At 60.3% G+C, this 910,400-nt stretch carries 833 protein-coding genes, 6 tRNA genes, 3 rRNA genes and 6 pseudogenes (1 of these 848 only partly in view); 422 read left to right on the forward strand and 426 right to left on the reverse strand.

From position 1 onward, the window contains the following. Nucleotides 1-222 precede the first annotated feature (222 nt). The 6 genes from ACSPX5_RS10855 to ACSPX5_RS10880 all read right to left on the reverse strand — a co-directional run bounded on the left by ACSPX5_RS10855 (nt 223) and on the right by ACSPX5_RS10880 (nt 6,403). Entirely contained in the window at nt 223-468 is a 246-nt protein-coding gene (locus ACSPX5_RS10855; protein WP_003225615.1) for a 4Fe-4S dicluster domain-containing protein, read from the reverse strand. A gap of 25 nt (nt 469-493) precedes the next feature. Then, entirely contained in the window at nt 494-2,224 is a 1,731-nt protein-coding gene (locus tag ACSPX5_RS10860) for a fumarate reductase/succinate dehydrogenase flavoprotein subunit (RefSeq protein ID WP_439821674.1), read from the reverse strand. Between the two features lie 2 nt (nt 2,225-2,226). Continuing rightward, on the reverse strand, nt 2,227-2,973 hold the full coding sequence (locus ACSPX5_RS10865) for a GntR family transcriptional regulator (RefSeq protein WP_169430637.1): 747 nt from the start codon (nt 2,971-2,973) through the stop codon (nt 2,227-2,229). 216 nt (nt 2,974-3,189) lie between these two features. Then, nucleotides 3,190-4,158, reverse strand: coding sequence for a Gfo/Idh/MocA family protein (locus ACSPX5_RS10870; RefSeq protein WP_439821675.1), 969 nt, complete (start codon nt 4,156-4,158; stop codon nt 3,190-3,192). A 33-nt stretch (nt 4,159-4,191) separates the two neighbouring features. Next, a complete protein-coding gene (locus ACSPX5_RS10875) occupies nt 4,192-5,079 on the reverse strand; it encodes a Dyp-type peroxidase (protein ID WP_439821676.1) in 888 nt (295 codons plus the stop codon). Nucleotides 5,080-5,371: 292 nt separating this feature from the next. Further along, entirely contained in the window at nt 5,372-6,403 is a 1,032-nt protein-coding gene (locus tag ACSPX5_RS10880) for an AraC family transcriptional regulator (RefSeq protein ID WP_169430640.1), read from the reverse strand. Nucleotides 6,404-6,614: 211 nt separating this feature from the next. Here ACSPX5_RS10880 and ACSPX5_RS10885 point away from each other — a divergent pair, with 211 nt between their 5' ends. Beyond that, complete coding sequence (locus ACSPX5_RS10885) at nt 6,615-7,562, forward strand: SphA family protein (protein WP_207865905.1); 948 nt, start codon at nt 6,615-6,617, stop codon at nt 7,560-7,562. A 64-nt stretch (nt 7,563-7,626) separates the two neighbouring features. On the opposite strand, the gene ACSPX5_RS10890 is transcribed toward ACSPX5_RS10885, so the two are convergent. The 9 genes from ACSPX5_RS10890 to gspG all read right to left on the reverse strand — a co-directional run bounded on the left by ACSPX5_RS10890 (nt 7,627) and on the right by gspG (nt 30,012). Beyond that, complete coding sequence (locus ACSPX5_RS10890) at nt 7,627-20,124, reverse strand: filamentous haemagglutinin family protein (RefSeq protein ID WP_439821677.1); 12,498 nt, start codon at nt 20,122-20,124, stop codon at nt 7,627-7,629. Nucleotides 20,125-20,313: 189 nt separating this feature from the next. Then, on the reverse strand, nt 20,314-21,423 hold the full coding sequence (locus tag ACSPX5_RS10895) for a substrate-binding domain-containing protein (RefSeq protein ID WP_169430643.1): 1,110 nt from the start codon (nt 21,421-21,423) through the stop codon (nt 20,314-20,316). Nucleotides 21,424-21,937: 514 nt separating this feature from the next. Further along, nucleotides 21,938-23,149, reverse strand: coding sequence for a type II secretion system inner membrane protein GspF (gspF, locus tag ACSPX5_RS10900; RefSeq protein WP_207865909.1), 1,212 nt, complete (start codon nt 23,147-23,149; stop codon nt 21,938-21,940). Continuing rightward, nucleotides 23,149-24,555, reverse strand: a complete 1,407-nt coding sequence (gspE, locus tag ACSPX5_RS10905; protein WP_207865911.1) for a type II secretion system ATPase GspE — start codon at nt 24,553-24,555, stop codon at nt 23,149-23,151. The genes gspF and gspE overlap by 1 nt, the downstream gene beginning before the upstream one ends. Then, entirely contained in the window at nt 24,552-26,903 is a 2,352-nt protein-coding gene (gspD, locus tag ACSPX5_RS10910; RefSeq protein ID WP_439821678.1) for a type II secretion system secretin GspD, read from the reverse strand. The genes gspE and gspD overlap by 4 nt, the downstream gene beginning before the upstream one ends. Further along, nucleotides 26,900-27,445, reverse strand: coding sequence for a type II secretion system protein GspM (gene gspM, locus ACSPX5_RS10915; RefSeq protein ID WP_439821679.1), 546 nt, complete (start codon nt 27,443-27,445; stop codon nt 26,900-26,902). The genes gspD and gspM overlap by 4 nt, the downstream gene beginning before the upstream one ends. Next, nucleotides 27,438-28,595 carry a type II secretion system protein GspL gene (gspL, locus tag ACSPX5_RS10920; protein WP_439821680.1) on the reverse strand — a complete coding sequence of 386 codons (1,158 nt, stop codon included), beginning with the start codon at nt 28,593-28,595 and terminating at the stop codon, nt 27,438-27,440. The genes gspM and gspL overlap by 8 nt, the downstream gene beginning before the upstream one ends. Beyond that, nucleotides 28,592-29,545 carry a type II secretion system minor pseudopilin GspK gene (gene gspK, locus ACSPX5_RS10925; protein ID WP_439821681.1) on the reverse strand — a complete coding sequence of 318 codons (954 nt, stop codon included), beginning with the start codon at nt 29,543-29,545 and terminating at the stop codon, nt 28,592-28,594. The genes gspL and gspK overlap by 4 nt, the downstream gene beginning before the upstream one ends. Nucleotides 29,546-29,553: 8 nt before the next feature. Continuing rightward, nucleotides 29,554-30,012, reverse strand: coding sequence for a type II secretion system major pseudopilin GspG (gspG, locus tag ACSPX5_RS10930; protein ID WP_439821682.1), 459 nt, complete (start codon nt 30,010-30,012; stop codon nt 29,554-29,556). Nucleotides 30,013-30,158: 146 nt separating this feature from the next. On the opposite strand from gspG, the gene gspI reads away from it, so the two are divergent. Beyond that, nucleotides 30,159-30,539, forward strand: coding sequence for a type II secretion system minor pseudopilin GspI (gene gspI / locus ACSPX5_RS10935; protein WP_439821683.1), 381 nt, complete (start codon nt 30,159-30,161; stop codon nt 30,537-30,539). Nucleotides 30,540-30,645: 106 nt separating this feature from the next. Here the strand turns inward: gspI and ACSPX5_RS10940 are convergent, their stop codons facing one another. After that, on the reverse strand, nt 30,646-30,945 hold the full coding sequence (locus tag ACSPX5_RS10940; RefSeq protein WP_439821684.1) for a hypothetical protein: 300 nt from the start codon (nt 30,943-30,945) through the stop codon (nt 30,646-30,648). A gap of 235 nt (nt 30,946-31,180) precedes the next feature. After that, nucleotides 31,181-33,562 (reverse strand): hypothetical protein, encoded by a 2,382-nt coding sequence (locus tag ACSPX5_RS10945; protein ID WP_439821685.1) that lies wholly within the window; start codon nt 33,560-33,562, stop codon nt 31,181-31,183. Between the two features lie 585 nt (nt 33,563-34,147). Here ACSPX5_RS10945 and ACSPX5_RS10950 point away from each other — a divergent pair. From ACSPX5_RS10950 to ACSPX5_RS10980, 7 genes are all read left to right on the forward strand, one after another. Then, nucleotides 34,148-35,167 (forward strand): LacI family DNA-binding transcriptional regulator, encoded by a 1,020-nt coding sequence (locus ACSPX5_RS10950; protein ID WP_439821686.1) that lies wholly within the window; start codon nt 34,148-34,150, stop codon nt 35,165-35,167. After that, nucleotides 35,151-36,155, forward strand: coding sequence for an ABC transporter substrate-binding protein (locus ACSPX5_RS10955; RefSeq protein ID WP_169430652.1), 1,005 nt, complete (start codon nt 35,151-35,153; stop codon nt 36,153-36,155). Before ACSPX5_RS10950 ends, ACSPX5_RS10955 begins: the two co-directional genes overlap by 17 nt. A 51-nt stretch (nt 36,156-36,206) precedes the next feature. Then, nucleotides 36,207-37,025: an ABC transporter permease gene (locus ACSPX5_RS10960; protein ID WP_423815217.1), complete on the forward strand. Its 819-nt coding sequence runs from the start codon at nt 36,207-36,209 to the stop codon at nt 37,023-37,025. Next, entirely contained in the window at nt 37,022-37,816 is a 795-nt protein-coding gene (locus ACSPX5_RS10965) for an ABC transporter permease (RefSeq protein ID WP_439821687.1), read from the forward strand. Before ACSPX5_RS10960 ends, ACSPX5_RS10965 begins: the two co-directional genes overlap by 4 nt. Next, nucleotides 37,813-38,844, forward strand: coding sequence for an ABC transporter ATP-binding protein (locus tag ACSPX5_RS10970; RefSeq protein WP_207865929.1), 1,032 nt, complete (start codon nt 37,813-37,815; stop codon nt 38,842-38,844). Before ACSPX5_RS10965 ends, ACSPX5_RS10970 begins: the two co-directional genes overlap by 4 nt. A gap of 24 nt (nt 38,845-38,868) precedes the next feature. Beyond that, nucleotides 38,869-39,702, forward strand: a complete 834-nt coding sequence (locus tag ACSPX5_RS10975; protein ID WP_439821688.1) for a phosphodiesterase — start codon at nt 38,869-38,871, stop codon at nt 39,700-39,702. A gap of 192 nt (nt 39,703-39,894) precedes the next feature. After that, on the forward strand, nt 39,895-41,214 hold the full coding sequence (locus ACSPX5_RS10980; protein ID WP_439821689.1) for an OprD family porin: 1,320 nt from the start codon (nt 39,895-39,897) through the stop codon (nt 41,212-41,214). 562 nt (nt 41,215-41,776) lie between these two features. Here ACSPX5_RS10980 and ACSPX5_RS10985 read toward each other — a convergent pair. From ACSPX5_RS10985 to ACSPX5_RS11000, 4 genes are all read right to left on the reverse strand, one after another. Continuing rightward, a complete protein-coding gene (locus ACSPX5_RS10985; RefSeq protein WP_439821690.1) occupies nt 41,777-42,163 on the reverse strand; it encodes a DUF6124 family protein in 387 nt (128 codons plus the stop codon). Nucleotides 42,164-42,592: 429 nt separating this feature from the next. Further along, complete coding sequence (locus ACSPX5_RS10990; protein ID WP_439821691.1) at nt 42,593-43,306, reverse strand: hypothetical protein; 714 nt, start codon at nt 43,304-43,306, stop codon at nt 42,593-42,595. Between the two features lie 117 nt (nt 43,307-43,423). After that, nucleotides 43,424-45,259 carry a hypothetical protein gene (locus tag ACSPX5_RS10995; RefSeq protein WP_439821692.1) on the reverse strand — a complete coding sequence of 612 codons (1,836 nt, stop codon included), beginning with the start codon at nt 45,257-45,259 and terminating at the stop codon, nt 43,424-43,426. Between the two features lie 265 nt (nt 45,260-45,524). Next, complete coding sequence (locus ACSPX5_RS11000) at nt 45,525-45,956, reverse strand: type II secretion system protein N (protein WP_439821693.1); 432 nt, start codon at nt 45,954-45,956, stop codon at nt 45,525-45,527. Between the two features lie 133 nt (nt 45,957-46,089). Between ACSPX5_RS11000 and gspH the strand changes: the two genes are divergently transcribed. Continuing rightward, a complete protein-coding gene (gspH, locus tag ACSPX5_RS11005) occupies nt 46,090-46,542 on the forward strand; it encodes a type II secretion system minor pseudopilin GspH (RefSeq protein WP_439821694.1) in 453 nt (150 codons plus the stop codon). Next, complete coding sequence (locus ACSPX5_RS11010; RefSeq protein ID WP_439821695.1) at nt 46,539-47,147, forward strand: prepilin-type N-terminal cleavage/methylation domain-containing protein; 609 nt, start codon at nt 46,539-46,541, stop codon at nt 47,145-47,147. The genes gspH and ACSPX5_RS11010 overlap by 4 nt, the downstream gene beginning before the upstream one ends. Nucleotides 47,148-47,289: 142 nt before the next feature. On the opposite strand, the gene ACSPX5_RS11015 is transcribed toward ACSPX5_RS11010, so the two are convergent. The 3 genes from ACSPX5_RS11015 to ACSPX5_RS11025 are packed head-to-tail and all read right to left on the reverse strand — an operon-like array spanning nt 47,290 to nt 49,496. Then, nucleotides 47,290-48,228, reverse strand: coding sequence for a FecR family protein (locus ACSPX5_RS11015; RefSeq protein WP_439822028.1), 939 nt, complete (start codon nt 48,226-48,228; stop codon nt 47,290-47,292). 45 nt (nt 48,229-48,273) lie between these two features. Then, a complete protein-coding gene (locus ACSPX5_RS11020) occupies nt 48,274-48,825 on the reverse strand; it encodes an RNA polymerase sigma factor (RefSeq protein ID WP_439821696.1) in 552 nt (183 codons plus the stop codon). Then, on the reverse strand, nt 48,822-49,496 hold the full coding sequence (locus tag ACSPX5_RS11025) for an STN domain-containing protein (protein ID WP_439821697.1): 675 nt from the start codon (nt 49,494-49,496) through the stop codon (nt 48,822-48,824). The genes ACSPX5_RS11020 and ACSPX5_RS11025 overlap by 4 nt, the downstream gene beginning before the upstream one ends. 195 nt (nt 49,497-49,691) lie before the next feature. Here ACSPX5_RS11025 and ACSPX5_RS11030 point away from each other — a divergent pair, with 195 nt between their 5' ends. After that, a complete protein-coding gene (locus ACSPX5_RS11030) occupies nt 49,692-50,006 on the forward strand; it encodes a hypothetical protein (RefSeq protein WP_439821698.1) in 315 nt (104 codons plus the stop codon). Nucleotides 50,007-50,015: 9 nt separating this feature from the next. Here the strand turns inward: ACSPX5_RS11030 and ACSPX5_RS11035 are convergent, their stop codons facing one another. Then, nucleotides 50,016-50,456 (reverse strand): carboxymuconolactone decarboxylase family protein, encoded by a 441-nt coding sequence (locus ACSPX5_RS11035; protein WP_169430670.1) that lies wholly within the window; start codon nt 50,454-50,456, stop codon nt 50,016-50,018. Nucleotides 50,457-50,766: 310 nt separating this feature from the next. Here ACSPX5_RS11035 and ACSPX5_RS11040 point away from each other — a divergent pair, with 310 nt between their 5' ends. The 4 genes from ACSPX5_RS11040 to ACSPX5_RS11055 all read left to right on the forward strand — a co-directional run bounded on the left by ACSPX5_RS11040 (nt 50,767) and on the right by ACSPX5_RS11055 (nt 54,159). After that, a complete protein-coding gene (locus tag ACSPX5_RS11040) occupies nt 50,767-52,203 on the forward strand; it encodes a PLP-dependent aminotransferase family protein (RefSeq protein ID WP_439821699.1) in 1,437 nt (478 codons plus the stop codon). Between the two features lie 120 nt (nt 52,204-52,323). Then, a complete protein-coding gene (locus ACSPX5_RS11045; RefSeq protein WP_169430672.1) occupies nt 52,324-52,617 on the forward strand; it encodes a putative quinol monooxygenase in 294 nt (97 codons plus the stop codon). A gap of 185 nt (nt 52,618-52,802) precedes the next feature. Beyond that, entirely contained in the window at nt 52,803-53,204 is a 402-nt protein-coding gene (locus ACSPX5_RS11050) for a cupin domain-containing protein (RefSeq protein WP_439821700.1), read from the forward strand. Nucleotides 53,205-53,445: 241 nt separating this feature from the next. Next, complete coding sequence (locus ACSPX5_RS11055) at nt 53,446-54,159, forward strand: ATPase (protein ID WP_439821701.1); 714 nt, start codon at nt 53,446-53,448, stop codon at nt 54,157-54,159. Nucleotides 54,160-54,427: 268 nt separating this feature from the next. Here ACSPX5_RS11055 and ACSPX5_RS11060 read toward each other — a convergent pair whose 3' ends face one another. Beyond that, nucleotides 54,428-59,320: an NAD-glutamate dehydrogenase gene (locus tag ACSPX5_RS11060; protein WP_323160335.1), complete on the reverse strand. Its 4,893-nt coding sequence runs from the start codon at nt 59,318-59,320 to the stop codon at nt 54,428-54,430. Between the two features lie 516 nt (nt 59,321-59,836). Here ACSPX5_RS11060 and ACSPX5_RS11065 point away from each other — a divergent pair. The 10 genes from ACSPX5_RS11065 to ACSPX5_RS11110 all read left to right on the forward strand — a co-directional run bounded on the left by ACSPX5_RS11065 (nt 59,837) and on the right by ACSPX5_RS11110 (nt 72,875). Then, entirely contained in the window at nt 59,837-60,190 is a 354-nt protein-coding gene (locus ACSPX5_RS11065) for a hypothetical protein (RefSeq protein WP_085711311.1), read from the forward strand. A gap of 280 nt (nt 60,191-60,470) precedes the next feature. After that, the gene (locus ACSPX5_RS11070; protein WP_007913915.1) at nt 60,471-61,430 is read left to right on the forward strand and encodes an AAA family ATPase; all 960 of its coding nucleotides are present in this window, start codon (nt 60,471-60,473) and stop codon (nt 61,428-61,430) included. Between the two features lie 5 nt (nt 61,431-61,435). Continuing rightward, a complete protein-coding gene (locus tag ACSPX5_RS11075) occupies nt 61,436-62,380 on the forward strand; it encodes a DUF58 domain-containing protein (protein WP_134826462.1) in 945 nt (314 codons plus the stop codon). Further along, nucleotides 62,377-62,874: a DUF4381 domain-containing protein gene (locus ACSPX5_RS11080; protein ID WP_169430677.1), complete on the forward strand. Its 498-nt coding sequence runs from the start codon at nt 62,377-62,379 to the stop codon at nt 62,872-62,874. The genes ACSPX5_RS11075 and ACSPX5_RS11080 overlap by 4 nt, the downstream gene beginning before the upstream one ends. Then, entirely contained in the window at nt 62,867-63,946 is a 1,080-nt protein-coding gene (locus tag ACSPX5_RS11085; protein ID WP_169430678.1) for a vWA domain-containing protein, read from the forward strand. The genes ACSPX5_RS11080 and ACSPX5_RS11085 overlap by 8 nt, the downstream gene beginning before the upstream one ends. Then, complete coding sequence (locus ACSPX5_RS11090; RefSeq protein WP_439821702.1) at nt 63,943-65,679, forward strand: tetratricopeptide repeat protein; 1,737 nt, start codon at nt 63,943-63,945, stop codon at nt 65,677-65,679. The genes ACSPX5_RS11085 and ACSPX5_RS11090 overlap by 4 nt, the downstream gene beginning before the upstream one ends. After that, complete coding sequence (locus ACSPX5_RS11095) at nt 65,676-67,316, forward strand: BatD family protein (protein ID WP_439821703.1); 1,641 nt, start codon at nt 65,676-65,678, stop codon at nt 67,314-67,316. Before ACSPX5_RS11090 ends, ACSPX5_RS11095 begins: the two co-directional genes overlap by 4 nt. 95 nt (nt 67,317-67,411) lie before the next feature. After that, nucleotides 67,412-68,656: an exonuclease SbcCD subunit D C-terminal domain-containing protein gene (locus ACSPX5_RS11100; protein WP_439821704.1), complete on the forward strand. Its 1,245-nt coding sequence runs from the start codon at nt 67,412-67,414 to the stop codon at nt 68,654-68,656. Then, nucleotides 68,653-72,294: an AAA family ATPase gene (locus ACSPX5_RS11105; protein ID WP_439821705.1), complete on the forward strand. Its 3,642-nt coding sequence runs from the start codon at nt 68,653-68,655 to the stop codon at nt 72,292-72,294. Before ACSPX5_RS11100 ends, ACSPX5_RS11105 begins: the two co-directional genes overlap by 4 nt. After that, nucleotides 72,291-72,875, forward strand: coding sequence for a glutathione S-transferase (locus ACSPX5_RS11110; RefSeq protein WP_439821706.1), 585 nt, complete (start codon nt 72,291-72,293; stop codon nt 72,873-72,875). Before ACSPX5_RS11105 ends, ACSPX5_RS11110 begins: the two co-directional genes overlap by 4 nt. 5 nt (nt 72,876-72,880) lie before the next feature. On the opposite strand, the gene ACSPX5_RS11115 is transcribed toward ACSPX5_RS11110, so the two are convergent. The 3 genes from ACSPX5_RS11115 to ACSPX5_RS11125 all read right to left on the reverse strand — a co-directional run bounded on the left by ACSPX5_RS11115 (nt 72,881) and on the right by ACSPX5_RS11125 (nt 73,781). Beyond that, a complete protein-coding gene (locus ACSPX5_RS11115) occupies nt 72,881-73,138 on the reverse strand; it encodes a hypothetical protein (protein WP_169430684.1) in 258 nt (85 codons plus the stop codon). Next, nucleotides 73,135-73,347 (reverse strand): hypothetical protein, encoded by a 213-nt coding sequence (locus ACSPX5_RS11120; protein ID WP_169430685.1) that lies wholly within the window; start codon nt 73,345-73,347, stop codon nt 73,135-73,137. The genes ACSPX5_RS11115 and ACSPX5_RS11120 overlap by 4 nt, the downstream gene beginning before the upstream one ends. A 254-nt stretch (nt 73,348-73,601) precedes the next feature. After that, complete coding sequence (locus ACSPX5_RS11125) at nt 73,602-73,781, reverse strand: hypothetical protein (protein ID WP_011334602.1); 180 nt, start codon at nt 73,779-73,781, stop codon at nt 73,602-73,604. 394 nt (nt 73,782-74,175) lie between these two features. Between ACSPX5_RS11125 and ACSPX5_RS11130 the strand changes: the two are divergent. Both ACSPX5_RS11130 and ACSPX5_RS11135 read left to right on the forward strand, forming a co-directional pair. Further along, nucleotides 74,176-74,547 (forward strand): annotated as a pseudogene (locus ACSPX5_RS11130) (autoinducer binding domain-containing protein); the annotation flags it as partial. Then, complete coding sequence (locus ACSPX5_RS11135; protein WP_323160347.1) at nt 74,530-74,796, forward strand: helix-turn-helix transcriptional regulator; 267 nt, start codon at nt 74,530-74,532, stop codon at nt 74,794-74,796. The pseudogene ACSPX5_RS11130 and the gene ACSPX5_RS11135, both read left to right, overlap by 18 nt. A 52-nt stretch (nt 74,797-74,848) precedes the next feature. On the opposite strand, the gene ACSPX5_RS11140 is transcribed toward ACSPX5_RS11135, so the two are convergent. From ACSPX5_RS11140 to ACSPX5_RS11175, 8 genes are read right to left on the reverse strand one after another with little or no spacing between them, the layout of a single operon-like run. Then, nucleotides 74,849-75,400, reverse strand: a complete 552-nt coding sequence (locus ACSPX5_RS11140) for a GNAT family N-acetyltransferase (RefSeq protein ID WP_439821707.1) — start codon at nt 75,398-75,400, stop codon at nt 74,849-74,851. Continuing rightward, a complete protein-coding gene (dapF, locus tag ACSPX5_RS11145; protein ID WP_323160326.1) occupies nt 75,393-76,250 on the reverse strand; it encodes a diaminopimelate epimerase in 858 nt (285 codons plus the stop codon). The genes ACSPX5_RS11140 and dapF overlap by 8 nt, the downstream gene beginning before the upstream one ends. Before the next feature lie 2 nt (nt 76,251-76,252). Then, nucleotides 76,253-77,212, reverse strand: a complete 960-nt coding sequence (argC, locus tag ACSPX5_RS11150) for an N-acetyl-gamma-glutamyl-phosphate reductase (RefSeq protein WP_323160325.1) — start codon at nt 77,210-77,212, stop codon at nt 76,253-76,255. Nucleotides 77,213-77,232: 20 nt separating this feature from the next. Continuing rightward, nucleotides 77,233-78,312, reverse strand: a complete 1,080-nt coding sequence (locus ACSPX5_RS11155; RefSeq protein ID WP_323160324.1) for a pyridoxal phosphate-dependent aminotransferase — start codon at nt 78,310-78,312, stop codon at nt 77,233-77,235. A gap of 25 nt (nt 78,313-78,337) precedes the next feature. Further along, nucleotides 78,338-79,204, reverse strand: coding sequence for a ThiF family adenylyltransferase (locus ACSPX5_RS11160; RefSeq protein ID WP_323160323.1), 867 nt, complete (start codon nt 79,202-79,204; stop codon nt 78,338-78,340). Next, nucleotides 79,158-79,847, reverse strand: coding sequence for a 2OG-Fe dioxygenase family protein (locus tag ACSPX5_RS11165; RefSeq protein WP_323160322.1), 690 nt, complete (start codon nt 79,845-79,847; stop codon nt 79,158-79,160). Before ACSPX5_RS11165 ends, ACSPX5_RS11160 begins: the two co-directional genes overlap by 47 nt. A gap of 11 nt (nt 79,848-79,858) precedes the next feature. Beyond that, nucleotides 79,859-80,899, reverse strand: coding sequence for an iron-containing redox enzyme family protein (locus ACSPX5_RS11170; RefSeq protein WP_439821708.1), 1,041 nt, complete (start codon nt 80,897-80,899; stop codon nt 79,859-79,861). Between the two features lie 31 nt (nt 80,900-80,930). Further along, nucleotides 80,931-81,200: an indolepyruvate ferredoxin oxidoreductase subunit alpha gene (locus ACSPX5_RS11175; RefSeq protein ID WP_323160320.1), complete on the reverse strand. Its 270-nt coding sequence runs from the start codon at nt 81,198-81,200 to the stop codon at nt 80,931-80,933. 263 nt (nt 81,201-81,463) lie between these two features. Between ACSPX5_RS11175 and ACSPX5_RS11180 the strand changes: the two genes are divergently transcribed. Continuing rightward, the gene (locus ACSPX5_RS11180) at nt 81,464-82,132 is read left to right on the forward strand and encodes a glutathione S-transferase family protein (RefSeq protein WP_439821709.1); all 669 of its coding nucleotides are present in this window, start codon (nt 81,464-81,466) and stop codon (nt 82,130-82,132) included. A gap of 97 nt (nt 82,133-82,229) precedes the next feature. Here the strand turns inward: ACSPX5_RS11180 and ACSPX5_RS11185 are convergent, their stop codons facing one another. From ACSPX5_RS11185 to ACSPX5_RS11205, 5 genes are all read right to left on the reverse strand, one after another. Then, entirely contained in the window at nt 82,230-83,405 is a 1,176-nt protein-coding gene (locus tag ACSPX5_RS11185) for a lactonase family protein (RefSeq protein WP_439821710.1), read from the reverse strand. After that, nucleotides 83,402-83,710 carry a DUF5629 family protein gene (locus ACSPX5_RS11190; RefSeq protein ID WP_207866593.1) on the reverse strand — a complete coding sequence of 103 codons (309 nt, stop codon included), beginning with the start codon at nt 83,708-83,710 and terminating at the stop codon, nt 83,402-83,404. The genes ACSPX5_RS11185 and ACSPX5_RS11190 overlap by 4 nt, the downstream gene beginning before the upstream one ends. A gap of 170 nt (nt 83,711-83,880) precedes the next feature. Beyond that, on the reverse strand, nt 83,881-85,461 hold the full coding sequence (locus ACSPX5_RS11195; protein WP_439821711.1) for an aldehyde dehydrogenase (NADP(+)): 1,581 nt from the start codon (nt 85,459-85,461) through the stop codon (nt 83,881-83,883). A 9-nt stretch (nt 85,462-85,470) separates the two neighbouring features. Then, entirely contained in the window at nt 85,471-86,463 is a 993-nt protein-coding gene (gene araD1 / locus ACSPX5_RS11200) for an AraD1 family protein (protein WP_439821712.1), read from the reverse strand. Between the two features lie 35 nt (nt 86,464-86,498). After that, entirely contained in the window at nt 86,499-87,821 is a 1,323-nt protein-coding gene (locus ACSPX5_RS11205; protein WP_169430690.1) for an MFS transporter, read from the reverse strand. A gap of 193 nt (nt 87,822-88,014) precedes the next feature. On the opposite strand from ACSPX5_RS11205, the gene ACSPX5_RS11210 reads away from it, so the two are divergent. Both ACSPX5_RS11210 and ACSPX5_RS11215 read left to right on the forward strand, forming a co-directional pair. Next, nucleotides 88,015-89,751 carry an IlvD/Edd family dehydratase gene (locus tag ACSPX5_RS11210; protein WP_169430691.1) on the forward strand — a complete coding sequence of 579 codons (1,737 nt, stop codon included), beginning with the start codon at nt 88,015-88,017 and terminating at the stop codon, nt 89,749-89,751. A 185-nt stretch (nt 89,752-89,936) separates the two neighbouring features. Continuing rightward, nucleotides 89,937-90,656 carry a FadR/GntR family transcriptional regulator gene (locus ACSPX5_RS11215; protein ID WP_169430692.1) on the forward strand — a complete coding sequence of 240 codons (720 nt, stop codon included), beginning with the start codon at nt 89,937-89,939 and terminating at the stop codon, nt 90,654-90,656. 282 nt (nt 90,657-90,938) lie between these two features. Here the strand turns inward: ACSPX5_RS11215 and ACSPX5_RS11220 are convergent, their stop codons facing one another. After that, nucleotides 90,939-93,323, reverse strand: coding sequence for an efflux RND transporter permease subunit (locus tag ACSPX5_RS11220; protein ID WP_207866586.1), 2,385 nt, complete (start codon nt 93,321-93,323; stop codon nt 90,939-90,941). A 28-nt stretch (nt 93,324-93,351) separates the two neighbouring features. Further along, a complete protein-coding gene (locus ACSPX5_RS11225; RefSeq protein WP_439821713.1) occupies nt 93,352-94,380 on the reverse strand; it encodes a WD40/YVTN/BNR-like repeat-containing protein in 1,029 nt (342 codons plus the stop codon). 325 nt (nt 94,381-94,705) lie between these two features. On the opposite strand from ACSPX5_RS11225, the gene ACSPX5_RS11230 reads away from it, so the two are divergent. From ACSPX5_RS11230 to ACSPX5_RS11260, 7 genes are all read left to right on the forward strand, one after another. Next, on the forward strand, nt 94,706-95,296 hold the full coding sequence (locus ACSPX5_RS11230) for an amino acid synthesis family protein (protein ID WP_007957412.1): 591 nt from the start codon (nt 94,706-94,708) through the stop codon (nt 95,294-95,296). 33 nt (nt 95,297-95,329) lie between these two features. Next, the gene (locus ACSPX5_RS11235) at nt 95,330-96,163 is read left to right on the forward strand and encodes an alpha/beta fold hydrolase (protein ID WP_169430695.1); all 834 of its coding nucleotides are present in this window, start codon (nt 95,330-95,332) and stop codon (nt 96,161-96,163) included. After that, the gene (locus ACSPX5_RS11240) at nt 96,160-97,641 is read left to right on the forward strand and encodes an aldehyde dehydrogenase (protein WP_439821714.1); all 1,482 of its coding nucleotides are present in this window, start codon (nt 96,160-96,162) and stop codon (nt 97,639-97,641) included. Before ACSPX5_RS11235 ends, ACSPX5_RS11240 begins: the two co-directional genes overlap by 4 nt. Before the next feature lie 12 nt (nt 97,642-97,653). After that, nucleotides 97,654-98,139: a flavin reductase family protein gene (locus ACSPX5_RS11245; protein WP_169430696.1), complete on the forward strand. Its 486-nt coding sequence runs from the start codon at nt 97,654-97,656 to the stop codon at nt 98,137-98,139. A 136-nt stretch (nt 98,140-98,275) separates the two neighbouring features. Next, nucleotides 98,276-98,665 carry a carboxymuconolactone decarboxylase family protein gene (locus tag ACSPX5_RS11250; RefSeq protein WP_439821715.1) on the forward strand — a complete coding sequence of 130 codons (390 nt, stop codon included), beginning with the start codon at nt 98,276-98,278 and terminating at the stop codon, nt 98,663-98,665. A gap of 58 nt (nt 98,666-98,723) precedes the next feature. Next, nucleotides 98,724-99,476, forward strand: a complete 753-nt coding sequence (locus ACSPX5_RS11255; RefSeq protein ID WP_169430697.1) for a GntR family transcriptional regulator — start codon at nt 98,724-98,726, stop codon at nt 99,474-99,476. A gap of 1 nt (nt 99,477) precedes the next feature. Continuing rightward, the gene (locus ACSPX5_RS11260) at nt 99,478-100,041 is read left to right on the forward strand and encodes an NUDIX hydrolase (RefSeq protein ID WP_439821716.1); all 564 of its coding nucleotides are present in this window, start codon (nt 99,478-99,480) and stop codon (nt 100,039-100,041) included. 57 nt (nt 100,042-100,098) lie between these two features. Here the strand turns inward: ACSPX5_RS11260 and ACSPX5_RS11265 are convergent, their stop codons facing one another. The 3 genes from ACSPX5_RS11265 to ACSPX5_RS11275 form a co-directional block, all read right to left on the reverse strand. Further along, complete coding sequence (locus tag ACSPX5_RS11265) at nt 100,099-100,458, reverse strand: hypothetical protein (protein WP_236676608.1); 360 nt, start codon at nt 100,456-100,458, stop codon at nt 100,099-100,101. 91 nt (nt 100,459-100,549) lie between these two features. Beyond that, on the reverse strand, nt 100,550-101,248 hold the full coding sequence (locus tag ACSPX5_RS11270) for a hypothetical protein (RefSeq protein WP_052912742.1): 699 nt from the start codon (nt 101,246-101,248) through the stop codon (nt 100,550-100,552). After that, on the reverse strand, nt 101,248-101,754 hold the full coding sequence (locus tag ACSPX5_RS11275) for a PAAR domain-containing protein (protein ID WP_074688595.1): 507 nt from the start codon (nt 101,752-101,754) through the stop codon (nt 101,248-101,250). Before ACSPX5_RS11275 ends, ACSPX5_RS11270 begins: the two co-directional genes overlap by 1 nt. Nucleotides 101,755-102,277: 523 nt before the next feature. On the opposite strand from ACSPX5_RS11275, the gene ACSPX5_RS11280 reads away from it, so the two are divergent. Further along, nucleotides 102,278-102,544, forward strand: coding sequence for a short-chain dehydrogenase (locus ACSPX5_RS11280; RefSeq protein WP_127798408.1), 267 nt, complete (start codon nt 102,278-102,280; stop codon nt 102,542-102,544). Between the two features lie 117 nt (nt 102,545-102,661). On the opposite strand, the gene ACSPX5_RS11285 is transcribed toward ACSPX5_RS11280, so the two are convergent. Beyond that, entirely contained in the window at nt 102,662-102,955 is a 294-nt protein-coding gene (locus ACSPX5_RS11285; protein WP_439821717.1) for a DUF1330 domain-containing protein, read from the reverse strand. A gap of 64 nt (nt 102,956-103,019) precedes the next feature. Here ACSPX5_RS11285 and ribBA point away from each other — a divergent pair, with 64 nt between their 5' ends. The 5 genes from ribBA (at nt 103,020) to ACSPX5_RS11310 (ending at nt 108,253) form a co-directional block, all read left to right on the forward strand. After that, nucleotides 103,020-104,129, forward strand: coding sequence for a bifunctional 3,4-dihydroxy-2-butanone-4-phosphate synthase/GTP cyclohydrolase II (gene ribBA, locus ACSPX5_RS11290; protein ID WP_439821718.1), 1,110 nt, complete (start codon nt 103,020-103,022; stop codon nt 104,127-104,129). A 166-nt stretch (nt 104,130-104,295) separates the two neighbouring features. Then, nucleotides 104,296-105,321 (forward strand): ABC transporter substrate-binding protein, encoded by a 1,026-nt coding sequence (locus ACSPX5_RS11295; protein WP_439821719.1) that lies wholly within the window; start codon nt 104,296-104,298, stop codon nt 105,319-105,321. Beyond that, on the forward strand, nt 105,318-106,265 hold the full coding sequence (locus ACSPX5_RS11300) for an ABC transporter permease (protein WP_176504839.1): 948 nt from the start codon (nt 105,318-105,320) through the stop codon (nt 106,263-106,265). Before ACSPX5_RS11295 ends, ACSPX5_RS11300 begins: the two co-directional genes overlap by 4 nt. 6 nt (nt 106,266-106,271) lie before the next feature. After that, on the forward strand, nt 106,272-107,081 hold the full coding sequence (locus tag ACSPX5_RS11305) for an ABC transporter permease (RefSeq protein ID WP_169430701.1): 810 nt from the start codon (nt 106,272-106,274) through the stop codon (nt 107,079-107,081). Nucleotides 107,082-107,098: 17 nt separating this feature from the next. Next, nucleotides 107,099-108,253: an ABC transporter ATP-binding protein gene (locus tag ACSPX5_RS11310; RefSeq protein WP_439821720.1), complete on the forward strand. Its 1,155-nt coding sequence runs from the start codon at nt 107,099-107,101 to the stop codon at nt 108,251-108,253. A gap of 210 nt (nt 108,254-108,463) precedes the next feature. On the opposite strand, the gene map is transcribed toward ACSPX5_RS11310, so the two are convergent. Both map and ACSPX5_RS11320 read right to left on the reverse strand, forming a co-directional pair. Further along, nucleotides 108,464-109,255 carry a type I methionyl aminopeptidase gene (map, locus tag ACSPX5_RS11315; RefSeq protein WP_439821721.1) on the reverse strand — a complete coding sequence of 264 codons (792 nt, stop codon included), beginning with the start codon at nt 109,253-109,255 and terminating at the stop codon, nt 108,464-108,466. Next, on the reverse strand, nt 109,252-109,512 hold the full coding sequence (locus ACSPX5_RS11320) for a ParD-like family protein (RefSeq protein WP_169430704.1): 261 nt from the start codon (nt 109,510-109,512) through the stop codon (nt 109,252-109,254). The genes map and ACSPX5_RS11320 overlap by 4 nt, the downstream gene beginning before the upstream one ends. Before the next feature lie 297 nt (nt 109,513-109,809). Here ACSPX5_RS11320 and ACSPX5_RS11325 point away from each other — a divergent pair, with 297 nt between their 5' ends. From ACSPX5_RS11325 to yecR, 5 genes are all read left to right on the forward strand, one after another. Continuing rightward, nucleotides 109,810-110,745, forward strand: a complete 936-nt coding sequence (locus ACSPX5_RS11325) for a Ppx/GppA family phosphatase (RefSeq protein ID WP_207866571.1) — start codon at nt 109,810-109,812, stop codon at nt 110,743-110,745. Between the two features lie 258 nt (nt 110,746-111,003). Beyond that, entirely contained in the window at nt 111,004-112,380 is a 1,377-nt protein-coding gene (locus ACSPX5_RS11330) for a pyridoxal-phosphate dependent enzyme (protein ID WP_169430706.1), read from the forward strand. Continuing rightward, a complete protein-coding gene (locus ACSPX5_RS11335) occupies nt 112,377-113,555 on the forward strand; it encodes a cystathionine gamma-synthase (RefSeq protein WP_169430707.1) in 1,179 nt (392 codons plus the stop codon). Before ACSPX5_RS11330 ends, ACSPX5_RS11335 begins: the two co-directional genes overlap by 4 nt. A 1,457-nt stretch (nt 113,556-115,012) precedes the next feature. After that, nucleotides 115,013-115,327 carry a hypothetical protein gene (locus ACSPX5_RS11340; RefSeq protein ID WP_039766904.1) on the forward strand — a complete coding sequence of 105 codons (315 nt, stop codon included), beginning with the start codon at nt 115,013-115,015 and terminating at the stop codon, nt 115,325-115,327. Nucleotides 115,328-115,387: 60 nt separating this feature from the next. After that, nucleotides 115,388-115,696: a YecR family lipoprotein gene (gene yecR / locus ACSPX5_RS11345; protein WP_007950440.1), complete on the forward strand. Its 309-nt coding sequence runs from the start codon at nt 115,388-115,390 to the stop codon at nt 115,694-115,696. Here yecR and ACSPX5_RS11350 read toward each other — a convergent pair. Continuing rightward, a complete protein-coding gene (locus tag ACSPX5_RS11350; RefSeq protein ID WP_207866570.1) occupies nt 115,668-117,305 on the reverse strand; it encodes an ATP-binding response regulator in 1,638 nt (545 codons plus the stop codon). The two genes, yecR and ACSPX5_RS11350, sit on opposite strands and share 29 nt — an antisense overlap. A 114-nt stretch (nt 117,306-117,419) precedes the next feature. On the opposite strand from ACSPX5_RS11350, the gene ACSPX5_RS11355 reads away from it, so the two are divergent. Continuing rightward, nucleotides 117,420-118,025, forward strand: a complete 606-nt coding sequence (locus ACSPX5_RS11355; RefSeq protein WP_439821722.1) for a response regulator transcription factor — start codon at nt 117,420-117,422, stop codon at nt 118,023-118,025. A gap of 15 nt (nt 118,026-118,040) precedes the next feature. Here ACSPX5_RS11355 and ACSPX5_RS11360 read toward each other — a convergent pair whose 3' ends face one another. Next, the gene (locus ACSPX5_RS11360; RefSeq protein WP_323160302.1) at nt 118,041-119,039 is read right to left on the reverse strand and encodes a bile acid:sodium symporter family protein; all 999 of its coding nucleotides are present in this window, start codon (nt 119,037-119,039) and stop codon (nt 118,041-118,043) included. Nucleotides 119,040-119,123: 84 nt separating this feature from the next. On the opposite strand from ACSPX5_RS11360, the gene ACSPX5_RS11365 reads away from it, so the two are divergent. Next, the gene (locus ACSPX5_RS11365; RefSeq protein ID WP_169430712.1) at nt 119,124-119,912 is read left to right on the forward strand and encodes an AraC family transcriptional regulator; all 789 of its coding nucleotides are present in this window, start codon (nt 119,124-119,126) and stop codon (nt 119,910-119,912) included. 138 nt (nt 119,913-120,050) lie between these two features. Next, entirely contained in the window at nt 120,051-121,763 is a 1,713-nt protein-coding gene (locus ACSPX5_RS11370; RefSeq protein ID WP_207866568.1) for an amidase, read from the forward strand. 34 nt (nt 121,764-121,797) lie between these two features. Here the strand turns inward: ACSPX5_RS11370 and ACSPX5_RS11375 are convergent, their stop codons facing one another. Further along, on the reverse strand, nt 121,798-122,781 hold the full coding sequence (locus ACSPX5_RS11375; RefSeq protein ID WP_439821723.1) for a Dyp-type peroxidase: 984 nt from the start codon (nt 122,779-122,781) through the stop codon (nt 121,798-121,800). Between the two features lie 159 nt (nt 122,782-122,940). Here ACSPX5_RS11375 and ACSPX5_RS11380 point away from each other — a divergent pair, with 159 nt between their 5' ends. Next, on the forward strand, nt 122,941-123,918 hold the full coding sequence (locus ACSPX5_RS11380) for a TerC family protein (RefSeq protein ID WP_439821724.1): 978 nt from the start codon (nt 122,941-122,943) through the stop codon (nt 123,916-123,918). A gap of 42 nt (nt 123,919-123,960) precedes the next feature. On the opposite strand, the gene ACSPX5_RS11385 is transcribed toward ACSPX5_RS11380, so the two are convergent. Further along, nucleotides 123,961-125,061 (reverse strand): polyamine ABC transporter substrate-binding protein, encoded by a 1,101-nt coding sequence (locus ACSPX5_RS11385; RefSeq protein WP_439821725.1) that lies wholly within the window; start codon nt 125,059-125,061, stop codon nt 123,961-123,963. A 251-nt stretch (nt 125,062-125,312) separates the two neighbouring features. Further along, on the reverse strand, nt 125,313-126,719 hold the full coding sequence (locus ACSPX5_RS11390) for a purine-cytosine permease family protein (protein ID WP_169430716.1): 1,407 nt from the start codon (nt 126,717-126,719) through the stop codon (nt 125,313-125,315). A gap of 325 nt (nt 126,720-127,044) precedes the next feature. Here ACSPX5_RS11390 and ACSPX5_RS11395 point away from each other — a divergent pair, with 325 nt between their 5' ends. Both ACSPX5_RS11395 and ACSPX5_RS11400 read left to right on the forward strand, forming a co-directional pair. Further along, on the forward strand, nt 127,045-127,530 hold the full coding sequence (locus ACSPX5_RS11395) for a flavin reductase family protein (RefSeq protein ID WP_169430717.1): 486 nt from the start codon (nt 127,045-127,047) through the stop codon (nt 127,528-127,530). A gap of 68 nt (nt 127,531-127,598) precedes the next feature. Further along, nucleotides 127,599-128,642, forward strand: a complete 1,044-nt coding sequence (locus tag ACSPX5_RS11400) for an LLM class flavin-dependent oxidoreductase (protein ID WP_439821726.1) — start codon at nt 127,599-127,601, stop codon at nt 128,640-128,642. Between the two features lie 78 nt (nt 128,643-128,720). Here the strand turns inward: ACSPX5_RS11400 and ACSPX5_RS11405 are convergent, their stop codons facing one another. Together ACSPX5_RS11405 and ACSPX5_RS11410 are read right to left on the reverse strand one after the other, a co-directional pair. Continuing rightward, complete coding sequence (locus ACSPX5_RS11405) at nt 128,721-129,269, reverse strand: hypothetical protein (RefSeq protein ID WP_169430719.1); 549 nt, start codon at nt 129,267-129,269, stop codon at nt 128,721-128,723. 148 nt (nt 129,270-129,417) lie between these two features. Then, complete coding sequence (locus ACSPX5_RS11410) at nt 129,418-129,867, reverse strand: winged helix-turn-helix transcriptional regulator (protein ID WP_439821727.1); 450 nt, start codon at nt 129,865-129,867, stop codon at nt 129,418-129,420. A gap of 180 nt (nt 129,868-130,047) precedes the next feature. On the opposite strand from ACSPX5_RS11410, the gene ACSPX5_RS11415 reads away from it, so the two are divergent. The 7 genes from ACSPX5_RS11415 to ACSPX5_RS11445 all read left to right on the forward strand — a co-directional run bounded on the left by ACSPX5_RS11415 (nt 130,048) and on the right by ACSPX5_RS11445 (nt 137,388). Continuing rightward, nucleotides 130,048-130,866: an alpha/beta fold hydrolase gene (locus ACSPX5_RS11415; RefSeq protein WP_169430721.1), complete on the forward strand. Its 819-nt coding sequence runs from the start codon at nt 130,048-130,050 to the stop codon at nt 130,864-130,866. 261 nt (nt 130,867-131,127) lie between these two features. After that, nucleotides 131,128-132,435 carry a flavin-containing monooxygenase gene (locus ACSPX5_RS11420; protein WP_439821728.1) on the forward strand — a complete coding sequence of 436 codons (1,308 nt, stop codon included), beginning with the start codon at nt 131,128-131,130 and terminating at the stop codon, nt 132,433-132,435. Between the two features lie 58 nt (nt 132,436-132,493). Further along, entirely contained in the window at nt 132,494-132,910 is a 417-nt protein-coding gene (locus ACSPX5_RS11425) for a RidA family protein (RefSeq protein WP_007950460.1), read from the forward strand. Nucleotides 132,911-133,029: 119 nt separating this feature from the next. Then, nucleotides 133,030-133,707, forward strand: a complete 678-nt coding sequence (locus ACSPX5_RS11430; protein WP_169430723.1) for a DUF1028 domain-containing protein — start codon at nt 133,030-133,032, stop codon at nt 133,705-133,707. Then, the gene (gene argE / locus ACSPX5_RS11435; RefSeq protein WP_439821729.1) at nt 133,704-134,852 is read left to right on the forward strand and encodes an acetylornithine deacetylase; all 1,149 of its coding nucleotides are present in this window, start codon (nt 133,704-133,706) and stop codon (nt 134,850-134,852) included. The genes ACSPX5_RS11430 and argE overlap by 4 nt, the downstream gene beginning before the upstream one ends. Before the next feature lie 397 nt (nt 134,853-135,249). Beyond that, nucleotides 135,250-136,665 (forward strand): purine-cytosine permease family protein, encoded by a 1,416-nt coding sequence (locus ACSPX5_RS11440; RefSeq protein ID WP_439821730.1) that lies wholly within the window; start codon nt 135,250-135,252, stop codon nt 136,663-136,665. A 99-nt stretch (nt 136,666-136,764) separates the two neighbouring features. Continuing rightward, entirely contained in the window at nt 136,765-137,388 is a 624-nt protein-coding gene (locus ACSPX5_RS11445; RefSeq protein WP_439821731.1) for a glutathione S-transferase family protein, read from the forward strand. A gap of 93 nt (nt 137,389-137,481) precedes the next feature. On the opposite strand, the gene ACSPX5_RS11450 is transcribed toward ACSPX5_RS11445, so the two are convergent. Together ACSPX5_RS11450 and ptrR are read right to left on the reverse strand one after the other, a co-directional pair. Then, on the reverse strand, nt 137,482-138,144 hold the full coding sequence (locus ACSPX5_RS11450) for a M24 family metallopeptidase (RefSeq protein WP_439821732.1): 663 nt from the start codon (nt 138,142-138,144) through the stop codon (nt 137,482-137,484). 88 nt (nt 138,145-138,232) lie between these two features. Beyond that, the gene (ptrR, locus tag ACSPX5_RS11455; protein ID WP_039767672.1) at nt 138,233-139,114 is read right to left on the reverse strand and encodes a putrescine utilization regulator PtrR; all 882 of its coding nucleotides are present in this window, start codon (nt 139,112-139,114) and stop codon (nt 138,233-138,235) included. Nucleotides 139,115-139,217: 103 nt separating this feature from the next. On the opposite strand from ptrR, the gene ACSPX5_RS11460 reads away from it, so the two are divergent. Continuing rightward, complete coding sequence (locus ACSPX5_RS11460) at nt 139,218-140,609, forward strand: aldehyde dehydrogenase family protein (RefSeq protein ID WP_439821733.1); 1,392 nt, start codon at nt 139,218-139,220, stop codon at nt 140,607-140,609. 48 nt (nt 140,610-140,657) lie between these two features. Here ACSPX5_RS11460 and ACSPX5_RS11465 read toward each other — a convergent pair whose 3' ends face one another. Further along, entirely contained in the window at nt 140,658-142,190 is a 1,533-nt protein-coding gene (locus tag ACSPX5_RS11465) for an MFS transporter (protein WP_439821734.1), read from the reverse strand. A 106-nt stretch (nt 142,191-142,296) separates the two neighbouring features. On the opposite strand from ACSPX5_RS11465, the gene ACSPX5_RS11470 reads away from it, so the two are divergent. After that, nucleotides 142,297-143,202: a LysR family transcriptional regulator gene (locus ACSPX5_RS11470; RefSeq protein WP_439821735.1), complete on the forward strand. Its 906-nt coding sequence runs from the start codon at nt 142,297-142,299 to the stop codon at nt 143,200-143,202. On the opposite strand, the gene ACSPX5_RS11475 is transcribed toward ACSPX5_RS11470, so the two are convergent. Together ACSPX5_RS11475 and ydiJ are read right to left on the reverse strand one after the other, a co-directional pair. Further along, entirely contained in the window at nt 143,203-144,372 is a 1,170-nt protein-coding gene (locus ACSPX5_RS11475; RefSeq protein ID WP_439821736.1) for a DUF1624 domain-containing protein, read from the reverse strand. It lies immediately after the preceding gene. A 115-nt stretch (nt 144,373-144,487) separates the two neighbouring features. Next, nucleotides 144,488-147,517, reverse strand: coding sequence for a D-2-hydroxyglutarate dehydrogenase YdiJ (gene ydiJ / locus ACSPX5_RS11480; RefSeq protein WP_439821737.1), 3,030 nt, complete (start codon nt 147,515-147,517; stop codon nt 144,488-144,490). 159 nt (nt 147,518-147,676) lie between these two features. On the opposite strand from ydiJ, the gene ACSPX5_RS11485 reads away from it, so the two are divergent. After that, on the forward strand, nt 147,677-148,561 hold the full coding sequence (locus tag ACSPX5_RS11485; protein ID WP_169430733.1) for a LysR substrate-binding domain-containing protein: 885 nt from the start codon (nt 147,677-147,679) through the stop codon (nt 148,559-148,561). 153 nt (nt 148,562-148,714) lie between these two features. Here ACSPX5_RS11485 and ACSPX5_RS11490 read toward each other — a convergent pair whose 3' ends face one another. Next, nucleotides 148,715-149,050: a hypothetical protein gene (locus ACSPX5_RS11490; RefSeq protein ID WP_169430734.1), complete on the reverse strand. Its 336-nt coding sequence runs from the start codon at nt 149,048-149,050 to the stop codon at nt 148,715-148,717. A 227-nt stretch (nt 149,051-149,277) separates the two neighbouring features. Here ACSPX5_RS11490 and ACSPX5_RS11495 point away from each other — a divergent pair, with 227 nt between their 5' ends. Continuing rightward, nucleotides 149,278-149,517 (forward strand): hypothetical protein, encoded by a 240-nt coding sequence (locus ACSPX5_RS11495; RefSeq protein ID WP_065259780.1) that lies wholly within the window; start codon nt 149,278-149,280, stop codon nt 149,515-149,517. A gap of 57 nt (nt 149,518-149,574) precedes the next feature. Here the strand turns inward: ACSPX5_RS11495 and ACSPX5_RS11500 are convergent, their stop codons facing one another. Continuing rightward, entirely contained in the window at nt 149,575-149,763 is a 189-nt protein-coding gene (locus ACSPX5_RS11500; RefSeq protein ID WP_096820121.1) for a DUF2188 domain-containing protein, read from the reverse strand. A gap of 219 nt (nt 149,764-149,982) precedes the next feature. Here ACSPX5_RS11500 and ACSPX5_RS11505 point away from each other — a divergent pair, with 219 nt between their 5' ends. Then, complete coding sequence (locus ACSPX5_RS11505; protein WP_169430735.1) at nt 149,983-150,345, forward strand: NUDIX hydrolase; 363 nt, start codon at nt 149,983-149,985, stop codon at nt 150,343-150,345. A gap of 1 nt (nt 150,346) precedes the next feature. On the opposite strand, the gene ACSPX5_RS11510 is transcribed toward ACSPX5_RS11505, so the two are convergent. The 3 genes from ACSPX5_RS11510 to ACSPX5_RS11520 all read right to left on the reverse strand — a co-directional run bounded on the left by ACSPX5_RS11510 (nt 150,347) and on the right by ACSPX5_RS11520 (nt 152,692). After that, on the reverse strand, nt 150,347-150,589 hold the full coding sequence (locus tag ACSPX5_RS11510; RefSeq protein ID WP_169430736.1) for a DUF1652 domain-containing protein: 243 nt from the start codon (nt 150,587-150,589) through the stop codon (nt 150,347-150,349). 122 nt (nt 150,590-150,711) lie between these two features. Further along, nucleotides 150,712-151,611, reverse strand: coding sequence for a polysaccharide deacetylase family protein (locus tag ACSPX5_RS11515; protein ID WP_439821738.1), 900 nt, complete (start codon nt 151,609-151,611; stop codon nt 150,712-150,714). A 133-nt stretch (nt 151,612-151,744) separates the two neighbouring features. Continuing rightward, nucleotides 151,745-152,692: an ABC transporter substrate-binding protein gene (locus ACSPX5_RS11520; RefSeq protein ID WP_439821739.1), complete on the reverse strand. Its 948-nt coding sequence runs from the start codon at nt 152,690-152,692 to the stop codon at nt 151,745-151,747. A 293-nt stretch (nt 152,693-152,985) separates the two neighbouring features. Between ACSPX5_RS11520 and ACSPX5_RS11525 the strand changes: the two genes are divergently transcribed. From ACSPX5_RS11525 to ACSPX5_RS11540, 4 genes are all read left to right on the forward strand, one after another. Next, nucleotides 152,986-153,972 carry an aliphatic sulfonate ABC transporter substrate-binding protein gene (locus ACSPX5_RS11525; RefSeq protein ID WP_439821740.1) on the forward strand — a complete coding sequence of 329 codons (987 nt, stop codon included), beginning with the start codon at nt 152,986-152,988 and terminating at the stop codon, nt 153,970-153,972. A gap of 61 nt (nt 153,973-154,033) precedes the next feature. Continuing rightward, a complete protein-coding gene (locus ACSPX5_RS11530; protein WP_439821741.1) occupies nt 154,034-154,873 on the forward strand; it encodes an ABC transporter permease in 840 nt (279 codons plus the stop codon). Between the two features lie 51 nt (nt 154,874-154,924). After that, the gene (locus ACSPX5_RS11535; protein ID WP_169430741.1) at nt 154,925-155,605 is read left to right on the forward strand and encodes an SOS response-associated peptidase; all 681 of its coding nucleotides are present in this window, start codon (nt 154,925-154,927) and stop codon (nt 155,603-155,605) included. Between the two features lie 268 nt (nt 155,606-155,873). Further along, on the forward strand, nt 155,874-156,146 hold the full coding sequence (locus tag ACSPX5_RS11540) for a hypothetical protein (RefSeq protein ID WP_439821742.1): 273 nt from the start codon (nt 155,874-155,876) through the stop codon (nt 156,144-156,146). Nucleotides 156,147-156,192: 46 nt separating this feature from the next. On the opposite strand, the gene ACSPX5_RS11545 is transcribed toward ACSPX5_RS11540, so the two are convergent. The 3 genes from ACSPX5_RS11545 to ACSPX5_RS11555 are packed head-to-tail and all read right to left on the reverse strand — an operon-like array spanning nt 156,193 to nt 157,399. Beyond that, nucleotides 156,193-156,339: a hypothetical protein gene (locus tag ACSPX5_RS11545; RefSeq protein ID WP_169430743.1), complete on the reverse strand. Its 147-nt coding sequence runs from the start codon at nt 156,337-156,339 to the stop codon at nt 156,193-156,195. 50 nt (nt 156,340-156,389) lie between these two features. Further along, entirely contained in the window at nt 156,390-156,701 is a 312-nt protein-coding gene (locus ACSPX5_RS11550; RefSeq protein ID WP_164872179.1) for an AzlD domain-containing protein, read from the reverse strand. Beyond that, complete coding sequence (locus tag ACSPX5_RS11555) at nt 156,701-157,399, reverse strand: AzlC family ABC transporter permease (protein ID WP_169430744.1); 699 nt, start codon at nt 157,397-157,399, stop codon at nt 156,701-156,703. Before ACSPX5_RS11555 ends, ACSPX5_RS11550 begins: the two co-directional genes overlap by 1 nt. Before the next feature lie 154 nt (nt 157,400-157,553). On the opposite strand from ACSPX5_RS11555, the gene ACSPX5_RS11560 reads away from it, so the two are divergent. Next, nucleotides 157,554-157,940: a DUF2784 domain-containing protein gene (locus ACSPX5_RS11560; protein ID WP_169430745.1), complete on the forward strand. Its 387-nt coding sequence runs from the start codon at nt 157,554-157,556 to the stop codon at nt 157,938-157,940. Here the strand turns inward: ACSPX5_RS11560 and ACSPX5_RS11565 are convergent. Further along, entirely contained in the window at nt 157,937-158,458 is a 522-nt protein-coding gene (locus ACSPX5_RS11565; protein ID WP_169430746.1) for a DUF3087 domain-containing protein, read from the reverse strand. The genes ACSPX5_RS11560 and ACSPX5_RS11565 overlap by 4 nt on opposite strands. A 211-nt stretch (nt 158,459-158,669) precedes the next feature. Here ACSPX5_RS11565 and ppnN point away from each other — a divergent pair, with 211 nt between their 5' ends. From ppnN to ACSPX5_RS11580, 3 genes are all read left to right on the forward strand, one after another. Next, complete coding sequence (gene ppnN, locus ACSPX5_RS11570; RefSeq protein ID WP_169430747.1) at nt 158,670-160,043, forward strand: nucleotide 5'-monophosphate nucleosidase PpnN; 1,374 nt, start codon at nt 158,670-158,672, stop codon at nt 160,041-160,043. Between the two features lie 391 nt (nt 160,044-160,434). After that, a complete protein-coding gene (locus tag ACSPX5_RS11575; RefSeq protein WP_439821743.1) occupies nt 160,435-160,812 on the forward strand; it encodes a hypothetical protein in 378 nt (125 codons plus the stop codon). A gap of 282 nt (nt 160,813-161,094) precedes the next feature. Further along, nucleotides 161,095-161,304, forward strand: coding sequence for a hypothetical protein (locus ACSPX5_RS11580; RefSeq protein WP_134826386.1), 210 nt, complete (start codon nt 161,095-161,097; stop codon nt 161,302-161,304). Here ACSPX5_RS11580 and ACSPX5_RS11585 read toward each other — a convergent pair. The 3 genes and pseudogenes from ACSPX5_RS11585 to ACSPX5_RS11595 all read right to left on the reverse strand — a co-directional run bounded on the left by ACSPX5_RS11585 (nt 161,298) and on the right by ACSPX5_RS11595 (nt 163,673). Next, a complete protein-coding gene (locus tag ACSPX5_RS11585; protein ID WP_439821744.1) occupies nt 161,298-162,716 on the reverse strand; it encodes an FAD/NAD(P)-binding protein in 1,419 nt (472 codons plus the stop codon). The two genes, ACSPX5_RS11580 and ACSPX5_RS11585, sit on opposite strands and share 7 nt — an antisense overlap. Before the next feature lie 59 nt (nt 162,717-162,775). Next, nucleotides 162,776-162,943 (reverse strand): annotated as a pseudogene (locus tag ACSPX5_RS11590) (5,10-methylene tetrahydromethanopterin reductase); the annotation flags it as partial. Between the two features lie 166 nt (nt 162,944-163,109). After that, nucleotides 163,110-163,673: a helix-turn-helix domain-containing protein gene (locus ACSPX5_RS11595; RefSeq protein WP_169430750.1), complete on the reverse strand. Its 564-nt coding sequence runs from the start codon at nt 163,671-163,673 to the stop codon at nt 163,110-163,112. 85 nt (nt 163,674-163,758) lie between these two features. On the opposite strand from ACSPX5_RS11595, the gene ACSPX5_RS11600 reads away from it, so the two are divergent. The 7 genes from ACSPX5_RS11600 to ACSPX5_RS11630 all read left to right on the forward strand — a co-directional run bounded on the left by ACSPX5_RS11600 (nt 163,759) and on the right by ACSPX5_RS11630 (nt 170,843). Then, nucleotides 163,759-164,697 carry a DMT family transporter gene (locus ACSPX5_RS11600; RefSeq protein ID WP_439821745.1) on the forward strand — a complete coding sequence of 313 codons (939 nt, stop codon included), beginning with the start codon at nt 163,759-163,761 and terminating at the stop codon, nt 164,695-164,697. 106 nt (nt 164,698-164,803) lie between these two features. Further along, on the forward strand, nt 164,804-167,704 hold the full coding sequence (locus tag ACSPX5_RS11605; protein WP_439821746.1) for a monovalent cation/H+ antiporter subunit A: 2,901 nt from the start codon (nt 164,804-164,806) through the stop codon (nt 167,702-167,704). Continuing rightward, entirely contained in the window at nt 167,704-168,048 is a 345-nt protein-coding gene (locus ACSPX5_RS11610) for a Na+/H+ antiporter subunit C (RefSeq protein ID WP_003192163.1), read from the forward strand. Before ACSPX5_RS11605 ends, ACSPX5_RS11610 begins: the two co-directional genes overlap by 1 nt. Continuing rightward, on the forward strand, nt 168,045-169,724 hold the full coding sequence (locus ACSPX5_RS11615) for a monovalent cation/H+ antiporter subunit D (protein WP_169430753.1): 1,680 nt from the start codon (nt 168,045-168,047) through the stop codon (nt 169,722-169,724). The genes ACSPX5_RS11610 and ACSPX5_RS11615 overlap by 4 nt, the downstream gene beginning before the upstream one ends. Beyond that, a complete protein-coding gene (locus ACSPX5_RS11620) occupies nt 169,721-170,209 on the forward strand; it encodes a Na+/H+ antiporter subunit E (protein ID WP_207866509.1) in 489 nt (162 codons plus the stop codon). The genes ACSPX5_RS11615 and ACSPX5_RS11620 overlap by 4 nt, the downstream gene beginning before the upstream one ends. After that, nucleotides 170,206-170,484 carry a K+/H+ antiporter subunit F gene (locus ACSPX5_RS11625; RefSeq protein WP_003225959.1) on the forward strand — a complete coding sequence of 93 codons (279 nt, stop codon included), beginning with the start codon at nt 170,206-170,208 and terminating at the stop codon, nt 170,482-170,484. Before ACSPX5_RS11620 ends, ACSPX5_RS11625 begins: the two co-directional genes overlap by 4 nt. Continuing rightward, on the forward strand, nt 170,481-170,843 hold the full coding sequence (locus ACSPX5_RS11630; RefSeq protein ID WP_169430755.1) for a Na+/H+ antiporter subunit G: 363 nt from the start codon (nt 170,481-170,483) through the stop codon (nt 170,841-170,843). The genes ACSPX5_RS11625 and ACSPX5_RS11630 overlap by 4 nt, the downstream gene beginning before the upstream one ends. Here ACSPX5_RS11630 and ACSPX5_RS11635 read toward each other — a convergent pair. Further along, a complete protein-coding gene (locus ACSPX5_RS11635) occupies nt 170,840-171,280 on the reverse strand; it encodes a DUF3995 domain-containing protein (protein WP_439821747.1) in 441 nt (146 codons plus the stop codon). The genes ACSPX5_RS11630 and ACSPX5_RS11635 overlap by 4 nt on opposite strands. Before the next feature lie 94 nt (nt 171,281-171,374). Here ACSPX5_RS11635 and ACSPX5_RS11640 point away from each other — a divergent pair, with 94 nt between their 5' ends. Both ACSPX5_RS11640 and ACSPX5_RS11645 read left to right on the forward strand, forming a co-directional pair. Beyond that, on the forward strand, nt 171,375-171,761 hold the full coding sequence (locus tag ACSPX5_RS11640; protein ID WP_169430756.1) for a DUF2946 domain-containing protein: 387 nt from the start codon (nt 171,375-171,377) through the stop codon (nt 171,759-171,761). Nucleotides 171,762-171,855: 94 nt separating this feature from the next. Continuing rightward, nucleotides 171,856-173,988 (forward strand): TonB-dependent receptor, encoded by a 2,133-nt coding sequence (locus tag ACSPX5_RS11645; protein WP_439821748.1) that lies wholly within the window; start codon nt 171,856-171,858, stop codon nt 173,986-173,988. 38 nt (nt 173,989-174,026) lie between these two features. Here ACSPX5_RS11645 and ACSPX5_RS11650 read toward each other — a convergent pair whose 3' ends face one another. The 3 genes from ACSPX5_RS11650 to ACSPX5_RS11660 all read right to left on the reverse strand — a co-directional run bounded on the left by ACSPX5_RS11650 (nt 174,027) and on the right by ACSPX5_RS11660 (nt 175,841). Continuing rightward, a complete protein-coding gene (locus ACSPX5_RS11650; protein WP_323160275.1) occupies nt 174,027-175,040 on the reverse strand; it encodes an ABC transporter substrate-binding protein in 1,014 nt (337 codons plus the stop codon). A 127-nt stretch (nt 175,041-175,167) separates the two neighbouring features. Next, nucleotides 175,168-175,371 carry a hypothetical protein gene (locus ACSPX5_RS11655; RefSeq protein WP_169430759.1) on the reverse strand — a complete coding sequence of 68 codons (204 nt, stop codon included), beginning with the start codon at nt 175,369-175,371 and terminating at the stop codon, nt 175,168-175,170. Further along, on the reverse strand, nt 175,371-175,841 hold the full coding sequence (locus tag ACSPX5_RS11660) for a hypothetical protein (RefSeq protein ID WP_085711422.1): 471 nt from the start codon (nt 175,839-175,841) through the stop codon (nt 175,371-175,373). Before ACSPX5_RS11660 ends, ACSPX5_RS11655 begins: the two co-directional genes overlap by 1 nt. A gap of 406 nt (nt 175,842-176,247) precedes the next feature. On the opposite strand from ACSPX5_RS11660, the gene ACSPX5_RS11665 reads away from it, so the two are divergent. Then, a complete protein-coding gene (locus ACSPX5_RS11665) occupies nt 176,248-176,511 on the forward strand; it encodes a hypothetical protein (RefSeq protein ID WP_249314302.1) in 264 nt (87 codons plus the stop codon). 40 nt (nt 176,512-176,551) lie between these two features. Further along, on the forward strand, nt 176,552-176,788 hold the full coding sequence (locus tag ACSPX5_RS11670) for a DUF2789 family protein (protein ID WP_169430760.1): 237 nt from the start codon (nt 176,552-176,554) through the stop codon (nt 176,786-176,788). A 6-nt stretch (nt 176,789-176,794) separates the two neighbouring features. Here ACSPX5_RS11670 and ACSPX5_RS11675 read toward each other — a convergent pair whose 3' ends face one another. The 3 genes from ACSPX5_RS11675 to ACSPX5_RS11685 form a co-directional block, all read right to left on the reverse strand. After that, nucleotides 176,795-176,998, reverse strand: a complete 204-nt coding sequence (locus ACSPX5_RS11675; RefSeq protein ID WP_169430761.1) for a hypothetical protein — start codon at nt 176,996-176,998, stop codon at nt 176,795-176,797. A gap of 115 nt (nt 176,999-177,113) precedes the next feature. After that, nucleotides 177,114-178,718: a methyl-accepting chemotaxis protein gene (locus ACSPX5_RS11680; protein ID WP_439821749.1), complete on the reverse strand. Its 1,605-nt coding sequence runs from the start codon at nt 178,716-178,718 to the stop codon at nt 177,114-177,116. A 229-nt stretch (nt 178,719-178,947) separates the two neighbouring features. Then, nucleotides 178,948-179,352: a TraR/DksA family transcriptional regulator gene (locus tag ACSPX5_RS11685; protein ID WP_039767046.1), complete on the reverse strand. Its 405-nt coding sequence runs from the start codon at nt 179,350-179,352 to the stop codon at nt 178,948-178,950. 408 nt (nt 179,353-179,760) lie between these two features. On the opposite strand from ACSPX5_RS11685, the gene ACSPX5_RS11690 reads away from it, so the two are divergent. After that, entirely contained in the window at nt 179,761-180,366 is a 606-nt protein-coding gene (locus ACSPX5_RS11690; protein WP_439821750.1) for a glutathione S-transferase, read from the forward strand. A gap of 2 nt (nt 180,367-180,368) precedes the next feature. Next, entirely contained in the window at nt 180,369-181,475 is a 1,107-nt protein-coding gene (locus ACSPX5_RS11695; RefSeq protein WP_323160270.1) for a DNA alkylation repair protein, read from the forward strand. Nucleotides 181,476-181,908: 433 nt separating this feature from the next. On the opposite strand, the gene ACSPX5_RS11700 is transcribed toward ACSPX5_RS11695, so the two are convergent. From ACSPX5_RS11700 to ACSPX5_RS11710, 3 genes are all read right to left on the reverse strand, one after another. Then, nucleotides 181,909-182,562 carry a DUF2931 family protein gene (locus ACSPX5_RS11700; protein ID WP_439821751.1) on the reverse strand — a complete coding sequence of 218 codons (654 nt, stop codon included), beginning with the start codon at nt 182,560-182,562 and terminating at the stop codon, nt 181,909-181,911. Further along, on the reverse strand, nt 182,562-184,103 hold the full coding sequence (locus ACSPX5_RS11705) for a phospholipase effector Tle1 domain-containing protein (RefSeq protein ID WP_439821752.1): 1,542 nt from the start codon (nt 184,101-184,103) through the stop codon (nt 182,562-182,564). Before ACSPX5_RS11705 ends, ACSPX5_RS11700 begins: the two co-directional genes overlap by 1 nt. A 240-nt stretch (nt 184,104-184,343) precedes the next feature. Next, complete coding sequence (locus ACSPX5_RS11710) at nt 184,344-184,613, reverse strand: hypothetical protein (protein ID WP_169430770.1); 270 nt, start codon at nt 184,611-184,613, stop codon at nt 184,344-184,346. Between the two features lie 439 nt (nt 184,614-185,052). On the opposite strand from ACSPX5_RS11710, the gene ACSPX5_RS11715 reads away from it, so the two are divergent. Next, nucleotides 185,053-185,259: a hypothetical protein gene (locus ACSPX5_RS11715; protein ID WP_243433368.1), complete on the forward strand. Its 207-nt coding sequence runs from the start codon at nt 185,053-185,055 to the stop codon at nt 185,257-185,259. Nucleotides 185,260-185,326: 67 nt separating this feature from the next. Here the strand turns inward: ACSPX5_RS11715 and ACSPX5_RS11720 are convergent, their stop codons facing one another. After that, on the reverse strand, nt 185,327-185,689 hold the full coding sequence (locus ACSPX5_RS11720; RefSeq protein ID WP_323160267.1) for a DUF6124 family protein: 363 nt from the start codon (nt 185,687-185,689) through the stop codon (nt 185,327-185,329). A 515-nt stretch (nt 185,690-186,204) separates the two neighbouring features. Between ACSPX5_RS11720 and ACSPX5_RS11725 the strand changes: the two genes are divergently transcribed. Continuing rightward, nucleotides 186,205-186,783: a DUF4337 domain-containing protein gene (locus ACSPX5_RS11725; protein ID WP_169430773.1), complete on the forward strand. Its 579-nt coding sequence runs from the start codon at nt 186,205-186,207 to the stop codon at nt 186,781-186,783. A gap of 209 nt (nt 186,784-186,992) precedes the next feature. On the opposite strand, the gene ACSPX5_RS11730 is transcribed toward ACSPX5_RS11725, so the two are convergent. Next, nucleotides 186,993-187,547, reverse strand: coding sequence for a cytochrome b (locus ACSPX5_RS11730; RefSeq protein ID WP_207866492.1), 555 nt, complete (start codon nt 187,545-187,547; stop codon nt 186,993-186,995). A 208-nt stretch (nt 187,548-187,755) separates the two neighbouring features. Here ACSPX5_RS11730 and ACSPX5_RS11735 point away from each other — a divergent pair, with 208 nt between their 5' ends. Genes ACSPX5_RS11735 through ACSPX5_RS11765 form a run of 7 tightly spaced genes read left to right on the forward strand, consistent with a single transcriptional unit; the run spans nt 187,756 to nt 193,656 of the window. Next, a complete protein-coding gene (locus ACSPX5_RS11735; RefSeq protein ID WP_169430775.1) occupies nt 187,756-188,433 on the forward strand; it encodes a thermostable hemolysin in 678 nt (225 codons plus the stop codon). Next, nucleotides 188,423-189,904: an AMP-binding protein gene (locus tag ACSPX5_RS11740; protein WP_207866490.1), complete on the forward strand. Its 1,482-nt coding sequence runs from the start codon at nt 188,423-188,425 to the stop codon at nt 189,902-189,904. Before ACSPX5_RS11735 ends, ACSPX5_RS11740 begins: the two co-directional genes overlap by 11 nt. Continuing rightward, complete coding sequence (locus ACSPX5_RS11745; RefSeq protein WP_207866488.1) at nt 189,901-190,575, forward strand: TenA family transcriptional regulator; 675 nt, start codon at nt 189,901-189,903, stop codon at nt 190,573-190,575. The genes ACSPX5_RS11740 and ACSPX5_RS11745 overlap by 4 nt, the downstream gene beginning before the upstream one ends. After that, complete coding sequence (locus tag ACSPX5_RS11750) at nt 190,562-191,371, forward strand: SDR family oxidoreductase (RefSeq protein WP_207866486.1); 810 nt, start codon at nt 190,562-190,564, stop codon at nt 191,369-191,371. The genes ACSPX5_RS11745 and ACSPX5_RS11750 overlap by 14 nt, the downstream gene beginning before the upstream one ends. After that, on the forward strand, nt 191,337-191,618 hold the full coding sequence (locus ACSPX5_RS11755; RefSeq protein WP_439822060.1) for a hypothetical protein: 282 nt from the start codon (nt 191,337-191,339) through the stop codon (nt 191,616-191,618). The genes ACSPX5_RS11750 and ACSPX5_RS11755 overlap by 35 nt, the downstream gene beginning before the upstream one ends. 11 nt (nt 191,619-191,629) lie before the next feature. Further along, nucleotides 191,630-192,292 (forward strand): response regulator, encoded by a 663-nt coding sequence (locus ACSPX5_RS11760; protein ID WP_439821753.1) that lies wholly within the window; start codon nt 191,630-191,632, stop codon nt 192,290-192,292. Next, on the forward strand, nt 192,289-193,656 hold the full coding sequence (locus ACSPX5_RS11765; RefSeq protein ID WP_439821754.1) for an ATP-binding protein: 1,368 nt from the start codon (nt 192,289-192,291) through the stop codon (nt 193,654-193,656). Before ACSPX5_RS11760 ends, ACSPX5_RS11765 begins: the two co-directional genes overlap by 4 nt. A gap of 31 nt (nt 193,657-193,687) precedes the next feature. Here the strand turns inward: ACSPX5_RS11765 and ACSPX5_RS11770 are convergent, their stop codons facing one another. Both ACSPX5_RS11770 and ACSPX5_RS11775 read right to left on the reverse strand, forming a co-directional pair. Further along, the gene (locus tag ACSPX5_RS11770) at nt 193,688-194,950 is read right to left on the reverse strand and encodes an MFS transporter (protein ID WP_439821755.1); all 1,263 of its coding nucleotides are present in this window, start codon (nt 194,948-194,950) and stop codon (nt 193,688-193,690) included. Between the two features lie 98 nt (nt 194,951-195,048). Then, on the reverse strand, nt 195,049-195,936 hold the full coding sequence (locus ACSPX5_RS11775) for a LysR family transcriptional regulator (protein ID WP_169430782.1): 888 nt from the start codon (nt 195,934-195,936) through the stop codon (nt 195,049-195,051). Between the two features lie 133 nt (nt 195,937-196,069). On the opposite strand from ACSPX5_RS11775, the gene ACSPX5_RS11780 reads away from it, so the two are divergent. Both ACSPX5_RS11780 and ACSPX5_RS11785 read left to right on the forward strand, forming a co-directional pair. Further along, nucleotides 196,070-197,716 carry a GMC family oxidoreductase gene (locus ACSPX5_RS11780; protein WP_439821756.1) on the forward strand — a complete coding sequence of 549 codons (1,647 nt, stop codon included), beginning with the start codon at nt 196,070-196,072 and terminating at the stop codon, nt 197,714-197,716. 70 nt (nt 197,717-197,786) lie between these two features. After that, on the forward strand, nt 197,787-199,409 hold the full coding sequence (locus ACSPX5_RS11785; protein ID WP_439821757.1) for an MFS transporter: 1,623 nt from the start codon (nt 197,787-197,789) through the stop codon (nt 199,407-199,409). A 49-nt stretch (nt 199,410-199,458) separates the two neighbouring features. On the opposite strand, the gene ACSPX5_RS11790 is transcribed toward ACSPX5_RS11785, so the two are convergent. Together ACSPX5_RS11790 and ACSPX5_RS11795 are read right to left on the reverse strand one after the other, a co-directional pair. Then, complete coding sequence (locus ACSPX5_RS11790) at nt 199,459-199,827, reverse strand: DUF427 domain-containing protein (protein WP_085602857.1); 369 nt, start codon at nt 199,825-199,827, stop codon at nt 199,459-199,461. A 138-nt stretch (nt 199,828-199,965) separates the two neighbouring features. Further along, nucleotides 199,966-201,372: a serralysin family metalloprotease gene (locus tag ACSPX5_RS11795; protein WP_323160261.1), complete on the reverse strand. Its 1,407-nt coding sequence runs from the start codon at nt 201,370-201,372 to the stop codon at nt 199,966-199,968. A gap of 279 nt (nt 201,373-201,651) precedes the next feature. Between ACSPX5_RS11795 and ACSPX5_RS11800 the strand changes: the two genes are divergently transcribed. Continuing rightward, complete coding sequence (locus ACSPX5_RS11800; RefSeq protein WP_439821758.1) at nt 201,652-203,595, forward strand: DNA topoisomerase III; 1,944 nt, start codon at nt 201,652-201,654, stop codon at nt 203,593-203,595. A 47-nt stretch (nt 203,596-203,642) separates the two neighbouring features. Continuing rightward, on the forward strand, nt 203,643-204,146 hold the full coding sequence (locus tag ACSPX5_RS11805; protein ID WP_207866466.1) for a GNAT family N-acetyltransferase: 504 nt from the start codon (nt 203,643-203,645) through the stop codon (nt 204,144-204,146). A 12-nt stretch (nt 204,147-204,158) separates the two neighbouring features. On the opposite strand, the gene ACSPX5_RS11810 is transcribed toward ACSPX5_RS11805, so the two are convergent. After that, the gene (locus tag ACSPX5_RS11810) at nt 204,159-204,530 is read right to left on the reverse strand and encodes a hypothetical protein (protein ID WP_169428213.1); all 372 of its coding nucleotides are present in this window, start codon (nt 204,528-204,530) and stop codon (nt 204,159-204,161) included. 127 nt (nt 204,531-204,657) lie between these two features. Here ACSPX5_RS11810 and ACSPX5_RS11815 point away from each other — a divergent pair, with 127 nt between their 5' ends. Beyond that, complete coding sequence (locus tag ACSPX5_RS11815) at nt 204,658-204,987, forward strand: hypothetical protein (protein ID WP_047293552.1); 330 nt, start codon at nt 204,658-204,660, stop codon at nt 204,985-204,987. Between the two features lie 74 nt (nt 204,988-205,061). On the opposite strand, the gene cynR is transcribed toward ACSPX5_RS11815, so the two are convergent. Beyond that, nucleotides 205,062-205,940 carry a transcriptional regulator CynR gene (cynR, locus tag ACSPX5_RS11820; protein ID WP_439821759.1) on the reverse strand — a complete coding sequence of 293 codons (879 nt, stop codon included), beginning with the start codon at nt 205,938-205,940 and terminating at the stop codon, nt 205,062-205,064. Between the two features lie 120 nt (nt 205,941-206,060). On the opposite strand from cynR, the gene cynS reads away from it, so the two are divergent. From cynS to ACSPX5_RS11840, 4 genes are all read left to right on the forward strand, one after another. Beyond that, nucleotides 206,061-206,525, forward strand: coding sequence for a cyanase (cynS, locus tag ACSPX5_RS11825; protein WP_011334741.1), 465 nt, complete (start codon nt 206,061-206,063; stop codon nt 206,523-206,525). An 83-nt stretch (nt 206,526-206,608) separates the two neighbouring features. Next, nucleotides 206,609-206,845, forward strand: a complete 237-nt coding sequence (locus tag ACSPX5_RS11830; RefSeq protein WP_323160258.1) for a DUF2790 domain-containing protein — start codon at nt 206,609-206,611, stop codon at nt 206,843-206,845. A gap of 12 nt (nt 206,846-206,857) precedes the next feature. Continuing rightward, nucleotides 206,858-207,517: a carbonic anhydrase gene (locus ACSPX5_RS11835; protein ID WP_169430795.1), complete on the forward strand. Its 660-nt coding sequence runs from the start codon at nt 206,858-206,860 to the stop codon at nt 207,515-207,517. 172 nt (nt 207,518-207,689) lie between these two features. Further along, nucleotides 207,690-208,463 (forward strand): alpha/beta fold hydrolase, encoded by a 774-nt coding sequence (locus ACSPX5_RS11840; protein WP_207866457.1) that lies wholly within the window; start codon nt 207,690-207,692, stop codon nt 208,461-208,463. A 47-nt stretch (nt 208,464-208,510) separates the two neighbouring features. Here ACSPX5_RS11840 and ACSPX5_RS11845 read toward each other — a convergent pair whose 3' ends face one another. Together ACSPX5_RS11845 and glsB are read right to left on the reverse strand one after the other, a co-directional pair. Next, on the reverse strand, nt 208,511-210,013 hold the full coding sequence (locus tag ACSPX5_RS11845; protein WP_439821760.1) for an aldehyde dehydrogenase family protein: 1,503 nt from the start codon (nt 210,011-210,013) through the stop codon (nt 208,511-208,513). 69 nt (nt 210,014-210,082) lie between these two features. Next, nucleotides 210,083-210,991 carry a glutaminase B gene (glsB, locus tag ACSPX5_RS11850; RefSeq protein ID WP_085711458.1) on the reverse strand — a complete coding sequence of 303 codons (909 nt, stop codon included), beginning with the start codon at nt 210,989-210,991 and terminating at the stop codon, nt 210,083-210,085. 240 nt (nt 210,992-211,231) lie between these two features. Between glsB and ACSPX5_RS11855 the strand changes: the two genes are divergently transcribed. Both ACSPX5_RS11855 and ACSPX5_RS11860 read left to right on the forward strand, forming a co-directional pair. After that, on the forward strand, nt 211,232-211,429 hold the full coding sequence (locus tag ACSPX5_RS11855; RefSeq protein WP_207866453.1) for an HvfA family oxazolone/thioamide-modified RiPP metallophore: 198 nt from the start codon (nt 211,232-211,234) through the stop codon (nt 211,427-211,429). Between the two features lie 57 nt (nt 211,430-211,486). Next, nucleotides 211,487-212,002 (forward strand): HvfX family Cu-binding RiPP maturation protein, encoded by a 516-nt coding sequence (locus ACSPX5_RS11860; RefSeq protein ID WP_439821761.1) that lies wholly within the window; start codon nt 211,487-211,489, stop codon nt 212,000-212,002. 3 nt (nt 212,003-212,005) lie between these two features. On the opposite strand, the gene ACSPX5_RS11865 is transcribed toward ACSPX5_RS11860, so the two are convergent. Further along, nucleotides 212,006-213,601 carry a L,D-transpeptidase family protein gene (locus ACSPX5_RS11865; protein WP_169430800.1) on the reverse strand — a complete coding sequence of 532 codons (1,596 nt, stop codon included), beginning with the start codon at nt 213,599-213,601 and terminating at the stop codon, nt 212,006-212,008. A 152-nt stretch (nt 213,602-213,753) separates the two neighbouring features. On the opposite strand from ACSPX5_RS11865, the gene ACSPX5_RS11870 reads away from it, so the two are divergent. The 4 genes from ACSPX5_RS11870 to ACSPX5_RS11885 all read left to right on the forward strand — a co-directional run bounded on the left by ACSPX5_RS11870 (nt 213,754) and on the right by ACSPX5_RS11885 (nt 216,985). Continuing rightward, nucleotides 213,754-214,467 (forward strand): murein L,D-transpeptidase catalytic domain family protein, encoded by a 714-nt coding sequence (locus ACSPX5_RS11870; protein ID WP_323160254.1) that lies wholly within the window; start codon nt 213,754-213,756, stop codon nt 214,465-214,467. A gap of 167 nt (nt 214,468-214,634) precedes the next feature. Next, complete coding sequence (locus ACSPX5_RS11875; RefSeq protein ID WP_323160253.1) at nt 214,635-214,892, forward strand: DUF2790 domain-containing protein; 258 nt, start codon at nt 214,635-214,637, stop codon at nt 214,890-214,892. 9 nt (nt 214,893-214,901) lie between these two features. Continuing rightward, nucleotides 214,902-215,573: a heavy metal response regulator transcription factor gene (locus tag ACSPX5_RS11880; RefSeq protein WP_169430803.1), complete on the forward strand. Its 672-nt coding sequence runs from the start codon at nt 214,902-214,904 to the stop codon at nt 215,571-215,573. Continuing rightward, nucleotides 215,570-216,985, forward strand: coding sequence for a heavy metal sensor histidine kinase (locus tag ACSPX5_RS11885; protein ID WP_207866445.1), 1,416 nt, complete (start codon nt 215,570-215,572; stop codon nt 216,983-216,985). Before ACSPX5_RS11880 ends, ACSPX5_RS11885 begins: the two co-directional genes overlap by 4 nt. On the opposite strand, the gene ACSPX5_RS11890 is transcribed toward ACSPX5_RS11885, so the two are convergent. Further along, nucleotides 216,930-218,330, reverse strand: coding sequence for an MFS transporter (locus ACSPX5_RS11890; protein ID WP_439821762.1), 1,401 nt, complete (start codon nt 218,328-218,330; stop codon nt 216,930-216,932). The genes ACSPX5_RS11885 and ACSPX5_RS11890 overlap by 56 nt on opposite strands. Nucleotides 218,331-218,441: 111 nt before the next feature. Between ACSPX5_RS11890 and ACSPX5_RS11895 the strand changes: the two genes are divergently transcribed. After that, the gene (locus ACSPX5_RS11895; RefSeq protein WP_207866441.1) at nt 218,442-219,329 is read left to right on the forward strand and encodes a LysR family transcriptional regulator; all 888 of its coding nucleotides are present in this window, start codon (nt 218,442-218,444) and stop codon (nt 219,327-219,329) included. Here the strand turns inward: ACSPX5_RS11895 and ACSPX5_RS11900 are convergent. Next, nucleotides 219,326-219,946 carry a cell wall hydrolase gene (locus ACSPX5_RS11900; RefSeq protein WP_169430807.1) on the reverse strand — a complete coding sequence of 207 codons (621 nt, stop codon included), beginning with the start codon at nt 219,944-219,946 and terminating at the stop codon, nt 219,326-219,328. The two genes, ACSPX5_RS11895 and ACSPX5_RS11900, sit on opposite strands and share 4 nt — an antisense overlap. A gap of 201 nt (nt 219,947-220,147) precedes the next feature. On the opposite strand from ACSPX5_RS11900, the gene ACSPX5_RS11905 reads away from it, so the two are divergent. Continuing rightward, nucleotides 220,148-220,999, forward strand: a complete 852-nt coding sequence (locus ACSPX5_RS11905) for a CAP domain-containing protein (protein ID WP_169430808.1) — start codon at nt 220,148-220,150, stop codon at nt 220,997-220,999. Between the two features lie 82 nt (nt 221,000-221,081). On the opposite strand, the gene ACSPX5_RS11910 is transcribed toward ACSPX5_RS11905, so the two are convergent. The 4 genes from ACSPX5_RS11910 to ACSPX5_RS11925 form a co-directional block, all read right to left on the reverse strand. Continuing rightward, nucleotides 221,082-221,234: a DUF2474 domain-containing protein gene (locus ACSPX5_RS11910; protein ID WP_074688757.1), complete on the reverse strand. Its 153-nt coding sequence runs from the start codon at nt 221,232-221,234 to the stop codon at nt 221,082-221,084. Next, on the reverse strand, nt 221,221-222,237 hold the full coding sequence (gene cydB, locus ACSPX5_RS11915) for a cytochrome d ubiquinol oxidase subunit II (RefSeq protein ID WP_207866437.1): 1,017 nt from the start codon (nt 222,235-222,237) through the stop codon (nt 221,221-221,223). The genes ACSPX5_RS11910 and cydB overlap by 14 nt, the downstream gene beginning before the upstream one ends. A gap of 16 nt (nt 222,238-222,253) precedes the next feature. Further along, nucleotides 222,254-223,669, reverse strand: coding sequence for a cytochrome ubiquinol oxidase subunit I (locus ACSPX5_RS11920; RefSeq protein ID WP_323160249.1), 1,416 nt, complete (start codon nt 223,667-223,669; stop codon nt 222,254-222,256). A 109-nt stretch (nt 223,670-223,778) separates the two neighbouring features. Then, a complete protein-coding gene (locus ACSPX5_RS11925) occupies nt 223,779-226,103 on the reverse strand; it encodes an FdhF/YdeP family oxidoreductase (protein ID WP_439821763.1) in 2,325 nt (774 codons plus the stop codon). A 356-nt stretch (nt 226,104-226,459) separates the two neighbouring features. Here ACSPX5_RS11925 and moaA point away from each other — a divergent pair, with 356 nt between their 5' ends. Both moaA and ACSPX5_RS11935 read left to right on the forward strand, forming a co-directional pair. Then, nucleotides 226,460-227,458 carry a GTP 3',8-cyclase MoaA gene (gene moaA, locus ACSPX5_RS11930; RefSeq protein WP_439821764.1) on the forward strand — a complete coding sequence of 333 codons (999 nt, stop codon included), beginning with the start codon at nt 226,460-226,462 and terminating at the stop codon, nt 227,456-227,458. A 29-nt stretch (nt 227,459-227,487) separates the two neighbouring features. Further along, the gene (locus tag ACSPX5_RS11935; RefSeq protein ID WP_096820198.1) at nt 227,488-228,387 is read left to right on the forward strand and encodes a bestrophin family protein; all 900 of its coding nucleotides are present in this window, start codon (nt 227,488-227,490) and stop codon (nt 228,385-228,387) included. Between the two features lie 33 nt (nt 228,388-228,420). Here ACSPX5_RS11935 and ACSPX5_RS11940 read toward each other — a convergent pair whose 3' ends face one another. From ACSPX5_RS11940 to ACSPX5_RS11950, 3 genes are all read right to left on the reverse strand, one after another. Continuing rightward, entirely contained in the window at nt 228,421-229,707 is a 1,287-nt protein-coding gene (locus tag ACSPX5_RS11940) for an ATP-binding protein (RefSeq protein ID WP_169430814.1), read from the reverse strand. Next, entirely contained in the window at nt 229,708-230,415 is a 708-nt protein-coding gene (locus ACSPX5_RS11945) for a response regulator (protein WP_439821765.1), read from the reverse strand. 139 nt (nt 230,416-230,554) lie between these two features. Next, a complete protein-coding gene (locus tag ACSPX5_RS11950; RefSeq protein WP_011334764.1) occupies nt 230,555-231,163 on the reverse strand; it encodes a tRNA-(ms[2]io[6]A)-hydroxylase in 609 nt (202 codons plus the stop codon). 159 nt (nt 231,164-231,322) lie between these two features. Here ACSPX5_RS11950 and ACSPX5_RS11955 point away from each other — a divergent pair, with 159 nt between their 5' ends. Then, a complete protein-coding gene (locus ACSPX5_RS11955; RefSeq protein ID WP_439821766.1) occupies nt 231,323-232,186 on the forward strand; it encodes a universal stress protein in 864 nt (287 codons plus the stop codon). A gap of 124 nt (nt 232,187-232,310) precedes the next feature. Here ACSPX5_RS11955 and ACSPX5_RS11960 read toward each other — a convergent pair whose 3' ends face one another. Beyond that, nucleotides 232,311-232,781 carry a DUF1289 domain-containing protein gene (locus ACSPX5_RS11960; RefSeq protein ID WP_065260613.1) on the reverse strand — a complete coding sequence of 157 codons (471 nt, stop codon included), beginning with the start codon at nt 232,779-232,781 and terminating at the stop codon, nt 232,311-232,313. A gap of 468 nt (nt 232,782-233,249) precedes the next feature. On the opposite strand from ACSPX5_RS11960, the gene acnB reads away from it, so the two are divergent. After that, a complete protein-coding gene (gene acnB / locus ACSPX5_RS11965) occupies nt 233,250-235,859 on the forward strand; it encodes a bifunctional aconitate hydratase 2/2-methylisocitrate dehydratase (protein ID WP_039767143.1) in 2,610 nt (869 codons plus the stop codon). Between the two features lie 67 nt (nt 235,860-235,926). On the opposite strand, the gene ACSPX5_RS11970 is transcribed toward acnB, so the two are convergent. The 5 genes from ACSPX5_RS11970 to ACSPX5_RS11990 all read right to left on the reverse strand — a co-directional run bounded on the left by ACSPX5_RS11970 (nt 235,927) and on the right by ACSPX5_RS11990 (nt 240,039). Continuing rightward, nucleotides 235,927-237,585, reverse strand: coding sequence for a SulP family inorganic anion transporter (locus ACSPX5_RS11970; protein WP_439821767.1), 1,659 nt, complete (start codon nt 237,583-237,585; stop codon nt 235,927-235,929). After that, nucleotides 237,575-237,958, reverse strand: a complete 384-nt coding sequence (locus tag ACSPX5_RS11975) for a ParB-like protein (RefSeq protein ID WP_439821768.1) — start codon at nt 237,956-237,958, stop codon at nt 237,575-237,577. Before ACSPX5_RS11975 ends, ACSPX5_RS11970 begins: the two co-directional genes overlap by 11 nt. Nucleotides 237,959-238,096: 138 nt before the next feature. After that, entirely contained in the window at nt 238,097-239,377 is a 1,281-nt protein-coding gene (locus ACSPX5_RS11980; protein ID WP_169430818.1) for an HAAAP family serine/threonine permease, read from the reverse strand. A 254-nt stretch (nt 239,378-239,631) separates the two neighbouring features. After that, nucleotides 239,632-239,802: a hypothetical protein gene (locus ACSPX5_RS11985; protein WP_323160244.1), complete on the reverse strand. Its 171-nt coding sequence runs from the start codon at nt 239,800-239,802 to the stop codon at nt 239,632-239,634. 42 nt (nt 239,803-239,844) lie between these two features. Beyond that, nucleotides 239,845-240,039 (reverse strand): hypothetical protein, encoded by a 195-nt coding sequence (locus ACSPX5_RS11990; protein WP_323160243.1) that lies wholly within the window; start codon nt 240,037-240,039, stop codon nt 239,845-239,847. A gap of 270 nt (nt 240,040-240,309) precedes the next feature. Here ACSPX5_RS11990 and ACSPX5_RS11995 point away from each other — a divergent pair, with 270 nt between their 5' ends. Both ACSPX5_RS11995 and ACSPX5_RS12000 read left to right on the forward strand, forming a co-directional pair. Next, entirely contained in the window at nt 240,310-240,693 is a 384-nt protein-coding gene (locus tag ACSPX5_RS11995) for a tautomerase family protein (RefSeq protein ID WP_439821769.1), read from the forward strand. 172 nt (nt 240,694-240,865) lie between these two features. Next, nucleotides 240,866-241,834, forward strand: coding sequence for a 2-hydroxyacid dehydrogenase (locus ACSPX5_RS12000; protein WP_169430820.1), 969 nt, complete (start codon nt 240,866-240,868; stop codon nt 241,832-241,834). Here the strand turns inward: ACSPX5_RS12000 and tssA are convergent. From tssA to ACSPX5_RS12025, 5 genes are read right to left on the reverse strand one after another with little or no spacing between them, the layout of a single operon-like run. Further along, nucleotides 241,831-242,913, reverse strand: a complete 1,083-nt coding sequence (gene tssA, locus ACSPX5_RS12005; protein ID WP_439821770.1) for a type VI secretion system protein TssA — start codon at nt 242,911-242,913, stop codon at nt 241,831-241,833. The two genes, ACSPX5_RS12000 and tssA, sit on opposite strands and share 4 nt — an antisense overlap. Beyond that, a complete protein-coding gene (locus tag ACSPX5_RS12010; protein ID WP_439821771.1) occupies nt 242,910-246,731 on the reverse strand; it encodes a type VI secretion system protein in 3,822 nt (1,273 codons plus the stop codon). The genes tssA and ACSPX5_RS12010 overlap by 4 nt, the downstream gene beginning before the upstream one ends. Next, nucleotides 246,728-247,492, reverse strand: coding sequence for a DotU family type IV/VI secretion system protein (locus ACSPX5_RS12015; protein ID WP_323160240.1), 765 nt, complete (start codon nt 247,490-247,492; stop codon nt 246,728-246,730). Before ACSPX5_RS12015 ends, ACSPX5_RS12010 begins: the two co-directional genes overlap by 4 nt. Nucleotides 247,493-247,510: 18 nt before the next feature. Beyond that, nucleotides 247,511-248,842, reverse strand: a complete 1,332-nt coding sequence (gene tssK, locus ACSPX5_RS12020; protein WP_439821772.1) for a type VI secretion system baseplate subunit TssK — start codon at nt 248,840-248,842, stop codon at nt 247,511-247,513. Between the two features lie 46 nt (nt 248,843-248,888). Beyond that, nucleotides 248,889-249,335: a type VI secretion protein gene (locus ACSPX5_RS12025; RefSeq protein ID WP_085732262.1), complete on the reverse strand. Its 447-nt coding sequence runs from the start codon at nt 249,333-249,335 to the stop codon at nt 248,889-248,891. Between the two features lie 228 nt (nt 249,336-249,563). Between ACSPX5_RS12025 and tssB the strand changes: the two genes are divergently transcribed. The 11 genes from tssB to ACSPX5_RS12080 all read left to right on the forward strand — a co-directional run bounded on the left by tssB (nt 249,564) and on the right by ACSPX5_RS12080 (nt 261,899). Then, on the forward strand, nt 249,564-250,106 hold the full coding sequence (tssB, locus tag ACSPX5_RS12030; RefSeq protein WP_169430825.1) for a type VI secretion system contractile sheath small subunit: 543 nt from the start codon (nt 249,564-249,566) through the stop codon (nt 250,104-250,106). 29 nt (nt 250,107-250,135) lie between these two features. Beyond that, nucleotides 250,136-251,620 (forward strand): type VI secretion system contractile sheath large subunit, encoded by a 1,485-nt coding sequence (tssC, locus tag ACSPX5_RS12035; protein ID WP_169430826.1) that lies wholly within the window; start codon nt 250,136-250,138, stop codon nt 251,618-251,620. A 77-nt stretch (nt 251,621-251,697) separates the two neighbouring features. After that, a complete protein-coding gene (locus ACSPX5_RS12040; protein WP_169430827.1) occupies nt 251,698-252,195 on the forward strand; it encodes an Hcp family type VI secretion system effector in 498 nt (165 codons plus the stop codon). A 15-nt stretch (nt 252,196-252,210) separates the two neighbouring features. Beyond that, a complete protein-coding gene (gene tssE / locus ACSPX5_RS12045) occupies nt 252,211-252,654 on the forward strand; it encodes a type VI secretion system baseplate subunit TssE (RefSeq protein ID WP_207866402.1) in 444 nt (147 codons plus the stop codon). Further along, complete coding sequence (gene tssF / locus ACSPX5_RS12050) at nt 252,638-254,431, forward strand: type VI secretion system baseplate subunit TssF (protein WP_439821773.1); 1,794 nt, start codon at nt 252,638-252,640, stop codon at nt 254,429-254,431. Before tssE ends, tssF begins: the two co-directional genes overlap by 17 nt. Beyond that, entirely contained in the window at nt 254,395-255,420 is a 1,026-nt protein-coding gene (gene tssG / locus ACSPX5_RS12055) for a type VI secretion system baseplate subunit TssG (RefSeq protein ID WP_439821774.1), read from the forward strand. The genes tssF and tssG overlap by 37 nt, the downstream gene beginning before the upstream one ends. A 1-nt stretch (nt 255,421) precedes the next feature. Then, complete coding sequence (tssH, locus tag ACSPX5_RS12060; RefSeq protein WP_323160236.1) at nt 255,422-257,962, forward strand: type VI secretion system ATPase TssH; 2,541 nt, start codon at nt 255,422-255,424, stop codon at nt 257,960-257,962. A 37-nt stretch (nt 257,963-257,999) separates the two neighbouring features. Next, nucleotides 258,000-258,638: a YopT-type cysteine protease domain-containing protein gene (locus ACSPX5_RS12065; protein ID WP_439821775.1), complete on the forward strand. Its 639-nt coding sequence runs from the start codon at nt 258,000-258,002 to the stop codon at nt 258,636-258,638. Between the two features lie 82 nt (nt 258,639-258,720). Continuing rightward, nucleotides 258,721-259,302 (forward strand): hypothetical protein, encoded by a 582-nt coding sequence (locus tag ACSPX5_RS12070; protein WP_169430833.1) that lies wholly within the window; start codon nt 258,721-258,723, stop codon nt 259,300-259,302. A gap of 32 nt (nt 259,303-259,334) precedes the next feature. Then, complete coding sequence (tssI, locus tag ACSPX5_RS12075; protein WP_439821776.1) at nt 259,335-261,344, forward strand: type VI secretion system tip protein TssI/VgrG; 2,010 nt, start codon at nt 259,335-259,337, stop codon at nt 261,342-261,344. A 12-nt stretch (nt 261,345-261,356) separates the two neighbouring features. Then, a complete protein-coding gene (locus tag ACSPX5_RS12080) occupies nt 261,357-261,899 on the forward strand; it encodes a toxin-antitoxin system YwqK family antitoxin (RefSeq protein ID WP_439821777.1) in 543 nt (180 codons plus the stop codon). A 209-nt stretch (nt 261,900-262,108) separates the two neighbouring features. Here ACSPX5_RS12080 and ACSPX5_RS12085 read toward each other — a convergent pair whose 3' ends face one another. Further along, complete coding sequence (locus ACSPX5_RS12085; RefSeq protein ID WP_169430836.1) at nt 262,109-262,504, reverse strand: DUF4280 domain-containing protein; 396 nt, start codon at nt 262,502-262,504, stop codon at nt 262,109-262,111. Nucleotides 262,505-262,694: 190 nt separating this feature from the next. Here ACSPX5_RS12085 and ACSPX5_RS12090 point away from each other — a divergent pair, with 190 nt between their 5' ends. Together ACSPX5_RS12090 and ACSPX5_RS12095 are read left to right on the forward strand one after the other, a co-directional pair. Beyond that, complete coding sequence (locus ACSPX5_RS12090; RefSeq protein WP_102622091.1) at nt 262,695-263,762, forward strand: phosphotransferase family protein; 1,068 nt, start codon at nt 262,695-262,697, stop codon at nt 263,760-263,762. Nucleotides 263,763-263,800: 38 nt separating this feature from the next. Further along, complete coding sequence (locus ACSPX5_RS12095; protein WP_085687598.1) at nt 263,801-264,568, forward strand: SDR family oxidoreductase; 768 nt, start codon at nt 263,801-263,803, stop codon at nt 264,566-264,568. Nucleotides 264,569-264,613: 45 nt separating this feature from the next. Here ACSPX5_RS12095 and ACSPX5_RS12100 read toward each other — a convergent pair whose 3' ends face one another. From ACSPX5_RS12100 to ACSPX5_RS12110, 3 genes are all read right to left on the reverse strand, one after another. Further along, the gene (locus ACSPX5_RS12100; RefSeq protein WP_439821778.1) at nt 264,614-265,267 is read right to left on the reverse strand and encodes a trimeric intracellular cation channel family protein; all 654 of its coding nucleotides are present in this window, start codon (nt 265,265-265,267) and stop codon (nt 264,614-264,616) included. A 923-nt stretch (nt 265,268-266,190) separates the two neighbouring features. Continuing rightward, on the reverse strand, nt 266,191-266,433 hold the full coding sequence (locus ACSPX5_RS12105; protein WP_169430837.1) for a DUF1652 domain-containing protein: 243 nt from the start codon (nt 266,431-266,433) through the stop codon (nt 266,191-266,193). 190 nt (nt 266,434-266,623) lie between these two features. After that, nucleotides 266,624-268,114: a helix-turn-helix transcriptional regulator gene (locus ACSPX5_RS12110; protein ID WP_207863870.1), complete on the reverse strand. Its 1,491-nt coding sequence runs from the start codon at nt 268,112-268,114 to the stop codon at nt 266,624-266,626. A gap of 201 nt (nt 268,115-268,315) precedes the next feature. On the opposite strand from ACSPX5_RS12110, the gene ACSPX5_RS12115 reads away from it, so the two are divergent. Further along, nucleotides 268,316-268,513, forward strand: a complete 198-nt coding sequence (locus tag ACSPX5_RS12115) for a hypothetical protein (RefSeq protein ID WP_169430839.1) — start codon at nt 268,316-268,318, stop codon at nt 268,511-268,513. Nucleotides 268,514-268,673: 160 nt separating this feature from the next. On the opposite strand, the gene ACSPX5_RS12120 is transcribed toward ACSPX5_RS12115, so the two are convergent. The 6 genes from ACSPX5_RS12120 to ACSPX5_RS12145 all read right to left on the reverse strand — a co-directional run bounded on the left by ACSPX5_RS12120 (nt 268,674) and on the right by ACSPX5_RS12145 (nt 275,791). Continuing rightward, on the reverse strand, nt 268,674-269,576 hold the full coding sequence (locus tag ACSPX5_RS12120; protein ID WP_439821779.1) for a DHH family phosphoesterase: 903 nt from the start codon (nt 269,574-269,576) through the stop codon (nt 268,674-268,676). Next, nucleotides 269,576-270,769 (reverse strand): cysteine desulfurase family protein, encoded by a 1,194-nt coding sequence (locus ACSPX5_RS12125; protein ID WP_439821780.1) that lies wholly within the window; start codon nt 270,767-270,769, stop codon nt 269,576-269,578. The genes ACSPX5_RS12120 and ACSPX5_RS12125 overlap by 1 nt, the downstream gene beginning before the upstream one ends. Before the next feature lie 73 nt (nt 270,770-270,842). Continuing rightward, nucleotides 270,843-271,613: a sulfite exporter TauE/SafE family protein gene (locus ACSPX5_RS12130; RefSeq protein ID WP_197867620.1), complete on the reverse strand. Its 771-nt coding sequence runs from the start codon at nt 271,611-271,613 to the stop codon at nt 270,843-270,845. A gap of 1 nt (nt 271,614) precedes the next feature. Further along, on the reverse strand, nt 271,615-272,664 hold the full coding sequence (selD, locus tag ACSPX5_RS12135; protein ID WP_439821781.1) for a selenide, water dikinase SelD: 1,050 nt from the start codon (nt 272,662-272,664) through the stop codon (nt 271,615-271,617). 200 nt (nt 272,665-272,864) lie between these two features. After that, a complete protein-coding gene (locus ACSPX5_RS12140) occupies nt 272,865-274,148 on the reverse strand; it encodes a Zn-dependent hydrolase (RefSeq protein WP_007952875.1) in 1,284 nt (427 codons plus the stop codon). 158 nt (nt 274,149-274,306) lie between these two features. Beyond that, nucleotides 274,307-275,791: an NCS1 family nucleobase:cation symporter-1 gene (locus ACSPX5_RS12145; RefSeq protein WP_439821782.1), complete on the reverse strand. Its 1,485-nt coding sequence runs from the start codon at nt 275,789-275,791 to the stop codon at nt 274,307-274,309. A gap of 622 nt (nt 275,792-276,413) precedes the next feature. Here ACSPX5_RS12145 and hydA point away from each other — a divergent pair. The 3 genes from hydA (at nt 276,414) to preA (ending at nt 280,664) form a co-directional block, all read left to right on the forward strand. Beyond that, a complete protein-coding gene (gene hydA / locus ACSPX5_RS12150; protein WP_439821783.1) occupies nt 276,414-277,853 on the forward strand; it encodes a dihydropyrimidinase in 1,440 nt (479 codons plus the stop codon). 168 nt (nt 277,854-278,021) lie between these two features. Beyond that, a complete protein-coding gene (locus ACSPX5_RS12155) occupies nt 278,022-279,389 on the forward strand; it encodes an NAD(P)-dependent oxidoreductase (RefSeq protein ID WP_439821784.1) in 1,368 nt (455 codons plus the stop codon). Beyond that, nucleotides 279,390-280,664 (forward strand): NAD-dependent dihydropyrimidine dehydrogenase subunit PreA, encoded by a 1,275-nt coding sequence (gene preA, locus ACSPX5_RS12160; RefSeq protein WP_169430843.1) that lies wholly within the window; start codon nt 279,390-279,392, stop codon nt 280,662-280,664. It begins immediately after the preceding gene. 115 nt (nt 280,665-280,779) lie between these two features. On the opposite strand, the gene ACSPX5_RS12165 is transcribed toward preA, so the two are convergent. Further along, entirely contained in the window at nt 280,780-281,400 is a 621-nt protein-coding gene (locus ACSPX5_RS12165) for a TetR/AcrR family transcriptional regulator (protein WP_038365564.1), read from the reverse strand. Nucleotides 281,401-281,547: 147 nt separating this feature from the next. On the opposite strand from ACSPX5_RS12165, the gene ACSPX5_RS12170 reads away from it, so the two are divergent. From ACSPX5_RS12170 to copD (ACSPX5_RS12180), 3 genes are read left to right on the forward strand one after another with little or no spacing between them, the layout of a single operon-like run. Beyond that, a complete protein-coding gene (locus tag ACSPX5_RS12170) occupies nt 281,548-281,982 on the forward strand; it encodes a GNAT family N-acetyltransferase (RefSeq protein WP_207863877.1) in 435 nt (144 codons plus the stop codon). A gap of 47 nt (nt 281,983-282,029) precedes the next feature. After that, nucleotides 282,030-282,392 carry a copper homeostasis periplasmic binding protein CopC gene (copC, locus tag ACSPX5_RS12175; RefSeq protein WP_207863878.1) on the forward strand — a complete coding sequence of 121 codons (363 nt, stop codon included), beginning with the start codon at nt 282,030-282,032 and terminating at the stop codon, nt 282,390-282,392. Nucleotides 282,393-282,395: 3 nt separating this feature from the next. Further along, complete coding sequence (copD, locus tag ACSPX5_RS12180) at nt 282,396-283,253, forward strand: copper homeostasis membrane protein CopD (RefSeq protein ID WP_439821785.1); 858 nt, start codon at nt 282,396-282,398, stop codon at nt 283,251-283,253. 2 nt (nt 283,254-283,255) lie between these two features. Here the strand turns inward: copD (ACSPX5_RS12180) and ACSPX5_RS12185 are convergent, their stop codons facing one another. Both ACSPX5_RS12185 and ACSPX5_RS12190 read right to left on the reverse strand, forming a co-directional pair. Continuing rightward, nucleotides 283,256-284,398 carry an HlyD family secretion protein gene (locus ACSPX5_RS12185; protein ID WP_169430847.1) on the reverse strand — a complete coding sequence of 381 codons (1,143 nt, stop codon included), beginning with the start codon at nt 284,396-284,398 and terminating at the stop codon, nt 283,256-283,258. Beyond that, nucleotides 284,395-286,050: an MFS transporter gene (locus tag ACSPX5_RS12190; RefSeq protein WP_439821786.1), complete on the reverse strand. Its 1,656-nt coding sequence runs from the start codon at nt 286,048-286,050 to the stop codon at nt 284,395-284,397. The genes ACSPX5_RS12185 and ACSPX5_RS12190 overlap by 4 nt, the downstream gene beginning before the upstream one ends. 196 nt (nt 286,051-286,246) lie before the next feature. Here ACSPX5_RS12190 and ACSPX5_RS12195 point away from each other — a divergent pair, with 196 nt between their 5' ends. After that, nucleotides 286,247-287,197 (forward strand): polysaccharide deacetylase family protein, encoded by a 951-nt coding sequence (locus ACSPX5_RS12195; RefSeq protein WP_439821787.1) that lies wholly within the window; start codon nt 286,247-286,249, stop codon nt 287,195-287,197. A gap of 42 nt (nt 287,198-287,239) precedes the next feature. Here the strand turns inward: ACSPX5_RS12195 and ACSPX5_RS12200 are convergent, their stop codons facing one another. Genes ACSPX5_RS12200 through ACSPX5_RS12210 form a run of 3 tightly spaced genes read right to left on the reverse strand, consistent with a single transcriptional unit; the run spans nt 287,240 to nt 289,671 of the window. Next, nucleotides 287,240-288,040, reverse strand: a complete 801-nt coding sequence (locus tag ACSPX5_RS12200) for a sulfite exporter TauE/SafE family protein (protein ID WP_169430850.1) — start codon at nt 288,038-288,040, stop codon at nt 287,240-287,242. Nucleotides 288,041-288,049: 9 nt separating this feature from the next. Further along, nucleotides 288,050-289,294, reverse strand: a complete 1,245-nt coding sequence (locus tag ACSPX5_RS12205; protein WP_439821788.1) for an FAD-dependent oxidoreductase — start codon at nt 289,292-289,294, stop codon at nt 288,050-288,052. Nucleotides 289,295-289,332: 38 nt separating this feature from the next. Continuing rightward, nucleotides 289,333-289,671, reverse strand: a complete 339-nt coding sequence (locus ACSPX5_RS12210; RefSeq protein WP_007952897.1) for an ArsR/SmtB family transcription factor — start codon at nt 289,669-289,671, stop codon at nt 289,333-289,335. 99 nt (nt 289,672-289,770) lie between these two features. Here ACSPX5_RS12210 and ACSPX5_RS12215 point away from each other — a divergent pair, with 99 nt between their 5' ends. Both ACSPX5_RS12215 and ACSPX5_RS12220 read left to right on the forward strand, forming a co-directional pair. Beyond that, nucleotides 289,771-290,634, forward strand: a complete 864-nt coding sequence (locus ACSPX5_RS12215; protein ID WP_323160221.1) for an MBL fold metallo-hydrolase — start codon at nt 289,771-289,773, stop codon at nt 290,632-290,634. A 126-nt stretch (nt 290,635-290,760) separates the two neighbouring features. Next, nucleotides 290,761-291,621 carry a tyrosinase family protein gene (locus tag ACSPX5_RS12220; RefSeq protein ID WP_323160220.1) on the forward strand — a complete coding sequence of 287 codons (861 nt, stop codon included), beginning with the start codon at nt 290,761-290,763 and terminating at the stop codon, nt 291,619-291,621. Between the two features lie 12 nt (nt 291,622-291,633). On the opposite strand, the gene bkdR is transcribed toward ACSPX5_RS12220, so the two are convergent. Beyond that, a complete protein-coding gene (gene bkdR / locus ACSPX5_RS12225; RefSeq protein WP_007915088.1) occupies nt 291,634-292,122 on the reverse strand; it encodes a Bkd operon transcriptional regulator BkdR in 489 nt (162 codons plus the stop codon). Nucleotides 292,123-292,307: 185 nt separating this feature from the next. Here bkdR and ACSPX5_RS12230 point away from each other — a divergent pair, with 185 nt between their 5' ends. The 5 genes from ACSPX5_RS12230 to ACSPX5_RS12250 all read left to right on the forward strand — a co-directional run bounded on the left by ACSPX5_RS12230 (nt 292,308) and on the right by ACSPX5_RS12250 (nt 298,438). Beyond that, a complete protein-coding gene (locus ACSPX5_RS12230) occupies nt 292,308-293,543 on the forward strand; it encodes a 3-methyl-2-oxobutanoate dehydrogenase (2-methylpropanoyl-transferring) subunit alpha (protein WP_169430854.1) in 1,236 nt (411 codons plus the stop codon). Between the two features lies 1 nt (nt 293,544). Beyond that, nucleotides 293,545-294,603: an alpha-ketoacid dehydrogenase subunit beta gene (locus tag ACSPX5_RS12235; protein WP_085698142.1), complete on the forward strand. Its 1,059-nt coding sequence runs from the start codon at nt 293,545-293,547 to the stop codon at nt 294,601-294,603. Then, a complete protein-coding gene (locus ACSPX5_RS12240; protein ID WP_439821789.1) occupies nt 294,604-295,875 on the forward strand; it encodes a dihydrolipoamide acetyltransferase family protein in 1,272 nt (423 codons plus the stop codon). Between the two features lie 4 nt (nt 295,876-295,879). Then, a complete protein-coding gene (gene lpdA, locus ACSPX5_RS12245; RefSeq protein ID WP_439821790.1) occupies nt 295,880-297,253 on the forward strand; it encodes a dihydrolipoyl dehydrogenase in 1,374 nt (457 codons plus the stop codon). Nucleotides 297,254-297,418: 165 nt separating this feature from the next. Next, on the forward strand, nt 297,419-298,438 hold the full coding sequence (locus ACSPX5_RS12250) for a branched-chain amino acid aminotransferase (RefSeq protein WP_085698139.1): 1,020 nt from the start codon (nt 297,419-297,421) through the stop codon (nt 298,436-298,438). Nucleotides 298,439-298,490: 52 nt separating this feature from the next. On the opposite strand, the gene ACSPX5_RS12255 is transcribed toward ACSPX5_RS12250, so the two are convergent. The 3 genes from ACSPX5_RS12255 to ACSPX5_RS12265 form a co-directional block, all read right to left on the reverse strand. Continuing rightward, a complete protein-coding gene (locus ACSPX5_RS12255; protein WP_323160217.1) occupies nt 298,491-299,330 on the reverse strand; it encodes a TIGR03915 family putative DNA repair protein in 840 nt (279 codons plus the stop codon). Then, a complete protein-coding gene (locus ACSPX5_RS12260) occupies nt 299,327-300,547 on the reverse strand; it encodes a putative DNA modification/repair radical SAM protein (protein ID WP_439821791.1) in 1,221 nt (406 codons plus the stop codon). The genes ACSPX5_RS12255 and ACSPX5_RS12260 overlap by 4 nt, the downstream gene beginning before the upstream one ends. An 88-nt stretch (nt 300,548-300,635) precedes the next feature. Beyond that, on the reverse strand, nt 300,636-301,391 hold the full coding sequence (locus ACSPX5_RS12265) for an ArsR/SmtB family transcription factor (RefSeq protein WP_439821792.1): 756 nt from the start codon (nt 301,389-301,391) through the stop codon (nt 300,636-300,638). A 79-nt stretch (nt 301,392-301,470) separates the two neighbouring features. On the opposite strand from ACSPX5_RS12265, the gene ACSPX5_RS12270 reads away from it, so the two are divergent. Continuing rightward, on the forward strand, nt 301,471-302,571 hold the full coding sequence (locus ACSPX5_RS12270; protein WP_439821793.1) for a cytochrome P450: 1,101 nt from the start codon (nt 301,471-301,473) through the stop codon (nt 302,569-302,571). Here ACSPX5_RS12270 and dmeF read toward each other — a convergent pair. The 3 genes from dmeF to ACSPX5_RS12285 form a co-directional block, all read right to left on the reverse strand. Beyond that, nucleotides 302,568-303,488: a CDF family Co(II)/Ni(II) efflux transporter DmeF gene (dmeF, locus tag ACSPX5_RS12275; protein ID WP_439821794.1), complete on the reverse strand. Its 921-nt coding sequence runs from the start codon at nt 303,486-303,488 to the stop codon at nt 302,568-302,570. The genes ACSPX5_RS12270 and dmeF overlap by 4 nt on opposite strands. A gap of 11 nt (nt 303,489-303,499) precedes the next feature. Continuing rightward, a complete protein-coding gene (locus ACSPX5_RS12280; protein ID WP_065258432.1) occupies nt 303,500-303,775 on the reverse strand; it encodes a metal/formaldehyde-sensitive transcriptional repressor in 276 nt (91 codons plus the stop codon). 174 nt (nt 303,776-303,949) lie between these two features. Further along, entirely contained in the window at nt 303,950-304,261 is a 312-nt protein-coding gene (locus ACSPX5_RS12285) for a helix-turn-helix domain-containing protein (protein ID WP_169430862.1), read from the reverse strand. A 523-nt stretch (nt 304,262-304,784) separates the two neighbouring features. Here ACSPX5_RS12285 and ACSPX5_RS12290 point away from each other — a divergent pair. Beyond that, nucleotides 304,785-305,156 (forward strand): DUF6124 family protein, encoded by a 372-nt coding sequence (locus ACSPX5_RS12290; protein ID WP_207863892.1) that lies wholly within the window; start codon nt 304,785-304,787, stop codon nt 305,154-305,156. 10 nt (nt 305,157-305,166) lie between these two features. Next, a complete protein-coding gene (locus tag ACSPX5_RS12295; RefSeq protein ID WP_169430864.1) occupies nt 305,167-305,448 on the forward strand; it encodes a hypothetical protein in 282 nt (93 codons plus the stop codon). Nucleotides 305,449-305,533: 85 nt separating this feature from the next. Here the strand turns inward: ACSPX5_RS12295 and ACSPX5_RS12300 are convergent, their stop codons facing one another. Then, nucleotides 305,534-305,872 (reverse strand): FKBP-type peptidyl-prolyl cis-trans isomerase, encoded by a 339-nt coding sequence (locus tag ACSPX5_RS12300; protein ID WP_007952931.1) that lies wholly within the window; start codon nt 305,870-305,872, stop codon nt 305,534-305,536. Between the two features lie 141 nt (nt 305,873-306,013). On the opposite strand from ACSPX5_RS12300, the gene ACSPX5_RS12305 reads away from it, so the two are divergent. Then, nucleotides 306,014-307,090: a diguanylate cyclase domain-containing protein gene (locus tag ACSPX5_RS12305; protein ID WP_439821795.1), complete on the forward strand. Its 1,077-nt coding sequence runs from the start codon at nt 306,014-306,016 to the stop codon at nt 307,088-307,090. Between the two features lie 3 nt (nt 307,091-307,093). Here the strand turns inward: ACSPX5_RS12305 and ACSPX5_RS12310 are convergent, their stop codons facing one another. Then, a complete protein-coding gene (locus ACSPX5_RS12310) occupies nt 307,094-307,558 on the reverse strand; it encodes a hypothetical protein (protein WP_439821796.1) in 465 nt (154 codons plus the stop codon). Nucleotides 307,559-307,658: 100 nt separating this feature from the next. After that, nucleotides 307,659-307,967 (reverse strand): RcnB family protein, encoded by a 309-nt coding sequence (locus ACSPX5_RS12315; RefSeq protein ID WP_169430870.1) that lies wholly within the window; start codon nt 307,965-307,967, stop codon nt 307,659-307,661. A 248-nt stretch (nt 307,968-308,215) separates the two neighbouring features. Here ACSPX5_RS12315 and ACSPX5_RS12320 point away from each other — a divergent pair, with 248 nt between their 5' ends. Together ACSPX5_RS12320 and ACSPX5_RS12325 are read left to right on the forward strand one after the other, a co-directional pair. Further along, nucleotides 308,216-309,508, forward strand: a complete 1,293-nt coding sequence (locus ACSPX5_RS12320; RefSeq protein ID WP_169430871.1) for an MFS transporter — start codon at nt 308,216-308,218, stop codon at nt 309,506-309,508. Between the two features lie 10 nt (nt 309,509-309,518). Continuing rightward, nucleotides 309,519-310,289, forward strand: coding sequence for a substrate-binding domain-containing protein (locus ACSPX5_RS12325; RefSeq protein ID WP_439821797.1), 771 nt, complete (start codon nt 309,519-309,521; stop codon nt 310,287-310,289). Here ACSPX5_RS12325 and ACSPX5_RS12330 read toward each other — a convergent pair. Then, a complete protein-coding gene (locus tag ACSPX5_RS12330) occupies nt 310,279-311,193 on the reverse strand; it encodes a LysR family transcriptional regulator (protein ID WP_169430873.1) in 915 nt (304 codons plus the stop codon). The two genes, ACSPX5_RS12325 and ACSPX5_RS12330, sit on opposite strands and share 11 nt — an antisense overlap. Before the next feature lie 164 nt (nt 311,194-311,357). Between ACSPX5_RS12330 and ACSPX5_RS12335 the strand changes: the two genes are divergently transcribed. Then, nucleotides 311,358-313,166 (forward strand): monovalent cation:proton antiporter-2 (CPA2) family protein, encoded by a 1,809-nt coding sequence (locus ACSPX5_RS12335; protein ID WP_169430874.1) that lies wholly within the window; start codon nt 311,358-311,360, stop codon nt 313,164-313,166. A 111-nt stretch (nt 313,167-313,277) separates the two neighbouring features. On the opposite strand, the gene hcnC is transcribed toward ACSPX5_RS12335, so the two are convergent. The 4 genes from hcnC to ACSPX5_RS12355 form a co-directional block, all read right to left on the reverse strand. Continuing rightward, on the reverse strand, nt 313,278-314,537 hold the full coding sequence (gene hcnC / locus ACSPX5_RS12340) for a cyanide-forming glycine dehydrogenase subunit HcnC (protein ID WP_169430875.1): 1,260 nt from the start codon (nt 314,535-314,537) through the stop codon (nt 313,278-313,280). Further along, on the reverse strand, nt 314,530-315,939 hold the full coding sequence (gene hcnB, locus ACSPX5_RS12345; RefSeq protein ID WP_439821798.1) for a cyanide-forming glycine dehydrogenase subunit HcnB: 1,410 nt from the start codon (nt 315,937-315,939) through the stop codon (nt 314,530-314,532). The genes hcnC and hcnB overlap by 8 nt, the downstream gene beginning before the upstream one ends. Next, nucleotides 315,936-316,250 carry a cyanide-forming glycine dehydrogenase subunit HcnA gene (gene hcnA / locus ACSPX5_RS12350; protein WP_085711617.1) on the reverse strand — a complete coding sequence of 105 codons (315 nt, stop codon included), beginning with the start codon at nt 316,248-316,250 and terminating at the stop codon, nt 315,936-315,938. The genes hcnB and hcnA overlap by 4 nt, the downstream gene beginning before the upstream one ends. A gap of 243 nt (nt 316,251-316,493) precedes the next feature. Beyond that, nucleotides 316,494-317,033, reverse strand: a complete 540-nt coding sequence (locus ACSPX5_RS12355) for a hypothetical protein (RefSeq protein ID WP_085732264.1) — start codon at nt 317,031-317,033, stop codon at nt 316,494-316,496. Between ACSPX5_RS12355 and ACSPX5_RS12360 the strand changes: the two genes are divergently transcribed. Continuing rightward, nucleotides 317,026-317,235: a hypothetical protein gene (locus tag ACSPX5_RS12360; RefSeq protein ID WP_169430878.1), complete on the forward strand. Its 210-nt coding sequence runs from the start codon at nt 317,026-317,028 to the stop codon at nt 317,233-317,235. The two genes, ACSPX5_RS12355 and ACSPX5_RS12360, sit on opposite strands and share 8 nt — an antisense overlap. Nucleotides 317,236-317,256: 21 nt before the next feature. On the opposite strand, the gene ACSPX5_RS12365 is transcribed toward ACSPX5_RS12360, so the two are convergent. Both ACSPX5_RS12365 and ACSPX5_RS12370 read right to left on the reverse strand, forming a co-directional pair. Then, nucleotides 317,257-318,195, reverse strand: a complete 939-nt coding sequence (locus tag ACSPX5_RS12365; RefSeq protein WP_207863900.1) for a hypothetical protein — start codon at nt 318,193-318,195, stop codon at nt 317,257-317,259. Between the two features lie 192 nt (nt 318,196-318,387). Next, nucleotides 318,388-318,681 (reverse strand): hypothetical protein, encoded by a 294-nt coding sequence (locus ACSPX5_RS12370; protein ID WP_439822029.1) that lies wholly within the window; start codon nt 318,679-318,681, stop codon nt 318,388-318,390. Nucleotides 318,682-318,885: 204 nt separating this feature from the next. On the opposite strand from ACSPX5_RS12370, the gene ACSPX5_RS12375 reads away from it, so the two are divergent. Together ACSPX5_RS12375 and ACSPX5_RS12380 are read left to right on the forward strand one after the other, a co-directional pair. Then, nucleotides 318,886-319,569: a response regulator transcription factor gene (locus ACSPX5_RS12375; RefSeq protein WP_169430880.1), complete on the forward strand. Its 684-nt coding sequence runs from the start codon at nt 318,886-318,888 to the stop codon at nt 319,567-319,569. After that, nucleotides 319,547-320,941: a sensor histidine kinase gene (locus tag ACSPX5_RS12380; RefSeq protein ID WP_169430881.1), complete on the forward strand. Its 1,395-nt coding sequence runs from the start codon at nt 319,547-319,549 to the stop codon at nt 320,939-320,941. Before ACSPX5_RS12375 ends, ACSPX5_RS12380 begins: the two co-directional genes overlap by 23 nt. A gap of 46 nt (nt 320,942-320,987) precedes the next feature. Here the strand turns inward: ACSPX5_RS12380 and ACSPX5_RS12385 are convergent, their stop codons facing one another. The 3 genes from ACSPX5_RS12385 to ACSPX5_RS12395 are packed head-to-tail and all read right to left on the reverse strand — an operon-like array spanning nt 320,988 to nt 323,245. Beyond that, nucleotides 320,988-321,398 carry an SRPBCC family protein gene (locus tag ACSPX5_RS12385; protein ID WP_439821799.1) on the reverse strand — a complete coding sequence of 137 codons (411 nt, stop codon included), beginning with the start codon at nt 321,396-321,398 and terminating at the stop codon, nt 320,988-320,990. Nucleotides 321,399-321,428: 30 nt separating this feature from the next. After that, nucleotides 321,429-322,226: an SDR family NAD(P)-dependent oxidoreductase gene (locus ACSPX5_RS12390; protein ID WP_323160206.1), complete on the reverse strand. Its 798-nt coding sequence runs from the start codon at nt 322,224-322,226 to the stop codon at nt 321,429-321,431. Then, nucleotides 322,223-323,245 carry an aldo/keto reductase gene (locus tag ACSPX5_RS12395; RefSeq protein ID WP_169430884.1) on the reverse strand — a complete coding sequence of 341 codons (1,023 nt, stop codon included), beginning with the start codon at nt 323,243-323,245 and terminating at the stop codon, nt 322,223-322,225. Before ACSPX5_RS12395 ends, ACSPX5_RS12390 begins: the two co-directional genes overlap by 4 nt. Before the next feature lie 114 nt (nt 323,246-323,359). Between ACSPX5_RS12395 and ACSPX5_RS12400 the strand changes: the two genes are divergently transcribed. After that, complete coding sequence (locus ACSPX5_RS12400) at nt 323,360-324,259, forward strand: LysR substrate-binding domain-containing protein (RefSeq protein WP_169430885.1); 900 nt, start codon at nt 323,360-323,362, stop codon at nt 324,257-324,259. Between the two features lie 176 nt (nt 324,260-324,435). Further along, on the forward strand, nt 324,436-324,807 hold the full coding sequence (locus ACSPX5_RS12405; RefSeq protein ID WP_169430886.1) for an endonuclease domain-containing protein: 372 nt from the start codon (nt 324,436-324,438) through the stop codon (nt 324,805-324,807). Between the two features lie 85 nt (nt 324,808-324,892). Here the strand turns inward: ACSPX5_RS12405 and ACSPX5_RS12410 are convergent, their stop codons facing one another. Both ACSPX5_RS12410 and ACSPX5_RS12415 read right to left on the reverse strand, forming a co-directional pair. Continuing rightward, a complete protein-coding gene (locus ACSPX5_RS12410) occupies nt 324,893-326,035 on the reverse strand; it encodes an IS481 family transposase (RefSeq protein WP_439821800.1) in 1,143 nt (380 codons plus the stop codon). 278 nt (nt 326,036-326,313) lie between these two features. Further along, complete coding sequence (locus tag ACSPX5_RS12415) at nt 326,314-327,231, reverse strand: pyridoxal-phosphate dependent enzyme (RefSeq protein ID WP_439821801.1); 918 nt, start codon at nt 327,229-327,231, stop codon at nt 326,314-326,316. Nucleotides 327,232-327,393: 162 nt separating this feature from the next. Here ACSPX5_RS12415 and ACSPX5_RS12420 point away from each other — a divergent pair, with 162 nt between their 5' ends. Continuing rightward, the gene (locus ACSPX5_RS12420; protein ID WP_207863906.1) at nt 327,394-328,053 is read left to right on the forward strand and encodes a methyltransferase family protein; all 660 of its coding nucleotides are present in this window, start codon (nt 327,394-327,396) and stop codon (nt 328,051-328,053) included. On the opposite strand, the gene ACSPX5_RS12425 is transcribed toward ACSPX5_RS12420, so the two are convergent. Beyond that, nucleotides 328,047-328,715, reverse strand: a complete 669-nt coding sequence (locus ACSPX5_RS12425) for an HAD-IA family hydrolase (protein WP_439821802.1) — start codon at nt 328,713-328,715, stop codon at nt 328,047-328,049. The genes ACSPX5_RS12420 and ACSPX5_RS12425 overlap by 7 nt on opposite strands. A gap of 63 nt (nt 328,716-328,778) precedes the next feature. Next, the gene (locus tag ACSPX5_RS12430) at nt 328,779-329,192 is read right to left on the reverse strand and encodes a response regulator (RefSeq protein ID WP_169430890.1); all 414 of its coding nucleotides are present in this window, start codon (nt 329,190-329,192) and stop codon (nt 328,779-328,781) included. Between the two features lie 187 nt (nt 329,193-329,379). On the opposite strand from ACSPX5_RS12430, the gene ACSPX5_RS12435 reads away from it, so the two are divergent. Further along, nucleotides 329,380-330,321: a class I SAM-dependent methyltransferase gene (locus ACSPX5_RS12435; RefSeq protein ID WP_439821803.1), complete on the forward strand. Its 942-nt coding sequence runs from the start codon at nt 329,380-329,382 to the stop codon at nt 330,319-330,321. Between the two features lie 5 nt (nt 330,322-330,326). Here ACSPX5_RS12435 and ACSPX5_RS12440 read toward each other — a convergent pair whose 3' ends face one another. Further along, complete coding sequence (locus tag ACSPX5_RS12440) at nt 330,327-331,100, reverse strand: helix-turn-helix transcriptional regulator (RefSeq protein ID WP_169430892.1); 774 nt, start codon at nt 331,098-331,100, stop codon at nt 330,327-330,329. 112 nt (nt 331,101-331,212) lie between these two features. On the opposite strand from ACSPX5_RS12440, the gene ACSPX5_RS12445 reads away from it, so the two are divergent. Both ACSPX5_RS12445 and ACSPX5_RS12450 read left to right on the forward strand, forming a co-directional pair. Next, nucleotides 331,213-332,316, forward strand: a complete 1,104-nt coding sequence (locus ACSPX5_RS12445; protein ID WP_439821804.1) for a polyamine ABC transporter substrate-binding protein — start codon at nt 331,213-331,215, stop codon at nt 332,314-332,316. A gap of 27 nt (nt 332,317-332,343) precedes the next feature. Further along, nucleotides 332,344-333,462, forward strand: a complete 1,119-nt coding sequence (locus tag ACSPX5_RS12450; RefSeq protein ID WP_439821805.1) for a DmpA family aminopeptidase — start codon at nt 332,344-332,346, stop codon at nt 333,460-333,462. An 18-nt stretch (nt 333,463-333,480) separates the two neighbouring features. Here ACSPX5_RS12450 and ACSPX5_RS12455 read toward each other — a convergent pair whose 3' ends face one another. Then, nucleotides 333,481-334,065, reverse strand: coding sequence for an NAD(P)H-dependent oxidoreductase (locus ACSPX5_RS12455; RefSeq protein ID WP_439821806.1), 585 nt, complete (start codon nt 334,063-334,065; stop codon nt 333,481-333,483). A 115-nt stretch (nt 334,066-334,180) separates the two neighbouring features. Here ACSPX5_RS12455 and ACSPX5_RS12460 point away from each other — a divergent pair, with 115 nt between their 5' ends. Further along, nucleotides 334,181-334,813, forward strand: a complete 633-nt coding sequence (locus ACSPX5_RS12460) for a TetR/AcrR family transcriptional regulator (RefSeq protein WP_439821807.1) — start codon at nt 334,181-334,183, stop codon at nt 334,811-334,813. A 192-nt stretch (nt 334,814-335,005) separates the two neighbouring features. On the opposite strand, the gene ACSPX5_RS12465 is transcribed toward ACSPX5_RS12460, so the two are convergent. After that, nucleotides 335,006-335,632 carry a TetR/AcrR family transcriptional regulator gene (locus ACSPX5_RS12465; RefSeq protein ID WP_169430897.1) on the reverse strand — a complete coding sequence of 209 codons (627 nt, stop codon included), beginning with the start codon at nt 335,630-335,632 and terminating at the stop codon, nt 335,006-335,008. Nucleotides 335,633-335,796: 164 nt separating this feature from the next. On the opposite strand from ACSPX5_RS12465, the gene ACSPX5_RS12470 reads away from it, so the two are divergent. Continuing rightward, a complete protein-coding gene (locus tag ACSPX5_RS12470) occupies nt 335,797-336,237 on the forward strand; it encodes a hotdog fold domain-containing protein (protein WP_169430898.1) in 441 nt (146 codons plus the stop codon). 65 nt (nt 336,238-336,302) lie between these two features. Here ACSPX5_RS12470 and ACSPX5_RS12475 read toward each other — a convergent pair whose 3' ends face one another. Beyond that, a complete protein-coding gene (locus ACSPX5_RS12475; RefSeq protein WP_169430899.1) occupies nt 336,303-336,989 on the reverse strand; it encodes a GNAT family N-acetyltransferase in 687 nt (228 codons plus the stop codon). A gap of 183 nt (nt 336,990-337,172) precedes the next feature. On the opposite strand from ACSPX5_RS12475, the gene ACSPX5_RS12480 reads away from it, so the two are divergent. Together ACSPX5_RS12480 and ACSPX5_RS12485 are read left to right on the forward strand one after the other, a co-directional pair. Continuing rightward, the gene (locus tag ACSPX5_RS12480) at nt 337,173-337,499 is read left to right on the forward strand and encodes a YXWGXW repeat-containing protein (protein ID WP_439821808.1); all 327 of its coding nucleotides are present in this window, start codon (nt 337,173-337,175) and stop codon (nt 337,497-337,499) included. 42 nt (nt 337,500-337,541) lie between these two features. Then, on the forward strand, nt 337,542-337,754 hold the full coding sequence (locus ACSPX5_RS12485; RefSeq protein WP_169430901.1) for a YXWGXW repeat-containing protein: 213 nt from the start codon (nt 337,542-337,544) through the stop codon (nt 337,752-337,754). 6 nt (nt 337,755-337,760) lie between these two features. Here ACSPX5_RS12485 and ACSPX5_RS12490 read toward each other — a convergent pair whose 3' ends face one another. The 3 genes from ACSPX5_RS12490 to ACSPX5_RS12500 form a co-directional block, all read right to left on the reverse strand. Then, the gene (locus ACSPX5_RS12490; RefSeq protein ID WP_323160197.1) at nt 337,761-338,318 is read right to left on the reverse strand and encodes a YceI family protein; all 558 of its coding nucleotides are present in this window, start codon (nt 338,316-338,318) and stop codon (nt 337,761-337,763) included. Nucleotides 338,319-338,401: 83 nt separating this feature from the next. Further along, entirely contained in the window at nt 338,402-339,757 is a 1,356-nt protein-coding gene (locus ACSPX5_RS12495; RefSeq protein ID WP_169432668.1) for an MATE family efflux transporter, read from the reverse strand. Nucleotides 339,758-339,920: 163 nt separating this feature from the next. Beyond that, nucleotides 339,921-340,694, reverse strand: coding sequence for a hypothetical protein (locus tag ACSPX5_RS12500; protein WP_323160196.1), 774 nt, complete (start codon nt 340,692-340,694; stop codon nt 339,921-339,923). Nucleotides 340,695-340,853: 159 nt separating this feature from the next. Here ACSPX5_RS12500 and ACSPX5_RS12505 point away from each other — a divergent pair, with 159 nt between their 5' ends. Both ACSPX5_RS12505 and ACSPX5_RS12510 read left to right on the forward strand, forming a co-directional pair. Then, nucleotides 340,854-341,423 (forward strand): chorismate mutase, encoded by a 570-nt coding sequence (locus ACSPX5_RS12505; protein ID WP_439821809.1) that lies wholly within the window; start codon nt 340,854-340,856, stop codon nt 341,421-341,423. A 124-nt stretch (nt 341,424-341,547) separates the two neighbouring features. Further along, nucleotides 341,548-341,910 (forward strand): hypothetical protein, encoded by a 363-nt coding sequence (locus tag ACSPX5_RS12510; protein WP_439821810.1) that lies wholly within the window; start codon nt 341,548-341,550, stop codon nt 341,908-341,910. 72 nt (nt 341,911-341,982) lie between these two features. On the opposite strand, the gene ACSPX5_RS12515 is transcribed toward ACSPX5_RS12510, so the two are convergent. From ACSPX5_RS12515 to ACSPX5_RS12525, 3 genes are all read right to left on the reverse strand, one after another. Continuing rightward, nucleotides 341,983-342,318 (reverse strand): hypothetical protein, encoded by a 336-nt coding sequence (locus tag ACSPX5_RS12515; RefSeq protein WP_169430906.1) that lies wholly within the window; start codon nt 342,316-342,318, stop codon nt 341,983-341,985. 252 nt (nt 342,319-342,570) lie between these two features. Further along, nucleotides 342,571-342,960 carry a c-type cytochrome gene (locus ACSPX5_RS12520; protein WP_169430907.1) on the reverse strand — a complete coding sequence of 130 codons (390 nt, stop codon included), beginning with the start codon at nt 342,958-342,960 and terminating at the stop codon, nt 342,571-342,573. Between the two features lie 55 nt (nt 342,961-343,015). After that, nucleotides 343,016-344,347 carry a PLP-dependent aminotransferase family protein gene (locus ACSPX5_RS12525; RefSeq protein ID WP_439821811.1) on the reverse strand — a complete coding sequence of 444 codons (1,332 nt, stop codon included), beginning with the start codon at nt 344,345-344,347 and terminating at the stop codon, nt 343,016-343,018. A 91-nt stretch (nt 344,348-344,438) separates the two neighbouring features. Here ACSPX5_RS12525 and ACSPX5_RS12530 point away from each other — a divergent pair, with 91 nt between their 5' ends. Beyond that, nucleotides 344,439-345,332, forward strand: coding sequence for a DMT family transporter (locus tag ACSPX5_RS12530; RefSeq protein WP_439821812.1), 894 nt, complete (start codon nt 344,439-344,441; stop codon nt 345,330-345,332). Between the two features lie 3 nt (nt 345,333-345,335). Here ACSPX5_RS12530 and ACSPX5_RS12535 read toward each other — a convergent pair whose 3' ends face one another. Continuing rightward, nucleotides 345,336-346,157: a cupin domain-containing protein gene (locus ACSPX5_RS12535; RefSeq protein WP_439821813.1), complete on the reverse strand. Its 822-nt coding sequence runs from the start codon at nt 346,155-346,157 to the stop codon at nt 345,336-345,338. 135 nt (nt 346,158-346,292) lie between these two features. Between ACSPX5_RS12535 and ACSPX5_RS12540 the strand changes: the two genes are divergently transcribed. Then, nucleotides 346,293-346,811: a carboxymuconolactone decarboxylase family protein gene (locus tag ACSPX5_RS12540; protein ID WP_439821814.1), complete on the forward strand. Its 519-nt coding sequence runs from the start codon at nt 346,293-346,295 to the stop codon at nt 346,809-346,811. Nucleotides 346,812-346,830: 19 nt separating this feature from the next. On the opposite strand, the gene ACSPX5_RS12545 is transcribed toward ACSPX5_RS12540, so the two are convergent. Beyond that, nucleotides 346,831-348,276 carry a SulP family inorganic anion transporter gene (locus tag ACSPX5_RS12545; protein ID WP_439821815.1) on the reverse strand — a complete coding sequence of 482 codons (1,446 nt, stop codon included), beginning with the start codon at nt 348,274-348,276 and terminating at the stop codon, nt 346,831-346,833. Between the two features lie 158 nt (nt 348,277-348,434). On the opposite strand from ACSPX5_RS12545, the gene ACSPX5_RS12550 reads away from it, so the two are divergent. Beyond that, complete coding sequence (locus tag ACSPX5_RS12550; protein WP_439821816.1) at nt 348,435-348,734, forward strand: DUF7693 family protein; 300 nt, start codon at nt 348,435-348,437, stop codon at nt 348,732-348,734. Nucleotides 348,735-348,739: 5 nt separating this feature from the next. Here the strand turns inward: ACSPX5_RS12550 and ACSPX5_RS12555 are convergent, their stop codons facing one another. Then, nucleotides 348,740-349,198 (reverse strand): GNAT family N-acetyltransferase, encoded by a 459-nt coding sequence (locus tag ACSPX5_RS12555; protein ID WP_169430914.1) that lies wholly within the window; start codon nt 349,196-349,198, stop codon nt 348,740-348,742. Nucleotides 349,199-349,322: 124 nt separating this feature from the next. Between ACSPX5_RS12555 and ACSPX5_RS12560 the strand changes: the two genes are divergently transcribed. Continuing rightward, entirely contained in the window at nt 349,323-349,964 is a 642-nt protein-coding gene (locus tag ACSPX5_RS12560) for a TetR/AcrR family transcriptional regulator (protein WP_439821817.1), read from the forward strand. Nucleotides 349,965-349,968: 4 nt separating this feature from the next. On the opposite strand, the gene ACSPX5_RS12565 is transcribed toward ACSPX5_RS12560, so the two are convergent. The 3 genes from ACSPX5_RS12565 to ggt all read right to left on the reverse strand — a co-directional run bounded on the left by ACSPX5_RS12565 (nt 349,969) and on the right by ggt (nt 353,408). Further along, the gene (locus ACSPX5_RS12565) at nt 349,969-350,982 is read right to left on the reverse strand and encodes a lysozyme inhibitor LprI family protein (protein WP_439821818.1); all 1,014 of its coding nucleotides are present in this window, start codon (nt 350,980-350,982) and stop codon (nt 349,969-349,971) included. A gap of 98 nt (nt 350,983-351,080) precedes the next feature. Further along, nucleotides 351,081-351,614, reverse strand: a complete 534-nt coding sequence (locus ACSPX5_RS12570) for a cysteine hydrolase family protein (RefSeq protein ID WP_169430917.1) — start codon at nt 351,612-351,614, stop codon at nt 351,081-351,083. 66 nt (nt 351,615-351,680) lie between these two features. Then, nucleotides 351,681-353,408, reverse strand: a complete 1,728-nt coding sequence (gene ggt, locus ACSPX5_RS12575) for a gamma-glutamyltransferase (RefSeq protein ID WP_169430918.1) — start codon at nt 353,406-353,408, stop codon at nt 351,681-351,683. Between the two features lie 135 nt (nt 353,409-353,543). Here ggt and ACSPX5_RS12580 point away from each other — a divergent pair, with 135 nt between their 5' ends. Then, nucleotides 353,544-354,059 carry a methylated-DNA--[protein]-cysteine S-methyltransferase gene (locus tag ACSPX5_RS12580; protein WP_439821819.1) on the forward strand — a complete coding sequence of 172 codons (516 nt, stop codon included), beginning with the start codon at nt 353,544-353,546 and terminating at the stop codon, nt 354,057-354,059. On the opposite strand, the gene ACSPX5_RS12585 is transcribed toward ACSPX5_RS12580, so the two are convergent. The 4 genes and pseudogenes from ACSPX5_RS12585 to ACSPX5_RS12600 form a co-directional block, all read right to left on the reverse strand. Beyond that, the gene (locus ACSPX5_RS12585; RefSeq protein ID WP_169430920.1) at nt 354,056-354,646 is read right to left on the reverse strand and encodes an NUDIX domain-containing protein; all 591 of its coding nucleotides are present in this window, start codon (nt 354,644-354,646) and stop codon (nt 354,056-354,058) included. The two genes, ACSPX5_RS12580 and ACSPX5_RS12585, sit on opposite strands and share 4 nt — an antisense overlap. Nucleotides 354,647-354,767: 121 nt before the next feature. Next, a pseudogene (locus ACSPX5_RS12590) lies at nt 354,768-355,796 on the reverse strand (chitinase); the annotation flags it as partial. Nucleotides 355,797-355,835: 39 nt separating this feature from the next. Continuing rightward, nucleotides 355,836-356,471: a lytic polysaccharide monooxygenase auxiliary activity family 9 protein gene (locus ACSPX5_RS12595; protein WP_439821820.1), complete on the reverse strand. Its 636-nt coding sequence runs from the start codon at nt 356,469-356,471 to the stop codon at nt 355,836-355,838. Nucleotides 356,472-356,694: 223 nt separating this feature from the next. After that, entirely contained in the window at nt 356,695-357,132 is a 438-nt protein-coding gene (locus ACSPX5_RS12600) for a hemerythrin domain-containing protein (protein ID WP_439821821.1), read from the reverse strand. 149 nt (nt 357,133-357,281) lie between these two features. On the opposite strand from ACSPX5_RS12600, the gene ACSPX5_RS12605 reads away from it, so the two are divergent. Further along, nucleotides 357,282-357,707 carry a GNAT family N-acetyltransferase gene (locus tag ACSPX5_RS12605; protein ID WP_207863927.1) on the forward strand — a complete coding sequence of 142 codons (426 nt, stop codon included), beginning with the start codon at nt 357,282-357,284 and terminating at the stop codon, nt 357,705-357,707. A 19-nt stretch (nt 357,708-357,726) separates the two neighbouring features. Here the strand turns inward: ACSPX5_RS12605 and ACSPX5_RS12610 are convergent, their stop codons facing one another. Further along, complete coding sequence (locus ACSPX5_RS12610) at nt 357,727-358,077, reverse strand: hypothetical protein (protein ID WP_439821822.1); 351 nt, start codon at nt 358,075-358,077, stop codon at nt 357,727-357,729. A 135-nt stretch (nt 358,078-358,212) separates the two neighbouring features. Between ACSPX5_RS12610 and ACSPX5_RS12615 the strand changes: the two genes are divergently transcribed. The 8 genes from ACSPX5_RS12615 (at nt 358,213) to ACSPX5_RS12650 (ending at nt 362,816) form a co-directional block, all read left to right on the forward strand. Continuing rightward, on the forward strand, nt 358,213-358,542 hold the full coding sequence (locus ACSPX5_RS12615) for a DUF6388 family protein (RefSeq protein ID WP_439821823.1): 330 nt from the start codon (nt 358,213-358,215) through the stop codon (nt 358,540-358,542). A 25-nt stretch (nt 358,543-358,567) separates the two neighbouring features. Next, nucleotides 358,568-359,272 carry a YoaK family protein gene (locus ACSPX5_RS12620; RefSeq protein ID WP_207863928.1) on the forward strand — a complete coding sequence of 235 codons (705 nt, stop codon included), beginning with the start codon at nt 358,568-358,570 and terminating at the stop codon, nt 359,270-359,272. 77 nt (nt 359,273-359,349) lie between these two features. Beyond that, on the forward strand, nt 359,350-359,742 hold the full coding sequence (tusD, locus tag ACSPX5_RS12625; RefSeq protein WP_439822030.1) for a sulfurtransferase complex subunit TusD: 393 nt from the start codon (nt 359,350-359,352) through the stop codon (nt 359,740-359,742). 1 nt (nt 359,743) lies between these two features. After that, a complete protein-coding gene (gene tusC, locus ACSPX5_RS12630; protein WP_039767393.1) occupies nt 359,744-360,100 on the forward strand; it encodes a sulfurtransferase complex subunit TusC in 357 nt (118 codons plus the stop codon). After that, nucleotides 360,100-360,393, forward strand: a complete 294-nt coding sequence (gene tusB, locus ACSPX5_RS12635; protein ID WP_439821824.1) for a sulfurtransferase complex subunit TusB — start codon at nt 360,100-360,102, stop codon at nt 360,391-360,393. The genes tusC and tusB overlap by 1 nt, the downstream gene beginning before the upstream one ends. Beyond that, nucleotides 360,390-360,725 (forward strand): TusE/DsrC/DsvC family sulfur relay protein, encoded by a 336-nt coding sequence (locus ACSPX5_RS12640; protein WP_169430929.1) that lies wholly within the window; start codon nt 360,390-360,392, stop codon nt 360,723-360,725. Before tusB ends, ACSPX5_RS12640 begins: the two co-directional genes overlap by 4 nt. Then, a complete protein-coding gene (locus ACSPX5_RS12645; protein ID WP_439821825.1) occupies nt 360,722-361,723 on the forward strand; it encodes a glycosyl transferase family protein in 1,002 nt (333 codons plus the stop codon). Before ACSPX5_RS12640 ends, ACSPX5_RS12645 begins: the two co-directional genes overlap by 4 nt. Nucleotides 361,724-361,814: 91 nt before the next feature. Next, nucleotides 361,815-362,816 (forward strand): glutathione S-transferase family protein, encoded by a 1,002-nt coding sequence (locus ACSPX5_RS12650; protein WP_439821826.1) that lies wholly within the window; start codon nt 361,815-361,817, stop codon nt 362,814-362,816. Nucleotides 362,817-362,861: 45 nt separating this feature from the next. Here the strand turns inward: ACSPX5_RS12650 and cysG are convergent, their stop codons facing one another. From cysG to ACSPX5_RS12680, 6 genes are all read right to left on the reverse strand, one after another. Next, nucleotides 362,862-364,256, reverse strand: coding sequence for a siroheme synthase CysG (cysG, locus tag ACSPX5_RS12655; protein WP_439821827.1), 1,395 nt, complete (start codon nt 364,254-364,256; stop codon nt 362,862-362,864). After that, nucleotides 364,257-365,537 (reverse strand): serine--tRNA ligase, encoded by a 1,281-nt coding sequence (gene serS, locus ACSPX5_RS12660; protein WP_169430933.1) that lies wholly within the window; start codon nt 365,535-365,537, stop codon nt 364,257-364,259. Nucleotides 365,538-365,552: 15 nt separating this feature from the next. After that, nucleotides 365,553-365,927: a fluoride efflux transporter CrcB gene (gene crcB, locus ACSPX5_RS12665; RefSeq protein WP_007958188.1), complete on the reverse strand. Its 375-nt coding sequence runs from the start codon at nt 365,925-365,927 to the stop codon at nt 365,553-365,555. Next, on the reverse strand, nt 365,927-367,249 hold the full coding sequence (locus ACSPX5_RS12670; RefSeq protein ID WP_114884005.1) for a replication-associated recombination protein A: 1,323 nt from the start codon (nt 367,247-367,249) through the stop codon (nt 365,927-365,929). Before ACSPX5_RS12670 ends, crcB begins: the two co-directional genes overlap by 1 nt. A gap of 24 nt (nt 367,250-367,273) precedes the next feature. After that, on the reverse strand, nt 367,274-367,894 hold the full coding sequence (gene lolA / locus ACSPX5_RS12675; RefSeq protein ID WP_007958184.1) for an outer membrane lipoprotein chaperone LolA: 621 nt from the start codon (nt 367,892-367,894) through the stop codon (nt 367,274-367,276). A 65-nt stretch (nt 367,895-367,959) separates the two neighbouring features. Then, complete coding sequence (locus ACSPX5_RS12680; protein ID WP_207863934.1) at nt 367,960-370,368, reverse strand: DNA translocase FtsK; 2,409 nt, start codon at nt 370,366-370,368, stop codon at nt 367,960-367,962. 475 nt (nt 370,369-370,843) lie between these two features. On the opposite strand from ACSPX5_RS12680, the gene aat reads away from it, so the two are divergent. The 3 genes from aat to infA all read left to right on the forward strand — a co-directional run bounded on the left by aat (nt 370,844) and on the right by infA (nt 372,621). Continuing rightward, nucleotides 370,844-371,524, forward strand: coding sequence for a leucyl/phenylalanyl-tRNA--protein transferase (gene aat, locus ACSPX5_RS12685; RefSeq protein ID WP_207863935.1), 681 nt, complete (start codon nt 370,844-370,846; stop codon nt 371,522-371,524). Nucleotides 371,525-371,582: 58 nt separating this feature from the next. Beyond that, entirely contained in the window at nt 371,583-372,290 is a 708-nt protein-coding gene (locus ACSPX5_RS12690) for an arginyltransferase (RefSeq protein WP_085732140.1), read from the forward strand. Nucleotides 372,291-372,402: 112 nt separating this feature from the next. Next, entirely contained in the window at nt 372,403-372,621 is a 219-nt protein-coding gene (gene infA, locus ACSPX5_RS12695; RefSeq protein WP_002553999.1) for a translation initiation factor IF-1, read from the forward strand. 199 nt (nt 372,622-372,820) lie between these two features. On the opposite strand, the gene ACSPX5_RS12700 is transcribed toward infA, so the two are convergent. From ACSPX5_RS12700 to clpS, 4 genes are all read right to left on the reverse strand, one after another. Further along, nucleotides 372,821-373,684 carry an IS3 family transposase gene (locus tag ACSPX5_RS12700; protein ID WP_439821828.1) on the reverse strand — a complete coding sequence of 288 codons (864 nt, stop codon included), beginning with the start codon at nt 373,682-373,684 and terminating at the stop codon, nt 372,821-372,823. Continuing rightward, nucleotides 373,681-373,974, reverse strand: coding sequence for a transposase (locus ACSPX5_RS12705; RefSeq protein WP_169428789.1), 294 nt, complete (start codon nt 373,972-373,974; stop codon nt 373,681-373,683). The genes ACSPX5_RS12700 and ACSPX5_RS12705 overlap by 4 nt, the downstream gene beginning before the upstream one ends. Before the next feature lie 378 nt (nt 373,975-374,352). Continuing rightward, on the reverse strand, nt 374,353-376,623 hold the full coding sequence (gene clpA / locus ACSPX5_RS12710) for an ATP-dependent Clp protease ATP-binding subunit ClpA (RefSeq protein ID WP_169430937.1): 2,271 nt from the start codon (nt 376,621-376,623) through the stop codon (nt 374,353-374,355). A gap of 30 nt (nt 376,624-376,653) precedes the next feature. Then, on the reverse strand, nt 376,654-377,037 hold the full coding sequence (clpS, locus tag ACSPX5_RS12715) for an ATP-dependent Clp protease adapter ClpS (RefSeq protein WP_011334948.1): 384 nt from the start codon (nt 377,035-377,037) through the stop codon (nt 376,654-376,656). 224 nt (nt 377,038-377,261) lie between these two features. On the opposite strand from clpS, the gene ACSPX5_RS12720 reads away from it, so the two are divergent. Then, nucleotides 377,262-377,543 carry a cold shock domain-containing protein gene (locus tag ACSPX5_RS12720; RefSeq protein WP_169430938.1) on the forward strand — a complete coding sequence of 94 codons (282 nt, stop codon included), beginning with the start codon at nt 377,262-377,264 and terminating at the stop codon, nt 377,541-377,543. A gap of 61 nt (nt 377,544-377,604) precedes the next feature. Here ACSPX5_RS12720 and icd read toward each other — a convergent pair whose 3' ends face one another. Next, the gene (gene icd / locus ACSPX5_RS12725; RefSeq protein ID WP_169430939.1) at nt 377,605-378,861 is read right to left on the reverse strand and encodes an NADP-dependent isocitrate dehydrogenase; all 1,257 of its coding nucleotides are present in this window, start codon (nt 378,859-378,861) and stop codon (nt 377,605-377,607) included. A 481-nt stretch (nt 378,862-379,342) separates the two neighbouring features. Here icd and ACSPX5_RS12730 point away from each other — a divergent pair, with 481 nt between their 5' ends. From ACSPX5_RS12730 to ACSPX5_RS12840, 23 genes are all read left to right on the forward strand, one after another. Further along, nucleotides 379,343-381,568 (forward strand): NADP-dependent isocitrate dehydrogenase, encoded by a 2,226-nt coding sequence (locus ACSPX5_RS12730; protein WP_439821829.1) that lies wholly within the window; start codon nt 379,343-379,345, stop codon nt 381,566-381,568. A 78-nt stretch (nt 381,569-381,646) separates the two neighbouring features. Further along, nucleotides 381,647-382,093 carry an NUDIX hydrolase gene (locus ACSPX5_RS12735; RefSeq protein ID WP_439821830.1) on the forward strand — a complete coding sequence of 149 codons (447 nt, stop codon included), beginning with the start codon at nt 381,647-381,649 and terminating at the stop codon, nt 382,091-382,093. 59 nt (nt 382,094-382,152) lie between these two features. Continuing rightward, entirely contained in the window at nt 382,153-383,277 is a 1,125-nt protein-coding gene (gene mnmA, locus ACSPX5_RS12740; protein ID WP_439821831.1) for a tRNA 2-thiouridine(34) synthase MnmA, read from the forward strand. Beyond that, entirely contained in the window at nt 383,274-383,897 is a 624-nt protein-coding gene (hflD, locus tag ACSPX5_RS12745; RefSeq protein ID WP_064380694.1) for a high frequency lysogenization protein HflD, read from the forward strand. The genes mnmA and hflD overlap by 4 nt, the downstream gene beginning before the upstream one ends. Before the next feature lie 127 nt (nt 383,898-384,024). After that, the gene (gene purB / locus ACSPX5_RS12750) at nt 384,025-385,395 is read left to right on the forward strand and encodes an adenylosuccinate lyase (RefSeq protein ID WP_085745983.1); all 1,371 of its coding nucleotides are present in this window, start codon (nt 384,025-384,027) and stop codon (nt 385,393-385,395) included. 86 nt (nt 385,396-385,481) lie between these two features. Beyond that, nucleotides 385,482-386,657: a ribosomal protein uL16 3-hydroxylase gene (locus ACSPX5_RS12755; RefSeq protein ID WP_439821832.1), complete on the forward strand. Its 1,176-nt coding sequence runs from the start codon at nt 385,482-385,484 to the stop codon at nt 386,655-386,657. Next, nucleotides 386,650-387,075 (forward strand): GNAT family N-acetyltransferase, encoded by a 426-nt coding sequence (locus tag ACSPX5_RS12760; protein WP_169430944.1) that lies wholly within the window; start codon nt 386,650-386,652, stop codon nt 387,073-387,075. Before ACSPX5_RS12755 ends, ACSPX5_RS12760 begins: the two co-directional genes overlap by 8 nt. Before the next feature lie 243 nt (nt 387,076-387,318). After that, nucleotides 387,319-388,056: a secretin N-terminal domain-containing protein gene (locus ACSPX5_RS12765; protein WP_439821833.1), complete on the forward strand. Its 738-nt coding sequence runs from the start codon at nt 387,319-387,321 to the stop codon at nt 388,054-388,056. A 476-nt stretch (nt 388,057-388,532) separates the two neighbouring features. Continuing rightward, nucleotides 388,533-389,858, forward strand: a complete 1,326-nt coding sequence (gene aceA, locus ACSPX5_RS12770) for an isocitrate lyase (RefSeq protein ID WP_039767419.1) — start codon at nt 388,533-388,535, stop codon at nt 389,856-389,858. 546 nt (nt 389,859-390,404) lie between these two features. Further along, nucleotides 390,405-390,818, forward strand: coding sequence for an NADH-quinone oxidoreductase subunit A (locus ACSPX5_RS12775; RefSeq protein ID WP_003223812.1), 414 nt, complete (start codon nt 390,405-390,407; stop codon nt 390,816-390,818). A gap of 10 nt (nt 390,819-390,828) precedes the next feature. Next, nucleotides 390,829-391,503: a NuoB/complex I 20 kDa subunit family protein gene (locus ACSPX5_RS12780; RefSeq protein WP_007951456.1), complete on the forward strand. Its 675-nt coding sequence runs from the start codon at nt 390,829-390,831 to the stop codon at nt 391,501-391,503. A 70-nt stretch (nt 391,504-391,573) separates the two neighbouring features. Next, nucleotides 391,574-393,358 carry an NADH-quinone oxidoreductase subunit C/D gene (gene nuoC, locus ACSPX5_RS12785; protein WP_115078470.1) on the forward strand — a complete coding sequence of 595 codons (1,785 nt, stop codon included), beginning with the start codon at nt 391,574-391,576 and terminating at the stop codon, nt 393,356-393,358. A 2-nt stretch (nt 393,359-393,360) separates the two neighbouring features. Continuing rightward, nucleotides 393,361-393,858: an NADH-quinone oxidoreductase subunit NuoE gene (nuoE, locus tag ACSPX5_RS12790; RefSeq protein WP_003223804.1), complete on the forward strand. Its 498-nt coding sequence runs from the start codon at nt 393,361-393,363 to the stop codon at nt 393,856-393,858. After that, nucleotides 393,855-395,210, forward strand: a complete 1,356-nt coding sequence (gene nuoF, locus ACSPX5_RS12795) for an NADH-quinone oxidoreductase subunit NuoF (RefSeq protein ID WP_064597744.1) — start codon at nt 393,855-393,857, stop codon at nt 395,208-395,210. Before nuoE ends, nuoF begins: the two co-directional genes overlap by 4 nt. A gap of 137 nt (nt 395,211-395,347) precedes the next feature. Continuing rightward, nucleotides 395,348-398,062 (forward strand): NADH-quinone oxidoreductase subunit NuoG, encoded by a 2,715-nt coding sequence (nuoG, locus tag ACSPX5_RS12800; protein ID WP_439821834.1) that lies wholly within the window; start codon nt 395,348-395,350, stop codon nt 398,060-398,062. Beyond that, complete coding sequence (nuoH, locus tag ACSPX5_RS12805; RefSeq protein WP_007951460.1) at nt 398,059-399,066, forward strand: NADH-quinone oxidoreductase subunit NuoH; 1,008 nt, start codon at nt 398,059-398,061, stop codon at nt 399,064-399,066. The genes nuoG and nuoH overlap by 4 nt, the downstream gene beginning before the upstream one ends. Before the next feature lie 11 nt (nt 399,067-399,077). Next, nucleotides 399,078-399,626, forward strand: a complete 549-nt coding sequence (gene nuoI / locus ACSPX5_RS12810; protein ID WP_085690002.1) for an NADH-quinone oxidoreductase subunit NuoI — start codon at nt 399,078-399,080, stop codon at nt 399,624-399,626. A 9-nt stretch (nt 399,627-399,635) separates the two neighbouring features. Further along, nucleotides 399,636-400,136 (forward strand): NADH-quinone oxidoreductase subunit J, encoded by a 501-nt coding sequence (gene nuoJ / locus ACSPX5_RS12815; protein WP_085690004.1) that lies wholly within the window; start codon nt 399,636-399,638, stop codon nt 400,134-400,136. Nucleotides 400,137-400,139: 3 nt separating this feature from the next. After that, on the forward strand, nt 400,140-400,448 hold the full coding sequence (gene nuoK / locus ACSPX5_RS12820; RefSeq protein ID WP_003180046.1) for an NADH-quinone oxidoreductase subunit NuoK: 309 nt from the start codon (nt 400,140-400,142) through the stop codon (nt 400,446-400,448). Then, nucleotides 400,445-402,298: an NADH-quinone oxidoreductase subunit L gene (nuoL, locus tag ACSPX5_RS12825; protein WP_439821835.1), complete on the forward strand. Its 1,854-nt coding sequence runs from the start codon at nt 400,445-400,447 to the stop codon at nt 402,296-402,298. Before nuoK ends, nuoL begins: the two co-directional genes overlap by 4 nt. Nucleotides 402,299-402,337: 39 nt before the next feature. After that, nucleotides 402,338-403,870: an NADH-quinone oxidoreductase subunit M gene (nuoM, locus tag ACSPX5_RS12830; RefSeq protein WP_007951464.1), complete on the forward strand. Its 1,533-nt coding sequence runs from the start codon at nt 402,338-402,340 to the stop codon at nt 403,868-403,870. Nucleotides 403,871-403,877: 7 nt separating this feature from the next. Beyond that, nucleotides 403,878-405,341, forward strand: coding sequence for an NADH-quinone oxidoreductase subunit NuoN (gene nuoN / locus ACSPX5_RS12835; protein ID WP_169430947.1), 1,464 nt, complete (start codon nt 403,878-403,880; stop codon nt 405,339-405,341). 248 nt (nt 405,342-405,589) lie between these two features. After that, nucleotides 405,590-406,915: an OprD family porin gene (locus ACSPX5_RS12840; protein ID WP_439821836.1), complete on the forward strand. Its 1,326-nt coding sequence runs from the start codon at nt 405,590-405,592 to the stop codon at nt 406,913-406,915. 150 nt (nt 406,916-407,065) lie between these two features. On the opposite strand, the gene ACSPX5_RS12845 is transcribed toward ACSPX5_RS12840, so the two are convergent. The 5 genes from ACSPX5_RS12845 to ACSPX5_RS12865 form a co-directional block, all read right to left on the reverse strand. Beyond that, entirely contained in the window at nt 407,066-407,398 is a 333-nt protein-coding gene (locus ACSPX5_RS12845) for a DUF2790 domain-containing protein (protein WP_439821837.1), read from the reverse strand. A 78-nt stretch (nt 407,399-407,476) separates the two neighbouring features. Next, nucleotides 407,477-407,677, reverse strand: a complete 201-nt coding sequence (locus ACSPX5_RS12850; protein WP_041475587.1) for a co-regulatory protein PtrA N-terminal domain-containing protein — start codon at nt 407,675-407,677, stop codon at nt 407,477-407,479. A gap of 134 nt (nt 407,678-407,811) precedes the next feature. After that, nucleotides 407,812-410,964 (reverse strand): efflux RND transporter permease subunit, encoded by a 3,153-nt coding sequence (locus ACSPX5_RS12855; protein WP_439821838.1) that lies wholly within the window; start codon nt 410,962-410,964, stop codon nt 407,812-407,814. A 15-nt stretch (nt 410,965-410,979) separates the two neighbouring features. Then, a complete protein-coding gene (locus ACSPX5_RS12860) occupies nt 410,980-412,173 on the reverse strand; it encodes an efflux RND transporter periplasmic adaptor subunit (protein WP_439821839.1) in 1,194 nt (397 codons plus the stop codon). Between the two features lie 49 nt (nt 412,174-412,222). Further along, nucleotides 412,223-413,470, reverse strand: coding sequence for a TolC family protein (locus ACSPX5_RS12865; protein WP_439821840.1), 1,248 nt, complete (start codon nt 413,468-413,470; stop codon nt 412,223-412,225). Nucleotides 413,471-413,879: 409 nt separating this feature from the next. Here ACSPX5_RS12865 and ACSPX5_RS12870 point away from each other — a divergent pair, with 409 nt between their 5' ends. The 6 genes from ACSPX5_RS12870 (at nt 413,880) to ACSPX5_RS12895 (ending at nt 419,564) form a co-directional block, all read left to right on the forward strand. Further along, entirely contained in the window at nt 413,880-414,554 is a 675-nt protein-coding gene (locus tag ACSPX5_RS12870) for a heavy metal response regulator transcription factor (RefSeq protein WP_169430954.1), read from the forward strand. Continuing rightward, nucleotides 414,551-415,957, forward strand: coding sequence for a heavy metal sensor histidine kinase (locus ACSPX5_RS12875; protein ID WP_439821841.1), 1,407 nt, complete (start codon nt 414,551-414,553; stop codon nt 415,955-415,957). Before ACSPX5_RS12870 ends, ACSPX5_RS12875 begins: the two co-directional genes overlap by 4 nt. A gap of 382 nt (nt 415,958-416,339) precedes the next feature. Continuing rightward, nucleotides 416,340-416,468 (forward strand): hypothetical protein, encoded by a 129-nt coding sequence (locus ACSPX5_RS12880; RefSeq protein WP_439821842.1) that lies wholly within the window; start codon nt 416,340-416,342, stop codon nt 416,466-416,468. 50 nt (nt 416,469-416,518) lie between these two features. Next, the gene (locus ACSPX5_RS12885; protein WP_439821843.1) at nt 416,519-417,742 is read left to right on the forward strand and encodes a YcaO-like family protein; all 1,224 of its coding nucleotides are present in this window, start codon (nt 416,519-416,521) and stop codon (nt 417,740-417,742) included. Then, nucleotides 417,739-418,689 (forward strand): class I SAM-dependent methyltransferase, encoded by a 951-nt coding sequence (locus tag ACSPX5_RS12890; RefSeq protein WP_439821844.1) that lies wholly within the window; start codon nt 417,739-417,741, stop codon nt 418,687-418,689. The genes ACSPX5_RS12885 and ACSPX5_RS12890 overlap by 4 nt, the downstream gene beginning before the upstream one ends. Then, the gene (locus ACSPX5_RS12895; RefSeq protein ID WP_439821845.1) at nt 418,686-419,564 is read left to right on the forward strand and encodes an alpha/beta fold hydrolase; all 879 of its coding nucleotides are present in this window, start codon (nt 418,686-418,688) and stop codon (nt 419,562-419,564) included. The genes ACSPX5_RS12890 and ACSPX5_RS12895 overlap by 4 nt, the downstream gene beginning before the upstream one ends. A gap of 43 nt (nt 419,565-419,607) precedes the next feature. Here the strand turns inward: ACSPX5_RS12895 and ACSPX5_RS12900 are convergent, their stop codons facing one another. The 6 genes from ACSPX5_RS12900 to ACSPX5_RS12925 are packed head-to-tail and all read right to left on the reverse strand — an operon-like array spanning nt 419,608 to nt 425,560. Continuing rightward, nucleotides 419,608-421,350 (reverse strand): ABC transporter substrate-binding protein, encoded by a 1,743-nt coding sequence (locus tag ACSPX5_RS12900; RefSeq protein WP_169430959.1) that lies wholly within the window; start codon nt 421,348-421,350, stop codon nt 419,608-419,610. 47 nt (nt 421,351-421,397) lie between these two features. Beyond that, a complete protein-coding gene (locus ACSPX5_RS12905; RefSeq protein WP_039767461.1) occupies nt 421,398-421,670 on the reverse strand; it encodes a DUF2160 domain-containing protein in 273 nt (90 codons plus the stop codon). 10 nt (nt 421,671-421,680) lie between these two features. Beyond that, a complete protein-coding gene (locus tag ACSPX5_RS12910; RefSeq protein ID WP_169430960.1) occupies nt 421,681-422,481 on the reverse strand; it encodes a carbohydrate ABC transporter permease in 801 nt (266 codons plus the stop codon). 9 nt (nt 422,482-422,490) lie between these two features. Further along, the gene (locus ACSPX5_RS12915; protein ID WP_007981247.1) at nt 422,491-423,357 is read right to left on the reverse strand and encodes a carbohydrate ABC transporter permease; all 867 of its coding nucleotides are present in this window, start codon (nt 423,355-423,357) and stop codon (nt 422,491-422,493) included. Continuing rightward, nucleotides 423,354-424,466, reverse strand: a complete 1,113-nt coding sequence (locus ACSPX5_RS12920) for an ABC transporter ATP-binding protein (RefSeq protein WP_169430961.1) — start codon at nt 424,464-424,466, stop codon at nt 423,354-423,356. The genes ACSPX5_RS12915 and ACSPX5_RS12920 overlap by 4 nt, the downstream gene beginning before the upstream one ends. Further along, on the reverse strand, nt 424,466-425,560 hold the full coding sequence (locus ACSPX5_RS12925) for an ABC transporter ATP-binding protein (RefSeq protein WP_439821846.1): 1,095 nt from the start codon (nt 425,558-425,560) through the stop codon (nt 424,466-424,468). The genes ACSPX5_RS12920 and ACSPX5_RS12925 overlap by 1 nt, the downstream gene beginning before the upstream one ends. Before the next feature lie 248 nt (nt 425,561-425,808). Between ACSPX5_RS12925 and ACSPX5_RS12930 the strand changes: the two genes are divergently transcribed. Together ACSPX5_RS12930 and ACSPX5_RS12935 are read left to right on the forward strand one after the other, a co-directional pair. Then, nucleotides 425,809-427,656, forward strand: coding sequence for a sigma-54-dependent Fis family transcriptional regulator (locus ACSPX5_RS12930; protein ID WP_439821847.1), 1,848 nt, complete (start codon nt 425,809-425,811; stop codon nt 427,654-427,656). Nucleotides 427,657-427,900: 244 nt separating this feature from the next. Beyond that, nucleotides 427,901-428,773 (forward strand): undecaprenyl-diphosphate phosphatase, encoded by an 873-nt coding sequence (locus tag ACSPX5_RS12935; protein ID WP_323160163.1) that lies wholly within the window; start codon nt 427,901-427,903, stop codon nt 428,771-428,773. Between the two features lie 92 nt (nt 428,774-428,865). Here the strand turns inward: ACSPX5_RS12935 and cysS are convergent, their stop codons facing one another. Further along, entirely contained in the window at nt 428,866-430,248 is a 1,383-nt protein-coding gene (gene cysS, locus ACSPX5_RS12940; RefSeq protein WP_439821848.1) for a cysteine--tRNA ligase, read from the reverse strand. A gap of 20 nt (nt 430,249-430,268) precedes the next feature. Next, on the reverse strand, nt 430,269-431,969 hold the full coding sequence (locus ACSPX5_RS12945; protein ID WP_439821849.1) for a glutamine--tRNA ligase/YqeY domain fusion protein: 1,701 nt from the start codon (nt 431,967-431,969) through the stop codon (nt 430,269-430,271). A 252-nt stretch (nt 431,970-432,221) separates the two neighbouring features. Between ACSPX5_RS12945 and ACSPX5_RS12950 the strand changes: the two genes are divergently transcribed. Both ACSPX5_RS12950 and lpxH read left to right on the forward strand, forming a co-directional pair. After that, nucleotides 432,222-432,728: a peptidylprolyl isomerase gene (locus ACSPX5_RS12950; RefSeq protein ID WP_169430967.1), complete on the forward strand. Its 507-nt coding sequence runs from the start codon at nt 432,222-432,224 to the stop codon at nt 432,726-432,728. Further along, nucleotides 432,725-433,471 (forward strand): UDP-2,3-diacylglucosamine diphosphatase, encoded by a 747-nt coding sequence (lpxH, locus tag ACSPX5_RS12955; RefSeq protein WP_439821850.1) that lies wholly within the window; start codon nt 432,725-432,727, stop codon nt 433,469-433,471. Before ACSPX5_RS12950 ends, lpxH begins: the two co-directional genes overlap by 4 nt. Before the next feature lie 237 nt (nt 433,472-433,708). Here lpxH and ACSPX5_RS12960 read toward each other — a convergent pair whose 3' ends face one another. From ACSPX5_RS12960 to ACSPX5_RS12975, 4 genes are all read right to left on the reverse strand, one after another. After that, complete coding sequence (locus tag ACSPX5_RS12960) at nt 433,709-435,238, reverse strand: DHA2 family efflux MFS transporter permease subunit (protein ID WP_169430969.1); 1,530 nt, start codon at nt 435,236-435,238, stop codon at nt 433,709-433,711. Nucleotides 435,239-435,410: 172 nt separating this feature from the next. Then, a complete protein-coding gene (locus ACSPX5_RS12965) occupies nt 435,411-436,613 on the reverse strand; it encodes an HlyD family secretion protein (protein ID WP_439821851.1) in 1,203 nt (400 codons plus the stop codon). A 15-nt stretch (nt 436,614-436,628) separates the two neighbouring features. After that, nucleotides 436,629-438,098 (reverse strand): efflux transporter outer membrane subunit, encoded by a 1,470-nt coding sequence (locus ACSPX5_RS12970; protein WP_439821852.1) that lies wholly within the window; start codon nt 438,096-438,098, stop codon nt 436,629-436,631. Then, nucleotides 438,088-438,570: a MarR family winged helix-turn-helix transcriptional regulator gene (locus ACSPX5_RS12975; RefSeq protein ID WP_169430972.1), complete on the reverse strand. Its 483-nt coding sequence runs from the start codon at nt 438,568-438,570 to the stop codon at nt 438,088-438,090. Before ACSPX5_RS12975 ends, ACSPX5_RS12970 begins: the two co-directional genes overlap by 11 nt. 249 nt (nt 438,571-438,819) lie before the next feature. Here ACSPX5_RS12975 and ACSPX5_RS12980 point away from each other — a divergent pair, with 249 nt between their 5' ends. The 8 genes from ACSPX5_RS12980 to ACSPX5_RS13015 all read left to right on the forward strand — a co-directional run bounded on the left by ACSPX5_RS12980 (nt 438,820) and on the right by ACSPX5_RS13015 (nt 451,916). Further along, nucleotides 438,820-439,824 carry a fimbrial protein gene (locus tag ACSPX5_RS12980; RefSeq protein WP_439821853.1) on the forward strand — a complete coding sequence of 335 codons (1,005 nt, stop codon included), beginning with the start codon at nt 438,820-438,822 and terminating at the stop codon, nt 439,822-439,824. 94 nt (nt 439,825-439,918) lie between these two features. Beyond that, nucleotides 439,919-442,732, forward strand: coding sequence for an ATP-binding protein (locus ACSPX5_RS12985; RefSeq protein WP_439821854.1), 2,814 nt, complete (start codon nt 439,919-439,921; stop codon nt 442,730-442,732). Further along, nucleotides 442,719-443,906, forward strand: a complete 1,188-nt coding sequence (locus ACSPX5_RS12990) for an EAL domain-containing response regulator (RefSeq protein ID WP_439821855.1) — start codon at nt 442,719-442,721, stop codon at nt 443,904-443,906. The genes ACSPX5_RS12985 and ACSPX5_RS12990 overlap by 14 nt, the downstream gene beginning before the upstream one ends. A gap of 86 nt (nt 443,907-443,992) precedes the next feature. After that, a complete protein-coding gene (locus ACSPX5_RS12995) occupies nt 443,993-447,154 on the forward strand; it encodes an ATP-binding protein (protein WP_439821856.1) in 3,162 nt (1,053 codons plus the stop codon). Nucleotides 447,155-447,176: 22 nt separating this feature from the next. After that, the gene (locus tag ACSPX5_RS13000) at nt 447,177-447,824 is read left to right on the forward strand and encodes a response regulator (RefSeq protein ID WP_439821857.1); all 648 of its coding nucleotides are present in this window, start codon (nt 447,177-447,179) and stop codon (nt 447,822-447,824) included. Between the two features lie 101 nt (nt 447,825-447,925). After that, nucleotides 447,926-448,513: a fimbrial protein gene (locus tag ACSPX5_RS13005; protein WP_439821858.1), complete on the forward strand. Its 588-nt coding sequence runs from the start codon at nt 447,926-447,928 to the stop codon at nt 448,511-448,513. A gap of 72 nt (nt 448,514-448,585) precedes the next feature. Continuing rightward, a complete protein-coding gene (locus ACSPX5_RS13010; RefSeq protein ID WP_439821859.1) occupies nt 448,586-449,335 on the forward strand; it encodes a fimbrial biogenesis chaperone in 750 nt (249 codons plus the stop codon). A gap of 85 nt (nt 449,336-449,420) precedes the next feature. After that, nucleotides 449,421-451,916, forward strand: a complete 2,496-nt coding sequence (locus tag ACSPX5_RS13015) for a fimbria/pilus outer membrane usher protein (RefSeq protein WP_439821860.1) — start codon at nt 449,421-449,423, stop codon at nt 451,914-451,916. A gap of 98 nt (nt 451,917-452,014) precedes the next feature. Here the strand turns inward: ACSPX5_RS13015 and ACSPX5_RS13020 are convergent, their stop codons facing one another. The 3 genes from ACSPX5_RS13020 to ACSPX5_RS13030 all read right to left on the reverse strand — a co-directional run bounded on the left by ACSPX5_RS13020 (nt 452,015) and on the right by ACSPX5_RS13030 (nt 458,130). Continuing rightward, entirely contained in the window at nt 452,015-455,689 is a 3,675-nt protein-coding gene (locus ACSPX5_RS13020; RefSeq protein WP_439821861.1) for a translocation/assembly module TamB domain-containing protein, read from the reverse strand. Next, entirely contained in the window at nt 455,686-457,413 is a 1,728-nt protein-coding gene (locus ACSPX5_RS13025; RefSeq protein WP_169430974.1) for an autotransporter assembly complex protein TamA, read from the reverse strand. Before ACSPX5_RS13025 ends, ACSPX5_RS13020 begins: the two co-directional genes overlap by 4 nt. Before the next feature lie 66 nt (nt 457,414-457,479). Next, nucleotides 457,480-458,130, reverse strand: a complete 651-nt coding sequence (locus ACSPX5_RS13030) for a GNAT family N-acetyltransferase (RefSeq protein ID WP_085712429.1) — start codon at nt 458,128-458,130, stop codon at nt 457,480-457,482. A gap of 174 nt (nt 458,131-458,304) precedes the next feature. Between ACSPX5_RS13030 and xthA the strand changes: the two genes are divergently transcribed. Next, the gene (gene xthA, locus ACSPX5_RS13035; RefSeq protein ID WP_169430976.1) at nt 458,305-459,117 is read left to right on the forward strand and encodes an exodeoxyribonuclease III; all 813 of its coding nucleotides are present in this window, start codon (nt 458,305-458,307) and stop codon (nt 459,115-459,117) included. Nucleotides 459,118-459,232: 115 nt separating this feature from the next. Next, on the forward strand, nt 459,233-460,567 hold the full coding sequence (locus ACSPX5_RS13040) for a substrate-binding domain-containing protein (RefSeq protein WP_439821862.1): 1,335 nt from the start codon (nt 459,233-459,235) through the stop codon (nt 460,565-460,567). A gap of 152 nt (nt 460,568-460,719) precedes the next feature. Here ACSPX5_RS13040 and ACSPX5_RS13045 read toward each other — a convergent pair whose 3' ends face one another. Next, entirely contained in the window at nt 460,720-461,949 is a 1,230-nt protein-coding gene (locus ACSPX5_RS13045; RefSeq protein ID WP_003223710.1) for an acyl-CoA dehydrogenase, read from the reverse strand. Nucleotides 461,950-462,138: 189 nt separating this feature from the next. Between ACSPX5_RS13045 and ACSPX5_RS13050 the strand changes: the two genes are divergently transcribed. From ACSPX5_RS13050 to ACSPX5_RS13075, 6 genes are all read left to right on the forward strand, one after another. Next, on the forward strand, nt 462,139-463,083 hold the full coding sequence (locus ACSPX5_RS13050; RefSeq protein WP_011334997.1) for a LysR family transcriptional regulator: 945 nt from the start codon (nt 462,139-462,141) through the stop codon (nt 463,081-463,083). A gap of 55 nt (nt 463,084-463,138) precedes the next feature. Beyond that, nucleotides 463,139-463,540: a MerR family transcriptional regulator gene (locus tag ACSPX5_RS13055; protein ID WP_039767497.1), complete on the forward strand. Its 402-nt coding sequence runs from the start codon at nt 463,139-463,141 to the stop codon at nt 463,538-463,540. Between the two features lie 143 nt (nt 463,541-463,683). Further along, on the forward strand, nt 463,684-464,583 hold the full coding sequence (locus tag ACSPX5_RS13060) for a hydroxymethylglutaryl-CoA lyase (protein ID WP_323160153.1): 900 nt from the start codon (nt 463,684-463,686) through the stop codon (nt 464,581-464,583). 702 nt (nt 464,584-465,285) lie between these two features. Then, on the forward strand, nt 465,286-465,909 hold the full coding sequence (locus ACSPX5_RS13065; protein ID WP_439821863.1) for a phage head morphogenesis protein: 624 nt from the start codon (nt 465,286-465,288) through the stop codon (nt 465,907-465,909). A gap of 87 nt (nt 465,910-465,996) precedes the next feature. Beyond that, nucleotides 465,997-466,485: a phage virion morphogenesis protein gene (locus ACSPX5_RS13070; RefSeq protein ID WP_439821864.1), complete on the forward strand. Its 489-nt coding sequence runs from the start codon at nt 465,997-465,999 to the stop codon at nt 466,483-466,485. A 259-nt stretch (nt 466,486-466,744) separates the two neighbouring features. Further along, nucleotides 466,745-468,451 carry a reverse transcriptase domain-containing protein gene (locus ACSPX5_RS13075; RefSeq protein ID WP_439821865.1) on the forward strand — a complete coding sequence of 569 codons (1,707 nt, stop codon included), beginning with the start codon at nt 466,745-466,747 and terminating at the stop codon, nt 468,449-468,451. Between the two features lie 106 nt (nt 468,452-468,557). Here ACSPX5_RS13075 and ACSPX5_RS13080 read toward each other — a convergent pair whose 3' ends face one another. Continuing rightward, nucleotides 468,558-469,595 carry a putative phage abortive infection protein gene (locus ACSPX5_RS13080; protein WP_439821866.1) on the reverse strand — a complete coding sequence of 346 codons (1,038 nt, stop codon included), beginning with the start codon at nt 469,593-469,595 and terminating at the stop codon, nt 468,558-468,560. A gap of 77 nt (nt 469,596-469,672) precedes the next feature. Next, a complete protein-coding gene (locus ACSPX5_RS13085) occupies nt 469,673-470,434 on the reverse strand; it encodes a hypothetical protein (protein WP_439821867.1) in 762 nt (253 codons plus the stop codon). Between the two features lie 207 nt (nt 470,435-470,641). Here ACSPX5_RS13085 and ACSPX5_RS13090 point away from each other — a divergent pair, with 207 nt between their 5' ends. Beyond that, a complete protein-coding gene (locus tag ACSPX5_RS13090) occupies nt 470,642-471,841 on the forward strand; it encodes an S-type pyocin domain-containing protein (protein WP_439821868.1) in 1,200 nt (399 codons plus the stop codon). A gap of 10 nt (nt 471,842-471,851) precedes the next feature. Next, nucleotides 471,852-472,205: a DUF6572 domain-containing protein gene (locus ACSPX5_RS13095; RefSeq protein WP_439821869.1), complete on the forward strand. Its 354-nt coding sequence runs from the start codon at nt 471,852-471,854 to the stop codon at nt 472,203-472,205. A 186-nt stretch (nt 472,206-472,391) separates the two neighbouring features. On the opposite strand, the gene ACSPX5_RS13100 is transcribed toward ACSPX5_RS13095, so the two are convergent. Then, on the reverse strand, nt 472,392-473,822 hold the full coding sequence (locus tag ACSPX5_RS13100) for a hypothetical protein (protein ID WP_439821870.1): 1,431 nt from the start codon (nt 473,820-473,822) through the stop codon (nt 472,392-472,394). A 663-nt stretch (nt 473,823-474,485) separates the two neighbouring features. Here ACSPX5_RS13100 and ACSPX5_RS13105 point away from each other — a divergent pair. Next, complete coding sequence (locus ACSPX5_RS13105) at nt 474,486-474,851, forward strand: DUF6124 family protein (RefSeq protein WP_439821871.1); 366 nt, start codon at nt 474,486-474,488, stop codon at nt 474,849-474,851. A gap of 87 nt (nt 474,852-474,938) precedes the next feature. Next, entirely contained in the window at nt 474,939-475,298 is a 360-nt protein-coding gene (locus tag ACSPX5_RS13110; RefSeq protein ID WP_439821872.1) for a DUF6124 family protein, read from the forward strand. A gap of 72 nt (nt 475,299-475,370) precedes the next feature. Here ACSPX5_RS13110 and ACSPX5_RS13115 read toward each other — a convergent pair whose 3' ends face one another. Beyond that, nucleotides 475,371-477,068 (reverse strand): AMP-binding protein, encoded by a 1,698-nt coding sequence (locus ACSPX5_RS13115; RefSeq protein ID WP_011335000.1) that lies wholly within the window; start codon nt 477,066-477,068, stop codon nt 475,371-475,373. Nucleotides 477,069-477,269: 201 nt separating this feature from the next. Here ACSPX5_RS13115 and ACSPX5_RS13120 point away from each other — a divergent pair, with 201 nt between their 5' ends. From ACSPX5_RS13120 to ACSPX5_RS13135, 4 genes are read left to right on the forward strand one after another with little or no spacing between them, the layout of a single operon-like run. Further along, a complete protein-coding gene (locus tag ACSPX5_RS13120) occupies nt 477,270-478,433 on the forward strand; it encodes an isovaleryl-CoA dehydrogenase (RefSeq protein WP_064597789.1) in 1,164 nt (387 codons plus the stop codon). 12 nt (nt 478,434-478,445) lie between these two features. Further along, complete coding sequence (locus tag ACSPX5_RS13125; RefSeq protein ID WP_323160150.1) at nt 478,446-480,053, forward strand: carboxyl transferase domain-containing protein; 1,608 nt, start codon at nt 478,446-478,448, stop codon at nt 480,051-480,053. A gap of 13 nt (nt 480,054-480,066) precedes the next feature. Continuing rightward, entirely contained in the window at nt 480,067-480,882 is an 816-nt protein-coding gene (locus ACSPX5_RS13130) for a gamma-carboxygeranoyl-CoA hydratase (RefSeq protein WP_207863967.1), read from the forward strand. Further along, a complete protein-coding gene (locus ACSPX5_RS13135; RefSeq protein WP_439821873.1) occupies nt 480,882-482,831 on the forward strand; it encodes an acetyl/propionyl/methylcrotonyl-CoA carboxylase subunit alpha in 1,950 nt (649 codons plus the stop codon). The genes ACSPX5_RS13130 and ACSPX5_RS13135 overlap by 1 nt, the downstream gene beginning before the upstream one ends. Nucleotides 482,832-482,870: 39 nt before the next feature. Here ACSPX5_RS13135 and ACSPX5_RS13140 read toward each other — a convergent pair whose 3' ends face one another. Then, nucleotides 482,871-483,527 (reverse strand): LexA family protein, encoded by a 657-nt coding sequence (locus ACSPX5_RS13140; RefSeq protein ID WP_439821874.1) that lies wholly within the window; start codon nt 483,525-483,527, stop codon nt 482,871-482,873. Nucleotides 483,528-483,656: 129 nt separating this feature from the next. On the opposite strand from ACSPX5_RS13140, the gene ACSPX5_RS13145 reads away from it, so the two are divergent. Continuing rightward, complete coding sequence (locus tag ACSPX5_RS13145) at nt 483,657-483,995, forward strand: DUF6124 family protein (RefSeq protein ID WP_169430982.1); 339 nt, start codon at nt 483,657-483,659, stop codon at nt 483,993-483,995. Nucleotides 483,996-484,146: 151 nt separating this feature from the next. Here ACSPX5_RS13145 and ACSPX5_RS13150 read toward each other — a convergent pair whose 3' ends face one another. Further along, nucleotides 484,147-484,365: a hypothetical protein gene (locus ACSPX5_RS13150; RefSeq protein WP_169430983.1), complete on the reverse strand. Its 219-nt coding sequence runs from the start codon at nt 484,363-484,365 to the stop codon at nt 484,147-484,149. A 97-nt stretch (nt 484,366-484,462) separates the two neighbouring features. On the opposite strand from ACSPX5_RS13150, the gene ACSPX5_RS13155 reads away from it, so the two are divergent. Together ACSPX5_RS13155 and ACSPX5_RS13160 are read left to right on the forward strand one after the other, a co-directional pair. Next, nucleotides 484,463-485,614 (forward strand): M14 family metallopeptidase, encoded by a 1,152-nt coding sequence (locus ACSPX5_RS13155; protein WP_439821875.1) that lies wholly within the window; start codon nt 484,463-484,465, stop codon nt 485,612-485,614. 151 nt (nt 485,615-485,765) lie between these two features. Further along, nucleotides 485,766-486,971 carry an MFS transporter gene (locus tag ACSPX5_RS13160; RefSeq protein ID WP_439821876.1) on the forward strand — a complete coding sequence of 402 codons (1,206 nt, stop codon included), beginning with the start codon at nt 485,766-485,768 and terminating at the stop codon, nt 486,969-486,971. Nucleotides 486,972-486,980: 9 nt separating this feature from the next. Here the strand turns inward: ACSPX5_RS13160 and ACSPX5_RS13165 are convergent, their stop codons facing one another. From ACSPX5_RS13165 to ACSPX5_RS13185, 5 genes are all read right to left on the reverse strand, one after another. Continuing rightward, nucleotides 486,981-487,526: a cytochrome b gene (locus ACSPX5_RS13165; RefSeq protein WP_169430986.1), complete on the reverse strand. Its 546-nt coding sequence runs from the start codon at nt 487,524-487,526 to the stop codon at nt 486,981-486,983. Next, nucleotides 487,523-488,617 carry a catalase family peroxidase gene (locus ACSPX5_RS13170; RefSeq protein ID WP_207863972.1) on the reverse strand — a complete coding sequence of 365 codons (1,095 nt, stop codon included), beginning with the start codon at nt 488,615-488,617 and terminating at the stop codon, nt 487,523-487,525. Before ACSPX5_RS13170 ends, ACSPX5_RS13165 begins: the two co-directional genes overlap by 4 nt. Before the next feature lie 121 nt (nt 488,618-488,738). Beyond that, on the reverse strand, nt 488,739-489,503 hold the full coding sequence (locus tag ACSPX5_RS13175; RefSeq protein WP_169430988.1) for an enoyl-CoA hydratase-related protein: 765 nt from the start codon (nt 489,501-489,503) through the stop codon (nt 488,739-488,741). Nucleotides 489,504-489,549: 46 nt separating this feature from the next. Then, complete coding sequence (locus ACSPX5_RS13180) at nt 489,550-490,884, reverse strand: hypothetical protein (protein WP_439821877.1); 1,335 nt, start codon at nt 490,882-490,884, stop codon at nt 489,550-489,552. Then, nucleotides 490,881-492,458 (reverse strand): amino acid adenylation domain-containing protein, encoded by a 1,578-nt coding sequence (locus tag ACSPX5_RS13185; RefSeq protein WP_439821878.1) that lies wholly within the window; start codon nt 492,456-492,458, stop codon nt 490,881-490,883. Before ACSPX5_RS13185 ends, ACSPX5_RS13180 begins: the two co-directional genes overlap by 4 nt. A 258-nt stretch (nt 492,459-492,716) precedes the next feature. Between ACSPX5_RS13185 and ACSPX5_RS13190 the strand changes: the two genes are divergently transcribed. Together ACSPX5_RS13190 and ACSPX5_RS13195 are read left to right on the forward strand one after the other, a co-directional pair. Further along, nucleotides 492,717-493,223, forward strand: a complete 507-nt coding sequence (locus ACSPX5_RS13190; RefSeq protein WP_169430991.1) for an RNA polymerase sigma factor — start codon at nt 492,717-492,719, stop codon at nt 493,221-493,223. Then, complete coding sequence (locus ACSPX5_RS13195) at nt 493,220-493,972, forward strand: anti-sigma factor family protein (RefSeq protein WP_207863975.1); 753 nt, start codon at nt 493,220-493,222, stop codon at nt 493,970-493,972. The genes ACSPX5_RS13190 and ACSPX5_RS13195 overlap by 4 nt, the downstream gene beginning before the upstream one ends. Before the next feature lie 5 nt (nt 493,973-493,977). Here ACSPX5_RS13195 and ACSPX5_RS13200 read toward each other — a convergent pair whose 3' ends face one another. The 7 genes from ACSPX5_RS13200 to ACSPX5_RS13230 form a co-directional block, all read right to left on the reverse strand. Further along, nucleotides 493,978-494,949 (reverse strand): Csu type fimbrial protein, encoded by a 972-nt coding sequence (locus ACSPX5_RS13200; protein ID WP_439821879.1) that lies wholly within the window; start codon nt 494,947-494,949, stop codon nt 493,978-493,980. Further along, the gene (locus ACSPX5_RS13205; RefSeq protein WP_439821880.1) at nt 494,946-497,303 is read right to left on the reverse strand and encodes a fimbria/pilus outer membrane usher protein; all 2,358 of its coding nucleotides are present in this window, start codon (nt 497,301-497,303) and stop codon (nt 494,946-494,948) included. The genes ACSPX5_RS13200 and ACSPX5_RS13205 overlap by 4 nt, the downstream gene beginning before the upstream one ends. 108 nt (nt 497,304-497,411) lie before the next feature. Further along, a complete protein-coding gene (locus ACSPX5_RS13210) occupies nt 497,412-498,194 on the reverse strand; it encodes a fimbrial biogenesis chaperone (protein ID WP_439821881.1) in 783 nt (260 codons plus the stop codon). Between the two features lie 23 nt (nt 498,195-498,217). Beyond that, entirely contained in the window at nt 498,218-498,718 is a 501-nt protein-coding gene (locus ACSPX5_RS13215; RefSeq protein WP_207863978.1) for a Csu type fimbrial protein, read from the reverse strand. 4 nt (nt 498,719-498,722) lie between these two features. Then, nucleotides 498,723-499,259: a Csu type fimbrial protein gene (locus ACSPX5_RS13220; protein ID WP_439821882.1), complete on the reverse strand. Its 537-nt coding sequence runs from the start codon at nt 499,257-499,259 to the stop codon at nt 498,723-498,725. Between the two features lie 19 nt (nt 499,260-499,278). After that, nucleotides 499,279-499,812, reverse strand: coding sequence for a Csu type fimbrial protein (locus tag ACSPX5_RS13225; protein ID WP_169430998.1), 534 nt, complete (start codon nt 499,810-499,812; stop codon nt 499,279-499,281). 82 nt (nt 499,813-499,894) lie between these two features. Then, nucleotides 499,895-500,416: a Csu type fimbrial protein gene (locus ACSPX5_RS13230; RefSeq protein ID WP_439821883.1), complete on the reverse strand. Its 522-nt coding sequence runs from the start codon at nt 500,414-500,416 to the stop codon at nt 499,895-499,897. 286 nt (nt 500,417-500,702) lie between these two features. On the opposite strand from ACSPX5_RS13230, the gene zapE reads away from it, so the two are divergent. Beyond that, nucleotides 500,703-501,833, forward strand: a complete 1,131-nt coding sequence (gene zapE, locus ACSPX5_RS13235) for a cell division protein ZapE (protein ID WP_169431000.1) — start codon at nt 500,703-500,705, stop codon at nt 501,831-501,833. A gap of 63 nt (nt 501,834-501,896) precedes the next feature. Further along, complete coding sequence (locus ACSPX5_RS13240) at nt 501,897-503,210, forward strand: leucine-rich repeat-containing protein kinase family protein (RefSeq protein ID WP_439821884.1); 1,314 nt, start codon at nt 501,897-501,899, stop codon at nt 503,208-503,210. Nucleotides 503,211-503,275: 65 nt separating this feature from the next. Here the strand turns inward: ACSPX5_RS13240 and ACSPX5_RS13245 are convergent, their stop codons facing one another. Beyond that, nucleotides 503,276-503,980, reverse strand: coding sequence for a YebC/PmpR family DNA-binding transcriptional regulator (locus tag ACSPX5_RS13245; RefSeq protein ID WP_085712455.1), 705 nt, complete (start codon nt 503,978-503,980; stop codon nt 503,276-503,278). Nucleotides 503,981-504,199: 219 nt separating this feature from the next. Here ACSPX5_RS13245 and ACSPX5_RS13250 point away from each other — a divergent pair, with 219 nt between their 5' ends. Beyond that, nucleotides 504,200-505,606 carry a type VI secretion system Vgr family protein gene (locus tag ACSPX5_RS13250; RefSeq protein ID WP_439821885.1) on the forward strand — a complete coding sequence of 469 codons (1,407 nt, stop codon included), beginning with the start codon at nt 504,200-504,202 and terminating at the stop codon, nt 505,604-505,606. A 3-nt stretch (nt 505,607-505,609) separates the two neighbouring features. Here ACSPX5_RS13250 and ACSPX5_RS13255 read toward each other — a convergent pair whose 3' ends face one another. Together ACSPX5_RS13255 and ACSPX5_RS13260 are read right to left on the reverse strand one after the other, a co-directional pair. Next, nucleotides 505,610-507,007: an FAD-dependent oxidoreductase gene (locus ACSPX5_RS13255; RefSeq protein ID WP_439821886.1), complete on the reverse strand. Its 1,398-nt coding sequence runs from the start codon at nt 507,005-507,007 to the stop codon at nt 505,610-505,612. Nucleotides 507,008-507,074: 67 nt separating this feature from the next. After that, the gene (locus ACSPX5_RS13260; protein ID WP_439821887.1) at nt 507,075-508,400 is read right to left on the reverse strand and encodes an MFS transporter; all 1,326 of its coding nucleotides are present in this window, start codon (nt 508,398-508,400) and stop codon (nt 507,075-507,077) included. A 270-nt stretch (nt 508,401-508,670) separates the two neighbouring features. Here ACSPX5_RS13260 and ACSPX5_RS13265 point away from each other — a divergent pair, with 270 nt between their 5' ends. After that, on the forward strand, nt 508,671-509,570 hold the full coding sequence (locus ACSPX5_RS13265) for a LysR family transcriptional regulator (protein WP_439821888.1): 900 nt from the start codon (nt 508,671-508,673) through the stop codon (nt 509,568-509,570). Here ACSPX5_RS13265 and ACSPX5_RS13270 read toward each other — a convergent pair. Then, nucleotides 509,540-510,400 (reverse strand): LysR substrate-binding domain-containing protein, encoded by an 861-nt coding sequence (locus ACSPX5_RS13270; RefSeq protein WP_439821889.1) that lies wholly within the window; start codon nt 510,398-510,400, stop codon nt 509,540-509,542. The two genes, ACSPX5_RS13265 and ACSPX5_RS13270, sit on opposite strands and share 31 nt — an antisense overlap. Before the next feature lie 113 nt (nt 510,401-510,513). Between ACSPX5_RS13270 and ACSPX5_RS13275 the strand changes: the two genes are divergently transcribed. Together ACSPX5_RS13275 and phnX are read left to right on the forward strand one after the other, a co-directional pair. Then, entirely contained in the window at nt 510,514-511,623 is a 1,110-nt protein-coding gene (locus ACSPX5_RS13275) for a 2-aminoethylphosphonate--pyruvate transaminase (RefSeq protein ID WP_439821890.1), read from the forward strand. A gap of 152 nt (nt 511,624-511,775) precedes the next feature. After that, nucleotides 511,776-512,603, forward strand: a complete 828-nt coding sequence (gene phnX, locus ACSPX5_RS13280; RefSeq protein WP_439821891.1) for a phosphonoacetaldehyde hydrolase — start codon at nt 511,776-511,778, stop codon at nt 512,601-512,603. A 112-nt stretch (nt 512,604-512,715) separates the two neighbouring features. Here the strand turns inward: phnX and ACSPX5_RS13285 are convergent, their stop codons facing one another. Next, entirely contained in the window at nt 512,716-513,042 is a 327-nt protein-coding gene (locus ACSPX5_RS13285) for a hypothetical protein (protein ID WP_439821892.1), read from the reverse strand. On the opposite strand from ACSPX5_RS13285, the gene ACSPX5_RS13290 reads away from it, so the two are divergent. Further along, nucleotides 513,035-513,424: a hypothetical protein gene (locus ACSPX5_RS13290; protein WP_439821893.1), complete on the forward strand. Its 390-nt coding sequence runs from the start codon at nt 513,035-513,037 to the stop codon at nt 513,422-513,424. The two genes, ACSPX5_RS13285 and ACSPX5_RS13290, sit on opposite strands and share 8 nt — an antisense overlap. A gap of 270 nt (nt 513,425-513,694) precedes the next feature. Beyond that, nucleotides 513,695-514,249, forward strand: coding sequence for a cytochrome b (locus ACSPX5_RS13295; protein ID WP_169431010.1), 555 nt, complete (start codon nt 513,695-513,697; stop codon nt 514,247-514,249). Here the strand turns inward: ACSPX5_RS13295 and ACSPX5_RS13300 are convergent. Together ACSPX5_RS13300 and ACSPX5_RS13305 are read right to left on the reverse strand one after the other, a co-directional pair. Further along, a complete protein-coding gene (locus tag ACSPX5_RS13300) occupies nt 514,246-515,154 on the reverse strand; it encodes a 1-aminocyclopropane-1-carboxylate deaminase/D-cysteine desulfhydrase (RefSeq protein ID WP_439821894.1) in 909 nt (302 codons plus the stop codon). The two genes, ACSPX5_RS13295 and ACSPX5_RS13300, sit on opposite strands and share 4 nt — an antisense overlap. A 41-nt stretch (nt 515,155-515,195) precedes the next feature. Next, complete coding sequence (locus tag ACSPX5_RS13305; protein ID WP_207863991.1) at nt 515,196-517,232, reverse strand: NADPH-dependent 2,4-dienoyl-CoA reductase; 2,037 nt, start codon at nt 517,230-517,232, stop codon at nt 515,196-515,198. Between the two features lie 205 nt (nt 517,233-517,437). On the opposite strand from ACSPX5_RS13305, the gene ACSPX5_RS13310 reads away from it, so the two are divergent. After that, a complete protein-coding gene (locus tag ACSPX5_RS13310) occupies nt 517,438-518,568 on the forward strand; it encodes a carbon-nitrogen hydrolase family protein (RefSeq protein WP_439821895.1) in 1,131 nt (376 codons plus the stop codon). A gap of 3 nt (nt 518,569-518,571) precedes the next feature. Continuing rightward, nucleotides 518,572-519,612 carry an AraC family transcriptional regulator gene (locus ACSPX5_RS13315; protein ID WP_439821896.1) on the forward strand — a complete coding sequence of 347 codons (1,041 nt, stop codon included), beginning with the start codon at nt 518,572-518,574 and terminating at the stop codon, nt 519,610-519,612. A gap of 288 nt (nt 519,613-519,900) precedes the next feature. Here the strand turns inward: ACSPX5_RS13315 and ACSPX5_RS13320 are convergent, their stop codons facing one another. The 11 genes from ACSPX5_RS13320 to ACSPX5_RS13370 all read right to left on the reverse strand — a co-directional run bounded on the left by ACSPX5_RS13320 (nt 519,901) and on the right by ACSPX5_RS13370 (nt 530,411). Then, entirely contained in the window at nt 519,901-520,782 is an 882-nt protein-coding gene (locus ACSPX5_RS13320) for a DUF2242 domain-containing protein (RefSeq protein ID WP_169431015.1), read from the reverse strand. Between the two features lie 227 nt (nt 520,783-521,009). Next, the gene (locus tag ACSPX5_RS13325) at nt 521,010-522,881 is read right to left on the reverse strand and encodes a SurA N-terminal domain-containing protein (protein ID WP_323160124.1); all 1,872 of its coding nucleotides are present in this window, start codon (nt 522,879-522,881) and stop codon (nt 521,010-521,012) included. Nucleotides 522,882-523,113: 232 nt separating this feature from the next. After that, nucleotides 523,114-523,386 (reverse strand): HU family DNA-binding protein, encoded by a 273-nt coding sequence (locus ACSPX5_RS13330; RefSeq protein ID WP_002552737.1) that lies wholly within the window; start codon nt 523,384-523,386, stop codon nt 523,114-523,116. Between the two features lie 148 nt (nt 523,387-523,534). Further along, a complete protein-coding gene (gene lon / locus ACSPX5_RS13335; protein ID WP_169431017.1) occupies nt 523,535-525,931 on the reverse strand; it encodes an endopeptidase La in 2,397 nt (798 codons plus the stop codon). 163 nt (nt 525,932-526,094) lie between these two features. Next, the gene (gene clpX, locus ACSPX5_RS13340; RefSeq protein WP_016775335.1) at nt 526,095-527,378 is read right to left on the reverse strand and encodes an ATP-dependent Clp protease ATP-binding subunit ClpX; all 1,284 of its coding nucleotides are present in this window, start codon (nt 527,376-527,378) and stop codon (nt 526,095-526,097) included. Nucleotides 527,379-527,490: 112 nt separating this feature from the next. Next, the gene (gene clpP / locus ACSPX5_RS13345; protein WP_053161532.1) at nt 527,491-528,126 is read right to left on the reverse strand and encodes an ATP-dependent Clp endopeptidase proteolytic subunit ClpP; all 636 of its coding nucleotides are present in this window, start codon (nt 528,124-528,126) and stop codon (nt 527,491-527,493) included. A gap of 92 nt (nt 528,127-528,218) precedes the next feature. Continuing rightward, the gene (tig, locus tag ACSPX5_RS13350; protein ID WP_323160123.1) at nt 528,219-529,529 is read right to left on the reverse strand and encodes a trigger factor; all 1,311 of its coding nucleotides are present in this window, start codon (nt 529,527-529,529) and stop codon (nt 528,219-528,221) included. Nucleotides 529,530-529,931: 402 nt separating this feature from the next. Next, nucleotides 529,932-530,007 (reverse strand) — tRNA-His (locus ACSPX5_RS13355). 76 nt (nt 530,008-530,083) lie between these two features. Next, nucleotides 530,084-530,168: transfer RNA gene (locus tag ACSPX5_RS13360), tRNA-Leu, on the reverse strand. Nucleotides 530,169-530,226: 58 nt separating this feature from the next. Beyond that, nucleotides 530,227-530,302, reverse strand: a tRNA-His gene (locus ACSPX5_RS13365). A 32-nt stretch (nt 530,303-530,334) separates the two neighbouring features. Then, a tRNA-Arg gene (locus ACSPX5_RS13370) sits at nt 530,335-530,411 on the reverse strand. A gap of 274 nt (nt 530,412-530,685) precedes the next feature. Between ACSPX5_RS13370 and folD the strand changes: the two genes are divergently transcribed. Together folD and pbpG are read left to right on the forward strand one after the other, a co-directional pair. Next, the gene (folD, locus tag ACSPX5_RS13375; RefSeq protein ID WP_085712473.1) at nt 530,686-531,540 is read left to right on the forward strand and encodes a bifunctional methylenetetrahydrofolate dehydrogenase/methenyltetrahydrofolate cyclohydrolase FolD; all 855 of its coding nucleotides are present in this window, start codon (nt 530,686-530,688) and stop codon (nt 531,538-531,540) included. Nucleotides 531,541-531,768: 228 nt separating this feature from the next. Beyond that, nucleotides 531,769-532,707 carry a D-alanyl-D-alanine endopeptidase gene (pbpG, locus tag ACSPX5_RS13380; protein ID WP_119428003.1) on the forward strand — a complete coding sequence of 313 codons (939 nt, stop codon included), beginning with the start codon at nt 531,769-531,771 and terminating at the stop codon, nt 532,705-532,707. A gap of 54 nt (nt 532,708-532,761) precedes the next feature. Here the strand turns inward: pbpG and ACSPX5_RS13385 are convergent, their stop codons facing one another. Continuing rightward, on the reverse strand, nt 532,762-532,968 hold the full coding sequence (locus ACSPX5_RS13385; RefSeq protein WP_169431019.1) for a hypothetical protein: 207 nt from the start codon (nt 532,966-532,968) through the stop codon (nt 532,762-532,764). A gap of 96 nt (nt 532,969-533,064) precedes the next feature. Then, the gene (locus ACSPX5_RS13390; RefSeq protein WP_169431020.1) at nt 533,065-533,736 is read right to left on the reverse strand and encodes a peptidase C39 family protein; all 672 of its coding nucleotides are present in this window, start codon (nt 533,734-533,736) and stop codon (nt 533,065-533,067) included. Nucleotides 533,737-533,967: 231 nt separating this feature from the next. Between ACSPX5_RS13390 and ACSPX5_RS13395 the strand changes: the two genes are divergently transcribed. Further along, a complete protein-coding gene (locus ACSPX5_RS13395) occupies nt 533,968-534,135 on the forward strand; it encodes a hypothetical protein (RefSeq protein ID WP_169431021.1) in 168 nt (55 codons plus the stop codon). Nucleotides 534,136-534,208: 73 nt separating this feature from the next. Here the strand turns inward: ACSPX5_RS13395 and ACSPX5_RS13400 are convergent, their stop codons facing one another. Next, nucleotides 534,209-534,958, reverse strand: coding sequence for a TerC family protein (locus ACSPX5_RS13400; RefSeq protein ID WP_085712478.1), 750 nt, complete (start codon nt 534,956-534,958; stop codon nt 534,209-534,211). Nucleotides 534,959-534,986: 28 nt separating this feature from the next. After that, complete coding sequence (locus ACSPX5_RS13405) at nt 534,987-535,229, reverse strand: hypothetical protein (protein WP_169431023.1); 243 nt, start codon at nt 535,227-535,229, stop codon at nt 534,987-534,989. Between the two features lie 144 nt (nt 535,230-535,373). Between ACSPX5_RS13405 and nhaR the strand changes: the two genes are divergently transcribed. Continuing rightward, the gene (gene nhaR / locus ACSPX5_RS13410) at nt 535,374-536,273 is read left to right on the forward strand and encodes a transcriptional activator NhaR (protein ID WP_007951569.1); all 900 of its coding nucleotides are present in this window, start codon (nt 535,374-535,376) and stop codon (nt 536,271-536,273) included. Here nhaR and ACSPX5_RS13415 read toward each other — a convergent pair. Further along, nucleotides 536,270-537,430: an MFS transporter gene (locus ACSPX5_RS13415; RefSeq protein ID WP_007951570.1), complete on the reverse strand. Its 1,161-nt coding sequence runs from the start codon at nt 537,428-537,430 to the stop codon at nt 536,270-536,272. The genes nhaR and ACSPX5_RS13415 overlap by 4 nt on opposite strands. Before the next feature lie 338 nt (nt 537,431-537,768). Here ACSPX5_RS13415 and sstT point away from each other — a divergent pair, with 338 nt between their 5' ends. Next, complete coding sequence (gene sstT / locus ACSPX5_RS13420; RefSeq protein ID WP_439821897.1) at nt 537,769-539,001, forward strand: serine/threonine transporter SstT; 1,233 nt, start codon at nt 537,769-537,771, stop codon at nt 538,999-539,001. A gap of 64 nt (nt 539,002-539,065) precedes the next feature. On the opposite strand, the gene ACSPX5_RS13425 is transcribed toward sstT, so the two are convergent. After that, nucleotides 539,066-539,575, reverse strand: coding sequence for a DUF1993 domain-containing protein (locus ACSPX5_RS13425; RefSeq protein ID WP_169431025.1), 510 nt, complete (start codon nt 539,573-539,575; stop codon nt 539,066-539,068). Between the two features lie 125 nt (nt 539,576-539,700). Here ACSPX5_RS13425 and ACSPX5_RS13430 point away from each other — a divergent pair, with 125 nt between their 5' ends. Then, nucleotides 539,701-540,351, forward strand: a complete 651-nt coding sequence (locus ACSPX5_RS13430) for a YceH family protein (RefSeq protein WP_169431026.1) — start codon at nt 539,701-539,703, stop codon at nt 540,349-540,351. Between the two features lie 17 nt (nt 540,352-540,368). Here the strand turns inward: ACSPX5_RS13430 and ACSPX5_RS13435 are convergent, their stop codons facing one another. Beyond that, nucleotides 540,369-540,887 carry a cupin domain-containing protein gene (locus ACSPX5_RS13435; protein ID WP_169431027.1) on the reverse strand — a complete coding sequence of 173 codons (519 nt, stop codon included), beginning with the start codon at nt 540,885-540,887 and terminating at the stop codon, nt 540,369-540,371. 192 nt (nt 540,888-541,079) lie between these two features. Then, complete coding sequence (locus ACSPX5_RS13440; protein WP_169431028.1) at nt 541,080-541,898, reverse strand: shikimate 5-dehydrogenase; 819 nt, start codon at nt 541,896-541,898, stop codon at nt 541,080-541,082. Nucleotides 541,899-542,152: 254 nt separating this feature from the next. Here ACSPX5_RS13440 and ACSPX5_RS13445 point away from each other — a divergent pair, with 254 nt between their 5' ends. From ACSPX5_RS13445 to ACSPX5_RS13455, 3 genes are all read left to right on the forward strand, one after another. Beyond that, entirely contained in the window at nt 542,153-542,497 is a 345-nt protein-coding gene (locus ACSPX5_RS13445) for a hypothetical protein (RefSeq protein ID WP_025108898.1), read from the forward strand. 245 nt (nt 542,498-542,742) lie between these two features. Further along, on the forward strand, nt 542,743-542,937 hold the full coding sequence (locus ACSPX5_RS13450; protein ID WP_065259358.1) for a hypothetical protein: 195 nt from the start codon (nt 542,743-542,745) through the stop codon (nt 542,935-542,937). A gap of 102 nt (nt 542,938-543,039) precedes the next feature. After that, entirely contained in the window at nt 543,040-543,222 is a 183-nt protein-coding gene (locus ACSPX5_RS13455; protein WP_169431029.1) for a hypothetical protein, read from the forward strand. Here the strand turns inward: ACSPX5_RS13455 and ACSPX5_RS13460 are convergent. Beyond that, on the reverse strand, nt 543,219-544,280 hold the full coding sequence (locus tag ACSPX5_RS13460) for an AI-2E family transporter (protein WP_323160117.1): 1,062 nt from the start codon (nt 544,278-544,280) through the stop codon (nt 543,219-543,221). The genes ACSPX5_RS13455 and ACSPX5_RS13460 overlap by 4 nt on opposite strands. Nucleotides 544,281-544,436: 156 nt before the next feature. Between ACSPX5_RS13460 and trhP the strand changes: the two genes are divergently transcribed. After that, complete coding sequence (trhP, locus tag ACSPX5_RS13465; RefSeq protein WP_439821898.1) at nt 544,437-545,765, forward strand: prephenate-dependent tRNA uridine(34) hydroxylase TrhP; 1,329 nt, start codon at nt 544,437-544,439, stop codon at nt 545,763-545,765. 6 nt (nt 545,766-545,771) lie between these two features. On the opposite strand, the gene ACSPX5_RS13470 is transcribed toward trhP, so the two are convergent. After that, complete coding sequence (locus ACSPX5_RS13470) at nt 545,772-546,635, reverse strand: LysR family transcriptional regulator (RefSeq protein WP_439821899.1); 864 nt, start codon at nt 546,633-546,635, stop codon at nt 545,772-545,774. A 101-nt stretch (nt 546,636-546,736) separates the two neighbouring features. Here ACSPX5_RS13470 and ACSPX5_RS13475 point away from each other — a divergent pair, with 101 nt between their 5' ends. Beyond that, entirely contained in the window at nt 546,737-547,630 is an 894-nt protein-coding gene (locus ACSPX5_RS13475; RefSeq protein ID WP_323160116.1) for a DMT family transporter, read from the forward strand. 11 nt (nt 547,631-547,641) lie between these two features. Here ACSPX5_RS13475 and ACSPX5_RS13480 read toward each other — a convergent pair whose 3' ends face one another. Further along, nucleotides 547,642-548,358 (reverse strand): FadR/GntR family transcriptional regulator, encoded by a 717-nt coding sequence (locus ACSPX5_RS13480; protein WP_169431034.1) that lies wholly within the window; start codon nt 548,356-548,358, stop codon nt 547,642-547,644. A 365-nt stretch (nt 548,359-548,723) separates the two neighbouring features. On the opposite strand from ACSPX5_RS13480, the gene ACSPX5_RS13485 reads away from it, so the two are divergent. Together ACSPX5_RS13485 and gudD are read left to right on the forward strand one after the other, a co-directional pair. Then, nucleotides 548,724-550,070, forward strand: a complete 1,347-nt coding sequence (locus ACSPX5_RS13485; RefSeq protein ID WP_439821900.1) for an MFS transporter — start codon at nt 548,724-548,726, stop codon at nt 550,068-550,070. A 24-nt stretch (nt 550,071-550,094) separates the two neighbouring features. After that, complete coding sequence (gene gudD / locus ACSPX5_RS13490; RefSeq protein ID WP_439821901.1) at nt 550,095-551,438, forward strand: glucarate dehydratase; 1,344 nt, start codon at nt 550,095-550,097, stop codon at nt 551,436-551,438. Here gudD and ACSPX5_RS13495 read toward each other — a convergent pair. After that, nucleotides 551,435-552,310, reverse strand: a complete 876-nt coding sequence (locus ACSPX5_RS13495; protein ID WP_439821902.1) for a LysR family transcriptional regulator — start codon at nt 552,308-552,310, stop codon at nt 551,435-551,437. The two genes, gudD and ACSPX5_RS13495, sit on opposite strands and share 4 nt — an antisense overlap. Nucleotides 552,311-552,470: 160 nt before the next feature. On the opposite strand from ACSPX5_RS13495, the gene ampC reads away from it, so the two are divergent. Then, complete coding sequence (ampC, locus tag ACSPX5_RS13500) at nt 552,471-553,637, forward strand: class C beta-lactamase (RefSeq protein WP_439821903.1); 1,167 nt, start codon at nt 552,471-552,473, stop codon at nt 553,635-553,637. Between the two features lie 66 nt (nt 553,638-553,703). Here the strand turns inward: ampC and ACSPX5_RS13505 are convergent, their stop codons facing one another. After that, a complete protein-coding gene (locus ACSPX5_RS13505; protein ID WP_169431038.1) occupies nt 553,704-554,270 on the reverse strand; it encodes a DUF4174 domain-containing protein in 567 nt (188 codons plus the stop codon). Nucleotides 554,271-554,480: 210 nt separating this feature from the next. Between ACSPX5_RS13505 and ACSPX5_RS13510 the strand changes: the two genes are divergently transcribed. Beyond that, a complete protein-coding gene (locus ACSPX5_RS13510; RefSeq protein WP_169431039.1) occupies nt 554,481-554,945 on the forward strand; it encodes a GNAT family N-acetyltransferase in 465 nt (154 codons plus the stop codon). A 4-nt stretch (nt 554,946-554,949) separates the two neighbouring features. On the opposite strand, the gene ACSPX5_RS13515 is transcribed toward ACSPX5_RS13510, so the two are convergent. From ACSPX5_RS13515 to ACSPX5_RS13525, 3 genes are all read right to left on the reverse strand, one after another. Then, nucleotides 554,950-555,276 (reverse strand): hypothetical protein, encoded by a 327-nt coding sequence (locus ACSPX5_RS13515; RefSeq protein ID WP_169431040.1) that lies wholly within the window; start codon nt 555,274-555,276, stop codon nt 554,950-554,952. A gap of 13 nt (nt 555,277-555,289) precedes the next feature. Then, complete coding sequence (locus ACSPX5_RS13520; protein WP_169431041.1) at nt 555,290-556,075, reverse strand: sulfite exporter TauE/SafE family protein; 786 nt, start codon at nt 556,073-556,075, stop codon at nt 555,290-555,292. A 95-nt stretch (nt 556,076-556,170) separates the two neighbouring features. Then, the gene (locus ACSPX5_RS13525; RefSeq protein ID WP_323160110.1) at nt 556,171-556,920 is read right to left on the reverse strand and encodes a hypothetical protein; all 750 of its coding nucleotides are present in this window, start codon (nt 556,918-556,920) and stop codon (nt 556,171-556,173) included. A 246-nt stretch (nt 556,921-557,166) separates the two neighbouring features. Between ACSPX5_RS13525 and ACSPX5_RS13530 the strand changes: the two genes are divergently transcribed. Beyond that, entirely contained in the window at nt 557,167-558,315 is a 1,149-nt protein-coding gene (locus ACSPX5_RS13530) for an aldose epimerase family protein (RefSeq protein WP_207864012.1), read from the forward strand. A gap of 134 nt (nt 558,316-558,449) precedes the next feature. Here the strand turns inward: ACSPX5_RS13530 and ACSPX5_RS13535 are convergent, their stop codons facing one another. The 9 genes from ACSPX5_RS13535 to ACSPX5_RS13575 form a co-directional block, all read right to left on the reverse strand. Then, nucleotides 558,450-558,713 (reverse strand): PAAR domain-containing protein, encoded by a 264-nt coding sequence (locus tag ACSPX5_RS13535; protein ID WP_439821904.1) that lies wholly within the window; start codon nt 558,711-558,713, stop codon nt 558,450-558,452. A gap of 67 nt (nt 558,714-558,780) precedes the next feature. After that, nucleotides 558,781-559,107, reverse strand: coding sequence for a hypothetical protein (locus ACSPX5_RS13540; RefSeq protein WP_169431044.1), 327 nt, complete (start codon nt 559,105-559,107; stop codon nt 558,781-558,783). A 10-nt stretch (nt 559,108-559,117) separates the two neighbouring features. Beyond that, nucleotides 559,118-559,372: an Imm32 family immunity protein gene (locus tag ACSPX5_RS13545; RefSeq protein ID WP_169428214.1), complete on the reverse strand. Its 255-nt coding sequence runs from the start codon at nt 559,370-559,372 to the stop codon at nt 559,118-559,120. A gap of 113 nt (nt 559,373-559,485) precedes the next feature. Further along, nucleotides 559,486-560,025, reverse strand: a complete 540-nt coding sequence (locus ACSPX5_RS13550) for a hypothetical protein (protein WP_169431045.1) — start codon at nt 560,023-560,025, stop codon at nt 559,486-559,488. Between the two features lie 215 nt (nt 560,026-560,240). Further along, the gene (locus ACSPX5_RS13555; RefSeq protein ID WP_323160107.1) at nt 560,241-560,642 is read right to left on the reverse strand and encodes a hypothetical protein; all 402 of its coding nucleotides are present in this window, start codon (nt 560,640-560,642) and stop codon (nt 560,241-560,243) included. A gap of 225 nt (nt 560,643-560,867) precedes the next feature. Continuing rightward, nucleotides 560,868-561,494, reverse strand: a complete 627-nt coding sequence (locus ACSPX5_RS13560) for a hypothetical protein (RefSeq protein ID WP_169431047.1) — start codon at nt 561,492-561,494, stop codon at nt 560,868-560,870. A gap of 1 nt (nt 561,495) precedes the next feature. Next, a complete protein-coding gene (locus tag ACSPX5_RS13565) occupies nt 561,496-566,148 on the reverse strand; it encodes an RHS repeat-associated core domain-containing protein (RefSeq protein WP_439821905.1) in 4,653 nt (1,550 codons plus the stop codon). Further along, nucleotides 566,145-569,051, reverse strand: a complete 2,907-nt coding sequence (locus tag ACSPX5_RS13570; RefSeq protein ID WP_439821906.1) for a type VI secretion system Vgr family protein — start codon at nt 569,049-569,051, stop codon at nt 566,145-566,147. Before ACSPX5_RS13570 ends, ACSPX5_RS13565 begins: the two co-directional genes overlap by 4 nt. 127 nt (nt 569,052-569,178) lie before the next feature. Then, nucleotides 569,179-569,694: an Hcp family type VI secretion system effector gene (locus ACSPX5_RS13575; RefSeq protein ID WP_169430015.1), complete on the reverse strand. Its 516-nt coding sequence runs from the start codon at nt 569,692-569,694 to the stop codon at nt 569,179-569,181. Between the two features lie 394 nt (nt 569,695-570,088). On the opposite strand from ACSPX5_RS13575, the gene ACSPX5_RS13580 reads away from it, so the two are divergent. Together ACSPX5_RS13580 and ACSPX5_RS13585 are read left to right on the forward strand one after the other, a co-directional pair. Then, entirely contained in the window at nt 570,089-570,910 is an 822-nt protein-coding gene (locus ACSPX5_RS13580; protein WP_169431051.1) for an aldo/keto reductase, read from the forward strand. A 29-nt stretch (nt 570,911-570,939) separates the two neighbouring features. Continuing rightward, entirely contained in the window at nt 570,940-571,410 is a 471-nt protein-coding gene (locus ACSPX5_RS13585) for a DUF1810 domain-containing protein (protein ID WP_439821907.1), read from the forward strand. Here the strand turns inward: ACSPX5_RS13585 and ACSPX5_RS13590 are convergent. Beyond that, on the reverse strand, nt 571,375-573,735 hold the full coding sequence (locus ACSPX5_RS13590; protein ID WP_169431053.1) for a DNA polymerase II: 2,361 nt from the start codon (nt 573,733-573,735) through the stop codon (nt 571,375-571,377). The two genes, ACSPX5_RS13585 and ACSPX5_RS13590, sit on opposite strands and share 36 nt — an antisense overlap. A 189-nt stretch (nt 573,736-573,924) precedes the next feature. Between ACSPX5_RS13590 and ACSPX5_RS13595 the strand changes: the two genes are divergently transcribed. Continuing rightward, entirely contained in the window at nt 573,925-574,365 is a 441-nt protein-coding gene (locus ACSPX5_RS13595; protein ID WP_085712511.1) for a CBS domain-containing protein, read from the forward strand. Here ACSPX5_RS13595 and ACSPX5_RS13600 read toward each other — a convergent pair whose 3' ends face one another. Beyond that, nucleotides 574,366-574,989: a glutathione S-transferase N-terminal domain-containing protein gene (locus tag ACSPX5_RS13600; protein WP_439821908.1), complete on the reverse strand. Its 624-nt coding sequence runs from the start codon at nt 574,987-574,989 to the stop codon at nt 574,366-574,368. Between the two features lie 1,091 nt (nt 574,990-576,080). On the opposite strand from ACSPX5_RS13600, the gene ACSPX5_RS13605 reads away from it, so the two are divergent. The 12 genes from ACSPX5_RS13605 (at nt 576,081) to ACSPX5_RS13660 (ending at nt 589,089) form a co-directional block, all read left to right on the forward strand. Beyond that, a complete protein-coding gene (locus ACSPX5_RS13605; protein WP_207864026.1) occupies nt 576,081-576,899 on the forward strand; it encodes a TonB family protein in 819 nt (272 codons plus the stop codon). Between the two features lie 49 nt (nt 576,900-576,948). Continuing rightward, complete coding sequence (locus ACSPX5_RS13610; protein WP_085608298.1) at nt 576,949-577,653, forward strand: MotA/TolQ/ExbB proton channel family protein; 705 nt, start codon at nt 576,949-576,951, stop codon at nt 577,651-577,653. Further along, a complete protein-coding gene (locus ACSPX5_RS13615; protein WP_011335072.1) occupies nt 577,653-578,054 on the forward strand; it encodes an ExbD/TolR family protein in 402 nt (133 codons plus the stop codon). Before ACSPX5_RS13610 ends, ACSPX5_RS13615 begins: the two co-directional genes overlap by 1 nt. A 207-nt stretch (nt 578,055-578,261) precedes the next feature. After that, nucleotides 578,262-580,967: a TonB-dependent receptor gene (locus ACSPX5_RS13620; RefSeq protein WP_169431056.1), complete on the forward strand. Its 2,706-nt coding sequence runs from the start codon at nt 578,262-578,264 to the stop codon at nt 580,965-580,967. Nucleotides 580,968-581,077: 110 nt separating this feature from the next. Beyond that, nucleotides 581,078-582,949: an extracellular solute-binding protein gene (locus ACSPX5_RS13625; protein WP_439821909.1), complete on the forward strand. Its 1,872-nt coding sequence runs from the start codon at nt 581,078-581,080 to the stop codon at nt 582,947-582,949. 1 nt (nt 582,950) lies between these two features. Then, complete coding sequence (locus ACSPX5_RS13630; protein ID WP_439821910.1) at nt 582,951-584,015, forward strand: microcin C ABC transporter permease YejB; 1,065 nt, start codon at nt 582,951-582,953, stop codon at nt 584,013-584,015. After that, nucleotides 584,015-585,037 carry an ABC transporter permease gene (locus ACSPX5_RS13635; RefSeq protein WP_169431059.1) on the forward strand — a complete coding sequence of 341 codons (1,023 nt, stop codon included), beginning with the start codon at nt 584,015-584,017 and terminating at the stop codon, nt 585,035-585,037. The genes ACSPX5_RS13630 and ACSPX5_RS13635 overlap by 1 nt, the downstream gene beginning before the upstream one ends. A 14-nt stretch (nt 585,038-585,051) precedes the next feature. Then, nucleotides 585,052-586,665 carry an ABC transporter ATP-binding protein gene (locus tag ACSPX5_RS13640; protein WP_439821911.1) on the forward strand — a complete coding sequence of 538 codons (1,614 nt, stop codon included), beginning with the start codon at nt 585,052-585,054 and terminating at the stop codon, nt 586,663-586,665. Nucleotides 586,666-586,784: 119 nt separating this feature from the next. Then, nucleotides 586,785-587,306, forward strand: a complete 522-nt coding sequence (locus ACSPX5_RS13645) for a DUF3455 domain-containing protein (protein WP_169431061.1) — start codon at nt 586,785-586,787, stop codon at nt 587,304-587,306. Nucleotides 587,307-587,348: 42 nt separating this feature from the next. Beyond that, nucleotides 587,349-587,882 carry a sigma-70 family RNA polymerase sigma factor gene (locus ACSPX5_RS13650; RefSeq protein ID WP_169431062.1) on the forward strand — a complete coding sequence of 178 codons (534 nt, stop codon included), beginning with the start codon at nt 587,349-587,351 and terminating at the stop codon, nt 587,880-587,882. Further along, nucleotides 587,879-588,574 (forward strand): anti-sigma factor, encoded by a 696-nt coding sequence (locus ACSPX5_RS13655; protein ID WP_439821912.1) that lies wholly within the window; start codon nt 587,879-587,881, stop codon nt 588,572-588,574. The genes ACSPX5_RS13650 and ACSPX5_RS13655 overlap by 4 nt, the downstream gene beginning before the upstream one ends. Before the next feature lie 113 nt (nt 588,575-588,687). Further along, nucleotides 588,688-589,089: a hypothetical protein gene (locus ACSPX5_RS13660; protein ID WP_323162195.1), complete on the forward strand. Its 402-nt coding sequence runs from the start codon at nt 588,688-588,690 to the stop codon at nt 589,087-589,089. A 78-nt stretch (nt 589,090-589,167) separates the two neighbouring features. Here the strand turns inward: ACSPX5_RS13660 and ACSPX5_RS13665 are convergent, their stop codons facing one another. Next, nucleotides 589,168-590,256 carry a DUF1615 domain-containing protein gene (locus tag ACSPX5_RS13665; RefSeq protein WP_169431065.1) on the reverse strand — a complete coding sequence of 363 codons (1,089 nt, stop codon included), beginning with the start codon at nt 590,254-590,256 and terminating at the stop codon, nt 589,168-589,170. Nucleotides 590,257-590,439: 183 nt separating this feature from the next. Between ACSPX5_RS13665 and ACSPX5_RS13670 the strand changes: the two genes are divergently transcribed. The 4 genes from ACSPX5_RS13670 (at nt 590,440) to ACSPX5_RS13685 (ending at nt 594,183) form a co-directional block, all read left to right on the forward strand. Continuing rightward, the gene (locus tag ACSPX5_RS13670; RefSeq protein ID WP_439821913.1) at nt 590,440-591,975 is read left to right on the forward strand and encodes an FAD-dependent oxidoreductase; all 1,536 of its coding nucleotides are present in this window, start codon (nt 590,440-590,442) and stop codon (nt 591,973-591,975) included. Nucleotides 591,976-592,107: 132 nt separating this feature from the next. Further along, nucleotides 592,108-592,719: a DUF5343 domain-containing protein gene (locus ACSPX5_RS13675; protein ID WP_439821914.1), complete on the forward strand. Its 612-nt coding sequence runs from the start codon at nt 592,108-592,110 to the stop codon at nt 592,717-592,719. Beyond that, nucleotides 592,716-593,297: a Swt1 family HEPN domain-containing protein gene (locus ACSPX5_RS13680; RefSeq protein WP_439821915.1), complete on the forward strand. Its 582-nt coding sequence runs from the start codon at nt 592,716-592,718 to the stop codon at nt 593,295-593,297. The genes ACSPX5_RS13675 and ACSPX5_RS13680 overlap by 4 nt, the downstream gene beginning before the upstream one ends. Continuing rightward, on the forward strand, nt 593,287-594,183 hold the full coding sequence (locus ACSPX5_RS13685; RefSeq protein WP_439821916.1) for a putative phage abortive infection protein: 897 nt from the start codon (nt 593,287-593,289) through the stop codon (nt 594,181-594,183). Before ACSPX5_RS13680 ends, ACSPX5_RS13685 begins: the two co-directional genes overlap by 11 nt. Before the next feature lie 75 nt (nt 594,184-594,258). Here ACSPX5_RS13685 and hemB read toward each other — a convergent pair whose 3' ends face one another. Further along, entirely contained in the window at nt 594,259-595,233 is a 975-nt protein-coding gene (hemB, locus tag ACSPX5_RS13690) for a porphobilinogen synthase (protein ID WP_207864036.1), read from the reverse strand. Nucleotides 595,234-595,376: 143 nt separating this feature from the next. Then, the gene (locus tag ACSPX5_RS13695) at nt 595,377-596,075 is read right to left on the reverse strand and encodes a glutathione S-transferase family protein (protein ID WP_207864037.1); all 699 of its coding nucleotides are present in this window, start codon (nt 596,073-596,075) and stop codon (nt 595,377-595,379) included. Between the two features lie 294 nt (nt 596,076-596,369). On the opposite strand from ACSPX5_RS13695, the gene ACSPX5_RS13700 reads away from it, so the two are divergent. After that, the gene (locus tag ACSPX5_RS13700; protein ID WP_169431072.1) at nt 596,370-597,044 is read left to right on the forward strand and encodes a histidine phosphatase family protein; all 675 of its coding nucleotides are present in this window, start codon (nt 596,370-596,372) and stop codon (nt 597,042-597,044) included. 138 nt (nt 597,045-597,182) lie between these two features. On the opposite strand, the gene mnmH is transcribed toward ACSPX5_RS13700, so the two are convergent. The 4 genes from mnmH to ACSPX5_RS13720 all read right to left on the reverse strand — a co-directional run bounded on the left by mnmH (nt 597,183) and on the right by ACSPX5_RS13720 (nt 615,572). Beyond that, entirely contained in the window at nt 597,183-598,286 is a 1,104-nt protein-coding gene (gene mnmH / locus ACSPX5_RS13705) for a tRNA 2-selenouridine(34) synthase MnmH (RefSeq protein WP_439821917.1), read from the reverse strand. Then, nucleotides 598,286-599,320: a selenide, water dikinase SelD gene (gene selD / locus ACSPX5_RS13710; RefSeq protein WP_439821918.1), complete on the reverse strand. Its 1,035-nt coding sequence runs from the start codon at nt 599,318-599,320 to the stop codon at nt 598,286-598,288. The genes mnmH and selD (ACSPX5_RS13710) overlap by 1 nt, the downstream gene beginning before the upstream one ends. A gap of 98 nt (nt 599,321-599,418) precedes the next feature. Next, complete coding sequence (locus tag ACSPX5_RS13715) at nt 599,419-609,939, reverse strand: autotransporter-associated beta strand repeat-containing protein (protein WP_439821919.1); 10,521 nt, start codon at nt 609,937-609,939, stop codon at nt 599,419-599,421. Between the two features lie 320 nt (nt 609,940-610,259). Next, entirely contained in the window at nt 610,260-615,572 is a 5,313-nt protein-coding gene (locus ACSPX5_RS13720) for an autotransporter domain-containing protein (RefSeq protein ID WP_439822031.1), read from the reverse strand. Nucleotides 615,573-615,864: 292 nt separating this feature from the next. On the opposite strand from ACSPX5_RS13720, the gene ACSPX5_RS13725 reads away from it, so the two are divergent. Further along, on the forward strand, nt 615,865-616,824 hold the full coding sequence (locus ACSPX5_RS13725; RefSeq protein ID WP_169431077.1) for a nucleoside-specific channel-forming protein Tsx: 960 nt from the start codon (nt 615,865-615,867) through the stop codon (nt 616,822-616,824). Between the two features lie 14 nt (nt 616,825-616,838). After that, nucleotides 616,839-617,861, forward strand: a complete 1,023-nt coding sequence (locus ACSPX5_RS13730) for a purine-nucleoside phosphorylase (protein WP_323161990.1) — start codon at nt 616,839-616,841, stop codon at nt 617,859-617,861. Between the two features lie 67 nt (nt 617,862-617,928). Here the strand turns inward: ACSPX5_RS13730 and ACSPX5_RS13735 are convergent, their stop codons facing one another. The 3 genes from ACSPX5_RS13735 to ACSPX5_RS13745 all read right to left on the reverse strand — a co-directional run bounded on the left by ACSPX5_RS13735 (nt 617,929) and on the right by ACSPX5_RS13745 (nt 619,957). Then, entirely contained in the window at nt 617,929-618,885 is a 957-nt protein-coding gene (locus ACSPX5_RS13735) for a quinone oxidoreductase family protein (RefSeq protein WP_439821920.1), read from the reverse strand. A 29-nt stretch (nt 618,886-618,914) separates the two neighbouring features. Next, nucleotides 618,915-619,088, reverse strand: coding sequence for a DUF1427 family protein (locus tag ACSPX5_RS13740; RefSeq protein ID WP_085712525.1), 174 nt, complete (start codon nt 619,086-619,088; stop codon nt 618,915-618,917). 89 nt (nt 619,089-619,177) lie between these two features. Beyond that, nucleotides 619,178-619,957: an AraC family transcriptional regulator gene (locus ACSPX5_RS13745; RefSeq protein WP_439821921.1), complete on the reverse strand. Its 780-nt coding sequence runs from the start codon at nt 619,955-619,957 to the stop codon at nt 619,178-619,180. A gap of 146 nt (nt 619,958-620,103) precedes the next feature. Here ACSPX5_RS13745 and ACSPX5_RS13750 point away from each other — a divergent pair, with 146 nt between their 5' ends. Together ACSPX5_RS13750 and ACSPX5_RS13755 are read left to right on the forward strand one after the other, a co-directional pair. After that, nucleotides 620,104-620,331, forward strand: coding sequence for a DUF6555 family protein (locus ACSPX5_RS13750; RefSeq protein WP_064597962.1), 228 nt, complete (start codon nt 620,104-620,106; stop codon nt 620,329-620,331). Nucleotides 620,332-620,369: 38 nt separating this feature from the next. Continuing rightward, nucleotides 620,370-620,642, forward strand: coding sequence for a hypothetical protein (locus ACSPX5_RS13755; protein WP_085745874.1), 273 nt, complete (start codon nt 620,370-620,372; stop codon nt 620,640-620,642). A 23-nt stretch (nt 620,643-620,665) separates the two neighbouring features. On the opposite strand, the gene ACSPX5_RS13760 is transcribed toward ACSPX5_RS13755, so the two are convergent. From ACSPX5_RS13760 to ACSPX5_RS13770, 3 genes are all read right to left on the reverse strand, one after another. Next, entirely contained in the window at nt 620,666-620,833 is a 168-nt protein-coding gene (locus ACSPX5_RS13760) for a metallothionein (protein WP_085686659.1), read from the reverse strand. Nucleotides 620,834-621,339: 506 nt separating this feature from the next. Further along, on the reverse strand, nt 621,340-621,795 hold the full coding sequence (locus tag ACSPX5_RS13765) for a DMT family transporter (protein WP_169431082.1): 456 nt from the start codon (nt 621,793-621,795) through the stop codon (nt 621,340-621,342). A 4-nt stretch (nt 621,796-621,799) separates the two neighbouring features. After that, nucleotides 621,800-622,285, reverse strand: coding sequence for a DMT family transporter (locus ACSPX5_RS13770; protein WP_439821922.1), 486 nt, complete (start codon nt 622,283-622,285; stop codon nt 621,800-621,802). 112 nt (nt 622,286-622,397) lie between these two features. Between ACSPX5_RS13770 and ACSPX5_RS13775 the strand changes: the two genes are divergently transcribed. Beyond that, the gene (locus tag ACSPX5_RS13775) at nt 622,398-623,333 is read left to right on the forward strand and encodes a LysR family transcriptional regulator (protein WP_169431084.1); all 936 of its coding nucleotides are present in this window, start codon (nt 622,398-622,400) and stop codon (nt 623,331-623,333) included. A gap of 210 nt (nt 623,334-623,543) precedes the next feature. On the opposite strand, the gene ACSPX5_RS13780 is transcribed toward ACSPX5_RS13775, so the two are convergent. From ACSPX5_RS13780 to ACSPX5_RS13790, 3 genes and pseudogenes are all read right to left on the reverse strand, one after another. Next, on the reverse strand, nt 623,544-624,365 hold the full coding sequence (locus ACSPX5_RS13780; RefSeq protein WP_423815209.1) for a methyl-accepting chemotaxis protein: 822 nt from the start codon (nt 624,363-624,365) through the stop codon (nt 623,544-623,546). Nucleotides 624,366-624,449: 84 nt separating this feature from the next. After that, nucleotides 624,450-625,226: pseudogene (locus ACSPX5_RS13785) on the reverse strand (cache domain-containing protein); the annotation flags it as partial. A gap of 194 nt (nt 625,227-625,420) precedes the next feature. Further along, nucleotides 625,421-626,737: a Na+/H+ antiporter family protein gene (locus ACSPX5_RS13790; protein WP_439821923.1), complete on the reverse strand. Its 1,317-nt coding sequence runs from the start codon at nt 626,735-626,737 to the stop codon at nt 625,421-625,423. 1,457 nt (nt 626,738-628,194) lie between these two features. Here ACSPX5_RS13790 and ACSPX5_RS13795 point away from each other — a divergent pair. Both ACSPX5_RS13795 and ACSPX5_RS13800 read left to right on the forward strand, forming a co-directional pair. Beyond that, nucleotides 628,195-628,341, forward strand: a pseudogene (locus ACSPX5_RS13795) (HAMP domain-containing protein); the annotation flags it as partial. A gap of 102 nt (nt 628,342-628,443) precedes the next feature. Further along, the gene (locus ACSPX5_RS13800; protein ID WP_423815210.1) at nt 628,444-629,199 is read left to right on the forward strand and encodes a methyl-accepting chemotaxis protein; all 756 of its coding nucleotides are present in this window, start codon (nt 628,444-628,446) and stop codon (nt 629,197-629,199) included. A 204-nt stretch (nt 629,200-629,403) separates the two neighbouring features. On the opposite strand, the gene ACSPX5_RS13805 is transcribed toward ACSPX5_RS13800, so the two are convergent. From ACSPX5_RS13805 to ACSPX5_RS13820, 4 genes are read right to left on the reverse strand one after another with little or no spacing between them, the layout of a single operon-like run. Continuing rightward, a complete protein-coding gene (locus ACSPX5_RS13805; RefSeq protein ID WP_439821924.1) occupies nt 629,404-630,717 on the reverse strand; it encodes a sensor histidine kinase in 1,314 nt (437 codons plus the stop codon). After that, nucleotides 630,714-631,382 carry a response regulator transcription factor gene (locus ACSPX5_RS13810; RefSeq protein WP_169431089.1) on the reverse strand — a complete coding sequence of 223 codons (669 nt, stop codon included), beginning with the start codon at nt 631,380-631,382 and terminating at the stop codon, nt 630,714-630,716. The genes ACSPX5_RS13805 and ACSPX5_RS13810 overlap by 4 nt, the downstream gene beginning before the upstream one ends. Before the next feature lie 3 nt (nt 631,383-631,385). Further along, a complete protein-coding gene (locus tag ACSPX5_RS13815) occupies nt 631,386-631,697 on the reverse strand; it encodes a PepSY domain-containing protein (RefSeq protein WP_169431090.1) in 312 nt (103 codons plus the stop codon). After that, nucleotides 631,697-632,005: a PepSY domain-containing protein gene (locus ACSPX5_RS13820; protein ID WP_169431091.1), complete on the reverse strand. Its 309-nt coding sequence runs from the start codon at nt 632,003-632,005 to the stop codon at nt 631,697-631,699. The genes ACSPX5_RS13815 and ACSPX5_RS13820 overlap by 1 nt, the downstream gene beginning before the upstream one ends. Before the next feature lie 145 nt (nt 632,006-632,150). On the opposite strand from ACSPX5_RS13820, the gene ACSPX5_RS13825 reads away from it, so the two are divergent. The 6 genes from ACSPX5_RS13825 (at nt 632,151) to ACSPX5_RS13850 (ending at nt 638,036) form a co-directional block, all read left to right on the forward strand. Beyond that, nucleotides 632,151-633,230, forward strand: coding sequence for a patatin-like phospholipase family protein (locus ACSPX5_RS13825; protein ID WP_169431092.1), 1,080 nt, complete (start codon nt 632,151-632,153; stop codon nt 633,228-633,230). 86 nt (nt 633,231-633,316) lie between these two features. Further along, entirely contained in the window at nt 633,317-633,673 is a 357-nt protein-coding gene (gene queD, locus ACSPX5_RS13830; RefSeq protein WP_439821925.1) for a 6-carboxytetrahydropterin synthase QueD, read from the forward strand. An 83-nt stretch (nt 633,674-633,756) separates the two neighbouring features. Next, nucleotides 633,757-634,569, forward strand: a complete 813-nt coding sequence (locus ACSPX5_RS13835) for an alpha/beta fold hydrolase (protein WP_439821926.1) — start codon at nt 633,757-633,759, stop codon at nt 634,567-634,569. 176 nt (nt 634,570-634,745) lie between these two features. Beyond that, on the forward strand, nt 634,746-636,017 hold the full coding sequence (codB, locus tag ACSPX5_RS13840) for a cytosine permease (RefSeq protein WP_011335109.1): 1,272 nt from the start codon (nt 634,746-634,748) through the stop codon (nt 636,015-636,017). A gap of 13 nt (nt 636,018-636,030) precedes the next feature. Continuing rightward, complete coding sequence (gene codA / locus ACSPX5_RS13845; RefSeq protein WP_439821927.1) at nt 636,031-637,266, forward strand: cytosine deaminase; 1,236 nt, start codon at nt 636,031-636,033, stop codon at nt 637,264-637,266. A 113-nt stretch (nt 637,267-637,379) separates the two neighbouring features. Continuing rightward, entirely contained in the window at nt 637,380-638,036 is a 657-nt protein-coding gene (locus ACSPX5_RS13850) for a carboxymuconolactone decarboxylase family protein (protein WP_439821928.1), read from the forward strand. Between the two features lie 148 nt (nt 638,037-638,184). Here ACSPX5_RS13850 and ACSPX5_RS13855 read toward each other — a convergent pair whose 3' ends face one another. Next, complete coding sequence (locus tag ACSPX5_RS13855) at nt 638,185-639,177, reverse strand: diaminopimelate epimerase (RefSeq protein WP_439821929.1); 993 nt, start codon at nt 639,175-639,177, stop codon at nt 638,185-638,187. Nucleotides 639,178-639,313: 136 nt separating this feature from the next. On the opposite strand from ACSPX5_RS13855, the gene ACSPX5_RS13860 reads away from it, so the two are divergent. Next, nucleotides 639,314-640,465: an MFS transporter gene (locus tag ACSPX5_RS13860; protein ID WP_169431097.1), complete on the forward strand. Its 1,152-nt coding sequence runs from the start codon at nt 639,314-639,316 to the stop codon at nt 640,463-640,465. Between the two features lie 101 nt (nt 640,466-640,566). After that, entirely contained in the window at nt 640,567-642,090 is a 1,524-nt protein-coding gene (locus ACSPX5_RS13865; RefSeq protein WP_439821930.1) for a trypsin-like serine peptidase, read from the forward strand. Nucleotides 642,091-642,159: 69 nt separating this feature from the next. Here the strand turns inward: ACSPX5_RS13865 and ACSPX5_RS13870 are convergent, their stop codons facing one another. The 4 genes from ACSPX5_RS13870 to ACSPX5_RS13885 all read right to left on the reverse strand — a co-directional run bounded on the left by ACSPX5_RS13870 (nt 642,160) and on the right by ACSPX5_RS13885 (nt 647,029). Next, nucleotides 642,160-644,583 (reverse strand): TonB-dependent siderophore receptor, encoded by a 2,424-nt coding sequence (locus tag ACSPX5_RS13870; protein WP_439821931.1) that lies wholly within the window; start codon nt 644,581-644,583, stop codon nt 642,160-642,162. Between the two features lie 98 nt (nt 644,584-644,681). After that, nucleotides 644,682-645,665: a FecR family protein gene (locus ACSPX5_RS13875; RefSeq protein WP_439821932.1), complete on the reverse strand. Its 984-nt coding sequence runs from the start codon at nt 645,663-645,665 to the stop codon at nt 644,682-644,684. 40 nt (nt 645,666-645,705) lie between these two features. Further along, nucleotides 645,706-646,206, reverse strand: coding sequence for a sigma-70 family RNA polymerase sigma factor (locus ACSPX5_RS13880; RefSeq protein ID WP_439821933.1), 501 nt, complete (start codon nt 646,204-646,206; stop codon nt 645,706-645,708). A gap of 109 nt (nt 646,207-646,315) precedes the next feature. Next, nucleotides 646,316-647,029, reverse strand: coding sequence for a class I SAM-dependent methyltransferase (locus ACSPX5_RS13885; protein WP_439821934.1), 714 nt, complete (start codon nt 647,027-647,029; stop codon nt 646,316-646,318). 98 nt (nt 647,030-647,127) lie between these two features. Between ACSPX5_RS13885 and ACSPX5_RS13890 the strand changes: the two genes are divergently transcribed. Beyond that, nucleotides 647,128-647,433, forward strand: coding sequence for a hypothetical protein (locus ACSPX5_RS13890; RefSeq protein WP_249314315.1), 306 nt, complete (start codon nt 647,128-647,130; stop codon nt 647,431-647,433). Here ACSPX5_RS13890 and ACSPX5_RS13895 read toward each other — a convergent pair. The 4 genes from ACSPX5_RS13895 to ACSPX5_RS13910 all read right to left on the reverse strand — a co-directional run bounded on the left by ACSPX5_RS13895 (nt 647,395) and on the right by ACSPX5_RS13910 (nt 654,654). Then, nucleotides 647,395-647,775 carry a hypothetical protein gene (locus tag ACSPX5_RS13895; protein ID WP_439821935.1) on the reverse strand — a complete coding sequence of 127 codons (381 nt, stop codon included), beginning with the start codon at nt 647,773-647,775 and terminating at the stop codon, nt 647,395-647,397. The two genes, ACSPX5_RS13890 and ACSPX5_RS13895, sit on opposite strands and share 39 nt — an antisense overlap. A 265-nt stretch (nt 647,776-648,040) precedes the next feature. Then, a complete protein-coding gene (locus tag ACSPX5_RS13900) occupies nt 648,041-648,235 on the reverse strand; it encodes a hypothetical protein (RefSeq protein ID WP_243433181.1) in 195 nt (64 codons plus the stop codon). Nucleotides 648,236-648,362: 127 nt separating this feature from the next. After that, entirely contained in the window at nt 648,363-652,832 is a 4,470-nt protein-coding gene (locus ACSPX5_RS13905) for a hemagglutinin repeat-containing protein (protein WP_439821936.1), read from the reverse strand. Nucleotides 652,833-652,926: 94 nt separating this feature from the next. Beyond that, on the reverse strand, nt 652,927-654,654 hold the full coding sequence (locus tag ACSPX5_RS13910; RefSeq protein ID WP_439821937.1) for a ShlB/FhaC/HecB family hemolysin secretion/activation protein: 1,728 nt from the start codon (nt 654,652-654,654) through the stop codon (nt 652,927-652,929). A 236-nt stretch (nt 654,655-654,890) separates the two neighbouring features. Here ACSPX5_RS13910 and ACSPX5_RS13915 point away from each other — a divergent pair, with 236 nt between their 5' ends. Both ACSPX5_RS13915 and ACSPX5_RS13920 read left to right on the forward strand, forming a co-directional pair. Next, a complete protein-coding gene (locus tag ACSPX5_RS13915; protein WP_439821938.1) occupies nt 654,891-656,012 on the forward strand; it encodes an HlyD family secretion protein in 1,122 nt (373 codons plus the stop codon). Further along, nucleotides 656,009-657,601 carry a DHA2 family efflux MFS transporter permease subunit gene (locus ACSPX5_RS13920; protein ID WP_169431107.1) on the forward strand — a complete coding sequence of 531 codons (1,593 nt, stop codon included), beginning with the start codon at nt 656,009-656,011 and terminating at the stop codon, nt 657,599-657,601. The genes ACSPX5_RS13915 and ACSPX5_RS13920 overlap by 4 nt, the downstream gene beginning before the upstream one ends. 4 nt (nt 657,602-657,605) lie before the next feature. Here the strand turns inward: ACSPX5_RS13920 and ACSPX5_RS13925 are convergent, their stop codons facing one another. After that, nucleotides 657,606-658,046: a carboxymuconolactone decarboxylase family protein gene (locus ACSPX5_RS13925; RefSeq protein WP_169431108.1), complete on the reverse strand. Its 441-nt coding sequence runs from the start codon at nt 658,044-658,046 to the stop codon at nt 657,606-657,608. A gap of 229 nt (nt 658,047-658,275) precedes the next feature. Here ACSPX5_RS13925 and ACSPX5_RS13930 point away from each other — a divergent pair, with 229 nt between their 5' ends. The 3 genes from ACSPX5_RS13930 (at nt 658,276) to ACSPX5_RS13940 (ending at nt 662,264) form a co-directional block, all read left to right on the forward strand. Beyond that, nucleotides 658,276-658,782 (forward strand): sigma-70 family RNA polymerase sigma factor, encoded by a 507-nt coding sequence (locus tag ACSPX5_RS13930; RefSeq protein WP_169431109.1) that lies wholly within the window; start codon nt 658,276-658,278, stop codon nt 658,780-658,782. Continuing rightward, nucleotides 658,782-659,741 carry a FecR domain-containing protein gene (locus ACSPX5_RS13935; RefSeq protein ID WP_439821939.1) on the forward strand — a complete coding sequence of 320 codons (960 nt, stop codon included), beginning with the start codon at nt 658,782-658,784 and terminating at the stop codon, nt 659,739-659,741. Before ACSPX5_RS13930 ends, ACSPX5_RS13935 begins: the two co-directional genes overlap by 1 nt. A 99-nt stretch (nt 659,742-659,840) precedes the next feature. Then, nucleotides 659,841-662,264, forward strand: a complete 2,424-nt coding sequence (locus tag ACSPX5_RS13940) for a TonB-dependent siderophore receptor (RefSeq protein ID WP_439821940.1) — start codon at nt 659,841-659,843, stop codon at nt 662,262-662,264. A gap of 98 nt (nt 662,265-662,362) precedes the next feature. On the opposite strand, the gene ACSPX5_RS13945 is transcribed toward ACSPX5_RS13940, so the two are convergent. Then, complete coding sequence (locus ACSPX5_RS13945; protein ID WP_439821941.1) at nt 662,363-663,934, reverse strand: sensor domain-containing diguanylate cyclase; 1,572 nt, start codon at nt 663,932-663,934, stop codon at nt 662,363-662,365. A gap of 187 nt (nt 663,935-664,121) precedes the next feature. Here ACSPX5_RS13945 and ACSPX5_RS13950 point away from each other — a divergent pair. Continuing rightward, nucleotides 664,122-664,343 (forward strand): annotated as a pseudogene (locus ACSPX5_RS13950) (LysR substrate-binding domain-containing protein); the annotation flags it as partial. A gap of 55 nt (nt 664,344-664,398) precedes the next feature. Here ACSPX5_RS13950 and ACSPX5_RS13955 read toward each other — a convergent pair. From ACSPX5_RS13955 to ACSPX5_RS13970, 4 genes are all read right to left on the reverse strand, one after another. After that, complete coding sequence (locus ACSPX5_RS13955) at nt 664,399-664,920, reverse strand: hypothetical protein (RefSeq protein WP_439821942.1); 522 nt, start codon at nt 664,918-664,920, stop codon at nt 664,399-664,401. Continuing rightward, complete coding sequence (locus ACSPX5_RS13960; protein ID WP_439821943.1) at nt 664,920-665,648, reverse strand: alpha/beta hydrolase; 729 nt, start codon at nt 665,646-665,648, stop codon at nt 664,920-664,922. The genes ACSPX5_RS13955 and ACSPX5_RS13960 overlap by 1 nt, the downstream gene beginning before the upstream one ends. Nucleotides 665,649-665,651: 3 nt before the next feature. Beyond that, complete coding sequence (locus ACSPX5_RS13965) at nt 665,652-666,149, reverse strand: PAAR domain-containing protein (RefSeq protein ID WP_439822032.1); 498 nt, start codon at nt 666,147-666,149, stop codon at nt 665,652-665,654. A gap of 137 nt (nt 666,150-666,286) precedes the next feature. Then, a complete protein-coding gene (locus ACSPX5_RS13970) occupies nt 666,287-666,952 on the reverse strand; it encodes a ribonuclease T2 (RefSeq protein ID WP_439821944.1) in 666 nt (221 codons plus the stop codon). 165 nt (nt 666,953-667,117) lie between these two features. Between ACSPX5_RS13970 and ACSPX5_RS13975 the strand changes: the two genes are divergently transcribed. From ACSPX5_RS13975 to ACSPX5_RS14000, 6 genes are all read left to right on the forward strand, one after another. Beyond that, the gene (locus ACSPX5_RS13975; protein WP_169431117.1) at nt 667,118-667,600 is read left to right on the forward strand and encodes a hypothetical protein; all 483 of its coding nucleotides are present in this window, start codon (nt 667,118-667,120) and stop codon (nt 667,598-667,600) included. Between the two features lie 95 nt (nt 667,601-667,695). After that, a complete protein-coding gene (locus tag ACSPX5_RS13980) occupies nt 667,696-669,399 on the forward strand; it encodes a copper resistance system multicopper oxidase (RefSeq protein WP_439821945.1) in 1,704 nt (567 codons plus the stop codon). An 11-nt stretch (nt 669,400-669,410) separates the two neighbouring features. Continuing rightward, nucleotides 669,411-670,268 (forward strand): copper resistance protein B, encoded by an 858-nt coding sequence (locus tag ACSPX5_RS13985; RefSeq protein ID WP_439821946.1) that lies wholly within the window; start codon nt 669,411-669,413, stop codon nt 670,266-670,268. Between the two features lie 31 nt (nt 670,269-670,299). Further along, nucleotides 670,300-670,674, forward strand: coding sequence for a copper homeostasis periplasmic binding protein CopC (copC, locus tag ACSPX5_RS13990; RefSeq protein WP_169431120.1), 375 nt, complete (start codon nt 670,300-670,302; stop codon nt 670,672-670,674). A gap of 3 nt (nt 670,675-670,677) precedes the next feature. Beyond that, on the forward strand, nt 670,678-671,541 hold the full coding sequence (gene copD, locus ACSPX5_RS13995; RefSeq protein WP_439821947.1) for a copper homeostasis membrane protein CopD: 864 nt from the start codon (nt 670,678-670,680) through the stop codon (nt 671,539-671,541). 59 nt (nt 671,542-671,600) lie between these two features. Beyond that, a complete protein-coding gene (locus ACSPX5_RS14000) occupies nt 671,601-672,386 on the forward strand; it encodes a transporter substrate-binding domain-containing protein (protein ID WP_207866956.1) in 786 nt (261 codons plus the stop codon). A gap of 48 nt (nt 672,387-672,434) precedes the next feature. Here the strand turns inward: ACSPX5_RS14000 and ACSPX5_RS14005 are convergent, their stop codons facing one another. The 3 genes from ACSPX5_RS14005 to ACSPX5_RS14015 form a co-directional block, all read right to left on the reverse strand. Next, a complete protein-coding gene (locus ACSPX5_RS14005) occupies nt 672,435-672,650 on the reverse strand; it encodes a hypothetical protein (RefSeq protein ID WP_096822039.1) in 216 nt (71 codons plus the stop codon). Between the two features lie 111 nt (nt 672,651-672,761). Continuing rightward, complete coding sequence (locus tag ACSPX5_RS14010) at nt 672,762-673,460, reverse strand: hypothetical protein (RefSeq protein ID WP_439821948.1); 699 nt, start codon at nt 673,458-673,460, stop codon at nt 672,762-672,764. A gap of 108 nt (nt 673,461-673,568) precedes the next feature. Then, the gene (locus ACSPX5_RS14015) at nt 673,569-673,931 is read right to left on the reverse strand and encodes a DUF6124 family protein (RefSeq protein WP_169431124.1); all 363 of its coding nucleotides are present in this window, start codon (nt 673,929-673,931) and stop codon (nt 673,569-673,571) included. Between the two features lie 581 nt (nt 673,932-674,512). Here ACSPX5_RS14015 and ACSPX5_RS14020 point away from each other — a divergent pair. After that, nucleotides 674,513-675,235 carry a hypothetical protein gene (locus tag ACSPX5_RS14020; RefSeq protein WP_439821949.1) on the forward strand — a complete coding sequence of 241 codons (723 nt, stop codon included), beginning with the start codon at nt 674,513-674,515 and terminating at the stop codon, nt 675,233-675,235. Between the two features lie 371 nt (nt 675,236-675,606). Then, complete coding sequence (locus tag ACSPX5_RS14025) at nt 675,607-675,969, forward strand: hypothetical protein (RefSeq protein ID WP_439821950.1); 363 nt, start codon at nt 675,607-675,609, stop codon at nt 675,967-675,969. A 110-nt stretch (nt 675,970-676,079) separates the two neighbouring features. Here ACSPX5_RS14025 and ACSPX5_RS14030 read toward each other — a convergent pair whose 3' ends face one another. From ACSPX5_RS14030 to ACSPX5_RS14045, 4 genes are all read right to left on the reverse strand, one after another. Beyond that, nucleotides 676,080-676,955, reverse strand: coding sequence for a hypothetical protein (locus ACSPX5_RS14030; protein ID WP_439821951.1), 876 nt, complete (start codon nt 676,953-676,955; stop codon nt 676,080-676,082). Nucleotides 676,956-677,268: 313 nt separating this feature from the next. Further along, nucleotides 677,269-678,030 carry a hypothetical protein gene (locus tag ACSPX5_RS14035; protein WP_439821952.1) on the reverse strand — a complete coding sequence of 254 codons (762 nt, stop codon included), beginning with the start codon at nt 678,028-678,030 and terminating at the stop codon, nt 677,269-677,271. A 260-nt stretch (nt 678,031-678,290) separates the two neighbouring features. After that, entirely contained in the window at nt 678,291-679,679 is a 1,389-nt protein-coding gene (locus tag ACSPX5_RS14040; protein ID WP_439821953.1) for a KAP family P-loop NTPase fold protein, read from the reverse strand. Between the two features lie 149 nt (nt 679,680-679,828). Continuing rightward, the gene (locus ACSPX5_RS14045; protein ID WP_439821954.1) at nt 679,829-680,488 is read right to left on the reverse strand and encodes a hypothetical protein; all 660 of its coding nucleotides are present in this window, start codon (nt 680,486-680,488) and stop codon (nt 679,829-679,831) included. Nucleotides 680,489-680,659: 171 nt separating this feature from the next. On the opposite strand from ACSPX5_RS14045, the gene dusA reads away from it, so the two are divergent. Both dusA and ACSPX5_RS14055 read left to right on the forward strand, forming a co-directional pair. Further along, the gene (dusA, locus tag ACSPX5_RS14050) at nt 680,660-681,655 is read left to right on the forward strand and encodes a tRNA dihydrouridine(20/20a) synthase DusA (RefSeq protein WP_439821955.1); all 996 of its coding nucleotides are present in this window, start codon (nt 680,660-680,662) and stop codon (nt 681,653-681,655) included. 75 nt (nt 681,656-681,730) lie between these two features. Next, on the forward strand, nt 681,731-682,111 hold the full coding sequence (locus ACSPX5_RS14055) for a DUF2388 domain-containing protein (RefSeq protein ID WP_439821956.1): 381 nt from the start codon (nt 681,731-681,733) through the stop codon (nt 682,109-682,111). Here the strand turns inward: ACSPX5_RS14055 and ACSPX5_RS14060 are convergent, their stop codons facing one another. Beyond that, nucleotides 682,112-682,942: an undecaprenyl-diphosphate phosphatase gene (locus ACSPX5_RS14060; protein ID WP_207866932.1), complete on the reverse strand. Its 831-nt coding sequence runs from the start codon at nt 682,940-682,942 to the stop codon at nt 682,112-682,114. 507 nt (nt 682,943-683,449) lie between these two features. Here ACSPX5_RS14060 and ACSPX5_RS14065 point away from each other — a divergent pair. From ACSPX5_RS14065 to ACSPX5_RS14075, 3 genes are all read left to right on the forward strand, one after another. Continuing rightward, nucleotides 683,450-684,190 carry a winged helix-turn-helix domain-containing protein gene (locus ACSPX5_RS14065; RefSeq protein ID WP_439821957.1) on the forward strand — a complete coding sequence of 247 codons (741 nt, stop codon included), beginning with the start codon at nt 683,450-683,452 and terminating at the stop codon, nt 684,188-684,190. Nucleotides 684,191-684,480: 290 nt separating this feature from the next. Further along, entirely contained in the window at nt 684,481-685,125 is a 645-nt protein-coding gene (locus tag ACSPX5_RS14070) for a winged helix-turn-helix domain-containing protein (protein WP_323161840.1), read from the forward strand. Between the two features lie 382 nt (nt 685,126-685,507). After that, nucleotides 685,508-686,902: an undecaprenyl-phosphate glucose phosphotransferase gene (locus ACSPX5_RS14075; RefSeq protein WP_439821958.1), complete on the forward strand. Its 1,395-nt coding sequence runs from the start codon at nt 685,508-685,510 to the stop codon at nt 686,900-686,902. Between the two features lie 178 nt (nt 686,903-687,080). Here the strand turns inward: ACSPX5_RS14075 and ACSPX5_RS14080 are convergent, their stop codons facing one another. The 6 genes from ACSPX5_RS14080 to galE form a co-directional block, all read right to left on the reverse strand. Then, a complete protein-coding gene (locus ACSPX5_RS14080; protein ID WP_439821959.1) occupies nt 687,081-689,159 on the reverse strand; it encodes a YjbH domain-containing protein in 2,079 nt (692 codons plus the stop codon). Further along, nucleotides 689,156-689,920: a capsule biosynthesis GfcC family protein gene (locus ACSPX5_RS14085; RefSeq protein WP_439821960.1), complete on the reverse strand. Its 765-nt coding sequence runs from the start codon at nt 689,918-689,920 to the stop codon at nt 689,156-689,158. Before ACSPX5_RS14085 ends, ACSPX5_RS14080 begins: the two co-directional genes overlap by 4 nt. Continuing rightward, nucleotides 689,917-690,582: a YjbF family lipoprotein gene (locus tag ACSPX5_RS14090; protein ID WP_169431185.1), complete on the reverse strand. Its 666-nt coding sequence runs from the start codon at nt 690,580-690,582 to the stop codon at nt 689,917-689,919. Before ACSPX5_RS14090 ends, ACSPX5_RS14085 begins: the two co-directional genes overlap by 4 nt. A 12-nt stretch (nt 690,583-690,594) precedes the next feature. Continuing rightward, nucleotides 690,595-691,656 (reverse strand): polysaccharide biosynthesis/export family protein, encoded by a 1,062-nt coding sequence (locus ACSPX5_RS14095; RefSeq protein ID WP_207866927.1) that lies wholly within the window; start codon nt 691,654-691,656, stop codon nt 690,595-690,597. A gap of 143 nt (nt 691,657-691,799) precedes the next feature. Continuing rightward, nucleotides 691,800-692,036 carry a hypothetical protein gene (locus ACSPX5_RS14100; protein WP_003226528.1) on the reverse strand — a complete coding sequence of 79 codons (237 nt, stop codon included), beginning with the start codon at nt 692,034-692,036 and terminating at the stop codon, nt 691,800-691,802. Between the two features lie 228 nt (nt 692,037-692,264). Then, entirely contained in the window at nt 692,265-693,281 is a 1,017-nt protein-coding gene (galE, locus tag ACSPX5_RS14105) for a UDP-glucose 4-epimerase GalE (protein ID WP_169431187.1), read from the reverse strand. A 379-nt stretch (nt 693,282-693,660) separates the two neighbouring features. Between galE and galU the strand changes: the two genes are divergently transcribed. Next, nucleotides 693,661-694,494, forward strand: a complete 834-nt coding sequence (gene galU, locus ACSPX5_RS14110; RefSeq protein WP_169431188.1) for a UTP--glucose-1-phosphate uridylyltransferase GalU — start codon at nt 693,661-693,663, stop codon at nt 694,492-694,494. A gap of 31 nt (nt 694,495-694,525) precedes the next feature. Further along, entirely contained in the window at nt 694,526-694,936 is a 411-nt protein-coding gene (locus ACSPX5_RS14115; RefSeq protein ID WP_207866924.1) for a mannose-1-phosphate guanylyltransferase, read from the forward strand. 3 nt (nt 694,937-694,939) lie between these two features. Here the strand turns inward: ACSPX5_RS14115 and ACSPX5_RS14120 are convergent, their stop codons facing one another. From ACSPX5_RS14120 to ACSPX5_RS14155, 8 genes are read right to left on the reverse strand one after another with little or no spacing between them, the layout of a single operon-like run. After that, nucleotides 694,940-696,088, reverse strand: coding sequence for an SGNH/GDSL hydrolase family protein (locus ACSPX5_RS14120; protein ID WP_439821961.1), 1,149 nt, complete (start codon nt 696,086-696,088; stop codon nt 694,940-694,942). Continuing rightward, the gene (locus tag ACSPX5_RS14125; protein WP_439821962.1) at nt 696,088-697,140 is read right to left on the reverse strand and encodes an acyltransferase family protein; all 1,053 of its coding nucleotides are present in this window, start codon (nt 697,138-697,140) and stop codon (nt 696,088-696,090) included. Before ACSPX5_RS14125 ends, ACSPX5_RS14120 begins: the two co-directional genes overlap by 1 nt. 12 nt (nt 697,141-697,152) lie before the next feature. Beyond that, complete coding sequence (locus ACSPX5_RS14130; protein ID WP_439821963.1) at nt 697,153-698,256, reverse strand: hypothetical protein; 1,104 nt, start codon at nt 698,254-698,256, stop codon at nt 697,153-697,155. Next, a complete protein-coding gene (locus ACSPX5_RS14135; protein WP_439821964.1) occupies nt 698,247-699,479 on the reverse strand; it encodes a phosphoribosylaminoimidazole carboxylase in 1,233 nt (410 codons plus the stop codon). The genes ACSPX5_RS14130 and ACSPX5_RS14135 overlap by 10 nt, the downstream gene beginning before the upstream one ends. Next, entirely contained in the window at nt 699,476-700,588 is a 1,113-nt protein-coding gene (locus ACSPX5_RS14140) for a polysaccharide pyruvyl transferase family protein (RefSeq protein ID WP_169431194.1), read from the reverse strand. Before ACSPX5_RS14140 ends, ACSPX5_RS14135 begins: the two co-directional genes overlap by 4 nt. Before the next feature lie 14 nt (nt 700,589-700,602). Next, on the reverse strand, nt 700,603-701,679 hold the full coding sequence (locus tag ACSPX5_RS14145; protein ID WP_169431195.1) for a glycosyltransferase: 1,077 nt from the start codon (nt 701,677-701,679) through the stop codon (nt 700,603-700,605). 41 nt (nt 701,680-701,720) lie between these two features. Then, complete coding sequence (locus ACSPX5_RS14150; RefSeq protein ID WP_439821965.1) at nt 701,721-703,943, reverse strand: polysaccharide biosynthesis tyrosine autokinase; 2,223 nt, start codon at nt 703,941-703,943, stop codon at nt 701,721-701,723. Between the two features lie 38 nt (nt 703,944-703,981). Next, the gene (locus ACSPX5_RS14155) at nt 703,982-704,422 is read right to left on the reverse strand and encodes a low molecular weight protein-tyrosine-phosphatase (RefSeq protein ID WP_169431197.1); all 441 of its coding nucleotides are present in this window, start codon (nt 704,420-704,422) and stop codon (nt 703,982-703,984) included. Between the two features lie 291 nt (nt 704,423-704,713). On the opposite strand from ACSPX5_RS14155, the gene ACSPX5_RS14160 reads away from it, so the two are divergent. Beyond that, nucleotides 704,714-705,658 carry a glycosyl hydrolase family 5 gene (locus ACSPX5_RS14160; protein WP_439821966.1) on the forward strand — a complete coding sequence of 315 codons (945 nt, stop codon included), beginning with the start codon at nt 704,714-704,716 and terminating at the stop codon, nt 705,656-705,658. Nucleotides 705,659-705,849: 191 nt separating this feature from the next. Next, nucleotides 705,850-706,776 (forward strand): transaldolase, encoded by a 927-nt coding sequence (gene tal, locus ACSPX5_RS14165; RefSeq protein ID WP_439821967.1) that lies wholly within the window; start codon nt 705,850-705,852, stop codon nt 706,774-706,776. A 72-nt stretch (nt 706,777-706,848) separates the two neighbouring features. Here the strand turns inward: tal and rssC are convergent, their stop codons facing one another. The 3 genes from rssC to ACSPX5_RS14180 all read right to left on the reverse strand — a co-directional run bounded on the left by rssC (nt 706,849) and on the right by ACSPX5_RS14180 (nt 709,525). Continuing rightward, a complete protein-coding gene (gene rssC / locus ACSPX5_RS14170) occupies nt 706,849-707,331 on the reverse strand; it encodes an anti-sigma factor antagonist RssC (protein WP_042560140.1) in 483 nt (160 codons plus the stop codon). Next, nucleotides 707,331-708,512 (reverse strand): two-component system response regulator RssB, encoded by a 1,182-nt coding sequence (gene rssB / locus ACSPX5_RS14175; RefSeq protein WP_169431200.1) that lies wholly within the window; start codon nt 708,510-708,512, stop codon nt 707,331-707,333. Before rssB ends, rssC begins: the two co-directional genes overlap by 1 nt. A 323-nt stretch (nt 708,513-708,835) precedes the next feature. Continuing rightward, complete coding sequence (locus tag ACSPX5_RS14180; protein WP_169431201.1) at nt 708,836-709,525, reverse strand: MlaA family lipoprotein; 690 nt, start codon at nt 709,523-709,525, stop codon at nt 708,836-708,838. A 186-nt stretch (nt 709,526-709,711) separates the two neighbouring features. Here ACSPX5_RS14180 and ACSPX5_RS14185 point away from each other — a divergent pair, with 186 nt between their 5' ends. Continuing rightward, nucleotides 709,712-710,332: an HAD family phosphatase gene (locus tag ACSPX5_RS14185; protein WP_439821968.1), complete on the forward strand. Its 621-nt coding sequence runs from the start codon at nt 709,712-709,714 to the stop codon at nt 710,330-710,332. Nucleotides 710,333-710,440: 108 nt separating this feature from the next. Further along, nucleotides 710,441-710,704, forward strand: coding sequence for a DUF4404 family protein (locus ACSPX5_RS14190; RefSeq protein ID WP_085700493.1), 264 nt, complete (start codon nt 710,441-710,443; stop codon nt 710,702-710,704). A 63-nt stretch (nt 710,705-710,767) separates the two neighbouring features. On the opposite strand, the gene queF is transcribed toward ACSPX5_RS14190, so the two are convergent. Together queF and copI are read right to left on the reverse strand one after the other, a co-directional pair. Continuing rightward, nucleotides 710,768-711,598 (reverse strand): NADPH-dependent 7-cyano-7-deazaguanine reductase QueF, encoded by an 831-nt coding sequence (queF, locus tag ACSPX5_RS14195; protein WP_114884371.1) that lies wholly within the window; start codon nt 711,596-711,598, stop codon nt 710,768-710,770. Nucleotides 711,599-711,659: 61 nt separating this feature from the next. Beyond that, complete coding sequence (gene copI, locus ACSPX5_RS14200; protein WP_169431204.1) at nt 711,660-712,193, reverse strand: copper-resistant cuproprotein CopI; 534 nt, start codon at nt 712,191-712,193, stop codon at nt 711,660-711,662. 155 nt (nt 712,194-712,348) lie between these two features. Here copI and ACSPX5_RS14205 point away from each other — a divergent pair, with 155 nt between their 5' ends. Continuing rightward, entirely contained in the window at nt 712,349-713,029 is a 681-nt protein-coding gene (locus tag ACSPX5_RS14205) for a heavy metal response regulator transcription factor (RefSeq protein WP_169431205.1), read from the forward strand. Then, nucleotides 713,029-714,369 carry a heavy metal sensor histidine kinase gene (locus ACSPX5_RS14210; RefSeq protein WP_439821969.1) on the forward strand — a complete coding sequence of 447 codons (1,341 nt, stop codon included), beginning with the start codon at nt 713,029-713,031 and terminating at the stop codon, nt 714,367-714,369. Before ACSPX5_RS14205 ends, ACSPX5_RS14210 begins: the two co-directional genes overlap by 1 nt. Before the next feature lie 30 nt (nt 714,370-714,399). Here ACSPX5_RS14210 and ACSPX5_RS14215 read toward each other — a convergent pair whose 3' ends face one another. From ACSPX5_RS14215 to ACSPX5_RS14225, 3 genes are all read right to left on the reverse strand, one after another. Next, a complete protein-coding gene (locus ACSPX5_RS14215; protein ID WP_169431207.1) occupies nt 714,400-715,644 on the reverse strand; it encodes a lipoprotein-releasing ABC transporter permease subunit in 1,245 nt (414 codons plus the stop codon). 63 nt (nt 715,645-715,707) lie between these two features. Next, nucleotides 715,708-716,391: a lipoprotein-releasing ABC transporter ATP-binding protein LolD gene (gene lolD / locus ACSPX5_RS14220; RefSeq protein ID WP_439821970.1), complete on the reverse strand. Its 684-nt coding sequence runs from the start codon at nt 716,389-716,391 to the stop codon at nt 715,708-715,710. A 7-nt stretch (nt 716,392-716,398) separates the two neighbouring features. Beyond that, nucleotides 716,399-717,649, reverse strand: coding sequence for a lipoprotein-releasing ABC transporter permease subunit (locus tag ACSPX5_RS14225; RefSeq protein WP_439821971.1), 1,251 nt, complete (start codon nt 717,647-717,649; stop codon nt 716,399-716,401). Nucleotides 717,650-717,743: 94 nt separating this feature from the next. Between ACSPX5_RS14225 and ACSPX5_RS14230 the strand changes: the two genes are divergently transcribed. After that, on the forward strand, nt 717,744-718,325 hold the full coding sequence (locus ACSPX5_RS14230) for a PilZ domain-containing protein (RefSeq protein ID WP_169431210.1): 582 nt from the start codon (nt 717,744-717,746) through the stop codon (nt 718,323-718,325). Nucleotides 718,326-718,338: 13 nt separating this feature from the next. Further along, on the forward strand, nt 718,339-719,061 hold the full coding sequence (locus ACSPX5_RS14235; protein ID WP_169431211.1) for a glycerophosphodiester phosphodiesterase: 723 nt from the start codon (nt 718,339-718,341) through the stop codon (nt 719,059-719,061). A 42-nt stretch (nt 719,062-719,103) separates the two neighbouring features. On the opposite strand, the gene sthA is transcribed toward ACSPX5_RS14235, so the two are convergent. Beyond that, a complete protein-coding gene (sthA, locus tag ACSPX5_RS14240; protein ID WP_065260713.1) occupies nt 719,104-720,498 on the reverse strand; it encodes a Si-specific NAD(P)(+) transhydrogenase in 1,395 nt (464 codons plus the stop codon). A gap of 197 nt (nt 720,499-720,695) precedes the next feature. After that, nucleotides 720,696-721,745 carry an FAD:protein FMN transferase gene (locus ACSPX5_RS14245; protein ID WP_439821972.1) on the reverse strand — a complete coding sequence of 350 codons (1,050 nt, stop codon included), beginning with the start codon at nt 721,743-721,745 and terminating at the stop codon, nt 720,696-720,698. A gap of 75 nt (nt 721,746-721,820) precedes the next feature. On the opposite strand from ACSPX5_RS14245, the gene ACSPX5_RS14250 reads away from it, so the two are divergent. Continuing rightward, nucleotides 721,821-723,113 (forward strand): MFS transporter, encoded by a 1,293-nt coding sequence (locus ACSPX5_RS14250; protein ID WP_207866911.1) that lies wholly within the window; start codon nt 721,821-721,823, stop codon nt 723,111-723,113. A gap of 65 nt (nt 723,114-723,178) precedes the next feature. Here the strand turns inward: ACSPX5_RS14250 and ACSPX5_RS14255 are convergent, their stop codons facing one another. Continuing rightward, the gene (locus tag ACSPX5_RS14255) at nt 723,179-724,642 is read right to left on the reverse strand and encodes a glyceraldehyde-3-phosphate dehydrogenase (protein ID WP_169431213.1); all 1,464 of its coding nucleotides are present in this window, start codon (nt 724,640-724,642) and stop codon (nt 723,179-723,181) included. Between the two features lie 354 nt (nt 724,643-724,996). Here ACSPX5_RS14255 and mfd point away from each other — a divergent pair, with 354 nt between their 5' ends. Genes mfd through ACSPX5_RS14270 form a run of 3 tightly spaced genes read left to right on the forward strand, consistent with a single transcriptional unit; the run spans nt 724,997 to nt 731,740 of the window. Next, nucleotides 724,997-728,446 (forward strand): transcription-repair coupling factor, encoded by a 3,450-nt coding sequence (gene mfd, locus ACSPX5_RS14260; protein ID WP_207866910.1) that lies wholly within the window; start codon nt 724,997-724,999, stop codon nt 728,444-728,446. A gap of 10 nt (nt 728,447-728,456) precedes the next feature. Beyond that, the gene (locus ACSPX5_RS14265; RefSeq protein ID WP_169431215.1) at nt 728,457-729,038 is read left to right on the forward strand and encodes a CsiV family protein; all 582 of its coding nucleotides are present in this window, start codon (nt 728,457-728,459) and stop codon (nt 729,036-729,038) included. A gap of 11 nt (nt 729,039-729,049) precedes the next feature. Then, complete coding sequence (locus tag ACSPX5_RS14270; protein WP_439821973.1) at nt 729,050-731,740, forward strand: SNF2-related protein; 2,691 nt, start codon at nt 729,050-729,052, stop codon at nt 731,738-731,740. A 42-nt stretch (nt 731,741-731,782) separates the two neighbouring features. Here the strand turns inward: ACSPX5_RS14270 and ACSPX5_RS14275 are convergent, their stop codons facing one another. From ACSPX5_RS14275 to ACSPX5_RS14285, 3 genes are all read right to left on the reverse strand, one after another. After that, nucleotides 731,783-732,520 carry an S-methyl-5'-thioinosine phosphorylase gene (locus ACSPX5_RS14275; RefSeq protein ID WP_439821974.1) on the reverse strand — a complete coding sequence of 246 codons (738 nt, stop codon included), beginning with the start codon at nt 732,518-732,520 and terminating at the stop codon, nt 731,783-731,785. Between the two features lie 12 nt (nt 732,521-732,532). Next, on the reverse strand, nt 732,533-733,531 hold the full coding sequence (nagZ, locus tag ACSPX5_RS14280) for a beta-N-acetylhexosaminidase (protein ID WP_169432674.1): 999 nt from the start codon (nt 733,529-733,531) through the stop codon (nt 732,533-732,535). A 170-nt stretch (nt 733,532-733,701) separates the two neighbouring features. Continuing rightward, nucleotides 733,702-734,409 carry a TetR/AcrR family transcriptional regulator gene (locus tag ACSPX5_RS14285; protein WP_007953037.1) on the reverse strand — a complete coding sequence of 236 codons (708 nt, stop codon included), beginning with the start codon at nt 734,407-734,409 and terminating at the stop codon, nt 733,702-733,704. A gap of 230 nt (nt 734,410-734,639) precedes the next feature. On the opposite strand from ACSPX5_RS14285, the gene lexA reads away from it, so the two are divergent. Both lexA and sulA read left to right on the forward strand, forming a co-directional pair. Next, the gene (gene lexA, locus ACSPX5_RS14290; RefSeq protein WP_007953044.1) at nt 734,640-735,248 is read left to right on the forward strand and encodes a transcriptional repressor LexA; all 609 of its coding nucleotides are present in this window, start codon (nt 734,640-734,642) and stop codon (nt 735,246-735,248) included. A gap of 10 nt (nt 735,249-735,258) precedes the next feature. Continuing rightward, nucleotides 735,259-735,732 (forward strand): SOS-induced cell division inhibitor SulA, encoded by a 474-nt coding sequence (gene sulA, locus ACSPX5_RS14295; protein ID WP_169431218.1) that lies wholly within the window; start codon nt 735,259-735,261, stop codon nt 735,730-735,732. 78 nt (nt 735,733-735,810) lie between these two features. On the opposite strand, the gene ACSPX5_RS14300 is transcribed toward sulA, so the two are convergent. The 7 genes from ACSPX5_RS14300 to ACSPX5_RS14330 all read right to left on the reverse strand — a co-directional run bounded on the left by ACSPX5_RS14300 (nt 735,811) and on the right by ACSPX5_RS14330 (nt 744,258). Further along, nucleotides 735,811-736,044, reverse strand: coding sequence for a hypothetical protein (locus ACSPX5_RS14300; protein WP_003226592.1), 234 nt, complete (start codon nt 736,042-736,044; stop codon nt 735,811-735,813). A 106-nt stretch (nt 736,045-736,150) separates the two neighbouring features. After that, nucleotides 736,151-736,675 carry a DUF6586 family protein gene (locus ACSPX5_RS14305; RefSeq protein WP_169431219.1) on the reverse strand — a complete coding sequence of 175 codons (525 nt, stop codon included), beginning with the start codon at nt 736,673-736,675 and terminating at the stop codon, nt 736,151-736,153. A gap of 171 nt (nt 736,676-736,846) precedes the next feature. Then, nucleotides 736,847-739,477: a type I DNA topoisomerase gene (topA, locus tag ACSPX5_RS14310; protein WP_439821975.1), complete on the reverse strand. Its 2,631-nt coding sequence runs from the start codon at nt 739,475-739,477 to the stop codon at nt 736,847-736,849. A gap of 114 nt (nt 739,478-739,591) precedes the next feature. After that, nucleotides 739,592-739,828 (reverse strand): DUF1653 domain-containing protein, encoded by a 237-nt coding sequence (locus ACSPX5_RS14315; RefSeq protein ID WP_439821976.1) that lies wholly within the window; start codon nt 739,826-739,828, stop codon nt 739,592-739,594. A 99-nt stretch (nt 739,829-739,927) separates the two neighbouring features. Next, nucleotides 739,928-741,103, reverse strand: coding sequence for an acetyl-CoA C-acyltransferase FadA (fadA, locus tag ACSPX5_RS14320; protein WP_085613118.1), 1,176 nt, complete (start codon nt 741,101-741,103; stop codon nt 739,928-739,930). A gap of 29 nt (nt 741,104-741,132) precedes the next feature. After that, complete coding sequence (gene fadB, locus ACSPX5_RS14325) at nt 741,133-743,280, reverse strand: fatty acid oxidation complex subunit alpha FadB (protein WP_074689251.1); 2,148 nt, start codon at nt 743,278-743,280, stop codon at nt 741,133-741,135. A gap of 540 nt (nt 743,281-743,820) precedes the next feature. Continuing rightward, nucleotides 743,821-744,258, reverse strand: a complete 438-nt coding sequence (locus ACSPX5_RS14330; RefSeq protein ID WP_169431221.1) for a hypothetical protein — start codon at nt 744,256-744,258, stop codon at nt 743,821-743,823. A 118-nt stretch (nt 744,259-744,376) separates the two neighbouring features. On the opposite strand from ACSPX5_RS14330, the gene ACSPX5_RS14335 reads away from it, so the two are divergent. Then, nucleotides 744,377-744,814 carry a universal stress protein gene (locus ACSPX5_RS14335; protein ID WP_011335197.1) on the forward strand — a complete coding sequence of 146 codons (438 nt, stop codon included), beginning with the start codon at nt 744,377-744,379 and terminating at the stop codon, nt 744,812-744,814. 75 nt (nt 744,815-744,889) lie between these two features. On the opposite strand, the gene ACSPX5_RS14340 is transcribed toward ACSPX5_RS14335, so the two are convergent. Further along, complete coding sequence (locus tag ACSPX5_RS14340) at nt 744,890-746,812, reverse strand: ATP-binding cassette domain-containing protein (protein ID WP_169431222.1); 1,923 nt, start codon at nt 746,810-746,812, stop codon at nt 744,890-744,892. Nucleotides 746,813-747,025: 213 nt separating this feature from the next. Between ACSPX5_RS14340 and ACSPX5_RS14345 the strand changes: the two genes are divergently transcribed. After that, nucleotides 747,026-748,954, forward strand: a complete 1,929-nt coding sequence (locus ACSPX5_RS14345) for a transglycosylase SLT domain-containing protein (RefSeq protein WP_169431223.1) — start codon at nt 747,026-747,028, stop codon at nt 748,952-748,954. 105 nt (nt 748,955-749,059) lie between these two features. Here the strand turns inward: ACSPX5_RS14345 and ACSPX5_RS14350 are convergent, their stop codons facing one another. Continuing rightward, complete coding sequence (locus ACSPX5_RS14350) at nt 749,060-750,853, reverse strand: ABC transporter transmembrane domain-containing protein (protein WP_439821977.1); 1,794 nt, start codon at nt 750,851-750,853, stop codon at nt 749,060-749,062. Nucleotides 750,854-751,112: 259 nt separating this feature from the next. Here ACSPX5_RS14350 and ACSPX5_RS14355 point away from each other — a divergent pair, with 259 nt between their 5' ends. Beyond that, the gene (locus ACSPX5_RS14355; RefSeq protein ID WP_065260694.1) at nt 751,113-751,292 is read left to right on the forward strand and encodes a PA1571 family protein; all 180 of its coding nucleotides are present in this window, start codon (nt 751,113-751,115) and stop codon (nt 751,290-751,292) included. A 57-nt stretch (nt 751,293-751,349) separates the two neighbouring features. Here the strand turns inward: ACSPX5_RS14355 and pdxB are convergent, their stop codons facing one another. Next, nucleotides 751,350-752,492 (reverse strand): 4-phosphoerythronate dehydrogenase PdxB, encoded by a 1,143-nt coding sequence (gene pdxB, locus ACSPX5_RS14360; RefSeq protein ID WP_439821978.1) that lies wholly within the window; start codon nt 752,490-752,492, stop codon nt 751,350-751,352. 160 nt (nt 752,493-752,652) lie between these two features. Here pdxB and ACSPX5_RS14365 point away from each other — a divergent pair, with 160 nt between their 5' ends. Next, the gene (locus ACSPX5_RS14365; RefSeq protein ID WP_169431226.1) at nt 752,653-754,062 is read left to right on the forward strand and encodes an MATE family efflux transporter; all 1,410 of its coding nucleotides are present in this window, start codon (nt 752,653-752,655) and stop codon (nt 754,060-754,062) included. Between the two features lie 50 nt (nt 754,063-754,112). Here the strand turns inward: ACSPX5_RS14365 and tusA are convergent, their stop codons facing one another. Next, nucleotides 754,113-754,364, reverse strand: a complete 252-nt coding sequence (gene tusA, locus ACSPX5_RS14370) for a sulfurtransferase TusA (RefSeq protein ID WP_011335204.1) — start codon at nt 754,362-754,364, stop codon at nt 754,113-754,115. A 65-nt stretch (nt 754,365-754,429) separates the two neighbouring features. Beyond that, the gene (rlmM, locus tag ACSPX5_RS14375; protein ID WP_439821979.1) at nt 754,430-755,503 is read right to left on the reverse strand and encodes a 23S rRNA (cytidine(2498)-2'-O)-methyltransferase RlmM; all 1,074 of its coding nucleotides are present in this window, start codon (nt 755,501-755,503) and stop codon (nt 754,430-754,432) included. A 220-nt stretch (nt 755,504-755,723) separates the two neighbouring features. Here rlmM and acnA point away from each other — a divergent pair, with 220 nt between their 5' ends. Then, on the forward strand, nt 755,724-758,465 hold the full coding sequence (gene acnA, locus ACSPX5_RS14380; RefSeq protein ID WP_439821980.1) for an aconitate hydratase AcnA: 2,742 nt from the start codon (nt 755,724-755,726) through the stop codon (nt 758,463-758,465). Between the two features lie 423 nt (nt 758,466-758,888). On the opposite strand, the gene ACSPX5_RS14385 is transcribed toward acnA, so the two are convergent. Continuing rightward, nucleotides 758,889-759,056, reverse strand: coding sequence for a hypothetical protein (locus ACSPX5_RS14385; RefSeq protein ID WP_439821981.1), 168 nt, complete (start codon nt 759,054-759,056; stop codon nt 758,889-758,891). Then, nucleotides 759,049-759,537 (reverse strand): SRPBCC family protein, encoded by a 489-nt coding sequence (locus ACSPX5_RS14390; RefSeq protein WP_085713126.1) that lies wholly within the window; start codon nt 759,535-759,537, stop codon nt 759,049-759,051. Before ACSPX5_RS14390 ends, ACSPX5_RS14385 begins: the two co-directional genes overlap by 8 nt. A gap of 196 nt (nt 759,538-759,733) precedes the next feature. Here ACSPX5_RS14390 and ACSPX5_RS14395 point away from each other — a divergent pair, with 196 nt between their 5' ends. Both ACSPX5_RS14395 and ACSPX5_RS14400 read left to right on the forward strand, forming a co-directional pair. Continuing rightward, the gene (locus ACSPX5_RS14395; RefSeq protein WP_439821982.1) at nt 759,734-760,654 is read left to right on the forward strand and encodes an ADP-ribosylglycohydrolase family protein; all 921 of its coding nucleotides are present in this window, start codon (nt 759,734-759,736) and stop codon (nt 760,652-760,654) included. Between the two features lie 55 nt (nt 760,655-760,709). Then, nucleotides 760,710-761,114 carry a lysozyme inhibitor LprI family protein gene (locus ACSPX5_RS14400; protein WP_439821983.1) on the forward strand — a complete coding sequence of 135 codons (405 nt, stop codon included), beginning with the start codon at nt 760,710-760,712 and terminating at the stop codon, nt 761,112-761,114. 113 nt (nt 761,115-761,227) lie between these two features. On the opposite strand, the gene peaD is transcribed toward ACSPX5_RS14400, so the two are convergent. From peaD to peaA, 4 genes are all read right to left on the reverse strand, one after another. Next, nucleotides 761,228-762,346 (reverse strand): quinohemoprotein amine dehydrogenase subunit beta, encoded by a 1,119-nt coding sequence (gene peaD / locus ACSPX5_RS14405; RefSeq protein WP_439821984.1) that lies wholly within the window; start codon nt 762,344-762,346, stop codon nt 761,228-761,230. A gap of 23 nt (nt 762,347-762,369) precedes the next feature. Beyond that, nucleotides 762,370-762,693, reverse strand: a complete 324-nt coding sequence (gene qhpC / locus ACSPX5_RS14410) for a quinohemoprotein amine dehydrogenase subunit gamma (protein WP_007953094.1) — start codon at nt 762,691-762,693, stop codon at nt 762,370-762,372. A 1-nt stretch (nt 762,694) separates the two neighbouring features. Continuing rightward, entirely contained in the window at nt 762,695-764,125 is a 1,431-nt protein-coding gene (gene peaB, locus ACSPX5_RS14415) for a quinohemoprotein amine dehydrogenase maturation protein (RefSeq protein WP_085608195.1), read from the reverse strand. Between the two features lie 94 nt (nt 764,126-764,219). After that, a complete protein-coding gene (gene peaA, locus ACSPX5_RS14420; RefSeq protein ID WP_439821985.1) occupies nt 764,220-765,800 on the reverse strand; it encodes a quinohemoprotein amine dehydrogenase subunit alpha in 1,581 nt (526 codons plus the stop codon). 363 nt (nt 765,801-766,163) lie between these two features. Here peaA and ACSPX5_RS14425 point away from each other — a divergent pair, with 363 nt between their 5' ends. Further along, entirely contained in the window at nt 766,164-766,520 is a 357-nt protein-coding gene (locus ACSPX5_RS14425; RefSeq protein WP_169431233.1) for a hypothetical protein, read from the forward strand. Nucleotides 766,521-766,570: 50 nt separating this feature from the next. Here ACSPX5_RS14425 and ACSPX5_RS14430 read toward each other — a convergent pair whose 3' ends face one another. After that, nucleotides 766,571-766,813 (reverse strand): DUF1652 domain-containing protein, encoded by a 243-nt coding sequence (locus ACSPX5_RS14430; RefSeq protein ID WP_169431234.1) that lies wholly within the window; start codon nt 766,811-766,813, stop codon nt 766,571-766,573. A 270-nt stretch (nt 766,814-767,083) separates the two neighbouring features. Here ACSPX5_RS14430 and ACSPX5_RS14435 point away from each other — a divergent pair, with 270 nt between their 5' ends. After that, a complete protein-coding gene (locus ACSPX5_RS14435) occupies nt 767,084-768,574 on the forward strand; it encodes an aldehyde dehydrogenase family protein (RefSeq protein ID WP_439821986.1) in 1,491 nt (496 codons plus the stop codon). Between the two features lie 182 nt (nt 768,575-768,756). Here ACSPX5_RS14435 and qhpG read toward each other — a convergent pair whose 3' ends face one another. The 7 genes from qhpG to ACSPX5_RS14470 form a co-directional block, all read right to left on the reverse strand. Continuing rightward, nucleotides 768,757-770,058, reverse strand: coding sequence for a flavin-dependent monooxygenase QhpG (gene qhpG, locus ACSPX5_RS14440; RefSeq protein ID WP_439821987.1), 1,302 nt, complete (start codon nt 770,056-770,058; stop codon nt 768,757-768,759). Further along, nucleotides 770,055-770,732 carry a subtilisin-like serine protease QhpE gene (gene qhpE, locus ACSPX5_RS14445; protein ID WP_439821988.1) on the reverse strand — a complete coding sequence of 226 codons (678 nt, stop codon included), beginning with the start codon at nt 770,730-770,732 and terminating at the stop codon, nt 770,055-770,057. The genes qhpG and qhpE overlap by 4 nt, the downstream gene beginning before the upstream one ends. After that, nucleotides 770,722-772,440: an ABC transporter ATP-binding protein gene (locus tag ACSPX5_RS14450; protein ID WP_439821989.1), complete on the reverse strand. Its 1,719-nt coding sequence runs from the start codon at nt 772,438-772,440 to the stop codon at nt 770,722-770,724. Before ACSPX5_RS14450 ends, qhpE begins: the two co-directional genes overlap by 11 nt. Then, nucleotides 772,440-774,344, reverse strand: a complete 1,905-nt coding sequence (locus ACSPX5_RS14455; protein WP_439821990.1) for a sigma-54-dependent Fis family transcriptional regulator — start codon at nt 774,342-774,344, stop codon at nt 772,440-772,442. Before ACSPX5_RS14455 ends, ACSPX5_RS14450 begins: the two co-directional genes overlap by 1 nt. Nucleotides 774,345-774,461: 117 nt before the next feature. After that, nucleotides 774,462-775,487, reverse strand: a complete 1,026-nt coding sequence (locus ACSPX5_RS14460) for a histone deacetylase family protein (RefSeq protein ID WP_439821991.1) — start codon at nt 775,485-775,487, stop codon at nt 774,462-774,464. Between the two features lie 3 nt (nt 775,488-775,490). Next, a complete protein-coding gene (locus tag ACSPX5_RS14465; protein WP_439821992.1) occupies nt 775,491-776,729 on the reverse strand; it encodes a Zn-dependent hydrolase in 1,239 nt (412 codons plus the stop codon). 22 nt (nt 776,730-776,751) lie between these two features. Further along, entirely contained in the window at nt 776,752-778,062 is a 1,311-nt protein-coding gene (locus ACSPX5_RS14470; RefSeq protein WP_439821993.1) for an MFS transporter, read from the reverse strand. 162 nt (nt 778,063-778,224) lie between these two features. On the opposite strand from ACSPX5_RS14470, the gene ACSPX5_RS14475 reads away from it, so the two are divergent. Beyond that, nucleotides 778,225-779,160 carry a LysR family transcriptional regulator gene (locus tag ACSPX5_RS14475; protein WP_439821994.1) on the forward strand — a complete coding sequence of 312 codons (936 nt, stop codon included), beginning with the start codon at nt 778,225-778,227 and terminating at the stop codon, nt 779,158-779,160. Here ACSPX5_RS14475 and ACSPX5_RS14480 read toward each other — a convergent pair. Genes ACSPX5_RS14480 through ACSPX5_RS14490 form a run of 3 tightly spaced genes read right to left on the reverse strand, consistent with a single transcriptional unit; the run spans nt 779,154 to nt 782,133 of the window. Beyond that, complete coding sequence (locus tag ACSPX5_RS14480) at nt 779,154-780,083, reverse strand: 2-hydroxyacid dehydrogenase (RefSeq protein WP_169431243.1); 930 nt, start codon at nt 780,081-780,083, stop codon at nt 779,154-779,156. The genes ACSPX5_RS14475 and ACSPX5_RS14480 overlap by 7 nt on opposite strands. Next, nucleotides 780,080-780,835 (reverse strand): class II aldolase/adducin family protein, encoded by a 756-nt coding sequence (locus ACSPX5_RS14485; protein WP_439821995.1) that lies wholly within the window; start codon nt 780,833-780,835, stop codon nt 780,080-780,082. The genes ACSPX5_RS14480 and ACSPX5_RS14485 overlap by 4 nt, the downstream gene beginning before the upstream one ends. Then, a complete protein-coding gene (locus ACSPX5_RS14490) occupies nt 780,832-782,133 on the reverse strand; it encodes an MFS transporter (protein ID WP_207866890.1) in 1,302 nt (433 codons plus the stop codon). Before ACSPX5_RS14490 ends, ACSPX5_RS14485 begins: the two co-directional genes overlap by 4 nt. Before the next feature lie 144 nt (nt 782,134-782,277). Between ACSPX5_RS14490 and ACSPX5_RS14495 the strand changes: the two genes are divergently transcribed. Continuing rightward, nucleotides 782,278-783,237, forward strand: a complete 960-nt coding sequence (locus ACSPX5_RS14495) for a LysR family transcriptional regulator (protein WP_207866889.1) — start codon at nt 782,278-782,280, stop codon at nt 783,235-783,237. Between the two features lie 12 nt (nt 783,238-783,249). On the opposite strand, the gene mrdA is transcribed toward ACSPX5_RS14495, so the two are convergent. The 6 genes from mrdA to ACSPX5_RS14525 form a co-directional block, all read right to left on the reverse strand. Continuing rightward, on the reverse strand, nt 783,250-785,142 hold the full coding sequence (gene mrdA, locus ACSPX5_RS14500; RefSeq protein WP_169431247.1) for a penicillin-binding protein 2: 1,893 nt from the start codon (nt 785,140-785,142) through the stop codon (nt 783,250-783,252). Between the two features lie 215 nt (nt 785,143-785,357). Continuing rightward, nucleotides 785,358-785,473 (reverse strand): 5S ribosomal RNA (gene rrf / locus ACSPX5_RS14505). A gap of 165 nt (nt 785,474-785,638) precedes the next feature. Next, nucleotides 785,639-788,527 (reverse strand): 23S ribosomal RNA (locus tag ACSPX5_RS14510). A gap of 247 nt (nt 788,528-788,774) precedes the next feature. Next, nucleotides 788,775-788,850: transfer RNA gene (locus ACSPX5_RS14515), tRNA-Ala, on the reverse strand. Nucleotides 788,851-788,880: 30 nt separating this feature from the next. After that, a tRNA-Ile gene (locus ACSPX5_RS14520) sits at nt 788,881-788,957 on the reverse strand. 81 nt (nt 788,958-789,038) lie between these two features. After that, nucleotides 789,039-790,574, reverse strand: a 16S ribosomal RNA gene (locus tag ACSPX5_RS14525). The 16S, 23S and 5S rRNA genes sit together here with 2 tRNA genes alongside, the layout of an rRNA operon. A gap of 674 nt (nt 790,575-791,248) precedes the next feature. On the opposite strand from ACSPX5_RS14525, the gene rhtA reads away from it, so the two are divergent. Both rhtA and ACSPX5_RS14535 read left to right on the forward strand, forming a co-directional pair. Beyond that, nucleotides 791,249-792,136: a threonine/homoserine exporter RhtA gene (gene rhtA / locus ACSPX5_RS14530; RefSeq protein ID WP_169431248.1), complete on the forward strand. Its 888-nt coding sequence runs from the start codon at nt 791,249-791,251 to the stop codon at nt 792,134-792,136. Nucleotides 792,137-792,305: 169 nt separating this feature from the next. Then, a complete protein-coding gene (locus tag ACSPX5_RS14535; protein WP_041069802.1) occupies nt 792,306-792,587 on the forward strand; it encodes a hypothetical protein in 282 nt (93 codons plus the stop codon). 12 nt (nt 792,588-792,599) lie between these two features. Here the strand turns inward: ACSPX5_RS14535 and ACSPX5_RS14540 are convergent, their stop codons facing one another. Continuing rightward, nucleotides 792,600-793,169: a TetR/AcrR family transcriptional regulator gene (locus tag ACSPX5_RS14540; protein WP_169431249.1), complete on the reverse strand. Its 570-nt coding sequence runs from the start codon at nt 793,167-793,169 to the stop codon at nt 792,600-792,602. Between the two features lie 93 nt (nt 793,170-793,262). Here ACSPX5_RS14540 and ACSPX5_RS14545 point away from each other — a divergent pair, with 93 nt between their 5' ends. Next, a complete protein-coding gene (locus ACSPX5_RS14545) occupies nt 793,263-793,991 on the forward strand; it encodes an SDR family oxidoreductase (RefSeq protein WP_169431250.1) in 729 nt (242 codons plus the stop codon). A 36-nt stretch (nt 793,992-794,027) separates the two neighbouring features. After that, nucleotides 794,028-794,618 (forward strand): 2-hydroxychromene-2-carboxylate isomerase, encoded by a 591-nt coding sequence (locus ACSPX5_RS14550; protein ID WP_323161232.1) that lies wholly within the window; start codon nt 794,028-794,030, stop codon nt 794,616-794,618. On the opposite strand, the gene ACSPX5_RS14555 is transcribed toward ACSPX5_RS14550, so the two are convergent. Beyond that, nucleotides 794,615-795,613, reverse strand: a complete 999-nt coding sequence (locus ACSPX5_RS14555) for a zinc-dependent alcohol dehydrogenase family protein (protein WP_323161233.1) — start codon at nt 795,611-795,613, stop codon at nt 794,615-794,617. The two genes, ACSPX5_RS14550 and ACSPX5_RS14555, sit on opposite strands and share 4 nt — an antisense overlap. A 112-nt stretch (nt 795,614-795,725) precedes the next feature. Between ACSPX5_RS14555 and ACSPX5_RS14560 the strand changes: the two genes are divergently transcribed. Then, complete coding sequence (locus ACSPX5_RS14560) at nt 795,726-796,634, forward strand: LysR family transcriptional regulator (RefSeq protein ID WP_207868058.1); 909 nt, start codon at nt 795,726-795,728, stop codon at nt 796,632-796,634. On the opposite strand, the gene ACSPX5_RS14565 is transcribed toward ACSPX5_RS14560, so the two are convergent. The 4 genes from ACSPX5_RS14565 to ACSPX5_RS14580 all read right to left on the reverse strand — a co-directional run bounded on the left by ACSPX5_RS14565 (nt 796,627) and on the right by ACSPX5_RS14580 (nt 800,851). Then, the gene (locus ACSPX5_RS14565; protein WP_439819803.1) at nt 796,627-798,435 is read right to left on the reverse strand and encodes an aminopeptidase P family protein; all 1,809 of its coding nucleotides are present in this window, start codon (nt 798,433-798,435) and stop codon (nt 796,627-796,629) included. The two genes, ACSPX5_RS14560 and ACSPX5_RS14565, sit on opposite strands and share 8 nt — an antisense overlap. Nucleotides 798,436-798,492: 57 nt before the next feature. Continuing rightward, entirely contained in the window at nt 798,493-799,659 is a 1,167-nt protein-coding gene (locus tag ACSPX5_RS14570; RefSeq protein WP_439819804.1) for an aminotransferase class V-fold PLP-dependent enzyme, read from the reverse strand. Nucleotides 799,660-799,865: 206 nt separating this feature from the next. Continuing rightward, on the reverse strand, nt 799,866-800,480 hold the full coding sequence (locus ACSPX5_RS14575; RefSeq protein WP_323161236.1) for a LysE family translocator: 615 nt from the start codon (nt 800,478-800,480) through the stop codon (nt 799,866-799,868). A gap of 101 nt (nt 800,481-800,581) precedes the next feature. Further along, nucleotides 800,582-800,851 (reverse strand): hypothetical protein, encoded by a 270-nt coding sequence (locus ACSPX5_RS14580; RefSeq protein WP_169431257.1) that lies wholly within the window; start codon nt 800,849-800,851, stop codon nt 800,582-800,584. Between the two features lie 390 nt (nt 800,852-801,241). Between ACSPX5_RS14580 and msuE the strand changes: the two genes are divergently transcribed. The 4 genes from msuE to ACSPX5_RS14600 are packed head-to-tail and all read left to right on the forward strand — an operon-like array spanning nt 801,242 to nt 805,286. Beyond that, nucleotides 801,242-801,805: an FMN reductase gene (msuE, locus tag ACSPX5_RS14585; protein ID WP_439819805.1), complete on the forward strand. Its 564-nt coding sequence runs from the start codon at nt 801,242-801,244 to the stop codon at nt 801,803-801,805. A gap of 10 nt (nt 801,806-801,815) precedes the next feature. Further along, a complete protein-coding gene (ssuD, locus tag ACSPX5_RS14590) occupies nt 801,816-802,961 on the forward strand; it encodes an FMNH2-dependent alkanesulfonate monooxygenase (protein WP_007955828.1) in 1,146 nt (381 codons plus the stop codon). Between the two features lie 10 nt (nt 802,962-802,971). Then, nucleotides 802,972-804,159, forward strand: a complete 1,188-nt coding sequence (locus tag ACSPX5_RS14595; RefSeq protein WP_439819806.1) for an acyl-CoA dehydrogenase family protein — start codon at nt 802,972-802,974, stop codon at nt 804,157-804,159. 23 nt (nt 804,160-804,182) lie between these two features. Then, entirely contained in the window at nt 804,183-805,286 is a 1,104-nt protein-coding gene (locus ACSPX5_RS14600) for a sigma-54 interaction domain-containing protein (RefSeq protein WP_085710689.1), read from the forward strand. Here ACSPX5_RS14600 and ACSPX5_RS14605 read toward each other — a convergent pair. Then, nucleotides 805,283-805,648, reverse strand: coding sequence for an antibiotic biosynthesis monooxygenase (locus tag ACSPX5_RS14605; RefSeq protein ID WP_169431261.1), 366 nt, complete (start codon nt 805,646-805,648; stop codon nt 805,283-805,285). The two genes, ACSPX5_RS14600 and ACSPX5_RS14605, sit on opposite strands and share 4 nt — an antisense overlap. Nucleotides 805,649-805,738: 90 nt before the next feature. On the opposite strand from ACSPX5_RS14605, the gene soxR reads away from it, so the two are divergent. From soxR to ACSPX5_RS14660, 11 genes are all read left to right on the forward strand, one after another. Next, nucleotides 805,739-806,197, forward strand: coding sequence for a redox-sensitive transcriptional activator SoxR (gene soxR / locus ACSPX5_RS14610; protein ID WP_439819807.1), 459 nt, complete (start codon nt 805,739-805,741; stop codon nt 806,195-806,197). A gap of 150 nt (nt 806,198-806,347) precedes the next feature. Continuing rightward, nucleotides 806,348-806,806, forward strand: a complete 459-nt coding sequence (locus ACSPX5_RS14615) for a VOC family protein (RefSeq protein ID WP_169431263.1) — start codon at nt 806,348-806,350, stop codon at nt 806,804-806,806. Nucleotides 806,807-806,948: 142 nt separating this feature from the next. After that, entirely contained in the window at nt 806,949-807,824 is an 876-nt protein-coding gene (locus tag ACSPX5_RS14620) for an alpha/beta fold hydrolase (protein ID WP_439819808.1), read from the forward strand. A gap of 222 nt (nt 807,825-808,046) precedes the next feature. Next, nucleotides 808,047-809,246 carry a PepSY-associated TM helix domain-containing protein gene (locus ACSPX5_RS14625; RefSeq protein WP_169431265.1) on the forward strand — a complete coding sequence of 400 codons (1,200 nt, stop codon included), beginning with the start codon at nt 808,047-808,049 and terminating at the stop codon, nt 809,244-809,246. Nucleotides 809,247-809,284: 38 nt separating this feature from the next. Beyond that, complete coding sequence (locus ACSPX5_RS14630) at nt 809,285-809,785, forward strand: thiamine pyrophosphate-binding protein (RefSeq protein ID WP_243433524.1); 501 nt, start codon at nt 809,285-809,287, stop codon at nt 809,783-809,785. After that, nucleotides 809,782-810,114, forward strand: coding sequence for a hypothetical protein (locus tag ACSPX5_RS14635; RefSeq protein ID WP_207868080.1), 333 nt, complete (start codon nt 809,782-809,784; stop codon nt 810,112-810,114). The genes ACSPX5_RS14630 and ACSPX5_RS14635 overlap by 4 nt, the downstream gene beginning before the upstream one ends. Next, nucleotides 810,111-810,686, forward strand: a complete 576-nt coding sequence (locus ACSPX5_RS14640; RefSeq protein WP_439819809.1) for a DUF6162 family protein — start codon at nt 810,111-810,113, stop codon at nt 810,684-810,686. The genes ACSPX5_RS14635 and ACSPX5_RS14640 overlap by 4 nt, the downstream gene beginning before the upstream one ends. A gap of 35 nt (nt 810,687-810,721) precedes the next feature. Next, nucleotides 810,722-811,651: a metal ABC transporter substrate-binding protein gene (locus tag ACSPX5_RS14645; RefSeq protein WP_439819810.1), complete on the forward strand. Its 930-nt coding sequence runs from the start codon at nt 810,722-810,724 to the stop codon at nt 811,649-811,651. After that, a complete protein-coding gene (locus tag ACSPX5_RS14650) occupies nt 811,648-812,391 on the forward strand; it encodes a metal ABC transporter ATP-binding protein (RefSeq protein WP_439819811.1) in 744 nt (247 codons plus the stop codon). Before ACSPX5_RS14645 ends, ACSPX5_RS14650 begins: the two co-directional genes overlap by 4 nt. Next, on the forward strand, nt 812,391-813,290 hold the full coding sequence (locus ACSPX5_RS14655; RefSeq protein WP_007906536.1) for a metal ABC transporter permease: 900 nt from the start codon (nt 812,391-812,393) through the stop codon (nt 813,288-813,290). The genes ACSPX5_RS14650 and ACSPX5_RS14655 overlap by 1 nt, the downstream gene beginning before the upstream one ends. Continuing rightward, nucleotides 813,291-814,190 (forward strand): metal ABC transporter substrate-binding protein, encoded by a 900-nt coding sequence (locus ACSPX5_RS14660; protein WP_439819812.1) that lies wholly within the window; start codon nt 813,291-813,293, stop codon nt 814,188-814,190. Nucleotides 814,191-814,273: 83 nt separating this feature from the next. Here the strand turns inward: ACSPX5_RS14660 and ACSPX5_RS14665 are convergent, their stop codons facing one another. From ACSPX5_RS14665 to ACSPX5_RS14685, 5 genes are all read right to left on the reverse strand, one after another. Then, complete coding sequence (locus ACSPX5_RS14665) at nt 814,274-814,498, reverse strand: MbtH family protein (protein ID WP_169431272.1); 225 nt, start codon at nt 814,496-814,498, stop codon at nt 814,274-814,276. An 83-nt stretch (nt 814,499-814,581) separates the two neighbouring features. Continuing rightward, nucleotides 814,582-815,994 carry an aspartate aminotransferase family protein gene (locus ACSPX5_RS14670; RefSeq protein ID WP_207868085.1) on the reverse strand — a complete coding sequence of 471 codons (1,413 nt, stop codon included), beginning with the start codon at nt 815,992-815,994 and terminating at the stop codon, nt 814,582-814,584. Between the two features lie 143 nt (nt 815,995-816,137). Further along, complete coding sequence (locus ACSPX5_RS14675; RefSeq protein WP_169431274.1) at nt 816,138-816,623, reverse strand: GNAT family N-acetyltransferase; 486 nt, start codon at nt 816,621-816,623, stop codon at nt 816,138-816,140. A 99-nt stretch (nt 816,624-816,722) separates the two neighbouring features. After that, nucleotides 816,723-818,045 (reverse strand): ATP-binding protein, encoded by a 1,323-nt coding sequence (locus ACSPX5_RS14680; RefSeq protein WP_207868088.1) that lies wholly within the window; start codon nt 818,043-818,045, stop codon nt 816,723-816,725. Further along, the gene (locus ACSPX5_RS14685) at nt 818,045-818,725 is read right to left on the reverse strand and encodes a response regulator (protein ID WP_114884486.1); all 681 of its coding nucleotides are present in this window, start codon (nt 818,723-818,725) and stop codon (nt 818,045-818,047) included. The genes ACSPX5_RS14680 and ACSPX5_RS14685 overlap by 1 nt, the downstream gene beginning before the upstream one ends. Nucleotides 818,726-818,878: 153 nt before the next feature. Between ACSPX5_RS14685 and dsbD the strand changes: the two genes are divergently transcribed. From dsbD to dsbG, 3 genes are read left to right on the forward strand one after another with little or no spacing between them, the layout of a single operon-like run. Beyond that, complete coding sequence (gene dsbD, locus ACSPX5_RS14690; RefSeq protein WP_439819813.1) at nt 818,879-820,612, forward strand: protein-disulfide reductase DsbD; 1,734 nt, start codon at nt 818,879-818,881, stop codon at nt 820,610-820,612. Next, complete coding sequence (locus tag ACSPX5_RS14695) at nt 820,612-821,484, forward strand: TlpA disulfide reductase family protein (protein WP_169431277.1); 873 nt, start codon at nt 820,612-820,614, stop codon at nt 821,482-821,484. Before dsbD ends, ACSPX5_RS14695 begins: the two co-directional genes overlap by 1 nt. Beyond that, nucleotides 821,460-822,230 (forward strand): thiol:disulfide interchange protein DsbG, encoded by a 771-nt coding sequence (gene dsbG / locus ACSPX5_RS14700; protein ID WP_439819814.1) that lies wholly within the window; start codon nt 821,460-821,462, stop codon nt 822,228-822,230. Before ACSPX5_RS14695 ends, dsbG begins: the two co-directional genes overlap by 25 nt. A 48-nt stretch (nt 822,231-822,278) precedes the next feature. Here the strand turns inward: dsbG and ACSPX5_RS14705 are convergent, their stop codons facing one another. From ACSPX5_RS14705 to ACSPX5_RS14715, 3 genes are all read right to left on the reverse strand, one after another. Further along, complete coding sequence (locus ACSPX5_RS14705) at nt 822,279-823,802, reverse strand: hypothetical protein (protein WP_439819815.1); 1,524 nt, start codon at nt 823,800-823,802, stop codon at nt 822,279-822,281. A gap of 121 nt (nt 823,803-823,923) precedes the next feature. Then, entirely contained in the window at nt 823,924-824,748 is an 825-nt protein-coding gene (locus tag ACSPX5_RS14710) for an alpha/beta fold hydrolase (protein WP_169431280.1), read from the reverse strand. A 148-nt stretch (nt 824,749-824,896) separates the two neighbouring features. Further along, a complete protein-coding gene (locus ACSPX5_RS14715) occupies nt 824,897-837,898 on the reverse strand; it encodes a non-ribosomal peptide synthetase (protein ID WP_439819816.1) in 13,002 nt (4,333 codons plus the stop codon). A gap of 379 nt (nt 837,899-838,277) precedes the next feature. Between ACSPX5_RS14715 and ACSPX5_RS14720 the strand changes: the two genes are divergently transcribed. Further along, nucleotides 838,278-838,832, forward strand: a complete 555-nt coding sequence (locus ACSPX5_RS14720; protein WP_169431282.1) for an RNA polymerase factor sigma-70 — start codon at nt 838,278-838,280, stop codon at nt 838,830-838,832. A gap of 71 nt (nt 838,833-838,903) precedes the next feature. On the opposite strand, the gene ACSPX5_RS14725 is transcribed toward ACSPX5_RS14720, so the two are convergent. From ACSPX5_RS14725 to ACSPX5_RS14735, 3 genes are all read right to left on the reverse strand, one after another. Next, on the reverse strand, nt 838,904-839,917 hold the full coding sequence (locus ACSPX5_RS14725; RefSeq protein ID WP_323161252.1) for a GNAT family N-acetyltransferase: 1,014 nt from the start codon (nt 839,915-839,917) through the stop codon (nt 838,904-838,906). A gap of 87 nt (nt 839,918-840,004) precedes the next feature. Then, the gene (locus ACSPX5_RS14730; RefSeq protein ID WP_439819817.1) at nt 840,005-840,802 is read right to left on the reverse strand and encodes a substrate-binding periplasmic protein; all 798 of its coding nucleotides are present in this window, start codon (nt 840,800-840,802) and stop codon (nt 840,005-840,007) included. 91 nt (nt 840,803-840,893) lie between these two features. Next, entirely contained in the window at nt 840,894-841,517 is a 624-nt protein-coding gene (locus tag ACSPX5_RS14735) for a TetR/AcrR family transcriptional regulator (RefSeq protein WP_207868106.1), read from the reverse strand. 186 nt (nt 841,518-841,703) lie between these two features. Between ACSPX5_RS14735 and ACSPX5_RS14740 the strand changes: the two genes are divergently transcribed. The 8 genes from ACSPX5_RS14740 (at nt 841,704) to ACSPX5_RS14775 (ending at nt 850,985) form a co-directional block, all read left to right on the forward strand. Next, nucleotides 841,704-843,494, forward strand: coding sequence for an acyclic terpene utilization AtuA family protein (locus ACSPX5_RS14740; RefSeq protein WP_439819818.1), 1,791 nt, complete (start codon nt 841,704-841,706; stop codon nt 843,492-843,494). Nucleotides 843,495-843,506: 12 nt separating this feature from the next. Continuing rightward, complete coding sequence (locus tag ACSPX5_RS14745) at nt 843,507-844,376, forward strand: SDR family oxidoreductase (protein ID WP_439819819.1); 870 nt, start codon at nt 843,507-843,509, stop codon at nt 844,374-844,376. A gap of 3 nt (nt 844,377-844,379) precedes the next feature. Next, nucleotides 844,380-845,996, forward strand: coding sequence for a geranyl-CoA carboxylase subunit beta (gene atuC / locus ACSPX5_RS14750; protein ID WP_439819820.1), 1,617 nt, complete (start codon nt 844,380-844,382; stop codon nt 845,994-845,996). 29 nt (nt 845,997-846,025) lie between these two features. Beyond that, on the forward strand, nt 846,026-847,183 hold the full coding sequence (gene atuD, locus ACSPX5_RS14755; RefSeq protein WP_169431288.1) for a citronellyl-CoA dehydrogenase: 1,158 nt from the start codon (nt 846,026-846,028) through the stop codon (nt 847,181-847,183). Beyond that, nucleotides 847,180-847,977 carry an enoyl-CoA hydratase/isomerase family protein gene (locus tag ACSPX5_RS14760; protein ID WP_207865456.1) on the forward strand — a complete coding sequence of 266 codons (798 nt, stop codon included), beginning with the start codon at nt 847,180-847,182 and terminating at the stop codon, nt 847,975-847,977. The genes atuD and ACSPX5_RS14760 overlap by 4 nt, the downstream gene beginning before the upstream one ends. Nucleotides 847,978-848,045: 68 nt before the next feature. Continuing rightward, entirely contained in the window at nt 848,046-850,007 is a 1,962-nt protein-coding gene (locus tag ACSPX5_RS14765; RefSeq protein ID WP_439819821.1) for an acetyl/propionyl/methylcrotonyl-CoA carboxylase subunit alpha, read from the forward strand. Nucleotides 850,008-850,076: 69 nt separating this feature from the next. Continuing rightward, complete coding sequence (locus ACSPX5_RS14770) at nt 850,077-850,619, forward strand: exonuclease domain-containing protein (protein WP_439819822.1); 543 nt, start codon at nt 850,077-850,079, stop codon at nt 850,617-850,619. An 81-nt stretch (nt 850,620-850,700) separates the two neighbouring features. Continuing rightward, nucleotides 850,701-850,985 (forward strand): pyrimidine/purine nucleoside phosphorylase, encoded by a 285-nt coding sequence (locus tag ACSPX5_RS14775; RefSeq protein WP_007940055.1) that lies wholly within the window; start codon nt 850,701-850,703, stop codon nt 850,983-850,985. A gap of 71 nt (nt 850,986-851,056) precedes the next feature. On the opposite strand, the gene ACSPX5_RS14780 is transcribed toward ACSPX5_RS14775, so the two are convergent. Both ACSPX5_RS14780 and ACSPX5_RS14785 read right to left on the reverse strand, forming a co-directional pair. Next, nucleotides 851,057-851,863 (reverse strand): MOSC domain-containing protein, encoded by an 807-nt coding sequence (locus ACSPX5_RS14780; RefSeq protein WP_169431292.1) that lies wholly within the window; start codon nt 851,861-851,863, stop codon nt 851,057-851,059. A 90-nt stretch (nt 851,864-851,953) separates the two neighbouring features. Continuing rightward, complete coding sequence (locus tag ACSPX5_RS14785; RefSeq protein WP_439819823.1) at nt 851,954-852,889, reverse strand: chemotaxis protein CheV; 936 nt, start codon at nt 852,887-852,889, stop codon at nt 851,954-851,956. Nucleotides 852,890-853,346: 457 nt separating this feature from the next. Between ACSPX5_RS14785 and ACSPX5_RS14790 the strand changes: the two genes are divergently transcribed. From ACSPX5_RS14790 to ACSPX5_RS14800, 3 genes are all read left to right on the forward strand, one after another. Next, entirely contained in the window at nt 853,347-853,817 is a 471-nt protein-coding gene (locus ACSPX5_RS14790) for a hypothetical protein (RefSeq protein ID WP_169431293.1), read from the forward strand. A 492-nt stretch (nt 853,818-854,309) separates the two neighbouring features. Then, nucleotides 854,310-855,203, forward strand: a complete 894-nt coding sequence (locus ACSPX5_RS14795; RefSeq protein ID WP_207865564.1) for a sensor histidine kinase — start codon at nt 854,310-854,312, stop codon at nt 855,201-855,203. After that, a complete protein-coding gene (locus tag ACSPX5_RS14800) occupies nt 855,200-855,859 on the forward strand; it encodes a response regulator (RefSeq protein WP_096821098.1) in 660 nt (219 codons plus the stop codon). Before ACSPX5_RS14795 ends, ACSPX5_RS14800 begins: the two co-directional genes overlap by 4 nt. On the opposite strand, the gene yegS is transcribed toward ACSPX5_RS14800, so the two are convergent. Continuing rightward, the gene (gene yegS / locus ACSPX5_RS14805; RefSeq protein WP_439819824.1) at nt 855,843-856,760 is read right to left on the reverse strand and encodes a lipid kinase YegS; all 918 of its coding nucleotides are present in this window, start codon (nt 856,758-856,760) and stop codon (nt 855,843-855,845) included. The two genes, ACSPX5_RS14800 and yegS, sit on opposite strands and share 17 nt — an antisense overlap. A 316-nt stretch (nt 856,761-857,076) precedes the next feature. Between yegS and ACSPX5_RS14810 the strand changes: the two genes are divergently transcribed. Continuing rightward, nucleotides 857,077-857,385 (forward strand): hypothetical protein, encoded by a 309-nt coding sequence (locus ACSPX5_RS14810; protein WP_169431295.1) that lies wholly within the window; start codon nt 857,077-857,079, stop codon nt 857,383-857,385. A gap of 42 nt (nt 857,386-857,427) precedes the next feature. Here ACSPX5_RS14810 and ACSPX5_RS14815 read toward each other — a convergent pair whose 3' ends face one another. Both ACSPX5_RS14815 and moaB read right to left on the reverse strand, forming a co-directional pair. Continuing rightward, nucleotides 857,428-858,654 carry a molybdopterin molybdotransferase MoeA gene (locus ACSPX5_RS14815; protein WP_439819825.1) on the reverse strand — a complete coding sequence of 409 codons (1,227 nt, stop codon included), beginning with the start codon at nt 858,652-858,654 and terminating at the stop codon, nt 857,428-857,430. Then, the gene (moaB, locus tag ACSPX5_RS14820; RefSeq protein ID WP_207865460.1) at nt 858,638-859,177 is read right to left on the reverse strand and encodes a molybdenum cofactor biosynthesis protein B; all 540 of its coding nucleotides are present in this window, start codon (nt 859,175-859,177) and stop codon (nt 858,638-858,640) included. Before moaB ends, ACSPX5_RS14815 begins: the two co-directional genes overlap by 17 nt. Before the next feature lie 81 nt (nt 859,178-859,258). Between moaB and mobA the strand changes: the two genes are divergently transcribed. Together mobA and ACSPX5_RS14830 are read left to right on the forward strand one after the other, a co-directional pair. Next, nucleotides 859,259-859,861 (forward strand): molybdenum cofactor guanylyltransferase MobA, encoded by a 603-nt coding sequence (mobA, locus tag ACSPX5_RS14825; protein ID WP_207865461.1) that lies wholly within the window; start codon nt 859,259-859,261, stop codon nt 859,859-859,861. Between the two features lie 78 nt (nt 859,862-859,939). Then, entirely contained in the window at nt 859,940-860,161 is a 222-nt protein-coding gene (locus tag ACSPX5_RS14830; RefSeq protein ID WP_085710733.1) for a YgdI/YgdR family lipoprotein, read from the forward strand. Nucleotides 860,162-860,231: 70 nt separating this feature from the next. On the opposite strand, the gene ACSPX5_RS14835 is transcribed toward ACSPX5_RS14830, so the two are convergent. From ACSPX5_RS14835 to ACSPX5_RS14845, 3 genes are all read right to left on the reverse strand, one after another. Next, complete coding sequence (locus ACSPX5_RS14835; RefSeq protein WP_207865462.1) at nt 860,232-861,125, reverse strand: pseudouridine synthase; 894 nt, start codon at nt 861,123-861,125, stop codon at nt 860,232-860,234. A 67-nt stretch (nt 861,126-861,192) separates the two neighbouring features. Beyond that, nucleotides 861,193-861,510 carry a transcriptional regulator gene (locus ACSPX5_RS14840; protein ID WP_085730606.1) on the reverse strand — a complete coding sequence of 106 codons (318 nt, stop codon included), beginning with the start codon at nt 861,508-861,510 and terminating at the stop codon, nt 861,193-861,195. A gap of 155 nt (nt 861,511-861,665) precedes the next feature. Continuing rightward, the gene (locus tag ACSPX5_RS14845) at nt 861,666-861,902 is read right to left on the reverse strand and encodes a glutaredoxin family protein (RefSeq protein WP_169431300.1); all 237 of its coding nucleotides are present in this window, start codon (nt 861,900-861,902) and stop codon (nt 861,666-861,668) included. A 202-nt stretch (nt 861,903-862,104) separates the two neighbouring features. On the opposite strand from ACSPX5_RS14845, the gene ACSPX5_RS14850 reads away from it, so the two are divergent. Further along, the gene (locus tag ACSPX5_RS14850) at nt 862,105-863,817 is read left to right on the forward strand and encodes a cation:proton antiporter (protein WP_439819826.1); all 1,713 of its coding nucleotides are present in this window, start codon (nt 862,105-862,107) and stop codon (nt 863,815-863,817) included. Here the strand turns inward: ACSPX5_RS14850 and ACSPX5_RS14855 are convergent. Beyond that, on the reverse strand, nt 863,814-865,022 hold the full coding sequence (locus ACSPX5_RS14855; RefSeq protein WP_169431302.1) for an ammonium transporter: 1,209 nt from the start codon (nt 865,020-865,022) through the stop codon (nt 863,814-863,816). The two genes, ACSPX5_RS14850 and ACSPX5_RS14855, sit on opposite strands and share 4 nt — an antisense overlap. 316 nt (nt 865,023-865,338) lie before the next feature. Here ACSPX5_RS14855 and ACSPX5_RS14860 point away from each other — a divergent pair, with 316 nt between their 5' ends. The 8 genes from ACSPX5_RS14860 (at nt 865,339) to ACSPX5_RS14895 (ending at nt 876,708) form a co-directional block, all read left to right on the forward strand. Beyond that, nucleotides 865,339-865,653 (forward strand): DUF883 family protein, encoded by a 315-nt coding sequence (locus tag ACSPX5_RS14860; RefSeq protein WP_134827653.1) that lies wholly within the window; start codon nt 865,339-865,341, stop codon nt 865,651-865,653. Between the two features lie 2 nt (nt 865,654-865,655). Next, nucleotides 865,656-866,042 (forward strand): phage holin family protein, encoded by a 387-nt coding sequence (locus ACSPX5_RS14865; RefSeq protein ID WP_065257074.1) that lies wholly within the window; start codon nt 865,656-865,658, stop codon nt 866,040-866,042. After that, nucleotides 866,039-866,377 carry a hypothetical protein gene (locus ACSPX5_RS14870; RefSeq protein WP_169431304.1) on the forward strand — a complete coding sequence of 113 codons (339 nt, stop codon included), beginning with the start codon at nt 866,039-866,041 and terminating at the stop codon, nt 866,375-866,377. Before ACSPX5_RS14865 ends, ACSPX5_RS14870 begins: the two co-directional genes overlap by 4 nt. Nucleotides 866,378-866,501: 124 nt before the next feature. Beyond that, nucleotides 866,502-867,665, forward strand: a complete 1,164-nt coding sequence (locus ACSPX5_RS14875; RefSeq protein WP_439819827.1) for an EAL domain-containing protein — start codon at nt 866,502-866,504, stop codon at nt 867,663-867,665. 68 nt (nt 867,666-867,733) lie between these two features. Next, entirely contained in the window at nt 867,734-869,062 is a 1,329-nt protein-coding gene (locus tag ACSPX5_RS14880; RefSeq protein ID WP_169431306.1) for a deoxyguanosinetriphosphate triphosphohydrolase, read from the forward strand. A 360-nt stretch (nt 869,063-869,422) separates the two neighbouring features. Beyond that, nucleotides 869,423-870,049 (forward strand): response regulator transcription factor, encoded by a 627-nt coding sequence (locus ACSPX5_RS14885; RefSeq protein ID WP_169431307.1) that lies wholly within the window; start codon nt 869,423-869,425, stop codon nt 870,047-870,049. Nucleotides 870,050-870,057: 8 nt separating this feature from the next. Beyond that, nucleotides 870,058-873,714 (forward strand): transporter substrate-binding domain-containing protein, encoded by a 3,657-nt coding sequence (locus ACSPX5_RS14890; protein ID WP_207865474.1) that lies wholly within the window; start codon nt 870,058-870,060, stop codon nt 873,712-873,714. Nucleotides 873,715-873,762: 48 nt separating this feature from the next. Next, a complete protein-coding gene (locus tag ACSPX5_RS14895) occupies nt 873,763-876,708 on the forward strand; it encodes an HD domain-containing phosphohydrolase (protein ID WP_439819828.1) in 2,946 nt (981 codons plus the stop codon). Here the strand turns inward: ACSPX5_RS14895 and ACSPX5_RS14900 are convergent, their stop codons facing one another. Both ACSPX5_RS14900 and ACSPX5_RS14905 read right to left on the reverse strand, forming a co-directional pair. Beyond that, the gene (locus tag ACSPX5_RS14900; RefSeq protein WP_169431310.1) at nt 876,709-877,191 is read right to left on the reverse strand and encodes a GAF domain-containing protein; all 483 of its coding nucleotides are present in this window, start codon (nt 877,189-877,191) and stop codon (nt 876,709-876,711) included. Further along, complete coding sequence (locus tag ACSPX5_RS14905; RefSeq protein WP_085710747.1) at nt 877,188-878,078, reverse strand: ATP-binding protein; 891 nt, start codon at nt 878,076-878,078, stop codon at nt 877,188-877,190. The genes ACSPX5_RS14900 and ACSPX5_RS14905 overlap by 4 nt, the downstream gene beginning before the upstream one ends. A 166-nt stretch (nt 878,079-878,244) precedes the next feature. Here ACSPX5_RS14905 and ACSPX5_RS14910 point away from each other — a divergent pair, with 166 nt between their 5' ends. Next, the gene (locus tag ACSPX5_RS14910; RefSeq protein WP_169431311.1) at nt 878,245-880,566 is read left to right on the forward strand and encodes a hybrid sensor histidine kinase/response regulator; all 2,322 of its coding nucleotides are present in this window, start codon (nt 878,245-878,247) and stop codon (nt 880,564-880,566) included. Here ACSPX5_RS14910 and ACSPX5_RS14915 read toward each other — a convergent pair. The 3 genes from ACSPX5_RS14915 to msrB all read right to left on the reverse strand — a co-directional run bounded on the left by ACSPX5_RS14915 (nt 880,550) and on the right by msrB (nt 881,990). Continuing rightward, nucleotides 880,550-881,011, reverse strand: coding sequence for a MarR family winged helix-turn-helix transcriptional regulator (locus ACSPX5_RS14915; RefSeq protein WP_169431312.1), 462 nt, complete (start codon nt 881,009-881,011; stop codon nt 880,550-880,552). The two genes, ACSPX5_RS14910 and ACSPX5_RS14915, sit on opposite strands and share 17 nt — an antisense overlap. Beyond that, nucleotides 881,008-881,493 carry a glutathione peroxidase gene (locus ACSPX5_RS14920; protein ID WP_085730592.1) on the reverse strand — a complete coding sequence of 162 codons (486 nt, stop codon included), beginning with the start codon at nt 881,491-881,493 and terminating at the stop codon, nt 881,008-881,010. The genes ACSPX5_RS14915 and ACSPX5_RS14920 overlap by 4 nt, the downstream gene beginning before the upstream one ends. 101 nt (nt 881,494-881,594) lie before the next feature. Next, nucleotides 881,595-881,990: a peptide-methionine (R)-S-oxide reductase MsrB gene (msrB, locus tag ACSPX5_RS14925; RefSeq protein ID WP_085730678.1), complete on the reverse strand. Its 396-nt coding sequence runs from the start codon at nt 881,988-881,990 to the stop codon at nt 881,595-881,597. Between the two features lie 225 nt (nt 881,991-882,215). Between msrB and ACSPX5_RS14930 the strand changes: the two genes are divergently transcribed. Together ACSPX5_RS14930 and htpX are read left to right on the forward strand one after the other, a co-directional pair. After that, on the forward strand, nt 882,216-883,427 hold the full coding sequence (locus ACSPX5_RS14930; RefSeq protein ID WP_169431313.1) for a pyridoxal phosphate-dependent aminotransferase: 1,212 nt from the start codon (nt 882,216-882,218) through the stop codon (nt 883,425-883,427). 304 nt (nt 883,428-883,731) lie between these two features. Next, nucleotides 883,732-884,619: a protease HtpX gene (gene htpX / locus ACSPX5_RS14935; RefSeq protein WP_169431314.1), complete on the forward strand. Its 888-nt coding sequence runs from the start codon at nt 883,732-883,734 to the stop codon at nt 884,617-884,619. Nucleotides 884,620-884,673: 54 nt separating this feature from the next. On the opposite strand, the gene ACSPX5_RS14940 is transcribed toward htpX, so the two are convergent. Further along, nucleotides 884,674-885,330, reverse strand: coding sequence for a thiopurine S-methyltransferase (locus ACSPX5_RS14940; protein ID WP_439819829.1), 657 nt, complete (start codon nt 885,328-885,330; stop codon nt 884,674-884,676). 103 nt (nt 885,331-885,433) lie between these two features. Here ACSPX5_RS14940 and ACSPX5_RS14945 point away from each other — a divergent pair, with 103 nt between their 5' ends. Beyond that, nucleotides 885,434-886,201, forward strand: a complete 768-nt coding sequence (locus tag ACSPX5_RS14945) for a DODA-type extradiol aromatic ring-opening family dioxygenase (protein ID WP_439819830.1) — start codon at nt 885,434-885,436, stop codon at nt 886,199-886,201. Between the two features lie 89 nt (nt 886,202-886,290). Here the strand turns inward: ACSPX5_RS14945 and ACSPX5_RS14950 are convergent, their stop codons facing one another. Beyond that, on the reverse strand, nt 886,291-887,964 hold the full coding sequence (locus tag ACSPX5_RS14950) for a DEAD/DEAH box helicase (protein ID WP_007955707.1): 1,674 nt from the start codon (nt 887,962-887,964) through the stop codon (nt 886,291-886,293). Between the two features lie 420 nt (nt 887,965-888,384). On the opposite strand from ACSPX5_RS14950, the gene ACSPX5_RS14955 reads away from it, so the two are divergent. Then, a complete protein-coding gene (locus tag ACSPX5_RS14955) occupies nt 888,385-889,176 on the forward strand; it encodes a crotonase/enoyl-CoA hydratase family protein (protein ID WP_169431317.1) in 792 nt (263 codons plus the stop codon). A 3-nt stretch (nt 889,177-889,179) separates the two neighbouring features. Here ACSPX5_RS14955 and ACSPX5_RS14960 read toward each other — a convergent pair whose 3' ends face one another. Next, nucleotides 889,180-889,935 carry a spermidine synthase gene (locus ACSPX5_RS14960; RefSeq protein ID WP_439819831.1) on the reverse strand — a complete coding sequence of 252 codons (756 nt, stop codon included), beginning with the start codon at nt 889,933-889,935 and terminating at the stop codon, nt 889,180-889,182. A gap of 150 nt (nt 889,936-890,085) precedes the next feature. Between ACSPX5_RS14960 and ACSPX5_RS14965 the strand changes: the two genes are divergently transcribed. Then, the gene (locus ACSPX5_RS14965) at nt 890,086-891,432 is read left to right on the forward strand and encodes a class II 3-deoxy-7-phosphoheptulonate synthase (RefSeq protein ID WP_439819832.1); all 1,347 of its coding nucleotides are present in this window, start codon (nt 890,086-890,088) and stop codon (nt 891,430-891,432) included. Nucleotides 891,433-891,451: 19 nt separating this feature from the next. Here ACSPX5_RS14965 and ACSPX5_RS14970 read toward each other — a convergent pair whose 3' ends face one another. Next, nucleotides 891,452-892,672 carry a winged helix-turn-helix domain-containing protein gene (locus ACSPX5_RS14970; RefSeq protein WP_439819833.1) on the reverse strand — a complete coding sequence of 407 codons (1,221 nt, stop codon included), beginning with the start codon at nt 892,670-892,672 and terminating at the stop codon, nt 891,452-891,454. Nucleotides 892,673-892,736: 64 nt separating this feature from the next. Then, entirely contained in the window at nt 892,737-892,952 is a 216-nt protein-coding gene (locus ACSPX5_RS14975) for a DUF1127 domain-containing protein (RefSeq protein ID WP_114884556.1), read from the reverse strand. Between the two features lie 97 nt (nt 892,953-893,049). Between ACSPX5_RS14975 and ACSPX5_RS14980 the strand changes: the two genes are divergently transcribed. Beyond that, nucleotides 893,050-893,904 carry a LysR substrate-binding domain-containing protein gene (locus ACSPX5_RS14980; RefSeq protein ID WP_007908606.1) on the forward strand — a complete coding sequence of 285 codons (855 nt, stop codon included), beginning with the start codon at nt 893,050-893,052 and terminating at the stop codon, nt 893,902-893,904. Here ACSPX5_RS14980 and ACSPX5_RS14985 read toward each other — a convergent pair. Further along, nucleotides 893,894-894,643, reverse strand: a complete 750-nt coding sequence (locus ACSPX5_RS14985; protein ID WP_169431321.1) for a sulfite exporter TauE/SafE family protein — start codon at nt 894,641-894,643, stop codon at nt 893,894-893,896. The two genes, ACSPX5_RS14980 and ACSPX5_RS14985, sit on opposite strands and share 11 nt — an antisense overlap. Nucleotides 894,644-894,755: 112 nt before the next feature. Here ACSPX5_RS14985 and ACSPX5_RS14990 point away from each other — a divergent pair, with 112 nt between their 5' ends. The 4 genes from ACSPX5_RS14990 to ACSPX5_RS15005 all read left to right on the forward strand — a co-directional run bounded on the left by ACSPX5_RS14990 (nt 894,756) and on the right by ACSPX5_RS15005 (nt 897,998). Next, a complete protein-coding gene (locus ACSPX5_RS14990; protein ID WP_439819834.1) occupies nt 894,756-895,712 on the forward strand; it encodes a LysR family transcriptional regulator in 957 nt (318 codons plus the stop codon). A gap of 83 nt (nt 895,713-895,795) precedes the next feature. Then, on the forward strand, nt 895,796-896,260 hold the full coding sequence (locus ACSPX5_RS14995) for a MarR family winged helix-turn-helix transcriptional regulator (protein ID WP_439819835.1): 465 nt from the start codon (nt 895,796-895,798) through the stop codon (nt 896,258-896,260). Between the two features lie 271 nt (nt 896,261-896,531). Continuing rightward, complete coding sequence (locus ACSPX5_RS15000; RefSeq protein ID WP_034155242.1) at nt 896,532-896,951, forward strand: organic hydroperoxide resistance protein; 420 nt, start codon at nt 896,532-896,534, stop codon at nt 896,949-896,951. A 33-nt stretch (nt 896,952-896,984) separates the two neighbouring features. Beyond that, nucleotides 896,985-897,998: an alpha/beta hydrolase gene (locus tag ACSPX5_RS15005; protein ID WP_439819836.1), complete on the forward strand. Its 1,014-nt coding sequence runs from the start codon at nt 896,985-896,987 to the stop codon at nt 897,996-897,998. A 65-nt stretch (nt 897,999-898,063) separates the two neighbouring features. Here the strand turns inward: ACSPX5_RS15005 and ACSPX5_RS15010 are convergent, their stop codons facing one another. Together ACSPX5_RS15010 and earP are read right to left on the reverse strand one after the other, a co-directional pair. Further along, nucleotides 898,064-898,633 (reverse strand): elongation factor P, encoded by a 570-nt coding sequence (locus ACSPX5_RS15010; RefSeq protein WP_003226785.1) that lies wholly within the window; start codon nt 898,631-898,633, stop codon nt 898,064-898,066. Nucleotides 898,634-898,681: 48 nt separating this feature from the next. Further along, nucleotides 898,682-899,824, reverse strand: a complete 1,143-nt coding sequence (gene earP, locus ACSPX5_RS15015) for an elongation factor P maturation arginine rhamnosyltransferase EarP (RefSeq protein ID WP_439819837.1) — start codon at nt 899,822-899,824, stop codon at nt 898,682-898,684. Between the two features lie 124 nt (nt 899,825-899,948). Between earP and ACSPX5_RS15020 the strand changes: the two genes are divergently transcribed. Then, entirely contained in the window at nt 899,949-900,356 is a 408-nt protein-coding gene (locus tag ACSPX5_RS15020) for a hypothetical protein (protein ID WP_169431325.1), read from the forward strand. Between the two features lie 2 nt (nt 900,357-900,358). Beyond that, complete coding sequence (locus ACSPX5_RS15025; RefSeq protein WP_439819838.1) at nt 900,359-900,841, forward strand: GreA/GreB family elongation factor; 483 nt, start codon at nt 900,359-900,361, stop codon at nt 900,839-900,841. A gap of 8 nt (nt 900,842-900,849) precedes the next feature. Here the strand turns inward: ACSPX5_RS15025 and cysB are convergent, their stop codons facing one another. From cysB to ACSPX5_RS15050, 5 genes are all read right to left on the reverse strand, one after another. Further along, complete coding sequence (gene cysB, locus ACSPX5_RS15030; RefSeq protein WP_007955684.1) at nt 900,850-901,824, reverse strand: HTH-type transcriptional regulator CysB; 975 nt, start codon at nt 901,822-901,824, stop codon at nt 900,850-900,852. A 113-nt stretch (nt 901,825-901,937) separates the two neighbouring features. Next, on the reverse strand, nt 901,938-902,441 hold the full coding sequence (locus tag ACSPX5_RS15035) for a universal stress protein (RefSeq protein WP_169431327.1): 504 nt from the start codon (nt 902,439-902,441) through the stop codon (nt 901,938-901,940). A gap of 98 nt (nt 902,442-902,539) precedes the next feature. Then, nucleotides 902,540-903,445: a 5'-nucleotidase gene (locus tag ACSPX5_RS15040; protein ID WP_323161277.1), complete on the reverse strand. Its 906-nt coding sequence runs from the start codon at nt 903,443-903,445 to the stop codon at nt 902,540-902,542. Nucleotides 903,446-903,469: 24 nt separating this feature from the next. Then, nucleotides 903,470-904,426: a putative 2-dehydropantoate 2-reductase gene (locus ACSPX5_RS15045; RefSeq protein WP_439819839.1), complete on the reverse strand. Its 957-nt coding sequence runs from the start codon at nt 904,424-904,426 to the stop codon at nt 903,470-903,472. Next, nucleotides 904,426-904,812: a thioredoxin family protein gene (locus tag ACSPX5_RS15050; RefSeq protein ID WP_439819840.1), complete on the reverse strand. Its 387-nt coding sequence runs from the start codon at nt 904,810-904,812 to the stop codon at nt 904,426-904,428. Before ACSPX5_RS15050 ends, ACSPX5_RS15045 begins: the two co-directional genes overlap by 1 nt. Between ACSPX5_RS15050 and ACSPX5_RS15055 the strand changes: the two genes are divergently transcribed. Further along, a complete protein-coding gene (locus ACSPX5_RS15055; protein ID WP_439819841.1) occupies nt 904,811-905,254 on the forward strand; it encodes a PilZ domain-containing protein in 444 nt (147 codons plus the stop codon). The genes ACSPX5_RS15050 and ACSPX5_RS15055 overlap by 2 nt on opposite strands. A 129-nt stretch (nt 905,255-905,383) precedes the next feature. Further along, entirely contained in the window at nt 905,384-906,460 is a 1,077-nt protein-coding gene (locus tag ACSPX5_RS15060; protein WP_439819842.1) for a 3-deoxy-7-phosphoheptulonate synthase, read from the forward strand. A 68-nt stretch (nt 906,461-906,528) separates the two neighbouring features. Here the strand turns inward: ACSPX5_RS15060 and ACSPX5_RS15065 are convergent, their stop codons facing one another. After that, nucleotides 906,529-906,810: a GNAT family N-acetyltransferase gene (locus tag ACSPX5_RS15065; protein WP_007955658.1), complete on the reverse strand. Its 282-nt coding sequence runs from the start codon at nt 906,808-906,810 to the stop codon at nt 906,529-906,531. A gap of 637 nt (nt 906,811-907,447) precedes the next feature. On the opposite strand from ACSPX5_RS15065, the gene oprI reads away from it, so the two are divergent. Continuing rightward, nucleotides 907,448-907,699 carry an outer membrane lipoprotei OprI gene (gene oprI / locus ACSPX5_RS15070; RefSeq protein ID WP_003199355.1) on the forward strand — a complete coding sequence of 84 codons (252 nt, stop codon included), beginning with the start codon at nt 907,448-907,450 and terminating at the stop codon, nt 907,697-907,699. Nucleotides 907,700-907,822: 123 nt separating this feature from the next. Here oprI and ACSPX5_RS15075 read toward each other — a convergent pair whose 3' ends face one another. The 3 genes from ACSPX5_RS15075 to ACSPX5_RS15085 all read right to left on the reverse strand — a co-directional run bounded on the left by ACSPX5_RS15075 (nt 907,823) and on the right by ACSPX5_RS15085 (nt 909,886). Then, nucleotides 907,823-908,794, reverse strand: a complete 972-nt coding sequence (locus ACSPX5_RS15075) for a L,D-transpeptidase family protein (protein ID WP_169431332.1) — start codon at nt 908,792-908,794, stop codon at nt 907,823-907,825. A gap of 135 nt (nt 908,795-908,929) precedes the next feature. After that, on the reverse strand, nt 908,930-909,223 hold the full coding sequence (locus ACSPX5_RS15080; protein ID WP_007908575.1) for a hypothetical protein: 294 nt from the start codon (nt 909,221-909,223) through the stop codon (nt 908,930-908,932). A 57-nt stretch (nt 909,224-909,280) separates the two neighbouring features. Further along, entirely contained in the window at nt 909,281-909,886 is a 606-nt protein-coding gene (locus ACSPX5_RS15085; RefSeq protein ID WP_169431333.1) for an arylesterase, read from the reverse strand. A gap of 10 nt (nt 909,887-909,896) precedes the next feature. Between ACSPX5_RS15085 and ACSPX5_RS15090 the strand changes: the two genes are divergently transcribed. Next, nucleotides 909,897-910,400: the 5' portion of an ABC transporter ATP-binding protein gene (locus ACSPX5_RS15090; RefSeq protein WP_169431334.1), read on the forward strand. Its footprint extends 180 nt past the window's final position; the window shows 504 of its 684 coding nt (coding positions 1-504); the start codon lies at nt 909,897-909,899; its stop codon lies beyond the right edge, outside the window.

Here is a 910,400-nt window from a genome sequence, read left to right on the forward strand (position 1 = left end):
CTCGAATCATTTATAGGATGTTCGTCTCCGCCGCGATCAGGGCGCGGTGGGAAACGAGGGGTGTTTGGTGAATCCAGCGTCCGGGGTTTACGGATGGCTATCGGCTCGCTACAAACCCCCTGTGGGAGCGGGCTTGCTCGCGAAAGCGGTGTTTCAGTCAATAGTGATGCCAGCAATGCCGGCCTCTTCGGGAGCAAGCCCCCTCCCACAGTGGATTTGGGGTCATCGCAGGAGATAAGGGATGTCGACTTTGACGGCACCGGTCGGGCAGTCCTTTTCGCACGGCATGCAGTACCAGCATTCATCGAAGGCCATGTAGGCCTTTTGGGTGGCCGGGTTGATCGCCAGCAGGTCCATCGGGCAGACGTCGACGCACACGGTGCAGCCCTTTTCGGCGATGCATTTGTCCTCGTCCACGGTGACGGGGGCATTGGAGCGGAAGAAGATTTCCTGGGCTTGATAGGCCATGGTTCGGACTCTCTCTAGTGATGCATCAAGCGGCGTAAGCGCCGACCCGAAGGCGGTCGTAGGCCTGCATTTCCTCGGCATCGAGGGGGATGATGTAAGGCTCGACGGCTTTCTTGAAACTGGTCATGCGCCCGTCCTCGCCCTTCTTCAGGTGGCAGTGGCAGAACCATTCGCGGTCGTCCCGTTGCGGGTGATCGACGCGATAGTGGTACAGGCCCCAGCGGCTTTCGGCGCGGAACAGCGAGGCGCGGGCAGCCATTTCGGCGCAGTCGCGGATCACGCTGGTTTCCATGGCGCGCATCAGTTCGTGCGCGTTGTTGGCCTTCATCTCGTTGAGATCGCGCTCGATGTCGCTGAAGCGTTGCAGGCCGATTTCCATCTTCTTCGTCACTTTCGGCGGCTGCAGGTAATCGTTGACGAAGCGCCGCAGCTTGTACTCGACCTGCGCCGGCGGCAGCCCGTGTTCGCGATCCAGCGGTGCGTAGACCCGGGCCTTTTCCTTTTCGATCTGCTCGGTATCCAGCGCGGAGAACTCGCGCCCGGCGACAAACTCCGCCGCGTTGTTGCCCGCAAACCAGCCGTAGGTGAACGCACCAAGCATGTAGTTGTGCGGTACGGCGGCCATGTCACCGGCCGAGTACAAACCTTTCACCGAGGTCTCGGCCCGCTCGTTGACCCACACGCCGGACGCCGAATGACCGCTGCAAAAACCGATTTCGGAGATGTGCATCTCGACCATCTGCGTGCGGTAGTCGGTGCCGCGATTGGCGTGAAACTGGCCGCGACTCGGGCGTTCGTTGCTGTGGAGGATTTCCTCGATGTTCTGGATAGTTTCCTCGGCCAGGTGATCGAGCTTGAGGAACACCGGGCCGTTGCCGCTTTCCAGTTCCTGATGGAATTCCCACATCATCTGCCCGCTCCAGTAGTCGCACTCGATGAAGCGTTCGCCCTTGTTGTTGGCGGTGTAGCCACCCAACGGACCGGTGACGTAGGCGCAGGCCGGGCCGTTGTAGTCCTTGATCAGCGGGTTGATCTGGAAGCACTCGAGGTTCGCCAGTTCAGCCCCGGCGTGATACGCCATTGCGTAACCGTCGCCGGCGTTGGTCGGGTTTTCGTAGGTGCCCATCAGGTAACCCGAGGACGGCAGACCGAGTCGCCCGGCCGCGCCGCAAGCAAGAATCACAGCCTTGGCCTTGATCACATGGAAGTCGGCGGTGCGGCAGTCAAACCCCATCACGCCGTTGACCGCGCCCTCCTCGTCAGTCAGCAAACGGGTGCAGACCAGTCGGTTGGTGATGCTCACCCGCGCACGCTTCAACTGGCGATACAGGACTTTCTTGATGTCGTGCCCTTCCGGCATCGGCAGCACGTAGGCGCCCATGTGGTGGACTTTTTTCACCGCGTAATCGCCGGTTTCGTCCTTCTCGAACTTCACGCCCCAGCGGTCGAGCTGCTCGATGGTTTCGAAACTGTGCGTCGCGTAGGCGTACACCGCTGCCTGATTGACGATGCCGTCGTTGGCGATGGTGATTTCCTTGGTGTACTGCTCGGGTGTGGAGTGGCCGGGAATGATCGCGTTGTTCAGGCCGTCCATGCCCATGCTGATCGCGCCGCTGCGCTTGACGTTGGCCTTGTCGACCAGCAGCACGCGCAGGTCCTTGTTCTTTTCCTTGGCCTTGATCGCCGCCATCGGGCCAGCCGTGCCGCCGCCGATCACGACGATGTCGTATTCCTGCTCTAAGGTGTTGCGGGTCATGGTCAGGCCCCTTTTTGCCGGTCGATCCGCAGGCGGTACTGGAACGCATCGCCACGGTAGTAAAGGTGTTCGAAGTCCAGCGGCCGGCCGTGGGCGTCGTGGGTCAGACGTTCGATACGCATGATCGGCGAGCCGGCCTCGACGTTCAGCGCCTGGGTCAGGTCGCTGTCGGCCAGCACCGCGTCGATGGCCAGATCCGCGTGGCCGAGGGCGATGCCGCAGTCGTTTTCGAGGATCAGGAAGATGTCGCGGGTCACCAGATCGGCCTTCTCCAGCCGCTCGCCGACGGCTTTGGGCAGGTAGGTGATTTCCAGCGAGATCGGCTCGCGGTTGATCAGCCGTACACGTTTGATCTGCGCGACGATTTCGCCTTCGGCGACCTGCAAACGCTCGGCAACCAGTTTGTCGGCGGCGATGAATTTGAAGCTGCGCAGGCGGTTGATCACCTCGTAGCCACGACCGGTCATGGACTCGGCGAGGCCTTGCAGGGTGCTGACGTTTTGAAAGGTCTTGGGTTTGGCGACGAAGGTGCCTTTGCCGTGGATCTTGAAGATCAGCCCTTCTTTCTGCAGATCGCCCAGGGCCTGGCGCACGGTGATGCGGCTGACCTTGAACAGCGTGCCGAGCTCGCTTTCGGACGGCATCTGACTGTCTTGCGGGTATTCGCCGTCGAGAATGCGGGCGCGCAGCACGTCGCGCAGTTGGGTGTGCAGCGGGACGCTGCCCAGGGAGAGAACGTTATCGGTCATCACGGGATCACTTGTCATAACGAGTTATGACGTGATCTTAGAGACGTTATGACAAGCTTGAGAAATACCGAATGAGCATAAGGTTAGATGCGCACAAAATACTGTGGGAGCGAGCCTGCTCGCGATAGCGTCGGGTCAGTCAACACTTTCATCGGCTGACAGTCCGCTATCGCGAGCAGGCTCGCTCCCACAAGGAAAGGTGTGAAGCCTGAAAGTTCAGTGGCGCTTGAGGATTTGATCCATGACCCAATCGGTCTTCAGGGCCTCTGCGGCAACGGCCGGATGCTGCGACTCACCGCGAATCTGCGCGTTCATGCCCAGTACGTGGTGCCACTGGATGTGTTCGTGATGAGGGATTTCCAGGCTGATCTTCTCATCGGCGTGCAGCTCGACCGGATGCTCGTCGAACACAGAGAAACGAATCCGCCCTTGGCTGCCAATGATCTCGACCCGATCCTCGCGCCGGTCCGCGACAAAGCTCCAGCAACCCATGCCCAACGCGCCGGATGCGAATCGCCAACTCGCACTGACCGCGTCTTCCGCCGCGTACAACCCGGCCTGACGCGCCGTGAAACCGGCGACTTCAACGATGTCGCCAAGCAGATACTGAAACAGGTCGAATCCGTGACTGGCCAGATCCGCGAAATAGCCGCCACCGGCCACCGTCGGATCGGTGCGCCAGTTGTCGCTGCCGTCCAGATCCTTGGGCGATGGCGCCTTGGTCAGCGTCCAGCTCAGGTGCCGCACCTCACCGATGCGCCCTTGTTGCAACCATTGCCGAACCTGCTGGAAACGCGGCAGCGAACGGCGGTAATAGGAAACGAACAGATGCAAACCGGCGTCGGTAAACACCTGCTGCATTTCGCGGCTTTGCCCGACGTTGAGCGCCATGGGTTTTTCCACGCAGCAATGCTTGCCGGCGGCGGCAACTTTCAGGCTGTAGGCGTGATGGCTGTCGGGGGGCGTGGCGATGTACACCGCGTCCACCTCGGGATCGTTGATCAGGGCATCGACGTCGGTGTAAGTCCGGGCGATGCCGTGGCGCGAGGCGTAATCGCTCACCGCTTCGAGACGTCGCCCCATCACCGCCACCAACGCCGAGCCGGGGGCCTTGTAGAAGGCCGGCCCGCTCTTGCGTTCAGCGACGCTGCCGCAACCGATCATGCCCCAGCGCACCACGTTCATCGCCATTCCTTGAGCCTCGCCATTGCTTGGGTCTTAGACGATACGCAGTGCGCGCAGATCGAGGTGGCCGTTTTGCAGCGGCGGGCACCAGTAGTAGCCGCCGGTGATCGGCCGGCTGATGCGGTACAGACCGTCGGTGATGCCGTCTTCCAGACCGCTCATGCGGCGCAGTTGCGCTTCAAAGGCGTCGAGGGAGAAACCGAACGCGAGGAACATCAGGCCGGCGCGGTCGCCTTCGATCCACGGCATCGAACGGCGCACGACGAACGCTTCCGGGGCGAAGCTTTCCTGGGCGGTGCGCTTGACGTGGGCGGACACCGGGGCATCGTCGATCTCTTCGTTGTCGCTCAGACGACGGCCCATGATGTTGTCCTTGTCCTCGGCGGACAGTGCATGGAAACCCTTGAGGTCGTGCTGCCACTGCTGGATCGCGGCAAAACTGCCGCCGACCAGACCGTCGGCGCCTTCACTTTGCAGTGCGGTGGCGATGGCGGCTTCGTCGTGGGGGTTTTCGGTGCCGTCTTCATAACCGGTGAGGTCATGGCCGTCCTTGTGGCGGAAGGCTTCCTGCATCTGCACCAGGCGCAACGCCGGGGCCAGGGCGGCCTCAAGCGCAGTGCTGCGGTTGAGCAGATCGCCACGGTCGACGCCGTGCAGCCACACCCACAGGGCGTGCTGGGTCGACGGGTTTTCCACGCCAACGCCGGTCAGCGCCGGGAAGCTGCGCAGGCCATCGATGGTCACATTCAGGGCCTTGGCCAGGGATTCACCGAAACCGACCACCGCCGACTTGCCGTCCACCAGATTCAGCAGGTTGTCGATCGCCTGCGGCAGCGCTTCAACCGACTCGAGGGCGAAGAACAGGTGACGTGCTTGCGGCGGTACAGGGGTGGCGAGGATGCCCGGCTGGTAGTAACTCATGTCGACTCCTTGGAAAGAGCGCGGAGTTTAACTGTAGGCGGAGGGTTTGTGTGGGATTGAAATGGGTTGGATAGATTCAAAAGCCCCCTCACCCCAGCCCTCTCCCGGAGGGAGAGGGAGCCGATCCGGGAATATTGAAGATGGATTGCGACCTGAAAAAACGCCTGGGAATCCATAATTGACACAGAACTTTCAGGTCGATGTATCGCACAAGACAACTCGGTCGGCCCCCTCTCCCTCCGGGAGAGGGCTGGGGTGAGGGCGGCGTTTTGGTGAGGCCAGCGATTTCCGATCAAATCGAAGCACTGCGCCACGCACTCGGACTCTTCCCCGTCCAACGCTTGAACGCCCGACGAAAACTGCGCACATCGCTATAGCCGACTTCCTCGGTAATCCGCTCAATCGGCATATCAGGATTGGCCAGCAGACTCATCGTGCGCGCCTGGCGCACCTGCTCCAGCAACGCTTCGAAAGTCAGCGAGTGCTCGGTCAGGCGCCGGCGCAAGGTGCGGCTGCTCATGTTCAGGTCACCAGCAATCTTTTCGATGTGGCTGCCCCGGCTCAAGTCCCGGGCAATCGCCCGCTCCACAGCCTGGATCAGATCAAGTTTCTGATGAACCTGCGCCGCCTCCAGCTCCAGCAACTTGACCGCCTGACGCAGCGCCAGCGAATGATGATTGGGCAAATTCACATCCAGCCACTTCACGTCGATCAGCATGCGGTTGTGCAGGCAGCCGAAGCGCACGTCCGGCCCCAGCAGCCGCCGGTATTCATCGACGTAATCCGGCGCCGCGTGGACGAACTCCACGGCAATCGGTTGGAACGTCTCGCCCACCAGTGCCCGGCCGTAAACCAGCAGGCTGGCGTAAAACTCTTCGACGGCAAATATCTGCACCTCAGCGAACGGCAAGCGGCATTCCACGTCGACGTGCACCTGCTCACCCATGACATCCACGCTGATCACCACGATCCCGCCGGAGGTGTGCTGATGACGAATCCCCAGATCGAACGCATCGCGCAGGTTCTTGCACAGCGACAGCACATGCCCGAGCAATCCGAGTGTGCCCAGCACGTTCTGCGCACCGACCCACAGGCCCAATCCCTGATTGGGCAAGGCCTTCAGCGCACGCTGGATCATGGCCACGGCCTGGCGATAGGAAATGCGCTGCGAAGGGTCCTGCAGATCCTCGAAAGTAAAACCCAGGCCACGGCACAGGCTTTGCGGCTCTATGCCCTTGTTCGCGGCGACTTCAGCCAGGGTCTGCAGCAGAAATGGCGACACCAGCGCCAGATCGAAGGTGGGGTCTTGGAGTTTTGCATTCATGGGGGCTGACATTCCGGATCACGCTGAATTGTTATTTTTGTAACCGGTTATGTCGAAAGAAGTTAGCACAGGGTTGGCGGACTGTCCGCAGAAGCCCCCTTCCGTGTCCGCCAATACCCTGCCCCGTCGTGCGCCAAGGGCTTATTTCTATAGTGGCCGGACGTCCTGCGTGCCGGCGTTGCGCCCAAACACAATAATAATGAGGACGGACATGACCCCGAACCGCGCGACATTCCCTGTGCGACTGGCGCTGAGCCTGCTTGGCGGCGCCACCGCCCTGCCGGCCCTGGCCACCGAAGCCGGCGTCGACAACATCGGCCCCGGCACCGACGGATTCTTCATGCTGCCGCTGGAAGTCGACAGCCTTCCGGAGAACATGGTCGCCTTCAACCTCTACTACAACCACTACAAGTCGACGAAGCTCAATATCAGCTCACTCGGCGGCAAAGTGCCGAACGTCGAGATCGAATCCACCGCCGTCATCCCGCGCATCGACTACCTGAGCCCGGTGCGGGTGTTCGGCGGACGTCTGGCCGGTTACATCGCCCAGCCGTGGCTCAAACAGGAAGTCTCGGTGTTCGGCCTGAGCGACACCCGCGAGGGCATGGGCGATACCACCATCGCTCCGATCATCCTGTGGGACATGGGCAAGAACCTGACCCTCGGCGCCGCCGTGGAAATCACCGTGCCCACCGGTGAATACAGCGTCGATCGCCTGGCCAACACCAGCAACAATTTCTACACCTACAAACCGCTGTTTTCCTTCACCTGGCTGCCGACAGACAAGACCGAAATCTCGATGAAGACCACCTACAGCTTCAACGAGAAGAACAAGGACACCGACTACAAGTCCGGGCAAATCTTCCACTTCGATTACTCGGCCAGTTACAAGATCACCGACGACCTGATGCTCGGCCTCAACGGCTATTACCTCAAGCAGACCACCGACGACAAACAGTTCGGCCACACCGTACAGTTCGCCGGCCAGGACGTTGATGACGGCGTACGCGGCAAGGTGTTCGCCATCGGCCCGGCGCTGCATTTCACCTTTCTCAAGTACGCCAGTGCGGAGATTCGCTGGGCCAGGGAGTTCGACGTGGAGAACCGGCCGGAGGGGGATATGTTGTGGGCGAAGGTGAGTATTCCGTATGCATTTTAAGTAAAAGAACCGCAAAAAAAGGGCGGCCAAACGGCCGCCCGAAGCGTACTGCACGAGAGTCCTTTTACAACGTCAGCTGTCCCCGCTCCTCCTCGGTCAACTGCTGTTTCGCCTGTTCGTCCAGCACCCCGGCGCCCAGCACCTGCACCGGGCTGTCGGGGTTGTAGCCCGGTGTTGGTGCGCGGCTGGCGCCGTCGCGGGTCGGGGCCAGTTGTTCGTTGCCGAAGCTGAGCACCTGTACGGTGAACACCGAAGCCTGATTCTGGCGTGACGCAGCTTGTTGCTGACGAGCGACATCTTCCGCTGCCTGGGTCGCGGATGACGCGGCGGAGCTGGCCGAGGTGATCGCCCCGGTGTTGACCGCCGCCACAACCGGCACGCCGGTCGCCTTGCCCTGCACCGAAATGTTCGCGGCATTGACCACTGTCAGCGCAGCGATGTTGACGTTGCCCGACACGCGAATCCCCGCTTCGCCGGCATCGATGGTGCCCAGCGGCGCGATCAGGTCGATGTCCCCCGGCTTCACTTCGGCAATCGGGTTGAGCGTGGCGATACCGGCGCCGGTGCTCGGCACCGATGGCGACAGGGTCACGTTGCCCCAGGTGTCGTAAACACGCTTTGGCGGGGTGTAGACCACCATGGTTTTCGAACCGCGACCGGCGTTGATGTCGCCTTCGGCGGACCAGCCAAGGATCGAGCCGCCAAACGTGGTCATGATTCGGCTCTGTCCGAGCAGAATGCTGCCCTGTGAATAGAGCTGAATGTTGCCCGAACCCTGAGTGATGATCCCCGCCGTCGATGGCGGCGCCGCGCCCTCGATGCCGAACACCTGACCACCGCCCGGCGTGAGCATCTGGATATCACCACCGAACAGCGTCTTGACCCCGGCGCCACCGTAGAGCGTGATATCGCCGTCATAACGGATCGCGTTACCGGCCACATCGGCAGTCGGGAACAACGCAGCGATTGCGTTGCGACCGCGCAGGTAACTGCCTTTGCGTGGACCATCGGCGTCGTTGTATTCCAGGCCTGCGGCACGCAGTTCGGCGAAGTACACCTGACGGGCGAAGATCGCCTGCTCGGTACCTGGCAGTGCAGCGAAGAAGGACTGCGCCTGCTCTGCGTTGCCGCTGAAGCCGTAGCCGAGGGTCAGCCAGCTCTGCAACTCCTCGAGATAGGTCTTGACCACTTTGCCCGGTTGGCCGTTGAGCGGTGCGTTCGGGTCGGCGAGGTTCTGCGGGCTCAGATAACGGGCGATGAACCGTGAATAATCCGGCCCCTGAGCGCCGGCGCCGGTCTGCATCACAATGCTTGCACCCGAACGATGATCGCCTGCGGCTACCGGTCCGATGCTGGTGATGCCGGCGCGATCCTCCATCAGGATATTGCGCCCGGCGTTGATATCCAGAAGACCCGGCCCCGCGATATCGAAGCTGCTGTACAGGATGTCGCGACCGGCGGAGATCCGCGAAATATCATGCAGGTTGGTGTGAATCAGCAGGTTGCCTGACGATGAAATGGTTTCGTTGTTCCAGCCGATTTCCGACGGTGCCGTTGCCGGTTGGCCCAGGTGGGTGCCGGACGCCACGATATCGCGCCCGGCCAGCATCCAGACAGGTGCAGCGCTTTCGTACCAGGTGCGCAGCGAGGTGCCGAAACGCAAGGTTTCGCCGCTGCGAATGCCCACCAGATCGCCTGTCAGGGCGTAGAAGCGGGCGGGTGCCTGAACGCCGCTGGTTCCCGAGTAACTGTCGGCACCGAATGCAAACAACGGATAACGCACGTTCAGGCTCGGGGCAATGCCGTCGCTGTTGTAGTTGCTTGTGACCGGCCTGCTGGAACCGTATTGCGCATAACCGGTAAACGCCGGCGCGAACGGCGTGGCGATGGCGGACAGACTGGCGCCAGACTGGTTGATCGCGTAGCCGCCGGCGTAGATCGAGTTTGCGGCCAGCAACTCCAGTTGCCCGGCGCGGGAAGGGGCCAGCACGAGCGAGTAAGCCGTCGCGGCGGAAAACCCGCTTGCCCGGTAAGTGGCCGAAGGGCCGGCATAGATGGAGCCCTGCCCCGCTACCGCGCGCAGGATCGAGGGGTACACGAAACGTCCGTCAGTGGGCGAGGTGTTGCGGCTGGCCAATGGGCCCTGGGTGTCGGTTTCACCCAGCTGTGTGCCAGGTGTCAGGTTGCCCCCCGCCGAGAACAGATCGATGGCCGTGTGATCGGTCCACAACGAGAAACCGGCCAATCCGCCACCGTCATGGGCGACGCCACTGGTATCGGTGAACGGTGTGGAGTTCTGCAGGCGCACCCTTGCCGGGTCGACCGCACCGCCCAGCACCAGATCGCCACGGGTAGTCAGGCGCATGCCGGAGTCGCCCGGGATCAGCACCAGGCCACCGGACGCGCTGCCAAGGGTCGAGGTGAACGGATCGAAGGCCCGGGTTTCACGAGGGTCCTGGAGGGAAGTGTAGGCACCGTATTGCAGATTGATACCGCCCAGCGCACCGCCCGACAGTTGCGCCGCACCGCGCAGGTTGATCAATGCCCCCTGCAGATCATGATTCGGTGCTCCCGTACCGCTTTCCCCTGCCCGTGCCTGTAATGACGGGTTCAACGTGCCGCCGATCCGAATGTCCATGTCGCCGCCACCGGTCAGTTGCAGGCTGCCGTCGCTGCCCACCCTGCCGGTGCTGCCCACCGCCACGATCAGCCCTTGGCTGCGTGGATTCAGGCTGCTGTCACCCAATGGCTTGAGCATGCCGCCATCGCCTCCGGCGCGCAGGCTGACGTTGCCGCCGCCCAGTGCGCCGAATCCGGTGAACCCCACCAGATAGGGGCCGGTGTCAAAGTCCGGGTCGGGCAGCGGCTGCGTGGCATAGCTGCCGAAGTTGATCCACCAGGCAGTCGGCACGTCGTTGTTGCCCGTCCCCTGCCGCCACAACCAGTTACCCACGGAGACACTGGAAACCTGTTCGCGCAGGTTCGCATCCCGAATGAATCCGCGACGCCCCAGGGTATCCCCCGAGACCGAGCCACCCGCACTGATCGTCAGGTTACCGCCCAGCTCCGGGTACCAGGCCTGATAAAGACTGTCGCTGCCGCCATTGACCCACTTCTCATAATCGGCGCCTTTGCTGCCGAGCACTGAACCGTTATCCGTGAGGGCACCCCGGCGCTGATTGAAGCGTGGATCGATATCCCGGGACTGAGTGCCCGCGGTGTAGACGCCAAAGGGCGAATCCATGCTCAGGTCACCGGCGGCCATCAGGTCCAGATCGCCGGTGCCGGTGCGCAACACGCTGAACATCTGGGTGTGCGGTGAAACGGTGATACCGCCCTTGTTCGGTGTGCAGGAGTTGGGGTCGGCATCGCACCAGAACAGCTCGTCATCCGTGACCGGTGTTCCCGGCGGCATGCCGGCGATGTTGTCCACCGCCCACAGGAACCTGGCGGGCGCGATGCAGGCACCCGGCAGGATGTCACACAGGTACAGTTCGTCATCGCTCACGACCTCCCCGGCCGGATACCCCATCGGGTTGCCCTCGGCCCAAGTGGTGTCGAGCTTTTTCTCCACCACTGTCAAACCGTAATGGGTATCGGCCAGGCGCAGGTTGCCTTCACGGGTCAACGGCTTCACTGCACGGCTGTCGGCGGCCTCCAGGTCAGACCCGGCCACCACCCGCATCGACCAGGACGTACTGCCCGATGGCAGCATGCTCGCCACGGCCCAGTTGCTGCCTTGCTGCGTGGTGCCGGAATAGCCGCGCAGCTCGATGAATGCGGTGCCGGTGGCCAGTACGACATCGGTCATGGACGGAATCAGCGAACCGCGCTGCAGCGCCAGTGCACCGCTCAATGTCACACCCGCCGTCTGATTGTCCGCACCGACCGTACCCGGCAACGGCACACCCTTGGGCCAGAGCATGGCCTGCAACGCAACCGCACCGTTCAATCGGGTACCGGCCCCCAGACGACTGCCGGCAGGCAGGATCACGCTGTCGCTGAGCAGCGTACCGGCGGCGTACAGCAGATTGCCCGATGCGTCATGCACCGCGCCGGACAACACCGTGCCGGCATTGAGCGAATAGGGGCCAGCCAGCGTCGCCTGCGTCGGCAGCAACGTGCCGCTGACCAGGGTCACGGCTTGTATCGGCAAGTCGTAATTGAGCGTGGTGCCCGCCGGGAACCGCGTGCCCTCGGCCAGCGTTACGCCGGTGCCCGGCACGATCAGGTCACCGCCGAACGGCTGCACGCCCGGTAACAGCTTCCAACCGGCATCGTCGACCGTTTCCGGCGGTGGTGCGAAGCCATCGTTGAGGCTGCCGTAGATATCGAGATTGCCACCGGCACGCATCACCAGGCTGCCGGACTCGCCGGAACCATAGACCGAGGTTTTCTGTGTGTGCCGATTGAGGCTGGCATATCGGTAGCGCGACAGGTCGATATCGCCTTCCACCACCAGATCGCCATCGGCGGTTTGGCTGGCAATCTCGACCCCGGGACGCAAATGGAACACGTCGGCATAGGTCGCGTTGTTCAGCCCCGCCAGTTTGCGTTGCAGCAAGTCGCTGTTGCTCAGCGCGGCACTGATGAATGTGCTGCTGTCGCCATCGATGCGATCGAACAGCGCTTGATCGATCACTTGATAAGGGCGGCCGCTGGCCGCCGGATCGGCGCCGTCACGGGCATCGGTATAACGACGCATGCCGTTGAGGCCGATGGAGCGTGCCCCCTGAATGCTCAGCGCTCCGCTGGCATCGATGGCAATGTCGCCAACGCCCAGGCGCGGCGCATTGAGTTCCAGCGTGCCGCGCGCCACCCCGTCGTTCTGCCCCGGCAGTTTGCCAACGGTCGCGTCGGTGCCGTGACGCAAGTCGAACCGGGTGCCAGAGGCCAATGTCAGCAATCCTTCGCCGGAATTGAGCTCGACCACGGCGCGATTCGGTGCGTCGATGATCTTGCCGTAGCTGTCGACCCGCAGAATCCGGCCATGGGCGTCCAGCACGGCATTGCCGGCGAGTGTCAGACCGTTCTTGCCGGACAGCCGGATGCTGCCAACCCGCTCGCCACTGGCATCGATCAGACCGGCAACCGAAAGGCTGCCATTGTCCACCGAGACATTGATTTCACCGGCCTTGAGGCCGTCGCCGATCAGCAGGCTGCCCTCTTTGAACTGGAAACTGCGGCTGCCGAACACGTGCCCGGCGTTCAGACGCTGGTTGAGCGCCGCGAATTGCCCGTTCAGATCACCTCCCAGATGGCGAGCGCGCAGATCCACACCGGCGGCCTTGTACGGCACCAGCGTGCCGCCAGCATCGTAATAACCGCTGCTGGCGCCGAGGATCTCTCCCTGCAGATCAACCACGCCCGCATTCTCGGCCAAGGCGACCGCACTGAGATGGCCGGCCTGATTGTTCTGCGCCGACAGATCGATCCGCGAGCCAGCCGCCTGGCGAATATTGCCGCTGTGGCTGAAGAGCGACACGTCGCCGCCCCAGCTGTATTTCTTCACATCGTTGAACGGCAAGGTACGTCCGGCCAGATCCAGTTGTGCGTCGGCGGTCAGCGTCAGGTCATTTTCCGCCTTGACTACCAGCTTGCCGCTGGCCAGCGCGATACGGCTCTCGAGCACCACGTCATGGGCATCGAGTGTCAGTTGCGCGCCCAATGCATTGGCCACTGCGCTAGCACCGGCGCCCTTCAGGGTCAGGCTGTCGCCGGCCTTGAGCGAGTTGACCGAAGCCGCTTCACCGGTCAACAGCGGTGTGCGCAGATTGAGGTTGCCGCCGGTGTAAGCGTATCCCTTCAGTGGATCGTAGGCGCCCTGCTCCTGGTACACCGCGAGGCTGCCTTTGTGGTTGGCGGTAATGCGTTCGCTGGCCGTCAGATTCACGTTGGCGAAGCCCAGTGCCAAACGATTGTTCTGGTCCAGCCCGCTCGGTTGCGGGTTCGGGCCGTAGCCGAATTCGATACGTTGTGCCTGGATATCCAGCGTGCCGCGACCGGTCCCGGCGCCGCCGCTGACCACCGCACCCGGCGCCTGGGGCGCACCGTTCCAGATCAGACTGGCAGTGCGCAGAGTTGCCACATCCGCAGCCTCTCCCAGACCGTAGATCGCCGGCGTCGTCAGCACCAGGTTCTGTAGCTTGCTGCTGCCCGTCTGTGGGTCGAGCGTATCGAGCGTCACGCTGCCAAAGAAATTGAACGAGTCCCGAGCCGTCAGGCCGAGGGATTCCAGTGCCGGCGCACCCAACCGGGTATCGCCTTGAAGCAGACGGTCGAGCACACGCTGGCTGAGTGTCAGGCCGACCGGTACACGTCCCGCACTGTCGGACAGTGCCTGAGCGTTCCCGACGTTGACCGCGCCGACCGCCAGGCTCAGGTGTCGGGTGCCGAAACCCACTGAATCCGCCAGTTCGAAGCGATTGTCGGTGGCCGCGGTGATGCTGCCTCGGGAATACAGCGACGTCGCCGCCGTGCACGGCTCGACCGCACAGGTGCCGATGCGGATGCTGCCCGCGCCATCGGTTCCGACCGCCTTCGCCGGCGCCAGCATCGTGGTCCGGCCGTTGGACACCAGCAACACGCTGCCAGCCCCGGGTTGATAGACAAATCCGGCGGTGGCGTCGTAAGGCACGTCACCGCGATCCAGTGTGATGATGCCTGCCCCCGCCTCCAGGGTGATGCCTGCGTCAGTCTTCTGGGTTCGCAGCAGTACCTCCGGTGCGGACAGCACCGCGCCTTCACGCAGGACGATGTGGTTGGAATTGCTGCTGCCGAAAGAAACGATATTGCCGCCAGAGCCATAATCCACTGTCGGCACGGCACCGATGGCCAGGCGTCCAGCCTCCAGGTTATTGAGACTGTCGGCATACAGCGAAACGCCGCTGAAATCCTTCGTGCGTGGCCGGCCCGCTCCCAGCACTTCGAGGGCACCGCCCGAGGCGCGAATGACAGCGGTTCCCGTCACGCCGCCCTCCGCAGGCTTGAACAGCACCTGGCCGTTGAAGTCCAGCGCCACCTCTCGATCTGCACCGTTTTCAAAGCGCAGATCGAGGGTTTTTCCATCCATCGGCGCCAATGCCCGTGGTACCCCCCGACGTGCGGCATCGCTCTTGATGAACGCGGTAAAGCCGGTTTCGTTGTATTGCGAATAACGGCGCAAGACATCGGCCGACGTCAGGATGATCGCACTGTCAACGCTGTCGCGCAGTCCGGTATTGGCAATCGACATCCGGCCGCTGGCAGCCCATGAGCCGTTGCGCATCGGCAATGTGCCGCTTCCCGGCGCCGCCACGACCTGACCATTGACCTCGACCCGGAACGCACCGGGCAACAGCGCGAACGTCGATGGCAGCAAGGTATAGGTTCCGGCCGCCAGGCCCGGCACGCCGACGCCGAGGGTGATGCGTTGGCCGACACGGGGATCGACCGCCCCCGCCTCCGCGAGCACTGGTGCATAAAGGCTATGATCGCCCGGCACAATCGCGTAGACCGGGTTGCTCGCCAGCCCCGGCAGGCTGAAAGTGCCGTCGCTGGCGTTACGCACCAGCGGGTTATAGCGCGCATCGGTGGAGCCGCCGCGACCCGAAATGAACCCGGCACCGCGCAAATCACCACCGCCGGAAAGATCGATCACTGCACCTTGTGCCACATCCACGTATTGCGACTGCAGGGTCACCCCGGCCGAGAGGCCGGCGATGCCTTTCAACAGCACGGAGCTGCCGTTGTAGCGGTAGTCGATGCCGTCAGTGGTGCCACCGTAAGGCATGACCAGCCCGGCGCCGCTGACGGACGTAAGGCTGCCGGGCAGCAGATGGATTTCGCGGGTCAGCACCGACCTGGTGCTCTCGCCCAGCGTGATCAGGCCCAGCGGCGCGCGCAGCACTCCGCCCTGCTCGATACGGCTGGCGGCCAGCGTCAGTTCGCCGAACACCGAATACGGCAATGCGCTGGGCGCCGCGCCCTGCGCGAGGATCCGCAACGTGCCGTCGGAAGGCGCCGTTTCCTGCTGGAAACCGGCCCTGACCCGGGCCCTGGCACCGGACACCGGATAGATCTGTGCCGCGCTCAAATTCAGGTCGCCCGCCGCCCACAGCTCGGTCAGCGGTTGTGTGGCCGAGGCCAGAAAACGCATGTCGCCCTGGCTGGCAAGCGACACCTGCGCAAAACCTCGGCGACCGACCTGCACCGCCGGCGCATTGAGTTGCACGATCGAACCCAGAGTGCCAAACGAAAGGCTGTTGCCGATATCCAGCAGGTTGGCCGACGCACTGAACTGCGCTGCCGACAGATTCGGGGTCGGTGCGTTCATGACCCTTGGACGAATGAACGCGTTGGAGCCGTAATAGACCCCGGGCCCCAACAGGCGCAGAGAAGGTGCGAAAAGGTTGATCCGGGCATTGTCTTTCGCGTGTTCGGCCAGAGACAAGGCACCGGCATACAGGCTCAGGCTCTGGTTGAAATGCAGGTCGACATCGCCGTCGAATGAAATCAGTCCGTTGCTCAGCAGCCCGAGATTATCGAAACCGCCGCTCATCAAGGTGTCGGCACTCAATCGTGTGCGTCCGTAGACCAGGCCCGGTGCGGCGTCTCCCGGTTTCAGGCCGGCCGCCAACGGCGATTCGACCGCCCCCTGGCCGATCACGATTTCCCGGGGCAGACGCACTTCGTCAGTGGCTTCACCGATGCGGTACAACGGGGTTTCCAGGGCAATGTCCAGTCGACCGCCGGCGGCGCCGGCACCACCGGCAGCGGCCCGCAACCGGCCGTCGATGAACAGGCCGTTGTAGGAACTCAGGGAAATCCTTCCGCCATCGGTGGCGACCGCCGTCGGCCCCTGCCCGGCGATATCCAGCACCGCCGCGGCACCGGAGGCGTCCAGGCGGGCGCCATTGCGCACGATGACGTAAGCATCGGCAGAGGTGGCAGTGGCTTTCTTCGCATCGAGCTCACCGCCGATGACGATGCTGCCACCCTTGCCGACCAGACCGTAGACGCGCCCCAATGCATCCACCGCCGTAGCGGCACGCGCGGCCACGTCCAGTACGGCGTGCTCGCCGATCCAGATAGAACGGTTATGCGCCTGTCGCGCAGCTTCTTGCTGGCTGTCGGCAGGGTCCACCGAACCGAACTGCTGCTGGCGAATATCGATCGTACCGCCCCAGGCATTCAGCTCACCGTCAACGGTGATCTGTCCGGGCCCGCGCAAGCCGATTCGTTGGCCAGGATCGACGCTGATCCGTGAGCCGGTGCCGACAACCAGCGTGGACTTGACCGGATCGAGCAGATTGGGATTGCTCGATCCGGCCTGCAACGACAGGCTGGCGCCGCCGCGCTGAGTCAACACAGCCTTGGTCGGGTTCTCCTGGAACAGCGTCGGCGTCCACAACTCCAGCGCCGTGCCTGGATCGACGCCGCTGACCCGGTCCGACGCCTGAGCACCGAAACGATAGACCGGCATCGTGACGTCGATCCGTGTGTCATCGACCACGCTCAGCCCGTTCAGACCGATGATGTTGTAAGCCGAAAACCCTTTCTCGAACAGGCTCGGTGACAACTGCAGGGTCGAATCGGCGAGTTTTTCGTCCGTCTTGCCGATCAGCACCTTGCCGGCTTGCACCAGCAGCGTGCCGCCACCGCTCACACCGTAGCCGCGCATGTCGCCGTCAAGACGCAGTGTCGCCGCGTCCGCAACAGTGTTGGCGCTGGACTCCAGCGTCAGGCTGCCACCCTTGCCGTCCCGGGTCTTGCCGTTGGCCAGCACCGCGCCGCCGGACGAAACGTCCAGCAGACTGCCGGCCTGGACATCGATATCGCCGCTGCTGCGGATCGAAATCAGACCACCGTTCAAGTAGGCCAGGCCCGCAGCGTCATCCGGGTTGGTGGACAGGTTGCTCCACACGCCACGGGTATCGAGTTGCACGCCCTTGGCCACGGCCACCCGGGTCGGATGGCCCGCAGGCGCGGTGATCCGGGTATCGGTCGTGGAGTTGGTCTGCAACTGATTGAGCACGTTGCCCAAGTGCAGGCTGCCGCCCCGGGCGATCAGATCGGCACTGACCTGCACATCCGGGCCATACAGGGTGATGTCGCCTCCGGTGTCGACCGTCAGCGCCTGATTGACGTCGATACGGTCCCGGGCCGCAACCTTCAATGCACCCAGGTGCCATCCATTGAGCTGATCGGCATCGAGGAACAGCTTGCCCTCGCGGCTCTCGGACACCGCCGAGAGCACATCCGGAACACCGTCATCGATGGGTTTGTCAGCACCGATCTGCACTTGATCGAGCAATGGATTGAGACCGTACAACAAGCCTCCGGCCGACGCGACATAGGCCGGGTCGTAACTGCCGACGATCAGTTGTCCGCGCCGCGCCAGTGCGGTCTGGCTCTGCTCATAACCGTCGAGTACCGCACGCGGCGTCCGGGTCTGGCGTTCGCCCTGATAGACCTCCCCGAGCATCTGCCCGTCGAGCAGCGCATTGCGGGTCGCGATCACCAGTTGTCCGGCATCGCGGCCCACGGTGTAACCCGATTCCTGGCGACGGGGCGGGGCAATCAGCGGGTTGAAGTAATAATCGGTCTGCCCCCAGCGCTCGCTGCTGTCTTCGTAACCCTTGTACAACCCGGTGTAGAGAATATCCCCCGGTGCCCGCGAGACTTCGTACAGACGCCCATCGGCACCGCGCAGCCAGCTCTGGCGGATATCTCCGCTTTGCACATCCAGGGTGCCGCCGGACAGGTTGATCAACGAGCCTTTTTCGGTCACCACATCGTTGCCGGCAAAACTGACCATGCCCCCCTGCGCCATCCACTCACCAATACCGTGGCCCTGGGTGCCCAGATAGCCGCCGACTTCCAGCAGTCCGCCGGCGGTGTACCAGCGGTCGGTTGCATAGCCGTTGGTGCCGGCCGGCACGTACACCAGTTCGCGCACATCGACCCACACATCATTGCTGTTGAGCGCGCCCTTCTCGCGGTTGACCGACGAATCGCGCTGCTCGTTGCCCTGCACGTTGATCTTGATGTTGTTGGATTCCATGGCGACCTTCACGCCAATGGCCCCCGACACATCGATCAGCGCACCGTTGCGTACCAGGCTGCGAAGCCCCGCCGTGACAGCGACCTGCCCGCCGGTGGCCAGAGTGATCGAACCGCTCTGGAACTCGACACTGCCGCCACTCTGGATATCGATGCGCGACTGGTCGCCACGCACCCTGTTGTTGGCGTTGACACCGGTCAGCGCGGCTTTGTGCTGGCTGTCCAGCGCCGTCAGGTCGCTGCTGTCGAGCAGGATCGCCGTGGCACTGCCCTGCCCCAGCGTCACGCGGCCGCCGGTATCAGTGGCCGGATTGAGCAAGTGAAGGGTGCCGCGGGTCGACACGGAGGTGCTGGCCAGCAGCACACCGTTCTGCTGTACATCGTGGCCGGTCAGGGTGATGTCACCGGTGGCCGCCTGGATCAAACCGTTGTTGCTGACCTTGCCGGCGCTGCTGTCGGCCTTGAAGCCCGGGACGACTTCGTTGCCGAAGGTGGTGGAAAAACCATTGCCCTCGGTACCCGAGCCTTTGCGGATATAGAAACGATCGCCAGCGCCGAGGACGGTCTGCCCCTTGGCGGTACCGATGTGGCCGTCGTTCTGCACCTCGCTGCCCAGCAGCAACGCATAGCCGCCGGCATCGGTGGATGTGGCGGGAGCATGCGTCTGAATCGATGCACCGCGCTCCACCAGGACCTTGCCGGCGGCTTCAGTGAAGGTCGGCTGACTGCCGCTGCTGTCGAAGTACAGACCGCGATCCCGGAACTGGATATCGGTGATATTGGCTGCCGCCGCCACCAGGTTGCGCACATTGACCTGGCTGGTGCCACTGAACACGATGCCGTTGCGGTTGATCAGCATCACCGTGCCGTCACCCTTGATCTGGCCCTGGATCTGGCTTGCCCGCGCGTTGGGGTCGTTGACCCGATTGAGCACCGCCCAGTTCGACTGCTGGGCGAACTCGACCGTGGTGTTGCGTCCGACGTTGAAGGTTTCCCAGTTGAGGATCGCCTTGTCAGCGGTCTGCTCGATCCGCACATGGGTCTTGCCATCGACCTGGGTCTGCTGCGGCCCCTTGGCGTTCTGCCAACCCTGGGTGAGGCTGTTGTCGACCTTCAAGCCCCCTTCGCCCAGACCGTCCGGCACCCATTGGACGGAACCGGATGCCACGGCGCGTCCGGCAGCCTGAGCGGCCTGCTGCGCAGCAATCGCCGCCACGGTGTTATTGAGTGTCTGCAACGAACGCTGCAATTGCTGGCTGGCCTTCTGTTGCTGCGCCAGAGGCGGCGTCATTCCCGGCAGACCAGCCGCGCCGGAAGCCGGACGTGCGGCGGATTGCTGTGCGGCGCCCTTGGCGGCAAACCAGCCCGAGCTGAACGCTGTCTGCGCGTGCGCGCTGCCCGCCACCAGGCACAACGCCACGGCCTGCGCCAGAGGCTTGAGCAACCACAGCGCCGGGTCCACGGCATCACGTCGGGAAGATTGAACGTCGGTAAGGCGGCGGGATGGGCGAGCAAGCATCACTACGAGATCCTTTTGATGGCCACAGGTCGGCAACAACCTGCTGTTACGACATAGGCGGTTGGCGGGTGCCGCGACCGAACGGATGTCACACAAACTTCATGTTTTGCGAGTAACGGCGCCCGCAGGCAAAAAAAATGGCAGCCCCGGAAGGGGCTGCCATTCGAACGGCGGACTGCGGATGAAACCTTACAGAGGACGGCCGATGCCGTTGCAAACGCTGGCGTTGTTGATGTTCAGGTTGTTGCCGGTGGAGTTGGTGATGAAGTTGGCGGTCACAGCGTTTTTCCAGTTGGTCGGAACCACGCTGAAGCCGTGAGCGATGGTTGCAGCGGCATTGCCCGGCACGCTGTAGTGAGTGGTCAGGAAGGCTTTGACGTCAGCCGCCACGGAGGCGTCCTTGTAGCACTGGCCGAAGATGAAGTTGGTGTAGGCAGCGATCGGGTAACCGCTGGTTGGGTTGGCAACCACTGGAGCCCATTGCGCCGGGTTGGCTGGTGCGGTTGGCAGTGCGACCGAAGACAGCGCGGTCGTGACGTTGGCCGGCGTCGGCTGTACGCCGTTGACGCGAGAAACCACGGCGTTGCTGCTGGCGTTCACGCCGTCCGGGCCAACATAACCGATGGAGCCGTCAACGGCGTTCACGGCAACAGCGACGTCAGCGGTGTTGGCCACACCGACGAAAGTCGATGGCAGCGCAGTACCGGCTGGCAGCAACGAGTTGGCGAACGTGGTGTTGACCGAGAACTTGCCCGGGCAAACGTTGTTCAGGTGACGGGTGAGGATTTCCGAAGTGCCGCTGGCAGTGCTGCGATACACAACGCGGATCGGCGTGGCATCAGAGTTGCCCAGCAATTGGCCCCAAGTGGTCGCAGTACCGGAGAACACATTGCAGAGCTGGGCGCTGGTCAGGTTCAGAGCCGTCTGGCCGGCTTTTTTGTAAGGGATGGCAACCGAAGTGGCGACCGACGGCAGCTGGATCAGCGGGCCGTACGAAGCACCGAAGTTAGTGTTGTAGGTGCTGATTTCCGAAGCGCTGAGGATCGAGTCGCTACCGGCGAAGTGCACCGAACCAGTGGTGCTGAACAGCGCCGAGTTGTTGGTCAGGAAAGCGGTCTTGCCAGTGCCGCTACCGGTACCGACGTAGCTGAAGTTGGCTGGCAGGATGCTGTTGCTAGAGCCTTTGTACAGAGCGGCAGGCAGAGTCGCGCCACCACCGGTTACGTTGGCGGCCATGGCCTGGGCGGAAGCCAGGGCAGCGACGGTCAGGGAAGCTGCGATCAGAGTGCGCTTGAACATGAAGAATCTCCTTTTCAACGTTGGTTGTGAACACAGGTTTTCAGGGGACTTGCATGACACTGGGAAGACTCACCGCCGACCTTCGCAAGCGGGGTCCGTGGTTAAGTCGCACTGAGAAATTCGCAGTTTCCGGTGACAGATAAAGGAAAAAACCTCGGGAGGTGCAGGCTGATTTTCGAGGGATTTTCTCGGGTGTTTGCGCCGTTGTGCGGAGTGTCTGCGGCAAGCTTTTCGGGGGGATCGGCCACAGCCCTTGAAGGGCCGTTGCAGATGACAGAAAGGAGAACCCGAGGATGGCTGGATCGAGGCTCGGGTGATGGAGAATCCTTTGCAAAAATGCTGAATTATTTATCGCTCTGACTGGCCCTATCGCTGGCAAGCCAGCTCCCACAGTGTTCGGTGTTGTTAATGCAATTTTCTTCCCAACACAAAAACCTGTGGGAGCTGCGGTGCGACGATTCGACTTGCCAGCGAAGGGGCCGAAGCAGACAACATCAAACCAACAGACACACCCCTACTGCACCAACTGGTTGATCTCGATGATCGGCAACAGCACCGCCATCACGATCACCAGCACCACCCCGCCCATCACCACGATCATCAGCGGCTCAAGCAACGCGGTCATACCCATCGCCCGGCGCTCGATATCCCGCGACAGTGTTTGCGCTGCACGCTCGAGCATCGGTGGCAGCGCGCCGGTTTTCTCACCGCTGGCGATCAGGTGAATCAGCACCGGCGGGAACACGTTCTCCACTTTCAGCGCTGCCGCCAGGTTGACGCCCTCTCGCACCTTGGCGGTGGCCTCATTGACGCTCAGGCTCAGACGATCATTCGACAAGGTCTGCCGCGCCGCTTCCAGCGCCCGCAACAACGGCACGCCGGCGCCACCGAGAATCGCCAGCGTCGAGGCGAACCGTGCGGTGTTCAACCCCAGCACAAACCGCCCGATCAGCGGCAGCTTCAACACCCGATGATGCCAGCTCAAACGCGCCGCCGGGTTACGCAGATACAAGCGCCAACTCCAGAACGCAGCGGCCATGACACCTGCGCACAACCAGCCCCAGGCGCGGATGAAATCACTGGCATTGAGCATCGCCAGCGTCAGGCCCGGCAGATCCTGCCGGGCCTGGGAAAACGCGCTGACCACCTGCGGCACCACATAACTGAGCAGGAAAATCACGATACCAATCGACACCAGCCCGACCACACCCGGATAGATGAACGCGGTGAGAATCTTGCCGCGCAGGTTGTTACGTTCCTCGATGTAATCCGCCAGCCGTTCCATCACCTGAGCCAGATCCCCCGACTCCTCGCCCGCCGCAATCAACGCCCGGTAAATCTCCGGAAAATCCCGAGGCCGCGCCGCCAGCGCTTCGGCCAGGCGCATGCCGCTGCGCACATCGGCGCGTACGGCGCTGAGGGTGTGAGCGATGTGCTTTTTCTCGGCCTGTTCGACCGTGGCGCTCAGCGCCGCTTCCAGCGGCAGACTGGCACCCAGCAGGCTCGACAGTTGCCGGGTGGCCCATGCCAGATCGTTATCCGACAGCTTGGCGCTGAACAATCCCCCGCCGCCATGTTGGGAGACGTTGCTTTCCCTCTCCACCGACAACGCCGTCAGGCCACGACTGCGCAGCACGCCAAACGCGGCGCCCTGACTGTCCGCCTCCAGATGCCCGGATTCGATCTTGCCGCTGGCATCGGCGGCTTCAAAACGATAGCGATTCATCAGGCGTCCCGTGTCACACGAAGGATTTCTTCCGGCGCCGTGGTACCGCTGCGAATCCAGCGTTCGCCGTCCTCGCGCAGGCTGAACATCCCGGCCTTGCTCGCCGCCGCACGCAACGCCTGTTCCCCTGCCCCTTGGTGGATCAGCGTGCGGATGTCGTCATCGATGCAGAACAATTCATGAATGCCGGTCCGGCCGCTGTAACCGGTGTGATTGCACGCCGCGCAACCGACCGGGCGCCAGGTGCCGGGCGTCGCCGGGTCTTCTTGTTTGCACTGATTGCACAACCGTCGTACCAAGCGCTGGGCCAACACACCGAGCATCGACGAAGCCAGCAGAAACGGCTCGACGCCCATGTCGACCAAGCGGTTGACCGCCGACACCGCATCGTTGGTGTGCAACGTTGCGAGTACAAGGTGACCGGTCAGCGAAGCCTGCACCGCGATCTGCGCGGTTTCCAAATCGCGGATCTCGCCGATCATGATGATGTCCGGGTCCTGACGCAGAATGGCGCGCAACGCGAGGGCGAAGGTCATGTCGATCTTGGCGTTGACCTGAATCTGGCTGATGCCCGGCAGGTCGTATTCCACCGGGTCCTCCACGGTGAGGATGTTGCTGGTGCTCGCATCCAGCCGCGCCAGCGCCGCGTAGAGACTGGTGGTCTTGCCGCTGCCGGTCGGGCCGGTGACCAGCACGATGCCGTGGGGCTGGCGGATCAGGTGATCGAGTTTGGCCAGCACCTGCGCGTCCATGCCAAGGGTCTCCAGATGCAGGCGCCCGGCCTGCTTGTCGAGCAAACGCATCACCACCCGCTCGCCATGGCCGGTGGGCACGGTGGAAACACGAATGTCGATCGGTCGCCCCGCTACGCGCAGCGCAATGCGCCCGTCCTGCGGCAGGCGTTTTTCGGCGATGTCGAGCTGGGCCATGATCTTGATCCGCGACACCAGCGCACCGTGCAAGGCCTTGCGCGGCGAGACCACGTCGCGCAGGGTGCCGTCGACCCGGTAGCGCACCACCGAATGGGTTTCGAACGGTTCGATATGAATGTCGCTGGCCTCGTCCCGCGCTGCCTGGGTGAGCAAGGCATTGATCATGCGGATCACCGGCGCGCCGTCCTGGGTGTCGAGCAGGTCAGTGATTTCCGGCATGTCCTGCATCAGGCGGTCGAGGTCGACTTCGTTTTCCGCCGCACCGACCACCGCCGCCGCACTGCCGGTGTCGGCGTAGGCAGTGGCCAGCAGGCCGTCGAGTTCGTCATCGCGCACCCGCTCAAGCCTGGCCGCGCCGAACTGCCGGCGCACCTCGCTGATCGACCAGCCCGGCGTCGACGGGCACACCGTCAGCACGCCGTCGCGCAGCAGAATCCGCTGCGCCTTGGCCCAGGCATAAGGCAATGCGCTCATTGCAACGGCACCGCTTTGATCGTCGCGCGCGGGCCGGACACCGGTGCCGGCACGCCTTGGGCGGTGGCGGGCAATTGCGGCGCCTGCATGTCCGGCATCGCCCAGCTGCGCTCCGGTTGCAGACCGCCCTGGGCGCGGCGCATGAAGTCGTAGCGGTTAAGCGTGATGCTGCGCCCCGCCGCGCTGTCGCGGATGATGTACGGGCGCAGGAACACCATCAGGTTGGTCTTGGTGATCGAACGGCGCTCGTTGCGAAACAGCGCGCCGATCCCCGGGATGCTCGACAGCCACGGCACCGCGTCATTGCTCTGGCTGTAGCCGTCCTGCAGCAGGCCGCCGAGTACCATGATCTGCCCGTCATCCAACAGAATGCTGGTGTCGAGTGCGCGTTTGCTGGTGACGATCCCCGCGGAGTTGGCCGCCGCCGAGGCGCGTTCGTCGATGCTGCTGACTTCCTGATAGATATCGAGCTTCACCGTGCCGCCCTCGGAAATCTGCGGCCGCACGTTGAGCTTCAAGCCGACTTCTTCCCGGGTCACGGTCTGAAACGGGTTGTTGCTGTTGCCCCCGCCACCGGTGACGTAGCTGCCGCTGACAAAGGGGATGGTCTGGCCGACGAAAATGCTCGCCGCTTCGTTGTCCAGGGTCAGCAGGTTCGGTGTCGACAGCACGTTGGTGCCGCCCTTGCTCTTCAGCGCCCGGGCCAGCACTTTCAGGTCGAGGATCTTACCGATCCCGGGGATGTCGACGGTGCCGTTGACGTAGCCAAGGTTCAAACCTTTGGGCAACACGTCGACACTGGTCTTGCCGTTGACGTTGATCCCCGAGCCACCAAGATTGGCCCCACCGATCACGCCGTTGCCGGCCAGATTGCCGGTCTGCCATTGCACGCCGAATTCGCTGGCATCGTCCTCGCCGACTTCGACGATCAGGCTTTCGATCACCACTTGCGCACGGCGCTGGTCGAGCAGATCGATGACTTCGCGCAGGTTGCGGTACAGCGGCTCCGGCGCGGAAATCAGCAAGGTGTTGGTGGTTGCGTCAGCCTGAATGGTCACGCCGCCGGCGCTGAAGGCAACGTTCTGTTCGCTGCTCTGCGCATTGCCGCTGCCACTGGTGGCGCTGCTGCCCTGGGCATAGCTGCCGCCGGTGCTGCCGTTGTTGGTGGTCGAAGTGCTGCCGTTGGTTTGCGTGCCGCTCTGACCGTTCTGCCCACCGCCCGAGTTGGTGGAGCCGCCCATCGCACTGAGTACTGAGCGTGCACTGTCGCTGGTGCCGCTGTCGCTCTCGCCGGTCAACAAACCGCGCAAGGTCTGGGCCAGTTTGCCGGCCTGGGCGTTGCGCAGATACACCACGTGCAGGTTGCTCGGGTTGCTCTGGGCGTTGTCGAGTTTGTAGATCAGATTGCGCGCCAACTCGGTGCGCTCGGGGCTGCCGGCGCGGATGATGATGGTGTTGGAGCGCGGGTCGCCGATCACTGCGATTTTCTGCGTTGGATCGTTGCCCGGCGCGTCGAGCAGGTCGGCCACCATCGGCGCGATGTCGGCGGCGATGCCGTTCTGGATCTGCACCACGTCGGTGTCGATGGCGCTCGGCGTATCGATGCCTTGAATCAGTTGCGCGACCCGCGTGAGGTTCTCGGCGTAATCGGTGACGACAATGGTGTTGTTGCCCGGATAGGCATTGATCGGATTGTTCGGCGACACGATCGGGCGCAGCACCGGGATCAGGTTCACCGCGTTCTCGTATTGCAGGCGGAACGTGCGGGTGAGCATGCCGTTGCCGGCCGGTTTGTCGGCGCTGTAGATCGGCCCGCCGAGCAACTTGGCGTCGGCCTCCGGCACCACCTGCGCCACACCGCCGACATCGACCACGCTGAAACCCTGCATGCGCAGCGCCGCCAGCAGCATGTCGTAAGCCTGATGCGCCGGCACCTGGCCTTCGGAGACCAGCGTCAGATTGCCCTTGACCCGAGGATCGACCAGAAACTGCTGACCGGTGGAGCGCGACAACGCCCGCACAACCGCTTGAATATCGGCATCGACAAAATTCAGCGTCACCGGTTGATCGCCCAACGGATTGGCCGGCAACGTCGTGCCCCGCGCCGAACCGCCGCTGCGGGCGCGCTCGGTGATGTTGTGCAATGGCTTGGGCGCCGGTCTGACCTGAGCCTGCGCCCGCTCGCGGTCGAGCACCGCGTCGCCGCTGCGCTGGGTGTTGGCCAGCGGCCGGCCGAGTTCGCTGTCCACCAGCAGCGGCGGTTGATTCGGAGGCGTGGTGTTGCTGCACGCGCTCAATGCCATCAACAGCATCGGCAACGCCATGCGTTTGGATCCTGACCCCTTCATGAAGCTTCCTTAGCGCCCAGCGCCTGATCCATGCGTACGGTGCCCGACAGAGTGCCGGCGGTGTCATCGGTTGCGGTGTCGTCTGTGCGTTGCAGGCGCGCCTCGACCACTTGCAGTGAAAAACGGCGGGGCTGGATCAACAACCAGTCGAGGACGGCGTCGGCGGGTGCTGCGTCGAAGGTCAACTGCCACCCTGCGGACGCGGCCGCCAGTTGGTAATGGCCGCCCAGTCCGCCAGCCTGCAAGGTCTGTTGCAGCGACTGCTCCAGGTTCTGACCGTCCGGGCGCACGCTGACGTCGCGCAACAGCACTTCCAGCGCTTCGGCCTGGGCGCGCAGCTTCGGGGTTTCTACCTGCGAGGCGGCGATCTTCTTCAGCGGCGGCTGAATCAGCGTCACCCACACAAACAGCCCCAGCAACAGCGCCGCCATGCCGCCGACCATGCGTTTTTCCCGCACGGCCAACGGCTGCCAACGGGCCTGCAACTGAGCATTCAAGCGCTGCCAACCGGCGCGGTATTTCGCCAGCGCTGGGCTATTCATCTTCGGCTCCGCTGCTGTCGTCGTTGTCAGCGACAGCGGCCACCTCGCCGGCCGGGCGCAAGACCCAACCGTCCTCATCGGCGCTGACACTGATTCCTGCCTGGGCCAGCGCCGCCTGCCAGTCCTTGTCGTTACCCGAGCGCCGGGCCTCAGGCAGCAGACGCAGTTGCAGCACACCGTCGACGAACGCCAGACGCTGCACCGTGCCCGCCATGAACGGCATGCCGCTGCCCGCCTGCAACACCAGCCGACTGAAATCCTGACCCGGCGCGTCCTGCGCGCCTTGCTGGCGCGCTGCGATTTGCTGACGGGCCTGTTGCAGCGGATTGAGGATCACCGGCAACTCGGGGAACGCCTGCTTCACCCTCTGCGCCATCTGCGCCTTGATCAGTTGCCCTGCCCCGGCCTCTCGGGCGGCGTACAGGTTCAAACCGATCACCCAGACCACCAGCGCCAGCGCAGACAAACCCACCGCCCGTCCCCAGCCCCGACCTTCGGCACCGGGTTGCTGAATGCCGCCGTGCAGGCCCCAACTCGGTAATGGCCCGGACCAGCGTTGTGCGTCGGCCAATGTCGACTGCACCGCCTGCGGCGCGCCCTCACCGATCCAGTGCGCAGGCAGGGCGATTTCCATCAGCCACGCTTCATCGATCAACGGTTGCACCTGCGCCGAGTCCGGCCCCTGACGCAACAACAAATGATCGCCGAGCAGTTGCCCGACGCCGCCGGCCATCACCGGCAAGCTGTAGGCCGCCGGGTACAGGCCTTTCAGGTTCAACCCGATCTCGTGCAGCAACTGCCCGAAGTATTGCAAGTCCCGGCGCGGCAACCAGGCAATCTGCACCTGCCCCGAAGCGTCGCGCGGGCCATGGGCGACGTGCATCGTGGTGATGTCGCTGAGCATCAGCGCCTGCGCGGCGCACTGCACGGCGGCGGCGGTTTTGCCGGTGGTCAACGGCGGCAGGTTGATGCTCGCCAGCAGGCTGTCGGTCGGGTGCAGGAAACACACCAGCGGCAGCTTCGGCAGTTTGCGCAGCCGTTGACGATCCTGGCGAGTGACCTTGCCGTGGCGGTCCAGCCACGCGCAGTCCAGCTCACTGTCGAGATTGAGTTCCGCCAGTGGCGGCAAACTTACGCGCAAGTGGTTCATACGCCCACCCGCGACCAGATCACCTGGGGCAAACGATCCTCGCTGCGATGCAGCAACGCATCGAGGCTGACCCGCCGCTGATCGCGTCGCGCCTGCCCACGCAAACGGAACCAGTCGCTGGTGATCCCGACCTTGACGCTGGTGATCTCCAGTTGCGGCAAGCGCAGGCGATTGACGAAATCCCCGCGATTGATGAACCAGCGCCCGGCGTCGCGTTCATTGATCAACGCCTGCGCCCGCTCCAGCGACAGCCCCGGTACATAGGCCGCCAGCACCGGTGCCGTGGCGGTGTTGCCGTTGAGCCAGGTGGTCGCCGGAATCACCGTCAGGTACGGCGCCAGTTTCATCAGCACCGCATCGTTGACCCCGTCGACACTGCGCAGGTCTTCAAGATTGCGCAGCATCGGCAAGGTTGGCGATTGCGGTTTGCGCGAGGCAGACGGCGACGTGCTGCGGCCGCTGTCGAAGGTGTTTTTCGTCACAGGTTTATCCGTCAGTTGTGCATTGAGCAGATGCGGATACGAGCCGATCACCCGCTGACTGATGCGACGACTCAACGCGTCGCTGATACCGATCAACCCACACAGGCGCTCAAAGGCCTGAACCTGGGCGTCGTCGATCCGTTCGTTGGCCACCAGATTGCGCAGGTTGAACTTGCCCTGCTCATCCTCCAGCCGCCCTTCGAAACCTTGAGTGTTCAACTGCTGCGCCCAGGGTTGATCGAGTCGGGTCAGCGGATCGCGTTGCCGCGCATCCCACAACAATTGCCGGCTGATCTCCAACCCGCCGTGCAGCACCCAATGGCCCTGCACGCGCAATTGTTCGGCTTCCAGCGCCCGGGTCGAAACGCTCTGACGCGTCAGCATCCCGGCGGCGATCACCGCGACCACCGCCGCGATCAGCAGCGCACTGATGATCGCCATCCCCTGCTGGTTCGATTGGTAGTTCATGACCGGCCTTACAACTGCCAGGAACCGATGTCGGCATTCACGCCGTCGCCGTCAGGCTGGCCGTCGGCACCGAGGGAAAAGATGTCGATCTCGCCGTTGGCACCGGGATTGAGGTATTGATAAGGACGACCCCACGGGTCATTCGGCAGGCGCTCCAGGTACGAGCGCCAGTTGGTGTTCTTCGCATCGGCTGGGCGCTCCACCAACACTTTCAGACCCTGGCTCTGGCTCGGGTAAGTGCCGTGATCGAGGCGATACAGCTTCAGCGCCTGCATCAACCCGCCAATGTCCTGCTTCGCCGCCGTGGCCCGCGCCTGATCCGGCCGGTCGAGCACCTTGGGCACCACCATCGCCGCCAGAATCCCGAGAATCACCACGACCACCATGATCTCGATCAGCGTAAAACCCTGCTGCCCACGGGGCATCCGGCTCGGTCGACCGGGTTGTTTGAACTGCGCGATATCCATCTCGTCATTCCCTGGCTTGATTCGATTCGACGCGCAGTGTTGCAAGAAGATATGTCAGGGATGTTGAAAATCCTCGGGAGTTTCCGTCGTCAAGCCGTCAAGCACGGGCGTTAGCGTCAAGGGCTGCCCAACAGCCCGAGCCCCCGATGCGCAGCCCCTCTCCGCAAGCCGGATTCACCCTGATTGAAGTGCTCGTCGCGCTGGCGATCATCGCCGTGGCCATGTCCGCCGCCGTGCGCGTGGCGGGGTTGATGACGCAGAGCAGCGGGATCTTGCGGGATCGCTCGATTGCGATGATTGCGGCGCAGAGTCGGATGGCGGAATTGCGGCTGGAGGGGCGATTGCCGATGGGGTTCAAGGCGATGGAGTGTGATCAGGGGCGGTTGTTGTTGCGGTGTGAGCAGGTGATTGGGGGGGCGGAGAATGGGCGGTTGTTGAAGGTTGGGGTGCAGGTTTTTGATCGGGGACAAGAGCGGCCCCCTTTGGCTCGGCTTGAAACGTTGCTCAGTCGCCCGGAAACCCCCTAGCCCGCTCAAAAACGTCAGGCACGATGTATAAGGAACAGATCGGGATCCTTGAGGACCTCGCGCCTCAAATCTCCCGATCTTCACTCACAACCATTGAATCAATTTTCTACTGTTGAACCACTGAAAATGTTCTGGAAGCTGACACAGAACCGTCAGCAACGGCCGCAATCATGTGTGCACCCAGAGCAAGCCCACTTAAAACCAGTAACCATTTGCCTGCTGCGTCAGCAAGGACAGTACCTTTCAACATTGCTCCATCGAACACTTCGACGTTCGTCCCTGGTTCCGAGTGACCTGCGACTGTCACACTGGTATCAGAGGTTTTTCCGTTTTGAGGTACTTCACCCTTGGAATCCCTGATAGAAACGATCACGGGTGCGGTGGCATTGGACTTGGATGTAGACATATCAGTAACTCCGTTTCGTGAGATTGTTTTGACGGAGTGATTCAATCGTGGACCGCAGGAAGCGTCACCTGTCAGATTTAACAGGTATCCGGATGTTTACGACCAACGGTCATTTCTCTTGTATTCGTTTTTCACCCTGCTCGATCACTGGGTGAGCAGCTCAAAGACATGACGGTGACGCGATGGAGCGGTGAATGTCCGGATGCGCCTTCAGAGCCAAATAGCGACGACGTTATTAAGGATGCCGCGATGCGGTACCGGGAATTTTTATATAGGTCCTTGTTCGGGAAACAGAGGCTTTCACAGCACCCACCGATTTGATCCTGTACCGTTTCACCGGCCCGTCGATAGCGTCCGCTTTGACTTGGCTCATGGTCAAAGCCAACTTGTAATGCAGCTCGAGCACGCTATCGTTTCCCAGCTCTTTGAGATAGCTGTATGGCACGCCCTGAAAATATTCCCCGTCATTTATCCATTTCTGATTTACCGACGCGCCGGGGACATTCCAAACCTGACGATTGTGGTTTTCACCCGTGGCAGTCTTGCCTTTCAATTCCAGCCAAACAGGCTGACCAGCCTTCATGAATGCCCAGATCCCCGCACGCAAAGTACCGCCCTCCGTGACGTCGCTGAGATCCAGCTCATCGCCATCAGCCTGTACGATGCTGAGTTTATCCAACTCCGCGGCAGGTAACGGCGAGAGGTTTACAGTCAGCGTGCCCGACGAGGTTTTACTGCCGCCCTCCGTGACTTCGTACTTGAGTATGAAGGTTTTAGCTGCGTTGCCGACGTTGGCAGCAATGGCCTCAGAATCAATCGAAAACTCCACACTCCCAATCTCCGCGCCCTGCATGGGTGGAATCGTAGGGGAGCCGACTCCCGGAGTGCCGGACATTATCAACTGAATGCTTTGCTCCTTATTCATACCGGGGTAGGCAACGCTCACCTGTACACCTGATTTGGCATCAAGAGCGGCCAGGTTCACACTCGCGCTGACATCTGGCGCGTGTGGCACTTGCAGTATCGGACTTTGAGCAATTTGGGCCTGAGGATCATAAACAAAGATGCGGCCATCAGACGCGCTCAAGTCCACCCGGACAATGGGCATGAACTGCCCCGTCTGCTGAAAATAATCGCGCTGAAAAAAGCGAGCGCTCGTTAACGCCGTTTCATTTGTATAGAAAAAGGCTTGAATGGGGAGCTGTCGCGGAATGTTCTGGGGCCATGCGCCGATGATGACCTCGTTATGAAGCCTGCGCATACCAGGATCAGGAAGGTGAGATCTAACATCAACACTCATCGCAAATTCGGATTGATTTGGACCGAAACTACAATGGTGCCCATAAACCCCATTCAACTGATCGTAGTAAACGAGCCATGTTGCGATATCGATAACACCTTGCTCCAAACAGGGCTTGCTAATGGGTAACGCCATATACTCGTTACAACTGTCGCTTCGAGTATCGGTAGCGGCATCAAACGGATAGGCGCATCGTACGGTAAGGGGAAAACCTGTGGGTGCCGCCATTTCCTTGAGGATCAAACCTTGGCTTTTCGAATACAAAAAACTCTTGGTGCCGACATCCTCACGCACATAGGAAAATGCCACGCCATTCCGCTCTACCGATCCGAGGCTTGGGTTCCACGCATGGTAGTTAGGTGAAGCACTTGTCACTCTGATCAACACGCCATTGCAGTCGTAGGCGGGCGTGTTACCACGACAAGCAGGCGTAGTATCGGCATACCGTGCATTCAGCTTATCGGCCACTTGATAACCGATGTACAACTGATCCTGCTGATTGAATCCGAATACCGCACGCTCTGCCTGAGCCAAATCCATTCGCAGAATTGGCAGCCAATCCCCGGTAGTTGCAAAGTAGTCATACTGATCTTTCTGTGCCGCGAACAACGAACCTGATTTATTCGCATCGTAAAAAAGCGCCTGCATCGGAATTTTTTGGGGTGTGCTTTCGTCCCAGTTACGTATCTGCAACTGGGTAGGTCTGGCCGACCAATCGCTGTCGATGCCTTGATGCGCCAGCAGGCTGGCCTTGAATAGCATGGGATTGAGGCTGCTGAACGAGCATTGCTTTGTGGGTTGTCGGCCTTGTTGCTCGAAGTGCGCCAGCCAACTCGCTGAATCACTCACTCCCTCGCTTGCGCAAGAGCTCGCGTCGGCGGCCTGTCGACTTGCCGCTGACAGGCCGCAACCGAAACCAGCACGGCTCTCAACAGGTTCAAACGCGAAAGGATAGGCGCAAAGAACGTCTAGTGGCTGATCCTTGCCGATGGCCGTGAATGAATCACTGAACACCATGCCGTTGGCTGACGACAATGTCTGCGTACCCAAATCGGCACGCAGATAGACAAAACTTTCCGCCCCCAATTGCGCGGCCACATCATCGTGTTTCCAGAACTCGATCATCGGAGTGCTGCCATGCAACATGACGCCGCTGCAAAAATACGCCGGGTTGCCGCCCGCACACTCTGTTTGCACGTTTTGATAGCGCTTGTTGAGCAACTGTGCGATTTCCGGGCCGGTTGCGGCTTCACCCAAGCTATTGAACAGTAGCAATACCAGCAGCCACGACCTCATCCACGTCCATTCCATTTGCATGATGCTGCGCCTCGATCTCAAGCTTCGAACGGGCCCAGGAGTAAACCCGGTCCACTGTCAGGCAATCATTAGTTGTGCATGGCGAACATTTCTGTTCAGGCATGAATACACGGGATGATTGAAGGCTTGAAACACAGCGGCTGTCACCTGTCATATCTGACAGGTGAGTGGAACTTCAAGATGAATGGTCATTTCTTTAGAACAATGTGGACTGATCTGTTTTCTTTTCTGATGCCGCGTTTCGATTTGGCGTGCAGGTCGATTCCACGCCACGGTAAACCTTTTTCCTTGGCGGGTCAGGTTGCGCGGGCCTCGGTACGTTTCCAATTTCACTCGTGAAACATCCTTGCTCACTTCGGGAATCCCGGCTCGGGTTTCTGACAGTCCGATGCTATCGAAAAGCCCAAATGCTGGCTGCAGGACAAAACCTGAAAAGCTGTGCCCAAACGGCTGATTCCTGTCATTCGCGGGATGCGCAGGGTAACGGGTGAGCGTCTGACATCAAAACGTCATTTATTCATCGCAGGAGTGCCATGTTTCCCAAGTAATGTCATCGCCAATGAGATCGATCTCAAGCGAGTGAACATGACAGATTTGAAAGAGGTTGCACGGCTGGCAGGTGTTTCGCGGGCGACCGCCGCACGAACCTTTGCCTCCCCCGAAGTTGTGCGTCCGGCGACCCGAGAGCAAGTATTCGCCGCTGCGCGTCAGCTAGGTTTTCGGCCTAATCGCCTCGGCCGCCAACTACGCTTGCAAACCACCAACCTGATCGGTGTGGTGGTGCCCAATCTGCTTAACCCTGTGTTCGCCGAGCAATTTCAGGCGATGGAGCAGGCTGCACGCTTGCTCGGTTACAACCTGTTGCTGGCAACTACCGACTACAACAGCGAGCGCGAAAGCGCGGTGGTCGAGGATTTGTTGCGCCAAAGGGTCGATGGTCTGGTCCTTACCGTGACTGATGCCCAGAGCAGTCGCGTGCTGCAAAACCTTGCCAACGAAGACACGCCTTTTGTGCTGGCCTATCACCAGCCCGACAATCCTGAATACAGCGCTGTGTCGGTGGATAATCGCGCCGGCATGGCGCTCGCCACCCGTTATCTGCTGGAAACGGGACACTCGCAGATCGGCATGGTTGCCGGTCCAGCCTTGCAGTCAGACCGCTCTCGACTGCGTTACGCCGGTTATCTCGACGCTATGCGTGAGGCCGGCCTCGACAGCCTGCCGGTGATCGAAATGCCTGCCCATACCCAGGCAGACTTCGCCGTCATCGAGCCCTTATTGCGCAGCCCGCAGGCACCCAGTGCGCTGGTCTGCTCCAACGACTTGCTGGCGATCAGTCTGATCGCGGAACTGCGGCGCAACGGCTGGAACGTGCCCCGGCAGCTCTCGGTCATTGGCTTTGACGGTATTTCCCTTGGTACTCAAATGCACCCGACGCTGTGCAGCGTCGTTCAACCCATCGCGGCGCTGGCTTGCACCGTGATCGATCAACTGTTGGCGCAGATCGCTGGCGCCGCACCGGTTTCCCATTGCCTGCCCTGCCATATCCGGTCGGGCGAAAGTACTCAGCCCTACGAGGAGATGTTTGATGATCCGATTCAGTAAAACCCTGGCGGCGTTGCTGCTATGCGGTGTGACCAGCCTGGCACAAGCCGCCGAAACGGCGATTTGCTACAACTGCCCGCCGGAGTGGGCGGACTGGGGCGTGCAGCTCAAGGCGATTGCCGACACCACCGGCGTGCAGGTCCCACTGGACAACAAGAACTCCGGCCAGTCACTCGCGCAACTAGTGGCCGAACAGGCCGCTCCGGTGGCCGACGTGGTGTATTACGGCGTGACGTTCGGTTTACAGGCGCAAAAAAAAGGCGTGACTGGAACTTATAAGCCCAAGGGTTGGGATCAGATTCCAGTCGGTCTGAAAGATCCGGAAGGTCATTGGTTTGCGATTCACTCCGGCACCCTCGGCATCATGGTTAATGTCGATGCACTGGGTGGTTTGCCGGTTCCGCAAAGCTGGGCCGATCTCCTCAAGCCCGAATACAAAGGCATGGTTGGTTATCTTGATCCGTCCAGCGCTTTCGTGGGTTACGTATCTGCCGTGGCCATCAATCAGGCAATGGGTGGCACCCTGGATAACTTCGCCCCCGCCATCGATTACTTCCGGAAACTGGCGAAAAACTCGCCCATTGTGCCCAAGCAGACGGCTTACGCGCGGGTACTGTCCGGCGAGTTGCCAATTTTGGTCGATTACGACTTCAACGCCTATCGGGCGCGTTACAAGGACAACGCTAACGTAGCGTTCGTGATCCCCAAAGAAGGCAGCATCAGCGTGCCTTACGTGATGAGCATGGTCGCCAACGCCCCACATCGTGCCAACGCCGAGAAGGTGTTGGATTTCGTCCTGTCCGATCAAGGTCAGGCGCTGTGGGCTAAGGCGTACCTGCGACCAGTGCGCGCGGTGAAGATGCCTGCCGACGTCGCCGCGCAGTTCCTGCCGGACAGCGAGTATGCACGGGCCGGCGTAGTTGATTACGAACACATGGCGGCGGTGCAGGAAGCCTTCTCGGCGCGTTATCTGAGTGAGGTCAAGTAAGTGACGGCTTCGGTAGTAAAAGCCCGGGAAGTCCGGTCGGGTTGGTCCATCGTGCCGCGCTTGCGACCGACAGCTGCCTGGGCACTAGCGCCAGCAGCAGCTGTGCTGTTCGCATTCTGGTTATTGCCGCTGGCGCATCTGATAGTGCTGGGTGGGCAAAGCCGCGACGGCAGCGACAGCGGTTACTGGCAAGTGCTTGGCAGCGCGCAATACCTGGGCAGTCTGGCGCAGACCTGCATTCTTGCTCTCGTGGTGACCCTTGCGGCGCTGTTGGTGGGCGGTATCAGTGGCGTGTTTCTGGCTCGCCAGCGCTTCTTCGGCCGCTCGGCACTGGTCGCCTTATTGACCTTTCCGCTGGCGTTTCCCGGCGTGGTGGTCGGCTTTCTGGTGATTCTGCTGTCCGGTCGTCAGGGGCTGTTCGCCACGCTCGGCCTTGAGCTGGTGGGGGAGCGCTGGATTTTTGCCTACTCGCTGACGGGGTTGTTCATCGGCTATCTGTACTTCTCGATTCCGCGGGTGATTCTCACGGTGATGGCCGCTTGCGAAAGCCTGGATCGTAGCCTGGAAGAAGCCGCCCATTCACTGGGGGCGGGTCATTGGCGAGTGGTCTGCGATGTCATTGTGCCCGGCCTGGCGCCGGCATTGGTCTCATGTGGCGCGATCTGTTTCGCGACCTCCATGGGCGCATTCGGTACGGCCTTTACCTTGGGCACTCGGCTGAACGTGACCCCTGTGGCGATCTACAACGTGTTCACCAATTACGCCAACTTCGCAGTGGCGGCTGCGCTGTCGGTGGTGTTGGGTGTGGTGACCTGGGCCGCGCTGCTGCTGACCCGGCGGCTGGTCAAACAATCGGGGACTGTATTGTGAAACGCTCAACGCTGTTTGTCGGGCAACTGGTTTTTACCTTGCTGGTCTGTGCCTTTATGCTGGTGCCCGTGCTGATGTCGCTGCTGGCGGGGCTGACGCGCAATTACTTCGCAGGCCTGTCCAGCGGATTCACATTCGACTGGTTGATACAGGTTTGGCAAACCTATTCGTCGACCGTCTGGCTATCCCTGCAACTGGCGGTGGCCTGTGCTCTGTGTGTCTGCGTGATTGGCGTACCGGCGGCTTACGCGTTGGTGCGGATGAACAATCGCTTCAGCCGCGCGTTCGAAGAACTGATGGTGTTGCCCGTGGCGATGCCAGGCCTGGCCAGCGCCTTGGCGTTGCTGCTCACCTATGGTCAGTTCGGTGGGTTTCGCAGCAGCTGGTTATTCATTCTCGTCGGCCATGTGCTGTTCACCCTGCCATTTCTGGTTCGCCCGGTGATGGCTGTGATGCAACGTCAGCACCTGCCGACGCTGGAAGACGCAGCGGCCAGTCTTGGCGCCGGGCCGATCCAGCGTTTCTTCAGTGTGGTGGTGCCCAACTGCCGGGCCGGGATTCTCGCCGGGGTGTTGATGGTTGTCACCCTGTCGTTGGGTGAGTTCAACCTGACCTGGATGCTCCATACCCCGATGACCAAAACATTGCCGGTGGGCTTGGCCGACAGTTATGCCTCGGCCAGGCTGGAAGTCGCCAGCGCCTACACCCTCATATTCCTGTTGATGATCGTGCCGCTGCTCATTGCGCTGCAGGCCATCAGCGCCCGTATTTCCCGAGGAGCGAGCCGATGACCGGAACCACCATTCGCCTTGAGGGTTGCCGCAAGGCGTTCTCTGACGGCACCGTTGCTGTACATGATTTAAACCTGACCATCGAGGCTGGGGAAACCTTGGCGATTCTCGGCCCGTCCGGTTGCGGCAAAACCACCACCTTGCGCCTGATCGCCGGTCTGGAACGCCCGGACGTGGGGCAGATATTCTTTGGCGACAGCGATGTCACACGCCTGCCCATCGAGCGCCGCGACGTGGGCATGGTGTTCCAGAACTATGCGTTGTTTCCGAACCTGGATGTGGCCGGCAACATTGTTTACGGCCTGAAGATTCGCGGTCTTACCCCCGCCGAACGCAACAAGCGTTGTTCGGAATTGCTGGAATTGGTCGGTCTGCAAGAACATGGCAAGCGCAGCATTCACGAATTGTCCGGCGGTCAACGCCAACGTGTCGCCTTGGCCCGAGCACTGGCACCTCGGCCTCGGGTGTTATTGCTCGACGAACCCTTGGCAGCGCTGGATGCTCAGTTGCGTGAGCGCTTGCGCAGCGAGCTGGATCAGTTGCTACGTGGTTTGGGAATCACCGCGGTGTTCGTCACCCACGACCAGGGAGAAGCCATGGCGTTGGGGGACCGCATCCTGGTCATGGAGCACGGCCGCGTCGCGCAATTGGCTTGCCCGCGGGAAATCTATCAGCAACCGGCCAACGCTTTCGTGGCCAGTTTCGTTGGCAACCTCAATGCTTTTTCTGTGACCGAGCGTACGTCCCATGGCTTGAGAGTCAGTGGTGGCGAGTTGCCGTGGAGTGGTGCGAGTCTGCCCGCCACCGTGTACTGCCGCCCTGAGCATTTGCGGGTGACGGACAACCAGGGTCATCTGCGCGGGCGCCTGGTGGGGCAGTTTTTCCAGGGTGCCCACAGCCGCCTGCTGGTGGATGTGGGTGCTTCACAGCCATTGTTGGTGGACAGCGCCGATGGCGTCATCCTCGCCCCCGGCACGCTGATTGCCTTGGCCATCGAGCCGCAAATGCTGTTTACCCTGCATTCGTGATCTTTAGTTTTCAGAGAACTTATCTTGAATCGTCCGTTTCTCATTGCGCAGATCAGCGATCTGCACCTTAAAGCCGGTCAAAGGCTGACTTACGGCGTCGTCGATACCCTCGGCGCGTTGCGGCGTGCTGTCGATCATTTGAATCGCCTCCATCCGCGTCCCGACATCGTGGTGATCAGTGGCGACCTGGTGGACTTCGGTCGACCTGATGAATATGCCGTGCTGCATCCCGAACTGGCGCGCCTGGAAATGCCTTGCTACCTCGTGCCTGGCAACCACGACAATCGCCAGCATTTGCTGGCGGCATTTGCCGATCATGCCTACCTGCCGATGTCTGCCGGCGCACCACTGGATTGGGTGGTTGAAGAGCACCCGGTGCGCCTGATCGGTCTGGACACGACGATCCCCGGCGCTCATGGCGGTCAATTGCTGGACAGCCAGTTGCTCTGGCTCGATGAGCAACTGGCTGGTCGTCCCGATGCACCGACGTTATTGATTCTGCATCACCCGCCATTTATCAGCGGTATTGGTCATATGGACCGCGAGCCGTTCATCAATGCGTCGGCGCTTGAGCAGGTCATCGCCCGTCACCCGCAGGTGGAACGCTTGCTATGCGGACATTTACACCGACCGATGCAGCGGCGTTTCGCTGGCAGCCTGAGTTGTGTGTGTCCCGGTACCTCACATCAAATCGTGCTGGATCTACAGCAAACCGCCCCGGCGCATTTCAATCTGGAACCGGCCGGGTATTTGCTGCATCGCTGGCAAGCGCAGCAGGGGCTGGTGACCCATAACGCCGTGTTTGGTGAGTATCCCGGACCGTATCCGTTTTACGACGCACATGGATTGATCGACTGATGGCACAGAGATTTTTCAAGGCGTTTTTTGACGAAGTTCTTCGGAGGTTTTAACCCATATCATTCTCTGCGCACGGTTCAGATCTTTCTTGATGATTAGTTAACGCATTGGTCAATCGCCTGATTGGCTGAGTGCTTCCCGCTGTCCTTTTAATGTGCCCGGAACATAGGTTCTGCGCTGGAGTTCGTCCTGATGAAAGCCACGCTTCAAGTATTAAGTTTTTTGACCGGCGGCCTGAGTATTGCCATGAGTCCGTTCGCCTCTGCTGATTTCATTAAAGACAGCAAAGCCAATTTGAACTTGCGCAACTTCTACTTCAACAATGATAACCGCGATGGGGCCGCCGCTCCTTCGAAGACCGAAGAGTGGGGGCAGGCCTTCATGCTCAATTATCAATCCGGTTTTACCGACGGCACTGTGGGGTTCGGCCTGGATGCCATTGGCCTGCTGGGTTTGAAGCTCGACAGCGGTGCGGGTCGTCATGTCGGTGGTTCGATGTTCCCCAATGACGGCGACAAGGCTGCGGACCAATGGGGCCGTGTCGGTGCGACTGCCAAGATGCGTTTCTCGAAGACAGAGCTGCGTTACGGCACCTTACAGCCGAAGTTGCCGGTAGTGGTCTCCAATGATGGCCGGCTGTTGCCTCAAACCTTCGAGGGCGGACAAGTCATCAGCAATGAAATCGATAACCTGACCGTCACTGCCGGCCAACTTGAACACGCCACCGGGCGTGCTTCCAGCGATAGCGCAGGTCTGGCCGTTGCGGGCGGCACAAAGGAAAGCAATAAATTTACCTTTGCCGGTGGCGATTACAAACTGACGAAGGATCTGACCGTTCAGTATTACTACGCCAATCTGGAAGACTATTACCAGCAGCACTTCGCTGGTTTGCTGCATGTGTTGCCGCTCGGTGAATACGGTTCGCTGAAAACCGATCTGCGTTATTTCAAGACCACGTCCGATGGCAAGAACAGCAGTGCGGCCGGTCGCGCCAACGGTTACAAGTTCGGGGGTTACACCAAAGGCGGTACCGGTGAAATCGACAACGATACCTGGAGCGCGGCGTTCATTTATTCGTTGGGCGGCCATGCAATTACGGCGGGCTATCAACGTGTTTCCGATGACAGCAATTTTGCGCAACTCAATCAGGGTGGCCTGGTCGATAAAGGCGAGGCAGGTGCCAGTCTTTATCTTTACACCGACCGCACCATTCAGACCTTCATCCAGGCGGGGGAGCGAACCGCATTCGCGCAGTATGCCTACGACTTCGCTGCACTGGGTGCTCCTGGCTTGAAGGCATCGGTGATGTACCTCAAGGGCGACAATATTCAGACTGCCAGCGGCAAGGACGCAGGCGAATGGGAGCGCGATATCTCTCTGGACTATGTGATCCAGAGCGGTGCGTTGAAGAACGTCGGTTTTGGCTGGCGGAACGCGATGTCTCGAAGTGATATCGCCCGCGACCAAGACCAGAATCGCCTGATCGTGAGCTATACAATTCCGTTGATGTAAGGCGTAAAAGTTACTTACGAAACTCAGACGCGCGAATTAGTCTGACAGTCGTTGATTTGCCTTCAAAGCGAGCGGCTGCTATTGGCCAATTCTGTTGAAACAGTCGGTCTGCCCAACTGCCAGATCATTGACTGGTGAAAACGCCTTTTTGCACGCCGCTACGTGAAATCCGAGTCCGAAGCCTCTGCCAAAAGTAGAGATTTCAATCTCGGACGCGTACTTTTTTGATGTGCAAACCATGGCCGACTTATTCAACAGAATCGGCCGAAAGCGGCTCCACGCAATTTCCTGGAGCTCGACACCTGCTCTGTTGATAGCTCGCGCTGCATCCTGTTCTATTCAAAGAAAGGCGCCTGCTTGCGCGTCGACACCATGGGTGAGCAGCTCAACGACATGACGGTTACGCGATGGGCCGATGAGTGTCCGGATGCGCCTTCAGAGCCAGATCGCGGCGACGCGGGTTAAGAAACCAAGGGGACTGAATGAAATAATTCAGTCCCCTCCCCCCCTAAATCCCTGTGGGAGCGAGCTTGCTCGCGAAGGCGTCAGAATTGGCACGAGCTTAATCAGCAGGTGATCCCGAGGGCTGCTTCACCGGCAATTGCAAATTATCCAACGCCCGATTCACCGCCAACTCCCCGAGCATGATCAACTGCGCAATCCCAACCAACGCCCGACGCTGAGAAGCCGGTACCAGACTGGCGATGTTCTGGGCAATGGTTTGGGCCGAAGCGAGTGTTTCACTGGCATCAATCAGCAGTTCTTCGTTTTTGTTGTCCGCCGTCACGGCATACATCCCGCGGGTTCTACGTGGGGGCGGCGTGGAGCCGGGCGGACAGAGGTAATGGTCGAGCGCGCGGTCGGCGGCTTCGTGGAGTTTTCTGGAATCGATGGATTCGTAGGGGGAAACCGACTCGGTTTCGGGCGGGTTGGGTGTTGGTTTGATCATGAGTGAATCTCCAAATCATAGAAAAGGAGCCATCATCTTTCGCTACCAAACGAAGGGGTGGTGGCCATACGAAGGTTGGTAGACCGGTGACTTGGAGAACCGGCGCGCCCGAAGACGCCCTGCGCATGGCCACCATAAATACACAGCCCCAAAAAGGCCTGTATCGGGTGACGCTATGCGCCAAGTCTAAGCCGGGCTACCAAACCCGATCGCTGACTCGTCAGCGACCAGACCACAATAGAACCCGACCCCAAGGCGCACAAGCCGGCGGATTCTGGCGTAGCTGTAGGCAACGGCGCAAGGATATGTAGCCTGAGAGAGTGTCTGGAGATGTCTTTTTAAACGTTGGTGTTTATCGAGACCTTACTGCGGTACCTCCCCACTTAAATAAATCTGCCCCATACCCGGCAATACTCACCTATCGAGCACTCATGACTGAGCATACGCAGCTTCAAAATCATTGATCGCTTGGTTTACTTTGTATCGAAGCATCAGCGATGCGGAAAGCTTTACCATTGCTTCAAACAGGATATGCCCTGATTGAATCTGGCATTGACCAACACAATCTCCAGCATACCCGCCAGCTTCATATGCGTAGACGTTGTAAAAAACCCTCCCTGACTCCCGTCTCAACCCTGCAGTGAGAAGTGCAATAGCGCCGTCCGCCACTTGGGGCTCAGGCCGTGAAAACTCCAGAACGTCATCGAACGGAACGAACATAGCTGAAGCGGACATTACAAATAGACTCGCAATATCCAATGCTTCCTCAACGTTTTTGAGCTCAGGTGTAGCGTACTCGTGCTCAAGAAAATTTCGCATATCGACAACTTTACGCAACAGACTGGGCGCCAATAATCCAAGCGCCCTTACTCGCTCGATCTTTTTTGGCACGTTCCATCTAAGTGATGGATAGCCGAAAGAGATCAGTAACTGATCAAGCTGTCCGACAATGGCTCGTTTCACATTGGTCGTAGCGTTCACAAGCGCGGCCAATCCGCCCCGCTCAAAATCTTCTTCGGCCAAGATCAAAAATTCCATTGGAGAAATTTTCAGATCTGTCATTCCAAAACTTCCACCTCCTAACGCCACTCCACTTTTACTCAAGTCAAATCCATGAGCGACGCAAAACTCTTTGATATCCATTTCAGCTCCTGGCTAATCGGCGAGTCGAAATCAGTGTATCAGTGACGACATAGAAAAAAAGGGGACTGATTTATTTCTCAGAAAATTAATCAGTCCCCTTTTTCTACGATATGAAAATCACCTTTGTATACCAAGGCTGTCCAGCTGTTTCTTTAGTCGTTCAAGCTCTTCTCGTAATTCTAAATTTTCTTTTTCCAGCAGCTTTGTCCGAATAGCTTTTTTATTTGCGCTGCCGGGTATTGATAGCAGTGTTTCAAGCTCATCCTTATAAGGCATTATTGGCTGATAAAGTTGGTGATATGCTCTGCCAACTGCACCTCTATAAAGTTGTAGCTCTGGACTATTCCCCCCTACTAATAGAGTATGCCTAGTGGCAATTCCAGGGTAAGGATCAATGAATACAATTTTGCTGATTCCAAGTTGATAAGCTTTCTTAGAACAGAGTTCGCACGGACTGGCTGTAGTAAACAATATCCCGTTTCTAAGCTTCATCCCGCCATGCTTTGAAATCTGAAGGAATGCATTTTCTTCCGCGTGCAGTGAGCGTGTGTGAACTTGGTTTTTTTCACCATCTATTTCATTTTGCATATCTTTAAAGCAAAAAGATAAATTACGGCCTTCCAGCAAAGGTGATTTTCTTAACTTGTCAAATTTTCCATATAAAACATCTCTGAATTTACTATCATTTCTTTCATACTCGCTGTATGCGTAAGTGTCTTGACCAAGAAGTAAATCTTCTGCATTTCTGAGAAGGCATGGCACTTGCCCTTGTGGTGTATTGTTCCATCCAACTGACTTGACAGAGAACTCCTCGTCAGTGACAGCTGCTCCCACCTGTCTTGATATGCAGCCAGAACTTTGCTTGACGGTGTAAGCAATTTGCATACAGCTTTCTATAGAAGTTGGCATTACCAAGCCTGGATGCTGTATTAATGAAACATACCAGGCAAGTTGGCATTTAAGCTCAACGTTATTGAACTGCTCCTTTCTAGGATTATGCATATGTATATCGGATATCTCTATACATTTTTGTATATTTTGCGAGATAAATTTACTATACCCTGCGAGCTTACTTGGATATTCTTTTTCATCAAGCTCTTTTATTTGAGATTCAGAAAACTTATGAGTACTACGGAGGTGGGCTAGCCTGTTGTCATTTTCTGTATTTATAGAAACCAGATAAAAGCCAGCGTAACGCTCCTTAAAAAAAATTGCTTCATATGGATTTCTAATGGCGTCAATTACAATGAAGCAGGACTCATTATTTTTCCGGGCCACGTGATGTGCGGATTTTATTATCTTGTTTATAGTCCTTGGAAAATGAAAAACTTTTGAGTCGTCAAATTTAGAACTATTTACCTGCCCTGACGCTCGAATATTATCGCCTGCGCTCTGATATATCTTTGTATATGCATCAATGGAGATATTTTTCAAGACGTCTCGTATCTTGTTTGAAAAAATTGGCAACCTCTTGAAATAAAGATCAAAAGCAAACTCCTGCTTAATTTCAATCTCATCAAGTGTTTTTTCAGGGCTTTTAAGATACTCCGATATTTCGATATGCAAATCGTCATATTCGTCTTTTATTTCTTTCAGAATTTCGGATGCTCTATGTATATCTCTAGCCATCACATCAGAAACAAAGCGGCAAAACTCCGGAAAGTTTAATGCGAGAATATATCTAGTTATCACAGTTCTAACTTGAAGACACTTAAAAGGCTGCCATCGTTGCTCAATAAATTTCTTTATTATTCTATGCTTTCTTAGCTCGTTATTTGTAATTCCGGGGTACGCACTCTCGGGAAGCTCAACGGAGGCATTACAAAGGATTTCTGCTGATGTAGAGCAGCCTGAACCAGTTCTTCCAGTCAAACCAATTACAACAAATCTTTTATTCTCTTTGTAAACGCTTCCAATAGCTCTGGATGATGGGTTGCCTGAGAGTTCTAACATATGCTTTTCCATGCTTGTTTTTTTGGGGACTGTCAGCTGTTACCTAGGTTGGTTGTGAGCCGTTCAGACAGATTGAGCGTAGCGAAACCTATCAATAATGGCTATCTGACAGTCTCCACTCCTACGCTTACCAGTTGCGTCATCGACCGCCACTTCATTCGCCCGTCTCTGGACCAAGCAAACAGTCTGCCTCTGGCCGAAAGCGGTCATTTGCGATGTGCATCTTTTGGTTGGTCAAAAATAGTCAAGCACATCCCGACTCAACTCACGGCCTAACCAACCTAGGCATCTCCACCCCCTCCCCCAACCGCTCCACCTCCAACCGCACCCGCTCCCCACCCTGCTCAATCACCACCCCATCCCCCTCCACCGCCACCAACTTCACCCCAGGACTCACCCGCTCCCCCTGCAAAAAACTCCTCGGCGGCCCATCGTTCAAACTCAAAATCGCCACCGCCCCGCGACTCCCCGCCATCACGCCGCTGACCTTGATCTCCACCGGCGCCGTGCGATTGGAAAACCACTGCAACGCGGGGTTATCGCTGCGCGCCGCGAGCAGTTGCGGAGTGGCCGCCGGGGTGTGGGATTCGGCGGTGGTCAGGAACAGGGATGACCAGGTGGCGATGCCGACCAGGGCGGCCAGCAGTGCGGCGGCCTGGATGATTTGGGGGGGTGAAAAGCGTGCGGTGTATCTCATGGGCTGAATCTCCTTTTAGTCCCGGTGACCAGACTACGCGGCAATTCTCACGGTTTTATTTCACACGCCTTACATGTTGGCCGTGCAGGATGGTTTTTTGGGACGAGGCTGGACGCAAGGGAGTGCGCATTCGATGAACCGGTGCAGGCAGCAGGGTTTTACGCTGATCGAGTTGATGGTGGTGCTGGTGATCATCGGTATCGCCAGTGCGGCGATCAGTCTGAGTATCAAGCCCGATCCGTTGCAGTTGCTGCGCAAGGACGCCGAGCGCGTGGCGCAGTTGCTGCAGATTGCTCAGGCCGAGGCCCGCGCCGATGGGCGGCCGATTGCGTGGTTGAGCGATGGCAAGGGGTTTCGGTTCAGTCGGCGCAGTGACAGTGGCAAGGGGTTTGATCATTTCGATCGGGACCCGCAGTTGCGGCCGCGTCCCTGGCAGAGTCCGAAGCTTGCGGTGCAGGTGGAGCCGAAGCAGAAAGTGGTGCTCAACGCGGAGTGGATCAATCCGCCGCTGCAGTTGACGCTGTCTGACGGGCTCAATCGGTTGAGTGTGCTGCGCGATGCTTCGGGCCGGATTAGCGTGCAATGAACAGACAACACGGTTTTACGCTGATCGAGGTGATGGTCGCGATTCTGTTGATGGCAGTCGTCAGTCTGATCGCCTGGAAGGGGCTGGACAGTGTCACCCGCGCCGACAGCCATTTGCAGGCCAGTGGCGAGCAGAGCGACAGCCTGTTGCGAGCGTTGAATCAGATGCAGCGGGATGTGGAGATGCGCGCCGGGATCGAGCTGACGGAGCCGAAGAAGGTCGGCACCGAGGATGAACCGGCGACGGCCCCGCCTGCCCTTACGGTGCGCAGCAGTGACAGCAAGGGGTTTCGGCTGGACATTATTCGTAGCGCGGCGGATCAGCCGGGGTCTTTGCAACGGGTGCGCTGGTGGCTCAAGGGGGACACGTTGTATCGCGCTGTGGCGCCGGCACGGAGTCGGTATCCGTTGCTGGCGCCTACGGCTGGGGTGGCGGTGTTGGGTGAGGTGAGTGATTTGCAGGTGCGGGTTTGGGAGGCGGACAAGGGGTGGCGGCAGTTGAGCGGGAATCGGCGGGAGGATCCGTTGGGGCTGGAGGTGCGGTTGACTCGGCAGACACCGCAAGGGCCGGAGAAGTATCGGCAGGTTATAGGGCCTTTGCAGTAGCGGCGGTCACCGTTGAACTTTGTGGGAGCCAGCCTGCTGGCGATGCGGTGGGTCAGGCAATGAGATGTCGGATGTGCTGCCCTCATCGCCAGCAGGCTGGCTCCCACAGGGGGTATGGGGTGTTTGTTGGTGTTGGGTTTAGTTAGCTGAGGACTACGACGCCGCCCGGCAACTCGGTGCATTTGACGCCGTAGGCATCACGGATCAGTGCGCCTACGCCGGCGAGTTGATCAAGAGAGAAACGCGCCTGAACGCGGCGCTGGCCGAGTTCGCGATTGAGCAGCAGCAACATGCCTGGGCGATAGCGGTTGATCTCGTCGATCATCTGGCTCAGGGTTGCGCCGTTGAACACCAGGACCTGTTGGCGCCAGTTGGTGACTGCCGTCGTGTCGACACTTTGCACGGTACCGACCTGTTGCGCGTCATAGGTCAATTGCTGGCCAGGCTCCAGGCGCAGGTTGCGACCTTCAACTTCCACATCTACCGCGCCATCGAGGCACGTCACGCACACCTGTTGATCGAGGTTACGCAGGTTGAACCGCGCCCTGCTCGCCCGCAGCCATCCGCCACCGGCCTGCATCGCCATGGGCAGCCGTGCGGTCTGCACTTCGACTTCGCCGCTGACCAGTTCAAAACCTTGTACGCCCTCATCCACCGAACGCTGGTTGATACGGGTCTGGGTGTTCAGTTCCAGGCTCAAACCATCGGCCGGTTCGACCCGACGTTGCTGGCCGACTTCGGTGATGTAATCGGCGCCAAGTCCGGAGAAACCACCCGGGATCGTGCCGCGCACCAGCAAGAACGCCGCCGAAGCAGCCATCGCGCCGCCGAGAAAGGCTCGCCGCCCGAACCGGCGTGGCGCTTGCGTCGCTTCGGCCGCCGGTTGCAGCAGGTGCCACAACGCTTTGCACTCTTCGAAGGCGCGGGCGTGTTCGGGGCTTTGGGCGCACCACTGGCGCAGCGCTCGGGCATCGGCGACCGTGGCGCGGCCGGAGGTCAGCAGGATCAGCCAGTCGCGGGCTTCGCTTTGCAGACGCTCGGCAGGCGTGGGCTCGGCAGGTGTCAGACGGAAGATGTTCAAACGCACAGGTACTCGACGGGTTGATCGGGACACTCAATCGGAGCTTCATTCACTAGACGGTTTTCCGGCCCCGCGACCGAACCGCTGAAACACTTTTCTTTCCAGTTTGGCCGCGCAGTACCCCAGCGCAGCCTTGATTTCCTTCTCGACCATGCGCGTGGAAATGCCGAAACGCTGGGAGATTTCCAGGTGCGGCGCTTCTTCCAGCCGTGCGGCGATAAAGATCCGGCGGCGCCGGGCCGGCAACTCGTAGAGGGCGCTGACCAGGGACTGGATTTCCTTTTGGCCGCCGACCACGCGCATCGGGTCCAGCGCTTCGTCGCTGACGTGCAGCAGTTCTTCGACTTCGCTGCCGGTGAGCAGCCGCGCATCGGCCTGGCGGCGGTCGGCGGCGATGTTCAGGGCCATGCGATAGAGGTAGGCGTTGGGCCGCAGCAGGTTCGGCGGCGCTTCCATGCGGTCGAGCCGCAGCCAGGTTTCCTGCAGCACGTCGTTGGCCAGGTCTTCCGAGCCGAGACGGCGTCGCAGGCGCACCCGAAAGTCCTCGTAGGACGTCAGGAACAGCTGGACCATCGAACTTTGCCCGGCGTCTTTCATCCCCCGGAAACTCCTTCCCATTGTGTGCATTCCATGCGCTTTCCTGACGATTCGGGTAACAACAGCAAGGTGACTGGCTGGCGCAATGCGCCGGGTGTGGGCCGGTCGATTTTGAGCGTGTGAAAACTGTCTACCAACGCTGCATCGCGCCGAACATCGCCGGTGGTGGTGACCAACCGGTTGTGCTGCACCACACCGTCGCGACCGATCCACAGCTGCAACACCGCGCGAAAACTGCCGGGCCGGGTCAGCGGCGAGCGGCACAGGTTGCGTTCAATCGCGGCCTGCACCGCCGTGGCGTAACTGCGGTTGACCGCTGCGCTGGCGGGGGACGGTCTCTCCGCCGACAACGGCACGTCCTCGACCTGCGCAACCTGCAAGGTGAACGCGTCGTCGCGGCTGTACTTGGCCATCAAGCCGCTGCCACCGAGCATCCGCCGCAACGCTTCGGCGGCGGTAAATTCGCCCTCCACCGCCAGTGAACGTCGACCGCGACTCAACTGGCTGTCGACCAGCACCGCCATGCCGGTGGCGCGGCTGAACTGATCGAGGGCGCGGGCCAGTTCCTGGGCCGGGATGTGCAGCGTCATGCGCATCGACGCCGGTACCGGATCGGCGCTGGCACGGCTCAGAAATAAGCCAAGCAGCAGCCCCAGACAGAGCTGGCGCATGAGCGCTGAGCGCGCAAATTCGTCCCTGGCACGGCCTCGCTGCACGGCTGATGCACCCCTGAAAACCGTCATCCTGAGGGCTGTTTATGAATCTGGTGTGACGGCCCCTGCAAAAAAACCATCACGGGATCGGCGCCGCCGTTGCACTAGACTCTTGAACCAGAACGGCCCCTTCGGGCCGGCCAGGAGGCAGGCATGAAATCAGTCTGGAAAGTCGTCTTCGGCGGGTTGTTGCTGACGGTGTTGGGCGCTGCACACGCGGAGGAGCCGCTGGGCTGTGTCGAGGTGACGGTGGGTGGCTACAAGGCGCCGAATTACGACTGCCTGAGCCAGCAGATGGGCAACAACCCCAATGGCGCGGCGGCTGCGCAGAAGAATCAGGAAGCGATGAATGTACCGGTCAACAAGCGCCCGCCGAATCAGGTGGGACTGGCGACCCCGGCGGCCACCAGCACGCGGATGGGCAACACGTTTGGCACGTCGGTCAAACCGCAGCGGCCACCGAACTAGTTTCGTCGATCAGTCGCTGGGAATCTGGCGAAAACTCACCGCCAGGCGATTCCAGTTGCTGATGGTGCTGACGGCCATTGTCAGGTCCACCAGTTCGCCTTCGTTGAACTGTGCTCGTGCCTGCTCATAGACGTCGTCCGGTACATGACTTTCCGCCAGCAGCGTCACCGCGTCGGTCCAGGCCAGCGCCGCCCGCTCACGCAGGTTGAAGAAGCCGCTGTCGCGCCAGACCGCAATGGCATACAGCCGCCGGTCCGTCTCCCCTGCCCGCCGCGCTTCCACCGAATGCATGTCGGTGCAGAACGCGCACCCGTTGAGTTGCGAAGCGCGGATCTTGATCAGGTGCAGCAATGGCGCCTCGATGCTCAGGCTGCTGGTCAGCGCTTCCAGGGCAATCATCGCTTTCATGGCTTTGGGTGAAGCGCTGTAGTAATCCAGACGCGGGGACATGGGCGGGCCTCGGGCAGCAGAAGAGTGATTTCACGGTAAGCGCTGGCGCGCCAGGGTTACAGCCCCAATTCCACGGAAAACCGGCAGACCATTCCCCCGAGCCAAACACGATACCTGTGGGAGCGGGCTTGCTCGCGAAGGCGGTGTGCCAGTCGATTTTTAGTTGCCTGACACGACGCCTTCGCGAGCAAGCCCGCTCCCACAAGGGTAAGTGACCAATTCGAGGTTTTTGCTCTACGCAACTACTGCCCCGTCAGTAAACGGGAGTAATCTGGCCGGCACACTCAATCGCCCGGAGAGCCCCGTCGGTATGGAACTTCACGTCGTGATCAACGGCCGCAAGGATCTGGCGGGTCAGTTGTATCAACAACTGCGCGGCGCCATTGAATCCGGGCGTCTGGCCGCCGGCACGCAACTGCCGCCCAGCCGCTTGCTCGCTGAGCAACTGGGGATTTCGCGCAAGACCATTTCCGACACCTACGCGCAACTCACTTACGAGAACTTCCTCACCGGCGTCATCGGCAAAGGCACTTACGTCAACGCCCGCTCGACGCCAGTGCAACGCAAGCAAAGCCATTGCGAACTGGCCAGTTCCGAGGTGATCGCGAGCTGGTGCAATTTGCCGGTGTTCCTGCGCCATCCGACGCTGGACGGCTCGCTGCGCTACGACTTTATCGGCGGCGCCACCAGCAAGGGTCAATTCCCCCACGATGACTGGCGCCGCTGTGTCTCCCACGCCATGCGGCAAATGGCCGGTTCCAAAGGTTTCTACAGCGTGGCGGAAGGCTTGCCGGCGCTGCGCAATGCGATTGCCCGGCACATCGCGTTTTCCCGTGGCGTGACCTGCCAGGACGAAGACATCGTGGTGTGCAACGGCGCGCAGCAGGCGCTGGACCTGATCGCCCGCGTGCTGCTGCGGCCCGGCAGTCTGGTGGCGATGGAAGATCCGGGTTATCCGCCGGCGCGGTTGTTGTTCGGCACTCACGGCGCCACGGTGGTCGGTGTGCCGGTGGATGCGCAAGGGATTCAGGTCGCGCAGATTCCCGACGGCACCCGGCTGATCTACGTGACGCCGTCGCACCAATTCCCGCTGGGGATGCCGATGAGCCAGGCGCGGCGCGAGGCGTTGCTGGCCCGGGCCTACGAACTTGGCGCGATCATCATCGAGGACGACTATGACAGCGAATTCCGCTACGAGGGTCGCCCGACCGATTCGCTGCACAAGCTCGATCAGCGCGGCATCGTCGCCTACGTCGGCACCTTCTCCAAGACCCTGCTGCCAGAGCTGCGGCTCGGTTACGCGATCCTGCCGCCGGCGATCCTCGAAGCGGTGATCCGCGCCAAGCAGCTCACGGACCTGCACGCCTCCACCCTGCCGCAATGGGCGCTGGCCAAGTTCATCGCCGAGGGTTGCCTGCTCAAGCACATCCGCCGCTGCCACACCATTTATGCCCAGCGCCGCGAGCGGATCCTGGCCCGCATGGCCACCGACCTTTCGCCGTGGCTGGAAGCCGTGCCGGCGAGTGCAGGCTTCCATATGGCGGTGTTCTGCCGGGTGGCGATCAATTTGCCGCTGGTGATCGAACTGGCGAAAAAAGTCGAAGTCGGGCTGTACGCCATCGACGGCTTCTATTACCAGCAGCCTGCCAGAAACGGGCTGTATTTCGGCTTCGGTGCCATCGAGACGCTGGACATCGATATCGCGCTGGATCGCCTGCGCGACATTCTGCAACAGGTCGCCGGGTAGATTGGTCTAACGGATTACCCGCCGATTGGTTATTGGTGATCCGGGGGTGCAGGCCTATTCTGCACAGGCGTTATCCCTCAATGAGCAGGATTCGTCCGGCCTGATTCAGGAGTGTGAGCAATGTCCAACGAAGTGATCAACACCGTACAGGTGCAGGCTGCTGCCGGCCGCTCCGAGGAGCTGGGCAAGCAGTTGCAGAAGATCGTCGACACCCTTCGCGAAACACCGGGCTGCGATTCCTATCTGGTTGACCGCTGCCCCGAGGACAGCCACCGCTGGACGGTCAGTGCCCGCTGGCAGTCGGAAGCGGCGATGCAGGCGCACTTCAACCGGCCTGAGGCGCAGGGGTTTATCGATCTGATCGACAGTCGGCTGGCCAACAGCGTCGATTTCAACTCGTTTCCTATCGTTTAAAACTCAAGAAAATTGCAGCCTTCGGCAGCCTCGGGGAAACCCGCGAGGCTGCCGAAGGCTGTGGTTTTTCCGGTTTGCGGGGAATCCGGATTGGTCACCCGATCTTCCCGAACATTGGCCGTTTGAATGCATCACTTCGCGGACTACTGTGAAGACCGACTTCCCCACTTCACAGGTGACCCGCCATGAAACTCCTGCACTGCTTCGCCGCCGCTCTTGCCCTGAGTATTTCCGTTCCAGTCCTGGCTCACGATGCCTCCGAGAAGGTCTCGGTCCTGCAGGATCAGATGCTGAAAAATGTCCCCGGCAAAAAAGCCATGATGATCGAAGTCGACTACAAACCCGGCCAGTCCTCCATCGCTCACAAGCACGACGGCACGGCCATGGCGTATGTGCTCGAAGGCGAAGTGACGTCCCAGGTCAAGGGTGAACAAGCGGTCACCTACAAGAAAGGCCAATTCTGGTACGAACCCGCCGGCTCCGAACATCTGGTGTCGAAAAACGCCAGCAAAACCAGGCCGGCCAAGTTGCTGGTGTTCATGGTGCTCTCGCCGGACGAGCAAGTGTTGATCCCATTGAAAAACTGATGGTTGTTCCACCAGCCATAAATAAAAGGCGCAAATTGTTGATTGGCGCCTTTTTTATTTCTCGCGGTAATTAATCCCGAACGCTTACAACCAATAAAACCATTGGATGACAGCCATTCAGCAAATTGTCAGGAAGTTTTCAGTTGGGCGGGCGTAGTCTGAGGCAACTGTCGCCGGTTCCATTTAATCAACCCCGACACCTCTGACTTTCCGACTGAAGTTGCTTCACGGGAGACTCACCATGAAACTTGCCTTTGCCAGTACCTTGGCGATATCAGTTTTAGCGTTGTCCGCCTGTTCTGTTCCTACCGCTCCGAAAGCGGTTTCCTCTCTCGACACGCTATTCACCCAACCGGTGGGACGCAGCAGCGCCACCCAGGTGAAAAGTGGTCCCGGTGTCTCATTGGGCGTGATCTACAGCCCGAGCACCCAGACCAACCGCAAATACCTGCGCGACTATCAGGCCAACGCCGGCACCGGTTTCGGCCAGAGTTTATTGGTGCAGCCGATCCACGACGCCTACGTCGCCACCTCGAAACCGGACATGGCCGTGGACTGGGTGAAAGCCTCGCTTCAACGCCAGTTCGGCTCGGTGACGGTGTACCCGGACATGCAAAGCCTGCGTGCAGCCAACCCGGATGTAGTGGCGATTGTCGACACTCACAGCCAGTTGATGACCTCGCGCAGTTCGGACATCAAGGCGGATGTGAGTGCGGACTTTTATGACGGGAAGTTGAACTACATCGGGACGGCCAAGGGGTCCGAGGCGAAAGAGTTGACGCCAGTCTGGGCGGACTTCAAGCGTTCGGAAGAGATTGTTGCGGATATTAATCAGCAGCAGGAAGTTCAGATTCGGGCGCTGCAGAAGTTTGACCAGTCGCTCAGTAATTTATTGACCAGATCGGCAGGTAATGTGTCGATGCTTGATAGTAAACAACTACATAAGTTGCAGTGACTGTCAGGCCGCTGCCCTCACCCTAGCCCTCTCCCCAAGGGAGAGGGGACTGACCGAGGTGTTTGTTAGAGTTACGCCGACGTGAAATACCGAGTCGAACTCAAGTTTCGAAAAACACACAAATCGGCTCCCTTTCCCCCTCGCCCCATTGGGGAGAGGGCTGGGGTGAGGGGCTGGATTTGTGCAGCAACACACAAATACCGCCAAACAACAGGCATAAAAAAACCCCGCCTCTCTCGAGAGCGGGGCTTTTTCATTCAACAGCTACTCAAGCAAGCTCAAGCTCCGCCGTCGCCGCAGCAGGCACAACCGCCTGACCGCTCAACGCCACGTCGTTCAGCTCACGGTTGGCCACCGCATACATGGCGTAGTCGGTGCCGCTGGCGGCACGGATTTCCACCAGCATGGCGCGCCAGCGTTCGATCATGGCGTCGTTCTGCTTCATCCACAGTGCCAGACGGGTTTCCACGTCCGAATCACCGCCGCCCGCTTGCAGAACGGCGATGGTGATCGCGCGTTGCTGCCAGTCGACGTCGTCGCGGAACGCTTCACGGGCCAGGGCCTGCCAGTTGTTTTCAACCGGCAAGGCGCTGATCTGCGAGATGTACCAGGTGATGTCCAGCGCGCTGCCCACGGCGAAGTACGCCTTGGCCACTTCGGCTGGATCCTGGCCAGTCACGTCGGCCGCTTCGATGATCGGCAGCAGCGTATAGAGGTGGGTTGTGCCCGCCACCATACGCGCCAGCAGCTCCGGTACCCCGGCGGCTACGTAAGCCTGATAACGCTCTTGCCAGTTTTCACGGATTTCGCCGCTCAGCAGCTCATCCAGCTTCAGGCCCAGCTCTTTCAGGTGCGGACCGAAATGCGCGACGTCACGGGCAGCGTTCTGCTCGTTGCGGCGGGCACGCAGGAACCAGCGTGTAGCGCGACGGCCCAGACGCATCAGCTCGTCCATCAGCTCCAGTTGCACGTCAGCGGAGACCTGATAGTCCAGGGCTTCGATCTGACGGAACCAGTGCGGGAGGTGGAAGATATCGCGCACGATCACGTAAGCGCCTGCCACGTTCGCCGGGGTCATGCCGGTGGACTCTTTGAGCCTTTGAACGAAGGTGATGCCCATGTGGTTGACCAGATCGTTGGCGATCTGGGTGCTGACGATTTCGCGCTTCAGACGGTGACGGCGCATGGCATCGGCAAACTTGCTGACCAGGCTCGGCGGGAACGCGGTTTCCATGTCGCGGGTCAGGTAGTCGTCGTCCGGCACCAGCGAGTCCAGCAGCTGCTGCTTGAGGTCGATCTTGCTGTACGAGATCAGTACCGACAGTTCCGGACGCGTCAGGCCCTTGCCAGCCGCGGCGCGCTCGGTGAGCTGCTCCTCGGTCGGCAGGTACTCGATGGCGCGGTCCAGCTTGCCACGGCCTTCCAGATCGCTCATCAGGCGTTTGTACTCGGCAGCACGCTCGTAGGCACGGCGGGCAGCCAGGGACAGGGCCTGGGTCTGCTTGTAGTTGTTGCCCAGCACCAGACCACCGACTTCGTCGGTCATGCTCGCCAGCAACTGATCGCGTTGCTTGCCCGTCATGTCGCCGGCCTGAACCACTTCGTTCAGCAGGATCTTGATGTTCACTTCGTGGTCGGAGCAGTCCACGCCACCAGCGTTGTCGATGAAGTCGGTGTTGGAACCGCCGCCATTGAGACCGAATTCCACACGACCCAGTTGGGTCATGCCGAGGTTACCGCCCTCGCCCACCACTTTGCAGCGCAGTTCGTTGCCGTTCACGCGCAGTGCGTCGTTGGCCTTGTCGCCGACATCGGCGTGGCTTTCGGTGCTGGCTTTGACGTAGGTACCGATACCGCCGTTCCACAGCAGATCCACCGGCGCCTTGAGCAAGGCGTTCAGCAGTTCGGTCGGGGTCAGCTTGTCGGCCTGGATGTCGAAGCGCTCTTTCATCTGTGGCGAGATGGCAATGCTCTTCGCGCTGCGCGAGAAGATGCCGCCACCTTCGGACATGATGCTGGTGTCGTAGTCGGACCAGGCCGAACGCGGCAGGTCGAACATGCGCTGACGCTCGACGAAGCTGGTGGCCGGGTTCGGGTTCGGGTCGATGAAGATGTGCAGGTGGTTGAACGCGGCAACCAGTTGCAGCTTGTCGGACATCAACAGACCGTTACCGAATACGTCGCCGGCCATGTCGCCGATGCCGACCACGGTCACGCTGTCTTCCTGGACATTGATGCCGCGCTCGCGGAAGTGGCGCTGTACGCCGACCCACGCGCCTTTGGCGGTGATGCCCATTTTCTTGTGGTCGTAACCGGCCGAACCACCGGACGCAAACGCGTCACCCAGCCAGAAGCCGTAGTCGATGGCGATGCCGTTGGCGATGTCGGAGAAGGTTGCAGTGCCCTTGTCCGCCGCGACCACCAGGTACGGGTCATCGTCGTCATGACGCACGACGTTGGCCGGCGGTACCAGTTTGCCGTCCTTCAGGTTGTCGGTGATGTCCAACAGGCCCGAGATGAAGATGCGGTAGCAGGCGATGCCCTCGGCCGCGATCTCGTCACGGCTGCCGCCCAGTGGCAGGCGACGCGGCAGGAAGCCGCCCTTCGCACCCACCGGCACGATGACCGAGTTCTTCACTTGCTGGGCTTTTACCAGGCCCAGGACTTCGGTACGGAAGTCTTCTTCACGGTCGGACCAGCGCAGGCCGCCACGAGCGACGTTGCCGAAGCGCAGGTGCACGCCTTCGACGCGTGGCGAGTAAACGAAGATTTCGAACTTCGGAACAGGCTTCGGCAATTCAGGGATCAAGTGCGGGTTGAACTTGAAGCTGAAGTACGACTTGTTCTGGCCGTTGGCGTCGGTCTGGTAGAAGTTGGTGCGCAGGGTCGCTTTGATCAGGTCCAGGTAACGACGCAGGATGCGGTCTTCGTTAAGGACTTGAACGTCGTCCAGCGCGGTCAGGATCGCTTGTTCCAGGCGCTGTTGCTTGTCTTCCAGATCTTCGCTGCCCAGCTTGCGCGCCAGGTAGAAGCGGGTCTTGAACAACCGGGTCAGTTCGCGAGCGATATCTGTGTGGTTGTTCAGGGTGCTGGCGATGTAACCCAGGTCGAAGCCCAGACGGATCTGCTTCAGGTAACGGGCGTAAGCGCGCAGCAGCGCCACATCGCGCCATGGCAGACCGGCGGTCAGCACCAGACGGTTGAACGCATCGTTCTCGGCATCGCCACGGACGATGTGGACGAACGCGTCCTGCAGGGTGTCGTTGAGCTGCTGGATGTCGAGGTCCAGGCCTTCGGCAGCGGTGAACGCGAAGTCATGAATCCAGAACTCGCGGCCGTTGGTGTGACGCAGACGGTACGGGAATTCACCCAAGACGCGCAGGCCGAGGTTTTCCAGGATCGGCAAGACGTCGGACAGTGCCAGCGGGGTGTCGGCGTGGTACAGCTTGCAATGCAGCTCGCGCTGGCCGGAGACCTGGCCCAGCGGCTGATAGAAGCTCATCACCAGTGGATTTTTTTCGTTCAGGCTCAGCAGGTGCTGCATGTCGACCACGGCCGAATGCGCCGCGAAACGCTCGCGGTAACCAGCCGGGAAGCCTTTCGGGAAGTCTGCCAGCACGTTGGTGCCGTGGGCTTCGCCGAAGGTTTCAACGGTCAGGGCTGCGTAGTCGTCCTGCCAACTGCGGCAAGCCTGGATAACTTCGTTTTCCAGTTGCAGCGGGTCGATGTCGATGCGGTTTTTCGGGTCGACGCGCAGAATCAGTTGCACGCGGGCCAGCACGGACTCGGAGAAGAAGGTCCAGAATTCGCAGTCGGTCGCCTTCAGGCGCTCCATCAGTACTTGCTGGATTTTCTGGCGAACTTCGGTGGAGTAGATGTCACGCGGCACGTACGCCAGGCAGTAGCAGAAACGACCGTACGGGTCTTTGCGCAGAAACACGCGGATCTTGTTGCGTTCCTGGATCTGCACGATCGACATCACGGTGTTGAACAGTTCGTCGACCGGGGTCTGGAACAGGTCGTCACGCGGCAGCACTTCCAGGACCTGGGCCAGTTCCTTGCCCAGGTGAGCCTTGGCCTGGAAGCCGGAGCGACGCTCGATCTCTTCGACCTTGCGGCGGATGAACGGGATGACACGTACGCTTTCGCCATACACCGACGAGGTGTACAGGCCCATGAAGCGGTGTTCCTTGATGACTTTACCGTCGGCGTCGATTTCACGGATCGACACGTAGTCCGGGTAGGCCGGACGGTGTACGCGGCTCGGGTGTGCAGCCTTGGCGAACGACAGCAGCGTCGGTTCGCGCAGGTAGTTCACGGCGTAATCTTCGATGTGGCGGTCTTCGTTGGTCAGACCGGTGCGCAGCATCTTGGTCAGGCCGAGGAAGGAGTTCTGGTCGTATTCGATATGACCACCATCGGCCTGATCGACCACGGTGAACTCTTCGTAGCCGAGGAAGGTGAAGTGGTTGCCCACCAGCCATTCCAGGAAGCTCTTGATTTCGGTCTTCTCGTCGGCATCGACGGCGAATGCGCTGTGATCGAGCTTGGTGAGGATTTCCTGCACCTTGGCCTTCATCGGCTCGAAATCGGCGACCGCGACGCGGACTTCACCCAGAACCTGTTCCAGTTCCTTGCTCAGCACATTCAGTTCGGCCGCGTTGGCGCAACGGTCGATTTCCAGGTACATCAGCGACTCGTGCTGAATACCTTCGCCTGTGGTGCCCTTTGGCAGGATTTCCAGCAGCTCGCCCTTGCTGCCACGACGCACGCTGAGCACGGTGGTCTGCAGGGTGTGGATGCTGTAGCCGCGACGGTTCAGCTCGGTACGCACCGAGTCCACCAGAAATGGCAGGTCGTGGTGCAGCACTTCGACAGCGGTGTGGGTCGACTGCCAGCCGTGACGTTCGTAATCGGGGTTGTAGACGCGCACCTGCGGCTGCGCGTGATCGAAGCGCTCAAGCAGGCGCCACGCAGAAAGAGTACAGCCAGCGAGGTCGGAGAGGCGACGTTGGGTCAGCTCGTCCAGGGAAATGATGCCGAAGAATTGTTCAGCGAACAGCGCCACTTGTGGCAGTGCCTGTTCACTGATGTGCTGCGCCAGTGCCGCTTGCAGTTGGTGCTGGAAGTCGGCTTTGCTGGCTGCGGTGAAGAACGCCATCTGTGGTACTCCGCTTGGGCTTGTTATTGATGGAAAGCGTCGCGTGCAAAACCCCTTTCGGGGCGTTCCGTCGCCCTGTTCCTGAATCTCGGGCAGAGGAAACAGGGTGACAGGTGGGTGAAGCTGGACGAGACTCTCAGGTCACATTCACCTTCCATGAATGGGCATCTGCAAAAACGACTGTCCGGCGCCGCTCGCGGGGCCATGGCAATGCCTTTACGGGTGCACATCCGTTGCGCAGCTTAATGGGTGCGACAATGTGTCTGCTTGCGGTGCTGCGACATATTCGGTCATTGGCACGTAAACCAAGGCCGGGGCCTCGCTAAACACTAGCATTCATGGGGCAAAACGCCGGTCTGAATGCCCGTTTTTACGGTACAGACGTGCCAGGAATGACCATTGACCTGTGTCGCGTTCACGACACATGCTCTGACACTCTCACATGCATAAATTCCCGGGGGCTGGCAGAATCGCGCCCAAATGCGACCAACACGCCCGCCAAGTCAGGAATTCCCCATGCAAATGACCACCGCCCTTTTGATCGTCAACCCGTGCGACGACGAAGAAGACAACATGGCCATGCTCTGCTGCCACAGCGACAAGGGCGAAATGTTTCTGATGAGCCGCTATCCGGACGAGGATGAACTGGAGATCACCCTGGATGGCGAGCCTTCGACCCTCGACGGCGTGAAAGTCACCCTGACCAAGACCCTGCTGAAGATCGAAATTGCTGCAGCGGATGCCGATGCGTTGAACGGGGATGATGTGCTGGAAATCACCTACAACCCGGACATGGTGGATCTGGCCGAGGTCGAGGAGACCCTGAAGAACATTCTTGATGGTACTGGCACCTTTATCAGCCAGATTTGATGGCGTCTGCACTGGCCCTATCGCTGGCAAGCCAGCTCCCACAGGGGTACGCGTACTACAGTCAGAACGCGGTCACTGTGGGAGCTGGCTTGCCAGCGATAGGGCCCAAAAGAACACCGCACCTCCCCCGCCCTACAAATTTCCAACAATTGCCCCGGTCATTTCCCGCACTTTGCGCAAAATGCCGTTAGTCGCCACCCCCTGCGATGGATTAAAGTAACGCCCCCAGCCCCGGCGTTATCCGAACGCCTGTGGCCACCCTTTCCAGGAACAGTCATCGATGGAACATCGTGAAGCGCTGCTGGCGCTGCGAACCTTTCTTTCAACGCAGATTCTCGGCCAGGAAAAACTCATCGAGCGCTTGCTCATCGCCCTGCTAGCCGATGGCCACATGCTGGTCGAGGGCGCTCCGGGTCTGGCCAAGACCAAAGCGATCAAAGAGCTCGCCGAGGGCATCGAAGCCCAGTTCCATCGCATCCAGTTCACGCCTGACCTGTTGCCGGCCGACATCACCGGCACCGAGATCTATCGCCCGGAAACCGGCAGCTTCGTGTTCCAGCAAGGCCCGATCTTCCACAACCTGGTGCTGGCGGACGAAATCAACCGGGCCCCGGCCAAGGTGCAATCGGCGCTGCTCGAAGCCATGGCCGAACGTCAGGTCAGTGTCGGGCGCAGCACTTACGAGCTGTCGCCGCTGTTTCTGGTGATGGCCACCCAGAACCCGATCGAGCAGGAAGGCACGTACCCGCTGCCCGAAGCCCAGCTCGACCGCTTCCTGATGCACGTGAAAATCGGTTTCCCCGACGCTGCCGTCGAACGGCGGATCCTGCAACAGGCCCGGGGCGAAGCCCTGAACGGCGAAACCAAGCCCGAACGCCGGGTCAGCCAGCAGGCGATCTTCGCCGCCCGCAAGGAAATCCTCGGTCTGTACATGGCGGACGCCGTGGAGGAATACCTCGTGCAACTGGTCATGGCCACGCGTAACCCGGCCAAGTTCGACCCGGAAATGGCCGAGTGGATCGCCTACGGCGCCAGCCCGCGTGGCTCGATCGCCCTCGACCGCTGCGCCCGCGCCCACGCGTGGCTGGCCGGTCGCGATTTCGTCAGCCCGGAAGACATCCAGGCGGTGCTGTTCGACGTGTTGCGCCACCGCATCATTCTGTCGTTCGAGGCCGAAGCCGCCGGCATCGACCAGGATCGGGTGGTGCAACGGATTCTCGACGTCGTAGCCGTCGCTTGACCCCGATGAACGCCTCTCTGCCGTCCGAACCGGGCATCCGCATCAGCCTCGCCGAGCTGATCGAGATGCGTCACCGCGTGCGCGAAGTGCAGCTGTTTTCTACGCCGAGCCAGCGCAGCCCGCTGATCGGCCTGCACCACTCGAAATTCCGTGGTCGTGGTGTGGACTTCGATCAGGTGCGGGTCTACCAGGCCGGGGACGACGTGCGCACCATCGACTGGCGCGTCACCGCACGGACGCAGGAGCCGCACACCAAGCTGTTCCATGAAGAACGCGAACGGCCGATTTTCATCATGGTCGAGCAAAGCACGCGGCTGTTTTTCGGCTCCGGACTGATGTTCAAGTCGGTGCTCGCGGCGCAGGCTGCAGCGCTGATCGGCTGGGCCGCGCTGGGTCACAACGACCGGGTGGGCGGACTGGTGTTCGGCGACAACGAGCATTACGAGATCAAGCCGCGCCGCAGCAAGCAGAGTCTGCTGCAACTGCTCAACCGTCTGGTGAAAGTCAATCAGTCGCTGCACAGCGAGCGGGAGCCGGATCGCGATGCGTTTGGCGTGGCGCTGCGCCGGGCCCGCGAGGTGCTGCGACCGGGCAGTCTGGTGATCGTGATTTGTGACGAGCGCGCACTGAGCGACAGCGCCGAGCAGCAGTTGAGTCTGTTGTCGCGCCATTGCGATCTGCTGATGCTGCCGCTGTCCGATCCCCTGGACCACGCCCTGCCCGCCGCCGGACTGTTGAGGTTCGCCGAGCGCGGCGCGCAACTGGAACTCGACACACTGAATTTCGATCTGCGCCAGACCTACCGGGCCCAGGCTGAAGCGCGCATTGCCCGCTGGGAATTGCTCGCGCAGAAACTGCGGGTCTTGCTGATGCCCCTGAGCACCCAGAGCGAAATGGTCGAGCAGATGCGCGAGTTCCTTAACCCGCAGCGTCCGGGTAACGCTCGATGAACGGCCTCGAACAACTGCAACCGCTGATTTCTCCGCCACCGATCGCTTTCTGGCCGCCGGCTCCGGGCTGGTGGCTGCTGCTTCTGTTACTGCCGTTGATTGCCTTCGTGCTGTGGCGCCTGCGCCGTTTCATTCCGATCAAGAAAAAACCCGTCGTACGCGCCGAAATCCAGCTCGATCCGGTGCGCATTGCCGCGCTCGCAGAGCTGGCGCAAATGGTCAAACCCTACGACGGCGCACCGGCCGGAGCCTGGCTGCAGCAGCTCAACGGCCTGCTCAAGCGCCTGTGCCGCAACCATTACCCCTACAGCCAGAGTCATACCCTCAACGGGCGCAAGTGGCTGGCGTTCCTCGACAACCGTTGCCCTGCCGCCGGCCTGACCCGCTGGATGGTGCTGGTGGAAGGCGCCTACAAACCCGAGTGCAAACTCGACGACAAGGCCATCGCCGGCCTGACGCAAGCCGTCGACACCTGGATCCGCAAGCATGTTTGAGTTCGCCTGGCCGTGGATCTTTGTGCTGTTGCCGCTGCCGTGGCTGATGCGCCTCGTGCTGCCTGTCGCCGACAGTGGCGAGCCGGCATTGAAGGTGAGTTTCCTCGGGGACCTGGAAGGCCTCGCCCGTCGCCGCGCCCGGGCCAATCTACCGACATGGCGCCAGCAGGCGCCGTTCATGCTGCTATGGTTGTTTCTGTTGATCGCCGCCGCCCGCCCGCAATGGCTGGGCGAACCGTTGCCGATTGCCGCCAGTGGTCGCGATCTGCTGGTGGCGGTGGACGTGTCCGGCTCGATGGACTTTCCCGACATGCAGTGGAACGACGAAGACGTCAGTCGCCTTTCGCTCGTGCAGCATCTGCTCGGTGACTTTCTGGAAAGCCGCGATGGCGACCGGGTCGGTCTGATCCTGTTCGGCAGCCAGGCCTACCTGCAGGCGCCGCTGACGTTTGACCGGCGCACCGTGCGCGTGTGGCTCGACGAAGCGCGGATCGGCATCGCCGGCAAGAACACCGCGATTGGCGACGCGATCGGCCTGGCCCTGAAACGCCTGCGCATGCGCCCGGCGCAGAGCCGGGTGTTGATTCTGGTCACCGACGGCGCCAACAACGGCGGGGAAATTGATCCGCTGACCGCCGCCAGACTGGCCGCCAACGAAGGCGTGAAAATCTATCCGATCGGCATCGGTGCCGACCCTGAAGAAAGTGGTGCCACCGCCCTGCTTGGCGGCAATCCGACCCTCGACCTCGACGAGCCGGCACTCAAGGCCATCGCCGATGCCACCGGCGGCCGCTACTTCCGCGCCCGCGACGGCAAGGAGCTGCAAGCGATCAAGGACACTCTCGACCGACTGGAACCGGTGGCCCAGCAACCGACCCAGGCGCGCCCGGCCCAGGCGTTGTATCAATGGCCGTTGGCGCTCGCGTTGCTGTTGAGCATGTTGCTGGTTGCCCGCGAATTGTGGCCGGACAACCCGCTGCAACGACTGTTCACCAAGGAGCTGTATCTGCAAAGCCCCCTGCCTGACTGGCGCGAACGCCTCAAGCGCCTGCGTTTGCGGAGGCGTCGATGATCGCGCTCTGGCCGCACTGGTTTCGTCCCTGGTGGCTGCTGCTGTTGCCGCTGCTCGGCTGGTTGATCTGGCAGCTCTGGCATCGGCAGAAGCGCGCCGGACGCTGGCAGATGATTCTGCCGCCGGCGTTCCATGCCGCGTTGCTCAGTGGCGGCAGCGGCCGCGACAGCAAGTTGCCGTGGGTGGCGTTGGGCGTTGCGTGGTTGTTGACGATCCTGGCGCTGCTCGGCCCGAGCTGGGAACGGGTCGAACAGACCAGCCAGAAACCGGCCGACCCGCTGGTGGTCGTGCTGGAGCTGACCCCGGAAATGCTCGCCACCGACTCGCCGCCGACCCGTCTGGAACAGGCCCGGCGCAAGTTGTTCGATCTGCTCAAAGCACGCAGCGACGCGCAGACCGCCATCGTGGTTTACGCCGGCAGCGCCCACACGCTGGTGCCGCTGTCGGACGACCTGGCCACCAGTCGCAATCTGCTTGATGCGCTCAAGCCGTCGCTGATGCCGGAAAGCGGCCACCGCGCCGATCTTGCAGTGAGCAAGGCGCTGGCATTGCTCAAGCAAGGGGCGTTGGGTCAGGGGCGCATTCTGCTGATCGGTTCATCGCTCTCGGAAGAAGAACGCCAAGGCATTCGCCGCGCATTGAGCGGGCAATCGGCGCAATTGCTGATGCTCGGCATCGGCACCGCCGAGGGCGCGCCTATTGCTCAGGAAGACGGCAGTTTCCTCAAGGACGCACAGGGTGCGATCCGCGTGCCGCAACTCGACAGCCCAGGTCTTGGCGCCTTCCTCAACGCGGTGGGTGGCGAGTATCACAGTGCCAGGCTGGATGAATCGGACCTGCGCAGCCTCGGCCTGCTCGATGGCCCGCGCAGCCTGCGCAACGACGGCCAGACCCTGCGTCTCGACACCTGGGCCGATCAGGGTTACTGGCTGCTGTTGCCGCTCTTGCTGCTTGCCGCGTGCGCCGGGCGCCGTGGCTGGTTGTTCTGTCTGCCGCTGCTCTTTTGTCTGCCGCAACCGAGCTACGCTTTCAATTTCGAAGACCTGTGGCTGCGCCCCGACCAACAGGGTTTGCATCTGTTGAAACAGAAGCGCCCGGCCGAGGCCGCGCAACACTTCGAAGATCACCAGTGGCAAGGGCTGGCGTTGTACGAGGCCGGCGATTACAGTGGCGCCGCCGAGCGTTTCGCCGAAGGCAGCGATGCCCGCGCGCACTACAATCGAGGCAACGCACTGGCGAAAAGCGGTGAGCTGGAAGCGGCGATCGACGCCTATGAACAGGCTCTGGAATTGCAACCGGACTTGCGTCCGGCACTGACCAACAAGGCGCTGGTGGAAAACCTGCTCAAGCAGAAAAACGCCCCGCCGCCCGCCGAGCCCGAAAAGCAACCGGCACAACAGAACGTGCCGGGCGACGAACCACCGCCCGCGACCGCGCCGCCACCGGCAATCAAGAATGACACGCCCAGCGAGGCCCTGCCTGCGGAATCGGCCAGCGAACCACCGCCGACCACCCCGCCGCAACCGGGGCCCAACGAACTGCCGGACAGCGCCCCGGACACGGAGCCGCACACCAGCCCGACGCTGAGCCCCGGCGAGGACAACCTCGAAGGCGAGCAGCGCCAGGCGCTGGAGCAATGGCTCGGCAAGATTCCGGACGATCCGGGCGAACTGCTGCGACGCAAGTTCTGGTACGAACAGCAACAACATCAGGATCAGGAAAACACTCGATGACCCGTTTCACCGCCCTCTTGCTGCCCCTGCTGATCTGCACGGCCACCGCTCAGGCGGCCGAGCTGACGGCCAGTGTGGATCGCAGTCGCCTGAATTCCGGCGAGACGGTCGAACTCACCCTCGAATCCAACGATGTCACGCAGTTCGGCAAACCGGACCTGACCCCGCTCGAACCACTGTTCGAAGTGCGCGGCACGCGTCAGGTCAACCAGTTGAACACGCTCAACAACGAGAACCGCGCCACCACCCGCTGGATCATCACCCTGTTGCCGAAACAGAATGGCAGCGTTGAAATTCCGTCATTGAAACTGGGCGAAACCCAGAGCCAGCCGATCACCGTGCAGGTGGTCGAAAGCGACGTCCACGAAGAAAAGAATGTGCTTGATCCGGTGTTCATCGAGTCCAGCCTCGACCAGAGCAGCGTCTATGTGCAGGCCCAGGCCGTCCTGACCCTGCGCATCTACCATTCGGTGTCGCTGTACGACGACAGCAGCGTCACCCCGTTGCAGATCACCGATGCACGAGTCGAACAGCTGGGCGATACGCGCACCTACGAAAAAGACATCAACGGCGTGCGGCATGGCGTGATCGAAATGCGCTATGCGATCTTCCCGCAACACAGCGGCTTGCTGACCATCACCCCGCAGACATTCAGCGCCACACGGGTGGACACTCAGCCTGCCAAAGACGCCAACGCACAGGGGCCGAAACCAGGCAAAGTGTTGCGAGTGACGTCTACGGAAATCCCGCTGACGGTCAAACCCAAACCGCTCACTTATCCGGCCGATTCGCCGTGGCTGCCGGCCCGCAGCCTGAGCCTGAGCGAGAGCTGGAACCCGGAACCGGATCACACCCAGGTCGGCGACTCCCTGACCCGCAGCCTGACCCTCAAGGTCGAAGGCCTGGCCGGCTCGCAACTGCCCGCCCTGCCCGCCACCGAGGCCAACGGCCTGCGTCGCTATCCGGACCAACCGGTGCTGAACAATCAAAGCAGCGAGCGTGGCCTGATCGGCAGCCGTGAAGAGCGCGAGGCACTGGTGCCGAGCCGCAGCGGTTCGATCGAACTGCCGACCGTGGATGTGGTGTGGTGGAACACCTTTGAAGATCATCTGGAACACACGAGCCTGCCAGCGCGCACCCTGCAAGTGGTGAACAATCCGAGCCTGCAGGTCGACACCCCGGCCGGCAGCGCGCAATCCTTCAACACCACCGACAGCGAAGCACTCTGGTGGTGGAAACTCAGCACGCTGGTTCTGGCGTGCACCACCCTGCTCGGCTTCGGTCTGTGGTGGCGCGCCCGCTGGCAACCGGCAATCCTTCGCGCCGCGCAAACCGGCCCGAGCCCGCGCACCCTGCTCGACGACATCAAACGCGCAAGCCAGGCCAACGACCCCCACGCCACCCGCCAGGCCCTCGACGCCTGGGCCCGTCAGCAGCCGGAGACTCTGGCGGATATGGCTGCGCGTTTTGTGCCGCTGTCGGATGCGCTCGATGGGCTGAACGGCGCGCTGTACAGCGAGACCGGGCAGCATTGGCAGGGAGAGGATCTGTGGCGGGCGATCCGCACGATTCCGACGGCGGAGCGGGTGCAGGATCCAGTTGGGGACAGCGGATTGCCGCCGCTTTATCCGAAGTAGTTGCAGTTCAATAGAAGCTTTTGCCCGTAAACTCTCTTCTTTTTTCGCCGCGTTTTTTCCTGCGGCCATCACCTCTTTATATTGCGGAGTCAGCCTTGCGTCTGTTTCACACCTCCGACTGGCACCTTGGGCAGAACCTGCACGGCCAGGAGCGCGATTTCGAGCACGCCTGTTTTCTCGAGTGGCTGCTGCGTCAATTGAAGCTGGCGCAGCCGGACGTGCTGCTGATTGCCGGCGACATCTTCGACACGGTCAATCCACCGGTCAAAGCCCAGGAACGCCTCTACGATTTCATCGTCAGCGCCCACGAACAGCAGCCGTTGCTGACCATCGTGATGATCGCCGGCAACCACGACTCCGGCTCGCGGATCGAACTGCCCGCGCCGTTGATGCGGCGTTTGCGCACCCATGCGTTGGGCCGGGTGATGTGGCTGGACGATGGCCAGCTCGATTCAGAACGTCTGTTGTTGCCGCTGCCGAATGCGTCCGGCGAGATCGCCGCGTGGTGCCTGGCGCTGCCGTTCCTGCGCCCGGCCGAGGTGACCGGCGCGCATTTGGGTGACAACTATCTGCGCGGCATTGGTCAGGTGCATGAATGGTTGATCGAAGCGGCCAACGCCAAGCGCCAGCCGGGCCAGGCGCTGGTTGCCATCAGTCATGCGCACATGGCCGGCGGTTCGGTGTCGGAAGACTCCGAACGCAGCCTGATCATCGGCAACGCCGAAGCCCTGCCCGCCAGCCTGTTCGGGTCGAGCATCAGTTATGTCGCGCTCGGGCATTTGCACAAGCCGCAGAAGGTCAACGGTGAAGAACGAATTCGCTACAGCGGCTCGCCGATCCCGTTATCGTTTTCGGAAATCAGTTATCAGCACCAGATTCTCGATGTCGTCCTGGACGGCGAAACCCTGGTCAGCGTCGAGCCGATACTGATCCCCCGTTCGGTCAATCTGCAACGCCTCGGCCCTGCGCCGCTGGCGCAAATCCTGCTGCAACTGGCCGATCTGCCGAACATCGATCTGCTGGCCGAAACCCAGCGCCAGCCGTGGCTGGAAGTGCGCGTGACCCTCGACGAGCCGCAACCGGATCTGCGCCATCAGGTCGAAAGCGCCCTGCAAGGCAAGGCTGTGCGACTGGTACGAATCGCCGCCGAATATGCCGGCAACCGTGGCGCTGACGGCGCCGAGGACGGCAGTGTGTTGATCGAACTGGACCAGCTCACACCGCAGCAATTATTCAGCCGTGCCTGGCTCGACAATTACGGCAGCGAAGTCGACGAGCAAACCCTCAAGGACTTCGCCGAACTGCTGCAAGACGTACAAATGGAGGGCGAGCAGCCATGAAGATTCTCGCCATTCGCTTGAAGAACCTCGCTTCGCTGGCGGGCCCGTTCGAGATCGACTTCACCGCTGAACCGCTGGCCAGCGCCGGACTGTTCGCCATCACCGGCCCCACCGGCGCCGGTAAAAGCACCTTGCTCGATGCCCTGTGCCTGGCGCTGTTCGGCGCCGTGCCGCGCCTGAACAACACCGGGCGTGACGCCAAGGTGCCGGACGCCGACGGCGAAATCGCCACCGGCGACCCGCGCACCCTGCTGCGTCGTGGTACGGGCGAAGGTTTTGCCGAGGTGGATTTTGTCGGCGTCGACGGCCGTCGCTACCGCGCACGCTGGGAAGCCAACCGCGCCCGGGAAAAAGCCGGCGGCAAGTTGCAGGCCAGCCGTCAAAGCCTGCGTGACATCGATCAGGATCAACTGCTCGCCAGCCAGAAAGGCGAGTACAAGGTTCAGCTCGAAGCCGCACTGGGCCTGAACTTCGAACAGTTCACCCGCGCCGTGCTGCTGGCCCAGAGCGAATTCAGCGCCTTCCTCAAGGCCGACGACAACGACCGCAGCGAACTGCTGGAAAAACTCACCGACACCGCGCTCTACACCCGCCTCGGCCGTCGCGCGTTCGACAAGACCAAAGAGGCTCGCGAGGCCCACAAGCAGTTGCAGGATCAGGCCACCGGTGTGACCCCGCTGCCGCCCGAAGCCCGCGCCGAACTCGACCAGCGCTTCAACGCTGCCCAACAGCAATTGAAGTTGCAGCAGGCCCAGCTCAAACAGCTTGAGCAACAACACACCTGGCTCAAGGATCTGCACCTGTTGCAGGACGCCCGACAAGCGGCGGCCGAGCAGTTGCAGAGCGCTGAACACGAACGCCAAGCGCTGGCCGGCGAACGCCTGCGACTGACGCACCTTGAACAGCTCGCCCCGCAACGGCATCAGTTTGCGCGCAAGGCTGAAATCGATGCCTTGCTGATGCCGCTGACGGCGCAGATCAGCTCACATACGCTGCAACAAGGCGAGCTGACTGAGCGCCAGACGCAACTTGAACAAGACCTCGGTGCTGCACAAATCGCCCTGACCGAAGCGCAGAAGCAACAGAGCGAAAGTGCACCGTTGCTGCGTCAGGCTTTCGATGAGCAAAGCACCCTCGCCCGTCTGGCCGGGGATGTCGCCTCCGGCACTGAAGCCAAGCAGGCCGCCGAACAGGCCTGCGCCCAGGGCCAGAGCACAATCCAGGCCCTGCTCGATCAGCAAACGCAGGTCGCCGAGCGCCTGCAACGAATCGCCGCCGATCTGGAGCAAAGCACTCATCTGGCACCGTTGAGCGAAGCCTGGAATGCCTACCGCGACCGCTTGCAGCAATTGATGCTGATTGGCAACCGGCTGAACAAGGGCGAAAGCGAACTGGCGAATCTCGAACAGAACGCCGCCCGTGCCACCGAAGAACTGGCCACACAAAAGCAGCAACTCGAAGTGCTGTTCAAGGAGGCCGGCGCCGAGCCGGATGCCGTCGCCGAGCAGATTGGCATCCTGGGCACTCTGTTGCAGGACAACCGCAAACAGCTGCGCGCCGTCGAAGAGCTGACGCGCCTTTGGGCCAGTCAGCAGGAACTGGACAAACGCAGTGCCGAGTTGCAACAGCGTCAGCTCGATGCGCAACAGGAGCGCGAGCGCCTGACTCAGGACGGGGTGAAAACCAAGTCCGAACTGACGGTCGCCGAGCACACCCTCAGCGTCACTCGTGAGCTGCTCGAACGCCAGCGTCTGGCCCGCAGCGCCAGTGTCGAAGAGCTGCGCGCGCAATTGCAGGACGACCAGCCGTGCCCGGTGTGCGGCAGCAACGAACATCCGTATCACCAGCCGCAAGCCCTGCTGCAGAGCCTCGGCCGTCATGATGAAAGCGAGCAGGCCAACGCGCAGCAAGCGGTCGATCAACTGAAGGAAAAACTCACCGAACTGCGTACCAGTGTCGGTGGTGTCATTGCTCAACAAAAAGAGTTGCTGCAACAGCAGGAACAACTGGCGGCACAACAGCTGGCGCTGACGCCGAGCATCGAGGCTCATCCGCTGGCAGCGCAGTTGCTCAATCAGGACAGCGACAAACGCGCTGCCTGGCTGACTCGCCAGAACGATCAGCTGAACCAGAGCATCACCCAGGACGAACAGCGCCAGACCGCCTTGCTCACACTGCAACAGGACGCGGCGCGCCTGACCCAGCAATTGCGTCACGCCGAAACCGCGCATCAGCAAGCAACCCAGCACCTGAACAATCAGCAGCGCGAGTTGAGCGCTGACCGGCAGCGTCTGGACGAAGAACTGGCAGCCTTCGCCACGCTGCTGCCCGCCGAGACTCACGAAGCCCTGCGCGCCGAACCGGCCGAGACCTTCATGCAACTTGACCGGCAGATCGCTGAGCGTCTGGCGCAAGTCGATCAGCAAAAGGAAGAGCTGGCCGAACAGCAACAACGCCAGCAGACGCTTGAAAAGGAACAGGATCGCCAGCAAAGCCGCGTGCAGCAACTGCAAACCGCAGAGCAACAGCTCAACGCACTGACCGCTCAGCAACAGGCCAGCCAAGAGAAACTCACGCAGTTGCTGGGCGATCACAACCGCGCCGAACACTGGCAGCAGCAACTGGAACAGGCTGTGGAACAGGCACGCAACGCCGAATCCACCACGACTCAGGCACTGCAAAGTGTACGCACGCAGCTTGTGCAAATGGCCGCCGAGCTCAAAGCGCAGCAGGAACGCGTGCTAGCGCTGGAAACCGAAGAGCGTGATCTGGCCGGCAAGATTGCCGACTGGCGCGCTCGCCACCCGGAACTGGATGACGGCGGCCTGGAAGATCTGTTGCGGATCGATGAGGCGCAGGTCGGCGAGCTGCGCGAGCGTTTGCAGCGCAACGAAAAGGCCCTGGAACATGCCAAAGTGCTGTTGCAGGAACGTGATCGCCAGTTGCTCGAACATCAAGCGCAGCACAACGGCAACCTCGACGCCGAACAACTCGCCGCGGCCCTCGCCGATTTGCAGAACCAGTGCAGCGCGAGCGAACAGCGCTGCGCCGAACTGCGTGCCGAGCAAGTCGAAGATCAGCGCCGGCAGAACGCCAACTCCGCGCTGGCGCAGCAGATCGCCGACGCCAATGCCGAGTATCAACGCTGGGCACGACTCAATGCACTGATCGGCTCGGCCACCGGCGACACCTTCCGCAAGATCGCCCAGGCCTACAACCTCGACCTGCTGGTGCATCACGCCAACGTGCAGCTGCGGCAACTGGTCAAGCGCTATCGCCTCAAGCGCGGCGGCAGCATGCTGGGTCTGCTGGTGATGGACACGGAAATGGGCGACGAACTGCGCTCGGTGCATTCGCTTTCCGGCGGCGAAACCTTCCTGGTGTCGCTGGCCCTCGCACTGGGTCTGGCCTCGATGGCGTCGAGCACGCTGAAGATCGAATCGCTGTTCATCGACGAAGGTTTCGGCAGCCTCGATCCGGAATCCCTGCAGCTGGCCATGGATGCCCTCGACGGCTTGCAGGCTCAGGGCCGCAAGGTCGCGGTGATTTCCCACGTGCAGGAAATGCATGAGCGGATTCCGGTACAGATTCAGGTGCAGCGCCAGGGCAATGGTTTGAGCACGCTGGAGGTGAAATGAACACGCTGTATTCCTTCCGCCGCTGCCCGTACGCGATGCGGGCGCGGATGGCCCTGCGGTATTCGGGTGTGCCGGTTGAGATCGTCGAAGTCAGCCTCAAGGCCAAACCGGCCGAGATGCTGGCGATCTCGCCCAAGGGCACGGTGCCAGTGCTGGACGCGGGTGGTCAGGTGATCGATGAAAGCCTGGAGATCATGCGCTGGGCGCTGGCGCAGAATGATCCGGATGACTGGTTGCTGGGTGGCGATTCAAGGATCGCCGAGTTGATCGAAGCCAACGATCAAGTGTTCAAGGTGCACCTGAATCGCTACAAGTACGCCGAGCGTTATCCGGAACAGTCGATGGAGGTTTATCGGGCGGAAGGTGCTCTGTTCTTGCAGAAACTGGATGAGTTGCTCGAGGGTCGCGATTACTTGCTGGCCGGGCATCCGAGCCTGGCCGATATCGCGCTGTTGCCGTTCGTTCGCCAGTTCGCCCATGTTGATCGTGACTGGTTTGCGGCAACGCCTTATGAGCGATTGCAGGCGTGGTTACAGCGCTTTCTTGAGTCGGATCTGTTTACCGCCATCATGAAAAAGTAAGCACCTTACGCCAGCACCTGGCACATGCCGATGGCCGAGCAATCCACTTGGAACGGTCCGAGAAAACTGGCTTCGGTTTTCACCGGTGGATTGCCGGCCAGCAGCCCCAATGCATTGGCCCGTTCGATATTGTGCGCGATGGTGTGGTTGGCCTCTATGGCCCGGGCCAGTCCGCCGACTGAACCCTGACCGAACCCCAACAGGGACGCGCCATTGGTCATGATCGCCAGACCGGCGATGATCCAGAATCTGTAGCCTTTCATGCTCCGACGGCTCCTGCGAGTTCAACTGAATCCGCCGCTGCGCTTTGCGAGCGCAGTTCGAACTGGACGCCGGGATGCGCGACCTGGATCGGGGCTTCCAGGCTGTGTTGCGATTGGGACGCGAGGCTGACGAACAGCACCATGACCAGGTACAGACCGATGGCCACGTAGGCGCCGCGTTTGGCGGAAGTGATGATTGAAGTGGCCATGATGTGTGCTCCGTGGACAATGTTTCGAGGTCCACAGAATCGATCAAAAAAGCCGGGGTAACCACTCAGGGATTGGCATAGTAACCATCAGCTTCGTTGATTATTTAGCCGATCTATCTCGTCGTTCGAAAATAGCTATCGTCGGTCGCTGCGCAGGCAAAAAACTGCCCAAGGCTGCGATCTTTTGATTTTGCTTTTGGGAAACAAGATCAAAGGATCGCAGCCTTGGGCAGTTCCAGGGCGTGACGGAAATTTCAGTGTTGAGCTTTGTGATCCAGCGCGGCGTAGAAGTTCGCGCTTTGTTGCAGGTATTTCTGGGTGTAGCTCTGGGTGTGGGATTTTTTATCGCTGATTTCAACGTTGGCGCTGGCTGGCAGAGCCACGGTGGCGGAGATGGCGGAAGCGGCGATGATCGAGAAGAGATTGAAGTTCATGGCGGTAACCCTCGTGTTCAGTTGGCTTGCTTGCCCGGTTGGGCCGTGGAGCAAACTTAACGCTCGGGGGTTGCTGCGTTGAAATGCTTTGTAGCAGTAGCAGATATCAACGGGATTGATAACGCGCCACCGAAGCATGCGCTCTCTGGATGAAAACCACGGGCAACCAGCGCACGCACCAATACGGTGCGAAATAAAGAATCATGAAAATAAATTCATAAATGCGACATCAAACGTCTTTATCACGACAAATTTATATCAGTATAATTCCTGCGCTTTTTTTCTGGCCAGAATAACAGGACGTTTGAATGTGCGAGTGTAACTTTGAGCTTATGGCTGCTGTAAAAAACAGGAACATTGAATCGACTTTTGAAATACTAAAAAAAAATCACGCCTTTTAGGCTTCGACTACATCAACTATCACTTCAGATACGCCCTCCCCATCACCGCCCCAAGATCATTTTCAAAAAACAACTATGACTCCCGCTGGAACGAATACTATGAAAACCATAACTGCGTGGATTCTGACCCTGCGTTGCAGCGCGCGCTAAAAAACAATGAACCCTTGCTCTGGTCGGAGGATATTTTCAAAGACCATTTGTTGCTTTACGGCGAAATGAAAAAATTCAACCTGAATCATGGCTGGCTGCAATCAGCCTGGTATAACTTTGCGGCCAAAGGCGTGGTGACGCTCAGCCGATCTACAGATGCAATTACTTTGCGGGAACTGGACGCCAAGGAGGCAAAAATGTCAAAACTGGTAAGACTGACGCATGCGTGTCTGTCCGAAATAATCACGCATAGTTCGCCCTATCAGGCGCATGAAAAACTCAGCCCCAGAGAGGTTGAAATTCTCAAGTGGGTCGCGGACGGTAAAACCGGCGAAGTCATCGGCAAAGTTCTTGGTATCACCGAGCGCACCGTCACCCATCACACCGTTAATATCATGCAGAAATTGAACACTACCAATAAAACAGCGGCGGCCGTAAAGGCCGCTCTGCTCGGTATCATTTAACGTTTAACCGGGGGAGTATCGTTCACTCCCCGTCTGTTGCCTCGCTACACAATCAGGCAACTTCAACGACAGCTTCGTTGCCATACAATTTCTTGCCAACCATTACCAGATCAAAATCTTCTCCACGCACGCGCGCAACGCCTGGCATGAATCCCCACCGGGTAAAACCCCACTTTTCGAATAGCCGCAAACTTTGATGATTATGCGCAAAAATTGTCGTGGCGATCACTTCGATATCCAGCAATGCCGCGGACTCCATGAGTGACTGCAACAGGAAAGACCCAACGCCTTTCGACTGTTGCAGCGGATGAATGTAGAGCCCTAGATCAGCGGTTCTGAAATATCCCGGTCGCTCATTCATGAAGTAGGAAAGCGACAAATAACCGATGACGCCAGCCCCCGGATTCGAGGGGTCTTCCGCGACCCAGATCGGTCGTCGACTGCCGACATGCTTCAAGAACCAGGGTTTCCAGGCTTCAACATTCACTGGCTCGATATCGCAGGTGCTGTTCCCCGCTTCAATTGCGCAATTGTAGATCTCAACGATGGTGGGAAGATCAACCAGCGTCGCGGCGCGACAGGTATAGCGCGGGAAATCATACATTTTGCATGCCCTTCTCGAAGTCATAGGAAAACATGCCGGAAAAAACATGCGCAACCGAGCCGACCAGATTCAAGGTGCTGTCGGGATCAATGAACACCGACATTTTCCCCCCGGGCATCACAACAGTCACATCTGCATCTACCAATCCCAGCGTATGACATACCGCGGCAGCTGCGCAGGCACTGCTGCCAGAGGCAAGGGTGTAGCCGGAACCGCGCTCCCATGTTTCGACTTCAATGCGCGAAGGGTCGACGATGTTGACGAATTGCACGTTGGTTTTGTTGGGGAACATGGAATGCTGGGAAATCAGTGGCCCCAGCAGTTCTGCGGTGGCGCGGTTCGCTGGCTGCCCAAACACCACACAGTGCGGATTGCCAATGTCCACACAGGAAATGCACATGTCCCGACCCGCAATATGCAAAGGCTCGTTCAGCACAGTTTTCTTTTTATCCATCATCACCGGGACTTTTTTGCTCTCCAGACAAAAAGAACCGAGGCTTACGAGAAACTGGTTATGCGCTGGCAGTCGTTGTACGGCAACACTTTGCGCCAGGCGCATCAACCAGATATTGAAACTGTCCGATTGCACATAATCGTTATCGACAAGATAACGCGAGAACACACGCAGACCATTGCCGCTTTTACCGCACGCCGAGCCATCCGAGTTGTAGACCTCCAGACCCAGTTTTCCGTTGACCAAATGCGGGCCATACAACACGCCATCCGCACCGATACCGGTACGCCGATCACAGATCTTGCGCACCCACTCGATATCAAAGTTGATCGGCGCCTTGTTGGGGTCGATGACAATGTAATCATTGCCCTGCGCGGAATATTTTACAAAATCCATTTTTATACCTCTCCTGTCGATTCGAGCAAACCCAGAAACTCGGGAAACCCCAACATGATGTTCATGTTCTGCACTGCGGCGGTTGACGCACCCTTGCCAAGATTGTCCAGCCTGGCAACCAATAAGGCACGGGACTGATCATTCCCCAAGGGATCGCTGAACACATACAGATCAACTGTATTGGAACCGGCAACCACCTGCGCCTCCAGTCGGGTCTGACTCACCGCGCTGGATTCCTGCGCAGAAGCAACGTTGATAAAAGGCTCGTCGGCATAAGAATGCACAAGGCATTCGCGTAGCTGTTCAGGTGTCACACCCGGCGCCAGAAATAACGGAATGGAGACCAGCATGCCACGGTGGAAATTGCCCACTGCCGGAATGAAAATCGGCGGACTTTCGAGGCCGGAGTACAGCGCCATTTCGGGCAAATGTTTATGACTGAAGTTCAGACCATAGAGGTGATGGGCAAAGGGCGGTGCGTCGCTTTCATACTCCCTGACCATCGCCGCCCCTCCGCCCGAATAACCGGATATGGCATTAATGGTCAATGGCGAGTGAGCCCGGACCTGGCCGCTGCGAATCAACGGCCTCAATAGCAATATCGCACCGGTGGCGAAGCACCCGGGATTGGTTACCCGGCGCGCCTGCCTGATTTTATCGCGATGATCGCCAGATAATTCGGCGAGCCCATACACCCACTGCGCGGCTGTACGGTGCGCGGAACTCGCATCGATCAACCGGCAATCGACTGACTGCACCGCAGACACGACCTCTTTGGCGGCCATGTCAGGCAGGCACAATATGGTCAGGTCCGCCTCTGCGATCAGACGCTTTTTCTCATCGAGATTCTTCCTGGCATCTTCGTCGATACTGATCAGCGTAACTTCGGGATGCTGTTTTAAGTGCTGTCGAATCTGTAATCCCGTTGTTCCAGACTCGCCATCAATGAATATTTTTTTCACAACAGGCAATCTCCGAGTAATCAATACATCGACAAGGCATACTTGAACTCGGACTTTATCCGCCCAAGTCCATCGCGCAATTCATCCACGGGCCTGGCAAACGTAATTCGCATTCCGTTGCGCTGACCAAACACTTCGGCGGGCATCGTCAATACCCGGGTCTGGTGCAATACCCTCCGACAAAAATCCAGCGAACTTTCCGAGGAAGTCAGATGAACCCAACAAAAGGGTGTCCCCTCGGGTGCTACGACTTCCAGCATCGGGAAACAATCCCGGGACCACTGTTGAAGCACTTCATAACCGTTGCTGCACAATTGCAAGTAATCGCTCAACAAACCGTCGTAATTATGCAAAATACGTTCGGCTATTTTTTCGCAAATAACCGAATTCGAAATGGTGGTCAAATGCTTATAGTCCATTGCCTTTGCCACGATGTCTTTGGGCCCGCACATCCACCCTATCCGAATGCCGGGTACACCAAAAATCTTTGACACCCCGGACACGGCAATGACATTGTCAAATTCGAAATGGATCACGGATGACTTGATGTCGGTCAGGTATTCTTCATCGGCGATGACGAATATATTCCGTTCCCTAGCCACCTCGACAACCTTCCGTAACTCACCAGCATCAATCGACTTACCGGTCGGGTTGCAAGGATTATTCAGAATGATGACTCGAGTATTCGTTCTCAGGGCGTCCTGCACTGCTGAAGCTGACACTTTAAAACTCGCGTCATATTCGAGAATACTGATCGAACAACCTATTTCCTCTGGAACTTTCCAGGACTGCTGCCAACCCGGCGAGAATGTAATGACATGATCGCCGACGTTGAGCAAAGTGCGATACAAGAGATAAAGCGCTTCCTGCGCACCGTGAGCGATGCCAACATTACAGCGTTCGATACCATAGAGCGTCGCGACCTGCTGCGCCAAGGCGTGGCTGCCTCGATCCGTTCCATAGTCCAATACCAAATCTTCAATATCAGCACTGAAGATCCCTGCTTTGATGCAAGGAGCATTACTGTCTCCCAGATCAATGTCGTACTTGCCATGGGCTTCTCTGAACACCCATTCCTGCATACTGTAAGGCTGGCTCACCCACGTTCCCCTTTCCGTCCTGGAATCAGTTTTTCTTGTTTTCGGTAAACATCAATGCTCTGAGATCGAACTCGTAGCTATGCGGAACCGCTTTAACATTTGAGGTTTGCCCCAGAAGCAACGTATGGGCAAGCATCGAGCCAAAAGAAGTCGCCATCAGGCAAGTCGCACTCAGCGATGAAACTTTCTGCTGCTCGAAGTCCAGTTTGGGTGAATCGATGTACTGTTTGTACAGTTTCGAAGGCGCCAGTTTCCCACCAAACTTCTGCAGGCTTTCGAGTTCGCTGTCCTTATCCGAGATATCAAAGAACTCTTCGAAAGTCGGTCCATTCGGCAGAAAAACATGCACCGTCACCCCATAGGCGACCGGGCAGCAAAGGACCACCGGGATATTGCGACGGCGAGCCTCTTTATAAAGCAGTTGCCGTGGCTTGATGACGAAAAAGTCCAGCGTATCGCAGACAACGTCGACACCACTGAGGTAATCACTGACGTTGTACTCATCCAGATAATCGATGGCTTGCACGGAAACTTGCGGGTTAATCGACAGCAGTCGTTCCGACAATACTTCTGATTTCTTTCTGCCAATGGTGTGCGTCGAACAGCCGAATTGTCTGTTCATGTTTTCCGGGCCGAAAGTATCCGCGTCGGCAATATTTACCCCGCCCACCCCCATACGTACCAGACACTCAGCATAGGTATAACCGGTGCCCCCGCACCCTGGCACCGCTACTCGTTTTCCGGCAAGAACATTGAGTTCCTCTTCGGAAACCAGACCGATCATGCGACTAAACAAAACATCCCGGGAAAAATCGTGTGGCTGTTGCATCGCTATCTCCAGCAAATCATGCTTGTACGGATTCAATGACTTTCTTTTCAAACTCATCGCCATGCCAGCGATCAGTCCACGGGGAAAACGCAACGACAAAGATGTCGCGATACCCCTCTTCATTGACTGGAATAATCTCAGTCACGTCATGGAACATATTCTGGTCATCGAGCAAGACCGCCTGGCCTTCGAGGAGCGTGCCGGTATAAAAAGGCTCGGTATCCCTGGCGTTGCGATACAGGCTCATTTCGGCGCCGCTGATATCTTTACGGGTGACCACACCGATCATCACGAACGAATGACCGTCGCGATGGCGTCCCTCGGGGACGGTCACGCCCTTCAATTGCGCGTTAACGATCACCCGATATTGATGAACGTTGATTTGCCATTCCTGTGTTTCATCCAGGGCAATATCCTTCGCCCCACGCTCGATGAACGGCGTGAAGTCGACCTCGATAGGTTCATAGAACCGCTGGATGCCACCCGCTACAGGGTTGTATTTGGAAAACGTCATGTACGGACGATGGGCCAGTAATTCAAAGTCCCAGCCTTTGTCGCTGGCGATCATCTTGTACTGGGAAAAGCGTCGGTAGCGGTTACCGCCACCCATGTACTGATCGAGTGCCAAGCGAGAAAAACTGTCGATTACATCCGCCGGGATTTCCCCAAGATCGACAATACTGAAACCGTCCTGATTGATAGGCATCGACTCACTCCTCAAGCCGTTGTCGTTGCGTTGCTGCCGAGACGATCACTCAGTTCGTCCAGATAGCGCGCGGAAGAATTGATGCGAATGAGAGCGCCGAGGGCGATTTCACGACCAATACGCGGGTCTTGCTCCACCAACGGCACAACCACATTGTTGAACCAGCCATTGGCATGTTCCGTATCGATGTAGACATGGAGCTTGTGATATTCAATTCCGTGCGCAGGCATGTTGTTCCGCTCCCACGCTTTGATCACATGCTTGAAACGGCGTGGTGCCAGATATTCGGTCACTCCGAAATAGCCGACGGCCTTGAAGTAATGCCGACGAGACAATGCAAAACAAGAACTGACGTTGCCGGACACAATTGATTGCAAAAGCATCGCGCTGGACATATCGGAATCTTCGACACCTGCGGCTTTCAATGTCTGTGCAAACATCTTCGAATGAACATCGGCCTCAACGCCATTGCCCATTTCATCGAAGTAGTTTTTTGCCAGTTCCAGCTTTTGTCCAACCGGTAAACCAATCTGCATAAACGCGAGAATATCGTCAAACTTTGGATCAAGATTGGTCTCTTGAATCAAGTAATACTTGACGTCGGCAGCAGTTGCTTCCTCACTGAGAAAACGTGTGTAAAACGGATGCACACTCGAGGGACTTTTTGACACCAGTTTTTTCAGCCATTTGACATACTCCTTACCATTTACCGGAAAACCACTGATGTCTGCTTCTGGCAGCCCCTGCATTTCATACTGGAGCATTGCGCCTTCCAGCACCGACTGAATATCGCTGACAATCGGACGACGGTCCGCATTGACTTGTTCAACCCGGGTGCACTCGAATTCATTGCGATAAATGATAGCGAGGCACTCATGCAACTTGGCGAGCGCTGCCTGGTTGTTATTGACATAGGCTTCGTGCGCCAGCAATCGAGCCGACTGATTAACGTTCCTGCGAATATCGAAATCTTCATTAACGAAGTTCCATTCATCAGGGTTGCGTTCCATCGCAACAAACCATTCAAGCAGGTTCAACCCTTCCACTTTCATTGTGAACATCCTTATAAGTTGTTTTCCGTAATTACTGTGCTGTGACTGACTTAAAAATCACCGGCGATGTTTTTGATAACTCTGAGTTCAGGGTTATCACATCGCGGCTTTCACCCGTATATTCTTCGGGATTGATTATTGCGTCGACAGGACACTCAGGCTCACATACACCGCATTCGATGCAGGTATCCGGACAAATAACCAGTTGGTAGTCGGCATCGCGAAATGCGTCGACAGGACAGACATCTACACAGACTGTAGATTTGCACGAGAGACACTCTTTCCCAACTACGTATGGCATCTGGACGTTCCTTCGTCGTTCATCTTCGAATCACGCTTACTGCGAATATCTGGCTATCAGCACGACATTCGGAAAGCGCAGCCATTTAGTCGTTATTTAAATTTTAAGTACACTGTAGAAAACTACAGGTGCATAAAATCCTTGTTCGTGCAGTCACCGCATCCTGCAACTACCGCCGTGCCTTACCCGCCCCCGTGGAACGGTGCTAGACTCGGTCGCGATAGGGATTTCCACTCAAAACAACGACGTTAACCGAGGCCTGCATGTACCTTCTTTATTACTCGCCGGGCGCCTGTTCATTGGCCGCCCATATCCTTCTTGAAGAACTGGCACAGCCGTTCAAACTTGAATTGCGTTCTGCCTTGAAGGGAATTGGTACTCAAACGCCCGAGTACCTGAGCATTAATCCGAAGGGTCGAGTCCCTGCCCTGCTTTGTCTGGACAGCCCGATTGGTGACGAAGCCGGGGTATTGACCGAGTTACCCGCCATCCTTGTCTATCTGGCGCATCAAGCAAAAACCGGGCACTTCATTCCTGCCTTCCCCGGGGAATTGGCTCGGTGCCTTGAGTGGCTGAACTGGTTATCCGGGACAGTGCACAGCCTTTCTTATGGTCAGGTCTGGCGACCACAGCGGTTTGTTGACGATGAAAATCTGTTCCCGGCCATTGTTGAAAAAGGCCGGCGCAATGTCATGGACAACTACAGGTTTATCGAGCAGCACATCGGCGGAGCGCGGGGCCAATCCATATTCAGCGGTTACAACGTCGTCCACCCGGTGCTGTTGGTTTTCTGGATTTGGGGAAAGTGGATCGATCTGGATATGAACAATTCGTTTCCCGCCTGGCATCGCCTCGTGCACTCGGTGATCGAGCGACCTGCGGTGCGCCGTGCCTTGGCGACAGAGGGTATTGATCTGAAATTGTTCAATTAGGACGGCAGTTCTGCGGCACTCCATCTGCAATAAAAAACGGGCATCAACCTGAAAGTTGATGCCCGTTTTGATTTATCTGCGACCCGGGCGCGAGAGATTACTTGCGCAGCAGAAACTTCAGGTCACTCGGCGCATCCATCGGCAGTTTTTGCACGGTTTTGCCCAGCAGACCGGTCTTGCCGTCGCGCTCGACCACGACAATCTGGTTGCTCTTCTGGTTGGCAATCAGCAGGAATTTGCCGCTTGGATCGAGGCTGAACTCACGCGGGTGATCACCTTCCACCGAGCGTCGCTGCAATTCCTTGAGCTGGCCGCTGGCCGGGTCGATGGCGAACACCAGCAACTGATTGGCGGTGCCACGGTTGCTGACGTAGAGAAACTTGCCATCGGCAGACGCATGCAACGCAGCAGCGGCCTTGTCCGAGGTCGGCTGACCCGCGGCCAGATCAACCATTTGTGTCTGGGTCAGCACGCCGTCCTTGTAATCGAACACGGCAACCTGGGCGCTCATTTCCATGGTCAGCCAGGCATGCTTGCCATCAGCGCTGAACAGCAAATGACGCGGCCCGCTGCCTGCTGGCAATTGCACCGAGGCGGTTTTCGCCGGAGTCAGCGGCAGGTCCGCATTGGCTTTCGGGTCGAACTGGTAGATGAAGAGCTTGTCCGCGCCCAAGTCGGCGGAGAACACATAACGACCGTCCGGCGAGGAAATCGTCGAGTGCACGTGGTTCGAGGCCTGACGCTCAGGGTTGACCCGACTCGCCGGGTGCGCGCTCATTTGCACCACCGGTTTGAGTTTGCCGTCGCTGCCGACCGGCAACACCGCGAGGGTGCCGCCCGGATCTTCAACCACCGAGTAGTTGCTGACGAACAAATGGCTGGCGTCGCCGCTGAGGCTGGAATGGGTCGGCTCGTTGCCCAGGCTCTGGACCTGATTGATCAGGGTCAGGGCGTGGGTCTTCGGATCGATGGAATAGCTGCTCACACGACCGACCGGATCTTTCTGGCCAGGGCCGTTTTCGTTGACCACGAACACCCGGTGCTGATCCTTGGACAAGGTCAGCCACGACGGGCTTTCGCTCTTGATCACTTGCAGCGGTTTGGCGTCGATCTGGCCGGTGGCGCTGTCGAAGTTCATCCGGTAGATGCCTTGGCTGGTGCCGGCAGTGTAGGAGCCGACCAGCAACTGGAAGCTCTCGGCCGAGGCGCTGGAAAGGCCCATCGCGCCAACGCTGCCGGCCATCAGCAATGGCCAGAATTTACGCATGTTCATTCGGTTTCATCCTCGTCGTCGGCGCTGCTGAGTACATCGCCGAGGCAGACCAGACGGTGTTCGCCAACGGTTTTGGTATCGCTGGCAAAACCGATGATCAACCAGCTCTGCAGGTCCTGATCAAACGTCGCCGCTGCCACCTGAGCCGGGGTGAACTCCCAATGCTTGGCTTCCCGGCCATCGATGCATTCGATGTGCAGGTTGTCTTCTTCGTCGAGGGCGAATTCGAAGGCGTGCAAGCCGTCGATTTCGACCATACCGCAGTGTTCGAGGGCGTTGAGAAGGGTGTCGGTTACGGCAGTCATGGCAATCATGTCTTTCAGGGGGAAAGGGGCAATGATAGCTCAATGTGGCCGCTGAGCTCTCCCTGTGGGAGCGAGCCTGCTCGCGATTGCAGAATGTCAGGCGACATGAATGTCGACTGATACACCGCTATCGCGAGCAGGCTCGCTCCCACATTGACTGGGTTCGGCGGTTAGAGGGCTTCGCGCGATGGCTTGCCGTCCACCAGCCGCTGAATGCGCAGCGGATTACCGTTTTTCAGCGGTTCCGGCAGCAGACTGTCGGGGTAGTTCTGGAAGCACACGGGGCGCAGGAAACGATCGATGGCCAGGGTTCCGACCGATGTGCCGCGAGCATCGGACGTCGCCGGATACGGCCCGCCGTGAACCATCGAATCGCACACTTCAACCCCGGTCGGGTAGCCATTGAGCAGAATCCGCCCGACCTTCTGTTCCAGCAACGGCGTCAGTTCCGGGAACAGCGCGAAGTCTGCCGGCTCGCCGATGATCGTCGCCGTGAGCTGCCCGTGCAGGCCATGCAGCGCAGCGCTCAACTGCGCCTGATCGGCCACTTCGACGATCACCGTGGTCGGGCCGAACACTTCTTCCTGAAGCACTTCATCGCCATCGATCAACAGGCTGACATCGGCCTTGAACAACTGCGGCTGCGCCTGATTGCCCTGCTGTGGATTGCCGGCCAGATGCTTGATGCCTGGGTGTGCCAACAACTTTTCCAGGCCCTTGCCGTAGCTGCCGAGAGTCCCGGCATTGAGCATGGTTTGTGCCGGTTGATCGCCGATCAGCGCGGCGACTTGCTCAACAAACGCCGTGAACTGTGGCGAGCGAATACCGATCACCAGGCCCGGATTGGTACAGAACTGACCGCAGCCCTGCACCACCGAGGCGGTCAGATCACGGGCGACGGTTTCCGAACGCACGGCCAGGGCCTGGGGCAACACGATCACTGGATTGATGCTCGACATCTCGGCGAACACAGGAATCGGCTGCGCACGCGCGGCGGCCATGTCACACAGCGCCCGTCCGCCCCGTAGCGACCCGGTGAAACCCACCGCCTGAATGGCCGGATGTTTGACTAGCCACTCGCCGACGCCACCGCCATAGATCATGTTGAACACACCGGCTGGCATCGCGGTTTTCTCCGCCGCGCGAATCAGCGCATCGGCGACAAGCTCAGCGGTGGCCATATGGCCGCTGTGAGCTTTGAACACCACCGGGCAACCGGCAGCCAGCGCCGAGGCTGTGTCGCCACCGGCGGTGGAAAATGCCAATGGAAAGTTGCTCGCGCCGAACACCGCCACCGGGCCGAGACCAATGCGGTATTGGCGCAGATCAGGACGCGGCAACGGCTGACGATCCGGCAGCGGCAAATCGATGCGCGCACCGTAGAAATCGCCGCGCCGCAGGACTTTGGCGAACAGCCGCATCTGGCCGCTGGTGCGACCGCGCTCCCCCTGAATCCGTCCGGCAGGCAGCGCGGTTTCACGGCAGACCACCGCGACGAAATCATCACCGAGCGCATCCAGCTCATCGGCGATGGCATCAAGAAATTGTGCGCGTCGTTCGGCGCTCAAACTGCGATACACCGGGTAGGCAGAGGCGGCAGCTTTGGCGGCGGCGTCCACCTCCTCCTGCGTCGCCTGAATGAAATCGTGGGGCAATGCCTCGCCCGTCGTGGCGTCGATGCTGTGCAGTTTGACGCTACCGGCGGCGCTGCGACGCCCGCCGATGTAGTTGTGACCGAGAATCTGAGTCATGGGATCTCCTTAAAGGGTGCCGATGCTGTCCGGTTCGAATGCCGCTGCGACCGGGGCGATGCCGTTGACCAGCGGCGCGCCAAATTCGGCCTGGCTGATCTCGAACACGTCGCCGGGTCGAGTGCGAATGCCATCGGCGAACGACAGGGTCGCGGTGCCGAAGAAGTGAATGTGTACGTCACCGGGACGCAGGAACTGGCTGTACTTGAAGTGGTGGTATTCGAGGTTCGCCAGGCTGTGGCACATGTTGGCCTCGCCGCTTAGAAATTCGTTCTGCCACAGCACTTCACCGTCGCGCAGGATGCGGCTGGTGCCGGCCAGGTGTTGCGGCAACTCGCCTACGCGCAGTTCCGGGCCGTAGCTGCAACTGCGCAGTTTGGAGTGGGCCAGGTACAGGTAATTCTTGCGTTCCATGACGTGATCGGAGAACTCGTTGCCCACCGCGAAACCGAGGCGATACGGTTTGCCGTCGTGGCCGATGATGTAGAGGCCGGCCATCTCCGGCTCCTCGCCGGCGTCTTCGGCAAACGGCGGCAGCGGGAACGGCTGACCGGGACGCACGACAATGCTGCCATCGCCCTTGTAGAACCATTCCGGTTGCACCCCGGCCTGTCCCGCCGCCGGTTTTCCACCCTCCACGCCCCACTTGAAGATGCGCATGGTGTCGGTCATCGCCGCTTCGTCGCCGGCCTGCTGGTGCATCTTGTCCCGGGCCGATGCGCTGCCCAGGTGCGTGAGGCCGGTGCCGCTGACCAGCAGGTGCGCCGGGTCCGGATGGTCCAGCGGCGGCAGGATGCGCAGGTCTTTGAGCAACTGCGCGTAATCGTGACCGATACCGAGGCCGAGGGATTGCACTTGTTGCGCCAACGTACTGCCGGCCTCGATTGCCGCCAGTGCCAGATCACGTACGGTGTGAGCATCCTGCACTTCACGCACCAGACCGCCCTCGACCACCCCGACACGGCGCTCGCCGCTACTTAATTCGAATTGAACCAGATGCATGATGTTCTCCTGTTGAAACATATCCCGGATCGAAATCAGGTGCGTGTCGCACCGCGTGCGCTCGCTGCAAATTGCTCGACTGGCAGCACATGCTTGCGCTCGAGCAAGCGATAGACGACGCCCGTCAGAACCAGCCCGAACACCATCACACCGGACAGGAAGTACAGGCCCGAAGCGAGGTTGCCGGTGTATTCCTTCAAGGCGCCGATCACGAACGGCCCGATGTAGCCGCCGAGGTTGCCCACCGAGTTGATCAAGGCAATGCCCGCCGCCGCGCTGGCGCCGGCAAAGAAACGTCCCGGCAAGGTCCAGAACACCGCCGTGCAGGAAAACAGCGCAAACGCCACCAGACACAATGCCGCCAGTTGCGCCACCGGCAACGACAGCCAGGCACTGAGAAACAGGCCGATGGCGCCCAGCACATAGAGCACCGCCAGATGACCGTAGCGATCATTCATGCGGTCGGAACTGCGCGGCACGATCAGCAACCCGATGATCCCGAAGATGTAGGGCACCGATGACACGAAACCGGTCACCAGATCGCTGCCGCCGAACTGTTTGATCAGGGTCGGCAGCCACAGGCCAAGTCCATAGATGCTCAAAGTCACCGGCAGATAGAACAGCGCCAGCAGCAACACCCGTTTGTCTTTCAGCGCATGCAACGGATTGCCGTGGCGGGTCTGGCCGTATTCCTGCAGATCCTTTTTCAGTTCGCCGGTCAGCCAGTCTTTCTCGGCCTGATCCATCCATGTCACTTGCTGCGGGCCGTCCGGCAGCCAGCGCAATACCGGCCAGGTCAGCAGAATCGCAGGAGTACCGATGACGATGAACAGCCACTGCCAGCCGTGCAGACCAAGAATGCCGTCCATGCCCAGCAGGCCACCGGACACGGGGCCGGTGATCATCATTGCGATGGGTTGGGAAAGAATGAACAGCCCGAGGATCTTGCCGCGATGGCGCACCGGAAACCATTGGGTGATGTAGTACAGAACGCCGGGAAAGAATCCCGCCTCCGCCGCGCCGAGCAGAAAGCGCATCACGTAAAAACTGTGTGGGCCCTGGACGAAGGCCATGCCGATAGTGATCGCGCCCCAGGTGATCATGATCCGCGCGAACCAGCGCCGCGCACCGAAGCGTTCGAGCATCAGGTTGCTGGGGATCTCCAGCAGAAAATAGCCAATGAAAAACAGCCCGGCACCGAGGCCGTAGGCGGCATCGCCGATGCCAATGTCGGCGCCCATGTGCAGCTTGGCGAAGCCGACGGCGGAGCGATCCACATAGGCGATCAGGTACAGCAGGATCAGAAAGGGAATCAGTTTCAGCGTGATGCGCCGGACAAGCCGCAGTTCCTGGCTCATGGGATCGGTCTCCGATTGTTGTTTTTATGGAACCTCGGGGGACGCCTCTCGCGGAAAATCGCCAGGGCCATCCCTCCGTCGAAAAGAACTATATAGTAATACTAATTACCCAACAACACTTCCAAAACGTCGATTTTGCGCTTATGTTTAGCCGAGGCTCGCAAACAATAGTCTTACAATAAGAGAATCGATCATGTCTGATAAGAAACCCACCCTGCGCTCCGCCCAATGGTTTGGCACGGCCGACAAGAACGGCTTCATGTACCGCAGCTGGATGAAGAATCAGGGCATCGCCGACCATCAGTTCCATGGCAAGCCGATCATCGGCATCTGCAACACCTGGTCGGAACTGACGCCGTGCAACGCGCATTTCCGCCAGATCGCGGAGCACGTCAAACGCGGTGTGATCGAGGCTGGTGGTTTTCCGGTGGAATTCCCGGTGTTCTCCAACGGCGAATCGAACCTGCGCCCGACCGCCATGCTCACCCGCAATCTGGCGAGCATGGACGTCGAGGAAGCGATTCGCGGCAACCCGATTGATGGCGTGGTGCTGCTGACCGGTTGCGACAAGACCACCCCGGCCCTGCTGATGGGCGCGGCCAGTTGCGATGTGCCGGCCATCGTCGTCACCGGCGGGCCGATGCTCAACGGCAAGCACAAGGGCAAGGACATCGGCTCCGGTACCGTGGTCTGGCAGCTCAGCGAGCAGGTCAAGGCCGGCACTATCACCATCGACGACTTCCTGGCGGCCGAGGGCGGCATGTCCCGCTCGGCCGGCACCTGCAACACCATGGGCACCGCGTCGACCATGGCCTGCATGGCCGAAGCGCTGGGCACATCCCTGCCCCACAACGCGGCGATTCCGGCAGTGGATGCTCGGCGATATGTGCTGGCGCATATGTCCGGCATGCGTGCGGTCGAGATGGTGCGTGAAGACCTTAAACTGTCGAAGATCCTGACCAAGGAAGCCTTCGAGAATGCGATCCGGGTCAACGCGGCGATTGGCGGTTCGACCAACGCGGTGATCCATCTCAAAGCCATCGCCGGGCGCATCGGTGTCGAACTGGATCTGGACGACTGGACCCGCATCGGTCGCGGCATGCCGACCATCGTCGACCTGCAACCGTCCGGACGTTTCCTGATGGAAGAGTTCTATTACGCGGGCGGCTTGCCTGCGGTGCTGCGTCGACTCGGCGAAGCCAATCTGATCCCCAATCCGAACGCATTGACCGTCAATGGCAAATCCATCGGCGAGAACACCAAGGATGCACCGATCTACGGTGAAGACGAAGTGATCCGCACCCTCGACAACCCGATCCGCGCTGACGGTGGCATCTGTGTATTGCGCGGCAACCTGGCGCCGCTGGGCGCGGTGCTCAAACCCTCAGCCGCCACGCCGGAACTGATGCAGCACCGTGGACGAGCCGTGGTGTTCGAGAACTTCGACCTGTACAAGGCGCGCATCAACGACCCGGAACTGGACGTCGATGCCAACTCGATTCTGGTGATGAAGAACTGCGGGCCGAAGGGTTATCCGGGCATGGCCGAAGTCGGCAACATGGGTTTGCCGGCCAAACTGCTGGCCCAGGGCGTGACCGACATGGTGCGCATTTCCGATGCGCGCATGAGCGGCACGGCGTACGGCACCGTTGTGTTGCACGTCGCCCCGGAAGCGGCGGCCGGCGGGCCTTTGGCGGTGGTCAAGGAAGGCGACTGGATCGAACTGGACTGCGCCAGCGGGCGTCTGCACCTGGATATTCCGGACGCCGAACTGGCGGCACGCATGGCGGATCTGCAACCGCCGCAGCAGTTGTTGGTGGGTGGGTATCGTCAGTTGTATGTCGACCATGTGCTGCAGGCGGATCAAGGTTGCGACTTTGATTTCCTTGTCGGCTGTCGAGGTGCTGAGGTCCCTCGCCACTCGCACTGACACCACCATGCCTCCTGTGGGAGCGGGCTTGCTCGCGAAAGTGGAGTGTCAGCAACCTGTGTTTGTCTGACACGCTGCTTTCGCGAGCAAGCCCGCTCCCACATTTGCTCTGTATCTGCCTCAAGATTGTGTGGTGCCTGCTATGATGCGCGGCATCTCCATCGCTCAGGATCGCGCCGCGCCCCATGGATTACCGCAAACCTTCAGACCGCAAAAGCATGCACTCGCGCATCGTTCAGGAACTGGGCATGCAGATTGTTTCCGGACGCTTTTTGCCCTGTGACAAACTGCCCGCCGAAGCCTTGCTCTGCGAGGAGTACGCGGTCAGTCGGCCGGTGTTGCGCGAAGCCACACGGGTGTTGGTGGCCAAGGGGCTGGTGTACTCCAAGCCCCGGGTCGGCACCGTGGTCAAACCCCGCCGCGAATGGCACATGCTTGATCCAGACGTGCTGCACTGGTTGATGCAAAGCAGCCCGCAGAATGAATTCTTCAATGTGCTGACCAGCGTGCGCAGCATCATCGAACCGGCCGCCGCCGCCCTCGCCGCCCAACACGCCACGGATGCCGACATTGCAGCCATCGGCGAAGCCTACCAACGCATGGAAGCCGCACCGACGCCGGAGGCCCTGCTGCAACCGGATCTGGACTTCCACAGCCGGATTGCCGACGCGACCCATAACGATTTGCTGGCCAACCTGTGCAACATGCTGTCGGTGGCGATTGCCGAGGCGCTGAAACATTCGAATCAGCGGCCGAATCTGCATGAACTGGCGTTGCCTCGGCACAAGGCGATTCTGACGGCGATCGAGAATCGGGATGCGTTGGGGGCTCGGCATGCGACGCTGGTGCAGCTGGATGATGCGCGCAGTGCGCTTAGCGTCGTGCTAGGCACTGAACTTTCCTAAGCCTTGAGACCGCTGGCCCTCACCCTAGCCCTCTCCCGGAGGGAGAGGGAACTGACCGCGATGTCTTGCGTAATACATCGACCTGAAAAACCGAGTCGATTATGGATTCAAAGCTAATCTTTCACGTCGGTGTATCTATCCAATATCCCCCATTCGGTTCCCTCTCCCTACGGGCGGTCCGACGTTTCGGGAGGGCTAGGGTGAGGGCAAGCTTTCGATCTTGCCCCATAAAAAAAGCCGCAACCCTTCAAGGTTGCGGCTTTTTCGTTTCAGCCAAATGGATCAGTGAGCAAACAAGGAATTGCCCTTCTGCCCCGCCAGTTTCTCCGGCTTGATCAGGAACTTGGCCAGTGCCGGCAGCAGCCACAGCGCACCGAACATGTTCCACAGCAGCATGAAGGTCAGCATCAGGCCCATGTCGGCCTGGAACTTGATCGCCGAGAAGATCCAGGTGCACACGCCGATGGCCAGGCACAGACCGGTGAACAGCACCGCTTTACCGGTGGACTTCAGGGTCTGGTAATAGGCTTCCTGCAACGGCAGACCGGCACGCAGGAAACTTTCCAGACGGCTGTAGATGTAGATGCCGTAGTCCACGCCGATCCCCACGCCCAGCGCCACCACCGGCAGGGTCGCCACCTTGACGCCGATGCCCATGAACGCCATCAGCGCGTTGCCCAGCACCGACGTCAGTACCAGCGGCAGCACGATGCACAGGGTCGCCGCCCAGGAACGGAAGGTGATCATGCACATCACCGCCACGCAGATGTACACCAGAATCAGGATGGTCAGCTCAGCCTGTTTGATGACTTCGTTGGTGGCCGCTTCGATCCCGGCGTTACCGGCCGCGAGGATGAACTCCAGACCGTCCTTGTTGTTGTCCTTGGCAAACTCCTGCACGGCTTTCACCGCACGATCCAGGGTTTCAGCCTTGTGATCGTTGAGGAACACCAGCACCGGCGCCAGCGAGCAGCTGTTGTTGTACAGGCCATCGGCCCGGGCGATGGAGTTGTTCAACACGTCCGGGTTGCGCGACAGGGTTTCCCATTTGAGGTTGCCCTCGTTCATGCCCTTGATCATCTGCTTGGACACTGTCACCAGCGAGATCGCCGATTGCACGCCCTCGGTGTTCTGCATCTTCCACATCAGCTCGTCGATCGGCGCCATGGCTTCGTAGCGCGAGCAGCCTTCGGACTTGGTCTTGACCATCACCACCAATACATCGGAACTGGTCGAGTAGTTGTTGATGATGAAGTTGTTGTCCTTGTTGTAGCGCGAGTCCGGACGCAGTTCCGGCGCGCCCTGGTCGAGGTCGCCGATCTTCAGGTTCTGGCTGTACCAGAGGCCGCCGCCGAAGGCGATCAGGGCCAGCGCGATGGACACCGGTGCGACTTTCGGGCTGGCGAAATTCGACAGCAGGCGCCAGAACGGGTGCTCGCGGTTTGCATCCTTTTTGCTCTTGGCGATGGCGCGCTTGCTGATGCCGACATAGGAAATCGCCACCGGCAGCAGGATCAGGTTGGTGAACACGATCACCGCCACGCCGATGGACGCGCCGATGGCCAGTTCACGGATTACGCCAATGTCGATGATCAGCAGCGTGATGAAGCCCACGGCATCGGCGAGAATCGCGATCATCCCCGGCAGGAACAGTTGCCGGAACGTGCGCCGCGCCGCGGTCAGAGCGTTGTCTGCCTCGCTCGATTGCAGGGCGATACCGTTGATCTTCTGCACGCCATGGGAAATGCCGATGGCGAAGATCAGGAACGGCACCAGCATCGAATACGGATCGAGGCCGAACCCGAAGAAGTGCATCAACCCCAGTTGCCAGACCACCGCCACCAGCGTGGTGCTCAACACCGCCACGGTGCTGCGCAGGCAGTTGGTGAACCACAACAGCAGGATCAGGGTGATGACGAAGGCGATGCCGAAGAACATCACCACCATCACCAGGCCGTCGATCAGGTCACCGACCTTCTTGGCGAAACCAACGATGTGGATCTTGACGTTGGGGTTCTGCGCTTCGAACTTGTTGCGGATCTTGTCTTCCAGTTCATGGGAAAACTGGCGGTAGTCCAGCGCCAGCAGCTTGCCCTGGTCCTGCGGGTCCGGGTAGGACTCCAGCAGCGGGATGTCGACGATGCTCGATTTGAAGTCGTTGGCCACCAGACGCCCGACCTGACCCGACTTGAGCACGTTGTTGCGCAGCATGTCGAGGCTGTCCTGGGAGCCGTCGTAGCTCTGCGGGATCACTTCACCGCCGGCAAAGCCTTCCTCGGTCACTTCGGTCCAGCGCACGCTCGGGCTCCACAGCGACTTCAGGCCGGAACGGTCGACGCCGGAGATGTAGAACACCTCGTCGTTGATCTGGCGCAGGGTCTCCATGTACTCCCTGGAGAAGATGTCACCGTCCCTGGCCTCCACCGAAATGCGCACGGTGTTGCCCAGGTTCGTCAGATCGTTGCGATGCTCCATCATCTTCTCGATGAACGGATGCTTGAGCGGGATCATTTTTTCGAAGCTGGTAGACGGCCGGATCAGCGTGGCCTGCCAGAACAGGAAAATGCTGACCAGCAGGCAGATCACGATCACTGCCGGGCGGTTATTGAAGATCAGGCGTTCGAGGAACGTCGCCTTGTCCTGATGATGAGTGCTCAAGGAAGTCATAGCCCCGCCTTCTTATTATTGATTCGGCTCATTTGCCCAGCTCGGTGCCGTTGGGCGTGGTGGTGTGGACGCCACCCTGCCCGCTCAGGATCAGATTGCCGTTGCCGGCAGCGGTGACCGACGACAGCGAGATACGATCCGGGCGGTTGAACACGCTGAAGGTTTCACCGTTGTCGCTGCTGCTGATCACCGTGCCGCCGTTGCCGACGATGACGATGGAGCCGTCGTCGAGCCGCGTGGCGCCGGACAGGCCGAACTCCAGCGCACCGCGCGCAGCCTTGAGTTCGACCTGCTGCCAGGTGCTGCCGAAATCAGTGGAGCGGTAGAGGTTGCCACGCAACCCGTAGGCCAGCAGCGTGGAAGGCTGGGCCGTGCCGATCACACCGAACAGCGAGCCTTGATACGGGCCTTCGATTTTTTCCCAGGTCTGGCCCCAATCGGCGGAGCGGAACATCGCGCCCTGCTCGCCCACGATGAACAGCCCGGCGTCCTTGACGGCGGCGATGGCATTGAGGTGGAACTGATCCTGGTTGTCGAGGCGATCGCTGACGTCTTGCCAGTGCTTCCCACCGTCGGTGGTTTCCAGCAAGGCACCGTAGGCCCCCACGGCCAGGCCGTTGTTGACGTCCTTGAACCAGAGGTCGAGCAGCGGCGATTCGCGCTTGAGGTCTTCGAACTGTTTGGTCCAGGTCTGGCCGCCGTCTTCACTGGCGAGGACCTGCGCGTCATGGCCGACGGCCCAGCCGTGCTTGTCATCGACGAAATACACGGCCGTCAGCAACTGACGGCTCGGCACCTTGGCCTGGGTCCAGGTCTTGCCCTGGTCATCGGAGTAGAGAATGTGCCCGCGATCCCCGACCGCCACCAATCGGGCGCCGGCGTGGACGACATCAAGCATCAGGCTTTTCGGGGCCTTGGCCGACTCGATGGCGTAGACCATGTCGGCGGGCGCTTCGGCGGCCAGTACGGGCGCCGACAAGGTGGCAAAGCCCAGCAGAGAGAGTGCTGTGGCCAGCAACGCGGTGTTGCGAAACGCCGGCGGGCGGCAACGACTCATAGACCTTCCCCTATTTATTATTGTTAGGCCATTCGGCCTTCAAGGGCGCCGCAAGTGTGCTCCAGCGACGGTTGGTCAGAAGCATAGTCCTGAAACCCGCAATCCAGAGCCACTTCGGAAGCTGGCTCATCCTATCGGGCATTCGAAACGTCTGACAATCGGCGCAACGTTATCTTTTGTTAACCGAAAGGGATTACAGCAGCGGCTGAATGCACGGGCATTCGTCCGACTGATGGCAGGGATTCTTGCGAAGGGGACTTGCACGATCGGTATTATGGTATACCATCAGACGCACAGACACTCTTTATCCCCTACGGAGCAGCTCATGAGTTTCGAAATTCGCAAGATCGTCAGCTATGTCGAAGAGACCTTCATCGAAGGCGGCAAGGCTTCCGACACCCCGGTGACCATGGTTGGCCTGGCCGTCGTGATGAAGAACCCTTGGGTCGGCAATGGCTTTGTCGAAGACCTCAAGCCGCAGATCCGCGCCAATTGCTCCGACCTGGGCGCGATGATGGTCGAGCGTCTGGTGGGCATCATCGGTGGCGCCGAGAAGATCGAGGCTTACGGCAAAGCCGCGGTGGTCGGCGCCGATGGCGAGATCGAGCACGCGTCGGCGGTGATCCACACCCTGCGCTTCGGCAATCACTACCGCGAAGCGGTCAAGGCCAAGAGCTACCTGAGCTTCACCAACAAGCGCGGCGGCCCGGGCACTTCGATTCAGATCCCGATGATGCACAAGGACGACGAGGGCCTGCGCTCGCACTACATCACCTTGGAAATGCAGATCGAAGATGCCCCCCGCGCCGATGAAATCGTTGTGGTACTCGGTTGCGCCGACGGTGGTCGCCTGCACCCGCGCATCGGCAACCGCTACATCGATCTGGAAGAACTGGCCGCCGAAAAAGCCCAGTAATCACAATAAAAAAAGGCATTGCAGGAGCGCTCCATGATTCGGCTCACCGCTGAACTCACCCCGGCCGGCACCAGTTATCTGGCGACAGGCGTTGGCCAACCCGTGGTGTTGATCCACGGCGTGGGCCTGAACAAAGAAATGTGGGGCGGCCAGATCGTTGGCCTGGCCACGCAATACCGGGTGATCGCCTACGACATGCTCGGCCACGGCGCCAGCCCGCGCCCGGCCAGCGGCACCGCCCTGCTCGGCTATGCCGATCAGTTGCTGGAGCTGCTCGACCACCTGCAATTGCCCCAGGCATCGGTGATCGGTTTTTCCATGGGCGGTCTGGTGGCGCGGGCGTTTGCCCTGCACTACCCGGAGCGCCTGAAAAGCCTGGTGGTGCTCAACAGCGTGTTCAACCGCAGCGAAGAGCAGCGCGCCGGCGTCATCGCCCGCACCGCGCAGGCCGCCGAACACGGACCGGACGCGAATGCCGAAGCAGCGCTGTCGCGTTGGTTCAGCCGTGAATATCAGGCGGCCAACCCGGCGCAGATCGCCGCGATCCGCCAGACCCTGGCCGGCAATGATCCGCAGGGCTACCTGACCACTTACGAACTGTTCGCCACCCAGGACATGTACCGCGCCGACGACCTGGGCAGCATCCAGGCGCCGACGCTGATCGCCACCGGCGAGCTGGACCCTGGATCGACCCCGCAAATGGCTGAGCAACTGGCCGCGCGCATTCCCGGTGCGATGGTTGCCGTGCTGCCCGAGCAACGGCATATGATGCCGGTAGAGTCGCCACGGCTGGTGAACCAGACGCTGCTGGAATTTCTCGACACCGCACACGCCCGACAAAACCATATAAAGGGGATCGTTGCATGACGCTCGCACGCTTCCAGATGTGCATCGGCGGAGAATGGGTCGACGCCCTCTCCGGCAAGACTTTCGAAAGCCTCAACCCGGCGCTGGCCGAACCCTGGGCCGAACTGCCCGACGCTGACGAGGCCGACGTCGAACGCGCCGTGCAAGCCGCGCAGACCGCCTTCGACAGCCCGGCATGGCGTGGTTTGACCGCCACCGCACGCGGCAAACTGCTGCGTCGTCTCGGTGACCTGATCGCCGAAAACAAGGAACAACTGGCGCAACTGGAAAGCCGCGACAACGGCAAACTGATCCGCGAAACCCGGGGTCAGGTCGGTTATCTGCCGGAGTTTTTCCACTACACCGCCGGCCTTGCCGACAAGCTCGAAGGCGGCACCCTGCCGCTGGATAAACCCGATCTGTTCGCCTACACCGTGCACGAAGCCATGGGCGTGGTCGCCGCGATCATTCCGTGGAACAGCCCGCTTTACCTGACCGCGATCAAACTGGCGCCGGCATTGGCAGCGGGCAACACCATCGTGATCAAGCCATCCGAACACGCCTCGGCGACCATTCTGGAGCTGGCGCGGCTGGCCCTCGAAGCCGGGATTCCGCCGGGCGTGGTGAACGTCGTCACCGGCTACGGCCCGAGCACCGGTGCCGCCCTCACCCGCCATCCGCTGATCCGCAAGATCGCCTTCACCGGCGGCGCAACCACGGCCCGGCATGTGGTGCGCAGCAGCGCCGAGAACTTCGCCAAGTTGTCGCTGGAGCTGGGCGGCAAGTCTCCGAACATCATCTTCGCCGACGCCGATCTCGACAGTGCGATCAACGGCGCCATCGCCGGGATCTACGCGGCGTCCGGCCAGAGCTGCGTATCCGGTTCGCGACTGCTGGTGCAGGACGACATCTACGACGAATTCGTCAGCCGACTGGTGGAGCGCGCCCAGCGCATCCGCATCGGCAACCCGCAGGACGACAGCAGCGAAATGGGACCGATGGCTACCGCGCAGCAACTGGCGGTGGTTGAGGGTCTGGTGGCTGATGCAATTGCTGAAGGCGCGCGTCTGCGCCTGGGTGGCAAGCGTCCGAGTGGCGTCGGTGACGGTTGGTTCTACGAACCGACGCTGTTCGAATGCGACCGCAACTCGATGAAGATCATGCAGGAAGAAGTCTTTGGTCCGGTCGCCTCGGTGATCCGTTTCAAGGACGAGGCCGAAGCGCTGGCGATTGCCAACGACTCGCAGTTCGGCCTCGCCGCCGGCATCTGGACCCGCGACCTGGGCCGCGCCCATCGCCTGGCCCGGGACGTGCGTTCGGGGATCATCTGGGTCAACACCTACCGCGCGGTGTCGGCCATGGCACCGATCGGCGGCTTCAAGAACAGTGGCTATGGACGCGAAAGCGGCATCGATTCGGTGCTGGCCTACACCGAACTGAAAACGGTGTGGATCAACCTCTCCCAGGCACCGATGCCTGATCCGTTTGTGATGCGTTAGGAGTCCCGTGACATGATCGAACCCGGCATTTACAAAGACGTCATGAGCTCGTTTCCGTCCGGGGTCACGGTGGTCACCACCCTCGACCCGGATGGCGGCATTGTCGGGATCACCGCCAGCGCCTTCAGTGCGCTGTCGATAGATCCGGCGCTGGTGCTGTTCTGCCCCAACTACGCCTCCGACACCTACCCGGTGCTGCGCGACAGCAAGCGTTTCGCAATTCACTTGCTGTCCGCCGACCAGACCGCCGAGGCCTACGCTTTCGCCGGTAAGGGCAAGGACAAGGCCAACGGCATCGACTGGCATTTGAGCGAGCTCGGTAACCCGATCCTCGCCAAGGCCACGGCGATCATCGAGTGCGAGCTGTGGCGCGAATACGACGGCGGCGATCACGCGATCATCGTCGGCGCGGTGAAGAACCTGATCCTGCCGGCGCAACCGGTGACGCCGATGATTTATCACAAGGGCAAGCTCGGCGCGTTGCCGACCTTGGCCTGAGAGATTCACACAGACTCCACTGTGGGAGCGGGCTTGCTCGCGAAGGCGTCGTGTCAGTCGACATCTATGCTGAGTGAGCTACCGCATTCGCGAGCAAGCCCGCTCCCACAAGGGAATTGTGGTGACTGGAGGATTTATGAGTAACGAGAAGTACGAAAAGGGCCTGAAGATCCGCACCCAGGTGCTGGGCGAAGCCTATGTGCAGCGCTCGATCGAGAACGCCGACGACTTCACCCGCCCGCTGCAGGAAATGGTCACCGAATACTGCTGGGGCCATGTCTGGGGACGCGAGGGTCTGTCGCTCAAGGAGCGCAGCATGATCAACCTGGCGATGATCTCCGCGCTGAACCGCCCGCACGAACTCAAGCTGCATGTGCGCGGCGCCTTGCGTAACGGCCTGAGTCGTGAGCAAATACGCGAAACTCTGCTTCAGGTCGGTATTTATTGCGGCGTCCCGGCAGCCGTGGACAGTTTCCGGCTCGCCCGTGAAGCCTTCGCCGAAGCCGACGCCGAGGCCTCCAGTTAACCCCTCGGCTGTTTGAATGCCCGTCTGGCATGGACAGCCAACTTAAAGAGCGGACCCCATGAAACGCCTGCCACTCGACGACAGCTTCAAGGTCAATCGCAACCCCGTCACCCTGCGCGAAATCGTGCTGGATAAACTGCGAAGCGCCATCATGAACTTCCAGCTGCTGCCGGGCGATCGCCTGGTGGAGCGCGATCTGTGCGATCGCCTGGGCGTGAGCCGTACGTCGGTGCGTGAAGCCTTGCGTCACCTGGAATCCGAAGGCCTGGTGGAATTCGCCGACGCCAAGGGCCCGCGCGTGGCGATCATCACCCTCGCCGATGCCGTCGACATCTATGAACTGCGCTGCGTGCTCGAAGGCCTGATCGTTCAGCTCTTTACCCTGCGCGCCAAGGCCAAGGACATCAAGGCCCTGGAAAAAGCCCTCGACGAGAACCGCAAGGCGCTCAAGGACGGCGAGCTGCAACAGGTGATCGACTCGGTGCAGGGCTTCTACGACGTGCTGCTGGAAGGCTCGGGCAACCATGTCGCGGCCACTCAACTGCGTCAGTTGCAGGCGCGTATCAGCTACCTGCGGGCGACATCGGTGTCCCAGGAAAACCGTCGCGGCGCGAGCAACCAGGAAATGGAAAAAATGGTCGAGGCGATCAAGAGCGGCGATCCGCTGGCGGCGCATCAGGCGTGTGTCGATCACGTGCGCGCTGCGGCTGCCGTCGCTCTCGATTACCTCAAGCGCAAACAGGAAGAGACCGGCGACACACCGCCAATCACCCTGCCCATCGCGCTGAAAGAACCGCGCATAGGTCACTGACATGTTCAGCCCGAGCTTTTGCCCGAAATGCGGTGGCGCCGACCTCGGTCAGCAAGTGCCGCCGGGCGATACGCACGAGCGCCTGATGTGCCGCGGCTGCGGCTACATCCACTACGTAAACCCGAAAATCATCGCCGGCTGCATCATCGAGCAGGACGGCAAATACCTCTTGTGCCAACGGGCGATTCCCCCGCGCCCCGGCACCTGGACCCTGCCCGCCGGTTTCATGGAAAGCGGCGAAACCACCGAACAGGCGGCCCTGCGCGAAGTCTGGGAAGAAAGCGGCGTACGCGCGGAAATCATCTCGCCTTATTCGATCTTCAGCGTGCCGAAGATCAGCGAGGTCTACATCATCTTCCGCGCCCTCGCGCTGGAGATCACCGGCCAGTACGGCCCGGAAACCCTCGCCTGCAAATTCTTCGCCCCCGAAGACATTCCGTGGGACCAGATCTACTACCCGGCGATCCGGCAGATCCTCGAACGCTACATCGAGGAACGCCAGGCCGGGGTGTATGGCATGTACATGGGCAATGACGACAGCGGCAAGATTCATTTCATGCGCTGATTAAACGTCACTTGCCAGAGATGTAGAGCTGGATCCGGGTCCTCGACAGTTGCTCACTCAATCCGGCATCGCACGAATGATATCCGCCAAATCATCTTTGGTGATTTCATTGGCTTTGAGAGCAGCGGAGATGTCTTTCTTGGAGAGCGGGAAACGCTTGAAAATGTCTTTCAGGGTATCGGCATCAATATTGGCGAGCCAAAGAGGATCGATAAAAGAACCGCCATACTCAGGCTTCATCGGGACTTCTTCGTGGGCAATGGCACCTTTGTGATTCAGATACACCACATAACGATCGTGCCCTTCAGGAAAGCTTTTATCGTGATACAGCGTTGTTCCCATCGGCAGGACATAGTAATTGTCATCGCCACCTTGCCCTTCGATCAGCAGGGGTTCTTTGGTTTTAATCATCTTCATAGTGTGTTCCTTTGCAGTATCGCCAAAAATCAGAAAAGCCATAAAGACTGCATTTACAAATAAGGCCGCCGTCAGCCAAAAGCCAATTCGTCTATTTGTAAACATTCTTTTTATCATAGTGCGCCTCAGTATTCCCTTCGAGCATGGCTTGTAAGTCCGCAGGCATGAAAATCCCGTCCTGAGGTTTGGTCTGCGTGCGCGCAGCTTGCCTTTCCAGGAATGACAGTCCACGCATTTCGCTATATTTAGACGGATTCTGCACGATTGGCTTACCCGAAATTTTGGCTCCTGCAATTGTTACAGTCGTGCAGTTATTGGTGGTTGGATGATAGTTGGACGGCAATACATAGCGCGCAGACGTTGCTGTCTTTCTTCTCAGTTCCTTTTTCTGGGCGACAATACCGTCGAAGTGAGCGATAACGGCCTCAGCTGTTGCACTATCCAAAAAATAAACAAAGCCAGTTGTTGTGCGCCCCAAGCTGTTCTCACCCGAGATGTACGCTTTAAAGGATGTCCAAACGTTCAGCACTCCCTCCCCTTCGCTATCAAACGTCCCCCAGGTTTTTCCATAGCGCCCAAAGTCATAGGTGATGTCTTTAGAACCAACCACTACGTGTAAAGCAGCATGCCCGAAAGGATGCTCTTCCTTGTCACGGGTGTAAGGGCCACCCACAAGTATCTCCATATATGCACCCGACACGACTACTTGGTTGGTTTTTGTAGTTTTCCCCGATGCGCCTGTACTTTTTGCTGCCTGTGTCGTGCTGGTAGTTTTAGTAGGCTGAACCATTAAAGATGTTCCGTATCTTCAAGTTTCGGGAATTTTATACTGCAACTTCCCCTAGGAATGTTTGCGACATGCACGAAGCCGTTTTCGTCAAGGACGCCTGTCATCAACGTTCCATCGGGGAGTGTCAGTTCGTACGCCTCGTTGGCGACAGGCTCATCTCTATCGTTCAGCAACTGAAACTCGACAAACGTCTTTTCTTTCAGGAACTGGGAGAAAAAGCTAGTGGGCGCCCCTCCACCGGATTCACCCACGAAGGTATCGGGAGACCCGGCAGTAATCGTCGCTCCGCATGCTGTCTGCGAGCCGACGTGTGCTACGTCTTTTCCCAGCCCGAACACGTGAGGAGCACCCGTCGTTATGGGATTACTGCCGTGAACCGGGCAGGAATAGGTGTCTCCTACCAAAGCTACAGGCATTGAGTTAACGAAAATTGGGCTCGATCCAGTGGTGATATTTCCGCCGTGACTTCCTGGATCTCCAAGTCGTGCGACTGGCTTTCCTGCCATCGTTTCTCTCCTTTGAACGTCACAATGGCTGGATAGTAACCGATCCTTGATCACTCCTGAACGAGCAAAATACGAAACGGAACCGGCTTACAGGACTGGTTGCGTTTTCCGGCGTGACGCTGGTTGACGACCCTAGCCTCACTCCCTATCCTCGCGCCTGTCACGACTCATTCGTGATCGGGTTTGACGGCCCGTAATCTTCTCACGACGTGCATAGCCTTCTCTGCTCGAGCACTCCTGTGTCCGATGCATTCTTTATGGCGACTGTGCGCGGGGCATCTTCGGGTGCGCCGGTGTCCGTGAGAGCCGGTCCGTCAACCCACGCACAGTTGCCACCCAATTTCGTTTGACGGCGTTTTTGTGGCAGCTCTATTGGATCTTACGGAGCTACACCCATGACGGAATCGACCATAGAACTCATCCCTTACACTCGCCGCGATCGACTCAGACAATTCTTGGTCGACAGTACGTCGATAGCGCTGAGAAGAACCTTCACAGGCAATCTTCAGGCAGGTGCTGGCGTATGAATACTCACATTTCAATGACCCACAACGAAGACAGCATTCCAGTGCTCCTGGTCTCAACACAGGCACCGCTGGACGTTTTGCACAGCAGCGCGGCGAGCAGGTTTTTGGCAGCTACACAGATGATGGAAAGCCTCGCCAGCCTGGATATTTCAGCTGCCAAGGGTGTCGATGTGCAGCAACTCGCCCACGCAGCAGCGATTTTGCTTCGTGACGGCTGTGATGTAATGGACGTATTAGGGCGGCAGATTCAAGCACAAGGCTGAACGAAGAATCACAGTCCTCAACCGCTGATAGCTGCGATCTTCTGATTACGAAAAAGAGCATCAAAAGATCGCAGCCACCATCGATTCGCCAGTTCCTCTGGACTCGTAAACAAGCGCTTACGGCACCATCCCTTCCACAATAACGATCTCCGCCCGCGCCCACTCTTCGCGGTAGCTCTTCGCTTCCTGATACGCCGCCGAGCGGTAGCACGCCACCGCCTGCTCGTAGCTGTCGAATTCAATCACCACGCTGCGCTGTGGCGTCGCCCGTCCTTCCATCGCTTCGCTGCGCCCTCCTCTGGCCAAGAACTTCGCGCCGAACTCGGCGAACGCTTCCGGTGCGCGTTGGGTGTATTGGCTGTAGTGATCGGGATCGATGATGTCCACGTGTGCAATCCAGTACGCCTTCATAGTGACCTCTTGGTTGATTTTGTATTATGGTATACCACGAATTCATCCCTATCGAGAGTCCAGCATGGCCTTCAACAGCATCGAAGAAATCATCGAAGATTATCGCCTCGGCAAAATGGTGTTGCTGGTCGATGACGAAGACCGGGAAAACGAAGGCGACCTGTTGCTGGCCGCCGACCGTTGCACGCCCGAGGCGATCAGTTTCATGGCCCGTGAGGCTCGGGGGCTGATTTGTCTGACGTTGACTGACGATCATTGCCAGCGCCTGGGGCTTGAGCAGATGGTGCCGAGCAATGGCAGCGTGTTCAGCACCGCATTCACGGTTTCCATCGAAGCGGCAGTCGGCGTGACCACCGGCATTTCCGCTGCCGACCGCGCTTGCACGGTTGCTGCTGCGGTGGCGCCAAATGCTCGCGCAGAAGATCTGGTGCAGCCCGGCCATATCTTCCCGCTGCGCGCCAAGGAAGGTGGCGTGCTGACCCGTGCTGGCCACACCGAGGCCGGTTGTGATCTGGCGCGGCTGGCGGGCTTTACGCCGGCCTCGGTGATCGTCGAAGTGATGAACGACGACGGCACCATGGCCCGCCGCCCGGATCTGGAAATCTTCGCCCGCAAGCACGGGATCAAGATCGGAACCATCGCCGACCTGATTCACTATCGCCTGAGCACCGAACACACCATCGAACGCATCGGCGAGCGGGAACTGCCGACGGTGCATGGCACGTTCCGTCTGATCACTTTCGAAGACCGTATCGAGGGCGGCGTGCACATGGCGATGGTCATGGGCGAACTGCGCCGTGAGGAACCGACGCTGGTGCGGGTGCATGTGATCGATCCGCTGCGGGATCTGGTCGGCGCCGAGTACAGCGGGCCGACGAACTGGACATTGTGGGCGGCGCTGCAACGGGTCGCGGCCGAAGGGCATGGCGTTGTGGTGGTGCTGGCCAATCATGAGTCGTCGCAGGCGCTGCTGGAGCGCATTCCGCAACTGACTCAGCCGCCGCGTCAGTTCAGTCGCTCGCAATCTCGGATCTATTCGGAGGTCGGCACCGGGGCGCAGATTCTGCAAAACCTGGGCGTCGGCAAGCTGCGCCACCTGGGCCCGCCGCTGAAGTATGCCGGTTTGACCGGCTACGATCTGGAAGTGGTCGAGAGCATTTCCTTCACCGAATAACCTCGTTTGCCAGATAGCCGGTACGGCAAAGTGCTTGCACAAAGTTTGGAATACCATAATATGATATTCCATAGACCGGACGACCTGAAAAAACGTCCAGCTACTGCTCCCGACAGGCGGGCAACAACGCAAGCCCGCTCAAAAACACAACAATGAGGGCGTAAAAATGGTGTTGAACAAAGCTGCAACCGCGATCTTTCTTGCGGGACTGCTGAGCGTGACCGGTCAGGCCGCGATGGCCGCCGAGAGTGTGAACTTTGTCAGCTGGGGCGGTAGCACCCAGGATGCGCAGAAACAGGCCTGGGCCGATCCGTTCAGCAAGGCCAGCGGCATCACCGTCGTGCAGGACGGCCCGACCGACTACGGCAAACTCAAGGCCATGGTCGAGAGCGGCAACGTGCAGTGGGACGTGGTCGACGTCGAAGCCGACTTCGCCCTGCGCGCCGCAGCCGAAGGCCTGCTCGAACCCCTCGACTTCAAACAGATCCAGCGCGACAAGATCGACCCGCGTTTTGTCAGCGACTACGGCGTCGGCTCGTTCTTCTTCTCCTTCGTCCTCGGCTACAACGAGGGCAAGCTCGGCGCCAACAAGCCGCAGGACTGGAGCGCGCTGTTCGACACCAAGACCTTCCCCGGCAAGCGCGCCCTGTACAAATGGCCGAGCCCCGGCGTGCTTGAACTGGCCCTGCTCGCCGACGGCGTGCCGGCCGACAAGCTCTACCCGCTGGATCTGGATCGCGCCTTCAAGAAACTCGACACCATCAAGAAAGACATCGTCTGGTGGGGCGGCGGCGCGCAGTCGCAGCAACTGCTGGCCTCCGGTGAAGCGAGCATGGGCCAGTTCTGGAACGGCCGGATCCACGCCCTGCAGGAAGACGGCGCACCGGTCGGTGTGAGCTGGAAACAGAACCTGGTGATGGCCGACATTCTGGTGGTGCCAAAGGGCGCGAAAAACAAGGACGCGGCGATGAAGTTCCTGGCCAGCGCCAGCAGTGCCAAGGGTCAGGCCGACTTCTCCAACCTGACCGCCTACGCCCCGGTCAACATCGACAGCGTGGCGCGTCTGGACTCGACGCTGGCCCCGAACCTGCCGACTGCCTACGCTAAGGATCAGATCACTCTTGATTTCGCGTACTGGGCCAAAAACGGCCAGGCCATCGCGACACGGTGGAACGAATGGCTGGTCAAATGAAAATGGCGGCCACCGCATCCCGTCCCTCCACTGCCACCGGGAGCGCCGCCAGCGCTGCCGGGTCGGCCGCCGGAAAAAAGGCGAGTGCCATGGCGCCAGCCCCGTCCCTCAAGCAACGCTGGCGCGGCGCCGGCAATCTCGCGCCGGCGCTGTTGTTCCTTGGCCTGTTCTTTCTCGCGCCGCTGATTGGCTTGTTGCTGCGCGGCGTGCTGGAACCGGTGCCGGGCCTTGGCAACTATGAACAACTGTTCGCCAACTCGGCGTATGCACGGGTGCTGTTCAACACCTTTTCGGTGGCCGGACTGGTGACGGTGTTCAGCCTGCTGTTGGGCTTTCCGCTGGCCTGGGCAATCACCCTGGTGCCACGTGGCTGGGGCCGCTGGATCCTCAACATCGTGCTGCTGTCGATGTGGACCAGCCTCCTCGCCCGCACCTATTCGTGGCTCGTGTTGCTGCAAGCTTCGGGCGTCATCAATAAGGCCTTGATGGCCATGGGCATCATCGATCAGCCGCTGGAAATGGTGCACAACCTGACCGGCGTGGTGATCGGCATGAGCTACATCATGATCCCGTTCATCGTACTGCCGTTGCAGGCGACCATGCAGGCCATCGACCCGATGATCCTGCAGGCCGGTTCGATCTGCGGCGCGAGTCCCTGGACCAACTTCTTCCGGGTGTTCCTGCCGCTGTGCCGGCCGGGTCTGGCGTCCGGCGGGTTGATGGTGTTCGTGATGTCGCTCGGTTACTACGTCACCCCGGCGCTGCTGGGCGGGGCGCAGAACATGATGCTGCCGGAGTTCATCATTCAGCAGGTGCAGTCGTTCCTCAACTGGGGCCTGGCCAGCGCCGGCGCCGCGTTGCTGATCGTCATCACCCTGGTGCTGTTCTACTTCTACCTGAAGCTCCAGCCGGAATCCCCGGTTGGCGCCAGTAACGCGAGGTAACCCGACATGCTCCTGACGCCCAATGCCATGAGCCGCCGGATGCGCTTCGGCCTGTATTTCACCACCGGGCTGATCGGCCTGTTCCTGCTGTTGCCGATCGTGTTCATCGTGCTGCTGTCGTTCGGTTCGTCCCAGTGGCTGGTATTCCCGCCGCCGGGCTGGACGCTGAAATGGTACGGCCAGTTTTTCTCCAACGCCGACTGGATGAACGCAGCGGCGGCCAGCCTCAAGGTCGCGGTGCTGACCACGATCTGCGCCGTGGCCCTCGGTTTGCCGACTGCCTTTGCGCTGGTGCGCGGACGCTTCCCCGGCCGGGAAATGCTCTACGGCCTGTTCACCCTGCCGATGATCGTGCCGCTGGTGATCATCGCGGTGGCGGTGTACGCGCTGTTCCTCAAGCTCGGCTACACCGGGACGATGTTCGCCTTCGTCGTCAGCCATGTGATCGTCGCGCTGCCGTTCACCATCATCTCGATCATCAACTCACTGAAGCTGTTCGATCAGTCGATTGAAGACGCGGCGGTGATCTGCGGTGCGTCACGCCTGCAAGCGGTGTTCAAGGTGACCTTCCCGGCGATCCGTCCGGGCATGGTGGCCGGCGCCCTCTTCGCCTTCCTGGTTTCATGGGACGAAGTGGTGCTCAGCGTGATGATGGCGAGCCCGACCCTGCAAACCCTTCCCGTGAAAATGTGGACCACCCTGCGCCAGGACCTGACGCCCGTGATCGCCGTCGCCTCGACGCTGCTGATCGGCCTGTCGGTATTGGTCATGGTGATCGCCGCCGCCCTGCGCCGGCGCAACGAAATCAGCGCCTGAGCGCCCAGGAGTACGACATGAGTGCCGTGATCAAAGACGCATCCCAGCAGAACGACAAACCCCTGGTCAGCCTGCGCAACCTGAACAAGCAATACGGCGACTTCGCGGCCGTGGACAACATCTCGCTGGACATCAAGGACGGTGAATTCCTGACCTTCCTCGGCTCCAGCGGCTCGGGCAAAAGCACCACGCTGTCGATGCTCGCCGGGTTCGAAACCCCGAGCAGTGGCGAGATCCTGGTCAACGGCCAGTCGCTGGTCAACGTACCGCCGCACAAGCGCGACATCGGCATGGTGTTCCAGCGTTACTCGCTGTTCCCGCATCTGTCGGTGCGCGACAACATCGCCTTCCCGCTGGCGATTCGCAAACTCGCGGCCGCCGAACGTGACAAGCGCGTCGATGCGATGCTGAAACTGGTGCAACTGGAGCAATTCGCCCATCGCCGTCCTTCGCAATTGTCCGGCGGCCAGCAACAACGGGTCGCCATCGCTCGCGCTCTGGTTTACGAGCCACGCATTCTGCTGATGGACGAACCGCTCGGCGCACTGGACAAGAAACTGCGTGAAGACTTGCAGGATGAATTGCGCCAGCTGCACCGTCGCCTCGGCATCACCATCGTCTACGTGACCCACGATCAGGAAGAAGCCATGCGCCTGTCCCAGCGCATCGCGATTTTCAGCCACGGCAAGATTGTCGGGCTCGGCAGCGGTTATGACCTGTACCAGAATCCGCCGAATGCGTTTGTGGCGTCGTTCCTCGGCAACTCGAACTTCCTCAAGCTCAAGGCACAGGGCAACGCGGCGGCGAGTTTTGAGGGGCAGTCATTGTCGATCCGCCTGACGGCAGGATTGCAGACCGGTCAGGACGTGCTGCTGATGGTACGCCCGGAAAAGGCGTTGGCGTTGAGTGTGCAGCAGGCGAATGACGAGCCGTTGGCAGCGGGCTGGAACGAGGTTTCGGCGAAGGTGGTCGAGGTGCTGTTTCTGGGGGAGAGTCAGACGTGCAGTGTGGTGACGTCAGGCGGGACTTCGATGACGGTGAAGGCGTTGTCGGCGGCGGGGATGCCGTTGAAGGCCGGGGATCCCGTGCAAGTGCGTTGGGCGACGGCGGATGCTTGCGTCTATACCGAGTGGGCTGAGAGTGATTTGAACAAAGCGGCGGGGGCTCATTAACACCGAGTCGCCTGCCCGCCCTCACCCCAGCCCTCTCCCGGAGGGAGGGAGCCGACCGAGTTGTCTTGCGCTGTACATCGACCTGAAAAACCGAGTCGGTTATGGATTCAACGCAGTTCACTCAAGTCGGTTTATTTCTTCAATATCCCCCAATCAGTCCCCTCTCCCTCCGGGAGAGGGCTAGGGTGAGGGCCAGCAGAAGACGCGGTCTCACTTGATAGCCGCAAAACCCTCAATTTCGTCAGGCCAGGCCGTCAACACCTCAAACCCGTCCTCAGTCACCGCAATCATGTGCTCCCACTGCGCCGACAGCGAGCCATCCTTGGTCAGCACGGTCCAGCCATCCGGCATGTTCTTCACATGGCGCTTGCCGGCGTTGAGCATCGGTTCGATGGTGAAAATCATCCCCGCCTTCAGCTTCATGCCCTGATTCGGATAACCGTAGTGCAGCACCTGCGGTTCGTCGTGGTAGACCTTGCCGATCCCGTGCCCGCAGTACTCGCGCACCACGCTGAAACCTTCCTTCTCCGCCAGGCTTTGAATTGCATGGCCGATGTCGCCCAACGTAGCACCCGGGCGCACGACACGGATGCCGGCGCACATCGCTTCGTAGGTGGTCTTGATCAGATGTTGCGCTTCGGGTGAAGCCTGGCCGACCACGTACATGCGACTGGTGTCGCCGAACCAACCGTCCTTGATCACCGCGATGTCGAGGTTGAGGATGTCGCCATCCTTCAACGGCGTACCGGATGGAATGCCGTGGCAAACCGCGTCGTTGACCGAAGCACAGACGGTTTTCGGGAAGCCGTGATAACCGACGTTCGCCGGGATCGCCTTCTGCACATTGACGATGTAGTCGTTGCACAGGCGATCAAGTTGATCGGTCGTCACGCCAGCCTTGACGTGCGTCACCAGCATCGCCAGTACCTCGGCAGCCAGTTGGCCGGCCACGCGGGATTGGGCAATTTCGGCCCGGGAGTTGATCTTGATTGGATTTCTCATGCCTTGGCCGCCTCTTTGACCGAGGCGTTCTGCGCGGCGTCCGCCAGTGCGCAGACTTGCTGCAGATCCAGGCCACCGGCCTGTTCGGCACGAATCAGCAACCGGCAAATGGCATGGTGATCAAGGTCGGGATACAGCTCGGCGAGCATGCCGATGCGCATCCAGTGCTCGGCCTGCGCGTTGATCGAGCGGCTCAGTGCGTTGCTGGAAATGCGCAGATTCTCGTGCATATCCTCTGAAATCTTTACGATGCCCATGGCAAAATCCGATATGAAATATATATGGATCGTATATTAATCGGGCATCTCCCCGAATTGCAAATTTCGCTGAGAAGTCAAATCGCAGGCAAAAAAAAGCTGCCAAAGTTGGCAGCCAAAATCATGAAAAGCACGCGATGTATTGGGGCCAAGAATAGGTGCCTGATAATGACAGTGTCATGACAGCGACAAACTCATTGAACCGCCCTCCCCGCGTCATCAGGTTGTCATCGAACCCACGGCAGAGTCCTCGCAAACCGTCCCGAGCCTCCCGACGGAAGATCTGCAAGGATTCCCATGAAAGAAGACACCTCGCTGTTTGCTGCCATCGACCTGGGCTCGAATGCGTTTCGCATGATGATCGGTCAATCGGTGCGCAGCAGAAAGGGCTTCATGATTCAGGAAGTCAAAACCTTGCGTGAGCCGGTGCGTCTGGCCGAAGGCTTCGATGGCCGGGCACTGGATGAAATGGCGCTGGATCGCGGCTGGCAGGCCCTGGCGCGGTTCGGCAAGAAGCTGCGCGGTTTCGAGCCCGGTCGCGTGCGTGCGGTGGCCACCAGCGCGGTGCGCGAGGCGGACAATGCGCAGTTGTTTCTGGCGAGCGCGGAGCGGCATCTGGGGTTTCGCATCGATGTGATTTCCGGTCACGAAGAAGCGCGTCTGGTCTACGCTGGTGTGGCCCACACCCTGCCGGTCGCCGATGACATGCGTCTGGTGGTCGACATTGGCGGCGGCTCCACCGAACTGATCCTCGGTCAGGGTTCGCAACCGTTGCTGACCGAAAGCATCGCCATCGGCAGTGGCACCTTGAGCACGCGCTACTTTCGCAACGGCGAGATTTCCCCCGGCGCCCTGCAAGAGGCCGAACGGGCGGCGATCCTGCAATTCGAAAAGGTCGCCCGCCGCTATCGCGCCCAGGGCTGGCAGCAGACCATCGGTTCCTCAGGCACTGCACGGATGCTCGCCAAGGTGCTCAAGGCCAATCACCTGAACGACTACGGTCAGGGCGGCATTACCTACGGCGGCTTGCTGCGGCTGTCGCTTCGTCTGCTGGAGGTCGGCAACGTGCGGCAACTGAAACTCGCCGGCCTGCAGTCCCACCGCCAGAGCATTCTGCCCGGTGGGCTGGTCGTCATGCTCGCAGCCTTCAAGGTATTCGGTATCGCGCAAATGGAACCATCGGAACCCGGTTTGAGACTGGGTGTTCTGCACGGCCTGATGAGCAACCACTGATCGGTTTTCGCTGCCGGATATTCATCGTCAGATCAAGCCGTTGATGACGCTGAAGACGCCCTTTGAATACTCGATGACGCCTCTGTGTAAACCTCGGTAAATCGCTCCCTTCCTCTCTCTGATTTCGTTCTATGGTTAGATCGAAATGGCTGAATTGCACGCTGACTAATGGTTGCGACAGTTGATGTCTGCGCCTATGTTGCACGCGAGCTTTTCCCCGCGAATGGAACGCGATCAACACCACAAAGAGGTGAAGAAATGTCAAAGGATTCACGCCCTGCCGTACTTGGGCTGATCGGCAATACGCCGCTGGTACAAGTCACCCGCTTCGATACCGGTCCCTGCACCCTGTTTCTCAAACTCGAATCACAGAACCCCGGCGGCTCGATCAAGGACCGCATCGGCCTGGCGATGATCGATGCCGCCGAACGCGACGGTCGCCTGCAACCCGGCGGCACGATCGTTGAGGCCACCGCTGGCAACACCGGCCTGGGCCTGGCGCTGGTCGGACGCGCCAAGGGCTACCGGGTGGTGCTGGTGGTGCCGGACAAGATGTCCACCGAAAAAGTCCTGCACCTCAAGGCCATGGGCGCCGAAGTGCACATCACTCGCTCGGATGTCGGCAAGGGTCATCCCGAGTATTACCAGGATGTCGCCGCCCGTCTGGCGAAAGACATTCCCGGCGCGTTCTTCGCCGACCAGTTCAACAACCCTGCCAACCCCCTGGCCCACGAATGCAGCACCGCGCCGGAAATCTGGGCGCAGACCGAGCATGACCTGGACGCCATCGTGGTCGGCGTCGGCTCGGCCGGCACGCTGACCGGCCTGACGCGCTTCTTCAAGCGCGTGCAGCCGGATCTTGAAATGGTCCTGGCTGACCCGGTCGGTTCGGTGATGGCTGAATACAGCCGCAGCAAGCACTTGGGCACCGCCGGATCGTGGGCGGTGGAAGGCATCGGCGAAGACTTCATTCCGTCGATTACCGATCTGTCGAGCGTGCGCAGCGCCTACTCGATCAGCGACGAAGAAAGCTTCGATCACGCCCGTCAGCTGCTGAAAGCCGAGGGCATTCTCGGTGGCTCGTCCACCGGCACCCTGCTCGCCGCCGCGCTGCGTTACTGCCGTGAGCAGACCGTGCCGAAGCGGGTGGTCAGCTTCGTCTGCGACACCGGCACCCGTTACCTGTCGAAGGTCTACAACGACCAATGGATGACCGATCAGGGCCTGTTGCAGCGCAAACGCTACGGCGACCTGCGCGACTTGATTGCCCGCCGCTTCGAAGACGGCAAAGTCGTCAGTGTAGGCCCCGACGATACGCTGATGACCGCGTTCCAGCGCATGCGCCTGGCCGATGTCTCGCAGTTGCCGGTGCTGGTGGATGGCAAACAACTGGTCGGTGTGATCGACGAATCGGACATTCTGGTGCGCGTACACGAAGACGCCTCGCTCTTCAGCAAGCCCGTCGCCAGCGCGATGACCGACAAGCTGCAAACCCTCGCCCCCGGCGCCACGCTGGCTGAACTGGAAGCCGTGCTGAGCAGCGGCCTGGTGGCGATCATTGCCGACGCTTCAGGCTTCCACGGCCTGATCACCCGCGTCGACATGCTCAACCAACTACGGAGATCCCTTGCATGAGTCAGCACGACAAGAACGCCCGCCCGCAGGGTTTCGCCACCCGCGTGATCCACGCAGGGCAGACGCCGGACCCGACCACCGGCGCGCTGATGCCGCCGATCTACGCCAACTCCACGTACCTGCAAGACAGCCCTGGCGTGCACAAGGGTTTCGACTACGGCCGCTCACACAACCCGACGCGTTTTGCCCTGGAGCGTTGCGTGGCGGACCTTGAGGGCGGCACCCAGGCATTCGCCTTCGCGTCCGGGCTGGCGACCATTTCCACCGTGCTCGAACTGATCGACGCCGGGTCACACATCGTCTCCGGCAATGACCTTTATGGCGGCACTTTCCGCCTGTTCGACAAGGTGCGCCAGCGCAGTGCCGGGCATCGGTTCAGCTACGTCGATCTGGCCGACCTGTCGGCGTTTGAAGCATCGTTGCAGGACGACACGCGCATGGTCATGGTGGAAACGCCGACCAACCCGCTGCTGAGCCTGTCCGACCTAGCCGCCATCGCGCGCATCTGCAAGGCGCGCGGGATCATCTGCGTGGCCGACAACACCTTCGCCAGCCCGTGGATCCAGCGTCCGCTGGAACTGGGTTTCGACATCGTGCTGCACTCGACCACCAAATACCTGAACGGTCACTCCGACGTGATCGGCGGGATTGCGGTAGTCGGCGACAATCCTGCGCTGGCCGAGCGCCTGGGCTTCCTGCAGAACGCTGTCGGCGCCATCTCCGGCCCGTTCGACGCCTTCCTCACCCTGCGCGGCGTGAAGACCCTGGCGCTGCGTATGGAGCGTCATTGCAGCAACGCACTGGAATTGGCGCGCTGGCTGGAACAACAGCCGCAGGTCAAACGCGTCTACTACCCAGGCCTGGAATCGCACCCGCAGCATGAACTGGCCAAACGACAGATGCGTGGTTTCGGCGGGATGATTTCCCTGGATCTGAACAGTGATCTGGCGGGCGCCCGGCGCTTCCTGGAGAACGTGCAGATCTTCGCTTTGGCCGAAAGCCTTGGCGGTGTGGAAAGCCTGATCGAGCACCCGGCGATCATGACTCACGCGACCATTCCGGCCGAAACCCGTGCCAGGCTCGGCATCGGTGACAGCCTGGTGCGTCTGTCGGTGGGCGTCGAGGACATCGAAGACCTGCGTGCGGATCTGGCGCAAGCGCTGGCCAGCATCTAAAGCCCGGAAACGTCAAAGCCCGCACGAGGCGGGCTTTGGTGTTTGAGTAGGCGGCCAGTGCTGGTCTCTGGCTTACGAGGTTTCTCAGGACTCCCACAGTACAGGCAATGTGCTCTGCTGCTTCACACGGCATAAGGGCTGGAACCCAGCGCGGGGTTCTTTCTAACCGTGTACCCTTCGGAACGCGCCCAACGCTTCCTCGCTATCCGCTTGCGCATCAGTCTGCGTCTTCGCCTACATCCTTGAGCCTAGCAAACCCGCTGCGGTGCGCTACGCGGTTTTTAGATTGATTGTTTTCTAGCGCACGCCTGCAAGGAAGCTAACCGACTATCACCTTCAGGGCCCTTCCAACTGCCACCCGCCAAGGGCGAACTATACTTTTCAGTTCGCTGTTCAGATTTCCTGTAAACCGTCGACACCCGTGCGCCTTGAGGTGCGCCCGTGCCAATCGCCAATCTGGTTAACCCCAGGCCAACGAGCCTTCCGTCGATGAACCAATGACGGGCAATGCTCGGATACTTTGTGGCTGATGGGTCGTGGAGAAAATCATGAAACACAAGCTTTGGTCAGGCGTCGTCCTGGCGGTCGCTGCATCGGTCGTGGTGATGCCCAGTGTCTGGGCTGCGCAGGCTCAGGCGCTGGCGTCTGACGGGGCGGATCACGTCAAAGCCGGGGCGGTTGCTTCGGATGGTTCGGATCATGTCGGCGCAGGGGCAGTAGCTTCGGATGGTTCAGATCATGTTGGCGCTGGCGCGGTGGCTTCTGACGGCTCTGATCATGTGGGCGCTGGCGCAGTCGCCTCTGATGGTTCAGATCACGTTGGCGCCGGTGCTGTAGCGTCTGACGGCTCCGACCATGTTGGCGCTGGTGCGGTAGCTTCGGATGGTTCGGATCATGTGGGCGCGGGTGCAGTAGCTTCAGATGGTTCGGATCACGTTGGCGCTGGGGCTGTGGCCTCCGACGGCTCCGACCATGTTGGCGCTGGCGCTGTAGCTTCTGACGGTTCCGATCATGTCGGTGCCGGCGCTGTGGCCTCTGACGGTTCGGACCATGTTGGTGCCGGCGCGGTGGCTTCTGATGGCTCCGACCACGTCGGTACCGGCGCTGTAGCTTCTGACGGCTCCGACCACGTCCGCGCGGGCGCCCTCGCCTCCGATGGCGGCGATAAAGTGGGAGCCAGTCGATTCGCGTCCACTCGCGTTGGCGTAGGCTCTGACCAGGTCGCTTCCGCTCTCATGACCGGCAGTTATTCAGACCAGTTCAACACCCCTCAATGACCGCTATCGGCGCAACCAGCCCGCCGCTGGTTGCGCCGCTCTAGCACATTTGTGCTAATCGACCACCTCGTTCCCTGGCGTTATATTCCCTCGCAACCCCCGACGCTCCCTGACATTGCCGCTGCGCAGTGCGCGGGATCGTTGCGCCTGGAAAAACAACAACACCAAGGAAGAAACACCATGAAACTGCAGCTCAGCCTCGCCAAGATTACGGTTCTCGGTGCCCTGCTCCTCGGCGCCAGCGGTTGCCAGACCGCCAAACCCACCGAAGACAGCATGCGCGAACGTGCCCAGACCGTCATTGGCCAACCGGTCACCAAGATCGGCAACATCCGCAACGACAGCACGCTGACCTACTACACCGCCTACACCGCCGCCGGCGAATACAACTGCGAATTACCCAGCGGCGCGATCATCGCGGTGGCCAGCATGGGCATCATGACGCCGCCGCTGTCCTGCCTGCCCAAAGGCGCGTCGCCGATTCCGTACCAGTAATCCGGCGCAGCAAAACCGTTCCAACGCCTCTTCTCATCCGGTAAAGGATTGCGTTCAATCATGAAAACACTCATCGCCACCCTCAGCCTCGCCGCCGTCGTGCTCACCGGCTGCGCCACACCGAAACAATGGGAAGCCACCGGCGGCAGCAAGACCGACGGCGTCGTCCAGGTCTCCTACGAACTTGGCCAGTTCGAAAGCGGGCAGACCTCCGCCGCCCAAGGGTTGGCGACGGCCGAAGGTCGCTGCAAGGTCTGGGGCTACAAGAGCGCCGAGGTGTCGGGTTCGGAGAAAAACATCTGTCGCACCATGGGCCAGTACAACTGCCTGCAAACCACCATCACGCAGGACTATCTGTGTAAGCGCTGACCGCTTCGGTCTGCCGGTCGCGCAGCGCACGCAAGGTCGCGCGCAGCTCGGCCGGGCGCACCGGTTTGGACAGAATGGCAATCTGGCGGTCATGCAGGGCCGCCTGGATTTTTTCGATGTCATGCCCGGTGATGATCATGGCCGGCACCGCATACCCCCGCTGACGGCGAACCTCATCGATGCACTCGATGCCGGTACTGTGGGTACCGAGGTCATAGTCGGCAACGATGATGTCGCAGTCGGTGACCAGCCCCTGCCCCGTCAGCTCGGCCTGCACGACACAGCCCCAGCGCTCCAGTAACGCCGACGTCGCCAGCAGGACGTTGCGATCATCTTCCACCAGACACACCTTCAACCCCGTCAGCAATCCAACCTGACGAACCTCGTCGCGATTGACGGGCAGCTGCGGTGCCACCCGTGACAGCCCCTGCAGCGTCACGGCCGTGCCGTGCCCCAGTCGAGAGCGAATCCGCACATCGACGCCGATCATCTGCCCCAGCCGCTTGACGATCGAAAGGCCCAGCCCCACGCCTTCAACGTCCTTGTCGCGCAATTGACGAACCCGATAAAACTCCTCGAAAACCTTGGGCAGATGCTCCTCGGCGATGCCTGTGCCACGGTCATAAACCACGATGGCCAACCCCGTCCCTTTTCTGCGCACGCCCACCAGCACCGGTCGCTGCGCGCCATATTTGAAGCAGTTGGACAGCACGTTCTGCACCATGGTCGCCAGCAGGGCCGGATCCGTGTACACCCAATGCTCGCAACGGTGCAGACGTAATTCCACACCCGCCCAACGCGCCGCTTCGACGTTCTGGCGAATCAGCTCCGTCAGCCACTGCCCCAGTTCCAGCGTTTGCATCCGGGGTTGAACCCGGCCGTTATCGAGGGTGTACAGATCGAGGATCGAGCGGAAAAGCTGCGACACGTTGAGCAGCGAACGGTCGATGCTGTCCACCAATTGCCGCTCGTCTTCACCCAACCGGGATTCGCGCAGGCACGCCGTGAACAGACCAATGGAATGAATCGGCTGGCGCAGGTCATGGCTGGCCTGGGCCAGGAAGCGCGACTTCTCCAAATTGGCCGCGACTGCCTCTTCGGAGGCCTTGCGCGTACGCTCCAGCAGCAGGTGCGCATACACCGGAATGACCGTGCTGGTGATCATCAGCATCAACACCATGAACGGTTGCGCCTGCCAGTACGGCGTCAACCGATAGACCGCCAGTAGCGCGAGCAACGCCAGTACCGTGGCAATCGCCAGATAGCGAGAGCCATATCGCATGCCGTTACCGAGGTTGACCCAGACCATGACCGCATAGATGGGCAACGCCGCCTCACCGCCGACCACCAGACCGAAGCAGGTGCCGGTGTAATCGTGGATCATGCCGAATATCCGCCGCGCAGGATAATGCCCCGGCCAACGTACGATGGCCTGGCGCAGCCCGACGGAGGCCAGCAAAAACAGGGCAATGTAGGTGACCACCGGCAGGTAAGTCTCGAAGCGCTGCCCTGGCAAGAAGCCGAGCACGCCCATGTAAATGAGCGCGATACTGGCGATGATGATGCGTAGATTGGCCTGATCAAGCTCGGTGTTTTTCTCGAACTTCATGGAGGAACGTCCTTGTGCGGCAGTCGTCATAAACAACACGAACCAACAGGCAATGCCTTCGCCCGGTGCTAAGGTGCATGCCGTGAGAAATGCTGACCCAGGGAGGGTTGTGCAATGACATGCCGAATCATCATAGCCGACGATCATCCACTGTTTCGCGAAGCGATGATGCGCACAGTCCGGCGCCTGTTGCCGCAAGCACTGATCGAAGAAGCCGGCGACCTCGACAGCGTGCTCGCCCTGCTGCCGGCCGGCGATGAGCCCGACACCTTGATCCTCGACCTGCGCTTCCCCGGCCTGACCTGTGTCACCCAGCTCGCGGAACTACGCCGCCGCTTGCCGCGAACCACGCTGATCGTGGTGTCGATGGTCGACGACGAAGCGTTGATTGGTGAAGTCATGGCGGCCGGCATCGATGGTTTCATCGGCAAGAACATCGCCCCCGATGAGATCGGTCAGGCGATCCGGGCGATTCGTGAAGGTGAGGTTCTGGTGAAGTTTGTCCCGTCCGGCCTGCTGCCGTTGGACACAGGCACCGCCCTCACCCCGCGTCAGCAAGAGGTTTTGCGGCTGATCGCCAAGGGAAAGACCAACAAGGAAATCGCCCGTGAACTGGATATTTCGCCGTTCACGGTGCGGATTCATGTGTCGTCGTTGTTGCGGGCGCTCAACGTGCCGTCGCGGGCTGCGGCGGCAGTCAAGTATTCCGGTGCGGGTTAGCGTTGGAAGGCGTGATCAAGGATCCACCTGCGCCATCAATTCGGGCACTGATTCCTGCCGTTTCGCATACCGCTGCGCCAGCACCGCGCAGACCATCAGCTGAATCTGGTGAAACAACATCAGGGGCAGAATCAGCACCCCGATGGTGCTGCCGGCGAACAACACCTGAGCCATCGGCACACCGGTGGCCAGGCTTTTCTTCGAGCCGCAGAACAAAATAGTGATTCGGTCTTCCTGACTGAAACCGAACGCCTTGCCCAGCAGCGTCGACGCCAGCAGCACCAGCGCCAGCAGGATGCAGCAGGCCACCACCAGCCCCAACAGGTCGATGACCGGAATCTGATGCCAGATGCCTTCGTTGACGGCCTCACTGAACGCGCCGTAGACCACCAGCAGAATCGAACCCTGATCGACGAATTTCAGCCAGTTCTTGTTACGGCCGACCCAGGCGCCGATCCAGCGGCGGGCGATCTGCCCGGCGATGAACGGCAACAGCAGTTGCACGCTGATCTTCAGGATCGCGTCGAGGGTCGAACCGCCGTCACCGTGCACGTTCAGCAACAGCGTCACAAGCAATGGCGTCAGAAAGATCCCAAACAGGCTGGACGCCGCCGCGCTGCAAATCGCCGCCGGAATGTTGCCCCGGGCCAGCGAAGTGAAGGCAATCGCCGACTGCACCGTCGCCGGCAGCGCGCAAAGGTAAAGCATGCCCATGTACAGGTTGTCACCGATCATCGGCGACAGCAGCGGTTTGAGCGCCAGCCCCAATAACGGGAACAGGACAAAGGTCAGGCTGAACACCAGCAGATGCAGGCGCCAGTGACCGGCGCCGGCGATGATCGATTCGCGCGACAGCTTGGCGCCGTGCAGAAAAAACAGCAGCGCAATCGCAATGTTGGTCAGCCAGCCGAAGCCGGCCGCGACCTGGCCGCTGGCGGGCAGGAAGCTGGCCAGCAGCACCACGCCGATCAGGGTCAGGGTGAAGTTGTCGGGCAGGAATCTTGGGCGCGTCATGGTTTGCTCATCCGGGGGTTGCCAGTACGTGGAAGCGACTCTAACGTGGCTGGAAATTACCGACTAACGCCGAAGAGCCTCAAGATGCCGCCAAAAGGACATGACAAAAGTGTCAGACGCAGCATTCCCGGGCTGCCGAGCCTGCCGCGTCCGTTGTACGGGCGCACCGAATCGCTGCCCAATCGCGCCCTGACCCGCCGCCACAGTCATCCGTGGGTGCAATTGTCCTACGCGATCCAGGGCGTACTCGAAGTGCAGACCGCCGCCGGCCGCTTCGTTGCGCCGCCGGAGCGGGCCGTATGGATTCCGGCGGGCGTGCCCCATCGGGTATTCAGTTCGCCGCACACGGAAATGCGCAGCCTGTACATCGATTGCAGCGTCGCGGGCTGGGCGCTGGAGCGCTGTCATGTGCTCGGTGTCAGTGATCTTTTGCGTGAGTTGATCCGGGCCTTCAGTCAGATTCCTGTCGAGTATGACCAGCGCGGCCCTCACGGTCGGCTGGCGCAGGTCATCCTCGACCAATTGGCCGAAGCCCCGCAGATCGACCTGATGCTGCCACTGCCTCAGGACATCCGTTTGCGCCAGATTTATCAGAGTCTGGAGCAGCATCCGGAACAGCAGACCACACTCAGTCACTGGAGCGAAAAGTTCGGTGTGACCGAGAAAACCCTGAGCCGGCTGTTCCTGCGCGATACCGGCCTGACCTTCCGCGCCTGGCGCCAGCGCTTGCGTTTGCTGGGTGCGCTGACGCCGCTGGAGCGTGGTGAACGCGTCACCGAAGTGGCTCTGGCCTGCGGTTATGATTCGACATCGGCGTTCATCGCAGCCTTTCGCCAGCAGTTTGGAGAGACGCCCGGAGAATTTTTTCGCTGATTTTTGTCGATATTTATCGAATTAGGACATGCCATTGGACAAACTTCAGGGTAGAGTTTCGTCCATCAAGAATGATTGACACGTTTCGACGATAACAATGATCAACCACCCTTTAGCGAACCTGTCGGCGGTAACAGCATGATCGAAGTCACTGAAGTCTCCATTGCCCAACTGCGCGCAGCGCTCGAATCCGGCCAGACCACGGCAGTTGAACTGGTTCAGGCCTATCTGGCGCGTATCGATGCCTATGACGGCCCGGACACCGCCACCGCCCTGAACGCGGTGATCGTGCGCAACCCCGATGCCCTGAAGGAAGCCCAGGCCTCCGATGCCCGTCGCGCCAAGGGCGAAACCCTCGGTCCGCTGGACGGCATCCCCTATACCGCCAAGGACAGCTATCTGGTCAAAGGCCTGACCGCTGCGTCCGGCAGTCCGGCGTTCGCCGATCTGGTGGCCCAACGCGACGCGTTCACCATCGAGCGTCTGCGTGCGGGCGGCGCGATCTGCCTCGGCAAGACCAATATGCCACCGATGGCCAATGGCGGGATGCAACGCGGCGTCTACGGTCGGGCCGAAAGCCCGTACAACGCCGCTTATCTGACTGCGCCGTTTGCTTCCGGCTCGTCCAACGGTGCGGGCACCGCCACTGCTGCAAGCTTCTCGGCATTCGGTCTGGCGGAAGAAACCTGGTCGAGCGGTCGCGGCCCTGCCTCGAACAACGGCCTGTGCGCCTACACGCCTTCGCGCGGTGTGATCTCGGTACGCGGCAACTGGCCGCTGACACCGACCATGGACGTGGTGGTGCCCTACGCCCGCACCATGGCCGACCTGCTGGAAGTGCTCGACGTGGTGGTTGCCGAAGACACCGACACCCGTGGCGACCTGTGGCGCCTGCAACCCTGGGTGCCGATCCCGAGCGTGGCCTCGGTGCGCCCCGCTTCTTACCTCGATCTGGCGGTGAAGAGTGATGCACTGGCCGGCAAACGCCTGGGCGTGCCGCGCATGTACATCAACGCCGACCCCGAGGCCGGCACCAGTGAAAATCCGGGAATCGGCGGCCCGACCGGGCAACGCATCAACACCCGCGCCTCGGTGATCGATCTGTGGAAACAGGCCCGTCAGGCCCTCGAAGCGGCCGGTGCCGAAGTCATCGAAGTGGATTTCCCGCTGGTGTCCAACTGCGAAGGCGATCGTCCGGGCGCGCCGACCGTGTTCAATCGCGGCATCGTCTCAAAGGAGTTCATGCACCACGAACTGTGGGATCTGTCGGCCTGGGCCTTCGATGATTTCCTGCGCGCCAACGGCGACCCGAAACTCAACCGTCTGGCGGACGTCGACGGGCCGAAAATCTTTCCGCATGACCCGGGCACCCTGCCCAACCGTGAAGGCGACCTCGCCGCCGGCATGGACGAATACGTGCGCATGGCCGAGCGCGGCATCACGCCGTGGGATCAGATCCCGACGCTGCCGGATGGCCTGCGCGGCCTGGAGAAGACCCGCAAGCTCGACCTCGAAGACTGGATGGATCGCCTCGGCCTCGACGCCGTGCTGTTCCCGACCAACGCCGACGTGGGCCCGGCCGACGCCGACGTCAACCCGGCCTCGGCCGACATCGCCTGGAGCAACGGCATCTGGGTCGCCAACGGCAACCTCGCGATCCGCCACCTCGGCGTGCCGACCGTCACCGTGCCGATGGGCGTGATGGCCGACATCGGCATGCCGGTCGGGCTGACGTTTGCCGGACGTGCCTATGACGATTCGACACTGTTGCGACTGGCGGCGGCGTTCGAGGCGACCGGTTCGAGACGTCTGGTGCCGCCGCGTACGCCAGCACTGGCAACCGGCAAATAAGAAAAAGGCGGGATCTTTCGATCCCGCCTTTTCTTTATCTTTCTGCCAACGCTTCCAGTAAATCCGCCGAAGGCACAAAGAACAGACTGCCGGTGACCGCCGTGCTGAAGTCCAGCAGCCGGTCATAGTTGCCCGGCGGTTTGCCGACGAACATGTTTTCCAGCATCTGCTCCAGCGGTTCCGGCGAACGCGCGTAGCCAATGAAGTAAGTGCCGAACTCCCCAGCGCCGGGTCGACCGAACGGCATGTTGTCGCGCAGGATTTTTACTTCCTCGCCGTCCTTGGTGATGGTCGTCAAGGCGCTGTGGGAATTGCTCGGCTTGACCGAGTCATCCAGCTCGATATCGGACAGTTTGGTGCGCCCGATTACCCGCTCCTGGGCCTCGACTGACAATTCGTTCCACGCCTTCATGTTGTGCAGATACTTCTGCACCAGCACGTAACTGCCGCCACTGAACGGCTGATCTTCATCGCCCACGAGGGTGAAATGCTCGGCTTTGCGGCCGACCGGATTTTCCGTGCCATCGACAAAACCGATGATGCTGCGCATGTCGAAATAGCGGAAACCCTGCACTTCATCAGTCACAGTAACGGCGCCGTCCAGCGCCGACATCAGCTGCGTCGCCAGTTCGAAACACAGGTCCATCTGATCGGCGCGAATGTGCAGCAGCAAATCGCCCGGCGTGAAAACGGCGCGCCGCCCTTCTACGCCGAATTCGCGGAAGTCGTGCAGGGACGCGGGGCGTGGACTGCCGAACAGGCGATCCCACGCGCTGGAAGAAAACCCGCAAACGCAGGACAAGTTTCCAGAAGGGACGCGCTTGCCGACCGAGCGCGTCAGCCCTGCGATATCGGCGCACCAGCCGCGGACTTTTTCGGCGGCCTCAGCTTCGGCGTTGAGGGTCGCCACGATGAATATGGCAGCGCTGGTGATCGGGCTGCAGACGGCTTGAGGATCTGGCGTGTCGATGATCGTAGCTCCCGGAGTGGTGGACTGACTCGACAGCGAGGTTAGCAAAGAAGTGCTGAATGAAGTATTACCCGCGCTCTGCCCGTGTCGACCGACACTTCGTTATTCACGAACAATACCCACGAAATAAACGATTTTTCTTTGCCGGAAGGCTCCCACTAGCATGGCCCCGTCTACCCCGAAAAACATAAAGACAGGGAGAACGGCATGCATCCCATCAACATCGGCGAACCCTGGATGTGGGCCGCCTTCATCGTTTTTGTCCTCGCCATGCTGGCCGTTGACCTGTTCGTCTTCGGTGGGCGCAAGGCGCATCGGGTTTCGGTACGTGAGGCCTCAGCCTGGGTGATCGCCTGGTGCATGCTGGCGATGGCCTTCGCCGGGTTGCTCTGGTGGTACCTCAGTGGCGAACTCGGGCCCGAAATCGCCAAGGTCAAGACCCTGGAATTCCTCACCGGTTACCTGATCGAGCAGTCGCTGTCGATCGACAACATGTTCATTTTCGTGATGATCTTCAGCTACTTCGCCGTGCCGCCGGAGTTGCAGCGCCGGGTGCTGCTGTACGGCGTACTGGGGGCGATCGTGATGCGCGCGGCGATGATCTTCGCCGGTGTTTGGCTGGTGTCGCAGTTCACGTGGCTGCTGTATGTGTTCGGTGTGTTCCTGATCATTACCGGGATCAAGATGTTGATGTTCGCCGATCAGAAGCCGGATCTGGAAAAAAATCCGATTGTGCGTTGGGCTCGTGGACACTTACGCATCACCCATAGCTTCCATGGCGAGCGCTTTTTTGTGCGGCAAAACGGTGTGCGCTGGGCTACGCCGATGTTTCTGGTATTGGTGCTGATCGAGGCCAGCGACTTGATGTTTGCAGTCGACAGCATCCCGGCGATTTTCGCGGTGACCACCGATCCTTTCATCATTTTCACCTCGAACATCTTCGCGATCATGGGTCTGCGGGCGCTGTACTTTTTGCTGGCGGACATGGCCGACCGCTTTCATCTGCTCAAGTACGGACTGGCGCTGGTACTGGTGTTCATCGGCGGCAAGATGACGGTGATGCCGTGGTTTCACACGCCAGTGGAATGGTCTCTGGCGATTGTCGGCGGGGTAATTCTGACATCGGTGTTGCTGAGTCTGATCCTGACGAAGGACAAGTCGCCTGAAGAAAGTCAGGCGAAATAACGGCCGCGGGAGCGAACGTGGTTCGCTCCCGCGACCTTGAGCTTATTTATCCGACTTGATGCTGGTCCAGACCCGGGTCCGCACCCGCTCCAGTTTCTGCGGCAACGGTTGCACCACGTACAGTGTCTTCAACGCTTCGCTGGTCGGTGTCAGGTTCGGGTTGCCGGTGATCTCCTTGTTGATCAGCGGCAGCGAATCCTTGTTGGCATTCGGGTAGCCGAGGAAGTCGCTGATCGACGCAATCACCTTCGGATCCAGCAGCGTGTTGAGGAACTCATGGGCCTCCTCGACGTTTTTGGCGCTCTTCGGAATGGCGAAGGTATCGAACCAGATCGGCGCGCCTTCCTTCGGCAGGCGCCAGTCGACCACCACGCCGTTTTTCGCCTCTTTGGCGCGGTTGCCGAACTGGTAGAAGCTGCCGGAATAACCGATGGCCACACAGATGTCGCCGTTGGCGATGTCGGTCATGTACTTGGCCGAGTTGAAGTAGGTGACATAGGGACGAACCTTGAGCATCAGGTCCTTGGCTTTCTCATAGTCGGCCGGGTTCTGGCTGTTCGGGTCCAGACCGAGATAATGCAAGGCCAGCGGCAGGATTTCCGATGGTGAATCGAGCATCGCCACGCCGCATGATTTCAGTTTTTCCATGTTTTCGGGTTTGAACACCAGATCCCAGCTGTCCACCGGCGCATTCTCGCCGAGCGCAGCCTTGACCTTGGCCGGGTTGAAACCGATCAGCACCGTGCCGACCATGTAGGGCACGCCGTACTGATTGCCGGGGTCATTGGCGTCGAGCAACTTGAGCAGCGCCGGGTCCTGGTGACTCCAGTTCGGTAGCTTGGACTTGTCGAGTTTCTGGAACACACCGGCCTTGATCTGGGTATCGAGGAACTGGTTCGACGGCACCACCAGGTCGTAGCCGGAGTTGCCGGTCAGCAGTTTGGCTTCGAGGGATTCGTTGGTGTCGAAGGTGTCCCAGGTCACTTTGATGTTGCTTTTGGCGGCGAAGTCCTTGGGCACCGACGGCAGGATGTAGTCCGCCCAGTTGTATACCCGCAGTTCGCGCTGCTCGGCGTGTGCGGCGCCGGCCAGTAGCGTCAAACCGCAAACAGTAGCGCCCAGAATGCGTTTCATCGTGACCATGTTGTGTTTCCCCGAATGCGGCGTGAGTCGATGGTTTTTATGTTCTGTACACGGCAGCGGCTGTCAGGTCAGCCAAGGGCAAGGAAGGTGCAGCATTTAGTTGTGGCTTCGATTCTTGCCGACAGCGTAGCCGCAGCACAGTAGCCGGTTGGCCAAAAGGGGATCGATCTGGCCAATTTGCGTGACCGCCCGAATGCTCAAACAACAACGCCCGGCAAAGTGCCGGGCGTTGTTGAACAGCCTGCGAGCGATCAGTCGGTATAGCCCAGCCGCGTCGCCGTGCTCTTCTGAGTGTGCCCGCGAGTCGCCAGGCAGTAATACAACGGGCAGGTCACGAGCAGGCCGACCAGCCATGACAGGTCCGCGCCTTCCACCAGGTTGGCGTAAGGGCCGACGTACAACGAGGTATTGGCGAACGGCAGCTGCACGATGATGCCGATGAAATAGGCAATGATCGCGTGCAGATTGAAACGCCCGTAGATCCCGCCATCGGCACGGAAGATCGAGGCGATGTCGTAGCGGCCGCGTTTGATCAGGTAGAAGTCGATCAGGTTGATCGACGCCCACGGCACCAGGACCAGCAGCAACGCCAGAATCAATCCGATGAATTCGGAAATGAAGTCCGCCGACGCGCCCAGCGCCACCACGCAGCAACCCGCCAGCACCACACTCGACAGCACCACCCGCACCTTGATGCTCGGCGTCCAACGGCTGGCGAAGGTCTGGATCGAGGTGATGATCGACAACACCGCGCCATACAGATTCAGCGCGTTGTGGCTGATGATGTTGAGCAGGAACAACACCATCAGAATCGGCCCCAGCCAACCGGTGGACTGCTTGACCGCCGCCATCGCTTCGGTGCCTTCGGGGGTCGCCAGCACCGCCACCGCACCAAAGGTGAACGACAGAATCGTGCCCAGCGTTGCGCCCAGATAAGTCGCGATAAACGGCTTGCTGATACCGATGTCCGCCGGCAGGTAGCGCGAATAGTCGGATACGTATGGCGAGAAGCTGATCTGCCAGATGATCCCCAGCGACACCGTCGCCAGCCAACCCGACAGATTGAAGCTGCCACGAGTGAAGAAGTCGGCCGGCAAGTCATGGGCAAAGATGTAGATGAACCCGGCCAGTAACGCGCTCCCCATCACCCAGGTACCGATGCGGTTCAGCGTGTGGATGAAGTTGTAGCCGATCACGCCGATGGCCGTGGCGCTGAGGGCGCCGATCAGAATGCTCAGCGGCGCCGGCACCGACGGCGCAATGCCGACGATGGATTTGCCGGCCAGCACGATGTTGGAAATGAAAAAACCGATATAGATGATCGCCGCGAAGAACACGATCAGCAGCGCACCGTAACGCCCGAACTGACCACGGCTTTGCACCATCTGCGGAATGCCCATGCGCGGTCCCTGTGCCGACGCCAAAGCAATCACCACACCGCCGATCATGTGCCCCAGCGCAATCGCCAGCAGCCCCCAGAACAGGTCGAGATGAAACACCTGGACCACCATGGCGCCGGTGACGATGGGCAGTGGCGCAATGTTGGTGCTGAACCAAAGGGTGAAAAGGTCGCGGGCCTTCCCGTGGCGTTCCGCGAGTGGGACGTAGTCGACCGTGTGATTCTCGATCAACGGATCTTGCCGGGACATCTGGGACATAAAAATGAACTCGATTGGGTCTGTTCTTATCGTTGTATGAAGCCAAACCGGGGACGCTTCTTGGCCGCCCCTCAGATGAACACCATATTATGGTATTCCAACATTTTCACAAGACTGATCCGCTGTTTACGACGGCATCTGATCCGGCATCCTCCCTGATAGCCAGGCTTTACGGCTAGACGAAAGGCCCGTAAATGTTGAGTTTCCGACGGAAGAACCACGTTTATCGTTTCACCAAAAAAGCGCTTGCAATCGATGTATTACGGTATACCATCAGACCCACAAACGAATAAAAACACGCTTCACCGCACTCGAGGATTGACCAATGATCGATGCTGCCGTCTACAAACAAGTCATGGGCTCGTTCCCGTCCGGCGTCACCGTCATCACTACGCTTGATGACGACGGCCAGATCGTCGGCCTCACCGCCAGCGCCTTCAGTTCGCTGTCGATGGATCCGGCCCTGGTGCTGTTCTGCCCCAATTACAGCTCCGATTCCTATCCCGTCCTGATCAAGAACCGACGCTTTGCCATTCACGTACTGTCCGGCGGCCAGCAGAGCGAAGCCTATGCGTTCGCCCGCAAAGGCAAGGACAAGGCGCAGGGCATCGAGTGGACGCTGAGCGAACTGGGCAATCCGATCCTGGCCAACGCGACAGCTATCATCGAATGTGAGCTGTGGCGCGAATACGAAGGTGGCGACCACGCGATCATGGTCGGCGCGGTGAAAAACCTCATCGTCCCTCAACAGGACGCCGGCCCGCTGGTGTATTGCCACGGCAAGATGGGCGCCCTGCCCGCCTTCGCCTGATCCCCCACGATTGCACTTAAACAGGCCTGCATGCGACCGGCCGACCACAAGAGATTCGAGGTAGCGTCATGAAATTTTCCCTGTTCGTACACATGGAACGCTGGGACGAAAGCGTCAGCCACCGTCAACTGTTCGAAGACCTGACCGAACTGACGTTGATGGCCGAGGCCGGCGGTTTCAGCACTGTGTGGATCGGCGAACACCACGCCATGGAATACACCATCTCGCCGAGCCCGATGCCGCTGCTGGCCTACCTCGCCGCCAAGACCACCACCATTCACCTGGGCGCCGGCACCATCATCGCGCCGTTCTGGCACCCGCTGCGGGTGGCCGGCGAATGCGCCTTGCTCGACGTGATCAGCAACGGCCGGATGGAAGTCGGCCTGGCCCGTGGCGCCTATCAGGTGGAATTCGACCGCATGGCTGGCGGCATGCCTGCCTCATCCGGCGGCCAGGCCCTGCGGGAAATGGTCCCGGTCGTCCGCGCCCTGTGGCAAGGCGACTACGCCCACAATGGCGAGATCTGGAAATTCCCCACCTCCACCAGCGTACCGAAACCGATCCAGAAGCCCAACCCACCGATGTGGATCGCCGCCCGCGACCCGGACTCGCACAACTTCGCCGTAGCCAACGGTTGCAACGTGATGGTCACGCCGTTGATGAAGGGCGACGAAGAAGTCCTCGACCTGAAAAACAAATTCCAGACGGCGCTGGACAACAACCCCGATTTGCCGCGTCCGCAATTGATGGTGCTGCGCCACACCCACGTGCATTCAGTGGATGACCCGGAAGGCTGGAAGGTGGGTGCGAAAGCCATCTCACGTTTCTACCGCACGTTCGATGCGTGGTTCGGCAACAAGGAAGTACCGGTCAACGGCTTCCTCGCCCCGAGCCCGGAAGAGAAGTTTGCCGGGCGTCCGGAATTTGAGCTGGAGAGCCTGCACAAGACCGCCATGATCGGCACGCCGGAAGAGATCATTCCGCGGATCAAGTACTACCAGGAACTGGGGGTGGATGAGTTCAGCTTCTGGTGTGACAACAGCTTGCCGCACGCGGAGAAGAAGAAGTCGCTGGAGCTGTTTATCAAGCATGTGGTGCCGGCGTTCAGATAGACCTGCTGCCCGGCATACGAAAACGCCCCGAGATGTTCGGGGCGTTTGCGTTTCGTATCCAGGTTCCGATTCAGCAGGTCAGCTCTTCACAGGAATACGCTTTTCGGGACGGGTAATGTCGAAGACATGTTGCACGCAGTTGTCGCCAATGAATTGAAACTCCACCAGATAGGTTTTGCCGCGCTCTGGCGTAAACGAATTGCTCACTGGCCCGCAGGTATGGAGAACGCCGGTGCGAGGGCCATTTGCATAGCCCGATACTTCAAGCGTCTTATCCGCATCGGCCTGGGTTTCCAGTTGCGGGAAGCGTTTGGCCACTGCGCTGTTGCCCACTTCGTTGAGCTTGGCAATCCAGCCGAACACCTGGCCTCGCCCCGAATCCACAACGGTTCCCACCTCCTCCATGCGGCGGTCGGGATCGTCTGCACGACGGATTGAAAACTCCACCGGAATCGTCGAGCCCGACGCTTTCATCACAACCTTGGCGTGCTGCGCATCGACCGCCACCGTATTCTGATGCAACTGGACACCGTCTTTCAGCAGATTGGGAGACGAGTCCCGAACGTTGGAATGGCAGCCTGCAAGCGCGAACGCCAAGGTCAAAGTGGCGAGTGCACGTTTGTTCACGTATGAATCTTCCCTAATCAGCGCAACAGTACAAAAGTGTTATCAAAGTAGCGGCGCGATATTAGATGGCCACTATTTTGGCGTCAATCCATCGATTCAGCACCCTGGCGATGCTGATACGCACCGTCAATCAGGCCAGCGGCTGAAATCAGTGCTCAACGCACAATTTCGTCGCCACGTCCTGCGGCGCAAGCACTCGACCATCGGCTGACATCAACTCAAGCTTGCGGATCGGTTGCCCCTTCTGCGCATCGACCATCACCGAGCCCGACTCGCCTGGCTCGAACATGAACTCACCACCCCACTGCGACAGCGCAACAATCACGGTTTGCAACGCCCGGCCCTTTTCCGTCAGCACGTATTCCTTGTAGGCGCTGCCATCGGACGCCGGCACCAGGCGCAGGATGTCGCGTTCCACCAGTCCTTTGAGCCGCACGCTCAACATGTTCTTGGCGATTTCCAGGCTCTTCTCGAAATCGCTGAAACGACAAATGCCTTCCAGTGCATCGCGGATGATCAGCAACGACCACCAGTCGCCGATCAGGTCCAGCGTACGGGCAACCGGACAGGCATTGCCTGCAAGGCTTTTGCGCTTCATTTCGGGTATCTCCGGCAAACGACAGATGGGCTGTGGTTGCATCTTACAACTCACGTTGCAAAAGCGATAACACCGTGCGCCACGAACTTAGCACCTGCGTACAAGTGGCTGAAGCGCTTTGCCGCGATAGTGATCGTTGCCATCACGGCATCCACGCAGGCCTACACCCAAGGAGTTTCCATGAGCACGTTCACGACTCAAGACGGCACCGAAATCTATTTCAAGGACTGGGGCAGCGGCCGGCCCGTGCTGTTCAGCCACGGTTGGCCACTGGACGCCGACATGTGGGAATACCAGATGGAATACCTGAGCAGCCGCGGCTACCGCACCATTGCCTTCGACCGTCGCGGTTTCGGCCGCTCCGAGCAGCCGTGGACCGGCTACGACTACGACACCTTCGCCGACGATATCGCGCAATTGATCGAGCACCTGGATCTGCGTGATGTGACTCTGGTCGGTTTCTCCATGGGCGGCGGCGATGTCAGCCGCTACATCGCACGCCACGGCAGCGAGCGAGTCGCCGGCCTGGTGTTGCTGGGCGCGGTGACGCCGTTGTTTGGCAAGAAGCCGGACTTTGCCGAAGGCGTCGACAAGTCGGTGTTCGACGGGATCAAGGCGGGTCTTTTAAAAGATCGCGCGCAGTTCATCGCTGATTTCAACACGCCGTTCTATGGCCTCGACAAGGGTCAGAAAGTCTCGGACGGTGTGCTGACACAAACCCTGAACATCGCCCTGCTGGCCTCGCTCAAAGGCACCGTGGACTGCGTCACCGCATTCTCGGAAACCGACTTCCGTCCGGACATGGCGAAAATCGATGTACCCACCCTGGTCATCCATGGTGACGGCGACGTCATCGTCCCGTTCGAAACCACCGGCAAACGCGCCGCCGAGCAAATCAAGGGTGCCGAGCTCAAGGTGTATGCCGGCGCACCGCACGGCTTCGCCGTGACCCATGCGCAGGCATTGAACGAAGACCTGCTGGCGTTCCTCAATCGTTGAATCCGATGTAAATCGAGCGCCATCTGAAAAGGGGCCGCCGACACACCTGTCGACGGCCCCTTTTTTCGTTGTCCAGTCTTCCGGCGCCATAGCGAGGCCCCGTGTTTTCGGGATGTTCAGGCCTCTGCATCACGTTTTTATCTTCACATGCCAGCTTAATAATATTTTACCGATAACCACCCCCTCCCTAGTCTGATCCCAAGCACAGAGAACAGGTCGACAGCGACCTGAATCCAACGGCCTCGTGAGAAGGGATCAGAGATGACCACTGAAATAATAAAAACAGACACGCTTGTTGTCGGCGCCGGTCAAGCGGGTGTGGCCATGAGTGAACACCTGAGCAAACTCGGGGTGCCGCACCTGGTGCTGGAGCGCAGCCGCATTGCCGAACGCTGGCGCACCGGGCGCTGGGACTCACTGGTGGCCAACGGTCCGGCGTGGCACGACCGGTTTCCGGGGATGGAATTCGATGATGTCGATCCGGACGGTTTCGCCCACAAGGAACGCGTCGCCGATTACTTCGAGGCCTATGCGAAGAAATTCAATGCGCCGATCCGCACCGGCGTCGATGTGAAAAGCGTGGTGCGCAATGTCGGGCGTCCGGGTTTTACCGTCGAGACCTCCGAGGGCGTGATTGAAGCGGCCCGGGTCGTTGCTGCGACGGGTCCGTTCCAGCGTCCGGTGATCCCGGCCATTGCGCCAAAAGATGAGCGTCTGCTGCAGATTCACTCGGCCGACTATCGCAACCCGCAACAGCTGCCGGCCGGTGCAGTGCTGGTGGTCGGTGCCGGTTCGTCGGGCGTGCAGATCGCCGATGAATTGCAGCGCTCGGGCAAGCAGGTTTACCTCTCGGTCGGCGCCCACGACCGCCCTCCTCGCGCTTACCGCAACCGTGATTTCTGCTGGTGGCTGGGCGTGCTCGGCGAGTGGGATCAGGCCGCGATGAAACCCGGCCGCGAGCACGTGACCATCGCCGTGAGCGGCGCCCACGGTGGCCGCACCATCGATTTTCGTGGTCTGGCCCATCGCGGCATGACCCTGGTCGGCGTTACCGAATCATTCAGCAACGGCGTGGTGACCTTCAAACAGGACCTGCGCGACAACCTCAAGCGTGGCGACGAGAACTACCTCGCGCTGCTGGATGCTGCCGACGCCTACATCGAACGCAACGGTCTGGATCTGCCGCTGGAACCGGAAGCCCGCGAGACGTATCCGGATCCTGAATGCGTAAAAAACCCGCTGGCCGATCTCGATCTGGCCGCCGCCGGCATCACCTCGATCATCTGGGCCACCGGGTTTGCCGTGGACTATTCGTGGCTGAAAGTCGCCGCGTTCGATGACAACGGCAAGCCGCAGCACCAGCGCGGCGTGTCCAGCGAAGCGGGTGTGTATTTCCTCGGTCTGCCGTGGCAGTCGCGACGTGGATCCTCGTTCATCTGGGGCGTGTGGCACGACGCCAGGCACGTAGCCGATCACATCGCCACCCAGCGCAAATACCTGGCTTATCGCGATGCCGAACAACGCGAAGCCGCGCTGCACAACAACGCTGTCGACACCGTCGACGCTTGATTTCCCTCTTCAATACCGGCGCCCGTCGCGCCGGGCCCGATTTCGTCAGGAGCCTCACATGAGTCAGCCAACCCACACCCGCATTCGCATGTTCAACACCAAGGACACCTACCCGAACCAGACCCTGGACAACGACCTGTGCCAGGCCGTGCGTGCCGGCAATACCGTGTATGTCCGTGGCCAGGTCGGGACCAATTTCGACGGTGAACTGGTCGGCCTCGGCGACCCGCGCGCGCAGACCGAACAGGCCATGCGCAACGTCAAGCAATTGCTCGAAGAGGCCGGCAGCGACCTGAGCCACATCGTCAAGACCACCACGTACCTGATCGATCCGCGCTACCGCGAGCCGGTGTATCAGGAAGTCGGTAAATGGCTGAAGGGCGTATTCCCGATCTCCACCGGGCTGGTGGTGTCGGCCCTGGGTCAGCCGCAGTGGCTGATGGAAATCGATGTGGTGGCCGTGATCCCTGAGTAAGTCGGCAGACCGAGTTGCGGCCATCGCGAGCAGGCTCACTCCCACAGGGAAATGCGTTCCAAATGTGGGAGCGAGCCTGCTCGCGATGAGGCCAGCTCAGACAAACAAGGAGTAAAGACATGACATTTTCCATCGCAGCACGTTGCCCCGAAACCGGTCAGTTCGGGATCGCCATCAGTTCCTCCAGCATCGCCGTCGGCGCCCGCTGCCCTTGGTTGTTGCCGGGTGTCGGCGCGGTGTCGAGCCAGAACATCACCCTGCCCTCCCTCGGCCCGGAAGTGCTCGCTTTGATGGAGCAAGGCCTGGCGCCCGAGGCGGCGCTGGACAAGGTGCTGACCCGTAACGGCTACAGTCAGTACCGGCAGATCACGGCGATCAACCACCTCGGCCAGACCGCGCATTTCAGCGGCGCGCAAACCCTGGGCGTGCACAACGCTGTATCCGGCGAGCAATGCGTGGCGGCGGGCAACATGCTCGCCGGGCGCTCAGTGATCGAAGCCATGGTCAGCGCGTTCGAGGATGGCGAAGGCCAATTGGCCGACCGCCTGATCAAGGCCTTGCACGCCGCCCAGGCCCTGGGCGGTGAAGCGGGCCCGGTGCATTCGGCAGCCGTGGTCGTGGTCGGCGAACTGACCTGGCCCATCGTCAACCTGCGGGTGGACTGGGCCGATGAAGACCCGATCGGCCAACTGCAAAAACTCTGGGACGCCTATCGCCCGCAGCTGCAGGACTACATCGACCGCGCCCTCGATCCGGCCAAGGCGCCGGGCTACGGGGTTGCCGGAGACGACCGATGAGCGACAGCGTCGCGTTGCTCAAGACGCTGGTGGGGTTCGACACCACCAGCCGCGAGTCCAACCTGCAATTGATCGACTTCGTGCGCAGCTACCTCGAAGGGTTCGATGTGCCGTGCGAGTTGATCTACAACGATGAGCGCAGCAAGGCCAATCTGTTCGCCACGATCGGCCCGGCCGATCAACCGGGCATCGTGCTGTCGGGGCACACCGATGTGGTACCGGTCGATGGCCAGCCGTGGACGCTCGCGCCGTTCGAACTCAGCGAGCGCGACGGCAAGCTTTACGGTCGCGGCACGGCGGACATGAAGGGCTACATCGCCTGCGTGCTCGCGTTGGTGCCGTCGTTGCTCGAAGCACCGTTGCGTATGCCGGTGCACATTGCTTTGTCCTATGACGAAGAGGTCGGCTGCCTCGGTGTGCGCTCGCTGCTCAAGGTGCTGGAGCAACGTCCGGTCAAACCGCTGTTGTGCATCATCGGCGAGCCGACCGAACTCAAACCGGTGCTTGGGCACAAGGGCAAACTGGCGATGCGTTGCGATGTTCAGGGTCACGCCTGTCACTCGGCTTACGCGCCACTCGGAGTGAATGCCATCGAATACGCCGCCGAGTTGATCGGCGAACTGGGCCGCATCGGTCGACAGCTCAAGGATGAACACCTCGATCCGCGTTTCGACCCGCCGTATTCCACGGTGCAAACCGGCGTGATCAGCGGTGGAAAGGCGTTGAACATCGTCCCCGCCGACTGCCGTTTCGACTTTGAAATCCGCGCCCTGCCCTCGCAGGATCCGGCACTCGTCGCACAACAACTCCAGGCCTACGCCGAACAGCAAATGCTGCCGCGCATGCGGGTGGTCAGTAAGCAGAGCGATATTCGCTTCAGCGAATTGTCGGCCTATCCGGGGCTGGCGACTGACGCCCGAAGCCAGGCTGCGGAGCTGATCGCCACGTTCTGTGGCTCGGACGATTTCGGCACCGTGGCCTTTGGCACTGAAGGCGGATTGTTCGACGCCGTGGGTATTCCCACGGTGGTGTGCGGCCCCGGCAGCATGGATCAGGGCCACAAGCCGGACGAGTTCGTCAGCCGCGATCAGCTCAAGGCCTGCGATGAGATGATGCAACGGATGCTGGCTTCGATTCGCCTTTGACACCTGCCCCATGCTGGGGGGGCGGACTTGGTCCGGGCGGCGCTCCGATGATGGGGTCAGATCAGTCTCTGCTTATGTTGAGGCTGATGGCCTCTTCGCGGGCAAGCCCGCTCCCACAGTAATCCAGCGACTGGCACAGATTTTCGATGTGCCGCAACCGACAGACAGCTGCTCCTGGGGAGGTCGGCTGCGTTCGCGCTTGCATGCACGAAAGACCCGAAACAGAGCGGTTACGACAGAAAAACGAAGCTCGTTTTTTTAACGTCTGAAGCAACAAAACTACTCATTTATCTCTCCCCGTTCCTTGCCCATGATCAACCCCAACAAGAAATGCGCCGTCCCGTGCCGGCGCTTACTGAAGTACGTCCACGTACTCGTCCTTGCCTTGGAGTTCGTCATGGCCACCTCTGCAACAACGTCCGCACCGCTCATTGAAAAACACACGATCGGCTACGTGCCGCCCGAAGATCGCCACGGAAAGGTTCGGGATCTGTTCACCCTCTGGTTCGGCGGCAATATCGCGCCGTTGCCCATCGTCACCGGCGCCCTGGGCGTGCAGTTGTTTCACCTGAATCTGGTGTGGGGCATCGTCGCCATTCTGGTCGGCCATCTGGTCGGCGGTGTGCTGATGGCGCTGCACTCGGCGCAAGGCCCGCAGATGGGCATCCCGCAGATGATCCAGAGTCGCGCGCAATTCGGCTCCCTCGGCGCACTGCTGGTGGTGTTGATTGCCGGCGTCATGTACATCGGCTTCTTCGCCTCCAACATCGTGCTCGCCGGCAAGTCGCTGCATGGCGTGGTCGACAGCGTTCCGGTGCCGGTTGGCATTGTGATTGGCGCCCTGGGCTCGGGGATCATCGGGATCATCGGTTACCGCTTCATCCATGTGCTCAACCGCATCGGCACCTGGGTGTTGGGGATCGGCATCGTGGTCGGTTTCGGCTACATCCTCACCCATATCCAGACCGATGATTTCCTCACTCGCGGCAGCTTCAACCTCTCGGGCTGGCTGGCAACTGTGTCGCTGGCAGCGCTGTGGCAGATCGCGTTTGCGCCTTACGTGTCGGACTACTCGCGTTACCTGCCGGCGAATGTACCGGTGGCGGCGACCTTCTGGACGACCTACCTGGGATCGGCGCTGGGTTCGAGCCTGTCGTTCGTGTTCGGCGCCGTCGACGTGCTGGCAACGCCGGTGGGCATGGACACCATGGACGCGGTGAAACTCGCCACCGGCGCCATTGGCCCGTTGATGCTGGTGCTGTTCCTGCTCAGCGTGATCAGCCACAACGCCCTCAACCTGTACGGCGCGGTGCTGTCGCTGATCACCCTGGTGCAGACCTTCGCCTACCGCTGGATTCCGACCGCCAAGAGCCGCGCGGTGATTTCGATCATCGTCCTGCTGGCCTGCTGCTTCGCTGCGGTCGGCGCCTCGGCAGACTTCATCGGCCACTTCGTCGACATGGTGCTGGTGCTGCTGGTGGTGTTGGTGCCGTGGACCGCGATCAACCTGATCGACTTCTACGCCATCCACAAAGGCCAGTACGACATCGGCTCGATCTTCCAGGTCGACGGCGGCATCTACGGCCGTTACAACCCGCAGGCCTTGCTGGCCTATGCGATCGGTATCGCGGTGCAGATTCCATTCATGAACACGCCGCTGTACGTCGGGCCGGTGTCGGCGCACATCAACGGCGCGGACCTTTCCTGGCTGGTGGGATTGCTGGTGACGTCGCCGCTGTATTTCTGGCTGGCCAGTCGTGACAGTGCTTATCGCCGGCGGCTGACCTCGGGAAAACTGGCGGGCAGTCTCTGAGATTGACACGATGCACCAACAAGGCCCGCCCTGTGCGGGCCTTCTGCTTTGCGTTGTGCTATTTCTTTACGCCCGACGACAACCGGAAATGGAAATCCCATGCTGCGAATTCTGGGCAAAGCCTCATCGATCAATGTGCGCAAAGTGCTGTGGACCTGTGCTGAACTGAACCTTCCCTTCGAACGCGAAGATTGGGGCTCGGGTTTTCAGTCGACGTTGACACCGCAGTTCCTCGCACTCAATCCCTGCGCGATGGTGCCGGTGATCCAGGACGATGACTTCACGCTGTGGGAGTCGAACTCGATCATTCGCTATCTGGCGTCGCGCTATGACGGCGAACCACTTTACCCGAGCGAGCCGCGCGCCCGCGCACGGGTGGATCAATGGATCGACTGGCAGGCTTCGGAGCTGAACAAGTCCTGGTCGTACGCGTTCATGTCACTGGTACGCCACTCACCCGCGCATCAGGACAGCCTTGCGCTCGCGGCCGGTTGCCGGGAGTGGGCAAGGCACATGGAGATCCTCGACCGGCAGCTGCAAAAGACCGGTGCCTATGTCAGCGGCGAGCAGTTTTCCCTCGCTGACATCCCTGTCGGCCTGTCGGTCAATCGCTGGTTCGAGACGCCGCTGGAACATCCGCATCTGCCGGCGGTGAGCGCTTATTACGAACGCTTGAATCAGCGCCCCGCTTACCGATTGCATGGACGCAACGGCACGCCATGATTCCGGTCATTTTTTTTGAACGCCTCGCGGCGCTACTGACGTGCCCGCCACCGAGGGCACGATGAAGACGCTGAATCGGGCACACTTGTTCAATCAAATAAGCAGGTCTTCATAGAAGGCGCCGTACGGAAGCTCAGGATGTTCGATCTGGATTTCCAGAATCCACACACCGGCATTCGGAGCCTGTTCGAAGTCACCCAGATTGCCGCCGTGATAGATCGCGTGAGGAAAATCGCTGACCCGGTGCCCTTTGATGTCCAGATTCAGCTTCCAGCCCATGGCCTCGGCCTGATCGGTGGCGTAGCGATACAGTTCGACACCGGTTACGCCCTGACGCCAGAAGGCCTCGACCTTGTCGAAGAGTTCTTTGGAGGCGGCTGCGCAGGCAATCATTTGCGGATCGGACCCGGTGACGAACGTCGCCCCGGCATCGCCTTCGTGGCCTTCCCAGACCACGCCCATGTCGATGAAGAAAATGTCCTCTTCACCCAGGATCGGATCGCCTTCGGAGCGCTCCTTGAAGGTCTTCAGCGTGTTGGCGCCAAAACGGATCAGCAGCGGGTGCCAGATTCGGTCCATGCCCAGTTCGACAAGGATTTCCTTGCCCCGCGCATGGGCTTCGGATTCGCGCATGCCGGGTTTGATCACCTTGGCGATCTCGTCCACGGCCTTCCAGGTCAACTGCTGGGCGTGGCGCATGGTTTCCAGCACAAAACGCTCACCTACTGCTTCTTTACCGCTCAGGGCTGTGGTCATCGCTGATTCCTTCTGGCTAATCGCTTGCGCTGTATAGTTTTTTATATTGCGGTACAGGACGCCTAAGATACAACCATGACACAAAGCATCAATTCTCTTCTGCACGCACCACACCGCGCTCTTCCAACAAGCGCACAAACATACTCAGACTGCGCGAAACCGTACCCCGCCGCCATACCAGCCACGTCGTCAGATAGCGGAAATCCGCCGCCAGCGGCCAGACACTCACCGTCGCGCAGCCGGGCATGCTCTGCAGCATGCTGCGCGGCATCAAAGCCAGACCGGCGCCCGCGCTGACGCAGGCGAGCATGCCGTGATAGGACTCCATTTCGAAGATCTTGCCGGGCACCGCAGCGTCGGTGCTGAACCACTTTTCGAAGTGATGGCGATAGGAGCAGTTCGAACGGAACGCGTAAATGTTCTCGCCATTCACGTCCGCAGCACGCTGGATCGGCCCATGATGCAGCGGCGAGATGATGACCATTTCCTCTTCGAATGCCGGAATGCCTTCCAGCGCCGGGTGCAACACCGGACCATCGACAAATGCAGCGGCCAGACGACCCGAAAGCACACCGTCGATCATCGTCCCGGAGGGTCCGGTCGACAGGTCCAGATCGACCTTCGGATGCTGCTGGTTATAGGTCGCCAGCAATCCGGGAATGCGTACCGCTGCCGTGCTTTCCAGCGAACCCAGCGGGAATGCACCCTGAGGTTCTTCGCCGGCGACCGTGGCGCGGGCTTCCTGAACCAGATCGAGAATCCGCCGTGCGTACTCGAGAAAACTCCAGCCGGCCGGCGACAGCCGCAAGCGGCTTTTCTCGCGGATGAACAGATCGACGCCCAGGTCTTCCTCCAATTGTTTGATGCGGGTCGTCAGGTTCGACGGCACGCGATGGATCTGCGCCGCCGCCGCACTGATGCTGCCGTGCTCGGCCACGGCCTTGAAGATTTCCAGTTGCACCAGATCCACAGTCATTCTCCAATCGTGAAAGAAACGCTCTTTATTATTCAGTTTCCAGAAACCAAACACCACCCTACTCTGAGCGCATCCACTGACTTCGCAGGACGATGCCATGAGCCCGATTTCCAGCCAGACCCACGCCATCTCGATCAACCCCGCCACCGGGGAACAGATCGGTCACTACGCCTTCGAATCCGCTGAAGCCCTCGACGCCGCACTGACCCGTGCCGCGTTCGGCTTCGGAAAATGGAAACGCAAGCCGCTGCAGGACCGCTCCCATGCCCTGACCGCGCTGGCCGGCGCTCTGCGTGACAGCAGCGAGGCCATGGCGACCATGATTACTCAAGAAATGGGCAAGCCGATCGCCCAGGCCCGTGGCGAAATCGAAAAATGCGCCAGGCTCTGCGAGTGGTACGCCGAACACGGCCCGGCCATGCTCAACGCCGAAGCGACCCTGGTCGAAGGCGGCAAGGCGCGCATCGAATACCGTCCGCTGGGGCCGATCCTCGCCGTCATGCCGTGGAACTTCCCGATCTGGCAAGTGCTGCGTGGCGCCGTCCCGGCGCTGATCGCCGGCAACACTTACGTGCTCAAGCATGCGCCGAACGTGATGGGCAGCGCCTATCTGCTGCGCGACGTCTTCACCCGCGCCGGTTTTGCCGATGGCGTATTTGAAGTGATCAACGTCACCCCGGAAGGCGTGTCCACCGCCATCGCCGATCCACGCATCGCCGCCGTGACCCTGACCGGCAGCGTCCGCGCCGGCATGGCCATCGGCGCACAGGCCGGTGCCGCACTGAAAAAATGCGTGCTGGAGCTGGGCGGCTCCGATCCGTTCATCGTGCTCAACGACGCCGATATCGACGAAGCCGTGCAAGCGGCAGTGATCGGTCGTTACCAGAACTCCGGCCAGGTCTGCGCCGCCGCCAAACGCTTGATCATCGAAGAAGGCGTGGTCGAAGAATTCACCCGCAAATTCGTCGAAGCCACCCGCCAGTTAAAGATGGGCGATCCGTTGTCCGCCGACAACTACATCGGCCCGATGGCCCGTTTCGACCTGCGTGACGAACTGGATCAACAAGTGCGCGACACCCTGGAGGAAGGCGCCACCCTGCTGCTCGGCGGCGGCAAAGTAGAGGGTTCGGGCAACTACTACGAGCCGACCGTATTGGCCGACGTCACCGACAGCATGACCTCGTTCAAGCAGGAGCTGTTTGGCCCGGTGGCCTCGATCATCACCGCTCGCGACTGCGCCCATGCCGTGGCGTTGGCCAACGACAGCGAGTTCGGTCTGACTGCAACGATCTACACCGCCAACGTCGCCCTGGCCCAACAACTGACCAGCGAACTGGAAACCGGTGGCGTGTTCATCAACGGCTACTCCGCCAGCGACCCGCGCGTGACCTTCGGCGGCGTGAAGAAAAGCGGTTTCGGCCGCGAGCTGTCGCACTTCGGCGTGCGCGAGTTCTGCAATGCGCAGACCGTGTGGCTGGATCGCCGCTGATCCATTGAAAAAAGCCCGGAAGCGTTTTGCGCTTCCGGGCTTTTTCATTTATGCCGCAGCCTGTCGGGGTTCCGACACCGTCCGATCCTTGCTCAACAGTCCCAGCACCACAGCCGCCGACACCAGCGTGATGATCGTCAGGATGTGCAGCAGATACTGGAACGCCGAGGCGTAGCCCTGCACCAGACGTTCATTGGCCAGGCCCGGAACCGTGTTGATCGCATGGGCCATGTCGCCGGTGGTCACCCGGTGCGCCGTCTCCGCAATCAGCGCGGTGTCTGCACCGCTGGCCACGGCTTGCAGATCGGTATGCAGCAGCGAGGCAAGAATCGCCGCGACACTGGCCAGTGCAATCCCCTCACCCGCCACCCGCACCGTGTTGAAAATCCCGGCCGCCATGCCGGCCCGTTCTTTCGGCACCACGCTGACCGACAGTCCATCCATCAAGCCCCACGGAAGGCCCGCGCTGATCCCGATCAACACCATCGGCATCACCAGCGCGAATTTCGGCTCGCCGACGTTGTACAGGCTCAGCCAGTGCAGACCCACGGCGGCAATCAAAAAACCAACGCCCGACAAGAGACCCGCCGAGACAAACCGGGTCATCGATGCTGCCAGCATCGGCACCACCAGCATCGGTGCCGACAGCGCCAGCAATAGCAAACCGGCATCGATTTCACTCAAGCCTTCGACGCCGATAAAGCGCAACGGCAGCATGACCACTAGCACGATGTAGCAAAAGCAGGTGCCGATCGGCAGCATCTGCACGCCGATAAAGCGCGGAAAACGGAACAGCGTCAGATCTAGCATCGGACGTTTGACACGCATTTCGATCATGACAAACAGTGCCAGCAACAGCGCCGAAGCGCCCAACAGACCGACCACCAACGGACTCCCCCAGCCGTTTTCGGGAGCCTGGATCACACCGAACGTGAACAGCGCCAGCATCGAGCTGAACGTCACGGTGCCCGGCCAATCGAGACCGCTGGCGTCGGGGTCGCGGGTTTCACGCATGCGCGGCAGGCCGAAGACCATCGCGATCACGCCGATCAGTGCGGTGAAGACAAAGATTGCACGCCAGTTGAACGCCTCGATCAACGCCCCGGCCACCAGCGGCCCAAACGCCAGACCGATGCCAAACGTGGTGCCGAGCATGCTGTAGGCACGGGTGCGCGCATGGCCTTCGAATTCCTGCGCCAGCGCCGCCGAACCGCTGGCCAGCGCCGCCGCCCCGGCCACGCCCTGGATCGCCCGCAACACATCCAGCCAGACCACCGAAGGCGCCAGGCTCTGGGCAATCGACGCTGCGGTAAACAACAGCATGCCGCCGGTGAACAGGCGTTTACGCCCATAAACGTCAGCCAAGGCCCCCGCCGCCATCAGCAGACTGCCGAACGACAACATGAATGCATTGGTGATCCAGGTCAGCGCCACCGGGCTGCCGCCCAAGTCACGCCCCATGGCCGGCGTCGCGACCGCGCCACCGGTAAAACTTAACGGAAGGACCAGTGCCGACAGGCAAATGGCCGCGAGGATCAGCAGCTTGTCGCGCTCGCCAGGGTATTGGGAGACAGTTGTCATGGGTTCATCCAATGAATAGAAAATCAGGCTTGATGCGACTTTAAAGCCGTTCCATTGATGCGATAATCCCAACAAAATTACATGACTTTATGAAAGGTGCTCACTAATGAAAAATCCGTCCACGGCGGATCTGTCGATCTTTCTGAGCATCGCCCAACATCTGAATTTCAGCCGTGCGGCGGTGGATCTGGGCCTGACACCTTCAGCGTTGAGCCACTCGTTGCGGGCTCTGGAAAATCGCCTGGGCGTACGCCTGTTCAATCGCACCACCCGCAGCGTGGCCCTGACCGAGGCCGGCGAACGGCTTTACGCGCGATTGAAACCGGCATTTCGCGATATCGAAGATGCGCTTGAAGACCTCAACCACTTTCGCGACAAACCCTCGGGCAACCTGCGCATCACCTCCGGGCGCCAGGCGTGCGAACTGGTGCTGCTGCCGATTGCCAGCGAGTTCCTGCAGGCCTACCCGGACATTCGTCTGGAAGTGGTCGAAAGCGATGCGCTGCTGGATATCGTCGCCGCCGGGTTCGATGCCGGCGTGCGTTTCGGCAACCGGCTGGAGGCGGACATGGTGTCGCTGCCCATCGGGCCGAACCTGCGTTCAGTGGTGGTCGGTTCGCCGGCGTTTTTCCAGCGACATCCTGCGCCGCAGCAACCTGAAGAGCTGCATGCCCTGCCCTGCATCCGCCATCGGTTCCCGAGTGGTTCGATGTACCGCTGGGAATTCGAACGTGATGGCATTGAACAGGAAATCGACGTCAACGGCCCGCTGACCCTGGGCGATGTCAGCCTGATGGTCGGCCCCGCGCTGCAAGGGCTGGGACTGGCTTATGTGTTCGAAGACATGGTCAGCGAACACCTCGCCGCCGGGCGTCTGGTGCAGGTGCTGGCGGACTGGTGCCCGTACTATCCCGGGCTGCATCTGTATTATCCGAGCCGACGCCATGTACCGGCGCCGCTCAAGGCCTTCATCGATTTTGCCCGCAACGCTCGCCACAGCAAAACGGGCTAGCTACAGGTACTTCAACCAGGCGAGGTCACGTCGCCGAGACTTCAATGCCGAGAACCAGCGCACCGCCGGAAACAGCGCGACCGCCAGCAGCATTGCCGCCAACCACACCGCCGTCACCGACGAGAACCCGAAATAGCTGCCCTGATTGAGCCCGAACAACGCCACGCCGATCAGGTACAGCACCTTCAATGCATACAGGTGCAGCAGGTAGAAAAACATCGGCGCCGAACCGAACACGGTCAGCCAGCGAATCCAGCGTCGATCCTGTGCACGCTCGAACACCAGCAACAGCAGCAGCCCGACGCTCACTGTCAGCGTGATGAACAACATCGACGGCGGGTATTTGGTGATGTTGAAAAAACTCATCAGGGTTTGCAGGCTGCTGTCATTGATCGACCACGGTTTCTCGCCGTAACCGTTGACCAGTCGCAGCACCACGAAACCCACCAGCCCGGCGATGCCAACGATCAGCAAACGTCGCTGCCGCACGCCTGCATCGGCCGCACGTGCGAACCACGGCCCCAGCGCGTAACCCAGACCGATCACGCCGATCCACGGCAGCAACGGGTACGACGTGCGCAAACGCAAACTCTCGCCGACTTCGATCCAGCCGCGGTCATGCAGGATCGCCCACGGCACATGCAGCACCGACTCCGTTGCGAAGTGCAGTCCGTCGAGCAGGTTATGCCCGGCGATGATCGCCAGACTCAGCATCAACAACAGCCAGCGTGGCAACCAGACCAGCAGCGACAACGCGATCATGCTCAGGCCGATGGCCCAGATCACTTGCAGGTAGATCGCGGTCGGCGGCAGCTGGAACGTCCAGGCGAAATTCACGAGGGTGAATTCGAGCGCTACCAGAAACAGTCCGCGCTTGAACAGAAAGGCACTGACGTCAGCCTTGCCGTCGTACTTCTCGCCGAACAGCCACGCCGACAATCCGGTCAGCAGCACGAACACCGGCGCGCACAAATGCGCCAAAGTGCGGCTGAAGAACAGCGCCGGCTCTGTGCTGGCAATGTCCATCGGATCGGACACCTGACGATGCAGCAGAAAGGTTTCGCGCACGTGATCGAGCAACATGAACAGAATCACCAGGCCACGCAGCGCATCAATGGACAGCAACCGGCCAGTCGCCGAGGGGGCAGAACGGGGAACCGCAATCGTCATGGGGGTATCGCAATCGAAAGGTTGATCGATGCAGCCGCCCGAAAGCGGCCGCATAATTTGCGTTACCTTATAACATGAAAAACCGATCCAATCGCCAGCGATTCTCAAACAGCGATCACGCTGTACGCAGGGTTTCCAGCACGACTTGCAACGGATGGCGCAACTGTTGATCGGCCTGGCGCTTGACCTGACTGCGGCAGGAATACCCGGTGGCCAGTGCCTCGCCCTTCTCCACCGGAGCCTCGATCTGCTTCGCCCAGGACTGCTCGTAAATCACCGCCGAGGTCTGGCGATTGCGCGCTTCGTGCCCGTAAGTGCCGGACATTCCGCAGCAACCGGTGGCCTGCGTCGTCAGCTTCAGGCCGACCCGTTCGAACACCTGCTCCCATTGCCGGGTCGCGGCGGGCGCATTGGTTTTCTCGGTGCAGTGCGCCAGCAGACGGAAGGTTTCCTCACGGCACCGATCGACTGGCTCCGGCATGACGTTGAGCAGCCACTCCTGCACCAGCGCCACCTCCGGGCATTTTTCCATCCCCGGCACTTTCAGGTATTCCTGGCGATAAACCAGAGTCATCGCCGGGTCGAGCCCCACCAGCGGCACGCCCATTTCGGCCAGTGCGTGCAGTTGCCCGGCATTGCGCAACGCCGCACGATTGAACGCCGAGAGGAAACCCTGCACGTGCAGCGGCTTGCCGTTGGCACTGAACGGCGCCAGATACACCTGATAGCCCAGTCGCGAAATCAGCTCGATCAGATCCGCCAGCAATGGTGCTTCGAAATACCGGGTGAACGCGTCCTGCACCAGCACCACACTGCGCTCGCGTTGCGCCTGTGTCAGCGCCGACAGCACCTCGACCGACGCCGGCTGAACCTGCCAGCGGCGCATCGCCGCGTGGAAATCGAAACGACTGAGTAACGGCACATCGACCATTCCACCAAGACGCTCGATCAGACCACGGCTGAACGAAGCGCCCATCAGACCGTTATAAAGAAACGGAATCCGCGCCATGTACGGAATCGTGTACTCCAGCGAGGCAATCAGATAGTCCCGAGCCGGCCGCAGATAACGCGTGTGATACAGCTCCAGAAACCGCGAACGGAAGTCCGGCACGTTGACCTTCACCGGGCATTGCCCCGCGCAGGACTTGCACGCCAGGCAGCCGGCCATGGCGTCGTACACCTCGTGGGAGAAGTCGTGCTCCTGCGCACGGCTGTTGCGCCAGCGATGCAGCAACGTACTGAAAAACGGCGGACGGCGACTGGCATCGGACAACACATCGACACCCGCCTCGCCCTGCAAACGCAGCCATTCGCGAATCAGCGAGGCGCGGCCTTTTGGCGACTGCGCACGCTGGCGAGTGGCTTTCCACGACGGGCACATCGCATCGTCAGGATCGAAGTTGTAGCAGGCGCCGTTGCCGTTGCAGTGCATCGCTGCACCGTAGTCCTGCCAGACTTTCTCGTCGATCTGCCGGTCCAGTTCGCCGCGCAGGGTCACTTCGTCAATCTTCAGCAATGCAGCGCCGGGAATATCCGGCGTGGCGATCTTGCCGGGGTTGAACTGGTTGAACGGATCGAACGCCGCCTTCAAGGCTTGCAACGCCGGGTACAAATCACCGAAGAAGGCCGGCGCGTATTCCGAGCGCAGGCCTTTGCCGTGCTCGCCCCACAGCAGGCCACCGTAACGCTGGGTCAGCGCGGCGACGCCGTCCGACACCGGTCGCACCAGCGCGGCTTGTTGCGGGTCTTTCATGTCGAGAATTGGCCGTACGTGAAGCACGCCGGCATCGACATGGCCGAACATGCCGTATTGCAATTGATGGCTGTCGAGCAGGTCACGCAGTTCGGCGATGTATTCGGCCAGGTGTTGCGGTGGCACGGCGGTGTCTTCGACAAACGGCTGCGGCCGCGCTTCACCGGCAACGTTGCCGAGTAAACCCACTGCGCGTTTGCGCATGCCATAGACGCGATTCACCGCCGCATGCCCGACGGCCAGCGTGTGGCCGAGGCGCTCGACCGTGGCGTCGGTGCCCAGGTGCTGGACGAAAGCCTCGACCCGGCCTCTCAGTTCCTCGGGATCGTCGCCGCAGAACTCCACCAGGTTGATCCCCAATGTCGGCCGCTCAGCGCTTTCCGGGAAGTATTCGGCGACGCCGTGCCAGACGATGTCCTGCATCGCCAGCAACAGCACTTTGGAGTCCACGGTTTCAATCGACAGCGGCTTGAGTGCCATCAACGCGCGGGCATCACGCAACGCGTCCATGAAGCCGCCATAGCGAATGTTCACCAGCATGGTGTGCTTGGGGATTGGCAAGACGTTGAGCTTGGCCTCGACCACAAACCCCAGCGAACCTTCAGCACCGCACAGCACGCTGTTGAGGTTGAAACGGTTGTCGGCCTCGCGCAGGTGCGCCAGGTCGTAGCCGGTCAGGCAGCGGTTGAGATCGGGGAAGGTTTCGCGGATCAGTTCGCCCTGCTCATCGATGATCTGCCGCGCACAGCGATACACCTCGCCGGCCCGGCCTTCACGGGCGCATTCCGCTGCCAGCTCACTTTCTTCAAGTGGGCGGCCGTGCAAGCGCTCGCCCCCGCGCAGGACCATGTGCAGTTCCAGCACGTGGTCGCGGGTCTTGCCGTAGGTGCAACTGCCCTGGCCGCTGGCGTCGGTGTTGATCATGCCGCCAACGGTGGCGCGGTTCGAGGTCGACAGTTCCGGAGCGAAAAACAGCCCGGCGGATTTCAGCGCGGCGTTCAGTTGATCCTTCACAACACCGGCCTGCACCCGCACCCAACGCTGTTCAACGTTGATTTCGAGGATGCGGTTCATGTGCCGCGACAGGTCGACGACGATACCGTCGGTCAAAGACTGGCCGTTGGTGCCGGTGCCGCCGCCGCGAGGGGTGATCACCACTTTCTTGTACGCCGGTTCGGCGATCAGACGGGCCAGCAGCGCCACGTCGTCGGCGTCACGCGGGAATACCGCCGCTTGCGGCAAGCGCTGATAGATCGAGTTGTCGGTGGCCAGCACCACGCGGCTGGCGTAGTCGGCACTGATTTCGCCACGAAAGCCGCTGGTTTCAAGGGCTTTGAGAAACTGTTGGTAGTCGGTGTTCAGCGTGGTGGAAGGCGACAGCTGGGCAATCATCGGGAGGGCAATCTCGGTCAAAAACGGGCCGTGTGGCGGTGAACAGTTGTGCGCAAGGAATGATTGCGTCACGCTCCCGCCATCTCATAGGCCTTATGTTCATTGCAGAGCGATGCCGGGACAACCGTAAAATCGACCCGCAATCCATGACTAAAACGAATGAATCCGCGAACCCTTACTCCCTCGATGTCGTTGCTGCTGGCGTTTGAAGCCGCCGCACGCCATGAAAGCTACACCCGCGCCGCTCACGAACTGTCGCTGACCCAAAGCGCGGTCAGTCGTCAGGTGCAGATCCTGGAAAAGATGCTTGGCATGCGCCTCTTCAGCCGCGAAGGCCGACGGGTGGTCCTTACCGACGTCGGGCGTATGTATCAGCGTGAATTGTCCGAAGCCCTCGGGCAGATTCGCAGCGCAACGCTGCAAGCCATGGCGTTTGGCTCGGGCATTCACAGCCTGCGCCTGGCGACCCTGCCAACCTTCGGCTCAAAATGGCTGCTGCCACGCTTGAAGGATTTCTACACCGCGCACCCCGGCATGACTGTGCACCTGCATTCACGCATCGAAGCCATCGACTTCGACACCAGCGAGATCGACGCGGCGATTTACGTCGGCGGCGGTGACTGGCCGGGGCTGACCGCCCACCGCCTGCACACCGAAGAACTGGTGGTGATCGCCAGTACGCAGCTGTCCGATGCCGAACGTCTGGCTGCCGACAAGGATATCGCCGGGCAACTGCTGCTCAACGTCAGCAGCAATGCCCAGGCGTGGAGTGAATGGTTCAGTCATCACGCCCTGCCCCATCGCAGCATGCGCATCGGTCCCAGCTTCGAGATGACCTCGCACCTGATCCAGGCCGTGCGCGCCAATATCGGCATCGGACTGGTGCCGAGGATTCTGGTGGAGGATGAACTGCACAACGGTGAGTTGGTGCAACTGGGGGAGCCGATCAGCAGTCGGCGCAGCTACTACTTGGTGTATCCGGCGCGTAATGAATCGCTGGCGTCGCTGAAGGCGTTTCGGGATTGGCTGGTACAGACGCTCTGAGTTGAATGAGCGATGTTCGGGTGGATTACGTTTCTGCTGCGCAACCCACCGTGTAAACGAGCATTCCGCTTACCGACATCACCGACTGACAGGCAAAAAAAAGCAGAAAACGCTCACACGCTTTCTGCTTTTTTCATATCGACAGCATGGCCGTCAAAGGCAATCGCGCACCGATTTGCGCAGCGAGCCGGACTTGGCCCATGGCGGCCCCTGGTACAGCGACACACGGCTGCCATCCTTGTACTTCACGATATCGAGAATCTCGTCGGCAGTGACGATGCTTGGCGCCGTGATCCTGTAACCATTGGAAATCGCGACCTGGGATGTCTTGGAGATATCCTGTTGCCACAACGGCAGCACGCAGGCGGCGTACTCCTTGGGAGCCTTGCCACTGATCTTGCTGAAGTTCGGTTCGCCCGGCACGAGTGACGCCGGCAGAGAACAACCAGCCAACGCGGCCATCATCAGGCCCCCGATCAACATCCGCATAAAGAATCCTTCATCTGAAAAGTCGCGAATTTACCCTGTTACTGTTTGAACATCCATCGTGGCGCAATGCTCGCGCCCCGAAACCCGGGCTTTTCCCGCTTTCGACGTGAACCGCTCCGACCAATGGCAGTCGATTCACAGCCATTCGGCCCGGTGACCGATCGCCCTTGCCCTCTCTTGCGAAAATGCGGCTACTATTTTCTACCGAGAATGTTCCGGAGGTGATCATGCGGCTCAATGAATACGAACATGAACTTCAGCGTGACCTGCAAAGTGTTGCATCAGACCTGCGATGGTCGGCAGTCGACCTCAAGCGCATTGCCGAGCAATTGCGCAAATCCGGCAACGAGGCGGATGCGCAGACGGTGCTCAGATCCTGCGAGGTGCTGCAAAGTGACGAGGAACGTCTGCAGCTCTATGCCAGGGAAGTAAAAGCCCGCGCCATCAGCCGAACGAAAGTCCACTGACCCTTGATCCTGCAACAAAAAAGCCCCGGACAACCGGGGCTTTTTCATTGCAGGCCTTCAACCTGTCTTGCGGCCGTGCGTGCGGCTCTTGTAACCCGGAAGTGCAGCGGCATACGCCAGCGCCTCCTCTCGGCTGGCGAAAGACGCCAGTCGATCACCCTGCGTGCAGACCCGCCACGGGCCGTTGTTCACACTCAGTACGTCATAGCCATTCATGTGCATTCTGTTCAGTATCGCCATGCTCATAGGCACCTCCTGTCGACTATCGATAGTCCAACTGCACATTTTCACCTTACACCGGGTTCGCCACCGCGTGCCGACCAGACGTCGCCCAATTCGGCGTCAAGTGTCTGGCACTTTTGCGTTTTTCGACCACTCTGACATCAAAAGGGCGCCTAAACCAAGGCACGGCGTGAATATTGCATTTTCATGACAGAATCATGACATTCGGCAACCGAGTAACAAATGAAAGTACGTGCAACCATCATCTGCGAACAGGATCGACACATTCTCCTGGTACGCAAACCCCGATGCCGCTGGAACTTGCCGGGCGGCAAGGTCGAGCCCGGCGAGGCCAGGGTTGACGCCGCGACACGCGAACTTGAGGAAGAAACCGGCCTGCTCGCCGATGGCTTGCTGTATCTGATGGAGCTGGAGGCCGGCAGCACCCGCCACCATGTCTATGAGGCATCGGTGCTGAATATTGAAGAAGTCCGGCCGCAGAACGAAATCGTCGATTGCATCTGGCATCCGCTGGACGCAGTGCAGAACCTGAGTGTCAGCGACGCGACGCTGCAAATCGTCCGGGCCTTTCAGCGCCGCCTCTGAGTCAGCCGGCGAACGCCCGGCGCCCGGCACTCATTTCAGTGCGCAACTCACCGATGAAGTTGGAGATGTCACGAATGGTGACCAGATGTTCCGGCGATACGCCGTTGAGCAGCAGATCGACCCGCCCGCTGTCAGGTTCGTAAACCTTGATCTGCAACAGCCCCTGCCCCGTTTCCGTGCAATCACAGCAAAGGGGCGAAAAGCCGGATTCGACGATGCGGCAAATGTCGGCAATGGCAAGCATGGGTGGACGCCTCGTGGGCGAAGGAGCGGTCGACCCATTGAGCATAGATGAGCGTTTCGACCTTGCGCGAGCGGCAGACAGCGAAAAAATGCCAAGCGCTTCACATCTTTGAATCGGCACACTCAATTGGCGTCGCGGCCCCAGATCCAGTTCCAGATTCCCGGCAGCCGAACCGGGTCCGAACTCTTCTGCACCGTACGCGCCAGCGCGGCTTTTTCCAGCAGCGCATGATCGTCGTAGAACGGTTTGTCCGCCAGGCGCACGCCGGTGGCTGCGGCGCTGTCGAGCAGAATCTGCAGATACTCGCGGGCATGTCGCGCGGTATAGCGGTTGAGGTCATGGAACGTCACCACCACCGGAATCACCCCGTCCACCGTCGGCAATTCACCGAGGGCGATTCGCTCACGCACTTGCGACAGCTGACGCAACAGGTTCGCCCGACGCCGTGGGCTGGCATTGAAGCCCCAGATCTTGCCGTCATTGGCGCTCAGATCGGTCAGTAACACATGCAGACCATGTTTCTGATACGCCGCGAACGTACGTTTGTCGTAATTCCAGAATGGCGGACGCAGCAGCACCGGAGGCGCGCCGGTGATCGCCGCGATGTCCGCCGTGCCATTGGTGAGTGACGTTTCGAGTTCCTGCGGATCAAGCGAGCGATGGTTGGTGTGCCAGTGGGTCGCCGTATGAAAACCCAGAATGTGACCTTCATCGTGTTCGCGATGCATGAGCCGCCGGCCGATCTCGCTGTTGCCGGCCCTTGGCGCACGGGTCTGGACGAAAAACACCGCTTTGATATCAGGCTGCAGCGGGTTGTCTTTCAGACTGTCGAGTACGGTTTCGGTCGGATTGTAGAAACTCGAGGCACTGGGACCGTCATCGAAGGTCAGCAGAAATTTCACCGGAGCCTGCGCATCCAGACGCGATCGGGTCTGCTCAGTCATTTCGATAGGGGCCGCAATACACCCCGCCAGCCCGCTGATGATGGCTACAGCGCAGAAAAGCTTGAACCAGAGTTTCATGTTTTGCCTTGAGCCCGACCGTTGCGGTCACGTTGTCGATTGGCAAAACTCCCTCGCCGCTGCTGCCTCCCTGCGACCCACCGAAATGGGCCGAGGTTGGATAAAGATAACAGGGTTTTGTTCCAGTGCTCACTCAGTGCGCCAATGCCTGCTGGAACGAGGTATCGATAATGCCTGCCGTGGCCAGTGGAGCCGGCAGCGCCTTGACCTTGAACAGGAAGTCCGCGGTGCCTCGCAGATCGGCAGCGGCTTGCTGATCCACCGGACCGACGGTCATGTGCGCCTGGCGCAACCAGTGCCGCGAGACCTCTTGATCGAGATTGGCCTTCTTCGCCCACAGGTCCGCGTATTCGTCGGTATGGTTGTCAACCCACGCCCGGGCCTGTTTCAGGCGCCCAAGAAAGTCGGCAATCGCCTCACGCTTGCTGTCGATGGACGGCGCGGAAGCGGCGATGGCGCTCAAGCCCGGCATGAGGTTTTTTGCGGTCAGAATCGGTCGTGCGCCTGAGAACACGATCTGCTGGGAAATGTACGGCTCCCACACCGGGAAAGCATCGATGCTGCCCTGAGGCAAAGCCGCGGCGGCGTCGATCGGCATCAGTTTGACGAATTCGACGTAGTTCTCCGGCAGGCCGCCCTGCTCCAGCGCTCGCAGGGTCAACTGCTGACTCCAGGCACCCGGCCAGTAGGCGACTTTCTTGCCCTTCAGGTCCTCGATGGTTTTCACCGGCGAATCTTTGGGCACCAACAGAGCGATGGTGTCCGGGTTCTGCCGTGACACACCGATCAGTTTTACCGGCGCCTGCTTGGCAGCGAGGAACAGAAAGCCCGAATCGCCGAGAAAGCCCAGGTCCAGCGAACCGGTCTGCAACGCCTCAGCCAGCGGTGCGGCGGCCTGGAAGTGTTTCCAGTCGACGGTGTAAGGCGCGTCCTTCAAGACGCCGGACGCTTCTACCGAGGCGCGGATGTTGTAGTAATTCTGGTCACCGACATGCAGGACCAAGGGATCAGCAGCGTAGGTCAATGGCGTGGCAAACAATGCGCTGGTCAACGCAGCGCGTAGGAAACGGGAGAGCTTCATGGCGAGTCCTGCAAAGGGGATTTTTATAGACCATAACGCTCTTACAAATCTAATTTGAAATTCGATTAGCGCATAAGCTCAGCACTGTCGATGAACGCTGTCTGTCTGGCAACAGTGGCGCGGCACAGTGTTTGTCCTGCAACAGTTCAAAGCGCACAAACCCTCTGAAAACCCCGTAAACACGGCGTTCAAGGCGTATGGCACAGAGCCTGCAATATTCCATTCATGCAGGAAGCATTCGATAAAAATATCTTTTTTGACATAAGAACCTGTTGCCTTGCCGGAGCGTGCCCATGAAATCCCCTTTACCGTTTTCCCGAGTCAAAACCCTGCTCGCGGCCTGCGCTGTGGCCCTGAGCCTGCAACCTTTCGCCCAGGCGGAGCAATCGCCACCCGCCGAAGTGCATCTGGACTACGCCTATTACTCGCCGGTCAGCCTGGCGCTCAAGCATTTGGGCTATCTGGAAAAGGCCCTGCCTCAGAGCAAGGTCAGTTGGGTGTTGAGCCAGGGCAGCAACCGTTCGCTGGAGTACCTCAACAGCGGCGGCGTGGACTTCGCTTCGTCCGCCAGTCTTGCCGCCGTGCTGAGCCGCGCCAACGGCAGCCCGATCAAATCGGTGTACGTCTACAGCCGCGCCGAATGGACCGCGCTGGTGGTGCGCAAGAACTCGCCGTACCAGACCGTTGCCGACCTCAAGGGCAAGAAAATCGCCGCCACCAAAGGCACCGATCCGTACCTGTTCACCTTGCGCAGCCTGCAACAGGCCGGGCTGAAAAAAGACGATGTGGAACTGGTGCACCTGCAACACCCGGACGGCCGCACCGCCCTGGAGAAAGGCGACGTCGACGCCTGGGCCGGACTCGATCCGCACATGGCCGCCAGCCAGGTACAGGCAGGCTCACGCCTGCTGTACCGCAATCGCGACTTCAACAGCTACGGCGTGATCAGCGTCACCGAGCAATACGCCAAGGAACATCCACAAACCATCGACACGGTGATCAAGGCCTACGAACAGGCCCGCGAGTGGTCGGTGAAGAACCCGGACGAGCTGGCCAAGTTGCTCGCCAGCGAATCCGGCCTGCCGCTGGACGTGGCCAGGCTGCAACTGTCGCGCACCGACCTCGGCAGTCCGCAACTGACGGCGAAGGACGTGCTCGCCTCGAAAGCCGCCGCGCCGATTCTGGTCTCCGAAGAGCTGGTGCGCCGTGGAGTGAATGTCGATCAGGTGATCGATCAATTGATCGACACCGGTTTCCAGCAAGTCGCCGCCGCCCAGTAACCGATCAGGCTCGCGACAAATCCGCGCCCGACGCGGATTTGTCGTGAGCGGAGTACCGTCCATGAGCAATGACCTGCCCGCCCGCCTCGCCGTGTCGCTGCCGCGCCCGCAACCCCGGCCGTTGAATCCGCTCTGGCAGCGGCGTCTGAAGGGGCTGGCCCTGCCGCTGCTGATCGTGATCGCCCTGGAGATCATCGTGCGCATCGGCTGGCTGCCGTCCTATCAGATGCCTGCACCGAGCGAAGTCGCCCTGACCCTCACCGATCTGGCCGAAGGCGCACTGTGGAAACACATCGGCGCCAGCCTGATTCGCGTGCTGATCGGGTTTGCCATTGGTGCAAGCCTTGCCCTGGTATTTGCGGCATGGGTCGGCCTGAGCCGGGAGGCCGAAGCGTACCTGGAACCGACCTTTGCCGCGTTGCGTTCGATCCCGAGCCTGGCCTGGGTGCCGCTGTTGCTTTTATGGCTGGGCATCGACGAGACCTCGAAAATCGTCCTGATCGCCATTGGCGCTTTCTTCCCGGTGTACGTCAACGTGGTCGCGGCGATCCGTAACATCGACCGCAAATTGGTGGAAGTCGGCCACATCTATGGTTTCACTCACCTGCAACTGGTGCGCCGGATTCTGCTGCCCGCCGCCCTGCCCGGCCTGTTCACCGGGCTGCGCAGCGGCATGAGTCTGGCGTGGATGTTTCTGGTGGCGGCCGAACTGATCGCAGCGACCAAGGGCTTGGGCTACCTGTTGAGTGACGGGCGCGAAACCTCGCGACCGGACATCGTGCTGGCGGCGATAATCGTGTTGGCGCTACTGGGCAAAATCAGCGACGGCCTGCTCGCCGCCCTCGAACGTCGATGGCTGGCCTGGCGCGATACCTTCAGTGGCCAGGGCAGCAAGGACTGATCCGCACAACTAAGCTGAACCTTCAGGCAGTGTTCGCCGGAGGTTCGGCCGATGTGCGGAAGACTTTCGCAATACCGCGGCATCCACGATTTCGTTGCGGTGCTGAGCATTCCCGATGCGCTGATCAATCACGTCGGCGACGCACCGCTGGCGCATTACAACGCCGCACCCACCACGTCACTGGCGATCCTCCATCAGCACCAACAACGGCTATACGCCGACAATCTGCGGTGGGGCTGGCGCCCGCACTGGGCCAAGGATCGCGCCGCGCCGATCAACGCGCGGGTGGAAAAAGTCGCCCACGGGCCGTTCTTTCGAGCGATCTGGCGTCATCGGCTGATCGTGCCGGTCGACAACTGGTTCGAATGGGTCGACGCCCCCGACAAAAGCCGCCAGCCCTGGCTGATTCGTCGCGCCGATCATCAACCGGTTTTCTGCGCCGCCATCGGCCAGTTTCCGACACCCGGCGAACCTCCACGGGAAGACGACGGCTTCGTCATCATCACTGCCAACAGCGAAGGCGGCCTGCTCGATGTGCATGACCGGCGCCCGATCGTGCTGCGCGCCGAACGGGTGCAGGAATGGCTCGATCCCGCCACGCCCACCGAACGCGCCGAGCAGATGTTGCTGTTCGAAGCCGAACCCAGCGAAGCGTTCCAATGGCACAAAGTCGGCAAAGCGGTGGGCAACTCCCGCAATCAGGGTGCGGAATTGATTGAAGCGGTGACGTAAATAAATGCCGATGCGGTGCGTTATCAAGCGCAGGAATCCACGAATTGAATCCTGCGCGTTACACCCGGTGTTTCAAACGCGAAACATTCAACATAAACAGTCGTTTGATTGAACTAACCGCCTGTCTGACATTTCAACCGTCATACATACATTTACAAACACTACGGATAGCATGCGCGCCGCATTTCCTTTTGGCATACCAGTTGACCAAAGAGTCAGCAAAACCAGGAATACCCCACAAACTTAACAAGCCTTGCAGAGAACTAAGTTGCGCGACGATTTTGCAATCAAACAGGTCACCGGCCTGGAGTGTATTCATCTGTCCACGACAGAACGCTTTCAACTCGACTGTTTTATCGGCCACTACATCAAGACTCGAAACCTGCGTGACGTACCCGATATCGACCGCATCCTGCGCGCCACCCTCGAAAGCTATCCCTGCCACCCGCCAGTGATGGTCAACGAGCTGAATGCCTGGATCGACAAGACCTTGGGTTATCGGGCCGCACACCCCGACTTCACACAGCTGGAAGAGCTTTGATGAAACGAAAAAGCCCCGCACTCGCGGGGCTTTTTCGTTGCAGGGTTCAGGGCTTGAGAGGACGTTCCTGGTCACGATCGGACAACTCGCGGCTGTCGTCGTGTTTCCAGGTCTGCTCCTTGTGTTTCTCCCGCTCGATCTCTTCTTCGCTCGGTTCTTCATCTTCTTCGGGACGTTTCTGCTCGGTTGCCATGTTCACCTCGCTATCTGAAAGTCATCTTTCAAGCGTAGAACACCCGCAACTTATAGCCACCAGCGCAAGAGGAAGAAGAACGCCATGCTCAATAGCATGCTGAGCAACGTATTGCGTGTGTAGATCACCAGTCCGATGGCCACTAACGAACTCAGCAGATAAGGGTTGTCCCACTGCAGATTCAGCTGTTTGTCCGGCATGAACACGATCGGTCCACAAATCGCGGTCAACATGCCCGGTACGGCGAAACCCAGAAATTGTCGTGCGTTGCTGCTCAAGCGCACCGGCAATCGAGGTTCGAGAAATACGTAGCGGTTGAGGAACACCAGAATTCCCATGCCGAAAATCACTGCCCAGACCATCATGTGCGCTCCCGATACAGCTTGTTGCAGACAAACCCCGCCATCATTCCCGCCAGTCCCGACAGCACCAGCGCCGAACCCCACTGCCAGTAACTGAACAACACCGAGCAGAACAGCGACACCGCCACACACACCACTGTCGGCACATTGCGCACCACGGGTGTGATCAGTGCAATGAATGTGGCGGCAATCGAGAAGTCCAGCCCCAGGTGCTCAAGCCCCGGAATACTGCTGCCCAGAACGATGCCGGCCAGGGTGAAGAGGTTCCACGCGATGTAGAACGTCAGGCCGACGCCGAGGGCGTACCAGCGGTTGAACTGCTGACGGTCGTGCTGACTGGTCAGGGCGAACAGTTCGTCAGTGAGCAGAAAACCAAGGCCGACACGCCAGCGCCCCGGCAACGGCGAAATCACGTGGCGCATGCTCATGCCGTAAAGCAAATGCTGCGAAGTCAGCAACAGCGTGGTCAGCAGAATCGAGAAAATCCCCGCGCCGCCCTTGAGCATGCCGATCGCCACCAGTTGCGCGGCACCGGCAAACACGATGGTGGACAAGCCCTGCCCTTGCAGCGGCGTGAGGTTGGCTTCGATCGCCATGGAGCCGGCCAACAGCCCCCACGGCGCAGTTGCCAGGGATAGCGGCATGATCGCCGCGGCTCCGCGAAGAAAGGCACTGCGCGGCATTAATGAGTCAGACATAACACTCTTCAACCGTGAGACAAGACCCCGGACTCTGCCCGCAAACGCCATCGGCTGGCTTGAACAATCTTGCGCAGTTGCGAGAATTCGCCCTGCCATGAGCCGCCGACCGGCGTACCATTGCAGCCATTCACATCTGCGTCAGGGAGACGACATGCTGTATCGAATTGCCGCCGACGGGCTGGTGCTGTTTCACCTTTCGTTCATTCTGTTCGTGCTGTTCGGCGGGCTGCTGGTGCTCAAGTGGCATCGAGTGGCCTGGCTACATCTGCCGGCCGCCACCTGGGGCGTGATGGTCGAGGTACTGCACCTGACCTGCCCGTTGACCTATTGGGAAAACCTGATGCGCCACGCCGCCGGGCAAACCGAATATGCCGGCGGTTTCATCGAGCATTACGTCTGGCCGATCATCTACCCGGCGGGACTTACCCCACAGATTCAACTGGCGCTGGGCAGCGTGGTACTCGCAATCAACCTGCTCGTCTACGGGCGCCTGATCCGCCAGTGGCAACTGCGTCGCGCCGCACGCATTCCGTTTTAGCGCGCTTTCAAAGCGTCCAGCCAGGCCGGATCGAGGCGCGTCTGATCGGTGTCCAGACCGAGCGCCTGCATCCGTGTCTTGTGCGCTTCGACTTCCCGATTCAATTGCGCGTGATCGCTGGAGTTGCCGTCCAGTTCATGCATTTGCGTCAGGCCGAGGTGATAAAAACGCAGCACCTTCATCGCAGTCGGATCGCCCGCCTCAACCGCCGCCGTCACCTGATGCATGACGTTGGTGACGCTCATCAGGCTGCGCTTTAGCCGCCAGCCGTATACCGCCGGGGCCATCCAGGTCTGGTTCCAGAAACGCCCGCGCAGCAACGCCGCCGTCAGCAGGAATGCGCCGAATACCCCGCCAACATTGAACCGCAGATTATCCCCGCCCGGCTCGCCGAACAGCGCCACCGCCACGGTCGAGAATGCCATCGCCAACACCAGGAACAACACCGCGATGATCAGCGTGCTGCGCCGGGTCTGCTGGCGATAGGTAATGGCATCGATCGGTTGAATCTCGAACATCGCGACAGGCTTCCATAGCTTGAAATAAAAAGAGGCTGGCGCATTATCGCCTCTGAGGCGGATTTAGCTATGCTGGAGCTCCTTTTCATCTTTTCATCGTCCAGCGGGGGACATGGCGATACCACGCAGATCGTGCCATCTTCATTCATGGATACACTCTATTCGGATGCCATTGGCCAGCCGGCAATGACATCGTTTTAAGGATCACTGCATGACCCAACGACACGTAATCAACGCCTCGGTCAGCCCAAAAGGCAGCCTGGAAACCCTTTCCCAACGTGAAGTTCAGCAACTGAGCCAGGCCGGAACCGGCAGCACCTACACCCTCTTCCGCCAGTGCGCCCTGGCCATCCTCAACACCGGCGCCCATGTCGACAACGCAAAAACCATTCTGGAAGCCTACAAGGACTTCGAAATCCGCATCCACCAACAGGATCGCGGCGTGCGACTGGAACTGCTGAACGCCCCGGCCGACGCCTTCGTCGACGGCGAAATGATCGCCAGTACCCGGGAAATGCTGTTCAGCGCCCTGCGCGACATCGTCTACACCGAAAACGAACTCGACGCCCTGAGCATCGACCTCAGCACTTCCCAGGGCATCAGCGACTACGTCTTCCACCTGCTGCGCAACGCACGCACCCTGCGCCCGGGCGTCGAGCCGAAGATCGTCGTGTGCTGGGGCGGCCACTCGATCAACACCGAAGAATACAAATACACCAAGAAAGTCGGCCACGAACTGGGCCTGCGCAGCCTCGACATCTGCACCGGCTGCGGCCCCGGCGTGATGAAAGGCCCGATGAAAGGTGCGACCATCGCCCACGCCAAGCAGCGGATTCACGGTGGCCGTTACCTCGGTCTGACCGAGCCAGGCATCATCGCCGCCGAAGCGCCGAACCCGATCGTCAATGAGCTGGTGATCCTGCCAGACATCGAAAAACGCCTGGAAGCCTTCGTCCGCGTTGGCCACGGCATCATCATCTTCCCGGGCGGCGCCGGCACTGCCGAAGAATTCCTGTACCTGCTGGGCATCCTGATGCATCCGGACAACGCCGGCCTGCCGTTTCCGGTGATCCTGACCGGGCCGAAACACGCCGCGCCGTACCTGGAACAACTGGACGCCTTCGTCACCGCCACCCTTGGCGAGGCAGCGAAACAGCACTACGAAATCATCATTGACGACCCGGTCGAAGTGGCTCGGCAGATGACCGCGGGCCTCAAAGCCGTGAAGCAGTTCCGCCGCGAACGCGCCGACGCGTTCCACTTCAACTGGCTGCTGAAGATCGACGAAGGCTTCCAGCGCCCGTTCGATCCGACCCACGAAAACATGGCTAACCTCAAGCTGCACCGCGACCAGCCACCCCATGAACTGGCGGCCAACCTGCGCCGCGCGTTTTCCGGGATCGTCGCCGGCAACGTCAAGGACAAGGGCATCCGCCTGATCGAGGAACACGGGCCGTACCAGATCCGTGGTGACGCCGCGATCATGCAGCCCCTCGATCTGCTGCTCAAAGCCTTCGTCGCCCAGCACCGGATGAAACTGCCGGGCGGCGCGGCGTATGTGCCGTGCTATCGCGTGGTGTCCTGACCATCAAAGTACAAGCCCTGAAAACCCGTTCTTCAGGGCACCCCACAACATTGTGGAAGCGGGCTTGCCCGCGAAGGCGCCATCGAATTCAGCATCATTGTTGACTGACAGACCGCTTTCGCGAGCAAGCTCGCTTCCACAAAAAGAGTGTGAACCCACCACATCCCGATCCTGATGCTCACCGCCCGCGACGACCAGACCGACCGCGTCCTCGGCCTGGAAACGGGCGCCGAATCCTGATGGATTTGTATCGCTCTGTATAAATTCGTCGCGCAGATACGTAACCCGTGTTTTCGGGCCCCATCACCACATATCAGCGATACACCCTCGCGGTTGAATGAACCCACCAGAAAGCACTGGCTCACTCATCTCAAACGCAAGGAGAAGCACCATGTTCAAGTCCTCTAAATCCCTGGTACTCGCACTCAGCCTGCTCGGCGGCCTGGCCCTGGCCGACCTGGCATCCGCCAGCTCCCAGCCGCTGATCGCCGAATACGGCTCGGAAAACCTGCAGAAGGATCGCGTTGCCGAAGGTGGAGCGGATCGCTTGCAGGAACTGCGTGAGCGGGTGGCTGAAGGTGGCGCCGACCGTTTGCAGGAGTTGCGTGAGCGCTTGGCTGAAGGCGGCGCCGACCGCTTGCAGGAGTTGCGTGAGCGCGTCGCCGAGGGTGGTGCCGATCGCTTGCAGGAGTTGCGCGAACGTTCCGCCCGCAGCGTGCTGGTCGCCGAGAACCGTCCCGAGTTCGGTTCCAAGTACCAGCGCTACTGATCATTTGTACCGGCTGTTGTCGATTCCTGCCGGGGGCGCTCTGCCCCCCCGCAGCGATCACTACCGATAAGTCTTGTTCTCTGACACAAAAGCCCCGCGGTTTCCCCACGACAGCCACCGGTACGCAGCCTGCGCGAGGCCGATCGCCTGGGCCGGATCAACGTGCCGCGCTGATCACGCATCAACGTCTTTGATAACAACTATCTGAAAAGGTGTTTTTTCTTCTGGCGCCGGTCGCCCTAAAGTGGCAGTCACCTTCCTCCCACTTTCTGGTACAGACCCATGAAAGATTTCATTGCCCTTGGGTTTATCGTCGCTCTGATCGGTGCCACTTCCGCCGCAATCGCCAGCGCACATGGCCACGGGCCAGCTGTCGCCATGACCGGTACCGTGAATGTCGACACCGTTGGCATTGACCGTGAGGCCCGCGGCAGTGTGGAGCAGAATCTTTACGTCGCGCAAAACGATTCCGGATTCGCCTACGACTATTGAGCCACCAGCCGCGTGGCCAACGCCTTGGCCTGCGATGCAACATCGGTCACCGCCGTACTTTCCCACCACATCCCTCTCAGTGGCGGGCCCATCGCGAACAGTCGTTGTGACACCTTTCCCTGCGCATCCAGCACCGCACCGTCCTCTGCCGCCGCGATCCCCAGCGCCAACGGCCCCGGTTGCACCAGCCCACGGGCCAGCAACTGCTGCGGCAAAGGCCGATCGACCCGGCGCCAATCGTATTCGATACCACTGGAATTGATCAGCGCCGCGCCTTGCACCACGCAAGTTTCATTTTCGCCCCGACGACGGATGCGGATACCGACGCCTGCGCCCGACACCTGTTCAAGTCCTTTATAAGAAGCGGCATGAATCTGCAGGCGCCCCTCACTGTGCAGACGCTCGACCAGTTCCGCGCTCAGCGGCGGTGAGCGATGGTGATGACTTTCCCACCACGGCCGCACATGCCGCACGAACTGCCGGCGCTGCACGTCGCTCGCCTGGCTCCACAGCCGACCGATATGAGCGCGCACCGTGTCCAGCGGCGCCTGCCAGTCGATACCCTGGGCGATTGCGTCTTTGCAATGCCGGCGCAACTCACGCAATAGCTGACGTGGTGAGCGAATACCGTGGTCCTCGGCAAGGAAATCCGCCCAGGCCGGCGGCTGTCGTCGAACATGGGGCAGCAGCCCGTGCCGGGAAAACACCTCGATCGGCCCGCGATGCCCGGCCTGTTCCAGCGAGACCACGGCATCGACCATGGTCAGGCCGGAGCCGATGATCAGCACCGTGGATTGCGGATCAAGCTGACGCATGGCCGCGACATCCCACGGATCGAGCGCCGCTGCATTGAGGCCGCTGGATTCTTTTTGAGGGGTGCGGGCAGCCGGGAACATCCCGGTCGCCAACACTGCAAAAGCGCCGTGCAGTTGCTGACCGTCATTCAAGGTGAGCTGCACGGAATCGCTGGCAGCCTGAACATCGACCACTTCGGCGCGCACATGCTCGACCGTCGACCCGTGTTGCGCGCCCACCTGCTGCGCTTCGGCCAGACGCTGCTGCACGTACACACCGAACAGCCCCCGTGGCGGAAACAGTTCGCTGACCGGCACATGCTGCTGATCCGACTCCGGCCAACCGCCAGCGGCAATGTGAGCGGTCAGCCATTGGGTCAGATCATCGGCATTGTCCGGATCGACGCTCATCCGCGCCGCGTTGCCGTTGAGCGTATGGCCCAGTTCCACCGCGCTGTACGCTTCGCCCCGGCCCAGTTCGGCCCGGGGCTCGACCACCAGAATCTTTCTGCGCGCCGGCAAACGCAGCAATTGCACCGCCAACATCGTGCCGCTGAGGCCGCCGCCGACAATCAGGATGTCGGCGTGACGCAGTGCGGTCGTATCGGTTTGAGTCATGCCGTTCTCGCTGCTGAGGGTTTGCTCAAGTCAGTGTCGTGCAGACGCCGCGAAGGCGTCTAGACGGACGCGACTTTTTTCTCCTGCCGATGCAGCTCGCCCAGGTTTCGATACCCGCTGCCCGGAGAGATCTCCGGCAACCTGGGCCCCTCGCCAAACAGTTTCTCGCGCAAGGTCCCCGGCGCGTACTCGGTCTTGTAGACACCGCGCCTCTGCAACGCCGGCACCCGCATATGAGGCGACTCCGTGGTTTCCGGATGAGGATCCAGAACCCTTAGCAGGAGTCATGCCTGAATATATATTATTTATTTATCAATAGATTGAGATAACAACTTAAAGCAGTCTGCACGCAGGGTGAAGCAAACTGTTTATCCGCTGTCGGCCCTGCAACAGTCAGATCACCACATTGCGCACGAACCGCGCGGCCACGTCCCCATCGTTGCGATAGGTGTGCGGTTGGTTACTGGCGAACATGAAAAACTCCCCGGCCGCGATCTGTTGGGGTTGATCGCCGAGCATCAGCGTCAGGCAGCCTTCGAACACGAAAATCTGCTCGCTCCAGCCGTCGGCGTCCGGTTGCGAGGGATAGACCTCGCCCGGTTGCAGGCACCATTCCCACTGTTCCACCGCGCGAGTGGCGTTGGCCTTGGACAGCAAAACGGCTTTGCTGCCGGGGATGCTGCCGGCCCAGGCGAGTTCGTTGATACGACCCGGATCGCGATTGTCCGGGGCCTGGATCAGATCGCTGAAGGCCACTTCGAGGGCTTCGGCGACGCGGTCGAGGGTGGTCAGGCTGACATTCTTCTCGCCGGCCTCAATCGCCACCAGCATCCGCCGGCTGACCCCGGACTTTTCCGCCAGGGCCGTCTGACTCATGTCGGCGGCGTGGCGCAGGCGTCGGACGTTCTGGCTGACGTGTTGCAGGACCGAAGCCCGCTGAACGGAATCTCTGTGCACTATATTGCTCACTGGCTGGGGTTGGGCAGTATACTGCGCAACATTTGGCGCATTGTGCGTCCCCTCCTTAAAAGTACGCAAGGTCATGACGTCAGCTAACTCCACTCAAACTCCCCTGCGATTTTCCCGGTTCAGCAAAGCCGAGTGCGTGCTGGTGCTGATCACCATGCTCTGGGGCGGCACCTTTCTGCTGGTGCAGCACGCGATGACCGTCAGCGGCCCGATGTTTTTCGTCGGTCTGCGCTTTGCCGCTGCCGCAGGCATTGTTGCGCTGTTCTCCTGGAAGCACCTGCGTGAGCTGACCTTGTTCGAACTCAAGGCTGGCGCCTTTATCGGCGTGGCGATCCTGCTCGGTTATGGCTTGCAGACCGTTGGGTTGCAGAGTATCCCAAGCAGTCAGTCGGCGTTCATCACCGCGCTGTACGTGCCGTTCGTGCCGCTGTTGCAATGGCTGGTGCTGGGCCGGCGCCCGGGTTTGATGCCGAGCATCGGCATCATGCTGGCGTTTACCGGGCTGATGCTGCTGTCGGGGCCGTCCGGCGCTTCGTTGAATTTCAGCCCTGGTGAAATCGCCACGCTGATCAGCGCCATTGCCATAGCGGCCGAGATCATTCTGATCAGCACCTACGCGGGTCAGGTCGATGTGCGCCGCGTAACCGTGGTGCAGCTGGCGACGACTTCGGTGCTGTCGTTTTTGATGGTGGTACCGACCGGAGAGACGATTCCGGACTTCTCGTGGTTGTTGCTGAGCACCGCCCTGGGCCTGGGCGCGATGAGTGCGGCAATTCAGGTGGCGATGAACTGGGCACAAAAAAGTGTTTCGCCAACCCGCGCGACCCTGATCTACGCTGGTGAGCCGGTGTGGGCGGGGATCGTCGGGCGCATCGCCGGAGAGCGTCTGCCAGCGATTGCATTGGTGGGTGCGGGACTGATCGTGGCGGCAGTGATCGTCAGTGAACTGAAGACCAAAGGTAAAGAGACACAAACGGTCACGGAAGAATTGGAGCACGAGACCGAAGGCTGAACGGGGGTTTTACGGCTACTTTGTAGGATTCAGAGACATCCTCGCGTTTGGCGATCCGGGAGCTGGCACGTATGATGCTTCACAAACTTCCGCAGATTAGAAGCCTATGTCCCTGATAGTTCTACTGCTTCTGCCTTTTCTGGGCAGTTGTCTGGCAGCCGTGCTGCCGCACAACGCACGTAACGCCGAATCCCTGCTGGCAGGTCTGGTCGCACTGATCGGCACTGTCTCGGTCGCGATGCTGTACCCGCAGATCGCCCACGGCGGTGTGATCCGCGAAGAATTCACGTGGCTGCCCAGCCTGGGCCTGAACTTCGTCCTGCGCATGGACGGCTTCGCCTGGCTGTTCTCGATGCTGGTGCTGGGCATCGGCACCCTCGTTTCCTTATATGCCCGTTATTACATGTCGCCGGACGATCCGGTGCCGCGTTTCTTTGCGTTCTTTCTGGCGTTCATGGGCGCCATGCTCGGGCTGGTGATCTCCGGCAACCTGATCCAGATCGTGTTCTTCTGGGAGCTGACCAGCCTTTTCTCGTTCCTGTTGATCGGCTACTGGCACCACCGCCACGACGCGCGCCGCGGCGCCTACATGGCGTTGATGGTTACCGGTGCCGGGGGATTGTGTCTGCTGGCGGGGGTCATGATCCTCGGCCATGTGGTCGGCAGCTATGACCTCGACAAGGTCCTGGCCGCCGGCGATCTGATTCGCGCACATGCCCTCTACCCCATCCTGCTTCCCCTCATCCTCATCGGCGCCCTCAGCAAAAGCGCCCAGTTCCCCTTCCACTTCTGGCTGCCCCACGCAATGGCGGCGCCCACACCGGTTTCGGCCTATCTGCACTCGGCGACCATGGTCAAGGCCGGGGTTTTCCTGCTGGCCCGGCTGTGGCCGTCGCTGTCCGGCAGCGAAGAATGGTTCTACATCGTCAGTGGCGCCGGCGCCGCCACGCTGTTGCTTGGCGCGTATTGCGCGATGTTCCAGAACGACCTCAAGGGACTGCTGGCCTACTCGACCATCAGCCACCTCGGCCTGATCACGCTGCTGCTGGGTTTGAACAGTCCACTGGCCGCCGTCGCCGCGGTGTTCCACATTCTCAACCACGCGACTTTCAAGGCTTCGCTGTTCATGGCCGCCGGGATCATCGACCACGAAAGCGGCACTCGCGACATCCGCAAGCTCAACGGTCTGTTCAAACTGATTCCGTTCACCGCCACCCTGGCGATGGTCGCCAGTGCGTCCATGGCCGGCGTGCCGCTGCTCAACGGCTTCCTGTCGAAAGAAATGTTCTTCGCCGAAACCGTGTTCATCAATGCCACCGCCTGGGTTGAAGCGACCTTGCCAATCGTGGCGACCATCGCCGGTACGTTCAGCGTGGCCTACTCGCTGCGCTTTACCGTCGACGTGTTCTTCGGCCCCACCGCCACCGATCTCCCCCACACCCCGCACGAACCGCCGCGCTGGATGCGTGCTCCGGTGGAACTGCTGGTGTTCACCTGTCTGCTGGTAGGGATCTTCCCGGCCCAGATAGTCGGCCCGTTGCTGGCTGCCGCTGCACTGCCGGTAGTCGGCGGCGTGCTCCCGGAATACAGCCTGGCGATCTGGCACGGCCTCAATGCACCAATGATCATGAGCCTGATCGCCATGTCCGGCGGCATCGTGCTGTATCTGTTGCTACGCAACCAGCTCAAGCGCGGCCGCTTCAAGTATCCGCCGCTGGCGGGTCGCCTCAACGGCAAGCGAATGTTCGAACGCAGTCTGGTGGCGATGATGCGCCTGGCTCGACGCCTGGAGCGGCGAATCGGCACCAAACGCCTGCAAACCCAGTTGTTCCTGATGGTATTGGCGGCGGTGCTCGCCGGGCTGATCCCGATGCTGCACAGCAGCCTGAGCTGGGGCGACCGGCCGAAAATCCCCGGCTCCATCGTGTTCGTGACCCTGTGGCTGCTGGCAATCGCCTGCGCCCTCGGCGCCGCGTGGCAGGCCAAGTATCACCGTCTCGCCGCCCTGACCATGGTCAGCGTCTGCGGTCTGATGACTTGCGTGACCTTTGTCTGGTTCTCGGCACCGGATCTGGCCCTGACGCAATTGGTAGTCGAAGTGGTCACCACGGTGCTGATCCTGCTCGGCCTGCGCTGGCTGCCACGGCGGATCGAAGAGGTTTCGCCGTTGCCGAGCAGCCTGCGCAAGGCCCGGGTCCGGCGCCTGCGCGACTTGCTGCTGTCGATCGCCGTCGGTGGGGGTATGGCTTTGCTGTCCTACGCGATGCTGACCCGGCAGACTCCGAACGACATTTCCTCGTTCTACCTGAGCCGTGCCTTGCCTGAAGGCGGCGGCAGCAACGTAGTCAACGTGATGCTGGTGGATTTCCGCGGTTTCGACACCCTCGGTGAAATCACCGTGCTGGTGGCCGTGGCGCTGACCGTATTCGCCCTGCTGCGCCGCTTCCGCCCACCGAAAGAGAGCCTGCAACTGCCCGCCCAGCAACGCCTGCTGGCACCGGACGTGGTCACCGACCTGGTCAACCCGCGTTCGGCCAGCGACACCGCGCTCGGGTTCATGATGGTGCCGGCGGTGCTGGTGCGCCTGCTGCTGCCGATTGCGCTGGTGGTGTCTTTCTATCTGTTCATGCGGGGACACAACCAGCCGGGGGGCGGTTTCGTTGCCGGTCTGGTGATGTCGGTGGCGTTCATCCTGCAATACATGGTCGCCGGCACCCAATGGGTCGAGGCTCAAATGAGTCTGCGGCCGCTGCGCTGGATGGGCACCGGACTGCTGTTCGCCACGGTCACCGGACTCGGCGCGATGCTGGCGGGTTATCCGTTTCTCACCACGCATACCTGGCACTTCAGTCTGCCGGTGCTGGGTGACATCCATGTCGCCAGCGCATTGTTCTTCGACATCGGCGTGTATGCAGTGGTGGTCGGTTCGACGCTGTTGATCCTCACTGCCCTCGCCCACCAGTCGGTCCGGGGCCACAAAACCGCTGCCATCAAAGGAGCCGTCTGATGGAAGAAGTCATCGCAATCGCCATCGGAGTGCTCGCTGCCTCCGGCGTCTGGCTGATCCTGCGTCCGCGGACGTTCCAGGTGGTCATGGGCCTGTGCCTGCTGTCCTACGGCGTCAATCTGTTCATCTTCAGCATGGGCAGCCTGTTCATCGGCAAAGAACCGATCATCAAGGACGGCGTACCGCAGGACCTGCTCAATTACACCGATCCGCTGCCCCAGGCACTGGTACTGACGGCCATCGTCATCAGTTTCGCCATGACCGCGCTGTTTCTGGTGGTGCTGCTCGCGTCGCGGGGCCTGACCGGCACCGACCACGTTGACGGCCGGGAGCCCAAGGAATGACGGCGATGACACACCTGATCGCCGCACCGATTCTGCTGCCGCTGCTGACGGCTGCCATCATGCTGATGCTCGGTGAAAAGCACCGTCCGCTGAAGGCGAAAATCAACCTGTTCTCCAGCCTGCTTGGCCTGGGCATCTCGGTGATGTTGCTGCAATGGACCCAGACCACCGGCGTGCCCGGTTCCATCGGCGTGTACCTGCCGGGCAACTGGCAGGTGCCGTTCGGCATCGTGCTGGTGGTCGATCGGCTGTCGGCGCTGATGCTGGTGCTGACCGGCATCATCGGTGTCAGCGCTTTGCTGTTCGCCATGGCCCGCTGGGACGGCGCAGGTTCGAGCTTTCACGCGCTGTTCCAGATTCAGTTGATGGGCCTGTACGGCGCGTTCCTGACAGCGGACCTGTTCAACCTGTTCGTGTTCTTCGAAGTGCTGCTCGCCGCGTCCTATGGCTTGCTGCTTCATGGCTCGGGACGGGCGCGGGTATCGTCGGGGCTGCATTACATTTCGATCAACCTGCTGGCCTCGTCGCTGTTCCTGATTGGCGCAGCACTGATCTATGGCGTCACCGGCACGTTGAACATGGCTGACCTGGCCATGAAGATTCCGCTGGTACCGGAAGCCGACCGTGGCTTGCTGCATGCTGGCGCGGCCATTCTGGCAGTAGCGTTCCTGGCCAAGGCCGGAATGTGGCCACTGAACTTCTGGCTCGTGCCGGCCTATTCCTCGGCCAGCGCACCGGTAGCGGCGATGTTCGCGATCATGACCAAGGTCGGCGTCTACACCCTGCTGCGCCTGTGGACGCTGCTGTTCTCCGGGCAGGCAGGCGCCTCGGCCTACTTCGGCGGCGACTGGCTGATCTACGGCGGCATGGCGACCATGCTCTGCGCCGGCGTGGCGATCATCGCCGCACAACGCCTGGAGCGCATGGCCAGCCTGAGCATTCTGGTGTCGGCGGGGATTCTGCTGTCGGCCGCAGGTTTCGCCCAGCCGAACCTGATCGGCGCGGCGCTGTTCTATCTGGTCAGCTCGACCCTGGCCCTGAGCGCACTGTTCCTGCTGGCGGAACTGATCGAACGTTCGCGCACCGCCATCGAAGTACCGCTGGAAGACGAGAACGAACTGCTGCCGCGTCCGCAAGAATGGCAGCGGCCAGTCAAAGGCATCAACCTGGATGATGACCAGAAAGCCGTGGTCGGCCAGGTGATTCCGTGGACCATGGCCTTCCTGGGCCTGAGCTTCATCGCCTGTGCGCTGCTGATTATCGGCATGCCGCCGCTATCAGGGTTCATCGGTAAATTGAGCCTGATCGGCGCCCTGCTCAATCCGTTGGGTCTGGGTTCCGACGAACCGATCTCGATGGCCGCCTGGGGTTTGCTGGCTCTGCTGATCCTCACCGGTCTCGGTTCGCTGATGGCCTTCTCGCGCCTGGGCATCCAGCGTTTCTGGTCACCGGAAGAGCGCCCGTCGCCGGTGCTGCGCAAACTCGAATGCGTGCCGATTTTCCTGCTGCTGGGCCTGAGCATCGCCCTGACTTTCAAGGCCGAGCCGCTGCTGCGCTACACCCAGGCCGCCGCAGATGCCCTGAACAATCCGCAGCAATATGTGATGGCGGTGCTCGGCACCCGCGCCGTGCCGAGCCCGGAAGCCAAGGCTGCGCTGCTGGAGGTGCAACCATGAAGCGTCTGTTTCCTGCTCCGTGGCTGTCGCTCGCGCTGTGGTTGCTGTGGCTGGTGCTGAACCTGTCGGCCAGCCCGGGCAACCTGCTGCTGGGTGCCGTACTCGGTTTCTGTGCCCCGCTGATGATGCGCAAACTGCGCCCGCAACAGATCCATATCCGCCGCCCGGGCACCATCCTGCGATTGTTTCTGCTGGTCGGGCGTGACGTGATCGTCTCCAACCTTCAAGTGGCGTGGGGCGTCCTCAACGCCGGTCGCCGTCCGCCCCGCTCCAGCTTCATCAAGGTGCCGCTGGACCTGCGCGATGCCCATGGCCTGGCGGCGTTGTCGATGATCTGCACGGTCGTGCCCGGCACGGTATGGTCGGAACTGGCGCTGGATCGCAGCATTCTGTTGCTGCACGTCTGGGACCTGGATGACGAAGCGCAATTCATCCAGCACTTCAAGGTCACTTACGAGCAGCCGTTGATGGAGATTTTCGAATGAGCCCGCTGCTGTCGAACGCGATTCTGCTGACGCTGTTCCTGTTTTCCCTGGCGATGGTGCTCACGCTGATTCGCCTGTTCAAAGGGCCATCGGCACAGGATCGGGTACTCGCACTGGACTACCTGTACATCGTCGCCATGCTGATGATGCTGACTCTGGGGATTCGCTACTCCAGCGACACCTATTTCGAGGCGGCGCTGCTGATCGCGCTGTTCGGATTCGTCGGCTCGTTTGCCCTGGCCAAATTCCTGCTGCGTGGCGAGGTGATCGAATGAACGCTGAATTGTCTCTGTGGGTGGAAATCCCGGTGGCGATCCTGCTGGTGCTCGGTGGTGTGTTTGCCCTGATCGGCGCGACCGGCCTGTTGCGGATGAAGGACTACTTCCAGCGCATGCACCCTCCGGCGCTGGCCTCGACCCTCGGCGCGTGGTGCGTGGCGCTGGCATCGATCATCTGCTTTTCCGCGCTCAAGTCCGGACCCGTGCTGCACGCGTGGCTGATCCCGATTCTTCTGTCGATCACCGTGCCGGTGACCACCTTGCTATTGGCGCGAGCGGCGTTGTTCCGCAAGCGCATGGCCGGGGATGATGTGCCGGCCGAGGTCAGCAGCCGGCGTACTGAAACCGGCAGCTAGATCCAGGCGACAGCCAACAGCCCGGCTCCCAATATCAGACACAACGGCGAGTAAACCCAAGTGTCGAGCCGGGCAAACCGCGACCCCTTCACTTCCTTGAAAAAACCCACCAGCTCCGAATCGCCAATCGCCCGCGCAAACATCAGCAGCGCAATCGCGCTGATCACCCATTGCAGCGCCCAGTGATGCACGGCGGGCAGCCACCATCCCACCCGCATGCACACCAGTGCAGCAATCAGTAGCAGGGCTGCCGCCACCACCAGCGTGATCCAGCCTGAAGGCTTGAAAGCCGGCCTGAGCGTCAGCCCGCCATCATCCACCGGAACCTGTGGCACCACCGCCACGGCCGCCCACTGCCCACCCATCGCCCAATACACATGCATCAGGCTGATCACCGCAAATATCGTCACCAGCCATTGAGCCAACACAAAGGTCATGGTCGAGAATCCTTTAAAGGGATTTGAACAAAACATCCTAGTCGGCATTTTTCCATGTGCACGACCGATCGGCGGTGCGGTAAAGTGCCGCCCCATGAAATTCACCCGTACCGATCGCTCAATGCTGGCCTGGATGCTCTATTGCTGCGTCCTGTTCAACGTGTTCGCCTGCAGCATCGGTCACGGACAAATGGTCGGGATGCAGCTCAACGGAATCGGTGGCCAGTTCTGCGCCGTCGACCCGAGCACCCAGGCGCCGCTGGCCTCAAATCCCGCCGAAGAAAAACTGCCGACCCTGGCCAAGGCCTTTGGCTGTCCGCTGTGCTCCACCGGCGGCATGGGCCCGGCGTTCAACTCCAGCCTGACGCTGGCGATCCTGCCGGAACAACACAGCCCGCCGCTGCCGGTCATCGTCAGCATCAACCTCCCTGCCCGTTTCATCTGGCCTTCGGCCAACCCCCGCGCCCCACCGCTCGCCTGAGTGTCTTTGCCTTTTTGATTTGTCAGCCCACTGCGCCAACGCGCGGCGTTCGCCTGTGCGCTGACTCCGAGAACAAGCATTCAGGATTCAAACGATGAAACAACTTACCTTGCTGGCGAGCCTGTGCGGCTGCCTGTCCGTCAACGTCTGGGCGCAATCCACCGTGGATCTGGCGCCAATCACCATTGATGGCGAGTCCGGCGCCGAACCGGGTCTGAGCCTCGACCAGTCCAGCGGCATGGCCTCGCGCCTCGGCCTCAGCGTGCGTGACACCCCGGCCTCGGTGGCCATCGCCAACCGCAATGACATCGAACGTCACGGTTCGCAAAACTTTCAAGACGCGGCCAACACCTTGCCGGGGGTGAACGCCAGTGCGCCGCCGGGGTTTGGCGGGTTCGTCTCCTATCGCGGTTTCACCAGCAGCCAGATCACCCAGATGTTCAACGGCGTCAACGTCTCCGGCGGGCTGGCGCGGCCGGTGGATTCGTGGATTTATGACCGGGTGGAACTGGTCGGCGGCCCGTCGTCGCTGATCAATGGTGCAGGCTCGGTCGGCGGCTCGCTGAACTACGTGACCAAACTGGCCACGCGCGACGAGCAGGCCGCCGAAGGTCGGGTCAGCTACGGTACCTACGACACCACCGAAGCCGCGTTCGGACTCAACCACGCGCTGACCGAACCCGGTGCCGACGTGCAGCACTACGCGCGCCTCGACGTCAGCCACAACACCAGCAACGGCTACATCGACCGCCAGGAGCGCGATGCCTGGAGCATGGCGTTCTCATTGCTCAGCGACCTGACACCAAACCTGTCACACACCCTTGCCCTGGAATATCAGGACGAACACGAAGACAGCCCGTACTGGGGCACGCCGGTACTCAACCCCAAAGCGGGCGAGCTGAAGATCGACAAGCACAACCGCTTCAATAACTACAACGTCAAGGACGGCCGCTACGAGCAGCGGACGATCTGGGTGCGCTCGATCATCGACTACCGGATCAACGACAGCACGACCCTACGCAACACCCTCTATCACCTCGACAGCCAGCGCGATTACCGCAACCTGGAAACCTATCAATACAACGCCGACAACAGCGCGGTGAACCGCTCCACTGCGTATCAGGTGCGGCATCAGGGCGAGCAGGACGGCAACCAGTTCGAACTGCGTCACGACGACACGCTGTTCGGTCTCGACACCACCTGGTCCGGTGGCTTCGAGTACAAGGTCAACCAGACCACCAACTCGCCACTCAACGTCAAAGGCGCGAGCACCGTGGATCCGAACAACTATCGCCCGGGACACTTCTACGACATACCGGGCACGAAGCCGGGTTTTGTCAGCGACAAGACCAACGAGGTCACCACCAAAGCGTTGTTCGCTGAAAACCGCCTGGCATTGACCGACAAACTTTCGTTGCTCACTGGCCTGCGCCATGACGACATCGATCTGGACGTGACCAACCATCGCACGGTGACGGCGAGCAACCCGCGCCACCTCAAGCGCAGTTGGGAGCCGGTCACCGGGCGTGTCGGCCTGACCTACCAATTCACGCCATCAGCCAATGTCTACGCGCAATACAGCACCGCCGCCGAACAACCGAACGGCACTCAGGACTTCGATGTTTCAAAGGGCAAGCAATGGGAAATCGGCAGCAAGTTCGACTACCTGAACGGACGTGGCTCGGCGACGGTCGCGGCTTACACCATCGAGCGCAAGGACTTTGCCGTTACAGATCCGCTGGACCCGACCAACAGCATTCCTGTTGGCCAACAAACGTCCAAGGGTATCGAGATTGCCAGCTCACTGCGGATCACCGACAGGCTGCTGGCCGAGGGCAACTTCGCCTGGGTCGATGCAGAGTACGATGAGTTCAACGAAAAGAACGCCGCCGGTGGGGTGGTTTCACGCAAGGGCAACACACCGACCAACGTGCCGGACCGGGTCGGCAATCTGTGGCTGACCTATGACTTCGCCCCACAATGGCAAGGCGGGGTCGATGCGCGGTATGTGGCGTCGGTGTATGCGGACAGTGCCAATACCATGACCGTGCCGTCGTACACGTTGTTCGGGAGTTTCCTCAGCTACAAGGTCGACGCACACACCACTGTCACGGGGCGGGTGCGCAACCTGACGAACGAGGTGTATGCCGAATTCGCCCATGTGTCGCCGGCGTATTACCTGGGCACACCACGCACCTTTGAACTGGCCGTACAGACCCGGTTCTGATTGGGTCGGGCGAGGGAGCAGGCTTCCTCGCCTCAACTCTAAAGACCTGCCTGAACCTTGTCCGCCACATCCTTCGGCAGCCACGCCTGCCACACATCCGGATGGGCCTTCATGAACGCGTGCGCCGCATCCCTTGGCGGCGTGTGCTTCTCGCTCATCTCGGCCAGCGCCTTGTTCAGGTCCTCGATCGGAAAATGGACTTTGCTGAAGAACGCAACGATCTCCGGATACTGCTTCTGAAATGGCGTGGACACACCGATCGACAGTTTCGACGCCAGTGAACGGGTCGGTTTCGGGTTGGGGTTATCGGCATCGGTCAGGGTCTTCCAGGCCTCGGCGTCGAACGGCGGCTCTTCCAGCTGCACCAGTTTGAACTTGCCAAGCAACGGCGTTGGCGACCAGTAATAGAACAGCACCGGTTTGCCCCGGCGGATCAATGAACTGATTTCGGCGTCCAGCGCTGCACCGGAGCCGCTGCGGAAATTGGTGAAGTCATCCTGCAACCCATAAGCCGTGAGCTTCTGCTTGTTCACCACTTCCGACGTCCAGCCGATCGGGCTGTTGAGGAACCGTCCCTTTTTCGGGTTCTCCGGATCCTTGAACACATCCTTGTACTTCTTCAGATCACTGACACTGCGCAGGTCCGGCGCCATTGGCTTGATGCCTTTGGCGGCATCGCCCTTGATCACGTATTCCGGCACCCACCACCCCTCGGTAGCCCCCTTGACCGTATCGCCCAGGCTGGCAACCTTGCCTTCGGCTTCAGCCTTGACCCACACCGGGCTGCGCCCCGCCCACTCCTCGCCGATCACCTGGATGTCGTTGTTGGCGAGCGCGGTTTCCAGGGTGATGGTGGTGCCCGGCAGCGTGTCCGTCGGCAGGCCGTAGCCTTTCTCGACGATGATCCGCAGGACATCGGTGATCAGGCTTCCGCTTTCCCAGTTCAGGTCAGCGAAGTGAATCGGCGCTTGTGCGGCATTGACCGCTGGCACCGCTGTCAACAAACCGAATGTGGCCAGACAAGCGCCCAGCAACCGTCGAAATCCGTTCATGCTTTGCACCTCGTGCTGTTCGCAGCAATAGCAGGAAGGCCTGACAGAAGTCCGCCAGCCTCTGAATACTCAGTCAACTGACTGTAGACGAGGTTCCTGCTTTTTCAGGGGCATGCCACGGGCGAGGCTACTTTTCAGACATTTCCTGCAAGCGTTGCAGCTCGCGTCTGACCATGCTGGCGTACTCGGCAGGCTGCAAAGCGTAGATCTGCGAAGCGACCCAACCGAGCCAGACGCCCTTCAACTCGGCCCTGGCATCGAAAAGGCGCCGGGCTTCGTCGCGGGCGCTGTCGAGGTTCTGCAAATGGAAATCGGCGCGACTCACCGTCATCACTCGCTGGCCTTGAAGGTCACCAGCTCGCCCTTGCGCCATTTGGCAGCCTTGGCGGTAACGGCTTTCAGGGTCTTGGTCAGGCCTTCCTGCAGTTGTTCATTGGCGGCAAACACGGTGACCGCGCTATGGCCTTCCTTGAACACGATGGCATGGCCGTCGGCCGTGCTGACAAAGGCATAGTCGCCCAGACCGTACACGGTCATTTTGATCTCGCGAAAACGGATATCCATCTTGCCGCCTTCACGGCTGGGCAATACCGAAGCGCTGAAGTGATCGCCGACCTTGAGCTTCAGGCCAGGCTTGTCGTCGACCACCAATGCGCTTTCGGTGTCGATCTCGGCAACGTAAATGCCTTCAGCGTTTTGCTCGGTGATGTAAACAAAACGCGATTGGAACTGCTTGACCAGCTTTGCCCGCAAATCACCCAGCACGAACAAAGCATGCATATCGAGGTTACTGACTGCCAAAGAAACATCCCCACACTTGAAAGAGTGCCGCACGCGGAAAACGCGCACGACAGTAAAAACGGCCAGGCCGATGGTGTTGCGCAATGACTCGGATAAAAGCCTGAGCGAGCAAAGAGCTCATTCAGCGCGAGGTTCACAAGACTACTGGAATGGCACTCGCGAAACCTGCAAAGACGTTCTCCAAATGTTGAAGGAAAAAGCTTCACGGTCGGCCAGAGAAAACTGACTACGAACTTTAGGGAAAAAACTCACCAAGAAAAGCACTTTTCCGACATATCGCACGCAAAAAATTGCTTTAGATAACGCCATGCCGTCAACAGGTGTTGGCGATTCTAGAGCAGCGACGCTGCTCGCGACTACCCGCAACCGTCTGTAAATGCGGGTCAATCCATGAAAAGGACTTCATATGTGCACTTTGACGCATTTTGCCGTGGCTTACGAACAACCCTTTGACTTGAATAACCCTGACTTTGGTACTGACTCCGCACCCGACTCCTCGGGCCGGGAGCCCCAGTTTCAAGTGATTCTGGCCGGAAACGCCTTTTTCCATATCAAGGAAAAGTCGACCGGCCGCGTAAGAGGTTTCCGTGAAGATCACAATGCCGCGTGTGCGCTTGCGCGTTCGCTGGAATCACGAATCGAACTCCTGCCCAACGTCCCCCTCAGATAAAAGAGAGTGATCGACCACCCCACCCGCCAAGGAGCACACCATGGAACTGCCTGCCTACAATCTGACAACCCTGTTCGATCAATTAGGGCTGCCTTCGGAGGAAATGGCCATAGACGACTTCATCGAAGCCCATCCGCTGGATGCCGAGACCAAACTGATCGACGCCGATTTCTGGAGCCCGCAGCAGGCCCAATTGCTCAAGGAGTGGTTGCGTGCCGATGGCGAGGAAGCCGTGATGGTCGACGAACTCAACGTACGCCTGCACAGAGGCAAATAAATTCGATCAATGGACGCAGTCTCCGGGCTCGTCGCCCAATTGCGCGAGCCAGGCGGCTTTGCACTCTTCCGCTTCGTCACGACTGGCGAACGCCGTGCCCCGCCGCTCTCCGTTGAGCAACACCACCCAGCAGACACTCTGCCCCATCGCACGCAGCCCGGCCGGAACACCACTGCCGATCATCACGGCGACATCGACTCTGCATTGCATGCTGACCTCCAATCTTTTCATTAGCTACCTAACTATGCAGGCATGTTAATGATTGGAATCAGGAGGAAACAGCAACGCGCGTGCACAGCTTAATTGCAGTTCCGGCAACAATGCCTCAACGCGGCTTCTCCGGTTTGTAGCCCAGACGCAATCCGCCCCAGTGGCGGCCCTTGACCATGATCGGCACCGACAGGTCGTGCATCAGCTCGCCGGTATCGCGGGTGTAGGTCTGCAACAGCACGGGTTGCTGATGGCTGCCGCAGCGGATGCCGGTGCGGTCGGCGAATTTGCGTTTGGTGCGATTGTTGATGGTATCGACCTTCACATCCCCGGTCAGTGGCTGGCTGAACGCCTGATTGTGGGTCGGCACATAACCCTGTTGCGTGCAGGCGATGGCGAACACCAGGCCTTCGTGGCGCGGCAACAACGGTTCCTGAATCGCCGGCAGCACCTGATCGGTGTAACGGTCGAATCGGGTCTGGAACCTGGCGGGCTGGGTGTTCGGGATTGGCTGATACTGGCGGTCGAACAAGTCTTCGAGGCTGATCCGCCCCTGCTCGATGTCAGCCTCGAAACGCGCGGCAATCTGGCTCGCACCTTCCCGGGCCAGGTCGTAGATACGCTGGTGATAGTCATCCAGACCGACTTCGGCCAGGCGTTCGCTGATAGTTTCCGCCTGCCCTTCCATCTGCACCGCTGCTTCGGCCAGGCGCCGGGTCTGTTGGTCGCTGATCGCCAGATCGCTGCGCATTTGCTCGATGGCGGTGAACAGACTGTCGAGTTGTTCGCGATTGGTTTCAGCGCCCCGGGCGATTTCGCCGACCTGGGTTTCCACCCCGGCCGCCAGCCTTGCGATGTTTTCCAGGTGCTGACCGGTGTGTTCGACCTGCTCGACGCCGGTATGCAAATCGTCGGAGAGCTGACGAATCTGCTCCACCACCTGCGCCGTGCGTTGCTGGATGTCGGCGACCATCTCGCCCACTTCGCCAGTGGCCGTCGCCGTACGAGCCGCCAGACCGCGGACTTCATCCGCCACCACCGCAAACCCACGACCGTGCTCACCGGCCCGGGCCGCTTCGATGGCGGCGTTCAATGCCAAGAGATTGGTTTGACTGGCAATCGACTGAATCACCAGCGTCACGCGCTGGATGTCATCACTGCGCTCGCTCAAGGCCTCGATCAGTTCGCGACTGGCATTGGCACGCTGACTGAGCTGATGCATGCGCGAAATCGAATCCACCAGTTCGGTGCGCCCCGCCGCGCTGCTGTGATGGGCTTCACTGGCGGCGCCCAGCGCTTCGCGGCTGAGCTGGGACGTGGCTTGCTCAGTGGCAATCATCACTTCGGCGTTGTTGACGATCTGCGCGGCGGCGTCGAGTTGCGATTGCAGGCGTCCAGCCAGTTCCTTGACGGAAAAAGCCACACCGGCGGCCGACAGCGCGTTATGACTGGTGGTGTAGGAAAGGTCGCGAGTCAGCTCGGACATCGCGTCGTTACCGACGACGGGTTGCACATCGGCGACGGCACGGGCACGCAGGCGCGGCAGCCATACAATCAGCACCGCCAATGGCATGCCCACATACAAGGGCCATTCACCCAGGCTCATCCCGGCCAGCACCAGCATCAGGGCGATGCTTTGAAGGGTCGGCATCAGCCAGCGATTTTTCGGCAAAACAACTGGTGCAGGCAGATCTGCAACCAGAGATCCATCTCTCGTCATGTTGTGACCCCACGCTTGTTCTCATTGTTGTGACTGCATTAAACGCCACTACAAGGCCATTATCCATGGTCCGTTAGTCGTGGGTCTGTGGCAGGTCAATGGAACGGTGCGGAGGATTTCCGGCAGACGAGAAAAAGCAAAGATCGCAGCCTTCTGCAGCTTTAAACAAAAGCTGCAGAAGGCTGCGATCTTTTCGCGACGACCCGCATTGAAGGGGTCGCCTCAGGAATCAGGCCTGACGCTGGTGCTTGTCGATCTGCTCGTGACGCTCTTGAGCTTCGATGCAGTACTTGGTGGTCGGGCTGATCAGCAGGCGTTTCAGGCCGATAGGCTCGCCGCTGTCGTCGCACCAGCCAAAGCTGTCTTCCTTGATACGCTCAAGGGCCTGCTCGAGTTGCGGCAGCATGCGCTGGTCGCGATCGATCGCGTTCACCAGCCAGGTGCGCTCTTCTTCCACCGATGCGGCGTCCGCCGGGTCAGCCGGGGTGTCCAGGCTTTCGATGGCAATACGGTTCTGCTCAATGCGCTCGTGGGTTTCGACTTTCATGTTCTGCAACAGCTCCTGGAAGAAAGCGTGTTGCTCGGCATTCATGTAGTCATCTGCCGGCATCGCCAGCAACTTGTCCTTTGTCATTGATATCTCTATAAAAAACGTGCATTAAGGCGAATTAGGGAGCGTTCCGGCGAACCGCCTGCGGTCATCGGAAAGGCATCGTTTATTGCAAACGCCACCCGGCACTCAATTTACGAAGGGGCGGCAGTCTAAGGCCCGTTTGAGGCCTCAGCAACTCTAAATACCGGGAATTTGTCCGACAAGGCCCGGAAACTGCTCTGACACAGGCTTCACAGCGCTCATCGGAGTGCGTTTATAGCAAGAAATTCAGTCGAGCGGCTGTATATAGAAGACAAACGGCGGATGAGCGGCGCTTTGTCGCATTTCTTTACAATCGCCGACGGCAAAACCAGTCCGCCCTCAGGACTGACATTCCTCCCAACCTCAGCTACGTTATGCCCTCCCCGGTTCGACTTGAAGGAACGCGTCATGAAACTGATCGGCATGCTGGACTCCCCTTACGTGCGTCGCGTGGCGATCTCCGCCAAATGCCTGGGGATTGAACTGGAACACGACCCGGTGTCGGTGTTCCGCCATTTCGAGCGCTTCCAACAGATCAATCCGGTGGTCAAGGCGCCGACCCTCGTCCTCGACGATGGTGAAGTGCTGATCGACTCGACGCTGATCCTCGACTACCTCGAAGCCCTGTCCGGCAAAACCCTGCTGCCGACGGACCTGCCGCGACGGGTAAAAGCCCTGCGCCTGATCGGCCTCGGCCTCGCCGCCTGCGAAAAAGCCGTGCAGCTCTACTATGAACGCAACCTGCGTCCGGCCGACATTCAATACCAGCCGTGGGTCGAGCGCGTCGAAGGCCAGCTCGCCGCTGCTTTCACCGCACTGGAACACGAACTGGAAAAACACCCACTGTCCACTGACGGGACGCTGCAACAGGACGGCATCACCCTCGCCGTCGCCTGGAGTTTCACCGGCCTTGTCGTTCCCGATCAGATCGACGCTGAACGCTTCCCGCGCATCGCCCAATACACCGCCTACGCCGAAGGCCTCCAAGCGTTCATCAGCACCCCGATGACCTGACCATGAGCACAACCGAAACCGCCGCCCCGGCCCTGAAAGAAATCTTCAACGCCGAACGCCTGCAACACATCGCCAGCGAGATGAGCGCCGTGTACCCGTCGTTCAAGGCCAAGGCTTTTCTCAAGCATGCCAACGACGGCCTCGACGAACTCTCGGTCATGCAACGCATGGCCCGCGTCAGCGAAAGCCTGCACGCCGTGCTGCCACTGGACTACACCGACTCCCTCTCCGTACTGCGCGAACTCGCCCCACGACTGAACAGCGGCTTCGTCAGCATGTGCCTGCCGCACTACGTCGCGAGCTACGGCGCGCACGCATTCGACACCTCGATGGAAGCCCTGAAGTACTTCACCACCTTCGGCTCCTCCGAATTCGCTATCCGCCACTTCCTGCGCAGCGACCTGGAGCGCTCGCTGGAACTGATGCACGACTGGGCACGAGACGAAAACCACCACGTCCGCCGCCTCGCCAGCGAAGGCAGCCGCCCTCGCCTGCCATGGTCGTTTCGGCTGGAACCGGTGCAGGCAAATCCACAATTGGCCGCCGGGATTCTTGATCGATTGAAGGCCGATGAGAGTTTGTACGTGCGCAAGTCCGTGGCGAATCATTTGAATGATGTGACCAAGGAACATCCGGAGTGGGTGCTGGATACGATTGAGGGATGGGCACTGGAGAACAAGCACACGGCTTGGATTGCCAAGCATGCGTTGCGGAGCTTGATCAAACAGGGGGATTCTCGGGCGCTCACGGTTATCGGCGCAGGGGCGAAGGCTGAAGTTGAGTTGCTGGATGTGAAGGTGGAACCGGCGGTTGTGCGGCTTGGCGAGACGATTACTTTATCGTTTACGGTGAAGTCGTTGGTTCCGGTGGAGCAGCGGTTGGTGATTGATTATGCGATTGACTATGTGAAGGCGAATGGCGGGACTGCGGCCAAGGTTTTCAAGTTGAAGACGTTGGAGTTGGCGGGGTTTGGGAGTGAGGTTGTTCGGCGTAGTCAGACCATCAAAGATTTCACTACGAGGAAACATTATGCGGGGGTGCATGCGATGCATGTAACGATTAATGGGGAGCGGCTGGGGAGTACCGCCGTTAACATTCTCACTTCATGAATGTCAAAGAAATCCTGTGCGATGGATAACGGGACAGATTTATTTTCGAGAAGTAAATCTTCCCTCTTCCCATCATGAGACCGAGTTCAGGCGGGATAGAATGTCAAACCATCAAGATCAATCTCGGCGTAGCCCCCCCACATCCTCCTTGTAAAGCAAGACCCTGCCCACTCCCAGTTCGGATCGTAAGAACTCGACAAGTTTTCCAAGGTTTTCGTTTTTAGACATTGAAGTCGGACGCACTACCGCTGCCTGTCCGGGCTCGTCATCGTAAACCCAAATTAAAAACACACCCTCTTCACTCTGTATATCGTAGTTATAACCACGGTATTCATATCCAATTTCATGGTCAACATCATCAAAGCGAGGACTGTTTTACATCTTTAAGCGCCCACCCTATTTACCCCCCTTATTTCTTCCCAACTTCGAAGAATTACCAACTGCCATATGGAATACCAAATTTCTCAATATAGCGCTTAGCCTTTTCATTAACTGGATAGGCGTAACGCCCTTGATTCTTGCCTTGACTTGGCCCCAGCGGCTCAATCTCAGCTTGCGCCCTTGCCACCTTGACCGGGTGATGACAAGCATCTCTAACCCACACTTGCACAATTCCGCCCGGCGCCAACCCCAGATAAACTGAAGATATATAGGTAGCCGTTTGCTCCGGCGTTTTCGCGCATCGCTGGTTGACCGACGTCAGCATCAGTTGCCTGGCTTCCTCGGGTATGTCCACCCAAACACGATAGGTTTGTGGTTCTACGATAGATTGCCAGCGAACGAAGATTCGTTTGGGAAGATCGGCGCCTACTACTGCTTTCGCAGAACCACCTACGCCGTGCCAGCCTTTGGCGGACTCTGTGCCATCCTCTGGTTGCCCTCCCGACGCCGATCCAGAGCCCGTGTGCAGGAACGTTCTTCCTTTGATGTCTTCCACCGAAGTGTCTTCCACCCAAACCTTCATGTAGCGAGGCTCAGTGAAACCCAGCTCCCACCATGGAGATTTTGGATCGTTCTTTGCTGAAAGCGGGTCTGCGGAACAACCAGCAGCAAGCAAAGTGCAAAGCAGGGTTAAAAGTAGCTTCATTACCAAAGCGTCCAATCAGGTACGTGCGGGTGTTTTACGCGAATTGCGTCTGACGTGGGAGCGTTGATGTAAACCGCTTTCACACCACTTCCATCCCTTCGGCCAAGTGGGTGGTTCCAGTTGGCCGATGTATGAATGTACTTGAGTTTGAGGGTTTTCTCCTCTAACAGGGTCGTGCTGTAGTCGCCAGAGACAAAACGATCAGACAACGCTTGAAGCTCTGCGGGAATGGAAAAGTCGGGCGTTTCAGGAATGTCGTTGAAGCGAACCCCTTTGGCTTTCGCCTGCTGATGCATTACACGCAGGCACACTCTCGATAGCATTCCGCTCACCGTCCGCCTGAGCTGAACGGCGGCGTAGACGCGTTTGACGCGAGGGCTCATTCGATCCTGTGGGCTGTTGGGCATTACAAGTGCAGGTGGCGTTACGATTTCCAGCATTTCAGAAGGCCAACCATTAGCGAGCCACTGATTTTTGACCGTTACCGCATCCTGATAAATCGAAGTGCTGACGACATCAGTGTTAAGCGACACCTCAAGCATTTGCATGGGGCTGACAAGTACACATTCTTCAGCCTCCTCAAGGTATCCCCCGCCAATATCAGAATGCACGCCGGGCAAGACAATTTCCTGGTGATCTGGTGTTACTCGGCTGAGGGCAAAGTTCCCCCTGCATTCATCACGCGCAACCAACTGGACGACATCGGTGAAATAGCGTCGATCCAGGTAGAGCTTGATACCTGTCGCAATCGGGCTTTTGATGTCGCCCAGATTGGACCAGCCAGCAATCGAAGGAACGGTATCGAACAGGCCGATGAAGCCCATATTGATATCGCTTTTATATTGATCGCTGAAAGTCGAACTGAAGGCATCAGCATTGCTGCGAAGGATTTCTCCCAATGGACCTTGTTTTCCCCGGACGACCTCATTTGCAAAGTGCCGAGCGGCTGCCGCACCGCGACTGAAGCCGAAAGTGTCAAATGTCAGGGAGACGATTTCACTACCCGGATTCTCGTCCAGCGCCTCCTTGATACGCTGCTTGATCAATACAAACGAAGATTGGACACGTCCCGCAACACCCGTTTCGCCGCGCCCGGTTCCTGCTCCCAAGGAGCTGTCTTCTTGACCTGAACGGGTACCGATACCTTCAACATACACCATGCGAAAAGCACGCTTTCGCGCCCCCTCGCCTTCAGCTGCCTCGGGAGTGTCATATAGATCACTGAGCTTTTTGATGTTACTGACATCATTGCCATAACTACTATCCGGATCACTCATATACGGCTTGCAGCTTGCATCGATATCTTTAGCCGCAATCGGATGATGAGCGCCGCACAGAAGTCCGGCCGCAGCGTTGTTGGCATTATTCCCCGTACCATCGAAGAACACTCCGATCCGCAGGGCTATGCCGATTTTTTCGGGCGCACGCGCAGGCTCTTTCCCGTGTTTCTCATACTCCGCCCAACGCTGGGCATGAATATCGACGGGGTTGGTGCCTGTGTTGCGGAAATGTTTAGGCGGGTTGGGAACGTAGCCACTCAATCCTTGATACCTCGTTCTGATCCTTGAGAACGGGCCGAAGGGTGACAGTCGATGCAGGGTGGCGCAAGCCGTGGCCCAGTGCCAGCGCTTGGCTTCATGCGGCGAAGAACGGCTCCTCTTGTCGCAGCAGAATTGGGTTTATGCCTTTAGATACATCCAGCACCTGACTCACAACCAACCTCACAACAAGCGCTGGTGCGCACTCACCACGCAAGTCACGCACCAGACTCATTTGAGCAGTTACCACTGGCCGCTTGCGAGACAGCCGACGATTTCCCAACCGCTGTATTCCCACCAGGAATATCGATCATCGGAGCAACTTCTGGCCAGACTGGCCATGTGGATTCCGCCCGCTGTTTGTTGGGTACCGAAAGGCGTGCCAATAGAAGCTGTTACTTGATTGACAGCTTGAGGAGCCTTGAGGGTGGTCGGATGTACGGAAGCATTCGCAACGGTGGCGGTGAAAGCGAGCGTTGCGGATACGGCCAGAGCAGTGATGGACTTTTTCATTTTCGAATCCTTTCAGTTATCTGACATGCGGCTTGTGCATTGGCCTGACCTGCCTTAATCAATAATCTGAACAGATCGGGCGCTCGTAAAAAGCCTACCACCGCGCTGCCGGCTGCACAGTCGCTCAACTGTGCTATTGACAAGCTGATGGAGTGAGGGGAGAGATCTTTTCGAACGCTCAAGACTCGGGCAACGCGCCGGGTTCTTTTCCTGTCTATCACCCTGTGTGCAATGGTGGCGCCAAGCCCCGAATGATAAGGTTCAGCCTCAAAATCACGGACGACACCTCGTGCACAAACAATGTCTTGCAGCAGCAATAACCTTCACCATCAGCCTTTCCGCTCTCGCCTCTCCTGTGCCGCAGGAAGAGCTCGAAGAGTGCCAGCGAATAGAAAACTCGGCCAAACAGGTCATGAAAAGCAGGCAGCAAGGCGCGCCCATGGATTCGGTGTGGGAACTGGCCGAAGCGGCAGGCAAGCAGAGCGAGTATGTGGGTGAGTTGTTCAAGACGCTGATTCGCGAGGCGTACGCGATTCCGCAGTACTCAAGCGAGAGCTTGCAGCAGAAAGCGATCAGCGATTTCCATTCCAATTTCTACAAGGCTTGCATCGTGACGGCGGAAAAGCGAGCCGGCGCCAACGGCTGAGCTCATCGAACAAAAAAGGGGGCAGATTCAGGTAATGAATCTGCTCCTTTTTACTTGAGGGCAGCCTCTACGCTTTCAGCTCTACCTTATCCAGCGCCTGATTCACGGCCAGCCCTGCGACCATGACCACTTGTGTGATGCCCAGTGCGGTTTTGCGGTGGGCGGGCTCGAGGATGGCGGCGAAGTTGCTGAGCATTTCGCTGGCGGAATCGAGGGATTCGCTGGCGTTGGCCAACAGAGATTCGCTGTTGTAGGCGGGGTTGGCCAGGAACATGGGGTCGTGTGTGGTGTGGCTGCCCATGATGCGTTGTTGCGGGGTCAGGTAATGATCGAGGGCGCGTTCTGCGGCTTCGTTCAAGGTTCGCGAATCGGGGAATTTGTAGGGTGAGACCGGATCAGTTTCTGGCGGATTCGGTGTTGGTTTGATCATGGTGAAACTCCTGATTTTGATTAGGAGCTACCAGCATCACTTGCAGATGATGGGTGGCAGCCAAGTGCGGGTCTGCAAGACCGGGAAACCAGGCACCCGGCAGACCCGAGGGTCTCCCGCACAAAGCCGCCATTGAGCGGACACAAACGAGCGTCCTTTTTGGCAGGGCTGTGCGACTGGTTTTTCCGGCGGGCTTGCAGACCCGATCACTGATAGGCAGTGACGGGAATAAAGTTACGGAGGGAGCGCCAGACGCACAAGCCGGCGGATTCTGTCTTAGGTGTAGGGCGTGGCGCAAGGCGTTGTGGGCATCGGGATGTGACGAAAGACCACGCATAAACAGGCCACGTATTCTGTGTTTAATGTCTGACAAAAAAGACTGTTTCGCAGTCCCACGGGAATACGTAAATCAGGCCGTCCGCTTTCACCCAGAAACCATCATTGCCCTGTGTCTAAAAAACCGGCCACCCGGCATAATCCGCGCAATTTTCCCCATCAACCCAAGTCCGACCGTCATGCCTGAAGAGTTCGAAGTCCCCAGTCCTCACGAGCAACACGTTGAACACACCACCCATCATGCCCACGCAAAAGGCGATCGCTTTGCCAGCAAGATTGCGGTCATGACGGCGATCATGGCGACGGTCGGCGCCCTGATGAGTTATCAGGCCGGCTCGACGGAGAGTGAGGCGGCCATGGACAAAAACAACGCGGCCATTCAGAAGACCGAAGCGGCCAACGAGTGGAGCTATTACCAGGCCAAGTCCAGTCGGCAGAACCTGTCGGAGCTGGCCAGCCATCTTCCGGGACTGGATTCCGCTCATTATGTTGCCGAGGCTCGGCGCTATGCCGAGCAGAAAGAGCAAGCGCGCAAAAAGGCGGAAACACTTGAGCAGCAGGCGCGAGAGTGGGACGAAAAGTCAGAGCAGGTCCTGCATCAGCATCACCGCTGGGCCCAGGCCATGACCGCGATTCAAATCGCCATTTCGCTGGCGGCCATCACCCTGCTGACGCGCAAGGAATGGCTCAGACGCGTCTCGTTTGGGGCGGCGGGCCTGGGTGTCATGTTGGGCTCCTTGGCCTGGTTGCATATCTGAAAGAGGCAGAAACCGCTGAAGCTGACAAAAAAAGGAACAGACTCAGTGCATGAATCTGTTCCTTTTCGCTTGGGAACGGCCTCTGCCCCTTCGGCTCCACGCTCTCCAATGCCTGCTTCACCACCAATGCCCCCGACATCACTACCTGCACGGACATGCGGCGGACAGGCGCCAGGATGGCGACCTTCCAGGAGTCGATTCGAACAGGCCTACTGCGAATTGCTGCGCCCCGGCAACATCCGCACCAAGGTGTTATCCCGCACCCAATAGTGGTGAAAAAGCCCCGCCGCCGCATGCAGACCGATCAGCCAGTAGCCGGTGCTGCCCAGCAGTTCATGCCAGTATTTGAGGCGTTTGGCAAAGTCCGGGTCGATAGCCACCGGGGCTGGAAGATGGAAGCCAAAGTACGGAAACGGTTTGTCGGCAGCGGCGAGCATCAGCCAGGCCAGTACCGGAGTGGCGATCATAAGCACGTACAATGCCAGGTGCATCAGGTGCGATATGCCCGTCTGCCAGGCTGGCGGCTTGGGGGTGATCGGCGGGCGCGGCGTCAGGCGGCCGAGCAGGCGAACCCATACCAGGGCGAAGATACCCGCGCCAAATGCGCCATGCAGGCCCATCAGCAGACCTCGGGCTTCACTGCCCTTGGGCATGAAACCTTTGATTTCAACACACGCATACACGCCGACGAACAGCGCCAGCATCAGCCAGTGAAGCGTGATTGAAAGTTTTCCATAACGGGTTACGGCGTTGTCGCGGGTCATAAGAAGCGCCTCGTGATTGTCGTGGGCGACGGTCGATTCGTTCGACAGTCTCGATCTTGTTGCCGGGCAAACCGACGGTGCCACCCTGCCTGCCCAGCCTTAAGGCAGTCTGAAGATAGACTGCCCGTAAACTTTTTTTCACCTTCAGACTTCGTTAAGAAATGGTCTGGATACTTCCCTCGAACCTAATGAGGGAGGCGTTCAGCCCATGCCCGATCCCGTCTGGAATATTCCCCTGCCCCTGCACTTCGGCCAGGCCGAAACACCGCCGATGACGTTGACCGCCGCCTTGCCGGACGATGCGCTGCGCGAGACGTTCGAAGCCTTCATCCAGCATCGATTCCGCAAGGCACATGGCGCCGACATCCGGCACTTCATGCCCGAGCTGTTCGGTGTTCACACCGGCGATGGCGAGTTGTGCGCGGTGGCCGGGGTACGCCGCGCCCATCTTGAACCGCTGTTTCTGGAGCGTTACCTGGACGAGCCTATCGAGCCTTTGATCAGTGCCGCTGCCGGTAAACCGGTGGAGCGCCGTGACATTGTCGAAGTCGGCAACCTCGCCTCCAGCGATGCCGGCAGCGCGCGCTTGAGCATCATCGCCATCACCTATCTGCTGGCCATGGGTGGCCTGGAATGGGTGACCTTCACCGGCAATGTCGGGCTAGTCAACAGCTTCCATCGTCTGGGCCTCAAACCCGTGACATTGTGCGCCGCGGATCCGGAACGCCTGGGTGACGAGCGTCAACACTGGGGCAGTTATTACGAAAGCAAGCCTTGGGTGCATGTCGGTAATATCCGCGCCGGCTTCTTTCATTTGCGCAATATCGGCCTTTTTACCCGGCTTGGCCTGCAGACCTCGCTGGAAGGAGCCTGCCATGTCGCTTGAACGGCAACAATTCCAGGAAACCCTGCGCAGCCATGCCCGGCGCAACGACAACACTATCGCGCTGTGGGGCGACAACCTGAAGCTCGATTACACGACGCTGTACAGCGAAGTGATGTATCGCCAGCAACGTCTGCGCGATGAACACGTGACGGTCATTGCACTGGCATTGGAAAACGGGGTCCAGGCAATGCTCTGGGATCTGGCGGTGCTGTTCGAAGGTTTGACGTGCGTGACTCTGCCACCGTTTTTCAGCCCGGCTCAACGCGCCCATTGCCTGGAGCAGAGCAAGGCGCAATGGGTGATCGCGGGACCGGAGCTGGAGCGAGAGTTACGCGCCGCAGGGTATGAACAACACGGCGAGTTCTGGCACCGCCGCTTCAGTGGACCCAGTGGGTTGCTCCCAGGCACCGCCAAACTGACATTCACCTCCGGCACCACCGGCACCCCGAAAGGCGTATGCCTGAGCGCAGACAGCCTGCTTCGGGTGGCACGCGAACTCGATCAGGCCAGCAAACCCACTGCACCGCGCCATCACCTGGCGTTGTTGCCGCTGGCGATTCTGTTGGAAAACCTCGGTTGTTACGCCGCGTTGTATGCCGGCGCTACACTGAGTGTGCCAAGCCAGAAGACCCTGGGCATCCAGGGGGCCAGCAGTGTCGACGTGCCGCGCCTGCTTGACTGTCTGGCCAGTCGGGCGCCCGAAAGCCTGATTCTGGTGCCGCAACTGTTGTTCCTGTTGGTCAGTGCCGCCGAACAGAAAGCCTTCGATCCGCAATCCCTGCGTTTTGCTGCGGTCGGTGGTGCGCGGGTTTCCGCAGATCTGTTGCAGCGTGCCCAACGAGTGGGCCTGCCCGTGTACGAGGGTTACGGATTGTCCGAGTGCGCCTCGGTGGTCTGTCTCAATCGTCCCGGGGCGTGCCGTCCGGGAAGCGTTGGCCGCCCTCTTCCCCATGTGGAGGTGCGCCTGGCCGAAGACGCAGAGGTACTGATCAAGGGGTCGACCCTGCTCGGTTATCTCGGTGAGCCGGCCTGCACCGAGCAGTGGTGGCCGAGCGGCGATCTGGGTGAATTCGATCCGGAAGGTTTTCTCTATCTCAAGGGTCGCAAGAAGCATCAGTTCGTCACCAGTTTCGGGCGTAACGTCAACCCGGAATGGGTCGAGTCGGAACTGACCCAACGCCGTCACATCGCCCAGGCCTTCGTCTACGGCGAAGCCATGCCCCATAACCACGCCCTGCTCTGGCCACACAGCCCGGCGTGTACCGATGCGCAACTGGCGGCCGATGTCGCCGCCGCCAACGAGGCCTTGCCCGACTATGCCCAGGTGCACCACTGGACACGCCTGACGCACCCGTTCACCGCGTCCAACGGTCTGCTCACCGCCAATGGCCGCCCGCGCCGCGACGCCATCGTTTCGATGTATCAGGCGCAACTGACTGAATTCGCCAAATCCCAGGAGTCCGCATCATGAGTTTTTTCGACACCCTGCAAGAAGCCACGCACGAGGAGCGTCATGCGCTGTTCAACCTGCCGATCATCCAAGATGCCCTGCAGGGCAAGGTCAGCCTTGAGAGTTACCGGGCATTTCTTGCCCAGGCCTACTACCACGTACGCCACACCGTACCGCTGATGATGGCGTGCGGTGCTCGCCTGCCGACGCACCTTGAATGGCTGCGCAAGGCGGTGTGCGAATACATCGAGGACGAATATGGACATGAGCAATGGGTGCTGGACGATATCGAAGCCTGTGGCGGCGACCGCGAGGCCGTGCGCGGCGGGCAGCCGTCACTGCCGATCGAATTGATGGTCAGCTTCCTTTACGACCTGATCGCCCGGGGCAACCCGGTGGGTCTGTTCGGTATGGTCAATGTACTGGAAGGCACCAGCATTGCCCTGGCCACCCATGCGGCGGGCAGTATCCGCGAGCAACTGGGGCTGCCGGAAACCGCTTTCAGTTACCTCAATTCTCACGGCGCACTCGACATCGAGCACATGCAAACCTATCGGCACCTGATGAATCAGTTGCAGGATCCCGCCGACCAGGCCGCGGTGATCCACGCCTCAAAAGTCGTCTACCGGCTCTACTCCGATATGTTCCGTGGCCTGCCCCGCGATGCGGAGGCCCATCATGCAGTTGCATGAAGCCCGGGTGGTCCTGACCGGTGCCAGCGGCGGCATCGGCCTCGCCATCGCCGACGCCCTTTGCGCAGCCGGCGCGCAGGTACTGGCAGTCGCCCGGCATCAGGCACGTTTGCAGCCCTTGCTCGAGCGTTATCCGCAGAACCTGTGCTGGGTCGCCGCCGATCTGACATTTCTGAGCGACCGGCGCAAGGTGCTGGCCGCCGCCGAGGCGATTGGCGGCCTCAACCTGCTGATCAACGCGGCCGGGATCAATCACTTCGCCATGCTCGAACAGCTCGACGACAGCGAAATCAACGCGATGCTGGCGGTGAACATCAGTGCGCCGATCTGCCTGACCAGACTGTTGCTGCCGCTACTCAAGCAGGCTGACAGCGCAATGGTGGTCAATGTCGGTTCGACTTATGGTTCGATCGGCTACCCCGGCTATGCCAGCTACTGCGCAACCAAGTTCGCCTTGCGCGGGTTTTCCGAAGCCTTGCGCCGCGAGCTGGCTGACACCCATGTCGGCGTGTTGTACGTCGCTCCCCGAGCCACCCGCACATCGATGAACAGTCCCGCAGCCCAGGCACTGAACGATGCGCTCAACGCCAGCGTCGACGACCCGCAAGCCGTGGCCACGGCAGTGGTGCATGCGATTGCCGGTGATCGACGCGACCTCTATCTGGGCTGGCCCGAGCGTTTTTTCGTGCGCCTGAACAACCTGCTGCCCAATCTGGTGGATCGCGGTCTGCGCAAGCAGTTGCCATTGATTCGTCGCTTGAGTGAAAAAATCGACAACGAGACGCCAAAGCCATGAAACCACTCTTCGCACCTGTGTTGCCGGGTGCCTCGCACGCTCCGGGCACTGGACGCCGTCGATCAGCCGCGACAACCTGTGCTCGCGGGGCGATCATCTCTACCGTCAAAAACGCTACGCTGAAGCCAGGGCGACGCTGCTCAAGGCCCGGCAGGCCGCTCCCCACGCTGGCCGGGAAAGTGCCGATAGCGGGCACCACGAAGAAATCGACGCGTTGCTGGTGGACGTGAACAAGAAACTCGAATGACAGGAGTCCGTGTGCGTTTATTACTGATCGAGGATGACGTAGCGCTCGGTGAGGGCATTCACCAGGCGCTGGGGCGCGAAGGTTATACCGTCGACTGGCTTAAGGATGGCAGCAGCGCCCTGCACGCCTTGCTCAGCGAAACCTTTGACCTGGCGGTGCTGGATCTTGGCCTGCCACGCATGGACGGCCTCGATGTACTGCGCCGGGTCCGGGCCAGCGGCGCCAACCTGCCGGTGCTGATCCTCACGGCTCGAGATGCCACCGAGGATCGCATCGCCGGTCTCGACGCCGGTGCCGACGATTACCTGGTCAAACCCTTTGATCTGGCTGAGCTCAAGGCACGCCTTCGCGCCTTGCTGCGGCGCAGCGCCGGCCGCGCACAGATGCTGATCGAGCATGCCGGCATCAGCCTCAACCCCGGTACCCAGCAAGTCAGCTATCTGGGCGAACCGGTGGTGCTGACGCCCAAGGAGTATCAACTGCTGCATGAATTGTTGTCGCCGCCGGGACGGGTCCTGACCCGCGATCACTTGACGCGACTGCTCTATGGCTGGAACGAAGAAGCCGAAAGCAACACCCTGGAAGTGCACATTCACCACCTGCGGAAAAAATTCTCCACCGAGCTGATCCGTACCATCCGTGGTGTGGGGTATCTGGTGGAGGATCGTCAATGACCTCGATCCGTCGCCGTACCCTGACCCTGATAACCGGCCTGCTGCTTGCCGGCCTGTTGGTACTCAGTGTGTTCAACCTGCACGACAGCAACCATGAAATCGCCGAAGTCTACGACGCGCAACTGGCGCAGAACGCGCGTCTGCTGCAGGGCGTCATGCGCATGCCTCTGACGGGGCACGAACACGCGGACCTGTACCGCGCCTTTAACGCTGCGCTGGCTGAAGGGGTCCCTCGGGGCGACGGCCATCCCTATGAGCGAAAGCTCGCCTTTCAGGTGTGGAATGCCAGGGGCGAGGTATTGGTACACACCGTCAGCGCACCGACGTTCACCACGCCGCCGTCCCAGCCCGGCTTCAGCGATGTGGTGGACCTGGACCAGCGCCAGTGGCGAGCCTTCATCCTCGAAGACCCGCAGAACGGTTTCCGTATCTGGGCCGGCGAACGCAGTGATGTCCGTGCCGACCTGGTCGACCGCATCGTCCGTCACACGCTATGGCCGAACGTGGTCGGCAGCCTGATCCTCGCGGCGATGGTCTGGCTCGCCATCGGCTGGGGGCTCAAGCCCCTGGCCAATATGGCGGCGACCCTTCGTGCCCGGCACAGTGGTTCCCTTGAACCCTTGCAACTGACACCGTTGCCCAGCGAGCTGGAACCCATGCAGGCGGCGCTCAATCGCATGCTTGCGCAGATTCAGGAAGTACTGGGGCGCGAACGTCGCTTCATTGCCGATGCCGCTCATGAAATGCGCACGCCGCTGGCCGTGTTGCGTTTGCATGCGCAAAACCTGCAGGAAGCCGGCACCGAACAGGAACGGCGCGAATCGCTGGAGTTCCTGATCGCAGGCGTGGACCGTACCAGCCGTCTGGTCAACCAGTTGCTGACCATGGCCCGCCTGGAACCCACGGCCGACAAGCCCGTTCGCCCACTAATCGACCTCGGCGAAACCGTGCGCAACACGCTGGTGCAACTTACGCCGTGGCTGCTGAGCCGGCATCTGGAAGTGGCATTCGATGCCAGCGACCACCCTTTCAACGTTCACGCCGATGCGGCCGTCATCGACATCGCGCTGAACAACCTGATCACCAATGCCGCCAATTTTTCACCCGAGCATGGCGTGATTTCAGTGTTTCTTCATCAGGCAGACGGCTTCTATCACCTGAGTGTCGAGGATCAGGGGCCAGGCATTGATGAAGCGGACAGGCCCCGGTTGTTCGAGCGCTTTTACAGTCGGGGCAATCCACAGGGGGCAGGACTGGGATTGGCCATCGTCAACACCATCGCAACGCGCTTGCACGGGCGCGTCACGCTGGCCAACCGGGCAGAGGGCGGGTTACGGGCGACGTTGTCGATTCCGGTCGGCTGAGCATTGCGCGGTTTGCCGTTCAGAAGAGAACTCAAGATGACACGATTGGCCGTGCGGCAGCGTCTGACTCGGCGGATTCCATTCGGGAGCGCTGCAAGGTTTCCGGCAGCGTCACCCACAGCAACATGAGCGCCACCGCCGCAACGGCGGCCAATGTCAGAAACGCAGCACTGTACCCCGCCTCCTGAACCACAATCCCCGCCAGGCTGTTGCTCAATGCCGCGCCCAGACCGAACACCGTCGAGATCGCCCCGAGGCTGACATTGAAGTGCCCGGTCCCCAGCGTCAGGTCTTTCACCACCACCGGAAACAGCGCGCCGAAAATCCCCGCGCCGATGCCATCGAGCAACTGCACCGAAACCAGCCACCACGGATCGTTCGACAGCACATACAACACGCCGCGCAACGGCAGGATCAGAAACCCCGCCAACAGCAAGGGCTTGCGTCCCCACAGATCGGCCTTTGCTCCCACCAGCAGCGCGACCGGCACCATCACCAACTGCGCCGCGACGATGCAGGCGGACGTAAGTGGCGTGGCCATCTGCAGATTGGCCTGCGCCAGTTTCTGACTCACCAGCGGCAACATCGCCGCGTTTGCCAGATGAAACAGCGCGCAGCAAATCGCAAACATCAGCAACGGTCGGTTGGTCAGCAATACGGAAAAGCCCGAAGGCTGCTTGCTCTGCCCCGACCCGCTCGGTGCAAGACCTCGGGCGAGATCGTGATCAATGGCCTCTGCCGATACGAACGAAACGGCAATCACGCTGGCCAGCGCCATGACCGCCATCAAATAAAACACCGCGACCGGGCCGAACAGATACGCGGACAAACCGGCCAACAGCGCCGCGCAGGCGTTGCCGGCGTGGTTGAAGGTTTCGTTGCGCCCGGTTCTGCGCGTAAACGCGCGAGGTCCGGTAATGCCGAGGGTGATCGCGCAGATGGCCGGCGCGAAGATCGAAGCGGCAACGGCACTGATGGCTTGCGTCACGGCCACCAGGGTAAACGACGTCACGAACGGCAACAGCAGACAGCTTGCGGTGACCACCAGCGCGGCCATCGCGATCAGCGCCCGTTTGAAGCGTGTGCTGTCGACCAGCGCACCCGCCGGGGTTTGCGTGATGAGCGCGGCGATCCCGGCAATCGTCATGACCAGCCCGATACTCGCCGGCTCCCAGTGGTGAACCGCCAGCAAGTAAATCGCCAGATAGGGACCGAGCCCGTCGCGTACATCGGCGAGGAAGAAATTCAGGCTGTCGAGGGACAGGTTGTTGCGGTGATCGAGGTGAGTAGCCACGGGTAACTTCTTCGTTGTCGAGGTTCTGCGAAATGACTCAACCTCCGCAAATCGAATGACCTTTTGCCAAGCGTTTTAGTTGCATGAAACAGCCGTCTTTACTGGCCCATCAACAACTCGCGCTCGCCTTCGCACAACCCCACCACGTAATCCCAGACCACTCGCAACCGCACCGACTTGTGCAGCTCGCGCCGCGTGCTGATCCAGTAACTGCGCTCGATGCTCTCATCCGGCAACAGCGGCACCAGATCCGGGTCCGACGCCGCCATATAGCAAGGCAGCACCGCAATCCCCAGCCCCGAACGCGCCGCCTGCTGCTGGGCAATTACGCTGGTGCTGCGAAACACCACACGCGGATTGCGGCAGAAGCTGTTGAGAAACATCAGCTCCTGACTGAACAGCAGATCATCCACGTAACCGATCCAGGCATGTTGGCCAAGATCTTCGCGGGTACGCAGTGGCGGCGCATGGTCGAGGTAAGCACGGCTGGCATAGAGCGCGAGCCGATAATCGGTGAGTTTGCGGGTGACCAGCATGTCCGCCGCCGGGCGCTCCAGGTGAATGCTGATTTCCGCCTCGCGATTGAGAATGCTGACGAAACGCGGCACTGCCACCAGCTCCACTTCCAGCCCCGGATAGCGCTCGAACAATCCGATCATGCGGCTGGCCAGGAACATGATGCCCAGCCCTTCCGTCACGCCGACGCGAATCTTGCCCAGTGGTGCCGTGGACTGGGTGATTTCTTCCTGAGCCAGCAGCGCGACATTTTCCATGGCTTCGGCGTGCTTGAGCAGCGCCTCCCCCGCCGGGGTCATTTCGTAGCCTTGGGCGTGCTGGACGAACAGCGCGGTGCCGAGGCTTTTTTCGATGGCCTCGATGTGCCGAGCGACGGTGGCGTGAGTGGTGTTCAGGCGGCGGGCAGCGGTAAGCAGTCGGCCACTGCGCTGCAACTCAAGAAAGAACCGCAGGTCGTTCCAGTCGAACATGGCTTGTCCTTGTCGGCTATCGTCAGAAAGTGCTGTTTGAAAACGCACAGCGGCTGCGCAAAAACTAACATTCTTTTGACGAAAGCTAACAACTAGGATGACTGATAACAAAAACAATAAGCGAGGTCAGGGAATGCAGACTTCCCTCGATGAATTCGATTACATCGTTGTCGGCGCCGGGCCGGCCGGGTGTTTGCTGGCCAATCGGCTGTCGGCGGATCCGCAGCAGCGTGTGTTGCTGCTGGAGGCCGGCGGGCGTGACAACTATCCGTGGATTCACATACCCGTGGGTTACCTGTTCTGCATCGGCAACCCCCGCACCGACTGGTGCTTCAAGACCGAAGAACAACCGGGCCTCAATGGCCGCGCGCTGAGTTATCCGCGCGGCAAGGTGCTGGGCGGCTGCTCGTCGATCAACGGCATGATCTACATGCGCGGCCAGGCCAACGACTATGACGGCTGGGCTGCCGAGGGCAATCCGGGCTGGGCCTGGAACGATGTGCTGCCGCTGTTCAAACAGAGCGAAAACCACTTTGCCGGCGCGGCGGACTTTCATGGCGACAAGGGTGAATGGCGGGTCGAACGCCAGCGCCTGTCCTGGCCGATTCTCGACGCCTTTCGCAGCGCTGCCGAGCAGAGCGGTATCGCCAGCATCGATGACTTCAATCAGGGCGACAACGAGGGTTGCGGCTACTTTCAGGTCAATCAGAAGGCCGGGGTCCGCTGGAATGCGGCGAAGGCGTTTCTGAAGCCGATTCGAGATCGCGCCAATCTTACGGTGTTGACCGACGTCGAGGTTGATCGGGTGCTGTTCGAGGATGGCCGCGCCGCAAAGATCAGCGCACGTTGGCAGGGTCAGGAAAAGCGCTTCAAGGCGCGCAAAGAGATCGTGTTGTGCGCAGGCTCCGTGGGCTCGCCAGGCATTCTGCAACGCTCCGGGATCGGGCCGCGTCCGCTTTTGGAAAAACTCGGGATCGGCGTGGTGCATGAATTGCCGGGGGTTGGCGGCAACCTGCAGGATCACCTGCAACTGCGCCTGATCTACCAACTGGAAAACGCCCGCACCCTCAACCAGATCGCCGGCAGTGTGTGGGGCAAGATGGGCATGGGCCTGCGCTATCTGTATGACCGCAGCGGGCCATTGTCGATGGCGCCAAGTCAGCTGGGCGCGTTTGCCCGCTCGGGGCCGGAACAGACCTCGGCCAATCTCGAATACCACGTGCAGCCGCTGTCGCTGGAGCGTTTTGGCGAGCCGCTGCACAGCTTCCCCGCGTTCACCGCTTCAGTGTGTGATTTACGTCCGCAGAGCCGTGGCCGGGTCGAGATCCGCTCCGCCGATCCGCAAACAGCACCGCTGATTCAGCCCAATTACCTCAGCCATCCCGAAGACCTGCGCGTCGCCGCCGATGCAATCCGCCTGACCCGCCGCATCGTCAGCGCCCCGGCCCTGCAAGCCTTCAACCCGGTGGAGTACCTGCCCGGCGCCAGCCTGCAGACCGAAGAACAACTGCACGAAGCAGCGGCGAAGATCGGCACGACGATTTTCCACCCGGTCGGCACCTGTCGCATGGGCAACGACGCAGATGCGGTGGTCGATGCGCAATTGAGGGTGCACGGCGTGCCGGGCCTGCGGATTGCCGATGCGTCGATCATGCCGCGCATTACCTCCGGCAACACCTGTTCGCCTACGCTGATGATTGCTGAAAAAGCGGCACAGCTGATTCTCAACCCCGAGACCAGGAACATCACACCGAAAACCGAAATGGCTCACACCCTGTAGACATCGCGCTTCACCCGGACACGCAACACCAGTGGAAACAACAAAAACAATCACTGTGAGGGATACCGATATGTCAGAACACGTTCAGCCGCTGGACGCCGTGCGCAGCGCGGACGCCAGCCCCGATACCCGAAAGGTCATCTTCGCCTCGTCCCTGGGGACGGTGTTCGAGTGGTATGACTTCTTTCTCTACGGCGCCCTGGCGGCGGTGATCAGCAAGCAGTTCTTCGCCGGGGTCAACGACACCACGGCGTTCATCTTCGCGCTGATGGCGTTTGCCGCAGGCTTCATCGTGCGGCCGTTCGGGGCGCTGGTGTTCGGTCGGTTGGGGGACATGATCGGGCGCAAATACACCTTCCTCGCGACCATCATCCTGATGGGCGTGGCGACGTTCGCGGTGGGCCTGCTGCCGACCTACGCCAGCATTGGCATCGCCGCACCGATCATTCTGGTGGTGCTGCGCATGCTTCAGGGCCTGGCCCTGGGCGGCGAGTACGGCGGCGCCGCGACTTACGTCGCGGAACACGCGCCGATCGGCAAGCGCGGGTTCCACACCAGCTGGATTCAATCCACCGCGACCCTAGGCCTGCTGCTGTCGCTGCTGGTGGTGCTCGGTTGCCGCTACTTCACCGGTGATCAGTTCGAAGTCTGGGGTTGGCGTATTCCGTTCCTGCTGTCGATCGTGCTGCTGGGCATTTCCACCTGGATTCGCCTGAGCCTGCACGAGTCGCCGGCCTATCTGAAGATGAAAGAGGAAGGCAAGGCCAGCAAGGCGCCGATCCGCGAATCCTTCGGCAAATGGGAAAACCTCAAAGTCGTGCTGATCGCCCTGTTCAGCATCAACGCCGGGCAAGCGGTGACCTTCTACGCCGCGCAGTTCTACGTGCTGTTCTTCCTCACCCAGTTCCTGAAAATGGACCCGGCGGTGGCCAACAGCTTGCTGATCATCAGTGTGGTGATCGGCGCGCCATTCTTCATCATTTTCGGTTGGCTGTCGGACAAGGTCGGGCGCAAACCGGTGTTGATGCTCGGCCTGTTGTTAGCCACGGCGCTGTACTTCCCGATCTTCAAATCCCTGGCCCACTACGCCAACCCGGCGATCGATCAGGCCAGCCAACAGGCGCCAATCACCGTGGTGGCTGACCCTGCCACCTGCACCTTCCAGTTCGACCCGGTAGGCAAGGCCAAATTCGACAGCCCGTGCGACAAGGTCAAGACCTTCCTGGTCAAGCAAGGTCTGCCCTACTCCAGCGTCGCCGCCCCGGCGGGCAGCGCGGTGCAAGTGAGCGTCGGCGATGTGAAACTCGACGGCTTCGACGAGGCCGCCCTGCGCGGCGCGATCACCCTCGCCGGCTACCCGCAACAGGCCGACATGCAGCAGATCAACAAACCGATGATCGTGGCCCTGATCGTCGGCCTGATCATCATCTCCGCCATGTGCTACGGCCCGCTCGCGGCGCTGATGGTCGAATTGTTCCCGACCCGCATCCGCTACACCTCGATGTCCCTGCCGTACCACATTGGCAACGGCTGGTTCGGTGGTTTCCTGCCAACCGTGTCGTTTGCGCTGGTGGTGTACACCGGGGATATTTTCTACGGGCTGTGGTATCCGGTGCTGATTACCGGGGTGAGCCTGGTGGTGGGGATGATCTGCCTGCGTGAGACCAAGAATATCGATCTGGACAAGAACTGATTGATCGACGTGTGGCGGGGGCGCAATGCCCTCGCCACCCTGCTGGATCTCAAACCTCCGCCTCCAGCAATTCAAACTTCACCTGATCGGGATAGAACGCCACGTAGTCCTTGATCTGGCTGACCGAAATCTTCGGATGTTCGTACGTCCACACCGCGTTCGCCCCCTCATGCCCCGGCACTTGCAGACTGAAATAGTTGGCGTCGCCCTTGTACGGGCAGTAGGTGGTGTGGTCGGTGCGGGCGAAGTACTTCTCGTCGATGTCTTCGCGGGGGATGTAGTAGACCGGTGGGTAATTGGCTTCCAGCAGCACCAGCGCTCGGGCCGAGGCGGCGACTTGTATGCCGTGGAATTTCACAAGGAGGCAGCCAGGCTGCTCGGCGATGGTGATGACGGGGCTGGGACCGGAGGTTTTCATCGGTTTCTCCTGACTGCGGCGAAGGCACCGGTTCAGGTATAACCCATGCGGGGGGATCTCGTCGGGTTCGCAGCCGAACGGCCTTTGCGCTCTTAAAAAAACGCAGCCCGCGAAGGCTGCGGTTTTTTCGTTTTCAGATCAGGCGACGATATCGGTCGCCACGGCCTGCCCCACCACACCCACGGCGAAATCCACCGAACCCTGGCCTGTCAGGTCGATCATCAGGCTGGTCTGGTTGGTCTCTGTGAAGTAAGTGAGGATCGCGTCGCCCGCGTGGCCGGTGAAGCCGCTGACGAAGTTCAGCGTGGCTGCGCCGGTGGCGAACCCGGCGATGCCCGACAGGTCGATCTTGTCCAGGCCGCTGGTGAAATCCATGATCCAGTCCGGCGCGGTCATGGTCGAATCGCTGGCCGCGCCGAACACGAAGGTGTCCGCGCCTTCACCACCCCACAGCGAATCACCGCCGCCACCGCCGTAAATGATGTCGTTGCCGGCGCCACCGATCAGGTCGTTGGCCGCCGCGTTGCCGATCAGCAAATCATTGCCCGAACCGCCAATGGCGTTTTCCACGGTCACGCCGTGAGCGATGGACACGTTGCCCACCAGACCGCCGACGTCAGAGAACGAACCTTCATTGAGGTTGATCTTCTGGTTCTGGCTGAAGCCGGAGAAATCCAGGGTGTCGTTACCACCGCCATCCCACACCGAGAACACCACTTTCGAAGTGTTCGACGTGGCGCTGTAGAAGTCGCGATCGGCGTTGGAATTGAAGCCGTACACAGTGTTGTCGGCACGGGTTTCGAGGTTGGCACCGTAGAGTTTCTGCACCGCGACGATGTCGTCCATCAACGGTGCCGAAGCGTAGGCGCCGCTGCCGTCCTTGCTGAAGTTCTGGTCGGTGTTGGCCTCGCTCCAGTAGCTCATCAGGCTGTAGCCACGGGTGTCTTCGGCGTATTTGGCGTCACCGTAGGTCGGGTTGCCGTTGCCGGCGTTGTAGGCGCCCGGGTGCGACAGGCCGAGGGTGTGGCCGATTTCGTGGGTCAGGGTCTGACGCCCGTAGTTGTTGGTGTCCGGGGTCTTGTTGACCTGATATTGATCGTTGATCAGATACCACGATTGACCGTCGTAGCTGCTGCCCTGCGGCAGGTAGGCGAACGCTGCGCCGCCGGTGCTGACGTCGTAGTTGCCGAAGGTCATGTGACCGTCACCGCCCTTGCCCTCGGTGAAGGTGACTTTGGCGACATCCGACCACGACTGCATCGACAGCACAGCCTGGGCTTTCTGCTGGGCACTGAACTCGCTGAAGTTGCCGAGTTTCGGGTTGTAGTTCGACGGTTTGTCGGTCAGGAAGGTGTAAGTCAGATCAATCTTGCCGTCGGCGTTCTTGTCTTGCCAGGACATGCCCTTGCGCAGGATTTCGGCAGCGGCCTGGTCGGCGGTGAACGACGGTTTGCCGTTGACGGTCCCGGTGCCACGGTCATACAGGTGGCTGAAGGTGTCGACAGCAGTGAAGGCGCTGCTGGCCTGGGAGGAAGGTTGAGACATGGTGTACGTCCTTGTTGCTGAAGAGTCAGTGTCAGACAGTAAAACGGCGATCTTCTGGCGAGATCGTCCTGTCACTCGCCCTTTTGAGGCGACTCGAACCTGACACAGTGCCGGGCGTGAACGCCATTCAATTTCTCGATAGCGTCCCCGATTGCCCCGGCGACGCCTGTCATCACCGGCAACTCTTTTATCTGTATATCCATACAGATAAAAGTTGCCCCGGCGCCCGACTCAGGCCATTCTGTGCGCCTCTTCGGGCAATGATCGACGACGGTGGTTATGCGGCTGTACCTCTGTGAAAAACCTTCCCAGGCCAAGGATATTGCGGCCGTGCTGGGCGCAAAGCGCCGAGGCGACGGCTGCTGGCTGGGAACGGACGTCACGGTGACCTGGTGCATCGGCCACCTGCTGGAAACCGCGCCGCCGGACGCCTACGACGCCAAATACAAGCGCTGGGTGCTGGCGGACCTGCCGATCATCCCGGACAAGTGGAAAATGACCGTCAAGCCGCGTACCGCCAGCCAGTACAAGGCCGTCAAGCGCCTGCTGGGCGAGGCCAGCGAACTGATCATCGCCACCGACGCCGACCGCGAAGGCGAGATGATCGCCCGGGAACTGGTGGAGCATTGTCGCTATCGCGGGCCGATCCGCCGCTTGTGGCTGTCGGCGCTGGACGAAGCCTCGATTCGCAAGGCGTTGGCGGCGCTCAAGCCGGGCGCCGAAACCTTCAGCCTGTATCACTCGGCACTGGGCCGCTCACGGGCGGACTGGCTGATCGGGATGAACATGAGTCGCCTGTTCACCCTGCTCGGCCGGCAGTCCGGTTATCAAGGCGTGCTGCCGGTAGGCCGGGTGCAGACGCCGACGTTGCGGCTGGTGGTGGATCGCGACCGCAGCATCGCCGATTTCGTGCCGGTCGCGTACTGGGCCATCGATGTGCAACTGCTGCACAACGGCACATCGTTCACCGCCCAATGGCGCGCCCCGAACGATGCCTGCGATGATCAGGACCGCTGCCTCAATCAGGCACTCGCCCAGCAAGCGGCCGCCGCAATCGGCAGCGCCGCCAGCGCCCGGGTGGTCAAGCTGCGCACCGAGCGCATGCGCGAAGTAGCGCCCCTGCCCTTCGATCTGGGCACCTTGCAGGAGGTCTGCTCGAAGAAGCTCGGCCTCGGCGCCCAGGAAACCCTCGACATCGCCCAGGCCCTCTACGAAACCTACAAAGTCATCACCTACCCGCGCAGCGATTGCGGTTACCTGCCCCTGAGCCAGCACAGCGAGGCACCGGGGATTCTCACGGCGTTGCGTCAGGCCGATCCGGGCCTCGAAGCGTTGCGTGACCATCTGGAGCCACAGCGCCGCTCCCGCGCCTGGAACGACGCCAAGGTCAGCGCTCACCACGGCATCATCCCCACCGCTGCCGCGAAAAATCTGGAGCGCCTGACCGGCAAGCACCGCGCGGTCTACACGCTGATTCGCGCGCGGTATCTGGCGCAGTTTCTGCCCAATCATGAATACGACCGCACCCAGGCCGATTTCGATTGCGCCGGGGAGGCCTTGCGCGCCGTCGGCAAGCAAATCATCGAACCGGGCTGGAAACGCGCATTGCCCGAAGCGCTGGCCCCGGCCAAGGGCCGTGAAGCCCCCGCGCCACAAACGCTACCGACACTGACCCAAGGTGCCGAATGCGCCGTGGCGGACGTGAAGCTCAAGGACCTTTGGACGCAACCGCCCAAACCCTACACCGAAGGCGACCTGATCAAGGCGATGAAGAACGTCGCCAAACTGGTGGAAGATCCGCTGCTCAAGCAGAAACTCAAGGACACCACCGGCATCGGCACCGAAGCCACCCGCGCCTCGATCATTCAAGGCCTGCTGGATCGCGGTTATCTGGTGAAGAACGGCAAGGAATTGTCCGCCACGCCCGCCGCGTTCAGCCTGATCGACGCCGTGCCGCGCGCGATTGCCGACCCCGGCACCACGGCAATCTGGGAACAGGCGCTGGACATGGTGCAGAGTGGCGAGATGAGTCTGGAAGAGTTCGTCACCAAACAGGCGGCGTGGATGAGCAAGCAAGTGACCCGTTGTGCCGGGTTGAGCCTGACCATCAGCGGCCCGCCGCCTGCCGGCAAGTCCGCAGCACCGTGGAAGAACAAGCGCAAGACCACCCGGCGAAAAACCACGGGTACCGGCAAACGTACGGCAAAACCGGCTGCCAGATAGCTCGTTGCGCGCTACTGTTTCTGCAGTGATTGTCAGGAGCCTGCGGCATGTCTGTCATCGAACTGCGCGTCGCCCGGCGCGACGAACTGGAAACACTCGAAAACCTGATGCAGTTCTACACCTATGACTTCAGCGAGTGGGTGCCGTTGAAGTTGGGCGGGCATGGTTTTTTCCCGATCCAGTTGAAAGACGATTACTGGCGTCAACCGGCGACCCGGCCATTCCTGATCCACGTCGACGATGAGCTGGCGGGGTTCGTGACCGTGGACGACCACCTCCTCATCGAAGGCGCCGACTACAACATCGGCTACTTCTTCGTCAGCCGACGCTGGCGTGGCCAAGGTGTCGCGCAGTTTGTCGCCTCTGCCCTCTTGAGCCACCTGCCCGGTCGATGGCAGATTTTCCATGTCGACGCCAACCTGCCTGCGCAGCGGTTCTGGGCCCGACTCATCCCCGAGCTGAGCGGCGGCGACTTTACCCGCCAGACCAAAACCGTGGATGGCTACCCCTGCACCTTCTACGGCCTGCGAAGCCTTTCTCCCGCTGCCTGAAGCCCCCCTTTTTCATTCCAGAATGACTTTGTCCGACAATATGTAGTGACTAAAAATAATCACTACAAAACCGTTGACGGCGTCGTTTGGCTTTTGCATGATGCAGACGTCTCCCCGATCGGGAGCACTGGCAACACGCTTGAGCAAGCTCGTCTGACCGCCGAGCTGTTTTTTCCGGATACACGCTGCCCACAAGGCAGATTGAAGAAGCTGACCTGGCCTGAACGTCCAGTACAAGGACGAGAAGCGCTGGCGAAAATTCTCAAGACGCTTGTGGTCGACCCTGAAAACGTCGTCAAGGAGCCTCCCGGTTTTCGCTGCTTCTCCTCGTTGTGACGCTATTGCGTAGCAGTTATTCAACACGACTACATGCAACAGACGCATGACCCCGTACTTCACACGGGCGACCGCTGACGTCCTGGTTTCGGTGCCAGGGATCAACTAACCGATGGGCTACCTGTATTAGCGAATCAACTTTGAAAGATCACCAGACTGGTCAAGGGGCAATATCATGAATCTGAACAATCAACCTACTATCGAAGAACTGGCTCGTATGTTCGCTGCACAAAAAGACAGCCATGACAGCCATATTCTGTGGATCAGCAAGTCGGGTCAGGTGCATATCGACTGCCTGTCGCCCCATGCTGGTGAAGAAGAGTTCGACCGGAACAACCAGAACCTGCTGGCCCGCCTGAAGATGTACCGCCGCGGCCACGGCTACGTCGGCAAGAAAGCCGCGGCCGACAAGGACTTCATCGGTAATGTTCTGCAAACGCTGAAACAGGCGTGGGACTCGATGCAGAACAAGAACGAAGTTCGGGTGATTGATCGGTTCTGCTAAGTTGAACTTTCAATAAACAAAAGGGCCTGCTTCCGATAAGGAGCAGGCCCTTTTTTATTGATCGCAAACCCTGTTCATGAACGGCTTTCCAGCACCATCTCCATGAACGCCACAGATGCCGCACTGTGATAGTTGTTCTGGCGCCGCAACAACGCCGCTCCCCGCTGCGGCGCCTCACTCTCCACACGTAACCGACGCAACGCTCGATCCTCGGTCGCAATCGCCTCCGGCAACATGGTCGCAATCGGCGCATGCCGGATCACCTCCAGCAACGTGCTCACCGAATTCACTTCGATCTGCACCGTGGGCGCAATCCCATGCTGACGGAAATACTCGTCAATCGACAACCGCGTGATGAAGTCCGGTGCCAGCAAGGCGAAATCCAGTTGCGCAATGTCATCCGGCGTCAGCACTGCAGCGCTGTCATACAACGGATGCCCACGCCCGACCATCACTCCCAGCGTCTCGACAAACGCCGGAATGCATTCAATGTCCGGGTTGCGCACCGGAGTGAAGGCAATCGCGATGTCCAGCGAGTCATCCGCCAGCCCGGCCTCGATGTCATCCATCGAAAGCTCGAAAATCTCCAGGTGAATCCCCGGATAACGCGCCACGTAGTCTCGCACCAATGGGCCGACCAGATACGCCATGAAGGTCGGGGTCATGGCCAGGCGCAACGAGCCTCGGGACAGATCCTTCACGTCATGCAACGCGCGTTTGCCCGCCTCCAGCTCCACCAGCACCCGCCGCGCACATTCTATGTAGGCCTGACCGGCGTCGGTGGGTTTGACCGAACGCGAGGTGCGATCAAACAAATCCACACCGAGGCTTTCTTCCAACTGGCGGATCTGTTGCGACAAGGTCGGCTGCGACACATGCAGCGCCTCGGCCGCCCGGGTGAAGCCACCGTGATCGGCCACGGCCAGCAGGTATCGCAAATGTCGCAACAGCATGGGACGCTCCATCTATAGGCAGTGCTTATGCTTTGCATTGTATATCGGTCTTGGACGCTATGGATCAATCAGCAGAAGATGAATCCCACACAGCAAGCCAACCCCGAAAGGAGAAGCACCATGCAATCCCAAGCCTACAACGACAGCCGCATCGCCCTGACCACCCGCGCCCTGGATGCCAAGGCTCAGAAAAACCTGTCGTGGCAGGATCTGGCCGACGGCACCGGCCTGAGCCTGGCCTACGTCACCGCCGCCCTCCTCGGCCAGCATCCACTGCCGAAAGCCGCTGCCGAAGTGGTCGGCGACAAGCTTGAGCTGAGCGCCGAAGACGTCGCCGCCCTGCAAATCATCCCGCTGCGCGGCAGCCTCGACGGTGTGCCGACCGACCCGACCATCTACCGCTTCCACGAGATGATCCAGATCTACGGCACCACCCTGAAGGCACTGGTTCACGAGCAATTCGGTGACGGCATCATCAGCGCGATCAATTTCAAGCTCGACATCAAGAAAGTCGAAGATCCTGAAGGCGGTTCCCGCGCCGTGGTCACCCTCGACGGCAAGTTCCTCCCGCTGCGTCCGTTCTGATCCCTCCGGGCCCGCACCTCGCGTGCGGGCTCATCCAAACCTGATTCGCCAAGTCGTCACCCCACCTGCCTGGAGGCTGCCCCATGCAAAAAATTCTGTTGACCCTGGCCCTGCTCGCCGGCCTTGCCGCCCAGGCCCAGGCTGATGAAGAGGCCGTCGCCTATCACTACGGCATGTCTCTGGATATCGCTGAAGTCGTGAGCATCACCCCGGTCGCCGACGTCTGCGGTGTAGTGCCGGTCGAGATGACTTACCTCGACAGTCACGGCGCAAAACACATTCTTCAATACAGCGAGTTCGGCACCGGCTGCTCGAACTGAGAGGACTGCCCCATGAAAAACCTGATCGAAGGCTTTCTGAAGTTCCAGAACGAAGCGTTCCCGCAACGCACTGAACTGTTCAAACACCTGGCGACTACCCAAACCCCGGGCACCTTGTTCATCACTTGCTCCGACAGCCGTGTAGTGCCCGAACTACTGACGCAACAAGAACCCGGCGAGCTGTTCGTGATCCGCAACGCCGGCAATATCGTGCCGTCCTACAGCCCGCATCCGGGCGGGGTTTCGGCGACGGTGGAATACGCGGTAGCCGTGCTCGGCGTGACCGACATCGTGATCTGCGGTCACTCCGATTGCGGCGCCATGACCGCCATCGCCCAGTGCAAATGCATGGATCACCTGCCCGCCGTCAGCGGTTGGTTGCAACATGCCGAGTCGGCGAAAGTGGTCAACGAATCACGGCCACACGCCAATGACGCGGCCAAGCTGAGTTCGATGGTGCGCGAGAACGTGATCGCCCAACTGGCGAACATCCAGACCCACCCGAGTGTGCGTCTGGCCCAGGAGAAAGGCTTGCTGAACCTGCACGGCTGGGTCTACGACATCGAGACCGGTTCCATCGATGCCCTCACAGCCGACCGTCGCACCTTCGTCTCGCTGGCCGAACAGCCGTCGACGTGCGCAGTGCATGGCCAAACGGTCGATGCCGCCTGAACCGAACGCCCCGCACCTGTCGGGGCGTTTGCTTTGTATCAGCGTGTAGCCAGCACCCCGCCAGACACAGTTCCATGCACCCGAACCGGGAGGCGGACACATCCCCGATACAGCGAACGCCTTGAATAAGCCCGAACGCTGCATCCCCTCCTCCCGACACAAGGAACACTCGATGAACAAGCTGTTTGCAGGACTGGCCCTTACCGCCGCCATGGCCGGTGCCACCTCGGCGATGGCCGCCGAGAAACCCACCGTGGTGCTGGTGCACGGTGCCTTTGCCGATTCCAGCAGTTGGAACGGTGTGGTGAAGATTCTGGAAAAGGACGGTTATCCGGTAATCGCGGCGGCCAACCCGCTGCGTACGCTCAAGGGTGATGCGCAATCGGTCGCCGACGTGCTGGCCGGCATCAAATCGCCGGTGGTGCTGGTCGGCCATTCTTATGGTGGGCCGGTGATCAGTGAAGCCGCGTACGGCAACGCCAACGTCAAGGCACTGGTGTATGTGGCAGCGCTGGCGCCCGAAGCGGGTGAAACCGTCGCCGGGCTGGCCGGAAAATTCCCCGGAAGCACCCTCGGCCCGACTCTGGCGCCGCCCGTTGCGTTGAAGGACGGCGGCAAGGATCTGTACATCCAGCAGGACAAGTTCCACGACCAGTTTGCCGCCGACGTACCGAACGCCGACGCGAAACTGATGGCCGCGACTCAGCGCCCCGTTACCGAGGCGGCGCTCAACGAAGCCGCCAGTGAGCCAGCGTGGAAGACGATTCCGTCATGGTTCGTGTATGGCGACAAGGACAAGAACATCCCGCCGCAAGCCATGGCGTTCATGGCCGAACGGGCGCACGCCAAAAAGACCCTTGTGGTCAAGGGTGCGTCCCACGTGGTGATGGTGTCGAATCCGAAAGCCGTGGCCAGCCTGATCGAATCCGCCGCCACCGCCAAGTGACAAGAAGACGCCGCGCCTGTCATTGCGACAGGCGCGGCGTTTTTGTTTTAGCGTTTTACACCCAGATCGACCTGGGTCATGCGGCTGCGGACGGTGAACACACCGTCACCCGAGAGAATCGCGCTGCGAGCAAACAGGCGACCGCTTTCCCAGTTCGAAAGCCCCAGCTCCGGCTTGTTCAGCGCATATTGACCATCGACCCAACGGGTGATGCCATTGCCCACGAACGGCGCGTTGACCGCGCTGTAAAAACGCTCCTGAACCGCCGCGTCTTCGCTGATCAACGATACGGTGAACTGCGGGCTGTAGCGGTTGAACAGTGCGATGGCCTGGTCCAGATCGTCGACGATCATCAGGCTGGTTTCCGGGGTTTCTTCCCATTCCCACTCGCGGCCCAGTTGCGCTTCCGGCAGCGGCTCGGCCAGGGCTTCGGTCTGGTAACCCTCGGCGCGATAGACCTCGACCGTCGCGTTCTGCCAGTCGCTCGGCAGGTAGCTTTCGCTGCCTTCGACGATGTGCAATTTGCAGCCCTGACCGCGCGCAGCACCGGCCTGTTGCAAGGCGTCGAGGAACAACGGCACCAGTTCAGCGGCGCGATCGCGCTGGATCAGGCAGACGTTCAAGGTGTTGCAAACCTTGCGATCCAGCGAGTTGCGTACCACGGCGGCGAAGCGTTTGGCGTCGGCATCACGATCGGCAATCAGCCACGCGCCACCGGTGCCGTGCAGGCTGACAGCGGTGCCGGCCTGCTGGGCAATGCTGCCCAACTGGCTGACCGCACGGCCCGAACCACGGGCCACGGCCAGCGACAGACGCCGGTCGGCGAACATCGCCCAACCGGCGGCGTGGTTGACGCTCTCCACCAGCGACACCGCCCCCGCCGGCAGACCGGCATCGGCCAGTGCCGGGTTCAGGGCATGGGTGACGATGGCTTGTGCGGTGCCCAATGCATCGCTGCCAATGCGCAGTACGGCTGTGTTGCCGGTGCGCAATACACCAGCGGCGTCGGCGAAGACGTTCGGCCGACCTTCGAACACGAACGCAACGATGCCCAGCGGCGACACCACCTGCTCGACCTTCCAGCCGTCATGTTCGACGCTGCTGATCACCTTGCCACGGGTGGCAGGCGCGTCACGCCAGGCACGCAGGCCGGCAATCATGTCGCGGCGCATGCGCTCGTCGGCGAGCAAACGGGTAGTCGAACGACCGCGAGCCTTGGCCCGTTCGATGTCGGCGAGGTTGGCGGTTTCGATGAGTGCCCAGGCGTCCGGGTTTTCCAGGCGTTGGGCGAACAGATCGAAGAAGCGGCTGATGGCCTCATCCGACACAGCGGACAACGCGGTAAACGCCGCCGCTGCACGCTCGATCGCCACCGATGCGGCCTGCTGATCCGCCACCGGAATCAGCAACAGCTCGCCGCTCACCTGCTCCACCAACAGGTGGTCGCCGGGTCGGAAACGCTCGGCCAGTTCGGGGCTGACCACGGTGACGCGGTTACCGGCGAAAGGGATAGGCGTGCCAGCGACGAGACGTTCGAGCGCGAGAGACATGGAGCGGATTCACCATATTGAGGGCGGCCGGAAAATGTATAGGTTGGCCTCCCTCAAAGCAACACAGGCTCAGAACACCGACCAGCCGATCCGCGAACTGAGCATTTCCAGCGCCGCCATGCCCGCCAGCGAGTTGCCCGCCGCATTGAGTTCCGGCGACCACACGCACACCGTGAACTGCCCCGGCACCACCGCGACGATGCCACCGCCGACACCGCTCTTGCCCGGCAGGCCAACGCGGTAGGCGAAGTTGCCGGCTTCGTCGTACAGACCGCTGGTGGCCATGATCGAGTTGACTTGCTGGGTCTGGCGGCGAGTCAGGATCTGTTCGCCGCTGTGCTTGCAATAGCCGTCGTTGGCCAGGAAGCAGAACGCCCGGGCCAGGTCGATGCAGCTCATGCGCAACGCGCAGTGGCTGAAGTAGCTGCGCAGCACCGCTTCGACGTCGTTGTGGAAGTTGCCGAAGGATTGCATCAGGTAGGCCATCGCCGCGTTGCGTGCGCGGTGCTGGTATTCGGAATCGGCGACCTTGCCATCGACCATCACCTGCGGATTGCCCGACAACCGACGCACGAAATCACGCATCGACAACGCCGGGGCGGCAAAGCGCGACTGGTTGATGTCGCAGATCACCAGTGCTCCGGCATTGATGAACGGATTGCGCGGGCGCCCGCGCTCGAACTCCAGCTGCACCAGCGAGTTGAACGGCTGGCCGGACGGCTCGTGACCCAGGCGTTCCCAGATTGCCTCGCCGGAGTGTTCGATGGCCTGAACCAGGCTGAACACCTTGGAAATACTCTGCACCGAGAACAACGTCTCGGCATCGCCGGCGCAATACATTTCGCCGTCGTTGCCATACACGGCGATGCCCAATTGGTCCGGCGGCACGGTGCCGAGGGCGGGAATGTAGTCAGCCACCTTGCCCTGCCCGATCAGGGGCCGGACAGCGTCAAGGATCTCGTTCAACAGCGCTTGCATGCCGGGTCTCGAAGTCTCGCCCCATGGGATTGCGGGGACACGGTGGCTAGACGCTGCGCCCGCCGGCCGAATCACACCGCGTTCGTGTATCGCACTGTATACGGCATGGCTACGGACACACCACGAGCACAAATCCCCCCGCTGGCGACACATCCCCGATACAGCCCGACGCTCAAATGAACCTGTCGATCGGCAGCCCCGATCAAGCCTTTGAACTCACATTTTTATCGGAGATTCACCATGACCAAGCTCTCGAAAACTTCTTTGACGCTCGGCCTGCTGTTGGCTGGCGGCCTGGCCCTGTCCAACGCGGCTTCGGCTTCCGAGGCCTTCAGCGTCAAGCAACTGGATCACGGCTACAGCCAGGCCCAGGCCGACACCCCGGAAAAAACCTCGGAAGGCAAGTGCGGCGAAGGCAAGTGCGGTGCCGGCGAATAACCCTCTTCACGGGGCACGTCGGTGCCCCGTTTTCCCTTGATTGAACGGAGCCATCCCATGACCACTGCTCTCTCGACCGTCGTCAAAGGCCTGCACCTGAATCTTGATCGCGCAGGCCAATGGCTGGCGCCGCTGACCCTGCGCCTGTTTATCGCCTGGGAGTTTTTCGAATCGGGCCTGGAGAAATTCAACGGCCAGAACTGGTTCGAAGACATTCAGGAGCGGTTCCCGTTTCCCTTCGATCGTATGCCGGCCACGCTGAACTGGGAGCTGTCGATGTGGGCCGAGCTGATCTGCGCCCTGGCGATCCTGATCGGGCTGGGTACGCGGCTCTCGGCGATTTCGCTGATCGTGGTGACGGTCGTCGCCACCGCTGCGGTGCACTGGCCGGCAGACTGGTCGTCCTTGAGCGAACTGGCCCAAGGCTACGCGATCACCAACAAAGGCTTCGGCAACTTCAAGCTGCCGGCGATCTACCTGGCCGCACTGGTGCCGCTGGTGTTCGCCGGGGCCGGCAAGTTGAGCGTGGATGCGTGGCTGGCGCAGTGTTTCTGGAAACGCGCCAGCCACTGAAGATCAAGGCGCCCGGTCGAGCCCCGCCAGCAATGCGCTGTCACGGCTGTAGATGTCCGGCGCGTACACCAGCCGGCCCTGCCCGTCGACCTGCGCCGTCCAGTAAGTCATGAGGATCGGCACCGGATTGCTCAGGCGAAACTCATGGGTGGTGCCGGTGGCGAGCAAGGTGTCGGTGCGGGCCCTTTCCGCCGGGCTGAGCAGGAAGTCGCGCAGTTTCATCGGATGCTCGACCCGCACACAACCGGAACTGAACGCCCGTGGCCCCTTGTCGAACAGCGCCTTGCTCGGTGTGTCGTGCAGGTACACCGAGAACGGGTTGGGGAAACGGATGACCATTTGCCCCAGCGGGTTGCGCGGCCCGGCGTCCTGGCGCAAAAGGATATTGCCGGGGTTGTCCCAGTCGATGTCGGCAGCAGCCAGTGGCTGGCCGTTGGCGTCGAGCACTTGCAGGTTCTGACGGCTGAGGAAGGTCTGGTCCTTGCGGATCTCCGGCAGCTTGTCCTCCTTCCAGATGGTCGGCGGCACGGTCCAGGTCGGGTTCAGCGTCAAGCGAGTGACCCGGGATTTGAGCAACGGTGTCTGGCGTTCGGCGCGACCGACCTGGGTGCGGGTCTGCCACACCGGCAGGCCGCCCTGATACAGGGTCAGTTCGGCAGCGGCAACGTTGACCAGCAGGCCGTCGGGCTCCATGTCCTGGGCCAGCCAGCGGAAACGCTCAAGGTTGACCCGCAGCTGTTCGCGGCGAGTCAGTGGGCTGATGTTCATTTCGGCAATCGTTCCCGGCCCGACCACGCCGTCGGCCTGCAACGAATGGCTGGCCTGGAAGCTTTTCACGGCCTCCACCAAAACACCGTGATAAGCGTTGTCCGGCGTGCCGACCACATGGCTCAAATAACCTTCGCTGTACAGCCGCCTGGCAAGTTCCGGCACGCGTTTGTCTTCCATGTCCGGGCGCAGCAGCGGCCCGTTGCCCACCGATTGCCAGTGCGGCAAGGCCTGCAGGCGTTGCGCGGCGTAGAGGTGGCGCAGATTCTGGTATTGCGCCAGGCGCGGGCGGGCCAGATCGAAGGCGGCGGCAACGTCATGCATGCCTGGCACGGCGATGGCGAGCAGCTCCGCCTGTCGGTCACGGGGCGTATCGTCGGCATGCCAAAGCGGCTCGAAGTGAGACTGCAGAAGGCGACCGTAATGCAGGTCCTGCAAGGCCTGCAGGTAGTTGCGGCTGATGTCGATGTCAGCGCACAGCTCGCCATCCTGCGGGGCCGTGTCGGCGACCGGATAGCGTTTCGGATTGAGGCCATCGTCGGCCAACAGCTGCAATTGCGCGTGCAAGGCCGGCAATTGCCCGGCCGCCGCCCAGACCGGCATCCAGTCCTGCTGCTGGTAGAAGGACTGCAACTGCTCCAGGGCCGGGCCGCTGAGACGGGCGGCAATCGCCGGGCAAGCCTGCGGCAGACCGATCAGCACGGCGTGCAACGGACTTTGCGGCTCCACGGGCACTTGCGCCGGGAGTGCCGGCAATGGCTCTTCGGCGCAAGCGACAAACGGCGCAGCGAGCAAACAAATGCTCAAGTAGCATGCGTACTTTTTGAACAACTGCTTTACTCCAATCCATGGCCGTCTTGATTGACGGTCAACCTTACATCAGGTGCGGTGATACAGTCAGGTCCGATTCGCGGGCCTGCCGGGGACGACTGGACGTCAGGAGCCAAAGTGCCAAACATGTAGCCAGTGAGGATTCACTTTAAATGTTGACGTTTTTGCGCCGACTTCTGCTGACTGCCACTGCCATCGGGCTGGTGACCAGTCAGGTTTTTGCCGCCGGCACCTCGCAGCCGGTTCTCTATAACAGCCTCGCCCACGCCGCTCCGGAACTCAATCCCCAGGCGCTTAAAGGTGCCCTGAACGCCATGCAATGCGCAATCAACAACGGCGCGAAGCAGTCCCGTCACCTGGCGATCATCGATTATTCGCAACCGTCCACCGAGCGGCGCCTGTGGATCTTCGACCTGACGCAGAAAAAACTGATCCTGCGCGACCTGGTCGCCCACGGCTCAAACTCCGGTGACAACTTCGCCACCCGGTTCTCCAACCGTGAAGGCAGCTTTCAGTCCAGCCTCGGCCTGTTCCGCACCCAGGAAAGTTACGAAGGCACCCACGGTTATTCGCTGCGCATGGACGGTCTGGAGCCGGGCGTCAACGACATGGCCCGCGATCGCGCCATCGTGATCCATGCCGCCGACTACGTGAATCTGTTCTGGAGCAAACGTACGGGCCGACTGGGTCGCAGCCAGGGTTGCCCGGCGGTGCGGCCGCAGGTCGCCAGACGGGTGATCGACAGCCTGAAGGACGGGCAGTACATGTTTTCCTGGTATCCGGACCAGCATTGGCTGAAGTCCTCGCCGTACCTCAACTGCCAGCCACAGCAGATTGCGAGCATTCTCAGCACTCACGGCAGCTGAAAGTCTGCGCTGTAAAAATCATCCCCTGTTCCCACAGGGGATTTTTGTTTTCAGGGTTTCATTACAACTTTGTCATTGAGTTGTCGGTTTGCCGAGCGGATCGCTCGGTAGCCTGAAGTTGTTCCGGCACACCTGCCGATCCACTTCACCGACCCGAGTGACTCATCATGAAAACCCTGATCCTGGCCTTCACCGCCCTCCTCGCCACCGGCTCCGTGTTCGCCGCCGAAATGCCCGAGCGCACGGTCATTCACGACACCAACGGCTTTTACGTGCATCTGGATGTCGACAAAGTCCTTTCCAGCACCGATATTTCCCAGGCCTGCGGCATCATCCCCGCCCGGCTCAATTACCTCGACCACCAGGGCCGCGAACATGTGCTGGACTATCAAGTGCAAGGCAGCGGCTGCACGAATGATCATTGAGGCACGTTCATGAACATCCTTGTCGTCGAAGATGAACCCAAGGCCGGCAACTACCTGCTCAACGGCTTGCAGGAACTGGGCTACAGCGTGAGCCTGGCCCGGGACGGCGCCGACGGTCTGCACCTGGCGCTGGAATTCGATTTCGACGTGATCGTGCTGGACGTGATGATGCCGAAAATGGATGGCTGGGAAGTCCTGCGCCGGCTGCGCAAGGAAGCCCACACGCCGGTGCTGTTCCTCACCGCCCGGGACGACATCGCCGACCGGGTCAAGGGCCTGGAGCTGGGCGCCGACGATTACCTGATCAAACCGTTTTCCTTTGCCGAACTGGTGGCGCGCCTGCGCACCCTGACCCGGCGCGGACCGATCCACGAAGAAGAGCAATTGCAGGTGGCCGATCTGCAGATCGATGTGCTCAAGCGTCGGGTCACCCGCGCCGGCAGCCGGATCACCCTGACCAACAAGGAGTTCGCCCTGCTGCAACTGTTCGCCACCCACGAAGGGCAAGTGCTGTCGCGCTCGCTGATCGCCTCGCGGGTGTGGGACATGAATTTCGACAGCGACACCAATGTGGTCGATGTCGCCGTGCGCCGCCTGCGGGCGAAGATCGATGATCCGTTCCCGCTCAAGCTGATCCATAGCGTGCGCGGCATCGGCTACCGCTTCGATACCCAGCCATGAAAATCGCCGGCACGTATTCCCTGACGCTGCGCCTGGCGCTGGTGTTCGCGGTGCTCGCCTTCGCGTCCCTGGCGGGCCTGGGCGCGGCGCTTTACAACCAGCTGGAAGAACAACTGACCCGCCGCGACGACATCCAGTTGGTCAGCCGCATCGATCAGTTGCGCACCATCCTCAACGACAGCAATACCCTTGAACTGATCCAGAACAAACCGGCGCTGTTCCAGAACATGCTCGGCAACCGCGAAGCGCTGTTGACCATCGGCGCGCCGGGGCAACCGCCCTTGTTCGTGGTCAATCCCAGCAACCTGACATTGCCGACCGTGCCCGCCGTGCCGATCAACCATGTGATGGCCCTCAACGATGTGCAGCACCTGCCGAGCATCAACGGCGTGCCGTTCTCGGCGGTGGCGGCCAATATCGACTCCGGCGATCAGGGTAATCTGCAAGTGCTGATCGGCAAGGTGATGAGCGAGCGCACGGCGATGCTCGCCAGCTATCGACTCAGCGTGTATGGCCTGGCGTCACTGGCGGCGATTGTCCTGGCGCTGGTTGGCTGTCTGCTGGTGTATCGCGGCCTGCTGCCGCTGCGGCGGATTGCCCGGCATGCCCACGGGATCGGCATCGCCAACCTCGGTGAACGCCTCGACCGCCACGGCACGCCCCGGGAATTGCAGCCGATGATCGAAGCCTTCAATGCGATGCTGGACCGGCTCGACCGAGGTGTTGCGCAACTGAGCCAGGTCTCCACTGACATGGCCCACGAGCTGCGCACGCCGATCAACAACCTGCTCGGCGAAACCCAGGTCGCCCTGCAACAGCACCGCAGTGTCGACGCCTACCAGCAGTTGCTCGCCTCCAACGTCGAAGAGCTCGAACGGCTGGCGCGGATGCTCGACAACATGCTGTTTCTTGCCCGCACTGACCCGACCAGCGCGCTGAGCCAGCGGCAGGAGCTGGACGCCTGCGATGAGATGCAACGCATTGCCGATTACTTCGAAGGGCTGGCGGCGGACGTCGGCGTCACCATCGAGGCCAGTGGCAGCGGCGTTATCTGGGCCGAGCCGATGCTGCTGCGCCGGGCGCTGGCCAATCTGTGCGCCAACGCGATCAAGTACGGCGCGGCGGATTCGACGTTGCAGGTCGAAGCCATCGCCGAAGCGGATGGCAGCTACCTGCGAGTGCGCAATCACGGGGCGACGATTCCCCCCGAGCATCTGTCGCGACTGTTCGAGCGGTTCTACCGCGTCGATCCGTCTCGCGAACGCTCGGCCCAATCCAACGGTCTGGGCCTGTCGATCGTCGCGACCATCATGCAGTTGCATCAGGGCCGCTACAGCGTCACCAGCGTTGACGGCGTCACCTGCTTTGAGCTGTTCTTTCCGGCGCGGCAGACGCAAGACGGACGTGTGTGAAGGCGCCGAGCGCAAGGGCCGCGAACATCAACGCCGTGGCAACGCCGAAGGTCATGTGCAAGCCGCCCGCGATGACCGCGGCCGGCGCCTGAGTCGGATCGTCCGTGGCCAGGGCAAACACCGCGCCCATCGCCGCCGCCCCGGTGATCAAGCCCAGATTGCGCGACAACCCGAGCATGGCCGAGACCACGCCGCGCTGATCCTGCGCGACGCCGGACATCAACCCGGTGTTGTTGGCGGCCTGGAACAGCGCATAATTCAAGGCCACCACCGTGATCGGCAGCACATACGCAAGCACTCCGAGACTCATCGGCAACAGCGCCAACAAACCGCAACCGCAAGCCAGGCCGAGCAAAGCGCCGGGCACCACCCGCCGCGCGCCGAAACGATCCACCAGACGCCCGGCCGGTACACCGCTGAACGCCGCCAGCAACGGCCCGACCGACAACACCAGGCCGAGCTGAGTACTGCTGAGGCCCAAGCCTCGGCTCAAATAAAACGGCCCGACCACCAGCGTGGTCATCATCACCGTCGTCACCAGCAAGGTCAGCGCAAGACTGCTGCTGATTCGCGTATCGATGAACAATGACAGGTGAATCAGCGGTGCCTTGCTCCGTTTCTCGACCAGGATGAACAACCCAACGCCCAACAGGCTGAGCAACAGCAATGCCGGGGTGAATCCTTCAACCGTCATCGCCAACGCATAGGCCGCCAATGTCAGCATCAGCACGGCGGTGCCGGGATAATCGAACGCCATACCCGTGCGAGCGCTTCGATCCTTCGGCAGATAGCGATACACCAGCCAGCCATTGAGCAATCCCAACGGCACGTTGATTACAAAGATCGACTGCCAGCCGACATGCGCCATCAACAGCCCACCGAGCGACGGCCCGAGGGTGGTGCCGGTCGCCGACATCGTGGCCAGCAAGCCCATCGCACTGCCGGCCCGGGATTTGGGCACCGCATCGGCCACCAGCGCCACCGTCAGCGCGAACATGATCGCCGCGCCCAGGCCTTGCACCGCCCGCGCGCCGATCAGCCAGGCGAGGCTCGGCGCCAGTGCGCAAGCCAGGGAAGCGGCGCTGAAAATGCCGATGCCGATCAACAGCAAGCGCCGCCGCCCGAAGCCGTCACCCAGCCGCCCGACGCTGACAATCAACGTGGTGACCGCCAGCAGATAGGCCAGCACGATCCACTGCACTTGTTGAAACGTCGCATCGAATGCCGCCGCCAGCGTGGGCAATCCGGCGTTGGCGATGCTGGTGTCCAGCGACGGCATCAACATCGACAGCGCCAGACTGGTCAGCGCCCAGCGGGCGGAAGGGCTCAGGGATTCTCGGTGCATGGGAGGCTCATTACGGCAGAGGTCATAGGACATAGGACATAGCCTGAGCCTCGACAATACAAGGCGCAAGACGCATGCTTTGCACTTGATACCTGCATGGAACGCCATGTCATGAATGCACCGGATCTGAACCTGTTGATTACCCTCGACGTGTTGCTGAGCGAAGGCAGCGTCGCCCGCGCCGCCGAGCGCCTGCGTCTGAGCCCTTCCGCCATGAGCCGGGCGCTGGCCCGGCTGCGCGAAACCACCGGGGATCCGCTGCTGGTGCGCGCCGGTCGTGGGCTGGTGCCAACCCCGCGTGCGCTGGAGCTGCGCGACCGGGTCAGTTATCTGGTGCAGGAAGCCGAAGCGGTTCTGCGCCCGGCAGAAGTGCTCGATCCCGGTCAGTTGCGGCGAACCTTCACCCTGCGCAACACCGACGGGTTTGTGGAAACCTTTGCCGCCGCCCTGCTCGCCCGCATCGCCGAAGAGGCGCCCGGCGTGCGCCTGCGCTTTGTGCAGAAGGCCGACAAGGACAGCACATTGCTGCGCGTAGGCCGGGTGGATCTGGAAACCGGCGTGGTCGACGACAGCACCGACCCGACGCTGCACAGCCGCATCCTGTTCCGCGATCAGTGGATTGGTGTGGTGCGTGAGGGACATCCGCTGAGCAGCGGCAAGGTCAGCGCCAAACGCTTCGCCTCGGGCCAGCACATTCTGGTGTCACGCCGTGGTCGCAGCAGCGGACCGGTAGACGAGGCGCTGCTTGCTTTCGGCCTGACGCGGGACATCGTCACCTCGTTCGGCGGGTTTTCGGCAGCGCTGACACTGGTTCGGGAGTCCGACCTGATCGCCACCGTCCCGGAACGCCACACCAGCAAACTGCGAACGGGACTGTTCAGTTTCGCCCTGCCATTGCGCATGCCGGACATCAGCGTGTCCATGCTCTGGCATCCACGCATGGACGCCGACCCGGCGCATCGCTGGTTGCGCAACTGCGTGAGGGAAGTCTGCGCTTAGCGCGCCTCTCCATCCTTGGGTTTGTAAAACAGGAATTTCCCGGTCTCGGCGGTCTTGGTGTACTCCTTGGCCCAACTCGGGTCGACGTTGTGATCGTGGAAGTACAAAGCGCCGCGGGTGCGATCGATGAGCTGACGGTTCAGGGCCTTGCCCGCGATCTCCTTGGCCAGCGCATATTCGGCGTCTTCCTTGACCTGATCGGACTTGCCGTCGCACCACCAGGAAAACTGGCAACTCTTGGTTTCCGAACCCTGTTTGACCACCTCGCACACGGTGCCGGGGAATCCGTCGTGGCCGAGGCGGTTCATCACCACGCTGGCCACGGCTTCCATCTCTGCCGTGTCCTTGCCCTTGGCCTCCCAATAGATGCTGCGCGCCAGACAGGTGATCGGGTCGTCGAGCGGCGCGGTGCCGGCCGGGTCGACGGCTTGCACCTCTTTGGGGGTGATGGCTTCGGACTTCGGCGCCGGGGGCGCGTTGGGCTTGTCGGCCGCTTTCTCTTCCAGTACCTCGGCTTTTGCCTCGGCCTTTTCCTTGATCGGCGCCTGATCGGTGGCCAGCACCGCACCGCTCAGCAGGGTCAATAAAAAACAACAGATCAGCCCGTGCAATTTCATGATCGTTTCTTCCGGCAGCGCCCGATGCGGGCAAAGTGTTGCGTGGCTGAGACGCCCGGTTTCCGGGGACTTCGCAGAGTGTAGACGGCAGAATCCGGCGCAACGTTCCGCGCTGAAAACCACTCGATGAAGAAAAAAGACATTGCACGACCCCGGGGCGTTTCGCGCATCATGGGCACACTCAGCCCAAGGGAGATTTCCATGCGCTTCATGCCATCCGTTCTGCGATTCGCCGCGTTGTCCGTGGGCCTGGCGCTGGCCGCTTCGGCCATGGCCAGCGATGAGTCGCAATTGATCGAGTCGATCAACAGCTACCGCAGCCAGCCCCAGCGTTGCGGTGCGCAGGCGTCCAGTGAATTGCCGCCGCTGTCGGCCGACCCGCGCCTGCGTCTGCCCGCCAGTGGCATGGTCGATCTGCAACAGGCCATGGCCAGCGCCAGCTACCCGATGGTCAACGTGCAGGCGATCACCCTCAACGGCCCTCGGGATCCGGTTTCAGCGATGAAGGCGATTCAGGAGAGCTTCTGTCAGGTGGTGCTGGATCCGCAGTTTGTCGATATCGGCGTCAGCCGCGCCGACCGAGACTGGCGCATCACGTTGGCGCGGCCGCTGCTGTCCGCCCGCCTGGGTGACGGACAAGCCGAGGGCCAGAAACTGCTGACGCAACTCAACGCCGCCCGCAGCCAGCCACGCCAGTGCGGCGGCCAGGCCTTCTCCGCGGCTGCGCCATTGGCGTGGAACGCGGTGCTCGGCGGTGTCGCTCAGGATCACAGCCGCGAGATGGCCAACAACAACTATTTCGACCACAAGGACCGCAACGGCGGCACCCCCGGTGATCGCGCCGAACTGGCCGGTTACAGCGGCCAGCTGGTTGGCGAGAACATCGCCGCCGGGCAGGACACCGTGCAGAAGGTCGTCGATGGCTGGCTCGCGAGTCCCGGCCACTGCGCCAACCTGATGAACCCGCAGTATCGCGAACTGGGTGCTGCTTACGCAGTCGACCCGAAGAGCAGCGCCGGGATCTACTGGACGGCGATGTTTGGCGGGGAATAAACCTCAAGGTTCTTTCCCCCCAAGAGGAAAACCCAAAATGCAGGCAATAAAAAACCGGAGCCAGGCTCCGGTTTTTTTATGGTCAGTGGGTTCTCATTCCCGCCGCATACATCGCCAGTTTCAGCAGGCTCGCCACCACCGCCAGTGACACCACGCTGCCGGACCAGATCAGCAGCAGCCAGCCCAGGCGTTTGTACCAGCGGCTTTTCACTTCACGCATCTCAATGGTAGCCATCGCCAATCCTCACTTTGCCGCGGAACACGTAGTAGTTCCAGAAGGTGTACATCAGGATCACCGGCAGGATGAACAGCGCGCCAATCAGGGCGAACAGCTGGCTGGTGGCCGGTGAAGCCGCCGCCCACAGGCTGACCGAGGGCGGGATGATGTTCGGCCAGATGCTCAGCGCCAGACCGATGTAACCGAGGAACATCAGCACCAGGGTGAACACGAACGGCCAGTGGGTGTGCCGCTGACGCAGCGAACGCAACAGCCCGAACAGCGACAGCGCCGCCAGCACCACCAGCCCGGCGAACACGGTCAGGTGCGCATGGTTGAACCAGCGTGTGGCCAGTTCCGGGTGCAGTTGCAACGTCCACGCGCCGATCACCACCACCATCGCCAGCAACAGCCACGCCAGCGGACGGCTGTAGTGACGCATCCGCGATTCGAGCATGCCTTCGGTCTTGACCAGCAGCCAGGTGCTGCCGAGCAAGGCGTAAGCAATCACCAGACCGACGCCGCATACCAGCGGGAACGGCGCCAGCCAGTCGAGACCGCCACCGGCAAACTGCCGATCCACCACCGGAATCCCGGCCACATAAGCGCCGATCACCACGCCCTGGGAGAACGTGGCCAGCAGCGAACCGCCAATGAACGCCCAGTCCCACAGATGACGTTTTTCGGCCGGTGCCTTGAAGCGAAACTCGAACGCCACCCCGCGAAAAATCAACCCCGCCAGCATGAAGATCAGCGGCAGATACAGCGCCTCCAGAATCACTCCGTACGCCAGCGGAAATGCGCCGTACAACGCCGCACCGCCGAGCACCAGCCAGGTTTCGTTGCCGTCCCAGACCGGCGCGACGGTGTTCATCATCACGTCACGTTCCTGCTCGTCGCCGATCAGCGGGAACAGGATCCCGAGACCCAGATCGAAGCCGTCCATGATCACGTACATCATCACGCCGAAGGCAATGATCACGCCCCAGATCAACGAGAGATCGATACCTTGAATACCCATGACTCAACGCTCCTTTTCAGTGGATCCGGGTCGCGGATTCGAGGTTGTCGGTGACCGCCGAAAGTGGCCGGCGCGGGGTCTGCACCTGAGTGCCTTCGGGCGGATGTTCGTGGTGCGGCTGCGGGCCCTTGCTCACCAGTTTCATCATGTAGCCGATGCCCACGGTGAACACCGAGCAATAGATGACGACGAACAGCGCCAGCGAGGTGCTCATCTGCGCCACCGAGTGGTGGGACGCGGCGTCATGGGTACGCATCAGTCCATACACCACCCACGGCTGACGCCCGACCTCAGTGGTGATCCAGCCGGCCAGCAACGCGATCAGACCACTCGGCCCCATCAACAACACCAGTCGCTGGAAGCCGCGATGCCGGTAGACCTTGCCGTGGCGCCGCAACGCCAGCCCCAGCACGCCGACCAGAATCATCAACATGCCCAACCCGGCCATCACGCGAAAGCTCCAGAAAATCACGGTCGAGTTCGGCCGGTCTTCTTTCGGGAAACTCTTGAGCGCCGGGATCTGCTTGTCGAGGCTGTGGGTGAGGATCAGGCTGCCGAGGTACGGAATCTCGATGGCGTATTTGGTTTTCTCCGCCTGCATGTCCGGGATGCCGAACAGCACCAGCGGGGTCGGTCCGTTGTCGGCGTTTTCCCAGTGGCCTTCGATGGCGGCGATTTTTGCCGGCTGATGTTCCAGGGTATTCAGGCCATGGGCGTCACCGACCACCGCCTGAATCGGTGCAACGATCAGCGCCATCCACAGCGCCATGGAAAACATCTTGCGCACCGGTTTGGTGTCATTGCCACGCAGCAAATGCCAGGCCGCCGAAGCGCCGACGAAGAACGCCGTGGCGACGAACGCGGCAATCGCCATGTGCGCCAGGCGGAACGGGAACGACGGGTTGAACACGATGGCCAGCCAGTCGACCGGCATCACCCGGCCGTCGACGATTTCGAAGCCTTGCGGGGTCTGCATCCAGCTGTTGGAGGCGAGAATCCAGAAGGTCGAAATCAGCGTGCCGATGGCGACCATCACCGTGGCAAAGAAGTGCAAGCCACGGCCCACACGGTTCCAGCCGAACAGCATCACCCCGAGGAACCCGGCCTCGAGGAAGAACGCGGTCAGCACTTCATAGGTCAGCAACGGCCCGGTGACGCTGCCGGCAAAATCAGAGAATCCGCTCCAATTGGTGCCGAACTGGTACGCCATGACCAGCCCCGACACCACGCCCATGCCGAAGTTGACGGCGAAGATCTTCGACCAGAAATGGTAGAGATCGCGGTAAGTGTCGTTGCGGGTTTTCAGCCACAGGCCTTCGAGCACCGCCAGGAAACTCGCAAGACCAATGGTGATCGCCGGGAAAATGATGTGGAACGAAACCGTGAACGCGAATTGAATTCGCGCCAGGTCCAGTGCCTCCAGGTTGAACATGATGATGTCCTCATCCAGGCTGAAAAGCGGCAGCACACGGCCGGGCCACCGCCAGGCGCGAACGCCTGCAGCCAGTCAAATTGCAATAGGGTTGGATCGCGTGGGTCGGTTACGCCACCGACGACGGGATCAGGTTGCTCGCCTCGGCCGCTTCGAGGCGGATCGCCACGAATTTGGAGGTTGGCGTGTAGGTGCGGTCGCCGTAGCTTTCCAGCGGCACCAGCGGATTGGTTTCCGGGTAGTACGCGGCAGCCTGCCCGGCCGGAATGTCGTAGGCGATCAGCGTGAAACCGCTGACCCGACGCTCGCGCTCGTCATCCCACAGCGCTACCAGATCAACCTTCTGCCCCGGTTCAAAACCGAGCCGGCGGATGTCCTGCTCGTTGGCGAACACCACGTCGCGCATACCGTAAACACCGCGATAACGGTCGTCGAGGCCGTACAGCGTGGTGTTGTACTGATCGTGGGAACGCATGGTTTGCAGGATCAGGTGCGGCTTGACCGGCAGGTTGCGCACGCCTTCGCTGATCAAATGTTCCGGCAGCACGCACGGGGTGAACTGGGCCTTGCCGGATTCGGTGTTCCAGACCCGGTCGGAAGCGTTGTTGCCGAGGTGGAAACCGCCGGGGATCAGCAGCTTCTCGTTGAAGTTCTCGAAACCCGGAATCACGTCGGCGATCAGGTTGCGGATGCGCCCGTAGTCACCCACCGCCCATTCCCAGTCGATCGGGTGTTTGCCCAGCGTCGCAGCGGCGATCCCGGCAATGATCGCCGGCTCGGATTTCAGGTGCGCCGACTTCGGCTTCAGTTGGCCGAACGACAAATGCACCATGCTGAAGGTGTCTTCCACGGTCACGCCTTGCGGGCCTTCGGCCTGCACGTCGATGTCGGTACGGCCCAGGCACGGCAGGATCAACGCATCACGCCCGGTCACCAGATGGCTGCGGTTGAGCTTGGTCGAGATGTGCACGGTGAGATCAAGTTTGCGCATCGCTGCATGGGTGCGCGGGGTGTCCGGCGTGGCTTGAGCGAAGTTGCCGCCCAGACCGATAAACACCTTGGCTTCGCCACGTTCCATGGCGCCAATCGCCATGACCGTGTTGTGGCCGTGCATGCGCGGCACCTTGAAGTTGAAGCGTTTTTCCAGGGCGTCCATCAGTTCGGTCGGGGCCAGTTCGTTGATGCCCATGGTGCGGTCGCCCTGCACGTTACTGTGGCCGCGCACCGGCGACAGCCCGGCGCCCGGACGGCCGACGTTGCCGCGCAGCAGTTGCAGATTGATGACTTCCTGCAGGGTCGGCACCGAGTGCACGTGTTGGGTCAGGCCCATGGCCCAGCACATGATCACGCTCTTGGCGCGGGCATACATGCGCGCTGCCAGTTCGATGTCATGCAGCGGCACGCCGGACTGCTCGACGATGTGCTCCCAGCTCGTGGCATCGACTTCGGCCAGATAGCTGTCGAGACCCGACGTGTGCTCGGCAATGAACGCGTGATCGAACACCGGTTCGCCGCCGGTGGCCTGGGCCTCGCGCTCCCACTCCAGCAGAAATTTGGCCATGCCGCGAATCATCGCCATGTCGCCGCCCAAGGCTGGACGGAAGTACGCGGTGTTGGTCGCTTCCCAGCCGTTGCTGAGCATCTCGATCGGGTTTTGCGGGTTCTGGAAACGCTCCAGCCCACGCTCCTTGAGCGGGTTGATGCACACCACCTGAGCGCCGCGCTTCACCGCTTCACGCAGCGGTTCGAGCATGCGCGGGTGGTTGGTGCCGGGGTTCTGGCCGATGACGAAAATCGCATCGGCGTGGTGCAGGTCTTCATAGACCACCGTGCCTTTGCCCACGCCCAGGCTCTCGCCCATGCTCACCGCACTGGCTTCGTGGCACATGTTCGAGCAGTCCGGGAAATTGTTGGTGCCGTAGGCACGAACGAACAACTGATAGAGAAACGCCGCTTCGTTGCTGGCGCGACCCGAGGTGTAGAACTCGGCCTCGTGGGGCGATTTCAGGCCTTTGAGGTGTTTGGCGATCAGTGCGAAAGCGTCGTCCCAGGTGGTTTCGACATAGCGGTCGACCCGCGCGTCGTAGCGCATCGGATGGGTGATCCGGCCCTGATATTCGAGCCAGTAATCGCTTTGCTCGGCCAGGGTCGACACCGTGTACTTGTTGAAGAATGCCGGGTCGACCAGGCGGCCGGTGGCTTCCCAGTTCACCGCTTTGGCGCCGTTCTCGCAGAACTTGAGCATGCTCGCGCCGGGTGCTTCACCCCAGGCGCAACCGGGGCAGTCGAAACCGCCGTTCTGGTTGGTCTTGAGCATGGCGCGGATGTTCTTCAGGGCGTTTTCACTGCCCAGCCAGTTCCTGGTGAGGCTGATCACAGCGCCCCAACCCGCAGCGGCGCCCTTGTAGGGTTTGTAACGGTCGACTTGTGACATGGGACTTCTCCATGACGATGCACACAGGCAAAAACCTGATCGGGTTTAAACAGCGACGACTGACTTTCAAGTTCAAAAGCGGTCGTTTCGTTTGACGGGGCCAAGGATAGGAACCGCTGCAAAAACTTGTCTAATCGCTATTAATGACTGCGTTATCGAAAGCATCTATCACGGACTTAAACCCTTTAAATTCGGGCACTTGCAAAATCAGGAAGCGATAAATCCGCAATAATTATTTCATCATCGACAGCATCAATCGGCCGGTAATCAAGAGTGATTGGACGCTGTTCGAAGTTGCTCATAACCTGCGCCGACCCAATCCCTTCAACAGCGGATTTCACCCAAGCGAGGCTGTCATGTCAGAGCGCGTCTTGATCGATGGTTACAACCGCCGCGTCGACTACCTGCGCATGTCGGTCACCGACCGCTGCGACTTCCGCTGCGTCTATTGCATGGCTGAAGACATGCAGTTTCTGCCCCGGCAACGAGTACTGACGCTGGAGGAGATCTATCAACTGGCGCAGAGTTTTGTGGCGCTGGGCACCCGCAAGATCCGCCTGACCGGTGGTGAACCGCTGATTCGTCCCGGGGTCGTCGGGTTGTGCAAGCAGATCGCCGCCCTGCCCGGCCTGCGCGAACTGTGCCTGACCACCAACGGCTCGCAGCTCGGCAAACTTGCGGGCCCGTTGTTCGACGCCGGGCTCAAGCGCCTCAACGTCAGTCTCGACAGCCTTGACCCTGTGCTTTTCAAACAAATGACTCGCACCGGTGACCTGGCCCGGGTGATCGACGGCATCGACGCCGCACGCGCCGCCGGATTTACCCGCACTAAACTCAACTGCGTGGTGATGCAGGGCCGCAACGATCACGAGATCAACGATCTGGTGCAGTTCGCCATCGAGCGGGATCTGGATATTTCTTTCATCGAGGAAATGCCGCTGGGGATCATCAGCGAACACAGCCGCGCCGAGTCATTCTTCTCCAGTGCCCAGGTGCGTGAGCGGATTGCCGAGCGCTACACCCTGATCGACTCCGCCGAGTCGACCCAGGGCCCGTCGCGCTACTGGCGGCTGGCCGAAGCGCCGCACATCCGGCTGGGGTTCATTTCGCCCCACAGCCACAACTTCTGCGGCACCTGCAACCGGGTGCGGCTGACCGTCGAGGGGCGTTTGCTACTGTGTCTGGGGAACGAGCATTCGGTGGACTTGAAGGCGGTACTGCGGGCCCATCCGGGCCAACCGGAACGCTTGGAGAAAGCCATTATCGAAGCGATGAAACTCAAGCCTTACCGGCACAATTTTGAAGTGAACGACGACGTGCAAGTGGTGCGTTTCATGAACATGACCGGCGGCTGAGCCGCCACGTTTTCAAGGCAAAAAAAAGCATGATCATCCGGCCCAAGATCAATCAGTTCGCCGTCCTGTTTACCCTCAAGGGTTCAATTGCCAAGCGCATCGCCCTGCGCACCCTGATGGTGACGTTGCTGGCGTCGGCCATCGTGCTGGTGGAAATGCTCCACCCGAGCAACTTCACCAAGGTCAACGCCACGCCGTTCACCTTGCTTGGTCTGTCGCTGTCGATCTTCATGAATTTTCGCAACAACGCCTGCTACGACCGCTGGTACGAAGCACGCAAGGCCTGGGGTGAAGTGATCGTGCATGTGCGCTCGGTGATTCGCGAGACCCATGTGATCCGCGAATCCGCCCAGCGTCGGTTATTGCTGCTTAACCTTTGTGGGTTCGCTCATGCGTTGAATGCGCGGTTGCGCCGGGAAAACGAAGCGGCTGCCAGCGCCGAATGGATCACCCCGCAACACGATGCGCAGGTGCCGGACTACAGCGGGCGGATCCTGCAAACCGTCGGTCAGCAATGTTCCGATCTGCATGAAGCGGGCGATCTCAGCGAATGGCGCTACATGCTGCTGGCCAATCACCTGACCAGCCTGACCCAGGCGCAGGCGGTGTGTGAGCGGATCAAGAACACGCCGCTGCCCTTCCCTTACACCCTGCTGCTGCACCGCACGATTTACCTGTTCTGCATCCTGCTGCCGTTCGCCATGGCCGAACCGCTGGGCTGGCTGACGCCGCTGTTCACGGCGATTGTCAGCTACACCTTCTTCGGCCTGGATGCGATTGCCGATGAGCTGGAAGACCCGTTCGGCCGGGATGAAAACGATTTGCCGACCGATGCGCTGGTGCGGGGTATCGAGCGGGACATTCTTTCGGAGCTGGGGACTGAGCCGTTGCCGCCGGCGCTGAAACCGGTGGACTACGTCCTCAGTTGATCGAACACCTCCCCTTCGGGGGAGGTAAAGTCATCAATCCAGATGCGCCCAGGTCATGCGAAACGATGCGCCGCCCCACGGCGAATCACCGACCTCGACCTGCCCGCCATGGGATTGCGACACCCGCCGCACCAGCGCCAGACCAAGTCCGAAGCCGCCCGTGCGGCGGTCGCGACTGGCGTCCAGGCGCGAGAACGGTTCGAAGATTTTCTCCCGCCCTGCCAGCGGCACACCCGGCCCGTCGTCATTGACCTGCACTTCGTACTGATCGCCAATGCGCACCAGCGACACTTCGACCCGCTGCTCGGCATAACGAATGGCGTTGCGCAGCAGATTGATCACCGCCCGCGCCATGAACCGCGGCTCGATCCGCACTTCATCGACCCGGCAATCAACGATCAATAGCTGCACCCCGGCCGCCTCGGCTTCCAGTGCCACGCTGCCGACCACGCTGTCGAGCCAGTTGGCAGCTTGAATATTCTCGCGGGTGATCACGGTCGCGCCGCGTTCGAGGCTGGCGTAGGTCAGCAGCTCGGAGACCATTTCTTCCAGTTCGCCAAGGTCGGCGTACATGTCGGCGATCAGTTCGCGGTTCTGGCTGGCGTCGGGTTGTTGCTTGAGTTGGTCGAGTTCGAACGACAACCGGGCAATCGGCGTGCGCAGTTCGTGGGACACGGCGTTGGTCAGTTCGCGCTGATTGGCGATCAGGCCTTCGATGCGCGCCGCCATCAGGTTGAAGTGTTCGGCCAGATCGCGAATGTTCGAACGCTTGGAGAGCTGGATGCGCGACGAGAGGTCGTTGTCACCGAAGCGCTCGGCCGCCAGTCGCAGTTTTTCCAGGTCACGCCAGTGCGGGCGCACCCAGAAATACAGGACGATACCGAGCAGCACGGCCAGCATCATGTAAGCCGCCGAGATATAGAACGGCATCAGGCTCGGCTCGGGTGGCAGCTTGATGCTGAGCAGTTGCGAGCCGCCGTCGATGTTACTGATGAACTGGGTGTAGTCGTGACGGATCACCAACAGGCCTTGGGCGAGTTCGGCTTTTTCCTCATCGCTGAGGTTCAGTTGATCGGCCTCCACCAGACTCAGCGTCAACCCGTAGTGCGGCCGCAACGCCTCCAACTGCGCCTCGCGCGCCGCGCCCTGCTGATCGCGCATGTGCTCGATCAACGACCAGGCCTGACCGCGCACCGCCTCACGGTTGTAGGCCTGCATCTGGTTGTCGAGCAACGCGTTGAAGGTGTGCTCGACAGTTTGCAGCGCCGCCACCAGCCCGACGGTCATCACCAGAAACAGCCCGAGGAATAACCGCAGCATCTACAGCTCCCACGCAAACGGATTGAACAGATAGCCCTTGCCCCACACGGTCTTGATGCACACCGGTTCGCGGGGATTGTCCTTGAGTTTGTTGCGCAGCTTGCTGATGTACACATCGACGCTGCGATTGAGGCCATCGAAAGCGATGCCGCGCATGCGATTGAGAATGTCATCGCGCGACAGGATGGTGCCGGCGGCACTGGCGAGCAGCCACAGCAGTTCAAATTCCATGGTGGTCAGCTCGATCAACTCGCTCGCCAGACGCACTTCACGGCAACTGCGGTCGATGATCAGGTTGCCGAACTCCAGCGAGCTGACCACGCCGCTGTCCGGCACCTGCCGGCGTTGCAGGGCCCGCAGGCGTGCGAGCAGGACGGGCGGCTTGATCGGTTTGATCACGTAGTCGTCGGCGCCGGACTCCAGACCCAGAATGTGGTCGAGGTCATCTTCCTTGGCCGTCAGGATGACAATCGGCGTGTCAGACACGCTGCGGATTTCCCGGCACACATGCAGGCCGCTCTGCCCCGGCAGCATCAGGTCGAGCACCACGACTTTGGGCTTGAATTCAAGAAACGCGGCCACGGCCAGATCGCCGCGATGCACCGTGCGCACCTCATAGCCGTGTTGTTCAAGAAAGTGGGCGATCAGTGCGGCCAGGCGCTCATCGTCTTCCACCAGCAGGACTCTGCCAAAACCCAGGTTATCCATAACAATCGTCGCCAACCCTCAGTGAAGTGGGCGCCATTATGGCGGCATTCGTGGACAAGACGTTTAGCGGGGGCAGCAAAAACCGGCCTCTGGGGCCGGTTTTCGTTGATGTTTCATACTCTTAAGAGTTTTTAACAATTCATGCCGCGACGGGTACGCCACTGTGGAAACGGAATTCCTCGTCCGGCGACTCGATCAGGTCCTGCTCGGCGGCGCGGACTCTCTCGATCACCTGGGCGATGTCCTTGGCGTCGCCGTACTGGTAGGCCAGTTTCAGGTAACCCTGGAAATGCCGGGCCTCGCTTTTCAGCAGGCCGAAATAGAACTTGCCGAGTTCTTCGTCCAGATGCGGCACCAGCGCTTCGAAACGTTCGCAACTGCGCGCTTCAATGAAGGCGCCAACCACCAGGGTGTCGACCAGTTTCACCGGTTCGTGGCTGCGCACCACTTTGCGCAGGCTTGAGGCATAACGGCCGGCGTGGAGCTGGCGCAGTTCGATCTTGCGCCGTTTCATGATGCGCATGACCTGCTCGTGGTGCACCAGTTCTTCCCGGGCCAGGCGCGACATCATGTTGATCAGATCGACATGGGAGTGGTACTTGGCGATCAGGCTCAACGCGGTGCTGGCGGCCTTGAACTCGCAGTTCTTGTGGTCGATCAGCAGGGTTTCCTGATCGGCCAGCGCGGCCTGGACCCAGGCGTCAGGCGTGCGGCAGCCAAGGAATTCGTGGATTTCGGGAAGGATCATGGGGCTCACGGTCAAAAGGTGTTCGAGCGAAGGGCGCCGATTATACCGGCCTGCCCGCAGACCACCAGCGCCAGCCCTTGATATGCATCAAGTCGCAGGCGCATCGGCAGCAACTATAGTTGTGCAACGCCGTGCCTTTTCATTGCTGGAGACTCACTCATGCAAGCCATTCGCAGCATTCTGGTGGTCATCGAACCCGAACACGCGGAAAGCCTGGCGCTCAAGCGCGCCAAGCTGATCGCCGGGGTGACCCAGGCCCATCTGCACCTGCTGGTCTGCGACAAGAAGCACGATCACGCCGGCATGCTCAGCGTGCTCAAGGCCGCGCTGCTGGCGGACGGTTACAGCGTCACCACCGAACAGGCGTGGAACGAGAGCCTGCACGAAACCATCATCGACGTGCAGCAGGCCGAAGGTTGCGGGCTGGTGATCAAGCAGCACTTCCCCGACAGCTCGCTGAAAAAGGCCCTGCTGACCCCGGCGGACTGGAAACTGCTGCGCCACTGCCCTACTCCGGTGCTGCTGGTGAAAACCGCCGCCTCCTGGAAAGACCGGGTGATTCTGGCCGCGGTCGACGTGGGCAATGCCGACGGCGAGCACCGTCACCTGCACACCACCATCATCGACCACGGCTATGACATCGCGAGCCTGGCCAAAGGGCATTTGCACGTGATTACCGCCCATCCGTCACCGATGCTCTCGGCGGCGGATCCGACGTTCCAACTCAAGGAAACCATCGAAGCGCGCTATCGCGAGCAATGCCGGGCGTTTCAGGCTGAATTCGATGTCGACGACGAGCATCTGCATGTCGAGGAAGGTCCGGCGGATGTACTGATTCCGTTCATGGCGCACAAGCTGCAGGCCGCCGTGACCGTGATTGGCACCGTGGCGCGCAGCGGTGTGTCGGGGGCGTTGATCGGCAATACGGCCGAACAGGTGCTGGATCAGCTGGAAAGCGACGTGCTGGTGCTCAAGCCGCAGGAGGTTGAAGACCATTTGGTGGAGTTGGCGGTGAAGCATTAAGTATTCGGGCGCCTGCAAGGCCGTCATCGCTGGCAAGCCAGCTCCCACAGGGACTTAGGTGTGCACTCCATGGAGAGCTTTACACCATCATTGTGGGAGCTGGCTTGCCAGCGATAGCAATAGATCAGTCGCCGAGGGCATCCTTGAGAAAACCGGGTGCGATGTAGCGCTGATAGTGAGCTTCCGACAGCAGGAAAAATTCCCGATCAATGGCATCGCGCAGTTCCGGCAGGTTCCAGTCGCGAAATTCCGGCAGCAGCACCATCCCGTAGGCTTCCAGATTAATGATCACCCGCGCGCCCCGGGCGATCAGCTGATACGCCCAGCAATACTCCGACTGATGCGGCACGAAGCGGATCTTTCTCTGCTCAAGCTGCTGGCGCAGGCGCGCCGGGTCGAAGACCTCGACCTTGCTCGCCATCACTTGTGACAGCAATTGCTCAAGACGCAGCCACACCGCGCGCTTTTCTTCCTCGTTGTAACCGTTCCAGTGGATCACTTCGTGGTGGAAACGCTTGCAGCCACGGCACACCAGATCACCGTAAACAGTGGAGCAGAGGCCGACGCAGGGGGTCTTGATGGTCTGATTGGGCATAAATGGGCAGAACACTTGAAACGCGGAACAGGTCGGCATGTTAGCCCTTTGTCCGGCATACATCACCCCTCAAACGTCAGGGGCAAGCGCTGGATCAAGGTTTGCCCCGCCCGCGCACAACGCCACCAAAGTCCAATAGAGCCCGACTTACCTTTAAATTTTTTTTGCCGTAGAATCAGCCAGCCTTTTTAGGCGCCAATGTCCGTTAGAAGCTGTTTTCAAAGCGTCACGAGCACAGTCGTTCCTTCAGAGCGGTGTTGGCGAAGGGTTTTTCCAGCGGGGAAAAGCCCAACGCCAACCCTCATCAGCTCCCCGTTCTGCAGGCGTAAAACTTTGAAAGCAGCTTCTGTAAGGAATTGCCGGTAATTCTGGCCGAACGACCCACAACGTCGTGAGGAGCATGAGTACGGCAATTTCGGGATGAGCGTCCCGGACACCCATTTGGGACCACTGATGAGGGTAATAACTGTGCTTGAAGCCTACCGCAAACATATCGAAGAGCGTGCAGCCCTGGGTATCGTTCCCCAGCCGCTTAACGCCGAACAAACTGCAGGCCTGGTCGAGCTGCTGAAGAATCCTCCGGCTGGCGAAGAAGCTTTCCTCGTTGACCTGATCACCAATCGCGTACCACCAGGAGTGGACGAAGCCGCCTACGTCAAGGCCGGTTTCCTCTCCGCACTGGCCAAGGGCGAAGTCTCCTCCCCTCTGCTGGACAAGAAACGCGCTGTAGAACTGCTCGGCACCATGCAGGGCGGCTACAACATCGTGACCCTGGTCGAACTGCTGGACAATGCCGAGCTGGCACCAGTGGCCGCCGAAGAACTCAAGCACACCCTGCTGATGTTCGATGCCTTCCACGACGTGGCTGAAAAAGCCAAGAACGGCAACGTTCACGCCAAGGCCGTGCTGCAATCCTGGGCTGACGGCGAGTGGTTCAAGAAGCGCCCTGTGCTGGCCGACAAGATCAGCCTGCGCGTGTTCAAGGTGACCGGCGAAACCAACACCGACGACCTGTCCCCTGCTCCAGACGCCTGGTCGCGTCCTGACATCCCGCTGCACGCCCTGGCCATGCTGAAAATGGCCCGTGACGGCATCGTGCCGGACGAGCAAGGCAAAACCGGCCCGATGAAGCAGATCGAAGAAATGCGCGGCCAGGGCTTCCCTATCGCCTACGTCGGTGACGTGGTCGGTACCGGTTCCTCGCGTAAATCGGCGACCAACTCGGTCCTGTGGTTCTTCGGCGACGACATTCCTTACGTACCGAACAAGCGCGCTGGCGGTTTCTGCTTCGGCAGCAAAATCGCTCCGATCTTCTACAACACCATGGAAGATGCCGGCGCACTGCCAATCGAGTTCGACGTATCGAACATGAACATGGGCGACGTGATCGACCTGTACCCGCACGCTGGCAAAGTCTGCAAGCACGGTACCGACGAAGTCATCACCACCTTCGAAATGAAGACCCCTGTACTGCTGGACGAAGTCCGTGCCGGCGGTCGTATTCCGCTGATCATCGGCCGTGGCCTGACCGAGAAGGCTCGCGCCGAACTGGGTCTGCCAGCGTTCGACCTGTTCAAGAAGCCTGAAGCTCCGGCTGAAAGCACCAAGGGCTTCACCCTGGCGCAGAAAATGGTCGGCAAGGCTTGCGGTCTGGCAGAAGGCAAAGGCGTTCGTCCTGGCACCTACTGCGAACCGAAGATGACCACCGTAGGTTCTCAGGACACCACCGGTCCAATGACCCGTGACGAACTGAAAGACCTGGCGTGCCTGGGCTTCTCCGCTGATCTGGTGATGCAGTCGTTCTGCCACACCGCGGCCTATCCAAAGCCGATCGACGTGACCACCCACCACACCCTGCCTGACTTCATCATGACCCGCGGCGGCGTTTCGCTGCGTCCGGGCGACGGCATCATCCACTCGTGGCTGAACCGCATGCTGCTGCCGGACACCGTGGGTACCGGTGGTGACTCGCACACCCGTTTCCCGATGGGCATCTCGTTCCCGGCCGGTTCCGGTCTGGTCGCGTTCGCCGCAGCCACCGGCGTCATGCCGCTGGACATGCCGGAATCGATCCTGGTGCGCTTCAAAGGCAAAATGAAACCTGGCATCACCCTGCGTGACCTGGTTCATGCCATTCCTTACTTCGCCATCCAGAACGGTCTGCTGACCGTCGAGAAGAAAGGCAAGAAAAACGCCTTCTCCGGCCGCATCCTGGAAATCGAAGGCCTGGAAGGTCTGACCCTGGAACAGGCGTTCGAACTGTCCGACGCCTCGGCCGAACGTTCGGCTGCCGGTTGCACCATCAAGCTGTCGAAAGAGTCGATCACCGAGTACCTGCAGTCCAACATCACCCTGCTGCGCTGGATGATCGGCGAAGGCTACGGCGATGCGCGTACCCTGGAACGTCGTGCCCAAGCGATGGAAGCCTGGATCGCCAACCCGCAACTGATGGAAGCCGATGCCGACGCCGAATACGCCGAAGTCATCGAAATCGATCTGGCCGACATCAGCGAGCCTGTACTGTGCGCGCCGAACGACCCGGACGACGCCCGTCTGCTGTCCAGCGTCGCTGGCGAGAAGATCGACGAAGTGTTCATCGGTTCGTGCATGACCAACATCGGTCACTTCCGCGCTGCCGGCAAGCTGCTGGATCAGGTCAAGGGTCAGCTGCCAACCCGTCTGTGGCTGTCGCCACCGACCAAGATGGACGCTCACCAGCTGACCGAAGAAGGCTACTACGGCATCTACGGCAAGGCCGGCGCCCGCATGGAAATGCCAGGCTGCTCGCTGTGCATGGGTAACCAGGCACGCGTTGAGCCGAACAGCACCGTGGTGTCGACGTCGACCCGTAACTTCCCGAACCGTCTGGGCGACGGCGCGAACGTCTACCTGGCTTCGGCTGAGCTGGCGTCCGTTGCTTCGATCCTGGGTCGCCTGCCGACCGTCGAGGAGTACATGGAATACGCTGGCAAGATCGACAGCATGGCGGCCGACGTTTACCGCTACCTGTCCTTCGACCAGATTGCCGAGTTCCGTGAAGCTGCTGCGAACGCCAAGATCCCTGTCGTTCAAGCCTGACGCTGCAACGCAATGAAAAACGCCGCCCATCGCGAGATGAGCGGCGTTTTTTTATGCCCTCTGACATTCAGGCATTGAGCTTGAGTGCCTGCTGAACCGCCTCATCCACACTCAAACCGCTCAACAGCACCTGCTCGCGTTCCAGCTCTGGCAATTGCGCCAGCACGGTCTGCGCCTGATCTTTGAGGCGCGCCAGAATCAACAGTTTGTCCTCGGCCCGCACTTGCAGGAAGAACGCTTCCAGCGCTTCGATGCTGGTGCCGTCCAGGTCCGGTGACTCCTCCAGACTCAGGATGATCGTGTGCACCGCCGCCGGCGCATGACGAGCCAACCGCAGCGCGCCGCCGAGAATCCGTTCCACGTTGGCAAAGAACAGCGCTTCACTCGGCCGCACGATCAGCACGCCGGGGATTTCCCGGGCATCCGGATGACGTTGCAGGTCGACATAATCGTGACCGCCGCCCATTTGCCCCAGCACCTGAATTTCCGCCGAAGACATCTGCCTCAGCATCAGCACCACGCTGATCGCCACCGCCAGCAGCAAGCCGTCGAGCACGCCCAGCACCAGCACCGCTGCCACCGCGCAGATCACCAGCAAGCGATCACGGCGCCAGATGAAGTAGCGACCCAGCGGTTGCAGGCTCAACGCTCGTCCCAGGGCGTGAATCACGATCGCGGCCAGCACAGGTTCCGGGGTCAGGGCGATGTACGGCAGCACGGTCAACACGATCAGCAACACCACTGCCGCGGCGACAACGCCCGCCAACCGCGATGTAGCGCCCGCCGCTTCATTGGCCGAAGTCGCCGAATACCCGGCCCCGGCGGGCATGCCGTGAAACAGGCCCGATAACAGATTGGACGCGCCAAGAGCCAGCAGATCGCGGTTCGAGGAAACCCGGTCACCGTGCTTCAGGGCAAACGAGCTGATCGACCCATAGGACTCGGCGTACAGGATCATCACCATGGCAAATGCCAGCTCGCCGAGGCGCAGCCAATCGGCAAACGGCATGTTCGGCAGCTGTGGCATCTCCAGCGCCAGGTCGATGACTCCGATCAGCTTCACCCCATAGGCCGGCAGGCTCAGCCATTGGCTGGCGGCAACGCCCAGCGCCACGACGATCAGCCCACCCGGCACCCGGCGAAAGCGGGCGCAGGCCATCAGCACCAGCAACGCCACCAGCGCTACTGCGGCGCCGGCCAGGTTCCATTTTGGCCACTGCTCGATCAGTTGCGGCAGGAAACGGATCAGGTTGCTGTCCGTGAGGTGGACATCGACGACGCTCGCTACCTGTTTGAGGATGATCGTCACCGCCAATCCCAGGGCGAAGCCGCGCAACACCGGTTTGGCGATGAAGGACGTCACACTGCCGAGCTTGAACAACCCCGCCAGAAGAAACAGCACACCGGTCATCATCACCAGACCGACCGCCAGGCTCAGGCGCAATGCCGGATCGCCGCCAGCCAGCGAAGCCGTCGCAGCCGCCAGCACCGCCGCCGATGACGACGTCGCCGAGACCACGGCAAAGCGGCTGGTGCCCATCAACGCGTAACACAGCAGTCCGGCGAACAACGCGATCACCCCGGCCTGGGGTGGCAGAGCGGCAATGCTGGAATACGCCACCGCTTCGGGCAGCAACAGACCGGCAATCGACAGCCCGGCCAGCAGGTCCTGACTGCGACTGGGTACTTCCGGTCGGGAAGCGGCACTCAGCGGTTCAGTTGACAATCGGACCCACCCTGGCAGATACCGAGCCTCCTGGCTGCGCGCCAGGTTCATGGCTTTGGTCTGCTTTCATCACGCTCCAGAAGGTTACCGTGTCGACAAACGAAAGATCCTTGAGCACCAGCAGCGAAGCCTTTTTGACCTCTTCCTCGATCAGCGCAAGACCAAAGTGATGGTGATCAACGATGCAGTAGACGCCTTCAGGCCCAAGCACACTGGGGAACCAGTGATTGTCCAGCGCTGCCGCCCGCTCCTTGCGTTTGAGCTTTTTCCATTCCTGACGCTTGTCGGCGACTTCAGCGAGGCCCACCGCAAGCTGCGTGGGATGGAGTTTTTCCAGTTTGGCGCTGATCAGTTGCGGTCGGGCTCGGGGCATGAGGCATCTCCGGGAAAAAGTGCCTTTCAAGCGTAGCCGTTTATGCCTTGGGAAGTGTGCCCTGGATCAGGCATCGGGGAGGATTTGCAGAAAACGGGAGCGCATGGATCGCCCCCGTCTGGTGCTGCCGGACTGGAATCAGGCCGCCAGCGAGTAGATCAACGCCGAAATCGCCACCAGGCCTACGGCGGTGACAAACACGTTCGACGCCTGACCACGATAGCGCGCCATCGCCGGCACCTTGCGGATCGCGTACATCGGCATCAGGAACAGGATTGCCGCGATGACCGGACCACCGATGGTTTCGATCATGCCGAGGATGCTCGGGTTCAGGGTCGCCACGATCCAGCACACCACCAGCATGAACGCCGCAACGATGCGATCCAGAGCCTTGGCGCCCGGGCGCTTGCCGCTCTTGACGATCAAACCTTTCAGGCCTTCGCTGGCACCGATGTAGTGACCGAGGAACGACTTGGAGATGGCCACGAACGCAATCAACGGCGCTGCGAACGCGATGGTCGGGTTGCTGAAGTGGTTGGCCAGGTACGACAGGATCGACAGGTTCTGCGCCTTGGCTTCAGCCAGTTGTTCCGGCGACAGGGTCAGCACGCAACTGAAGACGAAGAACAGCACCATCACCACCATCAGCAGGTGGGCGCGTGACAGGATCTGCGAGCTGCGCTCGTCGGCGTGAACGCCGTAGCGACGCTTCTGGTCCACCGCAAACGCCGAGATGATCGGCGAGTGGTTGAACGAGAACACCATCACCGGAATCGCCAGCCACAGCGTGTGCAACAGCGCCGACGGAGCCGGCACCTGCGAAGCGGTGCTCAGGATGCCGCCGTTCCAGTGCGGAACCAGGTACACCGCCAGGAACAGCAGCGCGACGATGAACGGATACACCATCAGGCTCATGGCCTTGACGATCACCTGCTCGCCGCAACGAACAACAGCCAGCAGGCCGAGGATCAGCACGAACGACAGCAGCGCGCGCGGTGGCGGCGTGATGTGCAGTTGGTGTTCGAGGAAACTGGCGACGGTGTTGGTCAGGCCGACGCTATAGATCAGCAGGATCGGGAAGATCGCGAAAAAGTACAGCAGGGTGATCAGCGCACCGGCCTTGATGCCAAAATGCTGCTCCACCACCTCAGTGATGTCGGCGCCTTCACGACCGGAGAGCACGAAGCGGGTCAGGCCGCGGTGTGCAAAAAAGGTCATAGGGAATGCCAGCAGCGCCAGGATCACCAGCGGCCAGAAGCCACCCAGACCTGCGTTGATCGGCAAAAACAGGGTACCGGCGCCGATGGCCGTCCCGAACAGTCCCAACATCCAGGTAGTGTCATGGCGATTCCAGCTCGACAGTTCGGCTGGTGCTGCCGCTTCAAAGCGTTGTTCGACGCTATTGGCCTGATCATTCATCCGGTCGGATCTCCGCATTCCGGTCACTTGCCACTCGGTCAGGACGCGTCGGAAAAAACCGACAGACATGCTCCGGCCGAAACAGGGGCGCGATTCTCCGCGATAAATGAGCGGAAGCAAAGACTTAGCTGAGGAATGGTTGTGCGGAGCAGATGGGAGCGTTGTCGTTTTTGGGAAAAAGACTGTCGGCAACAGATACGTAAAATGTCGTTTTATGGCATGTGCCGGCGCCGAACCTGCTCATGAGGGCCTGTTCAGATCGATCGGGCCAACATGAAGCCAAGAGACATACAAAAGATGCCGAAACCCAGCATGCCCCAGATCGGGTACATATCGTCTTTGTCCTGGATTCGCATTTTCTCGACCCACTCATCGTGCTCTCGGTCTGCTTCTTCCATTATCGCCTTACGGTCGAACGTGCTCATGTAGATTTCCTTTTGTGGCTGACTGTTGTGAAAAACGCATGCTCAAAACCTGAAACAGACACTTGCTACTGCAGTGATTGCGGTCACCACCCCACCCAGAACCGCGAGTGGATACAGGTTCGTCTCCCTGTTCAGCTTTTTTACTTCCGCCAGAAGCTTTTGCCTTTCAGCCCTAAGTTTGCGTGATTCATTCATTAGCCTGTCGAGTTCCAGACTTTCACGATCGTTCTGAAGCATTGACCTTCCTTGGCTGATGGCAATTCCCGTTCAGGCTGCCGCTCCATCCTGAGAGCACCCCGCGTGCCCCTGTATGTTTTCGCGTTTCTCATCCCACCGTATAGCGGATGAATCCACCAGTATTCGTAGGCAACATCCGTAAATCCCGCAGGACGGTGCGTCCATTTCCTATCGCTTTTAAACAACCTCACTGACTGGCATTTTTCGGCTATACCCAATGGCGAATTGACTGAAATCCCCGTCCAGTCCCCTCGCCTGTGGAGCCATCCCATGCCCCTCGTCCGCGTCGACATCAAGAAAAACCCGGACCCGACTTTCGCCAAACGCATTGGCGAAGTGATCTACGCCGCACTGCGCAGCGAGATCAATGTGCCGGAACACGACAATTTCCAGGTGCTGGCCGAGCACGACGACCAGCACTTCGTCTATGACCCGCAATACCTTGGGATCCAGCGCAGCGACGGCATCGTGTTCATCCAGCTGACCATCAGCGAAGGCCGTACCGTGGAGATGAAACAACGGCTGTTCCAGACCATCGCGTGCAACCTGAACCAGCAACTGGCCGTGCGCCAGGAAGACGTGTTCATCAATCTGGTGGAAGTGAAAAAAGAGAACTGGTCGTTCGGCAACGGCATCGCCCAGTACGTGACCTGATCCTGTGACCACCCGCGCCGACATCACCTTCTGACGAAGCACCCGCGCGCTCCTCGCATCAGCTCCTACACTGCCTGATGCGGGGCCGCGCCAGCCATTGCCAAACCGCTCTGGAATCAGCACTCTGAACCGACTTTTGCGCCCGAAGACCGACGATCAAAGGAGCCGAGCAATGCCCGCCACCGTTCTGGTACTGGTTGAAACCATCAATGACTACCTGCCCATTCTTGAACGACAGGGCTTTCACCTGATCCTCGCCCCGACTCCCGCCGAACGCGCCCAGGCCATTGCCACCCATGGCACCCGCATCGACGCGGTACTGACCCGAGGCCCGCTGGGTTTGTACGCTGAAGAAATCGCCGCGCTGCCCGCACTGAAAATCATCTGCGTGATCGGTGCCGGCTATGAGCAGGTGGATCTGCAAGCCGCCAGCAATCGGGGCCTGACCGTAACCAACGGCGCCGGGGTGAACGCCTCGTCGGTGGCCGACCATGCCATGGCATTGCTGCTGGCGCTGGTACGCGACATTCCGCGCTGCGATGCCGCCGTGCGTCGGGGTGAATGGCCGAAGATCATGCGCCCGTCCCTGGCGGGCAAGCGGCTGGGGATTCTCGGGCTCGGCGCAGTGGGCATGGCCATCGCCAAACGGGCGAACCTGGGTTTCGACATGGAGATCAGCTACCACAACCGTCAGGTGCGCAGTGACGTGCCTTACGCGTTTTGCTCCACCCCGACCGAACTGGCCCGGGCCTCGGACTTCCTCGTGGTCGCAACGCCCGGCGGTATTGGCAGCCAGCATCTGGTGACCCGCCCGGTGCTCGATGCCCTGGGACCGAAAGGCTTCATCGTCAATATCGCTCGAGCCAGTGTCATAAACACCGCGGACCTGATCACCGCCCTCGAACAACGGCGGATCGCCGGCGCTGCACTGGATGTATTCGATCACGAACCGCAGGTGCCGGATGCACTGAAAACCTTGAGCAACGTGATTCTCACACCGCATGTGGCCGGCCTGTCACCGGAAGCCACACAGGGTACGGTGGAACTGGCAGGAAAAAACCTGGTGGCGTTTTTTTCCGGAGAACCGGTACTGACACCGCTGACGCTGCCACCAAAACAGAACAACCAGCGCGTGCACTAAAGCACGCCAAGCAACGTCCACAAGCGCCGCGACTCGGCGTCGGCCGAGATCAACTCGCCGAGCAACTCGCTCAACGGCTTGTTGCCCCACTCGACCCCGCGCCGGATCAGATAAGGCACGGGGCTGTGGGGTTCGGTGCGGGCCAGGTATTCGGCGATCAGCAGCAATTGCCGATAGGCCTCTTCACGGCTCGCCGGTTCACGAAAGACCTGCGCCGCGACAGGCGCTTCATCGACCGGTTGCGCTTCCACCGCAAGGGCTTCGACAGGTGCGACCGGCACCGGTTTTTGTGGATGCATGGCGATGAACTCCTGGACCAGAGTCAGCAGCGCTTGAAGGATATCCTGCAGGGGCCGTAATCCCGGCCCCTGATCGCCCAGATACGTATCACTCCAGGCGCTCAGACGTTGCAGATGTTGCTGGCTCAGCAGCAGGTTGCCCTGTTGCCGCAGCCAGAACGCCAGCGGCGTGGCACGCACCTGATCGCTGAGCTTCTTTTGTTCATTGCGTGCCGATTCAGCGAGAGCCTTGGCATTTTTGCTGTCATTGACCAGCACCTGCTGCACCTGCAGACGGCGCCAGCTTTCCAGGTTGTACGCCTCGAAATCGCTGTTGTGCGAACCGAACAGCGGCACCCGGGTCAGCAGCACTTCACTGTACCGGCGCACCAGCCACTCCAGCGGAATCACGCGCCACGACTGGTCGCCCTCCTCGGCCTGTGGATGCAACTGTTCCGGATAGCGCTCGCACAATCCGACAATCAGCGCCAAGCTGCCAGGCAGTCCGTCCAGCCCCTGCTGATGCAACCAGGCTTCGCCGAGCCAGGCACTGAGCATCAGGTCCTTGCTGCGCTCGATCAGCAACGTCGTGGTGAGCCTTTGCACTTGCGGCCAGTTCGCCTGTTTCAGCGTTGATTGCCAGACCCCGGTCGGCAGGCTCGCGTCGTCTTCACGACGCAGCTCGCGAATCAGATCGAACTCATGTTCGTAACGCAGATCCGCACCACAAGGCGCGTCTTCGCTGATCGGTGCGAGCAATTGATCCATCAGGTTCGGCAACGTGGCAGATGGCAGACTCACAGGCCCTCCTTTCGAGATTCAATGGACGCAGTGGTTGCGGTCACCTGGAACGGCGAACGCGGCGCCCGGGTCGGCAACGGCGGAATCGACAACGGCTGCTTCGAGCCCTGACTCATCAACGACAGGCGCACGAACATGCGGGTGAATTCGGTGGTCACGCTGTCGTTGAGCGCAGTCACGGGCAAGCGCAGCGTCAGCGGGAAATCCGTGTAATCCGTGCTCGGTTGGCGCAGGACCGAAAAGTGCGCGCGCATCAGCCGCAATAACGACCATGGCCCGCCATATTCCCACCCTGCCTCCAGGTCCCGCACCACCAGGTTCGGTTGCAGTGGATCGTTGACCGGGCGCTCGCGACCGTTACGCGCCCAGCGCAGGGTCAGGCGGATCGGCTGGCCGACCATCCAGCGCAGGTTCGGCTGCTCGACGGCGGGATAGCTGATTTGCTGACTGCCGGCCAGCAAGCCCCCGGCGATCACTTGATCGGCGCCGCGCTCATCATCACGATCAGTGCGCCAGCGAACGTCCATCTCGACACCGAGAATGCCGCTCTTGTCACGCACGAACAGCGGCGTCAGCCACAGGCTCGCCTGCTTCAGGCGGTTGAGAAAATCTTCCGCCGCCAGCCGCTCCGGGGTCTGGCTCAGAACCAGTCCGGCCTGGGCCACCGGCAAGCGCTTCTCGATGATTTCCAGAAAGTGCTGGACCCGCGCCGGGTCGGCATCCTGGGCCTGCACGCCGCTGGCAAAGGGAAAGCGATCGGCCAGGTACTGATTGAAATAGTTGGCCAGTTCATTCCATGCCGCCGCGGCCTGCTGCTGTTGCAGGTACTGACAACGTTGCATGGCCGACTGTTGCAACTCCACTGCACGCATTGCCAGCGTGCCGCGCCCGCCTGCCAGATTGGCGGTCTGCAGCACCTGCACGCAGGAGCCGGTGTCCATGTCGATGAAATCGCGGCTGACCAGTTGCTCGATTTGCGCCGGTGAACTGGCCGGATTCGAATCCTTGTATTTGAGCAGTTCGTCGTTCAGTGCGCTGAACTGAGTCACCCGTTCATAGTCCAGCGCCGACAGATTGCCCTGCTGGGTCATCAGCCACTGCAATGCCGATGTACGCCGCTCGGTGATACCGAGCATGGTGTTGAATTGCTGCTTGAGGCTCAGCTTCAAATCCTGCACATCGCTGGCGCCGTACAGTTGCAGGCCGAGGTTTTTCGAGCCGTCCCACTGGCTGATTTCAGTCCGGCCACCGAACAGCGGTTGTGCAGTGATTTCATCCAGCCCGCTGACGATCTGCGCCAAGGCCCGGCGGTTGAGCGCACCTTGCAGCCGAGCCGCCAGATCACTGCGATGGACTTCGACAAACGCCTTTTGCAGAGCCATGGCTTGCTCGGCCTTGACGTTGAACACTGCGTAAGCATGAGTCTGGTCGTTGTGATCCTTGAGGCTCAGCCACATGGCCTGGGCCGCAGCACTTTGGGCTGCTTGCAGCAGCGCACCGCGATAGGCCGGAGGAATGCGGGGCAGCTCTTCGGCGAGATAGCTCTTGTAACTCGCGTAATAGTTCAACGACGTGTCGAGGTCATCGCCGTCCACGTTCTGGCCTTGCAGGTTGACGTTGTCCTGATCGGCGCGCATCGCCACCGAAACGAAGTCTCGCTTGAACAGCGCATGCACCGCGTTGTCCAGTTTGACGACATGATCCTGCAACGCCAGTTGACCGCTCCCTTGCTGCACCAGCAGGTTGCCGCGCGAGCCGACCTGGGCGATCCACTGGTCACGAAAACTCTGTTGCAGCTTGTTCGCCTGCATGTCCAGTTGTTGCTGGACCGGCGGCCCCAGCAGCGCGCTCTTGCGCACCTTGTCGAGAAACTCGCGATAGCCCGGTACCAGCTCCTGTCCCTTGCCCCGGCCCCAGGCCGAATTGGTCAGGGCCACCGCCGCTTGCAGGTCGTCGATGAGCGCGGTGAGATCCTCCAGCTCATTGAGGTTGTTACCGCTCCCGGCCTCCAGTTTTTCGAGATGCAACTTGAGGTAGCCGGCCTTGCTCACGAAGTTGTCGGCGAGGAAATACTGATCGAGCCAGCGCTCCATAAGTCCGTTGAAGTTACTGACGATCAGCGGCCGCTCGACACTCAGGTCCAGCGCCTGCAAGTCACCGCCATCACCCGCCGCCAGCAGACGGTTGTAATACGCGGAATGGGGAACCGTGGCAGCGTTGAGGTTCAACGACAGCGCGCTGTTGCTCAACTGCACCAGATCCTCCAGCGGAGCGCGCTGATTGTTCTGCACCTCGGCAAACAACTGGTTCTGCTGTTCCAGACGCAACGCCCGGTCGACCAGATCCGTGGCCTTCTGGTAGTTCTGCCACTGCGCCGGGTCTTCGCTTTCAATGCTGGCGCGCCGATCGGTGGCGCGGATCGCCTTGATCTTCGCCAGCTCCGCCAACAGCAGATCGTGCAACGGCTGCACCATCTGGCGTTGCGCAGACTTGAACAGTGCCCGTTCGATCTTTACGTCCACCGAGGAAAACCACGAAGCCGGAAACGCCAGCGAAACGTAATGCCAGTGCGGCGCGCGCTCCAGCACCCGCCAGAAACCCTGCACGTTGCGCCGGGTTGGCTCGACACGGTGCTCATCGTCGGTGACCGCGACATAACTTTTCTGCGCACTCTGCATCAGTCGCGCCAGTTCGTGAGCATCCCTGACCGAATCGCGCCAGACCCAGACCATCGCCACCGCCCAGATCACCCCGACCACCAGCGCAATGCCGGCAGTCACCCGCTGCCAGCGCTGGCGCAAGCGCAACAGGCGCGGTACGCCCAGAGCCAGGCCCCGCTCGCCTACAAGCCGCTGGCGCCACAAGGGACGCATGAACGCGCTGCGCTGCAGGCCACTGTCGTCAACGGAGAATCCGTCCAGCGCATCTTCCGATGGCTGACTGGCACTCAAATATACTCCGCGAAAACACGGCGCCTCACCCTGCGCATTGCCCTGGAACACCGGCTCGAGCACGTTCTGCAAACCACGACGCAATGTTTCCAGGCGCTCTGGCAAGGCATACAGATCGGCGCTCAGGTACCCGGACAACGTGCCGATTTCGATGACCGCTTCGGCGACGGCACGATGCAGGCGATCCAGCGCCTGATCGCTCCACTGCCCCTGCCACACCGCGTCGCGCGCATAGGGTGACGACCAGCCCAGGGTGCGCTCGCGGGCTTGCTCGGGCAACGCGCTGATCAGTTCCTGAAACCCGGGCAGTTCTTCCAGCCCGGTGACGATCACATAGATCGGCACACTCAATCCGAAGCGCTGCAGCAGATCAATGAAGCGCCGTCGCGCGGCCAGACCGAGCTGCGTGGCCTGTTCCAGATTGCTCAGGCGGCTGGCCGGAACCGTCCAGATCACCCCGTCCAGCGGGCGTTTGCTGCGCAGGCGCAAGATCAGCCCGAGCAGGCGCCACCAGCCGCCGCGCTGCAAATGCATGCCTTCGTCCGGCAGAAAAAGCGCCTGTGGCACCACCAGCACCGCCCCCTCGGGGTCAGACCACCAACGGCCGAACCACGCGGGTTTGTCCGTGGGTTGCAAGCGCCATTCAGTCACCAGCTGGGTGCCCTGGGTTTCATCGCCCAGCAACAGCAGCCACGGCATCTGATAGCGATCGCGACTGCCCTGTTCCTGCTCCATATGGCGCACGGCACCGTAGAAGCTGCGAATCGCCGCACCGCTCCGTGTGCGCAGCCACCACACCGCCACGGCGATGATCACCAGCAACAACAGCACGGCGACGACCCAGGCGACAATCGTCAGTGTGCTCATGAATCCTGCTCCGACACCGTCACCGAGTCGATCATCTGCAACACCGGTTCCAGCTCGGAACGAATGTCACGCCAGAGAAACTGACCGATCCCGGTCAAGAGCAGCACCATCGCCAGCATGCCCAACGCCAGTCGAAAACCGTCCGGCAACGCGGTACGTACCGGTAACTGCAACGGCGGGACCCACGAAGGCTGCACCAGCCGCTGGCTCACGCCTTCGTAACTGGCGTCGTCCTGCCAGGCAAAACTGAACAACGCCAGACGCCATTTCTCCAGCTGCGCCTGACTGTGCTCGCCACGCAGGCGGCCATGAAAACCGAGAATCAAACATTGCAGATAGACATTGGCCAGGTCGCGACTGGTGGGCTGTTGTTCATCGAGCAGGGTTTGAATTGCAGCCGGCAACTGTTCACCGGCCTGACGACTCGAGTACAAGCGTGACTCCAGGGGTTTGTCCTGCCACGCCACTTGGCCCGGCCACGGGCTGAACAGCAATGTTTCATCAACCAGCGCCACAAAGGCATACACCAGCGCCTTGACCTGCTCGGTGGCCGAATCGCCGACCCGCGAATACGCCGTACGCCACAACCGTTGGGACGCCTGGGTCGACAGTTCGACGACGGTCTCCACGAGCGCCGCTTCGTCATCGCTGTCCTTGGGCAACTGACTCCAGTCCAGTTGCCATTGCTGCCACGCCTGACGGAACGCGCTGCTCAGCGGTGCGTCCTGCAACCCAAGGTTTGCGACACTTCCTTGCGACATACGGCGTTCCTTGTGTGATCAGGCACGTTCACTGTTCTGGGCAACAAACAGCACCACTTGCCACGGACTGCTGGTCAACCGGGTGGCGGGAGCGGCGATCACCAGCGGCAATTGCGCGTCGAACCAGTTGCCTTCGGCCGTCACCACAAACAGCCGGGTGTCATCACCCACGCTGTAGGCCACTTGCTCGTTGCGGCTCATGGCCTGGTGCGTCAAGCCACTCATGCGCTGGCGGCTGAGCAAGGCGATGTGCGGCGCCGAGGCGATGATCGCGCCGCGCAGCCATTCGCCGGCCGCCTGCTCGCTGGCGCCGTTGGGCATGCGCAGGCCGATGACCAGCCGCTGGCTCGGCTGCTCGTCCGGCAACTGAATGGAAAAACTGTGTTCGCTGCGTTCGAATGCGATGCTGCGGTAACCCGCACGGATCAGCTCCAGGGTGGTTTCCAGCCACTCCAGCAACGGCTCGTAACCGAGTTGCAACTCGAAAAAATCCAGCGGCGCAAACGACGGTACGCCTGCCAGCGGGTCCAGCGCCGACCACGCCCCGGCCAGGCCCAGCAACTGCACATACAACGCCTGCGGATGAGCAATGCGGCTGTTCAGCGAGCCTTCGACTTCCGGTAGACGCGACCACAACGCGGTCAGTTGACGGCGAATCTCCAGCGCATCGTCCTGATTGCCTGACTGCTGTGCCTGACGCAGGCGCCCGCCCAGGAACAGGCATTTCTCCCGGGCTCGCGCGCAGAGCCCGGCGATCCGCCGCCCCAGCGGCGACTCCGGCAACAGGACCGGCGTCGGCGGCGTATAGGGCAACGGCAAAAAACCGCCGCCCTCCTTGCGGACTTTCAGCAGTGGCAGGCAGATCGAATCGGCTTTGTTCAGTTGCGTGCACAGACGCGGATTGGGTCGCCATACCGTAATCGATTCGGGAAATTCACCGCTGGTGAGATCGGGCAACGCTTCGCCGACCACCGACTGCAAACGTCCCTTGAGCGGCAGCAGTTGACCGGCACGCCACAAAGGGCTGATGGCCAGGTACACCGTGACGGTAGCGTCATCGGTTTCACCGATCGACGAGCCGACATCCAGCTCCAGTGCAGGCCCGACACCCGCCTGTAGATTGACCGGTAAACCGTCGGGCATCGTCCCCTGCAACGACAACACTCGCACGACCCCCGCACTCATCGCCGAAGGGTCGAACGCCATCTGACTGACACCAAAGAACCACGGATTGCAGGCCTGGGCCAGATGCGCACCGAGCGCCTCGGCCCGCAGACCCTGCAACTGAAAGTGCTGGGGCAGCAATTGCATGCCTTCATGCCAGCAGACCGCGTCAGGTAGCAGACTCATACGACTCCCTTCGACTGCACCGCGAACCGGCGGCGGACGGTGTGTTTCAGTTTTCCTTGCTGACCAGCGTCATCTCGCGGCTGTCGAACTTGAGCCATGCATCGCTCTGATCATCCAGCCGCAAGCGGTGCGCTCCGGGTGTGTTATAGCTGGCGAAGACTAAAAGTCCAGCCGCCCGCTTGCCCCCCAAAGGGAACGGCTGGCGATCGATGAATTGCCCCGGCACCAGCTCCAGTCCCCACACGCTCATCAACTGACGATAGTCGCGCTGATACTGCTCGCGCCCGGCAAACCACTGCTGGGCACTGATGCCCGACAGTTGCTTGAGCAGATCAGGGTCATTGACCGCGATGAAATCCACGGCGATCGGCGTGTCGTCATTGGCCTTGGGCGCGACGTCGAGGGTCAGGCTGTCGAGGTCCACTTTCGGCCCGAAGAACGAGCAACCGGCAAGCAGCGCAAAGCCGATTGTTAGAAAAAGTCGTGAAGACAAAATGAATTTTCCTTTTCGTGATCCAGTCCAAAAAAGTTTTTCGCTTGCATTTTTATAGACCTGTTCTAGCGTCTTGGGTAGTTCGGTTCCTACAGCCGAATGTGGAAGGTTTGTCAAAGGAACGACAGGTCATCTGCCTCCCTTTCTAACCTGTGGTCCAGCAAGGGAAAGCGATGAACGGGCCTCCCCGATGCATTGCGCCCGCTCATCGCATCGGAGTCCGCCGACATGGCAGAAAGTACCCAGCACAAGCTCGACCGGGTTCGCCCGCCTCGAGTGCAAATCACCTATGACGTCGAAATCGGCAACGCCATCGAGAAAAAGGAATTGCCGCTGGTCGTCGGGATCCTGGCCGACCTCTCGGGCAAGCCGCTCGAACCATTGGCAAAACTGACCGAACGCCGTTTCACCGAAATCGACCGCGACAACTTCAACGAAGTGCTCGCCTCCATCGGCCCCCGCGCCACGCTGCAAGTCAACAACACCCTCAGCGGCGACGACAGCAAGCTGAACATCGAGCTCAACTTCAAACACATCGACGATTTCGACCCGGTCAAGGTGGTGGAGCAAGTCACCCCGCTGCGCCGCCTGTTCGAGGCCCGTCAGCGCCTGCGCGACCTGCTGACCAAACTCGACGGCAACGACGATCTCGACAAGCTGTTGCGCGATGTCATCGCCAACACCGAAGGCTTGCAAGAGATCAAATCGGCTCGCCCGGACACCGCTGTCCCGGCCGCTGATGCCGAGGCCCCGGCCGAACCGCAAGCCTGATCGTCCACCTGACCGAGGAAGAATTCGCCATGCCCGCCGCCGCCCAGAATCAAGCCAGCGAAAATGCTGCCGCCGAGACTTTATCCCTGCTTGACCGGATCATCGCCGAGGGCCGCATGGCCCATGACGACAGCCAGCAGGACTACGCCCGCGACATGCTCGCGGAATTCGCCACCCAGGTACTTGACGAAGGCATGGCCATCGACAAGGACACCGTGGCGATGATCAACGACCGCATCAGCCAGATCGACGAGCTGATCAGCGCCCAGCTCAACGAAGTGCTGCATCACCCGGACCTGCAAAAACTCGAAGCGTCCTGGCGTGGCCTGCACATGCTGGTGCAGAACACCGAAACCAGCACCCGGCTGAAACTGCGACTGCTCAACGTGACGCAGAAAGAGCTGCAGAACGACCTGGAAAAAGCCGTCGAATTCGACCAGAGCGCCCTGTTCAAGAAGATCTACGAAGAGGAATACGGCACCTTCGGCGGTCACCCGTTCAGCTTGCTGGTGGGTGACTACACCTTTGGCCGTCACCCGCAGGACATCGGCTTGCTGGAGAAACTGTCGAACGTTGCCGCCGCTGCTCACGCCCCGTTCATTGCTGCTGCCAGCCCGCGTCTGTTCGACATGAACAGCTTCACCGAACTGGCCGTGCCGCGAGACCTGTCGAAGGTCTTCGAGAGTCAGGAACTGATCAAGTGGCGCTCGTTCCGTGAAAGCGAAGACTCGCGCTACGTCTCGCTGGTGCTGCCGCACTTCCTGCTGCGTCTGCCTTACGGCCCGGACACTTCGCCGGTGGAAGGCATCAACTACGTCGAAGACACCAATGGCACCGATCACAGCAAATACCTGTGGGGCAATGCCGCATGGGCGCTGTCGCAACGCATCACCGAAGCCTTTGCCAAGTACGGCTGGTGCGCGGCAATCCGTGGTGCTGAAGGTGGCGGCGCGGTCGAAGGCTTGCCGGCACACACCTTCCGCACCAGCTCCGGCGACCTGTCGCTCAAATGCCCGACTGAAGTGGCGATCACCGACCGCCGCGAGAAAGAACTCAACGACCTCGGCTTCATCGCCCTGTGTCACAAGAAGAACAGCGACATCGCGGTGTTCTTCGGCGGCCAGACCACCAACAAAGCCAAGGTCTACAACACCAATGAGGCCAATGCCAACGCACGCATCTCGGCGATGTTGCCTTACGTGCTCGCGGCATCGCGTTTCGCTCATTATTTGAAGGTGATCATGCGCGACAAGGTCGGCAGCTTCATGACCCGCGACAACGTGCAGACCTACCTCAACAACTGGATCGCCGACTACGTGCTGATCAACGACAACGCACCGCAGGAAATCAAGGCGCAATACCCGCTGCGTGAAGCGCGTGTGGACGTCACCGAAGTCGCCGGCAAACCCGGTGCCTATCGCGCAACCGTGTTCCTGCGGCCGCACTTCCAGCTGGAAGAACTGACGGCATCGATCCGCCTGGTCGCCACGCTGCCGCCTCCGGTAGCCGCCTGACCCGCCTGCGCCCGCAGGATATTCCTGCGGGCGCTCCCCTGTTTGTCTAGCGCGACACCCTTCAGGAGTTACAAGCGATGGATGCAATCATTCTCGACCTCGGCGGCGACATCAAAGGCGACAGCCTGCTCGAGGGCTACAAGGACAAGATCGAAGTCATGTCCTACAGCCACAACGTGGCAATGCAGGTGACCAACGACGTCAGCAACTCGGAGCGCACCTCCGGCCGGCCGCACATCGGTGAATTTACCCTGACCAAATTCATCGACAGCTCGACCCCTTCGCTCAACGAATATTGCTGCGCGGGCAAGCCGATCCCGGAAGCCAAGATCACCATCGGCCGCAACGCCGCCGAGGGCAGCGGGCAGATCATGCCGTTCATCATCTACACCCTGACCAACGTGGTGATCTCCAACGTCAGCGTCAGTGGCGGCACCGGTGGCAAACCGGTGGAGACGCTTTCTTTGAACTTCACCAAGATCAAATGGGAACTCACCGCGCAAAAAGACGACGGCACCAAGGAAGGCACCGCCGGCACGGTCTGGGACCTGGCCGCGAACAAGGCCGGCAAGTAACCGGACGCAACGGCCATGACAAGCTCGGGAATTCTCCCGCCGCTGTTCGAACGCCTCGCGTCCGGTGAGGCGGACGGCGTGCAGGCGTTCGATCGTCAGAGCCTGCTCGACTCGGTGCACGCCGAACTGGCGCGCCTGTTCAACACCCGCCGTGGCCCGCGCACATTGACGGTGCCCCCCAGCGTGATCGATTACGGCATCGCCGACTGGAGCGCTCTGCAACAGCAGCGCAGCGATGACCGTCGTCGGCTGACGCGGGACATTCGCGAGGCCATCACCCATTTCGAACCGCGCCTGCTGCTGGGCGAGGTTCAGGTCAATCCCCTCCCCGAACAGCCACAGCGATTGAGCATCCGCCTGCTCGGCGAATTGCGCAGCGGCTCGCAGCACTGGCCGGTGGCCTTTGTCATCGAGCCCGGCAACGAAGGGCTGGAGGTGCGCCATGAGCGACTCGATTGACCCGCAACTGCTCGACTATTACCAACGTGAACTGACCTGGTTGCGCCATGCCGGCAGCCAGTTTGCCGAACGCTATCCGAAAGTCGCGAGGCGGCTGGAGCTGTCTCCCGGTGAATGCCCGGATCCGCACGTCGAGCGATTGCTCGAGGGTTTCGCCCTGCTCGCCGCACGTCTGCAGCGGCGGCTGGATGACGACTACGCCGAGTTCAGCGACGCATTGCTCGAACAGCTTTATCCCTTGGCCATGCGCCCGTTGCCGTCCTGCGCCATCGTCCAGTTCGAACCGGACCCGAGCAAAGGCAACCTCGACGGCGGCTATCCCCTGCCCCGGGACACGCCGCTGTTCGTCACCACCAGCAAGGGCGAAAGCCTTCACTTTCGCACCAGTGCCGCCGTGCGTCTGTGGCCGGTCGAAGTCAGCGAAGCCTTGTTGCTGGGAAGCGATGAAGCGCAGGCCCTGACCGGTGTGGCGCAGTGCCGTTCGGCGCTGCGTCTGAGTCTGCGCTGCCTGGGCGACAGCCAGTGGTCGGAGCTGGGTATCGAACACTTGCGCATTCACCTGGCCGCGTCTCCGGTGGTCAACGCCAGCCTCTATGACCTGCTCGGCGCCCACGCGGTGCAGGTACTGGCCGGCTCGCCGGGGAGCATTCCCGCCAGCGTGAAAGGCCTGCCGAGGATCGTCGGTTTTGCAGACGACGAAGCGCTGCTGCCGGACGAAGACGGCGTGCATCCGGGCATGCGCCTGCTGGCCGAGTACTTCGCGTTCCCGGACAAATTCCACTTCTTTGATCTGCCACTGTCCGGCGTTTCGAGTGACAGCCAGACGCTGTACCTCTACATCGTTTTTGACCGAGCCCCGGCCGGTCGCCTGCACTTGCAGGCCAGCGACATCACCCTCGGCTGCGCGCCGGTGATCAACCTGTTTCCGCGCACCTCGGAGCCGCTGCGCCCGGACGGCACCCGCAGCGAGTATCGACTGGTCGCCGACAGCCACCGGGAAAACAGCGTCGAAATCCACAGCATTCGTGGCATCCGCGCCAGCTCCGCCAGCGGTGTGCAACGGCTGCCGGCGTATTTCGGCAGCCAGCACAGCAGCGCTGACCGGCAACGTTACTGGCATGCACGACGGGTCAACGGGCAGACGCCGAACCGGCTCGGCAGCGATCTTCTGGTCAGCGTCGTCGACACCCGTTTCGAACCGCAGACCGACCTGCCCGATTACAGCCTGACCGCCGAACTGCTGTGCACCAATCGGCATCTGGCCCAGAGCCTGCCCGCCGGTACGCCGCTGGGGTTCGAGCGGCCGGGCCCGGTGGCGTGGGCACGCCTGCGCAATCCGCCGAGCCCGCAGAGTCTGCCGCGACTGAACGGCGATTCGCGCTGGCGGCTGGTGTCGCAACTGACCCTCAATCATCTGTCGCTGGTCGAAGGGCCGCAGGCGCTGGATGCACTGAAGGAAATCCTCACCCTGCACAACCTGCGCGATGAGGCCAGCGCCCTGCGCCAGATTGAAGGTCTGGTGAGCCTCGGTTGCGAGCGGGTGATCGGCCATGTCGGCGCCGACGCCTGGCGCGGCTTGCGCAACGGACTTGAAGTGCAACTGCAGCTCGATCCACAGCATTTTGTCGGTAGCAGCGCGGTGTTGTTTTCAGCGGTGCTCGCGCAGTTCTTTTCGGTGTACGCCACGGCCAATCGCTTTGTGCGCACCGTGCTCATGCAGGCAGACAAGGAGGTCAAGGCATGGCAACCCCAAGCCGGCATGCCTCTGTCGCTCTGACCCTCAGCCAGCGCCTGCGCCGTGATCCGCAGGCGTTCGAATGGTTGCAGGCGTTGCTGTTGCTGGAGCGCGAACAGCCGCAGGCCGACTCCCTCGGTTCGGGTACATCGCCACAGGCCGAAGCGCTGAAATTGCGCGGGCCGTTGACCCCCTTGTTCGCCGCCAGCCAGATCGAAAGCCTGGAGGAAATCCCCGGTGAACCGCTGACCCTGAACTCGCCGATGTTCGGCCTCGGCGGCCCCGACGGCCCGCTGCCTTACGCCTATCAGGAATGGCTGCAACAACGGGCGCGAGCCAAGGATCATGCACCCGCCGAGTTCCTCGACCTGTTCCAGCATCGGTTGCTGAGCCTGCTGTACAAGGTGATGCGCAAACACCGGATCGCCCTCGGTTTCACCACGCCCGGCGCCTCGCCGGTGCAGGCGCAACTTCGGGCGCTGACCGGGTTGTTGCCCAAATCCCTGCAAGAGCGCCAGGCAATTCCCGACTGCGCCGTTCTGGCCTGCACGGCGTTGTACGCCGATGGCCGTCGGTCGTTGGCCGGATTCGCGGCGATTGTCCGCGAGCAATTTGCCGTGGCGGTGGAACTGAGCGCCTATGAAGGGGCGTGGCGTGAGATTCCACGTGCCAGCCGCAGCGTCATGAAGGCGGGGGGACGCAATCTGCAACTCGGCCGCAGCGCTGTCGCCGGTACTCGGGTGTGGGATGAACACGCCGGGATTCGCCTGACGCTCGGGCCATTGTCTTCGGCGCAGGCCGGACGCTTTCTGCCGGACGGCGAAACGCATCCGGCGCTGGCGAGCCTCGCTGCACTGTATTTCGGCCCGGATCTGGACGTGAAACTGGTGCTGTTGGTGCGCGGTGCCGGGCCGCTGCAACTCGGCCGACAAACCCCGGTCCTGTTGAGCTGGAACGGTGGCCTGCAACGCCAGACCAGCCTGGCCGTGCAACGGATCGAAACCCGCCTGCGTCAGCTGGAGATCACCTGAAATGGAACTGGCCAGCCTGATCGGACGCCTCAACCCGGACAACCGCCGCGCCCTCGAACGTGCCGCGCAACGGTGCTTGCAGCGCGGACATCACTTTGTCGAGATCGAGCATCTGTTGCTGGAGTTGCTGGATATCGAGGGCGGCGATTTTGCCTTTCTGCTGCCGCGTTTTGGATTGGAGCGTGATGCGCTGACGGCGGAGATCAACAAGGCGCTGGACCTGTTCAAGGCTGGCAGCACGCGCACGCCGGCGTTGTCTTCGCACACCCTGGGATTGCTGGAAGACGCCGTGGTACAGGCCAGTGTGTTGGGCGTCGAGAGTATTCGTTCCGGGCTGCTGTTGCTGGCGCTGATCGACCGTGACGAGCGCCGCAGCTTATTGCTCAACAGTGCTTCGTCGCTGCTGAGAATTCCGAAAGAAGCGTTGCGCGCAAACCTGCTGGAATGGACGGAAAACTCTCGTGAGCACGTTGGCCCGCGCTCTGTATCTTCGGGGAGTCCAACACCACGGCAAGACTCGGTGCTCGATCAATACACCCAGGATCTGACCGCCGATGCTCACGCCGGGCGCATTGACCCGATTGTCGGTCGCGACGGCGAGATTCGTCAGTGCATCGACATTCTTCTGAGACGCCGGCAGAACAACCCGATTCTGGTCGGTGCGCCGGGCGTTGGCAAAACCGCCGTGGTCGAAGGCCTGGCGCTGCGCATCGCCGCCGGGGACGTGCCGCCGTCGTTGCAGGAAGTCAGTTTGCGGGTGCTCGATCTCGGTCTGTTGCAGGCCGGGGCCGGGGTCAAAGGCGAATTTGAACAGCGGCTCAAAGGTGTGATCGACGCGGTTCGCAGCGCCGACAAGCCGATCATCCTGTTCATCGACGAGGCCCACACACTGATCGGCGCTGGCGGTGCCGAAGGCGGCAGCGACGCGGCCAACTTGCTCAAACCCGCGCTGGCCCGAGGTGAATTGCGCACGTTGGCCGCCACGACCTGGATGGAATATAAAAAGTATTTCGAAAAAGACCCGGCCCTCGCCCGCCGCTTTCAGTTGGTGCAAGTGGAAGAGCCGGACGAAATCACCGCCGTGGAAATGCTCCGTGGCGTGGCAGCAAAACTGGAACAGCACCACGGGGTGCAAGTGCTGGACGCAGCGATCCACGAAGCGGTGAAACTCTCCCATCGCTACATCTCCGGCCGCCAGTTGCCGGACAAGGCCATCAGCGTCCTCGACACCGCCTGCGCCCGGGTCGCCCTCGGTCAGCACGACGTGCCGCCACCGCTGGAGAGCCTGCGCCATCGCCAGCAAAGCCTGAAAGAAGAAGTCGAACGCCTGCGCCGCGAACAGGCCACCGGGCTGGATCATCGCGAGCGCATCACCTTGCTGGAGAGCGAATCGAAGACCAACGTCCAGGCCATCCGCGAACTGGAAACCCGCTGGAGCGAAGAGCGCGTGGCCGTGCGCGAACTGCTCGACACCCGCCGAGAACTGCTCGACCTCAGCGAACGCGCCGACAGCGACAAACCCGACGAAGCCACCGACAGCCGCATCGATCATCTGGCCGCCGAACTGCTGCGCCTGGAGGCCGGGCTCGATGCGATTCGCCAGGACGACCCGCTGGTGCCCGAACAGGTGGACAGCAAGACCGTCGCGGCTGTTATTGCAGGCTGGACCGGTATTCCCGTCGGCAAAATGCTTGCCGACGAAGCTCATGCCGTGCGCACCCTCGGACAGCGCATGGGCTTGCGTGTGATGGGCCAGACCACGGCGCTCTCGACCATCGCGCAGCGCCTCCAGGCCTACCGCGCCGGACTGACCGACCCGCAGAAACCGGTTGGCGTGTTCCTGCTGGTTGGACCTACGGGCGTTGGTAAAACCGAAACCGCGTATGCACTGGCGGATGCCTTGTATGGCGGCGAACGCAACCTGATCAGCATCAACCTTTCCGAATATCAGGAAGCCCATACCGTCAGCCAGCTCAAGGGCGCCCCACCCGGCTATGTTGGTTACGGCAGTGGCGGCGTACTGACGGAAGCGGTACGGCGCAAACCGTATTCGGTGGTGTTGCTGGATGAAATCGAGAAGGCGCACCCGGATGTTCTGGAAGCGTTTTACAACGTGTTCGACAAAGGTTTGATGGAAGACGGGACGGGGCTGGTTGTCGACTTCAAGAACACCGTAATGCTCGCCACCAGTAACGTCGGGGCTGAACTGTTGCTCGACACTCCCGCGTCACACATCGGCTCTGAAGCCTTCAACGAGGCGCTGCACAAAGTCCTTTTGCAAGCCTTCCGCCCGGCGTTTCTGGCACGCATGACGGTGGTCGCCTATCGACCGCTGGATGAAGCAACGCTGGAAGGGATTGTGCTGGCGAAGCTGGAAAAACTGCGGGGCCGCTACAAGGCAGCGACCGGCAAACAGTTCGAGTTCGATTCGGGAATCGTTAAAGCCGTGCTCGCCAAATGCAGTGCGGCAGGTGCGCGGGATGTCGAGAACGTGTTGATGACGCAGGTGACGGGGAAGTTGGCGGAGTGGGTGTTGGAGTAGCTGTGCGCGAGCGCATCGCCGGAAACAGGGAGGCAACATGAGCTACAAGGCCATATGCGACAAAATCGACGGACATGGCGAAGGCATCTACAACTTCGGTCAGTCCAGCTTTCTTTTGCTCGTCGCCGACAACCGGGACGGCATCTGCCGGGGTGTCAGCACCGCATGGCTCATCGCCAAGAAAAAAGGCAACGACTACCTCAAGGACATCGTCAAGCCAACGATGAAAACCGGACTGCTGCACGAACAGAAGACGGCGCGCCAGGCCTCGGACTTCCAGTCAGAGTATGTGGACATCAGCGGCGATACGCCCGGATCCCCGTCAGCCGCGACCCTGGGGGCATTGAGAACCGGTGGGGTGGGATCGCTGGGCCAGACAAAAGCGGAAACCTACCAGAGCTTCGCCACTGCCGGTAAAGCCATCGGCGAGTTCGTGCTCACCTCGTCTTGTCGCTACTTCATTCTGTCGATCAAAGGCACGCTCGGCGGGCATTCCGTGGCCTTTTACCGACCTTGGGTACTGTTTGGCAAAAGCAGCAGCTGCGTATTTTTCGATCCCAATTTTGGCGAATTCAAGCTGGAGGGTGCCCAAGGCGTAGCCCTTTGCATGGATGCGGTCGCAACGGCTTACAAACAGGGTCTGTCGACGGGGTATCGGCTTTGGGGGTTCAGCTGAAAAGCACTTTATAAGGGGACAGACTAATTTTTGTTACCGCCTGTTGACGACGCGAACAGAAAGAATCCCAGCGGAGATTGCCATGGCAGAGATACATAAAGTCGGTCGTTACTCAGGAGGCAATGTCGCAATGACAGGAACAAACCCGCTATACGCCAACTGGCTGGCGGCCAATCACGCCACCAACGGTGGGACGATTCCTGACTTGGCCACCATCTGCCATGAATCCTCTTCAACTCGCCGAGCCTTGGCCGGCTCGGGCGCCTCCCATGGAACCTGTTTTGCCGTCGTCGAACACTTTGATGCCTCACGCGGCGTACTGATGTACAAATTCGGCGACAGTGCACTGAAACTGGACCTTCTCGGAAACTACACAACAACAACCAAAAAAGTCGTCACAACCCTTCGCGGGCACGCTGAAATCAGTGCGTTGGTTCAGGCGATCAACAGTGTTGCGCTCCCTGACGGTGATTACAGCAACTTCGTTACACGTATCTATATCGAACTCAGCCCCTGCCCGCTTTGTGGGCCGCAACTCGAGCCTTACATTAGAAACTCGGTGGTGATGTACAGCTACGTTTATGGAAACGAGAGAGAGATGGATGGGTGGGTCAGTGACAACCAGGCTGCAATCCATGGGAAAGGCGGTACGTTCAGGTGGTGAGCTTTTTCTCTACCAACAGCTGAGGTCAGCTCATGCCCCGGTCTACCGACAGCAACACCACCCTGTCCCTCACCGCCACCGCGCTGTCGGCGCTTTACCCTGATTCGCTGTCCGGCGACGAGGCGCTCAACGTTCTGGGCTCGCAAACCCTCAACGGGCTCAACGACGGCACTTCTCTGACCCTGACCAGCGCCATCGCCACCCACGTCACCACCACCCTGCACAACGATGCGCAGTTGCGCCCGTTCGACGCTCTGGTCGCCGAGATCCGCCAGCTCCCCGCCGATGCCACCGCCGAGCGCTATCAACTGGTTCTAAGGCCATGGCTCTGGTGGCTGACCCTGGCCAGCAACAACCGCGTATTCCAGAACCTCGCCACCTCCGACATTGTCACCACAATCTTCAATGCCCACGGTTTCACCGATTTCAAACTCTCGCTGACCGGAAGCTACGCACCCAGGGAATACTGCGTGCAGTATGGCGAGAGCGATTTCGCTTTCGTCTCACGGCTACTGGAAGAGGAAGGCATCTTCTGGTTCTTCACCCACGAGGACGGCAAGCACACGCTGGTGCTGGGTGACAGCAACGATGCTTTCGTACAGATCCCCAACGGGCCGAAGGTCAAATATCTGGGCCAGCAAATGGGCGAGCGCGAGCTGCACGGCATCCGTTCGGGCCAGGTGTGTCTGCAAGCGGTGGCCGGCGTGTACAAGGCGACGGATTACGAGTTCACCACGCCGACCACCTCGCTCTACGGTCAGGCCGAAGCCGTGGCCGGGCCGCGTTCGATCTATGAGCATCCCGGCGGTTACAACGCCAAGGCCCGGGGCGATGCGTTGACCAAGCAGCGGGTCGACGGGCTGCGCAGCGAGGAGAAACGTTTTGTCGGCGAAAGCGACTGCCGCTGGCTGATTCCGGGTCACTGGTTCACCCTCGACGGCCACGAAGACGCAAGCCTGAACATCGATTGGGTCATCACGCGGGTCATCCACGACGCCAGTCATGAAAACTATCGCAACCGCTTCGAGGCGATCCCCAAGGCCACGCCCTTTCGCCCGCAACGCCTCACACCCAAACCGCGCATGCATCCGCAAACCGCCATCGTCGTCGGCAAGTCCGGCGAGGAAATCTGGACCGATGAATACGGCCGGATCAAGTTGCAGTTCCCTTGGGATCGCGACGGCAAGAACGATGAAACCAGTTCCTGCTGGGTGCGCGTGGTGCTGCCCTGGAGCGGCAAGGGGTTCGGCATGCAGTTTGTGCCGCGCATCGGTCAGGAGGTGATCGTGACCTTTATCGACGGCGACCCGGACCGGCCGCTGGTCACCGGTTGTGTGTACAACGGCGACAACGCCCTGCCCTATGCCTTGCCGGCGAACCAGACCCAGTCGGGAATCAAGACCCAGTCGTCCAAGGGCGGCGGCGGTTTCAACGAGCTGCGTTTCGAGGACAAGAAGGACGCCGAAGAGGTGTTCCTGCAAGCGCAGAAAGACCTGAAGATCAACGTACTCAACGACACCACCGCCACCGTCGGCCACGACGAAACCCTCACGGTGCAGAACGCCCGCACCCGCACCGTCAAGGACGGCGACGAAACGGTCACGCTGGAGAAAGGCAAACGCAGCGTGACGATCCAGACCGGCAGCGACAGCCTTGATGTGAAGGACAGCCGCACGGTGAAGGTCGGCGCCGATCAGAACCACAGTACCGGCGGCAATTACACCGACAAGGTCACCGGCGACTACAGCCTGACGGTGGACGGCAACCTGACGATCAAGGTCAGCGGCACTCTTACGCTGCAAAGCGGCGGCAGTTTCACGATCAAGAGCGGCGCGGATCTGGCGACCTCCGCCAGCACCTCGATCACCCAGAAGGCCGGCACCGCCATGACCAATCAGGCCGGTACCTCGCTGGACAACAAGGCCGGGACGACGCTGACCAACGACGCCGGCATCAGCCTGACCAACAAGGGCGCCGCCTCACAGACCGTGGACGGCGGCGGCATGCTGACCATCAAGGGCGGGCTGGTGCAGGTCAACTGACAAGGAGAAGCCATGGCGATCACACCGCTGGATCTGCAGCAGGATGACAAACACCTCAAGGGGCGTCTGCAGGACGGTCAGCTCGATGGCCCGTTGAGTATCAAGGATGACGGGCGCCAGCAGGCGGACCTGAAATACAGTCAGGGCCAATTGCAGGGCACGTCCCTGCTCTATCACCCCAACGGCAAGGTGTCGGCGCAGATGCCGTTCGTGCGCGACAAACTGCAAGGCATCGCCAGTTTCTATGCGCCCGAAGGCTGGCTGCAGCGCAAGGCGACCTATCGGCGCGGGTTATTGCATGGCGAGGCGTTCAATTACTTTCCCGACGGGCAAGTGGCGGAGGCCGAGGTCTATCGCGATGGCGTGCGCGAGGGGCGTTATCAGCGCTTTCATCCCAACGGCAAACCGGCGGTGGACGCGCGATATTTGAATGGGCAATTGATGGAGCCGGAGCAAGGGTTCGCCGAGGACGGGCGGCCGCTGGATGCCGATGGCAAGCCGATTTCCCGGGTGCGCTGGTGGTTTCGCAAATGGACGGATCCGCAGCAGGCCTGAAAAGCCCCTCACCCTAGCCCTCTCCCAAAGGGAGAGGGAACCGATTGGGGGATATTGGCGAATTACACCGACGTGAAAGATTTGCGCTGAATCCATAATCGACTCGGTCGTTCAGGTCGATGTAGGGCGAATGACACCTCGGTCAGCTCCCTCTCCCTCCGGGAGAGGGCTGGGGTGAGGGCCATGGATTTAACGACAAGCAAAGAAGCTCAGGGAATCAACATCTGCATCTGCCCAGGCATCACGATTTTGATCACCCCCGCCCAGTTGCACATCAACGTACTGTTGGCATCGATCGCCGGCATCCCGCCCAGCAGCAGGGTCGGTGCGCCGCCGGGGATCCACGGCGTGGCGGTGGCGGGAATGCACGGCATCGGTGTCAGTACGCCCAGCGCCGCAGCCGTGGCAGCGGCGACCATCGGATTGGCCATGCTCATGCACATGCCGAACGGGGTGACATTGACCAGCGGAATGTGATCCATGATGTTCGCCGCCGGCATCCCGCCGGTCAGCGTGCGGTTGACCGGCAGCACGTTGAGCACCGCCGGCGCGGCGCCGAAACTGCATTGCAGGGTAGCGCTGGCACAGACTTGCGGGCAGCCCATTTCAAAGCTCCTGTGTGAACAAGGCATACGCGCTAAACCTTAGTCGCCTGCGGCCCGCCGCGCACATTCCCAAAGGTGATTATCGTCCAACACGCTAACCTATAAGACCGAGCCGCGCTTGTGACCACCCGAGCGCGCCATTAGATTAGCCAATGATGTCTGGCCTCCAAAATAAGCAGAAGGGATAAGCATGGCGCTTACTGACCAGTCCACCCGTATCCGCTCTGGCGAAGAACTCGATGCCAGTCTGATCGATCCGTACCTCAAGGCGCACATTCCGGGCCTGACCGGCACGCCGCAGATCAGCCAGTTTCCCGGCGGCGCGTCGAACCTGACCTACCTGCTGGAATACCCGGACCAGGAATTCGTCCTGCGCCGGCCGCCGTTCGGCCACAAGGCCAAGTCCGCCCACGACATGGGCCGCGAATTCCGCATCCTCAACCAGTTGCGCGACGGTTTCCCGTATTGCCCGAAAGCCTACGTGCACTGCACCGACGAATCGGTGATCGGCGCCGAGTTCTACGTGATGGAACGGGTCAAGGGCATCATCCTGCGCTCTGACCTGCCGCCGGAACTGGGCCTGGACTCGGCGAAAACCGAGGCGCTGTGCAAGAGCTTCATCGACCGTTTCGTCGAGCTGCACCGGGTCGATTACAACGCCTGCGGCCTCGGTGATCTGGGCAAGCCTGAAGGCTACGTCGCGCGCCAGATCAAAGGCTGGAGCGAACGCTACGAGAAAGCCCTGACCCCGGACGCTCCGCACTGGGAAAAGGTCAAGGCCTGGCTCAACGACAAGATGCCGGCCGACCACCCGACCTCCAGCATCGTCCACAACGACTACCGCTTCGACAACGTCATCCTCGACCCGAACAACCCGATGCAGATCATCGGCGTGCTCGACTGGGAATTGACCACCCTCGGCGATCCGCTGATGGACCTGGGCAACACCCTCGCCTACTGGATCCAGGCCGACGACCCGGCTCCGGTGCAACTGATGCGCCGCCAGCCAAGCCACGCCCCGGGCATGCTGACCCGCCGTGAATTCGTCGACTACTACGCCGAGCGCTCGGGCATCCAGATCGACAATTTCGACTTCTACTACACCTACGGCCTGTTCCGTCTGGCCGGCATCGTGCAGCAGATCTACTACCGCTTCTTCCATGGCCAGACCCAGGACAAACGCTTCGCGCAGTTCATTCACATGAACAAACTGCTGGAGCACATGAGCCTGCAGGTCATTGCCAAATCCAGCCTCTGATGACGGCGTTATAACAAGGCTCACTACAAGGGAATCCCATGTCCAAGACTCAGTTGTTCGACCTCGACGGCAAGATCGCTTTCGTCTCCGGCGCCAGCCGCGGCATCGGTGAAGCCATCGCCAAACTGCTGGCCCAGCAAGGCGCCCACGTCATCGTTTCGAGCCGCAAACTCGAAGGCTGCCAACACGTGGCTGACGCCATCATCGCCGCCGGCGGCAAGGCCACAGCGGTCGCCTGCCACATCGGCGAAATGGAACAGATCAGCCAGGTCTTCGCCGGGATCAAGGAACAGTTCGGGCGCCTGGACATCCTGGTCAACAACGCCGCGACCAACCCGCAGTTCTGCAACGTGCTGGACACCGACCTCGGCGCCTTCCAGAAAACCGTCGACGTGAACATCCGTGGCTACTTCTTCATGTCGGTGGAAGCCGGCAAGCTGATGCGCGAAAACGGCGGCGGCAGCATCATCAACGTGGCGTCGATCAACGGCATCTCGCCGGGGATCTTCCAGGGCATCTACTCGGTGACCAAGGCCGCCGTGATCAACATGACCAAAGTCTTCGCCAAGGAATGCGCGCAATTCGGCATCCGCTGCAACGCCCTGCTGCCGGGCCTGACCGACACCAAATTCGCCTCGGCGCTAGTGAAGAACGATGCGATCCTGAAACAGGCCCTGACGCAGATCCCGCTCAAGCGCGTAGCCGACCCAAGCGAAATGGCCGGCGCCGTGCTGTACCTGGCGAGCGATGCCTCGAGCTACACCACCGGCGTATCGTTGAACGTGGACGGCGGTTTCCTGTCCTGATCCGCCGCTGATGCAAAAGAAAAGGCAGCCCAAGGGCTGCCTTTTTCATGCCTCCAGAACCTTCGGCAACTGCCAGCCGAAATGCACCGACAACAACCGCAACAACAGACACGCCGCCCCCGCCAGCAACGCAGCCGCCACCGGCGGCACACCCAGCCTGCGCCCGACGATCAATACCGCCGCGCCGACAAACGCCGAGCTGGCATACAGATCCGCCTGCAACACCACCGGCACCCGCGCCAGCACCATGTCCCGCAGCACCCCGCCACCGACACCGGTAATCGTGCCCATCAGCATGGACACAAACGGCGAGATCCCGAAATTCAACGCCTTCTGCGCCCCGGCCACGGCAAACAGCGCCAACCCCGCCGCATCCAGCACGATCAGGGTCGAACCGGACCAGCCCAGCACCTGCTCATGAAAAACAAACGCCACCCCGCCCATGGCAAACGCCAGCGCCGGGTAACGCCAGTCCGCTACAGCCTTGGGCGGCGTAGCACCGATCAACAGATCGCGGGTCACCCCGCCGCCGAGTGCGACGATGAAGGCAATCACCATCACCCCGAGCAGATCGAGCTGACTGCGCATCGCCGCAATCGCGCCTTCAACCGCAAACACCGCCGTACCGACCAGGTCGGCCACCAGCACAATCCACTCGACCCGCGCCTGCAACGGCGCCCGGGTTATTGAGTGACGCAACGGGTCTTGGTGATGTGTCGAGTCACTTGCCCGTCGGCATAGGCATCACCGGCGACCTCGGTATTTTCCATGACCTGACAAGTCCGCTCAGGTGGCGGAGGCGGCGCGGCCGGCGGAGGGGGTGGAGGACTGGCACAACCACTGAGCAGCACCAGACCGAACGCCGACAACAACGAAAAACACACGCGTTTCCCAGGATTGTTCATAGGATGACCCGCGATGAATGGAAGAAAACTCCCGTCGCCGAGCAGGACAACGCCCGGTTATGGAAACCGAACCACTCATTCCTTATAGACCAGTGGGGGGTGAGTGCCAGTGAAATGGTGGGATTGGGGGGAATTGGCTGTCGATTTTGGGGTGGGTTTGCTGAGTGGATCGTGGAGGCCGAAAGATTTTGGACAACCTTTATAACCAGCCCTCACCCTAACCCTCTCCCGGAGGGAGAGGGGACTGACCGTGTTGTTTGGGAAAGGTACACCGACGTGACATACCGAGGTGAACCCGGGTCTTAAAAAGCAAACATCCCGCACCTGCCTTTGCCTTTGCTTCCACCACTCAACACGATGAGCGTTAGCTCGAGTACCGCTTTTGATCGCAGGGCCCGTCGGCAGGCTGAGTGGAGGGATTGATCCGGGGGTGGGAGCGCAGCGACCGTTTGGCGAAGCCAAACACATCGAGAGGAGGTGCAGCGAAGCAAACCGTAGGCGATGCCCCCGGATCAATCCCGGAGCGAAGGAACCCGAGCCACAGCGAGGGCCGTACGTCAGGGTAAAGACTTTTTGGTTACTTTTGGCTGGGCCGGCATTCCGGGCGTTTGTCAAAAGTGACCCGCTGTAAGAGCGGAACCGCCAGCCGCAACACCCGAAGAAACGGATACACACCCAAACCCAAAAACAGCATGGTCGGCCCAAAGGCCGCCAAGCTCAACTGGGCGAGCGCAAAGAATTGCTCTCAAGCTCATACCGCAATTCATCAATCAAGGCATCCACCGCCTCATCGGTACGCAAGGCCCCCAGACTCAACCCGCTAATCACCAGATCAACCTCCCCGGAAGCCGGGTGATACAGCTTCACCGTCAGCGAATGATCCCCATCCACCACACACTCACAAGCCAACGGCGAAAAACTACACTCAAGCCGAGCCCGCAACCGCGCCAGATAAATCATCGCGCCAGCTCCGACAATCGACGCATCACGCCAGGTTCAATAACAAACAACACATTCATGGTCAGATCCATTAACAACGACGGAAGGGACACGATCACGAACAAAACCCGCATCGCACCTCAACAGACTAAGAACAGCCCGCCCCGTCAGACACCCGAATTTGCACCCCATGAACTAGTGCATTTGCACCTTATCGCTGTCCCCTGCTACTGCTCGAGAACAACCCGCGCTCGCGAGCCCAGACAATCGCCTCGCTGCGACTGTGCACATCCAGCTTCGAATACACCGTCGCCACATGGTTGCGCACCGTGTTCGGCGCCAGCTTCAACCGCGCAGCAATCTCCTTGTCCGCCAGCCCCTCACAGATCAGCCCCAGCACATCGCGTTCGCGGGCCGTGAGATCAGTGAACGAAACGCTAGGCAGTTGCGGCGAGTTGATCTTCTTCACATTGGCCAGTTTTTCGATCAGCGTGCGGCTGAACCACGACGCATCCTTCATCACCTCTTCAATGGCCGCCACCAGCTCAAGCTCGGTGCGCTTGCGTTCGGTGATGTCCATCAGCACCAGCAGATAGCACACCGTGTCCTGAATGCTGACGGTATCGGCGGACACCGCGCACTCCAGCAGCTCGGCGTCTTTCCTGCGGATCCGCATATCGACGCGATCGACCCGGCCGGTCTTCTCCAGCGCCGCCAGCAACCGGGCGCGTTCCGCCGGTTCATCGATGAAGTCCAGTTGCGCGACAGTCTTGCCAAGAACCTCGTCGCTTTCGTAAGCCAGGGTATCGAGAAAGGCCTGATTGACGTCGATCAGCCGCTGCTCGTCGGCGCTGCAAATCAGGATCGGCACCGGCGTCAGGCGAAAGGCCTTGGCAAACCGTTCCTCACTCTGACGCAAGGCGACTTCGGCCTTATGACGCAGCTCCATGTCGACAAACGAAAACAGCATGCAATCCTCGTCGTTGAGCACCAGCGGCTGTCCCGCGACGATCACCTGCTTGCTACCGCCGTCCGGCAGGCGCAATTCAGCCTGCATCTGCGGAATGGTCGCGACATCGCGCAGGCGCTGGATCGCCAGGTCCTTGCGCTCGGCCTGTTCGAGAATATCCAGCTCATAGGTCGAGGCGCCGATCACCTGATCGCGGGTGTAACCAGTCATCTCCAGAAACCCCGGATTGACCTTGATGTAACGCAGGTCGCTGAGGCGGCAGATCACCGCCGGTGCGGGGTTGGCGTTGAAGGTTTTTTCGAAGCGCTGTTCGGCATTGGCCCAATCGGTGACGTCGCTCATGATCAGCACCAGCGACTCGATATCGCCATCGCGATCGGTCAACACCATGCTGCGCACGCTGTGCATCCAGGTGCGTTCTTCATCGCTGCGCGGAGAAACTTCCACCAGCACATCGCTGAACGTTTCACCGGTCGCCACGCGGCTGATCGGGTACTGCTCCGGTGTCAGCGTGTGGTTGTTGCGATACCGCAGGTTGAAGCGCTCGACGTATTCCCCGGCGTTGTTGCCCAGCTCGCCGATCCGGCTGACGCCATGCATCGCCAGCGCGGCTTCGTTGGCCCAGAGAATCGTCTGGTCGAGTTCCAGCAGAATCACCCCGTCGGACAGGCCGGCAATGATTTGCTGCAACTGACGGCGGTTGGTTTCGGTGGTCAGGACGTCCCGGCTCATTGGTTCTCCACAAGTTCGCGCATGTGAAGTTTACGACCGCAGGCCGTTGTGATCGTGCCGACAATCTCGGACACGCCGCAATCTCTGTGATCCGTAAGGGTGCGCGGGCATTCGCGCGCCGACGGTTTCTCGACTAACGTTATTACCTCATCGGATTGAGCCCCTGCCAGCCACACCGGGCTCTTGATCAAGGAGAGACTGATGACATCCCGCCGCCTCATCGAACAGACCTATCGCACCTGGTCCAGCCCCATCCTGCTGGAGCTGAAAAAACGCGAGCACGAGATGGCGCCGGCCGAACGTCAGGCGCTCGAGAATGTGCTGGTGGAAAGACGATTGCTGGACGTTGGCAACCCGAACGGCAGTAACCGTCGCAAGGGTTCGGCGATCAAGGAATAACACCTCCCCGGCCGGTACAAAAAACTGTGGGAGCGGCTCGCTCCCGCAGGTGCCCGGCTACAGGATATTGGCCGAAGCCTGCAACCCTGCCAGCTTGTCAGGGTTACGCATGATGAAGATCCGGTTCACCTGCCCCCGCTTTATAACCCTCCCGCGCTGACTATAAAGAAAGCTTCAGCAGTTCCTTGCGCAGCATTGAAGGCTCTAGAACGGCTACTTCAGCGTGCCAGTCGAGTGACAACAAATGGCTCAGCTTCTTTTGGGAGACCAGGGTTTTGGCCAGCAGACAGCTTTTTCGGTCGCGGATGCTGATGAGGTTCAACAGCCAGTCATCGCCCTGCCCGGCCATCCATTCGTTGATCGTCGAACGATGCCTTTCGAGCAAAGCGTTGGCATCCCACACCGTCATTTGAGCGAAGACCTGCGGCAGGAGGCTGTCGGGTTTCATCCGTTTCAAGTCCGCTGCCAATGCGGCGCAGATGTCTGACTCGATAGCGGTCTGGCATTCGAGGAAATATTGCTCGGGCCAATCCGCCCCGAGCCTTGTTCGACGAGCCAGTACGTCATACGCGCGAACGTCCGCAGCAGTAGTCATCTGCCCGGTAAAGTTCAACGTGTTGTCCAGAATGGACGTGGCCAACAACAATGCACTGTGTTCGCTGATCAGCGGCAACTGACCTGCCGCCTCCCAGCGTTCAAAGACCTGGGTTGCCGCTGCACCAATCGCTCGGATATCAGCTGAAGGCCCGAGCCTTTGCGCCCAGTACTGTTCAAAGCCTGGGTGATGGTCGATGACTTCCACCACCTGATCGAGTACCACAATCGGGTCGAAATGGTGGTAGTCGCAAACATCCACCAACACAAACTCGTCACCCGGTTGCGGCAGGTAGTCGTCGAGCGATGAGGCTCCTTTCAGCACACTGTCGGTGATGCTCGCGTTGAGCGGCGCGCTGCTGACCGCCCTGGCCTGAATGCCCTGGCGGTTCAACAGTTCAGCGTACGCAATGCAACACGCGTACGCATCGATGTCGAGATAGGCAGCTCCCGACGTCACGACCCGCATCAGACCGGCTCCAGCGCCGGGTGGGCGGGAGCATTCGACGGCAGATCCAGCGCCCGAGCAATGCCTGCAAGAATTCGCTCATAGGCCACTCCGCAGCCCTCCTCTTCGATCGAAATACGCACGGTGCTCCCGGCGACCCGCTCCGAAAAACCCAGTTGCATGACGGTATTGGACACGTTGTTTTTCTTGTCGGAACACGCCGAACCACCCGTGATGTAGATCGCTTGAGTGTTCAGCGCCCACTGCAGTTTCTTGGTATTGATCCCCGGCAGCGCGATAAAACTGACACATGGCGCACGTGGTGCCCTCTGGCCGAACACCACCACTTCACCAAGCATGGTTTGCAACCGGGTTTCGAAATGTTCCCGCGCCGACTGCACCGAGCGCTGGTTAGCAGCGTACTTGATGTGTTTTTCCTGCAACGCCGTTTCAATCGAAAGAATGCCCGGATAATTTTGCGTACCGCCGCGCAGCCCGCCTTCCTGCCCCCCGCCGGCAATCAACGGCGACAAGCCAAAACGGTCTCTGGCATAGAGAAAACCCGCACCCGGTAACGCGCCGAACTTATGACCCGAGGCAATGGCGAAGTCCACGCCGCATGCCTGTAAATCCACCGGGATTTTACCAATGGCTTGCGTCATGTCCGAAAACAGTAATCCCCCATGGGCTTTTACCTGCCGGGCGATCGCTTCGATCGGTTGGATCACACCGGTTTCGTTATGCACGGCCATGACGCAAACCAGGATCGGTCGCCCGGCATGGGCTTGCAGCGACTGCTGTAATTGATCGGTGTCGAGCAGGCCGTCCTGGTGGTGGCCGATCGCAACGGCGCACAAACCATCCAGGCAGTAGCGTTTGATGTTTTGCAGTGTGCAGGCGTGCTCGATCGCCGAGTAGAGCACCACGGGATGCTCGTGTTTGTGACGCTCGAAAAAATCATGAAAAACCTGCGCACAACCCTCGCTGGAGCCACTGTTGAAAATCAGGCATTGCGTATCGACGTTCAACAGTCGGGCAATGTTGCCCCGCGCCCGCTCAACCCTCTCGAGCAATTGAATTCCGAGGGCATGATTGGCGTTCGGATTGGCGCATTGGCGGGCCGAAAACAACGTTTGAAGCATGCTGCTGACACCCTTCGATATGGGGGCCGAACCGCATACGTCGGCATAAATTGCATCCACAGTGATATCCATTTCAAACACTTCCAGTTTTCTGTTTTATGTCGTTCAGGATGCTGCCCGCAAAAGACGGACAATCGTTCTGTTTCTAGATAATCAAACGCGCCATCAGTTGGATCGAGCACAACAGAACAAAAGCGTTGAGTGCTCGTTTGAGGTGTTTGGCATCCAGCCGATGGGACAAGGCAGCCCCCAGGAAGCCACCCAGTAAAATCCCGATCACCAGTTCACCGGTGTAACCGAGAAAGTCTCCCGCCGTACCCATCCGTCCAAATAGCGCACCACTGGCTCCGATGATGCCGATCAGCGCAGAGGTCGATATGGCCTGCTTGATTGGCAAGCCGAACAGGCTGATCAGAACCGGTAGGTAGATGAACCCGCCGCCCTGCCCGACCAGACCGCACAACACCCCGAGCACCAGGCCTGTCAGCGGCAATGACAGCGCCGGGTGGTTGCACAACAGGGCGACTGGCTTGCGGAACAGATACGTCACCAATAGCGATAACAATCCCAGCAATCCAAACACGAAGAGAATGAAGTTCTCGCTGAACGCATCGGCGTGCACCGATGCGAAAAAATTGGCAATCGCCATCGGTACCGCGAAGTTTCTGATCACTCGCCAATCCGGCTGGAACCGCACACGGTGCAGCGCGAACGAAACAAGCGAGGAGAAAAAACCCTGCGCGGAGGACAGACCGGTCACCACTTCGATCGGCAGTTTCTGACCGGACAGCATCGGATAGATCAGCACCAACAGAGGCGTCACAATGATGCCTCCACCAATACCGAACAGCCCCGACATGAACCCGGCCATCACCCCCACACCGGTCATGACCGGGTAGAACGTCATGGCGGCCATGTCAGCGAACCTTGATCTTGCCCGCGCCTTGCGTCACGCGCCCGATCACCATCAAGTCGGGGCACAGCGCCTGCCAGGCCTCACGGTTATCCGCCAGGCACGCTTGGCTCACGGTGAACAGCAACCCTCCGTTGGTTTGCGGATCGTGTAGCAGAAACTTCTTGGCCAGGGAAAGATCGCTGAGGTATTCGACGTGTTGGGTGTATTTTTTGATATTGGCAAAAACGCCGCTGTCAGCGGAGGTCACCGCCACTGCAAGGGCTTGTGCGTCGTCATAGAACGCCAGCGCGTCGGTGTCGAGCACGACATCCAGCTGCCCCAGCCCCACCATTTCGCTGATGTGGCCGATGAGACCGAACCCGGTGATGTCGGTCAGGCTACTCACCTCGGCACTTGCACTCAGGGTGCGACCGAATTCGTTGTCGCCGGTAATCCGCTCCAATGTCTGTGCAGAAAGGTCCGACTGTTCGAGAATCCCCGCTTTCAGCGCACTTGCAAGAATTCCGACACCTATCGGCCGGGTCATGACCAAGACATCACCCGCCCTGGCGGTGTTGTTCTTCTTCAGACGGTGTTTTTCCACTTCGCCAATAATCGAGAAGCCGTAAAGCGGCTGGCTGTTCTTGATTGTGTGCCCACCCACGATGCTGACATTGAACCTGTTCATCACCGACTGCGCGCCGAGGATCATCTGAGTCACCTGCTCGACCGGTACTTGCTCCGGATCGAACGCCATGATCGAGTTGGCAATCAACGGATAGCCGCCCGAAGCAAAAATATCGCTCACCGCGTTGCTGGCAGCCAACTGGCCGAACACATAGGGATCATTGACGATCGGGGAGAAGTAATCGGTGGTGAACAACAGGTAGTTGTCGCCGTTGTCATAGACCGCGCAATCGTCGGAGGACTCGAATCCCAATACAACTCTGTCATCCGAGACGGTATTGGCGGAGGCTGTTTCCGACAGGATTTTGGTTAATACACTAGATGGGATCTTGCATCCGCATCCGCCACTCTCAGACTTATCCATGATCTGGCAAAACGTCGACATCACTATTCCTTAGAATCCATTTTCCACTTTCAAAACAGAGCCTTGGCCCCGTCACCACCTGTTACATCATGTTTCAGGCAGGGGCAAAATCGCACACTCTCATTACGAAAATGTGACAGTTAAAATGGATTCCGATGTCTGAGCGGTGACTGCTGGGGCGCATTCTGATTTCAGCCATGCGCCCCATTTTTATGACCGACTCACGCGGCCCGCTGTCCTCCCGCCACCGCCGCCGAAGCTGCCAGCATCGCGCGAAGCAACACCGCACACCCGGCCGCCAGATCGTCCGGCGCGGCGTTTTCGATTTCGTTGTGGCTGATGCCGCCTTCGCACGGCACGAAGATCATCCCGGCCGGGCCCAGTTCGGCGAGGAAAATCGCGTCGTGGCCGGCGCCGCTGACGATGTCCATGTGCGACAGGCCCAGCCCCTTCGCGGCGCCGCGCACGGCTTCGACGCAGCCTTTTTCGAAGTACAGCGGGGGGAAGTCGGCGGTCGGGGTCAACTCGTAGGTCAGGCCGTGTTCTTCGCAGGTCGCTTCGATGACTTGCTTGACCTCGGCGATCATCGAGTCGAGGCGCGCCGGTTCCAGGTGCCGGAAGTCGAGGGTCATGCGCACTTCGCCAGGAATGACGTTGCGCGAACCGGGATAGGCTTGCAGGCAACCGACCGTGCCGCAGGCGTGGGGTTGATGACCGAGCGCTGCACGATTGACTGCACCGACAATCACCGAGGCGCCGACCAGGGCGTCCTTGCGCAGGTGCATCGGGGTCGGCCCGGCGTGGGCTTCGACGCCGCGCAGTTTCAGGTCGAACCACTTCTGCCCCAGTGCGCCGAGCACCACGCCGATGGTTTTCTGTTCGTCCTCAAGGATCGGGCCTTGTTCGATGTGCGCTTCGAAATAGGCGCCGACCTTGTGCCCGCTGACCTTGCGCGGCCCGGCGTAGCCGATGGCGTTCAGTGCTTCGCCGACCGTCACACCATCGGCATCGACCTTGGCCAGGGTTTCTTCAAGGGTGAATTTTTCGGCGAACACGCCGGAGCCCATCATGCATGGGGCGAAGCGCGAGCCTTCTTCGTTGGTCCAGACCACCACTTCCAGCGGCGCCTCGGTTTCCACGCCGAGGTCGTTGAGGGTGCGCAGCACTTCAACGCCGGCGAGCACGCCGAAGCAGCCGTCGAACTTGCCGCCGGTGGGCTGGGTGTCGATGTGGCTGCCGGTCATCACCGGTGGCAGGTTCGGGTTGCGACCGGGGCGGCGGGCGAAGATGTTGCCGACTTCATCGACCGTGACGCTGCAACCGGCGTCCTTGCACCACTGCACGAACAGGTCGCGGGCCTGGCGGTCGAGGTCGGTCAGGGCCAGGCGACAGACCCCGCCCTTGACGGTGGCGCCGAGCTTGGCCAGCTCCATGAGCGACGCCCACAAGCGGTCGCGGTTGATGTGCTGATGGGTCGATTGCAGAACGTCTACGGCTGCGTTCATGGGGATCTCCTCAGGCTGCTGTTCTTATGGATGTCGCTGTGGTGTCTGGTAGACCGCCATCGCTGGCAAGCCAGCTCCCACAGGATTTTGAGTGAACACACAATTTGTGTACGACTCGATCCCTGTGGGAGCTGGCTTGCCAGCGATGAGGCCTGTCGCTACGCCGCTGTTTTCACGGCAGAGGGCTGCGCACGCATCGCGCACAACCCGTAATAGATCAACCCGCCCAGCGCCGAACCGGTGAACCAGCCGTAGCTGTAGAACCAGCTGAACGCGCTGCTGCCCAGCGACAACAGGGTCAGCACCACCGGCACGCCGAACGCGATGAATCCGGCCCGGTTCCACGCCGGGTAGACGTCGTCGCGGTACAGGCCGGCCAGGTCCAGTTGCTGTTTCTTGATCAAGAAATAGTCCACCACCATGATCCCGGCGATCGGCCCGAGCAGGCTGGAATAGCCCAGCAGCCAGTTCGAATACACGGTTTCCAGACTGAGGTCGGAGACGATCCAGCCGAGTTTTTTCAGCAGCTCATGACCCATCAAGGCCAAGCCGACAAATCCAGTGAGGATCACTGCCTTGGTACGGTTGATGACCTTGGGCGCGATGTTCTGGAAGTCGTTGGTCGGCGAAACGATGTTGGCGGCGGTGTTGGTCGACAGCGTGGCGATGATGATCAGCGCCATGGCCACCGCGACCCATACCGGGCTCTGGATGTGGCCGATCAAAGTGACCGGATCGGAAACGCTGACACCCACCAGTTTCACCGACGCGGCGGTCATCACCACGCCCAGCGCGGCAAACAGGAACATGGTCAGCGGCAGGCCGAAAATCTGCCCGAGGATCTGATCCTTCTGGCTGCGGGCATAACGGCTGAAATCGGGAATGTTCAGCGATAGAGTGGCCCAGAAACCGACCATCGCCGTCAGCCCGGCGGCGAAGTAACTGACCACGCTCGCGCCTTCGGGACGCTTCGGCGGAATCGCCAGCAATTCAGTCATCGACACATTCGGCATGGCCCACACCAACAGCCCGATGCCGACCGCCACCAGCAGCGGCGCCGACAGGGTTTCCAGCCATTTGATCGACTCGGCGCCGCGGATCACCACCCACAGGTTCAGCGCCCAGAAGATCATGAAACCGATCACCTCGCCCGTCCCGCCAAGGGATTTCCAGCCCTCGAACACCGAGCCGAGAAACAGGTGAATCGCCAGCCCGCCGAACATGGTCTGGATGCCGAACCAGCCGCACGCCACCAGCGCGCGGATCAGGCACGGCACGTTGGAGCCGAGAATCCCGAACGACGAGCGCAGCAGCACTGGAAACGGAATCCCGTACTTGGTGCCGGGAAACGCGTTGAGCGTAAGAGGAATCAGGACGATGACGTTGGCAAACAGAATCGCCAGCAGCGCCTCACCGACGGTCAAACCGAAATACGCGGTGAGCACGCCGCCCAGGGTGTAAGTCGGCACGCAGATCGACATGCCTACCCACAGCGCGGTGATGTGCCACTTGTTCCAGGTTCGTTCGCGCACCTTGGTCGGTGCCATGTCGTGGTTGTAACGGGGACTGTCGAGGACGTCGCTGCCGGCTTCGAGTTCGAACAAGCCGTCGCGCTCGGTCACTTGCGATCTGTTCTGTTGCATGGCCGCTCCACTGTTCTTCTGATTATTTTTTTGCTCATCAGGCGGCTGCACACGCAGGTGCGAGCCGGACGATGGCCGGAGGAACTGACAACTTTCATGCACCGGCCACGGTGTCAGCGGCGGCATCAATAAACGTGCCGGGTGCTCCGCTTTCGCATCGGGCCGTGCGTTCGGCTTCTTGTAACTGACTGATGTCTATCAGTTTTAATTATTCACCTTTCAAGCCCGCGGATACTTGACTGAACACTCAGGCTAACTGCCAGGCAAGTTGTCCGAACTGTCAGGACTCAATCTGGTGCACTGCACTTTTTTTCATCGTGGGCGATCAGCCTCAGCTCAACTTCAAGCGGCTGATTTCACATAGGAAATCTTGCTCATATTTCCAACCTGTCAAGTGCGTCAAAATGGTGAATCGCCTCACCATTTTGGTGATTTTGTATTTTTATCTTTATTTTTCAATGATTTAAAACAGTCATAAGCTTATAAAAAATAATCTTGATCAATTGCATAACTGCGACTAGCGTCTATTCCTGACAGCACTGACAAGATTACGCATTCGGCGCTGCAAACAAATAAAACACTAGAACCGGCACAAGTCGGTCATGCCTGCGAGGAACTCGGAATGTCTCTGTTGATCCGTGGCGCCACCGTTGTTACCCATGATGAAAGTTACCGCGCCGATGTCTATTGCGCTGACGGCGTGATCAAAGCCATTGGTGAAAACCTCGATATTCCCGCCGGTGCCGAAGTGCTCGACGGCAGCGGCCAGTACCTGATGCCCGGCGGCATCGATCCGCACACCCACATGCAACTGCCCTTCATGGGCACCGTGGCCAGCGAAGACTTCTACAGTGGTACCGCCGCAGGTCTGGCCGGCGGCACCACCTCGATCATCGATTTCGTGATTCCCAATCCGCAGCAGTCGCTGCTTGAAGCCTTTCACCAGTGGCGTGGCTGGGCGGAAAAATCCGCTTCCGACTACGGCTTCCACGTCGCGATCACCTGGTGGAGCGAGCAGGTGCGTGAGGAAATGGCCGAGCTGGTCAGTCATCACGGGATCAACAGCTTCAAGCATTTCATGGCCTACAAGAACGCCATCATGGCTGCCGACGACACGCTGGTGGCGAGTTTCGAACGCTGCCTGGAACTTGGCGCGGTGCCGACCGTGCACGCAGAAAACGGCGAGCTGGTCTATCACCTGCAACGCAAGTTGATGGCCCAGGGCATCACCGGTCCGGAAGCGCATCCGCTGTCGCGGCCCTCGCAGGTCGAAGGCGAAGCTGCGAGCCGGGCGATCCGTATCGCTGAAACCATCGGCACGCCGCTGTACCTGGTACACGTATCGACCAAGGAAGCCCTCGACGAAATCACCTACGCCCGCAGCAAGGGTCAACCGGTCTACGGCGAAGTGCTGGCCGGGCATCTGCTGCTGGACGACAGCGTCTACCAGCACCCGGACTGGCAGACCGCCGCCGGTTACGTGATGAGCCCGCCGTTCCGTCCGCGCGGGCATCAGGAGGCGCTGTGGCATGGCTTGCAGAGCGGCAATCTGCACACCACCGCCACCGACCACTGCTGCTTCTGCGCCGAGCAGAAAGCGGCCGGGCGAGACGATTTCAGCAAGATCCCCAACGGCACCGCCGGCATCGAAGACCGCATGGCGGTGTTGTGGGATGAAGGGGTGAACACCGGACGGTTGTCGATGCAGGACTTCGTCGCCCTCACCTCCACCCACACCGCAAAAATCTTCAATCTCTACCCGCGCAAGGGTGCGATCCGCGTCGGCGCCGATGCCGACCTGGTGCTGTGGGACCCGCAAGGCACCCGCACCATCTCCGCCAAGACCCACCATCAGCAGGTGGACTTCAACATCTTCGAAGGTAAGACCGTGATCGGCGTACCGAGCCATACCGTCAGCCAGGGCCGAGTGGTCTGGGCCGACGGCGACCTGCGCGCCGAGCGTGGGGCGGGCCGGTATATCGAACGGCCGGCGTATCCGGCGGTGTTTGATTTGCTGAGCAAGCGGGCTGAGCAACATAAGCCTACTGCTGTGAAACGCTGAAAGCGGCCTTCGGCCTCATCGCGGGCAAGCCCGCTCCCACAGGTTTTTTATGAGCGCCATAGATCCCTGTGGGAGCTGGCTTGCCAGCGATGAGGCCCGTTCAGACACCACAAAAAACCACTGCCCGACAGAGGCAGAAAACCTCAAATAACCGTGAGGCAAAAAACCGTGATCGAGACCCTGAACCATCTCCCGCACCCGCACGAAAGTGCGGCCGCCCTCGCCGGCCATTTCACCGATCTGGCGCCGCCGCTCAACGACCGTCAGGCGCACCTGGAAGCCTCGCGCTGCCTGTATTGCTACGACGCACCGTGCGTGAATGCGTGCCCGAGCGAGATCGACATTCCGTCCTTCATCCGCAATATCCATCAGGACAACGTCCCCGGTGCGGCGCAGAAAATCCTCTCGGCGAACATCCTCGGCGGCAGTTGCGCCCGGGTCTGTCCGACCGAGATCCTCTGCCAGCAAGCCTGCGTGCGCAACAACGCCAATGAATGCGCACCGGTGCTGATCGGCCTGCTGCAACGCTACGCCGTGGACAACGCGAACTTCACTGAACATCCATTCCGGCGTGCCGCCGCCACCGGCAAACGCATCGCCGTGGTCGGTGCCGGCCCGGCGGGTCTGTCCTGTGCCCATCGCAGCGCCATGCGCGGTCATGACGTGGTGATTTTCGAAGCGAGGGAGAAGGCTGGCGGGCTCAACGAATACGGGATCGCCAAATACAAACTGGTCGACGACTACGCGCAGAAGGAACTGGATTTCCTCCTGCAAATCGGCGGCATCGAAATCCGTCACGGACAGAAACTCGGTGAGAACCTGACCCTCAGCGAATTGCATCAACAGTTCGACGCGGTGTTCCTCGGTCTCGGCCTCAATGCGAGCAAACAACTGGGTCTGGCTCACGAAGACGCCCCCGGCCTGCTCGCCGCCACCGACTACATCCGCGAACTGCGCCAGGCCGATGACCTGTCGCAACTGCCGCTGGCCGAACACTGCATCGTCCTCGGCGCTGGCAATACCGCCATCGACATGGCCGTGCAAATGGCCCGCCTCGGCGCCCGCGACGTCAACCTGGTCTATCGCCGTGGCGCGGCGGACATGGGCGCCACCAGCCATGAACAGGACATCGCCAAGGCCAATCAGGTGCGGTTGCTGACCTGGGCGCAACCGGACGAAGTGCTGCTCGACGCTCAGGGCAAGGTGCGCGGCATGCGCTTCGCCCGCACCCATCTGGTGGAGGGTCGTCTGCAAACCACTGGCGAGACCTTCGAACTGGCCGCCGATGCGATCTTCAAGGCCATCGGCCAGGCCTTCGACGGCAGCGCCCTCGCCGACCCGCTGGCCCGCGAACTCAAGCGTCAGGGCGAACGCATCCAGGTCGATGAAAACCTGCGCACCAGCATCCCCGGCGTGTATGCCGGCGGCGACTGCACCAGCCTCGATCAGGACCTGACCGTGCAAGCGGTGCAACACGGCAAGCGCGCCGCCGAGGCGATCAACGCTCAACTGATGCTCAACGTGGAGGCTGCGTAAATGGCCGATCTCTCGATTGTCTTCGCCGGTATCAAAGCCCCCAACCCGTTCTGGCTGGCCTCCGCGCCGCCGACCGACAAGGCCTACAACGTGGTGCGCGCCTTCGAGGCCGGATGGGGCGGTGTGGTCTGGAAAACCTTGGGTGAGGATCCGGCGGCGGTCAACGTGTCGTCGCGTTATTCGGCGCATTACGGCGCCAACCGCGAAGTGCTGGGCATCAACAACATCGAACTGATCACCGACCGCTCGCTGGAAATCAACCTGCGAGAAATCACTCAGGTGAAGAAGGATTGGCCGGACCGCGCGCTGATCGTGTCGTTGATGGTGCCGTGCGTGGAGGAGTCGTGGAAACACATCCTGCCGCTGGTGGAAGCCACCGGTGCCGACGGCATCGAGCTGAATTTCGGCTGCCCCCACGGCATGCCGGAGCGCGGCATGGGCGCGGCGGTCGGTCAGGTTCCGGAGTACGTCGAGCAGGTCACGCGCTGGTGCAAGACCTACTGCTCGCTGCCGGTGATTGTCAAACTCACCCCGAACATCACCGACATCCGCGTCGCCGCCCGCGCCGCACATCGGGGCGGCGCCGATGCGGTGTCGCTGATCAACACCATCAACTCGATCACCAGTGTCGATCTGGAACACATGGTCGCCCTGCCCACCGTTGGCAGCAAAAGCACCCACGGCGGTTATTGCGGCTCGGCGGTCAAGCCGATTGCACTGAACATGGTCGCGGAAATCGCCCGTGATCCGCAGACCCAGGGCCTGCCGATCTGCGGCATTGGCGGCATCGGCAGTTGGCGCGATGCGGCGGAGTTCATCGCTTTGGGCAGCGGCGCGGTGCAGGTGTGCACGGCGGCGATGCTGCATGGTTTCCGGATTGTCGATGAGATGAAGGATGGTTTGTCCCGCTGGATGGACAGTCAGGGTTACGCCAGCATCGCCGAGTTCTCCGGGCGTGCGGTGGGCAACACCACGGACTGGAAGTACCTGGACATCAACTATCAGGTGATCGCGAAGATCGATCAGCAAGCGTGTATCGGATGCGGGCGTTGCCACATTGCTTGCGAGGACACCTCACACCAGGCGATCAGCAGCCTGAAACAGGCCGATGGCACGCACAAATATGAAGTGATCGATGATGAGTGCGTGGGGTGCAATCTGTGCCAGATCACTTGCCCGGTGGCGGATTGCATCGAGATGGTGCCGATGGAGACAGGGAAGCCGTTCCTGGACTGGAATCATGATCCGAGGAATCCCTACCATGTCAGCCCTTGAGGACAGCGGCGTCTGAGCCGACGCTTTCGCGAGCAGGCTCGCTCCCACCTTTGGAATGCATTTCCCTGTGGGAGCGAGCCTGCTCGCGAAGAGGCCAGCCCGGCCACCACAAGACTCAGGGCTCCAAACCTATCCCCCGCAAAATCACACTCGTCACCGTCTGCACCGCCCGCTCGAACTGCATGTCCGACAACGGCTGATGCTCATTCAAAATATTCACCTGATGATCGAAGTCCGCATAGTGCTGCGTCGACGCCCAGATCATATACAGCAGGCTCGACGGCTCCACCGGCAAAATCCGCTTGTCTTCCACCCACTGACGGATCTTCGCTTCCTTCATCTTCGCCCAGTCATAGAGGCTCACATCCAGCGCTTCACCCAGCGTCGGCGCGCCGTGGATAATTTCGTTGGCCCAGACTTTCGAGCCGTAGGGCCGGCTGCGCGAGTGGTTCATCTTGGCCCGGATGTAGCTGCTGAGCACCACACGGGGATCATCGAACATCTCGAAGCACAGCGCGTCCTGCTTCCACACTTCCAGCAGGTCGAACAGCACGGCGCTGTACAGCTCGCTCTTGGTTGAAAAGTAGTAATGCAGGTTGGAGCGCGGCAGCTGCACTTCGGCGGCGATGTCCGCCATGGCGGTGCCGCCGAAGCCTTTTTCGGCGAACACTTTTTCCGCCGCCAGAAGGATTTTCTCGACATTGCTGCGGCGGATTTCGATCTTGTGATTGCCCATGAGGGCTCCCTGAAGACAACGTTGTTGAAGACTAGCATCCGCTCTGGGCAAGGGGCGACAGGCGAGAACGATTCTTCACACACTTGGGCTTTTTTCTGGTTTAGGATCGCCCCCCTTCTCCCTGTCAGACGCTGAAGGATCCTGTCGATGAACATTCGCAAGCGCATCGCCGCCGACGACCCGCAACTTGCCGACCTGTGGGAACGCTCGGTCCGCGCCACCCATGATTTTCTTCCGGAAGATGACATTCACCGGTTGTTCCCGCTGGTGCGTGACGCCTACCTGCCCGCGCTGGATGTCTGGGTCTTCGAGAACCCCGACCGTTCCCCGGCAGGTTTCATCGCCACCGATGACGACACCGTGCAGATGCTGTTCATCGACCCGGCCCGGCGTGGCCAAGGTATCGGCCGCCGCTTGCTCGATCATGTCCGCCGCCCTCTGCTGAAGGTCGACGTCAATGAACAGAATCCGCAGGCCCACGGCTTCTACCGGCACTACGGATTCGAAGACATCGGCCGCTCGGCACTTGACGGCGAAGGCCGGCCTTTTCCGGTCATTCACATGCGCCTGAAAGCCCTGTGATCCTCTCTCTATACTCAGCCCGCCATTTCACTGAAAGGAACCTGCCCATGTCGATGAAGCAACTGCTCACTGCCGGCGCCCTGCTGGCCTCGCTGGTCGTCACTTCCCAGGCGTTCGCCCATGCTCACCTGAAAGGCGAAACCCCGGCCGCCGACAGCACCGTCGCCGCGCCTGCGGATTTGCGCCTGGTGTTTTCCGAAGGCGTCGAAGCCGGCTTCACCAAAGTCATCCTGACCCACGACGGCGCGCCGGTGAAGATCAAGCCGCTGACCACCGAAGGCGACAGGAAAACCCTGATCGTCACCCCCGAAGCACCGTTGACCGCTGGCGAATACAAGGTTGAATGGCACGCGGTGTCGGTCGACACGCACAAGAGCGAAGGCGCCTATCAGTTCAAGGTTGGCCAGTAATTCATGAATGACGCGCTGGTGCTGTGCCGGTTCCTGCATTTCATCGTGGTGTTGATGCTGTTCGGGGCCTGGCTGTTCCGGCCCCTGCTGCTCAAGGGTGACGCGCTGGCGCTGGATCGACACCTGGCGCGGCTGGCTCGTTGGTTGGCGGCGATCGCCTTGGCCAGCGGCGTTGCCTGGGCGTTGCTGATCACCGCGAGCATGGCCGGTTCAGCCGCTGCGGCGTTCGATCCGGACACTGTCGAGCGGGTGTTGGGCCATACGTTTTTTGGCCAGGTGTGGCGCTGGCACCTGCTGATCAATGCACTGTTGCTGGCGCTACTGTTTACGCCCTGGCGTTCGAGCCAGCCATTGCGGCTGGGCCTGAGCGCGTTGCTGCTGATGACCCTCGCGCCGGTCGGCCACGGGGCGATGCTCGACGGTTTCAGCGGCCAGATGTTGATCCTCAATCAGGTCATTCACCTGACCTGCGTCGGCGCCTGGCTCGGTGGGTTGTTGATGCTGGTGGCGATTCTGCGCCAGTCCGGCGAAACGGTGCGCTACGTCTTGCAGCGGTTCAGCGGGATCGGCTATGTGTTGGTTGCCGGTCTGCTGATCACCGGATTGATCAACGTGCGTGTCCTCACCGGCCAGTGGTGGCCGACGCCATTATTCTCGGGATTCGCCCTGATCCTGTTGATCAAGGCCTTGCTGGTGCTCGGGATGCTGGTGCTGGCGCTGTTCAATCGCTTGCGCATCCGTGATTGCGAACAGCGCGTCGATACCCTCAAGTGCAGCGTGATGCTGGAGTGGCTGCTGGGGATCGGTGCCGTGGCGGCGGTTTCCGTGCTCGGCACCCTGCCGCCAATGATTGCGGTCTGAGGTCAGTGTTTCTGAGTATCACCCTTCGCCGTATCGATGCTGACCACCACCGACATCCCCGGCCGCAAGCGCTCGATTTCCTGTTGGTCCGGATCGATGGTCACTCGCACCGGCACACGCTGGGCGATCTTCACGAAGTTGCCGGTGGCATTGTCGGCCTGCAATAACGCGAACTCCGAACCAGTGCCGGGCGAGATGTGCTGAACGTGTCCGGTGAATCTGCGATGGTTCAGCGCATCGACGGTGAAGCTCACCGGTTGCCCGACCCGCACGTTATCCATCTGGGTTTCTTTCATGTTGGCAATCACCCACTTCTGGTCCGGCACCAGCGCCATCAGTTGCGCCCCGGAATTGACGTAGGCACCCAGACGCACGCCGATCTGCCCGAGCTGACCGTCACGCGGGGCAATGATGCGGGTGTTGGACAGGTCGATTCGCGCCAGTTGCACGGCGGCCTCGGCACTGGCCACTGCGGCCTCCAGCGAGCCACGATTGACGATCACGGTTTGCAGATCCTGCCGGGCGATTTCCAGATTGGCCTTGGCCTGGGCCACCGATGCAATGCTTTGCGCGTTGGCGGCCAGCGCCACGTCCATCTCGCGTTTGGACACCGAGCCGTCATTGACCAGCGCCGTGTTGCGGCGCAGGTCCGCCTCGCTTTTGCGCAATTGCGCCTCGCTGTCGGCCACCACCGCCTGACGCAACTTGATGGTCGCCTCGGCGCTGTTGCGCTGCTGCACCACATTGGCCAGCGCAGCCTTCTGCACCGCCAGTTGCGCCAGCGACTGATCGAGACGTTGCTGATAGATGCGGTCATCGAGACGCACCAGCAAATCCCCTTGCTTCACAAACTGGAAATCCTGCACCGGCACTTCAAACACATAGCCACTGAGCTGCGGGCCGATGATCGTAACCTGCCCGCGCACCAGGGCGTTTTCAGTGGTCTCCACCGCGCTGCTGAACGGCGGCAACTGCCAGGCATAGAGCACGATCAGCACACCGACGATGGCGACCCCGGCAAAGCCCAGCGACGAGATGATCCGCACCCGCAACGACCGCGGCTCGGTATTCGGTGATGACGGCGGCGCCACGCCTTCAGGGGTGGCGGCAATGGCATTGGTGGTCGTGGTAGTCGGTTCGGTCATGAAGAAGTGGCACCGCTGGAAGGTACGGAAGGTGTCGGGGAGACGGCTCTTGTGGTGCTGATCAGCCACAGCGCGCGGATGGAAATCCAGATCATGGTCAGGATCGCGATCACCGCGATCAGCATGAACACATCGTTATAGGCCAGTACGTTGGCCTCGCGGGTGGCGGCGTTGGCCAGGCTGCGAATGCCTTGCAGGTTGCGCAGGCTCGGGTCGGCGATCAGTGAGCCGACCGCCGAACCGCCGCTCTGCACACGAGCGGCGACGCGGGGATCGGAAAGCACCAGTTGCTCGACGATGTGGCTGGAATGAAATTTCTCGCGAACGATCTGGAACGTCCCCAGCAACGCCGCACCGATCAGGCCGCCGAGGTTGTTGCAGATCCCGAACAGCACCGAAAAGCTCACCAGATTGCGCGGATTGGTCAGCACGTTGCGGGTGCCGAGGACCATGGTCGGACCGAGGAAAAAAGTGCTGCCGAACGCCAACAGAAACTGGCTGAAATACAGGTTGCCGGGGCGGGTCAGGTTGTTCGAGGAACTGTCGATGATCGAACCGGTGGCCATCAACGCCAGCGAGATGATCAGCGGCATCAGCAGGTGTTTCGGGTCAATGGTCAGCGCACTGGTCAGCAGGCCGGCGACGCTGCCGATCAGCATCACCACATACAGGCTATGAAGCTGTTGGCTGCTCATGTTCAGGTATTGCATAAAGCCCACGGCACCGGTGGATTGCTCCGAGGTGACCATGCGAATCAGGATCACCGCCAGTGCCAGGCGGATCATCACTCCGCTGCCGAGCCAGCGGGTCATCAGCATCGGGTTGCTGCGGTTATGTTCGATGGCCAGTCCCGCGAGAATCAGGGCAATCGACGCGGCCAGGGCGATGCCGATCCAGTCGGCCTCCAGCCACCAGTCGATCCGGCCCAGGGACAACACGGCGCACAGCAAAGCCACGCCACTGGCCAGAATCGCGAAGGTGAGGAAGTCGAGGGGTTCGAAAGTCTTGAACCGGTCACCCGGCGGCAGTTTGAGCATCAATACACAGCCCAGCGACAGCAACGCCATGCCCAATTCGAACAGATACAAGCCGCGCCATTCGGCGATCTGCAGCAAGTCTTCGGAAAACAGTCGCGCCAGTGGCAAGGCCAGTTGCGATGTGCCGAGGCCCAGCACCAGCGCCTTCATCCGCCACTTGGCCGGGAACGCCTGCACCATGTAATACAGGCCCAGCGAACTGAGCGCCGCGCCAACCATGCCGTGGGCCGCACGCACGGCGATGGCCGAGTTCAGGTCATTGACGAACAAATGGCCGAACGTCACCAGCGCATACAGCACCAGAAACACCTCGGTGAACGCCCGCAGCCCGAACTGCTGGCGAAACTTCACCAGCAGCAGGTTCATCGAAACGTTGGTCATCACGTACGCCGCCGGCAGCCACGCCATCTCCGCCGTGGTCGCCCCGAGCGCGCCTTGCAGGTAAGGCAGGTTGGCGACCACCAGCGAATTGCCCAACCCGCCGGTCAACGCTACCAGCAACCCCACCAGCGCATAGGCCAGACGCTTGGGGTTGGAGTGCAGCGGCGTCGAGGGGGATCCGGGCAAACTGGGCTTCTCGTGAGGCTGCCAGTTGCGCGGGGTGTATTGGTTCATTGAATGGCCTTGTACGGTGATGGCTTGAGTTTGCCGCAAAACGGCAGCCAAACACATATCCCTGTGGGTGCTTGCTCACAAGGGTTTGGGGTGGATTCGTAAATTTTGTTTAAAAGTCATCTCGCCCGCAGCGGATTTTTCCCAAGCGTAGCGGATGCCAACCTTGCCGCACTTCTCAACCTGCAAGGTGCCCGTTATGACCACGCCCCGCTGGCAACGCTCCCCGCGTCTGCTGAAAAATCTACTGGCAGCCGCCCTGTTGCTGCCCACCCTCGCCTACGCCCAGGAACGCCCGTGGCCGGATGGCTCGCAACTGGTGATTTCGGTGTCGATGCAATTCGAAACCGGCGGCCAGCCCGAGGGCGCAGAAAGTCCGTTCTCCGGCACACCGCTGCCCAAAGGCTACCCGGATCTGCCGGCGCAGACCTGGTTCGATTACGGCTACAAGGAAGGTCTGTGGCGCATGCTCGATCTGTGGGATCGCACCGGCATCAAGGTCACCTCCCACGTGGTCGGCGAAGCGGCGCTCAAGCACCCGGAACTGGCCAAGGCAATTGCCGAACGCGGCCATGAACTGGCGGCCCACGGCATGCGCTGGGCCGACTCGTACAACATGAACTACGCCCAGGAAAAACAGTTCATCGGTGACGGCGTCGCGGCGGTAGAGAAAATCACCGGCCAACGCTCGGTGGGCTACAACGCCAACTGGCTGCGCCGCAGCCCCAACACGCTGAAGGTGCTGCAGGACCTGAATTTCACCTACCACATCGATGACGTCAGCCGCGACGAACCCTTCGTGACCATGGTTCGCGGGCGCAAATTCGCCGTGGTGCCCTACACCCTGCGCAATAACGACATCGTGCTGATCGAAGGCCGGCATTTCTCCGCCGAGCAGTTCTATCAGCAGTTGGTGCTGGAGTTCGATCGACTCTATACAGAAGGCGCAAGCAAGCGGCGGATGATGTCGGTGAGTCTGCACGACCGCATCGGCGGCACGCCGGCAATGGTCGAGGCTATGGAGCGTTTTATCCGCTATGCGCAATCACATCCGAAGGTGACGTTCATGCGCAAGGATCAGATCGCCCAGGTGGTGCTGACCGAGAAAAACCCGCTGATCGACAACACCGAGGCAGCGTACAACCAGTGATAAAAAAATCGCAGCCAAGGCTGCGATTTTCTCTTTAACGACTCAGGCCCGCAGCAACATGTACACGGCGACGACCAGGCACACACTGGCAAATCCCACCTGCAACGTCCGCGCCGGCACCCGCGCACAGAGTTTTCGGCCAACGATCATGCCGATGATGCTGGCCACGATGAACGCCATGCCCAAGTGATCGATCCGCACCCCGGCATGAAATGCACCGATCACGCCGATGGCGGAAATCAGGCTGATGACCATCAACGACGTGGCGACGATGCCGCGCATCTGCACATCGGTCAGTTGCTTGAACGCCGGCACGATCAGGAACCCGCCACCCACGCCGAGCAGTCCGGACACCACACCGGTCACCGCCCCCAGCGCTGCGAGGGTTGCGGTGCATTTGGCGGTCCAGTCGAAACGGCCGGTCTGTTCATTGAGCATGCAGTTCTTCTGCCCCCAACTGGCGTGGCCATGATCACTCGGACCCTCTTGCTGGCGTTCGCGACGCAGCATGCGCCAGGCCACCATGACCATCAGCAGGCTGAAGAGGATCATCAGGACCTTCTCCGGCAACTGGTGCGCGAGGTAGATGCCCAGTGGCGAAAACACGGCGCCTAGCGCAGCGATCAACAGCGCCGCGCGGTAGCGCACCAGCCCATGGCGCAGACCATCGATGGCCCCGACTGCCGCCGCACTGCCCACGGCGAACAGCGCCACCGGCGCTGCTTGCGTCATCGTCCAGCCCAGACCGAGCACCAGCGCCGGTACCGCGAGAATCCCGCCACCCGCCCCGGTCAGTCCGAGGATCAATCCCATCACCACGCCAAACAGACTTGCCAGCAACATAGGGAGTACTCAGTCGACTTTGGACACACCGGTCAGCCACTCGCGGCCCTTGAGCATGCCGTTCCAGTAGAACCACGGCAGCAGGGACGCCTTCAGCCACCACGCGGAACGCCGTGGCACGGTCGGGTCGAGGGGGAAGGTCGGCAGCAATTTACCGCCGTAGCCGAACTCGGCGAGGATCACCTTGCCCTTCTCCACCGTCAGCGGGCAGGAACCGTAGCCGTCATACTTCAGCGGCAACGCCAGAGACTTGCGCTGGGCCAGCAGGTTCTCGGCGACCACCACGACCTGCTTGCGCACGGCGGCAGCGGTCTTCGCGTTGGTGGTGTTGCAGATATCGCCGAGTGCGAACACCTGCGGGTAACGCGGATGTTGCAGGCTGTGCGGGTTGACCTCACACCAGCCGGCGGCGTCAGCCAGCGGACTTTGTGCGATGAAGTCAGGGGAAACCTGTGGCGGCACGACGTGCAGCAGATCGAAGGTCTTGGCTACCTGAGTGACGTTGCCATCGGCATCCTTGACTTCGAACCACGCGGTTTTCGTCGGGCCGTCGACCTTGACCAGATTGGCGTTGAACGCCAGACGGGCGTTGTATTTTTCGATGTACTTCATCAGCGGGGGCACGAACGTCGCCACGCCGAACAACGCCGCGCCGGCCAGGTTGAATTCAACCTCGACCTTGTTCAATACGCCTGTTTTGAGCCAGTGATCGCAGGACAGGTACAGCGCCTTCTGCGGAGCGCCGGCGCATTTGATCGGCATCGCCGGCTGGGTGAACAGCGCTTTGCCGCCGCGCAGTTTCTGCACCTGATCCCAGGTGTATTGCGCATGCTGATAGCTGTAGTTGGAGGTAACGCCGTGCTGGCCGAGGCTTTCCTGCAGGCCTTCGATCTTCTCCCACGCCAGGCGCAGACCGGGACAGACGATCAGGTTCTGGTAGCTGACGGTACGTTGATCGTTGAGGGTGAGTTGGCGCTGGTCGGGATCGATGCCGGTCACGGCTGCCTGAATCCAGGTAGCCTGACGCGGCATCACCCTGTTCATCGGTCTGGCGGTGTCCCTGACATCGTAGGCCCCACCGCCGACCAGCGTCCACGCCGGCTGGTAGTAATGCTGAGCACTCGGCTCGATCACCGTGATGTTCAGGCCGGGATCGCGCTTGAGCAGGCTCGCGACAAAACCGATGCCGGCAGTGCCGCCGCCGATGACCACGATGTCCGCACTGATGGATGGGCCCCAGTGTTGATCGTTCATTGCTTGTTCCTTATTGCTGCACGCAAGGATAGCCGGGTCTATTGCGCCCAGCTTTTGAGCACGGCTCCGCAGTAGAGTCCGGACAGTGTTTTCATTACCTGGATCACTTCGTGACTGGCCAGACCGTAGAAAATGTACTTGCCTTCACGACGGGTCGCGACCAGCCCTTCATCGCGCAGGATGCCCAATTGCTGGGACAGGGTCGGCTGGCGCACACCGGTCATTTTTTCCAGTTCGCCGACATTGCGTTCGCCCTGGGTCAACTGGCACAGGATCAGCAGCCGATCCTCATTGGCCAGGGCCTTGAGCAGCGAACAGGCCTTGGAGGCCGAGGCCCGCAGTTGGGCGACTTCACATTCGGTCAGACTGGATTGCATTTGCAGGATGCCTTCAACGTCACTTAAGCTGCGGACATTATGTGTTTACATAAAGTGTTGCAACCCTGACTTTCCACCTATTTGCACAGGACCCTGTCCATGCCCGCGATGATTGAAGCGTTCCTCGACCCCGCCTCCTCGACCTACAGCTACGTGGTCTACGAGGCCGATGGCGGACAGTGCGCAATCGTCGATTCCGTGCTTGATTACGATGGTGCCGCGGGCCGTACCTGTACGGCTCAGGCAGACAAAATCATTGCCTTCGTACGAGCCCACAATCTGCAGGTGCAGTGGTTGCTGGAAACCCACGCCCACGCCGATCACCTCTCCGCCGCGCCCTATCTGCGTCGTGAATTGGGCGGCAAGATCGCGATTGGTGAATCGATCAGCAAAGTGCAGAACGTGTTCAAGGCTCTATTCAACCTTGAGCCGGAATTTTGCGTCGACGGCTCACAGTTCGATCACCTGTTCGCACCGAACGAGTCGTTCAGGATCGGCAACCTCAAGGCGACCGCCCTGCACGTTCCCGGCCACACCCCGGCAGACATGGCCTACCTGATCGACGGCGAGCAGATCCTGGTCGGTGACACGTTGTTCATGCCCGACGTCGGTACCGCCCGCTGCGACTTCCCCGGCGGCAATGCCCATCAACTGTTCCATTCGATCCACAAACTGCTGGCCTTCCCCGCCAGCGTGAAGCTCTACGTCTGCCACGATTATCCGCCGCAAGGTCGCGCCTCGCAGTGCCAGACCACCGTCGGCGAACAGCGCAAAAGCAATATCCATGTGCATGATGGCGTCGACGAAGCCGCGTTCGTCGATATGCGTACCAGACGTGACGCGGGGTTGGGAATGCCGACCCTGTTGCTGCCGGCGATCCAGGTCAACGTGCGGGCGGGTAATCTGCCGCCAGCGGAAGGCAATGGCGTGACGTACCTGAAGATTCCGATCAATGCGTTATAGGAAAAAGCTGCACAGGGCGTGATGGAGGAAGCTTTTCCCACATAACGCGTCGATAGCGATGAACTGGTTTAATTCCGGCCAGCAGGCAGACTTCATTGGGCAATCAACCAATGGAGTTTTTGAAATATGGATATTCGCCGCAACCATCGGGATCTGTCCCGGGATGAAAAATCTGCCTTCATCGAAGCGATCCTCAAGCTGAAAAACAACGTCGACAGCGTACTGCGCCCCGGTCAGCAGAGTCGTTACGATGACTTCGTCCAGATCCACAAGAATTCGATGGGACGGGGCAACCCGCTGGACCCCAATCCGCATGGCAGTCCCCTGTTCTTTCCCTGGCACCGGATTCTGATTCGCCAGTTCGAGCTGGCCCTGCAAGCCGCTGCCAATAATCCGGGCATCACCCTGCCCTACTGGAACTGGCAACTCGGGGGGGCCGACAACCCCTTCACCTCCGATTTCATGGGGGGAAATGGCGACAACACGCTGGGGCAGCGCGTCACCGCCGGCCCGTTTTCCCGGGAGCACTCTCAATTTGAAGTGGCGGTATGGGACGAGGCACCGGGAAACACGGGCCTGCTTCGAAACCTGGGCGCAGAAGGCGCACTGCCTTCGGCAGAGGCCGTCATTTCTGCCCTTAACAGGACGCCCTACTGGCTGGAGCCCGACGGTTGGGAAAACGTTGCAGAAAGAGAGCTGCACAATCCGGTTCATGCATGGGTCGGTGGCAACATGCTACACGCGGCGTCCCCGAACGACCCGGTCTTCTTCCTGCATCACTGCTACATGGATCTGTTGTGGGAACGCTGGAAGCATCAACATCCGCGCCTCCCGGCATTCACGTCCAGAGAAGGCGATCCCGATGCCATGAATGAAACAGCACTGGTTTTCCACCCGGAGAATGAACCCGCCCCCTGGGCACAAACATTCACGGTTGGGCAGGCGATCCATACGACAGAGCTGAATTATCGATATGACTACCTGTAATGCTCTCAGCGATCAGTTGCCGAGGGTCAAACCGTTCGCCGGCAACGGCAAAGCGGTCTTGTAGCGCACCTGCTTGAGTGCAAAGCTTGACCGTATGTTCGCCACACCCGGTACCTTGGTCAGAAAGTCCATCATGAAGCGCTCGAGCGACTGAATGGTTGGCACCAGCACCCGAATCAGATAATCCGGGTCGCCGGCCATCAGGTAGCACTCCATAACTTCCGGGCGGTCGGATATCGCCTCTTCGAAATGCTGCAAAGCTTCCTCCACCTGCTTCTCCAGGCTGACGTGAATGAACACGTTCACGTGCAGCCCGAGCAGGTCGGCATCGAGCAGGGTCACCTGCTCACGGATCAGCCCCAGTTCTTCCATCGCCTTGACCCGGTTGAAGCACGGCGTCGGCGACAGATTGACCGAACGGGCCAGATCGGCGTTGGTGATGCGCGCATTCTCCTGAAGGCTGTTGAGAATGCCGATGTCGGTACGGTCCAGTTTGCGCATGAGACAAAACCACCTGTTTTTTATGTTTATGCAGAATTTCTATCTGCAAATGATCTCCAGCGCAACGAAACAGAGAGAAATATTCTTCTTGCCCGGGCCTATGATTGTTGTAGGACAAGATTTCTTTTATCGAAGAATGACTGCCAGCTCACTACAAGAAATTCACAAGATCGAGCGTAGAAGCCATGACCCAAGCGTATGAACCGCTGCGTCTGCACGTCCCTGAACCCTCGGGCCGCCCAGGCTGCAAAACCGACTTCTCCTACCTGCATCTGACCGATGCCGGCACGGTGCGCAAACCTTCCATCGACGTTGAACCGGCCGACACCGCCGACCTGGCTCGTGGCCTGATCCGCGTGCTCGACGACCAGGGCAACGCCCTCGGCCCATGGGCCGAAAACGTGCCGGTCGAGATCCTGCGCAAAGGCATGCGCGCCATGCTCAAGACCCGGATCTACGACAACCGCATGGTGGTCGCCCAGCGTCAAAAAAAAATGTCGTTCTACATGCAGAGCCTCGGCGAAGAAGCCATCGGCAGCGCCCAGGCCCTGGCCTTGAACATCGACGACATGTGCTTCCCGACCTACCGCCAGCAAAGCATTCTGATGGCTCGCGACGTGCCATTGGTCGACCTGATCTGCCAACTGCTGTCCAACGAGCGCGACCCGCTCAAGGGTCGTCAGCTGCCGATCATGTACTCGGTCAAGGACGCCGGTTTCTTCACCATTTCCGGCAACCTCGCCACTCAATTCATTCAAGGCGTGGGCTGGGGCATGGCTTCGGCGATCAAGGGCGACACCAAAATCGCCTCGGCCTGGATCGGCGACGGCGCCACCGCCGAATCGGACTTCCACACCGCCCTCACCTTCGCCCACGTTTACCGTGCGCCGGTGATCCTCAACGTGGTCAATAACCAGTGGGCAATCTCGACCTTCCAGGCCATCGCCGGTGGTGAAGCCACCACCTTCGCCGGACGCGGCGTCGGTTGCGGCATCGCCTCTCTACGGGTTGACGGCAACGACTTCTACGCGGTCTACGCCGCTTCCGCCTGGGCCGCCGAACGCGCCCGCCGCAACCTCGGCCCGACCATGATCGAATGGGTCACCTACCGCGCCGGCCCGCACTCGACCTCCGACGATCCGTCCAAATACCGTCCTGCCGATGACTGGAGCCACTTCCCGCTGGGCGACCCGATTGCCCGCCTGAAACAGCACCTGATCAAGGTCGGTCACTGGTCGGAAGAAGAGCACGCCGCCGTCAGCGCCGAGCTCGAAGCCGAAGTGATCGCCGCACAGAAAGAGGCCGAACAGTACGGCACCCTCGCCGGCGGCCAGATTCCAAGCGCCGCGACCATGTTCGAAGACGTCTACAAAGAGATGCCGGAGCACTTGAAGCGCCAGCGTCAGCAGTTGGGGATCTGACATGAACGATCACAACAACAATATTCAGTTGGAAACCGCCATGACCACGACCACCATGACCATGATCCAGGCCCTGCGCTCGGCCATGGATGTGATGCTTGAGCGTGACGACAACGTGGTGGTGTTCGGCCAGGACGTCGGCTACTTCGGCGGCGTGTTCCGCTGCACCGAAGGGCTGCAGGCCAAATACGGCACCTCGCGGGTGTTTGACGCGCCGATCTCCGAAAGCGGCATCGTCGGTGTCGCCGTGGGCATGGGCGCTTATGGCCTGCGCCCTGTCGCTGAAATCCAGTTTGCCGACTACGTGTACCCGGCGTCCGACCAGATCATTTCCGAAGCCGCCCGCCTGCGTTATCGCTCGGCCGGCGAGTTCACTGCGCCGATGACCCTGCGCATGCCCTGCGGCGGCGGCATCTACGGCGGCCAGACCCACAGCCAGAGCATCGAGGCGATGTTCACTCAGGTCTGCGGCCTGCGCACCGTCATGCCGTCCAACCCGTATGACGCCAAAGGCCTGCTGATCGCCTCCATCGAAAATGATGACCCGGTGATCTTCCTCGAGCCGAAACGCCTGTATAACGGCCCGTTCGACGGCCACCACGACCGCCCGGTAACCCCGTGGTCGAAACACCCGGCCGCGCAAGTGCCGGACGGTTACTACACCGTGCCGCTGGACGTCGCTGCCATTACCCGTCCGGGCAAGGACGTGACCGTCCTGACCTACGGCACCACCGTGTACGTGTCGCAAGTCGCCGCCGAAGAATCCGGCGTGGATGCCGAAGTCATCGACCTGCGCAGCCTGTGGCCGCTGGACCTGGAAACCATCGTCAAATCCGTTAAGAAAACCGGCCGTTGCGTCGTGGTACATGAAGCCACCCGCACCTGCGGTTTCGGCGCCGAGCTGGTGTCGCTGGTGCAAGAGCATTGCTTCCACCACCTGGAAGCGCCGATCGAACGCGTCACTGGTTGGGACACCCCCTACCCGCACGCGCAGGAGTGGGCGTATTTCCCTGGGCCGTCCCGAGTGGGCGCGGCGCTGAAACGGGTCATGGAGGTCTGAATGGGCACGCACGTTATCAAGATGCCGGACATCGGCGAAGGCATCGCAGAAGTTGAACTGTCGCAATGGCACGTCAAGGTCGGCGATCTGGTGGTTGAAGATCAGGTGCTGGCCGACGTGATGACCGACAAGGCGATGGTGGATATCCCGTCGCCAGTACACGGCAAGGTGATTGCGCTGGGCGGTCAGCCGGGTGAAGTGATGGCGGTCGGCAGTGTGCTGATCAGCATCGAGGTTGAAGGTGCGGGCAATCTGAAGGAGTCCGACAAGCCAGCTCCCGTTGCGGCGAAGGAAACACCTGTCGCACCGAAAGTTGAAGCTGTCGTTGAAAGCAAACCCGCCGCGCCACGTACGGCTCCGGTTTGCCAGGGCCCGATGGTTGCCCGTGAAGCCAATGACCGTCCGCTGGCCTCGCCCGCCGTGCGCAAACATGCGCTGGATCTGGGCATTCAATTGCGTCTGGTGCGCGGTTCCGGTCCAGCCGGTCGTGTATTGCACGAAGACCTCGAGGCTTATCTGGCCCAAAGTCAGTCAAACGCTTCGGCGCCGACAGCTGCCGCTTACGCCCAGCGCAACGATGAAGAACAGATTCAAGTGATCGGCATGCGTCGCAAGATCGCCCAGCGCATGCAGGACGCGACTCAGCGCGCTGCACACTTCAGTTATGTCGAAGAAATCGATGTCACCGCGATTGAAGAACTGCGCGCCCATCTGAACGAAAAACACGGCGCCAGCCGTGGCAAGTTGACCTTGCTGCCGTTCCTGGTGCGCGCGCTGGTTGTCGCCCTGCGTGACTTCCCGCAAATGAACGCCCGTTACGACGACGAAGCCCAGGTCATCACCCGCCTCGGCGCGGTGCACGTGGGCGTCGCCACCCAAAGCGACGTCGGCCTGATGGTGCCGGTGGTGCGTCATGCCGAAGCGCGTAGCCTGTGGGACAGTGCGGCGGAAATCGCCCGTCTGGCCACTGCAGCCCGCAATGGCAAGGCCAGCCGCGATGAGCTGTCCGGTTCGACCATCACCCTGACCAGCCTCGGCGCCCTTGGCGGCATCGTCAGCACCCCGGTGCTGAATCTGCCGGAAGTGGCCATCGTCGGCGTCAACAAAATCGTCGAACGGCCGATGGTCGTCAAAGGCCAGGTGGTGATTCGCAAGATGATGAACCTCTCCAGCTCCTTCGATCACCGCGTGGTCGACGGCATGGACGCGGCGCTCTTCATCCAGGCCATTCGTGGCCTGCTCGAACAACCCGCGACCCTGTTTGTGGAGTGATGGCATGCAAACTCTGAACACCACGCTGCTGATCATCGGCGGCGGTCCTGGCGGTTACGTGACGGCCATTCGGGCCGGGCAACTGGGCATTTCGACCATTCTGGTCGAGGGCGAATCGCTGGGCGGCACCTGCCTGAATATCGGCTGCATTCCGTCGAAAGCGTTGATTCATGTGGCCGAGCAGTTTCACCAGACGCAACATCACAATCAGCATTCGGCACTGGGCATCAGCGTTTCGACGCCGACCCTCGACATCTCCAAGAGCGTCGAGTGGAAGGACGGCATCGTCGATCGCCTGACCACCGGCGTCGCCGCGCTGCTGAAGAAGAACAAGGTTCAGGTCATCAACGGCTGGGCCAAAGTCATCGACGGCAAGACCGTGGAAGTCGGCGATACCCGCATCCAGTGCGAGCATCTGGTGCTAGCCACCGGCTCGAAAAGCGTCAACCTGCCGATCCTGCCGATTGGCGGGCCAATCATCTCGTCCACCGAAGCGCTGGCACCGAAGTCGGTACCGAAACGTTTGATCGTGGTCGGCGGTGGTTACATCGGCCTGGAGCTGGGCATTGCCTATCGCAAGCTCGGCGCCGAGGTCAGTGTGGTCGAGGCGCAGGATCGGATTCTGCCGGCCTACGACGCCGAGCTGACCCAACCGGTGCACGACGCGCTGAAGCAACTGGGCGTGAAGCTGTACCTCAAGCACAGCGTGCTGGGCTTTGACGGTACGTTGCAGGTGCGCGATCCGAACGGCGACACCCTGAACCTGGAAACCGATCAGGTGCTGGTGGCCGTCGGTCGCAAACCCAATACCCAGGGCTGGAACCTCGAAGCGCTGAACCTGGACATGAATGGTTCGGCGATCAAGATCGACAGCCGCTGCCAGACCAGCATGCGCAACGTCTACGCCATCGGCGACCTGAGCGGCGAGCCGATGCTGGCCCACCGCGCCATGGCCCAGGGCGAGATGGTCGCCGAGCTGATCAGCGGCAAACGCCGCGAATTCAACCCGACCGCCATTGCTGCCGTGTGCTTCACCGACCCGGAACTGGTCGTGGTCGGCAAGACGCCGGATGAAGCCAAGGCGGCGGGACTGGACTGCATCGTGTCGAACTTCCCGTTCGCGGCCAACGGCCGGGCGATGACCCTGGAATCGAAAACCGGTTTCGTGCGAGTGGTCGCCCGTCGGGACAATCATGTGATTGTCGGCTGGCAGGCGGTGGGTGTCGGGGTCTCGGAATTGTCGACCGCGTTCGCCCAAAGCCTAGAAATGGGTGCGCGACTGGAAGACATCGGCGGCACCATCCATGCGCATCCGACCCTGGGTGAAGCGGTGCAGGAGGCGGCGTTGCGTGCGCTTGGGCACGCGTTGCACCTGTAAAAAACCGCTGCGGGGGAGTTTTTTCATAAGCAGGCTAATAAATCTGCGGCTCCCCCCATCGCCCGGGCTGCGAAACCGCTCAAGAATGAAGTATTGTTGTGCCCATCCAAAAAAACGTCAGAAGCCTTGAACCGCTTCGGCGGTTGTTCAGTGATAGAGGGTGTCATGGGTAACGAAAGCATCAACTGGGACAAGCTGGGTTTTGACTACATCAAGACCGACAAACGCTATCTGTCGTACTTTCGCAATGGCGAGTGGGACAAAGGCACCCTGACCGAAGACAACGTGCTGCACATCAGCGAAGGCTCCACTGCCCTTCACTATGGCCAGCAATGCTTCGAAGGCCTGAAGGCCTATCGTTGCAAGGACGGCTCGATCAACCTGTTCCGTCCGGACCAGAACGCCGCGCGCATGCAACGCAGCTGCGCCCGCCTGCTGATGCCGCATGTGTCCACCGAGCAGTTCATCGAAGCGTGCAAGCAAGTGGTTCGCGCCAACGAGCGCTTCATCCCGCCTTACGGCACCGGCGGCGCGCTGTACCTGCGTCCGTTCGTGATCGGCGTGGGTGACAACATCGGCGTGCGTACCGCACCTGAGTTCATCTTCTCGGTGTTCGCGATCCCGGTCGGCGCCTACTTCAAGGGCGGCCTGACCCCGCACAACTTCCAGATCTCCACCTTCGACCGCGCCGCGCCACAAGGCACCGGTGCCGCCAAGGTCGGTGGCAACTACGCCGCCAGCCTGATGCCGGGCTCCCAGGCCAAGAAAGCGCACTTCGCTGACGCCATCTACCTGGATCCGCTGACCCACAAGAAGATCGAAGAAGTCGGTTCGGCCAACTTCTTCGGGATCACCCACGACAACAAGTTCGTGACCCCGAACTCGCCGTCGGTACTGCCGGGTATCACCCGTCTGTCGCTGATCGAACTGGCCAAGTCCCGTCTGGGCCTGGAAGTGGTCGAAGGCGACGTGTTCATCGACAAGCTGTCGGACTTCAAGGAAGCCGGTGCCTGCGGTACTGCTGCGGTGATCACCCCGATCGGCGGCATCAGCTACAACGACCATCTGCACGTGTTCCACAGCGAAACCGAAGTCGGCCCTGTGACCCAGAAGCTCTACAAAGAGCTGACTGGTGTGCAGACCGGCGACATCGAAGCGCCAGCAGGCTGGATCGTCAAGGTCTGATCTGACAGCCATATGCACAAAAGCCCCCATCGAGTGATCGATGGGGGCTTTTTTATTCGCCTCGCTCGCTGGCCTTCATGGCAATCCGCTTGCCCGCACGACCGGCAATTCCGCTCGCCTGTCCATTCTGCTGCTTGCCCATTCGTGCCTGGGTAATCAATCCGGGAATCAGCTCCCCCTCCGGCAGGTTCTTCCAGAACCGCATTGGCAAATGCCCCTGCATGACTTTCTCGTTCAACCGCGCCGGGTTGAAGATGTGGCTGTAGTACGTCAGCCATAAGTCACCGTGGGGATCATCGACGTTCTGCGCCAGTTGCTGCCATTCCACTGGGCATTGGCGTTGATGGATCAGTTGTTCGCCATCGTAATAAACCCCATCACGCGGCGTGGCAATCAGCCAGCGATGACGCCCCATGCGCCCGATGAAGTGTTCGCTGGCACTGCGCAGGATGTCGTGAGCCGCTTCGTGCCACGCCACGTATTGCGGGCCCGGCAGCTCTGGCGGGCGCTCGATGAAACGCACAAACGCATGCAGATGATGGGCTTCGCGTTGCACCTGCTTGATCCGCCGTTGCAACTCGCTGCCCAGCTTGTCGCCCGCCATCATCGCCGTGCGATCGCCATGGCTGACCCGCCAAAGCACTTCATAAAGCAGACTCCAACGCTGATCCCCACGGTAGCGTGATGCTTGTTCGAGGGTGTCGAGCAACGCGCGTGGAATACGCGCCTGAAACGGTCCCTGCCCTTCGGGTACCGACACGTCACTGGCAAACAGATCACTTACCCCTTCCGAAGCCCAGCTCACCAGACTCGGATCGATTTCATGGCTGAGCAGCCAGCGGGCCTGTTGGCGCCAGGTGTCGAACAGGTCGTCGCAGTCGAGATTGATCATCCCCACAGCCCCATCTGCTGCGGCATCGGCCGGTCGCGCAACTGCTGATAGAGCATCTGGCTGGTGACCTCCGCTTGCTGCGGGTGATAGTCGCTGGTGATGATGAACGGCTTGGCCTTGGCCAGCACACAGCGCATGCGGGCTACGTCTTCGTAGCGAATGCGCCGCTGCCGACGCAGCTCCACCAGACGTTCGGTGGTGCGCAGGCCGATGCCGGGGATACGTGAGATCAACGCCGGTTCGGCGCGATTGAGGTCCAGCGGAAACACCTCGCGGTTCTGCAGCGCCCAGGCCAGCTTCGGGTCAATGTCCAGCGCCAGATTGCCCGGCCCCTGAAGCAACTCACCGGCGCTGTAGCCGTAACTGCGCAACAGAAAGTCAGCCTGATACAAGCGGTGCTCGCGCATCAGCGGCGGTGCGGCCAGTGGCACGCTTTTCGGGCTGTCGGGAATCGGGCTGAACGCCGAGTAATAGACCCGGCGCAGACGGAAGTTGCCGTACAACGCCTGGGCGCTGTGCAGGATCGTGCTGTCATCGGTGTCATCGGCGCCGACGATCATCTGCGTGCTCTGCCCGGCCGGGGCGAACTTCGGGGCACGGGGTTCGTTGAGCACGGTCTGCACGCCGGTGTAGATCGTGTTCATCGCCTGCTTGATCGAGCCGATCTGCTTCTCCGGCGCCAGGGTTTGCAGGCTGGCATCGGTGGGCAATTCGATGTTGACGCTCAGGCGGTCGGCGTAACGCCCGGCCTCTTCGATCAGAGCGGGATCGGCGTCAGGAATGGTCTTGAGATGGATGTAGCCACGGAACTCATGTTTTTCGCGCAACAGCTTCGCGACACGCACCAGTTGCTCCATGGTGTAGTCCGCCGAACGAATGATCCCCGAGCTGAGAAACAACCCGCTGACGCAATTGCGCCGGTAGAAATCCAGGGTCAGCGTCACCACTTCCTCTGGCGTGAAACGCGCCCGCGGCACGTCGCTGGAGCGGCGGTTGACGCAGTATTGGCAGTCGTAGAGGCAGAAATTGGTCAACAGGACCTTGAGCAGCGACACGCAACGCCCGTCCGGCGTGTAGCTGTGGCAGATGCCCATGCCGTCGGTGGAGCCCAGCCCGCTCTTGCCCTCGGAGCTGCGCTTGGGCGCGCCGCTGCTGGCGCAGGAGGCGTCGTACTTGGCGGCGTCGGCGAGGATGCTGAGCTTGTCGATGATTTGCATGGTACGGACCCGATACTGTTCGCATATACAGTATAGAGTCCGTCCACGGGCCACAAGCCGTAAAACGACCCTTTGTCAGTCAGACGTTTTACAGTCGAGTGTCAGCTGCGATGGTCGAGGATTTGGGCATCGGGACAGGCTGCATCGCTTCGGGCAATTGCACCCCGAACCGCGCCGCCATTTCCTTACGCCCCACCGCCGTCAACGTCAGCGCCCGACTGTCCAGATCCTGCGTCACCCATTTGCGCTTCAACGCTGTCTGCAGCAAAGCCGCTCCAAGTGATCCACCCAGATGTGGCCGACGCATGCTCCAGTCCAGGCATGGGCAGGCAAAGCGACGACGCAGGGTCGACAGATCCCTGACCTCAATTCCCAACCCTTCGAACAGTGTGTTTCCGCTCTCGCTCAAGCGGTACGCCTGTTCATCGGTTTCCACCAGCCAACCGCCCTCCAGCAACCGGTCATGCAGCAACACCGCCAGTGTCCCGGCCATGTGGTCGTAGTAGGTGCGGGCAAATTGCAGACGATCCGGCGTGTGCGGCTTGAAGGTCGGCGCAGGATTCTGGCCAATCACCATCAGCGCTTCGAGTGCCTGGGCCACGCGTTTGTCGGCGAGGCTGTAATAACGATGGCGGCCCTGCACGTGCAGGCGCACCAGCGCCAGTTCCTTGAGTTTGGCCAGGTGCGCACTGGCGGTCGAGGCGCTGACGTCGGCAAGAGTCGCCAGCTCCGTGGCGGTGCGGGCGTGGCCGTCCATTAGCGAGCACAGCATTTTCGTTCGCGCCGGTTCCGCGATGGCGGCGGCCACTTGCGAGACGCCGATGTCTGGATGTTCTGCGTGCATATTTCGCTCCCGGACGAATCATCGCCCTCAAGGACTGCAGATAGTAGCAACACTTTCCCCACCGACAAGGTTGCGATCCATGGACCCGATCATCGCTGCGACTCACGCCGATCCCTATCCCTACTACGCCGAGCTGCGCGCGGCGGGAGGTCTGACCTTTCATCACGAAGTGAAACTGTGGGTGGCCAGCAGTGCCCGGGCGGTTTGCGCCGTTCTGGCGAATCCGGATTGCCGGGTACGTCCGGTGCAGGAGCCGGTGCCCAAGGCGATTGCCGATGGCATGGCGGGCAAGGTGTTCGGCCAGTTGATGCGGATGAATGAAGGCGAGAGTCAGCGCTGCCCGCGTTCGGCCATTGAGCCGCCACTCGGGCTTATCAAGGACGAAGCTGTCAGGGCGCTGGTCGCCGCAAGGTTGATCACCCACGATGCCGACGGCTTATATAAGGCAATGTTTCGCGGGCCGGTGTGCGTGGTTGCGGCGCTGCTCGGATTCTCCCCGGCGCAAGCGCGAACGATCAGTGAACTGACCGCGGATTTTGCAGCGTGCCTGTCTCCGCTGAGCAATGACTTGCAATTGGCGGCAGCTCATCGGGCGGCGGAGCAATTGCACGGTGACTTCATTGAATTACTGGCAGATCCGAACCCGTTTCTCGCCGACATTCAACAACGCCATTCAGGCGAAGAGGACGTGCTGATCGCCAACCTCATCGGTCTCTGCTCGCAAACCTTTGAAGCCACCGCCGGACTGATCGGTAATGCGCTGGTGGCGTTGCAGCGACAGCCGGAATTGCGCGACGCATCGGTAGACTCGCTGTTGGCCGAAGTCCAGCGCTTCGACCCATCGGTGCAGAATACCCGGCGGTTTGTCGCGAACACCTGCGAAGTCGACGGCGTGCGACTTGAAGCGGGCGACGTGATTCTGGTGTTGCTCGCCTCAGCCAACCGCGACCGGGCACTGAATAAAAACCCTGATCAGTTTCTGCCGGATCGCCCCAACCGCAAAAGCTTCACGTTCGGCAGCGGCCGTCACCAATGCCCGGGGCAAAGGTTGGCGCTGACGATTGCCAGCGCCACCGTAGGTGAAATCCTCGCCCATGACATCGACCTGAAGCGGTTCGTCTGGCACTACCGCCCTTCCCTCAATGGGCGGATTCCATTGTTTTGCGAGGCAACGAGTTAAGCGTTTCGCAATTCGATCGTCAGGTGCGACAACTCATGCACCGGCGCCAGTCGCTCGCGAATCGCCTCGGCCGTTACGCCCGCAGCCGCCACCACACTGACAATCGCCGCCCGCGCCTGCGGGCCGACCTGCCAGACGTGCAGGTCGCTGATGCGCACGTCATCGGAGGTTTCCAGCAGCTCGCGGATCTCCTCGGCCACCGGTTCATCGGTGGTGTCGAGCAGCACGGCGGCGCTGTCGCGCATCAGGTTCCAGGCCCACTTGGCGATGACGATGGAACCGACGATGCCCATCACCGGGTCCATCCAGACCCAGCCCAGATAACGACCGGCCAGCAGCGCGGCAATCGCCAGCACCGACGTCAACGCGTCCGCCAGTACATGCACGTAGGCTGAACGCAGGTTGTTGTCGTGATGGTGGTGATGACCATGATCGTGGCTATGGCCGTGGTCATGATGCCCGTGATGACCAGTCAGCAGAAAGGCGCTGAGCAGGTTGACGCCCAGGCCGACCACGGCGATCAAGGTTGCTTCGCCGAACGCCACACTGGTGGGCTCGAACAGGCGGAAAATCGACTCCCCGGCAATGCCCAGCGACACCAGCCCCAGCACCATGGCCGAGGCAAAACCCGCCAGATCGCCGACCTTGCCGGTGCCAAAACTGTAACGGCGGTTGTTGGCGTTGCGCCGGGCAAAACCATAGGCCGCCGCCGCGATGCCAAGAGCGCCGGCGTGGGTCGCCATGTGGAAACCGTCGGCCAGCAGCGCCATGGAACCGGTGAGGTAACCGGCGGCAATCTCGCCGATCATCATCACAAAGGTCAGGACCACCACCCACAGGGTGCGACGGGCGTTTTCATCGTGGGAGGCGCCAAGAAACTGGTGGTCATGGGAAAAATCATCAGCCTTGAGAGTCATGATTTTGGTACTCACTTGGAATAACGGCGGATGGCTTGCAACAACTCTTCCACGCCCTGGGCGCGGGCTTCGTCGCTGAGGTCGGGATGGGCGACATGCTCGCGGGCGTGGGCCTCGATGAACTGCTCCATCAAGCCATTGACCGCGCCGCGAATCGCCGCCATCAGGTGCAACGTCTTGGCACAATCGGCCTCGGACTCCAGCGCCCGCTCAACCGCCTGAACCTGCCCGGCAATACGCCGGACCCGATTGAGCAACTCGCCTTTGTGTTCGTGCGTGTGCGACATACCTATACCCCCTACCCCTATATAGCGAGCATAGTCGCTGTTCGGATCGAAAGGGGCAAGGCCTGCTTTCGACCGTCTGTCGCGGCTTGAAATTTTGATGTGGAAGAATGAGGCGGCGCGTCACACGGCGCCGCTTCTGGAAGGTTTGTCAGAGGCGTTGAGAACCCTCGACTGTCAGGCCCATTGCAGTGGCGGGGACGATGAGAAGCAGAGGTCTACGTCCAGTTGGGCTGCGGCCGACAGGTTGACCAGCGCATCGAGAGAGAACTTGTCGACTTTGCCGTTGAGTACGTCGTTGAGGCGTGGCTGCGTGATGCCGAGACGTTTGGCCGCCTCTTTCTGCGGAAGCTCCCAGGCTCGAATCGTTTCGCACAGCGTGCGCATCAGTTTGGCCCGCAGGCGCATGTTGGCCGCTTCCTGCGGCGTGTCTTCCAGTGCATCCCAGACGCTTGCGAAACGCTGGGAAGAGTTTTGATGATCCGTCATGGTTCAACCTGTTTCCTTGTGCTGGATGTGCCATGCAGGCTATATCGAAATCGATATAAATCAAGGTTGAAGTGGCTTATTAAATATTCGGTATCACAAAGCAGAAATTCGCAAGCCAGCACACCTGATAAGCCGACACAGAACCCTTGTGGGAGCGAGCTTGCTCGCGATGGCGGACTGAAAAATGACGCATCATTTTGCCTCCATCCGGGAGGCTACATTGCCTTGCGCCTTTGCCTACAACTACGCCAGAATCCGCCGGCTTGTGCGGTTTTGAGGGCGTCGGTAACTTGATTCGCGTCATTGAATGGTCAGTGAACGGGTTTAGTCGCTCGGTATTACCTTCAAACTGCATAACGCTCCAAACAGACAGGTTTTCAATACCTGCACTTAATGGTAGCTGTGCGCAGGGCACCTTCGGGTGCACCGGTTTGGAAGGTTGCCGGTCGACTAACCTGCGTATAGCTGCCACCTTTTCGTTTAGTCGCGAGGTGGTGTCGGCATCACTTTGGAAACCTTCGAAATGTTCAAAATCACACCGAATCCTCCCGAAACAGATGTCGAAACTGATTCAGACCCAACTTCGCCCTACTCCTCCACCGACTCAAAAAAACTCCACGAAGCCGCCGAGCGCGCCCTCGACCATTACCTGAAACCCACCGCCCCGAAACAGCACTGCCCCGGCCGCATGTTCCTCATCGCCCCCCACATCGATCAGCATGCCTTGCTGGCCCACGCCTGCGAATCGATGGCCTCGGCCAGCGTGATGCTCAGCGACTTCGCCGCGCTGTTGGACCCGCCCTACCGCAGTACCGTCCTGGGCATCGCCCAAGTGGTGATGTGTGGCGAACTCGCCGTGAACCGGGCGCTGGACACTCTCGATGCCACGACCTGAGGAACACCCCATGGAAAGCAAATCCGATGCACACGTCGTCGCCGCCCTGATCTCCATCGGCCTCAACGAGAAAGACAGCCAATGGGCCGTAAAGGCCTGTCTGCTCCTGCTCGAAAGCGAGAGAAAATCCATCGTCACCGCCGCCCTCGAGGCCCTCGTCCAGCTCGCCCGCGATCACGGCAAACTGGACCGGGACCGCGTAATGCCGGCACTTCACAGCGTCAAACGCAGATTTCCGAGCCTGACCAGCACGGTTGCCGCGACGCTGGATGAGATGGCGATGGCTGCGTAACGCCTCAGGTAAAAGGCAAGAAAAAACCCGCTGCTCCGTGATCGGAAGCAGCGGGTTTATGGTGTCAGCTGTAACGCGGGAGCAATCAATCCTCCCGCGTCAAAACCTCCAGCAACTCAATCTCGAACACCAGATTCGAATTCGGCGGAATCTTGCCCATCGTCCGCTCGCCATAACCCAGATGCGCCGGCACCAGCAGTTTGCGCTTGCCGCCCACCTGCATGCCCATGATCCCTTGGTCCCAACCCTTGATGACCCGGCCCGTGCCGATCACGCACTGAAACGGTTTGCCCCGGCTCCAGGAGGAGTCGAACTCGGTGCCGTCTTCCAGCCAACCGGTGTACTGGGTGGTGATCAATGCGCCTTTGACGGCGGCTTTTCCGTCGCCGGGCTGAAGATCGATTATCTGCAGTTCATCATTCATAACATTCACTCTATTGTTCCGCTGGCCGCCGTTTTCCCAGAAATGCCGGCCCTTGGCAACCGTTTGACCCCACGCTGGCCGTGACGGATGATGGCCACCCGCTACCAATCCTGATCGATACGCCATGACAGCACCGCTCGAATGACTCAACTCTGGATCAGCCTCGCCATTGTCGTTGTGTTGATGGTCGTGATCGCCGTGCTGATCCGCCGGGAGCGTGCCCTGCGTCGGCAGCTCGACGAATACCGTGAACTGCTCACCCGCGCCGCCGAAGGCCAGAACATCCATCAGGATGGCGATGCCGAACGCTTCAAACGCAGTCAGTATTTTGCGCGGATCGGCACCTGGGACTGGGAAGTCGACACGGATCGACTCTATTGGTCCGACGCGATCTTCGGCATGTTCGGGTTCAAGATCGGCGAAGTGACGCCTTCCTACGCCCTGTTCTGCTCCTGCGTCCACCCGGACGACCGCGCCAAGGTCCGTGCCGGGGAATTGCGTTGTCTGGAAACCGGTGAAAACCACGACGAGGAATACCGCGTGGTCTGGCCCGACGGCACGATTCGCTGGCTGAGGGAAACCGGCAACGTGGTGAAGAACGATCATGACGCGATGATCAAGATGATGGGCGTGGTGCGCGATATCACCGAAGAGAAGGCCTCGGCCAGTTACCTCCAGCACCTGGCCCACTTCGATCCGCTGACCGGTTTGCCCAATCGACTGGTGCTGGAAGAACGCCTGTCGGAAGCGCTGGAACATGCCCGCGCTACCGAGACCCGGGTGGCGCTGGTGTTTGTCGATCTCAACGGTTTCAAAAGCATCAACGACCGCTACGGCCATGCTGCCGGCGACCGCGTCCTGATCACCACCGCCACCCGGCTGAAACGCATCCTGCGGGTCAGCGACACCGTCGCGCGCATCGGCGGTGACGAATTCGTGGTCATCCTGCAAGGCCTCGCCCCCGGCCTGAATCTGCAGGACGAAGCCCGCAGCATCTGCCAGAAAATCTTCATCGAACTGTCCCCCCCCATCACCATCGGCAACGACCAACGCCACATCGGCACCAGTCTCGGCGTCGCCGTCTTCCCCGACCATGCGCCGACCATGGACCGGCTACTGCACATTGCGGATCTGGCGATGTATGAGGCCAAGCGCAGCGGGAACAATCAGTATCGTTTGGGTGGTGGGCAGGCGGTGACTCACAGTCGGGTCGATTGAATCTCAGCGCTCAGGGGTACCGAACACGACACCATTGAAGGTATGCGTGCAGCACTGGCAGTTGGGCGTCATATCTTCAGCCCTCAGGTCGGGATTGACGATTTGCAGGCGCTTGTTCTCATCGACGTATAACCCACTATAGTTGCTGGACTCGCCCATCCCAACGACATCCCTTCGCTCATGTTCATGCAGAGCGACCATCCAGAACACCGGTTCCTGCCGATCCAGCCGCGACACCGCCTCACTGAAAATCTCATCCCAGTCGCCGCCGACACGCGACAGCAAAAACCGAAACAACGGCGTGTAATCGTAGCCATGATGCTTGATGCCATGCATCGAGCCACGTTTAGCCTCGCTGTGGATTTCAGCCTTGGTGTTTCGCTGATGCCGATAATGCCCGCCCGGGTTGTTGCGCCAGACGTTGTGGGCCGTGGTGTTTTCTTTGCGGTAGAGGGGTTTCTTTTCCAACGAATTGCTCCTGACATCCAGCCACTCGAAACGCCCCTCGCGTTTTACCGGAACGGCGCTCGAATGCAATCAACCGTCCATGGCCAATTGTTGCTTGAGGTCAGCGCTCCACCGGCTGAATCGCCACAATCGTCCCGTTGGTGATCATCACCATCACGTATTTATCGTTGATCTGCACCCACTGCGCCTGTGGCTCAGGCTGTTTGAGCCCTTTCTGTTTCCAGTTTTTGATGGCTTTTTCGCTGCGCTGATAGATGTCCGGGGCGCGGTCGTTGACGTTCAGTTCGCGGTTGCCGGTCGGTGAGTGTTCGACAGTGTCGTTCGAGGGTTGCGCCGCTTGAACGAGTGGGTTGATCCCGGCGATGCCGGCGACGAGGGCCAGGCTGGCGATCAGGGTCTTGTTGTTCATCGGTGAACCTCCTTCAGATGTGTGATACCTGAACTCCGACTGCGGGGTTCGGGAATCATTCCTTGTTTTTTGATGATGGCGCAGTCGAAAGTATAGCTGCCCACTGCGCGTATTGATCCGTCTTGCACATCAATCCATGCCAACAATGCAATTAACAAATCGATCCCTGCGCGCCACTATCCGCCCCAATAAGAACCGTGCGCCGCCTCCCCGTCGCGCACGTCATAAAAGCGGTGGAGTATTTTTTGATGACAGCCTCAATCCCACACGGCGGCTCGCGGGCCGGCGCCATTTTCCGGGTGACCTCGGGTAACTTCCTCGAACAGTTCGACTTCTTTCTGTTCGGTTTCTACGCCACGCAGATCGCGGCGGTGTTCTTTCCGGCGAGCAGTGAGTTCGCTTCCCTGATGATGACCTTTGCAGTGTTCGGCGCAGGCTTTTTGATGCGTCCGCTGGGGGCTATCGTGCTCGGCGCGTACATTGATGACGTCGGTCGGCGCAAAGGTTTGATCGTGACGCTGTCGATCATGGCCAGCGGCACGATATTGATTGTGCTGGTGCCGGGATACGAAACCATCGGTCTGTTTGCCCCGGCGCTGGTGTTGATCGGAAGGCTGTTGCAAGGCTTCTCCGCCGGCGCGGAATTGGGCGGGGTTTCGGTGTATCTCTCGGAGATCGCTACACCCGGTCGCAAAGGTTTTTTCACAGCCTGGCAGTCGGCCAGTCAGCAGGTGGCAATCGTCGTCGCTGCTGCGCTCGGTTATGGCCTGAACCAATGGATGGCGCCGCAAGCCGTCGCCGATTGGGGCTGGCGGATTCCGTTTTTCGTCGGCTGCATGATCGTGCCGTTCATCTTCTTTCTGCGGCGTAATCTGGCGGAAACCGAAGAGTTCGCCGCCCGCAAACATCGTCCGAGCATGAAGGAAGTGTTCCGCACCCTCGGCCAGAACTGGGGCGTGGTGCTGGGCGGGATGTTGATGGTTGCCCTGACCACCACCGCGTTCTATCTGATCACCGTGTACGCGCCGACCTTCGGCAAAACCGTGCTGCACCTGAGCACATCGGATGCGTTGCTGGTGACTCTGCTGGTGGGCGTTTCCAACTTCTTCTGGCTGCCGATTGGCGGCGCATTGTCTGATCGCGTCGGCCGCCGTCCGGTGCTGATCGCCATGTCGTTGCTGGCCCTGGCCACGACGTATCCGGCGCTGTCGTATCTGGTGCAGGCGCCGAGCTTCAGCCACATGCTGCTGTCGCTGTTGTGGCTGTCGTTTATCTACGGTCTGTACAACGGCGCAATGATTCCGGCGCTGACCGAGATCATGCCGGTGGAGGTGCGGGTGGCCGGTTTCTCCCTGGCCTATAGCCTCGCCACTGCCGTGTTCGGCGGTTTCACTCCAGCAATGTCGACCTTCCTGATTGAGTACACCGGCGACAAAGCCGCACCGGGTTACTGGATGAGCATCGGCGCACTGTGTGCATTGTGCGCGACGCTTTATCTGTATCGCCGGGCCGGCGGTCGCCTGCAACCTGTTACTGCCTGAGAACATCACCATGAAGAAACTGTTTACCGTTACAGCCCTGCTCGCCGGCCTGGCGTTCAACGTTGCCGCCCAGGCCGAAGAACTGCGGGTCATGACTTCCGGCGGCTTCACCGCCGCCTACAAGATCCTGGGGCCGAAATTCGCTGCCGCCACCGGCAACACGCTGGACACCCAACTCGGCCCGTCGATGGGCAAGGCGCCGGAGGCGATCCCCAATCGCCTGGCGCGGGGCGAACCGGCCGACGTGGTGATCATGGTCGGCTACGCCCTCGACGACTTGATCAAGCAAGGCAAGGTCGACCCGGCCTCCCGTGTAGAACTGGCGGACTCGCGAATCGGCCTGGTGGTGCGCGAAGGTACATCGAAACCTGACATCAGCACCGTCGATGCCCTGAAGAAAACCCTGCTTGATGCAAAATCGGTGGCCTACTCCGACAGCGCCAGCGGCGTGTACATCGAGCAGCAACTGTTCAAGAAACTGGGTATCGAAGATCAGCTGAAACCGAAGGCTAAGATGATCCCGAAAATCCCGGTCGGTTCTGTGGTCGCGACTGGCGACTATCAACTGGGCTTCCAGCAGGTCAGCGAATTGCTGCCGGTGCCGGGGGTGAGTTTTGTGGCCAAGATCCCGGAATCGGTGCAGTCGGTGACGCGCTTTGCGGCAGGGATTCCGGTGGGTGCGCAGCATCCGCAGGAGGCCAAGGCGTTGCTCGCTTATCTGGCCGCACCCGCCGCCCAGCCTGACGTACAAGCCACCGGTCTGGATTCGGTCAAGCGCTGACCGTCGGCGGCTGGACTTTCATTTCCACCACCAGCCGCTCCAGTTCCAGTGCCGCCGGGGTCAGCGTACGACCCCGGCGTTTGATGATGCCGACGCTGCGCATCACTTGCGGATCGATCAGCGGCACCCGCGTCAGGATCGGATGATCCGCCGCCGGCATCGCCATCAGCGGCACCGCCGCCACACCCAACCCTGCTTCCACCAGACCGATCATGGTCGTCACATGCCGCGTCTCGCAAATACTCGGGCGTTGCGGCACCACTTTGGCCAAGGCCTGATCCAGCAGAAAACGGTTGCCCGAGGTCTTGTCCAGCGAGATGTAATCCTGCCGGTAAAACTCGTCCCAGGTCACGCTGCTGCGCCCGGCCAGCGGATGGTCGCGGCGACAGGCAACCACGTAGCTCTCCTGTACCAGCGGATCGAAATCCACACCCGCCTCCTGAGTGCCCATGAAACTCAAACCGAAATCCGCCTCGCCGTTGACCACCGCCGTCAGTACATCGTGGGCGCTGGAATCGAGGACTTTGACTTTGATTCGCGGGAACTGCTGGTGATAACGGGCAACCACTCGCGGCATGAAGTAGTACGCCGCCGACGGCACGCAAGCGACGGTTACGTGACCCTGCCGGTTCGAAGCGACTTCGCTGATGCCGAGCAACGCCACGTCCAGGTCATCCAGCAAACGCTCGACGCTGGGCATGAAGCCCCGCCCGGCCTGGGTCAGGCTGACCTTGCGCGTGGTGCGTTCGAACAACTTCACGCCGAGGGCGTCCTCAAGTTTTTCGATGCGCCGGCTCAGGGCCGGTTGCGAGATACGCACGGTGTCGGCGGCCTTGCGGAAACTGCCCTGCTCGACCACGGCGCGAAAGGCTTGCAGGTCGTTGAGGTCGAAGTTGATAGCCATGGGAAACTCGGGAGGAATTGATTCGCTGAGGCTATGAATGTAACCAATTGATGCAAATTATTACAGGAGCACATGTGCTCAATCAGGGTCTGCGGTAGATCTGTAATCGTTTCAGCCTTTATCCTTGTCGCCCCCCGCCGTACCGCGTTACTGGAGTTCCGCTCATGCCCCATGAAGGCAATCTGTTGCAAGCCGCTGTCGTGTTTCTCTTGGCCGCCGTGCTCACCGTTCCCCTGGCCAAGCGCCTGCAACTGGGCGCGGTGCTCGGTTACCTGTTTGCCGGGGTGATCATCGGCCCGTCGGTGCTGGGCCTGATCGGCAATCCGCAAAGTGTCAGCCATATCTCGGAACTGGGCGTGGTGCTGCTGTTGTTCATCATCGGTCTTGAGCTGTCCCCGCGACGCTTGTGGGTGATGCGCAAATCGGTGTTCGGCGTGGGTCTGGCGCAGGTGCTGCTGACCGGTTCGGTGATTGGCGTGCTGGCGTTGTCGATGTTCGGCCAGCCGCTGAACAGCGCGATTGTGCTGGGCCTGGGTCTGGCGCTGTCGTCTACCGCGTTCGGCTTGCAAAGTCTGGCTGAACGCAAAGAGCTGACCAGCCCCCACGGCCGTCTGGCCTTTGCGATTCTGCTGTTCCAGGACATCGCCGCGATCCCGCTGATCGCCCTGGTGCCGATGCTCGCGGGGGTCGATCACCACACCAGCACCGCCGACGACGTGCGTCACAGTTTGCAGGTGCTCGGCGGCATCGCCGTGGTGGTGATCGGCGGACGTTATCTGTTGCGTCCGGTGTTTCGCATCGTGGCGAAAACCGGCCTGCCGGAAGTCTCCACCGCCACCGCGTTGCTGGTGGTGATCGGCACCGCGTGGCTGATGGACATGGTCGGTGTGTCGATGGCGCTGGGCGCGTTTCTCGCCGGCCTGCTGCTGGCGGATTCGGAATATCGCCACGAGCTGGAAGCGCAGATCGAGCCGTTCAAGGGCCTGCTGCTGGGGCTGTTTTTCATCAGCGTCGGCATGGGCGCCAACCTCAGTCTGCTGCTCAGCGCACCGATCACGGTGCTGGGGCTGACGCTGCTGCTGATCGCCCTGAAGTTGCCGCTGCTGTTTGTGGTCGGACGTCTGGCCGGCGGCTTGAGCAAAGTCAGTGCGATTCGCCTCGGCATCGTGCTGGCGGCGGGCGGTGAATTTGCTTTCGTGGTGTTCAAGATCGGTCGCGATCAGGGCCTGTTCGAACCGCGTCTGTACGACTTGCTGGTGCTGACCATCACCCTGTCGATGGCGGTCACGCCGCTGTTGTTGTTGATCTGCGCACGGCTGGTCAGCCCGAAGGTGCAACCGGTGGAAGTGCCGGAGAAGTTCCGCCAGATCGACACCGAAACCCCACGGGTGGTGATCGCCGGCATGGGCCGGATGGGCCAGATCGTGGCGCGGATCCTGCGGGCGCAGAACATCAAGTTCGTGGCGCTGGACACCTCGGTGGAAACCATCGAACTGTCGCGCAGCTTCGGCGGTGTGCCGGTGTTCTACGGTGACCCGATGCGTCCGGAAATCCTCAGTGCGGCCAAGGCCGGGGAAGCGGAGTATTTCGTGATTGCCACGGACGATCCGGAGACCAACATCAAGACCGCCGAGATCGTGCGCAAGCTCTACCCGCACATGAAGATCATCGCCCGGGCGCGTAACCGGCAGCATGTTCATCGGTTGGTGGATGTGGGCGCCGATCCGATCCGGGAGACTTACTACTCCAGCCTGGAAATGAGCCGTCGCACGCTGGTTGGCCTCGGCTTGACCCAGGCCCAGGCCGATGCGCGGATCAAGCGCTTCAAACACCATGACGAACAGGTGCTCGAGGCTCAGCACGCGGTGTACGACGACGCGGCCAAAGTGCTGCAGACCGCCCAGGAAGCGCGGGCGGAACTGGCCCGGTTGTTCGAGTCGGATCAACTGGAAGAACAATCGGGCAAGTCCTGAAGCTTGCAGAGTTCCAAATGTGGGAGCCAGCCTGCTGGCGATTGCGACAGCTCGGCCACCATCAAGGGTGACTGAACCGGCCTCATCGCCAGCAGGCTGGCTCCCACAAGTTCAGGCTATCTCCAGCTCCCTCTCTTCTTTGGCCGGCGCCACTGCAAACCGGTCCGCCAGAAACGGCGTGATGTCCAGCGGCAACGGTTCATCGTTGATCAGCTTGTCCAGCAACACCCCGGTGATCGCCGACGTCAGTACCCCAGTGCGGAAATGCCCGCAGGCGTTGAGATAACCCTCCACCCCGGCCATCGGCCCGAGAATCGGCAACTCGTCCGGCGAGCCCGGCCGCAGCCCGGCCCAGGTGCGCTTGAGGTTGATGTCCGCCAGTTCCGGCAGGCAACGCACCGCGCCCTGCACCAGCCCGGCGATTTCCGGCCAGGTGGTGGTGACGTCAAAGCCTTTGTCCTCGGTGGTGCTGCCGATCAGGATCTCGCCGTTGTCCTTCTGCGCCATGTAGCAATCGCTGGTGGTCAGGCAACCGTTGAGGATTTTCGGCAGGCGTTCGGTGAGCAGGATCTGGCCTTTCACCGGTTTCACCGGAATCCGGATACCCGTGGCCCACTCGCTCAAGTCCGCTGCCCAGGCGCCGGCGGCGTTGATCAGGGTCTTGCAGTGAAACACCCCGGCTTCGGTCGTCTGCACGCCGGTCACCCGCGTACCGTGATGCAGCACGCCGGTGATGTTGGTGTTGACGTACATGTCCACGCCATTCTGCCGGGCGCCTTCGGCGTAGGCGTCGGCGAGGCGGAATGGGCTGACCTGATGGTCGCAGAGAAACTCCAGTGCCCCGCGTGCTTCATGGCTGACGCTCGGCTCGGACTCGCGCAATGCAGCCTGATCGAGCCAGCGCACCTGATCGGCCAGATGCGGGATGCAGCCGACGATGTGCTCGGCGTATAACCGGTCCTCGTCGTCATAAATGACGAATTTGAGCCCGGTCTTTTCGAACTTGAAATCCATCCCGTGGTTGTCGCGCAGCTCGCGGTGCAGTGCCGGGTACAGCGCGTTGGACTGCAAGGCAAAATCGAAAAACGACGGCGGCAGGATGTGCGGCGTGCTTGAATCCACTGCCACCGCCGCGCCCTGGGTTTCGCGCTTGCGGTTGGCCGACATCATGCGAAAGAAAATCACCCCGCAGCCCAGCCCCACCGACTCGCCAATCGCCCACAAGCCGCCGGCCGAGGCACGGGTCGCGTTGCCCGGGCGCTTGGCATCGATCATCGCGACCTTGAGGTTTTTGCGCTTGGACAACTGATAGGCGATGGACGCGCCGATCACACCGCCGCCGGCGATGACCACGTCATAGAACTTACTCATGGGAAACGGCCTCCGTGCCGAGGGACTGGAACGCGGAAAATGGAATCGGATCGACCGGGAAACGCGGCCGCAGCCAGCCGACATCCTTGCGTCCGGTGGCTTGACGCAAACGGTCGCTGCAATAGCCGACGCACATCCGCCCCTGACAGTCGCCCATGCTCACGCGGGTGCGCATTTTCAGGCTGGCGATGTCTTGCACGCCCTGCTCCAGCGCCCGGTCGATGTCGGCGCGAGTGGTGTGTTCACAGCGGCAGATCACCGTGTCGGCCGCCGGCAATGCGATCTGCCCGACGCCGCGTTCGGTGTAGCGATCCACCGCCGCACGGAAACGCACGATGGCTTTGAGTTTGCCCAGGTAACGGTCGCGACGGACACGCGCCAGTTCCTCTTCGACCACACCGCGTTGCAGCAGGATCGAGGTGGCGGCGATCTTGCCGGCCAGCATCGCTGCTTCACCGCCGCGAATCCCGCCCATGTCACCGGCCAGATGCACGTGGGGTTCGCTGCTCTGCTGCCAGATGTTGGCGTTGGCGCGCAGGTAACCGTCATCGCTGAAGCCGTGATCCAGGCCCATCTGCTGACTCAGTTGCGTGCGCGGAATAAAGCCGTAGCCGACCGCCAGGGTCTTCGCTTCGAAGCGTTCGACGCGGCTCATGTCCGGCTCCCAGGTCGCCGAGTACGGCGCCACGCTGACGCTTTTCAGTTCGCCGTCGCCGTGTGCCTCGACCACGCCCCAGCCGTAGTTCATCGGGATGCCGTGCAGTTTCAGATAGGCCAGCATGCTCAAGCCGTCGAGAAACAGTTGCGGCTTGTTCAACAGCGCCAGACTTTCCTTGGCAATCTTGCCGAACGCGCAAGCCTCGTAGACACCGACCACGCTCACGCCCGACGCGTGCAACTGGGTCGCCACCAGCGGCAACAGCGGCCCGGTTCCGGCGATTACCACCGGCCCCAGGGGTTTGACCACGCCACTTTTGATCTGTAATTGCAGGCCGCCGAGCATGATTACGCCGGGCAATGTCCAGCCGGGAAACGGCACGCTGCGTTCGTGGCAACCGGCGGCCAGCACCAGTTGCGGGTAGCTGATTTCGTGGAGGCGCTCATCGCCATCAAGCACCACCAGTGAACGCGTGCCTTCGGCGCCGACCACCCGGTGATGCAGGCGCACATCGATCAGCCCGGCCTGTTCCTGAAAGTCGCCGTGCAGTTTGCTCAATGCTTCCGAATAACGCGGCCCCAGATAGTCCAGCTGCACACCGTCACGCAGCGGCCCGCGATAAACCACGCCGCCAAGGCGCGACGCCTCTTCAAGCAATGTGCTGCGCACGCCATGGCGCGCCAGTTCGATGGCCGCCGCCATGGCCGCCGGCCCACCGCCGACGATGACCGGATGCTGACTCATGGCGCCTCCTGTCCGTGAATGCGGTTGGCCTGGGTTTCGACCTGCATGCCGTCACGCACCACGGTCTGACAGGCGCGACGCTTGTGCCGGCCGTTGATTTTCACCAGGCAGCACTGGCACACGCCCATGCCGCAATAGGCACCGCTGACCTGGTTGTGATCGTTGCGCGCGACCTGGCGCACGCCGAGGGACTGAATGACGCTGAGCACGGTTTCGCCGATGGCGGCAGTGACCGGCTGGCCGTTGATGTGGACAGTCATATCCGCCTGCGTCAAAGGCTGGATATCGAAGGTTCTTTCTAGGCAGTGCATTGCAATGATCATCCGTGAAAAGTTCAGGTGAGGTTGAAACAGCTCCTTGCTGCACTACACCTCGCCGGCTCGTGGGGGTTATCTCTCTATCGGGCCGGCAGGTTTATCCCGCTCGCGCAGCAACGTGCGCGCAAGCAATGTAGTCGATCCAGCGGCAAGGGCCTGGAAATTTCACGGTAGGGGATATCGCGCCGAGGAATATTGATCCAGGCCATGGAAATGACTGTACGGTTCTGCCGCCGATCAGTTGGAAAACACGAACTGCCCTTTGATCTTTTTCGAGCCGATGAAACCGAGGTCGGGGAACAGCTTGGTTTTCAGCCACGCGACATAAAACACCAGGGCCAGGGTGAGGCCTGCGCTGACCAGCGTGGCCACCGGATCTTCGGCGTAGTCCTTGAACAGACGTGAAAACTGGCTGAGCGAGAGGATCACGAAAACGGTGTAGGTCTGCGCGGAGTACTTGTAAAAACCCCACGCAAACAGCAGAGGGATAGCGCCCCCGATCAGCGTAAGCACCAGAGCCAACCCGAGACTGGAGTTCCAGCCCAGGGCAAATCCGATCAGGGCACCGATCAACGCCTGAATGCCGAATAAAACAATCAGAATCGTGACCTTGCGCGCATGCTGCCGTCGCAGTGCCGGGTCAATGCGCGAACCGATCCAGTAAGCCAACACTCGATCCTTGACCGCCCCACCCGACAACGCCTTGAAGGTTTCGGTCTTCGAACGACCGGCATCCAGCATTTCATCCAGTTGCCGCTTGGTTTCCTTCTTGTCCAACGTCTTCATCCTTAAACAGAAATTGAAGCGGCCGATCCGCTTCCGGCGTCGATTCTGGCTGCTGGCTCTCTGGAAAGCAAAAAGCCGCTTCAACCCGAAGGTGGAAGCGGCCGAGGCAAAAGCCCCAGAGGGATCAGTGCACGAACAGGGCGATCAGGATGATGATCGGGATTGGCACGCCGAGGAAAAACAGCAGAAGTGAGCGCATGATGATGCTCCTTGATTAACGGACTGGGGGAACAGTGGTCGTGGTGTAGGTTTCGACTTCGACGTACTCCACCGCATCCCGGCGGCGACCGCCGAAGGTGGCCGACAGACTGGCAAAGAACGCACCGGCCAGCAGCGCGATGAACATCCACAGCGAGGTCCAGGCAGCGACTTTGGCGGCGGTGTCAGCCGCTTGCTGTGCTTTGACCTTGGCGTCGGCGATGGCTTTTTGCGTACGGGCGTAGATTTCGTCCACGCGACGTTCGGCGTCGGCCTGAGTCAGGTTGGTTCGCTGAGCGACCAGTTGCGCAAGGTAGGTGCGATCCTCGGGGCTGAGCTGACCGTTGGCCAGGCTCTGGGCGAAGATCCGGGTCACGGTGCCGCGAGCGGCGTCGTCACTGACAGCGGCAGGACGGTCATCACGAAACAGACTGTCGACGAAGTAACCGTACTGGTCGCTGTTGGTGTTGGCTGCGGCAGTGCCGGCGGCCTGGGTCATGGCGCTGGCCGCACCACCGGCAACACTCGCACCGGCCTGCACGCCACCGCTGACAATGCTGCTGACCGAACCGACCACCAGGGTTGCGGTGACGAGCGTGGCCACGCACCAGGCGAGAAAGCCGTGGGCAGTGTCGCGAAAGTACACCTCGTCCCCGTGCATGTTCGCCCACTTCACCCGCAGGCGACCGGCGATGTAGCCACCGAGTCCTGAAGCAATGATTTGCGTGGCGGCCAGCCAGACGATCGTTGAAATGCCCAGACCCTTGGCGCTGACGCCCTCCCCGGCCCACGGTGAAACAGCGGAAAAGCCCAGACCGAAGCCGAGCAGCACGAGAATCAGCGACAGCGCCGCAGCCGCCGCGGCCCCAGCGAAGATCGCACCCCAGGACACCCCTGAGACGTTGTCCGACTCGCCTTCAAAGGCAGGATAAAACCCATCTGAAGATCTATTCATTGTTGTTCTGCTCCCGGCATGAAAAAAGGTGTTACAACTCGTCATCAGATGAATTGCAGTGACCGTGCCAGTCGCCAGAATTTAATAAACTCAACAATTTCAACAGGTTAAAAAGACTGAACTTCCCATGACCATGCAAATTGCAACAAATACCCAATAACAGCGGGTTTTATGCATTGGCACAAAAACCGGTCATTTGCGCTTGTAGCTCTTCTTGCCACCAGGCGTCAGGCAATACACGCCACCACGAGGGCCGGTGCAGAACGAACCGGTGCCGCAATCACAGCCATCATCGCTTTGCAGGAACTGCTGCGGCTGCGCCTGTTCACGAATCCCGAACATCGCGGCGCAGCTCTTTTTCGAGCCGCTGATGGAGCCGTCATTGCACAGAAACAAATCACCGTCGCAGCGATCGATCCCGCCCTTCTTCCCGGAACAGGGCGTGTTGGCCGCCCATGTCAACGTACTCAACAACATCAGCAACATGCCAGCCACCGGCCTCCAGCCACCGCGAATCAACTTGCTCACGTCATCACTCCGTTGAAATATGGCCAGATGATATCAACGTTTCGGAAAATAATTCGGCAACCGCTGCCAATGGCGGTTAAAACATGAAAGTTAATTTAAAGCGTTACTGCAAAATCTTGGCAAAATGCTGCCATTCCGTTTGAACCGATCAGCAGGCCTCCCATGACTCGCATCTTGACCATTGAAGACGACGCCGTGACCGCCCGGGAAATCGTCGCCGAACTGAGCAGCCACGGCCTTGACGTGGATTGGGTCGACAATGGCCGCGAAGGCCTTGACCGCGCCGTCAGCGGCAATTACGACCTGATCACCCTCGATCGCATGCTGCCCGAACTCGATGGCCTCGCCATCGTCACTACCCTGCGCACCATGGGTGTGTCCACGCCGATCCTGATGATCAGTGCCCTGTCCGATGTCGACGAACGCGTGCGCGGGCTGCGCGCCGGCGGTGACGATTACCTGACCAAACCCTTCGCCACCGACGAGATGGCCGCCCGGGTCGAAGTATTGCTGCGCCGGCAGAACAACGGTGGCGCCCAGCCCACCACCCTGCGTGTGGCGGACCTGGAACTGGACCTGATCAGCCACGAAGCCAGCCGCGCCGAGCAGGTGCTGACGCTGCTGCCGACCGAGTACAAGCTGCTGGAATTTCTGATGCGCAACAGCGGCCAGATCCTGTCGCGGATGATGATTTTCGAGGAGGTCTGGGGTTATCACTTCGATCCCGGCACCAACCTGATCGACGTGCACATCGGCCGTCTGCGCAAGAAGATCGACCCGCCGGGCAACGTCCCGCTGATCCGCACGGTGCGAGGCTCGGGTTATGTCATTGCCGAACCCGTCTGACGGCTGGCGTTCCTCCAGCAGCCGGTTGCTGGCGCTTTACAGTTCGTTGTTCGTGGCCTGGAGCGGGATCCTCATGGGGGTCATGTATTTCGAGGTCTCCGGTTACCTCGACAACCTGGCCAAGCATTCGCTGATGCAGCGTCAGCATCTGTTCTCGCACTTTCGTGGCGACCAGCTGGAAGACGCACTCGCCGCCAGCATGACGTTCGATATTCGCGGCATCGATGCCTACGGCCTGTTCGCCGCCGACCACACCTACCTCGGCGGGGCCTTGCAGCAGATGCCTGCCGGCCTGCCGCTGGACGGCAAGATCCACGAATTGCGCGACTGCTCCGAATCCGACGACCCGACCCTGCCCGCCGACAGCTGCGATGCGGTCGCCACTCCGACCCGCGACGGTCGCTGGCTGGTACTGGTGCGCGACAACGGCTCGCTGTTCGCCGTGACCCGGATCATTCTGCGCGCACTGCTCTGGGGTGTTTCGCTGACGATCGTGCCGGGGGTCATCGGCTGGCATTTGCTGCGTCGTCGGCCGTTGCGACGCATCCGCGCGATTCAGGCCAGTGCCCAATCGATCGTCGCCGGCGACCTGACTCACCGCTTGCCCGTGTCCAATCGCCGTGACGAACTGGACATGCTCGCCGCCATCGTCAACGCCATGCTCGATCGCATCGAGCGCTTGATGAATGAAGTCAAAGGTGTGTGCGACAACATCGCCCACGACCTGCGCACCCCGCTGACCCGCCTGCGGGCGCAGTTGTATCGCATGCAGCAGCAGGCCGGCGAAGGCTCGCCGGAGGCCGCGCAACTGGATCTGGTGCTGGCCGAAGCGGATACGCTGATGGCGCGCTTTCGGGGTTTGCTGAGGATTTCCGAACTGGAAGATCGCCAGCGGCGTTCGGGATTCGTCGAGCTCGATCCGGTGCGGCTGTTGCAGGAACTGCATGAGTTTTATCTGCCGCTGGCCGAGGAAGACGAACTGCATTTCAAATTGAACATGCCGGAAACCCTGCCGCAGCTGAACGGTGACCGGGCGCTGTTGTTTGAAGCCTTGGCCAACCTGTTGAGCAACTCGATCAAGTTCACCCCGCCAGGAGGCACGGTGATTTTGCGTGGGGTGAATGATGCGGGGCATACACGGATCGAAGTGCACGACTCCGGTCCCGGTATTCCCGAGTCGGAACGCGAAGCGGTGTTCCAGCGCTTCTATCGTGCAGAGGGTGGGCAACCGCAAAGCGGCTTCGGGCTGGGGCTGTCGATCGTCGCGGCGATTGTCAGCCTGCACGGGTTCAGTCTTGAGGTGGGTCACAGCGATCTGGGCGGGGCGAAACTGGTGCTGGATTGCCGGCAGAGGCTGATTTCACAGTCGTGAAAGCGATCGTTCCCACGCTCTGCATGGGAACGATCAGCGATCAAACTCAGGCTGGGTAATTAGCGCGTAGCGCCTCGAGTCCACCCTGATAGATGCCGCTGAACAGCGCCACCACTTCCTCATCGCTTACGCCCTTGGCGGTGAAGCGTCCCGACCACGTCACCTTCGCGCCCTGCCCCTGAGCTTCGACGCGAATCGTCGCCAGATAATCAGTGGCCGGAAACGGTGCCTGCAGGATCGAATAACTGTAGGTCTTGCCCGCGTTATCGAAGCTTTCCAGACGCTCGACCACCACCCCGCCGTCGGCGGTTTGCAGGCTGCGCAAACGCCCGCCTTCGCTCAGTTCACTCTTGGAAATGAACGGCAGCCAGTCCGGCAGCGTGTTGAAGCCACCGATCAATTGCCAGACCTGATCGGCCGAGGCCGGGATGTCGATGGATGCTGATGCTGTTGCCATAAATAAATGTCTCTCTCAACGAATTCAGGTTCAGATTGCCAGGCTGTCGACCACACCGCCGTCGACACGCAATGCTGCGCCAGTGGTGGCCGAGGACAGCGGTGAAGCGATGTAGGTCACCAGGTGCGCGACTTCTTCGACATTGGCCACGCGCTGGATGATCGAGGTCGGGCGTGCCCGGCGCACAAAGGCGTCGGCTTCGTCCCGCAGGCTGCGGCCGGACTCGGCGGCGGCATCCTTGAGCATCTCTTCGACGCCGTCGGTGAAGGTCGGCCCCGGCAGGATTGCATTGACCGTGACGCCAGTGCCGGCCAGCCGTTTGGCCAGACCATGGGATACCGCCAGGTTGGCGCTTTTGGTCACGCCGTAGTTGATCATGTCCGCCGGGGTGGCCACGCCGGATTCCGAAGACAGGAAGATCACCCGGCCCCAGCCCTGCTCGACCATCGCCGGCACGTAATGCCGCGACAGACGCACACCGGAGATCACGTTGATTTCATAGAAGCGCGTCCACTCATCGTCCGGTGCGTCGAAGAAATCCACGGCGTTGTAGATGCCGAGGTTGTTCACCAGGATGTCGGCTTTCGGTTCGGCGGCGAACAGTTTCTGCGCGCCGTCGGCCGTGCCCAGATCCGCCGTCAGACCGCGCAGTTGAGCGCCCGGCACCTTGTCTCGAATGCTTGCCAGCGCCTGTTCGACCTTGGCCGCGTCGCGACCGATCACCACCACCGTGGCGCCCGCCTCGGCCAGCGACTGGCTGATGCCCAAACCGATGCCCGCCGTGCTGCCGCTGACAATCGCCAGTTTTCCGCTCAGATCGATCTTCATGCTTTCACCTCATCAATAGGTAATGGTGCACGTTCGGACACCAGTTTCGCTTCTCGCATGGCCTGCCAGAAACCGGCAGGAATCACCGCTGACAGCGCCGCCACGTCCTCGGCGATCCGCCCGGGTTTGCTCGCGCCGGGAATCACCGCTGCCACCGCCGGATTGGCCAGGGAGAATTGCAGCGCCGCCGCTTTTACATCCACACCATGGGCCGCCGCGATACGTTTGATCTGCTCGACCCTGGCAACGATCTCAGGGCTGGCCTTCTGGTATTCGAAGTGCGCGCCACCGGCCAGAATCCCCGAGCTATAAGGGCCGCCGACGACGATTTCAACGTTCTGCGCCCGCGCCGAATCCATCAGGCGTTGCAGGGCCCGCTCGTGGTCGAGAAGAGTGTAGCGGCCGGCCAGCAGAAAGCCGTCGGGCTGCGCCTCGGTCAGATCAAGGGTCAATTCGCAGGGCTCGACCTTGTTCACGCCCAGCCCCCAGCCCTTGATCACGCCTTCTTCACGCAGGCGGGTGAGGACTTTGAAGGCGCCGGTACGGGCCTGATTGAAATACTCCAGCCATTGGTCACCGTAGAAATCCTGAGCGATGTCGTGGACCCAGACGATGTCCAGGCGATCGGTTTTCAGGCGTTCTAGGCTGTCTTCGATCGAGCGCAAGGTGGCATCGGCGCTGTAGTCGTTGACGATCTTGTTCGGGCGGCCGTGTTCGAACACCCCGCTCTTTTCGCCCAGATCACGGGCGGCGGCGTCTTCGACTTCGTCGAGAATCACCCGGCCGACCTTGGTGCTGAGCACATAGTCGTCGCGCTTGTAGCGGGACAGTGCTTCGCCGAGGCGTATTTCCGACAGGCCCGAGCCGTAGAACGGCGCGGTATCGAAATAACGCACGCCGGCATCCCACGCCGCATGCACGGTGGCCTGGGCTTCTTCCTCGGGGATGGCACGGAACATGTTGCCCAGTGGCGCGGTGCCGAAGCCCAGTTGGCCGGGCAATTTGTCATTCAAACTCATTGGGGATTTCCTCGTAGTGTCTGGGTCGTGGTTGACCGTTGAGCAGATCCTAGATTGCGCCACTCAGACCGTCCAAGACATAATCCGCAGCACTTGAGTCCCTTAAGGTCTGACATGATCGACATCCGCCAATTGCGTTACTTCGTCGCCGTCGCCGAGGAAGAACACGTCGGCCGCGCCGCCGAGCGCCTGCACATTTCCCAGTCGCCCCTGAGCCGGCAGATCGCCCAGCTTGAAGAACGCCTGGGCCTGACCCTGTTCGAACGTAGCCAGCAACGTATCCGCCTGACCCGTGACGGCCAGACCTTTCTCGCCGAAACCCGCGCCCTGCTGACCCACGCCAATCGCCTCGAATCCCTCGGCAAACGCCTGGGCCGTGGCGAGGAAGGTGGCCTGTGCATCGGCTACATCGAGAACGCCATGCACGCGGGCGTCCTGCCCAACGCCTTGCGCGTGCTGCGGGTGGATCGACCGAATGTGCATGTCGCGCTGTACAACCTCAACTCCGCCGAACAGCTCGAAGGGCTGCGTCAGCGTAGCCTCGATATCGCCCTGGTCAGCGAACCGCCGACGACCGACGATCCTGACTTGCTGGGCTTTCAGGTGCTGGACGACCCGATGCTGCTGGCGCTGCCGGAGCAGCATCCACTGGCCGCACAGGCATCGCTGACCCCGCAGGATCTGGCCACTCAGGAGTGGATCGGCGTGCAACCGCGCCAGGAGGCGCGCGACGACTTCCTGAGCGCCTGCCTGCGCGCTGGCTTCACCCCGGATGTGCGGATGCAGGCGACCGAGCCGTTCACCGCGCTGGGGCTGGTCGCTTCGGGACTGGGGATTGCCATGATCCAGAAAGGCCTGAGCCACAACGCGCCGCCAGGTGTGGTGTTGCGGGAAGTGCCGTGGCTGGCGTTTACCACGCCGTTGTGGGCGGCGTGGCACCGGGTCAATTTGCGGCCGTTGGTGGAGACATTCAGGACGATGCTGACGGGGCCGGACATCTCGGGCGCCAGATAATCTGCTGGCCCCTCACCCTAACCCTCTCCCCGAGGGAGAGGGAACTGATCGGGGGATATTGACGTGATGCAGCGACCTGAAAAATCTAGTGTGAATCCATAATCAGGTTGATCCGGCACTGACGGTTTGTCCGGTCTACAGTGAATTTTCCATCCCACTTCACAAGGACGTGAAGCATGCAAAATCGCCCTACCCTCGACCAACGCCGGTTCGCCCGCCGTTTACGCGCCAGCCAGACCGATTGCGAGCAGATGCTCCGGCAACGGCTGCGTGCGCGGCAGGTGGCGGGACTGAAGTTTCGGCGGCAGGTGCCGATCCCACCGTTTGTGCTGGATTTTTATTGCGTAGAGTTGAGGTTGGCGGTGGAGCTGGATGGGGGGCAGCACTATGAGGAAGCGGGAGAGGTTCATGATCGGCGGCGTACGCTCTATCTTCAGCGGCTTGGGATTGAGGTGGTGCGGTTCAGTAATCTGGAGGTGATTCGGCAGATGGGGGATGTGTTGGAGCAGATTGTCAGGATCGCAGAGGATTTGAGATCGCGGTCCTGATCCGGAAAGCGCCCTCACCCTAGCCCTCTCCCTGTATGTACCGGAGACATGGTGAACACATGTTCGGAGACATGGTGGACGGTTTTTAGATCCTCTTACCTGCCGTAACAATCTGCAAGTTCAAGTCGATTCGGGCGATACGATGTCTACTCCAGTAGACATCGTGGATGCCATCCTCCGCTGTTTCCCTGATCGCTATCGACAGCCCGTGAAATGCTTTTCCGATTGAGTATTCACGGTTCCTCCAGTAAATCTCGCCCTTCACCTGGACCTTTCTGACCACATCTCCGTCGGCGTATTCCGGCGCCATTTGCTGCTCCTGATACTCCCGAGGGCTGCTGCTGTAGCGAGTCGCCGGCACCTGCATATCCAGCGCTTGATGAGGACGTTTCTGGTTGTAGACATCACGCCAGATATCAAATGCCTGTTGTGCGCTGTTGAGGTCCGTGAAGTGCCGACCTTGCAGCACTTCACTCTTCAGGCTGCGGTGGAAACGCTCCAGTTTTCCCTGGGTCTGCGGATGATAAGGCCGGGAGTGACCTACCTTGATGCCCTGACCCATCAGCCAGACTTCCAGCGCGGTATAAACCCCAGTCTGGTCACCCCAGGGCGAACCGTTGTCCATCGTTATACGCAAAGGCAAGCCGTAACGCCGAAAGACCCGGATTAGATGCTCCTGGACGGTGTCGCGCTGCTCATTGGCGCACGCGGCGATACACATCGAAAACCGCGAGTGATCGTCCAGTATCGTCAATGGATGGCAACGCCCCTGACTCAGGCTGAAATGGCCCTTGAAGTCCATCTGCCAGAGATCGTTGGGTGCTTCATGCTCGAACCGGATAAACGGTTTGATCTCAGCAGCCTTTGGATCAACGCGCGAATGACGCTGTAAAACTGCATGCACAGTACTGACGGAAGGCATCGCTAAACCTTTGTCTTCCAGCACGCGTTTGAGCTTGCGAGCGCCCCAAGCCGCGTACTCCTGACTCACGGTCAGAATCTGCTTCTCCACCTCGTCAGCACAACGTTTGGGGGACGTCTTCGGTCGTCGTGACTGATTGTTCAGCCCCTCAGCCCCTGTTTTTTCAAACCTGCTGAGCCATTTGTAGGCAGTGCTTGGGCTGATGTTGAATCGACGGCAAAGCTGCCGAACATTGGCCCCTTCTTGCCGAGCCAAAAGCACGAATTCTGTACGTAGCTGCACGGTAGACACCTCTTCCCAAGACACAGGCCATCTCCTTCGCGATGAGCAATGTGTCTATTTAAAAGTGTCCACCATGTCTCCGAACACCTGTCCACCATGTCTCCGGTACATACACTCCCAGAGGGAGAGGGAACTGATTGGGGGATATTGCCGTAATACATCGACCTGAAAGATCTGCAGTGAATCCATAATCGACTCGGTTTTTCAGGTCGATGTATCCCTCAATACACCTCGGTCGGCCCCCTCTCCCTCCGGGAGAGGGCTGGGGTGAGGGAAAGCGGTCGACGCAGAAATCCGAGCATTCAAATCCCGAAACGCGCCCACCCCGCCACCAACTGCGCACTGATACTCACCCCGCCACACACCACAATCACCACATCCCGAGCCTCCGCCAACGCCGGGTGATCGAGGTAGGCCACCGCCAGCGACACCCCGCACGCTGGCTCCACCAGTTGCCGCAAATCACTGGCGTAACGCACCACGCCCATGATCGCGTCGTCATCGGACAGCACCAGGCATTCGTGATCGAACTCGCCGATGTGCTGCACCGGCCACTCCGCTACCTGAGCGGCACCCAGGGAGGTGGCGACGGTGTCGATCTTGCTCAGGCGCACCGGGTGACCGGCCTCGACGGCGGCGGCAAACGAGGCGGCGCCGCGGGTTTCGCAGGCGATGATCCGGCAGTCACGCCGGTCATGGCGCAGCAGTCCGGTAAGGATCCCTGCCAGCAATCCCCCGCCGCCCACAGAAGTGACCACCGTGTCGACCTGCGGGCAGTCTTCGAGGATTTCATCGATCATCGTGCTGTGCCCTTGCCACAACACCGGGTGGTCGAAGGCCGGAACATATTCGGTGTCCGTCGCACTGGCCAATTCACGGGCGCGCTGGTTGGCCTCGTCCCAGACCTTGCCATGCACAATGACTTCGGCGCCGGTGCGGCGGATGCGCGCGCGGGTCGCTTCCGGGGTGGTGTGCGGCACCACGATGCAGGCTTGCAGACCCAGGCTGGTCGCCGCCACCGCCGTGGCGAGGCCGGCATTGCCGCCGGACGGGCAGACGACTTTGCGCTTGCCCTGCGCCGCCGCCTGACTGCACAACAACCCCATGCCCCGCAGCTTGAAGGAGCCGCTGGGTTGCAGGTTTTCCAGTTTCAGCCAGATACGCCGGGAGGTGGTCGACAGGGTCGGATGGAGGATCAACGGCGTGCGGATGTGCAACATGGCGGGCTCCTGTTGAGGTCACGTCCGGACGACCGCTGCGCCGGAGCGTGGACGAATGCAAGGTGAACGTCCCTGCCTGAAGCTTAGTTCACCCCGCCCCCAACGTTGAACGCCGGGGATCGTGCCGGGATCTACACTGAACGGATCAGCCGTGAGGTGCCTATGAAAATGTCAGCGCAAATGACCGTCGTCGCGGTGCTTGCCACCCTTGCCTATCTGGGTCTGGCGATGTGGGGCATCGGTGGCGTGGCGGTGTTCTTTTCCCACGGGGCCTTGGTGGTCGTGACCCTGGCGACGTTGGTGATGGTGGTGGTGTCGTTGTTCAGCGAAGTGAACCTGAGCTCCGGTGAACGTGAAGACCGGGCCAATCGCTGGGTGATCCCGGCGTTCGGCGTGATCGGTCTGGTCAGTGCGTTTCTGCCGGCTTACTGCGACCGCATCGGTTTCTGGACCATTGGTCGCGAAGGCACCCGCTGGCTGGGAGCGTTGCTGTTCATTGCCGGCGGTGCGTTGCGGTTGTGGCCGGTGTTTGTGCTGGGGCATCGGTTCAGCGGCCTGGTGGCGATTCAACCGGGGCATCGTCTGGTCACCGATGGCATCTACACGCACCTGCGCAATCCCAGCTATCTGGGGCTGGTCGTCAATGCTTTAGGCTGGGCGTTGGCGTTTCGGTCGGTGGTCGGGATCCTGCTGGCAGCGCTGACCCTGATCCCGCTGATTGCCCGTATCCACTCAGAAGAGGCCCTGCTGCGCACCCGGTTCGGCGCCGAATACGATGCCTATTGCGCACGCAGCTGGCGGTTGTTGCCGGGGGTTTACTGAGGTTGCAGACGCAACTGGCCGTCGCTGTCGATGCTCAGCGTAACGTCGCAGTAACTGGCGATGGTCGCGTGCCGCGTCTCGACCGGATGCTGGTGAGTCGCGGTAATGATCATCAACGGCGCACCCGCCGCTTCAGCCGCCTGAATACCGACGGTCGCATCTTCGAATATCAGGCAATCGACCGGGTCCAGCCCCAGACGCCTGGCAGCCAGTCGGTAACCGGCCGGATCAGGTTTGCCGGCGCTCACGTCTTCGGCCGTGATCATCACCGCAGGCTCGGGAATCCCCGCCGCCGCCATCCGCCGCAACGCCAGATCCCGTGGTGCCGAGGTCACCATGGCCCACTGATTTGCCGGCAACGACTTGAGAAACACCGCCGCACCAGGAATCTCGACAATGCCTTCAACGTCTTCGATTTCCGCTTGGGTGATGAACGCCGCTTGCGCCTCGGCGTCAACGCCCGGCAGGTTCAGACGCGTGATGGTATCGATGGCGCGCACGCCGTGGATGGTCGGCAGGAACGTCTCGACATCCACGCCATGACGCTCGGCCCAGGCAGCCCAGATCCGCTCGGCGGCGGCGATGGAGTTGAGGACGGTGCCGTCCATGTCGAACAGGAACGCGCCGAACGCGCGATTGAAAACAGCATCTTGAGCGGACAAGGGATCGCATCCTTAGGCAGAGCCGGGCAAATGTGCCCGGCAATGTAGCATTTGCCGCTGGCCTCAGTGCAAACGCGGCGCCTTGGATTTGAACGCGTCGTCCACACAATCGAGCAACTGGCCGATGGCCCAGGGCTTCTTGATGAACGCCACCGGATGGCGGACGCCGGAGGTCTCCGGCGTTTCATAACCGGACATGACCATCACCGGTTTTTCCGGCCAGCGTTCGCCCACCAGATTGGCCAGGTCCGCCCCATTGAGGGTGCCGGGCATGGTGATGTCGGTGAGCAGCAGCGCGACTTCCGGCGCGTGCTTTTCCAGGTATAGCGACGCCGCATCGGCACTGGTCTGCGGCTCGACCTTGAAACCTTCCTCCTGAAGAATTTCGCACAGAAACTCCAGAATCAACGGATCGTCTTCCACTACCAGAATCAACCCGCCAGGAAGGTGCGCGCTCGACGTCGGAATTGGACACATGAACTGGCACTCCCTGAATTGCATGAACGATTTAGCGGCATGATCCCGCTGCTTATCTGGTATGAGCGGCGCCTCGTACATAAATTCATTTTTGATACAGGTCTTTTCGATAACGTCGGTCGGCGGACCATCGCCATGGCGCATTTGTGGTTAAAATGCCCGCCCTTTTGCTGGCCGATTCCGATTGATGAACCCTCAAGCCCTCGCCGTTCTCCACGCCCACCTGCTCACCGCGCTGACTTCGGCACCGGCCGAAACCCGGCGTCTGTTCCACGGGCGCGGGCGTTGCTGGCCGGGGCTGGAACAGGTCACCGTGGACTGGCTGCAAGGCGTGGTGCTGGTGTCGCTGTTCAAGGAACCCGAGGCTTCGCAGCTGGAAGACCTCAAGCGCCTGCTGCTGGAAATCACCGGCTCGGCGCCATGGCAGCAGTCCGGTGCCCACACCCTGCTGATCCAGCACCGTTACCTGCCGCAAAGCACTGCCGAATGGCTGCTGGGGGAAGAGATCGAGGAGATGACCATCGTCGAGGGCGGGCTGAAATACCGCGTGGATCTGGGCCGCAAGCAGAACGCCGGGCTGTTCCTCGACATGCGCTACGGGCGCAACTGGGTGCGCGAACAAGCGGCGGGCAAACGGGTGCTGAACCTGTTCGCCTACACCTGCGGTTTTTCGGTGGCGGCCATCGAAGGCGGTGCCAGCCATGTGGTCAACCTCGACATGTCCCGCGCCGCGCTGAGCCGGGGCCGCGACAATCACCGCCTGAACGGGCATGACCTGAGCAAAGTCAGTTTCCTCGGCCACGACCTGTTCAAATCCTGGGGCAAGGTGATCAACAGCGGCCCGTACGATCTGGTGATCATCGACCCGCCTTCATTCCAGAAAGGCAGTTTCCTGCTGACCAAGGATTACCAGCGCGTGCTGCGCCGCCTGCCGGAACTGCTGACGGCACAGGGCACGGTGCTGGCGTGCATGAACGATCCTTCGTTCGGTTCGGATTTCCTGATCGACGGCGTGACCCAGGAGGCGCCGAGCCTGCGTTTCGAGCAACGGCTGGAAAATCCGCCGGAGTTTCCCGACGTCGATCCTGAAAGCGGCCTGAAGGCGCTGCTGTTCAAGCAGATCGGCTGACCTGCTCAGCGCGGCCGCAACACCAGCGCAAACAATTCGCCATGCCCGGTGACATTGAGCTTGTGATAGAGATTGCGCCGATGCACCTTCACGGTCTCCGGCGATATGTTCATGCGCTGGGCGATGGCCTTGCTGGAAAAGCCCTGAAGAATCAGGCGCGCCGTATCGATTTCGCGCACGGTCAGGCGGGCGTCGAAACGATCCAGCAATGCGGCCAGATCACCGACCGGCGCCTCAACGACTGCGCCTTGCGGCGGCATCAATTGCACATGCCGACGCATTGCTGACAGCACCCAGTCCCGCACGCAGAGCAGACGCCCCTGCTCCTGCAAACCGAACGCCGTCGCCCGGCCCATCGACAAGCCGAGCACACCGTCATCGGTGTTGACCAGAAATTGCAGTTCATCCGCGCCGACCACAGAACGGAAGTAGCTCAGGTAGTACTCGCTGTGCAGAAACTGGTCCGGCGCCACGGACGCGAGGCTGTGCAAACCGTCGGCGATCCCGGAGACGGCGGCCTGGTAGAAGGGATCAAGCAGGTACATGCCGGCACAGTAACCGGCCAGTTCTTCCTGCTCGTCGGCACGGCCCTGACTGTCGAAGTCGATCAGCAACTGCGGCGGCCGCCCCGCCTGCATCACCGCCACCAGCGCATTGTCCAGCGGCACCAGCAATCGCAGCGTATCGACCAGCGCCCGCCAGAAACCGTCCTGCCCCACCGTGGCGAACACTCGCGACAGACTCTGATGCACCGGCAATTCCTGCAGCAACGCGTCCACGCACTACCCCTTTCGAGTAACCCATGATGGGAATGGGTGTGGCGCAGCCCGCCCGATAGGCTGACCACTCCTGTTCATCACCGGCCTGCCAACAGGCCAGGAGTGCCGCATCATGCGTGGTCATCGTGGGTATATCAACCTGGGTCTGATGGGCGTTTTGTCCGCAGCACTGAGCGCGCAGGCGGCCGATGCGCCGAGCGTGCATGTCTACAACTGGTACGACTACATCGGCCCGAACACCCTGCATGACTTCAAGCGTGACAGCGGTATCGAACCGGTCTACGACACCTTCGACAGCGCCGAAGTGCTGGAAGGCAAACTGATGACCAGCCGCAGCGGCTACGACGTGGTGGTGGCGAGCAACTTCAGCCTGCCAACCCTGATCAAGGCCGGCGCCCTCGCCCCGCTGCCCCGCGATCAACTGCCGGGCTGGAAGAACCTCGACAACGATCTGCTGCGCAAACTGGCCAACAACGACCCCGGCAACCAGTACGCCGTGCCGTATCTGTGGGGCACCAACGGCATCGGCTACAACGTCGACAAGGTGCGCGCCGCGCTGGGCGACAAGGCCCCGGTGGATTCCTGGGATCTGGTGTTCAAGGAAGAGAACCTCGCCAAGCTCGGCGAGTGCGGCGTGGCGATGCTTGACTCGCCGTCGGAAATGCTCCCGGTTGCGTTGCACTATCTCGGCCTGCCGCCCAACAGCACCAACGCCGAGGACTATCAGAAAGCCGAAGCGCTGCTGCTGAAACTGCGCCCGCACATCGCCTACTTCAATTCCTCCAAATTCATCAGTGATCTGTCCAACGGCAACATCTGCGTGGCGGTCGGCTGGTCCGGCGCGATGCTCGAAGCCAAGACCAACGCCGAGCAGGCCGGCAACGGCGTGAAGATCCAGTACAGCCTGCCGAAGGAAGGCGCGCCGGTGTGGTTCGACACGCTGGTACTGCTCAAGGACGCACCGCATCCGACCCAGGGCCTGGCGTTCATCGACTACCTGCTGCGGCCCGAGGTGATTGCGCCGGTCAGCGATCACCTGTCTTACCCCAACGGCAATCGGGCCGCCACCGCGCTGGTCGGCGAAGCCACCCGCGACAACCCGGCGGTGTATCCGTCGGCCACGGCGATGGCCACGCTGTTCACCCTCGAGCCCCTGCCCAAAGCCACCGAGCGGGTACGCACGCGGGTCTGGAGCAAGGTCAAGAACGGCCAATAATCAACATTGAACAGAGAAGAAAACACCATGAAACCAAGAGCCCGCGATCTCCATATCCGCATCGGCCAACTGCAGCCCGGCCCGCTCAACGCCATCACCGACGTACCCGGCGTGCGGGTCGGCCACAGCAATGTGCGCGGTCAAAGCGCCAGCGGACGTGATGTCTGCAGCGGCGTCACCCTGATCGAACCTCGCGCCGGATCGACCAATGCGCAACCGTGTTTTGCCGGCGTTCACGTACTCAACGGCAACGGTGATGCCACGGGGCTGGAATGGATTCGCGAAGCCGGCCTGCTGACCAGTCCGATCGCCTTCACCAACACCCACAGCCTCGGCGTGGTGCGCGACGCCTTGATCGAACTGGATCGAGCGCAGCAACCGGACGACGGTCGTCTCTACTGGAACATGCCCGTGGTGCTGGAGACCTTCGATGGTTTGCTCAACGACATCAACGGCTTTCACGTGAAGCCCGGGCACGTGGCCGAGGCGATGAGCAATGCCGTTGACGGCCCGGTTCAGGAAGGCGCAGTGGGCGGTGGCAGCGGCATGATCTGCCATGAATTCAAGGGTGGGATCGGCACCGCGTCGCGCCGCTTGAGCAAGGCTCAGGGCGGCTGGACGGTGGGCGCCATCGTCCAGGCCAACCATGGGATTCGCAGCGAACTGCGGGTCGATGGCTACCCGGTCGGGCGTTACATGGAACAGGTGGATTCGCCGTTCCTGCGCGCTTCGCTGCCGCACCCGGGCATGGGTTCGATCGTGGTGTGCCTGGCCACCGATGCACCGTTGCTGCCGCATCAATGCACGCGGCTGGCACAACGGGCCAGTCTCGGTCTGGCGCGTACCGGCGGTGGCAACGAAGACCACAGCGGTGACATCTTCCTCGCCTTCGCCACTGGCAACGGCCACATCGCGCCCGCCGCCTACGAGGGCAAAGGCGCGCCAACCTGCGACGGCTTGCGGATGGTCAACAACGACCACATCAGCGAGCTGTTTCTGGCGGCGACCGAGGCCGTTGAAGAGGCGATCATCAACGCCTTGCTGGCCAGCGACAGCACCGAAGGCAACGGGCATTCGGTGCCGGGGCTGGATGCCGCCACCCTGCTCGCCGCTCTCGAAAAAGCCGGCTGGCCGGGCGCTCGCTGAAACCGTTCGCAAAGAGCTTCAGCGAAACAGCCCTTGTCCGAGTTCACGCGCTGCCTGCAGCTGGATCGCAGGATCGCCCGACTCGGACTCCAGCAACAACGCCGAGCCCGCCACCGTTGCACCGCAGTAATCGAAGATGCCGTGATCGATCTGCGCCTTCATCGCTGCGCCGTAGCCGTGGCGTTCGTAAGTACGTGCATCCGCCCCGCCGAGTGCGACCAGTTGCACACGCAGTCGTCCAAGTTTCTTCAGGGTCGAATCGCCGTCGAAATCAAACGCCCAGCCATTGCTGAACACCCGCTCAATCCAGCCTTTGAGCAGGGCCGGCATCGACCACCAGAAAACCGGATAGACCAGCACCAGCGCATCGGCGCGATCGATTCGCACCTGCTCGGCCAGAACGTCTGCCGGCGGTGCGGACTCGCGGTGGTGCACGGCCCAGTCGGCCACACCGAAACGCGGATCGAATGCCTCGGCGTGCAGGTCAGCGATTTCGAAGGTGTTGGACGAATCACTCTCCGACAGGCCTTTGGCAATCTGATGCGCCAGCCCATGGGTCAGCGAGCGGGGATCATCATGGTCTACAACAATCAATGCATGCATGGGGGAAAACTCCGGTTGGTGATTGCTGACCAAGGGCTTATCCTTTCGATAAGTTACACTTGGTAAGCTACAATTAGTAAGTTACCTTCAGTAAGTTACGTTTGGTATATAAGCAATGTCAACCACTGAAATCCCCGAACCCGCTCAACCGCGCCGACGCCTGTCCCGGGAAGACCGTCAGCGCCAGTTGCTCGACATGGCCTGGCAATTGATTCGCGAAGAAGGCACCGATGCCCTGACGCTGGGTTATCTGGCGGAAAAGGCCGGCGTGACCAAACCGGTGGTGTATGACCACTTCATCACCCGCGCCGGTTTGCTGGCTGCGCTGTATCAGGATTTCGACAGGCGCCAGACGGCGTTGATGGATGCGGCGCTGGCCGATGCCGAGGCGACCCTGAGTGGCACCGCGACGGTGATTGCCACGGCGTATGTCGATTGTGTGCTGACCCAGGGCAACGAGATCCCGGGGGTGATCGCCGCCCTGGCCAGCACGCCGGAACTGGAGAAGATCAAACGCGAATACGAGGCGATTTTCCTGGAGAAATGCCGCAGTGTGCTGTCGCCGTTCGCTGACGGTGGTGACATTACCCAGGCGGGATTGCGTGCCATGCTCGGCGCCGCCGAGGCGTTGTCCCAAGCCGCGGCCACCGGCGAAATCAGCCCGGCCGAGGCCCGTGAGGAGCTGTCTGCGAGCATCGCAGCGATGGTCGAAAGGGCCGCCGCCAATGCCGCAAAAGCAAGTGACTGACGGTACTTGAGACCGTCCGTGCACCTTCCTAGGATGGAGATACGCAGTCGCTTGGTTTGCCAAACCGTTGCGTAGGTGCGGGTGTCCTGAACCCCAATCAAGCCCGCACCTTGTTCATGCGCATCTTGAGCCTCACGGGCTCTACTTCCTCCCCATCAAAGAGTCTTGAGGCTCTTTTTTTGTCTCCGAAAATCAGCGCTCCGGTTCGCGACGGATCGAACGCCACGCGGCCTGCGCCAGCAGCTCGCGATAAGCCTTCGGACTGCCCTGCACTCTTCCCGACAACCACGCCCGGCAATAGCTGTCGGCCTGACCGACGATCAGCGATGGCAGCAATTCGGCCGGGCAATCGTTGAGTTCGGCGGCGCGCCCGGATTCGGCCAGCCAGGTGCGCAGCCCCAGATTGCGGGTCTTGTTGCGAGCGGCGAGTTCGTCCTTGTGCGGCCCCCGGGTCACGGCATAACGCGCGTGGTACTGGAATCGCGCCCATTCAGGCTGGTTCTCGACCCAGTCCACATAACTGAAAACCAGGGCCTGCACGCCCTCTTCGGTGGTCGTCGCGTCGGCCAGATACGCATCGCGCAAACGCGCCTGATCTTCCAGTGCGGTGAAAAACAACGCGGCCACCAGCCCTTCCTTGTTGCCGAAGTGGTGGTAGATCGCGCCGACACTGGTGTCGCACTCGGCCCTGATCATTTCGATGGTCGTGGCCTCGATACCTTGTTCATTGAACAGGCGCAAGGCTTTGCGAAAGATGTCGCGCTTGAGTTCGGCCCGTCGTCCGGGGTAGCTGCGCTCGAGTAGATCTGCGGTGTCCATGGGGTTGAAGGCCTGGTAAATCCTGTTGAAAGGCACACCCGTGCCGGTAATCGAAACGCGCCTAGGTTGACAGATTTCCCGCTGACAGAATACCGTTCCGTTACAGAACAATATTCTGTAACGGAATATCATTCTGTAAACTCATCCAATCACGAGGATTTCCCATGAGTCAGTTTCTCGCCATGTTCACCAGCGCCGGCCCACAAGCGTTCAGCCAGATGGCCTGTCAGGTCGCGCCGTATTTCAGCAGCATCAATCCGTTGGTCAGCGAGCTGCGGGCAGGCTCGGCGACTGTACAAGTGCCGTTTCGCCGCGAGATCACCAACCACCTTGGCACCGTCCACGCCATCGCCATGTGCAACGCCGCCGAGCTGGCCGCCGGGATGATGACCGACGTGTCGATTCCCGCCGGCGCACGCTGGATTCCAAAGGGCATGACGGTCGAGTACCTGGCCAAAGCCAAATCCGACGTGACCGCCGTGGCCAATGGCGAAGGACTGGACTGGCAGACCGAAGGCGACAAGATCGTGCCGGTCGACATTCACGATGCCGAGGGCAAGAAAGTGTTCACGGCGCGGATCACCATGAACGTGAAGCTGTCCTGAAATCACGGGCACAAAAAAGCCCTTGTTGCCGTCATCGCAACAAGGGCTTTTTGCCGTTGGCCGGATCAGTGCACGGTCAGGCGCTGGCGGACAAATTCCTCGGTGTGGCGCGTGACTTGATCCAGGTGCCGGTCGCGCTGTTTTTCGGCATCGACCATCGCCCGTTTGCCATGTTTGTGCAGGAGGTAGGTGTGAATCTGCTGCACTTCCAGCGAGCGGTAGATCGGCGTGGTGTCGATAAAACCGCGCAAGCCGTTGCTGCGGTAATGCCGGGTGCTCATCAGCACCTGAGTCTCCAGCTGGCCCAGCACTTCAAAGCCCAGCGCCTCGAAATACGGGACTTTACCCACGCTGCACGTCAACTCGGCATGGGGGTAACGCGTCACCATGTCGGCGATCAAAGCCCGGGCCACACCCTGACGGCGGTACGGCTGCCGGACCGCCAGATACGCCACGTTGCATGCCTCCCAATCGCCCTGCACCGGCAAGTACAACAGGAAGCCGATCACCTGCTCCGGGTCATCCTCATCAGTGGCCACCAGCAGTTCCACTTCGGTGCCCTTCTCGCCGTTCAGCGCCTCCAGATACAAATGCACTTCGTAGCCGACCGCGTATTGATAAACGTTGTACAGCAGGTTGCTCGGGCCCAGACCGATGGCGCTGATGTCGGTCAGGTAATCGACCACCATTTGCAGGATCTGGCTGTTGACGCCTTCGGGGCACGGGGATTTGTAGTGGGTGATGCGGGGCATGACGGGTGAACTCCGGCGGTAAAACAAAAGTTGCCGGGCGGGTTGAGCGGCCGGCGAACCGCGACATCATACCCTGTGCAAGCCTGACAAAAATTTCATCTGCCCGAGAACGGATATTTCGCCGATTTGGCGTCCAATTCTTCAGCTGCGTTCAATTCCCGACGCAGGCCCTGAGGAGTTGTCATGAACGTTCTGCGTTCCCTGTTGAAATGGCGAAAAGCCCTGCTGCTGGTGCCGGTGACGCTGGCCACGCTGGCCAGTTCCCCTGTGTTTGCCCAACCCGAAATGATCATCCGCGAAGCACCGCCACCGATGCGCATGGAACCGATGCCCGGCCCACGGCCCGGTTATGCATGGGATCGCGGCCACTGGCGCTGGGAAGGCCGGGGTTATGTCTGGATGCCCGGTCACTGGCAACCGGTGCGTCACCACGGCGCACGCTGGGAACCGGGCCACTGGCAGGCGCGCGGGCCGAACTGGTACTGGATTGAAGGTCATTGGGTGCGTTGATCGCTCGCCAGCCCGCCAACGTCATACACCAGGAAAATCATCATGTCGAAAACCATAAAAACCTTGCTCGCCGCCTCGCTGGTGGCAATCACACTGTCGGGCTGCGTCGTCGAACCGGTGCGCCCGCATCGCCCACCGCCGGTGGTGGAGGTCGTACCGGCCATGCCTGCGCCGGGTTATCACTGGGTCGCCGGGCATTACCGCTGGGCCGGCAACCAATGGCGCTGGGTGCCGGGGCACTGGCGGGCGTATTGAGGCCGCTCACTGGGCCGGTGCAACCACCTTGAACTTGATCGCGATGTCGTTCGAAACCACGGTGTCGGCCCACTCCCCGGCACCGAGGCCGAAGGCATCGCGCTTGAGCACCAGTTCACCGTCGAAGATGCCGATGCTGCTGTCCGGTTTCACATGCACCGGCACTTGGACTTCATGGGTGATGCCTTTGAGCGTGAGCTGGCCGGCAACCAGATAGTGGTTGTCATCGACCCGGCTGAAACGGGTCGATTCAAACACCGCCACCGGGAATTTTTGCGTGTCGAACCATGCGGGTTTCACCAGCTCGGTGTTGGCGTCTTCACTGCCGGCATCGATGCTGGTGAGGTCGATATGCAACGTGGTGCGGGCGTTGCTCAGATTTGCAGTGTCGAAATCCAGCGTCGCGTCGAACTTGCCGAACGTGCCATACATCCGCGAGCCCATCTGGTTGTAGGTGAAACTGATCTGGCTGGCGGTAGTGTTGACCCGGGTGTACTCCACGGCCTGCGCCGCCGGCATGACGATCAGGCAACACACGGCAGCCAACAACAATCGAATCGACATGGGATGCTCCGGTGCCTCGGTGGACCTCGACTGACTTAAGCAAACATCCGACGCTAATGCCAGCGCCCACAGCGGTTATTCATTCAAACCAGCCGCTCGATCTTCTGATGCTGCCAGACCCGTTTGTAGTACAGCGTCTGCAAGACCAGCATCCCGAGGTACGCTACCGGAAACGCCATCCACACACCCTGCAAACCAAACTGCCCGTCCAGCCAGTACGCCGCCGGCAATTGCACGCCGACCACGCAAATGATCGCGATGGCCACCGGCACCAGCACCGTGCCGCTGGCGCGCATGATGCCGCCGACGATCGCCTGGAAGCCGAAGATCAACAGGCTCCACAGCATGATGTGCAGCAAGTGCTCGGCCATCGCCCGGGTCGAGTCTTCGGTCAGGAACAGCCCCAGCAGCCAGTGCGACAACAGATAACCGAGCACGATCAAGCCACCGGTCAGGCACACGTTGATCCACAGCCCGGTGCGCAGGATCGGCCCCATCCGCTCCAGCCGCCCGGCACCGATTGCCTGGGCACCGAGGATCGACGCGGTGATCGCAATCGACAGCGCCGGAAACTGCACGTAGTTGACGATCTGCGTCACCGCGCCATAGGCCGCCGTCGCCTGGGAGCCGTGCTGGTTGACCAGCGCCAGAATGACGAGCTCCGACAGCGACAGCACAATCATCTGCACCCCGGTCGGCAGGCCGATGCGCAACACCTTGCCGAGAATCTCGCCGTCCAGGCGCAGCGCCGCGAAGAACTCCCGGTCCGGCGCCAGCGGATGGCCCTTGCGAATCAGACTCCATGACAGCCACGCCATCGATGTCAGCGTGCCGGCCAGACCTGCAACCGCCGCGCTCTGGATCCCCAGTTGCGGCAAGCCGATCCAGCCGCGAATGAACGCCGGGGTCAGCGCCAGGCCGACAATGGTCGACAGCAGCAGCGCCAGCATCGGTGACAGTGTGTCGCTCACCCCGCGCAACAGCTGAGTGAACAGCACGTACACCAGCACAAACGGCAAGGTCCACATCATCACCCGCGCATAGGCCACCGCGTCATCCAGCACATCAGCCGGCGTGCCCAACCCCTGCAGCGCCTGACGCGCGAACACACTGCCAAACACCGCCGCCACCAGCCCGATCAACACCCCCAGCAACAGCGTCGCCCCGGCGATCGCCTTCACCATGTGCGACTCGCGCGCGCCCCACGCCTGCCCGATCAACACCCCGGCCCCGGCACCCAGACCGATGACCAGCGCGATGAAGAAAAAGATGATCGGAAACATTCCCGACACCGCCGCCAGCGCCTGAGTGCCGAGCATCTGGCCGATGTAGATGCTGTTGACCGTACCCGACATCGACTGCAGGAAATTCGACAGCACCATCGGGGCGAGGAACAGCAGGTAGGTTTTCCAGAGCGGTGTTGGGGCGGTGGTTTGCATTGCAGGGAGATCCATCTCGACAGCCAGGAACAGATTGAGGGTAGCTTCGGCGAGTTCCGAGCGATGAGCAATGAACTTCTCGGATATTGCAGAAGTTTTCATCTGCGCCCCTCAAGGCTCGACAGATTCATCCTCATCGCTGATTGTTTTCCCTCACCCCCAGCTATGGCTGCTTCGGGTTTTGACTCTTTTTTTGCAGCCGTAAACCGTCTGTCTGGCACCCGGCTTCAAGTGCGTGCTGCAGATCCTGTTGCGATTGAGCGCTGACAGGGGACGAGTAATCGGCGGCCAGATAATAGAAGCCTTCGGCACGTGCCTGTTGCGCTTCAAGCAACGTCGGTTGCCCCAACAATCTTATCCGTGCGAATGGATCTTCATCCGTCTTGGGTGGTTCAACCGTGCGCTCGAAACAGTACGCATGGCTAACGGCAAACGGGTAATAGCCCAGGTAGGCATCCTCGGCGTTCAACACATTGCGCAAAAGCATCCGGCTCTCGTCGTAACGAGGCGTCTTGGGAACCGTGTCACTGCACTTTGCATAAACGATGGCGCCGACCAGCAGACCTTTTCTGGCGGAGTCGCCATAGAGGGCGCAGGCCTTCTCACGTTTTTGTTGCAGATCGGGATTCATCGGGTCGCCGAACTCTGTCATCCGCGCTTTGTAAAATGCAGCGGCGGCATTACCTTCGGTGATGGACTGAGCCAGGTAGCGTTCAGCCTTGTTTTTGTTCTCAAGAATTTTTTCACCCACAATTTTCGCTTTTGCCTTGTCCGGCGAGTCTTCGGTCGCCATCAACAGAAGCTCTTTCGACAACGCTTGTCCGTCCCAGTATGCCGTGAGGTATTGATTGAACGAGTCAGTACCGGGCGGCTCCGTCTCGGCAACAGCGGTTGAACACACAAAGAAAATCATCAGTGACATCAGATTGCGCAGCATCGAAATTCCTTTTTTTCTCGGAGATCACCACCGAGCCATTAATAGAGACAAGCCTGTATCGGTCGCCAACGAAGGGAGTTGAATGCAAGTTGCAGGTGCCCTCTTCTGCATAACCGTGATAAACCGCAGGCTTGTTCATAACCGTTGAGATCATGCCCCATGCCTCGCGCCTTGCGTTTATCTGCAGTCGTTCTTTTGTCTCTGTGTGCCGGTATCGCCGGCGCAGCCGCGCCCTCTCCAGCTCCCAAGACTCTGCAGCCATTGGTGGCAACCCTGAACGAACGCCTGAACATCGGCGACCTCGTCGCCCTGACCAAATGGGACAGTGGTAAGCCGATCCAGGACAGTCCCCGCGAAGCCCAGGTCATTGCCAATGCCCGAACGCTGGCCACCGAACGCAAACTCGACCCGGAAGACGTCGCGCAATTGATCGCCGCGCAAATGGAAGCCAACAAACTGGTGCAATACGGTTTGCTCGCAAAGTGGCAAGCGGCCGGTGCTGCGCCGGACACGCCGCGTCCGGATCTGGGCAAGCAGATTCGGCCGCGCCTGGATGAGCTGCAATCCCGCCTGTTGCAGCAATACGCCGACTTCACGCCCTATCGTCACGACCCGAACTGCCCGGTATGGCTGGCCAAGGCACGCAGCGGTTTGACTCAAGATGCACTGCACGAACTGGCCCTGACTCGCGCCACCGGCGAGCTATGTATCCGGGCAACCGCCCCGTGAACCGGGGCTTGGGCATCCATCGCCGGCATCGATAGTCACCATCACGCCAATGAAGTTCTCATAAAAAATCCCGGGCGTAAGATCGGCTCCATACCCAACAAACAACACCCCGGAGCACACGATCATGAAACGCCAAATCCTTCTCGGCATCGCTTTCTCGGTTCTTGCAGTCAACGCTTTTGCAGCCAAACCCGCTCACACCCTGATCGCCGAAGGCGGTTCGGATCGGTTGATCGAACACCGTGTAGCTGAAGGGGGTTCTGATCGTCTGCTGGAACGTCGCGTTGCCGAAGGTGGCTCGGATCGTCTGCAAGAACGCCGCGTTGCCGAAGGTGGCTCGGATCGTCTGCTGGAACGTCGCGTAGCTGAAGGTGGCGCTGATCGTCTGCTGGAACGTCGCGTAGCTGAAGGTGGCTCGGATCGTCTGCAAGAACGCCGCGTTGCCGAAGGTGGTTCGGATCGTCTGCTGGAACGTCGCGTCGCATGACCTGAACGCTCTTTCCCAAGACAAAGAAAAGCCCGGCCTGATCAGCCGGGCTTTTTCACATCCAACCGTCGCTTACTGAGCGGTTTTCAGCTTGACCACGTCACCGGAGATTTTGGTGGTGTAGCCGGTCAGAACCCATGCCCAGAACCAGTTTTCCTGAACCTGGGTGTTGATCATCGCATCGCCGCCGCGGGCTTTGATCGCGGCATCCTGTGCGCGGACGAAACGGCTGTTCTGGCGGATCGGGATCACGCCGAACAGCAGCAGACCGGTAGCGGTGGCTTCGCTGTGGCCAATCACGGTGTACTGGCTGCTGTCGTATTGTTTGGTGTTCATCGGGGTGCCGGTGCAACCTGCCAGAACCACACCGAACAGTGCGGCGGCGACGACTTTGCTGAGGTATTTCACTGCAAGACTCCATGGGTAAACGCCCGGGATCCATCTCTCGGGCGGCGCACACTTTACCGGAGATAGTGGCACATTAGTATCAATCACGACATTTTTCATGAAGCGCCATCGGCACAGCGCCTCATGAGTCACTTCAAGTATTGGTTTTCAGTTGGGTCCACAACCGCGTCGTCAGACGGGCAATTGCCGCCGGCAGCCCTGAACAATTTGTCCATTCTTTCGGCAGCCTGGCAGCTGAATGAGCTAGACGTCCTACTCGGATTGAAACGTCTGAAGATACGCCAACAGATTGTCGATCTTCTCCTCGTCACTCAGCCCCCAGAAGATCATCCGCGTCCCTGGCACCACACCTTTCGGGTCCTTCAGATACGCCGTCAGCGTTTCGCGGTTCCAGGTGATGCCAGAGTTCTTCATCGCATCGGAGTACACGTAGTTCGCCGACGTTCCCGCCGGACGGCCGATGATGCCGTTGAGCTGTGGGCCGAATCCCGGGCGGGCGGATTCGCCGACCTGATGGCAGCCGCCGCACAGACGCGGGAAGATTTTGCCGCCGGCCTCGGCGTCGCCGGCCGCATAGGTGGCTGTGCTGAGCAGGCCTGCGCTGAGGATCAGAGCGAGGGGCAGTAACGCGGTGTTTTTCATCGGGAGTATCCAGATCTTCGGCGGCGCCAAGGGTAATCCTGCGGGGAGCGTTGCGCTACAGGTAAGCCGCGATCACCTGCCGGACTTTGAGCAAGGCTTGACGCAGGACAAGCATGTCCACCGAGCCCAGCGCCAGCCGGATCGCGTGGGGCACATGGGCCGACACGGTGAACGGCTCGGCGTTGGTGACCGAAATCTGCGCCTTCATCAGCTCGATCACCACCTGATCGGATCGGGCGTCTTCCGGCAGCGGCAGCCACAGGAAATACGAAGACGGATGGCCCATGCTCGGCAAGCCTTGCAGGACTTCCGCGGCCAGCACCTGACGGGCCCGGGCGTCAGCACGCTTTTGCGCCTCCAGCCAGGTAACGGTGCCGTCGTCGAGCCAGCCGCAGGCAATCGCGGTCATCACTCCGGGTGTGTTCCAGGTGGTGGCGCGGATGATGCGTTCCAGTGCCGGGACGATTTTCAGCGGCGCGGCGATGAAGCCGACACGCAGGCCCGTGGCGATGTTTTTCGAAAGTCCCGAGACGTACACCGTGCGCTCCGGCGCCAGATCCGCCAGCGGTGGTGGCGGGTTATCGACCAGAAAGGCGTAGGCAGCGTCTTCGATGATCGTCAGATCATGCTGTCGTGCAATCGCCACCAATTGTTCGCGCTGCGCCAAAGGCATCACCCAGCCGAGCGGATTGTGCAGGGTCGGCATGCTGTACACGGCACGCACCGGGCGACTGCGACAGAGTTTGTCGAGCGCCGCCAGATCCGGCCCGTGCTCGGTCACGGGGAGCGCGACCACTTCAAAGTGCAGCGCATCGGCGAGCACCTTGAAGCCGGAATAGGTCAGCGCATCGGCCGCGATCACATCGCCGGGATTGAGTTGTGCCATCAACGTCACCGCCAGACCTTGCTGGGCGCCGTTGACGATCAACACCTGCTCGGCGTCGACACTCAGGCCTCGGGCTTGCAAGTGCCGGGCAACCGAGGCCCTTTCATGCTGGCGCCCGGCGTGAGGTTGATAACGCAGCAGCGCTTCGAGATCGCCGGACAGCGCCAATTGCCGCAAAGCAGTGCGCAGCAGATCAGCCTGCCCCGGCAGCGACGGGTAGTTGAAGTTAAGGTCGATCATGCCAACGGCAATGTCTTTCTGGTCGATCCCCTGCCCCGGCAATAACGAGGTTTCCCGAACAAACGTGCCCCGGCCGGTTTCGCCGCTGACCAGGCCCATGGCCTCAAGCTCGGCGTACACCCGCGAGGCCGTGACCAGCGCCAGCCCTTCACTCGCCGCCAGTTGCCGGTGGGTCGGCAAACGCGTGCCGGGTAACAGGCGACCGCTGCGAATATCGGCGGCGTAGGTATCAACGAGCGTCTTGTAACGGGAGCGCGGCATGTCGGGATGTATCCATGACAATTCTTTGATTGTGCTGATTCTCAACCCTAGGATGAACCCCAGGCAACCCCACCCTTGAGCATGACCCAACATGGAACGAACCACGGATCTGCCCGCGCCAACCCTGGAAAAAACCAGTGGCTGGATCAATGGTTTCATCGGCGTCGTGATTTTCAGCGGCTCGCTGCCGGCCACGCGGCTGGCGGTGCTGGAATTCGACCCGGTATTTCTCACCGTCATCCGCGCCACCCTCGCCGGGGTGCTGGCGCTGTGCCTGTTGTGGCTGTTTCGCGAACGTCGCCCGGCGTGGAATCAGTGGATGTCGCTGTTGATTGTCGCGCTGGGCGTTGTCGTGGGGTTCCCGCTGTTGACCGCCCTCGCGCTGCAATACGTGACGTCGGCGCATTCCATCGTGTTTGTAGGACTGCTGCCGCTGGCAACGGCGATTTTTGGCGTGCTGCGCGGAGGTGAACGGCCGCGCCCAGTGTTCTGGGTCTTTTCGGTGATGGGCAGTTCGCTGGTGGTCGGTTTTGCGGTTTCCCAGGGACTGACCACCTCGCCCACCGGGGATCTGTTGATGCTGGCGGCGATTCTTGCCTGCGGACTCGGCTATGCCGAGGGCGCAAAACTGTCACGCACCCTCGGCGGCTGGCAGGTGATCTGCTGGGCGCTTGTGTTGTCGTTGCCGGTGATGGCCGTGCTCAGCGTATGGCGGGCGCCCGCCTCGTTCAGCGGTTTCAGCGTCTCGGCGTGGGTGTGCCTGACTTACGTTTCGCTGTTCAGCATGCTGATCGGTTTTGTGTTCTGGTATCGCGGCCTGGCCCAGGGCGGGATTGCGGCGGTCGGACAGTTGCAGTTGTTGCAGCCATTCTTCGGACTGGCACTGGCGGCGACGTTGCTGCATGAGCAGGTCAGTGTCGGCATGTTGGTGGTCACGTTGGGGGTGATCCTGTGCGTGGCCGGGGCGAAAAAATTCGCCAGATAATCTTCAGCTCACTCCCGCTTTCCACTCCCGTGGACTGAGCCCGGTCTTGCGCCGAAACGCCCGGGCCAGCGCCGAAGGACTTTCATAACCAACCTCTTCGGCAATCAAGGCAATCGGCCGACCCTCGCGAAGGCGTTTCTGCGCGAGGCTGATCCGCCAGCTCACCAGATAATCCACCGGCGTCTGCCCCACCACTCGCCGAAAATGCTCGGCAAACCCGGCACGGGACAAATGTGCGGTCGCGGCCAGTTCGGCGACGCTCCAGGCTTTGGCCGGTTGGTCGTGCATCAGGCTCAATGCGCGGGCAATCTTCGGATCCGCCAACCCCGCCATCATGCCCGGCTGCTGATTGTGACTGCTGATGAGGTAGCGCAGCAGCAGAATCACCAGCAATTCGAACAGCCGATCCATCACGGCCTCGCGCCCGCAATGACCGTCGAATGCTTCCTTGAACAGCCACTCCAGGGTAGTGGCCATTTCCGGAAGGTCGGCAAGTTTCAGCACCAGATAATCCGGCAGTGCCGCCGCCAGTGCGTTGCCCGCGCCGCCGTCAAATGTCAGCGAGGCGCACACCAATTGCGTGTTCATCGCCTCGTCGGCGAACAATCGGTGGGCAAACGGTCGAGGGAAGAAAATCAGCGTCGGTTCATTGAGGGTGAGTTCCGGTTCATTTCCCGGTTTGAGCAGCACTTGCCCGGCCTGCAACAGATGCACATGGCCACAGATCTGATCGCCGCCGTACGCGCTGATGCCGCAGAAAGTACCGCTGTGGAAGGTGCCGGCATTCACGCCGAAGTGACTGAGCAACGTGGACAAGCGATCCATGAGAGCAACTCCGGGGCAACAGTTTCGGACGATCTGTCGCATATCCTCGACGATTTGCATCCAAAACACCAGTCGCGCTCAATAACATGACCTCCATCCCCGGCGCACTTCGCACCGGAACTTCGGAGAATCACCATGAGCCGTATCGCCCCGATCAGCATTGAAAACGCCACCGACGCCACTCGCCCGACACTGGAAGGCGTGCAGAAAAAAATCGGTTTCCTGCCGAACCTGTTCAAGACCCTGGCCGTCGCGCCGGTTGCGCTGGATGCCTACGTGCAAATCTCCGCGACACTGGGCAAAACGTCCCTGAGCGCCAAGGAAAAAGAAGCGGTGTACCTCGCCACGTCGCAGGTCAACGGCTGCGATTACTGCCTGGCGGCGCACACTTTGTTTGCCGGCAAGGCCGGGTTGGCCGCAGAGGAAATCATCGAGGCGCGTCATGGTCGGCTGAATGCCCTCGCCACCCTCGCCCATCAACTGACGCAAACCCGTGGTCACCTGAATGATGAACAGATCGGCGCCGCCCGCGCTGCCGGCATCGACGACAAGAAGATCATCGAAGTGATCGCCACCGTCGCCGCGCAAACCCTGACCAACTACCTCAACAACGTGGCGCTGACCGACATCGATTTCCCGGCCATCGACGCCTGATCAGTGATCGGGGTCGATCTCAGTCGTGATCGACCCCGGCACGTTTCAGCAATTTCTTGCAACGTTCGGACAGGTGAAACACCTGCAACTGCTTGCCGGCCTTGGCGTAGCGTTCGCGCAGGGTTTTCAGTGCGGCGATGGCCGAGTAATCGACAAAGCTCAGGTGCCGACAGTCCAGTGTCACGCGCTGCGGGTCATTGGCCGGGTCGAACTGATTGAGGAACGGCGTGGTCGAGGCAAAAAACAGCGTGCCATGCAGGCGATAGAGTTTGCTGCCGTCCGCTTCCAGATGCTCATCGGCGTACAGCTCGCGCGCTTGCTGCCAGGCAAAATTCAGCGCCGCGATGATGATCCCGCACAACACTGCCGTGGCCAGATCGGTGAACACCGTAATGATGGTCACCGCGATGATCACCAGCACATCGTTGAGCGGCACTTTGTTCAGCACCCGCAACGAGGCCCAGGCAAACGTCTGCTGCGACACCACGAACATCACCCCCACCAGCGCCGCCAGCGGAATCCGCTCGATCAGCGGCGACAGAAACAGAATGAACAGCAGGATCAACACCCCCGCCACCACCCCGGACAACCGTCCGCGCCCGCCGGAACTGAGGTTGATCACGGTCTGGCCGATCATCGCGCAACCGCCCATGCCGCCAAACGCACCGGAGACCATGTTCGCCGCCCCCAGCGCCACACACTCGCGATCCGGATAACCACGGCTTTCGGTGATTTCATCGGTGAGGTTGAGGGTCAGCAGGGTTTCCAGCAGGCCGACCAGCGCCATCAGGATGGCGTAAGGCGCGATGATGCGCAGGGTGTCCAGCGTCCACGGGATGTCCGGCAGCGCGAACTTCGGAAGACCACCGGCGATGTGCGCCATGTCACCGAGGGTGCGAGTTGGCAGACCGAGCAGATAAACCAGCAAGCCGACGCCGAGGATCGCCACCAGCGCCGGCGGCACGGCGCGAGTCAGACGCGGCAGAATGTAGACGATGGCCATGGTCAGCAGCACCAGCCCGGTCATCAGGAACAACGGCGTGCCGCTGAGCCACTGCTCGCCGCTCTTGAAATGCTCCAGTTGCGCCAGCGCAATGATGATCGCCAGACCGTTGACGAACCCGAGCATCACCGGATGCGGCACCATGCGCACCAGCTTGCCCAGGCGCAACAGCCCGAACGCCATCATGATCAAACCGCCGAGCAACACCGTCGCCAGCAGGTACTGCACACCGTGCTGGACCACCAGCGCGACGATCACCACCGCCATCGAACCGGCCGCTCCGGAGACCATGCCCGGCCGGCCGCCGAACAGCGCGGTCAACGTGCAAATAATGAAAGCGCCGTACAGGCCCATCAGCGGATTGAGATGAGCCACCAGCGCAAACGCAATGCATTCGGGCAACAGGGCGAACGAGGTGGTGAGTCCGGCCAGGACATCGGCGCGCAGACGAATAGGTTTCATGGCTTACCTGACAGCGCGGCCGAGACTGGCGGCCGCTGTATTCGCGGAAAAAGAGGGTTGCGGATGTTACGCAAATGCCGGGGAGCGGGCCAGCGATCACTGACAGGGGCGGCCCGGCGCTCTATGCTTGCGCACTTCGTTGATCAACGGGTCTGAACATGTCACCGCTTTCCACCCGCGAAGTCTGCCAGCGCTTGCGTGAGGCGGCATTGGGCGTTTGCGCATTACGGCGTATTGCACAGGAATCCGAGACCGGCCAGATCTCGGTCGAGATCGACGGCTGGCACCTGTCGCTCGATTTTGACGGTCAACGCCTGCACCACTGCCTGCAATGCCGGTGCCCGGAAGATCGTGAGTGGCGACTCGACACGACTCAACGTTTCGGCACCGACCCGGTCAGCTTGCTCAGCACCTGGGAACTGGCGCAGATCGAACGGTTGCTGGCCCGGACCGAATGAGCGGATCAGCCCTGTCGCAGATCCAGCAGGTAGGTGTAATAACCGGTGTCGCGAACCCAACCGAGCGACTCGTACAAACCCTGGGCGGTGAAATTGTCGGTGGCGGTTTCCAGCATCAGCCCCTTGGCACCGGTTTCGACGGCGAAGTCGCGGGCGGTGTTCATCAATAGTCGCCCCACTCCACGGCCACGGGCGGCCGGCGTGGTGAACAGGTCGCTGAGCAGCCAGGTCCGGTGGGCGTCTATCGAAGAGAACGTCGGGTAAAGCTGCACGAATCCCAGCACCTCCCCGCTTTCATCCTCAACCAGAAAAATCGCCGATTCATTGCCGGCCATGCGCTCGGCGATGAAGGCCCGCGATTGCTCGAGATTCGACGGCTGGCCGTAAAAACCGCGATATGCGTCGAACAGCTTCGCCACCGCGTCGAGGTGAATCGTCGTGGCACGCAGTGCCTGAAGGGTCATAGTCATATTCCTGAGGTTATCGAAATTGAAACCAGCATAGCGTTGAGAAGCGAGTTCGCTGGCCTATTCGCTATATAGTTTTGTATATTGCGAATCCGAAATCGCCAGACGTTCAACGCCTTCCATGAGCAGCATCCGCGAACGCAACCAGCAACTGATCCTGGCCGCCGCCAGCGAAGAGTTTGCCGCCAACGGCTTCGACGCGACCCAGACCCGCGACATTGCCGCCCGGGCCGGTGTGCCCAAGGCCAATCTCTATTACTACTTCCAGAGCAAGGAAAACCTCTACGGCAAAGTGTTGCTCGGTTTTGTCGAACCGCTGCTCGAAGCCTCGGCGGTGCTGCGCGAAAGCGACGACCCGCTGATCGGTCTGCGCGCCTACGTCGCGGCGCGCATCCGCATCGCCCGCGAACATCCGGCGATTGCCAAGGTGTTCAGTGGTGAACTGCTGCTGGGCGGTCGCCAGTTGCCGGACGAATGCCGCGACTTGCTGCACGCTGAAGCCCGGCGCAACGTCGAGTGCCTGCGCAGCTGGATCGAGCGCGGCTTGCTGGCCCCGGTGGATCCCGAGCATTTGATGCTGTTCATCTGGTCGGCGACGCGCACCTACACCAATATCGGCTGGCAAATGGGGCGCATCACCGGTCGGGAAGTGCCGCAGGATGAGGACTATGCGCTGGCGGCGGAGACGATTACGCGATTGGTGCTGGAGGGCGTGGTGGCGCCACGAACGGGGGAAATCCGTGGCGTGCTGTTTGCGACCTGAAGCTTCAGGGCATGAAATCCAGCGGCATCACTGATTCACCTGACCGTTGCTTGTACCAGGCCTGCATGACGTTGGGTAATCGGGCTTTCCATTCCGGCACGTTGGAGTAGTAACGGATGCGGGAATTTCCCTTGCCGTCGTAGGCCATCAGCATCACCCAAAACCGACTGTCAGGGGCGCTCATGAAAATCGCCGTCCCCCCTATTCCACGCATCCACATTTCCACAACCTGACCGTCCGGCACATCGGTGCCGGGGTCGCCGATCATCATTGAACCGGATGTTTCCACCAGCACTTGATAGTCAGCGTTGAGCAGCGTGTGCAGCGTCGCGTTGTCCTGAGACGAACGAGCCAGACCAAGGCTGAGCAAATCGTATTCGACCTTTAAGGGTTGATCGGAAGCCACATAGCGACCGGCATAGAAAACCCCCATTCCCCCACCGCAGTCGGCGTCGGAACCGTCCTGAACAACATTCAGAATCCCGTTGATCGCCGTAAAGCTCAGCGCACATTCTCCTTCAGCGTAATCGGCCCGGTTACCCTTCAGCACAGCCACGCCCTCCAGATCGCCCGAGTTGCCACCCTCTGCCGCCGAAATATCGAAAGCGATATGCCCGGCATCGCGCTGCCGGGTATTGATTTCGGCGGCTGTCGAGGGGCCATCAGGGATGAGCTGCCACGTGGTGTTCCAGTCAAAAGCTTTGGCGGCGTGTTCGAGCTCGGCAATTCGCATCAGATAATTGCGGCGCAGACAGGCCAGCTGCTGGTCGCAGCCATTGCGGCTTTTCAGCCAGATCCGTTGATCAGCCTTGAGGGCTTTGGGATCGGCAACTTTCGCCAGCGTCGAACGCCAGACTGCAGCCAACTTGTCATCGAGCCCCGAGAGATGCGGGTCGCCACAAATGGCCTTCTCAACCGGGCTGGAAGCGCCAGCGCAGTCGAAACTGGCAGCGTGTGTATTGGCAGCAAAAACGAGAGACGTCAGCAGCAAGGCGTGACGGAGATTGAAAGCGAGCATCGACAGATTCCATTCCTGAGGCGGCGGCAGTATGCCGGGGCCGGGCTATCGATGCTCTGGATTTTTCACCGTTTACCGGGATCTTCTGCAAGAGAGAGTCAGAACGCGATTTCCGCCGCGGGCTTCACATCGATCCGCGCCACGGAGCCGGTCAGGTGCGCCCAGTCCTTGTTGTGTTCGGCGATGATGTCTTCGGCGCTCATGTTGCCGTTGTCGACGGTGGAATGCGCGTCGGCCGCCAGCTCCACGTCGTAGCCCAGTTGATGGGCCTGGCGCACGGTGGCGTTGACGCAGTAATCGGTCTGCAGACCGCAGATCACCAGGCGATCGAAGTCTTCCCGGGGGATCAGTTTCAGCAGGTTGGTCTGGTAGAACGAGTCGTTGGCGGTCTTGTCGACGCGCAGGTCGCCGGGCGCGGTGGCCAGGCCGTCAGCCAGTTGCCAGCCCTCGGCGCCGTGGGCGAGCGGACTGTCCTTTTCATTATGCTGAATCAGTACGACTGTAACGCCAGCCTTGCGCGCCCGGGCGCTGAGGCCGTTGATGGTGTCGATCACCCGTTTGATGTCGTGACACTCGTATTCGCCTGTGCACAGTGCGCGCTGGACATCGATGATCAGCAATGCGGTGGTCATGGTGAGCCTTCCTTGATCGGTCCTTGAGACAGGGGCGGACGTGTGCCCGCCCCCTTTTTACTCTGCTCAGTAACCCAATGACAACCCGGTGTTGCGCCGTGGATCGTTGGCGCCGTAGAAGCGGTTCTTGCCGACCGGTTTACCCCCCAGCGACGGTGCACCGACCAGAATCGCGGCGATGTGGTTGGCGTCCTGCGGGCCCGCAAACTTGTGGCCCCAGCTCTCGAGAATCTTCTTCGTGTCGGGACTCGCGGCGAAGTCTTCGAGGTTGGTCTGTTCCGGCATCCACTGCTGGTGGAAACGCGGCGCATCGACCGCTTCCTGCAGGCCCATGCCGTAGTCGATGACATTGAGCATGGTCAGCAAGGTTGCCGTGATGATGCGACTGCCGCCCGGCGTACCGACCACCATCACCACTTTGCCGTCCTTGGTCACGATGGTCGGGCTCATCGACGACAGAGGCGCCTTGCCGGGCGCGATAGCGTTGGCTTCGCCCTGCACCAGGCCGTACATGTTCGGCACGCCGACTTTCGAGGTGAAGTCGTCCATTTCATCGTTGAGGATCACCCCGGTCTTGCTCGCCATCACGCCCGCGCCGAACCAGTCGTTGAGGGTGTAGGTGACGGACACCGCGTTGCCCCATTTGTCGACGATCGAATAGTGCGTGGTGTTGCTGCCTTCGTGAGGCGCAACGCCAGGTTTCAGCTCAGCGGAAACGCCGGCCTTCTGCGGCTGGATCGCGTTGCGCAATTGGGTGGCGTAGTTCTTGTCCAGCAGGTGCTCGATCGGGTTTTTCACGAAATCCGGGTCACCCAGATAGCTATTGCGATCCACGTAGGCGTGGCGCATCGCTTCGATCTGGTAGTGCATGCCCTGGGCCGAATGGAAGCCCAGGTCCTTCATGGGATAGCCTTCGAGAATGTTCATGATCTGGCAGATCACCACCCCGCCGGAACTCGGTGGTGGCGCCGACACGACGTGGTAGCCGCGATAGTCGCACTCCACCGGAGCCAGCTCGCGGGTCTTGTATTTGTCCAGGTCGGCCTGGGTGATGATGCCCTTGTTGGCCTGGCTGGAGGTGACGATGGCGTCGGCCACCCAGCCTTTGTAGAAGCCATCGGCGCCTTTCTCGGAAATGGTGCGCAGGGTTTTGCCCAGGTCCTTCTGCACCAGTTTCTGCCCGACCTGCATCGGTTCGCCATTACTGAGGAATATCGCGCCGGAGTCTTTCATGTCCTTCTTGAACACGTCAGTGGCGTAGTCCAGCAGATCGACGTCACCCTGCTCCAGTTCGAAACCTTCTTCCGCCAGTTTGATCGCCGGGGCGATCATGTCCTTGCGCGGTTTGGTGCCGTACTTGCTCAGCGCCAGCTCCATGCCGGACACGGTGCCCGGAACGCCCACCGCGAGGTGACCACGGGTGCTCAGATCAGGAATGACATTGCCCTGCTTGTCGAGGTACATGTCGGCCGTCGCAGCCAATGGGGCTTTCTCCCGGAAGTCGAGGAAGGTCTTGCGTCCGTCCGCCAGCTGGATGGTCATGAAACCACCACCGCCGAGGTTACCCGCTGCCGGGTAAACCACCGCCAGCGCGTAGCCCACCGCGACTGCCGCATCCACCGCGTTGCCGCCACTTTTCAGTACATCGACACCCACGTGAGTCGCCAGATGCTGGGCGGTGACCACCATGCCGTTTTCGGCGGCCACCGGTGCCACGGAGGCGGCGTGGGCCATGAGGCAACTGAGCGCCAATGAGGTCGCAATCAGCGATTTGGCAAAAGGTTCGTACTTCATGAGTCGGTCTCTTCTTTTTATAAGGTAGGAAAACGCTTCAAAAGCAACAGCCAGTATGGTCGCGATTGCGGTTTGCGCCTCCCCGATCCGGCAGTATGCTGGGCGCTGTTGCCGACCCGCCCCGGAGTTTTCCTTATGGCCTACACGTTCATCACCCTGCCCTCGCCCGTCGGCGAGTTGAAGCTGGTCGCGAACGGTTCACGACTGGCCGCCATCCTCTGGGAAAACGACAAACCGAACCGGGTGCGCCTTGGACCGATGAGCGAAGCGCCGGACAATCCGGTGTTGATGAAAACCGCACGACAACTGGAAGAATATTTTGCCGGCACGCGCGATGCGTTCGATGTGGCGCTGGACTTTGCCGGCACCGAGTTCCAGAAAAAGGTCTGGGCCGCATTGCTGACCATTCCATTCGGCGAGACCCGCACCTACAGCCAGATTGCGCAGCAGATCGGCCACCCGAACGCAGTGCGCGCCGTCGGCGCGGCGAACGGGCGCAATCCGATTTCGATCATCGCGCCCTGCCACCGGGTCATCGGCGCGTCGGGCCAGTTGACCGGATTTGCCGGAGGCCTGGAGGCCAAGGAACGATTGTTGACGCTGGAGAGCGGTCCGGAATCAGACATCGGCAAAACCGGCGAGCTGTTTTAAGCATCAAAGAAATTATTCATCGCCGCGTACTGCAACAGCATGATGGTCTTGGCATCGCAGATTTCGCCGCGCGCAAACGCCTTGAGCGCGTCATCGAAAAGCCACTCCAGCACCTCCAGCTCTTCGGTTTCCTCTTCCAGCCCGCCGCCACTGCTGACCTTCGACGCTGCATCGTACTCGGCCACGAAGAAGTGCAATTTCTCGGTCACAGACCCCGGACTCATGTAAGCCTCGAAGACCTTCCTCACGTCATGTACGCGGTAACCGGTTTCTTCCTCAGCCTCGTCACGGATTCGCTGCTCCGGCGCCGCGCCTTCCAGCAATCCTGCAGCGACCTCGATCAGCAAGCCGTCATGACCGTTGACGAACACCGGCAGACGGAACTGGCGGGTCAGCACCACGGTACGTTTTTCGCGGTTGAACAACAGAATCGCTGCACCATTGCCACGGTCGTAAACCTCGCGAGTCTGGCGTTGCCATTCACCGTTGTTACGAAGGTAATCGAACGTGATTTTCTTCAGCAGGTACCAGTCGTGGGACAACACCTGAGTGTCGACGATGTTGATCCGTTCGGCGGTGTCGGGCATGACGATCGATCCTTTTCTGTCATCGGAAAAGCCCCCATGTTAGGCGAAAAAAAGCCCGGCAGCGCTACCGGGCTTTTTCATTCGTTTACTGCTGACGGGCCATGTCGGCCATTGCGACATCGGGCTCCTGCGCGACAGCCGCCACGCCATTGATCAGCGGCCCGTAACGTCGACTGAACTGCCAGTTGTATGGCACCCGATCCTTGCTGGTGCCGTTGTCCCAGTTCACCGACCAGGTCATCAGGCCCTTGATCGGGTGCCCTTTGACGGCCAGACGTTTCATCGCGTTGCCGACCGCGTTTTTGTCAATCACGTAACCGGTGGCCGCCGCATCGTTGTTGGCTGGCAGGCCAATGACAAACTTGTCCGCAGGGATTTTCGTGAACCCGCGCGTGCCGGTCACCAGACTTTCCGTCAGGTAATAGAGAAAGTCCTCCTTCATCGCGTCGTTGTTTTGCGCGATCCACGCCCCGTTACCGTTGTTGGCCTCCGGTACCCAGACGCCATCGCCTCCCTGGTTATAGAACTGCGGCGCGATGAAATCGTAATAGCCTTCCAGCGCCTGCAGGTAACCGACATATTTGCCGGAGGTGGTCAGGTACGGAAACTCCGGCGCCATGCTGATGATGAAATGCTTGCCCTGGCCTGCGTAGTGATCCTTGACCAGTTTCAGGGCGGCCGGCAGGACAGTCTTGTTGGCAGCGAAATCAATCGCGCTCTGTTCAAGATCGATGTCCAGACCGTCGAAGCCGTAGGTTTCCACCAGACGGATGATTTCATTGGCCAGCGGTTGCTCCTGGCCGGCACGCAACTCGATGTGCGCGTCTGCGCCGCCGAGGGAAATCAGCACCGCCCGACCCTGGCTGTTGAGCACCCCGACCTGGCGGCGGAACTCGGCGTCGGAGACGTTGTACGGCTTGAAGGTCGGAATCCCGCTGCCCTTCATGAACGCCACGGCGACCACGTTGTAGTCCTTGGGGACGTCCGTCAGGGCGATGTTGGCGAACTGACCACGCTGATAGCCATCACTCGGGCCGGCGGGCCAGTTGTGCCAGAAGCCCATGAGGATCTTCTTGCCGGCGATGCTCGGCATCAGCGAGGCAGCGTCGCTCGCCTGGTTTTGCATTAAGGTGAAGTCGATGTTTGACATGTTCTAATCCTTCAGAACGTGTGGCTGGAGGTTGCAGACTTATTTGAAGTCCACATCGAAGGCCTGATAGAAGGCGTTGCCGGTGTTGGCGACGATCCACATCAGAACAATGACGTGACGCCCGTGCTTGTTGGCCGGGAGTGTTACCGCATGATTGACCTTGGCCTTCAGCTCCGCCGAATGGCTGTAGTACGGCACTTGCGGATAGAAGTCCTCGGCGAACGGTTTTGCTTCCAGTTGTGCACGGGTGATGCGTTGTTTCGGGTCCCAGCCATCCTTGGTGATCAGCCAGCGATAACCACGGGTGGTGTGGGGTGCGGTGTATTCCCATTTCACGTCGAGGGTCTGGCCAGGGGTGACATTGAGCAGTGGCCAGGTGAATGGACGACCGAGTTTCTTGCTCATTTCCTCGTCGGTGAAGTTCACGCAATCACGGGCGTCGTCCTTGCCGCCGCTGAGAATGTGACCGTCGGCCGGCGGCACGACACTCGGGTTATCCGACTCGAAAGGTGCCGGAAACGGGCCGGCCACCAGTGCCGGGAAGTTCTTGCCACCCTCCATCTCGTTGACCTGCCAGCCGCCGAGCAATCCTTGCTCGATGGCCACCGCACCGCGGCTTGCAGGGGAAATGACGCGACCGTGTCGCAGTTGGGTTTGAGCTTGTGGTTGGTTCATGTTTTTCACTCCGTTGATTTAAGAACTCTCCTGTCCGAGGAGAGGCCTTGAAACTAACGGAGGGGGATTTTTTGTCCATCGGCGGTTTTGTCACAGCCTGCCGCGGACAGGCTCGGAAAACCCCGAAAATACTGGATATAAATACAGTACATTGCGATGTTTCTCACCCTGCGCATGGCAAAAAGACTACACGGCGTTATTACAAACACCTGCATTCACCGGCTCAGGCCAGCTGCGCCTTGAACTCTTTTTCATACTGCCCGGCGAGCTGTTCTTTCTGCTTGTCATCGAGCAGCTTGCCGGCCATCTGAAAGAACTTCTGCTCCTCTTCCTTCAAGTGGTGATGAACCTTGTCCGAGAGCTTTTTCGCCGTGGCCAGCCAGGCCGGGCTGGACATTTCGGTCTCGTCGAGCTCCTCCATCATTTCGTCCATTTCATGGTGCTCGGCGATGGCGTGGCGACTCAGATCGACGCCATTGTCGAATTCCATCAGGGGGATATAGAAGTGGCGCTCTTCGGCTGTCTCGTGGGCCTGCAACTCGGCTTTCAGTTGCTTGTAGGCTTCGACGCGTTCCGGGGTGTCGCCGCTGGTCTCGATCAATGCCCTGGCGTAGCTGCGCTGGCGGTCGTGGCTCTGGCGAAGGGCTTCGAAAATGTTCATGGACTCTCCTCGACAAACGCATTCGGAATGAACGCCTTGAAGGGCTAGACCCCAACGCTGGAGCGACGGTTCCAACTGTTCGATGCCGGGATGGATCAATTGACCGAGGCGCGATAGTCTGCCGGTTCACTGCCATAAGGATGTCGCACATGAGTTTACGGATCGAGCTGTCGCAAGACTCCACGGAAGAAGAACGCCGGGCCATTCTGGCGCCCCTGCACGCCTATAACGTCGCTCAGGCCGGAATTGCCGTATCGGAGCCGCTCACGCTGCTGGTACGCGATGAACACGACACCATTCTGGGTGGGCTCTATGGCCGGTTGGTCTGCCAGTGGTTGTTCGTCGATCTGTTGTCGGTGCCGGAGCAAGGTCGCCATCAGGGGATCGGCTCCAAACTGATGCGCATGGCCGAAGACCTGGCGCGGGAGAAAGGTTGCATCGGGGCGTGGCTCGACACCTTCGATTTCCAGGCGCCTGAGTTCTACAAAAAGCTGGGGTATAGCCAGTTTGGCGAGCTGGCAGACTACCCGCCGGGGCACAAACGAATGTTCTTCCAGAAACGTCTGGACGCCTGAGCCCCACGGATCGCCAGGTTTACAGACAGGTCGCCAGCGCTGCCAACCGCCGCTTGGCGACAAAGTCGTCCTTCTGCGCGAAGTAATTCAGCACCGTGCCGGACGCATCAGTGGTCAAGTCGACGAACGACTCCGCCGAACGGGTGTAGACCGTCGAGCCACCCTTCTTGCCCGGTTGCAGATACGCCGCCGCATCCACGCCGAACACCGCTTCGTCCTGCCAGGCGAACTGCACGCACTGGGCCACGACTTTCTCGGGCTTGTCCGAGTTCAGGACTTTGTAAGGGGTTTGAGTGCGGGCGTCTTCCATCACCGAACCCGCGCAACCGGCCAGCAGGGTTGCCGCCAGTGCCACCATCAGCATTCGCATTGCATTCGCTCATTCGGAAAAAAGCGGACTGTATCATCGCAACGCGCAAAATCGTTCTGCTTTACTGCATTTAGAGCGCGACACCGGCCGGCAGCTGCGGCACATTAAAGGTCATCAGCCCCACAAGGAACCCCTATGGCGCCTACCGATCAGCGACATGAACAGGCTCTGAAACTGTTTCTCGATGCACGCCCCGAGCTGCGCGAAACCCTCGACCATCTCAACCCGCTGCTGGCCCAGGCCAAGGGCGAAACACAGGCACAATATCGCGAAGAACGCCTGCACGAAGCCTTTGAAGCCGAGGCCGAAAGCCACGGACTGTTTGCCTGGGAACTGACGCTGCAACTGACCGCAGCCACACTCGAGGAGTATCAGGCGCAACGCCTGGAAGTGCACCGCGAAGTGGCGGAGATGGCCGGGATGGACTGGTTGGAATATTGCGACCTTTATGGCATAGAACCCTGACCTCTACGCAAGGACATCCACGCCAATGCTGCCAACCGCCTCGACTCACCGCGCCAGCCCCGGCCACCTGCATACACAGAAATGGCGCGGTCGCGTAGGGCTGGCAATGGTGGCCGCGCTCTCGGTGCTGGCCGGGATGACCGATGCCATCGGTTTCATGGCCAGTGGTGACTTCGTTTCCTTCATGAGCGGCAACACTACGCGACTGGCGGTGGCGATCAGTGATGGCGATGTGAGTCTGACGGTGCGACTGGTGATTCTGGTCGCCACGTTCGTCTTCGGCAACGCTCTCGGCGTGGTGATCGGTCGCCTCGGCGGGCGCCGCGCGCTGCCGTTGCTGCTGTGCATCGCAACGCTGCTCTGCGGAGCTGCCGCCTGGCCGTCCGATGTTCAACTGCCGGCACTGCTGGCGGCGATCGTCGCCATGGGCATGCTCAATGCGGCGGTGGAGGAAGTGAACGGTCTGGCGGTCGGGTTGACCTATGTCACCGGTGCACTCTCGCGGTTCGGTCGCGGTCTGGGGCGCTGGATAATGGGGGAGCGGCGCAATGGCTGGCGCGTGCAACTGGTGCCGTGGAGCGGCATGTTCATCGGTGCCATCCTCGGCGCCGTACTGGAGCATCATCTGGGACTCAAAGCGCTGTACGCCAGCGGTTTGCTGGCGGCGTTGATCGGCCTGGTCTCGCTGAAAATCCCCCGGCGCTGGCAGTTGGGGTACATGCCGCGCTGAAGTCTGCGGCAACATCGACTTCGCTGCTCTGCCGAGAAAGCTTTATCATGGCCGCAGTTTTGCTGATCGAGTCCGTCATGAAGTTCGCCATTGCGTTGTTTTCCGCCGCCCATGCGCCCTCCTCGCGCCGCGCCCTGCTGTTCGCGCAGGCCGCGCTGGCCGGCGGGCATGAGATTGTCCGGCTGTTTTTCTATCAGGACGGGGTCTACAACGCGTCCGACGCTGTGGTCACGCCCCAGGACGAACTGGACCTGCCCAGGCAGTGGCGCAGCTTCATTGCCGAACAAAACCTCGACGGCGTGGTGTGCATCGCCGCGGCCCTGCGCCGTGGCGTGTTGAATGCCGAGGAAGCCGGGCGTTATCAGCGTGATGCAGTGGCCGTCAGCGCGCCGTGGGAATTGTCCGGCCTCGGCCAGTTGCATGACGCGGTGCAGGATGCCGACCGCCTCATCTGTTTCGGAGGCGCGTGACATGGCCAAATCCCTTCTGATTATCAGCCGTCAATCGCCGTGGTCCGGCCCCGGCGCCCGCGAAGCACTGGACATCGTGCTGGCCGGCGGCGCCTTCGATCTGCCGATCGGCCTGCTGTTTCTCGACGACGGCGTGTTGCAACTGGCCGCCGGGCAAAACGCCAAGGCCCTGCAACAGAAAGACCTGAGCGCCAACCTGCAAGCGTTGCCGATGTTCGGTGTCGAGGAGCTGTTCTACTGCGCCGACAGCGCCAGTGTTCGCGGCCTCGGCGATCGCTCGCTGGACGAGGCGCAGCCTTTGGCCGCCGAGCAAATCACCGCCCTCATTGACCGTTACGACCAGGTGATCACCCTCTGATGTCGACTTTGCATGTGCTGTCCCACTCCCCGTTCGGCGACGAACGCCTGACCAGTTGCCTGCGCCTGCTGGGCGCTGCCGACGCGTTGTTGCTGTCTGGCGATGCCGCTTATGCGCTGCAACCCGGCACCGCGCCGTTCAGCGCGCTGGAAACCCGTCGGGTGAAACTCTTTGTCCTGGCCGAAGACGCGCAAGCCCGTGCCGTGCAGGTTCCGGACTGGGCCGAAGCCATCGATTATCCGGCCTTCGTCGCACTGTCGATCCGCCACGACAAGGTCAACAGCTGGCTATGAATGCGCTGACCGTCGGCGCCCGCGCCATCGAACTGGACAAGGACGGCTTCCTGGTCGACCTCAACGACTGGTCGGCTGAAGTCGCCAGCGCCCTCGCCGCTGCCGAAGACATCGAACTGAGCGCCGAACACTGGGAAATCCTCGAACTGCTGCGCAGCTTCTACGCCGAATTCCAGCTGTCCCCCGCGACCCGGCCACTGATCAAGTACACCGCGCTCAAGCTCGGCGCGGAGAAAGGCAACAGCCTGCACCTGAACCGACTGTTCAAAGGCACCCCTGCCAAACTCGCCGCGAAACTGGCGGGCCTGCCCAAACCGACGAATTGCCTATGACCGACTATCCAGCGCTGACCCTCGAAACGCCCGCCGAACATCCGTTCGCCCAGTTCGTACGCATCCTCGGCAAAGGCAAGCGCGGCGCCCGCGACCTGACCCGCGAGGAAGCCCGGCAGGCCATGGGCATGGTGCTCGACGAAGCGGTCGAAGAAACCCAGCTCGGCGCCTTCCTGATGTTGCTGCGGCACAAGGAAGAAAGCGCCGAGGAAATGGCCGGCTTCACCGAGGCCTTGCGTGAACGCTTGCAGGCACCGGCGCTGAACGTCGATCTGGACTGGCCGACTTACGCAGGCAAGAAGCGTCATCTGCCCTGGTATCTGCTGGCCGCCAAGTGCCTGGCGCAGAACGGTGTGCGCATCTTCATGCACGGCGGCGGCGCACATACCGCCGGGCGCTTGTATTCCGAACAATTGCTCGGCGAGCTGAACATCCCGCTGTGCCGCAACTGGCAACAGGTGGGCGACTCGCTGGACAACGGCGGTCTGGCGTTCATGCCACTGGTGGACTGGGCACCGCAGCTGCAACGGATGATCGACCTGCGCAACACCCTCGGTCTGCGCTCGCCGATCCATTCGCTGGCGCGGATTCTCAATCCGTTGGGCGCGCGTTGCGGTTTGCAGAGCATTTTCCACCCTGGCTACCAAGCGGTGCACCGCGATGCGAGCGGTCTGCTCGGCGATACGGCAATCGTGATCAAGGGCGACGGCGGCGAAATCGAGATCAACCCGGATGCCGACAGCCACTTGTACGGCACTACGGGTGGAGAAAGCTGGGATGAGGAATGGCCGCAGCTGTCAGCGCAGCGTCACGTCAAACCGGCTTCGCTGGATATCGAGCATCTGAAAGCCGTCTGGCGCGGCGATGTGGTCGACAGTTATCCGCAGATGGCGCTGATTTCGACCATGGCGTTGGCGCTGCGCGGCCTCGGTCAGAGCCGTGAACAGGCTTTCGAAACCGCCGAGAAATACTGGGCCGCACGGAACAGATCGATATAGCCGATCATTAACGCCCGATCTTTGCGCTTTTTGTTCGAACTCATCGGAATAGACTCGGCTCCAACGATTATGGGTTTATGGAGTCTTGATCATGGGTTTACTCGTCGACGGCCGCTGGCAGGACAAGTGGTACGAAAGCAGCAAGGACGGCGCGTTCCAGCGCGAACAGGCGCAGCGTCGCAACTGGGTCACGCGCAATGGCGAGCCGGGGCCGAGCGGTGAAGGCGGTTTTGCCGCCGAAGCCGGGCGTTATCACCTCTACGTTTCCCTCGCCTGTCCGTGGGCCCATCGCACGCTGATCCTGCGCAAGCTCAAAGGCCTGGAAAGGCTGATCGACGTTTCAGTCGTCAGCTGGCTGATGCTGGAAAACGGCTGGACCTTCGACCAGACCCTCGGCTCGAGCGGCGACAAACTCGACCACCTCGACTTCATGCACCAGCGCTACACCGCTGACACCGCCGACTACACCGGCCGCGTCACCGTGCCGGTGCTGTGGGACAAGAAGCTCAAGCGCATCGTCAGCAATGAATCGGCGGAAATCATCCGCATGTTCAACAGCGCGTTCGACGACTTGACCGGCAACGATCTGGACTTCTATCCGGCGCCACTGCGCAGCGAGATCGATGCGCTGAACGAACGCATCTATCCGGCGGTGAACAACGGCGTATACCGCGCCGGGTTTGCCACCTCGCAGAACGCCTATGAAGAAGCGTTCGACGACGTGTTTGCCGAACTCGATCATCTGGAGCAGCTGCTGGGCGCCAATCGATATCTGACAGGCGAATACCTGACCGAGGCAGACGTGCGGTTGTTCACCACGCTGATTCGTTTCGACGCGGTGTATCACGGGCACTTCAAATGCAATCTGCGGCGGATCAGCGATTATTCGAACCTGTCGAACTGGCTGCGGGAGATGTACCAGTGGCCGGGCGTGGCCGAGACCGTGGATTTCCAGCACATCAAGAATCACTACTACGGCAGCCACAAGACCATCAACCCGACCGGAGTTGTGCCAAAGGGGCCGAAGCAGGATTTCAATGTTGCCCATGACCGGAACCGGTTGGGCGGTAAGGGGGTTTGGCGCAGAGGTTGAGAGCCGGATCGTTCCCACCCTGTGGGAACGATCTTTTTTTCAGGGTCAGACCTTACCCTGAGCGCCCTCGAACCACGCCAGTTTCTCGCGCAGTTGCACCACCTCGCCGACGATCACCAGCGTCGGCGCATGCACTTCATGCTCCGCCACCAGACGCGGCAGATCAGCCAGCGTGCCGGTGAACACCCGCTGATTGACCGTGGTGCCCTGCTGGATCAACGCTGCCGGGGTATCGGCCGCACGACCATGCTTGATCAACTGCTCGCAGATGACTGGCAGCCCCACCAGCCCCATGTAGAACACCAGCGTCTGCGCCGGCGCGACAAGGTCGGCCCACGGCAGATCGGTGGAACCGTCCTTCAAGTGCCCGGTGACGAAACGTACCGACTGCGCGTAATCGCGATGGGTCAGCGGAATCCCGGCATAGGCCGCGCAACCGCTGGCCGCCGTGATACCCGGCACCACCTGGAACGGGATGCCGTGGGCCGCCAGCTCCTCGATCTCTTCACCGCCACGGCCGAAGATGAACGGATCCCCGCCCTTCAACCGCACCACACGCTTGCCAGCCTTGGCCAGGTCCACCAGTTGCTGGTTGATCTGATCCTGCGGCACAGCGTGATCGGCGCGACGCTTGCCGACGTAAACCCGTTCGGCATCGCGACGGCACAGCTCAAGAATCGCAGGTGCCACCAAGCGGTCATACAACACCACGTCGGCTTGCTGCATCAGACGCAAGGCGCGGAAGGTCAGCAGATCCGGATCGCCCGGCCCTGCGCCCACCAGATACACCTCACCAGTGGTAACACTCGCTTCGCCGTCGATTTTCGCCTGCAACAGACGCTCGGCCTCGGCGCCCTGCCCAGCCAGTTGGCGGTCGGCAATCGGCCCCTGGAACACGTCTTCCCAAAAACCGCGACGCTGCTGCACATCGGGAAACAGGCCTTTGACCTGATCACGAAAGCGTGCAGCCAGACCGGCCAGATGGCCGTAGGTCGAAGGAATCCAGGTTTCGATCTTGGCGCGGATCAACCGCGCCAGCACCGGCGCATCGCCGCCGCTTGAGACCGCGATGATCAGCGGCGAGCGGTCGACGATCGCCGGGAAGATCACGCTGCACAACGCCGGCGCGTCCACCACATTGACCGGCACGCAACGCCGATGAGCATCTGCGGAGACTTGCGCGTTCAACGCTTCGTCGTCGGTGGCGGCAATGATCAGCCCGCAACCGTCCAGATCCGTTTCGTCGTAGCCACGCAACAGGCACTCGCCACCGCTGGTGGCGACCAGTTCGCGCAGTTGCGCTTCGATTTCAGGTGCAACCACCCGCAGCAGCGCACCGGCATCGGCCAGCAGGCGGGACTTGCGCAAGGCAATCTCCCCCCCACCGACAACCAACACACGACTGCCGCGCAGGTTGTGAAACAGCGGCAGATATTTCATTTAGCCGATGACCTCAAGGCCACCCATGTACGGCTTCAGCACGTCCGGCACGCGGATCGAACCGTCGGCCTGCTGGTAGTTTTCCAGCACGGCCACCAGCGTACGACCGACCGCCAGACCGGAACCGTTCAGGGTGTGTACCAGCTCAGGCTTTCCGGTTTCCGGGTTGCGGAAACGCGCCTGCATGCGGCGGGCCTGGAAGTCGCCGCAGTTGGAGCACGACGAGATTTCACGGTACTTGTCCTGGCTCGGGATCCACACTTCCAGGTCGTAAGTCTTGACCGCGCTGAAGCCCATGTCGCCGGTGCACAGTGCCAGGGTACGGTAAGGCAGACCCAGCAGTTGCAGGACTTTCTCGGCGTTGGCGGTCAGACTTTCCAGCGCTTCCATCGACTTCGACGGCTCGACGATCTGCACCATCTCGACCTTGTCGAACTGGTGCTGGCGGATCATGCCGCGAGTGTCACGGCCGGACGCACCGGCTTCGCTGCGGAAGCACGGCGTGTGAGCGACGAACTTGATCGGCAGCTGCTTCGAATCGACGATTTCACCGGCCACGATGTTGGTCAGCGACACTTCGGCGGTCGGGATCAGGTACAGATCGGCTTCGCCTTCGCGACCAATCTTGAACAGGTCTTCTTCGAACTTCGGCAGTTGACCGGTGCCTTGCAGCGCAGGAGCCTGAACCAGATAAGGCGTGTAAGCCTCTTCGTAGCCGTGCTCGGTGACGTGCAGGTTGATCATGAACTGCGCCAGTGCGCGGTGCAGACGGGCAATCGGGCCACGCAGCAGGGCGAAACGTGCGCCGGACAGCTTGGCGGCGGTTTCGAAGTCGAGCCAGCCGAATTTCTCGCCCAGGGCCACGTGGTCCTGAACCGGGAAGTCGAACGCAGTCGGCGTACCCCAGCGACGGACTTCGACGTTGCCGTCTTCATCTTCGCCAACCGGTACCGATTCGTGCGGCAGGTTCGGAATGCCCAGCAGGATCGAATCCAGTTCGGTCTGGATCGCGTCGAGTTCGACTTTACCGGCGCTCAATTCGCCCGCCATGCGCTCGACGTCCGCCATCAGCGGCGCGATGTCTTCGCCGCGCTGCTTGGCCTGACCGATGGATTTGGAACGCGCGTTACGCTCAGCCTGCAGTGCTTCGGTGCGGGTCTGGACGGTCTTGCGCTGTTCTTCCAGCGCTTCGATGCGCGCGACATCCAGGGCAAAGCCACGGGAAGCCAGGCGGTCCGCTACGTCCTGAAGGTTGCTACGTAACAGTTTGGAATCGAGCATGTCGGTTTCTCGTTATCAAAGTTTGGTCAGGGACAGGCCGGCCCAGGTCGCGAGCAGCCCGCCGAATACGCTGATGGCCGCATAGCCCAGGGCCAGCGGCACTTGCCCGCTTTCCAGCAGGCGCACCGTATCCAGTGAAAAGGATGAAAAAGTCGTCAGCCCCCCAAGGAAGCCGACCATCAACCCGGCGCGCACCTCGATGGGCACTTCCGGGCGTATCAAAAACAGGCCGTACAACACGCCAATCAGCAGACAGCCCACGATATTAACGGCCAGCGTCGCGGTATAGAAGTGCCGCGGCCAATTGGCGTTGACCCAATTGCCGGTAGCGAAGCGCAACAAGGTGCCGGCAATCCCGCCGACGGAGACTGCAACAATCAATGGAACCACTATTTTCTCCGTTGCCGAGGGCTTAAACGATCGAGTTGGGCGAGGTGGTTGAGCTTCTCGCCGATCTTCAACTCCAGGCCACGGGGCACCGGTTGGTAGAACGGAATCGGGTCGAGTTCTTCCGGGAAATAGTCTTCGCCGGCCGCGTAGGCGTCCGGTTCGTCGTGGGCATAACGGTATTCGTCGCCGTAACCCAATTGCTTCATCAATTTGGTCGGCGCATTGCGCAGGTGCAGCGGCACTTCCAGCGAACCGTGCTCGGCGGCGGCGCGCAGCGCGGTCTTGAAGCCCATGTACACCGCGTTGCTTTTCGGCGCACACGCCAGGTAGGTGATGGCCTGAGCCACTGCCAACTCACCCTCCGGGCTGCCAAGACGTTCCTGCACTTCCCACGCGGCCAGGCACAGACTCAGGGCGCGGGGGTCGGCATTGCCGATGTCTTCGCTGGCCATGCGCACCACGCGGCGGGCCAGATACAGCGGATCGCAGCCACCGTCGATCATCCGCGCAAACCAGTACAGCGCGCCGTCCGGGTTCGAGCCACGCACCGATTTGTGCAGCGCGGAAATCTGGTCGTAGAACGCTTCGCCGCCCTTGTCGAAACGCCGACGGGTATCGCCGAGCAGGCTTTGCAGCAGCTCGGTGCCCATCTCGCTGTTGTCTTCGGCCAGGTCCGAAGCGTTCTCCAGCAGATTGAGCAACCGCCGGCCATCACCGTCGGCGGCGGACAGCAGCATCTGGAAGCCTTCATCGCTGAGGGTCAGATGCCGCTTGCCCAGACCTCGGTCTTCGGTGAGCGCGCGGTGCACCAGTTTGCGCAACGCTGCTTCGTCGAGACTCTTGAGTACATAGACCCGCGCCCGCGACAGCAACGCGTTGTTCAATTCGAAGGAAGGGTTTTCGGTGGTTGCGCCGATGAAGATCAGCGTGCCGTCTTCAACGTACGGCAGAAAGGCGTCCTGCTGGGACTTGTTGAAGCGGTGCACTTCGTCGACAAACAGGATCGTGCGCTTGCCGTACTGACCGGCCTGCTGCTTGGCGATTTCCACCGCCTGACGGATCTCTTTGACGCCAGCCAATACGGCCGACACCGTTTCGAAATGCGCATCCGAGACTTCCGCCAGCAACCGCGCCAGGGTGGTCTTGCCCACGCCCGGCGGGCCCCAGAAGATCATCGAATGCAGGGCACCCTGCTCCAGCGCTTCGCGCAAAGGCTTGCCGCGAGCGAGCACATGTTCCTGACCGACGTACTCGTCCAGATTGGTCGCCCGCAAACGGGCGGCCAGTGGCTGGGCAATCGGTGCACTGCGAAACAGATCCATCACGTAGCGTTGAAACCTCTGTGTTTATTCCTGGATCACATCGGCACCCTTGGGGATGTCGAACTTGAACTTCGAGGCCGGGACCGCTTCGTTGGCCTTCACCCCGGTGAACAGGATGTTGGTGCGCTGACCGACGCTGTCGATCAGTTGCATGTCATTGACCAGACCGTTGCGGAACGACAGACGCAGGCTGTCGAACAGGGTGTCCTTGGTTTTCGGCTTCAGGGTGAAATCGATCACACCACCCGCCTCTTTCGCGCTGATATCGAAGCTCTGGCTGATTTTCGATACGTCACCAGACAGCAACAGGGCCGGGGTCTGGGTCAGGCGCTCGTCCAGTTTCTTGATGGTGGCCTGCTCCAGATCCGGGTCCCACAGGGTGACTTTCTTGCCGTCGGAGACCATGGTCTGCTCGGCCGGCGCATTGGTGTGCCAGTAGAACAGGCCCGGACGCTGCAGGGTCATGTCGCCGGTGGTTTCCTGCAGCTGGGTGCCGCTGCCGTCGAGGGTCAGCTGGGAAAAATTGGCGGTCAGGGTCTTGGATGTTTCGAGCAATTGGGTCAGGCGAGCCACATCCTTGTCATCGGCGTGAGCCGTGAGGGTGGTCAGAGCCAGTACCGGCAGCAGCATGCGGATAAGACGCATGGGAGTCCTCTTGAATACGCGTGGGAAAGTGGACGGCGCCTCATGCACCGTCCATTGCATTTGAATCAGTCGCGCACCGGGCCAGGGGCCAGGACTTCGCGGGAACCGTTGGTGTTCATGGACGTCACGACGCCGGCCATTTCCATGGCTTCGATCATGCGCGCGGCGCGGTTGTAACCGATCTTCAGCTTGCGCTGTACAGCAGAGATGGAGGCACGACGGCTTTCCAGCACGAACTGCACGGCTTCGTCGTACAGCGCGTCAGCTTCCGGATCATCACCGTCACCGCCGCCACTGCTGCCTTCGAAACCACTGCCCGCCTCTTCGACACCGTTGAGGATGTCGTCGTTGTATTCCGGCGCGCCACGCAGTTTCCAGGCTTCCACCACCCGGTGAACTTCATCGTCGGATACAAATGCGCCGTGAACACGGATCGGCAGGCTGGTGCCCGGCGGCATGTAGAGCATGTCACCGTGACCAAGCAATTGTTCGGCGCCGCCCTGGTCGATGATGGTCCGGGAGTCGATCTTGCTCGATACCTGGAACGCCATCCGCGTCGGGATGTTGGCCTTGATCAGGCCGGTGATCACGTCCACCGACGGACGCTGGGTCGCGAGGATCAAGTGGATACCGGCCGCCCGCGCCTTCTGGGCGATACGGGCGATCAATTCTTCTACCTTCTTGCCGACGATCATCATCATGTCGGCAAATTCGTCCACGACCACGACGATGGTTGGCAGCTTCTGCAGCAGCGGCGCTTCGTCGTGGATGCTTTCGCGTTTGTACAGCGGATCGCTCAGCGGTTCGCCGGCGTCCTGGGCTTCCTTGACCTTGGCGTTGAAGCCGGACAGGTTTCGCACGCCCATCTTCGCCATCAGCTTGTAGCGACGCTCCATCTCGGCAACGCTCCAGCGCAGGGCATTGGCGGCGTCTTTCATGTCGGTCACGACCGGGCACAGCAGGTGCGGAATGCCTTCGTAGATCGACAGTTCGAGCATTTTCGGGTCGATCATGATCAGCTTGGCGTCGTCCGGACCGGACTTGAACAGGATCGACAGGATCATCGCGTTCACGCCCACCGACTTACCGGAACCGGTGGTACCGGCCACCAACAGGTGCGGCATCTTCGCCAGGTCGGTGATGACCGGCTTGCCGCCGATGTCGTGACCCAGGGCCAGGGTGACCGGCGATTTGAAGTTGTCGTACTCAGGCGTAGACAGCACTTCGGAGAAGCGCACGATCTGCCGGTCTTCGTTGGGAATCTCGATACCGACCGTGGTCTTGCCCGGAATCACTTCCACCACCCGCACACTGGTCACGGCCAGCGAACGTGCAAGGTCTTTCGCCAGGTTGGCGATACGGCTGACCTTCACACCGGCAGCCGGCTGGATTTCGTAACGGGTAATGACCGGGCCGGGATGGATCGAGTCCACGGTGACTTCGACGCCGAATTCCTTGAGCTTGATCTCCAGCAAATGGCCGACCGCCGCCAGGGATTCAGGCGAATAATTGAGTTGTTTCTTTTCTGCAGGATCGAGAATCGAGATCGGCGGCAAGGTGCCTTCCACGGCGCTGTCGACGAACAACGGCACCTGTTTCTCTTTCTGCACGCGCTTGCTGGGTTCCGGCGCCTTGACCGGGGCCGGGGCAATGACCGGCGGAACCTGTTTCTCACGCTCGGACATGTGTTTGCTCAGGGCCTGCTCGCGTTCGATCAGACGTTCCTTGACCTTGGCCTGCTCGCGCTTGTCGGTGACGGTCGGTGCGACCACATCGTGCACCCGGTCATCGACTTCACGCAGTTGCGCCACCAGCTGCTTGCGCTCGGTCCGCGCCGACCACCAGCGATTGATCGCGCCCTGGAACAGTTCGAACAGGTCGAGGGTGATCTTGCCGGTGACATCCATCACCTTGAACCAGGACAGATCGGTGAATACGGTCAGACCGAACAGGAACAGCGCGATGAACAGCAATGTGCTGCCCTGAATGTTCAGGGCATTGCGGGCCAGGTCACCGAGGCTTTCACCCAGCGCGCCACCCGCACCGGCCGGCAACCCGGTGGCCGCATGGAAATGAATGTGCGCCAGCGCAGCACCGGACAGCACCAGAAACACCAGACCGATCAGGCGCCAGGAAAACAGCCAGCCGCTCCACTGCCACGGCTCGTGGCGCTGACGGAAGATCTGATAGGCCTTGACCGCCAGCAGCAGCGGGAAGATATAGGCAAAGTAACCCAGCACCATGAACAGGATGTCGGCACTGTAGGAACCCGCTGGGCCGCCGAAATTCTGCACGTCGTCGATCTTGCTGTTGTGGCTCCAGCCCGGATCGTCCTTGCCGTAAGTCAGCAAGGCCATCATCAGGAACAGGCACAAGGCACCGATGGCGATCAATGCACCTTCCTTGAGCCGGTAGTGCAATTGCTGACGCCAGAGCGGAACGACTGTTTTTGGTGCTTCCGTGGATTTCTTCAAAACGCTTCTTTTCCTGCGCCAGAGGCGCGTCCATCTATTGAATGACGATAAAAACTGCCCATACCAGGCAGGTAAAAAAATTGAAGGGCGCAACTGAGACTACTTTTAACACTGCGTCCGGTCTTTTATAAACACGGCACACTGCGAATATTCTGTAACAGCCCGGCATTGTACGGGTTTGCGCGCTCGATGCCATGCTTCGCATCCCAAGCTCAAGCATAGCCAAACAGACGCGACCTGCGCCGCAATTTGAGCATGCATTGTCTTTTGTGACAAAGGCTTATGAGGTGTATTTGATGAACGTAGCGAAGCATCTGCGCCCGCACTCATCGCCCGTCTACGACCGCATCGATACGGCCAAGTTGCAGGAGCGCAATCATCGGGCACGTTCGGGAGGACATTCACCTCATTTAACGGCACACTTTGCATCGGGCCCAGACGCCCACCGCCCTCCCCTTCTGCAAGCCTGGACGCCATGCTGACTTGGTTACAACGCAATTCACTGACTTTCCCGCCCCTGGAAAAAGCCATGCGCGATCCCAATGGATTGCTCGCAGCCGGTGGCGACCTGTCCGCCGATCGCCTGATCCAGGCTTATCGGCACGGCTGTTTTCCGTGGTTCTCCGAAGGTCAGCCGATCCTCTGGTGGTCGCCGGATCCGCGCACCGTTCTGTTTCCCGACGAACTGCACATCTCACGCAGCCTGGGCAAACTGCTGCGCAAAAAGCGCTATCAAGTGACCTTTGACCAGGACTTCGCGGGGGTCATCCGTGCCTGCGCCGCACCAAGGGATTACGCCGATGGCACCTGGATCACCCAGGCCATGCAGGATGCCTACATCGAACTGCACCAGCGCGGCTTTGCCCACTCGGTAGAAGTATGGGATCAAGGCGAACTGGTTGGCGGCCTCTATGGCCTGGCGATGGGGCAGCTGTTTTTCGGTGAATCAATGTTCAGCCGCGCCGACAACGCCTCCAAATATGGTTTCGCCACCCTGGTGCAACATCTGAAGGACTCCGGGTTCGTGCTGATCGACTGCCAGATGCCGACCGATCACCTGCACAGCCTCGGTGCTCGGGCCATTTCTCGCAGTACATTTGCCGATTATCTGTCCCGGCACCTTGACCAACCCAACCTCGCCACCTGGGTTTGCTGAGCGACTTTTGCGTGCGTGGCTTACACTTAATTCACCAGCTTACCCCCGAGGGTTGATCATGACCGAGTTGGCGCGGTTGAAGTTCTATGCCACTCAGCCTCACTCTTGCAGCTATCTGCCCGAGGAGCAGGCCACGACCCTGTTTCTCGATCCCAGCCAGCCCATGGATGTGCATGTCTACGCAGACCTGTCGGAAATGGGCTTTCGTCGCAGCGGCGATCACCTATACCGTCCGCATTGCCAGAACTGCAACGCGTGCGTGCCTGCGCGTATTCCGGTGGCGCAGTTCAACCCCAATCGCCAGCAGAAACGCATTTTCAAACGCAACGCCGATTTGCAGGTGCGGCCGGTCAAGCCCGGTTTCAGCGAAGAATATTTTGATCTTTATCAACGCTACATCGAACAACGCCATGCCGACGGCGACATGTACCCACCGAGCCGCGATCAATTCTCGACTTTTCTGGTTCGCGATCTGCCCTTCTCACGTTTTTACGAGTTCCGGCTCGACGGACGGTTACTGGCCGTTGCCGTCACCGACCTCCTGCCCAACGGCCTGTCGGCGGTCTACACCTTTTACGAGCCGGAAGAAGAACGCCGCAGCCTCGGACGCTACGCCATCCTCTGGCAAATCACCGAAGCCAGACGCCTTGGGCTCGAAGCCGTGTACCTTGGCTACTGGATCAAAAACTGCAAAAAGATGAACTACAAGACCCAGTATCGCCCCATAGAACTGCTGATTAACCAGCGCTGGGTCATCCTGAACTGAATGCAAACCCTAAACCCCTTGGCGTAAACCCCATTTTTCGGGCACAATGCACGCCGCTTTTGCCTGGCGCAGTTGCACCGGGCCATTCACTGGATACCGAGGGCTTTACTGCATGTCGAAAGAAGACAGCTTCGAAATGGAAGGCACTGTCGTCGACACCCTGCCCAACACCATGTTTCGTGTGGAGTTGGAAAATGGGCACGTCGTAACCGCGCATATCTCCGGCAAGATGCGCAAGAACTACATTCGTATTCTTACCGGTGACAAAGTGCGCGTCGAACTGACGCCCTATGACTTGAGCAAAGGGCGTATCACTTACCGCGCTCGCTAATCAAGTCAATACAAGACGCCCGGCATTTGCCGGGCGTTTTTGTTTGTCTGGGTTTTGGGTTTGTGCTTGAGTTTTGAGTGTATATCCGTTGCTTCGGGAGCTGCCGCTGGCGGTTTCGCTCTTACAGCGAGTCACTTTTGACAAACGCCTCAAAAGTAACCATGGACCTGCCCCATCACAACGGACGCCAAGAAGCTGGCTATTTAGCCGCCTGCCTTAAGACCCTGGCGTATTCGTTCGGAGAACGGTACCCCAAGGCAGAGTGCAGTCGGCTGCTGTTATAAAACCCATGGATGTAGTTAGCGATTGATAGTTGAGCCAGCCTCTTGCTGGGATAGACGCCATACGCCTCCTCCCTTTTCAGAGTAGCGAAAAAGCTCTCAGCCACTGCGTTATCCCAACAATTTCCCTTTCGACTCATGCTTTGCGTGAAGTCTTTCTTGGCCAAGGCCAGTCGGAATTTGCTACTCGCATACTGACGCCCTTGGTCGGAATGAAAAACCACACCACTAGAGCCGGAACAGGCGCTCCAGGCATTCAGGAAGGCATTCTCGACCAAATCGTCGGGCATCCGATCCGACAGGCTATAGCCCAATATTTGGCGCGTCTGGATGCTCAAAACCACTGCGAGATACAACCAACCTTCTTTGGTTGAGATATAGGTGATATCACTGACCCAAGTCGGTGTGGGGTTATCGATGGAAAACTGACGAGCGAGCAAATTTCTCGCAACAGGCAAGTAGTGGTGACTGTCGGTGGTACGGGGCTTGAAACCGCCTTTGGATCTACCGCGTATGCGTTCTTCGTGCATCAGCCGGCTCACTCGCTTGTGGCCCACTGTATCGCCTTTACGGCGTAAGGCCTCGACCAGCCGTGGTCGGCCATATGTATTTCGGCTGGCCATATAAACCTTACGCAAATCAACGCGAATCTGCGCATCCCGATCTGGACGCTCCTCGCGATGCTGGTAGTCGTAAAAACCTGAAATCGAAACATCCATCACCCGACACAGCATGCGCACCGGGAAGTGAGCCCGTTCAGCAGCGACGAAGGCGTATCTCACCTGGACTCTCTGGCAAAGAATACCGCCGCCTTTTTTAGGATTTCGCGCTCCATCTTGAGTTCGGCCACCTCCGCTCGCAAACGCGCAAGCTCGCTGTCTTCTTTGGTGATGGCTTTGCGTTCTGGAGAACTCAACGGTAATCCCTTGCGCGCAGCATCAACCCAGTTATCGAGCGTTTTCACGGACATCTCGAGCTGACGTGCGGCTTCGGTTCTACCAACGCTTTCCGCGAGTGCGATAGCTTGAGCCTTGAACTCATCGGTGTAGTTACGGCGAGTGCTTGGGTACATGGCAACCTCCAAGATAGCGATTTAAGTATCGCTTCTTGGCGTCCGTTGTCACGGGACAGGTCCACCAAAAAGTCTACGCCCCGGCGTACGGCACTTCGCTTAGGCTCAGCGTTCCCTCGCTACGGTGTCCATCAGGGGGCATCGATCCCAGAGCGAAGGAACCCCGAGCCTCAGCGAGGGGCCGTACGTCAGGGTTAGAGACCTTTTGGTTACTTTTGGCTGGGCCGGCATTCCGGGCGTTTGCCAAAAGTGACCCGCCGTAAGGGCGGAACCCTAAGAAGCCGTTACCGCAGCAACGGATATGCCCCCAAACCAAAAACCGCAGACAGCAAAAAGGCGCCCAAAGGCGCCTTTCGCTTTACAACAGACCAACAACCATCAAGCCATTTCCGCAGTAGTCTCGAAGTCAAACGTCAGCTCACCATCCTTGATGTCGATGTGCACCACACCGCCATGCTCGGCCAGCTCGCCAAACAGAATCTCCTCCGCCAGCGGACGCTTGATCTTGTCCTGGATCAGACGCGCCATCGGACGAGCGCCCATGGCCGAATCGTAACCACCGGCCGCCAGCCAACTGCGCGCTGCGTCGGTAACCTCCAGAAGTACACGCTTGTCTTCCAGCTGCGCCTGAAGTTCGGTGAGGAACTTGTCCACCACGCTTTTGATGACCTCATGACTGAGGCGACCAAACTGAATGATGGTGTCCAGACGGTTACGGAATTCCGGCGTGAAGCTCTTCTTGATCACTTCCATCGCATCGGACGAGTGGTCCTGATGGGTGAAACCGATCGAAGCACGTGCCGCCGTTTCAGCACCGGCATTGGTGGTCATGATCACGATCACGTTGCGGAAGTCCGCCTTGCGCCCGTTGTTGTCGGTCAGCGTACCGTGGTCCATCACCTGCAGCAGCAGGTTGAAGACTTCCGGATGCGCCTTCTCGATTTCATCGAGCAGCAATACGCAATGCGGTTGCTTGGTGATCGCTTCGGTCAACAGACCGCCCTGGTCGAAACCGACGTAGCCCGGAGGCGCACCGATCAGACGCGATACGGTGTGGCGCTCCATGTACTCGGACATGTCGAAACGAACCAGCTCGATCCCCAGCGCCTTGGCCAATTGCCGCGCGGCTTCGGTTTTACCAACACCGGTCGGCCCTGCAAACAGGAACGAACCGACAGGCTTGTCCGGCGACTTCAGACCGGCACGGGACAGCTTGATCGCAGTCGACAACGAATCGATCGCCGCATCCTGACCAAACACCGTCAGCTTCAGGTCGCGCTCCAGGTTACGCAGCAGCTCCTTGTCGGAACTGGTGACGTGTTTTGGTGGAATACGTGCGATCTTCGCCACGATATCCTCGACCTGCGGCACGTCGATGCGCTTCACACGCTTGTCGACCGGTTGCAGACGCTGGTAGGCGCCCGCCTCGTCGATCACATCGATGGCCTTGTCCGGCATATGCCGGTCATTGATGTAGCGCGATGCCAGTTCCGCAGCGGCGCGCAGCGACTCATCGCTGTACTCGATGTTGTGGTGCTGTTCGAAACGCCCTTTCAGACCACGCAGGATACCGATGGTGTCTTCCACCGACGGCTCGACCACATCGACCTTCTGGAAGCGGCGGGCCAGGGCCCGATCCTTCTCGAAGATGCCGCGGAATTCCTGGAACGTGGTCGACCCGATACAGCGGATATCACCCGACGACAGCAGCGGCTTGAGCAGGTTAGAGGCGTCCATGACGCCACCGGACGCAGCGCCCGCACCAATAATGGTGTGAATCTCGTCGATGAACAGGATCGCCTGCGGACGTTTTTTCAGTTCGCCGAGCAGCGCCTTGAAGCGCTTCTCGAAATCGCCGCGATATTTGGTGCCTGCGAGCAAGGCACCCAGATCGAGGGAATAAACGACGCTGTTGGCCAGCAGGTCCGGCACCTGGTTGTCGACAATGCGTTTGGCCAGGCCTTCGGCAATCGCGGTCTTGCCCACGCCCGCCTCGCCCACCAGCAACGGATTGTTCTTGCGGCGACGCGCGAGAATCTGCGCAACGCGCTCGACTTCCGACTCGCGCCCGACCAGCGGATCGATCCGGCCCTGGCGTGCGAGTTCGTTAAGGTTGCTGGCATACGCATCCAGCGGATTGCCTGAAGAAGAAGACTCACCGCCCTCGTCGTCCTGCATGTCTTGTTCACCTTCAGAGTGATCGCCATGCCCCGGCACCTTGGAAATGCCATGGGCGATATAGTTGACGACATCAATGCGTGCAACGCTCTGCTGTTTCAGCAGGAACACCGCCTGACTCTCTTGCTCACTGAAGATTGCAACCAGCACGTTGGCGCCGGTCACTTCGCGTTTGCCCGAGCTCTGCACATGGAAGACAGCACGTTGCAACACACGCTGGAAGCCCAGGGTTGGCTGGGTTTCGCGATCTTCGTCATGGACGGGGATCAGCGGCGTGGTGGAGTCGATGAACTCCTGCAGGTCGTGCTTGAGTTTGTCGAGGTTTGCGCCGCAGGCACGCAATACGGTGGCGGCAGCCTCATTATCCAATAGGGCCAGCAGCAGGTGTTCGACGGTCATGAACTCATGACGCTTCGAACGAGCCTCCTTGAAGGCAAGATTGAGGGTGACTTCGAGCTCGCGGTTTAACATAGCTTCACCTCATACCCAAGTGGTCGGCGATTAACCGTCCTTCTCGATTTCACAGAGTAGCGGATGCTGGCTTTCCCTGGCGTACTGGTTGACCTGCATGGCCTTTGTCTCGGCGATGTCGCGGGTAAACACTCCACATACTGCCCGTCCTTCTGTGTGGACGGCCAGCATGACCTTGGTCGCCAGCTCGCGATTCAGGTTAAAAAACACCTCGAGCACTTCGACGACGAAATCCATCGGTGTGTAGTCATCGTTGAACAAAACCACCTTGTACATCGGCGGCGCCTGTAACGCAGGCTTTGCTTCCTGAACAGCAACGCCTGCCGAATCGTCGTCGTGCTCCTGTGGAAGATCCTTTTGGAGAAGCGGGCGATCCTGATTGAATGTTAGTCGAATCTGGCTGATTGCATGCATGGAAAGAAAGGTTCGTCAGTTGTGCAAATACAGTGGTGGGGGCGGCTTGACACGTTTTCAACTCCGACTGCCCGGTCACCTTGACTATCGGGAAAACGGTGTTACAACCAATAGAACCCACAGTGGGGAAAAAAGATCCGCGGAGTCAATCTTTTTAACGGATTCGACTGCGGATGTCTTGGATGATACTCCAGCGATGGAGTCTGTTGCAGAGGGATTTGAGCATGGCTGTCGGCAAGGTCAAGTGGTTCAACAATGCCAAGGGATTCGGCTTCATCAATACCGATGCCCGCGAAGGACGTGACGAGGATGGCAAAGACATTGATTTCTTTGCCCACTACTCCGCCATTGAGATGGACGGGTATAAGACCCTCAAGGCCGGACAGATCGTGACCTTCGAAATCGTCCAGGGCCCCAAGGGACTGCATGCGGTGAATATCACGGCGGCAACCGTGGCAAGTGAAGCGGCTACGCATGCCCCTCATACAGAAAAAGTGTCAGGCTGACTCAACCGTCACCTGGTCATGAAAAAACCGCCCGAAGGCGGTTTTTTTGTACCTGCACGACTTACATATGCTTGACGATCGCCTCACCGAAGCCCGAAGAAGACACCAGCGTGGCGCCTTCCATCAGACGTTCGAAGTCATAGGTCACCGTCTTGGCCTTGATCGCGCCATTGGTACCCTTGATGATCAGGTCCGCCGCCTCGGTCCAGCCCAGATGACGCAACATCATCTCGGCCGACAGAATCACCGAACCCGGGTTGACCTGATCCTTGCCGGCGTACTTCGGCGCGGTACCGTGGGTCGCCTCGAACATGGCCACGGTGTCGGACAGGTTGGCACCCGGCGCGATACCAATACCGCCCACTTCCGCCGCCAGGGCGTCGGACAGGTAGTCACCGTTGAGGTTGAGGGTGGCGATCACATCGTATTCGGCCGGACGCAGCAGGATCTGCTGGAGCATGGCATCGGCGATGGCATCCTTGACGACGACTTCGCGGCCGGTTTTCGGGTTCTTGAATTTCATCCATGGGCCGCCATCGAGCAGCTCGGCGCCGAATTCTTCCTTCGCCACCTCGTAACCCCAGTCCTTGAAGGCACCTTCGGTGAATTTCATGATGTTGCCCTTGTGCACAATGGTCAGCGACTTGCGGTCGTTGTCCACCACGTATTGCAGGGCCTTGCGCACCAGACGCTTGGTGCCTTCTTTCGAAACCGGCTTGATACCAATGCCGCAATCCTGGTCGAAACGGATCTTGGTGACGCCCATTTCTTCTTTCAGGAATTTGATGACCTTGGTGGCCTCAGGAGAACCGGCCTTCCATTCGATACCGGCATAAATGTCTTCGGAGTTCTCGCGAAAGATCACCATGTCGACGTCGCCGGGCTTTTTCACCGGGCTCGGCACGCCTTCGAACCACACCACAGGGCGCAGGCAGACATAGAGATCGAGCTGTTGGCGCAGGGCAACGTTGAGGGAACGGATGCCGCCACCGACCGGGGTGGTCAGCGGGCCTTTGATGGAAACCACGTAATCCTTGACGGCGTCCAGGGTTTCCTGGGGCAGCCAGGTGTCCTGGTCATAGACCTGAGTTGCTTTTTCGCCAGCATAAACCTCCATCCAGGAAATCTTGCGCTTGCCCCCGTAGGCCTTGGCCACGGCAGCATCAACCACTTTGATCATCACAGGGCTGACGTCGACGCCAATGCCGTCACCTTCGATGAAGGGAATGATCGGGTTATCAGGGACATTGAGAGAATGGTCTGCGTTGACGGTGATTTTGTCGCCGACGGCTGGAACCTGAATCTTCTTGTAACCCATGCTGAACTCCATTGTTTGGATTGAACATCTGGCTTGGTTCGAGCGTAACCCAGTTGAATCAACACGCAAACCCTCTGTTCCGGGCGCGGCGACATCTCGTTTCGTACAAGCCTGAAAGCAAAGGGAAAAGCGCCAATCTCAAGCATTCACGGCGACTCTACGCCCCACCCCGCCCTGCGACCTTTAGACCAATGGACGAGAATCGTTGCATATGAAGCATCGGCAGATTGCCAGCTACCTATGTATAATGCCGCCCGCTGACCAAAGGGTCACGACGGCTGGCCTCTCTAGCACGAGACTTTCCGCCTGATTGGTCGGGTTGTTACCGCAGTCCGACTGCTTGACGCTCTACTGATGCACCCAACATCACCGCGAAGATTCTCGACATTCGGTTCATGGATGACTTTGAACGAACGCGCTTACCCGGCGCCCCTCGAGTTTCTGCGCACGCTTTAGCAAAGAAGAGAGAGTTAATCCGAATATGCCCACCCGCTCGAAGATCATCTATACCTTCACCGACGAAGCTCCAGCCCTCGCCACCTATTCCCTGCTGCCAATCATCGAGGCTTACACCGCCTCGGCCGATATCGCCGTGGAAACCCGCGATATCTCTCTTGCAGCACGTATTCTGGCCAGCTTCCCCGAGCAACTGGGCGACAAAGCCGTAGCCGACCACCTCGCCGAACTGGGCGACCTGGCCGTTACGCCTGAAGCCAACATCATCAAGCTGCCGAACATCAGCGCCTCGGTTCCGCAACTGCAAGCCGCGATCAAAGAACTGCAAGCCCAGGGCTACAACCTGCCGGACTACCCGGAAACCGTGACCAGCGACGCCGACAAAGACGCCAAGGCGCGCTACGACAAGGTCAAGGGCAGCGCCGTGAACCCGGTTCTGCGTGAAGGCAACTCCGACCGTCGCGCTCCGCTGTCGGTCAAGAACTACGCTCGCAAGCACCCGCACAAAATGGGCGCCTGGGCCAAAGACTCCAAGTCCCACGTCGCTCATATGAGCACCGGCGATTTCTACGGCAGCGAAAAAGCCGCCCTGATCGACGCCGCTGACACCGTGAAGATCGAGCTGATCGCCCAAGACCGCACCGCCACCGTCCTGAAAGAAAAAACCAACGTTCAGGCGGGCGAGATCCTCGACTGCTCCGTGATGAGCAAAAAGGCCCTGCGCGCGTTCATCGCCGCTGAAATCGACAGCGCCAAGCAACAAGGCGTGCTGCTGTCGGTTCACCTGAAAGCCACCATGATGAAGGTCTCCGACCCGATCATGTTCGGCCAGATCGTTGCCGAGTTCTACAAAGACGCCCTGACCAAGCACGCCGACGTGCTGGCCGAGGTCGGCTTCAACCTGAACAACGGCATCGGCGACCTGTACGCCCGCATCAAATCCCTGCCGGCCGAGCAACAAGCGCAGATCGAAGCTGACATTCAGGCGGTCTACGCCGCTCGTCCGTCGCTGGCGATGGTCAACTCCGACAAAGGCATCACCAACCTGCACGTGCCGAGCGACGTCATCGTCGACGCCTCGATGCCGGCCATGATCCGTGACTCCGGCAAGATGTGGGGCACCGACGGCCAGCTGCACGACACCAAGGCTGTGATCCCGGACCGTTGCTACGCCACCATCTACCAGGCCGTGATCGAAGATTGCAAAGCCAATGGCGCTTTCGATCCGACCACCATGGGCAGCGTGCCGAACGTTGGCCTGATGGCTAAAAAGGCTGAAGAGTACGGCTCCCACGACAAGACCTTCCAGATCAAGGCCGACGGCGTGGTTCGCGTGACCGACAGCAAAGGCAACCTGCTGATGGAACAGGCTGTTGAAGCCGGCGACATCTTCCGCATGTGCCAGACCAAAGACGCGCCGATCCAGGACTGGGTCAAACTGGCCGTCAACCGTGCTCGCGCAAGCAGCACCCCGGCCATCTTCTGGCTGGACCCGATGCGCGCCCACGACGGCGTAGTGATCGAGAAGGTTCAGGCTTACCTGAAGGATCACGACACCGCTGGTCTGGACATCCAGATCATGGCACCGGTCGACGCAATGAAGTACACCCTGCAGCGCACCCGCGAAGGCAAGGACACCATTTCGGTGACCGGCAACGTACTGCGCGACTACCTGACCGACCTGTTCCCGATCATGGAACTGGGCACCAGCGCCAAGATGCTGTCGATCGTGCCGCTGATGAACGGCGGTGGCCTGTTCGAAACCGGCGCCGGCGGTTCGGCTCCGAAGCACGTGCAGCAACTGGTCGAAGAGAACTTCCTGCGCTGGGATTCGCTGGGCGAATTCCTGGCCCTGGCCGCTTCTCTCGAGCACTTGGGTGTGAACTACAACAACCCGAAAGCGCTGGTGCTGTCCAAGACCCTGGACCAGGCTACTGGCCAATTCCTCGACAACAACAAGTCGCCATCGCGCAAAGTCGGCAACATCGACAACCGCGGCAGCCACTTCTACCTGGCGATGTACTGGGCACAAGCCCTGGCCGCCCAGACCGAAGACTCTGCACTGCAAGCGCAGTTCGCGACCCTGGCCAAGACCCTGACCGAGAACGAAGCGACCATCGTCGCCGAGCTCAACGCCGTTCAAGGCAAGCCAGTGAACATCGGTGGTTACTACCACGCCGATGCCGAGCTGATCAGCAAGGCCATGCGCCCAAGCGCAACCTTCAACGCGGCGATTGCTGCGCTGGTATAAGGTTGTAAAGGGAACATCACAAACCCCGGCCATGCGCCGGGGTTTGTGTTTCTGCCTTTCGCCCAGGAGATTCAATCAATGCAATGGCTCCCCCACATCACCGTCGCCACCATCGTCGAGGATAACGGCCGTTTCCTGATGGTCGAGGAACACAAAGCCGGGCATAACGTGCTCAATCAGCCCGCCGGCCATCTGGATCCGGACGAAACCCTGATCGAAGCCGCCGTGCGCGAAACCCTCGAAGAAACCGGCTGGGACGTCGAACCCACCGCCGTGATCGGCATTTATCTGTACACCGCTCCGAGCAACGGCGTGACTTACCAGCGCGTGTGCTTCAGCGCCAAAGCCGTGAAACATCACCCGGAATATCAGCTGGACGACGGCATCGTCGGCGCCAAGTGGCTGACCCGCGACGAATTATTGGCCCAGCGCGATAACTGGCGCAGCGAGCTGATCATCCGTTGCATCGACGATTATCTGGCCGGCAATCGCTTCGGCCTCGAACTGATCCGCCCTTCCCTTTAGCCTTGAGGCCGTGAGCCTGATAGAATCGCGTCCTTTTTCAAGACACTCATTGAATCCCTATGCGTGATCCAGCCCCTTCTGACACATCCAAGAAGCGCGTCATTGTCGGCATGTCCGGCGGCGTGGACTCTTCCGTTTCCGCTCTCCTGCTGATCGAGCAGGGCTATGAAGTGGAAGGCCTGTTCATGAAGAACTGGGAAGAAGACGACGGAACGGAATACTGCACCGCCATGGACGACCTGGCGGATGCCCAGGCCGTGTGCGACAAGATCGGTATCAAGCTGCACACCGCCAACTTCGCCGCCGAGTACTGGGACAACGTGTTCGAGCACTTCCTGGCCGAGTACAAGGCCGGCCGCACGCCGAACCCGGACATCCTGTGCAACCGCGAGATCAAGTTCAAGGCGTTCCTCGACTACGCCATGATGCTCGGCGCCGACCTGATCGCCACCGGTCACTACGTGCGCCGCCGCGACATTGATGGCCGCACCGAACTGCTCAAGGGCCTGGATCCGAACAAGGATCAGAGCTACTTCCTGCACGCTGTCGGCGGCGAACAGATCGCCAAGACCCTGTTCCCGGTCGGCGAGCTGGAAAAACCGGAAGTCCGTGCAATCGCCGAGAAATACGAGCTGGCGACTGCCAAGAAGAAGGATTCCACCGGGATCTGCTTCATCGGCGAGCGCCGTTTCAGCGATTTCCTCAAGCAATACCTGCCGGCGCAACCGGGCGAGATCAAGACCACCGAAGGCGAAGTCATCGGCCGTCACCACGGCCTGATGTACCACACCATCGGTCAGCGCCAGGGCCTGGGCATCGGCGGCCTGAAAGACGCCGGTGATGAGCCGTGGTACGTGCTGCGCAAGGATCTGGACACAAACGAGCTGATCGTCGGCCAGGGCAACAACCATCCATGGCTGTTCTCCAGCGCCCTGCTCGCTTCGGAAATCTACTGGGTCAACCCGATCGATTTGAGCCAGCCGCTGCGCCTGACCGCCAAGGTTCGTTATCGCCAGAGCGATCAGACCTGCACCCTGGAAAAAACCGAGACCGGCTATCGCGCCGTGTTCGACGAACCGCAACGCGCGGTCACGCCGGGTCAGTCGGTGGTGTTCTATGACGGTGAAATCTGCCTCGGCGGCGGCGTGATCGAAATCGCCGAGCCGTGGAGCGGCCAGGCATGAGCCCGACTCAGGAGCAACTGACGGCTCTGGGTGGCGTGTTTCTTGCCGCCGTACTGGTCGACCGGATCGCCAAGACCGGCCAGACCAACGAGGCCGGCCTGAGCTGCATGCTCGGCAGCCTGCTGGTCCGCGATCCGAAGGACACGCTGGACGTGTACGGTGGCGACGACATCAATCTGCGCGAGGGTTACCGTGCACTGATCGGCGCCCTCGAGCGCGACCCGAGCACCTTGCAGCGCGAGCCATTGCGCTACGCATTGTCGATGCTCGGCCTCGAGCGGCAACTGGCCAAGCGCAACGACATGCTCGACGTGATCGGCAAGCGTCTGCCGCAGATTCAGTCGCAGGTCGAGCATTTCGGCCCGGCCCACGAAAACGTGATCGCGGCCTGCGGTGCGCTGTATCAGGACACCCTGAGCACGCTGCGCCAACGCATTCAAGTGCACGGCGACATGCGCAACCTGCAGCAGCCGAGCAACGCGTCGAAGATTCGCGCCCTGCTGCTCGCCGGCATTCGCTCGGCACGCCTGTGGCGCCAACTCGGCGGCCATCGCTGGCAGTTGGTGATCAGTCGTCGCAAGCTGCTCAAAGAGCTGTATCCGTTGATGCGCAGCGAGTAAATCGCCGCGCAATAAAAGCTTTGTAGTCTGTAACGCGTAATACGCCGGTCAGTTGGCGACGGACCGGCGGATTTTTTCATGTATGATACGCGCCCCATTTCGTTGCCCGACTGTCCGAGAACACCCCATGCAGCTCTCTTCGCTCACTGCGGTTTCCCCTGTTGACGGCCGCTACGCCGGCAAAACCCAGGCCCTGCGCCCGATTTTCAGCGAGTACGGCCTGATCCGTGCCCGCGTCCTGGTTGAAGTGCGCTGGCTCCAGCGCCTGGCCGCTCACGCCGGCATCCCGGAAGTGCCAGCCTTCTCCGCCGAAGCCAACGCCGTTCTGAACGAACTGGCCGAAAACTTCTCGCTGGAACACGCCGAGCGCGTGAAAGAGATCGAGCGCACCACCAACCACGACGTGAAAGCGATCGAGTACCTGCTCAAGGAACAGGCAGCCAAGCTGCCGGAACTGGCCAAGGTCAGCGAGTTCATCCACTTCGCCTGCACCAGTGAGGACATCAACAACCTGTCCCACGCGCTGATGCTGCGCGAAGGTCGTGACGACGTGATGCTGCCGCTGATGCGCCAGACCGCCAACGCCATCCGCGAACTGGCCCTGCGCTTCGCCGACGTGCCAATGCTGTCGCGCACCCACGGTCAGCCGGCTTCGCCGACCACCCTGGGTAAAGAGCTGGCGAACGTGGTTTACCGTCTCGAGCGCCAGATCGCTCAGGTCGCTGCCGTTCCGCTGCTGGGCAAGATCAACGGCGCTGTCGGCAACTACAACGCTCACCTGTCAGCCTACCCGCAGATCGACTGGGAAGCCAACGCCCGCGCCTTCATCGAAGACGAGCTGGGCCTGGGCTTCAACCCGTACACCACGCAGATCGAGCCGCACGACTACATCGCCGAGCTGTTCGACGCCATTGCGCGCTTCAACACCATCCTGATCGACTTCGACCGTGACATCTGGGGTTACATTTCCCTGGGTTACTTCAAGCAGCGCACCATCGCCGGCGAAATCGGTTCGTCGACCATGCCGCACAAGGTCAACCCGATCGACTTCGAAAACTCCGAAGGCAACCTGGGCATCGCCAACGCACTGTTCCAGCACCTGGCGAGCAAACTGCCGATCTCCCGCTGGCAGCGCGACCTGACCGACTCCACCGTTCTGCGCAACCTCGGTGTCGGCTTCGCCCACAGCGTGATCGCGTACGAAGCGAGCCTCAAAGGCATCAGCAAGCTCGAGCTTAACGCTGACAAGATCGCTGCCGATCTGGACGCCTGCTGGGAAGTCCTGGCCGAGCCGATCCAGACCGTGATGCGCCGCTACAACATCGAAAACCCGTACGAGAAGCTGAAAGAACTGACGCGCGGCAAGGGCATCAGCCCTGAAGCGCTGCAGACTTTCATTGATGGCCTGGACATGCCGGCCGCTGCGAAAGCCGAGCTCAAGCAACTGACCCCGGCCAACTACATCGGCAACGCTGTAGCGCAAGCCAAACGCATCTGATCGACTGCTTGACCCGTTTGAGACGCCCGGCCGCGCCGGGCGTTTTTATTCCCGTCTGAAAAATGCTTTTTTTCAATAGGTTACATATGAATCCCGATATTCCTCTTCAACTTCTGGGTGGTCTTACGGCGCGCGAGTTCATGCGCGATTACTGGCAGAAAAAACCACTGCTGATCCGTCAGGCGATTCCTGATTTCGAAAGCCCGATCGACGCCGACGAACTCGCCGGCCTGGCCCTGGAAGAAGAAGTCGAATCGCGCCTAGTGATCGAACACGGCGAGCACCCATGGGAACTGCGCCGCGGCCCGTTCGCCGAAGACGAATTCAGCAAACTGCCGGAACGCGAGTGGACCCTGCTGGTGCAGGCTGTCGATCAGTTCGTGCCGGAAGTCAGCGAACTGCTGGAAAACTTCCGCTTTCTGCCGAGCTGGCGCGTCGATGACGTGATGATCAGCTTCGCCGCCCCGGGTGGCAGCGTTGGCCCGCATTTCGACAACTACGACGTGTTCCTGCTGCAAGGCCACGGCAAGCGCAACTGGAAAATCGGCCAGATGTGCGACTCCGAAAGCCCGCTGCTGCAGCACGCGGACCTGCGCATCCTCGCCGAATTCCACGAAACCGAAGAGTGGGTTCTGGAACCGGGCGACATGCTGTACCTGCCGCCGCGCCTGGCTCACTGCGGCGTGGCCGTCGATGACTGCATGACCTACTCGGTCGGCTTCCGCGCACCAAGCGCCGCTGAAGTGCTGACCCACTTCACCGACTTCCTCAGCCAGTTCCTGACTGACGAAGAGCGCTACACCGACGCCGATGCGAAGCCGGTCAGCGATGACCCGCACCAGATCCAGCACGATGCTCTTGGCCGCCTGAAGGCACTGCTCGCCGAGCACATGAGCGACGAACGCCTGCTGCTGACCTGGTTCGGCCAGTACATGACCGAGCCGCGTTATCCAGAGCTGGTCGTCGGCCCGGAGAAAGTCGAGGAAGAAGACCTCCTCAGCGCCCTCGAAGACGGTGCCATCCTGATCCGCAACCCGAGTGCACGCCTGGCATGGTCCAACGTCGATGACGATCTGCTGCTGTTCGCCAGCGGCCAGAGCCGTTACCTGCCTGGCAAGTTGCGCGAGCTGCTGAAGCTGATCTGCTCGGCTGACGCCCTGCACACCGACAACCTCGGCGACTGGCTGAGCGACGAAGATGGCCGCGGCCTGCTGTGCGAACTGGTCAAACAGGGAAGCCTGGGGTTCGCCGACGATGAATAAGATTCGCGTACGCGTTGCAGACTGGCAAAAGGACAACGCCGAGATCCGCCGCATTCGCGAAACGGTGTTCATTGCCGAACAGTCGGTTCCACCCGAGCTTGAGTGGGACGCCGATGACGCCACCGCCGTGCATTTTCTGGCCTTCGAAGGCGACTTTCCGATCGGCACCGCCCGCCTGCTGCCCGACGGGCATGTTGGCCGGGTTTCGGTACTGAAGGACTGGCGCGGGCTAAAGGTCGGCGATGCGCTGATGCACGCGGTGATTGCCGAAGCGGAAGCACGGGGCCTGAAGCAGCAGATGCTCAGCGCCCAGGTGCAGGCCACGGCGTTCTATGAGCGCCTGGGTTTCAATCTGGTCAGCGAGGAATTCCTGGAAGCAGGGATTCCGCATGTCGACATGGTTCGTCACTCGGCTTAAGTCCGCGTCGCGGCATTCGCGGGCAAGCCCGCTCCCACAGGAAACCTCCAGCGAACACAGATTTTGTGCCCGGCAGAGATCCAATGTGGGAGCGGGCTTGCTCGCGAAGAGGCCCTTCAGAACACCACAAAACGCCCCGCCATTTTCGGATGCCGGGGCGCTTTGCTGTCTACGATTCAACTTGCCCCACCCCAGGCCGACAAACTGGCAATATCAAGCCTTTCGAAAGCGGAGATAACGGACATGTCCCTACGCACCCTGCTCACCACCCTGCTGCTCGGCTGCAGTCTTTCGGTGATGGCAGCCACAGAAATCGTGCCCCTCAAGTACCACACCAGCGCCGACATGCTGCCGGTGGCTCAGGATTTCATCGGCAAGGACGGTCAGGTCAGCGCCTATGGCAATCAACTGATCGTCAAGGCCGAGCCGGACAAGATCCAGGAATTGAAAGCCCTGCTCACGCAGCTCGATACCGCCCCCAAACGCCTGCTGATCACCGTCGACACCAACGAAAACAACCAACAGAACACCGGCGACCAGCAAACCAGGATCATTGACTACAGCACCGCCAGCCGTGACGGCGGCATTCAACAGGTACAGGCCAGCGAGGGCGCACCGGCGCTGATCCAGGTCGGACAGAGCGTGCCGATCACCAGCAGCCAGAGCAACTCCTGGGGCGATTACAGCAGCCAGACCCAGTATCGCAACGTCACTCAGGGTTTCTACGTCACTGCCAGCGTCACCGGTGACACCGTTCACCTGTCCATCAGTACCAACCGTGACCGAATGAGCCAGGAACGTCCCGATGTAGTGAACGTGCAAAGCACCGACACAACTGTCACAGGACGCCTGGGCGAATGGATCACCCTCGCCGGCGTGAACCGTGAGACTCAGGCCGACAAACAGGGCCTGGCCCGCAGCTACTCGACTCAAGGCCGGGATGACATGACGTTGCGGGTGAAAGTCGACACACTGGACTAAACCACCGAAAACTGACTGATTAGTCGTATTAGACGAAAGATGTAGTGCATGAAAAAAAGCACTACAAAACGTTTGACGAGCCAAAAAAGCGAAGGCATGATGGCCTCGCTCCCGCTAATCAGAGGCCCTGGCAAGGGCCTTCGAAGCGCTGCTCGCAACCATCCCCGCGAGCCGTTTCGTGTCTGTACCGCCCACAAGGTGTGTTTGACGAGGTTGCCGACTGGAACGAAGTTGTCCCGAGGGACGGAAGCGTAATTAGGTAACCCGGCTTTACACTGTAGTTCGCATAAAGGCCCACGACGCCCGAATGCGCCCGCCAGTTCGCCTTTACCTGCTCACCTCCCCTCGAGCCTATCGTTCATCCCGTCGCCTGCCCCGCCGAACCCGACCTGACCACCTAAGCTTCTGGTCAGCGAGCGCAAGGAATTTTCCACCGCAGAACAACTTTTCATAAAGACGCGACGAGGTTTATCTCCATGGCACTGACACGCGAACAGCAAATTGCAGCCCTTGAAAAAGACTGGGCTGAAAACCCGCGCTGGAAAGGCGTGACTCGCAATTACTCCGCTGCTGACGTCGTCCGTCTGCGTGGCTCGGTTCAACCAGAGCACACCTTTGCAAAAATGGGCGCCGAAAAACTGTGGAACCTGGTCACCCAGGGTGCCAAGCCGTCCTTCCGCCCAGAGAAAGATTTCGTCAACTGCATGGGCGCCCTGACCGGTGGCCAGGCTGTTCAACAGGTTAAAGCCGGTATCCAGGCGATCTACCTGTCGGGCTGGCAAGTCGCTGCGGACAACAACTCCGCCGAATCGATGTACCCGGACCAGTCGCTGTACCCGGTGGACTCGGTTCCAACCGTGGTCAAGCGCATCAACAACTCGTTCCGTCGTGCCGACCAGATCCAGTGGAAAGCCGGCAAGAACCCGGGCGACGAGGGCTACATCGACTACTTCGCGCCGATCGTGGCTGACGCCGAAGCCGGCTTCGGCGGCGTACTGAACGCCTACGAGCTGATGAAGAGCATGATCGAAGCAGGCGCCGCCGGCGTTCACTTCGAAGACCAGCTGGCTTCCGTGAAGAAGTGCGGCCACATGGGCGGCAAGGTTCTGGTTCCAACCCAGGAAGCCGTGCAGAAACTGACCGCTGCTCGCCTGGCTGCCGACGTTGCCGGTGTACCGACCATCATCCTGGCCCGTACCGACGCCAACGCTGCCGACCTGCTGACTTCCGACTGCGACCCGTACGACCAGCCGTTCGTGACTGGCACCCGCACCCAGGAAGGCTTCTACAAGGTTCGTGCAGGTCTGGACCAGGCCATCGCCCGTGGCCTGGCCTACGCGCCGTACGCCGACCTGATCTGGTGCGAAACCGCCAAGCCGGACCTGGAAGAAGCCCGTCGCTTCGCCGAAGCGATCAAGAAGGAATACCCGGACCAGATCCTGTCGTACAACTGCTCGCCTTCCTTCAACTGGAAGAAAAACCTGGACGATGCGACCATCGCCAAGTTCCAGCGTGAACTGTCCGCCATGGGTTACAAGCACCAGTTCATCACCCTGGCCGGCATTCACAACATGTGGCACAGCATGTTCAACCTGGCGCACGACTACGCCCGCAACGACATGACTGCCTACGTGAAGCTGCAGGAGCAGGAATTCGCTGATGCCGCCAAGGGTTACACCTTCGTGGCTCACCAGCAGGAAGTGGGCACCGGCTACTTCGACGACATGACCACCGTGATCCAGGGCGGCACGTCCTCGGTGACCGCGCTGACCGGTTCGACCGAAGAAGAACAGTTCCACTGATCGACTTCGCCTGAGCGAACGGCCTTTGCGGGCCGTGTAGAAAGCTAACCGCATTGCCGAAAAACTGACGCCCCGACTGGTTCGGGGCGTTTTTTTTGCCTGCGACCTGCTGATCAACTCAGGGCTGGCACAGTCCGTCAGGCAAAACATTGATCCAGAGCGCTATCCACGTCACAAAAATCGGTTAAAACGTGTGCCGCCGCTACTTGCAGTAACGCGGATATAAGACAACTTCCCAACTGCCCAATCGCTAAACAGTTACAAAACCATCACAAACGATATTAATTATCATTTAGCGGCAACTATATTCGTTACATTTTCGACAAAACATAATTCGTGAAATCCCGGCTAATGCCCGCAACGCATGGGCTACAGGGCCATAGAGGTGCGCTATGTCCTTATTCCAATAAATAATTTCGCTATAGGAATTTTACTTGCAGGGTGTTTAGCCATAAAATCAGCGCGATTGATTGCTGCGACATATCGTCACTGCCTTATTTCTTTATCAAGCTCAGAGACCTTTGCTCTCTGTTAAGGATTTCCAGCATGCCCGAAGCGACAGGACTCATGGCCCACAACTGGGGCTTTGCCATTTTCCTTCTGGGTGTAGTCGGCCTGTGTGCCTTCATGCTCGGCGTCTCCAGCCTCCTCGGGTCAAAAGCCTGGGGCCGCAGCAAAAACGAACCGTTCGAGTCCGGCATGCTACCTACCGGTGGCGCCCGCTTGCGGCTCTCAGCCAAATTCTATCTGGTCGCGATGCTGTTCGTGATCTTCGATATCGAAGCCCTCTTTCTCTTTGCATGGTCTGTGTCCGTCCGCGAAAGCGGCTGGACCGGATTCGTCGAAGCTCTCGTTTTCATAGCAATTCTGTTGGCAGGTCTTGTCTACCTGTTCCGAGTGGGCGCCCTTGACTGGGCTCCGGAAGCTCGTCGCAAGCGGCAGGCGAAGCTGAAACAATGAGGCTTTGGCAATGCAATACAATCTCACCAGAATCGACCCCGATGCTCCTAACGAGCAGTATCCGATCGGCCAGCGGGAAACCGTTTCCGATCCGTTAGAGGATCAAGTCCACAAAAACATTTTCATGGGCAAGCTGGAAGACGTGCTGAGTGGCGCGGTCAACTGGGGACGTAAGAACTCCCTGTGGCCGTACAACTTCGGTCTGTCGTGCTGCTACGTGGAAATGACCACCGCCTTCACGGCGCCCCACGACATCGCGCGCTTCGGCGCCGAAGTTATCCGGGCATCACCGCGTCAGGCCGACTTCATGGTTATCGCCGGGACCTGCTTCATCAAGATGGCGCCGATCATTCAGCGTCTCTACGAGCAGATGCTCGAGCCGAAATGGGTTATCTCCATGGGTTCGTGCGCCAACTCCGGTGGCATGTACGACATCTACTCCGTGGTTCAAGGGGTGGACAAGTTCCTGCCCGTGGACGTCTACGTACCTGGCTGCCCGCCCCGTCCAGAAGCATTTCTGCAAGGCTTGATGCTGCTGCAGGAATCCATTGGCCAGGAGCGTCGCCCACTTTCCTGGGTCGTTGGCGATCAAGGCGTTTATCGCGCCGACATGCCTTCGCAGAAGGAACAGCGCCGCGAACAGCGAATCGCAGTCACCAATCTGCGCAGCCCTGACGAAGTCTGATCCAGATCTGTTTCAAAGAAACGAGAAGCTGGCTTCATTCTTTACGTTGACCGAAAGCGAAAAAATAACCATGACTACAGGCAGTGCTCTGTACATCCCGCCTTACAAGGCAGACGACCAGGATGTGGTCGTCGAACTGAACAACCGTTTTGGTGCCGAGGCGTTCACCGCCCAGCCGACCCGCACCGGCATGCCGGTGCTGTGGGTGGCCCGCGCCAAGCTCGTCGAAGTCCTGACCTTCCTGCGCAACCTGCCCAAGCCGTACGTCATGCTCTATGACCTGCACGGCGTGGATGAGCGTCTGCGCACCAAGCGTCAAGGGCTGCCAAGCGGTGCCGATTTCACCGTGTTCTATCACCTCATGTCGCTGGAACGTAATAGTGACGTGATGATCAAGGTTGCCTTGTCCGAGAGCGACCTCAGCTTGCCGACCGTCACCAGCATCTGGCCGAACGCCAACTGGTACGAGCGTGAAGTCTGGGACATGTACGGTATCGACTTCAAAGGTCACCCTCACCTGTCGCGCATCATGATGCCGCCGACCTGGGAAGGTCACCCGCTGCGCAAGGACTTCCCGGCGCGCGCCACCGAATTCGATCCGTTCAGCCTGAACCTGGCCAAGCAACAGCTCGAGGAAGAAGCCGCGCGCTTCCGTCCGGAAGACTGGGGCATGAAGCGTTCCGGCCCGAACGAGGACTACATGTTCCTCAACCTGGGTCCGAACCACCCTTCGGCGCACGGTGCGTTCCGCATCATCCTGCAACTGGACGGCGAAGAGATCGTCGACTGCGTCCCGGACATCGGTTACCACCACCGTGGTGCCGAGAAGATGGCCGAGCGTCAGTCCTGGCACAGCTTCATTCCGTACACCGACCGTATCGACTACCTCGGCGGCGTGATGAACAACCTGCCGTACGTGCTCTCGGTCGAGAAGCTGGCCGGCATCAAGGTGCCAGAGAAGGTCGACGTCATCCGCATCATGATGGCCGAGTTCTTCCGGATCACCAGCCACCTGCTGTTCCTGGGTACTTACATCCAGGACGTTGGCGCGATGACCCCGGTGTTCTTCACCTTCACCGACCGCCAGAAGGCATACACGGTGATCGAAGCCATCACCGGTTTCCGTCTGCACCCGGCCTGGTACCGCATCGGCGGTGTTGCCCACGACCTGCCGCGTGGCTGGGAAAAACTGGTGAAAGACTTCGTTGAATGGCTGCCAAAGCGCCTCGACGAATACACCAAGGCCGCCTTGCAGAACAGCATCCTCAAGGGTCGTACCATCGGCGTTGCCCAGTACAACACCAAAGAGGCCCTGGAATGGGGCGTCACCGGTGCCGGCCTGCGTTCCACCGGTTGCGACTTCGACCTGCGTAAAGCGCGTCCATATTCCGGCTACGAGAACTTCGAGTTCGAAGTGCCGCTGGCCGCCAACGGCGATGCCTATGACCGCTGCATGGTTCGCGTCGAAGAAATGCGCCAGAGCGTCAAGATCATCGACCAGTGCCTGCGCAACATGCCGGAAGGCCCGTACAAGGCGGATCACCCGCTGACCACGCCGCCGCCGAAAGAGCGCACGCTGCAGCACATCGAAACCTTGATCACGCACTTCCTGCAGGTTTCGTGGGGCCCGGTCATGCCGGCCAACGAATCCTTCCAGATGATCGAAGCGACCAAGGGCATCAACAGCTATTACCTGACGAGCGACGGCGGCACCATGAGCTACCGTACCCGGATCCGTACTCCGAGCTTCGCCCACCTGCAGCAGATCCCTTCGGTGATCAAAGGCAGCATGGTCGCGGACCTGATTGCGTACCTGGGTAGTATCGATTTCGTTATGGCCGACGTGGACCGCTAAGCATGAACAGCACGCTTATCCAGACAGACCGTTTCACCTTGAGTGAAACCGAGCGCTCGGCCATCGAGCACGAGCTGCATCACTACGAAGACCCGCGCGCGGCGTCGATCGAAGCCCTGAAGATCGTCCAGAAGGAACGCGGCTGGGTGCCGGACGGCGCTCTGTACGCCATCGGCGAGATCCTCGGCATCCCGGCCAGCGACGTTGAAGGCGTGGCCACGTTCTACAGCCAGATCTTCCGTCAGCCGGTCGGCCGTCACATCATTCGCGTCTGCGACAGCATGGTCTGCTACATCGGTGGCCACGAGTCGGTGGTCAGCGAAATCCAGAACAACCTGGGTATCGGCCTGGGTCAGACCACTGCCGACGGTCGTTTCACCCTGCTGCCGGTCTGCTGCCTCGGCAACTGCGACAAGGCACCGGCGCTGATGATCGATGACGACACCTTTGGCGATGTCCAGCCTGCCGGCGTCGCCAAACTGCTCGAGGGCTACGTATGACCCTGACTTCTTTCGGTCCTGCCAACCGCATCCAGCGTTCGGCCGAGACTCACCCGCTGACCTGGCGCCTGCGTGACGATGGCGAAGCCGTGTGGCTCGACGAGTACCAGGCCAAGAACGGTTACGCCGCTGCGCGCAAGGCCTTCGCCGACATGGATCAGGACGCCATCGTCCAGACCGTGAAAGACGCCGGCCTCAAGGGTCGCGGCGGTGCAGGCTTCCCCACTGGCGTGAAGTGGGGCCTGATGCCAAAGGACGAATCCATCAACATCCGCTACCTGCTGTGCAACGCGGATGAAATGGAGCCGAACACCTGGAAAGACCGCATGCTGATGGAGCAACTGCCCCATTTGCTGATCGAAGGCATGCTGATCAGCGCCCGTGCGCTGAAAACCTACCGTGGCTACATCTTCCTGCGCGGCGAGTACACCACCGCCGCCAAGCACCTGAACCGTGCCGTGGAAGAAGCCAAGGCAGCCGGTCTGCTGGGCAAGAACATCCTGGGCAGCGGCTTCGATTTCGAGCTGTTCGTCCACACCGGCGCCGGGCGTTACATCTGCGGTGAAGAAACCGCACTGATCAACTCCCTCGAAGGCCGCCGCGCCAACCCGCGCTCCAAGCCGCCCTTCCCTGCCGCCGTTGGCGTGTGGGGCAAGCCGACCTGCGTGAACAACGTTGAAACCCTGTGCAACGTGCCGGCGATCATCGCCGACGGCGTGGACTGGTACAAATCGTTGGCCCGCGACGGCAGCGAAGACATGGGCACCAAGCTCATGGGCTTCTCCGGCAAGGTCAAGAACCCTGGCCTGTGGGAACTGCCCTTCGGCGTGACCGGTCGCGAATTGTTCGAAGACTACGCCGGCGGCATGCGCGACGGTTACAAGCTCAAGGCCTGGCAGCCGGGCGGCGCCGGTACCGGTTTCCTGTTGCCGGAACACCTCGACGCCCAAATGTACGCCGGCGGCATCGCCAAGGTGGGCACCCGTATGGGTACCGGCCTGGCCATGGCGGTGGACGACAGCGTCAACATGGTGTCCCTGCTGCGCAACATGGAGCAGTTCTTCGCTCGCGAATCCTGCGGTTTCTGCACCCCTTGCCGTGATGGCCTGCCGTGGAGCGTCAAGCTGCTGATGGCCATCGAACAAGGCCGCGGCCAGCCGGGTGACATCGAGACCCTGCTGGGTCTGGTCAACTTCCTCGGCCCGGGCAAGACCTTCTGTGCTCACGCACCGGGTGCCGTGGAACCATTGGGCAGTGCCATCAAATACTTCCGTCCAGAGTTCGAAGCCGGTATCGCGCCTGCAAGCGCCGCCGTCCCGCCTCTGGCGAAGCCGATCACAGTCGGCGCGTAAACGCTTAAAAAAGGCGAAGGGTCCGTGCCCTTCGCCTTTCGTCCGATGACGCCTTTCGGGGCTGACTGGATTCGGACGGATAACAAGATTCCATTAGCCACGCCCGCTGACACCGGGCCAACGAAGACCTTTGAACCATGGCCACTATCCACGTAGACGGCAAAGCGCTCGAAGTCGACGGGGCAGACAACCTGTTACAGGCATGTCTGTCGCTGGGCCTCGACATCCCTTATTTCTGCTGGCACCCCGCGCTTGGTAGCGTTGGGGCCTGCCGCCAGTGCGCGGTCAAGCAGTACACCGACGAGAACGACACCCGTGGTCGTATCGTCATGTCCTGCATGACGCCTGCCACCGACAACACCTGGATCTCCATCGACGATGAAGAATCCAAGGCGTTCCGCGCCAGTGTTGTTGAATGGCTGATGACCAACCACCCGCACGACTGCCCTGTGTGCGAGGAAGGCGGTCACTGCCACCTGCAAGACATGACCGTGATGACCGGCCACAACGAGCGCCGTTATCGCTTTACCAAGCGCACTCACCAGAACCAGCAACTGGGCCCGTTCATTTCCCACGAAATGAACCGCTGCATCGCCTGCTACCGCTGCGTGCGTTTCTACAAGGACTACGCCGGCGGCACCGACCTGGGTGTATTCGGCGCCCACGACAACGTGTACTTCGGTCGCGTTGAAGACGGCACCCTCGAAAGCGAGTTCTCCGGCAACCTCACCGAGGTTTGCCCGACCGGTGTGTTCACCGACAAGACTCACTCCGAACGCTACAACCGCAAGTGGGACATGCAGTTCTCGCCGAGCATCTGCCATGGCTGCTCCAGCGGTTGCAACATCTCCCCGGGCGAGCGTTACGGCGAACTGCGTCGCATCGAAAACCGTTACAACGGTTCGGTGAACCAGTACTTCCTGTGCGACCGTGGCCGTTTCGGTTATGGCTACGTCAACCGCACCGACCGTCCACGTCAGCCACTGCTGGCCGATGGCACCAAGCTTGGGCTGGATGCTGCGCTGGACAAAGCCGCCGACCTGCTGCGCGGTCGCAACATCGTCGGTATCGGTTCGCCCCGTGCCAGCCTCGAAAGCAACTACGCGTTGCGTGAACTGGTCGGCGCCGAGCACTTCTACTCCGGTATCGAAGCGTCCGAACTGGAACGCATCCGTCTGGTCCTGCAAGTGCTGAAGGACAGCCCGCTGCCCGTGCCGAACATGCGCGACATCGAAGACCACGACGCCGTGTTCGTCCTCGGTGAAGACCTGACCCAGACCGCCGCCCGCATGGCCCTGGCCCTGCGTCAGTCGGTCAAAGGCAAGGCCGAAGACATGGCCGAAGCCATGCGCGTTCAGCCGTGGCTCGACGCGGCGGTGAAGAACATCGGTCAGCACGAACTGAACCCGCTGTTCATCGCCAGCCTGGCTGAAACCAAGCTCGACGACATCGCCGAAGAGTGTGTACACGCCGCTCCCGACGATCTGGCGCGCATCGGTTTCGCCGTGGCTCACGCCCTGGACGCCAGCGCACCGGCCGTCGAAGGTCTGGACGCCGAAGCCCTGGAACTGGCCAAGCGCATCGCCGATGCCCTGCTCGCTGCCAAGCGTCCGCTGATCATCGCCGGTACTTCGCTGGGCTCCAAAGCCTTGATCGAAGCCGCTGCGAACATCGCCAAGGCCCTGAAGCTGCGCGAGAAGAACGGTTCGATCAGCCTGATCGTGCCGGAAGCCAACAGCCTCGGCCTGGCCATGCTCGGTGGCGAATCGGTTGATGCTGCGCTGCAAGCAGTGATTGACGGCAAGGCCGACGCCATCGTCGTGCTGGAAAACGATCTGTACACCCGTACCGCCAAGGCCAAGGTCGATGTGGCACTGAACGCTGCGAAAGTAGTGATCGTTGCCGACCATCAGAAGACCGCCACCAGCGACCGCTCGCATCTGGTTCTGCCAGCCGCCAGCTTCGCTGAAGGCGACGGTACGCTGGTCAGCCAGGAAGGCCGCGCCCAGCGCTTCTTCCAGGTTTTCGACCCGCAATACATGGACGCGAGCATTCTGGTCCACGAAGGCTGGCGCTGGCTGCACGCCCTGCGCGCCACCCTGCTGAACCAGCCGATCGACTGGACGCAACTCGACCACGTGACCGCTGCCGTTGCTTCGAGCACCCCGCAACTGGCCCGTATCGTCGACGCCGCGCCGTCCGCCTCGTTCCGCATCAAGGGTCTGAAACTGGCCCGTGAACCGCTGCGTTACTCTGGTCGCACGGCGATGCGCGCCGACATCAGCGTTCACGAACCACGCACCCCGCAAGACAAGGACACCGCGTTCGCCTTCTCGATGGAAGGTTACTCGGGCTCCGCCGAACCGCGTCAGCAGGTACCTTTTGCATGGTCGCCGGGCTGGAACTCGCCGCAAGCCTGGAACAAGTTCCAGGACGAAGTCGGTGGTCACCTGCGCGCTGGCGATCCGGGCACCCGCCTGATCGAAAGCACCGGTGACTCGCTGAACTGGTTCGCCAGTGTTCCGCGCGCGTTCAACCCGGCCCAGGGCACCTGGCAAGCCGTGCCGTTCTACCACCTGTTCGGCAGCGACGAGACCTCGTCGAAAGCCGCTCCGGTCCAGGAACGCATTCCGGCCGCCTACGTTGCACTGGCCAAGTCCGAAGCGGATCGCCTGGGCGTCAACGAAGGCGCACTGCTGAGCCTCAATGTTGCCGGCCAGACCCTGCGTCTGCCGCTGCGCATCAATGAAGAGCTGGGCGCTGGCCTGGTTGCACTGCCGGCCGGTCTGGCAGGCATTCCGCCGGCGATTTTCGGCCAAACCGTTGATGGTCTGCAGGAGGCAGCGCAATGACCTGGTTCACCCCTGAAGTGATCGATGTGATCCTGACGGTCATCAAGGCCATCGTGATCCTGCTGGCCGTGGTGGTCGCAGGCGCGTTGCTCAGCTTTGTCGAACGTCGCCTGCTGGGCTGGTGGCAGGACCGTTACGGTCCGAACCGCGTCGGCCCGTTCGGCATGTTCCAGATCGCAGCCGACATGCTGAAGATGTTCTTCAAGGAAGACTGGACCCCTCCGTTTGCCGACAAGGTGATCTTCACCCTGGCGCCGGTGGTGGCCATGTCCGCCCTGCTGATCGCGTTCGCGATCATCCCGATCACCCCGACCTGGGGCGTGGCGGACCTGAACATCGGCCTGCTGTTCTTCTTCGCCATGGCCGGTCTTTCGGTCTACGCGGTACTGTTCGCCGGCTGGTCGAGTAACAACAAGTTCGCCCTGCTGGGCAGCTTGCGTGCCTCGGCGCAGACCGTGTCCTACGAAGTGTTCATGGGCCTGGCCCTGATGGGCATCGTGGTGCAGGTCGGCTCGTTCAACATGCGCGACATCGTCGAGTACCAGGCGCAGAACCTGTGGTTCATCATTCCGCAGTTCTTCGGCTTCTGTACCTTCTTCATCGCTGGCGTGGCCGTGACTCACCGTCACCCGTTCGACCAGCCGGAAGCAGAACAGGAACTGGCCGACGGTTACCACATTGAATACGCCGGTATGAAATGGGGCATGTTCTTCGTCGGTGAATACATCGGCATCATCCTGATCTCGGCGCTGCTGGTCACCCTGTTCTTCGGTGGCTGGCACGGTCCGTTCGGCATCCTGCCGCAACTGTCCTTCGTCTGGTTCGCACTGAAGACCGCGTTCTTCATCATGCTGTTCATCCTGCTGCGCGCCTCCATCCCGCGTCCGCGTTATGACCAGGTGATGGATTTCAGCTGGAAATTCTGCCTGCCACTGACCCTGATCAATTTGCTGGTGACCGCTGCAATCGTGTTGTGGAACACGCCTGCGGTTGCGGTTCAGTGAGGATTTGACCCATGTTCAAATATATTGGCGACATCGTTAAGGGTACCGGTACCCAGTTGCGCAGCCTGGTCATGATCTTCGGTCATGGCTTTCGCAAGCGCGACACCCTGCAATACCCGGAAGAGCCGGTCTACCTGCCGCCACGCTACCGTGGCCGTATCGTCCTGACCCGCGACCCCGATGGCGAAGAACGCTGCGTAGCCTGCAACCTGTGCGCCGTGGCGTGCCCGGTGGGTTGCATCTCGCTGCAGAAAGCTGAAACCGAAGACGGTCGCTGGTACCCGGACTTCTTCCGTATCAACTTCTCGCGCTGCATTTTCTGCGGTCTCTGCGAGGAAGCCTGCCCGACCACCGCGATCCAGCTCACGCCGGATTTCGAGATGGCCGAGTTCAAACGTCAGGACCTGGTGTACGAGAAAGAAGATCTGCTGATCTCCGGCCCCGGCAAAAACCCTGATTACAACTTCTATCGTGTTGCAGGTATGGCCGTTGCGGGCAAGCCGAAAGGCGCCGCACAAAACGAAGCCGAGCCGATCAACGTGAAGAGCTTGCTGCCTTAAGGAAGAACGATGGAATTCGCTTTCTATTTCGCATCGGGTATCGCTGTTGTGTCCACACTGCGTGTGGTCACCAACACCAATCCTGTGCACGCCCTGCTCTACCTGATCATTTCGCTGATCTCCGTGGCCATGACCTTCTTCGCTCTCGGCGCACCGTTCGCCGGCGTGCTGGAAGTGATCGCCTACGCCGGCGCCATCATGGTGCTGTTCGTGTTCGTGGTGATGATGCTGAACCTGGGGCCTGCCTCGGTTCAGCAGGAACGCACCTGGCTCAAGCCCGGCATCTGGGCAGGACCGGTGATTCTCGCCGCCCTGCTGCTGGCCGAACTGCTGTATGTGCTGTTCGCTCACCAGAGCGGTCAGGCCATCGGTCAAACCACCGTTGACGCGAAAGCCGTGGGCATCAGCCTGTTCGGTCCGTACCTGCTGGTGGTCGAACTCGCCTCGATGCTGCTGCTCGCTGCAGCCGTCACGGCGTTCCATTTGGGCCGTAACGAGGCGAAGGAGTAAGACATGCCTGCTATCCCTCTCGAGCATGGATTGGCCGTTGCCGGCATCCTGTTCTGCCTTGGTCTGGTCGGCCTGATGGTCCGCCGCAACATTTTGTTCGTGTTGATGAGTCTGGAAGTGATGATGAACGCCTCTGCACTGGCCTTCATCGTCGCGGGCGCCCGCTGGGCGCAACCGGATGGACAGATCATGTTCATCCTGGTGATCAGCCTTGCAGCCGCCGAAGCCAGTATTGGCCTGGCGATCCTGCTGCAACTGTATCGCCGCTTCCACACGCTCGATATCGACGCTGCCAGTGAGATGCGCGGATGAACCTACTCTTTCTGACTTTCGTATTCCCTCTGATCGGGTTCCTGTTGCTGTCGTTCTCCCGCGGCCGCCTCTCGGAAAACCTGTCGGCGCTGATCGGTGTCGGCTCCATCGGCCTGTCTGCCATCGTCGCGGCCTACGTGATCTGGCAGTTCAACGTCGCTCCACCGGAAGGTGGCGTGTACGTCCACGTACTGTGGAAATGGATCTCGGTGGAAGGCTTCCAGCCGAACTTCGCCCTGTACCTGGATGGTCTGTCCGTGACCATGCTCGGTGTGGTGGTCGGCGTGGGTTTCCTGATCCACCTGTTCGCCTCCTGGTACATGCGCGGTGAAGCCGGTTACTCGCGCTTCTTCGCCTACACCAACCTGTTCATCGCCAGCATGTTGTTCCTGGTCCTGGGCGACGATCTGCTGTTCATCTACTTCGGTTGGGAAGGCGTGGGCCTGTGCTCGTACCTGTTGATCGGTTTCTACTACAGCAACCGCAACAACGGTAACGCCGCGCTGAAAGCCTTCATCGTCACCCGTATCGGCGACGTGTTCATGGCGATCGGCCTGTTCATCCTGTTCCAGCAACTGGGCACGCTGAACGTCCAGGAACTGCTGGTGAAAGCGCCTGAGCACTTCAAGGTCGGCGATTTCTGGATCGTGCTGGCGACCCTGATGCTGCTGGGTGGTGCGGTCGGCAAATCGGCTCAACTGCCGCTGCAGACCTGGCTGGCGGACGCGATGGCCGGCCCTACCCCGGTTTCGGCACTGATCCACGCCGCAACCATGGTGACCGCCGGTGTCTACCTGATCGCCCGTACCCACGGTCTGTTCGCCCTGGCGCCGGACATCCTGCACCTGGTCGGCATCGTTGGCGGTGTGACGCTGGTTCTGGCCGGTTTCGCGGCACTGGTGCAAACCGACATCAAACGTATCCTCGCCTACTCGACCATGAGCCAGATCGGCTACATGTTCCTGGCGCTGGGCGTTGGTGCCTGGGAAGGCGCGATCTTCCACCTGATGACCCACGCCTTCTTCAAGGCCCTGCTGTTCCTCGCTTCCGGTGCGGTGATCGTTGCCTGCCACCACGAGCAGAACATCTTCAAGATGGGCGGCCTGTGGAAGAAACTGCCACTGGCCTACGCCAGCTTCATCGTCGGTGGTGCCGCTCTGGCCGCCCTGCCGCTGGTGACCGCAGGCTTCTACTCCAAGGACGAAATCCTCTGGGAAGCGTTCGCCAGCGGCCACAACGGTCTGTTGTACGCCGGTCTGGTCGGTGCGTTCATGACCTCGCTGTACACCTTCCGCCTGATCTTCATCGCGTTCCACGGTGAAGCCAAGACCGAAGCTCACGCCGGTCACGGCATCGCTCACTGGCTGCCACTGTCGGTGCTGATCGTGCTGTCGACCTTCGTCGGCGCCATGATCGTTCCACCGCTGCACGGCGTACTGCCCGAGAGCGTTGGCCATGCCGGTGGCGAAGCCAAGCACAGTCTGGAAATCGCCTCGGGCGCCATCGCCCTGGCCGGTATCCTGCTGGCGGCCCTGCTGTTCCTCGGCAAGCGTCGCTTCGTGACCGCGATCGCCAACAGCGGCATCGGCCGTCTCCTCTCGGCCTGGTGGTTCGCTGCCTGGGGCTTCGACTGGATCTACGACAAACTGTTCGTCAAGCCGTACCTTGCGATCAGCCACATGCTGCGCAAAGACCCGCTCGACCAGACCATCGGTCTGATCCCGCGCATGGCCAAGGGGGGTCACACCGCCCTGAGCCGTACCGAAACCGGTCAACTGCGTTGGTACGCTGCTTCGATGGCTGCTGGTGCCGTGTTGGTCATCGGCGCTGTCGTGCTGGTAGCGGTCTGATATGAACCTTGCGAATTTGCGAAAGGAAACGAGCCCGTCATGATTCTGCCTTGGCTAATCCTGATCCCCTTCATCGGCGGCCTGCTGTGCTGGATGGGTGAGCGCTTCGGCGCTACCCTCCCCCGCTGGATTGCGCTGTTGACCATGACCCTGGAACTCGCCCTCGGCCTCTGGCTGTGGGCCCACGGTGACTATTCATTTGCACCGGCGCCTGGCGCCGATCCGACCTGGGCGCTTGAGTTCAAGCACGTCTGGATCCAGCGCTTCGGCATCAATGTGCACCTGGCCCTCGACGGCCTGTCGCTGCTGATGATCCTGCTGACCGGTCTGCTGGGTATCCTGTCGGTACTCTGCTCGTGGAAAGAGATTCAACGTCACGTGGGCTTCTTCCACCTGAACCTGATGTGGATCCTGGGCGGCGTTGTCGGCGTGTTCCTCGCCCTCGACCTGTTCATGTTCTTCTTCTTCTGGGAAATGATGCTGGTGCCGATGTACTTCCTCATCGCGCTCTGGGGTCACAGTTCTTCGGACGGCAAGAAAACCCGTATCTACGCAGCGACCAAGTTCTTCATCTTCACTCAGGCTTCCGGCCTGATCATGCTGGTGGCGATCCTCGGTCTGGTCCTGGTCAACTACAACAGCACCGGCGTGATCACCTTCAACTACGCCGACCTGTTGAAGACCAAGATGTCGATGACCACCGAGTACATTCTGATGCTCGGCTTCTTCATCGCCTTCGCGGTCAAACTGCCAGTGGTTCCGTTTCACTCCTGGCTGCCTGACGCTCACGCCCAGGCGCCGACTGCAGGTTCCGTCGACCTCGCCGGTATCTTGCTGAAAACCGCGGCCTACGGTCTGCTGCGTTTCGCCCTGCCGCTGTTCCCGAACGCCTCGGCCGAGTTCGCACCGATCGCCATGACCCTCGGTCTGATCGGGATCTTCTACGGTGCGTTCCTGGCGTTCGCACAAACCGACATCAAGCGTCTGATCGCCTTCTCGTCCGTTTCCCACATGGGCTTCGTACTGATCGGCATCTACTCCGGCAGCCAACTGGCCCTGCAAGGTGCAGTGATCCAGATGCTGGCGCACGGTCTGTCGGCCGCGGCACTGTTTATCCTCAGCGGTCAGCTGTACGAGCGTCTGCACACGCGTGACATGCGCGAGATGGGCGGCCTATGGTCGCGTATCGCTTACCTGCCGGCGATCAGCCTGTTCTTTGCAGCCGCCTCTCTGGGTCTGCCGGGTACCGGTAACTTCGTCGGCGAGTTCCTGATCCTGATCGGTACGTTCGCCAGTGCTCCATGGATCACCGCGATCGCTACCTCCGGTCTGGTGTTCGGTTCGGTCTACTCGCTGATCATGATCCACCGTGCCTACTTCGGTCCGTCCAAATCGGATTCGATCCTGCACGGCATGGACGGTCGCGAACTGATCATGGTGCTGGGCCTTGCGGTACTGCTGATTTACCTCGGCGTCTACCCGCAACCGTTCCTCGACACTTCTGCCGCCACGATGCATGGCGTGCAGCAGTGGCTCGGCACCGCCTTCACTCAACTCGCTTCGGCCCGGTAAGAGCGCTATGGAATTCACGATTCAACACTTTATTGCGCTTGCGCCACTGTTGATCACCAGCCTCACCATTATCGTGGTGATGCTGGCAATCGCCTGGCGCCGCAACCACTCGCAGACCTTCCTGATTTCGGTGGCAGGTCTGAACCTGGCCTTGCTGTCGATTCTGCCGGCCCTGAAAGTCGCGCCTCTGGCCGTGACCCCATTGCTGCAGATCGACACCTTTGCCTGCCTGTACATGGCGCTGATCCTGGTCGCCACCCTCGCTTGCGTCACCCTCGCCCACGCCTACCTCGGCGATGGCGGTTCGGGTTACCCGGGCAACCGTGAAGAACTGTACCTGCTGATCCTGATGGCCGCCGCCGGTGGCCTGGTTCTGGTCAGCGCGCAGCACCTGGCCGGCTTGTTCATCGGTCTGGAACTGCTGTCGGTGCCGGTCTACGGTCTGGTGGCCTACGCCTTCTTCAACAAGCGTTCGCTGGAAGCCGGCATCAAGTACATGGTGCTGTCGGCCGCCGGTTCCGCGTTCCTGCTGTTCGGTATGGCGCTGCTGTACGCCGACTCGGGTTCGCTGAGCTTCGTCGGTATCGGTCAGGCACTGGCCGCGACCGGCCTGCCAAGCTCGCTGGCGCAACTGGGCCTGGGCATGATGCTGATCGGTCTGGCATTCAAGCTGTCGCTGGTACCGTTCCACCTGTGGACGCCGGACGTGTACGAAGGTGCTCCGGCACCGGTGGCCGCGTTCCTCGCCACCGCGTCGAAAGTGGCTGTGTTCGCGGTCATGGTTCGACTGTTCCAGATCTCCCCTGCCGCCAGCAGTGGCGTTCTGAGCAACGTGCTGACCATCATCGCCATCGCCTCGATCCTGTTCGGTAACCTGCTGGCCCTGACCCAGAGCAACCTCAAGCGTCTGCTCGGTTACTCGTCCATCGCGCACTTCGGCTACCTGCTGATCGCACTGGTGGCGAGCAAGGGTCTGGCAGTGGAAGCCATCGGCGTGTACCTGGTCACCTACGTGATCACCAGCCTCGGCGCCTTCGGCGTGATCACCCTGATGTCCTCGCCGTACAACGGCCGTGACGCAGACGCCCTGTACGAATACCGCGGCCTGTTCTGGCGCCGTCCGTACCTGACCGCCGTACTGACCGTGATGATGCTGTCCCTGGCCGGTATCCCGCTGACTGCAGGCTTCATCGGCAAGTTCTACATCATCGCCACCGGTGTCGAATCTCACCAATGGTGGCTGGTAGGTTCGCTGGTACTGGGCAGCGCCATCGGCGTGTTCTACTACCTGCGCGTGATGGTCACCCTGTACCTGATCGAACCGAACCTGCGCCGCCACGACGCCCAACTGCACTGGGAACAGAAAGCAGGCGGCGTGATGCTGCTGGCGATCGCTGTGGTTGCGTTCTTCCTGGGTGTTTACCCGCAGCCGTTGCTGACCCTGGTTCAGCAGGCGGGTCTGGCGGGCTGATTGCTCTGCTGGAATGGCTACAAACGGAAACGGCACCTTCGGGTGCCGTTTTTGCGTTTTGGGAATCCATTACGAGTGCCCTGCCCTTTCCGCATCCACCTAACAAAATTGTAATTCCCCTATCACCTCCGCGTTATCCGCAGCCTGCAACGATGTCACCCGGCGACCCTACAGGCGGGCCCTTGCCCGTCGAACAATAAAACCCACGCCGAAGCACGTTCCCGTTCTGCCGAACTCAGGAGTGATTGATGGTTAACAACACAAAAATATCGATGGCCGCTTTAGCAGTGGTCGTCGGCGCCGGGCCGTCCATGGTGTTTGCAGAAGACAAACCCGAAGGGTTTATCGAAGGCAGCAGCCTGTCGGTACTCAACCGCAACTTCTATTTCAATCGTGATCACCGCAACGGCCAGTCCAGCCCCACCGGCAATGGATATTCCGAGGCCTGGGCCCATGCGGTCATCAGCAAGTTCGAATCTGGCTTCACCCAAGGCACTGTCGGGGTCGGGGTGGATGCTTTCGCGATGATCGGCCTGAAGCTAGATACCGGAGACGGCCGCAACGGTGGCCGCAGTTCGTTCGATGTGTTGCCGGTCGACAGCGAAGGCAAAGCACGGGACGAATACACCAAGATCGGTGGTGCCGCCAAAGTGCGGGCCTTCGATACGGTGGTGAAAATCGGCGACGTGTTCCCGGCCAACCCGGTGGTTGCAGCAGGTGATTCGCGACTGCTGCCGGAAAGCTTTCGCGGCGTGACGGCGACCAACACCAGCATCGAAGGTCTGTCGATCCAGGGCGGCCGGTTGCATGCGATGAGCCAACCGGTGTCCAGCGACATGCGCGAAAACTTCGCGACCTTCTATGCCGGCCCGGTCAACTCGCCCTGGATCGCTTACGGCGGCGGCGATTATGCGCTGAACAAAAACCTGAGTTTCAGCCTGTACTCCAGTCGCCTCAAAGATGCCTGGAACCAGTATTACGCCGGCACCACCTGGACGTATCCGCTATCGGATGACCTGTCGCTGTTCGGTGGCCTGAACTATTACAAGGCAGTCGATGAAGGCAAACAGTTGCTCGGTCAGTTCGACAACAACATCTGGAGCGGCCGCGTCGGCGTGAAGCTTGGCGCCCACTCGGTCGCGCTCTCCCACCAGCGCAACAACGGCAACGACGACTTCGATTACCTGCGCCAGTCCGACTCGATCTTCCTCGACAACTCGATCCAGTACAGCGACTTCAACTCGCCGAAAGAGCGCTCCTGGATGGTCCGCTACGACGTCGACATGACCACCTATGGTGTGCCGGGCCTGTCGTTCATGACCCGTTACGCACGCGGCACCGACGCCGACTACTCCAACGCCAACACCGTGTACATGCGCCGTGATGCCGACGGTAATCCGCTGACCGATCAGAAACGCTGGGAGCGTGACATCGAAGTCAAATACGTGGTGCAAAGCGGTTCGATGAAGGATCTGTCGCTGCGTCTGCGCCAGGCCACGACCCGTGCCACCGCATTCGAGTCAGACCTGGATGAAGTGCGGGTGATCGTCGAATACCCGCTGGCGATTCTCTGAGTTTCACGAGCAATGCCCATTCACCTTTAGAAGCTCCTTGCTCCTTTGGTAAGAGGTGAATCTTTGGCGTCCTTCGGGACGCCTTTTTTTATGCCTGAAAAAAAGCCCGACTCACTGAACATGAACCGGGCGCTTGAGCCGTTACAGACGCTATCCCCCCTGCTGACGACAGTTGCCCATCACGCTGTAGGTGACCGTATTGAGCTGCCCCTTGGAGTCTTCGTAAGTCATCGCGGCCGGCACCACCGCACATTCATTTTTCGGCCGGACAACACTCACCACTTTTTTCACGTCCAGCTTCATTCCGTACTCGTATTCCTTGACCACCGGTGCCGCTTTGCCCTGACTGGCCGCGTACTGCTCCATGGCTTTGGTGTTGGCGCTGAGCGCCCGGTCGAACGTTCTGTCGCCACCGCCTTCGGCCAGCGCATTCCAAGACACTGCCATGACACCGGTGAACGCCATCCACTTGAGAAGCTTCATATCCATCTCCCTCAAAACAAACTCATAAAAAAGCCCACCATCGATGCGCGATGACGGGCTCATTCACTGGCAGAACGCTTACAGGTCTTGGGTCTTGTCGTCCTTCTTGTCGTTCACAACGACCGGATCACGGGCCTTTTCCTTGGCGGCAAACACCTCCATCGAGCGGCCATTGGCAGCCATCATTTTTTCGAAAGTGCGGTCGCCGCCACCTTCGGCCAACACCAGGGAAGACATCATCAGAGCCACGGCAAACGCGCCAATCTGTGCAAGTTTCATCGTTGATTCCTCATTCAAGTAACTGACGGGATCAAGGTAACAATCCGAACCTTTCGTGACGGTGGCGCCGAAATTACATATCCGTCATGTAGAAAGGCCCGCATGGGCGGGCCTGTTGTTGAGGCAAAAAGTGACTAGACCGCCGTGGGCGATTCCTCGTCCCGACGGTGCGCCAGCTGATACAGCGCCGGCAGGATCAGCAACGTGAGAATGGTCGAGGACAGGATCCCGCCAATCACCACCGTCGCCAGCGGTCGCTGCACCTCGGCCCCGGTGCCGGTCGCCAGGGCCATCGGAATGAAGCCCAGGGACGCCACCAGCGCCGTCATCAACACCGGGCGCAACCGTGTCAGTGCACCGACGTTGATCGCGTCGGCAAGCGAGCGCCCCTCCTCCCGCAAGTTACGAATGAACGCGATCATCACCAGCCCGTTAAGCACCGCCACACCGGACAACGCAATAAAACCGACGCCCGCCGAAATCGACAAAGGAATGTCCCGCAGCCACAACGCTATGACGCCACCGGTCAACGCAAACGGAATCCCGGTGAACACCAGCAAGCCGTCCTTGAGGTTGTTGAACATCATGAACAGCAACCCGAACACCAGCAGCAACGCCACCGGCACCACGATCTGCAAGCGCTTGGCCGCCGATTGCAGTTGCTCGAACTGCCCGCCCCAGGTGGTCCAGTAACCCGCCGGCACCTGCACGTCGCGCTCGATCGCTTCGCCCGCCTCGGCGACGAAAGAACCGATGTCGCGCCCACGCACGTTGGCGCTGACGATCACCAGGCGCTTGCCGTTCTCGCGACTGACCTGATTCGGCCCCAGCACCAGATCGAGGCTGGCCACGTCCTTGAGCGCAATGAAGCCGATCTGACTGGAGGCATCAGCACCCGCCGCCGGCACCGGGATCAGCAGCGCCGACAACCCGTCGATGTCCTTGCGCATGGCGTCGGACAAACGCACGACCATGTCGAACCGGCGATCACCTTCGTACATTGTCCCGGCCTTCTGCCCACCGACAGCCACCGCAATGGTGTCCTGCACATCGCCGACGTTGAGCCCGTAACGCGCCGCCTTATCGCGATCGATGTTGATGGTCAGCACCGGCAGACCGGTGGTTTGTTCGACCTTGACCTCGGACGCACCGTCGACCTTCTGCATCGCGGCGGCAATCTTTGCCGCCGTTGCATTGAGCACGTCCATGTCATCACCAAACACCTTGACCGCCACGTCGCTGCGCACGCCGGAGATCAGTTCGTTGAAGCGCAACTGGATCGGCTGCGACAGTTCATAGTTGCTGCCCGGCAACGTCGCGGCGGCTGTTTGCAGTTCGGCCATCAGGGTTTCCCGGGACTTGCCCGGGTCCGGCCATTGTTCTTTGGGCTTGAGCATCACGTAGCTGTCGGAGATGTTCGGCGGCATCGGGTCGGAAGCGATTTCGGCGGTGCCGGTGCGGGCGAACACCCGCTCAACCTCGGGCACTTTGGCCAGGATCAACGTTTCCAGCCGCTGCTGCATGTCCACCGATTGCGTCAGGCTGGTGCCCGGCACGCGCAGCGCCTGCAAGGCAAAATCGCCCTCGCTGAGACTCGGCACAAACTCGCTGCCCATGCGGCTGGTGATCACACCGCTGAGCACAATCACCCCCAGCGCCGCGCCGACCGCCATCGCCCGATGGGACATGACCCAGGCCAGCGCCGGTGCATAAACACGACGTGCGCCGCGCATCACCACGCCCTCTTCTTCCTTGACCTTGCCGGTCACGAACAGCGCAATCGCCGCCGGTACAAACGTCACCGACAACAGCATGGCACCGAGCAGTGCGATGACGACGGTGAACGCCATCGGGTGGAACATTTTCCCTTCGACACCGCTCAAGGCGAAGATCGGCAGGTACACCACCATAATGATCAACTGGCCGAAAATCAGCGGTCGCCGCGCCTCTTTTGCCGCCGCAAACACTTCATGGAAGCGCTCGGATCGCGTCAGCAGGCGCCCGTGATGCTGCTGCGCATGAGCCAGCCGTCGCAGGGTGTTTTCGACGATCACCACCGCGCCGTCGACGATGATGCCGAAGTCCAGCGCGCCGAGGCTCATCAGGTTGGCGCTGACCTTGTTGCTGAACATGCCGGTGAAGGTGAACAGCATCGACAGCGGAATCACCATCGCCGTGATCAGCGCGGCGCGGATGTTGCCGAGAAACAGAAACAAAATCGCGATCACCAGAATCGCGCCCTCGACGAGGTTCTTCTTCACCGTGGCGATGGCCTTGTCGACCAGGTGCGTGCGGTCGTACACCGGCACCGCGATCACGCCAGTGGGCAACGACTTGTTGATCTGTTCGAGCTTGGCGGCGACGGCCTGGGAGACCGTGCGGCTGTTTTCACCGATCAACATGAACACCGTGCCGAGCACCACTTCACGGCCATTTTCCGTGGCGGCGCCGCTGCGCAGCTCACGACCGATCTCCACGGTGGCGACGTTCTTGATGCGGATCGGCGTGCCGTCGACATTGGCCATGACGATATTGGCGATGTCCTCGGTGCTCGCCACCTGCCCCGGCGCGCGAATCAGCAATTGCTCGCCGCTGCGTTCGATGTAGCCGGCGCCGACGTTGGCGTTGTTACGCTCCAGCGCCGTTACCAGATCGGTGAGGGTCAGCTTGTAGGCCGCAAGTTTTTTGGGGTCGGGCGCGATCTGGTATTCCTTGGCAAAACCGCCGATGGTGTTGATCTCGGCCACGCCGGGGACGTTGCGCAGTTGCGGCTTGATGATCCAGTCCTGAATCACCCGCAAGTCGGTCGGTGTGTAGGGCGTGCCGTCGTCCTTCAGCGCACCTTCCCTGGTCTCGACCGTCCACAAAAAGATCTCGCCGAGCCCTGTTGAGATCGGCCCCATCACCGCTTCCACACCTTCGGGCAATTGCTCCTTGGCGGACTGCAAGCGTTCGTTGACCAATTGCCGGGCAAAGAACAGATCAGTGCCGTCCTTGAAGATCACCGTGACCTGGGACAACCCCGAGCGCGACAGCGAGCGGGTCTGCTCCAGCGCCGGCAGACCGGCCATCGCGGTTTCAATCGGAAAAGTGATGCGCTGCTCGGTCTCCAGCGGCGAGAACCCCGCCGCACCGGTGTTGATCTGCACCTGGACGTTGGTGATATCAGGCACAGCGTCGATCGGCAGCTTCTGATAACTGGCGATGCCGAGGCCGGCCATGAGCAGAACGGCGAGCAGCACGATGATGCGCTGCTCGATGGCAAACTGGATCAGGCGTTCGAACATGGGAGTCTTCCGCGATTAATGACTGTGCTCGGCCGAGGCTTTGCCCAGCTCCGATTTGAGGACGAAGCTGCCGGCGCTGGCGACTTGCACGCCCGGCTCCAGCCCGGCGGTGACTTCCACTTGCCCCGCCGCCCGACTGCCCAGCTCCACCGCTCGCGCTTTGAAGCCGTCGTAGGTGCGCACGAATACCGTGGGTTTGTCCTCGACGGTCTGGATCGCGGTTTCCGGCACGGCGACTTTGGCCTGGCGGCTGTCGGTGGCGACCAGCGCGGTGACAAACAGGCCCGGGCGCCATGAGCCTTGCGGGTTTTCCAACGTCACGCGAATCGTCGCGGTGCGGGTCTGTTCGCCGAGCAGGCTGCCGACGTAAGCCACGGTGCCGGTCACATCAGCATTCAGTTCCGCCGCACTGACGATGACGGGTTTGCCCACTTGCACCTTGTTCAGCTCCTTGGGCGAAACGCCGAACGTGACCCACACCCGGGACAAGTCCGAAAGCGTGAACGCCGCCGTGGTTTCATCGACCACCTCCCCCGGCGTCAGGTGTTTTTCCACCACCACGCCATCGAATGGCGCCCGCAGTTCATAACGATTGCCGCCAGTGGCGACCACACTGCCGCTGAGCACACTGATCTTTTGCCGGGCGTTGCTCACGGCGATTTCGGCTTCTTCCAGGGCCTGACGCGCCTGAAGGAAATCCTGCTCGGCGGAAATCTTGTCCTGCCACAGTTTCTTCTCGCGCTCGAACGTCGTGCGGGCCAAGGCCAGACGGCGTTGCGCAGCAGCCTGTTCGCTGCGCTGATCGGAAATCTGCTGGCTGGCGATCACGGCCAGCAACTGGCCCTTCTTCACCGACTGCCCGAGATTGACCGACACCGACTCGACCACGCCCGGTACACGCGGCACCACATGCGCGGTGCGGTCTTCGTCGAAGCGCACTTCGCCGGGGAATGACAGACCGAGGCTGAAGTTCTGCGCCTGGGCGGCGGCCAGTTGAATCCCCGCCGCCGCGATCTGCTCATCAGTCAATTCGATGTGCCCTTCTTCGCCATGCTCGCCGTCAGCGGCGGCGCCTTCTTCGGCGTGATCGGCGTGTTCTGCCGCTTCATCGGCATGCGCATCGATAGACCCATTGCCGCCCCACATCGAGCCGATGCCAATGCCCAGCGCCAAGGTCGCCGCAGCGACCACGATCAGTTTTTTATCCATGGAAACTCCTCTGCGCCGTACCGTCGCGCAGTGATCAGAAGGTTGAAATTCAAGGGTTGGCGCTGAGGTCGCCGAAGATGCGTTCGATGCGCACCCGGGCGTCGGTCGCCTCGCTCACCGCCTGGATGTATTGGCTGCGAGCGGCGATCAATGTGCGCTGGGCGTCGAGCACGTCGAGGAAGCCGAACTTGCCCATTTCGAAACCGCGAGTGGCGCTGTCCACCGCACTTTGCGCGGCGGGCAGGATGGTCTGATTGAACGCCTTGATTTCGCCGTTGGCGGTCTGCCACTGCTCCAGCGTGGTCTGGATTTCCGTGCGCAGGCGCAGCTCAGTGGCGTTGCGCAGGTCCCGTGCCTGATCGGCACGCCGCGCCGCCGCCAGCACATTGCCCTGATTGCGGTTGAACAGCGGAATAGGCATCGACAGCCCGACCACGTTGACCCGCTCGCGCTCGGTTTCGCTGTACTGGCTGCCGATGCTGACGGTGAGATCGGGAATCCGCTGGGACTTTTCCAGCCCCAGCGACGCCTCGCGCTGATCGATCTGCAACCTGGCCAGGCGCAGCTCCGCCGTCTCGTTCAGGCGCTCAAGCAAACGGGTGGGCGTCGGTACGCTGGGCAGGCTATGAGTCGCGGTCTGCACCGTGGTCGACGTCGGCAACGGTGCGCCCATGACCTGGGCCAATTGCTGGTACGCATTGGTCTGATCGCGCTCAGCGCGGCTCAATTCCAGGCGCACTTCCGAAAGCTGCACTTGCGCCCGAGTGCCTTCGACCGGCGACGACTTGCCCGCCTCGATCCGTCCCAGCGCCACGCGCAAACCGTGCTCGGCGAGTTGCAGCGACTGCCGGGCCAGTTGCAAACGTTGCTGCGCAGTTTGCGCGCCATTGAACGCTTGAAGCACGTCGGCGCGCAGTGCGTTGCGCTTGCGCTGCAGCTCGATGCCGGCGGCATCCTGCGCACGACTCGCCACATCAATCCGCGCACCACGCTTGCCGCCCAGCTCGATCGGCTGACTGAGCATCACCGTGGTGGTGCGTGACTGGCGCCGAGTGTCTTCAGCCTCCCACGAAACCTCGGGATTGGGGATCAGCCCGGCCTGTTTGCGGTCACCTTCGGCAATGCCGATTTCCCACTGCGCGGCGGCCAGCTCCGGGTTGCCGGCGAACGCGGTTTGCAGCGCCTGATCCAGCGTCAGGGTCGATGCACTGGCAAGGCCTGTGCAGGCCAGCAACAAGAGGCCGCTGGCGGTTTTTTTCAGGCGTGAGCGCGCCGTCAGTTCAATTAAACCGGGCAATGGAAGACTTCCTTCAATCAAGAATCGTTGATGGCGCCACGGTAGGGTTTTGAACTTATCGACAAGGTGACGTGAACATTACAAATCCGTTATCCACGGTTAATCGAAGTTGTTTTGCTCTAGGATTCGAAGTTCGAATGGCTTTGCTGCAACACACCGAAACAAATGCATGTTAGTTATCAGCCGAACAGCACTTGCCGAAATGGAAGTCATGAAAAATTGACCACTTCGCTGCGACAGGCTGTCGCGGACGGCTGTTTTAAAGGACTCAGGCGTTGACTCTGTAGCCACTACAGCCTTTACCTTGCACGCCATCCCGTTATTGAAAACGTCCGGAAGCCCCAACAAAAACAATAACTTTCCCGGCCACCTTAATTAAATATCCATTGAATAAAAGTGGTGAAAAATCATGCGAATCCTTGTCGTCGAGGACGAGCTTAAAGCTGCCGAATACTTGCATCAGGGCCTGACCGAAAGTGGTTATATCGTTGACCACGCCATTAATGGCGCGGATGGTTTGCACCTGGCGCAACAACAGGTTTATGACCTGATCATTCTGGATGTGAATCTGCCGGAACTCGACGGTTGGGGCGTGCTGGAGCAACTGCGCCGCACCCATTCCACGCGAGTGATGATGCTCACCGCACGCGGTCGCCTGGCGGACAAGATCCGGGGCCTGGATCTGGGCGCCGACGACTATCTGGTCAAGCCGTTCGAATTCCCGGAATTGCTGGCGCGGGTACGCACCTTGATGCGCCGCAGCGAAAACATCCCGGTGCCGCAAGTACTCAAGGTCGCCGATCTGGAACTCGATCCGGGCCGTCACCGGGCCTTTCGTGGCACCCAGCGTATCGACCTCACCACCAAGGAATTCGCCCTGCTGCATTTGCTGATGCGCCAGTCCGGCGAAGTGCTGACCCGCACTCAAATCATCTCGTTGGTATGGGACATGAACTTCGACTGCGACACCAACGTGGTCGAAGTCTCGATCCGCCGCTTGCGGGCGAAGATCGACGACCCGTTCGACAGCAAACTGATCCACACCCTGCGCGGTGTCGGCTATGTGCTGGAGGCACGGGAATGAAGCCCGCCAGCCTGTCGCTGCGATTGGGTCTGACCGTCAGTACTCTTGGTGCGTTGCTGGTGGTGTTCCTGGCGATCCTTGCGTATTTCGCCCTGACTCATGAGCTCGATGCATTGTCCCGGGACAGCCTGGAAAAGAAGATGGCGCAGGTGGAACACAGCCTCTCGCTGTACGTCGATGCCAATGAAGTCAGCAGCAAGCCGCACATTCTGCTCGATCAGGTCATGGGGCATGACAACCTGACGCTGACGATTTATGACCGAGGCAACCTGCGCTCGCCGCTGCTCAAGTCCGGGTCGGGATTGACGGACCCACGGATTGAATTGAAAGCGGTGCGGGCGACGACCGATCAGTTGTCCTATACCGACAGCTTCGATGCCGAAGGTGCGAAATTTCTCACCGCCTCGAAATTGATTCGCCTGAAGGACGGCAGCAACGTACCGGTGCTGTTGTCGATGGACAATGCCCACGATCAGGCGTTGCTCAGCGCCTACCTGCGCTCGACGCTGATTGCCTTGCCGTTGCTCCTGGTGTTCATCGGCCTGACCGCCTGGGGCGCGGTGCAGCGCGGACTGGCGCCGCTGCGCGAGTTTCGCAAAGTGGCGGCCCGGGTGACCACCCAGGACCTCGACCACCGGTTGTCGGTGGTGAACATGCCTCAGGAACTGAGCGAACTGGCGCAAGGCATCAACGTCATGCTCGATCGCCTGGACAACGGTGTGCAGCAGTTGTCGCAGTTCTCCGATGATCTGGCCCACGAGCTGCGCACGCCGATCAACAATTTGATGGGCAAGGCTCAGGTAACGCTTTCACGCGAGCGCACTGTCGAGGAATACACCGATGTTCTAGTGTCGTGCACCGAGGAGCTGGAGCGGGTCGCGCGGATTGTCTCGGACATGTTGTTCCTGGCCCAGGCCAGCCAGCCGATGGCACACGCGTCGTTCGAGCCGATTGCGCTGGAAAACGAGGCGTTACGGGTAGCCGATCTGTTTTCCCTCCCGGCGCAAGACAAGCAGATCCATCTGAAAGTAGTCGGCAGTGCTCAGGTTTCGGGCGACCGCTTGATGATCCAGCGGGCGATATCCAACCTGCTGTCCAATGCCCTGCGCCACTGCCCCGCCGGCAAAACCGTTTCGCTGTTCATTGAACAGGCGCCGACACAGGTGGCACTGCGAGTGAGCAATCCCGGCGCAGGCATCGAAGCGCAGCACTTGCCGCATCTGTTCGACCGTTTTTACCGCGTCGACAGCAGTCGCACCCGCTCGCAGGGCAGCACCGGTCTGGGGCTGGCCATCGTGCGCTCGATCATGACCCTGCATCAGGGCACCACGCAGGTGCAAAGCCGCCCGGGGGCGATGACGGTATTCAGCCTGGTGTTCCCCGTGTTCGCGGAAAAGCACTAAAACCCTCAAACAGATTTGTGCGGTGTTTTCTCAATTTCCGTCGGAAAAATCACCGCACAAGTACGCCATAGCGCCATGTAAATCCTTCAGTGGGATTTTGCGGCAGCCTCACGATGAAACGTCTGACAAGGACAGGGAAAAAACTGCGCAGACGGTTGGTTCCTGATCGTTTCGTTCGTCTTTTTGCACTCAGCCGCCCCCCTCTAAAACAAGCGTTTCGGTGATCCGACGCATCCCTTCAAGATTTATCAGTACGTATTTCAGGGCGGTTAAAAACCGCGAACGGAAACGTCTGGACATTTTTGACCCCACCGTCGCTGCGCTCTTAGATTCGGCTCGTGCTTGCAACAGCACACTCAAACAATAACCAAGGAGAAACTTCATGGGCTACATGGGCAGCTGGAACGCAAACCCTATCGATGAACTTGAAGAGCAGGAAACGCCCTCGGCGGAGCAGATTGAAGCACTGCAACTGACCGAAGAAGAACGGGCGGAACTGAACGCCGAGTGACATGACCCGCAGGGGCCTCGCGCCCCTGCGGACTTTCCAGGAAAGACATCATGGACAAGACATGGATGGCCGAGCGTGAGCTGACGGCCGATCAGGCAGAGCGACGTATTCAGGCCGAGCTTTCACGACTGGGCCTCACGCCGGTAACCCGTACACTCGGCAGCAAGGTCGTTGCCGTTGAGGCGATTCTTCACGGCAGCGACAACCGTCATGCCCGTGGCTGCGGCAAGGGTTATGCGGATCAGGCACACCTGGGCGCACTCTATGAAGCGCTTGAGCATTATTGGACGGATGAACACTTCGCGACCGAGGTTCACCACGAGACTGAGCATTACTTCAAAGACACACCGATCTTTACCGATGACTCGCTTGTGCACAGGCTCACCTGTCAGCAAAACGCGCGCATCATCTGCAGGACCTATGTCTGTCCTCCGTGGCATGACCGTTTTTCCTATCCGGTGGCGCTGACTTCGCCAAACGGTTCACGTCAGCCTTCGTCACCGGGCACTGCGGACTGCAGCGCCGTGCGGCGCTACGCCAGCAACAGCGGCACCGCCATTGGCGCCACTTACAGCGAGGCGTTGTTGTATGCCGCCAACGAATGCATCGAGCGCGATGCCGTGTCGCTGTTTCTGCTCAACCATTTCTATTACGAGAATCACCCGCCCCTGCGAAGAGTGGCTCGTCTCAGTGACCACGACGACCTCGGCCGTCTGTGGGCCGATGCCGAACAGGAAATCGGCAGAGAAATCGTGCTGGTGGATATCAGCAGCGAATTCAAGGCGCGAACCTTTCTGGCCTTCACGACGCAGCCGGGGTCTCATCCACAGGTCTACGGCAGTGGCTGTTCACTTGATCCGCGTCACGCTGCATCGCGTGCGCTCAGTGAACTGGTGCAATTGCAATTGAGCGCCGCCGAGCCCGAATACCATCAGACGCTGACCAATGCACTGCGCAACCTGCAGCCCTTCCCGCGCCTGCTGCGCTGTGCGCAGTTCGATCCGCAGACGCTGCTGCATCGCTGCGTTCAACACGAGGTGAGACTGCCGGATTCCGCTAAAGACCTGTCGGTGGTCAATCAACTGCACTTGCTGACTCAAGACCTGCGGATTCATGGCCGTACGCTCGGTGCCGCCGTCCTGCAGCGAACCGAGCTCGGCACGACCCTGCTCAATGTGGTGATTCCCGGGCTGGAGCGTTTCTTTGTTGTTTCCAGCGGCAATGTTGTCATCCCGCAGGCCCGGGGACGAACGCTGGAAAGATCAGTCCCATGAACCGACTCGATCAAACCCGTGAGCTGGCACTGGCTCGTTCCATGCCCCGTCACCTGAACGAGAACGGTGGCGTCGGCCATTACCTCGAACCGCCAGGCAACGGATTGCACCACCTTTTTTTCCTGCGGTTGCACGACGAAGTCTGGGTTGGCCGCAAACGCCTGCAACGTGACCGGCAGTTTCGATGGCAGGCCGGCAGCGTACTTGAACCCTGCATGTTGCTGGGTCCGCATCTCCACTCATTGTGGGGGGATGAAGGTTTGTCGATCGGCTATCGGACGGTCTCCGCCGAACAGAAAGTGCAAACCTTCGAACGAGCATTACGTCAGGCTGACAGCGAGATTCTGTTTCCGTTTCCGATCGTTGACGCAGCAGGCCGGGAAGCAGTCTGTCCGGCCGAGTTCTGGCAATGCAACGAATCACTGGCCGAACAGTTGAACACCGATGAACAACACTTGCGCGAGCACTGTGCCGGATTGCTCCAGGCGATCACAAAAACCGGCGCGTTGATTTACGACCCGGCCTGCTCCACGGGTGAATTCATCGCCCATGTCGCCCGCGCCCTCCCCGACTGTCTGTGCCTGGGGACTGATCGCTCAGCCTCGATGATCGAACACGCCCGACGAGCTCATGAGAGGACGCCCGTCGAGTTCCGCTTGCTCGACGCGAGTGAGGCCTTTGATGCCGGGATTCACTGCGATGTGTTGATCCTGCGCTTCCTGAACGCCGAGGTCTTGACCCGCCGAGAAGCCCGAACCGCATTCGAGTCGCTGATCCGCTGCGTCAAGCCTGGCGGCACGATCCTCGTCTTTGGTCACACGCCGGTGCTGATCCCTGTCGCCTGGCTCGCTGCCACCCATCACCTGCAACTGGAGTCCAGCGTTGCAGCGCGCCCGGGGCAGGTCGAACTGTTCCAGTTCTATCGTCTGAAGGTCCTGTCAGCATGACCTTTTCCCTGCAAAGCAGAGGCTATTACCCGACCGGCGATGGCCATCAACTCTATTGGGAACGCCATGGCATTACAGGAGGCGAACCGGTGTTTTTCCTGCATGGCGGTCCCGGCGGGCGCTGCAGCCGTCATCATCTGGACTTCTTCGATCTGCGCCGTTTCGACATCATCCTGTTCGATCAGCGCGGATGCGGGCGCTCGACGCCCTACGGCGAACTGCGCGACAACACTACCGGCCTTTGTGTCGAAGACATTGACGCCCTGCGCCAGCACTTCGGCTTCGAAAAAATCAGTGTGCTCGGTGTTTCCTGGGGCAGTTGGCTGGCGATCCAGTACCAGCAGCGCTATCCGCAGCACCTTCTGAAAACCACACTGGTTTCGGTGTTCGTACCTTTCGCCGCCAATGTCCGGGCGTACGACCGGGCACTCAATGAGGGGCTGACGCAATCGCCGCAAACTGCGTCAGGCCATCGCGCCAGGGACATCTTCCGGATACTCGGCGAAGGCTGTCCACTGCAACAGCGCGTCGCCGCCATCGAATGGTTGAATGCTCTTTTGCGCCGTACGGGGCAGACGGTTTGCCACGGTACGCTGGAGAGTTTTGTCGATCAGGAAGTGGTGCTCGCGATCCGTCTGGAGCTGCATTACCACCTGCAAGGCTATTTCTTCCGGCCACGGGACCAGGACCTGATCCTCGACGACAACACCCTGCTGATCCAGGGCATCCGCGATACCTTCGGCATGGCCAGCGTGCGCTGGCTCAGGCAACGGATGGACATTCACTGCCGTTTGCTGCACGCCGGGCACAACGCCTTTGAAAACGCCATCCTAAAAGCGGTGCGCCGGGCGGTGAAACGTGAAATCGAGGGCTGAAAAAAACGGCACCCGAAGGTGCCGTTCCGTCCCGCAAAAACGCTTACTTGCGCGCCGCCTCCCACGACTTGAGCAGTTCGTTGTAGCTCACGGTTTCGCCTTTCGGTTTCTCGTTGGCCAGTTTCGGTTTTGGTGCGCCCGGTTGGTCGAACCAGTATTGCGCGTCGCGCTCGGGGTTCATTTTCGGTGCGCACACTGCTTGGGCCTTGGAACGTTCCAGACGGGTCATGATCGCGTCTTGATCCTTGGCCAGACCATCCAGCGCCTGCTGCGGAGTCTTGTCGCCGCTGGCGGCTTCGGCGATGTGGCTCCACCACAGTTGTGCCAGACGTGGATAGTCCGGCACGTTGGTGCCGGTCGGCGTCCATTGCACCCGGGCCGGACTGCGGTAGAACTCCACCAGACCACCGAGTTTCGGTGCCAGGTCGGTCATGGCTTGCGAGTTGATGTCCGACTCGCGGATTGGCGTCAGGCCGACAATGGTTTTCTTCAGCGACACGGTTTTCGAGGTCACGAACTGCGCGTACAGCCAGGCCGCGAGCTTCTGTTTCTCAGGCGTGGACTTCATGAAGGTCCAGGAACCCACGTCCTGATAACCCAACTTCATGCCCTCTTCCCAGTACGGTCCGCGCGGCGACGGCGCCATGCGCCATTTCGGCGTGCCGTCAGCGTTAACCACCGGCAGGCCCGGTTTGGTCATGTCGGCCGTAAACGCGGTGTACCAGAAAATCTGCTGGGCGATGTTGCCCTGGGACGGTACGGGGCCGGACTCGGAGAAGGTCATGCCCGCCGCTTCCGGTGGCGCGTACTTCTTCAGCCAGTCGACGTATTTGGTGGTGGCGAACACCGCCGCCGGGCCGTTGGTGTCGCCGCCGCGGGTCACGCTGGAGCCCACCGGATGGCAGTCCTCGACGCGGATGCCCCACTCGTCCACCGGCAAGCCATTGGGCAAGCCCTTGTCGCCGCCACCGGCCATGGAGAACCAGGCATCGGTGAAGCGCCAGCCCAGCGACGGGTCTTTCTTGCCGTAGTCCATGTGCCCGTAAATGCGCTTGCCGTCGATTTCCTTGACGTCTTCGCTGAAGAATTTGGCGATGTCTTCATAGGCCGACCAGTTCACCGGCACGCCCAGTTCATAGCCGTACTTTTCCTTGAACTTGGCTTTCAGGTCGGCACGTTCGAACCAGTCGGCACGGAACCAGTACAGGTTGGCGAACTGCTGGTCGGGCAATTGATAGATCTTGCCGTCGGGTGCGGTGGTGAAGGAAATGCCGATGAAGTCCTTGATGTCGAGGGTCGGCGAAGTGAAGTTCTTGCCTTCGTTGGCCATCAGGTCGGTGATCGATTCGGTCTTGCCGTAGCGAAAGTGCGTACCGATCAGGTCCGAGTCGTTGACCCAGCCGTCGTAGATGTTCTTGTCCGACTGCATCACCGTCTGCATTTTTTCCACGACGTCGCCTTCCTGCAGCAGGTCATGGGTCAGCTTGATCCCGGTGATTTCGCTGAAGGCCTTGGCCAGCACCTTGGATTCATATTCGTGGGTGGTCAGGGTTTCCGAGACGACCTTGATGTCCATCCCGCGGAACGGCTCGGCGGCCTTGATGAACCACTTCAGTTCTTCAAGTTGCTGCTCGGGTGTCAGGGTCGACGGCTTGAACTCGCTGCCGATCCATTTTTTTGCCGCGTCTTCGTACGCATCGGCCCAGGCGGTTGCGCTCAAACCGCTGAGTGCCAGCATGGCTGCCAATGAAATGCTATGTCGCAGCTTATTGTTTTTGTCGAACATAGAGACCTCCTGTTAGTTTTTCGGAGCAAGATTGCCGAGCGATTCGACTAGCCCCAACGCATCACAGCCAACAGCCACACCAGGGACAACGCGGACGCCACCCAGATGCTCCAGTCGGTCACGCCGATGACCAGCAGATGCAGGTAGGCGCTGCCGAGAAGACCGATGAACAAGCGATCGCCACGGGTGGTGGCAATCGGCAGAAACCCGCGCCGCAGGATGCTTGGCGAGCGCAGTTCCCAGGTGGTCATGCCCACCAGGATCAAACCTATAACGATGAAAAACGCCGCCGTCGGGACGGTCCAGCTCATCCATTCCATCATCAGTTCCTCAGACCCGGCCCAGGGCAAAGCCCTTGGCCACGTGGTTGCGAACAAACCAGATCACCAGCATGCCCGGCAGGATGGTCAGCACCCCCGCCGCGGCCAGCACGCCCCAGTCGATGCCGGACGCCGACACCGTGCGCGTCATCACCGCCGCGATCGGCTTGGCGTTCACCGAGGTCAGCGTGCGCGCCAGCAGCAGTTCGACCCAGGAAAACATGAAGCAGAAAAACGCCGTCACCCCGATGCCGGAGCCGATCAGCGGAATGAAGATCTTCACGAAGAACTTGGGAAAGCTGTAGCCGTCGATGTAGGCGGTTTCGTCGATTTCCTTCGGCACCCCGGACATGAACCCTTCGAGAATCCAAACCGCCAGCGGCACGTTGAACAGGCAGTGCGCCAGCGCCACCGCGATGTGGGTGTCGAACAGGCCGATCGACGAATACAGCTGGAAGAACGGCAGCAGGAACACCGCCGGCGGCGCCATGCGGTTGGTCAGCAGCCAGAAGAACAGGTGCTTGTCGCCGAGAAAGCGATAACGGGAAAACGCATAAGCCGCCGGCAACGCCACGCTCAGGGAAATCACCGTGTTCAGGCTCACGTAGTACAGCGAGTTGAGATAACCGGTGTACCAGCTCGGATCGGTGAAGATCACCTTGTAGTTGTGGAAGGTGAAATCCTGGGGGAACAGCGTCAGGCCGCCGAGGATTTCGGTGTTGCTCTTGAACGACATGTTCAGCAGCCAGTAGATCGGCACCAGCAGGAACAGGATGTAGAGCAGCAGTGGAACAAGCTTTCTTTTGCTCATGGCCGGGCCTCAGCGGTTGGCATCGCTGTGGGTCATGGCGGTATAGAACAGCCAGGACACCAGCAGGATGATCAGGAAGTACACCAGCGAAAAGGCTGCCGCCGGCCCCAGGTCGAATTGGCCTACAGCCATCTGGGTCAAGGTCTGACTCAAGAAGGTCGTGGCATTGCCCGGCCCGCCGCCGGTGAGCACGAAGGGCTCGGTGTAGATCATGAAGCTGTCCATGAAGCGCAGCATCACCGCGATCAGCAGCACGCTTTTCAGCTTGGGCAATTGAATGTGACGGAACACCGCCCAGGCCGAGGCCCGATCAATCCGCGCCGCCTGGTAATACACATCGGGAATCGCCCGCAACCCCGAGAAACACAGCAGCGCCACCAGCGAGGTCCAGTGCCACACGTCCATCACCAGAACCGTGACCCAGGCGTCCATGGTGTTGGCCGCATAGTTGTAGCTGATGCCCATGGCGTTGAGGCTCGAACCGAGCAGACCGATGTCGGCACGGCCGAAGATCTGCCAGATGGTGCCGACCACGTTCCAGGGAATCAGCAACGGAATCGCCAGCACGATCAACACCACCGACGACCAGCGGCCCTTGGTCGGCATGGTCAGGGCAATGGCGATCCCGAGTGGGATTTCGATCAGCAGTACGCACGCCGAATAGATGAACTGGCGCAGCAACGAATCGTGCAGACGCGGATCGAGCAGCACCTGCTTGTACCAGTCGGCACCGACAAAGTAGCGGCTCGACTGGTCGAAGATGTCCTGCACCGAATAATTGACCACGGTCATCATCGGGATCACCGCACTGAAGGCCACCAGCAGAAACACCGGCAACACCAGCCACCAGGCCTTGTTGTTCTGCACCTTGTTCATGGCTGTACCTCGCTTTCGGTGGCATCCAGCAGAAATTCGTCGGCGTAGACCATCAGCCACTGCGCCGGGAAACTGATGTACGCCGTGCCCTGCGGCACCGGTTTGTCTTCGGCCAGACGCACCTTCAGCGGTGCGCCGTCCAGATCCAGGGTCATGATCTTGTAGGTGCCAAGGTCTTCGACGTGTACGACCCGCGCCCGCATCGCGTCATCGAAAGGCTCGTCCCACACATGAATGAACTCGGGGCGGATGCCGACCTTCAGGTTTTTCCACTGTCCGTGTTCGATATGGCGCTGCAAGGCGTCGGAAAGCGGCAGGTGGGTCGAGTTGAAACCGACCCCGCCCGGTTGCGGCTGCACCTCGATCAGGTTCATCCCCGGACTGCCGATGAAATAACCGACAAAGGTATGACTCGGCCGCTCGAACAATTCCCGTGGCGTGCCGAACTGGACGATCTGGCCGCCGTACATCACCGCGATCTTGTCGGCGAAGGTCGAGGCCTCCAGTTGATCGTGGGTGACGTAGACCATGGTGATGTTGAACTGCTCGTGGATCTGCTTGAGCTTGCGCCGCAGTTTCCATTTCAGGTGCGGGTCGATCACCGTCAGCGGCTCGTCGAACAGGATCGCCGAGACGTCGTCGCGCACCAGACCACGGCCCATGGAAACTTTCTGTTTTTCGTCGGCGGTGAGGTTGCGTGCCTTTTTGCTCAACAGGTTTTGCAGGTCAAGGACTTCGGCGATTTCCTGGACCTTGCTGTGGACTTTCGCCTCGGCCATGCCCTGATTGCGCAGCGGGAAAGCCAGGTTGTCGAACACCGTCATGGTGTCGTAGACCACCGGAAACTGGAAAACCTGGGCGATGTTGCGTTTCTCCGGAGTCAGGTCGTTGACCGCTTTGCCGTCGAACAACACATGCCCCTGAGACGGGCTGAGCAGGCCGGAAATGATGTTGAGCAAGGTCGACTTGCCGCAACCCGACGGCCCGAGCAAGGCATAGGCGCCGCCCTGCTCCCAGATGTGGTCCATTTCGCGGATCGCGTAGTCTTCCGCCCCGCTCGGGTTCTTGCTGTAACTGTGGGCGAGGTGTTGCAAACGGATTTCGGCCATCAGGCAACCCTCGCGACGCGCCGGCCCGGTGCCTGCACCAGACGGCCCTGTGCATCGAACACAAACAGTTTATGGGTCGGGATGTAGATGCGGATCGGCGCATCGACGTCATATTCGTGAACGCCGGGCAAGTGCAGCACCAGCAGGAAATGCTCGTTGCGCACATGCAGGAAAGTTTCCGAACCGCTGATTTCCGCCACTTCGACGGTCACCGCCAGTTCCAGATCATCATCGTTGCTCGGGACCAGTGAGATGTGGCTCGGACGCACACCGAAACGGAACTCGCCCTCGCCCACCGGCCGCAGATCGACGTTCAACGGGAAGTGCACGAAGTTGGCGAAACTCACTTCGTTACCGGCGATGCGCCCCGGCATCAGGTTGATCGGCGGCTCGGAGAACAATTCCGCCGCCAGTACCGTTTGTGGCTGGTGATAGACCTCGGTCGACGGGCCGCTCTGGATCACCCGACCTTCATGAAGAATGGTAGTGGTGCCGCCCAGTGCCAGCGCTTCGTTGGGTTCGGTGGTGGCGTAGATGGCGATGGTGTGGCGCGCCTTGAACAGCTCGCGCATTTCCTGGCGTAATTCTTCGCGCAGTTTGTAATCGAGGTTAACCAGCGGCTCGTCGAACAGGATCAACTCGGCATCCTTGACCAGCGCCCGGGCCATGGCTGTGCGCTGTTGCTGGCCGCCGGACAGTTCCAGCGGATAGCGCTTCAGGAATTTCTCGATGCGCAGCATCTTCGCGGTTTCCTGCACCTTGCTCTGGATCTGCTCGCTGGAGATCCCGGCCTGACGCAACGGCGAGGCGATGTTTTCGAACACCGTCATGGTCGGGTAATTGATGAACTGCTGATAGACCATCGACACGTTGCGCAGACGCACCGGACGCTGGGTGACATCGACGCCGTTCATCAGAATGCGACCGCTGTCGGGCTTGTCCAGACCGGCCATCAAACGCATGAGGCTGGTCTTGCCCGACAGCGTCCGTCCGAGCAGGACGTTGAAGGATCCGGCTTCGAATTTCAGGTTCGCATCGTCGATCCAGGTCTGGCCCTCGACGATGCGGCTGACGTGCTCCAGGGTGAGTGACATGGCTCGGCCTTTTTATTATTGGAGTCAAGCGACGTGTGCAGTAGAGCGACATTCGTGCCAGAAATCCCAAGCCGTTGATTCGCCGCGAAAATCGCCGAAAACACAGGCAAACCACCTTCATTGCTGAACACATTTGAACAGTTCAACGATTGACAATGAACAATAGTGAACAACACTCTATCGATGCTTTCAGGTCCCGACGGGCCTCATAACAATAATAAAAACGCTGCTTTCAGAGGCTGACTGTCATGGCCGCACCTGTCCCGCCGCTTTCTCACGAGGCCATCGTTCAGGACTCCTGGTCCCGTTGCCGCGCCTTCGGCCTCAAGCATCAAAGTGCTCCGGCGTTCGACCAGTTGCCCGCCTCCGGCATTGCGCAGTTGCTCGACAGTCACCATTCGCTGGTGCAGACCACCCATCAGGAAGTGCTGCCGTACTACGAAAACATCCTGAGCAATTCCAACTGCCTGATCATGCTGGCCGACAATCAGGGCCAGGTACTGACGTCTTGGGGCACCCAACGCTTTATCGAGCCGAACCTGGCGCGCGGCTTCCAGGCCGGGGCAAGCTGGATGGAACACGCCAGCGGCACCAATGCAATCGGCACAGCGCTGGCCTGCGAACAGGCAGTGCACATCGAGCACGATGAGCATTTCCTCAAGGCCAACCGTTTCATGACCGGCTCCGCCGCACCGATCTTCAACGCCGAGCGCAAAGTCATCGCCGTACTCGATGTGTCCAGCGACAGCTACCTGCCGCCCTCGCACACCCTCGGCATGGTCAAGATGATGAGCCAGACCGTGGAAAACCGGCTGATCCTCAACCTGTTCCATGGCCAGCACTTCCAACTGACCTTCAACACCGGGTTGAACAACCTCGACAGTCAATGGGCGGGTTTGCTGATTTTCGATGAGAGCGGCCAGGTGCTGTCGGCCAACCGCCGGGCCGACAATCTGTTGGGCGTGCGACTGTCGCGGGTGAGTGTCGAGAGCCTGTTCAAGGTGTCATTGCTGGAGTTGATCAATCAGCCGGACGGTTTGCCGTTTGCCTTGCAGACCTCCGGGCGCAATCGTTTCCAGTGTCTGTTGAAACGACCTAAACAGGCGCCCATTCAGCCGCGGGTGTTTGCTGAAGCCAAAGTCACCGAACCGCAAGTTACGACCTCCACGGCCATCAGTCTGAGCAGTCTGCACTTCGGCGACAGCCGTGTGGAAAAAGCCGTGCGCCAGGCCGAACGCCTGCTGGAAAAGGACATTCCGCTGCTGATTCACGGAGAAACCGGGGTTGGCAAGGAAGTCTTCGTCAAAGCCCTGCATCAGGCCAGCTCCCGCAGCAAACAGGCGTTCATCGCCGTCAACTGCGCGGCGATACCCGCCGAACTGGTGGAGTCCGAGCTGTTCGGCTACGAGAAAGGTGCGTTCACCGGCGCCAACCAGAAAGGTAGCATCGGCCTGATCCGCAAGGCCGACAAAGGCACGCTGTTTCTCGATGAAATCGGCGACATGCCGCTGCCGACTCAGGCCCGATTGCTGCGGGTATTGCAGGAACGCTGTGTGCAACCGGTGGGCAGCAGTGAGTTGTTCCCGGTGGATCTGCGGATCATCTCCGCTACCAACCGCTCGCTCAGGGAACAGGTGCAACTGGGGCGATTCCGCGAGGATTTGTATTACCGCATCGGCGGTTTGACCCTTGAATTGCCACCGCTGCGCGAGCGCAGTGACAAGCAAGCGCTGTTCAAACGCTTGTGGGAACAGCATCGCGAACCGACGCAATGGGCGGGATTGAGTCGCGAAGTGCTGGAGTTGTTCGATCGTCATCCGTGGCCGGGGAATCTGCGGCAGGTCAGTAGCGTGATGCAGGTCGCGCTGGCCATGGCCGAAGAGCAACCGGTAAGACCTGAGCATCTGCCGGATGATTTCTTTGTCGATCTGGAGATGGAGCCGCTGGAAACGCCAGAACCGTTGGGGATCGATCTGAATGACAGCGAAGCGTTGAATCGGGAACTGCAGGCGGCCGGGGGCAATATTTCTCATCTGGCGCGGCGGTTGGGGGTCAGTCGCAATACGCTCTACAAGCGCTTGCGTCAGGCTGAGTGATCGTCGGCCGAAGGCACGTCAAATCGTCGCTCCCACATTAATTTTTCGTCATCTGCGGTTTTGTCTACGACACGAATCCCCTGTGGGAGCGAGCCTGCTCGCGATGACGCTAGTGTGGCCATCAACAACCATCAAGCCCACCCATTGACCACACCGACCAGACTGTGACGAAATGTTTCAGATTTTCGCTGCGCACCTTTGATCCAGACACCTCCCTCCTCCTGCCCCTCACAGGACAAGCTCTTTGACCAACATCTGCACCACCGGCCTTGATACCGGCTTCGCTTCTCTCGATTACCTGCAAATCGGCATCCTCGGCATCATTCAAGGCATCACCGAGTTATTGCCCGTTTCTTCCACCGCCCACATGCGCATCGTCCCGGCCCTGCTCGGCTGGCCGGATCCCGGCTCGGCGTTTTCCGCCGCCATGCAACTGGCCGCACTGGCCGCGGTGGTGAGTTATTTCTGGCGGGACGTCAGACAGGTCGCCACGGGCAGTCTGGCGGCAGTGCGACAACGGGATTTCAACAATCAGTGGTTCGTCCTTGCGGTGGCCATCGTGCTGGCGACCATTCCCATCGGTATTGCCGGCATCGCCTTGTCCTCGACGCTCAACGCCTGCAACTCGCCGTTGCGCGGCTTGATGGTGATCGGGATTTCCTGCGTGGTGATGGCGGTATTGCTGGCCATCGCTGAACTTACGTGCCGCCACCGCCGCACCGTTGGCGAAATGCGTCTGCGCGATGCGCTGATCGTGGGTATCGCTCAGATCGGGGCACTGATTCCGGGCGTTTCGCGCTCCGGGTCGACGCTGACGGCGGCGCTGTTCCTCAATTTCAAACGTGAAGAAGCCGCGCGCTTCTCCTTCCTGCTCGGATTGCCGGCCATCGCGCTGGCGGGTTTGAAGGAGTTGTGGGTGTTGTTCCATGCGCAACTGCCGGCGCAAGCCTGGGCGCACCTGATTTTCGGTCTGGTGATTGCCAGTATCTCGGCGTTTTTCGCGATCTGGGGCCTGATGCGCTTTCTGGAGAAGTTCTCCACCTGGCCATTCGTGATTTACCGCGCTGTACTCGGGATTTTCCTGATCGTCGCGGTCAGCACCGGGCTCTTGAGCTGAGGCCCGCCGCAAAAAACAAAACCCGCACTGGGCGGGTTTTGTTTTCTTGAAACATTCCCACGCTGAGCGTGGGAACAAACATGCCGAGCGGATCAGTCGGCCAGACGCCAGGTCGTGCCGCCCTTGCCGTCTTCCAGCACCACACCCATGGCGGTGAGCTGGTCGCGGATGCGGTCGGATTCGGCCCAGTCCTTGCCGGCACGTGCCGCCAGACGCGCAGCGATCAGCGCCTCGACCTCGGCGGCATCGACACGCCCTGCGGCGCCGGCCTGCAGGAAATCATCGGCTTCGAGCTGCAACACACCGAGCACGCTGGCCAGTTCTTTCAGACGAGCCGCCAGACCGGCCGCTGCATCGAGATCGCTCTCGCGCAGACGGTTGATCTCACGCACCATCTCGAACAGCACCGCGCACGCTTCCGGCGTGCCGAAGTCGTCGTTCATCACCGTGGTGAAACGCTCGACGAACGCTTCGCCGCCAGCCGGCGCCACGTTCGGCAGGCCTTTCAACGCGTGGTAGAAACGCTCCAGGGCGCTCTTGGCGTCCTTGAGGTTGTCTTCCGAGTAGTTGATCGCGCTGCGGTAGTGGCTCGACACCAGCAGGTACCGCACGACTTCCGGGTGGTACTTGTCGAGCACGTCGCGAATGGTGAAGAAGTTGTTCAAGGACTTGGACATCTTCTCGCCATTGATACGAATCATGCCGCAATGCATCCACGCGTTGGCGTAGGTCTTGCCGGTGGCCGCTTCGCTCTGGGCGATTTCGTTTTCGTGGTGCGGGAACTCAAGATCGCTGCCGCCGCCATGAATGTCGAACGTCTCACCGAGGCAGCAGGTCGACATCACCGAGCACTCGATGTGCCAGCCCGGACGCCCGGCGCCCCACGGCGATTCCCAGCTCGGCTCGCCCGGCTTGACGCCTTTCCACAGCACGAAGTCCAGCGGATCTTCCTTGGCTTCGTCGACCTCGATCCGCGCACCGATACGCAGGTCTTCGATCTTCTTGCGCGACAGCTTGCCGTAGCCCATGAACTTGCCGACGCGGTAGTACACGTCGCCATTGCCCGGGGCGTAGGCGTAACCCTTGTCGATCAGGGTCTGGATCATCGCGTGCATGCCAGGGATGTGATCCGTGGCGCGCGGCTCCATGTCCGGCTTCTTGATGTTCAGGCGCGCTTCGTCTTCGTGCATCGCCGCGATCATGCGCTCGGTCAACGCTTCGAACGACTCGCCGTTCTCGTTGGCCCGGTTGATGATCTTGTCGTCGATGTCGGTGATGTTGCGCACATAGGTCAGGTCATAACCGCTGAACCGCAACCAGCGGGTCACCAGGTCGAACGCGACCATGCTGCGGCCGTGGCCCAGGTGGCAGTAGTCGTACACGGTCATCCCGCAGACGTACATGCGCACCTTGTTGCCATCCAGCGGCTTGAAGACTTCTTTGCTCTTGGTGAGCGTGTTGTAGATCGTAAGCACGGTGTTTCCTTAAGACTTGATCACTGGCCCCACGAATCGCGCAGGGTCACGGTACGGTTGAATACCGGCTGGCCTGGTTTCGAGTCCTTGATATCCGCGACGAAGTAGCCTTCGCGCTCGAACTGGAAACGGTCTTCCGGCTGTGCATTGCCCAGCGAAGGCTCGGCACGACAACCGGTCAGCACTTGCAGTGAGTCAGGGTTGATGTTGTCCAGGAAACTCGCGCTGTCTTCGGCCTTCTCCGGGTTCGGAGAACGGAACAGGCGATCGTACAGACGCACTTCGCACTCGACGCTGGCAGCAGCCGGCACCCAGTGGATCACACCCTTGACCTTGCGGCCTTCAGGGTTCTTGCCCAGGGTGTCCGGATCGTAGGAGCAGCGCAGTTCGACGATGTTGCCGTCGGCATCCTTGATCGCTTCGTCGGCACGGATCACGTAGCTGCCGCGCAGACGCACTTCGCCATTCGGCTCCAAGCGCTTGTAGCCCTTTGGCGGCTCTTCCATGAAGTCATCGCGGTCGATGTAGATTTCACGGGCGAACGGCAGTTGGCGCACGCCGAGTTCTTCTTTCTGCGGATGACGCGGCAGTTCGAGGTTCTCGACCTGGCCTTGCGGGTAGTTGGTGATCACGACTTTCAACGGACGCAGCACGCACATGGCGCGCGGGGCGTTCGCGTCCAGGTCCTGACGGATGCTGAACTCGAGCATGCCGAAGTCAACCACGCCGTCGGAACGGTTGGTGCCAATCATCTCGCAGAAGTTGCGGATCGATGCCGGGGTGTAGCCACGGCGGCGGAAGCCCGACAGCGTGGACATGCGCGGATCGTCCCAGCCATTGACGTGTTTTTCGTCAACCAGTTGCTTGAGCTTGCGCTTGCTGGTGATGGTGTAGTTGAGGTTCAGACGGCTGAACTCGTACTGACGCGGGTGCGCCGGCACCGGCAGTGCGTCGAGGAACCACTCGTACAGCGGACGATGGCTTTCGAACTCCAGGGTGCAGATCGAGTGGGTGATGCCTTCAATGGCGTCCGACTGACCGTGGGTGAAGTCGTAGTTCGGGTAGATGCACCACTTGTCACCGGTCTGATGGTGATGAGCGTGGCGGATGCGGTACATGATCGGGTCGCGCAGGTTCATGTTCGGCGAGGCCATGTCGATCTTGGCGCGCAGCACGCGGGCGCCGTCCGGGAACTCGCCGGCGCGCATGCGGGCGAACCAGTCCAGGTTCTCTTCCACCGAACGGTCGCGGAACGGGCTGTTCTTGCCCGGCTCGGTCAGGCTGCCGCGGTATTCCCTGGCCTGTTCAGGCGTCAGGTCGTCGACGTAGGCCTTGCCGGCCTTGATCAGCTCGACGGCCCAGTCGTGCAACTGGTCGAAGTATTGCGAGGCATAGCGCACTTCGCCGGACCATTCGAACCCCAGCCATTTGACGTCGCTTTCGATCGCGTCGATGTATTCCTGGTCTTCCTTGGCGGGGTTGGTGTCGTCGAAACGCAAGTGCGTGACACCGCCGAACTCCTGGGCCAGGCCGAAGTTCACGCAGATCGACTTGGCGTGGCCGATGTGCAGGTAGCCGTTGGGCTCAGGCGGGAAACGGGTGACGATCTGGGTGTGCTTGCCCGAGTCCAGGTCTGCCTGGATGATCGGCCGCAGGAAATTGACCGGCACGGCAGGGCCGGACTTGGCATTCGAGGTAGGGTCGACAGTGGGCTTGCTCATAGGATCCTTGACTTACATGTGCGCGGCCGCAAAGGGGGCCAGACAAAACAAAGCCGCTATCATAGCCGATGCTGTCAAGGGCCTGACAGAGCACACTCTTATAAAGGCGCGCATTTAATCGCCGGCAATTGAAAAACTGCCTCGAAATTCGCGCCTGTCACGCTAAACTGCGCACCTTGGCCCTCTCGGGCTGAACCGGTACGGGGCCGACATGTCCCAATACCCACGAATTCCTCACAAAGAGCATCGATCATGACTCAAGTTAAATTGACCACCAACTTCGGTGACATCGTCATCGAACTGAACGCTGAAAAGGCGCCTGTCACCACCGCCAACTTCATCGAATACGTCAAGAAAGGTCACTACGAGAACGTCGTGTTCCACCGCGTCATCAAAGGTTTCATGATCCAGGGCGGCGGTTTCGAGCCAGGCATGAAAGAAAAGAAAGACAAGAGCCCGAGCATCCAGAACGAAGCCGACAACGGTCTTAAGAACGACAAGTACACCATCGCCATGGCCCGTACCATGGACCCGCATTCGGCTTCGGCGCAGTTCTTCATCAACGCCTCCGACAACAGCTTCCTGAACCACACCGCCAAGACCGCTCAGGGCTGGGGTTATGCCGTGTTCGGTAAAGTGGTTGCGGGCACCGACGTTGTCGACAAGATCGAAGGCGTTTCCACCACGTCCAAGGCAGGCCACCAGGACGTACCCGCAGACGACGTGATCATCGAGAAAGCCGAGATCATCGAAGCGTGATATTGCTGATTTCAGACTTGCATCTGGAAGAGGAGCGCCCGGACATTACCCGGGCGTTTCTGGATTTGCTCGCCGGACGCGCCCGCTCGGCGAGTGCGTTGTACATCCTGGGCGACTTTTTCGAGGCGTGGATCGGCGACGACGCCATGACCCCCTTCCAGCGTTCCATCTGCCAGGCCCTGCGCGAATTGAGCGACAGCGGCACGGCCATTTTTCTGATGCACGGCAATCGCGACTTTCTGCTCGGCAAGGCTTTCTGCAAGGAAGCCGGCTGCACGCTGTTGAAGGATCCGAGTGTCGTGCAGTTTTACGGCGAACCGGTGTTGCTGATGCACGGCGACAGCCTGTGCACCCGCGACGAAGCTTATATGAAGCTGCGCCGTTACCTGCGCAATCCGATCAACCTGTTCATATTGCGCAACCTGCCCCTGCGCACCCGACATAAGCTTGCGCGCAAACTGCGCAGCGAAAGCCGGGCGCAGACGCGGATGAAGGCCAATGACATCGTCGATGTCACGCCGGAGGAAATCCCGCGGATCATGCAGGAATACGGGGTGAAAACCCTGGTTCACGGGCACACCCATCGCCCGGCCATCCACAAGTTGCAGATCGGCGATCAGGCGGCGAAGCGGATTGTGCTGGGGGATTGGGATCGTCAGGGTTGGGCGTTACAGGTGGATGAGAACGGGTTTGCGTTGGCGCCGTTTGATTTTGCGCCACCGTTGGCATTGCCGCACGGCTGAAGATCGCTACCCCCCTCACCCCAGCCCTCCCGAAACGTCGGACCGCCCCCAAGGGGGCGAGGGGGAAAGGGAGCCGATCTTCATGCTGTTCAAACCTGAGTTCGACTCGAGCTCGCAAGCCAGATCCTTAAAGACCTGAGTACAACTCGGTATATCAAGTCGGCGTAACTCGAACATCCCACTCGGTCAGTCCCTCTCCCTCCGGGAGAGGGTTAGGGTGAGGGAAAGCTCTTGATCTTAGTGCCCGGAAGCAGCCGGGCCTGCCTTGGCAGCAAACGGCGGTTTCGCCAGCCACACAATCAATATCAACCCCATGAACCCCCACCCCAACAGCGTGAAGTAATCCACGGTGGAGAGCATGTACGCCTGACTGGTGAGGATCTGATCCATCTGCGCATAGGCCGATTGGCTCGCGCCACCCAGCGAATGCAAGGTCTCGCGAGTCGCTGGCTCGAAGGTGCTGATGCTCTCGCTCATATAGGCATGATGCTGATCCGCCCGGCGAATCCAGATCCACGTCGTCAACGACGCCGCAAAGCTGCCGCCCAGTGTCCGCAGGAACGTCGCCAGACCGGCACCGTCAGCAATCTGGCTCGGCGGCAGGTCCGACATCAGGATGCTCAGGGTCGGCATGAAGAACAGCGCCACACCAATCCCCATGAACAATTGCACCAAGGCGATGTGCTGGAAGTCCACTTCGTTGGTGAACTCGGCGCGCATGAAGCAGCTCAGGCCAATCGCCAGGAACGCCAGCCCGGCCAGCAGGCGCAGGTCAAACTTGTGTGCGTACTTGCCGACAAACGGTGACAGCAGCACCGGCAGAATGCCGATCGGCGCCACCGCCAGCCCGGCCCAGGTCGCGGTGTAGCCCATCTGGGTCTGCAGCCACTGCGGCAGGATCAGGTTGATGCCGAAGAAACCGGCGTAACCCAACACCAGCACCAGCGTACCGATGCGGAAGTTGCGATAGGCGAACAGCCGCAGGTTGACCACCGGATGCTGGTCGGTCATTTCCCAGATCACGAACACCGCCAGCGCGATCACCGAAATCGCCGCGCCGATGATGATGAAGTTCGACTCGAACCAATCCAGGTCATTGCCCTTGTCGAGGATCACCTGCAACGCGCCCACGCCAATGATCAGCGTGATCAGCCCGACGTAATCCATCGGCTGATGACTGGTGACCACCGGGCGCTTGGCCAGCTGCTGGCGCACCACCATTACCGCGAAAATCCCGATCGGCACGTTGATGAAGAAAATCCACGGCCAGCTGTAACTGTCGGTGATCCAGCCGCCGAGGATCGGCCCGGCAATCGGCGCCACCACCGTGACCATCGCCAGCAACGCCAGGGCCATGCCCCGCCTCGCTGGCGGATACACCGCAATCAGCAGCGTCTGGGTCATCGGGTACAACGGCCCGGCCACCAGGCCTTGCAGCACGCGGAAGCCGATCAGTTCCGGCATCGAGGTGGAAATACCGCACAGGAACGAAGCCAGCACAAACAGGATGGTCGCCCACAGAAACAGCTTCACCTCGCCGAAGCGACGGCTCAGCCAGCCAGTGAGCGGCAACGCGATGGCGTTACTCACGGCGAACGAAGTGATGACCCAGGTGCCCTGCTCCGAACTCACGCCGAGGTTGCCGGAAATGGTCGGCAGCGCCACGTTGGCGATGGTGGTGTCGAGCACTTGCATGAAGGTCGCCAGCGACAGGCCGATGGTGCTGAGCAACAGGCTGGGCGGCGAAAAAGAGGCGTTATTGCTCATCGCGAATCCTTTGGAACTCGGCGGGTGCCGCGCTTGTTACAGACGCAGTCACCTTTGTGGGAGCGGGCTTGCTCCGGGCGGCGTTCCGACGAAGGCGGTCTGTCAGACAAATCAATGCTGAATGACACACCGCTTTCGCGAGCAAGCCCGCTCCCACAGGGTCAGTGGTGGATCAGCGTTGCGCGGTCTTGCTGACCGCCGCGCTGTTGTCGTGGATCAACTGGGTGATCATCGCGTCGGCTTCGGCCAGTTGACGGTCGTAGACGTTAGTGCTGAACGAGGCCTGTTGCGGCGGCTGCTGGGCCAGTACCGGGCCGCTCTGGTCGTGCAGGTTGACCTCGACATTGGTCGACAGACCGACGCGCAGCGGGTGTTTGGCCAGCTCTTCGGCGTTGACGTGAATCCGCACCGGCACACGTTGCACGATCTTGATCCAGTTACCGGTGGCGTTCTGCGCCGGCAGCAGGGCGAACGCGCTGCCGGTGCCCGCGCCGAGGCTGTCGACGGTGCCGCTGAACTTCACGTCGCTGCCGTAGATGTCCGACTCGATCTCCACCGGTTGGCCGATGCGCATGTCACGCAGCTGGGTTTCCTTGAAGTTGGCATCGATCCACAGTTGATCCAGCGGGATCACCGCCATCAGCGCGGTACCCGGCTGCACACGCTGGCCGAGTTGCACGGTGCGCTTGGCGACGTAACCGGTGACCGGCGCGATCAAGGTGCTGCGGGCGTTGGTCAGGTAGGCCTGGCGCAGTTGCGCGGCGGCAGCCATCACGTCCGGGTGCGACGAGACTACGGTGTCATCGACCAGCGCGCTGGTGGTTTTCAGCTGCTGCTTGGCGTTGGCCAGAGCATTTTGCGCCGAGGTCAGGTCATCGCGGGCGTGGGACAGTTCTTCCTGGGAAATCGCCCCGCCGGCGGCAAGATTTTTCCGGCGGTTGAAGTTGTCCTGGGCTTTCTGCACTTCGGCCTGTTGCGCGTTGACCTGGGCCTTCATGCCATCGACGTTGCTGTACAGGCCGCGAACCTGACGCACAGTGCGGGCCAGATTGGCCTTGGCACTTTGCAGGCCGACTTCGGCATCGTTCGGGTCGAAGTTGATCAGCACCTGGCCTTCATGAACCAGGTCACCATCGTCGGCGCCGATGCTGACCACGGTGCCGGTCACCAGCGGAGTGATTTCCACCACGTTGCCGTTGACGTAGGCGTCGTCGGTGCTTTCGCTCCAGCGCCCGATGAATTCGTGATACGCCCAGACACCGGCACCGGCGAGGGCAACCACAACGGCCAGCACCAGCAGCATCACCTTGCGTTTGCGCGGATTGCCAGTGTCCTGGGCGTTGTCTTGAGCTTGAGTGTTTTCGGCAGTGGCCATGACAAGTACCTTGAATTAGTTGTGCAGCGTGGCTGGGGTGGCGTTGGCTGCGGTCAGAGTTTCACCCTGGAAGCCGCCGCCCAGCGCTTGCATCAGTTGAATCGACAGGTCGATCTGCTCGGCATTCAGGGTCGCCAGCTGACGCTGGGCCTGCAGCAATTGCTGCTCGATGCTGAGCACGTCCAGGTAGTTGCCGATGCCGGAACCGTAACGCTGGACGACGGTGTTGTAAGAGTCCTGGGCAATCTCGGTCGCGTGCTGCTGGGCGCCGATCTGCCGACCGATATCACGCAACTGGTTGATGGTGTCGCCAACATCGCCCAAGGCTTTCACCAGATTTTTGTTGTACTGCGCCACGGCGAGGTCGTAATCGGCGTCGCGGGCATCGAGGTTGGCACGCAGGCGTCCGCCATCGAAGATCGGCACCGAAATCGTCGGGGCAATGTTGAAGAAGCGACTGGCGGAACCGAACATCGCGTCGCCCAACAGAGATTCGGCACCGGCAGAGGCCGACAGGTTCAAGTTGGGATAGAAGCGGGTCTTGGCGGAGTCGATGTCCTTGCTCGCTGCCTCGACACGCCAGCGCGCGGCGACCAGATCCGGGCGACGCCCCAGCAGTTCGGCCGGCAGCACCGATGGCAGTGCGACAGCGCTGGCTTGCAGGACTTTCGGTCGGGCGATTTCGTTGCCGCGATCCGGGCCTTTGCCGAGCAATACGGCCAGAGCGATTTTCGCGCTGTTCAGGCGTTTTTCGGCGTCAATCAGACTGGCTTCAGAGCTGGCTTCCAGACTTTGGGTCTGCTGGAACTGGTACTGACTGTCGATCCCCGAGCTCAAACGGCGCTGGCTCAGGTCGAGCATCTGTTTGGTGCGCTTCAAATCTTCGTTGGCCAGGTCATAAACGATGTGCGCCTGACCGAGATCGCTGTAGGCACGGGCCACATCAGCGGCGAGGGTCAGTTGCGCAGCCTGACGGTCGACCTCGGCGGCGCGGGCCTGGCCGAGTGCAGCTTCCCAGGCGTCACGCTGACCGCCCCACAGGTCGAAGTTGTAATTGAAGCCGGCGCTGATGTTGCGCACGGTGGCGTAGGCATCGCCCTGCCCTCGCGGGTCCTGATCCTTGGCCAGGCGTGAACGGGTAATGCCGGCACTGGCGTCGAGGGTCGGATAGCGCTCGGCATCGGCGGCATACGCAGCGGCGCTGGCCTGATGGGCGCGGGCGTCGGCGATCTGCATGTCCGGGCTGTCGTGCAGGGCTTCGCGGATCAGACCGTCGAGCTGCGGATCGCCGAGGCTGGTCCACCAGTCGCTCTTGGGCCACGCGGCCTGGGACAGCGTCACGCCATTGAGGGATTGGCCGACCTTCAGGTCTTTCGCATCAAGGTTTTTGCCTTGGGTATCGAGGCCACTGTAGTTGGCACAACCGGCGAGAATCATCGCCGACAGCACCAGTGTCAGGCTGCTGCGCAAGGTTTTACCGCTCATTGTGTTCACCTAACCGCTGGATAGTGATCGGGTCACCGGCTGCCAGCAGGATTTTCTTGAGGATGTATTCCAGGGTCTTCAACTCGTCCGGAGTGACGGCGCCGGCCAGTTCATTCATCGCGTCAGCGCCGATGTATGGCAGGCGATCGGCCAGTTGCTGGCCTTGCTCGGTGAGTTTCAGTTGCACCTGACGGCGATCGCCTTCACTGCGTTGGCGAACCAGAAAGCCTTTCTGCTCCAGACGGTCGAGCATGCGCGTCATCGAACCGCTGTCCAGCGACAGATGCCGGCACAGCTCGGCCGGGGTGTCGACGCCGAACTGGGCCATGATGATCAACACCTTGAACTGCGCGGCGGTAATGCCGTGGGGTTCCATGTGGGTGTCGATGATCTTGTCCTTGAGTAAAGCGGCACGGCCGAGCAACAGGCCGAGATGGCAATGCTTGAATTCGTCGGGGGTGAAATGCTTCATGTGCTCACCTAATAACTGCCTAGGCAGTGAATGTATGTCGAGATGTTACTGCCTAGGCAGCGAATGTCAACGTAATAGTTAGGTTGCTTGGTAATTAGCTGACATATGGGCTTGGTTTAGCGGCAGGAAGGTAGTGGAATGCGTTCCCCTGCGGGGCACGTCTGCGACTTCTAAGAATCGCCTGATGTCCAGGCTTGAGTGCCGTGGCTAACGTACGTCGCTCATTGGCCGATACGTAAAGCCCTCTCCATGAAGCGTTTCCAAACCCACCGCGCTATCCCGTTAACGAAATTGATTCACACGCTGTGTCTGACGTTACTCTTCGCGTCCAGCTACGCGGGCGCGGCCAATTGCGAGTTCTACCCGCGTCATTTTCAAACAATTATCACTATGCAAGTACCCGCTACACTTTCGATTCCTCGTGATACACCTAACGGCACCGTAATATATGAAAGTCCTCCATTAACACTTGGCCCTACGCCCAGCTCATATAAATGCACTAACGAGTTTTACTATGGTGTTCAGAACAACGTCGGCGTGTCTAAATCGGGTGACCTTGTTTACGCGATCGGAAACACCGGACTTGCATGGCAGTGGTCTTTCAAAGACAACGTAACCATACCCATTTATCCGGGTATTCGGCGAGAAGCGGGCGGATACGGATGGGACACCACAAGACACGTGCTACGACTATTCAAAATAGCGGATGTAATCGGTGTACAGAAAATCCCGGCAGGTACACTTGGGGTATTCCATGCAGACGGTGTATCACCATTGGCAATGGCGACCAACGGCGTAACGATCGTACCTCAATCCTGTGAAACGCCTGACATCAAAGTAGACATGGGGTCGCACGACATGAGTAGCTTTGCCCAAAACGGAGCATATTCTGAGCCGGTCAAATTTGACATCAGCCTTAACAACTGTCCGCCAGGCATCAACAAAGTAACTTATACGCTCAAGCCTACCCTGACTTCTCCGTCGCAAAATTCCACGAGGGGCATCGTAAAGCTGAGTGCAGATTCGACGGCTCAGGGTATGGCTTTGCAAGTACTTAATAGCGATGGAACCCCCTTGGCTTTACATCAAAGCTATGAATTCGCGGACTATTCCTCTGCGGGAGGCAACTTGAAGATCCCTCTGAGCGCTCGTTATTTTCGCGTCGCTGAAACAGGTGGCAATGGTGGGTTTGACAAAGGCATGCGCGCCGGAACAGCCAACGCAACGATTGCATTTGTCATTAGTTACCTGTGATTCCATTGATGCGTTGCTACAGCCAATTATTCGCTTAGCCCTCTTTAAGAATCGTCTGATTTTCATCGTGCCCGGCCGCTCCTACTGTGCCGGGATGCGATTGAAGAACTACCTCCACCAGATCAGCCCTGTGCTGTCCACGCCCCACGCTGCGCGACGGTTGTTGCGCATTTTCGCGTTGGTACTGCTGGTGGGCATCCTCGGCGGCGTCTACAGTTTTCTGCTGTTCACCTTCAACAACGAAATTTCTCAACGGCGCAGCTACATGAGCAGCGCCATCGCCGAGGCGCATACGTTTTTCACCACCCGCGAGGCGCTGCTGGAAAGCCTCAGTTTGTCGGCGACCCGGCAGACCGCGTTAAGCGCACCGCTGTCCGAAGAGGAAATTCGTCTGTTGCTGGGACAATCCCCCGGCAAGCAGTGGAGCATCTGGCTGACCCAGCGCATGCGCGACTATCTGAAAGCGCGCAAATTGAATCTGCTCTACGTCAGCAGCGGCGCCGAGGCGCAGGTTTGGCGCCTGTCCAACACAACGCCCACGACTGGCGATTTTCCACGTGCGATGCTTGATCGCCTGGAAACCCTCAAACGCGACAACACCAACACCGTCAAAGAAATCTGGCTGACGCACAACTTGCAAGGGCACTCGCAGCTGTACATCTTCATTCGCCTGGATGATCGCGATCCCGATTCCGGCTGGCTCGGTCTGGAAATGGACGACCGAGAGGTCTCCAATGCGTTGAGCGACCACAGCGCTGGCGAGTTCACCATGTTCAACTCTCAGGGCATGCCGCTTTTCAGCAACAGCCACAAGCCACCCCCCGGGCAGGATCTGCCACTGCTGCGCCAGCAGGATTTCTTCGGATTCGTCGGTGACGGCTGGTTGCCGGAACAACTGGTGTTGCGCAAACAACTGAAGTCGTCGGACTGGCAGTTGACCTACTCCATCGATTTGCTCGCCGTGCTGTGGGCGTTGTGGCCACAGATGCTTTGCGCGCTGGCGTTCTGCGTGGCCAGCATCAGCCTAGTGTGGCTGTTGATCCGGCGCCTGGAGCATCGCTTCATCATGCCGACCCTGCAACGGATTCAAGCCTTGGTCGAAAGCGAGCTGTTCAGCCGCGACGTCATTCAGACCGCGCCAGTGGCGCTCTGCGTATTGCGGCGCAGCGATGCTCAAGTGGTGCTGGAAAACACCCTCGCCCAGCAATGGCTGGGTGCCTGCAGCGAACAACTGGGTCACGGCTGGATCCGCGCTGCATTTGCGCAAAACGCGCCGTGCCTGACTGATTATTTCGAGACCGCTGACGGCCGCCACCTGTACTTGTGTTGCGCGCCGACCCGCTACAAGGGCGAAGACGTGTTGCTTTGCGCCTTCAGCGACATCAGCGCGCGTCGCCAGATCGAAGCGGCGCTGGAGCAGGCACGCCAGTCGGCCGATGCCGCCAACGAAGCGAAAACCCTGTTTCTGGCGACCATGAGCCACGAAATTCGCACGCCGCTGTATGGCGTGCTCGGCACTTTGGAGCTGCTCGCTCGCACCCGGCTCGACGCTCAGCAGAAAAGCTATCTGCAGGCAATCGAAGGTTCGTCGGCCACCCTGCTGCAATTGATCTGCGATGTGCTCGATGTATCAAAAATCGAGGCCGGGCAACTGGCGCTGGAATTGAGTGACTTTTCCGTCGTGACGCTGGCGCAGGAAGTGGTGCAAGGATACGCGGCGGCGGCGCAGAGCAAGGGCTTGCAGCTATACGCCTGCTTCGACCCACAACTGCCCGACAGCCTGGTCGGTGATGTCAGCCGCGTGCGCCAGGTTCTCAATAATCTGCTGAGCAACGCGGTCAAGTTCACTGATTCCGGGCGCGTGGTGTTGCGGGTCAAAGTGCAGGCCCGTGAGGGTGAGCGCGTCTGCGTAGAATGGCAGGTCTGCGACACGGGGCGTGGCATTGCCCACGCGGACCAGGCGTTTATTTTCGAACCGTTCTATCAGACCCAGGGCAACACCCATGTGGTCGCGGGCACCGGACTGGGCCTGCCGATCTGCCTGCGCCTGACCCATTTGATGGACGGCACTCTGCGCATGGTCAGCGAGCCGGGGCTGGGCAGCAGCTTTTCCCTGACCTTGCCGCTGGAGCAGCGTTCGGGCAATGCACTGTCTGAGATAAGGCCAAGGCTCGCGGCCGAGACTGTTTATGTGGTGTCGCCAGTACGCGAACTGGCCGAGAGTCTGGGTGGCTGGCTGCGTCGTTGGGGCGCTCTGCCGCACCTAGGCGCGCCAGCCAGCCAAGAGCCTGCCAACAGCGGCGTGTTACTTGAGTTGTACCCGGAGCCGATGGCGCAGCCTAGCGACCTGCACTGGTCTGGTCCGCGAGTGCTGGCCAGCGGCGATGCAGCCTGTGAGCCACAGTGCACCGGCGACGATTGGATCGCGAACCTGAACGATCTGGCCGCGATCCGCCAAGCCGTGCGTCAGGCGCAGGGCGGCCCCATCATCGAGCATCAGCAGCACACGCCAACCTCGACGCTGGCACCGTTGCACCTGCACATCCTCGTTGCCGAAGACAATGCGATCAATCAGTTGATCCTGCGCGACCAATTGCAGGAACTGGGCTGCACGGTAACGCTGGCCAGCGATGGCGAAGAGGCCTTGTCACTCTGGCAAAACGATAGCTTCGATATCGTCCTGACGGACGTCAACATGCCGCGCCTCAACGGCTATGAACTGGCCAAGGCCCTGCGGCGCCTGGGCTCCACCACGCCGATCATCGGCGCCACCGCCAACGCCTTGCGCGGCGAAGAGGCGTTGTGCCTGGCGGCCGGGATGAATCACTGCCTGATCAAACCTTTCACGCTGCGAGCCTTGTCGACCGTCTTGGCTCCCTATCAACGAGTCGCCGATGAAGTCCTCTAGCCTGCTGATTGTCGAAGATCATCCGTTTCAGCATCTGTACCTGCAGAACCTGTTCAACGAACTGGGTGTATTCGATCTGGAGTTTGCCAGGGACGGTGAAGAAGCCTTGCGGCGCCTGAAGAATCGCGAGTTCGACCTGGTGCTCACCGATTTGCTGATGCCGGGCATGGACGGCGTGCAGTTCATTCAGGGCCTCGCTGCGCAACAATCGCGTCCGGCACTGGCGATCATGAGCGCCGCCTCGCGGCGCATGCTGATGGGCGCGAGCCTGGTGGCGAGCAATCTGCAGGTGAAAGTCATCGGGCTGATTTCCAAACCGGTCAACAGCGCTGCATTGCGGCGCCTGATCGAGCAGTTGCAGGCACTGCGCCAGGACGCCCCCGTTGCAGCGCATGCCGGTATCGATCGGCAGAGTCTTTTGCGCGCGCTGGATAACGCAGAGCTGCAGGCCTGGTTCCAACCCAAGAAGGCGCTGGACAATGGCCGCATCGTTGCCGCCGAAGCACTGGTGCGCTGGGTGCACCCTGAACATGGCACCTTGTTGCCGGGGGTTTTTCTACCCGCTCTGATCGCCCACGACCTTGAAGAGCATCTGCTCTGGCGCATGCTGGAACAGGCGCTTGCAGCCCAATCAGTATGGCGCCAGCAAGGCTATGACATTCCGGTGTCGATCAATCTGCCGACGCACCTGCTCAACAGCCACGACCTGCCCGATCGCATCCTCGCGTTTGTTCTGCAGCACAACGGCCTGCCGGCGCGGATCTGTTTCGAACTGATGGAATGCTCGGTGCCCGATGACATCAGCAACTTCTACGCCGGGGCCTGCCGCTTGCGTATCAAGGGTTTCGGCTTGTCCCAGGATGATTTCGGCAAGGGCTACAGCTCCTACATGAACCTGGTGTCGGCGCCGTTCACCGAACTGAAAATCGACCGCGCACTGGTACAGGGTTGCAACAGCAACGCCGAACTGGCGCAGGCGCTGACCAGCATTGTCACCCTCGGTCGGCAACTGGGTCTGACGGTGGTGGCCGAAGGCGTGGAAACCGCGCAAGAACTTGCTCTGTTGCGTAAGATCGACTGCACTCAGGTTCAGGGTTTCCTGATTTCCCACGCGGTGTCTTCGGAGCAGTTCCAGCAGCTGCTCAGCCATGACGGCCCGGCGAATGCCTGGTAAGCCGCAACATGCGCTGTCGACCGCCATTTGCCATCGAGGTCATCCGTGTTCACTCGCGTAACCACTTCCACTTACCGGGCGCTTTGATGCCTCATCCCAATGCCTTGCTGGAAAAGCTCGCCAGCAGCTCCCAGCGCCTGAACAAGGGTTTACTGATCCTCGGCGCCCTGGTTTTTCTGTTGGTGGGCATCAGTTATCTGGGCGTGCAGCGCATGGTCGAAGAACAGCGCGATACCCTGCAGTTCCACTTCGCCCGGCTGATGGAAAACATCCGCGAGCAGGAAGCGTTTCTCGGCGATATCTCACGGGCCAGCGACAAGAGTGAGTACTTCCCCGAGACCGTAACGCCGCCCATGGTGCTAAAGCCTTTACCGGAGGAAGGACCGAATATTTATGAAGGCCGTGGCCTTCCGTTCTCGCTGCCCTTCAGCGTAAAGATCGACCCCGAGCGAATCGCCCCCAGCCAATATCCCAAGGTATTTGCCCTTGGTAGTTATCTGGCGGCTTACTACAGTGCATTCTGGGCGGCATCGCATTACCAGTCGCCGCAGGTGATCCTGCTCAACGGGCCGGACAATTTCGACATCGCAGTGCCCGCCGCCGGTCGTTTGCGCGGTGCCGGCCCGACGCAGATCAGCACCTTCGTCGAGATCATGACCCAGAAAAACCTGCAACGGCGCGCACAGACTTCGGCGCAAGTGCACTGGGTGCCCTACCCGTTCGCTGAAGACGACAACGTTACCCCGAGCCTGCTCGCCTACGTGCGGATCAACCTGCACAAACCGACACTGGCCATCGAAGGCTCGAACTCCTGGGTGGTGCTCGGCTCGCTGCTGAAACTGTCGCAGGTCAACAACATCGAACGTTTGATGGAATGGTCGATCTACGACGATTTCACGCTGATCACGCCCAGCGGCACGGTGCTGATCGGCGAGTTCAAGCCTGATCAGGTGCTCGATGAAGGCGCGAATCTGACCCGCGATGGTCTGGTATTCAAGCTCAGCAGCTCCGGCGAGCAGCACTGGACGGCGATCTATGTCATCAGTGTGCAAAGTTTCCTCGATTACGCGCTGTGGCCATTGCTGTGTCTGCTGGGTCTGGTATTGGCGCTGCTCGGTTGCGGGCGCGCACTCAATCGCTGGTACACCAGCCGCGTGATCGTCCCCGCGCAAAGAGCCCACGCAAGCATCGCCGAAAGCGAGGCGTTCAGCCGCGCGGTCATCGACACCGCGCCGACCGGCCTGTGCGTGATCAGCCGCCGTGATCACCAGGTGTTGCTGGAAAACCAGCGGGCCCAGCAATGGCACGACACCCACGAATTGATCAGCCTGCTCGACCAACAAGGCGCGACTGGCCATGGCCACGCCGAGCTTGAGCTCGACGGTCGGCATCTGCACGTGGCCTTCGTCGCTACCCGCTATCAGAGTCAGGACGCCTGGCTGTGTGCGCTGCACGACGTGACCCGCCATGTCGAAGATGCAGCGGCACTGGAAGTCGCCCGTCAGGCAGCCGATTCGGCCAATCAGGCCAAAAGCCGTTTTCTGGCAACCATGAGCCATGAAATCCGCACGCCGCTGTATGGCGTGCTTGGCACGCTGGAACTGCTCGGCCTCACCAGCCTCGCCCCGCGTCAGCAGGCTTATCTGGAGACCATTCAGCGCTCATCCACCAGCCTGTTCAAGCTGATCAGCGACGTGCTGGATGTGTCGAAGATCGAGGCCGGACAGATGAACCTTGAGCTTCAGCCGTTCTGTCCGCTGGAACTGACCGAAGACGTGTTGCGCAGCTACGGTGCATTTGCCCGAGGCAAAGGTCTGCAACTGTATGCCTGTATCGACGCGACGTTGCCGGATCAACTGCTTGGCGATGCGCAGCGCATTCGCCAGATCCTCAATAATCTGCTGAGCAACGCGATCAAGTTCACCGATAACGGCCGCGTGGTCGTGCGTGTTCAGGTGCTTCAGAACGCTGGTGGCCGCGCCGAGGTGCAGTGGCAGGTCAGCGATTCCGGCGTGGGCATTTCCCAGGCGCAGCAGCAGCAATTGTTCGATCCGTTCTATCAGGTCAACGAAGCCGACAGCCATGCCGGCGCGGGCCTCGGTCTAGCGATATGCAAGTGGCTGTGCGAGTTGATGAACGGCCAATTGAACGTGGTCAGCGAACCGGGCCTGGGCAGCCGCTTCAACTTGCAACTGGCCCTGGATTGCGCGCCGGGCAGCCTCGCCGATTGCCCTTCGTTCGAGGCCGGCAGCGCCGCCGTTTACGTGCGTGCGCCGGTCGCCGAACTGGCTCAGCATCTGATCGCATGGCTGAACCGCTTTGGACTCGATTGTCGACTGGTGACCAACAAGCTGCCGCCGCCTTCGGCGCTGCTGGTAGATCTTGCACCACTGGCTAACGCTACCGCTTTCGATGGCCAGCGAATCGTCGCAATTCCTGCAGGCCCCAATCCGGCCCAGGTGAGCGGCAATGGTTGGCAGGTCGATGCCGACGATGTGCGCGCAATCGGCTGGGCGATTGCCCTCGCTCTGCACGGCGCCGGTCATCAGCGCGCGCCGTCGCGGCAGGAGAACACCCGAGCGTTGGACCTGCGCGTGTTGGTGGCCGAGGACAACACGATTAACGCGGCGATCATCAAGGAACAACTGGAGGCGCTGGGCTGCTCGGTGGTCGTCGCGGCCAATGGAGAACAGGCTCTGGCGCATTGGGCACCGGGACGCTTCGATTTGCTGCTGACCGACGTCAACATGCCCCTCATGAATGGCTACCAGCTGGCCGCAGCACTGCGCGAACAGGATGCGACGCTGCCGATCATCGGCGTCACCGCCAATGCCCTGCGTGAAGAAGGTGAGCGCTGCGTCGCCGTCGGCATGAACGCGTGGATGGTCAAACCGTTGAACCTGGCGACACTGCGTGCGCAACTGCAAAACCATTGCCAGACAACTCTGGTACCGGTTGCCGATGCCCCCCCGACGCTGTCGCCGAAAATGCGCGAGCTGTTTGTCGTGACCTTGCGCCGCGACATTCAGACCACCCTCACCGCGCTGGACTCGGCCGATGCCGACAACATCGCACAGCAACTGCACAGCATGGCCGGAGTACTGGGTGCGGTACAGATCACAGCCCTGACCAGCGCGTTTGTCGAACTGGAGTGTCGCCTGACCGGCATGACCGTCACCCCGGCGTTGGCCGCTGAGGTGCGTCAACAACTGGCGCGCCTGAGCGACCTGCTCGACGCCCTTGAATAATTTCACTCTGGATAAAGCACCCATGGAAACCTTCAACGTTGTCATTGCCGATGATCATCCCATCGTCCTGCTGGGGGTGCGGGAACTGGTCGAGCGTGACCGCCGCTTCAGCGTGGTCGGCGAAGCCGTTTGCCCCGATGATCTGATCAATTTGCTGAAGACCCGACCGGTGGATCTGTTGATCACAGATTTCAACATGCCCGGTGACTCGCGCCACGGCGACGGGCTGAAACTGGTGGACTACGTGACCCGGCATTTCCCGCAGGTGCGGGTGCTGGTCCTGACCATGATTTCCAATCCGTTGATCATGACCCGTCTGCAAGAACTCGGTGTGCTGGCGGTGATCCAGAAAAGCCAGCTGCACATTGAAATAGAAGTGGCGCTCAAAGCCATCGCCAAAGGCAATACGGTTCGCAGCAAACAACCCGCGCCAACATCGGTGCTGGAGAATGGCGCCGATCTGGATGAACGCTTTGCCCGCCTGTCGCCCAAGGAACACGAAATCCTGCGATTGTTTGTGCAAGGACAAGGTGTCAATGAAATAGCCCGGGGGCTGAACAGAAGTGCCAAAACAATCAGTACACAGAAAATTTCAGCCATGCGCAAACTTGAAGTAAACAGCGATCAGGAGTTACTGACTTATTGCATCGAGCGTAACTTGTTCAACTAGACAACTGCGCACTTCACCGTGGGCATCTAGGAATCGTCTGATGTTCCAGCGTCAGTACGCGATTTATTGTGTTGCTTTAACCCCACCAATGGAAAAGCAATATGAAAAAGCTGTCTCGCACACTTCTCGCCTTATCGATCTTCGCTGCTGGTAATGTTCTGGCGGCCGATCCTGTTTCGCCAACCACGGCTGGCAGCGGCATCATCAATTTCACCGGCAGCATCAACAACGATGCCTGCTCTGTCGAAGGCGCCGGCAAGGACAAGACCATTTCGGTCAACATGGGTGAAGTGTCGATCAAGGACATGGGCACTGCCACCGCGCCGAAAGGTAATGGCACCCTGAGCGTCGAGAATTTCGATATGAAGATCAACTGCAATGCCGGGACCAAGGTGGCGATGATCTTCGAACCGACCAAGGGCGCAGGGTCGGGCATCGAAACAGGAACAAAGGTCTTGAAACTGATCGACGGCCTGGGTTCGGCGAAAGGCATCGGCATCGCCCTGCTTGATTCCAACGGCGCTGTGATCGACCTGACTTCGCCAACCACCGCCCGGATTGAAAACACCCTGCAGGACAGCAACACCACGCTGAAATTCTCGGCCGCCTACGTGACCACCGTAGATCCCAAACTGGCGGTTGCCGGCCGTGGCGACGCGACCCTGCCGTTCACCCTGCAATACGAATAAACGCGCGATTCAGCCAGCCAGTGCGGGGCGCAACGGCCCTGCACTTTCCTTCACTTTGCGCGGTAATTCTTCATGTTCCTACGTCATCCCCTATCCCTATGCGTCGGCCTCTTGGGCCTGTTCGCCGTCAACCAGGCCATGGCCGGTATTTCGCTGAGCAGCACTCGGCTGATTTTCGACGGCAAGCATAAAGAAGCCGGCATCACCGTACGCAACAGCGGTGCAGACGTGTTGATTCAGTCCTGGGTCGACTCCGACAGCGACGAAGCTGGCACAACGCCCTTCGCCGTGACCCCGCCTCTGGTGCGGGTCAGCGGCGACGAACAGCAGATTCTGCGGGTTATCTATGAAGGCACTGGCATGCCCGGCGACCGCGAGTCGGTGGTGTGGCTGAACGTGCAGGAGATCCCCCAATCGGCAAAAACCGCTAACACCCTGCAACTGGCGGTACGTCAGCGTATCAAGGTGTTCTTTCGCCCCGCCGGTTTGCAAAACAGCGCCTATCAAGCGCCAACCGAGCTGCGCTGGAAGCTGATCGAGCGCGCCGGCAAAAGCACACTGGTGGTGAATAATCCGGGGCTCTATCACGTATCGATAGCCGACATAACGATGCAATCGGGTGCAAGCAGCGAAAAGCCATTCGATTCAACGATGATTGCCCCCGGTGAACAAAAAGAATTCACACTCAAAAACATTCACGCGGCCAGCTCTCCACGACTGTCATTCAGCAGCATCAACGATTACGGCGCCCAAGACCGTTATGTCGCGCAACTTTCCAGCAATGCCGAAGTTAGCGCCAGTCTGGATAAAGAATCGCCATAACTCGCGTGCCGCTTTGACAGCCGCACTTTCACTGTATTTCTCTTCGCTCCGTTAGTTCGTATCGGAGGTGATATAGGGTTCCTGCATGTTTTTTCTCAAGCGCGATGGATTGGCGCCGTTTTCGGTTGCATTGATCGTCAGCACAACTTGCCTGGCCGACGGCGAGGAACAATTCAATACATCGTTTCTGCAAGGCGCTACGTCTGCCGTCGATCTGCAGACCCTGCTTGCCGGCAGCCAGGTGCTCCCCGGCACTTACCGGGTCGATCTGTATGGCAATGACATGTTGGTCGGCCGCCGCGATATCGATTTTCGTCGCCAGTCCGAGAGTCACAAGATCGAAGCCTGCCTGACGTCGGACATCCTCAAGCAACTGGGTGTGGATCTTGGAAAGCTGCAGGCCAGCGGCAAACTGGACAACGCTGCCGCCGACACTTGCCTTGATCTGCCCGGACTGATCGATCATGCCACCGTGCGCTATGACGTGCCGCGTCTGCGGTTGCTGGTCAGCGTGCCGCAAAGCGCAATGGAGCGTGGCCGCCGTGGTTATGTCGATCCCGCGCTGTGGGACGAAGGTGTACCGGCGGCATTCATCAATTATCAGGTGAGCAGCAACCGCAACAGTAGCGACGTCGATACTACGCTTGCCAACAACGTCGGCTTGCGCAACGGCATCAACCTCGGCGGCTGGCGCTTGCGCAACGAGTCCAACTTCAACAGCAGCACGGGCCGGCCGAGCACGTTCAAGAGCAATCGCAGCTATTTGCAACATGACGTCACCGCGCTCAAGGGTCAGTTCAGCGCCGGCGACATTTTCTCTGATGCCGACCTGTTCGACAGCGTGCGCTATCGCGGTGTGAAATTGGCCTCCGACGACGGCATGCGCGCCGATAGTGATCGCGGTTATGCACCCGTGATTCGTGGTATTGCGCAATCAAGTGCCACCATCGAGATCCGCCAGAACAATTACATTCTGTACACCGCCAACGTACCGCCCGGACCGTTCGAAATCAGCGACATCTACCCCAGCGGCTCCAACGGCGATCTGGAAATCACCGTTATTGAAGCCGACGGTCGCCGCCGGGTCACGGTGCAAGCGTTTTCCAGCCTGCCGATCATGGTTCGCGAAGGGCAACTCAAGTACAGCGTCTCGGCGGGCCGCTACAACAGCAACAGCGATGATCAGCAATCGCCGGAGTTCGTCAGCGGCACAATCGTTTACGGTGTCAGCAGCGATTTGTCGGCGAGCGCAGGCACGCAGGCCAGCGAAGATTTCCAGGCGTTTTCCGTTGGCGCCGGCCGTAACACGACGATCGGTGCGATCTCGCTGGACCTGACCCACTCCAGCAGCAGCACATTGGGTCAGACCGTCAAGGGCAACAGCCTGCGCGCGCTGTACGCCAAGACGTTCACCGGCACCGACACCAACTTCACCCTCGCCGCCTACCGCTATTCGACCGAGGGCTATCGAACCTTCAGCGAACACGTCGAAGAACTGAGCAGCGAGGGCGAGAAGCGCACCGGCAATTCGAAAACCCGCACAGACCTGACCATCAATCAGAGCCTGGGACGCAATCAGCAGTTCGGCAGCATCTACCTCAATGCCAGTGACCAGCGTTATTGGGGACGTGGCGGTTCACAAAGTCTGGCGGCCGGTTACAGCAACTATTGGGGCGACGTCAGCTATAACATCAGCGCGACCTATACCAAGGATGTCGGCAACTACGGCCCGGCGAACAACGACACCCTGTTCAACCTGTCACTGTCGTTCCCGCTGGGCTCGAAACCCCGTGCGCCACGCGCTTTTGTCTCGGCCAGCTCGCAGAAGAACACCAGCAGTACCCAGGTCGGCATCAATGGCTATATATCCGAAGACAGCGACACCTATTACTCCATACAAGGCGGCAACAGCCGCACCGGCGGCAACACTGGCTCAGCCAACATCAGCACGCGGACGTCAGTGATGGACATCAGCGCTGGCTACAGCCAGGGCCGCGGGTACAACTCACAGAACCTCAACATCGCCGGTTCGATTGTGGGTCACGCTGGCGGAATCAATCTGGGGCAAACCGTTGGTGAGACCTTTGCCCTGGCGCAGGTCGAGGGTGTACAGGGCGTGAAGATCGCAAGTTTCTCCGGGGCGAAAACTGCTGGCAACGGTTATGCGGTGGTGTCCAATGCGCAGCCGTATCGGGTCAACTGGATCAGCCTCGACACCCGCGATCTGGGCGCTGACCTGGAAATCGAAAACGCCACTCAGCAAGTTGTGCCGCGCCGGGGTGCAGTGGTGCTGGCACGCTATACGAGCAAGAGCGGACGTCGCGTGCAATTTTCCTTGTTTGACGCGCAACGCCAGCCAATTCCATTCGGTGCTGCGCTGGAAGACGCCGCCGGCAAACAACTGGCAATCTCCGACCCGAGCGGCAAGGCATTGGCACTGGTCGAAGATGACGCCGGTACCTTGACCATCAACTGGCAAGGCCAGCGCTGCGAAGCGCTGTATGCCCTGCCCGAACGTGACAAGGCGTTGAACTATGAACGTGCATCATTGGTGTGCCGCCCGCCCCAAACACAGGAGTGAGGCTGCTCGCAAAAGCTCGTCAACTGCACCATCGCTATTGACTGGAGTGTCGCCTTGTCAGCGGTTGAAGCGACGCGGTATCAGGTAAGGAATACACTCTAGAAATCCCGCTTGTAGAAGATATCCAGCGAACTGGCCACGCCGCTGGCGGCTTCCAGGTAGACCTTCTTGCTCAGCTTGTAGCGCAAGGCGATGGTGTTGGCCGGTTCGAATACGCCGACGCCGTAACGCAGGCTGAGCTTCTCGGAGATGTTGCCGCTGGCCACCACGCTGGTGGTGTTGCCGCTGCCCTGGGTGTCGAGCTGGAAGTCTTGAATCCCCAGATCCTTGGCCAGACCGCTGGTCACCCCGGAACTGCCCATCAACCCCAGACCAAGCGCTGCTTGCGCGAGCATGTTGTTGTCTTCGCCCGTGGTGCTCAGCGGACGCCCCAGCACCAGATAGGACAAGGCCTGTTCCTGGCTCATGGCCGGTTCCGAGAAGATCTGCGTGGTCGGCTGCTCGGCGCTGCCGCTCAGGCGGATACCGGCGATCACATCGTCGGTCTGGCGAATCGCTTCGATGTCCAGATACGGCTGATCCAGCGGCCCGGCGAACAGCAGACGCGCCCGGCGCACCGTCAGGCGTTGGCCGTAGGCGCGGTATTTGCCGTCGTTGAGCCACAGCTCGCCACGGGTGTCCATGTTGTCGCCGATGTGCACGTGACCTTGCAGGTTGGCGGTCAGGCCGAACCCGGCAAAGCTCAGTTTGTCCTCGCCGACCACCACGTCGATGTCCATTTTCATCGCCAGCGGCGGTTTGCCCTCTTCGGTCTGCGCGCCGACGATGATTGTGTCATCGGAGACTTTCACCGTCGATGGCGGCAGTTCGCGCACGGTGATTTCGCCTCTGGGCACCAACACCTTGCCGGCAATCGCCAGCTCATCGCCGGCCATGGAAATCTTCAGGTCCGGCGCCACTTCAAGCTTGGCGTAGGGTTCGACGGTGACCGGCAATTGCGTGCCCTTGAGCGCCAGATCCACCACTAGCGCCTGGCCCCAGGCAACATTGCCGCTGAGGCTGCCTTGCCCGGCCTTGCCGCTTTTCCAGCCGCCGTTCAGTTGCACGGTTTCCCCGGCGATCACTGCTTGCAGTTGCAGCGCCTGCAACTCCAGCGGCAGTTCCGGGCCGGACACTTCACCGTCACTGAGTTGCACGGTGCCGTTGACCAGCGGCGCGAGCAGTCCGCCGGAGATCGTGCCGCTGCCGTTCAGGTGCCCGGTGAGTTTCTCGACCATCGGCACGAACGGCCGTGCCACCGACAGATCCAACCCGCTGAGACGGAACGAGCCGTTCAGCGGTTTGTTCTTCGGCAACGGATTGAGCTGCGCCTGCACCATCAGTTCACCCAGTTTGCCGCCGACGAAATTGAGGTCGGTGTCGATGCGTTTCGGCGTGAGTTTGCTGGTGAGCTTGAGGGTCTGGTACGGGAAGTCCAGCCACTGATCCTTTTCCCTCATGCGCAAGGTGCCGCCGCTGGCGTCGATGCTGATCTGGCCGTTCGGGCCGCTGGCCGGCAGGTCCAGTTGCAGGTCGGCATTGAGCTTGCCCTGCCAGGCGAAATCCTTCGGCAGCCACTGTGCCAGGCTTTCGATCGGGAATTGCTTGAGGTGATAACGCAGCTTCGGCTCCGGCATCAACCGCTGGTCTTCGCCACACAGGCTGGCATTGCCGGACATCCAACAATGGGCGCCGAAGTTGATCTTGCCGTCGGCCAGTCGTTCGAGCTTGGCCGGGTTTTGCAGCTTCCAGTCCTGGCCGCCGGCCTGAATATCACCGCTGGCCAGGCGTCCGCGCCAGTTGCCCTTGTCCAGATTGCCGTCCAGGCCCAGCGCCAGTTTCAGCTTCGGCCCGAGCAGGTCGAGATTGAGTTTCTGGCTTTTGATATCGCCCTGGGCGCTGGCGGTCAGGGTGCCCAACGTCGTGTCACCAGCCTGGATGCCACTGCCCTTGAGGTCGATTTTCGCCCGTTGCGCGCTGTCGAGGGTGGCATCGAGGTTTAGGCTTTGCAGGCGATTGTCCTGGAACGCCAGTTGCGAACCTTGCAGGCCGAGCTTGCCCTGCGGCGCCTTCAACGTGCCGGCGACATCGACCCGCCCGTTGACCTGTCCGCGCAGCTGCGGCCAGAGTTGGGCCAGACGCGGCAGCTTGATGTCGATCTGCCCGGCGAGCTTCTGTTGCAGGCTGCCCTTGCCGTTGATGCTGTTGTCGCCGAGGCGGATTTGCAGGGCATTCAGATTCCACTGTTCGCCCGCGCCGTCGGCCTTGGCTTGCAGGATCGCCGGTTGCCCGCGCAGTTTGCCCTTCAGATCGAGGTCGGCGTTGAGGCTCAGGCGCTCGTTCTTCATTTCGCCTTTGCTCTTCAACGGGCCGGCCAGGGTGCCCGGCAACTCCGCGACCCAGTACGCCGGGTTGAGCGCCGACAGTTCCAGCGCAGTGTCCCAGGCGATGCCATCGGCGAACTGCACGTTCACATGGCCTTCGGCTTTACCCTGCCCGGCTTCGAGTTTCAGTTGCGGCAGGAAGATCTGCTTGAGATTGCCGCTGAACGGACTGCTCAGGCTGAACGCCCCCGCCGGCCCATCTGCGGCGGCGGCGAAGTTACCGATGTACTGACCGTCGGTGTAGGAGACTTCACCCGTGAAGGTACGCAACGTGACCTGCGGTTCGTCGATCTCCGGATAGAGCCGGTGCCACGGAAAATCCAGCCAGTTGATATTGGCCTGGGCACTGAGGCCTTTGCTCCAGTCGACATTGCCGGTCAGCTTGAGGCTTTGCTTGTCGTTGGCGGTCAGGTCGAGGCCGGCAATCTGTGCGCCCTTGGCGTCGACCTTGCCCTTGAGCAATAGCGCTACCGGGCCTTTATCCGCAGGCAACGTCGCGTTGCCGAGCAATTGGTAACCGTTTTTCAGGTCGCCTTCGCCGGTCAATACCAGTTGATTCAATTGCAGGGTGTCCGGCAGATCCGCGCTCGGTTTGAACGCTTCCGAGGTGATCCGCACCTTGGCCGGCAGGTTTTCCACCAGCGGTTGCAGCTCGCCGCTCAACTGGCCGTCGAGGTAGCCACGGCTGTCGGCGTGCAGGTTGAGGGTTTTCAGCAGGTCGCCGTCGATTTTCAGCGCCAGCGTCCAAGGTTCGGGAGCCGGCGACGGCAAGGTCAGATCACCGGCGATGTTCAGCGGCCAGTTGCCGGTCGGTTGTAGCAGGCCGGACAGATTCAGGCTCAAGTCATCGCGTTGCAGTTTCACGCTGTCGATCTGCATGCCCTTGGCGGTCCAGTGCGCCGCCAGTTGCAGGCCTTTGAGCTGTTCGCTGCCGTTGAACAGCAGGCTGCCGACTTGCACGTCGCCCAGCTCGATGGCCACCGGCAATTGCAGGTCCGGCAGTTTGATCGGACCGCTTTCGGTGGTTTCTTCACTGGGCGGGAACTGCAGGATGACTTGATCAGCCTTGAGCTGTTCGATGCACAGCGTCATGCGCGCCAGGCACAGCGGCGACCATTCGAAGATCGGCTTGCTCAACTCAACACGACTGCCGTCCTGCTGCCAAAGCAAATGATCGGCGCTCCATTGCCCGCCGAGGCGACCCTGGAAGTTGTCGACGCTCAATCCCGGCACCACCCCCAACACCCACCGGCTGCCAGCCTGCGTTCCGAGCACAGCGGTGATGCTCAACACCATCAGCAGCACCAACGACAACAGCACCAGCGCCGATATTTTCAAACCACGCTTCACAGCTCAGGCCCCATGGAAAAGTGCAGCCGGATGCCGCCGTCATCGTCCAGCGCATGGGCCAGGTCGAGGCGGATCGGCCCCACCGGCGAAACCCAGCGCACACCGATACCGACCCCGGTCTTGAGGTTCGGCAGTTCGAGTTTGTTGAAGGAGTTGCCCTGGTCTACGAAAGTCGCGACCCGCCATTTCTCGGCGATCGAGTATTGATACTCGACACTGCCGGCCACCATGTAGCGCCCACCGATGCGGTCGCCTTTGGAGTTCTCCGGGGACAGACTCTGATAGTCGTAACCGCGCACACTCTGGTCGCCACCGGCGAAGAAACGCAGCGATGGCGGCACCGAACTGTAACCGTTAGTGGCACTGCCACCGACCTGGACACGTCCGAGAAAGCGGTGATTGTCGAATACCGTGGTCAGGCCTTTGATCAGCGCGGTGCCATACAGCAAGTTGTTGTCCGAACCGAGGCCTTCTTTCGCCACCTTGCTTTCGAAGGTCAGGCGATAGCCGTTGTGCGGGTCGATACGATTGTCACTTTTCAGATAGGAGTAACTGATGCCGGGCATCAGCAAGGTACTCAGGCCCGAATCGTCACCGAGCTGGTATTCCTCACGCTGCCATTTCAGCGAAATGACCCGTTGCCAGCCGCTGGGCAACTTGCTGTGCCATTCCGGGCCGAAGGTCAGCAGTTTGCTCAGGGTGTCGGAGCCGTCGATGTCTTCGTACTGATAACCACCGGCCCAGCGCAACTTGTCGGTCAGTGGCGGATCCAGCGGAATGTCGTAGAACAGACCGACGTTCTGCCGTGGCGCCGACAGCTCGGCCTCCCAGCCATAACTATCGCCTTGCGGGTTGACCCAGTGACGGGTCCAGTTGGCCTTGATCCGCGGGCCGACGTCGGTGGAATAACCAAGGCCCAGGCCCATGGTGCGCGGCTTGCGGGTGTCGAGTTTGACGTCCACCGGGATCACGTCGTTTTTTGCAGCGGTCGGCGCGGCGTCGACCCGCACGCCTTCGAAATAGCCGCTCGATTGCAGGTCGCGGTTGAGTTCGGCGATCAGTTCGGAGTCGTAAGGCTCGCCCGGCTTGAACGGCACCATGCGCTGGAGCAGGTCTTCATCGAACGGCGTGTCGCCCTCGAAACTGACTTTGCCCAGCGCATAACGCGGGCCGCTTTCGTAGATCAGTTCTACGTCGGCGACCCCGGCGCGGGGATCGACCATCAATTTCTGACTGGTGAAACGACCGCTGAAGAAGCCGTAGCGCGACGCCTGGTTCTGAATCAGGCGCTTGGCGTCTTCGTAGCGCCCATGGTTGAGCACCGCGCCGGGCTTGAGCACGTCGCTCTTGGGGACTCGAAAGGATTTGAGGGAGGCCGCCGGGCCGTCGACGCGCACGGTCACGTTGCGCAGGCGAATCGGCTCGCCGGGATCGATCTTCAGCACCAGACGCGGTTTTTCACCGCCCTTCACTTCGCTGTCGATCTGCGGCTGGTAGTAGCCCAAAGCCTGGGCGGCCTTGCGCGCCTGCTCTTCGGCACCGCGACTGAAGCGCTGCAAGGCTTCTTCGTCACGATCGCCGAGGCTGCCGATATAGCCTTCTATATTGGCCTTGAGTTCATCGTTGGACGGTTTGACCCGCACATCCAATTCACTTTGCGCCAGCGCCGCGCAGCTGGTTAACAGCATGAGCACGCCACTGGTAAATCTTCCTGGAAACTTCATAGGCGCGGATGCTATCACGAGCTTGGGAGCGTGATAGAGCCTTGGGGTGCGCGGAAAGTTCGACCCTCAAGCCGTTGCAGTTTGTAACACCTGCGGGTTGGCGTGGAAAAACACGTGTTCACGCACCGGGCCGACGGCGACTTCACCGATTTCCTCGTAGCCCTGACGCTTGTAAAACTCCAGATATCTCGGGTTGCCGGTGTCGAGGATCACGCCCTGGGAGCTTTCGTCCACCGCGCACCAGTTATGTACCGCTTGCAGCAGCTGTTCGCCGAAGTGCTTGCCCTGAAATTGCGGATGCACGCCCAGCAGCGGCAGCATGTGCACCGAGTCGGTGGGCACGCAGGCTTCAACGGCGGCGTGATATTCCAGATAGCGCCGGGTGCAGCGAAAACCGGTGCTCAACACCATGCGCAAACGCCAGGCCCAACTCTCGGTGACACCCAGTCGTCGTTGCGGCGGTGCGATCAAGGCAATGCCGATCAAGCGATCGTTGACCAGCAGGCCGATGGCCGGCAGATCCTGCAGAAAATGCTGTTTAACCAGTTCCCGCACCGTGGCGCGCACGCGTTGTTCGTACCCCGGACGTTCGGCCTCGAACAGGTAAGCGAAAGTCGGTTCGTGACGATAGGCCTGATACAGCAAGGAGCGCGCTTCACGGGAATAGCCGCGGTCGAGCATGTGGATGTCGGCGATGGCGGTCGAGGTTTCAGGCATGACGGTGATTCTCCCTGGACGGAACTCAACAGGCCCCATTCTTGTTATACGAGCCTTGGGCTGAAGGGATCGTTCCCACACCCGAAAGACATTAGCAGCGCATATGGACTACCGCCACGCTGGCCCAGATCCTACATGTCAGCTAGCATCGCCCTTTTGCCAGGACTGCCGACCATGAAGATCGTTTCCTTCAACATCAACGGACTGCGGGCTCGCCCGCATCAGCTGGCGGCGCTGATCGAAAAGCATCAGCCGGACGTCATCGGCCTGCAGGAAACCAAAGTCCACGACGACCAGTTCCCGCTGGAAGACGTACGGGCCCTGGGTTATCACGTGTATTTCCACGGTCAGAAAGGTCATTACGGCGTTGCCCTGCTCTCGCGCCAGGAGCCGATTGCCGTGCACAAGGGCTTTGCCACCGATGAAGAAGACGCGCAGCGGCGCTTTATCTGGGGCACATTCGCCGACGCCAACGGCGTGCCGGTGACGATCATGAACGGCTATTTCCCACAGGGCGAAAGCCGCGACCACCCGACCAAATTCCCGGCCAAGCAGCGCTTCTACAGCGATTTGCAGGCGTTGCTGGAAAGCCAGTTCCACAATCAACAGCCACTGGTGGTGATGGGCGACGTCAACATCTCCCCGGAAGACAGCGACATCGGCATCGGCCCGGACAACATGAAGCGCTGGCTGAAAACCGGTAAATGCAGCTTCCTGCCGGAAGAACGCGAGTGGATGGCCCGCCTGAAAAACTGGGGCCTGACCGACAGCTTCCGTCACCTGAACCCGGACGTGACGGACATGTTCAGCTGGTTCGACTACCGCAGCCGCGGGTTTGAAGACGAGCCGAAGCGCGGTCTGCGCATCGATGTGATTCTGGCGTCCCATGGCTTGCTGCCACGGGTGAAAGCGGCCGGCGTTGACTATGAATTGCGCGGGATGGAAAAGCCTTCGGATCATGCGCCGATCTGGCTGGAATTGAGCTGACCCGCTTGAAGCAGAAGATCACGGCCGGCGGTTGTGATCTTCTGCCCTGTCATCTTTCAGCAACCTCACTGACTTAATCTCCCCGGCAATCCCCTTGGCTGCAATCGGTGCCGGCATGACCCTGCGTGTTCTGTTCGTCTTTCTCCTGAGCGGCTGGCTGCAGGTTTCGGCCGCGGCGTTACCCATTCCCGAGAACGGCCCGGCCTTGCGCATCCAGGGTTCCAACACCATTGGTGCGGCGCTGGGTCCGGCATTGGTGGAAGGCTTGCTGCAAGATCAGGGGCTGTTGAAAATCCACAGCGAAACCCCGGACACCGCCAACGAACAACGGGTCGTCGGCCTCACGGCTCAAGGTAAGCGGGTCGTGGTGGAAATCGCCGCCCATGGTTCCAGCACCGGTTTCACCGCTCTCAAAAGCAAAAGCGCCGATCTGGCCGCCTCCTCCCGTCCGATCAAGGACAGCGAACTCGCCAGCCTGCTACCTCTCGGTGACCTGAAAAGCCCTGGCGCCGAGCAAGTCATCGCCATCGATGGCCTGGCGATCATCCTCCATCCCGACAATCCGCTGAATCAACTGAACACAGAACAACTGGCGCGAATCTTCAGCGGCGAGGCGAAGACGTGGGAAGACGTCGGCGGCAAGGGTGGGACGATTCATTTATATGCGCGGGATGATCAGTCCGGCACCTATGACACCTTCAAGGAACTTGTCCTCAGCCGTCATGGGAAAACCCTGAACAGCTCGGCGAAACGTTTCGAATCGAGCGAGCAATTGTCCGATGCCGTGAGCGCCGATCCACAAGGCATTGGCTTTATCGGCCTGCCCTATGTGCGCCAGGCCAAAGCCGTGGCGATTGTCGACGGGCAATCCCAGGCCATGCTGCCACTGGCCAGCCTGATCGCCACCGAAGACTATCCACTGTCTCGGCGCTTGTTTTTCTATTTGCCGCCCGACAATCAGAATCCGTGGGCGCAAGCTCTGGTGAACTTTGCGCAAAGCCGCCAGGGCCAGGCGATTGTCGCGGCCAACGGTTTTATCGCCCAGACCGTGCACGCCATCTCGGTCGCGCCCAATGCGCTGATGCCCGAGGGTTATCAATCCCTCAGCCGGCACGCCCAGCGTCTGACCGTGAACTTCCGCTTCGAAGAAGGCAGCGCCAGCCTCGACAACAAGGCCCGGCAGGATCTGGCCCGGGTGTTCGACTATATAAAGCACCACGACAAGACCGACCGCGCGGTAACGCTGGTGGGATTCGGCGACGCCAAGGACGACCCGGCCCGGGCGGATTTGCTGTCGAAGCTGCGGGCGATGGCGGTACGCCGGGAGTTGGTGAAAAACGGCGTGGTGTTGCGCGAAGTGCGCGGGTTTGGCGCGCTGATGCCGGTGGCGACCAACAGCGGGGATGAAGGCAGGATCAAGAATCGGCGGGTTGAGGTTTGGGTTTATTGAATCTGATGTTGATGCGTTGCAGGCACTGACGCCTTCGCGGGCAAGCCCGCTCCCACAGGTTTTTCTGGTGTTCACGACAATGCGTTCACCGGAGATCCCTGTGGGAGCGGGCTTGGCCCGGGCGGCGCTCCGACGATAGAAGCGCCGCGGTCTTAATGACCGCTACGCAGCATTTCCTTCGGCACGTACTTGCCGATCTCGAACTTGCCGATCGCCGCGCGGTGCACTTCGTCCGGGCCGTCGGCCAGGCGCAGGGTGCGTTGCATGGCGTACATGTAGGCCAGCGGAAAATCGTTCGACACCCCGGCCCCGCCATGAATCTGGATCGCCCGGTCGATCACCCGCAACGCGACGTTCGGTGCGACGACCTTGATCTGCGCGATTTCGCTTTTGGCGACCTTGTTACCCACGGTGTCCATCATGTACGCCGCTTTCAGGGTCAGCAGGCGCGCCATGTCGATCTCCATCCGCGAGTCGGCGATCTTGTCGACGTTACCGCCCAGGCGCGCCAGCGGTTTGCCGAACGCGGTACGGCTTACCGAACGTTTGCACATCAGTTCCAGTGCACGCTCGGCCATGCCGATCGAACGCATGCAGTGGTGAATCCGGCCCGGGCCAAGGCGACCTTGAGCGATTTCGAAGCCGCGTCCTTCACCGAGCAGGACGTTTTCGTACGGCACTCGCACATTGTCGAACAGCACTTCGGCGTGGCCGTGAGGTGCGTCGTCGTAACCGAACACCGGCAGCGGGCGGACGATCTTCACGCCGGGGGTGTCGACCGGCACCAGGATCATCGAGTGCTGGGCGTGGCGCGGAGCGTCGGGGTTGCTCAGACCCATGAAGATCAGGATCTTGCAGCGCGGATCGCAGGCGCCAGAGGTCCACCATTTCTTGCCATTGATGACCCACTCGTCGCCATCGCGCACGGCACGGGCGGCCATGTTGGTGGCGTCGGAGGACGCGACGTCAGGTTCGGTCATGGCAAACGCCGAGCGGATCTCGCCGCGCAACAGCGGTTCGAGCCAGCGCTGCTTCTGTTCTTCGTTGGCGTAACGCACCAGCACTTCCATGTTGCCGGTGTCCGGCGCCGAGCAGTTGAACGGCTCGGGACCGAGCAGCGAACGGCCCATGATTTCTGCCAATGGCGCGTATTCGAGGTTGGTCAGGCCGGCGCCGAGCTCCGACTCAGGCAGAAACAAATTCCACAGCCCTTCAGCTTTCGCCTTGGCCTTGAGCTCTTCCATGATTGCGGTCGGCTGCCAGCGGTCGCCCTCGGCAACCTGCCGTTCGAACACGGCTTCGGCCGGGTAAACGTAAGTGTCCATGAACGCGGTCACGCGCTCACGCAGTTCTTGCACCTTGGGCGAATAAGCGAAATCCATGAGCAATTACCTTTTTTCGGCAGGTTGTTTAAGTCATGCAATCGATGCTAGAACAGCGTTGATAATTTACCTAGCCTATTCTCGGCGTGTATAAACATTCATCACCGATATATGATTGGTTGATTTTCCTGGCCGCCCTGACCCGCGCCATCCACCTATGACAAGCCCCTATAACAAGAGAGCCGCGTAATGAATCTGAGCAAGGTCGACCTCAACCTTTTCATCGTCTTCGACGCGATCTACACCGAAGCCAACCTGACCCGCGCCGGGCAGATTGTCGGCATTACCCAGCCTGCGGTGTCCAACGCATTGGCGCGGTTGCGCGAGACCTTCAACGACCCGCTCTTCGTACGCACCGCCCAGGGCATGGTGCCGACGCCCATGGCACAGAACATCATCGGCCCGGTGCGCAACGCGCTGTCGCTGCTGCGGGTGTCGGTTCAGGAAAGTCGCATTTTCAACCCTTCGCAAGCGGTCAAGACTTACCGCATCAGCATGACTGACCTGACCGAAGCAGTGATTCTGCCGCCGCTGTTCCAGCGCCTGCGTCGGCTGGCACCGACGGTGATCATCGAGAGTTTCCTGTCCAAACGCCGGGAAACCACCAAGGAACTGGCTGCCGGGCGCCTCGATTTCGCGGTGGATGCGCCGCTCAACACCGACCCGCAGGTGCGTCACGTCAAGCTGATGGAAGACCGTTACGTCTGCGCGATGCGCAAGGGTCATCCGCTGGCGACCAAGGAAAAATTCACCCTCGACGATTACCTGTCGCTGACCCACATTCATATTTCCAGCCGTCGCAGTGGCCTGGGCCATGTCGATCTGGCGCTGGGCAAAATGGGCATCCAGCGCAAGATCGCCCTGCGTTCGCAGCACTATCTGATGGCGTCCCAGGTGTTGCAGCAGACCGACATGGTGATGACCGTGCCGGAGCGTTTCGCCCGTCGCCATGATCTGCATGCGTTCAATCTGCCGGTCAACGATGTGCCGCCGGTGGAAACCCATTTGTACTGGCACGAAAGCACCGATCAGGACCCGGCCAACCGCTGGATGCGCGAGCAGATGATCGAGTTGTGCCAGCAAGTGACAGCGCACGAGAAGAAGCTCGACAAGCTGCAGGCGCCCGCCACTTGACGTAAACGTCAACCTGCCATTAGCTTAGCGCCAAGACCCTTCTTCGAGCGCTTTCATGAGCAGCCAGACCTACAGCATTTCCGACCTCGCCCGCGAGCTGGACATCACCACCCGGGCGATCCGCTTCTATGAAGAACAAGGCCTGCTCAGCCCCGAGCGCCGAGGCCAGGAACGCATCTATTCGCCGCGCGACAAGGTCAGCCTGAAGCTGATCCTGCGGGGCAAGCGCATCGGTTTTTCCCTGGCCGAGTGCCGCGAGCTGATCGAGCTCTACGACCCCTCCAGCGGTAACACCAAACAACTCAACAGCATGCTGGCGAAAATCAGCGAACGCCGGGCACAGCTTGAACAGCAACTGCTGGACATCGAACAGATGAAGCTGGAACTCGACACCGCCGAAGAACGCTGCGTGCAGGCGCTGGAGCAGACGCTCAAGAGTCAGCAAGTCGCGCAGTAACAGCCACAATTCATCTCCTGTGGGAGCGGGCTTGCCCGCGAATGCGGTGTTTCAGAATCAGATTTGTCGGCTGACACTCCGCCTTCGCGAGCAAGCCCGCTCCCACAAGGGTTCCGCAGGAATTCAAACAGCAGGTCAACGCCATGTCCCTCCCCTCCCAAGTACGCCTGATCGAAGTCGGCCCGCGTGACGGCCTGCAGAACGAAGCCCAGCCCATCAGCGTCGCCGACAAGGTGCAACTGGTCGACGCGCTGAGCGCCGCCGGCCTTGGCTATATAGAAGTCGGCAGTTTCGTCTCGCCCAAGTGGGTGCCGCAGATGGCCGGTTCCGCCGAGGTGTTCGCGCAAATCCAGCGCAAGCCCGGCGTCACCTACGGCGCGCTGGCGCCGAACCTGCGCGGCTTTGAAGATGCGCTGGCCGCCGGGGTCAAGGAAGTCGCGGTGTTTGCCGCTGCGTCCGAGGCGTTCTCGCAGCGCAACATCAATTGCTCGATCAGCGAAAGCCTGGCGCGGTTCACGCCGATCATGGAGTCGGCGAAACAGCATGGCGTTACCGTGCGCGGTTACGTGTCCTGCGTGCTCGGCTGTCCTTATGAAGGCGAGGTCGCCCCGGAGCAAGTGGCCATGGTCGCCCGCGAGCTGTACGCGATGGGCTGCTACGAAGTATCGCTGGGTGACACCATCGGTACCGGCACCGCGGGCGCGACCCGCCGGCTGTTCGAAGTGGTCTCGAAACAGGTGCCACGCGAGAAACTCGCCGGCCACTTCCACGACACCTACGGCCAGGCCATGGCCAACATCTATGCAAGCCTGCTGGAAGGCATCGCGGTGTTCGACAGCTCGATCGCCGGCCTCGGCGGCTGCCCGTACGCCAAAGGCGCCAGCGGTAACGTCGCCACCGAAGACGTGGTGTACCTGCTCAACGGCCTGGGCATCGAGACCGGCATCGACCTCGACGCCTTGATTGCCGCCGGCCAGCAGATCAGTGCGGTGCTGGGTCGCCCGACTGGTTCGCGCGTGGCCAAGGCCCGTAGCGCGCAGTGAGGGGATGGTGTTACCGCCGAGTGCGAAACGTGGGCGCAAGCGAGTAACACGGAAACAAATTGTCTGGTTTAGCCTGAAGGAAAAATCCTTCAAAAATCTCAACCCATTGATTTACAAGGGTTTTGAAAAGTTGGCACGGCTTCTGCTATCTCTATGGCATAACAAGAATAAAAAGCAGCAAACCAATAAAAATAAGACGTACCGACTCTGACATAACAAAAACAACACGGCAGAGACGCAGCTAACAGATTTTTTTGGAGAAGGTGTGCTTTTCAGGGTGTTCCTCGGAATGACCCGCAACCGGGCAGAGAACAATAAAACTACCTTCAGGTAGCTCCCGAATCGGTTGGATCGCTAGACGAGAAAGCAGATCAGCGCTCAAAAAAATACGTTTGCTCTTGACCCCGGATGGGGGTCGCCAAAAACAGCGGTAAAGGGCCACGGTTGCCAAAAACAACAACAGACCGACCCTCAATAATAAAAAAGAGCACGCGACGACAAAATTAAAGGGGAGCTTCGGCTCCCCTTTGTGCTGTCTGGCTGTTCACTACTGATCTAAACCATACCCCCAAAAGCGATATAGTCCCGACCCAACCCGTAAACTCCACCGACCTCAAAGCCATCTTCGGCCTCCAGCCCGACAACGCCATCGCCTACCTCAAAGCCAGGGCTACGCACGCCATCATCTGGCACTGGCAAGACATGCTCGACCAGGCCCACGACCAAGCCTTCACCATCGCCAAAGCCATGCACCTGGACCTGCTGTCCGACATCCGTTCCGCCCTCGAAACAGCCCTGCAACAAGGCCACACCCTCAAACAATTCACCGACAACCTCCAACCGACCCTGCAAGCCCAAGGCTGGTGGGGCAAACCCATCATCGTCGACAGCCAAGGCGCCGCCCAACCCGTCCAACTCGGCAGCCCACGCCGCCTCAAAACCATCTACCAAACCAACCTGCAAAGCGCCTACATGGCCGGCCGCAAAACCGCCATGCAACAAACCACCCACACCCACCCGTACTGGATGCTCATCGCCATCCTCGACAGCAAAACCCGCCCCAGCCACCGCGCACTCCACGGCCAGATCTACCGCCACGACGATCCCATCTGGCAAACCATCTACCCACCCAACGGCTACAACTGCCGCTGCCGCGTCATCGCCCTGACCGAAGCCGCCGTCAAACGCCGTGGCCTAACCGTCCAAACCAGCCAAGGCCAACCCATCACATTTCAACCCGATCCCGGCTTCAACCACGCCCCAGGCACAGGCCTGACCCAAGCCCTACAACAAAAACAAACCATCACCCAAAACCACACCCATTGACCCACCCCAAATCCCTGTGGGAGCTGGCTTGCCAGCGATAGCGGCCCACCAGCCCCAAAAAATTCCTGACCGGAACAAAAACCCAAAATGCTTACCATCGAAATAAACCACCAACACCTACAGCAAACCCTCAGCCAAATAGAATCCGCCGTCGGCGACCTACAACCCCTGATGCAATCCATCGCCACCGAACTCGCCAGCCAGACCGAAGAAAACTTCGAACAGGAAGGCCGCCCCCAATGGCCAGAACTCTCCGACGTCACCACCGAAAACCGAGCCAAACACGGCCACTGGCCGGGCCAGATGTTGCAGGTCAGCGCTGCTGGTTTGGCGGCTTCGATAACCACGCACGCAACCGACAGTTCGGCCATGGTTCGCAGCAACAAAACGTATGCGGCGATGATGCAATTTGGTGGGGAACAGTCGGATTTTCCGCAGCTGTGGGGGGACATACCGGCACGGCCATACTTACCGATGAATGCCGAAGGCAATCTGCAACCTGAAGCTGAAGCTGAAGCTGAAGAGGCAATTTTAGAGCTAGCAATCAACCACTTAGAGAAAGTGGTTCGTCCTTAACGAATGCGGCATATTTGATACTGGAACAGCAATAGTGTACTGCCCTTATTCCCCGCATTTTGCGCCGTATAGCCATTGAAAGCATGCTGTCACATCGCTACCATAAGCGCTGGGGCTCAGGACCCGCATTTCTGAGATGCATACGTCTCAGCTTGTAGTGCTTTTACCTTTGACGCTCACGCGTCGCGCCGCCGAGAAGTTCTCGCGGTTGTTGGGGTCCTGAGTTACCCTCCAAATTCCGTAGGAGCATGAACCTGCAATGGATGCGTTTTTTCCTTTTGATCCCTCGCCAAAATATAAGATTTCAAATAACAATGAGTTAGCAGCATTGCTCGGTATCTCAACGGCTAAATTGACCTATTACGCATATCACCTAGCCGACAATGAAAAATATATAGCCTTTAAGATCAAAAAGCGTGCTGGGGGAGAACGATTAATTGAAGCCCCAAACAAAGGGCTTAAGGACATCCAAAAAAATATTGCAGTCTTCCTAGAGCAAAGTTACAAGCCGCGAGCGTGCGTATTTGCTTATATCCAAGGTAGAGGGATTGTCGAACATGCTGCAACCCACATTGGACAGCGCTGGCTGTTACGTCTAGATCTAAAAGATTTTTTCCACTCAATAAGTTTAGCACGAGTATCAGGCGTACTTCGTCGTGCGCCTTACAATTTTGCAGAGTCGCCAGCCAACACTGCTGCTCGATTATGTACGTTAGGTAGACGATTACCTCAAGGCTCTCCTGCCAGCCCAACAATCAGCAATATTCTTTGCAGAGGATTGGATTACAAACTAAAAGAACTGGCAGCCTCAAATAAGTGCTATTACACACGCTACGCTGATGATATATTTATCTCCAATAATGGAAGTTCATTTCCGGCATCCATTGCTGTTCGGAGTGAGGATGGATCGGCAGAGCTCAGCGATACTATTAAAAAAATTATTACTGATGCTGGATTTAGTATTAATCTTGATAAAACCATACTACGCAAAAGATCAGAGAGACAGATCGTCACGGGCGTTGTCGTTAATCGAATATCTAACGTCCCGAAAGATTTTATTAAATCGATTCGCGCAGCCCTTTACGCATGGGAAAAGCACGGGCTTGAAGCCGCGGAAGAATATTGGAAACGCTCCATAGCTAAAACCAATCGATTTGATGGCGAATCACCTCAGATGAAGTTCGTTTTACGTGGAAAGGTAACCCATGTCGGTCACGTCAAGGGGTATTCAGATGGTACATTTTTAACTCTTGCGAAACGTCTACAGGCGCTAGATAGCGACTACCGCATAGATGAGCAGAAAATTTTACGAAATATCACCGGTGAGATACATATCTACACTGAAGGTGTTACCGATACGAAACACTTTCAAACAGCCCTGCGTGCATTACAACGTCGCGGTGAATTCGTGGGACTAAACTTAACATTTAGGAACTCGAGAAAGCCTGGGAGTTCGGGCCTTAAATTGCTATGCGAAAATTTGAGTGAGACACTACAAAGACACTTAACTATATGCATTTTTGACAGGGACGAGAGACAGATTATAAACGAAATGGGCGGCTCCCCTGGCAACTATAGAGACCACGCAAACAACGTATTTAGTCTAATCATACCCACGCCTGAATTCAGAGACCCGAGCGATCTTATATGTATTGAGCACTTATACCAAGATGCACAAATTTACATAACGGACAACCAAGGCAGACGATTATACTCCAGGGAAGAGTTTGACTCTTTAGGCTGCCACAAAAGTGAACCTAGTTTGTTTTGCAGAACAACCAAGCAATCACTAATATATGACGACCAGGTTATTAACTTGCAAGAAAAGAAAAACGTTGCATTACCTAAGAACAAGTTTGCAGACTATATCGCCGCTGGAGCACCACCTTTTAGCAATATCGACTTCGAAGGATTTCGCGGCACTTTCGCGCAAATAGTAGAAATTGCGTCTTCATATACTCGATAGAAAACCAAAAAGCGTCCCAGCTTGTAATTTTAACTATTATTTTTCCTAGAACAACTAAGGCGATCAGAGCGGCACGCTTTCGCTCTGATCGTTATGGGGCAGAGGGTTAATATTTGCGATAGCTGTTTTTCCTGATGAATGAAGTGCCTCTCGTAACTTTATCAACTCTCATCTTCATCAGTACATCAATATCTACATGCTCTAAACCGACGAATGCCATGTCATTAAATTTTGAAGACATGTATTCTGCCCAATCGTCAAAGTAGTCCTTCCCTAATGGTTTTAGAAGAGAGTACTTTTCAACATAGTATTTTAAATCCGCACCGACGGCACTGAGGCAATTTATTTGTAATAATGCCATTTCCGACTCGCTTAGCTGCGCTCGTACAATGTTTGCGTAATTCCTTTTTCGAATATAGTCCGTGTAAAACCTCCTCTTGCTTAAGTTATTGACATTCTCATTTTTATCTTCTACCAACATGTCGACGCTCGTGTCAATCATCTTCATAATCCAATACAGATTTCGAAAATAGTGACCAATAGAACCTTTCCAGTTACCAATGTACCTCTCAATTTCGGACTGCATCTCATTTTTTGTTGCAATTGCGGCATATAAAGCATAGCAGTCAGCATCCTTAAATCTCTTAACCATCGCATCTATTGCATCACGCCCTGAGATCCCCTGACCTAATACTCCTGAATATTTGATGTCTCCCAGTATTTTTGCGTGCACATCCAACATTCCGAAAAGAGTCGACTCAAACATCTGTCGTGAATACACCGCTGTTTGTTGCCGTTGTTCTTGCGTTGCCGTTTTTGCTTCCTGCTGAGCTGCCTTCATTTCTGCTCGTTGTAATGACATTGTCTTTAATACCGCCATCAACGCCAGAAAGCTTAGCAACGGATTCAGGAATCCACCCGCAAAGTCCCCGAGCTGCCCCCAATAACTTGCCGTGCCAGAGTTTGCGACTGCGACTTCTGGAATATCGACACCTAAGAAGAAATGAAGATATAAAGCGCCGAAGACCCCAAAGCAAGCGGTTACGGCCAATAGTGATACGCCTACATAAAATATATGCGTGCGAATATACTTTTTTAGCAGAATTACAGGATGATTTAAGGGGAAGTAGCGCTCAAGCCACATAATTACTTTTCCTTACTCAGCTCAAACAATCAAAATATTTGAGGCCCGAATGCGAACGCTCTTCATTAAAAACCACTTCAGCAGATTTCCGCCTCAATGACGTAATAAGGCACCAGGGCATGTAGCAGATTCGAATTTTCATCCAGCTTTGAAACAGTTGCTTCCTGTATGAATGTGCGGTTAACAAGCTTTAATTTCGCACCAGCGGCAAACACAACTTCTTTTTCGTGCTTCATTTCGCCCTCACATCCAAACACGTATGCATGACATCTTGCGCTCGCAGTTCTTAATACAATTAAATCAACGCGTTCCAAGTCGTAGGCTTTTCCTTTGAATTCAGCATTTCTAAGCGCTATCTGAGGACAGAAGCTAGTGGAGAGTGGGCGATCAGTTACGAATTCGTCAGCGCCGGACGGCCACCCACCACCGTGAAATAAAAACTGACCATCATCAAAAATAGCACCGTGCTCTTGAATTTCTTTATTAACCTTAATAGCGTCGTAGTACGGATAATGGGTTTGATAACGAGCGAGACTTTGCGGCGTTTTGTCTGGCATGAGACTACGAACGAATTCCATAGCCGAACTGCCATCTAAAGCATCATCAATGAAACTCTCTAGCGCGTTATCGGATCTAACTTCCGCCATATGAGTTGCTGCCGAGAATGCTGAATATATGGTTTTTTCTAGCTCATTATTGATTTCAAATATGAAGTGCTTATATTTTTCATAGTGAGATAGTCGCTCAGCTTCACTTAGCTGTCTCCGAGACCAGACCTCATACGGAGGATCAAATACATCTACAATAGGTAGTCTTTTAATTATTAACTCGTTACGCATCAGTTTCCTGTCCTTGGCTATCTAAATCGATAGTGGCTCTTTGCCTTACCTCTCATCACTATAGCAGCCCATCACACGCCTGAGGTCAGGTGCGTTCGTCGCTCAGATTAATTTACGTCGACTAAGGCTAAATGCCATCTGTTGCCACTCAAATCCATGGCTGTCACCCTGCACCCTGTTCAACGGACCAGGACAAGGAATCAAGGATTGAGTGGCTACGTCCCCAACCCACCCAAGGGTTACCGCAACGCCGGCGTCGAACCCGTCGACATCAACGCCCAGCACTGGGCACAGTACAAAGACCTCCCGCCAGCACCAGACGCAAAGCCCGAAACCATGGGCTGCGTCTTTGCCAAAAGCTGCAACCTGCCCGACGGCGAAATCAACCACACCAACCCAGCAGGGTTCGTACCCGTCGAAAAACTTGCTGACTACGGCCTATGGGCCGTGCTCGGCACGGCGGCAGCAGTCACCGCCGAAGGTACGCCACTGCAACTGGTCGGCGGTTCCACAACCGGCAGCACCATCACTCAGCGGTTGGGCGGCTCACTTGCACTCAATCTGCTAGAGGGCGCTGGTACGTTAGCCGCCGGCGCAGTAGTAGGCACCGTCGCACTGCTAATACCCAACACCAGCATCGCCCCCGACAGCGCGTTCTACAAAAACGATCAATACGCCACGCTCGACAGCGGCCGCACCCGCGTACGCGTCAACGTAAAAACACTGCCCGATGGCTCCGTCAACGCATACGGCTTCTACACCGGCGGCAAAAAGGACTGGGAAAATGTCCCTGTCATCAAAGCGGAAAAAGACGGAGAGAAATTCGTTGCCGACATAGGCAACGGCATAGGCCTCACCTGGACACCAGCGACAAGCCCAGACGGCGTACTGGGTATTCCAGCACTAGAAGGTGCGCCCCAGCTGCCACCCGTATGGGTATACCCGCCGACAGCACAGTCGGACACACTCCTGGCCAACCCCGCGCATCCCCCAGAGTTCCAGGACGCAATCATCTGGTTCCCCGATGACGCAGGCCTAGAGCCCATCTACATCGTGCTCAGCACGCAGCTAGAGAAGAACAAACAAAAGGGAAAGGCGTTTGAAGAAGCGTCCTTCGAAGAGTTCAGCAAGACCAAACCTGAAGCCGCCCGTGAGGTCACAGTCAAAACCGACAGCGGAGTCCGTACCCGGATTGATATGATGGGCCGCGATGCCGAAGGCAATATTTCATGCGTTGAGTGCAAATCTTCAGAAACAGCGCCACTCACCCGCAACCAAAAACTCGGCTTTCCAGAAATTGAAAAGTCCGGCGCGACCGTCGTCGGCAAAGGCAAACCCGGCTTCACCGGAGGCACCAGAATCCCACCCACCAGAGTCGACATCATTCGACCTGACCCGACCCTCTGAGGGAGCAGACATGTCCATCACCGAAACAAAAATCGTCGACATCATCGCGGTACCCGAGTGGGAACCCGACAACGTCGTACTCGTCATCACCGATCACCTGGAATGGGGCGACAAAGCCCAACAAGGCGAGCACCTGTTGTTGCTTCAAGAAAAGATCAACACCTACATCGCCTTCATTGAGAGCGGCGAACTGCTGGAAAGCTACCCCCCAGCCAAAGGTAAAAATCCCAAAATTCGCATTAATGGTCTGTACCAATTGCCCGAGCAGGGCGAGACCTTCATTGATCGCGTAACCGAGGTACTCGAGGGCGTGGGCATTGGTATGGAGTTTGTACTCAAAGACGACTTAGCAGTTCGCCACTAATTGTCGGGATTAGGTTGAACTACGCTAGGCCGTTAATGGCCTAGCGCTTCCTCCGAACTTCAAAATTCGATCATCTGGTTCCAGACAACGTGGGCCTTGATCCAATTTCGCCTTCAGCAAGCAATCAGAGAAAATTTCGATGGCGGCGTGGCGTCCGAGACCTACATGTGTACGCTATCTCCGGGCTTACCACACCTCATCGCTTATGGCGTAGCCCAAAACCTTAAGAGACGCCTCATCCTGAATAACTCTACCCACCGTGTACAGACCCTGACCGCCACTCAGCAGCATTTCCATTCGATCTTGATCAAGCTCTCCACTAAAGAAGTCGTCAGTCAATTTTTCAATGAGAGCTGCGCTCGATATGGCTAAAAGCGTTCTTCCATAGTCAGACAAGCCATCAAATGAGCTAGGTTCTAGCTCACTATTTTCACTGTAATAGTGCAGTATTTTCGTAATGTCCTTATTTTTCGAGTTCGCCATGGCTTGGCTAAAATTGCGTCGAAAGTGCTTAATCAGCTTCAATATCCAGCCTGACTCGCTAGAGACCAACCGCTCAAAAAATGAATTTGCAGTCTCTCGGTCCGTTGGTTTAGCCCGTTCGAGTTCCTGAAGCCATTTGGTGGCAAGACTTTCTCGTTGAAAATCCTGAATGTTACGCATCAAACCGTCTACCGAAGCTTTCGCCTCACCATTTTTAATCGCAGCGGCGAGGTATTCCGTCAGATTTTCGGGTCTCGGACTGTAGCCAACAGCTTTATCGTATTCAGTTTTTTGCATATCCAGCGGGGGATGTTTCACAAGTGGATCAATGTCGAAAACAACCGACCGGCTTGACCCGGCTTCAGCTACCCCAAGGTAGACCCCGTAATGGAATGCTCCGAACAGCGAAATCCTAGCGTAGATGACGTTGTCATCTGCGTTATGCCCAACAATGATCCTATGATTAAACCGTTTGCTCTCAGAATCATGTCCGCCGTCGGAGGGGCTCAACCAGCAGGCAAAGTCTTTTCCAGAATTGTTAAGAGTGTATTCTTTAAGCGGTGCCAGCTCGGGCAGGCGGGCCAAATCTGGAAAAGCTTGAGCTAGAAATGTTTGCGCAATATAGGCGATTGCCCTTAGCCCAGTATCGCTTCCACCCAAATCCAGCCGTCCCTCGAGAGTGCCAGGATAATAAATCCCCGGAGTACCTTTGCTCTTAACGTGAACGTCCAGACCTTTCTCTCGCAAGGCAGCTACGTAGGTGTCTAGTTGCTGCAGAGAATTTGCTGCGATTTCGATTGCACTATCACCCTCAGGATTCAACGTGACAGAAGTTATTCGGGGCTCAGCAAAAGCAGTGGACGTGTTATTCAGCCACATTTCTGTCTTCGTAACAGGATCAATCAGTAAGACAGGTTTCACTTCTCCAGTCGTTTTTTGGTGATCCCCCACCACTCCGATCTGCGAATTGAAGAAACGCATTTGGTTGACGATGATATTTGCCAGCTCTGAATACTCTCCATTGTGAGTATCACAATAAATTCCTTTATTGGTACGACGCCCTCCTAGCGCAGCCGGGAACACGTGCTCACGGGAATTGGCGGCTACGCCGCAGATAATGCAACTTCTTTCCATGAAAATTACCTTTTAAAAAACGCCATTGATCAAAACGTGAGGCGCAATTGTATGGCGCGAAAATGGGTCAGGTAGGGACCTATGGATCAAGCCATTAGTGTTCCAAGCAGGACTACCTTGGCGACCAATGCCAAGCTATTCACGATGAACCCCAAAAACCACGTTGACACACAGCCACCAACGACGACCTTCCAGTGAGCACTCAATTGGCATGTGCTTGAGGTCAAACCGCAGTATCCAGCCATCCACATGCACCCGGCAAATTCATCAAAAACTCGGAGAGTTCATGGCTTTCGACGTGTGCAAAAACGACGTGGGATTGGCGTTTAATTTACACCAACTGTTACGCCATAAAGGCTACAACACCTTGCGTCGTTGCCTACGCGTACGCCAGAATCCGCCGGCTTGTGCGCTTAGACCTCGGACTTTATCGTTTGCCTGCCACTGCCCATCAGTGGTCGGGTTTAGTAGCCCGTATGGTCTTAGTAAGTGCATGAGCCCCATTCAGTCAGGTACGTCTAGTCCTGCACTTGATGGTGGTTGTGCGCAGGGCGCTCTCGAGCGCGCCGGTCTTGCTAATTCCTCCGGTCTACTAACCTGCGCGCAGCCGCCACCCTTCTTTTAGTAGAGAACGGTCGCGGCCCTATTTCAGGAATTAGATATATGTTCAAGATTACGCCTAACCCTCCGGATGCAGATCCGATCCCCTACGACGCCGCACTCGAAGCCGAAAACATAAAAACGGCAACCGAGCGGGCGATCAATCATTACCTCGATCCTGGGGCGCAGAAGACGTCCAAGCCATCGCGCAAGCCCGGCAGGATTTATCTGGTCAATCCAACGGTGGATGACGAGACGCTGCTGGTCGAAGCGTGCGAAACGCTGTCGTCGGCCAGTGACATGGCCCGAGACATCGGCAACACCGTCGATCCGTCGCAGCGCAAGGCGATGCAGATACTGCAGCAGGTCATCATGCTGAGTGAGCTGCTGGTCAATCGTGTGCTGGATAACCATCACGTTTCGCGGTAGTTGCCGCCTCGGTGAGGGGCTTGCCCCTCACTGCCTGGCAGCCGTCTATAAAAGTCCTCAAGCGACTCTTTTCCGGAGTTCCAGCTGATGTCCAAGACCGTCATTCCACCGTTAGAAGATCCGGTGTCACCGTACGAATTTCCCGATTCAAGAAAGCTCCACGACGCCGCCGAACGCGCCCTCGACTATTACCTGACCCCCGCAGCCCAAATCATGGCCACGCCTTACACCCCAAACGACATGTTCATGGTCAACCCGCAAACCGACACGGAGTCCTTGTTGGCCAACGCCTGCGAATCCCTCGCGTCAGCCACGGTCATGCTCGGTGATTTTGCCGGCCTGCTGGAAGGGCCGAACCGCAAGACCCTGTTGGGCATTGCGCAAGTCGTGATGTTGGGGGAGTTGGCGGTGAATCAGGCGTTGGAAAATCTAGAAGTAAAGCAATAAGCGCTGCTTTCGAAGCCAGGGTGCGCGCCCTGGCTTCGAAGGCTCTGATCGATATAGAAAGTTGAAACTGTGTCAGCCCTCGTTACTGCGCAACTCCTCGATACTGATCTCACGCATCCGGAATTTCTGGATCTTGCCCGTTACCGTCATCGGAAACTCCTCCACAAACTTGAAGTAACGCGGCGTCTTGAAGTGGGCGATGCGCTCCTTGCACCACGCTTGCAGTTCTTGTTCGGTCGCACTGTGGCCGGGATGGAATTTGATCCAGGCGACGATTTCCTCGCCGTAACGCGAGCAGGGAATGCCGATCACCTGCACGTCCGCCACCGCTGGATGGGTGAAGAAGAACTCTTCCAGTTCACGCGGGTAAATGTTTTCGCCGCCACGGATGATCATGTCCTTGTTACGGCCGGCGATGCACACATAACCCTCGTCGTTCATGCTCGCCAGGTCGCCGGTGTGCATCCAGCCTGCTGCGTCGATGGCTTCGGCCGTGGCATTCGGGTTGTTCCAGTAGCCGAGCATCACGCTGTAACCGCGAGTGCACAGCTCGCCGATGGTGCCGCGCGGCACTGGATTACCAGCCTCGTCGATGATTTTGCTTTCGAGTTGTGGCTGGGTGCGGCCGACGGTGGTGACGCGCAATTCCAGCTCATCCGATGGACCGGTCTGCAGGGACACGGGACTGGTTTCGGTCATGCCGTAGGCGATCTGCACTTCGCTCATGTGCATTTCGTTGATAACTCGGCGCATCACCTCGATCGGGCAAGTGGCGCCGGCCATGATTCCGGTTCGCAGGGTCGACAGGTCGAACTCGGCGCGCTGCGGTTGATCGAGCATGGCGATGAACATGGTCGGCACACCGTACAGCGCGGTGGCCTTTTCTTCGGCGACGGTGCTCAGGGTCAGCAGTGGATCGAAGGCGTCGTTGGGATAAATCATCGTGCTGCCGTGGGTGATGCAGCCGAGGTTGCCCATGACCATGCCGAAGCAGTGATACAGCGGCACCGGGATCACCAGCCGATCAGCGGCGGTCAGGCCGAGGCTTTCGCCGACCATGTAACCGTTGTTGAGGATGTTGTAGTGACTGAGGGTCGCGCCCTTGGGGAAACCGGTGGTGCCGGAGGTGTACTGAATGTTGACGGGCTGATCGAAGTGCAGGCTGTCGCTGCGTTCACGCAATTGTTCTGGAGAAACACTGGCGGCCAGATCGGCCAGTTGCGACCACGGGAGAAAACCCGAAGGCGGCTGCGGATCAAGGCTGATCAACCCGCGCAGCTCCGGCAGGCGCTCGCTGCGCAGTTCGCCGATGGATTGCTCGGCCAGTTCCGGCAGCAAGCCTTGCAACATGCCGTGATAGTTGGAGCTCTTGAACGCCCCGGCGCAGACCAGCCATTGGCAACCGGATTGCTTGAGTACGTATTCGAGTTCGGAGCTGCGGTAGGCCGGGTTGATGTTGACCAGGATCACGCCGAGTTTCGCGGTGGCGAACTGCGTGATGCACCACTGCGCGCAGTTCGGCGCCCAGATGCCGAGCCGATCACCGGCCTGCAAACCCAACGCCAGCAGGGCTCTGGCATGCACGTCCACCGCGTCGGCCAGTTGCCGCCAGGTGTAACGCAGCTGCTGATGGCGCACCACCAGCGCCTCGCCGTCCGGGTACTGCGCGACAGTTTCGTCGAACTTCTGCCCGATGGTCATCGCCAGCAAGGCTTTGTCCTGGGAACCACGGGTGTAGCTGCGCTGCGGGTTTGCACTGGGTTGATCCATGACGACCCCTATTGTCTTTATTAGTGGGTGTTGGACCGGAGTCATATGAGCTCCGACCATTCAGAACTGGCCCTACTCTCGCTCAAGTTGACGTTAACGTAAAGGGTGATTGACAGCCATTCGTCACAGGCTTACGTTAACGTAAAGGTGAGAGCCAAAACGCCGCCCTCCCGACCCTACAAAAAAGCCAAAAGGTGACCCATGAGCTATCCATCCCTGAACTTTGCCCTCGGTGAAACCATCGACATGCTGCGCGATCAGGTTCAGTCCTTTGTCGCCAAAGAGATCGCTCCGCGTGCCGCGCAGATCGACAGCGACAACCTGTTCCCGGCTGATCTGTGGCGCAAGTTCGGCGACATGGGCCTGCTCGGCATCACCGTGCCGGAAGAGTATGGCGGCGCTGGCCTGGGTTATCTGGCGCACGTCGTGGCGATGGAAGAAATCAGCCGTGGCTCGGCTTCCGTGGCGTTGTCCTACGGCGCCCATTCCAACCTCTGCGTGAACCAGATCAACCGCAACGGCAACCACGAACAGAAAACCAAATACCTGCCGAAGCTGATCAGCGGCGAACACGTCGGCGCACTCGCGATGAGCGAACCGAACGCCGGTTCCGACGTGGTTTCGATGAAACTGCGCGCCGACAAACGCGGCGACCGTTTCGTACTCAACGGCAGCAAAACCTGGATCACCAACGGCCCCGACGCCAACACCTACGTGATCTATGCCAAGACCGACCTGGAAAAAGGCCCCCACGGCATCACCGCGTTCATCGTCGAGCGCGACTGGAAAGGCTTCAGCCGCAGCAACAAGTTCGACAAGCTCGGCATGCGCGGCTCCAACACTTGCGAGCTGTTCTTCGATGACGTCGAAGTGCCGGAAGAAAACATCCTCGGCGTACTCAACGGCGGCGTGAAGGTGCTGATGAGCGGCCTCGATTACGAGCGCGTCGTGCTGTCCGGTGGCCCGACCGGGATCATGCAGTCGTGCATGGACCTGATCGTGCCGTACATCCACGACCGCAAGCAGTTCGGCCAGAGCATCGGCGAATTCCAGCTGATCCAGGGCAAAGTCGCCGACATGTACACCCAACTCAACGCCAGCCGCGCCTACCTCTACGCCGTGGCCCAGGCCTGCGAGCGCAACGAAACCACGCGCAAGGACGCCGCCGGCGTGATCCTCTACACCGCCGAACGCGCCACGCAAATGGCCCTGGACGCGATCCAGATTCTCGGCGGTAACGGTTACATCAACGAATTCCCCGCCGGCCGTCTGTTGCGTGACGCCAAACTGTACGAAATCGGCGCCGGCACCAGTGAGATCCGTCGCATGCTCATCGGTCGCGAACTGTTCAACGAAACCCGCTAAACGGAGCTGCCCATGGCTATCCTGCATACCCAGCTCAACCCTCGTTCAGCGGAGTTCGCTGCCAACAGCGCGGCGATGCTCAAACAGGTCGACGCCCTGCACACCCTGCTCGCCCAAGTGGCTCAGGGCGGCGGCGCGAAAGCTCAGGAACGTCACACTTCGCGCGGCAAACTGCTGCCCCGTGAGCGGATCAACCGCTTGCTCGATCCGGGCTCGCCGTTTCTGGAAATCAGTCAATTGGCCGCCCACGCCGTTTATGGCGAAGACGTGCCCGCCGCAGGCGTGATTGCCGGGATCGGTCGCGTGGAAGGCGTCGAGTGCATGATCGTCGCCAACGACGCGACGGTGAAAGGTGGCTCGTACTACCCGCTGACCGTGAAGAAACACCTGCGCGCCCAGACTATCGCCCAGCAGAATCGCCTGCCGTGCATCTATCTGGTGGACTCGGGCGGCGCCAACTTGCCGCGTCAGGACGAAGTGTTTCCGGATCGCGAGCACTTCGGGCGGATCTTCTTCAATCAGGCCAACATGAGCGCCATGGGCATTCCGCAGATTGCCGTGGTCATGGGCTCCTGCACCGCCGGCGGCGCTTACGTGCCGGCGATGGCTGACGAAGCGATCATGGTGCGCAATCAGGCGACGATTTTCCTCGCCGGCCCACCCTTGGTGAAAGCCGCGACCGGTGAAGTGGTCAGCGCCGAAGACCTCGGCGGGGCCGATGTGCATTGCAAGATTTCCGGGGTCGCCGACCACTACGCCGAAAGCGACGAGCACGCCCTCGCCCTCGCCCGCCGCAGCGTCGCCAACCTCAACTGGCGCAAGCTCGGCGAAGTGCAGCAGCGCACGCCGATTGCGCCGCTGTACGCCAGCGACGAGTTGTACGGCGTGGTTTCGGCGGACGCCAAGCAACCGTTCGATGTGCGCGAAGTGATTGCGCGGCTGGTGGACGGTTCGGTGTTCGATGAATTCAAAGCCTTGTTCGGCACCACGCTGGTCTGCGGTTTCGCCCACCTGCACGGCTACCCGATCGCGATCCTCGCCAATAACGGCATCCTGTTCGCCGAAGCCGCGCAAAAAGGCGCGCACTTCATCGAACTGGCCTGCCAGCGCGGCATCCCGCTGCTGTTCCTGCAGAACATCACAGGCTTCATGGTCGGCCAGAAATACGAGGCCGGCGGCATCGCCAAACACGGCGCCAAACTGGTGACCGCCGTGGCGTGCGCCAAGGTGCCGAAATTCACCGTGATCATCGGCGGCAGCTTCGGCGCCGGTAACTACGGCATGTGCGGGCGGGCCTACGATCCGCGTTTCCTGTGGATGTGGCCGAACGCGCGGATCGGCGTGATGGGCGCCGAACAGGCAGCCGGCGTACTGGTTCAGGTCAAACGCGAGCAGGCCGAACGCAGTGGCCAGGCGTTCAGTGCGGAACAGGAAGCCGAGATCAAGCAACCGATTCTCGACCAGTACGAAGAACAGGGTCACCCCTACTATTCCAGCGCACGGCTGTGGGACGACGGCGTCATCGACCCGGCGCAGACCCGCGATGTATTGGCCCTGGCCTTGTCCGCGTCGTTGAACGCGCCTATCGAACCGAGCCGCTTCGGCGTGTTCCGGATGTGATCGGGAGAACCTCATGAGCGACTTCAACACCCTCGAATTGCAGAGCGATCCACGGGGTTTCGCGACCCTGTGGCTGAGCCGCGAAGAAAAGAACAACGCGTTCAACGCCGAGATGATCCGCGAACTGATCCTGGTGCTGGACAAGGTCGCCAGCGACGCCAGCCTGCGTTTCCTGCTGGTGCGCGGACGCGGCAAACACTTCAGCGCCGGCGCGGATCTGGCCTGGATGCAGCAATCGGCCGAGCTCGATTACCACACCAACCTCGACGACGCCCGGGAATTGGCGGAGCTGATGTACAACCTCGCCAAACTGAAAATCCCGACCGTGGCCGTGGTGCAAGGCGCGGCGTTCGGCGGCGCGCTGGGTCTGATCAGTTGCTGCGACATGGCGATTGGCGCCGATGACGCTCAGTTCTGCCTGTCGGAAGTGCGCATTGGTCTGGCGCCGGCGGTGATCAGCCCGTTCGTGGTGCAAGCCATCGGCGAACGTGCGGCGCGGCGTTATGCGCTGACGGCCGAGCGTTTCGGCGGGCAGCGAGCGCGTGAAATCGGTTTGTTGTCCGAGAGCTATCCGGCGACCGAGCTTGAACAGAAAGTCGAGCAATGGATCGACAATCTGCTGCTCAACAGCCCCGCCGCCATGCGCGCCAGCAAGGATCTGCTGCGTGAAGTCGGCAACGGCGCGCTGACTCCGGCCCTGCGCCGCTACACCGAAAACGCCATCGCCCGCATCCGCGTCAGCCCGGAAGGCCAGGAAGGCTTGCGGGCCTTTTTGCAGAAGCGTCCGCCGAGCTGGCAAGCCGCAACTACCACCAAGGAGCCGCGTTGATGAGCGCACCTGTTCTCACCACCCTGCTGGTGGCCAACCGTGGCGAAATCGCTTGCCGGGTCATGCGGACCGCCAAGGCTTTGGGCCTGACCACCGTTGCCGTGCACAGCGCCACCGACCGTGAAGCGCGGCACAGCCGTGAAGCGGATATCCGCGTCGATCTGGGCGGCAGCAAAGCCGCCGACAGTTACCTGCAAATCGACAAACTGATCGCGGCGGCCAAAGCCAGCGGCGCTCAGGCGATTCACCCGGGTTATGGTTTTCTGTCGGAGAACGCCGGGTTTGCCCGCGCCATCGAAGCCGCCGGCCTGATCTTCCTCGGCCCCCCCGCCTCGGCCATCGACGCAATGGGCAGCAAATCCGCCGCCAAGGCCCTGATGGAAACGGCTGGCGTGCCTCTGGTGCCGGGCTATCACGGTGAAGCCCAGGATCTGGACACCTTCCGCGATGCTTGCGAGCGCATCGGCTATCCGGTGCTGCTCAAGGCCACCGCCGGTGGTGGCGGTAAAGGCATGAAAGTGGTCGAGGACGTTAGCCAACTGGCTGAAGCCCTGGCCTCGGCACAGCGTGAAGCGCAGTCGTCGTTCGGCGATTCGCGGATGCTCGTGGAGAAATACCTGCTCAAGCCGCGTCACGTGGAAATCCAGGTGTTCGCCGATCAGCATGGCAATTGCCTGTACCTGAACGAGCGTGACTGCTCGATCCAGCGCCGGCACCAGAAGGTCGTTGAAGAAGCACCGGCACCGGGCTTGAGTCCGGAACTGCGTCGGGCGATGGGTGAAGCGGCTGTGCGTTCGGCGCAGGCCATCGGTTACGTCGGCGCCGGCACAGTGGAATTTCTGCTGGACGCGCGCGGCGAGTTTTTCTTCATGGAGATGAACACGCGGCTACAGGTCGAACACCCGGTCACCGAAGCCATTACCGGGCTCGATCTGGTGGCCTGGCAGATTCGCGTCGCCCGTGGCGAAGCGTTGCCGATCACACAGGATCAGGTGCCGCTGAACGGGCATGCGATTGAGGTTCGGTTGTATGCGGAAGATCCGTCGAATGACTTCCTGCCGGCGACCGGGCGTCTGGATCTGTACCGTGAATCCGCCGCCGGGCCGGGGCGTCGTGTGGACAGCGGGGTTGAGGAAGGCGATGAGATTTCGCCGTTCTATGACCCGATGCTCGGCAAGCTGATTGCCTGGGGCGAGGATCGTGAGCAGGCGCGTTTACGGCTGCTGAGCATGCTCGACGAGTTTGCGATTGGCGGGCTGAAGACCAACATCAACTTCCTGCGGCGGATCATCGGGCATCCGGCGTTTGCGGCGGCGGAGCTGGATACCGGGTTCATTCCGCGTTATCAGGAACAGTTGCTGCCAGCGCCTGCTGCGCTGAGCGATGAATTCTGGGAGGCGGCGGCGCAGGCTTTTGCACAGAGCCTGCCGGGGATGGCTCGGGCGGATGATCCCGCTTCGCCTTGGGCGCTTCACAGTGGTTTGCGCGCCGGGTTGCCACGGGAAATCGCTCTGCATTTGAGCTGCGAGGGGCAGGATCGGGCGTTGACGCTCGGTGCTGACGGCAATGCAAAACTGATCGGCGAGCATCTGGTGCTCGAGCACGATGGGCTGCGTCGACAGCTGCGTGCGATTCGTCGTGGAGAGTTTCTGTATCTGCAATGGGACGGCGAGCTGCGACGCGTTGAAACGTACGACCCGATCAGCGCTGTCGAAGCCAGTCACAGCCATCAGGGCGGTCTGACGGCGCCGATGAACGGCAGCATCGTGCGGGTGCTGGTGGAGGCCGGGCAAGCGGTTGAGGCCGGCGCTCAATTGGTGGTGCTGGAAGCGATGAAGATGGAGCACAGCATCCGCGCGCCCCATGCCGGCGTGATCAAGGCGCTGTATTGCCAGGAAGGCGAAATGGTCAGCGAAGGCAGCGCACTGGTCGAACTGGAAGAAGCGTGAAAGGTGGATCGATCCTACGCCTGGCGAGGATCGATCTGACTAGTATTTGGCGGTTGCCTGAACCACGACACCGATGATTCGGCACTCTTCGGTCAACAAGGCTTTCGGCCAGGTCGGATTGAGCGGCACCAGGTAACGCTGGCCGCCCTCTTCGATCAGCTTGCGGAAGATTGCCTCGTCGCTGTCCGGCCATTGGGCGATCACCAGTTTGCCGGGCTCGGCTTCCAGCGCCGGATCCACCAGGATCATCATCCCCTCGCCAATGCTCTGCCCGCTGGGCGCAGTCATCGCGTTGCCCGTTACCGTGAGCCAGAACGCCGGGCCACGGGCGTGGTAATCCGTCAGTTCGAAACGTCGCTTGTCTTTGGCACTCGAATACGCTGGCTGACTTTCACGGGCCTCGACCGGCGCATTCCACTCGCTGACCGGATAGCGAAAGTAAGGGTTGTACTTCTGTGCCAGAGGCATTTCGTCGTCCGCATCGATCTGCGGTTCACGAATCACCACCGCGACTTCGAGATACTCCATGCCCAATGCTTTCAGCACGCGGTTCATCTGCGTGATGCCGGGCTCGCGGCGCTTGTTCAGCCAATGGCCGATGCCACCCTGAGACATGCCGACGCGCTCGCCGAGCTCGACTTGAGTGACGTTGAGTTCACTCATTTTGGCTTTGACCAACTCAATCCATTTATCCATGTGCGGCACCATACGTGGACGCCTTCGGCCGGCAAAACACATATTGTAGTATTTAAATTCTGGTCACAAATACTATAAGTACTATTCTTGGATCACGGATTTGAATCGACCAAGGAGTGACCTTTCACCATGAATATCACCAGCAACGACTTGCCCGACCTGCAGATAGACACCACTTTCAAGTCACCGCAGGGCTGTGCCGCAGCGCAGCGGGCATTGGACTATTACTTGAAACCGGCTGTGTCAGCGCCGGACGTGGAAGAACGATTTTTCGGCGTAAACAGCAACCTGAGCGGTGAAGAATCCCTGGTCCACGCCTCCGATCTGCTGCGATGCGCAGCGGCCACAGCATTCAAGGCAGCGGATGGTCTGCAGGGTGTCAGTCGGGATCTGGCGTTTTCGGTAGTGCACATGGTGGACATGGCACGGGCGATGGTCGATCACTCGCTGGATGGCGGTGTTCGATGAAGACGGACAGGAAAGAATTTTCCAATCGCGCAGATAAAAACGTTTGACTTGCAAATGATAATGATTATTATTGCAAGCAGCTGGTCGCGAGATCAGTCGATGGACCAGAGACCTTAGGTCGGTCTTCTGGACTATCTCCTCATCAGGCTAATCACGGTTTTTGACCCGGCTTTTTGCCGGGTCTTTTTTTTGCCAGTTTTCTGGCTTTTGGCTTCAGGCTAATGAAGTCTTTGGGTGCCGCAAATTCGATGGCGCGGATAATATCAAAAGAATATTGCTTGGCAAGCGAACCCCGGCCACATTGGGGCGAACTAATGCCAATTAGCACTTGAGAATCAATCGCACAGCCACTAAGCTGCCTGCGCGTCATGGAAGACGCCCCCCGCCGCAACCCGCAATTTCCCTCGGTTTCACCCCTGCCTTGCGTGTAAAGTAGCCGCCATAAAAATCATATTCAGGAACCGATTATGACCGTGGCCAAATCTTCGTTCGACATCAGCGCCAACTTCGACAGCGGCAACATCCAAGTCATCGACATCAGCAACCCGCTCAACCCGGTTCTGGCCATTCGGCCAGATACCCGCAGCGCCCATTTCCAGTGGTTCCACTTCAAGGCCAGCGGCCTGCATGTTCATCAGGAACACTGGTTCCGCCTGGTCAACGCCAGCCAGTCCTCCTACAACAAAGCCTGGACCGGCTATCAGGCGGTCGCTTCCTACGACCACGTCAACTGGTTCCGCATTCCGACCCAATTCGAAGGCGACAGCCTGCGCTTCTGCCTCGAAGCCGAGCAGACTCACGCCTGGTTCGCCTACTTCGAGCCTTACAGCCGTGGCCGTCATGACTGGCTGATCGAGCAAGCGCTGACCAAGGCCGGCACCGAACTGCTGGCCACCGGCAAAAGCGTCGAAGGCCGCGACATCCAGCTCCTGCGCAAAGGCACCGGTGCCGAAGGCCGCCGCAAGATCTGGATCATCGCCCAGCAGCACCCCGGCGAACACATGGCCGAGTGGTTCATGGAAGGCGTGATCGAACGTCTGGAGCATCACAACGATCCAGTGCTGAACAAACTGCTGGAAAGTGCCGATCTGTATCTGGTGCCGAACATGAACCCGGACGGTGCCTTCCACGGTCACCTGCGTACCAACGCCATGGGCCAGGACCTGAATCGCGCCTGGCAGAACGCCAGTCAGGACGTCAGCCCGGAAGTGCTTTTCGTACAGCAGCAGATGGAAAAATATGGCGTCGATCTGTTCCTCGACGTACACGGCGACGAAGAAATTCCTCACGTGTTCACTGCCGGCTGCGAAGGCAATCCAGGCTACACCCCGCGGATCGAGAAACTCGAAGAGCACTTTCGCAGCCATCTGAAACACACCACCAAAGACTTCCAGACCAAGTACGGCTACACCCGCGATGAACCGGGTCAGGCCAACATGACCCTGGCCTGCAACAGCGTCGGCCAGAAGTTCGACTGCCTGTCGTTGACCCTGGAAATGCCGTTCAAGGATCACGACGATGCGCCGAACCCGCTTACCGGTTGGTCGGGCCAGCGGTCGAAGCAATTGGGCAAGGACGTGCTGACCACCCTCGCCGACATGGTCGACACCCTGCGCTGATACCCCCTGTTTTTCGCCACATGAAAGATCGCAGCGCTGTCTGCGATCTTTTTTTTTGCGCTGCACTTTTTGCCTAATCAGGTTGCAAAACAAAACCAGATTACCTACCGTCAATCCAGTTTTAATTTAAAACCTGAAAAGGAATCAGAACATGAAAGCGCAAACACTCGGCAGCGGTGTCGTGCTGCTCTTCGCCATCGCCTGCGGACTGGCCGTCGGTAATGTGTACTACGCGCAACCGTTGCTGGACGCCATGGCCGAAGCATTCAACCTGTCACCCGCGAGCATCGGCATCGTCATCACGCTGACCCAGGTCGGCTACGGCATCGGACTGGTATTGCTCGTGCCGCTCGGCGATCTGCTCAACCGCCGACGCTTGATTGTCACGCAAACCCTGCTGTCCGCCGCAGCATTGTTGATGATCGCACTGGCCACCAACAGCATTTGGCTGCTGGTAGGCATGACCCTGACCGGCCTGCTCGCCGTCGTCACTCAAGTGCTGGTGGCCTATGCCGCAACCCTGGCCATCCCGGCGCAACGCGGACACGTCGTCGGCGTGATCACCAGCGGCATTGTGGTCGGCATCTTGCTCGCACGCACCGTAGCCGGCGGGATGGCGGATCTGGCCGGCTGGCGGGCGATCTATCTGTTGTCGGCAGGAATGACGCTGATCATGGCGCTGTTGCTGTTTCGCGCGCTACCCAAGGATGAGAGCCCCCAACCGGCAACCTCCTACGCAGCATTGATTGCTTCGGTGTTCAGCCTGTTTCGAGAGGAGCCCGTGCTGCGACAACGGGCGATTCTGGCGTTGTTGACCTTCGCCAGCGCCATGGTGCTATGGACGCCCATGGTCCTGCCGCTGGCCGCCCCGCCGCTGTCGCTTTCCCACAGTGAAATCGGATTGTTCGGGCTGGCCGGCGCGGCTGGCGCACTGGCGGCTGCGAGAGCCGGACGCTTGGCGGACAGTGGTCTCGGGCAATGGGTCAGCGGCCTGTCCTTGTTGCTGATGCTCGGTTCGTGGCTGCCGATCGCATTGACCCAATCCTCGTTGTGGGCGCTACTGATCGGCGTGATCACTCTGGATCTGGGCTTGCAAGCCGTGCATGTCACAAGCCAGAGCATGATCTACAGCGTTCGCCCACAGGCACAGAGCCGACTGACTGCCGGCTACATGCTGTTTTATTCGGTTGGCAGCGCCCTGGGATCCATGGCCTCGACGGCCATGTACGCCTGGGCAGGATGGTCGGGTGTCTGCTGGTTGGGTGCCGCAATCAATATCGTCGCGCTGCTTTACTGGTGGCGAACATTGGCACCGCAAAAACGTGGCGAGCAGTGCTCCCTCGCCACGTCGGAATAACCTCCGGGGTCAGTCGCGACTCCGTCCCCGCAGCATGCTGTCGAGTACCTCGTCGCGGCGCACCCAGCCATGAAACAACGCGGCAGCCAGATGCAGCAACACGGTCAGAAACAGCAGATAGGCCAGATAGCCATGCGCCTTGCGCAGCAAGGCGAACACCTGGGCATCTGCCGGCAGGATTGACGGTAATTGCAGGGATCGCCCCAACATCACCGGATCCCCCGCCGCACTGATCATCGCCCAGCCCAGCAGCGGCAACACCAGCATCAATGCGTAAAGCAACAGGTGCGACGCCTTGGCTGCCATCACCTGCCAGCCCGGCAGGTCCTCCGGCAGTGGTGGCTGACGAGTCCCCAACCGGACAAGGATGCGCACGATCACCAGCAACAGAATTGCGATACCCAAAGGTTTGTGCAGGTTGATCAGCCATTCATGCCGCGCTGACACCGAGGTCACCATGCCGGCCCCGATGAACAACATGGCGATGATCATGAGTGCCATCAGCCAGTGCAGCAGCCGCGCCAGCGGATTGAAATGCGTCGGTGGCGTTCTCATGGGCGTGCCTCCTGTTTGCCAGTGGGCAATTGACTGACTTCACTGGTGCGTCGCAGATAGGAATCGGCGTAGCCGGCTGAGCGCGCAGCCAGCAACGGGTCGTCGGAGCCTTCTATCCCGGCGGGCAGAACCAGTGGGTCATAGTTGATGTCGCGGCATTCGCCGCTGAGTTGCGGCTGAGTCTTTTCCAGGACCAGGGTGCCGGCATTCAACATTTTGCGACCGGCAGGCCAGACTTTGCTCGCGTCATTCACCGGATCGTCGGCATTGGCCAGCGTGAGGTTCAACTGAAAACGCAGCGGCCCTTCGGCCAGCCGTCGCACCAGATCCTTCTCGAGAAAATCGCTGCCCTCTGGAGCCACAGCTCCCGCTGCATCCTGGGCCAACGGCGCCATGCTCCAGCGCACGGCCTGCTTCTTGCCGCTCGCGTCGACCAGATAGAACGCGTTGACACTGTTGTAAGTCTCGGTCACGTAGCTGGCCGAAGGTTTGGCCGTCTTCACCCAGGTCAGGAACGGTACGGCCTCCGGATGCGCGGCGAAAAATGCCGGCACTTTGGCGGGATCGGGTTTGCCGGTCGCCGGGTCCGGCAATTGCGCCTGCTGCAACTGATAGAACGCCTCGGGCGTGCCGACCGGAAACACCGGCATGCTGTTCATTCCAGTGCGCCATTGCTGCCCATTCGCCTGGGTGAAGCGCAGCGCCAGACTGCGAATCGGTACCGCGCTGTCCGGCGCATAAGGATTACCCGCCGGCAGCGCGAATCGACCGACTACCGGAGTGCGTGGCTCATTGAACACTTGCGCGACAGAGTAAGGACGCGCCTCACCACTGCTTTCGAAATGACCGATGACGCAAACACCCTTGGCGTGATTGCGACGGAACCCCGGATGCACGCCGTTGTTCTTTTCCAGCACATCGACCAGCGCCTTGGGCGTCAGGCGTTGTGGGTCAAAGTTGCCGTGAACGTAGGCAAACGCCCCGGCCACGGCTGCGACCACCACGGCGATTCCGCCGAGACGCAACACCAGGCTCGCGGCACTCAGTGGCGGGCGTTGGGGGCCGCCGGGCGGTGAGCTGCGATCAACCATGAAAAACTCCAGGGCCATCGGCCATAGGGAAAGGTGCTATGAGACGCACGCCTCGTAGGTTTATTCCCTTTGAACTGTAGTTTCTTTCACGCGGTGACGCGCGAGCCCACCTCCGGGCCGTTTACATCAGATCGAACCGTGGCTCGCGCTTTTCCAGAAATGCCTGCATGCCTTCCTTTTGGCCGGGCGTAGCAAACAAGCCGTGAAACGAACGCCGCTCGAACAAAAGGCCTTCGCGCATCCCTGATTCATCGGCCCGGTCCACCGCCTCTCGCGCAGCCCGTGTCGCGGTGCGAGGGAATCCGCCAATCCGCCGCGCAACCGCCAATCCCTCTTCAAGCAAATGCTCGGCGGCGATCACCCGCGATACCAGCCCCGACTGCTCGGCCTCACGAGCGGACATCGAGCGCCCCGTCAGAATCATGTCCATGGCTTTTGCACGACCGATCAAACGGGTCAGACGCTGCGTGCCACCCATGCCCGGCATCACCCCCAAAGTGATTTCAGGCAGACCGAATTGTGCGGACTCGGCCGCTACGATCACATCGCACATCATTGCCAGCTCACACCCTCCGCCATAGGCGAACCCCGCCACTGCCGCAACCTTCGGAGTACGCAGCGCGGCGAACGCGTCCCAACCGGCAAAGTAATCTTCCTGAATCATGTCCAGACAAGACTTTTCGTACATCTCCTTGATATCGGCGCCTGCCGCGAAGTAATCCTTCGTACCGGTGATCAGGAAACACCCGACACCCGGATCGCCATCAAGTGCTTGCAGGGTTTCCAGCAGCTCGCGCATCAATTGTGCGCTGAGCGCGTTACGGGCGTGGGGCCGGTTGAGGCGGATCAACACCACGCGACCCAGTCTTTCGATCAATATATTCATCGCAGTCTCTTTCTATGTAAGGGGAAGGAAAACGGTAATACGCCCGTCAGGAATCCCAGATCGCGCCATAGGCCGGAATGCCCCGTCCCTCCATTTCCTTGACCACGCGCTCCGTTAACGTCTGGTTGGAAATGCAAATCACCGCCTCCGCGCCGTGGCGTTGAACCGCCGAGTAGGCCAGCCTCACCAGGTCTGGCTTGCCCAGCAGATCGGTATCCCAGATATGCGCATCGGGTTGGGCTTGAAGAATTTCATCGACCAATGCGTCGCCGTAGGTCTTTCTCGGGCTGCGGGTCGACCAGATCAGGTGAATGGGCACCTGCCGCGCCAAAAGATGCGGCAGCACCGGGCCGATCCCGCTGCCAGTGGCGACGTAAACCACCGACTTGAACAGGGTTTCAATGCGAGCGACCCCGGCGGTGGTGATGCCCTTGACCCAGACATGGGTTGGCGGTTGCTCGATCAGTTCGCCTGTCCAGTCACCTGCTCGGGAAATGATCAAGCGAAAACCCCGCTCGCCCGGTGCAGGAATGTTGGCAAAGGAATGCCATTCCCACAGCGGATTGCGACTGATCGCGGTGGAGGATCCGGCGAACGGCGTATGGTGATCGAAGCGGGCAATGACTGCATGTGACGATGGCTTGACCAACGTCACCGGCACCCTGCGAAGACGCAGCCAGGGCAACGCAATGCTGAGCGTCAGCACCGGCAGCATCCAGAACGACGCAGACGTCAGCAACACCGGTGTCAGATCCGTCGCTGGATTGCGGTCCCGGGCAAACACCAGCGTCATGGCCCAGAACAGCAGCAAGGCAGCCCAACCGGCAAAACGGTGTGTACGTTCAAAACCGTTATGAAACCGCGAACGAATCCCTGGCATCGCCATGATCGCCATCAGCAACAACAACCCCAGCAACGTGCCGCTGATCGCCAATAGCGTCAGCGAAACCCCACCTACGCCTTCGATCCGTTGCCAGACCAGCGAGCCGAACAACGCGAAAAACCAGGCAATCGCCGCCATCGCGCCACCACTGTGCAAACCACCAAAGTGATAGACCTTGGCCAGTGACCGGCGAATCGCCAACGGCCAGGTCGCAGGCACACGCGTGGCCAGCCAGAACAACACGTTGATCAGATATTGCTGACGAATCAGGATCGCCATCGACAGGTTGATCAACACCAGTTGCGACAGCGCTTCCAGATCGTGTCCCGAAGCTGACCACCACTGTCCGGCGGTCAGCCCATGCCCGAGCGCAGCGAAATTACAGATCAACACCAGCGCGACCAGCCGGTTGTAATGAGAAAACAGCGGCAGCGTCCCCAGACGTCGCCATAACGCACGCGGCTCGGGCAAAGTGACGCCTGTGTCCAACCCGCTCATTGCCCCGCCTCCTGTTCGGCGGCGGTACGTTGTGCGTGGTACGCCTGGGCTCGCTCAAGCAACAGGCGTTTGTCGACTTTGCCCCGCGAGGTCAGCGGAATTTCATCCACCGGCAGAATCATTGAGGGGATGCAGTAATAGGCCAGGCGCTCTTCACAACGGCGTCGTGCCGCATCGATGTCCGTGGAAACGGGGTAGACGAAAGCCACCAGATTGCGGTTATCGAATTTCAATGTGACGGCGCGCTCACATCCCGGTGACGATTCCAGCGCTGCTGACACCGAATCCAGCTCGACTCGAAAGCCCCTGACTTTCACCTGATCATCCACACGGCCCAGGTGCTCCAGCTCGCCCTCATCCGTCCAGCGCCCCAGATCCCGGGTACGAAACATCATCCGCCCCTGCCCCAGAAACGGATCGAGACGATAACGTTCGGCAGTCAGTGCAGGGTTACCCAGATAGCCCGCCGTCACGCAATCACCACCGGCCCACATCTCGCCCTGTTCGCCCGGCCCACACAATTGCCCCGTTTCATTCAGCACATAAACCGTGTTGTTCGGCGTCGGCCTGCCGATCGTCAATCGGCCCGTCCCCTTGTAATGCTGCAAGGTGTTGATGATGGTGGTTTCGGTGGGCCCACAGGCGTTGTAAAAAGTGCAAAAGGACGCCCAACGATCGGCCAACGGCTGCGGGCAGGGTTCGCCTGCAAGGGCTACCACCTTCACCTGACTGCAGCGCGCGGGGTCCAGCGTGGCGAGAATCGACGGCGTTGCGATCAGCACATCACATTGCTCGGCCGTCTCGGCGATGTCCTTGCCGCGAATCATCAGCGTTGCGCCATGGGCCAGGCAGCCCAGAATTTCCCAGGCCGCCATGTCGAAAGCGATGTTGAGGATCTGGCCGACTTTCAAACCTGGCCGCATCCCGAGATTGCCGGGAGCGGTGAGCAGAATATTGCAGACATTGCGCTGGGTAACCCTGACGCCATTGGGTTGCCCGGTCGTGCCGGAAGTGAACAACACAAAGCACAGCGCATCCGGTGACGACGCATCACTCCCCACGTTCAAGTCATCGGCAATCGAGCCTGGCGAATCGATGAACGCGTCCAGAAAGATGCAGTGCTGTTCCGCCGTCAGGGGAATGGCATGCGCCAGCGTTGAAAGCGTCAGCACCACCCGCGTCGAAGCGACTTCCATGATGTGGCGCAATTGAGTCGCAGGCGTAATGCCAACATGCTGTGGAATATAGGCAGCCCCTACCTTCAATGCGGCAAGCATGCCCACCAGCATCGGGATGGAACGCTCGACAAACAAGGCGACATGATCACCCGGCACTACACCATGAGCCTTCAGCGCTGTGGCCAGCCGGTTGGCCTGGCGATTCAGTTCACCATAGGTGAGGGTTTGCCCCTGAAAACACGCGGCCAGATTCTGCGGATGAGCTGCAGCCTGCTCTTCGATTGCGCGATGGATCAACGAGAATCCAGGCTCGACCACCGGACCGCAACCGAACTGACGCCATGCATCTTGTTCGACGCACGAGGTGAACCGGGTATCCCTTGCGATTGCATGCATCTCTAACATCCCTATTGCTCAAATTATCGTTTCAGCCAGATCAGCCACCGACGGCCTTCAGACTGCTTCGGTGGTTGTTTGCGCTTGTCGGACGGGTTGAGCCGGGAAATTTGAATCCATTACATGGACTGCAAGATGCGGTGAGCTTTCCTACGTAGCAGGTTATGAAATCTTTCAGCCCACAGGATGGAATAAGCTGTGTCGAGAGGCGTCTCTCCTTATGACTACCGCGCTTCTGAGCCAGAGCATGCCCCTGCCATGAACACACTCGACGAACAACTTCGCGAAGTGATCCCCCGATTGCGACGCTTTGCCGTGTCGTTGACGCGCAACGCCAGCAGCGCCGACGATCTGGTCCAGGCCAGCCTGGAGCGTGCCCTGTCCAGTTGGGGCGACAAGCGCGCCGAGGGCGATCTGCGCGCCTGGCTGTTTTCGATCCTGTACCGCCAGTTCCTCGATGCGCACCGGCGCTCCCGGCGCTACGCCCGGATGCTCGAATTCTTTACCGGCCGCGATGACACCGAACCCTCGGTGGAGCGCACCGTCATTGCCCAGTCGACCCTGCAAGCCTTCGATCGCCTGCCCACCGAACAGCGCGCCCTGCTGCTGATGGTCTCGGTGGAAGGCCTGACCTATAAGGAGGTCGCCGAGATCCTCGACGTCCCCACCGGCACCGTGATGTCGCGCCTGTCCCGCGCCCGCCAGGCTTTGCGCCAGCTCAGTGACGGCGAAATCAGCAGCCCTTCCTTGCGGATACTCAAATGATCAGCCTGCCCCCCAGCGAGCGTGATTTGCACGCGTACATCGACCACCAGCTCAGCGACGCCGACCGGCGTGTACTGGAAAACTGGCTGGCCAGCCACCCCGACGAGGCCGCGTTGATCCGCGCCTGGCAACAGGACGCCCAGCACCTGCGCGCCGCCCTCGGTGGTGCCTTGCAACAACCGGCCAATCCGGACCTGGACCCCGTGTTGATCCGCCAGCGGCTCAAGCATCGATCACGTCGACACTGGGCCAGCGCGGCGGTGTTGCTGATCGCGGTCAGCCTCGGCGGTGTCAGTGGCTGGCAGGCCCGGGAAATGACCTTGGTGCGTTCGGTAGCGCCCATGAGCGATGCCCTGCAGGCGTACCGCTTGATCGCTCAGCAAGGGATTCTGCCGGCGGACTACAAGGTCGGCGGCGCCGGCGACATGCAGGGCTGGCTCGACCGCTACTTCACGCAGGCCAATCGACTGCCGGACCTGACCGCAGCCGGTTTCCGACCGGTCAGCGGGCGCTTGCTGAGCACTGACGAAGGTCCGGCGGCGATGGTGATGTATGAGGATCGAGACGGGCACAAGGTCAGTTTCTACGTGCGCCCGCCGGGGCCGAAAAACACCTTCCTGCCACGGGGTAGCCGTCGCGACGGTGATCTGCAGGCCGAGTACTGGTCCGGCGAAGGTTACAACTATGCAATGGTCAGCCCGACCGACACTCCGGCGGCGCCATTGCTCCAGCACACCGAGCGCTTCTAGCCGGTTCAGAAGCCGACATCCAGCACCACGTTGTCCAGATAGGTACCGGCGGGCGGCGTGGTCTGGTCGGTGTAGATCTTCGCGTTGTAGTTGAAGATCTGGCTGCCGGTGCCCAGGCCATTGCCGGGATTGACCTCGGCATCGGTGCTCGCCCGACGTGCAGCGCCGACACTGCCCCAGCGGGTAGTGCCGGCGCTTTTGAAGATGTCGTAGGCCAGGTAATTGCTGCCCGAGATCATTTGCCGTCGACCGCCGACACTGAGCGCGTTCTGTCCGTCGCTCAAACCCACGGTATAGGCGCTGCCCTTGGTACAGGCCAGGTTGATGGTCTGCCCGGTCACCGGGGTAAACGCGCTGATCACCGGAGCGCTGCCGAAGGCGATGTTGGGCGCGGTGATGGTGCAATCGTTGGCCACGGTCAGGTTGACCGTCAGCGTCGTAGTACCGCTATTGATATCGCGACCCAGGCAGAGTCCGCTGACCCCGATGCCCGAACAGTAATTCCAGTTCCAGAAAATGCTCAGGGTTTCGGTATAAACCCCGGCCGCCACGTTGCTGCCAATCGTGGTGCCGAGATACAACGGCACGGTTTTCGGCACGGTACCGTTGAGCAATCCCAGCGCGTCGATGATGCCATTTCGGGCGAAATCGTAGGCCGTGCCGCGAGTCAGCGGGTAACTGGTGCTGTTGTTGGCGTAGATCGTATAGCTGATGACATCGCCGCTCGGCCCGAGCAGGCCGCTCTGGGTCGAGGTGACCGTAGCCCAGAAATGGTCGTTGCTGGTCAGCAGCGACAACAGCGATCCGGTACAGCTCAGACCGCCGTTCAGCGTGGAACTGGGTTGCGATGTGGTGCGCACCGCAATCGAACTGATGGTTCCGAACGCGGCCGGTGTGGTGGTGACCACCGAGCACAACGCCTGTACTGCACCGGGCAGCATCAGCACCAGCCACAGGCACAGCCGCATCGCCTTCATTGACATACCAACGGCCCGATCAGCGGCACCTGATCCTGCTGCAGATCGACGTTGAATTGCGCCTGACAGGTCTTGCCATCGGCCAGCGTCACCCTCAGCGAATTTTGCACCTGCAGGTTTTCCAGATAGACCAGACCGTCCCAGCCCACCACCGTGCGCGTGCCACTCTCTTCATGCAACACGCCGCTGCCCAGCGGCAATTCCTGCTGTTGCGCGTCCACCAGCACGATGCTCGCGGCAATCACCCGGCTCAGCGCAAACTCCAACAGATAGCCACTGCCACGGCGCACGGCAATGCGCTGTTCGACATTCGGGCTGCGTACGTTGGCCGGCAGGTTCAACGGATCGATTTCGTATTTGCCACGGTAGTAGGCGCTGCTCCACGGCACCAGCAAGTGGCCGTTGCGGTCGGTCTGGCCGATCTGCTGGTTCTCGTAACGCACCGGGACATCCGCGTAACCGTCGGTACTGACCACCACAAACGCATCGTCGATGCGGTTGGCGGCAAACACTTGATGGTCCATCCACACCAGCGAACCGCTGGCATCGGCCCAACGCGTTTCGGCGTCCGAGGTGCCGTAGACACCGGCCTGCAATTGCACCGACTGCAAGCGCCAGGTGACGTCGGCCTGACGGTAATCGGCGCCGTCACCCTTGGCATAACCCAGGTTGAAACCCACCCCGCCCTCGGAAGGCACGGCACGGCTGTAGTTGACCCGCTGTTGGCTTTGCCCGTTCTTGTTGCGCTCGCTGCTGATGGCCAGGCTGCCGCGCAGGTCGAACGGGATCACCAGTTGCGCCTGCACCGCCCAGTTGGCGTCGCCTATTTCGCGGTTGGCGGAGAGATAGAAACTGCTGTTGCGCCACAACGGCTTGTTCCAGCTCAGGTTGAGCAGCCGCGTGCGGCTATCGTCCGCCGCCCGGATATCGAAGTAACCGACACCCAGACTGCCCCAGCGCTCAAGGTTGAGGCTCAGGGTCGCCTGTTCGCTGCGCTTGCTGAGGCTGGTGTAAGGACTGTCGACGACCGTGAGGTCGGCGTACTGGTCGCGGCGCTGTAACCGTTGCCAGGAAAAGCTGAAGCGCTGGGCGCTGTACTGGTAACCGAGACTGTATTGCTGACCGCCATCTGCGTCGAAACGGCTTTGACTGATCGCACTGTTGAGCACCCCGAAATTGCCCAGCCGCAGGTTGCCACCGAGGCCGCCGAGGGTCAGCGACTCGGCGGCTTCGGCGTGACTTTCCAGCGTGAAGCTGTCGCTGATGCCATAACGCAGGCTGCCCGACGTCATACCCGACCCGTAACTGAAATCCTTCAACCCGTAATCCCGGCGCAGCGTACCGGCCGCCACCGAGAAGTCGCTCAGGCCCTTTTGCAACAGACTGCTGGTGACATAAAACGGTACGGTGGTGGACACCTGCCGGCCCAGCGCATCGGTGGTCACCACCACAGCCTCGCCCGCGCCGTTGATGAACGGGATGTTGGTCAGGGTGTACGGACCCGGTTGCAAATCGGTGCTGCTGGACTTGTAGCCGTTGATGAACAAATCCACCGAGGACGGCACTGCCGCCTCACCGGCGAATTGCGGCAGCGGATAGGTCACAAGATCCGGGCGCACGGCGAAATCCCGCGAAAACTGCACGCCCCCCAGACGCACCGAACTGCTCCAGGGCAAGGCGCCGCTGACCACATCCCCTGCCTCGTACGTCAGCATCCGCTCGTCGTCGGAGTACCGCCAGGTGGTGTCGTAGCGCAAATAGCCATTGTTCAGCGTACTGGCCGAATCCCCGGACAAGATCTGCCGGTACTGACCGGTGCTGGACAGCGTGCCCCAACTGTCGAATACCCGTATCTCGTTCCACGCCGCCAGATAAGTGCCGGCATCATCGGTGTCGTTGAGGTACAGGTCGTAGTTGAACAACGCGCCGAAACTGCTCAGCGCCGGGGTGCGTGGATAGACCTGACGGTTACCGATGAACTGCTCCGGCAGCCAGTCCGGTGGCACATCGAGCAACAGCCGCTGGCCGACGCTGTCGTAGTCGCTGTGCAGCCCCGGCAGGCCGTCGAGATCGACTTCGGCACCGGCACTTTCGGGCAGCGTCATGCCGGTGTCATGCAACACACTGGCCGGCAGGAACAACCGCCCGCCGCGCTGATCCACCGCCACCACGCGACCGGTATTCATCTGGTTGACCACCAGTTCCAGAAACAACTGTGCATCGCTGACGGCCTCCATGCCGCTGGGAGGCGGCGGCAGATCGCCGGCCCCGGATGGATGAATGAACATCAGGCAACACGCGCCGGTGACAAGCCACAACGGACGCTGAATACGGCGAGCCCATCCCGGACTCATTAGCGTGCTTCGTCCGTCAATGGACTGGTTCCTCCTGAAACCGCTGTTGCCCGCCAACCTGTCGCTTGCCCGGCGGCCGCGCACTACCAGACCCGCAGGTTGAAGTCCCTACTTCGCCGGGGCGATGCCTTGCATCTGCGCCGCGCCATTGATCCGGCCCACCAGCTCCCCCGTCACGGATCCCGGCGCCGGCCAGCGCATGACCGCGCCAGGCAGCACATAACCCAGCAGCCCCTGCACCAAAGGTTGGCTCTGCCCGCCCTGTTTGAGCGCGACATCCGTCAGTCGCGCATGCACCGCGCCCTGGTTGCGCACTTCCACATAGGGTTTGCCGTCGACCAAGACCGTGCGCCAGCTCAATTGCGGCAGGCCGATCCCCTTGGGATCGCGCTGCCGGGTGCTGTCTTCCTTGCTCCAGAGCCCTGCTCCGTAGGCGAACAGCGGCACCGAATAGCGCATCTGGAAACGGATCGCCGCAGCGGTTTTCCCCGCATCGGCGACGGGAGGCTGAGCCGAAGGAATTTCGTCGATGATGATCCGGTAGGCCAGTTCCTGACCGGGCGGCACGTCTTTGGTCCGGGTCAGGCGCACCAGTTGTTTCTGCCCCGGTTCAATCTTCGCCACCGGCGGACTGCCAATCACGTCACGCTGGTTCCGGTACTGCTCCTGATAACCGTTCTGGCTCCAGCCAAACACACGGATCTGCAGGTTGGCGGTCTCGCTGCCACGGTTCTCCAGCCATAACGCACTGGCCTGCTGATCGGCCTCAAGCACCGGATCGATGGGCCAGATCAGCACCGAACTGGCCGCCTGGGCCTTGATCGCCCCGAGTGAAGCCAACATCAACATTGCGCAACCCGCCCGCAACAGCCGCGACGAGACAACCCCCATAACCCCGCTCCTTGTGCCATTCATCACCACGACAGTTGCACCTGCAACACGTCGCTGTACGTCCCCCCGGGCACCGTGCCCGGCAACTGCACCTGACCGTAGATCGGCAGGCTGATGTTGTTGGCGTCGCTGTAGGCCACCGCCACGGTCTGACCGATTCCCAGGCTCTGGCTGTAGGCCGCATCGCGAAACAGCGCATAAGCCACCCGCGCGCTGCCGCTGTTGAGCTGCATGTGTCGACCGCTGCTGTTGTACTGGCCGCCATCGACCGTCATGTTCAATGTCACGCCCGGCGTGCATTGCAACTGCACGCCGCCGGTCAACGCCACTTGCACCGTGCCGGTGGCCAGGGCCGAACTCGAACCGAAATTCAGTCCGCCATAGTTCGACACCCCTCCCACCACCAGGCAGCCAGGTGTGATTGTCGCGCTGACCTGAAAGCTCTGGCTGGTCACTGCTGCCAGCGGTAACGGCGCCGCCCCCGCGCACAGCACCAGCAGTGCCGCACAGCCATGCCGGCCCATGGCACTAGAACGTCAGTTCAACGGCAATGGTGTCGGTGTAGGTGCCCGCCGGCAGGCCGGCCTTGCCCACCGCCTGACCATAGATATTCACGGTTTGCGCCACCCCTGTGCTGGCGGCAAGGCTGATCACCCCGTCGATGGCCAGCAGCTGCGAGTGCCCGGCATCGGTGTACAAGTCATAGGGCACATAGTTGGCAACCCCGTCGTACAACGCGCGACTGCCACCAGGCGACTGGCCGTCATGGGCGCCGGCCCGCACCTTGACCGTCGGCGTGGTGCCGGCAGAACAGAGAATCGACAAGGCCCCGCCACCGCCGCCCAGCACCTGCCCGCTCGCGGTGGTGAACAGACTGTCGGCCGTGCCGAAATTCAGGGCGCCGAAGTTCAGTCCGGTGGATCCGCCAGAGCCGTTGACCTGGCAACTGCTGATCAGGATCAGGCTGGAGGTGATCTGGCCGGTGACCGTGGTGGCGGCGTTGACGCTGGAAGCCAGCGTCAGACCGAGCAGCGACAGACCTATCCTTGATGCAATCGTACCCATGGTGTCCTTCCTCTACGATTTACCAGTCGAGCGTCACCGTCAGGGTGTCGGTATAGACACCGGCCGGTACCGCGCGGGTGTTCGCCACCACCGTGCCAAATACCGGAATCGGAATCTGTGCGCCGCTGGTGACCGCGAAATTGTGTTGCTGGCCGATGCTGTAGCTCTGGCTGCCCGAGGCATCGAGAAACAGTTGATAGGGGATGGTCTGACGACCGTTGCTCAGGCGGCGGGTATTGCCGTCGCCATGGGTGCCGCCGTCGATACTCACGGTGAAACCGGTCACCGACGGATTGCAGGCGACGTTGAGCCTGCCGCTGCTGTCATTGGCCAGACTGGCCTTGATGGGAGTATTCCAGGTGGGGCCCTGCTGGCCGAAGTCGAGCTTGCCGAAATCCCCCACCGGGCTGGCGGACGTGGAGGTGTTGGTCACTTCGCAGCCTGCGATCAGGGTCAGGCGGGCGTGGATCTGTCCGTTGACCGACGCCTGCGCACCTTCGGTGAGCAACAGCAATGCGCCTGCGGTGATGACCAGCCAGTGCTTGCCCGTCATTGCATCCCTACTCCTTCCGGTCCCTGAAGATCGTCCACTGCGCTCGTCATTGAACGCACCATTGCCGCATCACTTCGGTTGATCACCAGGTGACGGTCACCTTGACCAGATCCGAGTACCGACTGACCCGTGACACCTCGGCCATCCGCTCGATCCGCCCGTACAGCGGCAACGTCACCGAACCGCTGTCCGGTACACGTCCGCTGACCGGTACATCCACCACCAGCGGCACCTGCCGCGCGGCATCCTGATACAGACGGTAGGGAATCGCCTTGCCCCCCGCCTCGCCCGCCATGTAACGCACCTCGCCGGTCCCGCCGTGCAGTCCGCCATCGACACGCAGCTGGTACGGCGTGTCCGGGTTGCACTCCAGGCGTGGCAGGCGCGAAGGGGTCAACGCCGCCCCGAGCGGTCCGGCCGGATCATCGAGCCGCGCCGTACTGCCGAAATCGAGCACACCCAATTGCCCGATACCCGCGTCACGCTGCTGACCGATCAACTGACAGCCACGCTGCACGTCGACCCGCACTTCAACCTGCAGATCGGCGCCATGCGCCGGTGCCGCGAGCCCGCCCAGCAATGCCCAGACCACTCCTGCATTCACCGTCCGATCCTTGATGGCGACAGCGTCTCTGCCGTTACAGTGTTTCAGGTTAGCAACGGACGCCGAATGCGCCAGTCGATTGGATCCATTGATCGTGCGGGATATGTTTCGAAAAGTTGTCGATCTACCACCCCCATCACGCTGTAAAAACCTTTACGCGCCGCAGATTGCTGTCCAGCAAGACCGTCGGCCGATAAAGCGCAGTGGATGGAAAACTATCCGTCTGGTTACACTACACCGCCGCGCTCGGGGGGAGCCGGCCCGACCCTGACGGAGTGACTCCACCGTGCCCGCCCGACCGCCCGAACGTTCGCGCCTGTCCCAGCGTCTTTCAGGGTTACGCCGTTTGTTCGGCCACCGAAACCTTGCCAGTGCCGGCCATTGCGCCAGCGCCCAGGCGATCCGCGACTACTTCAGGCAAAAGGCCCATGACCAGGGCTACACCCTCAGCCACAGCCAGCTGCGCGTGATCGACTACATGGCGCAACAGGCCGCCATGTTGTTCGGGCCTGCGGCGCAAACCCCGCCCGGTCTGTACCTGCACGGTGCCGTCGGACGCGGCAAGAGCTGGCTGCTCGACGGTTTCTTCCAGGCCCTGCCGACGTCGCAGAAACAACGTCTGCATTTCCATCAGTTTTTCGCCGACCTGCACCAGGCCATGTTCCGGCATCGCGAGCAGGAAGACGCCCTCGCTGCCTCGCTCGACGAACTGCTGCTGGACTGCCGGGTGCTGTGTTTCGACGAGTTCCACGTGCATGACATCGGCGACGCGATGCTCATCACCCGGTTGTACAAGGCCCTGTTCCAGCGTGCAATCCTGCTGCTTGTGACCTCCAATTACCCGCCCGAAGGCCTGCTGCCCAACCCGCTGTATCACGCACGGTTCAAACCGGTGATCGACCTGATCCATGCCCGCATGCAGGTCATGGAAGTCGGCGGCCCCCACGACTACCGCAGCCAGGCGCGCAATCACGCCCATCAAATGTTCACTCAGGGTCATTACGTGTGGCCAGCCACGCCGGCGCAACGCTTGACCCTTGATCTGCCGCCACGGCACGCCGCGCCGCAGCCGCTGGCGGTAGGCAACCGGGTTTTACAGGCCCGTCTGTGTGAGGGCCGCCGCGTCGCCTTTACCTTCAATGACCTGTGTGAACAGCCCACGGCCGTGATGGATTATCTGGAACTGTGCCGCCGCTTCGACCACTGGATCATTGATGAGCTTCCGGAACTGGAGGAGTGCTCGATAGCCGTCCAGCAGCGCTTCATCAACCTGATTGACGTGCTCTACGATCAGGACAAACGCCTGACGCTGCTCGGGCACCTGCCCCTGCGCGAAAGCCTGGCCGGCAACGCCATCGATCTGGCGCGTACCCGCAGCCGGCTGGGGCAATTGCCGGAAGTGCGCGAGCCGGCCTGATTTGCCGTTATCATGCCGCCCATTCCCGGCGTCACTGCGCCCTATTTGATAGCGATTCATGACATGCACACCCTTGCTCAATTGCGCGCCGGCGAACTGTCGGGCATCACCCGGCTGGACCTGGTCGAAGGCCTGACCGAGTTCCCCCGTGAGATATTCGACCTGGCCGACACGCTGGAGGTGCTCAACCTCAGCGGCAATGCCTTGAGCAGCCTGCCGCACGACCTGCATCGCCTGCCCCGTCTGCGCGTGCTGTTCTGCTCCGACAACCGGTTCACCGAGCTGCCCGAGTGCCTCGGCCAGTGCGAGGCCCTGAGCATGATCGGCTTCAAGGCCAACCGGATTGCCCGGGTATCCGGCGCAGCGCTGCCACCGCAGTTGCGCTGGCTGATCCTGACCGACAACCTGATTGAAGCCCTGCCAGCCGAACTGGGCGAACGCCCGCTCCTGCAAAAGCTGATGCTCGCCGGCAATCGCCTGCGTGCCTTGCCGCCATCGCTGAGCCAGTGCCATCGGCTGGAACTGATCCGCATCGCCGCCAACCAGCTGACGGAGCTGCCACAGTGGTTGCTGACCCTGCCGAGCCTGACCTGGCTGGCCTACGCCGGCAACCCGCTGGAAACCGAGGCCGACGCCGCTGCGCTGGAAGCCACGCCGCTGATCGACTGGTCGAGCCTGCGTCTGCAGCAGCGGCTCGGCGAAGGGGCTTCCGGGGTGATTTCCCGTGCCGTGTGGCAATCGGCAGACCAGCCTGAGCGTTCAGTGGCAGTCAAACTCTACAAGGGCGAGATGACCAGCGACGGCTCGCCGCTGCACGAGATGAACGCCTGCATCACCGCCGGTCTGCACCCGAATCTGATCCGGGTCGAGGGGCGCATCGGCAATCACCCAGATGGCCAGCAAGGGCTGGTGATGCAACTGATCGACCCGAGCTATCGCAACCTCGCCGCGCTGCCGAGCCTGGCCTCCTGTTCGCGGGATATCTACACCGATGACTGCCGTTTCAGTGCAGATGTCGCGTTGCGCATTGCCCGCGGCATCGCGTCGGTCGCCGAGCATCTGCATCGGCAGGGCATCACCCATGGCGATCTGTATGGCCACAACATATTGTTGAACGAGGAAGGCGACTGCCTGTTGGGTGACTTCGGCGCGGCGTCATTCCATGCCACGACGGACAACCTGGAAACCCGCGCACTGCAACGCATCGAAGTGCGGGCGTTCGGGATCTTGCTGGGGGAATTGCTGGCGCGCATCGACTCGGGGTTGAGTGACGGCCAACGGGAGGCGCTGGAAGCGCTTGAACAGCGCTGCTGTCAGCCGGATGTGCTGGCGCGGCCGGGGTTCGATGAGGTGGTCGGGCAGATCAACAGGATTTGACCGCAATGACCCGGTGGTGATGACGCCTGCTGCGCCACCACCGGGTCGATCGCTGACGCGATGAATCAGCCCGCCAGGCCGACGAACATTTCCTGCACGTCGTCGTGGTTGTCGAGGCCTTCGAGGAACGCTTCGACTTCAGCCATCTGCTCGTCGCTCAGGCCGCTGACCGGGTTCTTTGGCTGATAGCCCAGCTTGGCCGACAGCACGGTGAAACCTTGCTCCGGCAGGGCTTTCTGCACGGCGTCCAGGTCAGTCGGGTCGGTCAGGAACAGGGTCGCGCCTTCTTCGCCCGGCTCGAAATCCTGGGCACCGGCTTCGATCGCGGCCATTTCCGGATCGGCGTCAGGGGTGTCCGGCGAGGCTTCGATCATGCCGACGTGGTTGAAGTCCCAGGCCACCGAGCCGGAAGCGCCCAGTTGACCCTTGCGGAACGCCACGCGGATTTCCGCCACGGTGCGGTTGATGTTGTCGGTAACGCACTCGACGATCAACGGAACCTGATGCGGTGCGAAACCTTCGTAAGTCACGCGATGGTACTGAACGGTCTCGCCCAGCAGACCTGCACCCTTCTTGATGGCGCGGTCCAGGGTTTCCTTGGGCATCGAGGCTTTCTTGGCCTGTTCGACCACCAGACGCAGGTGTGCGTTGGTGGCGGTATCGGCACCGTTGCGGGCAGCGATGGTGATCTCTTTCACCAGTTTGCCGAAGATCTTGCCCTTGGCGTTGGCTGCCGCTTCTTTGTGTTTAACCTTCCACTGTGCGCCCATTACTCACTCTCTTGATCTGTGGCGCCGAGACATCTATTGGCCGACGCGTGGCGCAAGTTTATACGGCCTAAAGTCGGCAATCGACCAAAAAATCCGTTGCCCGTCGACATCTTCTACACACTTTGTAGGGCGATTCTGAAAAACCGGTTTGTCATGACCATTTCCTGCTGCGGTTTCGTACCCTCTGTCGTCCGTATTACCCGACAGAGCCCCTTACGAATGCTCAATGACAAGGAAAGTCCCTTCACGCTGACCCTCATCGAGGGTGGCCTGAGTCTGCCGGTACTGCGTTTTCGCGGTCATGAAGCGCTGAACCGGCCCTATCGCTTCGAGATCGACGTCATTGGTCTAGCCCCGGCACTGGCTCCCGCCACCTTGTTGCATCGGTCGGCTTACCTGCAATTGAGTGACGACCATGGCATTCACGGCACCCTGCACAGCGCCAGTTGCGAGCATCGCGGCGCCCATCGGATCGATTATCGGCTGGTACTGGTGCCACACCTGCAACAACTGGAACAGCAGACCCGACGCCGGGTATTCACCCGATCGAGCGTGCCTGACATTCTCGAACAATTGCTTGTCGAACATCGGTGGCCTGCGCACGGATATCGGTTCGACCTGACGACAGGGCACTATCCGCCGCGCCCCTTCTGCATCCAGTACGACGAGTCCGACCTGGCACTGTTGCAGCGACTGTGTGAAGAAGAAGGCATTCACTACCACTTCGAACACCGGCCGGACGGCCATGTCGTGGTGTTCGCCGATGACAGCCTTGGCCTGCCGCAGCCGCCGCTGCATGTGCCCTTCAGCACAGAAATCGAGCCGCCATCGCCCGCCCTCAGCGCCCTTTACCAGCGTCACGACGCTGTCATGGCGCGGGTATCACCCAACGTCCGTGATCGTGGACAACCGAGCAACGAGGATGAGGCGGCCAACCATCCCCTGGCCAATATCTGGCCCGAGCGTGGTTTCCTGCCGAGCGGGCAACGCTACGCCGATCAGCGCAGCCGCCGCCAACTGGAGCGCCAGCGTTGCCAGTATCGATGCATTCAGGGACGCAGCGACTGTACTCAGCTGCTCAGTGGCCGCTTGCTGCAGGTCACGGATCACCCGGTGGGCGCGTTCAACGATCAGTGGTTGATCACCGAATTGCACCATCAGGGCCAGCAACCTTCGATTCTCGACCCGGTACCTGCGCCTCGCCGCTATCACAACGACTTCACTGCGCTGCCGTGGTCGACCGAGTTTCGCCCGCCGCTCACGCAGCCGCGCCCGAGCATTCCGGGGTATCACCCGGCACAAGTGCTCGGCCCGCCCGGACAACCGCCTCAGTTGGATGACCAGGGACGTATCGCCGTCCGGCTATGGCCTGGACGGGGTCTGGATGCCGACAGTGACAGGTTATGGCTGACGATAGCCATGGTCGGTGGTGACGGACCGATCGCCAGGGAAACCCTGCCTCGCGCCGGCAGTGAAGTGTGGGTGAGTTTTCTCGACAGCGATCCGGACCGACCGATTCTGTGCCTGGACGTCAGCCACACCCGCAAGACAAGGCAAGCGCCGGAACAACACGATGACGGCCTGTTGCTCGACTGGCTGCTCAAGCACACCCCGCCGTCAGCATGACGTTCAGGCCTTGTCGGCCTTGCCCGCAGCAGCGGCGAATTTCGCCAGGCGTACATCCAGATGCCGAGGACGCCGTCCGTGATCCTCGGCGCGCTCCTTGCGGCGAATGGCGTTGCGCACCATCAACGAGCCGAGATAGCGGATCGGTTCCGGCGGAAAATAGCCCAGCGGCCCGTTGACCAGCGGCGAGCGTGTCCAGGGGTTGTCGAGACCCTGCACCAGCGAGGCAAGGATCTGCCCACCCATGTGACATGGCCCCACACCGCTGCCGGAATAACCGAAACCGTAGAACACATTGCCGCTGGCACTCATCTGGCCGAAAAACGGCAGGCCGGTGACCGAGCGATCCGACGGGCCGTTCCAGGTTGCGTCGACCTTCACATCGGCGAAGGCCGGGAAAAAATCGTCGAGGCTGCGCTTGAGCAACCCGGCGTAAGGCGATGGCTGGTCAAACACTGGCAGCATCCGTCCGCCATAAGCGAAAGTGTTGCCGCCCTTGCCGAGCATGATCCGGCCGTCCGGGGTGTTGTGGTAGTAGTGCACGAAAATCCGCGAATCGAGCACGGTCACGCCGCTGGTCAAACCGATTTCCTGCAACAGCTCCGGGCGGGGTTCGGTGATCAACATGTCGCTGGACACGATCGCTACGCTGCGCTCGAACTGCGCAAAGGCACGGGCCATCCACGCGTTCATCGCCAGTACCACGCGGTCGGCGGTCACGCAGCCGTTCGCCGTGTGCAGGCGCGCCGGACGGCCCTCTTCCAGCCCGGTCATCGCCGTACCTTCATGAATCCGCACGCCCAGCTGCAACGCCACCCGGCGCAAGCCACGCACCAGTTTGCCCGGCTGCACGCTGGCGGCGGCCGGCGAGAACCAGCCCTCCAGGTGTTTTTCCGAACCGGCCATGCGCTGTACATCGGCGACCGGCCGTTGGGTGAACGAATTGATGCCGTTGCCCTCCAGCGCCGCAATCACCGCATCGGTCGAACCGCATTGCGCCCGGTTGGTGGCGGTGTAAAACGTACCGTCGAGGCGGTAATCGGCATCGACGCCGTACTGCTCGCAGAACTCGCCGATGGCGTGGATGCTGCGCTCGGATTCCTTGACCAGCCGCACCGCTTCCTCGACACCGAACAGCCGCTCGAGGGTGAAATACTTCGCCGACCACGACAGCGCACAGCCGCCGTTGCGGCCACTGGCGCCGGCGCCGCAGATGTCGGCCTCGATCAGCAGTACATCGAGTTCGGGGTTCTGCTGCTTGAGCATGATCGCCGTCCACAATCCGGTATAACCACCGCCAACGATGCTCACATCGGTGCGCACCTCGCCTTGCAACGGCGGGCAAGGGGCGGACGGGTCGAGCTGCAAGGCCTGCTCCAGCCAAAACGGTCTCATGAACATTCTCCAGTCAGTCAGCCACGGTCCAGCCTGCCGCGAATCCCGCAGCAGGCCGCGAGGCAGGGTTTATTCAGTTACGCAAAGGTTTGATGGTCAGGGCCCGATTGGGCACAGAGGCACGCGGTTCCATGACGCCGACCGGACGGCTGTTCCAGTGCGGAATCAGCACCAGCGCCGAAAACAGCGCGCAACCGGCGAACACAATGAATACCGTCACCGAATCGAAGTAGCCCGGCAGCAAACCACCGAGCACCGCGCCGACCGAGCCGCAGCCGTTGACGAATCCCGCCGCCGTGGCGCCGGCCTTGGCCTTACCGAAATCGATGGCGGCCGCGCCGCTGATCATCGAGTCCGGGCCATACAGGGTCAGGCCCATCACGAACAACAGTGCGACCACCAGCATCACGCTGCCGGTGTGCAGGGCGCCCATGAACAGCGCGAGGGTCACAGTCAGCGCCAGCAGGCTCAACACGCAGGCCGGCATGCGTCGGGCGCCGAACAGTTTGTCCGAGGCCAGGCCGATCATGATCGGCCCCAGCAGCCCGGCCAGTTCGAATGCCGTCGGAATGATCGCCGCCCCGACCTTGCCGACCGAGGGCATCTGTTCGAACACGATCACCGGGCCCCACAACAGAATCGCGTAACGCGCCGGTTTCAGCAGGAAATACGCCAGACCCAGCACCAGCACCGTGCGGTTGCGCAGGATTTCCTTGAGCGGTTCCCACACGCTGAGCTTGCTGTTGGCTTCAGCTTCTTCGGCGCTGATGAGCGGCTCCGGCTCCACGGCGGGCAGGCCGACGTCTTGCGGTTTGTTGCGCTGAAAGATGAAGAACAACACCGCCACCACCGCGACCACCGCCGCACTGGAAATGAACGCCGCGTGCCAGGTACCGATCAGCGTGTACGCCCACCAACCGGCGAACGGCGAGGCCACCAATCCGCCGAAGGCGTAGCAGGAACTCCACAACCCGAGCACTCGCCCGCGTTGTTCGGAGGGGAAGAAACTGCCGAGGTTCTTGCACAGACCCGACCAGCCGGTGGACTGCGCCAGCCCCTGTATCAGCATGCAAGTGGCGAAGATCGGCAAGGTCGCGAAACTGCCCATCACCAGCGCCGCCGCAGCGGAAATCAGCAAGCCGCCGAGCACCACGACCCGCGGGCCGAAGCGATCGGCGAGCATGCCCCAGGTGAACTGGCCGATGGCGTAGGCCGCCAGGTAAATCGCGTCGAGGTTGGCCATGGCCATTTTGTCGAGCATGAAGGTGGGGTCTTCGGCGATGCCCAGTTTGGCCACCGAAAAGGCTTTGCGGGTGAAATAGAACGCGGCGTAAGCGAGCCAGGTGACAGCGAAGATCTGCATGCGCCAACGCGCAAGGGTGCCGATGTGCTTGTTCATTGTGGTTCTGACCTCAGGGTGTGAGTGTGCCGGCAGAATCGATGAGTAAACGCCTGTGTTTTTATTGTTGAGCACTGCGATATCACCCCGTCCCTACGGCGATACCGGTCAGATGAGTCCTGGTATTGCACGCACAGGCTCATGGCCAGCGTCGCTGCACGACCGGGCAGTCAGCGTTGGCGTGAGCGGATCAAAGCAATTACTGTTTAATAAATAAAATCGATTTATCGTATTTCACACATAAGCTCAGCTTGTTACTGGAGTCAGAACATGTCGGTTTCCCACGCCCAGCTCAAAGCCTTTCACGCCGTGGCCGTGCACGGAAGCTTCACCAAGGCCGCCGAGCGGCTTTATCTGACGCAACCGGCGATTTCCGACCAGGTGCGCAAACTCGAAGAACGCTTCGGCGTGTTGCTGTTCCATCGCAACAAGCGCTCGGTGCGCCTGACGGATCTCGGCGAACGCTTGCTGGCAATCACCCAGCGCCTGTTCGTGGTCGAGGCCGAAGCCCAGGAGTTGTTGCAGGAATCCCAGGCCTTGCAGACCGGCAGCCTTATTCTGGCGGTGGATGCACCGGTGCATGTACTGCCGCAGATAGCCCGGTTCTGTGAGCGCTATCCGGGGATCAGCGTGAAGATCGAGACCGGTAACACCGATGAATCGCTGTTTCGGTTGTTCAACTATCAGGCTGATCTGGCGTTGCTTGGGCGTGATGTCAGCGATGAACGCCTGTTGTGCGTGCCGCTGCGCAACGACCCGATGGTGGCGTTCGTCTCGCGCCATCATCCCTGGGCCGAGCGCGAGTCGATCTGCCTGGAAGACCTGGACGACACGCCGCTGGTGCTGCGTGAACACGGCTCGGTGACCCGCCAAACCCTGGAAGAAGAAATGACCCGCGCCGGTTTCCGCATCCGCCCGGCGATTCAGGTCGAAGGCCGGGAAGCGGCGCGGGAGGCGGTGGTGGTGGGGATTGGTGTGGGGGTGGTGTCGGCGGCGGAGTTTGGTGCGGACTCACGGGTTTGCGCGCTGCCGATTACCGATTGCACCCGGCGCTTGACCGAGACACTGGTGTGCCTGCGCGAGCAGAGTTCGCGGCGGGTGGTGGCGACGTTTCTCAAGATGGTGCGCGAAAGTCTTGTTCAGACCGGTGCCAATCCGAAAAACGCCTGAATCAACCGCAACTCCCGCCGGCGCTCCACGCAGCCGATCATGTGCCGGTTCACCAGTCCTTCTCCCGCAATGGGAATCGCGACGACACGGGGGTCATGACTGACCTCCACCGATGACACCACCCCAACCCCCAACTCAGCCGCCACCGCCTCTGTCACCGCCTCGCGGCTGTCCAGTTCCAGCAGCACCCGCGGGCTGACCGACGCTTGCGCACAGGCCTGATCAAACGTGCGCCGGGTAATCGAACTCGGCTCGCGCAAGACCATGATCACCTGATCCAGCTCCTTGAGCCTGACCTCGCTGGCACGTGTCGCCCACGGATGCCCCGCCGGCACCAGCGCGCAGATCCGCGATTCACTCAACGCTTGCAGATGCAGCCCTTTGCGCGGTTCGACCTCGGTCAGCACCGCCACGTCAGCATGCTCGGACAACAACGCTGCCAAGGTTTCCTGAGCGTTGCCCAACCGCAGATTCACCGTGATCCCCGGATAGCGCGCCCGCAAGCTGGCCAGCATCGGCATGACCATGTGCGGGCCGTCCGCCGCCACCTCGAGACGCCCGGTCAGCAACTGCCGATTGGCTTCCAGCAACGCTTGGGCCTCTTCGGCCATGCCGAACATCGCCCGGGTGATCGCCGCCAGTTTGGTGCCCTCCTCGGTCAGCTCGACCCGGCGCGCCGTGCGTCGCAACAGCGTGATCTGGTAGTGCTCCTCCAGCGCCTTGATGTGCCCGGTGACCGCCGGCTGGCTGATGAACAACCGCGCGGCGGCACGGGTGAAGCTGCCTTCCCGGGCCACGGCGTCGAAGGCGCGGAGCTGGAACAGGTTCATGGATAACCCTCACTGATGGCTGGCATAACAATAAACAATTTGATTGATGACCCGCCGAATTGCAACGTAGGCCCCATAGCTTCATCCCACAGCGCTATCGCGAGGACACACGAATGAGTACTGCCGCACCCATCCTGCTCACTCCCGGCCCGTTGACCACCTCGGCCCGCACCCGTCAGGCGATGATGGTCGACTGGGGTTCATGGGATGACCGCTTCAACCAATTGACCGCCAGCCTCTGCGAGCAATTGCTGACCATCCTCAACGGCGCCGCCAGCCACCATTGCGTGCCTTTGCAGGGCAGCGGCACCTTCGCCGTCGAAGCCGCCATCGGCACCCTCGTCCCCCGCGACGGCAAGGTGCTGGTGCTGATCAACGGCGCCTACGGCAAGCGTCTGGCGAAAATCTGCGAAGTGCTCGGCCGCTCGTTCAGCACCTTCGAAACCGCTGAAGACGAACCGACCACCGCCGCCGACGTCGACCGCCTGCTGCGCGCCGACAACGCCATTACCCACGTCGCGCTGATCCATTGCGAAACCAGCACCGGCATCCTTAACCCGTTGCCGGAAATCGCTCAGGTTGTCGAGCAACACGGCAAACGCCTGATCATCGACGCCATGAGCTCCTTCGGCGCCTTGCCGGTGGATGCGCAAAAAGTCCCGTTCGATGCACTGATCGCCGCCTCCGGCAAATGCCTGGAAGGCGTACCGGGCATGGGCTTCGTGTTTGCCCGCAAGGAATCTCTGGCCGCTGCCGCCGGCAATTCGCATTCGCTGGCGATGGACCTGTTCGACCAGCACAGCTACATGAAGAAGACCGGCCAGTGGCGCTTCACTCCGCCGACTCATGTCGTCGCCGCGCTGCACGAAGCGCTGCTGCAATACAACGAAGAAGGCGGCCTGCCGGCACGGCATGCGCGTTACGCCGCCAACTGCCAGGCGCTGATGGAAGAGATGGGCAAACTCGGCTTGCGCAGTTTCCTGCCCGCTGCGATCCAGGCGCCGATCATCGCGACCTTCCACGCACCGAAAGATCCGCGCTACCAGTTCAAGGACTTCTACGAACGGGTCAAGGCCAAGGGTTACATCCTCTACCCCGGCAAGCTGACCCAGGTCGAAACCTTCCGCGTCGGCTGCATCGGCCACGTCACCCCGGCGCAGATGCGCGAAGCCGTCGCGGCGGTGGGTGAAGTGCTGCGCGAGATGGAAGTTCTGGAAATTTGAGCGACACCACAAATCCCCTGTGGGAGCGGGCTTGCCCGCGATGAGGCCTTGGCAGTCGACATCCATGGTGAATGTCAGACCGCCATCGCGGGCAAGCCCGCTCCCACAGGTACACCGAACGCCAAAACAACTCTTTCCTGCAGGATTTCTCCATGAACTACAACAACCCAACCCAGCTGCAAGCCGCCATCCTCGACTGGGCCGGCACCGTGGTCGACTTCGGTTCTTTCGCACCGACCCAGATCTTCGTTGAAGCCTTCGCCGAGTTCGACGTCCAGGTGTCCATCGAGGAGGCCCGTGGCCCGATGGGCATGGGCAAGTGGGATCACATCCGCACCCTGTGCGATCAGCCGCAGGTTGCCGAGCGCTATCGCAAGGCGTTCGGCCGCACCCCGACCGACGATGACGTAACCGCGATCTACAACCGCTTCATGCCGCTGCAGATCGAGAAAATCGCCGAGCATTCGGCGCTGATTCCCGGTGCACTGGAGACCATCGCCAACCTGCGCCAGCAAGGCATCAAGATCGGTTCCTGCTCGGGCTATCCGAAGCAAGTGATGGACAAGGTCGTGGCACTGGCCGCCACCAACGGCTACATCGCCGACCACGTCGTGGCCACCGACGAAGTGCCGAACGGCCGTCCATGGCCGGCCCAGGCCCTGGCCAACGTGATTGCGCTGGGCATCGACGATGTCGCCGCCTGCGTGAAGATCGACGACACCGTGCCGGGTATTCTCGAAGGCCGACGCGCCGGGATGTGGACCGTGGCACTGATCTGCTCCGGCAATGCGCTGGGCCTGGATTACGAAGGCTATCGCGCACTGGGCAGCGACGCCCTGGCCAGCGAACGCAAGCGCATTCACGCCATGTTCGAAGGCTCGCGTCCGCACTACATGATCGACACCATCAGCGATCTGCCGGAAGTGATCGCTGACATCAACAAGCGTCTGGCCAATGGCGAGATGCCGCAGAACGGATAATTTCATTTGATAGAAAAGAACGCCGCCAACTTTTTTAAAAAGTTGGCGGCATTTATTTATGCCTGCCGACAACAAGCACAAATATAAAAAATCCCTTTCGAATTATTATTGATTACAGCGCCTGCAAGTCACCTTGCGCATCGTAAGCAAGACCGTCCGGATACTTGATAGAACCATCGGCAAGTTGCTCGGTTCCATCGGCCCAGACAATACGCCCGTCCGGGTATTCAACAGTATCGTCCGGCCAGACGATGCGCCCGTCAGGATGCTCCACCCTGCCATCAACGTGCTGGATGATCCCGTCGGGACGTGTGACTGCCGTTTGCCCGGGATTGACGAGGCTGCCATCGCTCAGCGAAATCGAACCATCGGGATTTTTCGCCACGCCCATCGCACTGAGCAAATTGATCAATGCCACAGGATCGACATTGATGTTCAAGGTCGGCCACGGCATGGGCGGCCTTACACTGACAGGTGGCTTGACCGGCGTTACCGGCGGTTTGCCGGTCGGTGGCGCAGGCTTTACCGGTGGTTTGGCTGGAGCAGGCTTGTTTGGCGATGAAGGTTTGGCGGGTGGATTGACTGGTTTCACGGGTGGTTTCACGGGTGGCTTGACTGGAGTCACCGGGGGTTTCACGGGTGGCTTGACCGGAGTAACAGGAGGTTTGACAGGTGGCTTTGCCGATGGCCGCGAGACCGGACGTTTTGCCATGGCCTTGCGGGTCATTTGTTGCTGTTGCTTTTTATCCAGAATAATACTGACTGCCATATTCAAATCCTTTTTAAATAACCTGAAATTTTTATCGCAACTCAATACCTGACACAAACGATACTGACTGCTGCTCAACGACATTAACCACTTCGCTAAAACCACTCAAATCCACACCAATACAAAACATAAACAATAAAACCTTACACCTGACCAATACTCAGCAAAAAATACATCCGATACGCTTGATGTAACTCAACTACTGGACGACTGGAAAAAAACTGTTCGACGCCGGGCAAAAATACTTAAACGCGATTACAGTTAAAGCATGCCGTCGCTCAAGAACGGCACGTTTCGACCCTGATCCGTGAGGAAACACCGTATGCCGTGGACAAGTTCCGAATCACGCTACAGCACCGTGTCAGTCCTGTTGCACTGGTTGATGCTGGTGTTGTTGGTGCTGGTGTACGCCAGCATGGAGTTGCGTGGCATCTTCCCCAAGGGCAGCGGCGGCCGCTCGCTGATCCGCGAAGTGCATTACATGCTCGGCCTGACCGTGTTCGTCCTGGTGTGGTTTCGCCTGCTGGCCCGCAGCATCGGCCCGGCGCCGAAGATTTTCCCCGCTTCACCGCAATGGCAGACCGTACTGGCCCGTCTGATGCACTGGGCGCTGTACCTGTTCATGATCAGCATGCCGATTCTTGGCTGGCTGATTACCAGCGCCGAGGGCCATCAGGTGATGTTCTACGGCTTCGACCTGCCGTTGCTGGTGCACGAAGATAAAGCCCTCGCCAAACAGGTCGAACACTGGCATGTGTTGATCGGCAACGCCGGCTACTGGCTGATCGGCCTGCATGCATTGGCGGGGCTGTATCACCATTACGTGGTGGGCGATAACACGTTGCTGCGGATGATGCCCAAGCGCAACGAAACCTAGCCTTCGAATCCACGCCGGCCCTGCAAGCCGCCGGTGTGGATGAAGATCAGGCGCGTTCCACTCTTGAAACGGCCCGCCTCGATATGTTGTTTGAGCGCGAGCCAGGCCTTGCCGGTGTACAGCGGTTCGAGGGGAACGCCGCTGGCCTGTTCGGTCTGCGCGATGAATTCAAGCAACGGCGCATCGATTTTGGCGAAGCCGCCACGGCTGGCGTCGATCAGTTCGTAGCCTCCGAGATCTCCGACGATCGCTTCAACGTTGGCCGCGACACCGTGACCGTCGGGCACGGCCATTGCGCCATACACCGAGTGTTCACCCGCCTCTGCCAGCACCAGTCCCGCGAGCGTCGTGCCGGTGCCACAGGCCAGCCACCAACCGTCATGGTTGTCCCAGCCGAGCTTGCCGAGTTGTTGACTGACCTGATCCTTCAACGATGCGCAACCCTGCGCACCCGGCAACCCGCCGCCCCCTTCAGGTACCGGATGCAGCGTCGGGTATTGCGCCCGCCACGGCTGCCAGAACCCTGGCGCGTGCCGAGCCCGATAACCGCCGTAACCGAGCCAGTGCAACTGCATGCCGAAATCCTGTAGATCCCTGATCGTCGGCGTGTCCTGCGGATGCCCGCGCAACAGGCCGACCGTTGTGAATCCCAAGCGTTTACCCGCCGCGGCCAGTGCATGCAGATGATTGGAGTGCGCGCCGCCGAGGCTGATGATGCCTTCGGCGCCCGCACGGTCGGCGGCTTTCAGGTGTTCAACGAGTTTGAACCACTTGTTGCCGCTGATCAGCGGGTCGATCCGGTCCAGACGCAGGATGGCGACTTCAACCCCGGCGGCAGTGAGCCAGTCCAGATGAAGCGGTTCGAGAGGGGCTGGGGCCAGCCAGTCGGTGGGAGGCGGAAACATGAATGCCGGCTCTGTAAAAAGAGCCGGCATTTTAGGGTGGATCAGAGCTCGGCGGCCAGACGCGAACCCTGATTGATCGCGCGTTTGGCATCCAGCTCGGCCGCCACATCGGCGCCGCCGATCAGGTGCACGCTCTGCCCGGCTTCGACCAGACCGTCATGCAACTCACGCAGCGGATCCTGGCCGGCGCAGATGACGATGTTGTCCACCGGCAACACTTGCGGCTCGCCGGTTTCGCCGATGCGGATGTGCAGGCCTTCGTCGTCGATCTTCAGGTATTCGACGCTGTTGAGCATCTGCACCTGCTTGTTCTTCAGACCGGTGCGGTGAATCCAGCCGGTGGTCTTGCCCAGACCGTCGCCGACCTTGGACTTCTTGCGTTGCAGCAGGAACACGTCACGGGCCGGTGCGTGCGGGGCAGCCTTGATCCCGGCCACGCCACCACGGGCTTCCAGATTCGTGTCGATGCCCCACTCTTTCCAGAACGCAGCGCGATCCTGACTGGTGGCCACACCTTCATGCACGAGGAATTCCGACACGTCAAAACCGATACCGCCGGCGCCGATCACCGCCACACGCTTGCCCACCGGTTTGCGCTCGAGCAGCACATCCAGATAGCTCAGCACTTTGGCGTTCTCGACACCCGGAATTGCCGGCAGACGCGGCGCAATGCCGGTGGCCAAAATGACTTCGTCGTAACCGCCTTCCACCAGTTTTGCCACATCAACGCGAGTGTTCAGGCACACCTCGACGTTGGTGGTCTGCAGTTTGCGTTTGAAGTAACGCAGGGTTTCGTAGAACTCTTCCTTGCCCGGCACACGCTTGGCGACGTTGAACTGACCACCGATCTCGCTGGCCGAATCGAACAGCGTCACCTGATGCCCACGCTCGGCGGCCACGGTTGCGGCGGACAGACCGGCAGGGCCGGCACCGACCACGGCAATCTTCTTGATCTGCTGGACCGGCAGGTAGTTGAGCTCGGTCTCGTGGCAGGCACGCGGATTGACCAGGCAGCTGGTGAGCTTGCCGCCAAAGGTGTGATCGAGGCAGGCCTGGTTGCAACCGATGCAGGTATTGATTTCGTCGGCGCGGCCTTCAGCGGCCTTGTTGACGAAGTCCGGGTCGGCGAGAAACGGCCGCGCCATCGAAACCATGTCGGCATCGCCTTCAGCGAGAATCTGCTCGGCGACTTCCGGGGTGTTGATGCGGTTGGTGGTGATCAGCGGAATGTTCACCGATCCGCGCAGCTTGGCCGTGACCTTGCTGAACGCCGCACGCGGCACTTTGGTGGCAATGGTCGGGATCCGCGCTTCGTGCCAGCCGATACCGGTGTTGATGAGGGTCGCACCAGCCTGCTCGATGGCTTTGGCCAGGGTGACGATTTCTTCCCAGGTGCTGCCGCCTTCCACCAGATCGAGCATCGAAAGGCGGAAGATGATGATGAAGTTCGGGCCAACCGCTTCACGTACGCGGCGAACGATTTCCACCGGCAGGCGCATGCGGTTTTCGTAACTGCCGCCCCAACGGTCGGTACGGTGGTTGGTGTGGGCGGCGAGGAACTGGTTAATGAAATAACCTTCGGAACCCATGATTTCGACGCCGTCATACTCGGCAGTCTGGGCCAGTACCGAGCAGGTGACGAAATCGCGGATCTGCTTCTCAATGCCTTCCTCGTCCAGCTCTTTGGGCTTGAACGGGTTGATCGGCGCCTGGATCGCGCTCGGTGCGACCTGTTTCGGGCTGTAGGCATAACGGCCGGCGTGGAGGATCTGCATGCAGATCTTGCCGCCCGCTTCATGCACGGCGCGGGTGACGATGCGGTGCTTGAGCGCTTCTTCCTCGGTGGTCAGCTTGGCCGCGCCTGAGTACACGCCACCCTCGTCGTTCGGGCCGATACCGCCGGTCACCATCAGGCCGACGCCGCCACGGGCGCGTTCGGCGAAGTACGCCGCCATCCGTTCGAAGCCACCCGGTTTCTCTTCAAGGCCGGTGTGCATCGAGCCCATCAGGGTGCGGTTGCGCAACGTGGTGAATCCCAGGTCCAGCGGGGCCAGCAGGTGCGGGTAAGTGGCGGTCATCGGTAACTCCACAGCGAGCGATCACGGAAAATGCGGGAGCTCTGTGTCCCCCGTCAGTCATGTTCGACAGATTAGGAGTCGCATCGCTGTCACTCAATGACCGGAACTGACAAGTTATTGATCCAAATGCGCAGCGCCCCTTGGCAAGCCGGGGCTGGCGCCCTACCCTGTCCGCACACCCTGTACCCGGCTGTTGTTGGATTTCATGCGCAAACTTCTGTACCTGACCTTTTCCATGGCGCTCGTCGCCGCGCTCGCCTTCTACGCCATGTGGGCGGCTGACCGCCCGGCCGGTCATTACCTGTCGGACCTGCGGATCAAACTGGCGGTCGATCAGGGCACCCGCGCCGATCGTGGCAACCTGCTGGGCATTCAGCCGGAACTGTTCCCCACCGATTATCAAAGTTCCGAACGCCTGCACCGCAAACTCGCGGCCTATCTGCAGCAAGCGCAGGATCAGGGTTTGCTCAATGACAAAACCATCGTGGTGTTGCCCGAGCATGTCGGCACCTGGCTGATGATCAGCGGCGAAAAAGACGAGTTGTACCAGGCCCCCACCCTCGAGGAAGCGATGAACTGGCTGGCCGCCAGCAACCCGTTGCAGTTTGCCCGCGCCTGGCTCACCGCCAGGGGCAGCAGCCGTCTGGATGACGCCCACCTGCGGATGAAATCCCGAGACATGGCCAAGGACTATCAGCTGCTGTTCGGCGGTCTGGCCAAGGAATTTCATATCACCCTGGTGGCCGGCTCGATCGTGCTGCCCGAGCCGAACATTATCGACGGGCGACTCAAGACCGGCAGCGGCGCACTGTACAACACCAGTGTGGTGTTCGGTCGTGACGGCGCCCCGCTCGGCCAGCCTCAGCGACAGATGCGCCCGATCTTCGATCAGGATGAAGCGACCGGCACTGGCGAGGCTTCACAGATCAATGTGGTCGACACCCCCGCTGGACGCCTCGGCGTGCTGATCGGCAACGACAGCTGGTATCCGGACAACTATCGCAAGCTCGACGCGCAAGGCGCGCAACTGATCGCGGTGCCTGCGTTCGTCATCGGCCATGGTGTGTGGGATCAACCCTGGCAGGGCTACAGAGGCTTGAACGTGCCGGACTCGGTCAGCCTCAAACCGGGAGAGGTCAGCGAAGGCCAGGCCTGGCATCGCCTGACCCTGACGGCACAACCGCCGGGCAGCCGGGCGATTGCCGGCATGAGCGTGTTTTTGCGCGGGCAGTTCTGGGACAAACCGAGTTCCGGGCAGAGCTTCCTCAGCAGCAATGGCCAGCAGTTCGCCGACGGCGAAGCCCGTGGCGCGCGTCTGCTGAACCTCTGGCTGTAAACCATGAAACCGCTGCCGATGCGTCTCGGGGATCTGTCAGTGGGCTTCGTCCATAGCCTGGCCGATGCCGTGCGCAGCCATGACGCCGACCCGCAGCCGCTGCTTGAACAATATGGGCTCGACACCGCGCGGCTGGCCGAGGCCGGCGCACGCCTGTCGATCCCGCGCTATATGCGCCTGGGTCATGGTGCGATCCAGTTGACTGGCGATCCGGCCCTCGGCCTGCGCATGGGCCAGCTCAGTCGTCTGAGCCAGGCGGGGTTGGCCGGCGTCACGGCAGCGCAGGCCCCGACCGTGCGCGAAGCCGCCCGCTGCCTGACGCGCTTCGAGCCGTTGTATGGCTCTAATTATCGCGGCCAGTCGAGTTTCCACGAGGATGCCAGCGGAGCCTGGCTGCGCTTCTACTCAATCAGCCCATACAACGCCTACAACCGCTTTGTCGTGGACTCGATCATCGCCGGCTGGCTGCATCAGTTGTCCAGCCTCAGCCCCGAACCGCTGCGCGCCGAACGGATAGAGATCGAATTCGACACACCGGACTACCGCGACGCCTACGCCGTGCTCGGCGAGTGCCCGATCCAGTTCGGCGCCGAACACAACCAACTGCGCCTGAGCCTCGCCAGCCTGGCCCAACGCAACCCACAGCACTGCCCCAGCACCTGGAAACATCTGCTGCAACTGTGTGAACAGGAACTGGAACAACTGACCCGCACCCGCAGCCTGCGTGAACGCATCACGCAATTGCTCGGGCCGTTGCTCAATGGGGGTCGCGAACCGGACCTGGAAGAAGTGGCGGCGCGCCTGAAGCTGCCGACCTGGACGTTACGGCGAAAACTGGCCGAGGAAGGCACACAGTTCCGCGCCATCCTCAACGATACTCGCCGTGATCTGGCGATGACCTACATCCGCGACACTGAACTGGCGTTCGGTGAAATCGCCTACCTGCTGGGATTTGCCTCGGCCGAAGCTTTCCAGCGCGCCTTCAAGCGCTGGAACGGCCAGACACCGGGCGAATTTCGCCGCAGTCACCGCAAGACCGGTTGAAGCGTCAGAGCTCGGTGGCGTCTTCCGCAGGCTCCGGTGAATCCAGCTCGTAGGCCTGGAATTCAAGCAGTTCTTCTTGATAGTCATCCATCGTGTAATCCCCCTGACCGCAAACTTGAAAATGGCCTGGAACAATCGACCAGTGCCCCGAGCATAAAGTGCCCGCATGAAGGAAAAATGAAACACGGCCTTCATGCAACAAACGTAGCAGGCAGTCAGGAATTTATCGCGGGATTTTTCGATGAAAACGCCATGGATCCGACAGTTGTCGAATCCATGGCGTGAAGATCACTGCCCGGAGGCGGGCATGGCCGGGATCGGCTCGGAAGGTGGCGGCAGGTCGGTCGGGTTGGCCGGTGGCGTAATGACTTCGGTTGCCGGCCCAGGTGTTGGAACCAGCTCCGAACCCGGTGCCGGAGTGATCGGTGCCGCTTCAGCTGGCGGAACGACCGGCTCCGAGCTGACTGGAGTCGGCTCCGCAGCGGCAGGGGCTGGAGTCGCGGCAGGTGTGGCAGGCACCGCAGGTGCGGCGACAGGTGTCGGTTCAGCAGCCGGCGTCGGAGTCAGCGCTGCCGGTGTCGCCTTGGCTTCAGGCATGCCGAGGTCGGTTTTAGGCTTTTCGGTGATGTGTGCGGCTTTCTTGGCTTCGGCCGGCAGGAACAGCTCGACCAGGGTGAAGAAGCGCTCGTAGAACTTCTGCGAAGACACGGTTTCGCTGGCCACCTTCACCATCGAGTCGTCAGAGGAGCCGATCGGCATCGACACCGAGCCCAGCACGCCAACCCCGAGGCTGGCCGAGTTGTTGGTCTTTTTCAGCGCGTAACGGTCCTGCAGGGCGTTGGCGAACACCGTCGCGTGGTGCGCGGCGCTGCCGTCATCGGTGCACACCACGTTGAAGCTGATCTCCATGTGGGTTTCACCGGTCTGCTGGAAGCTCTTGTGTCCGCTGACCAGTTTCGGGTCGCTGCTGGTGATGATGTAGCCCTGGCTGAGCAACGCACGGCGCGCCGCTTCGCAGCTGGCGGCATCGGTGACTGGATAGTTGCGCGAGAAGGTGCCGGAGTCGTCGAAGTTCTCATGCTCGTAGATAGGTTTGTCCTTGGAGCAGCCGGCAGCGGCGGTCAGCAACAACGCCAACCCGAAAAAACGCACGGAAATAGAATTCAACATTAAACATCCTGAGGGAAAAACGGTCCGGGGCGTATTGTGCAACATATCGCTGCCCCGCGGCTTACCGATTAGTGTCTTAAAACAGTTACAACTCTACCGGTCATGGGTGCAGGGAAAAAGGCAATCTGGTCAATGGTCGATGAAAATCCTGTCACCCAGTGATTGATAGGCAAAAAAAAGCCCCGAATGTTCATCCGGGGCTCATTTTTTTGTCGCTCAGTCAGACATCAGAAACGCTTGATGTCAGCTTCGCTTTCCAGTTGCTTGCGGTACGCAGCGAAGTCCTGCTGGCCTTCGCGAGAAGCGAGGAAGCGACGGTATTGCGCTTTCTCTTCATCGGTCGGCGCAGCGGCTTCGTTCACAGCGTTCAGACGCACGATGGTCAGGCTGCCATCAGGCAGTGTCACACTGCTGAAAGTCGGCTTGTCCTTGGCGGCCGGCTTCGGCATGCGGAACAGCGCTTGCAGCACCGCAGGATCCACACCTTCCTGAGCGCGAGTGGCGGCCTGGGTGACTTTCCAGTTCTGACCGTCAATTGCCTTGTCCAGCGGGGTCTTGCCCTCACGCAGGCTGGTGATCAGCTCATCAGCCTTGGTCTTGGCAGCCGCACTGGCGTGCTCTTTGGCCAACTGGGTGCGAATGGCAGTCGCCACAGCTTCCAGCGGCAGTTGTGCAGGCTTGAGGTGTTCCTTGGCGCGCAGCACGATCACGGTTTCCGGATCCAGTTCGATGGCGGTGCTGTTGGCACCATCATCCAGCACTTCGTTGCTGAACGCCGCCGTGACCACGGCGCGGTTGGCGGCAACACCTTCGCCACCTTCACGGCCGAACGGCTTGGAGGTGTGCACGGTCAGTTTCAGATCCTGCGCCGGCTGAGCCAGGTCAGACGCCTCGAACGAGGAGTCTTCCAGCTGCTTGGTCGCCTCGACGAAACGCTGCTCGACCTGCTGGGCTTTCAGTTCGCGAGTCAGCTTGTCTTTCAGGCTGGCCAGGGTCGGCACCTCAGGTGCTTCGATACCCAGCAGCTTGATCAGGTGGAAACCGAAGTCGGTGCGAACCGGCTCGGATACCTGATCCTTGGAGAGCGAATACAGGGCTTTCTCGAAGGCCGGATCGTACACGCCAGGGCCGGCATAACCCAGGTCGCCGCCATTGTTGGCCGAGCCCGGATCCTGCGAGAACTCCTTGGCCAGCGCTTCGAATTTCTCGCCCTTGGCCAGACGTGCCTGAACTTCCTCGATCTTCGCCTTGGCCTGGGCCTCGGTGGTCTTGTCGTTCACTTCGATCAGAATGTGCGCCGCACGACGCTGTTCCGACAGGTTGGCAATTTCTTTCTGATATGCCGCCTGCAGGTCTTCGTCCTTGACGGCAACTTGATCGAAGAACGAGGACTTCTTCAGCTCGAGGTAATCGATGACCACTTGATCCGGGGTCATGAATTCCTTCGCGTGCTCGTCGTAGTAAGCCTTGACCTCATCGTCGGTCAGCTTGACGGCGGCCGGGTCAGCCTTGATGTTCAGCGAAGCGAAATCGCGGGTCTGCTTTTCCAGGCGGGCGAAAGCCAGGACCTGGGCGTCGGTGACGAAGCCGCTGCCTGCCACACCGGCGCGCAGCTGACCGATCAGCATTTCCTGAGCCAGCATCTGGCGAAATTGCATCCGGCTGTAGCCCAGTTGACGGATCACCTGGTCAAAGCGGTCGGAACTGAACTTGCCATCGACCTGAAACTCAGGCGTTTGCAGGATCACTTGATCCAGCGCCGCTTCGGAGAAAGCGAACTTCGATTTTTCTGCGCCTTGCAGCAGCAGCTTGCGATCGATCAGACCCTTGAGGGCCGATTCGCGCAGCATTTTTTCGTCGAGCAAGGAAGCATCGAAGTCCTTGCCCAGCTGTTGCATCAGCTGACGGCGTTGCATGTCAACGGCCTGGCTCAGCTCGTTCTGGCTGATTTCTTCACCATTGACCTTGGCCGCCTCGTTGGTGTGAGTCGTGGCCTTGAAAATGGCATCGAAACCGGTCAGGGCCATCAGTGCAACGATGACCCCGATAATGGTCTTGGCAATCCAGCCTTGTGAATTGTCCCTGATATTCTGCAGCATGCGTCCCCCAGAAACGGTTGAACTTCAAAATTAGGCAACCGTGGAGCGTGGGTAGAATCCGGATAGAAGAAAGGCGCATCCGAGGATGCGCCTTCTCGTAACTGGCGGAGCGGACAGGGCTCGAACCCTCGATCCCGGCGTAGCAGACAATTATTCCAAACTGCCTGCTCTACCGCTCCGCTGCCAAGTCAGGCTTGACCCCGACCCGGATGGGTAAAAACCTGAATCAAACTTAGTTGACAGCTTCTTTCAGGGCTTTACCGGCTTTGAAACCTGGCTTCTTGGCAGCCGCGATTTCCAGAGTCTTGCCGGTCTGTGGGTTACGACCGATACGAGCTGGACGATCGGTTACCGAGAACGTACCGAAACCTACCAGAACTACGGAGTCGCCAGCCTTCAGAGCGCCAGTGACGGATTCGATTACAGCGTCCAGCGCACGGCCAGCAGCAGCTTTCGGGATATCAGCGGATGCAGCGATAGCATCAATCAGTTCCGACTTGTTCACTCTAAGTCCCCTTATATCTATTTGAGTATGATTCTAAGTTTTTTGGTGAAAGCAAAAACGAGTGCTGAATGGCCTACAGACACTTAAGAGCCGCTTTATAACAAGGGCTCTAAAAAGCTGTCAAGGAAGCCCCCCAGGCAAATGCGTACTAATGCGTGCTAATTCTTTCCTTAGAGTCAGACTCACGTTTTTCGTCCTTGGCAACTATCTCCGGAGCCACATCCGGCAAGGGCTCCGGCGCGTATTGCAGCGCAATTTGCAGGACCTCGTCAATCCATTTAACCGGTTTAATCTGCAGATCCTGCTTGATATTGTCAGGAATCTCCTTCAGATCACGCACGTTCTCTTCCGGAATAATCACGACCTTGATTCCGCCACGGTGTGCAGCCAGGAGCTTTTCCTTCAGGCCGCCAATGGCGAGGACTTGACCACGCAGGGTGATCTCGCCGGTCATGGCGACATCGGCGCGCACAGGAATACCCGTCAACGCCGACACCAATGCGGTACACATGCCTACACCGGCGCTAGGGCCGTCTTTCGGCGTAGCACCTTCTGGCATGTGGATGTGCGTGTCGCGCTTCTCGTGGAAGTCCAGGGGAATGCCCAGGCTCTTGGCACGGCTGCGCACCACGGTCAGGGCGGCAGTGATCGATTCGACCATTACATCACCCAGCGAACCGGTCTTGATCAATTGCCCTTTGCCCGGCACGACGGCCGCTTCGATGGTGAGCAATTCACCGCCAACCTGAGTCCAGGCCAGGCCGGTCACCTGACCGATCTGATCCTGCTGCTCGGCCAGACCGTAGCGGAACTTGCGCACGCCGAGGAAGTGTTCCAGCAGATCAGCTGTCACTTTCACCGAGAAGCGTTTTTCCAGCGCATGTTCTTTGACCGCCTTGCGGCAGACCTTGGCAATCTGCCGCTCGAGGCCACGCACACCGGCTTCGCGGGTGTAGTAACGGATGATGTCACGGATCGCTTCTTCGTCGAATTCCAGCTCGCCCTTCTTCAGGCCGTTGGCGGCAATCTGCTTTGGCGACAGGTACTTGACGGCGATGTTGATCTTTTCGTCTTCGGTATAACCCGGCAGACGGATCACTTCCATCCGGTCGAGCAACGCCGGCGGAATGTTCATCGAGTTCGAGGTACACAGGAACATCACATCCGACAGGTCGTAATCGACTTCCAGATAGTGATCGTTGAAGTTGTGGTTCTGCTCCGGATCGAGCACTTCCAGTAACGCCGACGCCGGATCGCCACGCATGTCGCTGCCCATCTTGTCGATTTCATCGAGCAGGAACAGAGGGTTGCGGACGCCCACCTTTGTCATCTTTTGAATCAATCTTCCTGGCATCGAACCGATGTAAGTCCGACGGTGACCACGGATTTCCGCTTCGTCACGCACCCCACCGAGGGCCATGCGCACGAATTTACGGTTGGTGGCGTGGGCAATCGACTCCGCCAGCGAGGTTTTACCCACACCCGGAGGACCAACCAGGCACAACACCGGACCACGAATCTTTTTCACACGTTTCTGCACGGCGAGGTACTCAAGGATGCGTTCCTTGACCTCTTCCAGACCGTAGTGATCGGCGTCGAGAATGTCTTCGGCACGGGCCAGGTCCAGACGCACCTTGCTCTGGGCCTTCCACGGCACCTGCACCAGCCAGTCGATGTAAGAACGCACGACGGTGGCTTCGGCCGACATCGGTGACATCTGCTTGAGCTTGTTCAGCTCGGCGGTGGCTTTGGCCAGGGCATCTTTCGGCAGACCGGCAGCGTCGATACGCTTTTTCAGGTCTTCGATTTCGTTGTGGCCTTCGTCGCTGTCACCGAGCTCTTTCTGAATGGCCTTCATCTGCTCATTCAAGTAGTACTCGCGCTGACTGCGCTCCATTTGTTTCTTGACGCGGCCGCGGATGCGTTTTTCGACCTGCAGCAGGTCGATTTCGGCATCCAGCAGTGCCAGAACGTGCTCGACCCGGGCAGCCAGATCGATGATTTCGAGGATTTCCTGCTTCTGCTCGATTTTCAGCGCCATGTGCGCAGCCATGGTGTCTACCAGACGGCCTGGCTCATCGATGCTGTTGAGTGACGACAGGACTTCAGCCGGGACCTTCTTGCCCAACTGGACATATTGCTCGAACTGCGACAGCAGTGTGCGCACGAACACTTCGGACTCGCGCTCGGCGGCATCGACTTCGTCGATCAACGCCACTTCGGCACGACAGTGGCCGTCGACTTCGCTGAAGCGCTCGACCGCGCCACGCTGCTCGCCTTCGACCAGAACCTTGACGGTGCCATCGGGCAGCTTGAGAAGCTGCAGAACCGTGGCAATGGTGCCTACGCGATAGAGGGCATCTTCTCCGGGATCATCGTCAGCCGGGTTTCTCTGGGCCAGCAGCAGGATCTGCTTGTCACCCGTCATCGCGGCCTCGAGGGCTTCGATGGACTTCTCGCGCCCCACGAACAGCGGGATAACCATGTGCGGATACACAACGACATCACGCAATGGCAGGAGAGGCAATTCGATGGTGGTCTTCATGATTTCGCCTCTACGGCGGCCATACGGCCGTAATCAGATGGAATTAAGCTTGAAACCAAGATGGGGGCTGCCTTGAAAAAAAACAAGCGCAAAGCGGATGTAAAAAACGACATAAAAAAAAAGAGGCCCGAAGGCCCCTTCTTTGTTCCGGCAGGGTGGACACTTACGCGTCCGGCGCTGCCTTGGCCGTCGGCTCACTGTTTTCGTAGATATACAGTGGCTTGGACTTGCCTTCGATTACGCTTTCATCGATCACGACTTTGCTCACCTCGGACTGCGAGGGGATTTCATACATCGTGTCGAGCAGAACACCTTCGAGAATCGAACGCAGGCCACGGGCACCGGTTTTACGTTCCAGGGCACGTTTTGCGACCGATTTCAGCGCGTCTGAACGGAATTCCAGATCCACGCCTTCCATCTCGAACAGCTTGGCGTACTGTTTGGTCAGGGCATTTTTCGGCTCGGTGAGAATCTGCATCAATGCAGCCTCATCCAGCTCGTCCAGCGTCGCAAGGACCGGCAGACGACCGACGAATTCCGGGATCAGACCGAACTTGACCAGATCGTCAGGCTCGACTTCACGCAGGGACTCACCGACTTTCTTGCCTTCTTCCTTGCTGCGCACTTCTGCGTTGAAACCGATGCCACCTTTGGTGGAACGGTTCTGAATCACTTTCTCCAGACCGGAGAACGCACCACCGCAGATGAACAGGATGTTACGGGTGTCGACCTGCAGGAATTCCTGCTGCGGATGCTTGCGGCCACCTTGCGGCGGAACGGAAGCGACCGTACCTTCGATCAACTTCAGCAAGGCCTGCTGCACGCCTTCACCGGAAACATCCCGGGTGATCGACGGGTTGTCGGACTTGCGCGAAATCTTGTCGATTTCATCGATGTAGACAATGCCCATCTGGGCTTTCTCTACGTCGTAATCGCACTTCTGCAACAGCTTCTGAATGATGTTCTCGACGTCTTCACCTACATAACCCGCCTCGGTGAGGGTGGTTGCGTCGGCGATGGTGAACGGAACGTTCAGGAGGCGGGCCAGTGTTTCGGCCAGCAGGGTTTTACCGGAGCCTGTCGGGCCGATCAGCAGGATGTTGCTCTTGCCGAGTTCGACGTCGTCAGCCTTTTTGTCACGCTGGTTCAAACGCTTGTAGTGGTTGTACACCGCTACCGCGAGAACCTTCTTGGCACGTTCCTGACCAATGACGTACTGGTCAAGGATGCCGCTGATTTCTTTAGGCGAAGGCAATTTATGCGCGCTGCTTTCGGCCTGTGCTTCCTGCACCTCCTCACGGATGATGTCATTGCACAGGTCGACGCACTCGTCGCAGATAAAGACCGAGGGGCCGGCAATCAATTTGCGCACTTCATGCTGGCTTTTGCCACAGAAGGAGCAATAGAGCAGCTTGCCGTTGTCCTCGCCGTTGCGGGTGTCAGTCATTCGTTCGATCCAAATCCGATAGGCTTGCAACACAAGATGAAGGCTATTGCGGGCTTTTTCAAGCCCGCCACTGATCGGACCAGCCGATCAGGCCTGTTTTGAGCTGCTTATTTTAAGCTGGACGCTGGTTGATCACTTCATCGATCAAGCCATATTCCTTCGCAGCTTCAGCACTCATGAAGTTGTCGCGGTTGGTGTCGCGCTCGATTTCTTCAAGCGTGCGACCGCTGTGCTTGGCCATCAGCGTGTTCAGACGCTCGCGGATGAAGAGGATTTCCTTGGCATGGATTTCGATGTCCGACGCCTGGCCCTGGAAACCGCCCAGTGGCTGGTGAATCATCACACGCGAGTTCGGCAGGCAATAACGCTTGCCTGGAGCCCCTGCGGTCAGCAGGAACGCGCCCATGCTGCACGCCTGACCGATACAGGTAGTCGATACGTTTGGCTTGATGAACTGCATGGTGTCGTAGATCGACATGCCCGCTGTCACCGAACCGCCCGGGGAGTTGATATAAAGATGGATGTCCTTGTCCGGGTTTTCCGCTTCAAGGAACAGCAATTGCGCACAGATCAGGTTGGCCATGTAGTCCTCTACCGGACCCACCAGAAAGATCACTCGCTCCTTGAGCAGGCGCGAGTAAATGTCGTAGGCGCGCTCGCCACGAGCAGACTGCTCGACAACCATCGGGACCAGGCCGCCTGCGGCCTGGATATCAGAGTTCTGCTGAATATAGGAATTACGGAACATGCTCTGCAGTCACTCCCAAATAGTCATGTCTTGAATACGCATAAGCCAGCTCGAAGGCTGGCTTATGGTGTGTGCTTCTAACGCAGAAACAATCAGTCGGCTTTTGGAGCTTCTACCGGCTTGACCGCTTCTTCGTAAGAGACCGATTTGTCGGTCACGCTAGCTTTCTGCAGAACAGTATCCACAACTTGTTCTTCCAGCACAACCGAACGGACTTCGTTCAGTTGCTGCTCGTTCTTGTAGTACCAGGACACAACCTGCTCAGGCTCTTGGTAAGCCGAAGCCATTTCCTGGATCATTTCGCGAACGCGGGCTTCGTCTGGCTTCAGGTCGAATTGCTTGACCACTTCAGCCACGATCAGACCCAGGACAACGCGACGCTTGGCTTGTTCTTCGAACAGCTCGGCCGGCAGCTGGTCAGGCTTGATGTTGCCACCAAACTGCTGAACAGCCTGCACGCGCAGACGGTCGACTTCGTTGGACAGCAGAGCCTTAGGCACTTCGATCGGGTTGGTGGCCAGCAGACCGTCCATTACCTGATTCTTGACCTTGGATTTGATCGCCTGACGCAGTTCACGCTCCATGTTCTTGCGAACTTCGGTGCGGAAGCCGTCGATGCCGCTTTCCTTGATGCCGAATTGAGCGAAGAACTCTTCGTTCAGCTCAGGCAGTTTTGGCTCGGAAACGGTGTTGACGGTCACGGTGAACTCGGCGGCTTTGCCAGCCAGGTCCAGGTTCTGATAGTCCTCTGGGAAGGTCAGGTTCAGAACGCGCTCTTCGCCGGCCTTGGCGCCAACCAGGCCTTCTTCGAAGCCAGGGATCATGCGGCCGGAACCCAGCACCAGCTGAGTACCCTTGGCGGAACCGCCAGCGAATACTTCGCCGTCAACCTTGCCAACGAAATCGATGTTCAGTTGGTCTTCGTTCTGGGCAGCGCGATCGGCCACTTCAAAACGGGTGTTCTGCTTGCGCAGGATGTCCAGCATCTTGTCCAGATCGGCGTCAGCCACGTCAGCGCTCAGACGCTCAACGGTGATGCCTTCGAAGCCGGCAACGGTGAACTCAGGGAACACTTCGAATACGGCTACGTATTCCAGGTCCTTGCCAGCTTCGAGCGACTTAGGCTCGATCGACGGCGAACCGGCCGGGTTCAGCTTCTGCTCAACCACAGCTTCGTAGAAGGAGGACTGGATCACGTCGCCGATCGCTTCCTGACGCGCATCAGCACCGAAACGGCGCTTGATTTCGCTCATTGGCACTTTGCCTGGACGGAAGCCAGCAATCTTGGCCTTCTGGGCAGTCTGCTGCAGACGCTTGTTGACCTGAGTCTCGATGCGCTCAGCCGGCACGGTGATGCTCATGCGGCGCTCAAGAGCAGTAGTATTTTCAACAGAAACTTGCATGGATATTCCTCGTTGCACAGACGTTAGCCGGCCGTTTCCGACCCAAGAATCAAGGGCAAGCATTCTAGTAGGTCAAACTCAAGAAGTCACCCTACTGAAAACGGGTAAAAAAACAGCAGGCAAATTGAAGACGGGGACAAACGGTTGCGCCTCGCCCTGTTAGCAAATACAGCCAATCAAGCCAGGGCCCTGCACCAACCTCTTCTATATATAGAGGCGATTGAATCATCTCCCTGACAGCCAGCCCTGCATACAAGGCTGGCGGGCAGCGCGGTATCATCGAGCAACATTGATACGACGAAGCGCCCTGCCCTGCGACCCGAAACCGGCAGTCGCCGAAAACCCGAAACCGTAAAACAAAAAAAGGCGCCAGACTGTTAAGTCTGGCGCCTTTTCGAAATATGGGGTGGACGATGGGGATCGAACCCACGACAACGGGAGTCACAATCCCGTGCTCTACCAACTGAGCTACGCCCACCATATTGCGTGCCAAAGAAGCCAAACAACTTCTTTGTAGAACTTCACCCGGCCAACGGCATGAATGAAGCTTTGATTGGTGCGGATGAAGAGACTCGAACTCTTACGCCTCGCGGCGCTGGAACCTAAATCCAGTGTGTCTACCAATTCCACCACATCCGCGGATGAAGCTTTTTAAAGCAAAGGCGCCAGACTGTTACATCTGGCGCCTTTCGAAATATGGGGTGGACGATGGGGATCGAACCCACGACAACGGGAGTCACAATCCCGTGCTCTACCAACTGAGCTACGCCCACCATATCGCGTTACTTGTGCCAATGCTGCCTAATGGCGCACCCGGCAGGACTCGAACCTGCGACCATCCGCTTAGAAGGCGGATGCTCTATCCAGCTGAGCTACGGGCGCCTTGTTAGCTGTACCCTTGGAGGACTACAAACTAAGTGCTTTCCAGTCTCGCAAAACGTTGATTTCGCTCGACCTTCTTAACCAGTGCTAGGCTGTGCCCGACAAGTGCGACGAATAGTATAGAGAGCCCTGAAGGTCGTCAAATCCTTTTTGAAAAAAATTCATTTAATTAAAGGGCTTAGGGGAATTTGCTGACCAAGCGCCTTTGCCCTCACCGTCTGACATGCGAGAATGCGTTCTCTTTTTTTCCCCTCTCGATGGTTAATCACGCGCAATGACTGCACAACTAATCGACGGCAAATCAATCGCCGCCAGCCTGCGCCAGCAGATCGCCCAACGGGTAGCCGAACGTCGCGAGCAAGGCTTGCGCACTCCAGGCCTCGCGGTGATCCTGGTCGGCAGCGATCCTGCCTCTCAGGTTTATGTCTCGCACAAGCGTAAAGACTGTGAAGAGGTCGGCTTCCTCTCCCAAGCCTATGACCTGCCTTCCGAAACCACTCAGGAAGCATTGACCGATCTGATCGATCGACTGAACGACGACCCGGCAATCGACGGCGTTCTGCTTCAACTTCCTCTGCCTGAGCACCTGGACGCGTCCAAGCTGTTGGAGCGCATCCGCCCCGACAAGGACGTCGACGGTTTCCATCCTTATAACGTCGGTCGCCTGGCCCAGCGCATTCCGCTGCTGCGCCCCTGCACCCCGAAAGGCATCATGACCCTGCTGGAAAGCACCGGTGTCGATCTTTACGGTATGGACGCAGTGGTCGTCGGCGCTTCCAACATCGTCGGTCGCCCGATGGCCATGGAACTGCTGTTGGCCGGCTGCACCGTGACCGTGACCCACCGCTTCACCAAGGACCTGGCCGGCCACGTCGGCCGCGCCGATCTGGTGGTGGTGGCCGCCGGCAAGCCGGGCCTGGTCAAGGGCGAGTGGATCAAGGAAGGCGCGATCGTGATCGACGTCGGCATCAACCGTCAGGACGACGGCAAACTGGTCGGTGACGTCGTGTACGAAACCGCCCTGCCTCGCGCTGGCTGGATAACTCCGGTCCCGGGCGGCGTCGGCCCGATGACCCGTGCCTGCCTGCTGGAAAACACCCTCTACGCAGCAGAAACCCTGCACGCCTGAGTCGCGTTTTCCGCACTCCGAGAACCCCGCCCAGTGCGGGGTTTTTCATATCCTCGAATAAACCTTTACCGTTCGCCGGAAACCCCTATTTTTACAGGGCTTTTCACGACTTTTTCATGCCCTTCAAACAACCATCGACAGATCTTCAGCCATACTCCTAGAATGCGTCGTTTTACGACACAGTCCGTTACAAAAAACGGCATATCCAACCTTCATGAGTTCGCCCGCGTGAATATTCGTCTGTCCATCCTGAGCCTGGTTTTTGCATTTTCAGGCACGCTCCTCACGCCAACGGTCAACGCCGCCGAAACCACCGCTGCTCCCCGAGACGCTTCACAGTTGAAGATTGCCTCCGGCAGCGCTCTGCTGATGGATCTGCAGACCAACAAAGTCATCTACTCCAGCAATCCGGACGTGATCGTGCCGATCGCTTCCGTCAGCAAGTTGATGACCGGTCTGGTCGTGGTTGAAGCCCACCAGAACATGGACGAATGGATTGACGTCGACATCAGCCACACCCCGGAAATGAAAGGCGTGTTTTCCCGGGTCAAACTGCGCAGCGAACTGCCGCGCCGCGAGATGCTGCTGATCGCCCTGATGTCCTCGGAAAACCGCGCCGCCGCGAGCCTCGCCCATCACTATCCGGGCGGTTATGCAGCCTTCATCGCAGCGATGAACGCCAAGGCCAAGGCGCTGGGCATGACCAGCACCCACTTTGTGGAACCGACCGGTCTGTCGGAGCGCAACGTTTCCACCGCCCGCGACCTGAGCAAATTGCTGATGGCTGCGCAAAAGCATCCGATCCTGACCGAACTCACCACCACCAAGGAAAAGACCGTCTCGTTCCGCAAACCCAATTACACCCTGGGTTTCCGCAACACCGACCACTTGGTGAACAAGGCTGACTGGGACATCAAGATCACCAAGACCGGCTTCACCAATCCCGCCGGCCACTGCCTGGTGCTCGTGACGCGAATGAGCAATCGCCCGGTTGCGTTGGTGATTCTCGATGCATTCGGCAAATACACCCACTTCGCCGATGCCAGCCGTATCCGCAGCTGGATGGAAACCGGCCGGAGCACCAACGTTCCGGCGGTGGCCCAGCAGTACAAGGCCGAGAAGAACCTCAAGGGTCGCCAGAGCGGCGTGGTCGAAGCCTCCAAGTAACCCGCGACACAAGAAAAAGCCCCGAACATTCGGGGCTTTTTTACGTCTGCCGGTTCAGTCGTTGGGCAGCGGCATCTGATCATCATCGGGAATGCCGTCACCAGCACAGGGGTCGGGGCGATGCTCCGGGGTCACTACCGCAGGACGCGCCAGCGGATCACGCAGGGGACTGTCCGGATCGAGCACCGGATCCACGTCAGGCTCCGGCGTGGTCGGCACACTGTCCGGTTTATGGTCGTCAAAGCTCGAATCCGTACTCATACGCACCTCTCATTCGGGTAATCACCCGAATAATCGGGCGTTACCTTTAAGAGCGCAGCCCCGCTCCCGGGTGCCCGGCAGGGGACGAACGGACTCTCACTGCGCTCCCAATGCCTTGCGCGCTTGCGCGGCTTCACGCTCCTGGCCGGCCTGCGCCAGTTCGTCGGCGGCTTTCAACCAGCGCTGCCGATCGACGGACGCCGGGATCTGGGTCGGTTTCTGAATCAATACCGCCCAGCCCCCCGACTTCTCGAGCGCCGATTCAAAAGCACTGAAACTCATCAGTTCACGGCGGTTCATCCCCGCGCGCAGCAGAACCTTCTGCTTCTTGCGGTCATAGCCGGAAAGGATCGCGTAACGCGGTTCTGCCCAGAACGCCGATCCTTCACTGAAACGCACCATCACCGGATACCCCGCCGCCACCTGGGTCAGCAGCGCCGGCAAGCGGGCATCTACCGGGTATACGACCATGCCGTATTCGCGGGCAAGGTTCTGCATGTTCTGCTGAAGCTTGTCCTCGGCACCCGGCAGGTGCAGAGGTTTTTCCAACAGCCCGGGGGTGATCACGATGCCTTGCTGCGACAGCAGGCTGGCCAGCACCTGTGGCCCGCTCTGATTGGCTTCGCCCCTATAGAAGGTGCCGCTGAGCTCGACCCGTTCCGGCAGACGCTGGACTTCCGGCGCCACACTGCCTGCACACCCCACCAACGCTGTCACGCAACCGGCCACCAGCAGGGCCGCGCGAATCCGGGAAAATAGCTGCACCATCGTCACTCTCTTGATCAGTTACCGGTCATCGTGTTCCGGCGTGGTCGAGGATCATAGGACGGCGCAACGCTGCGGTATAGCCCAAAGAGGCAGATGCATCGATTGCATAGAGCGAAGTGATTGGTCACCACCGACCTTTGGTCAATAGGCTGAAACACGCCAGCGACTAGACTGTCACTCGATAGACAGCAAAAGAGTGAGCGCCCGACGCAGGGCAAAGAGGAGGCACCGATGAGCCTGACCATGACCATTGTGATGTTGATTGCCGGCTGGCTGGCCGTAGCCGCCGCCATGCTGTGGGGTGTGCTGCGTATTTCCCGCCGCCATCACCACCCTGTGCAGCCTGCACCGACCAGGAAGATCGAAAAACACAACGCCCGTCACGCCACTGCGCACTGACTTCTTTCAATCGATTCAAACAAAAAAGGCCGCGCGACTCTTGCCAGTCACGCGGCCTTCGATTTTTCAGCGGTTACGCCTGGGCAGCCAGCTTCTTCTGCTTCGCCCGACGGGACATCATGTTCAACACCTCAATCGCGGCCGAGAACGCCATGGCGGCATACACATAACCTTTCGGCACGTGGGCACCGAAGCCTTCGGCGATCAGCGTCATGCCGATCATGATCAGGAAGCCCAGGGCCAGCATCACCACCGACGGGTTGTCGTTGATGAACTTCGCCAGCGGGTCAGCCGCAAACAGCATCACCAGTACCGAAACCACCACCGCGATCACCATGATCGGCAAGTGTTCGGTCATGCCGACAGCGGTAATGATGCTGTCGATCGAGAACACCATGTCCAGCATCAGGATCTGCCCGATGGCGGCGGCAAAACCCAGGGTCACTGTCGAGGTCGCCGACTTCGGATCGTCAGGCACCGGGTCCATGCTGTGATGGATCTCGGTCGTCGCTTTCCACACCAGGAACAGGCCACCGGCGATCAGGATCATGTCCTTCCAGGAGAACGCCTGACCAAGGATCTCGATGACAGGCTCGGTCAACTGCACGATGAACGCGATGGTGCTCAACAGGGCCAGACGCATGATCAGCGCCATGCCGATACCCAGACGGCGGGCTTTCTGCCGGTACTGCTCGGGCAGCTTGTTGGTCAGGATCGAGATGAAGATCAGGTTATCGATGCCGAGCACGATTTCCATCACCACCAGTGTGGCCAAAGCAATCCAGGCCGTCGGGCTGGAAGCGAGTTCTAACAGGTATTCCATGGGTCAGTCCTGACTCTTGTAAGACGATTTAGATGGTCTTGGAGGAAGATTCGGATTTGTCCGCATCTTTTTCCGGCGCTTCTTTTTTCTCGATCAGACCGCCAGTGGCCTCACTGAGCGCCTGCTCGGCGGCTTTGTGCGTATCGTCGATCGCCTGCTTGGCGCTCTCGGCGGCCTTGCCCATCAGTTGCTGGGCGCTTTTTTCCGCCTGGTCGCAACCCGCCATAAGCAGTAAAGACGTAAACATCAGTGCCGGGATCGTGTATTTCATGAGGTTTCCTTCGTATGAACAGACAGGGTCACAGACCGCCCGTCGATGGCTGGGCATTCTAGGGAGACAAACACTTCAGGAAAATTCGTATTTTTAGCGGCTATACTTCGATTTATACGAACTGTATCTGGCGGACCCAACCCCATGCTCAATTACCGACAACTGCATTACTTCTGGGTGGTGGCCAAGACCGGCAGCATCGTACGCGCGTGCGAGCAACTGAACCTGACGCCACAGACCATCAGCGGTCAGATTTCACTGCTCGAACAGACCTATGGCATCGAGTTGTTTCAACGGGTCGGCCGGCAACTCGAACTCACAGAAGCCGGACGCCAGGCCCTGCCCTACGCCGAGCAGATGTTTCAGCTCGGCGGCGAGCTGGAACTGATGCTGCGCGCCCAGCCCAATGAGCAACAGATCCTGTTCCGCGTGGGAGTGGCGGACGTGGTGCCCAAATCCATCGTCTATCGACTGATCGCGCCGACCATGGAGTTGAGCGAACCGCTGCGAATCACCTGCCGCGAAGACAAACTCGAGCGATTACTGGCGGATCTGGCGATCCAGCGCCTGGACCTGGTGATCTCCGACAGCCCGATGCCCTCGCATCTGGACATCAAGGGTTACAGCCAGAAGCTCGGCGAATGCGGGATCAGCTTCTTCGCCACCGCCGAACTGGCGGCGCAATACGGTCAGGATTTCCCGCGCAGCCTGCACGGTGCGCCACTGTTGATCCCCGGCGCAGAAACCGTGGTGCGCAGCCGTTTACAGCGCTGGTTCGCGGAGCAGCAGATTCAGCCGAGGATTGTCGGGGAGTTCGATGACAGCGCCTTGATGCAGGCGTTCGGCCAGTCCGGCAGCGGGATTTTCATTGGCCCGAGCGTGATTGCCGATGAGGTGAAACGCCAGTATGGCGTCGAGTTGATCGGCCAGACCGATGCGGTGAGCGAGTCGTTCTACGCGATCTCGGTGGAGCGCAAGGTCAAGCACCCCGGCATCAAAGCGATTACCGAAGGTGCCCGACGCGAGCTGTTTACAGCCTTTTAAGCCGGCGCACAGACGTCACGCGGCTTGAGCACCATCAGCACCATGGCGAGGAAAATCGACAGCAGAATGAACCCGGCGGCGGCGAAACCCACGAAGCCCAGACCGGCGCTGTCGATCACCCGACCGCCAATGATCGCGCCCAGACCAATCCCCAGGTTGGCCCCGGCGATGTTCAGCGACGCGGCGAAGGCCGGCGCTTCCGGTGCGGCTTTCATCAAGCGCACATGACTGACCAGAAACAGCGCTGCCTGAGTCACGCCCCAGATGCCCATCGCCGCCGCCAGACCCAGCGACGAATTGATGTTCGGCACCAATGCCACCATCCCGGGAATCATGAACGCGCAGAACATCACCGAGGCCATCAGCGGATGGCGATCCACCGCGCGACCGCCCAGCGAGTTGCCGATCAGACCGACCGCGCCAAAGCCCATCAGGCACCAGCCGACCACGGTGCCATTGAAGCCGGCCAGACGCTCAAGGATGTCCGCCAGATAGGTGTAAGCGGTGAACATGCCGCTGAACACCAGGATCGACAGCAGCACATGACCCAGCATCAGCGGGCTGCGCAGGATCTTGAACTGCGAAGCGAAACTGACCTGATGCTGGTGCAGGCTGGTTTTCGGCAAGTAGACAAACAGCAACAAGGCCTTGGCGAACGCGATCACCGCCAGAATGGCGAACGCACTGCGCCAGCCGAATGCATCGGAAATCAGCGTGCCGACGGGGATGCCGAACACCGTGGCGCAGACGATCCCGAAGCCGATCTTGGCGATGGCGCGACCAGCGAAGTCCGGGCCGACGATGTCTACCGCCGTTTCACTGGCCAGGGCCCAGAATACCGGCAGCCCCAACGCCGGAATCAACCGGGCAATCGCCATGACCCAGATGTTCGGCGCCAGTGCCGCCACGGTGTTGGCCAGGCCGAACATGATCAGGATGGTGATAAACAGTTTGCGCCGTTCGAAACGGGCGAAATATGCCGTCAAGAATGGGCCGAACATCGCCACGGTGAAAGCGAATAGCGTCACCAGCAGCCCGGCTTGCGGGATGGTGACGGCCAGGTCGCGGGCAATTGCCGGCAACAGGCCGACGATGACGAACTCTGTGGTCAGCACCGTAAACCCGGCGGCGGACAACAGAAGGATGGGCAACAGCATGAGGAACTCCAGCAAAACGACGACACCAGCGCTGACCCGAAGGCCCGCCGGCAGAACTTGAAAATAAGGATGCGCAATCTTAACAGAGTGTTTCCCGGGTGACTTGCACAAACCTGTCTATGTGGCCGAACGTTTCGGTGGCAGATCGTCACAGGCCTGAAGGACAAGGCCTACGCTGTGATAAAGTCCGCGCCCTGCAAAACGTACACCCTGTTCAGCCACCCGTTTAACGGTGTGACTGTCGCGCCAGCCCTTTCGGTTCGTGTCTGTGGCCTGCCCCCGATTCAACGCCCGGATCACGCGACCTTGCACCCTATAAAAAAACCAGAGATGCCGTCATGACCGTTTCATCCCCTTCTCTATTGCAACGCCTTAAAAGCCTCAGCCTGGTCACGCAGATCCTGATTGGCCTGATTGCCGGCATCGCCCTGGCACTGTTCGCGCCGGAGGCCGCCAAGGGCACCGCATTCATCGGCAAGGTGTTCGTCTCGGCGCTGAAAGCCGTGGCCCCGATCCTGGTGTTCGTGCTGGTCATGGCGTCGATCGCCAACCACAAGCACGGCCAGGAAACCCATATCCGGCCGATTCTGTTCCTCTATCTGCTGGGCACCTTCGCCGCCGCCGTAGTCGCGGTGATCGCCAGCACGATGTTCCCGTCGCATCTGGTGCTGTCCACCGACAACATTGCCGTGACCGCCCCGGGCGGCATCGGCGAAGTGCTGCAAAGCCTGCTGCTGAGCGTGGTCGATAACCCGGTAAGCGCACTGATGAACGCCAACTTCATCGGCATTCTGGCCTGGGCCATCGGCATGGGCGTGGCCATCCGCCACGCCGGCGACACCACCCGCGAAGTCGTCAGCGACCTGTCCAACGGCGTGACCCTGATCGTGCGCGTGGTAATTCGCTTCGCACCGCTGGGGATTTTCGGCCTGGTGGCCTCGACCCTGGCCACCTCCGGTTTCGGCGCGCTGGTCGGTTACGCGCACCTGCTGGCGGTGCTGCTGGGCTGCATGCTGTTCGTGGCGCTGGTGATGAACCCGCTGATCGTGTTCTGGAAGCTGCGCCGCAACCCGTACCCGCTGACGCTCCAGTGCCTGCGTGAAAGCGGCATCACCGCGTTCTTCACCCGCAGCTCGGCAGCGAACATTCCGGTCAACCTGGAGCTGAGCAAGCGTCTGGGCCTGCACGAAGACACCTATTCGGTCTCGATTCCGCTGGGCGCGACCATCAACATGGCCGGCGCGTCGATCACCATCACCGTGCTGACCCTCGCCGCCGTGCACACCTTGGGCATCGCCGTGGACATCCCGACCGCGATCCTGCTCAGTGTTGTTGCTGCGATCTGCGCTTGTGGCGCGTCCGGTGTAGCTGGCGGTTCGCTGTTGCTGATCCCGCTGGCGTGCAGCCTGTTCGGCATTCCGAGCGAGATTGCCATGCAAGTGGTCGCAGTCGGTTTCATCATCGGCGTGCTGCAGGATTCGGCCGAGACGGCGCTGAACTCCTCCACCGACGTACTGTTCACCGCCGCCGCGTGCCTGAGCGAAGAACAGAAAACCCAGCGTCCGGCGTAAAAATCCAGTGCAACAAAAAGCCCGCCAAGGCGCAAACCTTGGCGGGCTTTTTCATGCGCCGGGCTTAGTACGCGCCCATGTAATCGCGCTTGCCCACTTCCACACCGTTGTGGCGCAGCAGGTCGTAAGCGGTGGTGACGTGGAAGAAGAACTGCGGCAGGCCGTAGCTCAGCAGGTAAGCCTGGCCACTGAAGCGCTTCTCTTTCGGCGTGCCCGGACGGGTCACGATCTCGATGCCTTCCTTGCCGTTGATTTGCTCAGGCTTGAACTCGCCGATGAAGGCCAGGACCTTGGCGATCAGCGCTTGCAGCTCGGCGAAGGTGGTTTCTGTGTCGTCGTATTTCGGGATTTCGACTTCAGCCAGACGCGAGGAAACGCCTTTGGCGAAGTCCACCGCGATCTGCACCTGGCGCACCAGCGGGAACATGTCCGGGTACAGGCGGGCCTGCAGGAAGGCGTTCGGGTCGATGTTTTTCTCGGTGGCGTGGGTTTCAGCCTTTTTCAGCACATCGCTCAGGGCGTTGAGCATTTGTTGGAAAACCGGAACGGATGCGGCGTACAAGGAAATGGTCATGGCAGTCTCACGTGGTGGCTGGGTGAATCGTGGGGCGATTATAGCCATGCTCGCATGGCAGCGCGGCTTGTCTTTTATCCAGCAAGGATTAGGCTAGGCGCCTTCGACTGCAGAGGGAACGCGCGATGACCACAGAATTTGAAACCCGCTCCGACGAACCACGGCTCAACGCCACGGAAATCCGCATTCTGGGTTCGCTGATCGAGAAACAGGCCACCAGCCCGGAAACCTATCCGCTGACCCTCAACGCGCTGGTGCTGGCCTGCAATCAGAAGACCAGCCGGGAACCGGTGATGAACCTGACCCAGGGCCAGGTCGGCCAGAGCCTGCGCGCCCTCGAAGGTCGCGGCTTTGCCAAACTGGTGATGGGCAGTCGCGCCGACCGCTGGGAGCACAAGGTCGACAAGGCGCTGGAACTGGTGCCGGCGCAATTGATCCTGACCGGTTTGATGTTTCTTCGCGGCCCGCAGACCGTCAACGAGCTGCTGACCCGCAGCGGTCGCATGCATGAGTTCGAAGACGCCGAACAAGTGGTGCATCAGCTGGAACGTCTGATCGCTCGCGATCTGGCAGTGTTGATTCCGCGCCAGGCCGGCCAGCGCGAGGATCGCTACACCCACGCACTGGGCGATCCGGCGGACATCGAGGCGATTATCGCGGCGCGGCAGAACCCGAGTGATCGCGGGGCTGCCAGCGGTGTGTCAGTGGAGCGCATCGAAGAGCTGGAAGCGCGCATTGCGGCACTGGAAGAGCGTCTGGCCCGCCTCGAGGAATAAGCACACCGGGGACGGCGTTATTCGCCGTCCCAGTAATCCACCCCGTCCGCCTGCCGCGCCACCGCCACGAAGCCCGAGGCATTGCCTTCGGCATCGATATTAAAGTTGTCCATCACCGCGTATTTGTTCGAATCCGGGTACTCGCAGATTTCCGGTTGCTGCTGAGTGCTGACCGCCAGATAGCGCAGTTCCTGCGAGCTGGTATTGATGATCTGGTGCGCCGCTTCCGGGCCGCCCGGCGGGCAGGCGATCACGTCGCCGGCGCGGATCGGGAAACGTTCGGCACCGAGGCGTACCTCCCCTTCCCCGGCCACCACGTAAAACATTTCCTCATTGACCCGATGACTGTGAAACGGGCTGCCACGCATGCCCGGCGGCAGCGCATACAGGCGATAACCGAGTTTCTGCGCGCCCAATTGCTGGCCGACCCGGGCGAACCGTTGCTGATAACGCCCGGCGGTTTCGCCATCGGGGGCCAGGGCTTCGGGCAGCGGTTCGAGTTCGACGTCATTCAGGTTGAGAATGGGCGGATGCATGCAAACCTCGGCTTTTTGTGATGGGCAAGTCTGTGCTTGCTGATCCGGCAGTATAGGCAAACTGTTCGGATCAAAAACCATGTCGCGGCCTTCGCGAGCAAGCCCGCTCCCACAGGGGGGGAAATGCATTTCAATGTGGGAGCGGGCTTGCTCGCGAAAAGGCCCGGTCAGGCACCGCACGACCCAAGCTCTTTAGCTGCGGGCAAACGCCACCGCCGCATCGAACTGCTCCACCGTCGGCCGCACACCGGTGTACAACACAAACTGCTCCAGCGCCTGGATCGCGATCACTTCCAGCCCGGTGATCACTTTTTTACCTTCGGCACGCCCACGCACGATCAGCGGGGTTTCCGAGGGAATCGCCACCACATCGAACACAGTGTCGGCAGACTTGATCACATCCACGTCAAAAGAAAGCTGTCCCGCTTCCGGGCCGCCGTCCATCCCGACCGGGGTCACGTTGATCAGCATCTGCGGGCGCTCGTCGCCCAGTTCCGCCTGCCAGCGATAGCCCAGGGAGTCCGCCAGTGCACGCCCGGCGCGCTCATTGCGGGCCACGATCAAACCGTTTTTGTAACCACCATCGCGCAAGGCACTGGCCACAGCCTTGGCCATGCCACCGCTGCCGCGCAGGGCGAAAGTCGAGTCCTTCGGCACCGCGTGGGTTTCCAGCAACTGAGCGATGGCGATGTAATCGGTGTTGTAGGCCTTGAGATGGCCGTTGGTGTTGACGATGGTGTTGATCGACTGGATTGCCGCTGCCGAGGCATCCAGCTCATCGACCAGCGCAATGCTCGCTTCCTTGAACGGCATCGACACCCCGCAACCGCGAATCCCCAGCGCCCGAATCCCGCCGACAGCCCCCGGCAGATCCTGGCTGCTGAAGGCCTTGTAATAAAAATTCAGGCCCAATTGCTCGTACAAATGGTTATGAAAACGCAGACCGAAATTCCCGGGACGCCCAGACAGGGACATGCACAATTGGGTGTCTTTGTTGGGGTTCATCTGCATGGGAGGCTCCTTCGAATGCACTTTCGGATGGACGGGATTAGCCAGGCCATCGGGTTCTGAACGATCATAAGGCGGTCTGTTCCGGGCATCGCAGCCGACGCGCGAAACCCGGTAAGCAAACCGGTACAGACCTTACACAAAATTTACCCAGCCGCCGTGCTGTTTTTCCAAATGTTGCTGTCTTAGAAGTATCCCCGCGCCATTCCGGGCCTGTTGCAGGTTCGGACGCCGGGTCGAAGAACCGAGGAATTATCATGATTCGTAAACTCCCCATCGTGGCCTTGTTGATTGGTGCATTCGCGATCACGGGTCAGGCAGAAGCCCACGGCGGTGGCTGGCAGGGCCCGGCGGTATTTGGTGCGATCGTCGGCTCGGCCATCATCGGCTCGGCGCTCATCAACCAGGATCGGCCGGTGTACGTCCAACAGCCTGTTTACGCTCAACCGGCACCGGTCTACGTGCAGCAACCGCCGCCACCGGTCTACTACCAGCCGGCCCCGGTTTATGTGCAGCAACCGGTTTATGTTCCGGGCCCGGTCTACTACGGTCCGCCCCGTGGTTATTACGGCCACCCGCACTACTACGGTGGTCGCTGGTAAGCACACAGACAAAGCCCCGCTTTTACAGCGGGGCTTTTTTTGGCCTTGAGAAAGCCGACCGTCCGTCGGCCAACGTCTGAAAAAATCTCGCCAAGGTCGCTGTGGAGACAGTTCCACCCGTTAAAGTCGGCATGATGGGCTCGACCATTGGGCCGAAACACACAACGGTCATCTATTTGTCATGACGGAACCGCAATCTGAATCCGTCCGCATACAACAGGTTGATAAAAACAAGGACGACTGGAATGCCAACACAGAATCCGCACCGCATCGTCGGTTTATGCACGTCGGGCAAGGTCTACAACGCCCTGACCGAGCTCAAGCACCTGGAAGGCCACCGCACGGCGAAATTTCTCTCGCTGCTGGCGGAAAACCTGGTGCGCAAGGGCCTGCTCAACGAGCACGAGATCGTGCACATGCTTGACCAGGTGGTCGATTGACCTAGCCCTCAACGGCATCAATGACCACTATCGAAAGCGTTGATTGTCCCTGAAACGGCCGAATCCCTAAGGTAGCTCCATCGATTGATGGAGGTACTTGTCATGGCTCAGGTTCAAATCATGTCCGTTGTCGGCAGCGCGGTTCCCGCATCGCTCAGAGAGCTGGGCCTGCTCGCCTGCTGGTATCTGGTGCGCGACGGCGAGCCGGTCAGCGGTCCGCTCACCTCCTTGCCAGCCGCTCAGGCGCTGTCGCAACGACTGATCGACGGACCGTTCAAGGCTTAAGGCAGCTGCACTTTCGGTTTGGACTCGATGAACAACGCCCAGCTCGACATGAACAATGCAGCGATCAGCGGCCCGATCACAAAACCGTTGAGACCGAACACGGCCAGTCCGCCCAGGGTCGAGATCAGAATCATGTAGTCCGGCATCCGGGTGTCCTTGCCCACCAGGATCGGGCGCAGCACGTTATCCACCAGACCGATCACGAACACCCCGAACAGCCCCAGCACCACGCCCTGCCAGATCATCCCGCTGAGCAGGAAGTAAACCGCCACCGGCGCCCAGACGATCCCTGCCCCCACCGCCGGCAGCAGCGACAGAAACGCCATCAGCACCGCCCAGAGCAAGGCACTGGGAATGTCGAGAAACCAGAAAATCGCCCCGCCCAACGCACCTTGCGTAATGGCCACCAGCAGGTTGCCTTTGACCGTGGCCCGCACCACCCGATTGAATTTCAGTTGCAGACGCCGCTTGTGATGCTCTTCCAGCGGCACCGCCGTGCGGACTTTGCGCGCCAGTTCGGCGCCGTCGCGCAGGAAGAAAAACAGCAAATACAACATGATGAAAAAACTCACCACGAACTCGAAAGTTCCTTGGCCGAAACTGAATGCCTGGCTCGCCAGCGCCTGACTGCCCTGCATGGCAGCCTTGACGATCTTCTCGCGCAAGGCATTGAGCTCGCCCATGCCGAAGCGATCAAGCAGGTGCTGAAAGTAAGGCGGCAGACTGTGCTTGAACTGCGCCAGATAGGCGCCGATATCGAGCTTGCCGCTTTCGATATTGTCGTAAAGCGTCGCGCCTTCCTGCACCAGCAGCACACTGAGGACGATCACCGGCAAGATCGCGATCACCAGGCAGATGCTCAAGGTACACAGTGAGGTCAGGTTGCGTTGCCAGCCGAATTTCAGCTGCAACTGACGTTGCATCGGTGCGAACAGGATGCCAAGGATCACTGCCCAGAACACCGCGCCGTAGAACGGCAGCAGGATCCAGATGAAGGCGACCGTCACCAGAAACAGCAGCACGGTGAGGGATTTGAATTGCAGACTCTTTTGGTTCATGTCCGGTCCAGGTCAGTCAGGCGCCACCCGCGCCCGTCCCGTTTAGTCAGCCAGCATCAGCGCGAGTGCCGTGTTTCTTCATGGAGCATAGATCCAGATCAATAAACCCTCGGCGCAACTGCTCTACCCTGCCGCGCTTTTGCGACCGACGCCGCCATGACGACCTCCTTCACCCCCGAACTACTCGCCCCCGCCGGCACCCTGAAAAACATGCGTTATGCCTTCGCCTATGGGGCCGATGCGGTGTATGCCGGCCAGCCGCGCTACAGCCTGCGGGTGCGCAACAACGAGTTCGATCACGCCAATCTGGCGATCGGCATTCGTGAAGCCCAGGCCCAGGGCAAGCGCTTCTACGTGGTGGTCAACATCGCTCCACACAATGCCAAACTGAAGACCTTCCTCAAGGACCTGGCGCCAGTGATCGAAATGGCACCGGACGCGCTGATCATGTCCGACCCCGGCCTGATCATGCTGGTGCGCCGGCACTTCCCGCAGATGCCGATCCACCTCTCGGTGCAGGCCAACACGGTGAATTGGGCGAGTGTCGAGTTCTGGCAACAGCAGGGGTTGAGCCGGATCATCCTGTCCCGTGAGTTGTCGCTGGAAGAGATCGGCGAAATCCGCGAGCAAGTGCCGGGCATGGAACTGGAAGTGTTCGTCCACGGCGCGCTGTGCATGGCCTATTCCGGCCGCTGCCTGCTCTCGGGCTACATGAACAAACGCGACGCCAATCAAGGCACCTGCACCAACGCCTGCCGCTGGAAATACTCGGCCCAGGAAGCCACCGAGAACCCGCTCGGCGAAATCGTGCAAAGCTTCGAACCGCAACCGACCCTCGGCCTCGGCGCCCCCACCGATCAGGTGTTCCTGTTGCAGGAAGCCAATCGTCCCGGCGAGATGATGCCGGCCTTCGAAGACGAGCACGGCACCTACATCATGAACGCCAAGGACCTGCGCGCGGTGCAGCACGTCGAGCGCCTGACCCGCATGGGCGTGCACTCGCTGAAGATCGAAGGCCGGACCAAATCCCACTTTTATTGCGCACGCACTACCCAGGTGTACCGCCGGGCCATCGACGATGCAGTGGCCGGCCGTGAATTCGACCGCAGCCTGATGACCGATCTGGAGTCATTGGCCCAGCGCGGCTACACCGAAGGTTTCCTGCGTCGGCACGTCCATGACGAATACCAGAACTACCAGAACGGCAGCTCGGTGTCAGAGCGTCAGCAGTTTGTAGGTGAGTTGACCGGCGAACGCCGGGACAGGCTCGCCGAGGTCAAGGTGAAGAACCGATTTGCCCTGGGCGATCATCTGGAACTGATGACACCCAAGGGCAATTTCCATTTTGATCTGCAGGAACTGCAGAACCTCAAGGGCGAAGCCATCGACGTGGCACCGGGAGATGGGCACACCGTGTACTTGCCGATTCCGGACGCCGTGGATCTGCACTTCGGGCTGTTGATGCGCGACGTGAGCGGAGCCTGATCCGGCTCAAGCAAACTCCTCACGCAACATCGCCACAAATGCCTCACGCGCCGGGTGCACCCCGGCGTTTTCATGCCAGTAGAACAAATTGTCGATGGCCGTCAGTTCGGGAAACTCGAAACCCGTACACCCCGCGCCTTTGGCGTATTGCTCGAACACGCCCTTGGGCACCAGCGCCACACCCGCCCCGGCACTCACACAACCGACAATCGCCCCGTAACTGGCCAGGCTGACAATCGGCAGCGACAGCCCCTGGCGCAACAGCCAGTGCTCCAGCGCGGCGCGATACGGACAACCCTGCGGCCACATGAACACGGTCTTGTCCTGCAAATCGTCGAGATTGCGCACCGGCCCGAACGAGGTCGATGCGATCAACAGCAATTCTTCGCGATACATCGGCGTGCGTTTGAGCCGGGAGCGTTCGACGTCCACCGCCACGATCGCGCCGTCCAGACGATGACTGACCGTATCGTCGAGCAATTGCCCCCAGGTACCGGTGGTCAGTTCCAGTGCCACGTTCGGGTAGCGTTTGTGAAATTTCGCCAGCAGGCGCGGCAGTCGCCCGGTGGCCGAGGATTCAATGGCGCCGATGCGCAGCGGCCCGGACGGTTCGGCGCCGGGATCGACTGCGCGCTTGGCTTCGGCCGTCAGTGCCAGAATCCTTTCTGCATAGGCGAGAAAAGTCTGCCCCGCAGGACTGATCCGCAACCCCCGCCCTTCACGCAGAAACAGCGCCACACCCAGCTCCGCTTCCAGGGATTTGATCCGCGCCGTGATGTTCGACGGCACGCAAAATAGCCTTTCGGCGGCTTTGGCGATGCTGCCGACCTCGGCCACGGTCTTGAACATGCGGATCTGTGCCAGCTCCATAATCATCACTCTTAGTGAACGGTGTGCGCAGTATAAGTCAGTTGTGACGAATGATTGGCGACCCGGATACTCGACGCATCAACCCTCTTGGTGCCTCGCTCATGCCTTCCACTTCGCCCTTGAAAATCCTGTTGGCCATGGCCTTCGTCGTCGGCTGCTGGGCCTATTCGCCGACCGGCATCCACATCGGCCTGCAAGCTTACGATCCCGGTCATCTGGCGTTGCTGCGGTTTCTGCTGGCGTCGCTGTTCATGGCAGTGATTGCAGGCTTCAAAGGCATTCACCTACCGCGCTTTCAAGACCTGCCACTGTTATTGGCCCTGGGCTTTTTTGCCGTCAGCCTGCACCACGTCGTACTGAACATCGGCCAGCAAAGCGTCAGCGCCGGCGCATCCAGTGTGCTGGCGCAATCGACACCGCTGTTCAGCACGCTGCTGGCGCGGTTTCTGTTCAAGGATCGGGTCAGCGTCTGGCGCTGGGGTTGCGTGTTGCTGGGACTCGTCGGCGTGGTGATTGTGGTGAGCGGCGATCGCGGTCTCGGCAGCATCGACGCCCATGGTTTGCTGATCCTGCTGGCGGCGGTGTCGTGGAGCATTTACTTCGCCCTGCAAAAACACCACGCCCGGCGCTACGACGGACTGACGCTGGTTTGCTACACGGTGTGGTCCGGCACGCTGTTGCTGTTGATCTACTTGCCGGGGCTGGTCGACAGCGTGATCAATGCGCCGCTGCGGGTGCAATGGGCGGTGCTTGGTCTGGGGGTATTTCCCAGCGCCCTCGCCTACCTGGCGTGGGCATTCGTGCTAAAGCATGTGGACCTGAGCCGGGCGACGATGACGCTGTACCTGATTCCACCGACTGCGATGGGGATTGCTTCGGTGGGACTGGGTGAACGTCCGACGCTGCTGGTGCTGGTGGGGTCGGCGGTGGTGTTGATCAGCGTGCTGGCGTTGAATCTGGAGCGGCCGGCGGTGGTGCGGGCCATTGAGATGTGAGTCGCGGCGCTTCAGGCTCCGCCTGCCGAAAACCGGTCACGACTGTTGCTCAGGTGCAACCACATCGCTGCCCGCGCCGCGTCCGGGTCCTGACGTTTGATCGCGTTGAAAATCGCCTCATGCTCAAGATTCGCCAGTTGCCCGAGCTTGCTCAAATCCACCGCCCCGCGCTCGGCCGCATTGACCCGCGTGCGCGGAATCATCGCGCTGCCCAGGTGCTGCATGATTTCGGTGAAGCAGACATTGCCGGTGGCTTCGGCAATCAGCAGGTGAAAGCGCCGGTCGGCTTCAACGCAGCTGTCGTTGTTGGCCAATAGACGCTGATAGTCATCCAGCGCCTGACGCATCTGCACCAGTTGTTGCTCGGTGCGGCGCTGCGCGGCCAGCGCTGCCGCTTGCGTCTCCAGCCCCATGCGCAATTCAAGAATGCTGCGCACGCCCAGTGCGGTGTCGACATTCAGCCGCAACCCCTGCTCCGGTGCGCGTTCGATCACGAAGGTGCCGATGCCGTGCCGCGTCTCCACCAGCCCAGACGCCTGCAACTTGGAAATCGCCTCGCGCACCACGGTGCGACTGACGCCGTGTTCCTGAACGATCGAGTTTTCTGACGGCAGCTTGTCACCGGGCAGCATCTGGCCGAGCAGGATGCTCTGGGTGAGTTTTTCCACCAGGTCGTGGGCCAGGTTGTGCGCGCGCTTGCGAGCAGGTGCGTCGAGGTCTTCTTGCATGGTCGGTTCCGGTGATCAGGGCACACCGATCGTAGCACTGGGTGCGATGACTTGTATGAGCTCCTATGAATTCCGAGCCACAACTTGTATGACAACCTTCGAATTTAGCTAGACAACCTCTCACTTCGCCGAGCAATTGCCCCACGACCACTGGCAAAAATTACTCTGTCATATCTGACACAACCCTTACCAAAGCCTACAAACACGGCACATAAAATCTGAAAAAGCATAAAAACCCTTTCCCGTAGACAAATTTGATTGACCTCTCCCGCTTGTAGGACAAAAAAATCTAGTTGTATGATGTCTATCAACAACGCAACACCCAGCCACACCCCGCATAAAAATAACGAGTGGGAGAAAACCAAGTGAAATCATCCATTGCCGGGATGAACGAGGGCGCCGATTCGGTGCTGTCCTCCGCCATTGCCAAAGTCAAACGCCACGTCCTGCCGCTGTTCGTGATCATGTTCATCGTCAATTACATTGACCGGGTGAACATCGGCTTCGTCCGCACTCACATGGAACATGACCTCGGCATCGGTGCCGCGGCCTACGGTTTCGGTGCCGGACTGTTCTTCATCGGTTACGCGCTGTTCGAAGTCCCCTCCAACATGCTGCTGCAAAAGGTCGGCGCGCGAATCTGGCTGACCCGCATCATGCTCACCTGGGGCCTGGTGGCCGCCGGGATGGCGTTCATCCAGAACGAAACCCACTTCTACATCCTGCGTTTTTTGCTCGGCGTGGCCGAAGCCGGGTTCTTTCCCGGAGTGATCTACTACTTCACCCGCTGGTTGCCGGGGGCCGAGCGCGGCAAGGCGATTGCGATTTTCTTGAGTGGTTCGGCCGTGGCCTCGCTGATTTCCGGTCCGCTGTCCGGCCTGCTGTTGCAGATCGAAGGTCTGGGCCTGCACGGCTGGCAGTGGATGTATTTCATTGAGGGGATGTTCTCGGTCGGCCTGTGCGTATTCGTCTGGTTCTGGCTCGACGCTAAACCCCACGATGCGAAGTGGCTGACCCGCGCCGAGCAGGATGCGCTGGTCAAAGCCATCGACGGTGAGCAGAAGGCCCGCGAAGCCGCGACCCCGATCCGGCCGTCGCTGGGCAAGCTGCTCAAGGATCGCCAGATCATCCTGTTCTGCCTGATCTACTTCTTCATTCAATTGACGATCTACGCCGCGACGTTCTGGCTGCCGAGCATCATCAAGAAGATGGGCGAGATGAGCGACTTCCAGGTCGGCCTGTTCAACTCGATTCCGTGGCTGCTGTCGATCATCGGCATGTACGCGTTCGCCTCGTTCTCGGCGAAGTGGAAACACCAGCAGGCGTGGGTGGCCACGGCGCTGTTGATCGCCGCCGCAGGGATGTTCATGTCCACCACTGGCGGACCGATTTTTGCCTTCGTCGCGATCTGCTTTGCTGCGCTGGGTTTCAAATCCGCGTCTTCGCTGTTCTGGCCGATTCCGCAGGCTTACCTCGACGCACGGATCGCCGCTGCCGTCATCGCGCTGATCAACTCGGTGGGCAACCTCGGCGGCTTCGTCGCCCCCACCACTTTCGGCTTGCTGGAACAACACACCGGTTCGATTCAGGGCGGCCTCTATGGCCTGGCCGCGACGTCGATCATCGCCGCAATCATCGTGTTCGCCGCCCGCATGACACCCAAATCCGCCCCTGACATCGCCGTAGCCGATACCGCGCCGAAACACGCCTGAATCCGTTTGAAAGGACAACAAGACATGACCGCACACGACATCGCCAAAGCCCCGATCATCACCGAGATGCAAGTCATCCCGGTGGCCGGCCACGACGGTATGCTGCTCAACCTGAGCGGCGCCCACGGGCCGTTTTTCACCCGCAACATCGTCATCCTCAAGGACAACGCCGGCCACACCGGCGTCGGTGAAGTGCCCGGCGGCGAACGCATCCGCCAGACCCTCGAAGACGCCCGCAGCCTGGTGGTCGGCAGCCCGATCGGCACGTATCAGAAGATCCTCAACCAGGTGCGCCAGACCTTCGCCGACCGCGACGCCGGAGGCCGTGGCCTGCAAACCTTCGACCTGCGCATCACCATTCACGCGGTCACCGGGCTCGAAGCCGCCCTGCTCGACCTGCTCGGCCAACACCTCGACGTGCCGGTGGCTGCGTTGCTCGGCGAAGGCCAGCAGCGCGATGAAGTGAAGATGCTCGGTTACCTGTTCTACGTGGGCGATCGCCGGGAAACCGACCTCGCCTATCGCAGCGAACCGGATGCCGACAACGACTGGTTCCGCGTGCGTCACGAGAAAGCCATGACCGCCGACGCCGTAGTGCGTCTGGCAGAGGCGGCCCATGCGCGTTACGGCTTCAAGGACTTCAAACTCAAGGGCGGCGTGCTCAGCGGCGATGCCGAAATCGAAGCGGTGACCGCACTGGCCGAGCGCTTCCCCGACGCGCGCATTACTCTCGATCCGAACGGTGCGTGGTCACTGAAAGAAGCGATCCGACTGTGCCGCGACCAACATCATGTGCTGGCCTACGCCGAAGACCCGTGCGGTGCGGAAAACGGTTATTCGGGCCGTGAAGTGATGGCGGAATTTCGACGCGCCACCGGCCTGAAAACCGCCACCAACATGATCGCCACCGACTGGCGCGAGATGGGTCACGCGATTCAATTGCAGTCGGTGGACATTCCGCTGGCCGACCCACATTTCTGGACCATGCAGGGTTCGGTGCGCGTGGCGCAGATGTGCCACGAATGGGGCCTGACCTGGGGCTCACACTCCAACAATCACTTCGACATTTCCCTGGCGATGTTCACCCACGTCGCTGCCGCCGCACCGGGTGAAATCACCGCCATCGACACCCACTGGATCTGGCAGGACGGCCAGCGCCTGACCAAGGCGCCGCTGCAAATCGTCGACGGCTGCGTGCAGGTGCCGAAGAAACCGGGGCTGGGCGTGGAGCTGGACATGGATCAGGTGGCCAAGGCCCATGAACTCTATAAAGGCATGGGGCTCGGCGCGCGGGATGACAGCGTGGCGATGCAGTTTCTGATTCCGGGCTGGACGTTCGATAACAAGAAGCCGTGCCTGGTGCGCTAAGCCTGCGCAACCTCCAGTAACCAGTGTCTGAACGCCGCCATCGCCGACGTCTCCGGCCGTGACTGCAACCGCGTCAGCCAATAGCTGCCGGTGGTGATTTCGATGGCAAAGGGTTGGCGGACCAGATCCGCCGCCAGTTGCCGGGCAAACATCAACGGCGGCGCCAGTGCCACCCCGCCGCCTTGCAATGCCGCCTCCATCATCGCCAGCGACGAGTCGAACACGATGCTCTGGGGCGGCGCGGCATGGGTCGCCAGACCGGCCGCGTGAAACCATTCAGGCCACTCATCGGTGCGATAGGAGCGCAACAAACGCTGCTGCAGAAGATCCCCCGGCGTGTGCAACTGTCGGGCGATTTCCGGCACGCAGAGCACCGACAACGGCGCCTCCAGCAAACGGGTCGCCTCGATGCCGTGCCACGCCCCGGCGCCAAACCGGATTGCGTAATCCAGCCCTTCGGCGGCGACGTCCACTCGATTGTTGTTGGTCGACAGTCGCAAATCTATGAGCGGATGTTTCGCCTGAAAGTCTGCCAGCCTCGGCAACAACCACCCCACGGCGAAAGTCCCGACCGCGCCGACGGTGAGCATTTCCCGATATTGCCCGCCCGCCAGACGCTCGAGCATCTGCGCGATATGATCGAACGAGGTGGTCAGCACCGGCAGCAGAGTTTCGCCCTCGCCGGTCAGCATCAGCCCACGGGGCAGGCGTTTGAACAGGATCACGCCGAGTTGCGCCTCCAGACTTTTGACCTGATGGCTGACGGCCGCCTGGGTCACGCACAACTCCACCGCCGCACGTGTGAAGCTCAGGTGGCGCGCAGAAGCTTCAAAGGCGCGCAATGCATTCAACGGCAATTGAGGTCGAATCATGCCAAGTCCCAAATTTTTCTAATGGCTCTTCCGAGTTTTCATCGTTTGTCGAACGACGCCGGACTGCCTAGATTTGGCGGCGCCGATCAGCAGCCCAATGAAAAAACGCTCGCAGTGTAGCGGGATAACACCATTAGCACTCATGGAGAGTGATTCAAGCATGTCTTCGATCAACCTGAACAAACTCAAGTCCTTCAGCGCTTTCGGACTTTTCTTCAGCGCCGCCACCTGCCTGGCCGCCCCACAAACCGACGATCAATTACAGGCGCTGGTCAAGGCCTCCGTGACCCCGGTCATGCAGCAACAGGACATCGCAGGTCTGGCGGTGGCCGTGACTGTCGATGGCAAGGCGCATTACTTTAACTACGGTGTCGCTGACAAAAGCACCGGACAAGCGGTGAATGAAAACACCCTGTTCGAAATCGGCTCGGTGAGCAAAACCTTCACCGCGACCCTCGCCGCCTACGCCCAGGCCAGCGGCAAACTGCAATTCTCCGACAAGGCCAGCCAGTACTGGCCCGAACTGAAAGGCAGCGCTTTCGACCACATCAGCCTGCTGCAACTGGGCACCTACAGCGCGGGAGGCCTGCCGCTGCAATTCCCGGATGCCGCGGATTCTGCCGACAAGATGCTCGGCTTTTACCAACAGTGGAAACCGACCTTTCCGGCCGGCAGCCATCGCCTGTATTCCAACCCGAGCATCGGCCTGTTCGGTTATCTGGCGGCGAAAAGCCTCGGACAGCCGTTCAATCAGGTCATGACCGAAACCCTGCTGCCGAAACTCGGGCTCAAGCACACCTTCCTGTCCGTGCCGGTTTCTGAAGAAAAGCTCTACGCCCAGGGCTATGACAAGAACAACAAACCGGTTCGAGTCAGCCCCGGCGCCCTCGACTCCGAAGCCTACGGCGTGAAAACCAGCGCCGCCGACCTGCTGCAATACGTCGAGGCCAACCTCGACACCGCCAAACTCGAAACACCCCTGCAAAAAGCCATCGCCCTCACCCACACCGGCTACTACACCGTCGGCGACATGACCCAAGGCCTGGGCTGGGAACGCTACACCTACCCGATCAGCCTCGACCGCCTGCTGGACGGCAACTCGACGCCGATGGCCATGGAACCGCACAAGGTCAAATGGCTCAACCCGCCACAGGCGGAACCGGCGAACGTGCTGCTGAACAAGACCGGCTCTACAGCAGGTTACGGCGCCTACGTCGCGTTTGTGCCGTCGAAGAAAGTCGGGATCGTGATTCTGGCGAACCGCAATTACCCGAATGGAGAGCGGGTGAAGATTGCGCACAAGATTCTGGGGGAGTTAACCCGGTAATCACGGCATAAAAAACGGGCGACCTGAGAAGGTCGCCCGTTTTTTGATAACCGCTGAATCAGAACATCAATCATCCGGCATTTCCGGCGGCTTGGCCGGTTTGGTTGGCTTCGTCGGTTTTGTCCCTTTCGCACCCTTGGCCGGCGCCGGTTCAGCAGCAGCCGGGGCAGTCACCACAGTGGAAGTGGCTTCTTTCTCGGCGGCAGGCAGCGCATCAATGGTGTCGAAAATCTTCTTCAAATCGACCGCCGCCGCTTCATCCCCCGAAGCCGAGAGCTTGGTCTCGCCATCCTTGCCCACCAGAAAGACCTTCGGATACGCCCCGGCGCCGAGCTTCAGCGAGCGCAGCAGCGCCATGGTCTGCTGCTGCTCCAGGCTTTTGCCATCGACCTGACCGCTCATGCTCAGGATGGTGTAAACCTTGATCTTGCGGTCGGCGATGCCTTGTTTGTTGGCCGGGTCGTCCAGCGCTTTTTTCAGGCTGACCCAATAAGAATCGACCGTACTGGAAGCGATCACGATCACCGGGCGGTTGATGCCCTTGTCGACGTCCAGAGGGGAATCGCCGTCGGCGGCGAACAGGGGGCCGGCAATCGCCAGCAAGAGTGTCAGGGTCAGTGACCTGATGAGCATGCGCATCTCCTTTTGATATCCACGCTCTAATGATTGCGCATCGCGGCGATTGTTCCGGGGGCTGCCCGGCAAAAGTGTTTCGCCTTGCCCAAAGCTTAGGTCAGCACCGATTTTGCGCAACCGGATACGCACGATCCTCTCGCGCATTTGATTACCTTTTATGAGCGCATTAGGGTGGCTGTTCAACCTGTGAAATGGAGTTCAACGCGCATGCACATCGACTACCTCTGCCATCACCCGCAACTGATCGAGGAACTGGCTGAACTGAACTTCAAGGAATGGGGCCAGTACAGCCCCAAAGACACCCTCGCCAGCCGCACTGAACGTATGCGCGCCGCCTGCGGCAAAGGTGCGATTCCCAGCGTGGTGGTGGCGATCGAAGACGGAAAACTGCTCGGCGGTGCGCTGCTGATCGACAGCGACATGGACACGCGCCCGCAACTGACGCCGTGGCTGGCCGGGGTCTACGTGAAGGCCGAACAGCGTGGCCGCGGCATCGCCTCGCAACTGGTCAACCGCATCGTCGAGGAAGCCGCCGCCCTGGGCGTCCCGCAGCTGTACCTGTACACCGATGCCGCGCAGTCGCTGTATGCGCGGCTGGGTTGGGAGGTGCTGGAAGAAACGGAATACGACGGTTTGCCGGTGACGGTGATGAAGCGCTCGCTCAGCCATTAAGCACTTAGCTCAGCGCCAAATCGAGCGCCGCTTCCAGCCCCGATGGATCAACGCATCGGCCGTCAAGGCGAAGCCTTCCGTCATCGAGGCTGACGTTCAAGATCAAAGTTGGCTTGTCGCCCGGATATTTGCGCAGCAGTAGATCAATAGCACCAGCGGTTTCATTGGTAGTGGAAATCAGGTCCCACTGGCTGCCACTCAAGTCCAGCAGCGTCTGTTGACGATGCTGGTCAACCACCAATGGCGCGTAGAGCCAGTGGCTCATGCGCATTTCCCGGGGCTCGACCGTGATGGCGAGACGGCCATTGCAATGGAATGTGGTTTCGCTCATGGCTGCCTGCCGATCAGAACGCCAGCTTGTAACCGATCAACACCAGCATCGTCGCCAGGCACGGACGCAGCAGTTCATCGGAGACGCGGCCGGTCAGGTGGCTGCCGAGCCAGATGCCCGGCAGCGAGCCGACCAGCAGAAAGCCCAGCACGCCCCAGTCCATGTTGCCCATGCTCGCGTGGCCGAGGCCGGCCACCAGGGTCAGCGGTACGGCGTGGGCGATTTCGGTGCCGACCAGGCGGCGGGTCGGCAGCAGCGGATAGAGGATGAACAGCGCGACGGTGCCGAGGGCGCCGGCACCGATGGAGGTCAGGGCGACCATGGTGCCGAGGATCAGACCGGTAATCACCGTCATGATATTCAAGCGCGTGCCGCTGGGGTTGTAGTTGCCGCCGGCGCGTTTGTGGGCGAATTCCAGCAGGCGCTTCTTGAACAGAATCGCCAGCGCCGTGGCGAACAGCACGAAGCCCAGCGCCTGCTTGATGATGGCGTTCATCGCGTCCGGCGCGGTGTGCAGGGTGCTCAGGAACCACAAGGTCATCGCCACCGCCGGGACACTGCCCAGGGTCAGCCAGCCGGTGATGGCCCAGTCGATGTTCTTGTTCTTCCTGTGAACCAGCACGCCGCTGGATTTGGTGATGGCCGCGTACAGCAGATCCGTGCCCACCGCCGTGGCCGGATTGATGCCGAACCACAGCAGGATCGGCGTCATCAACGAACCGCCGCCGACACCGGTCATGCCGACGATGAACCCCACGACCAGCCCGGCAATCACCAGACCGAAATTTGCCAATTCCATTAAGACATCCAGAAGACGACAGGAAAAATCTGGCCCGCAGCATAGCGATTTTTCTTATAACCTCCTATATCGATCCGATCTATCGTTATGCCATTTCACTGCACCGGCAAAAAATTCAAAAACAGCAGGCTCTGGGCGTAATTCAAACCGATGCGCCGGTAGCGCTCATCGAGCATCTGGGTCAGCAGATCCAGGCGTGCCACGACTTTGCCGAACTCCGTGGCAAAGCTCAGGTTGCTGCCCTCTTCTGAAATTTCGTTGGAGAACAGCAGCGGCTGGCCTTCCTTGTTCTGCCGCTGGGCAAGGATCCACGTGGCTTTTTCGATGTTGCGTGCGGCGTTGTTGACGAAGGTCGGGTTGATCGCATCGGTCATGTAGAACTCGGTGCGGTTGCCGTGGGCAGTGACCAGCATGCTGCCGATCGCATAGATGAAGGCGCCGACCCGGTCACCGAGAAACTCGGGGCTCATCGCATAGCTCAGTGCCGCCAGATCTTTCTTGCCGCCGAGAGTTGGCAGAGGTTGCTGCTGTTCGATGGCCAGTCGCACCTGTTTGACCGCCGTGCGGATGTCGAGGAAGCCGGATTTGCGCAGCTCGTCCGGGTTGCGCAGGTACAACTTGCCCATCAAGCGATAGAGGCTGTCGAGGTTGTCGCGCATCGCCAGCGTAGCCATGCGGTCGACGCTGGTCTGGAGAAATTCCTGAGGCCTGCCCTCGCGCATCTGGCTGATGAAATTGTTGCCGTCCTGATGGCTGCAACCGCCGAACAGCAGCGTCGACAGGCAGGCCAGCAGCAGGCACGGGCGGTGAATGAATGCAGCGATGTGAGGCAAAACTCTCGGCATGAATTCTTTGAAGGACACATTCCTGTGCGGCGGGAGTCACCGCAACCTGGCCATGGATAGAGCCGGGGATTTCGCAAAAGTGCGGTGCCAGGGTGGATTCCCGACCTTCGGTGCTGGTTGCCTTTTTCATTTAGTCGGACTTTATTTTTGCAATAAACGCTAAATCCGCTATAAATCTTCATTCACACGACAATTAGCATGACTATTTAACGATTTTCAAAACAACAACAAAATGGAAGGTCAACCATGCTTCAATCCAGACACTCACTCTGCGGCCTCGGACTGTCCCTGATGATCGCCACCCTCTCCGCCCAGGCCGCCGGCCTGTCCAGCGAACACAAAGCCTTCGGTAAAACCAATGACGGCACCCCCGTCGAGCAATACATCCTGCGCAACAGCCACGGCATGCAAGCCACGGTCATCACCTACGGCGCGACCTTGCAGGCGCTGCAAGTGCCGGACAAACACGGCAAGCTCGACGACATCGTCCTCGGTTTCGACGATGTGCAGGGCTACCAGAAAGGCACCGCGTACTTTGGCGCGACCATCGGCCGCTTCGGCAATCGTCTGGCCGATGGCGCTTTCGAACTCGACGGCAAGCGTTATCAAGTGCCGCAGAACGACAAGACCAACGCCTTGCACGGCGGCACGCAGGGCTTCGACAAAAAGGTCTGGAAGGCGAAGGAAACCAAGGACAAGGATTCGGTCGGCGTGACCCTGACCTACCTGTCGGCGGATGGCGAAATGGGTTTCCCCGGCAACCTCACCACCGAAGTGACCTACCGCCTCACCGACAGCAACGAGCTGCGCATCGACTACAAGGCCAGCACCGACAAACCGACGGTGCTCAACCTGACCAACCACAGCTACTTCAACCTCGCCGGCGCCGGCAACGGCGACATCCTCAAACAGGTCGCCACCCTGCACGCCAGCCATTACACCCCGGTCACCGCCAAACTGATTCCGACCGGCGAACTGGCCCCCGTGGCCGGCACACCGATGGACTTCACCAAACCCACCGCCATCGGCCAGCACATCAAGGCCGACCATCCGCAGTTGAAATTCGCTGAAGAGAAACAAGGCGGCTTCGATTTCAACTGGGCGCTGGACACCAAGGGTGACGTCAGCAAACTCGCCGCCGAAGTCAGCGACCCGCAATCCGGTCGCCACTTGCAACTGTTCACCAACGAACCGGGCGTGCAGTTCTACACCAGCAACTTCCTCGACGGCACGGTCAAGGGCAAGGGTGGCAAGGTCTATCCGCACTGGGGCGCGTTCACCCTGGAAACCCAGCACTACCCGGACTCGCCGAACCAGCCGAACTTCCCGAGTACCCGACTGGATCCGGGACAGACCTACACCCAGACCGTGGTGTTGAAGTTTTCTGCTAAGTAAGAGCAAAAGATCGCAGGCTGTGGCAGCGTCTATAGGGGAAAATTGATCCTGATGTAGGGCTGTCGCAGGCTGGGATCTTTTTTTTGACTCCAGATATCGACCAAGGCAGACAGGAGTAGCCGAGATTCAGAGACTCAGCTGATCACTGAGCCTTTCGGGCCACTGGCAATCAGCGCCGCACCACAGGCAGTTTTCATACCGTCCAGCGCGATGGGTGTGCCGTCCACGGTGTAAGTGCTGCTGCCCTCGGCAATCGGGAAAATCCCCTTGCACAGCGGGCAACTGACCTTGTGACCAACCCCGGCAATCGGCTTGCCGTTGAGGTCGGTCCGGGAGAATGCTTCGAGGACCTTGCCACCGTGAGTGGTGGAGTCGCCGAGGCGGATTGCGTCTTTCATGTTGTCACTCCTTTGACCAAGGCCTGTTTATTCGCACTAATGCACGATGCAGACATTCAAGCGTTCTTCAAACATTGCCCTTGATGCGAAATGCATCCTTAAGCGGCACCTCATCATCACCTTCCTCAAGACATCTATAGTCGCTGTCACCCAACGCCGAGAGCAAGGTTTGGTATAGGTTCAATGACTTGAAATTGACCTGAAGCCACAAAACGCTCCCACTTTCATAGATCAATCGAGCGTCATAATCGGCGCTACTGTTGAGCGACTGATCTTTCAGGTAGAGGTCGCCAGGTTGTTGTGCGCGAATACATGCATCGCTGCCCTTTATTTTCTTCATTACTTTGCTGGCAGAGGTTGTGTCGCCGAACACCAGCTTGTATTCATGACTCATGATCCGATACTTACACAGGCTTCACCAAGCTGTTATTCAACGCGATGAAGTCCACATTCGCGTCATAGTCGAAGTCTTCAACTATATCTTGAAGGTGCTTATGCTCAAGACCATTCGTTGACATCTCATACGATGCATTAATAAGAAAAACACCAAGCTCTCTAATCGTTTGTGGATCAGCAAGAATCGAAACCTCATCCAGCTGAATACTCGCATCACTACCGACAGCGGTCCCGTGCACAGTAAACTCAGTCAGCCTTTTCATAGATTGAGACCTTTATCCCGAAAGCTTTAAAAATTACAACCTTTAAAGGTGACAAATTTATAAAAAGCAAAAGTCATGCTATCACTCTTTTAGTTGTGAGCGGATGGCACTATTCATTGCATAGTACTGCCCAAATAAATCTGTCGAACCAGCCGTTTGAAAGCATTTGAGCAGCCTTTTGAACTGGCTTCGCTTATCATCGATTCGGGAGTAAGGCACTCGAACGTTTCATGCACTGCTTTCCTTGCTATGTCACCAAAACGCTCATTATCAAAATCGCATTCAACAGTTGAAATCATGTATGAGCTTCTTTTGGATCGCCGACCAAATCTTATTACAATGCTTTCATCAAAAATCAGTGCCCCTTCACTTTCATCTTCGGAAAAATAGAACGAAATCCGATTATCGCCTATCTGCCTCAACGCTGCAGCAAATGGCTGCTTTTTCAAAAGAGAAGTCAGCCTCACCCCACATGCAACACCAAGGCCGCACCCTAACGCCTCACTTACAAAAAAATATTGCTTAAATACAATCGATACTTTTCGACACAAATAAGAAACGCTGTATTCCTTCTCGAAAAAATGAAAATCATCCAGATCCCCGACCAACTCAAAATCGGCATTTAAAAACTCAGACTCAGAGAAACCCTTCAATTCAAAAATATTTGGTTGAAGATTACCCGCTCCTTCTAAAAACAGCGCAATCAGCTTATAAAAATCAGTAGAAATCTTATATCTCCTTATTTACGCGCCATCGGGTTCTTTCCTGCGGCATAGTGCCCACTCAGAAAGGTACCGACCTGAACAAAGGTGACAGATTTATATAATGCAAAAATCATACAAAAATAAATCCCCCATTACCCCACAAATTACAACTGAGGAATATCAATGTTATTTTTGCGAAGAATTGAAGTTATTTTCTCTAAGAACATGGCCGGCAGCTCGCTTGGAGTTCCATAGACATCTACTATTCCGACCTCGACCGCGCTATCCACAATATGACAAAAATCGTCAATATCTTGAGATGGAATCGATTGCCTAAGTTCTTGAGGCATATCATCCCCCCTTCCATTGAGCGGCAATAGCGCCCCCCTTCTCTCCCACTCAGCCAAGTCACGGCCTTCAGGACGACTATTAAGGTGGGCTATCAACTCATCGACCGTCACGTGCTGAATAGACTTTGCTGCGCAATAAGCATTTAAAGATTTCGATGCATAGAGTTGCAAATCTATCGGAGAAAGTTTTAAAAGCCTGTTCGAAAACTCTGACATCAAGAATTTCCTCCGCACCCTAAAGTCAAACTTCTTTACTAAGGGACTACAAACTGAACCAGGCGGCTTGTTAGTGCCATTCACATCACGGACGCCCCCCCTAATTAAAAAACAAACCCGCCCCCACCATTGCGTTCGGCCTTGTGGGGTTTTATCAGAGACAGACCACATTTAAACACTATTAAAAACGCGACCTGCCTCCATGAGGTTAAGAACACTCGCCAACTAATTTATTGGAAGTTGCGACGAAGCATCAACCATCACCCATTCAGCTGTTCCCGCGGTAATACTGCCAAACTCTTCAAAAAAATAAGTCAAATCGTTAGAAAACACATCGAACGCACCATGCCCATATTCGCCAGAAATTTTCGCAATAGCGACATAGTGGCAGGACCTTTTGAGAAGTTCATATACATCATGACTTATGGATAACTCATCATTTTGCAAAAAAGTAGTCAGCATAGGGGCAATGGGTTTATCTACGCTTCGATGCCGTGAGAGCACTTCATATTTTTTGATATCTATTTCGTATTGCCTGTGCGCGCGAACTGCGAGCTCAAACTCCCCATCTTTATCCCTAAACATAAAGAACGGCATATAGCAAAGTTCATTATTTGAAGGCGACTGAAGCCTTCCATCGATATCAATGTAGTAGCAACTAGCAATCAAAGCTTTGATCGCAGCGGAGCCCTGGATGGTTTTATTGAAACCGATAGTGCCTTTTTGATCAACAGAAGCTAAAAGTGCAAAATCATCATTAACTTCCGCAGGAATATTTTTAATGCGAGCACTTGAGGTTTTTTTGAAATCATCAAATTTAGCCCGATAGCATATAATTTTGTAGTCGTTCACGCTACATCTCTCCCGGATAAGTGAATATTTTTGACTCGCCTTTTTTGTTCATTGCATGAACATGTGGGGAGTTGTGATGCTCCGGGTGCCCCTCTCCGACCATATGAGGGTGACCATCCGGGTGATCAAAGACCTCAGAATTATCGTGTCCACGCCTTCCCAGCGTTGTAACTCCACGCTTTTTCAAACATGCACAAAATCGCCCGTCACTTTCACCGTTCAACTCTTGTGTGGGGATATCTTTTCCACCTCTTCCTACTCTTGGAACCTGTGCGTGTTGTTGTGCCTTCCTCATTGCGCTTGCGCGGCTTTTGGTAGCAACAACAGTCTCCAACCCCAATGGGTCAATCCACTCAACCGGGTTTGGCGCATACTTGTAAAGGTTTAAGCCTCCCTCGTAGCGTATAGGATCCTGAGAAATGAACCGCCCAACCCCCGGATCATAGTACCGATACCGGTTGTAATGCAGCCCCGTCTCATGATCGTGATACTGCCCCTGAAACCGTATCGGGTTCGTCACGCCATGCTGCCGCGCCCATTCCGAGCGCTGTTCCGTCACCTGCCCCCACGCCTTGTACTGCGCGGTCCAAGCCATATTGCCTTGTGAATCCGTCAGTTCCTGCGGTGTACCGAGGTGATCACATTGATACCAGGCCAACGCATCAAACGGTAACGCCGTTGCCTTGTGATTCCACACTGGGTCTTCATCAAGGCTGTATTCACCGCTGTAATCCGGCAGCCCCATCAGATTGATCGGCGCATGCCGTACAGCCTGTGCAACAGGGACAAAAGTGCCCGGTTCAAAGACGTAATGCACCGTGCGACCCGGTTCGCCATCGCCCTGCGCCAGACTGCTTTCCCACGCAAGATTGTCGCCATCCCATCCGTAAAGCGTAAAACCGCAGCCCAGTTCGCGCTGTTTGCGGGCGTGCTCGTTTCTGTTCCAGAGGGAACCGGCTTCCGGGCGCTGTTTGTAGTGGGCGCGGGAGTTCTTGTGCAGGCGGCGTCCCAACGCGTCGTAGGCGAAATCCACGCTCAGGCGCGTGTCCTCGAAATGCACCAGTCGATCAAACAGGTCCCAACGCAGATCGCTACGCTGACCGTTGTGCCAGCGCTGGATCTGGTTACCGCGTTCGTCGTAATCGTAGTGGGTGCCGGCGTATTCGCGCAGCAGGTTGTCGACCAGTTTGCTGCGCGGTGGCGTCAGATCCAGTGGACGACGGATTTCGGCGGTCTTGTCATCCAGCAGGTTACCGGCCGGGTCGAAGGCGAACGTTTCAACGCCTTGACGCGTCACAGCGCTGAGCAGTCGGCCGACGGGATCGTAACGATAGGCGAGCGGGCCGCGACGACTGTCGTTGATGTCGGTCAGTTGGCCGGCAGCGTCGTATTTGTATTCGCGCTTGAGCAGAGTGCTTTTGTCATCGCTGCGCCCCAGCAGTTGTTCCTGCAAGCGTCCGGCCGGGTCCCAGCTTTGAGTTTGCAGCAGGTGATTGCCTTGGTGGCGGGCGATTTCGCGGTGCAGGTCGTCGCGTTCGTAGCCGATCAGTTCATGCTCATCCAGACGCATGCCCAGCAGGTGGCCGCTACCGTAAGTGAGCCAACTGACGCGGTGACCGTCCGGGCGAACGGTGGCAACACGTTGATTGAGCACGTCGTACTCGTGCTGCCAGATCGCGACGGTGGGCTTTTCCAGTCCGAAGTAATGTTGGTGTTCGCGCAGCAGATTGCCGGCCGGGTCGTGGAACCATTGCAGGCGGCTGTCGGCGTTGTCGGCCAGCACCATATTGCCGTTGCCGTCATAGGCAAAGGTTTCGCTTTGCGATTGGTCACCCAGAGTGGCGCGACGCTCGGTCAAACGGCCCATCGGGTCGAAGTTCAATGAGATGATGCGTTGGCCATTGATCGATTGGGCGAGGCGGCCGGTGAGTGGGTCGTACTCATAACGCGTGCTGCGCCCATCGAAACCGCGCTCTTCGAGCAGACGACCGACCGGGTCGTAGTGGAAGTGCGCGCGTTGTTCGTTTTCGTTTTCCAAGGCCGTTAGCCGTCCGAGACGGTCCCAGCGATAGCGCAGGGTTTGCTCGGCGGCATCGACACGTTCGGCGATCAAACCGGCCGCGCTGTAGCTCCAGGTGGTGCAGCGATCGAGACCGTCAACATGCGTTAACAGCCGGCCTTCGGCGTCGCGTTCAAAGCGTTCTTCAGACTTGTCCGGGTGCTTGATCAGCACCAGTTGGCCAGCCTTGTATTCGTATTCGGTGGCGTTACCGGCGGCGTCGGTGAAGCAGATCATCTGCCCGAGTTCGTTGTACTCCCAGGCGCTGGTCTTGCCCGAGCAGTCGACGTACTCGACCAGTTGCCCGGCGTCGTTGTAGTCCAGGGTCTTTTCGTTGCCGTTGGCGTCCTTGATCGCGGTGGGCTGGCCGGATTTGTTGTAGGCGTATTCGGTTTTGTTGCCCAGCGGATCCAGCGCTTCGACCAGGTTGCCTTGGTCGTCATAGGCGCGTTGCCACTGACCACCCTCGGCGTCGCTGATCTTGATCAGCAGGTCCTGATCGTCGTAGGCGTAATGAATCACCGTGTGATCGGCGCGGATGTGCTCGAGCAGGTTGCTGCGTTCATCGTAGCTGTAGCGATCGGTGCTGCCGTCGGCATTCACGCGGCGAACGATGTTCTTGGCCTCGTCGCGGAAGAACCATTCCGAACGCTCGTCCGCGTAGCGAATGCGGTAGGTGTAGCCAAGGATGTCGTAGTAGTGCCAGGTCTCGTTGCCGAGCGCGTCGGTGACATAGGTCAGACGGATGTTTTCGTCCCACTCCAGGCGCGTGTCGAAGCTGCCGTCGTCCGCCCACTCGCGGATGGCTTTGGCCTTGGCGCTTGAGCCGTCCCACTGCAGGTTCATGCCGCGTCCGGTGCGGTCGGTATAGCGGGTGATCAGGTGATGCTGGAACTGATACGACCAGACTGCGCCGTTCTCGTCCTGCGCTTGAATCAGGTCGCCATAGGCGTCGTATTGATAGGCGCAGAGCTGGCGCAGCGGTTCGCCGTCAACGATTTGCCAGAGGCCGATAAACCGGCCGTGATCGTCAATCAGCGTGCCGAGGTGCAGGTGGACTTTGGTGAAGTCGTTTTCCTGATAGGTGATCAGGTCCGAAAGCACCGATTGTTCGCCGTGACGATGCTCGTAATGCAGCATGATCCCGGCGCCGTTGCGCAGCGAAATGTTGCTCAGCACAAAACGCTGGCCACGGCGGACGTAGGTTTCCTTGCGTTCGAAACCGTGACACACCAGCAACTGATCTTCGCTGGCACGAACGAGGGTGATGTTTTCGATGGCGTCGTAGTGGAACAGACCGACTTTGGGCAGCGGATAGCTGTGGTCACGGCCGTCGGCGCCGTAGAAGGTCAGGCCATCATCCACGCAATCGAAACGCGTGGTGAACTCGCTGATCCAGCGGGCGCCGAGCTCGCTCTGATCGTAGGCGTCGAGGCGTGAGTTGTAAGTGCGGGTCCACTCGATCGGAAAGGGTCCAGGCAGGCTGAAATCGGTATGGCTGAGACTTTCCGAACCCAAGGCGAAATTGATGCTGAAGTCCGTGGCGCATTCGCAGGGACCTTTCTTTGGATTGGGCGCGCCTTTCGCCGGTGCCTGTTGGCCGTGGGCGGCCAACTGCCCCTCAGATGCCGTACGCTTGGCCTGTCCGGTCTTCTCCGGATGGACGGCGGCGTTCTGGCCATGGGCATTGCGCTTGCGCCACAACGTCACGGCGCTGGAAAGAATCAGCAGCAACCAGCCGATGGAGTTCTGAACGGACTCATCATCCAGCTTGCTCAACTGGGTGCGCAGCTCCGGGCCCATCGCCCGCAGTTTTTTGGTTTCGTCGGAAACGGTTTTTTTGAGGTCATCAGGAACGAGATTTTGCGCCACGCTGTTGGCCAGGCCTTTGCCTGCTGACTTCAGCGCGCTGTTGGCAGCCCCAAAAATATTGCTGAAAGACGCCAGCGGATCATTCTTGAATTGGTCGGCCGCAGCGCTTGCCTGGGCGCTGGCTGCATTCAGATCACCTTTGGCATCCAGATTGCCAAACGCCACCGCTTCGATGCCCTTGGCAATTTCGTTAACGACTTCTTCGCCGAGCTTGCCAGCGTCCGCCAAAATACCGGGCAACTTGCCTTTGGCCTGTTCAACAAAATCATCCAGCGTGCCGATAATCGAGGCGTTCAGGTGACCGACCAGCACCTCGATCACAGAAGTGCTGAGCAACAACTTGCTGCTGGCCCTCATCTCCTGGCGCACCAGAAACAGAGTCGGACGAAGGGTCATCCGTGCTGCCGCCATCGCCGGTGGTAAAGGCAACACACCGATCAGGTTGATGCCAAGGCTGGCCCATGCGAGCAAGTCGCGCTGCTTGGCGTTCGACAGCGTGACGATGTCACCCAGCGCATCGACCAGCGCCATGATGTTGCCCACCACGGGTAAAGCTCCGGCGACGTTCTTGATCCGGTCGAGGGTGACCACCCCGCCGCTGGCGGATTGAAGCCAGGCATCGAAGGTCGCCGCACCGCTGGCGACATCCTGAATGTCGATGGCATTTAAAGGAACGATCGCAACCTGAGGCTCGCGTTTTACAACAGTATTTTCAGTGGTCATGACAGCATCTCACCCGCCAGCAGGCCCGGGGTTTTCAAGGAAGTTTTTGGAAGCGTCGGCGCCGGAAGACTCGGCAACTTGCCCGCCTTGCTCGCCGCACCGAGAATCCCCGACGCACTCGGCATCGCCGCACTCGCCAGTTTCGGCAGTCCGGCCACCCCGCCCTGCACTGCCCCTTTCACCTGCTGCGCCGTTTGCATCGCACCTTGCGCGGTCTGCATTGCACCCATCCCTGTCTGTGCCAATTCCTTGCCCTTCTCCAACATGTCCCAGTTCTTGCTCGGCAGCGCCTGCGCCACCATCGCCTGCACCTGACTCGGAATGTCTTCCGCACCCGGTGGATTCAACGGCCATTCCGGCTTGCCGATGTAGCTGCCTTCACTCCAGGTGTCCGCAGGATCCTTGCCGAACAGCACCCGCGCCGGCCCCGGTGCGGCGCCGGCGACGCTGGCGAAACCTTTGGCGTCGAGCTTGCCCTTGATGCTTTTGCCCAGCGCATCGATGACTTCGTAATCGCCGTCCTTGATGCCCTGGCGACCGGCGTACTGGTTGAACAATTCGAGGTTGCCCTTGCCCGGTTTCGGTGGTTCCGGGAACACCCCGGCGAGGGATTTCGCCCCGGTGTAGGCGAAGTTCGCCGCGTGGGCGGTGTACGGGCCGCTGGTGGCGTGGGTGATGCCGCCGGCGTTGTAGGTCGTGGCGCTGCCGCCGCCCTGGATCACCAGTTCGGTCTTGGCGGTGATGGTGATGCGGTCGGCGTTGGCGGTGATGTTGAGTTTGGCCAGCAGGTTGATGCTGTCCTTGAGTGCCTTGACGTCGATGTCGCCGGACGCCGCCACCAGCCGCCAGCCCATGCTCTGCACGAACAGGCGCATGCCACGGCTGGCACTGGCCAGCAGGCGTTTGCCGATGGAAAAACTGGTGTGGCCGGTGCTGCTCAGCGCCAGGTGTTCGCCGGTGGCGATGTGGCTGGAGCGCGGTGTGGTCAGGGCGATGCCGGCCGGGCTCGCCAACACCAGATGCGGCTCGGTGAACTCGGGAAATTCATTGGCGGTGAGGTTCGCCGGTCCCGAGCCAAGCACGCCCTGATGCTGCGCGTGCAAGGCCTTGGCCACGTCGTCCTGATCGCCTGCTTCCTGGGCTTGCAGCTCTTTGGCCTGCACCGCAAAGCCGTCCTGTTGATCGCTGGCTGTCGCGAGGCGTTCGGCAGTTTCCGGCAAGTCCTTGTGGTGTTTCGATTCGTTCGGGCGTGGCTCGGTGGTGATCAGCAGACCAGCACCGGCACGCACGGCGCCGTGGCGATCGGTTCTTAACTCAAAACCTTCACCCCGAGGTTGACCGCCGCTCGGACGTGGATGGGTCAGGTAACCGAGGTTGATCGCGCTCGCACCGTGATCACTGCGCAGCGCGATACTGATCTCGCTGGTGGTGTCGTCGATGCGCAGTTCGTTGGCGCGGCTGCCCTTGTATTCCTTGCTCTTGACCGTCGCGAGAGTCTTGAAGTCCGGCAATTTGTACGGCGGCAGGTTGGCGCCGTGGTACAGGCACCCGGTGATCAGCGGCTGGTCGGGATCGCCTTCGAGGAAGGTGATCAGCACTTCCATGCCGACCCGAGGAATGTTGATCGAGCCAAAGGTTTCAGCCGCCCAGCTGGAGGCCACGCGCATCCAGCAGGTGGTCTTGTCGTCGTGCTGGCCTTCGCGGTCCCAGAAGAACTGCACCTTCACCCGGCCGTACTGGTCGCAGAAAATTTCTTCGCCTTCGGGACCGGTGACCACGGCGCTTTGCGAACCGAGGACTTTGGGTTTCGGGTGATCCAGCGGCGGGCGGTACGGCACGTCCCACGGGATCGCGTTGAAGCGGTTGCGATAACCCTGATGGAAATCGTCTTTGTTGTCGGTGGTGTCGCTGGTCACCGACTCTTCCAGCACTTGCGGTTGTTTGCCTTCGTGGAAGATTTCCGTGAGCAGCCACAGGTCGTTCCACGTCGGGTTGGCGTGGTCGGTCAGGGCCAGAAAATGCCCGGTGACCAGGATCGGCTGATCGCTGTTGCCCTCGGCCAGGCGATAGTCGCTGCGGTGGCGTTCGAGGTTGCGGTTGGCCAGGTGCTTGCCGCGTTCGCGGTCCACGAAGCGGCCTGGGTAATCGTAGTCTTCCAGATCCGGTTGGGCGCTGCTTTTGGCGTCGCTTTCCAGCTCGATCTTCGGTTTGATGAAGTCGTAATCGCGCCGCGTGGTGCGGCTGGTGCGGGTGGCCAGGCGCAGGCCGAAACGCTTGACCACCGGCTTGTCCGCCACCAGCCCGGAGTCCTGCTGATAGGCCACGGGCGCGAGTTTCGGGAACACCGTCTGGTCATCGCCGAAGGTCAGTTTGTGGCCGCTGGACGTGTGCTGAAAGTGGTAGTGAATCCCCTCCTCTTCGCACAGGCGCTGGACGAAATGCAGGTCCGATTCGTCGTACTGCGTGCAGTAGATCCGCTCGGGATACACCGCACTCAACTGAAAGTGGTAATCGCTGGCCAGAATGCCGTGTTCTTCCAGCACCTGACTGATGATCTGCTGCACCGTCATCTGCTGAAAAATGCGCTGGTTGAAGCGGTGCGCCAGATAGGAAAGCTGTGGCCGCAGGGAGATTTTATAACGGGTCAGGCGCTTGCCCGCCTCGCCCTGGGCGATGCTGTAGATCAGCCCGTGAATCCCGCTTCCGCTCGGCGACAGCTGCAGAAACGCCAGTTTGTGCAGCAGGCTTTCGAGGTTGATCGAGGCCTTTTCACTGACCAGTTCCAGCTCGAATTCGAAGGGCGTATTGAGGGCTTCCCGACCGGTGAACGACAGCACCTGAAAATCGCTGTCCGCGCCATCGATGGTCAGATTGAAATGGGGCTGGTTGGCCGGTGAGAACATTCCCTTGTCCCTCGCACAGTGCTGCGATGCGCGCCAGATCGATAAGGATCTGGCGGCAAAAAATTCTTTTGAAATTCATGATCTCGGCCAGCAGCGCTGGCCGAGACAGTAAAACGATCAGCCGTAATTAAACGACCGGAGCACGCCAGTCATCGGAACCCGAAGTACCGGAGACTTCGTGGGTCCAGGTGATTTTGCGGTAGGTGAACTGCACTTCTTCCAGATGAGTGAAGTGGGCGTTCGCCGGGTCCTGGCAGTTGTGCATTTTGTTGTTGATGGCGACGATGATCGCGTCTTCCAGTTTGGTGGTGTAGTAGTGCTCCTGGGTGCCTTGCGCCGAGGTGCGGTACCACTGGATGACGATTTCGCTCATGCGCTCGCCGGAAGTCAGAGCTGCTTGCAGCAGCGGCGAAGCCTTGTCGTAGACCTTGGTGATCACAACTGGCTTGTGCACGCGCTGACCGGTTGGCTGACCGGATTGCGGGTCACGCGGGATGATCACGTCGTGGGTGAACGCCTGAACCATGACCTGGTCTTCGTGGCCTTCCTGGTAGGTGTTGCCAACGGAGTCGGCGGTGAAGGCGCCGGCAGTGATCAAGCCTTGTTTTTCGCCGGTAACCGACATGTACGCGGGTGTTGCCATGGGATGCTCTCCTTGCTGAATCATTGGGTGCGCCGATAGGTGATATCACCCAAGAGGCGGCCAATGGCCATCAATTAGCATGCCAACTTTTTCAAACCCTTATAAACCGGGGGTTCGGTAAGTTTTCTTCGCAGATGCGGCGAAAATTCCCACTGATTCCGTCGAAAAGTGCGCAAGAAGTTGCGCAGTGCTGTGCAACTTCTTGCGCACTTGGCTGGAGACCTTGATCGGCAAGGACTGTAGCGTTTTTGACCATGGTTTTATTACGTATAACTGCGCAACTTCTTGCGCACTTCCCAAACTCCCGCTCACTAGCCGACACACCTCATTTGGAACCCGTGGGCTATCCTGCTGCCCACTCTAGGTATCGACCGTTTTCAGATAGGAGGTTGGAATGCGTACCCTCGAATTGGCTGGCGTGCAGGTGCCGGTGATTGGCCAGGGCACCTGGCGCATGGGCGAAGACCGCTCGGCGCACAAGCGTGAAGTCGCGGCCCTGCGCAGCGGCATCGAACTGGGCATGACCCTGATCGACACCGCCGAAATGTACGCCGAGGGCGGTGCCGAAAGCGTGGTCGGCGAAGCCATTGCCGGCCTGCGCGATCAAGTGTTCCTGGTGAGCAAGGTCTACCCGCACAACGCCAGCCGCAAAGGCATTCCCCAGGCCTGCGAGCGCAGTCTGCGCCGACTCGACACCGATTACATCGATCTCTATCTGCTGCATTGGCGCGGCCAGTATCCGCTGGAAGAAACCGTCGAGGCCTTCGAGCGCCTGCGCGAGGACGGCAAGATCGGCCGCTGGGGCGTGTCAAACTTCGACGTCGGCGATCTTGAGGAACTGTCGAATTCCGCCTGCGCGACCAATCAGGTGCTGTACAACCTGGAAGAACGCGGCATCGAATTCGACCTGCTGCCGTGGTGCCAGCAACAGCGCATGCCGCTAATGGCGTACTGCCCGATCGGCCAGGGCGGGGCGATGCTTGTCGAGCCGGTGCTGAAACAGATTGCCGCTCGTCACGGCGTGACCCCGGCACAGGTTTCGCTGGCGTGGATTCTGCGTCAGGATGGGGTGATTGCGATTCCCAAGGCCGTGCGCCCGGAACACGTGCAGCTCAATGCACAAGCGGCGCAGCTGCAACTCGAGGCTGGGGATCTGGCGGCGCTGGACCAGGCGTTTCACGCGCCACAACGCAAGCAGCGGCTGGCCATGGTCTGAGCCACCGCCGACTGACAGAGGGCTTCGCCATGAGAAGCACTGATCAGGAAGACCCGTACGATCTGCAACGCTTCGTGCTCGCCCAGGACCCGGTGTTTGATCGGGTCCAGCGCGAACTCGGCGAGGGCCGCAAGCGCAGCCACTGGATGTGGTTCGTATTCCCGCAGTTCGCCGGGCTGGGTGGCAGCGAGATGTCGCGGCGGTTCGCGATCAACTCGGCCCCGGAAACCCGAGCCTACCTCGACCACCCGTTGCTCGGCGCCCGTCTGCGGACCTGCACGCAGCTGGTGCTGAACGTGCAGCAGCGTTCGATTGCCGAGATTTTCGGCCATCCGGACGACCTGAAATTCCACTCATCGATGACCCTGTTCGCCCAGTTCGCCGACGACGACAGCCTCTGGCATCAGGCGCTGGAGCGTTACTTCCACGGCATTCAAGACGAATGGACCCTGCAACTGCTGGACTCAAAACAGGCCCAGTTGCCCCCCGATCAGGGTTGAGAAATCGTCGTCGACAAACGGCAGGATCGCATCCGCCACCGGTTGCAGCTGGCGGGTGATGTAGTGGTCGTAGTCGATGGCGGCGCGACGCACTTCCAGCGGTTCGGGCCCGGCCAGGGTGATGACGTAGCTGATCCAGCCGCCGTTCTGGTATTGCCGCGGGCGGCCATGCTGCGCGTTGTAATCGTCCGCCAGACGCGCCGCACGCACATGCGGCGGAACGTTACGCTCATAGTCGTCGAGAGTGCGGCGCAGGCGCTTGCGGTAGACCAGTCGCTCGTCGAACTCGCCGGCCAGGGTCTTGCGCACGTACTCGCGCACGTAATCCTGATAAGGCTTGCGCTGGAAGATCCGTTCGTACAGTTCCTGCTGAAATTGCCGGGCCAGCAGCGACCAGTCGGTGCGCACGGTTTCCAGGCCTTTATAGACCATTTCTTCGCTGCCGTCGGCGCGGGTCACCAGGCCGGCGTAGCGCTTTTTGCTGCCCTCCTCGGCGCCGCGAATGGTCGGCATCAGGAAGCGTTTGTAGTGGGTTTCGAACTGCAATTCGAGGGCGCTTTCCAGCCCGTACTGCTCGCGTACATGCTCGCGCCACCAGTCGTTGACGTGCGCAACCAGCGCCCGGCCGATGGTCGCCGCCTCTTCCTGACCGTGAGGGCGACGCAGCCAGACGAACGTCGAGTCGGTGTCGCCATAAATCACCGCATGCCCCTGGGCCTCGATCAGCTGTCGGGTGCGCAGCATGATTTCGTGGCCACGCAGGGTGATCGACGATGCCAGCCGCGTATCGAAGAACCGGCAACCGCTGGAACCGAGCACGCCGTAGAAGGCGTTCATGATGATCTTCAGCGCCTGGGACAACGGCGCATTGTGTTCGCGCTTGGCGGTCTCGCGACCCTCGGCGACACGGGCGACGATGGACGGCAGGCAATGCCGCGTGCGAGAGAAACGAGCGCCGCGAAAGCCCGGCACCGAATCGCTGTCGTCGGGATGCTGCAAGCCTTCGATCAGCCCCACCGGATCAATCAGGAAGGTGCGAATGATCGACGGATAAAGGCTCTTGTAGTCGAGCACCAGCACCGACTCGTACAGCCCCGGCTGCGAGTCCATGACAAACCCGCCGGGGCTGGCCTGCGGGGGATTGGTGCCAAGGTTCGGCGCCACAAAACCCTGACGGTGCATCAACGGCATGTACAAATGAGTGAACGCCGCCACCGAACCGCCGCTGCGATCCGCCGGCAGACCGGTGACGCTGGCACGCTCCAGTAGAAACTTCAGCAACTCGGTCTTGGCGAAAATCCGCGTGACCAGTTCGCAGTCCTTGAGGTTGTACTTGGCCAGCGCCGGTTTGTCCTCGGCGAACATACGGTTGATTTCGTCCATGCGCTGGTACGGGTTGTCGATGGACTTGCCCTCACCGAGCAAGGTCTGGGCGACGTTTTCCAGGCTGAACGAGGGGAAGCTCCAGGTCGCCGAACGCAGGGATTCGATGCCATCGATGATCAGCCTTCCTGCCGCTGCCGCGAAGTAATGATTGCGGCTGCCGTGTTCGCGCCACTGCATTTCCTCACCGCCGCGCCCGAGCTTGAGCGGCACGCCGAGGCGTCGGGCGTGTTCGTGGAGGATGCGCAGATCGAACTGCACGAGGTTCCAGCCGATGATCGCGTCAGGGTCATGGCGGGCGAACCACTCGTTGAGCTTCTTCAGGATCAAGGTGCGCGATTCGCAGTACTCAAGGTCGAAATCGACAAGGCTGTCATCGCCGTTTGGCGCGCCGAGCATGTACACCTGACGTTCACCGCAGCCTTCCAGCGCAATGGAATACAACTCGCCCTGCTCGGTGGTTTCGATGTCCAGCGAGACCAGTCGCAGTTGCGGTCGATAGTCGGGCGCAGGCTTGAGGTGGGCGTCGAGCAGCACGCCGTCGGCATCGGGCGTGCCGCTGAACCACACCGGCGCGGTGATGAAACGCTCCATCAGGTAGCGCTCGGGCGGTCGCACATCGGCTTCGAAGACATCGACACTGTGACGGTTGAGCGCCGTTTCCAGACGCATCAACTGACCGTGTTGCTGGCAATACAGCCCGAGCACCGGGCGATGTTCGAAATCCTGGAGGGCCAAGGGGCGCAGCTCGACGTTCTTTTCATCCGCCAGCACCCGCTCGGCCTGCTCACGCTGCGCCGCCGGGATGAACGCCACCGACGGCTGATGCGGCAGGCGCACACGGCGCGGCCCGGCGTCGGTCGCCAGCCAGAACTCGACTTCGGTGCCGGCCGGGGTGTCGCGCCAATGCCGGGTCAGGACGAAGCCCTGCTGTAAATCCACCACTGCGACCTCAAGAATTGATTCAGAAAGGCATTCTACGCGGCATTGCCACAACCGGTGGCACAGGTCTGGCAATGAAAAAACCCGTCAAATGACGTTTTTTGCGTGTTATCTGCCGTTTTGCGGCCTTGCTCTGCGCGCCACGGTCTACGATGCTTGGAGAACAACGACAACACCTGAGTAACCGCCATGAAAACCGTCGCCCAGCTGCTCAAGCTCAAAGATCAGAAAAATCAGGAAGTGCATCAGATCAAGCCCGATCACATGGTGCTCGAAGCGCTGATGAAGATGGCCGAGAAAAACGTCGGCGCCTTGCTCGTGGTGGAGGACGAAAAAGTGGTGGGCATCATCAGCGAGCGCGATTACGCACGCAAGCTGGTGCTGCACGGGCGCTCCTCGGTAGGCACGCCGGTACGCGACATCATGGTGGCGAACGTGATCACGGTGGATACCCACCAGACCGTCGATACCTGCCTGAGCATCATGTCCGACAAGCGTCTGCGCCACTTGCCGGTGGTAGAAAACGGCAAACTGCTGGGCCTGCTGTCGATCGGCGACCTGGTCAAGGAAGCGATTGCCGAACAGGCCGAGCTGATCAAACAGCTGGAGCAGTACATTCGCGGGGAGTGATCAGCCGGGCCAATGCCGCGCAAAGACCGGCGCCAGCACCGGGTGTCGGTCGATGCGTTGCAGCCACGCATGGAAACCGGGCCGGGCCTGACGCAGGTGTTCACGGGCACCGGCCCAGCGCGAGACCACCGCTGCCAATACATCCAGCGCCCCCGGTGTTTCATCGTCCAGGTACAGCTCGGCGGAGAACTGGTCGGCAAACACCTCCCAGGTCCAGTGCAATCGCTCCCGCGCCCCCGTCATCAGATTCTGCCGCGAGGCCTCGTCCGGCATCACCAGCCAGCGCTCGGGGTAATCAATGATGCCGATGGCCGCATAGCAATTGCTGACGATGTACACCAGGCCGCGAATCGCTTGGTCACGGTCAGCGCCCGCGGCGGGCAACAGGCCGGATTGCGGAAAACTCAGCCCCAGATGAATCAGGATCGCCGCACTTTCGGTGATTGCACTGCCGTCCGGCAGTTGCAGGGTCGGGATCTGTTTGAGCGGATTGAGCCGCGCCAGCTCCTGCGCCGCTTCCGCACCGGCCTCGATATCGATGAAGCGGTAAGCCACCTGGCACAGCTCAAGCGCCGCCTCGATGGCCGCCGCCCCTGAATTGCGATGTCCGTAGAGCTGATACATATCCCCTCCTCCGCTGCGAAAGGCGTCCTGCCCTGGCCCTATTTATAGCTGTTGTATCGAATTTGGCACGGATTGCGCATTCATCGGCAGCTTGCGAATCCCTGATCTCGCAAAACAGCGCTGGCGGTGCCCATCCCGCACCAAGAGCAATCAGCGAACGCTATCCGCGTTCTTGTAAGGTGCGATACCGAACCAAAAGTTCGCGTATCCGAGCTGGCAACAAGGAGTTCACCGCGTGAATCTTCATCTGCTGCGCCACACTCTTCTCTCCGTGCCCCTGTACCTGCGCCGTGTTCGTCCTGCGAACAGTGCGTGCATGCCTTTTATTACCTGAACGTCTGCACTATTTATTTTTTAAATAGCACGCAAGAAGTCATTGCGTGCGCGCTGCTTTAATGAATGCAAGAACACATTGTTCGACAATAACTTCCAGACAGCACACTGCTACAACTTTCGCTGTTTGGCGTTAATGTCCGAAGCGCACCAAAACTGCACTTGCAGCCGATACACCGTTCCAGTGGAACGACCGACTTTACTTAAACAAGAACAAGGAATATCGCCTGTGACCCGCTAAAACACTGACCCGCACCAATTCAGTCCGCCACGCACCATCACGCGTCCTGGCCGACACGAGAACAGCCGCTCTATCTCGCTGAACAGCGCGATACCGCGCCCGGCCTGTCTCGCCCTGAAAAATGTCCTGCAAACAGGGCCTTCGGGAGGTTGTGCGCCCATGAAAACCGGCATGTTTGATGAAACTTATATAAATGCGACATACGTATCATCCGTGAAATAACCGCTACACAATTGATCACTCTTTGGCACAGCGGTTGCTATTGCATCAACCATGAGGGCAAGAATGATGTTAGCCACTCAATTGCACACCCACTTATAAAAGAACAGCCACGGACCGGATCAATGAACCATCGAAGTCGGCATTACTGAAGCAACAAGCTGCACAAGCCCTGTTCAATAGATAGTTCAACTATCGGCTTCTGCACACCTGAATGAAAGTTGCGACCACTCACTCGAACAACGCCTTGTTGTTCGAACGGCACCTTATTGCCCTTCATCCACCCGAGGGAGCTTTAATGAACGATGCGGTAAAGCACAGAACGCCGCCGGGGCCAGTACCGAACGCAGCGCTTGCGTCGGGAGCGGGTCGGCCCGTCTACAAAGCCAACACTTCTCAGCCCGGCGGCCTGAACAAACAGCAGATGCTGTTGCTGGTGGCGGTATCGGCGCTGATACACGGCGGCGCCTGGTGGTTTTTCCAGCAGGCGCGGGCCGAACCGCTGCCCACGCCACCGGAAATCCCGGAAATGACCGTCGAGCTGACCAGCCCGACACCGCCGGCACCGCCGACACCGGAGCCGCCGCCCCCACCACCGCCACCGCCCGAACCGGAACAACCGGTGGAAGACGAGGACGCGGTCAAGCCACCGCCCAAACCGGTGGAGAAACCCAAGCCGATCGAAAAACCGAAACCGGTCGAGAAACCCAAACCGGTGAAAAAGGCCGAGCCGCCAAAAGCACCGCCCGCCCCTGCGCAACCGGCGGCGCCTGCTGCTCCGGCCACCCCAAGCGCGCCACCGGCACCTGCGGCGGCACCGGGGCCAGTGAAAGAGTCGGCGGCAATTTCCGGCCTAGCCAGCCTCGGCAACCCGCCGCCGGAATACCCGTCGCTGGCCCTGCGGCGCAACTGGGAAGGCAGCGTGGTGCTGCGGATTCAGGTGCTGGCCAACGGTCGCGCCGGCTCGGTGACCGTGACCAAGTCCAGCGGCAAGCCGCAACTGGATGACGCGGCGGTTGCAGCGGTGAAGGCCTGGAAGTTCATTCCGGCCAAGCGCGGCGACACACCGATCGACGGCTTCGCCACCCAGACCATCGATTTCAAATTGCCGCAATGACGGCGCGACAACCGAACTCACAACCGATTAACGCAAGCGAGGTGTAGCCATGAACGATTCTCTGTCTTCGATGATTGTCCCCGGCGTGCTCTGGGGGCTGGTGCTGTTTTCCGTGGTCAGCTGGGCGATCCTGCTGGTCAAGTCGGCGCAATACCTGCGTCAGAAAACCCAGAACAAGCAGTTCAGCAAAGCCTTCTGGGGTGCGCCGGATCTGCTCACCGCCGCCGAGCATGCCAGCCAATATCCGGGCTCGCTGGCGCGGATCGCCAGCAGCGGTTTCGAAGCCTTGCTGGTGGAAGAGTCCCCGCGCACCACCCAGCAACTGGCGCACACCATCAACCGTTCCGACCGACTGGAACGCAACCTGCGCCAGCAGATCCAGAAGGAACGTCGTTCGCTGGAAAACGGCCAGGCGATCCTCGCCAGTATCGGCAGCACCGCGCCGTTCATTGGCCTGTTCGGCACCGTGTGGGGAATCATGGAAGCCCTGCAAAGCATCGGCGCCAGCGGTTCGGCCAGCCTGGAAACCGTGGCCGGGCCCATCGGCCACGCGCTGATCGCCACCGGTGTGGGCATTGCCGTCGCGGTGCCGGCGGTGCTGATTTACAACTTCTTCCTGCGACGCCTGAAACTGGCCTCCGCCGACATGGATGACTTCGCCCACGACTTCGACGCCCTCGCCTCGCGCAGCGCGTTTTCCATCAGCCGCCAGGCCATCGCCAAATCCACGGCCGCCGTGCGGGAGGCCAGCTGATGTCCTTTTCCACTCAAGACAGCGATGAAGTGCTCAGCGAAATGAACGTCACGCCGCTGGTGGACGTGATGCTCGTGCTGCTGGTGGTGTTCATCGTCACCGCGCCGCTGATGACCAACGCGATCAAGGTCAACCTGCCGAAAACCGACGCCGTCGCCCCCGCCGAAAAGAAGGATCCGGTGGTGGTCAGCGTCGATCAGGACGGCAAGTTCTTCCTGGCCAAGACCGAGCTGGCACCGGAATCACTGGAGGCCAGCCTCAAGGAGGTCAAGGCCAAAGATGCCGACGTCCGCGTGCAGCTGCAGGCCGACTCCGCCGTGAATTACGGCCAGGTGGCCAAAGCCATGGCGTCCATCGAGCGCTCGGGCATCACCAAGATATCGGTGATGACCACCCGCTGACGGCGGTGCCGGGCGCGCAGTGAGGGACGCGCCCGGCACCGTTCGTTGAATCCCGTCGCAATCGGCCGACCGAAAAACGCAGCGCGTCTTCGGAGGGGATCGGCTTGCTTGAAGAAAGTGGTTTTCGCGGCGCGGCACCACCGTGCTCCGTGCAAAGAGGGCTCACAAGGCCATTTCGATAAACGTCTAACAAAGTCGGAAACAACCATGCTGATGAACACTCCACGCTTCACGCTCAAACCCTTGGTGGCAACGATTTCCCGCCACCGCTTCGTTCCGTTGTACCTGGTGGCCATGGGGATGGGCGCCGGGGTTCAGGCCGCCGAGGACGACAACGGCGTCCCGGCCGCCGCTGCGGTGGTTGCGCCGACCACGCAACTGCAACGGGTCGAAGTGACCGGTTCGGCGATTCGCCGGGTCGATGCGGAAACGGCGGTGCCGATCACCGTGCTCAAGGCCGATGAACTGCGCAAACAGGGCGTGACCACCACCGCCGAACTGGTGCAGCGCATCACCGGCAGCCAGTCGATCAACAACAGCGCAGGCTCGGTCGGCGCGGCCACCGGCGGCGCATCGTTTGCCGACATGCGCGGCATTGGCGCGAACAAGACACTGGTGCTGCTCAACGGTCGCCGGCTGGCCAACAACGCCCTGTCGGGCACCAACTCGGCCGGCGGCGCGGTGGATCTGAACATGATCCCGTTTGCCGCGATCGAGCGCGTGGAAGTGCTGCGCGACGGCGCCTCGGCCCTGTACGGCACCGACGCCATCGGTGGCGTGATCAACTTCATCACCAAAAAATCCATGACCGACGGCCAGCTCACCCTTGGTGGCGAAACCCCGACCCACAGCGGCGGCGGTGCGACCAAGGACATGAGCGCCAGCTGGGGCTACGGCGACCTGGAACAGGACCGCTTCAACGTGCTCGGCGTGTTCAACTACAACAAGCAGCAGAACCTCGACGCCAACGACCGCTCCTTCGCCCGCGACTACGTGCCCGGCCGTGGCCTGGACCAGACCTCCGGCACCGCGTTCCCCGGCAACTACAGCCAGAACGGCAACGCCACCAACCCGCTGGCCAACAGCAATTGCAACGGCCCCAACCTGGTGGCCCGCGACGGCCTCTGCCGCTTCAGTACCCGGGAATTCATCGACCTGGTGCCACAGACCGAGAAGACTTCGTTCTTCGGCAAGACCACCGGCAAACTGGCCGACGACCACAACATCAACCTCGAATATTTCTGGTCACGCAACAACAACGCCACCGCCGTCGGCCCGGCGCCATTGACCGGCCTGAGCCTGGATTCGTCCTCGCCCTACTACCCCGGCAACGGCATCACCCCGGCGCCCACCGGCTTCGCCCTCGACCCGACGCAACCGGTGGACGTGAACTGGCGCGAAACCGCCGCCGGCCCGCGTGAATCGAAAGACCAGAACACCAGCCAGCGCTTTTTGCTGAGTTTCGACGGTCTGGTCGGCGGCTGGGACTACAACGTCGGCGCCTCGTACAACCAGAACAAGATTGTCTCCAGCGTCACCAGCGGCTATGTCAGCGATCAGGCAATGATCAACGGTCTGGCCAGCGGCCTGCTCAACCCGTTCGGTCCACAGACCAGCGCCGGTCAGCAGTACATCGATCAGGCCATGTACCACGGTGCCTATTCCACGGCAGTCGGTCGGGTCGCCGGTTTCGACGGGCGGATCAGCCGCGAGATCGGTGACTGGTTCGGTGCCGGCCCGTCGGGGCTGGCGTTGGGCGGCGAGTACCGCAAAGAGAAATTCCACCAGGACTTCGAAGCCTTTGCCGGTGACATTCAGAGCCTGGGCATCGACCCCGCCGGCAGCGTTGAGGGCGACCGCAGCGTGAAAGCCGCCTACGCGGAAATCAACGTGCCGGTGCTCGACAGCCTGGAATTGTCGGCCGCCGTGCGTCACGACAAATACAGCGACTTCGGCAGCACCACCAACCCGAAATATTCGTTCCGTTATCAGCCACTCAAGGAGCTGGTGGTCCGCGGCGCCTACAGCGAAGGTTTCCGCGCGCCGTCGCTGTATGAGCTGTATTCGCCACGCAGCATCACCTACACCCAGGGCTACTACAACGACCCGGTGCTGTGTACCGGCGGCGTGGTGCAACCGGGCGGCAACGGCGGACGCGATTGCGGTCAGCAGTTCCTCAACCAGATCGGCGGCAACGAAGACCTGGCCCCGGAGAAAGCGCGCAACGTGACCCTGGGCTTCGTTTATCAGCCGGTCAGCAACCTGTCCGTGGGCCTGGATTTCTGGTGGATTCACATCTCCAACCAGATCCAGCCGTTCCCGGAATCCACCGTGTTCGATCAGGCCGGCAGCTACCCTGACCGTTTCGTGCGCAACGCCGACGGCACGCTCAATTACATCGTCACCGGCAACGCCAACCTCGGCATCGTCGAAACCAACGGCGTCGATGTGTCGCTGGACTATCGCTTCCCGAACACGCCTTACGGCCAGTTCGGCCTGGGCCTGCAAGGCACCTATGTCGACGAGTACGACTTCCAGAGCACCATCAAGGGCCCGTTCACCGACAAGGTCGGCGACTTCAAGGGCGACGGGGTGATTGCCCGCTGGAAACACAACCTGACCGGTTCCTGGACCTTCGGCGCCGCCCGTGCAGCGCTGACCAACCGCTTTACCACCGGCTACAACGACTACGACCGCGAAACCAACGCACGGGTCGCGTCGTATTCGGTGTGGGACCTGTCGGCCGGCTACACCTTCGACAAGGTGCTGGACGTGGACGCCGGGGTGAAGAACCTGTTCGACCGCGATCCGCCGTTCTCCAACCAGGCCTACAACTTCCAGAGCGGCTATGACCCACGTTACACCGACCCGCTGGGCCGCACGCTGTTTGCGCGCATGACGTACCACTTCTGAGTACCGGTCGGGGCCGCGCAAGACTCCGGCCGGCCCCTTCCCCTTGCGAATTCGCATCCCGCAGCGGCCAACCGCCGCTTCGGGTTTTTCCGACTCAGAGGAACGACTTCATGACATTCATGCGCAACATGGCCGGCCTGCTGCTCGGCAGCGCGCTGCTGTGCAACGCGGCATCTGCGCTGGCCGGCGGCAGCTACGCGATGACGGTGTACGGCGAGGCGCCGAAATACCCCGCCGGTTTCCAGCACTTCGATTTCGTCAATCCCGACGCCCCGAAGGGCGGCTCGCTCAGCCGCGCATCGATGGAGATCGGTCAGTACAACTACATCACCCCCTATGCCGATCAGGGCATTTCCGTGGTCCAGGTCAACGACTGGGTGTATTCGCCGCTGGCGTTCCGCTCGCTGGACGAGCCCTACACCGTCTACGGTCTGGTGGCGCAATCCATGGAGCGTGACCCAGGCGGTCTGTGGGTGCGTTTCAACCTGAATCCCGAGGCGCGTTTCGCCGACGGCACGCCGATCACCGCCGAGGACGTGCGCTACACCTTCGAGCTGTTGATGACCAAGGGCAGCCTGAGTTATCGCCAGCAGTACGCCGACGTGCAGGATGTGCTGATCGAAGGCCCGCGGCAGATTCGCTTCACCTTCAAGAACAACCTCAACCGCACCCTCGCGCTGGATCTGGCGTCGCTGCGACCGGTGCCCGAGCACTGGTGGAAGACCCGCGACTTTGCCAACGGCGGCGGCTTCGAACCCCCGCTGGGCAGCGGCCCGTACCGGGTGAGCAAGGTCGATGCGGGGCGCAGCATCGGTTTCCAGCGCGATCCGAATTGGTGGGGCAAGGACCTGCCGGTCAGTCGCGGGATGTACAACTTTGACAGCCTGACCGTGAATTTCTACGGCGACACCGACGTCGCCCGGCAGCTGCTGCAGGCCGGGGCGTTCGACTACAACCGCGAGTTTTCCTCATCCGGCTACGTGGTCGGCTACGACAGCCCGGCGCTGCGCGACGGACGCCTGCAACAGGCGATTCTCGCCCCGGACAAACCGACCAGCGCCCAGGGGTTTGTGTTCAACCTGCAGAACCCGCTGTTCAAGGATCGCCGCGTGCGGCAGGCGCTGAGCCTGCTGTGGGATTTCGAGTGGACCAACAAGCAGATGATGCGCGGCTTCTACGTGCGCCAGAACAGCTACTGGCCGAAGAGTGAAATGGCCGCCACCGCGCTGCCCGACGCCAGGGAGCTGGCGATCCTCGAACCGCTGCGCGGACAGATTCCGGACGAGGTGTTCACCCAGGTCTATCAGGCGCCGAAAACCGATGGCAGCGGCTACATCCGCGACAAGCAGTTGCAGGCCCTGAAGCTGTTGGCCGAGGCCGGGTGGACGCCGAAAAACAATCGGCTGGTGAACGCTGACGGCGAGCCACTCGAATTCACCTTCCTCGACGGCCAGGGCGGTTTCGACCGCATGTTGCTGCCGTACAAACGCACCCTGGCGCAGATCGGCATCACCCTGAATCTGCGGCGCATCGATTCGGCGCAATACATCAACCGGCTCAACGCCCGGGACTACGACATGATCGTTACCAGTTTCCCCCGCAGCGGCGATCCGATCGTCTCGCCGGGCCGCGAGTTGTACAGCCTGTATGCCTCGCAGAGCGCGACCCAGGTCGGCAGCTCCAATTCGATGGTGCTGGCGGACCCGGCGGTGGACCGGCTGATCGACGGCCTGGTGCAGGCCAATACCCGCGACGCCATGGTGCGTTACGCCCGCGCCCTCGACCGGGTGCTGCAATGGGGTGACTACATGATTCCCAACTACTACTCCAAAGGCACACCGACGGTGTTTCAGAACCGCTTCGGCAGGCCACCGGTGCAGCCGATTTACAGCGAAGGCCTCGATACCTGGTGGGAGGTCTCGGCCAAGCCGCTGACCAATCAGCAGATGAGCGCCTTGCGCCAGCTCGCGGGGGGCCAGTGACATGTGGCGTTATCTGAGTCGACGTCTGTTGCTGATCATCCCGACGCTGCTGTGCATTCTGGTGGTCAACTTCGTCATCGTGCAGGCCGCGCCCGGCGGCCCGGTGGAACAGGCCATCGCCCGCCTGCAAGGCTTCGGCGGGCACAGCATGGGCGGCGCCAGCGAGGTGACCGCGATCGGCGGTGCCGGGCGCAGCAGCCGTGGTCTGGATCCGGCGCTGATCGAGGAGATCAAACACCATTACGGTTTCGACAAACCGATGCATGAACGCCTGTGGCTGATGCTCAAGAACTACGCGCAACTGGACCTGGGCAGCAGCTTCTTTCGCGGTGCGAAGGTGACGGACCTGATCGTGCAGAAGCTGCCGGTGTCGCTGTCCCTCGGCCTGTGGGCGACCTTGATCACCTACCTGATTTCGATCCCGCTGGGCATTCGCAAGGCAATAAAAAACGGCAGCGCATTCGATGTCTGGAGCAGCACGGCAATCATCGTCGGCTACGCGATGCCGGCGTTTCTGTTCGCGATCCTGTTGATCGTTGTGTTCGCCGGGGGCAGCTACGTCAACTGGTTTCCGGTACAGGGGCTGGTCTCGGACAACTTCGACAGCCTGAGCCTGTGGGGCAAGGTCGGCGACTACCTCTGGCACCTGGTGCTGCCAGTGACGGCGTTGGTGATCGGTGGTTTTGCGACGCTGACGATCCTGACCAAAAACAGCTTCCTCAACGAGATCAGCCGTCAGTACGTGATCACCGCACGCGCCAAGGGCCTGACCGAAAGACGCGTGCTCTACGGCCATGTGTTTCGCAACGCGATGCTGTTGGTCGTGGCCGGTGTGCCGGCGGCGTTGATCGAGGTTTTTTTCGCCGGCTCGCTGCTGATCGAAACCCTCTTCAACCTCGACGGCCTCGGGCGCATGAGCTACGAAGCGGCGGTGTCACGGGACTACCCGGTGGTGTTCGGCACGCTGTTCCTGTTCACCCTGTTCGGCCTGTTGATCAAGCTGATCGGCGACCTCTGCTACACCCTGCTCGACCCGCGCATTGACTTCTCGGCGAGGACTGCCTGATGTTCACACTTTCCCCTCTGGGCCGGCGGCGCATCGCGCAATTCAAGGCCAACCGTCGCGGGCGCTGGTCGCTGTGGCTGTTCATCGGGCTGTGCCTGATCTGCCTCGGCGGCGAACTGATCGCCAACGACAAACCGCTGGTGATTCGCTACCACAACGCCTTCTACTTCCCGATCCTCAGCGACTACCTGGAAACCGATTTCGGCGGCGAACTGCCGTTCCAGCCGGATTACGCCAGCAGTTACGTACACAAACTGATTGAGGATCAGGGCGGCTGGATGCTGTTCCCGCCGATCCCGTTCAGCTACGACACGGTCAATTACGACCTCACGGAACCGGCGCCGAGCCCGCCGTCCTCCAGCAACTGGCTGGGCACCGACGATCAGGCGCGGGACGTATTGGCGCGGGTGATTTTCGGCACGCGGGTTTCGATCCTGTTTGCGCTGATCCTCACCGCCGTCAGTGCGTTGGTCGGTATCGTCGCCGGGGCGTTGCAGGGTTATTACGGCGGCTGGGTCGACTTGCTCGGGCAGCGGGTGCTGGAGATCTGGTCGGGGCTGCCGGTGCTGTACCTGCTGATTATTTTGTCCGGGTTCGTCTCGCCGAGTTTCTGGTGGCTGCTGGGGATCATGGCGCTGTTTTCCTGGCTGGCACTGGTGGACGTGGTGCGCGCGGAGTTCCTGCGCGGGCGCAGCCTGGAGTACGTCAAGGCCGCGCGGGCCCTGGGCCTGACGGACAGCGAGCTGATGCGCCGGCACATTCTGCCCAACGCCATGACCTCCACCCTCACCTACCTGCCGTTCATCCTGACCGGCGCCATCGCCACCCTCACCGCGCTGGATTTTCTCGGTTTCGGCATGCCCGCCGGCACCGCGTCGCTGGGCGAACTGATCGGCCAGGCCAAGCGCAATCTGCAAGCGCCGTGGCTGGGGCTGACGGCGTTTTTTGCCCTGGCGCTGATTCTGTCCTTGCTGGTGTTCATCGGCGAAGCCTGCCGTGACGCGTTCGATCCGCGATCCTGATCCCCGGAGCTGAAATGACCGACAACCTGATTGAAATCCGCGACCTGCGCGTCGCCTTCGCCGGGCACGAAGTGGTGCACGGCGTGAACCTCGACATCCGCCGCGGCGAGTGCCTGGCACTGGTCGGCGAATCCGGCTCGGGCAAGTCGGTGACGGCGCACTCGATCCTGCGTTTGCTGCCGGGCAAAACCGTCAGCAGCACGGGCAGCATCCGCTACAACGGCGTGGACTTGCTGCACGCCAGCGAACAGCAGCTGCGCGGCTTGCGCGGCAACCGCATCGCGATGATTTTCCAGGAGCCGATGACCTCGCTGAACCCGCTGCACACGGTTGAAAAACAGATCAGCGAAGTGCTGGAGATCCACAAGGGGCTCAAGGGCCGCGCCGCGCGCCAGCGCACGCTGGAGTTGCTGGAACTGGTGGGCATTCGCCAACCGTTGCAGCGTTTGAAGGCCTATCCGCACCAGCTCTCCGGCGGCCAGCGACAGCGAGTGATGATCGCCATGGCGCTGGCCAACGAACCGGAATTGCTGATCGCCGACGAACCGACCACGGCGCTGGACGTGACCGTGCAACAGAAGATTCTCGAGCTGTTGATCGAGTTGCAGCAACGCCTCGGCATGTCGCTGCTGCTGATCAGCCATGACCTCAATCTGGTACGGCGCATCGCCCAACGGGTGTGCGTGATGCGCCACGGGGAAATCGTCGAACAGGCCGATTGCGAAACGCTGTTCCGCACCCCGCAGCATCCTTACAGCCGCCTGCTGATCGAGGCAGAACCGTCGGGCGCGCCGGTGCCGAGTCGCTACGATCACAACTTGCTGGAAGTGGATGACCTGAAAGTCTGGTTCCCGCTGCCCAAGGCGTTGTTCAGCCGCACTCAGGAATACATCAAGGCCGTGGACGGCGTGAGTTTCCGTCTGCAGCGGGGCAAGACTCTGGGGATTGTCGGCGAGTCCGGCTCGGGCAAATCGACGCTGGGCCAGGCGATTCTGCGGCTGGTGGAATCCGAGGGCGATATTCGTTTTGGCAACAAGCAGTTGAGCCTGCTCAATCAGCGTTTGATGCGCCCGTTGCGCCGGCAGATTCAGGTGGTGTTCCAGGACCCGTTCGGCAGTCTCAGCCCACGGATGTCGGTGCAACAGATCATCGCCGAAGGCCTGCTGACCCACGGCATCGGCACGCCCGAAGAACGCGAGGCGGCGGTGATCCGCGTGCTGGAGGAAGTCGGCCTCGACCCGCAGAGCCGCCATCGCTATCCCCACGAGTTCTCCGGCGGCCAGCGCCAGCGCATTTCCATCGCCCGGGCGCTGGTGCTGGAACCGGCGCTGATTCTGCTCGACGAACCGACCTCGGCGCTGGACCGCACGGTGCAGAAACAGATAGTGGAATTGCTGCGGCAGTTGCAGATCCGCCACGGGCTGACGTACCTGTTCATCAGCCATGACCTGGCGGTGGTGCATGCGCTGGCGCACGATTTGATGGTGATCAAGGACGGCAAGGTGGTGGAACAGGGAGCGTCGCGCCAGATTTTTGCGGCGCCGCAGCATGCCTATACCCAGGAACTCCTGAAAGCCTCCGGCCTGGCATTGGCAAAAACCGGGCGCGAGCGGGTTACAGCAATCTGACCTTCAGTGCTTTCAGATTTATTTTCCGGCCACTGCATCCAAACGCCTCCGTCACGGGTAGTCCCTGTAACAGCCCTCTTTCGGCTGTCAGCGGTTTACCCTTTTTCGGAGAAACACTGATGAACATCACCCAACTGATCGGCTTCACCGGTTTGCTCGCCGTCGCCTCGACAAGCTTTGCCCAAAGCAGTTATCCCGACGCGATCAAGGTGCCGGACGGCCACAAGATCGCGATGGAAACCACCGGAGTCGGCGAGATCACCTACGAATGCCGTGACAAGGCCAATGTCGCCGGCCAGACCGAGTGGGTGTTCGTCGGCCCGAAAGCAGTGCTCAACGATCGCAGCGGCAAACAGGTCGGCACCTACTTCGGCCCGCCCGCCACCTGGCAGGCGCAGGACGGTTCGAAAGTCACCGGCACGCAACTGGCCGTAGCGCCATCGAGTCCGGGCAACCTGCCCTATCAGCTGGTCAAGGCCAACCCCGCCGAGGGCAAAGGCGCGATGAGCGGCGTGAGCTACATCCAGCGCGTCGCGCTCAAGGGCGGCGTGGCGCCGGGCAGCGAATGCACGGCGGCGAACAAGGGCAAACAGGAAGTGGTGAAGTACCAGGCCGACTACATTTTCTGGGCCGCGAACTGAACTCGGCTGGACGTTTGGCCGATGCTTGCTAGATTGCAGGACATGCCCTTGCCCGAAACCGCGTTCGATTACGAAGCCCGCCTCGCCGCCTGTGCCCGCGGCGAGCGCGGGGCCCTGCGCGAATTGTATGTGCAGGAAAGTCCGCGGCTGCTGGGCGTGGCCCGGCGTCTGGTGCGTGATACGGCGCTGGCCGAAGACATCGTTCACGACGCATTCATCAAGATCTGGGCCGGCGCGGCGGGTTTCGATCCGGCGCGCGGTTCGGCCCGGGGCTGGATGTTCAGCGTGACCCGTCATCTGGCGCTGAATGTGTTGCGCAATCACGACCGGGAAACGCCGCTCAACGACAGCAACGAATTTCCGGCGAGTGATGACGGTTTCGACGCACTGGCGCAATCGACCCGCATCCACCGCTGCCTGCATCAACTGGAACCGCAACGCCGCCGCTGCATCCTTCACGCCTACGTCGACGGTTACAGCCACGCGCAGATCGCCCAGCGCCTCGACACGCCGCTGGGCACCGTCAAAGCCTGGATCAAACGCAGCCTCAATGCGTTGCGGGAGTGCATGGGATGACCACCGAATCGGCGCAGGAACGCGATGAACTGGCCAGCGAATACGTGCTCGGCACTCTTTCGGCCGAAGCGCGCGCCGAATTGCAACGGCGCTTGCCCAACGATCCCGAGCTGCAAGCGGCCGTGGACGCCTGGGAGCGACGTCTGCTGGAGCTGACCGACCTCGCCCCGGCGCATCAACCCTCGTCGCAGCTGTGGCAACGCATCGAACGCAGTGTCGGGCAACTTACCCATAAGAGGGCGCCAGAGATTTCATGGTGGAACCGCCTGTCGCTGTGGCGCGGCTTGAGCGCTGCCGGACTGGCTGCAACCTTGTTATTGGGCTCGATCCTGTTGACCCAGACCACGCCGAAACCAAGCTTTCTGGTGGTGCTGGTCGCCCCGCAGGACAAGGCGCCGGGCTGGGTGATCCAGGCCAGCAGTCCACGGGAGATTCAGTTGATTCCGCTGGGCGTGGTCGAGGTGCCGGCGGACAAGGCGCTGGAGTTCTGGACCAAGGCTGACGGCTGGCAGGGTCCGGTGTCGCTGGGGCTGGTCAAGCCAGGGCAAGCGCTGTCGATCCCGCTGGACAAACTGCCGCCGCTGCAACCTAACCAATTGTTCGAGCTGACGCTGGAAGGCGCCAACGGCTCGCCTACCGGCAAACCCACCGGGCCGATCCAGGCGATTGGCCGCACCGTGAAGGTGCTGTGACAAACCATCATCGGCGTCGATGTTCACCATCACGTCAATGAAGTTCTCTTAAAAAATCCCGGGCGTAACATCGGCTCCATACCCAACAAACAACACCCCCGGAGCAAAAAATCATGAAACGCCAAGTCATCCTCAGCATTGCCCTTTCGGTTCTGGCCTTCAACGCATTTGCCGCCAAACCGGCCCACACCATGATCGCTGAAGGCGGTTCGGATCGGTTGATCGAACAGCGCGTCGCCGAAGGCGGCTCGGATCGCCTGCAAGAACGCCGCGTTGCCGAAGGTGGCTCCGATCGCCTGCTGGAACGCCGCGTTGCCGAAGGTGGCTCTGATCGCCTGCTGGAACGCCGCGTTGCCGAAGGTGGCTCTGATCGTCTGCTGGAACGTCGTGTTGCCGAAGGTGGCTCGGATCGCCTGCAAGAACGCCGCGTTGCCGAAGGTGGCTCTGATCGTCTGCTGGAACGTCGTGTTGCCGAAGGCGGTTCGGATCGTCTGATCGAACGCCGCGTTGCCTGAATGAAGGGCTTCATCGCAGCAACCCGGAAAAAACCCGGCTCCTGTCAGCCGGGTTTTTTAACGTCTTTTTTTGCCTCGTCAGTCCCTGGCCATGCAGCGCCGATAGCGCTCATCGACCCGTTTGGCGAACCACGCAGTGGTCAGTTTGCGAGTGATCTTCGGGCTTTGCAGGACAATCCCCGGCAGCACCGCCCGGGGCAATGACTTGCCTTCTGCCTTATCCGCCAGTTCGAAGACCCGCTGATAGAGCCTGGTCTCCTCGAACCCCAGCGTATTGCCCTTCTCCAGTTGATCGCGGATCTGTGGATTACGCATGCCCAGTGATTTGCCAAGTCTGCGTACTGCCAGCTCGGTGGTGCCCGGCATGATCGAGTCATAGCGAATCAGGTCGCCATCCAGCGCCAGCGGAACGCCCGAGGCGCGACTGACTGCATTCTGAAACGCTGCGTTGCGACTGGCGTACCACCCGGCATTGAAGTCCGCAAAACGGTACAGCGGCTCGCGATAACTCACCGGATAACCCAGCAGATGGGCGATGCCGAAGTACATGCCGCCCCGACGACTGAACACCTCGCGACGAATCGTCCCGTCCACCGGGTACGGATAGTCTTTGGCATGCTGTTCGGCGAATTCGATGCTGACCTGCATCGGCCCGCCGGTGTGCACCGGGTTGAAACCGCTGAACAGCGTGCGGCCCATCGGCACCGAGCCGATGAAGTCGTCGAAAATCGCGCTCAATTCCTTTTCGCTGCGGGCGGCGCTCAGGCGTTCGCTGTAGGTCTTGCCGTTCGGCGAGCGCACCTGCAAGGCACCGCTGACCAACAGGCTCGGGATATGCACCTTGGCGGCGCGGCGGTCGATTTCGTCACGGGCGATCTTGCCCAGTCCGGGCACCGGCGGATCGACCTGGAAAGTGGATTCCTGCTCGGCGACGGCCAGCACCGAACACAGGTTTTGCGTGGTCGGGCTGATGCCCTGGGCGGCGAACGCGGTGTAGATGTCCGTGGCCCAGCCCTGGCGGTCGGCGGTTTTTGCCGGCAGCAGGCGCACGATCTGCGCCTTGACCTCGGCCGGTGCGCGCGGCGCCGGTTCCTGGCTGCGCTGCCCGGCGCAACCGGCCAGTACCAGCAGTGCGGCGAGGCTGACGAATAATCGAGGGGTGTGCATAACGCTTCATCCAATCCGTTGAGCCGGGTTAACCCTACGCTCTATCGCAGGGTGCAGGATAGGACTGCGGGCCGGCGACACTGTTCCCTCCCCCGTTTGGCAGGCGAACTGGCCGTGCCCGCCCGCTGATCCATACTTGCTGCTGCACACTCAGTGGCAAAGGGTACGCGAGGAGGACAGACCATGAACCGCAGTGACGTTCTGATCATCGGCGCGGGTCCCACCGGACTGGTACTGGCCCTGTGGCTGAGCAAACTGGGCGTGCGCGTGCGCATCATCGACAAGACCTCCGCGCCGGGCACCACCTCGCGGGCGCTGGCGGTGCAGGCGCGCACGCTGGAGTTGTACCGGCAACTGGATCTCGCCGAAGCCGTGGTGCGCAACGGGCATCGGGTGGCAGCGGCGAATTTCTGGGTCAAGGGCAAACCCGTGGCACAGTTGCCGCTCAACCGGATCGGCGAAGGCCTGACGCCCTATGCCTTTCTGAAAATCTATCCGCAGGACGAACACGAGCGACTGCTGATCGACCGCCTCGAAGACTACGACGTGTTCGTCGAGCGCAATACCACCCTCGAAAGCTTCACGGAAAACGGCGACGGTCTCACCGCCCATTTGCGTCTGCCGGATGGCGAACAGGAGATCTGCCAGGCCTGTTACCTGGCTGGATGTGACGGCGCCCGTTCGGTGGTGCGCAAGACCCTCGACACCGGTTTCCCCGGTGGCACCTATCAGCAGATTTTCTATGTCGCCGACGTGCAGGCCAGCGGGCCGGCGCTCAACGGCGAGTTGCATCTGGATCTGGATGAGGCGGACTTTCTCGCGGTGTTCCCGCTTGCCGGCGAAGGTCGCGCACGGCTGATCGGCACCGTGCGCGACGAACGTGCGGATCGCGCCGAAACCCTGGAATTTTCCGATGTCAGCAGCCGCGCCATCGAACATCTGAACGTGCACATCGAGGACGTCAACTGGTTCTCCACCTACCGTGTGCATCATCGAGTGGCAGACCACTTTCGCCAGGGCCGGGCGTTTCTGCTCGGCGATGCAGCGCACGTACACAGCCCGGCCGGCGGTCAGGGCATGAACACTGGCATCGGCGATGCGATCAATCTGGCGTGGAAACTGGCGGCAGTGCTCAGCGGCGGCGCCACGGCGAAGCTGCTCGACAGCTACGAAACCGAACGCATCGCCTTCGCCCGGCGGCTGGTGTCGACCACCGACAAGGTCTTCAGCTTCGTCACCGCCGAAGGCCGCATGGCCGATCTGTTGCGCACGCGGCTGGCACCGTTCCTGATCCCGAAAATGGCCTCATTCGAAACCAGTCGCGAATTCCTGTTTCGCACCGTCTCGCAGATTACCGTCAACTATCGGGGCATGGCGCTAAGTGAAGGTATGGCTGGGCATGTGCACGGCGGCGACCGCTTGCCGTGGGCCCATGATGGCGAGGGGGACAATTACGAACCGTTGCGCAACCCGTGTTGGCAGGTGCATGTATACGGCGACACCAGCGACGAAATGATCGCCTGGTGCAATGAACACCACTTGCCGCTGCACGTGTTCGACTGGCGCCCGGCGTTTGAAACGGCGGGCCTGGGGCGCAACGGCTTTTACCTGCTGCGCCCGGATACCTACGTGGCGATTGCCGACAACAGCGCGGATCCGAAGGTGATCGAACGGTACTTTCGTGATCACGGGATCCGGCCGTTTTTTGGTTCAGCCTAAAATTTATTCTTTTATCAAAATTATGGGCGAGATAGCAAAAACCTAATCTTTTCGACTATGTGTGGAAAATGCAAAAACGCCGGCTACCATTTTTAAAAAACAGCATCCCCATCACAAAAACTGGAAAATCAAATGGCTTTAACAAATGCTTACACTGAAGCTTATGGGAAGCTAGGAGAGTTTTTCAACAGGATACGCGATGGGCAAGCACCACCACAATTTACGCATCAGTTCTTAATAGACTTGGGATTCAAATCAAACAAGCAACGTGCTTACATTCCTATTTTGAAAGCCTTGGGATTCTTGACACCAGACGGAAAACCAACCTCTCGCTATAAAGACTACCGAGACCACTCACAATCTAGAGCCATTATGGGTGAGGCGTTAAAAGAGGCCTACTCCGATATATTTCTAATCAAGGAAAACCCCACTACAGCCGATAGTGCAGCAATTGAAGGAAAATTCAAAAGCTATCACAACGCAAGTGATAACGTAGCCATAAACATGCGTCGTACATTTATGTCTCTTTTAGAGCTAGCGGACACAAAACACACCCCCACCAAGAAAAAAGTCAGCCAAGATATTGTGGAACCAACTCCGACAGAAATTGAGCAAGCACCCACCCCTACACAGTTTATCAAGACACCGGGCTTACATTACAACATCCAGGTACACTTACCAGCCACAAAGGATATCGAAGTTTACAACGCGATATTCAAATCATTAAAAGAGCACCTATTTTGAGATACAAAGAACTAAGGGACTTCATGTTCAGAGGGCTACTCTTCGAGGCAGAGGCATCTGTCTTTCAAAGAGCTGGAATTAAAATAGGTGCTGACCAAACCGAAACCGAGGAAAGATTACTAGCAGAAGCGCTAGCCCCCTTTCCCGTTGGTTTGAGAAACAACTCACTGGAAATGGCCAGACTGTACGCTGTACTTTTTGCATTTGAAAATCATGTTCGCGACTTCATAAGACAAACACTCCAAGAAACGGAAGGAATTAATTGGGTAGAAAACATACCAGAAAAAATAAAAAACCATGCTAACAACCGGCAATCTAGCGCAATTTCAGACTCATGGCTTGAGGGTGAGAAAACGGATATTTTAGGGTTTCTTGATTTCGGCCATCTTGCCCAAATAATACTAAACAAGTGGATACATTTTGAATCCATAATCCCATCTCAACATTGGCTAAAGCAGCGTATGGATGAGATAGAAAAATCCAGAAACTTCATAGCGCACAACAGGATGCTACTTCCAAGCGAATTCCAAAGAATGTACATGTACATTTCAGACTGGAACAGAGTCATTGGGCTTTAACAAAAACTATCGACAGCCTCCAATTCCGGAGCAACATCAATTGACCTCAACAAACACCAACCCAGACGACGACCTGTTAACAACAGAAAAACACTCAACAAATCTAAAAACACTCGCCTATATTGGGTTACTTTCGGCAGTAATATTGATACTCACATACGCAACAAATTTTCACGGCCCATTATCCTCTAACCCGGAGCACTGGGGGCAATTTGGAGACTTTTTAGGTGGCGTCTTAAACCCAGTATTCAGCTTTTTAGCATTATTAGCCTTGCTTGCCACATTCAGCTTACAAATTCGTGAGCTCAAGATATCCTCTAGAGAATTACAAAATTCCGCAACCGCCTTGTCACAGCAAAACAACACTCTGCGTCAACAACAATTCGAAGTCTCTTTCTTTCAATTACTAACATTGCACAACACCATCGTCAACTCGATAGACCTAATCGACAAAGAAAAAAACGCAACAAAAGGCAGAGATTGCTTCAAAGTTTTTCTAAGACGACTTGAAAGGGAAATATCCGGCCACCCGAACTGCAACGAAAACGAGTTCAAATTAATCTATTCAATATTTTTTATTTCGCACGAACACGAGCTAGGACATTACTTCAGACTGCTTTACAACATAATAAAACTAATCAAGAACACAGAACAGATTGATAAAAAATTCTACACCAACATTATTCGAGCACAGCTATCAAGCAACGAGCTTATGTTGATTTTTTACAACTGTATCTCTGAGTTAGGGAATGAAAAATTCAAACCGCTAGTTGAAGAATTCTCACTACTTAAAACAATTCCAAGAGCAACATTACCAAACAAAAAACTTCTGCAACTTTACTCTCCATCAGCATTTGGCGGAGCCTACCCTACTTCAACTCTTTAATTCAAACACACACAAAAATCGATAAAATGCTCAATTTTTAAATATTAAAAATTGAGCATTAAAAACCCGACAAAATCAGATCCCAGCCAAGGCCAGGTCCATCGCAAAGTAGGTGAAGATCAGATCCGCACCGGCGCGTTTGATCGCGCCAAGGCTTTCGCGCACCACGCGATCTTCGTCGATGGCCCCGGCCTGGGCGCCGAACTTGATCATCGCGTACTCGCCGCTGACCTGATACGCCGCCAGCGGCAGGTTCGAGGCTTCGCGGATGTCGCGGATGATGTCCAGGTAGGCGCCGGCCGGTTTGACCATCAGCGCATCGGCACCTTCCTGCTCGTCGAGCAACGATTCGCGCAGGGCTTCGCGGCGGTTCATCGGGTTCATCTGATAGCTTTTGCGATCGCCTTTCAGCGCGCTGCCGCCGGCCTCGCGGAACGGGCCGTAGAGTGCCGAGGCGAATTTGGTCGAGTAGGCCATGATCGGGATTTGCGTGAACCCGGCGTCGTCCAGTGCACGGCGAATTGCCCGCACCTGGCCGTCCATTGCCGCCGACGGCGCAATCACATCGGCGCCGGCACGGGCCGCCGCCACGGCTTGTTTGCCGAGATTGATCAGGGTCTGGTCGTTGTCGACTTCATGGTTGTGCATCACACCGCAATGGCCGTGATCGGTGTATTCGCAGAAGCAAGTATCGGACATCACGATCATGTCCGGCACCGCATCCTTGGCGATCCGCGACATGCGCGACACCAGCCCGTTTTCGCGCCAGGTATCGCTGCCGTTGGCGTCCAGGTGATGGGACACGCCGAAGGTCATCACCGATTTGATCCCGGCACGGGCGTAACGCTCGATCTCGCTGGCCAGTTTGCGCTCCGGAATACGCATCACGCCGGGCATGCTCTTGATCGGCACGAAGTCATCGATTTCTTCCTCGACGAAAATCGGCAGCACCAGATCGTTGAGGGAAAACTCGGTTTCCTGGAACAGGCTGCGCAGGCTCGCATTGCGACGCAGACGGCGTGGACGTGCTTCGGGGAACTGACTGGACATGGGGCCTTTCCTGAAAACGGGCAGATGAGACGAAAGTCGTAGGGGGCGAAGCTTATGCCTTGCGGGGGATGAGGTACAAACCTGGATCAATCAAGAGTGCATTACCGGGGACGCAACAATCTGCGCACCCGGCAGACACAGGGTCAGGAAGGAATGGTCAGGCCGCGCACCACCGCCGGCCGCGCCAGAAAGCGCTCCAGCACCCGGGTAACGTTCGGGAAGTCCTTGATACCCACCAGATCGCCCGCCTCATAGAAACCGATCAGGTTACGCACCCACGGGAACGTGGCGATGTCGGCGATGGTGTAGCGCTCGCCCATGATCCAGTCGCGTCCCTCGAGGCGGCCGTCGAGGACTTTGAGCAGGCGTTTGCTTTCGTCGACGTAACGGTCACGGGGACGTTTGTCTTCGTAATCCTTGCCGGCGAATTTGTTGAAGAAACCGAGCTGGCCGAACATCGGGCCGATGCCGCCCATCTGGAACATCAGCCACTGAATGGTTTCGTAGCGCAGTGCGCCTTCCTGGGCCAGCAACTGACCGCTTTTGTCAGCGAGGTAAATCAGGATTGCGCCGGACTCGAACAAGGGCAGCGGTTTGTCCTCGGGGCCATGGGGGTCGAGAATCGCCGGAATCTTGTTGTTCGGGTTCAGCGACAGAAATTCCGGGGACAACTGGTCGTTGGTGTCGAAGCCCACGCGGTGCGGCTCGTAGGGCAGACCGATCTCTTCGAGCATGATCGAGACCTTGACGCCGTTGGGGGTCGGCAGGGAATAGAGCTGAATCCAGTCGGGGTACTGCGCCGGCCACTTCTGGGTGATCGGGAACGCGGACAGATCGGTCATGGGTAGCATCCAGTCACAAAATGAAAGCCCCGAGCATAATCCACGTTTTCCGCGCTGGCTCGGGTTCTTTTTGTCCTGGCAGCCGGACTTACTTAAATTCGCAACATCCTGTCGCTAACCTGCCTCCAGCCATCCGGCGACGCCTTTAAGGTGTGCCCCGTCAGGCGGATCGAACCAAAGGCCTTCCGAGGGCTCCAAGGAAACCATTCAAGACAGGGAAAACACCCGGCCCCGACTGCCTGCGGTGCAGAGGTTTGTCAACCTTAACCGAACAGACTGAAGACGCCTCATTTGATGACGAACCTGATGAAAGTCGCCAAACGCTTCAAACATCGCGCCTATGTGGCCCTGCCCTCGCTGCTGGCGATGAGCGCACTGTTCCTGTCCCTTGAGTCCAGCGAAAGCCGCGCGCAACCGGTGGATGGCACCCAGACCCTGATCTTCCTGCGCCACGGTGAAAAACCCGACGGAGGCCTCGGCCAGCTCAACTGCCAGGGCCTGAACCGGGCCATCGAGCTGTCGACCCTGCTACCGGAAAAATTCGGCAAGGCCGACTACGTATTCGCCGCCAACCCCACGCGCAATGTCGAGGAAGGCGAGCTGGACAATTCCTACAGCTACATCCGTCCCCTGATGACCATCAGCCCCGCCGCCATCAAACTCGGCCTGCCGGTGAACATCGAGTTTTCGGCCAACGACACCAACGACCTGGCCCGGGAGCTGACCGCCGACAAATATCACAACTCGACCATCTACACCGCGTGGTCCCACGGCTATCTGCCCGAGCTGATCAACAAGGTCGCGGGCAAGGCCGTGGGCGAGAAACAGACCATCACCGAAGACTGGGCATCCGGTGACTATGACTCGCTGTATGTGCTGACCCTCACCTGGCACAACGGCAAGGCCAGCCTGCAGAGCCACAGCTACAAGCAGGGGCTGGATAACGGCAAGGTCACTTGCCCGACCTGAGTTTTGCGCTGCCAGCCTTAACCTTTTCGCGAGCAAGCCCGCTCCCACATTCAAGCTTGCGCCGAACTCAAATGACGGGTTCAGCGGATTTCCAGTGTGGGAGCGGGCTTGCCCGCGAAGAGGCCGCTGAATAGCGCATCAAGCCTTCTGATTCACGCGATCGTGCAGATATTCAATGACTGCTTTCTGCTCGCCCGCAAACTCGATTCGCGCCCCCTTCTTCTCGCGCTGAAACACATACATCGGGTCGTAATACTCGCGCAGCAACCCTTCGATCCAGCCCCGGTGCAAATCCACCGAGCCGCTGCGCCCCTGCTCGGCCAGTGCGTCCTCCATCAAAAGCAGCATCCGTCGATGGCGTTCACCGCCCAAGCGTTTCTGCACATTGTTCAGGCTTTCGAGCAAGCGCTCAGAGAACAGCGCAAAACCCTGCTCGCCATGCACCGTCGAAAACTCGGCCGACAGGTCCACCACGTAATCACGCAGGATGCGCTGCACACGGTCCTCGAAGCGGTCCTCCAGCCAGACCATCGGGTAGTGCTGCATGCCCTGATACAACGGCAGCGGCAACGCGCAACTGCCCACCACCCGGCTCTCGTCTTCGAGCACAAACTGGCTGATACCGGCGTCACGTTTCTTGAGGATGTCGATGGCCAGTCGGTTCTCGAAATCGATGTTCGACGGTTGCCCGGTGGCGCGCTTGCCGAAACTGGAACCGCGATGATTGGCGTGCCCCTCAAGATCCAGACCATTATCCAGCTGTACCAGCAATTCGGTCTTGCCGGTGCCGGTCATGCCGCCCAGCAGCACAAAATCACATTGGGTCACCGCTTGTTCGAGGGTGTCGATCAGGAAGTTGCGCAGTGCCTTGTAGCCGCCGCCGACTCGCGGATAGTCGATCCCGGCCTCGCTCTTGAGCCACTGCTGGGTGATCTGCGAGCGCAGGCCACCACGAAAGCAATAGAGATAGCCGTCGGGATGGGCCCGGGCGAATTCGGCCCAGGCCTCGATGCGTTCGGCCTTCACCGCGCCGGACACCAGACGGTGGCCCAGTTCGATGGCCGCCTGCTGACCATGCTGTTTGTAGCAGGTGCCGACCTTTTGCCGCTCCAGGTCATTCATCAGCGGCAGATTGACCGCCCCGGGGAACGCCCCCTTGTGAAACTCCACCGGCGCGCGGGCATCCATCAGCGGCCGGTCGTTGAGGAAAATGTCGCGGTAATCGGAGCAGTCGCGGAGCATCAAATCACCTCGACTGCGTGGGTCTGTCGCTCGACCAGTTCACCGATCGGCGCCAGATTCAGGCCCAGCTCTGCGGCCACGGCGAGGAATTCGGCGTTGCCGTCCGGGGTTACGGCCAACAGCAGGCCGCCGCTGGTCTGCGGATCGCACAGCACGCGCTTGTGCAGTTCCTGCACGCGTCCGAGCTTGCTTGAATAACTGTCGAAATTGCGCAAGGTGCCGCCGGGTACGCAGCCTTGTTCGAGGTAATACTCGACGCTGTCCAGACGCGGCACGCGGTCATAGACGATACGCGCGGTGAGGTGGCTGCCGTCGGCCATTTCCACCAGATGCCCGAGCAGGCCGAAACCGGTGACGTCGGTCATCGCAGTGACGCCGGCCAGTTTGCCGAAGCGGCTGCCGGGTTTGTTCAGCGTGCACATCCAGTCCCGGGCCACGCCGATGTCGGCGTTACGCAACTTGCCCTTCTTTTCTGCGGTGGTGAGGATGCCGATGCCCAGCGGTTTGGTCAGGTACAGCAGGCAACCGGCGGTGGCGGTGTCGTTGCGCTTCATGAAGCGCTTTTCGACCAGGCCGGTGACGGCGAGGCCGAAAATCGGCTCCGGCGCATCGATCGAATGGCCACCGGCCAACGGAATACCCGCCGCGTCGCACACCGCGCGACCACCGCGAATCACTTCCCGCGCCACTTCCGGCGCCAGCACGTTCACCGGCCAGCCAAGAATGGCAATGGCCATCAACGGGTCACCGCCCATGGCGTAGATATCGCTGATCGCGTTGGTCGCGGCGATTCGGCCGAAGTCGAACGGGTCGTCGACAATCGGCATGAAGAAGTCGGTGGTCGACACCACGCCGCGCTCGGCATCGATCTCATACACCGCCGCGTCATCGCGCGAGGCGTTGCCGACCCACAGTTTCGGGTCGAGGTTCTGTGCGCCGCTGCCGGCAAGGATCACTTCCAGCACCTGCGGCGAAATCTTGCAGCCGCAACCGGCACCGTGGCTGTATTGGGTCAGACGGATGGGTTCGCTCATGGGGCAACCTCTGGCTGGGAATGGGGCGGATTCTAACAGAGGCGATTGTCGAGCAAAAAAAACCGCCCTTGCGGGCGGCTAAAGTGCTTCGACCATGATCAGAAGCTTTGGCTGAAGCTGATGGTCATCGCGCTGTCGTTGTTGTCGCTGGACACCTGGCCCGAATAGCCGATACCGAGCTTGCCGGTCGGGCTGATCTGGAAGTCCACGCCGGCTTCGAGCAGCGCACTGTCCTTGGCAATCGGCACGCCTTGGGTGCTGAACGACGCGCCACCGTCGATGAAGGTCAGGTCGGCGTCAGGCTTGGTGTCGCCGTAGGCATGCCGCCAGCCGATCGCTGCCCGTGGAGTGAGTTGGCTGCCATTGGCCAGGGTCACCAACTTGCCGATGCGCACACCGAGGGTCGAGTAGGTGATGTCCTGATCGGCATCGCCCTTCAGGCGCCCCACTCCGCCTTTTTCCTTGGCGGTGTCGCTGTCGTAGTTGACGTAGGCCAGGCCGGCGAAGGGCTCGATGGCCACGCCTGCTGCATTGATCGCATAACCCACTTCACCGAACACCTGGGCACTGCGGGCATCGTAATCAGCCTTCAGGCGGTCGTTGTAGCTGCCGACGCTGACGTCGCGCTTGGTCTCGATGCTGTGCCAGCTGTAGGCCGCACCGAGGCGCACGGCCAAGGCATCGAACTGCGAGCTCAGGTAGGCCGCCAGGTGGTAGCTGTCGACTTTGGCATCAGAGTTGCGATCGTGGGCGTTGAGGTTGCTGCGGGTGTAGCCCGCCGCCATCCCGGCGCGCCATTGATCGTCGAGTTGCTTGTCGGTGCCGAGCATGAAACCGCCGAGGCTGCGATCGACTTTCGCCGTGTTGCTGTCGCCGCCCATGTCACCCCAGGCACCGATGGCGCGGGCCCAGCCGACCATTTCACCGTGACAGCCGTTGCTGCTCAGTTGCGTGTCGCTCGGCGCCAGCGTGCGACGCGGATCATCCGCAGCACCGCAGGTAGGTTGACGCATACGGTCATTGACCGCTTCGCGCACAAAGCGTGAATCCTCCAGGACCGCGCTGGCGGTGCTGGCATGGATTTCCCCGGACAGGTTGTCGAAGGCCTGCCGCGCACCCGCCACACTGAGGTTGACGATTTCGTTCTGCAGTGCCGCGCCCGCCGGGCCGTTGCGCGTCAACGCCGAGGCGGTGCTGCGCTGGTTACCGGTGGCGGCGACGTCGGTGAACGAGTTGCCGTTGCGACTGACCAGCAGGTTTACCGCATCAGGGCTGTACACCAGCGTTGAGGAGAGGAACGCGTACTGCGGCAGATCGGCGGCGCTGAAGGTACCGGTCACCCCGCCACCGGCAGTGATCAGCGAATACACAGTGTTGCCGGTGAACGGCGCCAGGCTGTTCACTTGCAGGCCACCGCCCAGGTTGGCTGTACCACCGACGGTCAGAGGCGTAGCGGTCGGCGAACTGACGGTCAGAGCCAACACGCCATCGGCGGCGTTGGTCAAGTTGCCGGCCACGCTCAGGTTTCCGTCACCACCACCGGAGGCCACTACCCCGTGGTTGACCACCGAACCGACGCTGCCGTTACCGCTCAAACCGGCGCCGTTGGCCACGGTCACTTGCCCGCCCAGAGAAGCCCGCGCCGCACGGCTGCCGACCTGCAGCACGCCTTGATCCACCGAGACAGTGCCACTGAACGGCTGATCGCCGGTCAACAGCAAGGTTCCGGTACCGCGTTTGGCCAGCGCACCGGTACCGCTGAGGCGACCGTTGAACTTGCCATCGGCATTCTGCTGGAACACCAGCGCCGCGTTGTCGAGGATGTTGCCTTGCAGGCTGGTGCTGTTACCGATCAGCGTACCGCCGCTGACGGTGGTGCCACCGCTGTAGGTGTTGGCACCGGTGAGAATCAACGTGCCGGCGTCGAGTTTCTCGATACCACCAGCGCCGATCAACGGCACATCGATTTGCGCGCTGGCACCGGCATTGACGCGGATCGGCGCCGGTGTACCGCCCACGCCGTTGACCGGCGTCAGCGTGTCGCCGGCATCCGGCACCAGGCTGTAGCCGTTGACGAGGAACTGCAGCCCGGTGAAGTTCTGATTGCCTTGCACGGTGACCGTACCGCCCTGCCCGCCGAACACCGCGAACTGTCCACTGGAGCCTTGCGCCTGAGTGCCGGTCGCGTCGGTCCAGTTGGTGCCGGGTCCCCATACGCCGCTGCCACCACCGATGCTGCCATCCGGATTGGTTTTGCCACCGTTCCAGAACTGCACCTCACCCGGCGTACCCTGCACCAGCAGATTGATCTGATTGGCCAAGGCGGTTTGCAGGGTCAGGTTTGACGCCGAAACCGGCAGGCTGCCGAAGACCAGGCCGTTGTCGGTCAGGCTGCCGCCGTAGGTAAACAGCTGGTAGACACCGGTGCCGAAGCCGCCGGCATTGCTGATGTTCAGCGTACCGTCGAGGGTCAGGTTGCCGGCGACGTTGACCACGGTGGTGGAGCTGGCGGCCGAGCCGAGGCTGAAATCCAGGTTGGTCCCCGACGACAACGCCAGCGAACCGACGGACAACGGCGTTGCAGTGCCGCCGCCGGTCAGCGTCGCACCGTTGGCCAGTTGCACGGCGCCGGCGATCACGCCGCTGCCGCCGATGGCCGCCCCGCTGGCAACGTTGACGTTGGCACTGTTGAGCACACCGTTGACGTTCAGCGCGCCAGCCTGCACCGCGGTGTTGCCGGTGAAGGTATTGTTGCCAGTCAGCAGCAAGGCGCCGGCGCCGGTTTTGTTGAGGGTGCCGGCGCCCGTCAGATTGCCGGTGTAGCTGCCATCGCTGTTCTGCTCGAAGGTCAGCGCCGCGTTGTTGACGATGGCGCCCTGCAGGCTACTGGTGTCGCCACGGGTGTTGCCGCCGTTCAACGTGGTGCCGCCGCTGTAGGTGTTGGCGCCGCTGAGCAGCAGGTCGCCACTGCCGTTTTTCACCAGACTGCCGCTGCCGGTGATCGCACCGATCAGCGTGGTGTTCTGGTTGCCGGCCAGGGTCAGTTGCGCCCCCAGGTTGATGGTGTTGGCCAGTTGCAGCGCAGAGGTGCTGTCGAGCGTTCCGTTACCCGACACATTCAGCGCGCCGCTGCTGATCGCACTGTTGTTGCCCAGGATCAGCGAGCCGCCGGACAGTTGAGTACCGCCGCTGTAAGTGTTGCTGCCATTGAGGGTCAGGCTCGATGCGCCGGTCTTGATCAGACTGCCGCTGCCGCTGACCACCCCACCGAGGGTCAATGCATTGGAGCCGGCGACGGTGAGTCCGCCGTCGAGCACCACCGCGTTGGCCAGGCTGACGGCGGTGTTGCTGTCCAGCGCGGTGCCGTTGGCAGCGGTCAACACGCCAGTGCCGAGGGCGGCGTTGTTGCCGACCACAATCTTGCCGCCATTGAGTGCGGTGCCGCCGGTGTAGCCGTTGGCGGCGTTGAGCACCAGGGTGCCGGTGTCGTATTTGCCCAGTGTGCCGGCACCGTTGAGCGCCACGCCCACAGTCGCGGTGACGTTCGGATCGACCCGCACGGTGGCATTACCCAGCGATCCGTTGACCAGATTCAGCGAACCGGCCGTGCCGTTCTGCAGGCTGTAGCCATCGGTGACGAACTGCATGCCGGTGAGGGTTTGCGCGCCGTTGACAGTCACAGTGCCCGCTGTGCCCTGGAACACCGCGAAGTTGTTGGTCCAGGCCTGATTGGTGGTGCCGTTGACGTCGGTCCAGTTGGTGGTGCCGGTGCCCCAGGTGCCGCTGCCGCCATCGACCGAGCCGTTGGCGACCAGTTGGTTGCCGTCCCAGAACTGCACGGTGACGCCCGGTGCGGTGACCAGCAGGTTGATCTGGTTGGCCAGCGCGGTTTGCAGGGTCAGGTCGCCCGGCGTGACGCTGCCCGGCACGGTGCCGATCAGCATGCCGTTGTCGGTCAGGCCACCGGTGTAGTTGATCAACCGGTACACGCCGCTGCCGAAACCGCCGATGTCGCTGACGTTGAGGGTACCGTCCAGGGTCAGGTTGCCGCCGACGTTGACCAGCGCGTTGCCGCCACCGGAGACCGGTGTGCCGAGGCCGACATCGAAGTTGGCGTTGGCGTTGAACACCAGCGAATTCACCGAAAGCGTGCTGCCGGTGGCGCCGGCCAGATGACCGCCGTCCGCCACGGTCACGGCCCCGCCGAGCGAGCCGCCGCCGGTCAGGGTGCCGCCGCTGTTGACCAGCACACTGGCGCTGTCCAGCGAGCCGCTGACGTTCAAGGTCCCGGCGTTGACCGTGGTGTTACCGGTCAGGCTGTTGAGGCCGGTCAGGGTCAGCGTGCCGGTGCCGAGTTTGCTCAATTCGCCGGTGCCGGTGAGTACACCGTCGAAAATGCTGCTGGCGTTGTTGCCGCCGATGCTCAGTGTGTTTCCGCCACCGATCAGTGCGGTACCGCTGCCGGTCAGGCTGGCGAGGCTGCCCGAACCGCCGAGGTTCAGCGTCGCGGCATTGCCGAGATTGACCCCGGCGTTGCTGCCCAGCGCCGAGTTGCCCAGGGTGGTCAGGCTGCCGGACTGCACGTCGAAGGTGCCGCTGAAGCTGTTGTTGCCGGACAGCGTCAGGTCCGCCAGACCGTTCTTGGTCAGGGTGCCCGCCCCCGCAATCACGCCGCCCAACGTCAGGTTGTTGTTGCCGGCCACGCTCAGGTTGGCATTGACGTTGATGTTGTTGGCCAGCACCAGTGGCGCCGTGGTGTCGAGGGTCGAAGCGCCCGCCACGGTCACCGCGCCCGAGCCCAGGCCCGACGAGGTGCCGAGGGTCACGGTACCGGCGTTCAGCGTGGTGCCGCCGCTGTAGGTGTTGATGCCGTTGAGGGTCAGGTTGGACGCGCCGTTCTTGATCAGACCGCCGGTGCCGCTGACCACGCCGCCGAGCGCTACGTCGCTGCTGCCGGTGTTGGTCAGATTGGCGTTGAGCACTACGTTATTGCCGAGCGACGCCGACGTGTTGCTGTCCAGCGAGGACGCACCGGCCACGGTCAGGGTGCCCAGGCCCAGAGCGCCGTTGCTGCCGGCGGTCAGGGTGCCGGCATTGAGGGTAACGCCGCCGAGGAAGTTGTTGGCACCGCTCAGGATCAGGTTGGCCGCGCCGTTTTTGGTCAGGCTGCCGGCGCCATTGATGGCCCCGCTCAGTGTCAGATCGTTGCTGCCGACGATGCCGAGATTGCCCGCCAGATTGATCGCGTTGCCCGCGGTGAAAGCGCCACTGGCATCCAGGGTGGTGCCGTTCGCCGCGTTCAGGGTGGCCGAACCCAGCGCGCTGTTCGACGCCAGAACCAGACCGCCCGCGTTCAACGCCACCGGGCCGAGGAAGGCGTTGTTGCCGCCGAGGGTCAGGCTGGCCGAGCCGTTCTTGATCAAGCCGCCAGTGCCGGAAATGACACCGTTGAGGGTCAGCGCATTGCTGCCGAGCACGGTGAGGTTGCCATTCAGCGTGGCCGCGTTGGCCAGAGTCACGGCGGTGTTGCTGTCCAGTTGCGTGCCCGCGTTGGCGATCAACGCGCCAGTGCCCAGTGCGGTGTTGCTGCCGACCACCAGGGTGCCGCCGTCCAGTTGCGTGCCACCGGTGTAGCTGTTGGCGCCGTTGAGCACCAGGGTGCCGGCGTCGAGTTTGTTGAGGATACCGCTGCCGTCGATGTTCACCCCGACCGTGGCGGTCACGCCCGGATCGACCCGCATCGCGGTGGTGCCGCCTGTGCCGTTGACCGCGGTCAACAGCCCCGAGGAACCATTCACCACGTTGTAGCCATCGGTGAGGAACTGCATCCCGGTGAACAGTTGCGTGCCGTTGACCGAAACGGTACCGGCCGTGCCCTGGAACACTGCGAAGTCGCCGGCCCAGGTCTGGTTCAACGTGCCGTTGGAATTGGTCCAGTTGGTCCCACCGGCATTCCAGGTGCCGCTGCCGCCATCCACTGTGCCGTTGGGGATCGTCTGGCTGCCGTCCCAGAAGCGCAGGTTGGTGTTCGGCGCCGACACGACCAGATTCACCTGATTACCCAGGGTCTGCACCAGGATGTCGCCGAGGCCGTAACCCACCGGTACACCGGCCACGGTCAGGCCGTTGTCGGTCAATGCGCCGATGTAGTTGAACAAGCGATAGACACCGACACCGAAACCGCCGGCATCGGTGACGTTGAGATTGCCGTCGAGGGTCAGGTTGCCGCCGACGTTCATCAGCGACGTGGTCGATGGCGTGGCGAGGCTCGCGTCAACATTGCTGTTAGCGGTGAGAATCAGTGACGAGGCGGACAAGGTATTGCCCGAGGACAACGCCAGGTGACCGCCGCTGTTGACGGTGATGACGCCCAGCGCCGAACCGGTACCTGTGAGGGTCGCGCCGTTGTTGATGTTGAGCTGGGTGCTGGCCAGCGATCCGGTGAGATTCAACGTACCGGCGTTGACGTTGGTGTTGCCGGTGAGACCGCTGCTGCCGGTCAGATTCAGCGTGCCGGTACCGATTTTGGTCAGCGCACCGCTGCCACCGAGGTCGCCGTCGAACGTGCTGGTACTGCTCACGCCACCCACCGTCAGGGTGTTGCCGCCAGCGATCTGCACACTGCCGCTGCCGCTCAGCCCGTTGAGGCTGGTGCTGCTGTTGAGATAGAGATTGGCACCGGCGCTGATATTGGCGCCGGAGGTGTTGCCGAGTGCCCCGCTGCTCACGGTGGTGACGCTGCCGGAGGCGATGTTCAGCGCACCGGTGAAGGTGTTGTTGCCGCTGAGCGTCAGGTCGCCAAAGCCATCCTTGGTCAGGCTACCTGCACCATCGATCACACCGCTGAGGTTCAGTGTGTTGCTGCCGGCCAGGGTCAGGCCGGCGTTGAGGGTGATGTTGTTGCCGACGCTCATGCCGGTGCTGGTGTCCAGCGTCGACGCACCACCGACGGTCAGACCGCCACTGCCCAAGGCAGCGGCCGAGCCCAGTGTCAGCGTACCGGCATTGAGAGTGGTGCCACCGCTGTAGGTGTTGGTGCCGTTGACGGTCAGGTTGGCCGCGCCGTTCTTGATCAGCTGGCCTGCGCCGCTGACCACGCCACCGAGGGTCAGGTCCTGGGTACCGCCGACGCTCAGCGCCGCATTGAGCACCACCGCGTTGGCCAGGCTGACCAGCGGCGAACTGCTGTCGAGCGTTGCCGCTCCGCCGACGGTCAGGGCACCGGTGCCCAGTGCGGAGCTATTGCCGACGGTCACTGTACCGGCGTTTAGCGTGGTGCCACCGACGTAGGTGTTGGTGCCGTTGAGGTTCAGATTGGCCGCGCCGTTTTTCACCAGGCTGCCGGCTCCGGCGACGGTCCCGGTGAGGGTCAGATCCGCGCTGCCGCCGATGTCCATCGCACCGGCCAGGTTGACCTGGTTGCCCAGGGTTACGGCGGTGTTGGTGTCCAGCGTGGTGCCGGCCGCTGCGTTCAATGCGCCGCTGCCGATCGCGGTGTTGCTGCCGACAATCAACTTGCCGACGTTGAGTGCGGTGTTGCCGAAGTAGGTATTGGCGCCGTTGAGGATCAGGTCGGCCGGGCCGCTCTTGATCAGGCCGCCAACCCCGGCAACCACGCCGGTAAGGGTCAGCGCGTTGCTGCCACCGACCGTCACGTTGCCGCCGAGGTTGACGTTGTTGGCCAGGCTGGTCGCGGTGCCGGCATCCAGCGTGGTGCCGTTGGCGGCGTTGAGTACGCCGCTGCCGAGGGCGGTGTTGGAGCCGACGATCAGTGTTCCGGCGTTTAGCGCCGTGGCGCCGCTGTAGGTGTTGTTACCGTTGAGAGTCAGGGTCGAGGCGCCTGTCTTGATCAGGCTGCTACCACCGCTGATCACTCCGCCGAGGGTTAGCGGGTTGGCGCCGCCGGCGGTAAGGTTGGCGTTCAGCGCAATCGCGTTGTTCAGCGTCACGTTGACGCTACTGTTGAGCGTTGCGCCCGCCCCGCCTACGGTCAGCGTGCCGGTGCCGAGTGCCGCGCCGCTGCCGACGGTCAGGCTGCCGTCGTTGAGCGCGGTGCCGCCGGTGAAGGTGTTGGCGCCGTTGAGGGTCAGGTTGGCAGTGCCGTTCTTGATCAACTGACTGGCGCCGCTGAGCACGCCCCCCAGAATCATGCCGTTGCTGCCGCCGATGGCCAGGTTGCCGTTGAGTGCAACGTTGTTGTTCAGGATGACCGAGGTGTTGCTGTCGAGAGTCGCGGCATTGGCGACGGTCAGGTCGCCGCTCCCCAGCGCGGCGGCATTGCCGACGGTCAGGGTGCCGGCGTTCAGGGTGGTGCCACCGCTGAAGGTGTTGGCGCCGTTGAGAATCAGGTTCGCCACGCCGTTCTTGGTCAACCCGCCGCTGCCGCTGACCACACCGCCAAGGCTCAGGTTGGCGTTGCCGGCGATGTTCAGATCGCCGCCGAGGGCGACGGCGTTGCTCAGCGCCACGCTGGTGCTGGCGTCGAGGGTGGTGCCCGCCGCCGTGGTCAGTGCGCCGGTACCAAGCGCAGTGTTGGAGCCGACGATCAGCGTCCCGTTGTTCAGCGCGGTGCCGCCGGAGAAGGTGTTGTTGCCGCTGAGGGTCAGGTTCGCGGTGCCGCCCTTGATCAGGTTGCCGGCGCCACTGATGACGCCGCTCAGGCCCAGGGCCTGCGTGCCGCCGATGGTCAGCCCGCCCGCCAGCGCCACGGCGTTGGCCAAAGTCACCGCCGTGGTCGCATCCAGCGTGGTGCCGGCCGCCGCATTCAGTGCGCCCGTGCCGAGGGCGGTGTTGCTGCCGACGAGCAAACTGCCGCCGTTGAGCGCGGTGGCGCCGCTGTTGGTGTTGTTGCCGGTCAGGGTCAGGCTGGCGCTGCCGCTCTTGGTGATCGCCCCGGTGCCGGACACGACGCCGGCCAGGGTCAGGGCATTGCTGCCGAGCACGTTCAACGTACCGGTGATACCGACGTTGTTGGCCAGGGTCACATTGCCGGTGCTGTCGAGGCTGGTGCCGTTGCTGGTGTTGAGTACACCGGTGCCCAGGGCGTTGTTGTTGCCGACGCGTAAGGTGCCGGCGCTGAGGCTGGTGGTCCCGGTGTAGGTGTTGATGCCGTTGAGGGTCAGGCTGCCGCTGCCGGTTTTGGTCAGGTTGCTGGCGCCGCTGATCACCCCGCCCAGAGTCAGCGCACCGGTGCCGGTCGCGGTCAGGGTGCTGTTGAGCGTGATCGCGTTGGCCAGCGAAATCGGCGTCGTTGCCGAGATGCTCGAAGCGCCGCCGACCGTAATGCCGCCAGTGCTGAATGCCGAGTTGTTACCCACAAGCACTGTGCCGCCGTTGAGCACGGTGTTGCCGGTGTAAGTGTTGATGCCGTTGAGGTTGAGCTGACCGCTGCCAATCTTGGTCAAGCCGCCAGTACCGGAAATCACGCCGTTCAGGGTCGTGCCGTTGATGCCCTGCAGGGTCAGGCCACCGGCGCCCAGATTGATCTGGTTGGCCAGCGACAAACCGGCATTGCTCGGCTGCAGGATCCCGCCGTTGGACGTCAGCACGCCACTGCCGAATGCCGCGTTGTCGTTGAACTGCGCGACACCGCCATTGAGCGTGGTCGCACCACTGACCAACGGCCCTTGCAAGGTCCAGGTGCCGCTGTTGAGGGTCAGGTTGTTGAAGTTGACGTACGTCGCGCTGGACGCCGTGCCGGTCCCGGTGGTGCCGCCGCCGAGGCCGATCGGGTTTTGCAGGATCAGCGTGTTGGTACCGGCCGCGCCGCCATCGATCGTCCCGGTCGGAGCGAAGGTCAGGTTGATGCCGATCAGGCCACCGAGGCCGACGGACACTTGCACACCGTCGCCGACGTTAACGCTGGAACCTGTGATCGCGTAGAAGGTGTTGGTACTGCCCGCCCCCATCGACACGCCGCCAGTGATGTTACCGGCGTTGGTGAAGGTGTTGCCCGCCACCGACGTCTCGAACGCGATCCGGCCGTTGATCGTGCCGCTGGCACTGTTGGTCATGTTGACTTGCGAACCGCCGTACACCCCGACCACTGGCGTATCGGCCAGGGTGATGCCGCCGACCGACAGCCCGGTCGAGGTAATCGTGCCGTCGTTGGTGATGGTCGTAGTGCCCGACACGGAGTTGTTCACGCCAATCCCCAGACCGTCGATGCTGGTCAGGTTGAGGCCGAGCAACATGCCGGTGCCGCGAATGATCCCGGTGGTGTTGTTGACGATGCTTACCGTGCTGGTCGCGCCGGTGCCGATGAACGCACCGCCACTGAGGATAGAAACCAGGCCCAGCAAGGCAGGATCGAGGGTGCCGGAGTTGTTCAGGTTGATGTTGGCCCCGGTCAGGTTGATCACCTTGCCGCCCAGGGTCGCGTTCATCTGCGCCCCGGAGCTGACGTTGACCGTCAGCCCGCTGGTCGCACTGCTGTAGTCGTTGAGAAACAGCGGCAGCGTCGGAACACCCGAACAGGTAATCGTGGAGCCTGCCGCCGAGCAGGTGGCGAACGCCTGCTCGCTGACACCACCGAACAGTAGCCCGGCGACACTCAGATGCACGGCAAGGGACAGTGGGGAAAAGCGCGAAACGAGGGCGACACCAAACCTTGATTCCACGGGCTACTCCTTTCGTGGCCGATTTCGTCCTTGAAGGCGTGCAACGGCGGCGAGATACCGCACACGTATCAAGCGTATGACGGTCATCAGATAAACCGTCTATTCCAGACACACGCTAGTTGATGCCCTGCGATGGGGCACCGGTTAAATAGTGTTAATACTTTTGTGCGATAAGGCCCTGCGTGGATACTTCCAGCCGTTCTGAGCAGGGGGTTGGGGGCTTTTTCAGGCGCCAGACACAGGGATCTTCAACGCTTTCGCGTTCTGACCCCGGAAACAAAAAACCGCCCTGGCGGGCGGTCTGAGTGCTTCGACAACGATCAGAAGCTTTGGCTGAAGCTGATGCTCATCGCGCTGTCGTGGCTGTCGCTGGACACCTGGCCCGAGTAGCCAATGCCGAGTTTGCCGGTCGGGGTGATCTGGAAGTCCACACCGGCCTCGAGCAGCGCGCTGTCTCTGGCAATCGGCGCGCCCTGGGTGCTGAACGAAGCGCCGCCGTCGATGAAGGTCAGGTCGGCATCAGGCTGGGTATCGCCATAGGCATGCCGCCAGCCGATGGCCGCTCGCGGGGTCAGTTGACTGCCGTTGGCCAGTGTCACCAACTTGCCGATACGCACACCGAGGGTCGAATAGGTGATGTCCTGATCGGCATCGCCCTTCAGCCGTCCCATTCCACCTTTTTCCCTGGCGGTGTCGCTGTCGTAGTTGACGTAAGCCAGACCGGCGAACGGTTCGATGGCCACACCTGCCGCATTGATGGCGTAACCCACTTCACCGAACACCTGGGCACTGCGGGCATCGTAGCGAGCCTTCAAGCGGTCATTGTAACTGCCGACGTTGACTTCACGTTTGGTGTCGAGACGGTGCCAGCTGTAGGCGGCGCCAAGTCGCACTGCCAGGGCATCGAACTGCGAATTCAGGTAAGTCGCCAGGTGGTAGCTGTCGACCTTGGCATCGGAGTTTCGATCATGGGCATTGAGATTGCTGCGGGTGTAGCCGGCCGCCATACCGGCGCGCCATTGCTCGTCCAGTTGCTTGTCGGTGCCGAGCATGAAACCGCTGAGGCTACGATCGACACTGGCCGTGTTGCTGTCGCCGCCCATATCGCCCCATGCGCCAATGGCACGGGCCCAGCCGACCATTTCACCGTGACAGCCGTTGCTGCTCAATTGGGTATCGCTCGGGGCCAGCGTGCGGCGTGGATCATCCGCAGCGCTGCAGGTTGGCTGGCGCATACGGTCATTGACCGCTTCACGCAGGAAACGCGAATCCTCGAGAACCGCACTGGCGGTGCTCGCATGGATCTCCCCGGACAGATTGTCGAAGGCCTGCCGAGCACCTGCCACGTTGAGGTTGGCGATTTCGTTCTGCAACGCCGCGCCCGCCGGGCCATTGCGCGTCAACGCCGAGGCGGTGTTGCGCTGGTTCCCGGTAGTCGCAGCGTCCGCGAACGAGGTGTCGTTACGGCTGACCACCAGATTCACTGCGTTGGCGTCATACACCAGCGCTGTATTGAGGAACGTGTACTGCGGCAGATCGGCCGCGCTAAAGGTGCCAGTCACTCCACCGCCGGCAGTGATCAGCGAATACACCGTGTTGCCGGTGAACGGCGTCAGGCTGTTCACTTGCAGGCTTCCACCCAGCGCCGCTGTACCACCAACGGCCAGAGGTGTAGCGGTCGGAGAACTGACGGTCAGGGCCAACACGCCGTCGGCGGCGTTGGTCAGGTTGCCGGCCACGCTCAGGGTGCCGGCCTCGGCACCCGAAACCAGCACACCGTGGTTGACCACCGAACCGACACTGCCGTTACCGCTCAAGATTGCGCCATTGGCCACGCTCACCTGCCCGCCCAGGGAGCCCCGCGCCGCGCGGCTGCCGACCTGCAGCATGCCTTGATCCACCGAGACCGCGCCGTTGAACGGCTGATCGCCGGTCAACAGGAAGGTCCCGGTACCGCGTTTGGCCAGCGCACCGGCTCCGCCGAGGCGACCGTTGAAGGCGCTGCTGGCGTCGTTGCTGCCGATGCTCAAGGTGTGGCCAGCGCCGATCAATGCAGTGCCGGAGCCGGTCAGTCTGGCCAGATTCGCCGAGCCACCCAGATTGAGCGTCGCAGGCGCTTCAAGGTTGAGACTGGCGCCGTTGCCCAGTGCCGAGTCGCCGACGGTTGTCAGGCTGCCGGCCCGGAAATCCAGGAGACCACTGAACGTGTTGGCGCCCGTCAGTTTCAGATCAACTTTGCTCAGATGGGTCAACGTGCCGGTGCCGGCAATCACTCCGTTGAAGACCATACCGTAGGTCAGATATTGACTGCGAGTCACCGTCAGGTTGGCGTTGAGGTCGATGTCGTTGTCAAAAGTCGTCGGATTACCCGATTCAAGACTCGAATCACCGCCTACGATCAGCTTGCCAGTGCCCAAAGCACCGGAAAATGCGCTCAGCGAGCCGCCATTCAACGTGAGGCCACCGGTCCAGTTTCTAGCCTCAACGATGCTCAGTCTGGACGAACCGTTTTTGATCAGCCGACCGCTGCCGCTGACGTCGCGCAGAAATGTCGGTACGTCGCCGGGGAGCGTCAGGTCAGCGTTGAGCACCAGGCGGTTGGTAAGCTCGACCCGATCAATAGCGGTGAGAACCGATGCGCCGTTGACAACGATAGGCCCTGGGCCCGTAGAGCGATAGTCTTGCAGAGTCAGTGTCCCGCCATTCAACACCGTTCCACGGAAGGAGCTGTTACTTCCGATCAACGTCAGGTTGCCTGTACCGTCCTTGATCAGGCCACCCTCGCCAAGGATCATACCGCTCAACGTCAGATCGTTATTGCCAAGCAGGTGCAGGTCGCCTGTGAGGTACATCGTATTGCCGATATTCAAGCCACCCGTCGTTTCCAGCGTAGCGTCATTCGCCACTTTCAGGGCGCCGGAACCCAGCGCCGTGTTCGAGGCCAGAAGCAGGCCACCAGCATTCAACGTCACCGGCCCAAGGAAGTTGTTATTGCCGGCGAGCGTCAGGACGGAGGCGCCATTCTTGGTCAGCCCGCCTGTGCCACTGATAACGCCGTTGAGCGCAAGGTCGTGATTGCCGCCCACTGTGAGGTTGCTGTTGAGAGTGATCGCGTTGTCCAGCGCGACGGCCTTGTTGCTCTCCAGTTGCGTGTCCGCATTGGCGACCAGTGCGCCGCTGCCCAGCGCCGTGTTGCTGCCGACCACCAGCGTGCCGCCATCCAGTCGGGTTCCACCGGAATAACTGTTGTCGCCGTTGAGTACCAGCGTACCGCTGTCGACTTTATTGAGAATGCCACTGCCGTTGATGTTCACACCAATCGTTGCGGTCACCCCCGGATCGACCCGCATCACCGTAGTGCCACTGAAGCCGTTGACAGCGGTCAGTTGCCCCGCTGTGCCGTTCACCAGGTTGTAGCCATCGGTGAGAAATTGCAGACCGGCGAACCGTTGTGTGCCATTGACGGACACCGTGCCGGCCGCGCCCTGAAAGATGCCGAAGTCGTCACCCCAGGACTGATTGAGCGTGCCGTTGGAACGGGTCCAGTTCGTGCCGCCGGCGCTCCACGTGCCACTGCCACCGTCCACCGTTCCATTGGCGATGGTCTGGCTGCCGTCCCAGAAGCGCAGGTTGCTGTTCGGTGCCGCGACCACCAGATTGATCTGGTTACTCAGCGCCTGCACCACCATGTCGCCGAGACGGTAACCCAAGGGTACGTCGGTCACGGTCAGGCCATTGTCGGTCAGCGTGCCGGTGTAGTTGAACAAGCGATAGACACCGACGCCGAAACCACCGGCGTCTCTGACATTGAGGTTGCCGTCGAGGGTCAGGTTGCCGCCGATGTTCAACACCGGCGTGCTCGATGGAGTTGCAAGGCGCACATCGACATTACTGTCGGAATCGAGGATCAGTCGGCCTACGGACATCGTGGTGCCTGAGGACAATGCCAGGTGTCCGCCGTCGTCGATGTGCACCTGTTGCTGAATCGAACCACTGCCGGTCAGGGTGGCGCCGCTTTTGACGTCAACCGAGCTGTTCAGCAATCCGCCGACGTTCAAGGTACCGCCATCGACAATGCTTGAACCATTATGAAAGTCGTTGTTACCGGTGAGCGTCAGGGTACCGGTGCCATCTTTGATCAAGCGAGACGTATGGATCTCGCCGTCGAAGGTATTGCTGACGTCATTGCCCACGTAAAGGCTGCCGTAGCCCGACACGTACACGTTACCGGCGCCATTCAGCCCGCCGAGAGAGAGATTGCGTTCAACGTAGAGATTGGTGCCGGCACTGAGGTTGACGACGGGATAGCTGCCGACCGCGCCGCCGTCATGCGTGTAGACGTTGCCGGAAACGATATTCAAAGGACCTTTGAAGATGTTGTACAGAGCCCCGAGCGTCAGATTGCCAGAGCCGGTCTTGGTCAGACCGCCGCTGCCGGATATCATCCCGCTCAAGATTATGTCGTTGCTGCCCTGCACGGTCAGGCCGTCGGCCCCGAGGCTGATCTCGTTGGTCAGTGTCAACCCGGCATTGCCGGCCTCGATAGTTCCGCCGTTGGAAGTCAGGACACCGTTACCGAACGTGGCGTTGTCATTGAACCGGGCAATACCGCCATTGAGGGTGGTGCTGCCGCTGACCAATGCCCCCTCCAAGGTCCAGTTGCCGCTGTTGACGGTCAGGTTGTCGAAGTTGACGTAGGTGGCGCTCGATGCCGTGCCGACACCGCTGGTGCCGCCGCCGACACCGGCCGTGTTCTGCAGAATCAGGTTGTTGGTGCCACCTGCGCCGCCGTCGATCTGCCCGGTGGGGGCAAAGGTCAGATTGACGCCTGCCATACCGCCGAGCCCGGCACCACTCTGCACGCCATCACCGATTCCAACGCTGGAGCCGGTCACCGCAGTGAAGGTGTTGTGACTGTTCGCACCCAGCGAAACACTGCCATTGATGCTGCCGGCGTTGGTGAATGCGTTGCCACCCGCCGACGATTCGAACGCCACCCGCCCGGTAATCTGGCCTGTGGCGCCGTTGACCATGTTCACCTGGGAACCACCACCGTGTACCGCGACCACGGGAGTATCGGCCAGAGGAATGCCGGGCTGGACTCCGGTTGAGGTAATGGTGCCGTTATTGATAATTCGGGTGACGCCGCCCGCCGGGTTGACGACATTGATCGCCAGGCCACCGAGATCAGTCAGGTTCGGCCCCTGCACCATGCCGGTGCCACGGAGGATACCGCCGGCATTGTTGAGCACGTTGATCACCCCTGGCGCGCCACTCGCCCCCAGCAACAGAGCACCGCTCAATTGCGACATGGGGCCGGTGTACGCCGGGTCGATGGTGCCGGAGTTGTTGAGCGTGACGTTGCTTCCCGTCAGGGCTATCGCGGAGCCTCCCGGAACGGCATTCATCGCTGCGCCAGCATCGACATTTACCGTCAGACCGTTGGCAGCACTGGCGTAGGTGTTGAGGAGCAGCGGCAAGGTCGGCACACCGGTGCACGTCACGGACGAGCCGACGGTTGCGCAACTGGCGAACGCCGGTGCGCTGAAACCGCCAAACAGGAGTCCGACGACGCTCAGGTGAACAGCAAGAGAAAGGGGGGAAATACGTGATCCGAGGCCAACACCAAACATTGCTTCCACAAACAACTCCCTATGTGGTCAATTTCGTCCTTCGAGGCGTGCGAAAGTAGGCAGATTCGACAGACTAATCAAGCAGATCTCTAACATTCAGCAACAGTTTCCCATCCGAATCCAAGCGATACCCCACTTTCAAAAATCAAAGCCATTGCGACCTTTTTCAGTTTTCAACTTTGATAATTGGTACGGCTTGTGCAAACGTTTGCGAAGCGTCAATGCCGCCACTTTCGTAACACACCCGTACAGGCCCGCCGCTCCGGGCCTTGATCCGCAAAAAGGACTTTGAATGCACGTTTCTTCCTGCCACCGCCGTCGCGGTGTGCGCACCTTTGCTGTTTCCCTGCTACTGACCGGCGTTACCGGAGTTCTCAGTCAGACCACGCTGGCGCAGCCTGCCCTGCCCGAGGAATCCGCCCAGGGCGAAGCCCTCAGCCCCGAGGCCAGCCCGCCGAAAAAAGGCGCGTACCTGTCGGACTGGTACAACCAGGACCTGATGCTGATCGGCAGCAAGGACATCAGCTTCGGCCCGCAACCGGCCGATGATATTTACCTGGAATACGAGTACTTCGGGCGCAAGGGTCCGTTCGAGCTGTACGGCTACATCGACATTCCGAAGATCTTCAACATCGGCAACAGCCACGACAAAGGCGTGTGGGATCACGGCTCGCCGGTGTTCATGGAGCACGAACCGCGCATCTCCATCGACTACCTCGCCGGCCGCAGCCTGGCCATCGGGCCGTTCAAGGAATGGTACGTGGCGTTCGACTGGATCTACGACCACGGCAGCCGCAAGGAAAACCGCGCCAACACGCTGTACAGCGGTTTGGGTACCGACATCGACACCCACTCGCGGGTCAACCTGTCGGCCAACCTGTACGGGCGCTACCAGTGGGAAAACTACGGTGCCAGCAACGAATATTCGTGGGACGGCTACCGCGCGCAGCTGAAGTACATCGTGCCGATCGACAAATTCAGCAACGGCGCCTCGCTGACCTACATCGGCTTCACCAACTTCGATTTCGGTTCGGACCTGCACAAGGACAACCCGGCGCGCACCGCCAATGCCACGGTGGCGACCAATGTGTTGCTGTACTCGTTCACCCACCTGCGTTTCACCCTGGTTGGCCGCTACTTCCACAACGGCGGCAACTGGGAGGACGGCAGCGAGCTGAATTTTGGCGACGGCAATTTCCGCGCACGTTCCAATGGCTGGGGTTACTACGCCGGCATCGGTTATCAGTTCTGAATCCAGGAGCCATCATGAAAGCAATGACGCGTGTATCACTGGCCGCTGCGGCCCTGCTCTCTTCCAACGCTTGGTCGGGCGAGGCGCCGATTCAACCGAAAGTGGTGCTGATCACCATGTTCGCCCCGGAGGCGCAGCACTGGATCGATCGCCTCGAGCTCAAGCAGGAAATCCGCGTGCCGGGCCTGTCGGCCGAATACCCGACCATTCGCTGCAACACGCAGCAGGTGTGCCTGATGACCACCGGCATGGGCCAGACCAACGCCGCCGCCTCGACCCTGGCACTGGCGCTGTCGCCGAAATTCGACCTGCGCAAAAGCTACTTCCTGATTGCCGGGATTGCCGGCATCAGCCCCAAACACGGGACTATCGGCACCGCCGCCTGGGCCCATTACCTGGTGGAGTTCGGCACCCAGTGGGAGCTGGATTCGCGCGATGCGCCATCGAACTGGCCGACCGGTTATCTCGGCATCAACACGAAAGGCCCGAACGAAAAACCGCCGCTGGACTACAAGACCGAAGTCTTCGAACTCAACCCGAAACTGCAGGCCAAGGCCTTCGCCCTGAGCCACAAGGTCGAACTGAGCGAGAGCAAGGAATCGGCCGCGTGGCGCCAGAAATACCCGGCAGCACCGGCCAATCAGCCCCCCGTGGTCACCCGGTGCGACACGCTGGCGGGCAACACCTGGTTCTCCGGCACGCGCCTGAGCGAACGCGCCGAGGTGTGGACCAAACTGCTGACCGATAACAAGGGCGAATACTGCACCACCCAACAGGAAGACAACTCCACCTACGAAGCCTTGCTGCGCGCCAGCCGCGAGGGTCTGGTGGACGTGCAGCGCCTGGCCGTGGTGCGCGCCGGCTCCGACTTCGACCGCCCGGCGCCGGGCGGCAGCGAAGTGGACAACCTGCTCAAGTACGCCGATCAGGGCGGATTCGTGCCGGCACTGGAAAACCTCTACCGCGCGGGTCATCCGCTGGTGCAGGACATCCTCAAAAACTGGTCGGCATGGGAGAACGGCGTCCCGCAATCCTGAGACCCAAAAAAACCGTGGGAGCGAACTCGCTCCCACGGTTTTGGGATGTCATGAAGAACAGAGACCGTCAGGGAATAAGAATAAATTTGTCGCCACTGCCCTGATTCACATCGGCATACCGCGCCAGCCCTTCGGCCAGCGGCGCTTCGACAAGCCCTTGCGGCAGCGGCAGCAGGTCTTCGTCGAAGAACCGGCCGAACTGCTCGAGCATCGCCGCGCAGGCTTCAACGCCGTACAGCAACGAGTTGATGCCGACCACGGAGCCGCCCTTGCGATACAGGGCCAGCGCTGGTAGTTGAACATGCCCGTCCACCGGCGCAGCGATGATCGCGATCCGCCCGAAGGTCGCCAGCGCCGCGACCGAGGCCGGCAGCCAGAAGCCGGTGGTGTCGAAAATCACATCGGCGCCGCCGCGATACACCGCGTTGACCTGCGCGCCCAGATCCTCGGGTTTATCCAGCTGAATTGTCTGATAACCCTGCGCCTGCAAATCCTTGACCTGCTCCGGCCGCCGCGCCGCTGCCAGCAACTGCGCGCCGCGCACTTTGGCCAGCGCCAGTGCCGCCGTCGCCACCGCCCCGCCGCCGATCACCAGCAAACGGGTTTCAGCGCTGACCAGACTGCGTTCCAGCGCATCCCACGCCGTGGTGTAAGGCACCCCGAGGCTCGCGGCCTGGGTGAAACTCAAATGCGAAGGTTTGTGCGCCACGCCGTTGGCCGGCAGTTTGACGAACTGCGCATGGGAGCCATCGGCGAAAAAGCCCAGCTCGCGCCCGGTGCCCCAGACCTCCTGACCGATCAGCGCCTGCTGACCTTCGACCACCACCCCGGCAAAGTCCCGACCGGGAATACGCGGCAGCGTGGTGTACGGAAAACGCCCGAGCACGTTCTTCACGTCGCTGGGATTGAGGCCCGCAGCCTTGATCTGCACCAGCACCTCGCCGGCGCCCGGCACCGGCGTCGGCACCTCGACGAAGCGCAGGGAGGAAAGATCGCCGGTCTTATCGAATTGCAGTGCTTTCATGGATATCTCCACCGAATGAAAAGGGATTCTCAGGACAACCAGCCGCTGACCAGTTGCCGGCCCAACGGCCACAACTGCTCGCCCGCCAGCATGCCCAACAGGCCGACCAGCGCGATGGCCGGTGGTGCCGGGGAACGGAAATCCAGCGCGCCATACAACAGGCCGACGCCCAGCCCGATGCCCAGGGAAATCAGGTAGTTCATGGGATCACTCCGCCACATAAAGAGAATGGGCAAAGTCTAGGGAAAGGCTAAGACCGATACCGGCCAAGGACTTCTGAATTTCGGCCAAATCAGCCTGGAAGCTGACCGGTACTGAACTGCGAAGGCGCCACGCCCAGTTCACGACGGAACATGTCGCTGAAACTGCTCGGTGAATAACCCAGCTCACGGGCTATCGCGCTGACCGGCACGCCCTGAATCAACTCCGCCACCGCCGTCGCCAATTGCACCTGACGCCGCCACTCGGCGAAGCCCATGCCCAGGCCTTCCTTGAACAGACGTGCGAGGGTACGCACACTGGCCCCGGCGTTTTCGGCGTGCTGCTCAAAGGGAATATCCAGCGACGGCGCCGCCATCACCGCCTGGCACAGACTCATCAGCCGCCGGTCGGCATCGTCCGGCAGCGGAATCTTCAACTGTGAACGCCTTGCGCGTTTCAGTTCCAGCAACGCCAGCCCGACCAGCGCCTCGTAATACTCGGCATCACCGCTGTCGCCCTGCGCCACCAGCCCGACAATCAACTCGCGCAGCAACCCACCGACCTCGATCACCTGCACCGTCTCATCCAGCGTCGCCGCCAGCGCCGGGCGCAGGTAGATATTGCGCATCTGCAAGTCCGACACCACGCGAATCCCGTGGGGTACGCCCGGCGGCAACCACACCGCCCGCTGCGGCGGCACCACCAACGCCTCGTGCGGCGTCTCGACCCACATCACCCCGCTCATCGCATACAGCAACTGCCCCCAGACGTGCTCATGGGGCTCGATGAACAACCCACGCGGATACGTACGCGCCAGCGGCTGCACCGGCACATCGGTATCACTCAGATCGGGGGGCGCAGCGAGGGCCATGGCGAACATTCATCGGGATTGACGAGAGCGCCATGGTAACCAGTGCGCCCCCTCGCTCGCCATTGATAGATACCGTCGGACAATCCGAGTGAATTTTCCCGCAGCCCAGCGATCCTTCTATTACCACAGGGAGGAAGATGGGCTTTATGAACAACGCAAAACTGTACGTCATCGATTACACCCTTCACGGCACGCCAAAGTCGTTCATTATCCGCTCGGACAAAATGGACAACACCGAGGCGTGGCACTGGGCAAGCTGCGACGCAGGGGTGGGTCGCATCCCGCGTTTCGGCCGGGAGAAAGTGCAAAAGACCAGCAAGCCGATGGCGGAAAAATTCGGCGTGGAAAACGTCACCTGGCGACCGGCAAGCTAAGCTTTGGCGCAGGTGGGGACTATTTCGGGGGAACACACATGACAACCATCAACAGCCCGGCGCACCTGGACTACGGCCTGGACACCCTCTTCGGCCGCATCACCAAAAGCGTCGACTGCCCGGTTGGCCTGGAACCGGTCGAAAACGATCCCTACCGCTTCGCCCTGCGCGTCCCGGCCCCCTTGCCGGAAGACCTTGAAAAGGCCAAGACCATCGTCGTCAACGTCGAAGGCCGCCGCCTGCAAGGCAACGTCCGCCACACCGAACGCCTGGACGACGACAGCCTGAAACTGGAAGTGGAGCCTGACTAGGCTCCACTTTTTCATGCAGTGCGTTATTTCGGGTGCGCGCAATGGCAACCCTTGCCAGAGCACTCCTCACCGCCCTTGTGGTGATGAGCGCAGGCCTCACAGCAATAGTGCTTGCCGTGCGCCACATAGGAATGCTCACCTTCCTTGATCTTGCAGCTACATCCCGGGCAATCGCATTTTCTATCGGCCATGGAACAGACTCCTTTGGTGGTGGTTGTCTGAGGCTGAAGGAACAAGCCGTGCTACCAGTGTAGAAGGTGAAAAGCACCCAACAACCAAACCACTCACAACTCACCACTCCCCCTTCAACCATCCCCCCACCACTCACCACCCACCACGATGAGCGTTAGCTCGAGTAAAGCTTTTGATCTCAAGGCCCATCGGCAGGCTGAGTGGAGGGATTGATCCGGGGGTGGGAGCGCAGCGACCGTGCGGCGCAGCCGCATGCATCGAGAGGAGGTGCAGCGAAGCAAACCGTAGGCGATGCCCCCGGATCAATCCCGGAGCGAAGGAACCCGAGCCACAGCGAGGGCCGTACGTCAGGGCCCAAGACCTTTGGTTACTTTGGGCTGGGCCGGCATTCCGGCGTTTGCCAAAGTGACTCGCTGTAAGAGCGAAACCGCCAGCCGCAACACCCAAAGAAACGGATATACACGCAAAACGAACAAGAGCCTGGTCGGCCCAAAGGCCGCCAAGTTCAAACAGCCTGACGCACGCTACTGCGATACATGAAAACCAGCGCCAGCCCCAAACAAACCATCGCCCAAACCCGACTCGAAGACAACTCAATAGCGGGATTCCCCAACCACCCAAAATTATCAATCAACATCCCCATCCCCAACTGCCCGACAATCACCGCCACCGTCGCCACAGCAGTCCCCACCCGAGGCACCGCCCCCACCATCACCATCATGTAAACCACACCAAACAAAGCACCACTGAGCTGCCACTTCGGCACCTCAAGCAGACTCACCGCCTGCGCAGGCTCAAAAAACAGAATCAACAACCCCGTAGAAACCGCCCCCACCACGAACGTCAACAAACTACTGCGCAACACCCCAACGGTTTCACCCAGACGCCCGTTGATCGCCGCCTGCACACTCAACACCGCACCGGCCAACACCACCACCGCCAACAAAATAACCAGACTCATCGCATCAACCCCGCGCAATCAAAACCAGTGCCGCCACAATCAACCCCAACGCCAGCCAGCGTTCGCCGTTGACCTTCTTGCGCGTAGCCCCGAACCAGCCGAAATGGTCGATCAGCACACTCTTGCCAACCTGCCCCGACAGAATCGCAATCATCGTCATGGCAATCCCGATATGCGGTGTGGCAAGCGTCAGCACCACCACATACATCGGCCCCAGAAACCCGCCGATCAACTGCCAGCGCGGCAGATCGGTCAGTGCCGGGCCCTTCTGTGGTCCCGCAAACAGCAACAGCAAAAACAGAATCGCCGAACCGACCCCGAAGATGCTCAAGGTCGCCCACAAGTGACCGACCTGCTCACCCAACGGCCCAAGCAACCCGGCCTCCACCGACAAGCCCATGCCGGCCAGAATCACCAGCGGCAGCAACAACAGGCGCACCCCCGGCTTGCTCACCGGCGCCGCCACACTGACCTCATCCAACGTCTGCATAACCAAAACCCGTACAAGTAAACGATGGCGCGGATTATCGGCTGGTGCAGCTGTGCGATAAATGGGAGCATCCGGACAACACTTTTGCGCAACTCGCACAGCAGGACACACAATGCACGGGCTTAACGAACTGGGATTCAAGGCGCTCAGGCTGTTTGTGGCGGTGCTCGATCACGGCAGTTTTTCCGAAGTCGCCCGCCGCGAGGGCGTGGCGCCCTCCTCGATTTCCCGGCAGATCCAGTTGATGGAGCAGGCGCTGAACCAGCAATTGCTCTACCGCCACACCCGCGCGGTCACGCCGACCGAGGCCGGGCGCATGCTCGGCCACCACGCGCGGCTGGTGCTGGTGCAACTGGAGGAAGCCGAGCAGGCGCTGCAGGAACAGCAAAGCGAACCGACCGGACTGGTGCGGATCAACGCCCCGGTGGTGTTCGGCCAGCGCCATCTGACGCCATGGCTGGGCCGCTTGTGCGAGCGCTATCCGAAGCTGCAACTGGACATCCAGCAAACCGACCACTACATCGACCCGCTGCAGGAAGGCGCCGACCTGCTGTTCCGCATTGGCCCGTTGCACGACTCGAGCATGCAGGCGCGGATCCTCGCGCCACATCGCTTTCAGGTCGCAGCCAGCCCGGCGTATCTCGAGCGTTTCGGTACGCCACAGCAGCCCGCTGACCTCGCCCACCACCAGTGCCTGGCCTACAAGGGTGCGGCCGGCCAGCAGCGCTGGTTCTTCCGGCAGGATCAGGGCGAATGGACACCCTATTCGGTCAAAGGTCCAATCACTGGCAACCACGCCGACACCCTGACCCAGGCCGCCGAACAAGGCCTGGGGCTGGTGATGTTTCCGTCATGGCTGATTGGTGAAGCCGTGCGCGAAGGCACGCTGGTGCCGGTGCTGGGGGAGTATCAGGTGTCGAACAGTGTGGAGCCGCAGCAGATTGCGGTGCTGTGGCCGGGGAGCCGGCGGCTGTCGGTGAAGGTGCGGACGGTGATTGATTTCTTTGTTGAGTGTTTTGGGGAGGTTCCCTACTGGGACAGGCCCTGAGATCGCCAAAGTCAAAAGCCCACCCTCACCCTAACCCTCTCCCGGAGGGAGAGGGGACCGAACGGGGGATATTCGAGAGATACGCCGACATGAGCGATCGGCTGTGAATCCATAATCGACACGATTTTTCAGGTCGATGTATGACGCAAGACACTGCGGTCAGTCCCCTCTCCCTCCGGGAGAGGGTTAGGGTGAGGGGGCCTTTGGGGGTCAGATCCGGAACTGCCCCACCAACTTCCCAAGCCGCTGCCCCAACTCCGCGAGACTGCGCGAAGTCTGCGCCCCCAACTGTGTCTCATCCGCCACGTTATCCACCGCCACCGCAATCTGATGCACACTGCGGTTGATCTCTTCCGCCACCGCCGTCTGCTCCTCGGCAGCACTGGCAATCTGCGCGTTCATCGAGTTGATGGTCGCAATCAGATCCGCCATCGCATCCAGCGACGCCCCCGCCTGATTGGCCTGGGCTGACGTGCCGTCACCCGCTTCGCTGGAACGGCGCATCGCTTCCACCGCCGACTGTGTCCCCGCCTGCAAGCGATCAATCATCCCCTGAATTTCCTGAGTGCTGATCTGCGTGCGCGACGCCAGCGCCCGCACCTCGTCCGCCACCACCGCAAACCCGCGCCCGGCCTCGCCGGCCCGGGCCGCTTCAATTGCGGCGTTGAGCGCCAGCAGGTTGGTCTGCTCGGCAATCGAGCGGATCACCCCGAGCACGCCGACAATCGACGACACATCCTGCTGCAGACTATCGAGGGACACGCCACTGCTGCGGATGTCGTCCACCAGCGCATGAATCTGCTTGATGCTGCCGGCCACCACACGCTTGGCGGTCTGGCCTTCTTCGTCGGTCTGCTGCGCGGCGACGGCGGCGTTCTGTGCGCTCTTGGCGACTTCCTGGGCGGCAGCGGACATCTCGTTGATCGCCGTGGCGACCTGATCGGTCTCATGGCGCTGACGCTCCATGGCCTGATCGGAACGGTGAGCCTGATCCGAGACCTGCGTCACCAGCCCGGTCAGTTGTGTGGTCATCTCGGTAATTTGCCGCACCAGGCCGTGGATCTTGTCGACGAAACGGTTGAACGAGCCGGCCAGTTCGCCAAGTTCGTCCTGGCTGGTGATGCTCAGGCGCCGGGTCAGGTCGCCCTCGCCGGCCGCGATGTCATCGAGGTTGGCTTTCATCAGGGTCAGGGGGCGCAGAATGGTGTTGGCCAGCAGCAGCCCCGCTGCCGCGATCACCAGCAGCACCACCACCGCCACACCAACGATGCTCAGCACCACGCCTTGCATGCGTTCCTGAACCTGGGCCTGCACCAGCGCCACTTGCGCCTCGATGCCGTCGAGGTTGACCGACGTACCAACCGCCATGTCCCACTTCGCCAGGTATTCGGTGTAGCCGAGTTTCGGTACCAACACTTGCGCATTGCCTGGCAGCGGCGAGCTGTATTGCAGGTAATGAGTACCGTCCTTCGCCACTTTCACCAGGTCGCGGTTGACGTAGACGCCGTTCGGGTCGCGGTTGTCCTTGAAGCTTTTGCCCACGCCTTCGGGATCGGTGGACTTGAACAGGCGCACGGTCTCGGAGTCGTAGCCGAAGAAGTAGCCGTCCTTGCCGTACTTGATGCCCGACAGCAGTTTGATGACTTGCGCCCGTGCGTCGGTGTCACCGGGGGCGGCGGCGTCGTAAAGCGGTTTGATGGTGGTCATGGCCACGGCGACATAGCTGGCCAGCGTGGCCTTGGCGTCACCGAGCAGGCGTTCGCGGGTCTGTTCGACTTCCTTGTGCGCCTGCTCCTGAAGGATGAACAGCGTGGTCAGGCTGATGACCAGCGCAAAGAGCAAGACCGGAAGGACGGCAAGGGACAGGACTTTAGCCTTGAGACTCAGGCGCATGGGGGCTCACTCTTTTGGTTTTATTGGCGTGGTTAAAGGCGTTAACGGCACGCGAAAGCAAAAGTTGAGCTGCGGATTAACCCGCACCTTGTGGGAGCCAGCCTGCTGGCGATAGCGATGTATCAGCCGCCCAATGTGCTGACTGATCCGGCGTCATCGCCAGCAGGCTGGCTCCCACAGGGGGATTTGTAGTGTTACAGGACCATCGCGGCCACCCAGCCAAACGCCAGCAACGGCAGGTTGTAGTGCAGGAAGGTCGGGACCACGGTGTCCCAGATATGATGGTGCTGACCGTCGATGTTCAGGCCGGAGGTCGGGCCCAGGGTCGAGTCAGACGCGGGCGAACCGGCATCGCCCAACGCGCCGGCCGTCCCGACGATGCAGACAATGGCAATCGGACTGAAGCCCAGTTGCACGCACAGCGGCACGAAAATCGCCGCCAGGATCGGCACCGTGGAAAACGACGAGCCGATGCCCATGGTCACCAGAAGACCGACCAGCAGCATCAGCAAGGCACCGATGCCCTTGCTGTGATTGATCCACGACGCCGAAGACTCGACCAGCGTCTGCACCTCGCCGGTGGCCTTCATCACTTCGGCGAAACCGGAGGCGGCGATCATGATGAAACCGATCATCGCCATCATCTTCATGCCTTCGGTGAACAGGTCATCCGTCTCGCGCCATTTGACGATGCCCGACGCCGAGAAGATCAGGAAACCGGCCAGCGCCCCGATAATCATCGAGTCCAGCAGCAACTGAATAATGAAGGCTGCGGCAATGGCGACACCGGCGATCACCAGGCTTCGCGGGTTGTACTGCACCGCCACCTGCTCGACCTGCTCGATTTTCCCCAGGTCGTAGACGCGCTTCTTGCGATAGCTGATGAACGCCATGCCGAGCCCCACCAGCATGCCCAGCGCCGGAATGCCCATGGCATGGGTGACGTTGATGCCGCTGATGTCAACGCCGCTGCGGGCAACGTTGGCCAGCAGGATCTCGTTGAGGAAAATATTGCCGAAGCCCACTGGCAGGAACATGTACGGCGTAATCAGGCCGAAGGTCATGACGCAGGCGATCAGCCGACGATCCAGTTGCAGCTTGGTCAGCACATATAAAAGCGGCGGCACCAGCAATGGAATGAACGCAATGTGAATCGGCAGGATGTTCTGCGAAGCAATCGCCACCACCCACAGCAGACCGATCAGCAGCCATTTGACGCTGCCGCCACCGGTCGCATGCTGACGGTCGACCATCGCCAGGGCCTTGTCGGCCAGCGCATGGGCCAGACCGGACTTGGCAATCGCCACGGCGAAAGCGCCGAGCAACGCGTAGGACAACGCCACCGTCGCCCCGCCACCCAGGCCACTGTTGAAAGCCTTGAGCGTGGCGTCGATGCCCAGACCACCGGTCAGGCCACCGACCAGCGCACCGACGATCAACGCGATCACCACATGCACCCGGGACAGGCTGAGGATCAGCATGACGCCGACCGCAGCAATCACTGCATTCATTTCACTACCTCGAAAACACGACGGTAAAGCCATTCACCGCCAGACAGGATGAGTCCGGCCGGCAAGCCACGAGGGTCGCCAGCGGATTTGCATAGAGGGTCTTATTAGAAGGGCGCGCACTGTGCCGCAGCGCGGGCACAGTGTCAAAGCGACTGGTCGTAACACTGTGTAACTTTCCATGATCAAACCGCTGAACAGGGCATATCCGCCACAACATGCGTCAATTCGCCATATTGCATTTGCGCCATAAAGAAAGCCGAAACGCGGCCGTTACAGTGCAAAGTCTCAGATATTTATCGAATAAGGACGTTTCCATGTCGCTCAGACAACTTTCCATCCAATGGAAAATCACCCTGCTCGCCGGCCTCTGCCTGGCCGGTATCGTGACCCTGTTGGTGGGTCTTTCGCTGTATCGCATGGAGCACAGTTCCGAACTGGTGAAAGCTTCGAGCATGGAAATGCTCACCGAATCGGCCCAGGCTCGCATCGAATCCCAGGGCGAAGTTCAGGCAGCGGGCATTCGCCAGCAGTTCATGGACGCCTATCAATATGGCCACGGCTTCTCGCGTCAGGTGCTGTTCCTGCGCGAACAGGCCGAGAAGCGCTTCCTTGATGCCTTCGACTTGCGCGAAGACATGACCCGTCAGGTGAAATCCGCGTTGCAGGCCAACCCGGAACTGCTCGGCCTGTCGCTGGTGTTCGAAGCCAACGCACTGGACGGCAAGGACGAACTATTCGCCGGGCAAAATGAATTAGGCAGCAACGACAAGGGCCGCTTCGCCCTGTACTGGTCGCAGCCGACGCCGGGCAAAGTCACCTCGATGGCCCTGCCGGAAAGCGACATGGCCGACACCAGCACCGGGCCCAGCGGCCAGGCTGCCAACGCCTGGTTCACCTGCCCGCGCACCACGCTCAAGCCGTGCGTGATCGAACCCTACTTCTATGTGATCGACGGGCAAAAGGTGCTGATGACCAGCATCGTGTTCCCGCTGATGGTCAACGGCAAAGTCATCGCCTCACTGTCGGTGGACATCAACCTCAACAGCCTGCAAGCGATCAGCCAGAGCGCCAGCAAAAAGCTCTACGACGGCCAGACCGCCGTGAGCATCGTCAGCCCCGCCGGCCTGCTCGCCGGTTACAGCCCGGACGCTGGCAAACTCAGTCAGCGCCTCGACGCGGTGGACACCGCCAGCGGCGCCGAGCTGCTGCGTCTGCTCGCTTCGAGCCACACCGTCAGCAGCCTGCACAGCAACGCGCAACTGAAAGTGCTGTCGCCGTTCCAGCCGATTCCCGGCGGCTCGTCGTGGGGCGTGCTGCTCGATGTGCCGGAGAAAGTGCTGGTGAGTCGCGCCGAAGCACTCAAGCAACAACTGGATGCCAGCAACACCTCGGGCACCCTGATCGAACTGAGCCTGGGCGTGCTCGCCGCGCTGGTCGGCCTGCTGCTGGTGTGGCTGATGGCGCGCAGCGTGACCAGACCGATCCTCGGCGTGGCCCACATGCTGGAAGACATCGCCAGCGGTGAAGGCGACCTGACCCGTCGTCTGGCCTACGACAAGAAGGACGAGCTCGGCCAACTGGCCGGCTGGTTCAACCGCTTCCTCGACAAGCTGCAACCGATCATCGCCGAGGTGAAACGCTCGGTGCAGGATGCGCGCAACACCGCCGACCAGTCCTCGGCCATCGCCACCCAGACCAGCGCCGGCATGGAGCAGCAATACCGTCAGGTCGATCAGGTGGCCACCGCGTCCCACGAAATGAGCGCCACCGCCCAGGACGTGGCCCGCAGCGCCGCACAAGCCGCCGAAGCGGCCAAGGATGCCGACCGCGCCACCCGCCAGGGCCTGACCGTGATCGACCGCACCACCACCAGCATCGACCACCTCGCCGCCGACATGAGTGCAGCGATGGTGCAAGTCGAAGGCCTGGCCGCCAACAGCGAGAAGATCGGCACCGTGCTGGAAACCATCCGCGCCATCGCCGAGCAGACCAACCTGCTGGCTCTGAACGCCGCCATCGAAGCCGCCCGCGCCGGTGAGGCCGGTCGTGGCTTTGCGGTGGTCGCCGACGAGGTCCGCAACCTCGCCCGCCGCACTCAGGAATCGGTGGAAGAAACCCGCCAGGTGATCGAGCAGCTGCAAAGCGGCACCCAGGACGTGGTCGGTTCGATGGGCAACAGCCATCGTCAGGCTCAAGGCAGCGTCGAACAGGTCGGCCAGGCCGTGACCGCGCTGCGCCAGATCGGCGATGCGGTGACGGTGATCAGCGACATGAACCTGCAGATTGCCAGCGCCGCCGAGGAACAGAGCGCAGTGGCCGAAGAGATCAACAACAACGTGGCGACGATTCGTGATGTGACGGAGTCGCTGTCGGGGCAGGCGAATGAATCGGCGCGGGTGAGTCAGTCGCTCAATAGCCTGGCGAATCAGCAGCAGAGTTTGATGGATCAGTTCCGCGTTTGACTCTTGAATGTGGGGTGTCAGTTAAATCGATCCCCCTCACCCCAGCCCTCTCCCCCAAGGGGGCGAGGGGGAAAGGGAGTAGATCTTCATGCTGTTCGGAACCTGAGTTCGACTCGATAGATCAGGTCGGCGTAACTCGGAAAAACAAATCGGTCAGTCCCCTCTCCCTCCGGGAGAGGGCTAGGGTGAGGGCGCTCTTGAAGGTTACCGCCGAGGCAACTGTATCTCCACCTTCAACCCGCCCCACTCGCTTTCGCCCAACACCAGCACCCCGCCCCACGTCTCGACAATATCCCGCACAATCCCCAGCCCCAAGCCATGCCCGTCGGTCTGTTCATCCAGCCGCGTGCCCCGGCTGAACACCTGAGCCCGCTGCGCCTCGGGAATCCCCGGCCCGTCGTCTTCCACGCTCAATGCGAAACCTTCGGCGGTTTCGACCACGCTCAGTCGCACCTCGGCATCCGCCCATTTGCAGGCGTTGTCCAGCAGGTTGCCGAGCAGTTCCAGCAGGTCTTCACGATCCCACGGCAATTGCAGTCCCGATGGTGCAACGTAGCTCAGCGCCAGATGTTCGCCGTGGATCATGTTCAACGTCGCCAACAACCCCGGCAGTTCCGTATCGCAATCGAACAGCGCCCCCGGCAGCGCATCGCCGGAAAGCCGCGCACGGTTGAGCTCGCGATTCAGCCGTTGCTGAACCTGCTCCAGTTGTTCCTTGAGGATCTTGCGCAACTCGGGATGGGCATCGAGCTTTTCGTTCGACGCCAGACTCAGCAGCACCGCCAGCGGGGTTTTCAGCGCATGTCCCAGATTGCCCAAGGCATTGCGCGAGCGCTTGAGGCTGTCTTCGGTGTGGGCCAGCAGATGATTGATCTGCGCCACCAGCGGCTCCAGCTCCGCCGGCACCTGCTCATCAAGCTGCGAGCGCTGGCCCTGCTGCAATTGGGCGATCTGTTCGCGAGCCTTTTCCAGTGGACGCAAGGCGCGATGCACGGTCAGTCGTTGCAGGATCAGGATCAGCAGCAACCCGGCCAAACCAAGGCCCAGACCGATCTGGCGCATGCGCTGGAAGCTCTCGCGCACCGGGGTGTAATCCTGGGCCACGCTGATGGAGATCGACTGGCCGAGCCGTCGGTAATCCGAGCGCAGCACCAGCAGTTGCTGCCCGTCCGGCCCCAGTTGCAGGTTGCTGTGCAGGCCCGGCTGCGGCAGCAGCGGCAGGTCCTGATCCCACAGCGAACGCGAACGCCAGTGACTGTCGGCAAAGTCGATACGGAAATAATGGCCGGAAAATGGCCGTTGGTAGGCCGGCGACAGGTGTCGCTCATCCAGTTGCAGGCCTTGCGGGCCACGCACCAGCGCCACCAGCAGGCTCTCACTGTCATTGCGCAGGCCGGCTTCGAGGTAGCGCTGCAAACCCACTTCGAACAACCACAGGCTGGTTTGCGCCAGTACCACGCCGACAACCACCATCACGCTGATCAGGCCAAGACTCAAGCGGCGCTGGATCGATCTCACGAAGCCTGCCCGCCGAACAGATAACCCTGGCCGCGCCGGGTTTCGATCACGCTTTTGCCAAGCTTGCGCCGCAGGTGGTTGACGTGGACTTCAAGCACGTTGGAATCGCGTTCGGTCTCGCCGTCGTAGAGGTGTTCGGCGAGGTGGCTTTTGGAAAGGATCTGCTCCGGGTGCAGCATGAAATAGCGCAGCAGGCGGAACTCGGCGGCGGTCAGTTGAATATCGGCGCCGTCACGCACGACACACTGTCGGCCCTCGTCCAGGTGCAGCCCTGCCGCCTTGAGCGTCGGCTGGTTGGCCTGCCCCTTGGAGCGGCGCAGCAGCGACTGGATGCGCAAGTGCAGTTCTTCCGGGTGAAAGGGTTTGGTCAGGTAATCATCGGCGCCGGCCTTCAGGCCTTCGATGCGCTCGGCCCAGGAATCCCGGGCCGTAAGGATCAGCACCGGCGTTGCCAGCCCGCTGGCGCGCCATTGCGCCAGCACTTCAAGGCCGGGCACGCCCGGCAGACCGAGGTCGAGAACGATCAGGTCGTACGGCTCGCTACGACCCTGATAGACCGCGTCGCGCCCGTCCGCCAGCCAGTCCACGGCATAACCCTGGCGTTGCAGGCCGGCGATCAGTTCATCGGCCAGAGGGACGTGGTCTTCCACCAGAAGCAAACGCATCGATCAATCTTCCTTGTCTTTCAGTAAACGGCCGGTGGCGGCTTCGAGATGGAGTTCGCGGGCCACCCCGTCGACGGTCAGCAACTCGACTTCGTAAATGTAGACGTCGTGCTTTTCTTCCAGCTCGACTTCCAGCAGTTTCGCGCCGGGGTAGCGATCCAGCGCGTTATGCAGCACTTGCTCCAGCGGCAGAATCACCCCCTGCTGGCGCAGGCGCAGGGCTTCGTCCTGATCGAGATCACGAGCCCCGGCCACTGAGCAGAAAATCAAAAGCGCCAACGCGGTTCGACCGGTGGCGCGAGCATTCACCTTCATTACGTATCCTGATGATCCTTGAGCACTTGCCCGCTGACCGCGTCCAGTTCCACATCCCACTCCACCCCCTGCGGGTCCCGCAGATCGACCTGGTAAAGGTACTTGCCGTACTTCTCTTTCAGTTCGGCGTCGGTAATGGTGGAGCCCGGATGCCGGGCCAGCGCCGTGGCATTGAGCTGCTCGAAGGGCACGATAGTACCAGCGTCGTGCAAACGTTGGGCTTCATCCGGGCCAAGATCCCGAGCGTGAGCCAGGCTTGCGCCCAGACCGATGAACGAGGCGAGGCTCAGAGCAGTCAGGGTTTTCATGGGGTCTCCGTGTTTTCAGTGCCGCTACGGACAGCACCATAACGGTGCGAACTTAACTGAAACTGAATGGCCATCACTGGGCCAGCTTCAGCAGGGCCGGCAACATGTGCTTATAATCTTTCGCTTGCTAACGATCGAGACCGGTATGACAGCCATCCACATCAAGTTCCCTTCCCTGACCCTCAAGGCCGGCCCACGGGCGATGGCACGCATTCGCGCCCAGGGTCTGAATGCTGCCGACGTCGGCACGCTGCCCGGTGCGGCTGGCGGGCCGAAGGCACTGGGGATTCAGGGGCTGGATCTGGCGTTGTTCGGCGAGTGGCTACCGGCGGCTCCCCGTGAACGTTCGCTGATCGGTGCGTCGGTGGGCTCCTGGCGCTTCGCCAGCGCCTGTCTGCCGGACGCCGCTGAAGGCATTCGCCGCCTCGGTCATCTGTACACCGAGCAGAACTTCAACAAAGGCGTGACCATCAGCGACGTCAGCCGCAGTTCGCAGCGCATGCTCGATGACCTGCTCGAGGGGCGCGATGCGGTACTGCTCGACAACGCCCATTACCGCTTGAACATCATGGTGGTCAAAAGCCACGGCGGGCTGGCCGACGACCATCGTGCCCGGCTCGGGCTGGCACTGGGTTCGGTGATCGCCGACAACCTGCGGGGCCGCGCACGGCTGTCGCGGCACTTCGAAAGGCTGATCATCCACGACCCGCGCCTGGCGCCGCCGGTGCATGCGCTGAACGATTTCCCGTCGCGCTTCGTCGCCCTCAATGCCGGCAATCTGCGTCAGGCGCTGCTGGCTTCCGGCTCGATCCCGATGGTCATGGAAGGCGTGCGCGACCTGCCGGGCGCCGGCGCCGGCACGTTCCGCGACGGCGGCCTGCTGGACTATCACCTCGACCTGCCCTACAGCGGCGACGGCATCGTGCTCTATCCGCACTTCACCGACCGGGTGATCCCGGGCTGGTTCGACAAGACCCTGCCGTGGCGCAAAGCCTCGACCGAGCGCTTGCAGGACGTGCTGTTGCTCGCACCGTCGAAGGAATACCTGGCGCGCCTGCCCTACGGCAAACTCCCCGACCGCAACGACTTCAAGCGCTTCATGGGCGATGCACCGAGCCGGCAGAAATACTGGCGGGCGGCAATGGACGAGAGCCGCCGATTGGGTGACGAGTTTCTCGAACTGACTGCCAATGGTCGCCTCGCCGAGCGCTTGCTGACCCTTTAGTCAGCACAGCCCTGGACAAGCTGGTAAACTCGCCGCCTGCCCGAATTCGCTGCGGCGAACGCCATCTGAACAGAGCTGAAATCACTGTGGAAATCTTCAAGGAATTTACGTTCGAATCCGCCCACCGCCTGCCCCACGTACCGGACGGCCACAAGTGCGGACGCCTGCACGGTCACTCGTTCAAAGTGGCGATTCACCTGAGCGGCGAGCTCGATCCGCACACGGGCTGGATCCGTGATTTCTCCGAGATCAAGGCGATTTTCAAGCCACTGTACGAGCGTCTGGACCACAACTACCTGAACGACATTCCGGGCCTCGAGAACCCGACCAGCGAAGTGCTGGCCAAATTCATCTGGAATGAATTGAAACCCCTGCTGCCGGAACTCAGTGCGATCCGCATCCACGAGACCTGCACCAGCGGTTGCATCTATCGCGGCGAGTAAATCCCGCGACAAAAAAACCACCGAGACCGGTGGTTTTTTTACGCCTATGCTTTTTGGCTCGAACCCGCCAAGAGGACAGGCCCATGACGGACTGGCTGCTGGATCAGGTCTTTGAATTCAACGGGCGACAGATTCGCCACGGAGTGCGCGGCGACGGCCCGCCGCTGGTGTTCGTGCACGGCACGCCCTTCTCTTCCTACGTGTGGCACCGCATCGCGCCGCACTTTTTCGCCACGCATCGGGTGCATTACTTCGACCTGCTGGGCTACGGACGATCCGAGCAACCGGACGCCGATGTCTCCCTCGGCGTGCAAAACGAATTGCTTGCGCAACTGGTGGATCACTGGGGCCTGCAACGCCCGGACGTGGTTGCCCACGACTTCGGCGGCGCCACCGCCCTGCGCGCGCATCTGCTCAATGGCAAGGACTACCGCAGCCTGACCCTGATCGATCCGGTGGCGCTGACGCCATGGGGTTCGCCGTTCGTGCAGCACGTGCGCCAGCATGAAGCGGCGTTCAGTGGTCTGCCGGATTACATCCAGCGTGCCATCGTGCCGGCCTACATTCGTGGGGCGATTCATCGCGACATTCCGGATGTTGAACTGGCGCCCTATGTGCAGCCGTGGCTCGGCGATCCGGGGCAAGCGGCGTTCTACCGGCAGATCGCGCAGATGGACCAGCGCTACACGCTGGAAGCGCAGCCGCTGTACTCGACGATCCGCTGCCCGGTGCAGATTCTCTGGGGTGAAGACGATCAGTGGATTCCCATCGAACGCGGACGCGAGTTGCACAAGATGATTCCGGGATCGCAGTTTCATCCGGTCCCGAATGCCGGGCACCTGGTGCAGGAAGATGCGCCTGAAGCCATTGTTGCTGCACTGCTGCGGTTCCTCTGATCGAATCCCATGACCTCGTGGGGGACGCCCTGCTCCCCCATGGTTCGGTACGGCGTCAAATGCACTGCTTTCGCGCCGATCATCCGTGTCTCGTCTATAAATACCCGCAACATCGCGTTTGGCACGACCACTGCAACCTCTTCGCGTCCTCCCCCTTTCCAGCAAGGAACGCCCCCATGACGCAAAACGATCCCGGCAACGATTACCCCCTCAGCGAAGTCCCGATGCACGCGCGCAAAGGCCTGGCCTCCACGGCGATGGTGCTGCTGGGGTTTACCTTTTTCACCGCGACCATGTTCGCCGGCGGCAAGCTCGGTGTGGCGTTCAACTTCGGTGAGATGCTCGCCGTCATCGTCATCGGCAACCTGCTGCTCGGCGTGTACGCCGCCGGTCTCGGTTACATCGCTTTCAAGAGCGGGCTGAATTCAGTGCTGATGGGGCGCTTCTGTTTTGGCGAAGTCGGCAGCAAGCTCAGCGACCTGATCCTCGGGTTCACCCAGATCGGCTGGTACGCCTGGGGCACCGCGACGGCGGCGGTGGTGCTCGGCAAGTATTTCGACTTGAACGAAGCCACGGTGCTGGGGCTGATGGTGCTGTTCGGCCTGGTGTTCTGCGCCACGGCGTATGTCGGTTATCGCGGGCTGGAGATTCTGTCGTACATCGCGGTACCGGCGATGATGTTGCTGCTGATGCTGTCGATGTGGGTCGCCACCGTGAAAGTCGGCGGCCTCGATGGTTTGCTCAGCGTCGTACCGACGGGTTCGCTGGACTGGTCGACCGCCATCACACTGGTGTTCGGCACCTTCGTCAGCGGCGCGACCCAGGCCACCAACTGGACGCGTTTTTCCCGTTCGGCGCGGGTCGCGGTGCTGGCCAGCCTCATCGGCTTCTTCATCGGCAACGGCCTGATGGTACTGATCGGCGCCTATGGCGCGATCGTCTATCAACAGCCCGACGTGGTCGAAGTATTGCTGTTGCAGGGCTTCGCCATGGCGGCGATGGCGATGCTGTTGCTGAACATCTGGAGCACCCAGGACAACACCATCTACAACTTCGCCGTCGCCGGTTGCAACCTGCTGCGCACCGGGCGCCGCAAGACCGTGACCCTGGCCGGTGCCGTGATCGGCACGGCGCTCGCACTGTTGGGCATGTACGACATGCTGGTGCCTTATCTGATCCTGCTCGGCACGGTGATCCCACCGATTGGCGGGGTGATCATGGCGGACTTTTTCTTCCGCTGGCGCGGGCGCTATCCGCGTCTGGCCGACGCACGGTTACCGGCGTTCAACTGGCCGGGGCTTGCGGCCTACGCGGCCGGAACCGTCGCGGCGTTCGGCTCGCCGTGGGTCGCGCCGCTGGTCGGCATCGCCGTTGCCGCGTTAACGTATATCGCAGTGACCGGCCTGCTCGGCGCCCGCAACGCGGCCGCCCCTCTACAAGATCTATAAAAGGATTCGCCCGATGCACATCATCAACGCCCGACTGCGCAACCAGGAAGGTCTGCACGAATTGCACCTCGAAGACGGCCTGATCCGCAGCATCGCGCGCCAGACCGAAGCGCCGACCCTGGGGCCCGACGACCTCGACGCCGGCGGCAATCTGGTGGTGCCGCCCTTTGTCGAGCCGCACATTCACCTCGACGCCACCCTGACCGCCGGCGAGCCGCGCTGGAACATGAGCGGCACGCTGTTCGAGGGCATCGAATGCTGGGGCGAGCGCAAGGTCACCATCACCCAGGAAGACACCAAGACCCGGGCCAAGAAAACCATTCAGACGTTGGCCGCCCACGGCATCCAGCACGTGCGCACCCACGTCGATGTCACCGATCCGCAACTCACCGCGCTCAAGGCCATGCTCGAAGTGCGCGAAGAAAGCCGTCACCTGATCGACCTGCAAATCGTCGCGTTCCCCCAGGAAGGCATCGAGTCGTTCCGCAACGGTCGCGAACTGATGGAAGAAGCGATCCGCATGGGCGCCGATGTAGTCGGCGGGATCCCGCATTTCGAATACACCCGCGATCAGGGCGTCAGCTCGGTGAAGTTCCTGATGGACCTGGCCGAACGCACCGGTTGCCTGGTGGACGTGCACTGCGACGAAACCGACGACCCGCATTCGCGCTTCCTCGAGGTGCTGGCCGAAGAGGCCCGCAGCCGCGACATGGGCGCCCTCGTGACCGCTAGCCACACCACCGCGATGGGCTCTTACGACAACGCCTACTGCGCCAAACTGTTCCGCCTGCTCGGGCATTCGGGGATCAGTTTTGTCTCTTGCCCGACCGAAAGCATTCACCTGCAAGGCCGCTTCGACAACTTCCCGAAACGCCGTGGCGTGACTCGCGTGAACGAGTTGCTCGAAGCCGGCATGAACGTCTGCTTCGGCCAGGACTCAATCGTCGATCCGTGGTATCCGCTGGGCAACGGCAACATCCTGCGGGTGCTCGAAGCCGGCCTGCACATCTGCCACATGCTCGGTTACCGCAACCTGCAGAGCGCGCTGGATCTGGTCACCGACAACAGCGCCAAGGCCATGCACCTCGGTGAACGCTACGGCCTGGAACAGGGCCGCCCGGCGAACCTGCTGATCCTGTCGGCGGACAGCGATTACGAAGTGATTCGCAGCCAGGGCCTGCCGCTGTATTCGATCCGCGCTGGCAAGGTGTTGATGAAGCGGCAGATGCCGGTGGTGGAGTTCGTCTAAGGTGTAGAAGTCGGCGTTGCAACGGCGCCGACTTCTTCCGATGGAAGCCTGTCATGCCGTAGTTCGCGCGCTGTTGCTCCGCTGCCATCCTCATTGATCCGTGAGGACGCGACATGAATCAAAAGACCACTTCCGATCCCATGGCCACGCTTTACCAGGAAGGCCGCCATACGTTTGTCGAACTCGTACCCGATGGCGAGGCCCGGCTCGATACCTTGTTCCATACCGTTCCCGCACTGCGCGAACTTGCCGTTGGCGTGGTGTACGGACATCTGCACTCGCGCCCCGGCCTTGATCCGCGGTTGCGCGAAGCGGTGTCATTTGCCGCCATTATCGCCTCGGGCATGGTCGGGCCTCCGCTGAGCGTGCACCTCAAAACCGGCCTGGCATCAGGCCTCGCACCCGGTGAATTGACTGAAATTCTGCTGCAGGCTTCGGCCTTCGCCGGTTTCCCGCGGGCCGTCAGTGCGGCAGAGCAACTCAATCATCTGTTTGCAGACGCGGGCCTTGAATCACCACCGCCCCCCACCCCGAGAGACGTCACTTCAAGATTTTGCGCAGACGTTCGCGCGGGCCATTCACCGATTCCACTGAGTGCCGCCGTGAAACGCCAGTTACGCCAGGCGGACCGTTTGGCCCTGCAAGCCTGCACAGCACAGGCTGTGATCGTCGAGTGCTTTCAAAGCCCCGAGACGCAGCCGAAAGCCCTGCTGTATGTGACGGTGGTCGATGACACTGTTGTCGCCGTGAAATTGTTCAAGGCCCAATGAACGATTCCATGGTTATGGATCGGGGCGGCTTTATCGCAAAACGATAGAGCCGACCTGTCAGATCTGACAGGCGACAAGCGCTGTGATCCGGCTCACAGTAAGCCCCAAGGGATCCATCGTTCCCGGGGGGACGATCATGAAAGGGACTTCACCTCTTTGTCCGCTGCGCGGTACCGAACAGACGCACGCACGCCAACTCGCCATCGCACTCCTCCAGTAAAATCGGCGCCGTACCGCCCGGCATCACCACCTGAACTTCTCCCGCCGACACCCAACCCACTCGCCATGCCGCGCTGGCCACCGCACTGGCGCTGGTGCCGGAAGACGCCGTCGGCCCCTCGCCCCGTTCGAACACCCGCGCCACAATGCGTTGATCGCCGGCGCGCGTCGCCCATTGGAGGTTGACCCCGGCACGGCACGGCTGACCGGCGCCGGTGGGCATGGCGTAGGCGATGGCGGTCAGACAGTCCATCAGCGGCGATTCAAGCATCTGTGCGTTGCTCGGCAATGCGGCTTCATCCTGCACCAGCGTCACGCAATGCGGATTGCCGATACGCACGAACTGGCTGTGGGCCCAGGCGGGATCGAGTTGTGCCAACGGCCGAACACGGCTGAGCTCCACACCGTTGAACGGCACCGGTTCAACCTCGAGCGCATCGACGGCCGCCGGGCCGAAACCGGGCTGGCCGAGGTCCAGCCAGAAGCCCTGCACGCTTGCCAGCTGCGCCGGTTTCACCGAGGTCGACACTGGCGATTGTGCATCCTGTTTGTCGTGATGCACCCGCAGCGTTGCGCCCTCCTGCGGCATCAGCCCTTGTTCAAAGAGTGCCCGGGAAAAAATCGTCAGGCCGTTGCCGCTGCGCTCGGCCAGCGTGCCGTCGGTGTTGACGATCAGCAGGTCAAAGGGTGGCGAGGCCTGAAACGGGCCGATCAGCAAACCATCGCTGCGATGGGATTTGCTGCCGACGGGACGTTGACCGTCGGGCCAATCGCAACACTGCGCGATGGCTGCGGTACTCCACGTCTGGCGCGACAACGCGCACTGCGCGGCGCTGGTCGGCAAATCGATTCCCGCATCGCGTAGCACTCGCGGCGAAACGACCCCGTAGATATTGCCCCGTGCATCGTAGAACTGCGTCATGAACCCGCCCTTGTTTTTCCTGTCGACAGAAGCGTCACTGTAAATCGCAACGCCATGCAGAGGCGAGCAGGCTCGCTCCAGCGAAAGGGCTGTGCAAGGATGTCCGCTGCGGAAACGTTTTTTGCCAAGGATCGTTATGACCAGCCTCACCCCTCAAGACACGTTCGTTCCCGGACGCCTCGAACAGATGTCCACGCGCATCGCCTTCTTCATCGCCGGGCTCGGCATCGCTGCGTGGGCGCCACTGGTGCCCTACGCCAAGGCACGGGCCGGGCTCGATGAAGGCACGCTGGGGTTGTTGCTGCTGTGCCTGGGCGTCGGCTCGATTCTGGCGATGCCGCTGGCGGGGATTCTGGCCACGCGATTTGGCTGCCGGCGCGTGGCCACCGGCGGGACGCTGCTGATTTGTGCGGCATTGCCGTTGTTGGCGACGGTGTCGTCGATACCCGCGTTGATCGCCACACTGTTCATGTTCGGTGCCGGACTGGGCACGGTGGATTCGACAGTGAATCTGCAAGCGGTGATCGTCGAGCGGGCCAGCGGCAAGAACATGATGTCGGGGTTTCACGGTCTGTTCAGCCTCGGCGGGATCGTCGGCGCAGCGGGCGTGAGCGCTCTGCTCGGTCTCGGCTTGTCGCCATTGGCGGCGATGCTGGTGGTGGTCGTGGTGCTGATCGCGGCGCTGTTCAAAGCTGTGCCGCACATGCTGCCTTACGGCAGTGAAAGCTCGGGGCCGGCGTTTGCCGTGCCTCACGGCGTCGTGCTGTTCATCGGCGGGATGTGCTTTATCGTGTTCCTCACCGAAGGCGCGGCGCTGGACTGGAGTGCGGTGTTCCTGGCGCAGGAACGCGGGATCGACACCGCCTATGCGGGGCTGGGTTACGCAGCATTTGCGTTGACCATGACGGCGGGTCGCTTGACCGGTGACCGGATCGTCCGCGCCTTGGGCGCGACCCGGATCATTCTGTTTGGCGGCCTGCTGGCAGCGGCGGGACTGTTTCTGGCAACGTTCGCGCCGGGCTGGGAAGCCGCGCTGGTCGGCTATGCGCTGGTCGGGGCCGGCTGCTCGAACATCGTGCCGGTGCTGTACACCGCAGTGGGCAAGCAGACGGTGATGCCGGAAAGTATCGCGGTGCCGGCGATCACCACGCTGGGTTATGCGGGGATTCTCGCGGGGCCGGCGGTGATCGGGTTTGTCGCCCATGCCAGCAGCCTGAGTTTCGCCTTCGGATTGATGGCGACGCTGCTGGTGGCGGTGGCGATTGGCGGGAAAGCGCTGAAGGTGTGAATCAAAGAACGACCAGCGGCGCAGTTGACTGTCAGATCTGACAGTAGACGCCAACCGTCTGAGGCTCCAGCATCAGAGAAATCTTCTCGGGTGCTGAAGCCATGAAGTGTTCCAGCCTGCAAAAGTCCATCGCCTTGACGCTTCTCATCAGTACGAGCGGTTGCGTTACGCCTGACCGAACGGCCACTCAGGATTGGGGAGAAGGCGCAGCAAACCTCTCTCCAGCGCAACCTCTGAACAATGCAGCCGGGCGTTACGATCACTGGCAAGCCATCGCTCGTGTCCAGGTTGAAGACGGGGCTGACTGCTCGGGCAGCCTGATTGACACCCGAAGCGCAAACGATGACCGCAGCGGCCCGGCCTATGTCCTGACTTCGGGACATTGCGCCAAAGGTGACGCTGACCGGTACATCGAAAACGCCCCGGCTTCCGGCGTCGTGACTTTCAATTATTTCCAGGACACTCAGCACCGGCAGAAGCCCTACCCGATTACAGAAATCGCGTGGAGCACCATGCGCGGCATCGACATTGCGATTCTCAAACTCGACCGCTCCCTGGGCCAATTGATGAGCGATGGCATCACACCGCTCAAACTTGCAACTCAGCCCCTTGCCGTCGACAGCGATGTGCTGGTGGTGGGCGCGCCCATGGATGGCCATGTGCAACGCGCCGCCTGCCTCCAGGAACATAGTGCGGATGTTTTCGAAGCGGGTTGGGCATGGCTCGGGCAGCTCAGCAATCGTTGTCGGGATGTACGCCCCGGCATCTCGGGTTCACCGGTCTTGAATCGCTACAGCAATGAAATCGTGGCGATCGTCGGTACCACGACGCAAGGCAGCGGGCCCTCACGTTGCACTCGCAACGCCCCCTGCGAAGTCAGAAACGGTGACTCGATAAAACTACCTGAGACCAACTACGCGACAAGCGCAGTGCAATTGGAGCAGTGCTTTGCAGCTACCCGTTTCGCCCCGAAAAATTCTGCGTGCCAGCTGGGTCGCGCGACCAATTTCGAGCATGCATTTGGTGACGTCTACACAAGGTTGATCCGTGACGCAAATGGCGAGCTCATTCCGGTGCAATGGACGCAGTCGTTTACCAGCGATCAACCGTTCTATCGCGTGAAACTCGTACGAACACTGGCTGACTGTGCGCTCGACGTCGGTTATGGTCCGGTTCAGCCAAGCCATGGAGACGGATCAGACAGTTCAAGTCAGGAATTACGTGAAGGGCCGGGCCTGTATTTCATGTGCGTGGTGGGGCAGCCACACAGTGCAGGCCCTGCGCAGAGGTGGGACGGCCGCAATGCAAGGATCTATTACCGCTGGGCTCTGGCAGAACCCGTCAAGACGCCGCCTGCCTACCGTGTACTTGAAAGTACAAAGGATGAGTTCACCGTAAAACCGATCGGGATAACGCCGGATCTGGACGTCAGTCACTACCAATACAAAAGTGGTGAACCAGGAGCGGTCGACTGCCAGGACAGTGACGGTTACACGTTAGTCAGGCCACCGCTACTGGACTTTCAGGTTTCGGTGGAGGACGGCCCGAAGAAAGTCTGCCTCAAGACCACAGACATGGCAGGCAATCCCTCTCCAATTACTGATTTTGCATTGCCCGATCAGTGATGCTCGGCAACTGGCCCGTTCAAACCGAATGAAGAACAGGCGGCTGTTGCCGGCCGCCTGCTCAGCCGATCAGAAGCCTACGCTGGCCTGCACGAAGAACGTACGCGGCGCGCCGACATACATCCCCGAGTTGTTGTCGCTGGAGCGGGTGAAGTACTGCTTGTCGAAGATGTTTTTCACCCCGGCGCCTAGCTTCAGGTTCGACAGTTGCGCACCGAAGTCATAGCCGCCGCGCACGTTCCAGGTCATGTAGCCCGGGATGTCGCCGTACTGACCGTCCGCCGTGCCTTCGGTGATGTAATTGCCGTTGAAGCTGCCATCGGCATTCACGCCGGTGCCCGGCGAGCGCTGTTTGGACTGGGCGAAACCGTCGATGTTGTAGGTCCAGCGGTTGATGTCGTAACGCAGGCCGACGGTTGCCACCTGACGCGAGTAGAACGGCAGGTCGCGGCCCTTGAAGCCCGGGATCTCGCCTTCGTATGTAGCGCGGGTGTAAGTGAAACCGGCGTTGGCGGTCAGGCCATCGAGGCGCGGATCGAGCGCCGCCATGTCGTAGTGCACCGAAGCCTCGATGCCCTGGTGCTTGGTCGCACCGAGGTTGGTCCAGCCCACGTCATTGCTGATGTATTGCAGCTCGTCATCGAAGTCGATGTAGAACAACGTCACTTCACCGCCCCACACGTCATCGTTGTAGCGGGTGCCGATTTCGTAGGTCTTGGCCTTCTCCGGCTCCAGGCCATTGGCGGTCTGGTCACCCGAGCCACCCTGACCGAGCTGGAAATACTGCAGGCTGCCGAAGGAGGTTTCGTAGTTGGCGAACAGCTTCCATGCATCCGACAGGTGATACATCACGCTCAGCGCCGGCAGCGGTTCGTTGCTCTCGATGCTGCGGTTTTTTTCCGGCACGCGTTTGCCGGCGGTGTCGAGCACGGCGCGATCGTGCCAGTCGGTGTTGATGTGCTCGAAGCGAATGCCCGGGGTGATGGTCCATTTGCCGACGTCAATCTTGTTGTCGACGTAGACCGAGTTGGCTTCAGTGCCGCCGGTACGGTCCTGGAACACATGGCCGTCTGAAGTCTTGGTGACCACCGGCTCATTGTTGATCAGCGCCAGGCGGCTCGACTGCTCGTGCATCGCTTCTTTCAGGTAGCGATAACCGACGCTGACCTCCTGAGTGGTCGAGCCCACATCAAACACCCGGGACACACGTGGTTCGATGCCCAGGGTGTAGTAGGAACGCGGGTACGAGCTAAGGGTTTTCTGGTCGCGGGCGGCGATGGTGCTGCCTCGGAAGCTGTCGGTGTAATAGGTCAGCACTTCGGCCTGGGTGCGTTCGTCGATCTGGCGGATCCACTTGAACGACACGTCCTTGCGACGGCCACTGAAGTTGTCGTAGTCGCGCACCGAGTCGTACGGTTTGTCGTCGTACTGTTTCTGCGTCAGCCCGCCCGGCATGTCGGCGCTGGCATCGTAGTAGTGGAAGTTGAGGCTGAAGTCGTCCTGATCGGTCGGCGCCCAGTGGGTCTTGAGCAGCACGTCGTCGATGTCGTTGCCGTTGTTGCGCTCGCGGTAACCGTTTCCGTTGACCCCGGAATACAAGAGCGCCACGCCCATCCCGTTGTCGGCGGTGCCACCGAGGAACGCGGTGTCGATGTGTTTCCAGCCGCCATAGCGCGTGGTTTCCAGGGTGGTGCCGATTTCACCGGTGGGGTTTTCCGGGATGGCACGGGTCACAAAGTTGATCACGCCACCCACGTTCTGTGGCCCGTAACGCACGGAACCTGCGCCGCGCACCACGTCGATGCTGTCGAGGTTGCCGGAGGAAATCGGTGCCATCGACAGTTGCGGCTGACCATACGGCGCGAACGCCGCCGGCACGCCGTCGATCAGCACGGTGGAGCGCGGCGACAGACGAGAAGTCAGGCCACGCACGCCGACGTTCAGCGAAATATCACTGCCGCCGGTGCCGTTGGAATCCTGCACCTGCACACCCGGCACACGCTTGAGGACGTCACTGACATTCATCGCGCCCTGTTCGACCATGGCTTCGCGGCGGATCACCGTGCGTGCGCCGGGGTGGTTCTGCACCACCGCGGCATCGGCGTCGCCGAGCCAGTCACCGACCATCTTGATGTCGGTCACGCCCAGTTCCAGCGGGCCGCTGGCGGCTGCGCTCGGCGCTGGCGACAGAGTCACCGAACCTTCATTGATCTGATAGTCCAGGCCGCTGCCTTGCAGCAACCGGCGCAACGCGTCCTCGGGAGAGAGGTTGCCATCGACCGCCGGGGCCTGCTTGCCGGCCACCAGATCAGGGCTGAAAAACACCTGCAGCGAGGTTTGCTGTCCCAGTTCGCTCAGCGCCTGGCCCAGTGGCTGCGCGCGGATATGAATGGGGTCGGCGGCGAAGGCCAGCGGCATCGCAGCGTTGACCGCCAGCGCGAGCGCCAGCGGTAACCAAGGGGATTTATTGTTTTTGGCGGTGGAGTTTTTCACGTCGAACGGAGTCCTGTGGATCGCAAGAGTGTGCGGCTGTTAATGCAAACCAGTTGCAGTTGAACAGGAAGACGACGAACTCGAAAAAAACCTGAATTTTATTTTGAAATTATTTCCTGACTGCCGTCGGCGAGTGTTCGCACGGCCACCGGAAGGATGTTCGGCAAGGCCTTGAGCAAGGCATCGGTGTTGTCGGATTTGAACACGCTGGTCAGGCGCAGGTTGGCCACGGTCGGGTTGGCGACGGTCAACGGCTTGTCGCGATAACGGGAAACCTCTTCGACGACTTCGCTGAGGCTGGCGTTGTTGAACACCAGTTTGCCGCTGCGCCAGGCCGTCAGCTCTGCCGGATTGACCGCGTAGGCCGGTGCCACTTTGCCCTGGGCATCGATCCGCGTGCCGAGGCCGGCAGTGAGGCTGATGAAATCGGCATCGGCCGCATCACGCCCCTGCACCTTGACCGTCCCCTGCTCAACCGCAACCCGGGTCTGAGTCACGTCGCGGCGCACATCGAAGCGGGTGCCGGTGACCGTGACCTTGCCGCTGCCGGCCTCGACCACGAACGGGCGGGACGTGTCGTGCTCGACGCTGAACATCGCCTCGCCTTCGGTCAGCTCGATGAGTCGCCGATCCTTCTCGAAACGCACCTGCAAGCGGCTGCGGCTGTTGAGGTCGATCACCGAGCCGTCCGGCAATGCCACATGCTTGCGCTCGCCCGGCGCTGTGGCGAATTCGGCGCTGTACCCTGCCGGGTGATTCAAGCCACTGAACAGACCGAGCCCGAGCGCCACCGCGACCACGCTGGCCGCTACGGCATAACGCAACAACGGACGGCGTTCGCGCCGCGCTGGCGGAGTTTCGCACAGGGCCTTGAGCCGCGGCGCCGGCAGCAGATCCGCCGCCGTCCACAGGCCTTGCAGCAACTGGAATTCGTCATGGTGCTGGGGATGTTCGTTCAGCCAGGCTTCGAAGCTGCGATATTGTTCAGCGTCGACAGCAGGCTCCTGCAAACGCACAAACCAGCGTGCCGCCTCATCACGCACCGTTGTTTGCCCGCACGCGCAATCACGAGTATCCATCATGGAATGTCCTGTCTGGCTGGGGATGAAAAGACGCCGCGGCTCATGATTGCGCCCCGTCCAGGCGATCACGCAGATGCCGCAGGGTGCGGATCATATACTTTTCCACCATGTTCCTGGACAGGCCCAGGCGCTCGGCGATTTCGGCCTGGGTCAGGCCTTCGATCTTCTGCCAGACGAAGATTCGCCGGCAATTGACCGGCAATTCGCAGAGCGCCCGTTCGATGGAATCGGCCAGCTGGATCGCATGCATGTAATGCTCCGGATCGCCGGTCGGCGACTCACTGAGATCGATCGCCCCCGACTCCATGGCACCCCGCCGGTCCTCACGCCGATAGCCGTCCACCGCGATATTGCGCGCCGTCTGGTGCAAATACGCCCGGGGCTGCTGCACCGCCGACGAATCGGATTCGAGCACCCGCACAAAGGTGTCGTGCGCCAGATCCTCAGCCTGCGAGCGATTGCGCAGGCGACGGGTCCAGGTGCCGATCAACTCTTCGTAATGCTCGAGAAAGCCGGGTCTGCGGGGCAGCATGGGGATCATTGCGGCGTGCTGAGGAAAGGGGCGTGAATAGTAATGCTTCCTATTAAGCCGAAGCAATGGAATCCTCGGGAATGCCGACGAAGCTGTTTCCCCCTATCAACCCAGCGCTCTAACTCGCGGCAATCTCTGCCTTGCGCGGACAGAACCACCCGTGCATCAAACCCGCTTGAAAGAACTGCACCGGCGCCTCGAACCCGGCCGACTCGATCAGACCGGCGACCTGCGGCGCTGGCAGAATCGCCACATCCCGGGCATAGGCCAAACGCGCTCGCTCAAGCATCTGCGCCGGCACCTGGGCCGACGCCATCAGCGTCATCCAGTGACGCAGCAATGCTTCGTAGGCCGGAGATTCGGTGTCAGAGGCCAGATCAGCATTCGCCAGAACCCCGCCCGGCACCAGACGACGGGCAATCTCATGGAAAAAATCGATACGGGTCTGGGGGTCGAGCAAAAACTGCGACACCAGAAAACAGGTCGCACCGTCGTAACCGGATTCATCCGTCAGCGTATCGAGGTAGCCTTCGTGAAAACGGCAGCGGGAGAGAAAACCGCCCTCTGTCGCTCGCTGACGGCACACGTCGAGCATGGCGCCCGAAGGGTCGACTGCGGTGAATTGCCAGCCGGGAAACTGCTGCGCCAGATGGGCCATTTCCACACCCGTGCCCACGCCGACGCAGAGTATCCGGGCATTCTCCGGCAGGCCCGCGAATACTGAATTCAGCAGCAAATACAGGGCATCACGCAGGGGCGCCATTCCGCTCCACTGTTTGTCATAGACGGCGGACTGCTGGTCGAACAGGGCCTTGAGTGCTTGATTGTCCATGGAAAACCTTCCTCTGCATCATGATCGAGTGCACCGCGCAGATCGCGGTGAAGTTTCATTATCGCAGGGCTGTCAAGGCTCTCGCGTGAAGCAGGCGATTGATCATTCCGCCCATCGACTGGTCGCAATCCATCAACCCCACACCCGTTCCGCACGGTACGCCGCGTTGCAAGTGGATAAAGAGTTTCGAGCTGGCACAGTTCAACATTTCCCAAGTACACACCGAAGAACTCGGCGGCTTCATCTACTTCAACCTCGACCCGAATGCACTGTCGCTGCGGGATCTGTTCCCCGGGGCCGGCTTTCGGCAAAAAAATGCCCGCAACAGGCAGGCACTGTTGAAACTCGAACGTTCAGTTGTGCGCTCAGACCTCGTCGCACGATTGGCCAATTGGGTTCAATAACCGGACCGCTGCCAACGCATTTTTCTCACCACCGCCATTGATCGTGTAGCCAACGCGAGCCGAGCCGGTTTGAATGGGTTTGATATGTGCGTGCCAGTCACCGATGGTTTTTTCCAACCCGTTGTCGACGTCATTCTGGGTAATAAAATGATTCCGCGAGGTCTGAGTGCCGGGGATGGGCACCGTGCCACTTGGATCACTGTATCCCTGCAATGTGATTTTCAAAACACCACCGATTTGCGCACCAGTAAGTGGTCCAATTTTTACCCTGATGCCGTTCATTGGGTCAGAAAGGCAAGTGATCACACCGTTAATTGCGCCTGGAAAAGTAATGTCGCTCATTTTCAGCTCCCTGAATTGATCGGTTTGATGTCAGCGCAGGTTCAATCGGAACCACACACCGCAAGCCAATCGTCTCCCCTTGGCAGCTGTTTGCACACTGTCAGAACTGACAGTCCAGCAAGAACCATTCGCTATAACAATTTGTTCTTTCCAGCCAAATTCGATTTCACTGGGCACAAACCCGCGCGGTTCTGGATCGACCATCCGAAAACGCAGCAGTAATTTTGCTGGCGGTAGACGGGTTCCTCTTCGGCGAGGATGCCCATCAACGAGTTGAAATGCTTTTCCGCAAACCCCGGATAATCCAGCCATTGCCGACAGGTCTTGCGCGCCATTTCATCACGGGCCACGCGCAATTCACGTTCGGTGCCGCGACCAGCAAGCCCTGATTGCCCATCAGCAGGATCGGCTTGTCACCGAGCAGCCTGCTCACGCGCTCCGCCTCTTCACCCAGTCCCATGCCATCGAATCCGTCACCATGCTTTTTTCGACTTGACGGGAAACGACAGTGGCTGCCGTTTTGAGCGGGGTACCTCTTAGAAACGGGAGCGAGCACGCTCGCCCCCGCCGGTTTCACTAACGGTGAATCAACCTTTTTCGTCGATCCCCGCTTGCAGGGGCTGACTGTCCAGATGACCGCTCAGGGTCACCGGGCCGACTTTCAGGTTGCCGTTTTCAAGGGACACCTTCGGTGCGTTTTCTTCGCTTTTGTGTGGCAGGTCCAGACCGGCTTTTACGCCGTAGTCGAGGTTGCTCAGGTCGCTGCTGCTGACCTTCGAACCGCCCAGATCGACCTTGCCTTCAGTCGTGGAAATCCGCGCGCCGGTCAGTTGGGTAGCGCCGCCGACCATGAGATTCACACCCTGGCTACCGCTGATGCCGGAGGCCTGTTTCACGTTGTCCTTGTGCGCGTATTCGCCGTCGGCTTTCAGCGTTGGCTTGTAGTCGGTGCCCGCGAGTTTGCCTTTGTCGTCGGCTGGGGTCTTCTTGGCGGTCAGGCCCAGATCCACGTCAACCTTGGCGTGAGTGCTGGAGTCCTGACGGCTTTCAACCGAGAGATCACCCGACACTTTGCCGCTGACATTGCGCGCATCAATCCGCGCACCGTTCAGGCTCGCATCACCGCCGCTGTTCAACACCACCGTGTCAGCCTTGATCTGGCTGTTCTGCTGGGTGGTGCCTTGCAGGTAATCCACGCCGACTTTGGCCCCGGCATTGAAGCCGTGATCGCTGCTGACTTTTTCATCGGCGGCGGTCGGTGTGCTTTTGCTCAGATTGCCACCGGCGCTCAACGCCACATTCCAGTTGTCGCGGTTGTCGGTGGACTGCGCGGACTCCTGAACGAAGCCGCCCTTCTGCGCGTCGATGGTGACGTTTGGCGCGCTGACCTGGGTGCCTTGCAGGTGCACCGAATCGCCGCTCAACGCGATGCCGTTCTGGCTGTTGAGCTGGCCACCGGTGAGGGTCTGAGTGTTCTCGTTGACCCGGCCGATGTTGAAGTTGCCGCTGAGGTTGCCGCCCTGATCGCGGCTCTTCTCGCTGCTGGTCTTGCTGCCGCCGGCCTTCAGGCCGCCGCCGAGATTGCTGCCGGTGGCGACGTGCGAATCGGTAGCTGCCTGCAGGTCGAGCTTGCCGCCAGCCTTCAGGTCGATAGCGCCAGCGCTGTCGATCTTCGTGCCCTGCTGAACCTGATTGCCACCGCTGCTCAATTGCACCGGGCCATTGCCGCTGAGGCTGGCAACGTGCGCCTGGCTGTCGGTGGTCGTGTTGCCTTTGTGATCGAGCTGCAAGCCAGCGCCGAGATCGACGTTGGTGCCATCGGTACCCGGCAAGGTGCCGACAGTCAGCGAGCCGTTGCCGCGCAGGCTGGAGCTGTCGCTGCTCTGGCGGTCGTTGGCCTGATTCAGGGCCAGGTCACCGCCGGTCTTGACGCTGACACCGCCCTGCCCGCCGTCGAAACGGCTGCCTTCGAACTGTGCGTCGCCGCCGACATTGATATTCACGCCCTGGCTACCGGCGTAACCGCCGACCACCGCCGTGGCGCTGTTCTTGCTCGACTGGCTGCTGCCACCCGCGCCGCTGCCGGCCACGTTCACGTCTTCACCGGCCTTGGTGTAGACGCGCACATCGACCTTGGCATCCACCGCGTTGTCGGCGCTGCTGCGGGTGTTGTTCGCGGCGTCGGCCACCAGTTTGTCAGCGCTGATGTTCACTTTGCCGGCGCTGGCGTTGTACTGGGTGCCCTGGTCGTGCAGCGTGCCGCCGACCTTCACGTCCACGGTCTGGCCGTCGAACCGGCTGACCACGGCGTTGCTGCTCTGCTCGGTTTTATCGGCGCTGGCATGACCGACCGCCACGTCGATACCGACGTTCGGCTGGCCGAGATTGGCCAGTGCATCCTTGTCCGGGACCTTACCGCCGAGCACGTCTTTCACCACACCGGCAATCGGTCGGGCGATGTCTTTGTACTCGACGTTGGCACCGATGTCCGCCGACCAGTTGCTCTCGCTGTGAGTGCTGCTTTCGGTGTTGCTCGCAGCACGGTTGTCCACTTCGTTGGCGGCGACGTTCAGGCCGTTACCGGACTTGAGTTGCGCGCCCTCGGTGGCGAGTTTGTCAGCGTTGATGTTCAGGCTGCCGTTGCTCTGCACGCCCGTGGTTTGCGCGGTGGTTTTGCCGGTGGTGTCTTGCGAGGTGCTGTGCGAGAAGTCCACGCCGCTGCCGGCGCGGTCAAGGCCGCCGGTGTAGTAGAAACCGCCGCCGGTGCTGCGGGTTTCGGTCGAAGTGCTGTGGCTGTCCTGCTCGGCCAGCAACGAGACGTTCTTGCCGCTCAGGGTGGTGTCGCCGGCGGTGGATTTCACCTCGGCGCCCTTGAGCGTCACGTCGCCGCCCGCCTTCACCTGCACGCTGGCGCCGCTGAGGCTGGAACCCTGCTGGGTGACGTCGTTGGCGGTGACGGTTTGCGCCTTGTCTTCGTAATGCACGCCGGCGCGATATTGCTCCGCCGTCTGTTCCTTGGCGTAGGCGTCGAAGCCACGGGTCTGCGTGCTGTCGCTGCTGTCGTGGGTGTTCTGCGTCGAATGCACATTCACATCACCGGCCGCATCCGCCGTCAGCGAACCGCCGGCCTTGACCGTGGAGCCGGCGACTTCGATGTCCTTGGCGCTTTTCAGCTTGAGGTTGCTGTCGGAAGCCAGCTCGCTGCGCACCGTGGTGCTGTCCTTGCTGTTCTGCCGGGACTCGTCCTTGGTGATGCCGAAGAACTTGCTGTCCTTGTCGTGGTTGTTGCTGTGCGAGGTGTCCTGCACGCCATCGATGGTCAGTGAACCGTTGTCGCTGATCACGCTGGCATCCTTGCCGCCACGCACCTGGCTGCCGCTGATGCGCACATCGTCAGCCTTGACCAGCAGTTTGCCGGCCGCGTTGATCTTGCTGCCCTGATGCTGGGTCTGGCCCTTGTCGACGTCGCCGGTCTTGCCGAAGAAACCGCCGCCGACCAGATCACCGGAATAGCGGTTGTCGCTGCTGCGGTTGGTGCGGGTCGCGGTGGTGATTTCCACCTGTTTGCCGGCCAGTTGCAGATCGCCGGCGCTGTTCAGCTCAGCACCTTCGGAGCGCAGCAGCGCAGCGGTTTGCAGGGCAATGTTGCCGGCCTTCAACTGGCTGGTGACGCTGCGCTGCTCTTCGCTGCGGCTGTCCCAATCGGCTTTCCACAGGTGCTTGCGATGCTTGCCCTGATCGGTCCGGGTGTGGCTTTCAGTGGCGGCGGTCAGGCGCAGGTCGCCGCCGCTTTGCACGCTGAGATTGTTCTTCGCGTCGACCTTGGCGGCTTTCAATTCGGTGTCTTTGCCGGACGACAGTTGCGCGTCGCGGCTGGCGATGATCTGGCTGCCGTGCTGACGCGAATCGCTGTCGGTCTTGGTGCGTTCGTAGGTTTCCCAAGTGATGCCGATGGTGCTGTTGTTCCAGTTCTCGCGCTGTTCCTGGAGCTTGCGGCTCTCGACAGTGGTCAGGGTCAGATTGCGTTTGGCCTCGACCTTTACGTCACGACCGCTGACATCGGTGGCGGCCAGCGTCAGGTCCTTGCCGCTGTGCAGGGCGACGTCGCCCTGGCTGCTGCGAATACCGGCGCGGGTCACGTCGAGGCTGTCCGGGATCGCCTGGCCGCTGACGCTCAAGTCGCCCGCCGAACGAATCTGCACACCGTCACGCCCGGCGACTTGCACAGCGCCGACCTTCACCCCCGCGCCTTCAGCGGTGCTGACGATGTTGATGCGCCCGGCCTGCATCGCGCCGAACAGGCTGGCGTCGATCCGCTGATCGGTGGTGTTGCCCGCCGGGTCCACGGCTTTCACCTGACCGCTGGCGTAATCGACCTGATTGCGTCCGACGGTGAGGTTCAGTTGGTCACGCGCAGTGATAGCGCCCTGGCTGTCGATGCGCGGTGCGATCAGGTTGATCGAGCCTTCGCCATTGCGCAGGCCACCGCTCTGAATCTGCAACTGACCGGTGGCATCGCGGGTGCTCAGGGCTTGCAGCTTGCCGTCATTCAGCTCGGGACGGCCGACCACCAGGTTGGCGTTCGGCGTGTTGATGAAACTGCCGCCGTTCACCGAAATGCCGTTCGGGTTGGCGAGCACGTAGTCGGCGGCGCGACCGAAGATTTCCTGGGCGCCGTTGATGGCCGACGGGTTGCGGCTGATCACTTCGTTGAGGATCACGCTTGCGGCCTGGCCCTGCAATTGCGGGTTGGCCGCCAGTTGCCCGGCGAGCTGCGATTGGCCGGCCTGCAAGGCATTGTTCAACACCAGGCCCTGACGGTCGACGTTGTAGTCGAGGAACTGGTTGTGCGACAGGCCCGAGCCGTTGGGCGCGACGATGTTGACGATCGGGACGCCGCCCTGGGTCTGCAATTGCGCGGTGCCGCCGGGGCCGGGCGCGACCACCACACCGCCGGCCATGGCGCCCGGCAGGTGAGCGACCAGGAACAGGCTGGCGATGGCCCAGCGCAGTTTGCCCCGTGGGGAAAGGTGAAACGCAAAGGTGTTCATTGGCATAAAAAACTCTCCATGTAGTGCGGCATCACGTTGCGCGTTGAGTTAAAGGCCACGGCTGTCGCGCTCAGGTCCGATGGCTGTTGTTCACTGACGTTCATATCTGCAGTCCGACGCGCATCAGCCAGGTTTCAGGCTCGCGGTGCAGGCCGGTCGGAGTGTTCAGGCTGCGTTGGTAATCGACATCCACTTGCAAGTTTTTCCAGCCCAGGTTGAGGCCGATGCTGGCGCCGCTCAGGCGTTGAACCGGGGCGCCGTGGTCGGCCTTGATCCAGCCGTGGTCGAGTCCGACACGCGGGGTGAGCTGCACCGGCAAATCGGTGCGTAGCGGCAGGCGCAAGGTGTTGCGCCAGATCGCACCGCTGGCCCCGGACGCACTGCTGACCCGGTAACCGCGCACGGCGGAATCGTCGGTGCCGAGCAGTTGCTCGATCGCCGGCAGCGGGTCAGGGCTGTATTGCAGATTGAGCTGGCTCTGCCATTGCCAGGCTTGCGTGCCGAGCTGGCCGTTGCGCCATTGGCTGAGGCCGGCGCGGTACTTGCGAAACTGCGCTTTGGGCAGGTTCCTGACCTGATGATCGGCATCGTCGTCGGCGCCGAGCCAGCGCAGCCCCTGCGCGTAATTGAAGTCAAGGTTCCACACCGCGCGATCGAGCCAGAACAGATTGAGCCCGGCCTCGGCCACGGTCAGGGTCGGGCTCTGGATGCCGAGCCGGACGTTTTGCAGATAGCTGTCGACGTCCTTGTGCGCCAGCTGCAGGTTGGCGCTGAGCTGATGGCTCTGGTCGCGCCACAACACCCGGTCGGCGCGCAGGCTCAGTTGATCGGTGATGCCCGTGCTGTACAGGGTCGTGCCTGGGAGTTTGAACGGCGAGCGATATTCGGCATGGCTGGCGAATGTGCTGAACGTCCAGTAGCCATAGGGAATTGCGTAATAAAGGCTGGCGTTGCGGTTATAGCGGTCGCCCCGGTTGAGGGTGTCGCTGGCACTCACGCTCAACAGGTCGTTGAGCTCCAGCGGGCTGTCGAGGGTCAGGCTCAACGTGTGGCGATCCCGTCCGGTGCTGGCGCTGCCGAGGTTGTCGAAACCGGCGCCAAGGGCCCAGCGCGACTGCCCGGAGGTACGCGAACGCAGGATGATTTTTGACGCACCGGGCTGACTGCCGGGGGCGATATCGGCGGTCAGATCGAGGGTGCGCAGACGGTTCAACTGATCCAGTCCCTGCTCCAGATCCCGCAGGTTCAAGGGCTTGCCGAGCATGCCCGGGAACGCGCCGCCGAGCGACACCGGCAGGCTCTGGTCGGCCAGTTCGATGGACTCGATGTAGCCTTCGTCGACCAGAATATCCAGCGACTGTCCCGCCGCCGGCGCACTGCTCAGGTACGGGCGACTGGCGATGTAGCCCTTCTCCACATAAAGCGCGGTGATGGTCGCCAGCAGATGGTTGATCTGACCGACGCCCATGCACGGCGCCAGCAGCGGCTTGATCCGGGCGTTGAGCTTGTCCTTATCGATCAGCGTGACGCCGCCGATGCGCGTGCCGCTCAGGGGCCAGCAGCGTTCGTCGGGTTTGATCGATTCGGGGATGGCCGGAGTGGCAGGCGGCGCGCCGAACGCGCCACGCTCCAGTTGCCGCTTGCGCTGTTCGATTTGCAGTTGTTGCAGATCGCGCTGCTGCTGTTGCTGCTGGCGCAGCACTTCCTGGCCCGGGTTCGACGATTCGGCGGCAAAAACGCTGGGCGCACACACACTCAACAACAAGGCCAACAACAGCGGGCGAGGCAGGAAACGACTACGAGAAACAGCGCAAAGCGAATACGGCACTCAACATCCTTGCAATCAACTGGCTTAATGCCACCCCATCAATAGCGGTGATAGTCAGAGCCTTCCTACACAATTGCAAGACGCTTCCTACAGCGCTTACATTTCTTAAACAAATGATCAGCTTTTCTTTCAACACCCCCCATCTGACGACCGGCGATAAAAACCAATTGCCACAAAATATTACTCGCGTCATATTACGGTCGTAATAGCCATTCCGCTTCCTCAGGTATTACGCCATGACCAGCATGCCCACCGTAGAACCCGATCTCGCCGTTCCGGTCAGCGCTCCCAAACCTCCCCTGCTCAAACGCCTGTTGTTGCCCACTGCCGGTTTGGCTGCGCTGGTGTTAGCCGGGTTGTACGCCGTGCATTGGTGGGGCACCGGGCGGTTTCTTGAGGAGACCGACGATGCCTACATTGGCGGCGACGTCACGGTGATCGGGCCGAAGGTGGCCGGTTACATCGAGGAAGTGCTGGTCAGCGACAACCAGAAGGTGAAGGCCGGCGACGTGCTGATTCGCCTCGACGCCCGCGACTACCGCGCCAATCTGGCCAAGGCTGAAGGCGCCGTTGCCGCCGAGGAAGCGCTGCTGGCCAACCTCGATGCCACCGAACAGCTGCAACAGGCGGTAATCGGTCAGGCCCGCGCCGGCATCGATGCCGCCAGCGCCGAAACCGCCCGTTCCCGGGACGACAACGCACGCTACAAACGTCTGGTAACGACCAATGCGGTTTCGGTGGAAGCCGCGCAACGGGCCGACGCCACCTTCAAGACTGCGCAAGCCTTGAGCGCCAAGGCCCAGGCCGAACTGCTGGCCGCGCAACGCCAGCTCAACGTGATCGAAACCCAGAAACAGCAGGCCCGAGCCGCCCTCCAGCAAGCCCGGGCCGAGCGTGATCTGGCGCAACTCAACCTCGGCTACACCGAATTGCGCGCCCCGGTCGACGGCGTGATCGGCAACCGCCGCGCGCGGGTCGGCGCTTATGCCCAGGCCGGCTCGCAACAGTTGTCGGTGGTGCCGGCCAGCGGTCTGTGGGTCGATGCCAATTTCAAGGAAGACCAACTGGCGCGGATGAAACCCGGCCAGCGCGTGAGCATCCGCGCCGACGTGTTGTCCGGCCAGGAATTCCACGGCCGCCTCGACAGCCTTGCCCCGGCCACCGGTTCGCAGTTCAGCGTGCTGCCGCCGGAAAACGCCACCGGCAACTTCACCAAGATCGTCCAGCGTGTGCCGGTGCGAATCCTGCTCGACCCCGCCGACGGCGTACTCGGTCACCTGCGTCCGGGCCTGTCGGTGACGGCCGAAGTCGACACCCGCGCCCAACCTGAAACCACCGCCGTGGCCAGCGCGCCATGAGCACCGCCCTCACCGCCTCCGCGCAGCCATTCAATGCCGCCGAGATGGCGACGGCGACCAAAGTGTTCGCCTTCGCCACGATGTGCATCGGCATGTTCATCGCGCTGCTGGACATCCAGATCGTCTCGGCCTCGCTGCGCGATATTGGCGGCGGGTTGTCCGCCGGCACCGATGAAACGGCGTGGGTGCAGACCAGTTACCTGATCGCCGAAATCATCGTGATTCCGCTGTCGGGATGGCTGTCGCGAGTGTTTTCCACGCGCTGGCTGTTCTGCGCTTCGGCAGTCGGTTTCACCCTCGCCAGCCTGTTGTGCGGCATCGCCTGGAACATCCAGAGCATGATCGCCTTTCGCGCGCTGCAAGGGTTTCTCGGCGGCTCGATGATTCCGCTGGTGTTCACCACCGCATTCTTTTTCTTTACCGGCAAGCAACGGGTGATTGCCGCTGCGACCATTGGCGCCGTGGCTTCGCTGGCACCGACATTGGGTCCGGTGATCGGCGGCTGGATCACCGACATTTCGTCCTGGCACTGGCTGTTCTACATCAACCTGGTGCCGGGGATTTTCGTTGCCGTGGCGGTGCCGATGCTGGTCAAGATTGATCAGCCGGAACTGTCGCTGCTCAAGGGCGCGGATTATCTGAGCATGGTGTTGCTGGCGCTGTTTCTCGGCTGCCTGGAATACACCCTCGAAGAAGGCCCGCGCTGGAACTGGTTCAGCGATCAGACCATCCTGACCACCGCGTGGATCAGCGCCCTGGCCGGCGTGGCGTTTGTCGGCCGCACGCTGCACGTGGCCAATCCGATCGTCGACCTGCGCGCCCTCAAGGATCGCAATTTCGCTCTGGGCTGCTTCTTTTCCTTCGTCACCGGCATCGGCCTGTTCGCGACGATTTACCTGACGCCACTGTTTCTCGGCCGGGTGCGTGGTTACGGCGCGCTGGACATTGGTCTGGCGGTTTTCTCGACCGGGGTGTTCCAGATCATGGCGATTCCGCTGTACGCCTTTCTGGCCAATCGCCTCGATCTGCGCTGGATCATGATGGCGGGCCTGGCGTTGTTCGCCTTGTCGATGTGGGAATTCAGTCCGATCACCCACGACTGGGGTGCCGGGCAATTGATGTTGCCGCAAGCCCTGCGCGGGATTGCCCAGCAACTGGCGGTGCCGCCGGCGGTGACATTGACGTTGGGTGGTCTGGCGCCAGCGCGGCTTAAGCACGCCTCGGGCCTGTTCAACCTGATGCGTAATCTGGGCGGTGCAATCGGGATTGCCGCGTGCGCGACCATTCTCAACGACCGCACCAACCTGCACTTCACGCGGTTGGCCGAGCATCTGAACAGCAGCAACGAAGCAGTGAATCAGTGGCTGGCCCAGGTCGGCGGCAACTTCGCCGCACTGGGTCAGAGCGGCGATGCAGGCCTTACCGCCAGCCTGCGTCAGCTATGGCTGCTGACCTACCGCGAGGCACAGACACAGACCTACGGCGACACGTTCCTGATGATCATGGTGTGCTTCGTCATCGCCACGGCGATGGTGCCCTTGATGCGCAAGGTGCAACCACCGGCGGCGCCGAGTGCCGATGCACATTGAGCGATCAGGCTTGCGGGATTTTGCGAAAGCCCACGGCCAGACGGTTCCAGCTGTTGATGGTGCTGATCGCCACGGTCAGGTCGACCATTTCTTTTGGCGAGAACTGGGCAGCGACCGCTTCGTAATCTTCGTCCGGGGCATGGGTCAGGCTCAGTTGGGTCAGGGACTCGGTCCACAGCAGCGCGGCGCGTTCGCGGTCGGTGAAGAACGGCGCTTCACGCCAGGCGGTCACGGCGAACAACCGGCGTGGGGTTTCGCCGCCCTTGATCGCGTCAGCGGTGTGCATGTCGATGCAGAACGCACAGCCGTTGATTTGCGAAGCGCGCAGTTTGACCAGTTCGATCAGGGTCTTTTCCAGCGGAAGTTTCGAGACGGCGGTTTCCAGGGCGATCATCGCTTTCAGGGCGTCTGGGGAAGCGGTGTAGAAATCGGCACGAGGTTTCATGGTGATTCTCCGGGGCAAGTGAATGTGTGGCTACGTTAGTCCCGGGGCCGGGCCAAACAAATAGCCAATCTCCCGGAAGACGTGTAGGCCACTCCTTTCTGGCGCCAGAAAAGAAAGTGCAAAGGGGCAATTGCCAGCGCTCGTTCGGTGCCACTAGAATGCGATCAATTCTTAATTGCACTCTAATTGCAGCCAGGCATCGGATGCCCGCAACGAGTATCTGCCGCTCATGTCGTCTCTCGATCCGCCATTGAATCAGCAAGTCCAGACGCTCTACAGCGAACACCACGGGTGGCTGCAAGGCTGGCTGCAACGCAAGCTGGGTAATCGCTGCGATGCGGCCGACCTGGCTCACGATACGTTTTTGCGCCTGCTCAGCCGTCAGGTGCTCAAGCCTCTGGGCAGCGAACCCCGGGCACTGCTGACGCACATCGCCAAAGGTCTGGTGATCGACCGCTGGCGGCGCCAGGACCTGGAGCGCGCCTACCTGGAAACCATCGCCCATCTGCCGCCTGCCGAAGTGCCGTCGCCGGAGACCCGCTATCTGATTCTTGAAACCCTGTGGCGCATAGAAGCGTTGCTGCGCGAGCTGCCTGCGCAGACCCGCGACACCTTCCTGCTGTCGCAGATCGAAGGCCTGACCTATGCGCAGATCGCCACGCGGCTGAGGGTTTCGCTGATCACCGTGAAACGCCACATGCGCGCCGCGTTCATTGCCTGCCTGAGTGTCGCCTGATGAATTCATCGATGATCAATCCGCAGATTCTCGGTGAAGCCGCCGACTGGCTGGTGCAATTGCATTCGGGCACCGCCTCGCCGTCCGATCATCAGGCCATCGCGCAGTGGCGCAACCGCAGCGCCGAACACGCCATTGCCTGGCAACGGGCCGAAGCGCTGCTGGGGGACTTGCGCAGCGTGCCGGCCAACGTCGCCATCCAGACCCTGCAACGGGCTTCGCGCAAAGAAGGCCTCAGCCGTCGCCAGACCCTTACCCGCCTCGGTCTGCTGTTGATGGCCGGGCCGGTGGGCATCGCCTCGCAACATGTTCCGTGGCAGCAGTGGACGGCCGATCAGCGCACCGCCATCGGCGAGCAAAAAACGCTGCAACTGCCGGACGGCACCCAATTGCTGCTCAACACCGACAGCGCCGTGAACATCGCTTACAGCCCGGTCGAGCGCCGGGTGCTGCTGCTCAACGGCGAGGTGCTGATCACCACTGCCAGCGATGCCGCCGCCCGCCCGTTCATTGTCCAAACCCCACAAGGTCTCGCTCGTGCGCTCGGCACGCGGTTCTGCGTGCGCACCGAAGGTTCGCGCAGCCTGGTGTCGGTGCTGGAGGGGCAAGTCCAAATCACCCCGCAATTGCTCAAGCAAAATACGATCATCAAGGCCGGCGAACGCCAGCGCTTCAAGCTGAACGGCTTCGACAGCGCTGAAACCTTCGACACCGCCAGCCTGGCCTGGGACAAGGGCATGCTGCTGGCCAGCAACATGCGTCTGGACGAATTGCTCGGCGAACTCAGCCGTTATCGTCGCGGCGTCCTGCGCTGTCATCCGGACGTCGCGGCGATGCGTGTGTCCGGGGCGTTTTCCCTGCGCGACACCGACGCCAGCCTGCGCCTGCTCAGCGACACCCTGCCGCTGAACATCAACAGCCTGACCCGCTATTGGCTGTCGGTGGAGCCCCGCGTCTGAGCCTTCGGAAAATATTTTCAATGTTCACTGATACCTTTTCGCGCCTCGTTCGGTGAGTGGATAGACCTTTCAATTCCACGCGCCCGACAGGATCGCCGAATGACCGCATTGCCCACGCCCCGCCCTGCCACTTTTCCGCTCAAGGCCCTTGGCCTGGCCCTGGCTTTCGGCGCACTGTTGCCGACTGTTGGCCACGCCGCCAACAGCGTCAGCGAAAGTGCCAGCCAAAACGTCAACATCAGCCCGGGCCTGCTCAGTCATGTACTGGCGCAATTTGCGGTCAGCGTCGGCGTGCCGTTGTCGTTCGACCCGGCACAACTGGGCAATCGCCAGAGCCCGGGCCTGCAAGGCAATTACACCGCGCAAAGCGGTTTCGCCCGATTGCTGGAAGGCAGCGGCTTCGAACTGATCAGCACCGGCAACAATGGTTACACCGTGGCGCCGAAAGTCGCGGCGGACGGTGCGCTGGAACTCGGCGCCACCACCGTCAGCGCCCTGCACGACAGCAGCGATGACACCTACGGTGGCGAACAGGTCGCCCGTCGCGCACAGGTCGGCATGCTCGGTAATCAAGCGGTCAACGACCTGCCCTTCAGCGTCACCAGCTACACCGCCAGGACCATGGCCGATCAGCAGGCGCAAACCATTGGCGATGTGTTGCTCAACGATGCCTCGGTGCGCCAGTCCAACGGCTTCGGCAACTTCTCGCAGATGTTCATGATCCGCGGTCTGCCGCTGGCCTCCGATGACATTTCCTATAACGGCCTCTATGGCGTGCTGCCGCGGCAGATCATCGCCGTCGAAGCGCTGGATCGAGTGGAACTGTTCAAGGGCCCGAACGCCTTCGTCAACGGCGTGACCCCGAGCGGCAGCGGCATCGGCGGCGGGATCAACCTGCAACCCAAACGCGCCATGGACACGCCAACGCGCAGCGTCACTCTCGACTACAGCGCCGACGGCCGGGTCGGCGGGCATCTGGACCTTGGCCAGCGCTTTGGCGAGGACAACCGCTTCGGCGCCCGTATCAACCTGATGCAGCGCGAAGGCGACACCGCCGTCGATGACGAAGACCAGCGCTCGTCGCTGTTCAGCGTCGGCCTGGACTATCGCGGCGATCGCCTGCGGGTCTCGACCGATTTCGGCTATCAGAAGCAGGTCATCAATCAGGGGCGCTCGGTGGTCTATGTCGATTCGAGCCTGACAAAAGCCCCCAAGGTGCCGCACGCCAACGCCAGCTATGCCCAGAGCTGGAGCTACTCGCAGCTCGAAGACACCTTCGGCATGGCACGCGCCGAGTACGACCTCAACGACAACTGGACCGCCTATGTGTCCGGCGGCGCCAAGCACACCCGGGAAAACGGCGTGTACTCGTCGCTGACCGTCACCGACCTCAACGGCAACGCCCGTGGCGGCATGCTCTATTCGCCCCACGATGAAGATAACCAAAGCGCCATGGCCGGGCTCAACGGCCGCTTCGACACCGGCCCCGTCACCCATCAATTGAACCTCGGCTGGGCGGGCATCTGGGGCGAGCAGCGCTCGGCGTTCGAAACCGTCGGCGCGGCCGGGCGCTACAGCACCAACCTGTACAACGTCACCGACAAGCCGCGCCCGGCACCCACCTCGTTCGCCAGCGACATCAACGACCCGCGCATCACCGGCAAGAACATCCTGCGCAGCGAGGCGATTTCCGACACCCTCGGCTTCGTCGATGACCGCATCCTGCTGACCCTCGGCGTGCGGCGCCAGCAGATGAAAGTCGATGGTTGGGCCACGGCCACCGGCGCCCGAACCTCGAGTTACGAAGAGTCGATCACCACCCCGGTCTACGGCCTGGTGATCAAGCCCTGGGAACACGTGTCGTTCTACGCCAACCGTATCGAAGGCCTGGCCAAGGGCCCGACGCCGCCGACCACAGCGATCAACCGCGACGAAACCTTCGCCCCGGTGCGCAGCAAGCAGGTCGAAGCCGGTGTGCGCCTGGACATGGGCAGCTACGGCGCCAGCCTCGGCGTCTATCGCATCGAGCAACCGTCGAGCTACACCCAGGACGGGATCTTCCGGGTTGACGGCCAGCAGACCAACAAAGGCGTGGAACTCAACGTCTACGGCGAACCGCTCGACGGCCTGCGCCTGCTCAGCGGCGCGACGCTGATGAAGACTGAACTGGAAGGCAGCAGCAACGGCGTGAATGACGGCCACCGCGCCGTCGGGGTGCCGCGCTTCCAGTTCAACCTCGGCGCCGACTGGGACATTCCGGGCCTCGAAGGCGCCGCTCTCAGCGCGCGAATGTTGCGTACCGGCGGCCAGTACCTGAACGCGGCGAATACTCAAAGCATTCCGGCGTGGAACCGTTTCGACCTGGGCACGCGCTATGCCTTCAAGCTGGATGAGAAGCAGATCACCCTGCGGGCCAACCTGGAGAACGTCGCCAACGAAGCCTATTGGGCCTCGGCCAACGGCGGTTACCTGACTCAGGGCACGCCGCGCACCCTGAAGGTGTCGGCCACCGTGGACTTCTGACCGCTCGCCATCCGGCCCGGCAGTGGTGCGGGCGGCTGAACGGACAAGAGCAGGTCATGGTGAAGGCCATGGCCTGTGTCTGAACCGATTCGGTTTAATCAGCGATCCGAACGCATCAATTCGCCAACGCCAACGTCCATGGACAACACCGCCGCGCGGTTGCGACCGGAGTTCTTGGCCTGATACAGCGCCGCATCCGCCCGTTGAATGAACAGTTCCGGGCTGTCGTTGCCAGTCGGAATAAACGCATAGCAGCCCAGGCTCACCGTGAGATACCCGGTGGGCGAGCCGCTGTGGGTGATGTGTTTGTCCATGACGCTGCGGCGGATCTGCCCGGCAATTGTCAGCGCGCCGTTGATGTCAGTGTCCGGCAGCAACACCGCGAACTCTTCACCGCCATAGCGCACCGCCAGATCGGACTGGCGCTGGCAGCAGTTCTTCACCACCTGCGCGACCTGCGTCAGGCAATGGTCGCCAGCCACATGGCCGTAGGCATCGTTGTAGCGTTTGAAGAAATCGATATCGAGCATGATCAGGCTGACCGGGCTCGACTGCCGCGCCCCCCGGGCAAATTCCACCTCCAGCGAGCGCTCGAACAGACGCCGGTTGGCCAGCCCGGTCAGGCTGTCGTGGGTAGCGATCTCCTCCAGCGCCTGCTGGGCCTTGCGCAGGTTTTTCTCGATCCGTTCGCCGTCGCGCACCTGACGGATGAACACCCAACCAAACAACCCCACGCCCAGCACCACCAGCGCCACGATGACGCTGGACTGGAACGCCCGGTCATGCCAGCCCTGCAAAATCGTGTCCCGGGACGAAGAGGAGGACACCACCAGCGGATAACTTTCCAGCTGCCGGTAACCGTAAAGCCGCGTCACACCGTCAACCACCGAATCGATCATCGCGGTGCCGGCGGGGGCATTGGGCAACAGCTTCTGATAGATCTCGCCCTTGGCCATCGAGGTGCCGATCAAAGCCTCATCGAATGGCCGACGGGCGAGCAACGTGCCGTCAGTCAGGCCGAGGAACATCGTGCCGTTGTCATCCAGGCTGAAGCTTTTGAAGAACTTGTCGAAGTACGACATCTTGATCCCGGCCAGCAATACGCCCTGGAAATGGCCGGCGTGGTCGTTCACCCGTTTCGAGATCGGGATAATCCACTCGCCGTTCTCGCGGCTGCGGATCGCCGGCCCGATGTGTGCCACGATCGAGACGTTCTGCTGGTGAAACCTGAAGTACTCGCGATCGGCCACGCCATTGCCGCGCGGCAGATCCGGAAACGAAGTAATCACCCACTGCCCTTCGCGATCGAACAGAAACATGCCGTGCAACTGTTCCAGCTGCTGCACCCGGCGCGCGAAAGTCCTCTGCAGGCGCGGTCTCTGCGCTGCGCCATAGCCGTCTTCCTGAATCCAGTCGACCAGACTGGTCATCACCAGATCCGCCGCCAGAAAGGTGTCCTCGGCCTGCTGCGCCATCGCCCGGGTCAGGTTGGCCGAGGCCACTTGAGCATTCGCCAGATCCTGGCGCCGCGACTGCTCGATCTGCAGATACAGCAAGCCGGACAGGCACAGACACACGGCAACGATGAACAGTACCGCCGCCTTGCGCAGGGGCAAACGCTTGAGGGTGCCGCCGGGGGCTTGGTTCGGATCGTGAATGGGGATAGGCAAAAGCGTGTCCTGGGCAGGTACGACAGGGGCAAAAGCCCGAAACCCTTGTTTTTGTGAGCGTAGCCCACCGGGTTGTACGGGGCAACCAAGTGCCTTCGAGACATCCCGACCCCGTTGATATCGGCGCGCAGTGGAAATGGATGACCTGCGCGGCGATTTATTTTTGCCTGCCCGTTTTCCTCGCCTTCACCCGTGGCCGGAGCGACTGGTGTGGGTCAAAGGTGCTGAGTTCGATTCTTCCAATGGTGTATTGCCGCTGGCGCTGTTTCCCCAGGGCTGCCTGTACCGGCAACGAGCGATTCGCCTGCTCGACGTGGCGCAACGCCCATGGCGTGTGGCTTTCGGCAGCCACAGTCTGACCGGCATTCAAGCGGCGGTCGCCTCAGGGCTTGGGTTTTCGGTGCTGCCGGCGTTGAGTGGGTTGCAGCGGGGGGATTGGCTTGATCCCCCGATTGACGCGGAGCTCAGGGCTTGTTGACTTCGCGCAGCAGGTCTGCGACCGGGAGGTTCATGGTGTTTGAGTAGTAGGGCTTGTAGCCGTAAGCGGTAACGACGACTTTGCAGGGGATTTGTTGTTTGCCTGAGAGGAGTTGGTTCAGCTCGCTCGTTGGCAAGTGCCTTTGTGAACTACGGTTGTTATACGTTTCAACTAGAAACGCGTTAGTAATGTACGAAAAACTGCCATCTCGCCCTTTACCTTTGTCAGACTCAACCAAACCAACTGCAGAAAACCGGATCGCTTTATCAACCGAGAAATCCGTATCATCCGCCAAAGCGCACTCAAGACTTCCAGAAGCCATCCCGACTCTTTCTCCTCGGCCAAAAAGATCCAGAACATCAATATCAGATCTATACCTGATATCGTAAAGCAACGATCCACTTTTCCTGTCGATAGATAGGAAGCTTAGAGTGGCGGGAGGCTTTAAATGATCTTTAGCACATCCCGCACAGGCGACCAAAAATACGCAAAGTATAAATTTATGCATTAAGAAAACTCTTCCATGATCGAATCATACAAAAGGTCGCTCGCTGATTTTGTTCCAGCTATCGGTGCGTTAAACAGCCACAGTGCATTTGCATGATTTGTGTCGACGCTCACGTTTAGTGAGGGGCCGCAGGACACCAGCCATTTCTCACCAAAGTCTGCCACGCCGTCTGATGGGTCTCTTTGACTGGGTGCCGCTTTGATGTTGATCCAATCGGCGGAGACAGGTTCAGGACGCTCGCGATATATATCAGAGCCCAACCAGACCAAAGCGCCCTCTCCCACGGGATCCAGGGTAATCAACATCTGAATCCGGTAGCCCCACTCCGACATGATTTTTGTCAAATGCGCACCGTTCCATCCCCCGAGGCTATGACCCACAACATAGACAGGGCAAGTTTTGTACGGGACAAGGCTTAAAACATGCCTCTGAATATCCTTTTTCCCTCTGACTTCGTTGTACCCCAGCCACTCCGATCTATATTTCCCCTCTTTCGCTAGTTTTTCGGTTCGTTTATCAAAGCGCTGTTGAGCCCCTTGGATATTTCTATAGGGTCCAGAAAAATAGTAACGCTCCTTATCCCCAGCACCTCCCACAAAAAACACAACCGCCTTGGTACTTTCCACCGGAACAGCCTTCACACTGACGTCCTTCTTGTCCGTCAGCGTATGTTCCTTGTGCAGCTTGTAATTGTTGCCTTTCTCGCACGTAACCGTTTCCGCACCCATGCCTCATTCCTCCAGAAACAGTTTGATGGATTCCGGAAGATGCGAACTGATGGTGTGGGTAAAACCGGCGGCGTCAGACACGCCGTGCTCCATCCGACCGTCCGCGCGCTGAATCATGTACGGATGATTCGGCATCGGTTCGCCGGTCGTGTCATTCACCAACTGCAACTTGTCTGTGAAGTGCACCGGCATTGGCAACAGGCCGCTGAAGGGTGCATTCGTCACGGTATCGCCAATGATGACCGTGCCGGATCCACCAATGACCACATTCCCGTGACCACCGGTGCTGTCCAGGGTGGCGGCGTTCAGACCATTGATGAAAACCGTCGAGGAAACGCCACCGGTAATCGGGCTGCCGCACGCCGACTTGTCCGTCATACGCGCAGCGGGCAGCCCGTCGAAATTCACGTTCGGCGAACCACTGACAATCGGGTTGGTGCCATGTCCCGGCAACGGGCAAGCCGTCGGGTCGGTCACTCGGGCAGCGGGTTTTCCGCTTATGAAAAGCTCCTTGCGGTGTCGCGTCATCATCCATTGGCGCGCAAGCATGAACAAAGTCGCGGCGTTGTTCAAACCCGCATGCAAAAAAACAGGCGCCTGAAAAGGCGCCTGTTTTCTATGGACGGTATCCGCTCCGGTCAACGCGATGGCGGTACTCGAATATCCCCCGCCCGGCACTGGGTTTTCACGCCCTTGCCGCATGCACCGAATTGCAGGTCCTTGCCCATGCACACCCGTACCTCCGAGAGTTCCGGGCCGTTGCAGATGACGGCGATGCCGTCTGACGGGATGCCCGGATTGCTCCTGCGGAACAGGTCGGCAATTTCCTGTGCTTCGAAGTAATACGAGCTGCTGAACGGTTGCAGCTCTTGCGGGATGTTCACCGCGGCCACGGCTTTGTCCGCTTCGTCCAGATAGCCCATCGCGCCGAGGCCGCTGCAGGTGCCGTGCTTGCTCCATTCGTGATCGAGGAGTTTTTTGGTCGGGAACAGCGTCAGGCCTTTGGCCGTTTCGGCGGCCGACAGGTTGGTCAAGGGCGGGCAGGATTGCGGCCAGCCGCCCTTGGTGTATTGCGGCCACAGGCCATGCAGGACAAAACCGTAACCCTTGCCGGTGCACTGAGGGTCGTCCTTGTGGGTCAGGCAGAACGTCGGCGACCAGGACAGTGTCAGCAGGTAGTAATCGAACACCCCCGCCACCGATTCCGTCGGTGCCTTGTTGGCGTGTGACTGGCGCGCCGAACTCAGGCCAATGCTACCGACCGTCAGCGCAATCAGCGCCATAATTGTAAAAAGCTTTTTCATGTTCCCGTTCCTTGGGACGCGTGCGTCCGTGGTTTCTGTGGTCCGACCATCACCTGGCCAGACGCTGATTGAGTCATGCCCGTGTTGCAAGCACATGACGCAGGGCAAAACCTGCATTACTTTGAAAGGACTACGATGACAGTGAAATCACCACAGGGAACCGACATGAGTAAAGCAGACGAACTCGCCGCGAAACTCAAACAGACACGGCACACCCATGCTGACGAAATCACCTGCGCCGAACTGGAAATCGATTGCTGGCCGGCTCAGGTCTACGCCTTGTATCACCGAATCGAAGGCTGGTTGCAACCGGTCACCGAGGTCGGCCTGAAGATTCGGCGCAATCCTACCCATGTTTGCGAAAGTTCGCCGGATGGCGAGACCCACGACTACGCCATCGACCAGTTGATCATCGAAGCCAACCACCACAGTCTTACGTTCGATCCCATCGCCCGTTTCACCGAAGACGGCGCCGGGCGTGTGCAGATCAACCTGCCGGGCCGGGAAGCGTCGCTGCTGCGTACGGTCGACGAACACGGCGAAAGCCATTGGTGGTTGCAGACCCTTGAGACCGGGCAACAGCTGGATGCCATTGCGCTGACGGAAAACAACTTGTTGTCGGTGGTCCAGGAAGGATTAGGTTTGTAGGTCGAACCTGACACAACTGTAATCCGCGCCTCAGCCAGCTGAAAGCTGCCGCTGGTTAGCCTCCCCGTCATTGGTCAAACGGGGACTTCCAGCGCATGCCTTCCACCACCTCAAGACGCACCTTCGTCAAAGGCCTCGCCGCCGGCAGTCTGCTCGGCGGCCTCGGCCTGTGGCGCACACCGGTCTGGGCCTTGAACAGCCCCGGCCAGGTGAACGAGTTAAGCGGCACAGACTTCGAGCTGTTCATCGGCGAAACTCCAGTCAACTTCACCGGCCGGCCCCGCACCGCCATGACCATCAACGGCAGCCTGCCCGGCCCGCTGCTGCGCTGGCGCGAGGGCGATACGGTGACGCTGCGGGTGCGCAACCGGCTCAAGGACAGCACGTCGATCCACTGGCACGGCATCCTGCTGCCGGCCAACATGGACGGCGTGCCCGGCCTGAGTTTCAAGGGCATCGAGCCGGGTGGCGTGTACGTTTACCAGTTCAAGGTTCGCCAGCACGGCACCTACTGGTATCACAGCCATTCCGGGTTGCAGGAACAGGCCGGCGTCTACGGACCGCTGGTGATCGACGCCCGGGAGCCGGAGCCGTTCCAGTACGACCGCGAACATGTGGTGATGCTCAGCGACTGGACCGACGAAGACCCGGCCAGCCTGATGAAGACCCTGAAAAAACAGTCCGACTACTACAACTTCCACAAGCGCACCGTCGGCGATTTCATCCATGACGTCGGCGAAAAAGGCTGGGGCGCCACCGTTGCCGATCGCACGATGTGGGCGCAGATGAAGATGAATCCCACCGACATCGCCGATGTCAGCGGCGCCACGTACACCTTCCTGATGAACGGCCACGCCCCGGATGACAACTGGACCGGCCTGTTCCGGCCCGGCGAAAAGCTGCGGTTGCGGCTGATCAACGGCTCGGCCATGACCTACTTCGACGTGCGCATCCCGGGATTGAAAATGACCGTGGTCGCCGCCGATGGCCTGCACGTCAAACCGGTGACCGTCGATGAACTGCGCATCGCCGTGGCGGAAACCTATGACGTGATCGTCGAGCCCGCCGCCGATGCCTACACCCTGTTCGCCCAGGCCATGGACCGCACCGGTTACGCCCGTGGCACCCTCGCCGCCCGCGCCGGCTTGTCGGCCCCGGTGCCGGCGCTGGACCCGCGCCCGCTGGTGACCATGGACGACATGGGCATGGGTGGAATGAATCATGGTTCGATGGACATGAGTGGCATGGATCACTCCAGCATGAACATGGGCCCGATGCAGTCGCACCCCGACAGCGAAAAGGACAATCCATTGGTGGACATGCAAGCCATGAGCACCGCGCCGAAACTCGACGACCCCGGCCTCGGCCTGCGCAACAACGGGCGCCGCGTGCTGACCTACGCCGACCTGCGCAGCACTTTCGAAGACCCAGACGGCCGCGACCCGGGCCGCACCGTCGAACTGCACCTGACCGGCCACATGGAGAAATTCGCCTGGTCGTTCAACGGCATCAAGTTCTCCGACGCCGAGCCGCTGCGCTTGAAGTACGGCGAGCGGATCCGCCTGGTGCTGGTCAACGACACAATGATGACCCACCCCATCCACCTGCACGGCATGTGGAGCGATCTGGAAGATGAAAACGGCGACTTCCAGGTACGCAAACACACTATCGACATGCCGCCCGGCACACGCCGCACTTACCGCGTGACCGCCGATGCGCTCGGCCGTTGGGCCTATCACTGCCATCTCCTGTACCACATGGAAATGGGCATGTTCCGCGAAGTGCGGGTGGAAGAATGAGGACGCCGACCATGACTCGATTTGCCGCGTTTTCGTTGTCGCTCCTGTCGATGTCTTCGGCGTTCGCCGCCAGCGATATGCAGGGCATGGACCACAGCCAGATGGGCGATATGCAAAGCATGGACGACGGCATGATGCAGCCCGCCGCACCGACCGAAAGCCGCACGCCGATCCCGGTTCTGACCGACGCCGACCGTGCCGCCGTGTTCACCAGCCACGGTGGCCACCAGGTGCACGACAGCGCGATCAACACTTACTTGCTCGCCGACAAACTCGAATGGCAGAACGCCGACGACGCCAGCACGCTGGCCTGGGATTTGTCCGGCTGGATCGGCGGTGACACCGATCGCCTGTGGCTGCGCTCCGAGGGCGAACGCAGCAACGGCAAGACCGAAGACGCGGAAATCCAGGCGCTGTGGGGCCACGCGATTTCGCCGTGGTGGGACGTGGTCAGCGGCGTGCGTCAGGACTTCAAGCCCGGCGCCCCGCAAACCTGGGCCGCGTTCGGTCTGCAAGGCATGGCGCTGTACAACTTCGAAGCCGAAGCCACGGCGTTCCTCGGCGAAAACGGCCAGAGCGCGGTGCGGCTGGAGGGCGACTACGACATCCTGCTGACCAATCGCCTGATCCTGCAGCCGACCGCAGAACTCAACGTCTACGGCAAAAACGATCCGCAACGCGGGATCGGCTCGGGTCTCGCGAACACCGAAGCCGGATTGCGCCTGCGCTATGAAATCCGCCGTGAATTTGCGCCGTACATCGGCGTGACCTGGAACCGCACCTACGGCAACACCGCCGATTACGCACGGGAAGAAGGCGAGGATCGCAGCGAAGCGCGACTCGTCCTCGGCGTGCGGATGTGGTTCTGAATCCCTTCAAAAAACAACACAGAGGTCTTGCATGCGCACATTGAAATTCACCCTCGTTCTCGCCGGCGGTCTGCTCTTGAGCACCCTGGCCCAGGCTCATCCGAAACTGCTGTCGTCGACCCCGGCCGAAGGTGCCGACGGTGCGGCGCCCGGCAAGATCGAACTGCGTTTTTCGGAGGATCTGCTGACCCAGTTTTCCGGCGCCAAACTGGTGATGACCGAAATGCCCGGCATGGCTCATTCGCCGATGCCGATGAAAGCCAGGGTCAGCGCCGGCAGCGACCCGAAAACCATGCTCGTCACCCCGCTCGCACCTCTGCCGGCCGGCACCTACAAGGTCGAATGGCGCGCGGTGTCGTCGGACACGCACCCGATCACCGGCAACGTCACGTTCAAAGTGAAGTGATCGATGACCGACCTGATCAACATCCTGCTGCGGATGGCGTTGTACGTGGATTTGCTGCTGTTGTTCGGGGTGGCGTTGTTTGGGTTGTACAACACTGACGCGACGCTGCGGTTTCGGCCGATGTTGCGCGGGACGGCGTTGATCGGGGCATTGCTGTCAGTGGCGGGACTGGTGCTGATGACCCGCACCATGAGTGGCGAAACGGAATTCGCCGCGCTGTGGCCGCATCTGCAAATGATGCTGTTTGAAACCGATGTCGGGACGGCATGGGCGGTGCGGATGGTTGCGCTGAGCATCGTGATGCTCTGGCCGGGGTTGTGGCTGGCGTCGATCGCCGGTGCTCTCGCCCTCGCCTCTCTGGCCTGGAGCGGGCACGGCGCGATGGATGGCGCCTGGCACCTGCTCAGCGACATCCTGCACCTGCTCGCGGCGGGTGCATGGATGGGCGCGATGTTGGCGCTGATCTTGATGTCGCGGCTCGATGCGCTGTTCTGCGAAGCGCGTATTCGTTCGCTGGCCGGTGCCGTCAAACGTTTCGAAGGCGTGGGCGCGGCGATCGTGGTCGTCCTCTCGGTGACCGGCGTGCTGAACTACCTGTTCATCGTCGGCCCGACACTGGACGAGGTCTTGCTCCGCACCTACGGGATGCTGCTGGCGATCAAAGTTGTGCTGTTCGCCGGCATGCTGGTTTTAGCGGCGTTGAACCGCTTTCACCTCGGCCCGCTGCTGGAGCAAACGTTGCGCGACGGTCAACACCCAGTGGCGGCCAATGCGCTGCGGCGCAGTGTTGCAGTGGAGCTGGGCATCGCGCTGTTGATCGTGGTGCTGGTGGCGTGGCTGGGCACACTCGGGCCGGACGCGGGATGACACCCGGCAACCCCTTTCACTACACTGGCCCCCACTCCCACTGCACAAGCCCGATCTCCATGACAATTCAAAAAAGCACGATGATCTTTTGCAGCCTGCTGGCCATGGCGAGCGCTGCTCAGGCACAAGAGCCGGTTTCGCACCTGGACACCATCCAGCAACAAGGCCAGTTGCGCGTCTGCACCACCGGCGACTACAAACCCTACACTTTCAAGCGCACGGACGGCGGGTTCGAAGGCATCGACATCGCCATGGCCCAATCCCTGGCCGACAGCCTCGGCGTCAAGATCGAGTGGGTGCAGACCACCTGGAAAACCCTGATGCCGGACATGCAGGCCGGCAAGTGCGACATCGGCATGGGCGGGATCTCGGTGACGCTGGAACGGCAGAAAAAGGCCTACTTCAGCAACACCCTCGACGTCGACGGCAAGATCCCGCTGGTGCGCTGCGCCGACCAGTCCAAGTACCAGACCGTCGAGCAGATCAACCAACCGAACGTGCGTCTGGTCGAACCCGCCGGCGGCACCAACGAAGCCTTCGTCCACGCCTTCCTGCCCAAGGCGCAACTGGCCTTGCATGACAACGTGACGATCTTCGAACAACTGCTCGACAACAAGGCCGACGTGATGATCACCGACGCCTCCGAAGCGCGGTATCAGCAGAAACAGAAACCCGGTTTGTGCGCGGTCAACCCGGAGCAGTTCATGCAGTACGGGGAGAAGGCCTACTTGCTGCCGCGTGATGACATGAGCTGGAAGCTGTATGTCGATCAGTGGCTGCACCTGAGCAAGGTGACCGGGAAATATCAGAAGGTCATTGGCGAGTGGCTGGCAGGGCCGCAGTAAAACGCTTCAAGACGAAAAAAGGGCGCCCCGATGGGCGCCCTTTTCTATTCAATCGTCATGCAACATGCCAGAGCTGTACTGGTTGAGACTGGCACCAATACCGGTGCCGCCGAACTTCAGCGTATTGGCGCTGGCGCGCCCTTCCGGCGACTGGCAATCGGAAGAAAAACAACTGGTGGTGGTCAACCCACCGGAGCCCGAACAGGCACTCAATACCGAGACAGCTGCAGCGATCAACAGCACTTTGACGACATTGGCACGCATGGTCGGGCTCCCCTTGGATGAAACGATCTTATCGCTGCATCCTAGGCGCCCCCGCGTGCCGATAACATGAAACTTTCGCCATCGACAGCGCGGGTTCAGGAAGAACGGTGATTACTCGTTCAGATCCTTCACCAGATAGGTCCCCACAATCTGCGAAACACCGGTCAACGCCTCACGGACCAGCTCCGGTTCGGTGCGATAACGCAGCGGCTCGTAACCATAAGTGTTGGCACCGTTGAACGCGGTAATCGGCTCATTGCGCTGCCAGATCAACTCTTCGCCACGCTTCAACGAACCGTTCACCACAATCGTCGGGTACACCACGCTGCTGAAACCCTGCGTCAGCGCAAACCCCCAATTGACCACGGTCAACTTGATCTCCGCATCGGCCGGCTCATTCTCGGCAACCACCTTGAAACGACCGGTCGCCGCCAGTTGATCCTCGAAACCCTTCTTCACCAACTTGCCCAGGTCGATATCGGCCGTCGCCATGTTGTACTGAATCGCCTCGACCGTGGACATCGACGCCAGATCCCCCGCTTTCAACCCCGCCGCAAACCCGGCCCCACTGAGCGCCGCCGTCCCCAACTTCCCGGCATGGGACGCCATGCCAACACCCGCGCCGACACCGGCCCCCAACGCCGCACCCCAGGCCTGCTCTCGGCCCATGTAGGTCATTTCCTTGTTGCTCCAGGTCACCGGGAGAATCTTCACCGTGTGGATCTGCGTGCGGTATTCGGGTTTGAACTTCTGATTGGAACAGCCTGCGAGCAACAGGACGGCGAACATCACGACAACTAGTTTTTTCATAAACGACTCAAAACGCGGAATGGAATGCGTAAGTTGTCGTCCATGTTGGGGAAATCTGAAGAAACACAGCCCTCCCGTGGCGGCGTTCGCCACGGGAGGTGTTTGCACTTACGACTTCGGCTCGACGTGATCCAGCGCCTGATTCACCGCCAGCCCCGCAACCATCACCACCTGCGCGATGCCCAGCGCCGTTTTGCGGTGCGAGGGTTCCAGAATGGCGGCGAAGTTGCTGAGCATTTCACTGGCGGAATCGAGGGACTCGCTGGCGTTGGCCAACAGCGATTCGCTGGTGTAGGCGGGGTTCGCCAGGAACATGGGGTCGTGTTCGGTGTGGCTGCCCATGATGCGTTGTTGCGGGGTGAGGTAATGGTCGAGGGCGCGTTCGGCGGCTTCGTTGAGTTTTTTGGAATCTGGGAATTGATAAGGTGAAACCGGATCGGTTTCGGGTGGGTTGGGTGTTGGTTTGAACATGGATGAATCCTCTAGCGCGATTACCAAAAGGAACCATCACCCTTCGCTACCAAACGTTGGGTGGCGGCCATACGCGGGTTGGTAGACCGGTCGCACTAGAACCCGGCGCCCACGAATGGGCCCCACGCATGACCACCATGAAATCCGAGCCCTGAAAAGGACTGCACACGGTGACGCCATGAATCTAGACACGAAGCGGGCTACCAAACCCGATCACTGGTTTTCAGTGACCCGAGAACGATAAAAGCCCCGGTCTAGACGTACAAGCCGGCGGATTCTGTCTTAGGTGTAGGGGGTGGCGCAAGGATGTGTAGGGTTTGGATTACGAGAGAATGAGTCATTTAAACGAGTGGTTTCTTAGGTTTGAAAACAATGTGAAAACAATGGGGACAGATTTATTTACCACCTAGAAGTCAAAAACAAACCAATCCGTCCCTTTTGTCCGGACAAAACGCCGTGCTGGAGCTGACCGTTTAAAAAAGGCTTCACATATGCAATCCGTCTGGACCTTCCCTTCCACCCTCATGTTTTTTCATAGGCCGTCGATACCCTGCTAATTCAGACGTTAAAGGAATGACGACATGCCCCTTTCAATCAATTCTGTATTTATCCGACCATCAACCGCTCAGTTGAGCCAAACCAGCCAGCCATTGACCACCAAATCCCTCAGTGAAAACTTGCTGAAAACCACGGTCAACATCAATCCGGCTGCAATTTACCATCCAAACAATGAACCCCCCGCGCCGAGCCCGGAAACGGAATCGATCGAGAGCATGATCGCGCGCACCCAGTCGCCGGATTACCCGCAAATTGCCGAAGGGCACAAAAGCGCCCATCAATCGCTGAAACTCTCTTTCGAGGAGTTCCAATCAGCGTTGGCTCACAGCGATCCGGATCTCGCCGACAAGAAATTTGGCTTCACCATAGAAGCGGATGGCAGCCTCAAGGTTCTCGACAGTTCACGCCAGCTCAGCGCTTCCGACATGGATCGGCTGAACGAGCTGTTGAATGCTTCCAGTGAATTGAAATCGGCAGCGAGCAGCTACCGCGACGCCTCCATCGCCCTGGTGGCCGCCGACGCTCCGTGGGGTGGTAACTTTACGGGCGGGTATATTCTGAACAAGGACAACTTCGCCAACACAATCGATCTGGGTGCCCTATTCCTTAAAAAAGGGACAACCCCAAACGCTGATACCCTGAACGGTTTCTTCTCCTCCCAGTTGTGGAGCAAGGGCGCGCGAATGACGCATGAAACAGTCACCCAGATGCCCGTAGGCGCCAATAAGGTCGACGTGACGGTTTGACTGGCAAGTTCTTGGAACTCACGCTACTTCACAGCGCGGGAAACAATGGGGACATATTTATTTATCTCAAAAAATGAGCAAACAAATCTGTCCCCTTCCTATTGCCAGCAAGGCGCGTTACACGCCAAAGCGTCAAACTTAAAAAGATTCGACCGGTTTTTTGGCCTGTTCAATAAGCTTGTTCTCGTCAAGTTTCAACCAATAACGGGGACAGATTTATTTACCACCTAGAAATCTAAAACAAATAAATCTGTCCCCCTTCCCCCCCCGGAAGAATAAAGTTTGCTGCTAAAGTTGCATTAGCTGGTGGATATTTTGCGTTTGGTGAGTGGTTCAGAACAAATGTAAACCACGAAAAGCTCAGAGCTCTTATGGAGTTCAACCCCACGTCTAAAAAGAATGATTTTTCGGGACTCGGACTAAAAGTATACGACGAGTTTACGTCAGCTAATGAAAAGGACTTAGAACAATACGCACTTGATAAATCATTCTGCGAGATAGTGCAAGAATCGTGTGTCTATTTTATTCCCGGCCCAAAAAATCTAGGCATAATTGTGGGCATCCTGGGCCAGTACGTTGCAACTCTAAATGTTCCTGCGAATACGATCGACTTTCCATTTACAGAACCTTATGATCTTGGGCACGCCATAGTAACCGAGTCTGGCGAGGCAAAACGCATATCTTATCGTGAGTTAGCGAAAATGGCATATGAGCGCATGCCATCCGCGAACTGACTAACACAACAATGGGGACAGATTTATTAATTGTTATTTTTTGGCTCATTTCAGCTGCCCTAACAAAACAAATAAATCTGTCCCCTTTCAGTATTAAACAAGCAATATTTTTATAAAGGTTCGCTGCGAGCCAGAAACTCCTGTTCGGTCTCCATGAGACTTCTTATCTGCCGGATGACCACAAACTCCAAAATAGCGGGAAGCCCTCGATCATCCATATCACCCTCAGCAATCGCTAAACCTACTTCAGGAGAATTCGACCCCAAAAACGTGCACATCCAATCCAGGCTCTCAAGAGCCTCATCACGGTAGAAGTCTCCATACAAGGTATGGAAAAAATAAACAACAGAGTCGACATTCTCACTCAAGAGAGGCCATAGATAGATATCATCTTCCTTAGACTCAAGATCTTTGCCAACTATCGCCCCCCAGCCGCTATATGAAACAAGTAGATCCTTGGGCTTCATAGTTATAATTAGAGATGCATGTTCACCTGGCATCCGGCTCAATTTAAAATTGAGCAAAGGCAAACCACAGTGCGTAGTGTAGTTTCTTAGCTTATATAAAAATCTATAAGAAAAACACTCATCAAACTCCAAATTCAACAACTTTTCATAATTTGAAAACTCAGCAGAGTCTTGGCCATACAAGCGAATTATTTTTGCCTTGAAGTGATCCACAAAAATACGTGTAGTATTTAAATATTCAAGAAGTAAGGCGCCGGGCTCAAACGAATAATCAACAAGGGCCTCTTGATTCAACTCCGCATTAGACCTGATTGTCTCCACGCTATTTTTCATAAATTTCTTGAAAGCTTCAAAAGCTCTGACCACCAAGCGAAGCAGCTCATGATCCTTACTAAAATTTCGAATAATCGCAGAATGCCTGCGATACAGCTCATACTCCTCCGCACCCAGATCACGAACAAATTTCGTCCTCATCCCAGCAGCTAAAACCAGCTTACGCTCTATAGATAAATCAGCCATGAAGCTTTACTCCCTGTTTTTCCATGATCACAAAGATCATAAACACACTACATTGGCAATTAGTGTTTCGCTTCGCCCCCCATAAAAAGTCAAATAAAACCATCCTGACGGGCGGAGTAAATGTAGTCAGGTGAGGCAGGACAGCAGTAAAAATCGTCTCTACCTCGCGCCTACCTAAGAGAAAAATTACAGAAAAACCTGACAGATTTATTTATCGTATAAAAATAAGAAACAATGGGGACAGATTTATTTATGATTTACTTATTACCCACCACTCTAAAAAAATAAATAAATTTATCCCCTTTCAGTTCTCTCAGCCGCCAAGTGCCCTTTTGTACTCAGGGACTGAAGCCAATACTTGATAAAGCTGTATATACATTATATTAATGCCTAGCTCAGCCTCCAAAGAGCGTCGTTTAAGCTCTGCATCCATAGGAAACTCACGAGCAATGATAACTGCAGAAGCCAATCGGCCTGGCACCTTCGGCAGATTAGAGACAGATGCCACAATTTTACGAATTTCAGAACTCGAAACAGCTCCGACCTTTGACTGCACGTACAGAATTTCGTCTTCCGAGGTAGCCACTACATCAACCTTCGCTGCATCCAATTCAGAGTCAGCAATTTTGGTTTTATATTTTAACTTTTCGAAGTAATCACATATCGCATGTTCCGCCAACTTACCCTTCGCGGCCTGCTGCCTTCCTATAACCTTCGTTATCGTTTTATGGATCTCATTTAAATCCCCACGAGTAGCTCTCTGATAAGACCTTTCCTCCTCGCCGACAACATCAGAGTAATACCCTATCTCTTCGCCGAGGTAAACCGAGACAATAAAATCCTCTCGCTCATAGTTAACCAACTCATCATCAAGCTTAGATATCAGCTTCCCCAACACCTCCGAATCCAGCTCATTTTCAATAATCAAAGTACCATGAGCAACGCGGCGCTCAAAATGCAGCTCAAGAAAACCTATACGACTTTTAGAGTCACTTCCCTTTCTTCGCCCCCAGACGACATAGCTTTCGCTTGACTCGGTTCGTGCTAGTCGTACATACGAGAAATCAAGATCCATTGCTCACCTAAAAATTAAAAAGAAAAAATGGGGACGGATTTATTTACCACTTAGAACAAATAAATCTGCCCCCCCTTTTTTGGCATTTGATTTATTATCATTTCCCTCCACAACCTTTTCAATAAAGTCGGGAATCATCCGCTTAACAATTGGAACCTATTTATTTATCTAAAAAACCAAAGAATACCCTTCTCTCTACTCACCACCTTATTAGTAGCTTTCGAAAAAACAAATCTGTCCTCTTTCGCTGCAAAACAACGTTAGTTAAGACGATGGGCAAGCTCCACCACATCTTTGTATATTTTCAATCTTTCCCGCTCAGGCGCATTAATACCTTTGTAATAAACGGTATTTCGCCAGGAGGTCAAGTTCCGCATCTGCTGGAGATCTTGGCTATTTGCATTAAGTATTGTCAAATAAAAGTCTGCCATATCCTTAATATTTGAAAGCTCGCTAGTAAACGAGAACGTTACACCTACAGCTTTTTCATTGAGCCTCTGTATGGCGACATGGCCTTTATCAGCGCTCCACAGATCAGCGTATTCTGCTGCCTTTGAGGACTTAAAAAAGATCAAATATGCCAGCCAAAAAAAGTGAATTTCACCACCAATAGTATCCGCCGCACTCTTTATCTGCTTTAGGTAATTAGTCAACTCTCTCAGCTCCACCCCAAAATACTTGACTAACCCGACAAGTATCAATCCATTTTCTGTAAAACCTTCAAGCTCAGTTACCACTGTATTTCTTTGGGGATGCACTGGAACTTCAGAAAAATACATACCATGAACTTGCCCCGTAACATTAACACCCAAAGTGACTGATTTTATTTCTGGAAGATAGCCATAAACAAAATTAAAAATATTGCTATTATCTAAATTGAATTCAGCATCAAAAAACCTATTCAAATATCTTTCTGATGAAAAACCTTGACCATAGACTGCCCGTATAGAATGAGCCAACTGCTTTGAGTCTGAGGCAATGACAAAGCGACAGTCTTCCAATTCAAAAAAGTGCTTTATTCTTTCCAAAAGTTCAATTGCATAAGTAGGGCGACAACGATCCAACTCATCAATAAAAATAAAAGCAGGCTTACTTAAGTTATTATTTTCCGCCGCCTGTTCCAGACGCTTTATTACTGCCGCCTTAAATTCCTCAACATGCCTTGATGTTTTTGATTGATCATTAATTAAGGAAGCGACCAAGTCCTTTACTGAATCGGCAGCATTTTCCCCTCCTTCCTCACCTAACAAATCATCAAAATCCACACCAACAAACTTCTTGATCAATCCTTTGGCAATTAATGGCACCGCCTTACGTAAAACATCTGAACCAACGTCAACAGCACGACGCCCCGCCTCAGTTGCTGTAACATCAAGATTATCTTTTATTTGTTGTTCGATACATGTTATCAACGCGACTAATGGATCTGCAGCGTAGTCAGTTTCCCAAGCATTAAATAAAACACAGACGTGCTCCTTGCCAAGATCGGCCTTCCATCTTTCCAAAAAAAAACTCTTACCAGAACCCCAAGGAGAATTAACATTTAGAACTTTCACGTGAGGATTAGCCAGAATATAGGTCGTTAAGAACTCACTACTTGGTTTTCGCCCCATAAAATCGTCAGCCCAAACGTCTTTGATCTTTGACATAGTTACTCCTCCAAATATCATTTGTGAGTACTGTTGATCCATTCAAGGATCACCCTTTCAGAGCTGCCCGGGCACGGCACGCAGGAAACGGGGGCAGATTTATCTACCGCCCACAGATCAAAAAAACTACCTCATTTGTTTCTAACCTATCAAAATTCTTCAATAGGTTTCTTTGCCTCAGCCAAAATCTTATTCGCCTCTAAACGCGGAAACGTAAACCGAATAAGCAATCCCGCATCCGCACCCTGCCCCGCAAGCACCAGCTCAGCAGACCGCGTATTTTCAGGCGCAGCAGCCAATGCGCTAACTGCATTTGGCTGCCCTTTGGCATTGACCCCTTCAAGGAAGGTATAGGTCAAATTCCCCCCCGTCAGACCAACTTGTTCAAAGTTAGTGATCTTCGCCGAAAACTCTTCTCTACTTTTTGCCTTTCGAGTGGTATCAACCAAATCCAAAACCGATTTATCGTCACTCATGGAAACCAGCGTGAATGACTTGGAAAGCCCCGCAACGGCCTTAACGTATAAGTTCTGATCAAACGGGCTTATCAACGAAACCATCATCAGCTTGTCACCCGAGAAGATCAGCGCAACGGTGAATTTTTCTTCCAGGAAATCCACATCGTCGATGCATCTTGCGGTTCCGCCGACGTCTTCGGAGCAGTCGTAGTAACCGGCCGCTTCGGTGAATTTTGCGAGTGGGGTCTGGTAGACGTAGTTCTTGAACAGCTTTTCTTCGGCGAAAGCCCCTTGGGCGGAGGCAAGCAGGGTGCCGGCGACGAGAACAGATGATGCGAGTTTTTTCAGCATGGGATCCCTTCCTCACTCTTATTGATAGCCCGATGCTATCAGTCCATTTCGTGGCTGTCTCGCCTAATCCCACACATGATGAGGTTGTATTTCCGCCGGATATCACTGAGCCCGACCGGTCATTCCTGATAAACTCCCCCACCTCCCAGCCACACCGATTCCGTACCCCCAATGCCCCCAATCTCCGCCACACCCGCCCCACTCTCCCGCCGTTTCTCCGTCGCGCCGATGATGGATTGGACTGACCGCCATTGCCGGTACTTCCTACGCATCCTGTCGAAAAACGCCCTGCTCTACACCGAAATGGTCACCACCGGCGCGCTGCTCAACGGCGATCACGAACGTTTCCTCCGTCACAACGAAGCCGAGCACCCGTTGGCTCTGCAACTGGGCGGAAGTGTTCCGCTGGACCTGGCCGCGTGCGCACGCATGGCGCAGGAGCACGGTTACGACGAGGTGAATCTGAACGTTGGCTGCCCGAGTGATCGGGTGCAGAACAATATGATCGGTGCGTGCCTGATGGGGCATCCGCAGTTGGTGGCGGATTGTGTGAAGGCGATGCGTGATGCGGTGTCGATTCCGGTGACGGTGAAGCATCGGATCGGGATCAATGGGCGGGACAGCTACGAAGAGCTGTGTGATTTCGTCGGCACGGTGCGGGATGCCGGGTGCACCAGTTTTACGGTGCATGCGCGGATTGCGATTCTGGAGGGGTTGTCGCCGAAGGAGAACCGTGACATTCCGCCGCTGCGTTATGACGTGGCGGCGCGGTTGAAGGCGGATTTTCCGGAGCTGGAGTTCATTCTGAACGGCGGGATCAAGACGATGGAGGCCTGCCATGAGCACTTGCAGACCTTTGACGGTGTGATGCTGGGCCGTGAGGCTTATCACAATCCTTACTTGCTGGCCGAGGTGGATCAGCAGTTGTTCGGCAGTTCGGCGCCGGTGATCACCCGGGCCGAGGCCTTGGCGCAGCTGCGACCTTATATTGCCGCGCATCTGGCGACTGGCGGGGCGATGCATCACATCACGCGCCATGTACTGGGCCTGGGCACCGGGTTCCCGGGGGCGCGCAAGTTTCGGCAGTTGTTGTCGGTGGATATTCACAAGGCCAAGGATCCGCTGGCGTTGCTGGATCAGGCGGCGGAGTTGCTGGCGGGTCGTTGATCGATGCGTTGAGCGTGCGGGCAACGAATGAGCGTTGCCCGGTGTTTTGTTGTACTGACAGGATGTCTTTTGGTTATGCCCGCCTTCAGCCGCGTTTTATTCAAGCGTTTCACCCTCCTCGCTTTACTCTCGACTCTCTATGCCAACGCCTACGCCTCCTGCGATTTCGCGAAGGGATGCGGTGAGGGGGGAGATGACCCCTTTCAATCGACCCAGATGTCTGGATTTCTGTTTTTCACGACGACGATGGTCACGGTCGACGGGATGTCGGACATTTCCGGACTGAAAAAACGTGTGTATTCGGTAGAGGAAATAGAAGCGGCACGTTATTTCCTCGCCAGCGACGGCATGCTGCAAGCCGCGTATTTCAGCTCGGCCTTGCAGCGTTTTCGTCAGGAATTGCCTGATACGGAGTTGAGTGACCTCACCATCGCCGCGCTGATCAGCAGTCAGTGATCAGGCCGCCGCTTCTGTCCAGTTCACCCAGCCAAACATCCACGTCGCCAGGATCAGCAAACCAAACGCGATCCGGTACCAGGCGAATGCGGCGTAGCTGTGGTTCGCAATGAACTTGAGCAAGCCGCGTACGGCGATCATCGCGAACACGAATGCGGTGACGAAGCCCAGGGCGAAGACCGGCAGATCGCCTGCCTGAAACAGGTCGCGGTACTTGTAGCCGGAATACACCGCCGCACCGACCATGGTCGGCATTGCCAGGAAGAACGAGAATTCCGTGGCAGCCTTGCGCGACAGACCGAACAGCAGACCGCCGATAATGGTGGAGCCGGAGCGCGAGGTGCCGGGAATCATCGCCAGGCACTGTACGCAACCGATCTTCAGCGCGTCGGACCAGACCATGTCGTCGACATGTTCGACACTCACCACGTGTTTGCGCCGTTCGGCCCACAACATCACGATACCGCCCACCACCAGTGCGACCGCCACGGTGATCGGGTTGAACAGGTAATGATGAATGGCGTCGGCGAATAACACGCCGAGAATCACTGCCGGAAAGAATGCGATCAGCAGATTAACGGTGAATCGTTGTGCATTGCGTTGGGTCGGCAGGCCTTTGACGATCTCGAAGATCTTCGGACGGAACTCCCAGACCACGGCCAGAATGGCGCCCAGTTGAATAATAATGTTGAACGCCATGGCGCGTTCGCCACCGAAATCGAGTAAGTCGGCAACGATAATCTGGTGGCCCGTACTGGAGATGGGCAAGAACTCGGTGAGACCTTCTACCGCCCCTAAAACCAACACCTTGAACAAGGTCAGTAAATCCATTAATCCTCCGTCAGAACGCTCTTGAAGAGCGCCCGGTCAACTGCACTCAGGCATTGGGTATCTGAAATTAAACAATTGGCAGATCAACGCCCCTTGCCCGATTCGGTGACGGAGAATAGGTCTTATCAAAAGACACACTCAAGCCATGTTAATAATCGTCCGTCTGTGAACTTGTTCACTTAGTGGCAAAAATAACCTTCACCCCTTAAAATGTGACCCACCTCACACTCCCCCTGATTCTGGCGACGAACCATACTGGCCATAGGACATAAAAATCGGTCGCCATAATTACAAAATAGTGGCACCATTGCACATCGCCACTATCTAACGACGTTCGTTTCGTTAGTTCAGCACTCCGAGAAAATCAACTAAAAGCTTGAAAAGCTTAATTATTGTTAAAAAACTCGGGAGCCACGTCTAAAAATCGCGCGAATGTTACCAATTGTCAGTCACAGATGAGAACCGGTGCTTTAACATCCCGATGTCCGCACTTTTTCGAGTCAAGGCATGATGCTTACAGGGAACTTAGCGACTAGAAGCTCGCACCAGACAAACGACGCGCCAGGTGTTCTTGCCCTGGCGCGTACCCGTGCTGTGGCCGAACACTTCAAAACGCTAATCGCCCAGCATGTGCAGTCCGGCCTGGCACTGGAAGCCGACTCTTTCACTAGTTCATATCAGCCAAACGAATATCAAGGCGCCTATCGCGCCATTTTCATCGTCATCGATACTCCGCAAGCACTGGAAGACAATCTGGCGCTGGTAGAGAACCTGCGCACCGAGAACTTGAAGCCAATCATTTGTGCGGTGATTACCGGTCGCGGCGCCCATAACAAGATCAAATACCATCTTGCCGGCGCAGACTTCTGTATCAAGCTCAATACCCTTTCCGAAGAAGGTGGCGAGTTGCTGGGGCATTTCTTCAGCAGTGAAGAATGGCTGCGTGACATTGATCTGATACTGGACCCGACCCGTATCTGCCTCTCCGACACCAGCAAGAAACTGGACATTTCCTTTGCCGAGATGAAGATCCTGGAAGCGTTCTCGCAAACCAGCAATCACATTCTCAGCCATGACGAAATTGCCGGCATCATGGGGCTCAACACGCATTTCTACGACCCTCGCGCGCTGGAAAAATCCATCAGCCGCTTGCGTGGGAAAATCAAGGACGTGTACGGTACGAACGCCATACAGAGCATTCGCGGGTATGGCTACCGTCTGATGAGGGGGTTGATCTCAACCGCCTGAATCAGGGAAATCACCATTGCAGCATACGAGGGAACGTCTGATGCAACGCTTCAACAATCCACGGTCTCACCGCTTTATTTGCAATATCCATCCAATAAAAAGCTGTCAATTGAATGAGCGCTGCAACACTTAAACATAACAATAAATCATTACTCTAAAAGCAGACCCAGTGGAACTTGTCGCGGGCCATAATTGGGCCCAGACCCTGCCTGTCGATTATTCCGAGCGCGTTATAACTCGTCTGCCGATTACCTTTTAGCCAAATTTGGTGCGTTATTCAGGAGAGAGACATGGAAACCAGTACAACCCTCCCAAGAAAATATTTTGTTGTCGTGACCAATAACTCAGCGTCGCAACGTGAACTCGAGAGCATCCTCTCCAGTGAACGTTTCAATTCGTTCGGTACGTCCCGGGCACAAATGTTTGTTGAAGGTGTTGCTTCGCCCTCTTCCACTCCCACGCTCATGGAGTTCACTTACCCACGCGGCACAAGGAAAAGCGTCGCTCGCAGTATTGAACATGATACACAGCGCATATTGGCCACACTCGAATCCGAGTGGCTGGCAGCACAATCGGTGAACTCATTCCAGAACTCGCCGGCAATAGAAGATACCGGTTCCATTGAAGGCAATGTTCCCTGCACAGAAGCCTGGCATCTGGACAATGATCAGGGCGCACTCGTCAAGGAAGGTGTCGAGATCAGCCTTACCGGCCTTGAAACCGCACTGGTCAGAAAGATGCTGCACCATGAAGAACGCGTCGTCAGTCGTGACGAACTGATCCTCAGCATCGGCCGGGAACCGGAACAATATCGCGGACTGGAAATGTGCCTGAGCCGTCTTCAAGACAAGTTCAAAAGTGCCAGCAATGGTGAACGACTGTTTCGTGCCGTGCGCAACCGTGGTTATTGCCTGATCCAGGAAGTGGTTGCCTAAGCACAGCCTGCACATCCAGAAATCGAAGCAAGTGCAATAACAAAAATAAAAAAGCACTTTGCTTGTTTGAACCTCCTTTTCGCTAATGCCTCCCTCCTCACCCTTCCTACGATAGCAAACACATTATTGTTTGTTCACCCTTTGCCCTTTGACCTTTTCTAACGTTCGATTATTTCCCAATACAATTGATTGGCACTTTGCCATCTTGTTAGAACTCGTCAGACAGCATCTTTCCCAATAACTTAGTCTATTCACTGACGACAGTTCGGCATACCGATGTTGTTCCCTCAAGACACCGGCACCTACAACAAAAACAAGTCTGTTTGACAACTCGGATTTCAACTGTCGAAACCTGAATGGAAGTCTTTTGGGGATATCGCATATGGATCTCACTCTACGTATCAACCGAAACACCGGCCTCAAGGGACTTACCTTCTGGGGCCAATGGGCACTGGCACAGTGCTTTATTGTTTCACTGTTGTTTATATTGGCTGAGCAGCACACGGGAACGGTCGAGTTCTATTACCGGATGTGCACCATGCTGGCCGTGTTGGCTTCGGTTCCGGCCTACACCTTCAGCGGCGCCTACCGAAAACGCGACAACTACCTGACCGGACTGGGACGGCTGCTGATGGGCTGGTCGATGACCATGGCCGGGCTGACGTTCATCGCGTTTATCTGCAAGGCCGACGAGCTGTTTTCCCGTCAGGTGATCCTTGACTGGGCGGTGTACGGTTTCCTCGGTCAGGCGCTGCTGTATGCTCCGCTGCACGCGTTTTCGAAGTACTACCAGCGCTCACGCAAAAGCGAGCACAAGACCCTGATCGTCGGCACCGGCGAACTGGCCCTGGGCCTGGCGAAGAAACTCAGCGAACACGAAAACCTGTCGTTGGTAGGTCTGGTCAGCAACGGCACCCTGCCCGCTCTGGACGCAGACGCTCCACGCGTGGTCGGCGATCAGGAAAACCTTCTGGAGCTGATCAAACGCCACGACATCCGTCGTCTCTACATCACGCTGTCGCTGTCCGAAGCGGCGAAGATCGAGGCGATGTATGTCGATCTGCTGGATGCCAACGTCGATGTGGTCTGGGTGCCGGACCTGAACAGCCTGACGTTGCTCAATCACTCGGTAAAAGTCGTGGACGGCCTGCCGGCGATCTACCTCAATGAAAGTCCGCTGACCAGCCGCCCGACCGCCGCCCTGAGCAAGAGCCTGATGGAGATAAGTGTCGCGCTGCTGGCCATCATCCTGTTGAGCCCGGTGCTGCTGCTGATCTCGTTGGCGGTGAAGCTCAGCTCGCCAGGCCCGGTGTTCTTCAAGCAGGATCGCCATGGCTGGAACGGCAAGGTGATTCAGGTCTGGAAGTTCCGCTCGATGCGCGTCCACGATGATCGCGACGTCAAGCAGGCCAGCCGTAACGACTCGCGCATCACCGCCGTCGGGCGCTTTATCCGCCGCACGTCGCTGGATGAACTGCCGCAACTGTTCAACGTGTTGCAAGGTCATATGGCGCTCGTCGGCCCGCGCCCGCATGCCGTGGCGCACAACAACTACTACTCGGGGAAAATCCTCGCCTACATGGCCCGCCACCGAATCAAACCGGGCATTACTGGCCTGGCACAGATCAGCGGTTGCCGTGGCGAGACCGACACTCTCGACAAGATGGAAAAGCGTGTCGAGATCGACCTCAAGTACATCAACAACTGGTCGCTGTGGCTGGATGTGAAGATTCTGGTGAAGACGCCGTTTACCCTGCTGTCGAAGGATATTTACTGAGACGCAGAGCTTCACAAGGCAAGACCGCAAGGGGACGAAAGTCCCCTTTTTTGTGGGCCGGATTTGGGGGTTGGACTGGCTGTGGATTTCGGTGAATCGGTCAATATGGATGTCGACAAGGCCGACGCCTTCGCCTGATCACCGCCCGGAGCCTGCTTGTTGCCACAGGTTCGCGGACTTACTCGGTAATCTTCCCGAAGTTGCGATAGAACATGTCGTCTTCACGGCTATCGGTCATGGAGTGCAGTTGGAAGCTGCGACTGAGCCGCGCACCACCGTCGCGAGTCAGCGGCGCCCAGACCAGGTTGGCCCGGCGCATGGTCGACATGCTCATCATTTCGTCGAACGGGATCGACAGATAGATGCCCTTGTCGAAGCTACCCTCGCCGTATTCGGTACTGCCCGCCGTGGTGATGGTCGCCCAGGCACCGAAACGCACGCCGTTGGAAAACTCCCGGGAGATATCCAGCGTGCCACCGAAGTCGCCCGCCAGATAACGGCCGACGCTGACCGCCGCCAGCGTTTCATAAGGCAGGTCGGTGTAACCGGTGATGTGGCCGGTCAGCACCGAGTAGTCCCGCAGGCCGAAACCCTGGTCGAATTCACGCTGACGCACGTAGTTCAGGTCCGCACCGATCGCCCAGCGCTCGCCGGTCGGACGGAACAGTACCTCGCCGCCGACACCGGCGAACATCGACTCCAGATAACCGCCGTAGACCATGCCATACAGATCCTTGTCCAGTTGCTCGGCGTGGCTGACCTGAAACAACGGCATGGTGGTGTCGGACGTGGTCAGGTACTGACGCAGGTCCGTACGCACACGCGGCAAGCCGCTGGGGGCGTCGTATTTGAACTTGTCGAAGTTGTTCGTCAGGTTCTGGCTGAGCATGCCGCTCCACCAGGTGTTGCGGTTGAAGCGGAACTCGGCGTCCAGGTCTGCACTGAACTGATAGAGCAAACCATCCGGACCGCCGACGTTCTGCTTGAAGCCCAGACCGGCGCCATAACTGAAGTGCTGCAGCGGCTGGGTGTAGAGCGTCTTCTCATTGTGCGGCATCGCCGGGTTGACCTCGGTGGTGCGGTGCAACGCTTGCAGCGGTTCCTCATTGTTGATCACTTCGCGGAAGGTCTGGCGCGGCACGCTGGTTTCTTCCAGCGGCAGGTCGTAGCGCTTGTTCACCAGGGTGAACCAGTCGATGTCGGCGTTGACGCTGTTGTCCAGCACCCGGCTCGCACGCCCCACCGCTTTGGCCGAATGAAAGTAGCGCTGCTGCTCGCCGTACACGATCAGCTCGGAATCACGCTGGGCGATGCGCTCGACCCGGTAGCCCGCATTCTGTTGCAGGCGCTGCGACACGTTGGCCCAATCGACCTGATCCATCGAGGTGGTCGGCGCCTTCGCTGGCAGCGGCTCCGGAAGCGGATCGAAATTCTTGGCCGGCGCCTTGCGGCTGACAAAGTTGGTGTGGAAGGTAACGCCGAACATCGCCGTGTTGCCCCGCTCCCACGCGGCGCTCACGTCGAGGGAGTCCGTCACCTTGAACACCGCGCCAAGGTTGATCGGCGAGTCCTGCTTGATCACGTTGTCCTTGGGTTCGTGCTTGTAGTCGTTGCCTTCGTATTCGAGTTTCAGGCTCAGCCGGTCCCAGGGCGTCTGGTAACTCACGCCGCCGAAGAACGAGGGCTGGCCGCGAAAGTACGAACCGGCGTTGACGTCACCGGTGCCTTCCATCGCCGGCCGGGTCTTGAAACGATCATCGAGATAGCCAAGCGGGTTATCGATATCGCCGCGATTGCCGATGTAGCCCCAGGCAATGCCGGCACTGAAATCCAGGTTGTCGAAGCGCTTGTTGGCCACCAGGAATTCACTGGCGAACAAACCCGTACCGCCGACGTCTCGGAAGCCCAGAGCGACGTCGGGCGCCCAGTGTGATTCCTCCCAGAGCCGGACTTTGACGTCGACCGCCTTGTCCTTGTAGCTCTGGTTGCCGCTCATCGACTCAGGGCCGTACGGGCGGTTGGTGATGGCGGTGTAGCGAAACGAACCTTCGAGCCAGTCCAGCGGTTGCAACGAAACGCTGTAGCGGCTGTAAGGCTCGGTGCGGTTGGCGTTGACGCTCAACTCACCGGCCGGAGACATGCGTGCGGTGGGCGTCTGCAACAGACCGGTGCCACCGAAATCGCCCTGGGTAATACGCGGCTCGGCATGGACCAGGCCGCACGGCAATAACAACACAGCTGCAAAACGCAAATTCAACGAACCACCTCAGCCAACTGCGTGGCAATAAATTCGGCCAACTGCTGATTCAGTTCAGGGACAGGCGGATCCAGATCATCGTTTTTCAACGGCACCAGAATCTTGCTGCCGGCGACGGGGAACTGCCCGCTCTCACGATTCCAGTGAGCAATGCCGACGCGCCGCGTAACACCGTTGGGCTGGATCAGCCACAGGTAATCGGCGTCGGCATCGTCCTCCAGCAGCACGCAGCGGCTGAGGTATTCACGGGCCTCGAGCAACGGCTGATAAGGCAGTCGGCAGGTTCCGGCGACCGCGCCGAGCACTTCGACTTCATCGACCCGTCGCGGGTAGATCAGGCGATCGCCGTCATCCAGGCGAATGTTGCGGGCGAAGCCGACTTCCAGCGCCACCGGGTCCAGATCCGCGATCTGGCGCCCGGTGACCGGCATCTGCCGCACGTCCTCGGCCATGCGCACCGCCAACGCTTTTCGGCTCGGTCGATCGAACAGATCGGCCATGCGCTGCAACACGTCCAGGTCGAACAGCACGCCGACCTTGAGCCGGGTCTGCTCTTCCAGCAACGACTGTCGCAGCAGCACACCCGCCAGCCAGTAACCCTCGGCGTTGGGCACAGCCTCGCTGATGACATCGGTCAATCGGCCGCCGGGCGGCAACTCCACCGGCCCGGGGTTGGCGACATCGCCGCTGACGGTGACCGCCGCCTGACTTGCGCCGGCGAACAACATCAAACACGCCGACAGAACCCTCAAGCGCTTCATGGCAGATGCCTGCGATCAGGGGTCAGCTGCACGATCTTCACCCGCAGTTGCGAGGTCAGTTGCTGCTCGCTCTGCACAATGAAACCGTCCACCGGATCGACCCAATAACGATTGGTCGCCCGCAGGCCAATGGCCGGGACGTCGATACGTTCATCGACACGCAGCACGGCGTAGTCCTTGTTCAGGATATTCAGGGTTTCCATGGATTTTCGGGTGAAGCGGCTGTTGACGATCAACCCGACTTCCTGGCCCTTGTAGAGATCGATCCAGCGCTGGCTGGTCTGGCCATCGGTAACGTTTTGCAGGCCGCGCTTGAACGGCGACGCATCGGACAACCGCGTGCCGTCCAGATCGCCCTCCACGCCCAGGCCGATGCTGCGCACTGCAAGACCGTCGCGCAGCAGCAGGACCTGCTTGCCGGATGCCACCCAGAACTGCAGGTCATCGCGCTTGCGCACCAGCGCCAGCACACCGGAACCGGACGGCGTGGTGAGTTTGAGTTGCGGATAATTGACGTCGGCCACCTGGGCCGGCGTTACGTCGATGTCATCCGGACCGACCATCGCCGACTTGAGGTTGGTCACCGAGGCAACCATCAGCGGATTACAGCCACACAGCAACAAGGCCGCCATCAGGCAGACGCCAACATTCAGGATTTTCAAAGTCGGCGGGCCTTATTTGCTGTTGTTGGTGAATTCGCTCCAGTTCTTCGCAGCGGAAGCACCGGTACCGACAATCGATGCCGACGGCACCAACTGGCTGATCAGACGGTTCCAGCGAGTCACGTTGGCAGGCCCTACATAAACGACGTCCTGGGGGCGCACTTCGAAGTGCGTGGCAAGGACCATGGCGGTGGGCGATTCAGCTTCCAGTTGATAGATTTTGGCCGGCTCCACATCGAGGTTTTCCACCCCGCGAATGACGTACACGGCGTTGCCGTTGGCGGTGGTCTGGCTCAAGCCGCCGACCGATCCAAGCACGTCGGAGAGATTCATCGTCGCCGTCTTGAAGCTCAGCGCGCGCGGCTGGTTGACCTCGCCCATCACGTAGATGCGCTTGTTGTCGTTGTACGGCAGATACAGCTTGTCGCCACCCTGGAGGTAGACGTTCTGCAACTCGGAATCCTGTTGATTGAGGGTATCCAGATTCAGCGGATAGACCCGCCCGTTGCGCGTCAGCAACAACCCGGACAGGTCGGCATTGTTGGTGTCGATGCCCGCCGAACCGAGGGCTTCGACCACGCTCAGCGGGTTGGTGGAAATCGCCTGCGGGCCAGCCTTGGCGACCGCACCGGTGACCACGACTTTCTGGCTGGCGAAACGCAGCACGGCGACATCCACTTGCGGCTCGGCGATGAACGCCGACAGCCGTTGTTCGATGTCATCGCGCAGTTGCTGGATGGTCCGGCCGGCGGCCTGGACTTCCTTGATGTACGGGTAATACAGCGTGCCGTCGGAGCGCACCAGACGGCCGTTGGCGTCGATCTGCTGCTGCGCGCCCGACGGCGCGGTCAGCTCGGGGTGATCCCACACGGTGATGTACAGCACGTCGTTGTTGCCGATCCGGTACTCGGCCGGCGTCGCCAGCAGTTCCGTTGGAACCGACTCGCGCTTCTGCGTGGCCCGGTTCATGGAAATCAGCTTGGGCGTGATCGGAATCAACTCGACCCGGCTGCTTTCACTGGCGCCCTGGCGGGTGATGCCAAAGGTGTTCAGGTGTTGACCGGGGGAAAACATGCAACCTTGCAGAGCGAGACTTGCCAGCATTAAAAGAGAAAAACTACGAGTCATAATGGCACTACGCTATTCAAGGGCGAATCCAAAACAAAGTCACCCGACTTTCGTCGGGCGACCCTGTACTGCACCAACAGTTACTTCAGTTAGTTGTGCGTGCCGGTTGTACCCGTGGTACCGGTGGTACCCGTTGTACCGCCGTTGGCACTTCCACCACTGTTGGACGCCGCTACGGCACTGGCAACCATTGCAGTACTGGCAGCAGGCGCTGTAGAAGCCGCGACACTGCCAGATACATTGGTCACCGCAGTAAGCGGTGCTTCAGCTGCGGATGCCCAGTTGCTCAACATCGTCAACAAGGCAATCGCCATCACTTTTTTCATATCAACTCCTTTCTAACATTGCACCGGTACATCGGGTGTTCCGTTAGAGGTGGTAGAGTTCAAGTCGCAAAAAGCGCGAACAAGATCCGTCGTTCTTTCACAGTCATACGCAACTGATAAAAGTCGAACGGCAGGTTTATATCTACGGACTTGTAAAAGGCATTGCCAGTCTAATTTCCCGACGATATCTAACAACCTGACCGAAAATAACATCGGACTAAAAGGCCATCACTCCAGATAGCCTCTGGGGTGATTCGATTGCCATCGCCAGCTATCGGTGACCATGTCCTGCAAGTTGCGGGTGGCTTTCCAGCCCAGTTCTTTTTCCGCTTTGGAAGCGTCGGCCCAACTCTCGGCAATATCCCCCGAACGCCGTGGCATCACCCGAAAAGGCACGGGTTTTCCACATGCCTGCTCGAAGGCCCGCAGCACTTGCATCACGCTGTAACCGGCGCCGGTGCCGAGGTTCCAGGTGTGAATGCCGGTACGCCCGTCGATGGCCTGCAACGCCTTCAGATGCCCGTCTGCCAGATCCACGACATGGATGTAATCACGCACGCCGGTGCCGTCGACCGTGGGGTAGTCGTTGCCGAAGATCGATAACTCTTGCAGGCTGCCGACCGCTACGCGACTGATGTAAGGCACCAGGTTATTGGGGATGCCACTCGGGTCTTCGCCCATGTGGCCGCTGTCGTGGGCGCCGATCGGGTTGAAGTAGCGCAGCAGCGCGATGCTCCAGCGAGGCTCGGCCAGGGCCAGGTCGCGCAGCACGTTTTCGACGATCAGCTTGGACTGGCCATAGGGGTTGGTGGGGATGCCGGTGGGGAAATCCTCGCGGATCGGCATCTGCTCGGGCTCGCCATAGACCGTGGCCGAAGAGCTGAACACCAGACGGAAAACCCCCGCCGCCGCCATCGCCTGACACAGCGTGATGCTGCCACTGACGTTGGTTTCGTAATACTCGAGCGGCTTGCGTACGCTTTCGCCCACGGCCTTGAGCCCGGCAAAGTGCAGCACGGCGTCGATCGAGTGCTGCTGGAATATCCGGTCCAGCAACGCCCGGTCACACACATCGCCGCGAATCATCAGCGCACTTTTACCGCAAATGGCTTCTATCGCATGCAATGCCGCATCGCTGCTGTTGCAAAGATTATCCAGAACGACAACTTCATGACCTGCTTCAAGCAATGCGAGTGTGGTGTGCGAGCCAATATATCCGGCGCCACCGGTTACCAGAATCTTCATAGCGCGGTCCGTAGTGGGAGAATGCCTGCCAACGTGTCAAGCCTCATTTGTTTAATGTGTGTCTTGCTTCACACAAACAAGGCGACAACAATCCAGGACAAAAACAGTTCCATCGCTGGCCAACAATATTTTTAAAGGCCAAACTGTATTGCCCGGTACTTATTAGCACTCCCGCACTTTCACCACTATCGACAGATACCGACTAAAAATAACTGTTATTTATCAAGTCGACATCTAATAACATTATCCTCTTTTACACTAAGCTAACATTGTCACTGACAACCTGACTCAGGTATTAAAGTACAGCTTCATCAACTTGCAACTTTCTTTATTGCAATGTAACCGATGGCTGTATGCCATGAATGTCCAGGAAACTTCTATGATTCGTAAATGTTTGTTCCCCGCGGCCGGCTACGGCACGCGTTTCTTGCCGGCCACCAAAGCCATGCCAAAAGAGATGCTGCCGATCGTCAACAAGCCGTTGATCGAATACGCCGTTGAAGAAGCACGGGACGCCGGCCTGCAGCACATGGCAATCGTCACTGGCCGGGGCAAGCGTGCACTGGAAGACCATTTCGACATCAGCTACGAACTCGAACACCAGATTCGCGGCACCGAAAAAGAGAAGTTCCTGGCCGGCACTCGCGAGCTTATCGACACCTGCACCTTCTCCTACACCCGTCAGGTGGAAATGAAAGGTCTGGGCCACGCGATTCTCAGCGGCCGCCCGTTGATCGGCGACGAGCCCTTCGCCGTGGTCCTGGCCGACGACCTGTGCCTGAACCTGGAAGGTGACGGCGTACTCACGCAGATGATCCAGCTCTACAAGAAATTCCGCTGCTCGATCGTGGCCATCCAGGAAGTCCCGCGGGACCAGACCCACAAGTACGGTGTGATTGCCGGCGAGGCGATTTCCGAGGGCATCTACCGGGTCAACCACATGGTGGAAAAACCCGCGCCGCAGGACGCTCCGTCCAACCTGGCGATCATTGGCCGCTACATCCTGACGCCCGACATCTTCGACCTGATCGCCGACACCGAGCCCGGCAAGGGCGGGGAAATCCAGATCACCGACGCCCTGATGAAACAGGCGCAGAACGGTTGCGTGCTGGCCTACAAATTCAAGGGCCTGCGCTTTGACTGCGGTGACGCCGAGGGTTACCTGCAGGCGACCAACTTCTGCTACGAAAACGTCTACCTCAAAGGCCGCTGACAGGCACCCGCGCATCTCCGACGAGGCAACCATGAACATTGCACAACATTCGACAGACATTGAACGGGAGGTGGACAGCCTCGGGGTGATGAGCTGGCTGTCTCGTCACCAGCCGTTGCCCAGCGCCAATGAATCCTGGCTCGGGACCATCCTGCTGGTGGAGCGGATCGGCATGTTTCCATCGTCCGGGGACATTCGCCGACCGCTGCGCGATCCCTATCCCCTGCTCGCCCATCTGAAACGGATTTACAGCGAACAGGCGCTGGAGGTCGATGACCGCGACGGCCTGAAAGTGATTTTCAGCGACTGGCGATTCCGCGTGCGCCTCTGCTGCAACGAACCGGCGATCATCATCAATGTGGAAACCCGTTGCCTGACGCAATTGATGCCGCAAAAGACAGCGGAGCTTTTGGGTCAGCTCGAAGGTTTCGACAAGGACTGAGACCTACCGTGAGGCAGCGCCGCAAGCCTCCTGCGGCGTTGCCCCGCGGTTGCCGCCGACGATCATCCGATAGAAGTAATCGGCAATCACCTTCCCGCCCGTGGCCGGCACCGGATGAATTCTGTCCGGGCCGATCATCGCCGCCGCATAACGTTTGACGTCCGTACCGAACGCGCATTGCAGGTTGGCGTAACCCAGATGCTGTTCGCGGGCCCAGGGCTCCAGCACTTGCGCATACGCCGACATCGGATAGGCACTGGAACGCGTGGTGTCCTGGCGCATGATCAGGTTGACGCTCGCTGCCGGCTGAATCTCGCGGATCATTGCGACCAGCCCCTGGACATTCTTCAGGTACTGCTCGGGCTTCACACCAAAACCCTGGTCGTTGCCACCGAGCATGATCAGGTAGATATCCGCCGGAATCTTCGACACCACCGCTTTCCACTGCGCCTGCCACTGACCATCGGCATGATAGAAATCGCCGGACGCGGCCCCCGACGCGGCCAGTTTCGACACCCGCAAACCGGCCTGGTCGTTGCTCATCCACAGGCCGAACAGGGTGGGCGCACCTTTCACCACTTCCAGCCTGAACGACCAGTCCGTGGCAGCGGACGTGCCCGGTAACGGGACTTCCTGAACGCCCGTGCCGGTGAGATTCAGTGGTTGCCAGTTCGCCGAGGGCGACCAGCGATAGCGCAGTTCACTGGATTCGCCATCCCCCAGATAAAGTAACTTTGCCTGGGTGACGGCAGTGTTTATCGCTTCGCTCGGATGCGCATCGACCTGCAGCCATGCACCGGGCCGTCCCGTCTCCGTGCGGCTGTCGGGACTGGGCTGTCCGAGGCCGGACACCCGCCAGTCGCCGCCGAAGTATTTTTCGCTGCTGCGGGTGTATTTGAAATGGCTGCCGCCCAACGCCGCGCCGTGGTTGAAACCGACGTAACCGGGACCGGCAAAACCGACCTCCCCGACCAGCCGCTGCACCAGTTTGTTCAGATAGAAATCCTGCCCGGCGCTGTAGCTGTCGCCGATCACCGAGACCGACAACACCTTCCCGGCCTTGCCTTCGCGCCACAGGGCAAACCGCTGGCGGGCGTCACCGACTTCGACCACCGACACCGCGACCGGCGCTGCGTCATCTACTGCAACCATCAAGCGCTTCCTTTAGCCGAGACCTGCACCGGGGAGACATCCGCCAGCGGTTTTTTCGCCGCTGCGCGCTCACCCAAAAACAGCACCGAAGTGAAGTTGAACCGGCTGAAGATCGTCGACAGCAGCACCGGCCCGAGCAAGCCGCACGCCACGCCACAGAACACCAGCACGCTTTCGTCCTTGATGCCCAGACGTCCGAGCACCGAGCGCGATGTCGCGGCGAACAACACATGAAACAGGAAAATCGCGTAAGAGTAACCACCGAGCCAGGTCAGCGCCTTCGAGCGCATGTCGCTCGACAGCAGCGCAAAGCAGGACACACAACCCACCGTCAGGCCGATCAGGCTGCGACGATCGATGATCAGCTCGCGATCCAGCGCGGCGATGTACAACAGCGTCACGGAAATCAGCACGAACACCAACGGGCCGAGCACTTTGAATCGCTGCTTCAGCGTGCTGACATTTTCCTGGCCGATCATCCCGGCCACAAAGAACGGCAACAGATAAGTCGCACCATTGATGCCGAACGCATCGAACTTGAACGGCGGCAGCAGAAACACCGCGGCGGAGAACGCGAACAGCAGGTACAGACGCGTCGCCGAACGCAGCAAACCACGCCATTCCAGCAGGCCCACAAACATGAAGATGATGAACACCGCCTGCAGGAACCAGAAGTGGTTCACCGGTACATAAAACGCCAGCAAGGCATCGATCACGCTGACGTCCTTGTTCACACCGGGGCCTACCGCCTGCAACACCGAGAACGGCACACCCACGCAAAACAGCGGCACGATCAAGCGCCGCACCTTGCCGGTGAAGAACGCCGAAAAGTCATTGCCGCGAATCTTGTAGATGGAATAGATGTAGCCCGAAATGAAGGTGAACAGCGGCATGCGCACGTACACCATCGAATCGGCGATCACCCGGAAGGGTGAGCCGATATCGATCTTCAAACCGCCGCCCAGCGGACCGATCACGTGATAGAGCACCAGCAGCAGGCACGCCAGGCCGCGCAGGGTTTCGATCTCCAGGGACTTTTTCTTGCTCGACATAAAGCACCTGCCTCAATTCAGAATTCTGGATTCGACCCGCACCGGTTTGTTCGCCCGCAACATCAATCCCAGGCCCACGAACAACACCGGCACCACCATGGAAAAGTGCCGGGCGAACGAGCCGAAGTCGGGTTCGAACAAGCCTTGAACCAGCAGAAACGCCAAGGGAATCGCGATCAGCTCCTTGGGTTTGGTCTGGATCGGCGCGCCTTTGTAATCGGTCGAGGTGATCACTTTGAACAGCAGCAACGCGGTCATGATCATCAACGCCACGAAGATCACCTGACCCGGCCCGGACAGCAGGATCAGCTCCACGGGGAACGACAAGCGGAAGAAGATGATCATCGAGTCCAGTGCCTGCGAGACAAAGTCGCTGCCGCTGAGCCACGAGACGATCAGCGATTTGGACCCCTCTTCGCCCGCGGTGCGCAGTTCGTTGTTGCTGGCGCGAATCGACGACACCGGAAAGCCCAACGCCAGTTGAATCGCCATGGCCACCGCCAGATAAAACAGGAACAGCATCAGAAAGAAGGTCGTGCGCGACACATACTTCTTCATCACGCAGACGCCGACCCATGACAGCGAAAACAGAATCCAGTAGGGCCGGATCAGCACGCCGTAGATCACCGCCGACAGGAAAAATCCGCCGCGATACTGGCGCGACAGCGAGCTGAACAGAATGCTCAGCACCGCCACCGACACGATGATTTCCTTGGTCAGGTTCTCCAGGAAGAACGAGCGCACCACACCCCACAGACACAGAGTCCCGAAAATCGCCAGCGGCATGCGCCGGAACACCACCACCGGAATCGCCGTGAGGAAAAAATTGCAGAACATTCCGTAGGCCCAGGCGTTGGTCAGGTTGATCCCGGTGGGCCGCAGCAGGAACGCCGAACACTCGTAGGACGAGCGATCCGGCGAGAACGGATTCCAGAAATTGCAATTGTCGGCCCGGGCATAGGACGACCACAGGGTCATCGCATCCGGCCCCGGATCCCGGGGGACCAGCAGCGGCATGGCCACTGACAGAAACAGCCCGGTGAACAGGATCAGGAACGACAGTGACGAGTCGAGTTTCTTGCCGCGAAACTCGATGCACGGCAGTTTCAGGCCCATGACACGACAGCCTTTTTCGCTCGCGTCGCACGAGTCAGCAGCGCGATCACGGCGAGCTGCACGATGATTGCGAAGACGTTGCCCCAGGCTGCGCCGTAAATCGACCAGTGCTTGATCAACACATAGCTGACCGGCACCGAAATCAGCAGGCAAATGGCCGAGCTGACGAGGGATACCCGACTGTTTTTCGACGCGATCAACCCGCCCCAGACGATGTCGCCGATGGCACGCAGGGCGAAGGAAAAGATCAGCACGCCAAGAATCCCGTTGTCCGGACGCGGCACCGCTGCGCCGACATAATCGAGCACGATATTGAAGAACAGATAAATCGCCACCGCGACCGCCGCCGACACCACCAGCGAACGTGCGACCCATTTGTTCACGAACAACTGCTTGACGGTGAACGGTTGCTGATCGGCCTGATAACGCTTGGCGAGCACCGGAATACCGACCACCGCCACCACCGCATAGGACAACGCCTGCAAGGTGTTGGCCGCCGACCACGCGTACACGTATTTACCGAGACTGGCGTAGGGTTCGAGGTCGATGATCAGAAAGCGCTCGGCGTACTGACTCAGCGCGATCAGGCCGGTGCCCAGGTAGAACGGCAATCCGGCTTTCCACACGGCCGCCGTCGCCAGCGTGCCCTCTTCGCGCCCACGATGGACACTCACCACGATCAGGTAACCGGCGACGATCACCAGCACGTTGGCGATGACCCACAACCACAGCACGCTGGCAATTCCGGACACCCGGCCGAGCATCATTCCGCCCACGGCCAGCAGTGCCCAGAGGCCGGTCTTGACGAAGAACAGCAGCGCCCCCGCCGTGGCTTTCTGCGCGGAAAACACGAACGAGTTGATCTCGAACGACAGGTGCTCGGTCAGCAGTACCAGCGTCACGCAGGCGATCAACGCCGCCGTCGCTTCGACCTGCTGGAACAGTGAGTAGATCAGCACCGTCACCACCGACAACACCAGACCCACGGCCAGGTACAGCAGCAGAACCTTGTCGACGACTCGCTTCGAACTGCCGCCGACGCTGATCAGCCGGTTGATTTCGGAACTGAAACCGACGCTGTAGAACTTCGACGCGATCAACGATGCGGCGACTACCACGCCATAAAAACCCAGCGCCTCGTACCCGAGGTAATGGGTGATGGCGAGCACCAGCAGAAACTTCGCGCCCAGTGCTCCGCCCCGCAGCAACAAGCGGAATATCATCGAATGACGCCCTTGATGATGTCGTCCATGGCCACGGTTTTCGCTTCGATCTCGCGGCAGGTATCGGTCAGGCGCTTGCCGAAATTCGACAGTGCGTTCGGTGCGTAGACCGTGTCGATGATGGTGTCGACATTGATGTCACCCCCGTTGATGACCCAGTCCTCGACGCCCATGTCCTGATAGGCGCCGAAGCCTTTGCGTTCGTAGCTGATGTGGTACGCCGGCACGCCGGACAGCAGCGATTCGATCGCCCCGTGCAGGCGCACGGAAATCACCAGGTCCGGTTGGTATTTGGCCAGCGTCGCTTTCAACGGCAGCAGGTCTTCGGTGATGCCCAGTTCGCGATAGAACGCGCCGTCATCGTTGCCGCGTACAGCGCTCTGCACCGCGCAGACCACTTTGCTTTTGTTCTTCAAACGCTGCAGCAGCACCTTCAGATTGGCCACGTAAGCGAGCTTCTTTTCCTTGCTCCACGCCGGTGGCTTGCGCAGCACCACGCACACGGTGGCCGGTGTCGAAGCGCAGCGGGTGAACTTGGGTTGCTGCAGGATTTTGCCGGCCAGGGCCTGCACCGCAAGGTCCGGTGCGCGGTAGACATTTTCACAGGCATCGAACAGCGCCGAGGAGCGGTTATCGCGCACGAACACCGCATCGGCGCTGGCGTAGTGGCCGACGATCTTGTCGCTGTCGCCGTGAAACGGGCCGATGCTTTGCGGCAGATACACCGAGGGAATCTTGCTGAGAATCGCGGTTTCCAGCTGCTTGGCATGTCCCAGTTTCAGCTTGATGTGCTCGAAGGCGCTTTTGGAGCGCATGTAGCCGCCACCGACGCCGACGATCAGATCGGTTTTCTTCAGCAGATCCGCCAGGCCGGCGTAGGAGCGGTTGAGAAACACCGCCTGCTTGACCCGGCCCAGTCCCTTGGCGGCCATGACCGGCGCATCGAAGCGTGGGTGCGGCAGGTATTTGAAAGAGTCCGGATCGGAGGCCACGACATTGATCCTGGTGTCCTCGCCAAAATTACGCTGCACCAGCGCGATGGCCAGATCGACCAGCAGACCATCACCGGAATTGGACGCACTGTAGCCATGCAAAATCGTTACGTTCATGAGCGGAGTTCTACTTAACAAGAGGGAGCGGAATACAGGTCGTAGGTCTGGCGGATCATCAACGCGGCGCTGAAACGCTCGCGGACGATGCGCCGACCTTCGATGCCCAGGGCCGACAACGCAGGCTTCTGGATTTTCTTCAGGCGATCGGCCAGCGCCTGGTGGTCACCGGCGGGGAACACGTAGCCGGACACGCCATGGGTGACCAGTTCGGGCAACGACGTGCAGTCGCTGGCGATTACCGGCAGGCCCAGCGCCATGCCTTCCAGCGGCACCATGGCAAAGCCTTCCCAGCGACTGGGGACGATCAGCGCATCGGCTTTCTGATACAGCGCGTGTACCTCGGTCGGCGTCACCCAGGGCAGGTATTCCACCCCATCCAGCGGCGGACACTCGACGACATCCTCGTTCACCGCGCTGCCCACCACCGTCAGTTTCAGGTCGCTGCGCTTTGCTTCGGTGTACGCCTTGAGCAACACGTCGAAGCCTTTCTGGTAGTCGAGGCGACCGACGAACAGCAGATGAATCGGTGCCGGATTGTCGATCTTGCGTTCGTCATCCTTGTGATCGATGCCGTTGTAGATCAGCGTCATGCGCTGGCGCTCGATGCCAAACTTCGCGGCCTTGTCCAATTCGAACTGGCTGACGCAGATGATCTTGTCCGTGACCTTCTGCAGCACCCGCTCGATCCACGCATAAGCTTTCTGCTTGATCGGCGAGCTTTCCATCAGGAACGAAAACGCATGGGGGCAGTAGACGATTTTCGGCTTGCGCCACGGTCGCAGGAGCACGCAGACGCAACGGCCGATGACCCCGGAAAAGGTGCTGTGCAGATGCACCACATCGGGTTTTTCCTTGAGCAGGACCCGCGCCAGTTGCCAGGCAAAACGCAGCAGCGACGGCACATTCCGCCCGCTTCGGGCGAAGGTGCGGATCTGCTGTTCATCGATGCCGTGCAGTTCTTTCTTCTGGTCGAGCGGGACCAGATACACCAGCTCATAGCGCCCGTCTTCCGGAGCCGCCGAAATCGTGCGGATGACCGTCGCCACCCCGCCTTTTATCGTTTCCGCCACGTGCAGTATTTTTTTCACAACCCACCCACTTTCATGCCTGTAAGGACCGTCGCTGAGATTCAGGACTGGTCGGACGCGTATTCGTAGTTGTAATAGCTGCCGTTGCCGTAATAGCTGGCCGCACGCTTCTCGACGCCGTTGAACACCGCGCCCTTCAACTCGATGCCGTTCTGGGCGAAGCGGCGAATGGTCAGTTCGATCTCTTTGGCCGGGTTCACCCCGAAGCGCGCGACGATCAGGCTGATGCCCGCCTCGCGGCCGACAATCGCCGCATCGGTCACCGCCAACAGCGGTGGCGTATCGATGATCACCACGTCGTAGCGCTCGCTGAGTTCTGCCAGCAGTTCGCGGAAGTTCGCGTGCATCAGCAATTCGGAAGGGTTGGGCGGAACCTGGCCCCGGCTGATGAAGTGCAGGTTGTCGACCTCGACCTTGTTGATCGCCTGCTCCAGGGTGCAGCGCTTGACCAGCAGATCCGACAAGCCGTTGGTGATCGGCGTGTTCAGGCTCTTGTGCAGATGCCCCTTGCGCATGTCGGCATCGATCAGCACCACACGCTGGCCGCTCTGGGCCATGACCGCCGCGAGGTTGGAAGACACGAACGTTTTGCCGACCTGCGGGCTCGGGCCGGAAATCATGATGCGGTTGTTGGTCGAATCCAGCGCCGCGAAATGCAGGCAGGTGCGCAGGCTGCGGATCGACTCGATGGACAGGTCCGTCGGGTTGCGCAGAGCCAGCAGATAGGCCGGTGTATCCGCCGTGACTTTGGCGCGGACTTTCTTGGTGTCCTCTTCCTGTTGCAGGGCGCTGTAGGGAATCGACGCGTAGACCGGCAAGCCGAGCTGCTCGATGGCTTCCGGACCTTCCAGGCCCTTGCTCAGCGACTTGCGCAACAGCACCAGGGCCACGCCGACAAAGGCGCCGAGGAAGGTGGCGATCAGCACGATCAGGGCTTTTTTCGGTTTGACCGGGCTGGTCAGATCGACATCCGCCGTATCCACCAGACGCACGTTACCCACGGCGCCGGCGCGGATGATGTCCAGCTCCTGGGATTTGTTCAGCAACTGGGTGTAGATCTGCGAAGCGACTTCGACATCGCGGGTCAGGTTCAGCAATTCCTGTTGCGTGGCCGGCAGATCCTGGACCTTGCCCTCCAGCGACCGCTGTTGCTGGGTCAATTCACCGATCTGAGTCATCAACGCGCGATAGGCGGGATGCTGCTTGGTGAACTTGCGATCCATCTCCGCCTGTTGCAGTTTCAGCTCGGAAATCCGCGTTTCGAGCGCGACGGACTGACCGAGCACCGATTGGGTTTCCAGGGAGATGTTCACGGTTTTGCCGTGGGTCTGGTAGGCATTGAGCGCATCACTGGCCTTGGCCAGATCGCGTTTGACCTGGGGCAACTGACTTTGCAGGAAGGCCAGGCTCTGCGCCGCTTCGGCCGAGGTACGGCGTACGTTCTGGTCCACGTACAGCGAGGCGATCTTGTTGAGGATCTTCACCGCCTCGGCGGCATCGCTGCTGGCCAGGGCCAGACGGATGATCCCCGACTCCTTGCCTTGCTCGGAGATGTCCAGCGCATCCTGATAACCCTGAATGGTCACAATTCGTGGGTAGCGCACCACTTCGAAACGGGTGCCGGAGTTGGCCTGCAAATGCGTGATCTGCCCTTCTACCCCATCCTGCGCGAAGGGTTCGCCGGCCACGCCTTCGATCAGCAGGTTGTCGTTGTCGTCGAACAACTGGAAGTGCTGTTGCTCGCCGGCGATCAGGCTGAGTTTCTTGCCCAGCAGTTCTTTAGGAAGATCGAGCCGGGCAAACTCCAGGCGCTCCCCGCCCCACGCGTAGCTGCTCAGCCCGAAACGTGGCGGCGCGACGCTGAGTTCGGTTTCACCGCGATAGCGGCGGGAGAGAAAGCCGCCAATCAGCGGAAAGGTGTTGGGGGTGACGTCGATGTCCAGCCGCAGATCATCGACGGTCTTGCCGATCACTGCGCGGGATTTGATGATGCCGATCTCGGTCACCGACGGCGACTGGCCGCCGAGCATGCTGTTGAGATCGGAGAAGCCAAGCATGTCGTTCTTTTTCGGTTCGACCTGCACCAGCGCGTTGGCCAGATACACCGGCGTGGCCAAAATCGCATAGGCAACGCCGGTCATCATGAACGCACCGGTCAATGCGCCGATCAGCCATTTCTGATCGATCAGGCTGCCGAATATGCCGAGTAGATCAATACTGTCTTGATCGTTTTCACGGGTGCCGATTACTGACGGTAACTGCATAAGTCTTTCTTACCATTCACTGATCTGAAGAATATTCATCAACGCGCCAAGCGTTGCGCCCATGAGCTGACAGCAGCTTCAATCAATGCATGGGCATGAATAAACGCGGCCTGCCCTTGACGATACGGATCCTGTATTTCTCGCTCGCTTTGCCATTTGCCAAGAAGAAACACTTTGCCCCTGGCGTGAGAGGCAATCTTCAGTACTTGTTTTACATGCTCTTTTTCCATGACCAGAATCAGATCCGACTCATTGACGATGTCGGCGGTCAGTTGCCGGGCCTTGAACCCTTCGGCACTGTGCCCACGGTCTTCCAGAACCTGGCGCGCGGTCGACTCCATGCCTTCGCCGACCCGCGCAGACAGGCCTGCGGAGGTCACGCTGATTGCCGAGGGCGTCAGTGCGTTGCGCAACAGAAGTTCCGCTGTCGGACTTCGGCAGATATTGCCTACGCAAACGACAAGAATCTTTTTGAACAAGGTTTACTTTCCCGTGTAATGTCAATCGGCCAACATGTCCTGCAAATTCGAATGAACCCGCAAGACCTTCCTTCACTCGGAAATAGATTCACCCGTTAATACCGATGCATTAAGTACCACGGCCTCTAAAAGTCCCCCAACCAGAATTACCGGACTAAAAATAACTGTGATTTTCAGGCGAAAGTTTTCCGACAAAAAATAACATTCGTGCACTTCGCGCCCTATTCGTCATCGAAATACAGGCAACGAGATAACTATTGGCTAGATGTCATTCTCATCAGGAGAGCAGACATGAAATCAGCACATTTCAAACATCTTGGTGCCGCCGCCCTGTTGATGCTCAGTGCTACCGCGCAGGTTCACGCCAGCGCGCTGTTCCCGTCACTGCCCGCCAGAACCATCGGCGTTCAGGTCAAGATCCAGAACTTCACCCCGACCGACGCCGAGCAGATCAAAGCGGCCGGATTCAGTTTCGTGCGCTTCGGCGTCTGGAGCGACAGCCTCGGCGCCAAGGCCTATCAGAAACAGATCAGCGATGCGTTCGCGGCGGCGCGGTCCGCCGGCTTGCCGGTCTTGATGACCGTGCGCGCCACTAAACCGTTGACCGGAGACCTGGCAACCGCCGGTGAAGCCTTCGCCAACGCGGTGACCGGGCTTGAGCAAGCCTGGAGCGGGCAACTGGTGGGGATCGAAATCTGGAATGAGCCGGATCTCGACACCTACTGGCCCACCGGGGACTTCAAAAACACCTTCGTGCCGTTCATGACGGCCATGTGCAAGACGCTGCAGGGCAAACCGCAATCGACGCCCCTGGTGGGATTCGGTTTCGCCCGCCCGCCGACGGCAGGCTCCGCTTCGACCGTGGCACTCAACAGCATTCTCGGCACTTATCCGCAGTGCCTGGATGCGATTTCCTATCACCCTTACGGCATGACCGCGACGCAGATCAGTAACGCGCAAACCTTCATCCAGCAAAACTTCCATTTGCCGGGCGTCATCAGTGAATGGGGCATTTCGGCACTCGCCTCCAACGGCGGGCCGGAAGGGCAAGCGAGTAAAATCGGCGCGTTCATCGCCGATGTTAAAAGACTCAGCATTCCGCTGACGTCGATTTACGAATGGAAGAACAGCGAGTCGGGCAGTAACGACCGGGAGAAGAATTTCGGCCTGCTGACCTCCGACGGACAGTCGAAACCGGCACAAACGGCGGCCTCGACCCAGCTCAACGCCGAATAGCCGCTGCGCAACGGGTCAGTTGCTTTGAACCTGTGGTCCTTTTTGGCATCGTATTGATCGATACCGCGCCCCGCCCATTCAAACAGCCGTTTTCAGGTTGTTGCTCGCGGGGCTATCGATACACCCACATGCCCTTGAGTGGCCGTCAGCGCTCGGGTAATGTCTTCAGACCCATAGGACAGAGCACGCTCATGACTTCCAAGCTGGAACAACTCAAACAGTTCACCACCGTGGTTGCCGACACCGGCGACTTCGAAGCGATTGCCCGGGTCAAGCCGGTCGACGCCACCACCAACCCTTCCCTGCTGCTTAAGGCGGCGGCCATTCCGTCCTACGCCGAGCTGCTGAACGCCGCCGTTAGCGACTGCAAGGGCGATGTCGGCCTGGCCAGCGACCGTTTCGGCGTCGCGGTCGGCCAGGAAATCCTCAAGGTGATCCCGGGCCGTATCTCCACTGAAGTGGATGCACGCCTGTCGTTCGACAAGGACGCGATGCTCAAGCGTGCGCACCGTCTGATCGAGCTGTACGACAAGGCCGGCGTCGGTCGCGACCGCGTGCTGATCAAGATCGCTTCGACCTGGGAAGGCATCCGCGCCGCCGAAGTGCTCGAGAAGGAAGGCATCCAGACCAACCTGACCCTGCTGTTCTCCTTCGCTCAGGCCGCTGCTTGCGCCGACGCCGGCGTGTTCCTGATCTCGCCGTTCGTGGGCCGTATCTACGACTGGTACAAGAAAGCCAACGGCAACGACTACACCGGCGCCGACGATCCGGGCGTGCAGTCCGTGACGCGCATCTACAACTACTACAAGGCCAATGACTACAAGACCGTGGTCATGGGTGCGAGCTTCCGCAACCTCAATCAGATCGAGCAACTGGCCGGCTGCGACCGCCTGACCATCAGCCCGGACCTGATCGACAAACTGGCGGCGGACACCGGCAAACTGGAGCGCAAACTGGCCCCGGGACACGCTGGCGAAGCTCGTCTGAGCCTCAACGAATCGCAATTCCGCTGGTTGTCCAACGAAGATGCGATGGCCACCGAGAAACTGGCTGAAGGCATCCGTCAGTTTGCCCGTGACCAGGAAAAGCTCGAGGCGTTGTTGCAAGCCAAGCTGTAATGGGCTGACGGCAAACGCAAAAAGGGCGAACCCTCACAGGTTCGCCCTTTTTTGTGCCTGATGGCTGGGGAATCAATGCCTTTCGAGGGCATTCACCAGATCATGGAAAGCTTCGCGATTGGAGTCGTTCAGGCCCATGAGGATCTTGTGCGCTTCGAGCACCTTGATCCGCACGACTTCCTCCGACTGATCCTGATCCGGCAGGTCATCGAGACATTCCGGGCAAGGCACGGGATGGTTGACGATATTGAACACCTGCTCGAAACCCATCGATTGCAGCAGACGGGTGATGTCGTCATGGGTGGTGACCACGGTCGGCAGCAGGCCGACCTTCTGCCGCGACAGGATCGACAGCTTGGCCAGCAGGCCCAGCGTGGTGCTGTCGATGCTGCGGGTTTCGGTCAAATCGATCACGATCGCGTTGAAATTCAGCGCGGTGAAGATTTTTTCAATAGTCGCATCCAACGCCGAACACAGGGTCAGGCGAACTTCACCGACGAACTTCAGGACAAAGGTGCCATCCTGCTCGGCGAACTGGATTCTACCGGTACTCATTAAAGATTCCTGCTCAACACCAACAGGGCGATATCATCCGGCATCTCCCCTAGCGTGGCCAATCCAAAAACCTGCCGCAGGCCATCCAGGCTGCCGCCCGCCGACTTGACCCGTTCGGGCAAGGCGGCTTCTTTTTCTTTGAGTGTGGGTTCTGGCAAAAGATCCAGAATGCCATCAGACATCAGCGTCAGGCTGAACGTCGGTGGCAGCTCGAGCACGTGGTCTTCGTAGGTGGCTTCGTTGAAAAGCCCCACGGGCAGACCGCGCCCCTCGAGGTAGCGAACACTGTCAGGCGTGTACAACACAGGCAACGGCAGATGGCCGCCGATGCTATAGGTCAACAAACCGGTCTCCTCGTCGATGACTCCACCGACCATTGTGACGTGTTTACCCAGCTTACAACTGATCAGCCCCCGGTTGATATGACCAAGGACTTCCGAAGGCTTGAATTCCGGCAAGGTGCCGCTGCGCCTGGACTCGAACAGCAAGCGCGTGGTCATGAACTTCAGCAGGACGGTGACGAACGCCGAAGAGGCGCCATGGCCTGAAACGTCCGCCAGATAGAACGCGACCCGGCGTTCGTCCACCCGGAAATAGTCGACAAAATCACCCGACAGGTACAACGACGGAATGATCTGGTGGGCGAACTTGAACGTGTCGATGGTCCAGGGGCTTTCCGGCAGCATGTTCATCTGCACCTGGCGACCGGCGTTCTGGTCTTCCTGAAGCAGGTTCAGGCTGGCTTCGAGCTCGCGATTGGCCTTCTCCAGCTTCTCGCGGTAGCGCTGGTTTTCCAGCAGCAGGCGCGCACGATCCAGAGCCCGGCGTACGGAGTGTTCGAGCACGGCGAGATCTTCGAGAGGCTTGATCAGGTAATCCGCCGCGCCCAGGCGCAGAGCCTCGACCGCGTCGTTCATCACGCCGGCACCGGAAACCACGATCACCGGTGTCTGCGGGGATCGCTCGGTGACCTGACGGATAAGTTCGAGACCGCCCATCTGCGGCATGCGCAGATCGCAGATGACGAGGTCGGGCTTGTCTTGCTCGAATACCTGAAGACCCTGCTGACCGTTACTGGCCTGCAAGACGCTGAAACCACTGTCTTCCAAATAGGCCGCGAGGCTCGCGCGCACTACTTCGTCATCATCGATTATCAGCAGCGTGGCACTGGTTTTTGGCATGTGGGCAAACGGCGCCAGAATTAGGTTGGCGTAGCAGGCGGGGCAACGGCCCGGCGCAGACTACTGGATTCGCTTTCTAGCCTCTCTGCTGCACCGCTTCGGAGCGTTTGCCCCGCACACGGATGCACCAGAGGTGCCCTTCTAAGGCGCAGACGGTACTCCCATCCTTCGAGCGTTTCAAGCATGCGCGGATCGTCACTTGACGACTTTGTTTGTCAAATCACAGAGAGTTATAAGAACGTTCGAAACCGTAACTCAATGGAAGGACGCACGGACAAAAAAAGGCGACTTTTCGGTCGCCTTTCGGGGTTCACGGGCCGAAATCAGAAATCGTCTTCGACGTGACCGTCCTTGACCTTGAACTCGCGGTTCTGCAGGTAGGCATTGCGGATGAAGGTGTACTTGTCGCCGCTGATCAGCTTCTCGCTGGACAACAGGCTGGCGCGGGTGTCGACGATGTTCAGGCCGTAAATAGTGTTGCGCGCCGGAATGTCGTTCATGTAGCGATACGGTGCGGTGTAGGTGTCGACGTATTTCGACGGCGCGTCACGCAGGGTGCTCGGGCCCAGCAACGGCAGCATCACGTACGGACCGCTGCTCACGCCCCAGTAACCGAGGGTCTGGCCGAAATCTTCGTCGCTGCGCTGCAGGCCCATCTTGGTGCCTACATCGAAGAAGCCCAGCAGGCCGAAGGTGGTGTTGAAGATCAAACGCGCGGTGTCGACACCGGCAGCGGCCGGTTTGGCCTGGAGAATGTTGTTCGCCAGGTTGGTGATGTCACCGACGTTACGGAACATGTTGTGGATGCCGTCTTCCAGGAATTGCGGCGTTACAAATTCGTAGCCCTGCGCCAGAGGCTTCAGTGCGTAGGTATCGACGAAGTCGTTGAACTGGAAAATCGGACGGTTGACGCTTTCCCAAGGGTCTTCTTCCGTTGCCGCCTGGGCAACGAACGGAACCAGCATCACGCTGGCGCATACACAAAGCTGAGCGAGAGGGTTGCTCCAGCGCATAGAAAAACTCCTTGGATTGTACATACGCGGCATGCGGGCCACGGTTATAAGACGCTCAGTATAAGACGGAAACACCCGTTTAGGCATTTCCTGCATCATCGGCTCTGTAGGACGCTTCGTAATGCATCTGTCATCCAACTGTCACCGGGATTGCTTAGCCTGATCCCTATTTCAGGGACGTTTTTCATGCCACACGCCGAAGCACTGCACCCTGCGGCACCCAACCTGACGGCCGTGCTGTTCGGACTCAGCGGCTGCCTGGTGGACTTCGGTGCCCGCGCCCACAATCACGCTGACGCCACGCCGGATCACGCCGAGGCCACTCCCGGAGCCCTCGACAGCCTCCGCAGCCTGCAACAGCAACAGATTCCGTGCGCGTGGCTGGACGAACTCCCCTCTGCCCTCACCCGAATGCTTTCAGCAACGCTGCCCGACTGGGTCAAATCTTCGCAACATCCTGCAACAATCAATCCGTGGCCGGCGCCCGATGCCTGCTGGCAGGCGTTGATGGCATTACGGGTCTGCCGCCTCGAGGGTTGCGTGCTGGTCAGCGGTGAACCGCGCCTGCTGCAATCCGGCCTCAATGCCGGGTTGTGGACGATCGGCCTGGCGTCCTGTGGTTCGCTCTGCGGCCTCGCGCCTCACGAATGGCAAGCGCTGAGCCAGAAGGAGCGCGAGCAGTTGCGCGGCAAGGCGACAGTGCAGCTGTTCGGCCTGGGCGTGCACTCGGTGATCGATCATCTGGGCGAACTCGACACTTGTCTGGCGGACATCAGCCTGCGCCGCCTCAAAGGCGAAAAGCCCTGACCGGGATCATGCAGGTTGCAGCAGAGTGGATTAGTCTTAGAGAGAGCCATAGACCTTTGGCGCACGGCTGCGGTCTATGCCAGTGCCTCTCGATAAAAGGAAACAACCATGCCCGCTCAAGAACTGCAAAAACAGCTCAATGCCCTGCGCGAGCAACTGGATCAAAATCCTCCGCTGACCGAAGCCGAGCGCGCTGATCTACATGCGCTGATGGCGCAGATTGAATCCGAAATAAAACTGGAGACCGCGACTCAAGATTCCAGCATCGCCGATGGCGTCAATCTGGCAGTTGATCGCTTCGAACTCGAACACCCCGCCATCGCCGGCACATTGCGCAACATCATGAACTCCCTGGTCAGCATGGGTATCTGAAACCCGCGAATGCAAAAAAGCCCTGCCATCACTGGCAGGGCTTTTTCATGTCCGCGATGCGGGTTACTGACGAACCAGACGGTGGTTCGGCAGTTGCACGCTTTCAGTGCTGCGGTACGGGTTGATGTCCAGCCCGCCCCGACGTACGTAACGCGCGAACACCGTGAGTTTTTCCGGCTTCAGCAGGCGCTGCAGGTCAAGGAAGATCCGCTCCACACATTGCTCGTGGAAGTCCGAGTGCTGACGGAAGCTGACGATGTATTCCAGCAGACTGGCGTGATCCAGCGCCGCGCCGCGATATTCCACCACCACGCTGCCCCAGTCCGGCTGACTGGTCACCGGGCAGTTGGACTTAAGCAGATGGCTGTGCACGCTCTCCTCCACCACCCGCGAATCGTCGCAGCGCAGCAGCTCGGGACGCGGATGCTCGTAGTTGCTGACGCTGATATCCAGATCGTCGATGCACACGCCCGGTAGCGCAACCACGCCTTCGGCTTCAACCTCTTTCAGGCTGCGAACCCGTACGCCCACCGGCTTGCCGGCTGCAGCGGACAAGTCCTTGACCAGCGTCGCTTCCAGGCTCGCTGTATCGGCGAACGGGGTCTGGTTCAACGAATTCAGGTACAGCTTGAACGACTTCGATTCGATGATGTTCGGCGAATCCGCCGGAATGCTGAATTCGCCGATTGCCACCACCGGTTTGCCCGACGGCAGCAGCCACGACAGTTCGAAGCAGTTCCAGAAATCCACGCCTTTATACGGCAGGGTTTCGGCGGTCAGGCCCAGCTCGGCCCATTTCGCGGTGCGCGGAATCGGGAACAGCAGGGACGGCGTGTAAGTGGCGATGTATTCGCTGGATTTGCCCAGCGGCGAATGTTCGGCTGCGGGATGCATGGCGGAAACCTGACTGAAGAATCAGCGGATTCTATCAGCCTTTGCTCCCGCCTTTGAGTGCTTACTGACTGACAGTCAGTTTGCCGACCATCCCGGCCTGGTAATGCCCTGGAATGTTGCAGGCGAATTCCAGGCTGGTCGCCTTGCTGAACGTCCAGGTCAACTCGGCAGTCTTGCCGGGCTCGACCAGCACGCTGTTGGGGTCGTCATGCTTCATTACGTGCCCCATCGAGCCATGATCCATGCCCGCCATATCGTGGGACATTTCCTTCATGCCGGTCGGCGTCAGCATGCCGCTTTGCTGCATCTGCAACATTTCCTGCTGGTGTTTGGCATGCATCGCTGCATCCCCGAGGTTGAATTCGTGCAGCAACTGGCCTTTATTCACCAGTACAAAACGAATGGTCTCACCGGCCTTGATGTCGATGGCCTTCGGATCGAACGACATGTCGCCCATCACCACTTCAATGCTGCGGCTGGCCTTGGCGGCCGGGGCCGGCTGGCCGAAGTCGTACGTGTGCGCAGGATCGGCCCGGACGGATGAACTCAGCGCCAATAGACAAGCGACGACGGCCAGAGGGTTGCGCAAAAACATAGTCATACTCCAACAAGAAAAGGTTCAGCCTGTGGGAAACTCTAGCCCGCCCGCGCTGGCAGCTACCTGACAGAGAGATTACAACTTTGTCAGGTTGGCGCTTGTGACAACGTCCCACGGTATAAAGCTTTCGATCCTACAAACCCGAGCCGCCCATGAAACTGCTGATCGTCGAAGACCAACCGAAAACCGGCCAATACCTGCGCCAGGGGCTGACCGAGGCCGGTTTCAATACCGAGCTGGTGGCCGACGGCAACACCGGGCAACAACTGGCGTTGAGCGGTGACTACGCCTTGCTGATCCTCGACGTGATGCTGCCCGGGCGCAGTGGCTGGCAGATTCTGCAAGCAGTGCGCAGCGCCGGGCTGGAAACGCCGATCCTGTTTCTGACGGCCAAGGACACCGTGGAAGACCGGGTTCACGGTCTCGAACTGGGCGCCGACGACTACCTGGTCAAGCCGTTCGCTTTCTCCGAACTGCTGGCCCGGGTGCGCAGCCTGTTGCGCCGCGGCAGCGCCACACCGCAGGAAACCTGCCTGCAATTGGCCGATCTGCGTCTGGACCTGATTCGCCGCCGCGTCGAACGCAGCGGCCAGCGCATCGACCTCACTGCAAAGGAGTTCGCCTTGCTGGAAATGCTCCTGCGCCGCCAGGGTGAAGTGCTGCCCAAATCCCTGATCGCGTCCCAGGTCTGGGACATGAACTTCGACAGCGACACCAATGTGATCGAAGTGGCGATCCGGCGATTGCGGCTGAAGATCGATGATGACTTTCCCGACAAACTGATCCACACCGTGCGTGGCATGGGTTACGTGCTTGAAGAGCGTGCCGACTGATGCGCCGACTGTCCTTGAGCAGCCGGCTGGCGCTGTTGTTCGCTGGCTGCACCGCAGTGGTTTCGCTGGTGGCCGGGGTCGTTTTCAATCGGGCCAGCGAAGGCCACTTCATCGAGCTCGACCAGCAACTGCTAGAAGGAAAACTGCTCAGTGTGCGTCAGACGCTGCTGAGCGGCAGCGACGCCGCGCACATCACCGATGAATTGAGCCAACAGGGCGATGTTTCGTTGCGCATCAGCACCCCTGAGGGACAACGCTGGTTCGGCCGCTCGTTGCATACCCCGGCGAATCTGCCGAAACAGCCCGGCCTGGCCACCATCACCGACAACGGTACGGACTATCGCCTGCTCAACGCCCCACTCTCCCCGGAACAACCCGACTCCCCGCAATTGACCTTGCTGCTGGACATCACCCACCACCAGCACTTCCTGCAACGCATGCAGCATCTGATTTGGCTGACCGTCGGCCTTTCGGCGCTGGCTACTGCGTTGCTCGGCGCCTGGGCGGCCCGCAGCGGCCTTCGTCCGTTACGCCGTATGAGTGCGGTGGCCCGTGGGATTTCGGCCCAGTCGCTGAATGCCCGACTCCCGGAAGCGCAGATGCCCGCAGAACTCACGGAACTGGCCCACAGTTTCAACGCCATGCTCGGACGCCTCGATGACTCGTTTCAGCGCCTTTCCGCGTTCTCTGCCGACATCGCCCATGAACTGCGCACCCCATTGTCGAACCTGCTGACCCACACGCAGGTCACCCTCACCCGGCCTCGCCCGCTTGAGGACTACCGCGAGGCATTGCACAGCAACCTCGAAGAGCTGCAATGGATGGCACAACTGGTCAACGACATGCTTTATCTGGCCAAGGCCGACCACGGATTGCTGGTGCCCAAGCGCGAACCGCTGGAACTGGCGAAAGAAGCCGATGCGTTGCTGGAGTTTTTCGCACCGCTGGCCGAAGACGCTCAGGTCAGCCTGAGCCGTGACGGTGCGGGGCGGTTCGAGGGTGATCGCGCGATGTTGCGCCGGGCGCTGTCGAATCTGCTGGATAACGCGTTGCGCTTCACGCCGGCAGCAGGCGAAGTGCGTGTGCGGATAACCGAGCAGGCGAACTCCTTGAGGGTGACCGTGGAAAACAGTGGCGAGGGGATTTCTGCTGAGTTGTTGCCGCGCTTGTTCGACCGGTTCTACCGGGCCGATCCGGCGCGCCAGGAAGGCAGCAGCGAGCATGCGGGATTGGGGCTGGCGATCACTCAGTCGATCATCAAGGCCCATGGCGGGCAGATTCATTGCGAATCGGCTCAGGGCTGGACGCGGTTTGTGATTGAGTTGCCGAAAAAAGATTGAGGCCGGCAATGCCGGCCTCAATAGGAGAACTTACGAATAGCGCAACGCGTGCGCCGGCTCGATCTTCGCCGCTCGCCAGGCCGGGTAAACCGTGGCCAGGAAGCTGAGAATGAAGCCCGCCGAGCAGATCAGCAGCACATCGCCGCCCTGCAATTCCGAGGGCAGGTTACTGACGAAGTACACGTCGGAACTGAAGATGTGCTGCCCGGTCACTCGCTCGACCCAGCCCACCATCTCACTGACATTGAGTGCGGCAATTACGCCAAGCACGCCACCGATGATGGTGCCGACGATGCCGATCACCGTGCCCTGCACCATGAATATCGCCATGATCTGCCGTGGCGTGGCGCCGATGGTGCGCAGGATCGCGATGTCCGCGCCCTTGTCGTTCACCACCATGATCAAAGTCGCAATGATGTTGAACGCCGCCACCGCGACGATCATCAGCAGCAACAGACCGATCATGGTCTTTTCCATTTTCATCGCACTGAACAGGCTGCCCTGAGTGTGGGTCCAGTCGTCAGCCTTGAAATCAACGCCGAGGCCGGTGGCGATATCGGAGGAGACTTTAGGCGCCGCGTACAGGTCTTTCACTGCCAGACGCACGCTCTGTACCTGATTCGGCTCCCAGTGCTGCATCGTTGCGGCGTCGGCCACATGGATCAGGCCCATGGAACCATCCAGTTCGGCGCCGACCTTGAAGATGCCGACCACATTCAGACGCTGCATGCGCGGGGTGATGCCGCCGGGTGCAGTACTGACTTCCGGCACGATCAGGGTGATTTTGTCGCCAACGTTCAGGCGGAAGCGCCGGGCCGTGATTTCACCCAGCACCACGCCGAACTCGCCCGGCTTCAAGGCATCGAGACGACCCTGAACAATGTGCTGGGCAACGATCGACACCTTGCCTTCCTGGGCCGGATCGACACCGCTGATCTGGATCGGCTGCATCATGCCCTTGTAGGACAGCATGCCTTCCATCTCGGTGAACGGCACAGCGGCAGTGACTTCGGGGTTCTTCATCGCGGCGGCGGCCACGGGTTGCCAGTCGTCGATCGGCTTCACGCCCACGATGGTCGCGTGGGGCACCATGCCGAGGATGCGCGAGCTCATTTCGCGCTGAAAGCCGTTCATCACCGACAACACCACGATCATCGCCAGCACGCCGAGGGCGAGACCGATCATCGAGGTCATCGAGATGAATGAAACAAAGCGATTGCGGCGCTTGGCGCGGGTATAGCGCGTGCCGATAAAGATCGATAACGGTCTGAACATTCGCTGGGGCACCGTATAAAAATAAAAGACCCGACGCCTTTTCAGGCATCGGGTTTCAAGCCGTCAGATGGGGGTCAGGCAACCTTCCTGCAACTGCAGGACGCGGTCCATCTGGCGAGCCAGGTTCATGTCGTGAGTCACCACCAGAAACGCCGTGCGCATCGACGTGCTGAGTTCCAGCATCAGGTCCTGAATGCCTTCGGCGGTGTGGGAGTCGAGGTTGCCGGTCGGCTCGTCGAGCATCACCAGGCCCGGATTGTTCACCAGAGCGCGGGCGATGGCCACACGCTGGCGTTCACCACCGGACAGCTCGGCCGGTTTGTGTTCCAGACGATGGCCGAGACCGACTCGTTCCAGCAACGCCGTGGCCCGCTGACGCGCTTCCGGGATCGAGGTCTTGCCGATCAGCAACGGCATGCAGACGTTTTCCAGCGCGGTGAATTCCGGCAGCAGGTGGTGGAACTGGTACACGAATCCAAGGGCACGGTTACGCAGCAGGCCGCGCTTCTTCTCGCTCAGCGCCGACAGCTCTTCACCGTCGAGCCAGACACCGCCCTTGGTCGGCGTGTCGAGACCGCCCAACAGGTTGAGCAAGGTACTTTTGCCCGAACCGGATTTGCCGACGATCGCCACGCGCTCGCCCGGGTGCAGCTCCAGTTGCAGGTTGGCCAGCACTTGCACCGACTCCGGGCCTTCCTCGTAGGACTTGCCCAGGTTGCGGCAGCTCAGGATTGCTTTTTCACTCATGCCCGACTCACTCATAACGTAGCGCCTCCGCCGGCTGGGTGCGTGCGGCACGCCAGGCTGGATACAGGGTGGCGAGGAAACTCAGGACCAACGCAGCCGCGCAGACCATGACTACGTCCTGGCTCTGCACCTGCGATGGCAGGTAATCGATGAAATACACGTCGGCGTTGAGGAACTTGTGTCCGATCAAGCCTTCGAGTGCCGAAATCGCCGCGCTGACATTGAGCGCCGCCAGGATTCCGACCACGGCGCCGATGGCCGTACCGACCACGCCGATCACCGTGCCCTGCACCATGAACGTGCGCATGATCGTGCCCGGCGTGGCGCCGAGCGTGCGCAGAATGGCGATGTCGCCCTTCTTGTCGTTCACCACCATCACCAGTGTGGAGATGATGTTGAACGCGGCAACCGCGACGATCAGCAGCAACAGCAGGCCGATCATGGCTTTTTCCATGCGGATCGCCTGATACAGGTTGCCGTGGGTGCGGGTCCAGTCGCGGGCGTAGTAATGGTCTTCGCCGAGCCGCTGGGCGATGTTCCACGCCTCACGTGGCGCCTGGAACAGATCGTCGAACTTCAGGCGCAGGCCCTGCACCTGATCAGGTTTCCAGCGGTGCATCTTCGCCAGATCCTGCAGGTTGGTGACGCCCAGATAACCGTCCAGTTCACCGGCGCCGACATGGAAGATGCCGACCACGGTGAAACGCTTCATGCGCGGGAACATCCCGGCGGGGGTCACACTGACCTCCGGGGCGACGAAGGTGATCTTGTCACCGATGCCCACGCCGAGCTTGGTCGCGGCCTTGTCGCCGATCACGATGCCGAAGCTGCCCGGCGTCAGGTCGTCGAGTTTGCCCTGCTGCATGAAGTTGTCGATGATCGAGACGTTGCGCTCCAGCGCCGGATCGACGGCATTGAGCAACACCTTGGACACCTGGCCGTTATTGGTCAGCAATCCCTGCATCTGGGTGAACGGCGCGACGGCCGCCACCTGCGGGTTCTGCTTGACCTTGGCGGCCAGGCTCTGCCAGTCGCTGATGGCTTCACCGGACTCGATGGTCGCGTGGGGCACCATGCCCAGCACGCGGGTGCGCATCTCATGATCGAAGCCGTTCATCACCGACAGCACCACGATCATCACGACCACGCCAAGGGCGAGCCCGATCATCGAAGTCAGGGAAATGAATGACACAAAATGATTGCGACGCTTTGCACGGGTATAACGCGTGCCGATAAATACGAAGAGAGGTCTGAACATGTCGGGGCTTGTTCGGAGGGAAAAGGAACGTCCTTGTGGCGGGGGTCGATAACCAGCTTTACACTCAGACCACCGCCGCTACCATGGGTTCGCCATGTCGACATTAGATGAAGAAGATCGCCGCGAATACTACCGTATCGAGGACACGATCGCACTGGAAATTCGGCCCCTGTCCGCTCCCGAAGCCGCCGGCCAGGAAGTGTTGCAGGATGCTTCCCCGCTATTCAACCTGCTCAGCGAACTGCACCTGAGCGAATTCGAGTCGCAGCACCTGCTGCGCCAGATCAGTGAACGCGACCGCGCCATCGCGGCGTTCCTGAAATCCCAGAACAAGCGCATCGACCTGCTCAGCCAGGTGGTCGCCCTGACCGTGCTCGGCCATATCGGCGAACCGCAACCGGTGATCATCTCCGAGGGCGGCATCGACTTTCAGCACCCGACCCCGATCGCCACCGGCGCCCACCTGTCGGTGAAACTGGTGCTGATGCCCCAGGCGCTTGGCCTGTTGCTGCGCGCCCGGGTCACCCATTGCGACCGCAAGGGTGACGGCTACGATGTCGGCACCGAGTTCGAACACCTGACCGAAGCCCAGCGCCAGCTGCTCGCCCGCTATATCTTGCAAAAGCAGGCCCAGGAACGACGTCTGGCCCGCGAACAGAACGAATCAGGCATTTAATTAAGGAAAAACCGTGACCCTTATCTACGGCCACCGCGGCGCCAAGGGCGAAGCACCGGAAAACACCCTGACCAGCTTTCAGGAATGTCTCAAGCACGGCGTTCGCCGTTGCGAGCTGGATCTGCACCTGTCCAAGGACGGCGAGCTGATGGTCATCCACGACCCGACCCTCAAGCGCACCACCGAGCGCCGTGGCAAGGTGGTCGAGCACTCCGCCGCCGAACTGGTGACCTACGACGCCCGAAAGGGTGGGCCGGGCTGGATCAAGCCCTGCCCGATTCCGACCCTGGAAGAACTGTTCGAGAAATGTGATTTCGAGCACTGGCAGCTCGAAGTCAAAAGCGCCTCGCGCACCCGCGCTGCGACGACCGTTCTGGCCATCCGTGAAATGGCGGTCAGACACGGGCTGCTCGACAAGGTGACGATCACCTCGAGTTCGCGGGAAGTATTGAAGGCTGCGCTGGATCTGGTACCGGACGTGTCACGGGGCCTGGTGGCCGAGTACGCCTGGCTCGACCCGCTGAAGGTCGCGGCAAGCTACGGCTGCGAGATACTGGCCTTGAACTGGACACTGTGTACGCCGGAACGCCTGCAAAAGGCGCAGCGTCAGGGGCTGCATGTGTCGGTGTGGACCGTCAACGAGCCTGCGCTGATGCGCAGACTCGCCGACTTCGGCGTTGACAGCCTGATTACAGACTTTCCCGGTTTGGCCACTGCCACCCTCGGGAATAGCTGAAATCGGTCTCCCCGGCCGGCTCAGGCCACCGGCCGGAGCCGCTCAAAAAAGCCGGTTGAGGCCGTCGTACGCCGCTACCCGATAGGCTTCGGCCATGGTCGGGTAGTTGAACGTGGTGTTGACGAAATACTTCAGGGTATTGAGCTCACCCGGCTGGTTCATGATCGCCTGACCGATGTGCACGATCTCCGATGCCTGATAACCGAAGCAGTGAACGCCCAGCACCTGCAGGGTTTCACGGTGGAACAGGATCTTCAGCATGCCTTGCGGCTCGCCGGCGATCTGCGCCCGCGCCATGCTCTTGAAGAACGCCTTGCCCACTTCGTACGGCACCTTGGCCTGGGTCAGTTCCTGCTCGTTCTTGCCGATCGAGCTGATCTCCGGAATGGTGTAGATGCCGGTCGGCACGTCATTCACGAAGCGCCAGCTGCCATTGTCGACAATGCTGCCAGCAGCCGAGCGACCCTGGTCGTGGGCGGCACTGGCCAGGCTCGGCCAGCCGATCACGTCACCGGCGCCGTAGATGTTCTGCACGCAGGTGCGGTAATTCTCGTCGACTTCGATCTGGCCGCGGCTGTTGACCTTGACGCCAATGTTTTCCAGACCCAACTGATCGGTGTTGCCGGTCCGGCCGTTGCACCAGAGCAAGGCGTCGGCCTTGATCTTCTTGCCGGACTTCAGGTGCAGGATCACGCCGTTGTCCACGCCTTCGACGCGGTCATACTCTTCGTTGTGACGCACGGTGATGTTGTTGTTGCTGAAGTGGTAGCTCAACGCCTGGGAGATTTCCGAGTCGAGGAAGCTCAGCAACTGCCCGCGGTTGTCCACCAGCTCCACAAGAACACCCAGACCGCTGAAGATCGACGCGTATTCGCAACCGATCACGCCGGCGCCGTAAACGATCAGTTTGCGCGGGGTGTGGCCGAGGCTGAGGATGGTGTCGCTATCGTAGATACGCGGGTGGTGGAAATCGATGTCCGCCGGGCGATAAGGACGCGAACCGGTGGCGATGATGATGTGTTTGGCTACCAGCTTCTCGACCACGCCATTGGCGCAGACCACTTCGATGGTCTGCTCGTCGGCGAAGCTGCCGGTGCCGAAGAACACGTCGACGCGATTACGGGCGTAGTAGCCGGTACGCGAAGCGACTTGCTTGGAGATGACTTTTTCGGCGCTCTTCAACACGTCCGGGAAGGAGAACCAGCGCGGTTCACCGATCGCACGGAACATCGGGTTGGTGTTGAACTGCATGATCTGCCGCACCGAGTGACGCAAGGCCTTGGACGGGATGGTGCCCAGGTGGGTGCAGTTACCGCCGACCTGGCGACGGCTGTCGACCATCGCCACCTTGCGCCCTGCTTTGGCGGCGTTCATTGCCGCGCCTTCTCCCGCCGGGCCGGAACCCAGCACCACCACGTCGTAGTTGTAGACAGCCATGCGTACTCCTCAGAACAGGCCGCGGTGCCAGCAGCACCGGCGGCTAAATCACGCCGAACGACGGCGCGAAGGAACAATTGGGGGCCAGTTGAAAACCCGGACACAGTCTATAGAAGCGTCAACGCCGCGCACATTAACCCTTGGTCGCGTCGTAGGCTACTTTTGCCTGCACTACAACGCCAGCTTTCGTACTGTTCTCAGTCAACTTTTGCGCCGCTGAGCCGTTGGAAAGCGTGACTGGTGCGTGTGACGAAACCTTTATCGGCACGAATCACAAAGAATGCACCAATGTCGTGTTTTTCGGCATAGTCCCAGGCCCTTTCCGGGCCGAGAATCAGCAACAGTGTCGATAGTCCATCGGCCATCAAGGCTGAAGGATGAATCACCGTGACTGACGCCAGGTCGTGTAGGACGGGCGCTCCGGTGCGGGCATCGAAGGTGTGGGAATAGCGCCTTCCGTCCTGCTGAAAATAGTTGCGGTAGTCGCCGGACGTGGAGAGGCCATAGCCATCAACGTCGATGATCCGCTCGGCCACTTGCCGATCGTCACGAGGCGCCTCCAGCGCGATGCGCCAGGGGGAGCCATCGAGCTTCTTGCCGGACGCCTTGAGTTCCCCCGTGGCTTCGGCGAGGTAATCATGAATGCCCATGGCATCGAGCCGCGCCGCAATGGTATCGACCGCATAACCGGCGGCAATGCTGTTGAAGTCGACCTCGACCGCCGCATCCTTGCACAGTTGGTCGCCTTCAACGCGCAGATGGCGGTAACCCACGCGCTTCTGCACCTCGGCCAGCGCCGAAGCGCTCGGAACTTTCTCCTCGCGCCCTTGCGGGCCGAAGCCCCAAAGATTGAGCAACGGCTCCACCGTCAGGTCGTAGGAACCTTCGCTCTGCTGTGACAGCTGTTCGCCCACACGGACCAATTCAAGAATCGCCGCCGGCATGGCCTGACAACGATCGGCTGGCAACCCGTTGAAACGTGAAATATCAGAGTTCGCGCGGTAGGTGGACATCTGCTGATCGACATCGGCAAGGATCTTCTCGACTTCGACACGGACATCCTCAGACGCAGGCAGATTGGCGTGGCGCACGTACTTGATCGAATAGGTACTGCCCATGGTCGGGCCGCCGAAGCTCTCCATGGAATCGCCGTCGCCGCAACCGGACAAAACGCCGATCAGCAGCACGAAAACCACAAACCGTCCAGTTAACAATTCTTCATCTCCGAGCAAAACCGCGGCGGCCATTATGGCCACAGAGCCCGCTCGCTCCCAAACGGATGCACCGCTTTCATACAAAATCTAAAAAGTGAGTACCTGAACATGTCCTCCTCCACGGGCAAAGGCAAAGCGATTTTTCGCGTTGTCAGCGGCAACTTTCTCGAAATGTTCGACTTCATGGTCTACGGCTTCTATGCCACGGCCATCGCCAAGACGTTCTTCCCTACCGACAGTGCTTTCGCATCCCTGATGCTTTCGCTTGCCACCTTCGGCGCAGGCTTTCTGATGCGCCCACTGGGGGCGATCTTCCTCGGTGCCTACATTGACCGACACGGTCGTCGTCAGGGCCTGATCATTACCCTCGCGCTGATGGCTGCCGGTACCGTGCTGATTGCCTGCGTTCCGGGTTATGCCACGCTCGGCGTTGCCGCGCCGCTGATCGTGCTGTTCGGCCGCTTGCTGCAAGGATTCTCGGCCGGCGTCGAATTGGGCGGTGTATCGGTGTATCTGGCGGAAATCGCCACGCCCGGCCGCAAGGGCTTTTTCGTCAGCTGGCAGTCCGCCAGCCAGCAAGCGGCGGTGGTATTCGCCGGCCTGCTTGGCGTTGGCCTCAACCACTGGCTGAGCCCGGAACAGATGGGCGAATGGGGCTGGCGCGTGCCGTTCCTGATCGGCTGCATGATCGTCCCGGTGATTTTCGTCATCCGTCGCTCGCTGGAGGAAACCCCGGAATTCCAGGCGCGCAAACATCGCCCTACCCTGCAGGAAATCGTCCGCTCGATCGGTCAGAACTTTGGCATCGTCATCGCCGGCATGGCGCTGGTGGTGATGACGACGGTGTCGTTCTACCTGATCACGGCGTACACCCCGACGTTCGGCAAGGCGGAATTGCACCTGTCGGACTTCGATGCGTTGCTGGTGACGGTGTGCATCGGCCTGTCGAACTTCTTCTGGCTGCCGGTGATGGGCGCAGTCTCTGACAAGATCGGCCGCAAACCCCTACTGTTGGCGGCGACGATTCTGGCGATTCTGACCGCTTACCCTGCGTTGTCGTGGCTGGTGGCGAACCCGAGCTTCAGCCATCTGCTGATCGTCGAGTTGTGGCTGTCGTTCCTGTACGGCTCGTATAACGGGGCTATGGTGGTGGCACTCACCGAGATTATGCCGGTGGAAGTTCGCACCACGGGCTTCTCGCTGGCCTACAGTCTGGCGACCGCAACCTTCGGTGGTTTTACCCCTGCAGCCTGCACTTACCTGATCCATGTGCTGGACAACAAGGCAGCGCCGGGAATCTGGCTAAGTGGAGCAGCCGTGCTGGGCCTGATCGCCACGCTGGTGCTGTTCCGTGGCAACAGGCACGAACTGCGCACGGCACAAGCCGCCATCCCTCGCTGAGGCAGATCGCACACAAACAAAAACGCCCCGACCAGAGTCGGGGCGTTTTCATTTGCAGCTAAGGCTTAGCGCGGGAATGCTGGCGGGTTTACACCGGCCATGTCTTCCATCACGCGAACGACCTGGCAGCTATAACCGAACTCGTTGTCGTACCAGACGTACAGAACAACGCGGTTATCCTGAACGATAGTCGCTTCAGCGTCGACCACACCGGCGTGGCGCGAGCCCACGAAGTCGGTGGAAACCACTTCCTGGGAATTGACGAAGTCGATCTGCTTGTGCAGATCCGAGTGCAGCGCCATGTAGCGCAGGTACTCGTTCATCTCTTCACGGGTGGCGGCTTTCTCGAGGTTCAGGTTGAGAATGGCCATCGACACGTTCGGCGTCGGAACACGGATCGCGTTACCGGTCAGCTTGCCGGCCAGCTCAGGCAGGGCCTTGGCAGCAGCGGTAGCAGCACCGGTCTCGGTGATCACCATGTTCAGCGCGGCGCTACGACCACGGCGATCACCCTTGTGGAAGTTGTCGATCAGGTTCTGGTCGTTGGTGTACGAGTGAACGGTTTCGACGTGACCGTTGATGATGCCGAACTTGTCATTCACGGCTTTCAGCACCGGCACGATGGCGTTGGTGGTGCAGGAAGCGGCGGACACGATCTTGTCGTCAGCGGTGATTTCGTTGTGGTTGATACCGTGAACGATGTTCTTCAGCTTGCCCTTGCCAGGCGCGGTCAGAACAACGCGGTCGATACCCGGGCAGGCCAGGTGCTGACCCAGGCCGTCGGCATCACGCCATACACCGGTGTTGTCCACCAGCAGCGCATCTTTGATGCCGTACTGGGTGTAATCCACTTCGGTAGGGTTTTTCGCGTAGATAACCTGGATCAGGTTGCCGTTGGCGGTGATGGTGTTGTTTTCTTCGTCGATGGTGATGGTGCCGTTGAACGAACCGTGTACCGAATCGCGACGCAGCAGGCTGGCGCGTTTGGTCAGGTCGTTTTCGGCGCCCTTGCGCACCACGATGGCACGCAGACGCAGACCGTCGCCGCCACCGGTTTTCTCGATCAGGATGCGCGCCAGCAGACGGCCGATACGACCGAAGCCGTAAAGCACAACGTCAGTGCCTTTGCGGGCCGAAGCGTTTTGCTGGCCAACCACGTCAGCCATTTCTTCACGCACGAACTGCTCGGCGGTACGGCCGTTGCCTTCATTGCGGAATTTGAACGCCAACTTGCCCAGATCCACCGAAGCCGCGCCGAGCTTGAGCTCGCTCATGGCCTTGAGCAGAGGGAATGTTTCGTGGACGGAGAGTTCGCTATCGTCGGAAGAACGATGGCGAGCAAAGCGGTGAGCTTTGAGAATCGCGATGACAGACTGGTTGATCAGGCTGCGGCCATAGATCGAGCTCACCACGTTGTTATTGCGGTAGAGCTGACCGATAAGCGGAATCATCGCTTCTGCGAGTGCTTCACGGTCGATCCATTCACCAAGACACTGGTCGGGCTTCTGAGTCACGGGAACCTTCCACATGTAGGGGCAGAAAAAAGGGGCTACATTATGCCGCCGAGAACCTCTTGTAGCAATGCGCGCTTGTCGCGCAATCGGTAACAAAATTCCGTCCAAAAAAATAACGCCCTCCGCCAGCCCAGTAAAACCGGGGCTTTCAGCGCAGTCAGTTTTTCGACGACTGTTAGACGATGTCTGTAACCCTCCGTAACACCACCCACTTTCGGCACTACATAACCGTCAAAAAAGTGCTGGTTTTTATGGTTACCACTACATTTTGCTCAAACAGCGCAGATAGACGCAGTCTGCAACTGACAGGCGGCACCGGACGCCGCTACAATTACCGACTTTGTCGCAACGCCTGGAGCTCAACCTTCCGTGCCTGTTCTGCGTCTACCGCTTCTCCCTGCCGCGGCAGGTAAACAGCACTGGGGCAATCTGCCCGGTGCCGCACTGAGCCTGGCGATTGCCGAGGCTGCCAGCGCTGCCAAGCGCTTCACGTTACTGCTCACCGCCGACAGCCAGAGTGCCGAACGGCTGGAGCAGGAGCTGAGTTTCTTCGCCCCGGATTTGCCGGTGCTGCATTTCCCGGACTGGGAAACCCTGCCCTACGACCTGTTCTCGCCGCACCAGGACATCATCTCCCAGCGCATCGCCAGCCTTTACAGGCTGCCGGAGCTGGAACATGGCGTGCTGGTGGTGCCGATCACCACGGCCCTGCATCGCCTGGCACCGACCAGTTTCCTGCTCGGCAGCAGCCTGGTGCTGGATGTCGGGCAGAAACTCGACGTCGAACAGATGCGCACGCGGCTCGAAGCCAGCGGCTATCGCTACGTCGACACGGTCTACGAACACGGCGAGTTCACCGTACGTGGCGCCCTGATCGACCTGTTCCCGATGGGCAGCAAACTGCCTTATCGCATTGACTTGTTCGACGACGAAATCGAAACCCTGCGCACCTTCGATCCGGAAAACCAGCGCTCCATCGACAAGGTCGATTCGGTCAAGCTGCTGCCGGCCAAGGAGTTCCCGCTACAGAAAGAAGCGGTCACCCGCTTCAAGGCACGCTTTCGCGAGCGTTTCGACGTCGACTTCCGGCGCTGCCCGATCTTTCAGGACCTGAGCAGCGGTATCACGCCTGCCGGCATCGAGTACTACCTGCCGCTGTTCTTCGAAGAAACCTCGACTCTCTTCGATTACCTGCCCCAAGACACTCAGGTGTTCTCTCTGCCGGGTATCGAGCAAGCGGCGGAAAACTTCTGGAACGACGTGCGCAATCGCTACGAAGAGCGCCGCGTCGATCCATCGCGTCCTTTATTGCCGCCCGCCGAACTGTTCCTGCCGGTCGAAGACTGCTTCGCCCGCCTGAAGAACTGGCCGCGCGTGGTTGCCAGCCAGCAGGACGTGGAGACCGGCGTCGGCCGCGAGCGCTTCCCGGCGCAGGCATTGCCGAATCTGGCGATTGAAGCCAAGGCCACGCAACCGCTGGCCGCGCTGTCCGCCTTCCTCGACGAATTCCCGGGGCGCGTGTTGTTCACCGCCGAATCGGCAGGCCGCCGCGAAGTGCTGCTGGAACTGCTGGACCGTCTGAAGCTGCGACCGAAAACCGTCGACAGCTGGCCGGACTTCGTCGCGAGCAAGGATCGCCTGGCGATCACCATCGCTCCGCTCGACGAAGGCCTGATGCTGGACGACCCGGCGCTGGCACTGGTTGCGGAAAGTCCACTGTTCGGCCAGCGCGTGATGCAGCGTCGCCGCCGCGAAAAACGCGCCGACGCCAACAACGATGCAGTGATCAAAAACCTCACCGAGCTGCGCGAAGGCGCGCCGGTGGTGCACATCGATCACGGTGTCGGCCGCTATCTCGGTCTGACGATTCTGGAAATCGACAGCCAGGCTGCCGAATTCCTGACCCTGGAATACGCCGAGAACGCCAAGCTCTACGTGCCCGTGGCCAACCTGCATCTGATCGCCCGCTACACCGGCAGCGACGACGCACTGGCCCCGCTGCACCGCCTCGGCTCCGAGACCTGGCAGAAAGCCAAGCGCAAGGCTGCCGAACAGGTGCGTGACGTTGCTGCCGAATTGCTCGACATCTATGCCCGCCGCGCGGCTCGCGAAGGTTATGCGTTTGCCGATCCGAAGGCCGATTACGCAACCTTCAGTGCCGGCTTCCCGTTCGAAGAAACCCCGGACCAGCAATCCACCATCGAAGCCGTGCGCGAAGACATGCTTGCGCCGAAGCCGATGGATCGACTGGTCTGTGGCGACGTCGGTTTCGGCAAGACCGAAGTGGCCATGCGCGCCGCGTTTATCGCGGTGCATGGCGGCAAACAAGTGGCGATTCTGGTACCGACCACCCTGCTCGCCCAGCAGCACTACAACAGCTTCCGCGACCGCTTCGCCGACTGGCCGGTGACCGTGGAAGTGATGAGCCGCTTCAAGTCGGCGAAGGAAGTGAACGCAGCTGTGGCCCAACTGGCCGAAGGCAATATCGACATCGTCATCGGCACTCACAAGCTGCTGCAGGACGACGTCAAGATCAAAAACCTCGGGCTGGTAATCATCGACGAAGAGCACCGTTTCGGTGTCCGTCAGAAGGAACAGCTCAAGGCCCTGCGCAGCGAAGTCGACATTCTGACACTGACCGCCACGCCGATTCCGCGCACGCTGAACATGGCGGTGTCGGGCATGCGTGACTTGTCGATCATCGCCACGCCGCCGGCGCGACGCCTGTCGGTGCGCACCTTCGTCATGGAACAGAACAAGAGCACGGTCAAGGAAGCCTTGCTGCGTGAACTGCTGCGCGGCGGTCAGGTTTACTACCTGCACAACGACGTGAAGACCATCGAGAAATGCGCCGCCGAACTGGCCGAACTGGTGCCGGAAGCGCGGATCGGCATCGGCCACGGGCAGATGCGCGAACGCGAACTCGAACAGGTGATGAGCGACTTCTACCACAAGCGCTTCAACGTGCTGATCGCTTCGACCATCATCGAGACCGGCATCGACGTGCCGAGCGCCAATACCATCATCATCGAGCGCGCCGACAAGTTCGGCCTGGCGCAATTGCACCAGTTGCGCGGGCGTGTTGGCCGCAGTCACCACCAGGCCTACGCCTACCTGCTGACACCGCCACGCCAGCAGATTACCGGCGATGCGGAAAAACGCCTGGAGGCGATTGCCAACACTCAGGATCTGGGTGCGGGCTTCGTGCTGGCCACCAACGACCTGGAAATCCGTGGCGCCGGCGAACTGCTGGGCGACGGCCAGAGCGGGCAGATCCAGGCGGTCGGCTTCACGCTGTACATGGAAATGCTTGAGCGCGCGGTGAAATCGATCCGCAAGGGCGAACAGCCGAACCTCGATCAGCCGCTCGGCGGCGGCCCGGAAGTCAACCTGCGGGTGCCCGCGCTGATTCCGGAAGATTACCTGCCGGATGTGCACGCACGCCTGATCCTGTACAAGCGCATCGCTTCGGCCACCGACGAGGAAGGCCTGAAGGATCTGCAAGTGGAGATGATCGACCGCTTCGGCCTGCTGCCGGAACCGACCAAGAATCTGGTGCGCATCACTGCGTTGAAATTGCAGGCCGAGCAACTCGGCATCAAAAAGGTCGACGGCGGCCCGCAGGGTGGACGCATCGAGTTCGCCGCGCAGACGCCGGTCGATCCGATGACCCTGATCAAACTGATCCAGAGTCAGCCAAAACGCTACAAATTCGAAGGCGCCACGATGTTCAAGTTCCAGGTGCCGATGGAGCGCCCGGAAGAGCGCTTTAATACTGTGGAAGCGCTGTTCGAGCGCCTCCTCCCGAAAACTGCTTGAAGGACGCCGCATGCGCCTGTTTCGCTCTCTGACCTTGCTGCTGACCCCGTTCTTGATAACGATGGCGGCACCCTCGGCGTTTGCCGATGACCTGTATCAGGTTGAAATGATTCTGGTACGCCAGAACGCTGTTCCGGCGATCGTCAGCCGCGCCGCGCCGGAAGACTGGGCCGCCGGTGCCCAGCGTCTGGACGATGCCAGCCAGCGCACACCGGCACTGGGCGAAGTCGCCAGCAAACTCACTGCCAGCGGCGAATACAGCGTGCTGATGCACAAGGCCTGGCAACAGACCCTTGGCGAGGTGCCGACGAAAGTCGCGATCAGCGACGGCAAGGAACAGTTCGGCCAGTTCCCCATCGAGGGCACGCTTGAAATGAAACTCGGGCGTTTCACCGATGTAAACGCCGATTTCTGGGTCAACCAGATCGACGCCAACGGCATGGTCAGCGCCAGCGAACGCCTGAAGCAGGACAGCCACACCAAAAATGGCCAGCTCAACTACCTGGACAACGGCCACCTGGCCCTGCTGATCAAGATCACTTCACTGACGGCGCCTGCGCCTCGGGAAGCGCCTGAATCCATTCCGGACTGATCGAAGTCCTTATGTCCCCGCCTCTGAGTAAACCGCTGGCCTCCTCCTGGGTCAGCCGGTTCAAGGAACAAAGCCTGGAGCGTGGCCGCCGCTACGCTCTGGAAAACCGGGTGCGGATCGTGCAGGTCGGCGATGCGACCATTACCGCCAGCTGCGAAGGCTCGGGCGGCAACATCTATCGCCAGACGATCCATTTGCGCGAGTCAGCCAAGGGTACCCTGCTGATGGTCGATGCCACCTGCACCTGCCCGGTTCACAGCAACTGCAAACATTGCGCAGCGGTATTGCTGCAAGTGCAGGAAACCCTGGAATACCCCGCCGCCGCCAAAGACGCCGAACTGCTGGAAAAGCTCCAGGCCGTCCTCGAAAACCGCAGCCCCAAGGCGCCGCCGCAAGTACTGGTGGACAATGTGCAACCGGTGCCACGCCTGTGGCTGGCCAGCGTCGAATTCAGCGCCTTCGAACCGCGCAACGGCAAGATGCAGCGTTACATCCAGCATCGTGCGGCGCTGTCCTTCAGTTATCTGGACGAATACGTCAGCGGGCAAAAAAACAGTGACATCCTGATACGCCAGGAAACCCAGACCCTGCGGGTCAAACGTCATCCGGACGTCGAGCAAAGCTACCGCGAACAACTGCGGATTCTCGGTTTTCGCATTGCCACAAGACAGAGCAAGGCGCTGCCGGAAAGCGCCGGCGAACTCTATGAAATGGTCAACGACAGTGCGTGGCTGACCTTCACCCTGAACGATCTGCAAAAGCTGCGAACCCAGGGCTGGGAACTGCTGGTCGACGATGAGTTCGGCTTCGATCTGACGGCCGTCGATGACTGGTATGCCACGGTCGAGCAGACCCCGGAACGGGACTGGTTTGACCTGGAACTGGGCATCATCGTCAACGGCGAACGCCTGAGTCTGCTGCCGATCCTGCTCAATCTGATGCGCTCGCACACGGAAATCCTCAACCCCGAACGCCTTGCCCGGCGACGGGACGATGAGCTGATTCTGGTGAACATCCCGCAGCGCAACAGCGAGCATGGCCCGCTGCAAGTCGCCCTGCCCCTTGGCCGGTTGAAACCGGTACTGGCAACGCTGGGCGAGTTTTATCTGCAAGAGCCGGGTGAAACCACCCTGCGCCTGAGCAAGGCAGACGCCACCCGCCTCAATTCGCTGGAGGGCATTCCCCTGCTTTGGGAAGGCGGGGAGCAGATCCGCAGTTTCGCCCAACGCTTGCGTGATATCCGCGATTACAGCGCCGACGCACCGGAAGGACTGAACGCGACACTGCGTCCCTACCAGCTCGAAGGGTTGAGCTGGATGCAGTCGCTGCGACAGCTTGAGGTGGGCGGGATTCTCGCGGACGACATGGGACTGGGCAAAACCCTACAGACACTGGCGCACATTCTCAGCGAAAAAAACGCCGGACGCCTGGATCGCCCCTGCATGGTGGTGATGCCCACCAGCCTGATTCCCAACTGGCTGGACGAGGCAGCGCACTTCACGCCGCAGCTCAAGGTCGTAGCCCTGTACGGTGCCAGCCGCAAAAAGCACTTCGAGCATCTGGCCGATTACGACCTGATCCTCACGACTTATGCGCTACTGCCCAAGGATGTCGAGCGTCTGGCGCGGCAGCCACTGCATGTATTGGTGCTGGATGAGGCGCAATACATCAAGAACCCGAACAGCAAAGCCGCTCAGGCTGCCCGCGAACTCAATGCACGCCAGCGTCTGTGCCTGAGCGGCACCCCTCTGGAAAACCACCTGGGCGAGCTGTGGTCGCTGTTCCACTTTCTGCTGCCCGGCTGGCTCGGCGACGTCAAAAGCTTCAACGCCGATTACCGCGTGCCGATCGAAAAGCGCGCCAGCGAAGTCAGACTTCAGCACCTCAACGGTCGGATCAAACCGTTCCTGCTGCGCCGCACCAAGGAACAGGTCGCCACCGAGCTGCCGCCGAAAACCGAGATCATCCACTGGGTCGAACTCAATGAATCGCAGCGTGACGTGTACGAAACCATGCGTCTGGCCATGGACAAGAAGGTGCGCGACGAGATCACCCGCAAGGGCGTGGCACGCAGCCAGATCATCATTCTTGAAGCGCTACTTAAACTGCGCCAGGTCTGCTGCGACCTGCGCCTGGTCAACGACGCCACACTGCCGGCCCGCGGCAGCACCTCGGGCAAGCTCGACAGCCTGATGGAAATGCTCGAAGAGCTGTTCGAGGAAGGACGGCGGATTCTGCTGTTTTCGCAGTTCACCTCGATGTTGTCACTGATCGAGGACGAGCTGAAAAAACGCAATGTCGCCTATGCATTGCTGACGGGGCAGACCCGTGATCGACGTACCCCGGTGAAGGAATTCCAGAGCGGCAAGCGTCAGATCTTTCTCATCAGCCTGAAGGCTGGCGGTGTGGGTCTGAACCTGACGGAAGCGGACACGGTGATTCACTACGATCCGTGGTGGAACCCGGCGACCGAGAATCAGGCAACCGACCGCGCGTATCGTATTGGCCAGGAGAAACCGGTGTTCGTCTACAAGATGATTGCCCGAGGCACAGTCGAGGAAAAGATTCAGCACTTGCAGAGGGAGAAATCCGACCTGGCGGCCGGCGTGCTGGATGGGCGCAAGGCCGAGGACTGGAAGTTGCAGAGCGATGATATCGAGGCGCTGTTTGCGCCGCTGCCGGACAAGTTTGAAAAGCGCTGAGATTCTCAGCGCCTGTTCATTCAAGTCATTGCAGAGCCCGAATCAACCCTTGAGTACGCGCGCCAGTGTCGATTTCACCTTGCCCATGCCATCGTGCAACGCCTGCTCGATCTCAGCCATGGTGATCACTTCCGTGGTCTTGCCCGCCGCCGGGTTCACCACCAGCGACAGACAGGCGTAATCCAGACCCAGCTCACGAGCCAGCGCCGCTTCCGGCATGCCGGTCATGCCGACGATGTCGCAACCGTCTCGCTCCAGACGTACGATCTCGGCCACGGTTTCCAGTCGCGGCCCCTGGGTACAGGCGTAAATGCCTTGATCGCTGTATTCGCAACCTTCGGCAGCCAACGCTGCAATCAGTTGCTGACGCAGCGGCTCGCTGTAGGGAAAGCTGAAGTCGATATGTGTGACATGTTCCAGATCATCGGCGAAATAGGTGTGTTCGCGCCCACTGGTGTAGTCCACGATCTGATGCGGCACGCAGAAATGTCCGGTGCCCATTGCCGGATGGATCCCGCCCACGGCGTTGACCGCGATGATTGCTTCTGCCCCAGCCTGCTGCAACGCCCACAGATTGGCGCGATAGTTGACCTTGTGTGGCGGAAAACGATGCGGGTGGCCGTGACGAGCGAGGAACAGCACTTCCTTGCCGGCATATTCACCAATCTGGACTTCAGCCGAAGGCGCACCATAAGGCGTATCCACCGCCAGCGACTGACGAATGCTCAGGCCTTCCAGCTGGGTCAGGCCGGTGCCACCGATGATTGCGTAAACCGTCATAGCGAAAAATCCTTAATCGATCAGTTGAGCGTCTTTGAGCGCGCCGACAGCGGTCAGCCAGCGCGGATCCTGACGGTATTCGGTGTTGGCGAACGCCTGACCGCGCATGCGTGCGATGCGCGGCGACGGCTTGACCTTCATGCGCTGGGCGGCGCTCAGGGCCAGCTCGGCGGCTGCACGGTCGTTGCACACCAGGCCCATGTCGCAACCGGCGCTGAGTGCCGCCTCGATACGGCTCGCCGCATCGCCGACCACGTGCGCGCCAGCCATGGAGAGGTCGTCACTGAAAATCACGCCATCGAACTGCAACTCGCCGCGCAGGATATCCTGCAACCAGCGCCGTGAAAAACCGGCGGGCTGCGCATCGACTTGCGGATAAATCACGTGGGCCGGCATCACGGCAGCCAATTGTTTGCTCAGTCTGGCGAATGGCACGAGATCATTGGCGCGGATCTCTTCGAGGCTGCGCTCGTCGTTGGGGATTGCAACGTGAGAGTCGGCTTCCGCCCAGCCGTGGCCGGGGAAATGCTTGCCAGTGGCAGCCATACCAGCACTGTTCATGCCTTTGATGAAAGCGCCGGCCAGCAATGCGGCACGCTCCGGATCGCCTTCGAACGAACGGGTGCCGACCACGGCGCTGCGCTGGTAATCCAGATCCAGCACAGGGGCAAAGCTCAGGTCGAGGCCGACCGCCAGTACTTCAGTGGCCATGATCCAGCCGCATTGCTCGGCCAGATATTCGGCGTTCGGATTGTCAGCGATGGCGCGCATGGCTGGCAGGCGTACAAAGCCCTGACGCAGGCGCTGGACACGACCGCCCTCCTGGTCCACCGCCAGCAGCAGATCCGGACGGATGGCCCGGATCGCCGCACTCAGCTCGCGAACCTGGCGCGGATGCTCGATATTGCGGGCAAAAATGATCAGGCCACCCACTTCGGGCTGACGCAACAATTGGCGATCTTCGGCCGTCAGCCAGGTACCGGCGACGTCCACCATCAACGAGCCTTGCAGGCCAGCAGTCATAGAAATTCCTTGAAAACGAAAAACCCGTCGCCCACGAAACCACCACCAGGGGCATTGCCCGGCAGGTTGGTGATTTCAATGAGAAACGGGTTCAGAACGAGAGTCGGCATGGGCGGCTAGCTTAGCGGATGTCCGCAGCCGCGCCCACCCATGGACCGTTAAACCTTGGCCGGTGCCGGCGCTGATTTGCTGCGCGGCCGCAGTTGTGCCGTCGCCATCGCGGTATCGGTGACACCGGTTTCGGCACGCATGCCGGCCGCCAGGAACGGCACCATCAGACGCATCACCTGCTCGATGGAGGTGTTGACGCCGAAGTCGGTCTCGGCAATTGCACGCAAGGCCTTGATGCCCGACATGCTGAACGCCGCAGCGCCGAGCATGAAGTGCACGCGCCAGAACAGTTCGATGGGGGGAATGCGCGGTGCGGCTTCGTTAACCAGCAACATGTAGCGGCGGAATACCTTGCCGTACATGTCTTCCAGGTAACGACGCAGGTGGCCCTGGCTCTGACTGAAGGCCAGCCCCAGCAGGCGCATGAAAATCGACAAGTCGTTACCACTGCGAGGCTGCACCACAAGAGCTTGTTCGACGAGGATTTCCAGCAGTTCTTCGAGCGATGGCTTGTTTTCTGGTTTGGCCTGGCGGCGCTCCAGCTCTTTGTCGAGGCTGATGCAGAATGGGCCGAGGAAGCGCGAGAACACCGCCTGGATCAGCGCCTTCTTCGAGCCGAAGTGATAATTCACCGCTGCGAGGTTGACCCCGGCCTTGCTGGTGATCAGACGCAATGAGGTTTCAGCGAAACCTTTTTCCGCGAACAGCTGTTCTGCAGCATCAAGAATGCGTTCAACGGTTTCCGACTGGGCCATGGCTACTCCGCCTGACAAACACTTGTTTGAAACATACGTTTCAGCCTATGCCTTGTCAAGCCTGCCGGTTCGTTTTGGGAATGGTCGGTCAGATATTTAACCACAACAAGGACGCCACATTAATCGATGCCGTCACTGACCGTCCGGCGGCCTGGCAAAAAACGATCATTGCCAAGATCACTTCACTGTATATAATCCCAGTCACTGTATAAAAAGACAGAGCGATCAATATGCTTAAGCTGACGCCACGCCAAGCCGAGATTCTGGCCTTCATCAAACGCTGCCTCGAAGACAACGGCTACCCGCCGACCCGTGCGGAAATCGCTCAGGAACTGGGTTTCAAATCGCCCAACGCTGCCGAAGAGCATCTCAAGGCGCTCGCTCGCAAAGGCGCGATCGAAATGACCCCAGGGGCCTCTCGCGGCATTCGAATCCCCGGCTTTGAAGCCAAAGTCGACGAATCGACCCTCCCGATTATCGGTCGAGTGGCCGCCGGTGCGCCGATTCTCGCCCAGCAGCACATCGAAGAGTCCTGCAACATCAACCCGGCCTTCTTCCACCCTCGCGCAGATTACCTGTTGCGGGTCCACGGGATGAGCATGAAGGACATCGGTATTTTCGACGGTGATCTTCTGGCAGTTCACACGACCCGGGAAGCACGTAACGGCCAGATCGTAGTCGCCCGGATTGGCGATGAAGTGACGGTCAAACGCTTCAAGCGCGATGGCAGCAAGGTCTGGTTGATCGCAGAGAACCCCGAGTTTGCCCCCATCGAAGTCAACCTGAAAGATCAGGAACTGGTGATCGAAGGCTTGAGTGTCGGCGTCATCCGCCGCTAAAGGAGGCTTTATGCAGTTCCCACACGCACCCCAGCAAACACAACTGCCGTTGTTCGAAGCGTTTCTCGCGCAACCTCTCGCCCCCATCCTCAAGGATGTTGTCGAGCGTCCGTGGAATACCGAACCCGAAGCGTTCAGCGAGCTGTCACTGCGCGGCGCAGCCGGGAACTGCCTGAACCTGCTGGCACCCATTCTTCGTGAATTGAGTGATGATCAGGACGCACGATGGCTGACCCTGATTGCGCCACCGGCGAGCCTGACCCAAACCTGGTTGCGGGATGCCGGATTGAATCGTGAACGCATCCTGTTGTTGCAACCGCGCGGCGCACAGAGCGCTCAGCAACTGGCTTGCGAAGCCTTGCGCCTGGGTCGTAGCCATACGGTGGTGACATGGTTGAACCCGCTCAATTCAGGTTCACGCCAACAACTGATCAGCGCCGCCCGCACCGGGGACGCTCAAAGTCTGAATATTAGATTGGGCTGACTTGATACGCACTGTCTGAAGCGCGGGGCTTCTCAAGGGATAGAGAAGCCGACCGAAGCAATACTCGACGGGCGGTGCTCAATGAAGAACCCGTGGCCCCTCTTCCTTGTCAAACTCGCCTTCAACCATTCGACCGGCCATCTGCACGCCGACGCTCAGCATCGCTTTGGCAATTTCAACATGCTGGCCCTGCAGAAACGCCTTGGCATCCTCGGAGAAATCCAGAGTCACCAGAGAACCCTCGTCCTCAGCCCTGCGCAGTTCGATCCGGCCGTCTGGTAGCTCGACAATTTCTAGAAAGGATGTTGGCATAAAGGTCTGTTCTCCACGAAAGGCAGGGATTATATAGAGATCATTCGGGATTCGCTCAGGATCTTGACCAGCAGCATGCATCTCGTCGCTGCCAGCCAAGACGCCATCAGCACTCGTTCAAGCCTTCACGGAAACGGATAGCCAGGCCCTTCAGGTTCTGCCGCCAGCGCTCCAGCTCTTCACGACTCAACTCTTCGGGTGCCTGCTCTTCATCCAGATTGACCGCCTGAATCAGTGGCTGGGTCACATCACCTTTTGGCTTGTGTGGCACTCGTGGTGGCTGAAACAACGCGGAATGCGCAGACAGCAATTTAGCCAGCCAGGTTTGCGGATTACCCGCCAACTCGACCATCTCGGCCAACTCGGGGATCGCAATCGACTCGATCACTTCAGGGGTCAACAGCGTTTCCGCCCGGGGCGCGTTAGCCTGTGGCAGCCGATAGAACCCTGCAATTTCGTGACACAGCCCCAGCAATGCGCCGTAGAGATGAAACAGCGCCGATTCGCGCCCGGCCTGAATCAATGCCAGCGAATTCATCGCCCGCCCCTCTTCAGCCCTGGCCAGCGCTTCCAGCGACAGACCCGCGAAATAGATCTTCTGATTGGTACGGGTATAGAGCTCGTGGGCCATATCGGCACTCTCCGCAGCGAAACAATTTCTTCATACAGGTCGGACAGTGTCATGGATCAACCAATCCGACCGCAAGCTTTAAACAAAAAGGCCACATGAAAACCAGAAGGTTGTCATGCGGCCTTTTGTGTTGAAGCCACCTTATCAGGGCAACCTCAGATCAGCACCAGCTCAAGCCTTGGCTTTCGCCGGACGCTTGTCTTCGACCGTCCACTGGCCACCGTCATAGAACGCCTTCCAGCCAGTCGGCTTGCCGTCGACTTCGGTCTGAACGTATTGCTCCTTGGTCTTGCGGCTATAGCGGATCACGGCTGGCAGGCCATCCGGATCCTTCTGCGGCGCTTCGCACAGGAAGTGGTACTTCGGATCGATCTCATCCTTGTGCGGCAGAATCTCGATCACCAGCGGAGCACGGGTCTCGCGGTTTTTCGGGAATTGGCTGGCCGCCAGGAACAGGCCGGAAGCACCGTCGCGCAGGATGTAGGTGTCGTTGACCTTTTCGCATTTCAGCTCAGGCATCTTCACCGGATCCATCTTCGGCGGCGCCGCGTCCCCGCTCTTCAGCAGCTTGCGGGTGTTCTTGCACGTCGGGTTGGTGCAACCGAAGAACTTGCCGAAACGGCCGGTCTTGAGCTGCATCTCGCTGCCGCACTTGTCGCACTCCAGGCTCGGACCTTCGTAGCCCTTGATGCGGTAGCTGCCCTCTTCGATCTCGTAGCCGGCGCAATCCGGGTTGTTACCGCAGATGTGCAGCTTGCGCTTTTCGTCGAGCAGGTAGGCGTCCATCGCGGTGCTGCAGATTGGGCAGCGATGCTTGCCGCGCAGTACCAGGGATTCCGACTCACCTTCGTCGTCCGCCGCGATTTCATCGCCCGGCACCAGGTTGACGGTGGCCTTGCAACGTTCTTTCGGCGGCAGGCTGTAGCCCGAACAGCCGAGGAACACGCCAGTCGACGCAGTACGGATCTGCATCGGGCGGCCGCAGGTGGTGCACGGAATATCGGTCATCACCGGCTGGTTGGCACGCATGCCGGCTTCCGGATTCTCCGCCACTTCGAGTTTTTTCTTGAAGTCGCCGTAGAACTCGTCCAGCACGTTTTTCCAGTCGCGCTCGCCCTGAGCCACGTCATCGAGGTTCTCTTCCATGCCGGCGGTAAAGCCGTAGTCCATGAGGTTCGAGAAGCTCTCGGACAGACGCTCGGTGACGATGTCGCCCATTTTTTCCGAATAGAAACGACGGTTATGCAGGGTCACATAACCGCGATCCTGAATGGTCGAAATGATCGCCGCGTAGGTCGAAGGACGGCCGATGCCGCGCTTTTCCATTTCCTTCACCAGGCTGGCTTCCGAGTAACGGGCCGGCGGCTTGGTGAAATGCTGGGTCGGATCAAGCTTGATCAGCTTCATCACGTCGCCCTGAGCCATGTCGGGCAGGACATCGTCGTCGCCCGGCTTGGTGATTTGCGGCAGGACACGGGTGTAGCCGTCAAACTTCAGGATACGGCCCTTGGCACGCAGCTCGAAGTCGCCAGCGGCCACGCTGACGGTGGTCGACAGATATTGGGCCGGCAGCATCTGGCAAGCCAGAAACTGGCGCCAGATCAGCTCGTAGAGGCGCTCAGCGTCACGCTCCATGCCAGCCAGCTTGCTTGGCGTGGTGTTGGCGTCGGAAGGACGAATCGCTTCGTGAGCCTCTTGTGCGCCTTCCTTGCTGCTGTAGACGTTCGGCGTTTCCGGCAGGTACTTCTTGCCGAATTCGTCTTCGATGTAGGTACGCGCCATCGTCACGGCATCCGCCGAGAGGTTGGTCGAGTCGGTACGCATATAAGTGATGTAGCCGGCTTCGTACAGACGCTGGGCCATCATCATGGTTTTCTTCACGCCGAAGCCGAGGCGGTTGCTCGCGGCCTGTTGCAGCGTGGAGGTGATGAACGGTGCCGACGGCTTGCTGCTGGTCGGCTTGTCTTCACGCTTGACGATGCTGTAGCTGGAGGACTTCAGCTTCTCCAGCGCCGCCATGGCCTGAGCTTCGTTGAGGGGTTTGAAAGCTTCGCCCTTTTCACGCGCCACTTCGAAACGCACGGTCGAGCCTTTTGCAGTGCCGAGATCGGCATGCACTTCCCAGTATTCTTCCGGGATGAACGCGCGAATTTCACGCTCACGCTCGACCACCAGCTTCACGGCCACCGATTGCACGCGACCGGCGGACAAACCGCGAGCGATCTTCGCCCACAGCAGCGGCGAGACCATGTAGCCGACGACGCGATCGAGGAAACGACGGGCCTGCTGCGCGTTCACTCGATCGATGTCGAGTTCGCCCGGCTCCGAGAAGGCTTCCTGGATCGCCTTCTTGGTGATTTCGTTGAACACCACACGCTTGTAGCGGCTGTCGTCACCGCCGATGGCTTCGCGCAGGTGCCAGGCAATGGCTTCCCCCTCGCGATCCAAGTCGGTTGCGAGATAGATGGTGTCAGCATCCTTGGCGAGCCGGCGCAGCTCTTCGATGACCTTTTCCTTGCCCGGGAGGATCTCGTACTTGGCTTTCCAGCCATGATCGGGATCGACACCCATACGCGAGACCAGCTGCTTGCGCGCCTTCTCTTTCGGCGACAGCGCTGGCGCTTCGCCTGCAGTTGCCTTGCCGCGCTTGGCGGCTGGCTCCTTGCTGGCGCTAGCCGAACCGCTGGTGGGCAGGTCTCGGATATGGCCGATACTCGACTTCACCACGTATTGGTTGCCCAGATACTTGTTGATGGTCTTGGCCTTAGCCGGGGATTCCACAATGACCAGCGATTTGCCCATGGATCAGAAAATTCCTGAATTCTAGAAGTGAAAGGCGGTTGGCGCCTGACGCGGCACCGCTATATATAGTGGCTACAAGGTGAGGTCAAGCGCAGGGTTTTGCGCGCACTCGCCTTACAGCTTCGAAAAAAGGCTCGGTTCGGCTTGCACCAAAGCAAAGCGTGGGACCTGCTCGCCGTCAACCTCGACGGACTCCAGGAACATGCTCAAGGGACGTACCCAGAAGCCGTAATCGCCATACAGGGCTTGGTAAAAGACCACTTCTTCTTCGGTCTCGGAATGCCGCGCGACACTGAATACGCGGTACTGCGGACCTTTGTAATGTTGGTAGAGCCCAGGTTGTATCGGCATGCTTCGGCCCTCACTCAAATTTTTTCAAAATAAAAACAAAAATAAATCCGCAAAAACAAAAACCGGGGCACTTGGCCCCGGCTTCCATCGACGAGACGCTTAAACGCGTTCGAAGACGGTGGAGATGCCTTGGCCGAGGCCAATGCACATGGTGGCCACCCCGAAGGTGCCGCCATTCTGCTTCATCACGTTCAGCAAAGTGCCGGAAATACGGGCACCGGAGCAACCGAACGGGTGACCCAGGGCGATCGCGCCGCCGTGCAGGTTAACCTTCTCATTCATCTTGTCGAGCACTTTCAGGTCTTTCAGCACTGGCAGGGCCTGTGCGGCGAACGCTTCGTTGAGCTCGAAGAAGTCGATATCGTTGATACCCAGGCCCGCACGCTTGAGTGCTTTCTGAGTCGCCGGTACCGGACCATAACCCATGATCGCCGGATCCACACCCGCCACCGCCATCGAACGAATCACCGCCATTGGCTGGATGCCCAGGTCCTGCGCACGCTGCGCCGACATCACGATCATGCACGAAGCACCATCGGTGATCTGCGACGAAGTACCGGCAGTCACGGTACCGCCCTTTGGATTGAACGCCGGCTTCAGAGCCGCCAGACTTTCCAGAGTGGTTTCCGGACGAATGGTTTCGTCGTAGTCGAAGGTTTTCAGGAAACCGTTCTCGTCGTAACCCTGCATCGGGATGATTTCGTCCTTGAACTTGCCTTCCACAGTCGCCTTGTGGGCCAACTGGTGGGAACGCACGCCAAAGGCGTCCTGCTGTTCGCGAGTGATGCCGTGCATTTTGCCCAGCATTTCAGCGGTCAGGCCCATCATGCCCGAGGCTTTCGCCGCGTACAGGGACATGTGCGGGTTCGGATCGACACCGTGCATCATGCTCACGTGGCCCATATGCTCGACGCCACCAACCACGAATACGTCACCGTTACCGGTCATGATCGCTTGCGCAGCGGTGTGCAGGGCGCTCATCGACGAGCCACACAGACGGCTGACGGTCTGGCCGGCCGAGGTGTGCGGGATCTGGGTCATCAGCGACGCCATCCGCGCGATGTTCCAGCCCTGCTCCAGGGTCTGGTTGACGCAGCCCCAGATCACGTCCTCGACTTCGGCAGGATCGACCTTGGTGTTGCGTTCCAGCAGTTTGCTGATCAGGTGCGCCGACATGTCTTCGGCGCGGGTGTTGCGGTGCATGCCGCCCTTGGAGCGGCCCATCGGAGTACGACCGAAGTCGACAATCACGACGTCTCTAGGATTCAAGCTCATAAGTTCACTCTCACTCTAGTTGGGGGCGCTTAACCGAAGAAGCTCTGGCCGTTCTTGGCCATTTCGCGCAGCTTCGCGGTCGGGTGGTACAGCGCGCCCAAATCAGCGTACTGGTCGGCCAGGGCAACGAACTCGGCAACACCGATCGAATCGATGTAGCGCAGCGCACCGCCACGGAATGGAGGGAAACCGATACCGTAGACCAGACCCATGTCGGCTTCGGCAGCAGTTTCGACGATGCCGTCTTCCAGGCAACGCACGGTTTCCAGGCACAGCGGGATCATCATCCAGTTGATGATGTCTTCGTCAGTGACTTCACGCTGCTCGTAGACGATCGGCTTGAGCACTTCCAGTACCGACGGATCAGCAACCTTCTTCTGCTTGCCTTTCTTGTCGGCCTCGTAGGCGTAGAAGCCCTTGCCGTTCTTCTGACCCAGACGCTTGGCTTCGTAAAGCACGTCGATGGCCGAACGACGGTCGTCCTTCATGCGGTCCGGGAAGCCTTCAGCCATCACGTCACGACCGTGGTGACCGGTGTCGATGCCGACCACGTCCATCAGGTACGCCGGGCCCATCGGCCAGCCGAATTTTTCCATGATCTTGTCGATACGGACGAAGTCCACACCGGCGCTGACCAGCTTGGCGAAACCGCCGAAGTACGGGAACAGTACGCGGTTGACCAGGAAGCCGGGGCAGTCGTTGACGACGATCGGGTTCTTGCCCATTTTCTTGGCGTAGGCAACGGTGGTGGCAATCGCCTGTTCGCTGGATTTCTCGCCACGAATCACTTCCACCAGCGGCATCATGTGCACCGGGTTGAAGAAGTGCATGCCGACGAAGTTTTCCGGACGCTTGAGGGCCTTGGCCAGCAGGCTGATGGAAATGGTCGAGGTGTTGGACGCGAGGATGGTGTCCTCTTTGACCTTGTCTTCGACTTCCGCCAGAACGGCTTGCTTGACCTTCGGGTTCTCGACCACGGCTTCCACGACCAGGTCGACGTGACCGAAATCGCCGTAGGACAGGGTCGGACGAATGCCGTTGAGCACTTCAGCCATTTTCGCAGCGGTCATGCGGCCTTTATCAACGCGACCGACCAGCAGCTTGGCGGCTTCCGCCAGACCTTGCTCGATGCCGTGTTCATTGATGTCCTTCATCAGGATCGGCGTGCCTTTGGACGCCGACTGATAAGCGATACCGCCACCCATGATGCCGGCGCCCAGCACGGCAGCCTGCTTCACGTCCTTGGCGATTTCGTCGTAGGCCTTGGCCTTTTTCTTCAGTTCCTGATCGTTCAGGAACAGTCCAATCAAGCTCTGCGCGGCAGAGGTCTTGGCCAGTTTCACGAAACCTGCGGCTTCGACTTCCAGCGCCTTGTCGCGACCGAAGTTCGCGGCTTTCTGGATAGTCTTGATCGCTTCAACCGGGGCCGGGTAGTTCGGGCCGGCCTGGCCAGCCACAAAACCCTTGGCAGTTTCGAAAGCCATCATTTGTTCAATGGCGTTCAGCTTGAGCTTTTCCAGCTTCGGCTGACGCTTGGCCTTGTAGTCAAACTCGCCGGAGATGGCGCGCTTGATCAGTTCAAGGGCAGCATCCTGCAGCTTCTCGGGAGCAACCACCGCATCGACGGCGCCGACTTTGAGCGCGTCTTCAGGACGGTTTTCCTTGCCGGCGGCAATCCACTCGATGGCGTTGTCGGCACCGATCAGGCGCGGCAGACGCACGGTACCGCCGAAGCCCGGGTAGATGCCCAGCTTGACTTCCGGCAGACCGATCTTGGCCTTGGTGGACATGACGCGGTAGTCCGCTGCCAGGCACATTTCCAGACCGCCACCCAGGGCGATGCCGTTGATCGCGGCCACGGTCGGAACGTTGAGGTCTTCGAAATCGCTGAAGATCTTGTTGGCTTCGAGATTGCCTGCAACCAGCTCGGCATCCGGCAGCTTGAAGTTGTCGACAAATTCGGTGATGTCGGCGCCGACGATGAACACGTCCTTGCCACTGCTGACGATCACGCCCTTGATCGAAGCATCTGCCTTGATGGTGTCTACGGCCTGACGCAGTTCGTTCAGGGTAAGACGGTTGAACTTGTTGACGGACTCACCCTTGAGGTCGAATTTCAATTCGACGATGCCACTTTCAAGAGCTTTAACCGTGATGGCTTTACCTTCGTAAATCATCAACTGATCTCCACGATATGGAAGCTGAACAGTACACGTCGGACGCAGGCGAATGGCTCGGCAGGACGCTTTTTCGTCAATGCTGACACCAATCCACCCGGCACACCCGCCAACGCGATAGTCGGGATTCTGTAGGAGCAGTCTGCAATACAAACGCTCAATTCATACGCCCGTTTGATTTGGGTACGCCACCTTCACGGAATTTCCGACAATTGTCAATCGCCCTAAATACGGGTTGAAATGCGACTTTGCGGTCATTTCTGTAAGACGCAGCCCGGCCACACATGCCTGCATGTCAGGGCATTCATAAGATTAATAGTTAGAAAAGTCGCCCTAATTCGCTGCAAGCCTTGTTTAACAGGCTACGCTGGCGGGACTACGAAGGAAAACAGACGCACGTCTGCTGACCGGATCACTCGGAATCAGCACTGAAAAGAATTTCCGGCCTGCCTGGCCAACCCCGCCCGATGAATCATGTCGGGCTTTTTATTGCTCGTCTGCCAGACGTTTCGCACCGTTGCAGCGCGAAACTTCAGCGAATCATGCCAGCGCTTTCAGCGTTGCATCAATTTCCAGCAGAACCGAAGCGTCACCCTTCTCGCCCCAATAGAGCGCAATCATCTGTTTGTCGGCCTCAACCTTGAACACGTTGCCCGGCAATTTTTCGAAATGATTCAGCAAAAGTGGATCGTCACAGGCTTCCTGCCACTGATTGACCCACACACCCGGGGATTTCTGCCAATACGTCCAGCACGCAGGCTGCCTGCTGCGTCGCGGCCGGTGGTATTGCGCACACGGGTTTGGCGGCTCCTGGCTCAACCAGTGCGGCCACTCCTGAGGCGCCAGCTGCATGGCCAGCCCGATGCGCCGGGCCTCCGTGCGCAAGGCTATCCGGCCACTCTGTGCGCGGGACGGACGCAACCATGCCAGCGGACTCAACACCACCAGCAGGATTGACACCACCAGCCAGACCGTCATATCTCTACTCCCGTTTTTAAATGCGCCGATTTTGAATGAGCCCATTGCGTGACGCTGGAACCAATGCGCTTGAAACCAGCCATACTTACCAATATTGATCCCTCACGAGGAGCACCTCATGCCCTACCACCATATCCTGGTCGCCGTAGATCTGACCGAAGAGTGCGACCCTGTGATCCACCGCGCCCGAGAGCTGTCGGTGAGCAATGGCGCCAAGCTGTCGCTGGTGCATATCGTCGAACCGATGGCCATGGCCTTCGGCGGTGACGTGCCGATGGATCTGTCACAACTGCAACAACAGCAGTTCGATCAGGCCAAGGAACGTCTTGAACGCCTGAAGCACAAGTACACCGAACTCGAAGGCGCCAACTGCCACCTGACCTACGGCCAGCCCCGTCAGGAAATCCACCATTTCGCCAAGGAACAGCAGTGCGACCTGATCGTGGTCGGCAGCCATGGCCGACACGGTTTGGCGCTGCTATTGGGCTCGACCGCCAACGATGTCCTGCACGGCGCGCCTTGCGATGTGCTGGCGGTGCACCTGGTCAAACGCTGATCCCACTCGCTTGTGAAAAGCTGAAAAGCCCGGCACCCATTACTGGATGCCGGGCTTTTTCATGCCTTGAAACAATCAGGCGTCCAGCTCGGCCCAACGCTCCACCAGCGCATCCAGCTCAGCCTGCAATTGCTCCAGTGAAGCAATCACCTTGGCCGTCTCGGCCGGCGGACGCTGATAGAAACCAGCCTCAGCCATTTCAGCCTCGACAGCAGCGATCTGCTGTTCCTTGGCATCGATGTCGCCCGGCAGCGCTTCCAGCTCGCGCTGAAGCTTGTAGCTCAGCTTTTTCTTCGCCGCCGGGGCCGCCGCGACTGGTGCGGCAACCGGAGCCGGTTCGGCAGTGACCACCGCCGAATTCAGGTCGGCCTTGCCGGATTTGCTTTCGGTCACGCCCAACAGACGCGGCGAACCGCCCTGGCGGATCCAGTCCTGATAGCCGCCAACGTACTCGCGAACCTTGCCTTCACCTTCGAAGACCAGAGTGCTGGTGACCACGTTGTCGAGGAATGCCCGGTCGTGGCTGACCATCAGTACGGTGCCGTTGAAAGTCAGCAACACTTCTTCGAGCAGCTCGAGGGTTTCCACGTCCAGATCGTTGGTCGGTTCGTCGAGCACCAGCAGGTTCGCAGGCTTGCTGAACAGTTTGGCCAGCAGCAGACGCGCGCGCTCACCACCGGACAACGCTTTCACCGGCGTGCGGGCACGCTGCGGGCTGAACAGGAAGTCGCCGAGGTAGCTGAGCACGTGGCGGCTCTGGCCGTCGATGTCGATGAAGTCGCGACCCTCGGCGACGTTGTCGATCACGGTCTTTTCCAGATCCAGCTGATGACGCAGCTGATCGAAGTAGGCCACATCGATCCGGGTGCCCTCTTCCACTTTGCCGCTGGTCGGTTGCAGGCCGCTGAGCATCAGTTTCAGCAGGGTGGTCTTGCCGGTGCCGTTGGCACCAAGCAGGCCGATCCGGTCGCCGCGCTGCAGCACCATCGAGAAATCGCGAATCAGGAACGGGCCGCCCGGATGCGCGAAGCTCACGTTATCCAGCACCATCACCTGCTTGCCAGACTTCTCGGCAGTTTCCAGCTGGATGTTGGCTTTGCCGGTACGCTCACGACGCTCGCTACGCTCGACGCGCAACGCTTTCAGTGCGCGAACCCGGCCTTCGTTACGGGTACGCCGGGCTTTGATGCCCTGACGGATCCACACCTCTTCCTGCGCCAGACGCTTGTCGAACAGCGCGTTGGCCGTTTCTTCGGCAGCCAGTGCGGCTTCCTTGTGAACCAGGAAACTGGCGTAGTCGCCGTTCCAGTCGATCAGGCCGCCGCGATCCAGTTCGAGGATGCGGGTGGCGAGGTTTTGCAGGAAGGAACGGTCGTGCGTGATGAACAACACGGCGCCCTGGAAATCCTTCAAGGCTTCTTCAAGCCAGGCAATTGCACCAATGTCCAGGTGGTTGGTTGGCTCGTCGAGCAGCAGCAGATCCGGCTCGGATACCAGCGCCTGCGCCAGCAGCACGCGACGACGCCAGCCGCCGGACAACTCGGCGAGGGTCTTGTCGGCCGGCAGTTGCAGGCGGCTCAAGGTGCTGTCGACCAGAGTCTGCAAGCGCCAGCCGTCACGGGCTTCGAGGTCGTGCTGGACGTGCATCAGCTTTTCCAGGTCGGCGTCGGTGACGATGTTCTGGCTCAGGTGATGGTATTCGGCGAGCAAGGCGCCCACACCGTCGAGGCCTTCGGCGACCACGTCGAACACCGTCCGCTCGTCGGCCACCGGCAATTCCTGCGGCAATTCACCGATTTTCAGACCGGGGGCACGCCACACCGAGCCGTCATCAGGCTTCTGGTCGCCCTTGACCAGTTTCATCATGCTGGACTTGCCAGTGCCGTTGCGACCGATGATGCACACCCGCTCACCACGGGCGATCTGCCAGGACACCTTGTCCAACAACGGCATCGCGCCGAATGCAAGGGACACATCGCTGAATTTGAGCAGGGTCATGAGCTTCTCCAAAAACCGGGCGCGCATTCTACCTGAATCGAGGGCCGAACAGGCCGGCAATTTCACCGCTGACGTACTCTGCACAACATTTGTTGCGATCTTGTGCCGCAAGGCCGGCAAAGCTTTCGCCGTCTGCTGGCAAAAGGCTAAGCTACAGACAATTCAGTGCCGCCCACGCTGGCACTTGTCATGATTTCTCTGCCCGGATGTCTCATGCGCAGTCGCCTTCTCAGTGTTTTGTCCTGTTTGCTACTCACCGCCGCTGCTGCTCAATCCGCCCAGGCGGTGGACCTGTCCACCCAGCGTCAGTATTACGATGAGGCCAAGCGCGCCCTGGCCAAGGGCGACACCGGCCCGTATTTCCGTTACAGCCAGGCCCTCGCCGACTACCCGCTTGAGCCGTACCTGGCCTACGACGAGCTGACCGCCCGCCTCAAGACTGCCAGCAACGCGGAAATCGAAAAGTTCCTCGCCGAACACGGTGATCTGCCTCAGGCCAACTGGATGAAGTTGCGCTGGTTGCGCTGGCTGGCCGATCGTGGCGACTGGGCGACGTTCGTCAAGTATTACGACCCGAAGCTCAACTTCACCGAACTGGACTGTCTGAACGCGCAGTACCAGATCAGCAGCGGCCACAAGGCCGAGGGTTACGCCAACGCCGACAAACTGTGGCTGACCGGCAAATCGCAGCCTGCCGCGTGTGATGCGCTGTTCGGGATCTGGGCCGCCGACGGTCAACTGACCGAGCAAAAACGCTGGGAGCGCACCAAACTCGCCGCACAGACACGCAACTATCCGCTGGCCAACAGCCTGGTCAATGGCCTGACCACCCTCGCCCCTCGCGGGCGCCTGTTGGTGGATGTGGCGCAAAAACCTGAACTGCTCAACCAGCCGTCGCGCTTCACCCCGGCCGACGAACCGATGTCGGACATCGTCAGCCTCGGCCTGCGCCGTCTGGCCCGTCAGGATCCGGACAAGGCCATGGATCTGCTCGATGGCTACGCCAGCAGCATGCATTTCTCCCGGGATGAAAAAGTCGCCATCGCCCGGGAAATCGGTCTGACCCTGGCCCGTCGCTTCGACAGCCGCGCCCTGGACGTGATGACCAAATATGACCCGGAACTGCGCGATAACACCGTGTCCGAATGGCGCCTGCGTCTGCTGCTGCGTCTGGCACGCTGGGACGATGCCTATCAGTTGACCCGTCGCCTGCCGCAGGATCTGGCGACCACCAACCGCTGGCGCTACTGGCAGGCCCGCAGCCTGGAACTGGCGCAACCGCAGAACCCCGAAGCACAAACGCTGTACAAAGGTCTGGCGCGGGAGCGGGACTTCTACGGTTTCCTCGCCGCCGACCGTTCGCAGCAGCCCTATTCGCTGGTCAACAAACCGCTGGTGCTCAGCCAGGCCATCATCAACAAGGTGCGCAACACCCCCGGTGTTCGCCGTGCACTGGAATTCCATGCCCGCGGGCAGATCGTCGACGGCCGTCGCGAGTGGTATCACGTCAGCCGTCACTTCAATCGCGACGAAATGGTCGCCCAGGCCAAACTGGCTTATGACCTGAAGTGGTACTTCCCGGCGATCCGCACCATCAGCCAGGCGCAATACTGGGACGACCTGGACATCCGCTTCCCGATGGCCCACCGCGACACCCTCGTGCGTGAAGCCAAGGTCCGTGGCCTGCACTCGAGCTGGGTGTTCGCCATCACCCGTCAGGAAAGCGCCTTCATGGACGACGCCCGCTCCGGCGTCGGCGCCAGCGGCCTGATGCAACTGATGCCCGGCACCGCCAAGGAAACCGCGCGCAAGTTCAGCATTCCGATGGCCTCGCCACAGCAGGTGCTCGATCCGGACAAGAACATCCAGCTCGGCGCCGCCTACCTGAGTCAGGTGCACAGCCAGTTCAACGGCAACCGCGTGCTCGCCTCCGCCGCCTACAACGCCGGCCCCGGCCGCGTGCGCCAGTGGCTGCGTGGCGCCGACCACCTGAGCTTCGACGTCTGGGTGGAAAGCATCCCGTTCGACGAAACCCGCCAGTACGTGCAGAACGTGCTGTCCTATTCGGTGATCTACGGCCAGAAACTCAACTCGCCGCAACCGCTGGTGGATTGGCATGAGCGGTACTTTGACGATCAGTGATCCTTCAGCGCCTGGCTGACAGATCGGCGTAAACAAAAATGCCCGCATCGATCGATGCGGGCATTTTTTATGGCGCTTGAGCGGGTCGGCTACAGGGTCGGTTACTCAGTCGGTTACTGGGTCGGTCGAAGCCTGATGTCCATCACTGAACTGCAACGCCGCCAACCGCGCATACAGCGGATTGCTGGCGATCAGCTCCTGATGCGTGCCAATCGCCACCAGTTTGCCCTGATCCATCACCGCGATCCGGTCGGCGTTTTTCACCGTCGCCAACCGGTGGGCGATGACCAGCGTGGTGCGGTTTTGCATCAGGCTGGGCAATGCTTGCTGGATCAGGTGTTCGCTCTGTGCGTCGAGGGCGCTGGTGGCTTCATCGAGCAGAAGGATCGGCGCGTCGACCAGCAACGCCCGGGCGATGGCCAGACGCTGGCGTTGCCCGCCTGACAGGCCGAGGCCGCCGTCGCCCAGGTGGGTCTGGTAGCCGTCGGGCATTTGCTCGATGAAGTCGTGGGCGTGAGCGATTTTCGCGGCTTCCCGGACTTGCTCCGGCGTGGCGGTCGGGCAACCGTAGCGAATGTTTTCTTCGACACTGCCGAAGAACAGCGCCGGGGTCTGCGAAACCAGTGCAAAACAGCGGCGCAGGTCCAGCGGATCAAGACTCCTCAACGGCACACCATCTATCAGGATTTGCCCTTCGCGGGGATCGTAAAAGCGCAACAGCAAGTCATACACCGTGGACTTGCCCGCACCGGACGGCCCGACCAGCGCGAGGGTTTCGCCCGCATTGACCGTCAGACTCAAGCCGTCAACGGCATAGCTTTCGGGACGCGAAGGGTAGGAAAAGCGCACGTCCTGCAACGCCAGTTCGCCCTTGATCCGCTCCGGCAAGGTCACAAGTCCATCTTTGGGCGGTTGGATAATGTTCTGCGAACGCAACAATTCGGCGATGCGCTCGGCGGCGCCCGCTGCGCGCTGCAATTCGCCGATCACTTCGCTCAACGTGCCGAACGCACTGCCGACGATCAGGCTATAGAACACGAACGCCGCCAGTTCACCGGCAGATATTCGCCCGGCGATCACGTCCATGCCACCGACCCACAACATCACCGCCACGGCGCCGAGCACCAGCACAATCACCAGCGTAATAAGCCAGGCCCGCTGGAAAATCCGTTTGCGCGCCGTTTCGAATGCCTGCTCGACAGTGGAGGCGAAACGCTGTTCGTCCTGCACCTGATGGTTGTAGGCCTGAACAGTCTTGATCTGGCCGAGGGTTTCCGACACGTAACTGCCAATGTCGGCGATCCGGTCCTGGCTCAATCGCGAGAGATTACGTACCCGTCGCCCGAAAATCAGGATCGGCGCAATCACCAGCGGCAGCGCAATCACCACGATGCTGGTGAGCTTGGCATTGGTGATGAACAGCAACACGACACCGCCAATGACCATCAGTAAATTGCGCAGGAACAACGACAGCGACGAGCCGATCACCGATTGCAGCAATGTCGTGTCAGCGGTCAGGCGCGACTGGATTTCCGAACTGCGGTTGTCCTCATAAAACCCGGGATGCAGGTAAACCAGATGGTTGAACACCTGCCGACGAATGTCCGCCACCACCCGTTCGCCAATCCATGACACCAGATAAAACCGGGCAAAGGTGCCGACCGCGAGCCCCAGCACCAAGAGCATGAACAGGCCAATGGACTGATTGAGCAGGTGCGGCGACTGGGTCATGAAGCCCTGATCGACCAGCAGCTTGATGCCCTGCCCCATCGACAGCGTAATACCGGCCGTGACAATCAATGCGAGTAGCGCACCGAAGGCCTGCCAGCGATAGGGCGCAAGAAAATGACTGGTCAGGCGCAGGGCCCGGCGGTGGCGCGAGGAAAGCATCGGGATCATTCAGGTTCACGTCGTGTGCTGATGGATAGGGCCAGCCTACAGACTCAAATGGGGTGGAACTCTGCAAATCACAATGAGTCAGGTTAATTATGACCGGCCAGACTACCTCCTAGATGCTATCGGTCTAATGCCCGGGTTGAGACGAACGGTCATTTCTGCTTGAGTGGAGATACCGTTCCGGAAAGATCGAAGGGAGTTGTCACAGCCTGGTCACCTGACGGTTTTATTGTGCTTACACAACCTGATGAGGAGACAGGCCATGTCCTTGCAACACAGCAGCGACGACAAGATTCAAGTGATCCGCACCAAGCCCGGCCAACCTCTGGGTTGCTCGATTATCGATAAGGATGGGCGCGAAGTGCCAATCACTGAAGACATGATCCAGAACGCCTGCCGCGAACTGGAGAAGCGATTGGTCAAGCCTGCCGAACAAAAGTGATATAGCCACCGTCTTCCTGACCCGGCCCTTGCAGGCCGGGTTTTTTCTGTCCGGTGTTTAAACGGCCACCGCCCCCAATGCCGACACGATCTGCCGCAGGGCTGGTGAATCCCCCTCAATTCTTACTTTCAACCCTTCGATTTCGCGACGCACCGGATACTGCTTGCGCAACACATCGAACGCCGCGCGTTGCTCGCCGACGCTGCCCAACAGGGTGCTGCGAAAATCCGCATCGTCCCGGCGCGGGTCGTACACGCCTCGGCACAACATCGCCAGCGCCCAGGCCGGATCGCTGTCGGCATGCAGGGAAACTTCCGACAACCACGGTGCCGGCAACAGATCGCCGAGCTGAATGCTGGCCGGCTGACCGATGAATTCGCAGTAAGCCTGATAGATCTGCGCCGTGCCGCGCTGTTTGCCATCGAGGCTGTAACCGGCGATGTGCGGAGTGGCCAGCACACAGAGTTCGGCCAGCGCCACATCGACTTGCGGCTCGGCTTCCCAGACGTCAAGCACCGCTTGCAGGTCTTCTCGCTCCAGCAGCACTTTGCGTAATGCGACGTTATCCACCACCGGGCCACGGGCGGCGTTGATCAGCCAGGTACCGGGTTTGAGTTGTTGCAAACGTGACTCGTCGAACAAGTGCCAGGTCGCACCTTCACCGCTGCGGGTCAGCGGCGTGTGCAAGCTGATCACGTCGCATTGCTCGATGATCTGCTCCAGGCTGACATAGTCGCCGCCCTCGGCCGCCTGACGCGGCGGATCGCAGACTTTCACGTGCCAGCCCAGCCCCTTGAGTACCTTGATCAGGCGACCGCCGACTTCACCGGCGCCGATCACGCCATAGGTGCGCTGCGTCAGGTCGACGCCTTCGATTTCGGCGAGCGTCATCAGGCTGCCCAGCACGTAATCCACCACGCCCCGGGCGTTGCAGCCGGGCGCGCTGGACCAGGTGATGCCGGCCTCGTTGAAATAATCGAGGTCCAGATGATCGGTGCCGATGGTGCAGGTGCCGACAAAACGCACCTTGCTGCCTTCCAGCAACGCACGGTTGACGTTAGTCACTGAGCGCACCAGCAGCACGTCGGCCTGTTCGACCGTGGCCCGGTCAATGGAACGGCCCGGCACCCGGCGGATTTCTCCAAAACCGGCAAAAAAGGCATCGAGCAACGGGATATTTTCGTCGGCAACAATCAGCATGGCGGGGCTCCTTGGGCGGATCGGCAGTGTAGGCGCTGGGACTGCGATGAGCCAGCAGGCTGTTGTTTACAAATCCGCAACAGAGGAATTTTCCTGACCATTGTGTCAGCGGCGTAGAATGCCCGGCCTTGCGCATCAACCCCCTGTGGACGCTTTGCCTGTGAACTCCGTAACCGAACGCCCTGACGCCGTTTCCCTTAACCGCCCTGCCCGGGTTCGCCTGGAGCTGAAGAATCTGCTCGGCCTGGCCCTGCCGATCATGATCGCGCAACTGGCAACCACCGCCATGGGCTTCGTCGATGCGGTGATGGCCGGGCGCGTAGGGCCCAAGGATCTGGCGGCCGTGGCGCTGGGCAACTCGATCTGGGTGCCGGTGTTTCTGCTGATGACCGGCACCCTGCTGGCCACCACGCCGAAAGTCGCCCAGCGCTTCGGCGCGGGTACTCACAGCGAGATCGGCCCGATCGTGCGTCAGGCCTTGTGGCTGGCTCTGGTGGTCGGACTGATGGCGACCACCCTGCTGTTCTGCGCCGAACCGGTTCTGCACCTGATGAAAGTCGATCCGGAACTGATCGGCCCATGCATGCAATACCTGCACGGCATCGCCAGCGGTCTGCCGGCCGTGGCCTTCTACCATGTGCTGCGCTGCACCAGTGACGGCCTCGGTCGCACCCGCCCGGCGATGGTGCTGGGCCTGTGCGGTCTGGCGCTGAACATTCCGCTCAACTACGTGTTCATTTATGGCCACTTCGGCGTGCCGGCCATGGGCGGCGTCGGTTGCGGCTGGGCCACGGCGATCGTGATGTGGGTGATGGCGCTGGGCCTGGCCGGTTATGAGCGCTGGGCCCCGGCCTACAAGTCGAGCGAACTGTTCAGCCGTTTCGACTGGCCGCAATGGGCAGTGATCAAGCGGTTGCTGGCCATCGGTCTGCCGATCGGCATCGCGGTGTTTGCCGAGTCGAGCATCTTCGCGGTGATCGCGCTGCTGATCGGCAGCCTTGGCGCCACGGTGGTGGCCGGACACCAGATCGCGCTGAACGTCAGCTCGCTGGTGTTCATGATTCCATACTCGCTGGGCATGGCCGTGACCGTGCGTGTCGGCCAGGCTCTGGGCCGTGAAGAACCCCGCGAAGCACGTTTCGCCGCGGGTGTCGGCATGGGCACTGCGCTGGCCTACGCCTGCCTGTCGGCGAGCATGATGTTGCTGATGCGCGAGCACATCGCGGCGATCTATACCTCTGATCCGATGGTGATCCACATCGCGGCGATGCTGATCGTGTATTCGGCGCTGTTCCAGTTCTCCGATGCGATCCAGGTCACCGCCGCTGGCGCCCTGCGCGGTTATCAGGACACGCGGGTGACGATGATCCTGACCTTGTTCGCCTATTGGGGCATCGGCCTGCCGGTGGGTTACGCCCTCGGCCTGACCGACTGGTTCGGCGAACCTCGCGGCCCGAGCGGTTTGTGGGAAGGCCTGATCGTCGGACTCAGCTGCGCGGCGCTGATGCTGTCGATCCGCCTGACGCGCAGTGCGCGCAAACGCATTCGCATCAGCCGCTCGATGGGCTGACCGGCCATAAAAAAAGACCTGCATTTGCAGGTCTTTTTTTTGCCTTTCGATCAACCGGACTTCTTGCGGATCCAGTACAGATAGGTCCCGGCCTCTTCGTGCTGACCTACCAGTTCATGGTCGAGAAACACGCAGAACTTGGGGATGTCGCGGCGGGTCGACGGGTCGGTGGCGATCACCTTCAGCAGGCCGCCGGGCACCAGGTCACGGATGTGCTGGTGCAGCATCATCACCGGCTCCGGGCAGTTTAGGCCCGTAGCGTCGAGGGTGCCGTCGACCGGCGTATTGATCATTTCACTCATGATTCACTCCTGAAACTGGCCGGCATTGTCGCCCAATGCCGGGTGTTCGGTCACCTGTCGCGCGCTCAGCGGGCTTTGGCTTTCTTCACGTCATGGCGGCGCAAATGGCAGGTCACTTCCTCGCGGTCGTGGTACAGCTGCTTGCAGCCGATATCGACCTTGATCCCGCGGGCCTTGAAACCATCGGCAATGCGCTCGAGCAGACGCTTCACTTCGGCGTAACGCTGCTTCATCGGCAACTTCAGGTTGACCACCGCTTCCCGGCAATGGCCCTCGCCGATCCATTCTTCGAGCATCGCCGCATTGCGTGCCGGTTTTTCGACGATGTCGCAGACCATCCAGTCCACCGGTTGCTTCGGTTTGAATGTGAAACCGTCAGCCATCAAGTGCTGCACCAGACCGGTGTCCATCAGGCTCTCGGCCATCGGGCCGTTGTCGATGGCCGTCACCAGCATGCCGCGATTGACCAGTTGCCAGGTCCAGCCCCCCGGCGCCGCGCCGAGGTCGACGCCGGTCATGTCGCTGTGCAGGCGATCTTCCCACTGATCGCGGGGGATGAAGTGGTGCCAGGCCTCCTCCAGCTTCAACGTGGAACGGCTCGGCGCCTCACGCGGAAACTTCAAACGGGGAATGCCCATCGGCCACATCGCCGAGTTACCGGCATCGGCCAGACCGAGAAACACTTCACGGCCGCTCTTGAAGGTCAGCAGCAAACGCGGCTTGCTGGCGTCGTCCACCAGTTTGCCGGCGCCGATCAGGGCCTTGCGCAGCGGGCCTTCGAACTTCTTGCAGAAATTCGACAGTTCCTTGCCGTCGTTGGTGTCGACGACTTCCAGCCACAGACTGCCGCACACCGGGAATTCGGCCATGTGCGCGAGGATCACGCTGATGCGATCGTTTTCCGGCAAATCGATGAAAAACCCGCGAGCCCACTGGCGCGGGAAGATCAGCTCGGCGAAACGCTGACCGCGCATCAGGCGCTCGGCGCCGTCTTCTTCGGTGCAGACAAACTCGGCGCAAGCGGTCGCCGGTTTGGCCTTGGCGTAGCCGGCTACGTTCAGTCGGGCGGCGAGATCGGAAATCTCCGAGCAGACTTCGCCTTCGAAGCCCGGCCGGCAATGCATGAATAGGGTGTTCATTCTTACTCCTGGGCGGGGGCGGTCATTCATCCCCTGCGCGATGTCCAGGCTTGCGTAAAAGCAAAGCCTGTCACGAAAACCGGCGCATGATAGCCCATGTCGGAACCTTGGACTTGCCCATAGAGTCCAGTTATTAGCCAGCTACTGAAAACAGGGCTACGTTGATAGCTCTGCCCGTCCCCTCAGTCCGTAGCCGTGCGGACTCAAAGGAGTGATCGTAATGCCGTCCCTCGATAGTCTGAATTCTCTGAAAACCCTGAAAGTCGATGACAAGACTTACCACTATTTCAGCCTGCCGGATGCCGCCAAGACCTTGGGCGATCTCGACAGGCTGCCCATGTCGCTGAAAGTCCTGCTGGAAAACCTGCTGCGCTGGGAAGATGAAAAAACCGTCACCGGCGCCGACCTCAAGGCGCTTGCCGCGTGGCTCAAGGAGCGTCGCTCCGACCGGGAAATCCAGTATCGCCCTGCCCGGGTGCTGATGCAGGATTTTACCGGCGTCCCCGCCGTCGTCGATCTGGCCGCGATGCGCGCCGCCATGGCCAAGGCCGGCGGTGATCCGCAGCGAATCAACCCGCTGTCACCGGTGGATCTGGTGATCGACCACTCGGTGATGGTCGATAAATTCGCCAGCGCCAGCGCTTTCGAACAGAACGTCGACATCGAAATGCAGCGCAACGGCGAACGCTACGCCTTCCTGCGCTGGGGCCAGAGCGCCTTCGACAACTTCAGCGTGGTGCCGCCGGGCACCGGGATCTGCCACCAGGTCAACCTCGAATACCTCGGGCGCACCGTGTGGACCAAGGACGAAGACGGCCGCACCTATGCCTTTCCCGACACGCTGGTCGGCACCGACTCTCACACCACCATGATCAACGGTCTGGGCGTACTCGGCTGGGGTGTCGGCGGGATCGAGGCGGAAGCGGCGATGCTCGGGCAACCGGTGTCGATGCTGATTCCCGAGGTGATCGGTTTCAAACTCACCGGCAAGCTCAAGGAAGGCATCACCGCCACCGACCTGGTGCTGACGGTGACCCAGATGCTGCGCAAGAAAGGCGTGGTCGGCAAATTCGTCGAGTTCTACGGCGACGGCCTCGCCGACCTGCCGCTGGCCGACCGCGCGACCATCGCCAACATGGCCCCGGAATATGGCGCGACCTGCGGTTTCTTCCCGGTCGATGACGTGACCCTCGAATACTTGCGCCTGTCCGGCCGCCCGGCTGAAGTGGTGAAACTGGTCGAGGCGTACACCAAAGCTCAGGGCCTGTGGCGCCTGCCCGGTCAGGAACCGGTGTTCACCGACAGCCTGGCGCTGGACATGGGCAGCGTCGAAGCCAGCCTCGCCGGGCCGAAACGTCCGCAGGATCGCGTCTCGCTGCCGAATGTCGGCCAGGCGTTCAGTGACTTCCTCGATTTGCAATTCAAACCCACCAGCAAGGAAGAAGGACGCCTGGAAAGCGAGGGCGGTGGCGGTGTCGCGGTGGGCAATGCCGATCTGGTCGGTGAAACCGATTACGAGGATGATGGCCACACCTATCGCCTGAAAAACGGTGCGGTGGTGATTGCCGCGATCACGTCCTGCACCAATACCTCCAACCCGAGCGTGATGATGGCTGCCGGTCTGCTGGCGAAAAAAGCCGTGGAGAAAGGCCTGACGCGCAAGCCGTGGGTGAAGAGTTCATTGGCACCGGGTTCGAAGGTTGTCACCGATTACTACAAAGCCGCCGGGTTGACGCAGTACCTCGATCAGCTCGGGTTTTCACTGGTCGGTTATGGTTGCACCACCTGCATCGGCAACTCCGGACCGCTGCCGGAACCGATCGAAAAAGCCATCCAGAAAGCCGATCTGACCGTGGCGTCGGTGCTGTCCGGCAACCGCAATTTCGAAGGCCGGGTGCATCCGCTGGTGAAAACCAACTGGCTTGCATCACCACCGCTGGTCGTCGCCTACGCCCTGGCCGGCAGTGTGCGCACCGATATCAGTAGTGAGCCGCTGGGCAACGACCAGCAGGGCAATCCGGTTTACCTGCGTGATATCTGGCCGAGCAGCAAGGAAATCGCCGACGCGGTAAATCAGGTCAACACAGCGATGTTCCACAAGGAATATGCCGAAGTGTTTGCCGGTGACGAGCAGTGGCAAGCCATCGAAGTGCCACAAGCTGCAACCTACGTCTGGCAGACGGACTCGACCTACATCCAGCATCCACCGTTCTTCGATGACATTGCCGGGCCTTTGCCGGTGATCGCCGATGTGGAAGGCGCGCGGGTGCTGGCACTGTTGGGCGATTCGGTGACCACCGACCACATCTCACCCGCCGGCAACATCAAGGCCGACAGCCCGGCCGGGCGTTACCTGCGCGAACAAGGCGTCGAGCCACGGGACTTCAACTCCTACGGCTCGCGCCGGGGCAACCACGAAGTGATGATGCGCGGCACCTTCGCCAACATCCGTATCCGCAACGAAATGCTCGGCGGCGAAGAAGGTGGCAACACGATCTACATTCCGACCGGCGAAAAACTGGCGATCTACGACGCGGCCATGCGTTATCAGGCCTCGGGCACCCCGCTGGTGGTCATTGCCGGGCAAGAATACGGCACCGGCTCCAGCCGCGACTGGGCGGCCAAGGGCACCAACCTGCTGGGCGTGAAAGCGGTGATCGCCGAAAGCTTCGAGCGGATCCACCGTTCCAACCTGGTGGGCATGGGCGTGCTGCCGTTACAGTTCAAGCTCGATCAGAATCGCAAGAGCCTGAACCTCACCGGCAAGGAAACCCTGGATATTCAGGGTCTGAGCGGTGTCGAGCTGACGCCACGGATGAACCTGACCCTGGTCATCACCCGCGAAAACGGGCATCAGGAGAAAATCGAAGTGCTGTGCCGCATCGACACCCTGAACGAGGTGGAGTACTTCAAGTCCGGTGGGATCCTGCATTACGTGCTGCGGCAGTTGATCGCCTCGTAATATCGGCAGATGCAGAAACACCGCCAGATCGGCGGTGTTTCTGTTTGGGCACGGCACTTTTCCACACGCGAAAAAAAACCCGCCGAAGCGGGTTTTTCCCAAGACCATTATCGACTCCCTGTCGGCAGCGATCCTTGCATATGGTCGATCATCCATGATCCTGAAACACTCCCTGTGCTTCAGTTGATGAGGCTAGATTACGCTGTGGATCCAATTGGCAATAGTCGATAAAGCTACCAGCGCGTGTAAGACATTCGCTATAGCGCCCCTTCCGAAAACCCTTAGGCGTGTCGGGCGTTGAGTGCAGAAGCCGCCAGATCCGCGACTTTCAGCTGTCCGGCGGTGGCGGCGTCGGTCGCGGTGCGTCCAGCCGGACCAAGGCTCGGCACATGATCCGGGTAGCCTCACCGTCCCACCAGGTCATCAGCAGGTTGCCGTACTTTCCTCATCGTCCACCGCGACTTTCAGCATCACCGGTAAATCACCCTGACGCACCGGCAACAGCCTGCTGCCCGGCGTGATGATCGGAACACCGTCGGGCACCAGTGCCCAACGCTTCAACCACGGATCAAACCAGTCGCGGTCAGCCACCTTCACGCTCGCGTGCCCGGTCGGTTTCCGCCAGAAAGTGTTCGAGCCTGCTCAATTGCTCCTCCCAGCCACGGCTGTCCATGTAGTACGCCTCTTTCTGACGCACATCAGGAATATGCGCGAAACCTGACTCGGAGACCTTCAGCAGCGTGCCGTTTTCATAGTCCTGCAGCTCGAATTTGACCAGTGTGGTCGGTTCCTGGGAGTAGTCGATTTTCGGGTTCACGGCATAGGGATGCCAGCGGAAGGAAAACAACTGCTGGGGCTCGACCCGCTCCACCAGCACGTTCCAGAGCACATGTTCATAACCGGGGTACGTGACCTGCCCCTGGGTCCACTCGCCGGCGATAAACCGCCGCCCCTCCAGGGCCACGCCAAACCACTGGCCAAACGCCTCGGCATCGACCAGCGCGCGCCAGACATGGGAGCGCGGCGACCGGAGCATGATTTTACGTTCAAAGCTGTTGGGTACTGGTTTCATACGTCACCTCCTGTTTTGAACAGTAGGCTTGTATGACCACATGTCCAATGCGAAGTTGTATCAATCCAGTGCAGTCGTCAGGGCTGATGGAAATATCCGGCAGTATTTTGGGGTGCCGGTTCATCAGAATACGAGCGGATCAGCGCGGCGAAACTGATAACGTTTGCAGCGAACCGAACGACACAAGGACGTCATCATGCAGCCCTCCCTCCCCGAACGTTATCGCGGCGCCCTCCTCGGTATGGCCTGCGGCGATGCAGTGGGAACCGCCGTCGAATTCCAGCCTCGCGGCAGCTTCCCGCCCCTGACCGACATGGTCGGTGGCGGGCCGTTTCGCCTGAAGCCCGGTCAATGGACCGACGACACCTCGATGGCGTTGTGCCTGGCGGAAAGTCTGCTGAACAGAAACGGCTTCGATGCTGCTGACCAGATGGGCCGCTATCTGAACTGGTGGCAGTGGGGTTATCTGAGTTCGACCGGCGAATGTTTCGATATCGGCATGACGGTGCGTCAGGCGCTGGATCGCTATCAACACACCGGAGAGCCGTTTGCCGGCTCTACTGACCCGCACAGTGCCGGCAATGGCTCATTGATGCGTCTGGTGCCCGTGGTGCTGTTTTATTTCCCCGATGCCCGGAAAACCAGGCGATTCGCCGCCGACAGTTCACGCACTACGCACGCGGCGCCCGAGGCCATCGAGTGCTGCCAACTGCTCGCCGAACTGCTCGGCAAAGCCCTGGAAGGCGCATCGAAAGCGCAACTGCGCACCCTGCCGCCAACAGCCTTCAGCGAGACCAGGGTGGCGGCGATTGCCCGGGGCGAGTACCTGCACAAGACCGAGCGCGACATTCGCGGCAGTGGCTACTGCATCGAATCCCTGGAAGCAGCATTATGGTGCTTCCAGCACACCGACAGCTTTGCCGCAGCCGTCCTGCAAGCGGCAAATCTGGGCGATGACGCGGACACCACGGCCGCTATCGTCGGCCAGTTGGCCGGCGCCCATTACGGCGTCCAAGGAATCCCGTCCGGGTGGCTGGAGAAGCTGCATGACGGAGAAGAAATTGCAGCAACTGCAGAACGGTTGCTGAACGCATCAAGGCACCGCGAGCCTTGTTAACGCCACGAAATCGCTAAACTGCTCGGCATCTTCAATGACTACAGCGAGAACCCCCATGTACCCACGCCTGCTCCTGGCCCTGGCGCCATTGTTTTTGACCTCCACTGCCCACGCCGCCGTGGACTGCGCCAATGCCAGCGATCAGGCGACGATGAATCAGTGCGCCGCGCAGGAAAACAAGGCGGCGGACAAGGAGTTGAACACGGTTTATCAGCAGATTACCGCTCGGTTGAAGGACACCCCTGATGGCAAGAAACTGCTGGTGAGCGCGCAACGGGCGTGGATCGGGTTTCGCGATGCCGAGTGCAAGTTTTCGGCATCCGGCGTGGCAGGCGGGAGTGTTTATCCGTTGATCTACAACAATTGCATCGCATCGGTGACCAAGACGCGAACCGAGGCGCTCAAGCAGTATTTGAAATGTGAGGAAGGTGACATGAGCTGCCCGGTACCTGGGGCCTGATTTCGGGGCGGTTTAGAGAGCCCCTTCGCGAGCAAGCCCGCTCCCACATTTGAACCGCATTTCAAATGTGGGAGCGGGCTTGCTCGCGAAGGCGTCATCCCTGACGCCGCTAATTACCGAACGAAGATCTGCGCCGTGGTAATCGCCATATCCCCACCCGGCAACTTGATGCTGCCGGTCTGCTTCATGGTTTCGGCATCAAAAATCGCCACGTCGTTGAACGTCCCGGCCAGGTAGATCTTGCTCCCGTCCTTGTTGAACGAAATGCAGTAGTAGGAATGGTCCAGTGTCGCCGCCTGGATCAGTTTTTTCTGCTTGATGTCGTATTTGGCCAGACGATTGAGCACACCGAACATCAGGTTCGGATCCTTCGGTGAGCGCATGCCGCTGAAGTAGATCTCGGTCAGCGGACCAAAATCGGTGGTTTCGGTTTTGCCGGTTTTCAGATCGACGCTGAACAAGCCGTACAGGTATTCAGCGGTGGCCGGATCCTGCTTCTTGTCCTTGAACTTCGCCGCCGTGTACAGCAGCGAAAAGTCATGCCGATACGTCTGCTGGTTCCACACGTACAACACGTCTGGCGCACTGTAATTCGGGCGTTTCCAGTGACGGCTGGGGATCAGCACGTCGAACTTGCCGCTCTTCACATCGACCTTGTACACATCGGCGCCAGCCACATAGAGCGTGCCGTCATCGCCGCTCTGCATGATCGTCAACTGCCGTGGCGCCGGAAAGCTGCGTACCGGCTTGGCGTCCATCCCGGCATCGGTGGCGTACACGTCCAGACGCGGTTGTTTGACCTCGTAGCGGTCGTTGAGCATCTGGGTCGGGTTGGCGATGGTGTACAGCTCCTTGCCGTCATGGCTGACGGTAAAGGCGAACATCGAACGCGCTTTCTCCCCCGGCTGCTGGGTGATGCTGGCGTGGAACACCTGCTTGCAGCTGTCCAGCTCGACACCGTAAACATCGGCGTAATGGTTGTTCAGCACATACGCGGTCTTGCGATCCGGCGACAGCTGCACGGTGCCGGGGCCAAAGGCATCGGGCATCTTGCAGGTCTTGTACAAACTGTCGGTCGCCAGGTCGATGACGTGCAGGTTGTTCGGGTAGTTGGTGGTCAACATGTACTCGTGACCGTCTTGCAGCGCGGTGTTTTCATCGGCCAGAACCGAGAGCGAACAGGCGCTCAGAACCGCGAGTACGGCGATGCCGCAGGCTTTGATGTTGTGCATGCTGGAATCCTTCTTCTTAGGGATCACTTGTCTTTCGGGAAGACAGTGCCGAGGTTGCGCCAGTTGTCGTTGGACGCCTGGGCATCCTTGTTCCAGTCCGGGTAGGTGCTCATCATGTCCGGCACCTGGGCCGGCCACCAGCATGGGTCGGAGCAGCCATACAGGTCGGCTTCCATCGGCTGGCACAGCGACGACACCCCGCCGAACGCATCGATTTCCCAACCCGGGTCGGTGGTCGAGGCGCAGCCCGCGACCGAGCTCATCGCCACCACTTCTTCGATGCGGTTATCAATCGCGGCCTGATCCAGCTTCAACGCTTTGTTATTGATTGCCTTGAGATGTTTCATATCAGTGAGCCTTGCGCGGAGTGATGTAGCTGCTGATGAACGCAGGGTTGTTGGCCATGATCCGGGTGTAGACCTCGATGCCGAAGTCGACCCAGTCACGCATCAGTTCGCAGTAGTGATAGGTCGGGTGGGCCGGATCGCCGTAGCGGGCATAGCTCTCGTGGTAGCAGCCGCCGGAGCACAGGTTACGGATCTGACAGTCATGGCAACCGGTATTGGTGCGATCCAGGCGTTGGGACAGGAAGTCGTTCAACTCGACCTGTTTAACGCCACTGTGGACGTTGCCGAAGGTCGGCAGCGACGAGCCAGTGAAGCGATGGCACAGGTTCAGTTCGCCCTTGTGATCGACCGCCAGCATCTTCAGCCCGGCGCCGCACGGCAAGGCCTTTTTGTGGCCTTCATGAATGTCAGTGATCAACTGATGCAAGTTGGAGAAACCGATATTGCGGTGCTCCAGCGCAGCCTCCAGATAACGCCGACCGAGGCGTTTCATGCTGGCGAACACTTCGATCAATTCGTCAGTGGTCAGGTTGAAGCTGCTGATGTCGCCGGACGTTACCGGAGCAAATCCAACCTCGGCGAACCCCAGTTCGTTGAACAGGTGATCCCAGATGGTTTCAACGTCGGTGACGCCGGTGGTCAGGGTCACGCGCGCGCCGACCGGGCGGCTATTGTAGCGCGACAGCAGCATTTCGGCCTTGCGCCGCACCACGTCATAGGTGCCCTGCCCGCCCACGGTGATGCGGTTGCGGTCGTGCACGGTTTTCGGCCCGTCGATGCTCACTGAGAGCCCGAAACGGTGGGCATTCAGGTAGTCCACGGTTTCTTCGGTGAGCAGCGTGGCGTTGGTGGTCATCACGAACTCGACGAACTTGCCTGCTTCGGCAAACCGCTTTTCGCAGTAATCGACCATGTACTCGATCAGCTTGCGATTGCTCAGCGGCTCGCCGCCGAAAAACACCACGGTGAACCGCTCTTCGTCGGGGGACTCACGCAGCAACATTTCCACCGAAGCGATGGCGGTTTCGACGTCCATCTTCTTGCCGGCGGACGGCTTGTCGAGGTCTTCCTTGTAGCAGTAGGTGCAGCTCAGGTTGCAGCCGGTGTTGACGTTGAGCACCACGGTGTTGATCGCCGTGCGCTCGACGCGTTTGACCGCGATGTCCGGCGTCAGCGGCGAGCCGTCGCTGACCAGTTCCAGCGAGATCAGCTCACGCAGGGTCTCGTTGATTTCCTCGCCGTTGAACCGCGCACCGAGGCGCTGGATCAGGTCTTCCGAAGAGCAACCGGGGCCGCGCAACGCATCGATGATGGTGCCGGTCAGTTCATCACTGGCGAACAGCGAACTGCTGGGGATGTGGAACAGCATGCGGTCGGCGTCGACGTGCACTTCGTGCAGGTTGCGTTCGACCAGATTCAAGATAGCGCCCATTGCAAACCTCCTGTGCAAGCCCCGCTTGGGGGACTTGCGGTCATTCCGAAAAGTGTCTGAATCGCGGTGGCCCAGGACAACTCACGTTTCAACATCAGGGAATGGGTGGATTGTTCCAGCGTTGCACGGTGACGATCAGGTGGCCTTCGCCGGTCAGGGATTTCCCGGCGTCGTCGACGGCGGCGATCACCTTGAGGTTGCCGGCGTTGTTGGTGGACATCTTGCGTGCCGGATTCGGCCCGGCATCGCCCGGGGTGAACACGCCCGCGTCGGCCTGCATGGTGCCGGCGAACTTGACGTCCTCGTCCTCTTTGGCGCGCTCGTCGAACGCTTCGACTTTCCATTGCGCAGGGAACACGCCGATGCGATACGGCTTGCCGTCGGCGCCCTTGCCCCAGGCTTCGGCGTCGAAACGGCCCTGGACTTTCGGCGTCGAACCGCCACCCTCACCGATCCGTGCCACCGAGAACTCCGGCACCACTTTGACCGAGGCAATCTTGCTGTATACCGACAGGCTAGGGCCTTTCAGGCTGCCAACGCTGACGGTGCGCAGACCCGGCTGGGCATCGGATGCGGCTTTGACTTTGACCTTGATCCGGTCGGCGTTCTGCTCGACCACTTCGACCACGTCTACGCCTTTGCCGAAATTCGGCTTGCCGCTCAGACCGCTGCCGATCAGGGTCACTTCGGTTTCGCTGCCGGCCTTCACGTAACCCGGCTGCACCGCCAGCAAGCGCTGGGAGCCCTGTCTGGCGGCGACAAAGTCCAAACCGCGCTCATCGTGCTCGGCCTCGAACATCCGGCCCTGCATGGCGTTGCCTTGTGCGGCGAACACCTGACGCATGGTCACGCCATCGACGGTCACGTTGCCGCGCCACTCGTAACCGCTGTAAAGAATTGCGCTGCCGTCGCCGTTGAACGGGCTGCCATCGGCGTACTGACCTTTGACGATAACCTTGAAGGTGTCACTGCCATCGGCAGTGACACTCATGGTGCCGGCCAGTTCACCCTTGCCCGGCAGGTGGCCGCTGAAGCTCCAGTCGCCGACCAAAGCTTCGGCTTTCGGTGCGGTTTTGACCCAGGTCTGCCACGCCGGGTTGTCCAGCGGGTAACGCTTGGCCAGCAGCGGGACCATTTCCTTGCGGGCGATATCGAACCAGTCACGGTCGCGGGCCAGCGCCTGATACTCCAGCGACGGCCATTGGCCGAGGTGGAAATTCACCAGACGCTCCCATTCCTGGGCCGGACGCCGTTGCAGAGCGACCCGCGCACCGGAGTGGCAGCGGCCGCACATCTGGCTGGTTTTCTCATCGAACTGCTCGACGGTGTTCAGCCGCCGTTCCAGCGCATAACGCACGCCATCGGTTTCGCTGGGCGCCAGGCCCTGGGTGTCGGCCAGGTATTTGACCAGCGTGCGGCGGTCTTCATCGCTGATCTGCAAACCGTGCATGGTCTGCATCCGGGCGATGCTCATCAGCCAGCCTTCGGGGGTCTTGCGCTGGTGGCTGATGCGGCTCAACCGGTCGCCGGCCTCAGGGGTGTGACAGCCCTGGCAGGTTTCCTTGAGGATGGTCTGGGCGTCGCGGGCTGCCAGGCTGTGGGGCGAATGCAGGGCTACGCATGCGGCCACGGCCAGCAGGCTGGCGCTCATGCCTGATCGGAGTTTTCTCTTCATCAACGTCGAACCTCGCACGGTGCTTTCTTATTTTTGTGGCTTATCGTTTTTAGGGTTTCAGCCGTTCGGGGTGATGCACGAACGGAGACAAGCGAAACGTCTGCCATGAGCAATACACGGAGCGTGCCAGCTTGCCGATAAGCTGTTCAATCAAGCAGTTACGTGAAGATCACTGCGTTTTGCCAGCGTCCGGGGTGTGGCCCGGCGTCCAATTTCGCGACAGGTGTTGCAGTGTGAGACAAGCATAGTCACGGGCGACAGCAGCGGCGTTGTGCCACATCGCAACTCATCGCCCGACGATTGACGACACCCGGATACAGGCGCGAAATGGTTGTTCACCGAATGCCGAAAAGGAGATCTGTAATGGCCAACATCACAGTCCTGGCGGGAGACTTTCTGCAGGGTGACGGAGAGTACAGGGACGGCAACTTTACACTGAGAACATCGCTGCACCCCTGGCCGGGTCTTACCCTCCCGCTGTCATCGATCAAGACACTGGAAGTGGCCAACGAAGAGTCGATCAATAACTTCAAGGATGCCATCGGCTATGGCGTGGCCGGTGCGATGCTGCTGGGGCCCATCGGCGCCATTGCCGGATTCATGCTGGCCGGTCACGAGACCGAAGTGACGTTCCTGGCCACCCTCAAGGATCAGCGCCGGATGCTGATTGCCGCCGACAGCCACACTTTTCAGGAAATATCCCGCAAGGTCGCCTGCTGAAGTTTTCGGCCATCCCGCCCGTCGCTCGCGGGCGGGATGGATCAGATGTGCTACAGGGGTTGCCGGCTCTTGTGCGTCTCGATTTCCAGACGCATGTCGGCAATCAGCGTGGCCAGCGCATGGGTGCTGTCCAGCGTCCACAGCGGAACATGGCTGGCCAGCAGTTCGACCCTGCCGGTCATGCAATCGCAGACACGGATCGTCAGCGACTGATCCGCTGCCACGCTGCAGGTGCAGACCAGCGGTTGAAAGCTGTGTTCGATGATGTTTTGGATTTCCAGGGTTGAAAGCATCGTCGCTACCTCCCGGTCGAGTGTTCCAGACCTGAATGCCTGCATCCTCCCAACGGGAAAGTTTATCCGCAACGAGCGCAAGTGGCGGAGCCGCCGACCGGTGGCACGACGTCTCACCGGTTGTCGCTTTTTGAGAATAAAACCTTCCCGCCGCGTTATCGCTGCACCGTCGCAAACCCGGCGCGACGGGACCTGCACGGCCACTTCACGCCTTTGGCACAGCCATTGCGAAGCCCTCTTCACGTCTACGAACAACAAGAGGTTTTCACCATGCCCCTGCCCTATCTGCTCCCTGCCACCTCGGCTTTCATCCAGCGCCCGCCGCGCATGCTGATCGGCGGCGACTGGGTCGAAGCCGCCGACGGCCAGACCATGCCGCTGCACAACCCGGCCACTGGCGAGGTGCTGTGTGTGGTGCCTCGCGCCACCGCGGAAGATGTCGACCGCGCAGTGCTCGCCGCTCGTCAGGCTTTCGATGACTCCGCCTGGAGTCGTACCCGTCCGCGCGAACGACAGAACCTGTTGTGGAAACTCGCCGACCTGATGCAGCGCGACGCCGAGCTGCTGGCGCAACTGGAATGCCTGAACAACGGCAAGAGCGCCGCAGTGGCGCAGGTAATGGATGTACAACTGGCGATCGACTTTCTGCGTTACATGGCTGGCTGGGCGACCAAAATCGAAGGTTCCAGTGTCGACGTTTCGTTGCCGCTGATGCCCGGCGATCAGTTCCACAGTTTCATCCGCCGCGAAGCCGTGGGCGTGGTTGGCGCCATCGTCGCCTGGAACTTCCCCCTGCTGCTGGCCTGCTGGAAACTCGGCCCGGCGCTGGCCACTGGTTGCACCGTGGTGCTCAAACCGGCCGACGAAACCCCGCTGACCGCGCTGAAACTGGCGGAACTGGTGCTGGAAGCGGGTTACCCGGAAGGCGTGTTCAACGTGGTTACCGGCACCGGCATCACGGCCGGTTCCGCCCTGACTCACAACCCGCTGGTCGACAAGCTGACCTTCACCGGCTCCACCGCCGTCGGCAAGCAGATCGGCAAGATCGCCATGGATTCGATGATCCGGGTCACCCTGGAACTGGGCGGCAAATCACCGACCATCGTCATGGCCGACGCCGACCTGAAAACCGCTGCAGCAGGCGCCGCCAGTGCGATTTTCTTCAATCAGGGCCAGGTCTGCTGTGCCGGTTCGCGCCTGTACGTGCAGCGCAAGCATTTCGACAATGTGGTGGCCGATATCAGCGACATCGCCAACGCCATGAAACTCGGCAACGGTCTCGACCCGAGCGTGGAGATGGGCCCCCTGATTTCCGCGCGCCAACAGGAGCGGGTCTACAACTACATCGAAATGGGCCGGGAAAGCGGCGCGACCATCGCCTGCGGTGGCGAGCAGTTCGGGCCGGGGTTCTTCGTCAAGCCGACGGTGATTGTCGATGTCGATCAACAGCATGCGCTGGTGCAGGAAGAAATCTTCGGGCCGGTGCTGGTGGCGATTCCGTTCGATGACGAGGCCGATGCGCTGCGCATGGCCAATGACAGCCCTTACGGCCTGGGCGCCAGCATCTGGTCGAACGACCTGGCGGCGGTGCACCGGATGATTCCGCGGATCAAGTCAGGGTCGGTGTGGGTCAACTGCCACAGTGCGCTGGACCCGGCGCTGCCGTTTGGCGGCTACAAGATGTCCGGGGTCGGGCGCGAGATGGGGTATGCGGCGATCGAGCATTACACCGAGTTGAAGTCGGTGTTGATCAAGCTGTAGAAGATCAGGATCAGAAGCCCCTCACCCCAGCCCTCTCCCAGAGGGAGAGGGAGCCGACCGAGGAGTCTTGCGCTACACATCGACCTGAAAAACCGAGTTGATTTTGGATTCAATGCTGCACGTTCAAGTCGGCGTCATTCTTCAATATCCCCCAATCAGTCCCCTCTCCCACTGGGAGAGGGTTAGGGTGAGGGCCGATATCCCTGACTCAACAACCATCCTCGGATCACACGCCCCTGTTCTTCACTCAACCCTGCCAACACCTGATCCGCCGGCTCATCGCTTAACCGCCGCACCAGCGGAGCCAGCTCTATACCTTGCACATGCCAGATCCCCAGCGGCTGATCCGCCGTGATCACCACCTCGGCTTCATCGACAAAACCATCACGCAGCACTGGCATCCGCTCGATGCGCAGCGCGGCAAAATCCGCTGACGCATGGGCCACTTCCGCGTCCGGCCATTGTCGTCGTGCCTGCCAGAACGGCTGATCGAGCCAGCGCTGTTCATCGGCATAAAAGTCCCGGCCGATCCGCGCAAAGCGCAGGAACAACTGCTCCACACGCTGCCGGTGAAACCGTTGCGCCAGCGCCGCCCGCTCGGGTTTGCGCAACAGCGTGTTGATCACCACAGGCGCCTGTAACGCCGAGGACAACGACTGAAAAATCCCGTTGCCCGACAGCGGGTCCACCGCCATCGCCGCATCGCCAACACGAATCCAGTTATCACCGCAGACCTGTGGCGCAAGAATCGCGGTGCTGCTGCGAGCGTGCAGTTGCAACTCCAACTCCTGTCCACCGGCAAAAAACGCTTGAGCAAAATCCGAGGCCTGACGCCGCGCGCGGCAGTAATCGAGCAACTGCGCCTTGCCCGGTAATCGGGCGCTGGCCACGTCCACCGTCCATTGCCAGTAACACTGGCCATCGTCCCGTCGGGCCATCCACGCCCAACCGTCTTCAAGACTTTCCACGGCGCTGGCAGTCACACCCGGCGTGCCTTGCCAGCGATTGAGCAGGCTGACCGTCTCCGGCCCGCGCAGACCTCTGCCGGACGCCGGTGCCTGCCGCCCCCGAGCCTCCACCAGGAAATCCGCCGTCAGCCTCTGCCCGCCGTCGAGTTCCACCCGATGACCGTCCGCCGAGGAGTGAACATTCAGGATTCGCCCCTCAATCACCTCGACCCCGGCCAACCGCAGGTCTTCGCGCAAGCCACGATCAAAGGTCGGGCGATCCAGCAGGAACTCGATGTTCTGCTCATGCTGCTGACCGTTCCACGCAACCTGCCTTTGGGACGGCAACGTGGCATTCGCCAAAGCATGATTCAACCCGGCACTGCGCAGCGCCTCCAGCACCCGTTGCGACACGCCTTCGAGCGCCGCAAACCGGCGCCACTCGCTGACCAGCGTCACGGCGTGACCCAGTCGTCGCAATCCCAATGCCACCGCCGCGCCAGCCGGTCCGGCACCGAGAATAAGGATCGACGTCATGGGCCGAAACGCCGTTCAGGGCCGCGATAACGAGCGTGCTGTTTCAGCCAGTCGAGCACTTCAGCGTTGCTCGCCTGTGGATGCGCCAGCAGATAGCCGGCGATATGCCCGCTCAACGCGGCACACCCCAGACTGGCCCCGGACTGCCCCGGATAAGTACCGCGAACACACGCGGCAAAATCCGCCTGCGCACTGTCGAGCCATGACCACTGTTCATCGGTGCAACGCGCATCGCCGGTCACCCGCAGCACCTGCGGATAACTGGCCGGAAACACCGCCGCACCTTGCGCCGGACTCGACGCACACAACAGAACCCCACGGGCCACCGCCGCTGCGCAGGCTTCGCGCAACAGACTGCGATCCTGACGCAGGCCCAGACTCAGATTGATCAGCCGCACGTCCTGCGCCACCAGCCAGTCAATGGCCGCAGAAATCTGCAAGGCGCTGGTGACGCCGCGCTGATCGAACACCTGAGCCACGCAAATCCGAGCGGCCGGTGCCCGTCGGCTGATCGCTTCGATCACCGCACTGCCATGCCCGAGCGGATCGTCGCGCAAATCCGATTCGGCCAAGCCGTCCTCCAGCAACGAGAAACGTCGCCCGACAATCACCTGCACCCGTTGCGCCGCCGAGTGTCCGCTGTCGACCACGCCGATACGCAATTCAGGCTTCATGCAGCACCGTTTTCGAAATGAGCACACCGTCGAGCAACTCGAAACGCAGATCGGCATCGGCCAGGGTCGACGGCCGGTGGCTGATGAGGATCCGTGTGCGCCCGGCAAACAAGCGGTCGATGGCTTCGATCACTTCGCGTTCGGTCGCCTCGTCCACTGCCGAGGTGGCTTCGTCGAGCACCAGAATCAGCGGGGCCTGCAACAGCGCCCGGGCAATCGCGATGCGCTGTTTCTGCCCGCCGGACAATTGCTGACCGCGCTCTCCCAACGGGCTGTCGAGGCCTTCGGGCAATGACGTGATCAGGCTGTCGAGTTGCGCCAGCCGTGCGACTTCAGCGATGGCTTCGCGGCTGGCGTCCGGCACCGCGTAAGCCAGGTTGTCGGCGAGGCTGCCGCGAAACAGCACGATGTCCTGACTGACCACGGCGATGCGTCGACGCAGTTCGAACAGTTCCAGTTCGCGCAAATCCACTTCGCCAAGCAGCACCCGCCCGGACTGCGGATCGTGATGCCGTTGCAGCAGATCGATCAGCGTCGATTTGCCGACGCCGGAGCCGCCGCTCAAGGCGACTTTCAAACCGTAGGGAATCGTCGCCTCGATGCCGCTCAACGTGCTAGGGCGGCCCGGATGGCTGAAATGCACCGCATCGAAACGCAGCTCGCCCGAAGTCGGAAACGGTTTCGGCGTGGCCGGTGAAAACACCGTGGGTTCTTCGCCGCGCAACTCCATGACCCGACCGAGGCTGACGGTCATGCGCTGGATCGCCACGTACAAACCCAACAGGCTCTGCACGGGCCCGACCGCCATCCCCAGGTAGGTGGAAAACGCGATCAGGGCGCCGAGTTGCCAGGTGCCCTGCACCACCCAATAACCGCCAATCAGAAACGCGCAGGCGCGGGACAGCGAGGTCAACGTGCCCGGCACGGCCTGGGTGAAAAATTCGGTGACCTGCAGTCGCAGCAACTGGTTCATGTAACCCTGCCCGAGGCTCTCCAGACGCCGCGCTTCACGCTGCTGCTGGCCGGCGGACTGGATGAACTTCATCACCGGCAGGGTCTCGACCATGAACGACGACATGTCCGCCGAACGCTCGCGCAACTGCCGCACATCGCGCTCGACCTTGCGCCGCATCCAGCGCAGCCACAGCACGTCGAGCGGGATCAGCACCAGCGCCAGCAACGACAGTTTCCACGACAAGGTGAACAACATCGCAATCGCAACCACCAGGCCGATCACGCTCGATACCGCCGAGAACAACGAGTCCACGGCGAAGCGCTGAATCTCGGCCACATCGCCGTCGAGCCGCGACATCAGATCGCCGATCCGCCGCTGCCCATAGAAGCTTGGCGACAGTTTCTGTAAATGCCGATAAAGGTCGTCGCGCAGGGCAAACAGAATCCGCCCGGACAGCCGCGTGTGCAGATAGCGGTTGATCCCCGACAATGCGGTGCCAAGCAGCCCGGCGATGATCATCAGCACCGCGATCAGCACCAGCATCGGGAAATTGCGCGCCAGCAACCCGTCGTCGATCAGCAGTTTGACCAGCCACGGCTGCACCAGCACCAGCAGCGAAGCGCACACCGACAGACCAAGCAGGCCGGCAATCGCCAGACGTTGCGGCCGTACGAAACCGTACAACCAGCGCAGCGCCGCTTGCAGCGCGGCGGGGTTCTGGCTGTCGATCAGCCGCACGAACAGGCGCTGCATCACGAGCGCAACTGTTTGAGTTTGCGGTACAGGGTCGCACGACTGATGCCAAGGGCGTCGGCGGCGGCCGAGACGTTGCCCTGATGGGTGTCGAGGGACTGGCGGATCATCTCCAGTTCGTGCTCGCGAATACTGCCGGTCTGGGGTTTCTCGGTGGCGGAGAGTTCGTCAAGCATGCTGTCGGGCAGGTGATCGAGGGTCAGCACGGTTTCACCGGGCTCGCGCATGGCCAGCGCGGTGCGCAGGACCATTTCCAGTTGGCGGATGTTGCCCGGCCAGTGGTAACCCGCGAGCAGGCGATTGAGGTCGTCGTGCAGCACGGCGTTCGGGGCGTCGAGTTTGCCCAGCAGCCGAGCGACCAGCGCGCTGAAGTCATCGCGCTCGCGCAGGGCCGGGAGCATCACGCTGATGCCGTTGACCCGGTAGAACAGGTCTTCGCGAAATTGCTTGTCCTCGACCTGCCGCTTGAGATCGCGGTGGGTGGCGCAGATCAGCGCGACGTCGATGTCCTGTTCTTCCCCCGCCCCCAGCGGCGCAACCTTGCGATCCTGCAAAACGCGAAGCAAACGCGCCTGCAGGGCCAGCGGCATGTCGCCGATTTCATCAAGGAACAACGTGCCGCCATGGGCCTGCTGCAGCCGCCCGATCATGCCGCCCCGACGCGATCCGGTGAACGCGCCTTCACGGTAGCCGAACAGCTCCGACTCGATCAGGCCTTCGGGAATCGCTGCACAGTTCACGGCCACAAACGGTTTGTCGCTGCGGCTGCCGGCCAGGTGCAGGGCGCGGGCGATCACTTCTTTACCGGTGCCGGTTTCGCCGAGCAGCAGCACCGGCAGTTCATTGGCCAGGCCTTGGCGGGCCATGCGCAGGGCTCGGGCGTAGCGGGCGTTGTTGCCGGCCAGTGCTTCCAGATCCGGTTGCGCCTTGGCGGTTTTCGCCACGCTGCGCGGCGGGCCGCCGAGGTTGACCGAGCGCGCCGGGGCTCGCAGGGTCTTGTAGAAAAACTCGCCCTTGGCGGTTTGCACACTGCCGACGCCACCCTGTTGCAGACGGGTCAGCAACTGCACGCCATCGACCCCGAGGAATTCCTCACAGCGCTTGCCGAGCAATGCCGAACGCTCGGCCCGCAGCAACTGACAGGCCTGGGCACTGACCGCCAGAATCTGCCCGCCGAGACTGACCGCCAACAAGCCTTGCCACGGTGATTCCAGATACTGCCGGCGACTGTGGAAGGCGAGGACAATCTGATCGGGAAAACTGTTGTTGAACACCCGGCTCTCGATCTGGCTGACCGCCATGCTCAGCAGCGCGGTGCTGTCGTGGACGCGGCCGAGAGGGCCTTCGCGGGTCAGGTCGAGGACGCCGAGAATTTCGCCCTGCGGGCAATGGATCGGCACCGAGGTGCAGGAAAAATCGGTGAGGCGGTCGAGGTAGTGTTCGCCGCAATCGATCAGGGTCGGCCGAGCTTCGACCAGCGCCGTGCCGAGGGCGTTGGTGCCACGGGCGGCTTCGCTCCAGCAGGCACCGAGGGTAATGTCCTGCAGGCCGCTGCCCTTGAGCCGGTCGGCACGCCCTTCGACGGCGAGGATAGTAGCGTCGGAATTGGCGAGGATGATCAGGCCTTCCTTGCCCTGACGTTCGGCCAGGTAATCGATGGTCGGTATCGCCGCATCGATCAGCAGGCGGTTGCTCGCCAGCAACACCTCGAGACTCGCGCTCGACTCCAGCGTCAGCTCATGTTTGCCATTGAAATGCACGCCGTGGCTCAGGCTGCGCCGCCACGAAGCATCGATCTCGGCACGCAACACGCCATCCGGGACTTGCCCTTCGAGATGGAGTTTTTCCCGGGCGAGCCGGGCTTCGTGGTGAGACTTGGGATCGGTTGTTTTTATAAGAGTCATCAAGCGCTCCGGAGCGGTCCGCTTTGCGCTTCTTTACTTCAGCGCCCTGACGCCAATGTTTACGTTAACGTCAGGGCGATGGCAAGCACCACAGGGCGCTTCGGCAGGTGGATTGCCTCAGCGCTGCCACACCTCGGCATTCACGAAAAATGCCCGGGCGTTGTCTTCGAGACTTTCCAGGTGATAACCGCCCTCCTGCACGATCAGGCATGGCAGGCCCAGGCGACGGATCCGTTCGCCCAAAACCGCAAAGCCTTCACGGGTCACGGCGACTTTGCTTTGCGGGTCCAGCTCGTAAATGTCGAACCCCAGCGACAGCACCAGCACCTCGGCGCCGAATTCGCGCACCGCGTTCAATGCGACGTCCAGTTGCCCGAGGAAATCCGCTTCGCTTGAACCATGGGCCATCGGCAGGTTGAGGTTGAAGCCCTCCCCCGCGCCGCTGCCGCGTTCGTCGGCGAACCCGGCGACGCCCGGATAGAAGTTGGTCGGATCGCCATGCACCGAGACGTAGAGCACATCATCGCGGTCGTAGAAAATTTCCTGGATGCCCTGCCCGTGGTGCATGTCGGTGTCGAGCACGGCGACTTTTTCAAACTTGTCGCGCAATACCTGCGCCGCCACCGCTGCGTTGTTCACGTAGCAGAAACCGCCCGCCGCCTCGGCCCGGGCGTGATGCCCCGGCGGACGGCACAAGGCGTAGGCCGCCGGCTCGCCATCGATCAGCGCCTGAGCCCCGGCCACTGCGCTTTGCGCTGACCAGTAGGCCGAGCGCCAGGTCTGCTCGCCGACCGGGCAACTGCCGTCCGCCAGATAGCGCGCCGCCTGGGCAAGAATGCCGCGCAAGGCGTTGGGCTCGCGGACGAAGATGTTCGACATCACCTCGTCGCCCCAGTCTTCGGGGATTTCTTTCCAGCGTGCGTGCGCTTCCTGAAGAAAGGTCAGATACGGCGCGCCATGCACCGCCAGCAACGGTGCGAAGCCGGCATCGACGGGCTGCTCGACACTGAAGCCCAAACCGTGGGCGGCCTGCACCAGACGCTGCGCACGCTCGGGGACCTCCTGCGGCGTACGCATCTGCCCGCGCGAGTAATAGCTGCGTGGATGGTGGAGCAACTGTTCGGGGTGGAAAAAACTGCGCATGGTTCAGGCTCCCTGTTCGATTCGACCGGCGCGAGCCAGCACGGCGTTAAGCAATACATCGGTGCCCTGCTTCACATCTTCGGGCAGCACGTCTTCGGCTTCGTTGTGGCTCAGGCCGCCAACGCACGGAATGAACACCATCGCCGTCGGGCAGTAACGCGCCAAGTGGATCGCGTCATGCCCGGCGCCGCTGACAATCGACTGCTGAGCGTAGCCCAGCGCATCCACCGCCTCTTGCACCGCCGCCACGCATTCGGCGTCGAACGGTGTGGCCGGGCTGATCCAGTGCGGAGTGATCGTCAGGTTCAGGCCTCGCCCATCGGCAATCGCCTGCAACCGGGCGCGGACTTGTTGCTCCATGGCGGCAATGGCGTCGTCGCGGTGATGACGCAGATCGACGGTGAAATTCACCAGCCCCGGAATGGTGTTGCGCGAGGACTTGTTGATGTTCAATTCGCCAACCGTGGTCAGGCCTTCGGGGGCAAAATCTGCGGCCAGACCTTCAATCGCCTGAATCATCCGCGCCACGCCGTACAAGGCGTCTTTGCGCAGCGGCATCGGCGTGGTGCCGGCGTGGGCGGCCATGCCTTCCACGCGCACATCGAGCCAGCGGATCGCCTGACCGCCCGTGACTACGCCGATGCTTTTGGCGTTGTCTTCGAGGATCGGGCCTTGCTCGATATGCGCCTCAAAATACGCATCCACCGCACCGCCCAACGGACGTTCACCGGCGTAACCGGTACGCTGCAAAGCCTCGGCAACGCTCACGCCATCGATATCGCGCACCGCCAGCGCGGCGTTCAGTTCCATGATCCCGGTGAACACCGCCGAACCGAACATGGCCGGGGTGAAGCGCGCACCTTCTTCGTTGGTCCACACCGCCACCTCCAGCGGTTTGCGGGTCTGGATGTTCTGGTCATTGAGGCAACGCACCACTTCCAGTCCGGCGAGCACACCGTAGACACCATCGAATCGCCCGCCCTCGGGCTGGGTGTCGAGGTGGCTGCCCATCATCACCGGCGCAGCGTCCGGATCGGCGCCGGCGCGACGGGCGAACAGGTTACCGATGGCGTCCACGCTCAGGGTCATGCCGGCTTCGCGGCACCAGTGCGCAAACAGTTCGCGACCGGCCTTGTCTTCGTCGCTCAAAGCCAGACGGCAGCTGCCGCCTCGGGCTGTCGCACCGATTTCGGCCATGGCCATCAGGCTCGCCCACAGGCGCTGGCCATTGATTTTCAACATGAGGTTCTCCTGACATTCCGGGTTAGGCATTGGCCATTTCCGCACGATGGGCGCTGGCATGACGACGGGCGAGGGACAGCACGCAGACCAGCGAAATGCCGGCGATCAGGCTGTAGAAAACCGCCATCGGCCACCACTGCCCGGTGAACTTGTGCGCGAGCATCGTGCCGATCAGCGGCGTCAGCCCACCGGCCACCGCGCCGCAGATCTGATAGGCCAGGGAGATCGCGGTGTAGCGCACGCGGGTCTCGAACATGCCGCTGACGTAACCGGCGATCACCGCGTAGAACGACGCCATGCACACCACCGCCAGCGCGATGCCGAGGATGATCAGCGGCGCCTGGGCCGAACTGACCAGCACGAACATCGGATACGGTGAGGCCATCGCCAGCAGCGACACCAGGCACAGGAAACGCGTCGCGCCGATCTTCTGTGCCGTCCACGCAGCCAGCGGCTGAACGCAGAACTGGATGATCGCGACGAAGAACAGGCATTCGAGAATCAGCGAACGTGGCAGCGCCAGTTGCTGAGTGGTGTAGGCGATCATGAAGGTGTTGGTGAAATACACCCCGGCGATGCCCAGGGTGTTGGCGCCGATGCACAGCAACAGCGGCCGCCACGCGGTGTGCAGGACTTCCATCACCGGCGCCTGCTCTTTCTTGATTTGCTTGCTGGCCTGCTCGCGGCTGGCGAGGAATTCCGGCGACTCGTTCACACCCAGACGAATTGCCAGCCCCACCAGCAGCAACAGCGCACTGGCGAGGAACGGCAGGCGCCAGCCCCAGCTCATCAAATCTTCTTCCGGCAGACGGGTCACCGCGCTGAAGGCCAACAGCGACAGGATCAAACCTGCCGGGCTGCCCAGTTGCGCGAACGAGGCAAAGAAATTGCGCCGCCCCTTCGGCGCATGCTCGCCGGCCATCAACACCGCCCCGCCCCACTCGCCACCGACGGCGATGCCCTGGACGATGCGCAGCACAATCAGCAGCACCGGTGCCGCCACGCCGATCTGCGCGTAGGTTGGCAACAGACCGATGCACACCGTGACCACGCCCATCATCAACAGCGTGATGATCAGCGATTTCTTGCGGCCGATACGATCGCCGATGTGGCCGAAGATGATCCCGCCCAATGGCCGGGCAAAGAAGCCCACGGCGAAGGTGCCGAACGCGGCCATGGTGCTGAACAGCGGATCGTCGGAGGGAAAGAACAGCGCACCGAACACCAGCGCGGCGGCGGTGGCGTAGATGTAAAAGTCGTACCACTCGATCATGGTGCCGATGAAGGCTGCGGCCGCCGCACGGCGCGGCTGGTTCGAAGCGTGGGGCTTCATGGGGTCGGGCTCCTTTGATTGTTTTTCTGGCAGGAGGAAAACGTAAATCCGAGGCGCTCTGGCGACGCCTGTCGTGGGGTGATTTATCGTTCCGGGGCTATGATCAGTCAACTTTCTATTTATTATTCCGAGTATTACTTCACCTTATAATCGAGAGCCGCCATGGCCGAACGCGATGTGCAACGCCTGCTCAACGACCGCCTCGACTGGAACCTGTTGCGCACCTTCCGGGTAATCGGCCAGGAGCTGAGCATCAGCCGCGCCGCCGCGCGTCTGCACCTGACGCAACCGGCGGTGAGCCAGGCGCTCAAGCGTCTTGAAGAACAACTGGGCCGCCAGTTGATCGCCCGACGCGGCCCGCGATTTGCCCTCACCGAAGTTGGCGAGCAGATCTTCGAACTGGCCGGCGAGATCTATGGGCAGATGTCGCAGGTCAGCAGCCTGTTGGAACAACCGGCCGACGAAGTGATCGGCAAGGTGCGGCTGCTGATCATCAGCCGGATCTTTTCCGAGCGTTTCGATGACTTCCTTGCAGACTTCCATCGCCAATATCCAAGGGTTGATCTGGAGGTCGATGTGATGCGCAGTTCGGACATCGTCAGCGCCCTTCAGGAGAAAACCGCGACCCTCGGTCTGAGTCTCAATCGCCGCCCGCAACCGCGTCTGGAACAGCGTCTGTTCCTGCGTCAACGCTATGCGTTCTTCTGTGGCAAACACCACGCGCTGTTCGGCCGGCAGGACATCGGCGAAGGCGATTTGCAGCGGGAAAACTTCGTCAGTTTCACCAGCGACCAGATTGGCGGGATGCTCTCGCCACTGACGATTTTTCGCGATCAACAGGGTTTCAGCGGACGCATCGTTGCGTCATCGCCGAGCCTGGAAGAAGTGCGCCGCCTGGTGATCGCCGGATTTGGAATTGGTTGTTTGCCGGAACACGTTGTGGCGGCGGACGTCGAGGCCGGATTGCTCTGGCGCCTGCCGCCCCACGAAGGAATTGCCGATGTCGACATTCATCTGTTGTGGAGCCGCGACCAGCGCATGAGCCGCGCCGAGACGCTGTTCATCGAACGTTTGCAGGCCTGTCTGGCGGATCAGTAACCGAGCAGTCGATCCGCGCTGTTGAGCAGCGGTTCACCGGCATTCAGACGGCGAAAGTTCTCGGCGATCTGCTCGGCGATGCAATCGTGGGAGGCCGCCGAAGCCATATGTGGGGTGATGGTCACGCCCGGGGTTTTCCACAGAGAATGGCTGGCGGGCAGCGGCTCCTGTTCGAAAACATCGAGCAGTGCCCCGCGCAGTTTTCCACGGGCCAGTGCCTGCTGCAGATCCTCGATATTCAGATGCCCGCCGCGACCGACGTTGACCAGTGCCGCGCCGTTGGCCAGACGTTCGAAGGTCTGGCGATTGAGGATGCCACGAGTCTCGTGAGTCAGCGGCAACAGATTGATCAGCAATTCCACGCCGTCGAGGAAGGGGTCGAAGGCGTCAGAGCCGGCGAAGGCCTGCACACCTGGCAGATCTTTGCTGCTGCGCGCCCAACCCCGCACCTCGTAACCGGCGCTGGCCAGGTCCTGGGCAATCGCGCTGCCGAGCGAGCCGAGGCCCATCACACCGATCCTGAATTCATGTGCAGGGCGTTGCAGAGGCCGCTCCCAATGCTGTTGGCGTTGTTGCTCAAACACTTGATCGAAGCCGCGATGAAAGTGAATCACCGCCCAGCGCACATACTCGTTCATGCCTTGACGGTGACCGGGATCGACCACGCGGCACACCGGCAGATCCGGGCATGAAGGATCGTGTTCCAGATGATCGATCCCGGCGGCCACCGAGTGAACCACCTGCAGATTGGGCAACGCGGCAAGGCTGCCCGGCAGCGGAAACCAGCACGCCGCGATCTGCGCATCCGCCGCCCGGGGATCGTCGGCCAGTACCGCCGAGAGCTGCGGCGCACAACGGGCGAACGCTTCCTGCAATTGTTTGAGCAACAGCATGTCGCGGGACATCAGTGCAACGGTGTTCATGAGAGATAAGACTCGCGCTGGGATTCGATCAGGGTCAGTGCGGCCTCCCAGGCCAGGTCGATGATGTTGTCCTGTTCATCGCGGTCGAACTGTTCGGCGGTGTGGGCGCAGACTTCCGGCGACGGGAAATGCAGCTCGCAACCGCCTGCCAGCGCCTGCACTTGCGCCTGGCAGGCGCGCTCCAGGAAGTGGATTTCCTGGAATGCCTGGGCCACACCGGAACCGCCGACCAGCAAGCCGTGATTGCGCAGGATCATCGCCCGGTGCGGGCCAAGGTCGGCGATTAAACGCTCGCGCTCATCCAGCGACAGCGCGATGCCTTCATAGGTGTGGTAAGCGAGTTTTCCATAGAACTTCAGCGCGTGTTGACTGATCGGCAGCAGGCCCTGTTTCTGCGCGGCGACGGCCATGCCGGCAGCGGTGTGGGTGTGGATCACGCAGTTCAGATCCGGGCGCGCCATGTGGATCGCCGAGTGGATCACGAACCCGGCAGCGTTGACCCGATGCCCGGCGTATTCAGGGTCGACGATGCGCCCGTCCTGATCAATGCGCACCAGATCGGAAGCGCGCATGCGGTCAAAAATCACGCCATAACGGTTGATCAGGAAATGATGCTCAGGCCCGGGAATTCGCAGGGTGATGTGGGTGTCGATCAGGTCGGTCATGCGAAAGTGCGCGATCAAGCGATACAGCGCAGCGAGCTCGCAGCGGGCTTGCCATTCGATCGAGTCAATGTGGGCGGGCTTACTCACGAATACACCTCTTTGTTGGTATGAAGGACGACCGGGTTGGCCCGCAGACGCGCGAGGCCGCAGACACCGATCAACGACAGGGCCGACAGCAGCGTGAAGAACACCGCCAGCGGCAGCCATTGCCCGGAAAACTTGCTGGCCAGCAGCGTGCCGATCAGCGGCGTGGTGCCGCCGGCCAGCGCGCAGCTCAACTGGTAGGCGATGGAAATACCCGAATAGCGCAGGTGTACCGGGAAGGCCTGGGTCATGTACCCGGCGATTACCGCGTACAGCGCCGAGAGAATCACCACCGCGACGGCGATGCCAAGTGTCATCAACAAGATGTTCTGGGTACCGACCAGCAGGAACATCGGATACGGCGTGACCATGCACAGCAAGGCGACCAGCATCAGGAACCGTCCTTCGCCAATGCGCTCGGCCAGCAGCGCCGACAACGGTTGCGAGAGCAATTGAATGACCGTCACCAGGAACAGGCAGTCGAGAATGGTCGACCGCGCAATGCCCTGATATTGGGTGACGTAGGTGATCATGAAAGTGTTGGTGAAGAAGAATCCGGCCGAGCCGATAGTGACTGCGGCGGCAGCGAACAGGATCTGCCGCCAGCACTGGCGAATTACGTCTTTCACCGGGTATCTGGCGGTTTCATGGTTGTCCCTGGCCTTGGCGAACTCAGGCGATTCGTGCACACCGGAACGGATCATCAGGCCGACCATCATCAGCACGCCACTGGCAAGAAAAGGCAGACGCCAACCCCAGGCGAGGAAGTCTTCTGGCGACAGTGAAGTGACCAGACGGAACGCGATCAATGCCAGCAGCAAACCCGCCGGACTGCCAAGTTGCGCAAACGAGGCATAGAAGGTTTTGCGCTTGACCGGTGCGTGTTCGCTGGCCATCAACACCGCCCCGCCCCACTCGCCACCGACGGAGATGCCCTGGATCAAGCGCAACACGATCAACCCGATGGGCGCCCAGATCCCGACGCTGGCGTAGCTCGGCAATAGGCCAATACCCGCCGTGGCCAGGCCCATCAGCGCCATGGTCACCAGCAGCATTTTCTTGCGACCGAGGCGATCGCCCAAATGACCGAACACCATCCCGGCCATCGGGCGGGCGATGAAGCCGACGGCGAAACTGCCGAACGCGGCGAGTGTGCTGGTCACCGGGTCGCTGCTGGGAAAAAACACTTGCCCGAGCACCAGCGCGGCGGCGGTGGCGTAGATGTAGAAATCGTAGAACTCGATGGTCGTGCCAATGAAGGCAGCGGCCGCGGCGCGACGCGGCTGAGCGGTGGTGTGCATGCAAGAACCCTGTGTATTTATAGTTTTGGGCAGGTGTCGAGGCGGCTGACGGTCGCGCTCTGTGGCGCTTGTGGGCTTTATCGCTTCCGTGAAAGGATTAGTCAATTTTCAAAAACTTATCTTTACTATTAGCGTGGCTACTACATGACTTCCTCCGCGAATCCCTGGATCGGCCGGCGTTTTCTCAACGACCGCCTCGACTGGAACCTGCTGCGCACTTATCTGGTGATCGGGCAGGAAGGCAGCATGAGTCGCGCCGCGGCCCGACTGCACATCACTCAGTCGGCGGTCAGCCAGGCGTTGAAACGTCTCGAAGAACAACTGGATTGTGTGTTGATTGCCCGCAGCGGGCGGCGCTTTGATCTGACGGAAACCGGGGAAGAAGTCCTGCGGATTGCGGCGGATATCTACGGCGATATTTCCCGTTTGGGCACCGTGGTCGAGAACCGTCATGACGACGTGGTGGGCAAGATTCGCATCCTCACTGTCAGTGGCGTCCAGGCGCGGCATTACGATGAGTTTCTTGCGGACTTCCACGAGACTCATCCAAAAATCGAGCTGGAAGTCGAAGTGATGGGCAGCTCGAACATCATCAGTTCATTGCTGCAAAAGACCGCCACTGTGGGAGTGGGATTGTGTCGTCTACCGCAGCCGAGGCTGGAGCAACGGGTATTGTTTCGTGAGCGCTATGCGTACTTTTGCGGGCAGCGGCATCGACTGTTCGGGCAGCAGAATCTGACGCTGGAACAGCTTGCCGCGGAGAACTTTGTCAGCTTCACCAGCGATCAGCTGGGCGGCAATCTTTCGCCGTTGACGCTGTTTCGTGATCAGCAGGGCTTTACCGGAAAGATCGTCGCCTCCTCCACCAGCTTCGAAGAAATTTATCGTCTGATCTGTGCAGGGTTCGGCATTGGCTGTCTGCCGACTCACCTGGTAAGACGGGATGTCGAGCAGGGTCTGCTGTGGCGCTTGCCGCCGGAGGACGGGGTGGTGGATTTCGATATCCAGCTGTTGTGGAATCGCGAACAGAAGATGACTCAGGCGGAAACCGTGTTCCTCGACAGCTTCCAGCACATGCTCAGCTTGCGTGAGCCTGTGCTGTGAAGCTGTTGTGGCTTACACGTGGGGATCGCCCGGCGGCTTGGTAGGCGCGGCGTACTGTGGTTTGAGGTGGCCGTCCTGATCGAGTAACCAGGCGTCCATGATCTGCCGAACCACCGGACCTGCGACTCGACCACCCGCTTCACCGTTCTCGATCATCACAGAGATCGCGATCTTCGGATGCTCGGCCGGGGCAAACCCGACGAACAAGGCGTTGTCACGATGGCGTTCGAGGGTTTTCTCGCGGTTGTAGCGCTCACCCTGCTTGATCGCCACCACCTGCGCCGTACCACTCTTGCCGGCGATACGGTATTGCGCGCCGGCGGCAGCGGCACGGGCGATACCACGGGCGTCGTGCATCACCATCTGCATGCCGTGGTTGACCTGATCCCAGTCCCGCGGATCCTTGAGCAGGATATTCGGCATCGGGTGTTCGTCCACCGGGGCAACACCGTCGACGGTCTTGGCCAGGTGCGGACGGTTCCAGACACCCTTGTTGGCAATCAGCGCAGTGGCCTGAGCCAGTTGCAGCGGCGTGACCTGCATGTAGCCCTGACCGATACCGAGGATCACCGTCTCACCGGGGAACCAGGCCTGACGCCGGGTGGCGCGCTTCCAGGCCTGGGACGGCATCAGGCCCGGAGACTCTTCGAACATGTCGAGCGAGACTTTCTCGCCAAGACCGAACATCGCCATGTAATCGTGCAGACGATCGATGCCGAGCTTGTGCGCCAGGTCGTAGAAGTAGGTGTCGTTGGAGCGCATGATCGCCGCGTCCATGTCCACCCAGCCATCGCCGCTGTGGTTCCAGTTGCGGTACTTGTGGTCGAAGTCCGGCAGCTGGTAGTAGCCGGGGTCGAAGACTCGGGTTTGTGGCGTGACCACACCGGTGTCGAGGCCAGCGATGGCCACTTCCGGCTTTATCGTCGAACCGGGCGCGTATAGGCCGCGCAATACGCGGTTGAACAGCGGGCGGTCAATGGAATCACGCAGCGCGGAATACTCCTTGGAACTGATACCAGTCACAAACAGGTTGGGGTCGAAGCTCGGATTGCTGACCATGGCCAGCACTTCACCGGTCGAGGGATCCAGTGCAACCACTGAGCCGCGACGGTCGCCCAATGCGGCTTCGGCGGCTTCCTGGAGTTTGACGTCGAGGCTCAGGACGATGTTTTTGCCTGGTATCGGATCGGTGTGTTTCAGCACGCGCAGTACGCGGCCCTGAGCATTGGTCTCCACTTCCTCGTAACCGACATGGCCGTGCAGTTGCGCTTCGTAGAAACGCTCCACGCCCGTCTTGCCGATGGATTGCGTGCCCCGGTACTCGACGGAGTCGAGCGTCTTGGATTCTTTTTCGTTGATGCGACCGACATAGCCGATGGAGTGTGCGAAGTGCGCACCAAGCGGATAGTTGCGGATGAACTGCGGTTCGACATCAAGACCCGGCAAACGGAACTCGTTGACGGCGAGTACGGCGATCTGTTCTTCCGTCAGCTCATAGAACAGCGTTACCGGCGTAAACGGATGGCGCGACTGCTTCATCGCCTTGTCGAAAACCGTGCGGTCCTCTGCGGGCAGATGCAGGAGGCTGATGACCTCGTCCAGCTCCTCATTGACGTTGGTAGCACGTTCGCGGGTGATCGTCAGGTTGTAGCTCGGGCGGTTATCAGCCAGCAGCACGCCGTTGCGGTCGTAGATCAGCCCTCTCGTGGGCGGGATCGGCAAGACATGGACGCGGTTGTTTTCAGAGATAGTCGAGTGGTAGTCGAACTCCACCACTTGCAGGATGTACAGGCGAACCACCAGCGCACAGCTGATCGCAAAGACGAACAAAGCACAGGCGATCAACCGCTTGTTGACCAGGCGCGTCTCTTTTTCGTGATCCTTGATGGGTATGGGTTCAGGCATTTCTGCAGCAACTCTTTGACAAAAATGAGCGCCGATCCTTGGGCGTGACATCAGTCCGTTAAAAAACGAGCTGCACCATACCAAAAACCGGCCGGTCATTTCAGAGGGATTTCCCCAATGGTTACCATCGCGACACTCGACCCCTCGCATCGAGCACTTTCCCGCGGGCAAAACAAAACCCCAACTGCTTTCGCAATTGGGGTTTCGGAATTTAATCTTGACGATGACCTACTCTCACATGGGGAAACCCCACACTACCATCGGCGATGCATCGTTTCACTTCTGAGTTCGGGATGGGATCAGGTGGTTCCAACGCTCTATGGTCGTCAAGAAATTCGGGTACTGACTCGTGACCGGACGGCCTCGCTTCAGCAAATTGGGTATGGGATAGTTTTCGGTGCTTTGTGAGCGTCGAACTTTCGGTTCGTTTCGTCTTCACACACCGCAATCTGGTTGCTCTGGTTTAGAGAGCCGACGCAAATTGCTTGGGTGTTATATGGTCAAGCCTCACGGGCAATTAGTATTGGTTAGCTCAACGCCTCACAGCGCTTACACACCCAACCTATCAACGTCGTAGTCTTCGACGGCCCTTCAGGGAACTCAAGGTTCCAGTGAGATCTCATCTTGAGGCAAGTTTCCCGCTTAGATGCTTTCAGCGGTTATCTTTTTCCGAACATAGCTACCCGGCAATGCCACTGGCGTGACAACCGGAACACCAGAGGTTCGTCCACTCCGGTCCTCTCGTACTAGGAGCAGCCCTCTCAAATCTCAAACGTCCACGGCAGATAGGGACCGAACTGTCTCACGACGTTCTAAACCCAGCTCGCGTACCACTTTAAATGGCGAACAGCCATACCCTTGGGACCGGCTTCAGCCCCAGGATGTGATGAGCCGACATCGAGGTGCCAAACACCGCCGTCGATATGAACTCTTGGGCGGTATCAGCCTGTTATCCCCGGAGTACCTTTTATCCGTTGAGCGATGGCCCTTCCATACAGAACCACCGGATCACTAAGACCTACTTTCGTACCTGCTCGACGTGTCTGTCTCGCAGTCAAGCGCGCTTTTGCCTTTATACTCTACGACCGATTTCCGACCGGTCTGAGCGCACCTTCGTACTCCTCCGTTACTCTTTAGGAGGAGACCGCCCCAGTCAAACTACCCACCATACACTGTCCTCGATCCGGATAACGGACCTGAGTTAGAACCTCAAAGTTGCCAGGGTGGTATTTCAAGGATGGCTCCACGCGAACTGGCGTCCACGCTTCAAAGCCTCCCACCTATCCTACACAAGCAAATTCAAAGTCCAGTGCAAAGCTATAGTAAAGGTTCACGGGGTCTTTCCGTCAGCCGCGGATACACTGCATCTTCACAGCGATTTCAATTTCACTGAGTCTCGGGTGGAGACAGCGCCGCCATCGTTACGCCATTCGTGCAGGTCGGAACTTACCCGACAAGGAATTTCGCTACCTTAGGACCGTTATAGTTACGGCCGCCGTTTACCGGGGCTTCGATCAAGAGCTTCGCGTTAGCTAACCCCATCAATTAACCTTCCGGCACCGGGCAGGCGTCACACCCTATACGTCCACTTTCGTGTTTGCAGAGTGCTGTGTTTTTAATAAACAGTCGCAGCGGCCTGGTATCTTCGACCGGCATGAGCTTACGGAGCAAGTCCTTCACCCTCACCGGCGCACCTTCTCCCGAAGTTACGGTGCCATTTTGCCTAGTTCCTTCACCCGAGTTCTCTCAAGCGCCTTGGTATTCTCTACCCAACCACCTGTGTCGGTTTGGGGTACGGTTCCTGGTTATCTGAAGCTTAGAAGCTTTTCTTGGAAGCATGGCATCAACCACTTCGTGTTCTAAAAGAACACTCGTCATCAGCTCTCGGCCTTAAGATCCCGGATTTACCTAAGATCTCAGCCTACCACCTTAAACTTGGACAACCAACGCCAAGCTGGCCTAGCCTTCTCCGTCCCTCCATCGCAATAACCAGAAGTACAGGAATATTAACCTGTTTTCCATCGACTACGCTTTTCAGCCTCGCCTTAGGGACCGACTAACCCTGCGTCGATTAACGTTGCGCAGGAAACCTTGGTCTTTCGGCGTGGGTGTTTTTCACACCCATTGTCGTTACTCATGTCAGCATTCGCACTTCTGATACCTCCAGCAAGCTTCTCAACTCACCTTCACAGGCTTACAGAACGCTCCTCTACCGCATCACTTACGTGATACCCGTAGCTTCGGTGTATGGTTTGAGCCCCGTTACATCTTCCGCGCAGGCCGACTCGACTAGTGAGCTATTACGCTTTCTTTAAAGGGTGGCTGCTTCTAAGCCAACCTCCTAGCTGTCTAAGCCTTCCCACATCGTTTCCCACTTAACCATAACTTTGGGACCTTAGCTGACGGTCTGGGTTGTTTCCCTTTTCACGACGGACGTTAGCACCCGCCGTGTGTCTCCCATGCTCGGCACTTGTAGGTATTCGGAGTTTGCATCGGTTTGGTAAGTCGGGATGACCCCCTAGCCGAAACAGTGCTCTACCCCTACAGTGATACATGAGGCGCTACCTAAATAGCTTTCGAGGAGAACCAGCTATCTCCGAGCTTGATTAGCCTTTCACCCGATCCACAGGTCATCCGCTAACTTTTCAACGGTAGTCGGTTCGGTCCTCCAGTCAGTGTTACCTAACCTTCAACCTGCCCATGGATAGATCGCCCGGTTTCGGGTCTATTCCCAGCGACTAGACGCCCTATTAAGACTCGCTTTCGCTACGCCTCCCCTATTCGGTTAAGCTCGCCACTGAAAATAAGTCGCTGACCCATTATACAAAAGGTACGCAGTCACAGAACAAAGTCTGCTCCCACTGCTTGTACGCATACGGTTTCAGGATCTATTTCACTCCCCTCTCCGGGGTTCTTTTCGCCTTTCCCTCACGGTACTAGTTCACTATCGGTCAGTCAGTAGTATTTAGCCTTGGAGGATGGTCCCCCCATATTCAGACAAAGTTTCTCGTGCTCCGTCCTACTCGATTTCATGACTAAGAGACTTTCGCGTACAGGGCTATCACCCACTATGGCCGCACTTTCCAGAGCGTTCCGCTAATCTCAAAGCCACTTAAGGGCTAGTCCCCGTTCGCTCGCCACTACTAAGGGAATCTCGGTTGATTTCTTTTCCTCAGGGTACTTAGATGTTTCAGTTCCCCTGGTTCGCCTCTTGCACCTATGTATTCAGTACAAGATAACCATCTTATGATGGCTGGGTTCCCCCATTCAGACATCTCCGGATCAAAGTCTGTTTGCCGACTCCCCGAAGCTTTTCGCAGGCTACCACGTCTTTCATCGCCTCTGACTGCCAAGGCATCCACCGTATGCGCTTCTTCACTTGACCATATAACCCCAAGCAATCTGGTTATACTGTGAAGACGACATTCGCCGAAAATTCGAATTTCTCAACTAAGAGAACTCACAAATTTTACCTTAGCCTGATCCGTTACCAGTGAAAGTAACGTTCAGTCTATCTTTCTATCACATACCCAAATTTTTAAAGAACGATCTAGTCAAAGACTAGAAATCAACATTCATCATCACACTGATGGAATGCTCATTTCTAAGCTTTCAAACTTCAGAAGCAGTAGTGGTGGAGCCAAGCGGGATCGAACCGCTGACCTCCTGCGTGCAAGGCAGGCGCTCTCCCAGCTGAGCTATGGCCCCGTATTTCTACAGGCGTTTCCCACACAAAATTGGTGGGTCTGGGCAGATTCGAACTGCCGACCTCACCCTTATCAGGGGTGCGCTCTAACCAACTGAGCTACAGACCCAATTTCGGGCTGCTTCTATCGTCTTCTTCAATGAATCAAGCAATTCGTGTGGGAACTTATGGAGCAGCTGATGTCGTCGATTAAGGAGGTGATCCAGCCGCAGGTTCCCCTACGGCTACCTTGTTACGACTTCACCCCAGTCATGAATCACACCGTGGTAACCGTCCCCCCGAAGGTTAGACTAGCTACTTCTGGTGCAACCCACTCCCATGGTGTGACGGGCGGTGTGTACAAGGCCCGGGAACGTATTCACCGCGACATTCTGATTCGCGATTACTAGCGATTCCGACTTCACGCAGTCGAGTTGCAGACTGCGATCCGGACTACGATCGGTTTTATGGGATTAGCTCCACCTCGCGGCTTGGCAACCCTTTGTACCGACCATTGTAGCACGTGTGTAGCCCAGGCCGTAAGGGCCATGATGACTTGACGTCATCCCCACCTTCCTCCGGTTTGTCACCGGCAGTCTCCTTAGAGTGCCCACCATTACGTGCTGGTAACTAAGGACAAGGGTTGCGCTCGTTACGGGACTTAACCCAACATCTCACGACACGAGCTGACGACAGCCATGCAGCACCTGTCTCAATGTTCCCGAAGGCACCAATCCATCTCTGGAAAGTTCATTGGATGTCAAGGCCTGGTAAGGTTCTTCGCGTTGCTTCGAATTAAACCACATGCTCCACCGCTTGTGCGGGCCCCCGTCAATTCATTTGAGTTTTAACCTTGCGGCCGTACTCCCCAGGCGGTCAACTTAATGCGTTAGCTGCGCCACTAAGAGCTCAAGGCTCCCAACGGCTAGTTGACATCGTTTACGGCGTGGACTACCAGGGTATCTAATCCTGTTTGCTCCCCACGCTTTCGCACCTCAGTGTCAGTATCAGTCCGGTGGTCGCCTTCGCCACTGGTGTTCCTTCCTATATCTACGCATTTCACCGCTACACAGGAAATTCCACCACCCTCTACCATACTCTAGCTCGCCAGTTTTGGATGCAGTTCCCAGGTTGAGCCCGGGGATTTCACATCCAACTTAACGAACCACCTACGCGCGCTTTACGCCCAGTAATTCCGATTAACGCTTGCACCCTCTGTATTACCGCGGCTGCTGGCACAGAGTTAGCCGGTGCTTATTCTGTCGGTAACGTCAAAATTGCAGAGTATTAATCTACAACCCTTCCTCCCAACTTAAAGTGCTTTACAATCCGAAGACCTTCTTCACACACGCGGCATGGCTGGATCAGGCTTTCGCCCATTGTCCAATATTCCCCACTGCTGCCTCCCGTAGGAGTCTGGACCGTGTCTCAGTTCCAGTGTGACTGATCATCCTCTCAGACCAGTTACGGATCGTCGCCTTGGTGAGCCATTACCTCACCAACTAGCTAATCCGACCTAGGCTCATCTGATAGCGCAAGGCCCGAAGGTCCCCTGCTTTCTCCCGTAGGACGTATGCGGTATTAGCGTTCCTTTCGAAACGTTGTCCCCCACTACCAGGCAGATTCCTAGGCATTACTCACCCGTCCGCCGCTGAATCCAGGAGCAAGCTCCCTTCATCCGCTCGACTTGCATGTGTTAGGCCTGCCGCCAGCGTTCAATCTGAGCCATGATCAAACTCTTCAGTTCAAACATCTTTGGGTTTTTAAGAAACCCTAAACTTGGCTCAGCAATCGTTGGTTACATCTTTGATTTCTCGCGGAGTAACTTGCGATGCTGATAATCTTGCTGACTATCAGTCTGACTCCACAAGCACCCACACGAATTGCTTGATTCAGTTGTTAAAGAGCGGTTGGTTAAGAGCTTTCGTCTCAACCGAGGCGCGCATTCTACAGCAGCCTCATTTGCTGTCAAGTGATTATTTTCAGAAGTTTTCGAAGATTTCCTCAACAACTTCAACCACTTGCGCTTCCGATCTCTCGTCAGCGGGAGGCGAATTCTACAGCGTTACACGCTGCTGTCAACACCTCTTTTTCTCCGCTTTCGACCGAGAAGATCGAACCGATGAAAGCGCCAGAAAAACCGGCATTTTCAACTCCCTCCAGGCTTCGATGATCTGAAGCAAACCGCTATCGAAAACCGTGTAACTCATTGAATCTCAAGGAGTTTTCCGTTTCGACTGCGCCGGAAGTGGGGCGAATTATAGACCTCCAGAATCTGCCGTCAACACTTAATTTCGTTTTTCTATCAAGCGATGCGAAAAGCCCCCTGCTATATAGACGAGCAGGAAATCAGTGCGCAATATATTGCCCAATATCAAAAACAAAACACACCTCCGCTACTCTTTTGGACGACTCAGCGCAATGAATGAGCAACCCCGCAGCCTGGCCTCAATCCTGTTCCCGGTTGGCCTGCTATTAATAGCCATGGCGTCCATCCAATCCGGAGCATCGCTGGCCAAGAGCATGTTTCCCGTGGTCGGCGCCCAAGGAACGACAACATTGCGTCTGATATTTGCCAGCGTAATCATGCTGTTGCTGTTGCGCCCATGGAGAGCGAAGCTGACCGGCAGGTCACTGCGAACAGTCATCGTCTACGGAATGGCCCTGGGCGGGATGAACTTCCTCTTTTATATGTCGCTGCGTACCGTGCCGCTAGGGATTGCCGTCGCTCTGGAGTTCACCGGCCCACTGGCCGTTGCCATTTATGCTTCCCGTCGTGCCATCGACTTCCTCTGGATCGCCCTTGCCGCGGTTGGACTGCTTCTGCTGATACCGACAGGAGCGACCAGTACCGGTCTGGATCTTGTGGGTGCCGGCTATGCACTGGGGGCTGGTGCGTGTTGGGCGCTGTATATTCTGTTCGGGCAGAAGGCCGGTGCCGACAACGGTGTAACTACAGCGGCGCTGGGCGTCATGATCGCGGCTCTGTTTGTCGCCCCCATCGGCATCGTCCATGCGGGTGCGGCGCTACTGACACCATCGCTGATTCCCGTCGCAATTGGCGTGGCCATTCTTTCCACCGCCCTGCCCTACACCCTGGAAATGGTTGCCCTCACCCGTATGCCGGCCCGCACCTTCGGCACGCTGATGAGTATCGAACCCGCATTCGGCGCCTTGTCGGGTCTGCTGTTCCTGCAGGAGTACCTGACGTTTGCGCAATGGATGGCAATCCTGTGCATTATTCTGGCCTCCGTGGGTGCAACCATGACAATGGGCGCGGCCGCCAAGCCAGCGGTTGCAGCAGATTGAGACAGGATTTGACTTAGGTCTGGCAATTGGCGCTCATTTAGGCCATGTTTAGCCTCGTAACTCAGTGCCAGACATGGACTTTTTCGGATAGGGACATCAGAACGCCTACAGCGCGAGCGAATACGGGCAGACCCGAGCGCCAGACTCGAGGCTGCCATTAAGGATGGTAATGAAACGAATTTTGATACTGATCGCCGTACTCGCAGTTGCGGGCTGTGCAGCGACATCGAAAACCCAGGTGAAGCACGGCAAGAAAGGGCTGCATATCAACTGCTCTGGTCTCTCGTCTTCCTGGGACAAGTGCTATACCAGCGCTGCCAATTCCTGTGCACCGAAGGGTTACAAAGTCATCGCCAAGTCAGGCGACGCCGTGGAAGAACCGGGTGATTATCCGTTCGGATTGAATCCGGCCGGTTATACCAGCCGCAGCATGATCGTCATCTGTAAATAGTCCGACGCCATTTCACTCGGCGCATTGCTCATCGAGCTGGCGTTGAATTTCCTGATGGCTCGCGTCCAGCACCCTGCGCTGAATCTCGGGCGTAGCAAGCATTCGTGCCACCACCAATGCCCCGACACATTGCGACAGAATGGCCCACGCCAGGCTGTCGCTCTCCAGTATCAGTGCCCAGCTCTCCTGAAGTCGGCAGATCCACAATTCAGCCTGCTCACGAACCGACTCATCCGAACGGGCTATCTCGGCGCCCAATGCCGGTAACGCACAGCCCGACTCGGGCTGCTCGACATGAGCCATGCTCAGATATTGCTTGAGACAACGCTGCAAGCGCTGCCTGTCCTGCGTTTCCTTCCCGCCCAGCCGCTCCAGACTTTGACTCAACTCACGTTCAACGATCGCCGCGAACAACTCACTCTTCGATGAAAAGTGACTATAGAACGCAGCTCCACTCAATCCGATTGCCTTCATCAGAGCATCAACCCCAACCGTCGAGAAACCAGAGCTTTTCGCCGACAGCGCGCTGCTTTGCAGCAGTTTTTCTCGGGTTTCCAGTTTGTGGCTGGCGGAGTAACGCATGGTTTTTTCCTCGGGGGTGAGCTGTCTTGACGCTGACCGAATCCTAGCATAACGTTCGTTCACTTAACGATCGTTTACCAAAGGGCTCCACCCATGAATAACAAGAAGATCGTATTGATTGTCGGTGCAGGTGATGCCACGGGCGGTGCCATCGCCAAGCGGTTTGCCAAAGAAGGTTTCATCGCTTGCGTCACACGGCGCAGCGCCGAAAAACTGCAGCCGTTGGTGGAAGCCATTCAGGCGGACGGCGGCCAAGCCCATGGATTTGCCTGTGACGCGCGCAAAGAAGAAGACGTGATTGCGCTGATCGAAGATATCGAAACCCGCCTCGGTCCGATCGAAGCATTCGTTTTCAACATCGGCGCCAACGTGCCTTGCAGCATTCTCGAAGAAACCGCACGCAAGTATTTCAAGATCTGGGAAATGGCCTGCTTCTCGGGTTTTCTCAACGCTCGCGAGGTGGCAAAGCGCATGGTCACCCGCCAGCGCGGCACCATTCTGTTCACCGGTGCTACTGCCGGACTGCGCGGAGCCTCCGGTTTTGCCGCATTCGCCGGCGCCAAGCACGGTATCCGCGCACTGGCGCAAAGCATGGCCCGGGAACTCGGCCCGATGAACATTCACGTTGCCCACATAGTAGTCGACGGTGCCATCGACACCGACTTCATCCGCAGCAACTTCCCCGACAAATACGCAACCAGGGATCAGGACGGTATTCTCGATCCAGAGCACATCGCCGAGAACTATTGGTACCTGCACAGTCAGCCAAGGGATGCCTGGACCTTCGAGCTGGATCTGCGCCCCTGGAATGAACGCTGGTAACCCCTCCCCGATAACAAAAAACAGAGTGCAGCGAACATGAGCAAAACCGTGGAGTTCTACTTCGACCTCGGCAGCCCCGCCACCTATCTGGCGTACACCCAACTGCCGAGAATCTGCGCCGAGACCGGTAGCCGGTTGATCTATATCCCGATGTTGCTGGGCGGCGTGTTCAAAGCCACCGGAAATGCTTCACCGGCGATGATCCCGGCCAAGGGCCGTTACATGTTTCAGGATCTCGACCGCTACGCCAAACGTTACGGCGTCCCCCTGAAGTTCAACCCGCACTTCCCGATCAATACGTTGATGTTGATGCGAGCGGTGACCGGCATTCAATTACGGCACCCGGAGCGCTTCCTGGCGTTCATCGACTGCCTGTTCAAAGCGCTGTGGGTTGAAGGACGCAGCCTCGACGAACCGGCAACAGTCGTAGCCGTGCTGACCGAACACGGCTTCAATCCTGAACAGATACAGGCACTGACCAATGATGAAGCGGTCAAGACTGCCCTCAAGGACAACACCGAAACAGCCGTGAAGCGTGGCGTCTTCGGTGCGCCGAGCATGTTTATCGACAATCAGTTGTTCTTCGGTCAGGACCGGCTCGACTTCGTTGAAGAAGCCCTGCGCTAGATCTCTACGACAAGACGTCCCTGCGCTGCTTTCGATGAAAGCAGTTCATGGGCTTCGCCGGCTGACTCAAGCGTAAACCGACGCGCATGGAGCAATGGTTTCACCTCTCCGGCTTCGATCAACAGGGCCGCCTGGCGCAAAATCTCGGCATGATGCTCGCCGCCCTTCCCGGTCAGCAGCGGCAACAAGGTAAATACCCCGGAGTAGGTCGCGCCCCGAAATGACAGCGGCGCCAGAGCATGGTGCCCCCAGCCCAGACAACTCAACACATGACCGTGGTAGATCCGCACGGCCTTGAAGGACGCATCCAGCGTTTCGCCGCCCACCGTGTCATAAACGATATCGAACCCCTCTCCCGCCGTGTATTGACCGACATAGTCCTCGACCGACGTCTCTCGGTAATCAATGAACGTCGCGCCATACCCTTCGATGATCCCCCGTTGTCCTGCGGAACCTGTCGCAAAAACCTCGGCACCGAACGCGCGAGCAATTTGCACCGCCACATGCCCAACGCCACCTGCCCCACCCTGAATCAATACCTTTTGCCCGGCACTCACCCGAGCACGATCCACCAATCCTTCCCAGGCAGTAATCAGCACCAGCGGCAAAGCCGCCGCCTCACGCATACTCAGATTGCCCGGTTTGCGCGCCAGAAGCTGCGCATCGACCACCGCAAACTCGGCCAGAGAACCCTGCACACCTCCTATGCCGGTTGCCAACGCGTAAACCTCATCGCCCGGCGCCCAGCCCTGTACGCCCTCTCCCACCGAGTCGATCACACCCGCCAGATCCAACCCCAACACCGCCGGCAACGGCTGTCGAGCATGGGCGGCCTGCCCCGCACGGATTTTCAGATCCAGCGGATTCACACCGCTGGCCTTGATCCGCACCAATACCTGTCCGGCGCCCGCCACCGGGTGTTCAAGGGAAACCAGGCGTAGCGGACCGTCAGCGGTGTCCACCATCAGCGCGCGCATATGCAGTGAGTCGGTCATTTCGGTCATTCCTGTGGGAGAAAGTGAAGCCATGTTCCCGCAGCAGACCCATGCCGATAAGACACCAAATGACTATAGTGAGCATGCCAAAACAGCATGAATGAGGCGCTTCATGGACAAACTCAACGCAATGGCGATCTTCGTCCGGGTGGTCGAACGCGGCAGTTTCTCCGCCGTTGCCCGGGAACTGCAGACCACCCAGCCGACCATCAGCAAAGTCCTGCGCGCCCTTGAAATCCAGCTGGGTGGCAAGCTGATTGCCCGCAGTACGCGCAGGCTGTCGCTGACAGATGAAGGTCAGCGGTACTACAACGAATGCCGAAAAATCCTTGCTGCGGTGGATGCTGCCGAACACAGTTTCCAGTCGGGGCGGGAAACAGTCGCCGGGGCTTTACGAATCGGTTCATCAGTCAGCTTCGGCCGCCTGCAGATCGCTCCAAGACTGCCCGACTTTCTCAAGCAATACCCACAGATTCAGATCAACCTGCAGCTGAACGACCAGAACCTGGATCTGGTCAACGAAGGCCTGGATGTCAGCCTGCGCATCGGCGAATTGAACGACAGCGGCATGATCGCCCGTCGTATAGGCACCACCCATCGCGTCACCGTCGCAGCGCCTGCCTACCTGCAACGCCTTGAACCCCCACAATCGCCGCAGGATCTTGCGCAGCACAACTGCCTGCAATTCAACCTGCTCGAATCGCAAAACCTGTGGACCTACGAAAAGGCCGGCCAACATCACGAGGTGCGCATCAAAGGCAATGCACAGAGCAACAACTCCGAAGCGATCCGCGAAATGGTTTTGGGAGGACTGGGGATTTCGCTGTCACCGGTCTGGCTATTCAGCGAGGATTTGAAGGTGGGGCGAGTGGTCGCCCTGTTGCAGGACTACCAGACCCGATCATTGCCGATTCACGCCGTGTTCCCGGCGAACCGTCGCCAGTCCGCCAGGGTCAACGCGTTTGTCGATTTCATGACCCGGGCGCTGGCAGCAGCGCCCGAGCTTCAACCGTTTAAATAGCGGCAGTACGCGTGTTCAGCCATTCCAGTGCCGCGCCATCAAGCAACGGGCTCAGACGTTCGCGCACTTCGGCGTGGTAGGCGTTGAACCACTGTTTCTCTTCCTGAGTCAGCAACGACGGCTCCAGGCAACGGGTATCGATCGGGCACAGGGTCAGGGTTTCGAACTTGAGGAACTCGCCGAACTCGCTGCTTCCTGCTTCAACGTTCATCGCCAGGTTCTCGATCCGCACACCCCAGCGGCCCGGACGATAAGTGCCCGGTTCGATGGAGGTGATCATCCCCGGTTGCATGGCGGTTTGTGGCGCCGGCGCTGCCTGATAGGCGATCACCTGCGGACCTTCGTGAACGTTGAGGAAGTAACCCACGCCGTGTCCGGTGCCATGGCCGTAATCCACGTTCTCAGCCCAGATCGGCGCACGAGCGATGGCGTCCAGCAGCGGCGACAGAATGCCTTTCGGGAAATGCGCGCGGGACAACGCAATCACGCCCTTCAACACTCGGGTGCAGTCACGCTTCTGCTCTTCGCTCGGCGTACCGACGGCCACCATGCGCGTGATATCGGTGGTACCACCCAGGTACTGGCCACCGGAGTCGATCAGCAACAAGCCATCACCCTCGATCACCGCGTGTTCTTCCGGGGTGGCGTGGTAATGCGGCATCGCGCCGTTGGCATTGAATGCAGCGATGGTGTTGAAACTCAGCGACACGTAATCCGGACGACGCTCACGAGCAGCAGTGAGCTTCTCGTCAATGGTCAGCTCTGTAATGCGTTCACGACCCCAGGCCGATTCCAGCCAGGTGAAAAACTCGCACAGCGCCGCGCCATCCTGCTCCATTGCCTGACGAATATGCCCGGCGTCCGCCAGGCTCTTCTGCGACTTGGCCAGTGTGGTCGGGTTCAGGCCTTCGACCAGTTTCACGCCACTGTCGAGGTTATCCAGCAAACCACTGGTGACCCGTGCCGGATCCACCAGCAGGCTCGCGCCACTCGGAATCGCACGCAAGGCGTCAGCGACTTCACTGTAGTCACGCAGGGTCACGCCGTCTTTTTCCAGCACGGCACGCAGCTCAGCATCAACCTTGCTCAAGGCCACAAACAGCGTGGCTTGTTGCTGACTGATCAGCGCGAAGGAAACGAATACGGGGTTGAACGACACATCGCCGCCGCGCAGGTTGAACAGCCAGGCGATGTCGTCGAGAGTTGCGATGAAGTGCCAATCGGCAACACGTTCCTGCAGGGTTTCACGCAGTTTGGCGAGTTTCTCGCCACGGCTGACAGTCGCCTGCGGTGGCAGGTGCTGATAGATCGGCGCATTCGGCAGCGCCGGGCGGTCGCTCCAGACTTCTTTCAACAAGTCGATGTCGGTACGCAGACGGGCACCCCGCGCTTCGAGCTTGATGCCCAGCGTACGCGCTGACGCGACGGCCATCACTGCACCGTCAACCGCGACCACGCCACCTTCCGGCGTCTGCTCGGCCAGCCAGTCCAGCGGGCTCGGCTGACCTGGTTGCAGTTTCACCAGTTCGATGCCGCTGCCCTTGAGTTCCTTGGTCGCCTGTTCCCAGTAGCGACTGTCGGCCCAGACCCCGGCGAAATCGGTGGTGACAATCAATGTGCCGACCGAGCCATGGAAACCCGACAGCCATTGCCGGCCCTGCCAGTAACCCGGCAGGTATTCCGACAGATGCGGGTCGGCGGACGGTACCAGCAATGCGTGGATACCCTCGCGACGCATCAGTTCACGGGTGTGCGCGAGGCGCTGGGGAACCGTTCCTTCGGTCAAGGTCTGGGTACTCATCATGTCTCCTGCCAATCACTTCATCGTTATTGTTTGGTGCCGTTCGAAGCCGGCTCGTTAAAGCCCTGTCGCCCAGAATGCCGGAGCACTGGCGCAGGCGGCCTTGATCAGTTCTACAGCCTTGTCGATGTCTTCGGCGGTGGTGAAACGGCCGAGGCTCAGGCGAATCGTGCGCCCCGCCAGATGCGCGTCATGCCCCAATGCCAGCAAAACATGGGACGGTGCGTTGCTCGCGGAATTGCAGGCCGAGGTCGCGGAAAACGCGATCGAATGGCTCAGCGCCGCCGGGTTGAACTCGCCTTCGCTGAAAGTCAGGCTCAAGGTGTGCGGAATACGTTGGGTGGAGCTGCCGTTGAGGCGTACGCCGGGCAGGCTCAAGAGCTGTTCGAGCAATCGCTCGCGCAACGCGACGATGATTTTCTTCTCGTCATCGAAAGCTTCGGCGGCCAGGGCAAAGGCCGAGCCCATGGCAGCAATCTGGTGAGTCGCCAACGTACCGGAGCGCAAGCCGCCTTCGTGACCGCCACCGTGTATCTGCGCCTGCAAGCGCTGCTGCGCACGCGGGCCGACATACAGCGCGCCAATGCCTTTGGGGCCGTAGAGCTTGTGCGCCGAGAACGACATCAGGTCCACCGGCCATTGCGCCAGATCGATCGCGACCTTGCCGGCACCCTGGGCCGCATCGACGTGGAACAACGCCCCGCGCCCACGCACCACTTCGCCGATGGCCGGGATGTCGTTGACGGTGCCGAGTTCGTTGTTGACCAGCATCAGCGACACCAGAAAGGTGTCATCACGCATCGCTTCACTGACCGCTTGCGGGGTGATCAGGCCTTCGGCGTCCGGCACCAGATAGGTCACGGCGACACCGGCGTCCTGCAATTGCCGGGCGGTGTCGAGGATGGCCTTGTGTTCGATCTGACTGGTGATGATGTGCCCGCCGGACACTCCACGGGCCTGGGCCACGCCTTTAAGCGCGAGGTTGTTGGATTCGGTGGCGCCGGAGGTCCAGACGATCTGCTGCGCCTGGGCGCCGACCAGTTCGGCGACTTGCCGGCGAGCGTGCTCGACCGTTTGCCGGGCCTGCTGGCCAAAGGCGTGGGAACTGGAAGCCGGGTTGCCGAAGTTACCATTGAAACCCAGACACTCGATCATCACCTGGATGACCCGCTCATCCACCGGGGTGGTGGCGGCGTAATCGAAATACAGCGCACGTGTGTTCATAAAAAGACTCGCAGAGCGTGTTCCGGGATCAGGAAGCTCGTATCTACAAACGGCACGGCGCAGCCTTGTGAGCTGCGCCCGGGTTCGAGAGCGTCATCAATACCTGATCGGATGCCGTTAAAGAAGAACAACTTCATTTAAAAGTGCGTAGGAACGCTCCTGAACGCGACTTTAACAGGCATCGGGCCGGCGGTTGTAGCACTGCGTCAGCTAATGCTTTCAAGGAGTAACGGATACAGCGAAATCACCAGCAGCGCCGCCATGCCCCAGTTGAAAACCCGCAACCAGCGGCGATCCTTCAATACGTTACGCAACAAGGTCCCGCACGCCGCCCAGACACCGACGCTCGGCAGGTTGATGATGGCGAACACCGCCGCAATCACGATCACGTTGGTGAAATAGCCCTGCATCGGCGTGTAGGTGCTGATGGCACCGATGGCCATGATCCACGCCTTGGGATTGACCCACTGAAAAGCCGCCGCGCCGAGGTAGCTGATCGGCTTCGCATCGCCCTGCTCGCTATCGCTGACCGGGCCCGAATGCGCGATTTTCCACGCCAGGTACAGCAAGTACGCCGCGCCGACGTAACGAAGGATCGTATAGAGCAGCGGATAGGTCTGGAACACTGCGCCCAGGCCAAAACCCACCGCCACTACCAGCACGAAGAAGCCGCAGGTAATGCCGAGCATATGGGGGATGGTGCGGTTAAAGCCGAAATTCACGCCCGATGCCAGCAACATGGTGTTGTTCGGCCCCGGTGTGATCGAGGTGACAAGGGCAAACAGGGCAAAGCCCAGCAGCAGGTCGAGCGAAAGGGTCATGGCAGGCAGTCCGTCAGGGTCATTCAGGTGTTGACCCTATCCCACGGCGCCGCGCAAACCCACGGACAGTTGGGTAAAACTTCGAGCAGTACAGTTACGGATCAGCTAGGACGACCGTGCAGCTGTACGGCCCGCTCTGCGCTCATTTCACCCTTGTTATCAAACCCGAAAGGCTTCTGTGGCTGGCCGAGCAGCTGGGCTTTCTTCGCGTGGTATTCCTCGAACGACAAGCCGCTGCGATTCAGGGTTTCCAGCGCCAGTTCGCGGGTTTCTTCCGCCGTGTAAGGGCGCAGTTCCGGGGAAACGTGGCTCGCACAACCGGCGAGAACGGAGACAGCGAGCATCAGGGAAACAGTCAGTAAACGATTCATGGGAGCGTCCTGCCGTGGCGGGTGTTGGTCGATGAGGAAAGGCTACGCCCGAGCTGGCCGTGGCAGAAATCAACGCTCTCAATAGTGGCTATCAGGTTTCCGACAGGTCAGGTTCAAATATTCACAAACGTTCTATCAATATCAATTAACAGTCTTTTGCGGAATAACAGTCAGCCCTTATAAATCCTTCATCGCGTTCGGCACTGTTGCTCCAGCAACTGTTTCCCAGGCAACAGCGGTTCAACAAACCGGCCTGAAAATCACAAAAGCACAGCCACCGACAACGCTCAAAGCCCCGCAATACGGGCCTCAAAGGAATTGGTACAGCGCTTGCTCTGCTCCGGTGACTACTCACTGCTCGCCGAGCAACTGTTGAAAAAGGAACTGACCATGTCGCGTCCACTGAAAGTCGTCGCCCTGTCCGGCGGAACCTGGCGTCCATCCCGCACCCTGGTGCTGACCCAGGCCCTGCTGTCCGAATTGTCCGGGCACTTGCCGGTCGAGAGTCACCTGATCGAACTCGGTGACATCGCCCGTCCTCTCGGCGCCGCACTGTCGCGTCAGGAACTGCCGGCCGAGATCGAAGCCGAGCTGCAAGCCATCGAACAGGCTGACCTGTTGATCGTCGCCGCGCCGGTGTATCGCGGTTCCTATCCGGGCCTGCTCAAGCACCTGTTCGACCTGATCGATCTCAATGCGCTGATCGACACCCCTGTGCTGCTCGCCGCCACCGGTGGCAGCGAACGCCATGCGTTGGTCCTCGATCACCAATTGCGCCCGCTGTTCAGTTTCTTCCAGGCAGTGACCCTGCCGATCGGCGTGTACGCCACCGAAGCCGATTTCGCCGACTACCAGATCACCAGCGAACCGCTCAAGGCCCGCATTCGCCTGGCCGCCGAACGCGCCGCGCCGCTGTTCGGCACACCTATCAAACCTTTGCTGAAAATCGCCTGAGGAGCTGTTCATGGATGTTTTCTGGTTCCTGCCGACCCACGGCGACGGTCACTATCTGGGCACCACCCAAGGCGCGCGCCCGGTCACCCTCAATTACCTGAAACAGGTGGCGCAAGCCGCCGACAGCCTCGGCTACCACGGCGTGCTGATTCCCACCGGGCGTTCCTGCGAGGATTCGTGGGTGATCGCCTCGGCGCTGGTGCCTCTGACCGAACGCCTGCGTTATCTGGTGGCGATCCGTCCGGGGATCATTTCGCCGACCGTCTCGGCGCGCATGGCCGCCACCCTGGATCGTCTGTCCAACGGCCGCTTGCTGATCAACGTCGTGACCGGCGGCGATCCGGACGAAAACCGTGGCGACGGCAGTTTCCTCAGCCACAGCGAACGCTACGAAGTCACCGACGAGTTCCTCAAGATCTGGCGCCGCGTGTTGCAAGGCGAGGCGGTGGATTTCGAAGGCAAACACCTGAAGGTGCAGAACGCCAAAGCCTTGTATCCGCCGGTACAGAAACCCTATCCACCGCTGTATTTCGGCGGCTCCTCCGACGCAGCCCATGATCTGGCCGCCGAGCAGGTCGACGTGTACCTGACCTGGGGCGAACCACCGGCAGCCGTCGCCGAAAAACTCGCCGATGTGCGTGAACGCGCTGCCCGCCACGGGCGCAAGGTGAAGTTCGGCATCCGCCTGCACGTGATCGTGCGCGAGACCGCCGAAGAAGCCTGGAAAGCCGCCGACAAACTGATCGAGCACATCAGCGACGAAACCATCGAGGCCGCGCAGAAATCCTTTTCGCGCTTCGACTCCGAAGGCCAGCGGCGCATGGCCGCCCTGCACGACGGGCGCCGCGACAACCTGGAAATCGCCCCCAACCTGTGGGCCGGCGTCGGCCTGGTGCGCGGCGGTGCCGGCACCGCACTGGTCGGCGACCCTCAGCAGGTTGCGGCGCGGATCAAGGAATACGCGGACCTGGGCATCGAGAGTTTCATCTTCTCCGGCTACCCGCATCTGGAAGAGGCCTACCGCTTTGCCGAACTGGTCTTCCCGTTGTTGCCCGAGCCCTATGCAAGCCTGGCCGGACGCGGCGTGACCAACCTCACCGGGCCGTTCGGCGAAATGATCGCCAACGATGTACTGCCCGCCAAAGCCAACGCCTGAGGAAGACCGAGTGACTGCCAAACCGCAAAGCACCCTGCTCTCCCCGTTGCAGACCGCCCGCCAACTGGCCGCCGAATTCGCCCTGACCGCCGTCGAACGCGACGAACGCGGCGGCACGCCAAAAGCCGAACGTGACGCCCTGCGCGACAGCGGTCTGCTGGCCCTGAGCATTCCCACCCGTTACGGCGGTCTCGGTGCGCGCTGGAGCGAAACCCTGGACGTCGTGCGCGAGTTCGCCAAGGTCGACAGCTCGATCGCCCACGTCTTCGGCTTTCATCATTTGATGCTCGCCACCGTGCGCCTGTTTTCGCGCCCGGAACAATGGCAACCGTGGTTCGAACAGACCGCGAGGCAGAACTGGTTCTGGGGCAACGCCCTCAATCCGCTGGACACCCGCACCGTGGTCAAGGATCTGGGGGGCTGGCGCGAGTTTTCCGGCAAGAAAAGCTTCTGCTCCGGCGCCAGCGATTCACAGATGCTGATCGCCTCGGCGGTGGACGAAAGCAACGGCGGCAAACTGCTGATCGCGGCGATTCCCAGCGGCCGCAGCGGGATCACTCTGCACAACGACTGGAACAACATCGGCCAGCGCCAGACCGACAGCGGCAGCGCCACGTTCGAACGGGTGCGGGTCGAGGAATCGGAACTGCTGCTGGATCCGGGTCCGCTGAGCACACCGTTCGCCTGTTTGCGCCCGTTGATTGCGCAACTGACGTTCACCCACATGTTTCTCGGCATCGCCGAAGGTGCCTTTGAAGAGGCGCGGCAATACACCCTCAGCGAAACCCGTGTCTGGCACAAATCCTCGGTGCGCGAGGTGCGTGAAGATCCTTATGTGCTGGCCCATTACGGCGAGTTCTGGGTCGCCCTCGAGGGCATCCGCCTGCTGGTGGAACGCGCCGCTGCGTTGCTCGACGAGGCCTGGGCCAAAGGCCCGAACCTCAGCGCCGAAGAACGCGGTCATCTGGCCACGGCGATTGCCACGGCCAAGGTCGCCGCCAGCCGCCAGGGCCTGGAGATTTGCAGCCGGTTGTTCGAAGTCACCGGCGCACGTTCGACACACGCATCGCTGCGCCTCGACCGCCACTGGCGCAACCTGCGCACGCAAACCCTGCACGACCCTCTGGATTACAAACTCCATGAGCTGGGCGACTGGGCGCTGAATCAGGCCCTGCCGGTGCCGACGTTCTATTCCTGATTTCCTTTCGTGGAGCGAGACCCATGCAACTGCTGACCCTGCCGCCCTCACCCGCCCTGGCCACTTCGATTCGCGCCACCGCTCAGGTCTTCGAAGACCCGAAGTCCCAGGCCCTGCTCGCGCATCTGCAACAAGTCGCGCCGAGCGAAGCCAGCGTGCTGATCATCGGCGAAACCGGCACCGGCAAGGAGTTGGTGGCGCGGCACATCCATAACCTCAGCAACCGGCGCAACCGGCCGTTCATTGCGGTGAACTGCGGGGCGTTTTCCGAATCGCTGGTGGAAGCCGAACTGTTCGGCCATGAAAAAGGCGCCTTCACCGGCGCTCTCAGCGCCAAGGCCGGGTGGTTTGAAGAGGCGGATGGCGGCACGTTGTTCCTCGATGAAATCGGCGATCTGCCGATGGCCATCCAGGTCAAATTGCTGCGGGTGTTGCAGGAACGCGAAGTGGTGCGACTCGGTTCGCGCAAGAGTATTCCCATCGATGTCCGAGTGCTCGCCGCGACCAACGTGCAACTGGAGAAAGCCATCAACGCCGGGCATTTTCGCGAGGATCTGTATTACCGGCTGAACGTGGTCAATCTGGAGCTGAGCCCGTTGCGCGAGCGGCCCGGCGACATCCTGCCGCTGACCCGGCATTTCATCGAGGCCTACAGTCAGCGTCTGGGTTACGGGCGCATCACCATCAGCCCCGGCGCCGAACACAAGCTGCGCGGCTACAGTTGGCCGGGCAACATCCGCGAACTGGAAAACGTCATCCACCACACGCTGCTGATTTGCCGCAACGGCGTGATCGAGCGCGATGATCTGCGCCTGTCGAACTTGCGCATTGACCGTCCGGACGATCAGCACGGCAGCGTCGACGACTCACCGGAAGCGCTGCTCGAACGTGCCTTCCAGAAACTCTTCGAACAACAGGCCGGCGCCCTGCATGAAAAGGTCGAGGACGCGTTGCTGCGTTCGGCCTATCGCTTCTGCCACTACAACCAGGTACACACCGCCGCACTGCTCGGCTTGAGCCGCAACGTGACCCGCACGCGGCTGATCAAGATCGGCGAACTGGCGGTGAACAAGCGGCGGCCTACGGAAAACCTGCAGGGAGAGCGCTTGATCCAGTTGTCGATCTAGCCCACCAACTGGCAGTGCAAACCATCGTCGTGACTGCGGGCGATGCTGCTCAGCACCTGGAATGAACCGAAGGTCACGGTGCGCGCCTGATGGGTGCGGATCAGTTGCCAGAAGTCCTGCTCGCCGGTTTCGAAACTCTGGAACGCTGCCTCCCCCGCCTCGCGGGATTGCCATTGCAGAAAGCTCAAGACTCGCCGACCGTCGTCACTGGCCTGGACACTGGCGCTGACGAAGCCGGCATAACGCTGGGCCAGACGTTCAGTCTGCACCGCCAGCGCCGAGACCAGCGCCAGTTGCTGGCCGGGCTCGATTTCGAATTCGATCAATTGGGTGAAGCTGCGGTTTTTTGCGGGTGCTTGCATGAGATCCCCACTCTGTCAGGTGAATCTTGCGGTTCGAAGGCCTGCAGGGTAAAACCTCGAGTTAACTTGAGGTCAAGGAGCAATTTTCAAATGGTCACTGCGGAAAATCTGCACAGACAACTCAGCGTCGGCGAAGTCGCGGCACGCAGCGGCGTGGCGGTGACCGCCCTGCACTTTTATGAATCCAAGGGATTGATCAAGAGCCAGCGCAATGCCGGCAACCAGCGGCGTTATCCACGGGAAGTGCTGCGGCGAGTGGCGTTGATCAAGGTGGCGCAACGGCTGGGGATTCCACTGGCGGAAATCGGCGAGGCGTTGAAACAGCTACCGGACAACCGCGCGCCGACGGCGTCGGACTGGAAAATGCTGTCGGAGCAATGGCGGCGGGAGCTGGACGAACGGATCAATCAGTTGACGCTGCTGCGGGATCGACTGACCGGTTGCATCGGTTGCGGATGCCTGTCGATGCAAGCCTGTCCGCTGCGCAATCAGGGTGATGTGCTGGGCGAGCAAGGACCGGGGGCGCACTTTCTCGACGTTCCCGACTGAGGACTCGCTCCGCTCCGGCGTCGCGAGGGCTGCTCGTCGGCTGCTCGGTCATGGCGGCGGCACGGATCTATAGTTGAGCGACCGGTAACCCCGGCGAAGCCACACCTTCAACCACCCATAAAAACAGGGCGACAAAAAAAGGAGTACGCCATGAGCGTTCAACCTATTCCCGAGGGGTATCACAGCATTACCCCGTATCTCGGCATTCACAAAGCTGCCGAAGCCATCGACTTCTACAAAAAAGCATTCGGTGCCACCGAAGTCATGCGCCTGAGCATGCCTGACGGTCGCGTCGGCCACTGCGAACTGCGCATCGGCGACAGCGCCATCATGCTTGGCACACCCTGTGACCAAGGGCCATTGAGCAATCCGGACAACGCCGTGTCCGTCGGTTTGCATCTGTACGTGACCGATGTCGACAAGTCGTTCCAGCGCGCACTGGATGCCGGGGCGACGGCCGTGTCCCAGGTCAAGGATCAGTTCTACGGGGATCGCAGCGGTACGTTGAAAGATCCGTACGGGCATCTGTGGTTCCTGGCCACCCGCAAGGAAGATCTGACCCAGGAGCAGATCGAGCAACGGGCAAAGGAAATGTTTCAGCAGGGTTAGCAACGACGAGAGTCCATTCCCGCGCAGCGCGCGGGATGGGCCAACACGATTCATGAACCGTCGAACCACGCTTCACGTCTTGTCATGAACGCCCGGCAATTCCACGATGCAGGCCACCCGCCTGAATAAAGGATCTCCCCCGATGTTTGCCGGATTCGTCAAAGACCAGCGCCACGTCAATGGCGTGGACATCACCTACCGCATCAAAGGCACCGGGCCGGGCCTGCTGTTGTTGCACGGGCACCCGCAGACCCACGTCATCTGGCACAAGGTCGCCGAGCAACTGGCCGAGCACTTCACTGTGGTCGCCGCCGACCTGCGTGGTTACGGCGACAGCAGTCGTCCGCCGGCGGATGAAGCTCATCTCAATTATTCCAAGCGCGAGATGGCCCGCGACGGCGTGGAATTGATGAACGCGTTGGGCTTCGAGCAATTCTCGATCCTTGCCCATGATCGTGGTGCGCGGGTTGCCCATCGCCTGGCGCTCGATCATCCCGAAGCCGTGCAGCGCATGGTGCTGCTGGACATCGCGCCGACGCTGGCGATGTACAGCCAGACCAACGAAGCTTTTGCACGGGCCTATTGGCACTGGTTTTTCCTGATCCGCCCGGCACCGCTGCCGGAAACCCTGATCGAAGCCGACCCTGAAGGTTATCTGCGCAGCGTCATGGGCAGTCGCAGCGCCGGGCTCAAGCCATTTAGCGACGAGGCTTTCGGCGAATACCTGCGCTGCCTCAAGCTGCCCGGCAGCGCTCGCGGCATCTGCGAGGACTACCGCGCCAGTGCCGGCATCGATCTGGAACACGACCGTGCCGACCTCGAGGCCGGCCATCATCTGAGCTTGCCACTGCTGGTGCTGTGGGGTGCCGAAGGTACGGTCGGTCGTTGCTTCGACCCGCTCAGGGAATGGCAGCAGGTGGCCACCGACGTGCGCGGCAAGTCTTTGCCTGCCGGCCACTATCTCGCCGAAGAAGTCCCGCAACTGTTGCTCGCCGAAGCGCTGGCGTTCCTGCGCTGAGCCATCCCTTCCTCCCGCTCACCACAACGCCGACCGGCGTCGTGGTGAGATTGCGATCGCGAAACATTTACTTTCATATCTTTCATCGGGATTTGCTTCGGTCATCCGTCTTATAGAGATGCGGGCCGGTCGCGTAGGCAAAAGCCACGACCGGCCCTTCAGGGACTCCCACGCTGCGAAGCCCGTAGCGTCCAGTCCTCTCACGAATCAAGACCGGTCATCATGTCGAAGAAATCCCGCTCGAAACTGTGGTTCCTGGTACACAGCTGGCTCGCGTTGCCGATCTGGTTTTTTGTCCTGATTGTCTGCGTCACCGGCACCCTGGCGGTCGTCAGCCAGGAAATCGTCTGGCTGGCCAACCCGCAAATGCGCGCCAGCGCACCCTCGGACGATGCGCCCCGCCTGAGCTATGACCAGATCCTCGCCGAAATCAAAAAGGCCGAACCGCAGACCCTGGTGCAGAGCATCAACCGGCCGGACGAATCGCACTTTGCCCTCGACGTCGACGTCAGCTACCCCGACGGCCGTTCGCTGACGGTCTACGTCAACCCGTACACCGGCGTGATCCAGGGCACGGCACCAAACTTCAACTTCAAGGCCTTCACCCGTGCGCTGCACGGCTGGTGGCTGGTGCCGTTCACCAACGGTTTCAGCTGGGGCTGGTATCTGGTGTCCTTCCTCGGCCTGCCGATGCTGGCTTCGCTGGTGACCGGGCTGGTGGTATACAAGCGCTTCTGGAAAGGCTTTTTCCGCCCGACCCTGCGCTTCAATCACGGCGCACGGATTTTCTGGGGCGACTTTCACCGCTTGAGCGGCATCTGGTCGATCTGGTTCATCGCGGTGATTTCGATCACCGGTACCTGGTTCCTGATCCAGGCGCTGCTGTCGGACAACCAGATCTCCATTTCCAGCGAGCCGATCATCCCGGCCATGTCCCGTGAAGCCGTGCCGCTGTCGAGCGACGGCTCACCACCGCCGCGGATCAGCCTCGACCGCGCCATCGAAATCGCCCAGACGAAAATCCCCGGCCTCGAAGCCAGCTTCATCAGCCTGCCGGGCAATGCCTACGCGCATATGGATATCGGCGGCCGCGGCTGGTATCCGCTGATGTACCAGACCGCCACGCTCAACCCGTACAGCGGCGACGTGGCGGCTTCACGGCTGCTGTCCGATCGCACGTCGCTGGAATTCGTTACCGAATCCATGCGCCCGCTGCACACCGGGGATTTCGGCGGCCTGTGGATCAAGCTGATCTGGTTCTTCTTCGGCCTGCTGCTGAGCATGATGGTCCTCAGCGGCCTGCTGATCTGGACCAAACGCACCGCGCTGGCTACCGCCAACGCCCTCAAGCGCGAGCACAAGAAACAGCGCGTTCAGGCGCAACCTGCCCTGCGCCGTGAAACGTCGGAGGCCAACCTGTGAGCAAGTCCACTAGCGTGGCTCAGCCTTCACGGCTGAGCATGATCTGGCACAAATGGCGCTTCCACATCAATGTGCTGTTGCTGCTGATCCCCTTGGGCTTCATGCCCAAATACTTTGCCGACGCCGCGCTGTTCCGTGGCGACAGCGGCCTGGGCGAACGCGAAATTGGCGAGATCCAGGTCGGGCCGTGGAGCCTGCGCCTGGCCGAACTGCGCGACGAAGCGCCGCGTTCCGACGGCCCGGCGGGCTATCTGAAAGGCTTCAACGCCGCCCTGTGCGATGCCTGTATCGAGCCGGTCAAGGCCACCTACCTGCGCATCGGCAAGCCGCGCAGCCTGCGCGCCGCCGGTTCGATCTTCTTCGGCACGCCGTACCGCATGGGCATCCAGTTGCCGGTACCGGAAAAAACCAGAGCCGACGCCGAACTGTGGATCACCATGGAAGGCTGGGACGGCAGCATGCATCAAGCCTCGATTCCGCTGAGCCAGGCCTCACCCGCCACCGTTGCCTGGCTGAACAAACAAGGAGCCAAACCATGAGCCGTCCTTTCCGTCTTGGCATGAGCGCCGCATGGCTGGCGCTGTGTGCCGTTTTCAGTACCAGCGCCCTGGCCCACAACCCGATGTGTGAGTGCAAGGCCATTGATGCCGAACAGATCAAATGCACCGGCGGTTTCTCCGACGGCAGCGGCGCGCCGGGGGTGACCCTCGATGTGATCGGCTACGACGAAACCATCCTGGTGCCGGGCAAGCTCGGCGCCGATTCGACCCTGACCTTCAAGAAACCCGGCGCCGAGTTCTACGTGCTGTTCGACGCCGGCCCCGGTCATGTCGTCGAAATCGACCAAGCGGATATCGAAGCCCCATGACCACGCCGACCACTCAAGTTGTTCGTCCCGCCGGCGCCGGCCATGAAACCCTCAATGTGCTGCTGATGTGCCTGCTGATCCTCACGGTCGCCGGTTCCGTGGTGGCGTGGCGCGGTGTTTCCCACGAGCCTGAGCCGGTTTCCAGCCATCAGCTCGATGCCCGTCGCGACCTCGGCGCCAGCGAGCAAGGCATCTACGCCGACCTGCGGGTAACCCTCGACGAAATCCACCTGTTGCGTGAAGAACAGCAAACACTGCCAACCCCGCAGAACCTGGCGGATGAAGGTTTCGCACCGTTCGCCCAGGACGCCAGCTCTGTGAGTCGTGGCAGCCATGTCTGGCAATTGCTGGCCAATGCCGCCTACTTCGGCAACAGCCAGGCACCGGCCGTGGCCGGCTCGTTTCTGATGCGCCTGAACGCTGCGAATGACGCCGCGCCGGACATCTGGCTCAACCGCGCCGCCGATCTGCAAGCCCCGTCAGACCTGTCCGACGCGGCACTGACCGCTGCCGGATGGAAACAGATCGTCGCGCAATTCGATGCCGGGGTGACCCGCGAACATCGTCATTGAACCCTCGCCTTCATTCGAGAGAAGACCGCTTGCCCATGCCTAGTTCATCTCAACGCCGCTCCTTCCTGCGCCTGCTGCTGATCGGCCTGTGCGCCTGCCTGCTGAGCCCGCTGGCCAGCGCCGATCCGGCCAAGCGCCTACGCATCGGCATCACCCTGCACCCTTATTACAGCTATGTGGCGAACATCGTCGGCGACAAGGCCGAGGTCGTGCCGCTGATTCCCGCCGGTTTCAACCCCCACGCCTACGAGCCTCGTGCCGAAGACATCAAGCGCATCAGCGGGCTCGACGTGATCGTGCTCAACGGCGTCGGCCATGACGACTTCGCCGACCGCATGATCGCCGCCAGCGAAACACCGGACATCAAGACCATCGAAGCCAACGAAAACGTACCGCTGCTGGCCGCCACCGGAGTGGCCGCGCGCGGTGCCGGCAAAGTGGTGAACCCGCACACGTTCCTGTCGATCAGCGCCTCGATTGCCCAGGTCAACAACATCGCCCGGGAACTGGGCAAGCTCGACCCGGACAACGCCAAGACCTACACCCAGAACGCCCGCGCCTACGGCAAACGCCTGCGGCAGATGCGCGCCGACGCCCTGGCCAAACTGACCCAGGCGCCGAACGCGGAACTGCGAGTGGCCACGGTGCACGCCGCTTATGACTACCTGCTGCGCGAATTCGGTCTGGAAGTGACGGCGGTGGTCGAGCCGGCCCACGGCATCGAGCCAAGCCCAAGTCAGTTGAAGAAGACCATCGATCAACTGCGGGAACTGGACGTGAAAGTGATCTTCTCCGAGATGGACTTCCCCTCCACCTACGTCGACACCATTCAGCGTGAATCCGGTGTGAAGCTGTACCCGCTGTCGCACATTTCCTACGGCGAATACACCGCCGACAAGTATGAAAAGGAAATGACCGGCAACCTCAACACCGTGGTTCGGGCGATTCAGGAGTCCGGTGCATGACGGCTCAGGAAAACCTCTCAATCATCAGCAGTGGCCCGACCCTGGAATTTGCCGAGGTCAGCCTGACGCTGGGTCGCACCACGATCCTGGACAAGGTGACCTTCAAGGTGCAGCCCGGCCACATACATGCGCTGGTCGGCCCCAACGGCGGCGGCAAGAGCTCGCTGATCAAGACCCTGCTCGGACAGATGCCCCATCAGGGCCGGCTCAGCCTGCAATGGCCCGGCGAGCCCGGCACCATCGGCTACGTGCCGCAGGCGCTGGAGTTCGACCGGGGACTGCCGATGACCGTCGACGACTTCATGGCCGCCATGTGCCAGCGCCGCCCGGCCTTTCTCGGCCTGAGCAAACGCTACGCCGGCGCCATCGGCGATGCGCTGGAGCGGGTCGGCATGCAGGATAAACGCAAGCGCCGGATGGGCGCGCTGTCCGGCGGTGAACGCCAGCGGGTGCTGCTCGCCCAAGGCCTGATTCCGGCGCCGCAATTGCTGGTACTGGATGAACCGATGTCGGCCCTCGACGAAGCCGGGATCCAGGTGTTCGAACGTTTGCTCGGCGACTGGCGTGCGGCGGGCATCACCGTGCTGTGGATCGAGCACGATCTGGAAGCGGTCGGGCGTCTGGCCAATCGCGTCACCGGCCTCAACCGCCGGGTGCTGTTCGACGCCACGCCGCAACAGGCCCTGACCCCGGAACGCCTGCTGACCCTGTTCTCGACCCATCCACGGAGCGCCGTCTGATGAGTTACGAAGCCTTTCGTTTGATGGTGCAAGGCTGGGCCTCTTCCGGTTACCTGCCGGAAGCTCTCGCCTATGGGTTTGTGGTCAACGCCCTGCTTGCCGGTCTGTTGATCGGCCCGGTGCTCGGTGGCCTCGGCACGCTGGTGGTGGTCAAGCGCTTCGCGTTTTTCTCCGAGGCGGTGGGGCATGCGGCGCTGACCGGCGTGGCCATCGGTATTCTGCTCGGTGAACCCTACACCGGCCCGTACGGCAGCCTGTTCGGTTACTGCCTGCTGTTCGGCATTCTGCTCAATTACCTGCGCAACCGTACCGGCCTGGCACCCGACACTTTGATCGGCGTGTTCCTGTCGGTGTCCCTCGCCTTGGGCGCCAGCCTGCTGCTGATCCTGGCGGGCAAGATCAACGTGCACATCCTGGAAAACGTGTTGTTCGGCTCGGTACTGACCGTGAACGGCAACGATCTGCTGGTGCTGGCGATTGTCGGCTCACTGGTGATGGCGCTGGCCCTGCCGCTGTACAACCGGATCATGCTGGCCAGCTTCAACCCGCAGCTGGCAGCGGTGCGTGGCGTCGCGGTGAAGACCCTGGATTACCTGTTCGTGATTCTGGTGACGCTGATCACCGTCGCGGCAGTGAAAGTCATTGGCGCGATTCTGGTCGGCGCGCTGCTGGTGATTCCGGCAGCCGCCGCCCGGTTGCTCAGCCAGTCGCTCAAGGGCTTTTTCTGGTGTTCGGTGCTGATTGCCACGGTCAGCACGCTGTGCGGGATTCTCGCGCCCATTGTGTTCGATCTGCCGATTCCGTCCGGCGCCGCGATCATTCTGGTCGCCGGTATCGCCTTCGCCCTCGCCGCGATTGCCCGGGGCATCGTCCCCAGTCTGAAAGGGAACCTTGGATAAATGGCTTTTTCATTGCGACAACTGACCTTGGCCATCGCCCTCAGCGGCGCGTTTTCGAGCCCTCTGCTGGCTGCCGAGAAACCGTTGCGGGTGCTGGCCTCGTTGCCCATCACTTATGGCCTGGGCGAAGTCCTGCTCAAAGGCACCGACATCAGCCTCGAACGCGCAGCGCCGGCGAATCTGCCGGGCAGTCGCCAGACAGCCTACTTCACCGGTCGCGGCGCTCCGGCGCTGAGCAAACTGGCCACCGGCGCCGATGCGGTGATCGGCGTGCGCTCGCTGTGGGCCGATGATCCGCTGTACCCGATCGCCCGCCGCAGCAACATCCGCATCGTCGAAGTCGACGCCGCCCGCCCGGTGGACGGTGCCCTGCCCGGCATTGCCGTGCAACCGGGGCTCAAGGTCGACGGTCTGAACAGCCAGCCGTGGCTGGCGAGCAACAACATGGGGCGCATGGCGGACGTGATGGCCGCGGATCTGGTGCGCCTGGCGCCGAAGGACAAACCGAAGATAGAAGCCAATCTGGCGGCGCTGAAACAGCGTCTGTTGAAACTCAGCGCCGACAGCGAGGCACGTCTGGCCAGTGCCGATAATTTGAGCGTGATAAGCCTGAGCGATCACTTCGGCTATCTGATCGGCAGCCTGAATCTGGAGCTGATCGGACAGGATCCGCGACCGGACACTGAATGGACGCCGCAAGACCTGAAAAAATTGACGGCAACGCTCAAGGACAACGACGTGGCAGTGGTGCTGCACCATCGCCAGCCGTCGGATGCGGTGAAAGCGGCGATTGCCGAGTCGGGCAGTCATCTGTTGGTGCTGAGCACCGATGCGGCGGATCCGGTGGCTGAACTGGAAGGGAATGTGGATGCGCTGCTCAAGGGCTTGAGCGGCGCGTAATGCCAGTTGAAAACCCGTCATGATCGACATGAAAAAACCCGCTGACTGTTTCCAGTCCAGCGGGTTTCTTTTTGGCTGAAGACTTACTGTGCTGTCGCTTGCGCTTCCATCTTCTGACGCAGGCTCAGTGGACGCATATCGGTCCAGACTTCCTCGATGTAGGCCAGGCACTCTTTCTTCATGCCGCTCTTGCCCACGGCGCGCCAGCCTTGCGGAATGGCCTTGTAATCCGGCCAGATCGAGTACTGTTCTTCGTGGTTGACCACGACCTGAAAGAGGATGTCCTCGCGGTCGAATACTGACGTCATGCTGTGTCTCCATCGTTGTAAGGGTGGGCTGCACGGCGGGTGCAGCCGGGTATGTAGAAGGAACGTTCGACGCGGCGAAAAATTTACAGGGCCGCGGTCGCCGCACTCAGCGCACGGCCGAAGATCTCGGCGACGCGATCGATTTCAGCGGCGGTGATCACCAGCGGCGGCAGGAAGCGCACCACCGCACCATGACGGCCGCCCAACTCCAGGATCAGCCCGCGCTTGAGGCACTCGCGCTGCACCAGCGGCGCCAGACGTGCGAAGACCGGTGGGTGGCCCAATGCATCCGGCGTACCGTCCGGATCAACCAGCTCGACGCCGAGCATCAGGCCTCGACCGCGAATATCGCCCAGTTGCGGGAAGTCACGTTGCAGGATGTGCAGATGCTCGCTCAGGCGTTCGCCCATGGCGGCGGCGTGATCGCAGACCTTGTGCTCGACCAGGTAACGCATCACTGCGGAACCGGCGGCCATCGCCATCTGGTTGCCACGGAAGGTACCGGCGTGGGCGCCGGGCTGCCAGGTGTCGAGCCAGTCGCGATAGACCACCACCGCCAGCGGCAGGCTGCCGCCGATGGCTTTGGACAGCACCACCACGTCCGGAATGATGCCGGCGTGCTCGAAGGCAAACATCTTGCCGGTACGGGCAAAACCGCTCTGGATCTCGTCGACGATCAGTGCAACGCCGGCCTTTTCGGTGATGCGGCGCAGACCGCGCAGCCACTCGATGTCGGCCGGAATCACACCGCCCTCACCCTGCACCGCCTCGACGATCACCGCCGCCGGCAATTGCACACCGGCCTCGGGATCATTGAGCAGGTTTTCCAGGTAACTCAGGTTGGCCTTCACGCCTGCCGCGCCGCCGAGGCCGAACGGGCAACGGTAGTCGTACGGGAACGGCATGAATTGCACGCCGTTGCTGAGCAGCGCGCCCAACGGTTTTTTCGGTCCCAGGCTGCCCATCAGGCTCAACGCGCCCTGGCTCATGCCGTGGTAACCGCCGGAGAACGACAGCACGGTGCTGCGCCCGGTGGCGGTGCGCACCAGTTTCAGCGCGGCTTCCACGGCGTCGGTGCCGGTCGGGCCGCAGAACTGGATTTTCGCCTGGGAAGCCAGCGCCGGGGGCAACAGGCCGAACAGGTCCTGAACGAATTGATCCTTCACCGGCGTGGTCAGGTCCAGGGTGTGCAGCGGCAGCTCATCGGCCAGCACCTGCTGGATCGCCTCGATCACCACCGGGTGGTTGTGCCCCAGCGCCAGGGTGCCCGCACCGGCCAGGCAATCGATGAACGTGCGGCCTTCAACGTCCTCGACATACAGACCCTTGGCACGTTTGAGCGCCAGGGGAATGCGCCGCGGGTAGCTGCGGGCATTGGACTCCTGCTGGCTCTGGCGGGCCAGCAACGGCGATTCACTGAACTGATACAGCGTTTCAGCCGGCGCGGAGGCGATCCGGGCCGACGACTCTTCGATAAGGCTGGTGGCGACTGACATCTCTCGACCCCTCAATACGCTATGGATAGTGACCAAAACTGCACACCGCACAGGTGCGCGTTCCGGTCGCGGGGCGCACATGCAGGTTTTCCTGTTCTGGAAACGCACCAGCCTCTCGAGGATTTACACCCTTGAGCCAGTTGTCATGCCGACAGCGGCAGCGACTTGTGCATCGGCAGGCTGCGCATGCCGTGGCGGATGAACGGCGGCGCCGACTCGCGGTAGCCCAGACGCCGATAAAAAGCCTCTCCGGTGCGGGTACTTCTGAGCATCGAGCGGTCGCTGCCGCGGGTCCGCAGCCAGCCTTCGAGATCCGCCATCAATGCTCGGCCGGCGCCACGGCGAAACCACTCCGGCTGCACATGACACAGCGTGACATCGCCATCGACAGTGGCCATGCCGACGCCGACCGGTTTGTCCTGCAACAGGGCAATGTTCAGATAATGCTGCGGATCGGCAAGCCAGGCGCTGATGTGTTCCTGAGATTGCTGGCGAATCCAGGCCTCGACGAGGAGTGGGTCATTTCGATGATCGAGCGCGCAGCCGACGCGGATCGAACGCTCGACGATACGGCTGATGATGCCGGCATCGGCCGCAGAGGCCGGGCAAATGTAGATGGGTGCATCCATGGCGCAGTTCCCTCAGTCCATTGAGTCAAAGGCCGGGCGACAATAGCGTTGCGACCGGCCGATGACCAATGCAGAGAGGTTACATTTGATGTGCCGGGCTCAGGCCGGTTGCAGCGGCATGGTCAGCTCGACCCGCAAACCGTCCGGGCGGCTGTCGAAATGCAGGGTGCAGGCACAGCGCTGGACAATCGCCTGGACAATCGCGAGTCCGAGCCCGCAACCGGTGCTCTGACCGTTGCGCCAGAAACGTTGGGTCAGGTGTTGCAGATCATCCGGGGCGATCCCCGGCCCATGATCGCGGACCACGAAACGCACGCGATTGGCGGTGGTTTCCAGACTCAGGTCCACCGCGCCATCCGTCGGCGTGTGACGCAAAGCGTTATCCAGCAGGTTGCGCAGAGCCGCGATCGACAGCACCGCCGGCATTTGCAGGGGCGCAGCGGACAAGTGTTCAGGCAGGTGCAGCCTGATGCGCTGACGCTGGTCGCTGGCCGAGTCCTGAATCGCCAGTTTCGCGACCTGCTCGGCACTGCACTGCACGCCGTCGTCGAACGACAGACTTCCCTCGACCCGCGCCAGCAACAATAATTGCTCCAGGGTCCGGTGCAGGCGGTCGGCGCCCTCCTCGGCCCGGGCCAGAGACTGGTCGCGGGCACTGCCATCGGTCATCCGCGCCACTTGCAGGTGGGTCTTGATCGCCGTCAGCGGACTGCGCAGTTCATGGGCCGCGTCACCGGTCAGGCGACGTTCGCGCTCGATGGTTTTGCCAATGCGCTGGAACAGTTGGTTCTGGGTTTCAAGCAGTGGTTTCAGCTCGCTGGGGAATGACTGCAACTGCAACGGTTCGAGGGAATCGGCATTGCGGCGCATCAAGGCTTCGCGCAAGCGATTGAGCGGTGCCAGCCCCTGGCCGATCCCCAGCCACAGCAGGCACAGGCAGCCGAGCAGCGCCACCCCCACCGGCACCGAGGCCGCCAGCAGGATCGACATGTTCAGGGCTTCGCGCTCGATCACCCGGTCGGCGGTGGTGATGCGCACATCGCCACGGGCCAAAGTGAACGTGCGCCATGGCGCGCCATCGATCATCTGGTCGTGGAAGCCCATTTTCTGCGCCTCCAGTGCCTGTTCCGGGTTGTTGTGGCTGCGGGCGAGGATTTCGCCACGCAGCGAACTGACCTGACAGGCCATACCGCCGGGAATGTTCAGTTGTTCTGCACTGAAGTGCGTTCCGTCGCCCTTGCTCGGTATCGCCGGCAACTGCTCCAGCAGCCCGGCAACCATCCGCGCCGACGCCACCAGCCGCTGGTCGAGGGAAAACATCATCTGATTGCGCAGGTCGCTGAGCATCCAGGCAGCCGCCAGGGCCCAGATCAGCGCGAACGCGGCGCCGAGGGTCAGGCTCAGGCGCAGGCGCAGACTCATCACTTGTCAGGTTCTCCACCATCGGCCGGGCCCAGGCGATAACCGAGACCACGCACGGTTTCGACGATGCCTTTGCCGAGTTTGCTGCGCAGGTGATGGATGTGCACGTTGAGCGCGTTGCTTTCCAGTTCATCGCTGAAACCGTAGACGCTGTCCTTCAATTGCTCGGTGGACAGCACCCGGCCACGGTTGTGCAGCAGGGCTTGCAGCAGGGACTGTTCGCGGCGGGACAAGTCCACCGAACGGCCCGCCAGGGTGGTTTCGCGACTGCTCGGATCGTAGGTCAGCGCGCCGTGCTCGATCAGGTTGACGCTACGCCCGGCCACCCGGCGCAACAGGGTTTGCAGACGGGCGAACAGTTCCCGCAAATCGAAAGGCTTGAGCAGGTAATCGTCAGCGCCGGACTGCAAACCGTCGACCCGGTCAGTCACCGAGTCCCGCGCGGTAAGGATCAGTACAGGAATTTCCAGACCTTGCTGGCGCAGTTGCTGCAACAGTTTGAGGCCATCTTCATCCGGCAGACCGAGGTCGAGCACCATCACGTCGAATTCGGCAACCTTGAGGATCGCCCGGGCCTTGGAGGCCGTATTGACGTGTTCGACCGTCAAGCCCTGGGCCGTCAGCCCGGCGACGATGCCGCTGGCGATCAACTCATCGTCTTCGCAAACCAGTACGTGCATGGTGAGTCCCGTAGAAAAATGCCGATTAGGCGGTTGGCCGATTAAGCTGACATTATGCCCCGAACGCCACAGCGACAAGGGTGCCGCGGTTAATCATCGGTTAATCGCCGCCGCCCATTGTGCTCATCACTTGCACAGGGACAAGGCTCCTCCATGCGTCATATTTTTTTGTTGTTAGCATTTTTGATTTCGGGTCTGGCCCAGGCAGGGAACGATCCTTTTTCGACAAAACCGGAATTTCTCCCGGTCGACAAGGCCTTCGTCCTGACGTCCGAACGTCTGGATTCCGGCGAAACCCAACTGTTCTGGCAGATCACCGACGGTTACTACCTGTATCAGAAACGCCTGAAATTCGATGGACTGGCGGCGGAGAATGCCCCGACCCTGCCCGAAGGCGAATCCCACAGTGACGAGTATTTCGGCGAGCAACCGGTCTATCGCCAGGTTCTTGAACTGAAAATCCCGGCAGCAGCCAAAGGCCAGATCAAGGTCAGTTATCAGGGCTGCGCCGATGCCGGCCTGTGCTATCCACCGCAGACCCGTGTGATCGACCTCGGAGGCAAAGCGGCCGCTGCGGTGGCGGATGAGGCACAGGATCAAGCGCTGGCCAGCGGCCTGCAACAACACACACTGGGGTGGAGTTTGCTGGTGTTCTTCGGGCTCGGCCTGCTCCTGGCTTTTGCGCCGTGCTCGTTGCCGATGTTGCCGATTCTGGCCGGCATGGTGGTCGGCAGCGGTGCCACGCCGCGTCGCGGTTTCGCGCTCGCCAGCAGTTACGTGATCTGTATGGCACTGGTCTATGCATCGATGGGCGTGATCGCGGCGCTGCTGGGGGCGAACCTGCAGGCGTGGTTGCAGAATCCGTGGCTGCTGGGTGCTTTCGCGGCCATCTTCGTGATCCTGGCACTGCCGATGTTCGGCTTCTTCGAACTGCAACTGCCGGTGGCCCTGCGTGACCGGCTGGAGCATGCCTCGCGCAGTCGCAGCGGCGGCAGCCTGATCGGTGCAGGTGTTCTGGGCGCCCTGTCGGGCCTGTTGGTCGGCCCGTGCATGACCGCGCCGCTGGCCGGTGCTCTGCTCTACATCGCGCAAAGCGGCAATGCGTTGCACGGTGGACTGATTCTGTTTGCTCTGGGGATTGGCATCGGCGTGCCCCTGCTGTTGCTGGTGACCGTCGGCAATCGCTTCCTGCCAAAACCCGGCGCGTGGATGAACCTGCTCAAAGGTGTATTCGGCTTCCTGTTCCTGGGTACGGCGGTGCTGATGTTGCGGCCGGTGCTGGATCCTTCGCTGTGGCTCGCGCTGTGCGGGGCCCTGTTGCTGATTGCGGCATATTGCGCCTGGAAACAGTCCGAAGGCTTCGGCCGGGTCGCACAGTTGTTTGGAGCCAGTTCGCTGTTGCTGGGCATATGGGGCAGCTTGCTGCTGGTGGGCGCGGCGGGCGGTGGCGACAATCCGTATCAGCCGCTGCAGATCTACAGCGCCGGGCGCACCGGTGCCGCGATACCGGACGGCCACGAGGCGTTCACCACGATCAAGGACCCCGCGGCCCTGCAACGTGAACTCGATACCGCCAAGGCCCAGGGCCAGTGGGTGCTCATCGACTATTACGCCGACTGGTGTGTGTCTTGCAAAATCATGGAAAAACAGGTGTTCGGCCAGGCGCGAGTCATGCAGGCCCTGAACGACGTGCGTCTGCTGCGGCTCGACGTCACCGCCGACAATGCCGCCAGCCGCGAACTGCTCGGCCGCTACAAAGTGCCGGGGCCACCGAGTTTTGTGTGGATCGGTGCCGACGGTGAAGAGCGCCGCAGCCAGCGCATCACCGGCGAGGTCGATGCCGACACCTTCCTGCAACGCTGGACCACCACCCGAGATGCCCGTTAATGCTGACTTTCACCCTCGGCACCTTTGCCATCGCGCTTAACCACCTGCTGCTGATCAGTGCCCTGGCGCTGGCGACGTTCGTCGGCTGGCGGGTGGCCAAGCGCGGCGGCGATAATCCCGAGTCGGCGCTGTTCAGCCTGTTCCTGCTGGGCATGCTCGCGGCGCGCATTGCGTTTGTCGCTGTGTACTGGGGCCACTATCGCAACGATCTCTGGCAGATCATCGATCTGCGCGACGGCGGCTTCCTCGCCTGGCCGGGGGTGATCGTGCTCTTGCTGGCGGCGCTGTATCGCGGCTGGCGCCGGCCGGGCTTGCGTCGACCGCTGGGTTTCGGTGTGGTCAGCGGTGTGGCGTTCTGGGTGATGGCGACCCTGTCGCTGAACATCTACGAACAAGGCACGCGCCTGCCGGACATCACCTTGCGCAACGCCGCCGGGGAAACCGTGAAACTCACCGATTATCAGGGCGGACCGCTGGTGATCAACCTGTGGGCCACCTGGTGCCCGCCGTGCCGCCGGGAAATGCCGGTGCTGGAGAACGCCCAGCAACAACGCCCGGACCTGACGTTCCTGTTCGTCAACCAGGCCGAAAGCATGCAAAGCGTCGCCACGTTTCTCGAAACCCAGGGCCTGAGCCTGAACAACGTGCTGTTCGACCGCAGCGGACGCCTCGGCCAGGCCGTGGGCTCCATGGCCCTGCCGACTACCCTGTTCTATAGCCCGGACGGTCGTCTGCTGGGCAGCCATCTGGGCGAGTTGTCGAACGCCAGCCTGGCCCGCGCCCTGGAAAGCTTCGACACCCCGGCCTCCAGCCCGAATCCGGCCACCACTTCTTCAAGGAAACTGCCATGCCCCGCCTCCGCCACCTGCTGACGCTGTCTCTGGGCGCCGCCCTGCTGCACTTGCCGTCGGTCCAGGCCGCTGAAGAACTGCCTGAAGCGATCAAGAAGATCGAAGCCAAGGGCGCCAGGATCGTCGGTCAGTTCGACGCGCCCGACGGCCTGCGTGGTTACGCCGCGCAATACCAGAACCGCGGCATGGCGCTGTACCTGACGCCGGACGGCAAGCACGTGCTGCTGGGCAACCTGTACGACGCCGACGGCAACGACCTGAGCAGCGCGCCGCTGCAAAAACTGGTCTATGCGCCGATGGCCAAGGAAGTCTGGGCCAAGTTCGAGGCAAGCAACTGGATTCAGGACGGCAACAAGGATGCCCCGCGCACCGTGTACCTGTTCAGCGACCCGAACTGCCCGTACTGCAACATGTTCTGGGAACAGGCCCGCCCCTGGGTCAAGGCCGGCAAGGTGCAGTTGCGGCACATCATGGTCGGCATCATCCGCGAAGACAGCCCGGCCAAATCCGCTGCGCTGCTGGCTGCCAAAGACCCGAGCAAAGCCCTGGAAGATCACGAGAAGGCCGGCAAGGCCAGCACACTCAAGGCCTTGAAGGACATTCCGGCCGCCGTGCAGACCAAACTTGCAGCGAACATGCAATTGATGGAAGACCTGGAATTGCAGGCCACCCCGGCGATCTTCTACATGGACGACAAGGGTGAACTGCAACAACAGCAAGGCGCGCCGACGCCGGACAAACTGGCGAAGATTCTCGGCCCGAAATAATGAAAAAAGCCCACTCTCAGGAGCGGGCATTGATTGTGGCTCGAACAATCAACCGCACTTTATGAAGTGGTCGAGAAAGCTATAGTCCTCGCATGTCACTTTCATGGACTTGATGCGTGTTTGCGGTGGCGCCACAAAGTCGATCAATTGATGCAAGGCGCCGCCCTGGTTCAGGCCGTGGTAATCCTTGCTTCCCAGGGATACACCACTGACATCAAAGTATTCGACGGTGCCTTTAAGATGCAGGTGGGCCCAAGTGAACGAAATTCGATCGTAGTCCGCCTTGAATTCAAACTGAATCTGTTGAGGCGGCGATGTGTTGGCCGAGTTGATACACATGCCAAAAGAGAGTTCTTCAATGAACCCGATAGTGTTGTAGCCAAAACGCATGATGCCTGCCGATCCCGCCCCGTCCAGCAGCGTGATCGACATGGTGGGCAAGGTGAAAGTGTAATTGTCAGCGGCGCTGACAAGTTTTATTTCGTGATTATCAAAATTTTCCTCATGAACATAGCGCTGCTTCTGCACCGTTACTCGAGTGATGGGTGATGGCCGATCGATACCCTCCCGCGAGACGATGTAGCTCGCGTCAACCGTTTTACCTTCATTGGCAGCCACTGCCGATGCACTCACGGTGACTGTAACCTCGCCTGATGAATTGCCATCTATCGCTTTCAGTTCAGGTGACCCCTCGCCCGCAGCGCCACGCCACAACGGCATGATCCTGTCGGTAGGGCGCATGTCCTTGTACTTGATGACCATCATCGCCTCGTCCAGGACCAGTTCCGGATTCAGCACCTGATGCTGTGTCTGTTTGACAGTCGGTGCCAGTAAATCGGTGTCGGATTTCAGCAAAAGTGCTGTCCAGCGCGGAAATTCATGCGCGGTGCCAATATCCGGATTGTTGTCGAACGTGACAAACACATGTAGCGTCAGTGCCGATTTATCGTCAAGCTGAGTCAAAAAGTTTCGATCAATAGTCAATTCCAGACCGTTGCTCACCTGCTCGGATGTCACTTCCAGCGCCTTGACCAATTCAAGCGTTTCGTGGGTTGGATAATTGCGCTGTCCGACAACGTTGATCCAGATGAGCTGCCCCGGCGCGATGAACAACCAAGGTAAAAGCCGAACACGCGCGTTGCCTGAAAACCTGCGCATGTCCAGAAATTCAGTACTTTCGATCTTGACGGCATCGGTTAACTGCGGTTTCGGCAACTCCTCGGGAGAAATGTGTTCTACCGTCAGCTCAAGTGTATGGGAAAGCTGCACTTCTTCATTCAAGCTTGCCTCGTACCAGATTTTCACGGTTTGACCGACAGACTTACCGATAACCGACGCAGGGATCAAAACCTCAGCGGGAAGCGAAGCCTCCTTCGACTGAGTGGTAAATTTCTCGATATGGCCGGACCTTGCCCAGAAGAGCCCGACACTATGTTCCGTAGTGAGCCCTGGAAAAACGATTTTTACGGTTGTACCGCCCAGAACCTTGGCAGGTTGTAATGTTGAGTTGTGCGAAGCATCAGATACCAATGGAACCGGAAGCTCAGGAACATTTGCTGATTGGCTGGACATGACGACTCTCCTGTCGGCGATCACACGATTCAGCCCACAATGGGCAAAACCATTTAATGCCTGCTCAAGAAGAGCGCGCTACTGTCAGAGTTGACAGTAGCGCGGGACGCAGAAAGGTGATTCAGTCGACGGAAGGGTTCTGTTCAGACAAAAAGGTAAACAACACCTCCGTCACAAACCCGGGATTCTCCAGATTGGAGATATGCCCCGCTTCCGGCACCAGCACACACGAACAGCCAATCAACTCAGCCATTTCCCGTGCTTCCGACGGCGGGCGTGGCTTGTCCTGGTCGCCGCAGACCACCAGTGTGGTCGCCGCATTCAGCTCTCCCAGACGCGGCAACAGGTCATCACGGCCAAAGGTGATGCGCCCCATCGGCACGATGCTCTCGCGCAGGCGTTCAGCTGAATAGCCGGCGAGTTTTGCGCGGAAATCCTGATACAGCGCCGACTCTTTATCGATGCCCGGGCGGAAGAAAATCGGCACCACGATATCCAGCAGTGGCTCGGAGATCCCGCCGCTTTCCTCGATCTGTTTGAACAGCGAGAAGTAGTACTGGCGAGTCGGCTCCGGCTCGACGCCGACGTAAGTGTCCATCAGCACCAGACCGTTGAGCCGCTGCGGCGCCGACAGTGCCAGGCGCACGCCCCACATGCCGCCGACCGACAGCCCGACCAGCGTCACCCGGTCGATGTCCAGATGATCGAGCAAGGCCAGCGCCTGGCGTGCGATGTCATCCAGTGATGTGGTGCCTTCAGGCAAACGCCCCGATTCACCATGGCCCCAGAGGTCCAGCGCAATCACCCGATAGTGAGGCGACAGCGCTGCGATCTGCGGCGCCCACATGGCCTGGTCCCACAGGTAACTGCCGGCCAGCAATACCGCCGGGCCCGTGCCTTGATCAATGTAGTGAAGCGCCTGTCCGTCAACCGTGAAAAAAGGCATCGATAACCCCCGTGGCAAAGAAACTGGAGCCCGAAGACTGAGCGGACCGGCCTCGGCCGTCAATGATATGAAAGGATTACAAAGCCCGATCTGCGACAACGGCCACAACGAAACGCAGGTTTCGATAGCCATTGTCGCAGGCTGTGCTTTACAGCCCTTCCAGCGCCGCCATCAGGTCATTGAGCCGATCCACCTTCTCCTCGGTAATGTCACTGGCCGCCAGCCCTTCGATGTATTCGGCCAGTTCCTCCACCGTGCTGCACTCGAACATCGCTCTCAGCGGCACGTCCCGTTGCAGGGCTTTCTGCACCCGCGAAGCGATCTGCGTGGCGAGCAGCGAATGGCCGCCAAGTTCGAAGAAGTTGTCGCGTACCCCGACCTTCTCGACCTTCAGCACCTCGGCCCAGATATCGGCCAGGGTCTGCTCCAGATCGCTGCGCGGTGCCAGGTAATCCTGGCTCTGCAACTGGCCGATTTCCAGCGCCGGCAGGGCCTTGCGGTCGAGTTTGCCGTTGTCGTTGAGCGGCAACCGGTCGAGCCACAACCAGTGCAGCGGCACCATGTATTCCGGCAGTTCGGCGCGCAGGCGCTGCTTGATCCGCTCCAGGCGTTCGCTCTGATTCAGTGCGCAATCTGCGGCCACAAGGTAGCCGACCAGATGCTTACCGTTCACGCCCTCCTGCACACCCACCGCGCCGTCGCGAACTTCCGGTTGCTCATGCAGGCGCGCCTCGATTTCCCCCAGCTCGATCCGGTATCCGCGAATCTTCACCTGATGGTCGACCCGGCCGACGTACTCCAGCACGCCGTCACTGCGGCGGCGCGCCAGGTCACCGGTGCGATACAGACGCTCACCCGGCGCACCGAATGGATTCGGCACAAACACCGGCGCGGTGCGCAGCGGATCGCTGACATAACCGCGACCGACACCGGTGCCCGCTACGCACAACTCACCCACCGCACCCAACGGCACCAGATCCAGTGCGCCATCGAGCAGGTACAGCAAGTTGTTGTCGGTCGGCGTACCGATCGGCAGGTAGCTGCCGCGAGTCGAGGCCATGTCGACGCGGAAGAACGCCACGTCGTCCGAGCACTCCGCCGGGCCATAGGCGTTGACCAGACCAATCTCCGGATAACGCAGCAGCCACTGATGCGCCAGTTCGGGCGGCATCGCTTCACCAGTCGGCAGCATCCAGCGCAGACCGTCGAGACTCATGCGATCCGAAGCCAGCATGCCCTGAATCAGCGACGGCACGCTTTCCAGCACGGTGATGCCCTGCTGCTGAACATGCACCAGCAAGCCTTGCGGATCGTGGGCGATGGTGTTCGGCACGATGTCTACCCGCGCCCCGAACAGCGGCGCGGCGAGGAACTGCCAGACCGAAATGTCGAAGCTTTGCGAAGCGGTCTGGGCAATCACATCGGCGTCGCTCAGGTTCAGGTACGGCACCTTGCTCAACTGGTTGTTGAGCATGCCGCGCTGCTCGACCATCACGCCTTTCGGCAATCCGGTGGAGCCCGAGGTGTAAATCACGTAGGCCAGGTTGTCCGGGCCGCTGAAGAGGCCCGGATTCGCCGACGAAACCGCGCCGGCCTGAACCTCTTCCCACACCAGCAGACGTGGGCGGTTGGCGCAGCTGAACTCATCCAGCAAGGTCGTCGCCTGTTCACGGCAAGCCTCGGTGCACACCAGCACTGGCGTGCGACTGAGTTCGATGATGCGTTGCAGACGCTGGCTCGGCAGGCCCGGATCCAGCGGCAGGTAACCGGCACCGGCCTTGAAGCTGCCGATGATCATGCCCAGCAGATCCAGGTTACGTTCACCCAACAGCGCCACCGGTTGATCCATCTGCACCCCGGCCGCGACCAGCGCATGGCCGAGACGGTTGGCGTTCCGGTTCAGCTCGGCATAGCTCAGTTGCTGATCAAGGCAACTGGCGGCGGTGCGTTGCGGATGTTGCGCGACCTGCGCTTCGAACAACTCGACGTAGCTTTGTTCCAGCGGATAGTCGTGCTCGCTCTGGTTGCAGCCGTGGAGCAGGAAGTCCTGTTCCTCATGGCCCAGCAGCGGCAGGTCAGCCATGTCGCCATGGAAGCCGTCGACCAGCGCCAGCAACAGACGCTTGAACTCGCCGAGCATGCGTTCGATGGTCGACTCGTCGAAATAACGCTGGTCGTAAGACAGATGCAGACCCAGGTCGTCGCCTGGATAGCAAACGGCGGTCAGCGGGAAGTTGGTGTGGGTACGGCCCGAGTCCGAGGTCGCGTTGAGGCTCTGCGCACGGTCCAGTACCGAGACTTCTACCGGGGCGTTTTCGAACACGAACAGGCTGTCGAACAGCGGCTGGCCTTTCGGCAGTTCGCTTTGTTCCTGGATGTTCACCAGCGGCAGGTATTCGTACTCGCGCAATTGCATGTTGCTGTCGAGCAGAGCGCTCAGCCACTGACGCACGCTGGCGCGCTGATCGTCAGCCGGGATCTGCACCCGCAGCGCGATGCTGTTGATGAACAGGCCGACGGTACGTTGCATCTCCGGCATCTCCACCGGACGCCCGGCGACGGTCACGCCGAACAGCACGTCCCGATCACCGCTCATGCGGCGCAGCACCAGCGCCCAAGCCGCCTGGGCGAAGGTGTTGATGGTCAGCTGATGAGCCTGAGCCAGTTCGCGCAGACGGGCGCCGTCCTCGACTTTGAGTCGGGTGTAGCAGTCGCCAACGATCATGCCGCCGCTTTCGCCGGCGTGTTCACGCAGGAACGGACGGTCGCTCGGGATCGGCGTGGTGCGCTCGAACCCTTGCAGGTTCTGCTGCCACCACTGACGCGCCTCGGCCAGGCTCTGGCGTTGCAGCCAGCCGATGTAATCGCGGTAGCGCGGCGGCACTGCCAGTTGCGCTTGGCGACCTTCGCCCAGCGCGGTGTAGATCTCGAAGAAATCGTTCATCAGCAGCGAGCGGCACCAGGCATCGATCAGGATGTGGTGGTTGCTCATCATGAACCAGTAACGCGCCGCGCCGACCTTGATCAGGCGCAGGTGGAACGGTGCCTGATTGAGCAGATCGAACCCGGCTTCGCGCTCGGCCTTGAGCAGCGCTTGCAGTTTCGGTTCCTGCTCCACGTCAGCAATGGCGCTCCAGTCCAGGTACTCGATCGGCGTGCGACCCGGAGTGTGGATCACTTGCAACATGTCTTCGCCGACGTTCCAGCAGAACGATGCACGCAACGCTTCGTGACGAGCGACCACCGCCTGCCACGCCTGGGCGAAACGCTCGGGGTCGAGTTCGCTGTTGATGCGGTAGCGATCCTGCATGTAGTACAGACCGGTGCCCGGCTCGAGCAAGGTGTGCAGCAACATGCCTTCCTGCATCGGCGTCAGCGGGTACACGTCTTCGATGTGCGCCGCCGGCACCGGCAGTGCGTCGAGCTGAGCCTGGGTCAGTTTCGCCAGCGGGAAGTCCGACGGCGTCAGGCCACCGGCCTCGTCCTGCAGGCAATGTTCGATCAGGCTCTGCAACTCGCCGACGTAGGCATCGGCCAGCTCGTTGATGGTCTGTGCGTCGTAGCGTTCGGCGCTGAACGTCCAGCGCAGCAGCAGCTCACCGCCATACACCTGACTGTCGACGCTCAACTCGTTCGGCAATGGTGCATGCGGATCGTGGGCCGCGCCGACCGATTCATCCAGCGGACGGAACAGCGCGTCGCTGCCGAAGCTCTGGTCGAACTGGCCGAGGTAGTTGAAGGTGATCGGCGCGTTCGGCAACGCCGCCATGCTCTGACGACTGACGTCATCGGCGAGATAACGCAGCACGCCGTAACCCAGACCTTTGTGCGGCACGGCACGCAGTTGTTCCTTGATCGCCTTGATCGAAGCGCCCTGCCCGGCCGCTTCTTCGATGTTGTGCGGGGTCAGGCGCAACGGATAAGCGCTGGTGAACCAGCCGACGGTGCGGGTCAGGTCGATCTCGTCGAACAGGGTTTCGCGGCCGTGGCCTTCCAGTTGAATCAGCGCCGATGGCTGCCCGCTCCAGCGGCACAGCACGCGGGCCAGCGCGGTCAGCAACAGGTCGTTGACCTGCGTGCGGTAGACGCTCGGTGCCTGTTGCAATAGCTGCTTGGTGCGCTCGGCATCCAGACGCACGCTGACGGTTTGCGCATGGCGATTCTCGCGACCGCCCTCGGGACGTTCGCACGGCAAATCGGCGTTCGGACCGGCCAGTTGCGCCTGCCACCAGCTCAGTTCTTCACGCAGGGATTCGCTGCCGGCGTAAGCCTGCAAGCGCGCCGCCCAGTCCTTGAAGGCGCTGGTTTTCGCCGGCAGTTTCACCGACTGATCGGCGTCGAGTTGGCGATACACGGTTTGCAGGTCGTCGAGCAGAACGCGCCACGACACACCGTCGACCACCAGGTGATGAATCGCGATGAACAGCCGTTGCTGAGCGTCCAGCCCATCGACCAGCACTGCGCGCAGCAGCGGGCCCTGGGTGAGGTCGAGACTGCGCTGAGCATCGGCGAACAGCTCGGTGCACTTGTCCATCGACGGCACGCGGACTTGCCACAGTACGGTGGCATCGTTCACTGGTTGATGGGTTGCCTGCCATGCGCCGTTGACCTCGCTGAAGCGCAGACGCAGGGCGTCATGCTGCTCGATTACCGCCAACAGCGCTTGCTCCAGACGATGAGGTTCCAGCGCAACCGTCGGCTCCAGCAGCAACGCCTGGTTCCAATGCTGACGCTCGGGAATTTCGGTGTCGAAGAACCAGTGCTGGATCGGCGTCAGACGCGATTCGCCAGTCACCAGACCTTGCTCGGCGGTCACGGTTTCACTGCGGCTGGCGACAGCCGCCAACGTCTGCACGGTCTGGTGCTGGAACAGATCGCGAGGGCTGAAGTGAATGCCCTGCTGCCGTGCCCGGCTGACCACTTGAATCGACAGGATCGAGTCGCCGCCCAGTTCGAAGAAATTGTCGTTCAGACCGACCTGCTCGACGTTGAGCACTTCGCACCAGATCTGCGCCAGGGTCTGCTCCAGCTCGTTGCTTGGCGCTACGTAATCCTGACGGTTGAGCTCCGGGTCCGGTGCCGGCAAGGCGCGGCGATCGAGTTTGCCGTTGGCGGTCAGCGGCATGCTCGCCAGCAGAATCAGATGCGTCGGCACCATGTAGTCCGGCAGTTGCGTCTTCAGGTGCGCCTTCAGGGCTTCGCGCAGTTCGGCTTGCTCGGCTTCGCTTCGCGAAGCGACCTCGGTCACGAGATAGCCGACCAGTTGCTTGCCACTCGGTGCCTCCAGCGCCAGCACCACCGCTTCGCGGATCGAGTCGTGATCGAGCAGGCGCGTTTCGATCTCGCCCAGTTCGATCCGGAAACCACGGATCTTCACCTGATGGTCGATCCGCCCCAGATACTCCACCAGACCGTCGGCGCGCTGGCGCACCAGGTCGCCGGTGCGGTACATGCGTCCGCCAGCGGCGGCAAACGGGTCGGCGACGAAACGTTCAGCGGTGATGCCCGCACGCTCGTGATACCCCAGCGCCAGACCGGCACCGCCGACGAACAATTCACCCGTCGCGCCTTGCGGCACCAGCGCCAGATCGGCGTCGAGAATGTAGGCCACGCGATCACCGATCACACTGCCGATCGGCACGCTGCCGGCGCCCTCTTCCAGCACTTCTGGCGCGAGACTGGCGAGCGGCATGACCACGGTTTCGGTCGGGCCGTAGGCGTTGAAGAACAGGCTCGGCTTGAATGCTGCACGAATCCGTTGCAGGTGTTCGCCGGTCAGCGCTTCGCCGCCGGTGATGATCATCCGCACAGGGAGGATGTCGTTTTGCGTGGCGAGGAACTGCGCCAACTGGCTGCCGTAACTCGGGGTGAAGCCGAGAATATTGATCCGGTGTTCGCGGATCAGGCCGCAGATTTCTTCCGCGTCCCACTGACCTTGCGCACGCAGCACCACCTGCGCGCCGCTGAGCAGCGGCACCAGCAGACGCTCGGTGGCGGCGTCGAAGTTGATCGAATAGAAGTGCAGCTCGCAGTCGTCCGGGCGCATGCCGAAGCGCTCGATCACCGCCTGGCAGTGCATGGCGATTTCACCGTGGGACACCACCACGCCTTTCGGCTTGCCAGTGGAACCCGAGGTGTAAATCAGGTACGCCTGATGCTGCGGCAGGCTGATGAACGGAAGTTCGGTGGCCGGGTAATCGGCCAGCGCGGCGCTGTCATCCTCCAGGCACCAGCGCGCCACGTTCGGCGGCAATTCACCAAGGGCCTTGAACATCGCCCGGTCACTGAGTAACAGGCCGACGCCGCTGTCTTCGATCATGTAATGCAAACGGTCGAGCGGGTATTCCGGGTCCAGCGGCACATAGGCGCCACCGGCCTTGAGGATCGCCAGCAGGCCGACGACCATTTCCAGCGAACGCTCCATCGCCAGACCGACCCGCACTTGCGGGCCGACACCGCGTTCACGCAGGGCCCAGGCCAGACGATTGGCACGGGCGTCGAGTTCGGCGTAGCTCAGGGTCCGTCCGGCGAAGGTCAGGGCCGGCACATCTTTGCGCGCCAGCGCCTGTTCGGCGAACAGGTGATGGATGCACTGGTCGAGACGATGCTCGCCCGGCTCGACGCCAAGGCTGTCGAGCAACTGTTGTTGCTCAGGTGCATCGAGCAATGGCAATTCGCTGAGGCGCTGCTGCGGGTCGGCGATCAGCGCTTCCAGCAGGTTGCGCCAGTGCCTGGCCATGCGTGCAATCGTCGGTTCGTCGAACAGGTCGGTGCTGTAAGTCAGGCAGCAACCGAGGCGATGGTCGAGGTCGGTGACTTCCAGGTTGAGGTCGAACTTGGTCGCCCGCGCATCGTTGGCCAGGTACTCGACGGTCATGCCGGCGAGCATGCGGCTCTGCTGGAATTCCCAGCGCTGCACGTTGCACATCACCTGGAACAACGGGTTGTACGCCGCGCTGCGCGGTGGTTGCAGGGCTTCAACCAGATGATCGAACGGCAGGTCCTGATGGGACTGACCTTCGATCACGGTGTGGCGCACCTGCTCGAACAATTCGCCGACTGACATCTGGCCGTCGAGCTGGCAACGCAGCACTTGAGTGTTGAGGAACGCGCCGATCAGGCCTTCGCTTTCCGGGCGGATCCGGTTGGCCACCGGCGCGCCGATGCGCAGATCGGTCTGGCCGCTGTAGCGGTAAAGCAGAGTCGCGAGGGCGGCGGTCATGGTCATGAACAGGGTCAGGCCGTTCTGCGCGTTGAATGCCCGGACGCGGGCAGCGAGGTCGTCGCTGAGGTCAAAACGGAACAGCTCGCCCCGGTGACTTTGCACCGGCGGACGCGGACGGTCGCCCGGCAGTTCCAGCAGTGGATGTTCGCGGCCCAGTTGCGCGGTCCAGTAGTCGAGCTGACGCTGACGCTCGCCGGACTCCAGCCAGTTGCGCTGCCACACGCTGTAGTCGAGGTACTGCACCGGCAGCGGTTCCAGCGGCGATTCGCGGTCATCGACGAACGCTTCATACAGCCCGCTGAGTTCCCGGGCGAAGATGTCCATCGCCCAGCCTTCGGTGACGATGTGGTGCAGGGTCAGGACGAAGTAATGCTCGTGCTCGGCGGTCTTGACCAAACAGGCGCGCAGCAGCGGGCCGGTCTCCAGATCGAACGGCAGGTGCGCTTCGTCGTCGGCCAGTTGCTGGACTTTCTGTTCGCGCACATCGGCGGCGAGTGTCGAGAAATCCTTCCAGTCCATGCGCACACCGGTTTCGGCATTCACTTGCTGACGGGCCACGCCGTCGACGCTCGGGAACGTGGTGCGCAGGGTTTCGTGACGCAGGATCAGCGCTTGCAGCGCCGCTTCGAAACGCTCGACATGCAAGACGCCACGCAGCCGCGCCATGCCGCCGACGTTGTACGCCGGGCTGTCCGGCTCCATCTGCCAGAGGAACCACATGCGCTGTTGGGAATAGGAGAGCGGCACCGGTTTGCTGCGATCAACCTTGGCGATCGGCGGCTGTTTGTTGGTACGGCCGCTAGCCTGGATCTGGCGGATCTGTTCGGCGAAATCACACAGTTCGCTGTGTTCGAACAAGGCACGCAGCGGCAATTCGACGTCGCAGGCCTGACGGGTACGGGAAATGATCTGCGTGGCCAGCAACGAGTGACCGCCGAGGGCGAAGAAGTCGTCGCGCAGGCCGACCTGTTTCAGGCCCAGCACTTCGCGCCAGATCGCGGCGATCTGCTGCTCTAGTTCGGTAACCGGCTCGACGTGTTCGCGCACCTGCCATTGCGGCTCGGGCAAGGCGCGGCGGTCGAGTTTGCCGCTCGGACTCAGGGGCATTGCGTCCAGACGCATCAATTGCGCCGGGACCATGTATTCCGGCAGCTCGGCGGCCAGTGCGGTTTTCAGGCGAGCGATTTGCGCGTCCTGATCTTCATTGGCGTCCGCGGCTGTGAAGTAGCCGATCAGTTGCGGGCCGGCGACGGTTTCACGCACCAGCACGACGGCCTGAGCGACGCTGTCCTGAGCCAGCAGACGCGCCTCGATCTCTTGCGGCTCGACGCGGAAGCCGCGCAGTTTGACCTGCTGATCGAGACGGCCGAGGTATTCGATCACGCCATCGTGGGTCCAGCGTGCGCGGTCACCGGTGCGGTATAGGCGTGCGCCCTGCTCGCCCAGCGGATCGACCACGAAACGCTCGGCGGTCAGCGCCGGGCGGCCGAGGTAACCACGGGCCAGGCCGATGCCGCTGATGCACAGTTCACCCGGCACACCGGACGGCACTGGATTGAGATCGCTGTCGAGCACGCGGCAGACCACGTTGCCCAGCGGACGGCCAATCGGCGAACGCTCGCCATCGGCCACGCTGCAATGCCAGTGGGTGACGTTGATCGCGGTTTCGGTCGGGCCATAACGGTTGTGCAGTTGCACCGCCGGCAGTTGCGCCAGCACGCGGTTGCGCGATTCCGCCGGCAGCGTTTCACCGCCGGAGAATACGCGACGCAGGCTGGTGCATTCGGCGCTCAACGGTTCATCGATGAACAGCGAAAGCAGCGGCGGCACGAAGTGCAGCGTGGTCACGCCGTACTGTTGAACCAGTTGCGCGATGCGATGCGGATCGCGATGCTCACCGGGGCCGGCTATCAGCAGGCGCGCGCCGGTGATCAGCGGCCAGAAGCATTCCCACACCGACACATCAAAACTGATCGGCGCCTTTTGCATCAGCACGTCGGTATGGTCAAGACGATACGTGTTCTGCATCCATTGCAGCCGTTCGGCCAGCGCCGCGTGAGTGTTACCCACGCCTTTCGGCTGGCCGGTGGAGCCGGAGGTGTAAATCACGTAGGCGAGGTTGTCGCCGTGCAGGTGCAGGCCCGGTGCCTGGCTCGGCCAGTTTTCCAGGTGCAGGGTGTCCATGGCGATCACGCTGACGCCTTCGCTGGCCGGCAAGCGGTCGAGCAATGCAGTCTGGGTCAGCAGCAGTTCGACGCCGCTGTCGCTGAGCATGTAGGCCAGACGATCGGCCGGGTAATCCGGGTCCAGCGGCACGTAGGCACCGCCAGCCTTGATGATCGCCAGCAGGCCGATCAGCAGTTGCGGCGAACGCTCGGCGGCGATGGCCACGCAGACGTCCGGGCCGACACCTTTGTCGCGCAGGTAGTGGGCGAGTCGGTTGGCCTGGGCGTGCAGTTCGGCGAAGTCGAGGCTGCCGCCGTCCCACACCAACGCGGTGCGATCAGGCGTCTGACGCGCTTGATCATTCAGCAGCTCCGGCAGCCATTTTTGCGCCGGGGTGCACGGGGCGACGCTCCACGCGTCTTGCTGAGAATATTCGCCGCCGGTCAGCAGCGGCAGGTCACCGATGGCCTGCTCCGGACGTTCGCAGACAGCGCGCAACAGGTTGCTGAAATGTTCGGCAAGGCGCTCGATGGTCGCCGCGTCGAACAGTTCATCGGCATAGTCGAACGACAGGCTCAGGCGACCATTACGGTCTTCTTCACTGTGCAATTGCAGATCGAACTTGGCCTCGCGGCTGTGCCACGGCAGTTCTTCGGCGAGCAGGCCCGGCAGACGTTTGAGCGCACTCAGGTCGCGTTGCTGATGGTTGAACATGACCTGGAACAGACCTTGTTCGCGGGCCTGCGGGAAGGCTTTGAGCAGTTGTTCGAACGGCAGATCCTGATTGGCCTGAGCACCGAGTGCAGCCTGACGGGTTTGCGCCAGCAGTTCGGTGAACGGCAGTCGCGAATCGACGTCGGCGCGCAGCACCTGGGTGTTGATGAAGAAGCCGATCAGGCCCTGGGTTTCCAGACGCGGACGGTTGGCGTTGGGTACGCCGATGCGGATGTCGCGTTGGCCGCTGTAGCGATGCAAAAGACTCTGGAACGCCGAGAGCAACAACATGAACGGCGTGGATTGATGGGCCTGGGCAGTCTGGCGGATTGCATCGCTGAGGCTGGTCCCCAGTCGAACGCTGTGGCGTGCAGCGCTGTGAATCTGTTTGGCAGAACGCGGATGGTCAGTCGCCAGTTCCAGCGTTGGATGCTCATCACCCAACTGCGCTTTCCAGTACGCCAGTTGCCGCTCGCCCTCGCCTTGCGCCAGCCATTGGCGCTGCCAGCTGCCGTAATCGGCGTATTGGGTCGGCAGCGGCGCCAGCTCGACACGCTGGCCTTGGGAAGCGGCGGCGTACAGACGCGAGAACTCGTCGATCAGCACATTCAGCGACCAGCCGTCGGCGATGATGTGGTGCATCGTCACCAGCAGTTGGTGATCTTCGTCGTCGAGGCGAACCAGCGTCACCCGCAGCAGCGGGCCTTCCTCCAGGTCGAACCGGGTACGGGCTTCGTCTTCGCGGATCTGTTGTGCGCGGGCTTCACGCTCGCTGGCCGGCAGGTCGCTGATGTCGATCAGTTGCAGGTTGAACTCGCCCGCCGCTTCGACCTGTTGCAGGGCCACGCCGTTGCGTTCGAAGAAGCGCGTGCGCAGGGATTCGTGGCGCTCGATCAATTGTTGGAAACTGGCGCGCAGGGCATCCTCGTCCAGTTCGCCACGCAGGCGCAGGGCGCCGGGAATGTTGTAGGCGCTGCTCTGAGGGTCGAGCTGCCAGGTGATCCACAGACGGTTTTGCGCCAGGGATTGCGGCAGTGCTTCGTTGCGCGACAGTGCGGTGATTTCCCCCTGGGCGCTGCCGCCGTCCTGTTGCTGCTGCGCCACGGCAACGGCGAAAGCGGACAGGGTCGGCGCTTCGAACAACATGCGCAGGTTCAGCTCCAGGCTCAGCTCTTCGCGAACCTTGGCGATCACTTGGGTGGCGGCGATTGAGTTACCGCCGAGCAGGAAGAAGTGATCGTCGGCGTTGACTTGCTGGACGTTCAGTTGCTCAGCCCAGATTTTGCCGATCAGCGTTTCCAGTTCGGAGGCGGACGCGGTCGACTCATGAGCGGTTTCAGCAGTGCCTGATGGGAATACGGCGTAGCTGTCGAGGCTACCGTCAGCCAGGCGATTGCGGCAGGCCGAACGTTGCAGCTTGCCGCTGGAAGTCTTCGGCAATGCGCCCGGATTGAGCAGCACCACCACGCTCGGTGCTTCCTGATACGCCTCGGCCACGGCCTGGCGAATGGCTTTGATCAGCGCTTCGGGCGGCAGGATTTTCTGCACGCTGCGGCTGATTTCCGCTGCGATGCCGATGCCTTCTTCGCCATTCTGATTGACCGCGAACGCCGCAACGCGGCCCTTGCGCACCACCTCCACTTCGTTCTCGACCGTCTTCTCGATGTCCTGCGGATAGAGGTTGTGACCACGCACGATCAGCATGTCTTTCAGGCGACCGGTGATGAACAGTTCACCGTCGCGAATGAAGCCCAGGTCACCGGTACGCAGCCAGGTCTGGCCGGCGTGCTGGACGAAGGTCCTGGCGCTGGCCTCGGGGTTGCGCCAGTAGCCGAGGGCGATGCTCGGGCCGGTTGCCCAGACTTCGCCGACGGCGTTGTCGGCCAGTTCTTCAAGCGTGTTCGGCTCGACGATCAGCACCGCATGTTCCGGCTGGCTGATGCCGCAGCTCATGATCGGACTGCCCTCGCCCGCTTCGGCGCGGTTCTGCGCGAGAGCCTGATCGTCGACGCGCAATGCAGGAATCCCTGTGCCGCGCGGTGTGCCGGCGACGAACAGGGTCGCTTCGGCCAGACCGTAGGACGCCATGAAGCTGTCTTCGCTGAAACCGCACGCGGTGAATTTCTCGGCGAAGCGTTCGAGGGTGTCGAGACGGATGGGTTCGGAACCCGAATAGGCCACGCGCCAGCGACTCAGGTCGAGGCGTTCCAGCGCCGATTCGCTGACCCGTTCGCTGCACAGTCGATAGGCAAAGTCAGGTCCGCCGCTGATGGTGCCGCCGTATTGGCTGATCGCTTCGAGCCAGCGCAACGGCCGGCCGAGGAAGTATGCCGGCGACATCAGGATGCACGGTACGCCGCTGAAGATCGGTTGCAGCAGACCGCCGATCAGGCCCATGTCGTGGTACAGCGGCAGCCAGCTGACGATCACGTCGTCCGGGTTCACGTCGATGCCGAAACCGTGGCGGATCAGCAGTTCATTGGCCACCAGATTACCGTGGCTGACCTGCACGCCCTTGGGCAGCGCGGTGGAGCCGGAGGTGTATTGCAGAAAGGCGATGTGGTCTTGCGGCAAGGTCGGCTCGACCCAACGCTCGGCCAGCGCGTTGTCGAGGGTGTCGACGCACAACAGCGGCGGCGCGCCTTCGATTTGCTGCAAGGCATCGCGCTGGCCGGCGCTGGTCAGCAGCAGACGCGGTTCGGCGTCGGCGATGATCGACAGCAGGCGTTCCTGATGGTGACGCTTGGCCGATTCCGGCGGATAGGCCGGCACCGCGATCACACCCGCGTACAGGCAACCGAAGAACGCCGCGACGTAATCCGGGCCGCTGGGAAACAGCAGCACCGCGCGATCACCGAATCCGGCCTCGGCCTGCAATGCCGCGGCGATGCTGCGGGCGCGCTGATCGAGTTCGCGATAACTGAGCACCACAGCCTGCTCCTCGGTTTCGGCGAGAAAGCGCAAGGCCAGCCGATCCGGCGTCAGGGCCGCGCGGCGCTGAAGGGCTTGGACCAGGGTGCTGGGGAGTTCGAACGCGTCGGTCATGAGGTTTCCTGCCTGAATTCGGCTTGCTGGTGGAATCGGGTTGGCTGCGGCATGCCTGAGCAAGGCATGCGGGACACGGTCTTCGCCGACCGTGCAAGGCATTGGAATGCGGTAGGTCCGGGGCTGCGTACCCGGATCCATTCACCAATGAGAACGGATGACGTCTTGAAATAATTAGTCGGCAGGCTGGATCGCCAATGGGGCTGGGCGCTTGGACGAGTGCGGCGGCGTGTCGCAGTTCTCAGTTCGCACCGTTATGGATCATTAGTTCTCTTTCTCAATTGACAATCATTATCATTCAACATAATTTGTCGCTCGATGTGTAGGACGGCCCGTCCCCCAGACGTCCCACTAACCTATTGGCAGCAAGGTGATTTCCATGACGGAACAAGTATCCACAAGCAGGTGCGATTCACCGCTACTTCAGGCATTCGTCGACAATCGACTGATTCTGGTCAAGATTGCAGCTCGCATTACCGGCTGCCGGTCACGCGCCGAAGATGTGGTGCAGGATGCGTTCTTCCGACTGCAATCGGCGCCGCCGATCACGTCGTCGATCAAGGCCCAGCTGAGTTATCTGTTCCAGATCGTGCGCAATCTGGCCATCGATCACTACCGCAAACAGGCGCTGGAGCAGAAGTACGCCGGCCCCGAGGAGGAAGGGTTGAACGTGGTCATTCAGGGCGCTTCGCCGGAAACCTCGCACATCAACTTCTCGACCCTGGAACACATTGCCGATGCATTGACCGAGCTGCCGGTCCGCACGCGCTACGCCTTCGAGATGTACCGTCTGCACGGCGTACCGCAAAAGGACATCGCCAAGGAACTCGGCGTTTCGCCGACCCTGGTCAATTTCATGATTCGCGATGCGCTGGTGCATTGCCGCAAGGTGTCGGGCAGCCGTGCAGATGTCATGACCGCAAACCGTCGCTGACAGCAGACCACCCAAAAAAAGATCGCAGCCTTCGTTGAAGGGCTGCGATCTTTTTTTGTTTCAGCGAAACGTCACGCCAGTTTGCAGCGATCAAAAAACCGCTCGCGCCCCAGGATCATCAACGCCGCACGCTTGTGCGGGAAGTCGAACTCCTTTTCGCAGTGGAAGCACTGGTTGTGCATGTGGCCGATCATCTTCGCGTTGTCGGCACGCGGCTCGGCGACGACGCGCTGAGTACGCGGATCATCCAGAAACAGATAGTGCACCAATGCCGACAACCAGCTCGCCACCTTGTGCGGGCCGCGATGGTCTTCTTCCCCGACCAGCATGTGAATGCCACGGTCGTAATTGTCGGCATCGTAGAACGGCGCGATGCGATCTTCCTTGGCCCAGTAGGCTTCGAAGTAAGCGAACGGCTGGTCGTTGAAACAGCCGATCAGAGTCAGCGTATGCGGATCGGCGTCGAGCTTGCTCAGGTACTCGCGATGCTGTTCCAGGCTGCCCTCTTCCTGCCAGAAACTGGCGACTCGCGGACTGTTCTGCCAGCGGTTGAAACGCGCCAGATCCTGCTCGATCTCCACGGTCCGCAGAGAAATCCACGCACCGAGACGCGCATCGAAACGCCGATAGACTTCACCTCGCGGCTTCACCGGACGCAGCGGATGACGCTTGCCGTTGCTGATGACCATTTGCTGCGGGTAGCTGCCGGTCAGCGAAGTACCCAGCCACGGTTGCGGCAGTTGCCAGAAGAGTGTGCGTTCACAGCGATATTCGCCCGCCACGTCCGTGCTCACCAGCAAACCGCTGAGCAAGGCTTCGGTCGGCACTTGATCCAGTTGCCAGATCAATTGCTGACGCGCCGGATCCCGGGCAAACAGCCAATAACAGGCCGCCCACAGCGCCTGGCCCGGTGGCAATGCATAACGTTCATCGATCTGGATCGGCCCCTGGCCTTCACGATCAAGGCGCAGGCGAATCAGCGGTTGCCCGTCCAGGCTCAGGCTCAGACGGCTTTCAGTGGCATCGGCTATCAGTTGACTGCCCGAAGGCAAGGCCAGGGCAGTCAGGTCATTCAGATTGGACATGGGTCGGGCTCACGATAATCGTCGACAGTTCAACGATGGGACGTGAGCCGGGGCGGGAAATTTAGGCCGGACGGTAAAAACCGCAACTCATGGGCGAGGCACCGGCACCACGGCGATCTTGTACGGATCGAAGATCTTCAGCATCTGCCCGCTGTCACGCAGGCCTTGCAGCAGCTTGCTGAACGCTTCGCCGGTAATCGGTGCCTCTGGCCTGAGAATCGCGTAGTGGTGGTAGATCTGGTCGATGCGCTGGGACACCAGCAATTCATCACGCACTTTTGCGTTGCGCAGCAGGTAATCGAACAGATACGAGCGTGTGACCAGCGCAATGTCCGCCCGACCGCGCAGCACCATCAACAGGTTGCTGTCGTGGGAATAGGTCAGCGTGGCGTTGTAGGTTTCCGCGAGGTATTTGGGGTCGGCATTGAAGTTGGCGAACTCGTAGTGATAGCCGCTGTACAACGCCAGGCGCTTGCCCTTGAGATCGGCGAAGTAATTCTGCTGGCGACCGGGTTCGTTTTCCGCGACGAAAATCTCCGCGTCTTCCAGCCCCATGTCGACCGTGGTGTGGGGAATGTCTTTCCAGCCCCAGTCCGGATTCTCGAAGATCGCCATGTCCGTGCGGCCCTCCTTGAAATCGCCGAACCGTCGTGGAATCGAGGTGGGGACAAGCTCAAAACGGTAGTCGCTCTGAGCACTGTTCAATGCAGCGACCAATTCCGGCAGCAGCCCCGTGTCGGCGCCGTTTTCCGGGCGAATGGTGTAAGGCGGGAAATGCGCAGCCCCCACCCGAACCACTTGCACCGCCTGAGCAGGCAAAACCCAGGATGCAGCCAGCGCTGCCAGCATCAGCCCGGCGGCCGTCCGATTTGACGAAGACTTCAAAACACCCCACTCCCCGAAAAAGTACCGTTCCATGCATTCAAGCTAGGCGGTTTCGCCCAGTTAGCCAGTTTCCCGGGCCGATAGAAAGTGATCAGCCTTCTTCAAGCACCAGAATCAGCGCTTCTTCGGCCAGTTGATCGAGGCTCAGACTGCCGCCGGCGCGGAACCAGGTGGTGGTCCAGGACAGCGCGCCCGTGAGAAAACGTCGGGTAATGAACACGTCACCTCGAATGAACCCTGCCTCCTTGGCCTCGCCCAGCACTTGCAGCCAGAGTTCTTCGTAGATGTCCCGCAGCGCCAGCACTTTGGCCTGACCGTCTTCGGACAGCGAGCGCCATTCATACACCAGCACCGCCATCGCTTCGCCGCTGCCGCCCATGATCGACTGCAATTCGCAGCGGATCAGCGCCAGCACCCGCTCGCGGACATTGGCCGCATCGGCCAGGGCCGCCCGCATCAGCGCCGTGTTGTAGCGGATGGTTTCTTCCATCACTGCACGCAGGATTTCATCCTTGCTTTTGAAGTGATGAAAGATGCTGCCTGACTGAATACCCACGGCGCCCGCCAGGTCGCGCACCGTGGTGCGTTCGTAGCCCTTGTTGCGAAACAGGTGGGCCGCCACTTGCAGCAGTTTGCCGCGAGCGCTGTCCGGGTCGGTCAACTGGCCTTCGTCGACCAGTTCGCGCATGACCTTCAGGGCTTTTTGCTCGTCCACCCGTTCTCTCCTACAGTCGTTCAGTCGTCTGCCGCCCTGAAACCGCAGGGTTGCGCGGGCAATTTAAGCCGCCGGCCGCGACCAAGCAAGCGCTTGGGCAGAAGATAATTCGCCTGTTTACAAACCAAGCGCTTGCTTGGTAGCCTCGATGCACTTCTGTCACAGGTTGCTGAGTCGGAGATGAAAATGCCCACCACGGTTCGCATCGGATGCGCCAGCGCATTCTGGGGAGACACCTCGACCGCCGCCGCGCAGCTTGTAGCCGGTGGAAAGCTGGATTATCTGGTGTTCGACTACCTGGCCGAGATCACGATGTCGATCATGGCCGGCGCGCGAATGAAGGACCCGCAGGCTGGGTTCGCCGGGGACTTCATCGAAGTCCTGGCGCCCCTGCTGCCGCAACTGGCCGAACAGAAGATACGCGTCATCAGTAATGCCGGCGGGGTCAATCCCCAGGCCTGCGCCGCCGCCCTGCAAGCGGCCTGCGACAAGGCCGGCGTGGCACTGAAAATCGCCGTGCTGTCGGGCGATGACCTGCAACCTCACTTTAAACACCTTGCCTCCCAAGGCATCACGGAAATGTTCAGCGGAGCCCCGCTGCCGCCGATGTGTGTGTCGATCAACGCCTACCTCGGCGCGCCGGGCATTGTCGAAGCGCTGCGCCTGGGCGCCGATATTGTGATTACAGGCCGGGTGGTCGACAGCGCAGTGGTCAGCGCCGCACTGGCGCATGAATTCGGCTGGTCGTGGCACGACTACGACAAACTCGCGCAAGCCGCCCTGGCCGGGCACATCATCGAATGCGGCGCGCAGTGCACCGGCGGCAACTTCACCGATTGGCGCGACGTGCCGGATTACGAACACATCGGCTTTCCGATCGTCGAAGTCAGCGCCGACGGCCAGTTCATCGTCAGCAAACCCGAAGGCTCCGGCGGACTGGTCACGCCGCTGACCGTCGGCGAACAGATGCTTTACGAGATCGGCGATCCACAGGCCTATCTGTTGCCCGATGTGGTCTGCGATTTCAGTCAGGTCAAACTTCAGCAACAAGGCAAAAACGCGGTTCGGGTCCACGGCGCCAAAGGCCTGCCACCCAGCGACAAATACAAGGTCAGCGCAACTTATCCGGACGGTTTCCGCTGTACCGCCAGTTGCCTGATCGCCGGCATCGATGCGGTGGAAAAGGCTCGGCGCGTCAGTCAGGCGATCATCGACAAGACTTCGGAAATGCTCGAGCAACGCGGTTGGGGCCCTTACACCGAAACCCATATCGAGCTGCTTGGCAGCGAAGCCACCTACGGCCCTCACGGCCAGCGCCGGGACAGCCGCGAAGTGGTGATCAAACTCGCCGTGCGCCACCCGAACAAACAGGCACTGGTCCTGTTCTCCCGGGAAATCGCCCAGGCGGCCACCGGCATGGCGCCGGGCCTGACCGGCATTGTCGGCGGGCGGCCGACGGTGTATCCGCTGATCCGGCTGTTCTCGTTCCTGATCGACAAAAGCGCCTGCACATTGCAGATCGACATCGACGGCCAATCTCATCCGTTCGCCCTGCCCGCCCCCACCCCCCTCGACAGCCAGGATCTGCCCCTGCCCCACGAAACGCCTGGCCCCCAGGGCCGCGCCGACGCCAGCGTAGCGTTGGTGAAACTGGCGGTGGCGCGCTCCGGCGACAAAGGCAATCACAGCAACATCGGCGTCCTGCCGCGCCGCCCCGAATACCTGCCGTGGATTGCCGAAGCGCTGACCCCGGCGGTGGTTGTCGACTGGATGAGCCATGTCCTCGACCCGATTCACGGCCGGGTCGAGCGCTGGTATCTGCCGGGTACTCACAGCCTGAATTTCCTGCTGGAAAACGCCCTCGGTGGCGGCGGCGTGGCGAGTCTGCGCATCGACCCGCAAGGCAAGGCTTTCGCCCAACAACTACTGGAAATCCAGATCCCGGTGCCGCAGAGCATCGCCGAACAGTTCGACTAGAGGATTGGCACCATGGCGTATGAATCGATTTTCAGGGCTGACCTGTTCAGCGGTCAGACCGTGATCGTCACCGGAGGCGGCAGCGGCATCGGGCGATGCACCGCCCATGAACTGGCGGCGCTCGGGGCCAACGTGGTGCTGGTTGGACGCAAGCCGGAAAAGCTGCAAGCCGTTGCCGCCGAAATTGCCGAGGACGATGGTCGTGCGCACTGGAAAGCGTGTGATATCCGCGATGAAGAAGCCGTGAAGGCACTGGTCAGCGAGCTGATCCGCGAACACGGGCCGATCCACGGGCTGGTCAACAATGCCGGCGGCCAATACCCCTCGCCCCTGGCCTCGATCAACCAGAAAGGCTTCGAAACCGTGCTGCGCACCAATCTGGTCGGCGGTTTCCTGATGGCCCGGGAAGTGTTCAACCAGTCGATGAGCAAACACGGCGGCAACATCGTCAACATGCTCGCCGACATGTGGGGCGGCATGCCCGGCATGGGCCACTCCGGCGCCGCCCGTTCGGGCATGGACAACTTCACCAAAACGGCGGCGTTCGAATGGGGTTACGCCGGTGTCCGGGTGAATGCGGTGGCACCGGGCTGGATCGCTTCCAGCGGCATGGACACTTACGAAGGCGCGTTCAAGGCTGTGATCCCGACCTTGCGGGAACATGTGCCGCTCAAGCGCATCGGCACGGAATCGGAAGTCAGCGCGGCGATCGTGTTTCTGCTCAGCCCGGCTGCCGCGTTCATCAGCGGCAGCACCTTGCGCATCGACGGCGCCGCCAGTCTGGGCAGTCGCGCCTGGCCTTTGCACAAGGCGACCCACAGCGAATCGTTCAACGGTTTTCACCGGGCCTATATACCGGATGTCTTGAAGGACAAGGAGTAAGCCATGCCGGTCATTCAATCCCAGCTCGATCCGCACAGCGAAGCCTTCGCCCGCAACCGCGCAGCGATGCTTGCGGCCATCGAGCAAGTCCAGCAGCTGGAACAGAACCTGCTGAACAAGGCTGCCGAAGCCAAGCCCAAATTCGACAAACGCGGACAATTGCTGCCCCGTGAGCGTCTGAATCTGTTGCTCGACCCCGGCGCGCCCTTCCTCGAACTGGCGAGCCTGGCCGGCTACAAGCTGCACGACGACAAGGACGGCAGCTCGGCCGGTGGCGGCTTGATCGCCGGCATCGGTTACGTGTCCGGCGTGCGCGCCTTGATCGTGGCGAACAACAGCGCGATCAAGGGCGGGACGATTTCCCCGTCGGGCCTGAAAAAATCCCTGCGTCTGCAACAGATTGCCCAGGAAAACAAACTGCCGGTCATCACCCTCGCCGAAAGCGGCGGCGCCAACCTCAATTATGCGGCGGAGATTTTCGTCGAAGGTGCGCGCAGTTTTGCCAATCAGGCGCGCATGTCCGCCATGGGTTTGCCGCAGATCACCGTGGTGCACGGTTCGGCCACCGCTGGCGGTGCCTATCAGCCGGGGCTGTCGGATTACGTCGTGGTGGTGCGCGGCAAGGCCAAGCTGTTTCTCGCTGGTCCTCCATTGCTTAAAGCGGCGACCGGTGAAGTTGCCACGGACGAAGAACTGGGCGGCGCCGAGATGCACGCGCAAGTCGCCGGCACCGCCGAATACCTGGCCGAAAACGATGCCGACGGCGTGCGTCAGGTGCGGGAAATCGTCAGCCTGCTGAACTGGAACGAGCAACTGCCGTGGCTGCCTGAGCCGCAATTCAAGGAGCCGCTGTATCCCATCGACGAGCTGCTCGGCCTGATCCCGGACGACCCGAAAAAACCTTACGACGTGCGCGAAATCATTGCGCGGATCGCCGACGAATCGCGCTTCATGGAGTTCAAGGGTGAGTTCGATCAGCAGACCGTTTGCGGCCACCTGAAAATTCAGGGCCGCGCCTGCGGTTTCATCGGCAACAACGGCCCGATCACGCCCAACGGCGCGAGCAAGGCCGCGCAGTTCATTCAACTGTGTGACCAGAGCCAGACGCCGCTACTGTTTTTCCATAACACCACCGGGTTCATGGTCGGCACCGAATCGGAACAGCACGGCGTGATCAAGCACGGCTCGAAACTGATCCAGGCCGTGGCCAATGCGCGGGTGCCGAAACTGACCATTGTGGTCGGCGGTTCCTATGGCGCGGGCAACTACGCAATGTGCGGACGCGGGCTTGATCCGCGCTTCATTTTCGCCTGGCCCAACAGCCGTACCGCCGTGATGGGTGGCGCCCAGGCCGGCAAGGTGTTGCGTATCGTCACCGAAGCCAAGCAGTTGAAGGACGGCCTGGCGCCCGACCCGAAAATGCTCGACATGCTGGAGCAGGTCACCGCACAGAAACTCGACAGCCAGTCCACCGCCCTCTATGGCAGCGCCAACCTGTGGGACGACGGGCTGATCGATCCACGCGACACCCGCACCCTGCTCGGCTATCTGCTGGACATCTGCCACGAAGCCGGCATCCGCCCGTTGCAACCCAACAGCTTCGGCGTCAGCCGGTTCTGATCGCCACGGACTCAAGGAGAACAATAAAAATGATCTTCACCCCGGAACACGAAGCACTGCGCCGTACCGTCCGCCAGTTCGTCGAGCACGAGATCAACCCCCACGTCGATGAATGGGAAAAGGCTGGGCGTTTTCCGATCCACGAGATTTTCCGCAAGGCCGGCGACCTCGGCCTGTTGGGGATTTCCAAGCCGGAGAAATTCGGCGGCATGGGCCTGGATTACAGCTATTCGATCGTCGCGGCCGAAGAGTTCGGCACCATCCATTGCGGCGGCATTCCGATGTCGATCGGCGTGCAGACCGACATGTGCACTCCCGCCCTCGCCCGCTTCGGTTCCGATGAGTTGCGCGAGGAATTCCTGCGCCCGGCGATCACCGGTGAACAGGTTGGTTGCATCGGCGTGTCGGAAGTCGGTGCCGGTTCCGATGTCGCCGGGCTCAAGACCACCGCGCGCAAGGACGGCGACGACTATGTGATCAACGGCAGCAAGATGTGGATCACCAACTCGCCGAGCGCCGACTTCATCTGCCTGCTGGCCAACACCTCGGACGACAAACCGCACATCAACAAGTCGCTGATCATGGTGCCGATGAACACGCCGGGCATCAGCCTCAGTTCGCACCTCGACAAGCTCGGCATGCGCAGCTCGGAAACCGCCCAGGTGTTTTTCGACAACGTGCGCGTGCCCCAGCGCAATCGCATCGGCCATGAAGGCGCCGGGTTCATGATGCAGATGCTGCAATTCCAGGAAGAACGCCTGTTCGGCGCGGCCAACATGATCAAGGGCCTGGAATATTGCATCGACAGCACCATCGAGTACTGCAAGGAACGCAAGACCTTCGGCAACGCGCTGATCGACAATCAGGTGATCCACTTCCGCCTCGCCGAATTGCAGACCGAAATCGAATGCCTGCGAGCGCTGGTCTATCAGGCCACCGAGCAATACGTGAAAGGCCAGGATGTCACCCGACTGGCCTCGATGGCCAAACTCAAGGCCGGGCGCCTCGGCCGCGAAGTCAGCGACAGTTGCCTGCAATACTGGGGCGGCATGGGCTTCATGTGGGACAACCCGGTGGCCCGCGCCTACCGCGACGTGCGTCTGGTATCGATTGGCGGGGGCGCCGACGAAATCATGCTGGGGATCATCTGCAAACTGATGGGCATCCTGCCGGGGAAAAAGAAATGACCACCCTGCCCGCTTGCCAGACGCTGTTGCTGGAACCCCATAACGGCGTGCTGCACGTCACCCTCAATCGCCCGGAAAACCGCAACGCCATGAGCCTGCAGATGGTCGCCGAGCTGCGATCGATTTTCGCCGCCGTGCGCGATGACCGCAGCGTGCGCGCGTTGGTGCTCAGCGGCGCCGGCGGGCATTTCTGTGCCGGTGGCGACATCAAGGACATGGCCAACGCCCGCGCCCAGGGCAGCGATGCCTATCGCGAGTTGAACCGTGCCTTCGGGTCGATGCTGGAAGAAGCCCAGCACGCGCCACAAGTGTTGATCACCGTACTGCAGGGCGCGGTGCTCGGGGGCGGTTTCGGACTGGCGTGCGTGAGCGATATCGCGATGGCCGATCATCAGGCGCAATTCGGCCTGCCGGAAACCAGTCTCGGTCTGTTGCCAGCACAGATCGCGCCGTTTGTGGTGCAACGCATCGGCCTCACCGAAGCCCGGCGCCTGGCGCTGACCGCTGCACGATTCGACGGTCATCAGGCACGGCGTCTGGGGCTGGTGCATTTTGTCGAAGAGGATCCACAGGCGTTGGCCGAGCGGCTGGACGAGGTGTTGCAGCATGTCCTGTGCTGTGCTCCCGAAGCGAATGCCACCACCAAGAAACTCTTGCTGGCCAGCGCCGGCCAGCCATCGAACGAATTGCTGGATGAAGCGGCGCAGTGGTTCAGCGAAGCGGTGACCGGTGCCGAAGGCATAGAAGGCACGATGGCGTTCGTGCAAAAGCGCAAACCCGGATGGAGCACCTGACTCTGTGGGAGCGGGCTTGCCCGCGATGAGGCCCTTCAATCCACCGCCAACATTCAGGAAAAACCACCATGCCCGTCATCCACAAAATCCTGATCGCCAACCGCGGTGAAATCGCCTGCCGCATCCAGCGCACCGCCCAGGCTCTGGGCTATCGCACGGTTGCGGTGTTCAGCGACGCCGACGCCAATGCGCTGCATGTCCAAATGGCGGATGAGGCGGTGAACATCGGCCCGGCGTCCGTGCAGCAGTCCTACCTGAACATCCCGGCCATCCTCGACGCCGCCCGGCGCAGCGGTGCCGACGCGATCCATTCCGGTTATGGCTTCCTCTCGGAAAACGCCGAATTCGCCCGTGCCTGCGAACAGGCCGGCCTGACGTTCATCGGCCCCAGCGTCGAAGCCATCGAACTGATGGGCAGCAAACGCCAGTCGAAAATCGCCATGCTCGCCGCCGGTGTGCCGTGCATCGCCGGCTATCAGGGCGCCGAGCAGGATGACGCAACGCTGACCCGCGAAGCCGAACGCATCGGTTACCCGTTGATGATCAAGGCCAGCGCCGGCGGTGGCGGGCGCGGCATGCGTCTGGTGCACAGCGCCGAGGAACTGCCGGCGCAGTTGCGCACGGCCCGCTCGGAAGCCTTGAACGGCTTCGGCAGCGACGAACTGATTCTCGAACAGGCGCTGATCGAACCGCGTCACGTCGAGGTGCAGTTGTTCGGCGACCACCACGGCAATCTGATCTACCTCGGCGAGCGCGACTGTTCGATTCAGCGCCGCCACCAGAAAGTGATCGAAGAAGCGCCTTGTCCGGTGATGACCGAAAAACTGCGTCAGGCGATGGGCGAAGCGGCGCTCAAGGCCGGGCGTGCGGTGAACTATGTCGGCGCCGGCACCGTGGAGTTTTTGCTTGATGCCGATGGCCGGTTCTACTTTCTGGAGATGAACACCCGGTTGCAGGTCGAGCATCCGGTGACTGAATTGATTACCGGGCTGGATCTGGTGGCTTGGCAACTGTCGGTCGCCGAAGGCCAGCCGCTGCCACTGACCCAAGCGCAGGTGAAGCTCGATGGCCATGCCATGGAAGTGCGCCTCTATGCCGAAGATCCAGCCCAGGATTTTCTGCCGCAGACCGGGCGTGTCGAAGTCTGGGCGCCGGCACTGGATCGCGGTGCGCGGATTGATCACGGCCTGATCGAAGGGCAGTCGATCTCACCGTTCTACGACCCGTTGCTCGGGAAACTGATCGCCCACGGCGCGACCCGTGAAGAAGCCCGGCGCAAATTGCTGCGCGCGGTGCAGGACAGCGTGTTGCTGGGTGTGCAGAGCAATCAGCGACTGCTGGCCAGTCTGTTGCAGCATCCGCAGTTCATCAGCGGCGAATTCGGCACCGGGTTTATCTCGCAGCATTTCGCCGACCATCCTTGTCTGCATCCCCATAAACCGAGTGCCGAAGAACTCGCGGTTGCAGCGTTGCTGTTTTATCAATCCTGCGCCGGGGCGCATCGTTCACCCTTGGCCGGTTGGCGCAACAATACCGGGGCGCCATTGCACTATCGGCTGGGTCTCGACGATCAGGCGTGGAGTGTGCAATTGCTCGCCGCCCCGGATGGCATCGTTCGGGTTCAGGTGGCTGAACGTGCCTTCGAACTGAAGCTCATCGAATACAGCGAACGCTCGATATCCCTGGAAATCGAAGGCCTGCGCCAGCGCCACGCCTATCGCCTGCACGACGACCAGCTCTGGCTGTTCACCCGCCCCGGCAGCCTGCGCCTGGTGGATCGAACTCATGCGGTGATCGACAGTCAGACCCGCGTCAGCTCCGGCACCTTGAAAGCTCCGATGGATGGCGCAATCATCGACGTGCTTGTCAGCGAAGGCAGCCCGGTCAGCAAAGGTCAGTTGCTGGTGGTGCTGGAGGCGATGAAAATGGAGCACCCGCTCAAGGCCGGCATCGACGGCGTGCTCAAGCGGGTGCAGGTCAAGGTCGGCGATCAGGTCAAAAATCGTCAGGTTCTGTTGCAGGTCGAGTGAGTGGTCAAACGCATCCGCAAGGTTTGACTACGCTCTGACTATCAGGACGCGGAAATCAGGAACCCTGCGATGCCCCATTGGCTGGTCATTGATCTGGAAGCCACCACCGATGAGGGTGGCTGGCCGGTTACGGAAATGGAAATCATCGAGATCGGCGCCACCCTGGTGGATCGCGCCGGTCGCGAGCAGGACCACTTTCAGCGCTTCGTCAAACCGGTGCGTCGGCCCCTGCTGACGCCGTTCTGTCGCGAACTCACCCACATCACCCAGGCCAACATTGACGCCGCGCAACCGCTGACCGAAGTCTGGCCGGCGTTCGAGCGCTGGCTCGGTCAGCACCAGACTCGTCTTGAAGGCTGGGCCAGTTGGGGCGACTACGACCGCAGGCAATTGCTTCAGGAATGGCAGCGCCTGCAACTCGACAGTGCGCTGAAGCGTGTGCCGCACATGAACCTCAAACAGCGTTTTGCCAAGGCCCGACGCCTCGAACGGCCCCTGGGACTCAATGGCGCGCTGCAACTGGCGGGTATGCAGTTCACCGGTCAGCAGCACCGGGCGCTGGAAGATGCGCGCAATACCGCCCGATTATTGCCGCTGGTGCTGCCGCTCTAGCGCAGGTGACGGCGCCATGAGCCTTGTGCATACTGGCCTACCTTTTTGACCCTTTTAAGCCCTTTTCGAGAGGAATCGCCCATGTTTAAAGTCAACGAGTACTTCGACGGCACCGTCAAGTCGATCGCTTTCGGCACTGCTGAAGGCCCTGCGACCATCGGCGTCATGGCCCCGGGCGAATACGAATTCGGCACCAGCCAGCGTGAAATCATGCACGTGGTTTCGGGTGCACTGACCGTCAAACTGCCGGACAGCAGCGACTGGGAAACTTTCGCCGCCGGCAGCCAGTTCAACGTGCCAGCCAACAGCAAGTTCCAGCTGAAAGTGGCCGTCGACACCGCTTACCTGTGCGAATACCGCGGCTGAGATCCCGGTTTTCTGCGGCCATGAAAAATGCCCGTGTCCAAGGACACGGGCATTTTTCGTTTCGGGGCAGATTACTCGAGGATTTCCACAGGCATGCCGACTTCGAGTCGGCCATTGCTGTCATTGACCAGGTTTTGACCGAACATTGCACCGTCGGCCTGGGCGCGGGTCTTCTGCAGCGTCGCCAGTGGCTCGCGATCGGCGCTGCGCTCGCCTGTCTGCGGGTCGATGGTGGTGAGAATGCAGCGTGAACACGACTTGACCACGCGGAACTCGACATCACCGATGCGAATACGCTTCCAGCCATCCTCGGCGTACGCCTCGCTGCCCTCGATCACCAGATTCGGCCGGAACCGCAGCATTTCCAGCGGACGTCCGACTTCCTGCGACAAATGCTGCAGCGATGCCTCGCCAATCAGCAGCAGCGGGAAACCGTCGGCGAAGGCCACCTGGTCGTCATCGTTGCCATATCCGGCCTGAGTCGTCCGGGCGCGGTCCAGCGGCACTTGCACCAGCCGGGTCGGTTTGCCAATGAACTCGCTGACCCAACGGGCCGCTTCTTCGCCGGCATCCGGCACACGCAGGGTGTCGCGCCAGATGGTCACGCCGCGCAGTTCGGCTTCGTTGCCAGGCAGCGCGATATCAATCGCCGAATGCCCCGGCGCCTCGAGGTTCAGGCCACCGTCGGCATTCCACAGCGCCGACAATTGGCTCATCTTCGCTTCGGCACGCTGAGTCAGGAAGCGCCCGCTGGCCTCGTCTACCAGCATCCAGCGTCGGTCGCCCTCAAGCCCCAGTTTGTCCAGGCCAATCCCTTGCAGGACCTCGCCCTTGGCGGATTTCAACGGGTAACGATAAAGCGCGCTCAGACGCAGCATGGCCAGCTCCCTGGTGGGTGAAAAACGCCACCCTATACGAGCTTTGTCGCCGAATCAAAGTCTGACGCCGGATCAGCCTCGACAAGTTGATCAGGCCGGTATTTCGTCGAGCATCAGACGCTGGCGCACCACATCGACCAGTTTGTCCGGCTGGAACTTGGAGAGGAAGTTGTCGCAACCGACCTTCTTCACCATCGAATCGTTGAAGCTGCCGGACAGCGAGGTATGCAGCACCACATACAGGCCACGCAGACGCGGGTCGTTGCGGATTTCGGTGGTCAGGCGATAGCCGTCCATTTCCGGCATTTCCGCGTCGGTGAAGATCATCAACAGCTTGTCAGTCATGTTGACCCCTGTATCCGCCCACGCCTTGAGCATGTTCAGGGCTTTCAGACCGTCACTGGCAATGTGCATTTTCACGCCCAACTGGCCGAGGGTGTCGCGCAGTTGCGACAGGGCCACATTGGAGTCGTCCACCAACAGCACCTCACGACCGCGAGCCCGCTCCAGAACCGGGTCTTCGAGCTTGTCGCGGGACACCTTGGCGTTATAGGGAACGATTTCAGCGAGGACTTTCTCGACGTCGATGATTTCCACCAGTTGATCGTCGACCTTGCTGATGGCGGTCAGGTAGTGCTGTCGGCCGGCACTGGTCGGTGGCGGCAGGATGGCTTCCCAGTTCATGTTGACGATGCGATCCACGCCACCGACGAGGAACGCCTGCACCGAGCGGTTGTACTCGGTGACGATGATCGTGCTGTTGGGGCCCGGCACCAGAGGACGCATGCCGATGGCCTGCGACAGGTCGATCACCGGCAGGGTCTGACCGCGCAGGTTGACCACACCGCAGACAAACGGATGACGCTGGGGCATCAGGGTCAGCTTGGGCAGTTGCAGGACTTCCTGGACCTTGAACACGTTGATCGCGAACAATTGGCGCCCGGCCAGTCGAAACATGAGAATTTCCAGGCGATTCTCACCCACCAGTTGCGTGCGTTGGTCTACCGTATCGAGAATGCCGGCCATCAAATGACTCCTGGGGCTTGTACTGGTGAATTCATTAAAGAGGGTTATCGGCTGACTCCAGCCGATCTTGATCCCCATACAAATCACCTACAAAATGCCATGAGGAAGCATTGATGTCACATTAACATCATGCTTTACTGGCCCCGTGACTTCATCTGCTACATTCTCTGCGGCGCGACCACGGTTTGCGCGGCAGGTTCCCGTGCCTAAGGGATTCCCCTAGGAACAATCAGGCCCAACCTGATGTTCGCAATATCCAATAGCCATTAATGTGACGCCATTCTCATTGCATGAACGGAGTCAGGCTTTTGTGTGCGATCGCAGGTCAGTGGAACCCTCTCCTCTCGAAACCCCCGGCACCAGCCTCCTCGGCACTGCAGGGCGCGATCTCACGACGGTTCATGATCGTCGACACACACGACATTCGCTCATCAGACATGACGTTGTGGAGATAAGCATGCCGAACGACCGTAAAGAGTGGGCACAGCGGTTCCCCGAATTTCTCGTCGAGGCTGAAATGCTCCTGGCCAAGTCCGAAGAGTGCCTGAGTCACTTGCAACTGATCAGCAATGACAGGGACGCCATCGACTGCATGCTCAGCACCCTCCTCAAGCTGGCGAACAAGGCCGATGCCCTGGCGCTGGAGGCGGTCTCCGAATTCTCTCTGCACCTGCATGGCCTGCTCAGCCAGGCACAGGACCGTGTCGACCTGCATGCCGAGGCCCTGGATGCCCTGAAGGACTGCTTCACCTTGATGGCCTGGCAGCTTGAACTGATCGACCCGAGCACCGGCCAGTTGAGCCTGGACGACAGCGAGCAGACGTCCCTCATCGAAGCGTTCGCCTTTCAGGTCGGACAGAGCCAGTTTCAGCCACCACTCAAAGGCAAACCCCTGTCCCTCGTGTCTTACTCGGAGCGACAAGCTTAAACGCGAGCACCTGGCGTCCTTTGCAACACCGTTAGTTTGAAGCATCGAATGTCGCAATTGATTAACTCATGCCTGCCCGCGACACCTCCAAACAAATAATCATGTTTCACACATCCAGACTCACCACCACTGAAGTCAGGGTTTACCCGTGTATGAAAAATGAAAACTTCGGATTACATGGATAATTATCGGGTTCGGCAAATCAACTTTTTCCATTATGGAACTCGCGTCCAACATGGCGTATTTCCTGACTCTTCGGACATATAGGGTGAACGCGACCAACGGTATGTTAAGTGGTATTATGCCGCCCGTTAGTTGCTTTCACTTAATGGCACAGTGACTTCAATGACCGGTCTGCAGCAAAGTTGGCAGTCAATTACCGATCACTGAACCTTGTTGAATCAACAGCCTGAACCACAGTATTTTCAGACAGAGACCGCCAGTCACTCAGACCGGTCTGCCCGCAGCGAACATCCATTGGCTCCATCCGCTATGTACGCCAGCCTCAAGTCAATCATCACATGGCCTCCCTCCCGAGAAAACGCACGCCGGTTCACGCTCATGCTCTGCATTGGCGCGGCGGCCGGCAGCCTGTTGACTTATGGCTTGGCCGCACCGGTGTCGATTGGTTTGCTGCTGATCAATGTCGCAGCCGCAGGTTGCGTCTGGATACAGCATCGCCTGTCGCGAAAATCGATCAAGTTCCAGCCCCAGGAGCTGGCCGACCGCTTGCTCGAAGTGCAGGAAAACGAACGTCATCGTCTCAGTCGCGAACTGCATGACGACATCGGTCAGCTGCTGACCGCCGCCAAACTGCAGAGCGAATGGCTCAGGCGACGCCTGCCGGACGATCTCCAGGAACAGTGCTCGGCACTCTGTGACACCCTTGAGGAAACCCTCGACAAAGTCCGCGACGTTTCGGCCATTCTCAACCCGCGGCAACTGACCAGCCTCGGCCTGGAAGCCAGCCTGCGCGCGCACTTGCTCAAGACCCTGGCCAATACCTCGATTCACTGGAGTCTCGACTGCCAGCAGCGCCTCAATGGCATTCCTGAAGAAATGGCGGTCGCGGCCTTTCGAATCACTCAGGAAGCGGTGACCAACATCCTGCGTCATGCGCAGGCCAAAAACCTGCTGATCCGTGTACAGCGTCTTCACCAAGGCCTGAGCCTGCTGATCAGCGATGACGGTCTGGGTTTTGCCCCGGCTGCCGATCCCGGTCGTGAAGGGCAACGAGGGATGGCCGGGATGGCCGAAAGAATCGAGCAACTGGGCGGCACCCTGAACGTGACGAGCGAGCCGGACAAAGGCACTCAAATCGAAGCACTATTCCCCTGGGCGCCAAGGGCACTCGAGCGGGCCAGTACGAATAAGGTTATGCGTTGACTTGTAACTTACTTCTGGTGGATGACCACTCGCTGATCAGAGCCGGCGTGCGCGCTCTGGTGCTGGATATTCCGGGCTATGCGGTAATCGGCGAGGCCAATGACGGCTCGCAGTTGCTTGAAATGGTCGAGCAACTGAATCCCGATATCGTCCTTCTGGACATTTCCATGAAAGAAACCGGCGGCCTCGAAGCCTTGCAGCGGCTCAGACGAGTCCGCCCGCACAGCAAAGTGCTGATCCTTTCGATGCATACCGACCCTGCCCTGATCATGCAGGCGCTGGAGTCCGGTGCCCATGGCTATCTGCTCAAGGACACCACCGCCACCGAACTGGAGCATGCACTGGAAGCGCTACGCAACAACGAACGCTACCTGAGCCCCGCCATCGCCCACACGGTGATCAATCAGGCGCTGACCCGCAACCAGAAGCTGCAACCGGAAGTCGCCGACTCGCATAACCTCACGGCCCGCCAACTGGAAATTTTGCGCCTGATCGTGCGCGGCAAGTCCACACGCGAGATCGCCAATGGCCTGGGCCTGAGCATCAAGACCGTGGAAACCCACCGCTCGCAAATCATGAAACGCCTGCAGATCTACGACGTGGCAGGACTGGTGCTGTTTGCCGTGCGGGAACAGATCATCAGCCTGGACGACTGACCCGCCGCGTACCGCTCAACAGCGGTGAGTTCTCCGGCAAATGCATACGCAACGCCGCCGGGCGCGCGGCAAACCGCAGATTGTCACCTTCCAGCGGCTCGCCATCGAGATTGATGCAGAGCCCTTCGGCGGCCTTGATTTCAACCCAGGGCAAACGCGCGCGCACAAACATGTTGTCGATGCCGAAACCGTCGCTGAGCAGGCTTTTCAGTGTCCCGACCAACTCCTGCGGTGCCGGCAGGATACTGATATCCAGCAGACCGTCGTTCACCAGCGCCTCCGGACACAAGACATGCCCTCCACCCGCCTGGCGACCGTTACCGATGCCCAGCGCGAGCATTTCACCGCTCCAGTGGAAGCCCAGTCCCTGTAATTCGCCATAGGCGGTACGCAGTTCACTGAATCGCGACAGCCCCGTAAACAGATAGGCCGCGCCCCCCAGCACTTTTTTCAGATCCTCCGAGGTGTTGGCAGTGACCTGGCTGCCAAATCCACCGGTGGCCATGTTCAGGAATATCTGCCCGCCCACTTCGCCAAGATCGATGTCACTTGGAGGTCTATCGAGCAACTCGAGCGCTTCGGCCGGCTCCAGAGGAATACCGGCCGCGCGGGAAAAATCGTTGGCGGTTCCCAGCGGCAACAACACCAGACTGGCCTTGTGTGAATGAGCCGCCAACGCCTCGGCGATATCGCGCAAAGTGCCATCCCCGCCGCCGGCGATGATCTGCCTGTATCCGGCCGCCAGCGCCTCTTCCACCAGACGCTGGGCATCACCGGCCTCCCAGGTCAGACGTACCGCCAATTCCCAGCCCTGCTTGCGTTTGTGTTCAACGGCGGCGCGAACCGCTTCGTTAAGTGCCTGCTTGCCATGCAGAATCAGCAATGCCCTGCGCTCATCCATCTTGGCCACTCCCGTTATTAAATCAGTTCGGGACATCTTGACCTTCACAGCACGTAAAAGAGCCGCCGCAATCCCAAGTATTTCCAGCGGCGCGGCTTACTCGTCCTACAAGGCGGTATTTTTTCGTACGAAATGTAAGGAATCGGCTCAATTGACCCGTCCTGACCATTCGTACACTGTGGTTCTGAGGCAGTAATCTTTAACCCGATAACACACAAGGACGTGCAGGTAATGAGTCAAAACATCACCCGGACTTTAGATCATTCGAGAAGCAGTTTCTGCCGGCAGAAACTCATGGCGGCAGGCGGAATTTTCCATGCACAGTCATGAAGCAAGAATGACAGCAAGTCCGGTTGCCCCCCTCTCCGGCAGTCGCGCCTGCCATCAATCCGAATTCAAGAGCAGCGCCAAAAACACTGGAGAAAAAATCATGGACCCTCGTGTCACCGAGCTGGAAACCCACCTCAAATATATCCGCCGTGACATGGACGAAGTAAAAGGAGACGTCAAAGCCATCAAACACCGTCTCGCCTACTCTGCGGGCGCCACAGCAGTGGTCCTTGGATTGTTGGGCTGGGTTGCCAATAGCCGCTTCGACCAGCTCGTGACACTGATCAGCCGATGACTTACAGAAATGCAGGCCCCCGCCGGGCCTGCATTTCAATGTTCAGCCGAGAAGGTCACTCAGAGGAATAAAGGGCACCATCTCTCCCTGGATCAGGGTGCGCCCCTCCTGCACTTCTACCAACCCATCAGCCCAGGCGGCGCTACGCAGAACACCTGAGCTCTGGTTGCGGTAGATGGTTGCGTGCCCCTGTTCCATGCGTCCCCGCAGGAACTCACGCCGATTGCCGGCCTGGGGCCAGACGAATCCAGCCGGTACTGGAAACTTGAGAGGTTCTACATCCTGCACACCCTGGCGACGCAGCAGATAGGGCTTGGTCAACAGCGCAAAGGTCACCAGGGTGGATGCCGGATTACCAGGCAGGCCGATGACCGGAACACTTCGAAAGTGACCGACAGTCAAAGGTTTCCCGGGTTTGATTGCCAGCTTCCAGAGTGTCAGCTCTCCCTCTTCCCTCAGCGCAACGCCAAGGAAATCCGCTTCCCCAACCGATACGCCTCCGGTCGACAGAATCAGATCGGCCTCCTTGAGCTCCCCAAGACGTGCGCGGGTGGTGGGCAAGTCATCCGGAAGAATCCCGGCATCCAGCACTTCACAGCCCAATCGCTGCAGCCAGCTGCACAGCACCACCCGGTTGCTGTTGTAAATCTGCCCCGGACCCAGTGCCGTTCCCGGTTCGACCAGCTCATCACCAGTGGACAATACTGCCACGCGGATCTTGCGGACCACCTCAAGGCCGGCGCAGCCTAAAGACGCCGCCAGCCCCTGCTCGATCGGACCGAGACGGGTTCCGGCAGACAGGATCAACTCGCCGACGGTGGTTTCCTGTCCCTGCGGACGGATATTCTGACCGGACACCATGGGCTCGATAAACCGCACTCGTCCGTCGGACTCGATCACGGCGTTTTCCTGCATCTCGACGCAATCGGCGCCCGGCGGAACGGGTGCCCCTGTAAAGATACGGGCACAGGTGCCCGGCTCCAGCGGTTCAGGCGCCTGACCGGCAAAAATCTTCTGACTGACAGGCATCGTCTCACCGGTCCGGTCGGCCAGGTTCAGGGCATAACCGTCCATGGCACTGTTGGGCCATGGCGGCAGATCCAGTGTCGAAACCAGATCCTGTGCCAGCACCCGGCCCTCGACCTGCGCCAGTGGCAGATACTCGGATTCGACAATCCGCGAGGCGTCCGCCATTTCCAGCAGACGCGCCAATGCTTCCTCGACCGGCATCAGGCTGCCGGTCTTGCCAGGCTTACCCGCGGGATTCACAGGGAGCCGCCTGTTTCAGATGAGGGACGAAATTGCACGGGCGGTGCCGTGAATCCAGTTGCTCGGCCAAGATGCCGTCCCAACCGGTGCGTACCGCGTTGGTCGAGCCCGGCAGGCAGCAGACCAGCGTACCGTTGGCCAGCCCCGCCAATGCCCGGGATTGCACAGTGGAAGTGCCGATATCGGCCACCGAAATCTGGCGGAACAGTTCACCAAAACCATCGACTTGTTTGTCGAGCAGGCATGCAACGGCTTCCGGCGTGCTGTCTCGACCGGTAAACCCGGTGCCTCCAGTGATCAGCACCACTTGCACGACGTCTTCGGCGATCCAATGGGCGACTTGTGCACGGATTTTGTAGAGGTCATCTTTGAGCAATACCCGCTCAGCCAGGTTATGGCCGGCAGCGGTCAAACGGTCGACGAACATCTGGCCGGAGGTATCGGTTTCCAGCGTGCGGGTGTCACTGACTGTGAGTACCGCGATATTGAGCGGTGCGAAAGGTACATCAGCCTTGGCTTTCATAGGCTCGTCCAGTTGTAGGGGAAACAGCCCGGTGTTATATCACAGCGCTCCATTTTTTCGCCGAACCTGCGGAGAGTCGCCATGACTTCGAATACGCTATTGCCACCCTGCTCCGTCCTCTTGCTGGCCGGCGGGCGCGGCCAGCGCATGGGCGGCCAGGACAAGGGACTCGTCGAGTGGCAGGGCGAACCGCTGATCGCTCATCTGCAGCGCAAGGTACGCCCCATGACGGATGACCTGATCATCTCCTGCAACCGCAATCATGAACGTTACGCATCTTTCGCAGATCAACTGGTGAGCGATGACGTGGAGGACTTTCCGGGGCCGCTGGCCGGTATTCGCGCAGGTTTGCGCGCTGCCCGCCACACCCACTTGCTGGTCCTGCCTTGTGATGTACCGCGAATCGACCTCCCCTTGCTCCAGGAAATGCGCGAGACCGCCAGCCTGCACCCTGAAAATCCGTTGATGCTGCGTCATGATGACCACTGGGAACCCTTGCTTTGCGTCATCCCGGTGGCGCTGCTGCCAGCGTTCGAAGACGCCTGGCACGAAGGAGAACGCAGCCCGGGCCGGCTCATGCGCAGCCTTGGCGCCCAGGCTCTGATCTGCCCGGACAACGACCCGCGACTGGCCAATCTCAATACCCCGGAACTGTTAAGCTCTCATAACACTGTGTCAGACTGACCGCATTCAAGGAACTCTCACGCCTTGCATACGTCTACAAGTTCAGTAACCAAAAGAATTCCCTTCGGAGACAAACACATGACTCAACGGACTCTCGCCACTTTCATGCTCGCACTGGGCCTGGCCACCCTCGCCGGTTGCGCTTCGCCAACGGTGATCACCTTGAATGACGGTCGCGAAATCCAGGCCGTCGACTCGCCTAAATACGACAAGGATTCGGGCTTCTACGAGTTCGAGCAACTGGACGGCAAGCAGACTCGCATCAACAAGGATCAGGTTCGCACCGTTAAAGAGCTGTAAGCGCCCCCTGACACGAAAAAGCCCGCATGATGCGGGCTTTTTCATGGGCGGTAGAATGTTGCTCTACAGATCACCAGTCCAGAGTGATCCGGCTTTCAAATTCACGTACCTGCCCCGTGACCGGATCGATGAACCGCAAACCCTGCGCCAGAAGCTTGAGTGGTTTTGAATAGTCATCCTCAACATCCTTGAGCACCTCGGGATAGAACGGATCATTGCAGATGCTCGCGCCCAGCGCCGTCATATGCACCCGTAACTGATGTTTTTTTCCGGTCACTGGAAACAGGCCATAGCGCCAGAGTTCGCCGTTGCGTTCTCGAACCTCCACTGCAGTCTCGGTATTACTGACGCCCGGAACCTCCTGCATGCGGAAAAAAGGCTCTCCATCAACCAGCCGGCTTTTGTGCACCAAAGGAAAGTCCAGTCCCGGAAGCGCGGCTGCAATCGCCTCATAACGCTTTTCGATTTGCCGTGTCGGGAACAATGACTGATAGGCCGAACGACTCTGGGGATTGGCCGAGAAAATCACCAAACCGGCGGTGTGCCGGTCAATTCGGTGCAGCGGCACCAGATGCGGATTGTCCAGACGGCGAATCAACCTGCGCAGTAACGTCTGCTCCACATATTCACCCGCCGGAGTCACGGGGAGAAAGTGCGGCTTGTCCGCCACGACCAGATGCTCGTCCGCATACAGAATCGACTCGATCACCGGAATCGGTTTTTCATCCGGGACTTCACGAAAATAGTGGATACGCATGCCTTCTTTGTAGGGCAAGTCCACTGCTATCGGTTGCCCCTGACCGTCCAGTACACGCCCCCGCGCAATCCTGTCGAGCCATTGCTCACGCCCGATGGCACTGAAATGATCGCAGAGACAATCGAACACCGTCCGCCAGTCACCGGGGGGCAGATAAAGCGTGCTGGCCTGATTCTGTGCGGCGGAAAATGTTGGTGCGCTGGACATACGGAAAACTCGAACCCTCAAAACAGAGCGGCATTATCCAGCACAGCACACGACGGGCCTAGCGGAATCAGGCAGGGATCGACTTGAGGGCCGCCGCTTCAGTGAATTCCTTCAACCAGCGCAGCACATCGACGGCCTCCCAGCGACCCGGGTCATACAACGCGTACAGCAATCCCTGATAGCCGACCACATCCAGTTGCTTGTGGTAGCCGGCGCGCTGAAACAACGCCTCGATCTCGGCAAAGCAGGTATTGAAATGGAGCTTGTTGAACGGCGTCTTGCCTTCCGTGACCAGACCGTCCAGACGCAACTCGTGGACCGCCTCGCGCACCACGTCGACCGACATCCGGTTCACGCTGCTTTTCAACTGTTCGACATTGACCACGATTCATCCCTCTGGCGTACCGACTGCCCTGCACATTGTCCAGAGAGGACACAGCATGACCAGCCACACTCAATTACTGTATGCGCATACAGTAACCGAATAATCCGGCCAGTGCCAAGGATGGATGATCGCCGCGATGAATGGGCGCAAGAGGATCAACGCAGGAATGCCACCACCTGATCGGCGCTGAATGGCCACCCCAGTTCCGCGCCGGTATCGGTTCGTCGCAGAACCGGAATCCGCAGACTGTAGGCCTCGAACCAGGACTCATCCTCAGCGATGTCCACCAGTTCCACCAGCAGGCCATGCTCGACAAATGGCATCAACTCGGCTTCGGCGACTTCACACAGATGGCACCCCAGGGTGCCGAACAACTGGCATTCAGGAAGCATGTGCGCTGTATCCAGAAATTTGAGTGGTCATTCTAGGCCCGACCCGCAAACCCGTCGAGCGATCGGAAGCTTCAAACCTTCGAGCAGAATCATCCTCGTAAAACCCTGACGCAAATCAGCCCGGGAAAAGGCGAATTGCATGATGCTCCAGTGTTTTTTGCCTCTACGCTTGTTTAGCTCGCCACCATTGCCGGAGTGTCTTGTGTTCGCCAACCTGTTGATCATTCTCGCCTCGTCCCTGGTAGTGATTGCCCTGTTCCGACGCCTGCGTCTGCCGCCAGTGCTGGGATATCTGTGTGTGGGATTGATGGTCGGCCCGCAGGCGTTCGACTGGATCAACGAAAGCGAGCATCTGCCGGACCTTGCCGAACTGGGTGTGGTGTTTCTGTTGTTTTCCCTGGGACTTGAATTCTCCCTGTCGAAAATGATTGCCCTGCGCCAGGTGGTGTTTCGCCTGGGCAGTCAGCAGGTACTGATCAGCACGGCCTTGCTGGGAGGCGTGCTGATGCTGCTGGGCATGCCCTTCACGCCGGCGTTGTTGCTTGGCGCGGGCCTTTCGTTGTCATCGACGGCCATCGTCACCAAGGAACTGGGCAGCCTCGGAGAAATCTTCAGCAGCCACGGCCAGAACGCAGTGGGCGTCTTGTTGTTTCAGGATGTGGTGGCCGTGTTGTTGCTGACACTGGTCCCCGTATTTGCCGGAAGCAGCGATCAGGCCTGGTATTGGGCATTACCCCTGACACTGATCAAGACCGTGGTGCTGTTTTTCGGTTTGCTGCTGGCCAGTCGCTGGCTGTTGCCGCGCTTGTTCCAGGAAGTGGCGGCATCACGTTCGGCCGAGCTGTTTGTGCTGTTGGCGCTGGTGATCGTATTGCTCACGGCATGGCTGACTCACCTGCTCGGTCTGTCGCCAGCCCTCGGCGCGTTCCTCGCCGGCATGCTGCTGGGGGAGAGTCATTACCGGCACCAGATCGAAGCCGATCTCCGGCCGTTCCGCGACATCCTGCTCGGCCTGTTCTTCGTCAGCATCGGCATGCTGATCGACCTGCAACTGTTCGCCAGCCACAGTCTGCTGATTCTCGCCATGACTCTGGGTCTGCTGGTGATCAAGGGCTCAGTGGTGGCGCTGCTGGTGAAATGGCGTGGCAACGACAATGAAACCGCCTGGCGCAGCGGCCTGGCACTGGCTCAGGGAGGCGAGTTCTGTTTCGCCCTGATGGCGCAGATGCAGCAGAATCAACTGATGCCCGCCGACCTCGGTGCCCTTCTGCTGGCCGCGACATTTTGCTCGATGCTGCTGACGCCGCTGATGCTGCGCGCTGCACCGCGCATCGCCGCCGCACTGCACCGCAAACCCAATCAGGAAGCACAGATCGAGGAAATCAGCGCCCTTAATGCCGGCTTCGACCAGCATGTGGTGATCTGCGGTTACGGCCGTGTCGGTCAGTCGATCGGACGCTTCATGCGCAATGCCGGGCAGCCTTATGTCGCGCTGGACAATGATCCGGTGCGCATACAGGAAGCGGCAACCGTCGAACGCGACGTGCATTACGGCGATTCCTCCCGCGCCGACCTGCTGACCGCGGTCGGCTTGCTCCGCGCCAGATTGCTGGTGATTGCCGTGGATCAGAGCGATGTCGCCTTGCGGGTGCTCAAGGAAGCCCGGCGACTCAACCCGAAAGTGCCGATTCTGGTACGCACCCGCGATGACAGCCAGTGGGCCGAACTGAAAGCCGCCGGCGCCAGCGAAGTGGTGCCGGAGTTGTTGGAATCAAGCCTGATGCTTGCCTCTCATGCCTTGATTCTGCTTGGTCTGCCGGCACACCAGGTGCAGGAGAAAGTCGATCGGGTGCGCATCGACCGCTATCGCCTGCTGCATGGTTTTTACCCGGGTGCCGAAGATGAAGAGATCTAGTCCTGGCTCACCGCGCCGATCTTGTGCAGCGAAAGATCAGCGCCGTAATACTCCTGCTCCTGGCTGAGGCGCAGACCATGCATCGCCTTGATCGAACCATACACGGCGAAACCGCCGACCAGCGCGACCAGCACGCCCAACGCCGTGCCGATCAACTGGCTGATCAGGCTGACGCCGCCAAGCCCGCCCAACGCGGTCGAGCCGAAGATCCCGCAGGCGATGCCACCCCACACGCCACACAAGCCGTGCAACGGCCAGACACCCAGCACGTCGTCGATCCGCCATTTGACCTGCGCCGCCGTGAAGCACCAGACAAACAGGGCGCCAGCAATCACACCGGTCACCAGCGCGCCCACCGGATGCATCAGGTCAGAGCCGGCACACACCGCCACCAGACCGGCCAACGGGCCGTTGTGCAGAAAGCCCGGGTCATTGCGCCCGACGATCAGCGCCGCCACCGTGCCGCCCACCATCGCCATCAACGAATTGACCGCCACCAGCCCGCTGACGCCTTGCAGGGTTTGCGCGCTCATCACGTTGAAGCCGAACCAGCCGACAATCAGGATCCACGAGCCCAGCGCCAGAAACGGAATGCTCGAAGGCGCGAAGGCCACCAACCGGCCATCGCGATAGCGGCCGTTGCGCGGGCCCAGCAACAGCACCGCCGCCAGCGCCAGCCAGCCGCCCATGGCGTGAACCACCACGGAGCCGGCGAAATCATGAAACGCGGCGCCGAATCGCGCGGCCAGCCAGGCTTGCAGACCATAGTTGCCGTTCCAGATCATCCCCTCGAAAAACGGATAGATGAATGCAACGATCAGCGCCGTCGCGCACAACTGCGGAACGAACCGTGCCCGCTCGGCAATGCCGCCGGAAATGATTGCCGGAATCGCCGCGGCGAACGTCAGCAGGAAGAAAAACTTCACCAACCCGTAACCATGATCGGCGCTGAGCACCGCCGCCGGTTGCAGGAACGTCACCCCGTACGAAATCCAATAGCCTATAAAGAAATAGGCCAGCGTCGACACTGCGAAGTCGCTGAGAATCTTCGACAGGGCGTTGACCTGATTCTTCTGTCGAACCGTTCCGACCTCCAGAAAGGCGAAACCGGCGTGCATGGCCAGCACCATGACCGCGCCGATAAGAATGAACAACGTGTTGGAACTGTGAACGAGCGTATCCACCGCGCTTTGCAGATTTTCCATGAAGAGGCAGACCCAAGGCTGAAAAAGGCACCAAATCGGTTCATGCAGACATTTCATGCACCAAGTTGCGACCGCGCAGTCACGAACCCAAGGGGCCGCTGAACCGCTTTGGCGCACGAGGTCGATGTCCTGAGCTGAACCCGTATCATCCGGGCTATGATTTCCCGGTGTCGCGCCCGGCAACAGCGCACTGATGCCGTATGACGCACCACGACACAGCAAAAGATGTACCAGTCATTTGTACTGAACCTTCACGCAAGGCTCATACTCGAAAGTTTCAGAAGCCGCTTCAGACCGCCACTTACGGAGATCCCCAATGGCCAGCACCAAGGCAAAGACTGCTCAAGAAATCCTGATGAACGACTTCCAGACCCTGGTCAGCGACACCGAACGGTTGCTGGAACACACCGCCACGCTGGCCGGTGACCAGGCTGATGAGTTGCGTGAACAGATCCATGAAAGTCTGCTGCGCGCGCGGGAAACCCTGAAGCTGACCGAAGACACCCTGCGCCAGCGTGGACAGGCTGCGGTCACCGCCACTGAAGATTACGTGTCGGCCAATCCATGGCAATCGGTGGGCATCGCCGCCGGGGTAGGCTTTCTGATCGGCCTGCTGGCCACGCGGCGCTGATCATGTCGATCGGTGAATCGGGCCCGACTGCGGGCACTGCCTCTTCCACACGGCGCCTGGGTGCAGCCGTACTCGGTCTATTGCACAGTCACGTCGAATTGTTCGGCATCGAGCTGCAGGAACAGAAGGCACGAACCGTCAGCCTGTTGCTGTTCGCCGGCCTCGCGCTGGTGTTTGCACTGCTGTTGCTGGTGGGCCTGTCGACCCTCGTCCTGATCGTGTTCTGGGACACGTATCGACTTGCCGCCATCATCGGCCTGTGTGTGTTCTACACCCTGGCGGCGATCTTCTGCGGGCTGCGTCTGAAGGCTGCGATCTTCGATGAATCCTCGCCCTTCCACGGCACCCTGGAAGAGCTGGCCAACGACCGGGAGCGCCTGCTGCCATGAGCCTGCCTGAACTTCCGCACAACAGCTCACGCCGGGAAATGCGCAAGGCCCTGATCCGCCTGCGCATGGAAATGCATCGTCAGGAAATCCGCCACGAAACCGGCCAGGTGCTGCAGCCCTTGCATCGCATGCGTGGCATGACGCAAAACCTGCAGGACGGTTTCGGCATCAAGCACGCGCCTTTATGGGGCGTGGCGGCGGTGACGCTGCTGGGCTTTCTCACCGGCAAGGGTGCGAAAAGCGGTGGCGTCGGCGGTCTGAGTCGGTTGATCCGCCTCGGCACCAGCCTTGCGCCGCTGATCAAACTGGTGATGCAGAACTCGGGCAAACGCTGAGCTCCACATCTGGCTGCATTCTTGCACTGCTGGCGGGATTGAATCTCTTCACACGGAGATTCAATCCCGTTCGCCTTTCTGGCGGGCAGGACTCGACCAGAACAACAATGACCAAGGAGGCCCCGTGATCGACGGGCAACCGCTCGCCTGCTTTCAGCCTTTCATCGATACCGCTACCGGACGCATTGCAGGCGTCGAGGCACTGGGTCGATTGCGCCAGACGCACGGGCAACTGACATCGGTCGGGCCGCTGTTCGCCGACCCGCGAACCCCCGCTACCGCTTTGCGCCGCCTAGACCGGCAGATTCGTGACAATGCGTTGAGCCGATTTCACGAAGCACCGCCGGACTGGTTTCTCAGCCTCAACATGTCTCCGCGCTGGATCAGCCGCTTGCGCGCAGACCAGGCGCTGCCCAGTCTCAAACAACTCGCCCGGCATGGCGTCGATCCGCAGCGGATTGTCTTCGAGATCACCGAGCTGGGCGGCAACAGTCAGCGCCTGTCCGAAGTGGTCGCGCGCTATCGCGATGCCGGGGCGCGGATCGCTATCGACGATTTCGGCGCCGGGTATTCACAGCTCGATCGCGTGCTGGCGTTGCAGCCGGACATCCTCAAGCTCGACATGCGTCTGTTTCAGGCCGCAGCTCTCGGCGGACCCAGCAGCGATGTGGTCAAGGCACTGGCGCAGATGGCGGAAAAGACCGGTTGCCGGATCATCGCCGAAGGCGTGGAGACCGCAGCGCAGCTGAATTTCGCGCTGGAATGTGGTTCACGCTACGTGCAGGGTTTCCTGTTCGCCCGGGCACAGGAGGCATTTTTCGCGACGGACGCTTTCGTCCAGCACTTCGCCGAACTGCGCCAGGCCTATGTAAAGCAAAAACTCGTCGAGCGCGGCAAGTTGATGACCATGCGTCAACAGCTCAGCGAATTGATGACGATCCTGCAGACCTGGGCCCAGACCCATGCACCGCTCAGTGCGTTGCCGCAACTGGATGCCTTTCCGTGGTTGCTGCGGTTTTATCAGTGCGATCGCCAGGGCACGCAACTGACACCGAATCTGGAATGGCGCCAAAGTGGTTGGGTCGCCGACAACCGTTATCTGGGCCACAACTGGTCCTGGCGCCCCTACTTCTACCATCTTCTGGCCGAAGGCTGGGAAGAACGCCGGCTGACGCTTTCCAACACCTACCGCGATGCCACCAGCAACCAGTACTGCCTGACCGCCGGACAGTTTTTCGACAATGGCGAGCGCCTGCTGTTGATCGACATCGACGCCGCCGGGTTGTAGTTGCGCTTGCAGACACTCGCCCGAACCGGGAAGCTAGGGCACCAGTCACCCGACGGAGAGAATCAGCCTTGGATTGGCAAACCCTGCTCAACCGCGAACGTCTCGGCAAGCCGCTGCACAGCCCGCAGGAACTCGGCCGCAGCCCGTTCCACAAAGATCATGACCGCATCATTTTCTCCGGCGCCTTTCGCCGCCTGGGCCGCAAGACTCAGGTGCATCCCGTGTCGAGCAACGACCACATCCACACACGCCTGACCCACTCGCTGGAAGTCAGTTGCGTCGGTCGTTCACTGGGCATGCGCGTCGGTGAAACCCTGCGTCGCGCACTGCCCGAATGGTGCGAACCGAGCGACCTGGGCATGGTCGTGCAGTCCGCCTGCCTGGCCCATGACATCGGCAATCCGCCTTTCGGCCATTCCGGCGAAGACGCCATTCGCCATTGGTTCCAGCAGGCCGCCGGACGCGGCTGGCTGGATGCGATGAGTGATGCCGAGCGCGGGGACTTCCTGAATTTCGAAGGCAATGCCCAAGGGTTCCGGGTTCTCACGCAACTGGAATATCACCAGTTCGACGGGGGCACCCGGTTGACCTACGCGACCCTCGGCACTTACCTCAAGTACCCGTGGACCGCCCGTCACGCCGACTCTCTGGGTTACAAGAAACACAAGTTCGGCTGCTATCAGAGCGAGCTGCCTCTGCTGGAGCAAATAGCCCACAAGCTCGGCCTGCCGCAACTTGAGGAGCAACGCTGGGCCCGTCATCCGCTGGTCTATCTGATGGAGGCGGCGGACGATATCTGCTATGCGCTGATCGATCTGGAAGATGGCCTGGAGATGGAGTTGCTGGAATACGCCGAGGTCGAGTCGCTGCTGCTCGGTCTGGTCGGCGATGATCTGCCGGAAACCTATCGGCAACTGGGTCCGCTGGATTCACGCCGGCGCAAACTGGCGATCCTGCGGGGCAAGGCCATCGAGCACCTGACCAACGCCGCCGCCCGGGCCTTCGTCGAGCAACAGGACGCACTGCTGGCCGGGACGCTGCATGGTGATCTTGTGGAGCACATGCATGGTCCGGCCAAACGTTGCGTGCTGAATGCCAAGGACATCGCCCGAAAGAAAATCTTTCAGGACAAACGCAAGACCCTGCATGAGATCGGTGCCTACACAACACTGGAAATTCTGCTCAACGCGTTTTGCGGCGCCGCCCTGGAACAGCACAACGGCCGTACACCGTCCTTCAAGAGCCGCAGGATTCTCGATTTGCTGGGCAACAACGCACCAGATCCACACGGCCCACTGCACGCATCGTTCCTGCGCATGATCGACTTCATCGCCGGCATGACCGACAGCTACGCCAGTGACATGGCTCTGGAAATGACGGGGCGTTCCAGTCATTGAGTCGCTGCCCGACCGTTCAAAACCTTGACCGGTCGGGCGCGAATTGCGGGAGCGCAACAAGCTTCCTGCTTCAAGTTGACAGTTGCGCTCTATGTCGCCGTCAAAACCCGAAACAACAATCCACGGATGGACGACAAACATTAAACAAGCTGCTTCTTCAAAATGGCACTGTCTTGCAATATGAAAGCCGAACTTGAAACCCTACTCTCTACCTAAGCCAAAACTAGTTCACGCGTAGTCTTATTCCTCTTTACTTGTAGGAACAATCCTAGATTGCCACTGAAGCACTGGGGCTTCATGCGACCGCTCATCCAACTGAGCTAAGGTGCGCCCTTTATTCGCGCCCGCATGGAACTTTATATGAACTCCGTTTTTATCGTCGACGATCATCCCGTTATTCGTCTTGCCGTTCGAATGTTGTTGGAACATGAAGGTTACAAAGTCGTCGGTGAAACCGATAACGGGGTCGATGCCATGCAAATGGTTCGTGAATGCGCCCCCGACCTGATCATTCTCGACATCAGCATTCCGAAGCTGGACGGTCTGGAAGTTCTGGCCCGTTTCAATGCCATGAGCTCTCCGTTCAAGACACTGATACTGACCGCGCAGTGCCCCACACTGTTCGGCATTCGCTGCATGCAGTCCGGCGCATCGGGTTATGTGTGCAAGCAAGAAGACCTGAGTGAACTGGTCAGCGCCATCAAGGCTGTTCTTTCCGGTTACAACTACTTCCCCAGTCAGGCCCTGAACCCGGTGCGCAGCGATGATGTGCGCTACACGGAGCTGGAACTGTTCAAAGCCGTTAATGACCGGGAATTAATGGTATTGCAACTATTTGCCCAAGGTCGCACTAACAAGGAAATCGCCAAAGGCATGTTCCTCAGCAACAAGACCGTCAGCACTTATAAAAAACGGCTGATGCAGAAACTCAAGGCCAAGTCCCTTGTAGAACTTATCGAAATGGCCAAACGTAACGCACTCGTGTGAGAGCCAACATGCCCAGCCGTCTAAAGAACTGTCTGATTGTAGTGAGTGCATGTCTGGGGCTAATCACGCCTGCAAGCGCCATGTCCGTCACTTCACAAGACCTGACCCTGATCAGCCGTGCGACCGAAAGGCTGCTGCCGGACGTGCTTGAACCTTCGCAACGAGGCTGGTTGCACAAGCGCAACGAGTTGATTCTGGGTACATCCGCTCCGGACTATCCGCCTTTTGACATGACCTCCAGCGGCCGCGACTACGAAGGTTTCACGGCCGATTACGCAGGCCTGGTCGGCCAGGCAACCGGTCTGCCTGTCAGGGTAAAGCGTTTTGCCACACGAGACGCCGCGATACAGGCACTGATCGATGGCAGCATCGACATGCTCGGGACGTCCAATGGGCTGGAAGCGGAAAACGCCAGCCTCGTCCTGTCCAGACCCTACGCCATCGATCAACCGGTACTGGTGACCCGCGAAGGCGAAACCCGCTCACTGAGCGAGGGACTGGCCGGTCTGCGGCTGAGCATGCTGTATCACTATCTGCCGCTGGACGAGGTCAAGGCCTTGTACCCCAAAGCCCTTATCACGGCCTACCCGTCGTACCAGAATGCAATCAACGCAGTGGCATTCGATCAGGCCGATGTGTTTCTCGGCGACACCATTTCCACTCACTACATGATCAGCAAGGGATATCTGAACAACATCCGCATGGCCAACTTCGGCAAGCACGAAGCCCATGGTTTCAGTTTTGCCGTGCGTCGCGACAACCCTCAATTGCTGGGCATCATCGATGCCGTGCTCAAGGCCGTCCCGGCCAGCGAGCGGGAAAACATCGCCAAACGCTGGAGCGCCGGCAGCGACACCTTGCTGACTGACCAGAAACTGCAACTGACCCACCGTGAAGAACAATGGTTGAAAAGACATCCGGTGGTAAGCGTGGTCGTCAACGAGGCCTTCGCCCCCCTGACGTTCTTCGACACCGACGGCAATTTTCGCGGCATCAGCGCCGACCTGTTCGAACTCATCCGCCTGCGCACCGGGCTGCGCTTCGAAGTCCACCGCAGCCGCAGTGACGCCGAGATGATCAAACAGATCGAAAATCATCAGGTCGACCTGATCGCCGCCCTGCTGCCCACGCCCCAACGGGAGGAAACCCTCAGGTTCAGTCGTCCTTACCTTGAAAACTCCTACGTCCTGCTGACCCGCAAAGCTGCCGACAGCCCGACGCATCTCGGGCAGCTCAAGCGCAAGCGCCTTGCCATAGCCCAGGGCAATCCGATGATCGGCTACTTGCGCCGCGAGTTTCCGCGCATCCAGTTGATCGAAACGCCGGACACCTTCAGTGCGGTGGCATTGCTCGACGAAGGCCAGGTCGACGGGGCGGTGAACTCGCTGGTGATCGCCAACTATTTCATCGCCTCACACATTTTCGAACAGCCACTGCAGATCACCACCACCATCGGCACGAGTCAGGCGGCATTTTCCGTGGCAACAGCCCGTGACAACCCGGAGCTGAGTTCGATCATCGACAAGACGTTGATGAGCATCACGCCCGAGGAACTGGGCATCATCAATGGTCGCTGGCGCGGCTATTCAAGTCTTTCCCAGGGCGCCTGGCACCAGTATCGGCGTCTGTTCTACCAGGTCATCGGCGGAGCCGGCCTGCTCCTGCTGCTGTCACTGCTGTGGAATGCCTACATGCGCCGCCAGATCAGGCAGCGCAAAGCAGCCGAACGCGCCCTGAACGATCAACTGGAGTTCATGCGCTCCTTGCTCAACGGTACGCCACACCCGATCTACGTACGTGATCGACAGGGACTGCTGCAAAGCTGCAACGACAGTTACCTCGAAGCCTTCAATGCCCGGCGCGAGGACGTCATTGGCAAAAGCGTCATGGAGGGCGCACTGAACAACGCCTTCGAAGCCCGGGTCTTTCAGGCCGATTACCAGCGAGTGGTGAGTGAGGGCAAGCCGCTCGTGCTCGACCGGCCCCTGCACATCGGTAACCGGCGCCTGACGATCTACCACTGGATCCTGCCGTACCGCGACTCCAGCGGTGAAGTTCAGGGCATCATCGGTGGCTGGATCGACATCAGCGAGCGACATGAACTGTTCGACGAACTTCGCGCCGCCAAGGAACGGGCGGATGAAGCCAACCGGGCCAAGAGTACGTTCCTGGCGACCATGAGCCACGAAATCCGCACACCGATGAACGCGGTGATCGGCATGCTCGAACTGACCCTCAAACGCCTGGACAAGACACATCCGGACCGCTCCAGCATCGAAACCGCCTACAGTTCGGCCAAGGACCTGCTGGGGCTGATCGGCGACATTCTGGATATCGCCAGAATCGAATCCGGGCGCCTGAGCCTGAGCCCCGAGCGGGTCAACCTCGTTGCAACCATCGGCTCGGTGATCAGGATATTCGAAGGCCTGGCTCGCCAGAAGCATCTGAGCCTGGTGCTGAACCTCTCCCCTCCCGAACTGGACGTCGACGTGCATCTGGATCCGCTGCGCTTCAAGCAGGTGTTGTCGAACCTGATCAGCAATGCGATCAAGTTCACTGAACATGGGCAAGTGAGGATCACGCTGGAGCTTGTGGCCGGCGAGCCCCCTGAATGTTCACGGGTGCAGTTGACCGTACAGGACAGCGGCATAGGTATCACTGCCGAGGATCAACGGCGTCTCTTCGAGCCTTTTGCCCAGGCTCGCCATGGAAAGTGCCGGGCAATCAGTGGTGCCGGCCTGGGGCTGGTCATCAGTCGCAACCTCTGCGAAATGATGGGCGGAACACTGCAACTGAGCAGCCAGTCGGGGATCGGCACACAGGTGAGTGTGTCGTTGCCACTGACAATCCTGCCCGCCGAAGTGACGAACCCGAAACAGGAACCGCAGATCCAGACCGCCCTGACGCCACTCAACGTTCTGGTGGTCGACGATCATCCAGCCAATCGCCTGCTGATGTGCCAGCAACTGGAGTACCTCGGCCATCGCTTCAGCATCGCCGAAGAGGGGCGCAGCGCACTGGAATTATGGAAAGACAACGAATTCGACCTGGTCATTGCCGATTGCAACATGCCTGTCATGAACGGCTACGAACTGACCCGTGCGATCCGCCGTCACGAAAGGCTCACGCAGCGTCCGGCCTGCGCGGTGCTCGGGTTTACCGCCAATGCCCAGCCGGAAGAGATCCTTCGCTGCAGACAGGCCGGCATGAATGAGTGCCTGTTCAAACCCCTGAGCCTGAGCGTCTTGAGCCAGTGGGTCGACAGCGTACGGCCACTGTTTCGCACACCCGCGTTCAACCTGCAGGGAATGCACTCGCTGACGGGTGGAAACCCGGCACAGGTCCGGCGACTGCTGACCGAACTGCTCAACAGCAGTCGCCTGGACCGCCAGGACCTGCAAGCCCTGTCCCGAGGAGGAAACCACCAGGCACTGGCCGAGATTGCGCACAGGATCAAAGGCGCCGCACGCATTGCTCAGGCCACCCGCCTGATCGACAGTTGCGATGCACTTGAACAGGCCTGTCTGCAGACATTGCCGCAGAGCGAGATCGCGCGCCGTTGCGAAGACAGCCATGACGCCATCCTCGAACTGGAAAATGCGTTGGAGAAAGCACTTGAGCAACGACAGATGACATCCGACCAGAGCAGAGTGAGCGGGCCTTAACTATGCTTGAACGCTGAGCAGTGTGTTTATCAACACGGAGAGTCCGCAATGCCCAGCCCACTGCGCCCGGAACAACGCCGGTTCCCATTGCACGTGCACATCAGCGTCATGTTCACCTTTCTGCTGTTGCTCACCGGCGTGGTGCTGGGATTGTTCAACTACCGGCAGACCACGCAGATCATTCTGTCGAGCGGCGAAAAGCTCTTCGAACGCATCGAACAGGATGTACGCGTCGATCTGCAATCGACCTATGCACCGATCCGGCACTTGTTGAGTCTGCTGGCAGACACTCCGGGATCCCGGGCCACCACCCTCGAACAACGCCTGACCTTGCTCAAGCCGTTCAGCCAGTCACTGGCGGACAATCCGGACCTCGCTTCGCTGTATCTGGGTTACGACAACGGTGACTTCTTCATGGTGCGGCCATTGCGCACCGCATCACTGAAAGCCTTGCTCAAGGCGCCGGATGCAGCGGCGTATCAGGTCTGGAGCATCGAGCATGACGCCAGCGGCAAGGCCCGCTCGCAATCGCTGTTTTTCGACCAGGCGTTGACCGCGCTCGGTCGCACCGACAATCAGGACGACGCCTACGACCCGCGCGGCCGGGCCTGGTACACACTCGCGCAGCAGCAGGACGAACAAGTCACCACCGAGCCCTACGTATTTTTTTCCACCCGCAATGTCGGCACTACTCTCGCCCGACGCAGCGGTGAACACGCGGTGATTGCTGCCGACCTGACCCTCGACGCGCTGTCGGCGACCCTGACCAAGCATGTGGTGACGCCGGCGACCGAAATTGTCCTCTTCGATGCCGATGGCAACGCCGTGGCGTATCCCGACAGCAGCCGGCTGATCGTCGACGACCGGACCGCCCGCCTGGCCCGGGCGGCCGACCTGAGCCCGAGCCTGCATGCCCTGTTGTCCAGTGAACACCAGAGCAATCGACTGAAAGCCGACGGGCGACGCTGGATCGTCGCCCGCAGCCACTTGCAGGAAGGCGGACCGACAGGCCTGCAGTTGGCCTTGCTGGTCCCGGAGGATGAGTTACTGGTCGATGCCTATCGCATGCGCTGGCAAGGCGCACTGATCACCCTGGCCACGTTGTTGCTGTGCCTGCCACTGGGCTGGCTGATCTCGCGGATTCTGGTCAAACCTCTGCATGCACTGGTCAGGGAGGCCGATGCAATCCGCAGTTTCGATTTCAACTTCCCGGTGACCCGGCGCTCGCTGGTGCTGGAGATCGATCAGTTGAGCCTGTCGATGGCACGCATGAAAGACACCCTGGCCAGCTTCTTTCGCATCACCGACAGCCTGACCGCCGAAACCCGCTTCGCCCCTTTGCTGCAAAGGGTTCTGTTCGAAACGGTACAGATTGCCCAGGCCCAGGCAGGCCTGATTTATCTGCGCGAAAACGATGGCAATCGCATGGAGCCTTACGGTCTGGTGATCGATGGCAGTTCCCGGACACTGGCCGAGTTCGATGTTCAAGGCTACAACCTTGATGCCACGCAAAGCCCCGAGTGGTTCGAGCAACTGGGGCGTGCCGACAACGCCGTGAGCAGCCTGGGCTTCGAACAGGCCGCCGACCTGCAAAAGGTCCTGCTGGCCATGGCCACGCCACGGGTCCATCTGATCGGTCTGCGCCTGCACAACCGACACAACGAGACGGTCGGCCTGCTGCTGTTGCTGCTCAACGACAGCGGCACCACCCTCGACCTGGAAAAGCTGCGGCCCGACCGCATCGCTTTTCTGCAGGCGGTGTCCGGTGCCGCAGCGGTGTGCATCGAGAGCCAGCGCCTGCAAGCCCGGCAAAAACAGCTGCTCGATGCGTTCATTCAACTGCTGGCCGGCGCCATCGATGCCAAGAGCCCTTACACCGGCGGCCACTGTCAGCGCGTACCGGAACTGACGCTGATGCTCGCCCATGCCGCGGCGGCCAGCAAGGCCCCGGCCTTCAGCGATTACCAGCCCACCGAAGATGAATGGGAAGCCCTGCATATCGCCGCGTGGCTGCACGACTGCGGCAAAGTCACGACCCCGGAATACGTCGTCGACAAAGCCACCAAACTGGAAACCCTGAACGATCGCATCCATGAAATCCGCACCCGCTTCGAAGTGCTCAAACGCGATGCGTGGATCAGCTACTGGCAAGCGCTGGCGTCGGGGGGTGACGAAGGACAACTGGCCCGCCTGCGCGACGCGACATTGACGGCTCTGGATGACGATTTCAGTTTTGTCGCCCGCTGCAACCTGGGCAGTGAGACCATGGCCGATGCCGACCTGCAGCGTCTTGAAGGTATTGCACAACGCACCTGGACACGTACGCTGGATGATCGCCTGGGCGTTTCATGGGAGGAAAACCGACGCCAGGCACGCACGTCGACGCCGACGCTGCCGGTCAGCGAAAGGTTATTGGCGGACAAGCCCGAGCACTTGCTCGAACGCGCCGACAGCGAGCTGATTCCGGAAGACAATCGGTGGGGATTCAAACTCGACGTCCCGCGCTACAAATACAATCGCGGCGAACTGTACAACCTGAGCATCCCCCGTGGCACCCTGACCCGCGAGGAGCGTTACATCATCAATCACCACATAGTGCAGACGATCCTGATGCTCAGCCATCTGCCCTTCCCCGGGCATCTGAACAACGTGGCGGAAATTGCCGGCGGCCACCATGAGAAAATGGACGGCACCGGTTACCCGAAACGTTTGAAACGCGAAGAAATGAGCCTGCCGGCACGGATGATGGCGATCGCCGATATTTTCGAAGCACTGACCGCCGCCGACCGCCCCTACAAAAAGGCCAAGACTCTCAGCGAAGCGCTGGGAATCATGGCCACCATGTGCCGCGAGGCGCACATCGATGCCGAGCTGTTCGGCCTGTTCATCCGCGAGGGCCTGTACCTGCAGTACGCCAGCCGTTTCCTCGACCCGCAACAGATCGATGCGGTCGACCCCGCTGGCGTGTTGCACAAGGCGGGGCTTGCGGCGTGATCAGCAGTCGGTCAGGCGCAGGAAAATCGCCGCCAGCCGTTCGATACCGGCCTGATCGTCTGCACCGAAACGCGAAAGCTTCGGGCTGTCGAGGTCGAGCACACCGATCAGGCGACCTTCCTTGACCAGCGGTACCACCAGCTCGCTGTTCGATGCGCTGTCACAGGCGATGTGACCGGGAAACGCGTGAACATCCTCGACCCGTTGGGTCTGCAGGCTGGCCGCCGCAGCGCCACACACGCCGCGACCGAACGGTATGCGTACGCAGGCGATCTGGCCCTGAAACGGGCCGAGCACCAGCTCTTCATTACGATTGAGGTAGAAACCGGCCCAGTTCAGATCATCGAGCTGGTTGAACAGGAACGCCGAAAACTGTGCGGCGTTGGCGATGAAATCGCGCTCGTCCGCCAGCAGCGACTCCAGTTGCGCGGCCAACATGCCATAGCCTTCGAGGCCCTGGCCGCTTTGTTGCAAATCAATCATGCCTTGTGCTCCAGCAATTTGAGTCCCACCCAGTAGCGGGCGAATTGGTACGCGCAACGTCCGTTGCGGTTGCCACGGCCGGTTGCCCAGCGCACGGCGAGAATGTCCAGTTGTTCGTCGCGCTGCCAGGTCAGCCCGGCCTTGGCGGCCAACTGGCCGATCCAGTGTTCGACGACATTGAGGAAATGTTCCTGGGTGAACGGATAGAACGACAGCCACAGGCCAAAGCGATCCGACAGGGCGATCTTGTCTTCCACCGCTTCGCTTGGATGCAGCTCGCCGTCGACGCGTTTCCAGTTTTCGTTGTCGCTTTCCTTTTCCGGCACCAGGTGGCGACGGTTGGAAGTGGCGTACAGCAACACGTTGTCCGGTGCCTGCTCCAGCGAGCCATCCAGCACGCTTTTCAGTACCCGGTAATCACCCTCACCGGACTCGAACGACAGGTCATCGCAAAACAGCACGAAACGTTGCGGCAGTTTGGCGATCTGCTCCACCACACGTGGCAGGTCGGCCAGGTGATCGCGCTCGATCTCGATCAGACGCAGGCCTGCCTTGGCGTGCTCAGCCAGCAATGCCCGCACCAGCGAGGATTTGCCGGTACCGCGCGAACCCCAGAGCAGCGCATGGTTGGCCGGCATGCCGTCGAGGAACTGCTGGGTATTGCGCCCCAGCTGTTCCAGTTGCCGATCGACACCGATCAGGTCCGACAGGCGCATGTCGAGGCTGACTTCCAGTGGCAGCAGGTAGCCGCTGCGTCCATCGCGTTGCCAGCGGGCGGCCAGGCAAGTGCCCCAGTCGATGACCGGGCGTGGTGCCGGCAGCAGCGGTTCGATCCGCGCCAGAACCGACTCGGCGCGCTCAAGAAAAGCATTCAATCGGGAATCCACGTCTTCTCCTCGGGCTGGTTCACAGTGATGATGGCGATACAGCGACAACCGATAGCGTTCGACACCCGTCCCGGCCCTTGTTACAAGGCGATGCGGGAACTCCGGTATCCATGCATGATCGACTATGCTTGAGCAGCGAAGGGAAACGTAAGTGGTTCAACACCCCATGGATATCAAATTCACCCACCGGCTGTCTTACAAGCAAGCCAGGCTTACCGTGCTGGTCGGGTTCATTCTGGGCACGCTGCTCAGTCTGCTGCAAATTGGCATCGATTATGCCAGTGAAGACGCCTCCATCAACCGTGAAATCCTTTCCCTGCTGGAAATCAGCCACAACCCGGCGTCACGCATCGCCTACAACATCGACGCCGAACTCGCCCAGGAACTCACATTGGGCCTGTTGCGTTCACCGGCGATCATTTCCGCGCAACTGACCGACAACAACCAGACGGTGCTGGCCAGCGTCAAGCGGCCGGAGCTGCAAAGCGGTTACCGGGTTATCAGCGACTTCCTGTTCGGCGCCAAACGCGAGTTCGAAGACCGGCTCTATCTCGACCACTTGCCCAATGAGTCCCTCGGCACCCTGAGTCTGGAAGTGGATACCTACGCCTTCGGCAGCCGCTTCCTGCGCCGGGCCGAAGTCACGCTGCTCAACGGTTTCGCCCGCAGCCTGATCCTGACCGGCATCCTGCTGGCATTGTTCTATGTGATGCTGACCAAGCCGCTGGTGCGGGTGATCCGCGAACTCAGCGGGCGCGATCCGCGCAGTGCCGAACCGACCACGCTGGAATGTCCGGGTGGCCACGCCAACGACGAGATCGGCGTGCTGGTGAAGGTCGCCAACCAGCAGTTCGAGAACATCGCCACGGAAATCCAGCAACGGCGCACCGCGGAAAACCGGCTCACCGACTACCTCGCTCAACTCGAAGACATCGTGTCGGCCCGCACCGCCGAACTGAAGGCCATCAATGCCCGCCTCAGTCAGTCCAACGAGGAACTGGAAGTGGCCCGCAGCACGGCGCTGGACATGGCCGAAGCGCGCTCGGCGTTCCTGGCCAACATGAGCCACGAGATCCGCACCCCGCTCAATGGGCTGCTGGGGATGATCGCGCTGTCCCTCGACGGTCCGCTGACCGGCGAACAGCAGCAGCAACTGTCCATCGCCCACGACTCGGGCAAGGTGCTGGTGGAGTTGCTCAACGATATTCTTGATCTATCGAAATTCGATGCCGGGCAACTGGAGCTCGAACACATCCCGTTCGATCTGGGCTCGCTGATCGAAGACACGGCCAACCTGCTGTCGCAGAACGCCGCACCCAGCGTCGAGCTGACGTGTCTGATCGATCCGCACTTTCCGGCGCTGGTACTCGGCGACCCGACCCGGGTCAGGCAAATCGTCAGCAACCTGCTGTCCAACGCACTGAAATTTACCCGCTTCGGCCGGGTGGATGTGCGTCTGTCGACCTGGAAGGACGGCGTGCGCATCGAGGTATGCGATACCGGTATCGGCATCGCCCAGGAAGCCCAGGTGAAGATATTCCAGCCCTTCACCCAGGCCGGGGCCGGTATCACCCGCCAGTACGGCGGCACCGGTCTGGGCCTGGCACTGACCTACAACCTGTGCGAAGCCATGGAGGGACGCCTGACGATCAGCTCCGAAGTCGGTTTCGGCAGCCAGTTCTGTGCCGAACTGCCGCTGCCCTGTCATACCCGCGCCGTCATTCCGGCACCGCTGCATGGCAACGTTCTTGCCATTTCCACAGCAGCCAGCGGCCTCTCGGAACTGCTTCGCAGCCTGCTGCCGGTCTGGGGCCTGACGTATGAACAGCGCACGATGGACGACTCGCTGATTGGCCTGAAGCCGGACATCATCATCACCGACTGCCCCGAATGCCTGTTCGGTCTGCGGCCGACCATGACGGCGCCGATCCTGCTGGTAACAGCCTACGGCAGCTTCATGCCCGGCGAAGAAGCTGCCGCCCTCGCTCCACTGCAACAGCAGGCCCGCCCACTGGCACGCAACGCGCTGTACCAGAATCTGCGCAGAACCCTGCAACCGGACATCATCACCATCGATCGTGCGCGGTTCGAAAGTACGCCGTCACAACGCCGCGGGCGGGTGCTGCTGGTGGAGGACAACCCGGTCAACCAACTGGTGGCCAAGGGCATGCTCGGCAAACTCGGCTGCGAGGTCATCGTCGCGGCCCATGGTGCAGAAGCGCTGGATCAACTGGAACACCACGAATTCGACCTGGTGCTGATGGACTGCAACATGCCGGTGATGGACGGCTACGAAGCAAGCCGGCAGATCCGCCAGAGCGGCCGCTGGCCCCACTTGCCGATCGTGGCGCTGACCGCCAACGCCATGTCCGAAGAGCGTGAACGCTGCCGGGCGGCAGGCATGAGCGACTACCTGGCCAAGCCGTTTCGCCGCGAGGAACTGGCAGCGCTGCTGGATCAGTGGATACCGACTACGACAGCGCTTTGATTTGCCCTAACAGATGGTCAAGCCCGGTGCGCAGTTCGTTGAGTCGATCCAGGTCCACACCGCTGTCGCACAGCAACCGGTCCTTCAGCGGCCCGACCTGCTCGCGCAGCGCCTGGCCCTCAGGCGTGAGGCTCAAGTGAACCTCACGCTCGTCCCGCGCCGAACGCTGTCGCTGCACCAGTTGCAACTGCTCCAGACGCTTGAGCAGCGGCGTCAGTGTCCCGGAATCCAGCGCCAGGCGCTCGCCCAGCGCCTTGACGGTCGGTTGCTCCGGTGCCGCTTCCTGCCACTCCCACAGCACCAGCATCGCCAGGTATTGCGGGTAGGTCAGGCCGAGCTGGTCGAGCATCGGCTTGTAGGCACGGATCACCGCTCGGGAGGCGGCATACAACTTGAAGCACAGCTGACTGTCGAGCTTCAGGGCATCGGTTGACAGTTCATTCATTTGAGCAGGGCTTCGATCTCGCGGCTCAAGTCCTGCGGCTTGGTGGCCGGGGCGAAGCGCTTGACCAACTGGCCGTCCTTGCCGATCAGGAATTTGGTGAAGTTCCACTTGATGCCCTGGGAGCCCAGCACGCCCGGCGCGCGTTTTTTCAGTTGCACGAACAGCGGATGCGCACCGTTACCGTTGACTTCGATCTTCTTGAACAGCGGGAAGCTGACGCCGTAATTCAACTCGCAGAACTCGCTGATCGCCCCCTCGTTGCCCGGTTCCTGCTTGCCAAACTGATTGCACGGGAAGCCCAGTACCACCAGGCCCTGATCCTTGTAGGTCTGCCACAGCTCCTCAAGGCCCTTGTACTGTGGGGTAAAACCGCACTTGCTGGCGGTGTTGACCACCAGCACAGCCTTGCCGGCGAAATCGGCCAGGGTCTTTTGCTCGCCCTTGATGGTGGTGCACGGGATGGTCAGCAGGTTATCGCTCATGGTGCGCACTCTGGAAAGTTGAGAAGCTGCAAAAATAGCGAGCAATTGAATTGTGTGCAATTCAATTATCCGACAGGCGATCCGTCGATCGCCCGCATCGGTTACTCGCGCGGCACCAGATCCAGGCACACCGAGTTGATGCAGTAACGCAGCCCGGTCGGCGGCGGGCCGTCGGGGAATACGTGGCCCAGGTGCGCATCGCATCGGGCGCACTTGACTTCGGTGCGGATCATGCCGTGGCTGGTGTCACGAATTTCGGTCATCGCGCTCTCGCCGATCGGTGCGTAGAAGCTCGGCCAGCCGCAACCGGAGTCGAATTTGGTCTTGGAATCGAACAGCGGCTCATTGCAGCACACGCAGTGATAGACACCGTCGGTCTTGGTGGCGTTGTATTTGCCCGAGAACGGTCGCTCGGTGGCACTGAGACGACACACGTTGTATTGCTCCGGGTCGAGCATCGCGCGCCATTCTTCCAGGGTCTTTTCTATCTTTTCCATCATCACACCTCAGCGGCTGAAAAAGCCCGATCTGTACCTTTTCCACGGATCGGGCGGCACGTATGATTGCGCCTCGTCACACGCCAGTCTGGCAGCGGGATCCTGCGCATTCAAACGGATTGTTGGAAACCGCCGCTCAAGACGCCTGCCTGTGTGAAGACGCAGGATTCCCAGCACGGTTGTCCATTCGCCGCCTGGATCGTTCATTTTCGGGATCACATCGCCATGCAGTTCAGCAAATCGAACAAGCTCGCCAACGTCTGCTACGACATTCGCGGCCCGGTGCTCAAGCACGCCAAACGCCTGGAGGAGGAAGGCCATCGCATCCTCAAGCTGAACATCGGCAACCCGGCGCCCTTTGGTTTCGAAGCGCCGGACGAAATTCTCCAGGATGTGATCCGCAACCTGCCGACCGCCCAGGGCTACAGCGACTCCAAAGGCCTGTTCAGCGCGCGCAAGGCCGTGATGCAGTACTACCAGCAGAAGCAGGTCGAAGGTGTCGGCATCGAAGACATCTACCTGGGCAACGGCGTGTCCGAGCTGATCGTGATGTCGTTGCAGGCGCTGCTCAACAACGGCGATGAAGTGCTGGTGCCGGCGCCGGACTATCCGCTGTGGACCGCTGCCGTGAGCCTGGCCGGCGGTAACGCGGTGCATTACCTGTGTGACGAAGGCGCCGACTGGTTCCCGGACCTGGCCGACATGAAGGCCAAGATCACCCCGAACACCAAGGCCATGGTGATCATCAACCCGAACAACCCGACCGGCGCGGTGTATTCGAAGGAAGTGTTGCTGGGCATGCTGGAACTGGCCCGTCAGCACAACCTGGTCGTGTTCTCCGACGAGATCTACGACAAGATCCTTTACGACGATGCCGTGCACATCTGCACCGCGTCCCTGGCACCCGATCTGCTGTGCCTGACCTTCAACGGTCTGTCGAAGTCGTATCGCGTGGCAGGTTTCCGTTCCGGCTGGATCGCTATCTCCGGACCGAAACACAACGCCCATAGCTACATCGAAGGCATCGACATGTTGGCCAACATGCGCCTGTGCGCCAACGTGCCGAGCCAGCACGCGATCCAGACCGCACTCGGCGGCTATCAGAGCATCAACGACCTGGTGCTGCCGCAAGGCCGCCTGCTGGAACAGCGCAACCGCACCTGGGAGTTGCTCAACGACATTCCCGGCGTGAGCTGTGTGAAGCCGATGGGCGCCCTGTATGCATTCCCGAAGATCGACCCGAAAGTCTGTCCGATCCACAACGACGAGAAATTCGTGCTCGACCTGCTGCTCTCCGAGAAGCTGCTGGTGGTGCAGGGTACGGCGTTCAACTGGCCGTGGCCGGATCACTTCCGTGTCGTGACCCTGCCCCGTGTCGATGACCTGGACATGGCCATCGGGCGCATCGGCAACTTCCTCAAGTCCTACCGCCAGTAACCGGACATCGGTGCGTAACGAGCCTTTCGTTGCGCACTGTCTGATTCAGCAACACTTCTGCCCTGCCCCCTTCCGTACGCCTTCTACACTTTCGACTCGTATCGATCACGCGAGCTTGACGCAATGGCCGTGGGCCGCGCATGGCTGTCGTCCATGTCGGCTCAGGGGGTGGGAAATGTCCCGCACACTGCAGAACCCGATGTAGGACACAGTTTGAAATAGTCACCCGGTTGAATCGCCCGGTGCCGCACCTTATATACCCCGCAGTACGCTACATCTTTAGCTTGAGGAGATTTCTACAACCATGATGCGCATCCTGCTGTTTTTGGCCACTAACCTGGCGGTCGTGCTGATAGCCAGCATCACCCTGAGCCTCTTCGGCTTCAACGGGTTCATGGCGGCCAACGGGGTTGACCTCAACCTCAGTCAGCTGCTGGTTTTCTGTGCAGTCTTTGGTTTCGCCGGTTCGCTTTTCTCGCTATTCATCTCCAAGTGGATGGCGAAGATGAGCACCAGCACCCAGATCATCACCCAGCCGCGCACCCGCCACGAACAATGGCTGCTGCAAACCGTCGAGCAACTGTCCCGGGAAGCCGGGATCAAGATGCCCGAAGTCGGGATCTTCCCGGCCTACGAAGCAAACGCCTTCGCCACCGGCTGGAACAAGAACGACGCACTGGTTGCCGTCAGCCAGGGTTTGCTGGAGCGGTTCTCGCCCGATGAAGTGAAAGCGGTGCTGGCCCACGAAATCGGCCACGTAGCCAATGGCGACATGGTCACCCTGGCGCTGATCCAGGGCGTGGTGAACACCTTCGTGATGTTCTTTGCGCGGATCATCGGTAACTTCGTTGACAAGGTGATCTTCAAGAACGAGGAAGGCCAGGGTATCGCGTACTACATCGCGACCATTTTCGCCGAACTGGTTCTGGGTATCCTGGCCAGCGCGATCGTGATGTGGTTCTCGCGCAAACGGGAATTCCGTGCCGACGAAGCCGGTGCCCGCCTGGCCGGCACCAGCGCGATGATCGGCGCTCTGCAACGCCTTCGTGCCGAACAGGGCCTGCCGGTGCACATGCCTGACACCCTGAACGCCTTCGGCATCAATGGTGGCATCAAACAGGGGTTCGCCCGCATGTTCATGAGCCACCCGCCGCTGGAGGAGCGTATCGACGCCCTGCGTCGTCGCGGCTGATCAGCCCGGCTACAAACAAAAGGCCCGCAGTGATGCGGGCCTTTTTTGTGCCTGTTACTGAGCGGCCAGCCGGTACACCCGCTCCTCCAGCCTTGTCACTCCCGCCTGCAGGAACTTCCCGCTTTCGCTCAACACATCCTGTCCCTCCAGCGCCTCCACCGTCCAGTCGCCACCGAACAGTTGCTGCACCTCGCCATCTGTCACCGCAAACGGTGGCCCGGGCATCTGAGCCTGATCGTAATCCAGCGTGATCAGCAAACCACGCAAGCCCGTCGGCAGGATGCTCAGCAAATGCGCGGCATAGCGCTCGCGCATCGGCGCCGGCAAGGCAATCAGCGCGGCCCGGTCATACAGCGCCGTGCAATCAGCCACATCGCTCGCGGACAAGGCAAAGAAGTCCCCACACCACAACTCGATCGCCCCGGCCCGATAAACCTTGAAGCCACCCTCTTCGCTGATTTGCGGCTGTAGTTGCTGCTCGCGGAAGAAATCCTCGACAGCCTTCTCGGACAACTCGACACCGAGAACCCGATGCCCCTGACCGGCCAGCCACAACAGATCCAGGCTTTTCCCGCACAACGGCACCAGCACCCGCGACTGAGGCGGGATTGCCAGACCGGACCAATGTCGCTGCAAATAAGGGTTCACTTCGGGCTGATGAAAGCCGATCTGGTTCGACTCCCACTTCTTGTGCCAAAACTCCGGCTGCATGCTTCCCCCCTAAGAATTCGATCAAAAAGCATTAAAACTTATATTGGAATTAGATCAATGAACTGACTGAAGATGAACCATCTTAACGCTCAGGAACCCTTCCATGTTTCCCAGCCTGTTTATCTCCCACGGCTCGCCCATGTTGGCGCTGGAGCCCGGCGCCAGCGGCCCGGCCCTGGCGCGTCTGGCCGCCGAACTGCCACGCCCGAAAGCCATCGTCATCGTTTCCGCCCACTGGGAAAGCCATGAGCTGCTGGTCAGCAGCCATCCGCAACCGGAAACCTGGCATGATTTCGGCGGTTTCCCCCGCGCGCTGTTCGAAGTGCAGTATCCGGCACCGGGCAATCCGCAACTGGCCCAAGCGGTCGCTGAACGGCTGACCGCCAACAACCTGCCCGCGCGCCTCGATCCGCAACGGCCCTTCGACCATGGCGTATGGGTGCCACTGTCGCTGATGTATCCGCAAGCCGATATCCCGGTGGTTCAGGTCTCCCTGCCCAGCCGTGGCGGCCCGGCACTGCAGACACGTGTCGGCAAGGCGCTGGCAGGCCTGCGCGAACAAGGCATTCTCCTGATCGGCTCCGGCAGCATCACCCACAACCTGCGTGAACTGGACTGGCATGCCGGCCCGGAAAGCGTAGAGCCGTGGGCACGGGATTTCCGCGACTGGATGGTCGACAAGCTCGCCGCCAACGATGAAGCCGCCCTGCACGACTACCGCCAGCAAGCGCCGAGCGCCGTACGCGCCCATCCGAGTGACGAGCACCTGTTACCGCTCTACTTCGCTCGTGGCGCTGGTGGTGATTTCGGCATTGCGCACCAAGGGTTCACCATGGGCGCACTGGGCATGGACATCTACCGCTTCGGCTGACGAGCTCGGTCCCGGCTCGAATCGCAGGCAAAAAAAATCCCCGAACCAGTCGGGGATTTTTTTGTTCGATCAATCAGCCCAGAGGCGGATCAATCTTCGCGGTAGCGACGCAGCTTCAACTGCTTGCCGGCAACGCGAGTGTCCTTCAGTTTGGTCAGGAGTTTGTCCAGACCATCTTCCGGCAGCTCGACGAGGCTGAAGCTGTCACGCACCTGGATGCGACCGATGGCTTCACGCGCCAGACCACCTTCGTTGAGGATGGCGCCCAGCAGGTTTTTCGCCGCGATACCGTCACGCGCGCCCAGCGCGGTACGGCAACGGGCACGGCCTTCGCCCAGCGGCATCGGTGCACGACGCTCGCGGTCACCACGGTCCGGACGATCACCGGAACGCTCAGGACGGTCGCCACGTGGCGCGCTGTTCGGCACCAGTGGACGTTCCTTCTCGATCGCTGCCAGGTTCAGCGCCTGACCATTGGTGGCCTTGCGCAGCAGAGCGGCAGCCAGGGCACGCGGGGTGCAGCCGATGTCGGCGGTCAGGCGATCCAGCAGATCACCGTGAGTCGATTCGGCGTCAGCCACCAGCGGCGACAGGCTGTTGGTCAGTTTCTTGATGCGGGCATCGAGAACGGCCTGGGCGTCCGGCAGACGCACTTCGGCAACTTTCTGACCGGTTACACGCTCGATAACCTGCAGCATGCGGCGCTCACGCGGGGTCACCAGCAGCAGCGCACGGCCTTCGCGACCGGCACGGCCGGTACGGCCGATACGGTGCACGTAGGATTCCGGATCGTACGGCATGTCCACGTTGAATACGTGGGTGATGCGCGGTACGTCCAGACCACGGGCGGCTACGTCGGTCGCCACAACGATGTCCAGACGGCCATCCTTGAGCGAGTCGATCACGCGCTCACGCTGGTTCTGGGCGATGTCGCCGTTCAACGCTGCGGCTTTGTAGCCTTTGGCGTCGAGGGCGCTGGCCAGATCCAGGGTCGCTTGCTTGGTGCGCACGAACATGATCAGAGCGTCGAAGTCTTCCACTTCCAGCAAGCTGAGAACGGCAGAGGTCTTCTGGTCAGCGTGAACCAACAGGTGAGCCTGTTCGATCGCGGTAACAGTCTGGGTCTTGCTCTGGATCTTCACGTGCTTTGGATCGCGCAGGTGACGCTCGGCGATGGCACGGATCGATTGCGGCAGGGTCGCCGAGAACAATACGGTCTGACGGGTTTCCGGCATGGCCTTGAAGATGACTTCGAGGTCGTCCATGAAGCCCAGTTTGAGCATTTCGTCTGCTTCGTCGAGAACCAGGTGGTTCACGGTCTGCAGTACTTTTTCGTCGCGACGCAGGTGGTCGCACAGACGGCCCGGAGTGGCGACAACGATCTGTGCGCCATTACGGATTGCTTTCAATTGTGGGCCCATCGGCGCGCCGCCGTAGACAGCCACAACAGTTACGCCCGGCATTTGCTTGGCGTAGGTTTCGAAAGCGGTTGCAACTTGTAGCGCCAACTCACGAGTTGGGGCCAGGATCAGAGCTTGCGGCTCGCGCTTGGACGGATCAATGCGGTGCAGGATAGGCAGGGCAAAGGCAGCGGTTTTACCGGTACCGGTTTGCGCCTGACCAATCATATCGTGACCGGCGAGGATGATCGGGATCGACTGCTGCTGAATGGCCGAAGGCTCTTCATAGCCGGTAGCGACTACTGCAGCGACAATATTGGGATGAAGTTCAAGAGCGGCGAAGCCGCCGATTTCCTGGGTCATGGGTCTGCCTCTAAGTGCATCCGCAAAGACCCATGCTCCAAAGCTGCACATGCCGTGTTGAGACTCAAGAGTCGCCCTGGCAGCTTTGTCGGCGGGGATTTGCGAAAACGAATGAATGAAAAAGAATCGTCAAGGAAGAGCCCGCAGTGCGGACGTGCAGCCGAAGCTGACTTCGGGGAATTGCGCTACCTAAACGCGGCCCGGTTAAAGGCCGGCGCGCACTATACCGGAATTTGCCCGAAAAGGGAGATTTTTTATCGAGAAAAAACAGTTGTCACCGCTGTGTAACGAGGTTTTGCGGATAATCGTGCGACGGTCTATTTTTCAAAGGCCCGGCCCTGCGGGCGATGGCGCTTAAACGATTCACCGATGTGCGGCATGTGGTCGCTGCACCCTTTCTTCCCCTCCGAGGAAACACCCATGAATCAGCCCTGCCCCGGCCGCGTCAGCCGCGAGCGCCATGGTCACGTGCATTTGATCGGCCTGGACCGAGCAACCAAGCGCAATGCCTTCGACCTTGACCTGCTCAACGACCTGGCCCTGGCCTACGGCGAATTCGAAGCCGACAGCGATGCGCGGGTGGCCGTGGTGTTCGGGCATGGTGAGCATTTCACCGCCGGGCTCGATCTGGTCAACGCCAGTTCCGCCCTCGCCCAAGGCTGGCAGGTGCCGCCCGGTGGTTGCGATCCATGGGGCGTGTTCGTCGGACCGAGAGTCAGCAAACCGGTGATCGTCGCCGCGCAGGGCTATTGCCTGACCATCGGTATCGAGCTGATGCTCGCCGCCGACATCAACCTGTGCGCCAGCAACACCCGCTTCGCCCAGATGGAAGTGCAGCGCGGGATCTTTCCGTTCGGCGGTGCGACTTTACGCTTTCATCAGGTCGCCGGCTGGGGCAATGCGATGCGCTGGTTGCTGACCGGCGATGAGTTCGATGCCCATGACGCCTTGCACCTGGGCCTGGTGCAGGAAGTCATGGCCAGCGAAGACTTGCTGCCTCGCGCCCTCGAACTGGCCGAACGGATTGCCCGGCAGGCGCCACTGGGTGTACAGGCGACCCTGATGTCGGCGCGTCAGGCGCGCTATGAAGGCGAAACTGCGGCGGCTAAGAGCTTGCCGCCGCTGGTGAAGAAGTTGCTGGCCACTGAAGATGCCAAGGAAGGTGTGCGCTCGCTGGTGGAGCGCAGGCCCGGCGTTTTCAAAGGCCTTTGAAGATCAGGTCGCCGGACGGATGCAGTTGATCAACGACTGCAACGAGTAACCCAGCTTCGGTGCCAGCGCTTCAGCCCGTGCAGTCAGCGCCTGCATGTCCAGCAACTGATCAAGATCCGCCGGCACGATCAGAATGACGTTGCCCTCCTTCACCGGCAACTCCCAGTAATGCCGGTGATAGAGCCCGCGCAACAGTGCCGCCCCCAACGGCTTGCCGTCATCGGTGGCCCACTGATTGATCACCAGCCAACCGCCAGGATTCAGACGTTTCTGACAATCACCGAGGAAATTCCACGCGAGGTGCGCGGCGCCCGGGCCGACATCGGTGTAAAGGTCGACGAAGATCAGATCCGCAGGTTCCGCCGTCGGCAGCAGTTCGATTGCATCGCCAACGCGGATGTACAACCGAGGATCGTCGTCCAGCCCGAGATATTCGATGGCCAGGCGCGGCACATCGGGGCGCAGCTCGATGGCTTCAACGTCTTCCAGCGGCAGGAACTTGAGGCAGGCCTGGGTCAACGTCCCCGCACCCAGCCCGAGAAACAACGCACTCTCCGGTTGCTCATGGCACAACGCGCCAATCAGCATCGCCCGGGTGTAGTCGTACTCCAACCAGCTCGGGTCGGCGGTAAACACGCAGCTTTGCTCGATGGCATCGCCGAACTCCAGAAAGCGGTAGTCGGCCACTTCCAGCACGCGAATCACGCCGAACTCATCCTGTACCTCGGCGAGCAACCGCTCGACGCGCTCCTCAGTCATTTCGTCTCCTGGTGGTCACCGGGCGCGGTGACGCGATGGCACCGCTGTGGTGCCGTGGCAAAACGGCGATTGTCGGCGAAGCGGCGGGAGCAGGTCACGCACTAATTGCTGCTAACATGGCCGTCCGTGCGTAGAACCTTAGAGACCGTGATGAGCCAACCCTGGAGCCCTGACAGCTGGCGCGCCTTGCCGATCCAGCAACAACCCCGATACCCCGACGCCGCGCACTTGCGCCAGGTCGAGCAGACGCTGGCCAGCTACCCGCCGCTGGTGTTTGCCGGCGAAGCGCGCGAGCTGCGTCGTCAGTTTGCCGAAGTCACCCAGGGCCGGGCGTTCCTGCTGCAAGGCGGCGACTGCGCGGAAAGCTTCGCCGAGTTCTCCGCCGCGAAGATTCGCGACACTTTCAAAGTGTTGCTGCAAATGGCGATCGTCATGACCTTCGCTGCCGGTTGCCCGGTGGTCAAGGTCGGGCGCATGGCCGGTCAGTTCGCCAAGCCGCGTTCGGCCAACGACGAGACCATCGACGGTGTGACCCTGCCGGCCTACCGTGGCGACATCGTCAACGGCATCGGTTTCGACCCCGCCAGCCGCGTGCCGGATCCGGAGCGTCTGCTGCAGTCGTATCACCAGTCCACCGCCACCCTCAACCTGCTGCGCGCCTTCGCCCAGGGCGGTTTTGCCGACCTGCATCAGGTGCACAAGTGGAACCTGGACTTCATCGCCAACTCGGCGCTGGCCGAGAAGTACAGCCACCTCGCCGATCGCATCGATGAGACCCTGGCCTTCATGCGCGCCTGCGGCATGGACAGCTCGCCGCAACTGCGCGAAACCAGTTTCTTCACCGCCCACGAAGCCCTGCTGCTGAACTACGAAGAAGCCTTCGTGCGCCGCGACAGCCTGACCAACGATTACTACGATTGCTCGGCGCACATGCTGTGGATCGGCGACCGCACCCGTCAGCTCGACGGCGCCCACGTCGAATTCCTGCGCGGGGTGAACAACCCGATCGGGGTGAAAGTCGGCCCGAGCATGAACCCCGACGATCTGATCCGCCTGATTGATGTGCTCAACCCGGACAACGATCCGGGCCGCCTCAACCTGATTGCGCGAATGGGTGCGAACAAGGTCGGCGATCACCTGCCGGCGCTGATCCGTGCGGTGCAGCGCGAAGGCAAGCAGGTGCTGTGGAGTTGCGACCCGATGCACGGCAACACCATCAAGGCCAGCAGCGGCTACAAGACCCGCGACTTCGCGCAGATCCTTGGCGAGGTAAAGCAGTTCTTCCAGGTTCACGAAGCCGAAGGCAGCTACGCCGGTGGCATCCACATCGAAATGACCGGGCAGAACGTCACCGAGTGCATCGGTGGCGCGCGGCCGATCACTGAAGATGGTTTGTCGGATCGCTATCACACCCACTGCGACCCACGGATGAATGCCGATCAGTCGCTGGAACTGGCGTTCCTGATCGCCGAAACCCTGAAGCAGGTTCGACGCTGAATGACGATGGGGCGCTGACTCAGTCGACTTGAGCCAGCGCCCTTCGCAACCTTCCTGCACTTTCGCGCTGGCAATTGAGCTGCACCCGCTCAAGTCCCAACCAGTCCGCCATGCGCCGCAGGTTCAGCGCCAGTGCCTGCATTCCCGCGTCATCCAGTCCGGTTGCTTCCTCGTGCACCGCATGCACTGCCAGGCGCCCCGCCGCCCGTTCGGCGCGCAGGTCAACCCGCGCGGCAATCCGCTCGTTGTGCAGGAACGGCAATACGTAATAGCCGTAAACGCGTTTGTCCTGCGGCGTGTAAATCTCCAGCCGGTAGCGGAAATCGAACAGCCGCTCGGTGCGACTGCGCTCCCAGATCAGTGAGTCAAACGGCGACAGCAGCGCACTGGCTTCGACTTTTCGTGGGATTTTCGGCTCGGGCAGGCAGTAGGCAATCTGGCGCCAACCGGCGACTTCGCAGGTCAGCAGCTTCCCGTCTTCCACCAGTTCCGCCAGACGCGGGCGGGCATCGGCAGGGTTCAGGCGGAAGTAATCGCGCAGGTCTTTTTCCGTCGCCGCGCCCAGTGCCTCGGCCGCGTGCAACAGCAAACCGCGCTGCGCCTCGGCCTCATCGGGCAACGGCTGTCGCAACACAGAAGCCGGAATCACCCGCTCCGGCAAGTCATACAACCGCTCGAAGCCACGGCGCCCGGCGACGGTGACTTCGCCCGCGGCGAACAGCCATTCCAGCGCATGCTTTTCCGCACTCCAGTCCCACCACGGCCCGGCCTTTTCCTGGCGGGTCGACAGGCTGCCGGCGCCCAGTGCCCCCTGCTCTTCGACCGACGCCAGCACCCGGCGAATGGTGTCTTGTTGCTCGCGGCCGAAGCGCGCCAATTGCTGATAAATGTCTTCGCCGCGCCTGGCCCGCTGCATGCGCCAGCCCATCAACGGGTACATCGACAGCGGCAGCAGCGAAGCTTCATGACCCCAGTATTCGAACAGCGAACGGCGTCGCCCCGAACTCCAGGCAGCCTGGTCGAGCAAGTCAGCAGAATAGGAACCGAGACGGGAAAACAGCGGCAAGTAGTGCGAGCGCACCACAGCGTTAACGGAGTCGATCTGCAGCAGGCCGAGACGTTCGATCAGCCGGTTGAGGTGCATGGCCTTGACAGCCGGCGGCTGGCGCCCGTGAAACCCTTGGGCAGCCAGTGCCAGACGTCGAGCCTGTTTAAGGGAGAAGGACAGAGTCGCGGGCATGTGTACCTCCATGTCTGCTCGCAACCTACCTCACTTGAAAGTGGTTTGTGTAGCGATGGCCTCATCATTTATGCATCGGATCGTCCCAGAACGGCCGAATCGCCTCATGTTCGACATCGGCACGGCTGACCCCGATGTCCTTCAACGCTTCGTCGCTCAGACTGGCGAGCAGCTCACGTTCGCGGTGCAATTCGTACCACCGGCTAAACTTGTGCAACAGATCGGAAACGATATGGCCGGAAAATTTTTCTTCGCCTGCATACTCTCTTTGACCTTTCATCGTGTTGCCTCCTTTTTGGGATGGCTCAAGTCTCGCGCTCGCGCTACGATCAATCCAACGAATGTTTCTGATGGCATGCATCACGGAGATTCATCAATTGTCGGCGTACCCCAGTATCGATACCGATGTCCTGCGTACCTTTGTCGCCATTGCCGATCAGGGCGGGTTCACCCGCGCTGGCGAAATGGTCAACCGCACGCAGTCGGCAGTGAGCATGCAGATGAAGCGTCTGGAAGAGGACGTGTTGCAGCGCCAGTTGTTCGAGCGTGACGGGCGTCAGGTGCGCCTGACCGCTGAAGGACAGGTACTGCTCGGCTACGCACGGCGCATCCTGAAATTGCACAGCGAAGTGTTCAACACCCTGCGCGAGCCGCACATGGTCGGCACGGTACGCATCGGCACGCCGGACGATTACGTGATGCGGTTTCTGCCGGGGATCCTGTCGCGCTTCGCGCAGTTCTATCCGCTGATCCAGATCGAAGTGCATTGCGAATCGACCAAACAACTGCTGCAACGCACCGATCTGGACCTTTCAATCGTCACCCGCGAGCCGGGCAACGAGATTGGCCAGCTGCTGCGCAAGGAGCGTTTTGTCTGGGCCGAAGCGCAGAACTTCAGCGCCCACGAACAGACGCCGTTGCCGCTGGCGATGTTCAACAGTGATTGCTTCTGTCGCCTGTGGGCCTGCAATGCGCTGGACGCCATGGGCCGCGAATACCGGATCGCCTATAACAGCACCAGTCTTTCGGCGTTGATGGCAGTGGTGAGCGCGGGTCTGGCGATTACCGCGCAACTGGAAAGCCTGATCACCCCGGACATGCGCATTCTCGGTGCCGCCGAGGATCTGCCGCTGCTGCCCGAGGCCAGCATCATGCTGATCCGCAACCTCAACAATCCGTCGCCGATCACCGAATGCCTGGCCGAGCACATCGTCGAAGGCTTCAAACTTTAAAGGCGAGCATCACCGCGCACAGCACCAGGAACCCGCAGAACAGCCCGCGCAGGAGTTTTTCCGGCATTGCGTGGGCAACCTTCACGCCCCAACTGATGCTGGCCAGACCGCCGATGGCCAGCGGTAGCCCGATCATCCAGTCCACCTCGTGGTGCACGGCGTACGTCACCAGCGTGACACCGGTGCTCGGCAATGCCAGCGCCAGCGACAGGCCTTGAGCAACCACCTGAGTCGTGCCGAACAGGCTGGTCAGCACCGGCGTCGCCACCACCGCCCCGCCGACACCGAACAAGCCGCCCATGGTGCCCGACGCCGCGCCGAGCACGCCCAGCCATGGCCATGAATAACGCATCTCGGAGGTCGCCGCCGGACGCGCGCCAAACATGCGCACGAGGTTGTAGGCCGACAATGCCACGAGGAACGCGACAAAACCGATGCGCATGGTTTGCGCGTCGATGCCCACGGCCCAGATCGAACCGATCCACGCGAAAAAGAACCCCATGACCGCCAGCGGCAACGCATGCCGGAGTTCAATGCGATTGCGCTGGTGATATCGCCACAGCGCCAGCATCACGTTCGGCACCACCATCACCAGCGCCGTGCCTTGGGCGATCTGCTGATCGAGCCCGAACCACACGCCCAGCAAGGGGATGGCGATCAAACCGCCGCCGATGCCGAATATTCCGCCCAGTGTGCCGAGGGCAGCGCCAAACAACAGGTACAACAAAAACTCGATCACAGCGTAATTCCTCATACGTCAGGCGGTTCATCCTACGCAGTCGGCGCTGGCACGGAAACGCACAGCAACGCACAATGGCTGTGCCAAATCCGCATAGGCAATGAGCTGATACATGAACCCCAATCAATTGACCGAACAACTCGGGCTGTTTCTCGATGTGCTGGAGAGTGGCAGTTTTTCTGCTGCCTCGCGCCGACATCCGCTGACACCATCTGCTGTCGCCCGGCGCATCGACAGTCTGGAAAGCGCTGTCGGCAGTCAGTTGTTTATTCGCAGCACTCACGCGGTGCGCGCCACGCCGGCCGGCCTGGCGTTTGCCGAGCGAGCGCGACGCATTGTGGCCGAGTTGCAATTGGCCCGGGCCGAAGCGGTGTCCCTGAGCAGCGCGCCGGAGGGTTTGATCCGGGTGGATGCGCCGGCGGCGTTCGGACGGCGGCATCTGGCACCGGTGATTGCCGATTTTCTGGTGCTGTACCCGGGACTGGATGTGCAATTACATCTGATCGACAGCTTCGTCGACATGGACGGTTCGAACCTGGGCAAGGTCGATCTGGTGTTGCGCGCCGGGCAAATGGCCGACACCCGGCTGGTCGCCACACCGCTGGCGAGCATGGTGCGCATCGCCTGCGCCAGCCCCGACTATCTCAAGCGCCGGGGCGTGCCGAGTGAGCCCGCGCAATTGAGCGAGCATGATGGCCTCGATTGGGACGGCCTTGCCCCGCCCTCCGCCTGGCGTTTCGAACAGGACGGGCAGATGCAATTGCACCGCCCGGCGCGGGTGCGCATGAGCGCCAACAACGCCGAAGCGCTGGTTTGCGGTGCGCTCGCGGGACTCGGGATCGCACATCTGCCGACCTGGCTGGCCAGCGAATACCTGTTGCGTGGCGAGTTGTTGCCGCTGTTCTGCGAAAACGGTCTGCCGCAACCGGAAAGTGCTGGCATCTATGCGCTGCGACTGCAGCAACAGGCCAGTTCCCGCAGCCGCCTGCTGCTGGAATATCTCAAGACCCGCTTCAGCCCCGTGCCACCTTGGGATCTGGCCCTGCAACGGGAGTTGGGCCGACACTGACCGAGTCGCCACCGACCACAATTGTCTGGCGCATTAAAGATTCGAGCGCTAGATTCATCTGCATCACCGTTCAAGGCTCCGACATGACCACCGACCGCAACGCCACCGACCACTGCGAAGACCTGCTGCTCGACAATCAGGCCTGCTTCGCTCTGCATTCCACCTCGCTGATGATGACCAAGGTCTACAAGCCACTCCTGCAAGCGCTTGGCCTGACGTATCCGCAGTACCTGGCGATGATGGTGCTGTGGGAGAAGGATGGTCTGACCGTCGGGGAAATCAGCACGCGCCTGCTGACCGATCCGGGCTCGCTGACTCCGTTGCTCAAGCGGCTGGAAGGTGAAGGTTTGCTCAGCCGAACCCGCAGCCGGGAAGATGAGCGTGTGGTGATCGTTGAACTGACTGCCCAGGGACGCGCCTTGAAAGACAAGGCCCGAACCGTGCCGCAATGTATCCTGGGGGCCAGTGGCTTCACGCTGGAGCGTCTGCAAAACCTGCAAGCCGAGTTGCAGGCCTTGCGTGGTCATTTGCAGGACAGCCTCGCTTAAGACGCCTCCCTTTCCTGTGGGCGCAGCCTTGCGCCTGCAGGCGTCCCCCCTTCCCGGCTTATCACCGAAAAAATTTTCCTCTCGATTCACATTCAAAAAAACCTTCCATATCAAAAGCTTGAGATCACGACTCACCCTGATCCCAGTACGGGTTCGAGCTTTCTTCAAAAATTTATCTTGCGCACTAAATATTAGCGAAGTACATTTACTTCGCACCTAGTTAGCGCGCAAACAATTAGCGCAACAAACCACACTGAATGAGGCTCACACCATGCAAACTCTCTACACCGCAATCGCAACCTCCACTGGCGGCCGTGACGGTCGTGCGATCTCCAGCGACAACATTCTCGACGTCAAACTGGCCACTCCGAAAGAACTCGGCGGTGCTGGCGGCGCGGCCACCAACCCTGAGCAACTGTTCGCCGCCGGTTACTCGGCCTGCTTCATCGGCGCCCTGAAATTTGTTGCCAGCCAGACCAAACGCAAAATCCCGGACGACGCGTCGATCACCGCTCACGTCGGCATCGGCCAGATTCCTGGCGGCTTCGGTCTGGACATCGACCTGCATATCAGCCTGCCGGGCCTGGAACAGGCTGATGCACAAAGCCTGGTCGACGCAGCCCACCAGGTTTGCCCGTACTCCAACGCCACTCGCGGCAACGTCGATGTGCGTCTGCACGTCACCGTGTAATCACTGACAACCAGGCCCGTACAGGAAATGAACATGAACACTTTCAGCAAAGTCTTGACCGGTACCCTTCTCGCCCTGTCCATCCACAGCGCATTCGCCGGGGAGGTTGAACACAACACCCAGGCATTCCTCGATGTGCTGAACGCCAGCACCGGCAAACCGATGGAACAGCTGACACCCAAGGATGCCCGCGCCGTGCTGGCGGGCGCGCAGTCCGGGGTCAAACTGGCGCTGCCCAAAGCGGACGTCAGCGAGAAGACCATCCAGGTCGATGGCCAACCGTTGAGCCTGACCATCGTCCGGCCGGCCGGGGTCAAGGGCGAGCTGCCGGTGTTTATGTTCTTCCACGGCGGCGGCTGGGTGCTGGGGGATTTCCCGACCCACGAACGTCTGGTGCGGGATCTGGTGGTCGGCTCGGGTGCGGCGGCGGTGTTCGTGAACTACACCCCTTCGCCGGAAGCGCATTACCCGGTGGCGATCAACCAGGCTTACGCGGCAACCAAATGGGTGGCCGAACACGGCAAAGAGATCAACGTCGACGGCAAGCGTCTGGCGGTGGCGGGCAACAGCGTCGGCGGCAACATGGCGGCAGTTGTCGCCCTGATGGCCAAAGACAAAGGCACCCCGGCGATCAAATTCCAGCTGCTGCTGTGGCCGGTGACCGATGCCAATTTCGACACTGGTTCGTATAACCAGTACGCCGAGGGGCACTTCCTCACCCGCAACATGATGAAGTGGTTCTGGGACAACTACACCACCGACGCCAACCAGCGGAACGAGATCTACGCCTCGCCGCTGCGGGCAACCACTGCGCAATTGAAGGGTCTGCCGCCCGCACTGGTGCAGACTGCCGGCGCCGATGTGCTGCGTGACGAAGGTGAAGCCTATGCCCGCAAACTCGACGAAGCCGGCGTGCCGGTGACCTCGGTTCGCTACAACGGCATGATCCACGACTACGGTTTGCTCAACGTAGTCAGCCAGGTACCGGCAGTGCGTTCGGCGATGCTGCAGGCCTCGGAAGAACTGAAGCAGCACCTGAAGCAGTAATTTTCATCAGGCACAAAAAAGCCCGACTCAATGGTCGGGCTTTTTCTTTGCGCAAAAACCAGTGCTTATTTGGCACGGCCTTTGTAGGAACCGCCTTCGCGGGTATCGATCTCGATCATGTCGCCGATTTCGATGAAGTCAGCAACCGACAGCTCGGTACCGTTCTTCAGTTTGGCAGGCTTCATCACCTTGCCGGAAGTGTCGCCGCGAGCGGAACCTTCGGTGTAGTCAACCTGACGCACGATGGTGGTCGGCAGCTCTACGGATACCAGACGCTCTTCGAAGAACACGGCTTCGCAAACGTCGGTCATGCCTTCTTCAACGAAAGGCAGAACGCTTTCGATGTCTTCGGCGTTCAGCTCGTACATGGTGTAGTCGGTGGTGTCCATGAACGTGTAGGTGTCGCCGCTGATGAAGGACAGGGTCGCTTCTTTGCGGTCGAGGATCACGTCGTCCAGCTTGTCGTCCGCACCGTAAACGGTTTCGGTCTTGTAACCGGTCAGCAGGTTCTTCAGCTTGGTCTTCATGATCGCGCTGTTACGACCCGATTTGGTGAATTCAGCTTTCTGAACCAGCCAAGGATCGTTGTCGATACGAATCACGGTACCGGGTTTGAGTTCTTTACCAGTTTTCATTGCGAATATCCGAATTTGGATGGGATTTACAAAAATCTAGGCCGCGTATCATATCCAATTTCGGTAAAACTGTACCAGCGCCGTCGCAAGATCGGCCTGCAAGGCCTGTTCCAGACACCATGCTTCGGCATGTTCCTGCAGTTCTGGCCAGTGTTTACGGGCCGCCAGCCAGTGATCGCCGATCGGCTGCCCGGAACTCCAGGCGTGCCAGAGACCGTTCATCGCCTCGGCAGCATCCGGCGAAAGGCCTTTCGTATAGAGCGCAAGGAAGGCATCCAGCTTGTCCAGATGGATATCTTCGTCCTGCTGATAGATGTGCCACAGCATCGGACGACCGGCCCACTGCGCGCGGACAAACGAATCCTCGCCGCGCACCGCGTTGAAATCGCAGCACCAGAGCAATTGATCGTATTGATCCTGCCGGACGAACGGCAACACCTGCACGGTCAGCGCCTGGCGCACATTCACCTCGCCGATCGCCAGCGACTCGACCCCGAGCCAGCGGGCGACATCGCCAAGGATCCGCCCTTCCGGTACCAGCAGATGAGTGGGCGTCGAGTCCGCGGCCAGTACATCCAGCCAACTGGCAAGGCCGGCATTTTCGTAGGCGAACAGTGAGATCAACCGGGCATCGCCCGCAGGCTCCACACCCAGCCCCTGCAGGAATTGTCGCTGCGCTTCGCGATTCTGCTGAAACAGACGACGACGCTCCAGCAAACCGCTTTCACGCAACAAGCCGCCAGTGCCGGGCTGAAATCCCGGAAAGAAAAAGTACTTCTGCACCGTTTTGTATTTCACCGAAGGCAGGCCGTGGCAGCCAACCACCCAGTCTTCGGCGCTGAGATAGTCGAGGTTCATCCACAACGGTGGCGTTTCCCGTGCCGCCATGACATCCATGCAGGCACTCGGCAACTGACAGGCGAATGCAGCGATCACCACGTCGGCGGCGTCCGTTTCCAGCCACTCGCCCGACCAGTGCCGGACCTCGACGCCCTCTTGCCACTGAGCTTCGAGGCGGATGTCGAGCGCCGGGCAAATCCGCTCGAACGCACGCAGGTCATCGACCCACAGTCGCACCGCCAGCGCATGCTCGGCCACCAGTTGCCTGGCCAGACGCCAGGTCACCCCGATATCGCCGTAGTTGTCGACCACGGTGCAAAAGATGTCCCAGCGGGTTTTCGGTTGCGGCATTCAAGACTCCCGTTGGCAAAAGCGGCGATTGTCCGCATAAATGTCCGCGTGCAGAAGAGCCGACGACGATTAATCTTCGTGCGACAATCGCCACTTGCCCGCAATCATCCGCCAGGAGGCAGCCATGCCCTACCGCCCAACCCCGCGTCGCCCCTTGCCTGTTCAGCTTAGCGCGCTGCAATTGACCGGCAGCATTGCCCTGGGATTGTGGCTGGGTTTCCTGGCCATTGCGCTGACTTGCTGGCTCGCCTCGCTGCTCTTCAGCCGTCAATTGCAACCAGTGACGGAGGCCGTTCAGCAACTGAGCAAACCGGCGGTAGTCACGCAGCCTCAGGAAGATCCGCAGCCGCAGAACCGCCTGTTCGAACAATACGAAGAAAACCTGCGCAAGAACGAGCAGCACAATCGCCTGGATCAGGCCCGCAGCAGCACGCGCAACCAGTCGAACCCTAAATGCCAGTTCTGGCTCCAGCAGGATCAGACCGCTCCCAGCGAAAAGAGCCGCGCCAATGTCCTGCAATTCTGCGATTGATCATGAACAAACACACTGTCCACCAACTGATTCTCGACAAACTGCGCGTCGACCTCGACATCGCTGAACGTGCCGCGCAAACCGCATACGAAACCGCGACTCACGAAGAGAACATCGCTGAAAACAAGTACGACACTCTGGGGCTCGAGGCGTCGTACCTGGCGGCCGGGCAAGCGAAACGGGTCGAGGAAATCCGCCAGTCACTGGCGGTTTGCCAGAACCTGACGCTTCGGGCCTACGACGATCAGCGCGGAATCGAAATCAGCGCCCTGCTCGGTCTGGAAGACGAAAAGGGTCGCGAGCAATGGCTGTTTCTGGCGCCCGATGCGGCGGGCCTGAAGGTCGACGTGGTGGGTCAGCCGATCACCGTCATCACCCCACGCTCGCCGCTGGGCAAAAGCCTGCTGGGAAAGTGCGAGGGCGATGAAGTGGAGATTCTGGTGGCAGGCACCCGGCAACAGTTCGCTGTCACCGAGGTGCTATAGAGAGGGACTCAGTGGACGGGCAGTTCGACGCCTTCGAACAGCTCTTCCAGTTCCTGCTTGTTGTGGCACTGGATGGCCTTGGCCATGACTTCGCGAGTCAGGTGCGGTGCGAATTTCTCGATGAAGTCGCACATGAAGCCACGCAGGAAGGTGCCACGACGGAAACCGATCTTGGTCACGCTGGACTCGAACAGCTCGCTGGCATCGAGCACAACCAGGTCATTATCGAGCTTGGTATCGACGGCCATTTTGGCCACGATGCCGACACCCAGCCCCAGACGTACGTAGGTTTTGATGACGTCGGCGTCGGCGGCGGTGAACACCACTTTCGGCGTCAGGCCGCGATGGCTGAAGGCTTCGTCGAGTTTCGAACGGCCGGTGAAACCGAACACGTAAGTCACGATCGGGTATTCGGCCAGTGCTTCGAGCGTCAGCTTCGGCAGCTTGGTCAGCGGGTGGCCCTGAGGCACGACCACGCAGCGGTTCCAGCGGTAGCACGGCATCATCACCAGATCGCCGAACAGTTCCAGCGCTTCGGTGGCGATGGCGAAATCCACAGTGCCGTCAGCGGCCATTTCGGCGATCTGCATCGGCGAACCCTGGTGCATGTGCAGCGCCACGTCCGGGTATTGCTTGATGAAATTGCTGATCACCGGCGGCAGTGCGTAACGTGCCTGGGTGTGAGTGGTGGCGATCGACAGGGTGCCTTTCTTCTCGTTGGAGAACTCTTGAGCGATCTGCTTGATGCTTTCGACCTTGCGCAGAATCTCGCCAGCGGTGGTGATGATGCGCTCGCCGGCCGGGGTGACGCGGGTCAGGTGTTTGCCGCTGCGGGCGAACACTTCGACACCCAGTTCGTCTTCCAGCAGGCGGATCTGTTTACTGATGCCCGGTTGCGAGGTGTAAAGGCTTTGGGCGGTAGCGGAAACGTTGAGGTCGTGGTGCGCCACTTCCCAGATGTAGCGCAATTGTTGAAGCTTCATATGAATCCCTCAAAGCAGGTAGACGCCACGGGCATCAGCGACGGTATATAACTATATTAATGGTTTGGAGAATAAATCTAGAACTTTTTCATCAAAAGGCCATTATTCCTGCTTCAGCGATCCCCCCGACGCCGACGCTCAACCAGCGGCACCATGTAAACCGGCACCTTGGACAACTGCAGCACGCGGGTCGCCGTGCGTCCCAACGGTGTTTCCGCCCCGACCCCGTGGCTGTGACTTCCTACGATCAGCAAATCGACAGAGAGTTTCTGCACCTGATCGAGAATCACCTGTGACGGATCGCCCTGCAGCACCCGTACCGCACGAATCCGCAGCAGGTCCTGCTCACCCTCGTCCCCCAGCTCTTCGCGAAAGCTGTCGAGCACCCGTTGCTCGATATTGGCAATCACGGTTTTCAGACCCTGGCTATGGAACTCGTTCAATGCCTGTTCGTCGAGATAGCTCTGCAACACCGATTCGGCAAACAGCCCCATGGGCTCTACCGCATGCACCACATACAAGTCGGCATTGAACGTTCGAGCCATCGTCAGGGCATGCTGCATCACTAACGGTGCGTACAGACCGAGGTCAGTGGCATACAGCATCGAACGAATCATATGACCTCCTCGCAAGCCAACATGGCGGAGATTTGATTCAGCTTAGCAGTGCCTTGGCGAGTACGACGTGCGACGCAACGTCTTGAACCACGTGGGCTTTAGACCGCCGGTTCGTTGCTGATGCCATGGGGGACATGGCCGGTGGCGACCACCTCGCGGGCCAGCTCGCAGTGACCGGCCTGATCATCGAAGAACACGTCGGCGGCGAACGCTTCGAGAAACGCCGACTTGGTCAGTCCACCCAGAAACAGCGACTCGTCCAGGCGGATGTCCCATTCGCGCAAGGTGCGGATCACCCGCTCGTGGGCCGGGGCCGAACGTGCCGTGACCAGGGCAGTACGGATCGGGCAGGCATCGTCAGGGAACTCGCGCTGCAACAGATTGAGCGCCGCCAGAAAGCCTTTGAACGGCCCGCCGCGCAATGGCTCGCGCGCGGATTCACGCTCCTTGGCCTGGAAGGCTTCGAGGCCGCCGGACTGATAGATCCGCTCCGATTCGTCGGAAAACAGCACCGCGTCACCGTCGAAGGCAATGCGCAATTCATCGCTGGCTGCACGGCTGGCGCCACCGGAAAGAATGGTGGCCGCCGCAAAGCCGTTGTCCAGTGCCGAGCGCACGTCTTCGGCGTGGGTGGAAAGAAACAGGTCGCAACCGAAGGCTTTGAGATAAGGATAAGGGCTGCGCCCGCCGACAAACGCCGCACGGGAAATCGCCAGGCCGTAGTGATCGATCGAGTGAAACACCCGCAGCCCCGTGTCGGCACTGTTGCGCGATACCAGAATCACCTCGACCCGGGCGCGACCGAGGCGAGTGTTGAGGTTGAGCAGTTTTTCCACCAGCGCAAAGGCATCGCCCGGCGCCAGGACTTCGTCTTCATGCTCGATCTGATATTGCCGATAGGCTTCGACGCCGCCCGACAGGTAGACCTTGTGGCTTTCGCTCAGGTCGAACAGGGCACGGGACGAAATCGCCAGCACCAGTTTGTCATCGATGTTCTTGGCCATGCCTTCCCCCCCAGTGCGACCGGTTTAAACGTTGCGCCGGTCGATAAAGCTCAATGTGCGGTACAACGATTCGATTCGCGGCAACTCGCAGCCCGCCGCTTTTGCCGCCGCCAAGGGTCGAGCGTAGATGGCGTCCAGTTCCAGCGGTCGCTTGTGCAGAAAGTCGTGGTACATGCTCGGCCAATAGTCGGGCATTTTCTCGGTCATCATGAACAGGTACTGGGCGTAACCCGGTGGCATGTCATGACCGCAGGCCTTGGCGCCCAGCACCACTTCAGCCATCAGCGCCTGAATCAACGCGCGGCTGTCAGTGTCGGCCATCAAGGGCGTGGTGCTGGCACCGAGCAACACCGAGAGCCCGTTGTAGGGAATGTTCCACACCAGTTTCTGCCAGCGCGCCTGATGCAGGTTCGGCATCGCCTGGGAATCGAGACCGGCGGCCCGGAACAGGCCGGCGCCCGCCTCGACGATTGCCATGCGCGCCTCATCATCCGATGCCGGGCCGCTGTGATAGCCGACGTTCACTGCCCCCAGCGCCTGATGGGTGATCTGCCCCGGCCCTTCGCGGTGGACGCAGATCAGGCACAAGCCGCCGAGCAAATGCAGGGAATCGGGCAGCAACGCCCGCAAGCTGTCTTCGACATCGAGGCCGTTTTGCAGTACCAGCACTTTCGCGTCGGGTTTCGCCGCCTGAATGATCGACGGTGCAAGCCCCGCATTGCTGGTGGTCTTGGCGCCGACCAGCAGCCAGTCGCAGGGCGGCATGTCTTCTGCCGACGAATAGGCCTGCACCGGGTTCAGCGTCAGTGCGCCGTGCACCGCGCTGTTCACCTGCAAGCCACGCTCGGCAACCGCAGTAAATTCGCTGCGCAGCAAAAAATGCACATCGAACCCGGCCCGCGCCAGCATCAAGCCGTAAAACCCTCCGATTGCACCGGTACCGATAATCCCTACCACCGGTTTATCGACTACTGCCCCCATCACGGCAACTCCTCTGCAACTCGACTCAGCGCCTGCGCCACGGCTGCGTTCAACTCAGTGGCATTCAGGTGCGTGTGTACCGCCCCGAAGAACTCGCCGTCGCGCACCACAAACAACGCCGGCAAATGAAAGACCTGATAACGCTCGACAAGACCACCGTTGTCGCCGGCGTCGATCCAGCACACCCGATCGACTGCCAGTTCCAGCCCGGGCAATACCTCGCGGGCATACCTGCAACTGGCGCAGCCGACACTGGTGAAAATCACCAGCGAAACGCCACTCATCGCCAGCAGCCGTTGGTCGGCGTCGAAATCGGTCAGTTCCGATTCGAACACTATACTGGGGGAAACAATGTCAAATGGCCGACACAGGGAGTCTGTGCTCATGGGACGGTTTATTCCTCATCCGGATGATGTGCCCGTCGAACTGACGTTGCTCAAACCTGAGTGCATTTCGCGGCAACAGCTGCACACTATCAGCCTCGGCGGCATCGCTTGCAATTACCACCGTGCCGGGCGTCATGGCACCGCACTGCAAGTGCGCATGCCCACACTCAATGCCGACTTCGCCTGCCCGGGCTATGTAGCCTGGTGCCTGCGCCGTAAAAAGGGTTATCTGGTGGGCATTGCGTTCACCGATGAACAAACTCTTTTCAGCGCAAGAATGGGTGAGCAGGTGTGTCAGATCGAGCGTTATTGCCGAATCAACGATGCCCACGATGACCTGCAGGATATACAGGCACGAGCGCTGCAATGGGTCGAACAGCACGCCGAAGAGTTTTCCCACGACACCGTTCGCAAGGCATTTGCGCAACCCGTGCTGGACTGAACGGTTACATGCCCATTGTCGACAGGCGCCCGACGCGCTAAGGTTCGGCTCCCCGACGCGCTTAAATCTGCTGTGCTCCGCCGCGCGGGGATCGCTGGCGGCCGGCATCCGTGACCTGACGAGTAAACGATGGCTGATTTACCGATCAACGACCTAAACGTCGCCTCCAACGAGACCCTGATCACTCCCGATCAGCTCAAGCGTGATATCCCTCTGAGCGACGCTGCCCTGCGCACCGTCACCAAGGGTCGCGAAGTCATCCGCAACATTCTCGATGGCACCGACCATCGTCTGTTCGTGGTGATCGGCCCCTGCTCGATTCACGACATCAAGGCTGCCCACGAATACGCCGATCGCCTGAAAGTGCTGGCGGCGGAAGTTTCGGACACCCTGTACCTGGTCATGCGCGTGTATTTCGAAAAACCGCGCACCACCGTCGGCTGGAAGGGCCTGATCAACGACCCGTATCTGGACGACTCGTTCAAGATCCAGGACGGTCTGCACATCGGTCGCCAGTTGTTGCTGGACCTGGCCGAGAAAGGCCTGCCGACCGCGACCGAAGCACTCGATCCGATCTCCCCGCAGTATCTTCAGGATCTGATCAGTTGGTCGGCCATCGGCGCCCGCACCACCGAATCCCAGACCCACCGCGAAATGGCTTCCGGCCTGTCTTCGGCCGTCGGCTTCAAGAACGGCACCGACGGCGGCCTGACCGTGGCGATCAACGCCTTGCAGTCGGTTTCCAGCCCGCACCGTTTCCTGGGGATCAACCAGGAAGGTGGTGTGTCGATCGTCACCACCAAAGGCAACGCCTACGGTCACGTGGTGCTGCGCGGCGGTAATGGCAAGCCGAACTACGACTCGGTCAGCGTCGCCCTGTGCGAACAGGCGCTGAACAAGGCGAAGATCAAGCCGAACATCATGGTCGACTGCAGCCACGCCAACTCCAACAAGGATCCGGCCCTGCAACCGCTGGTGATGGAGAACGTCGCCAACCAGATCCTCGAAGGCAACCAGTCGATCATCGGCCTGATGGTCGAGAGTCACCTGAACTGGGGCTGCCAGGCGATCCCGAAAGACCTCGCCGACCTGCAATACGGCGTGTCGATCACCGATGCCTGCATCGACTGGTCGGCCACCGAGAAGACCTTGCGCAGCATGCACGCCAAGCTCAAGGATGTTCTGCCGAAACGTCAGCGCAACTGATCGCGTTTTCGCAGGCATAAAAAAACGCCGGGCATTGCCCGGCGTTTTTGTGTGTGATGTGAGGCCAATCAGATCTTCGCGGTGCGCCGCTGATGCCGCTCCATATAGCGCTCCACGTAGGAGCACGAAGGAATGACCGTGTAACCCATCTCGTCGGCGTACTGCAGCGCCCGTTCGGTCAGGGCTGCCGCGATGCCTCGGCCACGCAGTGCGTTGGGCACAAAGGTGCGGTAGATATCCAGGGTCTGTTTCCCCAGATCCATATAGGTCAGGTAGGCACGATGACCGTCCACATTGGTCTCGAACTGATGACCAGCCTGGTCATGGTGGATGGACAACGCCTCGCTCATCACTTCTCCTCGCGGGTCTCGAATTCTGACCCCTACCTTACCGATGTTTTCCCGGCGAAGGAACATCTACGCCACCCCGTGCCTGATGGACACCGAGAAGAACCGCACCGATCTCGCGCAACACGAGCACGTATCAAATAGTAGGCACCAATGGCGAAAATGCTCAAGGCACACTCGTCATCAGGCTGATTGGCGGGGCGGCTCCGGTGGACTCAGGGCCGGCTCGGAAGAAGCTTCTCCCGCACCGTGAGGCTGAACATCGCCGGATGTTGAGACTTAAGACGTGCCGCCTTTTTTAAAGTCACCTGAACATGGACAAAGATATGCGAGCCGCCACGCAAAATCGCAACAAAAGTGTGGACGAATCCATATACACGTCCTTTAGCCAAGATCGGCAAAACAGCAGCCGACAACGGGAACTTTTTCTCAATAACTCGCTCACGGTGGGCCTTACAGCTGAGTATTTTTTATACAGCACCGCTAAAAGTTGCTCGAAAAAGAATCAACGCCTACAATTTTTTTTGCTTCTTGCCTTACGTCAGTTTACTTACTACAAGTAATGGGTAGTATGTACGCCGGCTATTTCCTCAATCGGAGGAGACAGCCACTTAATTGAAAGTCCTTGAAGGGGAACACGATGAACAACGTTCTGAAATTCTCTGCTCTGGCTCTGGCCGCAGTTCTGGCTACCGGTTGCAGCAGCGCATCGAAAGAAACCGAAGCACGTCTGACCGCTACTGAAGACGCAGCTGCTCGCTCCCAGGCTCGTGCAGACGAAGCTTACCGTAAAGCTGATGAAGCTCTGGCTGCTGCTCAAAAAGCACAACAGACTGCTGACGAAGCTAACGAGCGTGCTCTGCGCATGCTGGACAAAGCTAGCCGCAAGTAATAGTCCTTCGGGATTGTTATCAAGCCGACCCGTTTTTCGGGTCGGCTTTTTTTTGCCTGAAATTTTCTTCATGCAATAAAAAACCCGCCGACACGCAAGCGTCGGCGGGTTTTGTCTTTCAGCTTACTGCTGCAGGTCGATCGGTGCGCTCGACACGATCGGCGCCGAGGTATTGGGCGTGCCGATTTCGGTTGGCAGTCCATCCTCGGCTGCGACTACATCACGCACCACGTCCCAGTTCATGCGCAGGTTGTTGGTGATGTCTTCGCGCTTGAGCATCGCGTTGATCACGGCAGTGTGCTTGTCGACCACCGACGGGTTGCCTTTGTCGTCGATCGGTGTGTGCGCCTCCAGGTAGACCTTGCCGCCGCTGCGACCGAACTTGTACGCATCGTTGATGATCCGTACCGAAGTCCCCACCGGCACCATGCCGGCCATTTCCAGCACGTTATTGTTGAACATGCGGAAGCAGCCGTGACTGGTGCGCATGCCGATGCCGAATTTCTTGTTCGAACCGTGAATCAGGTAGCCCGGTGTGCCCAAGGTGAACTTGAACGGCCCCAGCGGGTTGTCCGGACCGGCCGGCACCACGTTCGGCAACGGATCGCCATCGGCGGCGTGCTCGGCCTTGATCGAGGCTGGCGGCGTCCAGGTCGGATTCGGCGTTTTGGCGGTGATCGTGGTGTGGGCGATCGGTGAACCCCAGCCTTCACGACCGATGCCCAGCGGGAAGGTGTACACCACGTTCTTGCCTTTCGGGAAGTAGTAGAGGCGATACTCGGCCAGGTTGATCACAATGCCTTCGCGCGGGCCCGGCGGCAGGATGAAGCGGGTCGGCAGGACCACTTCAGTGCCGGCGCCCGGCAACCAGGCATCGACGCCCGGGTTGGCCGCGACCATCTCCGAATAGCCCAGATCGTAGGTGGTGCCCAGATCGGCAAAGGTATCTTCGTACTTGGCCTTGATCACCTGCACCTGGCCGATGATGTCTTCGCCAGGCGGTGGCAGGGGAAACTCCAATGCGGCAACGGGACCGGCCACACACAGGGCGGCAAGAGACAGGCAGCGGGTGACGGCAGGAAAACGCGGCAACATCCGGAGAATCCTTCGCAGATCGACAAGGGTATAGGAGCGCGATTGTACACCGCGCCTCGGGAATTCGGGGAGATCCGCCGATGGGCAGACAGAACTCTTCATGTTCGACCCGCCGCCGACTGCAAACGGGTGAACCTACAGTTCGAAACGCAGCTCAGGCCAGATCGGCGACGTCCCACGCTTCTGCGATTCGAGGATCGCCCGGCACAGCGAGCACAGGCGCTGATCCTGGAACACCCGGCGATCCACACTCGACCAGCGCGGTTGCGCCGGCAGCAGACTGCCGCACAGGGTTCGGTCCGCCGAGCCACCGAGCTCCAGTTGACGGGTCACCAGATGCACCCGCACTTCCTGGCAGGCGAACAGATCCAGCTGTTCGTCAGGCTCGATCAGTTGGTAGGCAAACAGGGACCAGGCAGAACGCGACATCGGGGGCTCCATTTAGGGGGGCGCCACATTAGCCGAAAGCCTGCCGCTAGAAAAGCCTCATAGCAGCGGTTTTAGCGTCGGCCAGACATTTTCCAGCAACTTGCCCTGAGCCCCGGCTGCCGGGTGCAGACCGTCGGCCTGCATCAAGTCCGGATGCCCGCCCACGCCTTCGAGGAAAAACGGCACCAGCGGGATTTTCTTCTCCTCGGCGAGCTTGCCGTAAACCCGGGCAAAGGCATCGGTGTAGCGCTTGCCGTAGTTGGGTGGCAACTGCATGCCGAGCAATAGCACCTTGGCCCCCTGTTCACGGGAGCTGTCGATCATCGACGCAAGATTTTGTTGCAATTGCGTTGGAGGCATTCCGCGCAGGCCGTCATTACCGCCCAGTTCGAGGATCACGAGCTCCGGCTTGTGCTCTGCAAGCAGCGCCGGCAGCCGCGCCTGGCCTCCGGCACTGGTGTCGCCGCTGATGGAGGCGTTGACCACTTTATCGTCAAAACCTTCGGCCTTGAGCCGCTGCTCGAGCAGCGACACCCACCCCAACCGGGTATCCAGCCCGAAACCGGCGCTGATACTATCGCCAACGATCAGGACTGTACCCGCCGCTGCGTTCTGGGCCATGCACATCAAGGCCAGGCCAGCACTCAAAAACCACACACGCATCGGATTCTCCATGGGCGCAAGCATTCTCACCGCGAAGAACCTTAGCAAAGTGGTTCCCAGCGCGGAAGGTGAACTGACCATCCTGCACGAACTCAGCCTGGAACTGAACAAGGGCGACAGCCTGGCCATCGTCGGCGCGTCCGGCTCCGGAAAATCCACCCTGCTCGGCCTGCTTGCCGGCCTCGATCTGCCGAGCGGCGGCGAAGTTGTTCTCGCCGGCCAGTCCCTGAGCAATCTCGACGAAGACCAGCGCGCGCGCATCCGTGCCGAACACGTGGGTTTTGTCTTTCAATCCTTCCAGTTGCTCGACAGCCTCAATGCCCTGGAAAACGTCATGCTGCCGCTGGAGCTCGACGGCCGTAAAGACGCTCGCGGTCGCGCCACCGAATTGCTGCAACGGGTCGGCCTCGGCCAGCGCCTGACCCACTCGCCGCGCCAGCTGTCCGGCGGCGAGCAACAACGGGTGGCGATTGCCCGGGCTTTTGCCGCCGAGCCGGATGTACTGTTCGCCGAC

The organism is Pseudomonas sp. HLG18 (assembly GCF_051903985.1).
GTDB lineage: Bacteria > Pseudomonadota > Gammaproteobacteria > Pseudomonadales > Pseudomonadaceae > Aquipseudomonas > Aquipseudomonas fluorescens_BT.

Bases quoted from the DNA above. Each gene is read 5' to 3' on its own strand.
- ACSPX5_RS11510 (WP_169430736.1), bottom strand. From the start codon at position 150,589: ATGCTTGCCATTGCCGACATTTGCCGCATCGTCGAATCCGGCTTTTCG.
- ACSPX5_RS11655 (WP_169430759.1), bottom strand. From the start codon at position 175,371: ATGACGGTGAGTCGCGCCGATTTCCATTTGCAGAACCTCGACAGCGCC.
- ACSPX5_RS12885 (WP_439821843.1), top strand. From the start codon at position 416,519: ATGGACAAGACATGGATGGCCGAGCGTGAGCTGACGGCCGATCAGGCA.
- ACSPX5_RS11265 (WP_236676608.1), bottom strand. From the start codon at position 100,458: ATGAAGATGATTAAAACCAAAGAACCCCTGCTGATCGAAGGGCAAGGT.
- queF (WP_114884371.1), bottom strand. From the start codon at position 711,598: ATGCATCCCGCAGCCGAACATTCGCCGCTGGGCAAATCCAGCGAATAC.
- ACSPX5_RS13515 (WP_169431040.1), bottom strand. From the start codon at position 555,276: ATGAGCGAAACCACATTCCATTGCAATGGCCGTCTCGCCATCACGGTC.
- ACSPX5_RS11975 (WP_439821768.1), bottom strand. From the start codon at position 237,958: ATGCCCCGAGCCCGACCGCAACTGATCAGCGCCAAACTGGAAAAACTC.
- tssF (WP_439821773.1), top strand. From the start codon at position 252,638: ATGAGCGACTCGATTGACCCGCAACTGCTCGACTATTACCAACGTGAA.
- ACSPX5_RS11310 (WP_439821720.1), top strand. From the start codon at position 107,099: ATGAGTGCCGTGATCAAAGACGCATCCCAGCAGAACGACAAACCCCTG.
- ACSPX5_RS11715 (WP_243433368.1), top strand. From the start codon at position 185,053: ATGGATTCGGTGTGGGAACTGGCCGAAGCGGCAGGCAAGCAGAGCGAG.
- ACSPX5_RS11395 (WP_169430717.1), top strand. From the start codon at position 127,045: ATGATCGATGCTGCCGTCTACAAACAAGTCATGGGCTCGTTCCCGTCC.
- gspH (WP_439821694.1), top strand. From the start codon at position 46,090: ATGAACCGGTGCAGGCAGCAGGGTTTTACGCTGATCGAGTTGATGGTG.
- ACSPX5_RS11945 (WP_439821765.1), bottom strand. From the start codon at position 230,415: ATGGATAACCTGGGTTTTGGCAGAGTCCTGCTGGTGGAAGACGATGAG.
- clpP (WP_053161532.1), bottom strand. From the start codon at position 528,126: ATGTTCCGTAATTCCTATATTCAGCAGAACTCTGATATCCAGGCCGCA.
- dsbD (WP_439819813.1), top strand. From the start codon at position 818,879: ATGCGTCATATTTTTTTGTTGTTAGCATTTTTGATTTCGGGTCTGGCC.
- ACSPX5_RS14180 (WP_169431201.1), bottom strand. From the start codon at position 709,525: ATGCGCTGGAGCAACCCTCTCGCTCAGCTTTGTGTATGCGCCAGCGTG.
- ACSPX5_RS12915 (WP_007981247.1), bottom strand. From the start codon at position 423,357: ATGAACAAGGTGCAGAACAACAAGGCCTGGTGGCTGGTGTTGCCGGTG.
- ACSPX5_RS11675 (WP_169430761.1), bottom strand. From the start codon at position 176,998: ATGCAATGCAGAGTCGATGTCGCCGTGATGATCGGCAGTGGTGTTCCG.
- ACSPX5_RS11120 (WP_169430685.1), bottom strand. From the start codon at position 73,347: ATGGCCACTTCAATCATCACTTCCGCCAAACGCGGCGCCTACGTGGCC.
- ACSPX5_RS11250 (WP_439821715.1), top strand. From the start codon at position 98,276: ATGAGTAACGAGAAGTACGAAAAGGGCCTGAAGATCCGCACCCAGGTG.
- ACSPX5_RS11355 (WP_439821722.1), top strand. From the start codon at position 117,420: ATGACATGCCGAATCATCATAGCCGACGATCATCCACTGTTTCGCGAA.
- ACSPX5_RS14480 (WP_169431243.1), bottom strand. From the start codon at position 780,083: ATGAACACCGTTGCACTGATGTCCCGCGACATGCTGTTGCTCAAACAA.
- ACSPX5_RS11010 (WP_439821695.1), top strand. From the start codon at position 46,539: ATGAACAGACAACACGGTTTTACGCTGATCGAGGTGATGGTCGCGATT.
- ACSPX5_RS14975 (WP_114884556.1), bottom strand. From the start codon at position 892,952: ATGAAAGGTCAAAGAGAGTATGCAGGCGAAGAAAAATTTTCCGGCCAT.
- ACSPX5_RS14545 (WP_169431250.1), top strand. From the start codon at position 793,263: ATGAATAACAAGAAGATCGTATTGATTGTCGGTGCAGGTGATGCCACG.
- ACSPX5_RS14395 (WP_439821982.1), top strand. From the start codon at position 759,734: ATGCAGCCCTCCCTCCCCGAACGTTATCGCGGCGCCCTCCTCGGTATG.
- ACSPX5_RS11205 (WP_169430690.1), bottom strand. From the start codon at position 87,821: ATGAGCCAGGAACTGCGGCTTGTCCGGCGCATCACGCTGAAACTGATT.
- ACSPX5_RS13860 (WP_169431097.1), top strand. From the start codon at position 639,314: ATGACCAGCCTCACCCCTCAAGACACGTTCGTTCCCGGACGCCTCGAA.
- ACSPX5_RS11920 (WP_323160249.1), bottom strand. From the start codon at position 223,669: ATGTTCAACCTGGAGGCACTGGACCTGGCGCGAATTCAATTCGCGTTC.
- ACSPX5_RS13915 (WP_439821938.1), top strand. From the start codon at position 654,891: ATGACCAGCATGCCCACCGTAGAACCCGATCTCGCCGTTCCGGTCAGC.
- ACSPX5_RS13755 (WP_085745874.1), top strand. From the start codon at position 620,370: ATGACAACCATCAACAGCCCGGCGCACCTGGACTACGGCCTGGACACC.
- tusC (WP_039767393.1), top strand. From the start codon at position 359,744: ATGGCCAAATCCCTTCTGATTATCAGCCGTCAATCGCCGTGGTCCGGC.
- ACSPX5_RS11330 (WP_169430706.1), top strand. From the start codon at position 111,004: ATGTCAAAGGATTCACGCCCTGCCGTACTTGGGCTGATCGGCAATACG.
- ACSPX5_RS11645 (WP_439821748.1), top strand. From the start codon at position 171,856: ATGAAACAACTTACCTTGCTGGCGAGCCTGTGCGGCTGCCTGTCCGTC.
- ACSPX5_RS10950 (WP_439821686.1), top strand. From the start codon at position 34,148: ATGACAGATTTGAAAGAGGTTGCACGGCTGGCAGGTGTTTCGCGGGCG.
- ACSPX5_RS14045 (WP_439821954.1), bottom strand. From the start codon at position 680,488: ATGCTGAAAAAACTCGCATCATCTGTTCTCGTCGCCGGCACCCTGCTT.
- ACSPX5_RS12780 (WP_007951456.1), top strand. From the start codon at position 390,829: ATGCAATACAATCTCACCAGAATCGACCCCGATGCTCCTAACGAGCAG.
- purB (WP_085745983.1), top strand. From the start codon at position 384,025: ATGCAGCTCTCTTCGCTCACTGCGGTTTCCCCTGTTGACGGCCGCTAC.
- ACSPX5_RS11925 (WP_439821763.1), bottom strand. From the start codon at position 226,103: ATGTCACAAGTCGACCGTTACAAACCCTACAAGGGCGCCGCTGCGGGT.
- ACSPX5_RS11115 (WP_169430684.1), bottom strand. From the start codon at position 73,138: ATGAAAGGCTACAGATTCTGGATCATCGCCGGTCTGGCGATCATGACC.
- ACSPX5_RS14920 (WP_085730592.1), bottom strand. From the start codon at position 881,493: ATGAGCGATAACCTGCTGACCATCCCGTGCACCACCATCAAGGGCGAG.
- ACSPX5_RS13825 (WP_169431092.1), top strand. From the start codon at position 632,151: ATGACAGCCATCCACATCAAGTTCCCTTCCCTGACCCTCAAGGCCGGC.
- ACSPX5_RS12335 (WP_169430874.1), top strand. From the start codon at position 311,358: ATGCCCCATGAAGGCAATCTGTTGCAAGCCGCTGTCGTGTTTCTCTTG.
- nuoI (WP_085690002.1), top strand. From the start codon at position 399,078: ATGTTCAAATATATTGGCGACATCGTTAAGGGTACCGGTACCCAGTTG.
- ACSPX5_RS12530 (WP_439821812.1), top strand. From the start codon at position 344,439: ATGGAACGAACCACGGATCTGCCCGCGCCAACCCTGGAAAAAACCAGT.
- ACSPX5_RS10890 (WP_439821677.1), bottom strand. From the start codon at position 20,124: ATGCTTGCTCGCCCATCCCGCCGCCTTACCGACGTTCAATCTTCCCGA.
- ACSPX5_RS11840 (WP_207866457.1), top strand. From the start codon at position 207,690: ATGAACAAGCTGTTTGCAGGACTGGCCCTTACCGCCGCCATGGCCGGT.
- ACSPX5_RS11790 (WP_085602857.1), bottom strand. From the start codon at position 199,827: ATGAAAACCTCCGGTCCCAGCCCCGTCATCACCATCGCCGAGCAGCCT.
- ACSPX5_RS13310 (WP_439821895.1), top strand. From the start codon at position 517,438: ATGCGCAAACTTCTGTACCTGACCTTTTCCATGGCGCTCGTCGCCGCG.
- ACSPX5_RS11320 (WP_169430704.1), bottom strand. From the start codon at position 109,512: ATGGGCATCGTAAAGATTTCAGAGGATATGCACGAGAATCTGCGCATT.
- ACSPX5_RS14185 (WP_439821968.1), top strand. From the start codon at position 709,712: ATGCCACACGCCGAAGCACTGCACCCTGCGGCACCCAACCTGACGGCC.
- ACSPX5_RS12385 (WP_439821799.1), bottom strand. From the start codon at position 321,398: ATGGCAACAGCATCAGCATCCATCGACATCCCGGCCTCGGCCGATCAG.
- ACSPX5_RS12115 (WP_169430839.1), top strand. From the start codon at position 268,316: ATGACATCCCGCCGCCTCATCGAACAGACCTATCGCACCTGGTCCAGC.
- ACSPX5_RS11105 (WP_439821705.1), top strand. From the start codon at position 68,653: ATGAAGATTCTCGCCATTCGCTTGAAGAACCTCGCTTCGCTGGCGGGC.
- ACSPX5_RS13150 (WP_169430983.1), bottom strand. From the start codon at position 484,365: ATGACGCGCAGGCAGCTTAGTGGCTGTGCGATTGATTCTCAAGTGCTA.
- ACSPX5_RS13575 (WP_169430015.1), bottom strand. From the start codon at position 569,694: ATGGCAACACCCGCGTACATGTCGGTTACCGGCGAAAAACAAGGCTTG.
- ACSPX5_RS12120 (WP_439821779.1), bottom strand. From the start codon at position 269,576: ATGCGGGTCGTGACGTCGGGAGCTGCCTATCTCGACATCGATGCGTAC.
- ACSPX5_RS12125 (WP_439821780.1), bottom strand. From the start codon at position 270,769: ATGGATATCACTGTGGATGCAATTTATGCCGACGTATGCGGTTCGGCC.
- ACSPX5_RS13520 (WP_169431041.1), bottom strand. From the start codon at position 556,075: ATGGAATTGGCAAATTTCGGTCTGGTGATTGCCGGGCTGGTCGTGGGG.
- ACSPX5_RS12520 (WP_169430907.1), bottom strand. From the start codon at position 342,960: ATGAAAAACACCGCGTTACTGCCCCTCGCTCTGATCCTCAGCGCAGGC.
- ACSPX5_RS13040 (WP_439821862.1), top strand. From the start codon at position 459,233: ATGACCCTGCGTGTTCTGTTCGTCTTTCTCCTGAGCGGCTGGCTGCAG.
- ACSPX5_RS12445 (WP_439821804.1), top strand. From the start codon at position 331,213: ATGCGTGGTCATCGTGGGTATATCAACCTGGGTCTGATGGGCGTTTTG.
- ACSPX5_RS13315 (WP_439821896.1), top strand. From the start codon at position 518,572: ATGAAACCGCTGCCGATGCGTCTCGGGGATCTGTCAGTGGGCTTCGTC.
- ACSPX5_RS12380 (WP_169430881.1), top strand. From the start codon at position 319,547: ATGTCATTGCCGAACCCGTCTGACGGCTGGCGTTCCTCCAGCAGCCGG.
- ACSPX5_RS14650 (WP_439819811.1), top strand. From the start codon at position 811,648: ATGACGGCTCAGGAAAACCTCTCAATCATCAGCAGTGGCCCGACCCTG.
- ACSPX5_RS13700 (WP_169431072.1), top strand. From the start codon at position 596,370: ATGACGAACCTGATGAAAGTCGCCAAACGCTTCAAACATCGCGCCTAT.
- ACSPX5_RS15060 (WP_439819842.1), top strand. From the start codon at position 905,384: ATGGCTGATTTACCGATCAACGACCTAAACGTCGCCTCCAACGAGACC.
- ACSPX5_RS12470 (WP_169430898.1), top strand. From the start codon at position 335,797: ATGAGTCAGTTTCTCGCCATGTTCACCAGCGCCGGCCCACAAGCGTTC.
- yecR (WP_007950440.1), top strand. From the start codon at position 115,388: ATGAAAACACTCATCGCCACCCTCAGCCTCGCCGCCGTCGTGCTCACC.
- ACSPX5_RS11830 (WP_323160258.1), top strand. From the start codon at position 206,609: ATGCAAAAAATTCTGTTGACCCTGGCCCTGCTCGCCGGCCTTGCCGCC.
- ACSPX5_RS12015 (WP_323160240.1), bottom strand. From the start codon at position 247,492: ATGTCGCAAGGAAGTGTCGCAAACCTTGGGTTGCAGGACGCACCGCTG.
- araD1 (WP_439821712.1), bottom strand. From the start codon at position 86,463: ATGCATCTGGTTCAATTCGAATTAAGTAGCGGCGAGCGCCGTGTCGGG.
- ACSPX5_RS13220 (WP_439821882.1), bottom strand. From the start codon at position 499,259: ATGGGTACGATTGCATCAAGGATAGGTCTGTCGCTGCTCGGTCTGACG.
- ppnN (WP_169430747.1), top strand. From the start codon at position 158,670: ATGACCCAACGACACGTAATCAACGCCTCGGTCAGCCCAAAAGGCAGC.
- lolD (WP_439821970.1), bottom strand. From the start codon at position 716,391: ATGAGTGAAAAAGCAATCCTGAGCTGCCGCAACCTGGGCAAGTCCTAC.
- ACSPX5_RS14490 (WP_207866890.1), bottom strand. From the start codon at position 782,133: ATGCACACCACCGCTCAGCCGCGTCGCGCCGCGGCCGCTGCCTTCATT.
- ACSPX5_RS12300 (WP_007952931.1), bottom strand. From the start codon at position 305,872: ATGAATGATGAACTGCAGATAATCGATCTTCAGCCCGGCGACGGAAAA.
- ACSPX5_RS12960 (WP_169430969.1), bottom strand. From the start codon at position 435,238: ATGAGCAATAACGCCTCTTTTTCGCCGCCCAGCCTGTTGCTCAGCACC.
- ACSPX5_RS14675 (WP_169431274.1), bottom strand. From the start codon at position 816,623: ATGGATGCACCCATCTACATTTGCCCGGCCTCTGCGGCCGATGCCGGC.
- ACSPX5_RS13875 (WP_439821932.1), bottom strand. From the start codon at position 645,665: ATGATGGATACTCGTGATTGCGCGTGCGGGCAAACAACGGTGCGTGAT.
- ACSPX5_RS11140 (WP_439821707.1), bottom strand. From the start codon at position 75,400: ATGTATGATTTCCCGCGCTATACCTGTCGCGCCGCGACGCTGGTTGAT.
- ACSPX5_RS11415 (WP_169430721.1), top strand. From the start codon at position 130,048: ATGAGCACGTTCACGACTCAAGACGGCACCGAAATCTATTTCAAGGAC.
- ACSPX5_RS11670 (WP_169430760.1), top strand. From the start codon at position 176,552: ATGGAACTGCCTGCCTACAATCTGACAACCCTGTTCGATCAATTAGGG.
- ACSPX5_RS13290 (WP_439821893.1), top strand. From the start codon at position 513,035: ATGTTCAAGGTCGGCCACGGCATGGGCGGCCTTACACTGACAGGTGGC.
- ACSPX5_RS13775 (WP_169431084.1), top strand. From the start codon at position 622,398: ATGCACGGGCTTAACGAACTGGGATTCAAGGCGCTCAGGCTGTTTGTG.
- atuC (WP_439819820.1), top strand. From the start codon at position 844,380: ATGCCGGTCATTCAATCCCAGCTCGATCCGCACAGCGAAGCCTTCGCC.
- ACSPX5_RS14605 (WP_169431261.1), bottom strand. From the start codon at position 805,648: ATGCAAGCACCCGCAAAAAACCGCAGCTTCACCCAATTGATCGAATTC.
- ACSPX5_RS12200 (WP_169430850.1), bottom strand. From the start codon at position 288,040: ATGTTGCTGGCAAGTCTGTTTGGCGTGGTGATGGGATTGATCCTCGGA.
- ACSPX5_RS14085 (WP_439821960.1), bottom strand. From the start codon at position 689,920: ATGAAGCGCTTGAGGGTTCTGTCGGCGTGTTTGATGTTGTTCGCCGGC.
- ACSPX5_RS14945 (WP_439819830.1), top strand. From the start codon at position 885,434: ATGTTTCCCAGCCTGTTTATCTCCCACGGCTCGCCCATGTTGGCGCTG.
- ACSPX5_RS13275 (WP_439821890.1), top strand. From the start codon at position 510,514: ATGAGTACTGCCGCACCCATCCTGCTCACTCCCGGCCCGTTGACCACC.
- ACSPX5_RS11060 (WP_323160335.1), bottom strand. From the start codon at position 59,320: ATGGCGTTCTTCACCGCAGCCAGCAAAGCCGACTTCCAGCACCAACTG.
- ACSPX5_RS11065 (WP_085711311.1), top strand. From the start codon at position 59,837: ATGCAAATGACCACCGCCCTTTTGATCGTCAACCCGTGCGACGACGAA.
- ACSPX5_RS12240 (WP_439821789.1), top strand. From the start codon at position 294,604: ATGGGCACGCACGTTATCAAGATGCCGGACATCGGCGAAGGCATCGCA.
- hydA (WP_439821783.1), top strand. From the start codon at position 276,414: ATGTCTCTGTTGATCCGTGGCGCCACCGTTGTTACCCATGATGAAAGT.
- ACSPX5_RS13750 (WP_064597962.1), top strand. From the start codon at position 620,104: ATGAACAACGCAAAACTGTACGTCATCGATTACACCCTTCACGGCACG.
- ACSPX5_RS11580 (WP_134826386.1), top strand. From the start codon at position 161,095: ATGAAAGATTTCATTGCCCTTGGGTTTATCGTCGCTCTGATCGGTGCC.
- ACSPX5_RS12215 (WP_323160221.1), top strand. From the start codon at position 289,771: ATGCCCGCGATGATTGAAGCGTTCCTCGACCCCGCCTCCTCGACCTAC.
- ACSPX5_RS11720 (WP_323160267.1), bottom strand. From the start codon at position 185,689: ATGATCAAACCAACACCGAATCCGCCAGAAACTGATCCGGTCTCACCC.
- ACSPX5_RS11995 (WP_439821769.1), top strand. From the start codon at position 240,310: ATGCCCCTCGTCCGCGTCGACATCAAGAAAAACCCGGACCCGACTTTC.
- ACSPX5_RS14005 (WP_096822039.1), bottom strand. From the start codon at position 672,650: ATGCGTGCCAATGTCGTCAAAGTGCTGTTGATCGCTGCAGCTGTCTCG.
- ACSPX5_RS12145 (WP_439821782.1), bottom strand. From the start codon at position 275,791: ATGCAACAGAACAGATCGCAAGTGACCGAGCGCGACGGCTTGTTCGAA.
- ACSPX5_RS13835 (WP_439821926.1), top strand. From the start codon at position 633,757: ATGACGGACTGGCTGCTGGATCAGGTCTTTGAATTCAACGGGCGACAG.
- ACSPX5_RS14965 (WP_439819832.1), top strand. From the start codon at position 890,086: ATGAGCCAACCCTGGAGCCCTGACAGCTGGCGCGCCTTGCCGATCCAG.
- ACSPX5_RS12195 (WP_439821787.1), top strand. From the start codon at position 286,247: ATGACCACGCCCCGCTGGCAACGCTCCCCGCGTCTGCTGAAAAATCTA.
- ACSPX5_RS14065 (WP_439821957.1), top strand. From the start codon at position 683,450: ATGATGCTTACAGGGAACTTAGCGACTAGAAGCTCGCACCAGACAAAC.
- htpX (WP_169431314.1), top strand. From the start codon at position 883,732: ATGATGCGCATCCTGCTGTTTTTGGCCACTAACCTGGCGGTCGTGCTG.
- ACSPX5_RS13295 (WP_169431010.1), top strand. From the start codon at position 513,695: ATGCCGTGGACAAGTTCCGAATCACGCTACAGCACCGTGTCAGTCCTG.
- ACSPX5_RS13075 (WP_439821865.1), top strand. From the start codon at position 466,745: ATGGATGCGTTTTTTCCTTTTGATCCCTCGCCAAAATATAAGATTTCA.
- ACSPX5_RS14340 (WP_169431222.1), bottom strand. From the start codon at position 746,812: ATGACCCTGCTCAAATTCAGCGATGTGTCCCTTGCATTCGGCGCGATG.
- ACSPX5_RS11350 (WP_207866570.1), bottom strand. From the start codon at position 117,305: ATGAAGTTCGAGAAAAACACCGAGCTTGATCAGGCCAATCTACGCATC.
- ACSPX5_RS13505 (WP_169431038.1), bottom strand. From the start codon at position 554,270: ATGCTCATCAGGTCACTGACCCTGACACTCTTGCTGGCGATTGCCGGC.
- ACSPX5_RS13650 (WP_169431062.1), top strand. From the start codon at position 587,349: ATGCCCTTGCCCGAAACCGCGTTCGATTACGAAGCCCGCCTCGCCGCC.
- ACSPX5_RS14475 (WP_439821994.1), top strand. From the start codon at position 778,225: ATGGCCGAACGCGATGTGCAACGCCTGCTCAACGACCGCCTCGACTGG.
- ACSPX5_RS13565 (WP_439821905.1), bottom strand. From the start codon at position 566,148: ATGACCACTGAAAATACTGTTGTAAAACGCGAGCCTCAGGTTGCGATC.
- ACSPX5_RS11800 (WP_439821758.1), top strand. From the start codon at position 201,652: ATGCGGCTGTACCTCTGTGAAAAACCTTCCCAGGCCAAGGATATTGCG.
- ACSPX5_RS12255 (WP_323160217.1), bottom strand. From the start codon at position 299,330: ATGATCAATCTCGACTGCGACGACCTGTTCGACACCTGGCGCCAACAG.
- ACSPX5_RS12975 (WP_169430972.1), bottom strand. From the start codon at position 438,570: ATGAAGCATTTCACCCCCGACGAATTCAAGCATTGCCATCTCGGCCTG.
- ACSPX5_RS14125 (WP_439821962.1), bottom strand. From the start codon at position 697,140: ATGTCGAGCAAGAAAAAGTCCCTGGAGATCGAAACCCTGCGCGGCCTG.
- ACSPX5_RS12095 (WP_085687598.1), top strand. From the start codon at position 263,801: ATGTCCAAGACTCAGTTGTTCGACCTCGACGGCAAGATCGCTTTCGTC.
- nuoN (WP_169430947.1), top strand. From the start codon at position 403,878: ATGGAATTCACGATTCAACACTTTATTGCGCTTGCGCCACTGTTGATC.
- ACSPX5_RS13240 (WP_439821884.1), top strand. From the start codon at position 501,897: ATGCACACCCTTGCTCAATTGCGCGCCGGCGAACTGTCGGGCATCACC.
- ACSPX5_RS13025 (WP_169430974.1), bottom strand. From the start codon at position 457,413: ATGAAGTTTCCAGGAAGATTTACCAGTGGCGTGCTCATGCTGTTAACC.
- ACSPX5_RS11030 (WP_439821698.1), top strand. From the start codon at position 49,692: ATGAAATCAGTCTGGAAAGTCGTCTTCGGCGGGTTGTTGCTGACGGTG.
- acnA (WP_439821980.1), top strand. From the start codon at position 755,724: ATGCCGTCCCTCGATAGTCTGAATTCTCTGAAAACCCTGAAAGTCGAT.
- ACSPX5_RS13555 (WP_323160107.1), bottom strand. From the start codon at position 560,642: ATGTCAGAGTTTTCGAACAGGCTTTTAAAACTTTCTCCGATAGATTTG.
- ACSPX5_RS13440 (WP_169431028.1), bottom strand. From the start codon at position 541,898: ATGCAGATGAACCCCAACAAAGACACCCAATTGTGCATGTCCCTGTCT.
- argE (WP_439821729.1), top strand. From the start codon at position 133,704: ATGAGCGACAGCGTCGCGTTGCTCAAGACGCTGGTGGGGTTCGACACC.
- ACSPX5_RS11710 (WP_169430770.1), bottom strand. From the start codon at position 184,613: ATGAAAAAGTCCATCACTGCTCTGGCCGTATCCGCAACGCTCGCTTTC.
- ACSPX5_RS11245 (WP_169430696.1), top strand. From the start codon at position 97,654: ATGATCGAACCCGGCATTTACAAAGACGTCATGAGCTCGTTTCCGTCC.
- ACSPX5_RS13605 (WP_207864026.1), top strand. From the start codon at position 576,081: ATGAACGATGCGGTAAAGCACAGAACGCCGCCGGGGCCAGTACCGAAC.
- ACSPX5_RS14970 (WP_439819833.1), bottom strand. From the start codon at position 892,672: ATGCCCGCGACTCTGTCCTTCTCCCTTAAACAGGCTCGACGTCTGGCA.
- ACSPX5_RS14400 (WP_439821983.1), top strand. From the start codon at position 760,710: ATGTACCCACGCCTGCTCCTGGCCCTGGCGCCATTGTTTTTGACCTCC.
- ACSPX5_RS11000 (WP_439821693.1), bottom strand. From the start codon at position 45,956: ATGAGATACACCGCACGCTTTTCACCCCCCCAAATCATCCAGGCCGCC.
- ACSPX5_RS13885 (WP_439821934.1), bottom strand. From the start codon at position 647,029: ATGGACAATCAAGCACTCAAGGCCCTGTTCGACCAGCAGTCCGCCGTC.
- ACSPX5_RS13540 (WP_169431044.1), bottom strand. From the start codon at position 559,107: ATGAGTCATGAATACAAGCTGGTGTTCGGCGACACAACCTCTGCCAGC.
- tssI (WP_439821776.1), top strand. From the start codon at position 259,335: ATGCCCCGGTCTACCGACAGCAACACCACCCTGTCCCTCACCGCCACC.
- ACSPX5_RS14560 (WP_207868058.1), top strand. From the start codon at position 795,726: ATGGACAAACTCAACGCAATGGCGATCTTCGTCCGGGTGGTCGAACGC.
- ACSPX5_RS14940 (WP_439819829.1), bottom strand. From the start codon at position 885,330: ATGCAGCCGGAGTTTTGGCACAAGAAGTGGGAGTCGAACCAGATCGGC.
- ACSPX5_RS11485 (WP_169430733.1), top strand. From the start codon at position 147,677: ATGAATCCGCGAACCCTTACTCCCTCGATGTCGTTGCTGCTGGCGTTT.
- selD (WP_439821781.1), bottom strand. From the start codon at position 272,664: ATGTCGACGTTTTGCCAGATCATGGATAAGTCTGAGAGTGGCGGATGC.
- ACSPX5_RS13655 (WP_439821912.1), top strand. From the start codon at position 587,879: ATGACCACCGAATCGGCGCAGGAACGCGATGAACTGGCCAGCGAATAC.
- ACSPX5_RS13305 (WP_207863991.1), bottom strand. From the start codon at position 517,232: ATGACCGCCACTTACCCGCACCTGCTGGCCCCGCTGGACCTGGGATTC.
- ACSPX5_RS12730 (WP_439821829.1), top strand. From the start codon at position 379,343: ATGCCCACCCGCTCGAAGATCATCTATACCTTCACCGACGAAGCTCCA.
- ACSPX5_RS13930 (WP_169431109.1), top strand. From the start codon at position 658,276: ATGTCGTCTCTCGATCCGCCATTGAATCAGCAAGTCCAGACGCTCTAC.
- ACSPX5_RS12840 (WP_439821836.1), top strand. From the start codon at position 405,590: ATGGTTAACAACACAAAAATATCGATGGCCGCTTTAGCAGTGGTCGTC.
- ACSPX5_RS12985 (WP_439821854.1), top strand. From the start codon at position 439,919: ATGCGATTGAAGAACTACCTCCACCAGATCAGCCCTGTGCTGTCCACG.
- ACSPX5_RS14770 (WP_439819822.1), top strand. From the start codon at position 850,077: ATGCCCCATTGGCTGGTCATTGATCTGGAAGCCACCACCGATGAGGGT.
- qhpE (WP_439821988.1), bottom strand. From the start codon at position 770,732: ATGAAGCCTGAATTGCGTATCGGCGTGGTCGACAGCGGACACTCGGCG.
- ACSPX5_RS14680 (WP_207868088.1), bottom strand. From the start codon at position 818,045: ATGAGTCTGCGCCTGCGCCTGAGCCTGACCCTCGGCGCCGCGTTCGCG.
- ACSPX5_RS14210 (WP_439821969.1), top strand. From the start codon at position 713,029: ATGCGCCGACTGTCCTTGAGCAGCCGGCTGGCGCTGTTGTTCGCTGGC.
- ACSPX5_RS14725 (WP_323161252.1), bottom strand. From the start codon at position 839,917: ATGTCCAATCTGAATGACCTGACTGCCCTGGCCTTGCCTTCGGGCAGT.
- ACSPX5_RS13045 (WP_003223710.1), bottom strand. From the start codon at position 461,949: ATGGATTTCGCTTATTCGCCCAAGGTGCAAGAACTGCGTGAGCGCGTG.
- ACSPX5_RS11620 (WP_207866509.1), top strand. From the start codon at position 169,721: ATGAAGCGTCTGTTTCCTGCTCCGTGGCTGTCGCTCGCGCTGTGGTTG.
- clpS (WP_011334948.1), bottom strand. From the start codon at position 377,037: ATGCATGCAATCAGCCAGATTCGACTAACATTCAATCAGGATCGCCCG.
- xthA (WP_169430976.1), top strand. From the start codon at position 458,305: ATGAAGATCGTTTCCTTCAACATCAACGGACTGCGGGCTCGCCCGCAT.
- ACSPX5_RS12850 (WP_041475587.1), bottom strand. From the start codon at position 407,677: ATGAAACTTGCACAGATTGGCGCGTTTGCCGTGGCTCTGATGATGTCT.
- ACSPX5_RS13630 (WP_439821910.1), top strand. From the start codon at position 582,951: ATGTGGCGTTATCTGAGTCGACGTCTGTTGCTGATCATCCCGACGCTG.
- ACSPX5_RS13300 (WP_439821894.1), bottom strand. From the start codon at position 515,154: ATGTTTCCGCCTCCCACCGACTGGCTGGCCCCAGCCCCTCTCGAACCG.
- dapF (WP_323160326.1), bottom strand. From the start codon at position 76,250: ATGGATTTTGTAAAATATTCCGCGCAGGGCAATGATTACATTGTCATC.
- ACSPX5_RS12545 (WP_439821815.1), bottom strand. From the start codon at position 348,276: ATGAAACCTATTCGTCTGCGCGCCGATGTCCTGGCCGGACTCACCACC.
- ACSPX5_RS11400 (WP_439821726.1), top strand. From the start codon at position 127,599: ATGAAATTTTCCCTGTTCGTACACATGGAACGCTGGGACGAAAGCGTC.
- ACSPX5_RS13470 (WP_439821899.1), bottom strand. From the start codon at position 546,635: ATGGAGCTGGCACAGATCCGCATGTTCAAGACCGTGGCCGAGGTCGGC.
- trhP (WP_439821898.1), top strand. From the start codon at position 544,437: ATGACGACCTCCTTCACCCCCGAACTACTCGCCCCCGCCGGCACCCTG.
- ACSPX5_RS12205 (WP_439821788.1), bottom strand. From the start codon at position 289,294: ATGAACGATCAACACTGGGGCCCATCCATCAGTGCGGACATCGTGGTC.
- ACSPX5_RS13660 (WP_323162195.1), top strand. From the start codon at position 588,688: ATGAAACGCCAAGTCATCCTCAGCATTGCCCTTTCGGTTCTGGCCTTC.
- ACSPX5_RS13535 (WP_439821904.1), bottom strand. From the start codon at position 558,713: ATGAAAGACGCAATCCGCCTCGGCGACTCCACCACTCACGGTGGCAAG.
- ACSPX5_RS13255 (WP_439821886.1), bottom strand. From the start codon at position 507,007: ATGTTCATGAGACCGTTTTGGCTGGAGCAGGCCTTGCAGCTCGACCCG.
- gspK (WP_439821681.1), bottom strand. From the start codon at position 29,545: ATGAACTACCAATCGAACCAGCAGGGGATGGCGATCATCAGTGCGCTG.
- ACSPX5_RS15055 (WP_439819841.1), top strand. From the start codon at position 904,811: ATGGGACGGTTTATTCCTCATCCGGATGATGTGCCCGTCGAACTGACG.
- ACSPX5_RS13400 (WP_085712478.1), bottom strand. From the start codon at position 534,958: ATGGAATACCTGTTAGAACTCGCTTCCAGCCCGACGGCCTGGATTGCT.
- ACSPX5_RS14300 (WP_003226592.1), bottom strand. From the start codon at position 736,044: ATGCCAACATCCTTTCTAGAAATTGTCGAGCTACCAGACGGCCGGATC.
- ACSPX5_RS11845 (WP_439821760.1), bottom strand. From the start codon at position 210,013: ATGTCTCTCGCGCTCGAACGTCTCGTCGCTGGCACGCCTATCCCTTTC.
- ACSPX5_RS12070 (WP_169430833.1), top strand. From the start codon at position 258,721: ATGGCAGAGATACATAAAGTCGGTCGTTACTCAGGAGGCAATGTCGCA.
- ydiJ (WP_439821737.1), bottom strand. From the start codon at position 147,517: ATGATTGCCCAGCTGTCGCCTTCCACCACGCTGAACACCGACTACCAA.
- ACSPX5_RS13580 (WP_169431051.1), top strand. From the start codon at position 570,089: ATGCGTACCCTCGAATTGGCTGGCGTGCAGGTGCCGGTGATTGGCCAG.
- ACSPX5_RS14150 (WP_439821965.1), bottom strand. From the start codon at position 703,943: ATGCAGTTACCGTCAGTAATCGGCACCCGTGAAAACGATCAAGACAGT.
- dsbG (WP_439819814.1), top strand. From the start codon at position 821,460: ATGCCCCGCCTCCGCCACCTGCTGACGCTGTCTCTGGGCGCCGCCCTG.
- ACSPX5_RS12525 (WP_439821811.1), bottom strand. From the start codon at position 344,347: ATGCCGCGCTCCCGTTACAAGACGCTCGTTGATACCTACGCCGCCGAT.
- ACSPX5_RS11040 (WP_439821699.1), top strand. From the start codon at position 50,767: ATGGAACTTCACGTCGTGATCAACGGCCGCAAGGATCTGGCGGGTCAG.
- ACSPX5_RS11575 (WP_439821743.1), top strand. From the start codon at position 160,435: ATGTTCAAGTCCTCTAAATCCCTGGTACTCGCACTCAGCCTGCTCGGC.
- ACSPX5_RS12990 (WP_439821855.1), top strand. From the start codon at position 442,719: ATGAAGTCCTCTAGCCTGCTGATTGTCGAAGATCATCCGTTTCAGCAT.
- cynS (WP_011334741.1), top strand. From the start codon at position 206,061: ATGCAATCCCAAGCCTACAACGACAGCCGCATCGCCCTGACCACCCGC.
- nuoC (WP_115078470.1), top strand. From the start codon at position 391,574: ATGACTACAGGCAGTGCTCTGTACATCCCGCCTTACAAGGCAGACGAC.
- tusA (WP_011335204.1), bottom strand. From the start codon at position 754,364: ATGAGTGAAATGATCAATACGCCGGTCGACGGCACCCTCGACGCTACG.
- ACSPX5_RS12420 (WP_207863906.1), top strand. From the start codon at position 327,394: ATGAAAATGTCAGCGCAAATGACCGTCGTCGCGGTGCTTGCCACCCTT.
- ACSPX5_RS14570 (WP_439819804.1), bottom strand. From the start codon at position 799,659: ATGAACACACGTGCGCTGTATTTCGATTACGCCGCCACCACCCCGGTG.
- ACSPX5_RS11220 (WP_207866586.1), bottom strand. From the start codon at position 93,323: ATGACTTCCTTGAGCACTCATCATCAGGACAAGGCGACGTTCCTCGAA.
- ACSPX5_RS11550 (WP_164872179.1), bottom strand. From the start codon at position 156,701: ATGGTCTGGGCAGTGATTTTCGGCATGGGAATTCTGGTGTTCCTCAAC.
- ACSPX5_RS11270 (WP_052912742.1), bottom strand. From the start codon at position 101,248: ATGGTTCAGCCTACTAAAACTACCAGCACGACACAGGCAGCAAAAAGT.
- ACSPX5_RS11860 (WP_439821761.1), top strand. From the start codon at position 211,487: ATGACCACTGCTCTCTCGACCGTCGTCAAAGGCCTGCACCTGAATCTT.
- ACSPX5_RS13970 (WP_439821944.1), bottom strand. From the start codon at position 666,952: ATGAAAAAGCTTTTTACAATTATGGCGCTGATTGCGCTGACGGTCGGT.
- ACSPX5_RS12085 (WP_169430836.1), bottom strand. From the start codon at position 262,504: ATGGGCTGCCCGCAAGTCTGTGCCAGCGCTACCCTGCAATGCAGTTTC.
- ACSPX5_RS13960 (WP_439821943.1), bottom strand. From the start codon at position 665,648: ATGGGTGCGGAAACGGTTACGTGCGAGAAAGGCAACAATTACAAGCTG.
- ACSPX5_RS13210 (WP_439821881.1), bottom strand. From the start codon at position 498,194: ATGGGGGTTGTCTCGTCGCGGCTGTTGCGGGCGGGTTGCGCAATGTTG.
- ACSPX5_RS10970 (WP_207865929.1), top strand. From the start codon at position 37,813: ATGACCGGAACCACCATTCGCCTTGAGGGTTGCCGCAAGGCGTTCTCT.
- ACSPX5_RS14435 (WP_439821986.1), top strand. From the start codon at position 767,084: ATGCCCCTGCCCTATCTGCTCCCTGCCACCTCGGCTTTCATCCAGCGC.
- ACSPX5_RS14695 (WP_169431277.1), top strand. From the start codon at position 820,612: ATGCTGACTTTCACCCTCGGCACCTTTGCCATCGCGCTTAACCACCTG.
- ACSPX5_RS14430 (WP_169431234.1), bottom strand. From the start codon at position 766,813: ATGCTTTCAACCCTGGAAATCCAAAACATCATCGAACACAGCTTTCAA.
- ACSPX5_RS13005 (WP_439821858.1), top strand. From the start codon at position 447,926: ATGAAAAAGCTGTCTCGCACACTTCTCGCCTTATCGATCTTCGCTGCT.
- ACSPX5_RS11885 (WP_207866445.1), top strand. From the start codon at position 215,570: ATGAAAATCGCCGGCACGTATTCCCTGACGCTGCGCCTGGCGCTGGTG.
- ACSPX5_RS14855 (WP_169431302.1), bottom strand. From the start codon at position 865,022: ATGGAAAATCTGCAAAGCGCGGTGGATACGCTCGTTCACAGTTCCAAC.
- tig (WP_323160123.1), bottom strand. From the start codon at position 529,529: ATGCAAGTTTCTGTTGAAAATACTACTGCTCTTGAGCGCCGCATGAGC.
- ACSPX5_RS11215 (WP_169430692.1), top strand. From the start codon at position 89,937: ATGGATTACCGCAAACCTTCAGACCGCAAAAGCATGCACTCGCGCATC.
- ACSPX5_RS14860 (WP_134827653.1), top strand. From the start codon at position 865,339: ATGGCCAGCACCAAGGCAAAGACTGCTCAAGAAATCCTGATGAACGAC.
- ACSPX5_RS12495 (WP_169432668.1), bottom strand. From the start codon at position 339,757: ATGCAAACCACCGCCCCAACACCGCTCTGGAAAACCTACCTGCTGTTC.
- gspM (WP_439821679.1), bottom strand. From the start codon at position 27,445: ATGAATAGCCCAGCGCTGGCGAAATACCGCGCCGGTTGGCAGCGCTTG.
- ACSPX5_RS11640 (WP_169430756.1), top strand. From the start codon at position 171,375: ATGAAATTCACCCGTACCGATCGCTCAATGCTGGCCTGGATGCTCTAT.
- ACSPX5_RS14470 (WP_439821993.1), bottom strand. From the start codon at position 778,062: ATGAAGCCCCACGCTTCGAACCAGCCGCGCCGTGCGGCGGCCGCAGCC.
- ACSPX5_RS12965 (WP_439821851.1), bottom strand. From the start codon at position 436,613: ATGGCCACTGCCGAAAACACTCAAGCTCAAGACAACGCCCAGGACACT.
- cysB (WP_007955684.1), bottom strand. From the start codon at position 901,824: ATGAAGCTTCAACAATTGCGCTACATCTGGGAAGTGGCGCACCACGAC.
- ACSPX5_RS14100 (WP_003226528.1), bottom strand. From the start codon at position 692,036: ATGAAAAAAGTGATGGCGATTGCCTTGTTGACGATGTTGAGCAACTGG.
- nuoM (WP_007951464.1), top strand. From the start codon at position 402,338: ATGATTCTGCCTTGGCTAATCCTGATCCCCTTCATCGGCGGCCTGCTG.
- ACSPX5_RS12610 (WP_439821822.1), bottom strand. From the start codon at position 358,077: ATGCGAATGCTGATGGTGGCACTGGCGGCAACCCTGCTGGCCGGTTGC.
- ACSPX5_RS14830 (WP_085710733.1), top strand. From the start codon at position 859,940: ATGACTCAACGGACTCTCGCCACTTTCATGCTCGCACTGGGCCTGGCC.
- ACSPX5_RS13050 (WP_011334997.1), top strand. From the start codon at position 462,139: ATGAATCTGAGCAAGGTCGACCTCAACCTTTTCATCGTCTTCGACGCG.
- ACSPX5_RS14870 (WP_169431304.1), top strand. From the start codon at position 866,039: ATGAGCCTGCCTGAACTTCCGCACAACAGCTCACGCCGGGAAATGCGC.
- ACSPX5_RS12875 (WP_439821841.1), top strand. From the start codon at position 414,551: ATGAAGCCCGCCAGCCTGTCGCTGCGATTGGGTCTGACCGTCAGTACT.
- ACSPX5_RS12705 (WP_169428789.1), bottom strand. From the start codon at position 373,974: ATGTACCCAAGCACTCGCCGTAACTACACCGATGAGTTCAAGGCTCAA.
- ACSPX5_RS11460 (WP_439821733.1), top strand. From the start codon at position 139,218: ATGAGCCCGATTTCCAGCCAGACCCACGCCATCTCGATCAACCCCGCC.
- dmeF (WP_439821794.1), bottom strand. From the start codon at position 303,488: ATGACTCTCAAGGCTGATGATTTTTCCCATGACCACCAGTTTCTTGGC.
- ACSPX5_RS12560 (WP_439821817.1), top strand. From the start codon at position 349,323: ATGAGCAGCATCCGCGAACGCAACCAGCAACTGATCCTGGCCGCCGCC.
- ACSPX5_RS14055 (WP_439821956.1), top strand. From the start codon at position 681,731: ATGCCCGCCTTCAGCCGCGTTTTATTCAAGCGTTTCACCCTCCTCGCT.
- ACSPX5_RS12640 (WP_169430929.1), top strand. From the start codon at position 360,390: ATGAATGCGCTGACCGTCGGCGCCCGCGCCATCGAACTGGACAAGGAC.
- ACSPX5_RS12365 (WP_207863900.1), bottom strand. From the start codon at position 318,195: ATGAATAGATCTTCAGATGGGTTTTATCCTGCCTTTGAAGGCGAGTCG.
- mnmA (WP_439821831.1), top strand. From the start codon at position 382,153: ATGCGTGATCCAGCCCCTTCTGACACATCCAAGAAGCGCGTCATTGTC.
- ACSPX5_RS11420 (WP_439821728.1), top strand. From the start codon at position 131,128: ATGACCACTGAAATAATAAAAACAGACACGCTTGTTGTCGGCGCCGGT.
- nuoF (WP_064597744.1), top strand. From the start codon at position 393,855: ATGACCCTGACTTCTTTCGGTCCTGCCAACCGCATCCAGCGTTCGGCC.
- ACSPX5_RS13790 (WP_439821923.1), bottom strand. From the start codon at position 626,737: ATGAATGCAGTGATTGCTGCGGTCGGCGTCATGCTGATCCTCAGCCTG.
- ACSPX5_RS14315 (WP_439821976.1), bottom strand. From the start codon at position 739,828: ATGCCGATACAACCTGGGCTCTACCAACATTACAAAGGTCCGCAGTAC.
- aceA (WP_039767419.1), top strand. From the start codon at position 388,533: ATGGCACTGACACGCGAACAGCAAATTGCAGCCCTTGAAAAAGACTGG.
- ACSPX5_RS13730 (WP_323161990.1), top strand. From the start codon at position 616,839: ATGAAAGCAATGACGCGTGTATCACTGGCCGCTGCGGCCCTGCTCTCT.
- ACSPX5_RS11815 (WP_047293552.1), top strand. From the start codon at position 204,658: ATGAATCTGAACAATCAACCTACTATCGAAGAACTGGCTCGTATGTTC.
- ACSPX5_RS13745 (WP_439821921.1), bottom strand. From the start codon at position 619,957: ATGGCCCTCGCTGCGCCCCCCGATCTGAGTGATACCGATGTGCCGGTG.
- ACSPX5_RS14425 (WP_169431233.1), top strand. From the start codon at position 766,164: ATGGCCAACATCACAGTCCTGGCGGGAGACTTTCTGCAGGGTGACGGA.
- mobA (WP_207865461.1), top strand. From the start codon at position 859,259: ATGACTTCGAATACGCTATTGCCACCCTGCTCCGTCCTCTTGCTGGCC.
- cydB (WP_207866437.1), bottom strand. From the start codon at position 222,237: ATGGGTATTCAAGGTATCGATCTCTCGTTGATCTGGGGCGTGATCATT.
- gspF (WP_207865909.1), bottom strand. From the start codon at position 23,149: ATGAATCGCTATCGTTTTGAAGCCGCCGATGCCAGCGGCAAGATCGAA.
- ACSPX5_RS11295 (WP_439821719.1), top strand. From the start codon at position 104,296: ATGGTGTTGAACAAAGCTGCAACCGCGATCTTTCTTGCGGGACTGCTG.
- ACSPX5_RS13225 (WP_169430998.1), bottom strand. From the start codon at position 499,812: ATGACGGGCAAGCACTGGCTGGTCATCACCGCAGGCGCATTGCTGTTG.
- ACSPX5_RS12900 (WP_169430959.1), bottom strand. From the start codon at position 421,350: ATGTTCGACAAAAACAATAAGCTGCGACATAGCATTTCATTGGCAGCC.
- ACSPX5_RS11900 (WP_169430807.1), bottom strand. From the start codon at position 219,946: ATGAAATTGCACGGGCTGATCTGTTGTTTTTTATTGACCCTGCTGAGC.
- ACSPX5_RS14640 (WP_439819809.1), top strand. From the start codon at position 810,111: ATGACCACGCCGACCACTCAAGTTGTTCGTCCCGCCGGCGCCGGCCAT.
- ACSPX5_RS13585 (WP_439821907.1), top strand. From the start codon at position 570,940: ATGAGAAGCACTGATCAGGAAGACCCGTACGATCTGCAACGCTTCGTG.
- ACSPX5_RS13800 (WP_423815210.1), top strand. From the start codon at position 628,444: ATGGAGCAGCAATACCGTCAGGTCGATCAGGTGGCCACCGCGTCCCAC.
- ACSPX5_RS12735 (WP_439821830.1), top strand. From the start codon at position 381,647: ATGCAATGGCTCCCCCACATCACCGTCGCCACCATCGTCGAGGATAAC.
- atuD (WP_169431288.1), top strand. From the start codon at position 846,026: ATGATCTTCACCCCGGAACACGAAGCACTGCGCCGTACCGTCCGCCAG.
- moaB (WP_207865460.1), bottom strand. From the start codon at position 859,177: ATGAAAGCCAAGGCTGATGTACCTTTCGCACCGCTCAATATCGCGGTA.
- ACSPX5_RS12065 (WP_439821775.1), top strand. From the start codon at position 258,000: ATGAGCTACAAGGCCATATGCGACAAAATCGACGGACATGGCGAAGGC.
- ACSPX5_RS11055 (WP_439821701.1), top strand. From the start codon at position 53,446: ATGAAACTTGCCTTTGCCAGTACCTTGGCGATATCAGTTTTAGCGTTG.
- ACSPX5_RS11905 (WP_169430808.1), top strand. From the start codon at position 220,148: ATGCGCTTCATGCCATCCGTTCTGCGATTCGCCGCGTTGTCCGTGGGC.
- ACSPX5_RS11285 (WP_439821717.1), bottom strand. From the start codon at position 102,955: ATGAAGGCGTACTGGATTGCACACGTGGACATCATCGATCCCGATCAC.
- ACSPX5_RS14795 (WP_207865564.1), top strand. From the start codon at position 854,310: ATGTACGCCAGCCTCAAGTCAATCATCACATGGCCTCCCTCCCGAGAA.
- ACSPX5_RS14245 (WP_439821972.1), bottom strand. From the start codon at position 721,745: ATGGCCGCCGCGGTTTTGCTCGGAGATGAAGAATTGTTAACTGGACGG.
- ACSPX5_RS14190 (WP_085700493.1), top strand. From the start codon at position 710,441: ATGCCCGCTCAAGAACTGCAAAAACAGCTCAATGCCCTGCGCGAGCAA.
- ACSPX5_RS12375 (WP_169430880.1), top strand. From the start codon at position 318,886: ATGACTCGCATCTTGACCATTGAAGACGACGCCGTGACCGCCCGGGAA.
- ACSPX5_RS10985 (WP_439821690.1), bottom strand. From the start codon at position 42,163: ATGATCAAACCAACACCCAACCCGCCCGAAACCGAGTCGGTTTCCCCC.
- ACSPX5_RS14020 (WP_439821949.1), top strand. From the start codon at position 674,513: ATGCCCCTTTCAATCAATTCTGTATTTATCCGACCATCAACCGCTCAG.
- clpA (WP_169430937.1), bottom strand. From the start codon at position 376,623: ATGTTAAACCGCGAGCTCGAAGTCACCCTCAATCTTGCCTTCAAGGAG.
- ACSPX5_RS12595 (WP_439821820.1), bottom strand. From the start codon at position 356,471: ATGAACCAACCACAAGCTCAAACCCAACTGCGACACGGTCGCGTCATT.
- ACSPX5_RS14060 (WP_207866932.1), bottom strand. From the start codon at position 682,942: ATGGATTTACTGACCTTGTTCAAGGTGTTGGTTTTAGGGGCGGTAGAA.
- ACSPX5_RS12490 (WP_323160197.1), bottom strand. From the start codon at position 338,318: ATGTCGATTCGATTGTTGTTGGCTGCCGTGTGTTGCCTGATCGTCATG.
- aat (WP_207863935.1), top strand. From the start codon at position 370,844: ATGCTGACTTGGTTACAACGCAATTCACTGACTTTCCCGCCCCTGGAA.
- ACSPX5_RS12945 (WP_439821849.1), bottom strand. From the start codon at position 431,969: ATGAGCAAGCCCACTGTCGACCCTACCTCGAATGCCAAGTCCGGCCCT.
- ACSPX5_RS11875 (WP_323160253.1), top strand. From the start codon at position 214,635: ATGAAAACCCTGATCCTGGCCTTCACCGCCCTCCTCGCCACCGGCTCC.
- ACSPX5_RS14460 (WP_439821991.1), bottom strand. From the start codon at position 775,487: ATGCGCAGTTTTTTCCACCCCGAACAGTTGCTCCACCATCCACGCAGC.
- ACSPX5_RS11020 (WP_439821696.1), bottom strand. From the start codon at position 48,825: ATGAAAGACGCCGGGCAAAGTTCGATGGTCCAGCTGTTCCTGACGTCC.
- ACSPX5_RS13480 (WP_169431034.1), bottom strand. From the start codon at position 548,358: ATGCAAGAAGACCTCGACGCACCTGCTCGCAAGCGCGCGCACAACCTG.
- serS (WP_169430933.1), bottom strand. From the start codon at position 365,537: ATGCTCGATTCCAAACTGTTACGTAGCAACCTTCAGGACGTAGCGGAC.
- ampC (WP_439821903.1), top strand. From the start codon at position 552,471: ATGTCTTCGATCAACCTGAACAAACTCAAGTCCTTCAGCGCTTTCGGA.
- ACSPX5_RS13135 (WP_439821873.1), top strand. From the start codon at position 480,882: ATGAGCGCACCTGTTCTCACCACCCTGCTGGTGGCCAACCGTGGCGAA.
- clpX (WP_016775335.1), bottom strand. From the start codon at position 527,378: ATGACTGACACCCGCAACGGCGAGGACAACGGCAAGCTGCTCTATTGC.
- ACSPX5_RS14705 (WP_439819815.1), bottom strand. From the start codon at position 823,802: ATGTCCAGCCAATCAGCAAATGTTCCTGAGCTTCCGGTTCCATTGGTA.
- ACSPX5_RS11135 (WP_323160347.1), top strand. From the start codon at position 74,530: ATGTCAAAACTGGTAAGACTGACGCATGCGTGTCTGTCCGAAATAATC.
- ACSPX5_RS13595 (WP_085712511.1), top strand. From the start codon at position 573,925: ATGAAAACCGTCGCCCAGCTGCTCAAGCTCAAAGATCAGAAAAATCAG.
- ACSPX5_RS11180 (WP_439821709.1), top strand. From the start codon at position 81,464: ATGTACCTTCTTTATTACTCGCCGGGCGCCTGTTCATTGGCCGCCCAT.
- ACSPX5_RS12605 (WP_207863927.1), top strand. From the start codon at position 357,282: ATGAGTTTACGGATCGAGCTGTCGCAAGACTCCACGGAAGAAGAACGC.
- ACSPX5_RS13905 (WP_439821936.1), bottom strand. From the start codon at position 652,832: ATGCCAATGAACACCTTTGCGTTTCACCTTTCCCCACGGGGCAAACTG.
- ACSPX5_RS13385 (WP_169431019.1), bottom strand. From the start codon at position 532,968: ATGAGTACGGATTCGAGCTTTGACGACCATAAACCGGACAGTGTGCCG.
- selD (WP_439821918.1), bottom strand. From the start codon at position 599,320: ATGAGCGAACCCATCCGTCTGACCCAATACAGCCACGGTGCCGGTTGC.
- gspI (WP_439821683.1), top strand. From the start codon at position 30,159: ATGCGCAGCCCCTCTCCGCAAGCCGGATTCACCCTGATTGAAGTGCTC.
- ACSPX5_RS13070 (WP_439821864.1), top strand. From the start codon at position 465,997: ATGCTTACCATCGAAATAAACCACCAACACCTACAGCAAACCCTCAGC.
- ACSPX5_RS11465 (WP_439821734.1), bottom strand. From the start codon at position 142,190: ATGACAACTGTCTCCCAATACCCTGGCGAGCGCGACAAGCTGCTGATC.
- ACSPX5_RS11535 (WP_169430741.1), top strand. From the start codon at position 154,925: ATGTGCGGAAGACTTTCGCAATACCGCGGCATCCACGATTTCGTTGCG.
- ACSPX5_RS12105 (WP_169430837.1), bottom strand. From the start codon at position 266,433: ATGATTTATCTGGCGCGGTTGCGGGCTCGGCTTGAGTGTAGTTTTTCG.
- bkdR (WP_007915088.1), bottom strand. From the start codon at position 292,122: ATGCGCAAACTGGACCGTACCGACATCGGCATTCTCAACAGCCTTCAG.
- ACSPX5_RS12460 (WP_439821807.1), top strand. From the start codon at position 334,181: ATGTCAACCACTGAAATCCCCGAACCCGCTCAACCGCGCCGACGCCTG.
- ACSPX5_RS12505 (WP_439821809.1), top strand. From the start codon at position 340,854: ATGCCTCGCGCCTTGCGTTTATCTGCAGTCGTTCTTTTGTCTCTGTGT.
- ribBA (WP_439821718.1), top strand. From the start codon at position 103,020: ATGGCCTTCAACAGCATCGAAGAAATCATCGAAGATTATCGCCTCGGC.
- ACSPX5_RS11045 (WP_169430672.1), top strand. From the start codon at position 52,324: ATGTCCAACGAAGTGATCAACACCGTACAGGTGCAGGCTGCTGCCGGC.
- ACSPX5_RS13720 (WP_439822031.1), bottom strand. From the start codon at position 615,572: ATGTTTGGTGTTGGCCTCGGATCACGTATTTCCCCCCTTTCTCTTGCT.
- infA (WP_002553999.1), top strand. From the start codon at position 372,403: ATGTCGAAAGAAGACAGCTTCGAAATGGAAGGCACTGTCGTCGACACC.
- ACSPX5_RS14990 (WP_439819834.1), top strand. From the start codon at position 894,756: ATGAACCCCAATCAATTGACCGAACAACTCGGGCTGTTTCTCGATGTG.
- tssC (WP_169430826.1), top strand. From the start codon at position 250,136: ATGCCCGCCGCCGCCCAGAATCAAGCCAGCGAAAATGCTGCCGCCGAG.
- ACSPX5_RS13510 (WP_169431039.1), top strand. From the start codon at position 554,481: ATGCACATCGACTACCTCTGCCATCACCCGCAACTGATCGAGGAACTG.
- copC (WP_207863878.1), top strand. From the start codon at position 282,030: ATGTCGATGAAGCAACTGCTCACTGCCGGCGCCCTGCTGGCCTCGCTG.
- ACSPX5_RS13670 (WP_439821913.1), top strand. From the start codon at position 590,440: ATGAACCGCAGTGACGTTCTGATCATCGGCGCGGGTCCCACCGGACTG.
- ACSPX5_RS13855 (WP_439821929.1), bottom strand. From the start codon at position 639,177: ATGACGCAGTTCTACGATGCACGGGGCAATATCTACGGGGTCGTTTCG.
- ACSPX5_RS11650 (WP_323160275.1), bottom strand. From the start codon at position 175,040: ATGAACGGATTTCGACGGTTGCTGGGCGCTTGTCTGGCCACATTCGGT.
- rlmM (WP_439821979.1), bottom strand. From the start codon at position 755,503: ATGAACACCCTATTCATGCATTGCCGGCCGGGCTTCGAAGGCGAAGTC.
- ACSPX5_RS14030 (WP_439821951.1), bottom strand. From the start codon at position 676,955: ATGGCTGATTTATCTATAGAGCGTAAGCTGGTTTTAGCTGCTGGGATG.
- sulA (WP_169431218.1), top strand. From the start codon at position 735,259: ATGCAGTTCCCACACGCACCCCAGCAAACACAACTGCCGTTGTTCGAA.
- ACSPX5_RS12475 (WP_169430899.1), bottom strand. From the start codon at position 336,989: ATGCCCCGCATCACCCACTACAAATCCCCGTGCCCCGAAGGCGTCAAC.
- ACSPX5_RS14215 (WP_169431207.1), bottom strand. From the start codon at position 715,644: ATGTTCAGACCGTTATCGATCTTTATCGGCACGCGCTATACCCGCGCC.
- ACSPX5_RS11805 (WP_207866466.1), top strand. From the start codon at position 203,643: ATGTCTGTCATCGAACTGCGCGTCGCCCGGCGCGACGAACTGGAAACA.
- ACSPX5_RS14565 (WP_439819803.1), bottom strand. From the start codon at position 798,435: ATGAGTACCCAGACCTTGACCGAAGGAACGGTTCCCCAGCGCCTCGCG.
- ACSPX5_RS12580 (WP_439821819.1), top strand. From the start codon at position 353,544: ATGGCCTACACGTTCATCACCCTGCCCTCGCCCGTCGGCGAGTTGAAG.
- ACSPX5_RS11775 (WP_169430782.1), bottom strand. From the start codon at position 195,936: ATGTTCGACTGGAACGACCTGCGGTTCTTTCTTGAGTTGCAGCGCAGT.
- ACSPX5_RS13925 (WP_169431108.1), bottom strand. From the start codon at position 658,046: ATGAAACCTCGTGCCGATTTCTACACCGCTTCCCCAGACGCCCTGAAA.
- cysG (WP_439821827.1), bottom strand. From the start codon at position 364,256: ATGAAATATCTGCCGCTGTTTCACAACCTGCGCGGCAGTCGTGTGTTG.
- ACSPX5_RS10940 (WP_439821684.1), bottom strand. From the start codon at position 30,945: ATGTCTACATCCAAGTCCAATGCCACCGCACCCGTGATCGTTTCTATC.
- ACSPX5_RS12400 (WP_169430885.1), top strand. From the start codon at position 323,360: ATGATCGACATCCGCCAATTGCGTTACTTCGTCGCCGTCGCCGAGGAA.
- ACSPX5_RS14715 (WP_439819816.1), bottom strand. From the start codon at position 837,898: ATGACCGACGCGTTCGAACTCCCCAGCACCCTGGTCCAAGCCCTTCAG.
- nuoH (WP_007951460.1), top strand. From the start codon at position 398,059: ATGACCTGGTTCACCCCTGAAGTGATCGATGTGATCCTGACGGTCATC.
- ACSPX5_RS12620 (WP_207863928.1), top strand. From the start codon at position 358,568: ATGCTGCCAACCGCCTCGACTCACCGCGCCAGCCCCGGCCACCTGCAT.
- ACSPX5_RS11445 (WP_439821731.1), top strand. From the start codon at position 136,765: ATGCTGCGAATTCTGGGCAAAGCCTCATCGATCAATGTGCGCAAAGTG.
- ACSPX5_RS11070 (WP_007913915.1), top strand. From the start codon at position 60,471: ATGGAACATCGTGAAGCGCTGCTGGCGCTGCGAACCTTTCTTTCAACG.
- ACSPX5_RS12250 (WP_085698139.1), top strand. From the start codon at position 297,419: ATGGGTAACGAAAGCATCAACTGGGACAAGCTGGGTTTTGACTACATC.
- ACSPX5_RS11175 (WP_323160320.1), bottom strand. From the start codon at position 81,200: ATGCCATACGTAGTTGGGAAAGAGTGTCTCTCGTGCAAATCTACAGTC.
- ACSPX5_RS14275 (WP_439821974.1), bottom strand. From the start codon at position 732,520: ATGACGGTTTACGCAATCATCGGTGGCACCGGCCTGACCCAGCTGGAA.
- ACSPX5_RS12600 (WP_439821821.1), bottom strand. From the start codon at position 357,132: ATGAACATTTTCGAAGCCCTTCGCCAGAGCCACGACCGCCAGCGCAGC.
- fadA (WP_085613118.1), bottom strand. From the start codon at position 741,103: ATGAGCTTGAATCCTAGAGACGTCGTGATTGTCGACTTCGGTCGTACT.
- ACSPX5_RS14950 (WP_007955707.1), bottom strand. From the start codon at position 887,964: ATGACCCAGGAAATCGGCGGCTTCGCCGCTCTTGAACTTCATCCCAAT.
- qhpG (WP_439821987.1), bottom strand. From the start codon at position 770,058: ATGACGTCGATCCTTATTCTCGGTGCCGGACCGGCTGGCGCGGCGGTG.
- ACSPX5_RS13765 (WP_169431082.1), bottom strand. From the start codon at position 621,795: ATGAGTCTGGTTATTTTGTTGGCGGTGGTGGTGTTGGCCGGTGCGGTG.
- copI (WP_169431204.1), bottom strand. From the start codon at position 712,193: ATGTTTTTGCGCAACCCTCTGGCCGTCGTCGCTTGTCTATTGGCGCTG.
- ACSPX5_RS12260 (WP_439821791.1), bottom strand. From the start codon at position 300,547: ATGCAAATCATCGACAAGCTCAGCATCCTCGCCGACGCCGCCAAGTAC.
- phnX (WP_439821891.1), top strand. From the start codon at position 511,776: ATGAACTACAACAACCCAACCCAGCTGCAAGCCGCCATCCTCGACTGG.
- ACSPX5_RS12950 (WP_169430967.1), top strand. From the start codon at position 432,222: ATGACTCAAGTTAAATTGACCACCAACTTCGGTGACATCGTCATCGAA.
- ACSPX5_RS13030 (WP_085712429.1), bottom strand. From the start codon at position 458,130: ATGCCTGAAACCTCGACCGCCATCGCCGACATCCACATGCTCGACCGC.
- ACSPX5_RS13160 (WP_439821876.1), top strand. From the start codon at position 485,766: ATGAAAGCGCAAACACTCGGCAGCGGTGTCGTGCTGCTCTTCGCCATC.
- ACSPX5_RS12920 (WP_169430961.1), bottom strand. From the start codon at position 424,466: ATGGCCGAAATCCGTTTGCAACACCTCGCCCACAGTTACAGCAAGAAC.
- ACSPX5_RS15080 (WP_007908575.1), bottom strand. From the start codon at position 909,223: ATGTCGCGTTCTGCCTGGTCCCTGTTTGCCTACCAACTGATCGAGCCT.
- ACSPX5_RS12230 (WP_169430854.1), top strand. From the start codon at position 292,308: ATGACCCAAGCGTATGAACCGCTGCGTCTGCACGTCCCTGAACCCTCG.
- ACSPX5_RS12980 (WP_439821853.1), top strand. From the start codon at position 438,820: ATGAAGCGTTTCCAAACCCACCGCGCTATCCCGTTAACGAAATTGATT.
- ACSPX5_RS14115 (WP_207866924.1), top strand. From the start codon at position 694,526: ATGAACATTGCACAACATTCGACAGACATTGAACGGGAGGTGGACAGC.
- ACSPX5_RS12185 (WP_169430847.1), bottom strand. From the start codon at position 284,398: ATGACCGAACCGACTACCACGACCACCAATGCCATTGCCGCCACCCCT.
- ACSPX5_RS13270 (WP_439821889.1), bottom strand. From the start codon at position 510,400: ATGAACCTGTTCCAGCTCCGCGCCTTCGACGCCGTGGCCCGGGAAGGC.
- hcnB (WP_439821798.1), bottom strand. From the start codon at position 315,939: ATGAGTCAGCATCCGGTCATCGTCGGCGGTGGGCCGGCGGCCATGGCG.
- ACSPX5_RS12395 (WP_169430884.1), bottom strand. From the start codon at position 323,245: ATGAGTTTGAATGACAAATTGCCCGGCCAACTGGGCTTCGGCACCGCG.
- ACSPX5_RS11230 (WP_007957412.1), top strand. From the start codon at position 94,706: ATGAGTTTCGAAATTCGCAAGATCGTCAGCTATGTCGAAGAGACCTTC.
- ACSPX5_RS12435 (WP_439821803.1), top strand. From the start codon at position 329,380: ATGAACCCTCAAGCCCTCGCCGTTCTCCACGCCCACCTGCTCACCGCG.
- ACSPX5_RS13215 (WP_207863978.1), bottom strand. From the start codon at position 498,718: ATGGGCCGGCATGGCTGTGCGGCACTGCTGGTGCTGTGCGCGGGGGCG.
- ACSPX5_RS14305 (WP_169431219.1), bottom strand. From the start codon at position 736,675: ATGGCCCACGAGCTCTATACCCGTACCAATCAGAAGATCTATTTCGCG.
- fadB (WP_074689251.1), bottom strand. From the start codon at position 743,280: ATGATTTACGAAGGTAAAGCCATCACGGTTAAAGCTCTTGAAAGTGGC.
- ACSPX5_RS13095 (WP_439821869.1), top strand. From the start codon at position 471,852: ATGTCCATCACCGAAACAAAAATCGTCGACATCATCGCGGTACCCGAG.
- sstT (WP_439821897.1), top strand. From the start codon at position 537,769: ATGACCGTTTCATCCCCTTCTCTATTGCAACGCCTTAAAAGCCTCAGC.
- ACSPX5_RS14390 (WP_085713126.1), bottom strand. From the start codon at position 759,537: ATGAAACCAGTACCCAACAGCTTTGAACGTAAAATCATGCTCCGGTCG.
- glsB (WP_085711458.1), bottom strand. From the start codon at position 210,991: ATGCAAGCGCTGTTGAACGAGATCCTTGACGCTGTCCGGCCCCTGATC.
- ACSPX5_RS11325 (WP_207866571.1), top strand. From the start codon at position 109,810: ATGAAAGAAGACACCTCGCTGTTTGCTGCCATCGACCTGGGCTCGAAT.
- ACSPX5_RS11935 (WP_096820198.1), top strand. From the start codon at position 227,488: ATGATCATCCGGCCCAAGATCAATCAGTTCGCCGTCCTGTTTACCCTC.
- ACSPX5_RS14630 (WP_243433524.1), top strand. From the start codon at position 809,285: ATGATCTGGCACAAATGGCGCTTCCACATCAATGTGCTGTTGCTGCTG.
- ACSPX5_RS13610 (WP_085608298.1), top strand. From the start codon at position 576,949: ATGAACGATTCTCTGTCTTCGATGATTGTCCCCGGCGTGCTCTGGGGG.
- ACSPX5_RS11495 (WP_065259780.1), top strand. From the start codon at position 149,278: ATGCGGCTCAATGAATACGAACATGAACTTCAGCGTGACCTGCAAAGT.
- ACSPX5_RS13445 (WP_025108898.1), top strand. From the start codon at position 542,153: ATGATTCGTAAACTCCCCATCGTGGCCTTGTTGATTGGTGCATTCGCG.
- ACSPX5_RS14865 (WP_065257074.1), top strand. From the start codon at position 865,656: ATGTCGATCGGTGAATCGGGCCCGACTGCGGGCACTGCCTCTTCCACA.
- ACSPX5_RS13455 (WP_169431029.1), top strand. From the start codon at position 543,040: ATGGCTCAGGTTCAAATCATGTCCGTTGTCGGCAGCGCGGTTCCCGCA.
- ACSPX5_RS11470 (WP_439821735.1), top strand. From the start codon at position 142,297: ATGAAAAATCCGTCCACGGCGGATCTGTCGATCTTTCTGAGCATCGCC.
- ACSPX5_RS14230 (WP_169431210.1), top strand. From the start codon at position 717,744: ATGTCGACATTAGATGAAGAAGATCGCCGCGAATACTACCGTATCGAG.
- ACSPX5_RS11990 (WP_323160243.1), bottom strand. From the start codon at position 240,039: ATGCTTCAGAACGATCGTGAAAGTCTGGAACTCGACAGGCTAATGAAT.
- ACSPX5_RS13545 (WP_169428214.1), bottom strand. From the start codon at position 559,372: ATGAAAAGGCTGACTGAGTTTACTGTGCACGGGACCGCTGTCGGTAGT.
- yegS (WP_439819824.1), bottom strand. From the start codon at position 856,760: ATGGATGAGCGCAGGGCATTGCTGATTCTGCATGGCAAGCAGGCACTT.
- nuoJ (WP_085690004.1), top strand. From the start codon at position 399,636: ATGGAATTCGCTTTCTATTTCGCATCGGGTATCGCTGTTGTGTCCACA.
- ACSPX5_RS11565 (WP_169430746.1), bottom strand. From the start codon at position 158,458: ATGTTCGAGATTCAACCGATCGATGCCATTACCTATCGCCAGCAGACC.
- ACSPX5_RS11190 (WP_207866593.1), bottom strand. From the start codon at position 83,710: ATGACTGCCGTAACCGACACCCTTCTCAACGCCCTCGAACACTGCGGT.
- ACSPX5_RS12330 (WP_169430873.1), bottom strand. From the start codon at position 311,193: ATGGCTATCAACTTCGACCTCAACGACCTGCAAGCCTTTCGCGCCGTG.
- ACSPX5_RS14615 (WP_169431263.1), top strand. From the start codon at position 806,348: ATGAGCGTTCAACCTATTCCCGAGGGGTATCACAGCATTACCCCGTAT.
- ACSPX5_RS12110 (WP_207863870.1), bottom strand. From the start codon at position 268,114: ATGAGCCGGGACGTCCTGACCACCGAAACCAACCGCCGTCAGTTGCAG.
- ACSPX5_RS13920 (WP_169431107.1), top strand. From the start codon at position 656,009: ATGAGCACCGCCCTCACCGCCTCCGCGCAGCCATTCAATGCCGCCGAG.
- ACSPX5_RS14780 (WP_169431292.1), bottom strand. From the start codon at position 851,863: ATGCTGCGTCTGAGCGCGCTTTATCGTTACCCGTTGAAATCCGCCAAG.
- ACSPX5_RS11855 (WP_207866453.1), top strand. From the start codon at position 211,232: ATGACCAAGCTCTCGAAAACTTCTTTGACGCTCGGCCTGCTGTTGGCT.
- copD (WP_439821785.1), top strand. From the start codon at position 282,396: ATGAATGACGCGCTGGTGCTGTGCCGGTTCCTGCATTTCATCGTGGTG.
- ACSPX5_RS14450 (WP_439821989.1), bottom strand. From the start codon at position 772,440: ATGCAGCGCCTGTTCGTGCGGCTGATCGACAGCCAGAACCCCGCCGCG.
- ACSPX5_RS14890 (WP_207865474.1), top strand. From the start codon at position 870,058: ATGCCCAGCCGTCTAAAGAACTGTCTGATTGTAGTGAGTGCATGTCTG.
- ACSPX5_RS11080 (WP_169430677.1), top strand. From the start codon at position 62,377: ATGAACGGCCTCGAACAACTGCAACCGCTGATTTCTCCGCCACCGATC.
- ACSPX5_RS13195 (WP_207863975.1), top strand. From the start codon at position 493,220: ATGATCAGCCTGCCCCCCAGCGAGCGTGATTTGCACGCGTACATCGAC.
- ACSPX5_RS12690 (WP_085732140.1), top strand. From the start codon at position 371,583: ATGACCGAGTTGGCGCGGTTGAAGTTCTATGCCACTCAGCCTCACTCT.
- ACSPX5_RS14265 (WP_169431215.1), top strand. From the start codon at position 728,457: ATGCGCCTGTTTCGCTCTCTGACCTTGCTGCTGACCCCGTTCTTGATA.
- ACSPX5_RS12670 (WP_114884005.1), bottom strand. From the start codon at position 367,249: ATGGATCTGTTTCGCAGTGCACCGATTGCCCAGCCACTGGCCGCCCGT.
- ACSPX5_RS13640 (WP_439821911.1), top strand. From the start codon at position 585,052: ATGACCGACAACCTGATTGAAATCCGCGACCTGCGCGTCGCCTTCGCC.
- ACSPX5_RS11630 (WP_169430755.1), top strand. From the start codon at position 170,481: ATGAACGCTGAATTGTCTCTGTGGGTGGAAATCCCGGTGGCGATCCTG.
- ACSPX5_RS14645 (WP_439819810.1), top strand. From the start codon at position 810,722: ATGCCTAGTTCATCTCAACGCCGCTCCTTCCTGCGCCTGCTGCTGATC.
- ACSPX5_RS12910 (WP_169430960.1), bottom strand. From the start codon at position 422,481: ATGAGCAAAAGAAAGCTTGTTCCACTGCTGCTCTACATCCTGTTCCTG.
- ACSPX5_RS13115 (WP_011335000.1), bottom strand. From the start codon at position 477,068: ATGGATCAACCCAGTGCAAACCCGCAGCGCAGCTACACCCGTGGTTCC.
- ACSPX5_RS11940 (WP_169430814.1), bottom strand. From the start codon at position 229,707: ATGCTGCGGTTATTCCTCGGGCTGTTTCTGGTGATGACCGTCGGGCTG.
- ACSPX5_RS13125 (WP_323160150.1), top strand. From the start codon at position 478,446: ATGGCTATCCTGCATACCCAGCTCAACCCTCGTTCAGCGGAGTTCGCT.
- ACSPX5_RS13165 (WP_169430986.1), bottom strand. From the start codon at position 487,526: ATGAGAACGCCACCGACGCATTTCAATCCGCTGGCGCGGCTGCTGCAC.
- ACSPX5_RS13625 (WP_439821909.1), top strand. From the start codon at position 581,078: ATGACATTCATGCGCAACATGGCCGGCCTGCTGCTCGGCAGCGCGCTG.
- ACSPX5_RS14835 (WP_207865462.1), bottom strand. From the start codon at position 861,125: ATGTCCAGCGCACCAACATTTTCCGCCGCACAGAATCAGGCCAGCACG.
- tssG (WP_439821774.1), top strand. From the start codon at position 254,395: ATGGCAACCCCAAGCCGGCATGCCTCTGTCGCTCTGACCCTCAGCCAG.
- ACSPX5_RS12325 (WP_439821797.1), top strand. From the start codon at position 309,519: ATGAAGAAACTGTTTACCGTTACAGCCCTGCTCGCCGGCCTGGCGTTC.
- ACSPX5_RS14575 (WP_323161236.1), bottom strand. From the start codon at position 800,480: ATGACCCTTTCGCTCGACCTGCTGCTGGGCTTTGCCCTGTTTGCCCTT.
- ACSPX5_RS11615 (WP_169430753.1), top strand. From the start codon at position 168,045: ATGACGGCGATGACACACCTGATCGCCGCACCGATTCTGCTGCCGCTG.
- ACSPX5_RS13850 (WP_439821928.1), top strand. From the start codon at position 637,380: ATGAATCAAAAGACCACTTCCGATCCCATGGCCACGCTTTACCAGGAA.
- ACSPX5_RS11745 (WP_207866488.1), top strand. From the start codon at position 189,901: ATGAGTTTTTTCGACACCCTGCAAGAAGCCACGCACGAGGAGCGTCAT.
- ACSPX5_RS14625 (WP_169431265.1), top strand. From the start codon at position 808,047: ATGTCGAAGAAATCCCGCTCGAAACTGTGGTTCCTGGTACACAGCTGG.
- ACSPX5_RS14335 (WP_011335197.1), top strand. From the start codon at position 744,377: ATGCCCTACCACCATATCCTGGTCGCCGTAGATCTGACCGAAGAGTGC.
- ACSPX5_RS11680 (WP_439821749.1), bottom strand. From the start codon at position 178,718: ATGACGAGAGATGGATCTCTGGTTGCAGATCTGCCTGCACCAGTTGTT.
- ACSPX5_RS13770 (WP_439821922.1), bottom strand. From the start codon at position 622,285: ATGCAGACGTTGGATGAGGTCAGTGTGGCGGCGCCGGTGAGCAAGCCG.
- ACSPX5_RS13145 (WP_169430982.1), top strand. From the start codon at position 483,657: ATGAATATCACCAGCAACGACTTGCCCGACCTGCAGATAGACACCACT.
- ACSPX5_RS13425 (WP_169431025.1), bottom strand. From the start codon at position 539,575: ATGACCATTTCCTTGTACGCCGCATCCGTTCCGGTTTTCCAACAAATG.
- ACSPX5_RS12510 (WP_439821810.1), top strand. From the start codon at position 341,548: ATGAAACGCCAAATCCTTCTCGGCATCGCTTTCTCGGTTCTTGCAGTC.
- ACSPX5_RS12165 (WP_038365564.1), bottom strand. From the start codon at position 281,400: ATGGGCAATCACAAGATCGAAATCCGCCGCAGCAATGTCGAGAAAATC.
- ACSPX5_RS12235 (WP_085698142.1), top strand. From the start codon at position 293,545: ATGAACGATCACAACAACAATATTCAGTTGGAAACCGCCATGACCACG.
- ACSPX5_RS14535 (WP_041069802.1), top strand. From the start codon at position 792,306: ATGAAACGAATTTTGATACTGATCGCCGTACTCGCAGTTGCGGGCTGT.
- ACSPX5_RS12450 (WP_439821805.1), top strand. From the start codon at position 332,344: ATGAAACCAAGAGCCCGCGATCTCCATATCCGCATCGGCCAACTGCAG.
- ACSPX5_RS10865 (WP_169430637.1), bottom strand. From the start codon at position 2,973: ATGACCGATAACGTTCTCTCCCTGGGCAGCGTCCCGCTGCACACCCAA.
- earP (WP_439819837.1), bottom strand. From the start codon at position 899,824: ATGCCGCAACCGAAAACCCGCTGGGACATCTTTTGCACCGTGGTCGAC.
- tssH (WP_323160236.1), top strand. From the start codon at position 255,422: ATGGAACTGGCCAGCCTGATCGGACGCCTCAACCCGGACAACCGCCGC.
- ACSPX5_RS11780 (WP_439821756.1), top strand. From the start codon at position 196,070: ATGCAGACTTCCCTCGATGAATTCGATTACATCGTTGTCGGCGCCGGG.
- ACSPX5_RS13415 (WP_007951570.1), bottom strand. From the start codon at position 537,430: ATGCTGTTGCCCATCCTTCTGTTGTCCGCCGCCGGGTTTACGGTGCTG.
- ACSPX5_RS14130 (WP_439821963.1), bottom strand. From the start codon at position 698,256: ATGGGCCTGAAACTGCCGTGCATCGAGTTTCGCGGCAAGAAACTCGAC.
- ACSPX5_RS11240 (WP_439821714.1), top strand. From the start codon at position 96,160: ATGACGCTCGCACGCTTCCAGATGTGCATCGGCGGAGAATGGGTCGAC.
- lolA (WP_007958184.1), bottom strand. From the start codon at position 367,894: ATGCGTCTTATCCGCATGCTGCTGCCGGTACTGGCTCTGACCACCCTC.
- ACSPX5_RS14960 (WP_439819831.1), bottom strand. From the start codon at position 889,935: ATGACTGAGGAGCGCGTCGAGCGGTTGCTCGCCGAGGTACAGGATGAG.
- ACSPX5_RS12170 (WP_207863877.1), top strand. From the start codon at position 281,548: ATGAACATTCGCAAGCGCATCGCCGCCGACGACCCGCAACTTGCCGAC.
- ACSPX5_RS12535 (WP_439821813.1), bottom strand. From the start codon at position 346,157: ATGGATCGCTTGTCCACGTTGCTCAGTCACTTCGGCGTGAATGCCGGC.
- ACSPX5_RS13435 (WP_169431027.1), bottom strand. From the start codon at position 540,887: ATGCATCCGCCCATTCTCAACCTGAATGACGTCGAACTCGAACCGCTG.
- ACSPX5_RS12320 (WP_169430871.1), top strand. From the start codon at position 308,216: ATGACAGCCTCAATCCCACACGGCGGCTCGCGGGCCGGCGCCATTTTC.
- ACSPX5_RS14670 (WP_207868085.1), bottom strand. From the start codon at position 815,994: ATGTCAGTCGCCACCAGCCTTATCGAAGAGTCGTCGGCCCGGATCGCC.
- ACSPX5_RS11160 (WP_323160323.1), bottom strand. From the start codon at position 79,204: ATGGCGATGAGTTTGAAAAGAAAGTCATTGAATCCGTACAAGCATGAT.
- ACSPX5_RS13105 (WP_439821871.1), top strand. From the start codon at position 474,486: ATGTTCAAGATTACGCCTAACCCTCCGGATGCAGATCCGATCCCCTAC.
- icd (WP_169430939.1), bottom strand. From the start codon at position 378,861: ATGGGTTACAAGAAGATTCAGGTTCCAGCCGTCGGCGACAAAATCACC.
- ACSPX5_RS13810 (WP_169431089.1), bottom strand. From the start codon at position 631,382: ATGCGTTTGCTTCTGGTGGAAGACCACGTCCCTCTGGCCGATGAACTG.
- ACSPX5_RS11870 (WP_323160254.1), top strand. From the start codon at position 213,754: ATGTTGACGTTTTTGCGCCGACTTCTGCTGACTGCCACTGCCATCGGG.
- ACSPX5_RS13760 (WP_085686659.1), bottom strand. From the start codon at position 620,833: ATGGCCGATAGAAAATGCGATTGCCCGGGATGTAGCTGCAAGATCAAG.
- ACSPX5_RS10980 (WP_439821689.1), top strand. From the start codon at position 39,895: ATGAAAGCCACGCTTCAAGTATTAAGTTTTTTGACCGGCGGCCTGAGT.
- peaB (WP_085608195.1), bottom strand. From the start codon at position 764,125: ATGGGCGCTATCTTGAATCTGGTCGAACGCAACCTGCACGAAGTGCAC.
- ACSPX5_RS11390 (WP_169430716.1), bottom strand. From the start codon at position 126,719: ATGTCCCAGATGTCCCGGCAAGATCCGTTGATCGAGAATCACACGGTC.
- ACSPX5_RS15065 (WP_007955658.1), bottom strand. From the start codon at position 906,810: ATGAGCGAGGCGTTGTCCATCCACCATGACCAGGCTGGTCATCAGTTC.
- rssB (WP_169431200.1), bottom strand. From the start codon at position 708,512: ATGCCAAAAACCAGTGCCACGCTGCTGATAATCGATGATGACGAAGTA.
- rssC (WP_042560140.1), bottom strand. From the start codon at position 707,331: ATGAGTACCGGTAGAATCCAGTTCGCCGAGCAGGATGGCACCTTTGTC.
- ACSPX5_RS11600 (WP_439821745.1), top strand. From the start codon at position 163,759: ATGACGTCAGCTAACTCCACTCAAACTCCCCTGCGATTTTCCCGGTTC.
- ACSPX5_RS15000 (WP_034155242.1), top strand. From the start codon at position 896,532: ATGCAAACTCTCTACACCGCAATCGCAACCTCCACTGGCGGCCGTGAC.
- peaD (WP_439821984.1), bottom strand. From the start codon at position 762,346: ATGCACAACATCAAAGCCTGCGGCATCGCCGTACTCGCGGTTCTGAGC.
- lon (WP_169431017.1), bottom strand. From the start codon at position 525,931: ATGAAGACCACCATCGAATTGCCTCTCCTGCCATTGCGTGATGTCGTT.
- ACSPX5_RS11530 (WP_439821741.1), top strand. From the start codon at position 154,034: ATGAGCAATGACCTGCCCGCCCGCCTCGCCGTGTCGCTGCCGCGCCCG.
- ACSPX5_RS11050 (WP_439821700.1), top strand. From the start codon at position 52,803: ATGAAACTCCTGCACTGCTTCGCCGCCGCTCTTGCCCTGAGTATTTCC.
- gudD (WP_439821901.1), top strand. From the start codon at position 550,095: ATGACCGCACACGACATCGCCAAAGCCCCGATCATCACCGAGATGCAA.
- ACSPX5_RS11075 (WP_134826462.1), top strand. From the start codon at position 61,436: ATGAACGCCTCTCTGCCGTCCGAACCGGGCATCCGCATCAGCCTCGCC.
- ACSPX5_RS14350 (WP_439821977.1), bottom strand. From the start codon at position 750,853: ATGATCCCGATGCTTTCCTCGCGCCACCGCCGGGCCCTGCGCCTGACC.
- ACSPX5_RS13460 (WP_323160117.1), bottom strand. From the start codon at position 544,280: ATGAACCAAAAGAGTCTGCAATTCAAATCCCTCACCGTGCTGCTGTTT.
- ACSPX5_RS12565 (WP_439821818.1), bottom strand. From the start codon at position 350,982: ATGCTCGCTTTCAATCTCCGTCACGCCTTGCTGCTGACGTCTCTCGTT.
- ACSPX5_RS13495 (WP_439821902.1), bottom strand. From the start codon at position 552,310: ATGATTCGACCTCAATTGCCGTTGAATGCATTGCGCGCCTTTGAAGCT.
- cynR (WP_439821759.1), bottom strand. From the start codon at position 205,940: ATGCTGTTGCGACATTTGCGATACCTGCTGGCCGTGGCCGATCACGGT.
- ACSPX5_RS12880 (WP_439821842.1), top strand. From the start codon at position 416,340: ATGGGCTACATGGGCAGCTGGAACGCAAACCCTATCGATGAACTTGAA.
- ACSPX5_RS14355 (WP_065260694.1), top strand. From the start codon at position 751,113: ATGTCCTTGCAACACAGCAGCGACGACAAGATTCAAGTGATCCGCACC.
- ACSPX5_RS11810 (WP_169428213.1), bottom strand. From the start codon at position 204,530: ATGCGTCTGTTGCATGTAGTCGTGTTGAATAACTGCTACGCAATAGCG.
- ACSPX5_RS13065 (WP_439821863.1), top strand. From the start codon at position 465,286: ATGCTCGACCAGGCCCACGACCAAGCCTTCACCATCGCCAAAGCCATG.
- moaA (WP_439821764.1), top strand. From the start codon at position 226,460: ATGTCAGAGCGCGTCTTGATCGATGGTTACAACCGCCGCGTCGACTAC.
- ACSPX5_RS13430 (WP_169431026.1), top strand. From the start codon at position 539,701: ATGACCACAGAATTTGAAACCCGCTCCGACGAACCACGGCTCAACGCC.
- ACSPX5_RS13000 (WP_439821857.1), top strand. From the start codon at position 447,177: ATGGAAACCTTCAACGTTGTCATTGCCGATGATCATCCCATCGTCCTG.
- ACSPX5_RS12925 (WP_439821846.1), bottom strand. From the start codon at position 425,560: ATGTCACTCACCCTGGAGCACGTCAGCCGCATCGTCGAGGGCCAGACC.
- ACSPX5_RS10875 (WP_439821676.1), bottom strand. From the start codon at position 5,079: ATGAGTTACTACCAGCCGGGCATCCTCGCCACCCCTGTACCGCCGCAA.
- ACSPX5_RS13940 (WP_439821940.1), top strand. From the start codon at position 659,841: ATGACCGCATTGCCCACGCCCCGCCCTGCCACTTTTCCGCTCAAGGCC.
- ACSPX5_RS12315 (WP_169430870.1), bottom strand. From the start codon at position 307,967: ATGAACAACAAGACCCTGATCGCCAGCCTGGCCCTCGTCGCCGGCATC.
- hemB (WP_207864036.1), bottom strand. From the start codon at position 595,233: ATGTCCAGTCAGTTCCCCGAAGCACGTCCACGCCGTCTGCGTCGCAAT.
- galU (WP_169431188.1), top strand. From the start codon at position 693,661: ATGATTCGTAAATGTTTGTTCCCCGCGGCCGGCTACGGCACGCGTTTC.
- ACSPX5_RS11380 (WP_439821724.1), top strand. From the start codon at position 122,941: ATGCATCCCATCAACATCGGCGAACCCTGGATGTGGGCCGCCTTCATC.
- ACSPX5_RS15075 (WP_169431332.1), bottom strand. From the start codon at position 908,794: ATGTTGCCGCGTTTTCCTGCCGTCACCCGCTGCCTGTCTCTTGCCGCC.
- ACSPX5_RS14040 (WP_439821953.1), bottom strand. From the start codon at position 679,679: ATGTCAAAGATCAAAGACGTTTGGGCTGACGATTTTATGGGGCGAAAA.
- ACSPX5_RS12000 (WP_169430820.1), top strand. From the start codon at position 240,866: ATGCCCGCCACCGTTCTGGTACTGGTTGAAACCATCAATGACTACCTG.
- tssK (WP_439821772.1), bottom strand. From the start codon at position 248,842: ATGAGTCTGCTACCTGACGCGGTCTGCTGGCATGAAGGCATGCAATTG.
- ACSPX5_RS11195 (WP_439821711.1), bottom strand. From the start codon at position 85,461: ATGACTCAGATTCTCGGTCACAACTACATCGGCGGGCGTCGCAGCGCC.
- ACSPX5_RS11730 (WP_207866492.1), bottom strand. From the start codon at position 187,547: ATGACCCGCGACAACGCCGTAACCCGTTATGGAAAACTTTCAATCACG.
- ACSPX5_RS11280 (WP_127798408.1), top strand. From the start codon at position 102,278: ATGAATACTCACATTTCAATGACCCACAACGAAGACAGCATTCCAGTG.
- ACSPX5_RS14540 (WP_169431249.1), bottom strand. From the start codon at position 793,169: ATGCGTTACTCCGCCAGCCACAAACTGGAAACCCGAGAAAAACTGCTG.
- ACSPX5_RS13010 (WP_439821859.1), top strand. From the start codon at position 448,586: ATGTTCCTACGTCATCCCCTATCCCTATGCGTCGGCCTCTTGGGCCTG.
- copC (WP_169431120.1), top strand. From the start codon at position 670,300: ATGCGCACATTGAAATTCACCCTCGTTCTCGCCGGCGGTCTGCTCTTG.
- ACSPX5_RS14620 (WP_439819808.1), top strand. From the start codon at position 806,949: ATGTTTGCCGGATTCGTCAAAGACCAGCGCCACGTCAATGGCGTGGAC.
- ACSPX5_RS10860 (WP_439821674.1), bottom strand. From the start codon at position 2,224: ATGACCCGCAACACCTTAGAGCAGGAATACGACATCGTCGTGATCGGC.
- ACSPX5_RS12080 (WP_439821777.1), top strand. From the start codon at position 261,357: ATGGCGATCACACCGCTGGATCTGCAGCAGGATGACAAACACCTCAAG.
- ACSPX5_RS13780 (WP_423815209.1), bottom strand. From the start codon at position 624,365: ATGACCACACAACTGACCGGGCTGGTGACGCAGGTCTCGGATCAGGCT.
- ACSPX5_RS14270 (WP_439821973.1), top strand. From the start codon at position 729,050: ATGTCCCCGCCTCTGAGTAAACCGCTGGCCTCCTCCTGGGTCAGCCGG.
- ACSPX5_RS11300 (WP_176504839.1), top strand. From the start codon at position 105,318: ATGAAAATGGCGGCCACCGCATCCCGTCCCTCCACTGCCACCGGGAGC.
- ACSPX5_RS13675 (WP_439821914.1), top strand. From the start codon at position 592,108: ATGGCTTTAACAAATGCTTACACTGAAGCTTATGGGAAGCTAGGAGAG.
- ACSPX5_RS11410 (WP_439821727.1), bottom strand. From the start codon at position 129,867: ATGAAGCGCAAAAGCCTTGCAGGCAATGCCTGTCCGGTTGCCCGTACG.
- ACSPX5_RS11255 (WP_169430697.1), top strand. From the start codon at position 98,724: ATGAAACGCCTGCCACTCGACGACAGCTTCAAGGTCAATCGCAACCCC.
- ACSPX5_RS12645 (WP_439821825.1), top strand. From the start codon at position 360,722: ATGACCGACTATCCAGCGCTGACCCTCGAAACGCCCGCCGAACATCCG.
- ssuD (WP_007955828.1), top strand. From the start codon at position 801,816: ATGGATGTTTTCTGGTTCCTGCCGACCCACGGCGACGGTCACTATCTG.
- ACSPX5_RS11625 (WP_003225959.1), top strand. From the start codon at position 170,206: ATGAGCCCGCTGCTGTCGAACGCGATTCTGCTGACGCTGTTCCTGTTT.
- gspD (WP_439821678.1), bottom strand. From the start codon at position 26,903: ATGAAGGGGTCAGGATCCAAACGCATGGCGTTGCCGATGCTGTTGATG.
- ACSPX5_RS14740 (WP_439819818.1), top strand. From the start codon at position 841,704: ATGCCCACCACGGTTCGCATCGGATGCGCCAGCGCATTCTGGGGAGAC.
- ACSPX5_RS13975 (WP_169431117.1), top strand. From the start codon at position 667,118: ATGAGTAAAGCAGACGAACTCGCCGCGAAACTCAAACAGACACGGCAC.
- ACSPX5_RS13205 (WP_439821880.1), bottom strand. From the start codon at position 497,303: ATGAGTCCGGGATGGGCTCGCCGTATTCAGCGTCCGTTGTGGCTTGTC.
- ACSPX5_RS11110 (WP_439821706.1), top strand. From the start codon at position 72,291: ATGAACACGCTGTATTCCTTCCGCCGCTGCCCGTACGCGATGCGGGCG.
- ACSPX5_RS12550 (WP_439821816.1), top strand. From the start codon at position 348,435: ATGTCACCGCTTTCCACCCGCGAAGTCTGCCAGCGCTTGCGTGAGGCG.
- ACSPX5_RS12870 (WP_169430954.1), top strand. From the start codon at position 413,880: ATGCGAATCCTTGTCGTCGAGGACGAGCTTAAAGCTGCCGAATACTTG.
- ACSPX5_RS13980 (WP_439821945.1), top strand. From the start codon at position 667,696: ATGCCTTCCACCACCTCAAGACGCACCTTCGTCAAAGGCCTCGCCGCC.
- mnmH (WP_439821917.1), bottom strand. From the start codon at position 598,286: ATGCTCCGCGACTGCTCCGATTACCGCGACATTTTCCTCAACGACCGG.
- ACSPX5_RS11560 (WP_169430745.1), top strand. From the start codon at position 157,554: ATGCTGTATCGAATTGCCGCCGACGGGCTGGTGCTGTTTCACCTTTCG.
- ACSPX5_RS11425 (WP_007950460.1), top strand. From the start codon at position 132,494: ATGAGTCAGCCAACCCACACCCGCATTCGCATGTTCAACACCAAGGAC.
- ACSPX5_RS13525 (WP_323160110.1), bottom strand. From the start codon at position 556,920: ATGCCGAGAGTTTTGCCTCACATCGCTGCATTCATTCACCGCCCGTGC.
- ACSPX5_RS11275 (WP_074688595.1), bottom strand. From the start codon at position 101,754: ATGGCAGGAAAGCCAGTCGCACGACTTGGAGATCCAGGAAGTCACGGC.
- ACSPX5_RS11955 (WP_439821766.1), top strand. From the start codon at position 231,323: ATGCAAGCCATTCGCAGCATTCTGGTGGTCATCGAACCCGAACACGCG.
- nhaR (WP_007951569.1), top strand. From the start codon at position 535,374: ATGCTCAATTACCGACAACTGCATTACTTCTGGGTGGTGGCCAAGACC.
- ACSPX5_RS14000 (WP_207866956.1), top strand. From the start codon at position 671,601: ATGACAATTCAAAAAAGCACGATGATCTTTTGCAGCCTGCTGGCCATG.
- ACSPX5_RS14140 (WP_169431194.1), bottom strand. From the start codon at position 700,588: ATGAACGTAACGATTTTGCATGGCTACAGTGCGTCCAATTCCGGTGAT.
- nuoG (WP_439821834.1), top strand. From the start codon at position 395,348: ATGGCCACTATCCACGTAGACGGCAAAGCGCTCGAAGTCGACGGGGCA.
- pdxB (WP_439821978.1), bottom strand. From the start codon at position 752,492: ATGCTGATTGTTGCCGACGAAAATATCCCGTTGCTCGATGCCTTTTTT.
- ACSPX5_RS11525 (WP_439821740.1), top strand. From the start codon at position 152,986: ATGAAATCCCCTTTACCGTTTTCCCGAGTCAAAACCCTGCTCGCGGCC.
- ACSPX5_RS13175 (WP_169430988.1), bottom strand. From the start codon at position 489,503: ATGAATATATTGATCGAAAGACTGGGTCGCGTGGTGTTGATCCGCCTC.
- ACSPX5_RS12855 (WP_439821838.1), bottom strand. From the start codon at position 410,964: ATGTTCGAACGCCTGATCCAGTTTGCCATCGAGCAGCGCATCATCGTG.
- ACSPX5_RS13600 (WP_439821908.1), bottom strand. From the start codon at position 574,989: ATGTATCAGCTCTACGGACATCGCAATTCAGGGGCGGCGGCCATCGAG.
- ACSPX5_RS12615 (WP_439821823.1), top strand. From the start codon at position 358,213: ATGGCGCCTACCGATCAGCGACATGAACAGGCTCTGAAACTGTTTCTC.
- ggt (WP_169430918.1), bottom strand. From the start codon at position 353,408: ATGAAGTACGAACCTTTTGCCAAATCGCTGATTGCGACCTCATTGGCG.
- ACSPX5_RS14930 (WP_169431313.1), top strand. From the start codon at position 882,216: ATGCAGTTCAGCAAATCGAACAAGCTCGCCAACGTCTGCTACGACATT.
- ACSPX5_RS14255 (WP_169431213.1), bottom strand. From the start codon at position 724,642: ATGTGGAAGGTTCCCGTGACTCAGAAGCCCGACCAGTGTCTTGGTGAA.
- ACSPX5_RS13450 (WP_065259358.1), top strand. From the start codon at position 542,743: ATGCCAACACAGAATCCGCACCGCATCGTCGGTTTATGCACGTCGGGC.
- ACSPX5_RS12765 (WP_439821833.1), top strand. From the start codon at position 387,319: ATGTCCCTACGCACCCTGCTCACCACCCTGCTGCTCGGCTGCAGTCTT.
- ACSPX5_RS11340 (WP_039766904.1), top strand. From the start codon at position 115,013: ATGAAACTGCAGCTCAGCCTCGCCAAGATTACGGTTCTCGGTGCCCTG.
- ACSPX5_RS12555 (WP_169430914.1), bottom strand. From the start codon at position 349,198: ATGACCCTTCAGGCACTGCGTGCCACGACGATTCACCTCGACGCGGTG.
- ACSPX5_RS13815 (WP_169431090.1), bottom strand. From the start codon at position 631,697: ATGAAGGTGAATGCTCGCGCCACCGGTCGAACCGCGTTGGCGCTTTTG.
- map (WP_439821721.1), bottom strand. From the start codon at position 109,255: ATGAGAAATCCAATCAAGATCAACTCCCGGGCCGAAATTGCCCAATCC.
- ACSPX5_RS12540 (WP_439821814.1), top strand. From the start codon at position 346,293: ATGAGCCGTATCGCCCCGATCAGCATTGAAAACGCCACCGACGCCACT.
- ACSPX5_RS12500 (WP_323160196.1), bottom strand. From the start codon at position 340,694: ATGCTGCGCAATCTGATGTCACTGATGATTTTCTTTGTGTGTTCAACC.
- ACSPX5_RS12280 (WP_065258432.1), bottom strand. From the start codon at position 303,775: ATGTCGCACACGCACGAACACAAAGGCGAGTTGCTCAATCGGGTCCGG.
- ACSPX5_RS14660 (WP_439819812.1), top strand. From the start codon at position 813,291: ATGGCTTTTTCATTGCGACAACTGACCTTGGCCATCGCCCTCAGCGGC.
- ACSPX5_RS15025 (WP_439819838.1), top strand. From the start codon at position 900,359: ATGAACAAACACACTGTCCACCAACTGATTCTCGACAAACTGCGCGTC.
- ACSPX5_RS13110 (WP_439821872.1), top strand. From the start codon at position 474,939: ATGTCCAAGACCGTCATTCCACCGTTAGAAGATCCGGTGTCACCGTAC.
- oprI (WP_003199355.1), top strand. From the start codon at position 907,448: ATGAACAACGTTCTGAAATTCTCTGCTCTGGCTCTGGCCGCAGTTCTG.
- ACSPX5_RS13325 (WP_323160124.1), bottom strand. From the start codon at position 522,881: ATGCTGCAGAATATCAGGGACAATTCACAAGGCTGGATTGCCAAGACC.
- tal (WP_439821967.1), top strand. From the start codon at position 705,850: ATGACTTCCAAGCTGGAACAACTCAAACAGTTCACCACCGTGGTTGCC.
- ACSPX5_RS11185 (WP_439821710.1), bottom strand. From the start codon at position 83,405: ATGAACATGCGTAAATTCTGGCCATTGCTGATGGCCGGCAGCGTTGGC.
- ACSPX5_RS11515 (WP_439821738.1), bottom strand. From the start codon at position 151,611: ATGAAACTCTGGTTCAAGCTTTTCTGCGCTGTAGCCATCATCAGCGGG.
- ACSPX5_RS11665 (WP_249314302.1), top strand. From the start codon at position 176,248: ATGTGCACTTTGACGCATTTTGCCGTGGCTTACGAACAACCCTTTGAC.
- ACSPX5_RS11170 (WP_439821708.1), bottom strand. From the start codon at position 80,899: ATGAAAGTGGAAGGGTTGAACCTGCTTGAATGGTTTGTTGCGATGGAA.
- ACSPX5_RS14070 (WP_323161840.1), top strand. From the start codon at position 684,481: ATGGAAACCAGTACAACCCTCCCAAGAAAATATTTTGTTGTCGTGACC.
- ACSPX5_RS11635 (WP_439821747.1), bottom strand. From the start codon at position 171,280: ATGACCTTTGTGTTGGCTCAATGGCTGGTGACGATATTTGCGGTGATC.
- hcnA (WP_085711617.1), bottom strand. From the start codon at position 316,250: ATGCACTGCCTAGAAAGAACCTTCGATATCCAGCCTTTGACGCAGGCG.
- ACSPX5_RS10990 (WP_439821691.1), bottom strand. From the start codon at position 43,306: ATGGATATCAAAGAGTTTTGCGTCGCTCATGGATTTGACTTGAGTAAA.
- ACSPX5_RS14785 (WP_439819823.1), bottom strand. From the start codon at position 852,889: ATGGCCGGCATTCTCGATACGGTAGACCAACGCACGCAACTGGTGGGT.
- ACSPX5_RS10995 (WP_439821692.1), bottom strand. From the start codon at position 45,259: ATGTTAGAACTCTCAGGCAACCCATCATCCAGAGCTATTGGAAGCGTT.
- ACSPX5_RS14160 (WP_439821966.1), top strand. From the start codon at position 704,714: ATGAAATCAGCACATTTCAAACATCTTGGTGCCGCCGCCCTGTTGATG.
- ACSPX5_RS11890 (WP_439821762.1), bottom strand. From the start codon at position 218,330: ATGCACCGAGAATCCCTGAGCCCTTCCGCCCGCTGGGCGCTGACCAGT.
- msrB (WP_085730678.1), bottom strand. From the start codon at position 881,990: ATGGAAAAGATAGAAAAGACCCTGGAAGAATGGCGCGCGATGCTCGAC.
- rhtA (WP_169431248.1), top strand. From the start codon at position 791,249: ATGAATGAGCAACCCCGCAGCCTGGCCTCAATCCTGTTCCCGGTTGGC.
- ACSPX5_RS14760 (WP_207865456.1), top strand. From the start codon at position 847,180: ATGACCACCCTGCCCGCTTGCCAGACGCTGTTGCTGGAACCCCATAAC.
- lexA (WP_007953044.1), top strand. From the start codon at position 734,640: ATGCTTAAGCTGACGCCACGCCAAGCCGAGATTCTGGCCTTCATCAAA.
- ACSPX5_RS14250 (WP_207866911.1), top strand. From the start codon at position 721,821: ATGTCCTCCTCCACGGGCAAAGGCAAAGCGATTTTTCGCGTTGTCAGC.
- ACSPX5_RS13250 (WP_439821885.1), top strand. From the start codon at position 504,200: ATGCTCAATGACAAGGAAAGTCCCTTCACGCTGACCCTCATCGAGGGT.
- ACSPX5_RS11895 (WP_207866441.1), top strand. From the start codon at position 218,442: ATGAATGCACCGGATCTGAACCTGTTGATTACCCTCGACGTGTTGCTG.
- ACSPX5_RS14745 (WP_439819819.1), top strand. From the start codon at position 843,507: ATGGCGTATGAATCGATTTTCAGGGCTGACCTGTTCAGCGGTCAGACC.
- ACSPX5_RS14465 (WP_439821992.1), bottom strand. From the start codon at position 776,729: ATGTTGAAAATCAATGGCCAGCGCCTGTGGGCGAGCCTGATGGCCATG.
- ACSPX5_RS15045 (WP_439819839.1), bottom strand. From the start codon at position 904,426: ATGGGGGCAGTAGTCGATAAACCGGTGGTAGGGATTATCGGTACCGGT.
- nuoL (WP_439821835.1), top strand. From the start codon at position 400,445: ATGAACCTACTCTTTCTGACTTTCGTATTCCCTCTGATCGGGTTCCTG.
- ACSPX5_RS13140 (WP_439821874.1), bottom strand. From the start codon at position 483,527: ATGGATAAATGGATTGAGTTGGTCAAAGCCAAAATGAGTGAACTCAAC.
- ACSPX5_RS12775 (WP_003223812.1), top strand. From the start codon at position 390,405: ATGCCCGAAGCGACAGGACTCATGGCCCACAACTGGGGCTTTGCCATT.
- ACSPX5_RS13820 (WP_169431091.1), bottom strand. From the start codon at position 632,005: ATGAAAACCCTGACTGCTCTGAGCCTCGCCTCGTTCATCGGTCTGGGC.
- nuoE (WP_003223804.1), top strand. From the start codon at position 393,361: ATGAACAGCACGCTTATCCAGACAGACCGTTTCACCTTGAGTGAAACC.
- ACSPX5_RS13055 (WP_039767497.1), top strand. From the start codon at position 463,139: ATGAGCAGCCAGACCTACAGCATTTCCGACCTCGCCCGCGAGCTGGAC.
- ACSPX5_RS11475 (WP_439821736.1), bottom strand. From the start codon at position 144,372: ATGACGATTGCGGTTCCCCGTTCTGCCCCCTCGGCGACTGGCCGGTTG.
- ACSPX5_RS11095 (WP_439821703.1), top strand. From the start codon at position 65,676: ATGACCCGTTTCACCGCCCTCTTGCTGCCCCTGCTGATCTGCACGGCC.
- ACSPX5_RS15035 (WP_169431327.1), bottom strand. From the start codon at position 902,441: ATGATTCGTTCGATGCTGTATGCCACTGACCTCGGTCTGTACGCACCG.
- ACSPX5_RS12905 (WP_039767461.1), bottom strand. From the start codon at position 421,670: ATGGAATGGATGAGCTGGACCGTCCCGACGGCGGCGTTTTTCATCGTT.
- ACSPX5_RS12845 (WP_439821837.1), bottom strand. From the start codon at position 407,398: ATGAAGCTTCTCAAGTGGATGGCGTTCACCGGTGTCATGGCAGTGTCT.
- ACSPX5_RS12570 (WP_169430917.1), bottom strand. From the start codon at position 351,614: ATGACCACCGCATTGCTGATCATCGATGTCCAGCGCGCACTGTGCACA.
- ACSPX5_RS15085 (WP_169431333.1), bottom strand. From the start codon at position 909,886: ATGCGTGTGTGGTTTTTGAGTGCTGGCCTGGCCTTGATGTGCATGGCC.
- ACSPX5_RS13260 (WP_439821887.1), bottom strand. From the start codon at position 508,400: ATGAACAAGCACATCGGCACCCTTGCGCGTTGGCGCATGCAGATCTTC.
- mrdA (WP_169431247.1), bottom strand. From the start codon at position 785,142: ATGCCTGAACCCATACCCATCAAGGATCACGAAAAAGAGACGCGCCTG.
- ACSPX5_RS12190 (WP_439821786.1), bottom strand. From the start codon at position 286,050: ATGAACCAATACACCCCGCGCAACTGGCAGCCTCACGAGAAGCCCAGT.
- ACSPX5_RS11260 (WP_439821716.1), top strand. From the start codon at position 99,478: ATGTTCAGCCCGAGCTTTTGCCCGAAATGCGGTGGCGCCGACCTCGGT.
- ACSPX5_RS11605 (WP_439821746.1), top strand. From the start codon at position 164,804: ATGTCCCTGATAGTTCTACTGCTTCTGCCTTTTCTGGGCAGTTGTCTG.
- ACSPX5_RS11785 (WP_439821757.1), top strand. From the start codon at position 197,787: ATGTCAGAACACGTTCAGCCGCTGGACGCCGTGCGCAGCGCGGACGCC.
- ACSPX5_RS11165 (WP_323160322.1), bottom strand. From the start codon at position 79,847: ATGCCTATCAATCAGGACGGTTTCAGTATTGTCGATCTTGGGGAAATC.
- ACSPX5_RS12130 (WP_197867620.1), bottom strand. From the start codon at position 271,613: ATGGCCGCCATGACGTTCTACCCGGTCATGACCGGTGTGGGGGTGATG.
- gspL (WP_439821680.1), bottom strand. From the start codon at position 28,595: ATGAACCACTTGCGCGTAAGTTTGCCGCCACTGGCGGAACTCAATCTC.
- ACSPX5_RS11545 (WP_169430743.1), bottom strand. From the start codon at position 156,339: ATGGCAACCGAGCAGAAACGTCCCGAAGAAGATGAAGAACCGAGCGAA.
- ACSPX5_RS14075 (WP_439821958.1), top strand. From the start codon at position 685,508: ATGGATCTCACTCTACGTATCAACCGAAACACCGGCCTCAAGGGACTT.
- ACSPX5_RS12585 (WP_169430920.1), bottom strand. From the start codon at position 354,646: ATGCCCGACACCGCCGAACGGATCAACATCGTCGACACTCAGGTGTTG.
- ACSPX5_RS12220 (WP_323160220.1), top strand. From the start codon at position 290,761: ATGGATATTCGCCGCAACCATCGGGATCTGTCCCGGGATGAAAAATCT.
- ACSPX5_RS15020 (WP_169431325.1), top strand. From the start codon at position 899,949: ATGCCCTACCGCCCAACCCCGCGTCGCCCCTTGCCTGTTCAGCTTAGC.
- ACSPX5_RS13085 (WP_439821867.1), bottom strand. From the start codon at position 470,434: ATGCGTAACGAGTTAATAATTAAAAGACTACCTATTGTAGATGTATTT.
- ACSPX5_RS12895 (WP_439821845.1), top strand. From the start codon at position 418,686: ATGACCTTTTCCCTGCAAAGCAGAGGCTATTACCCGACCGGCGATGGC.
- ACSPX5_RS12090 (WP_102622091.1), top strand. From the start codon at position 262,695: ATGGCGCTTACTGACCAGTCCACCCGTATCCGCTCTGGCGAAGAACTC.
- ACSPX5_RS14665 (WP_169431272.1), bottom strand. From the start codon at position 814,498: ATGACGTCAGTATTCGACCGCGAGGACATCCTCTTTCAGGTCGTGGTC.
- ACSPX5_RS12295 (WP_169430864.1), top strand. From the start codon at position 305,167: ATGGAAAGCAAATCCGATGCACACGTCGTCGCCGCCCTGATCTCCATC.
- ACSPX5_RS15010 (WP_003226785.1), bottom strand. From the start codon at position 898,633: ATGAAAACTGGTAAAGAACTCAAACCCGGTACCGTGATTCGTATCGAC.
- tssE (WP_207866402.1), top strand. From the start codon at position 252,211: ATGACAAGCTCGGGAATTCTCCCGCCGCTGTTCGAACGCCTCGCGTCC.
- peaA (WP_439821985.1), bottom strand. From the start codon at position 765,800: ATGAAGAGAAAACTCCGATCAGGCATGAGCGCCAGCCTGCTGGCCGTG.
- ACSPX5_RS12930 (WP_439821847.1), top strand. From the start codon at position 425,809: ATGGCCGCACCTGTCCCGCCGCTTTCTCACGAGGCCATCGTTCAGGAC.
- ACSPX5_RS12390 (WP_323160206.1), bottom strand. From the start codon at position 322,226: ATGAAGATCGATCTGAGCGGAAAACTGGCGATTGTCAGCGGCAGCACG.
- ACSPX5_RS10880 (WP_169430640.1), bottom strand. From the start codon at position 6,403: ATGAATGCAAAACTCCAAGACCCCACCTTCGATCTGGCGCTGGTGTCG.
- ACSPX5_RS12890 (WP_439821844.1), top strand. From the start codon at position 417,739: ATGAACCGACTCGATCAAACCCGTGAGCTGGCACTGGCTCGTTCCATG.
- ACSPX5_RS13955 (WP_439821942.1), bottom strand. From the start codon at position 664,920: ATGCATAAATTTATACTTTGCGTATTTTTGGTCGCCTGTGCGGGATGT.
- ACSPX5_RS13665 (WP_169431065.1), bottom strand. From the start codon at position 590,256: ATGCACACCCCTCGATTATTCGTCAGCCTCGCCGCACTGCTGGTACTG.
- ACSPX5_RS12305 (WP_439821795.1), top strand. From the start codon at position 306,014: ATGACTCAACTCTGGATCAGCCTCGCCATTGTCGTTGTGTTGATGGTC.
- ACSPX5_RS12995 (WP_439821856.1), top strand. From the start codon at position 443,993: ATGCCTCATCCCAATGCCTTGCTGGAAAAGCTCGCCAGCAGCTCCCAG.
- ACSPX5_RS11690 (WP_439821750.1), top strand. From the start codon at position 179,761: ATGAAACTGATCGGCATGCTGGACTCCCCTTACGTGCGTCGCGTGGCG.
- dusA (WP_439821955.1), top strand. From the start codon at position 680,660: ATGCCCCCAATCTCCGCCACACCCGCCCCACTCTCCCGCCGTTTCTCC.
- ACSPX5_RS11085 (WP_169430678.1), top strand. From the start codon at position 62,867: ATGTTTGAGTTCGCCTGGCCGTGGATCTTTGTGCTGTTGCCGCTGCCG.
- ACSPX5_RS13245 (WP_085712455.1), bottom strand. From the start codon at position 503,980: ATGGGCGCACAGTGGAAGGTTAAACACAAAGAAGCGGCAGCCAACGCC.
- ACSPX5_RS11880 (WP_169430803.1), top strand. From the start codon at position 214,902: ATGAACATCCTTGTCGTCGAAGATGAACCCAAGGCCGGCAACTACCTG.
- ACSPX5_RS13735 (WP_439821920.1), bottom strand. From the start codon at position 618,885: ATGAAAGCACTGCAATTCGATAAGACCGGCGATCTTTCCTCCCTGCGC.
- ACSPX5_RS11090 (WP_439821702.1), top strand. From the start codon at position 63,943: ATGATCGCGCTCTGGCCGCACTGGTTTCGTCCCTGGTGGCTGCTGCTG.
- ACSPX5_RS13180 (WP_439821877.1), bottom strand. From the start codon at position 490,884: ATGAGCGGGTTGGACACAGGCGTCACTTTGCCCGAGCCGCGTGCGTTA.
- ACSPX5_RS14790 (WP_169431293.1), top strand. From the start codon at position 853,347: ATGCCGAACGACCGTAAAGAGTGGGCACAGCGGTTCCCCGAATTTCTC.
- ACSPX5_RS12720 (WP_169430938.1), top strand. From the start codon at position 377,262: ATGGCTGTCGGCAAGGTCAAGTGGTTCAACAATGCCAAGGGATTCGGC.
- ACSPX5_RS12415 (WP_439821801.1), bottom strand. From the start codon at position 327,231: ATGTTGCACATCCGCACGCCGTTGATCCTCCATCCGACCCTGTCGACC.
- ACSPX5_RS11735 (WP_169430775.1), top strand. From the start codon at position 187,756: ATGCCCGATCCCGTCTGGAATATTCCCCTGCCCCTGCACTTCGGCCAG.
- ACSPX5_RS11740 (WP_207866490.1), top strand. From the start codon at position 188,423: ATGTCGCTTGAACGGCAACAATTCCAGGAAACCCTGCGCAGCCATGCC.
- galE (WP_169431187.1), bottom strand. From the start codon at position 693,281: ATGAAGATTCTGGTAACCGGTGGCGCCGGATATATTGGCTCGCACACC.
- ACSPX5_RS14095 (WP_207866927.1), bottom strand. From the start codon at position 691,656: ATGTTTTCCCCCGGTCAACACCTGAACACCTTTGGCATCACCCGCCAG.
- ACSPX5_RS13725 (WP_169431077.1), top strand. From the start codon at position 615,865: ATGCACGTTTCTTCCTGCCACCGCCGTCGCGGTGTGCGCACCTTTGCT.
- ACSPX5_RS11985 (WP_323160244.1), bottom strand. From the start codon at position 239,802: ATGAGCACGTTCGACCGTAAGGCGATAATGGAAGAAGCAGACCGAGAG.
- ACSPX5_RS11035 (WP_169430670.1), bottom strand. From the start codon at position 50,456: ATGTCCCCGCGTCTGGATTACTACAGCGCTTCACCCAAAGCCATGAAA.
- ACSPX5_RS14580 (WP_169431257.1), bottom strand. From the start codon at position 800,851: ATGAATCGTTTACTGACTGTTTCCCTGATGCTCGCTGTCTCCGTTCTC.
- ACSPX5_RS13265 (WP_439821888.1), top strand. From the start codon at position 508,671: ATGTCGGTTTCCCACGCCCAGCTCAAAGCCTTTCACGCCGTGGCCGTG.
- ACSPX5_RS12970 (WP_439821852.1), bottom strand. From the start codon at position 438,098: ATGAGCGGTAAAACCTTGCGCAGCAGCCTGACACTGGTGCTGTCGGCG.
- gspG (WP_439821682.1), bottom strand. From the start codon at position 30,012: ATGGATATCGCGCAGTTCAAACAACCCGGTCGACCGAGCCGGATGCCC.
- ACSPX5_RS13880 (WP_439821933.1), bottom strand. From the start codon at position 646,206: ATGATCCCCATGCTGCCCCGCAGACCCGGCTTTCTCGAGCATTACGAA.
- ACSPX5_RS11520 (WP_439821739.1), bottom strand. From the start codon at position 152,692: ATGAAGCTCTCCCGTTTCCTACGCGCTGCGTTGACCAGCGCATTGTTT.
- ACSPX5_RS11360 (WP_323160302.1), bottom strand. From the start codon at position 119,039: ATGACGCGCCCAAGATTCCTGCCCGACAACTTCACCCTGACCCTGATC.
- ACSPX5_RS12465 (WP_169430897.1), bottom strand. From the start codon at position 335,632: ATGGACACCGCAGATCTACTCGAGCGCAGCTACCCCGGACGACGGGCC.
- ACSPX5_RS13635 (WP_169431059.1), top strand. From the start codon at position 584,015: ATGTTCACACTTTCCCCTCTGGGCCGGCGGCGCATCGCGCAATTCAAG.
- ACSPX5_RS13155 (WP_439821875.1), top strand. From the start codon at position 484,463: ATGACCGTGGCCAAATCTTCGTTCGACATCAGCGCCAACTTCGACAGC.
- ACSPX5_RS11505 (WP_169430735.1), top strand. From the start codon at position 149,983: ATGAAAGTACGTGCAACCATCATCTGCGAACAGGATCGACACATTCTC.
- tusD (WP_439822030.1), top strand. From the start codon at position 359,350: ATGAAGTTCGCCATTGCGTTGTTTTCCGCCGCCCATGCGCCCTCCTCG.
- ACSPX5_RS11450 (WP_439821732.1), bottom strand. From the start codon at position 138,144: ATGACCACAGCCCTGAGCGGTAAAGAAGCAGTAGGTGAGCGTTTTGTG.
- ACSPX5_RS14120 (WP_439821961.1), bottom strand. From the start codon at position 696,088: ATGGTTGCAGTAGATGACGCAGCGCCGGTCGCGGTGTCGGTGGTCGAA.
- ACSPX5_RS11500 (WP_096820121.1), bottom strand. From the start codon at position 149,763: ATGAGCATGGCGATACTGAACAGAATGCACATGAATGGCTATGACGTA.
- ACSPX5_RS12265 (WP_439821792.1), bottom strand. From the start codon at position 301,391: ATGCACGCAGAACATCCAGACATCGGCGTCTCGCAAGTGGCCGCCGCC.
- ACSPX5_RS12140 (WP_007952875.1), bottom strand. From the start codon at position 274,148: ATGAACGCAGCCGTAGACGTTCTGCAATCGACCCATCAGCACATCAAC.
- ACSPX5_RS11365 (WP_169430712.1), top strand. From the start codon at position 119,124: ATGCCGCCAAAAGGACATGACAAAAGTGTCAGACGCAGCATTCCCGGG.
- ACSPX5_RS12650 (WP_439821826.1), top strand. From the start codon at position 361,815: ATGGGTTTACTCGTCGACGGCCGCTGGCAGGACAAGTGGTACGAAAGC.
- ACSPX5_RS11610 (WP_003192163.1), top strand. From the start codon at position 167,704: ATGGAAGAAGTCATCGCAATCGCCATCGGAGTGCTCGCTGCCTCCGGC.
- ACSPX5_RS11835 (WP_169430795.1), top strand. From the start codon at position 206,858: ATGAAAAACCTGATCGAAGGCTTTCTGAAGTTCCAGAACGAAGCGTTC.
- ACSPX5_RS13200 (WP_439821879.1), bottom strand. From the start codon at position 494,949: ATGAAGGCGATGCGGCTGTGCCTGTGGCTGGTGCTGATGCTGCCCGGT.
- ACSPX5_RS14225 (WP_439821971.1), bottom strand. From the start codon at position 717,649: ATGTTCAGACCTCTCTTCGTATTTATCGGCACGCGTTATACCCGTGCA.
- ACSPX5_RS15050 (WP_439819840.1), bottom strand. From the start codon at position 904,812: ATGAGCACAGACTCCCTGTGTCGGCCATTTGACATTGTTTCCCCCAGT.
- ACSPX5_RS12480 (WP_439821808.1), top strand. From the start codon at position 337,173: ATGAACGTTCTGCGTTCCCTGTTGAAATGGCGAAAAGCCCTGCTGCTG.
- ACSPX5_RS13390 (WP_169431020.1), bottom strand. From the start codon at position 533,736: ATGGTGCAGCTATTTTCCCGGATTCGCGCGGCCCTGCTGGTGGCCGGT.
- ACSPX5_RS11765 (WP_439821754.1), top strand. From the start codon at position 192,289: ATGACCTCGATCCGTCGCCGTACCCTGACCCTGATAACCGGCCTGCTG.
- ACSPX5_RS14910 (WP_169431311.1), top strand. From the start codon at position 878,245: ATGGATATCAAATTCACCCACCGGCTGTCTTACAAGCAAGCCAGGCTT.
- ACSPX5_RS14205 (WP_169431205.1), top strand. From the start codon at position 712,349: ATGAAACTGCTGATCGTCGAAGACCAACCGAAAACCGGCCAATACCTG.
- ACSPX5_RS12210 (WP_007952897.1), bottom strand. From the start codon at position 289,671: ATGCAATCCAGTCTGACCGAATGTGAAGTCGCCCAACTGCGGGCCTCG.
- ACSPX5_RS11700 (WP_439821751.1), bottom strand. From the start codon at position 182,562: ATGAAGCTACTTTTAACCCTGCTTTGCACTTTGCTTGCTGCTGGTTGT.
- ACSPX5_RS14015 (WP_169431124.1), bottom strand. From the start codon at position 673,931: ATGTTCAAACCAACACCCAACCCACCCGAAACCGATCCGGTTTCACCT.
- ACSPX5_RS11235 (WP_169430695.1), top strand. From the start codon at position 95,330: ATGATTCGGCTCACCGCTGAACTCACCCCGGCCGGCACCAGTTATCTG.
- hflD (WP_064380694.1), top strand. From the start codon at position 383,274: ATGAGCCCGACTCAGGAGCAACTGACGGCTCTGGGTGGCGTGTTTCTT.
- ACSPX5_RS12010 (WP_439821771.1), bottom strand. From the start codon at position 246,731: ATGAGCACACTGACGATTGTCGCCTGGGTCGTCGCCGTGCTGTTGTTG.
- ACSPX5_RS10945 (WP_439821685.1), bottom strand. From the start codon at position 33,562: ATGCAAATGGAATGGACGTGGATGAGGTCGTGGCTGCTGGTATTGCTA.
- ACSPX5_RS11695 (WP_323160270.1), top strand. From the start codon at position 180,369: ATGAGCACAACCGAAACCGCCGCCCCGGCCCTGAAAGAAATCTTCAAC.
- ACSPX5_RS14035 (WP_439821952.1), bottom strand. From the start codon at position 678,030: ATGGATCTTGATTTCTCGTATGTACGACTAGCACGAACCGAGTCAAGC.
- ACSPX5_RS13100 (WP_439821870.1), bottom strand. From the start codon at position 473,822: ATGGAAAGAAGTTGCATTATCTGCGGCGTAGCCGCCAATTCCCGTGAG.
- ACSPX5_RS12760 (WP_169430944.1), top strand. From the start codon at position 386,650: ATGAATAAGATTCGCGTACGCGTTGCAGACTGGCAAAAGGACAACGCC.
- ACSPX5_RS11555 (WP_169430744.1), bottom strand. From the start codon at position 157,399: ATGTCTGACTCATTAATGCCGCGCAGTGCCTTTCTTCGCGGAGCCGCG.
- folD (WP_085712473.1), top strand. From the start codon at position 530,686: ATGACTGCACAACTAATCGACGGCAAATCAATCGCCGCCAGCCTGCGC.
- ACSPX5_RS13570 (WP_439821906.1), bottom strand. From the start codon at position 569,051: ATGTTCTCACCGGCCAACCAGCCCCATTTCAATCTGACCATCGATGGC.
- ACSPX5_RS14135 (WP_439821964.1), bottom strand. From the start codon at position 699,479: ATGATATTCCGCTTGTTGCTGCGGGGCGGAGCACTGGGCGCGAAGTTT.
- ACSPX5_RS11125 (WP_011334602.1), bottom strand. From the start codon at position 73,781: ATGAACTTCAATCTCTTCTCGATCATCGCCGCTTCCGCCATCTCCGCC.
- ACSPX5_RS14495 (WP_207866889.1), top strand. From the start codon at position 782,278: ATGACTTCCTCCGCGAATCCCTGGATCGGCCGGCGTTTTCTCAACGAC.
- ACSPX5_RS13405 (WP_169431023.1), bottom strand. From the start codon at position 535,229: ATGAAATACACGATCCCGGCACTGATGTTTACGTCTTTACTGCTTATG.
- ACSPX5_RS11910 (WP_074688757.1), bottom strand. From the start codon at position 221,234: ATGGCTACCATTGAGATGCGTGAAGTGAAAAGCCGCTGGTACAAACGC.
- ACSPX5_RS11980 (WP_169430818.1), bottom strand. From the start codon at position 239,377: ATGAATGATCAGGCCAATAGCGTCGAACAACGCTTTGAAGCGGCAGCA.
- ACSPX5_RS14845 (WP_169431300.1), bottom strand. From the start codon at position 861,902: ATGCTTCCTGAATGCCAGTTGTTCGGCACCCTGGGGTGCCATCTGTGT.
- ACSPX5_RS13895 (WP_439821935.1), bottom strand. From the start codon at position 647,775: ATGAGCGACATTACTTTTCCAGGCGCAATTAACGGTGTGATCACTTGC.
- qhpC (WP_007953094.1), bottom strand. From the start codon at position 762,693: ATGAAACATCTCAAGGCAATCAATAACAAAGCGTTGAAGCTGGATCAG.
- nuoK (WP_003180046.1), top strand. From the start codon at position 400,140: ATGCCTGCTATCCCTCTCGAGCATGGATTGGCCGTTGCCGGCATCCTG.
- ACSPX5_RS11335 (WP_169430707.1), top strand. From the start codon at position 112,377: ATGAGTCAGCACGACAAGAACGCCCGCCCGCAGGGTTTCGCCACCCGC.
- ACSPX5_RS10870 (WP_439821675.1), bottom strand. From the start codon at position 4,158: ATGAACGTGGTGCGCTGGGGCATGATCGGTTGCGGCAGCGTCGCTGAA.
- ACSPX5_RS13985 (WP_439821946.1), top strand. From the start codon at position 669,411: ATGACTCGATTTGCCGCGTTTTCGTTGTCGCTCCTGTCGATGTCTTCG.
- ACSPX5_RS14775 (WP_007940055.1), top strand. From the start codon at position 850,701: ATGTTTAAAGTCAACGAGTACTTCGACGGCACCGTCAAGTCGATCGCT.
- ACSPX5_RS13190 (WP_169430991.1), top strand. From the start codon at position 492,717: ATGAACACACTCGACGAACAACTTCGCGAAGTGATCCCCCGATTGCGA.
- ACSPX5_RS14635 (WP_207868080.1), top strand. From the start codon at position 809,782: ATGAGCCGTCCTTTCCGTCTTGGCATGAGCGCCGCATGGCTGGCGCTG.
- ACSPX5_RS13080 (WP_439821866.1), bottom strand. From the start codon at position 469,595: ATGTGGCTTGAGCGCTACTTCCCCTTAAATCATCCTGTAATTCTGCTA.
- ACSPX5_RS12860 (WP_439821839.1), bottom strand. From the start codon at position 412,173: ATGGATAAAAAACTGATCGTGGTCGCTGCGGCGACCTTGGCGCTGGGC.
- ACSPX5_RS11430 (WP_169430723.1), top strand. From the start codon at position 133,030: ATGACATTTTCCATCGCAGCACGTTGCCCCGAAACCGGTCAGTTCGGG.
- ACSPX5_RS13015 (WP_439821860.1), top strand. From the start codon at position 449,421: ATGTTTTTTCTCAAGCGCGATGGATTGGCGCCGTTTTCGGTTGCATTG.
- ACSPX5_RS13620 (WP_169431056.1), top strand. From the start codon at position 578,262: ATGCTGATGAACACTCCACGCTTCACGCTCAAACCCTTGGTGGCAACG.
- ACSPX5_RS13320 (WP_169431015.1), bottom strand. From the start codon at position 520,782: ATGTTGAATTCTATTTCCGTGCGTTTTTTCGGGTTGGCGTTGTTGCTG.
- hcnC (WP_169430875.1), bottom strand. From the start codon at position 314,537: ATGAGTAAGTTCTATGACGTGGTCATCGCCGGCGGCGGTGTGATCGGC.
- ACSPX5_RS10895 (WP_169430643.1), bottom strand. From the start codon at position 21,423: ATGTTCAAGCGCACTCTGATCGCAGCTTCCCTGACCGTCGCTGCCCTG.
- ACSPX5_RS13120 (WP_064597789.1), top strand. From the start codon at position 477,270: ATGAGCTATCCATCCCTGAACTTTGCCCTCGGTGAAACCATCGACATG.
- ACSPX5_RS15040 (WP_323161277.1), bottom strand. From the start codon at position 903,445: ATGGCCAAGAACATCGATGACAAACTGGTGCTGGCGATTTCGTCCCGT.
- ACSPX5_RS12455 (WP_439821806.1), bottom strand. From the start codon at position 334,065: ATGCATGCATTGATTGTTGTAGACCATGATGATCCCCGCTCGCTGACC.
- ACSPX5_RS11385 (WP_439821725.1), bottom strand. From the start codon at position 125,061: ATGGTCACGATGAAACGCATTCTGGGCGCTACTGTTTGCGGTTTGACG.
- tusB (WP_439821824.1), top strand. From the start codon at position 360,100: ATGTCGACTTTGCATGTGCTGTCCCACTCCCCGTTCGGCGACGAACGC.
- ACSPX5_RS13185 (WP_439821878.1), bottom strand. From the start codon at position 492,458: ATGCATGCAATCGCAAGGGATACCCGGTTCACCTCGTGCGTCGAACAA.
- ACSPX5_RS10855 (WP_003225615.1), bottom strand. From the start codon at position 468: ATGGCCTATCAAGCCCAGGAAATCTTCTTCCGCTCCAATGCCCCCGTC.
- ACSPX5_RS13060 (WP_323160153.1), top strand. From the start codon at position 463,684: ATGTCCCTCCCCTCCCAAGTACGCCTGATCGAAGTCGGCCCGCGTGAC.
- ACSPX5_RS12290 (WP_207863892.1), top strand. From the start codon at position 304,785: ATGTTCAAAATCACACCGAATCCTCCCGAAACAGATGTCGAAACTGAT.
- ACSPX5_RS13695 (WP_207864037.1), bottom strand. From the start codon at position 596,075: ATGACCGATCTGTCCGCGTTCCCGATCACCCAGAAGTGGCCGGCGCAG.
- ACSPX5_RS12040 (WP_169430827.1), top strand. From the start codon at position 251,698: ATGGATGCAATCATTCTCGACCTCGGCGGCGACATCAAAGGCGACAGC.
- ACSPX5_RS14895 (WP_439819828.1), top strand. From the start codon at position 873,763: ATGCCCAGCCCACTGCGCCCGGAACAACGCCGGTTCCCATTGCACGTG.
- msuE (WP_439819805.1), top strand. From the start codon at position 801,242: ATGTCGCGTCCACTGAAAGTCGTCGCCCTGTCCGGCGGAACCTGGCGT.
- ACSPX5_RS14010 (WP_439821948.1), bottom strand. From the start codon at position 673,460: ATGAAAAAACTAGTTGTCGTGATGTTCGCCGTCCTGTTGCTCGCAGGC.
- ACSPX5_RS11795 (WP_323160261.1), bottom strand. From the start codon at position 201,372: ATGTCTCAACCTTCCTCCCAGGCCAGCAGCGCCTTCACTGCTGTCGAC.
- ACSPX5_RS10885 (WP_207865905.1), top strand. From the start codon at position 6,615: ATGACCCCGAACCGCGCGACATTCCCTGTGCGACTGGCGCTGAGCCTG.
- ACSPX5_RS14550 (WP_323161232.1), top strand. From the start codon at position 794,028: ATGAGCAAAACCGTGGAGTTCTACTTCGACCTCGGCAGCCCCGCCACC.
- ACSPX5_RS10955 (WP_169430652.1), top strand. From the start codon at position 35,151: ATGATCCGATTCAGTAAAACCCTGGCGGCGTTGCTGCTATGCGGTGTG.
- ACSPX5_RS11960 (WP_065260613.1), bottom strand. From the start codon at position 232,781: ATGCCCAATCAGACCATCAAGACCCCCTGCGTCGGCCTCTGCTCCACT.
- ACSPX5_RS13900 (WP_243433181.1), bottom strand. From the start codon at position 648,235: ATGGGACTGGGTGAAGAGGCGGAGCGCGTGAGCAGGCTGCTCGGTGAC.
- gspE (WP_207865911.1), bottom strand. From the start codon at position 24,555: ATGAGCGCATTGCCTTATGCCTGGGCCAAGGCGCAGCGGATTCTGCTG.
- ACSPX5_RS12755 (WP_439821832.1), top strand. From the start codon at position 385,482: ATGAATCCCGATATTCCTCTTCAACTTCTGGGTGGTCTTACGGCGCGC.
- ACSPX5_RS11225 (WP_439821713.1), bottom strand. From the start codon at position 94,380: ATGAGTCGTTGCCGCCCGCCGGCGTTTCGCAACACCGCGTTGCTGGCC.
- ACSPX5_RS13475 (WP_323160116.1), top strand. From the start codon at position 546,737: ATGCCTTCCACTTCGCCCTTGAAAATCCTGTTGGCCATGGCCTTCGTC.
- copD (WP_439821947.1), top strand. From the start codon at position 670,678: ATGACCGACCTGATCAACATCCTGCTGCGGATGGCGTTGTACGTGGAT.
- ACSPX5_RS11210 (WP_169430691.1), top strand. From the start codon at position 88,015: ATGTCTGATAAGAAACCCACCCTGCGCTCCGCCCAATGGTTTGGCACG.
- soxR (WP_439819807.1), top strand. From the start codon at position 805,739: ATGGTCACTGCGGAAAATCTGCACAGACAACTCAGCGTCGGCGAAGTC.
- ACSPX5_RS14600 (WP_085710689.1), top strand. From the start codon at position 804,183: ATGCAACTGCTGACCCTGCCGCCCTCACCCGCCCTGGCCACTTCGATT.
- ACSPX5_RS11305 (WP_169430701.1), top strand. From the start codon at position 106,272: ATGCTCCTGACGCCCAATGCCATGAGCCGCCGGATGCGCTTCGGCCTG.
- ACSPX5_RS14955 (WP_169431317.1), top strand. From the start codon at position 888,385: ATGAATCAGCCCTGCCCCGGCCGCGTCAGCCGCGAGCGCCATGGTCAC.
- ACSPX5_RS13865 (WP_439821930.1), top strand. From the start codon at position 640,567: ATGAAGTGTTCCAGCCTGCAAAAGTCCATCGCCTTGACGCTTCTCATC.
- ACSPX5_RS13130 (WP_207863967.1), top strand. From the start codon at position 480,067: ATGAGCGACTTCAACACCCTCGAATTGCAGAGCGATCCACGGGGTTTC.
- ACSPX5_RS14765 (WP_439819821.1), top strand. From the start codon at position 848,046: ATGCCCGTCATCCACAAAATCCTGATCGCCAACCGCGGTGAAATCGCC.
- ACSPX5_RS12405 (WP_169430886.1), top strand. From the start codon at position 324,436: ATGCAAAATCGCCCTACCCTCGACCAACGCCGGTTCGCCCGCCGTTTA.
- ACSPX5_RS12370 (WP_439822029.1), bottom strand. From the start codon at position 318,681: ATGTTGCTGATGTTGTTGAGTACGTTGACATGGGCGGCCAACACGCCC.
- ACSPX5_RS14995 (WP_439819835.1), top strand. From the start codon at position 895,796: ATGACCACCGACCGCAACGCCACCGACCACTGCGAAGACCTGCTGCTC.
- ACSPX5_RS13615 (WP_011335072.1), top strand. From the start codon at position 577,653: ATGTCCTTTTCCACTCAAGACAGCGATGAAGTGCTCAGCGAAATGAAC.
- preA (WP_169430843.1), top strand. From the start codon at position 279,390: ATGGCCGATCTCTCGATTGTCTTCGCCGGTATCAAAGCCCCCAACCCG.
- ACSPX5_RS12485 (WP_169430901.1), top strand. From the start codon at position 337,542: ATGTCGAAAACCATAAAAACCTTGCTCGCCGCCTCGCTGGTGGCAATC.
- ACSPX5_RS13395 (WP_169431021.1), top strand. From the start codon at position 533,968: ATGAGCCTGACCATGACCATTGTGATGTTGATTGCCGGCTGGCTGGCC.
- ACSPX5_RS11440 (WP_439821730.1), top strand. From the start codon at position 135,250: ATGGCCACCTCTGCAACAACGTCCGCACCGCTCATTGAAAAACACACG.
- ACSPX5_RS13170 (WP_207863972.1), bottom strand. From the start codon at position 488,617: ATGGTTGATCGCAGCTCACCGCCCGGCGGCCCCCAACGCCCGCCACTG.
- ACSPX5_RS14345 (WP_169431223.1), top strand. From the start codon at position 747,026: ATGCGCAGTCGCCTTCTCAGTGTTTTGTCCTGTTTGCTACTCACCGCC.
- lpdA (WP_439821790.1), top strand. From the start codon at position 295,880: ATGCAAACTCTGAACACCACGCTGCTGATCATCGGCGGCGGTCCTGGC.
- ACSPX5_RS11025 (WP_439821697.1), bottom strand. From the start codon at position 49,496: ATGCGCCAGCTCTGTCTGGGGCTGCTGCTTGGCTTATTTCTGAGCCGT.
- ACSPX5_RS13645 (WP_169431061.1), top strand. From the start codon at position 586,785: ATGAACATCACCCAACTGATCGGCTTCACCGGTTTGCTCGCCGTCGCC.
- ACSPX5_RS12430 (WP_169430890.1), bottom strand. From the start codon at position 329,192: ATGTGTCCAATTCCGACGTCGAGCGCGCACCTTCCTGGCGGGTTGATT.
- ACSPX5_RS14710 (WP_169431280.1), bottom strand. From the start codon at position 824,748: ATGCCTTTTTTCACGGTTGACGGACAGGCGCTTCACTACATTGATCAA.
- ACSPX5_RS11725 (WP_169430773.1), top strand. From the start codon at position 186,205: ATGCCTGAAGAGTTCGAAGTCCCCAGTCCTCACGAGCAACACGTTGAA.
- ACSPX5_RS14655 (WP_007906536.1), top strand. From the start codon at position 812,391: ATGAGTTACGAAGCCTTTCGTTTGATGGTGCAAGGCTGGGCCTCTTCC.
- ACSPX5_RS14915 (WP_169431312.1), bottom strand. From the start codon at position 881,011: ATGAATGAACTGTCAACCGATGCCCTGAAGCTCGACAGTCAGCTGTGC.
- ACSPX5_RS14810 (WP_169431295.1), top strand. From the start codon at position 857,077: ATGCACAGTCATGAAGCAAGAATGACAGCAAGTCCGGTTGCCCCCCTC.
- ACSPX5_RS12270 (WP_439821793.1), top strand. From the start codon at position 301,471: ATGGACCCGATCATCGCTGCGACTCACGCCGATCCCTATCCCTACTAC.
- codA (WP_439821927.1), top strand. From the start codon at position 636,031: ATGCACATCATCAACGCCCGACTGCGCAACCAGGAAGGTCTGCACGAA.
- ACSPX5_RS11685 (WP_039767046.1), bottom strand. From the start codon at position 179,352: ATGACAAAGGACAAGTTGCTGGCGATGCCGGCAGATGACTACATGAAT.
- ACSPX5_RS14285 (WP_007953037.1), bottom strand. From the start codon at position 734,409: ATGGCCCAGTCGGAAACCGTTGAACGCATTCTTGATGCTGCAGAACAG.
- ACSPX5_RS14885 (WP_169431307.1), top strand. From the start codon at position 869,423: ATGAACTCCGTTTTTATCGTCGACGATCATCCCGTTATTCGTCTTGCC.
- ACSPX5_RS11370 (WP_207866568.1), top strand. From the start codon at position 120,051: ATGATCGAAGTCACTGAAGTCTCCATTGCCCAACTGCGCGCAGCGCTC.
- codB (WP_011335109.1), top strand. From the start codon at position 634,746: ATGACGCAAAACGATCCCGGCAACGATTACCCCCTCAGCGAAGTCCCG.
- ACSPX5_RS11750 (WP_207866486.1), top strand. From the start codon at position 190,562: ATGCAGTTGCATGAAGCCCGGGTGGTCCTGACCGGTGCCAGCGGCGGC.
- ACSPX5_RS13740 (WP_085712525.1), bottom strand. From the start codon at position 619,088: ATGAACTACCTGATTTCCCTGGGCATCGGGCTGGGCGTCGGCCTGTTG.
- tssB (WP_169430825.1), top strand. From the start codon at position 249,564: ATGGCAGAAAGTACCCAGCACAAGCTCGACCGGGTTCGCCCGCCTCGA.
- ACSPX5_RS13530 (WP_207864012.1), top strand. From the start codon at position 557,167: ATGCTTCAATCCAGACACTCACTCTGCGGCCTCGGACTGTCCCTGATG.
- ACSPX5_RS14720 (WP_169431282.1), top strand. From the start codon at position 838,278: ATGACGGAACAAGTATCCACAAGCAGGTGCGATTCACCGCTACTTCAG.
- ACSPX5_RS15005 (WP_439819836.1), top strand. From the start codon at position 896,985: ATGAACACTTTCAGCAAAGTCTTGACCGGTACCCTTCTCGCCCTGTCC.
- ACSPX5_RS14900 (WP_169431310.1), bottom strand. From the start codon at position 877,191: ATGATTGATTTGCAACAAAGCGGCCAGGGCCTCGAAGGCTATGGCATG.
- ACSPX5_RS11950 (WP_011334764.1), bottom strand. From the start codon at position 231,163: ATGATCCTTCCCGAAATCCACGAATTCCTTGGCTGCCGCACGCCTGAC.
- ACSPX5_RS11490 (WP_169430734.1), bottom strand. From the start codon at position 149,050: ATGCGGATGTTGATCGGGGGCCTGATGATGGCCGCGTTGGCTGGTTGT.
- ACSPX5_RS14555 (WP_323161233.1), bottom strand. From the start codon at position 795,613: ATGACCGACTCACTGCATATGCGCGCGCTGATGGTGGACACCGCTGAC.
- ACSPX5_RS14685 (WP_114884486.1), bottom strand. From the start codon at position 818,725: ATGCACGTACTGGTTTGCGAAGACGATGAGTTGATCGCCAGCGGCATC.
- ACSPX5_RS12285 (WP_169430862.1), bottom strand. From the start codon at position 304,261: ATGACGGATCATCAAAACTCTTCCCAGCGTTTCGCAAGCGTCTGGGAT.
- sthA (WP_065260713.1), bottom strand. From the start codon at position 720,498: ATGGCTGTCTACAACTACGACGTGGTGGTGCTGGGTTCCGGCCCGGCG.
- ACSPX5_RS14455 (WP_439821990.1), bottom strand. From the start codon at position 774,344: ATGACTCTTATAAAAACAACCGATCCCAAGTCTCACCACGAAGCCCGG.
- ACSPX5_RS13935 (WP_439821939.1), top strand. From the start codon at position 658,782: ATGAATTCATCGATGATCAATCCGCAGATTCTCGGTGAAGCCGCCGAC.
- topA (WP_439821975.1), bottom strand. From the start codon at position 739,477: ATGGGCAAATCGCTGGTCATTGTGGAATCCCCGGCTAAGGCCAAGACC.
- ACSPX5_RS11585 (WP_439821744.1), bottom strand. From the start codon at position 162,716: ATGACTCAAACCGATACGACCGCACTGCGTCACGCCGACATCCTGATT.
- ACSPX5_RS14330 (WP_169431221.1), bottom strand. From the start codon at position 744,258: ATGACGGTCTGGCTGGTGGTGTCAATCCTGCTGGTGGTGTTGAGTCCG.
- ACSPX5_RS14025 (WP_439821950.1), top strand. From the start codon at position 675,607: ATGGAGTTCAACCCCACGTCTAAAAAGAATGATTTTTCGGGACTCGGA.